Annotated in this window: 834 protein-coding genes, 32 tRNA genes, 15 rRNA genes, 2 other RNA genes, 12 pseudogenes and 3 riboswitches (2 of these 898 cut by a window edge); of the genes and pseudogenes, 406 read left to right on the top strand and 489 right to left on the bottom strand. The window is 37.0% G+C overall.

Annotated features, from left to right (window positions below; genetic code table 11):
* Positions 1-369: the 3' end of a hypothetical protein gene (locus tag AC1MPL_RS05780; protein ID WP_479764868.1), read on the top strand. It extends 1266 nt beyond the left edge of the window; only the last 369 of its 1635 coding nucleotides appear in the window; its start codon lies beyond the left edge, outside the window; its stop codon occupies positions 367-369.
* A gap of 3 nt (positions 370-372) precedes the next feature.
* Complete coding sequence (nudC, locus tag AC1MPL_RS05775) at positions 373-1116, top strand: NAD(+) diphosphatase (protein WP_479764867.1); 744 nt, start codon at positions 373-375, stop codon at positions 1114-1116.
* A gap of 50 nt (positions 1117-1166) precedes the next feature.
* On the opposite strand, the gene AC1MPL_RS05770 is transcribed toward nudC, so the two are convergent.
* From AC1MPL_RS05770 to AC1MPL_RS05760, 3 genes are read right to left on the bottom strand one after another with little or no spacing between them, the layout of a single operon-like run.
* Positions 1167-2060 (bottom strand): alpha/beta hydrolase, encoded by an 894-nt coding sequence (locus tag AC1MPL_RS05770; protein ID WP_479764866.1) that lies wholly within the window; start codon positions 2058-2060, stop codon positions 1167-1169.
* A 2-nt stretch (positions 2061-2062) separates the two neighbouring features.
* Entirely contained in the window at positions 2063-2746 is a 684-nt protein-coding gene (locus AC1MPL_RS05765) for a BON domain-containing protein (protein ID WP_479764865.1), read from the bottom strand.
* Positions 2747-2801: 55 nt separating this feature from the next.
* Entirely contained in the window at positions 2802-3209 is a 408-nt protein-coding gene (locus AC1MPL_RS05760) for a YraN family protein (RefSeq protein ID WP_479764864.1), read from the bottom strand.
* Positions 3210-3318: 109 nt separating this feature from the next.
* Between AC1MPL_RS05760 and rsmI the strand changes: the two genes are divergently transcribed.
* The gene (gene rsmI / locus AC1MPL_RS05755; RefSeq protein ID WP_479764863.1) at positions 3319-4152 is read left to right on the top strand and encodes a 16S rRNA (cytidine(1402)-2'-O)-methyltransferase; all 834 of its coding nucleotides are present in this window, start codon (positions 3319-3321) and stop codon (positions 4150-4152) included.
* Positions 4153-4259: 107 nt separating this feature from the next.
* On the top strand, positions 4260-4784 hold the full coding sequence (locus tag AC1MPL_RS05750; RefSeq protein ID WP_479766166.1) for a GspH/FimT family protein: 525 nt from the start codon (positions 4260-4262) through the stop codon (positions 4782-4784).
* Between the two features lie 19 nt (positions 4785-4803).
* Here AC1MPL_RS05750 and apbC read toward each other — a convergent pair whose 3' ends face one another.
* Both apbC and AC1MPL_RS05740 read right to left on the bottom strand, forming a co-directional pair.
* The gene (gene apbC / locus AC1MPL_RS05745) at positions 4804-5973 is read right to left on the bottom strand and encodes an iron-sulfur cluster carrier protein ApbC (RefSeq protein ID WP_479764862.1); all 1170 of its coding nucleotides are present in this window, start codon (positions 5971-5973) and stop codon (positions 4804-4806) included.
* Positions 5974-6103: 130 nt separating this feature from the next.
* Positions 6104-6436, bottom strand: coding sequence for a hypothetical protein (locus AC1MPL_RS05740; protein ID WP_479764861.1), 333 nt, complete (start codon positions 6434-6436; stop codon positions 6104-6106).
* Between the two features lie 336 nt (positions 6437-6772).
* Here AC1MPL_RS05740 and metG point away from each other — a divergent pair, with 336 nt between their 5' ends.
* The 3 genes from metG to AC1MPL_RS05725 all read left to right on the top strand — a co-directional run bounded on the left by metG (position 6773) and on the right by AC1MPL_RS05725 (position 13703).
* Entirely contained in the window at positions 6773-8818 is a 2046-nt protein-coding gene (metG, locus tag AC1MPL_RS05735) for a methionine--tRNA ligase (RefSeq protein ID WP_479764860.1), read from the top strand.
* A gap of 453 nt (positions 8819-9271) precedes the next feature.
* The gene (locus AC1MPL_RS05730; protein WP_479764859.1) at positions 9272-12082 is read left to right on the top strand and encodes a ribonucleoside-diphosphate reductase subunit alpha; all 2811 of its coding nucleotides are present in this window, start codon (positions 9272-9274) and stop codon (positions 12080-12082) included.
* A gap of 340 nt (positions 12083-12422) precedes the next feature.
* Positions 12423-13703, top strand: coding sequence for a ribonucleotide-diphosphate reductase subunit beta (locus tag AC1MPL_RS05725; protein WP_479764858.1), 1281 nt, complete (start codon positions 12423-12425; stop codon positions 13701-13703).
* A gap of 41 nt (positions 13704-13744) precedes the next feature.
* On the opposite strand, the gene AC1MPL_RS05720 is transcribed toward AC1MPL_RS05725, so the two are convergent.
* From AC1MPL_RS05720 to AC1MPL_RS05700, 5 genes are all read right to left on the bottom strand, one after another.
* Positions 13745-14446, bottom strand: coding sequence for a M15 family metallopeptidase (locus tag AC1MPL_RS05720; protein ID WP_479764857.1), 702 nt, complete (start codon positions 14444-14446; stop codon positions 13745-13747).
* 124 nt (positions 14447-14570) lie between these two features.
* Positions 14571-15062 carry a DUF934 domain-containing protein gene (locus AC1MPL_RS05715; protein WP_479764856.1) on the bottom strand — a complete coding sequence of 164 codons (492 nt, stop codon included), beginning with the start codon at positions 15060-15062 and terminating at the stop codon, positions 14571-14573.
* Positions 15055-16698: a nitrite/sulfite reductase gene (locus AC1MPL_RS05710; protein ID WP_479764855.1), complete on the bottom strand. Its 1644-nt coding sequence runs from the start codon at positions 16696-16698 to the stop codon at positions 15055-15057. Before AC1MPL_RS05710 ends, AC1MPL_RS05715 begins: the two co-directional genes overlap by 8 nt.
* A gap of 162 nt (positions 16699-16860) precedes the next feature.
* A complete protein-coding gene (locus tag AC1MPL_RS05705; protein ID WP_479764854.1) occupies positions 16861-19269 on the bottom strand; it encodes a glucose/quinate/shikimate family membrane-bound PQQ-dependent dehydrogenase in 2409 nt (802 codons plus the stop codon).
* 180 nt (positions 19270-19449) lie between these two features.
* Entirely contained in the window at positions 19450-20688 is a 1239-nt protein-coding gene (locus AC1MPL_RS05700) for a carbohydrate porin (RefSeq protein ID WP_479764853.1), read from the bottom strand.
* 407 nt (positions 20689-21095) lie between these two features.
* Here AC1MPL_RS05700 and AC1MPL_RS05695 point away from each other — a divergent pair, with 407 nt between their 5' ends.
* Positions 21096-22121, top strand: coding sequence for an AraC family transcriptional regulator (locus AC1MPL_RS05695; protein WP_479766165.1), 1026 nt, complete (start codon positions 21096-21098; stop codon positions 22119-22121).
* A 442-nt stretch (positions 22122-22563) separates the two neighbouring features.
* Here AC1MPL_RS05695 and AC1MPL_RS05690 read toward each other — a convergent pair whose 3' ends face one another.
* Positions 22564-23778, bottom strand: a complete 1215-nt coding sequence (locus AC1MPL_RS05690) for a class I SAM-dependent methyltransferase (RefSeq protein WP_479764852.1) — start codon at positions 23776-23778, stop codon at positions 22564-22566.
* Between the two features lie 100 nt (positions 23779-23878).
* Between AC1MPL_RS05690 and trhA the strand changes: the two genes are divergently transcribed.
* Complete coding sequence (gene trhA, locus AC1MPL_RS05685; protein WP_479764851.1) at positions 23879-24532, top strand: PAQR family membrane homeostasis protein TrhA; 654 nt, start codon at positions 23879-23881, stop codon at positions 24530-24532.
* A 40-nt stretch (positions 24533-24572) separates the two neighbouring features.
* Here trhA and AC1MPL_RS05680 read toward each other — a convergent pair whose 3' ends face one another.
* The 6 genes from AC1MPL_RS05680 to AC1MPL_RS05655 all read right to left on the bottom strand — a co-directional run bounded on the left by AC1MPL_RS05680 (position 24573) and on the right by AC1MPL_RS05655 (position 30879).
* On the bottom strand, positions 24573-25142 hold the full coding sequence (locus tag AC1MPL_RS05680) for a YggT family protein (protein ID WP_479764850.1): 570 nt from the start codon (positions 25140-25142) through the stop codon (positions 24573-24575).
* A 12-nt stretch (positions 25143-25154) separates the two neighbouring features.
* Positions 25155-25994, bottom strand: coding sequence for a pyrroline-5-carboxylate reductase (proC, locus tag AC1MPL_RS05675; RefSeq protein WP_479766163.1), 840 nt, complete (start codon positions 25992-25994; stop codon positions 25155-25157).
* A gap of 8 nt (positions 25995-26002) precedes the next feature.
* Positions 26003-27370: a tRNA lysidine(34) synthetase TilS gene (gene tilS, locus AC1MPL_RS05670; RefSeq protein WP_479764849.1), complete on the bottom strand. Its 1368-nt coding sequence runs from the start codon at positions 27368-27370 to the stop codon at positions 26003-26005.
* Positions 27307-28131 carry an acetyl-CoA carboxylase carboxyltransferase subunit alpha gene (locus AC1MPL_RS05665; RefSeq protein WP_479764848.1) on the bottom strand — a complete coding sequence of 275 codons (825 nt, stop codon included), beginning with the start codon at positions 28129-28131 and terminating at the stop codon, positions 27307-27309. Before AC1MPL_RS05665 ends, tilS begins: the two co-directional genes overlap by 64 nt.
* A gap of 35 nt (positions 28132-28166) precedes the next feature.
* Complete coding sequence (gene ppx / locus AC1MPL_RS05660) at positions 28167-29687, bottom strand: exopolyphosphatase (RefSeq protein ID WP_479764847.1); 1521 nt, start codon at positions 29685-29687, stop codon at positions 28167-28169.
* Positions 29688-29820: 133 nt separating this feature from the next.
* Complete coding sequence (locus tag AC1MPL_RS05655) at positions 29821-30879, bottom strand: RNA-guided endonuclease InsQ/TnpB family protein (RefSeq protein WP_479763254.1); 1059 nt, start codon at positions 30877-30879, stop codon at positions 29821-29823.
* A gap of 20 nt (positions 30880-30899) precedes the next feature.
* On the opposite strand from AC1MPL_RS05655, the gene tnpA reads away from it, so the two are divergent.
* The 5 genes from tnpA to AC1MPL_RS05630 all read left to right on the top strand — a co-directional run bounded on the left by tnpA (position 30900) and on the right by AC1MPL_RS05630 (position 34865).
* Positions 30900-31313 (top strand): IS200/IS605 family transposase, encoded by a 414-nt coding sequence (gene tnpA, locus AC1MPL_RS05650; RefSeq protein ID WP_479763252.1) that lies wholly within the window; start codon positions 30900-30902, stop codon positions 31311-31313.
* A 222-nt stretch (positions 31314-31535) separates the two neighbouring features.
* Entirely contained in the window at positions 31536-31859 is a 324-nt protein-coding gene (trxA, locus tag AC1MPL_RS05645; RefSeq protein ID WP_479764846.1) for a thioredoxin, read from the top strand.
* Between the two features lie 316 nt (positions 31860-32175).
* A complete protein-coding gene (gene rho, locus AC1MPL_RS05640; RefSeq protein ID WP_237411288.1) occupies positions 32176-33438 on the top strand; it encodes a transcription termination factor Rho in 1263 nt (420 codons plus the stop codon).
* A 510-nt stretch (positions 33439-33948) separates the two neighbouring features.
* Complete coding sequence (locus tag AC1MPL_RS05635; protein WP_479764845.1) at positions 33949-34212, top strand: hypothetical protein; 264 nt, start codon at positions 33949-33951, stop codon at positions 34210-34212.
* Between the two features lie 62 nt (positions 34213-34274).
* Positions 34275-34865 carry an HAD-IB family hydrolase gene (locus tag AC1MPL_RS05630; protein WP_479764844.1) on the top strand — a complete coding sequence of 197 codons (591 nt, stop codon included), beginning with the start codon at positions 34275-34277 and terminating at the stop codon, positions 34863-34865.
* A gap of 30 nt (positions 34866-34895) precedes the next feature.
* On the opposite strand, the gene AC1MPL_RS05625 is transcribed toward AC1MPL_RS05630, so the two are convergent.
* From AC1MPL_RS05625 to pheS, 3 genes are all read right to left on the bottom strand, one after another.
* Positions 34896-35189, bottom strand: a complete 294-nt coding sequence (locus tag AC1MPL_RS05625) for an integration host factor subunit alpha (RefSeq protein ID WP_479764843.1) — start codon at positions 35187-35189, stop codon at positions 34896-34898.
* On the bottom strand, positions 35186-37567 hold the full coding sequence (pheT, locus tag AC1MPL_RS05620; RefSeq protein ID WP_479764842.1) for a phenylalanine--tRNA ligase subunit beta: 2382 nt from the start codon (positions 37565-37567) through the stop codon (positions 35186-35188). The genes AC1MPL_RS05625 and pheT overlap by 4 nt, the downstream gene beginning before the upstream one ends.
* A 66-nt stretch (positions 37568-37633) precedes the next feature.
* Positions 37634-38614 carry a phenylalanine--tRNA ligase subunit alpha gene (gene pheS / locus AC1MPL_RS05615; RefSeq protein WP_479764841.1) on the bottom strand — a complete coding sequence of 327 codons (981 nt, stop codon included), beginning with the start codon at positions 38612-38614 and terminating at the stop codon, positions 37634-37636.
* A 208-nt stretch (positions 38615-38822) separates the two neighbouring features.
* On the opposite strand from pheS, the gene AC1MPL_RS05610 reads away from it, so the two are divergent.
* Entirely contained in the window at positions 38823-39770 is a 948-nt protein-coding gene (locus AC1MPL_RS05610) for a hypothetical protein (protein WP_479764840.1), read from the top strand.
* Positions 39771-39815: 45 nt separating this feature from the next.
* Here the strand turns inward: AC1MPL_RS05610 and rplT are convergent, their stop codons facing one another.
* From rplT to AC1MPL_RS05590, 4 genes are all read right to left on the bottom strand, one after another.
* Positions 39816-40175 carry a 50S ribosomal protein L20 gene (gene rplT / locus AC1MPL_RS05605; RefSeq protein WP_023272619.1) on the bottom strand — a complete coding sequence of 120 codons (360 nt, stop codon included), beginning with the start codon at positions 40173-40175 and terminating at the stop codon, positions 39816-39818.
* Positions 40176-40186: 11 nt separating this feature from the next.
* Positions 40187-40381: a 50S ribosomal protein L35 gene (rpmI, locus tag AC1MPL_RS05600; RefSeq protein WP_001096359.1), complete on the bottom strand. Its 195-nt coding sequence runs from the start codon at positions 40379-40381 to the stop codon at positions 40187-40189.
* A gap of 957 nt (positions 40382-41338) precedes the next feature.
* Positions 41339-41551 carry a cold-shock protein gene (locus AC1MPL_RS05595; RefSeq protein WP_479764839.1) on the bottom strand — a complete coding sequence of 71 codons (213 nt, stop codon included), beginning with the start codon at positions 41549-41551 and terminating at the stop codon, positions 41339-41341.
* A gap of 146 nt (positions 41552-41697) precedes the next feature.
* Entirely contained in the window at positions 41698-41928 is a 231-nt protein-coding gene (locus AC1MPL_RS05590; protein WP_479764838.1) for a transposase, read from the bottom strand.
* 286 nt (positions 41929-42214) lie between these two features.
* Here AC1MPL_RS05590 and AC1MPL_RS05585 point away from each other — a divergent pair, with 286 nt between their 5' ends.
* Positions 42215-43219 carry a hypothetical protein gene (locus tag AC1MPL_RS05585; RefSeq protein WP_479764837.1) on the top strand — a complete coding sequence of 335 codons (1005 nt, stop codon included), beginning with the start codon at positions 42215-42217 and terminating at the stop codon, positions 43217-43219.
* Between the two features lie 560 nt (positions 43220-43779).
* On the opposite strand, the gene AC1MPL_RS05580 is transcribed toward AC1MPL_RS05585, so the two are convergent.
* Positions 43780-44037 (bottom strand): hypothetical protein, encoded by a 258-nt coding sequence (locus AC1MPL_RS05580; protein WP_479764836.1) that lies wholly within the window; start codon positions 44035-44037, stop codon positions 43780-43782.
* The gene (locus AC1MPL_RS05575) at positions 44024-44674 is read right to left on the bottom strand and encodes a helix-turn-helix domain-containing protein (RefSeq protein ID WP_479764835.1); all 651 of its coding nucleotides are present in this window, start codon (positions 44672-44674) and stop codon (positions 44024-44026) included. The genes AC1MPL_RS05580 and AC1MPL_RS05575 overlap by 14 nt, the downstream gene beginning before the upstream one ends.
* 201 nt (positions 44675-44875) lie before the next feature.
* Between AC1MPL_RS05575 and AC1MPL_RS05570 the strand changes: the two genes are divergently transcribed.
* The 13 genes from AC1MPL_RS05570 (at position 44876) to AC1MPL_RS05510 (ending at position 52792) form a co-directional block, all read left to right on the top strand.
* Positions 44876-45142 (top strand): helix-turn-helix domain-containing protein, encoded by a 267-nt coding sequence (locus tag AC1MPL_RS05570; protein ID WP_479764834.1) that lies wholly within the window; start codon positions 44876-44878, stop codon positions 45140-45142.
* A complete protein-coding gene (locus tag AC1MPL_RS05565) occupies positions 45142-47283 on the top strand; it encodes a transposase (protein ID WP_479764833.1) in 2142 nt (713 codons plus the stop codon). Before AC1MPL_RS05570 ends, AC1MPL_RS05565 begins: the two co-directional genes overlap by 1 nt.
* Before the next feature lie 68 nt (positions 47284-47351).
* The gene (locus tag AC1MPL_RS05560; protein ID WP_195772038.1) at positions 47352-48101 is read left to right on the top strand and encodes an AAA family ATPase; all 750 of its coding nucleotides are present in this window, start codon (positions 47352-47354) and stop codon (positions 48099-48101) included.
* A 14-nt stretch (positions 48102-48115) separates the two neighbouring features.
* Entirely contained in the window at positions 48116-48811 is a 696-nt protein-coding gene (locus AC1MPL_RS05555; RefSeq protein WP_479764832.1) for a hypothetical protein, read from the top strand.
* Between the two features lie 164 nt (positions 48812-48975).
* The gene (locus AC1MPL_RS05550) at positions 48976-49200 is read left to right on the top strand and encodes a hypothetical protein (protein ID WP_479764831.1); all 225 of its coding nucleotides are present in this window, start codon (positions 48976-48978) and stop codon (positions 49198-49200) included.
* A 53-nt stretch (positions 49201-49253) separates the two neighbouring features.
* Positions 49254-50419, top strand: a protein-coding gene (locus tag AC1MPL_RS05545; protein WP_479764079.1) for an IS3 family transposase whose coding sequence is annotated in 2 segments (ribosomal slippage) — positions 49254-49512 and positions 49512-50419 — 1167 coding nt in all. Because the reading frame shifts where the segments join, the coding sequence is not laid out codon by codon here.
* Positions 50420-50575: 156 nt separating this feature from the next.
* Entirely contained in the window at positions 50576-50779 is a 204-nt protein-coding gene (locus AC1MPL_RS05540; RefSeq protein WP_195772035.1) for a TraR/DksA C4-type zinc finger protein, read from the top strand.
* Positions 50780-50783: 4 nt separating this feature from the next.
* Entirely contained in the window at positions 50784-51401 is a 618-nt protein-coding gene (locus AC1MPL_RS05535) for a DUF3164 family protein (RefSeq protein ID WP_479764830.1), read from the top strand.
* A 16-nt stretch (positions 51402-51417) separates the two neighbouring features.
* A complete protein-coding gene (locus AC1MPL_RS05530) occupies positions 51418-51690 on the top strand; it encodes an HU family DNA-binding protein (protein ID WP_195772033.1) in 273 nt (90 codons plus the stop codon).
* An RNA gene (locus AC1MPL_RS05525) (hammerhead ribozyme type II) lies at positions 51689-51765 on the top strand. The genes AC1MPL_RS05530 and AC1MPL_RS05525 overlap by 2 nt, the downstream gene beginning before the upstream one ends.
* 5 nt (positions 51766-51770) lie before the next feature.
* Positions 51771-51986, top strand: coding sequence for a hypothetical protein (locus AC1MPL_RS05520; protein ID WP_479764829.1), 216 nt, complete (start codon positions 51771-51773; stop codon positions 51984-51986).
* Positions 51967-52395 (top strand): gp16 family protein, encoded by a 429-nt coding sequence (locus tag AC1MPL_RS05515; RefSeq protein ID WP_479764828.1) that lies wholly within the window; start codon positions 51967-51969, stop codon positions 52393-52395. Before AC1MPL_RS05520 ends, AC1MPL_RS05515 begins: the two co-directional genes overlap by 20 nt.
* A complete protein-coding gene (locus AC1MPL_RS05510; protein WP_479764827.1) occupies positions 52364-52792 on the top strand; it encodes a Mor transcription activator family protein in 429 nt (142 codons plus the stop codon). The genes AC1MPL_RS05515 and AC1MPL_RS05510 overlap by 32 nt, the downstream gene beginning before the upstream one ends.
* A 79-nt stretch (positions 52793-52871) precedes the next feature.
* Here AC1MPL_RS05510 and AC1MPL_RS05505 read toward each other — a convergent pair whose 3' ends face one another.
* A complete protein-coding gene (locus tag AC1MPL_RS05505) occupies positions 52872-53117 on the bottom strand; it encodes a hypothetical protein (RefSeq protein WP_479764826.1) in 246 nt (81 codons plus the stop codon).
* A gap of 170 nt (positions 53118-53287) precedes the next feature.
* Between AC1MPL_RS05505 and AC1MPL_RS05500 the strand changes: the two genes are divergently transcribed.
* From AC1MPL_RS05500 to AC1MPL_RS05475, 6 genes are read left to right on the top strand one after another with little or no spacing between them, the layout of a single operon-like run.
* Positions 53288-53788 (top strand): glycoside hydrolase family 108 protein, encoded by a 501-nt coding sequence (locus tag AC1MPL_RS05500; RefSeq protein ID WP_479764825.1) that lies wholly within the window; start codon positions 53288-53290, stop codon positions 53786-53788.
* Positions 53785-54069, top strand: coding sequence for a DUF7940 domain-containing protein (locus tag AC1MPL_RS05495; protein WP_195772028.1), 285 nt, complete (start codon positions 53785-53787; stop codon positions 54067-54069). Before AC1MPL_RS05500 ends, AC1MPL_RS05495 begins: the two co-directional genes overlap by 4 nt.
* A complete protein-coding gene (locus tag AC1MPL_RS05490) occupies positions 54066-54410 on the top strand; it encodes a hypothetical protein (RefSeq protein WP_195772027.1) in 345 nt (114 codons plus the stop codon). Before AC1MPL_RS05495 ends, AC1MPL_RS05490 begins: the two co-directional genes overlap by 4 nt.
* Positions 54407-54715, top strand: coding sequence for a hypothetical protein (locus AC1MPL_RS05485; protein ID WP_195772026.1), 309 nt, complete (start codon positions 54407-54409; stop codon positions 54713-54715). Before AC1MPL_RS05490 ends, AC1MPL_RS05485 begins: the two co-directional genes overlap by 4 nt.
* A gap of 3 nt (positions 54716-54718) precedes the next feature.
* On the top strand, positions 54719-55264 hold the full coding sequence (locus AC1MPL_RS05480; protein WP_195772025.1) for a DUF3486 family protein: 546 nt from the start codon (positions 54719-54721) through the stop codon (positions 55262-55264).
* Entirely contained in the window at positions 55264-56799 is a 1536-nt protein-coding gene (locus AC1MPL_RS05475) for a hypothetical protein (RefSeq protein ID WP_479764824.1), read from the top strand. The genes AC1MPL_RS05480 and AC1MPL_RS05475 overlap by 1 nt, the downstream gene beginning before the upstream one ends.
* On the opposite strand, the gene AC1MPL_RS05470 is transcribed toward AC1MPL_RS05475, so the two are convergent.
* Positions 56800-57453: a hypothetical protein gene (locus tag AC1MPL_RS05470; protein ID WP_479764823.1), complete on the bottom strand. Its 654-nt coding sequence runs from the start codon at positions 57451-57453 to the stop codon at positions 56800-56802.
* Between the two features lie 57 nt (positions 57454-57510).
* Here AC1MPL_RS05470 and AC1MPL_RS05465 point away from each other — a divergent pair, with 57 nt between their 5' ends.
* Entirely contained in the window at positions 57511-58059 is a 549-nt protein-coding gene (locus tag AC1MPL_RS05465; RefSeq protein WP_479764822.1) for a hypothetical protein, read from the top strand.
* 102 nt (positions 58060-58161) lie between these two features.
* Positions 58162-58431, top strand: a complete 270-nt coding sequence (locus AC1MPL_RS05460; protein ID WP_479764821.1) for a hypothetical protein — start codon at positions 58162-58164, stop codon at positions 58429-58431.
* Between the two features lie 8 nt (positions 58432-58439).
* On the opposite strand, the gene AC1MPL_RS05455 is transcribed toward AC1MPL_RS05460, so the two are convergent.
* The gene (locus AC1MPL_RS05455; RefSeq protein WP_479764820.1) at positions 58440-59303 is read right to left on the bottom strand and encodes an IS982 family transposase; all 864 of its coding nucleotides are present in this window, start codon (positions 59301-59303) and stop codon (positions 58440-58442) included.
* A gap of 421 nt (positions 59304-59724) precedes the next feature.
* Here AC1MPL_RS05455 and AC1MPL_RS05450 point away from each other — a divergent pair, with 421 nt between their 5' ends.
* From AC1MPL_RS05450 to AC1MPL_RS05340, 23 genes are all read left to right on the top strand, one after another.
* Positions 59725-61287 (top strand): DUF935 domain-containing protein, encoded by a 1563-nt coding sequence (locus AC1MPL_RS05450; RefSeq protein ID WP_479764819.1) that lies wholly within the window; start codon positions 59725-59727, stop codon positions 61285-61287.
* Entirely contained in the window at positions 61284-62606 is a 1323-nt protein-coding gene (locus AC1MPL_RS05445; protein WP_479764818.1) for a phage head morphogenesis protein, read from the top strand. Before AC1MPL_RS05450 ends, AC1MPL_RS05445 begins: the two co-directional genes overlap by 4 nt.
* 113 nt (positions 62607-62719) lie before the next feature.
* On the top strand, positions 62720-63196 hold the full coding sequence (locus tag AC1MPL_RS05440; RefSeq protein ID WP_479764817.1) for a phage virion morphogenesis protein: 477 nt from the start codon (positions 62720-62722) through the stop codon (positions 63194-63196).
* A 173-nt stretch (positions 63197-63369) separates the two neighbouring features.
* Positions 63370-64446, top strand: a complete 1077-nt coding sequence (locus AC1MPL_RS05435; protein ID WP_479766162.1) for a phage protease — start codon at positions 63370-63372, stop codon at positions 64444-64446.
* Positions 64443-64865, top strand: coding sequence for a hypothetical protein (locus tag AC1MPL_RS05430; RefSeq protein WP_479764816.1), 423 nt, complete (start codon positions 64443-64445; stop codon positions 64863-64865). The genes AC1MPL_RS05435 and AC1MPL_RS05430 overlap by 4 nt, the downstream gene beginning before the upstream one ends.
* Positions 64862-65791: a Mu-like prophage major head subunit gpT family protein gene (locus AC1MPL_RS05425; protein ID WP_479764815.1), complete on the top strand. Its 930-nt coding sequence runs from the start codon at positions 64862-64864 to the stop codon at positions 65789-65791. The genes AC1MPL_RS05430 and AC1MPL_RS05425 overlap by 4 nt, the downstream gene beginning before the upstream one ends.
* Positions 65792-65793: 2 nt before the next feature.
* Entirely contained in the window at positions 65794-66222 is a 429-nt protein-coding gene (locus AC1MPL_RS05420) for a gp436 family protein (RefSeq protein WP_479764814.1), read from the top strand.
* Positions 66216-66818, top strand: coding sequence for a phage protein Gp37 (locus AC1MPL_RS05415; RefSeq protein WP_479764813.1), 603 nt, complete (start codon positions 66216-66218; stop codon positions 66816-66818). Before AC1MPL_RS05420 ends, AC1MPL_RS05415 begins: the two co-directional genes overlap by 7 nt.
* Positions 66819-66859: 41 nt before the next feature.
* Positions 66860-67306, top strand: a complete 447-nt coding sequence (locus AC1MPL_RS05410; RefSeq protein WP_479764812.1) for a hypothetical protein — start codon at positions 66860-66862, stop codon at positions 67304-67306.
* A complete protein-coding gene (locus AC1MPL_RS05405) occupies positions 67303-67575 on the top strand; it encodes a hypothetical protein (RefSeq protein WP_479764811.1) in 273 nt (90 codons plus the stop codon). The genes AC1MPL_RS05410 and AC1MPL_RS05405 overlap by 4 nt, the downstream gene beginning before the upstream one ends.
* Before the next feature lie 302 nt (positions 67576-67877).
* Positions 67878-68090: a hypothetical protein gene (locus AC1MPL_RS05400; protein WP_479764810.1), complete on the top strand. Its 213-nt coding sequence runs from the start codon at positions 67878-67880 to the stop codon at positions 68088-68090.
* A gap of 12 nt (positions 68091-68102) precedes the next feature.
* Positions 68103-68894 carry a phage tail protein gene (locus AC1MPL_RS05395; protein ID WP_479764809.1) on the top strand — a complete coding sequence of 264 codons (792 nt, stop codon included), beginning with the start codon at positions 68103-68105 and terminating at the stop codon, positions 68892-68894.
* A 2-nt stretch (positions 68895-68896) separates the two neighbouring features.
* Positions 68897-69064: a hypothetical protein gene (locus AC1MPL_RS05390; protein WP_479764808.1), complete on the top strand. Its 168-nt coding sequence runs from the start codon at positions 68897-68899 to the stop codon at positions 69062-69064.
* 118 nt (positions 69065-69182) lie between these two features.
* The gene (locus tag AC1MPL_RS05385; RefSeq protein WP_195772010.1) at positions 69183-69563 is read left to right on the top strand and encodes a hypothetical protein; all 381 of its coding nucleotides are present in this window, start codon (positions 69183-69185) and stop codon (positions 69561-69563) included.
* 2 nt (positions 69564-69565) lie between these two features.
* Positions 69566-69898 (top strand): hypothetical protein, encoded by a 333-nt coding sequence (locus tag AC1MPL_RS05380; RefSeq protein WP_237411573.1) that lies wholly within the window; start codon positions 69566-69568, stop codon positions 69896-69898.
* A 199-nt stretch (positions 69899-70097) separates the two neighbouring features.
* Positions 70098-72248: a phage tail tape measure protein gene (locus AC1MPL_RS05375; RefSeq protein WP_479764805.1), complete on the top strand. Its 2151-nt coding sequence runs from the start codon at positions 70098-70100 to the stop codon at positions 72246-72248.
* A 74-nt stretch (positions 72249-72322) separates the two neighbouring features.
* Positions 72323-73507 (top strand): DNA circularization N-terminal domain-containing protein, encoded by a 1185-nt coding sequence (locus AC1MPL_RS05370; RefSeq protein ID WP_479764803.1) that lies wholly within the window; start codon positions 72323-72325, stop codon positions 73505-73507.
* Positions 73497-74594: a phage baseplate assembly protein gene (locus AC1MPL_RS05365; RefSeq protein ID WP_479764802.1), complete on the top strand. Its 1098-nt coding sequence runs from the start codon at positions 73497-73499 to the stop codon at positions 74592-74594. The genes AC1MPL_RS05370 and AC1MPL_RS05365 overlap by 11 nt, the downstream gene beginning before the upstream one ends.
* Positions 74591-75055 (top strand): phage baseplate assembly protein domain-containing protein, encoded by a 465-nt coding sequence (locus AC1MPL_RS05360; protein ID WP_195772005.1) that lies wholly within the window; start codon positions 74591-74593, stop codon positions 75053-75055. The genes AC1MPL_RS05365 and AC1MPL_RS05360 overlap by 4 nt, the downstream gene beginning before the upstream one ends.
* Positions 75056-75058: 3 nt before the next feature.
* Positions 75059-75421 carry a phage GP46 family protein gene (locus AC1MPL_RS05355; protein ID WP_479764799.1) on the top strand — a complete coding sequence of 121 codons (363 nt, stop codon included), beginning with the start codon at positions 75059-75061 and terminating at the stop codon, positions 75419-75421.
* A 1-nt stretch (position 75422) separates the two neighbouring features.
* Positions 75423-76466, top strand: a complete 1044-nt coding sequence (locus AC1MPL_RS05350) for a baseplate J/gp47 family protein (protein ID WP_479764797.1) — start codon at positions 75423-75425, stop codon at positions 76464-76466.
* Complete coding sequence (locus AC1MPL_RS05345) at positions 76466-76990, top strand: hypothetical protein (protein WP_479766160.1); 525 nt, start codon at positions 76466-76468, stop codon at positions 76988-76990. The genes AC1MPL_RS05350 and AC1MPL_RS05345 overlap by 1 nt, the downstream gene beginning before the upstream one ends.
* 1 nt (position 76991) lies before the next feature.
* A complete protein-coding gene (locus AC1MPL_RS05340; RefSeq protein WP_479764795.1) occupies positions 76992-78305 on the top strand; it encodes a hypothetical protein in 1314 nt (437 codons plus the stop codon).
* 210 nt (positions 78306-78515) lie between these two features.
* On the opposite strand, the gene ssrA is transcribed toward AC1MPL_RS05340, so the two are convergent.
* From ssrA to AC1MPL_RS05325, 3 genes are all read right to left on the bottom strand, one after another.
* Positions 78516-78875, bottom strand: a transfer-messenger RNA (tmRNA) gene (ssrA, locus tag AC1MPL_RS05335).
* Positions 78876-78954: 79 nt separating this feature from the next.
* Positions 78955-80478, bottom strand: coding sequence for a DHA2 family efflux MFS transporter permease subunit (locus tag AC1MPL_RS05330; RefSeq protein ID WP_479764794.1), 1524 nt, complete (start codon positions 80476-80478; stop codon positions 78955-78957).
* Between the two features lie 3 nt (positions 80479-80481).
* Positions 80482-81630, bottom strand: a complete 1149-nt coding sequence (locus AC1MPL_RS05325) for an EmrA/EmrK family multidrug efflux transporter periplasmic adaptor subunit (protein WP_479764793.1) — start codon at positions 81628-81630, stop codon at positions 80482-80484.
* 439 nt (positions 81631-82069) lie between these two features.
* On the opposite strand from AC1MPL_RS05325, the gene hemB reads away from it, so the two are divergent.
* Positions 82070-83083, top strand: a complete 1014-nt coding sequence (hemB, locus tag AC1MPL_RS05320) for a porphobilinogen synthase (RefSeq protein ID WP_479764792.1) — start codon at positions 82070-82072, stop codon at positions 83081-83083.
* Positions 83084-83205: 122 nt separating this feature from the next.
* Here hemB and AC1MPL_RS05315 read toward each other — a convergent pair whose 3' ends face one another.
* Positions 83206-83655 carry an ABZJ_00895 family protein gene (locus AC1MPL_RS05315; protein ID WP_479766158.1) on the bottom strand — a complete coding sequence of 150 codons (450 nt, stop codon included), beginning with the start codon at positions 83653-83655 and terminating at the stop codon, positions 83206-83208.
* 552 nt (positions 83656-84207) lie between these two features.
* Here AC1MPL_RS05315 and AC1MPL_RS05310 point away from each other — a divergent pair.
* Positions 84208-84396, top strand: coding sequence for a hypothetical protein (locus tag AC1MPL_RS05310; protein WP_479764790.1), 189 nt, complete (start codon positions 84208-84210; stop codon positions 84394-84396).
* 68 nt (positions 84397-84464) lie between these two features.
* Here AC1MPL_RS05310 and AC1MPL_RS05305 read toward each other — a convergent pair whose 3' ends face one another.
* On the bottom strand, positions 84465-84938 hold the full coding sequence (locus AC1MPL_RS05305) for an OsmC family protein (RefSeq protein WP_479764789.1): 474 nt from the start codon (positions 84936-84938) through the stop codon (positions 84465-84467).
* Positions 84939-85055: 117 nt separating this feature from the next.
* On the opposite strand from AC1MPL_RS05305, the gene AC1MPL_RS05300 reads away from it, so the two are divergent.
* Both AC1MPL_RS05300 and AC1MPL_RS05295 read left to right on the top strand, forming a co-directional pair.
* The gene (locus AC1MPL_RS05300; RefSeq protein WP_479764787.1) at positions 85056-86321 is read left to right on the top strand and encodes an exonuclease SbcCD subunit D C-terminal domain-containing protein; all 1266 of its coding nucleotides are present in this window, start codon (positions 85056-85058) and stop codon (positions 86319-86321) included.
* A gap of 3 nt (positions 86322-86324) precedes the next feature.
* Positions 86325-89897, top strand: a complete 3573-nt coding sequence (locus AC1MPL_RS05295) for an SbcC/MukB-like Walker B domain-containing protein (protein ID WP_479764786.1) — start codon at positions 86325-86327, stop codon at positions 89895-89897.
* Here AC1MPL_RS05295 and AC1MPL_RS05290 read toward each other — a convergent pair.
* Both AC1MPL_RS05290 and AC1MPL_RS05285 read right to left on the bottom strand, forming a co-directional pair.
* Positions 89894-91291 (bottom strand): DHA2 family efflux MFS transporter permease subunit, encoded by a 1398-nt coding sequence (locus tag AC1MPL_RS05290; RefSeq protein WP_479764784.1) that lies wholly within the window; start codon positions 91289-91291, stop codon positions 89894-89896. The two genes, AC1MPL_RS05295 and AC1MPL_RS05290, sit on opposite strands and share 4 nt — an antisense overlap.
* Positions 91292-91302: 11 nt before the next feature.
* Positions 91303-91986: a YggS family pyridoxal phosphate-dependent enzyme gene (locus AC1MPL_RS05285; RefSeq protein ID WP_479764783.1), complete on the bottom strand. Its 684-nt coding sequence runs from the start codon at positions 91984-91986 to the stop codon at positions 91303-91305.
* A 104-nt stretch (positions 91987-92090) separates the two neighbouring features.
* Here AC1MPL_RS05285 and AC1MPL_RS05280 point away from each other — a divergent pair, with 104 nt between their 5' ends.
* Positions 92091-93128 carry a type IV pilus twitching motility protein PilT gene (locus tag AC1MPL_RS05280; RefSeq protein WP_479764781.1) on the top strand — a complete coding sequence of 346 codons (1038 nt, stop codon included), beginning with the start codon at positions 92091-92093 and terminating at the stop codon, positions 93126-93128.
* Positions 93129-93153: 25 nt separating this feature from the next.
* On the top strand, positions 93154-94266 hold the full coding sequence (locus AC1MPL_RS05275) for a PilT/PilU family type 4a pilus ATPase (protein WP_479766156.1): 1113 nt from the start codon (positions 93154-93156) through the stop codon (positions 94264-94266).
* A gap of 58 nt (positions 94267-94324) precedes the next feature.
* On the opposite strand, the gene fur is transcribed toward AC1MPL_RS05275, so the two are convergent.
* The gene (gene fur / locus AC1MPL_RS05270) at positions 94325-94762 is read right to left on the bottom strand and encodes a ferric iron uptake transcriptional regulator (protein WP_479764779.1); all 438 of its coding nucleotides are present in this window, start codon (positions 94760-94762) and stop codon (positions 94325-94327) included.
* A 108-nt stretch (positions 94763-94870) separates the two neighbouring features.
* On the opposite strand from fur, the gene AC1MPL_RS05265 reads away from it, so the two are divergent.
* Entirely contained in the window at positions 94871-95254 is a 384-nt protein-coding gene (locus tag AC1MPL_RS05265) for an outer membrane protein assembly factor BamE (protein WP_023272676.1), read from the top strand.
* Between the two features lie 63 nt (positions 95255-95317).
* Here AC1MPL_RS05265 and AC1MPL_RS05260 read toward each other — a convergent pair whose 3' ends face one another.
* The 9 genes from AC1MPL_RS05260 to AC1MPL_RS05220 all read right to left on the bottom strand — a co-directional run bounded on the left by AC1MPL_RS05260 (position 95318) and on the right by AC1MPL_RS05220 (position 104456).
* Positions 95318-95632 (bottom strand): RnfH family protein, encoded by a 315-nt coding sequence (locus AC1MPL_RS05260; RefSeq protein WP_479764777.1) that lies wholly within the window; start codon positions 95630-95632, stop codon positions 95318-95320.
* Positions 95633-96700, bottom strand: a complete 1068-nt coding sequence (locus AC1MPL_RS05255) for a hypothetical protein (protein ID WP_479764776.1) — start codon at positions 96698-96700, stop codon at positions 95633-95635.
* A 217-nt stretch (positions 96701-96917) separates the two neighbouring features.
* Positions 96918-97373 (bottom strand): bacteriohemerythrin, encoded by a 456-nt coding sequence (locus AC1MPL_RS05250; protein ID WP_479764774.1) that lies wholly within the window; start codon positions 97371-97373, stop codon positions 96918-96920.
* 193 nt (positions 97374-97566) lie between these two features.
* Positions 97567-98415, bottom strand: coding sequence for a class II glutamine amidotransferase (locus AC1MPL_RS05245; protein ID WP_479764772.1), 849 nt, complete (start codon positions 98413-98415; stop codon positions 97567-97569).
* A 196-nt stretch (positions 98416-98611) separates the two neighbouring features.
* Positions 98612-99511 carry an acetylglutamate kinase gene (argB, locus tag AC1MPL_RS05240; protein ID WP_479764771.1) on the bottom strand — a complete coding sequence of 300 codons (900 nt, stop codon included), beginning with the start codon at positions 99509-99511 and terminating at the stop codon, positions 98612-98614.
* A 32-nt stretch (positions 99512-99543) separates the two neighbouring features.
* Entirely contained in the window at positions 99544-100986 is a 1443-nt protein-coding gene (locus AC1MPL_RS05235) for a phosphomannomutase/phosphoglucomutase (RefSeq protein WP_479764770.1), read from the bottom strand.
* Positions 100987-101143: 157 nt separating this feature from the next.
* Positions 101144-101596: a dUTP diphosphatase gene (dut, locus tag AC1MPL_RS05230; RefSeq protein WP_479764769.1), complete on the bottom strand. Its 453-nt coding sequence runs from the start codon at positions 101594-101596 to the stop codon at positions 101144-101146.
* A 16-nt stretch (positions 101597-101612) separates the two neighbouring features.
* Positions 101613-103658, bottom strand: a complete 2046-nt coding sequence (locus AC1MPL_RS05225; protein WP_479764767.1) for a UvrD-helicase domain-containing protein — start codon at positions 103656-103658, stop codon at positions 101613-101615.
* Positions 103659-103796: 138 nt separating this feature from the next.
* Positions 103797-104456, bottom strand: coding sequence for a YiaD family glycine zipper/OmpA-like lipoprotein (locus tag AC1MPL_RS05220; protein WP_479764765.1), 660 nt, complete (start codon positions 104454-104456; stop codon positions 103797-103799).
* A 238-nt stretch (positions 104457-104694) separates the two neighbouring features.
* On the opposite strand from AC1MPL_RS05220, the gene AC1MPL_RS05215 reads away from it, so the two are divergent.
* The 6 genes from AC1MPL_RS05215 to AC1MPL_RS05190 all read left to right on the top strand — a co-directional run bounded on the left by AC1MPL_RS05215 (position 104695) and on the right by AC1MPL_RS05190 (position 108979).
* Complete coding sequence (locus AC1MPL_RS05215; protein WP_479764763.1) at positions 104695-105621, top strand: acyltransferase; 927 nt, start codon at positions 104695-104697, stop codon at positions 105619-105621.
* A 20-nt stretch (positions 105622-105641) separates the two neighbouring features.
* On the top strand, positions 105642-106685 hold the full coding sequence (locus tag AC1MPL_RS05210; protein WP_479764761.1) for a preprotein translocase subunit SecA: 1044 nt from the start codon (positions 105642-105644) through the stop codon (positions 106683-106685).
* A gap of 54 nt (positions 106686-106739) precedes the next feature.
* Entirely contained in the window at positions 106740-107441 is a 702-nt protein-coding gene (minC, locus tag AC1MPL_RS05205) for a septum site-determining protein MinC (protein ID WP_479764759.1), read from the top strand.
* A gap of 80 nt (positions 107442-107521) precedes the next feature.
* On the top strand, positions 107522-108334 hold the full coding sequence (gene minD, locus AC1MPL_RS05200) for a septum site-determining protein MinD (RefSeq protein WP_479764758.1): 813 nt from the start codon (positions 107522-107524) through the stop codon (positions 108332-108334).
* A gap of 2 nt (positions 108335-108336) precedes the next feature.
* A complete protein-coding gene (gene minE / locus AC1MPL_RS05195; protein WP_479764756.1) occupies positions 108337-108609 on the top strand; it encodes a cell division topological specificity factor MinE in 273 nt (90 codons plus the stop codon).
* Positions 108610-108691: 82 nt separating this feature from the next.
* Positions 108692-108979 carry a PA4642 family protein gene (locus AC1MPL_RS05190; protein ID WP_479764754.1) on the top strand — a complete coding sequence of 96 codons (288 nt, stop codon included), beginning with the start codon at positions 108692-108694 and terminating at the stop codon, positions 108977-108979.
* Between the two features lie 39 nt (positions 108980-109018).
* Here AC1MPL_RS05190 and AC1MPL_RS05185 read toward each other — a convergent pair whose 3' ends face one another.
* From AC1MPL_RS05185 to AC1MPL_RS05170, 4 genes are all read right to left on the bottom strand, one after another.
* The gene (locus AC1MPL_RS05185; protein ID WP_479764752.1) at positions 109019-109627 is read right to left on the bottom strand and encodes a hypothetical protein; all 609 of its coding nucleotides are present in this window, start codon (positions 109625-109627) and stop codon (positions 109019-109021) included.
* A gap of 16 nt (positions 109628-109643) precedes the next feature.
* Positions 109644-110144, bottom strand: a complete 501-nt coding sequence (locus AC1MPL_RS05180; protein ID WP_479764750.1) for a hypothetical protein — start codon at positions 110142-110144, stop codon at positions 109644-109646.
* Between the two features lie 685 nt (positions 110145-110829).
* Positions 110830-111468: a LysE family transporter gene (locus AC1MPL_RS05175; RefSeq protein ID WP_479764748.1), complete on the bottom strand. Its 639-nt coding sequence runs from the start codon at positions 111466-111468 to the stop codon at positions 110830-110832.
* Positions 111469-111564: 96 nt separating this feature from the next.
* Complete coding sequence (locus tag AC1MPL_RS05170; RefSeq protein ID WP_479764746.1) at positions 111565-114519, bottom strand: DNA translocase FtsK; 2955 nt, start codon at positions 114517-114519, stop codon at positions 111565-111567.
* A 244-nt stretch (positions 114520-114763) separates the two neighbouring features.
* On the opposite strand from AC1MPL_RS05170, the gene trxB reads away from it, so the two are divergent.
* From trxB to AC1MPL_RS05155, 3 genes are all read left to right on the top strand, one after another.
* On the top strand, positions 114764-115714 hold the full coding sequence (gene trxB, locus AC1MPL_RS05165; protein WP_479764744.1) for a thioredoxin-disulfide reductase: 951 nt from the start codon (positions 114764-114766) through the stop codon (positions 115712-115714).
* Between the two features lie 63 nt (positions 115715-115777).
* Positions 115778-116512: a leucyl/phenylalanyl-tRNA--protein transferase gene (gene aat, locus AC1MPL_RS05160; RefSeq protein WP_479764742.1), complete on the top strand. Its 735-nt coding sequence runs from the start codon at positions 115778-115780 to the stop codon at positions 116510-116512.
* Between the two features lie 21 nt (positions 116513-116533).
* Positions 116534-117349 carry an arginyltransferase gene (locus AC1MPL_RS05155; RefSeq protein WP_479764741.1) on the top strand — a complete coding sequence of 272 codons (816 nt, stop codon included), beginning with the start codon at positions 116534-116536 and terminating at the stop codon, positions 117347-117349.
* A gap of 3 nt (positions 117350-117352) precedes the next feature.
* Here AC1MPL_RS05155 and rimI read toward each other — a convergent pair whose 3' ends face one another.
* The 6 genes from rimI to AC1MPL_RS05125 form a co-directional block, all read right to left on the bottom strand.
* The gene (gene rimI / locus AC1MPL_RS05150) at positions 117353-117811 is read right to left on the bottom strand and encodes a ribosomal protein S18-alanine N-acetyltransferase (RefSeq protein WP_479764739.1); all 459 of its coding nucleotides are present in this window, start codon (positions 117809-117811) and stop codon (positions 117353-117355) included.
* 119 nt (positions 117812-117930) lie between these two features.
* Complete coding sequence (gene tuf, locus AC1MPL_RS05145) at positions 117931-119121, bottom strand: elongation factor Tu (RefSeq protein ID WP_479764738.1); 1191 nt, start codon at positions 119119-119121, stop codon at positions 117931-117933.
* 92 nt (positions 119122-119213) lie between these two features.
* On the bottom strand, positions 119214-121346 hold the full coding sequence (gene fusA / locus AC1MPL_RS05140; protein ID WP_479764736.1) for an elongation factor G: 2133 nt from the start codon (positions 121344-121346) through the stop codon (positions 119214-119216).
* A 125-nt stretch (positions 121347-121471) separates the two neighbouring features.
* Positions 121472-121942 (bottom strand): 30S ribosomal protein S7, encoded by a 471-nt coding sequence (rpsG, locus tag AC1MPL_RS05135; RefSeq protein WP_237412429.1) that lies wholly within the window; start codon positions 121940-121942, stop codon positions 121472-121474.
* A 155-nt stretch (positions 121943-122097) separates the two neighbouring features.
* Positions 122098-122472 carry a 30S ribosomal protein S12 gene (rpsL, locus tag AC1MPL_RS05130; RefSeq protein ID WP_023272703.1) on the bottom strand — a complete coding sequence of 125 codons (375 nt, stop codon included), beginning with the start codon at positions 122470-122472 and terminating at the stop codon, positions 122098-122100.
* A gap of 281 nt (positions 122473-122753) precedes the next feature.
* Positions 122754-123743: an EcsC family protein gene (locus tag AC1MPL_RS05125; protein ID WP_479764734.1), complete on the bottom strand. Its 990-nt coding sequence runs from the start codon at positions 123741-123743 to the stop codon at positions 122754-122756.
* 259 nt (positions 123744-124002) lie between these two features.
* Between AC1MPL_RS05125 and AC1MPL_RS05120 the strand changes: the two genes are divergently transcribed.
* Both AC1MPL_RS05120 and hemJ read left to right on the top strand, forming a co-directional pair.
* Positions 124003-125232 (top strand): beta-ketoacyl synthase N-terminal-like domain-containing protein, encoded by a 1230-nt coding sequence (locus AC1MPL_RS05120; protein ID WP_479764732.1) that lies wholly within the window; start codon positions 124003-124005, stop codon positions 125230-125232.
* Positions 125233-125249: 17 nt separating this feature from the next.
* Positions 125250-125702 carry a protoporphyrinogen oxidase HemJ gene (gene hemJ / locus AC1MPL_RS05115; protein WP_479764730.1) on the top strand — a complete coding sequence of 151 codons (453 nt, stop codon included), beginning with the start codon at positions 125250-125252 and terminating at the stop codon, positions 125700-125702.
* 16 nt (positions 125703-125718) lie between these two features.
* On the opposite strand, the gene AC1MPL_RS05110 is transcribed toward hemJ, so the two are convergent.
* Positions 125719-126195: an Lrp/AsnC family transcriptional regulator gene (locus AC1MPL_RS05110; RefSeq protein ID WP_479764728.1), complete on the bottom strand. Its 477-nt coding sequence runs from the start codon at positions 126193-126195 to the stop codon at positions 125719-125721.
* A gap of 160 nt (positions 126196-126355) precedes the next feature.
* Here AC1MPL_RS05110 and AC1MPL_RS05105 point away from each other — a divergent pair, with 160 nt between their 5' ends.
* Both AC1MPL_RS05105 and AC1MPL_RS05100 read left to right on the top strand, forming a co-directional pair.
* Positions 126356-127522 carry a benzoate/H(+) symporter BenE family transporter gene (locus tag AC1MPL_RS05105; protein WP_479764726.1) on the top strand — a complete coding sequence of 389 codons (1167 nt, stop codon included), beginning with the start codon at positions 126356-126358 and terminating at the stop codon, positions 127520-127522.
* A 119-nt stretch (positions 127523-127641) separates the two neighbouring features.
* The gene (locus tag AC1MPL_RS05100) at positions 127642-128178 is read left to right on the top strand and encodes a DUF2062 domain-containing protein (RefSeq protein WP_479764724.1); all 537 of its coding nucleotides are present in this window, start codon (positions 127642-127644) and stop codon (positions 128176-128178) included.
* Between the two features lies 1 nt (position 128179).
* Here the strand turns inward: AC1MPL_RS05100 and AC1MPL_RS05095 are convergent, their stop codons facing one another.
* A complete protein-coding gene (locus tag AC1MPL_RS05095; RefSeq protein WP_479764722.1) occupies positions 128180-128938 on the bottom strand; it encodes a class I SAM-dependent methyltransferase in 759 nt (252 codons plus the stop codon).
* Between the two features lie 286 nt (positions 128939-129224).
* On the opposite strand from AC1MPL_RS05095, the gene AC1MPL_RS05090 reads away from it, so the two are divergent.
* Genes AC1MPL_RS05090 through AC1MPL_RS05075 form a run of 4 tightly spaced genes read left to right on the top strand, consistent with a single transcriptional unit; the run spans position 129225 to position 134154 of the window.
* Complete coding sequence (locus AC1MPL_RS05090; protein ID WP_479764721.1) at positions 129225-130868, top strand: MFS transporter; 1644 nt, start codon at positions 129225-129227, stop codon at positions 130866-130868.
* A gap of 58 nt (positions 130869-130926) precedes the next feature.
* Positions 130927-132015, top strand: coding sequence for an HlyD family secretion protein (locus tag AC1MPL_RS05085; protein WP_479766155.1), 1089 nt, complete (start codon positions 130927-130929; stop codon positions 132013-132015).
* A gap of 6 nt (positions 132016-132021) precedes the next feature.
* Complete coding sequence (locus tag AC1MPL_RS05080) at positions 132022-132897, top strand: 1-aminocyclopropane-1-carboxylate deaminase/D-cysteine desulfhydrase (protein WP_479764719.1); 876 nt, start codon at positions 132022-132024, stop codon at positions 132895-132897.
* A gap of 57 nt (positions 132898-132954) precedes the next feature.
* Positions 132955-134154: a BaiN/RdsA family NAD(P)/FAD-dependent oxidoreductase gene (locus AC1MPL_RS05075; protein ID WP_479764717.1), complete on the top strand. Its 1200-nt coding sequence runs from the start codon at positions 132955-132957 to the stop codon at positions 134152-134154.
* Between the two features lies 1 nt (position 134155).
* On the opposite strand, the gene AC1MPL_RS05070 is transcribed toward AC1MPL_RS05075, so the two are convergent.
* Entirely contained in the window at positions 134156-134443 is a 288-nt protein-coding gene (locus AC1MPL_RS05070; RefSeq protein ID WP_479764716.1) for a hypothetical protein, read from the bottom strand.
* A gap of 77 nt (positions 134444-134520) precedes the next feature.
* Positions 134521-136095, bottom strand: a complete 1575-nt coding sequence (locus AC1MPL_RS05065; protein ID WP_479764714.1) for a mechanosensitive ion channel — start codon at positions 136093-136095, stop codon at positions 134521-134523.
* 437 nt (positions 136096-136532) lie between these two features.
* On the opposite strand from AC1MPL_RS05065, the gene AC1MPL_RS05060 reads away from it, so the two are divergent.
* Positions 136533-136955, top strand: coding sequence for a hypothetical protein (locus tag AC1MPL_RS05060; protein ID WP_479764712.1), 423 nt, complete (start codon positions 136533-136535; stop codon positions 136953-136955).
* Between the two features lie 379 nt (positions 136956-137334).
* Here the strand turns inward: AC1MPL_RS05060 and AC1MPL_RS05055 are convergent, their stop codons facing one another.
* Positions 137335-138096: a ferredoxin--NADP reductase gene (locus tag AC1MPL_RS05055; RefSeq protein WP_479766153.1), complete on the bottom strand. Its 762-nt coding sequence runs from the start codon at positions 138094-138096 to the stop codon at positions 137335-137337.
* Between the two features lie 82 nt (positions 138097-138178).
* On the opposite strand from AC1MPL_RS05055, the gene gigC reads away from it, so the two are divergent.
* Positions 138179-139075, top strand: a complete 897-nt coding sequence (gigC, locus tag AC1MPL_RS05050) for a LysR family transcriptional regulator GigC (protein ID WP_479764710.1) — start codon at positions 138179-138181, stop codon at positions 139073-139075.
* Between the two features lie 47 nt (positions 139076-139122).
* Here gigC and upp read toward each other — a convergent pair whose 3' ends face one another.
* From upp to ndhC, 14 genes are all read right to left on the bottom strand, one after another.
* Positions 139123-139758 carry a uracil phosphoribosyltransferase gene (upp, locus tag AC1MPL_RS05045; RefSeq protein WP_023272721.1) on the bottom strand — a complete coding sequence of 212 codons (636 nt, stop codon included), beginning with the start codon at positions 139756-139758 and terminating at the stop codon, positions 139123-139125.
* Between the two features lie 107 nt (positions 139759-139865).
* Positions 139866-141350 carry an NADH-quinone oxidoreductase subunit NuoN gene (gene nuoN, locus AC1MPL_RS05040; RefSeq protein WP_479764708.1) on the bottom strand — a complete coding sequence of 495 codons (1485 nt, stop codon included), beginning with the start codon at positions 141348-141350 and terminating at the stop codon, positions 139866-139868.
* On the bottom strand, positions 141350-142951 hold the full coding sequence (nuoM, locus tag AC1MPL_RS05035) for an NADH-quinone oxidoreductase subunit M (RefSeq protein WP_479764706.1): 1602 nt from the start codon (positions 142949-142951) through the stop codon (positions 141350-141352). Before nuoM ends, nuoN begins: the two co-directional genes overlap by 1 nt.
* A gap of 1 nt (position 142952) precedes the next feature.
* Positions 142953-144848: an NADH-quinone oxidoreductase subunit L gene (gene nuoL, locus AC1MPL_RS05030; protein WP_479764704.1), complete on the bottom strand. Its 1896-nt coding sequence runs from the start codon at positions 144846-144848 to the stop codon at positions 142953-142955.
* A complete protein-coding gene (nuoK, locus tag AC1MPL_RS05025; protein ID WP_195771057.1) occupies positions 144845-145153 on the bottom strand; it encodes an NADH-quinone oxidoreductase subunit NuoK in 309 nt (102 codons plus the stop codon). Before nuoK ends, nuoL begins: the two co-directional genes overlap by 4 nt.
* The gene (gene nuoJ / locus AC1MPL_RS05020) at positions 145146-145673 is read right to left on the bottom strand and encodes an NADH-quinone oxidoreductase subunit J (protein WP_272910195.1); all 528 of its coding nucleotides are present in this window, start codon (positions 145671-145673) and stop codon (positions 145146-145148) included. Before nuoJ ends, nuoK begins: the two co-directional genes overlap by 8 nt.
* A complete protein-coding gene (gene nuoI, locus AC1MPL_RS05015; protein ID WP_023272727.1) occupies positions 145670-146212 on the bottom strand; it encodes an NADH-quinone oxidoreductase subunit NuoI in 543 nt (180 codons plus the stop codon). The genes nuoJ and nuoI overlap by 4 nt, the downstream gene beginning before the upstream one ends.
* Positions 146213-146232: 20 nt before the next feature.
* Entirely contained in the window at positions 146233-147249 is a 1017-nt protein-coding gene (nuoH, locus tag AC1MPL_RS05010) for an NADH-quinone oxidoreductase subunit NuoH (RefSeq protein ID WP_237414663.1), read from the bottom strand.
* On the bottom strand, positions 147246-149936 hold the full coding sequence (nuoG, locus tag AC1MPL_RS05005; RefSeq protein WP_479764702.1) for an NADH-quinone oxidoreductase subunit NuoG: 2691 nt from the start codon (positions 149934-149936) through the stop codon (positions 147246-147248). Before nuoG ends, nuoH begins: the two co-directional genes overlap by 4 nt.
* Positions 149937-149947: 11 nt before the next feature.
* Positions 149948-151282 carry an NADH-quinone oxidoreductase subunit NuoF gene (gene nuoF, locus AC1MPL_RS05000; protein ID WP_479764700.1) on the bottom strand — a complete coding sequence of 445 codons (1335 nt, stop codon included), beginning with the start codon at positions 151280-151282 and terminating at the stop codon, positions 149948-149950.
* Positions 151279-151788 (bottom strand): NADH-quinone oxidoreductase subunit NuoE, encoded by a 510-nt coding sequence (gene nuoE, locus AC1MPL_RS04995; RefSeq protein ID WP_023272731.1) that lies wholly within the window; start codon positions 151786-151788, stop codon positions 151279-151281. The genes nuoF and nuoE overlap by 4 nt, the downstream gene beginning before the upstream one ends.
* 12 nt (positions 151789-151800) lie before the next feature.
* A complete protein-coding gene (gene nuoC, locus AC1MPL_RS04990; RefSeq protein WP_479764698.1) occupies positions 151801-153591 on the bottom strand; it encodes an NADH-quinone oxidoreductase subunit C/D in 1791 nt (596 codons plus the stop codon).
* An 87-nt stretch (positions 153592-153678) separates the two neighbouring features.
* Positions 153679-154356, bottom strand: coding sequence for a NuoB/complex I 20 kDa subunit family protein (locus tag AC1MPL_RS04985; RefSeq protein WP_479764697.1), 678 nt, complete (start codon positions 154354-154356; stop codon positions 153679-153681).
* A gap of 6 nt (positions 154357-154362) precedes the next feature.
* Positions 154363-154896, bottom strand: coding sequence for an NADH-quinone oxidoreductase subunit A (ndhC, locus tag AC1MPL_RS04980; protein WP_479764695.1), 534 nt, complete (start codon positions 154894-154896; stop codon positions 154363-154365).
* 543 nt (positions 154897-155439) lie between these two features.
* Here ndhC and AC1MPL_RS04975 point away from each other — a divergent pair.
* Positions 155440-155799, top strand: coding sequence for a hypothetical protein (locus AC1MPL_RS04975; RefSeq protein ID WP_479764693.1), 360 nt, complete (start codon positions 155440-155442; stop codon positions 155797-155799).
* A gap of 21 nt (positions 155800-155820) precedes the next feature.
* On the opposite strand, the gene bfmS is transcribed toward AC1MPL_RS04975, so the two are convergent.
* The 16 genes from bfmS to cysM all read right to left on the bottom strand — a co-directional run bounded on the left by bfmS (position 155821) and on the right by cysM (position 173224).
* Complete coding sequence (gene bfmS, locus AC1MPL_RS04970; RefSeq protein ID WP_479764692.1) at positions 155821-157455, bottom strand: sensor histidine kinase BfmS; 1635 nt, start codon at positions 157453-157455, stop codon at positions 155821-155823.
* Positions 157456-157506: 51 nt separating this feature from the next.
* Positions 157507-158223, bottom strand: coding sequence for a response regulator transcription factor BfmR (bfmR, locus tag AC1MPL_RS04965; protein WP_479764690.1), 717 nt, complete (start codon positions 158221-158223; stop codon positions 157507-157509).
* A 472-nt stretch (positions 158224-158695) separates the two neighbouring features.
* Entirely contained in the window at positions 158696-159244 is a 549-nt protein-coding gene (infC, locus tag AC1MPL_RS04960) for a translation initiation factor IF-3 (protein ID WP_237412523.1), read from the bottom strand.
* Between the two features lie 5 nt (positions 159245-159249).
* Positions 159250-161172, bottom strand: coding sequence for a threonine--tRNA ligase (gene thrS, locus AC1MPL_RS04955; RefSeq protein ID WP_479764688.1), 1923 nt, complete (start codon positions 161170-161172; stop codon positions 159250-159252).
* Positions 161173-161352: 180 nt separating this feature from the next.
* On the bottom strand, positions 161353-161904 hold the full coding sequence (gene yjgA, locus AC1MPL_RS04950; RefSeq protein ID WP_479764686.1) for a ribosome biogenesis factor YjgA: 552 nt from the start codon (positions 161902-161904) through the stop codon (positions 161353-161355).
* Positions 161905-161906: 2 nt separating this feature from the next.
* Positions 161907-162176 carry an HPr family phosphocarrier protein gene (locus AC1MPL_RS04945; RefSeq protein WP_479764684.1) on the bottom strand — a complete coding sequence of 90 codons (270 nt, stop codon included), beginning with the start codon at positions 162174-162176 and terminating at the stop codon, positions 161907-161909.
* A complete protein-coding gene (gene rapZ, locus AC1MPL_RS04940) occupies positions 162173-163024 on the bottom strand; it encodes an RNase adapter RapZ (protein WP_479764683.1) in 852 nt (283 codons plus the stop codon). Before rapZ ends, AC1MPL_RS04945 begins: the two co-directional genes overlap by 4 nt.
* A 20-nt stretch (positions 163025-163044) precedes the next feature.
* Positions 163045-163890 carry a pantoate--beta-alanine ligase gene (gene panC / locus AC1MPL_RS04935; RefSeq protein ID WP_479764681.1) on the bottom strand — a complete coding sequence of 282 codons (846 nt, stop codon included), beginning with the start codon at positions 163888-163890 and terminating at the stop codon, positions 163045-163047.
* Between the two features lie 2 nt (positions 163891-163892).
* The gene (gene panB / locus AC1MPL_RS04930; RefSeq protein WP_479764679.1) at positions 163893-164702 is read right to left on the bottom strand and encodes a 3-methyl-2-oxobutanoate hydroxymethyltransferase; all 810 of its coding nucleotides are present in this window, start codon (positions 164700-164702) and stop codon (positions 163893-163895) included.
* 46 nt (positions 164703-164748) lie between these two features.
* Positions 164749-165249, bottom strand: a complete 501-nt coding sequence (folK, locus tag AC1MPL_RS04925) for a 2-amino-4-hydroxy-6-hydroxymethyldihydropteridine diphosphokinase (protein ID WP_479764677.1) — start codon at positions 165247-165249, stop codon at positions 164749-164751.
* Complete coding sequence (gene pcnB / locus AC1MPL_RS04920; RefSeq protein ID WP_479764675.1) at positions 165246-166718, bottom strand: polynucleotide adenylyltransferase PcnB; 1473 nt, start codon at positions 166716-166718, stop codon at positions 165246-165248. The genes folK and pcnB overlap by 4 nt, the downstream gene beginning before the upstream one ends.
* A 177-nt stretch (positions 166719-166895) precedes the next feature.
* Positions 166896-167681, bottom strand: a complete 786-nt coding sequence (gene mazG, locus AC1MPL_RS04915) for a nucleoside triphosphate pyrophosphohydrolase (protein WP_479764673.1) — start codon at positions 167679-167681, stop codon at positions 166896-166898.
* A gap of 48 nt (positions 167682-167729) precedes the next feature.
* Positions 167730-170030: a RelA/SpoT family protein gene (locus AC1MPL_RS04910; RefSeq protein WP_479764671.1), complete on the bottom strand. Its 2301-nt coding sequence runs from the start codon at positions 170028-170030 to the stop codon at positions 167730-167732.
* A 20-nt stretch (positions 170031-170050) separates the two neighbouring features.
* Entirely contained in the window at positions 170051-171454 is a 1404-nt protein-coding gene (rlmD, locus tag AC1MPL_RS04905; RefSeq protein WP_479766151.1) for a 23S rRNA (uracil(1939)-C(5))-methyltransferase RlmD, read from the bottom strand.
* A gap of 13 nt (positions 171455-171467) precedes the next feature.
* A complete protein-coding gene (locus AC1MPL_RS04900) occupies positions 171468-172280 on the bottom strand; it encodes a 3'-5' exonuclease (RefSeq protein WP_479764669.1) in 813 nt (270 codons plus the stop codon).
* Positions 172281-172294: 14 nt separating this feature from the next.
* Positions 172295-173224 (bottom strand): cysteine synthase CysM, encoded by a 930-nt coding sequence (gene cysM / locus AC1MPL_RS04895; RefSeq protein WP_479764667.1) that lies wholly within the window; start codon positions 173222-173224, stop codon positions 172295-172297.
* Positions 173225-173375: 151 nt separating this feature from the next.
* On the opposite strand from cysM, the gene AC1MPL_RS04890 reads away from it, so the two are divergent.
* Together AC1MPL_RS04890 and rsfS are read left to right on the top strand one after the other, a co-directional pair.
* Positions 173376-176180, top strand: a complete 2805-nt coding sequence (locus tag AC1MPL_RS04890) for an ATP-binding protein (RefSeq protein ID WP_479764665.1) — start codon at positions 173376-173378, stop codon at positions 176178-176180.
* 175 nt (positions 176181-176355) lie between these two features.
* A complete protein-coding gene (rsfS, locus tag AC1MPL_RS04885; RefSeq protein WP_479764663.1) occupies positions 176356-176760 on the top strand; it encodes a ribosome silencing factor in 405 nt (134 codons plus the stop codon).
* A 52-nt stretch (positions 176761-176812) separates the two neighbouring features.
* Here rsfS and AC1MPL_RS04880 read toward each other — a convergent pair whose 3' ends face one another.
* The 4 genes from AC1MPL_RS04880 to AC1MPL_RS04865 form a co-directional block, all read right to left on the bottom strand.
* The gene (locus AC1MPL_RS04880; RefSeq protein ID WP_479764661.1) at positions 176813-178900 is read right to left on the bottom strand and encodes a TonB-dependent receptor; all 2088 of its coding nucleotides are present in this window, start codon (positions 178898-178900) and stop codon (positions 176813-176815) included.
* A gap of 172 nt (positions 178901-179072) precedes the next feature.
* Positions 179073-180521 (bottom strand): NAD(P)(+) transhydrogenase (Re/Si-specific) subunit beta, encoded by a 1449-nt coding sequence (locus AC1MPL_RS04875; protein ID WP_479764659.1) that lies wholly within the window; start codon positions 180519-180521, stop codon positions 179073-179075.
* A 3-nt stretch (positions 180522-180524) separates the two neighbouring features.
* Entirely contained in the window at positions 180525-180851 is a 327-nt protein-coding gene (locus tag AC1MPL_RS04870; protein WP_479764658.1) for a proton-translocating transhydrogenase family protein, read from the bottom strand.
* Between the two features lie 11 nt (positions 180852-180862).
* Positions 180863-181990, bottom strand: a complete 1128-nt coding sequence (locus AC1MPL_RS04865) for a Re/Si-specific NAD(P)(+) transhydrogenase subunit alpha (RefSeq protein ID WP_479764656.1) — start codon at positions 181988-181990, stop codon at positions 180863-180865.
* Between the two features lie 682 nt (positions 181991-182672).
* Here AC1MPL_RS04865 and AC1MPL_RS04860 point away from each other — a divergent pair.
* Positions 182673-183869, top strand: a complete 1197-nt coding sequence (locus tag AC1MPL_RS04860; protein WP_479764654.1) for an MFS transporter — start codon at positions 182673-182675, stop codon at positions 183867-183869.
* Between the two features lies 1 nt (position 183870).
* Here AC1MPL_RS04860 and hpxK read toward each other — a convergent pair whose 3' ends face one another.
* The 4 genes from hpxK to AC1MPL_RS04840 all read right to left on the bottom strand — a co-directional run bounded on the left by hpxK (position 183871) and on the right by AC1MPL_RS04840 (position 188830).
* Positions 183871-185121 (bottom strand): allantoate amidohydrolase, encoded by a 1251-nt coding sequence (gene hpxK, locus AC1MPL_RS04855; RefSeq protein WP_479764652.1) that lies wholly within the window; start codon positions 185119-185121, stop codon positions 183871-183873.
* Positions 185118-186377, bottom strand: a complete 1260-nt coding sequence (locus tag AC1MPL_RS04850; RefSeq protein WP_479764651.1) for a pyridoxal-phosphate-dependent aminotransferase family protein — start codon at positions 186375-186377, stop codon at positions 185118-185120. Before AC1MPL_RS04850 ends, hpxK begins: the two co-directional genes overlap by 4 nt.
* A gap of 100 nt (positions 186378-186477) precedes the next feature.
* On the bottom strand, positions 186478-187311 hold the full coding sequence (locus AC1MPL_RS04845) for a MurR/RpiR family transcriptional regulator (RefSeq protein ID WP_479764649.1): 834 nt from the start codon (positions 187309-187311) through the stop codon (positions 186478-186480).
* Between the two features lie 76 nt (positions 187312-187387).
* Positions 187388-188830, bottom strand: a complete 1443-nt coding sequence (locus AC1MPL_RS04840; protein ID WP_479764648.1) for an NCS1 family nucleobase:cation symporter-1 — start codon at positions 188828-188830, stop codon at positions 187388-187390.
* Positions 188831-189071: 241 nt separating this feature from the next.
* On the opposite strand from AC1MPL_RS04840, the gene AC1MPL_RS04835 reads away from it, so the two are divergent.
* Positions 189072-189770, top strand: a complete 699-nt coding sequence (locus AC1MPL_RS04835; RefSeq protein WP_479764646.1) for an aspartate/glutamate racemase family protein — start codon at positions 189072-189074, stop codon at positions 189768-189770.
* Here the strand turns inward: AC1MPL_RS04835 and puuE are convergent, their stop codons facing one another.
* From puuE to AC1MPL_RS04815, 4 genes are all read right to left on the bottom strand, one after another.
* Positions 189771-190730 carry an allantoinase PuuE gene (gene puuE / locus AC1MPL_RS04830; protein ID WP_479764644.1) on the bottom strand — a complete coding sequence of 320 codons (960 nt, stop codon included), beginning with the start codon at positions 190728-190730 and terminating at the stop codon, positions 189771-189773.
* Between the two features lie 130 nt (positions 190731-190860).
* A complete protein-coding gene (locus AC1MPL_RS04825; protein ID WP_479764642.1) occupies positions 190861-191229 on the bottom strand; it encodes an IS630 transposase-related protein in 369 nt (122 codons plus the stop codon).
* Between the two features lie 90 nt (positions 191230-191319).
* Positions 191320-192123 carry a trimeric autotransporter adhesin/peptidogylcan-associated protein TpgA gene (tpgA, locus tag AC1MPL_RS04820; RefSeq protein ID WP_479764640.1) on the bottom strand — a complete coding sequence of 268 codons (804 nt, stop codon included), beginning with the start codon at positions 192121-192123 and terminating at the stop codon, positions 191320-191322.
* Between the two features lie 77 nt (positions 192124-192200).
* Positions 192201-198698 carry an ESPR-type extended signal peptide-containing protein gene (locus AC1MPL_RS04815; protein WP_479764639.1) on the bottom strand — a complete coding sequence of 2166 codons (6498 nt, stop codon included), beginning with the start codon at positions 198696-198698 and terminating at the stop codon, positions 192201-192203.
* A 1084-nt stretch (positions 198699-199782) separates the two neighbouring features.
* Between AC1MPL_RS04815 and dusA the strand changes: the two genes are divergently transcribed.
* The 4 genes from dusA (at position 199783) to AC1MPL_RS04795 (ending at position 202067) form a co-directional block, all read left to right on the top strand.
* Positions 199783-200802 (top strand): tRNA dihydrouridine(20/20a) synthase DusA, encoded by a 1020-nt coding sequence (dusA, locus tag AC1MPL_RS04810; RefSeq protein ID WP_479764637.1) that lies wholly within the window; start codon positions 199783-199785, stop codon positions 200800-200802.
* Between the two features lie 82 nt (positions 200803-200884).
* Entirely contained in the window at positions 200885-201559 is a 675-nt protein-coding gene (pnuC, locus tag AC1MPL_RS04805) for a nicotinamide riboside transporter PnuC (RefSeq protein WP_479764635.1), read from the top strand.
* Between the two features lie 50 nt (positions 201560-201609).
* Positions 201610-201741, top strand: coding sequence for an HIT family protein (locus AC1MPL_RS04800; RefSeq protein WP_479764634.1), 132 nt, complete (start codon positions 201610-201612; stop codon positions 201739-201741).
* Positions 201742-201908: 167 nt separating this feature from the next.
* Positions 201909-202067 (top strand): hypothetical protein, encoded by a 159-nt coding sequence (locus AC1MPL_RS04795; RefSeq protein WP_479764632.1) that lies wholly within the window; start codon positions 201909-201911, stop codon positions 202065-202067.
* Between the two features lie 11 nt (positions 202068-202078).
* On the opposite strand, the gene AC1MPL_RS04790 is transcribed toward AC1MPL_RS04795, so the two are convergent.
* From AC1MPL_RS04790 to AC1MPL_RS04765, 6 genes are all read right to left on the bottom strand, one after another.
* Positions 202079-202843 (bottom strand): tRNA threonylcarbamoyladenosine dehydratase, encoded by a 765-nt coding sequence (locus AC1MPL_RS04790; protein ID WP_479764631.1) that lies wholly within the window; start codon positions 202841-202843, stop codon positions 202079-202081.
* A 59-nt stretch (positions 202844-202902) separates the two neighbouring features.
* Positions 202903-203721, bottom strand: coding sequence for a TatD family hydrolase (locus AC1MPL_RS04785; RefSeq protein WP_479764629.1), 819 nt, complete (start codon positions 203719-203721; stop codon positions 202903-202905).
* Positions 203722-203741: 20 nt separating this feature from the next.
* Positions 203742-204563: an RsiV family protein gene (locus AC1MPL_RS04780; RefSeq protein WP_479764628.1), complete on the bottom strand. Its 822-nt coding sequence runs from the start codon at positions 204561-204563 to the stop codon at positions 203742-203744.
* 237 nt (positions 204564-204800) lie between these two features.
* Entirely contained in the window at positions 204801-206390 is a 1590-nt protein-coding gene (locus AC1MPL_RS04775) for a peptide chain release factor 3 (RefSeq protein ID WP_479764626.1), read from the bottom strand.
* Positions 206391-206588: 198 nt separating this feature from the next.
* Positions 206589-208667, bottom strand: coding sequence for a bifunctional diguanylate cyclase/phosphodiesterase (locus AC1MPL_RS04770; protein WP_479764624.1), 2079 nt, complete (start codon positions 208665-208667; stop codon positions 206589-206591).
* A 195-nt stretch (positions 208668-208862) separates the two neighbouring features.
* Positions 208863-211049: a carboxy terminal-processing peptidase gene (locus AC1MPL_RS04765; protein ID WP_479764623.1), complete on the bottom strand. Its 2187-nt coding sequence runs from the start codon at positions 211047-211049 to the stop codon at positions 208863-208865.
* Between the two features lie 190 nt (positions 211050-211239).
* On the opposite strand from AC1MPL_RS04765, the gene nagZ reads away from it, so the two are divergent.
* On the top strand, positions 211240-212265 hold the full coding sequence (gene nagZ, locus AC1MPL_RS04760; protein ID WP_479764621.1) for a beta-N-acetylhexosaminidase: 1026 nt from the start codon (positions 211240-211242) through the stop codon (positions 212263-212265).
* A gap of 753 nt (positions 212266-213018) precedes the next feature.
* On the opposite strand, the gene AC1MPL_RS04755 is transcribed toward nagZ, so the two are convergent.
* Positions 213019-213807, bottom strand: a complete 789-nt coding sequence (locus tag AC1MPL_RS04755) for a hypothetical protein (protein ID WP_479764620.1) — start codon at positions 213805-213807, stop codon at positions 213019-213021.
* Positions 213808-214594: 787 nt separating this feature from the next.
* On the opposite strand from AC1MPL_RS04755, the gene AC1MPL_RS04750 reads away from it, so the two are divergent.
* Complete coding sequence (locus AC1MPL_RS04750) at positions 214595-215860, top strand: glutamate-5-semialdehyde dehydrogenase (RefSeq protein ID WP_479764619.1); 1266 nt, start codon at positions 214595-214597, stop codon at positions 215858-215860.
* A gap of 47 nt (positions 215861-215907) precedes the next feature.
* Here the strand turns inward: AC1MPL_RS04750 and AC1MPL_RS04745 are convergent, their stop codons facing one another.
* Positions 215908-216270, bottom strand: a complete 363-nt coding sequence (locus AC1MPL_RS04745; RefSeq protein ID WP_479764618.1) for a hypothetical protein — start codon at positions 216268-216270, stop codon at positions 215908-215910.
* 191 nt (positions 216271-216461) lie between these two features.
* Here AC1MPL_RS04745 and AC1MPL_RS04740 point away from each other — a divergent pair, with 191 nt between their 5' ends.
* From AC1MPL_RS04740 to AC1MPL_RS04720, 5 genes are all read left to right on the top strand, one after another.
* Entirely contained in the window at positions 216462-217988 is a 1527-nt protein-coding gene (locus AC1MPL_RS04740; protein ID WP_479764617.1) for a fumarate hydratase, read from the top strand.
* A gap of 136 nt (positions 217989-218124) precedes the next feature.
* Positions 218125-218661, top strand: coding sequence for a DUF2059 domain-containing protein (locus AC1MPL_RS04735; protein WP_479764615.1), 537 nt, complete (start codon positions 218125-218127; stop codon positions 218659-218661).
* A 133-nt stretch (positions 218662-218794) separates the two neighbouring features.
* Positions 218795-219331, top strand: a complete 537-nt coding sequence (locus AC1MPL_RS04730; RefSeq protein WP_479764613.1) for a DUF2059 domain-containing protein — start codon at positions 218795-218797, stop codon at positions 219329-219331.
* Positions 219332-219458: 127 nt separating this feature from the next.
* Entirely contained in the window at positions 219459-219872 is a 414-nt protein-coding gene (locus AC1MPL_RS04725) for a DUF2059 domain-containing protein (RefSeq protein ID WP_479764611.1), read from the top strand.
* A gap of 84 nt (positions 219873-219956) precedes the next feature.
* Positions 219957-220487 carry a DUF2059 domain-containing protein gene (locus AC1MPL_RS04720; protein WP_479764609.1) on the top strand — a complete coding sequence of 177 codons (531 nt, stop codon included), beginning with the start codon at positions 219957-219959 and terminating at the stop codon, positions 220485-220487.
* Positions 220488-220534: 47 nt separating this feature from the next.
* Here AC1MPL_RS04720 and clpX read toward each other — a convergent pair whose 3' ends face one another.
* The 3 genes from clpX to tig all read right to left on the bottom strand — a co-directional run bounded on the left by clpX (position 220535) and on the right by tig (position 224009).
* On the bottom strand, positions 220535-221842 hold the full coding sequence (gene clpX / locus AC1MPL_RS04715) for an ATP-dependent protease ATP-binding subunit ClpX (RefSeq protein WP_479764607.1): 1308 nt from the start codon (positions 221840-221842) through the stop codon (positions 220535-220537).
* Positions 221843-221868: 26 nt separating this feature from the next.
* Entirely contained in the window at positions 221869-222474 is a 606-nt protein-coding gene (clpP, locus tag AC1MPL_RS04710; RefSeq protein WP_023272786.1) for an ATP-dependent Clp endopeptidase proteolytic subunit ClpP, read from the bottom strand.
* Positions 222475-222671: 197 nt separating this feature from the next.
* Entirely contained in the window at positions 222672-224009 is a 1338-nt protein-coding gene (gene tig, locus AC1MPL_RS04705) for a trigger factor (RefSeq protein WP_479764605.1), read from the bottom strand.
* Between the two features lie 382 nt (positions 224010-224391).
* Between tig and AC1MPL_RS04700 the strand changes: the two genes are divergently transcribed.
* Positions 224392-226665: a TonB-dependent receptor gene (locus AC1MPL_RS04700; protein WP_479764603.1), complete on the top strand. Its 2274-nt coding sequence runs from the start codon at positions 224392-224394 to the stop codon at positions 226663-226665.
* 61 nt (positions 226666-226726) lie between these two features.
* Here AC1MPL_RS04700 and AC1MPL_RS04695 read toward each other — a convergent pair whose 3' ends face one another.
* Positions 226727-227065, bottom strand: a complete 339-nt coding sequence (locus AC1MPL_RS04695; protein WP_479764601.1) for a hypothetical protein — start codon at positions 227063-227065, stop codon at positions 226727-226729.
* 589 nt (positions 227066-227654) lie between these two features.
* On the opposite strand from AC1MPL_RS04695, the gene AC1MPL_RS04690 reads away from it, so the two are divergent.
* The 8 genes from AC1MPL_RS04690 (at position 227655) to rdgB (ending at position 236866) form a co-directional block, all read left to right on the top strand.
* Positions 227655-229898, top strand: coding sequence for a TonB-dependent receptor (locus AC1MPL_RS04690; protein WP_479764600.1), 2244 nt, complete (start codon positions 227655-227657; stop codon positions 229896-229898).
* Positions 229899-229970: 72 nt separating this feature from the next.
* Entirely contained in the window at positions 229971-230654 is a 684-nt protein-coding gene (locus tag AC1MPL_RS04685) for a Fe2+-dependent dioxygenase (protein WP_479764598.1), read from the top strand.
* Positions 230655-230681: 27 nt separating this feature from the next.
* Positions 230682-231782 (top strand): alpha-hydroxy acid oxidase, encoded by a 1101-nt coding sequence (locus AC1MPL_RS04680; protein ID WP_479764596.1) that lies wholly within the window; start codon positions 230682-230684, stop codon positions 231780-231782.
* A gap of 174 nt (positions 231783-231956) precedes the next feature.
* On the top strand, positions 231957-233651 hold the full coding sequence (leuA, locus tag AC1MPL_RS04675; RefSeq protein ID WP_479764594.1) for a 2-isopropylmalate synthase: 1695 nt from the start codon (positions 231957-231959) through the stop codon (positions 233649-233651).
* An 83-nt stretch (positions 233652-233734) separates the two neighbouring features.
* Entirely contained in the window at positions 233735-234901 is a 1167-nt protein-coding gene (gene metX / locus AC1MPL_RS04670) for a homoserine O-succinyltransferase MetX (protein WP_479764592.1), read from the top strand.
* Positions 234901-235494 (top strand): methionine biosynthesis protein MetW, encoded by a 594-nt coding sequence (gene metW, locus AC1MPL_RS04665; RefSeq protein ID WP_479764591.1) that lies wholly within the window; start codon positions 234901-234903, stop codon positions 235492-235494. The genes metX and metW overlap by 1 nt, the downstream gene beginning before the upstream one ends.
* On the top strand, positions 235491-236090 hold the full coding sequence (locus AC1MPL_RS04660) for a tetratricopeptide repeat protein (RefSeq protein ID WP_479764589.1): 600 nt from the start codon (positions 235491-235493) through the stop codon (positions 236088-236090). The genes metW and AC1MPL_RS04660 overlap by 4 nt, the downstream gene beginning before the upstream one ends.
* A gap of 134 nt (positions 236091-236224) precedes the next feature.
* On the top strand, positions 236225-236866 hold the full coding sequence (rdgB, locus tag AC1MPL_RS04655) for an RdgB/HAM1 family non-canonical purine NTP pyrophosphatase (protein ID WP_479764587.1): 642 nt from the start codon (positions 236225-236227) through the stop codon (positions 236864-236866).
* Here rdgB and AC1MPL_RS04650 read toward each other — a convergent pair.
* Entirely contained in the window at positions 236851-237726 is an 876-nt protein-coding gene (locus tag AC1MPL_RS04650; protein ID WP_479764585.1) for an AEC family transporter, read from the bottom strand. The genes rdgB and AC1MPL_RS04650 overlap by 16 nt on opposite strands.
* A 171-nt stretch (positions 237727-237897) precedes the next feature.
* Here AC1MPL_RS04650 and tatA point away from each other — a divergent pair, with 171 nt between their 5' ends.
* The 14 genes from tatA to msrA all read left to right on the top strand — a co-directional run bounded on the left by tatA (position 237898) and on the right by msrA (position 250469).
* Positions 237898-238116 (top strand): Sec-independent protein translocase subunit TatA, encoded by a 219-nt coding sequence (gene tatA, locus AC1MPL_RS04645; protein ID WP_479764583.1) that lies wholly within the window; start codon positions 237898-237900, stop codon positions 238114-238116.
* A gap of 3 nt (positions 238117-238119) precedes the next feature.
* The gene (tatB, locus tag AC1MPL_RS04640) at positions 238120-238518 is read left to right on the top strand and encodes a Sec-independent protein translocase protein TatB (RefSeq protein ID WP_479764581.1); all 399 of its coding nucleotides are present in this window, start codon (positions 238120-238122) and stop codon (positions 238516-238518) included.
* Positions 238515-239273, top strand: a complete 759-nt coding sequence (gene tatC, locus AC1MPL_RS04635; RefSeq protein WP_479764579.1) for a twin-arginine translocase subunit TatC — start codon at positions 238515-238517, stop codon at positions 239271-239273. Before tatB ends, tatC begins: the two co-directional genes overlap by 4 nt.
* 98 nt (positions 239274-239371) lie before the next feature.
* Positions 239372-241555 carry a PhoX family protein gene (locus tag AC1MPL_RS04630; RefSeq protein ID WP_479764577.1) on the top strand — a complete coding sequence of 728 codons (2184 nt, stop codon included), beginning with the start codon at positions 239372-239374 and terminating at the stop codon, positions 241553-241555.
* A gap of 160 nt (positions 241556-241715) precedes the next feature.
* Positions 241716-242537 carry a prolipoprotein diacylglyceryl transferase gene (gene lgt, locus AC1MPL_RS04625; protein WP_479764575.1) on the top strand — a complete coding sequence of 274 codons (822 nt, stop codon included), beginning with the start codon at positions 241716-241718 and terminating at the stop codon, positions 242535-242537.
* 18 nt (positions 242538-242555) lie between these two features.
* Complete coding sequence (locus tag AC1MPL_RS04620; RefSeq protein WP_479764573.1) at positions 242556-242969, top strand: hypothetical protein; 414 nt, start codon at positions 242556-242558, stop codon at positions 242967-242969.
* Between the two features lie 475 nt (positions 242970-243444).
* Positions 243445-244287, top strand: a complete 843-nt coding sequence (gene thyA / locus AC1MPL_RS04615; protein ID WP_479764572.1) for a thymidylate synthase — start codon at positions 243445-243447, stop codon at positions 244285-244287.
* Positions 244284-244799, top strand: coding sequence for a dihydrofolate reductase (locus AC1MPL_RS04610; protein WP_479764570.1), 516 nt, complete (start codon positions 244284-244286; stop codon positions 244797-244799). Before thyA ends, AC1MPL_RS04610 begins: the two co-directional genes overlap by 4 nt.
* Positions 244800-244823: 24 nt before the next feature.
* Complete coding sequence (locus AC1MPL_RS04605; RefSeq protein ID WP_479766150.1) at positions 244824-245885, top strand: Lnb N-terminal periplasmic domain-containing protein; 1062 nt, start codon at positions 244824-244826, stop codon at positions 245883-245885.
* A 161-nt stretch (positions 245886-246046) separates the two neighbouring features.
* Complete coding sequence (locus AC1MPL_RS04600) at positions 246047-246841, top strand: ChbG/HpnK family deacetylase (protein WP_479764568.1); 795 nt, start codon at positions 246047-246049, stop codon at positions 246839-246841.
* A 3-nt stretch (positions 246842-246844) separates the two neighbouring features.
* Positions 246845-247783, top strand: coding sequence for a glycosyltransferase family 2 protein (locus tag AC1MPL_RS04595; RefSeq protein WP_479764566.1), 939 nt, complete (start codon positions 246845-246847; stop codon positions 247781-247783).
* A gap of 12 nt (positions 247784-247795) precedes the next feature.
* Positions 247796-248176, top strand: coding sequence for a GtrA family protein (locus AC1MPL_RS04590; protein ID WP_479764564.1), 381 nt, complete (start codon positions 247796-247798; stop codon positions 248174-248176).
* Between the two features lie 6 nt (positions 248177-248182).
* The gene (locus AC1MPL_RS04585; RefSeq protein ID WP_479764562.1) at positions 248183-249823 is read left to right on the top strand and encodes an ArnT family glycosyltransferase; all 1641 of its coding nucleotides are present in this window, start codon (positions 248183-248185) and stop codon (positions 249821-249823) included.
* Between the two features lie 127 nt (positions 249824-249950).
* A complete protein-coding gene (gene msrA / locus AC1MPL_RS04580; RefSeq protein ID WP_479764560.1) occupies positions 249951-250469 on the top strand; it encodes a peptide-methionine (S)-S-oxide reductase MsrA in 519 nt (172 codons plus the stop codon).
* A gap of 28 nt (positions 250470-250497) precedes the next feature.
* On the opposite strand, the gene AC1MPL_RS04575 is transcribed toward msrA, so the two are convergent.
* The 5 genes from AC1MPL_RS04575 to AC1MPL_RS04555 all read right to left on the bottom strand — a co-directional run bounded on the left by AC1MPL_RS04575 (position 250498) and on the right by AC1MPL_RS04555 (position 254873).
* On the bottom strand, positions 250498-250902 hold the full coding sequence (locus tag AC1MPL_RS04575; RefSeq protein ID WP_479764558.1) for an ExbD/TolR family protein: 405 nt from the start codon (positions 250900-250902) through the stop codon (positions 250498-250500).
* Entirely contained in the window at positions 250902-251501 is a 600-nt protein-coding gene (locus tag AC1MPL_RS04570; protein ID WP_479764556.1) for a MotA/TolQ/ExbB proton channel family protein, read from the bottom strand. The genes AC1MPL_RS04575 and AC1MPL_RS04570 overlap by 1 nt, the downstream gene beginning before the upstream one ends.
* A gap of 39 nt (positions 251502-251540) precedes the next feature.
* Entirely contained in the window at positions 251541-252308 is a 768-nt protein-coding gene (locus tag AC1MPL_RS04565; protein ID WP_479764554.1) for an energy transducer TonB family protein, read from the bottom strand.
* 324 nt (positions 252309-252632) lie between these two features.
* Positions 252633-253886: a dicarboxylate/amino acid:cation symporter gene (locus AC1MPL_RS04560; RefSeq protein WP_479764552.1), complete on the bottom strand. Its 1254-nt coding sequence runs from the start codon at positions 253884-253886 to the stop codon at positions 252633-252635.
* 114 nt (positions 253887-254000) lie between these two features.
* Positions 254001-254873: an acyl-CoA thioesterase gene (locus AC1MPL_RS04555; protein ID WP_479766149.1), complete on the bottom strand. Its 873-nt coding sequence runs from the start codon at positions 254871-254873 to the stop codon at positions 254001-254003.
* 281 nt (positions 254874-255154) lie between these two features.
* Between AC1MPL_RS04555 and plsB the strand changes: the two genes are divergently transcribed.
* A complete protein-coding gene (gene plsB, locus AC1MPL_RS04550) occupies positions 255155-257719 on the top strand; it encodes a glycerol-3-phosphate 1-O-acyltransferase PlsB (protein WP_479764550.1) in 2565 nt (854 codons plus the stop codon).
* A gap of 45 nt (positions 257720-257764) precedes the next feature.
* On the opposite strand, the gene AC1MPL_RS04545 is transcribed toward plsB, so the two are convergent.
* A complete protein-coding gene (locus AC1MPL_RS04545) occupies positions 257765-258568 on the bottom strand; it encodes an NAD-dependent epimerase/dehydratase family protein (protein WP_479764549.1) in 804 nt (267 codons plus the stop codon).
* Between the two features lie 18 nt (positions 258569-258586).
* Between AC1MPL_RS04545 and recG the strand changes: the two genes are divergently transcribed.
* A complete protein-coding gene (gene recG / locus AC1MPL_RS04540) occupies positions 258587-260632 on the top strand; it encodes an ATP-dependent DNA helicase RecG (RefSeq protein WP_479764547.1) in 2046 nt (681 codons plus the stop codon).
* Positions 260619-261233, top strand: a complete 615-nt coding sequence (locus tag AC1MPL_RS04535) for a ComF family protein (protein WP_479766148.1) — start codon at positions 260619-260621, stop codon at positions 261231-261233. The genes recG and AC1MPL_RS04535 overlap by 14 nt, the downstream gene beginning before the upstream one ends.
* 5 nt (positions 261234-261238) lie before the next feature.
* Here the strand turns inward: AC1MPL_RS04535 and AC1MPL_RS04530 are convergent, their stop codons facing one another.
* Positions 261239-261808, bottom strand: a complete 570-nt coding sequence (locus AC1MPL_RS04530) for an LOG family protein (protein WP_479764545.1) — start codon at positions 261806-261808, stop codon at positions 261239-261241.
* A gap of 155 nt (positions 261809-261963) precedes the next feature.
* Here AC1MPL_RS04530 and AC1MPL_RS04525 point away from each other — a divergent pair, with 155 nt between their 5' ends.
* Positions 261964-262974, top strand: a complete 1011-nt coding sequence (locus AC1MPL_RS04525; RefSeq protein ID WP_479764543.1) for a CorA family divalent cation transporter — start codon at positions 261964-261966, stop codon at positions 262972-262974.
* Between the two features lie 38 nt (positions 262975-263012).
* On the opposite strand, the gene AC1MPL_RS04520 is transcribed toward AC1MPL_RS04525, so the two are convergent.
* The 24 genes from AC1MPL_RS04520 to trxC all read right to left on the bottom strand — a co-directional run bounded on the left by AC1MPL_RS04520 (position 263013) and on the right by trxC (position 285021).
* The gene (locus AC1MPL_RS04520; protein WP_479764541.1) at positions 263013-263306 is read right to left on the bottom strand and encodes an STAS domain-containing protein; all 294 of its coding nucleotides are present in this window, start codon (positions 263304-263306) and stop codon (positions 263013-263015) included.
* A 20-nt stretch (positions 263307-263326) separates the two neighbouring features.
* The gene (locus AC1MPL_RS04515) at positions 263327-263950 is read right to left on the bottom strand and encodes an MlaC/ttg2D family ABC transporter substrate-binding protein (RefSeq protein WP_479764539.1); all 624 of its coding nucleotides are present in this window, start codon (positions 263948-263950) and stop codon (positions 263327-263329) included.
* A gap of 20 nt (positions 263951-263970) precedes the next feature.
* The gene (mlaD, locus tag AC1MPL_RS04510) at positions 263971-264648 is read right to left on the bottom strand and encodes an outer membrane lipid asymmetry maintenance protein MlaD (protein ID WP_479764537.1); all 678 of its coding nucleotides are present in this window, start codon (positions 264646-264648) and stop codon (positions 263971-263973) included.
* A complete protein-coding gene (gene mlaE, locus AC1MPL_RS04505; RefSeq protein ID WP_479764535.1) occupies positions 264648-265424 on the bottom strand; it encodes a lipid asymmetry maintenance ABC transporter permease subunit MlaE in 777 nt (258 codons plus the stop codon). The genes mlaD and mlaE overlap by 1 nt, the downstream gene beginning before the upstream one ends.
* A complete protein-coding gene (locus AC1MPL_RS04500; protein WP_479764533.1) occupies positions 265421-266242 on the bottom strand; it encodes an ABC transporter ATP-binding protein in 822 nt (273 codons plus the stop codon). The genes mlaE and AC1MPL_RS04500 overlap by 4 nt, the downstream gene beginning before the upstream one ends.
* 231 nt (positions 266243-266473) lie before the next feature.
* Positions 266474-266588: ribosomal RNA gene (gene rrf, locus AC1MPL_RS04495) — 5S ribosomal RNA — on the bottom strand.
* A 149-nt stretch (positions 266589-266737) separates the two neighbouring features.
* Positions 266738-269630 (bottom strand): 23S ribosomal RNA (locus AC1MPL_RS04490).
* A gap of 370 nt (positions 269631-270000) precedes the next feature.
* Positions 270001-270076: transfer RNA gene (locus AC1MPL_RS04485), tRNA-Ala, on the bottom strand.
* Positions 270077-270117: 41 nt separating this feature from the next.
* Positions 270118-270194: transfer RNA gene (locus AC1MPL_RS04480), tRNA-Ile, on the bottom strand.
* A 59-nt stretch (positions 270195-270253) separates the two neighbouring features.
* Positions 270254-271790 (bottom strand): 16S ribosomal RNA (locus AC1MPL_RS04475).
* A gap of 968 nt (positions 271791-272758) precedes the next feature.
* Complete coding sequence (locus AC1MPL_RS04470; protein ID WP_479764531.1) at positions 272759-272956, bottom strand: transposase; 198 nt, start codon at positions 272954-272956, stop codon at positions 272759-272761.
* Positions 272957-273899: 943 nt separating this feature from the next.
* Positions 273900-273976, bottom strand: a tRNA-Pro gene (locus tag AC1MPL_RS04465).
* Positions 273977-273981: 5 nt separating this feature from the next.
* Positions 273982-274057: transfer RNA gene (locus tag AC1MPL_RS04460), tRNA-His, on the bottom strand.
* A gap of 31 nt (positions 274058-274088) precedes the next feature.
* Positions 274089-274165: transfer RNA gene (locus AC1MPL_RS04455), tRNA-Arg, on the bottom strand.
* Positions 274166-274208: 43 nt separating this feature from the next.
* A tRNA-Pro gene (locus AC1MPL_RS04450) sits at positions 274209-274285 on the bottom strand.
* Between the two features lie 234 nt (positions 274286-274519).
* Positions 274520-275734, bottom strand: a complete 1215-nt coding sequence (gene argJ, locus AC1MPL_RS04445) for a bifunctional glutamate N-acetyltransferase/amino-acid acetyltransferase ArgJ (RefSeq protein WP_479764529.1) — start codon at positions 275732-275734, stop codon at positions 274520-274522.
* A 139-nt stretch (positions 275735-275873) separates the two neighbouring features.
* The gene (locus AC1MPL_RS04440) at positions 275874-276224 is read right to left on the bottom strand and encodes a hypothetical protein (RefSeq protein WP_479764527.1); all 351 of its coding nucleotides are present in this window, start codon (positions 276222-276224) and stop codon (positions 275874-275876) included.
* Between the two features lie 121 nt (positions 276225-276345).
* Positions 276346-279060: a preprotein translocase subunit SecA gene (secA, locus tag AC1MPL_RS04435; RefSeq protein ID WP_479764525.1), complete on the bottom strand. Its 2715-nt coding sequence runs from the start codon at positions 279058-279060 to the stop codon at positions 276346-276348.
* 645 nt (positions 279061-279705) lie between these two features.
* Entirely contained in the window at positions 279706-280809 is a 1104-nt protein-coding gene (locus tag AC1MPL_RS04430) for an SPOR domain-containing protein (RefSeq protein ID WP_479764523.1), read from the bottom strand.
* Positions 280800-282080, bottom strand: a complete 1281-nt coding sequence (folC, locus tag AC1MPL_RS04425; protein WP_479764522.1) for a bifunctional tetrahydrofolate synthase/dihydrofolate synthase — start codon at positions 282078-282080, stop codon at positions 280800-280802. The genes AC1MPL_RS04430 and folC overlap by 10 nt, the downstream gene beginning before the upstream one ends.
* Positions 282077-282973: an acetyl-CoA carboxylase, carboxyltransferase subunit beta gene (accD, locus tag AC1MPL_RS04420; RefSeq protein WP_479764520.1), complete on the bottom strand. Its 897-nt coding sequence runs from the start codon at positions 282971-282973 to the stop codon at positions 282077-282079. Before accD ends, folC begins: the two co-directional genes overlap by 4 nt.
* 2 nt (positions 282974-282975) lie before the next feature.
* Positions 282976-283773 carry a tryptophan synthase subunit alpha gene (gene trpA / locus AC1MPL_RS04415; RefSeq protein WP_479764518.1) on the bottom strand — a complete coding sequence of 266 codons (798 nt, stop codon included), beginning with the start codon at positions 283771-283773 and terminating at the stop codon, positions 282976-282978.
* Positions 283774-284180: 407 nt separating this feature from the next.
* A complete protein-coding gene (locus AC1MPL_RS04410; protein WP_479764516.1) occupies positions 284181-284585 on the bottom strand; it encodes an acyl-CoA thioesterase in 405 nt (134 codons plus the stop codon).
* A 7-nt stretch (positions 284586-284592) separates the two neighbouring features.
* The gene (gene trxC, locus AC1MPL_RS04405) at positions 284593-285021 is read right to left on the bottom strand and encodes a thioredoxin TrxC (protein ID WP_479764515.1); all 429 of its coding nucleotides are present in this window, start codon (positions 285019-285021) and stop codon (positions 284593-284595) included.
* A gap of 120 nt (positions 285022-285141) precedes the next feature.
* Here trxC and AC1MPL_RS04400 point away from each other — a divergent pair, with 120 nt between their 5' ends.
* Both AC1MPL_RS04400 and AC1MPL_RS04395 read left to right on the top strand, forming a co-directional pair.
* On the top strand, positions 285142-285483 hold the full coding sequence (locus tag AC1MPL_RS04400; RefSeq protein ID WP_237412145.1) for a protein tyrosine phosphatase family protein: 342 nt from the start codon (positions 285142-285144) through the stop codon (positions 285481-285483).
* A gap of 132 nt (positions 285484-285615) precedes the next feature.
* Positions 285616-286998 (top strand): dihydrolipoyl dehydrogenase, encoded by a 1383-nt coding sequence (locus AC1MPL_RS04395; RefSeq protein ID WP_479766147.1) that lies wholly within the window; start codon positions 285616-285618, stop codon positions 286996-286998.
* A 49-nt stretch (positions 286999-287047) separates the two neighbouring features.
* On the opposite strand, the gene rrf (AC1MPL_RS04390) is transcribed toward AC1MPL_RS04395, so the two are convergent.
* The 5 genes from rrf (AC1MPL_RS04390) to AC1MPL_RS04370 all read right to left on the bottom strand — a co-directional run bounded on the left by rrf (AC1MPL_RS04390) (position 287048) and on the right by AC1MPL_RS04370 (position 292364).
* A 5S ribosomal RNA gene (rrf, locus tag AC1MPL_RS04390) occupies positions 287048-287162 on the bottom strand.
* Between the two features lie 149 nt (positions 287163-287311).
* A 23S ribosomal RNA gene (locus AC1MPL_RS04385) occupies positions 287312-290204 on the bottom strand.
* A gap of 370 nt (positions 290205-290574) precedes the next feature.
* Positions 290575-290650 (bottom strand) — tRNA-Ala (locus tag AC1MPL_RS04380).
* 41 nt (positions 290651-290691) lie between these two features.
* Positions 290692-290768: transfer RNA gene (locus AC1MPL_RS04375), tRNA-Ile, on the bottom strand.
* A gap of 59 nt (positions 290769-290827) precedes the next feature.
* Positions 290828-292364, bottom strand: a 16S ribosomal RNA gene (locus tag AC1MPL_RS04370).
* 1145 nt (positions 292365-293509) lie between these two features.
* On the opposite strand from AC1MPL_RS04370, the gene AC1MPL_RS04365 reads away from it, so the two are divergent.
* Positions 293510-293695: a transposase gene (locus AC1MPL_RS04365; RefSeq protein ID WP_479764513.1), complete on the top strand. Its 186-nt coding sequence runs from the start codon at positions 293510-293512 to the stop codon at positions 293693-293695.
* Positions 293696-293791: 96 nt separating this feature from the next.
* Here AC1MPL_RS04365 and pssA read toward each other — a convergent pair whose 3' ends face one another.
* Entirely contained in the window at positions 293792-294619 is an 828-nt protein-coding gene (pssA, locus tag AC1MPL_RS04360; protein ID WP_479764511.1) for a CDP-diacylglycerol--serine O-phosphatidyltransferase, read from the bottom strand.
* Between the two features lie 35 nt (positions 294620-294654).
* On the bottom strand, positions 294655-295512 hold the full coding sequence (locus AC1MPL_RS04355; RefSeq protein ID WP_479764510.1) for a 23S rRNA (adenine(2030)-N(6))-methyltransferase RlmJ: 858 nt from the start codon (positions 295510-295512) through the stop codon (positions 294655-294657).
* Positions 295513-295624: 112 nt separating this feature from the next.
* Between AC1MPL_RS04355 and AC1MPL_RS04350 the strand changes: the two genes are divergently transcribed.
* A complete protein-coding gene (locus tag AC1MPL_RS04350; protein WP_479764508.1) occupies positions 295625-296227 on the top strand; it encodes a 2OG-Fe(II) oxygenase in 603 nt (200 codons plus the stop codon).
* A gap of 58 nt (positions 296228-296285) precedes the next feature.
* On the top strand, positions 296286-296807 hold the full coding sequence (locus AC1MPL_RS04345; RefSeq protein ID WP_479764506.1) for a hypothetical protein: 522 nt from the start codon (positions 296286-296288) through the stop codon (positions 296805-296807).
* A gap of 54 nt (positions 296808-296861) precedes the next feature.
* Here the strand turns inward: AC1MPL_RS04345 and AC1MPL_RS04340 are convergent, their stop codons facing one another.
* From AC1MPL_RS04340 to AC1MPL_RS04330, 3 genes are all read right to left on the bottom strand, one after another.
* Positions 296862-297848, bottom strand: coding sequence for a malate dehydrogenase (locus tag AC1MPL_RS04340; RefSeq protein WP_479764504.1), 987 nt, complete (start codon positions 297846-297848; stop codon positions 296862-296864).
* 157 nt (positions 297849-298005) lie between these two features.
* Entirely contained in the window at positions 298006-298683 is a 678-nt protein-coding gene (locus AC1MPL_RS04335; RefSeq protein ID WP_479764502.1) for a ribonuclease T2 family protein, read from the bottom strand.
* Positions 298684-298739: 56 nt separating this feature from the next.
* Positions 298740-300698 carry a lytic transglycosylase domain-containing protein gene (locus AC1MPL_RS04330; RefSeq protein WP_479764500.1) on the bottom strand — a complete coding sequence of 653 codons (1959 nt, stop codon included), beginning with the start codon at positions 300696-300698 and terminating at the stop codon, positions 298740-298742.
* Positions 300699-300945: 247 nt separating this feature from the next.
* Here AC1MPL_RS04330 and miaB point away from each other — a divergent pair, with 247 nt between their 5' ends.
* The 3 genes from miaB to ybeY are packed head-to-tail and all read left to right on the top strand — an operon-like array spanning position 300946 to position 304014.
* Positions 300946-302400, top strand: a complete 1455-nt coding sequence (gene miaB / locus AC1MPL_RS04325) for a tRNA (N6-isopentenyl adenosine(37)-C2)-methylthiotransferase MiaB (RefSeq protein ID WP_479764499.1) — start codon at positions 300946-300948, stop codon at positions 302398-302400.
* Between the two features lie 39 nt (positions 302401-302439).
* Positions 302440-303519, top strand: a complete 1080-nt coding sequence (locus AC1MPL_RS04320; RefSeq protein ID WP_479764497.1) for a PhoH family protein — start codon at positions 302440-302442, stop codon at positions 303517-303519.
* Between the two features lie 9 nt (positions 303520-303528).
* On the top strand, positions 303529-304014 hold the full coding sequence (ybeY, locus tag AC1MPL_RS04315) for an rRNA maturation RNase YbeY (RefSeq protein WP_479764495.1): 486 nt from the start codon (positions 303529-303531) through the stop codon (positions 304012-304014).
* A 9-nt stretch (positions 304015-304023) separates the two neighbouring features.
* On the opposite strand, the gene AC1MPL_RS04310 is transcribed toward ybeY, so the two are convergent.
* Entirely contained in the window at positions 304024-304836 is an 813-nt protein-coding gene (locus tag AC1MPL_RS04310; protein WP_479764493.1) for an energy transducer TonB, read from the bottom strand.
* Between the two features lie 267 nt (positions 304837-305103).
* Between AC1MPL_RS04310 and AC1MPL_RS04305 the strand changes: the two genes are divergently transcribed.
* The 3 genes from AC1MPL_RS04305 to AC1MPL_RS04295 all read left to right on the top strand — a co-directional run bounded on the left by AC1MPL_RS04305 (position 305104) and on the right by AC1MPL_RS04295 (position 307195).
* Complete coding sequence (locus tag AC1MPL_RS04305; RefSeq protein ID WP_479764491.1) at positions 305104-305742, top strand: hypothetical protein; 639 nt, start codon at positions 305104-305106, stop codon at positions 305740-305742.
* A gap of 88 nt (positions 305743-305830) precedes the next feature.
* Complete coding sequence (locus AC1MPL_RS04300) at positions 305831-306523, top strand: DUF3108 domain-containing protein (protein ID WP_479764490.1); 693 nt, start codon at positions 305831-305833, stop codon at positions 306521-306523.
* A gap of 96 nt (positions 306524-306619) precedes the next feature.
* Positions 306620-307195 (top strand): xanthine phosphoribosyltransferase, encoded by a 576-nt coding sequence (locus tag AC1MPL_RS04295; RefSeq protein WP_479764488.1) that lies wholly within the window; start codon positions 306620-306622, stop codon positions 307193-307195.
* A 44-nt stretch (positions 307196-307239) separates the two neighbouring features.
* On the opposite strand, the gene wrbA is transcribed toward AC1MPL_RS04295, so the two are convergent.
* Positions 307240-307833 (bottom strand): NAD(P)H:quinone oxidoreductase, encoded by a 594-nt coding sequence (gene wrbA / locus AC1MPL_RS04290; RefSeq protein WP_479764486.1) that lies wholly within the window; start codon positions 307831-307833, stop codon positions 307240-307242.
* A 112-nt stretch (positions 307834-307945) separates the two neighbouring features.
* Here wrbA and AC1MPL_RS04285 point away from each other — a divergent pair, with 112 nt between their 5' ends.
* Positions 307946-309193: a YihY family inner membrane protein gene (locus AC1MPL_RS04285; RefSeq protein WP_479764485.1), complete on the top strand. Its 1248-nt coding sequence runs from the start codon at positions 307946-307948 to the stop codon at positions 309191-309193.
* A gap of 44 nt (positions 309194-309237) precedes the next feature.
* On the opposite strand, the gene AC1MPL_RS04280 is transcribed toward AC1MPL_RS04285, so the two are convergent.
* From AC1MPL_RS04280 to AC1MPL_RS04255, 6 genes are all read right to left on the bottom strand, one after another.
* Entirely contained in the window at positions 309238-309873 is a 636-nt protein-coding gene (locus AC1MPL_RS04280; RefSeq protein ID WP_479764483.1) for a fumarylacetoacetate hydrolase family protein, read from the bottom strand.
* 50 nt (positions 309874-309923) lie between these two features.
* On the bottom strand, positions 309924-310427 hold the full coding sequence (locus tag AC1MPL_RS04275) for a YcxB family protein (RefSeq protein ID WP_479764481.1): 504 nt from the start codon (positions 310425-310427) through the stop codon (positions 309924-309926).
* 120 nt (positions 310428-310547) lie between these two features.
* Positions 310548-310624, bottom strand: a tRNA-Arg gene (locus tag AC1MPL_RS04270).
* Between the two features lie 173 nt (positions 310625-310797).
* Positions 310798-310874 (bottom strand) — tRNA-Arg (locus tag AC1MPL_RS04265).
* A gap of 38 nt (positions 310875-310912) precedes the next feature.
* Positions 310913-310989: transfer RNA gene (locus tag AC1MPL_RS04260), tRNA-Arg, on the bottom strand.
* Between the two features lie 11 nt (positions 310990-311000).
* Positions 311001-311090: transfer RNA gene (locus AC1MPL_RS04255), tRNA-Ser, on the bottom strand.
* A 253-nt stretch (positions 311091-311343) separates the two neighbouring features.
* Between AC1MPL_RS04255 and rnr the strand changes: the two genes are divergently transcribed.
* The gene (gene rnr / locus AC1MPL_RS04250; protein WP_479764480.1) at positions 311344-313782 is read left to right on the top strand and encodes a ribonuclease R; all 2439 of its coding nucleotides are present in this window, start codon (positions 311344-311346) and stop codon (positions 313780-313782) included.
* A 43-nt stretch (positions 313783-313825) separates the two neighbouring features.
* Here rnr and AC1MPL_RS04245 read toward each other — a convergent pair whose 3' ends face one another.
* A complete protein-coding gene (locus tag AC1MPL_RS04245; protein ID WP_479764478.1) occupies positions 313826-314377 on the bottom strand; it encodes a TetR/AcrR family transcriptional regulator in 552 nt (183 codons plus the stop codon).
* Between the two features lie 96 nt (positions 314378-314473).
* Between AC1MPL_RS04245 and AC1MPL_RS04240 the strand changes: the two genes are divergently transcribed.
* The 4 genes from AC1MPL_RS04240 to AC1MPL_RS04225 all read left to right on the top strand — a co-directional run bounded on the left by AC1MPL_RS04240 (position 314474) and on the right by AC1MPL_RS04225 (position 317675).
* Positions 314474-315010 (top strand): HPP family protein, encoded by a 537-nt coding sequence (locus AC1MPL_RS04240; RefSeq protein WP_479764476.1) that lies wholly within the window; start codon positions 314474-314476, stop codon positions 315008-315010.
* A gap of 97 nt (positions 315011-315107) precedes the next feature.
* Positions 315108-317147 carry a M3 family metallopeptidase gene (locus AC1MPL_RS04235; protein ID WP_479764474.1) on the top strand — a complete coding sequence of 680 codons (2040 nt, stop codon included), beginning with the start codon at positions 315108-315110 and terminating at the stop codon, positions 317145-317147.
* 37 nt (positions 317148-317184) lie between these two features.
* Positions 317185-317391, top strand: coding sequence for a YheV family putative zinc ribbon protein (locus AC1MPL_RS04230; protein WP_479764472.1), 207 nt, complete (start codon positions 317185-317187; stop codon positions 317389-317391).
* A gap of 17 nt (positions 317392-317408) precedes the next feature.
* The gene (locus tag AC1MPL_RS04225; RefSeq protein ID WP_479764470.1) at positions 317409-317675 is read left to right on the top strand and encodes a hypothetical protein; all 267 of its coding nucleotides are present in this window, start codon (positions 317409-317411) and stop codon (positions 317673-317675) included.
* A 524-nt stretch (positions 317676-318199) separates the two neighbouring features.
* Here AC1MPL_RS04225 and AC1MPL_RS04220 read toward each other — a convergent pair.
* The 30 genes and pseudogenes from AC1MPL_RS04220 to AC1MPL_RS04075 form a co-directional block, all read right to left on the bottom strand.
* Positions 318200-318457: an FAD assembly factor SdhE gene (locus tag AC1MPL_RS04220; RefSeq protein WP_479764468.1), complete on the bottom strand. Its 258-nt coding sequence runs from the start codon at positions 318455-318457 to the stop codon at positions 318200-318202.
* Positions 318458-318571: 114 nt separating this feature from the next.
* Positions 318572-318949, bottom strand: coding sequence for a 50S ribosomal protein L17 (rplQ, locus tag AC1MPL_RS04215; RefSeq protein WP_195770998.1), 378 nt, complete (start codon positions 318947-318949; stop codon positions 318572-318574).
* An 18-nt stretch (positions 318950-318967) separates the two neighbouring features.
* Entirely contained in the window at positions 318968-319975 is a 1008-nt protein-coding gene (locus tag AC1MPL_RS04210) for a DNA-directed RNA polymerase subunit alpha (RefSeq protein ID WP_023273380.1), read from the bottom strand.
* Between the two features lie 18 nt (positions 319976-319993).
* Complete coding sequence (gene rpsD, locus AC1MPL_RS04205) at positions 319994-320617, bottom strand: 30S ribosomal protein S4 (RefSeq protein WP_023273381.1); 624 nt, start codon at positions 320615-320617, stop codon at positions 319994-319996.
* 12 nt (positions 320618-320629) lie between these two features.
* Complete coding sequence (gene rpsK, locus AC1MPL_RS04200) at positions 320630-321016, bottom strand: 30S ribosomal protein S11 (RefSeq protein ID WP_023273382.1); 387 nt, start codon at positions 321014-321016, stop codon at positions 320630-320632.
* A 19-nt stretch (positions 321017-321035) separates the two neighbouring features.
* Complete coding sequence (gene rpsM, locus AC1MPL_RS04195) at positions 321036-321392, bottom strand: 30S ribosomal protein S13 (RefSeq protein WP_237415637.1); 357 nt, start codon at positions 321390-321392, stop codon at positions 321036-321038.
* Positions 321393-321500: 108 nt separating this feature from the next.
* Positions 321501-321617: a 50S ribosomal protein L36 gene (gene rpmJ, locus AC1MPL_RS04190; RefSeq protein WP_000867907.1), complete on the bottom strand. Its 117-nt coding sequence runs from the start codon at positions 321615-321617 to the stop codon at positions 321501-321503.
* Positions 321618-321638: 21 nt separating this feature from the next.
* Positions 321639-322958 carry a preprotein translocase subunit SecY gene (secY, locus tag AC1MPL_RS04185; RefSeq protein ID WP_479766146.1) on the bottom strand — a complete coding sequence of 440 codons (1320 nt, stop codon included), beginning with the start codon at positions 322956-322958 and terminating at the stop codon, positions 321639-321641.
* Positions 322959-323003: 45 nt separating this feature from the next.
* On the bottom strand, positions 323004-323444 hold the full coding sequence (gene rplO / locus AC1MPL_RS04180) for a 50S ribosomal protein L15 (protein WP_023273385.1): 441 nt from the start codon (positions 323442-323444) through the stop codon (positions 323004-323006).
* A gap of 3 nt (positions 323445-323447) precedes the next feature.
* The gene (gene rpmD, locus AC1MPL_RS04175; protein ID WP_023273386.1) at positions 323448-323624 is read right to left on the bottom strand and encodes a 50S ribosomal protein L30; all 177 of its coding nucleotides are present in this window, start codon (positions 323622-323624) and stop codon (positions 323448-323450) included.
* A 6-nt stretch (positions 323625-323630) separates the two neighbouring features.
* On the bottom strand, positions 323631-324128 hold the full coding sequence (gene rpsE / locus AC1MPL_RS04170; RefSeq protein WP_023273387.1) for a 30S ribosomal protein S5: 498 nt from the start codon (positions 324126-324128) through the stop codon (positions 323631-323633).
* 2 nt (positions 324129-324130) lie between these two features.
* Complete coding sequence (gene rplR, locus AC1MPL_RS04165) at positions 324131-324481, bottom strand: 50S ribosomal protein L18 (protein WP_023273388.1); 351 nt, start codon at positions 324479-324481, stop codon at positions 324131-324133.
* Between the two features lie 14 nt (positions 324482-324495).
* On the bottom strand, positions 324496-325029 hold the full coding sequence (gene rplF, locus AC1MPL_RS04160; protein ID WP_479764464.1) for a 50S ribosomal protein L6: 534 nt from the start codon (positions 325027-325029) through the stop codon (positions 324496-324498).
* Between the two features lie 13 nt (positions 325030-325042).
* On the bottom strand, positions 325043-325438 hold the full coding sequence (rpsH, locus tag AC1MPL_RS04155) for a 30S ribosomal protein S8 (protein ID WP_023273390.1): 396 nt from the start codon (positions 325436-325438) through the stop codon (positions 325043-325045).
* Between the two features lie 12 nt (positions 325439-325450).
* Positions 325451-325756 (bottom strand): 30S ribosomal protein S14, encoded by a 306-nt coding sequence (gene rpsN / locus AC1MPL_RS04150; protein WP_023273391.1) that lies wholly within the window; start codon positions 325754-325756, stop codon positions 325451-325453.
* A 9-nt stretch (positions 325757-325765) separates the two neighbouring features.
* Positions 325766-326302, bottom strand: a complete 537-nt coding sequence (gene rplE / locus AC1MPL_RS04145) for a 50S ribosomal protein L5 (protein ID WP_023273392.1) — start codon at positions 326300-326302, stop codon at positions 325766-325768.
* Positions 326303-326317: 15 nt separating this feature from the next.
* Positions 326318-326638: a 50S ribosomal protein L24 gene (gene rplX, locus AC1MPL_RS04140; protein WP_023273393.1), complete on the bottom strand. Its 321-nt coding sequence runs from the start codon at positions 326636-326638 to the stop codon at positions 326318-326320.
* 9 nt (positions 326639-326647) lie between these two features.
* Positions 326648-327016, bottom strand: a complete 369-nt coding sequence (gene rplN, locus AC1MPL_RS04135) for a 50S ribosomal protein L14 (protein WP_023273394.1) — start codon at positions 327014-327016, stop codon at positions 326648-326650.
* An 89-nt stretch (positions 327017-327105) separates the two neighbouring features.
* On the bottom strand, positions 327106-327363 hold the full coding sequence (rpsQ, locus tag AC1MPL_RS04130) for a 30S ribosomal protein S17 (protein WP_195770990.1): 258 nt from the start codon (positions 327361-327363) through the stop codon (positions 327106-327108).
* A complete protein-coding gene (rpmC, locus tag AC1MPL_RS04125; RefSeq protein WP_023273396.1) occupies positions 327360-327557 on the bottom strand; it encodes a 50S ribosomal protein L29 in 198 nt (65 codons plus the stop codon). The genes rpsQ and rpmC overlap by 4 nt, the downstream gene beginning before the upstream one ends.
* On the bottom strand, positions 327557-327970 hold the full coding sequence (gene rplP, locus AC1MPL_RS04120; RefSeq protein WP_023273397.1) for a 50S ribosomal protein L16: 414 nt from the start codon (positions 327968-327970) through the stop codon (positions 327557-327559). The genes rpmC and rplP overlap by 1 nt, the downstream gene beginning before the upstream one ends.
* Positions 327910-328723, bottom strand: a pseudogene (gene rpsC / locus AC1MPL_RS04115) (30S ribosomal protein S3). The gene rplP and the pseudogene rpsC overlap by 61 nt, the downstream one beginning before the upstream one ends.
* A gap of 1 nt (position 328724) precedes the next feature.
* On the bottom strand, positions 328725-329054 hold the full coding sequence (gene rplV, locus AC1MPL_RS04110) for a 50S ribosomal protein L22 (protein ID WP_023273399.1): 330 nt from the start codon (positions 329052-329054) through the stop codon (positions 328725-328727).
* Between the two features lie 11 nt (positions 329055-329065).
* Complete coding sequence (gene rpsS / locus AC1MPL_RS04105) at positions 329066-329341, bottom strand: 30S ribosomal protein S19 (RefSeq protein WP_004869548.1); 276 nt, start codon at positions 329339-329341, stop codon at positions 329066-329068.
* A gap of 20 nt (positions 329342-329361) precedes the next feature.
* Positions 329362-330186 (bottom strand): 50S ribosomal protein L2, encoded by an 825-nt coding sequence (gene rplB / locus AC1MPL_RS04100; protein ID WP_479764460.1) that lies wholly within the window; start codon positions 330184-330186, stop codon positions 329362-329364.
* Between the two features lie 11 nt (positions 330187-330197).
* A complete protein-coding gene (gene rplW, locus AC1MPL_RS04095; protein ID WP_023273401.1) occupies positions 330198-330518 on the bottom strand; it encodes a 50S ribosomal protein L23 in 321 nt (106 codons plus the stop codon).
* Positions 330515-331117, bottom strand: coding sequence for a 50S ribosomal protein L4 (gene rplD, locus AC1MPL_RS04090; protein ID WP_237410661.1), 603 nt, complete (start codon positions 331115-331117; stop codon positions 330515-330517). Before rplD ends, rplW begins: the two co-directional genes overlap by 4 nt.
* Positions 331118-331128: 11 nt before the next feature.
* Positions 331129-331767, bottom strand: coding sequence for a 50S ribosomal protein L3 (gene rplC / locus AC1MPL_RS04085; protein WP_023273403.1), 639 nt, complete (start codon positions 331765-331767; stop codon positions 331129-331131).
* Positions 331768-331825: 58 nt separating this feature from the next.
* Entirely contained in the window at positions 331826-332137 is a 312-nt protein-coding gene (gene rpsJ / locus AC1MPL_RS04080; RefSeq protein WP_000070912.1) for a 30S ribosomal protein S10, read from the bottom strand.
* 220 nt (positions 332138-332357) lie between these two features.
* Complete coding sequence (locus AC1MPL_RS04075; RefSeq protein ID WP_479764457.1) at positions 332358-333101, bottom strand: type 1 glutamine amidotransferase; 744 nt, start codon at positions 333099-333101, stop codon at positions 332358-332360.
* Positions 333102-333322: 221 nt separating this feature from the next.
* On the opposite strand from AC1MPL_RS04075, the gene yihA reads away from it, so the two are divergent.
* Positions 333323-334102, top strand: coding sequence for a ribosome biogenesis GTP-binding protein YihA/YsxC (gene yihA / locus AC1MPL_RS04070; RefSeq protein WP_479764455.1), 780 nt, complete (start codon positions 333323-333325; stop codon positions 334100-334102).
* A 53-nt stretch (positions 334103-334155) separates the two neighbouring features.
* Here the strand turns inward: yihA and purU are convergent, their stop codons facing one another.
* Together purU and AC1MPL_RS04060 are read right to left on the bottom strand one after the other, a co-directional pair.
* Positions 334156-335019, bottom strand: coding sequence for a formyltetrahydrofolate deformylase (gene purU / locus AC1MPL_RS04065; protein ID WP_479764453.1), 864 nt, complete (start codon positions 335017-335019; stop codon positions 334156-334158).
* A gap of 91 nt (positions 335020-335110) precedes the next feature.
* Positions 335111-335794 (bottom strand): TetR/AcrR family transcriptional regulator, encoded by a 684-nt coding sequence (locus AC1MPL_RS04060; RefSeq protein WP_479764451.1) that lies wholly within the window; start codon positions 335792-335794, stop codon positions 335111-335113.
* A gap of 586 nt (positions 335795-336380) precedes the next feature.
* On the opposite strand from AC1MPL_RS04060, the gene rpmB reads away from it, so the two are divergent.
* The 3 genes from rpmB to AC1MPL_RS04045 all read left to right on the top strand — a co-directional run bounded on the left by rpmB (position 336381) and on the right by AC1MPL_RS04045 (position 338600).
* The gene (gene rpmB, locus AC1MPL_RS04055; protein ID WP_000048256.1) at positions 336381-336617 is read left to right on the top strand and encodes a 50S ribosomal protein L28; all 237 of its coding nucleotides are present in this window, start codon (positions 336381-336383) and stop codon (positions 336615-336617) included.
* A 12-nt stretch (positions 336618-336629) separates the two neighbouring features.
* Positions 336630-336785, top strand: coding sequence for a 50S ribosomal protein L33 (rpmG, locus tag AC1MPL_RS04050; RefSeq protein ID WP_001205031.1), 156 nt, complete (start codon positions 336630-336632; stop codon positions 336783-336785).
* Between the two features lie 108 nt (positions 336786-336893).
* Entirely contained in the window at positions 336894-338600 is a 1707-nt protein-coding gene (locus AC1MPL_RS04045; RefSeq protein WP_479764449.1) for a cation:proton antiporter, read from the top strand.
* Positions 338601-338651: 51 nt separating this feature from the next.
* On the opposite strand, the gene AC1MPL_RS04040 is transcribed toward AC1MPL_RS04045, so the two are convergent.
* The 8 genes from AC1MPL_RS04040 to AC1MPL_RS04005 all read right to left on the bottom strand — a co-directional run bounded on the left by AC1MPL_RS04040 (position 338652) and on the right by AC1MPL_RS04005 (position 346274).
* The gene (locus AC1MPL_RS04040) at positions 338652-338930 is read right to left on the bottom strand and encodes a hypothetical protein (protein WP_479764447.1); all 279 of its coding nucleotides are present in this window, start codon (positions 338928-338930) and stop codon (positions 338652-338654) included.
* 111 nt (positions 338931-339041) lie between these two features.
* The gene (locus AC1MPL_RS04035) at positions 339042-339548 is read right to left on the bottom strand and encodes a DUF6586 family protein (protein WP_479764445.1); all 507 of its coding nucleotides are present in this window, start codon (positions 339546-339548) and stop codon (positions 339042-339044) included.
* Between the two features lie 76 nt (positions 339549-339624).
* Positions 339625-339867, bottom strand: coding sequence for an RNA recognition motif domain-containing protein (locus AC1MPL_RS04030; RefSeq protein ID WP_479764443.1), 243 nt, complete (start codon positions 339865-339867; stop codon positions 339625-339627).
* A 60-nt stretch (positions 339868-339927) separates the two neighbouring features.
* The gene (locus tag AC1MPL_RS04025) at positions 339928-341898 is read right to left on the bottom strand and encodes an ATP-dependent helicase (RefSeq protein ID WP_479764442.1); all 1971 of its coding nucleotides are present in this window, start codon (positions 341896-341898) and stop codon (positions 339928-339930) included.
* 53 nt (positions 341899-341951) lie between these two features.
* Positions 341952-342707, bottom strand: a complete 756-nt coding sequence (locus AC1MPL_RS04020; RefSeq protein ID WP_479764440.1) for a hypothetical protein — start codon at positions 342705-342707, stop codon at positions 341952-341954.
* Positions 342708-342768: 61 nt separating this feature from the next.
* A complete protein-coding gene (gene topA, locus AC1MPL_RS04015; RefSeq protein WP_479764438.1) occupies positions 342769-345414 on the bottom strand; it encodes a type I DNA topoisomerase in 2646 nt (881 codons plus the stop codon).
* Between the two features lie 28 nt (positions 345415-345442).
* Positions 345443-345883: an ammonium transporter gene (locus tag AC1MPL_RS04010; RefSeq protein WP_479764436.1), complete on the bottom strand. Its 441-nt coding sequence runs from the start codon at positions 345881-345883 to the stop codon at positions 345443-345445.
* Between the two features lie 148 nt (positions 345884-346031).
* Positions 346032-346274 (bottom strand): SlyX family protein, encoded by a 243-nt coding sequence (locus AC1MPL_RS04005; protein WP_479764434.1) that lies wholly within the window; start codon positions 346272-346274, stop codon positions 346032-346034.
* Between the two features lie 35 nt (positions 346275-346309).
* On the opposite strand from AC1MPL_RS04005, the gene AC1MPL_RS04000 reads away from it, so the two are divergent.
* The 9 genes from AC1MPL_RS04000 to truA all read left to right on the top strand — a co-directional run bounded on the left by AC1MPL_RS04000 (position 346310) and on the right by truA (position 355808).
* Positions 346310-348187, top strand: coding sequence for an ATP-binding cassette domain-containing protein (locus tag AC1MPL_RS04000; protein WP_479764432.1), 1878 nt, complete (start codon positions 346310-346312; stop codon positions 348185-348187).
* Positions 348188-348461: 274 nt separating this feature from the next.
* Positions 348462-348794 carry a darcynin family protein gene (locus AC1MPL_RS03995; RefSeq protein WP_479764430.1) on the top strand — a complete coding sequence of 111 codons (333 nt, stop codon included), beginning with the start codon at positions 348462-348464 and terminating at the stop codon, positions 348792-348794.
* 52 nt (positions 348795-348846) lie between these two features.
* The gene (locus AC1MPL_RS03990) at positions 348847-349236 is read left to right on the top strand and encodes a tautomerase family protein (RefSeq protein WP_479764428.1); all 390 of its coding nucleotides are present in this window, start codon (positions 348847-348849) and stop codon (positions 349234-349236) included.
* 71 nt (positions 349237-349307) lie between these two features.
* Positions 349308-350243 carry an LpxL/LpxP family acyltransferase gene (locus AC1MPL_RS03985; protein ID WP_479764426.1) on the top strand — a complete coding sequence of 312 codons (936 nt, stop codon included), beginning with the start codon at positions 349308-349310 and terminating at the stop codon, positions 350241-350243.
* Between the two features lie 259 nt (positions 350244-350502).
* A complete protein-coding gene (gene asd / locus AC1MPL_RS03980; RefSeq protein ID WP_479764424.1) occupies positions 350503-351621 on the top strand; it encodes an aspartate-semialdehyde dehydrogenase in 1119 nt (372 codons plus the stop codon).
* A 108-nt stretch (positions 351622-351729) separates the two neighbouring features.
* Positions 351730-352773 (top strand): type IV pilus assembly protein FimV, encoded by a 1044-nt coding sequence (locus AC1MPL_RS03975; protein ID WP_479764423.1) that lies wholly within the window; start codon positions 351730-351732, stop codon positions 352771-352773.
* 49 nt (positions 352774-352822) lie between these two features.
* Entirely contained in the window at positions 352823-353962 is a 1140-nt protein-coding gene (locus AC1MPL_RS03970; protein ID WP_479764421.1) for a hypothetical protein, read from the top strand.
* A gap of 55 nt (positions 353963-354017) precedes the next feature.
* Complete coding sequence (locus AC1MPL_RS03965; RefSeq protein WP_479764419.1) at positions 354018-354992, top strand: asparaginase domain-containing protein; 975 nt, start codon at positions 354018-354020, stop codon at positions 354990-354992.
* Between the two features lie 18 nt (positions 354993-355010).
* The gene (gene truA / locus AC1MPL_RS03960) at positions 355011-355808 is read left to right on the top strand and encodes a tRNA pseudouridine(38-40) synthase TruA (RefSeq protein ID WP_479764417.1); all 798 of its coding nucleotides are present in this window, start codon (positions 355011-355013) and stop codon (positions 355806-355808) included.
* Here the strand turns inward: truA and AC1MPL_RS03955 are convergent.
* Positions 355805-356824, bottom strand: coding sequence for an AraC family transcriptional regulator (locus AC1MPL_RS03955; protein ID WP_479764415.1), 1020 nt, complete (start codon positions 356822-356824; stop codon positions 355805-355807). The genes truA and AC1MPL_RS03955 overlap by 4 nt on opposite strands.
* Positions 356825-357026: 202 nt before the next feature.
* Between AC1MPL_RS03955 and infA the strand changes: the two genes are divergently transcribed.
* Positions 357027-357248: a translation initiation factor IF-1 gene (infA, locus tag AC1MPL_RS03950; RefSeq protein ID WP_004718087.1), complete on the top strand. Its 222-nt coding sequence runs from the start codon at positions 357027-357029 to the stop codon at positions 357246-357248.
* Between the two features lie 57 nt (positions 357249-357305).
* Here infA and leuB read toward each other — a convergent pair whose 3' ends face one another.
* The 4 genes from leuB to leuC all read right to left on the bottom strand — a co-directional run bounded on the left by leuB (position 357306) and on the right by leuC (position 361224).
* The gene (gene leuB / locus AC1MPL_RS03945; RefSeq protein WP_479764413.1) at positions 357306-358397 is read right to left on the bottom strand and encodes a 3-isopropylmalate dehydrogenase; all 1092 of its coding nucleotides are present in this window, start codon (positions 358395-358397) and stop codon (positions 357306-357308) included.
* Between the two features lie 74 nt (positions 358398-358471).
* Positions 358472-359050: a hypothetical protein gene (locus AC1MPL_RS03940; protein ID WP_479764411.1), complete on the bottom strand. Its 579-nt coding sequence runs from the start codon at positions 359048-359050 to the stop codon at positions 358472-358474.
* Positions 359051-359143: 93 nt separating this feature from the next.
* Entirely contained in the window at positions 359144-359794 is a 651-nt protein-coding gene (gene leuD, locus AC1MPL_RS03935; protein ID WP_479764409.1) for a 3-isopropylmalate dehydratase small subunit, read from the bottom strand.
* An 11-nt stretch (positions 359795-359805) separates the two neighbouring features.
* Positions 359806-361224 (bottom strand): 3-isopropylmalate dehydratase large subunit, encoded by a 1419-nt coding sequence (gene leuC / locus AC1MPL_RS03930; RefSeq protein ID WP_479764407.1) that lies wholly within the window; start codon positions 361222-361224, stop codon positions 359806-359808.
* A 264-nt stretch (positions 361225-361488) separates the two neighbouring features.
* Here leuC and AC1MPL_RS03925 point away from each other — a divergent pair, with 264 nt between their 5' ends.
* The gene (locus AC1MPL_RS03925; RefSeq protein ID WP_479764405.1) at positions 361489-362358 is read left to right on the top strand and encodes a LysR family transcriptional regulator; all 870 of its coding nucleotides are present in this window, start codon (positions 361489-361491) and stop codon (positions 362356-362358) included.
* Positions 362359-362364: 6 nt separating this feature from the next.
* Here the strand turns inward: AC1MPL_RS03925 and AC1MPL_RS03920 are convergent, their stop codons facing one another.
* On the bottom strand, positions 362365-363015 hold the full coding sequence (locus AC1MPL_RS03920; RefSeq protein ID WP_479764403.1) for an HAD family hydrolase: 651 nt from the start codon (positions 363013-363015) through the stop codon (positions 362365-362367).
* Positions 363016-363199: 184 nt separating this feature from the next.
* On the opposite strand from AC1MPL_RS03920, the gene AC1MPL_RS03915 reads away from it, so the two are divergent.
* Together AC1MPL_RS03915 and ptsP (AC1MPL_RS03910) are read left to right on the top strand one after the other, a co-directional pair.
* A complete protein-coding gene (locus AC1MPL_RS03915) occupies positions 363200-363682 on the top strand; it encodes an RNA pyrophosphohydrolase (protein WP_479764401.1) in 483 nt (160 codons plus the stop codon).
* Between the two features lie 87 nt (positions 363683-363769).
* A complete protein-coding gene (ptsP, locus tag AC1MPL_RS03910) occupies positions 363770-366064 on the top strand; it encodes a phosphoenolpyruvate--protein phosphotransferase (RefSeq protein WP_479764399.1) in 2295 nt (764 codons plus the stop codon).
* A 42-nt stretch (positions 366065-366106) separates the two neighbouring features.
* Here ptsP (AC1MPL_RS03910) and katG read toward each other — a convergent pair whose 3' ends face one another.
* Positions 366107-368293 carry a catalase/peroxidase HPI gene (gene katG, locus AC1MPL_RS03905; protein WP_479764397.1) on the bottom strand — a complete coding sequence of 729 codons (2187 nt, stop codon included), beginning with the start codon at positions 368291-368293 and terminating at the stop codon, positions 366107-366109.
* Between the two features lie 363 nt (positions 368294-368656).
* On the opposite strand from katG, the gene AC1MPL_RS03900 reads away from it, so the two are divergent.
* Positions 368657-370174 carry a catalase gene (locus AC1MPL_RS03900; RefSeq protein ID WP_479764396.1) on the top strand — a complete coding sequence of 506 codons (1518 nt, stop codon included), beginning with the start codon at positions 368657-368659 and terminating at the stop codon, positions 370172-370174.
* 62 nt (positions 370175-370236) lie between these two features.
* Here AC1MPL_RS03900 and AC1MPL_RS03895 read toward each other — a convergent pair whose 3' ends face one another.
* The gene (locus tag AC1MPL_RS03895) at positions 370237-371289 is read right to left on the bottom strand and encodes an MBL fold metallo-hydrolase (RefSeq protein WP_479764394.1); all 1053 of its coding nucleotides are present in this window, start codon (positions 371287-371289) and stop codon (positions 370237-370239) included.
* Between the two features lie 301 nt (positions 371290-371590).
* Between AC1MPL_RS03895 and AC1MPL_RS03890 the strand changes: the two genes are divergently transcribed.
* Entirely contained in the window at positions 371591-372487 is an 897-nt protein-coding gene (locus AC1MPL_RS03890) for a LysR substrate-binding domain-containing protein (RefSeq protein WP_479764392.1), read from the top strand.
* A 56-nt stretch (positions 372488-372543) separates the two neighbouring features.
* On the opposite strand, the gene AC1MPL_RS03885 is transcribed toward AC1MPL_RS03890, so the two are convergent.
* Both AC1MPL_RS03885 and AC1MPL_RS03880 read right to left on the bottom strand, forming a co-directional pair.
* The gene (locus AC1MPL_RS03885; protein WP_479764390.1) at positions 372544-373191 is read right to left on the bottom strand and encodes an HAD-IA family hydrolase; all 648 of its coding nucleotides are present in this window, start codon (positions 373189-373191) and stop codon (positions 372544-372546) included.
* A gap of 1 nt (position 373192) precedes the next feature.
* The gene (locus AC1MPL_RS03880) at positions 373193-374122 is read right to left on the bottom strand and encodes an RluA family pseudouridine synthase (RefSeq protein ID WP_479764388.1); all 930 of its coding nucleotides are present in this window, start codon (positions 374120-374122) and stop codon (positions 373193-373195) included.
* Between the two features lie 719 nt (positions 374123-374841).
* On the opposite strand from AC1MPL_RS03880, the gene AC1MPL_RS03875 reads away from it, so the two are divergent.
* The 3 genes from AC1MPL_RS03875 to AC1MPL_RS03865 all read left to right on the top strand — a co-directional run bounded on the left by AC1MPL_RS03875 (position 374842) and on the right by AC1MPL_RS03865 (position 378715).
* Positions 374842-378282 (top strand): Rne/Rng family ribonuclease, encoded by a 3441-nt coding sequence (locus tag AC1MPL_RS03875; protein ID WP_479764386.1) that lies wholly within the window; start codon positions 374842-374844, stop codon positions 378280-378282.
* 261 nt (positions 378283-378543) lie between these two features.
* A tRNA-Lys gene (locus AC1MPL_RS03870) sits at positions 378544-378619 on the top strand.
* A gap of 20 nt (positions 378620-378639) precedes the next feature.
* Positions 378640-378715, top strand: a tRNA-Lys gene (locus AC1MPL_RS03865).
* Between the two features lie 38 nt (positions 378716-378753).
* Here AC1MPL_RS03865 and AC1MPL_RS03860 read toward each other — a convergent pair.
* Complete coding sequence (locus tag AC1MPL_RS03860; RefSeq protein WP_479764384.1) at positions 378754-379377, bottom strand: hypothetical protein; 624 nt, start codon at positions 379375-379377, stop codon at positions 378754-378756.
* 248 nt (positions 379378-379625) lie between these two features.
* Between AC1MPL_RS03860 and AC1MPL_RS03855 the strand changes: the two genes are divergently transcribed.
* The 3 genes from AC1MPL_RS03855 to glyS all read left to right on the top strand — a co-directional run bounded on the left by AC1MPL_RS03855 (position 379626) and on the right by glyS (position 383059).
* On the top strand, positions 379626-379886 hold the full coding sequence (locus AC1MPL_RS03855; protein WP_479764382.1) for a PspC domain-containing protein: 261 nt from the start codon (positions 379626-379628) through the stop codon (positions 379884-379886).
* Between the two features lie 126 nt (positions 379887-380012).
* On the top strand, positions 380013-380990 hold the full coding sequence (glyQ, locus tag AC1MPL_RS03850) for a glycine--tRNA ligase subunit alpha (protein WP_479764380.1): 978 nt from the start codon (positions 380013-380015) through the stop codon (positions 380988-380990).
* Complete coding sequence (gene glyS / locus AC1MPL_RS03845) at positions 380990-383059, top strand: glycine--tRNA ligase subunit beta (protein WP_479764378.1); 2070 nt, start codon at positions 380990-380992, stop codon at positions 383057-383059. Before glyQ ends, glyS begins: the two co-directional genes overlap by 1 nt.
* Positions 383060-383110: 51 nt before the next feature.
* Here the strand turns inward: glyS and AC1MPL_RS03840 are convergent, their stop codons facing one another.
* On the bottom strand, positions 383111-384373 hold the full coding sequence (locus tag AC1MPL_RS03840; protein WP_479764377.1) for a hypothetical protein: 1263 nt from the start codon (positions 384371-384373) through the stop codon (positions 383111-383113).
* Positions 384374-384707: 334 nt separating this feature from the next.
* Between AC1MPL_RS03840 and AC1MPL_RS03835 the strand changes: the two genes are divergently transcribed.
* Entirely contained in the window at positions 384708-385301 is a 594-nt protein-coding gene (locus tag AC1MPL_RS03835; RefSeq protein WP_479764375.1) for a hypothetical protein, read from the top strand.
* A 62-nt stretch (positions 385302-385363) separates the two neighbouring features.
* On the opposite strand, the gene AC1MPL_RS03830 is transcribed toward AC1MPL_RS03835, so the two are convergent.
* Positions 385364-386212, bottom strand: a complete 849-nt coding sequence (locus tag AC1MPL_RS03830; protein WP_479764374.1) for an aldo/keto reductase — start codon at positions 386210-386212, stop codon at positions 385364-385366.
* Positions 386213-386390: 178 nt separating this feature from the next.
* Here AC1MPL_RS03830 and AC1MPL_RS03825 point away from each other — a divergent pair, with 178 nt between their 5' ends.
* The gene (locus AC1MPL_RS03825) at positions 386391-387167 is read left to right on the top strand and encodes a class I SAM-dependent methyltransferase (RefSeq protein WP_479764372.1); all 777 of its coding nucleotides are present in this window, start codon (positions 386391-386393) and stop codon (positions 387165-387167) included.
* A 25-nt stretch (positions 387168-387192) separates the two neighbouring features.
* Positions 387193-387711: a hypothetical protein gene (locus AC1MPL_RS03820; RefSeq protein ID WP_479764370.1), complete on the top strand. Its 519-nt coding sequence runs from the start codon at positions 387193-387195 to the stop codon at positions 387709-387711.
* Here the strand turns inward: AC1MPL_RS03820 and AC1MPL_RS03815 are convergent.
* Both AC1MPL_RS03815 and AC1MPL_RS03810 read right to left on the bottom strand, forming a co-directional pair.
* Entirely contained in the window at positions 387708-388121 is a 414-nt protein-coding gene (locus AC1MPL_RS03815) for a protease inhibitor I42 family protein (protein ID WP_479764369.1), read from the bottom strand. The genes AC1MPL_RS03820 and AC1MPL_RS03815 overlap by 4 nt on opposite strands.
* 168 nt (positions 388122-388289) lie before the next feature.
* Positions 388290-388754, bottom strand: coding sequence for a Holliday junction resolvase-like protein (locus AC1MPL_RS03810; protein ID WP_479764367.1), 465 nt, complete (start codon positions 388752-388754; stop codon positions 388290-388292).
* Positions 388755-388899: 145 nt separating this feature from the next.
* Here AC1MPL_RS03810 and AC1MPL_RS03805 point away from each other — a divergent pair, with 145 nt between their 5' ends.
* The 5 genes from AC1MPL_RS03805 (at position 388900) to yccS (ending at position 395115) form a co-directional block, all read left to right on the top strand.
* Positions 388900-389544: a division plane positioning ATPase MipZ gene (locus AC1MPL_RS03805; protein WP_479764366.1), complete on the top strand. Its 645-nt coding sequence runs from the start codon at positions 388900-388902 to the stop codon at positions 389542-389544.
* A 91-nt stretch (positions 389545-389635) separates the two neighbouring features.
* Positions 389636-390697, top strand: coding sequence for an AI-2E family transporter (locus AC1MPL_RS03800; protein ID WP_479764364.1), 1062 nt, complete (start codon positions 389636-389638; stop codon positions 390695-390697).
* A gap of 199 nt (positions 390698-390896) precedes the next feature.
* Complete coding sequence (locus AC1MPL_RS03795; protein WP_479764362.1) at positions 390897-391505, top strand: NAD(P)-dependent oxidoreductase; 609 nt, start codon at positions 390897-390899, stop codon at positions 391503-391505.
* 145 nt (positions 391506-391650) lie between these two features.
* Positions 391651-392868 (top strand): glycoside hydrolase family 28 protein, encoded by a 1218-nt coding sequence (locus tag AC1MPL_RS03790; protein ID WP_479764360.1) that lies wholly within the window; start codon positions 391651-391653, stop codon positions 392866-392868.
* Between the two features lie 87 nt (positions 392869-392955).
* Positions 392956-395115 (top strand): YccS family putative transporter, encoded by a 2160-nt coding sequence (gene yccS / locus AC1MPL_RS03785; protein WP_479764358.1) that lies wholly within the window; start codon positions 392956-392958, stop codon positions 395113-395115.
* 30 nt (positions 395116-395145) lie between these two features.
* On the opposite strand, the gene AC1MPL_RS03780 is transcribed toward yccS, so the two are convergent.
* A complete protein-coding gene (locus tag AC1MPL_RS03780; protein ID WP_479764356.1) occupies positions 395146-396384 on the bottom strand; it encodes an MFS transporter in 1239 nt (412 codons plus the stop codon).
* Between the two features lie 353 nt (positions 396385-396737).
* On the opposite strand from AC1MPL_RS03780, the gene AC1MPL_RS03775 reads away from it, so the two are divergent.
* A complete protein-coding gene (locus AC1MPL_RS03775; protein ID WP_479764354.1) occupies positions 396738-398543 on the top strand; it encodes an aminopeptidase P family protein in 1806 nt (601 codons plus the stop codon).
* A 48-nt stretch (positions 398544-398591) separates the two neighbouring features.
* Here AC1MPL_RS03775 and AC1MPL_RS03770 read toward each other — a convergent pair whose 3' ends face one another.
* Positions 398592-399998 carry an FAD-binding oxidoreductase gene (locus AC1MPL_RS03770; protein ID WP_479764352.1) on the bottom strand — a complete coding sequence of 469 codons (1407 nt, stop codon included), beginning with the start codon at positions 399996-399998 and terminating at the stop codon, positions 398592-398594.
* An 88-nt stretch (positions 399999-400086) separates the two neighbouring features.
* On the opposite strand from AC1MPL_RS03770, the gene serA reads away from it, so the two are divergent.
* Complete coding sequence (serA, locus tag AC1MPL_RS03765; protein ID WP_479764350.1) at positions 400087-401319, top strand: phosphoglycerate dehydrogenase; 1233 nt, start codon at positions 400087-400089, stop codon at positions 401317-401319.
* Positions 401320-401389: 70 nt separating this feature from the next.
* A complete protein-coding gene (locus AC1MPL_RS03760; protein WP_479764349.1) occupies positions 401390-402319 on the top strand; it encodes an EamA family transporter in 930 nt (309 codons plus the stop codon).
* A 13-nt stretch (positions 402320-402332) separates the two neighbouring features.
* Here the strand turns inward: AC1MPL_RS03760 and AC1MPL_RS03755 are convergent, their stop codons facing one another.
* The 14 genes from AC1MPL_RS03755 to ispH form a co-directional block, all read right to left on the bottom strand.
* Entirely contained in the window at positions 402333-403100 is a 768-nt protein-coding gene (locus AC1MPL_RS03755; protein ID WP_479764347.1) for a sulfite exporter TauE/SafE family protein, read from the bottom strand.
* A gap of 17 nt (positions 403101-403117) precedes the next feature.
* Entirely contained in the window at positions 403118-404032 is a 915-nt protein-coding gene (gene truB, locus AC1MPL_RS03750; RefSeq protein ID WP_479764345.1) for a tRNA pseudouridine(55) synthase TruB, read from the bottom strand.
* Positions 404033-404188: 156 nt separating this feature from the next.
* Complete coding sequence (rplS, locus tag AC1MPL_RS03745; RefSeq protein WP_023273467.1) at positions 404189-404560, bottom strand: 50S ribosomal protein L19; 372 nt, start codon at positions 404558-404560, stop codon at positions 404189-404191.
* 141 nt (positions 404561-404701) lie between these two features.
* A complete protein-coding gene (trmD, locus tag AC1MPL_RS03740; protein ID WP_023273468.1) occupies positions 404702-405442 on the bottom strand; it encodes a tRNA (guanosine(37)-N1)-methyltransferase TrmD in 741 nt (246 codons plus the stop codon).
* A gap of 47 nt (positions 405443-405489) precedes the next feature.
* On the bottom strand, positions 405490-406038 hold the full coding sequence (gene rimM / locus AC1MPL_RS03735) for a ribosome maturation factor RimM (protein ID WP_479764344.1): 549 nt from the start codon (positions 406036-406038) through the stop codon (positions 405490-405492).
* Between the two features lie 19 nt (positions 406039-406057).
* Positions 406058-406315, bottom strand: a complete 258-nt coding sequence (rpsP, locus tag AC1MPL_RS03730) for a 30S ribosomal protein S16 (RefSeq protein WP_023273470.1) — start codon at positions 406313-406315, stop codon at positions 406058-406060.
* Positions 406316-406446: 131 nt separating this feature from the next.
* Positions 406447-406872 (bottom strand): type IV pilin protein, encoded by a 426-nt coding sequence (locus AC1MPL_RS03725; protein ID WP_479764342.1) that lies wholly within the window; start codon positions 406870-406872, stop codon positions 406447-406449.
* Positions 406872-407306: a type IV pilin protein gene (locus AC1MPL_RS03720; RefSeq protein ID WP_479764341.1), complete on the bottom strand. Its 435-nt coding sequence runs from the start codon at positions 407304-407306 to the stop codon at positions 406872-406874. Before AC1MPL_RS03720 ends, AC1MPL_RS03725 begins: the two co-directional genes overlap by 1 nt.
* A gap of 1 nt (position 407307) precedes the next feature.
* Entirely contained in the window at positions 407308-411177 is a 3870-nt protein-coding gene (locus AC1MPL_RS03715; RefSeq protein WP_479764340.1) for a pilus assembly protein, read from the bottom strand.
* Between the two features lie 15 nt (positions 411178-411192).
* Entirely contained in the window at positions 411193-411945 is a 753-nt protein-coding gene (locus AC1MPL_RS03710) for a hypothetical protein (protein WP_479764338.1), read from the bottom strand.
* A gap of 1 nt (position 411946) precedes the next feature.
* A complete protein-coding gene (locus tag AC1MPL_RS03705) occupies positions 411947-412723 on the bottom strand; it encodes a prepilin-type N-terminal cleavage/methylation domain-containing protein (RefSeq protein ID WP_479764336.1) in 777 nt (258 codons plus the stop codon).
* Positions 412723-413241 (bottom strand): type IV pilus modification protein PilV, encoded by a 519-nt coding sequence (gene pilV, locus AC1MPL_RS03700; protein WP_479764335.1) that lies wholly within the window; start codon positions 413239-413241, stop codon positions 412723-412725. Before pilV ends, AC1MPL_RS03705 begins: the two co-directional genes overlap by 1 nt.
* Positions 413241-413714: a pilus assembly FimT family protein gene (locus AC1MPL_RS03695; RefSeq protein WP_479764333.1), complete on the bottom strand. Its 474-nt coding sequence runs from the start codon at positions 413712-413714 to the stop codon at positions 413241-413243. Before AC1MPL_RS03695 ends, pilV begins: the two co-directional genes overlap by 1 nt.
* A gap of 106 nt (positions 413715-413820) precedes the next feature.
* Positions 413821-414771 carry a 4-hydroxy-3-methylbut-2-enyl diphosphate reductase gene (gene ispH / locus AC1MPL_RS03690; protein ID WP_479764332.1) on the bottom strand — a complete coding sequence of 317 codons (951 nt, stop codon included), beginning with the start codon at positions 414769-414771 and terminating at the stop codon, positions 413821-413823.
* Between the two features lie 131 nt (positions 414772-414902).
* Between ispH and gmk the strand changes: the two genes are divergently transcribed.
* The 6 genes from gmk to bfr all read left to right on the top strand — a co-directional run bounded on the left by gmk (position 414903) and on the right by bfr (position 419624).
* On the top strand, positions 414903-415526 hold the full coding sequence (gene gmk, locus AC1MPL_RS03685) for a guanylate kinase (protein WP_479764330.1): 624 nt from the start codon (positions 414903-414905) through the stop codon (positions 415524-415526).
* Positions 415527-415598: 72 nt separating this feature from the next.
* Positions 415599-415877: a DNA-directed RNA polymerase subunit omega gene (rpoZ, locus tag AC1MPL_RS03680; protein WP_479764328.1), complete on the top strand. Its 279-nt coding sequence runs from the start codon at positions 415599-415601 to the stop codon at positions 415875-415877.
* A gap of 198 nt (positions 415878-416075) precedes the next feature.
* The gene (locus AC1MPL_RS03675) at positions 416076-418178 is read left to right on the top strand and encodes a RelA/SpoT family protein (RefSeq protein ID WP_479764326.1); all 2103 of its coding nucleotides are present in this window, start codon (positions 416076-416078) and stop codon (positions 418176-418178) included.
* Positions 418179-418193: 15 nt separating this feature from the next.
* Positions 418194-418574: a RidA family protein gene (locus AC1MPL_RS03670; RefSeq protein ID WP_479764324.1), complete on the top strand. Its 381-nt coding sequence runs from the start codon at positions 418194-418196 to the stop codon at positions 418572-418574.
* A gap of 152 nt (positions 418575-418726) precedes the next feature.
* Positions 418727-418921: a bacterioferritin-associated ferredoxin gene (locus tag AC1MPL_RS03665; RefSeq protein ID WP_479764323.1), complete on the top strand. Its 195-nt coding sequence runs from the start codon at positions 418727-418729 to the stop codon at positions 418919-418921.
* Between the two features lie 232 nt (positions 418922-419153).
* The gene (gene bfr / locus AC1MPL_RS03660) at positions 419154-419624 is read left to right on the top strand and encodes a heteropolymeric bacterioferritin subunit Bfr (protein WP_479764321.1); all 471 of its coding nucleotides are present in this window, start codon (positions 419154-419156) and stop codon (positions 419622-419624) included.
* A 43-nt stretch (positions 419625-419667) separates the two neighbouring features.
* Here bfr and AC1MPL_RS03655 read toward each other — a convergent pair whose 3' ends face one another.
* On the bottom strand, positions 419668-421341 hold the full coding sequence (locus AC1MPL_RS03655) for a PglL family O-oligosaccharyltransferase (protein WP_479764320.1): 1674 nt from the start codon (positions 421339-421341) through the stop codon (positions 419668-419670).
* 177 nt (positions 421342-421518) lie between these two features.
* On the opposite strand from AC1MPL_RS03655, the gene AC1MPL_RS03650 reads away from it, so the two are divergent.
* Positions 421519-422292: an META domain-containing protein gene (locus AC1MPL_RS03650; RefSeq protein WP_479764318.1), complete on the top strand. Its 774-nt coding sequence runs from the start codon at positions 421519-421521 to the stop codon at positions 422290-422292.
* Positions 422293-422349: 57 nt separating this feature from the next.
* Here the strand turns inward: AC1MPL_RS03650 and AC1MPL_RS03645 are convergent, their stop codons facing one another.
* The 6 genes from AC1MPL_RS03645 to AC1MPL_RS03620 all read right to left on the bottom strand — a co-directional run bounded on the left by AC1MPL_RS03645 (position 422350) and on the right by AC1MPL_RS03620 (position 427765).
* The gene (locus AC1MPL_RS03645) at positions 422350-423210 is read right to left on the bottom strand and encodes a pirin family protein (protein ID WP_479764316.1); all 861 of its coding nucleotides are present in this window, start codon (positions 423208-423210) and stop codon (positions 422350-422352) included.
* Between the two features lie 122 nt (positions 423211-423332).
* Positions 423333-424118 (bottom strand): ABC transporter ATP-binding protein, encoded by a 786-nt coding sequence (locus tag AC1MPL_RS03640; protein ID WP_479764314.1) that lies wholly within the window; start codon positions 424116-424118, stop codon positions 423333-423335.
* 11 nt (positions 424119-424129) lie between these two features.
* Positions 424130-424909, bottom strand: coding sequence for an aliphatic sulfonate ABC transporter permease SsuC (ssuC, locus tag AC1MPL_RS03635; protein ID WP_479764313.1), 780 nt, complete (start codon positions 424907-424909; stop codon positions 424130-424132).
* Positions 424906-426069 carry an FMNH2-dependent alkanesulfonate monooxygenase gene (ssuD, locus tag AC1MPL_RS03630; RefSeq protein WP_479764312.1) on the bottom strand — a complete coding sequence of 388 codons (1164 nt, stop codon included), beginning with the start codon at positions 426067-426069 and terminating at the stop codon, positions 424906-424908. The genes ssuC and ssuD overlap by 4 nt, the downstream gene beginning before the upstream one ends.
* A 1-nt stretch (position 426070) precedes the next feature.
* Complete coding sequence (locus AC1MPL_RS03625; protein WP_479764310.1) at positions 426071-427057, bottom strand: aliphatic sulfonate ABC transporter substrate-binding protein; 987 nt, start codon at positions 427055-427057, stop codon at positions 426071-426073.
* 348 nt (positions 427058-427405) lie between these two features.
* Positions 427406-427765, bottom strand: coding sequence for a winged helix-turn-helix transcriptional regulator (locus AC1MPL_RS03620; protein WP_479764308.1), 360 nt, complete (start codon positions 427763-427765; stop codon positions 427406-427408).
* A 100-nt stretch (positions 427766-427865) separates the two neighbouring features.
* Here AC1MPL_RS03620 and AC1MPL_RS03615 point away from each other — a divergent pair, with 100 nt between their 5' ends.
* Together AC1MPL_RS03615 and AC1MPL_RS03610 are read left to right on the top strand one after the other, a co-directional pair.
* Entirely contained in the window at positions 427866-428870 is a 1005-nt protein-coding gene (locus tag AC1MPL_RS03615) for a zinc-binding alcohol dehydrogenase family protein (protein WP_479764306.1), read from the top strand.
* A 13-nt stretch (positions 428871-428883) separates the two neighbouring features.
* Positions 428884-429168, top strand: a complete 285-nt coding sequence (locus AC1MPL_RS03610; protein WP_479764304.1) for a putative quinol monooxygenase — start codon at positions 428884-428886, stop codon at positions 429166-429168.
* 65 nt (positions 429169-429233) lie between these two features.
* Here AC1MPL_RS03610 and AC1MPL_RS03605 read toward each other — a convergent pair.
* The 3 genes from AC1MPL_RS03605 to tpiA all read right to left on the bottom strand — a co-directional run bounded on the left by AC1MPL_RS03605 (position 429234) and on the right by tpiA (position 430510).
* Positions 429234-429318 (bottom strand) — tRNA-Leu (locus AC1MPL_RS03605).
* A 53-nt stretch (positions 429319-429371) separates the two neighbouring features.
* Entirely contained in the window at positions 429372-429695 is a 324-nt protein-coding gene (secG, locus tag AC1MPL_RS03600; protein ID WP_479764302.1) for a preprotein translocase subunit SecG, read from the bottom strand.
* A 20-nt stretch (positions 429696-429715) separates the two neighbouring features.
* Positions 429716-430510 (bottom strand): triose-phosphate isomerase, encoded by a 795-nt coding sequence (gene tpiA, locus AC1MPL_RS03595; protein ID WP_479764300.1) that lies wholly within the window; start codon positions 430508-430510, stop codon positions 429716-429718.
* A gap of 256 nt (positions 430511-430766) precedes the next feature.
* Between tpiA and pilB the strand changes: the two genes are divergently transcribed.
* From pilB to coaE, 4 genes are read left to right on the top strand one after another with little or no spacing between them, the layout of a single operon-like run.
* Complete coding sequence (gene pilB / locus AC1MPL_RS03590) at positions 430767-432485, top strand: type IV-A pilus assembly ATPase PilB (protein ID WP_479764299.1); 1719 nt, start codon at positions 430767-430769, stop codon at positions 432483-432485.
* An 18-nt stretch (positions 432486-432503) separates the two neighbouring features.
* Positions 432504-433727: a type II secretion system F family protein gene (locus AC1MPL_RS03585; RefSeq protein ID WP_479764298.1), complete on the top strand. Its 1224-nt coding sequence runs from the start codon at positions 432504-432506 to the stop codon at positions 433725-433727.
* On the top strand, positions 433727-434587 hold the full coding sequence (locus AC1MPL_RS03580; protein ID WP_479764296.1) for a prepilin peptidase: 861 nt from the start codon (positions 433727-433729) through the stop codon (positions 434585-434587). The genes AC1MPL_RS03585 and AC1MPL_RS03580 overlap by 1 nt, the downstream gene beginning before the upstream one ends.
* 1 nt (position 434588) lies before the next feature.
* Positions 434589-435194 carry a dephospho-CoA kinase gene (coaE, locus tag AC1MPL_RS03575; RefSeq protein WP_479764294.1) on the top strand — a complete coding sequence of 202 codons (606 nt, stop codon included), beginning with the start codon at positions 434589-434591 and terminating at the stop codon, positions 435192-435194.
* Between the two features lie 9 nt (positions 435195-435203).
* Here the strand turns inward: coaE and rlmB are convergent, their stop codons facing one another.
* Entirely contained in the window at positions 435204-435950 is a 747-nt protein-coding gene (gene rlmB, locus AC1MPL_RS03570; protein ID WP_479764292.1) for a 23S rRNA (guanosine(2251)-2'-O)-methyltransferase RlmB, read from the bottom strand.
* A 111-nt stretch (positions 435951-436061) separates the two neighbouring features.
* Positions 436062-436385: a pyrimidine/purine nucleoside phosphorylase gene (gene ppnP, locus AC1MPL_RS03565; protein ID WP_479764291.1), complete on the bottom strand. Its 324-nt coding sequence runs from the start codon at positions 436383-436385 to the stop codon at positions 436062-436064.
* A gap of 305 nt (positions 436386-436690) precedes the next feature.
* Here ppnP and recN point away from each other — a divergent pair, with 305 nt between their 5' ends.
* The 3 genes from recN to ruvX all read left to right on the top strand — a co-directional run bounded on the left by recN (position 436691) and on the right by ruvX (position 439430).
* A complete protein-coding gene (recN, locus tag AC1MPL_RS03560) occupies positions 436691-438352 on the top strand; it encodes a DNA repair protein RecN (protein WP_479764289.1) in 1662 nt (553 codons plus the stop codon).
* A gap of 90 nt (positions 438353-438442) precedes the next feature.
* Positions 438443-439000 carry a YqgE/AlgH family protein gene (locus tag AC1MPL_RS03555; protein ID WP_479764288.1) on the top strand — a complete coding sequence of 186 codons (558 nt, stop codon included), beginning with the start codon at positions 438443-438445 and terminating at the stop codon, positions 438998-439000.
* Positions 438993-439430: a Holliday junction resolvase RuvX gene (gene ruvX, locus AC1MPL_RS03550; protein WP_479764286.1), complete on the top strand. Its 438-nt coding sequence runs from the start codon at positions 438993-438995 to the stop codon at positions 439428-439430. Before AC1MPL_RS03555 ends, ruvX begins: the two co-directional genes overlap by 8 nt.
* A gap of 48 nt (positions 439431-439478) precedes the next feature.
* Here ruvX and AC1MPL_RS03545 read toward each other — a convergent pair whose 3' ends face one another.
* From AC1MPL_RS03545 to AC1MPL_RS03530, 4 genes are read right to left on the bottom strand one after another with little or no spacing between them, the layout of a single operon-like run.
* Positions 439479-440483, bottom strand: a complete 1005-nt coding sequence (locus AC1MPL_RS03545) for an HlyD family secretion protein (RefSeq protein ID WP_479764285.1) — start codon at positions 440481-440483, stop codon at positions 439479-439481.
* A 22-nt stretch (positions 440484-440505) separates the two neighbouring features.
* Complete coding sequence (locus tag AC1MPL_RS03540) at positions 440506-440712, bottom strand: DUF1656 domain-containing protein (RefSeq protein ID WP_479764283.1); 207 nt, start codon at positions 440710-440712, stop codon at positions 440506-440508.
* Entirely contained in the window at positions 440709-442793 is a 2085-nt protein-coding gene (locus AC1MPL_RS03535; RefSeq protein WP_479764281.1) for an FUSC family protein, read from the bottom strand. The genes AC1MPL_RS03540 and AC1MPL_RS03535 overlap by 4 nt, the downstream gene beginning before the upstream one ends.
* Entirely contained in the window at positions 442780-442935 is a 156-nt protein-coding gene (locus tag AC1MPL_RS03530) for a hypothetical protein (RefSeq protein WP_479764280.1), read from the bottom strand. The genes AC1MPL_RS03535 and AC1MPL_RS03530 overlap by 14 nt, the downstream gene beginning before the upstream one ends.
* Positions 442936-443133: 198 nt before the next feature.
* Between AC1MPL_RS03530 and AC1MPL_RS03525 the strand changes: the two genes are divergently transcribed.
* Positions 443134-443940, top strand: a complete 807-nt coding sequence (locus AC1MPL_RS03525) for an IclR family transcriptional regulator (RefSeq protein ID WP_479764278.1) — start codon at positions 443134-443136, stop codon at positions 443938-443940.
* A gap of 160 nt (positions 443941-444100) precedes the next feature.
* Positions 444101-445780 carry a gamma-glutamyltransferase gene (gene ggt / locus AC1MPL_RS03520; protein WP_479764277.1) on the top strand — a complete coding sequence of 560 codons (1680 nt, stop codon included), beginning with the start codon at positions 444101-444103 and terminating at the stop codon, positions 445778-445780.
* Between the two features lie 288 nt (positions 445781-446068).
* Here ggt and AC1MPL_RS03515 read toward each other — a convergent pair whose 3' ends face one another.
* From AC1MPL_RS03515 to lpxO, 4 genes are all read right to left on the bottom strand, one after another.
* Positions 446069-446686 carry an alpha-ketoglutarate-dependent dioxygenase AlkB family protein gene (locus AC1MPL_RS03515; RefSeq protein WP_479764275.1) on the bottom strand — a complete coding sequence of 206 codons (618 nt, stop codon included), beginning with the start codon at positions 446684-446686 and terminating at the stop codon, positions 446069-446071.
* A gap of 46 nt (positions 446687-446732) precedes the next feature.
* Positions 446733-447323 (bottom strand): CDP-diacylglycerol--glycerol-3-phosphate 3-phosphatidyltransferase, encoded by a 591-nt coding sequence (pgsA, locus tag AC1MPL_RS03510; RefSeq protein ID WP_479764273.1) that lies wholly within the window; start codon positions 447321-447323, stop codon positions 446733-446735.
* A gap of 166 nt (positions 447324-447489) precedes the next feature.
* The gene (uvrC, locus tag AC1MPL_RS03505; RefSeq protein WP_479764271.1) at positions 447490-449289 is read right to left on the bottom strand and encodes an excinuclease ABC subunit UvrC; all 1800 of its coding nucleotides are present in this window, start codon (positions 449287-449289) and stop codon (positions 447490-447492) included.
* Between the two features lie 157 nt (positions 449290-449446).
* The gene (gene lpxO / locus AC1MPL_RS03500; protein ID WP_479764270.1) at positions 449447-450364 is read right to left on the bottom strand and encodes a lipid A hydroxylase LpxO; all 918 of its coding nucleotides are present in this window, start codon (positions 450362-450364) and stop codon (positions 449447-449449) included.
* Between the two features lie 292 nt (positions 450365-450656).
* On the opposite strand from lpxO, the gene AC1MPL_RS03495 reads away from it, so the two are divergent.
* From AC1MPL_RS03495 to AC1MPL_RS03470, 6 genes are all read left to right on the top strand, one after another.
* Positions 450657-452810 (top strand): 3-hydroxyacyl-CoA dehydrogenase NAD-binding domain-containing protein, encoded by a 2154-nt coding sequence (locus AC1MPL_RS03495; RefSeq protein ID WP_479764268.1) that lies wholly within the window; start codon positions 450657-450659, stop codon positions 452808-452810.
* The gene (locus tag AC1MPL_RS03490) at positions 452810-453970 is read left to right on the top strand and encodes an acetyl-CoA C-acyltransferase (RefSeq protein WP_479764266.1); all 1161 of its coding nucleotides are present in this window, start codon (positions 452810-452812) and stop codon (positions 453968-453970) included. Before AC1MPL_RS03495 ends, AC1MPL_RS03490 begins: the two co-directional genes overlap by 1 nt.
* A 135-nt stretch (positions 453971-454105) precedes the next feature.
* The gene (locus tag AC1MPL_RS03485) at positions 454106-454807 is read left to right on the top strand and encodes a DsbA family oxidoreductase (protein ID WP_479764264.1); all 702 of its coding nucleotides are present in this window, start codon (positions 454106-454108) and stop codon (positions 454805-454807) included.
* Between the two features lie 138 nt (positions 454808-454945).
* On the top strand, positions 454946-455140 hold the full coding sequence (locus AC1MPL_RS03480) for a hypothetical protein (RefSeq protein WP_479764262.1): 195 nt from the start codon (positions 454946-454948) through the stop codon (positions 455138-455140).
* Positions 455137-455601, top strand: a complete 465-nt coding sequence (locus tag AC1MPL_RS03475) for a hypothetical protein (protein WP_479764260.1) — start codon at positions 455137-455139, stop codon at positions 455599-455601. Before AC1MPL_RS03480 ends, AC1MPL_RS03475 begins: the two co-directional genes overlap by 4 nt.
* 48 nt (positions 455602-455649) lie before the next feature.
* Positions 455650-456582, top strand: coding sequence for a hypothetical protein (locus tag AC1MPL_RS03470; RefSeq protein ID WP_479764258.1), 933 nt, complete (start codon positions 455650-455652; stop codon positions 456580-456582).
* 51 nt (positions 456583-456633) lie between these two features.
* On the opposite strand, the gene htpG is transcribed toward AC1MPL_RS03470, so the two are convergent.
* Positions 456634-458556: a molecular chaperone HtpG gene (gene htpG / locus AC1MPL_RS03465; protein ID WP_479764256.1), complete on the bottom strand. Its 1923-nt coding sequence runs from the start codon at positions 458554-458556 to the stop codon at positions 456634-456636.
* Positions 458557-458873: 317 nt separating this feature from the next.
* Positions 458874-459479 (bottom strand): OmpW/AlkL family protein, encoded by a 606-nt coding sequence (locus tag AC1MPL_RS03460; protein ID WP_479764254.1) that lies wholly within the window; start codon positions 459477-459479, stop codon positions 458874-458876.
* Positions 459480-459878: 399 nt separating this feature from the next.
* On the opposite strand from AC1MPL_RS03460, the gene AC1MPL_RS03455 reads away from it, so the two are divergent.
* Together AC1MPL_RS03455 and AC1MPL_RS03450 are read left to right on the top strand one after the other, a co-directional pair.
* Positions 459879-461240, top strand: a complete 1362-nt coding sequence (locus AC1MPL_RS03455) for an amino acid permease (protein ID WP_479764252.1) — start codon at positions 459879-459881, stop codon at positions 461238-461240.
* A 542-nt stretch (positions 461241-461782) separates the two neighbouring features.
* Positions 461783-462394 carry an MFS transporter gene (locus AC1MPL_RS03450; protein WP_479766145.1) on the top strand — a complete coding sequence of 204 codons (612 nt, stop codon included), beginning with the start codon at positions 461783-461785 and terminating at the stop codon, positions 462392-462394.
* Positions 462395-462427: 33 nt separating this feature from the next.
* Here AC1MPL_RS03450 and rpoC read toward each other — a convergent pair whose 3' ends face one another.
* The 22 genes from rpoC to hemC all read right to left on the bottom strand — a co-directional run bounded on the left by rpoC (position 462428) and on the right by hemC (position 483974).
* Entirely contained in the window at positions 462428-466621 is a 4194-nt protein-coding gene (gene rpoC, locus AC1MPL_RS03445) for a DNA-directed RNA polymerase subunit beta' (protein ID WP_479766144.1), read from the bottom strand.
* Between the two features lie 90 nt (positions 466622-466711).
* Entirely contained in the window at positions 466712-470797 is a 4086-nt protein-coding gene (rpoB, locus tag AC1MPL_RS03440; protein ID WP_479764250.1) for a DNA-directed RNA polymerase subunit beta, read from the bottom strand.
* Between the two features lie 309 nt (positions 470798-471106).
* Positions 471107-471475: a 50S ribosomal protein L7/L12 gene (gene rplL, locus AC1MPL_RS03435; protein ID WP_479764249.1), complete on the bottom strand. Its 369-nt coding sequence runs from the start codon at positions 471473-471475 to the stop codon at positions 471107-471109.
* 42 nt (positions 471476-471517) lie between these two features.
* Positions 471518-472024 carry a 50S ribosomal protein L10 gene (gene rplJ / locus AC1MPL_RS03430; protein ID WP_479764247.1) on the bottom strand — a complete coding sequence of 169 codons (507 nt, stop codon included), beginning with the start codon at positions 472022-472024 and terminating at the stop codon, positions 471518-471520.
* A gap of 245 nt (positions 472025-472269) precedes the next feature.
* Positions 472270-472962: a 50S ribosomal protein L1 gene (gene rplA, locus AC1MPL_RS03425; protein WP_479764245.1), complete on the bottom strand. Its 693-nt coding sequence runs from the start codon at positions 472960-472962 to the stop codon at positions 472270-472272.
* A gap of 4 nt (positions 472963-472966) precedes the next feature.
* Entirely contained in the window at positions 472967-473395 is a 429-nt protein-coding gene (rplK, locus tag AC1MPL_RS03420; protein WP_479764244.1) for a 50S ribosomal protein L11, read from the bottom strand.
* Positions 473396-473482: 87 nt separating this feature from the next.
* The gene (gene nusG / locus AC1MPL_RS03415; protein ID WP_023273532.1) at positions 473483-474016 is read right to left on the bottom strand and encodes a transcription termination/antitermination protein NusG; all 534 of its coding nucleotides are present in this window, start codon (positions 474014-474016) and stop codon (positions 473483-473485) included.
* A gap of 6 nt (positions 474017-474022) precedes the next feature.
* Entirely contained in the window at positions 474023-474463 is a 441-nt protein-coding gene (gene secE, locus AC1MPL_RS03410) for a preprotein translocase subunit SecE (RefSeq protein WP_479764242.1), read from the bottom strand.
* Between the two features lie 75 nt (positions 474464-474538).
* Positions 474539-474614: transfer RNA gene (locus AC1MPL_RS03405), tRNA-Trp, on the bottom strand.
* 46 nt (positions 474615-474660) lie between these two features.
* Positions 474661-475851 (bottom strand): elongation factor Tu, encoded by a 1191-nt coding sequence (gene tuf / locus AC1MPL_RS03400; RefSeq protein ID WP_479764240.1) that lies wholly within the window; start codon positions 475849-475851, stop codon positions 474661-474663.
* Between the two features lie 149 nt (positions 475852-476000).
* Positions 476001-476075 (bottom strand) — tRNA-Thr (locus AC1MPL_RS03395).
* A 16-nt stretch (positions 476076-476091) separates the two neighbouring features.
* Positions 476092-476167: transfer RNA gene (locus AC1MPL_RS03390), tRNA-Gly, on the bottom strand.
* A 34-nt stretch (positions 476168-476201) separates the two neighbouring features.
* A tRNA-Tyr gene (locus tag AC1MPL_RS03385) sits at positions 476202-476285 on the bottom strand.
* 57 nt (positions 476286-476342) lie between these two features.
* Positions 476343-476418, bottom strand: a tRNA-Thr gene (locus AC1MPL_RS03380).
* 98 nt (positions 476419-476516) lie between these two features.
* The gene (gene trpE, locus AC1MPL_RS03375) at positions 476517-478010 is read right to left on the bottom strand and encodes an anthranilate synthase component I (RefSeq protein WP_479764239.1); all 1494 of its coding nucleotides are present in this window, start codon (positions 478008-478010) and stop codon (positions 476517-476519) included.
* A gap of 99 nt (positions 478011-478109) precedes the next feature.
* A complete protein-coding gene (locus AC1MPL_RS03370; RefSeq protein WP_479764237.1) occupies positions 478110-478775 on the bottom strand; it encodes a phosphoglycolate phosphatase in 666 nt (221 codons plus the stop codon).
* Between the two features lie 55 nt (positions 478776-478830).
* On the bottom strand, positions 478831-479454 hold the full coding sequence (locus tag AC1MPL_RS03365; RefSeq protein WP_479764236.1) for an FHA domain-containing protein: 624 nt from the start codon (positions 479452-479454) through the stop codon (positions 478831-478833).
* A gap of 198 nt (positions 479455-479652) precedes the next feature.
* Positions 479653-479976, bottom strand: coding sequence for an H-NS histone family protein (locus AC1MPL_RS03360; protein ID WP_479764235.1), 324 nt, complete (start codon positions 479974-479976; stop codon positions 479653-479655).
* Positions 479977-480234: 258 nt separating this feature from the next.
* Positions 480235-481434 (bottom strand): heme biosynthesis protein HemY, encoded by a 1200-nt coding sequence (locus AC1MPL_RS03355; protein WP_479764233.1) that lies wholly within the window; start codon positions 481432-481434, stop codon positions 480235-480237.
* 9 nt (positions 481435-481443) lie between these two features.
* On the bottom strand, positions 481444-482238 hold the full coding sequence (locus AC1MPL_RS03350; protein WP_479764231.1) for a hypothetical protein: 795 nt from the start codon (positions 482236-482238) through the stop codon (positions 481444-481446).
* 41 nt (positions 482239-482279) lie between these two features.
* Positions 482280-483047, bottom strand: a complete 768-nt coding sequence (locus AC1MPL_RS03345) for a uroporphyrinogen-III synthase (RefSeq protein ID WP_479764229.1) — start codon at positions 483045-483047, stop codon at positions 482280-482282.
* 6 nt (positions 483048-483053) lie between these two features.
* Positions 483054-483974, bottom strand: a complete 921-nt coding sequence (gene hemC / locus AC1MPL_RS03340) for a hydroxymethylbilane synthase (protein WP_479764228.1) — start codon at positions 483972-483974, stop codon at positions 483054-483056.
* A 399-nt stretch (positions 483975-484373) separates the two neighbouring features.
* Here hemC and argH point away from each other — a divergent pair, with 399 nt between their 5' ends.
* Together argH and AC1MPL_RS03330 are read left to right on the top strand one after the other, a co-directional pair.
* Positions 484374-485810, top strand: a complete 1437-nt coding sequence (argH, locus tag AC1MPL_RS03335; RefSeq protein ID WP_479764226.1) for an argininosuccinate lyase — start codon at positions 484374-484376, stop codon at positions 485808-485810.
* Positions 485811-485822: 12 nt separating this feature from the next.
* On the top strand, positions 485823-486092 hold the full coding sequence (locus tag AC1MPL_RS03330) for an oxidative damage protection protein (RefSeq protein ID WP_479764224.1): 270 nt from the start codon (positions 485823-485825) through the stop codon (positions 486090-486092).
* A 243-nt stretch (positions 486093-486335) separates the two neighbouring features.
* Here the strand turns inward: AC1MPL_RS03330 and phoU are convergent, their stop codons facing one another.
* A complete protein-coding gene (phoU, locus tag AC1MPL_RS03325) occupies positions 486336-487073 on the bottom strand; it encodes a phosphate signaling complex protein PhoU (RefSeq protein WP_479764222.1) in 738 nt (245 codons plus the stop codon).
* Between the two features lie 313 nt (positions 487074-487386).
* Between phoU and AC1MPL_RS03320 the strand changes: the two genes are divergently transcribed.
* The 6 genes and pseudogenes from AC1MPL_RS03320 (at position 487387) to gluQRS (ending at position 493790) form a co-directional block, all read left to right on the top strand.
* Entirely contained in the window at positions 487387-488487 is a 1101-nt protein-coding gene (locus tag AC1MPL_RS03320) for a hypothetical protein (protein ID WP_479764220.1), read from the top strand.
* Between the two features lie 37 nt (positions 488488-488524).
* Positions 488525-488642, top strand: a riboswitch (TPP riboswitch).
* Between the two features lie 89 nt (positions 488643-488731).
* Positions 488732-490504: pseudogene (gene thiC, locus AC1MPL_RS03315) on the top strand (phosphomethylpyrimidine synthase ThiC); the annotation flags it as partial.
* Positions 490505-490741: 237 nt separating this feature from the next.
* A complete protein-coding gene (locus AC1MPL_RS03310; RefSeq protein WP_479766143.1) occupies positions 490742-491353 on the top strand; it encodes an NUDIX domain-containing protein in 612 nt (203 codons plus the stop codon).
* A gap of 35 nt (positions 491354-491388) precedes the next feature.
* Complete coding sequence (gene cpdA / locus AC1MPL_RS03305) at positions 491389-492162, top strand: 3',5'-cyclic-AMP phosphodiesterase (protein WP_479764219.1); 774 nt, start codon at positions 491389-491391, stop codon at positions 492160-492162.
* 212 nt (positions 492163-492374) lie between these two features.
* Entirely contained in the window at positions 492375-492899 is a 525-nt protein-coding gene (gene dksA / locus AC1MPL_RS03300; RefSeq protein WP_479764217.1) for an RNA polymerase-binding protein DksA, read from the top strand.
* A 3-nt stretch (positions 492900-492902) separates the two neighbouring features.
* Entirely contained in the window at positions 492903-493790 is an 888-nt protein-coding gene (gluQRS, locus tag AC1MPL_RS03295) for a tRNA glutamyl-Q(34) synthetase GluQRS (protein ID WP_479764216.1), read from the top strand.
* Between the two features lie 53 nt (positions 493791-493843).
* Here the strand turns inward: gluQRS and ftsW are convergent, their stop codons facing one another.
* From ftsW to AC1MPL_RS03270, 5 genes are all read right to left on the bottom strand, one after another.
* The gene (gene ftsW / locus AC1MPL_RS03290) at positions 493844-495055 is read right to left on the bottom strand and encodes a putative lipid II flippase FtsW (protein WP_479764215.1); all 1212 of its coding nucleotides are present in this window, start codon (positions 495053-495055) and stop codon (positions 493844-493846) included.
* Positions 495052-496404 carry a UDP-N-acetylmuramoyl-L-alanine--D-glutamate ligase gene (gene murD / locus AC1MPL_RS03285; protein ID WP_479764213.1) on the bottom strand — a complete coding sequence of 451 codons (1353 nt, stop codon included), beginning with the start codon at positions 496402-496404 and terminating at the stop codon, positions 495052-495054. Before murD ends, ftsW begins: the two co-directional genes overlap by 4 nt.
* 151 nt (positions 496405-496555) lie before the next feature.
* A complete protein-coding gene (locus AC1MPL_RS03280) occupies positions 496556-496804 on the bottom strand; it encodes a DUF6587 family protein (RefSeq protein ID WP_479764211.1) in 249 nt (82 codons plus the stop codon).
* Positions 496805-496816: 12 nt separating this feature from the next.
* Positions 496817-498670 (bottom strand): ferrous iron transport protein B, encoded by a 1854-nt coding sequence (gene feoB / locus AC1MPL_RS03275; protein WP_479764209.1) that lies wholly within the window; start codon positions 498668-498670, stop codon positions 496817-496819.
* Positions 498667-498927, bottom strand: coding sequence for a FeoA family protein (locus tag AC1MPL_RS03270; protein ID WP_479766142.1), 261 nt, complete (start codon positions 498925-498927; stop codon positions 498667-498669). Before AC1MPL_RS03270 ends, feoB begins: the two co-directional genes overlap by 4 nt.
* A 138-nt stretch (positions 498928-499065) precedes the next feature.
* Between AC1MPL_RS03270 and xerD the strand changes: the two genes are divergently transcribed.
* The 4 genes from xerD to thrC all read left to right on the top strand — a co-directional run bounded on the left by xerD (position 499066) and on the right by thrC (position 503527).
* On the top strand, positions 499066-499986 hold the full coding sequence (gene xerD / locus AC1MPL_RS03265) for a site-specific tyrosine recombinase XerD (RefSeq protein WP_479764207.1): 921 nt from the start codon (positions 499066-499068) through the stop codon (positions 499984-499986).
* Between the two features lie 114 nt (positions 499987-500100).
* Positions 500101-500916, top strand: a complete 816-nt coding sequence (locus AC1MPL_RS03260; protein WP_479764205.1) for a DsbC family protein — start codon at positions 500101-500103, stop codon at positions 500914-500916.
* A 98-nt stretch (positions 500917-501014) separates the two neighbouring features.
* Positions 501015-502316: a homoserine dehydrogenase gene (locus AC1MPL_RS03255; protein ID WP_479764203.1), complete on the top strand. Its 1302-nt coding sequence runs from the start codon at positions 501015-501017 to the stop codon at positions 502314-502316.
* Positions 502317-502381: 65 nt separating this feature from the next.
* Positions 502382-503527 carry a threonine synthase gene (gene thrC, locus AC1MPL_RS03250; protein ID WP_479764201.1) on the top strand — a complete coding sequence of 382 codons (1146 nt, stop codon included), beginning with the start codon at positions 502382-502384 and terminating at the stop codon, positions 503525-503527.
* A gap of 79 nt (positions 503528-503606) precedes the next feature.
* Here the strand turns inward: thrC and AC1MPL_RS03245 are convergent, their stop codons facing one another.
* The gene (locus tag AC1MPL_RS03245; RefSeq protein ID WP_479764199.1) at positions 503607-504629 is read right to left on the bottom strand and encodes a serine hydrolase; all 1023 of its coding nucleotides are present in this window, start codon (positions 504627-504629) and stop codon (positions 503607-503609) included.
* A gap of 213 nt (positions 504630-504842) precedes the next feature.
* Here AC1MPL_RS03245 and gacA point away from each other — a divergent pair, with 213 nt between their 5' ends.
* Complete coding sequence (gene gacA, locus AC1MPL_RS03240; RefSeq protein ID WP_479764198.1) at positions 504843-505478, top strand: response regulator transcription factor GacA; 636 nt, start codon at positions 504843-504845, stop codon at positions 505476-505478.
* Here gacA and AC1MPL_RS03235 read toward each other — a convergent pair.
* The 4 genes from AC1MPL_RS03235 to lptF all read right to left on the bottom strand — a co-directional run bounded on the left by AC1MPL_RS03235 (position 505475) and on the right by lptF (position 510498).
* Positions 505475-506653, bottom strand: a complete 1179-nt coding sequence (locus AC1MPL_RS03235; RefSeq protein ID WP_479764196.1) for a S41 family peptidase — start codon at positions 506651-506653, stop codon at positions 505475-505477. The genes gacA and AC1MPL_RS03235 overlap by 4 nt on opposite strands.
* Before the next feature lie 17 nt (positions 506654-506670).
* Entirely contained in the window at positions 506671-508218 is a 1548-nt protein-coding gene (gpmI, locus tag AC1MPL_RS03230) for a 2,3-bisphosphoglycerate-independent phosphoglycerate mutase (RefSeq protein ID WP_479764194.1), read from the bottom strand.
* A 108-nt stretch (positions 508219-508326) separates the two neighbouring features.
* Positions 508327-509397 (bottom strand): LPS export ABC transporter permease LptG, encoded by a 1071-nt coding sequence (gene lptG / locus AC1MPL_RS03225; RefSeq protein WP_479764193.1) that lies wholly within the window; start codon positions 509395-509397, stop codon positions 508327-508329.
* A 9-nt stretch (positions 509398-509406) separates the two neighbouring features.
* Complete coding sequence (gene lptF / locus AC1MPL_RS03220) at positions 509407-510498, bottom strand: LPS export ABC transporter permease LptF (RefSeq protein ID WP_479764191.1); 1092 nt, start codon at positions 510496-510498, stop codon at positions 509407-509409.
* Between the two features lie 268 nt (positions 510499-510766).
* On the opposite strand from lptF, the gene AC1MPL_RS03215 reads away from it, so the two are divergent.
* Genes AC1MPL_RS03215 through AC1MPL_RS03205 form a run of 3 tightly spaced genes read left to right on the top strand, consistent with a single transcriptional unit; the run spans position 510767 to position 513259 of the window.
* Positions 510767-512188, top strand: coding sequence for a leucyl aminopeptidase (locus AC1MPL_RS03215; RefSeq protein ID WP_479764189.1), 1422 nt, complete (start codon positions 510767-510769; stop codon positions 512186-512188).
* Positions 512188-512595 carry a DNA polymerase III subunit chi gene (locus AC1MPL_RS03210; protein ID WP_479764187.1) on the top strand — a complete coding sequence of 136 codons (408 nt, stop codon included), beginning with the start codon at positions 512188-512190 and terminating at the stop codon, positions 512593-512595. The genes AC1MPL_RS03215 and AC1MPL_RS03210 overlap by 1 nt, the downstream gene beginning before the upstream one ends.
* Before the next feature lie 28 nt (positions 512596-512623).
* Positions 512624-513259: a hypothetical protein gene (locus AC1MPL_RS03205; protein ID WP_479764186.1), complete on the top strand. Its 636-nt coding sequence runs from the start codon at positions 512624-512626 to the stop codon at positions 513257-513259.
* Positions 513260-513271: 12 nt separating this feature from the next.
* On the opposite strand, the gene AC1MPL_RS03200 is transcribed toward AC1MPL_RS03205, so the two are convergent.
* The 6 genes from AC1MPL_RS03200 to glnK all read right to left on the bottom strand — a co-directional run bounded on the left by AC1MPL_RS03200 (position 513272) and on the right by glnK (position 518707).
* Positions 513272-513931 (bottom strand): riboflavin synthase, encoded by a 660-nt coding sequence (locus tag AC1MPL_RS03200; protein ID WP_479764184.1) that lies wholly within the window; start codon positions 513929-513931, stop codon positions 513272-513274.
* Between the two features lie 13 nt (positions 513932-513944).
* Complete coding sequence (locus AC1MPL_RS03195; protein ID WP_479764182.1) at positions 513945-515243, bottom strand: DNA adenine methylase; 1299 nt, start codon at positions 515241-515243, stop codon at positions 513945-513947.
* Positions 515240-516334 carry a bifunctional diaminohydroxyphosphoribosylaminopyrimidine deaminase/5-amino-6-(5-phosphoribosylamino)uracil reductase RibD gene (gene ribD, locus AC1MPL_RS03190; RefSeq protein ID WP_479764180.1) on the bottom strand — a complete coding sequence of 365 codons (1095 nt, stop codon included), beginning with the start codon at positions 516332-516334 and terminating at the stop codon, positions 515240-515242. The genes AC1MPL_RS03195 and ribD overlap by 4 nt, the downstream gene beginning before the upstream one ends.
* Positions 516331-516801, bottom strand: a complete 471-nt coding sequence (gene nrdR / locus AC1MPL_RS03185) for a transcriptional regulator NrdR (RefSeq protein WP_237410823.1) — start codon at positions 516799-516801, stop codon at positions 516331-516333. Before nrdR ends, ribD begins: the two co-directional genes overlap by 4 nt.
* A gap of 118 nt (positions 516802-516919) precedes the next feature.
* Positions 516920-518308 carry an ammonium transporter gene (locus tag AC1MPL_RS03180; RefSeq protein ID WP_479764178.1) on the bottom strand — a complete coding sequence of 463 codons (1389 nt, stop codon included), beginning with the start codon at positions 518306-518308 and terminating at the stop codon, positions 516920-516922.
* A 60-nt stretch (positions 518309-518368) separates the two neighbouring features.
* The gene (glnK, locus tag AC1MPL_RS03175; protein WP_023273577.1) at positions 518369-518707 is read right to left on the bottom strand and encodes a P-II family nitrogen regulator; all 339 of its coding nucleotides are present in this window, start codon (positions 518705-518707) and stop codon (positions 518369-518371) included.
* Positions 518708-518927: 220 nt separating this feature from the next.
* Here glnK and AC1MPL_RS03170 point away from each other — a divergent pair, with 220 nt between their 5' ends.
* Together AC1MPL_RS03170 and AC1MPL_RS03165 are read left to right on the top strand one after the other, a co-directional pair.
* A complete protein-coding gene (locus AC1MPL_RS03170) occupies positions 518928-519164 on the top strand; it encodes an accessory factor UbiK family protein (RefSeq protein ID WP_479764176.1) in 237 nt (78 codons plus the stop codon).
* A gap of 50 nt (positions 519165-519214) precedes the next feature.
* On the top strand, positions 519215-520705 hold the full coding sequence (locus tag AC1MPL_RS03165; protein WP_479764175.1) for a YifB family Mg chelatase-like AAA ATPase: 1491 nt from the start codon (positions 519215-519217) through the stop codon (positions 520703-520705).
* Positions 520706-520748: 43 nt separating this feature from the next.
* Here AC1MPL_RS03165 and AC1MPL_RS03160 read toward each other — a convergent pair whose 3' ends face one another.
* The gene (locus tag AC1MPL_RS03160) at positions 520749-521537 is read right to left on the bottom strand and encodes a TorF family putative porin (protein ID WP_479764173.1); all 789 of its coding nucleotides are present in this window, start codon (positions 521535-521537) and stop codon (positions 520749-520751) included.
* Between the two features lie 326 nt (positions 521538-521863).
* Between AC1MPL_RS03160 and AC1MPL_RS03155 the strand changes: the two genes are divergently transcribed.
* Complete coding sequence (locus tag AC1MPL_RS03155) at positions 521864-523147, top strand: OprD family outer membrane porin (protein ID WP_479764171.1); 1284 nt, start codon at positions 521864-521866, stop codon at positions 523145-523147.
* Between the two features lie 57 nt (positions 523148-523204).
* Here the strand turns inward: AC1MPL_RS03155 and ppa are convergent, their stop codons facing one another.
* Both ppa and AC1MPL_RS03145 read right to left on the bottom strand, forming a co-directional pair.
* Positions 523205-523729, bottom strand: coding sequence for an inorganic diphosphatase (ppa, locus tag AC1MPL_RS03150; protein WP_479764169.1), 525 nt, complete (start codon positions 523727-523729; stop codon positions 523205-523207).
* 140 nt (positions 523730-523869) lie between these two features.
* Positions 523870-524100: pseudogene (locus tag AC1MPL_RS03145) on the bottom strand (MAPEG family protein); the annotation flags it as partial.
* Between the two features lie 58 nt (positions 524101-524158).
* On the opposite strand from AC1MPL_RS03145, the gene AC1MPL_RS03140 reads away from it, so the two are divergent.
* Positions 524159-525324, top strand: a protein-coding gene (locus AC1MPL_RS03140) for an IS3 family transposase (protein WP_479764079.1) whose coding sequence is annotated in 2 segments (ribosomal slippage) — positions 524159-524417 and positions 524417-525324 — 1167 coding nt in all. Because the reading frame shifts where the segments join, the coding sequence is not laid out codon by codon here.
* A 41-nt stretch (positions 525325-525365) separates the two neighbouring features.
* Here AC1MPL_RS03140 and AC1MPL_RS03135 read toward each other — a convergent pair.
* A pseudogene (locus AC1MPL_RS03135) lies at positions 525366-525545 on the bottom strand (MAPEG family protein); the annotation flags it as partial.
* A 113-nt stretch (positions 525546-525658) separates the two neighbouring features.
* On the opposite strand from AC1MPL_RS03135, the gene AC1MPL_RS03130 reads away from it, so the two are divergent.
* Entirely contained in the window at positions 525659-526210 is a 552-nt protein-coding gene (locus AC1MPL_RS03130; protein ID WP_479764167.1) for a DUF1440 domain-containing protein, read from the top strand.
* 76 nt (positions 526211-526286) lie between these two features.
* A complete protein-coding gene (locus AC1MPL_RS03125; RefSeq protein ID WP_479764165.1) occupies positions 526287-526685 on the top strand; it encodes a hypothetical protein in 399 nt (132 codons plus the stop codon).
* A gap of 18 nt (positions 526686-526703) precedes the next feature.
* Here the strand turns inward: AC1MPL_RS03125 and AC1MPL_RS03120 are convergent, their stop codons facing one another.
* The 6 genes from AC1MPL_RS03120 to AC1MPL_RS03095 all read right to left on the bottom strand — a co-directional run bounded on the left by AC1MPL_RS03120 (position 526704) and on the right by AC1MPL_RS03095 (position 534970).
* A complete protein-coding gene (locus AC1MPL_RS03120) occupies positions 526704-528380 on the bottom strand; it encodes an AMP-binding protein (RefSeq protein ID WP_479764163.1) in 1677 nt (558 codons plus the stop codon).
* A 119-nt stretch (positions 528381-528499) separates the two neighbouring features.
* Positions 528500-530719, bottom strand: a complete 2220-nt coding sequence (gene parC / locus AC1MPL_RS03115; RefSeq protein ID WP_479764161.1) for a DNA topoisomerase IV subunit A — start codon at positions 530717-530719, stop codon at positions 528500-528502.
* A 123-nt stretch (positions 530720-530842) separates the two neighbouring features.
* A complete protein-coding gene (locus AC1MPL_RS03110) occupies positions 530843-532036 on the bottom strand; it encodes an MFS transporter (RefSeq protein ID WP_479764159.1) in 1194 nt (397 codons plus the stop codon).
* 87 nt (positions 532037-532123) lie between these two features.
* Positions 532124-532765: a trimeric intracellular cation channel family protein gene (locus AC1MPL_RS03105; RefSeq protein ID WP_479766141.1), complete on the bottom strand. Its 642-nt coding sequence runs from the start codon at positions 532763-532765 to the stop codon at positions 532124-532126.
* Between the two features lie 80 nt (positions 532766-532845).
* The gene (locus AC1MPL_RS03100; RefSeq protein ID WP_479764157.1) at positions 532846-533316 is read right to left on the bottom strand and encodes a YchJ family protein; all 471 of its coding nucleotides are present in this window, start codon (positions 533314-533316) and stop codon (positions 532846-532848) included.
* Positions 533317-533374: 58 nt separating this feature from the next.
* Positions 533375-534970 carry a TerC family protein gene (locus AC1MPL_RS03095; RefSeq protein WP_479764155.1) on the bottom strand — a complete coding sequence of 532 codons (1596 nt, stop codon included), beginning with the start codon at positions 534968-534970 and terminating at the stop codon, positions 533375-533377.
* A 380-nt stretch (positions 534971-535350) separates the two neighbouring features.
* On the opposite strand from AC1MPL_RS03095, the gene AC1MPL_RS03090 reads away from it, so the two are divergent.
* On the top strand, positions 535351-535941 hold the full coding sequence (locus AC1MPL_RS03090; RefSeq protein WP_479764153.1) for an LOG family protein: 591 nt from the start codon (positions 535351-535353) through the stop codon (positions 535939-535941).
* 51 nt (positions 535942-535992) lie between these two features.
* Here AC1MPL_RS03090 and guaA read toward each other — a convergent pair whose 3' ends face one another.
* Positions 535993-537561 (bottom strand): glutamine-hydrolyzing GMP synthase, encoded by a 1569-nt coding sequence (gene guaA, locus AC1MPL_RS03085; protein ID WP_479764151.1) that lies wholly within the window; start codon positions 537559-537561, stop codon positions 535993-535995.
* Between the two features lie 253 nt (positions 537562-537814).
* Here guaA and AC1MPL_RS03080 point away from each other — a divergent pair, with 253 nt between their 5' ends.
* Complete coding sequence (locus AC1MPL_RS03080) at positions 537815-538471, top strand: exopolysaccharide biosynthesis polyprenyl glycosylphosphotransferase (protein ID WP_479764149.1); 657 nt, start codon at positions 537815-537817, stop codon at positions 538469-538471.
* Positions 538472-538507: 36 nt separating this feature from the next.
* Positions 538508-539920 carry a mannose-1-phosphate guanylyltransferase/mannose-6-phosphate isomerase gene (locus AC1MPL_RS03075; protein WP_479764147.1) on the top strand — a complete coding sequence of 471 codons (1413 nt, stop codon included), beginning with the start codon at positions 538508-538510 and terminating at the stop codon, positions 539918-539920.
* Positions 539921-539979: 59 nt separating this feature from the next.
* Here AC1MPL_RS03075 and AC1MPL_RS03070 read toward each other — a convergent pair whose 3' ends face one another.
* The 7 genes from AC1MPL_RS03070 to AC1MPL_RS03040 form a co-directional block, all read right to left on the bottom strand.
* Positions 539980-541131 carry a glycosyltransferase family 4 protein gene (locus tag AC1MPL_RS03070; RefSeq protein WP_479764145.1) on the bottom strand — a complete coding sequence of 384 codons (1152 nt, stop codon included), beginning with the start codon at positions 541129-541131 and terminating at the stop codon, positions 539980-539982.
* A 23-nt stretch (positions 541132-541154) separates the two neighbouring features.
* Positions 541155-542195, bottom strand: a complete 1041-nt coding sequence (locus tag AC1MPL_RS03065) for a glycosyltransferase family 4 protein (RefSeq protein ID WP_479764143.1) — start codon at positions 542193-542195, stop codon at positions 541155-541157.
* A 47-nt stretch (positions 542196-542242) separates the two neighbouring features.
* Positions 542243-542974 carry a glycosyltransferase family 32 protein gene (locus AC1MPL_RS03060; RefSeq protein WP_479764141.1) on the bottom strand — a complete coding sequence of 244 codons (732 nt, stop codon included), beginning with the start codon at positions 542972-542974 and terminating at the stop codon, positions 542243-542245.
* A gap of 1 nt (position 542975) precedes the next feature.
* Positions 542976-544106, bottom strand: a complete 1131-nt coding sequence (locus AC1MPL_RS03055) for a hypothetical protein (protein ID WP_479764139.1) — start codon at positions 544104-544106, stop codon at positions 542976-542978.
* 18 nt (positions 544107-544124) lie between these two features.
* On the bottom strand, positions 544125-545291 hold the full coding sequence (locus AC1MPL_RS03050; protein ID WP_479764137.1) for a glycosyltransferase family 4 protein: 1167 nt from the start codon (positions 545289-545291) through the stop codon (positions 544125-544127).
* Positions 545291-546055, bottom strand: a complete 765-nt coding sequence (locus AC1MPL_RS03045; RefSeq protein WP_479764135.1) for a hypothetical protein — start codon at positions 546053-546055, stop codon at positions 545291-545293. Before AC1MPL_RS03045 ends, AC1MPL_RS03050 begins: the two co-directional genes overlap by 1 nt.
* A gap of 194 nt (positions 546056-546249) precedes the next feature.
* On the bottom strand, positions 546250-546930 hold the full coding sequence (locus AC1MPL_RS03040; RefSeq protein WP_479764133.1) for a glycosyltransferase: 681 nt from the start codon (positions 546928-546930) through the stop codon (positions 546250-546252).
* Positions 546931-547144: 214 nt separating this feature from the next.
* Between AC1MPL_RS03040 and AC1MPL_RS03035 the strand changes: the two genes are divergently transcribed.
* On the top strand, positions 547145-548386 hold the full coding sequence (locus AC1MPL_RS03035; RefSeq protein WP_479764131.1) for a flippase: 1242 nt from the start codon (positions 547145-547147) through the stop codon (positions 548384-548386).
* Positions 548387-548470: 84 nt separating this feature from the next.
* Here AC1MPL_RS03035 and rfbC read toward each other — a convergent pair whose 3' ends face one another.
* Genes rfbC through AC1MPL_RS02995 form a run of 8 tightly spaced genes read right to left on the bottom strand, consistent with a single transcriptional unit; the run spans position 548471 to position 557215 of the window.
* Positions 548471-549046 carry a dTDP-4-dehydrorhamnose 3,5-epimerase gene (rfbC, locus tag AC1MPL_RS03030; RefSeq protein WP_479764130.1) on the bottom strand — a complete coding sequence of 192 codons (576 nt, stop codon included), beginning with the start codon at positions 549044-549046 and terminating at the stop codon, positions 548471-548473.
* 33 nt (positions 549047-549079) lie between these two features.
* Positions 549080-549973: a glucose-1-phosphate thymidylyltransferase RfbA gene (rfbA, locus tag AC1MPL_RS03025; protein ID WP_479764129.1), complete on the bottom strand. Its 894-nt coding sequence runs from the start codon at positions 549971-549973 to the stop codon at positions 549080-549082.
* On the bottom strand, positions 549970-550875 hold the full coding sequence (gene rfbD, locus AC1MPL_RS03020) for a dTDP-4-dehydrorhamnose reductase (protein ID WP_479764128.1): 906 nt from the start codon (positions 550873-550875) through the stop codon (positions 549970-549972). Before rfbD ends, rfbA begins: the two co-directional genes overlap by 4 nt.
* Positions 550876-550896: 21 nt before the next feature.
* Positions 550897-551964: a dTDP-glucose 4,6-dehydratase gene (gene rfbB / locus AC1MPL_RS03015; RefSeq protein WP_479764126.1), complete on the bottom strand. Its 1068-nt coding sequence runs from the start codon at positions 551962-551964 to the stop codon at positions 550897-550899.
* A 25-nt stretch (positions 551965-551989) separates the two neighbouring features.
* A complete protein-coding gene (locus AC1MPL_RS03010; RefSeq protein WP_479764124.1) occupies positions 551990-553438 on the bottom strand; it encodes a capsule assembly Wzi family protein in 1449 nt (482 codons plus the stop codon).
* Positions 553439-553452: 14 nt separating this feature from the next.
* Positions 553453-555657, bottom strand: a complete 2205-nt coding sequence (locus AC1MPL_RS03005) for a polysaccharide biosynthesis tyrosine autokinase (protein ID WP_479764123.1) — start codon at positions 555655-555657, stop codon at positions 553453-553455.
* A gap of 10 nt (positions 555658-555667) precedes the next feature.
* On the bottom strand, positions 555668-556102 hold the full coding sequence (locus AC1MPL_RS03000) for a low molecular weight protein-tyrosine-phosphatase (RefSeq protein ID WP_479764122.1): 435 nt from the start codon (positions 556100-556102) through the stop codon (positions 555668-555670).
* A gap of 9 nt (positions 556103-556111) precedes the next feature.
* Positions 556112-557215, bottom strand: a complete 1104-nt coding sequence (locus AC1MPL_RS02995) for a polysaccharide biosynthesis/export family protein (RefSeq protein WP_479764120.1) — start codon at positions 557213-557215, stop codon at positions 556112-556114.
* Positions 557216-557464: 249 nt separating this feature from the next.
* On the opposite strand from AC1MPL_RS02995, the gene AC1MPL_RS02990 reads away from it, so the two are divergent.
* Entirely contained in the window at positions 557465-558034 is a 570-nt protein-coding gene (locus AC1MPL_RS02990) for a CHAP domain-containing protein (protein WP_479764118.1), read from the top strand.
* Here the strand turns inward: AC1MPL_RS02990 and AC1MPL_RS02985 are convergent.
* The 7 genes from AC1MPL_RS02985 to AC1MPL_RS02955 form a co-directional block, all read right to left on the bottom strand.
* Positions 558026-558724: an aspartate/glutamate racemase family protein gene (locus AC1MPL_RS02985; protein ID WP_479764116.1), complete on the bottom strand. Its 699-nt coding sequence runs from the start codon at positions 558722-558724 to the stop codon at positions 558026-558028. The genes AC1MPL_RS02990 and AC1MPL_RS02985 overlap by 9 nt on opposite strands.
* 77 nt (positions 558725-558801) lie before the next feature.
* Positions 558802-560019: a bifunctional succinylornithine transaminase/acetylornithine transaminase gene (locus tag AC1MPL_RS02980; RefSeq protein ID WP_479764114.1), complete on the bottom strand. Its 1218-nt coding sequence runs from the start codon at positions 560017-560019 to the stop codon at positions 558802-558804.
* Positions 560020-560168: 149 nt separating this feature from the next.
* Positions 560169-561440: a Glu/Leu/Phe/Val family dehydrogenase gene (locus AC1MPL_RS02975; protein ID WP_479764112.1), complete on the bottom strand. Its 1272-nt coding sequence runs from the start codon at positions 561438-561440 to the stop codon at positions 560169-560171.
* Positions 561441-562055: 615 nt separating this feature from the next.
* Positions 562056-562298 (bottom strand): hypothetical protein, encoded by a 243-nt coding sequence (locus tag AC1MPL_RS02970; RefSeq protein ID WP_479764110.1) that lies wholly within the window; start codon positions 562296-562298, stop codon positions 562056-562058.
* 34 nt (positions 562299-562332) lie between these two features.
* The gene (locus AC1MPL_RS02965; protein WP_479764109.1) at positions 562333-562728 is read right to left on the bottom strand and encodes a hypothetical protein; all 396 of its coding nucleotides are present in this window, start codon (positions 562726-562728) and stop codon (positions 562333-562335) included.
* A 129-nt stretch (positions 562729-562857) separates the two neighbouring features.
* Positions 562858-564552, bottom strand: coding sequence for an NAD-dependent malic enzyme (locus AC1MPL_RS02960; RefSeq protein WP_479764108.1), 1695 nt, complete (start codon positions 564550-564552; stop codon positions 562858-562860).
* Between the two features lie 191 nt (positions 564553-564743).
* Positions 564744-564998 carry a type B 50S ribosomal protein L31 gene (locus AC1MPL_RS02955; RefSeq protein ID WP_479764106.1) on the bottom strand — a complete coding sequence of 85 codons (255 nt, stop codon included), beginning with the start codon at positions 564996-564998 and terminating at the stop codon, positions 564744-564746.
* Between the two features lie 157 nt (positions 564999-565155).
* Between AC1MPL_RS02955 and argS the strand changes: the two genes are divergently transcribed.
* Entirely contained in the window at positions 565156-566946 is a 1791-nt protein-coding gene (argS, locus tag AC1MPL_RS02950; protein ID WP_479764104.1) for an arginine--tRNA ligase, read from the top strand.
* A gap of 17 nt (positions 566947-566963) precedes the next feature.
* Positions 566964-567557, top strand: a complete 594-nt coding sequence (locus AC1MPL_RS02945; RefSeq protein ID WP_479764103.1) for an SPOR domain-containing protein — start codon at positions 566964-566966, stop codon at positions 567555-567557.
* An 18-nt stretch (positions 567558-567575) separates the two neighbouring features.
* On the opposite strand, the gene AC1MPL_RS02940 is transcribed toward AC1MPL_RS02945, so the two are convergent.
* A complete protein-coding gene (locus AC1MPL_RS02940; RefSeq protein WP_479766140.1) occupies positions 567576-568487 on the bottom strand; it encodes a DMT family transporter in 912 nt (303 codons plus the stop codon).
* Positions 568488-568675: 188 nt separating this feature from the next.
* On the opposite strand from AC1MPL_RS02940, the gene AC1MPL_RS02935 reads away from it, so the two are divergent.
* Entirely contained in the window at positions 568676-569530 is an 855-nt protein-coding gene (locus AC1MPL_RS02935) for a helix-turn-helix domain-containing protein (protein ID WP_479764101.1), read from the top strand.
* Here AC1MPL_RS02935 and AC1MPL_RS02930 read toward each other — a convergent pair.
* From AC1MPL_RS02930 to AC1MPL_RS02920, 3 genes are all read right to left on the bottom strand, one after another.
* Positions 569506-569964, bottom strand: coding sequence for a 2-thiouracil desulfurase family protein (locus tag AC1MPL_RS02930; RefSeq protein ID WP_479764099.1), 459 nt, complete (start codon positions 569962-569964; stop codon positions 569506-569508). The genes AC1MPL_RS02935 and AC1MPL_RS02930 overlap by 25 nt on opposite strands.
* A 3-nt stretch (positions 569965-569967) precedes the next feature.
* The gene (locus AC1MPL_RS02925) at positions 569968-570618 is read right to left on the bottom strand and encodes a glutathione S-transferase (RefSeq protein WP_479764097.1); all 651 of its coding nucleotides are present in this window, start codon (positions 570616-570618) and stop codon (positions 569968-569970) included.
* A gap of 96 nt (positions 570619-570714) precedes the next feature.
* Complete coding sequence (locus AC1MPL_RS02920; protein WP_479764095.1) at positions 570715-572004, bottom strand: MFS transporter; 1290 nt, start codon at positions 572002-572004, stop codon at positions 570715-570717.
* A gap of 196 nt (positions 572005-572200) precedes the next feature.
* On the opposite strand from AC1MPL_RS02920, the gene dinB reads away from it, so the two are divergent.
* Positions 572201-573256, top strand: a complete 1056-nt coding sequence (gene dinB / locus AC1MPL_RS02915; protein WP_479764094.1) for a DNA polymerase IV — start codon at positions 572201-572203, stop codon at positions 573254-573256.
* 79 nt (positions 573257-573335) lie between these two features.
* Positions 573336-573689 carry a RidA family protein gene (locus AC1MPL_RS02910; protein WP_479764092.1) on the top strand — a complete coding sequence of 118 codons (354 nt, stop codon included), beginning with the start codon at positions 573336-573338 and terminating at the stop codon, positions 573687-573689.
* Positions 573690-573711: 22 nt separating this feature from the next.
* Here the strand turns inward: AC1MPL_RS02910 and cysK are convergent, their stop codons facing one another.
* The 10 genes from cysK to def form a co-directional block, all read right to left on the bottom strand.
* Positions 573712-574704: a cysteine synthase A gene (gene cysK / locus AC1MPL_RS02905; protein WP_479766139.1), complete on the bottom strand. Its 993-nt coding sequence runs from the start codon at positions 574702-574704 to the stop codon at positions 573712-573714.
* A gap of 127 nt (positions 574705-574831) precedes the next feature.
* A 5S ribosomal RNA gene (rrf, locus tag AC1MPL_RS02900) occupies positions 574832-574946 on the bottom strand.
* A 149-nt stretch (positions 574947-575095) separates the two neighbouring features.
* Positions 575096-577988 (bottom strand): 23S ribosomal RNA (locus AC1MPL_RS02895).
* Between the two features lie 370 nt (positions 577989-578358).
* A tRNA-Ala gene (locus AC1MPL_RS02890) sits at positions 578359-578434 on the bottom strand.
* A gap of 41 nt (positions 578435-578475) precedes the next feature.
* A tRNA-Ile gene (locus AC1MPL_RS02885) sits at positions 578476-578552 on the bottom strand.
* A gap of 59 nt (positions 578553-578611) precedes the next feature.
* Positions 578612-580148 (bottom strand): 16S ribosomal RNA (locus tag AC1MPL_RS02880).
* 514 nt (positions 580149-580662) lie between these two features.
* On the bottom strand, positions 580663-582936 hold the full coding sequence (locus tag AC1MPL_RS02875; RefSeq protein ID WP_479764091.1) for an autotransporter outer membrane beta-barrel domain-containing protein: 2274 nt from the start codon (positions 582934-582936) through the stop codon (positions 580663-580665).
* A gap of 75 nt (positions 582937-583011) precedes the next feature.
* Positions 583012-584177 (bottom strand): IS3 family transposase gene (locus tag AC1MPL_RS02870; protein ID WP_479764079.1). Its coding sequence is split into 2 segments (ribosomal slippage): positions 583012-583919 and positions 583919-584177, totalling 1167 coding nucleotides; the frame shifts between segments, so codons are not numbered across the junction.
* 63 nt (positions 584178-584240) lie between these two features.
* Positions 584241-584990 carry a phosphatase PAP2 family protein gene (locus tag AC1MPL_RS02865; protein WP_479764089.1) on the bottom strand — a complete coding sequence of 250 codons (750 nt, stop codon included), beginning with the start codon at positions 584988-584990 and terminating at the stop codon, positions 584241-584243.
* Positions 584991-585123: 133 nt separating this feature from the next.
* Positions 585124-585648 (bottom strand): peptide deformylase, encoded by a 525-nt coding sequence (def, locus tag AC1MPL_RS02860; protein WP_479764087.1) that lies wholly within the window; start codon positions 585646-585648, stop codon positions 585124-585126.
* A 113-nt stretch (positions 585649-585761) separates the two neighbouring features.
* Here def and AC1MPL_RS02855 point away from each other — a divergent pair, with 113 nt between their 5' ends.
* Genes AC1MPL_RS02855 through tsaC form a run of 3 tightly spaced genes read left to right on the top strand, consistent with a single transcriptional unit; the run spans position 585762 to position 588664 of the window.
* Positions 585762-586928: a LysM peptidoglycan-binding domain-containing protein gene (locus AC1MPL_RS02855; RefSeq protein ID WP_479764085.1), complete on the top strand. Its 1167-nt coding sequence runs from the start codon at positions 585762-585764 to the stop codon at positions 586926-586928.
* A 12-nt stretch (positions 586929-586940) separates the two neighbouring features.
* On the top strand, positions 586941-588071 hold the full coding sequence (dprA, locus tag AC1MPL_RS02850; protein ID WP_479764083.1) for a DNA-processing protein DprA: 1131 nt from the start codon (positions 586941-586943) through the stop codon (positions 588069-588071).
* A 23-nt stretch (positions 588072-588094) separates the two neighbouring features.
* A complete protein-coding gene (gene tsaC, locus AC1MPL_RS02845) occupies positions 588095-588664 on the top strand; it encodes an L-threonylcarbamoyladenylate synthase type 1 TsaC (protein WP_479764081.1) in 570 nt (189 codons plus the stop codon).
* Between the two features lie 331 nt (positions 588665-588995).
* On the opposite strand, the pseudogene AC1MPL_RS02840 reads toward tsaC, so the two are convergent.
* Positions 588996-589238, bottom strand: a pseudogene (locus AC1MPL_RS02840) (EamA family transporter); the annotation flags it as partial.
* A 65-nt stretch (positions 589239-589303) separates the two neighbouring features.
* On the opposite strand from AC1MPL_RS02840, the gene AC1MPL_RS02835 reads away from it, so the two are divergent.
* Positions 589304-590469, top strand: a protein-coding gene (locus tag AC1MPL_RS02835; protein WP_479764079.1) for an IS3 family transposase whose coding sequence is annotated in 2 segments (ribosomal slippage) — positions 589304-589562 and positions 589562-590469 — 1167 coding nt in all. Because the reading frame shifts where the segments join, the coding sequence is not laid out codon by codon here.
* Positions 590470-590491: 22 nt separating this feature from the next.
* On the opposite strand, the pseudogene AC1MPL_RS02830 reads toward AC1MPL_RS02835, so the two are convergent.
* Positions 590492-590842, bottom strand: a pseudogene (locus AC1MPL_RS02830) (DMT family transporter); the annotation flags it as partial.
* A 120-nt stretch (positions 590843-590962) separates the two neighbouring features.
* Here AC1MPL_RS02830 and AC1MPL_RS02825 point away from each other — a divergent pair.
* Together AC1MPL_RS02825 and AC1MPL_RS02820 are read left to right on the top strand one after the other, a co-directional pair.
* Positions 590963-591715, top strand: a complete 753-nt coding sequence (locus AC1MPL_RS02825; protein ID WP_479764078.1) for an AraC family transcriptional regulator — start codon at positions 590963-590965, stop codon at positions 591713-591715.
* A 40-nt stretch (positions 591716-591755) separates the two neighbouring features.
* Positions 591756-592301 (top strand): glutathione peroxidase, encoded by a 546-nt coding sequence (locus AC1MPL_RS02820; RefSeq protein ID WP_479764076.1) that lies wholly within the window; start codon positions 591756-591758, stop codon positions 592299-592301.
* A 34-nt stretch (positions 592302-592335) separates the two neighbouring features.
* Here AC1MPL_RS02820 and AC1MPL_RS02815 read toward each other — a convergent pair whose 3' ends face one another.
* The 11 genes from AC1MPL_RS02815 to AC1MPL_RS02765 all read right to left on the bottom strand — a co-directional run bounded on the left by AC1MPL_RS02815 (position 592336) and on the right by AC1MPL_RS02765 (position 601419).
* On the bottom strand, positions 592336-593187 hold the full coding sequence (locus AC1MPL_RS02815; RefSeq protein WP_479764074.1) for a D-hexose-6-phosphate mutarotase: 852 nt from the start codon (positions 593185-593187) through the stop codon (positions 592336-592338).
* Between the two features lie 72 nt (positions 593188-593259).
* On the bottom strand, positions 593260-593679 hold the full coding sequence (locus AC1MPL_RS02810) for a F0F1 ATP synthase subunit epsilon (RefSeq protein ID WP_479764072.1): 420 nt from the start codon (positions 593677-593679) through the stop codon (positions 593260-593262).
* Between the two features lie 18 nt (positions 593680-593697).
* The gene (gene atpD, locus AC1MPL_RS02805) at positions 593698-595092 is read right to left on the bottom strand and encodes a F0F1 ATP synthase subunit beta (protein WP_479764070.1); all 1395 of its coding nucleotides are present in this window, start codon (positions 595090-595092) and stop codon (positions 593698-593700) included.
* Between the two features lie 30 nt (positions 595093-595122).
* Positions 595123-595992, bottom strand: coding sequence for a F0F1 ATP synthase subunit gamma (gene atpG, locus AC1MPL_RS02800; protein WP_479764068.1), 870 nt, complete (start codon positions 595990-595992; stop codon positions 595123-595125).
* Between the two features lie 87 nt (positions 595993-596079).
* Positions 596080-597624 carry a F0F1 ATP synthase subunit alpha gene (gene atpA, locus AC1MPL_RS02795; protein WP_479764066.1) on the bottom strand — a complete coding sequence of 515 codons (1545 nt, stop codon included), beginning with the start codon at positions 597622-597624 and terminating at the stop codon, positions 596080-596082.
* Positions 597625-597666: 42 nt separating this feature from the next.
* Positions 597667-598203: a F0F1 ATP synthase subunit delta gene (locus tag AC1MPL_RS02790; RefSeq protein ID WP_479764064.1), complete on the bottom strand. Its 537-nt coding sequence runs from the start codon at positions 598201-598203 to the stop codon at positions 597667-597669.
* 12 nt (positions 598204-598215) lie between these two features.
* A complete protein-coding gene (locus tag AC1MPL_RS02785) occupies positions 598216-598686 on the bottom strand; it encodes a F0F1 ATP synthase subunit B (protein WP_479764063.1) in 471 nt (156 codons plus the stop codon).
* A 37-nt stretch (positions 598687-598723) separates the two neighbouring features.
* Positions 598724-598972, bottom strand: coding sequence for a F0F1 ATP synthase subunit C (atpE, locus tag AC1MPL_RS02780; protein WP_479764061.1), 249 nt, complete (start codon positions 598970-598972; stop codon positions 598724-598726).
* 58 nt (positions 598973-599030) lie between these two features.
* The gene (gene atpB / locus AC1MPL_RS02775; protein ID WP_479764059.1) at positions 599031-599906 is read right to left on the bottom strand and encodes a F0F1 ATP synthase subunit A; all 876 of its coding nucleotides are present in this window, start codon (positions 599904-599906) and stop codon (positions 599031-599033) included.
* Positions 599907-600006: 100 nt separating this feature from the next.
* On the bottom strand, positions 600007-600408 hold the full coding sequence (locus AC1MPL_RS02770) for an ATP synthase subunit I (protein WP_479764057.1): 402 nt from the start codon (positions 600406-600408) through the stop codon (positions 600007-600009).
* 171 nt (positions 600409-600579) lie between these two features.
* Positions 600580-601419: a metal ABC transporter solute-binding protein, Zn/Mn family gene (locus AC1MPL_RS02765; protein ID WP_479766138.1), complete on the bottom strand. Its 840-nt coding sequence runs from the start codon at positions 601417-601419 to the stop codon at positions 600580-600582.
* Positions 601420-601553: 134 nt separating this feature from the next.
* Here AC1MPL_RS02765 and AC1MPL_RS02760 point away from each other — a divergent pair, with 134 nt between their 5' ends.
* Genes AC1MPL_RS02760 through znuB form a run of 3 tightly spaced genes read left to right on the top strand, consistent with a single transcriptional unit; the run spans position 601554 to position 603619 of the window.
* Positions 601554-602045 carry a transcriptional repressor gene (locus AC1MPL_RS02760; RefSeq protein WP_479764056.1) on the top strand — a complete coding sequence of 164 codons (492 nt, stop codon included), beginning with the start codon at positions 601554-601556 and terminating at the stop codon, positions 602043-602045.
* Entirely contained in the window at positions 602024-602812 is a 789-nt protein-coding gene (znuC, locus tag AC1MPL_RS02755; protein WP_479764054.1) for a zinc ABC transporter ATP-binding protein ZnuC, read from the top strand. The genes AC1MPL_RS02760 and znuC overlap by 22 nt, the downstream gene beginning before the upstream one ends.
* Positions 602813-602815: 3 nt before the next feature.
* Complete coding sequence (znuB, locus tag AC1MPL_RS02750; RefSeq protein WP_479764052.1) at positions 602816-603619, top strand: zinc ABC transporter permease subunit ZnuB; 804 nt, start codon at positions 602816-602818, stop codon at positions 603617-603619.
* A gap of 12 nt (positions 603620-603631) precedes the next feature.
* Here znuB and AC1MPL_RS02745 read toward each other — a convergent pair whose 3' ends face one another.
* Both AC1MPL_RS02745 and AC1MPL_RS02740 read right to left on the bottom strand, forming a co-directional pair.
* Complete coding sequence (locus tag AC1MPL_RS02745) at positions 603632-603874, bottom strand: hypothetical protein (RefSeq protein ID WP_479764050.1); 243 nt, start codon at positions 603872-603874, stop codon at positions 603632-603634.
* 39 nt (positions 603875-603913) lie between these two features.
* Positions 603914-604963 (bottom strand): DNA/RNA non-specific endonuclease, encoded by a 1050-nt coding sequence (locus AC1MPL_RS02740; protein WP_479764048.1) that lies wholly within the window; start codon positions 604961-604963, stop codon positions 603914-603916.
* Positions 604964-605215: 252 nt separating this feature from the next.
* On the opposite strand from AC1MPL_RS02740, the gene AC1MPL_RS02735 reads away from it, so the two are divergent.
* Entirely contained in the window at positions 605216-605482 is a 267-nt protein-coding gene (locus tag AC1MPL_RS02735) for a hypothetical protein (RefSeq protein WP_479764046.1), read from the top strand.
* A gap of 42 nt (positions 605483-605524) precedes the next feature.
* Here AC1MPL_RS02735 and AC1MPL_RS02730 read toward each other — a convergent pair whose 3' ends face one another.
* Positions 605525-607405 carry a potassium transporter Kup gene (locus AC1MPL_RS02730; RefSeq protein ID WP_479764044.1) on the bottom strand — a complete coding sequence of 627 codons (1881 nt, stop codon included), beginning with the start codon at positions 607403-607405 and terminating at the stop codon, positions 605525-605527.
* 120 nt (positions 607406-607525) lie between these two features.
* On the opposite strand from AC1MPL_RS02730, the gene AC1MPL_RS02725 reads away from it, so the two are divergent.
* The 9 genes from AC1MPL_RS02725 (at position 607526) to AC1MPL_RS02685 (ending at position 620462) form a co-directional block, all read left to right on the top strand.
* Positions 607526-607615, top strand: a tRNA-Ser gene (locus tag AC1MPL_RS02725).
* Positions 607616-607839: 224 nt separating this feature from the next.
* On the top strand, positions 607840-609465 hold the full coding sequence (locus AC1MPL_RS02720; protein ID WP_479764042.1) for an inorganic phosphate transporter: 1626 nt from the start codon (positions 607840-607842) through the stop codon (positions 609463-609465).
* Positions 609466-610187: 722 nt separating this feature from the next.
* Positions 610188-613031 (top strand): phosphoenolpyruvate--protein phosphotransferase, encoded by a 2844-nt coding sequence (gene ptsP / locus AC1MPL_RS02715; RefSeq protein ID WP_479764040.1) that lies wholly within the window; start codon positions 610188-610190, stop codon positions 613029-613031.
* A 2-nt stretch (positions 613032-613033) separates the two neighbouring features.
* A complete protein-coding gene (pfkB, locus tag AC1MPL_RS02710) occupies positions 613034-613966 on the top strand; it encodes a 1-phosphofructokinase (protein WP_479764039.1) in 933 nt (310 codons plus the stop codon).
* Between the two features lie 9 nt (positions 613967-613975).
* Complete coding sequence (locus AC1MPL_RS02705) at positions 613976-615706, top strand: fructose-specific PTS transporter subunit EIIC (RefSeq protein ID WP_479764037.1); 1731 nt, start codon at positions 613976-613978, stop codon at positions 615704-615706.
* 259 nt (positions 615707-615965) lie between these two features.
* The gene (mqo, locus tag AC1MPL_RS02700; protein WP_479764035.1) at positions 615966-617594 is read left to right on the top strand and encodes a malate dehydrogenase (quinone); all 1629 of its coding nucleotides are present in this window, start codon (positions 615966-615968) and stop codon (positions 617592-617594) included.
* Positions 617595-617673: 79 nt separating this feature from the next.
* Complete coding sequence (locus AC1MPL_RS02695) at positions 617674-618126, top strand: hypothetical protein (RefSeq protein WP_479764033.1); 453 nt, start codon at positions 617674-617676, stop codon at positions 618124-618126.
* 129 nt (positions 618127-618255) lie between these two features.
* A complete protein-coding gene (locus tag AC1MPL_RS02690; protein WP_479764031.1) occupies positions 618256-619131 on the top strand; it encodes a homocysteine S-methyltransferase family protein in 876 nt (291 codons plus the stop codon).
* 5 nt (positions 619132-619136) lie between these two features.
* Positions 619137-620462, top strand: a complete 1326-nt coding sequence (locus AC1MPL_RS02685; protein WP_479764030.1) for a basic amino acid/polyamine antiporter — start codon at positions 619137-619139, stop codon at positions 620460-620462.
* A gap of 54 nt (positions 620463-620516) precedes the next feature.
* On the opposite strand, the gene gltP is transcribed toward AC1MPL_RS02685, so the two are convergent.
* Positions 620517-621803 carry a glutamate/aspartate:proton symporter GltP gene (gene gltP / locus AC1MPL_RS02680; RefSeq protein WP_479764028.1) on the bottom strand — a complete coding sequence of 429 codons (1287 nt, stop codon included), beginning with the start codon at positions 621801-621803 and terminating at the stop codon, positions 620517-620519.
* A gap of 477 nt (positions 621804-622280) precedes the next feature.
* Between gltP and AC1MPL_RS02675 the strand changes: the two genes are divergently transcribed.
* Both AC1MPL_RS02675 and AC1MPL_RS02670 read left to right on the top strand, forming a co-directional pair.
* Positions 622281-623651 (top strand): phosphohexomutase domain-containing protein, encoded by a 1371-nt coding sequence (locus tag AC1MPL_RS02675; RefSeq protein WP_479764026.1) that lies wholly within the window; start codon positions 622281-622283, stop codon positions 623649-623651.
* Positions 623652-623781: 130 nt separating this feature from the next.
* Positions 623782-624627: a DnaJ domain-containing protein gene (locus tag AC1MPL_RS02670; protein ID WP_479764024.1), complete on the top strand. Its 846-nt coding sequence runs from the start codon at positions 623782-623784 to the stop codon at positions 624625-624627.
* Positions 624628-624675: 48 nt separating this feature from the next.
* Here the strand turns inward: AC1MPL_RS02670 and galE are convergent, their stop codons facing one another.
* Genes galE through galU form a run of 4 tightly spaced genes read right to left on the bottom strand, consistent with a single transcriptional unit; the run spans position 624676 to position 629507 of the window.
* A complete protein-coding gene (gene galE / locus AC1MPL_RS02665) occupies positions 624676-625692 on the bottom strand; it encodes a UDP-glucose 4-epimerase GalE (RefSeq protein WP_479764022.1) in 1017 nt (338 codons plus the stop codon).
* Positions 625685-627322, bottom strand: a complete 1638-nt coding sequence (gene pgi / locus AC1MPL_RS02660; protein ID WP_479766137.1) for a glucose-6-phosphate isomerase — start codon at positions 627320-627322, stop codon at positions 625685-625687. Before pgi ends, galE begins: the two co-directional genes overlap by 8 nt.
* A 35-nt stretch (positions 627323-627357) precedes the next feature.
* The gene (locus AC1MPL_RS02655) at positions 627358-628617 is read right to left on the bottom strand and encodes a nucleotide sugar dehydrogenase (RefSeq protein ID WP_479764020.1); all 1260 of its coding nucleotides are present in this window, start codon (positions 628615-628617) and stop codon (positions 627358-627360) included.
* A gap of 14 nt (positions 628618-628631) precedes the next feature.
* Complete coding sequence (gene galU, locus AC1MPL_RS02650; protein WP_479764018.1) at positions 628632-629507, bottom strand: UTP--glucose-1-phosphate uridylyltransferase GalU; 876 nt, start codon at positions 629505-629507, stop codon at positions 628632-628634.
* A gap of 372 nt (positions 629508-629879) precedes the next feature.
* Here galU and AC1MPL_RS02645 point away from each other — a divergent pair, with 372 nt between their 5' ends.
* The 5 genes from AC1MPL_RS02645 (at position 629880) to AC1MPL_RS02625 (ending at position 634625) form a co-directional block, all read left to right on the top strand.
* A complete protein-coding gene (locus AC1MPL_RS02645; protein ID WP_479764016.1) occupies positions 629880-630593 on the top strand; it encodes an FKBP-type peptidyl-prolyl cis-trans isomerase in 714 nt (237 codons plus the stop codon).
* Between the two features lie 279 nt (positions 630594-630872).
* Positions 630873-631454, top strand: coding sequence for an FKBP-type peptidyl-prolyl cis-trans isomerase N-terminal domain-containing protein (locus AC1MPL_RS02640; RefSeq protein WP_479764014.1), 582 nt, complete (start codon positions 630873-630875; stop codon positions 631452-631454).
* A 106-nt stretch (positions 631455-631560) separates the two neighbouring features.
* The gene (locus tag AC1MPL_RS02635; protein ID WP_479764012.1) at positions 631561-632262 is read left to right on the top strand and encodes an FKBP-type peptidyl-prolyl cis-trans isomerase; all 702 of its coding nucleotides are present in this window, start codon (positions 631561-631563) and stop codon (positions 632260-632262) included.
* Positions 632263-632458: 196 nt separating this feature from the next.
* A complete protein-coding gene (locus AC1MPL_RS02630) occupies positions 632459-633985 on the top strand; it encodes a catalase (protein WP_479764010.1) in 1527 nt (508 codons plus the stop codon).
* 76 nt (positions 633986-634061) lie between these two features.
* Positions 634062-634625 (top strand): ankyrin repeat domain-containing protein, encoded by a 564-nt coding sequence (locus AC1MPL_RS02625; RefSeq protein WP_479764009.1) that lies wholly within the window; start codon positions 634062-634064, stop codon positions 634623-634625.
* Here the strand turns inward: AC1MPL_RS02625 and AC1MPL_RS02620 are convergent.
* The 6 genes and pseudogenes from AC1MPL_RS02620 to AC1MPL_RS02595 all read right to left on the bottom strand — a co-directional run bounded on the left by AC1MPL_RS02620 (position 634622) and on the right by AC1MPL_RS02595 (position 659393).
* Positions 634622-635902 (bottom strand): hypothetical protein, encoded by a 1281-nt coding sequence (locus AC1MPL_RS02620; RefSeq protein WP_479764007.1) that lies wholly within the window; start codon positions 635900-635902, stop codon positions 634622-634624. The genes AC1MPL_RS02625 and AC1MPL_RS02620 overlap by 4 nt on opposite strands.
* A gap of 210 nt (positions 635903-636112) precedes the next feature.
* Positions 636113-637942: a dihydroxy-acid dehydratase gene (gene ilvD / locus AC1MPL_RS02615; RefSeq protein ID WP_479764005.1), complete on the bottom strand. Its 1830-nt coding sequence runs from the start codon at positions 637940-637942 to the stop codon at positions 636113-636115.
* A 536-nt stretch (positions 637943-638478) separates the two neighbouring features.
* On the bottom strand, positions 638479-639300 hold the full coding sequence (gene tpgA, locus AC1MPL_RS02610) for a trimeric autotransporter adhesin/peptidogylcan-associated protein TpgA (protein WP_479764003.1): 822 nt from the start codon (positions 639298-639300) through the stop codon (positions 638479-638481).
* Between the two features lie 473 nt (positions 639301-639773).
* A pseudogene (locus AC1MPL_RS02605) lies at positions 639774-651263 on the bottom strand (hypothetical protein); the annotation flags it as partial.
* Positions 651264-651534: 271 nt separating this feature from the next.
* Positions 651535-659250 carry a YadA-like family protein gene (locus AC1MPL_RS02600; RefSeq protein WP_479764001.1) on the bottom strand — a complete coding sequence of 2572 codons (7716 nt, stop codon included), beginning with the start codon at positions 659248-659250 and terminating at the stop codon, positions 651535-651537.
* A 26-nt stretch (positions 659251-659276) separates the two neighbouring features.
* The gene (locus AC1MPL_RS02595) at positions 659277-659393 is read right to left on the bottom strand and encodes an ESPR domain-containing protein (RefSeq protein WP_479763999.1); all 117 of its coding nucleotides are present in this window, start codon (positions 659391-659393) and stop codon (positions 659277-659279) included.
* A gap of 300 nt (positions 659394-659693) precedes the next feature.
* Between AC1MPL_RS02595 and fmt the strand changes: the two genes are divergently transcribed.
* Positions 659694-660659 (top strand): methionyl-tRNA formyltransferase, encoded by a 966-nt coding sequence (gene fmt, locus AC1MPL_RS02590; protein WP_479763997.1) that lies wholly within the window; start codon positions 659694-659696, stop codon positions 660657-660659.
* Positions 660656-661966: a 16S rRNA (cytosine(967)-C(5))-methyltransferase RsmB gene (gene rsmB / locus AC1MPL_RS02585; protein ID WP_479763995.1), complete on the top strand. Its 1311-nt coding sequence runs from the start codon at positions 660656-660658 to the stop codon at positions 661964-661966. The genes fmt and rsmB overlap by 4 nt, the downstream gene beginning before the upstream one ends.
* Positions 661967-662219: 253 nt before the next feature.
* Here rsmB and rrf (AC1MPL_RS02580) read toward each other — a convergent pair.
* The 8 genes from rrf (AC1MPL_RS02580) to tyrS all read right to left on the bottom strand — a co-directional run bounded on the left by rrf (AC1MPL_RS02580) (position 662220) and on the right by tyrS (position 672206).
* Positions 662220-662334, bottom strand: a 5S ribosomal RNA gene (rrf, locus tag AC1MPL_RS02580).
* Positions 662335-662483: 149 nt separating this feature from the next.
* A 23S ribosomal RNA gene (locus tag AC1MPL_RS02575) occupies positions 662484-665376 on the bottom strand.
* A gap of 370 nt (positions 665377-665746) precedes the next feature.
* Positions 665747-665822 (bottom strand) — tRNA-Ala (locus AC1MPL_RS02570).
* A gap of 41 nt (positions 665823-665863) precedes the next feature.
* Positions 665864-665940: transfer RNA gene (locus tag AC1MPL_RS02565), tRNA-Ile, on the bottom strand.
* A gap of 59 nt (positions 665941-665999) precedes the next feature.
* Positions 666000-667536 (bottom strand): 16S ribosomal RNA (locus AC1MPL_RS02560).
* Positions 667537-668042: 506 nt separating this feature from the next.
* Complete coding sequence (locus tag AC1MPL_RS02555) at positions 668043-668969, bottom strand: phosphotransferase (RefSeq protein WP_479766136.1); 927 nt, start codon at positions 668967-668969, stop codon at positions 668043-668045.
* Between the two features lie 69 nt (positions 668970-669038).
* Complete coding sequence (locus AC1MPL_RS02550; RefSeq protein ID WP_479763994.1) at positions 669039-670856, bottom strand: bifunctional metallophosphatase/5'-nucleotidase; 1818 nt, start codon at positions 670854-670856, stop codon at positions 669039-669041.
* Positions 670857-670976: 120 nt separating this feature from the next.
* On the bottom strand, positions 670977-672206 hold the full coding sequence (tyrS, locus tag AC1MPL_RS02545; RefSeq protein WP_479763992.1) for a tyrosine--tRNA ligase: 1230 nt from the start codon (positions 672204-672206) through the stop codon (positions 670977-670979).
* A gap of 61 nt (positions 672207-672267) precedes the next feature.
* Between tyrS and AC1MPL_RS02540 the strand changes: the two genes are divergently transcribed.
* Positions 672268-673398 (top strand): anhydro-N-acetylmuramic acid kinase, encoded by a 1131-nt coding sequence (locus AC1MPL_RS02540; protein ID WP_479763990.1) that lies wholly within the window; start codon positions 672268-672270, stop codon positions 673396-673398.
* Between the two features lie 40 nt (positions 673399-673438).
* On the opposite strand, the gene erpA is transcribed toward AC1MPL_RS02540, so the two are convergent.
* Positions 673439-673774, bottom strand: coding sequence for an iron-sulfur cluster insertion protein ErpA (erpA, locus tag AC1MPL_RS02535; RefSeq protein ID WP_237412262.1), 336 nt, complete (start codon positions 673772-673774; stop codon positions 673439-673441).
* 163 nt (positions 673775-673937) lie between these two features.
* Between erpA and AC1MPL_RS02530 the strand changes: the two genes are divergently transcribed.
* Positions 673938-675851, top strand: a complete 1914-nt coding sequence (locus AC1MPL_RS02530) for an ATP-binding cassette domain-containing protein (RefSeq protein WP_479763988.1) — start codon at positions 673938-673940, stop codon at positions 675849-675851.
* A 45-nt stretch (positions 675852-675896) separates the two neighbouring features.
* Here AC1MPL_RS02530 and AC1MPL_RS02525 read toward each other — a convergent pair whose 3' ends face one another.
* Positions 675897-676280 carry a cytochrome b562 gene (locus AC1MPL_RS02525; RefSeq protein WP_479763986.1) on the bottom strand — a complete coding sequence of 128 codons (384 nt, stop codon included), beginning with the start codon at positions 676278-676280 and terminating at the stop codon, positions 675897-675899.
* Positions 676281-676544: 264 nt separating this feature from the next.
* Here AC1MPL_RS02525 and AC1MPL_RS02520 point away from each other — a divergent pair, with 264 nt between their 5' ends.
* Entirely contained in the window at positions 676545-677090 is a 546-nt protein-coding gene (locus AC1MPL_RS02520; RefSeq protein ID WP_479763984.1) for a VTT domain-containing protein, read from the top strand.
* Positions 677091-677153: 63 nt separating this feature from the next.
* Here AC1MPL_RS02520 and gyrB read toward each other — a convergent pair whose 3' ends face one another.
* The 4 genes from gyrB to dnaA form a co-directional block, all read right to left on the bottom strand.
* Positions 677154-679622: a DNA topoisomerase (ATP-hydrolyzing) subunit B gene (gene gyrB / locus AC1MPL_RS02515; RefSeq protein WP_479763983.1), complete on the bottom strand. Its 2469-nt coding sequence runs from the start codon at positions 679620-679622 to the stop codon at positions 677154-677156.
* 31 nt (positions 679623-679653) lie between these two features.
* Positions 679654-680751 (bottom strand): DNA replication/repair protein RecF, encoded by a 1098-nt coding sequence (recF, locus tag AC1MPL_RS02510; RefSeq protein WP_479763981.1) that lies wholly within the window; start codon positions 680749-680751, stop codon positions 679654-679656.
* 16 nt (positions 680752-680767) lie between these two features.
* Positions 680768-681916, bottom strand: a complete 1149-nt coding sequence (dnaN, locus tag AC1MPL_RS02505) for a DNA polymerase III subunit beta (protein WP_479763979.1) — start codon at positions 681914-681916, stop codon at positions 680768-680770.
* A gap of 111 nt (positions 681917-682027) precedes the next feature.
* Positions 682028-683425, bottom strand: a complete 1398-nt coding sequence (dnaA, locus tag AC1MPL_RS02500) for a chromosomal replication initiator protein DnaA (protein WP_479763977.1) — start codon at positions 683423-683425, stop codon at positions 682028-682030.
* Between the two features lie 537 nt (positions 683426-683962).
* Between dnaA and rpmH the strand changes: the two genes are divergently transcribed.
* The 6 genes from rpmH (at position 683963) to AC1MPL_RS02470 (ending at position 689035) form a co-directional block, all read left to right on the top strand.
* Positions 683963-684097 carry a 50S ribosomal protein L34 gene (gene rpmH, locus AC1MPL_RS02495; RefSeq protein ID WP_000831329.1) on the top strand — a complete coding sequence of 45 codons (135 nt, stop codon included), beginning with the start codon at positions 683963-683965 and terminating at the stop codon, positions 684095-684097.
* 32 nt (positions 684098-684129) lie between these two features.
* Positions 684130-684519, top strand: a complete 390-nt coding sequence (gene rnpA, locus AC1MPL_RS02490) for a ribonuclease P protein component (RefSeq protein ID WP_479763975.1) — start codon at positions 684130-684132, stop codon at positions 684517-684519.
* Positions 684520-684528: 9 nt separating this feature from the next.
* Positions 684529-684852, top strand: a complete 324-nt coding sequence (gene yidD / locus AC1MPL_RS02485; protein ID WP_479763974.1) for a membrane protein insertion efficiency factor YidD — start codon at positions 684529-684531, stop codon at positions 684850-684852.
* 2 nt (positions 684853-684854) lie between these two features.
* Positions 684855-686612: a membrane protein insertase YidC gene (gene yidC / locus AC1MPL_RS02480; RefSeq protein WP_479763972.1), complete on the top strand. Its 1758-nt coding sequence runs from the start codon at positions 684855-684857 to the stop codon at positions 686610-686612.
* Between the two features lie 93 nt (positions 686613-686705).
* Entirely contained in the window at positions 686706-688064 is a 1359-nt protein-coding gene (mnmE, locus tag AC1MPL_RS02475; RefSeq protein WP_479763970.1) for a tRNA uridine-5-carboxymethylaminomethyl(34) synthesis GTPase MnmE, read from the top strand.
* A gap of 272 nt (positions 688065-688336) precedes the next feature.
* Positions 688337-689035 carry a DsbC family protein gene (locus AC1MPL_RS02470; RefSeq protein ID WP_479763969.1) on the top strand — a complete coding sequence of 233 codons (699 nt, stop codon included), beginning with the start codon at positions 688337-688339 and terminating at the stop codon, positions 689033-689035.
* Between the two features lie 49 nt (positions 689036-689084).
* Here the strand turns inward: AC1MPL_RS02470 and AC1MPL_RS02465 are convergent, their stop codons facing one another.
* The 6 genes from AC1MPL_RS02465 to AC1MPL_RS02440 all read right to left on the bottom strand — a co-directional run bounded on the left by AC1MPL_RS02465 (position 689085) and on the right by AC1MPL_RS02440 (position 695475).
* Entirely contained in the window at positions 689085-689336 is a 252-nt protein-coding gene (locus tag AC1MPL_RS02465; protein ID WP_023274071.1) for a GlsB/YeaQ/YmgE family stress response membrane protein, read from the bottom strand.
* 139 nt (positions 689337-689475) lie between these two features.
* Positions 689476-690003 (bottom strand): hypoxanthine phosphoribosyltransferase, encoded by a 528-nt coding sequence (hpt, locus tag AC1MPL_RS02460; protein WP_237411985.1) that lies wholly within the window; start codon positions 690001-690003, stop codon positions 689476-689478.
* Between the two features lie 125 nt (positions 690004-690128).
* The gene (gene guaD, locus AC1MPL_RS02455; protein WP_479763966.1) at positions 690129-691451 is read right to left on the bottom strand and encodes a guanine deaminase; all 1323 of its coding nucleotides are present in this window, start codon (positions 691449-691451) and stop codon (positions 690129-690131) included.
* A gap of 111 nt (positions 691452-691562) precedes the next feature.
* A complete protein-coding gene (locus AC1MPL_RS02450; RefSeq protein ID WP_479763964.1) occupies positions 691563-692534 on the bottom strand; it encodes a TerC family protein in 972 nt (323 codons plus the stop codon).
* A gap of 276 nt (positions 692535-692810) precedes the next feature.
* On the bottom strand, positions 692811-694178 hold the full coding sequence (gene mpl / locus AC1MPL_RS02445; RefSeq protein WP_479763963.1) for a UDP-N-acetylmuramate:L-alanyl-gamma-D-glutamyl-meso-diaminopimelate ligase: 1368 nt from the start codon (positions 694176-694178) through the stop codon (positions 692811-692813).
* 178 nt (positions 694179-694356) lie between these two features.
* Positions 694357-695475 (bottom strand): S-(hydroxymethyl)glutathione dehydrogenase/class III alcohol dehydrogenase, encoded by a 1119-nt coding sequence (locus AC1MPL_RS02440; protein WP_479763961.1) that lies wholly within the window; start codon positions 695473-695475, stop codon positions 694357-694359.
* A gap of 308 nt (positions 695476-695783) precedes the next feature.
* On the opposite strand from AC1MPL_RS02440, the gene purE reads away from it, so the two are divergent.
* The 3 genes from purE to AC1MPL_RS02425 all read left to right on the top strand — a co-directional run bounded on the left by purE (position 695784) and on the right by AC1MPL_RS02425 (position 698978).
* Entirely contained in the window at positions 695784-696296 is a 513-nt protein-coding gene (gene purE, locus AC1MPL_RS02435) for a 5-(carboxyamino)imidazole ribonucleotide mutase (protein ID WP_479763959.1), read from the top strand.
* Between the two features lie 14 nt (positions 696297-696310).
* Positions 696311-697432, top strand: a complete 1122-nt coding sequence (locus tag AC1MPL_RS02430) for a 5-(carboxyamino)imidazole ribonucleotide synthase (RefSeq protein ID WP_479763957.1) — start codon at positions 696311-696313, stop codon at positions 697430-697432.
* A 220-nt stretch (positions 697433-697652) separates the two neighbouring features.
* On the top strand, positions 697653-698978 hold the full coding sequence (locus tag AC1MPL_RS02425) for a lytic murein transglycosylase (RefSeq protein WP_479763955.1): 1326 nt from the start codon (positions 697653-697655) through the stop codon (positions 698976-698978).
* On the opposite strand, the gene AC1MPL_RS02420 is transcribed toward AC1MPL_RS02425, so the two are convergent.
* From AC1MPL_RS02420 to AC1MPL_RS02400, 5 genes are all read right to left on the bottom strand, one after another.
* Positions 698967-699371: an NUDIX hydrolase gene (locus tag AC1MPL_RS02420; protein ID WP_479763953.1), complete on the bottom strand. Its 405-nt coding sequence runs from the start codon at positions 699369-699371 to the stop codon at positions 698967-698969. The two genes, AC1MPL_RS02425 and AC1MPL_RS02420, sit on opposite strands and share 12 nt — an antisense overlap.
* A gap of 287 nt (positions 699372-699658) precedes the next feature.
* Positions 699659-700183, bottom strand: coding sequence for an aromatic acid exporter family protein (locus tag AC1MPL_RS02415; protein ID WP_479763951.1), 525 nt, complete (start codon positions 700181-700183; stop codon positions 699659-699661).
* Positions 700184-700282: 99 nt separating this feature from the next.
* Complete coding sequence (gene dnaK, locus AC1MPL_RS02410; protein ID WP_479763949.1) at positions 700283-702229, bottom strand: molecular chaperone DnaK; 1947 nt, start codon at positions 702227-702229, stop codon at positions 700283-700285.
* 120 nt (positions 702230-702349) lie between these two features.
* Complete coding sequence (grpE, locus tag AC1MPL_RS02405; protein WP_479763947.1) at positions 702350-702898, bottom strand: nucleotide exchange factor GrpE; 549 nt, start codon at positions 702896-702898, stop codon at positions 702350-702352.
* A 177-nt stretch (positions 702899-703075) separates the two neighbouring features.
* Complete coding sequence (locus tag AC1MPL_RS02400) at positions 703076-703978, bottom strand: LysR family transcriptional regulator (RefSeq protein WP_479763945.1); 903 nt, start codon at positions 703976-703978, stop codon at positions 703076-703078.
* Positions 703979-704107: 129 nt separating this feature from the next.
* On the opposite strand from AC1MPL_RS02400, the pseudogene AC1MPL_RS02395 reads away from it, so the two are divergent.
* From AC1MPL_RS02395 to rrf (AC1MPL_RS02360), 8 genes and pseudogenes are all read left to right on the top strand, one after another.
* Positions 704108-704947: pseudogene (locus AC1MPL_RS02395) on the top strand (MBL fold metallo-hydrolase).
* 345 nt (positions 704948-705292) lie between these two features.
* Positions 705293-705505, top strand: a complete 213-nt coding sequence (locus AC1MPL_RS02390; RefSeq protein WP_479763943.1) for a hypothetical protein — start codon at positions 705293-705295, stop codon at positions 705503-705505.
* Positions 705506-705625: 120 nt separating this feature from the next.
* Positions 705626-706180 (top strand): peptidylprolyl isomerase, encoded by a 555-nt coding sequence (locus tag AC1MPL_RS02385; RefSeq protein ID WP_479763941.1) that lies wholly within the window; start codon positions 705626-705628, stop codon positions 706178-706180.
* Positions 706181-706693: 513 nt separating this feature from the next.
* Positions 706694-708230: ribosomal RNA gene (locus tag AC1MPL_RS02380) — 16S ribosomal RNA — on the top strand.
* Between the two features lie 59 nt (positions 708231-708289).
* Positions 708290-708366, top strand: a tRNA-Ile gene (locus tag AC1MPL_RS02375).
* Positions 708367-708407: 41 nt separating this feature from the next.
* Positions 708408-708483: transfer RNA gene (locus tag AC1MPL_RS02370), tRNA-Ala, on the top strand.
* A 370-nt stretch (positions 708484-708853) separates the two neighbouring features.
* Positions 708854-711746 (top strand): 23S ribosomal RNA (locus AC1MPL_RS02365).
* 149 nt (positions 711747-711895) lie between these two features.
* Positions 711896-712010, top strand: a 5S ribosomal RNA gene (gene rrf, locus AC1MPL_RS02360).
* 51 nt (positions 712011-712061) lie between these two features.
* Here rrf (AC1MPL_RS02360) and AC1MPL_RS02355 read toward each other — a convergent pair.
* Entirely contained in the window at positions 712062-712733 is a 672-nt protein-coding gene (locus AC1MPL_RS02355; protein ID WP_479763939.1) for a DUF1345 domain-containing protein, read from the bottom strand.
* A gap of 78 nt (positions 712734-712811) precedes the next feature.
* Positions 712812-714203: an NAD-dependent succinate-semialdehyde dehydrogenase gene (locus AC1MPL_RS02350; protein ID WP_479763937.1), complete on the bottom strand. Its 1392-nt coding sequence runs from the start codon at positions 714201-714203 to the stop codon at positions 712812-712814.
* A gap of 251 nt (positions 714204-714454) precedes the next feature.
* Here AC1MPL_RS02350 and argA point away from each other — a divergent pair, with 251 nt between their 5' ends.
* The 6 genes from argA to AC1MPL_RS02320 all read left to right on the top strand — a co-directional run bounded on the left by argA (position 714455) and on the right by AC1MPL_RS02320 (position 721574).
* Complete coding sequence (gene argA / locus AC1MPL_RS02345) at positions 714455-715810, top strand: amino-acid N-acetyltransferase (RefSeq protein WP_479763935.1); 1356 nt, start codon at positions 714455-714457, stop codon at positions 715808-715810.
* 123 nt (positions 715811-715933) lie between these two features.
* Complete coding sequence (locus AC1MPL_RS02340) at positions 715934-716557, top strand: TetR family transcriptional regulator C-terminal domain-containing protein (RefSeq protein ID WP_479763934.1); 624 nt, start codon at positions 715934-715936, stop codon at positions 716555-716557.
* 119 nt (positions 716558-716676) lie between these two features.
* Positions 716677-717675 (top strand): riboflavin biosynthesis protein RibF, encoded by a 999-nt coding sequence (gene ribF / locus AC1MPL_RS02335; RefSeq protein WP_479763932.1) that lies wholly within the window; start codon positions 716677-716679, stop codon positions 717673-717675.
* Positions 717676-717732: 57 nt separating this feature from the next.
* Positions 717733-720570 (top strand): isoleucine--tRNA ligase, encoded by a 2838-nt coding sequence (gene ileS, locus AC1MPL_RS02330; RefSeq protein WP_479763931.1) that lies wholly within the window; start codon positions 717733-717735, stop codon positions 720568-720570.
* Positions 720563-721099, top strand: coding sequence for a signal peptidase II (lspA, locus tag AC1MPL_RS02325; RefSeq protein ID WP_023273323.1), 537 nt, complete (start codon positions 720563-720565; stop codon positions 721097-721099). Before ileS ends, lspA begins: the two co-directional genes overlap by 8 nt.
* Positions 721092-721574: an FKBP-type peptidyl-prolyl cis-trans isomerase gene (locus AC1MPL_RS02320; protein ID WP_479763929.1), complete on the top strand. Its 483-nt coding sequence runs from the start codon at positions 721092-721094 to the stop codon at positions 721572-721574. The genes lspA and AC1MPL_RS02320 overlap by 8 nt, the downstream gene beginning before the upstream one ends.
* A gap of 20 nt (positions 721575-721594) precedes the next feature.
* Here AC1MPL_RS02320 and AC1MPL_RS02315 read toward each other — a convergent pair whose 3' ends face one another.
* From AC1MPL_RS02315 to ubiG, 4 genes are all read right to left on the bottom strand, one after another.
* On the bottom strand, positions 721595-722020 hold the full coding sequence (locus tag AC1MPL_RS02315; protein WP_479763927.1) for an RcnB family protein: 426 nt from the start codon (positions 722018-722020) through the stop codon (positions 721595-721597).
* Positions 722021-722192: 172 nt separating this feature from the next.
* Entirely contained in the window at positions 722193-722939 is a 747-nt protein-coding gene (locus AC1MPL_RS02310) for a YciK family oxidoreductase (protein WP_479763925.1), read from the bottom strand.
* A gap of 39 nt (positions 722940-722978) precedes the next feature.
* Positions 722979-723650 (bottom strand): HAD family hydrolase, encoded by a 672-nt coding sequence (locus tag AC1MPL_RS02305; RefSeq protein WP_479763923.1) that lies wholly within the window; start codon positions 723648-723650, stop codon positions 722979-722981.
* Complete coding sequence (ubiG, locus tag AC1MPL_RS02300) at positions 723647-724363, bottom strand: bifunctional 2-polyprenyl-6-hydroxyphenol methylase/3-demethylubiquinol 3-O-methyltransferase UbiG (RefSeq protein WP_479763921.1); 717 nt, start codon at positions 724361-724363, stop codon at positions 723647-723649. The genes AC1MPL_RS02305 and ubiG overlap by 4 nt, the downstream gene beginning before the upstream one ends.
* Before the next feature lie 178 nt (positions 724364-724541).
* Here ubiG and AC1MPL_RS02295 point away from each other — a divergent pair, with 178 nt between their 5' ends.
* Entirely contained in the window at positions 724542-725162 is a 621-nt protein-coding gene (locus AC1MPL_RS02295; RefSeq protein ID WP_479763919.1) for a thiol:disulfide interchange protein DsbA/DsbL, read from the top strand.
* Positions 725163-725205: 43 nt separating this feature from the next.
* Here AC1MPL_RS02295 and AC1MPL_RS02290 read toward each other — a convergent pair whose 3' ends face one another.
* The 3 genes from AC1MPL_RS02290 to AC1MPL_RS02280 all read right to left on the bottom strand — a co-directional run bounded on the left by AC1MPL_RS02290 (position 725206) and on the right by AC1MPL_RS02280 (position 727726).
* A complete protein-coding gene (locus AC1MPL_RS02290; protein ID WP_479763917.1) occupies positions 725206-725823 on the bottom strand; it encodes a TetR family transcriptional regulator in 618 nt (205 codons plus the stop codon).
* Between the two features lie 147 nt (positions 725824-725970).
* The gene (locus AC1MPL_RS02285; RefSeq protein ID WP_479766134.1) at positions 725971-726756 is read right to left on the bottom strand and encodes a 5'-methylthioadenosine/S-adenosylhomocysteine nucleosidase; all 786 of its coding nucleotides are present in this window, start codon (positions 726754-726756) and stop codon (positions 725971-725973) included.
* A 70-nt stretch (positions 726757-726826) separates the two neighbouring features.
* Positions 726827-727726: a 5'-methylthioadenosine/S-adenosylhomocysteine nucleosidase gene (locus AC1MPL_RS02280; protein ID WP_479763915.1), complete on the bottom strand. Its 900-nt coding sequence runs from the start codon at positions 727724-727726 to the stop codon at positions 726827-726829.
* A 315-nt stretch (positions 727727-728041) separates the two neighbouring features.
* Between AC1MPL_RS02280 and tsx the strand changes: the two genes are divergently transcribed.
* Entirely contained in the window at positions 728042-728890 is an 849-nt protein-coding gene (gene tsx, locus AC1MPL_RS02275; protein ID WP_479763913.1) for a nucleoside-specific channel-forming protein Tsx, read from the top strand.
* Between the two features lie 161 nt (positions 728891-729051).
* A complete protein-coding gene (gene rph / locus AC1MPL_RS02270; RefSeq protein ID WP_023273312.1) occupies positions 729052-729768 on the top strand; it encodes a ribonuclease PH in 717 nt (238 codons plus the stop codon).
* A 91-nt stretch (positions 729769-729859) separates the two neighbouring features.
* Here rph and sodC read toward each other — a convergent pair whose 3' ends face one another.
* Positions 729860-730405, bottom strand: a complete 546-nt coding sequence (gene sodC, locus AC1MPL_RS02265) for a superoxide dismutase [Cu-Zn] SodC (protein ID WP_479766133.1) — start codon at positions 730403-730405, stop codon at positions 729860-729862.
* A 779-nt stretch (positions 730406-731184) separates the two neighbouring features.
* On the opposite strand from sodC, the gene AC1MPL_RS02260 reads away from it, so the two are divergent.
* Positions 731185-731484 carry a hypothetical protein gene (locus tag AC1MPL_RS02260; RefSeq protein ID WP_479763911.1) on the top strand — a complete coding sequence of 100 codons (300 nt, stop codon included), beginning with the start codon at positions 731185-731187 and terminating at the stop codon, positions 731482-731484.
* Between the two features lie 47 nt (positions 731485-731531).
* A complete protein-coding gene (gene gap, locus AC1MPL_RS02255; RefSeq protein ID WP_479763909.1) occupies positions 731532-732533 on the top strand; it encodes a type I glyceraldehyde-3-phosphate dehydrogenase in 1002 nt (333 codons plus the stop codon).
* A 376-nt stretch (positions 732534-732909) separates the two neighbouring features.
* Here gap and AC1MPL_RS02250 read toward each other — a convergent pair whose 3' ends face one another.
* Complete coding sequence (locus AC1MPL_RS02250) at positions 732910-733284, bottom strand: diacylglycerol kinase (protein WP_479763907.1); 375 nt, start codon at positions 733282-733284, stop codon at positions 732910-732912.
* Between the two features lie 175 nt (positions 733285-733459).
* Between AC1MPL_RS02250 and ampD the strand changes: the two genes are divergently transcribed.
* The gene (gene ampD, locus AC1MPL_RS02245; RefSeq protein ID WP_479763905.1) at positions 733460-734029 is read left to right on the top strand and encodes a 1,6-anhydro-N-acetylmuramyl-L-alanine amidase AmpD; all 570 of its coding nucleotides are present in this window, start codon (positions 733460-733462) and stop codon (positions 734027-734029) included.
* 79 nt (positions 734030-734108) lie between these two features.
* A complete protein-coding gene (gene murJ / locus AC1MPL_RS02240) occupies positions 734109-735647 on the top strand; it encodes a murein biosynthesis integral membrane protein MurJ (RefSeq protein ID WP_479763903.1) in 1539 nt (512 codons plus the stop codon).
* Between the two features lie 209 nt (positions 735648-735856).
* Here murJ and AC1MPL_RS02235 read toward each other — a convergent pair whose 3' ends face one another.
* Entirely contained in the window at positions 735857-736198 is a 342-nt protein-coding gene (locus AC1MPL_RS02235) for a DMT family protein (protein WP_479763901.1), read from the bottom strand.
* Between the two features lie 669 nt (positions 736199-736867).
* Between AC1MPL_RS02235 and AC1MPL_RS02230 the strand changes: the two genes are divergently transcribed.
* Positions 736868-737923 (top strand): Rieske 2Fe-2S domain-containing protein, encoded by a 1056-nt coding sequence (locus AC1MPL_RS02230; RefSeq protein WP_479763899.1) that lies wholly within the window; start codon positions 736868-736870, stop codon positions 737921-737923.
* A 45-nt stretch (positions 737924-737968) separates the two neighbouring features.
* Here AC1MPL_RS02230 and AC1MPL_RS02225 read toward each other — a convergent pair whose 3' ends face one another.
* Both AC1MPL_RS02225 and ppc read right to left on the bottom strand, forming a co-directional pair.
* Positions 737969-739258, bottom strand: coding sequence for a solute carrier family 23 protein (locus AC1MPL_RS02225; RefSeq protein WP_479763897.1), 1290 nt, complete (start codon positions 739256-739258; stop codon positions 737969-737971).
* Positions 739259-739489: 231 nt separating this feature from the next.
* On the bottom strand, positions 739490-742177 hold the full coding sequence (gene ppc, locus AC1MPL_RS02220) for a phosphoenolpyruvate carboxylase (protein WP_479763895.1): 2688 nt from the start codon (positions 742175-742177) through the stop codon (positions 739490-739492).
* 371 nt (positions 742178-742548) lie between these two features.
* Between ppc and AC1MPL_RS02215 the strand changes: the two genes are divergently transcribed.
* From AC1MPL_RS02215 to AC1MPL_RS02200, 4 genes are all read left to right on the top strand, one after another.
* Positions 742549-742926 (top strand): hypothetical protein, encoded by a 378-nt coding sequence (locus AC1MPL_RS02215; RefSeq protein WP_479763894.1) that lies wholly within the window; start codon positions 742549-742551, stop codon positions 742924-742926.
* Between the two features lie 105 nt (positions 742927-743031).
* Complete coding sequence (dnaJ, locus tag AC1MPL_RS02210) at positions 743032-744162, top strand: molecular chaperone DnaJ (RefSeq protein ID WP_479763892.1); 1131 nt, start codon at positions 743032-743034, stop codon at positions 744160-744162.
* Between the two features lie 124 nt (positions 744163-744286).
* Positions 744287-745108, top strand: a complete 822-nt coding sequence (dapB, locus tag AC1MPL_RS02205; RefSeq protein ID WP_479763890.1) for a 4-hydroxy-tetrahydrodipicolinate reductase — start codon at positions 744287-744289, stop codon at positions 745106-745108.
* Positions 745109-745337: 229 nt separating this feature from the next.
* Positions 745338-745847: a GNAT family N-acetyltransferase gene (locus tag AC1MPL_RS02200; RefSeq protein WP_479763888.1), complete on the top strand. Its 510-nt coding sequence runs from the start codon at positions 745338-745340 to the stop codon at positions 745845-745847.
* Between the two features lie 141 nt (positions 745848-745988).
* Here the strand turns inward: AC1MPL_RS02200 and ahr are convergent, their stop codons facing one another.
* The 7 genes from ahr to AC1MPL_RS02165 form a co-directional block, all read right to left on the bottom strand.
* On the bottom strand, positions 745989-747014 hold the full coding sequence (ahr, locus tag AC1MPL_RS02195; protein WP_479763886.1) for an NADPH-dependent aldehyde reductase Ahr: 1026 nt from the start codon (positions 747012-747014) through the stop codon (positions 745989-745991).
* 27 nt (positions 747015-747041) lie between these two features.
* Positions 747042-747599, bottom strand: a complete 558-nt coding sequence (locus AC1MPL_RS02190) for a DNA-3-methyladenine glycosylase I (RefSeq protein WP_479763885.1) — start codon at positions 747597-747599, stop codon at positions 747042-747044.
* Between the two features lie 86 nt (positions 747600-747685).
* Positions 747686-747946, bottom strand: coding sequence for a hypothetical protein (locus tag AC1MPL_RS02185; protein ID WP_479763883.1), 261 nt, complete (start codon positions 747944-747946; stop codon positions 747686-747688).
* Positions 747946-748491: a M23 family metallopeptidase gene (locus AC1MPL_RS02180; RefSeq protein WP_479763881.1), complete on the bottom strand. Its 546-nt coding sequence runs from the start codon at positions 748489-748491 to the stop codon at positions 747946-747948. The genes AC1MPL_RS02185 and AC1MPL_RS02180 overlap by 1 nt, the downstream gene beginning before the upstream one ends.
* A 26-nt stretch (positions 748492-748517) precedes the next feature.
* Entirely contained in the window at positions 748518-749561 is a 1044-nt protein-coding gene (gene mutY / locus AC1MPL_RS02175) for an A/G-specific adenine glycosylase (protein ID WP_479763879.1), read from the bottom strand.
* Positions 749562-749653: 92 nt separating this feature from the next.
* The gene (locus tag AC1MPL_RS02170) at positions 749654-750025 is read right to left on the bottom strand and encodes an HIT family protein (protein ID WP_479763877.1); all 372 of its coding nucleotides are present in this window, start codon (positions 750023-750025) and stop codon (positions 749654-749656) included.
* Positions 750026-750098: 73 nt separating this feature from the next.
* A complete protein-coding gene (locus AC1MPL_RS02165) occupies positions 750099-750833 on the bottom strand; it encodes a dienelactone hydrolase family protein (RefSeq protein WP_479763875.1) in 735 nt (244 codons plus the stop codon).
* Between the two features lie 241 nt (positions 750834-751074).
* Here AC1MPL_RS02165 and AC1MPL_RS02160 point away from each other — a divergent pair, with 241 nt between their 5' ends.
* Positions 751075-751527: a YcgN family cysteine cluster protein gene (locus AC1MPL_RS02160; protein WP_479763873.1), complete on the top strand. Its 453-nt coding sequence runs from the start codon at positions 751075-751077 to the stop codon at positions 751525-751527.
* Between the two features lie 16 nt (positions 751528-751543).
* Here the strand turns inward: AC1MPL_RS02160 and AC1MPL_RS02155 are convergent, their stop codons facing one another.
* The gene (locus tag AC1MPL_RS02155; protein ID WP_479763871.1) at positions 751544-752179 is read right to left on the bottom strand and encodes a cation efflux transmembrane domain-containing protein; all 636 of its coding nucleotides are present in this window, start codon (positions 752177-752179) and stop codon (positions 751544-751546) included.
* Between the two features lie 70 nt (positions 752180-752249).
* Here AC1MPL_RS02155 and AC1MPL_RS02150 point away from each other — a divergent pair, with 70 nt between their 5' ends.
* The 3 genes from AC1MPL_RS02150 to AC1MPL_RS02140 all read left to right on the top strand — a co-directional run bounded on the left by AC1MPL_RS02150 (position 752250) and on the right by AC1MPL_RS02140 (position 754408).
* Positions 752250-752693 carry a MerR family transcriptional regulator gene (locus tag AC1MPL_RS02150; protein WP_023273280.1) on the top strand — a complete coding sequence of 148 codons (444 nt, stop codon included), beginning with the start codon at positions 752250-752252 and terminating at the stop codon, positions 752691-752693.
* Positions 752694-752795: 102 nt separating this feature from the next.
* Positions 752796-754067: a replication-associated recombination protein A gene (locus AC1MPL_RS02145; protein WP_479766132.1), complete on the top strand. Its 1272-nt coding sequence runs from the start codon at positions 752796-752798 to the stop codon at positions 754065-754067.
* A gap of 2 nt (positions 754068-754069) precedes the next feature.
* Positions 754070-754408 (top strand): tRNA-binding protein, encoded by a 339-nt coding sequence (locus tag AC1MPL_RS02140; protein ID WP_479763870.1) that lies wholly within the window; start codon positions 754070-754072, stop codon positions 754406-754408.
* Here the strand turns inward: AC1MPL_RS02140 and AC1MPL_RS02135 are convergent.
* The 5 genes from AC1MPL_RS02135 to dapA form a co-directional block, all read right to left on the bottom strand.
* Entirely contained in the window at positions 754400-755299 is a 900-nt protein-coding gene (locus AC1MPL_RS02135) for an alpha/beta hydrolase (RefSeq protein ID WP_479763868.1), read from the bottom strand. The genes AC1MPL_RS02140 and AC1MPL_RS02135 overlap by 9 nt on opposite strands.
* A 118-nt stretch (positions 755300-755417) precedes the next feature.
* Complete coding sequence (locus AC1MPL_RS02130) at positions 755418-755597, bottom strand: hypothetical protein (protein ID WP_479763867.1); 180 nt, start codon at positions 755595-755597, stop codon at positions 755418-755420.
* A gap of 164 nt (positions 755598-755761) precedes the next feature.
* Entirely contained in the window at positions 755762-756481 is a 720-nt protein-coding gene (gene purC, locus AC1MPL_RS02125; RefSeq protein WP_479763865.1) for a phosphoribosylaminoimidazolesuccinocarboxamide synthase, read from the bottom strand.
* A gap of 37 nt (positions 756482-756518) precedes the next feature.
* The gene (locus AC1MPL_RS02120) at positions 756519-757130 is read right to left on the bottom strand and encodes a lipoprotein-34 precursor (NlpB) (protein WP_479763864.1); all 612 of its coding nucleotides are present in this window, start codon (positions 757128-757130) and stop codon (positions 756519-756521) included.
* Between the two features lie 12 nt (positions 757131-757142).
* A complete protein-coding gene (gene dapA / locus AC1MPL_RS02115; RefSeq protein WP_479763862.1) occupies positions 757143-758036 on the bottom strand; it encodes a 4-hydroxy-tetrahydrodipicolinate synthase in 894 nt (297 codons plus the stop codon).
* Positions 758037-758351: 315 nt separating this feature from the next.
* Here dapA and pncA point away from each other — a divergent pair, with 315 nt between their 5' ends.
* On the top strand, positions 758352-758972 hold the full coding sequence (gene pncA / locus AC1MPL_RS02110; protein ID WP_479763860.1) for a bifunctional nicotinamidase/pyrazinamidase: 621 nt from the start codon (positions 758352-758354) through the stop codon (positions 758970-758972).
* 56 nt (positions 758973-759028) lie between these two features.
* Here pncA and AC1MPL_RS02105 read toward each other — a convergent pair whose 3' ends face one another.
* Together AC1MPL_RS02105 and AC1MPL_RS02100 are read right to left on the bottom strand one after the other, a co-directional pair.
* Entirely contained in the window at positions 759029-759589 is a 561-nt protein-coding gene (locus AC1MPL_RS02105; protein ID WP_479763859.1) for a YqcI/YcgG family protein, read from the bottom strand.
* 90 nt (positions 759590-759679) lie between these two features.
* Positions 759680-760237 carry a TetR/AcrR family transcriptional regulator gene (locus tag AC1MPL_RS02100; protein ID WP_479763858.1) on the bottom strand — a complete coding sequence of 186 codons (558 nt, stop codon included), beginning with the start codon at positions 760235-760237 and terminating at the stop codon, positions 759680-759682.
* Positions 760238-760306: 69 nt separating this feature from the next.
* Between AC1MPL_RS02100 and AC1MPL_RS02095 the strand changes: the two genes are divergently transcribed.
* The 3 genes from AC1MPL_RS02095 to AC1MPL_RS02085 all read left to right on the top strand — a co-directional run bounded on the left by AC1MPL_RS02095 (position 760307) and on the right by AC1MPL_RS02085 (position 762236).
* Positions 760307-761125 carry a hypothetical protein gene (locus AC1MPL_RS02095; RefSeq protein ID WP_479763855.1) on the top strand — a complete coding sequence of 273 codons (819 nt, stop codon included), beginning with the start codon at positions 760307-760309 and terminating at the stop codon, positions 761123-761125.
* A gap of 70 nt (positions 761126-761195) precedes the next feature.
* On the top strand, positions 761196-761813 hold the full coding sequence (locus AC1MPL_RS02090) for a LysE family translocator (protein ID WP_479766131.1): 618 nt from the start codon (positions 761196-761198) through the stop codon (positions 761811-761813).
* A gap of 69 nt (positions 761814-761882) precedes the next feature.
* Positions 761883-762236, top strand: a complete 354-nt coding sequence (locus tag AC1MPL_RS02085; RefSeq protein WP_479763853.1) for a hypothetical protein — start codon at positions 761883-761885, stop codon at positions 762234-762236.
* 40 nt (positions 762237-762276) lie between these two features.
* Here the strand turns inward: AC1MPL_RS02085 and AC1MPL_RS02080 are convergent, their stop codons facing one another.
* Complete coding sequence (locus tag AC1MPL_RS02080; protein WP_479763851.1) at positions 762277-763719, bottom strand: NAD-dependent succinate-semialdehyde dehydrogenase; 1443 nt, start codon at positions 763717-763719, stop codon at positions 762277-762279.
* Between the two features lie 26 nt (positions 763720-763745).
* Positions 763746-764999 (bottom strand): 4-aminobutyrate--2-oxoglutarate transaminase, encoded by a 1254-nt coding sequence (gene gabT, locus AC1MPL_RS02075; RefSeq protein WP_479763849.1) that lies wholly within the window; start codon positions 764997-764999, stop codon positions 763746-763748.
* A 144-nt stretch (positions 765000-765143) separates the two neighbouring features.
* Here gabT and pdxR point away from each other — a divergent pair, with 144 nt between their 5' ends.
* Positions 765144-766637, top strand: a complete 1494-nt coding sequence (pdxR, locus tag AC1MPL_RS02070; protein WP_479763847.1) for a MocR-like pyridoxine biosynthesis transcription factor PdxR — start codon at positions 765144-765146, stop codon at positions 766635-766637.
* Between the two features lie 314 nt (positions 766638-766951).
* A complete protein-coding gene (locus AC1MPL_RS02065) occupies positions 766952-767530 on the top strand; it encodes a hypothetical protein (protein ID WP_479763845.1) in 579 nt (192 codons plus the stop codon).
* Here AC1MPL_RS02065 and AC1MPL_RS02060 read toward each other — a convergent pair.
* Positions 767527-768405, bottom strand: coding sequence for a LysR family transcriptional regulator ArgP (locus tag AC1MPL_RS02060; RefSeq protein WP_479763843.1), 879 nt, complete (start codon positions 768403-768405; stop codon positions 767527-767529). The genes AC1MPL_RS02065 and AC1MPL_RS02060 overlap by 4 nt on opposite strands.
* A gap of 111 nt (positions 768406-768516) precedes the next feature.
* Here AC1MPL_RS02060 and AC1MPL_RS02055 point away from each other — a divergent pair, with 111 nt between their 5' ends.
* From AC1MPL_RS02055 to AC1MPL_RS02045, 3 genes are read left to right on the top strand one after another with little or no spacing between them, the layout of a single operon-like run.
* On the top strand, positions 768517-769137 hold the full coding sequence (locus AC1MPL_RS02055) for a LysE/ArgO family amino acid transporter (protein ID WP_479763842.1): 621 nt from the start codon (positions 768517-768519) through the stop codon (positions 769135-769137).
* A 12-nt stretch (positions 769138-769149) separates the two neighbouring features.
* On the top strand, positions 769150-769668 hold the full coding sequence (locus AC1MPL_RS02050; protein WP_479763840.1) for a DUF1543 domain-containing protein: 519 nt from the start codon (positions 769150-769152) through the stop codon (positions 769666-769668).
* Positions 769669-769671: 3 nt separating this feature from the next.
* Positions 769672-770298: a helix-turn-helix transcriptional regulator gene (locus tag AC1MPL_RS02045; protein WP_479763838.1), complete on the top strand. Its 627-nt coding sequence runs from the start codon at positions 769672-769674 to the stop codon at positions 770296-770298.
* 148 nt (positions 770299-770446) lie between these two features.
* Here AC1MPL_RS02045 and AC1MPL_RS02040 read toward each other — a convergent pair whose 3' ends face one another.
* Together AC1MPL_RS02040 and AC1MPL_RS02035 are read right to left on the bottom strand one after the other, a co-directional pair.
* A complete protein-coding gene (locus AC1MPL_RS02040) occupies positions 770447-771019 on the bottom strand; it encodes an IS630 family transposase (RefSeq protein ID WP_479766126.1) in 573 nt (190 codons plus the stop codon).
* The gene (locus AC1MPL_RS02035; RefSeq protein WP_479763665.1) at positions 770929-771285 is read right to left on the bottom strand and encodes an IS630 transposase-related protein; all 357 of its coding nucleotides are present in this window, start codon (positions 771283-771285) and stop codon (positions 770929-770931) included. Before AC1MPL_RS02035 ends, AC1MPL_RS02040 begins: the two co-directional genes overlap by 91 nt.
* A gap of 28 nt (positions 771286-771313) precedes the next feature.
* Between AC1MPL_RS02035 and AC1MPL_RS02030 the strand changes: the two genes are divergently transcribed.
* A complete protein-coding gene (locus tag AC1MPL_RS02030) occupies positions 771314-772258 on the top strand; it encodes a threo-3-hydroxy-L-aspartate ammonia-lyase (RefSeq protein WP_479763836.1) in 945 nt (314 codons plus the stop codon).
* Between the two features lie 57 nt (positions 772259-772315).
* Here AC1MPL_RS02030 and glmS read toward each other — a convergent pair whose 3' ends face one another.
* From glmS to AC1MPL_RS01990, 8 genes are all read right to left on the bottom strand, one after another.
* Positions 772316-774160, bottom strand: coding sequence for a glutamine--fructose-6-phosphate transaminase (isomerizing) (gene glmS, locus AC1MPL_RS02025; protein ID WP_479763834.1), 1845 nt, complete (start codon positions 774158-774160; stop codon positions 772316-772318).
* 23 nt (positions 774161-774183) lie between these two features.
* The gene (glmU, locus tag AC1MPL_RS02020) at positions 774184-775545 is read right to left on the bottom strand and encodes a bifunctional UDP-N-acetylglucosamine diphosphorylase/glucosamine-1-phosphate N-acetyltransferase GlmU (protein WP_479763833.1); all 1362 of its coding nucleotides are present in this window, start codon (positions 775543-775545) and stop codon (positions 774184-774186) included.
* Between the two features lie 16 nt (positions 775546-775561).
* Positions 775562-776080 carry a phosphatidylglycerophosphatase A family protein gene (locus AC1MPL_RS02015; protein ID WP_479763831.1) on the bottom strand — a complete coding sequence of 173 codons (519 nt, stop codon included), beginning with the start codon at positions 776078-776080 and terminating at the stop codon, positions 775562-775564.
* Positions 776058-776981, bottom strand: a complete 924-nt coding sequence (thiL, locus tag AC1MPL_RS02010; RefSeq protein ID WP_479763829.1) for a thiamine-phosphate kinase — start codon at positions 776979-776981, stop codon at positions 776058-776060. The genes AC1MPL_RS02015 and thiL overlap by 23 nt, the downstream gene beginning before the upstream one ends.
* 11 nt (positions 776982-776992) lie before the next feature.
* On the bottom strand, positions 776993-777436 hold the full coding sequence (nusB, locus tag AC1MPL_RS02005; protein ID WP_479763827.1) for a transcription antitermination factor NusB: 444 nt from the start codon (positions 777434-777436) through the stop codon (positions 776993-776995).
* A gap of 3 nt (positions 777437-777439) precedes the next feature.
* Complete coding sequence (gene ribH / locus AC1MPL_RS02000; RefSeq protein WP_479763824.1) at positions 777440-777910, bottom strand: 6,7-dimethyl-8-ribityllumazine synthase; 471 nt, start codon at positions 777908-777910, stop codon at positions 777440-777442.
* Positions 777911-777922: 12 nt separating this feature from the next.
* Positions 777923-779047, bottom strand: a complete 1125-nt coding sequence (ribBA, locus tag AC1MPL_RS01995) for a bifunctional 3,4-dihydroxy-2-butanone-4-phosphate synthase/GTP cyclohydrolase II (RefSeq protein ID WP_479763822.1) — start codon at positions 779045-779047, stop codon at positions 777923-777925.
* A gap of 261 nt (positions 779048-779308) precedes the next feature.
* On the bottom strand, positions 779309-780571 hold the full coding sequence (locus AC1MPL_RS01990) for a hypothetical protein (RefSeq protein WP_479763820.1): 1263 nt from the start codon (positions 780569-780571) through the stop codon (positions 779309-779311).
* Between the two features lie 541 nt (positions 780572-781112).
* Here AC1MPL_RS01990 and serB point away from each other — a divergent pair.
* The 3 genes and pseudogenes from serB to AC1MPL_RS01975 form a co-directional block, all read left to right on the top strand.
* Positions 781113-781829 (top strand): annotated as a pseudogene (gene serB / locus AC1MPL_RS01985) (phosphoserine phosphatase SerB); the annotation flags it as partial.
* Between the two features lie 400 nt (positions 781830-782229).
* The gene (gene aciT / locus AC1MPL_RS01980) at positions 782230-782547 is read left to right on the top strand and encodes an AciT family ciprofloxacin tolerance protein (RefSeq protein WP_479763818.1); all 318 of its coding nucleotides are present in this window, start codon (positions 782230-782232) and stop codon (positions 782545-782547) included.
* A 158-nt stretch (positions 782548-782705) separates the two neighbouring features.
* Positions 782706-783185: an SCP-2 sterol transfer family protein gene (locus AC1MPL_RS01975; RefSeq protein WP_479763816.1), complete on the top strand. Its 480-nt coding sequence runs from the start codon at positions 782706-782708 to the stop codon at positions 783183-783185.
* Between the two features lie 27 nt (positions 783186-783212).
* On the opposite strand, the gene dtd is transcribed toward AC1MPL_RS01975, so the two are convergent.
* Positions 783213-783656, bottom strand: coding sequence for a D-aminoacyl-tRNA deacylase (gene dtd, locus AC1MPL_RS01970; protein ID WP_479763814.1), 444 nt, complete (start codon positions 783654-783656; stop codon positions 783213-783215).
* A 241-nt stretch (positions 783657-783897) separates the two neighbouring features.
* Here dtd and AC1MPL_RS01965 point away from each other — a divergent pair, with 241 nt between their 5' ends.
* From AC1MPL_RS01965 to asd (AC1MPL_RS01925), 9 genes are all read left to right on the top strand, one after another.
* Positions 783898-786771 (top strand): type VI secretion system Vgr family protein, encoded by a 2874-nt coding sequence (locus tag AC1MPL_RS01965; protein ID WP_479763812.1) that lies wholly within the window; start codon positions 783898-783900, stop codon positions 786769-786771.
* The gene (locus tag AC1MPL_RS01960; RefSeq protein WP_479763810.1) at positions 786764-788869 is read left to right on the top strand and encodes a LysM peptidoglycan-binding domain-containing M23 family metallopeptidase; all 2106 of its coding nucleotides are present in this window, start codon (positions 786764-786766) and stop codon (positions 788867-788869) included. Before AC1MPL_RS01965 ends, AC1MPL_RS01960 begins: the two co-directional genes overlap by 8 nt.
* A 10-nt stretch (positions 788870-788879) precedes the next feature.
* On the top strand, positions 788880-789671 hold the full coding sequence (locus AC1MPL_RS01955) for a hypothetical protein (RefSeq protein ID WP_479763808.1): 792 nt from the start codon (positions 788880-788882) through the stop codon (positions 789669-789671).
* Between the two features lie 56 nt (positions 789672-789727).
* Positions 789728-790075: a hypothetical protein gene (locus tag AC1MPL_RS01950; RefSeq protein WP_479763806.1), complete on the top strand. Its 348-nt coding sequence runs from the start codon at positions 789728-789730 to the stop codon at positions 790073-790075.
* Between the two features lie 24 nt (positions 790076-790099).
* On the top strand, positions 790100-790510 hold the full coding sequence (locus AC1MPL_RS01945) for a hypothetical protein (RefSeq protein ID WP_479763804.1): 411 nt from the start codon (positions 790100-790102) through the stop codon (positions 790508-790510).
* Between the two features lie 971 nt (positions 790511-791481).
* On the top strand, positions 791482-791958 hold the full coding sequence (locus AC1MPL_RS01940) for a hypothetical protein (RefSeq protein WP_479763802.1): 477 nt from the start codon (positions 791482-791484) through the stop codon (positions 791956-791958).
* Positions 791959-792408: 450 nt separating this feature from the next.
* A complete protein-coding gene (gene pncB, locus AC1MPL_RS01935) occupies positions 792409-793611 on the top strand; it encodes a nicotinate phosphoribosyltransferase (protein WP_479763800.1) in 1203 nt (400 codons plus the stop codon).
* 99 nt (positions 793612-793710) lie between these two features.
* Positions 793711-794559, top strand: a complete 849-nt coding sequence (locus tag AC1MPL_RS01930) for a sulfurtransferase (protein WP_479763798.1) — start codon at positions 793711-793713, stop codon at positions 794557-794559.
* Positions 794556-795404 (top strand): archaetidylserine decarboxylase, encoded by an 849-nt coding sequence (gene asd, locus AC1MPL_RS01925; RefSeq protein ID WP_479763796.1) that lies wholly within the window; start codon positions 794556-794558, stop codon positions 795402-795404. Before AC1MPL_RS01930 ends, asd (AC1MPL_RS01925) begins: the two co-directional genes overlap by 4 nt.
* Positions 795405-795457: 53 nt before the next feature.
* Here asd (AC1MPL_RS01925) and AC1MPL_RS01920 read toward each other — a convergent pair whose 3' ends face one another.
* From AC1MPL_RS01920 to phoB, 3 genes are read right to left on the bottom strand one after another with little or no spacing between them, the layout of a single operon-like run.
* A complete protein-coding gene (locus AC1MPL_RS01920; RefSeq protein WP_479763794.1) occupies positions 795458-795811 on the bottom strand; it encodes a hypothetical protein in 354 nt (117 codons plus the stop codon).
* A gap of 15 nt (positions 795812-795826) precedes the next feature.
* The gene (gene phoR, locus AC1MPL_RS01915; protein ID WP_479763792.1) at positions 795827-797191 is read right to left on the bottom strand and encodes a phosphate regulon sensor histidine kinase PhoR; all 1365 of its coding nucleotides are present in this window, start codon (positions 797189-797191) and stop codon (positions 795827-795829) included.
* An 11-nt stretch (positions 797192-797202) separates the two neighbouring features.
* Entirely contained in the window at positions 797203-797904 is a 702-nt protein-coding gene (gene phoB / locus AC1MPL_RS01910; protein WP_479763790.1) for a phosphate regulon transcriptional regulator PhoB, read from the bottom strand.
* A 373-nt stretch (positions 797905-798277) separates the two neighbouring features.
* Here phoB and AC1MPL_RS01905 point away from each other — a divergent pair, with 373 nt between their 5' ends.
* Positions 798278-798751 (top strand): GAF domain-containing protein, encoded by a 474-nt coding sequence (locus AC1MPL_RS01905; protein WP_479763788.1) that lies wholly within the window; start codon positions 798278-798280, stop codon positions 798749-798751.
* A 44-nt stretch (positions 798752-798795) separates the two neighbouring features.
* Here the strand turns inward: AC1MPL_RS01905 and AC1MPL_RS01900 are convergent, their stop codons facing one another.
* The 5 genes from AC1MPL_RS01900 to AC1MPL_RS01880 all read right to left on the bottom strand — a co-directional run bounded on the left by AC1MPL_RS01900 (position 798796) and on the right by AC1MPL_RS01880 (position 803982).
* A complete protein-coding gene (locus AC1MPL_RS01900; protein WP_479763786.1) occupies positions 798796-800160 on the bottom strand; it encodes an MATE family efflux transporter in 1365 nt (454 codons plus the stop codon).
* A gap of 78 nt (positions 800161-800238) precedes the next feature.
* Positions 800239-801396 (bottom strand): methionine aminotransferase, encoded by a 1158-nt coding sequence (locus AC1MPL_RS01895; protein WP_479763784.1) that lies wholly within the window; start codon positions 801394-801396, stop codon positions 800239-800241.
* 111 nt (positions 801397-801507) lie between these two features.
* Positions 801508-802809 (bottom strand): DUF445 domain-containing protein, encoded by a 1302-nt coding sequence (locus AC1MPL_RS01890; RefSeq protein WP_479763782.1) that lies wholly within the window; start codon positions 802807-802809, stop codon positions 801508-801510.
* A gap of 19 nt (positions 802810-802828) precedes the next feature.
* On the bottom strand, positions 802829-803404 hold the full coding sequence (locus tag AC1MPL_RS01885; protein WP_479763780.1) for a CC0125/CC1285 family lipoprotein: 576 nt from the start codon (positions 803402-803404) through the stop codon (positions 802829-802831).
* A gap of 38 nt (positions 803405-803442) precedes the next feature.
* Positions 803443-803982: a DUF924 family protein gene (locus AC1MPL_RS01880; RefSeq protein ID WP_479763778.1), complete on the bottom strand. Its 540-nt coding sequence runs from the start codon at positions 803980-803982 to the stop codon at positions 803443-803445.
* 207 nt (positions 803983-804189) lie between these two features.
* On the opposite strand from AC1MPL_RS01880, the gene gshA reads away from it, so the two are divergent.
* The 4 genes from gshA to parE are packed head-to-tail and all read left to right on the top strand — an operon-like array spanning position 804190 to position 808816.
* The gene (gene gshA / locus AC1MPL_RS01875) at positions 804190-805767 is read left to right on the top strand and encodes a glutamate--cysteine ligase (protein ID WP_479763776.1); all 1578 of its coding nucleotides are present in this window, start codon (positions 804190-804192) and stop codon (positions 805765-805767) included.
* 22 nt (positions 805768-805789) lie between these two features.
* Positions 805790-806281 carry a disulfide bond formation protein B gene (locus AC1MPL_RS01870; RefSeq protein WP_479763775.1) on the top strand — a complete coding sequence of 164 codons (492 nt, stop codon included), beginning with the start codon at positions 805790-805792 and terminating at the stop codon, positions 806279-806281.
* Between the two features lie 42 nt (positions 806282-806323).
* Positions 806324-806932: a YqiA/YcfP family alpha/beta fold hydrolase gene (locus AC1MPL_RS01865; RefSeq protein ID WP_479763773.1), complete on the top strand. Its 609-nt coding sequence runs from the start codon at positions 806324-806326 to the stop codon at positions 806930-806932.
* A gap of 3 nt (positions 806933-806935) precedes the next feature.
* Positions 806936-808816 carry a DNA topoisomerase IV subunit B gene (gene parE, locus AC1MPL_RS01860; protein WP_237412678.1) on the top strand — a complete coding sequence of 627 codons (1881 nt, stop codon included), beginning with the start codon at positions 806936-806938 and terminating at the stop codon, positions 808814-808816.
* A gap of 43 nt (positions 808817-808859) precedes the next feature.
* Here parE and AC1MPL_RS01855 read toward each other — a convergent pair whose 3' ends face one another.
* The gene (locus AC1MPL_RS01855; protein WP_479763771.1) at positions 808860-809099 is read right to left on the bottom strand and encodes a putative hemolysin; all 240 of its coding nucleotides are present in this window, start codon (positions 809097-809099) and stop codon (positions 808860-808862) included.
* Between the two features lie 199 nt (positions 809100-809298).
* Here AC1MPL_RS01855 and hpxO point away from each other — a divergent pair, with 199 nt between their 5' ends.
* Complete coding sequence (hpxO, locus tag AC1MPL_RS01850) at positions 809299-810456, top strand: FAD-dependent urate hydroxylase HpxO (RefSeq protein WP_479763770.1); 1158 nt, start codon at positions 809299-809301, stop codon at positions 810454-810456.
* Positions 810457-810509: 53 nt separating this feature from the next.
* On the opposite strand, the gene AC1MPL_RS01845 is transcribed toward hpxO, so the two are convergent.
* The 3 genes from AC1MPL_RS01845 to uraD form a co-directional block, all read right to left on the bottom strand.
* Positions 810510-811379, bottom strand: coding sequence for an outer envelope protein (locus AC1MPL_RS01845; RefSeq protein ID WP_479763769.1), 870 nt, complete (start codon positions 811377-811379; stop codon positions 810510-810512).
* Between the two features lie 179 nt (positions 811380-811558).
* Positions 811559-811885: a hydroxyisourate hydrolase gene (uraH, locus tag AC1MPL_RS01840; protein ID WP_479763768.1), complete on the bottom strand. Its 327-nt coding sequence runs from the start codon at positions 811883-811885 to the stop codon at positions 811559-811561.
* On the bottom strand, positions 811882-812364 hold the full coding sequence (gene uraD / locus AC1MPL_RS01835) for a 2-oxo-4-hydroxy-4-carboxy-5-ureidoimidazoline decarboxylase (RefSeq protein WP_479763766.1): 483 nt from the start codon (positions 812362-812364) through the stop codon (positions 811882-811884). Before uraD ends, uraH begins: the two co-directional genes overlap by 4 nt.
* A 372-nt stretch (positions 812365-812736) precedes the next feature.
* Between uraD and AC1MPL_RS01830 the strand changes: the two genes are divergently transcribed.
* The 4 genes from AC1MPL_RS01830 to dsbD all read left to right on the top strand — a co-directional run bounded on the left by AC1MPL_RS01830 (position 812737) and on the right by dsbD (position 816404).
* Complete coding sequence (locus tag AC1MPL_RS01830; protein ID WP_479763764.1) at positions 812737-813084, top strand: HPF/RaiA family ribosome-associated protein; 348 nt, start codon at positions 812737-812739, stop codon at positions 813082-813084.
* Positions 813085-813206: 122 nt separating this feature from the next.
* The gene (locus AC1MPL_RS01825) at positions 813207-813752 is read left to right on the top strand and encodes an ankyrin repeat domain-containing protein (protein ID WP_479763763.1); all 546 of its coding nucleotides are present in this window, start codon (positions 813207-813209) and stop codon (positions 813750-813752) included.
* A gap of 16 nt (positions 813753-813768) precedes the next feature.
* Entirely contained in the window at positions 813769-814539 is a 771-nt protein-coding gene (locus tag AC1MPL_RS01820) for a transporter (RefSeq protein ID WP_479766130.1), read from the top strand.
* Between the two features lie 23 nt (positions 814540-814562).
* The gene (gene dsbD, locus AC1MPL_RS01815) at positions 814563-816404 is read left to right on the top strand and encodes a protein-disulfide reductase DsbD (protein ID WP_479763761.1); all 1842 of its coding nucleotides are present in this window, start codon (positions 814563-814565) and stop codon (positions 816402-816404) included.
* A 35-nt stretch (positions 816405-816439) separates the two neighbouring features.
* On the opposite strand, the gene AC1MPL_RS01810 is transcribed toward dsbD, so the two are convergent.
* On the bottom strand, positions 816440-817339 hold the full coding sequence (locus tag AC1MPL_RS01810) for an alpha/beta hydrolase (RefSeq protein ID WP_479766128.1): 900 nt from the start codon (positions 817337-817339) through the stop codon (positions 816440-816442).
* A 171-nt stretch (positions 817340-817510) separates the two neighbouring features.
* Here AC1MPL_RS01810 and AC1MPL_RS01805 point away from each other — a divergent pair, with 171 nt between their 5' ends.
* On the top strand, positions 817511-817945 hold the full coding sequence (locus tag AC1MPL_RS01805) for a DUF2147 domain-containing protein (protein ID WP_479763760.1): 435 nt from the start codon (positions 817511-817513) through the stop codon (positions 817943-817945).
* 47 nt (positions 817946-817992) lie between these two features.
* Here the strand turns inward: AC1MPL_RS01805 and AC1MPL_RS01800 are convergent, their stop codons facing one another.
* Together AC1MPL_RS01800 and AC1MPL_RS01795 are read right to left on the bottom strand one after the other, a co-directional pair.
* Entirely contained in the window at positions 817993-818343 is a 351-nt protein-coding gene (locus tag AC1MPL_RS01800) for a Spx/MgsR family RNA polymerase-binding regulatory protein (RefSeq protein ID WP_479763758.1), read from the bottom strand.
* 514 nt (positions 818344-818857) lie between these two features.
* The gene (locus AC1MPL_RS01795; RefSeq protein ID WP_023273217.1) at positions 818858-819679 is read right to left on the bottom strand and encodes an exodeoxyribonuclease III; all 822 of its coding nucleotides are present in this window, start codon (positions 819677-819679) and stop codon (positions 818858-818860) included.
* A 40-nt stretch (positions 819680-819719) separates the two neighbouring features.
* On the opposite strand from AC1MPL_RS01795, the gene pyrE reads away from it, so the two are divergent.
* Positions 819720-820370, top strand: coding sequence for an orotate phosphoribosyltransferase (pyrE, locus tag AC1MPL_RS01790; RefSeq protein WP_479763756.1), 651 nt, complete (start codon positions 819720-819722; stop codon positions 820368-820370).
* A 28-nt stretch (positions 820371-820398) separates the two neighbouring features.
* On the opposite strand, the gene AC1MPL_RS01785 is transcribed toward pyrE, so the two are convergent.
* On the bottom strand, positions 820399-820611 hold the full coding sequence (locus AC1MPL_RS01785; protein WP_479763754.1) for a DUF1737 domain-containing protein: 213 nt from the start codon (positions 820609-820611) through the stop codon (positions 820399-820401).
* A 160-nt stretch (positions 820612-820771) separates the two neighbouring features.
* Here AC1MPL_RS01785 and AC1MPL_RS01780 point away from each other — a divergent pair, with 160 nt between their 5' ends.
* From AC1MPL_RS01780 to lpxC, 9 genes are all read left to right on the top strand, one after another.
* Positions 820772-821590, top strand: coding sequence for a shikimate 5-dehydrogenase (locus AC1MPL_RS01780; protein ID WP_479763752.1), 819 nt, complete (start codon positions 820772-820774; stop codon positions 821588-821590).
* 44 nt (positions 821591-821634) lie between these two features.
* The gene (gshB, locus tag AC1MPL_RS01775; protein ID WP_479763751.1) at positions 821635-822579 is read left to right on the top strand and encodes a glutathione synthase; all 945 of its coding nucleotides are present in this window, start codon (positions 821635-821637) and stop codon (positions 822577-822579) included.
* 365 nt (positions 822580-822944) lie between these two features.
* On the top strand, positions 822945-824042 hold the full coding sequence (gene murG, locus AC1MPL_RS01770) for an undecaprenyldiphospho-muramoylpentapeptide beta-N-acetylglucosaminyltransferase (protein WP_479763749.1): 1098 nt from the start codon (positions 822945-822947) through the stop codon (positions 824040-824042).
* Between the two features lie 12 nt (positions 824043-824054).
* Positions 824055-825503 carry a UDP-N-acetylmuramate--L-alanine ligase gene (murC, locus tag AC1MPL_RS01765; RefSeq protein ID WP_479763748.1) on the top strand — a complete coding sequence of 483 codons (1449 nt, stop codon included), beginning with the start codon at positions 824055-824057 and terminating at the stop codon, positions 825501-825503.
* 46 nt (positions 825504-825549) lie between these two features.
* Positions 825550-826476, top strand: a complete 927-nt coding sequence (locus AC1MPL_RS01760) for a D-alanine--D-alanine ligase (RefSeq protein WP_479763746.1) — start codon at positions 825550-825552, stop codon at positions 826474-826476.
* Positions 826477-826478: 2 nt separating this feature from the next.
* Complete coding sequence (locus tag AC1MPL_RS01755) at positions 826479-827330, top strand: cell division protein FtsQ/DivIB (protein WP_479763744.1); 852 nt, start codon at positions 826479-826481, stop codon at positions 827328-827330.
* A gap of 64 nt (positions 827331-827394) precedes the next feature.
* Positions 827395-828657 (top strand): cell division protein FtsA, encoded by a 1263-nt coding sequence (gene ftsA / locus AC1MPL_RS01750; RefSeq protein WP_479763742.1) that lies wholly within the window; start codon positions 827395-827397, stop codon positions 828655-828657.
* A gap of 169 nt (positions 828658-828826) precedes the next feature.
* The gene (ftsZ, locus tag AC1MPL_RS01745) at positions 828827-830023 is read left to right on the top strand and encodes a cell division protein FtsZ (protein WP_479763740.1); all 1197 of its coding nucleotides are present in this window, start codon (positions 828827-828829) and stop codon (positions 830021-830023) included.
* 122 nt (positions 830024-830145) lie between these two features.
* Complete coding sequence (gene lpxC, locus AC1MPL_RS01740; RefSeq protein WP_479763739.1) at positions 830146-831048, top strand: UDP-3-O-acyl-N-acetylglucosamine deacetylase; 903 nt, start codon at positions 830146-830148, stop codon at positions 831046-831048.
* Positions 831049-831130: 82 nt separating this feature from the next.
* Here the strand turns inward: lpxC and AC1MPL_RS01735 are convergent, their stop codons facing one another.
* Positions 831131-831571 (bottom strand): DUF721 domain-containing protein, encoded by a 441-nt coding sequence (locus tag AC1MPL_RS01735; protein ID WP_479763737.1) that lies wholly within the window; start codon positions 831569-831571, stop codon positions 831131-831133.
* A 105-nt stretch (positions 831572-831676) separates the two neighbouring features.
* Here AC1MPL_RS01735 and AC1MPL_RS01730 point away from each other — a divergent pair, with 105 nt between their 5' ends.
* From AC1MPL_RS01730 to recJ, 8 genes are all read left to right on the top strand, one after another.
* Positions 831677-832267 (top strand): M23 family metallopeptidase, encoded by a 591-nt coding sequence (locus tag AC1MPL_RS01730; protein WP_479763735.1) that lies wholly within the window; start codon positions 831677-831679, stop codon positions 832265-832267.
* 238 nt (positions 832268-832505) lie between these two features.
* A complete protein-coding gene (gene aceE, locus AC1MPL_RS01725) occupies positions 832506-835223 on the top strand; it encodes a pyruvate dehydrogenase (acetyl-transferring), homodimeric type (protein WP_479763733.1) in 2718 nt (905 codons plus the stop codon).
* A 2-nt stretch (positions 835224-835225) separates the two neighbouring features.
* Positions 835226-837205 (top strand): 2-oxo acid dehydrogenase subunit E2, encoded by a 1980-nt coding sequence (locus AC1MPL_RS01720; protein WP_479763731.1) that lies wholly within the window; start codon positions 835226-835228, stop codon positions 837203-837205.
* Positions 837206-837369: 164 nt separating this feature from the next.
* Positions 837370-837500, top strand: a riboswitch (yybP-ykoY riboswitch).
* A 72-nt stretch (positions 837501-837572) separates the two neighbouring features.
* Positions 837573-838148 carry a TMEM165/GDT1 family protein gene (locus AC1MPL_RS01715; protein ID WP_479763729.1) on the top strand — a complete coding sequence of 192 codons (576 nt, stop codon included), beginning with the start codon at positions 837573-837575 and terminating at the stop codon, positions 838146-838148.
* Positions 838149-838340: 192 nt separating this feature from the next.
* A complete protein-coding gene (gene guaB / locus AC1MPL_RS01710; RefSeq protein ID WP_237411171.1) occupies positions 838341-839807 on the top strand; it encodes an IMP dehydrogenase in 1467 nt (488 codons plus the stop codon).
* A 151-nt stretch (positions 839808-839958) separates the two neighbouring features.
* Positions 839959-841302 carry a phosphoglucosamine mutase gene (glmM, locus tag AC1MPL_RS01705; protein WP_479763727.1) on the top strand — a complete coding sequence of 448 codons (1344 nt, stop codon included), beginning with the start codon at positions 839959-839961 and terminating at the stop codon, positions 841300-841302.
* The gene (gene pdxH, locus AC1MPL_RS01700) at positions 841299-841955 is read left to right on the top strand and encodes a pyridoxamine 5'-phosphate oxidase (RefSeq protein WP_479763725.1); all 657 of its coding nucleotides are present in this window, start codon (positions 841299-841301) and stop codon (positions 841953-841955) included. The genes glmM and pdxH overlap by 4 nt, the downstream gene beginning before the upstream one ends.
* Entirely contained in the window at positions 841956-843662 is a 1707-nt protein-coding gene (recJ, locus tag AC1MPL_RS01695; protein ID WP_479763723.1) for a single-stranded-DNA-specific exonuclease RecJ, read from the top strand.
* Positions 843663-843702: 40 nt separating this feature from the next.
* On the opposite strand, the gene AC1MPL_RS01690 is transcribed toward recJ, so the two are convergent.
* Positions 843703-844479, bottom strand: coding sequence for a putative porin (locus tag AC1MPL_RS01690; protein ID WP_479763721.1), 777 nt, complete (start codon positions 844477-844479; stop codon positions 843703-843705).
* 340 nt (positions 844480-844819) lie between these two features.
* On the opposite strand from AC1MPL_RS01690, the gene prfB reads away from it, so the two are divergent.
* The 5 genes from prfB to AC1MPL_RS01665 all read left to right on the top strand — a co-directional run bounded on the left by prfB (position 844820) and on the right by AC1MPL_RS01665 (position 849618).
* Positions 844820-845915 (top strand): peptide chain release factor 2 gene (gene prfB / locus AC1MPL_RS01685; protein ID WP_479763719.1). Its coding sequence is split into 2 segments (ribosomal slippage): positions 844820-844891 and positions 844893-845915, totalling 1095 coding nucleotides; the frame shifts between segments, so codons are not numbered across the junction.
* Between the two features lie 156 nt (positions 845916-846071).
* Entirely contained in the window at positions 846072-846374 is a 303-nt protein-coding gene (locus AC1MPL_RS01680; protein WP_479763718.1) for an ArsR/SmtB family transcription factor, read from the top strand.
* Positions 846375-846410: 36 nt separating this feature from the next.
* Positions 846411-847478: an alkene reductase gene (locus AC1MPL_RS01675; protein ID WP_479763717.1), complete on the top strand. Its 1068-nt coding sequence runs from the start codon at positions 846411-846413 to the stop codon at positions 847476-847478.
* A gap of 152 nt (positions 847479-847630) precedes the next feature.
* Positions 847631-848908: a 3-deoxy-D-manno-octulosonic acid transferase gene (locus AC1MPL_RS01670; protein ID WP_479763715.1), complete on the top strand. Its 1278-nt coding sequence runs from the start codon at positions 847631-847633 to the stop codon at positions 848906-848908.
* Positions 848905-849618: a 16S rRNA (uracil(1498)-N(3))-methyltransferase gene (locus AC1MPL_RS01665; RefSeq protein WP_479763714.1), complete on the top strand. Its 714-nt coding sequence runs from the start codon at positions 848905-848907 to the stop codon at positions 849616-849618. Before AC1MPL_RS01670 ends, AC1MPL_RS01665 begins: the two co-directional genes overlap by 4 nt.
* Here AC1MPL_RS01665 and AC1MPL_RS01660 read toward each other — a convergent pair.
* Entirely contained in the window at positions 849615-850544 is a 930-nt protein-coding gene (locus tag AC1MPL_RS01660; protein ID WP_479763712.1) for a mechanosensitive ion channel family protein, read from the bottom strand. The genes AC1MPL_RS01665 and AC1MPL_RS01660 overlap by 4 nt on opposite strands.
* Positions 850545-850906: 362 nt before the next feature.
* Between AC1MPL_RS01660 and AC1MPL_RS01655 the strand changes: the two genes are divergently transcribed.
* Positions 850907-851557, top strand: coding sequence for a response regulator (locus AC1MPL_RS01655; protein WP_479763710.1), 651 nt, complete (start codon positions 850907-850909; stop codon positions 851555-851557).
* 52 nt (positions 851558-851609) lie between these two features.
* On the opposite strand, the gene AC1MPL_RS01650 is transcribed toward AC1MPL_RS01655, so the two are convergent.
* The 3 genes from AC1MPL_RS01650 to AC1MPL_RS01640 all read right to left on the bottom strand — a co-directional run bounded on the left by AC1MPL_RS01650 (position 851610) and on the right by AC1MPL_RS01640 (position 856818).
* Entirely contained in the window at positions 851610-855095 is a 3486-nt protein-coding gene (locus AC1MPL_RS01650; protein ID WP_479763707.1) for a PAS domain-containing hybrid sensor histidine kinase/response regulator, read from the bottom strand.
* A 143-nt stretch (positions 855096-855238) separates the two neighbouring features.
* Positions 855239-856429, bottom strand: coding sequence for a multidrug effflux MFS transporter (locus AC1MPL_RS01645; RefSeq protein WP_479763705.1), 1191 nt, complete (start codon positions 856427-856429; stop codon positions 855239-855241).
* A 191-nt stretch (positions 856430-856620) separates the two neighbouring features.
* Positions 856621-856818, bottom strand: coding sequence for an ogr/Delta-like zinc finger family protein (locus AC1MPL_RS01640; RefSeq protein WP_479766127.1), 198 nt, complete (start codon positions 856816-856818; stop codon positions 856621-856623).
* 199 nt (positions 856819-857017) lie between these two features.
* Between AC1MPL_RS01640 and AC1MPL_RS01635 the strand changes: the two genes are divergently transcribed.
* The 3 genes from AC1MPL_RS01635 (at position 857018) to AC1MPL_RS01625 (ending at position 860189) form a co-directional block, all read left to right on the top strand.
* A complete protein-coding gene (locus AC1MPL_RS01635; RefSeq protein WP_479763704.1) occupies positions 857018-857704 on the top strand; it encodes a LexA family transcriptional regulator in 687 nt (228 codons plus the stop codon).
* Positions 857705-858491: 787 nt separating this feature from the next.
* A complete protein-coding gene (locus tag AC1MPL_RS01630) occupies positions 858492-859814 on the top strand; it encodes a glycoside hydrolase family 68 protein (protein WP_479763702.1) in 1323 nt (440 codons plus the stop codon).
* A 69-nt stretch (positions 859815-859883) separates the two neighbouring features.
* Positions 859884-860189 (top strand): phage holin, lambda family, encoded by a 306-nt coding sequence (locus AC1MPL_RS01625; protein ID WP_479763701.1) that lies wholly within the window; start codon positions 859884-859886, stop codon positions 860187-860189.
* Between the two features lie 336 nt (positions 860190-860525).
* Here the strand turns inward: AC1MPL_RS01625 and AC1MPL_RS01620 are convergent.
* Positions 860526-860601 (bottom strand) — tRNA-Gly (locus tag AC1MPL_RS01620).
* Between the two features lie 39 nt (positions 860602-860640).
* Positions 860641-860716 (bottom strand) — tRNA-Gly (locus tag AC1MPL_RS01615).
* Positions 860717-860910: 194 nt separating this feature from the next.
* Here AC1MPL_RS01615 and AC1MPL_RS01610 point away from each other — a divergent pair.
* From AC1MPL_RS01610 to AC1MPL_RS01600, 3 genes are all read left to right on the top strand, one after another.
* Entirely contained in the window at positions 860911-861225 is a 315-nt protein-coding gene (locus AC1MPL_RS01610; RefSeq protein WP_479763699.1) for a BolA family protein, read from the top strand.
* Positions 861226-861246: 21 nt separating this feature from the next.
* Complete coding sequence (locus tag AC1MPL_RS01605) at positions 861247-861639, top strand: SirB2 family protein (RefSeq protein ID WP_479763697.1); 393 nt, start codon at positions 861247-861249, stop codon at positions 861637-861639.
* Between the two features lie 103 nt (positions 861640-861742).
* On the top strand, positions 861743-862126 hold the full coding sequence (locus tag AC1MPL_RS01600; protein ID WP_479763695.1) for a hypothetical protein: 384 nt from the start codon (positions 861743-861745) through the stop codon (positions 862124-862126).
* Between the two features lie 53 nt (positions 862127-862179).
* Here the strand turns inward: AC1MPL_RS01600 and AC1MPL_RS01595 are convergent, their stop codons facing one another.
* Entirely contained in the window at positions 862180-862809 is a 630-nt protein-coding gene (locus AC1MPL_RS01595; RefSeq protein WP_479763693.1) for a DedA family protein, read from the bottom strand.
* Between the two features lie 133 nt (positions 862810-862942).
* Positions 862943-863314, bottom strand: coding sequence for a hypothetical protein (locus AC1MPL_RS01590; RefSeq protein ID WP_479763691.1), 372 nt, complete (start codon positions 863312-863314; stop codon positions 862943-862945).
* A gap of 152 nt (positions 863315-863466) precedes the next feature.
* Between AC1MPL_RS01590 and AC1MPL_RS01585 the strand changes: the two genes are divergently transcribed.
* On the top strand, positions 863467-864165 hold the full coding sequence (locus AC1MPL_RS01585; RefSeq protein WP_479763689.1) for an ion channel: 699 nt from the start codon (positions 863467-863469) through the stop codon (positions 864163-864165).
* A 50-nt stretch (positions 864166-864215) separates the two neighbouring features.
* Here the strand turns inward: AC1MPL_RS01585 and omp33-36 are convergent, their stop codons facing one another.
* From omp33-36 to AC1MPL_RS01570, 3 genes are all read right to left on the bottom strand, one after another.
* Entirely contained in the window at positions 864216-865124 is a 909-nt protein-coding gene (omp33-36, locus tag AC1MPL_RS01580; RefSeq protein WP_479763687.1) for a porin Omp33-36, read from the bottom strand.
* Positions 865125-865604: 480 nt separating this feature from the next.
* Complete coding sequence (uvrA, locus tag AC1MPL_RS01575; RefSeq protein WP_479763685.1) at positions 865605-868436, bottom strand: excinuclease ABC subunit UvrA; 2832 nt, start codon at positions 868434-868436, stop codon at positions 865605-865607.
* Between the two features lie 156 nt (positions 868437-868592).
* Positions 868593-868970, bottom strand: a complete 378-nt coding sequence (locus AC1MPL_RS01570) for a hypothetical protein (protein WP_479763683.1) — start codon at positions 868968-868970, stop codon at positions 868593-868595.
* A gap of 227 nt (positions 868971-869197) precedes the next feature.
* Here AC1MPL_RS01570 and AC1MPL_RS01565 point away from each other — a divergent pair, with 227 nt between their 5' ends.
* Positions 869198-869482, top strand: coding sequence for a YciI family protein (locus tag AC1MPL_RS01565; RefSeq protein ID WP_479763681.1), 285 nt, complete (start codon positions 869198-869200; stop codon positions 869480-869482).
* 42 nt (positions 869483-869524) lie between these two features.
* On the opposite strand, the gene tenA is transcribed toward AC1MPL_RS01565, so the two are convergent.
* Positions 869525-870193, bottom strand: coding sequence for a thiaminase II (gene tenA, locus AC1MPL_RS01560; RefSeq protein WP_479763679.1), 669 nt, complete (start codon positions 870191-870193; stop codon positions 869525-869527).
* A gap of 158 nt (positions 870194-870351) precedes the next feature.
* Here tenA and AC1MPL_RS01555 point away from each other — a divergent pair, with 158 nt between their 5' ends.
* From AC1MPL_RS01555 to AC1MPL_RS01525, 7 genes are all read left to right on the top strand, one after another.
* The gene (locus AC1MPL_RS01555) at positions 870352-871410 is read left to right on the top strand and encodes a DUF475 domain-containing protein (protein WP_479763678.1); all 1059 of its coding nucleotides are present in this window, start codon (positions 870352-870354) and stop codon (positions 871408-871410) included.
* A gap of 161 nt (positions 871411-871571) precedes the next feature.
* The gene (locus AC1MPL_RS01550) at positions 871572-872948 is read left to right on the top strand and encodes an MFS transporter (protein ID WP_479763676.1); all 1377 of its coding nucleotides are present in this window, start codon (positions 871572-871574) and stop codon (positions 872946-872948) included.
* 49 nt (positions 872949-872997) lie between these two features.
* Entirely contained in the window at positions 872998-873573 is a 576-nt protein-coding gene (gene ssb / locus AC1MPL_RS01545; protein ID WP_479763674.1) for a single-stranded DNA-binding protein, read from the top strand.
* A 168-nt stretch (positions 873574-873741) separates the two neighbouring features.
* Positions 873742-873917: riboswitch (yybP-ykoY riboswitch) on the top strand.
* A gap of 48 nt (positions 873918-873965) precedes the next feature.
* Positions 873966-875030 carry a DUF475 domain-containing protein gene (locus tag AC1MPL_RS01540; protein ID WP_479763672.1) on the top strand — a complete coding sequence of 355 codons (1065 nt, stop codon included), beginning with the start codon at positions 873966-873968 and terminating at the stop codon, positions 875028-875030.
* Between the two features lie 89 nt (positions 875031-875119).
* Positions 875120-875665: a hypothetical protein gene (locus AC1MPL_RS01535; protein ID WP_479763671.1), complete on the top strand. Its 546-nt coding sequence runs from the start codon at positions 875120-875122 to the stop codon at positions 875663-875665.
* 340 nt (positions 875666-876005) lie between these two features.
* Complete coding sequence (locus AC1MPL_RS01530; RefSeq protein WP_479763669.1) at positions 876006-876245, top strand: hypothetical protein; 240 nt, start codon at positions 876006-876008, stop codon at positions 876243-876245.
* Between the two features lie 50 nt (positions 876246-876295).
* Entirely contained in the window at positions 876296-876928 is a 633-nt protein-coding gene (locus AC1MPL_RS01525) for a tetratricopeptide repeat protein (RefSeq protein ID WP_479763667.1), read from the top strand.
* Positions 876929-877268: 340 nt separating this feature from the next.
* Here the strand turns inward: AC1MPL_RS01525 and AC1MPL_RS01520 are convergent, their stop codons facing one another.
* Together AC1MPL_RS01520 and AC1MPL_RS01515 are read right to left on the bottom strand one after the other, a co-directional pair.
* Positions 877269-877841, bottom strand: coding sequence for an IS630 family transposase (locus AC1MPL_RS01520; protein WP_479766126.1), 573 nt, complete (start codon positions 877839-877841; stop codon positions 877269-877271).
* Positions 877751-878107, bottom strand: coding sequence for an IS630 transposase-related protein (locus AC1MPL_RS01515; RefSeq protein WP_479763665.1), 357 nt, complete (start codon positions 878105-878107; stop codon positions 877751-877753). The genes AC1MPL_RS01520 and AC1MPL_RS01515 overlap by 91 nt, the downstream gene beginning before the upstream one ends.
* Before the next feature lie 22 nt (positions 878108-878129).
* On the opposite strand from AC1MPL_RS01515, the pseudogene AC1MPL_RS01510 reads away from it, so the two are divergent.
* A pseudogene (locus tag AC1MPL_RS01510) lies at positions 878130-878875 on the top strand (IS982 family transposase); the annotation flags it as partial.
* 136 nt (positions 878876-879011) lie between these two features.
* Positions 879012-879563, top strand: a complete 552-nt coding sequence (locus AC1MPL_RS01505; protein ID WP_479763663.1) for a DUF2939 domain-containing protein — start codon at positions 879012-879014, stop codon at positions 879561-879563.
* A 47-nt stretch (positions 879564-879610) separates the two neighbouring features.
* Here the strand turns inward: AC1MPL_RS01505 and pstB are convergent, their stop codons facing one another.
* The 4 genes from pstB to pstS form a co-directional block, all read right to left on the bottom strand.
* Positions 879611-880390, bottom strand: a complete 780-nt coding sequence (gene pstB, locus AC1MPL_RS01500) for a phosphate ABC transporter ATP-binding protein PstB (RefSeq protein ID WP_479766124.1) — start codon at positions 880388-880390, stop codon at positions 879611-879613.
* A gap of 91 nt (positions 880391-880481) precedes the next feature.
* Entirely contained in the window at positions 880482-881324 is an 843-nt protein-coding gene (gene pstA / locus AC1MPL_RS01495) for a phosphate ABC transporter permease PstA (protein ID WP_479763662.1), read from the bottom strand.
* Positions 881325-881326: 2 nt separating this feature from the next.
* A complete protein-coding gene (pstC, locus tag AC1MPL_RS01490) occupies positions 881327-882277 on the bottom strand; it encodes a phosphate ABC transporter permease subunit PstC (RefSeq protein ID WP_023273121.1) in 951 nt (316 codons plus the stop codon).
* A 78-nt stretch (positions 882278-882355) separates the two neighbouring features.
* On the bottom strand, positions 882356-883387 hold the full coding sequence (gene pstS, locus AC1MPL_RS01485; protein WP_479763660.1) for a phosphate ABC transporter substrate-binding protein PstS: 1032 nt from the start codon (positions 883385-883387) through the stop codon (positions 882356-882358).
* A 717-nt stretch (positions 883388-884104) separates the two neighbouring features.
* Between pstS and AC1MPL_RS01480 the strand changes: the two genes are divergently transcribed.
* The 5 genes from AC1MPL_RS01480 (at position 884105) to AC1MPL_RS01460 (ending at position 891290) form a co-directional block, all read left to right on the top strand.
* Positions 884105-886219, top strand: a complete 2115-nt coding sequence (locus tag AC1MPL_RS01480; protein ID WP_479763658.1) for a TonB-dependent siderophore receptor — start codon at positions 884105-884107, stop codon at positions 886217-886219.
* Between the two features lie 187 nt (positions 886220-886406).
* Positions 886407-886823 carry a DUF2946 domain-containing protein gene (locus tag AC1MPL_RS01475; RefSeq protein WP_479763657.1) on the top strand — a complete coding sequence of 139 codons (417 nt, stop codon included), beginning with the start codon at positions 886407-886409 and terminating at the stop codon, positions 886821-886823.
* 72 nt (positions 886824-886895) lie between these two features.
* On the top strand, positions 886896-888905 hold the full coding sequence (locus AC1MPL_RS01470; protein ID WP_479763655.1) for a TonB-dependent copper receptor: 2010 nt from the start codon (positions 886896-886898) through the stop codon (positions 888903-888905).
* Between the two features lie 246 nt (positions 888906-889151).
* Positions 889152-890450: an FAD-dependent oxidoreductase gene (locus AC1MPL_RS01465; RefSeq protein WP_479766123.1), complete on the top strand. Its 1299-nt coding sequence runs from the start codon at positions 889152-889154 to the stop codon at positions 890448-890450.
* Positions 890451-890465: 15 nt separating this feature from the next.
* Positions 890466-891290: an SAM-dependent methyltransferase gene (locus tag AC1MPL_RS01460; protein WP_479763653.1), complete on the top strand. Its 825-nt coding sequence runs from the start codon at positions 890466-890468 to the stop codon at positions 891288-891290.
* Here AC1MPL_RS01460 and AC1MPL_RS01455 read toward each other — a convergent pair.
* Positions 891271-892179: an EamA family transporter gene (locus tag AC1MPL_RS01455; protein WP_479763651.1), complete on the bottom strand. Its 909-nt coding sequence runs from the start codon at positions 892177-892179 to the stop codon at positions 891271-891273. The genes AC1MPL_RS01460 and AC1MPL_RS01455 overlap by 20 nt on opposite strands.
* 606 nt (positions 892180-892785) lie before the next feature.
* Here AC1MPL_RS01455 and AC1MPL_RS01450 point away from each other — a divergent pair.
* Entirely contained in the window at positions 892786-895257 is a 2472-nt protein-coding gene (locus tag AC1MPL_RS01450) for a TonB-dependent receptor (RefSeq protein WP_479763650.1), read from the top strand.
* Between the two features lie 50 nt (positions 895258-895307).
* Complete coding sequence (locus AC1MPL_RS01445; RefSeq protein WP_479763648.1) at positions 895308-897269, top strand: phytase; 1962 nt, start codon at positions 895308-895310, stop codon at positions 897267-897269.
* 45 nt (positions 897270-897314) lie between these two features.
* Here the strand turns inward: AC1MPL_RS01445 and AC1MPL_RS01440 are convergent.
* Positions 897315-897390: transfer RNA gene (locus AC1MPL_RS01440), tRNA-Thr, on the bottom strand.
* Between the two features lie 642 nt (positions 897391-898032).
* Here AC1MPL_RS01440 and AC1MPL_RS01435 point away from each other — a divergent pair.
* From AC1MPL_RS01435 to AC1MPL_RS01410, 6 genes are read left to right on the top strand one after another with little or no spacing between them, the layout of a single operon-like run.
* Positions 898033-898437 carry an ExbD/TolR family protein gene (locus tag AC1MPL_RS01435; RefSeq protein WP_479763647.1) on the top strand — a complete coding sequence of 135 codons (405 nt, stop codon included), beginning with the start codon at positions 898033-898035 and terminating at the stop codon, positions 898435-898437.
* 2 nt (positions 898438-898439) lie between these two features.
* Positions 898440-899258: an energy transducer TonB family protein gene (locus AC1MPL_RS01430; RefSeq protein WP_479763646.1), complete on the top strand. Its 819-nt coding sequence runs from the start codon at positions 898440-898442 to the stop codon at positions 899256-899258.
* A 26-nt stretch (positions 899259-899284) separates the two neighbouring features.
* Positions 899285-901516 (top strand): TonB-dependent receptor family protein, encoded by a 2232-nt coding sequence (locus AC1MPL_RS01425; RefSeq protein ID WP_479763645.1) that lies wholly within the window; start codon positions 899285-899287, stop codon positions 901514-901516.
* Positions 901517-901531: 15 nt separating this feature from the next.
* The gene (locus tag AC1MPL_RS01420) at positions 901532-902152 is read left to right on the top strand and encodes a MotA/TolQ/ExbB proton channel family protein (protein ID WP_479763644.1); all 621 of its coding nucleotides are present in this window, start codon (positions 901532-901534) and stop codon (positions 902150-902152) included.
* A complete protein-coding gene (locus tag AC1MPL_RS01415; protein ID WP_479763643.1) occupies positions 902145-903398 on the top strand; it encodes a phospholipase D-like domain-containing protein in 1254 nt (417 codons plus the stop codon). Before AC1MPL_RS01420 ends, AC1MPL_RS01415 begins: the two co-directional genes overlap by 8 nt.
* A 3-nt stretch (positions 903399-903401) precedes the next feature.
* A complete protein-coding gene (locus tag AC1MPL_RS01410) occupies positions 903402-904151 on the top strand; it encodes a CDP-diacylglycerol diphosphatase (protein ID WP_479763641.1) in 750 nt (249 codons plus the stop codon).
* 37 nt (positions 904152-904188) lie between these two features.
* On the opposite strand, the gene hisF is transcribed toward AC1MPL_RS01410, so the two are convergent.
* On the bottom strand, positions 904189-904947 hold the full coding sequence (hisF, locus tag AC1MPL_RS01405; RefSeq protein ID WP_237415084.1) for an imidazole glycerol phosphate synthase subunit HisF: 759 nt from the start codon (positions 904945-904947) through the stop codon (positions 904189-904191).
* 103 nt (positions 904948-905050) lie between these two features.
* Between hisF and AC1MPL_RS01400 the strand changes: the two genes are divergently transcribed.
* The 3 genes and pseudogenes from AC1MPL_RS01400 to AC1MPL_RS01390 all read left to right on the top strand — a co-directional run.
* A complete protein-coding gene (locus AC1MPL_RS01400; RefSeq protein WP_479763639.1) occupies positions 905051-906007 on the top strand; it encodes a homoserine kinase in 957 nt (318 codons plus the stop codon).
* 2 nt (positions 906008-906009) lie between these two features.
* On the top strand, positions 906010-906630 hold the full coding sequence (locus AC1MPL_RS01395) for a DUF1294 domain-containing protein (RefSeq protein WP_479763637.1): 621 nt from the start codon (positions 906010-906012) through the stop codon (positions 906628-906630).
* 11 nt (positions 906631-906641) lie between these two features.
* A pseudogene (locus AC1MPL_RS01390) lies at positions 906642-906894 on the top strand (DUF4870 family protein); the annotation flags it as partial.
* 193 nt (positions 906895-907087) lie between these two features.
* Here the strand turns inward: AC1MPL_RS01390 and hisA are convergent.
* From hisA to hisB, 5 genes are all read right to left on the bottom strand, one after another.
* Positions 907088-907819: a 1-(5-phosphoribosyl)-5-[(5-phosphoribosylamino)methylideneamino]imidazole-4-carboxamide isomerase gene (gene hisA / locus AC1MPL_RS01385; RefSeq protein WP_479763635.1), complete on the bottom strand. Its 732-nt coding sequence runs from the start codon at positions 907817-907819 to the stop codon at positions 907088-907090.
* Positions 907820-907949: 130 nt separating this feature from the next.
* Positions 907950-908480, bottom strand: coding sequence for a DUF805 domain-containing protein (locus tag AC1MPL_RS01380; RefSeq protein WP_479763631.1), 531 nt, complete (start codon positions 908478-908480; stop codon positions 907950-907952).
* A 221-nt stretch (positions 908481-908701) separates the two neighbouring features.
* Positions 908702-909274 (bottom strand): DUF805 domain-containing protein, encoded by a 573-nt coding sequence (locus AC1MPL_RS01375; protein ID WP_479763628.1) that lies wholly within the window; start codon positions 909272-909274, stop codon positions 908702-908704.
* Positions 909275-909364: 90 nt separating this feature from the next.
* Entirely contained in the window at positions 909365-909982 is a 618-nt protein-coding gene (hisH, locus tag AC1MPL_RS01370; RefSeq protein ID WP_479763626.1) for an imidazole glycerol phosphate synthase subunit HisH, read from the bottom strand.
* Positions 909983-910576, bottom strand: coding sequence for an imidazoleglycerol-phosphate dehydratase HisB (hisB, locus tag AC1MPL_RS01365; protein ID WP_023273095.1), 594 nt, complete (start codon positions 910574-910576; stop codon positions 909983-909985).
* An 86-nt stretch (positions 910577-910662) separates the two neighbouring features.
* Here hisB and AC1MPL_RS01360 point away from each other — a divergent pair, with 86 nt between their 5' ends.
* The 4 genes from AC1MPL_RS01360 to AC1MPL_RS01345 all read left to right on the top strand — a co-directional run bounded on the left by AC1MPL_RS01360 (position 910663) and on the right by AC1MPL_RS01345 (position 912962).
* On the top strand, positions 910663-911058 hold the full coding sequence (locus AC1MPL_RS01360; RefSeq protein ID WP_479763624.1) for a GNAT family N-acetyltransferase: 396 nt from the start codon (positions 910663-910665) through the stop codon (positions 911056-911058).
* Positions 911059-911157: 99 nt separating this feature from the next.
* A tRNA-Phe gene (locus tag AC1MPL_RS01355) sits at positions 911158-911233 on the top strand.
* A gap of 125 nt (positions 911234-911358) precedes the next feature.
* Positions 911359-911434, top strand: a tRNA-Phe gene (locus AC1MPL_RS01350).
* 184 nt (positions 911435-911618) lie between these two features.
* Positions 911619-912962 (top strand): Nramp family divalent metal transporter, encoded by a 1344-nt coding sequence (locus AC1MPL_RS01345; protein ID WP_479763622.1) that lies wholly within the window; start codon positions 911619-911621, stop codon positions 912960-912962.
* A 3-nt stretch (positions 912963-912965) separates the two neighbouring features.
* Here the strand turns inward: AC1MPL_RS01345 and AC1MPL_RS01340 are convergent, their stop codons facing one another.
* From AC1MPL_RS01340 to ompR, 4 genes and pseudogenes are all read right to left on the bottom strand, one after another.
* Positions 912966-913385, bottom strand: a complete 420-nt coding sequence (locus tag AC1MPL_RS01340; RefSeq protein ID WP_479763620.1) for a GNAT family acetyltransferase — start codon at positions 913383-913385, stop codon at positions 912966-912968.
* Between the two features lie 68 nt (positions 913386-913453).
* A complete protein-coding gene (locus AC1MPL_RS01335) occupies positions 913454-914947 on the bottom strand; it encodes an acetyl-CoA hydrolase/transferase family protein (RefSeq protein WP_479763618.1) in 1494 nt (497 codons plus the stop codon).
* A 191-nt stretch (positions 914948-915138) separates the two neighbouring features.
* Positions 915139-916524, bottom strand: a pseudogene (locus tag AC1MPL_RS01330) (ATP-binding protein); the annotation flags it as partial.
* A gap of 39 nt (positions 916525-916563) precedes the next feature.
* Positions 916564-917325, bottom strand: coding sequence for an osmolarity response regulator transcription factor OmpR (ompR, locus tag AC1MPL_RS01325; protein WP_479763616.1), 762 nt, complete (start codon positions 917323-917325; stop codon positions 916564-916566).
* 329 nt (positions 917326-917654) lie between these two features.
* Between ompR and AC1MPL_RS01320 the strand changes: the two genes are divergently transcribed.
* Positions 917655-919994, top strand: coding sequence for a Tex family protein (locus tag AC1MPL_RS01320; RefSeq protein WP_479763615.1), 2340 nt, complete (start codon positions 917655-917657; stop codon positions 919992-919994).
* A gap of 45 nt (positions 919995-920039) precedes the next feature.
* Here AC1MPL_RS01320 and AC1MPL_RS01315 read toward each other — a convergent pair whose 3' ends face one another.
* On the bottom strand, positions 920040-920924 hold the full coding sequence (locus AC1MPL_RS01315) for an SDR family NAD(P)-dependent oxidoreductase (protein ID WP_479763613.1): 885 nt from the start codon (positions 920922-920924) through the stop codon (positions 920040-920042).
* 329 nt (positions 920925-921253) lie between these two features.
* Between AC1MPL_RS01315 and ettA the strand changes: the two genes are divergently transcribed.
* Positions 921254-922746, top strand: the 5' portion of a protein-coding gene (gene ettA, locus AC1MPL_RS01310) for an energy-dependent translational throttle protein EttA (protein ID WP_479763611.1). 169 nt of this gene lie beyond the right edge of the window; only the first 1493 of its 1662 coding nucleotides appear in the window; the start codon lies at positions 921254-921256; its stop codon lies beyond the right edge, outside the window.

Genomic DNA, 922746 nt, shown 5'->3' with positions numbered 1-922746 from the left:
TATACTGCACTCGCGCAAGAGCTTAAAGAACTGGTTGAAAATAGTGCAACTCAATTAACAGAATACCAAGCACAGCAAGATATTAGTCTATTAGAAACACTTCCGCATGCTCTAGAAGAAATGGCTGGTGCAGCACTATTTTTATTTAATAATTCAAACATTTATCAAGCATTTACTCTTTGCGCAAATTTCATGGAAAATGCTCTGCAAAATACAGCATTGCTTAGTGAAGCGAACATTAAAACGATACTCAGCGTATGTGCCAGTGTAGACATTAGCCTAGAAGAAATTAACAATAAACAACCTATTATGTTTGAAATGTTTGATGTAGCATTAAGAAATAGCCAAGAACTTAAAAATGCTGCATAAATAATGTCTCAGAAGAAAATCACATATATTTACAATAAACAGCAGTTGCTTGTAGATAAAAACATGCAACTGCCTAATCTTATTCCAGATGATACAGACTTAGTTGTAGACCAAACGTCAGTTGCACGTATATGGAAAGAGAAAGATAAAATTCCAGATGGTTTTCAGTTTGTTTCATTACGAGAACTCATTCCGACATGGCATACTCAACAGTTTGAGCAAGCAAGTCGAGCAATCCAACTTCTAGAGTGGAAAAAACACCATCAATTTTGTAGTACTTGTGGCACAAAAACTAAAGCCCATAACACTGAGCTTTGTATGGTCTGCCCACGTTGCCATTATCGCCAATACCCTCGTATTAGCCCTTGCGTAATTACTATCATCACACGTGGTGAAGATGAGGTACTACTCGCAAAATCAATCCATCGTAAAGATAATACATATGGTTTAATTGCTGGCTTTGTTGAAGTTGGGGAAACTTTAGAACAGGCTGTTGCTAGAGAAACAATGGAAGAAGTCGGCGTTCAATTAAAAAATATTCGTTATTTAGCAAGCCAACCTTGGCCATTCCCAAGCAATCTCATGCTTGCATTTCACGCTGAATATGCAGATGGTGAAATAGCTATTCAGGAAGATGAAATAGCAGATGCTCAATTTTTTAAATTTGATCAGCTACCAAACGTGCCACATGCAGGTAGTATTGCACATCGATTAATCATGAATATTACACAAAATCATAAACTATAATTTTATGAGTGACTTTCATATTTAATATATGTCAGTCACTATAATAGCTTTTAAGCTTCGCCTAAACATTTATTAATTTCTTTAAGTATTATTGCCTTGGTTGCAAACATACGACCCATATAACTAGATAAACTTCCAACTAAAGTAATATGCCCTGTATATGGCACTGTTTCAATAATACTGGTATTACCAACTTCCATTAATTTATGATGCATATCTAATGTATTACTTTTAGCAACTAAGAAGTCTTTCGATGCCAATAGCAATACATGATGAATATCATTTTTTTCAACAAAGTAATATGGCATAACTTCCTTATAGTCTAAAGAGAGATCAAATGCCTGCTCTAAGTTAGCATCACCCATATATTTAAAATGATATGGTCCAGCTAAACCTATCGCCATTTTTACTTGGTTTTTACAAACAAGTGTTGACTCATAAGGTGAATAAATCGCAGACATAATATTAAATCCGCCTGCCGAATGCCCCATCAGTATTATATTTTCTGTATATAGATTAAGTGTTTGCTTCTCCTTTTCTAAATAATTCAAAGCAATAACAAGGTCATTTACATAATCAGGAAACTTATGTTCAGGTGCTAACCTATAGTTAATCACAGCAACATTAAAGCCTTCTCTCGCAAAGCTTTCACCTACAAACAAATAATCTTCTTTTTTACCATGTGCCCACGTACCGCCATGTACAAATACAATTAAAGGCTCATCTAATCTTGGCTTCTTTGCTTTATACAAATCTAATTTCTGACGAGTATGCTCACCGTAAGATAAATCTGCATTTAAAGTAAAATGCTCTCTAGAAGTTAAACGGTTTAAATGATGACTTGCGACATCATAAAACCGAAACTCCTCTAACCGCTCTTTTGCCGCAGTTAAATATGGACTCAACACCTTGTCTTTAGTTGACTTAAGTTTACTTTTCCACATATTTAGTAATTATAAGGAGTTGTAGAAGCCGTGCTTCCATCAGATGCCACAGGTGTACCTGAACTTACAGCTACAGGTGTCTGTACAGTTGGTTGAGGTGTTTGTATCCCTGAATTTTGAATATTATCAATTAAAGTAACAACTTTTGTAATGTCACCCACCTGTCCCAAGACATTGTTTAAATCAGCAATTTCTGCATTATTTAAACGCCCCATTACATATAAAACACCATCTTCTGTATGTACAAGGACTTTACTATCTGAAATTACAGAAGCTCTTGCAATCAAGCCACGCGTATTTGCAGTTACTGTCGCATCTTGCATAATTGTACTATAGCTAATTTGGTTACCCACAGTCATATAATCGTGCACAGACTTTACATCGCTCATTGCTTTTAGATTATCTTCAGCAAGTTTTTTTAAGCTTTCATCAGGAACTTGACCTGTTAACAACACACTACCAAAAAAGCTTTTAATATTTACACGTGATTGCTTAAAGCGTGAATCTAACTTGTATAAGTTGATATATGCTGTACGTTCAATTGATTTATCAATAAGCACTTGACCTAATGAACGAACACCACTTTCTGTACCCACAGGTGCTGAACCTGTACCGCCCGAAATAAAACTTGCGCAACCTGATAAACTTGCTGCACATAAAAGCGCAAGTAAAATACGTTTAGACACCCAAAAACTCCTTTATAATCATTTAACTTATTAAAAACAGATATAAATTTTAACTTTACACTGTGTCTAAATTAAATGCATCTGTAATCCACTCTAAATCATAATTGACTAAGGAAAAATCTTGCAGTATAGATTTTGCAACTTGTTGTTTAATTTGAATACAAATAACATCAAATCGTAGGTTATACATTTCATAGCAGGGATATTCATCTAAAAATTGATATGCCGTTTTTATTATTTTTTTCTGTTTAGAATGAGAAATTGCTTCACATGCCGTACCATATTTTATAGAACGGCGTGCTTTCACCTCTACAAATATAATTAAGTCATCTTTTTGCATAATCAAATCAACTTCTCCATAAGCAGAGAAATAATTAGTCTGAATTAAATCAAACCCTTGATCACTTAAATAGCTAGAAGACTCACCCTCAGCCCACTGACCAAATTTCCTTGTGCTAGACATCATATTATATAAAAAACAATAATATTAACATGACTACAAAACTCCACGTATTTTTTTAAATCGGGTACACTACGCAATTATTGATTTACTAAAGAAGTAGGATACGCCTATGAATGCTCAATTATTTGTTGTAGCGACCCCAATTGGGCATTTAGATGATATGACTTTCCGTGCAATTGAAGTACTTAAACAAGTTAAACTTATTGCAGCAGAAGATACACGTCAATCTATACAACTTCTTAAGCATTTTAATATTTCGACACCACTTACTGCATGCCATGACCATAATGAGTCACATAAAATAGAACAACTATTAGATATTCTAAAATCAGGTGACAGTATTGCACTTATTAGTGATGCAGGCACACCTCTAATTAGTGATCCTGGCTTTAAACTAGTTCGAGCAGCTCAAGAGCATAATATTCGTGTAACACCTGTGCCTGGAGCATGTGCAGCAATTTCAGCACTAAGTGCAGTAGGACTTCCAAGCGACCGTTTTAGTTTTGAAGGGTTTCTACCATCTCGCTCATCTCAACGAATTTCACAGCTCGAACAATTGAAAGACGAAACGCAAACTCTAATCTTTTATGAAGCACCTCACCGTATTTTAGAATGTGTAAAAGATATGGCTCAGGTTTTTGGAAGCGATAGAAAAGTAGGATTTGCACGAGAAATTACAAAAACATTTGAAACAATCAAACAATTTTCTTTTGGAGAACTTATCTCATTTATTGAACATGATAGAAATCAACAAAAAGGGGAAATTGTACTTGTTGTTGCAGGTTCTACAACACAAAAAGACTTACAGCAAGAAAAGCTAGATGAAATTTTAAATCGTTTACTTAAAGATCTCTCTGTCAAAGCTGCCTCTCAATTGGCTGCCGATTTATTTGGTGTCAAAAAGAAAATCGCCTATCAACGTGCTTTAGAACTAACGCAGTAAATTTATGATATGACCCATGTATAAAGTGGGTCATTTTTGAAATTGGCGTGCATCAAACAAATTACTTTTATATAATATATTTTTAATCATGTAGGCTTTTGTCAGTTGTGTTCTTTTACAAAAGCGGATTAACCCTATTAGAGCTTATTATCTCAGTTTCTATTTTAGCCATCTTGGCATTACTTCTAGCACCAACATTTCATGAAATTCAAGCAAAACAAGAAAGTCAGCTAATCAACAACTCCCTAAGAAGCCACATTCAACACTCAAAATATTCTGCTATATTGTCTAAGCACGATATTATGCTCTGTCCTAGTATCAATGGAGAAACTTGTAACAACATAAACAATTGGAGCAAAGGAATTCTCATATTTAAAGACAGTAATAAAAATAGAGTATTTGATACCAACGAACAAAAAATTGACTTCATGGCATACAATCTTAAATATGCAGAATTAAAATGGAGTGGGAGTTTAGGCAGTAACTTTATTATTTTTACAGGAGATACAGGTCTACCAAGAGGTCACATTGGTCACTTTACCTATTGTAATATGACCAATATGCAACATTCTCATAAAATCACTTTAAATATGATGGGAAATATAAGACATATACCTATAACTAGTTGCTAACTTTACAGCCTTAACGAATCTAAAAAATACGATTACTATCACGCATTCTTTGCGGTGCTTTTTCTAAGCTTAACAACGTTTGCTCTGCGATTACCATATAATGATTTGCAGTAGCATCATCAACAAGGACACTTGGCATACCTTTATCTGTATTTTCACGAATTATTTTTGTGAGTGGTAAGCGTCCTAATAAAGGTATTTGGTATTGATTGACTAACTGTTCACCGCCGCCTACCCCAAAAATTTCATCTTCATGCCCACAATTCGAACAAATATGCGTAGACATATTCTCAACCACACCAAGTACAGGAATAGATACTCTGTTGAATAGCTCAATTCCTTTAATTGCATCTAATAATGCAATATTTTGTGGTGTAGTTACAATTACAGCACCAGTAACAGGAATACGCTGTGCTAATGTCAGTTGAATATCACCTGTACCTGGTGGCATATCTATGACTAATATATCTAACTCCGGCCATAATGTTTGGTTAAATAATTGCATGAGTGCACCCGTTGCTTTTGGGCCACGCCATGCTACAGGCGTATTGTTGTCACCAGTCAAATGACCAATTGATAGTACTGCCATTCCATATGCTTCCAATGGAATAAATTTTTCATCTTCTATAAGTGGTGTTTTTCCTGCATTTCCCAACATTGTTGGAATACTTGGCCCATAAATATCTGCATCTAAAATGCCTACCTTTTTACCTAATTTTTGTAATGCTAATGCAAGATTAACTGTTGTTGTGGACTTACCAACGCCGCCTTTACCTGAAGAAACAAGAATGACATTCTTAATTCTAGGATGTGCAGGAATCTCCTGCTGCTTAGGTACAGCTTGCTTTAGCGTCTGATTAGTATTAGTTGCAGCATTGACGGTTGGTGGTATTGTTGTTGCCTGTTGTTTTTCTTTTTGTTGTACAATATGTAAATTCAAAGTCTGAATCCCACACTTTTCTAATGCCACAGATAATTCATCATGTATCTTCTGTAAATTATCCGCTTCAGAAGGAAAAGTATTCATTGTAAGTTGCAACGTATAATCTTGTAACTGTACTGCTGTAATTCTTGTTTTTAAACTGTCTTTATTGGGTAAGCAATAGTTTTGTAATACTTGCTGAATATCATCTTCACTGATTTCTTTTGCAGGTGAAAAAGCCGACTTTAGTGAAGAAAACCACGACATAATTATGCTCCAGCATGAAACAATAAAACGAATTCTATTAGTGTATCAGTATTCGTATACTACCGCTTTATTTTCACATATTTTAAAAGTCACTCCATACCTAAGTATAGAGTGATATCTCAAATACAAACTATTTTGTTAAATCATCAAACTTTTTTTGTGCTGCATTTTTTAATTCATCAAACTTGTTTGTAACTGAGTCTTTTAAATCGTGTGCTTTTTGCTTTGCTTCATCTACTTTTTCATCTAAAGATTCTTTTAATGATTCATGCTTATCTTGCGCATCTTGTTTCAACTCATTAAATTTATCCTCACCTTCTTTTTTCTTATCTTCAGCTTTCTGTTTAAAGTCATCGAAAGCCTGCTCACCCTTCGATTGAGCTTCTTGTGCTTTTTGTTTTGCCTGCTCAGAAAGTTCAGATGCTTTATTCTTTAGATCATCAAATGCATTATTGTCTGTCATCATTTTTTCCTTATAAAAATTTATGTTTTAACTAATATAAAGTAATCCGATTATGCTTTTTTATTAAGTATATTTTACTAATCAAATCACTTTGAAACAAAAACATTACATATCTAAAGATACAAATAAAAGCTTACCATAAGTTTCAAAATATCTACTGGTTCATTCTCCTACTTCTTTTTTGATGGCTTTTAATGTACTTAATATCCATCTCAAAAATTAATTTCTACCCAAGTCAGTTATTTTTTGAAAAGATTTTGGGGATTCCGTTATGCAAGAGTACGATAAGTCAGGTAAAATCATTCGCTTGTGAATACGAATGAGAGAATAACATCCGTGCGTAAAATACTCGTCACCAATGCTTTACCTTACGCGAATGGCCCAATCCATATGGGACACCTACTTGGCTATATTCAAGCAGATATTTGGGTTCGTGCCATGCGAGCAATGGGTCATGATGTGACTTATGTTTGTGCGGATGATGCTCACGGTACAGCAATTATGCTACGTGCTGAAGCAAATGGAATTTCTCCTGAGCAGCAAATCGCAGGTGTACAAAAAGAACATGAGCGTGACTTTGCAGGTTTTGGTATTAGTTTTGACCACTATGACTCAACACATAGTGATACCAACCAAGCTCGTGCATCTGAAATATATTTAAAAAATAGAGATGCAGGAAATATAGCTGTTCGCCCAGTAAGTCAACTTTTTGACCCTGAAAAGAAAATGTTTTTATCTGACCGCTTTATTAAAGGCACATGCCCAAAGTGTGAAGCTGAAGACCAATACGGCGACTCATGTGAAGTTTGTGGTACCACCTATAATGCAACAGAGCTTGTAAATCCACGCTCGACTTTAAGCGGTGCTACACCAATTGAAAAATCTTCAGACCATTATTTCTTCAAACTTCCAAATTATGAGAAATATTTACAGCAATGGACAAGAGATGAAGGTCGATTACCCGTATCTATTGCCAATAAACTTGATGAATGGTTCGAAGCAGGTTTAGCCGATTGGGATATTTCACGTGATGCGCCTTATTTTGGCTTTGAAATTCCAGATACAAAAGATAAATACTTTTATGTATGGGTAGATGCACCAGTTGGCTATATGGCAAGTTTTGAAAACTACATTAAAACCAAACGTCCAGACCTAAGTTTTAATGATTACTGGAAAAAAGACAGTCAAAATGAAGTTTACCACTTTATTGGCAAAGACATTGTTTACTTCCATGCTCTATTTTGGCCAGCAATGCTTGATGGTGCAGGCTATCGCACTCCAACTGGTTTATTTGTAAATGGCTTCCTGACCGTCAATGGACAAAAAATGTCTAAGTCACGCGGTACATTTATTAAAGCTGAAACTTACTTAGATCATTTAAACCCTGAATATCTACGCTACTACTTTGCATCTAAACTCTCAGACAAGGTTGAAGATTCTGACTTAAACTTAGATGACTTTATTCAAAAAGTGAACTCTGACTTAGTTGGTAAAGTCGTTAATATCGCAAGTCGTTGTGCAAAGTTCATTAACAAAAACTTTAACGATACACTTTCAGCAGATTGTGCAGAGCCTGAACTCGTCCAAAGCTTTGTAGATGCTGGTGAGAAAATTGCAAAATCGTATGAAGCACGCGAATTCAGTACAGCAATTCGTCAAATCATGGCACTTGCAGATAAAGCAAATCAATATATTGATGAGAAAAAGCCTTGGGCACTTGCAAAAGTTGAAGGAAGTGAACAGCAAGTACATGACATATGTTCTGTAGGTATTAACCTATTCCGTCAACTTGCAATTTATCTGGCACCTGTACTTCCAAGCCTTGCGAAAGAAGTTCAAAGTTTCTTAAAGTTAGAAGCATTTGATTTTGCATCTCGTACCAAGATTTTAACTCAGTACGAAATTGCAACATTCAAACCGCTTATGCAACGTGTAGATAAAAAAGCGGTTGATGCAATGGTAGATGGGTCTAAAGATTCTCTAGCAACACCTGCCCCTACACCACAAAAAGCTGCAAAAAAAGTAAAGCCAACGCCACCACCCGCAACAGCAGATGAAACTATTCATATTGATGACTTTACCAAAGTAGACTTACGTGTAGCCAAAGTACTTGCTGTAAATACGGTTGAAGGCTCAGATAAACTTCTCCAATTTACTGTAGACCTCGGTGAAGACCAGCCTCGTAATATCTTCAGTGGTATTCGTAGCCACTATGCACCCGAAGACTTACAAGATAAACTGGTTATCGTCGTTGCCAACCTTGCGCCACGTAAAATGCGTTTTGGTATATCAAACGGTATGATTCTTTCTGCGGGTAATGAAAAAGGTGTATTTATTCTTTCACCAGATAGTGGTGCTCAACCAGGCGATAAAGTTTCTTAAGATGTTTTAAAGCCTTACCTCGGTAAGGCTTTTTTATACTCAAATAAACAAGTCATCGCCTAAAAATCACCAAACATATTTAAACCTATTTTTCTAAACAACCCTTATAAAAATTATTCAAATGAGTTTATAAAACTAGAAATTTATCATTTTTTTAGTTGATTCCATAGTTATCCACATAGTTATCCCACACTCATTTTTATGAAATTTGTTATGCTATCCCACTAGATTTTTGCTAAGTCATTTATCTATAAATATACTTACAAAAGCAATTGCACAGAAAATCTAAATATAAAAATGTCAATATTGATATTCAATTTTTTTTCCCGTATCTTGTGTCTTAATTTCTTTCAAACCACTAAGTCTTGTGTTTATCCCTCAAACATCGTGGCGAAACCACCCGATTCAAATGGTCTATAAACATAACAATGAAGACAATGGAGCTAAGCTAACATGAGCGTAATCTCATCAACCCCAGGTCAACTGCAAGTGATCAAACGCACTGGTGATGTTGCCCCTTTTGACGCCGAAAAAATTTCTGTAGCAATTGGGAAAGCTTTTTTAGCCGTTGAAGGTCAGCAAAGTTCTGACTCTAGCCGTATCCATGACCGTATTACAGAACTTACAGAGATGGTAACGAATACATTTACACGTCGCTTACCATCTGGCGGCACAATTCACATTGAAGAGATTCAAGACCAAGTTGAACTTGCGCTTATGCGTACAGGCGAACAAAAAGTTGCACGTGCTTATGTCATTTACCGTGAACAGCGTACAAGTGCTCGTCAACAAATCAGTGAAAATCATCACCCAACATTACAAATCACAGATAAAAATGGACAACTCCAACCCTTAAACCTTGCAGAACTTCATGCAGAAATTAGTAAAGCTGCTGAAGATTTAGAGGGTGTAGATGTTGAAGCCATCGTTGATGAAACTGTTAAAAATCTTTATAACGGCGTAAAAGAAAGCGATATTGCCACAACCATGATTATGGCAACGCGCACACGTATCGAACAAGAACCAAACTATACTTATGTAACTGCTCGCCTCCTGCGTAATGAACTTGTAAAAACAGGGTTAGCATTTTTAGATCTAGATGTAACAACATCTGAAGCAGATGCACTTGAAGCCTTCTTAAAAAAAGGTATTGAATTAGATTTGCTCTCTCCTGAGCTTCTAAAATTTGATCTTGCAAAACTTTCAGCAGCCATTCAGCCTGAACGTTCAAACCAGTTTACCTACCTCGGTTTACAAACATTATTTGACCGTTACTTCATTCACTCTAAAGGTGTACGTTTCGAGCTTCCGCAATTATTCTTCATGCGTGTTGCAATGGGTCTATCACTCAATGAAGCTGACCGTGAAGCGCGTGCTATCGAGTTCTATAACCTATTGTCTAGCTTTGACTACATGGCTTCTACGCCAACGTTATTCAATTCTGGGACACTACGCCCACAGCTTTCAAGTTGCTACCTAACCACAATTGATGATGATCTATATGACATCTATGGTGCAATGCGTGACAATGCAATGCTTTCAAAATGGGCTGGTGGTCTAGGAAATGACTGGACACCTGTTCGTGCATTGAACTCATACATCAAAGGCACTAATGGTAAATCACAAGGTGTTGTACCATTCCTTAAAGTTGCTAACGATACTGCTGTTGCAGTAAACCAAGGTGGTAAGCGTAAAGGTGCAGTATGTGCATACTTAGAAACTTGGCACTTAGACATCGAAGAATTCTTAGAGCTCCGTAAAAATACAGGTGATGACCGCCGTCGTACACATGACATGAACACTGCAAACTGGGTACCTGACCTATTTATGCAACGTGTGATTGAAGATGGTGAATGGACACTATTTACTCCATCAGAAACACCAGACCTACACGACCTTACTGGTATTGAGTTTGCAGAACGCTACGCACACTATGAAAGCATTGCAAAATCTACAGATATGCTTCATAAAAAAGTACGTGCAAAAGACTTATGGCGCAAAATGTTATCTATGCTGTTTGAAACAGGTCACCCATGGATTACATTCAAAGATGTATGTAACTTACGTTCACCTCAGCAGCATGTTGGCGTTGTTCACTCATCAAACTTATGTACAGAAATTACATTAAACACAAATAAAGATGAAATTGCAGTATGTAATTTAGGTTCAATTAACCTTGTTCGTCATATCGAGAATGGTCAGCTAAATCAAGCAAAACTTGAACGTACCATTAAAACTGCTGTACGTATGCTTGATAACGTTATTGACATCAACTACTACGCTGTACCTCAAGCGAAAAACTCAAATATGAAACACCGCCCTGTGGGTATGGGTATTATGGGCTTCCAAGATGCGCTTTACGAAATGGGCATGGCATACGGTTCAGACCAAGCGGTTTCATTTGCAGATGAATCTATGGAAGTGATTAGCTACCATGCAATTCAAGCATCTAGCGATCTTGCTGTAGAGCGTGGCGCTTATTCGACATTTGAAGGTTCATTATGGGATCAAGGTATTTTACCAATTGACTCACTTGAACTTGTAGCAAAATCACGCCCTGAAAAAATGTTTGAAGTTGATCGCTCACAGCGTTTAGATTGGGATACGTTACGTCAGAAAGTTCAAAAAGATGGTATGCGCAACTCAAATGTGATGGCAATTGCACCTACAGCAACTATTTCGAATATTTGTGGTGTTTCTCAATCAATTGAGCCAACCTTCCAAAACTTATACGTAAAATCGAACCTTTCAGGTGAGTTTACAATCATTAATCCATACCTTGTTCGTGCATTGAAAGAACGTGGCTTATGGGATGTTGTTATGGTCAACGATCTTAAGCATTACGAAGGTTCTGTCGAAAAGATTGCTCGTATTCCTGAAGACTTAAAAGCAATGTTTGCAACTGCTTTTGAAGTTGAACCTCGTTGGATTGTAGATGCTGCATCACGTCGTCAAAAATGGATTGATCAAGCACAATCATTGAACCTCTATATTGGTGGTGCAAATGGTAAAAAACTTGATATTACCTATAAAATGGCTTGGTTACGTGGTTTAAAAACTACATATTACCTCCGAGCATTAGGCGCAACATCAACTGAGAAATCAACGATTAATACAGGTGCATTAAATGCAGTGAAAACAACAACTGTTTCTTCACCTGTAACTCAAGCGGTAACACCTGCTTCTGAAGAAGGTTTTTCACAAGCAGCACCAGTGCCACAAGCATGTTCAATCGACAATCCTGATTGCGAAGCTTGCCAATAAATTAAGACTTAGAAGTGCATAGAACATATGCACTTCTAAACGATTAGACCGATATATTGCATGGATCAATCATGTTTGCACACCTATCAAACAACTACGAACTGGGTCTAACCCTATATGTCCTGACCTATCTCGTATTCTGCATTCCTGTGGTCTATGTCATTTATAAGGTCTATCAAGAAAAACGGAAGCAAAATAAGTGATACCTTACTTCCTTTTGTATAAATAAAAAACAGGAAGTAAACTAAACTTATTTTTGCTTATACAGAATAAACGTATAGTAGAGACATCTTCGTCGTAAGATGTCTTATAAAAGATACACAACGAAGAGAGAACTATTATGTCTATCCTAAGTTGGGACGATTTTGAAGATGATTCGAAAAAACAGACTCCAGAGTCCAAACCTACGCCCGTCGAACAGGAAAAAGCGCCTGAGTCGCAAATGGTATCTACTACACAACCATCGCAGAAGAACACTGACGATTCTCATGCCACTACAACAAACGGAAGAGCCTCAGAACATACAACCGATTCAATGGTTCGAGCATCTGAAGCCCTAAAAAGTTTAGATATTGCACCAGGCTTAGAAGAGCTTGAAATGGGTGCAGGTCGTGTACAGGTTGATGATAAAGCAATGATCAACTGTCGTGCTGACTTAAACCAATTAGTTCCATTTAAATATGAATGGGCATGGCAAAAATATCTTGATGGCTGTGCAAACCACTGGATGCCTCAAGAAGTCAATATGAACCATGATATTGCGCTTTGGAAATCTGAAAATGGATTAACTGAAGACGAACGTACAATTATTATGCGTTCACTTGGTTTCTTCTCTACAGCAGACTCTTTAGTTGCAAATAACCTTGTATTGGCAATTTATCGTTTAATTACAAACCCTGAATGCCGTCAGTACATTTTGCGTCAAGGTTTTGAAGAAGCAATTCATACACATGCTTACCAATACTGTATCGAGTCATTGGGTATGGATGAAGGTGAAGTGTTTAACATGTATCGTGAAGTTCCATCTGTTGCACGTAAAGCAGCATGGGGCCTAAAATATACACAAGCGCTTGGTGATCCAACATTTAAAACAGGTACGCCTGAAACTGACCAACAGCTTCTTCGTAACCTAATCGCATTCTACTGTGTCTTAGAAGGTATCTTCTTCTACTGTGGCTTTACTCAAATTTTGAGTATGGGTCGTCGTAACAAAATGAATGGTGTCGCTGAACAGTTCCAGTATATTTTGCGTGATGAATCTATGCATGTGAACTTCGGGATCGATATGATTAACCAAATCAAGATCGAAAATCCACACCTATGGACAGCAGAATTCCAACAAGAAGTCATTCAAATGATTCTTGAAGGTACAATGCTAGAAATCGAATATGCACGCGATACCATGCCACGTGGCGTATTAGGTATGAATGCAGCAATGATGGAAGAATACTTAAAGTTCATTTGTAACCGTCGCCTTGTGCAGTTAGGCCTACCTGAACAATATAAAGGCGTGACAAATCCATTCCAATGGATGTCAGAGATGATGGACTTGCGTAAAGAGAAAAACTTCTTCGAAACGCGTGTAACAGATTACCAAACAGGTGGTGCGCTTAGTTGGTAAGCACACCCTAAAAAAGAAGCCTTTATGGGCTTCTTTTTTTATTAATCATCTAAAGAAATAACCCCATAGCGTGCGCTATCTTTCTGTTTCATATATGCCCACAACTGATTTCCATAGTCAAAATGCCACCACTCCGAAGGCAAATTACTAAAACCTGCTGAAAGCATTGCCCAATATAAAATTCGACGGTTTTTACAAGCCACTTTATAGTTTTTTTCATCCTCTAAAGCATTTGTAAAACTCAATGAATGAATTTCATCAAATTTCGTCCCCATATCTAACATATTTCCACATTCATCACACAAAGTAACATCGACAGATCCTCCTGTTAAATGTGGGCTAGGTTTCAAGGCATCAATACTTGGTAATGCTACAAACTGATCTAGCAGTTCATATTGTTTAGTTACACTCAAATCCTTATATTTTTTCTGAATTTCCAAGTAGAAATTTTCTCTCAAGTGCTTTTGAACCTCTACAGGTCTCCAACCATCCAAAACCATCAAGTATATTCCATTAGGTAAAGCTTGGCTGACTAGAATAAGCTTTTCTATTAAAGCTGCTCGGACATAACATGTTGGCAAAGCACCCTGTATATTTTCATAAAAATAAGCGGGATATGTCCAAACATGATGCACTTTCAATATCTCAGTATTGATTAACTCTTCATTAGATGCATGAATTTTGGTTTTAAACATATCATCCCAATTGATATGCTTCTGACTTGGAATATTTTTATAATACATATATAGATGACATTTTTATGATGCTTAAGCGCATAAGCATAGAACTGAATATTCTAGATGTAAATAATATAAAAAAAAGAGCCTCTAAAATAAGAAGCTCTTTTTGTAATAAAATATCTAAAAACTATACAATAGAACCCGTTTGATAATGGGCAAATGGTACAGCAGTCGATTGCTGATATGGTGCTTTAAAATCATTTAGACCAGAAGCTGCTTCATGAATATCTTTCCCTTCTTTAATGACAAAACTATCAAAGCCTGAGCGTTTTAAATAATTTAGTACATCTTTAAAGATATCACCCACTGCCCTTAACTCACCTTTAAAACCTTGGCGACGTAAAAGTGCAGCAAAAGAATAACCACGACCATCATTAAACCCTGCAAATTCAATAAAAATAGTATCTAATTCGCTTAATGGGAACTCTGTTGTTTCAGGAGAGCTATCAACCGTTAATAAAAGTGCTTTTTTTCCTGATATTTGTCCCAATAAATCAAACTGCTCAACCGTTAGAAGAACATCACCCTGAGGAACAATAAGATCATCTGCTATAAACTGATAAGTATTTTCAGTAATCTCACCATCTTTTAAAAGCACAGGTAGTTCAATATTAGGCATATGCTCTCTCCTTAAACGGCGCAATTCCAACACGGCGATAAGTATCAATAAATGATTCGTCTGATTCACGTAAATCTAAATATGTATTTAAGATTTCCTCTACAACATCAGGAACAGCTTCTGCAGCAAAAGAAGGTCCTAAAATATTACCAATCGAAGCATCATGATTTGAATTACCACCCAAGGTAATTTGGTAGAACTCTGCACCTTTTTTATCAACACCTAAGATACCAATATGCCCTACATGATGGTGACCACAAGCATTCATACAACCAGAAATATTTAAATCAAGCTTACCAATATTATAAATCGTATCCAAATCATCAAAACGGCGTGTAATAGCTTCTGAAATTGGAATCGATTTGGCATTTGCTAGTGAGCAGTAATCCCCACCTGGACAACAAATAATATCAGTTAAAAATCCAATATGAGCACGTGCCATATTTGCATTTTCAAGCGTTTGCCATAGCTCAAACAATTCACTTTGAGCAACATCAACCAACGAAATATTTTGTTCGTGTGTTGTTCTTAACTCACCAAAGGTATATTTATCTGCAAGATCGGCAATAAAATGCATTTCTTCAGTCGTCATATCACCCGGTGCAATACCCGCACGCTTCAAGTTAATATTTACGATACGATAACCTGCAACTTTATGCGCATGCGTATTTACATTAAACCATTGCTTAAATTTTGGATATTGAGCAAAGACTTCCGAGAAATCTTCATCTTTACGCACTTCATACTCAAACGGTGTAAATACAGCATCCATTTTTTGCAATAAAGCAGGGTCAACCGTTAAATTTTCTTTAGTATATAAAAACTCTGCTTCAACTTTTTCAGCAAAAACTTCAGGAGTCATTGCCTTAACAAGTATCTTAATACGTGCTTTATATTTATTATCACGACGACCATGTAAATTATAAACACGTAACACGGCATCTAAATAAGCTATTAGTTCTTCACGTGGAAGAAATTCACGAATCACACTACCAATCATTGGTGTACGACCAAGACCACCACCGACTTTAACTTTATAGCCTATCTCGCCATGTTCATTTCTAACAATATAAATACCAATATCATGAAATGAAGCAGCAGCACGATCCGTTTCCTCTACAGCAGAAACAGCAATTTTAAATTTACGTGGTAAAAATGCAAACTCAGGATGGAAAGTACTCCACTGGCGAATGAGTTCACAAGTAGGTCTAGGGTCTGCAACCTCACCTGCAACAACTCCTGCATATTGATCAGTCGTTGTATTACGAATACAGTTACCGCTTGTTTGAATAGCATGCATCTGTACAGTTGCAAGTTCAGTCAAAATATCTGGTACATCTTCAAGTTCAGGCCAGTTCAACTGAATATTTTGACGTGTAGAAATATGTGCATAACCACGGTCATATTGTTTAGAAATATCAGCAATCTTTCTCAATTGCTTAGTATTCATCAAACCATATGGTACAGCTATACGTAACATTGGCGCATAACGCTGTACGTATAACCCATTTTGCAAACGTAAAGGTCGGTACTCATCTTCTGTCAGTGTACCATTCAAATAACGTTGTGTTTGGTCACGAAATTGTGCAACTCGTTCATCTACCAGTTGCTGATCGAAATCAGTATATAAATACATGGCGTTTAGCTAGTAATTTCAAGGTCTATGTTCATAGCATAGAATGATTTAACTCATCAGCGAAATGCTTTTTTTGCATATTTAATAGCGGTTTTACTGATAACGCCAAAAATTACATATAAAAAAGCCCAGTCGAAACTGGGCTTTTTTATTTAAAGTATATTATTTTGCATCTGGTAATGCATAAGCAACTAAGTAGTCACCCATTTTTGTACCAAATGAACCATGACCACCAGCCATGATTACAACATACTGTTTACCACCAATTTCATAAGTTAAAGGTGTTGCTTGTCCACCAGCTGGTAAACGTGCTTCCCATAACTTATCACCATTCGTAATGCTATACGCACGGATATAGTTATCTTGCGTACCTGCGATAAACATTAAGTTACCTGCAGTCGAAATTGAACCACCTAAACCAGGAACACCAATTTTAAGTGCTGGTAATTGGAATAATTTCGGTAAACTATCACGAACTGTACCAATACGTTTTTTCCATGCAACTTGATGCGTATTTAAATCAACTGCTGCAATGTAACCCCAACCTGGTTGTTTACATGGTAAACCAAGCGGTGATAAGAACGCAGAGATTTCAACACCATAAGGAACACCATACATCGGCTGCATACCAGCTTCTGTACCAGCACCTTTAGTTTCAACCTTACGATTTGGATCTTGTGGAATTAAACGAGTTACAAACGGCAATGCAAGTGGGTTTGTTAATGCAACCTGACGATCAGGGTTAACAGAAATACCACCCCACTCAAACACACCTAAGTTACCAGGGAATACTAATGTGCCATTTTCAGATGGTGGCGTATAGATACCTTGATAGTTCAATGTTTTGAAATAGATACGGCAATATAACTGATCGAACATAGTGGCACCCCACATGTCTTTATCAGTTAGCTTGTCTTTTGGTGCTAAATCAATATCAGAGAACGGCTGTGTTGGAGAATAAAATTCGCCTTTTGTTGCTGGACCAATTAAGATTTTCTGAGGTACTGGACGCTCAGTAATTGGAACAATAGCTTTACCATCACGACGGTCAAGAACAAATACATTACCTGTTTTTGTTGTTACATAAACTGCAGGAACAACATTACCAGCTTTATCTTTAGTATCTGCAAGTGTTGGCTGAGATGGAACATCCATATCCCACAAGTCATGATGTGTTGTTTGGAAGTGCCAGATTAACTTACCTGTTGTTGCATTTAATGCAAGTACAGAGTTTGCATAACGCTCTTTCAACTCAGTACGGTCTCCACCCCAAATATCTGGTGTACCTACACCTGTTGGAATGTAAACGATATCTAGTTTTTCATCATAAGCAAGTGGTGCCCATGCATTTGGTGAGTTATGTACAAATGTTTGACCCGGCGCAGGAATTGCATTTGGATCTTGTGCACCTGTATCAAATGCCCATAACAGTTTACCAGTATTTACATCATAACCACGAATTACACCAGATGGCTCTTTTGTAGAGAAGTTATCTGTTGTTGCACCCGCAATAATAATTGTAGTACCAGTCACAACTGGTGGAGATGTTGGGTTATACCCACCTGGGTATGGATAAGGCATATCTTTTTGAAGATCTACTTCACCATTTTTACCAAAGTCTGTACATGGCTTACCATTATCAGCATTTACTGCAACTAAACGTCCATCATTTACAGGTAAAATAACTTTACGTGGACATTGAGTCGAACTTGACTGCTTAAACTTAATACTTGTAGCAAATTCTTTCGTATTATTTTCATCATAATACGATACACCGCGACAAGTTAAGTGTTGGAAAGTAATATCTGATTTAAGCTTTGGATCGAAACGCCACTTTTCTTGACCAGTCTTAGGATCTAAGGCAATTAAATTTTGATGAGCTGTACAGAAGTACATATTATCACCAATTTTAATTGGTGTTACCTCATTTGTGATCTCACCTGGATCATTTGCATTTTTCAGATCACCAGTACGGAATACCCAAGCTTCTTTTAAATCTTGAACGTTTTTATCATTAATCTGTGTTAATGGAGAATAACGTTGACCATCTTGTGTACGACCATATGCAGGCCAATCAGCATCTGCAACACCAGGTGTTGTTGTTGCGTGTGCTGGTTGATTTGCTGTAATTTCGCCATTAATTTCTTGTGGGTCATTAAAGATAGAATAAACCATCACAACAATTGCGAATGCAAGCGTTGCTGCAAGCGTCATACGGCTTGGCGTTTTAGGTTGTTGAATCCCATTTGTCACAGCAGGAATCAACATCCAAATTCCAAGTACACCTAAAATATCAAGACGTGGTACCAATGCCCAAAAATCTGAACCGACTTCCCAAAGCCCCCAGATTGTTGTTCCTAGCATTAACACAGCATATACAAGATAAGATGCAATAGAACGACGGAATAACAAAATACCTGATGCCAATAACATCAGACCAGCAATAATATAGTAGAAAGAGCCGCCTAAGACCGCAAGATAAACACCAGCGCCTAGAACGACAAGGCCCAATACTGTCAGTACAAATGCAGTAAAGTTCCTCATTCCTGAACTCTTTGAGGGTTGATCCATAATCACCTCTAATTTCCGGCTTGAGCTAATTCGATAGGCACCAATGCCCATTTTAGTCCGAAGCCAACCATTTTATACAAATAAAACAAACCTTAATTACCCTTCCCGTCTTGCAGGTGAATAATTGAGGTTTGTTCAAATAAGTGCCATTAAAGTCATTTTAAAGGCACAAGCTTAAAATTAAAATGCTGTGATGAGCTTAATGCCCCCCACCCAAGCATTATTACCATCTTTTAATGCACCAATATGACGAATATATTGGACATTTGGACGAACTGTTAACCAGTTCGCAGGATGGAAACCATAGTAAAGTTCAGCATCATATTCACTATCATAGCGTGCACCTGATTTATGAATACGTGCAAAACCTAGAGCTATTTCATCTTGTGGACGTGCATCAAATAGGCCTACATATGTCAAGCCAATATTTTGCATATTTGATATTTGACTATCATCAACATTTTTTGAGTCATTATCAAAGAAAGATGTACTAAAAGAACCCGTCAATCCTCGACTTGAGTCGCCATTATGGGCGGTAAGTTGCTGTTTAACTGAAATCCATGTACTTTGCTTATGTGAAACATTTACGTTTAGACTATTCTTATCTACTGTACTATAAGAGTAACCTAAACGATACTCTCCTGGTAAAGCCTCAGCCAAAATCTTTGGCTGCCAAACGACTTCTACAGGAATAATCGCACCATCTGAGCCATCCGTACTTAAATTAAAGCCTTTTCCACGCTTTAGGTTTTCGGGGTTATGCTCAAAAGCACCTATTTGTACATATAAATTTGGCTCTATATTGTATTTTATACGCGCTGCCCACTGACTTACAGGCCAATTATACCATTGATCGCCTGCCCAATTGCCAACCTGTCCGCCGCATAATGCTAAATTTTGAAAGTTACATTCAAAACTATTAAAATCTTCAGCTTCACCAAAACGACCGACTTTTACATCCAGTGCTTGGTTCAAAAACTGTTTCTTAATCCATAAATCAGTTAAACGCCATGTTTGACCACGCCCCCAAACTTCTTGAACTGAGCTGAGCTGACCATTTAATGCATCTGAAGTATTAGTAAGGTTTTGACCACTACGGTGTGTAATTGTAATTTGTGCTTGTGTATCATTCCAACCCAATATTTTTGTTAGATCAAAATTTGCACCTAAATTAATTTGATCGGAGTATCCTGTACCATGACTTGACGAATTTTTAGAATCTAAAACATTTGCAAGCTCACCAGTATACCCGAATGAGAAGTCATACCCTTGTTCTTTTAATGCTGTTCTTTCCCCAGCCCAATCACCAAGCATATAAGAGCTTTTCACATTAAATGCATCTTCTGCATGTACTTGAGTCATTCCTGACACAATCATCGTACATATAGATAAACGAAAGATTAATGAAGACATATCCATTTGTACATAACCTTTGTTGTTTTACTGAAACGCATAGAATACTATTATTATTGTAACATTTGTTAAATATTTTGTTAAAACTCTAAAACATAATATTTTACTAACCCTAATAAAATTGAATTAAAAATAAAGTTAAAAATATCAACAATATATGTCAAAAACAACAGATATTTTATTATTATATATAAATATATTTTTAAAATACACCCATAGTAAAGCATTTACTCTATTTTAGACTTTTATGCTAAAATTACCTTTAGCATGAATTTCCACTATATAGAAATATACTATTGTTTCTAATACATGCTTTATAAGTCAATAGACAGCTTTGCTGTCCAAAACAGCACGCAACATCTCTTTATACTTTCAATTATTGTCTAGGTTTATTATTTGTGAATATAAAAGCTATTGATGGGCTTAATGTCAGCCGCGATACAATTAGCATTTACTTTGTTAATGCTGCCCTCACAGGCGTAAAAAAACTCGGTATGGATGTTGAAACATTGCTTTCTCATGTAGGTATTGAGGCTGAGCTATTAAAACAAGCAAAAGCACGGATTTCTCCTGAGCAATATACTCGCTTTATTAAAATGCTTTGGATGGTAACTCAAGATGAGCATGCAGGCTTTTCTGCACAGCCACGTCGTCTAGGTACTTTTGCAATGATGTGCCAGTTAATCATTCATGCAAAAACACTTAGAGAAGCTTTAGAGCTATCTACACAATTTTATCGACTCTTTGGAGACGACTGGTACATTAGTTTAGAACATGATAAACATGAGGCACGCTTCGTTCCATTTATTCCAAAAACAGACGATCCAAGTCACTTCATGACTGAAAGTATGCTAATGATTTGGCATGGTCTTGCTTCATGGCTAATTGACAGAAGAATTCCTTTAGAACGTGTCCACTTTAACTATAGTAGACCCGAGCAAGCAGATGAATATGATGCCCTATTCTTTGCACCTGTTATTCAATTTGATATGGCACGTACAGAAGTTACATTTGCTGCTGACTATCTAGACCTTCCTATTCGTCAGAACACAGAAACATTAGAAGAATTTCTTAAAGTTGCACCTGCACAATTACTCGTTAAATTCAAAAATACAAATTCACTGACATCACGTATTAGAGATGTGCTCAAAAGCCACATTGGTGAAGAAATGCCAACATTAAATGATGTTGCATCTATGCTATACCTTTCTCCTCAAACACTACGTAGACGTCTAGCTTCAGAAGGACGTAGCTACCAAGGTGTTAAAGATGCTCTGCGTAGAGATGCTGCAATTCATTTATTGCTACAACCTAAACTTACGTTAGAAGATGTCGCTCAACAGGTTGGTTTTAGTGAAACAAGTACGTTTCATAGAGCATTTAAAAAGTGGACAGGAGTGACTCCTGGCCTTTACAGACAATTACATGGCTCTTTATAAAGCTCTCTTGATTATCCTCATAATATATGAGGATAATCAAATATCTAAAAATTAGAACCCTAGTGTGACTGATATTTTTACTTGACACCGAAAGATTTAGGATTTAGTCACTATGCGCCCTATCTAGACACATACAAAATTTGCAATATTTCAAAAAGACCAACGTAGGAATATGAAAACCTATTAAAACAATATAGCTTTCACCTAAATCAAAATTTGACTAACTACTCCCCGACTATACGCTTTTACTTACCATCAACTATAAAATTTACTGTTCCTAAAATCTATAATCACAGACTATATGAAAATTACCTGCATTCAAGCATAATTGATTCTGTTTATGCGCTACGAACATCCAAAAAAATTGACTTTAATTACAAAACTAATCTAGAGCGTAGGCAACCTAAGAAACTGCCTACTGCTATTCATCACATAATAAAAATTAGCAGCAACATCCTTCGCGTTGCTGGTCAACACTTTCATCTGCTAATAATCTTTCTAAACTCTGGTTTTTAATTCCATACATTTCTTTTAATTTCTGAATTTGCTGTATAATTTTTTGATCAGGTTCGACAAAATCCTGTTTTTTCACAGCTAAAATCATTTTATTTTTACTCGTATGCTCAAGTGCAACAAACTCAAATACTTTCGTTTCATAGCCATATGCATTAAGTAAAAGCGCACGAATCGTATCTGTTAACATTTCTGCCTGCTGCCCTTGGTGAATACCATACTGCAACATAGGCTGTAAAACTTCAGGGCTTTTCAACTGTGGACGCAATTCCTTATGACAGCATGGCGCACACATAATCATAGATGCATTCAAGCGTATACCACAATGAATTGCAAAATCTGTTGCAATATCACAAGCATGCAAGGCAATCATCACATCTAAATGCTCAGGAGAATAACTGCGGACATCTCCTTGAAAAAAATCAAGTGAACTAAATGCATTTTTATCTGCCACTTTTTGACAAAAATCAACCAAATTATCTCTTAACTCAACACCCGTAATATGAGGATTCCAACCTTTTTGGCTCAAATAATCATACATCGCAAAGGTCAAATAACCTTTACCCGAACCAAAGTCTACAACATGCAATTGCTTATCTTTCATTGCTATTTGATCTAAAGCACTAGAGAAAGTTTCAATAAACTTATTAATCTGCTTCCACTTTCTTGCCATGCTTGGAATCACTTTATGCTGCTGATCTGTAATTCCTAAATCAGTTAAATATGCCTGATTCTGCTCAATATATCGATGCTTCTCTCGGTCATGGCTTGCATTTGAAACACGTATTTGTTGCTGTTTACTCTGTGTCAAAATTGCTTTCTTCTTGGCCTTCTTAAGTTGCCACTCGGCTTCAGCACTCCACAGATTTGCCTGTTTCACATGCTGAAGTTCGGTATAGATCTGAGACAAAGCTTCATCTATCGTATAATTCTTTGTAACATCCTGTGTTTGATAACGATACACTGCGGAAACCATCACCTGTTGCTGAATTTCAACTGTTCTAAAGCTCATTTTTTCAAGATGTGCTTCTGCGCCCTGATACTTACTTAAAACAAGACGCTCAAAATTATTCTGATCGAATAACGCTTTCACTTGATAAAAAAACTGTTTTTCTTGCTCAGAAGCAAAATCTTGAACTACCATGACCACTACCTAAATAAAGTTACAAATCCATTTTAAATCTTCTTACTTTAAAAGCAAAATTGAATTAATATACAAGTGTATTTTTAATAATGTAGAGACTATGACAACAGATCAAACCTTAAACTATGATGTCCAAGAAGAACGCCTCAATGTTTTAACACATGGCTTAGGTACTGCTATCGCAATTATTGCAAGCATTCAACTCATTTGTAAAACATCATTTTTAACAGGTACAGGTTGGCTTAGTATTTGGGTATATTGCTTTGGTTTAATCTTCGTACTTTCTAGCTCTACCCTTTACCATTGGTCAAAAACAGCAGAAGCAAGAAGATGGTATAAAAAGCTGGATCATACCGCAATTTATTACTTAATTGCAGGTACATATACACCACTTTTATACCTAAATATTCCAACGCCCAAAGCTCATTATATTTTAATTTCGTTATGGATAATGACTGCTATTGGTACGCTATTTAAAATATTTTTTGCACATCGTTTTGGAAAAGTATCACTCATTGCCTATATTACAATGGGATGGTTTGCTGTACTCATGTTTAACGATATGAGAACTTACCTCTCACCTGAATGTCTACAGCTACTTGTTATTGGTGGACTAGCTTATACTATTGGTGCTATTTTTTATGCACTAAAGAAAATTCGCTATACACATGCAATTTGGCATGTTTTTGTTTTATTAGGTGCAGGTGCCCATTTTCTTGCTATTTATAAATATGCGATTCCTCACCATATATAAAAAAAGGCTATCATTTGATAGCCTTTTTTAAAATATTCACTTATAGACCTGTTAATAAAACTCTTGCCACTTCATTCATTAAAATTTCAGCAATATATAATGCTAAAAATGCAACCATTGGTGATAAATCAATCATACCCATATTTGGCATAATACGACGAAATGGTGCAAGAAGTGGCTCCGCAAGCTCTTGTATTACTTCTATATATGGAGATCTAGATTGAGTAAACATAACCACCCAGCTTAGAATAATTGTCGCAAAAATAAGATAGCGACAAATACTAATTAAAGCTTGAATCATAGTCACAAATGTATAAACCAATAAATACCATGCACTATATGGAGGTGTACCTGAAAGATACATCTCAACAAAATTTTTCAATAGGCATAACACAATAAGCAATGCAATTGCTGCAAGATTTACCCTACCTTTAGCAACAGTTGGAAAAATACGACTAAATGTATCTACAAACTTTGTCGCTTTCATTGTTGCAAGTACAACTGGATTATATGGACTAACCATCGCCAACTGTATCAAGAACCTACCAAATATCAATAAAATAACAGCATTCAGTAAGATACTAAGAATTTGCGCACTGTTTGCACCCATAGATATTATGTCCTAACTTGATGATTTGGTACTTTCGCTAAGTCCTTGAGTTAGCGTTTGACTGCATTTTTGAGCTGCTGCGAGCGCAGTTTGGATACTTTGAGAAATCGATTCTCTATCAAATACCTGTAATGCTGCTTCAGTTGCTCCATTTGGAGAAGTTACTTTCTTACGCAACTCTGCCGGAGAAAATCCACTACTAATTGCCATTTGAGCTGCACCTAATGCAGTTTGTAGCGTTAATGCTGCCGCAGTCTTCTCATCTAGCCCCATATTTTTTCCTGCACGAATCATACTTTCCATCATATAGAAAAAATATGCTGGGCCAGAGCCAGAAATCGCAGTAACTGCATCTAAATCACTCTCAGCTTCAACCCAAATACAAAGTCCTGTCACAGCAAGTATCTTCGCACTAAGGTTTTTATCTATTTCACTCACATCTGCCAATGCAAATATACCATGCGCCCCTGTCTGAACCAATGCAGGAATATTTGGCATTGCTCTAACAATATTATATGTATTTGTAAGTTGTGCAAGTGTAGAAAGTGATGCACCAGCCACAATCGATATAATGAGTTTATCTTTAAATAAATTTTTTAATGGTGCCAAAACCGATACCAACTCTTGTGGCTTTACAGCAAGAATAACAACATCAACCCAATACAACATATCAGCACTTTCTTTAAAAATACTAATATCTTTTTCTTTCAGAATTTCTCGAACACTTTCGGAAGATTCTGCTACACAAATCTGCTCTCTCGGAAAACCATTAACAATAAGCCCCCCAATTAATGCTTGTGCAATATTACCACCACCAATAAAACCAATTTTATGATTTAATAATACATCTATATCCATGTCTAACTATTAGCCTTCAAATTCTTCACAAGGTTTGGCTGCCATCCATTTTTTTCACAATATTTAGACTGTGCCAACCAAAAGCCTTGTGGTGTAAATACCCCTAAAATAACATTTTCAAATTGCAGAATTTGTACTCTATGCCTAAACCAAGGAAAAATTTTGGCAGATTGAATCGCTTTTTTAAGAGGCCAATGCCCTACACGACCATATAAGTGTATTTTCTCGCCATTTATTTTAGATCTTAAATATAGCTTTTTACCAAGTAAATCAGGGCTTAAACCTATTTTTTGCTGCATGCTACATTCAAAACTCCCTTGTAGAAGTTTTAAAACAGTATGTTGATCTATAACTAGATCCTCTGAAGTAACCACATCAAAATGACTAGATAAATACTCTTTTTCATTGAGCTGATATAACTTTCCTTGAAAACGAGCATACCAAAAAGGTGAAACAAATAAGGACGCTTGCGCATCAGGTCGAGCATGAATCACTTCATTCTGAATACGCTTAACAGTATCTAAACTTGGACGATAACCATCCTCTCCTTTCATCCAATATGAAAGAAGTTGTTTTTGTCTTGCTAAAGAGAGCACTAAAAAAAGTTCTAAATCTAGTATGTTATTCGAGATACATGATGCACTATCCATCTCAATTACTTCTTTTAATATTTCATCAGCATCCTGCATCAATTCTGTTGTACGGCTAATAGCCATTTGCATTTGAGGAAATCTGGACTGAATAACGGGCCAAAGTGTCGCTCTTGCCCAATTACGATCATAATGCTCATCAGAATTTGTTGGATCATCTACAAAAGGAATATTTTCTTGTTTTACCCACATATGTAGCTGTTCTTTAGAAAGCTTCAGTAAAGGTCGCCAAATAGATAACCCTAAACGCTGATCAATAGCTTTCATTGCAGATAAGCCTGCAACGCCTGCACCAGAAAATAAGCGTAGTAATAAAGTTTCAGCCTGATCTTGCTGATGATGCGCTAAAACCAGAATTTCATGACTTTGGCAATGTTTTTGAAATGCTTCATAACGCGCATTTCTAGCTTGTAACTCTAAATTTCCATCTTTCACAACAACAGGTTGTGAAATATATGGAATACCATTTTCAGAGCAAAATTTACCTACAAACTCGTGCCAATCTTTACTTAAAGACTGTAATTGATGATCTACATAAATTGCACGTACACGATTTGGAAAAATTTTAGAGAATAGATACAGCAGTAGCATGGAATCCATACCACCACTGCAACCTATAAGGAAATGATATTTCGGAAAATAAAATTCCGCGTCTGCTAAGATACAATCCCTGGATTGTCGCTGCCAAACTTCATTAAACGTTGGTAACGTGCTTCGCATCTTTCATCAGCATCCATTGGTTGTAACTCAGCTAAAGTTTGATTGAGAACCTCTTTCAAACTCTGCATCACTTGTTCAACATTCAGATGAGCACCTTCGCCCTCATCTACAACATGTTCAACAATTCCCATTTTCACAAGCTTATCTGCTGTTAGTGCCAACGCTTCACTTGCTTGCTCTGCTTTTTCTGCGGTTTTCCATAGAATAGAGGCACAGCCTTCTGGAGAAATTACAGAGTAAATACTGTGTGAAAGCATAATTACACGGTCGGCAACACCAATACCTAATGCACCACCTGAACCACCTTCACCCAATACTGTTGCAATTACAGGTACTTTTAAGCTTGCAAGCTGTGCAAGACTTGTTGCAATTGCTTCTGCTTGTCCACGCTCTTCTGCGCCAATACCTGGGTAAGCACCCATTGTGTCAATAAATGTCAATACAGGTAAATTAAAGCGCTCTGCCAAATCTAAAAGACGCTGAGACTTGCGGTAACCTTCAGGATTACACATACCAAAGTTATGCTGTAAACGCTCTCTTGTTGAACGACCACGGTGTTGACCAACAACCATGACAGGTTTTCCATCAAAACGAGCTAAACCGCCAACCATTGCACCATCATCACCAAATAAGCGATCGCCGTGTAAGGTATCAAAGTCTTCAAAAAGCTCATTAGCATAATCTAAAAACTGCGGACGTTCTGGATGACGTGCAATTTGCACTGTTTTCCATGCTTTCGTTTGAGCCGATTTATTTTTCATAGGTCGAATATTATCCTTAAATTAACTAAATCGAGTTAATCGATAAATTTTTCCGACTGAATGATCAAATCAATGTCCCAATGCTTAAATTGCGTTTGCTCATCATGCAGATCTGCAACCAGTAATGGCCATTGTTTCGCATCGCCAGAAACAGTGAGTTGCCATTGTTGCTCATTCAATACCTTCAATTCAATGGCAGGAAGCATCTCATCGCTACGACTATGATTCAATAAAACTGCCAAACGAAGTAATAAGCATAGATAAACAAGTGACATGCTACCTGCTTTTAGTGTTTCATTTTTTGCTTCATTTTTAATCTTACGACGGTGATGAGCAACAAGTTCAGATAAATGGTTCTGATCAATTTGTGAGAAACCAGGAATATCTGAATGTTGTAATAAATATGCACCATGACGGTGATAACCACCATGACTAATTGCTAAGCCAATTTCATGTAAATAAGCTGCTCTTCTTAGTAAGTCACTGTCTTCATTGGTTAAATTCAAAGACTCTTCTACATTTTCAAACAAACGCTGTGCTGTTTTTACAACTCTCTCTGCTTGTTTTACATCTGCACCATAGCGTCCTACCAGTGCTTGAACACTACGATCTCTAATATCTTCATGCTTAAATCTTCCCAACAAGTCATACATCACACCTTCTCTTAATGCACCATCAGAAAACATTAAGCGATCAATTTCCATGACCTCAAAAACCGCATATAGAATTGCAATCCCAGCTGGCAAAACTGCTCGTCTATCTTCTTTTAAGCCATCAAAATCTAAGTCAGAAACATGCTTATATTTTAGAAGTTTATCTTTTAATTTTTCTAAGCCTTCACGTGTAATACTTTCTTGTTCATCACTTAGCCCCATATTAACCATAATTTGGCGGCAAGCTTTAATTGTACCACTCGAACCAACAGCAGTATCCCAACCCTCTGTACGGTACAAGTTTGCAATTGCTGTTAGCTCTTTACATGCAGCAACAAATGCCTTTTGGAAATTCTTATGTGAGATATCGCCATTTGCAAAGAAACGGTTGGTAAATACAACACACCCCATTTGCAGTGATTCAGTATGTATTGGTTCAAACTCTTCACCAATAATAAACTCAGTTGACCCACCACCAATATCTACAACTAAACGACGACCACCGTTTGCCATAGTATGAGAAACACCTAAATAAATTAATCTTGCTTCTTCTCTACCTGCAATAATTTCAATTGGTTTTGGCAAAATTTCAGCAGCCTTTTGCATAAACTCATGGCCATTTTTTGCTTGGCGCAATGCATTCGTTGCAACAATACGCAATCTATTTGGCTGTACTGAACTTAAACGTCCAACAAAACGTGCTAGACATGCCAGTCCACGTTGCTGTGCTGCTTCTGTTAAATTTTCATCTTCATCCAACCCAGCAGCTAATTGTACTTTTTCTGACATGGATACTACTTTCTTTACTTCACCATGATCGACACGTGCAATCGCCAAGTGAAAGCTATTAGACCCCATATCAATTGCTGCTAGCAATTCCTCATCTATCAGAAAATCGGACATCGTGCAAAAAAACTCAAAATGAATTGTTACTTAGAGTAATCCACTCTCTTTAGATTGAAAAGTGCTTTTGCAATGCAATCTGATGTTTTTTACTCTTTATTCAATAGCTCAAAGCATTGACATCCTCCCCGACCTAAAGGACGGGGATTCCTCCTGCGAGACGCTCATGTCCGAGCGCAAGAATATTCAGTGCTGAGTTAATATCCCGATCATGGAGCGTACCGCACTCCATGCACTGCCATTCTCTTATTCCAAGACCTGTTCTACCTTTCGGACTACTGAGCCGTGAGCTACAGCACGAACACGTTTGGGTGGTATACATTTCATTGACTTCCTCAAACCATACGCCTGCGTTCTCGCATTTGTACTTGAGCATGGTTCGAAAGGTCGTCCAACTTGCATCAAGTACAGACTTAGCTAATTTTGTCTGTGCCAATGCTTTGGCATTTACATTGCCAACAATGATCATTGCATGGCTATTCACAAGTTTATGTGTGAATTGATGCAACATATTCTGTCTAATATTCTTAATCTTGGCATGAATCGCTTTAACACGTTTTTGATTCTTAGCTCTTTGAGCAATACCTAATTTTTGTTCATACTGACGATATATTTTAGGGGCTTTGAGTTTTACACCATCTGAGCATGTAGCAAGGTCTTTTAACCCTAGATCAATGCCTATTGCTGTGGTTGATACTGTTTTCTCAATCTTTGGTGTATCTACGACCAAACACACATACCAACGCCCACGACTATCTTCAACGAATGAGCCTGTCTTAACTTTGTATTTTGAAAGTCCGTAGCTATCCCATAGTTTGAATTGATGTTTACCGTATTGAACATAGCCATCAGCGTACTTCACAGCAACTTTTTTGAATGGAATCCAACCGAGTGAACGTCTTGCAGATTTCTTATTACTTACACGCCAATTCAGCTTGGCTTTCTTAAACTGTTTGCGTCTTATGATGAGTTCTTCTGTCACTGCTTGAACAGTTTGGCTATGCAAGCCACACTCTTTTGATGTGCCTTTGGTGTATTTCGCAACATCATAGGCTGAGAAGAATTTCCCTGTTTTTTTGAGATGCTTAAAACACAAATCATTGACATAATTCCAAACAAAGTTCACCTCAGATGCGAGTTGGTCTAGCACCTTGCAATGTTTGTCTTTTATGCGTAATTTAAGTGTTTTCATTATTTAAATATATTTGGTCTATGAGTAATAGTCAAGAGATTAGAACAGGTCGACACTGTGTTTTTAACATGCACGTTCATTTAGTCTTCGTGGCTAAATATCGTAGAGATGTATTTTCAAAAGAAATGCTTTTAACCATGAAAGAGGTCTTTGAGCGTGTCTGTATAGACTTTGAAGCAGAGTTAGTTGAATTTGACGGTGAACATGACCATGTTCATTTACTTGTAAATTATCCACCTAAAGTTGCTATCTCTAGCCTAGTAAATAGTCTAAAAGGAGCATCTAGCCGTATTTTACGAAAGAAACACCCTGAAATTAGAAACAAATTATGGGGAAATGCCCTATGGTCGCCTAGCTATTTCGCTGCATCATGTGGTGGTGCACCTATTGGAATTATTAAACAATACATTCAACAACAGCAAACACCGCATTAGCAATCCTAGCTAATCCCCACAAGGGGGACTAGCGGATTGCAGCCTTATATCCCCGCCCTGAAGGGCGAGGTTTTACGGCTAAAGGGATAAAATATATCGTTAATCTCTGTTGGACAGATAACTTTTAACCCATTAGATTGGTATTAAACAACTATACGCTTGAAAATTGCTGTGTAATACTTATATATAACCATAGCAATAAAACCAATTTGGAGCCATTCAATGTCAAACCTTGTAAATACAACAGATGCCGATTTTAAAGCAGATGTTCTTGAGGCCGAAACACCTGTACTTGTAGACTTCTGGGCTGCTTGGTGTGGACCATGTAAAGCTATCGCACCTGTACTTGAAGATTTATCACGTGAATACGACGGTAAGGTTAAAATTGTAAAAGTGGATGTAACAAACTGTGAAGAAACAGCAGTAAATTACAATATCCGTAATATTCCTGCACTTTTACTATTTAAAAATGGCGAAGTTGTTGCACAACAAGTAGGTGCTGTACCACGCTCAAAACTTGCTTCATTTATTGATGAAAACATCTAATTTACTATAACAATAAATACGCCATCAAATTTGGCGTATTTATTTTGTTAAAAAATTGACAATTAATGCTCAGTCACTTATATTTTAAATCTAAGAAAGATGCAGCAAAAAAATTTAGCTACACTTTTTCTGAAAAGATACAACACATAAGATCGCCGTTCGGCAAAGCAATTGTTTAATTTTCTCTTCAAAACAATTAACCAGATTTCTGCGTTTGTATTGTGCAAAAGAAATTGCTCAATGCTTTGTGCATTTGGTCGAATCTTACATCTATTCTATTTTTGACTCCAATGCTCTTATCTATATTGAACCACCTATGAATTTAACTGAACTCAAGAAAAAACCGATTGGCGAACTCATTAAAATTGCGGAGTTCATGGGCCTTGAGGGGATGGCACGTAACCGTAAACAAGATATTATTTTTGCTATTCTGAAACGCCATGCAATGAATGGGGAAGAAATTTTTGGCGATGGTGTTTTAGAAATTCTTTCTGATGGTTTTGGATTTTTACGTTCAGCGGCAGGATCATATCTTGCAGGACCTGATGATATCTATGTAAGCCCCTCTCAAATTCGTCGTTTCAATTTACGTACAGGTGATACAATTGCCGGGACAATTCGCCCACCAAAAGAAGGCGAACGTTATTTTGCATTATTAAAAGTAAATCAAATTAACTACGACACACCTGAAAATTCACGTAATAAAATTTTATTTGAAAACTTAACACCGCTTTTCCCTACTGAACAGTTAGTTATGGAACTTGGCAATGGTTCTAGTGAAGACTTAACAGCACGTGTTGTTGACCTTATTGCACCTATTGGTAAGGGACAGCGTTCTATCATTGTTGCACCACCTAAAGCTGGTAAGACCATGTTATTGCAAAACATGGCGCAATCAATTGTTCGTAATAATCCTGAAGTCTTTTTAATCGTTCTTCTTATTGATGAACGTCCTGAAGAAGTAACAGAAATGGAACGTACCGTTCGTGGTGAGGTTGTTGCATCAACATTTGATGAATCACCTGCTCGCCATGTTCAGGTTGCAGAAATGGTTATTGAAAAAGCAAAACGCCTTGTAGAGCATAAAAAAGATGTTGTAATCTTGCTTGACTCTATTACTCGTCTTGCGCGTGCCTATAACACAGTTATTCCATCATCTGGCAAAGTACTCACAGGTGGTGTAGATGCTCATGCTCTTGAACGCCCAAAACGTTTCTTTGGTGCTGCTCGTAATATTGAAGAAGGTGGTTCTTTAACTATTATTTCTACTGCACTTATTGAAACAGGCAGTAAAATGGATGAAGTAATTTACGAAGAATTCAAAGGTACAGGTAACCAAGAAATTATACTTGACCGCCGTATTGCTGAAAAACGTGTATTCCCTGCTATGAACATGAAAAAATCAGGCACACGTCGCGAAGAACGACTCATGGGTGAAGATAATCTTCGTAAAGTCTGGATTCTGCGTAAGCTTCTACATCCTATGGATGAATTGAACGCAATTGAATTCTTACTAGATCGTATGAAAGAAACCAAAACAAATGATGATTTCTTTGAACAAATGAAACGTAAACAGTAGTTCTAGCATAAAGCCTCACTCCTTGTGAGGCTTTTATTTAATAAGTTCACTATAATTGAACAATAAAATTTAAAAATAAGATCATTTTTTATTACAGCTAAATGCCTAGTATAAAGGTGTAATCTTTATACTTATAGAAATATAATCCCTACATTTATTACATAAAATAACAAACTATCTTCATTGAAAAAATATGCTTATCGGAGTTACAAGCAGTCTTTTATTACAATCGAAAAACCCCCTATTTTTAAGTAACTTAATCGACAATTACTTCAATATAAGTCGGATATTTGATTGTTATTTTCTGTTAAAAAAGCAACAGTTTTTGATCATTTTTTCGTTTTTTTTAAACATACCTAGTAGTAATTAAATAAGCTCAGTGATAGCATACACGCATGCCAGTTAACTTGCTCCATGCGTTGTTACCTATCGAAAACGTATAGGGATAATAAAAGCTTAAACAAGTTAGCTTTGGTTTTTTTTTCTCTATTATTTTATGAGAGTGATGCCATGTTATTCAAAAAATTTGCTATCGTAGCTGCTGTTGCTACAACTCTAGCTTTCGTTGGTTGTGCTAAGAAAGAAGCTCCTGCTGCTGATACTGCTGCCGCTGCTTCTGATGCTGCTGCTTCTGCAACTGCTGCTGCTTCTGACGCTGCTACTCAAGCAACTGCTGCTGCTTCTGACGCTGTAGCTGCTGCTTCTGACGCTGCTTCTCAAGCAACTGCTGCTGCTTCTGACGCTGCACCTGCTGCTTCTCAAGCTGCTCAATAATTCGAGTATCTTGAATTATAAAAAAGAGAGCATTTGCTCTCTTTTTTATAGGCAAAATAAATATGAATATCGCACTATTTGATTTTGATGAAACAATTACATCAAGAGATACTTTTGGGCCTTTTCTCAAGTCTACAGCTAGTAAAACTAAACAGTATGTTACTATACTAAAACTAAGCCCCTACTTCATTGGCTTTAAATTAAATTATATTACTGACAAAAAGTTTCGTACAAAACTCTGTTCTACAGCCTTCAAGAATTACCCCCAAAATACCTTACTTAATATTGCCAAATCTTTCGCACATGGATATCTAAATACTGTTATTTTACCTCATGCACTTAGCCGTATTGAATGGCACCTCTCACAAGGAGATCGCGTTGTTGTTGTCTCCTCCTCACTAGATATTTACCTGAAACCGTGGTGTAAGCAGTACAACTTAGACCTCATTTGTAATGAGCTAGAGTGTAAAAATTCAAAATATACAGGCAATCTAGTAGGTGGCGATTGTGGTGGCATCGATAAAGCAATACGCATTCAAAATAAATACAACCTATCAGACTATGAAACCATATATGCTTATGGCGACTCTCCAAATGATTTTGCAATGCTAGAGCTTGCAGATATAAAATTTTATCAGTGGCGTCGCCTATAAAAAAACCCCCATAATATTTGGGGGTTTTTTTTATTCTTGCTCTATACCGACACGCTGTCTAAATTTCTGTCCAGCTCTAAAAGTAACAACTCGACGTGCTGAGATTGGAATTTCTTCTCCAGTCTTAGGATTACGTCCCGGACGTTGGCGTTTATCACGCAACTCAAAATTTCCAAAACCAGAAAGCTTAACATGCTCTCCTGCAATCAACGCCTGGCTAATTTCCTCAAAAAATAATTCAACCATTTGCTTTGCTTCACGGCGATTTAATGCTGTAAGCTCGCTTAAATGGTCAGCCATTTCTGCTTTAGTTAATGCTGTCATGACGCCCTCAATGTTGCCTGATATGTGCTTTCTAGCACTTCAATTATTTGATCCATACCTGATTTAATTTCAGCATCCTCTAATGTTCTTGATGGATGCTGCCACAATAATGCAAACGCTAACGAACGTTTACCACCCTCAACACCCTGTCCTGTATATACATCAAACAACCATGTTGAGTCGAGAAGCTCTCCACCAGTTTTTTCGATTAACTGCTGAATTTCTTTTACACTTATCTTATCATCAATTAAAAGTGCAATATCACGTCTAACAGATGGAAAACGTGATAATTCTGTAAAATTAGATACATAAGATTGCAAAATGATATTTTGGTCAAGCTCTGCTACCCAAGTTACACCCAAATCCAATGATGATTCAAGTGATGGATGCAAACGACCAAAATAACCAATAGATTGACCATTCACTAAAACTTCAGCAGATTGCCCAGGATGTAACCAGCTTCGCTCTGAACGAATATATTCAACTTTTAAACGGCTTGCCGAAATCACTTCCTCAACTTCACCTTTAAAGTCAAAAAAGTCCATATCTTGAGTTTTCACATGCCATTGCTCTGGAACACGCGAACCTACAGCAATCATTGCTAATGTTGGTTTTTGTTTTAGCTCATCAAGATTCTTTGCATTTTGATAATCAAAACGCAAACCTAACTCAAAGAAACGTACACGGCTTTGTTGACGATTTAAGTTATATTGCACACATGGAATTAAACTTGAAAGTAATGTACTGCGCATTGCAGCTAAATCACTTGATATTGGATTAGCTAACATCAAAGGATTTACAGTAGGATTCAATTGCTTTTCTAATTTGGCATCTGCAAAACTAAAACTAATTGCTTCTTGATACCCTAATGTTGCAACAGTTTGACGCAGTTGAGAAATTTCAAATTGGTCTTTATAGCTAGATAGCTCTACATCAATTTGTGGCAACTTAATCTGAATATTGTCGTAGCCATGAATACGTACAATTTCTTCAATAAGGTCTTGATAAATCACCATATCAAAACGATGTGAAGGTGGTACAACTGACCATGCATTCTGAGCTATTTCAGTCACACGACAACCTAAACGCATTAAAGCATCGGCAATAAAACTTGATTCAATCTCATAACCAAGTAAACGTTCAACTTGACTTTTATGCAGTTCAATTGCATTTCTTTGTGGCAATACATCAGATTGTTCAGCAGAAATAATTGGGCCAAAATCACCACCTGCAATTTCTGCAATTAAAGCAGAAACACGTTGAAGCGCTTTTAATGGCAACTCAAAATCCACCCCACGCTCAAAGCGCTGTGAAGAATCGGTATGTAAACCATAACGACGTGCACGGCCTGCAACTGCTAAAGGTGCAAAGAAAGCACTCTCCAAGAAAATATCTGTTGTGGTATCTGTCACACTTGAAGAAAGACCACCCATAACCCCTGCAATTGCAAGTGCTTGTGCATCATCTGCAACAACCATAACATCTTCTGTTAATACCACTTCTTGTTCATTTAATAGAACAATTTTTTCACCTTTGTTTGCTTGACGAACTTGAATATCACCTTCAATTTTTGCCAAATCAAATGCATGCATAGGTTGACCAAGTTCAAGTAACACATAATTTGTTACATCAACTAAAAAGCTATGCAAACGAATACCAGAGCGAGATAATGCTTTTTCCATCCAGACTGGTGTTTTCGCTTGAATATTTACATTACGAACAATACGCCCTAGATAACGTGGCACACCTTCAGTTTTAAGGTTTACTTTCTTCACATCTTCAAGTGTATTTTGAACATTGACAAATTCAGGTTCATTGACCTCTGTTTGGTTAATGACAGCAACTTCGCGAGCAATACCTCTCACGCTAAAGCAATCACCTCTATTCGGTGTAATTGAAATATCAATTACTTGATCATCAAGCTCTAAATACTCACGAATATTTACACCAATGGGTGCATCATTTGGTAACTCTAACAAACCATCAATTTGATCTTCTAGGTCAATTTCAGAAGCACCACATAGCATTCCATGTGAAGCTACACCACGTAACTTACCTTTTTTAATTTTAAAGTCACCTGGTAGTACAGCACCAATCGTTGCAACAGGTACACGTAAACCAACACGTACATTTGGTGCGCCACACACTATTTGTAATGGCTCATCTTCACCGATACTAACTGTTGTTACACGTAGACGATCTGCATCAGGGTGCTGTTCAACTGTCAGCACCTCACCAATAACAACCCCAGTAAATGGCTTTGCCACAGGAGAAATATCATCGACCTCTAAGCCAAGCATGGTCAACTGGTTTGCTAGTGTTGCGCTATCAATTGCAGGATTTACCCACGTACGCAACCAATTTTCACTAATTTTCATTTGATCTATAACCTTAAAACTTTCTTGATCTATTCTTCAGTAAACTCAATGCAAATATCGATTGAACTAAGCAAATTGACGTAAGAAACGTACATCGTTTTGATAGAACATACGTAAATCATTAATGCCATAACGCAACATTGCAAAGCGTTCTACGCCTAGACCAAAAGCAAAACCTGTATACTTTTCAGGATCAATACCAGCTGCACTTAATACATTTGGATGCACCATGCCACAACCTAATACCTCAAGCCATTTACCACGCTCATCCATAATATCTACTTCTGCACTTGGCTCTGTAAAAGGAAAATATGATGGACGAAATCTAACTTGTAGCTCTTTTTCAAAGAAAGATTGAAGTAAATTTACCAATAGACCCTTTAGTTCAGCAAAGCTTGTCTTTTCTGCAACATATAAGCCTTCAATTTGATGAAACATTGGTGAATGAGTTTGGTCCGAGTCGCAGCGGTAAACACGCCCCGGGCACACAATGCGAATTGGTGGCTGACGTTTTTCCATCGTACGAATTTGTACACCTGAAGTATGTGTACGTAGTAAATGGTTTGCATCAAAATAAAACGTGTCATGCATAGCACGCGCAGGGTGATGGCTTGGAATATTCAATGCTTCAAAATTATGATAGTCATCTTCAACCTCAGGACCAGTTTCTACTGTAAATCCTGCTTTAGTAAAAAATTGGCAGATACGATCTTGAACTTGAGTAACAGGGTGAATACTCCCCATCTGCTGACCACGACCTGGCAAAGTAATATCAATCGTTTCACTCGCTAGCTTTGCTTCAAGCGCTTGTTGTTGTAATACTTGCTGTCTTTCCGTCAATGCTTTATTTATTGCTTCACGCACCGCATGAATTCTTGCACCCTCAACTTTACGTTGTTCAGGGTCCATTTTACCTAAAGATTTTGACTGCTCTGCAAGCTGACTTTTTTTCCCAGTAAATTGCACTCGGGCTTGGTCTAAGGTTGCAAGGTCTTGAGCGGCTGCAATTGCGCTCAGTGCTTCATTGGTCAAAGCTTCCAGTGACATAATTACTCTCAAAGCATCTATAAAAATTAGAAAAATTATTGCCCATTCTAACAGCTTTTCATAGACTTAATGAAGTTTTCACAACAAGTAAAATTTACCTACACCAGAGCTAATCAAAAATGTTAAAATTCTAAATACAAAACACCTTATTTCATCTAATAATCAAAATTATTTGCTCCACAGCAACTGTAAAATATAGAGAATAACTATGGCTTTAGATCCAATTTGGAAACAACAACTTGTACTTGTAACTTATGGCAATGAATTTTTAAAGAATCAGCTCAGTTTTAGCACTTGGATCAACCATAATATTTTTCAAAATTGCTTAATTCAGTTTCGTAGTTTAAAGACTCAACACCTGCTTGCTCAACATTTTCAAATTTGGTTGGAAAGCTTAAAAACACAAGGTTTCACACAACTAAGTTTACATGAATCCAATATATTAAAAGATGGTACCAACCCAAATCCAAATATTGAGCTACTATCCTTCAAACACTTTATTGTGGCACATAGCCCTCAAAAAAAAGTTGCTTGGATTTTTGGTCAAGAGTTGGCTGAATGGTATACCGCAGATAATGAATATGAAACTCCTGTATCACAACAGCTTAAAAGTCAACTTGTAACTATGTGGGATTTTGAATTACCTGCACCACTCATTAAACAAATCACCTTAGATTTAAATCGCCCAAATTGGGACGGTATTAATGATTATCTTGAAAAAGAAATTTTTAATCAGCCATATGTCACAAATTTTACTGTGCAAGAGCTGACTTCAGCCTATTATACGGGAACATCAAATAGCGATGACCAATCATTATTACCTCAAGATTATCATGCAGAAATCTCTCATGAGTTCTTATTTAAGCTTGAACAGCTTGACCAACAAATTGAAAAATCTAGGCAACATTCAAATAGCTTAACAGCAGAAATGCAGGCTTTTTCACAGAAAGTAGATGAGCTCTTCTCGAAACTTATTGTAAAGACAGCAAATCATTACAAAGAAGCAAAGCGCAAAGTAACTTTAGGGAACTCTCCATTTGATAATAAAGAGAACTTAAATACAGACCACAAAGCAATTGCTTCTACAAAAAGTGTGATTGCACTCATTTTTATTACTCTTGTGATTGCTGCACTTGTCTACTATTTCGGATTTTAAATAAAAAAAGACCGCTAAATAGCGGTCTTTTTAGAATCTCTAAACTTATGCAGCTAGAGCAGTTTTAGCTTTTTCAGCTAAAGCTGTGAATGCAACTGAATCATGCATAGCAATGTCAGCTAATACACGACGGTCAACAATCACTTGTGCTTTTTTCAAGCCAGCAATCATACGGCTGTATGATAAACCGTTTTGACGCGCACCAGCGTTAATACGCGCAATCCATAAAGCACGGAATTGACGTTTTTTCTGACGACGGTCACGGTAAGCATATTGTCCTGCTTTGATTACTGCTTGGAACGCTACGCGATAAACGCGTGAACGAGCACCATAGTAACCTTTAGCACGAGCAAGAATTTTCTTGTGACGACGATGCGCCACTACACCACGTTTTACACGAGCCATTTATAATCTCCTTAAATGTATGGGCACATACGACGAACTGAAGCAACGTCACTAACGTGAACCATTACACAGCCGCGTAATTGACGGATACGCTTAGCAGATTTTTTGGTCAAAATGTGGCGTTTGAACGCTTGTTTACGCTTGAAACCGTTTGCAGTCGCTTTGAAACGTTTAGCTGCACCACGGCGAGTTTTTAGCTTAGCCATAGTAACCTCTTTTGGACACCTGTTTAGCGTGCTTACACCATGTAAGTAGCCTGCAGGTAAGGAAGCGCATATTTTAGCTTATCTTTGCTTAAAACAAAAGCAATTAATTCAAATTTCAACTATATAGCTCTTTTACACCAATACTTTTTTATTTTTAATCCAATTCGAAAATTGAAAATATTACACAATAAATTCAAGTAGGAAGACAAACCAATAGCATTAAAAATATTTTCAGTTTATATGTATGAGTATAAATAGGTTTTCAGACACATTTGATTGCTATTGCTCATCTAGATTTTTATAAAATACCCTTTAATTAACATAGTGATAGAAAATACTTACTCACATATAAAATACCACTCTGAGCTATCTTATACGCACCCAAGTTTCTTAATCATATATAGTCAAACAAACCTACTGTCTTAGGAAATCGTTAAATATAAAAGTACATTCTACTAAAATCATACATGAGCTTTTTAACCGCTTAATTTAATAATTCGAAGCATTTTTATACTTCTATCAAACTACATACCTACTGAATGAATGATTCTATAATGAAGCTATTGCTCTAAACTTCATCCCATAAATTTTAAATATCACAATTTTTTTATTTTTAAGTATATTCACTTACATATTTTTGAAAAACCATCAAAGCTATAGCTTAAACTTACAGCTTTTAAATATTACTTTAATATGGCGATACTTCCCCTCTAATTACATAAAGTACAAGTAGGTCTTCTAATTTTATTTATATTTGAACACTCTAAATTATTACTATATATAAAAAATGAAATAATCTGCAAAAATTCACCTACTACTTTTCAGTATTAAATACGATAGATAAATTCAAACTCAATTGTATACCTATGAAAGCTATAAGCTATAAAATATGCATTAATAATAAACCATAAAAAAGCCTATCAAAAAATTTGATAGGCTAAAGTAAAGCTCAAAATATTAAAGTGGTCTAATATTTTCAGCTTGTAGTCCTTTTTGACCTTGAGTAACGATAAACTCTACTTGTTGTCCTTCAGTAAGGCTCTTAAAACCATCTGATTGGATATTTTTGAAGTGAGCAAATACATCTTGTCCACCTTGAGTTTGGATAAATCCAAAGCCTTTAGTATCGTTAAACCATTTAACAACGCCAGTTTGTACATTATTTGACATATTATGTCCTCTTTCCAGTAAAGGACTAGAATATTGCGATTTCAAATTAGAAACGTAGAACTTTGAAATAGATACTGCGTAATAATTATGGTGAAGAAACAAAATTCTAGTAGGTAAATAACACAGTTAAAAACTGTATTTGTGAATTACATTAATTTATACATTTGATTGAGTGAAGTATAAAAACTTCTTCCATCTAAATTTAAGCTGACTTCTTGACCAGATTCTAAAAGAATTTTTTTACCAACCTCTACAGTCATAAAGCCTGTAGATGTATTTTGTCGCTTTTCATTAGGAATAATTTTTACATTAATTTTATCGCCATTAATTGCGATAGCTATACGATTTACAATCTTTTCCAATTTATACCAATTCATGCACATTTCAACATCTGTGCTATTTTCGTAATAGTGAATACTGTCTAAAATTTACCAATTTCAAAAACAAATATATAGTATCTTCTTATTGAATAATCAAATATTCAATGAGGGCTACTGTATAGACTTCACAAAGTAAAAGCAATAGATACTTAAAAATTTATTCTAAAAATATACTTTATTTAAAAAAATAAAACATACTTCACACAATTAATTGTTCTACCATTATAGCCAATAAAATAAATACGACCTACAAACAACAGTAAACTAATGTAGAGGATAACTTATGAATAATGTCGAAACATATTTAAAAACAAGAATTTCTTGGCCTAGTATATTTGCCGGCACAATCATTGTCTTAGCTGTTTCTTTTCTTCTTTCAATTTTAGGAATAGCATTAGGATTCTCTATGCTAGACCCTTTATCTAATACAGATATTGGTAATGGCTCAGGTACTACTCTAGGTATTTGGACAGGTATTTCCTTATTAATTAGTTTAGCAGTCGGTGGTTTTATTACTGGAAAGCTTTCAGGAATTCATGGTGGTACACATGGTTTCTTAGTTTGGTGCTTATCTCTCATTGTTGGACTTTTTATTAGCATATCTACAGTAACAAGCACACTAAACATTACAGGAAATTTAGTTGGGTCTGTAACATCTATTACTGGAAATGTTGCATCATCTTTGGGACAAAGTACTCTACAAATATTTAAAGATAACAATTTAAGTAATATTATTCCTAATTCATCAGATATTATTGAATCTAGTAATAAAAATGTATTAGTTGCTTTGAAAAAAAGTGGCATACCTGAACTACAGCCAAGTTACTTAAGCTCACAATTAGATTGGGCAAAAGGTCAGATTCAAACAGCATTGAAAGACATCGCAATTACTCCACAAAAAAGTGATGAAATTATTAATAATTTGCTTGCCTCATTAAAAACCCGCATTCAGTCTATAAATAACTCTATTAGCAAAGATGAAATAAAAACAGCTATAACCAAAAATAGTAATATGACAAATAAAGAGGCAGATCAAGCTGTTGAAAACTTCTTAAAAGAACGAGATACTGCAGTTCAAAAAGTAAATGAGGCATTTAATCAAGCACAAATTACAATTAATGATGCAAAGATTAAATACCAAGTCATTAAGCAGGATGCTAGAGAAAAAGCTGCCATTGCAACTAAACTCGCAGCAAAAGCAGCCTTATGGGCTTTTATAGGGCTATTTCTTGGTGCAATAGTTAGTATATTTAGTGGTCGCATAGGTTCAAAAACATCTGAAAGATAACTCAACCACATATAATAAATAGATATAGAAAAGCCTTAGACTTTGTAACTACAAATTATGAAGCTAAGGCTTTTCATAAAATATTCTAAAAAACCTTTTTTAATTACCAAATAGTTTGTCCTTTTAAAAAAGGGATTTAATTATTTAAAGGCATTGTAATTTTCTTTTATCAAATGGAAAGTGATAGTATTATTGACTAAACAGCAACTATGTTCCAAAAATGCTGTGTATCATGAAATTATTACTATAAGCTTTATGCTTGAACTAAATGACATATCTTTAGAATAAAGGAAATAATTTAGCATTAATAGGATCAATACCTATTACACAAAATCTAAGAAAACAAACAATTAAACTAGCAAATATTAGTCCTAAATGTGACTTACTAACTTATTCTGCACTGAACGTATGTGGGACTGTGTGTGACCAGATGGGATAATGTGGGATGAAAGTATTGTGAATAGGGACTTTGAGTGTTTTTTAGTGGGGAATTCAGTAAGAACTTCATTTCCCCTTTATTTTGCACTAAATTTTATAATTATTTTCATATCAGTTTATTTTTACATTTCATTTTGCACCGTTAATAGTATTGGTACTCTATTCAGGAGTTTCTCAACTGTTACACCAACAATCTTATTAATGTCTGAGTTTGGCCGATCTATAGAGTCTAAATTGAACTTTAGTTCAAATATCTCCTTATTCTTTAGCTTCAACTGTATTACAACATCTTTATCTTTGGCTTCAGCATCAAAAATTTCTTTAATATTTTTAGTTGTTTGCGTCTCATTGATACTAAAAATATTATTATTCTCCATCATAAAAGCTACCTACTAATTGTTTGATTGTTGATTGAATGACTTCATTATCAGAAGTATTACAAATATACAGTCTATATATAGATAATATAAGCTGTGCCTTAGCCTTGGACGACATTAGTTGTCGCCTTAATACTAATGCTTCTTCAATCGTATAAATACAATCAGACAACACCTGTATATCAATACCATCATCTTTCCGTAATCCCTCATATAACGCACTAATAAAGCGTGCTCGCCCTTTGGGTTCCATTTCCTTATTTGCATTCTGTAATGAGCTTTCTAACGCATTAAATGCTTGTATTAGTAAGTCTTTATTTAAATTTGGCTCTTGTTCTACAGAAGTTTTTTCTTTGGGATCATTTAAGCTGTTACTTTCTTTTGTATAAGGCTCTCCGACGCCAGTTGCTAACCAACCTGGATTCACTCCTGTTGCTACACAAATTTTGTCTAGTGTACTTTTATGAAGGCTTTTTCTGCCATCTACCCATATTCCTGTAAATGTTCCTTTAGATAAACCTACTCTTTTAGCAAAACTATAAGGTGCTTCTAACTCCTTTTCTGTCATTAGTTTTTTAATACGTTCTTTTAACGGGTTCTGTTCTAGTTCCCAATTATTTTCTTTGTTTTGCGTACTCATGACAAAAAAACCACCTCTACTACCAAAAAAATAAATATATATAAATCATATATATATGAAAAAAATCATAATTGCAGTTCTCAAATAATTTTAAGAACTATTGACGGTTCTTATTTAAGAACTTATATTATCGTTAGAAACGGTAAATACCCACTCTAACGGAATAACTTAATTGATATAACTCTCCTTTAAGGAACTTGAATGAAGAACTCATTTACCCCTGAAACTTGGGATAGATACAGCATAAAAGCTGAGATTGAAAGACGAGGTAAGACGTTTACACAGCTTGCTGAAGAGTACGGTATATCTGATCGCACTCTTAGAAATGCATTGTATAACCCTAGTAAAAAAGGGGAAATAATTATTTCACAATTTCTTGAAAAACCTTTGCATATTTTATTTCCTGATCGTTGGACTATAGATGGGAAAAGAGTTTATGCACGCTATAAGAAACAAGGTAATTCATAATGAAAGATTATTACAGTGTTTCAGAATTATTAGAACTCAGCCTTACTGGTTTACCAAAAACAAGAAAAGGTTTAGATAAATTTTTATGCCGTGAGAACTGGGAATACAAAGAATCACCAAGTAGAGGAAAAAATGGTGTTAAAAAAGAATACTTACTGCCTAGTAGTTTTAAGAGTGAAATAGTTCTTAAAAGAATACAAAAAGATGTTCTTAATGCATCTAAAAAAGAAGAACTTGCTCTAAGTAGTTTAGATCATGAAACCTCTAGTATTTCTCTTACAAATGCCCAAAGAGAAATAGCAGCACATAAGCTAATTATCGTTCGTTATTTAGAGCAAAAAATTAAAGCAGGTCAAAAGAAAACACCTACAATTCAGCAGTTTATTGATGATGCTAATGATCAAAAATTGCCTGAGCCAATATTAGATGCTTTAAATAAAGCAAATGCGAAGTCAGGTTCAACACGTACTGTTAGCCGTCGTTCTTTATTTGACTGGATGAAGGCGGTTGATGATGCTGAAAAGCATAATATTCCTGTACTTAGTGTACTTGCACCTAAACAACGTATAAACCCAATACCTGCATGGGCAGATGCTTTAATTAAAGTATGGGGACAGCCTCAAAAACCAACGCTTGCAGCTTGTATGGAGTTACTTCCAAATTATTTAAATGGATCACCCTGCCCTAGCTATGCACAAGCAAGACGGTTTCTAAAAGAGAAAATGGGAAATGTTGAGGTAATGCGTGGTCGTATGGGCACAAAAGAATTACGTAACATACAGCCATTTATACGTCGAGGTACAGAATCATTACTGCCATCTGATGTATATACAGCCGATGGACATTGCTTTGATGCTGAGGTTGCTCACCCACTACACGGCAGACCATTTCGACCTGAAATTACATCTATTATTGATGTAGCGACTCGTCGAGTTGTAGGTTGGTCAATTTCATTATCTGAAAGTAGTTGGTGTGTACTTGATGCAATTCGTATGAGTGCAACAACGTGCGGTATCCCTGCAATTTTTTATGTTGATAACGGCTCAGGTTATAAGAATGACTTGTTAAATGCTCAGGGGCATGGGGTACTGGCTCGTTTGAATACAGAAATTAGTCATGCCCTACCGTATAACTCTCAAGCGAAAGGAATTATTGAGCGTAGCCACCAAACTTTATGGGTAAAAGCAGCAAGAAATTTGCCAACATATATTGGTAAAGACATGGATAACGAAGCCAGTAATGCTGTACATAAGTTGACGCGTAACGAAATCAAAAAGTTTGGTAGTGCAAAAGCCTTGATGACATGGAAGGACTTTCTTTGTTATGCAGAACAAGTTGTTGATGCATATAACAATAAACCACACAGTGGCTTAAAACGTTTCACAGATCCAAATACTTTAAAAAAGCGGTATCAAACACCGATTGAAGCATGGAATGAGGCTATCTCACAAGGTGCTCCCATTGACTTAGTTGAAGATTGGGATGCCGAAGATTTATTTCGCCCGTATGAAGAACGCAAAGTTCGTCGCGGTGAAATTGAGCTATTTGGTAATCGTTATTTTAGTGCAGATCTAGAGCAGTTTCACGGTGATGCGGTATTGGTTGGATATGACATCCATAATGCCGACAAAATTACTGTTCGTAATGTTGAGGGTCAGTTTATTTGCCATGCATTGTGGAATGCGAATAAGCGTGATTATTTCCCTAAAACTAAGATTGAGCAAGCTGTTGAGAAACGTGCACAAGGTCGTTTGCGACGACTGGCTGTACATCAGGCAGAAGCTTTGGCAGAAGTCAGTCCAAAAGCTGTTTTAGAACACATTAATAACCAAGACATTATTCCGTTTGATGAAATGAAACGCAGAAAACTAATGGAGGAATTACATGCATTACCTGTAGAGCCTGAACAGAATCAACCGTTTTTTAAGGCAAAGCGTATGCCGTTAGAAGATGAAAGACCTATTGTTAAAAGTGACAAAATTCAACGTTGGATTGAGATCGATCAGAAAATTCAAGAGGGGGAAATTGTATCTGAGGAAGACCAAGATTTTTGGAAGCTCTTCCCGAGTTCTAAGAAGTTTAAACAAATTAGTATGTCTGACGGAACACTCAAAAACTACTTAGAGTGCCGTCAAGCATAAATTGAGATTGTGCTGTACGCCACATACAGCACAAAAAACAACCAACTACTTTTTATATGGTGATTTAAATGACACAGAATGTCAATACTCAAATGGGCGGTATCGCGAATATTCGTAATATTGCACAGTGCTATGAGGCTGTACAACGTACTTTAAAGCGTAATCCGTTGTTACCTGGTATTTCTGCTTTCTATGGCCCATCAGGGTTCGGTAAGTCAACAGCAGCCAACTTTGTCGCAACCAAAGCCAATGCCTTTTATGTGCAAGTAAAGTCTAGTGATACTAAGAAATCTTTCATTGAATCTGTATTACGTGAGATGAGTATTCCTGCCCCATCCACCTTGAGTAAGATGATGCAAATAGCCAGTGCAGAGCTTGCAAAATCAGGTCGACCACTGATTATTGATGAGTTTGATCATCTAGTGAATGGCAATAAAGTAGAGATTGTGCGCGACTTATATGAGGGTTCACAAGGTACATTTTTAATTATTGGTGAAGAACAACTGGCTCGAAAATTAGAAAAGTGGGAACGTTTCCACGGTCGAATCCTTAATTGGGTGCCTGCATTACCTTCTGACTTAGATGACTGCATCTGTTTAAGTAGTATTTATGCACCCAAAATTGAAATTGATCGACCTGTACTTGAGAAGTTACTTGCATCTGTTAGAGGGTCAACACGTCGTGTATCTACAAATTTGGAAATGCTCCATGAATTCGCTTTAGAAGAAGGCTGTAAACACGTAACCGTAGACAATCTTGCGGAGATTTTACCGCATGGATTTGTAACAGGCGAAAGCCCAAAACCTCGTAGTTTCTGAACGGAGTCGCTCTCATGGATATCGCATTTTTTAAGCCAAATTTTAAATCATTGAAAGACCTTATGCCAAACAAAAAGCAACCGTATCAAACACCTCGCCAACGTGTTTGGCTTGCCATTCGTGACAATGCAGAAGAGTTCACAATTCAGCAAGTTGCAGATTTAGGCAGCATGAAATATGACAGTGCACGTGATTTTCTTACAGGACTAAAGCGTGCAGGAATTATTGAAGAGATACGACGTGAGCGTAAGCAATACTCAGGTAGCCATATTCAAACTATCTTCTTTAAACTTGCAAATGACATGGGCTATACCGCTCCATCAGTAGATAGAAATGGGAATTTACTGACACCTCGTCCTGTAAATAAAGCAATGTGGAATACTTTGCGTATTACTAAACAAGCGATGAATGCTAATGAACTTGCAGCATTGTCTAGTAATGATGAGTTAAAGGTTTCTATTGATACTGCTGACCGCTACTTACGATTGTTACATGAAGCAGGCTATTTGAAAGTTATGCAGGAGTCTCATCATGCTGTTCGCAAAGCTAAATATATGCTTCTGCCTCACATGAATACAGGTGCTAAACCACCACAAGTACAAAGAGTAAAACAAGTCTTTGACCCTAACTTAAATGAAACCATGTACTCAGAACGTCCTGAGCTTGATGATGAAATAAAACACGGTGCAATGGATGAATTCTATGCGTAGCCCAAATATACATCGCGTCCATTTGATTGAAGAAAGAGACAACATTAAAGCGCAATTTGAGGCGTATAAGCACAAAGCTCAGCTTCAGCAGCACCTCTATCAGATTGCTTTAGTCATCCTCATGATTTTGGTATGTGTACTTAGCCTGTTAGTGAGTATTCATCATGGTTAACAACTGGAAAGAACTGGTAGAACAACGTGTTGCTGAGTTAGGTAGCTTACAAAAGGTTGCTGATGAGATTGGTTATGCACGTTGTAGTTTATCGCTTGCTTTACGTGATAAATACGTGGGTAAAACAGATCGTTTAATTGAAGCGGTACTGACAAAACTTAATAAAGTGCAATGCCCTCACTTGAATAAATCACTTTTAAATAGTGATGTCTGCTGAAAAAACAGGAGGGTTTAACTTGGTAAACTATACATACTCATCAGGAGTTTACCATGAGCAAGAAACACAAGACGTATACGGCAGAATTTAAAGCTGAAGCGATCAAAGCAATAGAAGCCAATCAAGGCAATGTATCCCAAACAGCTAGAGAACTCGGCATTTCCATGCAAACCCTTTCGAACTGGAATACAAAGGCAAAGGCAGGGACTTTAGCCGGTACAAAACAGTATTCACCTGATCTAAATGCTTTACTCGAAGAAAATAAAAAACTTAAACAGCAGCTTAAAACAGCCGAAATGGAACGTGAATTTCTAAAAAAGGCAGCAGCGTACTTTGCCAAAGAAAGTCAGTAAGGTACGCCTATATGAAATCGCAAAGACACTTATTTCCTATTATTTTGATGGCTCGCTTACTTCACGTATCAGTTTCATGCTTTTATGATTGGCTAAAACAAGGTGTGAGTAAACAATCAATTCAGCGAAATCAACAAGCAATTTTGGTCAAAATAGCACATGAGGAAACGAAACAGAGCTATGGCTATATTCGTTTAACCAAGCATTTACAGGCTCAGGGCGTAAAAATTAGTGCCTATGCCGTTCGTCAGATAAAAAAGTTAAATCAGCTGTATTGTAAGCGCCACAAGCGTTTCAAAAGAACAACGAACAGTGACCATAACCGAGCGATCTATCCAAATTTGCTTGAACAACAATTCTCAATGATTAAACCAAATCAAGCGTGGTCGAGTGATATTACGTATATATGGACAACTGAAGGCTGGTTGTACTTAGCAGCTGTAAAAGACCTTTACACGAAACAAGTGGTTGGCTACAGCTTAAATGAGCGTATGACAGCCAAGCTTGTTTGTGATGCATTGAATATGGCTATTCGCAATCAAAAACCAACTAAGGACCTCATTGTGCATTCAGACAGAGGCAGCCAATATTGCGGTCATGAATATCGAAACTTACTTGAAAAATGTGGCTTTCAGGGTTCAATGAGCAAGCGTGGCGATTGTTACGATAATGCACCGATTGAAAGCTTCTGGGGCATACTCAAAAACGAATTGGTGCATCATCATAGCTATAAAACGAGGGAAGAAGCCAAAGCGGAGATTACAAAATACATAGAGTTATTTTATAATCAACGAAGAATTCAAAAAGGTTTGGATTTTAAGACACCAAATCAAATGGCAGAGGACTTTTGCAAGTTGGCTGCCTAAAATCTCCCAAGTGAAAGTCTCCTGATAATTCAGCACACATCATAGTGAGTGCAAGCAATACAAAGAGCGTAATGCACCCACACAAAACCCTATTGAAATGCGTCACTGGCGTGCGTGCCAAAGTTGCACATTACAGTGTAATAAAGGAGATAAATAATGGCCGATTGTGCAGATATTGCAAACACTGTAATTGAGAAGAATTTGGCACATAGCTTAGCAGCTAGAAGTCACTCTCAGTCAAGTAGCTTACTTGAATGTATTGAATGCGATTCCACGATTCCTGAGCAACGTCGCAAGCTTGGTGGAGTTACACGTTGTATTGAATGTCAAAGCCGTTTTGAACGCACTAATAAAGGATAATAGTATGAATCAAGTTGTAGATATCCCTTTCGGCTTCAAACAAGATGCAAAAGGCCGTTTGATTCCTGAAGCTCAAATTAAGCCCATTGAACTAGAACGTGATGCTCTCACTAAAGACCTAATTGAAGAAGCCAAAGTATTACAAATACAAATGCAAGCTTTTAAACATAAAGCTTTTGCAGATGTTGCTGCTTTTATTCAGCTTTCAGCAGAACAATATGACATTCAGCTTGGCGGTAATAAAGGCAATGTTACTCTGTTAAGTTTTGATGGAACGTATAAAATTGTGCGTCAAAATCAGGACTCCATTCGTTTTGATGAGCGTCTTGCTGCTGCTAAAGCATTGATTGATGACTGTATTCAATCATGGTCGGAAGGTTCTAATAGCTATATTAAAATTTTAGTCAATGATGCTTTCCAAGTAGATAAAGAAGGGAAAATATCGACAGGGCGTGTACTCAGTTTGCGTCGACATGATATCCAAGATGAGCGTTGGCAGAAAGCCATGCAAGCAATTAGTGACAGTATTATGGTCACCGATAGTAAGAATTATATTCGCTTTTATGAGCGAGATAATAACGGCAAATATCAACCGATTTCGTTAGATTTTGCCAACATTTAAATAAAGGAAATTCATTATGAATAAAACACAACTTGTTCAAGCGATTGCTGAAAAATCAGGCTTAACAAAGACTCAGGCAAGTACTGCATTAAATGCTTTTGAAGACAGTATTACTGAAGTATTAAAAACAGGCGGTGACGTGGCTATTTTAGGCTTTGGGACATTTAGTATTAAAGAGCGTGCAGCACGTACAGGCCGTAACCCTGCTACAGGTGAACCACTCGAAATTAAAGCCAGTAAACAACCTAGCTTTAAAGCAGGTAAAGGACTAAAAGACGCGGTGAATTAAGCGAAACAAAAGCACGGCTCAGGTCGTGCTTTTGTCTACTTGGTGTCGTGACTAAGTACTGACGAGCAGCGAGATAAAATATGAGTCATACAGCATTTCATTTTCAATGTCATCAATGTGGTTTAACGTTTGAATGTTTTACTGTTTGTACAACCTGTAAAACAGATTATTACATGTTGAATCTAAACAATCCAATGGACTGCTTTATTGCCAATGGTGGTTTTGACCGAGCATTGCATCAAATCAATCAAGCAGCATTATCTAAGGCCATGGATCATGAAAAAACCAACGCGTAACCAACGTCTTGCCACTATTCATGTGGCTAAAAAGTCACTGGGCTTAGATGATGACACTTACCGTGACTTACTAGAACAAGTAACAGGTGAACGCTCTGCAAAACATTTAAATGATGATCAATTGATTAAGGTATTAAAACATTTTGAGCATCTAGGCTTTACTAAAAAAGATTTTGGTCAAAAGCCTGATGTCGCCTTTTCAAAGCAGAATCTTATCAATAAAATTGAAGCTATTCTTGCAGATCAGAAGCTACACTGGAACTATGCAAAAGGAATAGCTAAAAAAATGTTTAATAAAGAAGCGTTAGAATTTTGCAGTGTAAATGAGCTTTATCGTATAGTTGCGGCTTTAGAGTACAAAAAAAAGCGAGTCAGCCATGCAACCCAGTTCAATCAACAAACTTCCTGAGACGCTCAGACTCATTGTTCAGCTTACGGATTACCGTACTGCACTTGCTTTATCGAGTGAATTTGGTGGCTCAGAGTACAAATTCCCTCGTTCAACCAATGTCACTGAAAGTCATGAATTGGCTGAATTCATCGGCTTCAACAACTTAAAAAAACTTGCACAATTTTGGAATGGCGAAATGGTCTACATTCCAAAGCCTGACCGCTATATTAACTATTTACGTGATGAACGAATTAAACAAGAACTCAGAGAACTCGGTGGTAAGCCTAAGCTCAACAAAGAGCTTGCTAAAAAGTACAAAGTTACAGAGCGTTGGATTCGTGAAATTAAACGCAAAATGCATGATGTCGAACAACAAAAAAATGATGATGATCAACTGAGTTTATTTGAGGCTTAGTTACTTTATGAATATCAAACTTAATGTGATAGTACACCCAATTTAAAAACTGGGTGTAAAAATATATGAATCAATAAAACTACTTTTTGAGTAGTCTATGACCATCACTTGTTATTTCTAAATGGCCAGTTATTTTCACACCTTGATCAATAGACTTGTAAATAGCATCAACTATAAGACCATCATCCTGCAACTCTTTCAGAGCTAGCTTCATATCATTCTCTGTATAATCTCCCTTAGGCTCAAAATCATTTATTATTCCAGAGTTAGGATAGAGTGAATCGCAGAACTCTAATATTTGAGTTTTTAGATTTTCTATACTCATATATCAACAGCCTTTTTAATGTTTGGTACTTCCAAAACTATATTAAATACTGGTGCCTTTCTTTATATCTTTTGTAAGTTTCCTAAAACAGTTTTACTATGGAATTGATTCCCATTTTTTAACAAATCGACTTCCTCCACTATGGGTTTTATTTATATTAATTAACCTATATGACAATTAGTTTTGATGAAGTTTTCGAGCGTACCTTAGGTCATGAAGGTGGCTATGTAAACAACCCGAATGATCAAGGCGGGGAAACAATTTGGGGCATTACGGTAAGTACAGCAAGAGCAAATGGCTATAACGGCTCTATGAAAGATATGAGCATTGAGCAAGCTAAGTCTATTTATCGCGTTGCGTTTTGGCAACGTATTCAAGCTGACCAATACCCAAGTGAACTCAGTTATCAACTGTTTGATGCTGCTGTGAATCATGGTACGGGTAATGCTATTCGGATGTTACAACGTGCTGTATGTGTTGCTGATGATGGCATCATCGGATTGATGACCATTAATGCGATTAAAGCAAAACCATTGAATGATGTACTCGCGCTTTTTAATGCTGAACGTTTAGATTTCTACACAAAGCTCAGTACTTTTGGCGTATTTGGTAAAGGTTGGGTACGTCGTGTTGCTCAAAACTTACGATACGGAGCAACTGATACCGTATGAGTAACAATGATCTACCTGAAGAAAAGAAAGAAACGAGCGATACATCAGAACAAGTATCAGCAACTAAACCTCAAAAGCTTGTCAACAACTGGCGTAAAGGTTGGCTATGGTTTTCTAATTGGGCATTTGGCTTAATTTGTTACATTGCAACTTTTGGCATTCCACAAGAAGTTTTAAAGCTATTGCCTGATGCAACTCAAAACAGAGTAATTGCAGCACTTGCAATGATTGGCACGATTACTCGTTTCATCAACCAAACCAAAACAAAGGTGGTGGAATGATCATACAGCTCGAAACATGGCAGATCATTTCATTGCTTGGTGCTTTGATTGGCACACTCGTTGGTGCAGTTAAACATTTTCTAACTCGTGCCGAGCATAATCTAACGCAAAACTTTAATGTGACTAATCAGAAGATTGAAGAAATCGGTAAACAAGCACTTAAAGCACAAGATGAAATTCGCAATTTAGAGCGGCAGTTTCTACATTTCAAAGCTGAAGTACCGCAAAACTATGTTGGACGTGATGATTACATTCGTGGGCAAACAATTATTGAAGCAAAGCTTGATGCGGTGGCCACTCAACTTCTCAATGTCCATAAAGAACAGGTACAAAAGAAATGACAGATATTATTAAAGCACGACGTGAAAACTTGCGTTGGAATCTACTCAATGCCCTGAATAAAGCACGTCCAATAGGCGCACAAGATCAATTGCTTTTAACTGTGGTTCAATCGCTTTATGAAGATTGTACGCCAACAGAGCTACATAGCGAACTTGAATACTTAAAAGATCGTGCGCTTGTAGATATTGATAAAAAACCTGATGGGCATTGGCATGCAAAGCTCAACAGTAATGGTGTGGATGTTGTCGACTATACAGTGCATTGCCCTGCGGGAATTGCTCGCCCAACGAAGTACTGGAACTAGCACATGGCAAGAGAATCTGCGGTTGACTTGCTTGATGAAGAAGATAAGCAATGGTTAAACACATGGTTTAGAGATAAAGGCTTTTGTGGCTATGAAGAAATAGCCCATGTGTTGCAACAACGTGGCTATAACATTAGTAAATCTAGCGTACATCGCTATGGGCAAAAGCTAGAACAGAAGCTTGCAGCCGTACAAGCCAGTACGCAAGCGGCACTTCTTATTGCCGATGCCGCACCTGATGATGGCGACCAACGCTCTGCCGCTGTCTTATCATTGGTACAAACAGAGCTTTTTAATGCACTGATTTCTTTGCAACAAGCCAATGAAGAAAATGCCGATCCTGCAAAACGATTGGCACTCATTGCAAGTTGTAGTAAGGGTATTGCTGAGATTACCAAAGCCTCAGTAAATCAGAAAAAGTGGCAAATGGAAGTTCAAGACAAAGTTGAAAAAGCAGCTAAAGCAGTTGAGAAGATTGCTAAAAAAGGTGGGCTGTCGAATGAAACAGCAACAGAAATTAGAAAACAAATTTTAGGAATTGCCGACTAATGACCCATTCCCCTTTTCCCAAACCCGACTTTAATAGTGACGTGCCTGCGGTATTGTTGCCTTACCAACAAGCATGGATTGCAGATCGTAGTCCGCTCAAGATTGGCGAGAAGTCACGACGGATTGGACTCACATGGGCAGAAGCTGCCGATGCGGCACTTGAGTCTGCGAGTGACCAAAAAGCAGGTGGACAAAATACTTATTATCTTGGCTATAACAAAGATATGACAGTTGAGTTTATTCAAGCCTGTGCGATGTGGGCAAGAGCCTATGGACTTGCAGCCGATGCGGTTGAGGAAGGTATTTGGGAAGATGGTGACAAACATATTCAAACCTATATTATTCGTTTTCCTAAGTCGGGCTACCGTATTGAGGCCTTGACCAGTCGCCCATCGAACTTACGTGGACGACAAGGACGTGTCATTTTAGATGAAGCTGCATTCCATGAGTCGTTAGATGAACTGTTAAAAGCTGCCCTTGCTCTATTAATTTGGGGTGGCTGTGTGCGTGTAATTAGCACGCATGATGGTGAAGACAATCCCTTTAACGAACTAATTAATCAGATACGTGCAGGTAAACGTAAAGGCTCACTACACCGTACAAGTTTTAAAGAAGCCGTAGAACAAGGTTTATATAAACGTGTGTGTATGCGTAAAGGTGAACCATACTGTAAAGAGAAAGAAACCGAATGGGTACAGGAAGTTTACGACTTTTACGGCAGTGCTTCAGATGAGGAGTTGGATGTAATACCAAGTAAAGGTGGCGGTCGTTGGTTACCTCATTCTTTACTGGAGAACCGCAAAGATACTACTGTACCTGTGATTCGCTTTGAAGCACCCAAAGGTTGGGATGATTTTGACAAAGTGAGTGAAGAAGCTCGTAATGCGGATGTTGAAGACTATTTCGATGAACACCTAAAGCCATTACTTGATGCGATACCAGTGAAAGCCAAAAGCTTTTATGGTCTAGACTTTGCACGTAAACGTAATGCCTGCTCTTTTTGGCCATTGATCGAACAGCAAAATACTAAAAAGCGTATTCCCTTTTTATTTGAAATGTTCAGAGTACCCTACAAGCAACAAGAGAAGTTTTTAGAGCTAATGGTGGCACAACTTCCAAACTTTAGTAAGGCTGCACATGATGCGGGTGGTAATGGTGGCTTTTTAGCTGAAGCGATGCAGGTACGCTATGGTGAACGGGTTGAAGCTGTCATGCTGACAGAAACGTGGTATCGAGATCATACACCTCACTTTAAAGCATCTTTAGAGGATGGTGATATTGAGAATATGCCTGCCGATCTAGATGTGATTGAGGATCATAGAGCTTTTGTGATGGTCAATGGTGTGGCACGTATTCCCGCGCAAGGTAAAACCAATACAAATAATAAAGACCGTCATGGCGATAGTGCGATTGCTCACCTACTCGCTGACTATGCAAGTAAAAACCCAACCGCACCGATTGAGTTTTTTGAGCCTAGCAAGTTAGAGAAAGATGATGTGATTGAGGGGGTATTTCGTGAGGTAGGGTGTTTTTGATTATCTGACTAAAGATCTTATTATTCTATTTTCCACTCTAACTCCATTGACATCATTTATTAAATTATAATTGGCTGAATATTCTAAATTAAGATAGTTAACAAACTTGGTAATAATTACCGTAGGTATTTTATGAGGATGTGTATAAATCGTAGTTTCCCCACATTTCAATGGTTCTCCATTATTGAGTACTCTATTGAAAACCATGACCTTTCTTGCTTCTCCTCCTAAGTTTTTAATTGCTATATTTTGATCATCTATCATCTCAAGAATAAAATGAGGCTCTCTTTGATTCATTTGAATCTCTTGCCATTCTAAATTTTTTTGTAATTGCTTCTGTAACAGATGAACTTGTGCTTCTTGCTGTTTCACACTATTTTGTTGCTCTATAATACTATTTCTTTGTTCTTCAACACTATTCTGTAACTCTTGAGCTTGTAGTTCTAACGCGTTGGTATTTTGCTGTAACTCTTTCCCCTGTTGCAAATACCCCATAATCAACCAAAAAAATGCAAGCGGTGAAAATGCACCTGCTAAATAATCTCCCCATTCATTTAAATGAGATGGCAACTTATCGGTTAAACAGAAAAATGGTACAACTATAACGGCGATAACCCATATTGCTGTAACAATCCATGGAATAATTTTCTTCATAGTTTATTTATCTATAAAATATAATGTCAAAAATTATACATGGATCAAATTTATCATATGAATAAAATTTTACTCAGTTTATATTTAAGTATTGCTTTAATGACTGGATGTTCAAAACATGAAAAGCCTATACAGTCTCAACAAATAAGCACAATCAAAGAACCAACTGAAATTGAGTTAGCTAAAGCAAAAGAAGAACTAATTAAAGCAAACCCTGCACTAGCTCCTGCAACGAATAATTTGACACCTGAACAAGCCAAACAAGCTGCCCAAAAAACTTATGACAACGCATTAAATGAAAAAGCATTCATTGATGATGCATTTAAACTAAAAGAGATAAGCACACTTGATCGTTATGTAATGACCTCCCATGACTCTATGTTTCCAAATGATGAAATGGCTTTTCCTTACGGACGCTGTGAAGAAATGTTTGGTGATGTAGGAAATTTAGCATCGGTTATGCTTATGCGTTTAAAAGAAGATAGTGCGATTAATAGACGAATGTATCGAGATCATCAGGGTAACTTTGAACGCTCAAAAACTGAATGTTCTAGATTGCTAAGTCTACCCTATGCCACAGTAGAAAAAGAATATGATGAAAGTTAAGCTCCATCAAATCCAAGCGACACATTATGTCGCTTGGCTATTCTAGTTTTATACATATTATTATATAAATATATTTATTATATAAATTGAGCTATTTTAAATATGCAGAAAAGGAAAAACTTAGGTGATCACATAAAAGAACTGATTGTCGTGGAGTTAACTGCCAATGTAATGATTTCCTTTATTGGGCTGTTTTTAACTTATTATTTTAAAGGTGAAAATGGCATCAATGAAGCTGCAAAGAGTTTTGGCAAACAAATAAAGACCGATTCTCTAAATCTTTACTATCTAGGAACGTCTTTAGTATTGGGTATAATATTCTTTATTTTAAATCGTTATTTTCATACTAAATATAACCCGAATCACGGATAAGAAATTATTTATAAGTCCTGAACTTTAGGTTTAGTCGCAGTACATTGATAAGCAATCAAAGTCGCATAAATATGAGCAATATACCCTCGCCATGAACGATGACGAGAGTTTTCTAATCCAAAGCTTTCTTTGAGCTGCCCATTCACTGTTTCAAGCAAGTTTCTTTGACACATATAATGCTCATCTTCTTTACGTAAAGGAGGTGCATCCATATTTGATCTTGTTCGTGTAATCAGCTCACAGCCTTGTTTTTCAAAGAATTGCTGATGGAATTTAGAAATATATCCTCGATCTGCAAATAATTTACCCTGAAATTTACTCATATTGAATAATGGATAGGCCACTTGGATATCAGCCCTTTTCCCCGTGGTCACTAAAGCAGATACAATCTCACAAGCACGGTTGACCATAAGATGTAGTTTAAACCCATAGAACCATCCCGTAGAAGATTTTCCTCGACTGGCTTTTTCCTTAAAGGTTCTATGTCTTGAAATTCTCATATTTTTACAAACCCGTAATGGCGTTGAATCCATGAAGTGAATGTGATCTTTTTTAGCTTTCCCTCGAATCGCTTCAAAGAATGCAATGATGGCATCTGCATATTGATTGATGAGTGCATTAATACGAGCATAGCAAGGTAGATATTTAAATGCTTTGCGATGGTAAAGTTGAATAAAGACAATGAATTGCTTAAATGTTTTAAATCCACTGAGGTGTGACCATACAGCTAAAAAAATGACTTCTGATAGCTCTAATAGTGCTTGACGAGAACGTTGTCTTACTCCAGATTCTTTCAAGGCTTCAAAATAAATAGGCTTAAATTGAATACAAAAGTCATCGATCAAGCAAAATAGTTCCGTATAATCGTACATAGAAGGTTGTCTGCTTACTTGTGTCTAGAAACTCAATAAAGTAAGGCAATCTTCTATTTTTTTATAATTCTTTAGCTTCGCTTATCCGTGATTCGGGTTAAATATAATACTATTTTCTATAAAATATCTAGTATATATTTCAATACAGTTATAAGCATTTACCGTCTTATAGCTAGCTTCTTACTTGGGTTCTCGGCTTTATATATTATATGTGAATACAGCAATTTAAATTTTCAAGTAATTTCATTTCTATTCTACGGTTTTCTTTCCCTATTTATTACAACTGGTCTAGTCATCTTCTTAGAGTATATTAATAAACGACCTGAACGGGAAATTAAAGTACCTTCAGGAATCCATTCCCGCTGAACAAAAAACATATCTGATTCACATTAAGCACAATTTTATATTGTGCTTAATTTTTATGGCTAAAAAAAATAAGTCTGACCGACAAGCGTTAGAAAGTAATCAGACCGCAGGGATTACATTCTTAGCCAACCAATGGCAAGAGCACCCTGTCATCGGTTTAACACCTGCCAAACTGCATAAAATGCTCACCGAAGGTGAACAAGGTCACCTTGCCACACAAGCCGACTTATGGGCAGACATGGTTGAGCGTGACGGCCATATCTTTAGTGAAATGGACAAACGTATTAAAGCTGTGAATAGCTTACCATGGGGTATGCATCCACCTAAAAACTCAACAGACCAAGAACGAAAAATTGCTGAAGAAGTCCGTGAATGGATTGATGACATTGAGAACTTTGAAATGTTCTTATTCGATGCAATGGATGCAGTCGGTCATGGCTATAGTTGCCAAGAAATTGAATGGCAACAACTTGGTAACTTATGGCTACCAAAAAGCTTTGAGCATATTAACCCTCGCCACTTCTTAACACCATACGATCAACCCAACACATTACGCATTAATGATGGCTCAATGATGGGCTGTGAATTTAATGACTTTGGTTGGTTCGTTCACTACCACAAAGCCAAGTCGGGCTACATTGCACGTTCAGGTCTAAACCGTATTTTGGCATGGCCTTTTCTATTTAAAAACTATGGCACACGTGATGTCATGGAGTTCCTAGAAATATATGGCTTACCCATTCGTATTGGGCAATATCCAAGCGGTGCAACCCAAGATGAGAAAATGACCCTTGCCCGTGCTGTGATGAGCATTGGTCGTAATGCTGGCGGCATCATCCCGCAAGGCATGAAAATTGATTTTGAAAGTTCAGCCAATGGCGATACTAAAAACCACTTTAGCTTGATTGATTGGTGTGAGAAAACTGCCTCCAAAGTTATTGTTGGCGGTACGTTACTCAGCCAAGCCGATGGTAAAACCAGTACACATGCACAGAGTAAAACGCATGAAGTACAATTTGATACCATCAAGAAATCAGATGCGCTTCAGCTTGCACGTTCAATCAATGATAGCCTTGTTAGCTATTTAATGCGTTTAAACTATCCAAACATTACACCTGACCGCTACCCTAAGTTTTATTTTGATACCACAGACACTGAAGATTTAGAAAAGTTTAGTAAATCTATTCCCGCATTGGTCGATGTTGGTGTAAAAATTCCAACATCATGGGTGCATCAAAAACTCGGTATTCCTGAGCCTGAAGATGATAAAACAGCAATTTTACAACGTTCACCTGTAACGCCTAACCTTGCTGCCAACCGTTATCAACCACAGCTTATTAACCATTTAGTGGCATCCAATAGCGCACAAATTCCGCTTGAAGACCAAGCCATGCAGCTTTTGTTGAACCAACAAGTAGATGAAAGCCAAACGATTAGTGAACAATGGTTAAGTACACTCATTGAAAAAATTAAAAATCAAAATAATGAAGATGAAGTTTTACAGCTACTTTCTGACTTATATCCGACAGATGATGAACCTGCATTACAAGAGCGCCTGACCCAACTGATTTTTGCTTGTGAAATGTTAGGCCGTTTAAGTGTGGAAGCCGAAACATGAGCAATATTCCACAACGCCCAGAACTGAATGCTTTATTTGACTTACCACCTACCGATGCCATTGATTACCTCAAAAAGAAGGGCTTTAAATTGGGTTGGGATTGGCATGAAACTCTAGATGATGCCCATAGCCGTGCCTTTACAGTCGCCAAAGTCGCTCGTATCGATGTACTGCAAGACATTAGAAAATCATTGATTACAGCGTTAGAAACTGGACAAAGTTTTGAGAAGTGGAAAGACAATCTAACGCCTACCCTACAAGACAAAGGTTGGTGGGGTAAAAAGGTGGTTAAAAACCCTGAAGGCAAAGACCAAGAAGTACAACTGGGTAGCCCTCGACGCTTACGTACAATTTATGACACCAATATGCAAAGTGCCTTTAGTGCAGGACGCTATAAAGCAATGCTCGCCTCAACCGATACCCGACCCTATTGGGAATGGCGGCACATCACCATTAAGAACCCACGTAAACAACATTTAGCATTAAATGGCTGTATCTTTCGTTTTGATGATGGATTTTGGTCAGTCGCTTATCCACCATCTGAGTGGGGTTGTAAGTGTCGTGTCATTGCACGTTCAGCCAGTGAAGTTGAAGGCAAAGATATTTTAGATAGCGAAGGTCACAGCACCGAGATTTATGAACGTGTAGGTACAGATCGACAAACAGGTGCAGATGTTACTGTAAAACGTACTCAGTTTAATATCCCCACCAAAGACGGCACACTCACCTTTGCCCCTGCTGCGGGCTTCAATGGTTCACCTGCAACAAGCTATTTAATAGATAAGGTTCTCACAGATCGGGCAACAAAACTGATTGGCAATACAGGTGGACTCAAACAAGTTGAAGATATTTTAACAGCCCCGACCCGTCTAAAAGCCCATCAAGCATTTGTGGATAATGCGATGAGTTTTGGTCGCACACAACGGCAAACCAGTACGGTTGGCGTATTACAAAATACAGATATTGAGTTTTTAACAGCCAAGAATCAAGCAGTTGAAAGCCCCATACTAACGATTAGTGACCATTTGATGGTGGGTAAAAAAGCCCAAAGGCATGAAGATGCGGGCAATGCACCGACATTGGAAGAATGGCGACAACTACCGTTACTGATCAAAGATGTGCAACAGGTGGTATGGGATATAAAAAATGACAGCGTACTGTTGATAGTACCTGTATTAGAAAAACATGCAGAAAGTAGTGTGTTGAAGCTGTCTATACGCCCACAAAATGGTGTGATGGAAATTGTAAGTATTTTTAAAGTATCGACTGAATCTATAAATGGGAATGTCAAGTCTGGATTACTTGAGAAAATTAGATAAATAAGCCTTGTCAGAATAGCGGACGACTTGCACGTCATAATGCAAAGGAAAAATCCCCGCAACCTTTCTATTTGGAAACTACTACCCTAACAAGGTATAAACGAGTATAAAACATGACAACGATCACGATCAACAATCAAGTACTGATTGATAAGTTACAATCTGTGTCTACACATTTAAATGATACAAGCAAACTTGGCCATGCAATCGCAAGTAGCTTTTTAACAGTGGTTGAAGATAACTTTGACAGTGAAGGTCGACCTGCTTGGGCAGGACTGAGTGCTGTCACGCTTGCCAAACGCAAAGGCGGCAAAAAGCTTTATCAAACTGGACAGCTTAGAAATAGTATCAGCACCAAAGTAAATAAAGATGAGGTTGTGATTGGTACAAATGACCCTAAAGCCGCTACCCACCAGTTTGGTGCAAAGAAAGGACAATACGGGCACAACAAAAGAAATGTACCACTACCTTGGGGAAATATTCCTGCTCGTCCTTTCTTACCTATGGATAAAGATGGCAATTTACAACCTGAAGCTGAAAATGCTTTGACGCATGATGTTGAATATTTCTATCAATCACTATTTGATTAAGCATCTCAATGGCGTTAGAAGCTCGTTAGACTTTTAAGCAAGCCATTTTAAAAACAAGAATAATAAATCTATCAGCTTAGATAAAAATAAGGCTTAAAACGCCTTAGAACGCAAAAACCAATTCGGAAGGTTTTCCCGCTTTTTAAAGTTCATTTGTCATGAATACTGCAAGTATGAAAAAGAAACCACTTGCAGCAGCTTGCTCATTCGACATTACGGCATCAACCGACCACTTTGTAATTATTCCTGAAGGGATATTTCGTGGCATAGATGGTCGCCCTACAGATGCCCCACATTGGGAACTCACCCCTGAGCGTGGTCGTGCCATTGTTACTGAGTTGAATCAACGTCAGATCGACATGGTCATAGATTATGAACATTCTACCTTACGTATCCAAGAAGACAATGAGCCTGCACCTGCTGCGGGATGGTTAAAGCCAAATGGCTTTATTTATATAGAAGGCGTTGGAATATGTAGCAATGCATTTGAATGGACAGATAAAGCACAAAGCTATATCGAAGCCAAAGAATATAAATATATATCACCTGTTTTTCTATATGACAGCAACGGCAATGTGCTTGCCCTACTCCATGTTGCTTTAACAAATACCCCAAATCTTGACCAACTTCCTGAAGCAAAACTTGCAGCAGCCGCTCAAGACTTCCTTACTCAAACCTCACAGGACAATGATATGGACGAATTACTCGAACGCTTGCGTTGGATGTTAAATCTGCCTATTTCTGCCGATGCAAATGATATTTTGGCGGAACTCAATAAACTGATTACACGTATTGAAGATGGTACAGATATTCAGATTGCTGAAAATGCACAAAACCTCTTTGATGCCGTTCAAGCACTCACCACAAAAATAGCAGCAAATAACCAAGGCCCCAACCCTGCCGAATATGTACCGATGGCTGTATATCAACAAGCCGTTCAACAATCAGTACAAGTGTCAGCCAATCATCAAAAACATGAAATTGAGCAACTCATTACTGCTGCATGTAGCGATGGACGTTTAACAGGTGAAGCAACAATTCAGTGGGCAAAAGCATTTGGGGAAAAAGACCCTGATGGTCTTAAAGCACATTTAGATGGCATTCCAAAAATCGCGGCACTCAACCAACGTCAAACCCAGACACTTAACTTAGCTGACAACAACCAACGCCCTGCACAACATGATGACCTTACTTTAAATGTGGCATCACAATTGGGCTTAAGCGCGAAAGACTTAGGAGCTGTGACATGAGTAAAACCGATGTTGCAATTGTAACGGAACAACGTGCAGGGCGACTCATGCCTGTACCACTTAAAGCGGGCGCGACTGTATTACAAGGCACGTTTGCTGTAGTCGATAAATCAGGTCTTGCCTTAGATAGCCAAAATGTTGGTGGTGCAGATCAAATTTGTTTAGGTGTTTGGGATAACTCCGCACAAAACACAGGTGCAGATGGTGATGCGATTGCACAAGTACAGCGTAAAGCACAATTTCTCATGAGCAATGACTCGAGTGATCCCATCACTCAAGCCGACCTTGGTGTAAAGGTCTTTATTAGTGACAACCAAACCGTCGCTAAAAGTGATGGCAATGGCTCACGCGCTTTAGCAGGCAAATTTATGGGCTTTGATAGCCGTTTCACAAATTACGTATGGGTAGAAATTGAATGATTTTTAATGAAAAAAATGCAAGTGCGGTGATTACTGCTTTAGCCACCAGTATTAAAACCATCTTTAATAATGCTTTTGATGCAGCACCGAGCCAATGGAACTTGGTCGCGATGGAAGTACCAAGTAATGGTAAATCGAATAGTTATGCATGGATTGAAAAGTTTCCAAAACTACGCAAATGGCTTGGTGATAAAGTCATTAGCCAGTTATCTGCACATGCCTACACCATTACCAATGATGACTTTGAGGCAACGGTTGAAATTGATCGTAATGACATTGAAGACGACAACATTGGCATCTACAAACCGCAAGCTCAAATGGAAGGTGAAAGCTCAAAACAATGGGCAGATGACTTGGTGTTTACTGCCATTTCACAAGGATTTCATCAGCCGTGTTACGACGGTAAAAGCTTCTATGCGATTAACCATGAAGTGGGTGCAGGAAAAGGCAAAAAGTTGGTATCGAATAAGCTTGATGTAAAGCTTGATGCATCAAGCCTAGAAGCAGCACGTAATAGTTTTGGTAAAGCCCGCACCATGATTCGTAGCATGAAAGACAACGAAGGGCGACCACTTAACTTAAACCCCAATATTTTACTTGTGCCGCCTGCACTTGAAGATGAAGCCAATGTATTGATGACGGTAGACCGTTTAGAAGATGGCAAACCAAACCCTTATAAAGGCACAGCAACTGTGGTGGTTGCAGGTTGGCTTGAAACAGATAGCGAGTGGCACTTACTTGATGCAAGCAAAGCCATTAAGCCCATTATCTTCCAACCTCGTAAACAGCCTGTATTTGTTGCTTTAACAGATACTTCAAGTGACAGCGTATTTAACCGTAAAAAATTTAAGTTTGGTGCTGAAGCACGCGGTGCAGCAGGTTATGGCTTGTGGCAAATGGCTGTAGGTTCTACTGGGGAGAAATAACCATGTATGCAACGGTAGAAGTCATGCGTCGAAAGTTTGGTGAACATGAGCTTATACAGCTCACAGATACCGAGCAACCGTATACGGGTGAGATTAATTACGACAAATTGAATGCTGCGATTGAAGAAGCAAACAGTGAAGTTGATGCTTATCTTGCAAGTCGCTACACATTACCGTTGCACCCTATCCCTCCGTTCTTGATCAATATTGCTTGTAATCTCGCACGCTACTATGCAGAGACAGGCAATCTATCAGAAAACAGCCCGATTAAGATTCGATTTGATGGCTGTATTAGAACACTGACGAAAATTGCCAAAGGTGAAATCGGTTTAGGTGGTACACCTGCGGGAGATTCTACGCCTACAAAAAGCTCAGCCAACAATGTGGTATTTACTGTCGGTCGGCGTGATTTCGGAGATAGATCATGGTGAATTTGAGTCTGATTGAGCAAGCTATCAAAGACCTAATGGCCGAGCAAATTCAAGAAAAGAAATGGTCATGGGTACGTGAAATTAAAACCTATGGTGGTGAGTTTGATGATGACATCACCACAGCCATTCGTAGCTTCCCTGCCATTTGGATCACATTTGATGGTTCAGGTTCACCTAAACGAATCAGTCATAACAAGACTGAATATCCAGTCACATTTGTTGTTCTCGTTGGCGCACGCTCATTACGTAATGAAGAAACCCGTCGCCAAGGTACAGCATTTGATATTGGTACATATCAGATGCTTGACCATGTACAACGACTTCTTACCAACAATGATTTATCAATAACGGGCTTAACAGGGATTGCACCCCTCAAGCTTGGACGCACGAAAACGATTTTTAACACTGCGGTACGTGAACAGTCTATTAGCGTACTTGCACAAGAATTCACAACCCAATATGTCATCACAGCTTCAGACCGTGATCGCACTGAGGATATGACAACAAGCGAAATCCATCGCATTAATTTGGACTATGTTTTTCAGCCACAAGATGATGTGGCAGATGAACATGATTTTATTTCCTTACCCGAATAAAAGGTTAAACCATGAGTTTTAAAACAGAGGTTGAATTAGATATGACTGTGCGTATAACAGGCCGTGATGAGGTGACTGGTGAGATGGTCAATAAACTGAATGCTTTGTTTATAGCAGTAGAAAAATTAGGAGGCGTTATACAAGTTAATCAAGAAACACCAACAGAAGGTAATAATACGAATCAAGAAGATGTTAATCTGATTCCAATCACTGATATTACTATTCCCGCAGATAGCTTCATTTATACGGCAGCACCGTTTGCTTCTGAAATTGTTTTAAATATTACTCCAAGTAATGGCAATCAGAAAATTACTGTAACAGATGTAAGTACCAATGATGCATTAAATTCTTTAGCTTATAATTCTAGCAAAAAAACAATCGAAGCTCTGGGACAATATGATAATCGAAATGCATCTATCTTGGTTGAATGGCCAAATGGTAAAAAGCAGTTCGATATTCCTGTCAAAATTTATGGGGAATCTGTATGACCAGTCTTATAAAAACACCTGGTGTCTACACACAAGTTAACATCAATACTCAACGCTCAGGATTGCTAAGTAATACTCAAAAAGTTTTGTTTATTACTAATGATAGCTCAGGAAAATCTACCCCTACAGCAATTTACGATACAGCATCTGCGGATAAAACTTTTGGACAAAATTCAGAAGCAGGACGAATGATCAAGGCTGCTATTAAAACCTATCAAACTGTGGAGGTAGACTGCTTGGGAAAGTCCATACAAGCTCCTCAAACGTAATTAGCTGTGATAATGCAACAAACTCTATAACTTTAGATTGTTTACTTCCAAATGAAGAACACATTGAGAGCGCTGATATTACTTTCAGATTTAACTTAGGCATCATAGAGTATGATGTTAGAGGATACCTCCCTAGTAGAGATGGTAATGATTTTACAGTCGATGGTAATATTCAAACCAATATAAGAAATAATAGTTGGAATTCTTATACTTCTGACTTATCTGATGTTTTATTCACTTTTCAGCTTGTTGAAAATAAAGTAAGAGTAAAAGTAATAAATAATTCAGATCACGTTCTAAAAATGTCATCGATTAGATTCGGTAAAGATGCAGATGTTTCATATGCTTATGAAAATGACCCAAATGTTAATTATCTAGGTAATCAAAGCTCCATTAGTATTTCTGCTGAAAATAATAACCCGAGTTTAAGTTTGAGTAATCAAAAGTCAATAAATGGATTAAACATTTTTCAAGCCTGCATAGCAGCTAGTAATACTGTACCAACAACAGATTAATGGATATATAACATGTCAATCCAAGAAACTATAGCCCCTCTTGGGCACACAATTATTGCTTTAGCGACACCACCTGATGATATTACTACATGGGTAGATTACTTAAATACAGTAAGTAATAACATTGAGCAACGCCCTGCTATTTTAATAGTACCATTTACCAATGTAGATGATGCAACGACTTTTGCAGCGCAAACCAATGTAAAAACAAGCTATCGTATAGTAGCTGTTTGCTACCATGGTGCAACAGATCAAGCACCTGAAATTGCAGGTGCAATGGCTGCTGCACTTGCTGATTCGCAAGACCCTGCACTGCCATTTAATGGAGTGAATTTAGGCGGTGTTACAGCCGTCGCTGATGAGTACAAGCTCACTTTTGAACGTATGGAACGAGCACTTAATGCAGGTGTCTGTATGATCCAAACAGGCGCAGATGGTATTCCTGAAATTGTTCGTGCAGTTTCAACTTATCGTACCAATCCTGATAGTGGCTTAGACGATGACATCATGCTTGATATTAATGGGGCTTTAACCATCGACTATGTACGCAAAGTGATGCGTGCTGCTGCATCAAAACAACGTCGTCGTAAAAATACTGCTGCACAACGTCGTAACCTACGCTCAATCTTTTTAACCGAAGCGATTAAACTCGATAAAGCGGAAATTTTGCAAAATGTTGAAGCCACCGCAGATCAACTGACTGTTACCGAAAATACAACCGATAGCTACCGTGTTGATGCACGTATTCCTTCTAACTGGGTACGTGGTATGCATGTGATTGATACAACGATTGATGTGTATTAAACATGAGATATTTCTTCATTTTAACAAGTCTATTTACGCTAAGTGCTTGTCAAAGTGTAGGTACAAATAGACCCGTCAATACTCAAGTATCATTACAAGCAGCACAAAGTAGTGACTGTCAAAACAATACAACACAAAGCTATACGCTAACGCTTTCATGTAGCTTATAGCTCATACTCTTTTGCATAAAAAGACTGCCATCGGTGGTCTTTTTTGTGGAATATTTTCCCACTTCACCTACATAAAACTTACTTTAGGCTTAAGTCATCTTAATCAAAGAGATTTCACATGGCTGAAGATGCAGTCGGAATTATTGTCATGAGCGTAAACGGTCAGGAATATGACTGTGCTACATGTACTCCAAAAATAGATACGGGTAAAAAACCCATTAAGACCATGAACCGTACTGGAAAGGTCAAATATAAAGCCAACGGGATTAAGACCTACACATTAGATGTTTCTGTCGTTATTCCAGATGGTAAAGATACTGTGGCATGGGCTGATATTGAAGATGCACGTATTAGCCTAGAGTCTGTAACAGGCAACTATCGTAAAACTTATATTGATTGCACCACCCAAACAGTCAGCGATGCATACTCAGTCGATGGTGAGACACGTCGTGATTTAACCATGTTTGCATTAGACGATTTAGATGAATCTGCGAGTTAAAAATGGAAATTAAAGGCACTCTACCCGTTGCGATCAAGAAGCTAGTGGGTCAAACCGAAGTTAAAAGTAAGAAAGTCGTCATGCGACAAATGACTGCAATTGAATACTTGCAATCCCAATCATCAGTTCAAGCAGGTCAATTTATTGCTATTGCTGACCTATCTGCAATGACCAAACTGATTGCTGAAGATGGGACTGAATATGACGTTACTTATGACATGCTTGGTCACTCCTCTCGCACAAACTTAGATTACTTAAATAATTTGAAAGAAAAGCTAGATGCAAAGGAACAAGCCGAGCATACAACGTCAGAGCAAAAGTCATCCGAGCATTGATGCAGATCGGAGTTCCTTTTGATCAAGCGGCAAATATGCCGCTTGATTTAGCAATCGCGCTGTTAAACGATGAGCGGCTAGACAATACTCATCAAACCCCATCTAAAAAAACCTCTACCGATGTAAAGCCTTCTACATCCAAGCCATTTAAAACTCATGGCACAACCTATGTTTCGACAAAACGCAGGCATTCTAACAAATGAGTAAAAATACGACCGTTTCATTGACGCTTCAAATTAAAGGTAATGCGGGCACTGAATTAAAGCGAATATCTGATTATCAGGTTCAATCGACGACCAAACTCAATCAGCAATGGACGCAAGTAAATAGCGCTCAAGCAAAGTTTGTAAATACCGCAAAAGCAGGTACAGAAGCCACAATAAATACAGCGCGTGCAGGAGATCAACTGCTACGTACTAACAGAATGCTTGAAGGCGTTTTACGTCAGCAATCTATTCAAACCAAATTACAAAGCCAGCTACTCAAACAGCAAGAAGGTTCTGCCAAACAGATGGCAAACTGGATGAAGCAAGTTGAACAGTCAAGCCAACGCACCCAAAAGGCGAGTAAAGAAACAGCTTCCCTGTGGCAAAAAGGCGGTGCTGTTGTCGGTGGTGTTGCAGGTGGATATATGGCAGCAAAGGCAGTCGCAGCGACACCACTTGAACGTGGTCGCAACTTTTCCAAAGTCATTTTTGATGCAACAGCAAGTATAACCAATGGCTTTAATGGAATGTCTAAGCAAGAAGCAAAATCCCAAAACGAACAACTTATGGGGTATGCAAAAGATGCTGTACGTCAAGGACATGGTACTGTTGAAGGTACATCACAAGCCGCAGGGATTTTAGCAGCATCAGGAATTTATGAAAAAGTTTCTGACTTAAAAGCACCTTTACAGGCCATTGCAAAATCATCATTTGCAAGTGGTGCTGATGAAACAGATATGGCTAAACTTGCTCAACAGGTCAAACAATTTGGGGTTGGCGTAGATCGAACACAAGTGGCTTTCGACCGTATGATTGGCTCAGGACAAGCAGGTGGCTTTGAGTTAAAAGATATGTCACAGTTCTTACCTGTACTCTTAGCCAGTGCAAGTCGTGCAGGCTACACAGGGGAGCAAGGCCTTAATCAGGTTACCACTCACCTACAGCTTGCTAGAAAATATACAGGCACACCAGGTGAAGCCGCAACGAATATTGATGACCTCTATGGTCTAGTCAACCAAAAGCACTTTAAAGATGCGATTGCTAAAAATATCCATGTTGAAAAAGGCGATCCGACGAAACTTGGAAAAAAGAATAAACGTGTTTTTGATTTAACAACTTATCTAGCAAACAATCAACTCAAAGGTGTTGATACCATTACATCCGTTGCGATGCTCATGGATCGACAACTTTCTAAAAATCCAGAATATCAAAAATTAAATGCTCGCCTTGCTACCGCTATAAAAAGTAAGAACCAAGAGGAAATTAGCCATACAAAACAAGCTATAGAATTGGTTACATCGGGTGAGTTTGGAGATACTTTTCATAATAAACAATCTTTAGCAGGTATATCAGCCATTATCACAGGTGTAAAAAATGGCGACTATAAAGACATTTATGATAAATCATGGAATAAAGAAGGCGCGACAGCAAGCCTTGCCGATATTAAAGGCGACAATGAGTTTGCTCAAAGCGAAGCTGTAGAACAAGAAAAAATACTCGCTCAGATTAAAATCTATGAAACTGTAAATAGTGCTTTAGGTAATTTTGAAAAAGGACTTGTTAGCACCATGCGCTCTAACGAAGCACTAACAGCATCAGCTATTGCAGCAACTGGTGCTTTATCTGTACTGGCAGCCGCAGGTGGTGGTGCTGCTCTTGGTGGTGTTTTAGGAGGCAAAGGTAGCTTAGGTGGTGCTGTCATGCGTGGTGGTAGTGCAATCGCAACGGGTACAGGTGCAGTGATTAGCTCAACGGTTGGTCAAGCTGCGATTGCAGGTGGTGTCGGTTATGGTATTGGTACAGTTGCACGTAATATGTATATGACTACTGAAACAGGTCAGAAATTTGACAATTGGGCAGGTGAAAAAATCACACAAACACTCGCTTTTTTTGGTAACCAAGAAGCCAAAGATGCTTTAGAAGGCCAAGCGAAATATGAGCAAATGATTGCAGAACAACAAAAGCAGACTAACTCAATAAATCAGGGTTTTTCAATGCTTGCTCAAACTATTGTAAATAATAAACCCATATTGCCGAACTTTCCTACTCTTCAACCCTTAAGCTCTCTTGCGCAAAGCCTTTCATCTCATGCCGCTCAACAAGAGCAGAGATACGGAGCAATTGCCCCACTTGCCTTAAAATAATCGGAATATTTTCCCGCTCCGATAAATGATAGACCATCGCACAATAGACCTTATTATGGTTAAGGTCTATTGCAATGTCATGGAAAAACGAGTTACAAGATGCAAGCTTTAGAGGCATTTATTTTGAATGCAGTACAATTAAAGATGCTGTTTCAAAAGCTCAAGCAATACATCAAGCTCCTTTTTCTGACGAAGCGAGCATTGAGGACATAGGCAAAGACCCTCGTAAAATTTCAATCAATGCAATCTTTACAGGCAATACATACAAAGCGGACTCAGACCAACTGATTGATGCACTCAATAGCCGTGGTAGCGGTGTACTGATTCACCCTATTTATGGCATGTGCAATGCCAGTGTCGCAAATTACAGTATTGATCATGAAGCGGATAATGTTGATGCATGCACAATCAACATTGAATTTATTGTCGGTAAAGAGCAACAAAACTTTTTTACGCCAGTGACCGTTAATCAGAATATTACAGATACAAAAAGCATTATTGCAGCACCTGCCACAGCTTTACAAAGTGAACTTGCTCAACTCAACAATGAAGATTTTGCTCACCTTTTCCATATCGTAAATCGTATTCGTACAGGTATAAATACTGCTCGTACTTACCTCAACCTTGCCAAACAAAATATAGACGATATGCTCTCCCCACCAAGCTATATCACGGCATTTGTAGATGATTTAGGACAGTTACTCACCTTTGATACGAATATCTCAGCACTCACAAAATGGAGAGACTTATCTAAACGTATTACTCGCTTTAGCACACTGTTTGAAAATGATGAAAAAACAACGTTACAACAAACATGGCGTGCCTGTGTTATTTCAAGTCATGTTTCACTTGCTCAAACCATTATTCAACAAACACGCACCGAACTCAGTCACAACCAAACAATAAGTAGTTTCACCCCGTTAGAACTCGCATTAGTGCGTCAGTCTGTACGTAAAGCAATACAACAAGCCATCAATGAAGAACGACGTACAACGGCAAGTCTAACGCTTATTAACACACAACAGATTCAAGTCTATAAAAACCTTGCAGATGAAATACACCTGCAAATACAAGAACTCATTGAGCAACGCCCTCCTCTTACAACAACGACCATTACGTTGCCATGTACCCTGCATTGGCTTGCACATCAATTGTATGGTGACTATACCCGTGCAAATGAAATTCAACGTCTTAACCCACGCTTAAACAACCCTGCACTTCTTTTAAAAGGAATGGAGTTAAACGTTTATGCAAGATAATCAAAATAAAAGTATTCGCTTAATGATTGGAGGATACGAGCTATCGGGTTGGGACGAGGCAACTGTAGATAATGCCATTGATATTCCTGCCGACAGTTTTAGTGTCACATTATTTAATCCTGTTTATGATCAACTGCCTAATAGTATCAGCGCAGGCCAACAAACCCAGTTGTACTATGACAATCAGCTAATTATGACAGGCATTGTTGATCGCTTATCTGAAGCAATCACAAGACATGGACGCGGTTTACAAATTTCAGGACGTGACTTGGTTGGGCAGTTGATTAACTGCTCTGTTCCTATATTTAATGGTCGACAAATTAGTCTTGAAGAACTCATCAACCAATACATTAAAAAGGGCAATCTTAGTCAATTATTTCCCAAAATTATCATCCATGATGACAGTGCCTTAAAAAGTAAAATATCTGTTGAGCCAAGCGAATCACTTTGGGATGCATTAACGAAAGCCGCTTCAGCCACAGGTCAAACAATTTGGCTAGATGCAGATGGCACACTTCAAATTGGCAACCCCTTTGAACGACCATACTATGTTCAAACACCTTTACAGCTTATGTTTAATGGCAATCAAAACAATGTCCTTGATGCCCAATATGATGAGGATGTATCTGATGTTTTCAGCCAAATAAAAATACTTAGTCAAGACAGCAATGCAAATCACATTTTGGCTGAGACTCTGACAAAAACACCTTACCCATTTAATCGCCTAAAAATTGTTTCACTCGGTGATGTTGATACAAAAGCTGAAGCAGATGTGGCACTTAAAAAGATCATCGGTGATAACAACCTTGAAGCATATAACCTAAAAGTAACGGTTGCAGGTTGGACAGTGGATGAAAAAGTCTGGTCAGCAGGTTGGTATCTCAATCTAAGAAGTGACGTACTCAGTCGGGCAACTGCGAAATGGGCAGTGATGGGACGTACATTACACCTATCCCGCAGTAATGGACAAACCACTGAACTCAAACTCAAAAGACAAGGTGACTGGGTACAACCGATTGCTGAGAAAAACAAAACGCATAAAAAGCGTAATCGTCACCACAAACATCACCGAAGACAAGCCCAATGATTCATACAGTTCGCCATCAAATTGGCAAAGCGAAAACTCAAGTCCGTCAAAGCTTTTTAGGTATCGTTGCCCGTGCAGGATCAAGCGCATTACAGCTTAAAGGCTTTGCCGATGAAGTTTTACAAGAAATTGAAAATTATCAGCAAATCGGCTTTAGCTCACATATACCTAAAGATGCAAAGGTAGTGCTGTTACCCCTCCAAGGCAAGACTTCACGTTCCGTGGTGATTGCCACTAAAGGTGGTGCAATCACTGTAGATGTTGCATCAGGCGAAACCTGTATTTATGACCAATTTGGGCATTCTGTTTGGCTTAAAAAAGATGGCACACACATCAAAGGTGACTTATTTGTCGATGGTCAAGTCAAAGATAAAACAGGAACGATGCAACAAATTAGAGAAGTTTATAACGGCCATAATCATGGTAACTCCCCTTCACCTAACCAAAAAATGGAAGGATAACGCATGGCGAATATTAATCTAGAAACCAAAGACTACATCTTGACTTCACTTGATGCGACATTCACACAAGATGATGTCATTTGTATCTGTCAGCGCTTAAATATTCACCGTGCAAAATATTGGGCTAATCCCGATTTAGGCAGTCAGTTCTACAAATTAAAGCGATCAAAAGATGTACCACGCATGTTGCAACTGATAGAACAATATGCAGAAGAAGCATTGGATGATCTTGTCCCTGATCGCTTATCAGATATCGTCGTGAGTGCATCACAAACTGTACAAAGTCGTGTTGATTTAAGCATTGAGGTCACACGTCTCACAGGACAAAAACAAACAATTCCTTACTTTGTTGCAGTCGGAGGATAAGATGGCTTACTCCATTAAAAGCTTTGAACAAATACGCAAAAGCATTCTTCAAGAATATCGTAATACAACAGGAATTACTGCTTCAGATGACTCTGATGCAGGTATCCGTGCCGATGGTACAGCCTCAGTTATTGAAGGCTTATATCACCATCAAACCTACATACAACGCCAACTTTTTATTACTACCGCAGATGAGCCTTACTTATATATTCATGCTGAAGAACTCAATCTGCCTCGTTTAGGTGGAAGTACTACCACAGGATCAGTTACAGCTCAATCTAACGTCGATTTAACAATTAAGGCAGGCACAAAACTGACGGATGGCAATGGCTATTACTGGCATGTTACCAGTGATACTTATTTAATTTCTGGGCAAAAGACGACCGTTAATATTACTGCTGATCAAGTTGGTGCAAGTTGGAATTTTACAGGCACATCATTGCTTTGGGTTAGCCCTTTAGCGGGTCTTGATGGCACAGCAACTGTAAATAATTTAACTGGTGGTGCAGATAGCGAAGCACTAGAAGACTGGCGTACACGTCTACTTGAACGTAAGCAACTCGGTTTTAATCGGGATCGTAAAGCCGATATTGTATCTGTAATGCATACAATTTCAGGGGTTGAATACATTTACGTTTACCCTAAACGTCGAGGGCTTGGTTCTTTAGATGTTGCTATCACAGCCAGTGGAAAGGCTCTCCCCTCTAAATCTCTTTTAGATACAGCACAAGTTGTTTTAGATGACTATGCAGGCTTTTGGGCAGATTGTCGTGCTTTTGCACCAACAGAACGTAAAGTCGATTTAGTCGCTACTATTACAGGAATATCTGCCAACTTAACCGATGTAGAAGAAACCATAAAAAGTTACTTCAATGAACTTGAACCTGCTCAGACCCTCCAAGTTTCAACGCTAATCAGCCGTATCATGGCATTAGATAATGTAAGTGATGTCGTGTTATCGCAGAACAGTAATATTGTTGCTGAAGTCAATTGGATGCATGTTGAATGGTTACGTGCAGGTAATATTGTAGTGAAACAAACATGATGACAATAGAAGAAACTACTCGCTTATACGCCACGGTACTGCGCCAACTCTTACCGACTGGTGGCTATGACATAGCACCCAATACCACTATTGCAGCAGACATTTTGGTACATGCAAAAGCACTTGCACAATGCGATCTTGATGCAAAGCGTCTCCTGAATACGTTGTCATCTATTCCTGTGGAATTAATCAGTGAGTACGAAGCAGAGTTTGGTTTACCCCTTAAATGTAATGCTATTACCACACCAAATATAGAGGAACGCTTAAATATACTTTCTTGGATTAAAGAAACCCAAAATGTTTTTAACTTGAGCTACTTAAAAACCATCTTGACACTATTTGGATTAACACTCCTCAAGATTACGACTTACAAGCCAATACAATGCACAACTCCATGCAATCTGTCCGTAAATACCGAACAACTGCGCTATAAGGTGAAGTTAAAGCTAAGTGCCAATACTGATCTAAGTTGTATTGCCGAACACTATCTCCCTGCCTATTTAAAAATTGAATTAGAGAGTTAAAATGCAAAGAATTAATAGCGTGAATGCACGCCCTGATCTAAACGGAACAGGTAAAGCAGGCTTTCATGACAATAGCGACCTTTCAGGCCAAGATGCCACGTATCTCACACCTGATTGGTGCAACACCTTACAAGAAGAGCTATGTAATCTTATTGAGAAAAATGGCTATACACTCGATAGTAATAGCCGAGAACAGCTTTATAAAATTATTGCAACCAATGATAGTGTGATGGCACTTGCTGAAGCCATAGAAAATAGACTTATGACCTTAGCAACCAAAGCAGCGCTACAACAAGCGATAGACTACGCTTCAGCAAATTTACAACAACATAAAAGTGCAAAGAACCCTCATCCACAGTACCTACTTGCCAGTACTTTTGGAGTTAACTTACCTATGACAGCAAGTACTGATACACCGATTGCTGATACAAACCGTGTTTATGGTTGGGACGGTTTAGATGGCGATACAAACTTTGAGGTTGGTGGTGTACGTTGGTGGAACAGTAAATCAGGCACTTTCACATTTAAACCTTGGCGTTCCTACGGCCAATTCTTACTCTATTTCGATTTTCAGCCACAAGGTAGCGGCCATATTTATGTCAGAACATTTAATCAAGATGGTACTAAAATAAGCGACGATAACGTTAGAACTTACAATGCCGCAGGATATGACCTTAAAGAAACACCATTAAAATATGTTTTTGAATTGCCACAAGGCGGCTATGCAGAGATTGCTTATGACCTATCCGTTTGGAATAAAGACTATGGCAATGGAAAAGGTTCAATCTATGTAAATGATAGACCAAAAAGCTTCTCACCAGTCGGTTATACATCAACAGTAGATTTCTCAAATAAAAGTGGTGTTGAAGATGCTCAACAAAATGATGGATACGCAATTTATCCAAATTATGAATGGTTCTATTATAGTGATACGGATAAAAAATATATTGAGTTAAATAGCCTTTCTACATTTGAAAAGCCTGTGACCCATATTCCGACTTATTACCGTAGTCAACTTCAAAACCAATTCAATAAAGAGCTATGGGCGATTGTTGAGGTTGCCAAACAAACAGCAGCTTTACCAAATGCTGACTATACACCAGTGAATACACAAGTTGTTCGTGCAGCTACAGATAAAGACGGTAATATCGTGTTAGGCATACCTTTTGAAATGAGAACAGTGAGTACACCAAATAATGAAACGTTGGTTTATTCAGTAGCCTTTTACGATAAAGAAGTAAGTAAAACCACTAAGGATTCAGACTTTCCTACAGGTATGTTAAATGGTAAACATACCATTTATGCTCGCCCATAAGATTAACTATATAGATGGAGATATTAGCACTTTATTTTGCACTAAATAAATTAAGCATAAAAATCGTTAGAATTTAAGGTTTAGTGCAAAATAACTGTAAAAAAACGGTGCAAAATAAAATGTAAAAGAGTGCAAAATAAATCGGCAACTTACAGAATCAAGGCTTTATAACTTACATTTTTCATATTAGAGCATATAAGTTTAAGTATATGGTGGAGATGGCGGGAGTTGAACCCGCGTCCGCCAGCATTACACTCCAGAATACTACATGCTTAGATATCGTCTATTGTTTTAACACTTAAAGACCCGACGAACAGGGTTAAAAGCGCGATCCTTTAAGTTTGATATAGAATCCCAAGGCTTGATTCTATACGGACTTGTGTGCGTTCGCTTCTGTCGGGTTATCAGGCCACAAGTAATCTGATAAGCGGACTAGTAGCCCTTAGGCTACTTGAGCGTAAGATTCGTCGTTTGCGACTATAAAATTGCAAATTTTATTTACGAGAGAAAATGCGCTCTCGGCATGCATCTATGAGTTTCATCACCAGCGTCGAAGCCAATAACATCCCCATGTATGTAAGCCAATTATAACATAGTATATGTAAAATACTATACATTTAAGATTTTAAATTTACGATAGAGATAACAGCTAGTGTGAAGGCCCACCTTGCACTTTTTTAGGTTTTGGACACAACCAAATAATCATCGCACCCAATAAGAAAATTATCGAAAAAACCAAAAACACATGATCAGCTGCAACAGTCAAAGCTTCTTTATTTACAAGATTTGAAATTGTGCCTAATGCCGTTTCGTAGCTAAATCCTTTGTGCTGAAGTTCACCCAATGTAGGCTGTACATTCATACTAGAAACAATTTCACTACGTGAAATACTGGCATGGTTATCCCATATCGTAACAGATAATGACGCACCTATAGCACCGCCCATTGTCCTCATAAAATTCATTAACCCTGCTGCTGCTGCAACTTCACTTGGTAAAACAGATCCAAGAGCAATGTTTGTTAAAGGAATAAAAAAGAATGGGACACCAAATCCTTGTATAATCTGTGGCCAAGCTAATGCCATAAAATCTGCATCATTGCTCCAAAAAGCACGCATTAATGTCACGCCACCTAAAAGACAAAGACCAAAACTCCCTAAAATTCTTTGATCGAACTTCGTCGAAAGCTTGGCAACAACAGGAGACATCGTCACACTACCCAACCCCATTGTTGCTGTAAGATAACCAGCCCATGTAGCTGTATAGCCCATATTTGTTTGTAACCACTGTGGTATAAGTACAATACTTCCAAAAAATGCACCAAATCCAAATCCCATCGTTAGTACCGCAAGGGAAAAGCCTAGATGTCTAAAAACAGAAATATTTACAATAGGATTCTTTTCGGTTAATTCCCAAATCACAAAAATGATAAAACCAATAAAAGATACTACTGCCAATACACAAATTAAATTACTAGAGAACCAGTCATGGTCATGTCCTAAATCTAATAGTAACTGTAATGCGCCAATTGCGATAATAAGCAATGATAGGCCAATTGCATCAACCTTCACTAGAGCTGTTGGTGTTTCTGCAGGTTTCAACAGATTCAGAACACCAAAAACACAAATAATACCTATTGGTAAATTAATAAAGAAAATCCAGTGCCAAGATAAATTATCACTAAACCAACCACCCAAAATTGGCCCAATAATTGGTCCAACCACGGTTGTCATTGCCCACAAGCCCATTGCCTGCGCATGTTTTTCTGGTGGATGAATACGCATAAGCAAGGTTTGACTTAAAGGCATTAAAGGCCCACCAAAAAGTCCCTGACCAATTCGACAAAACACCAATAGCTCTAAGGAGTTAGATACACCACACATGACTGAGAAGAATGTAAATCCGATAAGACATGCAGCAAATACACGAACTGCTCCAAACCTTCCCGCAAGCCACCCAGTTAAAGGTACACAAATAGCCTCAGCTACTGCATAAGAAGTAATTACCCAAGTACCTTGCGTGGTTGAAACAGCAAGACTACCTGTAATGTGTGCAACAGATACATTGGCAATCGTCGTGTCAACCACAACCATAAAGTTAGCCAATGCTAAAACGAGTGTTGCAAGTAACAGTCTATTTCCTGTTAGATCCCCTAAAGGTACAAACTTACTCATAATTTACGACTTCGACTTTAGATCAACTTTTGCTGTCATCGACAGTCCTACACGCAATGGATGTTTTTCGAGTTCTTTTGGATCTAACGCAACACGAACAGGCAAGCGTTGCACAACCTTAATCCAGTTGCCTGTAGCATTTTGTGCAGGAATTAAAGCAAAAGCTGCGCCTGTCCCACCTGAAAAGCCAACAACTTTTCCATGGTAAACCACATCATCACCATATAAGTCAGATGTAAGTGTTACAGCTTGACCCGGTTTTACATCTGCCAACTGGTTTTCTTTAAAGTTTGCATTTACATAAAGTTTATTTACAGGGACAACAAGCATTAAAGAAGAACCAACAGTGACTGTTTGACCAATTTGTACATTACGGCTTGTCACAATGCCATCAATAGGCGCTTTAATCACTGTACGCTCTAAATTAAGCTGAGCCTGATCAACTTTTGCTTGCGCGGCAAGAACATCTGGAGTCGTTTCTTGGTTCAACCCTTTAATCAAAGCATTGTTTGCATCTAAATTACTTTGAGCAACCTTTTGATTTGATATAGCTTGAGATAAACTTGCTTCAGCAACATTGTAATTTGCCTTTGCTGTATTTAAGGCATTCTGCGAAGTTGTATATTCTTCTTTGGAAATTGCACCTGATGCACTTAACTCCTGACGGCGTTTAAAGTCAGACACCGCACGCTCTAAATCTGCTTTCGCCTTTTCAACTTGTGCTTTTTGACTCTGTATTGCGTCGTGACTTGACTGAATTTGTGAGGATAACGAACCATTATTCGCCTGTGTCTGTGTATATTGACGCTTTACTTTCGCTAAGTCTGCTTGTGCCTGTGCTAAAGCAATTTTAGCATCACGGTCATCTATGGTTACAAGAGTATCACCAGCTTTGACACTTTGAGTATCCTCAACATATACATGTGCAACCTGCCCGCCAACCATAGAGCTTACCTGTGCAGTATCTGCTCCAACATATGCATTATCTGTATCTTCAACATGACCAAAGAAAACTGCCCATATAACATAAATAATGGCGCAAATAATAAAGATTATTGCAACAATAGATAGCCATTTTTTACGTTTTGAATTTGCAGATATTATATTTTGTTGTTCTTTTTTTTGCGAAATTGGCAAATGTTCTTCAGTCATATTTAACCCTATAATTTATCTTACTTTTAGCGATGTGGCATATGCAAGTTTGTTTGACCATTTACATATAAATGATATTTTATTTGCAACACATTGGAATAGTGAATATTAAACTAAAAAATCAAAATATGAGAATATTAATATTTTATTGATCAATAATTGAATAGTTAGTGCTTTATTTATTAATCTTCCCATGGTTATAAATTTACGACTTTTATTTAATTTATATACTTATTTTATATAGCTTTTATTAAATTAGTACACCTAATGTAGATATCTACAAAATACTTGAATCTAATAAAATTTTATCTTTTAAATTAGAAAGTTAAAAATATTACATAAAAAATCATATTTTGATATATTTTCTTGATTACTTTCCAAACTGATCATGGAAGGTCTACAATAGTCACCACCTTAAACCTTGATGATCGAGATTGTGATGACTTATACGTTCAATCGTCCTGCTTTTCCTGCAACGCGCATGCGTAGAATTAGAAAAAATGATAAGTTAAGATCGATGGTTAGCGAAACACACCTTACAAGTGATCATTTAATTTATCCAGTTTTTGTACTTCCAGGTGAAAAGCAATCACAAGACATTCCAAGTATGCCAAATATTCAGCGTCTTTCCGCTGATCTTCTACTCAAAAAAGCAGAAACATTGTTAGAGTTAGGCGTATCAAAACTTGCCCTATTTCCAGTTACACCACAAGAAGACAAAAGTTTAACTGCTGAAGCTGCATGGCGCAAAGATGGTGTTGTACAAGAAACTTGTCGTTTACTCAAAAAAGAACTCCCTGAAATGGTACTCATCACAGATGGTGCTTTAGACCCTTATACAACACATGGACAAGATGGCATTATTGATGACACAGGTTATGTACTCAACGATGAAACTGTGGATTGCTTAGTTAAACAAGCACTAAGTCATGCAGAAGCTGGTGCTGATGTAATTGCACCAAGTGATATGATGGATGGTCGTATTGGTGCAATTCGCCAAGCTTTAGAGGCAAATGGACATATTTATACCAATATCATGGCTTACTCTGCAAAATATGCATCTAGCTTTTATGGCCCTTTTCGTGATGCAGTTGGCTCATCAAGTAACTTGAAGGGTGCAAATAAAAACAACTACCAAATGGATTTTGGAAACCGTGCCGAGGCACTTCACGAAATTGCACTAGATATCCAAGAAGGTGCAGACATGGTCATTGTTAAACCAGGTATGCCTTATTTAGATGTTGTACGTGAAGTCAAGGATACCTTTGGTGTTCCAACATTCATTTATCAGGTTAGTGGTGAATATGCCATGCTTGCTGGAGCAATTCAAAATGGCTGGCTCTCTGAGAATGTTATTTTAGAATCATTGCTTGGATGTCGTCGTGCAGGTGCAGATGGTATTTGGACATATTTTGCAGAAGATGCAGCACGTAAGTTAAAAGAAATGAGATAATTATAATAACAGAAGATAAGTGTTGTAATAATTGGTGCAGACATTAAAGAATTCATGCCTGCACTAAAACCTTACCTAAATATACAAAATAGATTTATCTTTTTTTTCTGCTCATAAAACAATTATATATGACCAAACATTTTCATTGCCATTCGCTGTGCTTGTCTACCATAAAACCAAAAAGTAACTGCATATAAGGGAGCTGCAATTACAAAAAAGAATAAGGCACAGATAAATAGTGTAGACGATTGACATAACATATTGATTGTATATTGCCAAATTTGAGGCTGTGAAAAAGACGCCCATAGCAAACCAAGAAAAAATCCAGTTAGGTTAAATAACCAAAAAATAAGATTAAATAACACACTAAAATGATTTCTTTCAATCGTCGTAGGTGCACGGCGTTGTTGCTTCAAAAAAATATATAAGACACCAATCATTGCAACTAAGTAAGGAAAAACCATTAGTATAAAAGCAAGACTATTCGGCAAAATCGTTGCCAAAATTCCGCTAATGCAAGTGGTTAGAAAACAAATAAGTAAAAACCACGCATAATATTTCTTTAAAGATATGTTCAAAATAAGCCAACTTTAAAATTTACTTATTTTTTTTAATTTTTTTTAATTTACTTGTCAACCTATTTTATCTGTATGTCGTTATATAAGGTACAAGGCATATCAAACCTAAATAGTAGCAGTGAATATTTAGTGGCCTTCAGTCTGAGAGTAGCAACTCGGCTCGTCTTGGGTAATATAAAAATAGCCCGTTCATAAAAGACTTCTTAAAGCCAATGATTCTTCATCACTCGAATCATTGGCTTCATTTTTATATATCTTTAAAAAAACACAAATTTTTCTTACAGAATCTACATATTAAAATCGCAAATATAGATGAAGATATTCAAACATAAAAGCTAGAATATTTTCTAAAGAATAATGATAAAGATTAAATTCTGATTAATTGTTTCATAATATAAAAATGATTAACTTAAGTCCAATCCAACTACTATAATATGTATCTTAGATAATATAACTTGATATATTTTATCCATAAATAATTCACATATTTCATTCACTATAGCTTTATCAGATTTAAAACTAACTTAAACACAAGAGATTAACTTTATGAAAAAAATTTTATCTGTATTGGCTTTAGGTCTTAGCGCAACAGCTTTCACTGCAACAGCAATGGCAGCACCTGCGCCTCAGCCAGCGCCACACAAGCATCATGTAAAAAAGGTACACCATAAAAAACATGCACATAAAAGACACGTACACAAAAAGCACCACCATTTAGCTAAAAAACCAGTATAGTTTTTAAATAAAATCTAATGTCAGTAATTAATAAATAACCGACTAATCTATTAGTCGGTTTATTTTTTCTAATCAGTAAAATTAAACTGTGGTTTACAATAAATTGGAAAGTTAACAGAGTTGGCAATCATACATTCATGATGTGCTGTTTCATGTAATTCCTTAGCGAGTGCTAGATTAGCACCTTGCTTTAAGGTAATTCTTGGATTTAAACACACTTCTTTAATATGCCCTCTTTTCGTTGGATGATGGTCTTCCATTTCACCTTCTGCATCATCTTCATATGCAATAACATTTACACCATTCACCGCACATAAATGTAAATACCATAGTTTATGACATGCAGATGCCGCAGCAACGATTAAATCTTCAGGATTCCATCTGGTTTTATCACCCAAATATGCAGAATCTGCCGAACCTAAAATGGTTGGTTTATGTGGATGTGTAATTTGAAAATCTCTTTGATAGCCGTCATAAGAGGCTGTTCCTTGACCCAAATTCCCATCCCAAATTACGGAAACGTTATAATAATGAGTTGTCATGGCATTCTACTATTATTCTATTTTTTATAGTTATACCATACCCACTCTTAGAAATATTCAATATTTAAAAAAACTCTGTTAAATTAGCCTTGCTACCATATAAGACAAGAGTAACTCATGGCTGTACATTTTTTTCATACTTCTGACTGGCATTTGGGGCAACTATTTCACAACTATTCCCGCCATTTTGAGCATGAAAAATTCTTAACATGGTTACTTCAAGAGATTAGCGATAAACAGCCTGATGCGCTACTCATCGCAGGTGATATTTTCGATATTGTCAATCCATCTTCTGCCTCACAAAAACAGCTCTATCAATTTCTTGCAAATGCACATGACATCGCACCACATATGCAAACTCTCATGATTGCAGGTAACCATGACTCAGGCTATCGCATTGAGCAGGTAGAGCCACTGCTGGCAAAATATAATGCCAAAGCAGTCGGTATTATCCAATGGACACAAGATAAAAAACTCAATTTAGATCATCTCATTTTACCTATCTACAACTCAGACAATATTATTGTTGCTTGGTGTGTTGCCTTGCCGTTTTTACGTCCTGCTGAAATTACAGGATTTAATGAACATACCCAAGACAGCCAGTCTGCTATCTCTTATTTACATCAAACTTTAATAGATGAAGCAAAACGGCGTAAGACAGATGAACAGGCGCTTATTGTCATGTCACATGCACATATGCAAGGGGGTCAAGAATCTGACTCTGAACGCTGTATCGTCATTGGTCATCAAGATGCTCTTTCTACAGACCTTTTTAATAAAGATATCGACTATGTTGCACTTGGGCATTTGCATAAACCACAAAAAGTAGGTAACGAATATATTCGTTATAGTGGCGCTCCTATTCCACTCTCATTTAGTGAATTAAATTATAAACATCAAGTTTTAAATGTTCATATCCATCCTAACAAAAATATTTCAGAAAAAATTCAATATGAAAAACTCATCATTCCAAGATCAATTGCATTACATGCAATTAAAGGTGAGCTTCAAGATGTTTTCAAAAAATTAGAACAGTTACCAGATGAGGGTGCTTTACCGATTGATGAACGGGAGTTTGTAGATATTGAATACTATAGTCACACCCCACCCCCGCTTAACTTACGCCAACAAATTGAAGATTTATTGCCAAAACAACGGTACCGAATTACTCGTATTGTTCGTAAACCTGTCACATGTGCAGATACCGATGACCTATCTATTTCTAAAATTGATTTAGCACCACCAACACCTGAAAACTTATTTGAACAGATTTGGGAAAGTATGGGCTATCAACAAGATATACAAGTGAAAGAAGACTTTTTAACTCTCCTCCATGAAGCTGAAGAAATACAGCATAAAAACACAACATCAAATGAAGGATAACTCATGAAAATTTTGTGCTTACGCTTAAATAACTTAGCCTCTATTGCAGGAGAACATTGCATTGACTTTGAATCTGAACCTCTAGCCAATGCAGGACTTATTGCTATTACAGGAAAAACAGGTGCAGGTAAATCAACGCTACTTGATGCAATGTGCTTGGCTTTATTCGACCAAATTCCTCGCTTAAATGGCGCATTAGGCAGTTTGACTGATGTCAGCGGTCAAGATATTTCAATTAAAGATACAAAACATATTTTACGGCGTGGTGTAATTAGTGGCTTTTCAGAAATTGAGTTTATTGCACTTGATCAAAAAAGGTATCGTGCACGCTGGGATATTCGACGCTCTTATAAAAAACTCACAGGCAACTTAAAAGTCGAACGATCTGTCACTCGTTTAGAAGACCATCGTGTACTTACACAAAAAATCTCAGAATGTACACCATGCATTCAATCACTTATTGGATTAAGCTTTGAGCAGTTTACACGTGCGGTTCTACTTGCCCAATCTGAAGTTGGTGCATTCTTAAAAGCGAAAGATCACGAACGTGCAGCCTTACTTGAATACCTTACCAACTCAAATATTTTTAGCTTAGTCAGCCAACGTGCATTTGAAAAAACCAAAGAAATAAAAATCGAACTCGATAAAAAACAAGAATTTTCACAACATATTCAACTACTTTCTACAGAAGAAGTTGAGATATTTGAACAAAACAAGCAGATTCTTGAAGAAAAAATTAAATATATTCAACAACAACAGCAACAGCTTGAATATGCACAGCAATGGCAAAATGAATCCCAACACTTAGAACAAGAAATTAATCAGCAACAGCTTGTATCTATCCAAATTGAGCAAGAAAAGCACCAACTTGCTCAACAGAAACAACAGCTAGAACATTTAGATACCTTTGCCGAAATACGCAACAGTTACCAAGAGCAAATCTCTGCAAAGCAGCAACAAACCCATTTTGAACAACAACTTCAGATACATACAAAACAGTTTGAACTCACCCAAACAAGCTTTAACATGCAACAAGGAGAGTTACAAACCTGTGAAAATGACATTGCAACCTATGAACAAAAGCTAGAACAACTACAACCTGAGCTACAAAAAGGTTTTGAACTCGATGCCCAACGTGAGTACCAGCTTACTCAATATCAAAAAATACAAGATGAGCTTCATGAAAAAGTACAGCTTCAAGCCAAGCAAACTGAAGCAGTCAACCAAATAAATGCAGAAGAAAAAGAAATTCTATCCAAAAAAGAGGAAATTGAAGCCCACATTTCAAAATATCAATTTTTATCAAAACTTGCGGAAGAGCCTAAAGCAAATATAGATAAACTACATCATATTCAAATGCTTTGGCAAAAAATTCATCATACTCAATCAGAAGATTTTAAAATTGAAATCTTCAAAAACACATATCAATCTCGCTGTACAGAGATCGAGAGCCAAATCAAGCAATATGGTTCTTTAGAACAACTTGAAGAAAACCTTCAGATATTACGAGAACGACAACGTGTAGCTGAACAGCTTGAACAACAGCTCACACAATACAGTGATAAAAAACAATTACTGTTAGAACAGCAAGAAAGTCTAAAACAGCAACAGAAAATGCTTCAACATGAATATAGTGAAGTACAGAAACATCAGCATGCTTTTGAAATTGGAGAAAAAGAATTACAAATACTACAAAAAATTATTAATGAACAAAGACTTCTTCAATCTGAGCACATCACTGCCCTGCGTGATGCTTTGAGAGTAGATGAAGCATGTCCTGTATGTGGAAGTAAAGACCACCCCTTCATAGAGAAAAAATTACTTTTAGAACAGGCCATACAAAGTATTCATCAACACCAAGAAGAAGAACAGCAGAATATAAAAGATACAGCTTTTGCAAACTGGCAAGCAAGTCAACAAAAATATGCTCGATTAGAAAGTCACATTGAACATTTAAATCATACTATTTTTCAAATACAACAAGAACAGAGAACATCTTGGCATCAAATTGAGCAACTATTGAAACAAACAACTTTCAACTTTTCTTTAGAAAAATCATCAGTTTCACTTCATAAAGAAATTGATGTTCTTAAAAAGTTTATACAGGCTGACCATGAAAAATATCTCATAAAAGATCAGGTTATTAAATCGCTGAAGCAACAACTTAAACAGCAATTACAAGAAAAAGAATGTATAAACCACATTGAAGAATTCGAAAAATTGACATCTTTTATTTTTGAATATATTTGTGATGAAAATGAAAAAAATCACTGGAAAACTCAACCAGCCCTATGCATCGATCACTATATTCAAGGCATAAAACAGCTTACTCAGGCAGAAAATGATCGCCAAAAACTTGTACAGCAACTCGAAAATATACAACATAGAAAACAGCAACAGCAGCTTGAATCTTCAATGCTCGCTACACAATGTACGGCACTTGAAGAAACTCTAAAGAATACAAAGCAACAAGGTCTACATATTCGACAACAAATAGATCAACTCATTCAAAAGCATACTAAAGATACATTCACCACAGTTAATGCATGGCGATCTGCGCTATATACTCATAAAAACCAATTATATGCAAAGTATCAGACAGTCAAAGAATACTTTTCACAGATTGAACAGCAATACCATACCGAACAAACTACACTGAATACGCTTCGCCAAAGTGTAGATATGTGGCAAGGTTATGCACAAGAACATTTTCATAAACAAGAACAATGGAAAAGCAATCACCCTCTATTTACCAATACTTTAATTCAAACATGTTTAGAAACCACCACGACGGATATTCAACAACTCAGACAACATATTCAGCATATGGAGCAGCAGCATATACGCCATGAAACAGCATGCCACCAAACAAAACAGAACTACTTACTACATCAACAGAAAAAACCACAGTGCCATTTGGATAAAGTAGAAGAACAATTTCAAGAAAATCAAACACTTATTCAAGATGCTCGCCTTGCACGTGATGAAATTAATGCCAAGCTCATAAGCAACCAACATGCAAGAGTACAGCAACAACACTATGTAAAAGATATTGAGCAACTTCAACAACAAGTGAACCGTTGGGGCAAAATTTCTGAGCTGATTGGTAGCAAAGATGGTGCAAAATTCAGACGTATTGCTCAAGAGCATCATTTAGATATTCTCATTGAGTACGCCAATCAACAATTACAACCTCTTTCTACGCGCTATTCACTTAAACGTATTGAAAATAGTTTAGGACTCGCCATCATAGATCATGAAATGAACAGTGAAGTTCGTCCTGTTCTTTCATTGTCAGGTGGTGAAACTTTTCTTGTTTCACTCGCACTCGCACTCGCTATTGCCAATATGGCATCAGGTGCGATGCGATTAGAGTCACTATTTATAGATGAAGGTTTTGGAACACTTGATCCCTCTTCCTTGCATATAGTTATGGATGCTTTAGACCGACTGCAAAGCCAAGGTCGAAAAGTAGTTCTCATTTCACATGTACAAGAAATGCATGAGCGTATTCCTGTACAAGTACGAGTGAAATCAATTGGGTCAGGAACCAGTCAGATTGAAGTGGTCGGCTAGATTGTAGAACGATGACCACTCACACTATCGCCTGCATTTTTAGCTAGGCGATAAGCATCCCATAAAGAAAGCAATGAAATAATAGCAACAATTATAAAGGTAACCTGAAAGTCGATAAGTTCTGCATGAGCAATATGCCCATTTAAATGCATTATAGTCCGTAAGATAAGTGCTGCAAGTGCCACACCAACACCTAAACTTATTTGAAAAAATAAACTAAATTGAGTTGCTGCATATCTTTTGTCTTTTGGCATAATATCGGCAAAGCTCAAGCTGTTATAACAGGTAAACTGTAATGAACGGCTCAAACCACTCATAAACATCAATGCAATCATGATTCCCCATGGCGTTGTTGGTGTAAATACAGCCGTACTAGCAATAATAAGAGCACCAATTACACCATTTACAATAAGAATATTCCTAAAGCCAAAACATCTCATCAATTGGGTTGTAAATGGTTTCATGGCTAAATTACCCACAAAAACAGTTAAAACCAGTAGCCCTGCTTGCAAAGCACTTAAACCAAATGCCAACTGAAACAACAGTGGTAATAAGAATGGAATCGCACTCATTGCTATTCTAAAAATAGAACCACCAATAATACTCACAGAAAACGTTTTTTCTTTAAATGCATCGAACTTAAGCAATGGCTGCTCAACTCGCTTCATATAAAAAATTGCGCCAATAAAAATAAAGATACCAAACAACCCAAGTGAGAAATAAGGCAATATATTATCGATTTGCTTCCCAAGCTGTTCCATCGCATACATAATACTTAAACATGCGATTGCCAATAAAATAAACCCTATAAAGTCAAACCTACCTATCTCATTATTTTTAGTATTTTCTATGAGGCGATAACTTGCACATATTGCAGCTAGCCCTAAAGGAACATTGATATAAAAAATCCATTGCCATGTGGTGTGCATCACAATAAAACCACCCAAGGCTGGGCCAATAATTGGCGCAACCAATCCCGGCCAAGTAATATAAGCAATCGCTTGAACTAATTCATTTTTTTGTGCTTTACGAATCACCACCAAACGTCCAACAGGTACCATCATGGCACCGCCAATACCTTGGAGTATGCGAGAGAAAATAAAAGTTTCTAGACTCGTACTTAACCCACATAAAACAGAAGCAAGCGTAAAAATGATTACGGCGCTCATAAAGATGGTTCGTGCACCAAAACGGTCTGCCAACCAACCACTTATTGGAATAAAGGTTGCAACAGCCAATAAATATGCACTAATTCCGATATTCAAGTCGATTGGCATGATATTGAATGTCTGCGCCATTGTTGGTAAAGCCGTTACAATAATCGTGGCATCTAAGTTTTCCATAAAAAATGTAAGTGCCACAAGAAGTGCAATATGTTTGGTGTGCCTTTGCACCTTATACTCCCTTACTGATAATCACGCTGTCCAAAAAGTGCTGTACCTACGCGCACCATTGTAGAACCTGCCTGAACTGCATTTAACAAATCGCCTGACATTCCCATACTTAGCGTATTCCAATGCTCTAAAGTAGGATAATTTTCTTTTACTTTTTGAAATAATTGCTGTGCATCTTTAAATGCTTGGCAATTATTAGGTGCAGGAATAACCATCAAACCACGTAAATGTATATTTGGCAGTTGCATCATGTCACCAACAAGCTGTATTACCTCATCGGGTTGGCAACCATCTTTACTCTCTTGTCCATCAATATTGACTTGAATACAGATATTTAATGGCGACATATTCTCTAAGCGTTGTGCTGAAAGCCTCTGAGCAATAATTAATCTATCTACACCATGCACCCATGCAAAGTTTTCAGCCAATAGTTTAGTTTTATTTCTTTGCACATGACCAATAAAATGCCATTCAATTTCAAGCGATTTCAGATCAGAAATTTTCTGTAAAGCTTCTTGTAAATAATTTTCACCAAATGCGCGCTGTCCACACCGATACATTTCTTCTAAAGCAGTACTTGGATGTGTTTTTGAAACCGCCAATAACTGTACATCTTCACTGCTTCTACCTGCCATCTGACAGGCTTGTGAAATCTGTGTAAGGACGTCTTGTCTTGCTTTTAAGAACTGATGCATGAATATTTCCTATTTATAACAGAAAATCATTGGTTTGATTCTCAGAAAATCGCTATCATTCTATAATAATTACACGTTTCATAACATTATATTGGGGATAATCTATGGACATTACAGAATTGCTCGCATTTGGGGTGCAGCATAAGGCTTCCGACTTACACTTATCAGCAGGGTTACCGCCCATGATTCGTGTAGATGGTGATGTACGACGCATTAATCTTCCTGCATTATCACACAAAGAGGTACACCGCCTCATTTATGACATCATGAATGATAAGCAACGTCATGACTTTGAAGAACGCCTTGAAATTGACTTTTCATTTGAAGTTCCAGGGCTTGCACGTTTTCGTGTGAATGCATTTAACCAAAATCGTGGTGCAGGTGCTGTTTTTCGTACCATTCCATCAAAAATTTTAACGTTTGATGATCTTGGTTTAGGCGCAATTTTTGAAAAATTATGTGACATTCCACGTGGGATTATCTTAGTCACAGGACAAACAGGGTCAGGTAAATCAACAACGCTTGCTGCTATGCTCGATTACATCAATGAACATCGTTATGAGCATATTCTAACTGTAGAAGACCCCATTGAATTTGTACATGAATCTAAAAAATGTTTGATTAACCAAAGAGAAGTTTTTAGAGATACCCATGGTTTTGCACCTGCGCTACGCTCTGCACTTCGTGAAGATCCAGATATTATTCTTGTTGGTGAGATGCGAGACCTTGAAACCATCCGTTTAGCACTAAGTGCTGCTGAAACAGGTCACCTTGTATTTGGTACGTTACATACGACCTCTGCGGCAAAAACAATTGACCGTATTGTTGATGTTTTCCCTGCTGAAGAAAAAGACATGATCCGTTCAATGTTATCAGAGTCATTACAAGCAGTTATTTCACAAACCTTACTCAAGAAAAATGGGGGTGGCCGTGTGGCTGCACATGAAATCATGCTTGGCGTTCCTTCAATTCGTAATCTTATTCGTGAAAACAAAGTCGCTCAAATGTATTCAGCGATACAAACCGGCGCAGGACAAGGAATGGTAACACTCGACCAAAGTCTGAAAAAACTTGTACAACAAGGCATTGTAAGTAAACAAGCAGCACAAGTTGTTGCTAAAAATCCTGAATCTTTTTTATAAGTAGCGAGTATAAATTACCATGAGCATGGACTTTAATGACTTACTCAACTTAATGAGTGAAAGAAAAGGATCTGATTTATTCATTACAGCAGATCGTGAACCATCTATGAAAATAAATGGTCAACTTATTCCTATTTCAAGTACGAAGCTCAGTGGAGAGATGATTAAACAACTCATTAATTCCATTATGAGTACACAACAAAAAGAAGAATTTGCTAAAACGAAAGAATGTAATTTTGCAATTACCAACCGTGAAAAAGACCGACGCTTTCGTGTCAGCGCATTTTATCAACGTGACCTTCCGGGTATGGTCATCCGCCGTATCGAACATCAAATTCCATCTGTAGATAGCCTTAAAATTCCTCCTGTGCTCAAAGAGCTTATTATGAGTAAGCGAGGGATTATCTTATTTGTTGGTGGTACAGGTACAGGTAAATCAACATCGCTCGCTTCTTTAATTGGACACCGTAACCAAAACTCTACAGGTCATATTATTACTGTTGAGGATCCAATTGAATTTATTCACAATCATGCAGGCTGTATTATTACTCAGCGTGAAGTTGGATTAGACACTGAATCTTTTGAAGTTGCGCTCAAAAACACACTGCGCCAAGCACCAGATGTTATTTTAATTGGTGAAATTCGTACTAAAGAAGTCATGGACTATGCGCTTGCATTTGCTGAAACAGGACATTTGGTGCTCGCAACACTACATGCTAACAATGCAAACCAAGCACTCGATCGCATTACCCATTTCTTTGAAACAGAGAAACAAAATCAAATTTATATGGATTTATCTCTAAACCTCAAAGCAATTGTGGCACAGCAACTCATACCTACAGTCGATAAAAAATCACGACGTGCAGCTATTGAAATTATGATAAATAGTCCACTCATTGCAGACTATATTCGTAAAGGACAAATCAATGATATTAAGTCAGTGATGAATAAATCACGAGAGCTTGGAATGCAAACTTTTGATCATGCTCTTTTTGACTTATACAAAGACAATATCATTAGCTATGAAGAGGCCTTAAAACATGCTGATGCACCAAATGATCTAAGACTTAAAATTAAACTATCTTCAGATGACAACTCACCTACTGAACATAAACTAACCTTTGATGGACAGGTCTAACAAAAAAGTCGCTTATTTATAAGCGACTTTTTTAAAATTTGTTGAACTTATGTAGCAATTATTTCTTACGTGCAACCTCTTGGCATTCAGGTTCATCACAATAACCATAAAGATTTAATGAGTGCCCTGTTAAAGTAAAACCAAACTTCTTAGCGACTTCATGTTGCTCATGCTCAATAACTTCATTTGTAAACTCAAGTACTTTACTGCAGTTTTGACAAACAAGATGGTCATGATGGCTGTCTTGCATAATTTCAAATACAGAATGATTGTTTTCAAAATTAAGACGTTGCACAATGCCTGCTGCTTCAAACTGAGTAAGCACTCTATATACCGTTGCTAAACCAACATCTTCACCTTGATCTAACAATGTCTTATAAATATCTTCTGCACTTAAATGATGAGGCTTCGAATTTTCAAGGAGTTCTAATATCTTAATGCGTGGAAGGGTTACTTTAAGTCCTGCTTTACGTAAGTCTTGATTGGAAATGGCCATGAAAAGTCTCTCAACAATTTTTAAGTAGGAATATGCAATAGAGTTTAGATGCAGTATGATCTATCCTTAGACTAAATGCATCAAAATTGATTTGGATAGTGTAGCAAAATGCAAAAAATTATTTTGACGACGTTACTCGTCAGTTCATTGCTCGCAGGTTGTGTCTATAAAATTGACATTCCTCAAGGAACGCCTTTAACCAAAGCACAAGCAGCTCAAGTGCAACCCGGTATGAGTTACCAGCAAGTTCGCTTCCTATTAGGTAGCCCAACTATCGCTGATCCACTAAATCCATTGCGTTGGGATTACATTTACAATTATATCCCAGGAACATATGCGAAAAAAGCAAAGATTCCTGAAGCTAAAGGACAACATCTTAGTGTTTACTTCAATGATGCTGGCAATGTAAGTAAAATTGAAGGATTAGACACGATTCCAAATACACAACCAGGATTACCTCCAACAAAAGAAGGCATTGTAAATATGCCATAATTGTAATGACATTTAGTGATTACAGTCAAAGAAAAACCCCAAATAGTGGGGTTTTTCTTTCGTTCAAGACAATTGTTTAAACCGATTACCCTTTATAACTCGACCTACAGGATTTTTAGCAGCACGATTACGGCGTATATCTTTCGGATTAATTTTTAAAGGTCTATAAATTTCGACACGATCACCTACCTGCAATACATGTTCTAGATCTGAAATTTGATGCCCAAAAATGCCAAACTTAAATATATCTGGCAAATCGACCTTTTGTCGAATAGCACTTTTCTCAATTGCTTGTGCAACTGTCATACCCTTCGTAAATTCTACTTGAATATGTAATTGCTCAATTTCTCCAGCATATACCACCCAAATGCATTGCATTTAGAAACGTCCCATAATAACAGCGACCAATGCAAAGACAATAGATAGTGGTGCTATAACACGAATTGCAATGCGCCAAATATTATAAAACAATTCACTACTGAAATTGAGCGCTTTTCTTAGATGGCTAATTTTCATTATCCAACCCACAAAAATGGCATACACTAAGCAGCTAATTAGTCCCCACAACATCATAACTGCATTTAAAACAGGTACAAGCAAAGTAACTGCCCAAACAAATAATGGGGCAAGTAATAATACATATTGTAAAATGATAGACACTTGACGTTGTTTCAACTGTTCTTTTGCAAGCTGAATAAGTAGAGCAGCACCGAACAGTACAGTCACAAGCAGACTTATCTCAGAAATTGGTGTTTGTGCAGCAAATACACCAAAAGCTATTACAGCCAAGATTTGAGCAAACCAAACTGGCATAACCAATGGCGTTGCTTTATCTTCACTACTTAAAGAGTTCACACTTGACTGTGCATAAATTCCCAGCCCCAGACCACCTGCGACTAGTGCAAGCAATGTTGCATTACCCCACTCTATAAAGGTTACTGATGTCATGTGCCAAGCTGTCAGATGGGTACCAAAAACCTGACTGATTACAAGAGAACTTACTACGCCTATAATACTTAGGATAGATAAAATTTGACGTGGAATGAATGATAGAATAAATGCGAATACTGCAAGCCCAGCAAAAATGATATTTTCTGGTAAAGATGTTGGAATCAGTTGCAAGCCAATATGACTAATGTTTGCGAGCATACCTCCTGCTAAAAATGGCATAAAAATAACAGATAACCAACCTGCTATTCGCCATTGCATTGAAGCATCTGCTTCTCTTGTTAAACTCATAAGTGCATTTAAAACGGTTGTTTTTGCACGTTTTACAAGCGCGAACTCTAAATAAATAAAAGGCAATGCAAGAAGAAATACTGTTACTAGCCATAGCAGCCAAAAGTCAATTTGTCTGTCTGTTGTAATACCAACAATAGGTGCAAATGTGCTAATTAACATAAATGATAAGCAGAACGCCATGAGTGGCGATAACCATCGAGACATAGGTCTATCCTGTATCCGAAGCTTTATAGAAATGATGAGCTATTTTGCCTTTGTCCGCACTGAAAATCAAAGTTTACGCAATATTAATTTTTAAATTTTAGTGATTATCATATATCAAATAATTAAATTATTTATGAAATTCCTATAATACATTTATCTGATTATTTGTATATTATCTGAGGAGCAATTAATATGCTCCCCAATATAGATCTCTGTATTATGAGAAAAAACGTGCGAACCAACCTTTACCTTTTTTCTTTTCTTGTTCCTTAATAATTCCCTTCATATTTTCTTTTACAGCACCCACATAATCAGCATCATCGTGTTTAATATGGTTAATTAACCATTTTGTGAGCACCTGATAAAGGTCTTCTTCTATATCTTCACCTTTAAGAAATCGTGTACGGTAGTTTTCAATCTTTTTTATAAATAAATCATGTACTTTCTTATGCGGTATACAAAATTGATAACCCGCTTCTTCTTGTAAACTTTCTTCAAAAGTAAAATGAGACTGGGTGTAATCAATAATATTATCCAATATCTCTTTTACTTTTTCACGATCATGTGTAAAACACACTTCATCAATATCATTAATATAATCTAAAATACGTTTATGTTGCTCATCAATAACTTCGATACCTGTATTAAACTCACCAGTCCAATGTACTTTCATTATTTTGCCTATTATGTATTTTCCATCTGTATAAATACATCATATACAAGTATTTCTTATTGAAAAATAAGGAAAAATCCCAACCAACTCGCTTGGGATTAATAAGCTATTGAATTTTATATTATTCGTAAAATACCATAGTAAAAGAATCAAGTATTTTATGTACAAATGTATATTTTATAGAATTAAATTGTTAATAGACATCTGCTTTTGTAACACGGCGTAAACTTGGATCTAATGCCTCACGCACCAAACGATCAATATAAGTTTTTGATTTTTTGATTAGGTTTCCTTCACGAAATAACATAAGCTCACCTGGTTCAAAAGCCTTCCATGCTTCATTATGCGTTAAAGGCTCTGTCGTAATCACTGCAACTCTATCTTCAGGTAAAGTTACTTCTCTAAAATCAACCTCCATATCTAAATCAATAAGTTGTGTTGGACGAAATGGATAAGAGCGAACAACCCAATGTAATTTGGTCACTGCATAGCTAAAAAGAGCTTGCCCATTAGATAAACAAAAATTAAAAGTTCCATATTCTGCAATTTTAGGTGATATGTCCTCAATTGCTTGAAAGATATCTTCTAAACTTGGTTCTTCATAACCAAAGCGCTCTACCAAATGATCCAACAAATAGCAAAAAGCATACTCACTATCTGTATTTCCTACAGGAATAAAGCGTCCTCTAAGCTCAGGCTTAAACCCATGTAAGTCACCATTATGTGCAAACACCCACTGTCTACCCCACAATTCACGTACAAATGGATGTGCATTTTCAAGGCTAATTTTTCCTTGAGTTGCTTTACGAATATGTGCAATTACATTACGAGATTTAATAGGATAAGTACGAATAAGCTCAGCAATAGGTGACTCTACCGCAGATTTATTATCTATAAATAATCTGCAAGATTTATCTTCAAAGAATGCAATACCAAAGCCATCACAATGGTCTGATGTTACACCCGCACGCTGAGAAAATCCTCTAAATGAGAAAGTAATATCTGTAGGTGTTGCACAATTCATTCCAAGTAGCTGGCACATAGCAAAAATCTTTTCATAACTGTTTCAGTAAGGTTAAAATTTACAATAGCACGACTTATATGTAAAAGTGTTTTTTTATAGATACTTATTCTTTTAATGAATATAGAATTATTTTTTATTGTTTTTTAAAGATAAAGAAATGTGATTTTTATCACATGCTCACTTTAAAATTAGGCATGAGCATGTGATTTTTTATCTATTTAGATGTTTTATTTGAAATGAGTGTACCAACACCATGATCTGTAAACACCTCAAGTAATGTTGCATGAGGCACACGACCATCTACAATATGTGCGCTAATAACACCACCCTTCACAGCATCTAAAGCACATCCTACTTTAGGAATCATACCGCCATAAATCACACCTGTTTCAATAAGACGATCGACCTCTTTCGTTGATAAACCTGTCAGCAGTTTTTTGCTTTCATCCAATACACCAGTAATATTGGTCAATAAAATTAATTTTTCCGCACCTAATGCTTCAGCAACTTTACCTGCTACAAGATCAGCATTAATATTATACGTATCACCATTTTCATCTACACCAAGTGGTGCAATGACAGGTATAAAATCGCTTTGGGTAAACATTTCTAAAACATCAGTTTTTACGCCAACAACTTCACCTACCATGCCAAGGTCAATCTTAGTGACTGTCCCATCTTCATTTTGCTTATCCATAAGCAATTTCTGTGCATGAATTAAGTTAGCATCTTTACCAGTTAAACCAATAGCACGACCACCATGTTTATTGATTAAGTTAACAATCGATTTATTTACGCTACCACCTAACACCATTTCAACCACTTCCATGGTTTCTTTGTCAGTCACTCGCATACCATCTATACGGTCAGATACTTGACCTAAACGCTTAAGGAGTGCATCTACTTGTGGGCCACCACCATGTACAACTACAGGATTTAAACCAACTGTTTTAAGTAAAACAATATCTCGTGCAAATGAACTTTCTAGCTCAGGATCAGTCATGGCATTACCACCATATTTCACCACGAGGGTTTTTCCTGCAAAGCGTTGAATATACGGTAAAGCTTCCGTTAATACATGAGCCTTGTCTAAACCAATGTGTTGATGTGGCATACACCACTCCTTCTTTAAAATAAAAATAAAATTTAAGACAATACAATTTGCATTATTTCAGCAGAGACTTCTGGATACTGCTCAGATAAAATTTTAGCAAATTGATTACGAATATAGATAAAAGCCTCTAAACTTTCAGCATCAAACCGAACCGTTAAATACTCTCCTGTATTAGAGGCACGTAATACACCTGAACCTTCAGAATATTCAACGCGAATACCATCAACACGAATAATCTGATGGAACTGCTTTTGCATCTTTTCATCAAAAAAAGATAAAATATCTATAGGTTTATATTGTGTTGTATAGATATAGGTATCTTCAGAAAAATATCGCTCTGGATAATCTGCAAACAACTCAGAAAACTTACGATTTTCTGTCATTGTAAAATATTCAAGAACACGTAAAGCTGCATAGATACCATCATCGTATCCTAGCCCTCGACCATCATTAAATACATAATGCCCCGCATATTCTCCACCAAAGACTGCTTTACCATTTGATTGCATCAGGTATTTACGTAGAAAAGTGCTCCCAGTTCTAAGCATAACAGGTGAGCCATCCAAATCATGAATAGTTTTAGCAACTAAACCTGAACACTTCACATCAAAAACAACTTCAGATTTTGGCTTTTTCTCTAAGCAAATTTTAGCCAATAAACAAATAAGTCTATCGGGACTAATCACTTGAGCATGCTCATCTAACAGTACCAAGCGATCACCATCACCATCTAATGCAATACCCATATCTGCATGATGATCTCGAATCGTATGTTTTAATAAAGCTAAATTTGCTTCTTTTGAAGGATCTGGTGCATGCTCTGGAAAGTGACCATTTGCATCACAACGCAAATCAATCACCTCACAACCTAACTCACGAAACACATACCTTGCATACTTACCTGCCGAACCATACAAACCATCTATAACTATTTTAAGTGGCTTCTTTAATACGATATCTTGAATAAGATAATCGACATAAGGTTTAGAAATATGACCATAAATACAGTGTGGAATCTCATCTGCAATCATTGCTGACTGTGTATGACTTTCCATATATTGCTTCGCCAAAGTCGCAATTTCCTGAATATCATCAGGAGATGGCGGTTGAAATTCCCACAACCATTTAATGCCATTATCTTCTTTTGCATTATGGCTTGCAGTTAACATAACACCTGTGCCATTTGCATATTTTTGCGCTGAAAAATACATTACAGGTGTCGAACAACAGCCTAAAACAGTGACCTGAATATGATGTTTTATAAGTATTTTTTCAATTATTTTTGCATATATTGGACTAGTTAAACGTGCATCATAACCAAGTACAATATGATTAATATCTGCTTGTTGAAGTTTTTCTACAAATGCATGACCAATTGCTGTAATCACATCTTGTGTTAAGTCAGATAAACTTCCACGAATGTCATAAGCACGAAAAATATGTAGAGGAAACTGATTTTCTTTTAACTGTATCATTCAACTTAACTATTATATAGGCCTATAGAATTGTCATCATTTCCTTCACATTTGTAAATATAATAACGATAACATTTTGTACTGTTCTATTCTTTTCTTATTATGCAATAAAAAAAACCTATGAAATTTTCATAGGTTTTTAAATCATTTAATTTACTTATTGCTTACCTGTATGACCAAAGCCACCTGCTCCACGCTCAGTTGCAACAAACTCCTCAACTTGCTCAAACTCTGCTTGAACCACTGGAACAAGTACATATTGCGCAAGACGCTCACCTGGCTCTAAAGTAAATGCTTTTTCACTACGGTTCCATACAGAAACCATCAATTCACCTTGATAATCTGAATCGATGAGACCAACCAAGTTGCCTAAAACAATACCATGCTTATGACCAAGACCCGAACGCGGTAAAATTAAACCTGCAAAGTTTGTATCTTGAATATAAATAGATAGCCCCGTTTTAACCAATACAGTTTGTCCCGGCTCAATTGTAATAGTCTCATCTAAACATGCACGTAAATCTAAACCTGCTGAACCTAATGTCGCATAAGTAGGTAAAGGCCATTCTTTGCCTAAACGCTCATCCAATACTTTTACTTGAACTTTCATATCGTTTCCTTTTACATTAACTTTTGTGCTTTAGCATGGCACGTAAATTTTCCAAATATACTTTCGCTTGTTCTTTCGGATCCACATTGGCTTGTGCCTTTTTCTTTCGACCCATCCAATCAATATCATCTTGTGGCAATTCATCTAAGAAACGGCTTGCTGTCATTTGTTTCATTTGACCACCTGCTTTACGTTGCTCTGCAAGTGTAAGTGTAAGACCTTGGCGCGCACGTGTAATTCCCACATACATTAAACGGCGCTCCTCTTCTATGGTATCGGCTGCAATAGAGTTTTTATGAGGCAATAATTCCTCTTCAAGACCCATAATATAAACAAATGGGAACTCTAACCCTTTTGCTGCATGCAAAGTCAGAAGATTAACTTTATCTGTATCCTCTTCTTCTTGCTGCTGCTCAAGCAAATCTAACAGCACCATTTTTCGAATTACACTTTCAATATTTTTTTCATCAACATCTTCGGCACGATTAATTAAGCTTTGAATACTGGTATACAACGTTTCAATGTTGTCGAGTTTTGTCTTCTCTTGGGCAGGTGTTGCTGTTTGTTCACGTACATAGTCGATATACCCTGTTTCAGTAATCATTTGACGAATAATAGGTACAGGGTTATCGTCTTCCAAAAGTTCTCTCGTATAGTCCTGTAGAAACTGGGCAAACTCAAATAAATGAGAGCTAATTTTTTTAGATAAAACCATCGTTAAACGTTGATCGCCTGCTGCTGCAAGCAAAGATAAATTATTTTCTTGTGCAAATAGTCCTAATTTTTCTAAGGTAACAGGGCCAATCGAGCGTTTAGGTGTATTAATAATTCTTAAAAAAGCACTGTCATCTTCAGGATTAATAATTAAACGCAGATAACTCATGATGTCTTTAATTTCACTACGCGCAAAGAAAGATGTTCCGCCTGAAAGTTTATAAGGAATCTGCATTTGACGAAGCTGTGTTTCAAGTACACGTGCTTGAAAATTTCCACGGTAAAGCACCGCATAATCCTTCCAGCTCTTACCATTCATCAGCTTATGCGTCATCAAATCTTTAACTACACGCTCTGCTTCATCATCATCATTACGGCATGTAATAATACGAATAGCCTCACCATGACCTTTATCACTCCACAGCTTCTTATCAAAAATATGTGGGTTATTGCCAATAACATGGTTAGCTGCTTTTAGAATACGACTTGTAGAACGATAATTTTGTTCAAGCTTAATCACTTTTAAATTTGGGAAATCATCTTTAAGTAATGCCATATTTTCAGGTTTAGCACCACGCCATGCATAAATAGATTGGTCATCATCTCCTACAGCGGTGAATTGCCCCATAACACCAACCAACAACTTCACCAATATATACTGTGCAGTATTGGTATCTTGATATTCATCGACCAATAAATAACGCACTCGATTTTGCCACTTATCTCGTACTTCGGCATTTTCTTGTAATAATCTTGTAGGCAATACAATTAAGTCATCAAAATCAACAGCGTTATATGCACGTAAATTGCGCTCATAAAGTTGATACAGATATGCAAAACGAACATCCTCTTCAGTTTCACACGTGTTATGTGCTTGTTCAGGTAAAATTAAATCATTTTTCCAATCAGAAATTTTCTTCATTACCTTTGCAATTAACTCACGACTTTCTGCACCCGATAAATTATCTTGATGCATTAGATCCATAAGCACACGCTTACAATCATCTGCATCTAAAATTGAAAAATTCGCTTTTAAAGGTAAATGTTTCAACTCTAAACGCAACATGTTCAAACCAAATGTATGGAATGTTGAAACTGAAAGTCCTTTCGCTTCTTCACGACTGAGCAACGCCCCCACACGTTCCTTCATTTCTCGTGCAGCTTTATTAGTAAAAGTCATTGCTGTAATACGATGTGCAGGAATACCGCAGTTTTTCACAAGATGGGCTATTTTGCGTGTAATCACCGATGTTTTACCAGAACCAGCGCCAGCAAGTACTAACAACGGCCCTTGTGTATATTTCATGGCCTCATGTTGCTTGTCATTTAGTTGGCTTGCCGATGACATAGTTATTCCCCTCGATGATTAGAAAACGATTATAACGATGTACCTTATATATTCCTAACCTGAATGAAAGAGTTGATGAAATTTTAACAATAAAAAAGTCGCATAGAATGCGACTTTTTTATTTACATCAAAGGGTCATTATTTTGATTCATAAATGCTAATTTCAACACGGCGGTTTTGTTCACGACCTGCTGGTGTTGCATTAGATGCAATTGGGTTTGAAGCACCGTTACCTTGTGCGTTAATTTTTGTGCTTGAAACACCTTGAGCCACTAAATAATTAGCAACAGCTTGTGCACGCGCTTGTGACAATGGAATATTAATACTGTCATTACCTGTATTATCTGTATAACCCGTCACTAAAATCGCACTCTTATTATCTTCAGTTAAAGTTTGTGCAACTTTATTTAACGTTGTATAAAAGTTAGATTTGATTGTTGACTGATTCGTATCAAATGTAATATTACCCGGCATAACAAGACCAACTGAACCATCAGAATTACGATTCACTTCAACACCTGTACCTGCCATTTGTTGACGTAAACGTTGCTCTTTCTTATCTAAATACAAGCCACTCGCTGCACCAACCAATGCACCAATTGCTAAAGCTCTATTGTTTTGAGCCGATGAGTTTGCACTTGCACGAGAAATACCATAGCCTGCTGCTGCACCAATTAATGAACCAATTGCAGTTTTATTATATTGACCAAGACCACTACTTCCTGTGCCATTATCCATAGATTGACAGCCTGAAAGTGTAAGTGCCCCAACCAAACCTGTAACGATTAATGCACGCATTGCATGACTCCTTTTTTATGTTTATATAGTTATTGAAATTATGAAGAGCAAAAGCCTCTTTTGAAATTGAGATTTTGTTAAAAAACCACACTCTTATTAACAATAAAAAACATCCATTAAAAATAAATATCTTCTTTCATCCAAAAAATTATGATTGGTATTATATCTTCTTAATTTTTTTCGAATAAACTTATACAATTCAAATTACTTTTGTGCTTTAACAAACCTAGGAAGCCCCATGCTATCAAAACAGAAAAAATCAGGCGTACTGAAAAAAATTACACGTGGTCTCACTGTCGGCTCAGTGATTACAGGCAACACACTGATTCATGGCTCTCCTATTTTGGCACTTGGCCTGACTAAACTCATTAAACAATCAAAAAAAGTTGATGAAACCAATGTTCAAATCACCAATAACTGGCTGACTATCAATAATTGGCTTATTGACAATATACTGTCAGAAACAAAATGGGATATTCGTATTGATCCATCTTTAGACTTACATTTAGATGGTCGATATATCATGACATCAAACCATCAAAGTTGGGTAGATACCACTGTAAATCAATATTTTGGGCGTACAAGAATGCCTCTCACACGCTTCTTTACCAAATGGGAGCTTATTTTTATTCCTTTTGTGGGTCAGGCCTTTAAAATTTTAGGCTTTCCGATGATGAAGCGCCATACAAAGTCACAAATTGCCAAGAATCCCGAATTAAAGCACCGTGATATGATGGAAGCAAGGAAGTCTTGCGAACAGCTTCTTAGCCAGCCATTTACATTACTTAACTACGTAGAAGGCACACGTTTTACACCTGAGAAGTATAAGCAGCAAAAATCACCTTATAAAAACTTACTCAAGCCCAAAGCAGGTGGTCTAGCACTTGCACTCAACATATTAGGTAGCAAAGTCGATGCTTTAGTCGACATGACCATTGTATATCCTGATGGTATACCAGGTTATGGCGAGTTTTGGTTAGGAGAAGTTCCACGCATCGTAGTACATATGCGTAAAATTGAAATACCTGATTGGATTCTAGAAGGCAATTATGAAGAAGATCGCGAATTTCGTGCAAAATTTTATCAATGGTTAAGCAAATGTTGGAAAGAAAAAGATGAACTTATTGATGAAATTAAAAAAGAATATCAAAATCCTACAGATTGATTCACCGAGCAAAAACCTACATGCCTAAAGCATCTAAAAATAAGTTTCATCGCATAGACCACAATTCGCTTACATGGAAAGCTTATTTGGTCTATGACATTTTCATGATGTTTATCATCATATTTAACCTCTTCTGTATTACCAGTGATGCTATTTTAATGAGCCATTTTTCACACTGGTTTTCCGTCATTACACACCATTCAGACGTGCTTGAGCACTATAAAACTCAGTTACATCCATGGGTTGAGCGTACAGACAGTTGGTTTATTTGCTTTTTAGTAATTGAGTTGCTCATTCGCTGGGGTATTGCCATTGTTGAAAGGTACCATCAAAAATGGTTCTTCTTTCCTTTCATTCACTGGTATGAAGTACTTGCTATTTTTCCTCAGTTACGTTTTTTACGCTTATTACGTGCAGGATTTATTGCTTATAGACTCCAAGAAATTGGGTATCAGGTTATTCCTCAATCATGGCAAGAAACAGGAAGATTTTACTATAGTGTAGTGATGGAAGAACTATCTGATCGTGTTGTCATTACATTAATCGATGGTGTAAAACAAGAGCTTGATACCAGCTCAACACATAAAGCAATTATTCATGACATGGTCAACCGCCATAGACCTTTATTTGCAGAGGCTTTTGCACAGGTTTTACAAGAAACGTTATCCACAGAGTTAAAGAAGCAACAAGTAAACCTCTCCAAAAATATGGGAAAAATTATAGAAGACTCTATTTCAAACACCCCAGAAATTCATCATTTATTAAGATTATTTCCAATTGTTGGTAGTCGCATTGAAGACCATATTAAAGTGATTGCAAAACGCCTCACTGAAAATGTTATTCAAGGTGTTATCTCTCCACTGACTGAGGGAGATGTAACAAACCCCAATTATACTTACCGTCTAATCTCCAACACTTTGAGTGAGATAAATATTAGCAATCATTCCTTAGAACAATTGGTTGAATCTATTGTCTATGAAAGTTTAAACTCTATACGCAAACAAGTGAAAGTAAAACAATGGCAGCAAGTTTTGCACACTAAAGAACACCAAGAGAATCTTTAAGTGTAACAACCTTAAAAAGACATACTAAACTTTATATATTATTTGAGACACACTATGGCTGATATACGCATTACCGGCAGAATGGTTAACTTTTCTAGATTAACCTTCGATACTAATAATCATGATGCTATTCGCCAGCAACTTCAGCAGATTCTTAGTGATACTGCATCACATGGGGCTACGGTCATTATAGATAGTACCGTCGAACAAGAGCTTATCGAACTCATACAACTACTACTTAGCCTTGACCTACAACCTATGGCCGTTATTGATGGCTTATTAACCAACCAAGCTAAGAGTATACAGTTTCCTATTTTACCTTCAGATCGTCCATTACAACGCATTAAACCAACAATTGAGCAAACAGTTGAAAATGATCAAGGTTTAGACAACAATACACAAAAAACAAACGTGTCTAACCATATAACTTCTTATCATAATGAAATGCTTCGTACAGGTCAGTGTTTAATTCAAGAACATGGTGATGTCATTTTAAATGCAAGTATGAATAGTGGCTCTGAAATTATTGCAAGTGGTAATGTTCATATTTATGGCGCTGCACAAGGGCGAATTATTGCAGGTGCTAGTGGTGAAACCTCTGCACGAATATTCTGTTCTAAGCTCAATGCAGAACTAGTTTCGATTGCAGGTACATACTGCGTTGCAGATGATATTCCTACACATGTACAAAAAAAATCTGTTCATATTTATTTAAATGAACATCAAGAACTTGTATTTGAAGCATTAGATATTTAAGGTATAACACCATATATTAATGAATTAAAATATGCGCTATAGCATCTTAAAAAAACAGTGACATAACAGGAGTGGATTAGGTGGCCAAAATTGTTGTCGTAACATCAGGCAAAGGCGGTGTGGGAAAAACCACAACAAGCGCATCATTTGCAACAGGTCTAGCCTTACGTGGCCACAAAACCGTAGTCGTCGACTTTGATGTCGGTTTACGTAACTTAGATCTGATTATGGGATGCGAACGCCGCGTCGTATATGACTTTGTCAATGTAATTAATAATGAAGCACGCTTACAACAAGCACTCATTCGTGACAAAGATATTGAGAACCTCTATATACTACCTGCATCTCAAACAAGAGATAAAGATGCACTTTCAGATGAAGGTGTAGCACGCATTATTGAAGAACTTTCTCAAGAGTTTGACTATATTATCTGTGACTCTCCAGCAGGTATTGAACGTGGTGCAATTTTAGCAATGTATCATGCAGATGAAGCGATTATCGTTACAAATCCTGAAATTTCATCTGTACGAGATTCAGATCGTATTATTGGAATGCTAGATAGTAAAACTAAGAAAATAGAACAAAATGAAGGCCGTATTCGTAAACATCTATGTATTACGCGCTTTAATCCTGAACGTGCAGATCGTCAGGAAATGCTAACCATTGATGATATTTCTAAAGATATTTTACGTGTTCCAACATTAGGTGTAATTCCTGAATGTAGTAGTGTTTTGCAAGCCTCAAATGAAGGTAAACCTGTTATCCTATATACCGAAACCCCAGCAGGCCAAGCATACGATGACCTTGTAGCACGTTTTCTTGGTGAGGATCGACCATACCGTCATATTACAGTAAAACCTAAAGGCTGGTTGGCACGTTTATTTGGAGCATAACAATGGCAGGATTTTGGAGTAAAATTTTTGGCAATGATGATCGCCAGAGTAGCGCTCAGACGGCAAAAGACCGTTTAAAAGTCATTGTTGCTTCTGAGCAAGGCTTAGGTCGTCGCTTAAGCCAAGATAAAATTGATCAGATGAAAAAAGAGATTATGCAAGTTGTAAATCGCTATGTACGTGGGGTTGATGAAAACCATATACAAATGCAAGTACGCTCTGAAGCTAATCTTGAAATGCTTGAAATGAATATCAATTTACCTGAAGATCGTTAATTTCAATACTGATTAGCTTATTACTCATTTTCAAGGCAAAATAACTTCTGTTATTTTGCTTTTTTTATTTGAGGATAAAGTCATGGCTGTCTCACAACCAGCAACATTCAATGAAGAATGGTCAGACGAACGTGTATATGCCTATTTAAACCACTTACCTCCTATTGGAGTAAATACAGACTATCACGTACTATATAATGCATATAAACATATGCGACCATATGACTTTGAGAGATTACTCAAAAAATTTAAAGAAGATGGTCGAAATATTGAGGCGACTGGTCCTCAAGGTGAAACAATTGCACAAACAATTAGTGCATTTCCCAAACACAGTACACCATTTTTAGAAATTTTAAAAAAATACAGTTAAAAAAAAGCCTCATCAGAATGAGGCTTTTTTTATTTTAAGTTATTTAAACACGTGATAAGTTGCATAAGTTCTTAAAGCAACATTCGATGACCAAGTTGTTGCTACACGATTTGCATCCCAACGATAGATACTTGTTCTGTCTGGTCTAAGACTTATTCCTAAACTACTTCCACCATTGCATTTACCACCAGTCTGTACATAAGCACCCTTATAAACACCACGCATCCAACGACGTGTAACAACTTGAACTGGTTGTGCAGAATAGCCAGGCTCTAAAGAGATGTTCCAACCAAATGTTGTTGTAACCGTTTTAGTTCTACTGTAGCCACCTGTAATACTGGCAGGAAGATACTTACCAACAACTGGGATTTTATCAAAATTTAATGTACCACCAACATTCCAAGCATAGGCTGTTGCTACTGCTTTGCTCCATTGATAATCACATCTTTGTACGCCTACGGTTTGACATTTATATACATCACCACGCCAAACCCAATCATCCCAAGTATTACGAGCCTGCTGTGTTATAAGTTTTTTGGTGTTATCACCCATAACTAGCGGTTCATTACGTGGATATAAACATTCATCAGCAAAAATCTGTGTAGATGTAATTGCTAAAAGAGATAGTGCAATAGATTTAATGTTCATGTGTTATCTCCTATTCTTATAAACCAAATACATCATCTACAGTGTTAGATACACGCCCCGAACTATCATCATTACTATTTTCAGATAGTTTGGTCGCATATGCACTTGATGAAACAGGAGTTACATCATATCCACCATTACTGCTCTTAATCATTACAGCTTCTGAGTTCACAGAAAATCCTGCAATTTTTTTGGCAACAGTTTGTGCTGTTCCCGCACCTGCTTTTGCATCAATAATTAGTGTCACACCCTGATCTAAATAATTTTTTAACTGTTTTATTTGAGAGTCTGATGGCGTTGAACTACTATCCACAATGATTGTGTTATATCCTGTTGATTGTATAGGAAATACACTTTTTAATTTGTTATATACAAAGCCTGAGTTACCATTTACCGTATAAATAATCTTTTGCTCAGGCTTACCATCATAATCAATCATATCTTCTGCAAATACGGATGTGCTTGCAAAAACCAAAGAGGAAACAAATAAAATCACTTTCCGATTAAATTTAATCATTTAAGTCATACCTCAAAACCGTCATAAGTAATAAATAAAATTAAATTAAAGTAAGCTACCCCAACACCCTAATGTTTAACTCAAAATCAAGAGTAAACATTTGACTTTAATTTAATTAATAATTATATAGAGTAAAATTATTTTTTTATTAGTATAAAATACCAAAATTAAGTCACTTAATTTAATAAAAATTGCGACTTAATTCACGTTTTAATTTTATTTTTATATCGAATATAGCTTGATAAATAAATATTATTCCACTTAATTTAGCTTATTTTTTTATAATCAATATCCTATATTCTATAGGCAAAAAATACCATTTGACCATATTTTACCCAAAAAACATCCATGTTGGTTAAATAAATATATAAAATGCCTGTATTGATATTTTATATATGCTATTAGGACTAGAATATTTTTTTTGATTCAATGAACAACACCAAATTTACTCTACAAGTCACATATCATTTTATGATCATAGATATTTTTATTTGGTAACGTTTAAATAAAAAGTATTGAACTACGACAATGTATTTTTGTTAGATTTTCTAAAGAAAATCTGGATCATTAAGTGTATGACAAACAATTGCTTAACATACACTTTTACACTACTTTCTTCTTATTTATGACAAAAAAACATACCATTACATTATAAAAACTCAACTAACTTTGAAAAATTTTCCTACTATTTATTACTCATCAAAAACATACCAAAAATAGTAAAAATACCTCCAGAGATACCATCAATCCACTTAACAGATCTTTGGTAAAGGGATTTACATGTCGGCAAAGAGAAAATTAAAGCCACTAATGTAAACCAAAGTAACGTTTCTAAAATAACAATAAGGAGTAAAAGTACATGTACATGCTCTAAAATTGGATTAGATAAAAAAAGTGATAAAACACTTCCAAAATAAATAATTACTTTAGGATTAGATAGATTTGTTGCAAGACCTTTTAGAAAGAAATAACTCATTTTTCGTTTTTGTTGTACTATCAATGTACGTTGATTTCCTTCTTCCTGAATCATTTTTTTCTTAGAAAATGCTGACTTTAAAAGTTGAACTCCTAACCAACACAAATATGCTCCACCACCAATAAATAAAACTTTTTTTAGCCAAACAACCTTTTCAAAAATAATATTTAGTCCTAAAAATGCCAAAACAGACCAAAAAAGCACACCGCATGTTACTCCTGCAACCACAGATAGAGCTGCTTTTTTTGAAGAACTCATTGCTGTTTGTGTTACAAAAAAGAAATCAGGTCCTGGTGTAAGTAATGCACATAAATTAATAAAAGCTAATGTCAGTAGTAATGTGATCATTTTTACAAAACCTGATAAACACGAATTAAGGCGAGATTTTATACTTTTCGAATAAAAGGTCAAATAAAAAGCCTCCATTAAAGAGGCTTTTTAGACTTAAACTAAAATTTCACGCTTACTATTTGGCCCTGCTCCACTTACTACACCATTTTCTTCCATTTGGTCAATCAGTCTTGCAGCTCTGTTATAGCCCAAACTAAATTTACGCTGTAAAGAAGATGCAGAAGCTTTTCTACTTTCAAGGACAAAAGCAACAGCCTGATCATAAAGTACATCACGATCTGATGCACCTTCACCATTTTCACTACTCGACCTTGTAGATGGTTCTTCATCATATGGTGTTAAAATCTCATCCACATAGTCAGGGTCACCACGCTCACGCCATGCATCACAAATTCGGTTAACCTCATCATCACTAATAAAAGCACCATGTAAACGCTCAGGTTCAATCTTACCCGGTCCTAAAAACAGCATATCACCATGGCCTAAAAGATCTTCTGCTCCACCTGCATCTAAAATAGTTCTTGAGTCAATTTTACTATTTACACGTAATGCAACCCGCGTTGGAATATTGGCTTTAATTAGACCTGTAATGACATCTACAGATGGGCGCTGTGTCGCAAGTAATAAGTGAATACCAGCAGCACGTGACTTCTGTGCTAAACGTGTAATCATTTCTTCTGCTTTTTTACCTACCTGCATGATCATATCTGCAAATTCATCAGCGACAATCACAATCATTGGCAAAGTTTGCAATCGTGGAGCACGTTCTTGTGTTGCTGAATCACTTGGCTTCCACGTTGGATCAATGAGATCTTCACCAGTTTCTAAGGCTTCTTTTACTTTTCGATTGTAATCAACAATTTTACGTACTTTTAAAAATGACATGAGCTTATAACGGCGCTCCATTTCATTAACACACCAATTTAATGCACTTACAGCATCTTTCATATCTGTAACTACAGGGGTTAATAAATGAGGAATATCATTATAATTTGCCAATTCTAATTGTTTAGGATCAATTAAAATAAGCCTTAAGTCTTGAGGTGTATACTTAAGTAACATCGACAAAAGCATTGCATTCACCGCAACAGATTTACCTGATCCTGTTGTTCCTGCAACCAACATATGTGGTGCTTTTGCCAAGTCTGTGAGTACAGGCTGACCTGAAATATCTTTCCCCATAGCCATACTAATCAGACCATTTGGATCTTTATACTCTTGCGTATTAAGCAGCTCAGTTAAGCGTACCATTTCACGACTACTATTCGGCACCTCAATACCAATATAAGGCTTACCTGGAATTACCTCTACTACACGTACAGAAGCCATAGACATTGAACGTGCAAGGTCTCTTGAAATATTAGTAACTTTCGATGCTTTTACACCAGGTGCTAAATCCAACTCAAAACGTGTAACAACAGGTCCTGGCTGTGCCTCAACAACAGTTGCTTTTACATTAAATTCTTGTAGCTTGATTTCAAGAAGTTCTGATAAACGTGCTAACTGCTCTTCTGTGAAATTTACTTTTTTATTTGGGTCAACCTCATCAAGTAAACTTTTTTCAGGCAGTGGAGATAACCCTCTACGCTTTTCAACCACTTGCATTGCTCTAGACATTGGGCGACCTGAAGCATCTGTAAGTGGTGCATCAAAATCAAACTCATCTTGGTCATCTTCAGGCTTACCTGCCGTTTCTTGCCAAGCATTTATGAACTCTTCTTTTGAAAGTTTTGTATCTAGTTGTGTTTGAATATTTGCTTGGACAAAAGCAGATGATTGCGCATAACTATTAACAGGCTTTGATACATTCGCTGGTTCTAATTGAACATTTTCATTTTTCTTTATAGAGGAATGGCTAGCAACTGGTTGCGAATCTTCCTTATCTAAAGCAAGTAACTTTTCAATATCATCAACATGGGAGTCATAATGAACAGATTGCGTCTGCGTATTTACTTTTTGGCTAGGTACACTCGATAATTGTTCACTATTATTAAAAGGTGTATGTATATCTGTAGCCGCCTCCTCTTTTGGCACAGTCTTTAATAAATCATCAAAGACCTTATCATCATCCCAATTTACATTTGATACTGTTGAAGTTAAGTTTGCCTTCAAATGTTCATCTTCAGATGCCTTTAACAATGCATCAATTTCTTTTTGTTGTTCATCTTCTGTTTTCTGGTCAGGTACTTTCCATACCTGCCCTGTCACAACCTTGCGCTCTTGGGCTTCAGGTATTACTTTACTTGTATCTGAAACAGGTGTTTCAAAGGACTTTAAAGATTCATGTTCAGCTTGGCGTACTATTAAATCATCAAACAGTTTTTCAGCAGTAGGATCTGTATTCGGTGCTTTTTTGAAAGATTCTTTTTTTTCCTGATGATCTGTAGTTTCTATTTCTTCATCACAATCGGTTATTTCTGATTGTTGAATTTTTTTTGGCGCTACCATTTTGTCATATGCAGCCTCTGTTTCAGGCACATTACGATAAAATAAATCTTGTAAATATTTAGGTGTAGCCTGCAACGTCGCCCATGTTTTATTCCACTGCACACCAAAAGCGAGCGTAAATAAAACGCCCCACAATACAAAAAGGAAAATACTTGCACCATAAATTGTGATGAGATGGGAAAGGCTCGAACCAAGTTCATACCCTATAATACCGCCAGAAGCATTGGTTAACGCATCTGTAGGTACATTCCAAAACAAATACAATAAGCTCGAAGTTGCCAATAAAATAAAAAACTGAGCCGCGTAACGAAAAGGTCGGCTTAAAAAGCTTCTCGGCCACCAAACTTGAATCGCTTCTATAAAGAAAAAAATAGGAATAAGTAAGCTTGCCCACCCTAAAAATCCAAACAGTAAATCTGCAATCCAAGCGCCTGCAACACCACTTGCGTTCGATACTTGTTGTGTATCACTTGAAATATGCATCCATCCCGGATCAAATGGTGTATACGTGACTGTTGCTAAGAACAAATAAATACCAAACGATACTAAAAATAATGTCGTAATTAAGCGCTGTGCATACACACTCGACACCGCAGTCATATACTGTCCTGTACTTGAAAAAACCAATGAATGTTTCTGAAATAAAGTTTAATACTTTTTTCAACGATTTAATTTTAATATTATGCACATGTTATACGAGAAAATATGCAACGCTTTGTTAGTATTTAGATATTAACATAACTAAAATCGATTTAGCCTATCCATAATATCAACATTTACAGACAACACAAAGATTCCTGTTTAGCGTATAATTTTATCAACGATTTATTATAAAGGAATACTTATGAGCGCTCGCCATTCGCGATTGATCATTTTAGGTTCAGGCCCTGCTGGCTATAGTGCAGCTGTTTATGCAGCTCGTGCTAACTTAAAGCCAACACTTATTGCAGGACTACAACTTGGCGGTCAGCTAACAACAACGACCGAAGTAGATAACTGGCCGGGTGATCCTGAAGGACTCACAGGCCCTGCACTCATGGAACGTATGCAAGCACATGCAGAACGCTTCGGTACAGAAATTCTCTATGACCACATCAATGAAGTTGACCTTAAAAACCGTCCATTTACGCTTAAAGGCGACATGGGTGAATATACATGTGATGGTCTAATTATTGCTACTGGTGCGACTGCACAATATTTAGGTCTTGAATCTGAAAAAGCATTTATGGGTCAAGGTGTAAGTGCATGTGCAACATGTGATGGTTTCTTTTATAAAAACCAAAATGTGATGGTTGTCGGTGGTGGAAATACTGCTGTAGAAGAAGCGCTATATCTTTCAAATATCGCAGCACATGTAACACTCGTACACCGCCGAGATAGCTTACGTTCTGAAAAAATCTTACAAGATCATATCTTCGAAAAAGAAAAAGAAGGTAAAATCTCTATTATCTGGAACCATCAAGTTGATGAAGTTCAAGGCGATCAAACGGGTGTAACAAGTGTTCGTCTAAAATCGACACTAGATGACTCAACTCAAAACATCGATGTTCAAGGCTTATTTATTGCGATTGGGCATAAGCCGAATACAGATATGTTTAAAGACCAACTCGAATTACGTGATGGTTATATTCAAATACATAGTGGTACTGCTGGAAATGCAACAGCAACTTCTGTACCGGGTGTATTTGCTGCGGGAGATGTCGCAGACAGCATCTATCGCCAAGCTATTACATCGGCAGGTTCAGGCTGTATGGCTGCACTCGATGCCGAGAAATACTTAGACAACATCGAATAAGATCAAAAGCCGTAGTTACTACGGCTTTTTCTTTCATACATACTGAAAATTATTAATACTTATATGAATAATATTCCACCATCACAATATACATTCCCCCTAGCTAAGGATGCAGACCCTGAGGGACATGGGCTCATCTGTTTTGGAGCTGACCTATCACCTGCAACATTACTTGAAGCATATACGCATGGATTATTTCCTTGGTTTAATGAAGATGAGCCTATTTGTTGGTGGAGTCCTGAACCACGTTGTATTATTTCACCACATGCCTATCACCCAAGTAAATCACTCCTTAGAAACATGAAAAAGCATGATTACACCATCACAATTAACCGTGCTTTTGAAGATGTTATTCGTAAATGTTCACTGCCTCGCAACTATACAAATGAAACATGGATTAGTGAAGATATCATTCAAAGTTATGTAAATATGTTTCAATATGGCTTAGGTTACAGTATAGAAGTATGGGAAAAAAACATTTTAGTGGGCGGTTTATATGGTTTAACCATTGGTCATGGCTGCTTTGGCGAATCTATGTTTAGTCAACGTACAGATGTTTCTAAAATGGCATTTTACGTATTGATGCTAATAGGTGCCGAGCAAAAGCTACCATGGATTGACTGCCAATTAGTAAATGATCACCTACTCAGCTTAGGTGCAACAACCATGACACGCGAAAATTACTTAAAATCGTTACAAACTGTTATAAAACAGCCTAGAATTGATTGGAAAAAGTATCAGGACAGTGTATTTTCTAGTAAGGACATTGCAAATTCACAGCAACTACTCACCAAGTAAATTAACTGGAGGGAGACGAATATGAATATATACACCCCGAAGTCCCCTTTAAGTACACTACAGTATTTTATTACACCCCCTCATTACTGTAGCTACTTAAATGCTCGACCGTCAAGAATGGTTTTTCTAGATCCTAAACAGCGGATAGATGTTTTAACACTTTCAGATCTATCTAGAACTGGTTTTAGGCGCAGTGGTGATTACATTTATAGACCTGAGTGCCACTCTTGTCGACAATGCTTATCTTGTCGTGTGCCTGTAGAACACTTTACGATGAATAGCCAACAAAAAAAGGCTTGGAAGCGTAATAAAGACCTAACAATGCATATCACACCTATCGATCAAGCGAATGAACAGCATTATAAGCTTTATGAAAAATATATTAATATACGACATAAAGATGGAGACATGTACCCTGCAAGTAAAGAACAATTTGAAAAATTTTTACTAAATACCTGCACAGAAAGTTTTTTTTTAGAACTATGGAAAGATGATCAACTCATTAGTGTTTCCGTATGTGATGCATTAGATGATGGACTTTCTGCTGTTTACACATTTTTTGAACCTGACGAAAATAAGCGCTCTCTTGGCGTGTTTGCAATACTGAAACAGATTGACTATGTAAAATCGCTTAATCTCGATTACGTATATTTAGGCTATTGGGTTCCTCACTCAAAGAAAATGAACTATAAATGCCAATATACACCTTTCCAACTACTTCTTGATGGGCAATGGCGCACCTTAAACAAGCAACTTTCTTCTGAAGAAATTATAAATTTAGGTGAATCTTTAATGACAAGCTATTCAGCAAATTGGAGCAAATTTTTAAATGAATAACATTTATCTTATATAAGAACTAAAATCATCACTACACAACTTAATCATAATTATTGCATGCTCTCGTGAACCATCAGCCTTTGGATAATAATTTTTCCTAAGATCAATCTGATGAAATCCAGCCTTTTCATACAGCTTTATTGCCGCTAGATTACTTTCACGGACTTCTAAAAATATTTGTATTGGATTATTCTTCAGTAAATTTAATGATTTTTCCAGCAAGCTAAAACCTATACCTTTGCCCTGATATTTAGGGTGTACTGCCATAAGAAGAAGGTTTGCCTCATCTAAGACAGGCTGTAATATACAAAAACCACAAACTTCCTGATTTTCTATATATACGGTAGCACTATAATTCTTTTGAGCTTCTGCAAACTGCATCAATGACCATGGATGTGACTGTACAGTTTTTTCTATTTCATAGACCTGTGCGACATCACCTTGTTCCATAAAACGAATCATAATAAGTTTTCTAATAAGACTTTTTGCTGATTATATCTATTTTAATTTTCTTTACTAGAATTAAAAAATTAAACACATAAAAAAACGCCCTAAAAGGGCGTTTTTTTACTTTTCAGTGATTATGCTGTTACTTTAGAAACAACACCAGCACCTACAGTACGACCACCTTCACGGATCGCGAAGCGTAAACCAGCGTCCATTGCGATTGGGTGGATTAATTCTACTGCCATTTCAACGTTGTCACCTGGCATAACCATTTCAACGCCTTCTTTCAACTGGATTGCACCAGTTACGTCAGTTGTACGGAAATAGAACTGTGGACGGTAACCATTTAGGAATGGAGTATGACGACCACCTTCTTCTTTCGCTAGTACATATACTTCTGCGTCAAATTTAGTGTGTGGCTTAATTGTACCTGGCTTAGCCAATACTTGACCACGTTGTACGTCTTCACGTTTAGTACCACGTAGAAGAACACCACAGTTCTCGCCTGCACGACCTTCGTCAAGCAATTTACGGAACATTTCAACGCCAGTTACAGTCGTTTTAACCGTGTCTTTAATACCAACGATTTCAACTTCTTCACCAACTTTAACAATACCTGATTCTACACGGCCTGTTACTACAGTACCACGACCAGAAATTGAGAATACATCTTCGATTGGCATTAAGAATGCTTTATCGATAGCACGCTCTGGTTCAGGAATGTAAGAATCTAGAGCTTCTACAAGAGAAATTACTGAAGATTCACCATATTCACCAGCATCACCGTTAAGTGCAGCTAAAGCTGAACCACGGATTACAGGAGTATCATCACCAGGGAAATCGTAAGAAGCTAGAAGTTCACGAACTTCCATCTCTACTAATTCAAGTAATTCTTCATCATCAACAAGGTCGCATTTGTTTAAGAATACAACGATGTAAGGTACACCTACCTGACGAGAAAGAAGGATGTGTTCACGAGTTTGTGGCATAGGACCATCAGTCGCAGCACATACAAGAATCGCACCATCCATTTGAGCAGCACCAGTGATCATGTTTTTAACATAATCGGCGTGTCCTGGGCAGTCTACGTGAGCGTAGTGACGAGTTGGAGAATCATATTCTACGTGAGATGTATTAATTGTAATACCACGAGCTTTTTCTTCAGGCGCAGAGTCGATCGCTGCGTAATCTTTAGCTTCACCGCCATAAACTTTTGCACAGATAGTTGCAATAGCAGCTGTTAAAGTTGTTTTACCATGGTCAACGTGACCAATTGTTCCCACGTTTACATGTGGCTTATTACGTTCAAACTTGGCTTTAGCCATGATGATCTTCCTTTATTAACTGCTCATAAGGGTCACTTATGAGCAATAGGTTTTTAACTCAAATCGAATTAGGCAATATAGTAATCGAAAGATTACTCGTCGTCACCTGATTTACCTGTTTGGAATTTAGTAATGATGCCTTCAGCCACATTACGTGGAGTTTCAGCATATTTTGCAAATTCCATAGAGTAAGTTGCACGACCTTGAGACATAGAACGCATATGTGTTGCGTAACCAAACATCTCAGCAAGTGGAACCTCAGCACGAATGGCTTTTGTACCACCAGGTAAGTCGTCCATACCTTGAACCATACCACGACGACGGTTTAAGTCGCCCATGATATCGCCCATGTAGTCTTCTGGAGTTTCCACTTCAACTTTCATAACAGGTTCAAGAAGAACAGGGTCTGCTTTCATGAAACCGTCACGGAATGCGTAAGAACCTGCCATTTTGAACGACAATTCATCAGAATCGACATCATGGTAAGAACCATCAAATAATGTCGCTTTGATGCCTACAACTGGGTAACCAGCAAGGACACCATTCTTCATACGCTCTTGGATACCTTTATCCACAGCGCCAAAGAACTCTTTAGGTACTACACCACCAACAACTTCTTCAGCAAATTCATATTCTTTATCGCCTTCAGGATCCATTGGCTCTAAACGAACATATACATGACCGAATTTACCTTTACCACCTGTTTGACGAACAAATTTACCTTCTTGTTCAATTGTTTTACGAATTGTTTCACGGTAAGCAACCATTGGTTTACCAATATTTGCTTCAACACCGAATTCACGCTTCATACGGTCAACAATGATGTCAAGGTGAAGCTCACCCATACCAGCAATAATTGTTTGACCAGATTCTTCATCTGTACGTACACGGAATGAAGGATCTTCTTTTGCTAAGCGACCTAAAGCAACTGACATTTTTTCTTGGTCAGCTTTTGTTTTTGGTTCAACAGCAAGTGCGATTACTGGATCAGGGAATTCCATACGCTCAAGTGTAATGATGTTCTTTTCATCACACAGTGTATCACCAGTTGTTACGTCTTTTAGACCAACACATGCAGCAATATCGCCCGCACGGATTTCGTCTAAATCTTGACGTTGATCTGCGTGCATTTGTACGATACGGCCAACACGTTCACGCTTAGATTTAACTGGGTTAAATACAGGATCACCTTGTTTAAGAACACCTGAGTAAACACGGATGAACGTTAAGTTACCTACGAATTTGTCATTCATGATTTTGAATGCAAGCGCAGAGAACGGAACATCATCAGATGCTTCACGTGTTGCTTCAGTTTCAGCTTTATCGTCTAAAATACCGCGAATTGCTTGTACTTCAGTTGGAGATGGTAAATATTCAATTACAGCATCCAACATACGTTGAACACCTTTGTTTTTGAATGCAGAACCACAAAGCATTACTTGAATTTCAGATGCTAGTGTACGTGCACGTAAACCTTGCATGATCTCTTCTTTAGAAAGATCACCTTCTTCAAGGTATTTGTCCATGAGTTCTTCAGAAGCTTCTGCTGCTGCTTCAACCATGTTTACACGCCATTCTTGAGCAGTATCAACAAGATCAGCTGGAATTTCACCTAGGTCGAATTTCATGCCTTGAGATTCTTCATCCCAAATAATTGCTTTCATTTCGAGAAGGTCAACAACACCAGTAAATGTATCCTCTGCACCGATTGGAATTACGATAGGTACAGGGTTTCCACCAAGGCGTGTTTTCATCTGTTCAACAACACGGAAGAAGTTTGCACCTGTACGGTCCATCTTATTCACGAATGCTAAACGAGGTACTTTATATTTGTTTGCTTGACGCCATACAGTTTCAGACTGAGGCTGAACACCACCAACTGCACAGTAAACCATGCAAGCACCGTCAAGTACACGCATAGAACGTTCAACTTCAATTGTGAAGTCAACGTGTCCCGGTGTATCAATTACGTTGATACGGTGTTGTTTAAATTGGTTAGCCATACCAGACCAGAAACAAGTCGTCGCAGCTGAGGTAATTGTAATACCGCGCTCTTGCTCTTGTGCCATCCAGTCCATCGTTGCAGCACCGTCATGTACTTCACCAATTTTGTGAGATACACCAGTGTAATACAAGATACGCTCTGTAGTTGTAGTTTTACCTGCGTCAATATGTGCAGAAATACCGATGTTACGGTATTGAGAAATAGGAGTTTGACGAGCCATGATGTTTTACATTCCTAATGTTATTTATAAAACAGGACGCATTAAGTTTAAATAACTTAATGCGTTCAAATATTAAAAATACAAGTATTTTTAATATTATTTTTTTGAAGGCCTGTTTTATCCGCTTAGAAACGGTAATGAGAGAAGGCTTTGTTAGCTTCAGCCATACGGTGCACGTCTTCACGTTTTTTAGTTGCAGCACCTTTGCCTTCAGCCGCATCAAGCAACTCGCCAGCAAGACGTAAAGCCATAGTTTTTTCAGAACGCTTTGCAGCAGCGTCTACTAACCAACGCATAGCTAGAGCAGTACGACGGGATGGGCGCACTTCCATAGGTACTTGGTATGTAGCACCACCAACACGGCGAGCTTTTACTTCGACCATAGGACGAACTTTTTCAAGAGTAGCCTCGAAAAATTCAACTGGGTCTACTTTGTTTTTTTCTTGAACACGGTCTAAAGCACCGTAAACAATGCTTTCTGCAATCGATTTTTTACCGTCTTGCATAACGTGGTTCATGAATTTAGCGATTGTTTGGCTACCGAACTTAGGATCCGGAAGGATTTCACGGGCAGCGACTACGCGACGTCTTGGCATTTTAATACACCTAATAATATGACACTTCAGGATGATCCAGCAGTTTGTGCAAAGTGTCATGCACATGACGCTGGCCTTACTATACGCCGCTTGATTTAAAAATCTGAATGATCAAACAAGCGAAACGCTAAAGGTTTTTTGGTTTTAACGCCTAATTATTTCTTAGGACGTTTAGTACCATATTTAGAACGTGCTTGGTTACGATCTTTAACACCAGCACAGTCTAATGAACCACGAACGGTATGGTAACGTACACCTGGTAAATCTTTAACACGACCACCACGGATAAGCACAACACTGTGCTCTTGTAGGTTATGCCCTTCACCACCGATATAGCTTGAAACTTCAAAACCTGAAGTTAAACGCACACGGCAAACTTTACGCATTGCTGAGTTTGGTTTTTTAGGTGTAGTTGTATAAACACGAGTACATACACCACGACGTTGTGGGCAAGCCTTCAACGCAGGAACTTTGGATTTTTCAACCAAAGTTGAACGACCCTTACGGATCAATTGATTTGTTGTTGCCATATGGCAATTCTCCCGTTAATTAAAAACCCCACAAAAAAAGAAAATTTAACTCTTTTTGAGGGCACATTATTGTATTCAAAAACTAAATCTTGGTCAACATAAGACAAAGATGGATTTAAACTCAATAACAACCAAATTATCTTATAAAAAAGTAATATAAAGCAGATATTTACAAGAAACATCAAATACTATTCTTTAAAATAAATATTATATTTAACAATTTAAGTAGTAATAATAAGATATCAACTCACAGCTTATGAAGTAATATAAACAGTATGGGTCTAATTTTCCATGCTTTTAGCAGATCTTTGATAAGCCTCTAATATAGAGCACGATTCTGTTGGATGAGTAAGTATATAATCTCTAGCAATAGAAAAAACATGCTGTGAGTACTGTCCAACCTGCTCTATAAGTTTCCAACTATATACTGCACCAACCCCTGCCATAAAAAATGGACTAGACTTACTTAGTATTGATAATTTAGGTAGATTTCTTAACCATTCCCATTGGATAGATTGCTCTTTAAATAAATTAGATATCCATGCTAAATCTTCTTGAGAACCTACAAAATTTTGTAACTTTTGAATATCATGTGTTTCTAAAGCACTCGAAATGGTACGTATAAATAATAATAAGCTTTGTTTCTCAACCATTTTCTCAAGTGGTATTTGTTGAAAAATAAATTGAATAATCTCTTGATCATTTATACTTAACTCAAAACCATATGCTCTCCCAGTTTGGTAAACTGTTTTTAAAACAAGGATAAGTGAAACTGGAATATCCACCCCCATTCCTATTACACCTAAAGGCGCACAAGCACCACCCTGCACACTTGCAATCCATTTATTTTGTTCAATCAAGGCTTGACTCAACCGCCCTGCACGAAAAATATCAGCTTTTAAGGTATCTAGTGACTTTACTCCTGCCTCAGCCATAATAAGTTCAGTGCTACTTAACTTCTCTGCAATTTGATTAATATGCTTGAACAGATAATCAGCAGCATGATCTCCACCTATTGGCGAAAGAAAACCTACAACTTTTACAACAGGACTATAATTCTTACCTAAAACTCTTCGAGAGAAATCGGGAATATATTGCCGTATCATCATTTGTGGTTTATCAGCATATACTGTATCTGATGCACGTCTACTTTCTTTAGGTGATATAGTCTGCCCATTTACTTTGTCTAATGTTGCCTGACTGAGCTTTTTAGCCACTCCAAAAATCTTATTAAGTGGCTCGAATGAAGGATTATTGCCTGTTTTTGGCATATCCATCTCCCAATTATTTTTTCTTTAGATTATTGATAAATACTAGAAGTAGACTTATTTTATCTCAACTTTAATATGTATCTTTTAGTTAAATGTCACAAGATGTGCATTTTTTACCTGAATCATAAGAATACACATAAGATTTGCCATAAGATTTAAAAAAGCTTTCTGTTATTATGAGGTAAACATCAAAACATGAGTAATAGATATCAATATGATAGCACTTTACTCATCACCACTATATTAAGGGATCTGCAAGATGAACCGTGTTGTAATTACAGGTATGGGCATTAACTCATGCATTGGTAACTCATTAGAAAAAGTCACTGAATCTTTAAAAAATGGTATCTCAGGTACTCGCCTTAACCAAGTACATGTCGATCTAAACTTCAAAAGCCATGTCAGCGCACCTGCTGAGCAAGAGTTTGACCATATTGACCGTAAAACAAAACGTTTTATGGGTGTATGCGCAATGTATGCTTACAACTCAGCATTAGATGCAATTAAACAAGCAGGTCTAGAAGTAGCTGATTTAGGCGGTAATCCACGTTACGGTATTGCAGGTGGTTCAGGTGGTGGCTCAACTGCTTCTGTTGTTGAGATGAATGAGATCTTAGAAACTAAAGGTGCACGTAAGGTTGGTCCTTTCTTCGTACCACGTAATATGACAAATACAATTACTGCTAACCTTGGCACAGCATTTAAATTACAAGGTGTTGCTCATTCAGTTGCAAGTGCTTGTGCTACCTCAGCAGATGCAATTGGTTATGCATACAACCTTATTGCGCTTGGTAAACAAGATCTTATGCTTGCAGGTGGTGGTGAAGAAGATCACTGGTCTCAAAGTTTGTTATTTGATGCAATGGGTGCTTTAAGCAACAAATTTAATGATACACCTGAGTCTGCATCTCGCCCATACTCAAAAGACCGTGCAGGCTTTGTTATTGCTGGTGGTGGTGGCTTCCTCGTACTTGAGTCACTAGAACATGCTCAAGCACGTGGTGCAAATATTATTGCTGAAATTGTCGCTTATGCTGCAAATAGTGATGGTGCTGATATGGTTGCACCAAGCGGTGAAGGTGCAACACGCTGTGTACTTATGGCTTTAGATGAAGCAAAACAACATGGTGTTGAAAAAGTTGACTATGTAAACTCGCATGGTACATCTACCCCAGCAGGTGACATTACAGAATTAAAAGCAATGGAAAATGCTTTTGGTACAGGTAATGTGCCACCCGTAAGTTCAACAAAGTCTATGACAGGACATAGCTTAGGTGCAGCAGGCGTACAAGAAGCTATTTACTCTATTTTAATGATGCAAAATGACTTTATCGCGCCAAACATTAATGTTACCGAGCTTGATGAAGGTACAGAAGGCTTTGATATTGTACTTGAAAAACGTGATGCTAAACTAAATAGTGTTATGAGTAATAGTTTTGGATTTGGTGGTGTAAATGCATGCCTCATTTTCAAAAAATGGGAAAACTAATGCAATAAGGAAGGCTTATGGATGCTCCCTCTAGCGCGTTTTTATGGGTAAAGGCGCTACATATTATTGCGGTTGTGTGCTGGTTCGCAGCACTCTTCTACTTACCGCGCTTGTATGTTTACCATGCAATGAGTAATGATCAAGCAAGTTATGAAAGATTCCAAATTATGGAGCGTAAGCTTTATCGTGGAATTATGTGGCCAGCAATGATCGCAACACTTATTACAGCCCATTTTCTTGTAGACTGGGGGGATGCAACTCGACATTACCATGAAGCACTTTGGTTTTATTTCAAAGTTGGTTTAGTTGGGCTGCTCATCATTTATCATTTTTTTTGTGGTTATTATCGAAAAAAACTTATAGATAATGCCCATTACAAAACACATAAATTTTGGCGAATGTTTAATGAGTTGCCTACTGTCATCTTATTTGCCGTTGTTATATTAGTTGTTGTAAAACCTCAGTTTTAACTGAGGTTTTTCTTATCTAGAAAGACAATAGACCATCTGTAATAACTTCATTCAGTACAAAAAAAGTTCTCACTTGCCTTACTCCCGGTAACGCAATGACTTTTTCACTGTGAAAACGATTAAATTCAGAAAGATCTCTCACACGTAACTTTAAAAAGTAATCAACTTCCCCTGCTACTAAATAGCATTCAAGTATATTAGGCAATTTTTTTACATGTGTTTCAAACTCTTCAAAACTATCTGGTGTAGAGCGATCTAAAACAACACCCACCAATACAACTGTTTCTTTTTGTACCATGACAGGATTAATAATTGCACGAATATCGACAATTGCACCAATGGCAAATAAATTTTGAGTATGTTTCCAACAAGATGAGCTACTAATATCAACTATTTTTGCCAACTCTGCATTGGTTAAACGACCATTTTCTTGCAAAGCCCGCATAATTTTTAAATCCAAACTCGAAAGCTGAGTCAACCCTATTTTTTCCATAAAAATTCTCCTAAATTTTAGCTTAATTTGTAAATATTATTATTAAAGAGATAAAAATATTGAAATATTTTTATTTATTTTAATCTAAATTAGAAAGCACATTTTTTTAGTAAATTGATAAATTAGCCTCTTCAATACCCATAATAAAGTGACTTTACGGATGCTTAAACAATTCATTGATGATTTTTCTATTTCAGCTGCATTTGCAGGTATTGTTACTTTTATTATTGGTATTAGCGTTTCAGCCGTACTCATCATTGAAGGTGCTCAACACCTTGGAGCAACTCCCGATCAGGTATCATCATGGTTCTTAGCACTTGGTATTTCAATTGGTTTGTCTGGTGCTATTTTATCGTGGAAATATAAGTATCCCGTTGCAACCGCATGGTCTACTCCTGGTATTGCGCTTATTATTGCTTCAAACCAACACTACTCTCTTAACGAAGCGACAGGTGCATTTATTGCTTGCGGTATTCTCATTGCCATAACAGGTTTTTCAGGCATCTTTCAAAAACTACTCTCAAAAATTCCTCTCAGCTTGAGTTGTGCTATGCTGGCAGGAATTCTACTTAAATTTGGAATTAATTTATTCATACACTTACCAGACCAATGGTTTTTCACTACTGGTACATTACTTAGCTATTTTATATTAAAACGTATTTCACCACGCTATAGTATCGTTTTCATGGTATGCATTGCTTTTATATTGAGCATGATATTTTGTCAGATTTCTTTTCCTGCATTTTCATTCCATCTTACAAAGCCTATTTGGGTTACACCTACTTTTTCTTGGCAAAGTGTTGTTGGACTGGCACTACCTTTGTTTATTGTTAATCTTTCATCGCAGTTTTTACCTGGTATTGGGATGATCAAAAGTTATGGCTACGTACCTCATACAAATCAGCTTGTAGGTTGGATTGGTATTACCCAAACATGCTTTGCACCTTTTGGTGCATTTTCTGTATGTCTGGCAGCTATTAGTGCTGCTGTAAGTTTAGATAATCAAGTACACCCTGATCCTAAGAAACGTTATATTGCAGGAATATGTTGCGGTATTTGCTATATACTTATGGGAATATTTGCACTTTACCTAACACACTTACTGCTTAATTTACCTCAACTTTTCATTACGACTGTCGCAGGCATTGCATTACTCGGTACAATTAGCCATAACATTGCGGTTGCTTTTGAAGATATCGAAAGTCGTGATGCTTCATTATTTACTTTTTTATTAAGTGCATCGGGCATACAAATATTAGGTATTGGTTCCGCATTTTGGGGACTTTTATTCGGTATTCTGCTATATAAATTTTTATCGAAGAAATAAAAATATTTTAATTATGAATAATATATATCCATATTCATATCATGATATGAAAAAATAACCATTTGGGGTATAATTGAACGAAAGAGATAAAAATATTTTAAATATATAAAGCGACGACGATGCTTAAACAAACCCTTCAATCTTGGCTGCCTTCTTCTGAGAAAGTTGAGTCTTCTAAAATCATGAAACTTTTTGGAAGCCGTACGCGCGATCCTTTACTATGGTATGTAAACCGTAGATCGATCTCTAGAGCTGTGTTGATTGGTGCATTCTTTGGACTTTTACCCATTCCTTTCCATAGTATTCTTATTATTCTTACGGTGTTGGTGCTTGAAGTAAATTTACCTATTGGGCTAAGCCTTGCTTGGCTAACCAACCCTTTTACAATTGCACCCATTTTATATGTTGCATTTTGGATCGGAAGTAAAATATATCATGTACAAATGATTGATAAAGAAATATTACTCACTATTTTTCATCAAGTTTCAGCATGGCTTTCCCACTTTGGTCACGGTTATGTAGATACCAGCATGACCAAAGTTTTATTTTCAGGCCTGCTTATTGAGGCCTTATCCTTTTCACTTATTTTATATATTGCCACGCTCTTATTCTGGCGTTGGAGTACTATGCATCAATGGCACAAACGTCATATTTAAATTATTTTCTAAAAATAAAATAACCAACATCTGTTTCAAAACTACCATCATCTTGTATATTAAAATGGTTTTTAACTTCATCTGAAATACTATGCTGTAAATATTGTATTGTATGAATAGCATGATTTGGCGTTTTCATACGTTCAACCCACGCTTTAAAATTAAGAGATAACTTCTGCTTTTCAATAAGTTCTACAGTTAAGTCAGCACCCTCAGCAAGATTGATCCATTCTGCCAAGCTATAATCACGTACATGACTTGGATCACGAATAATCTCTATTGCTTGAAGAAATGTATCTAATGCAGGTCTATTTGAACCAATAATATCTATCAAAATAAATATACCGCCATTGCAGAGTACACGCTGAACTTCATGTATTGCTTGACTAATATTCTGCCAATGATGTGCTGAATAACGACTAATCACAAAATCGAACTCAGCATTTGCAAATGGTAGTTTCTCGGCAGGCCCTTGCTGAACTACAATATTTCTTATCTGCTTTGTTTCTGCTGTAGTCTTAACAGCCTCTAACATCTCTGAAGACAAGTCGTATGCCACAACACTTTCTACAAAAGGAGCAATTTGATAAGAAACGTGACCCCCTCCACATCCTAAATCTAAAACACGGCTCTGTTGCTTATTTGAGATTAAATTTATAATCTTTTTAAACTCAATTCCTTGAGCATGAACTTGGCTATGCAAATAACTCATAGATTTATCTGCATACTGCTTTTGATTAATATCATGTTGTGTTTTCATTATATGTACTCAAGATTTATCTTTTAAAACTAATGTAAACGAGATATTTAATAAAAAAAATTTAAATATTTTTATTTGTTTTAAAACTTATTTTTATATTAATTACATAATACAAAACTTTACTTTAATTGTTTACACATAAATTAACTTATAATATTTTCTCTATACAGCCACTTTTCATTATAAATCCAAAATGTATTTTAGGCATGTCATCAATACAATTTACACAAATAGCAAAACCGTCTACATATGTATTCTAAAATAATCATTAAAAGCTAGGTGTTTCATGGCAAATGACAAACCACGATACTTGGAAACACCCCCTAACTGGGCAGATGATGAAAGACCTGTTATTCCAGGTTCGCCACCTGCATTAGACCACCCAAAGTCGAAAAGGTATCTATATTTTATTATTGGTACATTTATTGCGATTACCTCTGGTCTAAGTAATGGCTTTATTACTGCAAATCTCCCTCAACTACAAGGGCAATATGGCATAACACCAACAGAAGGTGCTTGGTTACCTGCTGCCTATGTTATGGCCAATGTAAGTGCCAATCTCATTCTATTTAAGTCAAGACAGCAATATGGTTTACGTGCTTTCACTGAAATTGGCCTATTAGGTTTTATTGCTGTAATGCTCTTACACCTATTTGTTCAAAATTACCATATGGCAGTTTTTGCACGCTGTATGAGTGGCTTTGTTGCAGCACCTCTTAGCTCTTTAGGCATGTATTACATCATGCAGGCTTTTGGTAAAGTCCATCGCTTAAAAGGTCTTTATTTGGGTTTTGGTTTTGGTCAGCTTGGTATTCCACTTGCTTGGATTATTTCTCCCTACCTTGTAAATGTAAATAATTGGGTAGACCTTTATACTTTTGAATTGGGGCTTGCCATTTGTTGCTATGCTATGGTTGTTTCTTTAAAGCTACCACGCAGCATACGTGTTGCAGTTTTTGAAAAGGGTGATATTTTTACTTTTATCTTACTTGCACCAGGCTTTGCTTGTCTTTGTATTGTCTTAACACAAGGTCCTCTGCTATGGTGGTTTGATGCCCCATGGTTAGCTTATACGCTAATTATTGGCTTTACACTCATTGTTTTTGGTTTTTTCTATGAACATCATAGAACAAACCCTCTCATTATGACGCGATGGTTAGGTACTATACCTATGATTCGCTTTATTTTTGGTGCTTTCTTCCTTCGTTTTTTACTTTCCGAACAAAGTTATGCTGCGGTAAACTTTCTAAAAACGGTAGGTATGGGACCAGACCAATTTGTTGGCTTATACACTGTTATTTTTATTGCTATTATTTGTGGCGTTGTTTTTAGCGCACTCACTTTTTCACGCGAAAGAACCGTTTTACACCTATTGCTCGCAACTTTTCTTATCCTTATTGCAAGTCGTTTAGATGCTTACCTAACTAGCGATGTACGTCCTGAACATTTTTTCTATAGCCAATTCCTAATTGCTTTTGCAAATGGCTTATTTATTGGACCACTACTTCTCACAGGTATGGGAAAAACGCTACAACAGGGTTCTAATTATGTTGTCACGTTTATCGTTTTATTCTCAGCAACACAAAACTTTGGTAGTCTTATTGGCTCTTCTTTTTATAATACCTACCAAAAACATCAAGCACAGGTATATCAAGTCGATATCAACCGTACAATGAGTGCAACTGATCCAAATGTCATTAACCGCATTAATCAATATAAAGCAAAATATACAGCAAATATAACGGATCCTCTACAAGTACAAGGACAAGCCATCAAATCTCTAGCTCAGATTACAACAAGAGAGTCGCAAGTTCGTGCCTACAATGATGTTATTAACCTGAATAGTTGGATTGCCATTATTCTATTTGTCTGGACAAGTTTTAATATATTCTGGGATAAATTTCATACATCCCGTAAAAAGAATGCCTAACATTTTGAGTAAAAAGATGAGTAATACACAAGATATCGAACAAAAAAATGTAAAAAAAATGGATGACACCAATATTCAGATTAAATCGATTCCTCATGTTGGGAAATTGATTAAAACAAAGAAATCGACCCTTATTTTAATGTTTTTTATTCTATTAATTGGTATCTCAGCAATTTTATGGGCATGGCGTTTAGGTCCTTTTAATAGCCCAATACAACAGACTGATAATAGCTATATTAAAGGTCAAACCACTGTATTGTCTTCACAGATTAATGGCTATATTCAAGAAGTATTAGTCAATGACTTTGACCATGTAAAAAAAGGTCAACCTCTTATTAAAATCAATCCCGATCGCTATGATCAACAAGTCATTCAAGCAAAGGCCAATGTAGATCAGGCTAAAAATGCCTTTAGAAACCAAAATCAGGCGATTGAGCAGCGTAAAGCCGATATTGTTGCAGCAAAAGCAAAAATCTCGCAAGCAGATGCGCAGTATGAACTTTCATTACAACAATTACGTCGCTATCAGCAACTTGGTAATACAGGTGCTGTTTCCAAAACAGAATATGACTCTGTAAATGCTTCAGCAAAAAATAATTTAGCATTATTGCAACAGGCTCAAGCCAATTTAAATGTAGCACAAGAAGCACTTAAAACGGCCCAGGTTGCACAAATTGGTTTGAATGCTCAAGTTCAAAATAGCCAAGCAGCTTTAGATCAAGCTGAAATTACGAAAAACTATGCAATTATTAGTGCACCTATGGATGGACAACTCGGTGAAGTTACTCCCCGACTTGGACAATATGTTGCAGCAGGCACACAATTATTATTTCTTATCCCACCAAAACGTTGGGTAATTGCAAACTTCAAAGAAACACAAATGGATCATATTCAAATTGGTCAAAAGGCATCGTTTACTGTAGATGCACTTAACCATCAAAAGTTTACAGGTCATGTAGAACAAATTTCACCCGCAGCAGGCTCAGAATTTAGTGTACTAAAAGCAGATAATGCAACAGGTAATTTTACGAAGGTCGTGCAACGTATTCCTGTCCGTATTAGTATTGATGCAAATCAACAAGACCTTTCACGTTTAAGTCCGGGAATGTCTGTTGAAACTTCTGTAGATACTCACACAACCTCATAAATATTTATGTTTCAAAATATACAAAGCAATACACCCATTGAACATATTGGTGTAAAACACGGCGTTCATATAGATATGAAACGCTTAGACCAAATTCACCCTTATATTTCAGGTAATAAATTCTATAAGCTTAAATATAATTTTCTAAAAGCTAAACAACAAGGTTATACAAGTATTCTCACCTTTGGCGGCGCATACTCTAATCATATTGCTGCAACTGCCTATGCAGCAAAACAATATGGTTTTAAAAGCATAGGAATTATTCGTGGCGAAGAGCTGGCACAACAATCATTAAATCCAACGCTTACTTTTGCTCATAAAATATGTGGCATGCAACTCTCTTTCATTTCAAGAGCCACATATAAAGAACGACATACACTATCTTATTTAGAAAAATTACAACATAGATATCCAGATACTTATATTATCCCTGAGGGTGGAACAAATACACTTGCCATTCAAGGCTGTAAAGAAATACTCACACATTATGATTTACAGCATTATGATGTCATTTGTTGTGCGGTTGGCACAGGTGGAACCTTAGCAGGTCTCATTGAATCGACATCATCTCCATGTAAAATTTTAGGCTTTTCAGCACTAAAAGGAGACTTTCTTAAACAAGAAGTTAAGCAAATCACGCAAAAAAATCATTGGGATATTACAGATGATTACTGTTTTGGTGGATATGCTAAAACATCACCAAGTCTCATTGAATTTATACATATATTTGAACATAAATATAATATTCCCTTAGAACCCATATACACAGGTAAAATGTGCTATGGCATTTTTGATCTTATAAGCAAACAATATTTTCCAGAAAATACACGTATTTTGCTTATCCATACAGGTGGTCTACAAGCGAAATCTAGCTTAATGTAACGACAGCTTATTTGAAATACCGTATAATTCAGCGCTTTTCTTTAACGGCAGAATGTCATGACACAGCAAAATTTTGATGTAATTGTTTTGGGTGCAGGTGCGGCAGGACTTATGCTTGCAGCACATGCAGGTCAACGTGGTCGTTCTGTATTAGTTTTAGAAAAAGCCAATAAAGTTGGAAAAAAAATACTTATGTCTGGTGGTGGAAAATGTAACTTCACCAATTTATATGTCGAATCTGATAACTATATTAGTCATAATCCTCACTTTGTAAAATCGGCACTCTCACGCTATACACAGTGGGACTTCATTGGTCTAGTCTCTGACTACCAAGTAGAATACGAAGAGCGCAAGCATGGGCAGCTTTTCACGACAAAAGGCTCAAAGCATATTCTTAACTTATTGCTTGACCAATGCATAAAAACACAGCAAGTTAATATTGAAACAGATCATGAAGTAACCCATGTTAGTCACTTAGAAAACAATACTTTCCAAGTCACTACAAATAGAGGTGTCTTTTTCTGCCAATCACTCGTTATTGCGAGTGGTGGTCTTTCGATTCCTACTTTGGGTGGATCAGGCATTGGTTACGATATTGCTAAGCAATTTGGACATCATATTTACCCAACGCGCGCAGGTCTCGTTCCTTTTACATTTTCAGACTATATTAAAGACCTTGCCATTCGCTTAAGTGGCAATGCATTAGATGTAACCCTCTCCCATCCGCTTAAATCCTTTACAGAAGCACTATTATTTACCCATCGTGGCTTAAGTGGCCCTAGTGCATTACAAGTTTCTAACTATTGGCAGCATGGTGAATCACTCACAATAAATTTTTTCCCAACACTCGATTTAGTAAAAATCTTTCAAGATAAGAAACGTGAACAGCCTAAAGTACTTATTAGAACAATCTTATCTACATATACTACTAAAAGTATTGCTCATGAGCTTCAACAAATTTTTTGGTTACCAGAAGCAGAAACCGCAATTGGTCAAATAAGTGATCAACGACTTATAGAAATTGCCAAACAGCTACATACATTTGCTGTAAAGCCTTCTGGAACAGAAGGCTATAGAACTGCAGAAGTGACTTTAGGTGGTGTCGATACAACCGAAGTATCATCAAAAACAATGGAAAGTAATAAAGTAAAAGGATTATTTTTTATTGGTGAGATTTTAGATGTAACAGGTCATTTAGGTGGGTTTAACTTTCAATGGGCTTGGTCATCTGCAGCTGCCGCTGCAGAGTATGTATAGATTAATTATTTGTTGCATCATTACTATTTGTTGTTGCTGTCTCTGATGACGATTTACTTTCTTCATGAGATACATTCTCTGTTGATGGCGTATGATCGACAGATACAGTAATATCCTTAGGCTGTTCACTTGATGGCTCAAAACTTGAATTTTCATTATCGGTAAACGTTGTTTGATATTCAGGTTGCTTAAAAATTGCTTTATATGCTGAATATAAAACACCTGCTGTAATTCCAGTAATTACCAACGGTCCTAAAAAACGACCTGACTTTTTATTTTCACGACTCATAAGACACTCCTAACCAATTAAAAAGTTCGATCACTTTAAAGTGATCGAACCCATGAAATATATCCCATTATGGTGTATTAACCATTCGGATTTTCATTTGTTGAATTTGTTTCATTCAATCTTGGTACTGAACTCACCTCAGCTTTATCTTCTGTTTCTTTCTTCGTGTTTAAAGCACAACCTTCCGATTTTGCTTTATCCATAAGATCTGTAAGAAGACGCTCCGCAGGTTGACGACCACCTAAACCAAATGCAAGTGCAAAAGCAACAGCGACAGCCCCAAGGGTTAAACCAAATGCTAGGTTTACAATTGAATCTGCAATTCCCATTGCACGTAAGCCCATTGCAAGTACCAAGCCCATGATTAATACACGAACTAGACAACCTAACCAACGAGAACTTTTATATTCACCGCGTTGAACAATATTCGCAACCACATTTGCAAGCCAAAATCCAATAACGAGAATAACAGCACCAAGTAAAATATTTGCACCAAATTCAATGAAAATTGAGATAAGATGACTAACTTGATCAAATCCTAAACGGTTTGCTGCTTCAGAAACTGCAAATAGCATTGTAAAGAATACAATTAAAGAGCCTACAATCCCTGAAACTTTTGTTGCTCCCATAAAACGTTGAACATCAACTTTTGCAGGAAGCTCATCTACACCAGTTCCAGAAAGTACATCTTTAACAAGATTTGCAACAAAACGTGATACCACATAAGCAATAATCAGGATCAGACCAGCTGCAATAATATTTGGAATTGCAGACATAATTTGATTTAACATTGCTGTTGCAGGATCAGAAATTGCCTGAATGCCTAATGCTTCAAATGCAACAATTAATGAAGTAATCATAATCAAAGCAGAAACAAAAGAACCTAGAACTTTTGCAATGCCTGTATCTTTGAACAAACCAAATTTTTCAACTTGTGCTTGCAACCCAAAGCTATTAATTAAACCTTCAACAATACCGCGTACAATTTTTGCTAGGATATAGCCAACAAAAATAATAACACCAGCAATAAAGATATGTGGAAGGAAACCTACAGCTTCATTTACCATATTTTGAACAGGAACAAGTAGACCTGTTAAACCTAAAATAGACAGTACAATCGGTAAAAATAAAAGTAGAATTAACCAATAAACAATATCTGCAATATTTTCACTGATTGGTTGAACGCCAACCTCTCCACTAAGTTTTTCATCTAGTTCAGTTTTTGCAAGTAAATTACTTAAACCTGCTCTCGCTAAACGCGCAACAACCCAAGCAATTACACCAATAACCGCGGCTGAAATTAGATTTGGAATGAAGACCAATACCTGCGTTACCATGGCACTAAATGGACCACTCACGCTATTAATATTCAACACATTAAATGATGCAACAACAGCAATAATTAGGATAAACCAAAAAACAAATTTTGATATTATGCCCTCATAATCTGACTCAGGCATTTGGCCTGTAGCAGTAGATAAACGCTTATTTGTATCAATCGCATTAAGTGCTTTTTTAACACCCGCAGCTATTGCAAGCGCCAATACCCAACCAATAATAAAAATTATGATTGCGCCAAGTATCGGTTGGAATTGATTCCAATAGTAATGGAAGTCAAATCCTCCTTGCATGCCCTTTAGATAGTTATCCATCTTATTATATCCTCTTGTTTTTATTACACATTTAGAAAAACAACTTTATAATAAAATAAAGTGCATTATTTCTTTAGTATTCATTCTTTATATCAGCTTATAACTGTAGCACTATAAAAACAATATTGTTTATTGAATAAACCTAGAGATGCATATCACAATAAAATTACTGTAAGCCTATTCGATTATCCTGTTTTTATAGGTATTTTATGGCTATATCTTCAATCATTGATTAGAGATATTTCCTACCCTAAGCTCATGACTTCCTTATAAGTATACAGATATCTACTCATAATCAAAAAGATGATAACAATAAGTATAAAAAACTTTTCAAGGCCATTTCATGTGTAAACATATGAAATAGAATATTTTGAATATTGATGTATTCTTTTTAAAATACGTTATAATTGCGCGCTCACTTTTATCTGACCATTTATATGCCATATAAGCTACAAGCTGTATCTCTTGATTTAACAACTGATGTTACACATGAGTGCTATCTTCACTACACACGTGATCAGCACATGATTGGTGTGATGAAGTTTTATAAAGAGAGTTACCAGCTAAAATGGGAAGACTTAGAGTATATTAGACGTCGTACAGAAGAGTTTTCTGTGATGCCATATCCCGACTGTATCGTAGCAATGATTATCGATATTCGCGATGTTGCACCATTTATAGATCAGGATGTGCCGATCATACCGTGGCGACTTGTCGATGAAGAATGTCCTATTCGCATCGTTGTTCCACAAGATCGACTTGAATTTTACAGTGGTTTCTTCGAACCGACTTGGCTTACTTCAAGTATAGATACCGCACTTTCAGAAATACGTACATTTATGGATATGTTCGTTCATTAAAACAAGGAGGACTTTATCTCCTGCTCTGACAATGTTGAATGTAGTATTCAATATCTTCATGATTATACCCAAGTAAATGACCGACTTCACGCTCCAAATTGGGACAAAATCCTTTTTGCATAATTTCGGATAAAACCTCTACAAATTCAGTACATTCTTAGACTCAGAATGAATCACCTGATACATCTCTCCATCTAAACCTTGCAAAAACCGATTATAATTAATCGTTTTACAATTCAATCGCCCAATCGTAAGATATGGCTTAAACACATCAGGTATTTCACTACCTGTATAAAAAATGCGAGCTCTTTTTTATTTTGTAGCATTAATTCTAGTTCGTTGCCTTCATGTGGCCCTAAAGATGGATGCGTCATTATTTTTACCAATAATTTTCAACAGCAATATTACCTACACCACGGCGATTCATTGTTAAACCACGCGCTTTGAGTGCCTCTTTCGTATCTTCTACCATTTGAGGATTACCACACAACATAATATGACTCGATGTTGAGTTAAAGTTATGACCTGCTACTTTTTCTAACTGACCATTTTCAATAAGAATGGGTAGTCGATGATGTAGCTCTGCCGACTCATCACGCGTAATAATTGGAATGAATTTAAACCCTTGATGCCCTTCACCAAATGTTTCAGCGGTTGATTTAATTTTCTCTACATATGCCAATTCATCTTGTGTACGCACACTATAAACAAGATAAATATTTGCATAGTTCTGCCAAGTTTCAAACTCTTGTAACATCGACAAAAATGGCGCAAGTCCTGTACCCGTACCAAGTAACCATAAATCCTGTGGTGTAGGTTCTTGATAACGCGCTAGCGTTAAAAAACCATATGGGATTTTTTCTAAATATAAATCATCACCTACTTTAAGGTCTTTCAAACGTGAAGTGAATGCACCATCAGGTACAACTATTGAAAAAAACTCCAAAGTTTCATCGTAAGGAGATGATACAATTGAATAAGCACGAACAACCAACTCACCATCGACTTGTATACCAATACGTGCAAACTGCCCAGCAGTAAATTTAAAATGTGCTGGTCTAGTCATGGTAAAACTAAATAAATTGGTTGCCCAACGATGTACAGATATAACTTTTTCGACACTAAATTTTTCAGAAGTCATGTTTTCAAGGTGCATGAAAATGTAGCTCCATGTTAGCATGACCATAGAAATATTGATATTTTTACAATTAAGGCTTCAACCCATGCGCATGACCTTACGCCAATTGGCTGTATTCGTAGCCGTAGCTCAAGAAGGAACAGTCACTAAAGCAAGTGATGCAGTAAAATTAACACAAAGTGCGGCAAGTATGGCATTAGCTGACCTAGAAGATGGTCTAGGCGCACCACTATTTGATCGACTTGGAAAAAGACTACAACTCAATGATTTAGGAAGATTTTTACTTCCGCAAGCTTTAGAAATTCTTGGTCGTTGTGATTCTTTTGAACAAATTGCAAAAGGTGAATTACAAAGTATAGATCTTCGTTTAGGTGCAACACTCACCATTAGTGACTATCTCATGCCAGACTTAATGGCAGGTTTTTTAGGTCAGCATCCCCAAGCTCACTTACAACTTCAAGTGGGAAATACTCGCCAAATGATCGAAGCGGTGAGTCAATTCCAACTCGATCTCGCACTTATTGAAGGTTCATGCCACCTTCCACAACTGCATACCATTCATTGGCGTGATGATGAGTTATCTGTCTGCTGTTCTCCTGACCATCCTCTTGCCCAGTTAGATCGACCACTCACTATTAAAGATTTTGAAAACATTGAGTGGATTCTACGTGAAGAAGGTTCAGGTACACGCGATGTCTTTAATAATGCTATTTTAAAAGATTTGGACAGTGCCAACATTCGTTTAACGCTTGGCCACAACGAAGCCATTTTAAAAATTATTGCAGGTGGCTTAGGGTTATCTTGTATTTCTAAACTTGCACTAAAACCTATGTTAAAGACTGGGCAATTAGTCGAACTAAGCACCCCATTTTGGGAGCTAAAGCGTCCCCTCTATATGCTAATTCACCATCATAAATATCAAGGCCCAGGGCTCAAAGCATTTAAAAAGTTCTGCGAAGCTCAAAGATTTCTAGAAATGTAAATCAAAAAGGCACATAGAAATGTGCCTTTTTTGTCATATCTTAATCATTAATCTTTTTGGACACTACCAAAAATTTTATCGCCTGCATCGCCAAGACCTGGAACAATATAACCTTGCTCATTTAAACCTTGATCTACAGAAGCAGTAAAAATACGTACATCTGGGTGATGTGCTTCAACTTTTGCAATACCTTCAGGTGCAGCAACAAGCACCATCACTCGAATATCTTTACAACCACTTGCTTTTAATACATCAATGGCAGCAATTAGTGAGTTTCCTGTTGCTAGCATTGGATCAATAATCATAGCAATACGATTTGCCACATCTGGTACGAGCTTTTTATAATAAGTACGTACTTCTAGTGTTTCTTCATCACGCTCTAAACCAAGTACACTCACTTTTGCACTCGGAATAAGGTTTAAGAAACCGTCCAACATACCAATACCTGCACGTAGAATCGGAACAACGGTGATTTTTTTACCTGCAATACGCTGAGTCGTTACTTTTCCTGCCCAACCATCAATTTCCTGATCAACCACAAGTAAATCTTGTGTTGCTTCATACGTCAGCAACATGGTGACTTCTTGTGAAAGTTCACGAAAGTTTTTTGTACTGATATTTGCACGGCGTAACAAGCCAATTTTATGTCGAATCAGTGGATGACGAATTTCTTGGATTGGCACGAGGAACACCCTAAAAAATAGCTCAAATTAGACATAGTATAACGAGTTTTCCGTAGAAATAAAAAAGCCCTCATCACTGAGAGCTTTTAAATGATTAAATAATCGTATTAATGATTAAATAATACCGTTTGAATAGGTGCTAAAACTTGAGATGCAGTTGAGATTTTCAAAACAGGATCTGGATACACACCAATGAGCAATACCAAGACTGCGCAAAGTAATACCATAACTCCCCCTGCCTTTTGCCCCCAATGATGAGCCGCATCAATTTTTACATGTTTCGGTGGTGTCATATACATAACGACGGTTACACGTAAATAATAATATAATCCAATACCACTACCTACAATAATCATCGCTGCTAAGAACCAGTGCCCTGCATCTACGGTTGCTTTAATAAGCATAAACTTACCAATAAAGCCTGCAGTTAACGGAATACCTGCCAAAGACAACATCATCACTGTAAGTGTTGCTGTTAAAACTGGACGGCGCCAAAATAAACCTGTATATGCAGATAACCCTTCAGCCTCACCCATTTCTCTATATGGACTAGACATAAGTGTGACCACACCAAAAGCACCAATGGTGGTCAGTATATAAGTAATCATATACATATTTAGACTGTCTAAACTAAAGTAATTCTTGCTGACAAATGCCACCAATAAATAACCAAAGTGAGCAATCGATGAATACGCCAAAATTCGCTTTAAATTAGACTGACGTACTGCAAGCAAATTCCCTGCTAAAATTGAAAGTACAGCAATAATTGATAAAATAAAGGTAATTGATGCAATCATTGCACCCGATGCCAATAAATATCTAATTAATAAACCAATCGTACCTACTTTAGCCACGGTTGCCAAAAATGTAGCAAGTGGTGCAGGTGCACCTTGATACACATCAGGCGTCCATTTATGAAACGGCGCTAAAGACAACTTAAATGAAACAGCAAAAATAATCAGAGCAATGCCAAGAATGACCATTGGATTACCTGCCTGAATTAAGTGTAATAATTGCTGAAAACCATTGTAGAAAGACAATGTTCCTGTATATGCATAAATATATGCCATACCCATCAGTAACATTGCAGATGCAGTTGCAGATAAAATTAAATACTTAATTCCAGATTCAAGCGACTTTTCACGCTCATGTGTATATGCAACCAACCCATAAACAGGTACAGACATAAGTTCTAGACTAATAAAGAATGATGCATAGTGACTACTTGCAACCATGAGCATTGCACCAATCACAGACAGCAACATGAGCATATAAAGCTCTTCTTTATTGTTATTATAGCCTTCAATGTATGCGTGAGAGAGCGTACAACATGCCAATGCTGCGATCAGAATAAGAAGCTGATACAGCATCGTAAATGGGTCGACAATAAACATACCCATAATGTCTGCTGGTTTAAAACCACCACCAAACATAGTCATTAAAATAGAGAGTCCAGCCAAATTTAAACCAATGACTGACACTGTTGCAATTAGGTGATGATTACGTTTAATGGCCGTAATAACCATGACAATCACAGAAGTTATTGCAACAATAAATACAGGCACAAGTGGCATAAATGCAGAGTAATTCATTATTGGACCTCCACATGGTCAAGTTGGGTCGCTGCTTGTTGCATTACTTCAACACTGTTATGGACAGGTATATAACTATTGGCTAACCAATGCATCGTAGAGTTTGAGATATCTAAGAATGTTTGTGGAAATAATCCCAACCATACTAATCCAATCACACAAATCATGAGTAAGCTTATCTCACGTACACTTAAATCTTTTAGTGGATGAGGATAATGTTTTTGCTGTACCTCATTCGGTTTACCAAATAAAGTTTTATGAATAAGAATCAGACCATATAATCCTGCAAAAACAAGACTGACGGCTGCAATAATCGTAAATTTTGGAAACTTTGCATAAGAACCCATAAGAATAAGGAACTCACCAATGAAGTTACCCAATCCTGGAATACCAACCAATGCGGCTACAAAGAACATGAGGAAAAATGGTAAATAACGGAATTGACCGCGCATACCACCCATCAAACGTAAATCACGCGTGTGTAGACGTTCGTAAATTTGACCACACATAATAAATAGTGCCGCAGATGATAGACCATGTGCCAACATCATGATCATAAGACCTTGATAACTTAAAACACTTCCTGCGTAGACTGCAAGAATCACAAAGCCCATGTGTGAAATTGAGGTATATGCCAATAAACGTTTCATATCCGTTTGTTGATAAGCACACCATGCACCGTAAAAAATGCCAATTAGACCAAATACAATTGCAGTATCAGCAAATTGTGCCGATGCTGTTGGAAAAAATGGAATAACGAAGCGCAAAAGACCATATGCTGCGGTTTTAATGAGAATACCGGCCAAATCTACAGAACCAGCCGTTGGTGCTTGAGCATGAGCATCGGGCAACCAACCATGTAAAGGAAATACTGGCAATTTCACTGCAAAACCAATAAATAGACACAACATAAAGCCAAAAGCGAACTCTGGTGGTAAATTATGTGCCACTTGCATAAGAAAACTGTAGTCGAAGCTCACCACACCATTGGTTAATATATAGCCCCAGACAGCAAGCCCTAAAATACCAATGAGCATGATAAGCCCACAGACTTGGGTATAAATAAAGAATTTAGTTGCAGCATATACACGCGATTTTCCTTGCTCTCCTTTATGTCCCCATAATGCAATGAGGAAATAAATTGGAACAAGCATCATTTCCCAAAAGAAGAAAAATAAGAATAGGTCTATGGCAAGAAATACACCTATTACACCACCTAAACTCCATAAGAGGTTTAAGTGAAAGAATCCTACATTCTTTTGAATTTCTCCCCAAGAACATCCAACAGCCAAAATACCCAATAAGGCTGTCAATCCAACCATCATTAAAGACAGACCATCTACAGCAAAGTGAATATTAATGCCTAGACTTGTAATCCATGGAAGTTGAAATTCAGAAGCAAAAGTGGGTTGTGTTGAACCCAATTGAAAATGGTAATTACCTTGACTCCACAGCAATAGTGTCAATACAAAAGTAAGTACCATCCCAATCATAGCAATCCAACGTGGTAGATGCTGATCGACTTTATCGACACACCAACACAGAAAACCTGCAACAAAAGGTACAAGAATTAGTGCGGGTAAAATTAAATTGTTTTCCATTTTATTTCCCCACAATCTGAACAGCGATCAAGATGATCAGCAACACCACAACACCAAATGACATGCTTGATGCATACTCACGCAGTGATCCTGTTTGACGTGAACTTGTAAAACCACTCCCTGCTTTTACAATTGCAGGTAACACGAGCCATAAGCGATCTATTGGGTCATGTCCAAATAGTTTTGCAAAAAACAAATATGGCTTCACAAATACAATGTTGTATAACGCATCAAAACCAAAGGCATTTTCTAAGATATGCACAACACCTGTACCCAACCAAGTTTTAGCAAATGATTTAACAGCACCGTATGCAAATGCAAACAGTCCGACACCCACTGCTAGGCCAATTAAAGCAATAATTACAGCTGTATGCTCAGCAGAATGAACGGCGCTTTCTGCCTGTTCAGGAATAAGAAATTGAGGAATACTTGCAGATGTTAATAGATTTGCAACAGGTGTTTTTAAAAAGCCACCAACAAACGTAGACAGTACAAATAAAATAGATAATGGTGCCCAATATGTCACACCTTGGATTGCATGTGCATGGGTTTTTTCTTTGCCAAAAAATACAATCCAAATTAGACGGAACGTATAAATTGAAGTTAAGAATGCACCTGCAACTCCCACCCAATACAATGTATTGTATAAAGGCAAATTGCTTAACATACCATGTGCATACACAGCACCTAAAATGGCATCTTTAGAGAAGAAACCTACAGTAATAAATGGAATAGCAGCAAGTGCTCCACCACCAATTACAAAACATGCAAATACAAATGGAATCTTCTTCCACAAACCACCCATTTTAAAAATGTTTTGCTCGTGATGACAGGCTAAGATGACTGCACCTGAAGATAAGAATAACAATGCTTTAAAGAACGCATGTGCAAGCATATGAAATAAACCTGCTTGATATGCTTCTGCCCCCACAGCCATAAACATATAGCCCAACTGACTCATAGTCGAATACGCTAAAATACGTTTAATGTCTGTTTGTACGAGTGCTGCAAAGCCCGCAACCAATAAAGTAACTGCACCTGTCACAGAAATAAACTGCAACACTTCAGGTGCCATTTCAAACACAGTATGTGTACGGCAAGTGAGATAAACCCCTGCTGTTACCATTGTTGCGGCATGAATTAACGCCGAAACTGGTGTTGGCCCTGCCATTGCATCTGCAAGCCATGTTTGCAGTGGAATTTGTGCAGACTTACCTGCAGCACCCAAGAACAACATGAGTGCTGTCCAAAAAGCTAAATTATGCTGACCTGCAAACACTTCATACGCATGCGTTACAATCGTTTGAATATGTAATGTGCCGAACTGTTGATATAACAAAAATAGTGCGATTAATAAAAACACATCACCGACACGTGTTACGGTAAATGCTTTAATGGCAGCCCATCCATTAGACGGGTTGGCATAGTAAAAACCAATAAGTAGATATGAGCATAACCCCACGCCTTCCCAACCAAGGAATAGGAGTGCCAAATTATCTGCAAGTACCAATACCAACATGCTTGCAACAAACAGGTTAAAATATGAGAAGAAACGGGCGTAGCCTTCATCGCCTCGCATATACCATGATGCAAAGATATGAATGAGAAAACCTACACCTGTAATCATTCCCATCATAAGTAACGACAAGCCATCAAGCTGCAAGTTAATGCCTGGTGCAAATCCATTGACATCGAACCATGTCCATAAATGCTGAACAAAAATAGATTGGCCACTACCTACAAAACTGATGCCGGCAATCGCAGCAAACAATGCTGATAAACCAACTGAACCTACACCAATAATTGCAGCTGTATTTTCTGAAAGCTTGTCACGCCCAATGGACAATAAAATAAAACCAATGAGCGGAAATAGTACTGTTAAAAATAGAAAATTCATCCGCGCATCTCACTGGCTGCATCCACATCTAAATGATGGAATCTGTGATAGAACTGAAGGACAAGTGCCAATCCAATACATGCCTCTGCCGCAGCAAGCGTCAGTATAAAAATGAACATGACTTGTCCATCTGCTTGTCCCCACACACTGCCTGCCAAAACAAAGGCCAAAGCAGCAGCATTCATCATGATTTCTAAACTCATCAGAATGAATAAGAAGTTACGGCGAACCATCACACCATAAAAGCCTAATGCAAAAAGAATAGTCGCAACGATCAGGCCATGTTCTAAAGGAATATTACCCATTACTTTGCTCCTGTTCTTCCGTTGGTTCACGTTTACCTAAATGAAACGCAGCAACCAATGCAGCCAATAGCAACATTGCAGCAATTTCTACCAGTAAGACATATTGCGTAAACAATGTTTTACCTACATCTTGAGCACTAATTAAACTTGTACCAAGTACAATATTCTTTGTGTTGTAATCACTGCCAAGCATCCATACCAATGTTAAACCGAGCAAAAAACTCATTAAGGCAGGAATAGCCCACGCATCCGAACTCAACCACTTTCTTTCCTGCTCCATGGTGTGCTGTCCAAGATTCAGCATCATAACCACAAAGACAAACAGCACCATAATTGCACCTGCATACACAATTACTTCAAGCGCACCTGCAAATGGCGCACCTACTGTCATAAAAATACCTGCAACGGCAAGCAAAGAAACAATCAGACAAAGCAAAGCATGTACAGGGTTCGTATTCGTAACAACACGAATGGTTGAAACAATGGCCACGACTGCCATCAAATAAAATGGCCAAATCATGGTAATAAACTCCGTACATCTACAGGTTTCGATTCTTTTTGTGCTTCACCCTTATCTTTACCTGCAACAGCCATTCCTGTTACACGATAAAAATTATAATCTGGGTATTTACCCGGCCCTGAAATCAGTAAGTTTTCTTTTTCATAAACCAAGTCTTGGCGCACATACTCACCCAATTCGAAATCGGGTGTGAGCTGAATTGCCGTAGTTGGACATGCTTCTTCACACATCCCACAAAAGATACAGCGTGAAAAATTTATGCGGAAAAATTCAGGATACCAACGTCCATCTTCTTTCTCTGCTTTTTGTAATGAAATACATCCGACAGGACACGCCACTGCACAAAGGTTACATGCCACACAACGCTCCTCTCCATCGGGGTCACGAGTCAAAACAATACGACCACGATAGCGCGGAGGAACAATGTCTTCTGCAGGTACGTCAGGATATAAAATGGTGTCACGCTTACGTGTTGCATGGCTAAAGACCATCCATAACGAACGCACGATTGAGCCAACACCAGCTAGAATTTTAATCATTAAATGCTCTCCCTGCTGTTTTAGGCTGAATGTCTAAGTAGAATGACTGCACCTGTCACCAAAAGGTTAACGAGTGCAAGTGGCAAACAGACTTTCCAACCAAAATTCATGACTTGGTCATAGCGTGGGCGCATCAATGAACCGCGCGCAAGAATAAACATCATGACAAAAAATGCTGTTTTGAGAATGAACCAAAACGCTGCTGGAATAAACGGTATATCAAGATTAAATGGCGCTAACCAACCACCAAAAAACAGCGTCACAATTAATGCTGATATCACAATAATATTGACGTATTCGGCAACGAAGAACATGCCCCACTTCATTCCACCATATTCGACATGGTAGCCTTCAGAAAGCTCTTGTTCTGCTTCAGGTTGGTCAAATGGATGACGGTGAGTTACTGCTACGCCAGCCACCACAAACACCATGAAACCAATAAACTGTGGAATAATGTTCCACATATCGCGCTGTGACTCGACGATATCTCTTAAATTAAATGAGCCTGCAATCGCAACCACACCCATTAAAGAAATACCTAAGAACACTTCATAAGAGATGGTTTGTGCCGATGAACGTAGTGCACCTAATAGTGCATATTTATTGTTTGATGACCAACCACCAAACAATACTGCATAGACTGCTATTCCTGCCATTCCCATAAAAAAGAGCAAACCAATATTCATATCGGCCGCCCCTAAATAAGGACTGATTGGAATAATCATAAATGATAAAACAGCCGTTGCCATTGCGACTGCAGGCGCGAGTCGGAACGTCAGTTTATCTACAAATTTAGGTGTCCAGTCTTCCTTGAACATAATCTTAAGCATGTCTGCCACAATTTGTAGCGAACCAAAAGGCCCAACACGGTTTGGCCCATAACGGTCTTGCCATAACCCAAGCAAACGGCGTTCAACAAAAGACAGTAAAGCTGCACATACCACCACAACCAATAAAATAACAATTGCTTGAATTACACTGTATGCAACAGGCCAGTCCGTTGCCCACTGTGGCAGTACACGTAAATTTTCGTTCATGCGTGTGCTCCCAACGAAAGTGCTACAGGCTCTGCCCAAGAAACCGTAGGTGCTTGCCCAATTGGATAACCAATATATCCTTCAGGCAAATAGTCAATGATATGCACAGGCAAAGAAATACGGCTTTCACCAACTTGAATTGTAACTTGCTGTCCGTCTTGAATATTTAAACGTTTTGCATCGTGTTCACCCAAAGCAAAAGTTGCCTCTGGAATACGTGACTGCATGGCAGGTGTTTTAATAGTAAATTCGCCTGATGCAAAAATATGATGCATTGGGATAAGATGGAAACTGTCTGTACGTTGAACAGTGGCTACTGGCATTACATAACGGCGTGCAGGACGTTTCGGCAAAAGATCGAAAAGTCGAATACCTGAGTCGCCTCCTTTGAGATGCCCTCCTACTTCATCCTGATATTTATTCCAAGATTGAGGTGAGTTCCAACCCGGTGCCCATGCAAACGGTACAAGTGACGATGCAGTTTGTGGTCCCACATAGCCTTCCATAGAAAATGTAAGTGCAGAGTCTAAATCTACAGGTTGTTTTGGCTCATGTACCGAAATTGGCGCACGCATAGCGGTACGACCTGAATAGCGTCTTGGTTCACGTGCCACTTTTAAACCATGAACACGATAACCTGCATTTGGTGCAACATCTTGGATCGCTTCAAGCGTTGGCACTTGTTTCACAATATGCTCAATTACGTCATCTAAGACAGTCCATGATACTGACTGGCCACACAATCCCGTTTGAATTGCATGCAACCAACGCCAAGACTCTTTAATGGCATATTCAGGTTTGTAATAACTTGGATCATAGACTTGATAAAAACGTTGTGCACGCCCTTCTTGACTAACAACCGTACCATCACCTTCTGCAAAGCTCGCTGCAGAAAGCACAATGTTGGCTTGTTGAAGTGTTGCCGTTTCACTATGATCTAGCACAATAATTTGTTCAGCTTTCTCAAAAGCAGCCTGAACTTGTGCATTTGGTAAATGTCTATATAAGTCATTTTCAACAATAACCAACGCATCGTAAGACTGACTAAGCGCCTGTTCGAGACTTAAACCATCTAATAGTGCCACACCCATCGAGTTCACTTCAGGCACAACTAAACTCAAACCTGCATTATCACCTAAGGCTTGTACAAGCTCAGCCGCGGCCTCCATAATTGAGGCATCTTGTAAACTTGTACCTGCAATAATAAGCGGTTTTTTTGCGGTTTTTAGCGTATCAGCAATACTTTCAGCAAACGCTTTAGCATCATCATCTAGACCAACAACATGCTCACCTTTTAGCACAGATGCAATACCAAAGCCTAAACGCGCGATATCATTTGGCGATGCGACAACTTCAGCCGTTGCTACATCGGCAAGGCGTGTTTGTGTTGCTGCCAAAATATAAATTGGAGATTTCTCATCTTGACCAATACGCAAAACAGGTTCTGCAAGCCATGCAGGTGTACGTGTTTTTGCAGCCATTTCTTTGGCTTTATTTTTTGCTGCTTGACGTACCGAAAGTGCCATACGTGGTGCAGTCTGCGTTAGATCTTCACCCAAAATGACAACCGCATCATAGCTTTCAATTTCACGTAGATTCGGGTTATGAATTCCTTCACTTTGTAAAATAGAAACAGCCAACTCTACAAGAGATTGCTCTTTTTGGCTCATTCCTGTCGAGTAAGATGATGTACCCACTAATTCACGCAGTGCAAAGTTAGACTCTAAGCTCGCACGTGGTGAACCAATACCGAGTACTTTTTTACCTTTCAATGTTGCAATCACTGCATCAAGTGCTTCATCTACTGAAACGCTAGAAACTTCATGTTTATTTCTAAATTGTGGCTGACGAGGACGACTGTCTAAATTGACATAGCCTGCACCAAAACGACCTTTATCACATAGGAAATATTGATTCACTTGACCATTGAAACGATTTTCTATACGGCGTAATTCACCATAACGTTCGCCCGGAGAAATATTACAACCCGATGAGCAACCATGGCAGACACTTGGTGCATACTGCATGTCCCACTTACGGTTATAACGTGCAGAATGTGTTTTATCGGTAAATACACCAGTTGGACACACTTCAGTTAAATTGCCTGAAAATTCACTTTCAAGCGTACCTGACTCAGGACGTCCAAAATACACACGAGATGCATTGGCATACACACCAAAATCTGTACCACCTGCATAGTCTTTGTAATAACGAACACAACGGTAACATGCAATACAGCGGTTCATCTCATGCGCAATAAATGAACCCAACTCTTGGTTGTAATGAGTACGTTTAGTAAAACGATAACGACGGCGATCATGCCCCGTCATCACTGTCATATCTTGTAAATGACAGTGACCACCTTCTTCACAGACAGGACAGTCATGTGGGTGATTTGTCATTAAAAACTCAACCACAGACTCACGAAAGTCGGTGGCTTCTTTATCTTCAATTGAAATAAATGTATTGTCAGACGCAGGTGTCATACATGACATCACCAAACGCCCGCGTGTATCCTCTGGGTTTGCATATTGCTTCACAGCACATTGACGACAAGAACCCACGGAACCTAAAGATGGATGCCAACAAAAATACGGGATGTCTATTCCTAAAGATAAACATGCTTGCAATAGGTTCTCTGACCCATTGACCTCATACTGTTTTCCATCGACATGTATTGTAGCCATAGTCGAATTCCTTAAGCTTGTTCAGCATGTGTCGTTTGAACAACAGGACGATCCGTCACTTTTGCTTCAAACTCACCACGCCAATATTTTAATGCGCTTTGTAACGGTTCCATTGCACCCGGTGCATGGGCACAGAACGTTTTACCAATCCATAGTTTTTTCGTGAGCTCTTGGAGATGCTGAATATCCACCATCTTCCCATCACCTGCTTCAATCGCACGTAATGCTTTTACACTCCAAGGCAAACCATCACGACAAGGTGTACACCAACCGCAAGACTCTCTTGCAAAAAACTCTTCTAAATTACGTGTCGCAGCAACCATACATTGTTGCTCATCAAACACCATGAGTAAGCATGTACCTAAACGTGAGCCTGCTTTCATAATGCTGTCTGAATCCATTGGAATATCTAAATGGTCAGGCATTAAAAAGTCAGTTGAAGCACCACCCGGCAACCATGCTTTTAAGGTTAAGCCTTCACGCATACCGCCTGCATGCTCTTCAATCACTTCACGCGCGGTTGTACCAAAAGGAAGCTCCCAAAGTCCGGGAAAGTTTACTTTTCCAGAAGCCCCATAAATTTTTGTACCGGGATCTTTAGACTTTCCTGCAGATAAGCCAACATACCACTCAGCACCGCGTAGCAAAATTGCAGGTAAGTTGTTGTATGTTTCAACATTATTCACAATTGTTGGACGACCCCATGCTCCTGCAACTTGTGGAAATGGTGGTTTTGTACGCGGATTCGCTCGACGACCTTCTAAGGAATTAATAAGTGCAGTTTCTTCACCACAGATATAACGCCCTGCACCTGTATGCACATGAAGCTCAAAACTCCAACCAGTGTCTAAGATATTTTTACCCAAATATCCCTTCTCACGAATTTGATCAAGTGCATGATTTAGATATTGCGCAGCTTCAATATACTCACCACGAATAAAGATATATCCATGTGTTGCTTCAAGCGTATAACCTGCAATAAGCATCCCTTCAATGAGTTGATGCGGTAGCTTTTCCATGAGCAAGCGGTCTTTAAATGTCCCCGGTTCCATCTCATCGGCATTGCAAATTAAATAACGTGGCCCACTCTGATCATTGGGTGCCATTAACGACCACTTAATGCCCGCTGGGAAACCTGCACCACCACGACCTTTTACTGTCGCAGCTTTAATCACATCTAATACTTCTGCAGGTTGCATAGTAATTGCTTTTTTAAACCCTGCATAACCGTCTAGACGCTCATAGTCGTCAAGCAAATGAACATATTCTTGCTGACTTAAACGCCAAGTTAAAGGATGTGTTTCAGGGTTGCCATCGCCGTAAATTGGTTTTGGTGTCGTATTCATACATACTTCTCCAACAATTGTTTGACTGAGGCAACATCTACCAACCCATGTGTGTCTTCATCAATCATGAGTGTTGGCCCTTTGTCACAGTTTCCTAAACAGCAAATTGGCAATAAAGTAAACCGATTATCTGCGGTGGTTTGTCCAAACTGAATACCCAATTCACGCTGAAATGCTTCAGCTAAAGTTTCTGCACCCATTAAAAAGCAAGCAATCGAGTCACACAGTAAAATAACGTGCTTACCTACAGGTTGACGGTAAATACGATTATAAAATGTGGCTACACCCTCCAAATCAGCAGTACTAATGGTAAGCAATTGTGCAATCGCATTAAGCTGTGCATCATCTACCCATCCATTTCGACGTTGCACACATTTAAGTGCATCTAAAGATGCTGCACGTGGATAAGGGTAATGCCCAACATGATGTTGAATTTCGTGAATTTCTTCTTGCGTTAAAATCCCCTCAACATTCACACGTGGTTTTCGATCAGTTAAAATCATCATCTGTATTATCCCCTAACGATCCACATCAGCCATAACCACATCAATGGTTGCCAAGTAAATAATTAAATCCGAAACAAGACTGCCGTTAATGACAGATGGTATTTGCTGTAGATGCGTGAATGTTGGCGTACGAATACGTGTTCGATAACTCATGGTTGCTTTATCTGAAGTGAGATAATAATTACTCGCTCCTTTCACAACTTCAGCCATCACAGAAGATTCACCCGCAGGCATAACAGGACCCCACGACACACTTAAAAAGTGCGTAATTAGGGTTTCAATGTCTTGTAAAGTTTTATCTTTCGGTGGAGGAACTGCCAGTGCATGATCTGCTTTATATGCACCAGATGGCATATTATCTAAGCACTGTTGTACAATTTTTAATGACTCTCTGATTTCGTGAAAATGCACCATTACACGTGCATAAGCATCGCCTTCATATTCTACAGGTACACCGAAGTCGTAATTTTCATAACCACTATATGGGCGGCACTTACGTACATCAAAGTCGATGCCTGTTGCACGTAGTCCTGTCCCTGTTACACCCCATGCAAGGGCAGATTTTGCATTATATTGCGCGACGTTGCGGGTACGTCCAATAAATACAGAGTTACGTAATGCTGCTTTGTAGTACTCATCTAAACGTTTAGGCATCCAATCTAAGATGTCACGAATGAGCTTTTGCCAATTATTTGGCAAATCATGTGCTGTACCACCAATTCGGAACCATGCAGGATGCATACGAAACCCTGTAATTGCTTCGATTGCATCATAAATTTTTTGACGATCGGCAAACATATAAAATACAGGTGTCATTCCCCCTGCATCTTGAATCGCTGTACCAATAAACAATAGATGGTTATTAATGCGAAATAGCTCAGACATCATGACTCGAATACATTGCGCACGATCAGGTACAGTAATACCTGCAAGTTTCTCTACACCCATCACATACGGCATATTTTGTGCACAACCGCCCAAATAGTCCACGCGGTCTGTATATGGAATAAATGAGTGCCATGTTTGACGCTCTGCCATTTTTTCTACACCACGATGGTGATAGCCAATGTCAGGTACACAATCTTTTACTTCTTCGCCGTCAAGTTGCAAAATAATACGAAATGCGCCATGCGCAGATGGATGGTTTGGCCCCAAGTTTAAGAACATGAAGTCTTCATCATCATTGCCACGTTTCAGCCCCCAATCTTCTGGGACAAAACGTAAATGCTCTTGTTCAAAATCTTGCTTCGCCTGATTCTGCATATACGGCGTGTACTCCGTTGCACGTGCAGAATACTCTTTACGTAGCGGATGCCCTTCCCAATAAGTCGGTAGCAAAATACGACGTAACATTGGATGACCATCAAAATGTATTCCAAACATGTCATAAGCTTCACGCTCATACCAGTTGGCATTTGGCCAAATATTTGTTGCTGTAGGCAATTTTAAATCGGTTTCGTTCAAAGCAACTTTAACGCGAATATCGGCATTGCGCTCTAACGAAAGTAAATGATAAAAAACTGTAAAATCTGAGGCAGGGAGTCCCTCACGATGTTGACGCATACGCTCGTCTACTGCCGACAAATCGAACAGCATGACATAGGGACGTGAAATAGTACGCAAGAACATAAGAACGTCTTGCACTTGAGCACGCTCAACCCAAATCGTTGGAAAATCTTCAAACGTTGGTTGCACATAGAAGTTATCACCAAACTTAGATTTTAATTCTTCTATGATCGCAAATGCTGGGCGTGAATCAATTTTGCTTGATTCGTCTGGCATAGCAATTTCCGTTTCAGCCATTTCTTTGGCTTCCTTATTACAAATTATTATTAATGATTCTTAACGACAAATGACTCATCCAAAGTCTTTATTTTTTTATCGTTAGAATTATTTAATCTCATCCATAGAGCGAAGATTTTTTACCGCAATGCGCTCTGCATTTTTACGGTCACGTTCTGGCATCATCTTTGGCTTATAAACTGGCTTAAGATCATCACCAATCACAGCAGAGAGCGGACGACGCTCTAACTGAATCTGGTCTTGTAATAATAGTAACGCTTGAATAAGCGCTTCTGGGCGAGGTGGGCACCCTGGCACATATACATCTACAGGTATAATTTTATCTACACCTTGAACCACTGAGTAAATGTCATACATGCCACCTGAATTTGCACATGCACCCATTGAGATGACCCACTTAGGCTCTAGCATCTGTTCATATAAACGTTGAATTACAGGTGCCATCTTCATAAAGCATGTCCCTGCAACAATCATTAGATCTGCTTGTCGAGGCGATGCACGAATAACTTCAGCACCAAAACGTGACATATCATGAACACCTGTTAAAGTCGTTGCATACTCCACATAACAACAAGATGTGCCAAAGTTAAATGGCCAAACTGAGTTTTTTCTTCCCCAGTTCACAACACTATGAGCAACGTCTTCAAGGCGGGTCATAAATACATTTTTATTCACTTCTTCCTGAAGTGGATCATCCACAATTTGTCTTTCTTGTAACGGATATTCGTCCGCTTGCGGATTAGCACGGGTTAATGTGTATTTCATCCCGTATTACTCCTTGTCAGTAATGACTTTCTTTTTTACACGTGATTGGGCTGGTATATTTCCTGTTGGATCTCTTACTAACTCATCAACAGAATTGAAACGTGTGATTTGTGCAATATCCATATGTGCAGAACCAACGAGGGAATGTTTATTTGCAGCTTTAAAACGATCTGATGGTGACCAATTTAATGCACCCGTCGAAAGTGCATAAGCCAGACCAATTAAAAGATCAATGACAAAAATTGCAACGGTTGTATAACCGAACCACCCAACATCACGCACAGAAGTTGCCCATGCGTACAAATAAAGCGCTTCAATATCGAAAATAACGAAGAAAATAGCAACGAGATAGAATTTTGCAGACAAACGCATACGTGCGCCACCTGCACCAACAACACCAGACTCAAACTGCTCTTGTTTGGCACGCCCCCACGACTTTCCACCAAGAAGCTGTGGAACTGTAAGCATGAAGACGCAAAGGAATGTAACACCGATTACGAAGGCAATAATTGCCCAATCGTCTGAGGTAATGGCACTCATGCGGGGATAACTCCTGGCTGGCCTGTTTTAAAAACAAAAATTTGTATAACTGTTCAAAAATAGCTTACAAATTAACTTTAAACAGATTTATTGTACTCATTTATTATTTTGCTTACTAGGTTATACCACCCAGTAAAAAAGACTATAAATTAAACACTTTTATTAAAAAATACCATCTAAGACTTAGGTATATATACTTATTGATGAATACTATTAATTTTTATTAAAATAACTTTTTTTTCAATATTATAGTTTTTTTTTCATTTTCATATAAAAATCATAAAACAATAAAAACCAACTAAAATACTTGGAATATTCCCACCATGATATCTTATAATGATAATACTTAACAATTAAACCATCACATGCTTACCACAATAACATTTATAAATAAAATATTTAGCCAGTTTTCATTTATTTAAAAAATATTAAATATCTGATTTATTAAATAATATTACATATAATTTAGCAATTTCATTACAAATAGCATAAAGATACTTTGCTAATCTAAACACATAAAAATAGGATAAAAAAGGAACCACCATGAATTTAGAATTCACACATAAACCAAACTACTTTTTATATGCACAGCTATTGATTAGAAATGTAGAAGATCAATTAAATAAGGACAAAACCTTACACCAGATTAGAATTTCTTTTGAAAAACTCAAACATATTTTTCAAGAAGATATGGCTGCTGTAAGCACAAACCTAGATAGCATTTTACATATTGCTAGTGAATATAAAGTGGAAACTTTATCTGGTGACCAAAACGTCATTTCAAAATACGTAATTGATCTTGAAGATGAAGAAATACTTCTAGAAATTAGCCAAGGATCTGCTCAAGCACTCATTGATGAATTAAAGCCATTAATTGCACCCAACTCTATGGACTATAATTAATGACCTAAAATAAAAGCGACTTTATAAGTCGCTTTTATTTGATTTCGCAAGTTGCTGTACAGGCCATTTCATTATAAAACGCGCCCCACCTAATTGTGGACTCTTATCAACCTCTATACTTCCACCAAACCAAAAAGCAATACGACTAACAATAGATAACCCTAGACCATAACCACCTGATGCACGCGTCCGACTATCATCTAACCGTGCAAAGGCTTCGAATACACGCTCACGATCCTCTTCAGGAATACCTGGTCCATCATCTTCCACACAAACATATGCCTCACCGTCATCATAGATACCACCACTAATACGCACCCTCTCATCACAATGGCGGACAGCATTTCCAACAAGATTTTGCACAACTCTATGTAAATAACGTCTCTCAGCATCCGCAACAACATCTGCCGCAGGCGTAACCAACTCAATCGTTTTTTGCGTTTTTAATGCTTGTGTTTCTCGTTCAACTTGCTCCAAGACTCCTGCAATATCTACACTTTGAATATCTAAAGATGGCATACCTTGTTCTAGCTTTGCATACGTCATAATTTCATCAATTAACGTATTCAGTGCCTCAATATCTTTATCTATCATTTCTACTTGGCTTAATCGATAATCATACTCTTCTTCGTCTGCCAGCATTTCCATACCAAAGCGAATACGCGCAACAGGTGTTCTTAACTCGTGCGAAACCGCTCTCATCAACTCTCTCTGTGCCTCAATCAAGCGCTGAATATGTGTTGCCATATCATTATAACTTGAAGATAGGCTTGCCATTTCATCATTTCCCTCAATCGGCAACCTCGTAGACATATCCCCTGTTTTAATTTTATTTAATGCAACAATGGCTTGTTTAACTTTTCTTTGCAATGGAAAAATAAGTACATAAACACCTAAGCTCAGCAAAAATAAACTGAGCAATGTAATGCCTGCTGCAATTTGGAAAGGCATCCAATTAAACATTGGTACAGGTCCAATTACCAAAACTTCTGATGGATTATTTGGGATTGGAGAAACAATAGATATTGTCGTACCACGCATGGTTGCATTATCACGATACAACAAGATGCTTTGATCCTGACGTAATCGACCTACCTGCTCAGAATCTAGCCCCAAACTCAAGATAGGTTGAATTTCTATAGGATAAGAAAAGTGTTGATGTATTTTTTGTAAGTATTCTTTTTCTTGACCTGGATAATAAATTAGATAATCTAAAATAAATATAGGTAGCGCTTTTATTTGCCGCTCACCAATTTTATTCACATTAATAAATAAATAGTGCTTTGGATCGCTCGGCAAACCAATATAAATATCCGCAATTAATGTCTGTGCATCATAGCGAACTACAGCTTGCTGATTATCAATTCTCTTTTTTTCAGAACGAGAAAGTTCAACTTTACTACTATCTACCAAATAGATAGGAAGCTCCAGCAAATCTGAAGCATCTGAAATCCAGTCTTTCTTTTGCTGTGCTGTTGGCTGACGTTCAATACCTTGAGCAATCACATAGGAAACACCATCAGTGAGTGATTCTCTATACTCTTGAGCACGTTGATAGTTAATTACTTGTACAAGCAAATAACCTAGAACAGCTACTAACGCAACGAGAACCACAACGCCAGCATAGATACGTAAGAATATACTGTGTTTAAACACGAACTATCTATCCTTTAGGAAAAAGCAACAGCTATGAATAAAATGAACTAATTACATTCCATTCGTTTCTTTAACAAACAAGTAACCTTTACTACGAACTGTTTTAATACGTTTTGGATTTTCAGGATCATCACCAATTTTTGGACGGATTCTAGAAATACGCACATCGATTGAACGGTCTTGACCATCATATTCAATACCACGTAAACGCTCAAAAATATCCTCACGCGATAAGATACGACCAGCATTAGAAGCGAGCAACCAAAGAAGGTCATACTCTGCACTTGTAAAATCTACAAGCTCATCATTTAATGTTACAGAGCGACCACCATTGTCGATAACGAGATCATCGAACTGAATACGCTGAGAAACTTCATCCTCTGTTGTTTTATCTGTACGACGAAGTAATGCGCGAATACGCGCAAGTAATACACGCGGTTGAACAGGCTTTGCAACATAATCATCTGCACCCATCTCAAGCCCAAGCACCTGATCCATATCTTCAGTACGTGCTGTAAGCATTAAAATTGGTTGATGGTAGTGTGGACGAATTTCACGACAAACCGTTAAACCATCTGCACCTGGAAGCATTACATCAAGTACAACCATATCTGGTTGTTCTGCAATAATACGGCGGATTGCACGATTGCCATCTGGTTCAACACCTACTTCTAAACCATTACGAATTAAATATTCTTGAGTTAAGCGCGCTAATCGCTCATCATCTTCTACAATTAAAATCTTTGGTAACTTTTCTTCTTGGCTCATGTTCGCCCCCTTTTCATTCATATATTTAGGCTCTGATATTCAAACAGATACGCTATTTCATAATGAGCAATATACACATGTTTACATTGTAAACAAGATAATGTTCACCAAACTGATACACGAGAGATGTAATCTGCAATAAATCATTTAGTTATTGATATTTATATATTTTTATACTTACCGCTTCAACTCAAAAAAAACAACAAACTCCAAAAATAAAAATAAAATCATTAATAAACATATAGTTAATGCAAATAATGATATACAGTTTTTTCAAAAATAACTGATCAATTTATTTTATTTTGCTAACAATATATTTTTTAATATACATAAAATAATATAAAAATCCCAAATAATCACATAAAACCAATACCTTAACCCTAATTAAAAAATTTATTTCATATCTGAAAGCATAAAAAAGCCAACTCGCATAGAGTTGGCTTTTTTATCAGATACATCTTATATAAGTAAATTACTTTTTCTTTTTCGGTCCAAGTAACATACCCATTTGACGACCTTCCATTTTTGGCGTCTGCTCAACAATACCAATCTCAGCAACATCTGCTTCAATTTTTTGAAGCTGTGCTAAACCAAGTTGTTGGTGAGCCATTTCACGTCCACGGAAGCGCAACGTGATTTTCACTTTGTTGCCATCTTCAAGGAAGCGGATAATTGCACGTAGTTTTACGTTATAGTCACCTACATCCGTACCTGGGCGCAATTTAATTTCTTTTACTTGCACTTGATGCTGTTTTTTCTTCGCATCTTTTTGCTTTTGCTTCAGGTCAAACAAGTGCTTGTTGTAATCCATGACTTTACAAACAGGTGGCTCGGCATTCGCAACAATTTCAACTAGATCAAGATCATCTTGTTCTGCAACACGAATTGCTTCAGTTAAAGGAACAATACCTTTTTGCTCCCCATCCGCTCCAATTAAGCGAACTTCTTTTGCACGAATTTCATCATTAATCGCAGGGCGATTACTTTTACCACCTTGTTGGTTACGATCAGACTGTTTAATCTTTCTTACTCCACAATGTACCGGCCACGTTCGGCAACGGCTGTTTCCACTAAGTCAACGAAAGCATCGATTGACATAGTACCCAAATTTTTTCCTGAGCGCGTACGAACATTGACAGTGCCATCTTCAACCTCACGGTCACCGAGCACGAGTAAATATGGAATGCGCTCTAGCGTACGCTCACGAATCTTAAAGCCGATCTTCTCATTTCTCAAGTCAGAAATAGCACGAATATCATGTTCTTTAAGTTTCTGCACCACACTTTCACAAGCTTCTGCTTGTGTACCTGTAATATTCATTACACATACTTGTGTTGGAGACAACCATGGTGGCATAAAACCAGCATAATGTTCAATAAGTATACCAATAAATCGTTCAAAACTACCAAGAATTGCACGATGTAGCATTACTGGCTGGTCACGTTCATTATCTTCAGTTACAAATGAAGCATCTAAACGCTCAGGTAAGTTAAAGTCACATTGAATTGTACCACATTGCCAAATTCGGCCTAAGCAGTCTTTTAAAGAAAATTCAATTTTTGGACCATAGAATGCACCTTCACCCGGTTGAAGATCCCACTCTAAACCTGCTGCATCTAAAGCATCAGCTAGTGACTTCTCAGCCAAATCCCAAAGTGCATCATCACCTACACGTTTTTCTGGACGTGTAGAAAGCTTCATTTGCACATCTTCAAAGCCAAAATCTTTATATACATCTAAAGTTAGCTTAATGAAATCTGCAACCTCTTTACCAATTTGGTCTTTAGTACAGAAAATGTGTCCATCATCTTGTGTGAAGCCACGTACACGCATAATACCATGAAGTGAACCAGATGGTTCATTACGATGACAAGAGCCAAACTCAGCCATACGAATTGGTAATTCACGGTAAGATTTTAACCCTTGATTGAAAATTTGTACGTGACAAGGGCAGTTCATTGGTTTTACAGCATAATTTCTGCTTTCAGAATGTGTTGTAAACATATTCTCAGCATAGTTTGCTGCATGACCTGACTTTTCCCATAGCACAAAATCAACAATTTGCGGTGTACGAACCTCTTGATAGCCATGATCTTTTTGCACTTTACGCATATATTGTTCAAGTGCTTGGTAAATTGTCCAACCATTTGGATGCCAAAATACCATACCAGGTGCTTCTTCTTGCATATGGAATAAGTCTAGCGCTTTACCAATTTTACGATGGTCACGTTTTTCTGCTTCTTCTATACGTTTAATATATGCAGCAAGTTGTTTTTTATCTGCCCAAGCTGTACCGTAAATACGTTGTAACTGCTCATTCTTTGCATCACCACGCCAATATGCACCAGACAACTTTGTTAACTTGAATGATTTTAAAAATTTTGTATTTGGAACGTGTGGCCCACGACACATATCTACGTATTCTTGATGATAATATAGACCCATTGCTTTTTCATCAGGCATATCTTCAACAAGACGTAGCTTATAGTCTTCCCCACGCGCTTTAAACAACTCAATAACTTCATCACGCGGTGTCATTTTTTTAATGACATCGTAGTCTTGAGCAATTAAGACTTTCATACGCTCTTCAACTGCAGCCATATCATCTAACGTGAATGGACGCGGCATATATACGTCGTAATAAAAACCTTCTTCAATGACTGGCCCAATAACCATCTTTGCTTCAGGAAATAATTGTTTTACTGCATGCCCAACTAGATGTGCGCATGAATGGCGAATAATTTCTACGCCTTCGTCATCTTTTGGTGTAATAATTTGAAGGGTCGAATCTTCAGAAATAAGATCACTTGCATCAACTAAACGGTCATTTACACGACCTGCAACAGTATTCTTTGCAAGACCTGGCCCAATACTCTGAGCAACGTCCATAACAGAAACTGCATGATCAAACTCTTTTTTATCGCCATTTGGCAATGTAATAATTGGCATAAAAAATCCTTAAGGAGTGATGCCCCATACAAAGGAGCATGTCACCGCGAGATTATGATCGAGGAAAACCTCAAAAGATAAAAACGGTGGTTTTAAAAAATTAGAGTAATAAGTGTACACACATAAATACTTTTCTAAAAGCATTTACAAAACTTAATTACAAGTGAAATTTATTCAATATTAGCCTCTAGACTTCCCTTGATCGGAAAGTAATGCGACTTGTTGAACATAGTTAACAATTTTTTGTCGTGCTTCTTCTAACTCTTCAGACGTTGCCTCTAAGCTCTTATCACGATGATAACGAAGAATATGCTGGCGTAAGGTATGCTTTTCTGTTGCATTATATTGCTTACTAAACTCGTGAATCGCAGGATCACCCTGTTCAATTAAACGATCCACCCAACGAGTCAACAATGCTTGCTGCTTCAAGCCTTGCTTCGGTGTGAGATAAGATAAAATTACAGCCTCATCTTCATTACGCAACAGCTTACCAATACGTTGAAACTGACGACGTCTTGCTTCAAAAGAAGTAATTTCTTGCACATCTAGCAGTGCATCAATGAGTCTATCTTCTACAGGAAGTTGCTGAATTTGTTTCAATGAAAGTGTTGCAAGTTGTTCACCTAGCGCCGCCATACGTTGTACTGCACGCTTCTGCTCACTTTTACTTGCACGCCCTTCTAATGATTCAAAATCTTCATTGGTATAGTTTTTTTGCGGTCGACGTGCCACTATTAATCTGCCTCATAAAATTTTGCTGCAAACAAAGCCTGTACTTCTGACAAAGCTTGTTCTTCATCCGATCCATCCACAACTAAACGCAATGTTGTCCCTTTTCCTGCACCAAGCATCAGTAATGCCATAATATTTTTAGCATCAATAAGTTTCTGACCCTTTCCAATTTGGATATTTGAGTTAAACTTTGTGGTGACTTCGATAAGCTTACCAGATGCACGTGCGTGCAAGCCAAGTTTGTTAATTACATCTACTGTTGTGTCAATCATGACCAGTGCTTCATTTCTCTGTGTAAAATTTGAATAGACCAATCGGCTTCTAATGCTTTCTTAAGTCTATCAACGATATAAACTGAACGGTGTTGCCCACCCGTACAACCAATAGATATTGTCAAATAATGGCGATGCCCTTCAGCAAATGCAGGCAACCATTTATCTAGAAAACCATGAATGTCATTATACATTTCATTCACTTGTTCGCTATTTGATAAAAACTGACGCACGGGCTCATCTAAACCTGACAGTTTACGGAGAGTCAAATCCCAATGTGGGTTTGGCAAATGGCGCACGTCAAATACATAATCTGCATCTAACGGAATTCCATGCTTATAACCAAATGATTGTAAAATCAAAATAAGTTTATCGGACTGCCCAAGCTTAGATAACAGCGTATGCTTTAAATCATGAACGCTTTTATCAGTGGTATCAATATTGACTGTAGATCTTAATTGGATTGGTAATAATAAACTTTTTTCTTCTTGAATGCATTCATTTAAACTTTTACAGCGACTGCTTAAAGGATGTGGTCGTCGTGAAGCACTAAAACGAGCAATAAGTTGTCCATCATTTGTACTTAAATAAATGATATCAACTGAACCATGTTTCTTTAACTGCTGAAAGACAGTCTCAAATTCTTCTAAATCTGCCTGAGTACTGCGAACATCAACACCCAAAGCTAATTGCTCAAGGTTATTTTCATGATCTAGCTTAGATACAATTTCAGGTAATAACGCTAAAGGTAAATTGTCTATACAATAGTAGCCTAAATCCTCTAAAACTTGTAAAGCAGAGGATTTTCCTGAGCCAGATTGGCCTGTAACGATCAAAATACGCTTCATTATTCTATCCTTTGACGTATCTAGGTTGAGATCTTAACTCTTAAATTATCAATCAAGCGTGTTTTACCAAGCCTTGCTGCTACAAATAATACAATATCCTTATCAAAATGTAGTACGGTTTCTAATTCAGGTGTCCGCGCCTCTACATAATCAACTGCAAAGCCATATGCCGTTAAATCACTTTTCATCTTTTCAAGAACATTATTTAATGCTTCCCCGCCCTCTAAAGATATTTTGGCACGATTTAAAGTTGCATATATTTGAGGTGCTAAAGCACGTTCTTCGGCTGTTAAATATCCGTTTCTAGAACTCAGAGCTAAACCGTCTTCTGCACGAGTTATTGGAACCCCAATTACTTCGAGTGGCATATTTAAATCACGCACAAGCTGTTGTACAACAACCAATTGTTGAAAATCTTTTTGTCCAAAGAATGCATAATTCGGCTGAACAATATTAAATAGTTTTGTTACAATGAGTGCCACACCATCAAAATGACTTGGCCGTGCATGACCACATAAACCCTCTGTAATTCCAGTAACTTGAATATTTGTTTTTCTTGGCTCTTTAGCAAACATTTGCTCTATCGCAGGTGCAAAAATAATATCACATCCCACATCTGCCAAAAGATGACTATCCTGATCTAATGTTCGAGGGTAATTATCAAAATCTTCATTTGGTCCAAATTGAGTTGGATTAACAAAAATACTTACCACTACAAGGTCGCAGATTTTTTTTGCTTCGCGCACAAGATTTAAATGCCCTTCATGCAAATTTCCCATTGTAGGAACAAAACCAATCAACTTTTTTGCATGGCGTGCTGGACTTAAAGATGCAGCAAGCCCATGTATAGTGGTTTCCGTTTTCATGTTTACAACTCTACTCGAAATGTATGTTCAGCAGCAGGAAATTCTTGTTTATGTACTGCTTGGTGATATGCCTGAAGTGCATTTAAAATTGCTTGACTCCCAGACTGCTCAACCATAAAGTTACGTACAAACTTAGCAACACGACCGAATGTTAAGCCAAGCATATCTTGTACAACTAAAACTTGTCCATCCGTATTAGCACCCGCACCTATTCCAATTACAGGAATTTGTGGAAACCTCTCTGCAACTTCTTTACCTACTTGTGCTGGTACACACTCAAGTAAAATAATTGCCGTACCTGCTTCTACAAGTATTTCACAATCACGAATTAACTGGTCTGCAGCCTCACGCGTTTTTGCTTGTACTTTATAACCACCCAATACATTTACAGACTGCGGTGTTAACCCTAAATGCATACATACAGGTACACCATTACGCGTTAATGACCGAACTGTATCTGCTAACCATGCACCACCCTCAATTTTGATCATTTGAGCGCCAGCTTGCATCACTTTTTTAGCATTTGTCAATGCTTCTGTTTCTGTCGCATATGCCATAAAAGGCAAATCTGCCATAAGAAATGCATGCTGATTCGCACGACGCACACACTCTGTATGATATACAATATCAGCCGTTTCTACAGGAATTGTAGAATCATGGCCTTGCATGGTCATGCCAAGTGAATCACCAATTAATATACTATCAATTTCAGCAATTTCCATTGCTTTTGCCATGCTTGAATCATAACAAGTTAGGCATGAAAATTTACGACCTTCGGCTTTATAACGTCGCAAATCACTTAAACTAATCATGTAATCTCCTAACAATATTAGCCCATATTCTTAACAATATAGGTGACTAAATAATATTGCCTTTATTTTCCCACCAGTCTGCCAACGCAATTGGCTCAAGCTTAGACTGTTGTACCACGTTTAAATGACACAATAATTGATTATTTACAACTATCTTTTCATTCAAATCTAATAAGGGTAACAGCACAAAATCTCGTTCAAATAAACCTATATGCGGTACCGTTAGACGATCATTTGATATTTCCACATCACCATACAAAATTAAATCGAGGTCAAGTGTTCTTTCACCCCATCGACGTAAGCGCACTCGCCCCGATTCATTTTCAATGCGCTGCAACACATCAAGTAAAGCCAAAGGCGTTAAGTCGGTACATAACTCAACAACAGCATTTAGATAGTCAGGCTGATCTTGAGGCCCCATCGGGGGTGTAGAGTACAGTTTTGATACTCTAACTTCACCTACTTTTCTCAACTGATGAACTGCTTCTTTTAAAATAGCGTGAGAGTCACCTAAGTTACTCCCTAAGCCAATGTAGCTTGTTATCATTGCGTTGGCCCAAACACAACTTGTGTTAGATCACGCTGAACGCGCTTACGTTTTAAAATTGGATGCTTATCGTCGACTCCCATCGAATTCTGATTTGAATCGGCTGTAGCTACTGATGTAGTTCCAGTTTTTCTTGCTTTAGAACGTCTTGAACGACGAGAGGTATTTTCTTTTTCAACCACTAAAGGTTCAATCGTTTGTGAATCTCCTGTAGTTAGAGATTCCACTACAGCATCTGAAGATACTTTACGACGTTTTTTAACACGTTGGCGGTTATACTTCGAAATAGCAGCTTCTTTTTCATCTATAGAGAGGTTTTGGTAAACTTCCCACCAATGTCCCATGCCTTCAGTATCTTGATCACCTGATTTTTCACGCAACAATAGAAAGTCAAAACCCGCCCTAAAACGTGCATGGCTAGAAAGTGACTCTATTTGTTGTGGTTTAGGATTAAGTAAACGCGTTTGCATTTCCCAAACTTCACGAATAAATGTTTCAGCAAATCGTGGAATAACCGTTCGGGTACACTGGCGTTTCAGAACATCAAGTCCTGCTTGAGCACGTGCTTCTGCTGGAACAATCCCTTTATTTAGGTAGAACTGTGTGCGCTCTAAAAAGTTTTCCCAAAGTAAAACAGCGTAAAAAAACGCAGGGTTAATGGTTTTCCCAACTTGAATTCTTTGATCTGTATTTTTTGCAGCTAAAATAATAAAATCATTTAATATGGGTTGAATATCTGCAAAAAGTTGTTTCCACACGCCGAAGTCTATTAGGAGTGGCAAAATACGTTGTAATTGCCCCATCGTAAATAGTTTTTGTGACTCGTCATAAAGTCGATGTGGTGAAATATCGCGTAACAACATTGCCATATCAGCATTAAAAATATTTAGAATATCATCGGAAATTCTAAAATTAAGCTTCGCTGAAAAACGTAGGGTACGCAACATACGTACAGGGTCTTCTTCAAAACGCTTTGTAGGATCACCAAGTAGTCTTAATGTTTTACTTTTTATATCTGCAATCGCATTACAAAAATCTAAGATAATACCTTTTCTTGGCTGGTAATACATTGCATTAATGGAAAAGTCTCTTCGAGCAAAATCTTGCTCAATTGTTCCCCAATTGTTGTCACGCAGAATCATACCTTGCGCGCTAGTCACCTCTTTTTTTGGTGGTGCGCGAAAAGTAGCGACTTCGATTAAGTCACGTCCAATATAAACATGGGCCAACTCAAAACGTCGACCAATAATGCGACAACGGCGACCAAAAACTGACTTCACCTGAGCAGGCGTAGCATTGGTCACAGCATCAAAGTCTTTGGGATTCAATCCAAGCATTAAATCACGAACACCACCACCTACGATGTATGCTTCGTAACCTGCTTTACTGAGAGCATCAATCACTTCAATGATTGAAGGGGGTAATTTTTTAATGGATAAACCATATTTTGACGCGCGTAAAGTGTGCAAAAGACGCTCTCTCCTACGTCTGTAATGAATATTTTAATAACAACTGCTCATCATAGAGCATCACCCATAAAAGGGCAATTTCTTGTATCTTATACTAAGCAAGAAATACAGTGAAACACTTTTACATAAGATTTTTCACAAAGGCTATTTTTCTCAGATATTTATATAGATATTACTTTATTGATTTTCATTAATTTTCATATTTTTCGCAGCGTTCCAGAGTTGATCCATTTCAATCAATGTCAACTGATCAATCTCTTTACCATCTCGCTTTGCACTTTCTTCAATATAAGCAAAACGCTGTCTAAACTTTAAAATTGTCTTAAGTAATGCTTGATCTGAAGATACTCCCTTTTGACGCCCTACATTAATCATCGAAAATAAACAGTCACCCAATTCTTCTTCAATATGTTGCTGATGATTTTCTGCTAGTGCTTCTTTAAACTCGTTTAGTTCCTCATAAACCTTATCAATAGCATCCTGAATATGAGGGAAATCAAAACCGATGCTCGCTGCTTTTTTCTGTATCTCTTCGGCCTGTATAATTGTAGGGCCATGCTTTATATCTGCCAATTGAGATGGTGCTATTCCTTCGTCTTTCTTTTCTTGTCGCTTAATTTGTTGCCATAAGTCAGAAACCTGTGTTTCATCTAGTGTACTAAATTTTTCTTTTTCAAAAACATGTGGATGACGTCGTATCATCTTCTGCATTAATGCATCTACAACATCATTGAAATCAAATTTTTGCTGTTCCTTGTACATTTGTGATTGAAAAATCACTTGTAACAATAAGTCACCTAACTCATTTTTTACTTGATCAGTATCTCCATTCAAAACTGCATCTTCAACCTCATATGCTTCTTCAATCGCATAACGCGTTAAAGTTTTAGGTGTTTGCTTCTGATCCCAAGGGCATTCCTTACGAAGGGTTTCCATAATTTCAAGTAACTGTTGTACCGACATAATTCTCTCTAATAAAAAAAGCCAGTGAAATTTCACTGGCTCAGACACTTAATTGCCTTGTACAAGACGACGTGCGCTAATAATACCGGGCTGTTGCTCTAAGCGTGCAAGGAGACGTGACAATTGTGCCAAGCCTTTTACCTCTATAAGCAGCTTCATATTTGCAATACCATCATTTTCAGAAATGGTATTTACCTGACGAATATTAATTTGATCTGCAAAAATTACTTGTGTTAAATCACGTAATAAACCGCGTCGATCATAAGCCTCAACTACAATTTGAATACTCTGACCGCGTGTGGGTTGTAACTCCCAATCTGCATCAACTGCACGTTCAGGCTCTTGCGTGATCATACGGTTATAATCAAGGCAACCTTTTTTATGGATGCTAACCCCACGATTTAAAGTAATATAACCACCGATCATCTCACCATGTACAGGCTGGCAACACTGTGCAATATGGAGTTCAACATTATCTAATCCATCTACCAAAATACCGTGCGCAGATAAAGTATGACTTGCACGTGGATTTAGTGCAGGCTTGAGTATCAGCTCTGGTTCATCTTGGTCAATATTCATATGACGATTGACCTGATTCATTAAGCCATGAAGACTAATATCTCCACTCACCAAACCAATCAATACATCATCACCAGTTTTCACATTAAAATGTGCGCAGTATTCATTTAAATCAATACTTTTCGGATGAATCGCAAGACGTTGCAATTCTTTTGTGAGCAACTCTTTACCCACTTCTAAATTTTTACTGCGGTCTTGTTGTCTAAACCAATGACGCAACTTATCTCTAGCGCGTGCTGTTTTAATATAACCCAGTGAGCTAACCAACCAATCACGATTTGGATCACGATCTTTCTTGGTTAAAATTTCAACCTGCTCACCCGTTTTTAACGTATAGGTTAAAGGTACATAACGTTGATTGACACGTGCAGCATAGCAATGGTTCCCCACCTCTGTATGCACATGATATGCAAAGTCTAAAACTGTCGAGCCACGTGGTAACTCTTTAATGTCACCATCTCGGCTAAAAACATAGATCTTTTCAAAATCTTCAAAATCTTGAATTTTTTCAAAATCATCATCTTCTTCATCTTTAGCATGTGCACTTGCTTCATTACGCTCTTGATAATGTTCTAATACTGCACGTAATGAATGCAAACGATGATTAAAAGAAAAGTCTGTGGCTTTACCACCCTCTTTATAATTGAAGTGTGAGCAAACCCCAAGCTCTGCCTCTTCATGCATTTCGTGCGTACGCACTTGAATTTCTAAAGATTTATTTTCTGCAATTACTGCTGTATGTAGCGAGCGATAGCCATTGGCTTTAGGATTAGTAATATAATCATCAAACTGATGTGGAATGTGTCGCCAAATTTGATGAACAATACCCAAAACGTGATAACACTCAGGTACAGTATTGACAAGAACACGTAACGCTCGAATATCATAAAGTTGATCGAAGCTAAGATTCTTACTCTTCATCTTACGATAAATTGAGTAAATGTGTTTTACACGACCACTAATATCAGCTTCTATATTAATCTTACCAAGCTCACCTTTAAGTTGCGCAACTACAGACTCAATATATTGCTCTCGCTCTAAGCGCTTCTCATTTAAGAGCTTTGCAATTTCTTTATAGCGATCAGGTGCTAAATAACGAAATGCAAGGTCTTCTAGCTCCCACTTGAGTTGTGCAATTCCAAGTCGATGTGCAAGTGGCGAGTAGATCGTTAATATTTCTCGTGCAACACGCTCTTGACGTTCTTTAGGCGACTTTGCCAATTCACGTAGTTCAAATGTTCGCTCAGCCAATTTAATCAGCACAACGCGAACATCTTCCGTGACAGAAATCAGCATTTTATAAATGCCAGTTAAATGCTCACGCTTATTATTATTAAAATGATCTTCTAGTCGTTTATTTTGCTCAATGAGGTCTGACAGCTTCCCCATCGCCATTGTGCCTTGTACAAGCTCTAAAACTTCCTGCCCATAATACTCGACTACTTCCTCTAAAGAAGTAAGTCCTTCACGAACACTACGATATAATACAGCTGCAATAAGAGTCGCTTCATCTACATACAAGTGTGCCAAGATATCTGCAATACCAATACCTGTAATAAATGTATTATTACGCCCCGTCTTTTCTGTTTTTAAGCCCTTTTCTAAAGTCCGGCATGCAACTTCCTCTAACAGGATAAGTTCCCCATCGGTCTGCTGCCTTACACGATTTAACCACTGGGCTAAATCTTGTTGTTGTAAGGCATGCTCTACAGCCGTTTCATCTGAAGACTGCGTCAGTCGTTCAGGTAGCTGTTCACGTACTGTGACCATACCTATCTCCTATTATCATGTCATTCACTTTCGTTGTAATGCTGTTCTATTTTTTCAAACAAGGTAATTGATTCGACATGACTTGTATGTGTAAACATGTCCATTACACCTGCTTTTTTAAGTTGATAACCATGTTGCACAAGGATACCTGCATCTCGTGCCAAAGTAGCGGGATCACATGAAACATACACAATACGTTTCGCATCAAAATTTGCAATATAATTCATGACTTGTTCCGCACCTGCACGTGGCGGGTCTATCAATAGTGCGTCAAATCCCTGCTTTGCCCAAGGTTGTTTTGAAAAGTCTTTTGTTAAATCTTGTGAATAAAACTGGATATTTTCGACATGGTTTAATCGAGCATTTTCTTTTCCACGCCCTACCATCTCTTCACTACCTTCAACTGCAATGACTTGCCCCTTTTGACCAACAACACGCGCTAGTGGTAAAGAAAAGTTTCCTAAACCACAAAACAAATCAAGTACACGCTCGCCTGCCTTAAGTTGGAGCAAGTTACATGCCAAAGAAACCATCTGCTGATTCACCTCCGCATTCACTTGCGTAAAATCTGTAGGTAAAAATTTTAATTTTAAATCAAATACATCTAGTGAATAAAATAACGGCTGGTCATCTTCATCATTGACATGAACACGATAAGCACTCTCAGCACCTTTGGGTTGTAAATATAAATGCCAGTTTCGCTGTACGACAAAGTGTTGTAATGCTACCTGATCTTGTTTACACAATGGTGCTGTATGTCGAACAAGTAACGAAACACTTTCATCTCCCATACCCAGTTCAATATGTCCAATATCAGACTTACCTTTCAACTGGCTCAGCAATCTCTTAATTTCAGGGAGCGCATGATTGAGTTCAACATGTAAAACAGGGCAATGTCGAATATTCACCAAACGATTACTTTGTCTCTCTCTAAAACCAAACATAAATTTCTGATTTTTTTCGATATAGCGAACACCTATACGTGCACGGCGACGATAATCTTGGCGTGTACTACGTATTGGACTTAACCACTCAATCGGTGCCAGCCCCGCAAAATGCTGAAAGTGAGATTGCAAAACATCTTGTTTAAAGCGAATCTGCTCATCTGTGTGCATATGCTGCAAACTACAGCCTCCACAGACTTTGAAATGATCACATATTGGAGAAGTACGATATTCTGACGACTCGCCAATCACTTCAATAGCATCGCCTTCTTCATAGCGTTTGCTCTGTTTGGTTACACTCACTCGCACACGCTCTTCAGGAAGTGCAAATTGAATAAAGACCTTTTTCCCATCCTTTTCTGTGGGATGTTCAGCATCATGGGTATAATGAGCTATACCTCGTCCCTCATGGGACAATGCCTTAACATCAAACAAATAAGTTTGTACTGTATTGGGACGAGGTTTGGCAATATGTTTCAAAACTGAACCTAATTTAATAATTAAAAAATGTTGAACTGAAAGCGGTACTTTTCGCACTTCGCTCCCAATTCTTTAAAAAATCTTGATGCTTGGGCTTATCCTGTAAATACTGAATCGTTTGCTGTACCATATTTTTATGTTCATTTGGCAACAACTGGCCTTTTAGCATGACCCAACGTAAATAAATCAGCCATGTATTTATTACATCACATTCACAATAGGTTTCTAACTCAGCCCAATGCACTAATTTTAACTGCTGTGGTATTAAGTAGCCTGCGCCCTCTCGCCTACCAGGCAAACCTAAAAATTGTGCAATATCATCGAGTTTTTGAAAATTACGACTATTAAACATCGCCATTACATCCATAAGATCGACATGCTGATGGTGATATCTATTTTGATAATTACTAAATCGACGCTGTTGGTTTAACTCACCCTGATCAAACAAATTGGGTGCAGATAAACCATGATACATAGCACGATAAGCTATTACGGGTAAATCGAACTGTGAGCCATTCCAACTTACCAAAACAGGACGACGTTTTTCAAAAATAGATAGGAATTTTTGTAAAATGCCAAGTTCATTATTGTCTTGTTGGCTAAATGAGAACAGTCTAAAGCCTTTCTCATCAATCCATAATCCAGAAATGCAAACAATCTCATGCAATGGTAAACTCTGAAAATCTGTTCCAACATCTTGGCGACGCAATTTATTTAATGCCTGTGCTACATCTTCATCAGATAAATTACTTAGCCCATATAGATGAGCACCTGCTTTTAAATCTGTAATAGTTTCAATATCAAATACCAATACTGGTAAGCGCATACCTTGCATCCACCTTATTGTGTATCTTGAATAGAAAAAAGACCTGTAGACAAGTAACGATCGCCACGATCACAAACAATACACACAATTACTGCACTTGGGTCTTCTTTGGCAATCTGCAATGCCGCCCATACAGCACCACCAGAAGATGTACCTGCAAAAACACCTTCAGTCTTCGCAAGTGCTCTCATGGTCACTTCTGCATTGTCTTGTGCAATATCAATCACACGGTCTATACGTTGTCGATCGAATATTGTTGGTAAATATGCCTCGGGCCAACGGCGAATACCCGCAATACTTGCACCTTCTTCAGGTTGCAAACCAATAATTTGGATATCTGGATTTTTTTCTTTTAAATATTTTGATACGCCCATAATGGTTCCTGTTGTTCCCATTGAGCTTACAAAGTGAGTGACTTTACCGCCTGTTTGTTGCCAAATTTCTGGCCCAGTCGTTAAATAGTGTGCCTCGACATTATCAGGATTACCAAATTGATTTAACACAAATCCCTGACCATCTTTTTGCATTTGCAATGCCAAGTCCCGCGCACCCTCCATACCTTGCTGTTGAGTCACCTCAATGAGCTCTGCACCATATGCCAACATTGCATCTTTACGCTCTTGGCTCATATTATCAGGCATAATAAGTTTCATACGATAACCACGCATTGCAGCAACCATCGCAAGTGCAATACCTGTATTGCCACTTGTTGCTTCAATTAAAGTGTCACCTGGCTTAATATCCCCACGTTTTTCTGCCTGTATAATCATATTATATGCAGGACGATCTTTTACAGAACCTGCAGGATTATTTCCCTCAAGCTTTGCAAGCACTGTAGCTGTTGTATTTTTTGTTAAGCGTTGCAACCTTACTAGTGGAGTGTTTCCAACATAGTGATCAAGCAAGAAATCATCAGAAAAAAAGTCTGGAATATTGTCACTCATAATATTTACCTGATTTTAGGTAAGCCTATTGTATGAAAAAAATGATCATACTGCACTCATTTCACTCTTTTTTATACAAACAAATACATGCAACTATCGTATTAAAAGCATGATAAGATTTGCCTTAAGAGGAATCGTTTATTTTTCGATAATGGCACAATCTAAAAAAAATTTATTACAACGCTTACAACTTAACCATGCCTATGGACAATTAGTCGCATTTATTTTTATTCCTATTTTAGTTCTTGTAATTGTTGGGACAACTCTAGTTATCAATGAAACACGCGTTGCTGCAAAAAGCCAGCAACAATATGCTGCTATTGCCATATTAGCAAGATATCAACACACTGCCAAAATATTAGCATCTGCAATCAACACATCACCAACTATTCTGCCACGTGTAGAAAATATTCTACAAAATGTATTAAATGAACAATATGTTCAACGTGTAGCAATTATTACTAGTAAAAATCATATTCAAGCAACAATTGGTCAACGCCACTACCTACCTTGGCCTACAATAACGGACTCAGGTCTTTTTATGGGTCCTATTGCTTACAACCATAATACTATTTATGGCAGCAAAGTTATGACCGATAAAAATGGTGTAAGTACATGGTTACTCATTGAGCTTGATGACCAACCATTGGCAATTGCTCACTATCGAATTTTAACAGTGCTTACAGCAACAGGATTCATCACTTTACTTTTACTCATGATGTGTCTCAACTTCTATTCAAGAAGATGGATTGCACCACTATATGAAATTCGCATGCAACTTCAACGCCTAAATGCCGATAATTTAGACCAGCCTATTACACTTAACAGTAGTGGTGAGCTTAAACTATTACAACGAGATATTGAAAATACACTACAGCGTTTACATAGTAGTTTCTTAGAACTGAAAGAACACACAGAACAAACTGAAGATGATTTACGTAGAACGCTAGATACATTAGAAGTTCAGAACATTACTTATAGACAAGCACGTGACCAAGCAATCTCTGCCAACCAATCTAAATCTGTCTTTTTGGCGAACATCAGCCACGAGTTAAGAACGCCTCTAAACAGCATTGATGGCTTTATCCATCTGATGCTCAGACAAGACAGCTTAACAAATGATCAAAATATCTACTTACAAACCATCAGAAAATCTTCGGCTCACCTACTGGCACTAATTAATGATGTACTCGATTTTTCGAAAATTGAAGCAGGTAAGCTCGAATTAGAAACCGCACAATTTAACCTAGAAGAAACTATATTTGATGTCATGGATATGCTGTCCCCTCTTGCAGCACAAAAAAATATCAATATGGCTTTTTTCTTTGCCTATGACCTACCTCAGTCTGTCATTGGTGACACACTCAGATTTAAGCAAATTCTGACAAACCTCATTTCTAACGCAATTAAATTTACTCCTGAAGGTGAAATTATTGTTCGCACACGCCTTGAAAGTAAGAACTATCAACATTGTCAAATTTATTTTAGCGTTCAAGACACTGGTATTGGAGTCACTGAACAAGATCAAAAAAAACTGTTCGGCTCTTTCTCACAAGTCGATGCTTCAATTACTCGCCAATTTGGTGGAACTGGTCTTGGGCTTGCAATTTCTAAACAACTTGTTCAAATGATGCATGGACATATTGGTTTTGAAGACAACCAACTACGCACCCCTACAGAAAAAGGTTCAACATTTTGGTTTAATGCTCAATTTGAACTCGACCCATCTACCATAAAGCCTCAACCAGAATTTTTAGAGCATGTTCGCGTTATATCTTTTATTTCACATACCGCAACTGCAAATATTTTAAAAAACTACTTAGAAAATTATAAAGTACAGCATTCAGAAAGCACTTCGCTTCTAGACTTATTCAGTCGACTCAACAATTTAAAAGATGATGACAATACATGGGTCATTGTCGATCATGCAGGCGACACACCAGCTTTATTAAAAGAAATTCGTACGCGCTATCAAGGTCATTTAGCAATATATGGCTATCAGATGTCTTTAGAGCCCAATACATTAAATCAGTTCCATGCAACACCGCTGTATCAGCCACTAAGTCGCCATAGCCTAGTACAATTACTTAAAAATCAGGTTCAAGTCGAAGACCAAGCCACTCAGCTATTTGATGGTAAAGGATTGCATGTACTTGCAGTCGATGATCACCTACCAAACCTTATTGTTTTAGAAGCACTACTTGCTGAACTGAATGTAAAAACAACCAAAGCACTCAGTGGACAAGAAGCGATTAGGCATATTCAACAAGGTATTGAAGATAAACAACATCCATTTGATTTGATTTTTATGGATATTCAGATGCCAGTGATGTCTGGGATTGATACCACACGTGCAATTCGCTCTTTAGAATCTACACTAGAAGATCAGAAAAAATTACCAATTATTGCACTTACAGCACATGCTCTTTCAGATGAAAAGCAAAATCTTTTGTCTGTGGGCATGAATGATTATGTAACTAAACCTATTCAAATAGAACAGCTTATTCAAATTCTAACCACATGGACAAATAGAAAGTTTGAAAATGCATCTCTTGTACACGAGTCCCTCTCTACAGATATCGATATTGAATATTTAGATTGGGCACAAAGTGTAAAACTTGCAGCAAATAAAGAAGAATTAGCAGTCGACTTACTCAAAATGCTCATTGAAAGCTTTGATGGTGAAATTGAAGAAATGCAACAACTGATTGAACTCGAAGACTTCCCGCAACTTGAACATATTTTACATCGCTTATACGGTGCAACTCGTTATGTGGGCACCCCAAAACTACAAGAAAGTACAGGCAACTTTGAAAAATTTGTTTCCAAGCTTCGAAAAGAAAAACGTAGAGCAGACCAAAGCTTTATTGATGAAGTATTGGTTCGATTTAATGAACTGAAGGATATTATTCAACACACACGTGAATCAGCATATAAAAAACTGCAACAAACTTAAGTTCAAAGAAAAACACCTACAAATAAAGATAGAATTAAGTATATTTCTCTATTAGAGTGAATAAAAAATATTAGATAAAACAGATTTATAGAAAGTTGTGTAATACATTATTTGAATTCCACCCCTAAAACCGCTATATTACATACTGAGTAATTGTCAGGAATTATTGACTTCTATGAATTTAGAACCATCGCCCAGCGCTTCTAATTCTCAAGAAAGCGCGATGAATGCGCAAAGTGAAAATGTAAATCGCTGCTTAGCAGTTGTTCATGAAGCACTTGAAGATGTAAAAGCAAAAGATATTGTAAAGCTTGATGTAAGTGAAATTAGCAATGTTGCAGATGCAATTGTTATTGCTAGCGGCACTTCAACACGTCATGTCAAAGCACTTGCCAATAATGTTGCAGATGAAGCACGTCAAGCAGGTTTTCGTCCAATTGGTGTCGAAGGTGAACCTGATGCAGAATGGGTATTAATTGACCTTGGTTATGTTGTAGTACATGTTATGCTACCAACAGCGCGTAAGTTCTATGACTTAGAAAGTCTTTGGCGCTCCGCTCCTGAAAAAGCACTTGCATAAAATTTTTATGTAAATAGTAAAAAAGCGACAAAATATGTCGCTTTTTTATATTTTAGAATCTATAGTGCAAATTAAAATTTATTTGGCGATCATCGCCTAATGCGACAATATTACTATTTACCCCACCTGCATAATACTCTGTATTAAAAATATTTTTTGCATTTAAGCTTGCTTGCCATCGTGTTGCGTTATAGCCCACTTCAGCATCAAATAATGCATATCCAGGAATAGTATAAGTATATTTATAACTCGTCTTTTCAGATTCTGTACGTATACCTGCACCAATATACCAACCTGAAAGTGTATTGCCTAAAAATTCATAACGTGTAGATAAATTAAATGCTTGTTTTGAAACATTATTCAATCGCTTACCAACATAGCTTCTAATTTCATCATTTACAATCTTAGCAGTTGGTATATATGTATAGTTTGCAGAAATAAGCCAATTAGGACGTATCTTTGCTACAACATCTGTTTCAATCCCTTTCGAGTTTTGTTTCCCTGTTTGATAATTTATACCATCAGCATCAGTAGAAACAACATTAAATCGGGTAAGGTCAAACCATGCAAGACTTGCCTGAATATTCTGAGAAGGCGATTGAACTTTAAAACCAACTTCATACTGCTTAGCTTTTTCTGGCTCAAAAATTTTGCCATTTGCATCAACGTCAGTCACAGGTAAAAACGATGTTGAGTAACTAATATAAGGTGAAATAATATGATTTACATCATATAAAAGTCCTATATTCTCTGAAAAGGCATGACTATTTTTACTATTTTCAGTCTGATTATAATGACTTAGTGCTGATACTGATGCCCAATCATGACGTACACCTAAATTTAAGTTTAGATTTTCAGTTAAATCAATCTGATCTCTTAAATATGTTCCAACCGTTTTAAGCGTCGTTTTCACACTATCACTACGCAACGTTTTCTTAGAACACCAATTGCTACCTAAATAATTAGGACTATAAATATTGAAGTTACCTGCTACAGTACATGTATAATTCCATATATCACGTGTATCATGAATAGCATCTACACCTACCATTACATGATGATTCACAGCACCCAGACTAAATGTTTTAGATAAATTATTATCCAAAGCAAGATTTAGATCTGTATATAACTGATCCCTACCCGAACGCTTAATTGTCTTACTATTCAAACTCGAACTATTTGCAAAAATAACCTGCCCATCTAAACGTGAATTTTGAACTGCAAAGTTCTGCTTAAACTCCCATCCTGTATCAAACCGATGTGCAAAGTTATAACCAAAGCGATATACATCTGAAACATAAGGATCTTGGCTAGACTCGCCAATGAATAAACTACGGTTCAATTTACCATATGAGTTAGCCAAAAGACTGCCATATACAGGTATACCCTGTTGTCTCATATATTCTTTATGACCATAACTTGCTATTACCGATAAGTCTGTTTTATCGCCTAAGTCAAAAGTGTAGCTTGGTGAAACATAAAAATTTTTAAAATAAATATAATCTGTAGGGTCATTTTGATCTGAGTATGAAGCATTCAAGCGCCATGCTGCTTTACTTCCTTCATGTAAAGTATGATTTACGTCAAATGCTACTTGACGTAAATCATAAGAGCCATAACGCAGATCAACTGTATTAAAATTGTCTTGCTTTGCACGTTTTGTAATAAGATTAACTAATCCACCTGGTGCGCTCAAACCAAAATCCATCGAGCTTGGCCCTTTAACCACTTCCACACGCTCTAATCCCGTTATATCTACAGGAGAATCACTTGCTTGTGCTTGTCTTAATCCATCTATATAAATAGAATCCGAAGCAAGTTGGCCACGTATAATAAAATCATCTGCCCCTCTTCGACCCAATGGTGCTGAAATTACTCCTGAAACCCCATTCAGTGCATCTGTCAAATTCATGGCTTGTTTTTGTTCTATTTGTTTTTCACCTACAACACTGACAGATCTTGCCGTTTCAAATAACGATTGATCTGACTTAAAACTTTTTGTTTTTTTAATAATATCAGAATCATTATTAGAACTAACCTGAATGGTTGGTAGTACATTCTCACTAGCAAAAGCTGTCTGCAATATAGAGAACAAAGAAACAGCTAAGGCTGTTCTTACAAAATTAGTAGATGTTTTCATAAAAAAGATAACTAGCAGGAATTAAGCAGGCGAATATTAACGATAATAATAATTTTTCTCAATAACTAATAGCATATTTTATTCTTAAAATTTATTATTAGGTGCAGATTTATCTACTGTCTAATTTAATAAGGCGCAAATAAAATGCACCTTATTAAATTGAGGAATTAAATTAATGACCAGAGCCGTTAATTGCTTTTGTCATATCTTCAACAACTTTTTTCGCATCACCAAAAATCATCATTGTTTTTTCATCATAGAATAAATCATTGTCTAGACCTGCATAACCCGTTGCCATTGAACGCTTAATAACCATAATTGTACGGGCTTTATAAGCTTCCAAAATAGGCATACCATAAATTGGAGAACCTGGATTATCTTTTGCAGCAGGGTTTACAACATCGTTTGCACCAATCACAAGAACAACATCTGTGGCAGGAAAATCTGAGTTAATTTCATCCATCTCTAGAATGTCGTCGTAAGGTACATCTGCTTCTGCAAGTAAGACGTTCATATGTCCAGGCATACGACCCGCAACAGGATGTATTGCAAAACGTACTTTCACGCCTTCTTCTTTTAGTAACATTGCAAGTTCTTTTACAGCATTTTGTGCACGACCTTGCGCCATACCATAACCTGGTACAATCACTACACTATCTGCATTTGACATAAGGAAGCCTGCATCATCTGCCGAACCAGAACGATAGTTTCTTTCAACTTTTTCGCCTGATGTTGCCACAGTAGCAGTACTTGCTGAGCCGCCAAATAGAACATTGATAATACTACGATTCATTGCCTTACACATAATGTACGACAAGATAGCACCAGATGAGCCGACCAATGAACCTGCGACAATAAGCATGTTATTTTCAAGCGTAAAGCCTATTCCTGCTGCTGCCCACCCTGAAAAAGAGTTCAGAAGAGAAACTACAACTGGCATATCTCCACCGCCAACAGGCGCAATCCACACCCAACCAAATGCAAGAGCAAAAGCAGTCATAAGCCAGAAAGCAGCCATATTTCCTGTTGTAAAGAAATAACCACCACAAACAATCATTACTACAAATAAAATAGCTTGTAACGGTTTTACCCAACCACCTGCAATTGTTTTTGCCCATTTTTTTGCAGCGAGTTTTCCATAAGCAAATAAAGATGCTGTAAAGGTTATTGCGCCTACAAAGCAACCAACAAATAATTCAAAGAAGTGTACCTTACTCATATGTGGCTGATCTACGCCTGCACTTTGCAATGCAGATGCATTTTGCTCAAACAATCCAACCAAGTGATTGTTATGCAAAATTGCAGCAATTGCGATTAATACAGCAGACAAACCAACCAGTGAATGCATCAGTGCAACAGTTTCAGGCATTTGTGTCATTGGCACAGTACGTGCGCGAGTAATACCTACGACTGCACCTAGAGCCATCGGAATTAAAATAAGCCATACAACCACATGGTCTGCAACAAAAAATGTCGTTAACACTGCAATTGCCATAGCCACCATACCATAACGATTTCCTTGAATCGCAGTTTTTGGGCTAGACAATCCACGTAATGTTAAAATAAATAGAATCGCACCAACAAGATATAACCAACCAGAATATTCTCTTATCAATTCCATTGTTTATACCTCTTCTTTCTTTTTCTGTTTTGGTTTAAACATTTCAAGCATACGTGCTGTAACTGCAAAACCACCAAAAATATTAATACTTGCTAAAAAGACAGCGACTGCACCTAAAACACTAACAACATTTACACTTTGAAAAGCAACATTTGCTTCAATCCCAAGCACTGGTAAACCAACAGTTTGTAGCATTGCACCTACAATGACAATTGAAGAAAGCGCATTCGTTACTGCCATTAAAGGTGTATGTAAAGCAGGTGTCACACCCCATACCACGTAATAACCTACAAATACAGCCAAGACAAAAATAGTTATTGTTTCAATCATTTTCTCGCTCCTCAGCTACGCTTTAACAACAGCTCGCCATCATGACTTACGAGCAATGCTTTTTGAATTTCATCTTCTAACGTAATATTTAACTGCTTATCTTCATTAAAGAGAGTATTTAGAAAGTTAAAAACATTACGCGCATATAATGCAGATGCCTCTGTTGCAACTGTAGAAGGAATATTTGGAACACCTAAAATTTGTACGCCATTTTCTGTTACAACCGTTTCATTCACGACTGAACCTTCAACATTACCACCTGTTTCAACAGCCATATCTAAAATGACAGATCCAGGTTTCATTTTTTTCACAGTTTCAGACTTAATTAAACGCGGTGCATTACGCCCTGGCAACAATGCTGTAGTAATCACAATATCTGCCTGACTTACAGCTTTATCTACAATTGCAGCCTGATCTTTGATGTACTGTTCACCCGGCATCCAACCATAGCCATTTTTTGCCGCATCGGCAGCACGTTGTTGCTCTTCTTCAGACATTGGTACATCTAACCATTTGCCACCTAAAGACTGAACTTGTTCTTTTGCCGTAGGGCGCAAATCTGTTGCCTCAACCACTGCACCTAAACGTTTTGCCGTTGCAATAGCCTGCAAGCCTGCAACACCTACCCCCATAATGACAACTTTTGCAGGTTTAACCGTGCCTGCTGCCGTCATAAGCATTGGAAACAAGCCTTGATAAGCATTTGCTGCCAATAAAACAGATTTATAACCTGCTAAGTTTGCTTGCGATGATAAAACATCCATATTTTGTGCGCGCGATAACGTACGTGGAAGTAACTCTAATGCAAAAGCAGAAATCTTTTGGGAGGCAAAAGTATCTAACTCAGGATTACGAAATGGATCAAACATTGCAACAACAGTAGTATGTGGTTTAATTTTTTTAATTTCATCACCAAAAGGTGCACGTACTTTTAATATAATTTTACTACCTTCATAAGCATTATCAGTAATTTTCGCACCAACATTTTCATATGCGGAGTCAATATATGCCGATTTAATACCAGCACCACGCTCAATGACCACATCATGACCATTACTTATTAATTTTTTCACGGTTTCAGGCGTAGCAGCCACACGATTTTCGCCTGCCACGGTTTCAGTTGGTATTCCAATCTGCATGAGTATTCCCCAAGCTAAGGTCGTTATTAAACAATACGAAATTACTTTTTCGCACGATATGTCACTTTGATTTTATGTAATCAGGAAAAAAATACTACCCATTATTTATTTAATAAATAGACAATATTTCCAAGTAAACATTTTTATACAACCTTAAAAGAGTTAAAATATTAAGGTTTGACTCAAAAAATAATATTTTTTATACATACTGTACAATTAGCCTTTTGTCTTAAGATATACATATTATTCCTTTTATTTTAATAACTTATAAAATATATCTATAAAATTAAATTTAAAACTATTATTTATTAAATAAAAATCAATTATTTATTTAAAGAAACCCAATTAACAAAATAGATTTAAGTAATGGCACAGCATTGCTACTCTATAGAATAAATTTAAAAGTACGGCATCAATTATTTAAAAAAACCTAAAATAAGAGAGATACTGATATAAAAACTATCTACTACTCACCCAAAAAAATATATTTTTTCTAATATTTATTGCCAATTTTTAAGCTATATTTTTTCTTATTTTATTCGACTTTATTTTAAATCATGATACTAAGAAATAGTATTCACATATATAAGTGAAATTGATATTTAAATTTCAGATATTAAACACTAAAGTTTATGATAAATTGCCATAAAATTACTCTCAAACCCTCAATGCCGTATTTATAATGTCTTCCATTCAAGATATAAGCCAAAATAAAAAACTGCTTTGGCTAATGGCTATTTCCTGCGGTCTTACAGCAGGTGCAAATTATTTTTGCCAGCCACTCATACATTCTATTCAATATAGTTTTCATACATCCGTAGCACAAGCTCAACTTACAGTTACACTAGCCCAAATATCTTATGCACTTGGTCTATTATTTATTGTTCCTTTAGGAGATATTACTCAAAAAAGTAAATTCATCCCTTTACTCATGACATTTGCAGGCATAGGGTTACTACTTTGTGCTCTCTCTATAAACCTACCAATGTTATGGTTTGGCACTCTCATCACAGGTTTATTTTCTGTAGCTGCACAGGTACTTATTCCATTTTCAACAATGCTAGTTAAACACAGTAAAATTGGTGAAACTGTTGGTTTTTTAATGAGTGGGTTATTAATTGGTATTTTACTTTCGACCAGTTTGGCAGGAATATTATCTAACTTATTACATTGGAAAATAATTTACTTATTGAGTGCATGTCTTATTTTTTGGTGTGCATATCAACTAAAAAAACAACTACCAAAAACTCAAGTTACGCCACTAAACTATTTTAATATATTTAGTTCCATGAAAGCTCTAATTACTGAAGAACATCGACTCATTATTCGTGGGTTGATGGGTAGCTTTTCATTTGCTTCCATGAGTATTTTATTTGCAACTATAGCCGTTTATTTATCCGAGCCGCCTTTTAACTTAAAAGATGCATACATTGGTATGGTAAGTCTTGTCGGTATTATAGGTGCGCTCTCATCGCAATATGTAGGTAAATTATGCGATCGTGGCTACACTGTTCATCTTACATTTATCGGTAACTTTTTACTTATTTCAAGCTGGATTTTTTTATACTTATCTCAGCAAAATTTTATTTACTATCTCATTGGTTTTGGGGTACTTAATGCAGGTGTCGCATTTATACACTCATGCAACCAAAGCATTATTTATAAATTAAGACCAAATGCAAAGTCACGTATAAACTCAATTTATATGACATTTTACTTTGGCGGTGCTGCATTTGGTTCAGCTATAGGAATCTTTGCATGGAGCCATGGTGGTTGGCTTTGGGCATGCTTTAGCGGAATTGTATTGGCTATGCTTACAGCTATGTTTGCCACTATCGATTATTTACTTATACAAAGAAAATACTATACATCAATATAGTTTAGTTTTTCCATGTCAGCACAGTTTCAATATATGCTTGTATTGCAAGCTGTGCATCATGGCTTGTAATTGCTTCAGCAGGATGATGACTCACTCCTTTTTCACAACGTACAAACAGCATACCTACAGGCCATTGGGTTGCTATTGCAATAGCATCATGTCCTGCACCACTTGGTAAATATTTTTCTGTAGCTTGAACTTTAGAAATACCATATGCACAACGTTGCTGTAGATCTTCATCACAAGCAATAGCTTGAATTCTATAAAACTCATCACTTTCAAAAGTAAGTCCACGCATGGTTGCAATAAATTGTGCTTTTTCTAAAATTTTTTCCAATGCATGATCTATAACAACATCGTTAGGACCTCGAATATCCAATGATAATGAAACTTGTCCTGAGATTACGTTCACTGCATTGGGTTTATTTTCAATATACCCAACGGTAGCTACTAAGCTTGTATCTGCATGTGGTACATACTCATCAATTTCAACAATCCATTGCGCTGCTGCAACCAAAGCATCTTTTCGGTGTTGCATAGGTACTGTACCCGCGTGTCCTGCATGTCCTTTAAACTGACACATTAAACGGCGTGCACCATTAATAGCAGTCACCACACCTAATGCAAGATTCTCTGCCTCTAAACATGGACCTTGTTCAATATGAAGCTCAAGATAAGCAGTGATATCTTCTTTTTTTCTTTTAGCCTGAGAAATCTGAAGCGGATCTAAACCAAAATCTCGCATGGCTTGCGCAATTGAAATTCCATCACGGTCTTTACGTTCAAGCCAATCTTTTTCCCATTGCCCTGTCAATGCTTTACTTCCCAAAAGCGTGACATCAAATCGTGTACCTTCTTCATCTGCAAAACCAATCACCTCAACAGCGAAAGGCAAGCGATATTTATGGGCATGTAAAAAAGCAACAACTTCAAGTGCAGTTAAAACACCTAAAATTCCATCATATTTACCCGCGTTTCTTACAGTATCTAAATGTGATCCCAATAAAATTGCAGGTGCATTAGGCTCTATACCTTCATACCTACCACAAATATTTCCAACCTCATCTTGCCAAACATGCATACCAATTTCTTGCATCCATATGGCAACTTGCGCATTGGCTTGCTGATGTTCTTTAGATAAATAAATGCGTGTCATGGCATGAGTATCACTACTTATTTTTGCCAATGATTCAATACGTGACATTACTCTTTGAGCGGCAAGTTCTATATATTGTGGAGAAATCTCAATCATGAATTTTCTCCATTCACTGATGAAGCATATACATTCCAAGCCGCTTGCATTGCTTCACCTTGCTTTGTAGAGAAACCAAGCTTATTTAACACAGCTTCTAGTGCTGTAAGTGTCTGTAAAACACAATCTTTTCTTGCGTTATAACCCATCGTACCAATACGCCAAATTTTCCCTTGCAATGGACCAAATGATGTTCCTATTTCAATTGAAAAATCATTGAGCAACATTTGACGCACCTCTTCACCATGAATATTTTCAGGAATTTCAACACCTAATACATTGTTCATGCGATGCTTTAAATCACCAAATGTATTTAGCCCCATATGCTGAATACCTGCCAATAACGCATTACCATGAAGTTCATGTCTTGCAATTGTTTCAGTTAAACCTTCTTGTAAAATAATTCGCGCACACTCTCTTGCACCAAACAGCATTGTAGTTGCTTCAGTATGATGGTTTAAACGTTCAGGTCCCCAATAATCCATAATCATGCCAAGATCGAAATAATTTGAGTAAATAAACTCATCATCACCTTGTATATGTGCCTCTGTACGAATGCCCTCTTCCACACATTTACGACGACGAATCACTTCTTCAAAGCGCGCATTTAATGTAATTGGAGAGCTACCTGATGGGCCTGCCAAGCATTTTTGTAGGCCTGCTGAAACAGCATCAATTTTCCATTCATCTACTTTTAATTCATTTCCACCAAAAGATGCTGTGGTATCGGTATATAAAAGAACATCATGACGGCGACAAATTTCACCTAACTCTTGAAGAGGCTGTAGCATAGTTGTAGAAGTATCGCCTTGTACCGTCAAAAGTAGCTTCGGACGTACTTTAATAATTGCATCTTCAATCTGTTGCGGATCAAAAACTTGGCCCCACGGTACTTCAATTGTATGTACTTCTGCACGACAACGGCGTGCAATCTCACAAAGCAACTGACCAAAACGCCCAAATACAGGAACTAAAACACGGTCACCGGGCTGAATAGAGGAAATAAGTAATGCTTCAATGCCTGCACGAGATGTTCCATCAATAAGCATCGTCCAACGATTTTCGGTTTGAAATAATGCACGATACAACTGCATCACTTCATTCATATAATTTGTCATTGCAGGATCATACTGACCAACCAATTGCGTTGACATCGCACGTAATACACGTGGATCAGCATTAATTGGACCTGGCCCCATTAATAAACGGTGTGGTGGATTAATCTGCTTAAAATTATGAATATCTAAATCGTGCATTTCCATGAACCCTTTAATTACCTGCAATATCGATACATCTAAACCATCAATGAAACAAAAGTTTCAACAATTATTTTAACTGCAACAAATATGCCAAAAATTATTCAAGTTCATTCAATTGCGCATAACATTGAGATATTATTTTAACTCGTTCGCTTGAATGATTTAGAGACGCATGTAGAAATGCATTACTCAAAAAATTGCAAAAACTCATTACTGTTGTATAACTATCGAATGCAGAGATACTGTCTAAACTAATATGAATATGCCAAGAAGATAGCTGTGTCAGTTCTAATGATTGTCCTTCAGAAACAAGTAAAACAGGCACATTATTATTCTTTAAGTACTGTAAAATATGCTTTAAATGCTGTGGTCTACGGCGAAAGGCAAATAAAATAAATACATCTTCTTCTGTTAAATCAACTAATTCCTCCGCAATGGTTTGCCCCGACTGCGGATATATAAATACATTATTTCTGGCTTGTAATAGCTGTTGGCGTAAATGTAGTGCAACGGCATAGCTATTACGAAACCCTGTTATTGCAATTTTTTTCGCTTTTTGTAAAACATCTATAACCATTGAAAACTCAGGTGATGCAAGGTACTGCATTAATATCTTTAGGTTTATTTTTTCTTGTTCATAATGCTGTTGTAGAAAGCTATCTGTTACAAGCATTTCTTTATTTTCAACAAGTGGCATACCTTGCTGCCTTAATATTCTCGTATGCTCGCGTAGTGCTTTATAGTTTGTATACCCAAGGCGCTTGAATAATCGACTAACTGTTGCTTTAGAAACACAGCTCAATCTTGCAATTTCTGCACTATTATAAGTCACCAAATCATTTATATGATCCAAAATAAACTTAGCAACTTTCTTTTCTTGCGGTGTGAGTACTATATATTCTGCTTTTAACTGATTTTCTAAATTATGCATAAGTTTTAAATCATATAAATATTAACAACGCGCAAAGCCTAATATGCCCTACGCGCTGTTTTATAAACAACATATATTATTTGTTATGTACAGCGGTTTGTTTCATTACCACTGTAGCTACTTCTTTTTTTCTAGCAATTACTAGATATACAGCACCACCCAACAATGCACCAATAAACCATGTAAATGGTGCAAGTGAACTTAAAGCGGGTGTCAGTGTAATCACTAACCCTGCAATTACAGATAAAAATAGTGCGGTAACTGCATATGGATTTACACCATTTTTATACCAATATGCACCTTGATTACTTTCAGTAAACAGCGCGTCTACATCTACATTTTGTTTTTTGATAAAGTAAAAATCTGTAATTAAAATACCAAATAATGGACCAATAAATGCTGCGAGCAAATCTAAGGTATAGTGAATAATTTCAGGAGAATTAAACAAGTTCCACGGTGTAATTAAAACTGAACCGATTGCAGCTATCATTCCACCTGTACGAAAACTAATTTTACTTGGAGAAACGTTTGAAAAGTCGAAACCTGCCGAAACAAAGTTAGCCACAATATTAATACCTACAGTTGCAACTAACACAGTAACTATTCCCAAAATAACAGCCGTTGTATTATCTACTAAAGCCACTGTTGCTAACGGATCTGTAATCATTTTCCCCGTAATTGAGAAAGTTCCCGAAACAAGAACTACCGTAATTATTGAAAAGAAAATAAAATTTACAGGTAAGCCCCATAAGTTTCCTTTTTTAACTGCATTCATGTCTTTGGTATAACGTGAAAAATCACCAAAGTTTAGTAATGGCCCTGAAAAGTAAGATACAACCAATGCTACAGCAATAATAAATTGACTGAGCATACTGCCATGTACTGTACGTTTGCTACTTAAATCAAAATTAATATTATGCCAACCTGCTTTAGCAATTACCCATACAACAAGTGCGAGCATAACCACATAAATCATTGGCCCTGCCCAATCGATAAACTTTTTAATGGTTTCCATACCTTTCCAAAAAATGAAGGCTTGAACCATCCAAATAAAACCAAAACACATCCAACCCAATTGGCTTAAATTTAAAAATTGCGTATGTGTAAAATTAGAAAGAGATGGGAAAAACTTAAGTAAAATAAGCATCAATGCATTAGATGCAAGCCATGTCTGAATACCATACCAAGAAACAGCTATTAGCCCACGAATCATTGCAGGAATATTTGCACCATATACACCAAATGCTTGACGGCTAATAACCGCATAAGGTACCCCTGAAATTTGGCTTGGTTTAGCAATAAGATTTGCACACACCTGTACAATACAAATTCCAACAATCAATGCTATAAGCACTTGCCAGCTTGTTAACCCCAATGTAAATAAACTGGCTGCAAACACATAGCCCCCAACGCTATGCACATCTGACATCCAAAATGAAAAAATGTTATACCAAGACCACGTTTTTTTTGCAGGCTGTAAGTCTTGGTTCGATAACCTTTTACTGTATTTACTGCTCATACGTCTGACTCACGATTTATTTTTACTTATTCTCTTTAAGCATAAATCAAGCCAAATATTTAAAAACATCATTAAAATAAAATAAGTTATTGTTATTAAAAATAAATTTTTAACTAATAAACCAAAACAAAAACTCATTTTCAAGAATCAACCATGCACTTTTTTTAATCAAATTATTCAAGTGTATTGGCATATATTGTGCATCTTTATAAAAACACATCATTTTAAAATAGGTTTAGATTTGAAAATTCAGGTAATTAATCCTAATACATCTAAAGATATGACACGCTCCATTGAGCTAAGTGCAAAGCACATCGCCTTACCTACAACTGAAATTATTGCAGCTTGTCCTGAATATGGCGTTGCTTCTATTGAAGGGCATTACGATGAGGCGATTGCAAGCATTGGATTATTAGAACTGATTCAGAATGCACAATCTGAGAAAATAGATGGCCATATTATTGCGTGTTTTGGTGATCCCGCTTTACATGCAGCTAGAGAAATTGCCACAGCACCTGTTATTGGTATTGCTGAAGCGGCTTTTCACATGGCAACGCTTGTTGCAACGAAGTTTAGTATTGTAACCACACTTGCACGCACAAAAATTATTGCCGAGCATTTATTACATGAATATGGTTTTGCACAAAAATGTGCGCAAATCCGTTGTATTGAGTTGCCTGTACGCACATTAGAAGAACAAGAAGATTTTGCTTATGCACAACTACGTGCAAGCTGTATCGAAGCAAAAGAACATGACAATATTGGAGCTATTGTGCTAGGTTGTGGCGGTATGTCAAAAATGGTGGAACAGCTTTCTAAAGAAGTAGGTATTCCAATTATTGATGGTGTAACAGCAGCGGTAAAACTTATCGAAAGCCTACATGCTTTAAATATTAAAACAAGTAAGTGGGGAGACTATGCCCCACCTACAGTAAAATAATTACGCTTTAGGATAATGATGACGATACCAGTGATCTGCAATATCTTGCCGACGGCAAATCCATACACCATCATGCGACTGAATATAGTCTAGAAATTTTTGTAAGGCTTTAAATCGTGCAGGACGACCCAAAATACGGCAATGCATACCAACAGATAACATTTTTGGTGTATGCTTTCCTTCCTGATAAAGCACATCAAAAGCATCTTTGAGATACCCATAAAACTGATCTGCATTACTAAAACCATTTGGTGAGCAGAATTTCATATCATTGGTATCAAGTGTATAAGGAATAATAAGATGCGGTTTTTTATCATCATCTAATGATGTCCAAAATGGTAGGTCATCGCCATAGTAATCACTGTCATATTGAATATCAGAAAACTCTGCAAGCAGTCCACGCGTATTTGGACTATCTCGCCCTGTATACCACCCCATGGGTGCTTTACCAAAGAGTTCTTTCAGTACAGACATGGCTTGGTGCATATACTGGCGCTCTTGCTCTATGCTCATGTTCTGATAATGAATCCAGCGTTGGCCATGTGAAACAACGTCATAATTTGCCTGTTTAATAGCTTCAACAATTGGCATATGACGCGCCAATGCCATACCTACACCGAATATCGTGAGTGGTAAATTTCTTTTTTGAAACTCCTCATGAATACGCCAAAAACCTGCACGAGAACCATATTCATAAATAGAATCCATAGAGCGATGAATATTGGGATAGCTTTCGGCACCAATAATTTCCGATAGGAATTGTTCAGACCCTGCATCACCATGCTCGATATGATTTTCACTACCTTCTTCATAATTTAAAACAAATTGCACTGCAATTTTTGCATCATTTGGCCAATTCGCATGTGGATACTTACCGCTGTACCCAATTAAATCACGTGAAGATGTTTGAGCTTGAATATCCTCAATCAGAGATTTTCCAGTTAAATATGAATTGGTCACGATTTATTCCTATATTTTTCTTCACTATATTGAGTTAAATATAAGCAAAAAACGCACCATTGTTATACAAAAACAGAAATAATTACGCTGGCATTAGAAAATATAAAACTCTCAATATTTTCATAAACTTTTAGAATATTTCCTTATTTTTCATAATTAAATCGATATCTGTCATCTTTAAAGTCGAAATAATTAGCCATTTATTATCCTTTGTAACACCTAACCTTCTTATTGCCTTCTGTACTGCTTGTTGAGAACATTTAAAACGCATGGCACGTTGATGCTGATAAGCATCAGGATAAAGATAAAAATCTTTTAGTAGCATTTTTGCTGAGATTTTCATCTCTGGATAATTACGATCAGATAGTTTCTTTATTTGTTCCGTCCATAAGAGAACAACAGCCATAGGGATATTAAAATTACTTTCTATGAATTGATATGTTTTGCCTTCATTAATTAAATTTAATATCTCTAATTTTCTTTCCTTGGAAAAAGACATATCTACTCCTAAAATATAGCCTTTACAAAGCTTAGTTTTAAAATATGCCTTTACGCTGAAAAGCATATTTTAAATAAGTAGACTATTCAACTACCAAACAACAACCACTCGTCTATTAGGTGCTTGACACTGGATATTAGTAGATGTCCTTTGAGTACCTTTACAATGTTCAAACTGTTGTGTTTCATTCGCAGCAACCACCTGAATTGTGTTTGCAGGAATACCCAACTCTACTAATTGTTGAGCAACAGTATTTGCTCTAGCTTGAGAAAGTTTATCATTATAACTATATGAACCTATTTTATCGGTATAGCCAATTACATTAATATGCGTTGATTTTGACTTTGCAATTTCTTGAGCAATTTGTGAAATTGGTGTAGACCCTGCCACAATAGATGACCGATCAGAACGATCAAAATCAAATAATATATAACCTTCCGTTGGGTTAGCTTGCACAGGCAATGGTGCTGGAACTGGCACAATATTATTATTTACTCCCCAATCCATGAGCCCTTGGCAATCTTCGCCTTTCCATGAAAGTCTTTTACCAATATAGTGCTTATCAAAATCAATTCTAAGTTGGCAACGCTTATAATCATGAGTATTGGGAATACGAATATCTAATACATAATTCCACGTGCGTACAAAGAAAATACCTTCACTAAATTGAGGATTACCCAATAAATGTCGATATTGGTCTTTTGTTAGACCTACATCTAAATCGGCAATAGTTCCGTACTCATATCTTGGTACTTGTTTAAGATAACTCTCTGTAATTTTAGGAAACTTAACTTCTGTTTCAGCCTGTTGATCTTCTGCATGCACATATGTAATTGATGCAGTAACCAGTAATACAGTGCTAGCCATTAAAGTTGTTAGATTTGTTTTTTTCATGTTGATGTACTCTTAAAATTAATATTAGAAGCTTCGGAGAAGATATTGTATTTCTTCTCCGAGTGAATGCTGAATAATTAGTTAATTACACCAGTTACACCGACACGGAATAGAGGTGACCCCTCAGTCCCACCTGCTACACCACCTGTTACAGACCAGCGTCCATTATCTGCTGTACGACGTAATGTCGCACCTACTGCGCTTTGGCTATTGTAGTAAGATGCACCCACTGCATAAGTCCATTTTCCTGCGATGAATGGCGCTTGCTCCAAAGCTGCTGTCGCGGCAATACCAGCAGATAATTTATCTTCAAGTTTATTAATACGATTATTTGTATATGTAAATGCTTGATTTAAATTATTTTCAACAGTACCAATTCTATTATCTACCGCAGTAAGTGCGCTACCAACATTATTATAAGTCGAGCCTGCAACACTATAAGTTGGTGCGGTGACTTGACCATCTGAACCAACTGTAGAGCCACCTCCTAGATATGTGGCTGTATTACTGTTTGCTGTGTAAAGCTGAGAACCATTTACTGCATCTTTACTAGTACTTGACACGGTACCATCCGCAACACTCGTTACTTTTTGGCTACCCGCATTTATTCCCGAGCCTGTAATATCAACTGATCCAACAGCTATACTATTTACATTTAAATCTTTCGCAGTTGCTACCTGATAATTCGTACTTCCATCTGTATTTGTTGTTTGTGTAACAACAATATTATCTCCTTGGCTTACTGTTGTTTTCGCTTGAGTAGCAGCTTGACTAACACTTGCAATTGCATCATTGATATTGTCTTTTCCAGTACCACCAATGTTACTCGTCGAAATTGTACCATCTGCATTTACTGTCGTTGAACCACCTATCGCACTTGCAACGCTGTTAGATACACCTGCCAATTGTCCACCGTTAACAGCATCTTTAGATCCTGTAGCAACAGTACCATCCGCAACATTTGTTAATGTTGTACCATTTGTACCGCCTTCTAATGTCACCTTATCTTTATTTACAGTACCATCAGAATTTTTGTCATATTTAACTGCATTATCAGAAAGTGCATTAATATTATTCGTTACAGTACTAATTGCTGTATCAAGTTGCCCTTTAGTAGCTGCATCTGTTGCATTAACACCATCTGCCACATTGGTAATCGTTTTACCCCCTGCATCAATCCCTGATGATGTCACGCTTGGACCATTTACAATGGTTAAGCCATTGCTATTAAGAGTGGTATTGCCAGTAGTTACACTGGTAAAGGTTGCATCTTTAGCAAGACCAATAATTAAGTTCCCATCACTATCCGTTGTGGTTTTGATGTTAGAACTATCATATTCACTATCATCCTTAGTACCTGTCCCTTTAATGGTTAGGGTTTCACCTAAGTTTTTATGAACTGTACTGCCTGAATTTCCTGCAAAGTTGAGCCCTGCGCTCGTTAAACCACTTGTTGCACTATCTAACTGAGTTTTGTTAACCGCATCTGTTCCGTTAACTGCATCTGCCACATTCGTAATGGTTTTACTGCCTGCATCAATCCCTGATGATGTCACACTTGGACCATTTACAATGGTTAAGCCATTACTATTAAGTGTTGTATTGCCAGTAGTTACACTGGTAAAGGTTGCATCCTTCGCAAGTCCAACAACTAGGTTCCCATCACTATCCGTCGTGGTTTTGATGTTAGAACTATCATATTCACTATCATCCTTAGTACCTGTCCCTTTAATGGTTAGGGTTTCACCTAAGTTTTTATGAACTGTACTACCTGAATTTCCTGCAAAGTTGAGCCCTGCGCTCGTTAAACCACTTGTTGCATCATCTAACTGATTTTTGTTAACCGCATCTGTTCCGTTAACTGCATCTCCAACATTCGTAATGGTTTTACCCCCTGCATCAATCCCTGATGATGTAACACTTGGACCATTTACAATGGTTAAGCCATTACTATTAAGTGTTGTATTGCCAGTAGTTACGCTGGTAAAGGTCGCATCCTTCGCAAGCCCAACAACTAGGTTCCCATCACTATCCGTCGTGGTTTTGATGTTAGAACTATCATATTCACTATCATCCTTAGTACCTGTCCCTTTAATTGTTAGGGTTTCACCTAAGTTTTTATGAACTGTACTACCTGAATTTCCTGCAAAGTTGAGCCCTGCGCTCGTTAAACCACTTGTTGCATCATCTAACTGATTTTTGTTAACCGCATCTGTTCCGTTAACTGCATCTCCAACATTCGTAATGGTTTTACCCCCTGCATCAATCCCTGATGATGTAACACTTGGACCATTTACAATGGTTAAGCCATTACTATTAAGTGTTGTATTGCCAGTAGTTACGCTGGTAAAGGTCGCATCCTTCGCAAGCCCAACAACTAGGTTCCCATCACTATCCGTCGTGGTTTTGATGTTAGAACTATCATATTCACTATCATCCTTAGTACCTGTCCCTTTAATGGTTAGGGTTTCACCTAAGTTTTTATGAACTGTACTACCTGAATTTCCTGCAAAGTTAAGCCCTGCACTCGTTAAATCACTTGTTGCATCATCTAACTGATTTTTATTAACCGCATCTGTTCCGTTAACTGCATCTGCCACATTCGTAATGGTTTTACTGCCTGCATCAATCCCTGATGATGTTACACTTGGACCATTGGTAATAGTTAAACCATCATTATTAAGGGTTGTATTACCTGTAGTTACACTGGTAAAGGTCGCATCCTTCGCAAGTCCAACAACTAGGTTCCCATCACTATCTGTCGTAGTTTTGATGTTAGAACTATCATATTCACTATCATCCTTAGTACCTGTCCCTTTAATGGTTAGGGTTTCACCTAAGTTTTTATGAACTGTACTACCTGAATTCCCAGCAAAGTTAAGCCCTGCACTCGTTAAATTACTTGTTGCATCATCTAACTGATTTTTATTAACCGCATCTGTTCCGTTAACTGCATTTGCCACATTCGTAATGGTTTTACTGCCTGCATCAATCCCTGATGATGTTACACTTGGACCATTGGTAATAGTTAAGCCATCATTATTAAGAGTGGTATTGCCTGTAGTCACGCTGGTAAAAGTTGCATCCTTCGCAAGTCCAACAACTAGGTTCCCATCACTATCCGTCGTAGTTTTAATGTTAGAGCTATCATAGTCACTATCATCCTTAGTACCTGTTCCTTTAATGGTTAGAGTTTCACCTAAGTTTTTATGAACTGTACTACCTGAATTCCCAGCAAAGTTAAGCCCTGCACTCGTTAAATTACTTGTTGCATCATCTAACTGATTTTTATTAACCGCATCTGTTCCGTTAACTGCATTTGCCACATTCGTAATGGTTTTACTGCCTGCATCAATCCCTGATGATGTTACACTTGGACCATTGGTAATAGTTAAGCCATCATTATTAAGAGTGGTATTGCCTGTAGTCACGCTGGTAAAAGTTGCATCCTTCGCAAGTCCAACAACTAGGTTCCCATCACTATCCGTCGTAGTTTTAATGTTAGAGCTATCATAGTCACTATCATCCTTAGTACCTGTTCCTTTAATGGTTAGAGTTTCACCTAAGTTTTTATGAACTGTACTACCTGAATTCCCAGCAAAGTTAAGCCCTGCACTCGTTAAATTACTTGTTGCATCATCTAACTGATTTTTATTAACCGCATCTGTTCCGTTAACTGCATTTGCCACATTCGTAATGGTTTTACTGCCTGCATCAATCCCTGATGATGTTACACTTGGACCATTGGTAATAGTTAAGCCATCATTATTAAGGGTTGTATTGCCTGTAGTTACACTGGTAAAGGTCGCATCCTTCGCAAGTCCAACAACTAGGTTCCCATCACTATCCGTCGTGGTTTTGATGTTAGAACTATCATAGTCACTATCATCCTTAGTACCTGTTCCTTTAATGGTTAGGGTTTCACCCATTTTTTTATTAATGGTAGTTCCTGAGTTTGCAGCAAAGTTTAACCCTTTATCTACAGCTGTATTTAAGGTATCTACAGCTTGATTTGTTGCATAAAGTTGACTTCCATTAATTGCATCTGTACTTGTGGAGCTAACTCGTCCAGCAGCTAGATTAGTTAATGTACGTTCATTACCTGAACTACCGATAGATACAGTACTAGTAGGACTCGTTCCTGCATATGTATATGTAGTACCTGCAATTGTACCACTTGAAGTTGCTACAGTTGCAGCTGTACTTGAGTTAGATCCTAAAGCTACATCATTCGCATTATTTGCTACACTACTTGAACCTAAAGCCAAGCCATTCGTTGCGACACTATGTGCACTATTACCTAATGCTACACCTCCAGCAGCATCCACATTTGACTTATATCCTAATGCTACAGAACCTTGTCCAGTTGCAGTATTGGTGTTACCCATAGCAACAGAGCCATCTCCATTGGCTGTATTGTCCTTACCTGCTGCAACAGCACCTGCACCTGTTGCATTATTTGGATCACCAATTGCAACAGCACCATCTCCACTGGCTGTATTTCCAGCACCAATTGAAACTGCTTTACCATCTTTAGCAACTGCTGCTGAGCCAATTGCCACAGATTCTGCAGATGTCGCTTCAGAGCTATCCCCTATAGCAATGGATTTACTTCCTGATGCAGTTGTTGTAGTTCCTAAAGCAATTGCACTTGTCGCAGTTGCACTCGCGGTATTACCTAATGCAGTTGCATTTGTATTATTTGCAATAGAATTGGAACCTTGGGCAATTGAGTTAGAACCACTTGCATTTGCAGTATTACCAATCGCAGTCGCACCAGAGCCGCTCGCTGTAGAATTTGTTCCTTGTGAAAATGAATTTGTTCCACTAGCTGTTGCTGTATTACCTAATGCAGTTGCATTTGTATTATTTGCAATAGAATTGGAACCTTGGGCAATTGAGTTAGAACCACTTGCATTTGCAGTATTACCAATCGCAGTCGCACCAGAGCCGCTCGCTGTAGAACTTGTTCCTTGTGCAATCGTATTTGCAGCAGTTGCATTGGAGGTATTACCAATTGCTGTTGCACCAGAGCCACTCGCAGTAGAATTTGTTCCTTGTGCAAATGAATTTGTTCCACTAGCTGTTGCTGTATTACCTAATGCAGTTGCATTTGTATTATTTGCAATAGAATTGGAACCTTGGGCAATTGAGTTAGAACCACTTGCATTTGCAGTGTTACCAATCGCAGTCGCACCAGATCCACTCGCTGTAGAACTTGTTCCTTGAGCAATCGTATTTGCAGCAGTTGCATTGGAGGTATTACCAATTGCTATAGCATTTTGACCACTAGCTGTTGTGGTAGTTCCTTGGGCAAATGAGTTAGAACCTGTTGCGCTTGATGTATTACCAATCGCAACTGAGTTTGCTGCATTAGATTTAGAGCTAGTACCTACTGCTATTGATGATGCTCCTGCTGAGACAGAACTACTTCCTATTGCAACTGAACTGCTATTAGTTGCACTGCTTGTTACTCCAAGCGCAATTGCACTTGCTGCACTTGCATTTGCGGTATTACCAATAGCTGTTGAACTTATTCCACTTGCTGTTGTATTCACACCTTGAGCAATCGAATTATATGCACCTGCTGCGATAGTGGCACCGCTGCCGATTGCTATTGAATTATTTGTACTTGTTGAAGATGACCCATTAACTTTAGCATTATTACCTATAGCCAAAGAATTAGAAGAATAAGTAACTCCACTATTTATGCCTTGAGCAATCGAATTTAGTGAACCACTATCTATAGATGCATTTGTACCTATTGCAATACTATCTACACCTTTATTTGTTGGTGTATTACCTATTGCAATAGCTCCTGTAGCACTGGTCGCTGCAGATGTACCTATAGAAATTGAATGACCACTTGTAGCAGTTGATCCTACACCAAATGCAATTGCACTATCTGCAGAGGCAGTTGTTGCACCACCTATTGCAATAGCATTTATAGTATTTGCTGTCGCAACATTCCCAATAGCAATTGTAGATTGTGCGGATGAAGTTGTAACATTTCCTAAAGCAATTGAAGACTCACCTGAAGTATTAGATTTATATCCTATAGCAACAGAACTTAAGCCACTTGCACTTGCTGAGTCCCCCATTGCTATTGCTCTAGTAGCACTAGATTCAGAAGCAGCACCTATGGCAATCGAGTTTTCTTCCTCAGCACTATTATTATTACCTATAGCAATCGAACCATCTCCAGATGCTGTTGTATTCTTTCCAATTGCAATTGACAAATTACCCGAAGCATTAGCATTACATAATATAGCTAGAGAATTAGGACCCGTTGCTTTTGCAATACCTTTATCCGTAGTATCAGTACAGCTATTCGAAATAGCTGTACCATTAGTGCTATTACTACCAGTTCCTGTAGTAGTTCCTAATTCACCACCACTAACTCCAGCTTCAGCAAAAATATTAGGTGAGAAAGTAACTAATCCACTTACCAAAGCTATTGAACCAATTTGTTGTAATTTTTTTGAAGATCCTTTTGTTTTTCCTTTTGCAAGCTCTGAAACAACAACCCAACTATTTAGTATCGTATTCCATACAATTTTATACACTTTATTCATAGCTCTCTCCTAACAAGATACTTTTTGTATATTTTCGGAGTATATGTTTTTGGTTTTTTTATGATCAGTAACTTTTGTATATAGAAATTACTTAAAAACACAAAAAATAAATAAAAATATCTTAATTTTCTCAAATAGAGATAATATGATTAATAAAAATGTTAAAAAATATAAAAAATTAGTATTTCTTATAGTATTGCTTTTTCTTATAGCAAAAAAATATTTATGATAAAAACAAATGTTAAAAAAAAAATTAATTTAAAATCAAAATTTTAATTGTTAAAAAAAAATTAATTTAAAATCAAAATTTTAATTGTTAAAAAAAAATTTATATTAATAAAGTATTAGTATAAAGTTAGTAAAAAAAAATATAATATGTTCCTTTTTTTAAAAATTTCCCATTAAATCTTATTTAAATAAAGAATATAACGCAGAAAATGCAAAAAAACCATATTTTTAAAAAAAAATTATTAAATTTAAAAACATATATACAACCAATTAAAATAATTTTATTTATGACAAATAAATCAATAACTTATTTTTAATTTTTAAACACATGATTCAAATATATTTAGAGTATTCGTTATTTTTTTATAACTATTTTTCTTACTTTTCTTCATTTTCACTATTTTTCACTATTTTTCACTATTTTTTTCTAAAAAAAAATAAATACTCCGTCATAAATATATATTTTATATAAAAATTTAAGAGCTTGAAAAAGTTAAATATAATACCAAAATTAAAATAAATATCACTTCCACTTATATTTGATAAAAATATTATCCTATTAATAAATAAGTTAACCAATTAACACTTATTAGTCAATAGGAATACTTAAATACATAAAAAATTAAATAACACTATTAAATTAACTATTATTTATAAAACAACAAAAAGAACATTGTTTATTGATTTTTAGATATACAAATTTAAAATATGCACTCATAAAAATTTTGTTTTAAGTATTACAGTAAGTTTTAATATTATAGATTTTAAGTAAGAGTATGATTTTTTATTAAGTGTTATTATAGTGACTATATTTTCATTTAGAAAATCATATCACCTTTTAAGATGTTGAAATTTAATGAATATTCCTAAAAAACCTTTTAAGTCAGACAGCCCAAGGGTTAGCGTTGCTCCAATGATGGATTGGACAACTAAAGATTATCGCTTTTTTGCACGTCTTTTTAATCCAAATATTATCCTATATACGGAAATGGTAACCACAGGTGCTATCTTATTTGGAGATGCAAAGCGTCACTTAGATTTCAACAAACAAGAACACCCTCTTGTACTCCAACTCGGTGGCTCATCCCCTGAAGATCTAACTTTATGTAGTAAAATGGCACAAGATTGGGGTTATGATGAAATTAACCTAAATGTCGGTTGTCCAAGTGATCGCGTACAAAACAATAAGATTGGTGCATGCCTTATGGCTGAACCTGATCTTGTTGCAACATGCATAGAGCAAATGCAACAAGCGGTTCAAATTCCTGTACATGTGAAACATCGTATTGGCATTGACGACATGCAATCGTATGAAGAAATGCTACATTTTGTAGATACTGTTGCTAAAACAGGTTGTACTTATTTTGTTGTTCATGCACGTATTGCATTACTCAAGGGACTTTCACCAAAAGAGAATAGAGATGTTCCACCTTTACGCTATGAAGATGTATATCGTTTAAAACAAGAACGTCCACATCTAACCATTGAAATTAATGGTGGCATTAAAACTGTTGAGGAAACACAACAGCATTTGAAACATGTTGATGGCGTAATGATTGGGCGTGAGGCATATCATAATCCTTACTTGCTTGCTGAATTAGGCGAGTCCCTTTGGGAGATTGCACCACCTGATCGCTTCGATATTATCGAACAAATGATACCTTATATCGAAAAGCGTTTAGCTGAAGGTGCACCACTTTCAATCATTACACGTCATATCTTAGGTTTATTTCAAAATCTTCCTGGTGCGAGAAAATGGCGGCAAGCCCTTAGCGGTGGTCAAGCTAAATCATTAGATGACATCAAACAAGCAACAAAAAATATGAAAGAAGCAATTCTTCGTACAGAAGCATATATTGCAGATAAGCAAAGCTAATCTTAGATATTTTTAGCTGATATCATTGCAATTTCAATATTGGAGTTGCATGATATTTCAAAGAAAAACTTCGAGAATATATGTGAATCTCTTTAAAGGCTGGACAACTTTTGAAAAAACTTGGCTGATCGTGTTTACCACCATTCAGCTTATTTTATTTTTTTGGTGGCAACAAACAGCTATTGACCTCATCTGTGCCCTAACCAATATGCTTTGCGTTGTTCTTGTTGCAAAAGGAAGAATGGAAAATTTCTTTTTTGGTATTATTGCAACTGCACTTTATGCTTATATTTCATATAACAACAAAATTTTTGGTGAAGCCATGCTCAGTGGGCTTTTCTATTTACCTATGCAATTTATTGGCTTGTTCTTTTGGCTAAAAAATAAAAATAATCAATCACAAAAACAAACAGATATCCAAGTAAAAAACCTTTCGCTAAAAGGTTGGATACTTATGCTAATTATCGTATTCACCTGTTCTTTTGCATATGCAGAGTTCCTTTCATATCTGAATGCCCAACAGGTTCATTTAGACTCATTCACAGTTATCATTTGTATTATCGCCCAAATACTTATGACCATGCGTTATTCTGAACAATGGTTTTTATGGATTAGTTCTAATATTCTAGGCATTATTATTTGGATAAATGCAGGCAACTATGCCATGGTCATGATGACATGTGCCTCTTTATTTAACGCACTCTATGGCTGGTATCATTGGCATAAAAGCGCATTGAATACCCAAAAAGTTACTTAAATTTAACGTAAGACATTCATTTTATTTATCAGTATTTAGGGAATAAAATCATGAACTGTATCTTCTGCAAAATGGTCAATAAAGAAATAGAACATCACATTGTTGCAGAAGATGAAAAAAATCTTGCCTTTTTATCTTTATATCCCAATACACATGGTACAACCGTAGTCATTCCAAAATAACACTTTAGTAACTATGCATTTGATTTAGATGACTCCGTTTTATGTGATCTGATCAAATTCACAAAACAAGTTGCAAAGAAACTCGACCATTACTTTGACGATGTTAGCAGAACTGCAATGGTATTTGGGGCGTTGGGGTAGATCATGTTCGCCCTAAATTATTCCCTATGCATGGCACTACTCAAACACAAGAAAATTGGCAATGCATTAAATCTTCTGTAGATCACTATTTTGAACAGTATGAAGGATATATTTCATCGCATGATTATAAGCAAGCTGACCATATAGACTTAGCAAATTTAGCGTGTCATATTCGTGAAAACTAACCAACCAAATGTTATTGGACTTTTTTATCCAACTTTTTTAAAACCTCTGCGACCGCAACCATCGCAAAACTTGACGTAACAACTACTGCCGAACCATAACCACCACAGCGCAACCCTGCTGTGGCGCAAACCTCTGCGCTAGAAAAAGGATTATCAATCGAATAAACACAAGTAATACCAAACTTTTCTTTTGGCTTTTTGCAAATACCCTTTGCACGCATTTGGCTGCGTAATTTTGCAAGCATCGGGTCTTGCTCAGTTTTAGACAAATCTGCCACTCTAATTTTGAGTGGGTCTAATTTACCACCTGCACCACCAGAAACAATAAGCGGAATTTTATTAAAACGACAATGTAGCATCAATGTAAACTTTGCTTTTACATCATCAATACAGTCTAAAACAACATCTGGCTTAGATGCCATTATTTCATTTAGATTATCAGCAGATAAGTAGTCATCTACTAAATTAATTTGAATTCGAGGATTAATTTCACGGCAACGTTGTGCCATCACTTCAATTTTCTCATACCCTAAAGTTGAAGATAGTGCAGGTAATTGACGGTTAATATTCGATGCAGCAAGCACATCCATATCAATTAAGGTGAGTCGTCCAACACCTGTGCGTGCCAATGCTTCAACAGCCCAACTTCCTACGCCACCAATACCAATCACCATGACATGACTCTGAGTATATTGCTCAAAAGAAGATGTTGTATAAATCTTTTCTACACCTGCAAAACGGCGTTCATATTCATCATCTGTAGTGAAGTCAGTCATGCAATTTCATATCTTCTATATTTTAGACTTCACTATTTTACCGTGTTTTAAGAAACTCGTCATTTTTCTATATGTAATACCTGCATTGAATTTTCCCAAAGCTTTTCTGCTAGAACCATTTGATTCATATTTAAAGCTTCTGCAAGTCCTTTTAATACATAGTACAAATTTTCAGGGGTATTTCTTGTTCTAGTTATATTCGAAGATTGACAGCACAACGGCGTCATATCTGGACAATCTGTTTCAATGACTAAGTGTTCATACCCCACAGTCTGAATGACTTGATGTAACTTTCGAGCATTTAAATTGGTTACTTGCCCTGTCACCCCAATTTTAAATCCAAGTTTTATAAATGCTTTAGCTTCCTCTACACCACCACTAAAAGCATGTGCAATTCCACCCTGCTTAAATTTAACTTTTTTAAGTTGCTGTAAAACATCTGCATGTGACTTTCTAATATGTAGCAAAACAGGTTTATCAAATTGTTCTGCCATCAACAATTGCGCTAAGAAATAATCTTTCTGCTTTTCGTATACAGCAGTTACTTTATGCTGTTTTAAAAAAGTATCTAAACCAATTTCACCAATTGCAACACAGTTATGTGTATTTAATAACTGCTCAAGTAAATATAAATCATTTTTCTCATGCTGTTCTATGTAAAATGGATGTAGTCCGGGTGCTAAATAACTTTTAGGTACAGTATTTCCCTGAGCATTTAGCCACCGATGTATTGCAACCAAATCGGGAAACCGCTCACGCAGAAAACCAATTAAAATAAGTGCATCTACACCACGTGTTTTTGCTTTTTCTGCCAATAGTTGACGATCTACATCAAACTCAGAAACATCGAAATGCGTATGTGTATCAAATAATTTCACTTGTAGAATTCAAATATCTATTACATATTCTTAGGTAAATAGTTTTGTTTAACCACACCCACTAACTGCTCATAGCCTATTGTAAAACTTGGCATACCTACCACATAAGGTCCTATCTCATACTCCCCATACTGAAGTACCAACCCTTTATCATTAAAATAAAAATTCTTAGAAAGCTTAAATGCCCATGCTTCTTCATAATCACTAACACTATCTGCTAAATTCTCACGTTTTATCCATTTCTCAAACTGATCATGTGCAAGTTTCTCAAGTTCTTTTTCTTTTCCATGCTCTAAAATATCATTCAATTGTAATTGTTGTTTTGTTTTTAAATTAAAGTTGAAATATTGCTGTGAAGCTGAGCCATGTGCCCCACCTAAAAAACTGTCTGTACTTAACTGCACAACGACCATCTGCGGTGTTTGCTTAATAATTTTAGGCTCTATATGTAAACTAATATTTGCATTTGCACTTAGCTTTTTGAGCTCCTGATCAAGTGCCATAAATGCATCAGCATACTGTTGAACCTGTACTACATAAGAATCTTGATTTTGTTGTACTGTACTCGCAGTTTTCTTCATTGCTGCTGTAACATCAGAGTTATCTAAAATCTGTTTTAATTGATCTAAAGAAGATTGTTCAATAGTTTGATCAATGAATTGAAAATTACTTTGAAGATGCTTTACAGAGAATTCTGGACAATTATTGCCTGAACAATTATTTAAAGTAATAGAAACAGGAACAATCTCCCCTTTAAAAACAACTTCAGTCGATTGCGTCTTTGGTTGAGATGCAGTTTGCGGTTCAGTATGATGAGATTCATTTTTTTGACATCCTGTCATAATAAAAGTACTTCCCAAAATGAAGCAGGACAAATAAATTAATTTTATTTTAGAAGAATGCATAATATTTTATTTTCCTATGAAATATAGCTCATCACACTAAAGTTGAAAAAATAATATACAACAGTATGTATGCAATTTATGTAAGTATTTCTAAATAATATTCAGATATTATAAGACACAAATAAAAACAGCCCCTATCATCTATCAAGGAGCTGTTTTATATAGAACTACTTATTAGTGTTCTCTGGTATTTCTAAACTCGACTTCAGGCCAACGCTCTTGCATAATTTGCAAATTGACACGACTTGGTGCGAGATAAGTTAAATGCCCACCACCATCGACTGAAAGCTGATCATGTGCTTTTTTCTTAAAGTCATTAAGCATTTTTTCATCACTACAATAGATCCAACGCACTGTATTTACATTTACAGGCTCATAGATACAATCTACTTTGTACTCTTCTTTTAAACGATATGCCACAACATCAAATTGTAGTACACCTACTGCACCCACAATAAGATCATTATTAATCTGAGGCATAAACACCTGTGTTGCACCTTCTTCTGAAAGCTCTTTTAAACCTTTCTGCAACTGCTTCGACTTTAAAGGATCTTTCAAACGAACACGGCGGAACATTTCAGGTGCAAAATGAGGAATCCCTGTAAAGTGCAGATTCTCGCCATCTGTAAATGTGTCGCCAATCTGAATCGTACCATGGTTATGTAAACCAATAATATCGCCCGGCCAAGCTTCTTCTAAATGCTCACGTTCGCCTGCCAAGAAAGTTAAAGCATCTGAAATACGTATATCTTTACCAATACGCACATGGTTCATTTTTAAACCACGTTCATACTTGCCTGAGCAAATACGCATGAAAGCAATACGGTCACGATGTTTAGGGTCCATATTGGCTTGAATTTTAAATACAAAACCTGAAAAACCTGCTTCTGTTGAAGAAACCGTACGCTCTTGTGTAGGATGATCTTTAGGTGTTGGTGCCCAATTTACAAATGCATCTAGTACATGATCTACAGCAAAATTGCCAAGTGCTGTACCAAACAGTACAGGAGTTTGCTTGCCTTGTAAGAAAAGTTCTTGATCAAATGGATCAGATGCCATTTGTACAAGTTCTAAAGATTCCTCAAAGGCCTTGAATGCCATGTCACCAATCTTTTCACGGATGTCTGGATAATCATAGCCATCACGAACTTCAATTTCAGTAATCGTTGAACCAAAACCTGCTTTATATAAGTAAGTTTTATTTTCAGCAATATGATATACACCTGCAAAATCACGTCCCATACCAATTGGCCACGTGATAGGTACACAACGAATTTTTAAGACGTTTTCAATTTCATCTAGTAACTCTAATGGTTCACGAATTTCACGGTCCATTTTATTTACGAAAGAAATGATAGGTGTATCACGCATACGACAAACATCCATCAGTTTAATCGTACGTTCCTCGACACCTTTTGCCCCATCAATTACCATAAGTGCAGAGTCAACAGCTGTCAAAGTACGGTAGGTATCTTCCGAAAAGTCTTCATGCCCCGGTGTATCAAGCAAGTTAATTGTATGTTGCTTATAAGGAAACTGCATTACAGAAGTAGTAATCGAGATTCCTCGCTCTTTTTCCATTTCCATCCAGTCAGATGTCGCTGAACGATCTGACTTACGGCTTTTTACCATTCCCGCAACTTGGATGGCTTTCCCCCATAACAAAAGTTTTTCTGTCATGGTCGTTTTACCCGCATCGGGGTGGGAAATAATTGCAAAAGTTCTACGTGCTTTTACTTCTTTAGCTAACTGCTCTTTAAACATTTAAATAATCTTCAATCTGTACACACATTTATACACTTTTAAAAAGTAACTCAACATGTGAAGTGCATATAAAAAAACTAAAAAGATTATATCCGATTCAATACATACTGTCGCTATATTGAACCTGATACTGTATGCATCATAGAAAAATTACATTGGATTATATCCCTCGAATTAAATACTTATTCCAATTATATTTTACTGAGAATGCTGAATTTTACTGGAAAGAAACTGAATTTTCAGCACCTCTTTAGGAACAGGCTTACTCAGCAAAAAACCCTGAAAACTATAACATCCAAGTCGTTTTAAAATCTGAAATTGCTCTTCAGTTTCTACCCCTTCTGCAACAATAGATAACCCTAAATGTTTAGTCAATTTTATAATACTTTCTAAAATGATTTCATCTTTAGATTGAGGTCGTAAATTTTTAATAAATGCACGATCAATTTTAAGCTCATTTACAGGCAAGTCTTTTAAATACAAGAAATTAGAATGACCTGTACCAAAATCATCAATAGATAGACCAACTCCAATTTCACGAATTTTCTTAAAGATATGAATACTAAAATCGATATGGTGCATTGCGGTCGTTTCAGTCACCTCAATCATCAAATGATTTGGATTAATTTTATATTGAGCAATTTTTTCTTCTAAAGTCTGAATTAAGTTTTTGTGCTCAATTTGAAGTGCTGATAAATTAATAGAAATAGGATACAGATCTAACCCCTGTTTCTCCCATAAATTAATTTGCTTACAAGCCTGATCTAACACCCAATAACCAATAGGAATAATAAAACCTGTTTTTTCTGCCAATGGAATAAATCTATTGGGTGTAAGCAATCCTAATGTTGGATGTTGCCAGCGAATAAGCGCCTCTACACCACAAATACCTTTATTTTCATCAAATTTAGGTTGATACATTAAAATGAATTGTTCATGACTAATTGCAGCAAATAAGTCATTCATTAACTTAGATTGATGTCTTTCAGCATATTCTTCTGTTTGATAATCAAATACGCTATATGTATTTCTACCTTTTTCTTTAGCAACAAATTTTGCAATGTCCGCATGCATCATAAGGTTTTGCAAATTTTCACCATAATCAGGAAAAATAGCGACTCCTATACTCAATGTAATATTAATCGTATGACCAGAAATACTAAAACTCTCTCGAGCATTTTTTAAAATATTTTGCGCTAAAAGCTCTGCTTGTTCCAGATTTGTATGCTCAGATACAAAAATAAACTCATCACCACTAATTCTAAATATTTTTTTATTATGTGATACAAATTGGCTCATTCTATTGGCAAATTGGATCAGTAATTCATCACCAATATAATTACCAAAAGCATCATTTATTGATTTAAAGCGATCTAAATCAATAAATAAAATAGCCATTTTTTGGCGATGTAAGCGATGTTCTGAAAGTGCAATTTTTGCATAATCAGCCAAACAAGAACGATTTGGTAAATGTGTTAAATGATCATAAAATAAAAAGTGTTTTAACTTCTTATTAGCTTGATGCAATTGATTATTTCTTTTCTCTAAACTTCGCTCTAGCAAACAAATAAATGATACGATTATAAATATAGCAAATATGATAAAAATTAGACCAATGACAATTGTATCGTCCTGACTTGGTAGTTTACTATAAACAGCATTCGGTACTTTATCTAAATCACAGGCAATCATTCCTAAATAATGTAATCCAATAATCGTACTCGTTAATAAACCAGTTGCCACACACCTAAAGAATAAAACATAATTTTTGTCAGTTTTAATTTTATACGCAACCCCTAATGTAATCCCAGATCCAAAGACAGCCCAGATCATAGATACTAATACCATTTTCTTATTGTAACAAAATACATAACCCTCAATCTGAATTGAAAACTGCCCTGTATAATGCATACCAATAATACCTGAGCCAAGCACAAATGCACCAAGAACAAGTTGAGGAAAAGACATTTTAGGTCGAGTGGTTAACCAAACCGCAAATATTGAAGCCAATAAAGCAATGAGATAAGATACAATAATAAGCTTCATATCAAAATGAACTTCATTAGGATATTGACACGCAAAAATAGCAGTGAAATGCATACACCAAATTGATGCACTGAGTAAAATACCCGTGGTTAATACAACTAATTTTTCGTCTTTTTTATTATAAAAGTGCTTAAATAACACCCTTTCAGTTGCAAATGTGGCATAGCAAGTCATCAAAGTAATAAAAACTGACCCAATAACTAACCAAAGGTTATACCCTGATACAAACATACTACAACCCAAAATTAATTAATGTCACTTACATTTCAATTAGAAATATTAACTGCTATGTTTGATTAAATTTACAGTAAATATCAACTATATTATACTTATTATACGCAATTAATGTGATCAATATATAACAATAAAAAAATTAAATAAAGAAGCCCACAATTTTTATTGCGAACTTCTTCACTTCCTCATTTTTTACTTATGCTGCTGTAACTTCGCATAATCCAATAAAACATTTGCAGCTTCCGTCACAAATGCTTGCTCTTCAGGTAAAGGAGGTCTTTGTCCTACTTTCATTTTTGCACGTGCTTCAGCCAAAGCATCTAAAGAAGCCTGATAAGTTTCCCAATTTGCATATGGTTTTAAATCAGTTAACTTACGACGTTGGTTTTCGGCATCTAGTGTTTTTTGTTCCATACGATCAATTTCAGCACGACGACTACCAATATCCAACTCTAAGCGCTTTGTATCATCTTCTTTTTTGGTAATTTGACTGCGTGTTTGTAGGTAATTAAATTGTGGATCACTTGCTACGCGCACTGCCGAAAGTTTATCAAGTTGTGGCATGTATTGTTGCCAATCACCCTCTCGCTTAAATGCTGCTGTTGGAATCGTATCCCATTTCAAGGCATTTTTTGCTTTACGTTCTCCGAACTCCTCATTGTAAATATCTACAAGTTTAATATCAGGCACAACACCTTTATTCTGTGTGCTTCCACCAGTAATGCGGTAGAACTTACGCTGAGTTAATGTCGCTTGACCATACGCTAAGTTATCTAGCTGTACTTGAGCTGTTCCTTTACCTAACGTTGTACTACCAATAATAACGCCACGTCCATAATCTTGAATTGCAGCAGAATAAATTTCACTGGCTGAGGCAGAAGCTAAGTTCACAAGTACTGCAAGCGGTCCAGAATAAATCTGTTTACCACCATCATTATCTTCAAAAACATTTACGTTACCATTGCCATCACGAATTTGAACGACTGGTCCTGTTTTTATAACTTGGGCAATCATTCTTGCAACTTCTTCTAAAGAGCCACCTGGATTATTGCGTAAATCTATAATAATCCCTTCTACATTTTGACTCTTTAAAGACTCAAGTGCTTTTGCTGTATCTTGGGCAACTGAACGATAATCTGCACCATCACGGCGTGCTCTATAGTTTAAATAGAATGATGGAATTTCAAGTACACCAAACTTATGATCTTTACCATCTCGTGATAAATCTATTGTACGTGTACGAACACCTTCATCCTCTTCTTTAATCACATCACGGGTTAAAGTCACATTACGTGCCTGACTCATTGGAACACCAGTACCCCATACACGAATGGTAACTTTTGTGCCTCGTTTGCCACGAATTAAACCCACAATTTCCTGACTTGACCAGCCAACGACATCTTCCATTTTTTTGCCGTCTTGAGCCACACCAATGATACGATCGCCCGGATGTATTTGCCCTGATTTACTTGCAGGCCCACCCTCTACAATTGTTTCAACCTTTGTATAATCTTCATTTCTACGTTCAGGTCGAATAGAAACACCAATACCCTCAAGCTGTAAGGTCGTTTGACGATTCAATTCCATCGCATCAATTGGTGGGAAATAGTTACTATGAGGATCATAAGTTAACGTCATCGCATTTAGAATTTTTTCTAAAACATCATCACTTTTTAAGCGACTAATTCTTTCTAATTTACGTGTATAACGTTTCTTTAACGTCTGCGCAGGTGTTAAATCTTCACTACTCGTTAAATCTTGCCCATTTGCTAAAGAAGGATCTGCTTTCAATACTTTTTGTTTTGCATCATCTTCTTGCTTTGTAATCGTTAAATTAATGAGTTGTGATACAAGAATTTTATGCCAATAGTCACGGCGTTCAGCATCTGTTTTAAAATAAGGTGCTTTCTCACGATCAATATCTAAATAAACCCCTTTTTGCTCTAAGTTTTGTGGTTTCTTTAGCTCATCTAGCATGTAGTTATAAAAATTAACCAAATGCTGACGATATTGTGCATGAATATCATATGCAGCAGTCAAATCACCTGCTTTTAAAGCAGCCCCAAGTGTTGCACCATACTGTTGCTTATAACGATCGATATCTGATGTTAAGAATAAAGTATGGTCAGGGTCAAGACTATCTAAATACATATCTAAAATACGCTGCGAAGTCGATGCATCTAAGCGCATATTTAAATAGTGTTGCCGATCAATTAGTGTTGCTAACTGTCGTGTAACAAGTTTTTGTGCTTGCGTTGGTTCTATACTTTGGCGTGTTACTTCTGCGGTATTCGCTGCAACCGCATTAGACATGGTGTTATTAAAAAACAAACCACCAGTTGCTAAAGCAACGGCACAAGCGATTATTTGAAGTTTCATAAACGAATTATATTTCCTTGGTTTTTAGCCAATGTTCACACACTTATAAATATATGAAGTATGAAAATGTTAAAGACACTATACCTTCTATATGGTGTAGTTTTATCATATTCTGTATTGGCAGAATGTAGCAAATCATTGCAAAATCTACTCATTTTTTAAATCTATACAATAAACGGAAAGTATTATTATGATTGGCGCACTCATGTTCGACATAGAAGGTACATCTCTGACACAAGAAGATATTGAAATTTTAACAAACCCTCAAGTGGGTGGCGTCATTTTATTTTCTAGAAATATCGAATCTCCAAAACAAGTACGCCAACTTACCAACCATATGCGAGAAATTAGACCCAATATTCTCATTGCAGTCGATCAAGAAGGTGGACGCGTACAACGACTTAAAGCAGGGTTTACACGCCTCCCTGCCGCAGGCAAGTTAGGTGAACTATATACAAAAGATGCTACTCTTGCACTTGAGCTAGCAGAAAACTGTGGGTGGCTTATGGCAACAGAAGCGCTTGCTGTCGGCATAGACTTTAGCTTTGCACCTGTACTCGACCTAAATAATATTAGTGATGTGATTGGAGATCGTAGCTTTTCAACACAGCTTGAAGATATTCCACCATTAGCCAAAGCTTTTATGAGTGGTATGCGTAATGCAGGCATGGCAACAACAGGGAAACACTTTCCTGGTCACGGATCGGTAAAAGCAGACTCACATGTAAGTGCTGCAATTGACCATCGTAGTTTTGAAGAAATATCTGACAATGATATGCAAGTGTTTAGTGAACTTATGCCCGAGCTTAATGCAATTATGCCTGCTCATGTCATTTATCCCCTTGTAGACCGAAATCCTGCAGGATTTTCAAGCTATTGGCTACAAGAAATTTTACGTAAGCATCTCAATTTTGATGGTGTTATTTTTTCTGATGATTTATCTATGCAAGCAGCATGTATTGCAGGCGGTGCAGATGCACGTATTCAAGCTGCTTTAAGTGCAGGTTGCGACATGGGGCTTGTATGTAATGATCGGCAAGCTGCATTACTGGCATTGTCTGCAATACAAGAAAGCCCTTTACCCGACCAAGCACGATTAGAGCGTATGCGTGGTAAGATTCCAACACATATTGAAATAGCCGATACACTACAGCTTGGCGAACAATGGCAAGAAATCAAAACTAAAGTTGAAACCTTTGTTCAAGAGAATGTGTAATTATTTGATATAAATAAAGATAGAGTGACTATACCTTGCAAATAGTGACTCTATCTCAGCCATAATCTTGTTTGAGTTAAAGTACTCAAATAAAATTAACGAATATTCTCTAAAAAAATAAACCAACAAAAAAAAATAATAACCCTATGGCACATGCATAGGGAGAGTATGTGTTAAAAAAAACTTCAATCTTATGGTATAAGACCTCCCCCCTATCATCTCTCTGTTGCGCTTTCAAAAGCCTTTTTTTATTAAGCTTTGAGAATCCTAAATTGCCCAGTTCTAGCCAAAAGAGAAAACCTCCTGCTACTAGCACCACCCCAATTTTTGATATCAAGGATAACTCCATAGATAAAACCTTTTATACCTTTATTTATTGGGCTAGACGAACATCACTACCCTAAAAAATGAAAAATTATGCGCCCACTTTGAACCAGAGACTACTATCATTACTAAATGATATTTTAAAATAAAAAATTACTGATACTGGCATACTTTTCTTCAGTATATTTTAGACAATGTACCAGTAAAAAACACGTAAAAACAGAGCTATAGCTAGGTGTTACTTATTCTTATCACAATCCTATTTATATCCATAAAATCCTAAAAATTTATTACTATGAAAAGCGAATAAAATGTATGCATTCTAAATGCTATAGTGTTAGGTAAACCATCTTCATTCAATATATTTAGTTGATCAGCATAAAAAGCTTAGTAAACCTAATGTAACTTTCTAATGTGCCACACGCTACCCTATAAAACTTTTAAGTAATTAATTTGCTTGAGTACTTTGCTTTGAATAATTTGCCAATCTTTTAAATGCACCGATTGATATTTGGCATCGATATTGACATGCGTATCTTCATATAAAATAAACTGCTGATCGCAATAACGTGCTTTTGGATACTGTGATCGATCGTCACAAGTGATGAGTGTACTCACATCTCCGTTACTGTTGTAGCCAACATATATATCTGTTGTATCCTTGTAACCATAATTCTCTACCCATCTAGGATGGGGCTTATATTTTTGCAATCCATATACATTTTCTGTGGTTTTCACGTAAGTACTAATATATTTGTATCGTTCTAAAGGCTCTTTTGTTGACTGACTGGTTTCTATTGTTTGGTTGCGCAGAATATCTTTTAAATACCCTGCTTGAACGTGCTTATTGAACTCCACTGAAACATCAACCCACTGATTATTTGCATCATTTTTTTCTGCTTCATACTGTAGTTTGGAAGTATTCATTGATTTATAACGATAAGAATCTAGCAGTAAAGTATCTGTTGGGTAATATAGCGTAAAATAAAACCTCAAAAACCGAGAGTCATAAGTACGTTTAGGTTTCGGCTTACACTTTGGATCTACTTCATCAAATGTCCACACTGGACAAATTTCGTAATCAATATACTTAATTTCACTACCAAGTTTCATTTTGATGCCATCAAGGTTACCTATATAGTATGGCTGACCATATGGATCTTTATCCTCTTGTGGGCTATCTTTTGTATTCTCTTTTTGATGACACCCTATAGTCATGAGTGACAAACACAAAAGTGATATCTTTTTTAATTTAAACACTATATTTTCCTAAATCAAATTCGAACAATATCCACATGTAACTTTTAAAATTAACATCACCAATTCGCCCCTATATAGAATTAAAATAAATAATTCATTCTATTTAATAATATTAAATCATATTTTATTCATACGCTATTTATTGTATTATTAAAAAGATGCGATATATTCATATTAAGAGCGTATTGCTTACTTAAAATTTAAAAAAAGAAAAAAGCCATTAACTTACCTTGTAAGGTTTACAACACAAAAATATGTATTGACATCCACTCCTCATTTTTCATAAGAAAAGATATCGCGTTAATTGGCACACAGACCCACATAACAATACGCTAAACACTTTCATTAAAAAAACTAGCAGATAGCTTATCCATGAAGAAATAGAATATTCAATTACAAGAAGTTACCTGTGCTTAAACTTTATAATTCAATACTATAAAAAATTAAAAATCGGTAACACTCTTATGTACCGTAACTTTCCTTTAAACTGATCACTTACCTCTCCATAAAAAATGAAAAAGATTGATTTCACATCACTCACGTTATAAAAGTTATTTTTATCTAAATTATATAAGAAAAATAGAGTGTTTAATCTCCCTTAAAACCCACCAATGAATAACAATAAGTATTTGTTCTTAAATAAATAAAATCCAAATTTACTTTATAGGCACATTCAATGAATTAAATTTGCTTTATTTAAATAGACTGCTACTATTTAAATAAGATTCTTGATTTAATTTTAGTCATGCAACAATCTATTAAACAGTATATGCAACAACTCGGAAAGCAAGCACGTGCAGCTGCACAAGTGCTTGCTTTTGCCTCAACAAAAACTAAAAACAATGCCTTACAAGCGATTCACGATGCATTAGTTGCCAATCAACCCCAAATTCTCGCAGCCAATAAAATTGACATGGAACAAGGGCAAGAAAATTCACTAGATGCCGCACTGTTAGATCGCCTTGAGCTCACACCCAAACGCTTTGAAGGTATGCTACAAGGTCTAAAAGATGTGATAGGTCTGACTGACCCAATTGGTGAAATTACAGACCTTGCTTACCGCCCATCTGGTATTCAACTTGGTAAAATGCGTGTACCTCTAGGTGTTGTAGGCATGATTTACGAATCACGGCCAAATGTCACTCTTGAAGCTGCTTCCTTAGCACTCAAGTCTGGTAATGCAATTATCCTACGTGGTGGCTCTGAGGCACTAGAGTCAAATAAAGCACTCGCTCAAGTCATACAAAATGCGCTTAAGACCACAGATCTTCCACATGAAGCAGTTCAAGTCATTGAAACATCAGACCGTGCAGCGGTTGGTGAGCTAATTACATTAACCGAATATGTAGATGTAATTATTCCTCGTGGTGGTAAAGGACTGATTCAACGCATTACCAATGAGGCTAGAATTCCAGTCATTAAACACCTAGATGGCAATTGCCATGTTTATGTTGAAGCACAAGCAGATATATCTAAAGCATTGCCAATTGCACTCAATGCAAAAACACATAGATATGGCGTGTGTAATGCAATGGAAACCCTTTTAGTTGACCAAGCAATTGCAACAACCTTCTTACCAAAAGTTGCTAAGCTTTATTTTGAGAAAGAAGTAGAATTGCGTGGCTGTGAACAAACACAAGCCATTTTAGGTAATGCCATCAAAGTAGCCACTGAAGATGACTGGTATACGGAATATCTGGGTCCAATTTTAGCTGTTAAAGTGGTTAAAGATATGAATGAAGCGATTCAACATATCAACCATTATGGTTCACACCATACAGATGCAATTATTACTGAGAACTTTAGTTTGGCACAGCAGTTTTTAGCACGTGTCGACTCAAGCTCAGTGGTCATCAATGCCTCGACTCGCTTTGCCGATGGTTTTGAATACGGTCTAGGTGCAGAAATTGGTATTTCAACCGATAAAATTCATGCACGTGGGCCTGTTGGACTCGAAGGATTAACCTCACAAAAATGGATTATTCTGGGTCACGGTGAAATTCGAGAATAGATAAATTGCATATATTGAGGTTCTATAATGAACCTCAATGCTAATCATCAAGATTTCGCTTCTGCAATCGACTTAATCATTAATTTATATGCATAAATATCATCAAAAATATATGACTTAGACTTCCCAGTTTTTACTTTTTCATTTTGACAATATGAAATCATTTGATTCGTTGGAATCTTTGGTGCATAAACAAAGTCTGGGTTCTCAATTTTTTCAACTTTATCCATACTATCTTGTTTTAATAGTGCACAAGCCTGCCATGTATGCCAACACTCCTCAATTGATGCAATTCTATAAACATTGTCATCATCTTCTTGCTTTTGAGTTAAAATTTTTGCAGAGCGATGCGGGTGCTTTTCAATAATATAACTTTCGAAAGCGATACGCTCTTTCTCTAAATTCAACATAATAACTAATTACCAAATTTCCATCTATTTACATGAAAGATACTATATTAGAAATAATAAACTTTAATGAATTATATAAATTTTAAATGTTTTTTATAATTTAGATGAATATCTACTCGATAAGCACAGAGATCGATTTTTATCTTATAATTATACTCGCCAGCTAACAGCCCGCTTATAGAGAATTGAATATGACCACAATTATCAAGCAAGAAGACTTGATCACCTCTGTCAAGGATGCACTACAATTTATTTCTTACTACCACCCACAAGACTTTATTCAAGCAATGAGTCGTGCATATGATTATGAAGAAAATCAGGCTGCAAAAGATGCAATAGCACAAATATTAATCAATTCTCGTATGTGTGCAGAAGGACATCGTCCAATCTGTCAAGATACAGGTATTGTTAATGTATTTCTTGAAATTGGTTTAGATGTAAAATTTGATCTGAAACTTAGCCTAGATGATGCAATTAACGAAGGTGTGCGCCAAGGCTATTTAGAAAACTCAAATATTTTACGAGCTTCTGTTTTAGCAGATCCTGCCTTTGGTCGTAAAAATACAAAAGACAATACCCCCGCTGTTATTCATTACAAGTTAGTACCAGGCAATAAAGTTAATATTACCGTTGCAGCAAAAGGTGGTGGCTCTGAAAACAAATCCAAACTCGCAATGCTTAATCCATCAGACTCAATTGTCGACTGGGTACTAAAAACAGTACCCACAATGGGTGCAGGATGGTGTCCACCTGGTATGCTAGGAATTGGTATTGGTGGTACAGCTGAAAAAGCCATGATGCTTGCTAAAGAAGCACTCATGGAAGAAATTAATATGTATGAGCTACTTAAACGTGGACCAACCAGCAAAATTGAAGAGCTTAGAATTGAAATCTTCGAAAAAGTAAATGCACTAGGTATAGGTGCTCAGGGCTTAGGTGGTTTAACTACAGTCTTAGATATTAAAATTAAAGACTACCCTTGCCATGCAGCAGGAAAACCCGTGGGTATGATTCCAAACTGTGCTGCAACACGTCATGCACACTTTCAACTCGACGGTTCAGGCCCTGCTCATATTCAAGCACCAAAAATTGATGATTACCCTGAAATTACATGGTCTACTTCCAAAGCAAAACGTGTAAATTTAGATACTATCACCCAAGAAGAAATGAACACTTGGCAACCTGGAGACACTTTACTTCTAAACGGCACAATGTATACAGGACGTGATGCTGCACACAAACGCCTTGTAGAGATGATTGATCGAAATCAGCCTTTACCTGTCGATTTAAAAGGCAAATTTATCTACTACGTTGGCCCTGTAGACCCAGTAGGTAATGAGGTTGTTGGTCCTGCTGGTCCAACAACTGCAACACGTATGGATAAATTTACTCGTAAAGTACTAGAAAATACCCAACTATTTGGCATGATTGGAAAAGCTGAACGTGGACCAATGGCCATTGATGCGATTAAAGATAATAAGAGCACATATCTTATGGCTGTTGGTGGTGCAGCTTACCTTGTATCCAAAGCAATTCGTCAAGCTGAAGTCGTTGCTTTTTCAGATTTAGGAATGGAAGCAATTTATAAATTCGTTGTCGAAGATATGCCTGTTTCTGTTGCCGTAGATGTAAATGGTACATCTATACATGCAATTGCACCTAAAATTTGGCAAGAAAAAATTGGTAAAATTCCTGTTATTGATGCAATGCCTTCATAAATTCGTGCTTTTGGACATCATGTAATTTACATGATGTCTACCTAATTTTAACTCTCTAAATTGCTTTCCTATCCAAGTCATAGTATTTTAAATAAAAGTCTTTATCATAAACTCATATAATCAAAAGGTCTTTATAATGAATAAATATATAAAACCGCTGTTAATTACGCTTATTACATGTCACTCGGCAGTTACATTGGCTAGTCCTGCTCAATTGGCTACAGCACAAAAAATAGTAGAATTAACTCAATTAGAAAGTGATTTTAATAATAATATTAAAAGCTTAGAATCAATGTATAACAATCAGGCAACAAATATTGTCAAAAATTACACAAAACATCAAGAACTTACAAATACTGATAGTCAAGCAGTTGCTCAAATTGTAAAAATCTTTGAAAAAAATACTGCCAATATTTCTAAGTCTATAGATGTAAAACAGATTGGCGCTAACCTTTACCGCCAAAACTATACAGAAGAAGAACTACAGACTTATAAAAATTTTTTAGAGAATCCAAATGGCCTATCTGTATTTAAAAAAATACCTCAATTTTCTAATGCTTTCAATCAAGTCATAATACAGCGTACCTCTGAAATAACTCGCCAACAGAATATGACACAACAAACAACCAAAGAGATTGATCAAGTTCTTACTCATCTCCAGAAAGCAAATTAATATTTTCCATAAACTCATACTTAGTAAAATATCTTATATTTTCTAAGTATGAAATGCTCAACAAACTCAGAAATATTATTGAAATGAATTTAGAATACATTATATGTTTTTCATAGAATTAAAGTGATAAAACATGCTAAAAAAACTACTCGCTATTAGCCTTTTTACGTTTTCACTCAGTAATCCAAGTTTTGCATCTGTACCACAAGAGGGTTCTATTCAAAAAGCAATTCAACTTACTCATATTAATGAAATGCTTGCCAAAACTATAAAAGCAACAAATGCAAACTTTAATGATCAGTCAACAATTATGGTGAAAAGAAGAACTGGTCATACAACACTAACTGCACAAGATACTGATGTAGCAAATAAAATTTCACAAATCCTGAGTCAAAATGTAACTGACATGATTCAAGCCGTAAATATGGATAAGCTTACAGAAAACTTGTTTCGCAAATATTATACTGAAGAAGAACTAGAAGTTTATATTAAGTTTTTATCTACCCCAGAAGGACAATCTATTAATAAAAAAGCTCCTATTTTAGTACAAGATATTATGAAAAGTTTTTCTAATACCCTTCAAAATAATATCGAACTAAAAGAGAAAATAAAAACCTCTAATAACGAAATACAATCTATCTTAAAAAGCCTTCCTAAAGCGGAAAAATAATTAATTTAATTGCCTCTTTAATAAAGAGGCTTTCTTTACTAAGAACTTACTGAACTACATCAAAATTTTGCATTTATATCTTGTAATTAAACTACATTAAATAAAATACTCTACAGAGCTTTTTATTATGCAACTTAAAAGTATTCATCAAATTGTTCTATTATTAGGTGGTATTTTTCTTTGCCAACTTAGTCAGGCAACACCAGCTTCTCAAACATCTATAGACCAGCTATTTAATACCTTACAAATAAAACAGAATACTCAAGCAATGGTTAAGCCACAAGAACTAAAACTTCTCGGTTTAGATAAAGAATCTTTTTGGAATAGTGTTGAGCCCCAATTAAAAGCACTGTATAAAAATAATTTAACAGAAGAAGAAATCCGAGCTTTAAACCGATTTTATCAGACACCTGAAGGAAAAAGCTTGTCCGAAAAAATGCCTCAGCTTAGCCAGCAAACATATAAAATTGTCATTAAAAACATGATGAATAATAGTAGTATTAGTAAAGGTCTTTTTAATGTTCTTGGTATCGATCAATAATGTTTTATCGCGATTTACTTAAATGTTATTTATAATAAGAATACTCGTTTCATCTTATAAAGACCCATTTTTCAAGGAAAATAGATGATTAAAAGATATCTTGCATCTGCTTCAGCAATCTTTTTATTTACTGCTATAAATACAACATCAATACAAGCAGCCTCACCTACAGAAGAGCTTTTAAACCTCACTAATGTTCAAGGCACATTAAATCATACATTCGACAGTATTGTACCTATGTATAAACAACAGGCCATTCAGCTTGTACAGCAACATACTGGGCATACGAACTTTTCTGTAAGAGATCAACAAGCTGTAGAAAGAATTACACAAAGTATGTTGGCCAATTCGCAAGCATACTTACAACGCATGAATATCATGCAAAGCATTCAAGGTGTTTATGCAACTTACTACACAGACCAAGAAATTCAGGCATATGTTAAGTTTTTAAAATCACCTGAAGGTCGCTCTATTATGAGCAAACAAAACCAACTAAATACGGCTGTAGAACAACAAATTGCTATCGCTATATCTACCATTGCAAAGAGTCCTGGATTTCAACAAAAAATTGCTCAAGACACTCAAACAATCTTGGCAGAACTACCTCATAGATAATAAAAAGCGTGCTATAAAAGCACGCTTTTTAAAATACGTAAACTTACCTAAGCTGACTTTGAATCAACAACTTTAAGTTCAGATTTTTCTACCTGTTCTACATCTTTTTTAGGTTGACGCTCTTTCCTAAACTCAGGTTGAGCCCCTTTACTTACAACATCATCGTTTACTACAACTGTACCTACATCGGTACGGCTTGGTAAATCATACATCGTTTCAAGTAATACATTTTCTAAGATAGAACGTAATCCACGTGCACCTGTATTACGATCTAAAGCTTTCTTAGCAACAGCACGTAAAGCAGATGTTTCAAAAACTAAGTCAACATCTTCCATATCGAACAAGTGTTGATACTGACGTGTTAAAGCATTTTTTGGCTCTGTAAGAATTTGCATAAGCGCTTCTTCATCAAGCTCTTCAAGCGTTGCTAAAACAGGTAAGCGACCAATAAATTCAGGAATTAAGCCAAACTTTACGAGATCAGTTGCTTCAACTTGACTAAAAAGCTCAGATACCTGTTTCGTATCATCCTTTTTCTTCACTTCTGCATTAAAGCCAATACCGCCTTTTTCTTGGCGTTGTTGTACAATTTTTTCTAATCCAGCAAATGCACCACCACAAATAAATAAAATATTTGAAGTATCTACTTGAATTAGTTCTTGCTGTGGATGCTTACGACCACCTTGTGGTGGAATAGAGGCGACCGTACCTTCAATCATTTTTAACAATGCTTGTTGTACACCCTCACCAGAAACATCACGTGTAATTGATGGATTTTCGGCTTTACGCGTAATCTTATCAATTTCATCAATGTAAATAATGCCCTTTTGAGCCTTTTCTACATCATAGTCTGATTTTTGCAAAAGCTTTTGAACAATATTTTCAACATCTTCACCCACATAACCAGCTTCTGTCAGTGTCGTTGCATCTGCCATTGCAAATGGTACATCTAACAAGCGAGCAAGTGTTTGTGCAAGCAATGTTTTACCTGAACCCGTTGGGCCAACCAATAAAATATTACTTTTTGCAATTTCAACATCATCATTCTGATATTCGACCTCAGATGCTTTTAAACGCTTATAATGGTTATATACAGCAACTGAAAGTGTTTTTTTCGCAGTATCTTGCCCAATTACATATTGATCAAGTGCCGCACGAATTTCATGTGGCTTTGGAAGTGGCTTATTTGCCCACTCTCCTGAGTCAACTTGTTGGCTGGTTTGAACTAAATCTAGGCATACGTCCACACATTCATTACAAATGTATGCGTCCTCACCTGCGATTAACTTACCCACTTCAGCTTGTGTTTTTCCGCAAAATGAACAATGTTTTTGTCCTTGAGGATTGTCGGACATACTTACTCCAATAACTAATTCTTAACTTATGGGCGTTTATTTAATACAGCATCTACAAGACCATACTCTTGTGCTGCTTGAGCAGTCATGAAATTATCACGATCTGTATCACGCGCAAGAGTTTCATAATCTTGTCCGCTATGCTCTGCCATTAAACGGTTCAAACGCTCTTTAATAAATAAAATTTCACGCGCATGAATTTCAATATCAGATGCTTGTCCACGGAAACCACCTAATGGCTGATGGATCATAACACGTGCATTTTCCAAGCAGTAACGCTTACCTTTTGCACCAGCATTTAATAAGAAAGCACCCATTGATGCTGCTTGTCCCATACAAATTGTAGATACATCTGGTTTAATAAACTGCATTGTATCGTAAATTGCCATACCTGCAGTTACTGACCCACCAGGAGAATTAATATAAAGGTGTATGTCTTTATCTGGGTTTTCAGCTTCTAAAAAAAGCATCTGTGCGACAATCAAATTTGCCATGTTGTCTTCAACTTCACCCGTTAAGAAAATTACACGTTCACGTAACAAACGAGAGAAAATATCAAAAGAACGTTCTCCACGAGAAGATTGTTCAACAACCATCGGAACAAGCGCATTTTCTATATTTGGAACATACATGATTTATTTATTCCTAAAATTTTTTTGTTACTTACTTACGATAACAATATGAGGGATATTTGCTAAAATTGCAAAAATATTCCATGTTTTAATTTTGAATATTTCAAAGATTAGAAGTGATTTTATACAAATTTAACAAACCAACAACAACATAAAAAAAGGCGCAATTGAGCGCCTTTTTTTATCAACACAAGAAATTAACCTTGTTGTTGACGAGCTTGTTGCTCTTTTAATAACTCTTCATAAGAAACTGATGTTTCAGTTACTTTTGCAGCAGCTAAAATATGATCAACCACTTGATCTTCTAAAATAACAGCTTCAATTTGTGAACGTTGTTGCTTGTCATTTTTAAAGTATTCAATCACTTCCGTTGGATCTTCATAAGAAGAAGCCATATCTGCAATATATGCATCAACACGTGCAGGATCTACTTCTAATTTAGCATCAGCAAGCACTGTGCTTACAAGTACACCTAATTTCACAGAACGTTCAGCTTGCTCTTTGAATAGGTCATCTGGAAGCATGCTTGAGTCAAATGCTTTCGCACCTTCAGCACCAAACTGCTGTGTAAATTGTTGAATCATTTGCTGACGTTGACGATCAATTTCTTGAGCAACCATCGCAGATGGTAGTTCAACTTCATTTGCTGCAACAAGTGCATCAAAAGTTGCTGCTTTGATTTGGTTACGTAGACCATTTTTCACTTCACGTTCCATATTTTTGCGAACATCAGCTTTTAATTTTTCTACGCCATCTTCTTCAGTTAAACCAAAAGTTTCTAAGAATTCAGCATCAATTTCTGGAAGCTTAGGCTTTTCAACTTTTTTCACGTTAATTTTGAATTGAGCTTGCTTACCTGCAAGGTTCTCAGCTTGGTAATCTTCTGGGAAAGTAACATCAATTACTTTTTCTTCCCCATTTTTCATACCAATGATGCCATCTTCAAAACCAGGAATCATTTGGCCTGAACCTAACACAAGCGTGTAATCTTGTGCAGCACCACCTTCAAACTTTTCACCGTCAATTGAACCTTCAAAATCGAAAGTTACTTGCATGTCTTTCTTAGCCATACCTTTGGTATTAGCCCAAGTTTGACGTTGCTTACGTAAGTTTTCGATCATTTGATCTACATCTTTATCATTAATTTCAGATGTTTTACGTTCAACTTCTAAGCTATCAAATGCTTTAACTTCAACTTCTGGATATACTTCCACAGTTGCTTCGTATACTAAAGCATCTTCTTTGTTCTCAACTTTTTCGATATTTGGCATACCAACAGCATTAATTTTTTCTTGCTGGATTGCTTCAAATACAGTGTCACGGATAACGTCATTGACAACTTCTTGATAAACACTTGCACCATATTCACGGCGTACAACATTCATCGGAACTTTACCCGGACGGAAGCCGTTGATTTTCGCAGTTTTGGCAGTGCGCTTCAGACGAGCTTCAAATTGCTCGTTAATACGAGTCGTCGGTACAGATACGTTTAAACGACGGGCAACACCCGAAACCGCTTCAGTCGTTACTTGCATGGCTTCCTCTATTTACTTAACTGGTTAGTAGTAACAATTTTAAAAAGTGCCACATTATATTCTATAGGAACAAGATATACAAAGTTTTGCTCATTTTTTGTATTTAGTAAGATACTTTACAAATATATAGATCATTTTTTAAACTGCACATTTATCTTAAATAAGAATTAACAACAGGTGATTTGTTAATGAATAATAATTCTTATTTCCTCAAAAACAATTGTAAAATAAAATAAAATCTATGTTATTCATTTTTATATATTTTTTATATAAAAGATTGTTTTTTAAACAAAAGTTACTCTGTTAATTTACTTAACATATGGTCAACTTAACAATAATCATTATTATTTATAAAATACTTACATTCATTTACGAGTAAAACATGTCATTTATAAAAACTCGCAAAAAAATTGTTACTTCAACAATCGCTTCTTCTCTCTCTATTATTGCAGGTCATGCAATTGCTCAAGATAATACAAATCAACTACCTACAATAGATTTACACTCTTCTGCAACTGTCGACTATGATGATACTCAAAGCTTTAAAACAGATAAATCTTCAAATTCAAAATATGTTTCTCCTTTATTAGATACACCTAAAAGTGTAAATGTAATCTCACAAAAATTATTAGCAGATACCAACTCCAACACACTCACCCAAGCATTACAAAATACGCCTGGTGTAACACTTGCAGCAGGTGAAGGTGGAACACCTTTTGCAGATATGCCATATATTCGTGGTTACAGCGCACAATCATCAATTTATATAGATGGTATTCGGAACTCAGTAGCTCAAAATCGTGATATGTTCGATGTTGAAAAAGTTGAAGTAACGAAAGGTTCTAGTTCAGCAATATCTGGTGGCGGTGGCGCTGGTGGTAGTATTAACCTCATCACAAAAGAAGCACATGCAGGTGACCGTTATGAAGGTACAATTGCAGGTGGTACAGCCGATTATCGTCATATTAGCCTAGATGCAAATAAAGATTTTGGTAATGGTATTGCAGGTCGTGTTGTTGTTATGGGACATCAAAATGATAAGCCAGGTGAGCAAAATGGTGCTGAATATAATCGTGTAGGTATTGCTCCAAGTATTGTATTTGGTTTAGGAACACCAACACGGGCACGCTTAAGCTACTACTACCTACAAAGCGATGATAAACCAGATGCGGGTATCCCCTTCCCAACTACAGGTGGCGCACCTTATTATGTAGCAAAAGGTACTTACTATGGCTGGAAAGGACGAGACTTCGACCGTCGCCAAAACCAAGTAGGTACATTTAAGTTAGATCATGACTTTAACGATAATCTTAATTTATCAAATACATTTAACTACACCTACGCATCTACGAACTATATCATGACGAATCCAGATGATTCTCAAGGTAATATTAGTAAATATGGAACCGTTTTCCGCCGCGCTGTGAGCCAAATTTCCTCAACAAATGCCTATAGCGATCAAATGGCACTATCAGGTAAATTTAATACAGGTAGTATTAAGCATAATTTTAGTACAGGCGTAGATTGGACCTTTCAGGAAACAAATACTGGCATCTACTCATTTAATGGATTTGATAGCAACAAAAGCTTAGACATTCAAGATCAAACCAATAATGGCAATTCTGAAAAGTGTCCAAATACAAATATTGGATATTGTACAACATCAAACAATCCAAACCCTTATGATACTTATACAGACAAAGCAACTGCTGTAAAAGATTATGCAACAACGCGTAATCGTAACGTTGGTTTATATGCCTTAGATAGCCTAGAGTTCTCACCACAATGGCTATTAAACCTAGGAGTACGTTGGGATCAATTTAATACAAACATTAAATATAACTATCCAATAACCCTTAGAGGTACGAAATATACAGCAGGACAAAGTGCATCTAACAATACAAATTTCTTCTCTTATCAGACAGGTTTAATATTTAAACCAACAGATAATGGTAGCATTTATGCAAGTTTTGCGACTTCTGCTATTCCTGTTGGCTCGGATCAATTTGACCAAACAGCCACAAGTGCTGTTCTCTCTGCCAAAGACCTAAAGCCTGAAGAAGCACGTACTTATGAAGTTGGTACAAAATGGAATGTTCTACATAACAAAGCAAACTTAACAGCCGCTGTATTTAGAACAGAGAAACAAAATACAAGAATACAACTAGAAAATGGTAGTTATGCAAATGTAGGAACAAGTCATGTAAATGGTTTGGAGTTAGGAATTAATGGTAATCTAACTGATAAATGGGATATTTCAGCAGGTTACAGCTACTTAGACAGCAAGCTTACAAAAACGTCATCGTCTGACACTAGATCACTTGCAGGATTAGGTAAAGCACTTCCTTATGTTTCAAAAAATAGTGCAACACTATGGTCAACATATAAAGTTTTACCAAAACTTACGGTTGGCTTAGGCTCACAATATAACGAAAGATCTGTTGTTTCTTATGTTGCAAACAGCTCAACACCAAAGTACATCCCAACATATACCATCTATAATGCAATGATTAAGTACAATGTAAATAGCAATATCAATATACAACTTAACATTAATAATCTTTCAGATAAGCGTTACTACACAACTGGTCATTATCATTACGCAATGCAAGGTGATGGACGTAATGCTGTACTTGCTTTAAATTTTAAATATTAATTACATAGTTAAAAGTTTAAAAGCCTATCATTTTAATGATAGGCTTTTTTCATACTACGTTCTATTTTTCAACAACCTCTATAGGCCCGTGATTATCACAGTGTCCATCATGCTGATGATGCAAATGCCCATCGACTAAATAATCTACATGATCACCGTGAGGTACAGCCTCATGACCACAATTAGGTCCATGTATATGACCTTTTTCGTGTCCTGAGCATTCATGTCCTTGCGTACAATCGGCAGGATTTTTACTGTTCACAGCAATTTTATGATCTTCTTTTGACTCACTTTGTAAGTGACCATTCACTAAATAATCCACATGGTTTTCATGCTTAATAGCCGTATGACCGCAGCTTTTTCCATGAATATGACTTTCTTCATTAGTTTCTATACTCATTATATTATCCTCTTTTATTTAGTACATTTTTCATCCAACACTTTTAAATTATCACAAAGAAAAATTATTGTAATGTTATATTTGATTGGATATTTTTTAGTGATGTTACAAAATTTAAATGCCTATGAGTAAAACAATTATAGATTTAAAAATTTGATTATAATCACTTCTTTCACTATCTAAACTTATAAATAAAAATTTTCGATCCCTGCAATATCTCAAATAAAGTTATTTACGTTTTTTATATTTGACTAGAATATTTCTAAGACCATATTTTATGCCCTATAAACAGATCATTGTTCAATAATTTCAAACACTGAAATAGCAAATAATAAGTCATAATATATTCATATTGTGCATTTAAAAAATGTATATAAATTATAATTAATCGTTAAATTCAATCAAAAAAACAAAATTAAACCACAAACCCTATAAATAAAAATAATAAAAATCAATCATCTATTTCAAAAAACTAAAAAATAACCATATTGATATCGATAACTATTATCATTTATACTAACAATAGCAATACATTACTTAACAAATTATCGCTGTGAATACTTTATTCATACATGAGAGTTTTAAACAAATGAAGACGCATATTAAAAAACGTAGTTATACAGCTCAGACTGTAGCACTTGCAATTACACTGCCTAACCTTGCATTTGCTGCCACTACAAATATTACTGATTTACCTACTATCGAAAGCTCTTCACATTCAGAAAATAGTTATTATAAAAAGCATAGCTCATCGGATAAACGTTCACAATCACTCTTAAATACACCTAGAACAACTCAGATTATTACTGATAAAACGTTAAAAGAACAAAATTTACTTTCTTTACAAGATGCATTATCAACCACACCAGGAATTTCTTTTGGTGCTGGTGAAGGTGGTGGTGGCTACGGCGATAAAATCACCCTACGTGGTTATGATGCAACAAGCAATATTACCGCTGATGGTCTACGAGATACTGCCTTAACAACTCGCAGCGATTTATTTAACTATGAAGCGGTAGAAGTTACAAAAGGTGCAAACTCAGTTGAAAATGGCGCAGGACAAGTCAGTGGTGGCGTAAACCTTGTTACTAAGCCCCCAAAAGCCCATGATTTCAATAACCTTTCTGTTGGTGTAGGAACAGATCACTATACACGTATCACAGGTGATTTTAATAAAGTTATCAATGATGATGTCGCATTTCTCTTAAATGTAATGGGACATAAAAATACATATCCTGGACGCGATGAACAGCTAAAGCGTTGGGGCATCGCACCTTCTATTACTTTTGGTATTGGTGAAAATACAAAAGCAACACTTTCATATGTACATCAAGAAGATAATAACGATCCACAATACGGTGTACCATACTATAATGGACATGCAGTCCCAGGAATATCTAATAAAAACAACTATGGCTATACCGACTTAGATAATATCCGCATTACAAACAACACTGGTTTATTAAAAGTAAAGAGTGAAATTACGGATAATATCAAATTCACCTCTAGCACACGCTTAAGCGATATACATCAAATATCTACCATTTCAGCCCCACAAGGAACTTTTTGTCTTGCAAACGGTATGGCACCAACTGCATACACCAATGCAAATACGACTGGTTACGTTAAGTGCTCAACACCTGGACAATATGTTGTCAGTGGTCCACGCGGATTTAAAAGAGATACGGAAACCAAGCAACTCGCAAATGACAGTAATTTTAAAATTAAATTTGGTTCAAAAAGTATTAAAAATACGCTCATCATTGGTGGTGGCTTTAGTCAAGAAGACTATACCCTTAAAAGTGGTAGCTATTTAAATAACTCAGATGGTTCAAGTAGCACACGTCCTAACATGGATGTCTACAATCCAAGTCATGTTTGGAATAACTCTACAAACTACATTCAAGCAGATAGTCGCAGTGGATCAGGTAGTTTAGATACCTACTACGGTTACATCTTTAATAACACCAAATTTGGTTCACACTGGTTACTTGATCTAGGTGCGCGCTATGACCGTACAGATGGTGTATACCGTGACGTTAATGGTGCTGTTACTGGCTCACAAAATGCCAATCTATTTAGCTACAATGGTGCTATTACCTTTAAGCCTACACACTCAACAAGCTTATATATTAGCTATGCAAATTCTCAAAAACCAACTATTGGGGTAGCAAGCGATACATGTACAAGTAGTGCAGCAAATAATACATGTAATGTTAAACCAGAAAGTGCTGTGACTTATGAAGTGGGTGCAAAATGGGAAGCGAACCCTAACCTACTTCTTACAATTGCAGGATTTAGAAATGAGCGCAATAAAGTACGTGTACAAGGCGCTGATGGGTTTAACTATGTGTTAGATGGTAAAAACTATGTAAATGGTGTTGAAGCTGGTCTCGTTGGAAATATTACACCAAGCTGGGATATTACAGCGAGCATGGCGTGGATGAAAGGTAAATTTACCCAAACTGCTGCGAATGGAGTTGAAGACTTCTCTAAAGGGGACTATGTCACTCAAGTTCCAGAATACTCTGGAAGTATATGGACAACTTACAAGTTAAATAGCCAATGGCAAGTTGGATACGGCGCAACATACCAAGGTGAAATGTATCTAAGTACACATACTTCTGCAAACAACAAAACTGCACAAGTAAAATCTCAGGATTACTTACTACATAATGCATCAATCACATATACAATGAATAAAAGTTTGAGCTTCCAACTCATTGGACGAAATCTAGCTAACAAAGTTTACTATACTCATATTCGTAACAATGGTTGGGCTATGCCTGGCGAAGGTCGACAAGCTGTATTTAATATTAATTATAACTTCTAATTCTTATTGGAAGTATTAAAAGGTGTTTGCTACTCTAAAATAGCAAACACCTTATCTTTTTCAGAGATTCTTATGCTTATACATGTGCCACAGCTACTTAATTTAGACAAAGTAAACGAATGTAGAAAAATATTAGAATCAGCACCATGGATTGATGGAAAAACCACTGCAGGACATCAGTCCGTAGAGCTAAAAAATAATTTACAGCTACCTATAGACTGCGAAGAAAGCCTTTTTCTCGGACAAACTATTTCTGAGGCACTCAAAAAAAATCCGACTGCTTTTAGTGCATCTCTGCCCAAAACAATTCTTCCACCAATGTTTAATTGCTACCAAAATAGTGGTCATTTTGGTAACCACATTGATAATGCAATTCGTCACCATAGCCTAACCGACACATATATGCGTACAGATGTTTCATGCACTGTGTTTCTTACAAACCCTGACGAATATGAAGGTGGAGAGCTTATTATTGAAGACACTTATGGTACACATAGTGTTAAGCTTCCTGCTGGCGATGCTATTTTATATCCATCGACAAGCTTACACCAAGTCACCCCAGTAACAAGTGGTGCACGTATCTCTTCATTTTTTTGGATTCAAAGCTTTATTCAATCTGATGCACATAGACGAATGATGTTTGAACTTGATCAATCTATCCAATCACTTACACAACAATTAGGCAGAAACCATGATGATGTTGTGAAACTCACAGGTTTGTACCATAATTTATTAAGACAATGGAGTGATATGTAATATTAATAAATAGAGTACTTATAAATTATGACTATTCAGCCACCACTGACCAAAATCCCACCTCATTTACTCACACTCTTAGACTATGAAAAGCAGGCACAAAATCACCTGCCAGCATCCTATTGGGCATACTTACAAAGTGGTGCAATGAATGAAGTTAATTTAAAAAGAAATCTGCAACAGTTTGCCGATATCAATATTTTACCACGTGTTCTTAATGATCTTACACATGGTAATACACATTTAGAAGTATTTGGGCAGTACTACCCTCATCCTATTTTCCTAGCTCCCATTGGGCATCAAGCACTATTCCATCCCGATGCAGAACAAGCAACGGCATTAGCTGCCGAAGTCATGCAAAGTAATCTTATTTTAAGTACATTTACAAACACCCCATTACAAGCAATTAAAAAAGAAAATCCCTTCAAATGGTTTCAACTTTATTGGCAAGGGAACAGAGAAAAATCATTAAAACTTATTCGACTTGCAGAAGAACATAACTACAAAGCCATTGTTATTACAGTAGATGCACCACATAAAGGTATTAGAGATACTGAAAGACACGCACAGTTTGATCTTCCTGTAAACATGCACCACCCTCACACAAAAACACACTTAGTCGCAGAAAATTTACAGCCTGACCAACACCCTCTTTTTGATGGTCTTATGCAACTTGCACCAAAATGGGCAGATATTGCTTGGCTAATTAAGCAAACAAAATTACCTATCGTTTTAAAAGGGATTCAGCATCCTGCCGATACTAAAATTGCAATAGACCAAGGCGTTCAAGGCATTATTGTTTCAAATCATGGTGGACGTGTTTTAGATACTACTCCCACAACACTCTCATCACTACAAAAAATTCGTCAGGTTGCACCACACAACTACCCACTTTTACTCGATGGTGGTATTCGACGCGGAACAGATGTATTTAAAGCAATTGCTTATGGAGCAAATGCCGTGTTAATTGGACGACCGTATATTTATGGGTTAGCAACTGCAGGGGCTTTGGGGGTAGCACATGTAATTCGTACACTCAAAGAAGAGTTCGAAATTACAATGGCTTTAGCAGGAACAGCTACCTTAGAGGATATTTGTTTAGATTACATTGCCTCAGAAAATTATTGACAGCTTTTTAAATATCACTTAATTTAGGCAGACACCCCCCTAAAACTTACTCCCTTATAAAATTAGATTGTCTATCTACATAGATGATACAGATAGCCTAATGCCACAAATTTAATAATGTAGCTTTGCAATAACTCTACCCATCATGCAAGGCTATGAACAGGAGTACTTCAAATGTTGGCTGACCCAAGCACAAAATACCGTCGCATGTATCAACGTGTTGACTTGCCAGATCGTCAGTGGCCAAATAAAGAAATTACACAGGCCCCTATTTGGATGAGCACGGATCTCCGTGATGGGAACCAAGCAATTTTTGAACCAATGAACATCGAACAAAAATTTAGAATGTTCCAAATGCTTGTCAAAATTGGTTTTAAACATATTGAAATTGGTTTTCCTTCTGCATCACAAATAGATTTTGACTTTACAAGAAAGCTCATCGAAGAAAATCATATTCCTGAAGATGTATACATCGAGGTTCTTGTACAAGCACGCGATCACTTAATTGCACGTACGTTTGAAGCACTTCAAGGTGCAAAACGTGCAATTGTGCATATTTATAATTCAAACTCGCCAACATTTCGTGAAAAAGTACTCAATGTAGATATTGCAGGTGCAAAAAAACTTGCGACCAATGCTGCAGAAAAAGTGAAAGAATATGCAGCAAAACAACCTGAAACAGAGTGGGTTTTTCAATATAGTCCTGAGTGCTTCTCTGCTACAGAATTAGAAGTTGCAAAAGATGTTTGTGATGCTGTAACAGAAATTTGGGATGCACGCCCAGAACAAAAAGTTATTTTAAACCTTCCTGCAACCGTTGAAGTTTCAGGCCCAAATGTCTATGCAGACCAAATTGAATGGATGCACCGTAACTTAGCGCGCCGTGATGGTGTGATCATTTCGGTACATTGCCATAATGATCGTGGTTGCGGTATAGCAGCATCTGAACTTGCAATTTTAGCAGGTGCAGACCGTGTTGAAGGCTGTGTATTTGGTAATGGTGAACGTACTGGTAATGTTGATATTGCAGCAATTGCCTTAAATATGTATACACAAGGTGTTTCTCCAAAGTTAGATTTCTCAAATATTAACGAAATCATCGCAACTGTTGAAGAATGTACAGGACTTCCTATTCACCCACGCCACCCATATGCAGGCGATCTTGTATTTACAGCATTCTCAGGTTCACACCAAGATGCAATTAAAAAAGGTTTTGAGTTCCAAAAAAATCAAGAAGTTTGGGACATGCCTTACTTACCAATCGACCCTAAAGACTTAGGTCGTGACTATGATGCTGTCATTCGTGTAAACAGCCAATCAGGTAAAGGTGGAATTGCTTACTTATTAGAGTCGAACTTTAATGTAACATTGCCTCGTCGTGTACAAATTGAATTTAGCCAAATTGTACAAGCACATACAGACAATACTGCAAAAGAAATTACAGCAGACGAAATTTGGAAGCTTTTCAAAGCAACTTATGTCGATATCAAAGACAAACACTACAGTGCAAAAACATATCGTCTTTCTACAAAAGACAATGACCAAGTGATTGATCTAGAAATTGAAGTCAATGGTGAAACACAGCACTTACAAGGACGTGGTAATGGCCCAATTTCGGCAATTATCAATGCCCTAAAACTTCCAATTGATGTATTAAACTATGAAGAGCGCAGTATTAGCTCTGGTGCAGATGCAAAAGCATTGGCTTTACTTGAAATTCAAGTGAAAGGCAGTGGACGTAGCGCATTTGCAGCAGGTATTCATAGCAATACGATCACTTCACCTATTGAAGCGATTATTGCATGTACCAACCGTTTAATTGATCAAGGTGTTCTCAGTACATCAGATATTATTTCTGAAGCTGTTTAGCAAAAATAATTATTTTAAAAGGATACCCAAGTTGGTATCCTTTTTAGTATTCATGATTTAAAAAAATAAGGCGATTCATACACGTGTCTTTTGCATCTGATTCAGTGGGTATCGTAACTCCACAAAAATATTCTTTTGAACAACCTCTCGAACTCGAGTGTGGCCGTGTTTTACCACGTTTTGAACTGATGGTTGAGACATATGGTGAACTTAATGAAACAAAATCGAATGCCATTTTAATTTGTCATGCACTCTCTGGGCATCATCATGCTGCGGGCTATCACCATGAAGATGATAAAAAACCCGGTTGGTGGGATGCATGTATTGGGCCCAATAAAGCAATAGATACCAATAAATTCTTTGTTGTTGCAGTGAATAATATTGGCGGCTGTCATGGTTCTACAGGACCTATTTCACCCAACCCTGAAAATGATAACCTACCGTATGGCCCCGACTTCCCACTTGTGACTGTACGAGATTGGGTACGCACACATATTTTACTGTCAGACCAACTTGGTATAGACAAATGGTATGCCATTGTTGGTGGCTCACTTGGTGGCATGCAAGCACTTCAGTGGTCTATCGACTACCCTGACCGCCTTGAGCGCTGTGCAATTATTGCAAGCGCACCAAAACTTTCTGCACAAAATATTGCATTTAATGAAGTTGCAAGACAATCCATTTTGTCAGACCCAGACTTTCATCAGGGTGAATATTTGTCTAAAGACAGCTATCCAAAACGAGGACTTATCCTTGCGCGTATGGTTGGTCATATTACCTACCTTTCCGAAGAAGCAATGAAACAGAAATTCGGACGTGACTTAAAATCTGGCAAGTTCATGTATGGCTTTGACGTAGAGTTCCAAGTTGAAAGCTACTTACGTTATCAGGGTGAGCGATTTAGCCGTAACTTTGATGCAAACACATACCTTATTATGACCAAAGCACTAGATTACTTTGACCCTGCACGTGAATATGAGTCATCACTTACCAAAGCTTTAGCCAATACAAAATGTCGATTTCTTGTCATTTCATTTACAACAGATTGGCGCTTTAGTCCTAAACGATCCGAAGAAATTGTGAATGCACTCATCACAAATCACAAGCCTGTTAGCTATGTAGACATTGATGCAGAACAAGGACATGACTCCTTTTTATTCCCAATTCCACTCTATGTAAATACGCTACGTGCATTTCTAGGAGGAGAATCTCACCTTCGTTCCGCAAGTACATTTCAGGAGCCTAAATAATGCGTTTAGACCAACAACTAGCAGAAAAGTGGATTAGCCCTGGTTCAAAAGTACTCGACTTAGGTTGTGGTGATGGCGAGCTCCTTGCACACATGAGCAAAAAACATAATATTAGTGCATATGGACTCGAAATAGATCAAGAAAAGATTGCAATTGCCATCAGTCGAGGGTTAAATATCATACAACAAGACCTCAACATTGGCTTACATCGCTTTGATGACCAGACCTTTGACTATGTCGTTATGGCACAAGCCTTGCAAGCAGTTGATGCACCTGATGTTTTATTACGGGATATGGTCCGTGTAGGAAAACAAGCAATTATTACCTTCCCTAACTTTGCGCATTGGAAGACTCGTTCTTACCTTGCACTCAAAGGAAGAATGCCTGTTTCTAATGCACTACCTTATATGTGGTACAACACGCCCAATATCCATTTGTGTACTTTCCGTGACTTTGAGGCACTTTGTGCCGAAAATAATATTCGGATTATTAACCGACTTGCTGTCAATGTAACGCAAAAAGACAGCTTACTTAGCAAAAAAATACCAAATTTATTTGCTGAAGTCGCTATTTATCGAGTGAGCGCTCTATGAAGAAATTTTTTGTAAGTACCCTACTATTTGGACTGTCTGTACTTTCACATGCAGACTATTTGCTAACACAACCACAACAGCAACAGCCTAGTACTGCTTCACAAGCTGCACGCTATTCAGCCATGAACTTTAACGACCTATTAGCTGAAGCAAATGCAGGTCAAGCTGCTGCTCAGTTTTATATAGCAACACATTACCAATTTGGTAAAGGTGTACAAAAAGATTTGGGCCAAGCATTTGCTTGGTATAAAAAAGCTGCTGATCAAGGTATTCCTTCGGCACAATTAAATGTCGGACGCATGCTTGCAGATGGTATTGGTACAAACAAAAATATAATTTTGGCTCGCACCTATCTAGAAAAAGCAGCAAGCCATGGTGATAACCGTGCTAGCTTTAACTTGGCACTTATGGAAGAGCAGAAAAAAGATTATATGGGTGCATACCAATGGTATGAACTTTCAACGCGTGATGGCATGTTAGATAATAAAGTAATTAATATGTCTGAAAACAAAAAAACTGCTCTAGCAGCAAACTTAACACCAGATCAAATTCGTCAAGCAGTGGATCGTGCTGATAAATGGATTCAAGCGCAGTAATCTATTTCTCAGCTCACTCAAAAACAGCACTCACGTGCTGTTTTTTTATGCCTAAACCATAAGTAGATAAATTGGCAACATCTACCCATTTTGTGCATAATCAAAATAATTTTTTATTTAAATCATGTTCTCATATGACACAATCAAAATTACTAGATGCAGGTGAGTTAATACTTGCAAGTAACAACAAAGGAAAAATTGCAGAGTTCGAAACGCTCTTTCAAGATTTAAAATTACCTATTAAAGTGATACCTCAAGGTCAACTAAATATTCCAGATGCCATTGAAGATGGTCTTAGCTTTATAGAAAATGCCATTTTAAAAGCACGTCATGCCTCCAAAATTGCAGGAAAGCCTGCAATTGCTGATGACTCTGGGCTATGTGTTCCCTTGCTAGGCGGCGCACCAGGCATCTATTCTGCACGTTATGCAGGTGATCACGGTAATGATACAGCCAATAATCAAAAGTTGATCTCTGAGCTTCGTACTTACAGAAATATAAACCAACCTATTCAAGGTATGTTTGTCTGTGTTTTAGCATTTGTTGAACATGCCAATGATCCTTTACCAAAAATTTTCCAAGGTACTTGGCAAGGTGAAATACTCCCTGAAATTCGTGGTGAAAATGGCTTCGGCTATGATCCACTCTTTTGGTTACCTGAACTTGGTAAAACCAGTGCAGAACTAACCAAGGTAGATAAAAACAAAATTAGCCATCGTGGCCAAGCAATGCAAAAGTTTCGTGAGAGCTTAATAGCGACTCAGAGTAATAAATAAACTAATGCAAAAACAATCATGATGACGATACTCGTGATTGTACCTGCTGCAATATAACGTGCAGAATGCCCTGTTCCCTGATAATGGGTTTCTATAGCGACAATATTAGCGGCAGGAGGCAAACAAAATAAGAAAAATAAAACAGCAATATGAGCTTTAAAATATGCAATCGGTAATGCAAAATAGCATACCAAACAAATGACTGTACCAATCATTAGCTTGTAAAACATCACACGTAAACTAAACGTAAGGTCAGCTAAATTGACTTTCGTTTGACTTAACCAAATCCCTAAAATTGCCATTCCTGCAAAGACCATCCCAAACTTCACAAAAGCATATAGTTCAGCAATCCAACGACCTAAATGCCAGTTTTGTACACCTAATACTCTAAAAAACAGTGCCAAGAACAAAGCAAGGACAGGTGGAGATCGTAATAATTTGCGAACCGTTTGCTGTATGGGCAGTGCTTCTGTACTCACAGCATTTACAGCCCAAATGTTACCAAATATTGAACCTCCAATGTATAAAGCAATCATTGGGGGGCTTACAGATGAGCCAAAAATAAGTAATGAAAAAGGAAAACCAAGCCAGCCAATATTGACGTAACTACCACATAATGCCACAAGCCGATCTTCAAATATAAACATTAAGCAAAAATACGAAATGATCGCAGCAGCACAACTAAAGAGCATGAGTGAAAAGCTGTCTGCTTGGTAGTAAACCATATTATAAACAATCACAAATGGTATAAAAAATCTTGCTAAACTGCTTGCAAGCCATTTTTTCAGCGTATCTACAAATGGATACGGCGAGCTTACCCAACCAAATAAGAAAGCAATAAGTGGAAGCAATACAGACATTTTTTAAACCATCTTTTTTATAATAACTTTTCCTTATTACATATTTAACAAATTCAGACAAGCTAATCTTCAAACAAGAAAAACATTATACTTTTCCTTAAAATAAAATAATTTTGTCATCTCTATGTCACGCTAAACTGCTGAGATAGTCATAAATTTTAGGAGGATGAAATGGCTGGCTTATCAATTTGGCATGTAATTATTTTTTTAATTGTTATTGTTTTAATTTTCGGCACATCAAAACTTAAAAATCTAGGTAAAGATGTCGGTGGTGCTGTGAAAGACTTTAAGAAATCGATGAATGAAGATGAAACGAATCATTCACTTAAAGAACCACGTACTGTAAATGCAGATCCTGTAAAAACTGCTTCTTCTGCAAAAACTGAGTAGCTTATGTTTAATGTCGGGATTTCTGAACTTCTCGTCTTTTCTATCATTGCCCTTGTCATTCTTGGCCCAGATAAATTACCTCAAGCAATTCGTTTTGCAAGCCAATGGTATAGCAAAGGAAAGCGCTTCGTTGGCAATATTCAAAATGATATTGACCGCGAACTACGCCTATCTGAGCTTAAAGAGCAAATGGATAAAGAAATGCAACGCATTGCTGAATTAGAGCAAAAGATGCAGGCGCAAATGCAAGAAATAGACCACAGTGTAAAATCTACCAATATGTTAAAAGATAAAGTTAACACCTTTGTCCCACTAGAAAACATTTGCTATGTCTATCGAACAGAGTATCAGTTCATAACAGCACCAATACCCTCTACACCTCAATTAAAGATCGCGGTATGACAACGGCACGAGAATCTACAGAAAATCAATTACCTCCCCTTGAAGAAATGCCCATTCAAAAACACCTCGTTGTTTTAAGAAAGCATCTACTTAAGATTATTATTGCACTTGTTGGGTTATTTCTATGTTTATTGCCTTTTGCAAATCAAACATATCAACTGTTATCTAAGCCACTTCGCGCACAGCTTCCTGCAAGCTCATCCATGATTGCAACAGATGTAGCTGCTACATTTTTAGCACCATTTAAGCTCAATTTATTTGTGTCTTTAATGCTTATTATGCCGTTTATTCTGTACCAAATTTGGATATTTATACGCCCTGCTTTATACGATAAAGAAAGAAATCTCACATTTCCACTCATGGCTGGAAGTATTAGCTTATTTTATTCAGGCATTGCTTTTGCATACTTTATTGTATTACCTTCAATCTTACATTTTTTTATTAGTGTTGCACCTGAAAGTGTTGCACCAATGACTGATATCAACAGCTATTTAACGTTTTGTTTAAAATTATTTTTAGTATTTGGACTTACTTTTGAAATTCCAATTATTACATTACTTCTAATTTTAGCAGGTATTGTAACTACTGAAAGCCTCGTACAAAAACGACGTTTTATTATTGTTGGCTGTTTTTTTGTTGCCATGTTTGCAACCCCACCCGATGCTATATCAATGATTATGCTTGCTGTTCCTATGTGGCTTCTATTTGAAATAGGACTTCTTATTGGGAAAATGCTTGAGAAAAGCAAATCTTAATTTCATTATTTTGTCATAAATCTGTCAGATAGGGTTCATAACACACCTATAGATTATAGAAACTTTAAATATTTTTATATAATCTATAGGGTTTAATCATGTCCGAGCAGACGCCATATCATGAAGAGCAAGAGCTAGACAACAATACTTCTGCAAATACACATTTTAATGATATTTTGGATCAATATATCTCACGTCGCGATCTTATAAAAAGAACAACCAATGGCGCAGTTGCGTTGGCTCTTGCAAGCACAGTCACAGGCTATGCAAATGCACAATCAAGTACAGCACAAAAAAGTACACAACCTACAGCAAAACGTCCAGAGAAGCTAAGTTTCCAACCTGTTTCAAAAAATACACTTGATATGGTTACTGTACCTGAAGGATACCAAGTCAATGTTTTATACAAGCTTGGAGATTCAATTCACCCTGCATATGCAGATTGGGATGACAGCAATATTCCATCAGGCCCGAGCTTCCAGTTTCGTTCAGGCGACTGCCATGACGGTATGCACTACTTCGGTTTAAACAGCAAAACGAAGCATATGGATGACTCTATATCCTCTGAAGGTTTATTAGTAATGAACCATGAGTATATTAATCCAACATTTTTACATCCAAAAGGCCCAACTAAAGTAAATGGCCATCGTCCTGAAGATGAAGTCATTCGTGAAACAAATGTTCATGGTGTTTCTATTATTCATATTAAAAAAGATCCTAAGACACAACATGTTTCTGTATTAAAAGATTCAGTTTTTAACAGACGTATTACAGCAACAACAGCTATGGACTTTTCGGGCCCTGCAAAAGGGTCGGCACTATTGTCTACCCTTTTCTCACCAAAAGGCTTGAAAACTCGTGGTACACATAATAACTGTGGAAATGGTTACACGCCTTGGGGAACATATCTTACAACTGAAGAAAACTTTATTGGTTACTTCCAACGTGATGCTAAAGATGATGAGCAACGACAACCCCATGAAATTGCTGCACTCAAACGTTATGGTCTAAAAGCAGGTTCAAGCTCAAAGTATGGGTGGGACACAGCCATAGGACAAGTTCAACCACAAGAACTATATGACCGCTGGAAAGCAAACATAATTGCATCAAATGCAGGTAAAGATTATCGCAATGGACCAAATACATTTGGTTGGATGGTTGAGATTGATCCTTTTGACATTAAACAGAATCCTGTAAAACGTACAGCAATGGGACGTTTTGCACATGAAGATAGTGCTTGTCGTGTTGTTAATGGCTCACCTCTTGCTTTTTATATGGGTGATGACTCAAAAGGTGAATATATTTACAAGTTTGTATCTGATGCAAAGTGGAATCCTAAAGATACCAATGCGGGTTACAAAGCTGGAGACAAATACTTAGATAAAGGTACACTTTATGTCGCTAAATTTAACCAAGATGGCTCTGGAAACTGGATTGAGCTAAGCTATGGTAAAAATGGTTTAGACATAACCAATAAACATTATCCTTTCAGTAGCCAAGCTGATGTAGTGACTTTTGCACGTTTAGCAGCAGACAGCGTTGGTGCAACTAAAATGGATCGCCCTGAATGGTGTACCGTTCATCCTGAAAATGGAGAGGTATATGTCACACTTACCAATAACTCAAATCGTGGTATTGACTATCCAACAGATGCAGCCAACCCTCGAAGCTATGAAGATATATACGCAGGCAAAAAGATTCAAAAAGGCAACGTAAATGGCCATATTATTCGTTTTAAAGAAAAGAATAATCAAACCACAGATACAGAATTTCAGTGGGATATTTACCTATTTGGTGCAGAAGCAGGTATGGCTTCAAATATTAACTTATCAGGTTTGACAGATAATAATGACTTTTCTAGCCCAGATGGTATGTGGTTCGATTCGCGTGGTGTGCTTTGGTTAGAAACCGATGATAGTGCCTATACAGATGTTACTAACTGTATGATGTTAGCTGCACTCCCTGGCCATGTCGGTGATGGTACAAGAGCAGTTTCTTCAAATGGTCAAGAAACGATTGTAGGCGCTAAAATTAATGACGAAAATTTACGTCGTTTCTTAGTTGGACCCAAAGAGTGTGAAATTACAGGTATTGCAATGACACCTGACAACAAAGCAATCTTCGTAAATATCCAACATCCAGGTGAAGAATCTGCAAGTTTTGATAAGCCAAACAGTCATTGGCCTGCAACCCAAGTAGATCCCTCAAATAATACAGCAAGACCTCGCTCTGCAACAATTGTGATTACACGCAAAGACGGTGGCCTCATCGCAGGTGAATAACTCAACTATTACGAGAATAAAAAGCTGATCTAAACGTAGGTCAGCTTTTTTTTACGACTTCGATAATGATCAAATAATATGCGTTTCACACATTGAAAATACAACACTTTTAAGAATGTTCAGATAAAATCTTTTAAATTATAAATGAAAAGGATTATCCATGCTGACCTACCCCAACATTAACCCTATTGCGCTTGATCTTGGGCCATTAAAAGTTCATTGGTATGGCATCATGTACTTACTTGCATTTTTATGTGCATGGGGGCTTGCAACTTACCGAAGTAAACACCGTACAGATTGGAGTTCTGAAATGATTTCAGACCTAATCTTTTATGGTGCTCTTGGTGTTGTTATAGGCGGTCGTATTGGATACGTTCTATTTTATGAATTTGACCAGTTCATTGCCCATCCATTATGGCTCTTCCAAGTTTGGACAGGTGGAATGAGTTTTCATGGCGGTTTTATTGGCGTCATGATCGCAATGATTTTGTGGTGTCGTAAATATAAGAAAACATGGTTTCAAACTATGGACTTCATTGCACCTTGTGTACCTACAGGATTAATGTTTGGTCGAATTGGCAACTTTATTGGCGGGGAACTATACGGTCGTGCTGTTACTGATCCCAATTATCCATTTGGGATGATTTTCCCAACAGACCCCCTTCATTTAGTAAGACATCCATCACAAATTTATCAAGCACTTTGTGAAGGCTTACTACTATTTATTATTCTATGGTGGTTTAGTGCAAAACCACGCCCAAGAATGGCTATATCTGCACTATTTCTAATTGGTTATGGTTTTGCTCGTTTCGCAATGGAATTCTTTAGAGAGCCTGATGCTGATCAAGGCTACATCTTATTTGGATGGATGACAAAAGGACAGATGCTATCATTACCAATGATTATTGCAGGTATATTGCTTATGCTAATTGCCTACAAACGTAAAATCTATGATTGGGGTCCAAATAAAAAAATTCACTAGGCAAAAGCAAGGGGGCAAATGCTCCCGCTTTATGCTAAAATAAGAAAAATTTTATTATTTGCACTTGCCATGCTCGAATTTTGGTTTAATCATACTATTCCAACACATCGTAAGTTATTTTTCCTTACTACAGCAATAATCCTTGCATATATCTTCTATCAATTTTCCCCTATGCCTTACCCATTAATTGCACTTTTTATAGGTGCAGGCATTATTTTTCTGATTTGTCGCTTTTGTAAAACACACATTACAAGTAATAACCCTAAAAATCTTCTTTATAGAGTCTTTACATGGATTCCTCTCGCATTCTTATGTGCAATTATTTTTACACATGCTACTCAAAACTTACTTGATTGGGGCATACAAGGTATATTACAAATGATAATTACAATCTGTATTTTTTCACCTCAAGTTTTATTTACAAAAAAATAGATCTAATATCATGCTCTCAATTTGGTATTCTAAAAAATGTACTAGACAGACTAAATTTATTATTACAATTTTTGTCTGTGTAATTATTTTACTTCTACAGTCAGTGGTTGAGCTCCCTCCTCTTTGGATTGCAATTAGTGCCATTATCGGTTTAATAATGCACTTTTATATGGCACATTATCAAAAAATAAGCACCTCTGAACATCTTGTTTGGCTACCAATAATTTTTACAATGGTTTCATTTTTCTATTTAAATACTCATGTATCACTATTCTTACTGGGACAAATATTTTTATTCTGCTTTTTAGGATTTTCACTTGCATCTATTTATATGAATAGACAACCTAGAAATCGACCTTAAAATAGGTTCAATATCATCTACGATATTAAACAATGACTTCATTTGATATAAACTGCAAGGTTTGCAAAACTTCTTCCACACACCCAAAACTTTGGGTCGCATGATAGGAATACTATGAAAACGTATCTTAATTTACTCCAACATATCTTAGATAAAGGTGGTGATAAAGGTGACCGCACAGGCACTGGTACTCGCTCAGTATTTGGACATCAGATGCGTTTTGACTTATCAAAAGGATTTCCTTTACTTACAACCAAAAAAGTTCATTTTAGATCTATTGTCATCGAGCTTTTATGGTTCTTGAAAGGAGATACAAATGTTAAATATCTACAAGACCATAAAGTCAGTATTTGGGATGAATGGTCAACTGCCGAACAAACAGCACGTTTTCACCGCCCAGCAGGAGAACTAGGTCCTGTCTACGGTCACCAGTGGCGAAACTTTGGCGCAACACAAAAAGAAGATGGTAGCTATGCTCAAAATGGCTTTGACCAAATTCAATGGCTCATTAACGAAATCAAAACCAATCCAAACTCCCGTCGGCTTATTGTTTCTGGTTGGAACCCATTAGAAGCAAATAAAGTTGCTCTCCCACCTTGTCATACTTTATTTCAATTTTTTGTACATAATGGAAAACTGTCTTGCCAACTGTATCAACGCAGTGCCGATGTCTTCTTAGGTGTACCTTTTAACATTGCAAGTTATGCCCTACTCACACATATGGTTGCGCAAGTATGTAACTTAGAAGTTGGAGATTTTGTTTGGACAGGTGGAGATACCCACCTATATGCCAATCATTTTGAGCAAGCCAAAGAGCAACTCTCTCGTGAGCCTCTTGAACTATGTCAACTACATTTAAATCCAGAAATTAACAATATTTTTGATTTTACCTTTGAAGATATTGAAATTAAAAACTATCAATCACATCCAGCAATTAAAGCACCGGTGGCTGTATGAGTTTTAAAAATATCGAAATTGTGCATGTTGTCGCAATGGATCGTAATCAATGTATTGGCAAAAATAATGACTTACCTTGGCATCTTCCGGCCGATCTCAAACATTTTAAAGAGATCACCCAAGGTGGTGTAATTATTATGGGGCGTAAGACCTTAGAGTCTATGGGAAGAGCTTTACCTAAGCGCATAAACTGGGTAATTACACGTGATGCCTCTTGGCAATTCGATGGTGTTAAAACTGCTTCATCAATAGAAGAAGCTTTAGAAAACTCTTTAGATGATGTGGCAAAGAGTACTCAACCCTCTAAAGTTTTTATTATTGGTGGTGGTGAAATATTCACACAAACGATTAATATTGCTGACTGCTTAGAGCTAACACACATCGATCTTACTGTCGAAAATGGTAATGCTTACTACCCTAATATTCCCAAAGAGTTTCATAAAATCTCAAGTTCAAAGCACCATGATGAGACCAATAATATTAATTTTGAGTTTGCAACCTATAGAAAATAAATATCAATTGGTTAAATAATAATGATAAAAAATGATAATTTATTGCATACAATTTCAGCCCTAAGCCTAGGGCTGATTCATTTTTTATTTAGCCTTACAGTTTGTATATTTGGCATATGGCTCATTTTTGCATTATGGATTCATAAACCATTAGGACGCTTATTTACACCTTGTATCATCGTTATTTGGATCATATTTTCTTTAAGTATCATTGGTATCTACTTTTCAGAGCTATTCTTCAGTCGAAAAGTAGATATTGCTATTTTCCTTATTGGTGTACTACTTAGCCTATTGTGGTATTCCAACATTAGACCCCAACAGAATAGACAATGGGCACCTGAAGTTTCTCGCCTACTCACTTACTCTCAATATGGCAATATTGTCACTTTAAATAATGTTAGAAACTTTAAATGGCATCAAGATAAAAGCTATGAAATACATTGGGAAACTCGTACTTTTGACTTGAATCAAATTACTGGGGTAAACATTATTACATCTTACTGGATGGGGCCTCAGATTGCACATACCCTAGTTAGCTTTAACTTTAAAAACCAACGTCCTCTAGTATTTTCTATTGAAATTAGAAAACAAGCTGATGAAAGTTTTTCTGCAATAGGTGGTTTTTTTCGTCAATTTGAGCTTAGTCTAGTGGCCTCTGATGAAAAAGATATTTTATATACACGCAGTAATATTCGAAAAGAAAAAGTTTTTTTCTTTCCTATCCGTATGCAAAAACAAGAAATGCGAAACTTATTTGAAGAATATTTATTCACTGCGGATCAACTTAAAAAGACACCACAATGGTACAATACCCTCACAAGTAACTGTACAACGATCGTTTTTGATATGGTACAAGCCATTAATCCTAATCAACTTCCTAAAGATTACCGAATTGTACTCTCAGGTTATATACCAAATTATTTATATGACACTGGTGTATTGGATCATCGTTGGAATATCGATGAATGGTATAAACATGCTTACATCAATCCACGTACACAAAACTTTTCAGCGTTGAAAGACCAAAGCAGTGAGAATTTCTCTCGCCTTATTAGACAAGGACTACCTCAAGCGACATCTTCTTAGTATTGATAAATAAGTGCTAAAACAACATTTATCATATGGTTTTACACAAATTTAATCAGTACTTAATCCCTTTCAGGAATAGTTAAACAATATTTAATGGTCACTCTCATTAAGTATTACTTTAATATATGCACGTATAATCGACCGAATGGAATTTGAACATGAAATTGGTTTGCTATTGTGCTGATGATTTTTCGATGAATGCTGAAATCAACCACGCAATTCTTAACTTACTTCGTCAGCAAGTCTTACACGCCACATCATGTATGACACAATCTCCTTACTGGTTTCATGATGCTCAGGAGTTATTATCTATAGATCATGCTATTGAAATTGGTCTTCATCTAAATTTTACTCATGACTTCAAGACTGAAGATGTCATTTATAATTTAAATGAACTTATTGCAAAAGCTTGGGCACGTTCTTTAAATCCGAATGAAATTAAATTAAGCATTCAGCATCAATGGGAAAGATTCATAAAAGCAACAGGAAGAGCACCTGATTTTATTGATGGACATCAGCATGTTCATCAATTCCCTATTATTCGTGAACTCCTCCTCGACTTTTTAAAAGAAAAAAATTTTAAAGGTTGGATCAGAAGTTTAAACAGACCACTCTATATTCATGGCTATAAAATAAAAACAGGGCTATTGCATTTACTGGGCGCAAAGAAACTCCAAAACCTTTGCTATAAAAACCAAATTTCCACTAACTCTTATTTCGCAGGCATATACGATTTTTCTCCAAATGTAGATTATGCAACACTGAACCGCGAATGGTTAAAAAAAGCAGAACATAAAACCCTCATCATGTGTCATCCATCAATTGATCAAATCACTCATCACGATCCTATTTGTAACGCAAGACTTAATGAATATAACTATCTTAAATCTAAAAAATTTTTAGAAGATTGCCAAAGTTTTAATGTTCAGCTAAACCCAATCGGAGCAGTATAAATAATGAGCCGAGAAAAACCATTTCTATCTTGCATCGTACCTGCTTTTAACGAAAGTGAAAATTTGCAAAAGTTTATTCCTGCACTCGCAACCACGCTTGAAGAACAACAAATTGCTTATGAGATTCTTGTTGTTGATGATGGTAGTAAAGACAATACCATTAGTGTCCTTACACCTATGCTAGACCTCTACCCTTTACGAGTCTTAGAGCTTTCTCGTAACTTTGGTAAAGAGGCAGCACTGAGTGCTGGTATAGATCACGTCAAAAACAATCTGACTTTATTTATTGATGCAGACTTTCAGCACCCATTAGATGCTATACCAACCATGCTTTCTCTATGGGAAAGTGGCTATGATATGGTTTACGGTATTCGTAACCGTAGTACCGAATCTCCTCTTAAAAAGTTTCTTACCAATGCCTACTACAAGTTTTTAAACTTTAGCTCTGATATTGAAATTCCTGAAAATGCTGGTGACTTCCGCTTATTAGATGGCAAAGTCATTACAGCACTTCAAGCTTTACCTGAAAAAAACCGCTATATGAAAGGTTTATTTGCATGGGTTGGCTTCAAATCAATTGGTGTTCACTTCTCTGAACTCGAACGTCAAAGTGGGAAAACCAACTTTAATGTCAAAGCATTATTTAACTTAACACTTGCAGGTTTAACAGGTTTTTCTAATCTTCCTTTAAGATTATGTATGGGTTTTGGTGCGCTATTAGCACTTTGCTCTATGGGGTATGGAATATGGATTATTATAGAAACTATATTCACAGGCATTGATGTCCCAGGGTGGGCAACACTTATTGTTGCAATTAGTCTCTTAGGGGGAATTCAATTACTCTTTTTAGGTATTGTTGGCGAATACATTAGCCGAATTTATACCGAAACTAAAAGTCGTCCTCAGTACATTATTGCTCAAGAGCATACCAACCAATCATAAACTTAATTTATTATGTTCAAATTTATTAGATTCTGTTGTATTGGTTTATGTGCAGCAGCTACACATTATGCCATTGCATTTGCTTTATATCAGCATTACAACACACCGCTCAGCCTGAGTAATTTAATTGCATTTTGTATTGCACTTTGGGTTAGTTATTTTGGGCATAAACTCTTTACCTTTCGTACTACTTCTGAACGTACGTCTCATACTTTTTTAAAATTTATTATTGTCGCTTTTTTGGGTTTTCTCTTTAATGAAGCTTTTTTACTCCTAAGCCACAATTTTTTTGCAACGCTTCCTATTCAATTACTCATTGCAACTGCAATTATTTTTACAGCAGTGCTTACTTTTTTTCTAAATAAGTTTTTTACTTTTAAGACTATGGAATGATTCAACATGCATCCATTTTTTAAATCTTCCAAAATTCTTTTGTGGTTTTTATCGGTTTGGCTTTTCATCATGTCAACCATACGACCAATGTCTGTTCCAGATGAAGGACGATATGCTGATATCAGCCGTCGTATGATGGAAACGGGAGATTGGCTCATTCCCCGTCTAAATGATTTACCATTTATGCATAAACCACCTTTACTTCACTGGCTTACAGCATGTTTAATGGAAATTTTTGGACCACATCTCTGGGTCGCTCGACTTATACCTACACTATCTGGAATTACACTCATGTGTGGGTTATTCATTTTTACCCAGAAATATTTAAATGAACGTATTGCTCAAATTGTAGCAATTATTTTTTCAACCAATTTACTTGTATTTGGCAGTGCCCAATATGTCAACCATGATCTACTTGTAGCGACGTGGATTAGCTTAACTGTATTGTGTTTTGTAGATTTTATTCTTTCTCACAATAAAAAAATCTTATTTTTGGGTTATGTTTTTTGTGCCTTGGGTTTTTTAAGTAAAGGCCTCATTGGTGTACTTATTCCCGGAATGATTATTTTACCTTGGATGCTTTACATCAAAGAATGGAAAAAAATTCCATCGGTTCTCCACCCACTCGGGCTACTTATTTTTGCATGTATCGCATTACCTTGGGTTATTAATGTTCAGATGCATGATACAAACTTTGTTCACTATTTCTTTATTGAACAACAATTGAGTCGCTTTAATTCTGGTGAATTCAATAACAAACAACCTTGGTTTTTCTATACACTCATCGTCTTAGTCAGTTTTTTACCTGTGATGCTCATTAACCGCTTTAGGTTCTGTAAAGCTGCACTTAACATCATTCCGAAACCGATACTAAGCCTATTTATATGGTGGAGCTGTTCAGTTCTTGTTTTTTTCTCGATTCCACCTTCAAAACTTGCTGGTTATATTCTGCCAATTATGGCACCACTCATCATTTTAATTTCCTCCTATACAGCACATAATATAGAAAACTTTAAAAGAAATAAATTACAAGTTTATGCGCTTCCTATACTGCTATTTACATGTTTTTTCGCTTTAGTTATATTTTCTTTAATTAAACAGCACCTTCCTTTTATTCAAAAACAACAGACTGCTATATGGTTAACAACAGCCATTTTAACAGGAGCATTATTTTTACTCATTGCAGGTTATCGCAAGCATAAACTCAGCTTTTTACACTATAGTTTTGGCTGTTTACTTCTTTTATGTACTACCGTCACTTTTGCTGTAAATTTCTTAGATATGAAGTCCAATCGTGATCAATTAAATTTTTCTCAATACATTCAACCTAACCAAAAAATTGTATTTTATCGCTTTTATTTTTACGATATTCCATTTTTACTAGACCTTAAATCTCCTACTTATGTTGTTAATGATTGGAAAGAGATAAATACTGATAGTTCAGCACTGGAATTAAAAGATGGGTTATTGTTTGATTCTGATAAAAAACAATATTTATGGAATGAGCCTGAATTTCAAAAACAGCTCATGAGCAATCAAAAATTAATGATTTTTGCTAAATCAGGTAGTCTTAAAATTCCTACGAGTGTCAAACACTATCGTGTACTATCATTTAGAAACTACGATATTTACTTAATTAATGAATAAATAGTTCAAAGGGAGTAAATCATTTGCTCCCTTTTTTTTAATAAAAATAAATCACACAGTGCCCATTCCTATTTCATTTTAAAATTTATATGATAATCATTAAACTTATATTGAAAGAAGATTTCCCATGCAAAAAGCGTTGTTCGGTGGTGGTTGCTTTTGGTGTATTGAAGCTGTTGTACTTGAACTTAAAGGTGTTCTAAAAGTAGAAAACGGCTATGCCGGTGGTATTACAACCAACCCAACTTATGAAACAGTATGTGAAGGAACAACCGAGCATGCTGAAGTCGTATATATTGAATATGATGAAAGCCAAATTACATACCAAGACTTGCTTAATGTATTTTTTGGTATGCACGATCCAACAACATTAAATCGTCAAGGCAATGATATTGGTACACAATATCGTTCTGTTATTTTCTATTATGACTCTGAGCAAAAACGTATTGCTCAAAATATGATAGATGAGCTTAAAGCAGATAGTATTGATGTCGTGACACAGCTTGCACCTGCTCCTACTTTTTATAAAGCAGAAGAATATCATCAAAACTTTTACGCTAAAAATCCTGAGCAAGGTTTTTGTAACTTTTCAATTCCACCCAAGTTATTAAAGCTTCGTAAAAAGTTTCAAAATTTAATGAAATAAAAAAGACTGGCTAAGCCAGTCTTTTTTATTAATGCTCACTTAAGAACGAGATATCACTTAAACCTGCCTCACTTGCACGAGACATCACTTGTGCAACTGTATCGTAGCGAGATTCCTTATCTGCACGAAGTTGAACAGTTGGTTTTTGTTCGGCAGTACCCGCTTCTTGAAAACGTTTTGCTAACTCATCTAAAGAAATCATTTGGTCATTCCAAGCAACTTCTCCTTTGGCATCAATACTAACAGTAATTGCTTTTGGCGGCGGAGTTGTTATTTCCGCTGTCGTTTTGGGTAAAGTCAGCGGAATTGATGGATTTGCGACAGTCGCTGTAACCAAGAAAATAATCATCAATACCAGCATAATATCGATAAGTGGAATGAGGTTCATCTCATTCATACCAGAATCTTGATCTTCACCCAATTGAAAAGCCATTATGCCTGACCTCCAGTATGTTTTGATGATGTTTGATTTTCTGACAGCAACATCGTATCAATAAGCAAATGATGTGCTTTATCTTGTAAAGTATGTGATAGCGCACGATTGGTACGCAAGCAAATGTTATAAGCAAGTACTGCAGGAATCGCAACAGCAAGCCCTAAACCAGTCATAATGAGTGACTCACCCACTGGTGTGGCAACTTGAGCAAGCCCAGCTTGTCCACTACTACCTACAGCAACAAGTGCATGAAAAACACCCCAAACTGTACCAAATAAACCAACAAACGGCGCAATAGATGCAATTGTACCTAGTACAGGTACACCTTTTTCAGCAGCAGTTTTTTGTTCTGAAATTTCACGCAATAATGCTTGTTCAGCAACGGCTTTGCGCTGATCTAAATCTAAATGCAAGAATTTTGTCTTAAAAGATGCAAGTGATTGCTCTAATTTTATAAGTGCCTGTTGCTTTAATTGGCGTGTACCTAATAAACGTACAATAAACAATGTCCATGTAACAATAGACATCGCGAGTAAAATAAAGTAAAGCGTTTTACTTACTGCATCTGCACTTTGCCAGTAAACTGAAAAGTTCATTCTTGGATTTCCTAATTTTAAGTTAGCCGTAATTTTGAATTAAGTTAAATCAAATGGTTGTTGCGCTTTAATTGGATAAGCAACCCCATTTTCTATATATGGTTTAAATTTTGCACCACGTACCGCACGTAATATTTTTTCATCTAACGCAGGTACACCAGTACTCTTCACCACACTTACACTGATAATTTTTCCTTTCTCATCTGCTTCAATTAGAACAACAATTGAACGAGGTGAACCTTTTAAATCACTTGGTTCATAAGAAGGTTTAGGTGAGCGACTCCACTGCACACCACTACCACCAATCGTCACATCTTTTGCTGTTTTTTCCACAGGTTCAGATGATACTGGAGGTGTAGGTGCAGGTTTCGGTGCAGGTTCAGGTGTAGGCTCGGGTTTCGGCTTTGTTTCTACATGTGTTACAACAGATGGAATAGGTACAGGCTGTGGTTTTTCAACTTCCTGTACAACTTTCTTCGGCTCTTCAACCTTTTTCACATGCTGAATTTTTTCCACTTTTTTAGGCGGTGGCGGTAAATCTTTAACAATCTTTACCTCTTTCACTTCTTTTTTTGGCTTTGGTTTTTCCTTTGGCTTGGGTGGAAGAGGTTTAGGAGGTTGTTGAATTTTAACAAAATGAACTTGCATTGGCTCTTTGTGAATTGGCTTAATTTCAGGCTTTTTCATCTGACCTAAAGCCAATAAAACACCAATGTGCCCTATAACTACTGCTGTAACAGCAATAATTACTTTTTTCTTCATATTATCAGGAGGAGGGTTCGCATTTAGTACGGAAGAATGACTCATAGCACAATGATGACCTTAGGCATACAATATGATTTATCACAGATATAGCAATATTGTACGATTCAAATTAGATAGTAGTTCCCATTATAATAAATGAGAATAGTTTTTATTTGCAACCTCTTTTAAAAAATACCTATTTTCCAAAAAGTTACGACAATTTATAAAATACACCCAAATGTATAGTTATAACATAACAAAAAGTATAATATATTTATATAGTTATTATAAGTGATTTGCAATGACTATCTCTTAGAAAGCATATCCTAAGTCAAGAATATGCTTATTTCAAATGCTTATTTTTTATCTTTAAGTAAATGAGGTTATTTACTTAAAATCAGTATCAAGTTGTTCAGGCTCTCGTGTAAAACGATCTACAACAACACTAATCATCATATCCCCTTGTACATTCACAACTGTACGCACGGTATCTAAGATACGATCAATAGGCAGTAAAATTGCAATCGCCTCAGCAGGCAATCCCACAGATTGCAGTACCATAATCATCGTAACCATCCCTGCACTAGGAATACCTGGAGCGCCTAATGATGAAATCATTGCTGTTAGACAAACAATTAATTGCTGCCCTAGGCTTAAATCGAGTCCAATCAAATTAGCAATAAACAATGCTGCTGCGGCCTCATACAGTGCAGTACCATCCATATTTAAATGCGAACCTAATGGAATAACAAATCCTGAGATCTGAGGTCTTACGCCTAAATTTTCTTGCACACACTTCATACTTAGTGGCATTGTTGCAGAGCTTGAACTTGTTGCAAATGCAGTAATGAGTGCCAACCTTGTTCCTTTGAAAAATTTCAATGGCGACATTTTTCCAAAAACCCACAACAACGTTGGAAGCACCACAAGACCGTGAAAAATCGTTGTTCCTGTTACTATCGTTGCAAACTCAGCCAAACGACTTAAAACCGACAGGTCTTCTTTTGCAATCAGCTTAGCCATCAAGGCAAAAATCCCGAAAGGTGCAAGTTTCATAACCCATGAAACAAGCATCATAACAAGATGAAAGAACTCTTCATTCACCGCACGAATTTGCTCGAAGCGTTTCCCACCATATACCAACGCAAGCCCAATCAACATCGCAAATACCACAACAGATAATACATTCCCATCACTAAATGCTTGGAATGGGTTAATCAGCGTATGTTGAATAAAGTTTGTAATAAAGGAGGAAGCATCTAAATTTGGTGCTGTAGAATGATACTGCTGCATTGAGTTTTTGAATAAAGAAATATCTACCCCTTTTCCAACTTCAAAAATATGCGCACAGCCAAGTCCCAGTAACAATGACAAGCTGACAGTTGTAAAACTACATAATAATGTAACTTTCCAAACTTTACCAAGCTGTTGACCCGACTCTAAACTCGCAACGCCCACCACAATAGAAGTAAATATCAATGGGACAAGTAGCATTTTTAAAAAACCGATAAAAATACTACTAACAATGCTCAAGCCATAAATACTTGTCGTAAAAATACTTGTATCTGGATACAGTCGCAGTACAAAACCAAGCCCGACCCCAAGTATTGCGGCAATAAAAATTTGAGTATTTAAGCTCATCTTTATCCATGTTGTCTTTTTCTTATCGGCCATCATACGACATGCTCAACATTTTCTATTTCTTTTTTTTATATAAGTATATAAAAGCCACGTAAAAGTGGCTTTTATGCACCACTAAATTTCATTATCTCTTAAACGCATTAAACCTTCTTGTACTGTACTACACACCAATTGACCATCTTGCCACATGTAACCATAATTTAACCCTCTCGAGTTTGAGGTGACTGTAGCTTCCATATCATAGAGTGTCCATTCATCTGCACGTACAGGCTTATGAAAGTATAAACTATGATCAATACTTGCACACTGTAAATGTGGTGATAAATAGCTTAAACCATGTGGACGTAATGCGGTCGTCATTAAAGTAAAATCAGAATAAAAAGCTATAACAGCTTGATGTAAAGCAATATTATCTTGCTCACCCGTTAGCTTCTCATGTGTTTTCACATAATGTGCATAAAATGGTGGTTCAGGCTGAGGGTTAAAAAAATTCCTCACATCATGAATTGGTTTTAACTCAATATGACGTTCTCTCATAAAGCTTTCTTGTAAAGTTTTAGGAATAAAACGTACCAAACTCTCTTTAAGCTGTTGCTCACTTTGTAAATCATTCGGTGCAGGATAATTCGGTGTTTCTTTTTGAAAATCTAAACCTTGCTCAGGTACAGCAAAAGAAATCATTGCTGTAAAAATCATTCGACCATTTTGAATTGCACGTACTTGTCGGCTTACAAAACTTTTACCATCTCTAAGTCGATCAACTTCATAAATAATCGGTGCATTAATATCGCCACCAAATAAAAAATAAGCATGTAATGAATGAGCAGGGCGATCTGTGGTATACGATGCTGCACGTAGCGCTTGCCCGAGTATTTGACCACCAAATACGCGCTTACCTACAATATTACGGCTCTGTCCACGATAAATGTTTTCATCTAACTTTTCTAAAGTGAGTAATTCAACGAGCTCTTGAGTCAGTTTTGTCATCATTAACCTTAATTTAATATAGAATATCTTAGAGACAATATGGCATTGCTATGATCATTTTTCATTATTTTGCCATAGATTACCCCCAATGATTGAGCTAATTCATAGGAGAAAATGGCAAAAATCATCGTTTTATTGAATAAAAAATGCTTTTTTCAACTTTAATTGTCCTAAAATGCCAATTTTTGGTTAAAATTGCTCATCCAAATTTTCTATACCATAAAATTCGCCACTTTCTAATATTATTATCTTTTATAAGTGGTGTTTAACTAGGAGTCTTTATGTCCAAGAATAGCTTTGGTCAGGTCTATCGCAGATTATCAAGTAAAGTACTTGATCTTGTGGTGAAGCCACGTGTTCTTGGCGAAGTTCCATCCGTGACTAAAACACAAGCTGAAGCCCCTGTCTCTCCTCAGGCAGTATGCTACGTTTTACAAACCTACTCACGCAGTAATGCGCTCGTTATTGATGGTGAAACACGTCGTTTAGGGTTACACCCAGCATTAGAACCATTACAATTGAATGAGTTAAGTGAGAAAACGTCCGTATTTTTTTTACAGCAAAAAGAAACTACCTACACAACAGATAATAAACACTCACTTCCACCTAAACTGGTTCACCTTGTCGAGTTTTTAGAAAAGCATCCCGAAGCAGATATTCAACTTATTCCTGTCACTGTTTTATGGGGGCGTGCGCCAGACAAAGAAGATTCTCTGCTTAAACTTCTATTTACAGATACTTGGGCAACGCCAAGCAAGTTTAAACAACTTGTAAATATTGGTGTACATGGCCGTCAGTCTTTCTTAGAATTTCACCCTCAACAATCGCTTAAAGCGCTCATTCAAACGGCAAAAGAACAAAACACAAACCTTGCACCAAGTACATATATTGTACATCACCTTCACCAGTATTTAGACCGCCAACGTGAAGCTGTTCTAGGTCCCGATTTATCTGACCGTCGCAATGTAATTCAGTCAATTATCAAATCAACCAACATTCAAGATTCTATTCGTCGAGAAAGTCTAAGAAGTAAAATTAGCTTATTTGAAGCAGAAAGACGCGCAGTTGGCTATATTAATGAAATTGTTTCTGATTACTCTTATTCAACTGTGCGTTTTGCAGATATGGCTCTTACACGTCTATGGACACAACTCTATGACGGCGTAGAGGTTCATAACTTTAATACTGTCCGTGAACTTGCCAAGGACTACGAAGTCGTATACACCCCTTGTCACCGTAGCCATATCGACTATCTCCTCTTGTCATACATTATTCACAGACGTGGATTGATGGTGCCATATATTGCTGCGGGCGATAACTTGAACTTACCTTTAGTAGGTCAATTCCTTCGCGGTGGTGGCGCTTTCTTTATTCGCCGATCTTTCCGCGGAAATGGTTTATATACATCTGTTTTTAAAGAATATCTTTACAGCATCGTTTCGCGCAATACACCTTTAGAGTATTTTATTGAAGGTGGTCGCTCACGTACAGGACGCTTATTGCCACCTAAAACGGGTATGCTTGCCATGACCGTACATAGCCACCTCCGTAACAAAGGAAAGAATAAACCAATTGTATTTATTCCTACCTATATTGGTTATGAACGCCTTATGGAGGGTTCGACATATATTGGAGAATTACAAGGCAACCCTAAAGAAGCTGAATCGGTCTTAGGTCTAGTCAAAACATTACGTAAAATCGAGCGTATTTTTGGTAAAGTTCACTTAAACTTTGGTGAACCAGTTTTCTTAGATGATGTACTAAAAGCACATCAAGCAGATCAGATTACAATTGAAAAAAATGACGATCCAATTCCACCTGAAGTTTCAACGGCGATTACAAGTTCAGCCTATGAAATTTTAGAGAAAATTAATAATGCGGCAGTCATTAACCCTGTTTCTCTTATTTCTCTTATTTTGCTTGCAACTGAAAAACATACGCTTGATGAAGAGCTATTTATTAAACAGCTTGATACTTATCGTAATTTAGCAACACACTTACCTTATGATGACCGTACAGAAGTCACTTCATTATCAGGTAAAGAAATTATTCAACACGGAATCAAGCTAAAACTACTCAAACGTGTGCAACATGCGCTTGGCGATATTATTGCGATTGAAGACAATCAAGCCGTTCTACTAACATACTTCCGTAACAACATCTTACACTCATTTATTTTACCATCTCTCATTGCATCACTTGTCGAGTTAAATGGCAAAATTGGTCGTAAAGATTTAGTCAATGTAATTAGTATGCTCTACCCTTTCCTAAAAGCTGAACTATTTATGAAATGGGATGGAAACACACTTAAACCTGCAATTGAGCAATATATTGATGCGCTTACAGATGCTCAACTCATTCTTAATGAAGAGAACATCCTTTATAGCCCACAACCCAATACGATTGCACACAACCAGCTTGTTATTTTAGGCGCATCTGTTAAACAAAGCCTAGAACGCTACTACATGACATTAGCGATTATTACACAACGTGGTTCAGGTAATATTTCAGCAAAACAAGTAGAAGATCTAAGCTACCTACTTGGTCAACGCTTCTCTGTTTTACATGAATATAACTCACCTGAGTTTTTTGATAAATCACTTTTCCAAGGCTTCTTAAAAGTACTGAATCAGAAAGACTATATACGCACCAATGAGAAAGGATTTATTGAATTTGATGAGTATCTAACCAATGTTGCGCAATATGCAAATCTTGTACTTGATGATGCAACCCTACAAATGCTTCAGCACATTACACAATTTAGTGATGAAGAACTGAAAGAAGCACTCGATGCACTAGCCGCACAAAATGCAAAACGTCGTCTAAAACGTAAAGCAAAAAAATAATAGGTTTACACGAGAAACATAAAAAATAGGTATGCATCGTCATACCTATTTTTTTAACAAGTTTTCATAGTCTTGAAAAAAGTTTTGATGTACTAACTGAAAGCCTGAAGCTTGTAATGCTGTTGCATAAATTTTCTTACCTGAAACCGTTAATGGTTCATACTTCAATAAAGGTAAATGAAGTTGCTTTTGAAACCACTGAATCACTTCATGCAATGGGTAAGGTTTTGAATTACTGACAATATAGATCTTTTCCACCACATCTTTTTCCGCTAAAAAAGCTAAAAAACTGGCTAAATCATCAATATGAATGCGGTTACTCCAATGGCATTTACTATAACTCGTTGTTTTTCTCGCTAGCGTAACCATACGTGTAGCACTATCCCCATAAATCCCTGAAGGACGAATCAGAACAGTCTGCTGAGGATAAGCACTTTGGTAAAGTTGCTCCATCTTTTTTAATATTTTACCTTTCTCATCATTAGGTTTAGGCAGTGTTAAATCATTTACTTCTTGCCCATCATTTACACCATAAACTCGGGTGGAAGAAACAATAAATAATCTTTTTATAGGATGTGACTGCAGTGCTTTTACAATTGGTGCAATGGTATCGACATACGTCTTTTGATACCCTTCTACTGTACTTTCTTCTGGGCTAAGTAATACATAGGCAATATCAACATCCTTAACATCTTTTAAACTAAGTATATGTACATCTTGTTGTAAATGATGAACTTCTGTATCTGCCTTCTTTGTCGTACTTATGGCTGTAATTTGATGACCTTGTGCAAATAGTTGTTTTGCAATACGCTTTGATGTTTTACCATAACCAATAAATAAAATATGCATGATATTACCTGAGTTGAGATGGCTTTAATTCATGAGATAAAAGGCATTGGTCGTGCTGCCAGTGCACTACTTGAAAAACTTCATATCTTTACCACAGATGATTTATTATTTCATCTACCACGAGATTATGAAGACCGCAGCACCATTGTACCAATGAATCAAATTCATGTTGGTCGAAGCTACTTGCTTGAAGGTGAAGTACAATCAGTTGACTTCCCACCGGGTAAAAGAAAGTCGATGGCTGTTTCAGTTGCAGATGACTTTGGTAAAGTAACTTTGCGTTTTTACCATATTTATAAATCACTTACAGATCGCTTACAGCCCCATCACCGTGTTCGCATATTTGGTGAAGTTCGACTTGGTGCACGTGGTTTAGAGCTTTATCACCCTGAAATCCAAAAAGCTGATGGATATCGACCACCACAAAATATTCGCCTCACCGCAATCTACCCAAGCACAGATGGACTCACTCAACCCAAATTACGTGAATATATTCAACAAGCGAGAGCGTACCATAGTCATCAACTTCCCGAATTATTACCCTCAAAATTTACACATAATTATTCTTTAAAAGATGCCCTAGACTATATTCATGAGCCTCCTTTAAGTGCAAATATGCAGCAACTTACACAAGGAACGCACCCAGCACAGCAAAGGCTTATTTTTGAAGAATTAATTGCACATCAAATTAGCTTACTTACACGGCGTGCATATATTCAACAAGTGAAAGCACCCGCTTTTAAGCAAAGCATCTCTTTAGCACCTAAATTAATTTCATCACTTCCCTTTTCACCCACGGGTGCACAGCAAAGAGTATCTCAAGAAATTCTTCAAGATCTCTCCCAAAGCAAACCCATGTTACGTTTGGTACAAGGTGATGTAGGTGCAGGTAAAACCCTAGTTTCGGCTCTTGCAGCATGCCATGCCTTAGAGTCGAAATGGCAAATTGCACTCATGGCACCTACCGAAATTTTAGCAGAACAACATTATCTTAATTTTAAAAAGTGGTTTGAGCCTTTAGGTAAGCAAGTTGCTTGGCTCTCAGGAAAACAAAAAGGTAAAAAACGCATTTCTACGGAAGAATCTATTGCCGAGGGTGAAGCACAAATTATTGTAGGTACACATGCCATATTCCAAGAAAGTGTTCACTTTGCAAAACTAGGCTTAGTTATTATCGATGAGCAACATCGTTTTGGTGTAGATCAACGCCTTGCATTACGAGATAAAGGTTATAAGGGCACGACACCACACCAATTGGTCATGACTGCAACACCTATTCCCCGCACATTGGCTATGAGTGCTTATGGTGACTTAGATACATCTATTATCGATGAATTACCTCCTGGTCGTACACCTATTCAAACCGTTACTATTCCACTAGAGCGGCGTGAGGAGGTATTACAACGTATTGCAAATAATTGTTTAACAGGCAAACAAGCATATTGGGTATGCACCCTTGTCGAACAATCAGAAACTTTAGATGCCCAAGCTGCCGAAGCCACATATATCGAAATTCAAGAAAAGTTTCCGACTCTCGCCATTGGTCTAGTCCATGGAAAAATGAAAGCCACAGAAAAGCAGGCGGTAATGCAAGCATTTAAAGATAATCAACTTCAGCTACTCATTGCGACCACTGTTATTGAGGTCGGTGTGGATGTTCCTAATGCAACCATTATGGTCATTGAAAATGCTGAAAGGCTTGGACTTTCTCAGCTACACCAACTACGTGGTCGTGTTGGACGTGGTGCACAAGCGAGTTTCTGTGCACTACTTTACAAAACCCCATTATCCCAAAATGGTCATGAACGATTATCTACATTAAGAGAAAGTAACGATGGCTTTGTCATTGCAGAAAAAGATCTAGAAATTCGAGGACCGGGAGAACTTCTAGGAACAAAACAAACAGGAGATATGGGGTTTCGTGTAGCAAATTTAGAAAGAGATGCACATCTACTCAATCAAGCGCATTATGTAGCACAAGAAGTTTTGCAAAAAGACAAAGAAAAAGCGGAGGCTTTGTTAAATCGCTGGCTCCCACATGCTCCAAGATATGCTTATGTTTAGTTTATTCAAACGACTTAAGCCCTGTTACCTCTGTGGTGAGTTCAATCTAGAAAATATACAACCTTTATGTATAACTTGTTGGGAACAGCTTAAAATCAATCCTAAATATATTATAAAACAAGAAGTCTCCATTCTTGTCGCTGCACCATATCAATTTCCATTAGACCGAATTATTCACAAATTTAAATACAATCAGGAGCTACATTACATCGATATATTCAAACAAATTTGCAAACAAATTGACTTACCTAAAACCTTTCAAGCGATTGTCCCAATGCCTATTTCAAAATCACGGCTACATCAACGGGGATATAATCAAGCTTATTTAATCGCACAACTTTTATCTGCACAATACAAAATCCCAATTTGGATGCCAATTAAAAGAAACCATGAGCAAAGCCAAAAAGGACTTTCTCGCGTAGAACGATTAATAGATATTGACGCTCAGTTTCAACCTGCACCACGAAATGCAATATGCTATAGAAAAGTCCTTATTGTCGATGATGTTATTACAACGGGAGGCTCTATTTTGGCACTCAAGCAAAAACTACATACGTTGGGTTGTCATCATGTAGAAGCATTTTGCATCGCAAGCGCCTAATTTAACTACTGCACACCCCATTTAGGTTCAGGTGCTTGATAAGATTCAAACTGATGTAATATGTCCTCAACTGATTCTGACTGAAATAACTGCTCTGCAAATCTAGCTTGTGTAAAACCTGTTTCTACAGTTCTACGAATCATATCAAAAAGAGGCGTATAAAAATCATCGACATTTAAAAATGCGCATGGTTTTAAATGAATACCCAATTGAGCCCAAGTCCATTGCTCAAAAATTTCCTCTAATGTTCCAGCTCCGCCAGGCAATGCAATAAAACCATCAGCCAGTTCTGCCATTTTTGCCTTACGCTCATGCATAGTATCTACAACATGTAATTCCGTTAGCTGTGGATGTGCAAGCTCACGATCAACCAAAGTTGTAGGAATTACACCGATAACTTTACCACCTGCTTGTAATGCGCTGTCCGCAATGACTCCCATCAAACCTGTTCGCCCACCACCATAAACAATCGTTTTTCCCTGCTCTGCTAAATAATTTCCTACTTTTTGCGCTTGCTCTACAAAAATTGATGCGTTCCCTGCTTTTGAACCACAAAAAATAGCTATTGAATTCACTCTATTGTCCTTTTTATTCATCATAATGTACTAAATATAATCTAAAATACTTTTTTTTCTAAAAAAACTAAAGTTAGTTGTGTTTTTATTATATTCCTTGTCTAAAATACACACATTGTTTTAACTCTGTCCTAATCTAAGGGAGAAAGACTTCAATGCTTGAAGCTTTTTATGCCACAGCGCGTGGTAGTTTAGAAGATGCGACTATTAATGGTAGCTTCGACTTACATCAAGACTTGGTTTGGATTGATTTAATTGCACCTTCTCAAGAAGAACAACAATGGGTTGTTGATGCATACCATCAGAACCTACCAACACTTAAATCTTTAGAAGATATTTCTTCATCTGCACGATTTTATCGAGATGATGATGGAATTCTACACATCAGTACTTATTTCCTAACCAAAAATAAAAATTATCAAGCAGATAGTGAACACGAGGATGAAAGTATCTTAGCAACAGTTCAAACTGTTGCATTCATTCTAAAAAAAGATAAACTCATCACATTAAGAGGTGAAAAATTACTAGCTTTTCGTGCTTTTCGTTCACGTGCACGAAGAAATGATTACGATATAGATTATCAAGATCCTATTTGGATCTTACTCGGTTTGTTCGAAGCAAAACTTGATGAGTTGGCTGATATTTTAGAAGATATTCATAAAGACTTAGAGAAGTACTCAACAGATGTACTCAACAACCATAATCGAGAGAAAAATCTAGATTTGGATGATATGGTGACGCGCCTTGCACAACAAGAAGATATGCTTGGTAAAGCACAACTCTGTCTTATTGACTTGCGTAGAATTTTAACTTTTCTCTCACGCCCTCGAGCATTAGGAAGCCATATCTATGATGCAGAGATAAGAGAAATGAGTGAAGATGTTCGATCTCTTATCGAACATAATGCTTTTTTATTCCAAAAAGTACGCTTTCTCATGGATACAACATCGGGTTTCATTAATACTGAGCAAAATGATACGATTCGTCGCTTCTCTATCTTACCAAGTATGCTTGCACCACCAATGCTCATTTCAAGCGTATATGGGATGAATATTGAAGAACTACCGTATGCGCATAGCCATATTAGTCTTATTATTGTGGGTGGCTTTTTAGCAGTTTCATTTATTGGACCCTACTTCTACTTTAAATGGAAAAAATGGATCTAAAAAAGAAGCATCTCTAAGATGCTTCTTTTTATAAATAATTAATCAACAAAGCTAAGTTCTTTTTCAAGATGGCAAGATTGAATAATCTTGAGCATTTTTTCAGGTACAGCCTTAAAGAGTAGTCCTTGATTCTGAGGTGTATGTCGGAGCCATTGCACAAAAACTGCAAGTGCTAACGTACTTCCATGCTGTAACTTTGAAAGGTTCACAATTATCTTATCTTGCTGGTTTTTAATAATAAAAGATAAACCTTGTTTATATACAGTTTCGGCATTGTTAAAGTCAATTGTTCCTGACAATATTAACTGTTGATCTTTAAACTGTATATCCACTGAAGTCTTTCCTTATTAAACTATTTATTAGTTGCCGCATTAGCATCAGGTTTAAATGTTGCAATTGCTTTATCTAAATTACCGCCATTACGCTGTACGGTAGAAGCAAACTGATTTCTAAACTGTAAACCTAAATCAATTCCTGCAACATTCATATTACGAATTTTCCATTCTGAGCCATGGTCTGCCAATTGGAAAGCAACAGGTGTCTTTTGTCCCTGACTAATAAAATCTAGTGTTACCACTTGATATGCACCAGCAGAAGGTCGATAAGGACGAATCTCATAACCTTGATTTGAATACTTAGCCAAAGCAGTACCATAGTTTTGAATTAGACTTTGACGTAAATTAGACTCAAATGCTGCTCGTTGCTGTGGCGTACTGCTTTGAGGGGAAGCATACGTTCCCATTACAATACGTGTAAATGCTTGTGCATCCACATATGGTTCTAAATTTTGCTTCACAATTGCATTAATTGTAGCAGAATTATTTAAATGATTATGTTCAGCTTTTAATTTTCCAATTAAGCCATCTGCAACAGATTTAATAAAATCTGAAGGTGCTTGTGCAGGTGCAGCAACTGCTGAACCAATCATTGTTGCAACAACACCTGCCATCATTGTTTGTTTTAATAACGTTTTCATCATACTCTCCAATTTGAGATTTATTCTGTAAATGATGGTTGATTTGAATTACCATTTTGCGACGTACTTGCTGGCTGAGTAGTAGCAGAAGCTGATTTATTGCTACCTCCCATACCTGTTACAAACTTACTAATCAAATCTTCTAAATCCATTGTACCCTGTGTATTATTAATACTTGCTCCACGTTTTAAGTAGCTAATACCGCCACCTGGAACAATTTTCAAATACTTTTCACCAAGTAAACCATTTGTTGCAACCATAATATAAGCATCAGAATCAATATTAGTAATAGATTTCATATTATCTAATAGTTGTTGTTCCATTACTTTTCGTTTCGCAGCATCCGCTTGTTGATAATCATCGCTGTATTTAAGTTCTTCTATTGAATCTTTTTCAACAGTTTGTAACTCACTCGGCGTAAAAGTTGTTAATTTACCATCTAAATCAAATGTGACTTTTGCCAATCTAGAAATAGGATCAAGAGTAATTGAGTCAACACGCCCAACCGTAACCCCACTCATAGTAACTTTCGCACGTGGCTTCAATCCATTTACATTATCAAATGTAGCTGTCATTTGATAACCTGAGCTTAAAGTGTTGCCAGATAAACCACTCACTTTCATTGCTAAAAAGAAAAGTGCTGCACCGAATATCAGAACAAAAATACCTACGGTCAATTCACTTGCACGTGATTTCATCAAACGCCTCCAAACATGACCGCAGTCAACACAAAATCAAAACCTAAAACACATAATGAAGAATAAACAACTGTTCTTGTTGTTGCAGTTGCAATACCTTCTGATGTTGGATTACATGCATATCCTTGATAAACAGCAATCCAAGTACAAATAATAGCAAAGCAGATACTTTTAAAAATACCATTGAGTACATCATGTTTAAATTGAACAGCACCTTGCATGCCACTCCAAAAAGACCCTTCATCTACACCTAAAAAGTCTACACCCACTAACTTCCCACCAAAGATACCAATTGCAGCAAATATTACCGTCAGCATTGGTAAGCTCACAATACCTGCCCAAAGGCGTGGAGAAACTATTCGCTTTAGTGGATCAACACCTATCATTTCCATGCTAGATAGTTGTTCTGTGGCTTTCATTAAACCTATTTCAGCAGCTAAAGCAGATCCAGCACGACCAGCAAATAATAATGCAGCAACGACAGGGGCTAACTCTCTCAATAAAGTTAGTGCCACCATGGTACCTAACATGGATTCACTACCTACATTTACTAAAATTGTATATCCTTGTAGGCCAATAACTAAACCAATAAACAGACCAGATACTGCAATAATTAATAATGATAAAACACCTACTCTATACATCTGATAGATGAAAAGCTTAAATCCTAGGCGTGTTGGTAATGAGCATATAATCTGTATCAATAATATTGTTGCCACACCAATACCATGTACACTATTAATTACTCTTCTGCCTAATAAGGCTATAGCATTCATTGGCTAACCTCATGGCTTAGATATTTCTTTTGACTAAATTGGAAATCGATAGAACCTTTTACATCACCATTTAGAAATTGCTGTACAAATGTGGAGCTGTGCTGACGTAATTGCTCAGGGGTTCCCTCACCTTGCACTTTTCCATCTGCAACAATATAAACATAATCTGCAATAGACATTGTTTCAGCAACATCATGTGACACGATAATTGTTGTCAAATCTAAAGCATCTCTTAATGAACGAATAAGCCTAGTTAAGACACCCATAACTATAGGGTCTTGTCCTGCAAATGGCTCATCATACATAATTAATTCAGGATCTAATGCAATTGCCCTAGCCAAAGCAACACGCCTATTCATACCGCCTGACAACTCAGAAGGCATCAGTGACTCCGTCCCACTTAAACCAACTGACTCTAACTTTAGTGAGACCAATTCAGCAATAAGATTTTCCGGTAACTGAGTATGTGCTCTTATAGGAAAAGCAACATTTTCATATACCGACATATCTGTAAATAAGGCACCACTTTGGAATAGCATTCCCATTTTAGCCCGTGCTGCAAACAGCTCATGTCTACTCATTTTAGACATATCATGACCATCTAGCAAAATAGTCCCTTTCTCAGGAGACAACTGGCCACCAATCAAACGTAGCAATGTCGTCTTCCCTGTACCTGATGGCCCCATAATTGCTGTCACTTGACCTTTACGGATACATAAATCGATATTGTTATAAATGACTCTTTCATTTCGGTTAAAGCTTAGACCTTTAACTTCAATCAAATTAGGAGTATTTATCTTGAAAGTTTTATTATCCATGATAAGTGTTCATTTCCTACTTACCGCCATTAATTTAAAAGTTAGATTAATAAATTAGAAAGAACTTATCTATTTCTTTTTAACTGCAAACTATTATAATTTTGCAAATATAAAATAAAATGAATGATTTATTAAATTTAGTTGATTATACGAAAAATATTGTCTTTAATAAATATATGATTTTATTTCTGCATAAAAAAAGCCTCCCTAATGGGAGGCTTTAGAATTAGATGCTGGCGATGACTTACTCTCACATGGGTAACCCCACACTACCATCAGCGCTAAGAGGTTTCACTTCTGAGTTCGGGAAGGGATCAGGTGGTTCACTCTCGCTATTGTCGCCAGCATAACTGTTATGGAGAACGGTTAGGTCTTATATTATTGCCTATGTTCAACCAAATTTGGCTTAACAGGTTATTCAATTGGTCTGTATTGTAACTAGGTTTATTACTAAATCAAGCTATTTGAAGAGAAATACAACTGTTTGGGTGTTGTATAGTCAAGCCTCACGAGCAATTAGTATTGGTCAGCTTCATGTATCACTACACTTCCACATCCAACCTATCAACGTCCTAGTCTTGAACGGCTCTTTAGGTGACATAAAATCACAGGGAAATCTAATCTTGAGGTAGGCTTCCCGCTTAGATGCTTTCAGCGGTTATCCCTTCCGAACATAGCTACCCGGCGATGCGACTGGCGTCACAACCGGTACACCAGAGGTTCGTCCACTCTGGTCCTCTCGTACTAGGAGCAGATCCTCTCAAATTTCCAACGCCCATGGTAGATAGGGACCGAACTGTCTCACGACGTTCTAAACCCAGCTCGCGTACCTCTTTAAATGGCGAACAGCCATACCCTTGGGACCTGCTTCAGCCCCAGGATGAGATGAGCCGACATCGAGGTGCCAAACACCGCCGTCGATATGAACTCTTGGGCGGTATCAGCCTGTTATCCCCAGAGTACCTTTTATCCGTTGAGCGATGGCCCTTCCATACAGAACCACCGGATCACTAAGACCTACTTTCGTACCTGCTCGACTTGTTGGTCTCGCAGTTAAGCGCGCTTTTGCCTTTATACTCTACGCGTGATTTCCGACCACGCTGAGCGCACCTTCGTACTCCTCCGTTACTCTTTAGGAGGAGACCGCCCCAGTCAAACTACCCACCAGACATGGTCCTCGACCCAGATTATGGGTCAGAGTTAGAACCTCAACATTACCAGGGTGGTATTTCAAGGATGGCTCCATAGTAACTGGCGTTACTACTTCAAAGCCTCCCACCTATCCTACACAAGTAAGGTCAAAGTTCAATGTCAAGCTGCAGTAAAGGTTCACGGGGTCTTTCCGTCTAGCCACGGGTACACGGCATCTTCACCGCGATTTCGATTTCACTGAGCCTCTGCTGGAGACAGCGCCGCCATCATTATGCCATTCGTGCAGGTCGGAACTTACCCGACAAGGAATTTCGCTACCTTAGGACCGTTATAGTTACGGCCGCCGTTTACTGGGGCTTCGATCAAGAGCTTCGCTTACGCTAACCCCATCAATTAACCTTCCAGCACCGGGCAGGCATCACACCCTATACGTCCACTTTCGTGTTTGCAGAGTGCTATGTTTTTAATAAACAGTTGCAGCGGCCTGGTTTCTGAGGCTGCCGACAGCTCAGGAAGCAAGTTCCATCACCATCAGCAGCGTACCTTCTCCCGAAGTTACGGTACCATTTTGCCTAGTTCCTTCAGCAGAGTTCTCTCAAGCGCCTTGGTCTACTCGACCTGACCACCTGTGTCGGTTTCGGGTACGATTCCTGTGTAACTGAAGCTTAGAGACTTTTCTTGGAAGTATGGTATCAGCCACTTCGTAGGTAAACCTACTTGCTATCGACTCTCAGCATAGAGCACCCCGGATTTGCCTAAGATGCATGCCTACTGTCTTTCACCTGGACAACCAACGCCAGGCTGACTTAACCTTCTCCGTCCTCTCATCGCATTACACAGAAGTAATGGAATATTAACCATTTTCCCATCGACTACGCCTTTCGGCCTCGCCTTAGGGGTCGACTCACCCAGCCCCGATTAACGTTGGACTGGAACCCTTGGTCTTTCGGCGAACGGGTTTTTCACCCGTTTTATCGTTACTCACGTCAGCATTCGCACTTCTGATACCTCCAGCATGCTTCTCAACACACCTTCATCGGCTTACAGAACGCTCCCCTACCACTTACGCTAATGCGTAAATCCGCAGCTTCGGCACATAGTTTTAGCCCCGTTACATCTTCCGCGCAGGCCGACTCGACTAGTGAGCTATTACGCTTTCTTTAAAGGGTGGCTGCTTCTAAGCCAACCTCCTAGCTGTCTATGCCTTCCCACATCGTTTCCCACTTAACTATGATTTTGGGGCCTTAGCTGGCGGTCTGGATTGTTTTCCTCTTGACTACGGACGTTAGCACCCGCAGTCTGTCTCCCGGATAGTACTCATAGGTATTCGGAGTTTGCATCGGTTTGGTAAGTCGGGATGACCCCCTAGCCGAAACAGTGCTCTACCCCCTATGGTATTCGTCCGAGGCGCTACCTAAATAGCTTTCGGGGAGAACCAGCTATCACCAGGCTTGATTAGCCTTTCACCCCTATCCACAAGTCATCCCCTGGCTTTTCAACGACAGTGGGTTCGGTCCTCCAGTTAGTGTTACCCAACCTTCAACCTGCTCATGGATAGATCGCCTGGTTTCGGGTCTATACCCAGCAACTAAACGCCCTATTAAGACTCGATTTCTCTACGGCTCCCCTATACGGTTAACCTCGCTACTGAATATAAGTCGCTGACCCATTATACAAAAGGTACGCAGTCACATAACAAAGTATGCTCCCACTGCTTGTATGCATGCGGTTTCAGGATCTATTTCACTCCCCTCACAGGGGTTCTTTTCGCCTTTCCCTCACGGTACTGGTTCACTATCGGTCAGTCAGGAGTATTTAGCCTTGGAGGATGGTCCCCCCATATTCAGACAAGGTTTCACGTGCCTCGCCCTACTCGATATCATTATCTAAGCCCTTTCGTGTACGGGACTATCACCCTTTATAGTCACACTTCCCAGAGTGTTCCACTAAAACTTAGATAACTTAATGGGCTGATCCGCGTTCGCTCGCCGCTACTGACGGAATCTCAATTGATTTCTTTTCCTAAGGGTACTGAGATGTTTCACTTCCCCTCGTTCGCCTCAACAACCTATGTATTCAGTTATTGATACCTACCTTATGGTAAGTGGGTTCCCCCATTCAGAAATCTCCGGATCATAGGATATTTGCCGCCTCCCCGGAGCTTATCGCAGGCTATTACGTCTTTCATCGCCTCTGACTGCCAAGGCATCCACCACATGCACTTAATTACTTGACTATACAACCCCAAACAGTCGCTTACGCGAACTTCAAGGTGTACAGCTTCAATCTCATACCAAAACGCTTGATTCAGTTAATTTGCTAGTTCTCATCTCATTTCAATTTGTCTCAATCTAAATTAGTTAAAATTTCAATTAAAACGCTTCAAAATGTATGAGTGAACAATTTTATTTCAGACTCAAATTGAATAATCTGTTAATGATTTAACATGCCTTCGTCAGGTCATGTACTGTGATTACTCACAGAGGTTAATATCAAGGTCGCATATTATATACAATCTTTCTATTAAGCTCTATAAGCAAATAAGCTGTTTGCTTATTTATTAGCTTAACTTTAATTAAATTGAAATATCAATCTGATTAAAATCATGGTGGAGACTAGGAGAGTCGAACTCCTGACCTCCTGCGTGCAAAGCAGGCGCTCTACCAACTAAGCTAAGTCCCCAGCTTAAAATCATTTCGAATTGTACATTATCTTCTAGTCTTTGGTGGGTCTGACAAGACTTGAACTTGTGACCCCACGCTTATCAAGCGTGTGCTCTAACCAACTGAGCTACAGACCCTCAGATAATATACCGAAGAACAACTTGTTGTGGATTCTTACCAAGTCTCACCTTTTCGTTAAGGAGGTGATCCAGCCGCAGGTTCCCCTACGGCTACCTTGTTACGACTTCACCCCAGTCATTGGCCACACCGTGGTAAACGTCCTCCCGAGGGTTAGACTATCTACTTCTGGTGCAACAAACTCCCATGGTGTGACGGGCGGTGTGTACAAGGCCCGGGAACGTATTCACCGCGGCATTCTGATCCGCGATTACTAGCGATTCCGACTTCATGGAGTCGAGTTGCAGACTCCAATCCGGACTACGATCGGCTTTTTGAGATTAGCATCACATCGCTGTGTAGCAACCCTCTGTACCGACCATTGTAGCACGTGTGTAGCCCTGGCCGTAAGGGCCATGATGACTTGACGTCGTCCCCGCCTTCCTCCAGTTTGTCACTGGCAGTATCCTTAAAGTTCCCATCCGAAATGCTGGCAAGTAAGGAAAAGGGTTGCGCTCGTTGCGGGACTTAACCCAACATCTCACGACACGAGCTGACGACAGCCATGCAGCACCTGTATCTAAGTTCCCGAAGGCACCAATCTATCTCTAGAAAGTTCTTAGTATGTCAAGGCCAGGTAAGGTTCTTCGCGTTGCATCGAATTAAACCACATGCTCCACCGCTTGTGCGGGCCCCCGTCAATTCATTTGAGTTTTAGTCTTGCGACCGTACTCCCCAGGCGGTCTACTTATCGCGTTAGCTGCGCCACTAAGTCCTCAAAGGACCCAACGGCTAGTAGACATCGTTTACGGCATGGACTACCAGGGTATCTAATCCTGTTTGCTCCCCATGCTTTCGCACCTCAGTGTCAGTATTAGGCCAGAAGGCTGCCTTCGCCATCGGTATTCCTCCAGATCTCTACGCATTTCACCGCTACACCTGGAATTCTACCTTCCTCTCCTATACTCTAGCCACCCAGTATCGAATGCAATTCCCAAGTTAAGCTCGGGGATTTCACATTTGACTTAAATGGCCACCTACGCGCGCTTTACGCCCAGTAATTCCGATTAACGCTTGCACCCTCTGTATTACCGCGGCTGCTGGCACAGAGTTAGCCGGTGCTTATTCTGCGAGTAACGTCCACTTATCCTAGGTATTAACTAGGTAAGCCTCCTCCTCGCTTAAAGTGCTTTACAACCATAAGGCCTTCTTCACACACGCGGCATGGCTGGATCAGGCTTGCGCCCATTGTCCAATATTCCCCACTGCTGCCTCCCGTAGGAGTCTGGGCCGTGTCTCAGTCCCAGTGTGGCGGATCATCCTCTCAAACCCGCTACAGATCGTCGCCTTGGTAGGCCTTTACCCTACCAACTAGCTAATCCGACTTAGGCTCATCTATTAGCGCAAGGTCCGAAGATCCCCTGCTTTCCCCCGTAGGGCGTATGCGGTATTAGCGCTCCTTTCGGAACGTTGTCCCCCACTAATAGGCAGATTCCTAAGTATTACTCACCCGTCCGCCGCTAGGTCCAGTAGCAAGCTACCTTCCCCCGCTCGACTTGCATGTGTTAAGCCTGCCGCCAGCGTTCAATCTGAGCCATGATCAAACTCTTCAGTTAAAATCATTAATTCCTTAAGGGAATCAATCTGGCTCATTAATCACTAGCAAAAATATTCGCTCTCAAATAAATCTTCGAGTAAATTTCTACTTTTGATCAATGAATCTTAAATATATTCAGTGATCACTCAGTAAAAATCCACACAAGTTGTTCTTCAATTCTATTAATGATTCGCATCACTGATTCGTCATCAGCAAGCTAGGTCGGCTATATTACTCTCTTTTAAAAGAAAGTCAACTGTAATCTGAAAGTTTTTTTAAACTACTTAATCAAACTAAACTTCAATCAATCTAAGAACTAAATCTCAAACCAATCAACTAAGTTATTGTTTATTAAGAAGTTTCTCTCAACATCACCGCCGATGGATACGCATTATAGACCAATACCTCCCAAACGCAACCCCTAAATCCAATTTATTTCATATTTATTTACCAATAGAATAAAATCTAAACGAAATATGAGTTTTTCTAATCAATTTGAATGTTTTTACAGCAAAATGGGAGTGTTTTAATTATAGACAACATAAATCTTAATTAAACAAATTAAAAATTATCAAACTAGAAGTATAAATTCAGCTATCAAACTTATTCAACAGCCTTGGATAAATGATATCAAAACTCTATACACAATTAATGATTTATTTTAAAATTTGGATAATATTAACCCGACTCACTAATAATCTAAAGCACTCATGATTTGAATGTTCAGCTTATTTACATGACAAATCTGATAAGCATATAAAGATGCATAAATTCCAGATAAATATCCCTTCACTAAATTGTATCTTCCTGTAAATAAAATGAATAAATATTCAATCTTATTTAATTGTTTTCAATGATGTTGATCCATCTTAGATAGCTGCACTTTAATATTTTTTATATATTAAATCAATAATTTAAAACTTCAATTCTTCTTTTAAACTTTAGCTGATATAACCACGATCTGCATAGACCGTCGTCTTAAAACCTTTAACTCCCCCACCATTTCAATATCAACAACATCCCATCCCCATTTGATAATGCTGTACTCAGCATATCTCCATCATCATTCATTCCCATATGTAATTTATAGCCAAAGAACCACCACATCGAATTTTCACCTTGTGTCGCAATTTCTGATAAAGATTTATGGAGCGCAACTCTTTGGTTTTTATATATAGGTGGCACAGTTCAATCAATAAATAATGACACTGATGATCTCTTATCAGAGCTGTATGCAATGCGAGCTGACGGGTATTATCAAATAAATCGATCTTTGATAACTAGGTAGCATCTTAAAGTATTACCTTTGATGACTTTTTAATGAAAAGAAAGAGGCTTTAAAGTTGTTTAATTGAGATTTTCATAATAAATTGCGTTAAATACGATTCAAGATAAGCTGAGCTTTGATGATCGTATTCGCTTGAAGCATTTATTTTACCCCCAATATCTAGATTAAAATTTTATAAAAAATGATCAACTTCACAAAATAAAGCCGTAATATCGGTTATAAGAATTAGAATCGTGTGTTGTAATTCAATTTATGGTTCCAATCGATCCTTTCCTTTTTTTCAACTACTATTATTACCCGTGATTCGGGTTAATAATACCAAAATCATAAAGAACCTAGAAATTAGACCAATAAACTTAATCTTATTCAAAATCATTAAGAAAGTTTATAGTTACCCAAAATAAATTATCCTAATATTCATCCCAGTATGGGCGCATAATAGATTCATTCATTGTAATAGAGCTTGATATATTTTAAATATTACTTTGATATAAGACAGAATCCACCCTATAAGTTTATATTCACAAGTAACTTTAATGTCGTAGTTTCTTAAGTACTGTAATATAAGATAGGAGTTCAAGAAGCCATTTTAAATATAGCAGATGAGATAGTTATATCTTTTAATTTAATAAATATATTACTGATAATAAAATCATTAAATATTTTGTAAAAACTAAAGACCATAAATATAATTGTTATTTCAATTAAGATTTAACTTAAAGTAACTTATCCTTAGTTGAGAAATGCTAACTTTTTATAAGAATAGGATAGCTATTCAAATAATAACTAATATTCACAAATCTTAGGCAAAAAAAGCCGCTTAAAGCGGATTTTTTGTATTGGTCGGAGCAGTAGGATTCGAACCTACGACCCCCTGGTCCCAAACCAGGTGCACTACCAGGCTGTGCTATGCTCCGTAAATTGGGGTGAATGATGGGGCTCGAACCCACGACAACCGGAATCACAATCCGGGGCTCTACCAACTGAGCTACATCCACCGTAGTGCTTAAGTTCTACATTACCAGACAATGGCGCGCCTGACAGGATTCGAACCTGTGACCATCCGCTTAGAAGGCGGATGCTCTATCCAACTGAGCTACAGGCGCATGACCGATGATAAAAATATCACGCGATACTTCCGCCGATTATTGGTCGGAGCAGTAGGATTCGAACCTACGACCCCCTGGTCCCAAACCAGGTGCACTACCAGGCTGTGCTATGCTCCGATTTATCTCAGCTTTTATCGTATCGCACATCGTGCGGTACGGTGTGCATTCTAGGCGTGAAGAGGTCTTCGGTCAAGCCCTATATTTAAAAAAAATGATTTTATACGATTAAGAGCCTATTTATTCATCAGATTAACTAAAAAAGCTTTATTTTTATACATTTTCAACAACTTATTTAAATTTATTTAGTAGAACCTCCTAGACTTTTAGTCGGTTCTACTTACATAGAAATAACTATGAACGATAATCTGCATTAATTTTTACATAATCATAAGAAAAATCGCAGGTATATACGGTATCTTTTGCTTCTCCACGCCCTAAGTGAACACGAATAATAATTTCAGGTTTAGACATTACTTTTACACCTGCCTCTTCAGTGTATGAACTTGCTACACCACCATTTTGGCAAATCTGCACTTCATCTAACCATACTTGAACTTTTTCAACATCTAGGTCTTTAATATTTGCATAGCCAATAGCACAGAGTATACGTCCCCAATTGGGGTCAGATGCAAATAATGCAGTCTTCACAAGTGGGGAGTGTGCAATACTATAAGCAACATCACAGCATTCTTGTGTATCCTTGCCACCTTCAACTTTTACAGTAATAAACTTTGTTGCACCCTCTCCATCTCTAACAATCAGTTGTGCAAGACGCTTCATTACTCTAAATAGAGTTTCTTTTACAACTGCATAACGAGGGTCTTGTTCATCTTGAATAGGATCTCCTCCTGCTTGTCCTGTTGCTGCAAAAATGCATGAATCATTTGTAGAGGTATCACCATCTACAGTAATGCGGTTAAATGATTGATCAGCCGACTCTTTGAGTAATTTTTTTACAAGTACTTCAGAAATTGGAATATCTGTTGTTACAAAGCTAAGCATTGTCGCCATATTAGGGCGAATCATTCCTGCACCTTTGCTAATACCTGTGATTGCATAGGAAATACCATCAAATTCAAGTATTTCTGAAGCACCTTTTGCAACCGTATCTGTTGTCATAATACCATGTGCTGCTTCACTCCATGTTTTATTACAAGGAAATGCTTTTGGCACGGCTTGAATAATACGATCTATAGGAAGCTGCTCACCAATAACACCTGTTGAAAACGGTAAAATTTGGTTTGATGAAATACCACTATTTTCTGCTACCGCATTACACATTTTTAAGGCATTTTCCATACCTATAGATCCGGTACCCGCATTTGCATTGCCTGTATTAATAACTAGATATCGAATGTTACCCGTTTCTAGATTTTTTTTGCTGACATGAACAGGCGCTGCACAAAATGCATTTTGCGTAAATATACCTGCAACGTTTGTACCTTCTGTAAATTCAAAAACAACCAAATCACGTCGATTGGGATAGCGAACATATGCTTCTGTAACACCAATTTTAACCCCTTTTACCACATGCATTTGTGGCATTGCGATATCACCAACAGTCATCGGATATTCCATCTATTTATCAATAAGAACTTCTAGCTTATTCAATATATTCTTAAAAATCGAGTCATTATTTTTATATGTAGAGCAAATACAAAAAAACCAGTAAAAACACTGGTTTTTTTTGTATTTGCTCTACATTTTATGGCATATCTGCAAGTGCTTTTGCAGCCTTATCTTGACTCTCTTTAGAAAGTGCAGGGTTGGCAGCAATAATACGATCTGCATTTGTACTATTTGCCGCAGCAATTGCATCTGTTTGTAAAATGATAGAACGACCTTCTGTATTGCCTAATGTATAACTAATGCCTGTACGAGGACTAATAATCGTTAGTGAGTTACCTTTTGAAGATACTTCAGCTTGTTGAGGCCCAAGCGCCGCTTTTACATTTTTTACTGTTGTGGTAAATGGTTCGGTACTTATATCTGATGCATAAACAAGTGCAGGCATAAGAAATACTGAAAAAAGAAATGTTTGTTTTATTTTGTTCATAATTTTACCAATAGCTAGCTATTTTTACCGTACTTTAAAGAAAATTTTACTGTAAATTTAGCTTCTATCCTATGTTTACTTGATAAAAAAAGCAGAACTCTTGTTCTGCTTTTGTAAAAGATTAGATTTTTCCGTGACACTGCTTATACTTTAAGCCAGAACCACATGGGCATGGTGCATTACGACTTGTTGGAGGAATAACCTCAGGTTCAGCACTATTTTGTTGCTCATCTTCTTCTGTAACTACTGTACCTGTTAAACCATCTACATTGTCATGTTCAAAAGACAAATTCATGGTATCTGCTTGCTGATGTTGTTGCGCTTCTAATGCTGCAACTTCTTCAGGAGATGGTACATGCACTGTAGAAAGGTCATTTACAACATCATTTTTTACGATGCCTAACATATTCACAAATAAGTTAAAGGCCTCTTTCTTATACTCTTGTTCAGGATTTTTTTGTGCATAACCACGTAAATGAATACCCTGACGCAAATAATCCATTGCTGCTAGATGATCTTTCCAATGACGATCAAGTGCATTTAACGTAAAGTGACGCTCTAACATTGCTGCTGACTCGTCTCCCATTTGAGTACGGCGATCACGATAGCGTGTAAGTACAGCATCTGAAATACGTTTAACTAATCCCTCTTCATCTAAACGGCGATCATCATCAAGCCATTGCTGAATTGGAAGCTCAATACCAAGATCTGTTTTTAGTGCCGTTTCTAGCCCAACGACATCCCATTGGTCATGGATAGATTCTGGTGGAATAAAGTTTGCAATAAATCCTTGCATCACTTCTTCATGCATTTCTTCAATATAATCTTGTAAAGAACTCTCAGCTAAAATTTCATCACGTTGAGAGTAAATAATCTTACGTTGCTCATTATTTACATCATCATATTTCAGAAGATTTTTACGAATATCGAAGTTACGTGCCTCAACTTTACGTTGTGCATTTTCAATAGAGCGACTCACCATTTTATGTTCAATGGCTTCATCTTCTTTTAACCCCATCGCACGCATCATGCCAATAACACGATCACCTGCAAAAATACGCATTAGATCATCTTCTAAAGATAGATAAAAGCGTGATACACCCGGGTCACCTTGACGACCTGCACGACCACGTAATTGGTTATCAATACGGCGTGACTCATGTCTTTCCGAACCAATAATATGTAATCCACCTGCGTTTAGTACCGCTTCGTGATCATGTTGCCACTCTTCTTTTAAGCGCTTCTCATCTGCTTCAGTTGGATTTTCAATTTTTGCAAGTTTTGCTTTCCAGTTACCACCAAGCAAAATATCTGTACCGCGTCCTGCCATATTGGTTGCAATGGTTACCGAACCTGGACTACCTGCTTGTGCAATAATATCTGCTTCACGCTCATGCTGTTTTGCATTAAGTACTTCATGTGCAATTCCAGCTTGATTAAGTTTATGTGCAAGCACTTCACTGGCTTCAATTGTTGCCGTACCTACTAAAATAGGTGCACGCGTCTCTTGAATTCGCTTAATTTCTGCCACAATCGCATCATATTTTCCATTTCTATTTAAGAAAATAAGGTCATTATGATCTTTACGAATCATTGGACGATGCGTTGGAATCAATACAACATCTAACCCATAAATTTCCTTCATTTCTGAAGCTTCTGTATCAGCAGTACCTGTCATTCCAGATAATTTTTTATACAGACGGAAATAGTTTTGGAATGTTGTTGTTGCAAGTGTTTGGTTTTCAGGCTGAATTTCTAGGTTTTCTTTTGCTTCGACTGCTTGGTGTAACCCTTCAGACCAACGGCGACCAGGCATAGTACGCCCTGTATGCTCATCGACAATAACCACTTCACCATCATGAATAATATAATGTACATCTCTTTGGAAAAGAAAATGTGCACGAATAGCTGCAGATACATGATGAACGAGGTTTAAGTTAGTTGCAGAATAAAGGCTATCACCTTCTTCTAATAGACCTAACGCAATTAACTCTTTTTCTACCTTTTCATAACCAACTTCTGTCATTTCAACAGAGCGTTGCTTCTCATCAATCCAAAAATGACCGCCATCAGCCACTTTTTCTTCTTTTTGTGGGTGTAATTTTGGTGCAATTGCATTGATAGCAGCATAAAGCTGAGAGGAATCCTCACTCTGCCCTGAAATAATTAATGGTGTTCGTGCTTCATCAATTAAGATCGAATCGACTTCATCGATAATGGCATACGACAGACCACGCTGTTTCTTCTCTGCAAGTGAGAAAACCATATTATCTCTAAGATAATCGAAGCCAAACTCATTGTTTGTTCCGTAGGTAATATCTGCTTTATATGCTTGTGCCTTTTCATCTGGCGCTTGCATTGAGTAAATTGTTCCCACTGTTAAGTCTAAAAACTCAAATAGTGGACGGTTTAGTTCGGCATCACGTTGTGCAAGATAGTCGTTAACGGTAATAACATGTACGCCTTCCCCACTTAGTGCATTTAAATAACATGCCAACGTACCCATGAGCGTTTTACCCTCACCAGTACGCATCTCAGCAATTTTTCCTTCATGTAAGGTAATACCACCAATAAGTTGCACATCATAGTGGCGCATGCCCATGATACGTTTACCTGCTTCGCGACAAACAGCAAAAGCTTCAGGAAGTAGTGCATCCAAGCTTGTCCCTGACTGGTATCTTTCTTTAAATTCTTGAGTCTTTGCAGATAGCTCTGTATCGCTAAGCGCAGATATCGTCGGTTCAAGCGCATTTATTTTATCTACAATTTTACGCATGCGTTTGAGCTCACGCTCATTTTTAGTACCGAAGATGCCTCCGATCAGACTTCCCAACATGAATAAGCTCTCTAATTTTTGCTAGTCAAAAATGAAATAAGTTTTAATTAGTAGTTATTATGGTGCTAGATTTTTGAAGTACAAGTTTTTTGAACAAAAACTCTTACTTTTTTTACCTATGCTGTCATCATTCATTAATATTTCATAGAAAAAGCCATATTAATTTATAAAAATGCAAGGTATGAAGATAATAGTTTAAGGTATGAGTATTTCTAAATTTGAACAAATTTTTTATCGTATTTAAGAGTAATAAACTGATCTTACGCTTAGATACATTAATACCCAACTTTATTTAGATATTAATATTTATGAAGAACTATAACATTACTGTGGAGAAGACTCTTTTTACACCAAAGCCTATTACATGCCTTTTTTGCCACAAAACTTAGCTATAAATGAACAACTAATACATTAGTTAAGACAATTATCGATTTTTCTATTTGGGTAGATAAAAAAACTTTACTCAACTTAATATAGGTAAAGCGATGATATTGCCACTCTTCCTTCAATTAAAGATGAGAGTGAACTTCAAGCCAAACTCCCTCAAGGTTATACAGTCATTAAACCTTATTTGCGTACAACACCCCAACCAGATAAAAAGTAATTAAAAATAAAAAAGCCTACTCTAAAGTAGGCTTTAATGTATTAACGTTGATCTAAAGGTACCCATTCAATTACCCAAGCATTATGCATACCTAAGCTTGAATCACCCTGAACCTTTTTACGCATTGTATCTGCAGCATCTCTATCTTTTACAGGGCCAACCATAATACGAATACCTTTTGAGGTTGGGCTAGCAGTAATTTTATAACCTTTCGCACGCAATTTTGACACGATAGCATCTGCATTCGCTTGGTTTGCTGCAAGTGCAACCTGTACCATCCACTTTTTATGTGCTTGCTGCTGTGTTTTCTTACTGTCCTCATCATCGTCATCGTCGCTATCCATAATTTTACGTGCACGTGCTGTTTCAGACTTCTTAGACTCCTGATCTACTTTATGCTTTGCATCACTATCAGCCTTTTTCTTTAGCTCTTCAGCATGATGCTGTTTCTGCTCTTGCTCAGCTTTCTTTTTCGCTGCCAAATGCTCTTCATGCTGTTTTTTATCTAGCTCTGCCTTTTTCTTTGCTTCTGCCTGACGCTTTGCTTCTAAATCATTTGTACGCTTTTCAGCAAGGTCTGCTGCTGCCTGTTTTCTTTCAGCAGCCTCTGCTTGACGTTTAACATCTGCATCTGCTTTTTTCTTTGCAGCGAGTAATGCCGCTTGACGTTTCTGTTCTACTGTATCTGCTGAAGCAACATCACTTGCACCTTTAGCAGCAGTATTAGCAACCTCTGGCGGAATATCTGCACTTTCCTGCTCTTTAATACGGCGTGCATTAATTTCAGCATACTCTTCAGCTGCTTTTTTCGCTGCGGCCGCCTCTGCTTGCTGTTGCTGAATCAAATATTGTTGTGTTTTGGCTTCTTGCTCTGCAACTGCTCGTTCGCGTGCTCTTTTTTGTTCTTCAAGCAACCTTTTTTCTGTTTCAACATCTACAGTGACCGGCTGCAAAGACTGCATCTCCCCCATTTTAGGCTGAGATGAAGTCGACTGCTTTACTTGTTGTGTATTGGGTTGAGTTTGAACATCGGGTTTATTCCCTTTTAACTCATTGGCACCTTTTAATAGTAAAGCGCCTAGTAGAACGCCACCACCTAATAAAACAACACCGCCCATCCAGCGCTGTTTGTTATTCATGGACATGACTCAATATACTCCCAAACCGCTTCTAATGTATGAAACGAACCACAAACTAAAATTATTTGATGATCTTGAGCATTATTTAATGCAGATTGAAACGCATCTGCAATTGTTTTAAATTGTTGGACGTCTTCATCTTTTATTGCATTATAAATATTCTCAAGCTTTGCAGCTCGTGGTGCATCTAATGCTGCAATTTTCCACGAACTTACCACAGGTTTCAACAGTGTTGTCACAGTTTCAATATCTTTATCTGCGAGCATCGAGAAAACTGTCACTACATCGGTGTACTGTGTATTGCATTGTTGGAATTTATGCAATTGATTTAACAAAAAATCTACACCATGTGGATTGTGACCTGCATCAAAAACCACCATTTTATTTTTAATTTTTCTTAACTCAAAACGCCCTGCTATTTTTGCATGTGCTATACCGACTTCTATTGCAGCATCAGAAACTTTAAGTCCACTTAATGCCACAGCAGCAACAGCCGTTGAAATATTTTCTATTGCTAAGTTACCCTTAGGTAATGTTAAAGTTACACCAGAACTTGAAAATACCCAGTCATCTAGGTTTTCTTGATAAAAATAATCTCGATTTAAAACATGTAATATGGCATTTTCTTTTTCTGCCTTTTGTATAATTGCTTTTGGTAAATCTTGCTTTCCTGAAAATACAACTGGAATATTTGGACGAATAATACCTGCTTTTTCAAATGCTATTTTTTCAATGGTATCACCTAACCAGTCTATATGATCAAGACCAATATTAGTAATAACTGCAAGATCAGGATCTATGATATTCACAACATCTAAACGTCCACCTAATCCAACTTCAAGTACCCATACATCACATTTCCTTTGCGCAAAAATTAGAAATGCAGCCAATGTCGTTGCTTCAAAAAAAGAAAGACTTAAACCACAATCACGGCGTGCTTGATCTACTTTAACAAATGCTTCAACAAGTTCTAAATCAGTTGATTCCTCACCTGAAATTTTAACACGCTCATTAAAATGATAGATATGAGGGGACTGATACAAACCAACACGATGTCCTGCTTCGTGTAAAATAGATGAAATCGTTGTGGTTGTAGAACCTTTTCCATTAGTTCCAGCAACAGTAATTATTTTTGCTTTAGGTGTTAAAACTTGTAGCTTTTCAGCCACAGGGAGAACTCGTTCTAAACCGAGATCAATCCCTGTAACATGGACACGGCCCCAATAGTTGAGCCATGTCATTAAATCATCTGTTTTTAAAGGTGCAGTTATATTCAATTTACATTCATCAGTTTACTTATAATTCTATATACAGTATCACGTAATGAATGACGATGAACAATTTGATCGATGACACCATGATCAAGCAAATACTCAGCGCGTTGGAACGGTTCATCTAATTTTTCACGAACAGTTTGCTCAATAACACGTTTACCAGCAAACCCAATCATTGCCTTAGGTTCTGCCAAATGAACATCACCTAACATTGCCAATGAAGCTGTTACACCACCATACACAGGATGTGTTAAGACAACAATATAAGGTAAGCGAGCTGCTTTAAGTTTTTCAATTGCAGCAGATGTTCTTGCCATTTGCATCAGCGATAGCATTCCTTCTTGCATACGCGCGCCACCTGATGCAGCAAAACAAACCAATGGTTGTTTCTTTGCAATTGCACTTTCGGCAGCCTCTACAAATCGGTCTCCAACAACTGTACCCATAGAGCCGCCCATGAAATCAAACTCAAATGCACAAGCTGTGACAGGTAAACCTTTAAGTAAACCTTGTAGTACAACCAATGCTTCAGTTTCGTTTGTTTTCTTTTGTGCTTCAGCCATACGCTGTGTATATGGTTTACTATCAACAAATTTTAAAGGATCTTTCGCAACGAATTGTTGACCTAGCTCACCTTCAACTTGGTCAAAAAACCAATTTAAGCGCTCACGTGCTTTCATACGCAAATGCTCATCACATTGTGGGCAAACATACGCATTAAATGACATTGCAGTACGTGTCGTTAACGCATGACATTCAGGACACTCAACCGTAGGTTCGGTAAAACTAGATTTTAATGTTTCCTGAGCATCAGGTACATGAATGCCTGGCACTGGACGATCTGTCCATGGCGTTACAGGACTTAATACTTTAGCAGGTTTAACGTCTTGACTCATATTTAGTTATCGAGCGCTGCTCGAAGCTCCTTGATTTTACTCACTGTTTGTTCCGCAGCTTGTTCCACAGGTAAAGTTGCAAATGGTTTTACCAATGCACTGCCAACAATGACAGCATCGGCAACAGCAGCCATCGCTTTTGCTGATGTTGCATCATTGATACCAAAACCCACACCTACAGGAACATCTGTGCTCTGCTTAATTTTTGCGATGCGCTCTGCTGCTTCACTTACATTCAATGTAGCTGCACCAGTTACACCTTTTAAAGACACATAATAAATAAAGCCGCTTGCTTGTTTAATTACATGTTGAATACGATCATCTTTAGACGTTGGTGCAAGTAAAAAAATCTGATTTAAATCATAGCGACTGAGAACTTGATTAAAATCATGGGCTTCTTCAGGTGGTAAATCGACAAGTAAAACACCATCAACACCACTTGCATGTGCCTGTGCAACAAATTTTTCATAACCGATAACTTCAACAGGGTTTAAATATCCCATCAAGACCACAGGTGTCTGTGTATCTTTTTTACGGAATTCTTTCACCATATCAAGTACATTCAGTGTATTTGTCCCACCAGCTAAAGCTCTCTCGGCAGCAAGTGCAATTACAGGGCCATCAGCCATCGGATCTGAGAAAGGGAGACCTAGCTCAACAACATCCACACCTGCATCTACCATACTATGCAGTAATGGCACTGTTACTTCGGGATGTGGATCGCCAGCCATCACATATGAAATGAGTGCTTTACGTTGCTGCGATTTAAGCTGTTCAAAACGTTTAGCTAAACGATTCATAAGTCTTTCTTCCTTGCATGATAAAATAGAGTGATTTTATATATAAAACCACACAAGCAATTCATTGTAACGCTATTTTTTACGCATTGCACAACATCAAAAATATACTCACCGTATTCAATAATATTGAATATCTTTTTCGTGCTACATTAATCAATATTTATAACTTTTTCTCAATGATCAAAGATATCTTTTTTTATTCATTTATTCGCTAATAGCACTATACGCACACACCATATTTTTATTTTTTTTGTTTTTATAACAGTATGTTATGAAAATACTATAATCATCATGAAAATAGCAAAATACAACCTTACTTAAAGCTAGAATAAACTATTTATTATCAAAAATATAAAATCGAGACATTATATGAAAGATCAGGTATTTCACTGATCTTTATATGCAGCCTAGAATGATGCTTTAACCGACTCAGAAATTACTCTCTTTTTTCCTTCTAAATCTACCGCAACAAACGTGAATAATCCTGCTGTAACTTGCCTTGCAGGACGAGATTCATCATGACTATTCCACACCTCAATTTGTATTTGTATTGATGTATTACCAACTTTAAGAATCTTCGTATAACAACTAATTACATCACCTACTTTAACTGGTACAAGAAAAGACATTTGATTAATTGCTATTGTTGCACACCGCCCCTTACTAAACCTTTCAGCATGAATTGCACCTGCTAAATCCATTTGTGAAACAATCCATCCACCAAAAACATCCCCACTCCAATTGGTATCTGCAGGCATAGCTATTGTCTGTAGCGATAATGTTCCATCGGGTTTATTAACTTGCTGTTGCATATTCACCTCATATTTTTAGTAAATTTTCATCAACCCATTGTTTTAACTGAGGTGCTCTTAATGCACCACTTACTCTCGCAATTTCGGTTGTTTTATTCATTAAAACCACTGTAGGTAAACTTCGAATATTAAATGCTTGAGTAAGTTTAGGATTTTTCTCTGTGTCTATCTTAGCAAATAAAACATGATGATATTGCTCTGCAACTTGTGAAAAATGAGGAGCCATCATCTTACATGGTCCACACCAGTCTGCCCATAAATCAATAACAATCGGTAGATCATGATACTGAACAAACGCACTAAAATTTTGTTCATTTAGAATAATAGGTTCATCTGGTACTAGAGATGCATGACACTGACCACACTGTGGCTTTTCAGTCAATTTATTTTCAGGCACTCTATTTTTTGCACTACATTTTGAGCAAACAAGAATCATATTTTCAACCTAGTTTTATATATACTTTCATTTTGAAGTGATTCCTTTGAGCTGTAAACATTCCGTCATAAGATATGATATAAAGATAACAAAGATCTTAACTATATTATGGAGAATACAATGAGTAATCCAGTAAGTTTTGCAGGGCAAATTGGACCTGAACATGTTCAACAGGTTGTTGATAAAGGCTTTAAATCTGTCATTAACAATAGACCAGATCTTGAGGGTGGTTCTGACCAACCAACGAGTGCACAAATTGAAGATGCTGCTCGTAATGTAGGTTTAGACTATGTTTATCAACCTATTGTTTCAGGTCAAATCACTGAATTAGATGTTCGTGAGTTTGCTAACCATTACAATGAATTACCAAAACCTATTTTAATGTTTTGCCGTACAGGAAATCGGGCAAATAGCCTATATCAAATTGCAAAACAAATGGACTTACTAGACGATGAAGAATAACTAACTAACATTCAAGCTATGTCATGACTTAAATGGCATAGCAATCACCTATGTAAAGAAATGCAACATTTAAAGAAATAAACAATATAATTAGCTATATTTTAACCATCAATATATAAATGAATAAGAATGATGGTCTACGACATTATAATTATAGGTGCAGGCACAGCTGGAATAAGTGCATATAAAGAAGCAATCAAGCATACAAATAATATTCTAATTATTAACCAAGGGCCATGGGATACAACATGTGCACGTGTTGGATGCATGCCTAGTAAACTCCTTATTTCTAGTGCGAATCAACTTCATAATGCTAAAACTTTAGATAAAGTAGGTATTCAATCGAGTATTTATATAGATACGTCAAAAGTTATGCAACGTGTCAGAAAATATCGCGATCAATTTACAGCATCAGTTATGAAAGATGTTAACTCATGGGAAAAAAGCCATAAGATTAACGGTAAAGCATCTTTTATTAATGCAACAACGATCAAAGTAGGTGGCAAACAATATACATCCAAGTCATTTATTATTGCTGTAGGATCTACGCCAAGAGAAAATAAAGCATGGGAAGATGATCTTGGAGATTTGTTACTTACTTCCGACACTATTTTTGAGCTCTCATCTTTGCCTAAATCAATCGCTATTATAGGTAGTGGCGCTATTGCAACTGAACTTGCACAAGCACTTTATAACTTAGATGTAAAAGTTCATATTTTTACGAGAAGTAAGCATATTGCGATCGCAACAAGTCCCAAAATACAAATGCTCATTCAAGAGGAACTTAGTGAAAAATTAAATGTTTTTTTTGAGACAACACCAACACTAAAAAAGACAAACAACCAGATTTCGATAAGTTATTTAGATAATTTCAATAAGGAACAAAATTTATGTGTTGACTATATACTGAATGCTACAGGTAGAACATCTTTATTAGAAACATTGCAGTTAAACAATATTGATCCAAACTTTCAAAAAATTGAAAATCTACCCATTGCTAAAGATACAAAACAGCTCGCTAATTTACCTATTTTTGTTATTGGCGATGCATATACAAACACACCAGTTCAGCACGAAGCAAGCTATGAAGGAAAAGTAGCTGTAAAAAATTGCTTAAGCTACCCAAGCATTACTGCTAAAAAAGACTACCCTCCTCTTTCTATTGTGTTTTCATCTCCAGAAATTGCAGTAGTTGGACAATCATACCAACAACTCAAAGAAGCTAAACAAGAATTTACGGTCGGTTTTGCCTCATATAAGAATCAAGGAAGAGCAACAGTACTTGGGAAAAACATTGGTGGCATCGAAATTTATATTGATAATGAAACACATAAACTTCTTGGCTCAGAAATATATGTGACTCAAGGCGAGCATCTGGCCCACCTTTTAGCATGGAGTCTGGCAGAAAATATAACTTTAGAGCAACTTCTTAGCAGGCCTTTTTACCACCCCACGCTTGAAGAGGGACTTCGGACAGCTTTAAGAGATGTCATGTACCAATTACATAAAAAATAAATTCCACACATAAAAAAAAGCCTCCCTAATGGGAGGCTTTAGAATTAGATGCTGGCGATGACTTACTCTCACATGGGTAACCCCACACTACCATCAGCGCTAAGAGGTTTCACTTCTGAGTTCGGGAAGGGATCAGGTGGTTCACTCTCGCTATTGTCGCCAGCATAACTGTTATGGAGAACGGTTAGGTCTTATATTATTGCCTATGTTCAACCAAATTTGGCTTAACAGGTTATTCAATTGGTCTGTATTGTAACTAGGTTTATTACTAAATCAAGCTATTTGAAGAGAAATACAACTGTTTGGGTGTTGTATAGTCAAGCCTCACGAGCAATTAGTATTGGTCAGCTTCATGTATCACTACACTTCCACATCCAACCTATCAACGTCCTAGTCTTGAACGGCTCTTTAGGTGACATAAAATCACAGGGAAATCTAATCTTGAGGTAGGCTTCCCGCTTAGATGCTTTCAGCGGTTATCCCTTCCGAACATAGCTACCCGGCGATGCGACTGGCGTCACAACCGGTACACCAGAGGTTCGTCCACTCTGGTCCTCTCGTACTAGGAGCAGATCCTCTCAAATTTCCAACGCCCATGGTAGATAGGGACCGAACTGTCTCACGACGTTCTAAACCCAGCTCGCGTACCTCTTTAAATGGCGAACAGCCATACCCTTGGGACCTGCTTCAGCCCCAGGATGAGATGAGCCGACATCGAGGTGCCAAACACCGCCGTCGATATGAACTCTTGGGCGGTATCAGCCTGTTATCCCCAGAGTACCTTTTATCCGTTGAGCGATGGCCCTTCCATACAGAACCACCGGATCACTAAGACCTACTTTCGTACCTGCTCGACTTGTTGGTCTCGCAGTTAAGCGCGCTTTTGCCTTTATACTCTACGCGTGATTTCCGACCACGCTGAGCGCACCTTCGTACTCCTCCGTTACTCTTTAGGAGGAGACCGCCCCAGTCAAACTACCCACCAGACATGGTCCTCGACCCAGATTATGGGTCAGAGTTAGAACCTCAACATTACCAGGGTGGTATTTCAAGGATGGCTCCATAGTAACTGGCGTTACTACTTCAAAGCCTCCCACCTATCCTACACAAGTAAGGTCAAAGTTCAATGTCAAGCTGCAGTAAAGGTTCACGGGGTCTTTCCGTCTAGCCACGGGTACACGGCATCTTCACCGCGATTTCGATTTCACTGAGCCTCTGCTGGAGACAGCGCCGCCATCATTATGCCATTCGTGCAGGTCGGAACTTACCCGACAAGGAATTTCGCTACCTTAGGACCGTTATAGTTACGGCCGCCGTTTACTGGGGCTTCGATCAAGAGCTTCGCTTACGCTAACCCCATCAATTAACCTTCCAGCACCGGGCAGGCATCACACCCTATACGTCCACTTTCGTGTTTGCAGAGTGCTATGTTTTTAATAAACAGTTGCAGCGGCCTGGTTTCTGAGGCTGCCGACAGCTCAGGAAGCAAGTTCCATCACCATCAGCAGCGTACCTTCTCCCGAAGTTACGGTACCATTTTGCCTAGTTCCTTCAGCAGAGTTCTCTCAAGCGCCTTGGTCTACTCGACCTGACCACCTGTGTCGGTTTCGGGTACGATTCCTGTGTAACTGAAGCTTAGAGACTTTTCTTGGAAGTATGGTATCAGCCACTTCGTAGGTAAACCTACTTGCTATCGACTCTCAGCATAGAGCACCCCGGATTTGCCTAAGATGCATGCCTACTGTCTTTCACCTGGACAACCAACGCCAGGCTGACTTAACCTTCTCCGTCCTCTCATCGCATTACACAGAAGTAATGGAATATTAACCATTTTCCCATCGACTACGCCTTTCGGCCTCGCCTTAGGGGTCGACTCACCCAGCCCCGATTAACGTTGGACTGGAACCCTTGGTCTTTCGGCGAACGGGTTTTTCACCCGTTTTATCGTTACTCACGTCAGCATTCGCACTTCTGATACCTCCAGCATGCTTCTCAACACACCTTCATCGGCTTACAGAACGCTCCCCTACCACTTACGCTAATGCGTAAATCCGCAGCTTCGGCACATAGTTTTAGCCCCGTTACATCTTCCGCGCAGGCCGACTCGACTAGTGAGCTATTACGCTTTCTTTAAAGGGTGGCTGCTTCTAAGCCAACCTCCTAGCTGTCTATGCCTTCCCACATCGTTTCCCACTTAACTATGATTTTGGGGCCTTAGCTGGCGGTCTGGATTGTTTTCCTCTTGACTACGGACGTTAGCACCCGCAGTCTGTCTCCCGGATAGTACTCATAGGTATTCGGAGTTTGCATCGGTTTGGTAAGTCGGGATGACCCCCTAGCCGAAACAGTGCTCTACCCCCTATGGTATTCGTCCGAGGCGCTACCTAAATAGCTTTCGGGGAGAACCAGCTATCACCAGGCTTGATTAGCCTTTCACCCCTATCCACAAGTCATCCCCTGGCTTTTCAACGACAGTGGGTTCGGTCCTCCAGTTAGTGTTACCCAACCTTCAACCTGCTCATGGATAGATCGCCTGGTTTCGGGTCTATACCCAGCAACTAAACGCCCTATTAAGACTCGATTTCTCTACGGCTCCCCTATACGGTTAACCTCGCTACTGAATATAAGTCGCTGACCCATTATACAAAAGGTACGCAGTCACATAACAAAGTATGCTCCCACTGCTTGTATGCATGCGGTTTCAGGATCTATTTCACTCCCCTCACAGGGGTTCTTTTCGCCTTTCCCTCACGGTACTGGTTCACTATCGGTCAGTCAGGAGTATTTAGCCTTGGAGGATGGTCCCCCCATATTCAGACAAGGTTTCACGTGCCTCGCCCTACTCGATATCATTATCTAAGCCCTTTCGTGTACGGGACTATCACCCTTTATAGTCACACTTCCCAGAGTGTTCCACTAAAACTTAGATAACTTAATGGGCTGATCCGCGTTCGCTCGCCGCTACTGACGGAATCTCAATTGATTTCTTTTCCTAAGGGTACTGAGATGTTTCACTTCCCCTCGTTCGCCTCAACAACCTATGTATTCAGTTATTGATACCTACCTTATGGTAAGTGGGTTCCCCCATTCAGAAATCTCCGGATCATAGGATATTTGCCGCCTCCCCGGAGCTTATCGCAGGCTATTACGTCTTTCATCGCCTCTGACTGCCAAGGCATCCACCACATGCACTTAATTACTTGACTATACAACCCCAAACAGTCGCTTACGCGAACTTCAAGGTGTACAGCTTCAATCTCATACCAAAACGCTTGATTCAGTTAATTTGCTAGTTCTCATCTCATTTCAATTTGTCTCAATCTAAATTAGTTAAAATTTCAATTAAAACGCTTCAAAATGTATGAGTGAACAATTTTATTTCAGACTCAAATTGAATAATCTGTTAATGATTTAACATGCCTTCGTCAGGTCATGTACTGTGATTACTCACAGAGGTTAATATCAAGGTCGCATATTATATACAATCTTTCTATTAAGCTCTATAAGCAAATAAGCTGTTTGCTTATTTATTAGCTTAACTTTAATTAAATTGAAATATCAATCTGATTAAAATCATGGTGGAGACTAGGAGAGTCGAACTCCTGACCTCCTGCGTGCAAAGCAGGCGCTCTACCAACTAAGCTAAGTCCCCAGCTTAAAATCATTTCGAATTGTACATTATCTTCTAGTCTTTGGTGGGTCTGACAAGACTTGAACTTGTGACCCCACGCTTATCAAGCGTGTGCTCTAACCAACTGAGCTACAGACCCTCAGATAATATACCGAAGAACAACTTGTTGTGGATTCTTACCAAGTCTCACCTTTTCGTTAAGGAGGTGATCCAGCCGCAGGTTCCCCTACGGCTACCTTGTTACGACTTCACCCCAGTCATTGGCCACACCGTGGTAAACGTCCTCCCGAGGGTTAGACTATCTACTTCTGGTGCAACAAACTCCCATGGTGTGACGGGCGGTGTGTACAAGGCCCGGGAACGTATTCACCGCGGCATTCTGATCCGCGATTACTAGCGATTCCGACTTCATGGAGTCGAGTTGCAGACTCCAATCCGGACTACGATCGGCTTTTTGAGATTAGCATCACATCGCTGTGTAGCAACCCTCTGTACCGACCATTGTAGCACGTGTGTAGCCCTGGCCGTAAGGGCCATGATGACTTGACGTCGTCCCCGCCTTCCTCCAGTTTGTCACTGGCAGTATCCTTAAAGTTCCCATCCGAAATGCTGGCAAGTAAGGAAAAGGGTTGCGCTCGTTGCGGGACTTAACCCAACATCTCACGACACGAGCTGACGACAGCCATGCAGCACCTGTATCTAAGTTCCCGAAGGCACCAATCTATCTCTAGAAAGTTCTTAGTATGTCAAGGCCAGGTAAGGTTCTTCGCGTTGCATCGAATTAAACCACATGCTCCACCGCTTGTGCGGGCCCCCGTCAATTCATTTGAGTTTTAGTCTTGCGACCGTACTCCCCAGGCGGTCTACTTATCGCGTTAGCTGCGCCACTAAGTCCTCAAAGGACCCAACGGCTAGTAGACATCGTTTACGGCATGGACTACCAGGGTATCTAATCCTGTTTGCTCCCCATGCTTTCGCACCTCAGTGTCAGTATTAGGCCAGAAGGCTGCCTTCGCCATCGGTATTCCTCCAGATCTCTACGCATTTCACCGCTACACCTGGAATTCTACCTTCCTCTCCTATACTCTAGCCACCCAGTATCGAATGCAATTCCCAAGTTAAGCTCGGGGATTTCACATTTGACTTAAATGGCCACCTACGCGCGCTTTACGCCCAGTAATTCCGATTAACGCTTGCACCCTCTGTATTACCGCGGCTGCTGGCACAGAGTTAGCCGGTGCTTATTCTGCGAGTAACGTCCACTTATCCTAGGTATTAACTAGGTAAGCCTCCTCCTCGCTTAAAGTGCTTTACAACCATAAGGCCTTCTTCACACACGCGGCATGGCTGGATCAGGCTTGCGCCCATTGTCCAATATTCCCCACTGCTGCCTCCCGTAGGAGTCTGGGCCGTGTCTCAGTCCCAGTGTGGCGGATCATCCTCTCAAACCCGCTACAGATCGTCGCCTTGGTAGGCCTTTACCCTACCAACTAGCTAATCCGACTTAGGCTCATCTATTAGCGCAAGGTCCGAAGATCCCCTGCTTTCCCCCGTAGGGCGTATGCGGTATTAGCGCTCCTTTCGGAACGTTGTCCCCCACTAATAGGCAGATTCCTAAGTATTACTCACCCGTCCGCCGCTAGGTCCAGTAGCAAGCTACCTTCCCCCGCTCGACTTGCATGTGTTAAGCCTGCCGCCAGCGTTCAATCTGAGCCATGATCAAACTCTTCAGTTAAAATCATTAATTCCTTAAGGGAATCAATCTGGCTCATTAATCACTAGCAAAAATATTCGCTCTCAAATAAATCTTCGAGTAAATTTCTACTTTTGATCAATGAATCTTAAATATATTCAGTGATCACTCAGTAAAAATCCACACAAGTTGTTCTTCAATTCTATTAATGATTCGCATCACTGATTCGTCATCAGCAAGCTAGGTCGGCTATATTACTCTCTTTTAAAAGAAAGTCAACTGTAATCTGAAAGTTTTTTTAAACTACTTAATCAAACTAAACTTCAATCAATCTAAGAACTAAATCTCAAACCAATCAACTAAGTTATTGTTTATTAAGAAGTTTCTCTCAACATCACCGCCGATGGATACGCATTATAGACCAATACTTCCCAAACGCAACCCCTAAATCCATTTTATTTCATATTTATTTATCAACAGAACAAAAGATAGACGAAATGCGTGGATTTCTAATCAATTTGAATGCTTTTACAGCAAAATAGGAAGGTTTTAATTATTTAGTTCACTTTAATTTAAAACGAAAAATAGCTATCAATATAGCCAACCACCTACTCAAAATATCTTTTTAGTTAATTAAAGCCTGAGTTCGATGTAAAAAAATAGGTCAATGGAAATCAAAATTAAGTCTATCTAAAGCCATAATGATCATTACCTTATTTAATAAATTTGGCTTTCGCTTCTTCAAAGACTTTTATTGCCATATAGTCTACTCCCTTTTAGAAAAAAGTATTTCCCTAACTATCAGCTACGTGGAATTATATAAAGTTATTTATAAATGATGACTCTCTTTCATTAAGTTAATGGCCAAAATACAGGGATTAGCACCATTGATTGGACAAAGATAACGATTTGTCACAGTTTAAGAATCTAAACTCTTGTTTTTAAAGGTTTAGTAGAAAGAGGAAAAGTTTTATAGATTAAGTTTAAATATAATTATCAATTATTTAGGTTACCTCAATCTAACGCTGACTTCAGAAAACGTGCATAATATAACCATCATAGAGTAATTAATACGTGAAATTAAGGGAATATTACTTAGTGACAAGGGCTACTGAAGTAAAGAAAAGATTGAGATTAGCCTCAGACTAATCACTCCAAAACGTCGAAATATGAAATAACATAAGATTTTGACTACTGGTGGTAGTAGTAAAGCACTACTTTCAAAGCTTGAACTGATTGAAGCGGTGAATGATAAACTTAAAAACTTACACCACATTGAACATTCAAGATATCACTCCATGTTCAACTTTATGGTGAATATGAGGGCTAGTATTTTGCATATTACCTGTGTTCAAGTAAGTCTCAACGAATGATTCAAATGTAAATTACTTACATTAAACTAAGGTTAGTTAATATTTTAAAAAACTTTGGGGGTATAGCCTACTCATACCCCCTTGCGCTACTACTTACTACTGTTCATCAGAATCATCTTCTTTACTTGCAAAGAAGGTGGTTATAAACCCAGACAGTACATATAATATAGAGACAATAAGTATACCCACTGGAATGTTATAAGTCATTGCTGCAAGAATAAGTACCACAGGAAGCATAACAATAAAAGGAACCCTATTTTTATCCATCTGCTTAAATGAGTAGTATTTCATATTTGAAATCATGAGTAGACCTGTCACAACCATAAATATGGCATAACCTATTTGCACTGCTCGATCTTTGACTTGAAAGATAGCTGAATAATCTCTACTTACCCATACAAGGCAAACTACCAATATGGCAGCAAGTGGACTTGCTATACCAATAAAGTATCTTTTATCTACACTACCAATTTGAACATTAAATCGTGCTAATCGGAATGCTGCACATGCAGCATATACAAAACAGCATGCAAGACCTATACGTCCCAAACCATGTACACTCCAACTGTACATTAATATGGCTGGTGAGATACCAAAAGCAATTAAGTCAGACAATGAATCTAACTGCTCACCAAAAGGACTTTGTGCACCAATTGCACGTGCAACACGGCCATCCAGACCATCAAGCAATGCAGCTAGAAATATGGCATAAATTGCTTGTATATAATGTCCATCCATACTCGCAACAATGGAATAAAAACCTGACAGTAAAGCGGCTGTCGTAATTAAGTTTGGCCACAAATAAATACCACGCTTTTTTACACGTTGTCCTTCATTTGTGTCTTCTTCTTCAATCACCTCAAATGTTAATCCATCATGAGCATCATCTGAATATTCGCCATTGCGCTTTGGTGTCTTGGTCATATATTTTGTTCCTAGCTATCCAGAATGTGGGGTCATTATTCACCAACAAGCCACTTTACTGCAAATGATCCACCAGTTTCATGCATTTTTAAATGTGGAAATAACCACTTTAATGCTTCTTCAGCTTCTTGAGCAAATTTCCAAGGTGGATTAATTACAAGTAGGCCACATCCATTCAGACCAATAGGCGTGTCATCTGGCCAAACACATATTTCACAAACCAATTGACGGCGAATGCCTGTTTTTATCATTTTCTTTTCAAAACGTTGAATCATGGCACGATCTTTAATTGGATACCAAACAGCAAATACCCCAGTTGGCCATTTACTATATGCATTTTGAATAAGCTCTACCAATTGTGGAAAATCTTTTCTTTCCACTTCATAAGGTGGGTCTATCATGACTAATCCACGTTTCTCACGTGGCGGAATAACACCAAGCAACCCCTCATAGGCATCACGCTTATGTAGTCCCATCTTTTTATCGCGAATATTATGACGCAGTTGTTCAAATACATCACTCTGCATTTCAAAAACTGTTGCCTTATCCATTTCACGTAAACCTTGTAATGCTACCCATGGTGAGCCTGGATAAGCCCCCTTGCCTTCTTGGTCACGTAACTGATCTACAAGTTGTAAATATTTTTGCACACCTTCAGGAGATTTTTTAATCTGACCTGGCTGCAACTGCATAAGACGGTGAATACCCGATAAAAACTCGCCTGACTTTTGTGCAGGTGCTTCCGACAGGTCATACTTTCCTGCACCACCATGTGTATCAATATAGCGGTAAGGTTTATCTTTCAAATTTAAGCGTGTAAGTAGTTGAAGCAATAAAACGTGCTTCATTACATCTGCAAAATTACCTGCATGAAAGTGGTGACGATAGTTCATATATATGTATATTCCTCATTTCTGTGAATATATTAACATGAAAAAAAACTTACATGCTGAATCAAAATTTACTCTAGAATAAGTTCCCTTTTATTTTATTGTTATTTTAAAAATGACAACAGTCTCTCTACCTATGTCTTGGGATGTGGATAGCATCGTAAATCAGCTTGATGAATTTGGCTTTAGTATTATTAAACAAGCATATGATAAAGCTTTTTTTACGGCATTAAATGCCGAATGTTTTTCCCAAATGGATAAATTTCGTGCTGCAGCAATTCAAGATGGTGTTATCAATAAAATTCGAAGTGATCATATTTTATGGATTAATGAAACCAAATCTCTTGCATATCAACATATTTTAACATTAGAAAATCTTTCCAAAGCTTTAAATCAAGCTTTCTTTCTTGGTATTAAAAATGTAGAGGCTCACTTTGCTTGCTACAATGTTGGGGAATTTTATGCATTACATCGAGATAATCCTCAACAAAAAAATCATCGCGTTATTTCAAGTGTTTTCTATATTCATGAATTATGGCAAGAAAGTTGGGGAGGACAATTACGCTTACAAGATAAAAAAATGAATTGGCATATAATTGAACCCACTGCAAATAGCATTGTTATTTTTGAAAGCAATTTATTACACGAAGTACTTACTTCTAAACAAAAACGCCTTTCGATTACTGCTTGGCTAAGAAATGATGATGTACTATGGTAGGCTTTAATTTCCCCCAAAGCCCCTCATATTATTAAAACAAACAAATTAAGGTACGCTTATGAGCAACAATATCATTACAAGAATTGGGGAAACAGATCAATTATATTTAGAGCAAAACTCTGCAAGCCTTGCTTTAGAGCGCGCTGATTTACGTCTTCAGCTTGTTACAATTAGTCGCAACAAACAAGAGCAAGTACATTTCTTACATGAAGCGATTGCTTTACTGGAACAAGCACGCATTGAATTTGAAGAAAATATTTCGACTGCAGAATATATTGAGCTATCACTTCATTTAGTCAAAGCATATATGATTTATTATGAACTAACTAAAGATACAAAATTTGCATTAATTACACAGCAAATTTTAAAGCCTATTGCACATTCAAATGATGGTAATATCTACTTTTTTCTTGCATACTCTTCAATTGTAAAGGATGAAATAGCAATGGCTCAGCATTGGCTAAAAAAATATGTAAGCACAGATGAATTTGATTTACATTTAATAAAAAAACATCATGCTTTTGTAAATATACAACAAATGCCATGGTTAAAAGAAATGTTAAATAAAAAATTAAACTAATTTTGCAAACAATAAAAAAGCACCTTGTAAGGTGCTTTTTTACGCTATATTACTTTAGTTAAGTAGATGAGCAATCGCGCTTCGCTCTTCTTCTAACTCTTGTAATGTAAGATTCATACGTTCACGGCTAAATTCATCAATTTCTAAACCTTCAACACGTGTATATTCACCATTTTCACAAATTACTGGCACACCATAAATAATGCCTTCAGGAATACCATAAGAGCCATCTGATGGAACACCCATCGTTACCCATTTTCCTTTAGTACCTAGTGCCCAATCATGAATATGATCAATTGCTGCATTCGCAGCAGATGCAGCAGAAGAAAGACCGCGTGCATTAATAATTGCTGCGCCCCGCTTACCTACTGTTGGTAAGAAATCATCTTTATTCCAAGCAGCGTCATTTATCTTATCTTTTAAGCTTTCACCTTTTACTGTTGCAAAACGATAATCTGCATACATTGTTGGTGAATGATTACCCCATACCGTCAACTTTTCAATATCTGCAACAGCAACATTTGCTTTTTGAGCGAGTTGTGTAAGCGCACGGTTATGGTCTAAACGTAGCATCGCCGTAAAGTTTTTTGCAGGAAGATCTGGTGCAGATTTCATTGCAATATATGCATTTGTATTTGCAGGATTACCAACAACTAGAACTTTTACATCACGGCTTGCGTGATCATTTAATGCTTTACCTTGTACTGTAAATATTTTTGCATTTTCTTGTAATAAGTCTGCACGCTCCATACCTGGGCCACGAGGACGCGCACCAACTAATAATGCATAATCTGCATCTTTAAACGCAATATTTGGGTCATCTGTACAAATAATTTCATTTAATAAAGGAAAAGCGCAATCATCTAATTCCATTTTTACGCCTTGCAGCGCTTGCTGAGCTTTTTCAACCGGAATTTCTAGAAGTTGTAAAATAATTGGCTGATCTTTTCCTAACATCTCACCACTTGCGATACGGAATAGTAAGCTATATCCAATTTGACCTGCGGCGCCAGTCACGGCAACACGAACGGGTTGCTTCATATAATTATCTCCATTTGAGGTGCGTTAATATGATTAAACAGCGAAGTTCTATTTAATATTTTTAATCATAAACGACCAATATTGTACTCCAATCTTTTTATTGTTGCACAGTAAATCTATGCTTTTCATTTGAGATAAAAATTGTTTTGATTTCAAATCAGTAAGTTCCCTGTATGTTAAATTGAGCTGGGCAATTTGATGTAATATTTGTAGGGCATACCTTAAACTGACCGTTATTTTTATAGCAAATACTAATATGTGTTAAAACAGCAGTATGACTATCTTTTTGACAATTCAGTTGTATACCTTTTGCAGGTAAAGATTTATTTAGAGATAAAAATTGTTCTTCAAGAGATTGTTTATAAAATGTATGTGATATTGTATCTGTTAATATTGGTGGAATTTTTAGATTTTGTGCATAATTGATAATTGTTCTAAAGTATTGAGATGCACTCATTGGAACACAGCCGCCCACAGCATGCCACAATTGCATTCTATATGATTCATCGGGAATTACACGAGCAATGACTTTTGCTTGTAATGGAGAAAGCATAGCAGATGTACTTGTTGCACATGCCTCATTATTTCTAGTGAAGTTTTCAGGCACAAGACTGCCTATTGTGAGTGCATAACCTTCCAAACACTTTCGTTGTTTTCTTTGATTCTGATCAAATGCACATACTGCAGGCGTCATTTGAATATTTAGTACATATCCCTCTGAAATATCTAACTTTGCTGCCTGACTAGAGGATGAGATAAAGTAACACCCAAATGTGCCAACCATAAACATTAAGGCATATGTCATAAAATACTGTAAAAACTTAATTTTAGACATAAAATATACCTATCTCTTCCATAATTCTGTTCCACATATTGTATTTATAATACTAGCTATTCACTACTACCACGTAGAGGAATAACTTTCATCCATTTACTTATATATTGCTGCCCCTGCCCCAAAATTGCACCATAATGAATTGTATTCGTCATAACATTTTTAACATAATTTCTTGTTTCATCTAAAGGAATACTTTCTACATATTGATCAGCAGCAATTGGCTGATCAGTCGGCTGCCAGCGTAAAGCTCTATTCGGCCCTGCATTGTAGCCAGCAGTTGCAAGTACAGCATTACCATTTAATTGCGCTTGTATCATAGACAAATAATATGTTCCATAACGCACATTAGTATTCATATCACTCAATGCTGCGGGATTATATGTCTCACCCATTTGTCTCGCAACTAGTTTGGCAGTATTTGGCATAATTTGCATCAATCCACCCGCTCCCACATTAGAACGTGCATTTGTTACAAAACGACTCTCTTGACGCATTAGACCATAAGCCCATGCAGGATCCAAGCCAACATTGCCACTATGTAAGACAACGGCATTTTGATGAGGTGTCAAATAACGTAAATTATAGTTATGTTTATTTACAGTACGCTCCGCGGCATAAATTGCACGATCATACCATGCTATATTTGCAGCCTTTTGAGCAGCAGCGAGTAAAATACCATCATCTTTTTTTAGATATGCCTGTCTTACAGCCCAATTCCATTCTCTGTTTGCATAAATAGTAGGTGCGGCTATAGTACGCAAAGCAAAAGCACGGTTAAAATTAATATCTTGGTTTAAACGCTGCATATCATCAGCACTTGGCTCTGCCTGGTCTACTCTATTGTATTTTTGACCCATTTTTTCCTGAGCTAGCAAATTATAATAATCATCGCCATTATTTGCTAAGTCACTATACAGTGTACTTGCCTGCTTTTTATAACTTTGATCTACTTGTTGCTCATCTGCACGGGCAAGCCAATATTGCCAACGGCTTTCTTGTTGCTGTGTTACACCCATCACAGAAATTGCACGAATTAAGCTATCCCATGCACCAAACCGAATAGCTTGCCGCGCATAAATCTCAGCTTCTTCCGCACTAAATGGAATACCATAACTTGCATCAAAATAATTCAGTACAATACGATTAAAGTTATTTTTAAGTACCGTTGTACCACCAATATAAGCAACGGTTCTATAAAGATACTTTTGAACAGCGGGTGGTACACCTTCTGCTGCTCTATTGGCTGCGGTTAAACCTGCAGTTAAATCGCTATCTGCCAAACGCCCTAGAGCAAAAATTAAATAAGCATAGTCTGTATCATTCGATTTAGGTGCAGACCAAAGATAGCCCAATGGATTTGATTGAATTTGTGTGAGCTGTGCAATAGAGATATTTAAACCCAATGACTGTGCTGTAGATGCTGCAAGACCAATCTGACCTGCTCTAAGCTGTGTCCACAATCGCTGTTGCTTATCTTCATTTGTCATCAGTGGGCTCGATGACATCATTCTATTCAAACCCATACAAGAATCAGGCATATTATTATTTGTGCTTAACCACAGATCCTTATATTCAGCAAAAACTAAAGGATCACCTGATTTGGCACGTACCTGTGCAATTGCACAACTTTCAGCATTATCTGGATTGGTAATGTAAGATAAAACAGGTTGCGCATCGGCATAGTTTGCTTCTTTTACTTTCTCTTCCACATAGTCAGCTGCTAATTTCTCTGCCATAGCCGAATTTGGATATTTTTGTATAAATTGAATAATACTTGATGCAGGCTGTAAGGCTAAATTGGTATTTAATTTAAAATATTCAGGATAATATCCTAAAACATCATTTTGCATTGCAACCGCATCTTGATCGAGTCGTGCTAAGTTCCCTGAATTTGCCGCAGCGAGTGCATCATTGAATTGCTCATTTGCAGCATTTGCGATGGATATCGTACATCCCAAAAACAAATGAAATAAAATAACTCTTAAATAGCTTTTATTCTTTTTATGACTCACATACCCACCCATAAATTGTACATAAGAATCACGTCACCCAATGCTAAAGTTTTCATCTTATTTTAATGTGAACACCTTTCCTATTCTTGTTATGTTGTGTAAGTATTAGCGATTTTTCATATGATTTAATTATAAAAGTCATTTACTACTTGTTTAAGCATAAAAATGCTAAAATATCGCTCCACTTTTTACTGTTGTGTGAAGCCAAATTTAGCTTTCATGCTTAACCTTTGTATCAGGAGCCTACATGACGGTCCAAACTTTCATTCCTTCGCGTGACGAAGCTGCCTCAGAAAATACTGTTCACCAGCCTTTAAACACCTCAAATCTGTCTTCAGTGAAAAAGTTATACATTGAAACACAAGGGTGTCAAATGAATGAGTATGACAGTCATCGTATGGCAGACCTTTTAGGTGACTCTCACGGATATGTTCTTACAAAAGACCCCAAAGAAGCCGATATTCTATTAATGAATACTTGTTCAATCCGTGAAAAAGCACAAGAAAAAGTATTTAGCGAACTCGGTAGATGGAGAAAGCTAAAACAACAAAATCCAGATTTAGTTATTGGTGTGGGTGGTTGTGTTGCATCACAAGAAGGCGATAACATTCAAAAAAGAGCGCCATATGTTGATATGGTTTTTGGCCCTCAAACACTACATCGTTTACCCCAATTGCTCGATCAACATGAAGATCAACATCAAAAGCCTAAAAAAGAAAAAATTAAGCTTGTTGATATTTCATTCCCTGACATTGAGAAATTTGACTTCTTACCTGAACCACGTGTAGAAGGACATAAAGCATTTGTTTCAATTATGGAAGGCTGTTCAAAATACTGCTCTTTCTGTGTTGTACCTTATACTCGTGGTGAAGAGGTTTCTCGCCCACTTGATGACGTATTGGCTGAAATTGCCAGCCTTGCAGAACGTGGTGTGCGTGAGGTTTCTCTACTTGGTCAAAATGTAAATGGCTATCGTGGCGAGACATTTGAAGGTGATATTTGTACCTTTGCAGAATTACTTCGCTTAGTTGCTGAAATTCCAGGAATTGGTCGTATTCGTTACACAACATCACACCCATTAGAGTTCTCTGAAGCTCTCATTGAATGTTATCGCGACTTACCACAAATGGTTTCACATCTACATCTACCCGTACAAAGTGGCTCAAATGATGTACTACAAGCCATGAAGCGCAACCATACAATTGATGTTTATATTAATAAAATGGAAAAACTTCGTAAAATTCGTCCAGACATGCATTTATCTAGTGACTTTATCATCGGTTTCCCAGGAGAAACTGATGAAAACTTTGCTGAAACACTGCAATTCATTAAAGACTTGGACTTCGATCACTCTTATAGTTTTATCTATTCAAAACGTCCAGGTACACCTGCATCCGAGCTTGAAGATACGATTCCTGAAACAGTAAAAAAAGAACGCCTTGCACAAGTACAGCAGATTATCAAACGCTCAAGTATTGATAAAACAGATGCAATGAAAAATACTATTCAACGTGTTCTTATTGAAAAAGTTTCTGATAGAGACCCTAATCTTTTGGTAGGAACAGCAGATAATACACGCTATGTGACTTTTGTTGGTGATGCATCATGGGTTGGACGATTTGCAGAGATCGAAATTACCGAAATTAAAACATTAAATTTAGTTTACGGCGAGCTCTTGAATCTTGAACCTGACGTAGCGTAATGTAAGGGGACAACCAAAACCAAAAAAAGAGGAACTCTCTTGACTGCATCTATTCGACGTACAGTAGCTTTTCCTGGTATTTCAATGGAGCATACCAAAAATATGCTCGGCGCTTATAACGGACACTTAAAACAAATAGAACAGCGCCTAGATGTAAATATTAATCATCGTGGCGATGTTTTTTATATTGATGGTGAACTTGATGCAGTCGAAAGGACTGAATCGCTCTTACAAAAATTATATGAAGAAGCGGCATCTGCACAAGTAAGTGCAGATGCTCTTCATTTAATCATTCAAGGTAGTCAAACAGATCGCGAAATTTTCGATCAATCTGTACAAGAACATACAGGTCTTGACGATGTTTGGTTACAAACTCGAAAAGGTCGTATCAACCCACGAGGTGCCAACCAAAAGCGTTATGTACAGCGTATTTTGCAAAGTGATATTTCTTTTGGCGTTGGCCCTGCAGGTACAGGTAAAACCTATCTTGCTGTCGCTGCTGCAGTAGACATGCTTGAACGTAATGAGATTCAAAGAATCTTATTGGTTCGTCCAGCAGTAGAAGCGGGAGAAAAATTAGGCTTTTTACCAGGTGACTTAACTCAAAAAATTGATCCATACCTTCGTCCACTATATGACGCATTGTATGAGATGCTAGGTTTTGAAAAAGTTGCCAAACTTATTGAGCGTCAAATTATTGAAGTTGCACCCCTTGCTTACATGCGAGGTCGCACACTCAACCATTCATTTGTTATTTTGGATGAAGCACAAAATACAACACCAGAACAAATGAAGATGTTCCTTACACGCCTTGGTTTTGGCTCACGTGCAGTCATCACAGGTGATATTACCCAAGTTGACTTACCAAGAGGACAACAATCAGGGCTTGCACATGCATTACGCGTACTTGAGCCCGTGAAAGAAATACATATTACCCACTTTCACTCCCGTGATGTAGTACGTCACCAACTTGTACAAAAAATTGTTGAAGCCTATGATGGCTGGGACAGCGAACAACAACGTATCGGTGCAAAAGCACGTGCCGAACGTAAAGCACTTCAAGAAGCCCTCATTGCAGAAAATGATTCTGCTGCAGACCAGCAGCACCAACATACCTAAGGATTTGTTTTGAAAATTAGTCTTTCACTACAACAAGACGTTTTAGCACCTGAATTGGTGCTAAAACGTGCTTATATTAAAAAAGTTATTGAAACAACATTGCGTTATATTCAGCTTGCGCAAGATACTGAAATAGGTATTGCTTGTGTCGACTCAGATGCAAGCCAAGCACTTAACGCAGAGTATCGTCATAAAGACAAACCAACCAATGTTCTTTCTTTTCCAAGCGATTTACCTGAAGATGTATTAAAGGTCATTGATGTACTACCACTAGGTGACCTTGTCATTTGCATTCCTGTAGTATTACAAGAGGCAAAAGAACAAAATAAATCTCCTCTTGAGCATTTCACACACATGCTTGTCCATGGCACACTTCATCTTATTGGATATGACCATGAAACAAGCACAGAGGATGCTGAAGAAATGGAAGGTCTTGAAATTGAGATTTTAGCAAAACTTGGCTTAGATAACCCTTATCTTTCTATCGATCACTAATTTACGATGCTATGGCGTTTCAACTCGACTTTCTCCTGTATGGAAACGCCATGTTCTAATCACTCTCAACTCAGACAGTAAACTCATACTTTGTGAGAACTTCCCAAACGGCGCACCACGACGTACAGAATGTTTTGCAGCTTCATCTAATATAGGGTGTCCTGAACTTTCCAATAAATGAATTGCCTTCACACTACCATCAGGCTCTAAAACAACCATTAATCGTACATCGCCAGATAATCCTTGTTGTTTTGCAGCCAAAGGATAATCTCTATTTCCAAACAATTCGACTTTTTCCCTAAACTGTTCTAAATACTTTGCTGTACCATCTTTTTTTGCTTCTACCGAATTAATCGTTTCTGTATTTTTTAACTTCGCATAAATTTGCTGTTGCTTTAAATACTGTGCCTCTAAACTTGCTATCCTCATTTCTTCATCAGAATAACTGCTTTCAAAAGCATCTCTAGCATTCATCTGCACATAATTTTCAACTTCTTTTTTCCAACTTAGCGTAGTAACTAACATACGCTCTTGAGTCTGCTCAACAGCAGTTTGTTGTAAAAAACGATCTTTTTTTACTTGAGCATGTGCACCTTGACTTTCTGTACGCTCAACAGGAGGTAAAACCGTTGAAATCTTTTTCTTTTCATTTAAACGACCACCACCAGTCTGATCTTGCTCTGCTAAAAAATCAGCATTATTCAATGATTCATGACTAGGTGTAAGTGCCACCGTAATATCTTGTGAAATATTATTATGGTATTCGGGCATTTTAAATGAAATAAGTAATAGCCCTACATGCAATAATATGGCTATTAGCATAGAAAAACTGAGAACTTTATCTTTCCATATAAAAAAGTATCGAAGGTGTTCCATATTTTGTTTTTCTATATCCATTTAAAACTAAAAGAGAAAAAACATAGACTACAACAAATTCTTTACAGAATGCGATAAAAATGTTTATTTATGCTACCTTACTTACTATCCTATCGAATAATAATTTTAGCATCTTAACTCTAGCAAAATACGATTTTTGATCGCACTGATCCATATTGTTGCTTATCACATCATATGACTTTGGAACATCTTATGCAGACGATTATTACCAACATTTCTAGCTATATACAAAACGTATATCAGAAAGCTGGAGGATTCATTGAGGAAGAACGAGAATTTGCACTATCTCAAGTATTTTTAAATGCCACATTAAAACGCTTTGTTACAGACAATGTAGGGTTGCTTAAAGATTTACATGCAGATGTCCATGACGATTGGTTACGCTTATATGCAACAATTCACGTACAAGGGTTGCATACAACGCTATCGGTAGACTTAAAACTTCTAAAAATGGAGTTAAACAACAATATTCAGCTAATTGTATTTGAACAAATTAGTAACACTCAAATTGTAAGTGCAAAATTTAAAAATAAATTTCAAAAATGGGCAATTCTCTCAGCTCTTTTCTTTTATCAAAAAGTTCTCAAAAAAGACCCTTTAGGAAAAATTCTGCAACACTTTAATGTACTTGAAGTAAAAGATGGACTACTTTACCTAGATTTAAACAAATGGTTAGGAAAAAATCGTTCTATTATTGATACTCTTAGCAAAGTAAATGTAAACCATGCACGTCTGCAAGAAACAGAACTGGTTGTTATGGGAAAAGTTAATTTAGAAGCAATTATGCGAATTAAGAATATGGCAAAAGAAACGCCGACTTCCTCAAATTAAATACATATCTTGCACAGACGCAATATCTTGATTCACTAAAATATAGAACATCATTTGTTGAAGTCTTCCCTATAGGAACAAGATAAGCATGCAAATAAAAAAGTTTTTACAAGGTGCTCTACTGACAAGCGCAGTTATGTTTTCTGTACATAGCTTCGCACTTACACCATTTCAAGCCACTTATCAATTTGCTTACAATGGACATAATATTAGTACTGCAACGCGCACACTACAAGCAACTGAAAATAACCATTGGACATATCAATTCACTGCAAAGGCAGGCATACTTGCTTCCGCAACAGAAACGAGCCAATTTACATTTAGCAATGATAAAGTCATTTCAGATAAATTTTCTCGCGCTACGAAATATATTGGTATTTCAGATGCCTTAAATATTAATTTTAACCATGCAGATAAAAAAGTTACAACGAACAAAGATGGTACATTACGTAATTTCCCACTTGAAAATAATCCATTAGATGAACTAAATGCCGAAATACAAATTCGAGAGGATTTGAAAAATAATCGCCTTAAACCTGTTTATTACATTACCGATGCCAAAGGAATTGATGCCAGAAAATTTGTGAACCTTGGAGAAGAAACAGTAAAAACTCAATATGGCAACTTCAAAACAATGAAGTTTAAGCTTGAGCACAACAAACCAGAGCGTAACACCCTCTTTTGGCTTGCACCTCAACTTGACTACTTACCCGTCAAAGTTGCACATAATGATGGCGCTAACTCCTACTCTATTTCACTAATTAACTATAAATGGCAATAAAATAATCAATTTTCCAACTTTTGGCTTGCAATTTCTCGGATGCTTTTTAAAATACGCTTTTGCTTAAAAAGCATCCATTTTGTAGAGGTTCCGCCAGTGCAAGCACTAGAACAGAAAATCTTAACTGAAGGTATCGTTCTATCTGATAACGTTCTCAAAGTCGACGCTTTCTTAAACCACCAAATTGATCCTGTTCTCATGCAGAAAATTGGTAAAGAATTTGCAGCACGATTTAAAGATCAAGGTATCACTAAGATCATTACCATTGAAGCATCAGGAATTGCTCCTGCTGTTATGGCGGGTTTAGAACTTGGTGTACCTGTCATTTTCGCACGTAAATACCAATCTTTAACATTGAAAGATGATTTATATCGTGCAAAGGTTTACTCTTTTACAAAGCAGACAGAAAGCACGATTGCCATTTCAAATAAACACATTCATAGTACTGACAATGTGCTTATTATTGATGACTTTCTTGCAAATGGGCAAGCAGCTTTAGGCTTGGCAGATCTTATTCACCAAGCAAATGCAAATATCGTAGGTATTGGCATTGTCATTGAAAAATCTTTCCAAACTGGAAGAGAGTTTCTTATTGAGAAAGGATACCGTGTCGAATCACTTGCACGCATTCAGTCACTAGACGATGGCAAAGTTACTTTCGTACAAGAGTAATATTGAATTCTTAAAAGACCGCTTTAAAGCGGTCTTTTTTATGTCTAGTACTGTAGTTTTAATACAACCTTTGCTAATCGCTCACCTTGAGCAATACATAAGACTTTTTCATCTTCTGAAATAGCCTGATCATGGCGTGATCCACTTACATGAGTCGCACCATACGGCGTACCACCTGTTTTAGTACTTGATAAAGCAGACGTTGCATTGGTTAGCCCTAACATCATCATGCCATGATGTAAAAGCGGAATATACATACTTAACAAAGTACTTTCTTGCCCACCATGCATAGCACCTGAAGCTGTAAATACACATGCAGGCTTATCATGTAATGCCCCACTTAACCACAAACTAGTCGTCTGATCCCAAAAGTATTTCATTTCACTTGCCATATTTCCAAATCTTGTTGGAGAGCCAAGTGCTAGTCCTGAACAGTGTTCTAGCTCTTCTAAAGTACAATAAATATCACCGTCATCAGGTATACTGGCTTCAGCAACATTCACAACAGTAGATATTTTCGGTACAGTACGAATTTTTGTAGCCATACCTGTTCGCTCAATACCATCTGCAATAAGATGAGCCATATCTTTTGTTGTGCCATACTTACTATAATAAAGTACTAAAATATAGGGTTTCATTCTATCTAAATTCATTTTTCTAAAAATAAACTATACGGTATTTTTTACTATTTTTCTTAAAGGCTATACACTATTTAGAAATTCGTATTAAAAAAAATCTAGGCAAAGATATATGCTACTGCAATATTTAAAGAAACTGCCCTTTTACGAAAAGACATGGTTTCAATTCCTTTTATTTGTCATACTTCGCTTCGAGTCAGATCGTTGCCGTGATAAAGCTGCCTCACTAACATATACAACACTATTTGCTGTCGTTCCTATGTTAACTGTTTTTTTAGTGATTATTTCTTCTATTAAAGCACTAGAACCAGCACGCCAACAGCTACAAGAACTCATTTATAGTAACTTCTTGCCAAAAAGCTCTATTGCTTTCGATCAAACACTCAATTCATTTACAGAAAAATCGAGCAACTTAACAGCAATTGGTATTCTTTTCTTATTCATTACATCAGTCATGATGTTAAACAGTATCGAAGATGTATTTAATCGTATATGGCGTATTAAAGACAAACGTAGCGGTATTATTGGTTTTATGCGCTATTGGACTATTATTTCATTGGGTCCAATTCTTCTAGGAAGTGCTTTTGCACTTTCATCTGCTGTGGCTTCTTTAAATATATTACACAATAATTTTACTGGCTATCATATTGATAGTACTTATTTTCTTGGAATACTCTCTTATGCACTGACTGTATTAGGATTTTTCTTTATTTATTGGACTATTCCAAACAGAGAGGTACCCTTACGCTCTGCTATTGTTGGTGCTATTTTCAGTGGAACAATTTTCCAACTACTTAAAACCTTTTTTGGTTACATCATGTCAAACTTTACAAGCTACGAGCTTGTATATGGTGCTTTTGCTGCTGTTCCGATTTTTCTACTATGGATTTTCCTTTCTTGGAACATCATCCTACTTGGTGTAGAAGTTAGTTTTGCACTTACCTCTTTTAGTACAGGAAAAGTTCAGAAACGCCACCCTATGGTCATGATGCTTGACATACTAGAATTATTTTATAAAAAGCAACTTACAGGAGATACTGTTAGTGAAAAAGAAGGCTTAAAAATTCTTGGACGTGGTGAGGTTGGTCGTTGGCCTACTTATATTGAAATTCTGGAAACACAGCAAATTATTCGTAGAACGGATACAGATGAATATGTATTAGTAAGAAATCTAGCTCATATCGATTTTTGGGAGTTCTATACAAAGTTACCATTTAACCTCCCATTAAAAAAAGATATTGGGAATATTCACCCTGATGATGAATGGATGAATCGACTAAGTCCAACACTTATTGATACAGATGAATATCTCTCCGCAAAATTTTCTATCCCACTTTCATCACTCTTTGAAGAGAAATAAAAATAAAAATACCGCTTTATGCGGTCTTTTTATTTATTGCAAACTTATTTGACAAAGGTATTCCATGTAAATACTTGTTTTTTACCGTGAAGTACCATTTTTATTTGATCATTAGATTTTAATGCTGCAACACCTTCAGGTGTACCTGTCATAACCACATCACCCTCTTCAAGAGTAAATGCCTGACTCATATCACATAACATTTGTGCAATTGGGAAAAGTAATAAACTGGTATTCCCTTTCTGCCGACTTTCATCATTGACGAATAATTCATAAGAAATGTTATCCCATTCATTTACTTCACTCGTACTGATCCATTCACCCAATACACAAGAACCATCAAAAGCCTTCGCACGTTCCCACGGTTGCCCATTTCCCTTAAGCTCTGTTTGCAAGTCCCTCAAAGTAAGATCCAAACCCAATGTCACTGCACCAATTGCCTGTAGAGCGACTTTGGGGTCAGTTTCTTTAGAAAGCTTTTTATCTATACGCAGAGTTAGCTCACATTCATGATGACAGCTTCCTAGACTAGTATTCCATTGAATACCATCTTCCAAAGTAACTAGACTACTTGGTGGCTTAATAAAAAGTACAGGTACTGTGGGTATCGCATTACCCAATTCTTTTGCATGTGCTGCATAGCTTCGTCCTACACACACAATTTTTGACGGCCTTTGCATATTCTTTCCCTATTTATTATTCTGCTATTACTAAAAACAAAAGCAACCTATTATCCACGTAATTTAGTAAATGTGTTCTCAAACAATGTTTGGTCATTTGCATCTAATGCACGCTTTGGAATAATAAGTACAGCACGTGTCTTCAGTTCAATAACATATGTTAATTTACCTTGAGCAAAATGCTTTACTTCTTTGTAGCTAAACTCTCTATCTCGATCATTTGAACTCATGACTGCATGATCTTGATACAGTACAAGCTTTTGTTCCTTCTTTCCAAGTTGATAACGTACAAACTGACGTTTAAAAATCATTGGTAATAACCAATAACGTACAGCCAATTGAATAAATAGAAAGAGTGCACCCAAGCCTACATAATAGCGACCTGCTCCATTAAAACCAACATAGAATCCAAAGACAATAAGACCTATACTAATTAATGGTGTAATAAATTGGGTAAATTGTTTTTTGCCAAGCGTAATTAGTTTGAAGCCATCTTGTGACTCTTCTAAATTTAATACATATTGCAAAGATAAAGCAGGTTTTTGCGCGGTCATAACAAAGTCATTTCGTTTAAATACAACTGTTTTATTAGACCATAAAGATGAGTTTTTTAGAATCTAGATAGTTTTTATAGACACAAAAAAACCGCTTTTTATTTAGCGGTTTTTTTTAAGTGGTGCGCTCAGAGAGATTCGAACTCCCGACCCCTTAGTTCGTAGCCAAGTGCTCTATCCAGCTGAGCTATGAGCGCATCGTCTTAATGGAGTCGCATTATACGCACTTTTTAAAAGTGTGTAAGTCTTTTTTTTAAATTTTCAACCATATGTACTTTTATTAAACAAAAAACATATATTTAGCAATATTTATTTAAACCACCTAAAATATAGGCACAAAAAAACCGCATTTAAGCGGTATTTTTCAAATTGGTGCGCTCAGAGAGATTCGAACTCCCGACCCCTTAGTTCGTAGCCAAGTGCTCTATCCAGCTGAGCTATGAGCGCATTAATTTGTTTGCCTAGGGCATGTTCATTTCTTTACTTGGTGCGCTCAGAGAGATTCGAACTCCCGACCCCTTAGTTCGTAGCCAAGTGCTCTATCCAGCTGAGCTATGAGCGCGTTAAGTAAAGTGGCGGTGAGAGAGGGATTCGAACCCTCGATACAGTTACCCGTATGCATCCTTAGCAGGGATGTGGTTTCAGCCACTCACCCATCTCACCGGAACGACACGAATAATACAAAGGAAATGACAGTTACGCAAGCGAAGTCTTCATTTTTTTATAAAAATAATGACTAGTTAATTACTTTTTAAACAATTTTACCTTTTTTGTTGTATTTATAAACAACTTCTTGTCTTTTTAAAAAGATAACTGAACAATAGCAAAGATATCATACAAATTTGCAATCTATCACGTGCAGTCTTTCTCTGTATGACTTATGCTAAACCTAACTGCGATAAGAAGCTAAATATATATGAAAAACTGGGTCGATCCTGAAGCAAAAGCTGAAGCTGAACGCTACGATAATCCAATTCCAAGCCGTATTCTCATTTTAGAAACACTTACAACCTTAGATAAACAGCTGTCACATGCCGAACTTGTAGATCATTTCGACATTAAAGATGAAAAAAGCATAGAAGCACTCAGTCACCGACTCAGCGCAATGATTCGTGATGGTCAACTGGGCAAAGAAGGTATGAAATACTTTATATTGCCTGAACAGCCTGCACATGATGCCACAATTTATATTAATAATAAGGGCTTAGGCTCTGCCAATATTGATGGCAAAAATGATTTACTACTCCCTGAAAGAGAGCTACGACTAGTTTTTAATGGCGATCGTATCAAGGTCCGTCAAACTTCAGTTGACCGCAAAGGAAAAGCTTGGGGCTATATCGAAGAAGTTACACAGCATCGTGTTAAACAAGTCATTGGTAAACTGTCAGTTCATGACAATGAGTATTTTATTCAGCCAGCCACACCCAATCAGCATCAACCAATTACTTTAGAAAAAGAATTGATCGAACATGCCAAAGCAAAGATTGGAGATACACTTCGTGTTGCCATCGATGACTATCCAACAAGAGATACTTTTGCAACAGGCCATATCGTTCAATCTATGGCAGATAAAGCTGATACTGAAATCATTATTCCTCAGACGATCTTAGAGTTTGGTTTGCCTTATGAATTTCCTAAAGAGGTTATTGATGATGCAGAAAGCTTTAAAGAACCAACAGCCACCGACTGCAAAGGGCGTGTAGACCTCCGTGATTTACCATTAGTCACTATTGATGGTGAAGATGCTAGAGACTTCGATGATGCAGTCTATGCAGAAAAACGTCCTGGCGGTGGCTACCGTGTAGTTGTGGCAATTGCTGATGTGAGTCACTATGTTCGCACAGATAAGCCGTTAGATAATGAAGCACAAGATCGTGGTACTTCAGTTTACTTCCCACATTTTGTTTTACCTATGTTGCCTGAAGCTCTTTCGAATGGATTATGTTCGTTAAATCCTCATGTAGATCGACTATGCATGGTGTGTGATCTGACTCTTTCACGCTTAGGTCGTGTGACAGGATATGAATTCTACCCTGCTGTAATGCACTCAAAAGCACGTCTTACATATACTCAGGTTGGTTCATACTTTAACGGCGATTCTAATGCTGTACCGCAAGATCGTACAATTCAAAAGTCACTGAATACATTGTTCCAAATGTATTCGGTATTGAAATCTCTACGTGAAAAACGTCATGCAATGGAGTTTGAAACGACTGAAACTTACATGACGTTTGATGAACTTGGGGGTATTAAAGAAATATTACCTCGCCATAGAAATGATGCACACAAGCTCATTGAAGAATGTATGTTGCTAGCCAATGTCGCTGCAGCTGACTTCTCACTGAAAAATGATATTCCAATGCTTTATCGTGTACATGAAGCACCAGAACATACAAAAATCCAAAAAGTACGCGATTTTGTAAAAATGCTTGGTCTACATTTCCCAGAACAACCAACACAAGAAGACTATCAGCGTGTTATTGAAGCGACCAAAGACCGTATAGATGCTCAAAGCATCCATGCTGTACTCCTTCGCTCTATGATGCAAGCCTACTACGGCGCAAAAAATGCAGGACACTTTGGTCTTGCTTACGATGCTTATACACACTTTACTTCACCAATTCGTCGCTATCCTGACTTGTTATTACACCGTGCAATCAAAGCAAATCTACAAAAGAAACCATACCCTATTTCAGGTGCAGAACTAGATGATGCAGGAGAGCATTTCTCTCAAACTGAACGCCGTGCAGATGAAGCATCACGTAGTGTAACTTCATGGTTAAAGTGCCACTACATGAAACAGCACCTTGGTGATGAGTTCATTGGTCATGTCAGTGCTGTCACTGAGTTTGGTTTATTTATTACACTGAAAGACTTATATGTTGATGGCATGATTCATATTAGCCAACTCGGTGATGACTTCTTTGTTTATGACATTGCGAGCCAAACACTAATTGGTCAAAATAGAGGTCAAATATTTGGACTAGGCGATGAGGTTAAAATTAAAGTTGCGGGCGTAAACTTAGACGAACGTAAAATTGATTTTGAATTATTGAAACAAGTGACACATGCAGGACGTACCGTACGTGAACGTGCGCCACGTGCTGCAAGATCGACTGTTGCTACTGTTAAAGAAGAGATTTTCATACCAACAGCAAAGGCCAAAACAGAAGATGAGCCACAACAAACATCTGCAAAAGAGCATAAGCCGAAGAAAAAGAAAAAATCAAATAAACCGAGCTCTTACAGTAAAAAAGCCAAATCATCTGCTAAACAAGATGTCAAAGCTGAAAAAAAAGCAAAGGTGAAAAAGAAAAAAAAGAAATCTAATGCGAAGCCTAAAATAGCTGAATAAGCAGTGTATTCCGAGTATGAAAGATATTTCGTACTCGGAATTTTTATGACTTTAATGATGCAATCATTGTATTTATATTTATATATGCTTGCTGTGCAACAGTATCATCGTATCCTTCTACTAAAAATCGACTTATAAGTCCTTCTAAAATATGATAAACCAAGTCTGCGATCACAGTATAGTTTCTCAATGATTCACATGCTTGATAGACATAATCCCTTAACCATATTTTATGTATTCTTGCATATTCAATTAAGTCATCCTGTGTTTTATTCGATTCACCCACAACACGTACAAACATACAGCCTTTAAAAGACTCAGACTGAAACCATTCAAAATGCCATCTTAAAATACTATTTACTTTTTCTTCACTTGTATGACTTTCAACATACGTCATTAAGCTATGACGATACTGTGCATCTCTCACACTAAGCACCTGTTTTATTAGTTCATTTTTATTTTTAAAATGCGTATAAAGTGTTGTTTTTGAACAGCCAGAGATATCACGTATTAAGTCGACCCCAACACCTGTAAAACTTTGTTCATTAAAAAGTTTTTCTGCTGTATCTAGTATTTTTAAAGCTGACTTAGACATACCCTCTCCAATAGTACAGATCTGTACTTATTAAAAACCCACTGCTATACTGCATATAATAGTACAAATCTGTACTTTCACATAGAGATATTCCATATGAAGTCTATTTTTCATGGTAAAGAGAAAGTTCCTGCAAGAGCATCAAATAAAGAAATTTTTTATGGTTTTATGGGTGGCATGATCAGTATTTTCAGCCTTTTATTTATCACTCAACTTTCAGGACATTTACTCATTATGGCACCATTTGGTGCGAGCTGTGTTCTACTTTATGCCGCGCCACAATCACCGTTAGCTCAACCACGTAATATTATATTTGGACACTTCATTTCAGCAGCAATTGGTCTAATTTTTCTAAATATTTTAGGGACTTCTGTCTTTAGCATTGCCTGTGCTGTTGGTCTAGCTATTGCATGTATGCAATTCTTTCAATGCGTACATCCTCCCGCAGGTGCAAATCCATTGGTTATTTTACTTACAGCACATGAAATCACATATCATTGGAGTTTTTTATTTTTTCCTGTATTACTCGGCTCTGTTACATTAGTTGCTATTGCCTATGCTGTACATCAAATAAGTCAAAGTAAATGGCCTATATATCAACTAGGGCTGCTTAAAACACCACCCAACAAATAATAAACTTGGCTTTTCTAAAATAATCCGATACTTAACCTTGATTTTTCAAGCAATCAGACATACATCTAATAAATAGAGATCATTTTTGGTGAATTCAATGACATTACAACAAGCAATACTTCCTACCCCCGACTTTTCTAATATTGAATTGCCAGTATTAAAAACTCAAATTGAAAATGCAATTCATCAAGGACAAACTTTTTTAGATCAATTACAAACTGTCCCTGAGGCCAACTTGGCTCAACAAGATGTCATTAATGAACTAGATGAACTTAGCAATAAATTAGATGAAGTATTTGGATTACTGTCTCACCTCAATGCTGTGATGAATAATGCTGAGACTCGTGAGATATATCAGGCAGTTTTACCACAACTTAGTCAATACTATACAAATATGGGACAACATACCGTTCTATATCAAACCTATCAACAATTCCATGACAGTCAACTTTTCTCAACATGTTCTGAAGCACAGCAAAGTGCAATTCGTCTTGCATTACGTGATTTCAAACTTTCAGGTGTTGCATTAAAAGGCGAACAGAAAAAACGTTATGCAGAAATTTCAGCACGACTTTCACAACTTTCGTCTGACTTTTCAAACCATGTACTTGATGCAACACAAGCCTACTTTAAGCCCCTTAATCATAATGAATTAGCAGGATTACCTGAAAGTAGTATTGAACTGCTTAAGCAATATGGAGCACAGCGAGAATTAGAACAACCTGTTGCTACACTCGACTTTCCTTCTTATCTTGCAATTATGACCTATGCAAAAGATCGCAAATTGCGCGAAACGCTTTACCACGCCTATACTACAAGAGCATCTGACCAAGCTGAGCAACCAGAGTTAGACAATACGCAAGTCATGGAAGAAATTTTAAAATTGCGTCAAGAGAAAGCAAATCTACTCGGTTTTGAACATTACGCAGACTTTTCTTTAGCAAGTAAAATGGCACCTGATGCAAATACTGTAGAAAAATTCTTATTCGATCTTGCTGAACATGCCAAACAACCTGCTCAACAGGAAGTCAGTGAGCTTAAAGCGATTGCCTTACAAGATGGTATTGAAGACTTACAACCGTGGGATGCAACGTATTACTCTGAAAAATTAAAGCAACAACAGTTCAATCTTTCTCAAGAAGAACTCAAGCCTTACTTCCCTGCACCGAAAGTAGTTAATGGACTCTTTAGTATTGTTAAAAAGCTTTACAACCTAGACATTATCGAAAGAATTGCTCCTGTATGGCAATCCGATGTGAAATACTATGAAATAGAAGATCATGGTCAAGTTATTGCAGGCTTTTATTTAGACTTATATGCACGTAGCGGTAAGCGCGGTGGCGCATGGATGAATGGCTTCAGAGCACGCATGCAAACTAAGGAAAGCTTACAAAAACCTCTTTGCTATATGGTCTGTAATTTCACTCCACCGGTTGGCAACCAACCTGCGCTACTTACACATGATGAAGTTATTACTCTCTTCCATGAATTTGGACATGGCTTACATCACATGCTCACAGAAGTAGATAATATTGCTGTTTCAGGTGTAAATGGTGTTGCTTGGGATGCTGTTGAACTACCAAGCCAATTTATGGAGTTTTGGGCTTGGGATAAAGTATCGTTAGACCAACTGACCGAACATGTAGAAAGCAAAGAAACACTCCCACAAGAGCTATTAGATGCTCTACTCAATGCACGCTTTTTCCAGTCAGGTATGCAAACTTTACGTCAGCTTGAGTTTGCGCTTTTTGACTTCACGATTCATCAAAAGTCTCCTGCATTAAATGCAGAATCTATTCAAAAAACACTTGATGATATTCGTAAACAAATTGCTGTTTTGCCAACAACAGTAGAAAACCGTTTCCAGCATGGGTTTAGCCATATTTTTGCAGGCGGTTACGCTGCTGGCTACTACTCATATAAATGGGCAGAAGTTTTAGCAAGTGATGCCTTTGATCGCTTTGAACAAGAAGGGGTATTCAATACAAAAACAGGACAAGACTTTAGATCATCCATTCTTGCTGTTGGTGGTAAATATGATGCATTAACTGCTTTTAGCAATTTCCGTGGTAGAGCACCAAAAATTGATGCATTACTTCGTCATCAAGGTTGGACACCAACAATACAAAGCGCTTAAACTGACAGCACACACTGGTTAATGAGTCACGCTTAATATGAAGATAAAAAAACGATTTATTGCAGGGGTTAGATGCCCAAAATGTAATAGTCTCGATCGAATTATTATGCTGACTCATGAACAGCGTGAATGGATTGAATGTGTTGAATGCGATTATTCTGATAATCGCCCTACACCAGAACAAGTACACCAATATCCTAAAGATGATATTGGTGTTATACAATTTAAACCTAGAAACCACTAGACCACTGGAAAGTCATTATGAAGTATAAAAAAATACTTTCATTTATTTTTATAAGTTTGTCTATAAATGTAGCAATGCATACTTCTTATGCTCACTCTCTTACAAACACAGAATATTCTCTACAAAAAGAACAACATGATAAATTTAATGATGAGATTCAAAGACTAAAAGAAAGAAAGAAAGAGCTATTCAAACAACAAAAGACGATCGATAAGATCATACATCTTAAAGAAATTCAGTTAAAACAATCAGAGGAAAAGTTAAACATAAAAAAAGTAGCATGAACGACGGTTTTGCCCATGCTACTATAAACTTTGTATTCAAAATATATCGCTTAACCCATACTTATAAGAATAAGGAACAGTTTAGACAAAATCATTTGCCTACTTATCACTATTTCATGTCATTTAAGTCATATGAATTAGAACCTTGATATAATTTAGAAACTATTTTTAATTTTTTAAAATTCTCACAAGAGAGTTGATCTCTCCAAATAATATATGTTGCTTTCGAAGCATTACTATAGATCACAAAATATAAGTAATGATCTAAAACATAAATGTTCTCTAGTTGTAAAACTAATCCACTATCAAACTGAATAGTCCAAATACTTTTATCCAATATCGCTATAGATGATAGTCTAGGCAATGTTCTAATAAAAACAGTATAGATAAGGCACAATAAAAGCATGCATGCAATCCAATACTCCATAAGAAGCACTTGATACAGCATATAACTTATCCCGACCATACAACAAATTTGAACAAAAATGGCAAGTTTACTTTTAGGGTTAATAGAACAATATAAGTTAGCCATGTATATATTTTTTGAGCTTTATAATTAAACTCTGCATCTCTTGTGTAGGAGCTTTTGAAGTTTCCATCAACCAATCTAATATATCAGGGTCTTCATAAGTAATAAGTGTTTCAAATAATACTTGCTCATCTAAGGATGCATTCAAATAGTAGTTTTTAACATACGGATCAAAATATACATCTATTTCTTTTAAACCCCTTCTTGCTCTATAAATTGTTTTTCTCTGTATTAATGTCATACTTTCCGTCACTATTACATCCTTATAGCAATAAGCTCATCTTATTATTTTACATAAATACTCTAAGATTTTCCCTAGAGCAATAAAAAAGGCCGGAAAATCCGGCCTTTTTGTCAGAATAAAAAATTATTCTGCTGAAGTATTAACTTCACGGTCTACTAACTCAACGTAAGCCATTGGTGCTGCATCTCCAGCACGGTGACCTGCTTTAAGTACACGTAGATAACCGCCGTTACGTTCTTTATAACGAGGGCCTAGAACGGTAAATAATTTACCAACAGTTGCTGCATTACGAGTACGAGCAAACGCGATTCTGCGGTTTGCTACTGTATCGTTTTTAGCTAAAGTGATTAAAGGCTCAGCAACACGACGAAGCTCTTTCGCTTTAGGCAAAGTTGTTTTAATTAACTCATGCTCAACTAAAGCATTTGTTAAATTTTGGAACAACGCCTTACGATGGCTGCTTGTACGGCCTAATTTCACACCACTATTACGATGACGCATGGTGATAGTCCTACTTAATTAACGGCTACGATAGGCAAAACGGTCGTCCATACGAAGACTAGCAGGTGGCCAGTTTTCTAGACGCATTCCGAGTTGTAAACCTTTCGATGCCAAAACATCTTTAATCTCAGTTAACGATTTTTTACCTAAGTTTGGAGTTTTTAATAACTCAACTTCAGTGCGTTGAACGAGATCACCAATGTAGTAAATATTTTCTGCTTTTAAACAATTCGCAGAACGAACAGTAAGCTCTAGATCATCTACTGGACGAAGCAATATTGGATCAACTTCTTCGCGAGGTTCTTGAGCAACAGGTGCTTGATCTTTCTGAAGGTCAACAAAAATTGCAATTTGTTGTTGCAAGATTGTTGCCGCTTTGCGGATAGCTTCTTCAGGATCAACCGTACCATTTGTTTCAAGATCGATGACCAACTTATCAAGGTCAGTACGTTGTTCCACACGTGCATTTTCTACAGTATATGAAACACGATTGATTGGGCTATAACTTGCATCTAACTGTAAACGACCAACAGGACGTGTTTCACCTTCCGGGAAACGTGAGTCAGATGTTTCATAACCACGACCTTGTGCGACTTTCAGGCGCATTTTTAATGAACCTGTAGCGCTTAAAGTCCCGATCAAATGCTCAGGGTTAACCAACTCAACATTATGTGGTAAACGAAGGTCAGCAGCTGTTACATCTCCTGGCCCTTGCTTTTCTAATGTTAAATATGCTTCATTTTGATCGAACAGCTTAATCGACAATCCTTTAAGGTTCAGCAAGAGCTCGACGATGTCCTGCTGCAAGCCTTCTAAAGTACTGTACTCGTGCTCGACGCCTTCTATTTCTACTTCAACCACAGCTGCGCCAGGTAAAGAAGAAAGTAGGATGCGACGTAAAGCATTACCAAGAGTATGGCCAAAACCACGCTCTAAAGGTTCAAGAATCACTTTTGCCGAGGTCCCGCTTGCCGCTTCGACCTTGATCGCTTGCGGAGTTAGAAACTCGTTTGCAGTACGCGTCATTTATTGCTACCTCAAGGATTATTTAGAATACAATTCTACAATCAAGCTTTCATTGATTTCAGCAGGTAGATCAGAACGATCAGGTGCAGCTTTGAACGTACCTTCAAACTTAGAGTGATCAACTTCAACCCAAGCAGGAATGCCACGTTGGCTTGCTAGCTCAACTGCATTTTTAATACGCAATTGTTCTTTAGCACCTTGATGTACAGCAACTACATCACCCGCTTTTACTTGAATAGACGCAATGTTTACGCGACGACCATTCAAAGTGATAGAGCGGTGACTTACTAGCTGACGAGCTTCTGCACGTGTAGAACCAAAGCCCATGCGATAAACAACGTTATCTAGACGGCTTTCAAGCAGTTTCAACAAGTTTTCACCTGTTGCGCCTTTAACACGAGCAGCTTCTTTATAGTAATTACTAAACTGACGTTCTAAAACACCGTACATACGACGTACTTTTTGTTTTTCACGTAATTGTAGTGAATACTCTGATTGCTTAGCACGTGATTGACCGTGTTGGCCTGGTGCTTTCGCGTGTTTTTTAGTTTTGACGTCAAATGGTTTAACGCCAGATTTAAGTTGTAGGTCAGTCCCTTCGCGACGAGAGAGTTTGCATTTTGGACCAATATAACGAGCCATGAATGTATCTCCTTAGACGCGACGTTTTTTAGGTGGACGGCAACCGTTGTGAGGAATAGGTGTCACATCGGTAATGCTGCTAATCTTATAACCCACTGCTCCTAATGCACGAACCGCAGACTCACGACCTGGACCAGGTCCTTTTACAAGGACTTCCAAGTTTTTCAAACCGTAATCTAAAGCTGCTTTACCAGCAACTTCAGCAGCTACCTGAGCAGCAAACGGAGTTGATTTACGTGAACCACGGAAGCCTTGTCCACCTGAGGTGGCCCAAGCCAATGCATTACCTTGACGATCGGTAATCGTAACAATGGTGTTATTAAAAGACGCGTGAATGTGTGCAACACCTTCAGAGACGGTACGTGTGACCTTCTTGCGTGTGCGAGTATCTTTAGCCATCTTTTAGCTTCCAGAAATCTTACTTTTTAATCGGTTTGCGCGGACCTTTACGGGTACGTGCGTTAGTTTTTGTGCGTTGACCACGGACAGGCAAGCTACGACGATGACGAAGGCCACGATAGCAACCTAAATCCATTAAACGTTTAATGTTCATGGAAATTTCGCGACGTAAGTCACCTTCGGTTGGAACCTTAGCAACTTCTGCACGAATCGCATCAAGCTGAGCATCATCCAAATCACGAACTTTAGTAGTGTTTGCAATGCCAGCAGCTGCAAGAATAGTTTCCGCAGTGTGACGACCAACACCAAAAATGTACGTGAGGGAGATAACAGCATGCTTGTTATCCGGAATGTTTACACCGGCAATACGAGCCATTCACTTTCTCCAAAAAGGCAGTTGAGTTGACTAACCGCCCATTAAAATCTTTAAGGGGCGGATATTAACTCAATTCGCCTACTGAAATCAACAGTCTAAGTTATTTTATTAACCTTGACGCTGCTTATGACGAGGTTCAGCGCTACAAATTACGCGAATAACCCCATTACGACGGATAACTTTACAGCTACCACAAATTTTCTTTACAGAAGCTTGTACTTTCATGATGAAAACCTCTAAGTGCGCTTATCCCTTAGGATGAGCAGTCGTTTTTTTCATCAATGTTTGATTGTCATATTGATGAGATGTTAAATGTGACTGCAATTGAGCCATAAAATCCATCACAACAACTACAACGATTAGTAGCGATGTACCACCTACATTCATCGTCATACCAAATGAACTTTGCAGAATCATTGGCATTAAACAAATTGCAGTAATATATACAGCACCAATAAATGTCAAACGATTGAGAATATGATCTAAATAACGAGCAGTTTGCTCACCTGGGCGTATACCAGGCACATAAGCTCCGCTGCGTTTTAAGTTCTCTGATACTTCTTTAGGACTAAAAACTAATGCCGTATAAAAATAACAGAAAAAGATAATTAACGCACCAAAGAGCACCAAATACAAAGTATGTCCAGGCGATAAAACAAGTGCCAAATCTTGCAATGAGCGTTTGACTACGCCAGCATTTGGATCAGCACTCCCTACCCATTGACCAAGACTTGCTGGAAATAACAGCAATGAACTAGCAAAAATGGCTGGGATCACCCCTGCCATATTAATTTTTAATGGCAAGTGTGTTTGCTGTGCCGTAAAAATACGACGACCTTGTTGCTTTTGCGCATAATTAACTGCAATTCGACGCTGGGCTTTTTCAATAAATACAATAGCAACCATAACTGCCAATGCAATTAAAGCTAAAATTGCAACACCAATAAGACTTGTTTGACCATTTTCAACTGATGAGAAAGACTGCAATGCAATATTTGGCAAGTTTGCCACAATCCCTGCAAAAATAATCATAGAGATACCATTACCGACTCCACGTTCAGTAATTTGCTCTCCAAGCCACATCAGGAACATTGTTCCAGCTATTAAAGATGTAACTGCAGGAATATAAAATTCCAAGCCTGATGTTAAGGTAATACCTTGACTAATCAAACCTGCACACATACCTACTGCTTGAACAACACCTAAAATAAGTGTGCCTTGACGCGTGTACTGGTTAATTTTACGCTTACCTTGCTCACCTTCTTTTTTCAAAGCTTCGAGCGAAGGAATAACCGTTGACATTAACTGCACAATAATAGATGCAGAAATATACGGCATAATTCCTAAAGCAAGAATAGACATTCGTTGTAATGCACCGCCAGAGAACATATTAAATAAACCAAGAATTGTTCCTTGATTTGCATTAAATAAGTGCTCAAGCGCTGCATTATTAATGCCTGGTACGGGAATATGCGATCCTAGTCGAAAAACCAATAGTGCACAGATAAGGAACACCATGCGACGGATGATTTCACGATATTTCACATGAAATGGTTGGCCTTTCATCATGTGGACATGACCTGAAGAACTAGGAGACATAGACACTCGTAATTACTCCTCGACTTTACCGCCAGCAGCTTCAACAGCAGCTTTAGCGCCTTTAGTCAATGCAACACCCTTAACGGTAAATGCACGAGTTACTTCACCAGAAAGTACGATACGAGCACGCAATTGGTCATGACGTACAACGTTTGCAGCTTTTAAAGTCTCTAGGCTAACGATATCGCCTTCAACTTTATTTAATTCAGAAACACGTACTTCAGCAGTTTTAAGTGCCATTTGGCTTGTAAAACCAAATTTTGGTAAACGACGATAAATCGCTGTTTGACCACCTTCAAAACCTGGACGAACGCCACCGCTTTTACGTGAGTTTTGACCTTTAATACCGCGACCACCTGTCTTACCAACACCAGATCCGATACCGCGACCAAGACGACGGTGTTCACGTTTAGCACCTTCTGCAGGTGATAATTCATTTAAACGCAGAGTCATGGCTTATTCCTCTACACTAACCATATAGTAGACTTGATTGATCATACCACGGTTAGAAGGAGTATCTTGCACTTCTACAGTATGACCGATGCGACGCAGACCCAAACCTTGTAGGCAAAGTTTGTGATTTTTCAAACGATGCGAAGAAGATTTGATCTGGGTAACTTTAATCGTTTTCATGATTGATTACCCTTGAATTTCTTCTACTGTTTTACCACGTTTCGCAGCGACTTTCTCAGGAGAAGTCATATCACGCAGACCATTAAAAGTCGCGTTTACTACGTTAGCAGCATTTGTAGAACCATAACATTTAGCAAGTACGTTATGTACACCAGCCGCCTCTAAAACAGCGCGCATAGCACCACCAGCAATTACACCAGTACCTTCAGAAGCAGGTTGCATATATACACGACTTGCGCCATGACGAGCATTCACAGGGTGTTGTAAAGTGTTTCCGTCTAAGTCAACAGTAATCATGTTACGACGAGCAGCTTCAAGTGCTTTAGAAATAGCAGCAGGAACTTCACGTGCTTTACCACGACCAAAACCAACACGACCGTTACCATCACCTACCACAGTTAATGCTGTGAAAGAGAAAATACGACCACCTTTAACAACCTTGGCTACACGATCAACGGCAACCAGCTTCTCAACGAGACCTTCGTTTTGTTCAACTTTCGCCATGATTAGAACTCCAAGCCGCCTTCACGGGCAGCATCAGCCAAGGCTTTAATACGACCATGATATTTAAAACCAGAACGGTCAAATGCAACTTTTGTAATACCTGCTGCTTTTGCGCGTTCCGCAATTAAAGCACCAACTTTAGTCGCTGCTTCAACGTTACCAGTAGTATTACTACGTAAAGATGCATCTAAAGTAGAAGCTTGTGCTAATACTTTTCCACCATCTGCTGAGATAACTTGAGCATAGATGTGACGCGGAGTGCGATTTACACACAAACGAGTCGCACCCAATGCACGAATGTGCAAGCGTGTGCTTTTCGCACGACGCAAACGGGATTGTTTCTTTTCGTTCATAAGAACCTCGCGCCCTATTTCTTCTTAGCTTCTTTACGAAGAATAACTTCATCCGAATAACGAACACCTTTACCTTTGTATGGTTCAGGAGCACGGTATGCACGGATATTTGCAGCTACTTGACCTAACAACTGTTTGTCTGCTGATTTTAGCAATACTTCAGTTGGAATTGGAGTTTCTGCAGTTACACCTTCAGGCAATGTGTAATCGATTGGGTGAGAGAAACCTAAGTTAAGATTAACTACGTTTCCTTTAACCACAGCTTTGTAACCAACGCCAACTAATTGTAGTTTGCGTTCGAAGCCTTCGTTTACACCTTTCACAAGGTTGTTTAACACAGCGCGAGCAGTACCAGCTTGCATCCAAGCATCTTGCGAGTCTTTTAACGGAGCAAGGTGAAGTTTACCTTCTTCCTGTTTTAGCTCGACCAGCGCATGCAGGTTGAAAGACAGAGTACCTTTACTGCCTTTCACTACGACCTGCCGGCCGTTCTGAGTAACTTCTACACCATTTGGTAGAGTTACTGGGGCTTTAGCCACACGAGACATGAGGAATCACCTATTAAGAAACAAAAGCAATAACTTCACCACCGATACCTGCAGCACGTGCAGCGCGATCAGTCATGATGCCTTTGCTTGTAGAAACAATTGCAATACCTAAACCTTGCTTAACGCTAGGAATTTTATCTTTACCGCGATATTGGCGTAAACCTGGACGGCTTACACGTTTCACAGTTTCAATAACTGGTTTGCCTTCAAAATATTTTAAGGTAATTGTTAATGTAGCTTTGCCTTCATTATCAGCAACTTCTACATTTGAAACATAACCTTCTTGCTCTAATACGTTTGCAATAGAAACTTTTAGTTTAGAGCTTGGCATAGAAACAGTTTCTTTCTTAGCCATTTGTGCGTTACGAACACGTGTTAGCATGTCGGCAACGGTATCTTGCATACTCATTATAGTCGCCCCTTACCAGCTAGCTTTCACAACGCCCGGCACATCACCTTGCATTACTGTATCACGTAGTTTATTACGGCTTAAGCCAAACTTACGGAAGTAACCATGAGGACGACCAGTTAAACCACAACGGTTGCGAAGACGTACAGGAGATGCATTACGCGGCAATGCTTGTAATTTTAGCATTGCTTCGAAACGCTCTTCATCGCTAGCATTTACATTTGCAATCGTTGCTTTTAATTCAGCACGTTTTGCAGCAAATTTAGCAACTGTTTTTTCGCGCTTTAATTCGCGATTAACCATACCTTTCTTAGCCATATCGACCTCTTATTTGAACGGGAAGCCGAATGCACGCATAAGCGCACGGCCTTCGTCATCGGTGCGAGCAGTCGTAGTAATAGTAATATCCATACCACGAATACGATCAATCTTGTCAAAATCGATTTCAGGGAAAACGATTTGTTCTTTCAATCCCATTGAGTAGTTACCACGACCATCAAATGATTTCGCTGAGAAACCACGGAAGTCACGGATACGAGGAATTGTGATTGAAATCAAACGGTCCAAGAATTCGTACATATGTTCGCCGCGTAAAGTAACTTTACAACCGATTGGCCAACCATCACGGATTTTGAAACCTGCGATCGATTTACGTGCAAGCGTAAGTACTGGTTTTTGACCAGCAATTGCTTGCATATCAGATAATGCGCCATCTAATAATTTCTTATCAGCAGCAGCAGCACCTACACCCATGTTTAGAGTGATTTTAGTAATGCGAGGAATTTCCATCACATTCGAAAGGCCAAGTTCTTCTTTCAACTTTGCCTTAAGTTCGTCGTTATAACGTGTTTTAAGTCTGGCCATTGCCTTTTCAACCTATTACTTCGCTACCGCCACTGATTCACCATTTGATTTATAAACGCGAGATTTCACGCCATTTTCATCACGTTGGTAACCAACACGGTCAGCCTTTTGGGTTGTAGCATTTAAAATTGCCACGTTTGAGATATGAAGAGAAGCCTCTTGAGTAACAATACCGCCTTCAGCGCCAGTTACACGGTTTGGCTTTTGGTGTTTCTTCACTAAGTTAAGGCCTTCAACCTTAACACGGTCATTCGAAACAGACAAAACAGTACCTTGTTTGCCTTTTTCTTTACCTGCGATCACAATAATTTGATCGCCTTTTCTGATCTTAGCCATGATTGCCTCTTATAGAACTTCAGGAGCCAATGAAATAATTTTCATGAACTGTTCAGTACGAAGTTCACGAGTCACTGGTCCAAAGATACGGGTAGCAATCGGAGCTTTGTTTGTATTCAACAAAACTGCAGCGTTGTCATCAAAACGGATCAAAGAGCCGTCTGGACGACGAATACCGAATTTTGTACGAACTACAACCGCATTCATCACGTCGCCTTTTTTAACACGGCCACGCGGAATTGCTTCTTTTACAGTAACTTTAATAATGTCGCCAACAGAAGCATAACGACGATGTGAACCACCTAGTACTTTAATACATTGTACGCGGCGTGCACCACTGTTGTCTGCTACGTCGAGCATCGTTTCGGTTTGAATCATTGCCCTACTCCAAAACCGAGCATCACCGGTCACAATTTCGAAAGACGCATAGCGTACTCGAAATTGACCAATGATGCAACAAGAACTAATTACTCAGCAGCTGCTTCAACTACTTCCACTAAAGTCCAAGCTTTAGTTTTAGAAATTGGGCGGCTTTCTTTAATGGTTACAACATCGCCAATTTTAGCAACATTATTCTCATCATGAGCGTGTAATTTTGTTGAACGGCGAAGTGATTTGCCATACAACGGGTGTTGAACTCGGCGCTCAATAAGCACAACAATAGATTTCTCCATTTTGTCACTTACAACTTTGCCAGTTAACGTGCGGACTGTATTTTCACTCATTGTCCGTTCCCCTGTTTTTCGGTAAGGAGTGTCTTTATGCGAGCAACTGTCTTACGAGCAACCCCAACTTCGTGTGATTTACCCAACTGACCAGTTGCTTGCGCCATACGAAGACGGAATTGATTTAACTGTTGCTCATCAAGCAAAGTTTTCAACTCTTCTACCGATTTTTCACGTAGATCTTTAGTTTTCATTACATTACCGTCCGAGTCACGATAGCGGTTTTAAACGGAAGTTTAGCAGCAGCTAAAGTAAATGCTTCACGCGCTAATTCTTCGCTTACACCTTCCATTTCGTACAGGATCTTACCTGGCTTAATCTCGCTAACCCAGTATTCAACACTACCTTTACCTTTACCCATACGAACTTCTAAAGGTTTTTCAGTAATTGGCTTGTCTGGGAATACACGAATGTAGATTTTACCACCACGCTTAACGCGACGGCTAATGGTACGACGTGCAGCTTCGATCTGACGAGCGGTCATACGACCACGTTCAACGGATTTAAGTGCAATTGTACCAAATGATACTGTACTTCCGCGATGAGCTAGACCAGTGTTACGGCCTTTTTGCACTTTACGGAATTTCGTACGTTTAGGTTGCAACATGAATTATTCTCCTTTAGCAGCAGAACGATCATTGCGACGACCACGACGCTCTTGACCTTCACGACCACGACCACGTTTAGCTGGACGCTCTTCTTGTGGTGCAGGGTTCATGACTTGTTTCATGCCACCTAAGATTTCACCGCGGAAAATCCAAACTTTAACGCCAATCGTACCGTAAGTTGTTTCGGCACGCATAGTCGCATAGTCAATATCTGCACGAAGTGTATGCAATGGAACACGTCCTTCACGATACCACTCAGTACGTGCGATTTCAGCACCGCCTAAACGACCAGAAACCTCAACTTTGATACCTTTAGCACCAGCACGCATTGTATTTTGAACCGCACGCTTCATAGCACGACGGAACATTACACGTTTTTCTAGTTGAGAAGCGATACCTTCAGCAACTAAACGCGCGTCAAGGTCAGGGCGATCAACTTCATTGATAACTACTTGCGCAGGAACACCCATAATTTGAGTAAGTTCACGCTGTAATTTCTCAATATCTTCGCCTTTTTTACCAATAACGATACCAGGACGAGCTGTGCTAATTGTAATTTTAGCAGCGCCTGTAGGACGCTCGATAAGAATTTTACTTACCATTGCGCTCTTAAGTTTTTTAGTTAAAAACTCACGAACTTGTAGGTCTTTTAGTAAATATTCTGAATATTGTTTCGGATTCGCATACCAGTTAGCGTTATGACGTTTCACAACACCTAGGCGGATACCGATTGGATGAACCTTCTGACCCATATCAAACCCCTACCTTAACGGTGATGTGACAAGTACGCTTAGTAATACGATCCGCACGACCTTTTGCACGAGGCATGATACGTTTTAGGCTCATACCTTCGTCAACAAAGATTGTTGTAACTGTCAGATCATCAACATCTAAGCTATTGTTATGTTCAGCGTTTGCGATTGCAGATTCTAGTGCTTTTTTCACTAGAGTAGCTGCTTTCTTGTTGCTAAAGTTCAAAATATCAAGCGCACGTGCAACTGATTTACCACGGACTTGATCAGCAACCAAACGCGCCTTTTGTGCCGAGATAGCGGCACCGCGTAGTTTTGCAGTAACTTCCATCATAGCACCTATTAACGTTTAGATTTCTTATCAACACCGTGACCACGATAGGTACGAGTTGGCGCGAATTCACCGAGTTTATGACCAACCATATGTTCAGAAACAATTACTGGAACATGGTTACGGCCATTGTGAACAGAAATTGTTAAACCAACAAAGTCTGGGAGGATCATCGAACGACGAGACCAAGTTTTGATCGGCTTGCGAGAATTACTAGCAACAGCCGCTTCAACCTTAGCGAACAAGTGCGCATCGACGAATGGGCCTTTTTTCAATGAACGAGGCATTAGTCAGATTCCTTTACTTGTTACTTAACGCGACGGTCGCGAATAATCATCTTAGTCGTACGCTTATTGGTACGTGTTTTGTACCCTTTAGCTTTTTGACCCCATGGGCTTACAGGTTGAATACCCTTGTTACGCCCTTCACCACCACCATGCGGGTGATCAACCGGGTTCATTGCCATACCACGTACGGTAGGACGAACACCGCGCCAGCGAGAAGCACCAGCTTTACCTAGAGAGCGCAAGTTGCTTTCTTGGTTAGATACTTCACCGATTACAGCACGACATTCAACATGAACTTTACGCATTTCGCCTGAACGCAGACGAATAATTGCATAAGAACCATCACGACCCAATAATTGTGATGAAGTACCAGCAGAACGAACTAATTGTGCGCCCTTACCAATTTTCAACTCAATATTGTGAAGTGTAGAACCGATTGGCATATTACGAAGTGGTAAGCAGTTACCTGGACGAATTGGAGCATCGTTTCCAGATTGTACTTTATCACCAGCACGCAAGCCCTTAGGAGCAATAATATAACGACGCTCACCATCAGCATATTTCAATAAAGCAATATGTGCTGTACGGTTAGGATCGTATTCAATACGCTCTACAGTAGCAGGAATACCATCTTTGTTACGTTTAAAGTCAACAATACGGTAATGTTGTTTATGACCACCGCCAACGTGACGAGTAGTAATATGACCGTTATTATTACGACCACCAGATTTCTTTTTGCTTTCTACCAACGCAGCAAAAGGGCGACCTTTGTGAAGATGGTTATGAACCACTTTCTCTACAAAGCGACGTCCTGGAGACGTTGGCTTACATTTTTGAATCGGCATAATTTTCGTCCTTATTCCGCTGTGTTTTCAGCGGTATCGCCCAAGTCAGCCATTTCAACATCTTGGCCAGCTTTCAGGGTGACGTATGCTTTTTTAACATCAGAACGACGTCCTAATGTCTTACCAAAGCGCTTTGTTTTACCTTTAGTGATCGTTGTATTTACTTTAACAACTTCCACACCAAAAAGTTGCTCAACCGCTTTTTTAACTTCAAGTTTAGTTGCATTTAAGTCAACTTTAAAAACTTGAACACCAGCAGTTTCGCCTAAAACTTGTGCTTTTTCTGAGAATACTGGTCCACGTAGGACTTGATAGATACGTTCGTTGTTCATCCGAGTTCTACCTCAATTTTCTTAGCAGCAGCTACAGACATCACAACCTTATCAAACGCAATCAAGCTAACAGGATCGATTGCAGTTGCGTCTACCACATCAACGTGCGGTAAGTTGCGAGCTGCAAGATATAAGTTCTCTTCCACTGCATCAGTTACGATCAATGCACGCGGAGCGTTCAATTCGTTTAGTTTAGCTAGCAATTCTTTAGTCTTAGGCGCAGCAACCTGCACATCTTCAACCAATACTAAGCGTTCTTGGCGAACAAGCTCAGCAAGAATACATTGCATAGCACCGCGATACATTTTACGGTTAACTTTTTGAGACCAGTCTTGTGGACGAGCAGCAAATGTTTTACCACCGCCAACCCAGATTGGGCTACGAATAGAACCAGCACGCGCACGGCCAGTACCTTTTTGACGGAATGGTTTTTTACCACCACCAGAAACTTCGCCACGTGATTTTTGAGCACGAGAACCTTGACGGCCACCAGCTAAATAAGCTGTTACCACTTGGTGTACAAGCGCTTCATTAAATTCACGTCCGAAAGCAACTTCAGACAACTCAACAGCAGAGCCGGAAACAGTTTGTAAATTCACGTTATTTCCCCTCAAGCCTTGATAGTAGGACGAACTACAACGTCACCACCAGTTGAACCAGGGATAGCACCCTTAACAACAAGTACTGAGCGCTCAGCGTCAATAGATACAATCTCAAGACCTTGAACTGTTACGCGATCATCACCTAGGTGACCAGGCATTTTTTTGCCTTTAAATACGCGTCCAGGAGTTTGGTTTTGACCTGTAGAACCTAAAGCACGGTGAGATACAGAGTTACCGTGAGTTGCGTCTTGCGTACGGAAGTTCCAACGCTTAACACCACCTTGGAAACCTTTACCTTTTGATTGACCAGTTACGTCAACTACTTGACCAACTGCGAACAAATCAACACCGATAGTTCCACCAATTTCGCGACCTTCAAGCTCAGCTTCCGTTACACGGAATTCTTTCACTAAACGACCAGCTGCAACACCAGCTTTTGCATAGTGACCTTTTTGAGCGTTTGTTACGCGTGATTCACGACGTTCGCCAGTTGTTACTTGAACAGCTTGATAACCATCAGTTTCAAGTGTTTTGATTTGAGTGATACGATTTGGATCAACTTCAATCACTGTAACTGGCACAGAAACGCCGGCTTCCGTAAAGATACGGGTCATACCGCACTTACGACCGACTAAACCAATAGCCATGTGTGTAAACCTCTTAAAATGCGGCTTAATTAACAGAGTTAATCAACCGACAAGCCTTTTATCCCAATGCGATCTGAACGTCCACACCAGCTGCAAGATCCAATTTCATCAATGCATCAACAGTTTTGTCTGTTGGTTGAACGATATCGATCAAACGTTTGTAAGTGCGAATTTCATACTGATCACGCGCATCTTTATTTACGTGCGGTGAAGTAAGAACGTTGAAGCGTTCGATGCGAGTAGGCATCGGGATTGGACCACACACTTGTGCGCCAGTACGCTTAGCGGTTTCTACGATCTCTTGAGCAGATTGATCAATCAGACGATGATCAAAAGACTTAAGACGGATACGGATTCTCTGGTTAGACATACCAGTAAACTCCAAGCCAAAATATGTAAAGAATCACCCATGACGCATCTCACCTATTATTGGTAAGTGTCAAGGGCAGTGAAAATCACTAAGGTCATGATCGATGCCATGACTGTCACGATATGGCTATTTTACTTAACTTGAAGAAATAGCCACCCTTCTTTTTGAAGGTGATTTATTATAACCACTGTTTAACGATTAAGCAAATTTTTTTTCTAATTTAAATAAATATACTTTTATCACGCATAACAAAAGAAATTGCCTGTTCTACAAGTTTATTGCCAGGCAAAAAATTACCTTGCGATACCTCCTGTTCAAATATATCTGCATCTTTTTGTATAAAAACACTTTCACCCATATTCACTTCATCATCAATAAAGAGCTTTAATACATTAGGTGTAATTTCAGGATGAAACTGAAATGCCAAAACATTAGTACCCAATTGAAATGCTTGATTCAGACAATGGCGACTAGATGCTAACTGAATAGCGCCTCTCGGTATTTCAAAATACTCTTTATGCCAAGATATCACTCTTATCTGTTCTGGAAATTCAAAGTAAGATTCTCCCAAATTTTGAACCTTATTCACATCAATCCACCCAACTTCTATCTGATGAGATAGCGCGACTTGACTCCCCACTGCATTGGCAATTAGCTGCCCTCCTAGACATAAGCCTATAGCAGGCTTCTTTTGTGCTAAATAACGCCTTAACCACCGCTTTTCAATTTTAAGCCAAGGATACAGGTGCTCATCATGAACACTCATTCTTCCACCCATAACAATGATTAAATCAACATCATCTACACATGGCAATGCATCTATATCCAAAGCAACGTCAGGTGGCAATGCAAAAAATTCGGTTGCTGTAATAATTGCATCACTCTGTCTTAAAAAATTGTAGCAACTTCCAAACCCCTCACCAAGAATATGCTGAAAATAATGCACTCTTAATTTATGTTTCATAGTTTCGGCCTTTTTTGCTTTCACTATCACTATTAGTGCAAAAAAAGAGCCAAGATTATAAAAACTTACAGAAATCTTACATGCTGAAGAAATCACAATAAATTAGATTTCATAGGTTATTCATCATAAACGTATGCATAAAAAAGCAGAATAAGAAATTAGTAGTCGCTTAACAATTTGCTTTATACTACAAACAAATTGTTATTTGCCGTGAATTGTATATGCATCGCTATGCGAAGTCGAAAGACACAAAAGCAAAACTTGCCCCTAAACAAAAAATCAGCTACGAAAAGAAATCTGACCCTGCAATCACTGAATATGCAACGCAGAGTTTAAACTGGCTCAGAAAAGCTGAATTCCTCATGAGTGCACCTAAGCTCAACTTATGTGTGGAAGATAGTGGCTACGAAATTGCTTTTGCAGGCCGCTCGAATGCAGGCAAATCTAGTGCGATCAATGCACTGACCAATCAAAGACAGTTGGCACGTGCATCAAAAAAGCCCGGCCGAACCCAAATGATCAACTTCTTTAGCTTAGGTAATCCCGATCAGCGCCTTGTTGACCTACCTGGATATGGATATGCAGCTGTTCCCGAAGCAATGAAAATTGTATGGCAAAAAGAGTTAGAAAATTACCTGATTCATAGACAAAGCCTACAAGGCCTCGTCCTTCTTATGGATATTCGCCACCCTTTACAACATTTCGATTTAATGATGTTAGAGTGGGCATATTCTAGAAAGTTATTTGTACATATTCTTCTAACTAAAGCAGATAAGCTTAATCGTGGACCTGCCAACAAAACACTTTTAGAAGTAAAGCAACAACTAAAGAAAATGAAACTATCATTTTCTATTCAGCTATTTTCATCATTAAATAAAATAGGCTTAGAAGAGCTTGCTTCTGTTATGGCTGGACGATTAAATTACACACTTAATAAAAACCTCGATGGTATTGATATTGATCAAATTCCTCTTGCTACAGAGGATGATGTTAGCGAATAAATAAAAAGGCATGCTTTAAAGCATGCCTTTTTATTTCTAATATATTTTATACATTAAAAAACAACCGTTTTATTGCCATCCACAATAATACGATCTTCTAAATGCCAACGCACAGCTCTTGCAAGTACATTGCGCTCCACATCTTGACCAAGCTCGCGCAACTCTTCAACATTATATTTATGACTTACACGCTCTACATCTTGCTCAATAATTGGCCCTTGATCTAAGTCGGCAGTTACATAATGTGCCGTTGCGCCAATAAGTTTGACACCTTTTTCATGTGCTTGTTTATACGGATTTGCACCCACAAATGCTGGTAAGAACGAGTGATGAATATTAATCACTTGCATTGGCCATTTAGACACAAAATCTTCACTTAGAATTTGCATATAACGTGCAAGTACTAACAAATCATTTCCTTGCATCAGATTATGGATTTCTGCTTCTGCTTCTTCTTTATTGTCTTTTGTGACATTAATTACAGTAAATGGAATACCAAACTGCTCAACTGAACTACGTAGTGTTTCATGATTTGAAACCACATGTGTAATCTCGCATGGCAATGTTCCACGGGCATGGCGCCATAATAGTTCAAGTAAAGCATGATCTACTTTTGAAACCAAAATACCTACTTTCTTTAGCTCACCAACAGATGCCAAACGCCATTGCATCTCATAACGTTCAGCTACATTTGTTTCAAACATCTGTAATATTGTTTCTTTACGGCTCTCAAGATGGTCAAGCTCAAACTCAACACGCATAAAGTAACGCCCACCTTGAGCCTCTGTCGCATATTGATCAAGTGCAGTAATATTTGCACCTTGATGATATAAAAAGCTTGATACAGCTTGCACAATACCCGGCTTATCTTCACATGTAATCAATAAGCGGGCTGTATTTGCGGTGGTCATATTCATGTTGATCTATATCACTTATTCATACAAAAAAGTCAGCCGAATATCATACCTTTTTTTCAAAGTATCACACAATATATTTATGCTCTCTAAACTAAGCAGAAGTTACACTCTCAAATAAATCTGTACTTTCCATACTTGCTAAAAACTTTGCATAAGTTGCCTTACTCTCACCAATTAAATAAGGAGTCTCAAGCAAAACCAACTGCCTCAAAGCAAGTAAAGACCATTTTTTTTGTTGATGGTTCTCTTCATTAATATGACCAGACATAAATAGAAAGTTAGTCCAATTGGTCAATATAATCCAAATATTAATAATTAAAGCTTCCATCTCTACAGCATTAAGCTTCATCAAACCCACATCTACAAATGCCTGATACAATATTTGAACTTGTTGCATTACTCGACTAGAAAATTGTGCATAATCCTGATTAAACAAATCATCTTTTTCAACTAAATGATACACATCTCTATGCAAGAAGCGATACTTCCATAATTGTTCGCTTAATCGCTGAAAGTATCGAATTTTATCTTCAGCAGTAACAGTGCGATCTATTGGCAATTCCAACATTTTCAAAGTTTCGAATTGATAATCATGAATCAGTGCTTTAATAATATCCTGCTTATTACGATAATGATAATACAGGTTTCCAGGACTCATATTTAACTCGGCAGCAATATGATTGGTTGTTATAGCTCGCTCGCCCTGCTTATTAAAAAGCATTAAACTAACATCTAAAATTCTCTGCTTCGTTTTTGACGTTTTACTTTTTAACATACAGTTGCTATTCCCACTACTTGCACCAATAGACTAAGATATTATGATAAATTCCTATAATTTTATCTAGAGTTTTTACTCTAAATAAGGATTTATATATTTTTTATTAGCCAAATTTATTTTTTTTAATTATAATACTGCCACTCTTAATTTTGCTTTTGAATTTACGTTTCTCTATCTAATGACTCAATAGATAGTTTGATCATAGTATACCTGCACTTTTTCTGTATCCATACTACACGGCAGTCTTTTTCAAAAGCAATCTAGCATTACTCTAAAGACATTGCGACCATAACTTATAGAAAATGAGCCTATTCATGCTTTATAAGATATAACTGCACTCCTTAGATTACATACCTCTTTTACCTACTGGCTAAAGAGATAATATGAAATTGAAGGGTTTAGAATTGATGCTACACGAAATGATCAAGGCATGATCTGTTACTGCAAATCATGACGTGTTTTATACAAATTCGCTTGTCTTTTAATCGCATTTTTGATATAAAACGCCCCTTGAATAAATTCAATCTGTTTGTTTTATGACTGGCCACAGATTTGCTGTTGGCTAAATCAATGGAGTTCCACCATGTCTAAGGTTTGCCAAGTTACCGGCAAGCGTCCAGTCGTTGGTAACAACGTCTCACACGCAAACAACAAAACCAAGCGCCGGTTCGAGCCGAACCTGCATCACCACCGTTTTTGGTTAGAAAGCGAAAAGCGTTTTGTACGTCTTCGTTTGACAACTAAAGGTATGCGTATCATCGACAAATTGGGCATTGAAAAGGTTGTAGCTGATCTTCGTGCTCAAGGCCAAAAGATCTAAGGAGTCATTGCAATGCGTGACAAAATTCGCCTAGTTTCTTCTGCTGGTACAGGTTATTTCTACACTACTACGAAGAACAAACGTACAATGCCGGAAAAAATGGAAATCAAAAAATTTGATCCAAAAATCCGTCAACATGTGATTTTTAAAGAAGCTAAAATCAAGTAATTTTAGTTTTGAAAATTCGGCTCCAAATGGAGTCGTTTTTTTTGCTTTTTATTTATAAAATAACTACATTCTTCAAAACAATATTTTATATCTCTTGAGGAGATACCTATGCCACATCATGTCGATCTCATTGTACTGTTGGCACTTGGTTTTAGCCTCGCGCTTTTCTTTGGCTATATTGTTACACGACTTAGACTACCTCCTTTAATTGGATACCTTATTGCAGGAATTGCAATTAGTCCTAATACATCAGGCCCTATAGGTGAAATTGCCTTAGCAAATCAACTTGCTGAATTGGGTGTAATGTTTCTTATGTTTGGTGTAGGTATGCACTTTTCATTAAAAGACTTACTTGAGGTTAGACGTATTGCACTACCCGGTGCTATTTTACAAATTTTAGTGGCAACCTTGCTTGGTATTGGCGTTGCTTCTTTTTGGGGGTGGTCTTTTGGCTCTGCACTTGTTTTTGGACTCACACTCTCTTGTGCAAGTACAGTTGTCCTTTTAAAAGCACTTGGTGATCGTGGGTTACTTGATTCTGTAAATGGGAAAATTGCTGTAGGATGGCTTTTGGTTGAAGACCTTGTTATGGTTTTGGTCTTAGTACTTTTGCCTGCTATAGCAGTACTGCTTGGTGGAAAGTCTCTAGCAGGACAAGAAACAACTATATCTCTTATATGGACAATCACACTTACACTGTTAAAAGTTTCAGGCTTTATTGCTTTTATGCTCATTGTAGGAAAACGCATTATTCCTATGATTATGAGCTATGTTGTCCGTCTCGGTTCAAGAGAGTTATTTACACTAACAGTTGTTGCTTGTGCTGTTTCTATTGCATATGGTGCATATGCAGTTTTTGGTGTATCTATGGCACTCGGTGCATTTTTTGCAGGAATGGTCGTTAAAGAGTCAGACTTTTGCCACCGTGCTGAAGAAGAACTACTACCTTTACGCGAAGTATTTTCCATCTTATTTTTTGTTTCTGTTGGCATGCTATTTGATCCAAAAATTATTCTTGAACAACCTGTACATGTTCTAAGTGTCATTGCTATTATTACTCTTGGTAAAACACTCGCTGCAATGGCATTAGTTTTATTTTTTCGCTACCCATTAAATACCGCACTTACAGTAGGTGCAAGCCTTGCACAAATTGGTGAATTCTCCTTTATTTTAGCAGCCTTAGGAATATCTTTAGGACTTTTAACAACAGAGGCACAAAATCTTATTTTAGCGGGCGCATTATTTTCTATTACGCTTAATTCATTTATGTTTTATGCAATCGAGCCTGTCCAAAAATGGATTAGAGCCCACTCATCTCTTGCGCGTTTACTTGAAAGAAGTAGTGATCCTTTAGCAATGTTACCTGATGAAGTCGATCAATCTTACTTAAGAGATCAAGTCGTCATTGTCGGTCATGGTGAAGTTGGTAAGCGTATTACAGAAACACTGATGCAAAAAAATATTAAAGTGGTTATTGCAGAAGAAAATAGAGAGATAGTAGAGGGGTTGCGAGAAAAAGGAATTGCCGCCGTAAGCGGTTTAGCAACTGAACCAAGCGTTCTCATTCAAGCACATATTCAGCATGCACGACTTTTGGTCATTTCACCCATGGATATTCTAGATATTCACCGTATTGTAGATATTGCAAAACAATTAAACTCAGAAATTCAAATTCTTATCTGTGCTGAAAATAAAGAGGAAGCTGAATTAATACGTATGGATGAGATTGGTGATGTTTTTTATGCAAAAGAACAAATGGCCATTAATATGAGTCACCATATTCTCCATGAAATTCATAAAGCACATACCCGATAAATATTATTAAAAAAGGCGAATATCATATTCGCCTTTAAAAAATAGGATTTATTAACTTAAATATTTAGGTTGTTCATCAACAATTTCCGCATCAAGTTGGTTCACTTGTTTTTCAACCAGCCCCATAAGCGCTGCTTGAATCATGTTTTGAGCTACGGTATTTGTCGTCTCTCCAAGCAACTGCCTAATTTCGTCATTAAACTGAATAGTGAGTAATGGTTCCTCTTCAGACTGTGCATTTCTAAGAGCAAGCTCACCACTTTCAAGCTGTACCAATTCGAGTACAGCATCCTGATTACCAAATAACTCTTTTAACTGCTGTATAGACATGGAACCTCCATCTGCACATCAAAACGATGTACCCAATAAAAATATTCGACTTGCTTGTTATATCTGTGCTGCATATAAAATTTCAAGTCATTACAAAGAGTATACTGTGCATTAAAACTCTACCATTTCTGCACGAAAGCCATCAATAAGTTCTAAAAGTTCTTTATACCACTCTCTTAGAATCTCAGTATTTGGCAACCATGACTGTGTGCCTTGTGTTACTTTTATAATTATATTTGATGATGTTTCGTCCTCAGCTTCTGGTAAAGTTGGCTCAGGTGCATACTGACATGCACGAAAGGCTCGCTGTAATTCGCCAAGAAAACCATTACTCGATAATTGTTTTAAGATTTCAATTTCAGGAGACACTTGACCTTTATCGGACATATGCATTTCTATCGAATGCAACGTAGGTTGAAAATCATTTAAGCGATAATAACGGACAAGCTCTTGTAAAAATGCAAGAAATGCACCGTGTAAATGGAATACAGCGGATTCTCTATAAGCTTGTATAATTTGGACATTGTCAGGAGCTTGCTCTGCTTGTCCGCAGGCTAAACGTGCGAAATACAATTTCTGATTTGTTCGATCTGCGTGATAACGAGCAACTCTAGACATAATCTTTCCTATGTATATAGACAATCCGTAGCAATAACAGACTATCCTATGTTTTCAGATTTAGATAGATTTTACTTTATTTTTCTTCGGCAGCTTTGACACGAATACCAATACCTTTCACCTTCAAAGTATTTAAACCTTTAATCGCTTTTACAGCCTCACGCCCATGTGGCATTTCCACAAAACCAAAACCTTTAGATTTTCCAGTCGTCTGATCTAAAACAATTGCGCAACTTTCTACTTCACCATATGGTGCGAATAGTTCCTTAAGCTCATTCTCATCAATTGATCTTTCTAAATTACGGACTAAAATTTTCATCTATTTACCTTATATCATGCAAAGAAGTAGTGTATCTCTTCTTTTCTAGGGTTGCCGAGTTTAATCTAAATCTATACCAAAAGAGATCTTTTTTATAGGTTTCTTCTTATTTTCAAAGAATTCTTTTCTTTTATGCATAGTCATATTAAGTAAATGGGAAGGCACTTGATTAAAGAAGTAGCTGCTGATTGTTCTTCCCTGTTCATCAATCTGATCAATCGCCCATGTGGTTAAGTCTTGTTTTGTAAGAATCAATTCATCTTGTGCACGCGTTAAAGCAACATATAAAACACGGCGCTCCTCCTCTACCGCATCAAAGTCCCCTTGCGCTCTCGCATGTGGATATTGATTTACTGTAAGGTGTGGTACATAACATACTTTCCTTTCTGTACCTTTTGCAGAATGAATCGTAATGATAGTAACAATATCATTATCAACTGTTTGCCCAACTTCTGAACTTGAAATAGGATCTAAAACATAAGCTTCTAAGAACTCACCAACCTCTGCATGTTTCTCTGCCAATTGCTTAACCAGTTTGAAATCTTTTTCTCGACGTGACCAATCTTGCTTTTGGTATTTTTCAGCAAGTTGCTCATGTAATGCCTCAAAAGCAAGTTCGATACATGCTACAATTTCATGCTGTAAAACAGACATTTGTTTTAAAATCAGTAATACGGGTTGTGGCACTCTGCCATGATGCTCTAGCCTATTACAACATTCATTTAATGTTTTACACTTGATTAAATCTACTGAAAGTTTACTTGCACCTACATCACCAATACCCTCCCACAGCGTAAGAAACCGCATCCATGCAATATCATCTTGAGTATTCGACAGTACACGCAACATACTCAGTAAATCTTTCACATGTGCCGACTCTAACAGCTTTGTTCCTCCTATAAACTGATAAGGAACTGACATGTTAATAAATGCACGCTCAATATGTCTTGCAGCATAGCTAGACCGCACAAGAACCATATGATCGTTCCAATTAACATTATTTTGTTTTTTACGCACAATAAGATCTTGTGCAATCCAATTTGCCTCTTCAAATTCATTGAAAAAAATATGAAAGTGTGGCCGACTATCCTGAGATTTCGCAGCAACTAAATGTTTATCGTATTGTATAGAGCTGGCATCTAATAACCAGTTTGATAAATTTAAAATTCCTTGTGTAGAACGATAGTTCTTTTCAAGTGTATAGACCATCGCATCGGGAACATTGTCTTTAAAATGGTGAATGTTTTCAAAGTCTGCACCACGAAAACCATAAATAGATTGTGCATCATCACCAACACAAAACAATTGGCTTTTTCCAATGAGAGGTGACAGCAATGCCCATTGCAATGGATTGGTATCTTGCATCTCATCAACTAAAAATACACGACAAAATTGGCTAACCCAATGCACGAGTGCAGGAGATGATTGTAAATTTATAGCAACGACACTTAAAATATCATCATAGTCTAAAAATGAGCGCTCTTGCTTACGCTGTTCATAATTTTTCATCACCTCTGCAATTTCAGATTTGAATTCAAATGCTTCAGGCAGGACTTTTTCTATTGCTACCGACAATTTAGATTGCGTATTTCTTGCAAATGAATATATGTCACAGAGTTCAGCTGCTTTAGGCAATATATTATCTTTACCCTTACCTCTAAGTAAGCGAAAAATCATAACCTGATCATCACGATCAATAATACTAAAATTTTCTAGACCAAATGCTTGACGATTACGGCGCAGTAAGTACATACAGAATGTATGAAATGTTGAGGCACGTAAACCTTGTGCAGACTCGCCTAAACATTGTTCTACACGTGTTACAATTTCACTTGCTGCACGGCGAGTAAAAGTCAAAATCTGAATTTGATTTGCAGGTATTCCCTGAGAAATAAGATATGCTGCTCTTGCAACAATGGTCTTTGTTTTTCCACAACCTGCACCTGCTAAGACCAAACAGTTTTGTGCTGTAGTCGTTGCTGCCTGATGTTGCTGATCGTTTAACTCAGCCATAAAAGACTTAAAACTCATTGTCGCTTTATCCCCAAATTCTTATATTGCTGTACAAATAAATAGTGCTGGTACTATTTTATCCATCCAATTTCATGCGCCGTTAAGTTCCCAATGACTGTTTGTTGCAAACTGAGCGGTATTTTGCTTTGATTTTCACTAATAGGAATATAACCTGCCATAAGCTCTGCTTGATGTTGCGGTAAGCGTGGTTGTTGAGCTGGATTAACATATCCTTGTGGGTAAATAGGTTGTCCTGTATTTAGGTCATACTTATCAGTTGCACCGAATGCATGTAATAATTCATGTGCCGTTACCACTTGGTTTTCTTCATTTTGCTTTACGTCAGAAAATAAATTTACGACTCCTATACGCCCTCGCTCCAACGCTGTAGAGTGTTTCAATACTTTGTATTTATTTGAATCGTAATAATTTAAATATAATGTAACGGTGGCATAACCATCTATAGACTGTCTTTCTTTCCATGCATAATAACGAAATTTTAAACTCCATAAAATTGCATTAAAAACACTGCCATTCTCAGGAAGTTCAGGTGGTAATTTTTTTATCTCACGCCCTATTTTAAAAATAAAATTTGTATTTTTATGATAGTTTTTTGCATTTGCAGTTAAGTACTCACTTACTTCTATAAAAGACTGTGCATTTAATTGCTGAATATAATTTTCAGTATTTTGTGAGCCATCTGCATTAATGGGATGAAGTAAAACAACAATGGTTTGATCCCAGTTTTGATTTAAGTCTTTCCATGCCTCTATAGCAACATACCCTAGAACTAAAAGTAGAATGAATACCCTAATCTTTTTCCACATAAATTTTACTCACATGTATGAGTGCATAAAAAATGCCGATCTTTGATCGGCATTTTAAGACTTATTGCTCGACCCACTGGCCATCTGTATAGACAAGTCCCCATTTTGTGGTTTTGCCTTCCGCATTTTCAGAGCCAATATATTGGCTCTGATTTTTTCGGCTAAAACGAACAATAGTCGCATTACCTTCAGGGTCTTGGTCAGGTGCTTTCAATAGAAATTGATACTTCTCATCGAGCTGATCTGCAACTGTACGAAGTTCTGCAACTTTCGGAGCACGTGTTTCACGAATTTTTGGAAACTTGCTTGCAGCCAAGAAAAGTCCTGCTGCACCATCTCTCAACACAAAATAATCATCATTTTTGGTTGAACGTACATGTTCCATTTTAATTGGGTCGACACGTGGTGGCGCAGGCTGTCCATTTTTCAAGACTTTACGGGTATTCTCACATGAAGTACATGCAAAGTACGGTCCAAAGCGTCCCGTCTTCAGTTGCATTTCTGCATCACACTTATCACATGGAATGGTCGGCCCATCATAACCTTTAATTTTGAACTCGCCTTCTTCAACCTCAAAGCCGTCACAATCTGGATTATTCCCACAAATATGTAACTTACGTCCGCCATCAATTAAATAGCTATCCATTGCTGTACTACACTTTGGACAACGGCGTTTTGACATTAAGTCGGCTGTTTCTGCACCTTCATCATCCGATAAAATAGCCAATGACTCAACAGGAGACAGATTGAGTGTACCCTTACAGCGTTCTTTTGGTGGCAAGTTATAACCTGAACATCCCAAAAACACACCCGTTGTTCCTGTACGAATCTGCATTGGTCTTTCACACTGTGGACAATGCACATCTGCAACTTCAACAGGTTCATTACGGCGCATACCATCTGCACCTTGTGCAGTGGTTAAGCGCTTTTTAAAATCGCCATAGAACGTATCGAGTAATTCTTTCCAGTTACGATCACCGACCGCAACATGGTCAAGTTGCCCTTCAAGATCTGCAGTAAACGCATAGTTCATGAGGTTATTAAAACTTTCATTTAAACGCTCGGTAACAATCTCACCCATTTTTTCTGCGAATAAACGACGATTTTCAAGCTTTACATAACCACGATCTTGAATAGTTGAAATAATTGCAGCATACGTTGAAGGACGGCCAATACCACGCTTTTCAAGCTCTTTTACCAAAGATGCTTCGGTAAAACGTGCAGGTGGCTTGGTAAAATGCTGACTTGGATCAAGCGTATTCAGAACGAGTGTTTCACCCACTTGAACTGCAGGCAGTAACACATCATCGTCAGACTTATTCGCACCACGGACACGTGTAAAACCATCAAATACGAGCGTACGACCTTTGGCTTTTAAATCAATCTCAGATGCCTTGACATGCAATGTAGATGACAAGTACTCGGCAGGTGTCATCTGACAAGCAACAAATTGACGCCAAATCAGATCATACAAACGTTGTGCATCACGCTCTGCACCTGCAAGCTGATCACCTTTCAAAGCCACATTCGATGGACGAATGGCTTCGTGGGCTTCTTGTGCACCTGCTTTATTGCCATAACGATTTGGTTTTGCAGGTAAGTATTTTTCACCATACTCAGATTGAATATGATCTCGCACCATATTAACCGCATCATCACTTAAAAAAGTCGAGTCGGTACGCATATAGGTAATAAAACCAGCTTCATACAAACGTTGAGCAAGCATCATAGTTTTCTTCACAGAAAAACCAAGACGTGTACTCGCGGCTTGTTGTAGCGTAGACGTAATATATGGCGCACTTGGATTAACCTTTGTTGGCTTATCTTCACGCTGTGCAACTTTATATTCAGCCGACTTTAAAACGTCTAAGACTGCATCGGTCTCAGCTTTATTTTTTAACTTAAGTGTTTTACCTGCGCGCTTAACAGCTTCAAGACGAATAGCATCTTCTTTTGCTTGTGTATCTGCAAAAACTTGCCAGTATTCTTCAGGAACGAATGCACGAATTTCACGTTCACGCTCTACAACCAATTTAACAGCCACAGATTGCACACGTCCTGCCGATAAACCTCGTGCTATTTTTTCCCATAACAATGGGGAAATCATAAAGCCAACCACACGGTCTAAAAAGCGACGTGCCTGCTGTGCATTTACACGGTCTAAATCCAATCGTGTCGGCTGTTTAAAAGCTTCTTGAATTGCATTTTTCGTAATTTCATTAAATACAACACGATGATAACGAGAACTGTCTCCACCAATCACTTCGCGTAAGTGCCAAGCAATCGCTTCCCCTTCTCTATCCAAATCGGTTGCGAGATAGATTTCATCGACTTGCGAAGCCAATTTTTTAAGCTCTGCTACTACATGTTCTTTACCAGGTAGTACTTCGTAATGTGCATCCCAATCGTGCTCAGGGTCTACACCCATACGCTTTACAAGTGCTTGTTGTGCTTTTACAAGCTTTTGGTCTTCTGTAAGCTTTGTTCTTGGTGCCGCCTTTTTTTCAGTTGTTTTATTTGCTGAACCACCCGTAGGCAAGTCACGTACGTGACCCACTGAAGACTTAACAATATATTCAGAACCTAAATATTTATTAATTGTTTTTGCTTTAGCAGGCGACTCCACAATCACTAAAGCACGTTTTTTTGCAGCCGACTCAGCACTTGCTGTGGTGCGTTTTGATGTGGATCGAGGAGCATTCGCCATAATGTTATATCTTTCCTATCACTAAAAATTAGATTTCTGCTAAAGAAACTAAATACGATTTCATTTGTTCGAGTTGAGTTGCATGAATATCTGCATCTTCATCCCAATACAGTCCCACATAGTTCGACTGCATCTCCACAGCATAAATACCTTTTAAGTCAACTTGAAGATGCTTGAACTTATCTGAACCATTTACGACAACCAACTGGTTATTTTCAACACATGCGCGCATGAGTGGCATCGTTGCTTGTGGCAAAATAATGCTATAAAACGCGACCATACTCGCACGTGTTTCTGTCACTTTTGGTATTTTTGTCCATTCAGGTGCAGGCACCAAACGTGGATGCAGTGACATCTTTCTTGCTCTATCACGCATCATACCAATGGCTTTTTCTCTAGGGTTGATACGTAAACTAAAGATAGAACCCACAACAAACACGATAATAATAATGGCGACCCAAAGACCCATTTTTTGTGTTATCTCCATCTAATACATTATTAGAGTTACATAAGATGAATAAAAAAGGCAAGTTTCATATAACATGCAACTCTAGCCGTTAAGGTGTGTATAGTAATATTGAATAACAGATTTTCAATCTTTATTCTTTAAATATCACTTAATAGTGTGGTGGTCTATTGCTCATTGGATCAAATTCAGCAATGCCTTCTGACAAATCAGAAGCCTCTACACGACGATATAAAAGCTGCATTTGCTTTTTTAAATCGGCAATCTCTTGGCTTTGGTGAGCCAACTGTTCATTCAACTGTTCAACTAAATCATCTAAAAATGAAATTCGCACTTGCAAATCTTCGATGGGTGCGGAAAATGACGCATGATCATCATAAGGTGGTTTAGTCATTTAACACTCCTCAATTTGAGACACTAGGAAACATTATGGCCTATATTACTTTAAGGGATGTCCAACTTGCATTTGGTGGGCCTGCCCTCCTCGACGGCGCAAATTTTACATTAGAACGTGGCGAGCGAGTATGTTTAATTGGACGTAATGGCGAAGGTAAGTCTACTTTACTCAAACTTATTGAGGGAAGCCTTCATGCCGACAATGGGGAAGTTTTAATTCAAAATGGCTTAACTGTTTCAATGTTAACCCAAGATGTACCAATGGATTCTGGTAAAGTTGCCGATATCGTTGCTGAAGGTGCAGGTGAGGTTGCTCACGTACTGCAACAGTACAATATTGCAAGCGATGCATGTGTATTAGGTGACATGGAAGCTTGTGAACGCATGGGTGACTTCCAACACAAGCTTGACCAAATGGATGGTTGGACGCTTGAAAACAAAGTTAATACAATTTTAGGTAAAATGGGATTAGACCCTAATGCCGATTTGGCAGATTTATCGGGTGGTCGTAAACGTCGTGTACTTTTAGCACGTGCTCTACTCACACAACCAGATATTTTATTACTTGATGAACCTACTAACCATTTAGATGTAGAAAGCATTGAATGGCTTGAAAAATTCTTACTCGAGCAAAATAATCTTACGCTTCTATTTATCTCGCATGACCGTTCTTTTGTCGACCATCTTGCTACCCGCATTGTCGAACTCGACCGCGGTACGCTACGTAGCTTTGAAGGCAACTACTCTCGTTACCTTGAGCTTAAAGCTCAGCAACTTGAAGCTGAAGAAAAGCAAAATGCGTTGTTCGATAAAAAACTTGCAGAAGAAGAGGCTTGGATTCGTCAAGGTATTAAAGCACGTCGTACTCGTAATGAAGGTCGTGTACGTGCATTAAAAACATTGCGTGAAGAATCTAAAGCAAGACGCTCACAACAGGGCAAAGTCAATATGGGCGTACAAGAAGCACAACGCTCAGGAAAACTGGTCTTTGAAATTGAAAATCTTGGTGTAGATTACAACAATAAATCACTATTTAAAGACTTCTCTACTGTTGTAGTACGTGGCGACCGTATTGGTCTTGTAGGTGACAATGGTGTAGGTAAAACCACACTTGTTAAAGCCATTCTTGGTGAAATTGAGCACAATGGTAAAGTAAAAACAGGTACACAGTTAGAAGTGGCTTACTTCGACCAACTGCGCAACCAGCTTGACCTTGAAAAATCTGTTTCAGACAACGTGTCAGAAGGTTCAGACTTTATTGATATTAATGGTCAACGCCGTCATATCTTGAGCTACTTACAAGACTTCTTGTTCTCTCCTGAGCGTTCACGTACACCTGTAAAAGCACTTTCTGGTGGTGAGCGTAATCGTATTCTATTAGCTAAACTCTTACTTAAACCGTCCAACCTCATTGTTATGGACGAACCAACCAACGACCTAGACATGGTAACACTTGAGCTACTTGAAGAAATGCTTGCTGAATATAAAGGTACGTTGCTTCTGATTAGCCATGACCGTGCATTTATGGATAACGTTGTTACATCTACATGGGTGTTTGATGGTAAAGGACATATTCAAGAATACATTGGTGGTTATCAAGACTATCTTGCACAACGTCCTGAACTTAAAACTGAAACTGTGAAGAAAGATGCACCCAAAGCCAATGTATCTGATAAATCTACACAGAAGAAAGTTAAACTAAGCTATAAAGATCAACGTGAGCTTGAGCAATTACCACAAGAAATAGAACAACTTGAGGCAGAACAGGCTGAGCTAACTGAAAAACTTGCTGATGGTTCTTGGTTTGTTAAAGATGCAAATGCCGCAACCAAAGCAAGCCAACGCCTTTCAGAAATTGAAGAACTTTTGTTAGAAAAGTTGGAGCGTTGGGACACATTAGAAAATATGTAAAGGGTTATACCGAATAAACATATACCAATATAGCTAGCTCATATGAGCTAGCTATATTAAACTGGTTTAGCAAATTTATAGCACCCTTTCCAAATTATTTATAATCAAAAACTCGTGCTTTGCAAGCCTATAAAAATACTAAAAAATCAGTATATTTTCTTTATTTTTAGATTGGGTATAAACTGCCGCCAAGTCGATTTATCTACTCAAAAGAAATAGTCATCATTTTAGTGTATTATAAACACGCTTACCCTAAACCATAGAATTACAAATAATGAATATTATCCAAATTGTTCTCCTTGAGTTTTATCCATCTTGGCTTGCCCTTCCTCGTAAAATACGCCGTGAATATGCAAAATCACTCGAAAAAATTATTGCAAAATATCCTGATGTAAAGGTGCGTTTTTGTGACTCAGAAGCATTTCCCGGAAGTAATTTTACAGACTTTTTGATTTGTGAAACTGAAAACTTAAAGTCTTACCATTTTATGTGGGAAGAAATTCGTGATTCAGAACCCTATACTCGCGGTTATTTTAAAATTAAAGATGTCATTATGGGTGCTGAAAATGCTTTTCAAAGCTATGAAAAAGAAAGTCTAAACATTTAAAATTATTTAAGGTATGAGGATATTCCTTTATACCTAAATGCAGAGAGCACACATGTCACAAATTAAAATTTACGGTTTAACAAATACAATAAATACACATAGAAAAATGCTTTCTCCCGCGATACATCAATCTTTAATTGAAAGCTTAAACTATCCATCAGAAAAGATTTTTCAAAGATTTATAAAATTCGAGCCTGAAGATTTTATCTTTCCTAAAGACCGCAGCGAAAATTATATAATTATCGAAATATCTATGTTTGAAGGACGCTCTACATCTGCAAAAAAACAGCTCATCGCCTCATTATTTAAAAATATAGAAACCGATTGTAAGATTTTACCGCACGATATTGAAATCACTATTTTTGAAACACCCTTAGAAAATTGGGGAATTCGTGGCAAAGTTGCAAGCGAATTGACACTTAACTATAAAGTAAAAGTTTAGTTTTAAATATCAACCCTAAAAGTATATCGTGCTAAAATCATGCCCACTTTTCACTGGTTCATTACACGTATATGAGTACGCAACCTGACTATATCCCTGGTAAGTTTTATTGGTCTTTTTTATTGCCAAGATATTGGAATATATGGATTTCAATTTGCTTATTAATGCTCTTAGCAGTTTTACCTTGGTCAGTTCAACGTATAATTTCACGTACGCTTGCAAAACTTGCTTGGAAACTTTTAAAGTCACGAAGAAAAACTACCATACGTAACTTAGAAGTTTGCTTTCCTGAATGGACTCAAGAAGAAGTTCATCAAAAAGCCCAACAGGTGTTTGTAGATATGATGCTTGGCACGTTCGAAACACTCAATGCTTGGTATAAGCCATATTGGTTTAAAGATAGAGTAACTATTGAAGGGCTTGAACATATCACTCAAGCACAAGCTTCTGGTCAAGGTGTGCTTCTACTTGGAACACACAGCACATTGCTCGATGCAGGAGGTTATATCTGCTCACAATACTTTGAGCCTGATGTCGTTTATCGACCACAAAACAACCCCCTACTCGATTTAATTATTTACCGTTGTCGCGCAACCATATATAAATCACAAATAGACCATGATGATATGCGTGGGCTTATTCGACACTTGAAAGATGGTGATGCAATTTGGTACAGCCCTGATCAAGATTTTGGTTTAAAGCAAGGAATCATGGCACCTTTTTTTGGTGTACCTGCTGCAACTGTTACCGCCCATCGTCGTTTATTAAAAATCTCTAAAGCTGTTGCTATTCCTTTATATTTTTACCGTTATGGCAATGAAAAAAATCCTAAATATCATATTTTAATTGAACCAATTGTGGAAAATTTACCATCTGAAGATGAATTGAATGATGCAACACGTGTCAATAAAATTATTGAAACTCAGCTTCGAATTGCACCCACACAATACATGTGGTTTCACCGCCGTTTTAAAACTCGTCCTGAAGGATACGAAAGCATTTATTAAGATCTAAATTTCTGTACAAAATTAGATTTTCTAACACTTCATCTTAGGTATATCGCCTAAAGTTGTATATGTACTACCGTTAAGCTAAGTAGCTTAAATTCATCATATTTTTTCAGCTCCAAAAGAAGATGACAAAATCTCAGCTATTTACTTAAAAATTATCATTTTTTTTAACTATATATCATTTGCACTTAAAAATATGTTTGGTACACTCAAAGATCGCTTTTAATTTTTAAACACAGCACCGAGGCAAAATGACATGAAAGTAGGTCTGGTCGGTTGGCGTGGGATGGTTGGTTCTGTCCTTATGCAACGTATGGTTGAAGAAAATGATTTCGCTCACATTGAGCCATTTTATTTTTCTACCAGTAATGCAGGTGGTGAAGCTCCTGCTTTTGGCGGTAAGACTGCCCCAGCACTTATGGATGCAACGGACATTAAAAGTCTGAAGCAAATGGATGTTATTATTACCTGCCAAGGTGGAGACTATACATCATCAGTTTATAGCCAGCTTAAAGAAACAGGCTGGAAAGGTTACTGGATTGATGCAGCATCTACCTTACGTATGGCAGATGACTCAGTGATTATTCTAGATCCAGTTAATTCAAATGTGATTAAGAATGCACTGACAAAAGGCACAACAACATTTGTCGGTGGTAACTGTACAGTATCTCTAATGCTTATGGGTTTAGGTTCTCTATTCCAACACAATCTTGTTGAATGGATGAGTGCAATGACTTATCAAGCAGCTTCTGGTGCAGGTGCACAGAATATGCGTGAGCTACTTACAGGTATGGGCTACCTCTATAACAACACTAAATCATTATTAGATGATCCTAAATCTGCAATTTTAGATATTGACCGTCAAGTTGCGGAATTACAGCGTGATAACCAATTCCCTAAAGCAAACTTTGGCGTTCCTCTTGCTGGCTCACTTATTCCTTACATTGACAAACAGCTTGAAAATGGTCAATCAAAAGAAGAATGGAAAGCACAAGCTGAAACCAATAAAATTTTAGGTAATACTAACATTATTCCAATTGATGGACATTGTGTACGTATTGGCGCAATGCGTTGCCACTCTCAAGCATTAACCATTAAACTGCGCAAAGATGTGCCTTTAAATGAAATTGAGGACATGATTGCACAATCAAATGAATGGGCAAAAGTGATTCCAAATACACGCGAAGCATCTATGCATGACTTATCGCCTGTTGCCGTTACAGGAACCCTTTCTGTACCAGTTGGCCGTCTACGCAAATTAAATATGGGTAAAGAATACCTTGGTGCTTTCACTGTAGGCGACCAACTTTTATGGGGTGCAGCAGAACCATTACGTCGTATGTTACGTATTTTGATTGATCATCAATCAAAGTAATGAAGTAAAAAGCTGGTCAATATACCAGCTTTTTTTATAATTAGTTTACATTCCGTTAACATAACGCTACATTATAGCAAATGCCTATTTTTTGTTTAGTAATGCAGAATGATGACTTACCATAAACTTACCTATGCCATATTTTGTATTGGTATGTCTCAACTTGGTCATGCTCTCACATTTGACCAACCTCAAATTTTATCTACAAAAGCTGAGCTTTTGTATATGGAAATTCCATTTCAGGATGCAACATCTCAACATCTACAAGTAGAAGTTGCAAATGATGATGACTTAAAAGGTTTTGATGCATTACAAGCTGAAATTACAGATGATCTCAACGTATTCATTCGTTCAACTGGCCCAAATAATGGCATTATTACAGTAACTTCCTCACGACCTATTCAAAATAATCATGTTCATTTTGTATTAAAAACCAAAGATGGTAATGGCCAATATCTAAAACTAATTGACTTGCCATTTAAAGTCAGTTCTGCAAACACACAAACAACTCACACCCTACATTCAAGTAATAATATATTACAAGATCAGCCACTTATACCAATTACCATAAGTAGTGAAAGTCAAATTAATAATCTGCATCCGCTTCCACACAATGTAAAAAGAAATCACCTACGAAAGTCGATTGTCATACCAAAGAAACAACAACATACTAATATCACATTAGGCAATAGATATACTGTTAAACAACAAGATACTTTATGGTCTATTTCTGCACGTATTGCACAGCAGACAAATCAATCGATTTATTCAGTAATGCAACAAATACAGCAAATGAATCAACATGCTTTTATTGGGGGAAATAAAAATCTCATCAAAAAAGGTGCGACTCTCGATATAAGCGAAATTAAAAATATTAATACTCTCACTCAGCACTCAAATACTGAAATGACAGTAATTGCAGATAAAAATGCAAATAGTCTAACCACCAGTAATGAACCACTTTTTACAAAACACAATGAGCAACAAATTACTTTACAGCGTGAAGAAATATCAAATTTAGATAAAGAAGTTGCACAGCTTGAACAAGGCTTGCAAAATAAAAATATAAAGCTTGAGATATTAGATGCTAAACTAGCTAAGATTCAGCAGTTGCTTCAACAGCAAAATGTGCACAAACATGCAGCAGAATAGAGCCTGATTTTTTCGCAGATTCTTTCAAATTTTATGGGGTATTAATACTATGTTGCTTTATATCATTCCAGTCATTCTACTTTTGATCGTTGCATTCGTTATTGTAAAAAAACGCAATAATACTGAGGAGCCAAAAACTCAAGCTAGAAAACAAGCAGATATAAAAAGAGCGAGAGATACTCAGTCACAACATTCTGTTGAGCCTGCAAAACCTGAAGCGAGTGCAGAGCAATACAATCAAATTGAATCATTTATTGAACAAAAAAACTACTCTGCTGCTGAAGCATCAATAAACCAATCACTTAATGCAAACCCTAAACAAAAGAAACTTTATCTATTGCTTTTGGATATTTATCAACAACAAGATGATGAGTTTGCAATTAATCAATTAATCAGCCAGTTACGCTCATTAGAGCTATTTGAAGTACTCAATGCTGTTAAAGAAAAAAACAATGCCCATAAAGAATTACAAAAGCAAAAAGAGCAAGAAACAGAACAACATATAGAAAAAACAGAAATTGTAACGCCACATGAGCAACCAAAGCCAGCACCAGCACCTATCAACAACCAAATTAATCACGAAGAGCTTCTTGGAAAATCGGAACACTTTTCCGAAAAGAAAACTGAAAATCAAATTAATCAAGAAGATCCTCTAAAAGTATCAATTCAACCAGAAGATAAAATTTCCTCTCCTGAAATTACGAAAAAAGATGAACCTAAAGAGGATTTACTTCCTCTAGATTTCACATTTAGTACATCGCAACCGGCAGATAAAAAAGAAGATGCTACTGCTACACCTACAAAGACCGAAGAAGCACCAATACTTAACTTTGACTTTAAAGGAGAAGAACCAAAACAGGAACTAAATGTAGATACAAATGTATCAACAGATAAAGTATCGTTTGATAACATTCAGACAAGTACTTTACAACTAGATTCTGTCGATGTTGTAGCAGAGTCAACCACGAAAGTCTTATCTTCAACTCATAATGAAAAAGATATTTTAGTTGAAGCCTTCCCTGAGCTAAAATCAATCAATGAAAATACATTGAATATCGACCTTGCTGAACAATATATTAAATTTGGTGAAATCCAACGTGCAAAAACACTCCTAACCCAGTCTAAACAAAGCTTCTCGGCAGAAGAACAACAAAGAGTCGATAATTTATTAAATAGAATAGCTTCTTAAGTCACTTCGTTTTAATATAAGCAGTCATTCTTGGCTGCTTTTTTATTTTATATTTATGAAAAAAACTGCATTAATTTATATGGGCGGGACATTTGGCTGTATTGGGACACCTTTAGAACCAATGTCAGAGCATGAATTTATCCCTAAATTACAAAGTCTCTTACCAAAGGAATATACTGATAATACAGATTGCTTTGCTGCCCCACACATTATTGACAGTAGTGCATCCACAGCAGTCGAGTGGCTTCAAGTGATTCAATTCATCCAAAGCCTACAAACACAATATCATCAATTTATTATTATTCACGGTACAGATACACTCAGTTATGCAAGTGCTGTTTGCTCATATTTCTTAGCCCAGTCATGCAGTACTATACTTACAGGTAGCCAATATCCTTTATTAGATGTAAATGGTGTAAAAATTAGAGAAGTAACCGATGCATTTGATAATCTAGTCTTTGCACTAGAAAAAATTCAAACGTGCAACAAAGGCGTATACCTCGCATTTAATCAACATTTATATCATGGTCATACTGCAATAAAGCACCATACAACAGAATTACATGCTTTTGAGGGAATTGCTTCAACTGCAAAAACAGTCAAATATGTAGCTAATTCATATCATATTACAGAACAAGATATAAAACGCTCTGAAACGCTTAATATTATGAGCTTGATGATGCAGCCTATTTCTATAGAAAACTTAGCAAAAAATTTAAATTTACTACTAACTAACCCACCACATTTTTTAATTTTACAAGGATTTGGTACGGGGAATATTGCTACAAATCAGACTATTATTCGTTTGCTAAAACAATTACGCGAAAAAAATTGCTTACCTATTCTAACAACACAAGTAACTTTTGGAGCAATTGACCAACGCTATGCAATTAGTGCATGGGTTAAAGATGCACAAATCATTGCGACAGATACGCTGGGTCATGCAGACTTATATGCAAAAATTTTACGATTATATTTGAAATATGAAACAGCAGATCAGTGTTACTTACATTGGTCTGATGCATCGTAAATCATTTTGAGGTTATATATGCAACGCTATGCAATAGGTATTGAATTCTGTGGAACCCATTATCGAGGATGGCAAACTCAACAAGAAGGCGTTCCTAGTGTCCAACAAACCTTAGAGACAATTTTAAGCAAAGTTGCTAACCATGTAGTTCAACTTCATGGTGCAGGACGTACAGATGCACAAGTACACGCAACAAATATGATTGCACATTTTGATAGCCCATCCGATCGTACAGATCGCAGTTGGATTATGGGTGCAAACAGTCAGCTCCCTAAAGATATATCTATACAGTGGATTAAACGTGTAGATACAGATTTCCATGCACGTTTTAAAGCAATCGCAAGACGCTACCGCTATGTCATTTATAATGCACCTCAACGACCTGCTCTACTTCACAAACAAGTTACACATGTATATCAAGAACTAGATGTTCATAAGATGCAAGAAGCTGCAAAAAAGTTTGAAGGCACACATAATTTTGAAAGCTTTCGTGCAGCAGCTTGCCAATCCAACCAACCTGTACGCCATGTCAAACACTGCACACTTACCCCTCATGGTCCATTTTTAGTTTTAGATATCCAAGCTGATGGATTCTTACATCATATGGTCCGCAATATCGTTGGTTGCTTACTAGAAGTTGGACAAAATTGTTATAGTGTAGAGCATATTGATACTATTTTTGCTGCTCAAGATCGGAAAGCTGCAGGAGTAACCGCACCTCCTGATGGTCTATACTTTATACAGGCCTATTATCCTGATCAGTTCCAATTACCAAACATTTCACTTGGTCCACAATGGCTAAACTGGCCTGTTTAAATAGATGATGGGCCTTGTTTACGCTTCCTATATTCAATCGGTGTTTCATTGGTCCATCGCTTAAAAGCACGATAGAAAGTACTCGGTTCGGCAAATCCAGTTAATGCTACAATTTGCTCAATACTTTCATTACTATTCTTAAGAAGCCGTTTGGATAAATGGCACCGATACTCACCTAGAAGTTGCTGAAAACTGGTATTTGCTTCTTGTAATCGATGTCTAAGCTGACGTGTACTCATGCCTAAGTCTATAGCAATCTTTTCAAGTGTAATTTCACCTTGTTTTAAAGACCTTGCAATCACTGCACGAACATCATCAATCAAATCATAATATGTCAACTCTACTAATTTTTTAGTTGCAAAGCCTTCATGCAAATGTAAGAGTTCAGGCTCAGCTTGCCATAAGTGATAATTAAGAATTTCAGTATCAAAATACAGACGTGTTTCTGCCTGTCCTAATGAAACAGGACAGTGATAAACACGCAAATATTCACTCGCTTTAGCACCATTTTTAAAATCAAAATCAATTCGCTTTGGCTTAAATGTATCATCTGTCATAAATTTAAAAAACTGAATAACGCCAGACATTGCACATTCAGAAAAATGCCTATTTATTAGATTGTTCGGCTTTAGTTGTTTATTATTTTTTAAATAGCACTCATCTCCTTCAACAATTAATGTTGCTTGAAACGCATCACTAATTAAGCGCTGGTAAGGCAAAGTACGTTGTAAACCCTCTCCAAAAGATGAACTACTCACAAACAATTGTTCAATTATTTGCCCTCGAAATAAAGGTAAATATTCACCAAGATGTAAACCTATATCTGCATCTTGACTTACTTGAACCATTTCTTTCCAAAAAGAATACTGTGTCTGTTGTGGTATTCTCTGATATGAACCCAACTTCTTTTGCATGAACTGCATATTGTTGAAAAAATTTTCTACAGGCAGACCTGAACGGCTAACTGCTTCATAAGCAAGGCGTATCACTAAGGCGCTATCTGTTCGTTGATTCACAACGATCATCCTTATTTATTATCATTATTTTATCTAGCTTAGCGATTATTAAAAAAACACTCAATGAAAATGTGTGTATTTATTGCAATTATTTGGTAAATACGACAATGATATTTCTTTTGATAGGCTATGGGCTTGCTTGTTTTTAACAAGTAATTTGTATATAATTTGCGCCTTGTTAATTCATTCATTCAGGTAGGCTATGGCCAATAAAGAGGAACTAATTGAGTTCGAAGGCGTTGTCACCGAAACGCTTCCTAATACAATGTTTCGTGTCCGTTTAGAAAATGGTCATGAAGTAATCGCTCACATCTCAGGAAAAATGCGTAAGCACTATATCCGTATTTTAACTGGCGATAATGTAAAAGTTGAAATGACACCTTATGACTTAACGAAAGGTCGTATCACTTACCGCGCACGTTAAGTATTAGTCGAAGCAAAAAAGCCACTCCGATTGAGTGGCTTTTTTTGTCATGGTTTTTTATTTTATTATACTTTTCAATACCTCTACAACAGCTTGCCCCATTGCTTTTGTACCTACTTTTGTCATTCCTTCAGACAAAATATCTGCTGTTCTTAATCCTTGATCTAATACCTGACCCACAGCATCTTCAATCGCTTTTGCAGCAGTTTCTTCTCTAAATGTATAACGAAGCATCATTGCTACAGATAAAATAGTTGCCAATGGGTTTGCAATATCTTTTCCTGCAATATCTGGTGCAGAGCCATGACAAGGCTCATACATTCCTTTGCCATGCTCATCTAAAGATGCCGACGGTAGCATCCCAATAGAACCTGTAAGCATTGCTGCTTCATCAGATAAAATATCACCAAATAAATTTCCTGTCACAATCACATCAAATTGCTTTGGTGCACGTACCAATTGCATTGCTGCATTATCTACATACATATGTGAAAGCTGAATATTAGGATAATTTTCTTGCTGTTCTTTGCTTACAGTTTGTTTCCAAAGCTCAGTCACTTCAAGTACATTTGCTTTATCTACCGAGCATACTTTACCACCACGTAGAGCTGCTAAATCGAATGCAACTTTTGCGATACGCTTGATCTCAGATTCAGCATATACATCTGTGTTATAGCCTTGCTTTTCGCCATTTTCTAATTCACGAATACCACGTGGCTGTCCAAAGTAAATACCACCCGTAAGTTCTCGTACAATTAGAATATCCAAACCAGCAACAACCTCAGGCTTCAAACTCGAAGCATCTGCAAGTTGTGGATATAAAATTGCAGGTCGTAAATTTGCAAACAAATTCAGTTCACTACGAATTTTTAATAAACCACGCTCAGGACGTATTGATCGCTCAATTTGATCCCACTTGGGTCCACCAACAGCACCCAATAAAATTGCATCTGCTTTTTTGGCTTGGTCACTGGTTACTTTTGGATACGGCTCACCATATTGATCAATTGCTGCACCACCAAGCAAGCCATGCTCCCACTGCAAATCTAATTTAAATGCATTATTTACTGTTTCTAATACTTTTTCTGCAGCTGCAACGATTTCAGGGCCAATTCCATCACCCGCTAATACAAGAATTTGTTTTGACATAGATATTCCAAAATTAAAGTTCAGTCATGAGCTATATATCAAACTAGGCTGTTAATCGCATTTAGATATATAGATCAATCATTTTTTTGTTCAATAAACTCACCTAGTCCATTGAGTACATTATAAGGCTTACAAAAATGACGAACTGCCTTATCATTTTCAAGCAACTGTACACATAATGGATCTGGTACAGAAACACTTAGCAAGCGATTTGAACGTTTTACACGCTCTCTATACATCACAAATTTATAATGCTTATTGGGCTTAAACTGTTGGATGACATTTATTTTTTCTGCACGATTTAAAGAAATTGGATAAAAGCGAATCACAACCTCATGTTGTTGTGCAGGAAGTACCAAAAAAATTGAGTTTGAACCAAATGTCGATTTATCTTTTAAACGTACATAGCCTTTTTCAATCGCTTCACTACGAATAAAATGTTTAGATTCATCTACAACTACAACATTATCTAAGCGTTCAAATTCACAATTTATTGTTCCATCACACTCCACTGTCACAGTCAATGCAGACTCCTGTTTAGGTGATTTAGAGCGTATATTTACTGTTTCTATTGCATGTCTTATGGTTTGACAACCTGCCAGTAATACAATACATATTCCAATAAATGCACCTTTACCAATAATTTTCTGCATGACTAATGTTCAACCCAACAACATAAAAGTAAAAATAATTCACATTATGTTAGCAACAGTTTTATCACTTCGCCATCATTTAAATATAGCAATTTAGTCATTTAAATCTTGAAAGACCCAAGGACGTGATTGCTGAGTGCGTGCCTCATACTCACGAATCACCTCACTGTCTTGTAATGTTAATCCAATATCATCTAAACCATTTAACAAACAATGTTTACGGAAAGGATCAACTTCAAAATTAAACACCTCTCCTGATGGAAGACGTACTTCTTGTGTTTTTAAATCGACAACTATTTTATACCCTTCAATTTCTGAAGATGCTTTAATAATTTGGTCGACCTGAGCTTCAGATAAAATGACAGGCAACATACCATTTTTAAAACTATTGTTAAAAAAGATATCTGCATAACTTGGTGCAATTACAGTTCTAAAGCCATATTCACTTAATGCCCAAGGCGCATGTTCACGACTAGAACCACAACCAAAGTTTTTGCGAGTCACTAAAATTGTTGCACCCGCATAACGTGGCTGATTTAATACAAATTCTGGATTCTTTGGTCGCTTAGAATTGTCCTGTCCCGGATAACCTTCATCTAAATAACGCAATTCATCAAAAAGGTTATCACCAAAGCCTGTACGTTTAATCGACTTTAAGAATTGTTTTGGAATAATTAAATCTGTATCAACATTTGCACGATCTAATGGTGCAACAATGCCTTCTTCAGTGGTATAAGCTTTCATTATTGGACTCCTTAGAATGTTCTGACATCAACAAAATGACCAGCAATCGCTGCTGCTGCTGCCATTGCAGGGCTCACTAAATGTGTTCTGCCACCATTTCCCTGACGACCTTCAAAGTTTCGATTTGACGTTGAAGCACAATGCTCACCTGCCTGTAACTTATCTGCATTCATTGCCAAGCACATTGAACACCCTGGTTCACGCCATTCAAATCCTGCTTCTAAGAAAATTTTATCTAAACCTTCTTGCTCTGCTTGAGTTTTCACAACTCCTGATCCTGGCACAATCATCGCTTGTTTAATACTTGCAGCAACTTTACGACCTTTAATAACCGCTGCGGCAGCACGAATATCCTCAATACGTGAATTGGTACAAGAACCAATAAATACCCGATCTAAATGAATTTCAGATAATGGCTGACCCGCCGTTAAGCCCATATATTGATAAGCACGTGTCCAGTCGTTACGTTGAACATCATCTTTGGCTTGACTCAAGGTTGGCACTGCTTGTGAAACAGGAATAACCATTTCAGGTGAAGTTCCCCAAGAAACTTGAGGCTCAATATCTTCGCCTTGAATTTCAACTACAGTATCAAAGAAAGCATCTTCATCGGAATGAAGTGTATTCCAATATGCAACTGCTTTATCCCAATTTTCAGCTTTCGGTGAATATGGTCTGCCTTTCACATATGTAATGGTTTTTTCATCTACAGCAACAAGACCTACTCGTGCTCCTGCTTCAATCGCCATATTACATACTGTCATACGCCCTTCAATAGACATATCTCTAAATACTTGCCCACCAAATTCAATTGCATGACCTGTACCACCTGCTGTACCAATCTTTCCAATAATGGCAAGCACAACATCTTTTGGCGTTACCCCTTGCCCTAATGTACCATCCACACGGACAAGCATATTTTTCATTTTTTTCTGAACTAAGCACTGTGTTGCCAATACATGTTCAACTTCAGATGTACCGATACCATGAGCTAAACAACCAAATGCGCCATGTGTAGCTGTATGTGAATCGCCACATACAACAGTCATTCCTGGTAAAGTTAAACCTTGCTCAGGGCCAACAACATGTACAATTCCCTGACGAACATCATTAATACCAAACTGAACCACGTTAAAAGATTTACAATTATCATCTAAAGTTTGTACCTGAATGCGTGAGGTATTATCTTCAATGCCTGCAATACCTTGGTCACGCTCTTTTTTAGAGGTCGGCACATTATGATCAGGTGTTGCAACATTTGCACTTAAACGCCAAGGTTGACGACCTGCAAGCAGTAAGCCTTCAAATGCCTGTGGTGATGTTACTTCATGTAATAACTGACGATCGATATAAATTAAACTTGAGCCATCATCTCTTTGCTTAACTAAATGGTCATCCCACAATTTGTCATATAAAGTTTTGCCTGCCATGTCGTTATACTCCACTGGACTGGGTGTTTATGTTGGTTGTTATCTTCAATTATATGAAGTAAAAATGATAAATCTAATTTATCATTTTTATACATTGGTAAACTTTATGGAATAAATGTATTTTTATTCTAGATTTTATAATTAATAAATGGTTTGTTTACAGTAGTTTTTCACTTCAAAATGTATTTGCACATTTAAATAAAAAAAAGTTATATTAAATATTAACAAACATAAAATTACATTATTCTTAAATAAGGTACTCTCATGAATCTTGCTGCATTTGAAGCATTTGTTAAAGTTATGGAAACAGGTTCAGTATCCATAGCTGCTGAACACCTTTTCATTACCCAACCTGCAGTGACTAAAAGAATTCATAGCTTAGAAGAATACTTCAATGTCTCACTTTTTGAATCGGCAGGACGTGGAATTCAACCAACTCATGTTGCTCACTTACTCCTTCCAAAAGTAAAATTATGGCTCAACGAGCTTGGAGATATTCATCATAATCTTAGCCATCAGCATGAATATGTACAAGGCCGTTTAAAGCTTGGTACAAGCCATCATATTGGTTTACACCATGCACCTCCATATTTAAAGAGCTATGTACAACAGTATCCACATGTCGAGTTAGACGTAAAATTTGTCGACTCAGAACAAGCACACGAACAAGTACTTACAGGTGATCTAGAACTTGCTTTTCTTACACTCCCACCGACAGGAGATGACAGACTCAATTATCTCCCTATTTGGGAAGATCCCTTAGTTTTCGTTGCCTCGCCATTTCACCCACTTGCACAAATGTCTAATCTTAGCTTAGAGCAGTTAACACATTATCCAAGTCTATTACCTTCTGCAAAAACATATACCAGTCAAATTACACTTGCTGAGTTTGAAAAGCGAGGTCTACGTCCCAAAACAAGTATGACCAATAATCCATTAGAATCTATTCGTATGTTGGCTTCTATTGGTGTGGGCTGGTCAGTTCTACCTAAAACGCTTATTAACCAAGACCTCAAACAGCTCGATTTAGACTTAGAGTTGAAGAGAACACTTGGTCTAGTTTGGCATCCATCAAGAAGCCAATCTAAAGCAGCAGAAGCGCTTATTCAATTGGTAAAAATGACACAAGCGTAAATAAACTTAGATAGACCAATATAAAATAGGCCACCCTTTTTGTTGGGCAAGCTGAGTCAGCTTTTCATCTGGTGTTACAGCACTGGCATGGTCGACATATTCAAGTAAGAAACGGTCATTAAATGAATCTGAATATGCCCAACTTTCAGCAACTTCTCGTCCATCTAACCACTGTTCAAGGCGAACTAATTTTCCATCTTGAAAGCATGGTACACCTTCCACTTTACCAGTATAAATCCCATTGTTTTTTTCTGCTGTCGTGGCAATAACATTCGTTATGCCAAACTCATGAAAAATAGGCGCTGTAATAAAATCACTCGTTGCTGTAATCCCTACAATTTCATGCCCCTGCTGTTTATGGTATTCAATTGTTTCAAAGCCTTCTTTTCTCATCATTGGACGAATTACATCTTGCATAAAACGTGCATGCAATGCTTTCAAAGTATCGTGGTTATTTTTTGTTAGAAATTCAAAAACAAACTCATTATATGCAATTGGATCTAGACAACCTGCCTTATAGTCTTCATAAAACTTATCATTCATTTGACGATGGTATATTTCATCAACAAGACCTGTTGTTACCAAAAACTCTCCCCAAGAGTGATCAGAGTCGGTATCTATTAAAGTATGATCAAGGTCAAACAAAGCCAATTTCATGAAAATTCTCGTTTAATTTGAAAAATAAAGAAAAAAAATGTAAATCAATCACCGCATAAGGCAAGAAATTCGTTAAGATCATAGCAATTTTAACAATATTCTGTCGTGTTTTTTTTGAAGAGGTTTCTGCCCTAATAATCCACTTTAAGAAAGGCAATAAGAAATAATAGATTAAGGTAGCCAAATGATCGACTCCGAAGGTTTCCGACCAAATGTCGGGATCATTTTGGCAAACGATAACGGACAAGTTTTATGGGCAAAACGCATTGGTCACAATGCGTGGCAATTCCCTCAAGGCGGTATTCACTATGGAGAAACTGCAGAACAAGCACTTTTCCGTGAGCTAAGAGAGGAAGTTGGCTTATTGCCGGAGCATGTTCAAATTGTTGCACAAACAAAAGGCTGGTTACGTTATCGTTTGCCACACCGATATATACGCTCAGACTCTTCACCTGTCTGTATTGGTCAAAAACAAAAATGGTTTTTGCTGAGGCTCATTGCTTCAACAAAGCATATTCAACTTCATTTATCAGACCCACCTGAGTTTGATCAATGGCAGTGGGTAAGTTACTGGTATCCACTTGGTCAAGTTGTAAACTTTAAGCGCGATGTTTACCGCAAGGCAATGTTAGAGTTATGTAGTAAAGTCCCTGTGCAAAAAACTTAAAAGAGATGTTTTTTGTGAATGTTTTTAAATTTAAATACTGATATAAACAAAAAATCTCCATCTACTTAACTTCGGAGCACACAGTACATGTCCAACATGCAACTAGATACATTAAGACGGATTGTCCAAGAAATCAATGCTTCAAATGGTTTACATGAATCATTAGAAATCATGGTAAATCATGTATCGACTGCAATGGATGTTGATGTATGCTCCATTTACTTACTTGATGAACGCAACCAATGCTATGTTCTCATGGCAACAAAGGGGTTAAATGCCGAAGCTGTTGGTAACATATCTATTCCATTAAGTGATGGATTAGTTGGCTTAGTCGGGCAACGTGAAGAAATTGTAAACTTAGAAAATGCCTCTGAACATGAACGATTTGCCTACTTCCCTGAAACTGGCGAAGAAATCTATCATTCATTTCTTGGTGTACCTGTCATGTACCGTAGAAAAGTGATGGGCGTGCTTGTTGTACAACGTAAGCTAAGACAAGACTTTAGCGAAGCTGCTGAATCATTTTTAGTTACTCTTTGCGCACAACTATCAGGCGTCATTGCACATGCACATGCTGTTGGTTCAACTGATGTATTTCGCAAAGTTGCAAACACATCCAACTATAAAATTTTTAAAGGTGTTGCAGGATCTGGTGGTGTTGCATTAGGTCGTGCCATTATTTTATACCCACCTGCCGACCTCTCGGCTGTTCCAGAGCGAGAAGCAGAAAATATTAGCGAAGAGCTAGAATTACTTGCGCAAGCTGTCGAATCGGTACGTAATGAAATACGATCACTCGATGAAAAAATGCAAGATTCTCTTATGTCAGAAGAGCGTGCATTATTTAGTGTATTTTTACGTATGCTTGATGAAAATGCTTTGCCAGAAGAAATTCAAGATGAAATTCGTGCAGGCAGTTGGGCACAAGGTGCTGTCAAACGTGTCATAGACAAACATAGTGCCCTGTTCGCACAAATGGAAGATGATTACTTACGTGAAAGAGTTTCTGATTTAAAAGACCTTGGACGACGTATTTTAGCCTACTTACAAGAAGCAGATTCTACGCATAAAGAACTCAGTTCAGATAGTATTTTAGTGGGTGATGAAATTAGTACGGCTGCACTTGTTGAACTTCCTGTTGATAAAATTGCAGCAATTGTAACAAGCGATGGTGCAGCAAACTCGCATATGGTAATTGTTGCACGTGCGCTTGGTATTCCAACAGTAGTTGGTGTAACTGAGCTACCCGTGACCACACTTGATGATGTTGAAATGATTATTGATGCCTACCAAGGCAAAATTATAATTAATCCACCTAGACGATTACGCCAACGCTATAAAGAGATTCAAAAAGAAGAAGAGCAAATTGCTAAAAACTTAAAACTGTATGAAACAAAAGATTCAATCACACCAGATGGTGTAGAAGTTCGCTTATTCGTTAATACTGGTTTAATGATTGATGTTGTACGTGGTGTACAACGTGGAGCAAAAGGTGTTGGGCTATATCGTAGCGAAATTCCATTTATGCTAAGAGATAGATTTCCAGGTGAAGAAGAACAGCGAGTTATCTATAGACAACAATTAAGTCACTTTGCAAATAAACCTGTTATTATGCGCACGCTTGATATTGGTGCAGATAAAGAACTTCCCTATTTTTCTATTCATGAAAATAATTCTGCACTAGGCTGGAGAGGTCTTCGTTTTACCCTAGATCACCCCGAAATTTTTTCAGCACAAATTCGTGCCATGCTTAAAGCAAGTATTGGGTTAAATAACCTCCATATACTTCTACCAATGGTCACAAGTGTCAGTGAGGTTGAAGAAGTACTCTATCTCCTTGAACGTGACTGGCTTGCTGTACAGGAAGAAGAACAAGTAAAAATTAATAAACCCAAAATTGGCATCATGGTTGAAGTTCCAAGTGTACTCTTCCAAATTAAAGAGTTTTCCGAATTGGTCGATTTCTTCTCAGTCGGATCAAATGACCTCATTCAATACCTTTTAGCAGTAGATCGTAACAATCCACATGTATCAGGTGTTTACTCTCACTACCACCCTTCAATTTTAAGAGCACTTTCTCATTTGGTCGATGAATGCCACAAATACAATAAACCTGTCAGTATTTGCGGTGAAATGGCAGGAGATCCACTTTCTGCAATCTTACTCATGGCAATGGGTTTTAATACACTTTCAATGAGTTCAAGCAATATCTTACGTGTACGAAAAGCAATTTGTCATACATCTATGGTCGATGCAAAAGCTCTCCTTAATCATGTCCTTACGCTCAACAATCCATTACTTGTAAAAAGTTGGATTGAACACTACTTTAGAAATAATGGCTTAGAAGATATGGTAAAAACCAATCGGCTACTGACCAACTAATAAAAAGCCCTCGCACATGCGAGGGCTTTTTTATTCAAATAATTATGCTTTTACATCGAAACGATCAGCATTCATTACTTTTGTCCATGCTTTTACAAAGTCTTTAACAAACTTTTCTTTATTGTCATCTTGTGCATAAACTTCTGCATAAGAGCGTAAAATAGAGTTAGAACCAAAGACCAAGTCAACACGTGTTGCTGTCCATTTTACATTGCCCGTTGCGCGGTCACGAATTTCATATAAATTCTTACCTACAGGCTTCCATGTATTGTTCATGTCTGTAAGATTTACAAAGAAATCATTTGTAAGTACGCCTTCTTTCTCTGTAAACATGCCATGTTTTGTTTGACCATGGTTCGTACCAAGTACACGCATACCACCAATTAATACAGTCATTTCAGGAGCTGTTAAACCAAGTAACTGTGTGCGATCAAGTAACATTTCTTCAGGTTGAACTGCGTAATCTTCTTTAATCCAATTACGGAAACCATCATGTTTTGGCTCAAGATCTTTAAATGAGTATTCATCAGTCTGATCTTGCGTTGCATCACCACGACCTGCCGTGAATGGCACAATTACATTTACACCAGCGTCTTTTGCAGCTTGCTCTACCGCAGCAGTACCACCAAGTACAATAAGGTCGGCTAAACTTACTTTCTTGTCTAATGTACCCTGTAACTGTTCAAGTGTAGCAATTACTCTTGCAAGACGTTCAGGCTCATTACCTGCCCAATCTTTTTGTGGTGCAAGGCGAATACGCGCACCATTTGCACCACCACGGTAGTCTGAACCACGGTATGTACGTGCGCTATCCCATGCTGTATTAATTAGTTCTGCATGTGTTAGACCACTTGTAAGCAGTTTCTCTTTTAACGATTTAATCTCATCTTCAGTTAAAATATAATCTACTGTAGGTACAGGATCCTGCCAAATTAAATCTTCTTGAGGAACATGTGACCCTAAATATCTTGCTTTTGGCCCTAAATCACGGTGAGTCAATTTAAACCATGCACGTGCAAACACTTCAGAGAAGTAAGCAGGGTCTTTATAAAAACGTTCTGAAATCTTACGATATTCAGGATCAATTTTTAATGCCATATCTGCATCGGTCATAATCGGATTACGACGGACATTTGGATTATGGGCATCAATTGGTTTATCTTCTTCTTTAATATTTACAGGTTCCCATTGTGTTGCTCCTGCTGGGCTCTTCGTTAGTTCCCAATCATATGTAAAGAGTAAGTAAAAGAACTCATTGTCCCATTTGGTAGGATTCGTTGTCCAAGCACCTTCAATACCACTGACCATGGTATTCGTACCATTTCCTGTGCCTTCAGGGTTATGCCAACCCAAGCCTTGGAACTCAACATCTGCGGCTTCTGTATCTGCACCAAGTAATTCTGCTTTACCATTCCCGTGTGCTTTCCCTACAGTATGACCACCTGCTGTTAATGCAACAGTTTCTTCATCATTCATTGCCATACGGTCAAAGGTAACACGCATGTCTTGTGCTGTTTTTAAAGGATCAGATTTGCCATCTACACCTTCAGGGTTTACATAAATCAAGCCCATTTGCACAGCCGCAAGCGGATTTTCTAAAGAACTACGATCTTGGTCATTTTCATAACGATTTTCTGTTGCATCTAACCATTTGCGCTCTTCACCCCAATAAATATCTTTTTCAGGATGCCAGATATCTTTACGACCACCTGCAAAACCAAAAGTTTTTAATCCTGCAACTTCATATGCAACTGTACCAGCCAAGATAATTAAATCACCCCAAGAGATTTTATTACCGTATTTTTGCTTAATTGGCCATAATAGACGGCGACCTTTATCTGTATTCACATTATCAGGCCAGCTATTTAAAGGTGCAAAACGCTGGTTACCTGTATTGGCACCGCCACGTCCATCTTGTTTTCTATATGTTCCAGCCAAGTGCCAAGCTGTACGCACAAACATACCTACATAACTTCCCCAATCAGCAGGCCACCAGTCTTGGCTAGAAGAAATTAATTCACGAATATCAGCTTTAACTGCATCAATATCTAATGAGTTAAATGCTTTTTCATAGTCAAAATCTGGATCCATTGGATCTGTTTTATAGTCATGCTGAGATAAAATATCTAAGTTTAGGGCGTTTGGCCACCAATCTGTATTTGAGCTAGCTGCATTTGTATTTGCACCATCTGCATGAAATGGGCATTTAGCTTGCGATTTATTATTCACCTTACTTACTACTCCAACTAAAGGATATTATTAAAACTAGTTTTTTTCTGTATAAATTGGAATCCGTATTTTTTAATGATCTTTATAGATAAACTCTATATTCATAAAATACTATCTAAAAATACTCTACTTTTGTGACATAACTAACAGTAAGATCGAAATATATCTAATATTATTCAATATATTACTTAGTACGATAAAATATTCTAACACTCTTAATATATACACTTAGTAACATACTACAACGTGAATACACTCTTTTCTCAAAATTAATATGTATAATAATTATGCAAAAACAAGTACTAAGTAAATTTAATATAAATATATAGCAAGCCCTAGACACTATAAATATAGGAGTTAGCCATGAGCAAGTGCCCATATCATCAAACAACAACAGCGGGTTCACCCATTGCCGATAATCAAAATAGTCTTTCGGTAGATGCAAGAGGTCCTTTACTATTACAAGATTGGCAACTAATTGAAAAATTAGCACATCAAAACAGAGAGCGTATTCCTGAACGTACCGTACATGCCAACGGTTGGGGAGCATTTGGCACATTCACTTTAACTAAAGATCTATCTGAATATACACGTGCCAAAATTTTCAATGGTGCTGGTAAAGAAACAAAAATGCTTGCACGTTTCTCTACAGTTGCAGGAGAAATGGGAGCAGCAGATGCAGAGCGTGATGTCCGTGGTTTTGCACTAAAATTTTACACTGAAGAAGGCAACTGGGATCTCGTTGGAAACAATACACCTGTATTTTTTATTCGAGATCCACTAAAGTTTCCAGACTTTATTCATACGCAAAAACGCCATCCACGTACAAACCTGCGTTCACCAACAGCAATGTGGGACTTTTGGTCACAATCTCCTGAAAGCCTACATCAAGTTACTATCTTAATGTCAGATCGTGGCTTACCTACAGATATAAGACACATGAATGGCTATGGTTCACACACCTACTCTTTTTGGAATGAAAAGGGTGAACGTTTTTGGGTGAAATTTCACTTTAAAACTCAACAAGGGCACCGTCACTGGACTAATCCAGAGGGACAGCAAAAAGTTGGCGAAAGCCGTGAAACAACTCAAGAAGACCTCTACTATAGCATTGAAAATGGTGACTATCCTAAATGGACAGTTCAGGTTCAAATCATGCCTGAATTAGACGCAGAAAAAACATCATATAACCCTTTTGATTTAACAAAAGTATGGCCTCATGCAGATTATCCACCCATTGAAATTGGTGTGCTTGAACTAAATAACAACCCTGAAAACTACTTTGCACAAATTGAACAAGCGGCTTTCTCTCCATCAAATGCTGTACCTGGAATTGGCTTTTCTCCAGACAAAGTGCTACAAGCCCGCGTGTTTAGTTATGCAGATGCACATCGTTATCGCTTAGGTACACACTATGAAAGTATTCCTGTAAACCGCCCTGTTTGCCCTGTTCATCATTATCATAAAGATGGACAAATGAATATTCAGGAACACTTCCCAAATCCAGATGCATATTACGAGCCAAACTCATTTGGTGGTCCAATTCAGAACCCCGATGTCAAAGAACCACCTTTAAAATTGAACTCAAGCATTGTAGACCGCTTTAATCATCGTGATGATGAAGGCAATAATGACTACATCCAAGTCACTAGTTTATTTAATCTATTTGATGAAGGCGAAAAATCACGTCTATTTAGTAATATTGCTGATGCAATGCAGGGAGTTCCTAAAGAAATTATTGAGCGTCAGCTTATACATTTTTCTCGTGTTCACCCAGATTATGAAACTGGTGTACGCAAAGCTTTACACGAAAGTGGTCATAGCTCATATCAACAACAAGATGGGCATATTACCGAACAAACAGATGGACATTCAGAATAAATACATCTCAAAATATTAAACATAAAAAAGCCTATCTCATGATAGGCTTTTTTAGTAGTGAACTATACAATCAGCTTTTTACCTTCATGAATGCAATAAAAAGGATTCATTAGCTTAGAAGCATGTTCTATCGCATGCTCCAATAAGACTTCAGGTTGATCGCGAGGTTCATCTGTAAGTTGAAAAGTACGATAATGAATAGCTATAGATCGCTGAGCTTGTAAATCCATATGCGCTTTCAAAGCATCATAAGGATTCATATGCATATATTTCATCAGTGCTCTCGGCTCGTAAGCACCTATAGGTAGAAGTGCAACACGCGGTGCGCCATACTTTGTGTAGATTTCTTTAAAATGTGTCGAATACCCAGTATCTCCTGCAAAATATAGATACTGACCATCTTTCATAAGACAAAACCCACCCCATAACGCCTTATCCTTATCACGTAATCCACGACCAGAACCATGCTGGGCAGGCGTATAAACTATTTCAAAACCATTTAAATGGGCAGATTGCCACCAATCTAATTCAATCACATGAAAATGTTTGGGTAAATAATAACTATTTCCTAACCCCGTATAAATTGGCATTTGAAACTGCTCATATAGCCACTCTAATGTCGCAATATCCATATGATCATAATGATTATGGCTTAACAGCACACCATGAATAGGGGGCAAATTTTCAAGGGCTACTCCTGCTGGACACACACGTTTAGGTCCTGTACCACTCTTTGGACCTGCATATTCAGACCATACAGGATCTGTTAAAAAATTATATGGTCCTATCTTAATCAATACTGTCGCATGACCTACAAACCAAACTTTCCATTGGTAAGGATCAATATTAGATTGAATCGGTTGCATATCACGAGATTGTGCAAGCGCACTCTCGAACTCAGAATCGATATCTACATTCCAAGATTTACCATTACGCTCTATTAACCATTTAAATATTTTAAACTTATTTAATTTTTTATCTGATGAATATTCATTATGAAAACAACCATTATGATAATTAGGAGAATAATCAAAGGACTGATTAGACTTTATTAATGTATGAGACCAACAGTTCTTATTAGAAATCTGATAGTGTAATTGTTTTTCTTTAGCCATACCTTCTTCTTTAAATTGTTATACGACATTTTCATTAAAAGTTTTAAAATATTTATAATCGTTATCATATCATTCTAATTTTTAATTGAGTACGTTTATATCAATATCTAATACACTTTTGCTACATCTTTATAATTCAGCGAAAATATAACTTCTTATATAAAAAAACTATTAATAATCAAAAATATATATGAATTTATTTATTATTTTTCAAGCATTTTATATATTTCACACTTTAAATTTATAACCTTTAGACTATACTAAGCATTGAATTTAATAACAAAATGATTAGGTCAATCTCATGGAATTGCGCCATCTAAGATACTTTATAACAGTAGCAGAAGAGTTAAACTTTAGTAGAGCTGCTTTAAGGTTATATACAGCACAGCCATCATTAAGCCAACAGATAAAAGACCTTGAAGAAGAAATAGGCGTTCGACTATTTAACAGAACAAAGCGTAAAGTAGAACTTACCGAAGAAGGTCTTATATTTCTCGAACATGCTCGACTAACTATTAGTCAAGCTGAGAAAGCAGTATCTATGGCACGCCAAGTACAGTTATCAAAACAGCATACCTTAAGAATAGGCTTTATTACCTCTGCTGAAATTCGAATACTCCCTAAAATTCTACCTCACTTTAGAGTCGAGTATCCAAATGTCAAAATTGAATTACAAATTCTAGATGACACCAAACAGCATAAACTTCTTAAAAAAGATGAATTAGACATTATTTTTAGCCGATTAAAAGTAGATGATCCCAAAACTATTGATCAAGTGATCTTTAAAGATGAATTGGCACTCATTCTACCCAAAACACATCCTTTAGCAGCTCTAGAAAAAGTGCCGTTGTCCGCCCTAGAAAGTTTAGATTTTATTCTACCAACAGCACCTAGTTTTAATGTAATGAACCAAGCTGTAAATACATTCATTAAGCAAAATCACCTCAAATTAAAAGTAATACAAAACTCAACAACCATTGTTGATAGTTTAGCTTTAATTAATGCTGGCAAAGGATGCTCTATTTTACCTAAGTACGTTGATCCATTTAGTAGCTTACCCAACCTTGCAATAAAACCATTGGAAAAAGAATTACCTACATTAGATATTATTATGAGTTATAAAAAAGACAATGACTCAATTGCACTCAAAAGTCTACTAGATATGATGCAAACTTTCTTTGATCTTTCACATAGCTAAAAATAAAAATAAGGTATTTGGTGCACATAGCACCAAATACCTAAAAGTAGAAAAAATTAAATATACTTTAACAAAGCTTGATGTAACTCTTTAATATTATCAACAGTGACCAAAGGACTATGCTTCAATAAAATATCTTTAGCATGCACACCGTAAGTCACGCCGATGCTAGGCATACCCATATTACGAGCCATTTGAAGATCATAACTAGTATCACCCACCATGATTCCTTCATGTGCAGATAACCCCGTATGATTCAAAATTTCCTGTAGCATCAATGGATCAGGCTTAGATTTGGTTTCACTCGCAGCACGTGTAATTTCAAATATTCCAGTACTTTGAGTTTTTTCTAAAACACGGTCAAGCCCTCGTCTACTTTTTCCTGTTGCAACAGCAAGTAAGACCCCTTTTTTTCTTAGATCAGACAACATCTCTGCAACACCATCAAACCATAAGTCATTTTTAGAGTACTCCACATAATGCGTTGCGTAACTTTCGAGAAGTTTTTCATGCAAATGTGGCACAGCAGGAAATAGATGTTGCATTACTTCAGGTAGCCCTAAACCAATAACATCTTTCCCATCTGCATAACTAAGTGGCTGATCATATTGCTTTGCAGCAAACTGTAAACTACTTACAATCTGATCAATTGAATTAAATAATGTACCGTCCCAATCAAAAACAACAAGCTTTGTTTTATCCATTTTATTCTTTACTTAAATGAGTCAAAACATCCTGCATATCATCAGGCAAAGGTGCCTCAATTGCTGGATAATTTGGAATTTCTAAACGCATTGCATGCAAGCATAATCGTCTTGGTGCAATCCCATGATAGGCTATATTATGCCCATATTTTTCATCACCTAACAAGGGGTGACCAATGCTTAAACCATGTACACGAATCTGATGCGTACGGCCAGACAATGGCAATGCATGAACAAGCGTGGCAGTCTTAAATCTTTGCGCAACTTTCCAAATGGTTTCGCTTGGCTTACCATCTTTACTTACTCGAACTCTTCGCTCTCCGTTTGCCAGCTCATAACGTAGCAATGGCACATTAATACGCTGTTCATTTAAACTCACCTGCCCTTTGACAATAGCAGCATACGTTTTTTGTATCTTGTGCTGACGCAATAAATCTTGTAAGTTCTTTAAAACACTTCTTTTCTTGCTAATCATCACTAGTCCAGAAGTATCTCTATCAATACGATGTACAAGTTCTAAATATTTCTTTCCTGTTGCTGTTCGTAAAGCCTCAATTAACCCATACGCAATACCACTACCACCATGAACAGCAATACCTGATGGTTTATTAATGACAATTAGCCCTTCATCTTCATAAATAATACGGTTGAGCAATCCTTGAGCGACATCATCACTTACAGGCACATCAGTATCTTGCTTTTGTTCATATCTAATTGGCGCAACACGAATTTGATCACCAATACTTAACTTTGTATCTGCCTTAACCCGTTTTTTATTTACACGTATTTGACCTTCACGAATTAAGCGATAAATTCTACTTTTTGGTACACCTTTTAAACGTGAAAATAGAAAATTATCGATACGCTGATCTAGCTGATTTTCATCAACCTCAAACCAAGTGACACTTTGCCATTGCTGATTGGAATTCATACAACTATTTTAAAACCTTATTTAACAATTTTGAATAAAATATGACCACTTAGAGAGATTATTTCACAATAAACATCTGCTAAACCCATAGGCAGATGCCGCAAGGTTTGATATAGTCAGCGCTCGGATACCGCCGTAAATGAGTATTTGCACAAAAAATATTCGCCTAACTTAGTGGATGAATAATGCAGTTTTAATATACTCATCATAAACTCGGAGTGGTCCCAAAAGAATATGCCGATGCCAAAGGCTTTATTATATCGGCAAAACTGTAGCCTATTGCGTAAAAAATAATGCTTTTGCATACACAATAGTCTACCCCAAAAAGATTTGTTGCCAATTTCGATTGGTTTATTAATGTAAACTGAAACACATCAGATTAAGTCACTCTTTGAATATTACTCAGGCTTAAACATTTGATGTATTGAAACACTGTAGTATAGCCTTAATACGATGAACATTCCGTATTAAACGTCTATAAAAGACGAAAATGCTTTTACTACAGTCAAGTGGTTTTCACAATACAACAAATGTGGCGGTAAAATTTAGATGAGTTTAGTCAAAAGGATGCTTAAGCAATTTAAAATATAAAAGAGAAGCAAGCCCTTTCAAATGGCTCATTCGTTCTGCCTTACAACCAGACATCTTTTTTCTCTATATTTAAATTGCACCATAACAGGCTGACTTATCTCTATGTTTCAATGATTAGGTATTACCCCATGAAACGTATGTTGATCAATGCAACACATGCCGAAGAAGTCCGTGTTGCACTTATCACCGATCAGCGTCTATATGACTTTGATCTTGAAAATCGTACCAGAGAGCAAAAAAAATCAAATATTTATAAAGGTCATGTAACACGTGTAGAGCCTTCTTTAGAAGCTGTATTCGTTGAATACGGCGCACAACGTCAAGGCTTTTTATCAATGCGTGAAATTGCACGTAGCTATTTGAATGCAGATGCACGTGACAGCTCAAATATTCGTGAACTCATTACCGAAGGTACAGAGTTACTCGTTCAAGTTGAAAAAGAAGAACGTGGCAATAAAGGTGCTGCTCTTTCTACTTATATCTCTTTAGCTGGTCGCTATCTTGTTCTTATGCCAAATAACCCAAAAGGTGGTGGTATTAGCCGTCAAATTTCGGGTACAGTTCGTGAAGAGCTTAAGGCTATGCTGGCATCTTTAAATATGCCACGTGGTATGAGCGTAATTGTACGTACAGCAGGTATTGGTCGCAGCCAAGAAGAACTACAGCTAGACTTACAACACCTACTCGACCTTTGGGCTCAAATTCAAAACACCGCAAGCTCTGGCCCATCTCCAATGCTTGTACATCAAGAAGCTGGTGTTGTTACTCGTGCTATTCGCGACTACTTACGTGATGATGTTTCTGAAATTCTTATCGACAATGAACAAGCATTTAACGAAGCATATAACTTTGTTAAGGTTGTTATGCCTCGTCAGCTAGATAAGCTAAAAACCTATACACTCAATGAACCATTATTCGCACACTTTGGCATTGAAAGCCAGATTCAAACAGCTTATGAACGTGAAGTAAAACTGCCATCGGGTGGTTCTATCGTAATCGATCAAACTGAAGCACTTGTTTCTATCGATATCAACTCTGCTAAGTCAACGCGTGGACAAGATGTCGAAGATACTGCGCTTAATACCAACTTAGAAGCAGCTGAAGAAATTGCTCGCCAACTCCGCCTTAGAGATATTGGTGGTTTAGTTGTTATTGACTTCATTGATATGGGTAAAGACCGTAACCAACGCATGGTGGAAGCTAAACTGCGTGAAGCGACCCAAAGTGACCGTGCACGTATCCAATTTGGTCAACTTTCTCGCTTTGGTTTAATGGAAATGAGTCGCCAACGCCTACGACCATCTCTAGAAGAATCAACAGGCTATGTTTGCCCTCGTTGCCATGGTACAGGTATGGTGCGTGATGTACGCTCTCTTTCTTTATCTATTATGCGTAAAGTTGAAGAAATTGCATTACAAGAACGGCAAGGTGAAGTACAAATTGAAGTACCCGTAGAAATTGCTGCCTTCTTACTTAATGAAAAACGTCATAGCTTAGTTTACCTTGAGCAAACTTCAAATGTAAGAATTACTATACTGCCACATCCCCACTTAGAAACACCTCATTACGAAATTCAGTACAATCCAGAAGGCTTTGCACCAACAAGCTACGAACGCACCGAAGCAACACGTTCTACTGAAAAAGAATTGGGTTATGAGTCATCTCAATGGCACCTAGATGAGACTGAAAACACCAATCAACATCAAACAGTGAAAGAAACGCAAAAAACTGGGCAAAAATCTAACGTAAATTCACCTAATCCAAACCATTCCAACAAAAGAACTCAAGCACAACAAGCTACACAGCAAAAACATAGTCCATGTGCTTGGTTAGAAAACTTATTTGTACAAAAGCAAGCGCAGACAACAGATCAATCTCGCACAGCAAACAATGCTGCCGCTGCAATTGAACAAATGGTAAACAATGGGGCTGTAAGTCGCGGTCAATTTGGTCAGCTTCAAAACCAACAAACTCAAGTAGCTGCACCAGAAATTGTACAAAGTGACAATGCTTACATTGCGCGTAACCAAGCACCTACAAAAAATGAAAAGTCATCTGTAGAGAAAGAAGAAAAGCCACAGCAAAGAAATAAAAAGCAAAGAAACAACAAGCCTAAAGATCAACGTGACTATAGCAACAACAATGATCAAGCTGTTAACCATCAAGTGCATGAAGAAGTTGTACAGCTTTCCCGTCAAGAAATGCGTGAGCTTAAACGTCAGCAAAAACGTCAGCAACAGCAAGATGCTCCACAACAAGTAGAGCAAAATGCAAATACTGAATCTCAAGCTCAAGCAGTTCCTCGTCGTGACCGCAATCAACAACGTCCAAACCGACCAAACCGCCAGCGCGATACAAGTGTTTTAGAGCAACAAGTAGAAAAACCTACTCAAGCGCCTAAAGCAAACCCAAATCAAGCAGTCAAAGTAGAACTGATTGACACACCTCGTCATGAAGAAATGCCAACTGCCCTTGTTGTTAACTTAGATAAAGAAACTAAGGATATCGTTGCTTTAAATACGGCATCTAAGCCTTCGATACAGCAAGAAACAACACAAAAAGTAGCACCTACCACTACTGTTCATGAGTCAAAAACTGTACCAAGCAAGAAACCACAACAACGTACTGTCGTGGAAACACAACCTCAAAAAACTGTAGAAAAGGAAAAAGTTACTGAAGCTCCAAAACCTGCTCAAAAGCCGCAGCGTGCGAGTAATGATCCACGTTCACATCGTCGTCAAAAGCAAGGTCAAAAGCCTCAAACAACAACTCAGGTAGCAAAGCTAAAGCCAACTCAAATCCCAGAACTTGCACAATATAGTATGGGAAGTTTGATTCGCCATGTTTATGGTGAAGATTGCACAGTACTGATAGAGCAATTTGGTTTAGTACAAACTTTTAATCGTGCATTACTCAAATTTACTGAGCAATACTCTACTCAGGTAAATAAATCATCAGATGTTAAGGAAACAACTGATGAAGAAAAATTACCTGTAACACGTGATGTTGAAGTTCCAACAAAAGTGATCCAAGAGGAGGCTCCTGCTGCTGTTCTTCCATTAACACCTCCAAAATCACAGAATGTGCGCGTTGCAAATGACCCTCGTGAACGTCGTCGTTTAGCTAAACTTGCTGCTGAACAAGCTTTAGAGCAAGCAAAGGCAAAACACTTAGAGGAAGAGCAAAAAACACAGGTTGCACAAGAAATTACACCTGCTGTAGAAGAAAAATCTGAAGAAGAAAAATCTGAAGAAGAAAAATCTGAAGAAGCTTATACAACTGAGGTAATATCTCCTGAAAAAGATAAAATAGCACCAGTTGAAGAGCAAAAACCAGCATCTACTTCTAAAAAGAAAGGAAGTACAAAAGCGGTTAATACTGAAGAGCCTATAAAAGCAACTGAAGAAGAACCTGTTAGCAATACAGATTCTGAATCAGAAGTAGAGCCTGCGGCTAAAAAAACTACGAAAGCTAAAGCAACAAGCAAAGATAAAGCTGCTCGTCCCCGTCGTCCTCGCGGTCGACCACCTAAAAAAGCAGTAACACCTGTTGAACCAACAGAAGAATAATGCTTCAAAAGAAAAAATAGCTACTTTCGAGTAGCTATTTTTTTATTCAATTACTGTCATATAAATATAAAGAAAAGCCTTTATGCTCTTTCTTCAAAAGAAAAATAATTTATTTAAAACATATAAAATTATCAATAATTGCTGTTTTTTTGCCTAAAAAACCAGATTTTGCCTTTTTTATAAACAACCAATCGCTTTTTTCTTAAAAAATACTTGTCATCATTCTATAAGTTGCTACAATACGCTCCATCAAGACGAGATGGGTCGTTAGCTCAGTTGGTAGAGCAGTGGACTTTTAATCCATTGGTCCCGCGTTCGAGTCGCGGACGACCCACCACTTATCTTGAAACCTGTTACGGGTCGTTAGCTCAGTTGGTAGAGCAGTGGACTTTTAATCCATTGGTCCCGCGTTCGAGTCGCGGACGACCCACCAAGATTCAAAAAACCCTTAGTTTTTACTAAGGGTTTTTTTTATGCTTGTTTTTTTAACTGATAATTTTCCATTGGAAAAGGAAATCCTTCTCTATATTCTTGTATATTAACAAGCTTTGTTCTATTAATGTCCATCATCAAACGATCATCGGCAAGTACTTTATAAAAGAATCGCATACCTGTTGCATAAGAAGTCACAATATATTTCTGATTATGAATTAAGATCTCATTCCAATGATCATATTCTACGCCGTCATCTAAATTTTTCCTTGTATCCACTTGTATCATTCCTAATCCTTTAATCAATCGATATACAGAACCATCAGATGCAAGGTTCAATATAAAATCAACTGAACCATTGTGCCTATTGCCACAGCGTGCAACAGGATCATGGCAAGATATCGTTACAACATAACGCCCTACAAGTGCTTTTTCACTCTGTGTTAGTAAGCGTGAATAATCTTTTCTTTTGAAACTTTTAGGCGCAACACTCTGCCCTGCAACACTCCATAAGTTTTTATCTTCTGTAATGTGATTATCTAAGTCCTTTGGTAAATTTTCATTTTTACTACATCCTATTAGAGTGCTACTACAGCCGCCTAATAAGAGAAATATAGTTATTAATTTTCTAGCTTTAACATTGAAAAAGAAAGGTTTTGACATAGTATGGCTTCACTAATATTACAAACTGCAAAACCACTTTCAATAAGTCTTATATATTTAATATATTGGCTATAAAAATGTAGTTTCATCAAAATATTTACCTTTCATTCTAATAAACATTTATGCAAATAATTATATTCTTTACATAAATTAACGCTTTATAATTCTGTGTATATTTTATTATCTATATTTACCCCCATTATAATTAAGTCGCATGACATAACAGTTCATTTTAGAGGAACTTACTTATGAAATCTTCGGGTTTATATCGCTCACGTAAGCATCATATAATTGCAGGGGTAATGGGAGGTATCGCAGAGCGTTTTGGCTGGAATGTAAATCTTCTGCGCATTATTTTTGTCTTAGTTTCTGTAATAAGCGCAGCATTCCCCGGAATTCTCGTTTATTTAGTTTTATGGCTTCTTATACCTAAAGAAAATATAGCAATCAATCAATACAGAACAACCAATAGTACAATGCGTACTGTACATGAAGAAAACATACAGTAATCTTTAACCTCTACTCTACTTTTGAGTAGAGTATTTAACTTTTCACATCTATATTAAACTTTGCCACCACCCATCAAAATCCTTATACTTATAGGTAATATTTTCTTATAATTAATTGGATGCCACATGAGTCGCGCCATCTCTCATATTGATACATTTCAGGGCTTAATTCTTGCCCTTCAAAACTATTGGGCTGAGCAAGGTTGTGTTGTTCTACAACCATACGATATGGAAATGGGTGCAGGAACATTCCACACCGCAACTTTCTTACGTGCGCTAGGGCCAGAAACTTGGAATGCTGCTTATGTTCAGCCTTCTCGTCGTCCTAAAGATGGACGTTATGGTGAAAACCCAAACCGTCTACAGCACTACTATCAATTCCAAGTTGCGCTAAAACCAAATCCTGACAATATCCAACAACTTTACTTGGACTCTCTTAAAGCCATTGGTATAGACACACTTGTACATGACATTCGTTTTGTTGAAGACAACTGGGAATCTCCAACACTAGGTGCATGGGGACTAGGTTGGGAAGTTTGGCTAAATGGTATGGAAGTAACACAATTTACCTACTTCCAACAAGTAGGCGGAATTGAATGCTACCCTGTAACAGGTGAAATTACTTATGGTCTTGAACGTCTAGCCATGTATTTACAAGGTGTCGACTCGGTATATGACCTTGTTTGGACAAAAGGCCAATTTGGTACAGTCACATATGGTGATGTATTCCATCAAAATGAAGTTGAACAGTCGACATATAACTTTGAATATGCACCCGTTGAAAAACTCTTTGAACTTTTTGATTTCTATGAAGCAGAAGCAACACGCTTAACAGAGGTAGACTTACCTTTACCTGCCTATGAACAAGTTATTAAAGCATCTCATGCATTTAATCTATTAGATGCACGCGGTGCTATCTCCGTGACAGAGCGTCAACGCTATATTTTACGTGTGCGTACTCTCTCCCGTGCAATTGCTCAAAGCTATGTAGAAGCACGTGCAAAATTAGGCTTCCCAATGGCTGAACCACATCTAAGAGATGAGGTACTGGCAGAGTTAAAATTACAAGCTGAAAATGATGCAGCAAAAGCGGAGAAAAAATAATGACTCAACATACCGTATTATTTGAACTCGGCTGTGAAGAGCTTCCACCGAAAAGCTTAAAAAAATTACGTGATGCATTAAAAGCCAATACTGAAAAAGGCTTAAATGACGCTGGACTCCAATTTTCTGCAATTGAGTCATATGCTGCACCCCGCCGTCTTGCACTAAAAATTGTAGATGTAGATGGTGCTCAAGCAGATACAAAAAAACGCTTCGATGGTCCTGCTGTAGCTGCTGCATACGATACTGAAGGCAATCCAACAAAAGCGTTGGAAGGCTTTATGCGCGGTCAAGGCATTACAATAGACCAAGTTGAAAAATTCCAAGCTGGCAAAGTTGAAAAAGTTTGCTATTACAAAGAAATTAAAGGGCAAGATTTAGACACCCTACTCCCTACTATTTTACAACATGCTCTAGATCAGCTACCTATTGCTAAACGCATGCGTTCTGCCGCAAGCCGCACAGAATTTGTACGACCTGTAAAATGGGTTGTTTTGCTTAAAGATGACCAAATAATTCAAGCAACAATTCAAGATCATAATACAGGTGCAATCACTTATGGACATCGTTTCCATAACCCTGAAGCAATTACGCTCGCACATGCAAATGAATATCTTGATGCATTAGAAAAAGCATATGTTGTTGCAGACTTTTCTAAACGCCAAGAAACAATTAAAACTCAGGTAAAAGCACTTGCAGACGAAGTTAATGCAACTGCAATCGTACCAAACGATCTATTAGATGAAGTGACTGCACTTGTAGAATGGCCTGTAGCATTACGAGCGACATTTGAAGAGCGCTATCTTGCTGTACCACAAGAAGCCCTTATTACAACCATGCAAGACAACCAGAAATACTTCTGTTTGATCAATAGCGAAAATCAATTACAGCCTTACTTCATTACTGTATCTAACATTAAATCGAAAGACCCGAGTCAGATTATTGAAGGCAATGAAAAGGTGGTTCGCCCACGTTTAAGTGATGCTGAGTTCTTCTTTTTACAAGATCAGAAACAACCACTTGCAAGCCGTTCAGAAAAACTGGCAAAAATGGTATTCCAAGCACAGCTTGGTACACTTTGGGATAAATCTGAGCGCATTGCACAGCTTGCTCAACAAATTGCACAAATTACAGGTGCCAATACAGCAGATGCAGAAAAAGCCGCACACCTTGCGAAATGTGACCTTACCTCTGAACTAGTCGGTGAGTTTCCTGAGTTACAAGGAATCGCAGGTACATATTACGCACGTATTGAAGGTGAAAATGACGAAGTCGCTGAAGCTTTGGGTGAACAATATTTACCTAAATTTGCAGGCGATGCCTTACCAAAAACAAAAACAGGTACAACAATTGCCCTTGCAGACCGCTTAGATACCCTTGTAGGTATTTTTGGCATCGGACAAGCTCCAACAGGTTCAAAAGACCCATTTGCGCTTAGACGCTCTGCTATTGGTATCTTACGTTTAATTATTGAAAACCAATTAAACGTTACTATCGAAACTTTGGTTAACTTTGCATTGAATGCATATGGCAATATAATTGAAGATCACGAAAAAACACGTAGTGATGCTGTAGCTTTTCTAGAAGGACGCTACCGTGCAAAATACGAAGACCAAGGCGTAGCTGTAGATGTACTTCAAGCTGTACAAGCACTTTCACCAAGCTCACCATTAGACTTCGATCGCCGTGTAAATGCAGTAAATCACTTCCGTACACTTCCTGAAGCAAGTGCCCTTGCTGCTGCCAATAAGCGTGTTGCAAATATTCTTGCAAAAGAAAATGTGGCTGATGACAAAATTGCTGAAGATAAACTCATTGAAGATGCTGAAAAAGCACTTTATACAGCAATTCAGAAGATTGAACCAATTGTTCAACCACTTCTTAAAGAGCAGAATTATAGAGAAGCATTAACACACCTTGCACAATTACGCGCGCCTGTAGATGCTTTCTTTGATCATGTAATGGTTATGGCAGATGATGAAGTATTAAAAGCCAACCGCTTACGCTTACTTACCCGCCTACGTCAGTTATTTACTGCTATTGCAGATATCTCTGTGTTACAAGGTTAATCAAGATATAAAAAAAGCGCTCACATGAGCGCTTTTTTTATATCTTTAATATTATACCAAAACTAGTTTTTCATTTTCACTTACAGGCGCTTCCACAAAACTACATAGCCCATGATCATCGGTATTTAAATTTAGATTTTTATAACTAATCACATAATAATCTAAATACTTTTTAAGTACCAAAGGATTCATATCACTTGTAAGTGGATCATCCTCCTTAAACAATTTCATTACACGGCGATCATTCATTGCAATTAAATAATGTTCGCTATTTAGCTCAACCTTCACCAAACAACTCGATTTTGCCATTAATGGCAGTAAGTATTTATGATTTAAGTCAATTGCATCCTGTGAATAGCTTTCCACTTTGTTACTAATCACATTAAATACTAAAAAATTACCAAAGTTATCCTGCAATTGCTGACGGTTTTCTTGTGGTAAATTTACCTTAATACCTAACTTCTGCAAATCCTGCTCTGTCACCTGACGACGACTTAACATTACACGGGTAATAAGCTGTTTAAGTGTTGGGTCTAAATACTGTGCATCAAGCTGTAAATCATTGTTCTTTAAAATTCGTCCCAACGCTTTACTATGACGCGCCATCAAGTTACCAATGACATTACGATAGTAAAACTTACTTTTCTTTTTTACCTGACGCATTTGTTCATAAAAGTAAGGCTGGTCTAAATCATGTCGAATAAAATCATTTAACAAACTTGAACTTGCCAAAACAGACAATGCCTCATGCCCTGTAAATGGAAGGTTGAGTGTCATCACAGAAGGTAAAATTTGTTTTATTTTTAAATAATGCTCTCTGTCATTCTCATAATATGGATCATAGACGATAATATAATCAGTGTCTTTAGAAACATCTTCTTCTTGTATTCTCATGTCACGATGCAGGCTAACATCAAAAAACTCTGCATAGCGGCGATCTTCAACTTCTTGAGGATTGATCGTGAACTGTGGAACGAATGCAATTGCACGTGACATATTCAATAATTTTGAATACTTTAAAACAGCATACCCCCCCATTGAACCACCATAGCCAATAATTTTTTTAAATTGAGCTATATAAGGAGCAACTGCCTCAAGCATATTTGTCATGCTTTCTATAGGAAACCATGACTTTTCTTTTGGCATAATGCCAATAACATTATAATCATATTTCATTAAAGATTTTTCGGCATTAATACTTAAGCCTTTCGCACGAGTGATTAAATCACCAAACGAAAAAATCAACTCATCCGAATTACCTTTCAAAAAAATAACTCTGATTTGTTCGTCTTCAAAAATTATTTGCTTATCCATTACACACCGAAATTTAAAAATGAATGGCGACCTAAAAATCAGATGCCATAATACAAAGATATAAGGGCAAAACTATTTTTTTATAGTGCCAAATCAAATGAATTATACAAATATAACATTTTTGCTCAAATTTATGTAAAAGAGAAACACCAACCAAGAAGCTGGACTTAAAATGAAATGAATGCATGGGCTATATACTTTTATTAAAATTAATTAATAAATTAGTTTCTTTATAAAAAAGACAATTGAATTCAGCCACTTCATGAAAATGTCATATCAATTTGTAAAAGTATTGCTACAAAATTAATCATCTGTCCATCTTGGAATCTGGGGCATGCACTATATAAGAACATCTGAAGGGTTTGCGGCACTACAAAATCGCGACCGCTCTCTTTCCTCTAAACAACGACAACTACTCCTTCTTATCGGCACGAATGATTTCGAAAAACTGTCATCAGCCGTCAAAGAAAAGCTATGTACTTCTGAAGTACTTGGTGGCTTGATTTCATTAGGATTTATTCGAAAAAATCAAGAATCATCTACTCCTGTAGACTCCACTGAACAGCCCAAAGAGGGTGTAAATACATCTACTACTACACTAAATGAAAAAACTCAACCCACGACTATTAAAGCTGAACCTGAACTAAGTCTTGCAACACCTGTTGCAAAAGATGCAGAAGAATATGATATTGAATTCAGTTTTGAGAATATGAAACAAATGATGGTCGATGCACTGCAAAAACATTGTGGTTTAATGGGTAAAGCACATATTCGATATATTAATGGCTGTACTACTATTTTAGAATTAAAACGCTCACATATGACTGTTGTTACATTACTGCAAGAAAGTAGAATGCCTCAACCTGAAATACGTCGCTTAACAAAAATTCTACAGCGTTTCTATCAACTTAGTAGTGAAACAGCATAAAAGAAAATCCAGTATTACTATACCAAAGCAATGAGATTTATTCTCATTGCTTTTTTCATATATTAAAACTCTTCGTATACAGCAGGATCTTGGTTTTGCAAACGTCCTGTCGGTTTACTTAAAGCATTAATTTCAGCGGCTTGCTCATCTGTCAAACTAAAATCAAAGATAGATTTATTTTCAATCTGATTTTTTGTACTGGTTGCTTTTGGAATAGTAATCACACCTAACTGGAACTGCCACCTTAAAATGACTTGTGGTACTGTTTTACCAACATCTACTGCAATTTTTTCTAATGTAGGATGATGTAAGATTTCACTGGCACGACCCAATGGACTCCATGCCATTGTCACAATACCATTTTTTTGGTTATATTCTCTATTTTCTTGTTGATTAAAAAATGGATGTATTTCCAATTGGTTAACTACAGGAACAACACCCGTTTCTTGCTTTAATAACTCGATATGCTCAGGCAAAAAATTACTTACACCAATCGACTTAATCTGACCTTTTCTCTGTGCTTCTATTAAAGCCTGCCATGCTTCAACAAATAGCCCTTGTTTAGGATTAGGCCAATGAATAAGGTATAAATCGTAATAGCTCAATTGTGCACGAAAGAGTGACTCTTCAATTGTTTCAAGTGCTGCATCATATGTATGATGCCTTCCTGGCAACTTAGAGGTAATAATAAACTCCTCTCTTTCTATACCAGAACGTTGTACAGCCTGCCCAACAGCACCTTCATTTTCATAATTAAATGCTGTATCTAACATACGATAACCTTGCTCAATCGCACCAAGCATCGTTTCTACACCATTATTTCCCTTTAAAGTATATGTACCAAATCCAATTGCGGGAATACCATATCCATCATGTAATGTATGAACAGGAATACTCTGTTGTAATGCCATATTCAACTCCATCATTTATAATTTAAAAAGTAATATTTCTTTTAGTAACTATAGAAGACTCTCTACTAAAGAATATTTAGTATCGCTCATACTATTTATTGCTATACATCAATTCTTATTTCAGCTTAACCAATTATCATGAAAGAATAAATAAGAAACACAAGTTAAAAATATTATTATGAAACAAGAAATTCACCCAATAGCTGAATATGGTTTTAGTCAAGATGCTTCCATGTATCAATATGCACGACCGGATTATCCACCTGTTATCACTTCATGGCTGACACAAGATATTGGTTTAAACTCATCTACAACAGTTATAGATCTTGCTGCTGGTACAGGTAAATTCACACATAATTTAGTAGAAACACAAAGTAAAATTATTGCTATTGAACCCGTCAAAGCAATGGCAGAACAATTTGAGAAACAGCATCCTAACATTCCTCTCATTTCTGCTTTTAGTCATGATATCCCCTTAGAAAATCAAAGTATTGATGCAATTGTATCTGCACAGGCTTTCCACTGGTTTGCTAATATTGATACCCTGCAAGAAGCACATCGCCTTTTAAAAAATGAAGGACATTTTGGTCTTATTTGGAATTATCGTGATAATTCATATCCATGGGTACAAGCTATTTCAGAGGTTATTTCTTCTTTTGAAGACAATACACCTAGATTTCATCACCAGAAATGGCAATATGCTTTCAAGCATCAAAACCTATTCTTTAAAAAATCGGAGAAGATCTTTAACTATACTCATACAGGTACAGTTGATAGAGTGATTTTCAAACGCCTTCGTTCTACAAGTTTTATTGCTACTCTGCCTTTAAAAGATCAGGAGCATATTCAGAAAATATTAGAAAGTATTATTTATGATTATCTTAACAAGATACCTACAGATATTATTGACTTCCCATATTGTACTTACGCTTATGACTTTATACGTTTAGAATAAGTGAAAGGTTCTTAAGCATAGCTCTATGAAATATCCAAAAATACATACGACTTTTCTCTTCAGCATATTGGCAATTTACCTCGGGGGGTGTCACGAAAAAGACTCAACGCCTCTAACGAACAAAACTGAAAAAAAAATCGGTATGCAAACAAATATACGCTCCTTTAAACTAACTCAAGAAGATAGCAGTGATATTGAACAACTTGATCAATTTAATGATGACTTTAGTACAACAACACAAAATATTTATAATGAATTAATTCAACTTAAACAACAAAATATTCTAAGAGAAGACTACATACTACAAAGGAAATATGAGCAAGCACGCGCAGCTGTAAATATGTTAGATGATCTTGATTTAAAAACTGACCAAGGGCACTATATTCAAAGTTTATTAAATCAATACTGGCAACGGCAGGCTGCTTTCTTAAAAAGCAAAACTCAACTGACAAATGAGCACCCTACCCCTGCTAATATTCAAATTTTAACTCAAGCAGAACAACAACTTATGTCTTGGAAAAAAAATCTACAACTTAAACATTAAGAAATACGTATACGACATTGCCAACTTTCTGCAGGAGTCACATTTTTTTCCCATGGACGGATATACTCCAAATGAATTTCCTCTTCCCCTGGTTTTTTTGCATCAAATTGATAGATTTTTTCTGCTGCTTGTCCCACAATTGGTCTGTGTTCTTCTTGTTTTGGCTTTTGCTCTTCTTCATCCATACTAAAAAGCTTCAATGGTTTAACCAATTGCCACTGATATCCTGTACTCGGATTTTCAGGTGCATGGAACATTAAACTCTGTCCAACTTTCATTTCCAACAATGCAGGGCATTTTTGCTTTAATGTGAAAACATGCGTCTTCCCATCAACAGTTGGACTACTGCTGTAACAGCCAACCAATAACAGTCCCATACAGAGTGCGCTAATGCACAATAGATATTTCATTTTTGCTCACTCATTTTTATATCATTATTCAATTATTAAAAGAATCGGCACTGACCTACGATTCTTTTAGAATATAATACATTAAACCCAAGCGATGAAAATTTTCAATCTACAATTTTTAATTTTGAGTAAATAAAATTAGATACTTTTTAAGCTAAATTCCATATTTCAAAATGGATTAATTTTAATCGTTTCAAAGCGCACTCGACCTGCTTTAATGGCTCTTGCAATCGCTTGCTGACCTTTCGTTAAACGTGCATTACCACTTTTAATATCAATAAGTATTACTTCAATATCGTCAGCATGTGCCTCTCCATCACGAAAATCACTATAATTATTAAATACCACATAATCTATTGGATCTCCTAAAAATCGAGCATCGGCAGGCAAATATTCAAACTGAGGAAATAATGGTGCAAACTGCTCCGCCATTTTTCCTTTTAAAACAGCTCGACTAGTATTTACACTTCTTTTTTTTGCTTCTGTTAAAGCCTCCTGATGTTCTAACTCTAGTTCTGCAATATACTTTTCATATTCAGCTTGAATTTTTCCATTCCTAAAACTCGACAAGAATATTGTTGTTATAATTGCCCCAACAAAACCACCGATTAGTGCTGAAATCCAGATGGACATTCGCTAATTTTCCTGTTATTCATAATGAAAGAAATTAATCTACCAAATTTTAACATCACAAGAATCTAGATTCTTAACTGTTATAAATGTTAATTTTTTATTAAAAAGATGTTACATTATTACAAAATAGAATATACGATCTCTCATGAAAACAATTTTAGTTGCAAACCAAAAAGGCGGATGTGGAAAAACCAATACAGCAATTACGATTGCAACTGCACTTGCTGCAAAAGGCTATAAGGTCGCTTTAGCAGATGCAGATACACAAAAATCAACATTGCAATGGCTAAAGCAAAGACCTAATACGGCATATAAAATTCGTTCACTCGATTGGAGAAATGAGAATTCAATTGGTGATGTACCTAAAGATGTTGAATATCTCATTATTGATGCACCAGGTGCTGTTTCTGGGGAACATGCTGAACAGCTTATTAGCGAAAGCCATGCAATTATTACACCACTACAGCCTTCCTTTTTCGATTTAAATAGTACAAAAAAGTTTCTCAAGCGCTTGCAAGATATTAAAAGAATTCGTAAAGGAAAAGTAGATATCCTACTGCTCGCCAATCGTGTGAAATACCATAGTATGAAATCACAAGACGTTCAGGATTTCTTTAAAAAGGTTGAGCATGAACCAATCGCTTGGATTTCTGAGCGTACCGTTTACGGACAGCAAGCAATGCAAGGCTTGAGCATTTTTGATCATCAGCAAAAACGTTTTGTCGATATTCAAAAACAATGGCAACCTATATTAGACCGTATTATTGAAGATGATACTGAATGGTTCTAAACAACTAACTTACTCCTAAATATTAAGGGACTTATCTTATATGTTTTGCTTATTAACGATTTACTTACATTTGAAAAAATAACAACGCAAAATGCTAAAAGATACTGTCCCATCACTAAAACATATTCTCATTTTTCTTGTTCTACTCGTTTTTATCTATTTAAGTTTTTCTGTTCTTAAATACTTTATTTTTCCTATTCTATGGGCAATCATTATTGCCTATATAACTTGGCCACTATATACACTTATTCAAAGTAAAATTGGGCACCAATACAAAGTAATGAACACATCAATCATGCTTGTACTATTCATTACTATTTTTGGGTTTCCATTTATTCTTGCTCTATTTACACTACAAAGAGAAGCCCAAGTTTTATTTATAGAGCTACAACATAGTTTATTAATTGGTCAGTTAGCTCTTCCGACTTCTTTACAGCATATTCCTATTCTAAGCGAAACCTTACAAAATCTAATCTCGCAAATAAATGCCAATCCACATGTTTTTATTCAAAAATTTATATCTTGGATTCAAACTCATTTAAATTATGGTGGCATTATTTTAAATGAATTAGGTCAATGTATTTTTTATTTATTTTGCATGCTTACTTCACTATTTTTTTTATACAGAGACGGCGAACTATTACTTGTACAAAGCCACTCAATTTTAAAAAATTTATTCGGTGAACGCTCTAAGCCCTATATAAAAACCATTGCGCAAACAACACATGCCGTCATTTATGGCATTGGTTTTACTGCTTTTATCCAATCTATTTTAGCAGGGATTAGCTATATTTTTGTAGGCATTCCAAATGCCCTATTCATGTCTTTACTTACATTTTCACTTGCTTTTATTCCTTTAGGAACACCTATCTGTTACGGCAGCATCGCCGTTTGGCTGTTATCACAAAACCAAGCTGTATCTGCACTCATTATATTTTTATGGGGCTGCTGTGTTGTAACACCATCTAGCAATATTATTCGTCCACTTTTTATTTCAAAAACAACAGATATACCCTTCTTAATTATTATGTTTGGTGTGCTTGGTGGTGTAGCAAGCTTTGGCTTTATTGGCCTTATTCTTGGTCCTGTTATTCTTGCAATTTTATTGGCAATTTGGAAAGAATCTTTTCAGATATCTAACAATACAAAATAAGCAGTCACCATTTATATCTTCTACGTTCCTATCGCTCTTTAGTATCAATAAATAGTAAAAGAAGTATTAAAATCTAAGTTATGTACACATTTATTAACCAATATACTGTTTCAATATATGCAACAGTGCATTTTAATTTGGTCTATTTAAACACCTCATTAAACACGATAGTCTAAGAATAAAATATAGGAGTAAAAATATGAAAGTTGCTATTATTGGTGCATCAGGCATGGCTGGTTCTCGCATACTAAATGAGCTTATTTCTCGTGGAAATAAAGTCACTGCAATTGCAAGAAATATCGATAAAATTGAGAAAAATAATGCTGTAACAGCAAAAGCTGTAGATATTAAAGATCAAAAAGCACTAATTGAAGTATTAAAGGGTCACGATGCCGTTATAAGTGCTGTACGCTTTGCTGATCTTGATGGTAAGGCCCTTATTAATGCTGTAAGACAATCAGGCGTCAAACGCTATCTTGTTGTTGGTGGTGCAGGCAGTCTACTTTTACCAGACCAAACACGTTTGATTGACTCACCAAACTTTCCTCAAGAATATCGTAGTGAAGCAGAACCAGGTTGTTTATACCTAGACCAACTTAAACAAGTTCAAGATCTTGACTGGACATTTATTTCTCCATCTGCATTATTCCAACCCGGTGAACGCACAGGAAAGTTTCGTACAGCTAAAGATACTCTTATAAGCAATGAACAAGGCAGTCAAATTTCTGCAGAAGATTATGCAATTGCTTTAGTTGATGCTTTAGAAAAAAGGCAACATATTCGCGAACGATTTACTGTTGGCTACTAATTTAAAAAAAGATGTTGTACTTTTCGCAAGTACAACATCTTTCTTTAAACACTTAAAATACAATTCAAAAAATAGAGTAATTCTCTTAAATACTAAATATTTCTGATTTAAGCTATTAGTTTCAATATATTACCCGTAACTATAAATGAATATTAAAACCGTACCACATACTCTTGCTTTATCTGTATTCACCTGCATCAATCTCATTTCATCAACAACATCAGTATTTGCAAAAGATCTTATACTTCAAGAACCTACAATTCCCGATAGTTGTAATATATTGATGCCTACGAATACAGATGCAGCACAAACTATTCAACAAGCTTTAGACCATTGTGAAAAAGGGAAAGCTGTTTACTTAGCCCCAAATGGTAAACAGCATATATTCACAAGTAGCCCCCTCTTTATACCATCTGAGCGTAGCTTAGTGATTCAATCTGGTGTCGTACTTAAAGCAATAAATCGTGCTGCTTCTTTTGATATAGGTAAGCAAACTTGTGGCAAGCTCGATCATCATGGTGGTGGATGTCAACCATTCATTACTTTTGACCATGTCAAACATAGTGGATTATATGGCTCTGGAACAATAGATGGACAAGGAAATTTTCCTCTTGTAGATCTGCCAAACTCAACATGGTGGTCACTCGCAACTGATGCAAAACGAGAGAAATTAAAGCAAAATAATCCTCGGCTTATTCAAATGAATCATAGCCAAGATATTACGCTATATAATATTCAGCTCATTAACTCCCCTAACTTTCATGTCGTATTTAAAGAAAGTGATGGCTTAATGGCTTGGGGAGTTAATATAAAAACGCCTAAAAATGCACGAAATACAGATGGGATTGACCCAATCTCATCAAAAAATGTAATCGTTGCATATAGCCAAATTAGTACAGGGGACGACAATGTTGCAATTAAAGCCAATCATTCACCTGCTGAGAATATGTTATTTACTCATAACCACTTCGGAACAGGTCACGGTATGTCTATTGGAAGTGAAACCAGTGGTGGCATATTTAACATACAAGTCGATGACTTAATAATGGATCATACAACCAATGGCTTAAGAATTAAAAGTGATCAATCTTCTGCAGGTGAAGTTGCCAATATCTCATACAATCATGTGTACATGCATGATGTAAAATACCCTATTATGATTGATACAGTGTATGAAAAGAAATCTGGGCATGATCAAGCCTATTGGCATGACTTAAACTATCATGATATTTCTTCAGATACTGCTGGAAAAGTTATAGTTAATGGTGTGAATGCACGTATACCCATAACAATGAATATGTCTTCAATACAATTTACACCTGATACAACATGGAATGTCATTAATGCACATATAACCCAATAATCTGATTATTATTTAGACATTAAAATATTTGACATGCTCTAAAAAAAAGAACAATCTTTATAAAAAATTAAAGGTGTTTTAACGTCTGTGAGCAGTTTATTAGAAAAATTAAATCAATATAAATCGAATGTTCTTTTCATCTACTGCCTACAAATTTTTATTGTATTTTCAGGCACATTACTCGGTTTATATTATATAGGCTGTATTGAATATATTGTTCCCGTTACACTTGGCGCAATTGCAGCCGCATTGACTGACTTTGACGATCGGCTCAGTATTAGGCTACGTAACTTACTGTATGTATGCATCTTGTTTTTTGTTACGAGCAGTATTTTAGAATTTCTTGCCCCCTATCCCTTACTTTTTATTCTTTATCTTTCACTCTCTAGTGGCTTTTTAATTCTTCTAGGAAGCCTAGGACAGAGATATTCAGTGATCTCTTTTGGTACAATTCTACTATCAGTCTACACGATGTTTGGACTTGATGGTCATAGTATATGGTACTTTCAACCAACTTGCTTTGTATCTGGTGCACTTTGGTATGGCGTCACTTCTATTATATTTTATCTATTGAAACCCACACTTTTTGTGCAAGATAGTCTAGCAAAAACCTTTCTTTCTATTTCAGACCTTCTCACACATAAATCCAAACTCTTTGATCCTGACAATAATAAAGAACAGATTCATAATTTGCTTTTAACCCTTTCAATGAAAAATGCAAACCTTGTTCAACACCTAGATACAACTAAAAGCGCACTTCTAACAAGACTCAAAGCATCACGTGCGAATAAAAATACACTGAGATGGTTACATCTCCATTTTTTTGCACAAGATATTCATGAGCAAGCTGCATCAAATTACTTAAACTATGAGCGTATTGGTACCAACTTTAGCCGTAGCGACCTTATCTTTAGAATACAAAAAACGGTTCGACTTACCTCCCAAGCATGTACAGACCTTGCACAATCTATATTGCAACATACTGTATATAAAGTAAAAGAAGAGCATACAATTGCACTTTCACATCTAGAAAGCTCAATGCACGATTGGATTGAAGAGAATCCAAATAATCTTGAAGTTAAAAATTTGTGCCTTATTCTAAATAATTTAAAAAACATTTATGAGCAACTGTTTCAATTAACACTTACACACCAAATAGAAAACTCACCTGCATTTCATAATATAACCGAGAATAATACCAACCTATTAGATAATGATATTCAAGACTGGGGAGATCTAGTCTTAAAATTCAAACAACACCTTACACCTCAGTCTTCCTTATTTCGACATGCTGTACGCATTGCTTTTGTCTTTTGTGTCGGTTACGGCATTTCTCTTTTCCCATTTTCCAAAAATGGTTATTGGATACTTTTAACAAGTCTATTTGTTTGCCAAGTCAGTTATTTTGCAACAAAAAGTCGTTTAAAAATGCGTACGCTGGGTACAATTTCAGGCGTTATTATTGGCGTACCTATCTTGTATTTTATACAGAATACAGAAAGTCAACTTATGCTAACTGTAATTTGCTCCGTACTATTCTTCTATTTACGTGTCAAAAAATATGCTATAGCAACACTTATGGCAACACTCATGGTTTTACTTATTTTTAGTCTTAAAGGATCTGCATACGATATTATCTTACCTAGAATTATAGATACTTTACTTGGCTGTTTCATTGCATGGTTTGCTGTTAGTTTTATTTGGCCTGATTGGCAATGTCGTAATATTTCCAAGAACATTATTAATAGTGATATCGCAACACTCGACTACTTAGATGAAATTAGCTACCAATACGAATATGGCCGTGATAATGGTATGAGATACCGTACAGCACGGCGTTTTGCTCATAATAGACAGACTGAACTTGCAAATATGATTTCAAGTTTGAGTACAGAACCTAACCCAAATAAAACACTCATTCATGATGCCTTTCGCTATCTTATTTTAAGCCATAGTCAACTTAGCTATATTTCTGCACTCGGGGCACACCGTCATACTGTCGATGATGAAAATATTTTGTCACTTATGCAATGGTGTGGTCAGACACTTCGAGAAGTTTTAATTGAGCAACATCCTTTATCTCAACAAAATATAGAAGCAAAACTTTTAGAAATTGAAGTATTGTCTTCTCAAACGAACTTATCTGCACAGCTTCAACTCACACTCAAGCAAATTTCCTTACTTATTGAAATGCTACCTGAAATTAGCACACTAAAACATACGCTTCTTACACAAGAGATAAAATAAAAGGGAGTTCTAAGACTCCCCTTTTTTTATTTATGCTTGGTCTTTAGCTTCAGCCTCTGCTCTTAAACGCATACCTTTGAGCAAAGCACGGCGCGGGAACGTAAACCAAATTAAAATAATTACGACACTTGCAAGTAAATAAGCCGCCATATGGAAGTGGCTATATAACTCACGAACTATTTCAATACCAGTAAAGAAACAAAGCATATTTAAAATAGACATTGCTGCTGCAACTGTTCCTTTTGGCATATCTGAAGAAGAAAATGCAAAACGGAAAACTACTGACACCGCAATCCCTTCCCCAAAACTTACAAGTGTTAAACCTATTAAAAGAAGAGGTAATGTGAGCGATGGAACAACAAGCCCCAATGCCGCAATCACTGCCCCTGCAAGCATAATTGGAAAACCAGCAAGAATAGTTTTACCTAATGGATAACGATCGACAACTTTAATTAAAACAATGTTACCTAGAATCAAACCACCAAAAATAGGAATTTGAAATAAGCCATATTGTAGGCTTGATAAACCAAGCTCATTCACCAACATGACAGGAGAGATTGATATCCACAACATCAACGGTAAAACAACCAATGGTAAAGCAATTGCTAGACTTAAAAAGTGGCTATCTGCATATACTTTTTTAAAGTCACCAAACAAATCGCTCATTGGTTTTTTCTCGGCTGTCGGCTTTACTTCAGGCATATATGCCTTAAGACCAAACCAGCTTATCAATGACATCAATACAATAAAAATAAAACCCCAATGCCATGAAATATGGTCTATCAGGAACGCACCAAAAACAGGCCCTAATAAAGGTGCCAATAATGAAATATTGGTCATTAGCGCCATGACTTTCACAGCATCACGCTCTTCAAATGACTCTTGTACCGCTGCATAACCTACTGCCGAAACAATAGTTAGTCCAGAACCTTGTAAGAAGCGCAAAATAAGGAATTGATACATATTTTGCGTAACTAAAATAACAAGACAGCAAATGGTAAAGAATAATACACCTGCAAGTAATACTTTTTTACGACCATAACGATCGGATAATGGCCCAAAAAGCCATGCAACCCCTGCACCACCCAATAAATAGAATGACATTGCAGAAGGAGCCCATGTGGGACTCACGCCAAAATACTGCGTAATTGGCAACATCGCAGGCTGAATTAAATCATTACAAATGTAAGTCGCCAATTCAAACAGAACAAGCGCGAGAGGGAACATTAACGTCGTAAGACTTAATGTTTTTGCTTGAGTATTTTGCATTTTTTTCTAAAAAATAACGAGGTACAGCAAGAGCATCTTAAAAATGTCAGAAAGTGCCATTTGCTGAACGATAGACTATGGGAGTTCGCAAATTACGGATACAGCACCAACTGATTGGAAATGAATGCGGCATTGAATTTGCTTTCAGGTATATGAACTAAACAGTGACATTTTTTGATCAATTCAAGGAGCGCAACATTAGCATATTTTTATATAAAGGTCGAACATGCATGCTTGCCCAACTCTAAATTTTAGCCCTATTTTACTATTTTAAGACATTGGCTTGAGATCATAGTCGTCAGGACACTAAGTGTTATATTATTTATTAGTTTACCAATAAAGGCCGATGATTTATGCAAGATATGTCGATACAAGAGAAATTAAAACAACTGCGTCAACAAATGCAGACACATCATATTAGTGCCTATATCATTCCAAGTGCAGACCCACATATGTCTGAATATCTACCTGAATATTGGCAAACTCGTGTATGGTTGTCAGGCTTTACAGGCTCCGTCGGTACATTAGTTGTTACGGAAAATGAAGCAGGGCTATGGATAGATGGACGCTATTGGGTACAAGCAGAGCAACAACTTCATCATACAGAAATAAAATTACAAAAATTGAATGCGGACCCTGCTTCTACACATATTTCATGGCTTGCCAAACACCTAAACCCAAATGATACTGTCGCAACAGATGGAAAGATCCTTTCAATCTCACAATACCAGCAACTTTCAACAGCATTGAGTAAAAAAAATATTGGTTGCCAAACGACAAAAGACTTTATTTCACCACTTTGGAAAAACCGCCCTGCACTGCCTAAATATCCTATTTATGAAATGCAAACAGGGTTAAACCATCTCACTCGTTTAGAGAAAATACAACAAGTTGGTCAGTATCTCTTAACTGAAAATATAGATGGACACTTCATTTCAAGCCTAGATGATATTGCTTGGTTACTCAACTGTCGTGGTGAAGATGTCGAATATAATCCAGTTTTTCTCGCCCATATCTATATTTCTAAAGAGGGTAAGACCACTTTATTTATTCATGAAGAAAAAATACCACACAAACTTAAACAAGCCCTTTTAAAAGATAAAATTGAGATTTTACCGTACGAAGACAGTGCCAAATTTCTTGCCAACATAACAGATCAAACACTTCTACTCGACCCAAATAAAATTTCTATTTACCATGCAGATGCATTACCCAACACAACAAGAATTATAAAAGACCTTAACCCAACAACGCGTTTTAAAGCAGTTAAATTGCCAAGTGAAATTCAGCATATTCAAAATGCAATGCTAAAAGATGGTATTGCGTTATGCCATTTTTTCAGTTGGCTTGAGCATGCGGTTAAAAATCAGGAAGTTATTTCTGAACTCACTATAGATGAAAAAATTAACGCTTATCGTGCAACACAAGATGGATTTCTTGGGCCAAGCTTTGCCACCATTGCAGGATTTAATGCCAATGGCGCACTGCCACACTATAGAGCCACGAAAGAACAATTCTCTTATATTGAAGGCAATGGATTACTCTTAATTGATTCAGGTGGACAATACATTGATGGCACAACAGACATTACTCGTGTTATTCCAATTGGCACACCAACAGATCAACAAATGCATGACTACACACTTGTTTTAAAAAGCCACATTGCTCTTTCACAAGCAATTTTCCCTGTTGGTCTACCCGCACCACTATTAGACAGCATTGCAAGACAACCACTTTGGCAAAAAAACTTAAACTTTAGACATGGTACAGGGCACGGCGTTGGCTTCGCACTCAATGTGCATGAAGGGCCTCATAGTATTTCTTACTATGCACCTGTAAATAAAAATACCGCGATGCTTGAAGGAATGATTACTTCCAATGAACCGGGGCTATATAGAGAAGGACAATGGGGTATTCGTATCGAAAACCTTATTGTAAATGAGATTGTTCCACATGAAACACAAGAATATGGTGAGTTTTTATGTTTTAAAAATCTTACGCTCTGCCCAATTAATACCACATGTATTCAGCAAAATCTTTTAACAGATCCCGAAAAACAATGGCTCAATAAATACCATGAGCAAGTTCAAAGTGCGTTACTCCCTCACCTCACAGGAGAAGTAAAGAACTGGCTAATTCAACAAACAAAAGCGATTTAAAACATAAAAAAGAGCGATATAACATCGCTCTTTTCTATTTAGATTCGGTTAATCAAATAACTTACCCGGATTCATAATCGAATTTGGATCAAAAACTTTTTTCAATGCTTTCATATATTCAATTTCTTCAGGACTTCTCGTCATTGCAAGATAAGGCTTTTTGGTCATACCTACACCATGTTCTGCTGAAATAGAACCATCATATTTTTGAACTGTATTAAATACATGCTCATTTACGACTTTACATTTTGCAAAGAAATCATCTTTATCTAAATTTTCAGGCTTTAGAATATTTAAATGTAAATTACCATCACCAATGTGCCCAAACCAACAAATCTCAAAATCTGGATAATTCTGCTCGACAATTTCTTCAATTTCTTTAATAAATGCAGGTACATGCGTAATTAATACAGAGATATCATTTTTATATGGTGTAAACGGTGCAATAGACTCTGAAATATCTTCACGCAAACGCCACAAGCTTTCAACTTGGTCTAGGCTTTGACTCAGAACACCATCAAGTACCCAACCTTCTTCCATGCAATGCTCAAAAATTTCCATTGCTGAGTCCATAATTGGCTCATATGGTGCTTCAAATTCTAGCAATACATAATATGGACATTCTGTATCAAATGGACGTTGTACATGACCGTGGTCAAGTACTTTTTGCATTGCAACTTCACCAAAAAATTCAAATGCAGTTAAATCAATCTTACTTTGAAATGCATGTAAAATTGGCATCACTGCATCGAAATCAGGTACACCAAGCACCATCACCTGTAGGTCATGTGGCTTACGCTCTAGCTTAATTTCTGCTTCAGTCACAATTCCTAATGTGCCTTCACCACCAATAAATAAATGCTGTAATGCATAGCCAGTTGCATTTTTTATCATGCCTTTATTCAAACGTAATACATCACCTTTACCAGTAACAACGGTTAAGCCAAGCACCCAGTTTCGGGTCATACCATACTTAATAACCTTAATACCACCAGCATTGGTTGCAATATTGCCCCCCATTTGGCTTGAACCTGCAGAAGCAAAATCGACTGGATAGTACATATCTTTAGATTCGGCATATTCTTGAAGTTGCTCAGTTACCACCCCTGCTTGAATACGAACCATACGGTCTGCTGGGAAGAAATCTAGAATTTGGTTCATTTTATCTAAGCTAACAACGATTTCACCATTGCTTGCAACTGCACCCGCAGATAATCCTGTACGACCACCCGATGGCGTAATCGCAATTTGATTTTGATTAGCAAACTGAACAATTTGCTGTACTTGTTCTGTAGATGAAGGAAAAACAATAACAGATGGATTCGGCTCAAAATGCTTGGTGTAATCTTTACCCCAATTTTCTAAACTACTGGCATCCGTTTTCACTCGACTTTCACCGACAATTTCGGTCAATTGAGCTAATAATTGTGGCGATAACTGTGCTGCAATACTCATCTTGGCAAACCTAGCAAGAAATAAACAAGTTGTTGATCATTATGTTATCATACTGAAACCAATATTTGGCCTTTGTAGCGGAGCCGTAATGAGCCAACATCTATCTCTTGATAAAGATAAAATTCGTTTTTTACTCCTTGAAGGTGTACACCAAAATGCAATTAACACATTAAATGCAGCAGGTTACACGAATATTGAATATCACAAAACTGCATTAGAAGGCGAAGCTTTAAAAGAAGCTGTTAAAGATGCACACTTTATTGGTATTCGCTCCCGTACTCAATTAACGGAAGAAATCTTTGAAGCAGCAGACAAACTAATTGCTGTAGGATGTTTTTGTATTGGTACTAATCAGGTTGATTTAAAAGCAGCCATGCGTCGTGGTATACCTGTATTTAATGCACCATTTTCAAATACTCGTTCAGTTGCTGAACTCGTTTTAGCTGAAACGATTCTTTTACTTCGTGGCGTGCCAGAAAAATCGACAACATGTCACCGTGGTGGATGGCAAAAAACTGCTGTTGGTTCATTTGAAACACGTGGTAAAACATTAGGAATCGTTGGTTACGGCTCAATTGGCTCACAACTTTCTGTACTTGCAGAAAGCTTAGGCATGCAAGTCATTTACTTTGATACAGTAACAAAACTACCAATGGGTAATGCACGTCAAGTGGGTTCATTAGATGAACTTCTAGAAACTGCAGATGTTGTTACATTACATGTACCTGATCTTCCATCAACACGAAACTTCTTTACTAAAGAACAGTTTAATAAGATGAAACAAGGGTCTATCTTCTTAAATGCCGCACGTGGTACATGTGTTGTTATTGAAGACCTTGCAGATGCAATTAAATCTGGTCATTTGGCGGGTGCAGCAGTTGACGTATTCCCTAAAGAACCTAAAGGTAACAATGAGGAATTCCAATCTCCTTTACGTGGCTTAGATAACGTGATCTTAACACCACACGTTGGTGGTTCAACTATGGAAGCTCAAGCAAATATCGGCTTTGAAGTTGCTGAAAAATTTGTTGCTTACTCAGACAAGGGTATGACACTTTCTGCGGTTAACTTCCCTGAAATTGCACTTCCATTGGCAGAAGGTAAACACCGTTTACTACATATTCACAAAAACGTGCCGGGCGTATTATCAAAAATTAATACACTGTTTGCAGAACAACATATCAATATCTCAGGTCAGTCTTTAATGACTAAAGATGATGTTGGTTATCTTGTTATGGATGTAGATGCATCTGCTTCAGCTGAAGCACTCGATATGCTCCATCAAGTTGAAGGAACAATACGTATTCGTGTTTTGTTCTAAGTTAAACGTATATTTGAAGAAGCCATAACTTTTAAGTTGTGGCTTTTTTATTCTGAATAAAAAGGCCTATATGAATATAGAAAATCAGAATAAATACAGCTCTGCAATTTTTCTGCTACTTATCGCTATTGTAAGTATTCAACTCAGTGGTTCTCTTGCTAAAACATTATTTCAAACACACGATGTTCTAGTTGTCGCCACCATGCGCTTAGGAATTGGGGCAACTGTTCTAGCGATTGTCGGTCGTCTATGGACAATCAACTGGAAAAATATTCGATGGAAAACAATTATTATATATGGCATCGCACTTAGTGGTATGAATGCTCTATTCTATATGTCACTTAAGTACTTACCCTTAGGTATTGCTGTTTCGTTTGAATTTATTGGCCCGTTAGCTGTCGCATTATTTCATGCAAAGCAAAAGTTTGACTTAATTTGGGTTGGGCTAGCAATTTTAGGTATGTGTTTACTTTTTCCGTTTAATAAAAGTGAATTTTCTTTTAATATAATAGGTATTGCATATGCGCTAGGGGCTGGAGCTTGTTGGGCTTTCTATATTCTTTCTGGTCAAAAAGATGCAGGTATTTCGGGAATAAATACAGCCAGTTTAGGCATGTTTATTGGTACATGCTTAATACTACCTTTTGCACTCCATAGCGGTAGCTTTACACACGCATTTGAGGCAAAGTCATTAAGCTATTTCTTTTTACTTGCAATATTAGCCAGTGCTTTACCCTACGCACTTGAAATCATTGTACTCAAAAGAATTCCCCCTTTAGTGTTTGGTACACTCACCAGCTTAGAACCTGCTGTTGCTGCAATTTCAGGCTTCATTTTTTTACATGAAAGTCTGCTTATTTCGCAATGGTTTGCTTTATCTACTATTATCATTGCTTCAATTGGATGCACATGCTCAACGCACTTTACAAAACTCAATTTAGAACGAAAGATGCGTAAAAAACAAAAACAGCTCGAACAGCAATTTAAAAAAGGATCTTAAAAGATCCTTTTTTTTAACCCTTAATCATTTGATAACCAATTCGAATAATTAAGACTGAAACAAGTACTAAAAATATTTTTCGAACGAAACCACTGCCATATTTTAAAGCAACTTTCACACCAACCACCGAGCCAATAATATTGGCTGTAGCCATCATTAAACCAATGCCAATTAATGCATGACCTGTTGGAATAAAAAAGCTCAAAGCTGCAAAATTGGTCATAAAATTGCCAATTTTAGACAATGCAGAAGCATGTACAAAGTCTACACCTAGAAACCGAATAAAAAAGAAAATGAAAAAACTGCCCGTACCCGGCCCAAACAATCCATCATAAAATCCAATAATAAGACTACCTATAGCTGCATAGATTAATACTTTCTTATTTACTTCAAGTTGATTATCTGTTTGTCCAAAATCTTTTTTTATAAATGTATAAACTGCAATAACAACCAATAAAACAAATACTAATGGCCTTAGCACAGATTGAGGAATAAGTGACAAACAAGCAGCACCTGCAAATGCACTAACAAGTGCACAAAGTGCAATAACACTTAATAGTGCCCATTGCAGTTTTACCTTTTTACTAAAAGTATAAGCTGCCGATGCTGTTCCAAAAATAGATGAAAGCTTATTTGTACCAATTACGGTTGCAGGCTGCATCTGGGGAAATGTACTCATCAGACCAGGGATTTGGATTAATCCACCGCCACCAACAGCAGCATCAACCGCACCTGCCGTAAAAGCAAACCCTATGAGCGTTATCGCAGTTAATACATCCATTTACCTTTTACTCACTCTTAACTTCTATATAGGTTTAAAACTCTTTTTGGAACAAGTCTCTTTTTATCTGTAATTTCTGCTAAACCCAAACATAATTCTCCATCAAAAACTAAAACCTGACTATCTTCAAAATGATCGATATTACTTTCTAAACCATTGCAGAAATATTTTGCCCTGCCCTCTGGGACTTGAACACGTGTGAAATGCTCAACAGGTGCAAATGCAGGAAGTAATAAAGCTTCTCTTTCGTGTTCGGTTAAGTTCTCTAAATATTCAATGGTATATTCTGGAATTAAATCAAAATGTCCTGTACCAACGCGATGCAATGCAGAAAGATGACCACCACAACCAAGTGCTTCTCCAATATCTTCACCAAGTACACGGATATATGTTCCTTTAGAGCAGGTTACATCTAGTGTCAGACTATCTTCAGTAAATGCAACAAGTTTTAAATCCGATATCGTAATTGGACGTGCTTCTCGCTCTATTTCTATACCTTGTCGTGCAAGTTCATAAAGTGGCTTACCATGCTTTTTCAAAGCCGAATACATTGGTGGTACTTGCTGGATATCTCCTCGAAATAATTCGAGTACTTTCTCTATTTTTTCTTGAGTTAATTCAGGTACAGATCGTTGCTCTAAAACATCTCCCTCTACATCTCCTGTTGTTGTTGTAATACCTAATTTCACTGTCGTTTCATAGCGCTTAACTGAATCAAGTAAATAATGAGAGAACTTCGTTGCCTCACCTAAACAGATAGGCAATAAACCAGTTGCTAAAGGATCTAATGCACCCGTATGACCTGCCTTTTCAGCACGAAATAACCAACGTACTTTTTGCAGTGCAGCATTAGAACTTAGATGTAAAGGCTTATTAAGTAGAAATACGCCATGGATATGACGGCGCTGAATTTTTTTCTTTTGAACTGACATATTTTGATACAACAACAAAAAGACAGGTCATATTAACAAACCTCAATTCGATGATCAGCACAATTATCAGTTTTTATAATTTCTCAATTTTATATTCATTATTTTAAAAATAAAAAATGCGCCATATTGGCGCATTTTTTTTGCTTCAAGTAAAGATTATTTCGCTTTACGAGCAGGTAATTTTTCACGAATACGTGCAGCTTTACCAGATAATTCACGTAGGTAATAAAGCTTAGCGCGACGTACGTCACCACGACGTTTAACTTCAATTTTAGCAACGATTGGTGAATGTGTTTGGAATACACGCTCAACACCAACACCGCTTGAAATTTTACGTACAGTGAATGCAGAGTTCAAACCACGGTTTTTCTTCGCGATTACAACACCTTCAAATGCCTGAAGACGCTCACGCTCACCTTCTTTTACTTTTACTTGAACTACAACAGTATCACCTGGTGCAAAAGCAGGAATATCTGATTTTAACTGTGCATTTTCAACAGCTTGAACTAAAGGATGTTTACCACTCATTGTGGGAATCTCCAATAATGCGGTGAAGACCTTGTCTTACGACCGCTGGGAATAGAGGCTTTCACGCATATTGACCCGGTTATCTTCCCCTTTATTGTTGGATATAACAATAAAGAGCCTATCTCAAATCGCTTAAAACACTTAAGCTTTTAAATCTTTTAGCCACTTCTTTTGCTGTGGACTCAACTCAACTTTTTCAACCAACTCAGGTCGGCGATCTAGTGTGCGTTGATACCTTTGCAAAAAGCGCCACTTTTCAATATTGCCATGATGCCCTGATTTTAATACATCAGGTACAGACAAACCTTCAAAGTGATCGGGCTTTGTATATTGTGGGCAATCTAAAAGACCATCCACAAAAGAGTCCTGCACCGCAGATTGTTCATCAGACATTGTATTCGGTAATCTTCGAATCAATGTATCTAACAACACCATTGCAGGGAGTTCACCACCAGAGAGAACATAATCACCAATAGACCACTCTTGGTCGACATATTGCTGAATAAGGCGCTCATCAATGCCCTCATAACGACCACAAAGTACAATCATACCGTCATATTCAATCAGGTCATGCACTTCATTTTCATGAAGGGTTTTCCCTTGTGGAGACATATACACCACAGGAACACGTGTACATCCTGCTTGCGAAGCAAGTTGTTTTGCATGATGAATTGCTTTTGCCAAAGGCTCTGCCATCATCACCATACCAGGGCCACCACCAAATGGACGTTCATCCACTCTTTTGTAGTTTCCCTCAGCAAAATCACGAGGATTAATGCAATGTATTTGCACAATATCGCGTTTTACCGCACGCCCGCTAATACCGTAGGCTGTAATCGCTTCAAACATCTCAGGAAAAAGCGTAATGACTGCAAAAAACACCGCAGACTCTCCTCTATTTCCTGCTGTGACTCATCCAAAAATATGGATTAATAATCTATGCCCCAGTTGACATAAATACGACCAGCTTCAAGATCAACGGCTTGTACAACGTCTTTATGCCACGGAATCATTCGCTCTTCGGAGTCAATGCTGTCAGGTGTAGCGTGAACCACCATTACATCATTTGCCCCTGTCTCAAACAGTTCATGAATTTGACCAAGATTTACATCTTGTTCCTCTTCATTCAGACTCATTACTGTAAGACCTTTTAAGTCAGACCAGTAATATTCATCTACACCTGCTTTTGGAAGTTGCGATTTTGAAATCCAAATATTAGCACCGACTAAACTCTCCGCTAATGTGCGATCACTCACATCTTTTAGCGCAACAACCAAGCCTTTGCCATGTGGCTTCCAACGTTTTACATTCACTATTTGCCAACCAGCTTTGGTTTCTACAAACCAAGGAAGATAGTCAAATATGTTGCTCATGGGTTCTGTATTTGAATACACCCACAGCCACCCATTAAGTCCATATGCTGAACGTAACTGTCCAATCTGAATACGATCTTCGGGTACATTCTGAGTTGGTTTCATGGGCTATACCTACTACAAATTATGCAGCAGTTGCAGCTTTTTTAGCTTGAACAGCTAATGCAGCAACACGCTCAGATGGTTGAGCACCTTGAGCAACCCAGTGTGCATAGCGATCAACGTCTAAACGAAGTTTTTCCGCTTGACCTTGAGCAGTTGGGTTAAAGAAACCAATACGTTCGATGAAACGACCGTCACGTGCATTACGGCTATCTGTAATGATCACTTGATAGAACGGACGTTTTTTAGCACCACCGCGTGCTAGACGAATTACGACCATGTTAATACTCTCACATGTTAATAAAACTTTTTAGATTCGGCTGAACCTAAAAAGGCGAACATTTTACGATATATTCGCCAGAAGGGAAAGGTCAATTTTTGAGTTATTCACAAATTTGAATTTATTTAAGCCTAATTCCATGTAGATGTTGCAGTTAAACTACATGTTCCTTGACCTTTAGCCCAATATTTCCAGCCATCTTGATTTAAACAAATAATACCATCACCATTTTGCCGACCTGATGTTGGTGTCGCTGTTAAAGTATATCCACGATTATCTGCATCTAAAGTAAGCGCAATTGTATAATTCGCTGTTCCTTGTGCAGGATAACTCGCAGACCCACCAATATTTGCTACCGTTGCATTTGCATAGGTACGATTTACAATTTTGTAAGACTGTAAACGCCCAGCAAGTCGTGTGAGTTCACTTTGAGCATCAACCCTGTTTGTTTTAACAACATAGTTTGTATATGATGGATAAGCTATTGCTGTTAATATAGCCACAATAGCTATAGCAATCATTAACTCAATAAGCGTAAAACCTTTTTGTATTTGCATTACCAATTTTCGCTCCCTGTATCACATGTCTTAAATGTCACATTGCTACTTGCTTTATTCTTACAGCGTAATCCACCACTTGTAAGTAATAAAGAGTACTGCTGAGAGTCTCCATTAGCTACTTTAGCTTGAACTGCCCAATTTGAAGCACCAAGATCGCTTCCTGATTGATCTTTTACATTAATCGTATATCCAGTAATAGTATTAGGGTTTACTGAAAACCCTTGGTAGCTAAAATTACGTGCCTTATAACGCTCTAAGAGTACTGCTATACGTTGCATTTCTTGCATAGCTCTACTCTCATTGGTTCGCCTTAAATAGCTTTGATAGCTTGGTATTGCAATTGCTGCACATATTGCAACAACCACAACCACAACCATAAGTTCTAGAAGAGTAAAACCTTTATTTTTAGAGTAATATTTTTTTTCCATCATATTACTCTTCATACCAAGTTTTACTCACAAACTTAAGGCTCGTACTATACTGAGCAGCTTGACTACTAGAATTTGATGTTATTGGTCCAATAGTATTTGAGCCATTTGATTGATAGCCATTCACAACTAAAGGCTGCATACCTGAGCCCAAGTCAACACCTGCACCAGCAGAATAGGTTCTTCCTGTACTACTACCCGCACCATTTGTACTACAAATAGAACTACCCGATGCATTCATCTTTCCAAATGGTAGACAATACGTTTTCAAATATGTACGACCTTTAATACCCGCTTGGCAAGCCCCAGAAGAACCACTATCGGCAGCATCGTAATAAGACATAAATAATGTATTTTTTAAGGCTGAAGAACCATTTAATACTTTATAGCGTGTCTGATTTGTAACCAAACTTGTCGTATCACTGCTAGATGAGGAGTAGCCCGATCCCGTTAATTCATCATACCATCCTGAAGACTGTTTAACTGCTGTGAAGAAATTATTTGACTGCGTATCAGAATCCGCCAATTTTTTCAAATTACTCAGCGTAATCACTGCCTGTAAGTTATCTGAAGTATAAAGATCACTTCTTCCCACATCCCTATCAAATAATCCATATATTTTATCTGTAATGCCTTGTGTAGCGAATAAACTAGGTGAGCTTACATCGCCTGAGCCTATACTTAATACACCATAATAATTAGCATTATCAGATACTCCAGTTAATGCACCCTTACTATGTACTGTGAATGTTGGCATATTATAAAACTTAGGAGCAACACTGCCAGATACTGCGAAATTTGCAATCCTAGTCACATGGGAAGCAACCATGCTATTTGTTGTACTTGAACTAGAGTTATTAATATCTATACGAAAAATTTGACCACCCAAATCGCCAAAATAAAGATTATCTATAAAGCCATCTGAATCTCGATCTACAGTTTTTATTTCACTTACAACACTATATTTTAAATCTGTATTATTTTTTGCATACGGCATATTCGTACCTGTAGTCACATCAGTTGCGCTACTACTTGCCCACCAGAGTAAATTACCCGCTTTGACAGTCGAGTCAGTATCGCTATCCTTAGCTGCAAAAATATAAACCCCATTACCTTTGGTAGCAGTGGATACTTTATAGTCTTTATCATCAAATTGAGGATCATACCCCCCACCAACAATCATGACGAGCTGAGGCTTACCTTTCCACTTAATCCAACCAATTGCTGGTTTAGACCAGCTTTGCCCCATACAACCTAAAGGATTAGAGGTACTACAAGTACCTGATGGCGCTATAGTAAACAATCTTTTTGGTGTAAAACCACTATCATTGTTTGTAGCTAAATCTAGACCATAATAGTTGTTTCCACCACGACGCATACCTCCATAGACATTTAGCGTAGAGGCTTTTATAGATTGATCTACACTATTTGATGTATAGTTTGTATATACACTCCATGGTGCATCCATCCCTTGATATAAGGTCGTATATCCTGAGCCTGTTTGTAACGATTTTGCAAGGAATCCATTTTGCTGGCTATTTACTATTGCATCGGGCAAAAATGAAAATGCTTCGACGCCAGTATTTGCATTTACAACCTGAATTAAGCCTTGCATGGTACCAAAAAGAATAAAGTCTTTTCGGTCATAATAATTATTTTTTTGTTGTGTAGTTGAATTTACACAAGCAGTATTACTCGTTGATGTTGAACAAAGCTTCGCTTCTGTCGTAAAAAATACTGGACTTGAATGTAATGATGCACCTATTTGTCGTAATGCTGTGCTTTGTGATAATTGAGTATCTGTTACACTCGCAACTGTTTGACTATCTGTAGTTTCAACAGATAGAGAGTATCCCATTAAATTAAGTAAATATTTACTCGTTAACCGCTCAGCACGTGTTTTGCTTGTGTCATTTGCTATCGCCTGTAAACTTTTAGCCGTTAATTGGGTTACCTTATTATTTAATGTACTTTCTCTGTAGATACTTCTTTGCTTTACAGGTAACTGGGAAAGGGCTCCCCCTTTTTGAACATTTGCATCGTCATTACTACCACTTGTGTTCCAGTAATCTTGCGTACTTACAAAATTACCACTTGAGTCTACTAAAGAGTTACTATTTTTATCTTTATATTTTCCATCACTATCTATCCAATATTTTTTGATGTTACCTAACCAAATACCAACGTTTTGACCACTTCTAATATCTGGTTGAAACTGTGCATAATAGACAGAAGAGAGTTGTTGTGTATTATTTAATGTATCATAAGGGACTGTTGGTGTTGCTGCACCTGTAGATGGAATACTTGTATCTAAAGTTGAAATAAAACCTTGTACAGCATTACTTAAATTATCTGAACTTAATATTGGATAAAACCCCCCCTCACCATAACCATTCAAAAAATTACCCAAATAACAAGCATTCTTTACATCCTGTAAATTACTTTGACTCACCTTATAAGTTTGACCATTATAAATATAGTTAGTATCAGCCTTTAACGCATCACAATTATATATAGTCCTTTGCTTACCATCCTCCAGCTCTCTAATACTTGACATACCATCTGTTAAATATGGAGTAAAACTATTACCATAACCTGCAACAGCAACTTTAATTCTTCTCTTATTCAACTCTTGAGCAAACTTAGCCATACAGCTCCAGCCAAAGTCTGTTTTTCCACTGCCAATAGCTTGAATACCTGTATTAGAACTAGAGGAACATGTAAAATTTGAATCTCCTAATGCATTCTGCATCAGCTGCACAGCAACAGATGCTGGTGTTTCTGTAGGTGCACTATTTGTTACTAAAAAAATACCATTTGCATTGCACTGCTGTGTATCACTTTTAACAGGAGTTTTATATCTATACTGATTAGCTCTATTAGGATTTGTATCAAGCTCTTTGGCAGATTGAACAGAATCATCAAAACCACTATAACTATAGTCATAGTAACTAAAAGCCGCTTGTGAACAACTATAATAGTTATTACTTTGAGTCCAATAACTATTATAACTATACCAAGGAGGATTTTTTGTTACTAAACAAATTTTCGATCCTTCCTTAGCATACCAGAATGGTAAGACACTAGAATCTGGAGCACTTGAAACTTTAGGTGCATTACCACTATTATCTTGAGTAGAGGTTCCTAACATGTAGGCACCTGCTTCTGCCAAAGCTCCCGCTAGAGGTGCTTTCCCTCCACTCCCCATCTCTGCAACAACAGAGCTCATTTTGTTACGTTGACTCGAATCTAATGCAACTGCAGGTATTACAACCTTTGCAGAAACGTCATTACCCTCTTTACGTACTGAATCAGGACTTAAGTTATTAGTCGCAGCCTGATACAAACTTGAGAAGCTAATATAATCATACTTATTAGATGAGCTATTATAATAGTAGCTCTTTGTTTGTGTGGAAAACTGGCCCAACCCCATAATAATTTTATCTGATGTATTTGTACTACCTAATAATAATGTCATAGCCACTTTCATTCTATCCATTCGACTATAAGCAACATTATCTTTAGATAAAGCTTTGGAGCCATCTATTAAACAATAAGGCATACCATAAATAAAACTAGATGTATTATACCAAGTATTCAGTGTACGTGCTGGCACCTCTTTAATAACATCCGAACCCTTGGTACAATTATTGTTAGGGTAGTCGTTTTTAATGGATCTTTGTGGTTTAGATCCACTCCCTACCTCATCCATTCCATTGGAACTATCCAACATCATTAAGAGCGATGTATTGCCTTGGGTAGGCGTTTTATATACATCATTCTCATTATTTGCAGCATATATATTTGGCAATCCAAAACAAGAAAGCAAAATACTACTTACAAGCATATTTTTACGAAATATTCTAGAATTCATATTTTCACTCTCTCATTAAGATAAATCATTTTGTTGCTGATAATCTGCAACTTGAGAATTAAATGGAATATTCAATTTTTTTAAACAATCAGTGACCGTACCTGTCGCGATACTATCAATTTGCTCTGCGGGAAATTTACTAAAGCACTTATTAATTTGATCACTATTTTCAGATAACCCTGGAATGACAGAAATAACATGTACACGAACAGGTACAGGTGTACTTACAGATGGATGATCTGTTCCTTCAACAAAGTTAGAAAAAATACCTGAACTACTTTGTGTAGCTTTCACATAGACTTGTGTCATTACAGCATTTCTTCCACTACTATAATTACTATTGTTAGTAGGATTACAAAATCCCGTTGTCGTCGTAGAAGGTCTTGTCATCATGAGCGCCGTGGCTGAATCTATACCATCTGTAGTATTTGTATTTACAGCAACACGATTAACATCAAATAATTGCGACATTGTTTTATCATAACAGTAGGCAACTTCATGCCCAATATTTTCAGTTTGCGTTGCAAAACCAACCATCCCAAATACACTGGCATTTATTTTTTGCTGATCTGCTTGAGAGCTTGTCAATTTCAGCAAGTAAGACTGCGTATTCTGAAACATAAGCTGTTGTGCCTGAGAATTTGTTGCAATATTTAACGATGTCATACTATGCCGTACAGCAAGTGTTCCAATAATTGTCACCAGCAACAGTAAAATTAAAATAACTATGAGCGTTGCGCCACGTTGAGCATTAATTTTATAATACATATCAATTCCCTACCCCATTTCTAAAGGCAACAGATTGTATAAAAACCTCTCTTAAAAAGCGCTGAGAAGACTTTTTAACATCATCTTTTAATTGAACATCTTTATCTAATACTGTTATTGTCCGTGAGTCATCAACAAATGAGTCTGCACTAACAGATTGCTCAGAACGTACAATCAACCCTAGTTTAAAACCAACCACTTTTGTACCAGCAGGATAATTCTGAATACTACTATCCATTAGCTTAGTTGTACTAGCAGACTGTGCCACAAGTAATACATGAAAATAATCTGCAGTTGGTATAATCAAAGTACCATCACCACTTAATGCACTTCCATTACTACGAGCAGCCTTACAAGCTAAGCCACCTCCACTACGAACGAAATAACGCTCGTAAACAGCACTACCCTGTGATATTTCATTTCCTTGGCAGTCAAACAGTGATCCATTCTTAAACTGGTCGCTTGTGGGTGTATATTGAATTGTCAATTGGTCACTGCCTATGCTTACATTCGAACCTGTTGAAGCATAGGAAGTCCCTGTACCATCATTATTGAAGATTACGCCACTAGTAGCCGTACTTCTTCTAAGATTTTTAACAATATAGCTCAAACCAAAGTTTGCATTATCTTGTATCTGTGCAACCGCCTGTTGTGAGGTATAACTTTTCTGTGCAGATAAAAACAATGCTGTACCTGCTGCAACAACTACCAAGCCAAGAGCCAATGCAACCATTAATTCAACGAGTGTAAAACCTTTATTGTGTGATGAATACATCATTAATATGCCTCCATCACAAGACAGGTAGAATCATCATTATATTTAAACTGACCACTCTCACTTTTCGTACATGCAATATGGCTACTTATAGATGCCGTGGTATCCACAGGATCTGTTTTTCCCCAAGCCACGTAAATACACTGCCTGTTATTTCCTGTTTGAGGGCAATCAATAATTGCAACACGCATATCCAATCGAGTCGCATAATCCTGCGTTTCTTTAATATCTGAATTTGCTTTCTCTACATCTGTACAAAATGTTGTATAACAAGTCTTTGTAGTGCTTGTGCTTAAACTTCCCATCTGCTTATATATATTTAAAGCAGAATCTGAATTATTCATTCTAATTTTTTCAGCAATATCTCGAGCTATATTGGTTGCTATAATACGATTTGAAGCTTCACTACTTGCTTCAACTGCTCTATATTGCAAAGCAATGAACCCAAGTACGCCTATTGCAAGTACAAACAGTGCAACAAGCACTTCCATAAGTCCGACGCCAGTTTGATATGTTCTCATTATTGGCACCCCACATTATTTTGTATTCCAGTGTCCTGAATACTTCCTAAAATATTTAATGTTATTGTTCTTGCATATTTAGCAGAGGCTTGTGCCTGATCACAGAAAGTAATAGGCAGACCACTACTCCCTATTGTTTTGTTATTAGAAGGGTCTTGAACAATTCCATCAGGGCGAAATACAACTGAAGTAATCGTAGTTTTTTGAATGACACTACCACTTGGTGACCAATATAATATTGCATCTTGATCTTTTTGGGGCTGAGTCACCAATGTCACTGTAATATTACGGCGCTCTAAAGCAGCTTTCGCCCGTGCATTTGCAAAAGTCGCTGTTAAACTAGATACACTACTATTCAAATTTTGACGCAAAATCATATTCGAAAAAGAAGGGACTGCTATTGTTGCAATAACAGCGAGTACCGCTATGGTGACCATGAGTTCAATTAAAGTAAAACCTTTTACTGGCCGCATACCAGTAACCCCCATTTAAAATAAATCATACAAAGTATAAAAATAGTGCCATGCAAATAGACATGGCAAACAATAAATAATTAAGTTTTATATCTTAAAGCATCATTTAGGCTTGTACAACTTGTATACGAAGTTCTTTTGGCAAACTAAATGTAATATTTTCCGCACGGCCGTCCAGTTCATTTGCTGTAATAGCCCCCCAATCTTTTAAACGCTGAATAACTTGCTTAATTAAAATTTCAGGCGCAGAAGCACCCGCTGTAACACCAACTTTTAACTTATTAGTAAACCACTCACGATCTAACTGATCAGCATTATCTACCAAGAATGCTGTTTTCCCCATACGCTCCGCAAGCTCTCGCAAACGATTTGAGTTAGAGGAATTTGGTGAGCCAACCACCAAGACAATATCGCATTGCTGTGCTAAATCACGGACAGCATCTTGTCTATTCTGTGTTGCATAACAAATATCATCTTTACGAGGACCCTTAATTTCAGGAAACTTACTTCTTAACGCATCAATCACTTTGGCCGTATCATCTATAGAAAGCGTCGTTTGTGTTACAAATGCCAAATATTCAGGATTTAAAACTTCTAGCTTTTCAACATCGTTTTCATCTTCTACCAAATAAATATGACCACCATATGTCAGGTCATATTGTCCCATTGTTCCCTCAACCTCAGGATGACCATGGTGACCAATTAAAATAGCTTCCCGACCTTCTCTTGCATATTTCGTAACTTCAATATGAACCTTGGTCACTAAAGGACACGTCGCATCAAAAACTTTTAACCCTCGACGTTTTGCCTCGTCTTGCACAGCTTTAGATACACCATGCGCACTAAATATCACAATATTATCATCAGGCACTTCATCAAGTTCATCTACAAAAACAGCCCCTCGTTGCCTCAAGTCATCCACAACAAATTTATTATGTACAACTTCATGACGTACATAAATTGGAGGATTAAAACATTCAAGTGCACGATTGACGATCGCAATGGCTCGATCTACGCCTGCACAAAAACCTCGTGGATTAGCCAGTACAATTTCCATAAATTCCTCAATTACACTTGAAATTACTATTTTTTTGCATTTAAACGCACGTCTATTCAAATAAACTATTCAGTTTATGTACAGTCTACTTTAAAATAGAGAAGATATTTTATCATATCAGGAAAAATATCATGTCAGGTCTATTGTTTGTCGTTTCTGCTGCGTCAGGAACTGGCAAAACTTCCCTGGTTAAAGCCTTGCTCGAACGTGTAACCAATCTCCATGTTTCCGTTTCTCATACTACACGTGGTCAAAGAGATGGTGAACTTGATGGTGTTCACTACCATTTTACTTCAAAAGACACCTTCAAAGAACAAGTAAAACAAGGTGGTTTTATTGAATACGCAGAGGTATTCGGGAACTACTACGGCACATCACAAGAAACGGTTCGAAAACAACTTAAACAAGGACATGACGTACTATTAGAAATTGATTGGCAAGGTGCAGAGCAAGTACGAAAACTGTTCCCTGAGTCAAAACAAATTTTCATTTTACCACCTAGCCAATTCGATTTACGCCAACGCTTATCAAACCGTGGGACAGATGCAGTTGACGTGATCGAACATCGATTAAGTTGTGCAGTTGAAGATATGCATCAGTACGTAAATTTTGACTACGTTATTATTAATGATGACTTTAACAAAGCACTTCATGACTTAGAATCTGTTATTAATGCTAATCGTCTAGTCATGGATCAACAAGCACAAAGACATAAAGATTTAATTACAAGATTATTGCATACAGAAATTGATTAAAACTTGAGTCTGTGTTCAAAGCATTTTATACTTCGCAGTCTGGTTAATTTTAACTGATATAAGAGATATGTTATGGCACGCGTAACCGTTGAAGATTGTTTAGACCATGTAGATAACCGCTTTGAGTTAGTTCTTGTGGCGAGTAAACGTGCGCGCCAATTGTCACGTCAAGGTATGGAACCTACTGTTGAGTGGGACAACGACAAATCAACAGTTGTTGCATTACGTGAAATTGCCGTGGGTCACGTAAGCAAAGACATTTTAAAACAACGTGAGCAAGACTATCAAGCGTCAAACCTTGATCTTGCACTTTCTGCAAATAACTTAAACATTGAGAACTTCTCTTTTTAAGTTTCATTTTGCTGAGAAAGCCTAGTTCATTTAACTAGGCTTTTTTATTGAATACTTTTTATGCATTATTGTTTAAAAAGATAACAATGATTGAAATTTTCCTCATTTTTATTCACATAAAATTTGACAAGTGCAACAGAATGCTTTTCATTAGAAGGTATATATTTATCTCTTGTCACTTAACGTAAGGGTGTTTTTATGCCAGGCGAAGATGTCAGTCAAGCCAAGCAACAGCTTAAAAGAATTATAGATGTCTATTTAAAAGAATATGATGTCGAAAGTGTATTGGCTGCATGTGACTTTGCCGATTTAGCACACAGTGGTGTAACACGTAAAAGTGGCGAACCCTATATTCTTCACCCTATTGCAGTGAGCTGTATTTTAGCGCATATGCGCTTGGACAGTGAAACACTCATGGCTTCATTACTCCATGATGTAATCGAAGATACCGAGTTTACAAAAGAAGAAATTACTGAGAAGTTTGGAAAAACTGTCGCAGAACTTGTAGATGGGGTAACTAAACTCACTCACTCAAGTGATAAAGACTTTAATAAAGCTGCATCTTTTAGAAAAATTTTACAAGCAACACTGCAAGACCCTCGTGTCATTATTATTAAACTCGCAGATCGCTATCATAATATGACAACTTTGGAAGCACTTCGCCCTGATAAACGTGCGCGTATTGCTCAAGAAACTTATGATGTTTTTGTACCTATGGCACGTATTGTCGGTATGAATGAAATGGCTGATAACCTAGAATACTTATGTTATCAGAACCTTGACTTAGACCTATTTAATAAAGTTCAAGATGCGCTTCAGAAAACTCGACCACAGCGTTGTGAATATCAACAAGTTTGGGAAAATAATTTACATCAACTGCTTGCAGAAAATAAGATTAAAGGCACAATTAAGAAAAAAAATAATAATATTGAATTGCTACGTCACTTTTTAAAAAATGATATCAATCTGCAAGAACTCACCCGTAGTCATAACTTTGATATTGTTTTAGAAACTATTGCAGACTGCGATCGACTAGTTGAAATCTTAGGTGAAAACTTTAAAGTACTCCAGTTTAAAGACCATATTCGTCGCCCCTTACCTGGTGGTAATCAGTCTTTAATGATGAAGCTTAAAGGTGAAAAAACAGCATTATCTGTCACGATTCAAACTGAGCTCATGCAAAAAGCTGCACGGTTTGGCGTTATTCTAGGTGAAAATGCACCTCAAGCAGCACGCTCTGCAATTCAAGCATCTATGAAAAATTTAAATACACTTATTGATATTGAATGTGCAAAAACAACTTTTAATGAGCTACTTGATTATCTTCACCAAGAAAAAATTTGGGTATATACACCGCATGGACAACTCCATGAGTTACCACAAGGGGCAACGATTGTAGATTTCGCTTATTCAGCAAGCTTATTTTTGGGTAATCATGCTATTGGTGCAAAAGTAGATGGTGAAGCAAAGCCTTTATCTACACCACTAAGCAATGGTCAGGTCATTGAAGTGATTACCGATGTTCTTGCAACACCAAATCCAGATTGGCTCAGTTTTGTAAATACGCAAAAAGCACGTAGAGCAATTCAAAATATGCTACGAGAGCAAGATGTAGAGGAACAACGTGTGATTGGTCAACAAGCCCTTGATCGTGCATTTAAGCTATTCAATCAATCCACTTCCTCATTGTCGCAAGAAGACTGGCAAAGCTTATTAGAGTGGCGACATGTCAATGCTCCTGAAACACTGTATGAGCAAATAGCTGTTGGTGATTTATTACCTCAATTGGTTGCCAATCATTTATTTGCCAATCATATTTCAGAGGAAGACATTCCCCATCACCGTCTCATTCAAGGTACTGAAGGCGTAGATGTTAAGTATGCACATTGCTGTAATCCTGTACTAGGTGATCCAATACAAGGGCATCTTTCACGCAGAGGACTTATTGTGCATCGAACACGATGTCACAATCTATTGCATGAGCAACACCTACACCCTGAAAGCATTATGTCGTTACAATGGCGTACAGATGAAAGTGACGAAGTTAATTTTCCTGCTTTCTTATGTATTCATATGAGTATGGATGATGAGGCAATATCTGATTTAATTTATCAATGTCGTAAAGCTCAAACAGGTGTTGAATCTGTTCATACACAAAAGAAAAAGACCTATGTTAATTTAGTGGTACATAATCGACAAGAAATTGCACAGGTTATTCGAGATTTACGTATGCATTTTGGTTTCCCTAGAATTATTAGACAAGATGCACCAATTCAAATAGAAACAAAAGATAAAGAGTAATTAAGGAAAAAAATAATGGCACGTCAAATTATCCATACACAAAATGCACCTGAAGCCATAGGTACATACTCTCAAGCAGTTTTAGTAAATAATACATTATACCTATCAGGACAAATTGGTTTAGACCCTAAAAATATGACTCTTGTAGATGGTATAGAGGCGCAAATTCGCCGTGTTTTTGAGAATGTGAAAGCTGTCTGTACTGCTGCAAATGGTTCTTTAGCAGATATTGCAAAATTAAATATATACCTCACAGATCTTTCTCATTTTCAGCTTGTAAATGAAATTATGGGAGAATATTTTGCACAGCCATACCCTGCTCGTGCTGCATTGGGCGTGGCTAGCCTCCCTAAAGGAGCTTTAGTCGAAATGGATGGCTTTGCAATAATTGAATAAAGATCATCATCTTAGAAGAAACCACCATAATGGTGGTTTTTTTATCTAAATTTTCGATTAAAATTAATCTAAAATTTAATAAGTTCCCTTGACAAACGATAATGGTTATCACTAATATCAACATTGTATTTAATATTTTGTAGGTATAGCTGATGTACGTATGCTTGTGCCGTGGTATTACAGATCAAGACATCAAAAATGCTGTTGAAAATGGTGCAGAAAGCTTTCGGGAAGTTCGAGATTTATTAGATCTAGGTACTTGCTGTGGGCGTTGTGTGCCTGAAGCTCGTAGTATGATTAATGAAGAGCTTGCAGAAATTGCTGCTCGTATTTCAGTCGCTGCCTAAATAAGATAAAAATAAAAAATAAACCATCTTAAATGGCTAAACTTTCCTCCTCCCACTAAATAAGTGGGTTTATTTTTTGGTATATATTACTTATATAATTGTTTTTGATTATGATTTCCATTTGCTGTTCAAAAAACAACTCGCTTTAGAGTAAGTTGTTGTTTAGCATATGCAGTAACTGATTGCCTTATGACATTTTCTAGGGCATAAATTATTTGCGGAGTTAAATACCATGAAAGGCAATCGTGATGTCATCAACCAATTAAATCAGGTTTTATATCATCATTTAACAGCAATTAATCAATATTTTCTTCATTCACGTATGTTTAATGATTGGGGCATTGAACAACTTGGCTCTGCAGAATATAAAGAATCGATTCGCCAAATGAAACATGCAGATAAAGTTATTGCACGTATTTTATTTTTAGAAGGTTTACCTAACCTACAACACCTAGGCAAATTGTATATTGGGCAACATACTCTTGAAGTACTACAATGCGATATTCGCAAAGTTAAAGAAAATATTGATGCACTGACTGCTTGTGTTGCACTTGCTGAAGAAAAACAAGATTATGTAACTCGTGATTTAGTACAAGAAATATTAGAATCTGAAGAAGAGTATTTTGATTGGGCTGAAACGCAAGTTGATCTAACAGAAAAAGTAGGTATCGAAAACTATATTCAAAGTCAACTTGAAAAATAATACTGATCTTACTATAAAAAAAGCTACCTTAAGGTAGCTTTTTTTATAGTCGCCTAGGTAACTGATCATATGGGATATGAATTACATTACTTACTTTAGGGCTTGATGCTAACTGAGAATCCTTATAACGTACATGGTACAATCCATCTATATATAATAATTGTCGTATAGCCTGCTGAGTTTGACCATTAAATGCTAATAACTGCGCATACTTTAAAAGATCATAGTTCGTTGGTGATACTAAAACTACTTTACGAATTTCATTCAACTGCTGTTGATCTACATAGCTGAAACGATTTAAATAATACCAATGTACACGACAACGATATTCTGTTAAAAGAATAATATTATTCTTTGGCTGCTTAAATACTCCAGACTCTGCATGTTGTCGACTCTCAGCTAATGCCTGAACAGCATTATTATAATCTCGCCAAATCAGTCCATACAGAAGGATTGCAGCAACAAGTATGCATGTATTTACATTAGATGTAAGTGTAATATACTTATTTTCTTTTATCTCAGATTGTATTAGTCCTAAAAGAAACCCCACTGGAAATAAAAAATATGCATAATTCTGTGGAAACTCAAGCATTGAGTGAACAAATACAGGAATAACCATTAATGCAGCAATCAGCGTTTCTTTTGTTTTTATAACTTGATTGAGTCTAAAAATCCAATAGATCAAGTAAGCAATAATCAGAGAACCAAGTATTACACCATTCCAGACAAGTAGTTCTAAAACAATATTGTGTGCACTATTGGTTCGTTCATCATGAGATATAAAATTTGCACCCATAATTTGTGCAATACTCGTTTGATTCCAACCGTAACCAAACCATGGCTGCTCACGAATGGCATAAAGCATTTGTGCCCAAATACCTAAACGTGCATGCCCTGTGCTTGCTCGCTCAGTAACAGTTGCTAAATCTGCATGAGAAATACCATCATTCACTAAAAAATGATTAACTGATGGTAGAAGGGCTAAGCATAAGAGATAAATACAAGGCCATAGAATAATGTACCTCTTATTTATACGATATCCTTGTTGTGCTTGATGTTTAAACAAGATATATGCTGTTAAAATACATGATGCAATCCATGGGGTTCTAGATTGGCTCCATGTCATTACAATGAGCATCAATATTCCACCAATAACACTTAACCATGTAGGTATCATTCTCTTTTCAAATAAGTAGAATGATGCCATTAAGCTCATTAGCAGAAAAGTCGCCATATTATTAGGCTGAGCAAAATTTGCATAAGGTCGAGCACCTATAAGATGCATAACTCCCCATAGTTTTTTTTCTAAACCAAATGTCTGTAGTAAAGCAATACTTGCTGTAATTAAGCCAACATAAAAAGTAATAGAAGTAAAATACTTTAATATTTTTTCTAACCCAACTTCTCGGCTTAAATTTACTCCTAAAACGGCAGATGCACCAAAGCCAAATAAATAACAAAATGATAATAATGCCTTACTGAAATATAGCTCTATACCAAAGCACCATTGTCCTAAAGGAATTAATGTAACTAAAAACCAAAACCATTGAATTTTATGAACTTCTAATGCTTTATCCCAATAAAACGCAAGTAGACAAAAAAGGCTTGCATAAGTAAACATCTCACTTGAAAAAGTTAACCAAGGCATATAGTGATATGGCGAAAGCCAAGCTAAAGCAAGCAAAATTCCTGCAGCATATAATAAGACACGTTGCATAGATCAAACACTATTACCAAGAAGTATTACATTATAAAGTAAACGTTTAATAAGCGCTTAAAATTCTGAACAGTGATTTTTAGATTAAATAATTACATCAAATATATGACTAAACACAACAGTACTATGAATAAAAAATTATTAGGCTATGAAATATATTTATGATGAGATATGACTATGAATAAAAAATACATCTTATTAGCAATACTTCCTTTTGCAATTTCTGCTTGCCAAAGTTTTCCCACACATTTAAAAAAGAATGAAGCTATGATTGTAGAAACACAAAGTCCTGAATTACTACAAACTCTCTCTGACTATACTTGGAATTATCAACCATCAGAAAAACTGCCTCCTATTGTTTTAGATTTAAATACCCAAAAGCGTATCTTTATTACGACAGGATGCAATAATCTCATGGGAACATGGCAGTTTGATGGAAAACAAATAAATACGTCTCCACTTGCAGCAACTCGCATGCAATGTCCATCTGAACTGATGGTACAAGAACATAAAGCACTTCAATTCTTCAACCAATCTCAACTAAATGTAAGTATAAATATAGCAGACCCTACTCATCCTCTACTTATCTTAGAAAACACTTCAGGACAAAAACTTATTTTCAAAGGTAAAATAAAACCTGAAGCAAAATATAAATCTACTGGTGAGGTTGTATTTTTAGAGATATCTCCTATCAAGAAACCTTGCCCAAGTGGAAATAATAAAGAGTGTTTACAAGTTAAACAGGTCAAATATGATGATCAGGGAATTCAAACTCAAGTCGACCAAAGTTGGCAAATTCTGCCTGTCGAAATTCAAGGCTACCAACATGACTCAGGCTTACGTAAAATTATTCGTGTAAAACGTTTCAACACCAAATCACAAACAAATACACCTGAATATGCGTATATTTATGATATGACCGTAGAACAAGAAGTTATTCCCCAAAAATAAAAAAATACCACCTGCCTATTGCAGGTGGTATTTTTTATAATACGATATACTTTTAGATTAAAAGTTACCAGATCGAAAATCCTGAAATGCTTGTAAAATCTCTGCTTGAGTATTCATTACAAATGGACCATAACCTTGAATAGGCTCATTTAAAGGCTCTCCTGTTAAAATTACAAAATCTGCCTGCTCTTCACTCAATGCCATCACGTCAAAATCCGTTTCACCATTATTTTCTAGAATCACGACTGTCTGATCTTGCACAGTCTGCACATTATTTATCTTTAAAGCCCCCCTACGTATCACAACCAAAGTTGTATGCCCTAGAGGTACTTCAAACCGATGACTCTGATTTTTGGCTAATTTTACATCCCATACATTTAAAGGACTAAATGTCTGTGCAGGACCAGTAACATTTTTATATTCCCCAGCAATAACACGGAGAAAACTATTTTTTTCATCCAGTGAAATAATTGGAATATCTTCCGATGTAATTGCCTGATATCGCCCTGACGTCATTTTATCTTTTGCTGGTAAATTTACCCATAGCTGAATCATTTCAAAGTTTCCACCTTTTTCAGTGAAATCTTTTGAATGAAACTCCTCATGTAAAATACCTGAGCCTGCCGTCATCCACTGCACATCACCTGCTTTAATCGTACCTCCACCACCTCTAGAGTCTTTATGTGTGACTTCTCCTTGGTAGGCAATCGTTACTGTCTCAAATCCACGATGAGGATGTTGACCAACCCCTTTTTGTATTACAGATGGTTCAACATATTGCTCTCCAGCATAGTCTAGAAGTAAAAAGGGGCTTAATGTCTGCCCTAACTTATCATAAGAAAATAACGTACTAACATGAAAGCCATCCCCTACCCAATGTTTTTGATCATTACGATAAACACCAATAACTTTTTTCATTTTCAACTCCTACCAATGAGGAAACTCTCTATATGAAAATGATTGTATTTACCTAAAGCTGAAACTAAAACACCATTTGCAAGAGATATCGTTTCAAAAATGAAACGTTATATGCTATCTAACTAAGTGGCTAAAACAGCTTGCAATATATTTTTCTCAAGTACTGTAAACTGAGCTGTTTTTTGTCTTGGTCTTGGTAAATTCACATGAAAAGTTTCTGCAATTTCACCATGATTCAGCAAAATAATACGATCTGCCAACTGCACAGCTTCACTTACATCATGTGTGACCAGTATCGTTGTAAAGCCCTGTTCTAGCCACAATTTCTCAATTAGATTCTGCATATCTAAACGAGTTAAAGCATCTAATGCACCTAATGGTTCATCTAGTAATAAAACTTTAGGACGATGTAGAAGTGCTCGTGCCAACGCAGCACGTTGTCTTTGTCCACCCGATAGCTGACTTGGCCATAAATTGACTTTATCATCTAAACCGACCCGATTCAGCAGTGCTAGCGCCTCTGACTCTTTATTCTTAGGTAGCCCTAACTTCACATTACTAATAATGCTACGCCAAGGCAGTAGGCGTGGATCTTGAAACATAACGCGTATATCATTTTTATTTACCGCACCATGTGCAGAAAAATGAATATTACCCTGACTACTTTCCTCTAAATCGGCAATTAATCGAAGTAAGGTACTTTTTCCACAACCACTGCGACCAACCACAGCTATGAATTCACCTGCATGAATATTTAAATTTAGATTTTCTAAAACAGAGACTTTGCCATAATATTTATGCAATTGTTCAATGCGAATTTCAACACCCGATGTTGCTGTATTTTGACGTGTTTTTTCAATCGTAAATTCAACTGACTCATCAAAATTTGTTGCACTTAAATTTGTCATAATATTTACCTTTATTTATTTTGATAACCTGAATGCCAGCGCAACAAATAACGTTCTAATACCTGAGCGAACACATCAGCCAATTTGCCTAATAACGCATAAAGTAAAATACCAACCAGTACGATGTCTGTTTGCAGAAACTCTCGTGCATTCATGGTCATATAGCCAATACCAGATTGTGCAGATATTGTTTCAGCCACAATGAGAAGCACCCAAACCAAACCTAGCGCAAAACGTAAACCCACTAAAATTGATGGCATTGCTCCAGGTAAAATAATCTCACGGTACAACTGCCAACGTGTTAACCCATAGCTTTTTCCCATTTCAATAAGCTGTGGATCAACACTTCGTATTCCATGATATGTATTAATATAAATTGGAAAAAACACCCCAACAGCAACAAGGAATAACTTTGCAGACTCATCAATCCCAAACCACAAAATAACCAATGGAATCAGTGCCAAAGCTGGAATATTTCGCACCATTTGAAGCGTTGTATCAAAAAGTGTTGATGCAATTTTTGATGAGCCATTCAAAAGTCCAAAAGCAAAACCTAATCCACCACCAACAATCAAACCCAATAAAGCACGGCCTGCACTAACTTTGACATCTCGCCATAATTCACCACTTAAAAGTAGATGCCAAAAAGCTGTTACCACACTACTTGGTGCAGGTAAAATCTGTGCGCTTAAAATGCCTTTAGATGATGCCATTTGCCAAACAGAAATAAGTACAACAGGCACAATCCATTGCAAAAAGCTCCCTCTCAATCGAGTTAATAATGCACTCATACCGACTCCTGAACATGCTTTTTATCGGGGGTATAGCTATTGGCAATAATTTCACCGAAAGGTCCAGTTAAATTAGGTTGTGCAAGTTTTCTTTGAGTTTCTAATGGCAACAAAGGGAAGACCAGCTCGGCGAAGCGAATGGACTCTTCTAAGTGCGGGTAACCTGAAAAAATAAAAGTATCAATACCCAGACTGGCATATTCTTGAATTCTGGCTGCTACCGTTTCAGGATCTCCAACAAGTGCTGTTCCAGCACCGCCACGTACCAATCCAATACCTGCCCATAAATTGGGTGAAACCTCAAGTTTATCCCTCTTACCACCATGTAACGCTGCCATACGTTGTTGTCCAACAGAATCCATTCGAGAAATTTTATGCTGTGCTGCTGCAATGGTTTCATCGTCGACATATTGTATTAATTGTTCAGCCGCCGCCCATGCTTCTTCATTGGTTTCTCTTACAATGACATGTAGCCGAATTCCGTAATTAAGTACTCGCCCTCTAGTGGCTGCTTTTTTTCGTACAACCTCTAACTTTTCTCTGACAGCCTCTGGCGGTTCTCCCCATGTTAAATAGGTATCCACCTGTTCTGCTGCTAAATCTGTGGCAACATCCGATGAACCACCAAACCAAAGTGGTGGATATGGCTTTTGTACAGGTGGATACAGCAGTTTTGCCTGATCTACATGCAAGCGTTTACCATGAAATGTAAAATCTTCTCCCGTATGTGAACGCGTTAATATCTCACGCCATATTTTCACATACTCATTTGCTGTTTGATAACGCGTTGCATGGTCTTCATAAACACCATCTCCTTTTAACTCTTGCTCATCTCCACCTGTAACTAAATTTAAAAGAATACGACCTTGTGAAAGCCGATCAAATGTTGCTGACATTCTCGCTGCTAAAGTAGGTTTAGTTACACTAGGACGCAATGCAACCAAAAATTTTAAATTCGTTGTTGCATCAATCAAACTAGCCGCAACAACCCAAGGATCTTCACAAGAGCGTCCAGTTGGAATAAGTACCCCTTCATATCCCAAACTGTCTACAGTTGTCGCTATTTGCTTCATATATGCATGATCAACTTGTCTCGCACCCTTTGTTGTGCCTAAATAACGACTGTCGCCATGTGTTGGAATAAACCAGAAAATTTTCATATTATTGTCCCTGCCAAACAGCTGTTTTAACATCAATGTGTTGAGGAATAACTTGATCCTTTGTAAAGCGATCTGCGATTTGTTGTTGTGCTGCAATTACCTCTTGCGTCATCGGCTTCATCAGGGATGGCTTATATCGTTTGTCTAAAACACGCTGTGCACTATCTGCATTCACACTAATCGCATTCTGATATAAAGCTCTCGTTTCAGTAGGGTGTGCAACAATCCATTGTGCTGCTTCATTAGAAGCCTGAATAATTTTTTTTACTTCACTTGCATGGGTTTTCACAAAATCAGGTCGACTAATTAAAAAGTTATAGGTGTTTTCAAACTGAGTACCATCAATAATTGGTCTTGCATTTCCTTCAACTTCTGCGACTGTCAGAAATGGTTCCCAAATCGCCCATGCATCTATTGAGCCTTTATCTAATGCTGCACGTGCATCTGCTGGAGCAAGCCATACTGGTTGTATATCAGACCATTTTAAATGTGCCTTTTCTAATACTCTGCCAAGAAGATCATGTGCACTTGAACCTTTTTGAACAGCAACTTTTTTATCTTTAAGCTGCTCAATATTTTGAATTGCGCTGTTGGCTGAAACCAATACCGCTTGCCACTGTGGCTTTACGTCTTCATACCCGACATACACAATATTTTTATTACCTGCCTGTGCAAATATTGGGGGTGTATTTCCAACAGAACCAATATCTATTGCACCTGCCGACAAGGCCTCTAATAATTGCGGTCCCGCAGGAAACTCACGCCACTGTACATTAACTTTTGGAAACTCTTTTTTCAGTAAGTTCTGTTCTGTTTGAAGCACGATCGAACTCAATGAAGATTTTTGAAACCCAATTGTCAATGTCTGTGATTGCTGTGTATCCTCTTTAGTCGTAGTTTTAGTGTGAGAAGAACACCCTTGCAGTACCGATGAGCTCAAGCCAATACCAAATAAAATATTCCAAATATACGATTTTTGTATTTTCATTATTTAACCTATTTAAAATAAAAGCAGATTTACAATTTAAGTAGGTCAGCACATTCGATACAGATCTTTAATAAAAATCAGACTTAACATTGCATGTCACCATTCATTATTTTTATTTAAACTAGAATGAATGACTCAAAATAAAAATTAAAAAAAAGAGCTTTGCTTAGTCATAAAAATGATAATACAAATATATTTGACTAATTTATTTCTGCATAGAATTTTAAAAACCATAAGTTTATGTTAAATAATATTTTATTTATTTTACGTATATCTTATATACAGATATCTATTTCATATTTTTTTAAATTATAGGCATCTAAAATTCATTTAAATGCCACGCTTCAATTAAACTTGTTTTGCTCTACCATAGAGATCGAGATGATCTTCTCCCCATTCTTTCAGTGCGAGTAAAATCGGTTTTAAAGTTAATCCTAAATCTGACAATCTATATTCAACTTTAGGTGGTACTTGCGCATACACCTTTCTCAAAATTAAACCGTCTTCCTCCAACTCTCTCAATTGATTCGTCAACATTTTTTGAGTGACATTTGGAATTTTTCGTCTAAGCTCATTAAAACGTAAAATATCTTCTTGTAGTAAATGCCAAAGAATAATACTTTTCCATTTACCATCTAATAATCCAATTGCAGCTTCAACTGAACATCCTGGTGTACAATCAAAACGTGAATGCCTTGCCTTACCCATCTCTAAGTATCCTTTTTGACACTATATTACAAATTCGTTTGTATACATTATTTTGAATGCTAAATTAAACTACGCTTACAACACAAGTAGGACGTACCCAATGAAAGCAATTTCTTTTAAAGAAGATAAAAAATCTGATTTTATAAATCCTTTGGTCGATATCGAAATCGAGGCTCCAACGCTTCAAACCAAAGACCTTCTCATCAAAGTACATGCGATTTCTGTCAACCCTGTAGACACTAAAGTCAGAAGAAATCATATTCCAATCCAAGATAAAAATAGAGTTTTAGGCTGGGATGCCGTTGGCGAAGTTATTGAAATAGGCTCTGCTGTTGAGAACTTTAAAGTAGGCGATACAGTCTGGTATGCAGGTGATTTAACCCGTGCAGGAAGCAATGCAGAATTACAAGCTGTAGATGAACGAATCGTTAGTCTAGCACCAACATCAATTACACAAGCAGAAGCGGCTGCACTCCCTTTAACTGCCATTACTGCATGGGAAATGCTCTTTGACCGCTTCGAAATTGAAAGCCAATGTAATGAAAGTATTTTAATTATTGGTGGTGCAGGTGGCGTAGGTTCAATCGCTATCCAACTTTTAAAAGCAAAAACAAATTTGACAGTCATTGCAACAGCGTCACGTGAAGAAACACATGAATGGGTAAAATCATTAGGAGCAGATTATGTCATTAATCACCACCAAAACTTGCAGGAACAAATTCATAATTTAGGAGTGAAAGCACCTAAATATGTGTTTTCTACAAACTATAGTGCGAGTTATATCGAACAAATTGCAGAGCTTATAGCTCCTCAAGGCAAACTCGGTTTAATTGATGACCCTGATTCATTAAACATTATTCCACTGAAAGCAAAATCAACTTCCATACATTGGGAGCTTATGTTTACACGCTCAATGTTTAATACCACAGATATTTCTAAACAGCATGAAATTCTACAAAATGTAGCGCACTTGGTAGATACGCAGAAAATTAGGACAACACTGAGTCAAAATCTAGGACATATTAATGCTGATAATCTAACAAAGGCACATCAGCTCATTGAGTCAGGTAAAGCCAAAGGCAAAATTGTTCTATCTGGCTTCTAAAAGGAAAATACACATGAATATTTCAATTATTGCAACATTCATTGCCAAAGCAGGTCATGAAACACAGTTACAGACATTGTTTATGCAAGTGATTGAACCAACATTAAAAGAAGCAGGCTGTATAAAATACGCACTACACACCAACAAAGAGAATCCACAAGAATTTATTTTTATTGAAGAGTGGCAAAATCAAAATGACTTAGATAAACATTTAAAAACTGATCACATTAAAAATCTTTTTAATGATATTCAAGGAATGATCGAATTTTCTGAAATTAAAACGCTTCAGTTACTTTAAAATCGCACACAAAAAAGGCCTAATTCTTTGAATTAAGCCTTTTAAGTATATCCAACTTATAAAGTTGGTGCGGAAGGGGGGACTTGAACCCCCACGCCCGAAAGCACTACCACCTCAAGGTAGCGTGTCTACCAATTCCACCACCACCGCATTTGCAGGCATTCTATTCTTTTATGAAAGAAAAGAAAAGTATTTGTCACAAATTAGTTCGCACTTTTTGTCGTGTTTGCTGAATTTGTAGCCGGTGCTGTTATAGGCGCTTGATGGTCAGTTGTTAAACTGTACGCATCTTTAGTTTGCTGTTTTGCAAATACTGCCAATGTTAAACTTGTTACAAAGAACAATGCTGTAAGCACGCCTGTTAAACGCGTCAAAAAGTTACCAGAACCAGATGCACCAAACACCGTTGCAGCACCACCGCCGCCAAAAGATGCCCCAGCATCTGCGCCTTTACCTTGTTGCACTAAAATAAGTGCAATCATAGAAACTGCCAATAAAACATGAACTACAAGTACAAATGTATGCATATAAAAAAGTTTCCTCTGCCCTATTTTGCTTGAGCAAAAGCTTGTGCAATTTTATAGAATGAATCTGCTTTTAAAGAAGCGCCCCCAACCAATGCACCATTAATATCAGCACATGTTGCAAGCTCTTCAGCATTCTCAGGTTTCACACTACCACCATATAAGATTGCAATCTTATCACCTGAAGAAGTCAATTGTTTTAAACCTTCGCGAATTTTTGCATGCATAGCTTGTGCATCTTGCGCAGATGCAGTTTTACCTGTGCCAATTGCCCAAATTGGTTCATAAGCAATAATGATTTGCGATTCCCACTGAGCATCACTCACGACTGAAGCAATATCACAAATTTGTTGTAATACAACTTTTTCAGCAACACCTTGCTCACGTTGCTCTAAGCTTTCACCTACACAAAATACTGCTGTTAATCCTGTTTTTAATGCATTCGTAAGCTTTTGACGAAGCACATCTGTATCATCTGCCAACAACTCACGGCGTTCTGAATGCCCAATAATTACATGGTTAATTTGACTATCTTTAAGTAAAGTTGCACTTACTTCACCCGTAAAAGCACCTGTTCCCTCAAAACGAGAAACATCTTGTGCAACAGTATGTACTTTACGTGAGTATAATGAAAAATCTGATTGTACTTTAGAAAGCGCAATAAATGTTGGCGCAACAGCAATATGGCATTTTTCTTCTAAGATTACTGATTGTTTTAAACATTGACCAAATTGCTCAGTCCACTCCTGAATACTCGATAATGTTGGGTTCATTTTCCAGTTCCCAATCACCCAAGGTACAATAGTCGAAGCTGACATAAACACACCTTTCTTCATTTATTTAAATAGAATGCACTTATTTTACACAGTTTTTTAGTTTTTGCGTTTTTTTTTGTTTCTTGCTACATTTTGATCATATTTTAATTAGCACTTTTTACAGTTTATTTTATCATTTTGAAGTAAATATATTTTACTATATATATTTATTGTATACCTTTTTTGGTCTTAATCGTATAATTAATGGTTAAGATTTCATCATTTTTGATTGTATTATTTATTTTGGGCATTATTTTTTATGGCACTTCCTTTAGTTACACCTAGGTTAACAGGGTTTGTTCGTCGACTTGTCGATGATGGACATTTTTCTGATGAAGAAATGTTTGACGCCTTAGAAACAGCAAAGAAAAATCGTGAAGATATTGTTAACTACTTAGTTGAAAAGCTGAATTTTTCTTCTTTAATTCTTGCAGAGACAATTTCTAAAGAGTTTGGGGAACCTCTTTTAGATCTTGCAGCATACGATCCAAGCTTACTACCCAAAAATTTAGTAGATAAGAAACACATTCTCAATTATCGTATTATCCCACTCTTCCAAAGAGCAAACAGCATTATTCTTGCTGTAAGCAATCCTACTAATTTAGAAGCAATTGATACAATTCGCTTAAATAGTAATTTACAGCCTGAGATCGTTATTGTTGAACACAATAAATTAATCGAAACTATTCAACAGAACTTCAATGAAGAGTCACACTTTGAATTTGATGATGATGACCTTGATATTAGTTTTGACGAAGAAATTGAAAATGATGGAACATCTCAAGATGATTTTGATCAAGACCCTGAAAATGAAGCACCTATTGTTAAATATATTAACAAACTATTGGTAGATGCTATTCGTATGGGCGCATCAGATTTACACTTTGAACCCTATGAAAAAAGTTACCGTGTTCGATATCGTGTAGATGGCATTTTAAGACAAATTGCAACACCACCATTACAATTGGCTAACCGCCTATCATCACGTTTAAAAGTAATGTCTCAAATGGATATTTCAGAGAAACGTGTACCACAAGATGGACGTATTAAACTCAAACTATCTAAGAATAAAGCAATTGACTTCCGTGTGAACTCATTGCCAACCTTATTCGGTGAAAAAATAGTACTGCGTATATTAGATCCATCTAGTGCAATGCTTGGCATTGATGCACTTGGTTATGAACCAGACCAAAAAGCTCTATTCTTAGATGCATTACACCAACCGCAAGGTATGGTACTGATTACAGGACCAACAGGTTCAGGTAAAACTGTTTCACTTTACACTGGTTTAAATATCTTAAATACTGAAGATTCTAATATTTCTACTGCCGAAGACCCAGTAGAAATTAACTTAGAAGGAATTAACCAAGTCAATGTAAACAATAAAGTGGGTTTAAGTTTTGCTGCTGCACTACGATCTTTTCTCCGCCAAGATCCAGACGTTATTATGGTTGGTGAGGTCCGTGACTTAGAAACAGCAGAAATTGCAATTAAAGCTGCTCAGACGGGGCATATGGTACTGTCTACACTACACACTAACAGTGCGCCTGAAACACTAACCCGATTAAGAAATATGGGTGTACCATCTTTTAATATTGCTACATCAGTAAACTTAGTGATTGCTCAGCGACTTGTGAGACGCCTATGTCCATCTTGTAAAGCACCTATTGATATTCCTAAAAATAGTTTATTGGAAATGGGACTAACTGAGCAAGATTTACAAGAAGATTTTACTATTTATCAACCTGTTGGCTGTTCTGAGTGTCGAGATGGATATAAAGGGCGATTAGGTGTATATGAAGTCATGAAAATTACGCCTGAAATTTCAAGACTAATTATGGAAGATGCCAATGCGCTTCAAATCGCAGATGCTTCTGCAAAACTGGGCTTTCATAACCTACGTCGCTCAGGCATTAAAAAAGTTATAGCAGGCTTAACATCACTACAAGAAGTACACCGCGTTACAAGCAATTCATAATTTTTATTGGGGAAAACTGTGGCTAAAAAAACAGATCAGGTGTTAACTTTTTCCTATACTGGGACAGACCGTAAAGGTATAAAAGTTAAAGGGGATATTCCTTCGCGTAACATGGCACTTGCAAAAGTAACTTTACGCAAACAAGGTATTCAAGTTATATCTATTCGACAAAAAAGAAAGGATATTTTAGAAGGTATCTTTAAAAAGAAAGTCTCCACACAGGATATTACTATTTTCACTCGTCAGCTTGCTACAATGATGAAAGCAGGAGTGCCACTCGTTCAAAGCTTTGAAATTGTTGCAGAAAGCTTAGATAACCCAAGTATGAGAGATATTGTTTTAGGGATAAAATCTGAAATCGAAGGTGGTAACACGTTTTCCCATGCACTCGGTAAATACCCTCAATATTTTGACAAACTTTTTTGCTCATTAGTCGAATCGGGTGAACAATCAGGTACATTAGAGACCATGCTTGACCGTGTTGCGATCTATAAAGAGAAAAGTGAATTACTCAAACAAAAGATTAAGAAAGCAATGAAATATCCTATTACAGTGATTATTGTTGCAATTATTGTCACCATTATTCTACTTATTAAAGTTGTACCAACATTTCAAGATATGTTTGCCTCTTTCGGTGCAGAGCTTCCTGCTTTCACTCAAATGGTTGTGAATATGTCAAAGTGGATGCAAGCCTACTGGTATATTCTCATCGCTGTCATTATTGGTGGAACAATTGCAATTTCTCAAAGCTATAAACGTAGCCTAAAACTCAGAAACTTCTTAGATCGCTTAATGCTAAAGCTGCCAATTTTTGGTGATTTAGTTTATAAATCTATTATCGCACGTTATAGCCGTACACTATCTACGACATTTGCGGCAGGTGTCCCACTCATCGAGGCACTTGAGTCAACTGCACGTGCAACCAACAATAGCGTATATGAGTCTGCTGTCATGCGTATCCGTGAAGATGTTGCATCAGGGCAACAACTCCAATTTGCAATGCGTAGTGCTGATAAGTTTCCCAATATGGCTATCCAAATGGTTGCTATTGGTGAAGAGTCAGGTGCACTAGATACCATGCTAGATAAAGTCGCAACGTATTATGAAAATGAAGTAGACAATGCGGTTGATGGATTAACAGCAATGATGGAACCTCTAATTATGGCAATTCTTGGTATTCTTGTCGGTGGATTAGTCGTTGCAATGTACTTACCAATTTTCCAAATGGGTTCAGTCGTCTAATGAATGACGTTATCTCTATGTTTTCACAAAATCCAACATTACTTTATGTGACCGTTGGATTACTCGGTTTGTGCATTGGCAGTTTTTTGAATGTCGTTATTTTACGTACACCTAAAATGATGGAGCAAGAATGGAAACAGGAGTGCCAGTCTTTACTTCACCCTGATCAGCCTATTATTGACCACCAAAAACTTACGCTAAATCACCCTGCATCTACTTGCCCTAGCTGTAAACAGCCAATCCGTTGGTTTCAAAATATTCCCGTTATAAGCTGGTTATTTCTCAAAGGGAAATGTGCCTCATGCAAGTATCCCATTAGTATTCGTTATCCATTTATTGAATTACTCAGTGCTGTTTGCTCAATCGTAGTCGTTTTCACTTTTGGTGCATCATTACAGATGATATTTGGATTAATATTCACTTGGATATTAATTACATTAACATTTATCGATTTTGATACCCAGCTACTTCCAGATCGTTTTACTTTCACGCTAGTAGGTATAGGTCTTGCTGTGAATAGCTATAGCCTTTATACATCACCTACGCTTTCAATTTGGGGAGCACTTATCGGCTTCCTTTGCCTATGGGTTGTTTATATATTATTTAAACTCATTACAGGAAAAGAAGGCATGGGCTATGGTGACTTTAAGTTACTTGCAGCCCTTGGTGCATGGATGGGGCCAATTATGCTCCCGCTTATTATTTTGCTGTCCTCTTTAGTGGGGGCAATTATAGGTATCATTCTTTTAAAAATAAAAAAACAGAATCAACCTTTTGCTTTTGGTCCTTATATCGCCATTGCAGGATGGATTGCATTTCTATGGGGGCCAACAATCATGCGAATCTACTTAGGACAATGAAATGCCTCTAACGATTGGACTAACAGGTGGTATCGGCAGTGGGAAAAGTACTGCGAGCCAATGGTTTGAACAGCAGAGAATTACGGTTGTAGATGCAGATATTGTAGCTAGAGAGGTTGTCCAACAAGGACAACCTGCGCTACAAGAAATTGAACTGGCATTTGGTGCATGGGTCTTAGAAAAAGACGGCTCTTTAAATCGAAAGGCACTTAGAAATCATATCTTTCAAAATAAAGAAGCACGCCAAGTATTAGAAAATATTACGCACCCTAAAATTAGGGATTCAATTACTTATCAACTTCAAATGATACAATCACCTTACGGTATTTTAGTTTCTCCACTACTATTTGAAGCACAACAAGATTCACTTACACAGCGTACATTACTTATTGATTGTAATGAAGCCACTCAAATCTCACGCGCAAGCCAAAGAGACCAACAATCAATTGAACAAATTAAAATGATTATTGCGACACAAATGACACGTGAAGAAAAACAAAAACGTGCTACAGATATCGTAGTAAATGACACGACACAAGAGTTTTTATACGGTCAGCTTCGTGCATTACACCTAAAATATTTAGCTTTATCTGAATTGACCCTATAACACAGCTTATTATTGATTACGCTGTCGTGTCGCCTCATATAGGGCCATGCCTGTTGCAACACTGACATTTAAGCTTTGTAACTGCCCGTACATCGGGATATATGTTGTAATATCACACTGGCTTTGCGTAATTGGACGCAAGCCCGTATCTTCAGCGCCCATTACAATCACAACTGCACCTGTTAAATCACAGCTTGGCAATGGTTTAGCTTGCTCATCAAGCATTGTGCCAACAACCTGATAATAAAACTTATCTTTCACATGTGCCAAAGTGCGCGCCAAATTTGTGACCTGAATAAACTGAATTTTTTCAGCACCACCCGCAGCTACTTTACGTGCAGTTGGCGTTAAACTTGCCGATCTATCACGTGGAACAATCACTGCTTCTACACCCATTGCTGCTGCTGTACGAATACACGCACCAAGATTATGCGGATCGGTTACTTGATCTAAAGCCAACAATAAACATTCAGGTTTTTTTGTTAATAATTCATCTAAATCTTTTTCATTCAATACAGGATGTGGCCTTACAGCAGCAACAACCCCTTGATGGTAAGGTAAGCCCGCAAGCTTTTCTAACGTATCACGACTTGCTTTTTGAATACTGACACCAAATGGCTCAGCCAACTCAACAATATGTTTTAAACGCTGATCATCACGACCTTTTAACGTAAACAATGTAAGAACTCGCTCTGGTTCTAACTCCAGTAACGACTCCACAGAATGTACACCATAATAATATTCTGGTTTAGCCATGAATGAACAACCTTTAAAAACACTAGAAAAAAATAAAATCCTGTTTAGTTAAACCAAAACAGGATTCATCATACAATTGATATTATTTTAGCTGATATTAATCGTGTTTACCTAACCTTCTAAATGGCAAACATAATCAAGAACTTCTTTTGCCTGTATTTTAAAAACACTTTCGCCTGAAACATAAAAAGATTGACCTGCGCGGAATAGCTCAGACTCTTCACTTTCACCTACCCACACAAGGCACTCACCTGAAATTATTTCCATTCTTTCAGGAACATGTGCTTCAAAAGTTAAAATCTGTTCGCTAGGTAAAATAACACCTAATGTCTTTTTTGTGCCATTTTCAAACTGAACAGTATGACTGATACATTTACCATCAAAATAAACATTAGATTTTTTTACAACAGAAACATGATCAAACTGCGTCGACATGCATATTCTCCACTTTATTTTACTGAATCAGCAAGAAATGTATTCATTTTATATGACCCAATTTATTACAATTGGTTTTCTATAAAATGTTATCATTTCACGCGAGATAACTTTTATATTATTTGTATCTAAAAAGAAAAATTGAAATACCCTAACTCACTATTTCAAACAACGATTATCTTTCTTTAAAATAATCTTGGCAGATTCAAGTTTTTATGTATCATCTTTCTTAATGATGAAATTATGATGACATAAAATCATCACATCAATATTACGACAATACTTCGCACAATCTGGATGCGTCTATGCTCACTCATTTAACACTTATAAACTTTGCCCTTGCAGATCACCTTGCTCTAGATATTCCGCCTGGCTTTAATGTTTTAACAGGTGAAACAGGCGCAGGTAAATCTCTTTTATTAGATGCATTATCTGCTTGTTTAGGTGAACGCACAGATAGTAACCTTGTTAGGTTCGGTACCGACAAAGCAGATGTAACGGCGACCTTTAGTTATTCAACAGGTTCAACTGAAGAAAACTGGTTGAATCAGCGAGAACTCGCGGATGACTCTGGTGAAATTCATTTACGACGTGTTATTTTTGCAACTGGTCGCAGTAAAGCATGGATTAATGGCAGACCAACAAGCCTCACGGAACTCAAAGAGCTTGGGCGTATCATTGTGCAACTGTATAGCCAACATAGCCAACAGCAACTTTTAGAACCACCTTACCCAAGACAGTGGCTCGATCGATACAGTAACTTTCACTCACAAGCCAATACAGTTCGCCAAGCATATCAAACATGGCACAAAAATATTCGTCTACATGCGGAAGCACTCAATGCTCAGGCGAGTAAAATACAGCGTATTCAAACCTTAGAGCTTCAACTTGAAGAAATTGAAGAAGTTGCCCAATATAATTATCTAGAAATAGAACAAGAGTTTGATCGTCTAAGTCATCATGAAAGTATTATGCAGGACTGTAGCCAGAGTCTAAATATTTTAGATGAAGATGAGCAGAACATTACACAAGAGCTCGCAAACATATTAAGAAAAATCGAAAGCCATGCTAGCCGTAGTGAACAACTTAATGAAATTTACAGTGCTTTACTCAATGCACAAAGTGAGATTAATGATGCAACTTTAAGTTTACGTCAATTTATTGATAGCCAAAGTTTTGATCCTGAAAGAATGGAACAGCTTAACCATGAACTGGCTATTTTTCATCGACTTGCACGCAAATACCGTTTGCAACCTGAAGAAATCGCATCCGAGGGTGAGGCTTGGCAAAATGAATTATTACAGTTACAGCAACTAGAAGATCCTGAGTCACTCTCCGCACAAGTTGATCAAAGCCATATGGCTTTTGTCGATGCTGCTGAAACTTTAGACAGCATGCGTCAAGAAGCTGCAATACCACTGGCTAAACAACTAACAGAACAGGTAAAAATACTCGCACTACCTGAAGCATATTTTGAGTTTAAATTTGAAAGATTATCTGAAGCAACTGCTGAAGGTTTAAGTTCAATTCAGCTACTCTTTACAGCAAATAAAGGCATTCCACCTCAACCACTCGCAAAAGTTGCATCTGGAGGTGAATTATCTCGTATCGCACTCGTTATGCAAGTCATGAATGCAGAAAAAACAGAAGCAGAAATGATTGTATTTGACGAGATTGATGTGGGTATCAGTGGTGGAACTGCTGAAATTGTCGGTCGCTTACTTTCAGGACTTGCAAAACATGTCCAAGTCCTATGTATTACACATCAAGCACAAGTTGCTGCACAGTCAGATCACCACTTACTCGTGCAGAAACAACAAACCAATCCTGCAAGTAGTTGTATATTTTCACTTTCAGAGGAGAAACGTATTTATGAATTGGCTAGAATGACCGGTGGTATTGAAATCAACAGTACAACTTTAGAGCATGCTAAACAGCTTCGAGAGTTAAAATTTCATGCAAAATAACTATTACAGGCTTGGCGAATAGCCCATAGTCTTGTATGTTAAAAAGTCACCTTCATTAAATTCAATTTACGAAATTGTGGGAGATCGCCTTTGGTAACCAAAAAGTATCTAACCCATCGCTGTTTAATTTCACCTCCCGAAACAACAGATTTGTTTTTTAACAATACGCTCATTTATATTGTTCGTCATGATGATCAGGGTGCCCAAGGCATCATTCTAAATAGACCCACAGATATTGAAATAAAAGATCTCCTGAATGATTTAGAAATTGATGCAGACCATGTTCATCCACATGCGGTTTTACAAGGTGGACCCTTACGTCCCGAAGCGGGCTTCGTATTGCATACTGGTCAGCCAACATGGCATTCGTCCATCGCAATTAGCGAAAATGTATGTATTACCACAAGTAAAGATATTTTAGATGCCATTGCCCATAATGAAGGTGTTGGGCGTTATCAAATTGCTTTAGGTTATGCCTGTTGGGAAAAAAACCAACTTGAAGAAGAAATGGCAAATGGTGACTGGCTATTGTGTAATGCAGATATGGATCTTATTTTTAACCTTCCCTATCATGACCGATGGGATGCAGCATATAAAAAAATTGGGGTTGACCCCAACCGCTTAGCTACGGAGATTGGGCATGCCTGAACAACATAAAATGATTATGTCTTTTGATTTTGGCACACAAAAAATGGGCATGGCTGTTGGACAACAATCCATCTCCTCTGCAAATCCATTACCACTTTTTCCAATGAAAGATGGTATTCCTCAGTGGGATCAACTACTGAAATTGGTAAAAACATGGCAACCTGACCTATTTTTAGTAGGCTTACCATTAAATATGGATGATTCAGAGTCTGAGCTTTCATTACGTGCACGTAAATTTGCACGGCGTTTACGTCATCAAACCAATATTGAAACACTCATGGTTGATGAACGCCTAACTACACGGGAAGCACGTGATGATCTAGACAACTACCACAAACAGGGTCGTGGTAAAGGAATTGCAGCAGATAGCCTTGCAGCAGCATTATTTATCGAAAGTTGGTATCACACACCTACCTCAATCCGTCCATAAAAAATGCTCGGTATTCCGAGCATCTTCTACTGCTAGTTCAGAGTAATTTTAACTTTTCCCAAGAACTCGTACGGTTGCTGTACGACCTGCCATAAATGCCATTTCATTTACAGGATCTTCATCTAACACAATTTTTACGGGTACACGCTGTGCAAGACGCACCCATGTAAATGTTGGATTTACATTGGCAAGTAATGAAGAACTGGCTGTACGTTCGCGATCATCAATACCAGATGCAATACCTTGTACATGCCCTTTTATCTTATGATCATCACCCATGAGTTCAATGGTTGCTTTATCACCAATATGAATACGGTTTAACTTCGTTTCTTCAAAATAACCAACCACATAAAGTTGTTTACGATCTACCATAGCAGCAACAGCTTGGCCGGTCTTCACATAATCACCAACACGCATACTAAAATTCGTCAATGTACCATCAGCAGGTGCAATAACTTCAGAACGCTGTAGGTTTAACTGTGCAAGATTCACATTACTTTGAGCAACCTCAATTAAAGCATGTTGCTGTTTAATATTAGCTTGTGCTTGCTCAATACTTGCTTCTAACTGCGTATGTTCTGCATGTGCTTGATCTCGTGTTGCAACCACTTGATCTTGGTCTTTCTTCGAAATTGCTCCTTCCATCAAGTTTGCATAGCGTGTTGCATTGCGGTCAGCCAGTCGTGTATCAACCGCAGACTTAATTAAATTAGCTTTGGCTTGTGCTAGCGTTGCTTCACCTTGTGCTAGCCCTGCTCTCGCTTTTGCAAGGTCAGACTTGGCTTGCTCAAGGTCTAACAGCTGCCTTGCTGTGTCAATTTTAAAAAGTACCTGCCCTTTCTTAATTGTTTGGTTATCTTGTACTAAAACCTCAGTTACCAACCCTGAAACGTCCGATGAAACTTGCATTACATCACCTCGAACACGACCATCACGTGTCCATGGCTCTGCATTGTAATAGTCCCATAGATGAATTACGGTAAATACTGCAATGACAAGCATTACAACAATCACTACAGGTCTGACTGCCTTACGCACATCAAAAGAACTCATTTTTTTAACCCTAATTTATGAACTAAACAATAAACCAAACAAATGCTTGATGGACACCCAATAAACAAAGCAAGTACAGACACAAGTTAAACAATCCTGAAAAAGCAATCCATCCATCTCGTATCAACTTTTCCGTTACCTTTCCAACACATAAAAATAAGATGTAAGCTAAAATTGCTTGTACTAAGAAGCTCGGTACAAAAACACCATAAATATCAAAATCGCTCATACCATTACTTCTCCTACATGAATTTGATGCGATGCATCTGCATGTAAAATACTATTTCTAATATTATTTAAGCTGCTTTTTACTCTTTGCTGAATAGTCAGATCACCATTTTCATTGGTCAGTTGCTCAACCTGAGCAAGTAGGCTCATCAATTTAGTCTGAGTTTGATTAGAAATCGTTAGCGTTTCCTCTAGTTCTCTAAATGTTTCATCAAGAATCTGCTGTAAGTTTCCAATTGCATGATGCAAAGATACAGAAAGTTTATGAGAGTTTGCTAACTCTTCCAAACGTGCAAAATCGACAACTGCACTGGTTTCAATCAGTGCCCAATTCATTGCAATTTTTAAGTTTTCAGATTGCACAAGCTTTGTATTAAGAATACCTATTCGATCCATCATGCTACGCAAATGAATACGAAACTTTGTGCCATACGGTATATAAAGTGCTTCACGCATTGCTTTGTAGTGTTTGGCAAGAATACGACTTGCTGTTTTTTCAGGAGACATCGCCCGTATAAAATAAATTGAAATAAGCGCACAAAGCACACCTAAAATCATGCCAAAAGATGCTTCTAAGAATGCAACCGTATCCATTGCATAACGATTTTGTAGGTTCATTGACATCACACTCGTTACCCCAAGCACTAACCCCAATGCCATTAAACTAGGCGTAGGTATCAACAAGGCAAAAAATATGAGTGACGGTGCAAGTACAACCGCGACCTCCCAAAATTCAGTAATATTTGGAAAAATGCCAAAAGCATAAATAAAGACAATTCCAGATGATACAATACTGCCCCATAAAAATATTTTTAGCGCAGGTATTGGATTATCAATTGCTGTTAAAATACAAGCACATACTGCTGACATCTGTGCCAACATATAACCTGCTTTCCAACCACTGAGTATCCATATTGCAATGCCTAAAAATGTGCTTAGTGTGGCTGCTAGACCACCACGAATGGCCACGCCTTGGTCACGGTGTAAGCTCGGATAATTTGTTGTTATTGGCACAATATTTTCAGGAATTTTCTTTTCACCACGCTGAATATTTTCCCAAATAAGCTTAACAATTCGAACATTTTGAATGTAATGGCGCACATCCATTTTAAAACTATATAAAACAGTTTTCTGTTCAGGTGTCAGTTGATCCATTAAAGATTCAAATTTTTCATCAAACTGGTCAGGTAAAGCCAATATATTTTTTTCATTGCATTGTTCATGACACTTTAAAAATTTGACCACCAAAATATCAATTTCATTCATCTTTTTTGTGAATTGTTCATTTTGTAAATCGAGTTGTTTTAAACGCTCAGACATAGCTACTAAATTGGCTACAGCCATAGACAGTTGATGCAACATTTCCTGTAAGGGCTTGGTCATTCCTTTAAGCTTAGATTTTTCATACCACAGATGTACCGCCAAGACATGAATTTCACTCATATCTCGTGTTACAGATGCTAATGCTTGCGTATAGTTATTCTTCTCAATTTCATTTTTTAAAATTTGAGAAAATAAATCTTCAATGCTCACCAAATTTTTATTTACACGCTGTTGAATAACAGGGCCAATATGCATTGGAAAAATCACAGCAGATACAACTGCAGTACAAATAACAGCAATCGCAATTTCCAAAAATCTGGCGAGAGCAATATCAAAAATACTATGTATATCAATATTATTAATGGAGTTAAATACAATCATTGCGACCGTATAACCTGAAAGCATTAACATATAACTTCTAGGCGTACGATCAAGTAAGGAAATATATAGACAAAACCCTACCCATCCTGCTATTACACAAGCAAATAGCCAAGGTGTATTGATAAGATTAGGCATAAAAATGATTGCAACGATTGCTCCAATGGCTGTTCCAGCAAGACGATAAAGTGCCTTAGATGAAACCATTCCAGAAAAAGGGTTAGATACAATAATTACTGTACCAATAGACCACATCGGATTGAGCAAATCTAAAGAAAATGAAATATATAACGCCAGTATTGCTGCAATATAGGTCTTAATTGCAAAAATTAAATCTAATCTACTTGGTCTAAATGCCAAGAGCTGTTTAATAAGTTGCATGCCTAACCTCTATAACACTCATCTGAATAGAATCTCGATAAATATGCCAAAAATAGTCTTCTAGACCTAGAGGGTTATACAACTCTAGGTCTTGACCATGATTTTTAAATGTATAGGTAACTTTTGATGGGACAGTACGCAATATCTAAAAGAACCTTAGATTTTAGCACTGTCTTGATTCGATATTTATATTATCAATTTTTTCAAATATTTTTAAAATAGTCAATAATAATATCTTAATATGATAATATAGATATTTTTAAGTTTGAAGAGAAGTTCTTTTTGTGCTAAAACATTTTACTTAGAATCGTAATATTATTTTTTAGGAATAGCATGTCTTATGGCTATTACAAGTTTTGGGAAAATTTTAACTGTACTGGATCTCTTCTCAGTATCTCGTCATGTCATTAATGTCGATATCATTAGTGAAGAACTTGGTCTTTCTCGTCCAACAAGCTACCGCTATTTAAAAGAACTTGTTTCAGCAGATTTATTACAGCGCCTCAGTGGCACATCTGGTGATTACACGCTTGGTCCTAAGATTGCTGTTCTTGACTATATTTCTCGTACTACAGATCCACTAGTACAAATTAGTATTCCTTTTATGAAGGAAATTGCTGAACGTACAGAATTAAATTGCTTACTGACTTTTTTAAACCATGACTATTGTATCGACCTACATGGCGAGTCATTTAAAGGAAATATGGTTTTATCTTACGGGCGTGGTAGTCCACGACCTGCATATATTGGCTCATCACCTAAAATTATTATTTCGCATTTAAATAAGCAAGGTTTGCAATCATTTTACGAGAGACATACTCAAGAACTTTCAAATGTAGGTTTTGCAAATGATGAGGCTAGCTTTATACAGCGTCTAAAAAAAATTAAAAAGCAAGGCTACTATTTTTCTCAAGGTGAAATTGACCCTGCTTATTCAGGTCTTGCAGTTCCTGTTCGTTACTCAGCAAAACTTGCACCTGTTGCACTTACTGTCGTCGGTTCAAAAAATCGATTTGAATTTGTGAATACACAAAAACTGATTGCTATGCTTAAAGAAAATGCAGAAGAAATTGAAAAGAAGTACCAATCTCTTATTGCAGAGGTTGAATCTGAGCACCAATCTCATCTTCTAGAGAGAACTATATAGTCTTAACATCAACAAAGGTAAATCATAGAATTTACCTTTGTTTACTTATATTTAAAATATTATTGGTACACTTTTTGCTTTAAAAAATAATAAATATATTTGAATGAGCCAACCTATTATGAATAGCAAAATTCATCAAAGCACCAAAAAAGAAAACAAAATGAGCCATTCATCTTCAGGGAAATACTGTGCTACACCATCGACATGTCAAAACCCAATTCTAACCAATGCCGCTGTCACTACACCACACTATTTGGCAACTCAAGCTGCTATTGAAATTCTCCAAAAAGGAGGTAATGCAATTGATGCAGCGATTGCAGCATCAGCAACACTTGCCGTCGTTTATCCACATATGAACTCAATAGGTGGGGATAACTTTTGGCTTATCTATAATGCTAAAAATAAAACAGTCAATGCCATTAATGCCAGTGGTCGTTCAGGTGAAAAAGCAACCATCGATTTTTACAAAGCTAGAGGCTTCAATAGTATTCCTAGTAGAGGCTATTTTGCAGCAAACACCGTTCCCGGAGTCGTATCAGGCTGGGATTTAGCACATACATATGCAAAAAAACACTTCTTAAATACAGGCTTAGAGTGGAAAGATTTATTTAATAAACCCATTATGTATGCAAAAAAAGGCTGTGCCGTTACACCCTCTTTTGAAAAATGGTTAGAAATAAATACCGATTCAGGCGATAAAAATGCTCGTTACTTACAGCGATTTTCTTCATTTAAAAAGACCTATCTAAAAGAAAATGGAGCGCTCTACAAAATTGGTGAGATATTTAAGCAACCTGATCTTGCACAAACACTTAAAACGATTGCCACTGAAGGTGCAGAAGCATTTTATACAGGAAGTATTGCTGAAAAAATTATTGCTGACTTATCTAAAAATGATGGTGTACTCACCCTTAAGGACTTCAAAAATCATCAAGCAAATTGGGTTAATCCTATCTCCACAACATACAGAAACTATACTGCTTATAACCTTCCTCCAAACACACAAGGTATTACCTCTTTAGAAGTCTTAAACATACTTAATCAGTTTAATTTAGAAAATATTGCTGAGGGTTCAGCCGACTATTATCATCTAATTGTTGAATCCACTAAAGAAGCTTTTATTGATAGAGATAAATACCTCACAGACCCTGACTTTGCTCATATTCCTATAAGTGAACTCCTTTCTAAAAGCCATGCAAAGGCGCAAGCTGAACGCATTAAGATGGATTTAGCAGCAAAAAACCAAGCTGCTCTAGACCCAAAAGGAGATACAGTTTGGCTAGGCGTTATAGATGAAGATGGAAATAGTGTCTCTCTCATTCAAAGTATTTATCATGACTTTGGTTCTGCCATCGTTCCAGAGGGAACTGGTGTTTTACTACAAAATAGAGGAAGTTTTTTCTCACTAGACAAGACACACATCAATTGTTTACAACCTAAAAAACGTACTTTCCATACATTAAATGCAGCAATGCTATTAGATAATGAACAACGACCAACTCTTATCTACGGTACAATGGGTGGTGAAGGACAACCACAAACGCAAGCTGCAATTGTCACGCGTGTTATTGACTATAAAATGACTGTACAAGAAGCAGTTGCAGCACCTAGATGGCTCTATGGACGTACATGGGGTATGGCATCTAATAACTTAAAAGTAGAAAATCGTATTAATGCAGATACTATTCAAGAACTGGAACATCGTGGGCATCCTATCGAAGTCTTAGAAAGCTATTCCGACCTTATGGGACATGCGGGCGCAATTTCAGTAAACTATCAGCTTGGCACAATAAATGCTGCAACAGACCCACGAAGTGACGGACTTGCCAGTGGATATTAGCCCTTTCCTTACCATGCAGGTATAGATCATAAATCTTACCTGCATACTACAATAAAAATATCACTCATCAATATGCCCACAACGCTTGCACAAACTAAATGAGCAATACTTCTCAGCATATAATTACAATTAATTTTGGTACTATTGGCAGAAATAATCTTTATAGAATTTTTAAAATAAAACCCAAGACTCTCAATGAGCTGAATAACACTAAACAATATTAATTAGGTTAAGGTTTTTCTTGTTTTAATACAATTAACTTCAAACTATATAACGTTAAACCTAACATTATATTTCAGAGAAAATATTCCGAAATGTAAGATTCACTCTTGGTTCAAGTATTTTTGTCATTTTAGGTATTGTATGCTGCCAAAATATTTGAGTATCGCCTTTCATAACAATGAGTTGACCTGAATATAAATTCATTTCAATAAACTCCTTTGTCAGCATATGCTTAAATCGAAACTTACGTGTTGCACCAAAACTTAAAGAAGCAATAACAGGCTGTTTTCCTAAAAAGCTATCTGCATCACTATGCCACCCCATACCTTGCGTCCCATCTAAATATAAATTTGCCAAGCATGAATTAAAAGATACCTTTGTTAGCGCTTCAATTTTATTTCTTATCCTAACTAAAAAAGGATCCCAACACTTTTCTGCATTGTGCTTAAAACCTGAATATGTATAGTGTATTTGATCATCTGCATACCAAGCATATTTTCTTGCAGTCACATAATGCCGACCATGTATTTTTGCTTCATCATGCTGCCAATTTAAATTTTCTAAAAGATATGCCAAACTTTTTTCTGCCTCTATTGCAGTACAAATGAGACCAAAATCTTTTACATGCCCATCGTAAGGTAAAAGATTTTCACATGGTTCAGCATTAAATAAATCTAAGTTCATAAATACACCATTAAAAAAGCCTCTATATGAGTAGAGGCTTTATACACTAAGGTTGTTTTAAAAATGGCCATGCTGCCCTTAAATAAATCACCATTGACCATAATGTAAGAATAACGGCGGTATACAATAAAAGGTAAGCTAAAATATCGAGAGGTTGCCAATTAAGTAGAAACACACTAATTGCAATCATTTGAAATGCTGTTTTATATTTTCCAACTGTAGATACAGCAACATTGGTTCTTGCTCCAAGTTCTGCCATCCATTCTCTCAATGCTGATACTGTAATTTCACGAGATATAATAACAATAGCTGCAAATGCCATTGTAATTGATGGTCTCCACTGCACTAAAACAACCAAGGCAGCCGTTACCATCAGTTTATCGGCAACAGGGTCTAAAAAACGCCCAAAAGCAGAAGTTTGGTTCAACACACGTGCCAAATAACCATCAAACCAATCTGTTATTGCTGCAAGAATAAATATAGAAGTTAATAATGTATGACGAAACAAGATCGTTTCATTCACACCATTTACACCCACTACAGGTGGCCAGTAGGCAATCACCAAAAAGACAGGGATTAACACAATCCTTGCAATCGTCAAGATATTTGGAATATTCAGGATCCGCCCTGTGCTCATATACACCCGCCACTTTACTTTAGCTGACTATGCCCAACATACACCGTGTCAAAGACATTATTATTTTACTGAAACATCTTGTCACTTTATACGAATTGCTGTTTTATGTCGACTAGAAGCTCAATAAAGTTTTTATGATTGAAAGAAGCAAGTGGCTTGTCTTTTATTATTCATGTAAAACCTTATAAATAGTTCTCGCCATTGCTGTACCAATGCCTAAAACACCTGTTAATTCTTTTTCTGAAGCACGTAACACACCTTGTATACCTCCAAAATGCGTTAATAAATCTCGTCTTCTCTTTGGTCCTAATCCTGGTATAACCTCCAATACAGAACCTGCACGGCGTTTATCACGTTTTGCACGATGTTTAGTAATTGCAAAACGATGTGCTTCATCTCGAACCTGTTGAATTAAATGGAGTGCTTTACTATCTTCTGGTAATTGTACTTTTTCACCATTAGTAAAGTGTAAGGTTTCTAATCCTGGTTTTCTCCCCTCTCCTTTCGATACCCCAACCATAAAAGGATCTAAATTTAAATTTTGCATGACTTCCATTGCCATATGTAACTGCCCTTTGCCACCATCTATGAGTAATAAGTCAGGCAACAATGCTTTTTTATAACGGCGAGTGAGTGCCTGTTTCATGGCAGCATAATCATCTCCTGCTTGAATATCTTCAATCGAAAATTGACGATAATCTCTTTTTCGCATTCCACCCTGATCAAACACTACACAAGAAGCAATCGTCGCCTCACCCATCGTATGGCTAATATCAAAACACTCTATACGATCAACCTTACGGTTTAAGACTTTTTCTAGCTGATAAAAACGCTCATTTAACTCTAAGTGATGATTTAACTGACCTTTAATCGCATGCTGCACATTCATTTGTGCAAGCTCCAACCATTCTGCACGTGTTTCTCTCACGTTCTGCTTAATAGAAACTTTCTTCTTAAATGCTTCATAAAAAGCTTCTTCAAGCTGTATCTGATCAGGTAATTTCTGATTCACGATTAACTCTTGAGGTATTTCATCAGCAACTTGAAAGTAAAAATTTGCAATAAAGTCACTCAGCATTTGCCCTAAGTCATTGCCCATCATGTCAGGAAAATAACTCTTTCCACCCAACATCTGTCCATTACGAACATGCATAATCTGAACGCAGGTTACCCCTGCCATATATGCAATTGCTAAAATGTCAGCTTCACCCTTAAATGTATAGACTGCTTGCTGGGCAGAAACCTCTCGAAGCAAACCTAAACGATCTCGATAAAAGACAGCCTGCTCAAACTCTAAATTTTCTGCAGCTTTTTCCATCTTTTGAATCAGCTCATGATTTAAAGCTTTGGTATCACCCTGTAGAAATTGCATTGAATTTTTTACATCTTGTGCATAATCTTCAGGTGAAATTAAACCAACACACGGCGCTGTACACCGTTTAATTTGGTACTGCAAACAAGGTCTTTTACGCTGTGAAAAATAGCTATTTTCACACTGTCTCACATTAAAAAGTTTCTGAAGAGTGAGTAACATATCTCTTGCACTTTGTGCACTTGGATAAGGACCAAAAAACTTACCCTCTTGATGCTTCCCTTTCCCTCGTCCACTTGCAATTCTTGGATAAGGACGATCTGCCGAGATATAAATATAAACATACGATTTATCATCTCTCAGCATAATATTGTATGGAGGACGATTCTCTTTAATTAAATTTTGCTCAAGCAATAATGCTTCAGTTTCCGAACGAACAATAAGTGTTTGAATATCATAAATACGTGCAACCAATGCTTGAGTCTTTGGATGCTCAATTGTTTTTAGAAAATAACTAGAAACCCTATTTTTTAAATTTTTTGCTTTACCTACATAAAGTAGCTCACCATCTTTTCCAAGCATTTTATATATGCCAGGTAGCTGGGTCATATGCTGTAGAACTTTTTCTATATGTTGGCGTGCATTTGGATTCACAATATTCCTTTAAATGTATTTAACTCAACGACTATGTTATGTATTGGATGCAATCGCAATAACTTTCAAGTCAAAGATACATCTCAGCATCAAAAAAGCACGCTAGAAATAAAGCCAAGACTTTACGGTTTAGCGTGCTTTTCAAGCATTGTTATAATTACTTAAAAATATATGGGCGAATAAAAATAAGAAAGAAAATTCCCAACATTAATATCCACTTTAAAATGTAATATAACGTTCTATTGGCTTTTTTTAGTGCTTTAGCTTGAATACGAATTTGATAAACATAACCAAAAGCTTTATTTAAACCACCTGTTTGATCACCTACTTCATTTGGTGAGCTCGCAGCTGTCATTACCTTACGACCAAACCAATGATTAAAACTTTCCATCAATTTTGTTTTTAATGGACGCTCTACATCACAAAATAAAATAATACGATTCTGATCTGTCATATTTTCTGCATAGTGAATATATGTTTCATCAAAAACTATACTCTCACCATCACGCCAAGAATAACGACCACCATCAACATCAATAAAACAACGATCATCATTTGGAGTCATTAATCCCAAGTGATAACGTAATGAACCTGCATATGGGTCACGATGGCGTACTAAACGACTATTAGGGGCTAACTCAGTAAACATCGCCGCCTTAATTGATGGAAGTGTTTTCAATAATTCTGTTGTTTTAGGGCACAATTCAGATGCAGATGGATGCCTTGAATCATACCATTTTAAATAAAAACGCTTCCATCCTGTTTTAAAAAAGGAATTAAAACCAAGATCATTATATGTACTTGAGGCTTTAATACCACCTTGTTCATACAAGGATTTTGCCTCATCACGAATCATTTCCCAATTTTCATCTAGCACTTTAAGGTCTTTAAAATATTGCGTTTCAATATACGGCTGATTTGGCACTTTTGAAAAACAATACATTAAAAAATTAATAGGTGCGAGTAATGTTGAATGATCAAAAAACTGGCGATAAAAAGAATGACGTACCTTACCACGATATTGAATATAAAGCGCAGATATCACAAAGATTGATAGAATAACCCATTTAGTCATAAGCAAACCGAATTGTGTCTAATATTTAAAATCGAAATATTTTAATAAATTATCATTATATGCAAATTCAATGTATAAAATAAGAATAAAAATCATCCTATTCCGTTTTTTATAACACTCGTATGACAAAATATGATCTAGGAATTTGGTAATCTCTTTCTACGACTTAGATAATCCAACAGATTTTATATAGTTATCGTAATATTCAGCAAGAATTTGATGTGTATCAGCATAAATATATGCAAAATAGCAATAAGTTAAATATTGGTAAAAAAATAAAGGAGATCAGCGCATGATCCATATTGGCAATGCGATTACCGTTCGTATGCTACAAAACGGTATTGCAGAGTTCCACTTCAATTCACAAGAACATTTGGTGAATAAATTTGATCATGCCACCTTAGAAGACTTTAAAGAGGCACTTGATGTAATTGACTCACAAAAAGATATTCAAGGTTTAATCGTTACATTTGCAAAAGCATATTCTTCACTTCATACAGAAATGAAAACATATATGGACTATTGCACTAAAGATGAAATAGCCATAAACAATGAACTTCAAGAGCTTTATTCTCTTTTAAGTCGATTAGAAGAATTACCCCTACCAACTGTCGCAGTCATTTCAGATGACCTCATTGGTAGTGGTTTTGACATTGCACTTGTATGTGATTATAGAGTGATATCAAATACATCAAAACTAGGCTTCTTAACAACGAAATTTGGTCTACTGCCTACTTTTGGTGGAACAACTCGCTTACCAAGATGTATTGGTTTAGAGGCTGCTGTTCAGTTTTTTACAACAAAAACACCATTACCTCTCGAGGTCTTACAAGCTTATGGACTAGTAGACACCATTACAAACAATGAAAAAATAATTTCAGCAGCATTAAATATTATTCAATATGCCATACAGGGTGAGTTTAATTGGAAAAAATCAAGAAAAGAAAAGAATGCGCCGTTACAGCTCAGTTCACTTGAACAATTTATTGCACTACATGCCATAAAAACAGAAGCTTTTTCACAAAATGCTTTAATGCATAATCCAGCATTAAAACTACTGTTAAATACACTACAAAATTCAACTGCTCTCAATGCACAAGAAGCATTTCCTTTAGAAGTCAGTTATTTTATTCAAGCGATCAAGCAACCACAAATACATGTACTAATAAATTCATTGCAAGCAAATGATTTTTATAATAAAAATATATTACAACATATGGATAAAGCAACACCAATTATGCATACAGCAGTGCTAGGGACTCACCTAACTGCAAGTCAAATTACGACAGAAATAGCGACTCGCCATAAATCAGTTTTAGTAAAAGTTTCCACTGCCGAAGAAGGCAATCAGGCTGTAGAATCAGTTCGAGATCGTTTGTATAAAAAACTCGAAAAGCATGAAATTTCAATTCAAGAAGTAGGTCATGCACTCTGCCAAGTCCACCCAACATATACTTATGAAAGTATTGCAAAAGTAGACTTTGTCATAGAAAGTCTAGATTATCATCCAAAATCTAAAGTTCAAGCAATTAAAGAAGTTGAAAGCCAAATTGTAACCAGAGATACAATTATTGCTTCAAACACATCTACAATATCAATTACACACATTGCGAAAACATTGCAACGTCCTAAACAGTTTATTGGCATGCACTTTCTAGGTGAAATTTCTAATCATAAATTTGTTGAAGTCGTATATGGTGAAGAAACTTCTCAAGAAACCATTTCAACAAGTATGACATTTGCAAAAGCATTAGGGAAAATACCCGTTTTAATAAAAGATGGTGCTGGTTTCTTTATTTACCGTACATTAATTCCTTATTTGAATGCCTTTGAAGCGCTTGTCGAACAAGGCATAGACTTCCAAAAAATTGACCACACTATGGAAACTTTTGGATGGCGTATGGGTCCTGCTGCGATGATTGATCAACTTGGGACACACCAATTTATGCATATGGCTGAGTTACTTGCTGAAAGCTACCCTGAGCGTATGGAAAACGAACTTCACGGCGTAACATCTTTATTACATCATGCCGAACGGTTCGGTTATCAAAACAGTTTTGGTTTTTATCAATACAAGAACCAGAAAGATAAACTTATCGATACAGCAGTATATGAAATTATTGAACCACTGATTCCAGATGAAAGAGAAACGCTTAGTCACCACGAAATTATAGATCGTATGATGCTTGCTTTATGCAATGAAACTGTTAGATGTTTAGAAGATAAAACGATTTCTACTGCTTACGAAGCAGATCTCGCTATGTGTTATATCGGTTTTCCAAATGCCAAAGGTGGCCCTTGTCGCTATATAGAGCAAATGGGTATTAAAGAATATATTGCCTTATGTAATACCTACACTCACTTAGGAAAAATATACGAAGCTCCTCAAATGTTGCATGACCTTGCAGAGAAAAATCAAAGCCTATTTCGTACAGGAGAACAATAATGGCACAATTAAATGCACGTGATGTTGTGATTGTTGATGCTGCCCGTACGGCAATGGCAAAAACACAACGTGGTATGTTTCGACATCTTCAAGCAAGCGAGTTATCAGCAGTCCTGATTCAGCAAATCTTAGAAAGAAATCATTTTAATTTAGAAGATATTGAAGATGTTATTTGGGGCTGTGTTCATGCAGAAGGTGAAGAAAACATTGCCCGAAAAATTGCGCTACTTGCTCAATTACCAAAAACAACCGCAGGACAAACAATAAACCGTTTAGATGGTTCTTCAATGCAAGCACTCCATAGTGCTGTTGCACAAATAGCAACACAGCAAGGAGATGTCTTTATTGTTGGTGGTGTTGAACATTGCCACAGCAAACCTACAAATACAAACCAGCATTTTCAACATACAAAATATTATGCACAAGCCTCTCATAATTTTGGGTTAACTGCTGAAATATTTGCTCGTATGAATGGTATTACACGCGAACAGCAGGATATTTTTGCATTACAATCGCATCAACGTGCATGGCAAGCTACCCAAAATGGTGCTTTTGCAAAGGAAGTCGTTACTATTTCAGGGCATAACCATGATGGCTTTAAAATACCCTGTAAAATCGATGAAGTCATTCAGCCACACCTAGCACTTTCAGACTTACAAGCATTACAACCTATATTTGATGCTGAAAATGGCATCATTACAAGCGAAACATTAGCACAGCCATCTAGTGGAGCATCAGCATTATTAGTCATGTCTGCAGAGTATGCAAAGGCTTTAAACTTAAAACCAAGAGCTGTAATTCGAGCGACTGCTATAGCAGGCTGTGATGATGCCTTAATGGGATATGGTGCAGTGCCTGCAACTCAGAAAGCCCTTAAACGTGCAGGTCTTTCAATGAAAAATATTCAAGCCATCGAAATACATGAAACATTTGCAGCCCAGACTTTGGCCGTACTCAAAAACTTAGACCTTTTTGAACAACAAGATAAAGTGAATATTTATGGTGGTTCAATCGCACTTGGACATCCAATTGGATGCTCAGGTACACGACTACTCACTTCATTACTGCACATTATGGAGCAAAAGAAAACACAGTTTGGTCTAGCCACCATGTCTATTGGTCTAGGACAAGGTATATCAACTATTATTGAGCGTATTTAGAACCATATCCGATCTCATCATCTTCTTTGGTGAGATCGTTTGCTGTGCAACTTATACAGCGTTCAACATTAGATACTTGCCTTTTTTGTAATAACCTCCATCATATTATTATTCTAAATAATTATTGAGATACTTATGCGCGTAGATATCTGGTCAGATGTAGTTTGTCCATTTTGTTACATTGCTAAAAAACGTCTAGAACGCGTTGCTGAAGAAATGAATCTAGACCTTGAAATTCACTGGCATAGCTTCCAACTCGACCCTAAATCTCCTGCAAGTTTTAATGTTCCAACGACTGAACTGATTGCTAAAAAATATGGTCGTACTATTGAAGATATGGAAGCAATGCAAGTTCAAATTGCTGAAATGGCAGCAGAAGAAGGTATTGACTTCCAGTGGCGTAAAACAAAAATAGGAAATAGTTTCGATGCACATCGCGTTATTCACCTTGCCCAAAGTAAAGGTCTAGGCAATAAAGCAAAAGAAGCATTTTTTCATGCTTATATTACTGAAGGACTTGCTATTGGAGAACGTGAAACTGTCGAAGAAATCGCTTCACGTATTGGTTTAGAAAATGGCGAAGTTGAAGATATGCTTAATTCAAATGAATTTGCTGAGTTTGTTAAATACGACGAAGATCTCGCACGTGACAAATTAAATGTTACAGGTGTACCATTTTTCGTATTTGATCAACGTGTTGCTCTTGCAGGTGCGCAACCCGCTCAAGTGTTTGAAGAAGTTATACAAAAAACCTTAGCATCTAAAGATGAAAAATCAGCAGCATCTGAATCTAATGCACAATGTAACGATGACCATTGTGATATACAAAAAGATTAAGCTCCATAAATACCTATGATGATAAAAAGCATTGTAGGTATCTTTTATCACTACGTTTAATTACATTAAATCTTTTCTTCTACTACTTAATTACATATAAAGATATTATACTAAGTGTTTTAATCATAAGCATATGTTATGCAACAAGTGAATGCTTTTTTACAGGGGAGAATCTCTTTTTCCGAAATTGATATCGACACACTCATGATATTAATTCAACAGCATTCAAATCCTAAAAGTGTAGAATATAAATTACTTGAATTAACACTTAATCAAATCTTGGCTGAATATCTCCAAAAAGCAGAATCTTATACCTCAGGTCAGATATCATGAATCTCTTAGAAAAAGCAGAATTAATTAAAGAAATTCGTCGAAACTTATCTAATATTGAGCAACCATCTGCATTTATTGAAAAAGCGAAAGCAGTATACAATTTAAAAAATATCATTCGGCGTTGTAGCCACCCCCATAATACACTTACAGAACAGCCAGAAATTTCATTTACACAAGAAAGAAAAAAAATACTAGAAATTGTGCAGACATCTAACTATAAACAGAGTTACTGTGGTGCTTTTGATAACAAGCAAAACTTACTTCGTGAACTCAATAAGTGCGACTCACCACGCTGGGCTATTTTATATCAAACCAACCAAACATTTTGGCAGATTTGGATTACTTTAGGTCCTCACCGTAGTACAATTCACTCCGAATGGTATCGCCAGCTTAAAGATGCTTACACATGGTTACTTGAACAGCAAAATTTTTTTATACACTTACAAAAAGACTTGGGCTAATATTATTTTGCTAAACTTCTAACATATTTTATTAAGAACTCTTTTGATGTGTTAATTCGACGACCTTTTTTTATTTATATATATTCTTCTTTAGCTTTATGTACTTTTTCTCATACAGCAGAAGCATCTCATTTTAATTTATGCTTACCTTCCCAAAGTTTCATTTCAAATAAGATATCTAAGCACCACTTTCGTCATGAAAAATACCTACATAAAAAATATAAATTAGATGCCCTACCTCTTGAGGATATTACACAAGAGGTACCTACACCACTCTGGTTTGATCCTAACTCACCTACCTTTGCAGAGCAACTATTGGCTATTTTTGGTAAAACATCATTGTCTTTACGTCTTCAAGATACTGAAAAAAAAACGACTAAAAAACGTATATTAGGTTTCCAAAAGAAGAAAACAAAAATCTCAAAGAAAGAAAAGGAAAAATTATGGGTAAGTGAGGTCTTTGGTGAGATTTCTAAAATGCTTCCATTTCAAAATGGAATGGATATTGGCTCCAATTCAAATAGTGATGTATATATTGAGGTCAATGCTGAAAAAAATTGGGAGTTATTTGCTAATTGGAAACTTGATGCAAGTCAGACCTTTCGTTATGCATCACAAAGTAAAAACTACTCTGAAACAGACTTCAATTTTACACAAGAACGTTCAGACAAGAATCTCGCTTCAAATCAATTCTCTATTGTAAAAAGTTATGCAGAAGAATTTACATGGAGCGATAAGCTTTTTATGCAAAAGAAGTTTTTAAATAACAAGAGTATTACCTATGGTATTTATACCAGCGGTATTTATAGTAAAGAAAAGAAAGATGTCGAACTGCAAAGCTGGGGACCATATTTGGGCTGGCGCATTCCTATTTGGAGAAACTGGGTGTTCTTAGAAAATGATATTTCATATTACCGAGATAGCACAGCAACAGATGGCTACTCTTTCAGTTCAAATATTCAACTCGAAGCAACATTCTAGTAAAAAAGCTGAACCCAATTGGATTCAGCTTTTAAATATATCTTAGTACAATTATTTCATCAATAAGCTATTAATACGTTTTACATATTCAGCAGGATCTTCAGGTAGACCGCCCTCAGCAATTACAGCTTGATCAAAAATTACATTTGCCAAATCGTTAAACTGCCCCGTCTGCTCTAGCTTTTTAACCAGCGGATGTTCAGGATTAATTTCTAATGTTGGTTTCACATCAGGTATAGCCTGACCTGCTTGCTTTAACATACGTACAAGCTGAGGAGATAACTCACCCTCACTAGTCACAAGACATGCAGGAGAATCGACTAAACGCGTGGTTACACGTACTTCCTTTGTCTTACCTTTTAATGCATCGCTAAGTTTTTCTACAATTGGTTTAAACTGTTCTTGTGCTTGCTCAAGTGCTTTTTTCTCTTCCGCATCTTGTAAGTCACCAAGATCCACTGCACCTTTCGCAATACTTTGCATTGGCACACCATCAAACTCGTGTACAAAATTCATTGCCCACTCATCTACACGGTCAGCCATCAGTAAAACTTCAATACCTTTTTTCTTGAAAAGCTCAATCTGTGGTGAATTCTTCGCTGCTGTTAAGGTGTCGGCTGTCACATAATAAATAGACTTTTGACCCTCTTTCATACGTCCTTTATAGTCAGCCAATGATGTTGAAATTTCATCATTTGTAGACGTAGCAAAGCGCAAAAGTTTTAAAATACGGTCGCGGTTAGAAGTATCTTCACCGAGACCTTCTTTAATTACTGAGCCAAACTCAGCATAAAACTTTTTAAATTTCTCTTGATCTTGCTCATCTTCTGACTTCGCCAAACCATCAAGCAACGTAAGTACACGGCGTGCATTACCTTCACGAATTAGTTTTACATCACGACTTTCTTGTAATAACTCACGACTTACATTCAGTGGTAAGTCTGCACTATCCACAACACCTTGAACAAAACGTAAATAGTTTGGAATTAGATTATCAGCATCATCCATAATAAATACACGTTTCACATATAGCTTAATGCCTGCCTTAGCATCACGTGTAAAAATATCTTGCGATGCCTTACTTGGAATATAAAGCAACTGTGTATATTCTGTATTTCCTTCCACGCGATTATGAGACCAAGCTAAAGGTGCCTCATAGTCATGGCTCAGATTTTTATAGAATTCGATATATTGCTCTTCTGTTACATCATTTTTACTACGTGTCCATAAGGCACTTGCAGAGTTAATCGATTCCCACTCATCTGTCTTAACCATTTGACCACCTTTAGGTTCTTCACCTTCAGCAGTCTCTTCCTCTTGCCAGACCTCTTTTTGCATTTCAATTGGAAGACTAATATGATCAGAATACTTATTAATAATTTGCTTAACTTTATAGCTTTCTAAGTATTCAGTTGCATCATCACGTAAATGCAAAATAATATCTGTACCACGTGAAGCTTTATTAATTTCTTGAACCTCAAAATCGCCTGTACCACCACTAATCCAGCGCACACCCTCATTTGCATCCAGACCAGCTCGACGAGATTCCACCACAATTTTATCTGCAACAATGAAACCTGAATAAAAACCAACACCAAACTGTCCAATTAACTGTGCATCAGATTTCTGATCGCCAGTGAGTTTAGACATGAAATCTTTTGTACCTGATTTTGCAATTGTACCTAAGTTATCAATCGCTTCTTGTTGGCTTAGACCAATTCCATTATCTGAAATAGTAATGGTTTTTGCATCTTTATCTAAAATGATACGGACATGTAAGTCAGGATCATTTTCATAGAAATCTGGATGATTAATCCCTTCAAAACGCAATTTATCACATGCATCTGAAGCATTTGAAACCAATTCTCTTAAAAATATTTCTGGGTTTGAATATAAAGAATGTGTTACTAAATGCAAAAGCTGTGCAACTTCAGCTTGGAAACTATAGTTTTTTGGATTACTTTCGGCACTCATAAACTTACCTCTTTGTATAATGACATTCTTGTGTTGAATATCTTATGAATGGAGTAACTTCTACTATTTTTCAAGACAGTTTTTTATTTTTTTTCAATATTATATATCTATCATTAATATATGCATAAAAAAACCTCACTCTTTTGAGTAAGGTTTGCTTAGCTAAAACAACAATTTTCCCCATTTCATTTTTTATTGCACGCTTTATTATTATATTGAATGTATACAGTTTAGATTGCTTTATTTTCCCCAAGACAAAGCAACTTGCTTGTACTCACAAATGATTACTCAACTAAACTATATACATATTTGGACAATTAGAAGCGATAGCTATAACCAACTGTATATACCCATGGGTTTACTTTTAAATCACCAATATGTGTACCATTTAGTTCTAATTTAGACTTTACATTTGCATAACGGACATCAGCAAATAATCCCCAATTATCATTTACCTGTGGTTTAAAGTTAAGACCAACTTGTCCTGCTATGCCATACCCTACTTTTGCATCTAGCTGATGTTTTTCACCCTCTAACTTCTCATCAAAAGGTATAACTGCTGTCATACCTACACCAACATATGGTGTAAGCGCTGTGGTGTTATTAAAATTATACTTCACAGTCAATGTTGGTGGTAAATGTCTGAATGAAGCGATCTTCGTGCCATTAGTTGTCACATGCTGTTTAAATGGTGTTGCTAATAAAAGTTCTGCCGACACACCTGTATTGTCAAAAAAATATTCAATAGATGGTGTAAAACTATATGAATTATCTGTTTTTACATGCGTTAATGCACCTTGTGCCAGCGTATTATTATCCTCTGTTGGAATTAATGCACTCACCCCCAATTTCACTTGGAAATTACCTGCAAAACTTGCAGAAGATAAAGCAACCAAAGATAAAACAACTATTTTTTTCAACATTTTAAATATTCTCAAAAACCAACCACTTAATAATATTTACATTATTATTAATATGCAACTTTATTTTAAAAAAATATTTAAAAATATTATTAAGATACTGTTATTTATATATATTTATTAAATTCATATTATTTTAGTCGGATTTAAAATTATTATATCCTACTTTAAAAGTTGGAATTAAAATAAAACAAACTATATTAGTAAAGTATTTTAATTAATCATTTTTTTGATTAAAAAATTATTATTATTTAGCATAAATATTTCTCTATATTTTTATCAAAGCTCTCTTAACAAGAATAAAAAATAGACAGTTTTTAATCAGTTGTTTAGGATGAATAAATATTATGTGGACTCACTGACTCGCTTCTATACAATATGTGGCACGGATTGGAGTAAATAATGTCACAGACATCATCTTTAAAGCGTGGATTAAGTACGCGCCACATACGTTTTTTGGGGCTCGGTTCTGCCATTGGAACAGGCCTCTTTTATGGTTCAGCTTCAGCAATTCAGCTTGCAGGGCCATCAGTCATTTTGGCTTATATTTTAGCTGGGCTTGCCATTTATGTTGTCATGCGAGCACTTGGGGAAATGGCTGTACACAACCCTGTTTCAGATTCTTTTAGCCGTTATGCAACTGAATATATTGGCCCACTTTGGGGATTTACCACAGGGTGGACATATGTATTTGAAATGGTCATTGTTGCTATTGCCGATGTTACGGCATTTGGCATTTACATGGGCTTTTGGTTCCCTGATGTACCTCGTTGGACTTGGATTCTATCGCTTATCTTCTTTTTAGGTGGAATAAATCTTATTCACGTTAAAGTATATGGTGAGCTTGAGTTCTGGCTATCTATTGTAAAAGTTAGTGCAATCATTGCTATGATTCTTGGCGGATTAGGTATTTTACTTTATGGCTTCCACTTACCTAAAACAACCGTTATACCAAGCATTACGAACCTTTGGCAGCATGGTGGTTTTATGCCTAACGGAATTGGTGGTCTTATCGCTTGCTTTTCTGTAGTTGTATTTGCATTTGGTGGTGTGGAGGTTATTGGTATCACGGCTGGTGAGTCTGAAGATCCTAAAAAAGCAATTCCACATGCAATTAATGCGGTACCTTTTCGTATTCTTTTATTTTATGTACTCACTATTTTTGTACTACTTTCAATTTTTCCTTGGAATCAAATTGGAGGAAATGGCAGCCCATTTGTACAAATTTTTGAGGGTCTTGGCATTAAATCTGCTGCCGCAGTATTAAATATTGTTGTAATTACCGCTGCAATTTCAGCAATTAATAGTGATGTTTTTGGCGCAGGTCGTATGATGTATGGCATGGCTAAAAAAGGGCAAGCTCCTAAAATCTTTGGAAAAACATCAAAACATGGTGTGCCATGGATGACTATAGTTGTTATGGCAGGGGTTCTGCTCATTGGTGTCGTGTTAAATTACCTCATTCCAGAAAATGTATTTGAAATCATTGCTTCTATTGGTACATTTGCAACTGTATATGTATGGCTCATGATTTTACTTGCACACTTTGGTATGCGTAAGAAACTGTCTGCTGAAGAAATTAAGAAACTAGACTTTCCTGTCATTGGTTGGCCTGTTGCACCTATCTTAGCCACTCTATTTATGGTGTTTGTTATTGGTATAATAGGCTATTTCCCAGACTTACGCCCTGCACTTTATGTAGGTGGTATTTGGTTAGTCATACTCATTGCAATCTATACTATTTGGATCAAACACAAAAAGTAATTTAAATAATTTGCCCACATTATGTGGGCTTTTTATTCTTCAATTTATTTAGCTCAGATAGATTGATCTCCTAAAATAACAGATTAGAAAACCCTATTTTTCCTGTATAAATCTTGCGTTTATCTTTCTCATTAATATGGTTGGTATAATATTGCTAACAGCCATTTACCCCATCTATCAAGCTGAACAACATATTACAAGCTTTACAACCACCCTCATTTTTTCAATGATTTCTACCCTATTTTTACATTTGGTAGGGCTATGGCTTATCGCTCGCCTATTCTCTGGCTTTCAGTAGGTTTATACGCTTAAACAGCAACAGTGATAATTTTATAAATTGCACAAACTGGTGTAGAGTTGCAACACTTATCGCAATTGGTAGCAATATTCTAGGCTTAGATCGTAGTCCTCTCATTGGTGGAATCATTGTAGAAAGTTTGCCAAATCCTAAAATAATGCCTTATATCATTCACCTATTACTTTCGATATTTACCATCTGCCTACTTTACTTTATTCCAGAAAGTTAGCTAAAAGCACCTCAAATTCATTTAATAATACAACTTTTAGCATTACCAAATGAGGTTAAAAACATCTTTGCCCCTGTTGCTATTGCAGGGTTCTCAGGCTTCATGGTTATGGGGTTTTACTCTTCTATTATCCCATCTATTTTAAACCATATTTTTGAAGTTCATCATGCTGTTCAAATTGGACTGACTATCTTCATTTTGTTTATTGCATCTGTTTTAGGGCAAATGAGCGAGCCTTTTATTACAAAAGAAAAACGTGAATTTGTAGGATGTTATGCACTACTCTTAGGATTACTTCCTTTTACATTATGTATTTACTTTAAAAATTTTATGCTGCTTTGTATTGCAACAGCTTTATGCGGTTGGGGGCAAGGTCTTAGCTTTAGAGCCTGCTTAGCAAACTTGGCACAGCATAGCCCTAAAGAATATAAAGCTGCCATTACATCTAGTTTTTTTGTCATTATTTATTTGGGTATGTCTATTCCTGTCATTGGTATGGGGATACTCAATCAGTTTGTAACACTAAAAACTGCAACTCTGACATATTTGGGTACTGTTTTTATTATTCTTACCACAGCAATTATACTTCTACGCAGATATTACCAATCCATAAAAAAGGCACCCTAAGGTGCCTTTTCAATATTGCTTTAACAGCAAATTTTAGAACTGTTCTTCATTCAATGCTTGGCTAAATGCTTGATCAACATCGCTAAAGTCATTTTGAAGTTCATATTCAGCAGCTTCAGACTCTTGACGACGACGCTCTAAGTGGTATGCCAAGCCCGTACCTGCTGGAATTAGACGACCAACAACCACGTTCTCTTTAAGACCACGTAAATCATCTTCTTTACCTGTTACAGCAGCTTCTGTTAAGACACGCGTTGTCTCTTGGAACGATGCAGCAGAGATAAATGAATCTGTAGATAATGATGCTTTTGTAATACCCATCAATTGACGGTCAAACTTCGCAGGGAACTTGTTTTGTGCCAATACTGCTTGGTTTTCTTGCATTACACGGATGTAATCTACTTGCTCACCTTTAATGAAGCTTGTATCACCACCATCAACAATATCTACTTTACGAAGCATTTGACGAACAACAACTTCAATATGCTTATCGTTGATTTTTACACCTTGTAAACGGTAAACATCTTGTACTTCATTAACAATATAATTTGTTAATGCAACTTCACCTTTCAGACGTAAGATGTCATGTGGATTCTGTGGGCCATCAGAAACGACTTCACCACGGTTTACATGCTCACCTTCAAATACGTTGATTTGACGCCATTTTGGAATCAACTCTTCATAGATTTCAGAACCATCATTAGGCGTAATTACAAGACGATACTTACCTTTAGTTTCTTTACCAAAGCTTACAACACCTGAAATTTCAGCAAGGATTGCATGTTCTTTTGGCTTACGTGCTTCGAACAAATCGGCAACACGTGGAAGACCACCGGTAATATCACGTGTACGAGATGATTCTTGTGGTACACGACCAATAACGTCACCGACACCAATTGTTTCGCCATCACGGACAGTAACAATTGTGTTTTGTGGTAGGAAGTAGAACTGCTCACCTCCATCAGCTGTATCAAGTACAATCGCTGGACGTAAATCTTTACCAGAAGCAGGACGTGCTGTTACAGGTAAGATTTCAACAGTTGTCATACCTGTTGTGTCATCAGTTTTCGATGTTGCAGTCGAACCATCAACAATTTGTGAGAAGCGTGCTTTACCAGCAACTTCTGTTACAAGTGGGTGTGTATGCGGATCCCATGTTGCAACGATACCACCAGCTTCTACAGCTTGACCATCTTTAAGTAAGATGCTTGCACCGTAAGGTAGTTTATAACGTTCACGCTCACGACCCAACTCATCTGCAATACCTACTTCACCAGAACGTGACACAGAAACTTGGTGTCCTTTCGAGTGTTGTACAGTTTTCACATTATGGAAGCGTACAGTACCTTTATTACGTACTTGAACACTGTTTGCAGCAGATGTTCTGCTCGCAGCACCACCAACGTGGAACGTACGCATTGTTAACTGTGTACCTGGCTCACCAATCGATTGAGCAGCCATTACACCCACAGACTCACCTGGATTTACCAAGTGACCACGAGCAAGGTCACGACCATAACAGTTCGCACACACACCGAATGTAGACTCACAGCTTACAACTGAACGAACTTTAACTTCATCGACACCCGCTTCTTCAAGATAAGCAGCGATTTTCTCGTCAATGAGCGTTCCTTTCGGTAAAACAATCTCATCATCAGAAGCACGACGTACATCTTCAGCAGTTACACGACCAAGTACACGATCACGTAGTGCTTCAATTACATCACCACCTTGAATTAATGGTGTCATGACTAAGCCACCAGCAGTACCACAATCTGGTTCTGTGATTACTAAGTCTTGTGCAACGTCTACAAGACGACGTGTTAGATAACCCGAGTTCGCTGTTTTCAATGCTGTATCGGCCAAACCTTTACGCGCACCGTGCGTTGAAATAAAGTACTGAAGTACTGTTAAACCTTCGCGGAAGTTTGCTTTAATCGGTGTTTCAATAATCGAACCATCTGGTTTTGCCATCAGACCACGCATACCTGCAAGCTGACGAATCTGTGCAGCACTACCACGCGCTCCAGAATCTGACATCATGTAGATACTGTTGAATGATTTTTGCTTCTCATCTTCACCTTTCTTGTTTTTAACAAGTGTAGAAGACAAGTTATCCATCATCGCTTTAGCAACTTGGTCGTTTGTACGCGCCCAAATATCGACAACTTTGTTATAACGTTCACCAGCAGTTACGAAACCTTGCTCGAATTGATCTTCAATTTCACGAACTTCAGCTTCTGCTTTATCAATGATCACTTGTTTTGTTGGTGGTATCACCATATCTTCCATACCAACAGACACACCTGAGCGTGTTGCTTGACGGAAACCAAGGTACATCAACTGGTCAGCAAAAATAACTGAGTCTTTTAAACCAAGTTTACGGTAACAAGTGTTAATCAACTTAGAAATGTTTTTCTTAGTCATTTCAAGGTTGATCATGTCAAAGCTTAAACCTTCAGGAACAACTTCCCAAAGTAAGCAACGACCTGGTGTTGTATCAACAATAATGGTTTGCTTTTCACGGTTACCATTTTCATCAATAATCGTTTGGTGTACACGTACTTTCACACGCGCATGCATGTTTACTTGACGTGTTGCAAGCGCACGGTTTACTTCGTGAGTATCTGCAAACACCATGCCTTCACCTTGTGCATTTACCGCATCACGCGTGATGTAGTAAAGACCCAATACAACGTCCTGAGAAGGTACGATGATTGGTTCACCATTTGCAGGTGACAAGATGTTATTTGTAGACATCATTAATGCACGTGCTTCAAGCTGTGCTTCAAGTGTCAATGGTACGTGAACCGCCATTTGGTCACCATCGAAGTCGGCGTTAAATGCCGCACATACGAGTGGGTGTAGACGAATCGCTTTACCTTCGATAAGTACAGGTTCGAATGCTTGTAGACCAAGACGGTGAAGTGTTGGTGCACGGTTCAACATTACTGGATGTTGACGAATTACGTTTGCAAGTACGTCCCATACTTCAGGTGTCTCACGCTCAACCATTTTCTTCGCAGCTTTAATGGTTGTTGCTTGACCTGATGCCTGTAGCTTCGCAAAAATAAATGGTTTGAATAATTCAAGTGCCATTTTTTTCGGTAAACCACATTGATGAAGACGTAGCGTTGGACCAACTGTAATTACAGAACGACCAGAATAGTCTACACGCTTACCTAACAAGTTCTGACGGAAACGACCTTGCTTACCTTTGATCATGTCTGCCAAAGATTTTAATGGACGTTTATTAGAACCCGTAATTGCACGACCACGACGACCATTATCAAGCAATGCATCTACAGACTCTTGTAACATACGTTTTTCGTTACGTACGATAATGTCCGGTGCAGCTAGGTCTAAAAGACGTTTTAAACGGTTGTTACGGTTAATCACACGACGGTATAAATCATTTAAGTCAGATGTCGCAAAACGACCACCTTCAAGTGGTACTAATGGACGTAGATCTGGTGGAAGTACTGGTAGTACATTTAACACCATCCACTCTGGCTTATTGTTTGATTGATAGAATGCTTCCATCAGTTTCAAACGCTTAGATGCTTTTTTCAGTTTTGTTTCTGAAGTTGTTTGAGGGATTTCCTCACGTAAACGAGAAATCTCTGCTTCAAGATCAATATCTTTTAATAGATCTTGAACAGCCTCAGCACCCATTTTCGCTGTGAATTCATCACCATGCTCTTCTAAAGCTGTAAAGTATTCTTCATCATTTAGAAGCTGGTATTTTTCAAGCTCTGTTAAGCCTGGGTCTGTTACAACATAAGATTCGAAATACAATACGCGTTCAATATCACGTAGAGTCATATCTAATAACAAACCAATACGGCTTGGTAATGATTTTAAGAACCAAATATGTGCAGTTGGTGTTGCAAGGTCGATGTGACCCATACGTTCACGACGAACTTTTGCAGTTGTTACTTCAACGCCACATTTTTCACAAATGACGCCTTTGTACTTCATACGCTTGTATTTACCACACAAGCATTCGTAATCTTTTACTGGACCAAAGATTTTGGCACAGAATAAACCATCACGTTCTGGTTTAAACGTACGATAGTTAATGGTTTCAGGCTTTTTTACTTCGCCATGAGACCATGATTTAATCATTTCTGGTGATGCAAGACCAATACGGATGCGATCAAACTCAACTGGAGTATGACCGTCAGAGTCCGTTTTTTTACGCATGATATCGAGCAAGTCTTTCAATTCTTCTCTCCGTGTGCCGAGGGAATTCATGTATTCACTCGGCAGGGTCACAAATATTGTTTGTTACTGAAATTTGATGAGCTTTACAGCTTAGTCACCATTTTTCAGTTCAATGTTGATACCTAAAGAACGGATCTCTTTGGTCAGTACGTTGAATGACTCAGGCATTCCCGGATCCATATAATGGTTTCCATCTACAATATTCTTATAGATACGTGTACGACCTTCAACATCATCTGACTTCACAGTAAGCATTTCTTGTAGCGTATACGCTGCACCATATGCTTCTAATGCCCAGACTTCCATCTCACCAAAACGCTGACCACCAAACTGTGCTTTACCACCTAATGGCTGTTGCGTTACTAACGAGTAAGAACCCGTAGAACGTGCATGCATCTTGTCATCAACCAAGTGGTTCAACTTAAGCATGTACATGTAACCCACAGTTACTGGACGATCAAACTGCTCACCTGTACGTCCATCAAACAATGTTTGTTGACCTGTACGTGGTAATTCAGCTAGCTCTAACAACTCTTTGATTTGCTCTTCTTCAGCACCATCAAATACTGGCGTTGCTAAAGGAACACCTTTTTTCAGGTTACCAGCAAGAATTAAGACTTCATCATCAGTTAGTGTTTCAAGCTCTTCTTGCTCTCCACCAACTTTGTTATAGATTTTGTCTAAGAATTCACGTAGCTCTGCAATTGTACGTTGCTGTTTGAGCATTTTATCAATTTGCTCACCCAAGCCTTTTGCAGCTAAGCCTAAATGTGTCTCAAGAATCTGACCCACATTCATACGTGAAGGTACACCAAGCGGGTTAAGCACTACATCTACAGGTACACCATTGGCATCATGCGGCATGTCTTCAACAGGCAAGATGTTTGATACAACACCTTTGTTACCATGACGACCTGCCATTTTATCACCAGGTTGAATACGACGTTTCACAGCAAGGTAAACTTTAACAACTTTCAATACACCTGTTGTTAACTCATCACCTGTTGAAAGCTTACGTTTCTTCTCAGCGAATTTCTCATCAATTTCAGCACTCTTCTCTTTCAGGTAAGTCTGAATTTGAGTAAGACGTTCAGCAATACCTTCATCAGACGGTTGGATTTCAAGTAAATCCACCATTTCTAATTGAGATAATTTATCTTCAGTCAGCTGATCACCACGTTTCGTTGTACCACCACCGTTAGACATTTGGTCTTTCAGTAGACGTACGATACGTTCACGTGCCGCTTCTTCAAAGATTTTGTATTCTTCTTTCAAATCTTTACGGTAAGAATCTAACTGTGCTTTTTCAATTGCAAGCGCACGTTCATCTTTTTCAAGACCATCACGTGTGAATACCTGAACATCGATCACAGTACCTTTCGTACCAGATGGAACACGTAACGAAGAGTCTTTTACATCTGCTGCTTTTTCACCAAAGATTGCACGAAGTAATTTTTCTTCAGGTGTTAATTGTGTTTCACCCTTAGGTGTCACTTTACCTACAAGAATATCACCCGCTGTTACTTCAGCACCGATGTAAACAATACCTGATTCATCTAACTTAGATAATGCAGCTTCACCAACGTTTGGAATATCGCCAGTAATTTCTTCTGCACCAAGTTTCGTATCACGTGCAACACATGATAGTTCTTGAATATGGATTGATGTTAAACGATCTTCTTGAAGAACACGTTCTGATAATAGAATCGAATCCTCATAGTTGTAACCATTCCATGTCATGAACGCAACACGCATGTTTTGACCAAGTGCTAATTCACCACCATCTGTAGATGGGCCATCAGCAAGTACATCACCACGACCAACTTTATCGCCAAGGTTAACAAGTACTTTTTGGTTAATACATGTGTTTTGGTTTGAACGTGTGTACTTAATCAGGTTATAGATATCTACACCTGCTTCACCCGCAACCATTTCACTCTCATTGACACGAATAACAACACGAGAAGCATCAACAAATTCAATGACACCGCCACGCTGTGCAATTACACATACACCTGAGTCACGTGCAACATTTGCTTCCATACCTGTACCAACAAGTGGCTTATCAGCAAGAAGTGTCGGCACTGCCTGACGTTGCATGTTTGAACCCATCAATGCACGGTTCGCATCATCGTGTTCAAGGAACGGAATTAATGATGCTGCAACAGATACAACCTGTTGTGCAGATACATCCATATGCGTTACACGCTCAGGAGGCATACGCAGTGTTTCACCTTGGTGACGCACAGTTACCATTTCTTCTAGCAAGTGACCCGCTGGATCAACCACTGCATCGGCTTGTGCAATAACAGTACCTACTTCTTCAATTGCAGAAAGGTATTCTGTATCTTCAGTCACACGACCATCAACAACTTTACGGTAAGGTGTTTCCAAGAAACCAAAATGGTTTGCTTTAGAATAAACTGAAAGCGAGTTGATCAAACCAATGTTTGGACCTTCAGGCGTTTCAATCGGACATACACGACCATAGTGAGTATGATGTACGTCACGTACCTCAAAGCCTGCACGCTCACGTGTTAAACCACCTGGTCCAAGCGCAGATACACGACGTTTATGTGTAATCTCAGACAATGGGTTGTTTTGATCCATGAACTGAGATAATTGGCTAGAACCAAAGAATTCTTTAATTGCAGCAGCAACAGGCTTCGCATTAATTAAATCTTGTGGTGATAGGTTATCTGTTTCAGCTTGGCTTAAACGCTCTTTAACAGCACGTTCAACACGAACTAGACCTACACGGAATTGGTTTTCTGTCATTTCACCAACAGAACGTACACGACGGTTACCTAAGTGGTCGATATCGTCGACTTCACCTTTACCATTACGAATATCTACCAATGTACGCATTACATCAGTAATATCTTCGTTAGATAAAATTCCTTCGATTTCACGTGTTTTTTGGTCTGTGCCAACTTCGTATGGACGCCCTAAACGACGGTTAAACTTCATACGACCAACAGCCGACAAATCATAACGCTCTGTAGAGAAGAACAAGTTATTGAATAAGTTTTCTGCGGCTTCTTTGGTTGGTGGCTCGCCTGGACGCATTACTTTGTAGATTTCTACAAGTGCTTCGTCACGATCACGTGTAATATCAGCACGTAATGAATCTGCAATATAAGGACCACGGTCAATATCATTAGTAAACAAGATATTGAATTCTTTCACGCCGCCTTCTGCAAGCTTAACCATAACTTCATGACTAAGTACAGTATTTGCAGGAATAACTTCACCATCACGTAATGTGATATTTTGTGCAGTAATATGTTCGTACAAGTACTCATCTGGAACAGAAAGTTTAGTTAAACCAGCAGCTTCCATTTGACGTACATGACGTGCATTAATACGTTTACCTTGCTCAACAATGACTTTTCCACTGTTGTCGACGATATCAAACTGAGCCATTTCACCGCGTAGGCGCTCTGGAACTAATTCAATTTGATAACTACCCATATCTAGATAAACAGGAACTTTTTCATAGAATAAATCTAGAATTTGTTCATCTGTGTAGTTTAAAGCACGTAAAATAACAGTCGCTAAAAGTTTACGACGACGGTCAATACGTACATATACTAAATCTTTTGCATCGAATTCAAAATCTAACCATGAACCACGGTAAGGAATAATACGCGCAGAATAAAGTGTCTTGTTAGAGTGTGTTTTACCTTTATCGCTATCGAAGAACACACCTGGAGAACGATGCAACTGAGACACGATTACACGCTCAGTTCCATTAATTACAAATGTACCGTTCTCAGTCATTAATGGGATTTCACCCATGTAGACTTCTTGTTCACGAACATCTTTAATTGCTTTGGTATCGCGATCTTTAATGATCAAGCGAATTTTAACGCGCATTGGTGCCGCATAAGTCGAGCCACGAAGAATACACTCGCGCACATCAAACTCAGGCTTACCAAGGCTATACTCAACAAATTCTAAAGCAGCATTGCCGGAATAACTTTCAATTGGAAAAACTGAACGAAACGCAGCTTGGAGACCTATATCTTCTCGGGTTTTTGCTAATTTACCATCTTGTAGAAACGTTCTGTACGAGTCGACTTGAATCGAAAGCAAGTACGGAACATCCATCACTTGGGGCAATTTACCAAAATTCTTACGGATCCGTTTTTTTTCGGTATATGAGTATGCCATCTGGAGTCCTCGGAAAGTACAAAACTAAACCCGCCTGCAGTTCGGGTTTAGAAGGAATTACGCAGGCCGATATGGCCACCACTGCTTACAAATGCTGCAAATGAGAGTGGTAATAAAACGCTTAACAATATTTTTAGAGCGAAAAATATTGGTAAGCGTTTGAATTGGATCGTTTTTTACTAAAATTTAGACTTTTATCACAGTTCAATAAAAAACCGAGCCGATTATTGTAACGCAAAAAGGCTGATGACCCAAGAGCCATCAGCCATATCTGGAGCCAATTTTTTAATAATTGACTCCGGATGTAAATTACTTAAGTGTAACTGTAGCACCAGCTGCTTCAAGTTTCTTCTTAAGCTCTTCACCGTCTTCTTTGCTCACGCCTTCTTTAAGAACTTGTGGAGCACCTTCAACTAGATCTTTAGCTTCTTTAAGACCAAGACCAGTTGCTTCACGAACTGCTTTAATTACAGCAACTTTGTTACCGCCAAAGCTTGTTAATTCAACATTGAATTCAGTTTGCTCTTCAGCAGCAGCAGCATCACCACCAGCAGCAGCAACTGCAACAGCAGCAGCAGATACGTTGAATTTCTCTTCGAAAGCAGAGATTAGGTCAACAAGTTCAAGAACAGTTTTTTCAGCAACTGCGTTTAAAATTTCTTCGTTAGTTAAAGCCATGAGAATAACTCCAAATGGAAATTAAATGGTGTAGGTAATGGATTATGCAGCTTCTTGCTCGTCTTTCTCTTTGAGCGCTGTAAGTAAGCGACCCAATTTCGAAATTGGAGCTTGAAGAACATTTGCAAGCATAGTAAGCGCTTTTTCTTGGTTTGGAAGATTTGCGATAACGCTAACTTCTGCACCTTGATAAACTTTACCGTCAAATGCGGCAGCTTTAAGTTCAAATGCTTTATTTGCTTTAGCAAATTCTTCGAACAAGCGTGCAGCTGCACCCATGTCGTCTTCAGAAGTTGAAAAACCGAGAATTGTTGGACCAACTAGGTTGTCACTTAAGATATCGAATTGAGTACCTTCAAGTGCACGTTTTGCTAGTGTGTTACGCACGATACGTGTTGAAACACCTAACTTACGAGCCTCAACACGAAGTTGAGTTAACTGCTCTACGTTTAAACCTTGGTAGTCAGCAACAACAGCAGAGAAAGCTTTGCTCGCAGTTTCGTTTACTTGAGCAACGATTTCTTTTTTGTTCTCTAATAGTAGAGCCACTGTAAAACCTCCTAAGGTGATTTATGTATTCAAAGAATACACTCCCAATTCGTAAGCCTAAAAGGCTTACACGCGGAGGAGGAATAATCACACCACCGCGTCTACGCAGGCTAAATTATTAAGAGAATTTCTTCTCGCCTGAGGTCTTTGACGCTAATAGGCTTTAACCTATCAATTCAAAGTCCACTCTAAAGATAGAGAGTTTAATCTTTATCTTTAGAGATTTAAGAATTCTGTTCTAACAATTAGTTAGAAATACTGTTTACATCAACAGTTACACCAGGACCCATTGTTGAGCTCAAAGTGATTTTTTTGATGTAGATACCCTTAGAAGTTGCAGGTTTTGCTTTTTTCAAGTCAGCAACCAATGCTTCTAAGTTTTGACGTACAGCTTCAATTGTAAAACCAACTTGGCCAATACCAGCATGAATAATACCAGCTTTGTCTACACGGTAACGTGCTTGACCAGATTTAGCATTTTTAACTGCACCAGCAACGTCAGGAGTTACTGTACCTACTTTAGGGTTTGGCATTAAACCACGTGGCCCTAAAATTGTACCTAACTTACCAACAACGCGCATAGCATCAGGAGCAGCAATGACAACATCAAAGTCAAGATTACCTTTTTGAATGCTTTCAGCAAGGTCATCAAAACCAACGATATCAGCGCCTTCAGCTTTAGCAGCTTCAGCAGCAGCACCTTGAGCAAATACAGCTACACGTACAGTTTTACCTGTACCTGCAGGTAAAGTTGTCGCACCACGTACAACTTGATCTGATTTACGTGGATCAACACCTAGATTTACAGAAACGTCTAGTGATTCTTTAAATTTAGCTGCAGGGAAGCCATTAATTACTTCTACCGCTTCTTCCAAAGAATAAACTTTGTTTGAATCAATAGCAGAAATTGCTTTTTGACGTTTAGTTAACTTTGCCATCTTATTACAGCTCCACTTCCAAGCCCATAGAACGTGCAGAACCAGCAATGGTACGAACACGTGCATCTAAGTCAGCACCAGTTAAATCAGGTTCTTTAGTCGTAGCAATTTCTTCTAATTGCGCACGAGTTAATTTACCCACTTTAGTTTTGTGTGGCTCAGAAGAACCTTTTTGAACACCAGCAGCTTTCTTAAGAAGAACAGCAGCAGGTGGAGTTTTCATGATAAATGTAAATGATTTATCATTATAAACTGTAATTACAACAGGAATTGGTAGACCTGGTTCAACTTTTTGTGTAGCAGCATTGAATTCTTTACAGAATGCCATGATGTTAACACCACGTTGACCTAATGCAGGACCAATAGGAGGAGATGGATTCGCTTTACCAGCTGGGACTTGCAGCTTGATATAGCCGTCAATCTTTTTAGCCATTTCAAATACCTCTGGGTAGTAACGCCGTAAGGCTCCCCAATTTATTACATATAAAATTGCCTAACATATAGGCATTCAATCAGTTGATTAGATTGTCTTCTCAACCTGACGGAATTCAAGCTCGACTTGCGTTGGGCGATTAAATACATTAATCGTCAACGTCAAGCGAGATTTGTCATAAATAACCTCTTCCACAACACCTTTAAAGTCTGTGAATGGGCCATCGATAACCAATAATTCTTCACCTGGTTCAAACATTGTCTTAGGACGAGGTGCTTCACCAGTATTACGTACACGAGCAAGAATCGCATCTGCTTCTTTTTGAGTAATAGGCGCAGGTTTTTCTGGCGTACCACCAATAAAACCTAGAACTTTTGGACATTCTTTAACAATATGCCAAGAATCATCATCCATTTCCATTTCGACTAACACATAGCCCGGAAAGAATTTACGTTCTGATTTACGCTTTTTACCGTCCTTCATTTCCACGACTTCTTCGGTCGGAACAAGAACTTCACCAAAGCTATCGGCAACAGCACTACGCTGGATTCGCTCTTTAAGTGAACGCATTACTTGTTTTTCATAACCTGAATAGGCATGAATAATGTACCAACGTTTCATAGCTCTCTACCCGATCATTAACTTTACTAACCAGCCCAGCGCATAATCAAAGCACCATAGCACGATAGCAGCAACAATAATTACAAGTACTACTTGCCAAGATGTTGTTACTGTTTCCTGTTTGGTTGGCCAAGTTACTCGACGCAGCTCTAATCGCGAGTCTTTTAGCAAGCGAATAAAACCTTTGCCTTGGTGGGTGGCGTATAATAAACCTAAAGCTATAATGATACAAGCTAAAATCGCCCCAATTTGCACCCAAATATTACTCGCTGGTGTCCAATATGCAGGAAGATATTGATTTACAAGAGAAGCTCCAATTAACAAAATAATTGCTAATACCCATAAAACAATATCTATAGGTGAGCCTGAGCGCACAACTTCTGCTGCTGTATTTTTCTGAGGGATTGGCGCGTCGCTCAATGCGTCACGCGATTTATCATTCGACATGTTTTTACTCGTCGTAGAATTCGCGAATCATTATAAGGACAAAATAGCCAGCATCAAGCTTTAACTTTGAAATAGTGGCAGGCCAGGAGGGACTCGAACCCCCAACATTCGGTTTTGGAGACCGACGCTCTACCAATTGAACTACTAGCCTATAAAGTAAACCGAGAACCTTAGCTCTCGGTTTAATATTTATTATATTACTGATTTACTTTAGAAACAACACCAGCACCTACAGTACGACCACCTTCACGGATCGCGAAGCGTAAACCAGCGTCCATTGCGATTGGGTGGATTAATTCTACTGCCATTTCAACGTTGTCACCTGGCATAACCATTTCAACGCCTTCTTTCAACTGGATTGCACCAGTTACGTCAGTTGTACGGAAATAGAACTGTGGACGGTAACCATTTAGGAATGGTGTATGACGACCACCTTCTTCTTTCGCTAGTACATATACTTCTGCGTCAAATTTAGTGTGTGGCTTAATTGTACCTGGCTTAGCCAATACTTGACCACGTTGTACGTCTTCACGCTTAGTACCACGTAAAAGAACACCACAGTTCTCGCCTGCGCGACCTTCGTCAAGCAACTTACGGAACATTTCAACGCCAGTTACAGTCGTTTTAACCGTGTCTTTAATACCAACGATTTCAACTTCTTCACCAACCTTAACAATACCTGATTCTACACGGCCTGTTACTACAGTACCACGACCAGAAATTGAGAATACATCTTCGATTGGCATTAAGAATGCTTTATCGATAGCACGCTCTGGTTCAGGAATGTAAGAATCTAGAGCTTCTACAAGAGAAATTACTGAAGATTCACCATATTCACCAGCATCACCGTTAAGTGCAGCTAAAGCTGAACCACGGATTACAGGAGTATCATCACCAGGGAAATCGTAAGCGCTAAGAAGTTCACGAACTTCCATTTCTACTAATTCAAGTAACTCTTCATCATCAACAAGGTCGCATTTGTTTAAGAATACAACGATGTAAGGTACACCTACCTGACGAGAAAGAAGGATGTGTTCACGAGTTTGAGGCATAGGACCATCAGTCGCAGCACATACAAGAATCGCACCATCCATTTGAGCAGCACCAGTGATCATGTTTTTAACATAATCGGCGTGTCCTGGGCAGTCTACGTGAGCGTAGTGACGAGTTGGAGAATCATATTCTACGTGAGATGTATTAATTGTAATACCACGAGCTTTTTCTTCAGGCGCAGAGTCGATCGCTGCGTAATCTTTAGCTTCACCGCCATAAACTTTTGCACAGATAGTTGCAATAGCAGCTGTTAAAGTTGTTTTACCATGGTCAACGTGACCAATTGTTCCCACGTTTACATGTGGCTTATTACGTTCAAACTTGGCTTTAGCCATGATAATCTTCCTCGTTTACATCGAATAAGTACTGAGAATTTCAGCATAATCGACATATCGCCTAAAAAACAGACACCCAATACTTTAAAAGCAGACTAATAAGCCTGCTTTCTTAAGAAGTGTAGATAAATCTACTAAACTGTATAATCTGGAGCTCTTATCGAGATTTGAACTCGAGACCTCTCCCTTACCAAGGGAGTGCTCTACCACTGAGCTATAAGAGCGATATAATTACTTCGATGGAGCGGGAGACGAGGGTCGAACTCGCGACATGCAGCTTGGAAGGCTGCCGCTCTACCAACTGAGCTACTCCCGCATGTTGGTATATTTACCACTTCATTCGAAGTTAATGGTGGTGGGAGAAGGATTCGAACCTTCGAAACTTTCGTAGCGGAGTTACAGTCCGCCCCCTTTGACCGCTCGGGAATCCCACCTTTATCACACTTACTTGGTAGTGCAGTCCTTTACTTCTGTATTTAACAACTTTAAAATGGTGCCGACACTCGGATTCGAACTGAGGACCTACTGATTACAAGTCAGTTGCTCTACCAACTGAGCTATGTCGGCGTTTTAAGTTGTTTCGTACATTTCGTATCGGAACGGTGTGCAGTTTAGCAAAACTTCAAAATGATGCAAGTACTTTTTTAAAAAAAGTGCAAAAAAACTTATAAAATCAATCCAGTTGATGATAATTCAACCGCTTTGATCACTGCGCGAGCTTTTATTTGTGTTTCATGCCATTCCGAATCAGGATTTGAGTCTGCTACTAGCCCTGCTCCAGCCTGAACATATACTTTATTCTTTCGAATAACACATGTTCTTATTGCAATAGACATATCCATCTCACCCTGCCAACCTAGATATCCCACAGCTCCACCAAAGATCCCGCGTTTCACAGGTTCAACTTCATCAATAATCTGCATTGCTCTTACTTTGGGTGCACCTGAAAGTGTTCCCGCAGGAAAGGTTGCTTTAAATACATCAAGTGCATCCATATCATCTTGAACCTCACCCTGAACGTTAGAAACAATGTGCATTACATGTGAATAACGCTCGACAACCATTTTATCTGTTACAGTTACCTTGCCAACCTTGGACACACGTCCAATATCATTACGTCCTAAATCAATAAGCATTAGGTGTTCTGCAATTTCTTTTTCATCAGCTAATAGTTCTTGCTCTAAAACCAAATCTTCTGCTGGTGTTTTCCCTCTTGGTCTTGTCCCTGCAAGTGGTCGTACTGTTGCAATTCCATTTTCAAGTCGAGATAAGATTTCAGGAGATGAGCCAACGATATGGAATGGCTTTTGATCTTTTAAGGTATAGCCTTGTACAAGAAATAGATAAGGAGATGGGTTTAGATGACGTAAGGCACGATAAACCTGTAAAGGCTCTCCATCAAAATCGGAAACCATCCGATGCCCAGGAACAACCTGCATCACATCACCAGCACGAATATATTCTTTTACTTTTTCTACAGAGGCTTTATATGCTTCTTCGCCTGTTAAAGAGTGAAACTCAGGAAATGTATGTGATTTTGCTTGTAAACGAATCGGCGTATCTAGCAATTGCTCCAACTGATCTAATTTACTCTGCGCATCTTCATAAGTTTCACCCACATTTACATCTGCATGAACAATCAAAAAAAGTGTATCTTTTAAGTTATCAAATACAATGACTGTTTTTGAAAGCATCATCCAAATATCAGGCAACTCAACTGGATCATCTTTAGGAGCACCACCTTTTAAATGCGGCTCTATATATCGCACTGCATCGTAACCAAAGTAACCAACAAGGCCACCTGTAAATTTCGGTAATTCAGGTAAAGTTTCTTGCGTAGGAACTTTGAACTGACTTTGGAACTCACGAATAAAATTATAAGGATTTACATTATCCCTAGTCTTAATATTTCCATCTTGGTCTTGTATATCTAATACACCATCATTACATGAAAAGATTGTAGACTCACCCAAACCAATGATTGAGTATCTTGCCCATTTTTCACCACCTTCAACAGACTCAAACAAGTACGAAGGTGTTTTTTTATTTAACCGTACAAAAACTGAGAGTGGCGTATCTGCATCTGCAAAGCGCTGACGATATACAGGAATAGTATTAAAGCCTTGCTGGGTTAATTGCTCAAAAATATCTTTATTCATTAGATTACTCACATAATTGATTATTTTAAAAATATAAATTTAATGTGAGCAACGCCATCGCAAATAATATGGCTTTAAGTTCATAAACCGTTCCTATATCTATCTCTTTAATAAACAACGAAGGTCATCAATCACTTCTTGAGGATGACTATCATAAATACTCTCACCATGATTATACCCATAACTCATCGCAATACAGTCAATTTTCGCACAACGAGCTGCTTCAATATCATTATATGAATCACCAATCATAAGAACTTGGTTATGTTTTACATGAAAATAGTGCATTGTATAAATTAAAGGCAAAGGTGATGGTTTCTTTTCGACCACAGTATCACCACCAACAACAAGTGAAAAGTAATCTAGTAAATTTAATTTTTCTAGAAGCTTTATAGCCAATATCCTAGGTTTGTTGGTCACACAGGCTATTGATATTTTTTTATCTTTACAAGCTTCCAAAAACTCATAGACACCAGCAAATGGTATGCTATTTACACATATTTCTGATTGATATTGATCAAGATATATTTTACATAACTCACTAGCCAAAGTTGCATTACAATCTAACTCAGCCAATACTTTTTCACATAGCTTTTCACTGCCCTGCCCCACCCATAATCTAATTTGTTCCACACTTACAGTGGGCAACTTCATTTGATGTAATGCAGTATTTATTGCAGTTGCCATATCGACTACAGTATCAACTAGCGTACCATCTAAATCAAAGATAATAAGCTTACGTTTTTCTAATTTTGCTATTGTCATTATTTACTCCAAAAAAAAGCATGCAGAAGCATGCTTTTTAGTTATTTAATTACCATTATTTAAAGAAGAACCAAACAATTAGCGCAATAATCAAAATAGCAATAATTGCAATGAGTCCTAATGATGCATTCTTTTTCACTTCTTGTTCTGAGTCAGTTGCATGATGAGTTTTATTTTGAATGCCTGACTCTTTATTAGAAGATTCCTCTAAATTGGTTTTTATTTCATTTTCCTGATCAGGCATTGGCGCAGGCTTAGGAATTTGAATATTTTCAGGGGTACCATCATTTGTAACAGGCGTATCTTTCACACGATCTGCAATATGTGGTATTCCTTCTTCAAGATGATTTTTTAAAGATTGATTTTCGACAGCTATGTTATCTTCACGTCTGGTTTCACTAAGAAGAAACTTTAAACTTGCAAACTGAATTATATCTTGGTCTTTTAATAAAGTTGGCTCAGTAATTTTATTGTCATTAATATATGTACCATTTGAAGATTGCAAATCTTCCAACCATAAGGATTCGTCTTTTATATAAAATGCGGCATGTCTACGCGATATTTCTGATGATTGTAAAATCAAATGACAACTCTGATGTCGACCAACAAGTGTATCCTCATGAATACTAAAGCTAATGCCTTTTAATTCATTTGAAATAGCCGTTAATGTCCACTTCATATCCATCTTCTCTTTTCAAAATTACTATTAGAATAGCATGTTTCAATATATTATAAAGTTTGAGGCTATAAGGTTTATATATTTAAAGCACCATTATATTAAACATACAATTCTGTATATTTTTAATATTCAAATAATATAATAAATTTATTTAAATAAAAAAAAGGGAGTATCACACTCCCTAAAAAATCTTAGAATTTAAATAATAAAATCTTCTATTTTCGCACCTTTTTCAAGTTCAGCAACAATCCATCTTGGTTGTTTGCCACGCCCTGTCCATGTTTGCTCAGGGTTATTGTGATTACGATAACGAGGTTCAACTGTTTTACGTGTCGTTACCTTTCTTTTTTGTGATCCATATTCAAGCACTTGCTCTACAGTAAGGTCCAACCCTGCTGCAATATCAATAATTTGTTGATAAGCATTTTGTATTGCTTGGTCTTTTTTTGTTGCAATTAATGCTTCTGCTTCTTGCTGTAAATGCTCAAGCTCTTCAACACTTAATGTACTAATATCTTGCACGTAAATTTCTCCCAAAAATAAAATTCAATATTTAATAATATCGAACATTAAATATAATAGCCAATTATACTTAATAAGTATATCTCTACTGTATAAATATATACCAACATATATTATATACTAGGATTATTAACTACAAATTATACAAATTTATAAAATTCACCATGCACTTATAAATATTAACTACATATCAATTTAGTATAAAAGTCTTAAATAAAATATTTTTTTTAAATATATACAAACAATTCTGTCAGTATATTAAATATTAATTTTTAAAAATTGTGGATTTACTTCAAATACATTTTTAAGCTGTTGTACTAAGTTGGGATTATCTTGAATATGTACTTTTATTCGTAAATAATTTAATAAAACATGATCTGGGTAACTATTTAATAAATCTTTAGCCTCCTTATATTTGCCATTTTTTTGGAATATATGCCATTTTACAAAATGAAAAACAGGCATTTCTGAATACTTTTTCTCCCAAACCATGACTTGCTTTTCTATATCATTATAATTTACATCATTGCTCAACATTCTTTGTTCAAACCACATAAAGAATACATCTTGATCAAACATATCATTGAGTAATGATGTTGCAAGCTCCTCATATTCTAGCTGCATATCATGCAAACGCATTAAAATCTTCAGCCATAAAATTTTATTTGTACGAATACTTATATCAATATGGTTTGTTTTTAAATCTAAATATCTTTGCTGTAGTTTTTCAAGCTGTTCAGGTACAGCTTGATCAAAACTTTCTAAAATTTGCGTCAACCATATTGTATTTGCATCAGCGGTTAAGATTCCGTATTGCGTTGCATATAAATATAACCAAGGAAATTGGATTGCAAACTTACTCCATAGCTCAGCTAAGCGTTGCTGATAACCCTCTTCTAGCTCTTTTAACCAAACTGGCTGCAAAGGATGCGATGATAATAATTCTAAATGTGCAAATGCATCTTCGCCTTGCCCATTGAGCAAATATACTTCTATACGCTGTAATGTAACCAATTCAAAAGCAACTGGCGGACTTTGCTCTAACTGCTTTAAAGCATCCTTATACTGCCCTTGTTGGCGTAAAAAAGTTGCTTGAATAAGATGATTTAATAGCGTTGATGCTGTAAAAATATTCTCAACAACAGCTTGTTTTTGTCTTTCCGCACCAAGTAACCATAAAATACCAAGTTTTTCATATGGATGTAGATTTGAAAAACTTTCTACTTGATGATGTATACGCTTTTTCCGATTTGCATATCGTCGAGCCATATAGCCTATTAATTGAATACATAAACTAATAAGCAAGGTAAAAAGAAGAAAACCTAAGAATGAACCCTGAATTTGCCAACCATGAAATAGTAAATATACATATCCTGCACCCTGCCCATGGCTAAGGAGCGTACAAAACCCAATTAAAACTACAGCGAGGACTAAATAAGAAAGTAGGATTTTTTTCATAACCTTAGCCTAGTCTAATAAAATTGGGGTATGTAACTTAGGTGTTCCATTAAAAGAAATGCTTTTTGCTTGTTCTAATGCCTGACGAAGAATTGGCTGATTAAAACGGGGGGCTTGGTTTAATAAAATGAGAATATCATCTAAGCTCGCAACATATTGATCATATTGTCCTAAATTTAACATTTGCCTAGCGAGCACAAGCCTTAACTGTGCCTCTTTCACAACAAGTCTTTGACTAATAAGATCTGTTGGATTTTGTTTTAAAGGCTGTATCGAAATAATTTTTTCCCAAAAACTCTGCGCCTGAACAGGTTGATAATTTTCTACATTCGTATCTAATATTTTAAAAAACTGCTGATCTATTTGAGCCAGTAGTTTATTTGCATAAGCTTGTTGTGATAGTTGTTGCTGATTAGATGCTTCGATAATCTTTTGATCCCCTTCCAAAGATGTATATAAACTTTGTTTTAGTGCAGAAGAAATATTATATTTATCCAAGCTTTGTAAAAGTTGTTGTAAATGCTCAAGTGCATATATATTTTCATGCTGATCTAGTGCAAACTGGATCAATTCTAAAGATTGCTGTATTGGCAAAACAGGATTAATCATCACTGCTGGCTGTATAGTTACACCTGATTGATTTAGCTTTTCTTTTGTTGATTTTTGAGTAGGTACAGACTGCCTTTGCATTGCCACCATTTGATCATTAACATGGTTAATTGATTGTTCTATACCTGTGACCTGCGACCTTAAATCATCAGTAGTTTGAATATACTGTTGTTGATCATAAGTTAATTTAGACATCCATAAAAAACTGACAATAAATAGGCACACACATCGCTTATTCATAACTTTTCCTGTGATTGCTGTATCAAACTGCCCAATTCATTGGCCTTTAAATTAGAAGCTAAAAGTATTTTTTCTAAAGGTATATTTTGCGCAACGATACCGTGCAATCTTGCACCTAAAACAATATAGTGGCACTTATTTAATATATCCAAATCATGTTCAAGAAGACTATGCCAGTTTACCCAGCTTGCTTCACTGCTTATACAAACATAAATTTTTTCATGATACTGTTTTAATATTTCAGCAACATGTTGAAAACTCGTAACTGTTTCCTTTGGTAAGCTACGCTTGTAGAGTATCATATTTATAATATTAATATTTTTCTTGGCAAGATGATTCATCATAAACTGACGCCCACCTTCCCCCCGCCAAAAGGCAATACTTTGTATATTTACCTGCTTTAAAATAGGTAAATCCAACATTCCTTCCGATGTTTCAATCTTTGGAATCTCTGCATTGATACCTGCTGCGTTTAACACTTCAGCTGTCTTTTCACCGACTGCAATCCAATGAACATTCTCTAATTGTGGTATTTTTTTAAATATCTGAGCTAAAAAAGATAACCCTATTTGTGCAGCGGTTGGACTGACAACAACAATTACATTCGTTTGCGGCAAAATATGAAACTGCTGAATCAGTTGCTCCGATAAAGCAACTGACTCTAAGCATAATAAAGGCACATCTAATACATCTATACCTTGTCTACACATTTCCCGTGTTAAGGCATCTGCTCTTTCACTCGGTCTCGTATTTATAAATAACATAACAAGTTATAAGTGTAGATCTTTTAATAAAGGCCCCGCACCCATCTCCAATAAATTTTTTGCAAGTTGCTCACCTATTGCAATTGGATGGTTTGGCTCACCTTGTATTTCTGCTTTCAACAATGTTTTACCATCAACACTCCCAACTCTTCCTTGCATCATTAGCTGATTATTTTCTAAAACTGCATATCCTGCTATAGGAATTTGACAACCACCCTCCAAGTAGGCATTAAAAGCACGTTCAGCACGAACGCATACTTCCGTTTCAAAATGCTTTAATGGTTCAATCAAAGAAAGTACTTCTTGGTCATCTGTACGACACTCTAAGCCTAAAGCACCTTGACCTACAGCAGGTAAACTCGTTACTGGGTCAAGCGTATGGCGAATACGATCATGAAGCTCTAATCGTTTGAGCCCTGCACTTGCCAAGATAATTCCATCATATAAACCACTATCTAACTTAGATAGTCTTGTACCCACATTGCCGCGTAAATCTTTAATGACTAAATCTGGTCTGTAATTTAAAATTTGGCATTTACGACGTAAGCTTGATGTGCCAACAACCGCACCATGAGGTAAATCATTAAAATGTGAGTAGTTATTCGAGACAAAAGCATCGAAGGGATCTTCTCTTTCACAAATTACAGGTAAATCCAACCCATCAGGAAGCTGCATCGGTACATCTTTTATAGAATGCACAGCCAAATCTGCACGACCGTCAAACAATGCTTGTTCAAGCTCTTTTACAAATAGCCCTTTACCACCAATTTTTGCCAATGGGGTATCTAAAATTTTGTCCCCTTGCGTTACAAAAGTCACCAACTCTACAGTTAAACCATGATGTAATTTTTCTAATCGAGCTTTAATATGCTCTGCTTGCCAAAGAGCCAATGGACTTTGGCGTGTTGCTATTCTCAGCGTTTTCATATGTGCCCAATAAATACTTTTTAGTTAAGCCTAAACTTAACTTGATCTATAGAAATTGCAAGTCAAATTACTGTACTTTTCTCTATAACACACATCGACTCAACAAATCATTGAATAGAGCCTATTATTCATAATTCAAAGATACATATATAACAGTAATCAAAAACCACTCATGATTCGACAAATACAGCATAAATTTGCAATAACCTTATAGCTTTGTTAAGTATAAGCAATACAACTTGCGTTCACTGCAACAGTAAAAGTTAATACTTTAAAATAAAAGTTATAACTCTAATGAAAGTGACAAAAGTACCTATTTAAGATAAATCGCTACAAACCGTATATTTATATAGCGAACCCCCTTAAAATAAACCTATCCATTATTGTAATAGAGCGATCATGAGCACATCTTCAAATCATTCAACGACCCCTTTATCTCAAACCTCTGGTATGTGGGGCGGACGCTTCTCAGAAGCGACAGATGCTTTTGTGGCTGAATTCACAGCATCAGTACAATTCGATCAACGTTTTTATAAACAAGACATCGCAGGTTCAGTTGCACATGCGAAAATGCTTGCAAAAATTGGGGTACTGACAGCAGAAGAGCGTGACGATATCATTCATGGTCTTACTGACATTCAAACTGAGATTGAGGCAGGGAAATTTGAATGGCGCATTGACCTTGAAGATGTTCATATGAACATTGAGTCACGTCTAACTCAACTCATTGGTATTACAGGTAAAAAACTACATACAGGTCGTAGTCGTAATGACCAAGTTGCTACAGATATTCGTCTTTATCTACGTGATGAAATTGATGAAATTTTACAAACACTGAAGCGTTTACAACTCGGTATTTTAAGCCTTGCAGCAAAAAATACTGCGACAATTATGCCTGGCTTTACCCATTTACAAACAGCTCAGCCAGTAACATTTAGTCACCATCTAATGGCTTGGTTCGAAATGCTTGTACGTGACACTGAACGCTTACAAGACTGCCGCAAGCGCGTAAACCGTATGCCTCTAGGCTCTGCCGCACTTGCAGGTACAACCTACCCAATTGATCGTGCCTACACCGCTGAACTTTTAGGATTTGATGAGATTTCTGAAAACTCATTAGATGCTGTTTCAGATCGTGACTTTGCCATTGAGTTTAATGCAGCAGCTTCTTTAATTATGATGCATCTCTCACGCATGTCAGAAGAACTCATTCTATGGACTTCTGCACAGTTTAAATTTATTCAGATTCCTGATCGTTTCTGTACAGGTTCATCAATTATGCCTCAAAAGAAAAATCCAGATGTACCTGAACTTGTTCGTGGTAAGTCTGGTCGTGTCTTTGGCGATCTTATTAGTCTGCTTACACTAATGAAAGGGCAACCTTTGGCATACAATAAAGATAATCAAGAAGATAAAGAACCTTTATTTGATGCAATCGATACAGTTCGTGGTTGCTTAATGTCATTTGCAGATATGATTCCTGCATTAGTACCAAATATTGAATCTATGCGTGAAGCTGCTTTACGTGGTTTTTCAACTGCCACAGACCTTGCAGACTACCTTGTTAAAAAAGGTGTTCCATTCCGTGACTCACATGAAATTGTAGGTAAAACTGTTGCACTTGCTGTTGAAGAAGATAAAGATTTATCTGAACTTTCTCTTGAGCAACTACAACAATTTTCTACTCTCATCGAAGAGGATGTATACGATAAAGCGCTTACATTAGAAGCTTCTGTAAGTGCTCGAAATCACATTGGTGGTACTGCACCAAAACAGGTACAAGCTGCCATTGAACGAGCACATACTCGTTTAGAAAAACTCTATGGAACAGCTTAAAGCGAGAAAAATATGCCGAATCAAGTTTTTTGTAAAAAATACCAAAAAGAAATGGAAGGTCTAGATTTTGCACCATTCCCTGGCCCTAAAGGCGAGTTCTACTTTAAAAATGTTTCTAAACAAGCATGGCAAGAATGGTTACAACACCAAACCACGCTGATCAATGAAAAACGCCTTAATGTTTTTGAATCAGACGCGAAACATTTTTTAGAAGAACAAAGAGAAAAGTTTTTCTCAAATGATGAAAGCATAGAAACAGCTGAAGGTTGGAAGCCTGAGTAATTATTCTTAAAAAATAAGGTCTTACGAAGACCTTATTTTTTGCAAACTTACATACAATTACAAATAGCTCTTATAATAAAACATCTATTTACAAGAAGATTGCAGACAAATATCATTATTTTTCATATGATTTATCGCATAGAGAGGAATAAACCTTCTTTTCATAATACAAAGTTTATAAAGCTTATTAGCCTCAAATCTCCCCCAAGATTTGGGGCCTTTTTTATTCATGTCGGCCTAAAATTACTCAGACTTATTTGAATCACTATGCACTTTTTTCTCAATCTCATCCATACTTGCGTGACGAACATCTAAGCCTTTTACTATGTAAATCACTTGTTCAGCAATATTACGTGCATGATCACCAATACGCTCTAGAGAACGTAATACCCAAAGCACATTAAGGACACGAGATATTTGACGTGCATCTTCAATCATATATGTCATCAGCATCCGTGTCGCTGATTGATATTCACGATCTGTATCTGCATCAGCACGCAACACTTTAAGTGCTTGTTCCGTATCTAAGCGTGCAAATGCATCCAAAGCTTCATGAATCATCACTCTTACTTGATTCCCAATATGACGTGCTTCCATAAATCCATAAGATGCACTTCTCTCTTCACTTAAACTTTGAGAAATACGGGCAATTTTGTTTGCTTCATCGCCAATTCTTTCCAAGTCGGTATTGGCTTTACTCATTGCAATAACCATTCTCAAATCAATAGCAGCAGGATGCCTACGTGCAAGAATGATTGTAAGAAGTTCATCAATTTCACGCTCTAAGCGATTTACAGTATTCTCTGTATATTGAACATCAACAGAAAGCGCGATGTCTTTATCTAACAATGAATGGATTGCATCAGTCACCTGTTGCTCAATAAGACCACCCATTGCCATAAACTTGGCATTTACTTCTTGTAAATCTTCATTGAACTGCGAAGAAATATGGTGTGATAACATCGGATTTTTTAAACTCAAGGGGGGATCTCCAAAAAATCAAAAACTTAAATATTAGAACAAATTAAGTTGAATATTTTATGACAAACATAAAGAACACGATTAATTATTAATAATTCGATAAAAATTACAAATTATTTACTGTGAAAAAACCTTTTCCATATCAAACTTACTCAAAACATCTAAGCCAAATCTTTACCATTTTTACTAAAATACTGTATTCAATTACAGTTTTATGCATATAAAAAACACATCATATTTATTAAATTTCAATGAGGTGTTTACAATTAAAGACTCCTATCTGTACAAGGATTAATATGCAGGTTTCAACAATATGAGCAAACGAATTGTCTTCATATTTACGATAGTTTGCTCACTGCTGAATGGTTGCCATCAAGAGAGTTCTCCCTCTACACAGAAAGACAATCAATCTAAATCATCTATTGCACCAGAAAACCCTTGTGTATACCTACGACAAGATATTCAGCACATCGATAATCAAAGTACAGTCGAGGTACTTGAACAAGTAAATTTCCGCTTAAAACAATGCCTACCTCAGCTTAGCTTAAATGACCGTACTCTTCTGATGTACGCAACAACAGCAATGTATCAACGCTTTTTATTTGTAGATCGTACACCTGAACAGCAACAATACTTTGAACAATACGCAATTAATACAAGTGCATATCCAACTTTACAGCAAAATTATGAATCTTACTTTTCAAAAAGAGATCAATATCTTATAGATCATCAAAGTAATGCTGCTTATTATGAGTTATATGATGCTGGAAATAACAGAACAAAATATCGTAGACAACCTAGTTATTTACGTGACATTTTTGCACCTTTTCTACCAGCGGCAGAGCAAATGTTTATTATTAATCTTGCTCGGCAAAATGAGCAACCCGTCATATCAAACAATACATTTAATCTCACATGGCAGGAGATCGCAGATCGAGCACAATTTTGGGAAAGTTATACAATTTCTTATCCAAATAGTATTTTTTTTGAAGATGCACAACGCCTGAAATTTGCTTATACACGTTTTTTATTTCATGGCCTACCAAATATGCCTATTTCAACAGACTATGAGGGTGAAGAAAACATCCACCCTGAAGCACTTAAAGAAATACAGGCGCTTGCAAATAATGGTCACTCACAGTTGTCTGAAAAAGCAATAAAATTTTTAAATTTTATTAAAATACCTGTAAAAACACGTGACTTAAAATTTCCAATAGAGCTCAGCCCTGTCGAACAACGTTCTAAACAGTTCGAAACAATCAAAGATATGAAACAACTCGACCAATATATCGGCTTATATGATCCTTTAAGCTTTGATAGTACACATATTAATAGAGATTGCTTTAGCGATTCTATTTGTGTCACACATTTAGGTAATATCTCGAGTAGCTTTTCTACAAAACAAGATTTTTAGATACATCCATTTTTCTAAAAACATGTTAGTCTTTGATAACCGCTTGACGGAGCGCGAGTAAAAACTCGCTGAGATCACCTAAGTTAAACTTGAGGGTGAGTACCGTTGAACCTGATCAGGTTAAGACCTGCGTAGGAATCAAGCCACCTCAAACTTATGCCTCATCTATTCTTTTATTAGGATAAATCCGCCACCGTTTTTGGTTGAGCTTGATTCGTTGATTTTTTTCATAAGGATCATGTCAATGAACCAATTAACGAATCTATCTAACACTTCAAAGCAACATGAGCAAGATGCAAAAGATTTAACTCGAATCTTACCTGCATCCAGCAAAGTTTATATTTCAGGCTCTCACCCAAGTATTCGCGTACCTATGCGAAAAATTAATCTATCTGATACACCAGAAGGATTAGGTGGTGAAGAAAACCATGGAATTTTAGTTTACGATACTTCAGGCGTATATACCGATCCAAGTGTAGAAATAAACTTAAATCAAGGGTTACCCCACTTACGCCAATCATGGATAGAAGAACGCCAAGATTCTGAAGAACTACCACATTTAAGTTCAGCATTTGGTCAACAGCGTGCAAAAGATATTCGTACTGCTAATATTCGCTTTGCACATATTCAAAAGCCACGTCGTGCAAAAAAGTCTAAAAATGTCACACAAATGCACTATGCCAAACAAGGTATTATTACACCTGAAATGGAATTTGTTGCCATTCGTGAAAACCAAAAACAGCACGAATCTGTAGATTCAAGACAACATACAGGACAAAATTTTGGTGCAAAAAATCTCACTGAAATTACACCTGAATTTGTACGCCAAGAAATTGCTGAAGGGCGTGCTATTATCCCTTCAAATATTAATCACCCTGAATCTGAACCGATGATTATTGGTCGTAACTTTTTAGTCAAGATCAATGCCAATATTGGTAACTCAGCTCTAGGTTCTTCTATTGATGAAGAAGTTGCCAAAATGACTTGGGCAACACGCTGGGGTGCAGATACCATTATGGACCTATCTACAGGTCAAAACATTCATGAAACACGAGAGTGGATTATTCGTAACTCACCTGTCCCTATTGGTACAGTGCCTATTTACCAAGCTTTAGAAAAAGTAAATGGGGTTGCAGAAGACCTAAATTGGGAAATTTTTAGAGATACACTGATTGAACAAGCCGAACAAGGCATTGATTACTTTACAATACATGCAGGTGTATTGCGTGACTACATTCCTCTTACTGCAAACCGCCTCACTGGTATTGTTTCTCGTGGTGGTTCAATCATGGCACAGTGGTGTCTAGCGCATCAAACTGAGAACTTTTTATATACGCATTTTGATGATATCTGTGAAATTATGAAAGCATATGATGTTTGCTTTAGCTTAGGAGATGGACTCCGCCCAGGATGCCTACAAGATGCAAATGATGAAGCACAATTTAATGAACTACGCACACTTGGTGAACTAACCCATAAAGCATGGGCACATGATGTACAAGTCATGATTGAAGGTCCGGGTCATGTGCCTATGCATATGATTAAAGAAAATATGGATCTACAGCTTGAAGTATGTAAAGAAGCACCTTTCTATACGCTTGGCCCACTCACAACTGACATTGCTCCTGGCTATGACCATATTACATCTGCCATTGGTGCAGCAATGATTGGCTGGTATGGTACAGCCATGCTCTGTTATGTAACACCAAAAGAACACTTAGGCTTGCCAAACAAGAAAGATGTGAAAGACGGTATTATTACTTATAAAATTGCAGCACATGCAGCAGACCTAGCTAAAGGTCATCCAGGCGCACAAGTAAGAGATAATGCGCTATCAAAAGCACGCTTTGAGTTCCGTTGGGAAGATCAGTTTAATCTAAGCTTAGACCCAGATACAGCACGTGAAATGCATGATGAAACCATGCCTAAAGAAGCCCATAAATCAGCTCACTTCTGTTCAATGTGTGGCCCTAAATTTTGTTCAATGAAAATTTCTCAGAATGTTAGAAATATAGCCAAAATTGCTGAACCAATTTAAATTTCATGGACTTTGTAGATAGCTTATAAATATATATAGGCTATCTACAATAAATAATTAGGAATTCTTTAAAAAAATAAGTTTTATATGCAAAACAAATAACACTTATACAAATTAAAGCAATATACATCACATTAGTATTTAAAATAAGCATTTCTTCGCTCAAAATTCTCAGTTAGCATAATAGTTATTAGAAACACGTTAAATAAGTTGATCATATTGATGATGAAGAAAGAACAATATACGCAAAATGATGTAAACGTTCTCTCACGAGAATCAATATATCAAGGTTTTGTAAAACTAGAAAAAGTAAGCCTCCAATATCGACTGTTCAATCAAAATAATTACTCACATATTGTAGAAAGAGAGCTAATTCGACGCAAAAAAGCAGCAGGTGTACTCATCTATAATGATGAACAAAAACGCTTTGCTCTTATAGAACAGTTTCGCGTTGGTGCGTTAGAAGATACTATCACTCCTTGGCACTTTGAAATTATTGCAGGTGTTTTAGATGGTGATGAAACACCTGAGAATTGTATTTATAGAGAAAGTCTTGAAGAATCAGGTTGCGAGCTTTATGACCTTGAACATCTTTTTACTTTTTACCCTTCAGCAGGGTCATGCGATGAAATTTTCTATCTCTATACAGCACAAGCTAAACTTCCCGATCAAGGCGGTATTTTTGGCTTAGAGGAGGAGGGTGAAAATATTCAACTTCATCTATTCAACTACAATGAGCTAGATACAATTTTTAAAAACAGCCAACTTCGTAATGCACCTGTCATTATCGCTTTACAATGGCTTAAACAGCATATTAAGACGCTTTGAAAGTGAGTCTTTCTCCTGATGGGAATACATCCTCAATGAAAACCATTATCCAAATTAGTGACACACACTTAACAGATTCATCTGAGAATAAGTTTATTCAAATTGATCCTGAACAGACATTTCATCAAGTTACAGCTGATATTCTCGAAAAACATAAAAATATCGATACAATCATTCATACTGGTGACCTTGCACAAATTGCAAAGGCAGAAACATATCAACGCTACCTAGAGCATATGGAGAAGTTTAAAGTACCTTTTTACCAGATTCCTGGGAATCACGATGATTTAAATATTTTTCCATATCACCAAAATAGTCCAATTTCTATTATCCATTTGGATCAATGGTGTATTATTCTCCTAACCAGCGCAATAAAAGGACGTATTGATGGATATATTTCAGAATATCAGTTAGAAAAACTGGATACTTTACTGAAAAAAAATAAGACATTACATACCATTATTGGTTGCCATCACCATCCTCTTCTCATGAAGTCTGAGTGGATTGATACTCACTGCTTAAAAAACACTGATGCATTACTTAAAATATTAAAGAAGCATTCTCAAGTCAAAGCAGTTATTTCAGGGCATGTACATCAAGAGGCAAAAATTGAATTAGATAATATTCAATTTCTATCTGTACCTTCAACATCTATTCAGTTTAAACCAGAAAGTAAAAACTTTGCTCTTGATACTATTCAAGCAGGCTATCGTGTTCTTCACCTCCACGATAATGGTCATTTTGAAACAAAAGTTCATCGCTTAACAGCTCCCCTACCTCAAATAAATGAAAATATTTCAGGCTATTAACTTTTATTTTCCTAGAATTTATATTAACTTAGCTCATCAATAGAGCTTATCTTAGATTAGATATGCTTTAAGGACTACCCAAGTCATTAAAAAGTCTTTATGATAACGAGCCCTTAAATCTGTGGTTTTACAGTTTTAAGAGCAATAATAAAAATTTGCATCTCACCCTAACGAGTACGTAGCTTTGACGTATATGATGAGGAATGCCCTATATGGCAAATGATACTCTAAACCAAGTCCTAGATGAGCAAACAACTGTTGAAGGTGAAGCGCCAAAACGTGGTCGCAAAGTAAAACCTAAAACAGCAAGCAGCGGTTCTACAGCAAGCCTTTTTGGTATTGCACCTTATGAACCTAAGAAAAATGAAGAATATATGTCTGATGCACAATTAGAGCATTTCAGAAAAATTCTTTTAGCTTGGAAAGCTGACTTAATGTCAGAAGTAGACCGTACATTAAATACAATGCAAGATGAGTCAACAGCTCTTCCTGATGTCAATGATCGTGCAACACAAGAAGAAGAGTTTGCAATTGAATTGCGTACTCGTGACCGTGAACGTCGCCTTATTCGTAAAATTGAGAAATCGATTGAAGCAATTAAAAATGATGATTACGGCTTTTGTGAAACGTGTGGTGTAGAAATTGGTTTACGTCGCTTAGAAGCAAGACCAACAGCAACACTTTGCATTGACTGCAAAACTTTGGCAGAAATTAAAGAAAAACAAAATAAAGGCTAAATTATGGGTGTATCACACTCAGAAAATATAGCTTATAGGGGTCGGTTTGCACCATCGCCAACCGGCCCCTTGCATTTTGGCTCACTCATTACAGCAGTAGCAAGCTACTGTGAAGCAAAAGCACGACATGGAAAATGGTTTGTTCGTATAGAAGATACCGATATTCCGCGCATATATCCCGGCAGCGAAACACATATTCTTCAATGTCTGGATGCTTTTGAATTTGAAATTGATGGTGAAATTTTATTTCAAAAGGATCGTTTGAATATTTATAATGATATCCTGCATCAACTACAGCAGAAAAGCTATATTTATGCCTGCCAATGTACCCGAAAAATTTTGGGTTCAAATGCAATTTACCAAGGTACATGTAAAACGCTTAACCTAGAATTTGAGCATCAAGCAATTCGTGTAAAAGTAAACGACCAACCAATTGAATTTATAGATGCCTTACAAGGTAGCCAAACAGCTAACCTTGCAAATGAACTCGGTGACTTTGTCTTAAAACGGCGTGATGGTATCATCAACTATCAACTGGCTGTTGTTGTAGATGACTACCTACAAAATGTTACCCATGTTGTTCGAGGTGCTGACTTACTCGATAATACAGCACGACAAATTTGGCTAGGAAAACTATTAGGTTATCCTTCTCTCAAATATATGCACTTACCTTTAGCTATGAATGATCAAGGTCAAAAGCTATCTAAACAAAATATGGCGCAAGCACTCAACCCTTTACATGCACCTCAACTTTTACAACAGGCACTTATTGCGCTAAAACAACCTTTCGTAGAGTTAGACCGACCTGCAATTATGCTAAAACAGGCAGTTTCTCAATGGCAACGAAATCTTATCCCAAAACAAACTACCCTTTCTGACATATATGTTTAAATAAAAAAGCACCTTACTTATACAAGCAAAGTGCTTTTTTTACCAAAATTCGATTAAAAATTAGAAAGTTCTTTAGTTGGGTTCTCTTCTTTCGTCGAAGCATCAATTTTAAGAATAAGTGTAATCATAGCCGCACACATCATCAACGATGAGCCACCATAACTAATAAATGGTAATGTTAATCCTTTCGTTGGTAACATTCCCATATTCATTCCAGCATTGACTAGAATTTGCATTAGAAAGATAAAGCTAATCCCATAAGCTAAATAACCCGCTCTAAGATAGTTATTCTTCAATGCTCGATAGCCAATTCTTACACAACATGCAAGCATCAAGAACTCTAAAGAAAGGACTGTAAAAATACCAAAAAAACCAAACTCTTCACCTAAAATTGCAAGCATAAAGTCTGTATGTGCTTCAGGTAGATAGGACATCTTTTGCATACTATGCCCAAGCCCCACACCAAACCATTCTCCCTGTCCAAAAGCCATTAAAGCATTCGACAACTGATAACCAGAGCCAAGTGGATCTGCCCAAGGATTAGAGAAAGACATCAGTCGTTCCAAACGATATGGTTCAAAAACAACTAACGATGCAAGAGCAAGCACAATAACTGCACCCATGACCAAAAACTGCTTAATAGGTGCACCTGCAAGAAAAAATACGCCGACCATCATCATGACAATTACAGCTGTTGAACCAAAGTCAGGCTCTAAAATAATGAGAACAATAGATACAAACATAACCAATGCCAAACGCATTAATCCCATCCATCCACGATCTCTTACTTCACTCGCACGGCGTACAACATAATCCGCTGTAAATACTGCCATTATCATTTTAGCCACTTCAGTCGGCTGTAATGTAAAAAATCCAAGACGAATCCAGCGCCGTGCACCATTTACCTCTGTACCAATCAGGAATGTTACAAACAACAAGGCAATTGTAATAAGCCATAAAAGAAAAATACTTTTAAACCAACTTTCTAAAGCAAACTTCGAAACTACAAATGCAACGCACAAAGCAATCATGATCGAGATCATGTGGCGCTCTAAAAAGTAAAATGGATTATTTTGCACATTTGCAGCATATGGCATAGAAGCAGATGCCACCATAACAGTACCAATAACCAATAATGTAAAAACACAGAAGATTAATATATTTCTTACAGTAATTTCATCAGGCACTAAACCACGTATACGTGTATAAACTTCCTGTAGCCTTACACTTGGACTTACTCCTAAGCGCTCTTTTTTTTGAATCATTCGGATAAGGCCTCTACATATTTTACAAACTGGTGTCCTCGGTCACCATAATTTTTAAACATATCAAAACTCGCACAAGCAGGAGATAATAAAACGACATCATTAATTGCTGTCATTTCATGGCAAATTTGTACTGCTTCATTTAATGTCTTCGCAAAAATAATTTTTGTTGTTCCTGCAATAGCTTGAGATATTTTAGGAGCATCCTCTCCAATTAAAACAGCTAATTTTACAAACTTCTGTATTGATGAACGTAAAACCGTAAAATCTTGTCCCTTACCTACGCCACCTAAAATAAGAGCAATCTGACCTTTACCACTAGCTACCAATGCCTGTCCCAAACCATCAACAGCTGCAACTGTTGCACCCACATTTGTACCTTTAGAATCATTATAATAACGAACATTTGCTTTTGTAGTAACATATTGGCAACGATGCTCTAAACCTTTAAATGTTTTTAAAGTATTCAGCATCTTATCTAATGATAAGCCTATCGCTTCTCCTAATGCCAAACATGCCAAAGCATTTGCCATGTTGTGCATACCTTGAATATACATCTGATCACTACGTAAAATTCGCTCTCGACCACGAGCAAGCCAAATTGTGCCATCAGTATCTCTTAAAATACCGTACTCATTTATATCGGGAGCATTTAGACCAAAACTTTGAATTGGTATTGCATCGGGAATAAGTGGACGTGTGAGTGCATCATCTCTGTTATAAACAACTTTTTTCACTTGTTGAAAAATACGATGCTTCGCCTGATGATAATTGAGCATTGTGCCATGGCGATCTAAGTGATCTTCACTCATATTTAAAACAACTGCAACATCTGCATTTAAATTTGAAGTTGTTTCTAATTGAAAGCTAGAAAGTTCTAGAATAATTAATTCAGGATCATCTTTTAATAAATCGAGTGCAGGACGTCCAAGATTACCACCTACAGCAACTTTTTTACCTGCTTCTTCCGCCATCAACCCAATTAAAGTGGTCACAGTACTTTTTGCATTTGATCCTGTAATTGCCACAATTGGCACTTCAGTTGCCCGTCTTAACAGCTGAATTTCACTAATAACAGGAATACCATGTGCGATCGCACGTTGAATTTCAGGTAAATCTACAGGCAATCCTGGACTTAAAATAATTTCGTCTGCTTGTAATAATAACTCTTCATCTAAATGACCAAATACTTTTTGAATATCTTGAGGAATTTTGTCACACCCTGGAGGAGTTTCTCTAGAGTCAGTTACAGCGACTCGATATCCTGAATCTACTAAAAAATTTACGGCAGATACGCCAGATATACCAAGGCCAACAACAACCTTTAAACCACCACGCTGTATTAACATTTATGCCCCAAGAGTCATTCTTTTACTTTTATGAATGGTAGCACTTTGCTTTTTAGATTGCTTTTATAGATTAAACCCCAACTCTATTTTTTTGTGTTATTCACGTAAAAAAGCCATCTTTATGATGGCTCTTTATTTATCTCGTTAAAACTTACTTCCATTTTACTGCTTTTACAGTTTCAGGAACTTTGGTTTTACTTGGAGAACTACTGCAACCACAGTCACCACAGCCTGAGACCATGGCAGGTCTCACCCAAGATGCCAGCTTAGTCCACCCTTGTTTTTGGAAACTATTTGCAAGAGCGTTAAATACTTTAAAAGCAGATTTTGGAAAAACCTTCTTAAACGTATAAATTGCACTCCAAATCACCAATGCTGCGACAATAATCGTTTCAACCATCTTAGCCTCCTCTTAGCCAAAATAATGTGAGGCAATTTGATAAGTCAGAAATGCTGTAAAATACGCAAGTCCAAACAAATAAATTGTCATAAAGGCAACCATTTTCCATGAGCCTGTCTCACGGCGTACAGTTGCAAGCGTTGAGATACAATGTGGTGCGTAAATAAACCAAACAAGTAAAGACAGTCCTGTTGCTACTGTCCAACCAGAACCCGGTGAGCTAATTAAATGTGTTAAACCTTGTGCGACTGCATCATCACTTGCACCTGATAAAGCATAGACTGTACCCAATGAAGCGACGACTACTTCACGTGCTGCCATTGCTGGAATTAACGCAATACAAATTTGCCAATTGAAGCCAATCGGTGCAAATAAAGGTTGAATAAGATGTCCTAACTTACCTGCAAAGCTATAATCAATTGCAGGCAATGTGGCATTGTCAGGTGCTTGAGGAAACGTACTTAAAAACCATAATAAAATTGAAAGTGCAAAGATAATACCACCAACACGTTTTAAGAAAATACGCCCTCGGTCTAACAAACCAATTGCAATACTTTTCATATTTGGAAAGCGATAGCTTGGCAACTCCATAAGCAGTGCATATTCAGACTTATCTTTTTGAAAGAGCTTAATAATAAAAGCAACAATAAGCGCACTAACTATTCCCGCCATATACAACGCAAATAAGACTAAACCTTGTAAACTTAAAAAGCCCCAAATTTGCGTATTAGGAATAAACGCGGAGATGAGCAAAGCATAAACAGGAAGCCTTGCAGAACATGTCATCAGTGGAGCAACTAAAATTGTCGTTAAACGATCACGTGGATCATTAATACTTCTTGTTGCCATGATACCTGGTACAGCACATGCAAAACTTGATAACAATGGAATAAATGAACGTCCACTCAAACCTGCTTTGTACATAAGTTTATCGAGTAAGAATGCTGCTCGAGGTAAGTAACCCGTTTCTTCTAAAAGTAAAATAAAGAAAAATAAAATAATAATTTGTGGTAAGAAAACTAAAACACTTCCTGCACCAGCAATAACACCATCTGCAATTAGGCTATGTAACATTGGCTGTGTAATAACACTACCAACAGAGTCACCGAGCCATTTAAATATACTTTCAATCCCATCCATAAATGGTGCAGCCCAAGTAAATACCGCTTGGAATACAATAAACATTAAAAGTGCAAGACTCATTAAACCTAAAACAGGGTGCAAAAATATACGATCTAAAAATGCAGTACGTTTATCTTCTTTTTCTGCAAAAACAATTACATCATCAAGAATTTTTTGTGCTTTTTGATGGGAATTACCAACCAAACCACTTAACTCGGTATGTGGTACAGTAAAACGCTGTTGTTCGAGTGCTTTAATTAAATTTGCTACACCTGATGTACTTTTAGCAACTGTTTCTGTAACAGGTACACCTAAACGCTCTGAAAGCTTTTGTACGTTTATTTGAATACCACGGCGACGTGCTTCATCCATCATATTCAGAACAACCATTACAGGTCGCCCTAATGCAATGACTTCAAGTACTAGACCTAAATGCAGGCTCAAATTTGTTGCATCAACAATACATAAAAATGCATCTTGCTCTGCTTCTGCTTCCACCTTTCCTAAACAAACATCACGTGTGACCGCTTCATCAGGACTGGTTGCATCTAAACTATATGTTCCAGGCAAATCAAGGACACGAACAGCTTTTCCTGAAGGCAAAGTAAAAAAACCAACCTTCTTTTCAACTGTTACACCTGCGTAATTTCCCACTTTTTGACGAGTACCTGTCAACTGGTTAAAAACTGAAGTTTTTCCACAGTTGGGATTTCCCACCAAGGCAACGCGAAGTATCTCACTCATGAATGAGCTCCTTCTTTCTTGACTTCAATTTTTTCTGCTTCGGACTTTCTTAATGCAAAACGCGTAAAACCAATCTGAATTAAAATTGGATCACCACCAAATATTCCTCGCGCAATAATTTTCACAAGCGTTCCTGGTAAAAATCCTAAAGTTTCCAATCGGCTAGCAATTAAATCACCCTTTTCATCTGTAGAATCTAAGTGATTAATTTTCTGTATAACAGCAGCTTGCTTGACCTTTAACTCTGATAACAGCACCACGCAGCTTCCTTAATATTTTTAGGTATTATAAACATAAATGAGAACAATTTACATACACATAAACTATTATTAACCAAATACAACATTTATTATTTTTCACTTCTCAATCAAATAATTTTTTACTATGATGTCACTATGCTAAACAATAAAAAGCCGCGCGTGCCTGCGCCTATTCAAATACCGAAAGAACTCCCTTTTCTTATTGGGTACAGAGATTATTTAGTTGCACAAACAGTCAGTCCCCATACACGAAATGCTTATTTATCTGACTTAATACAATGTACACAATTCTGCCGTCTTGCTTTACCACAGTGGTGTAAAGATGATATTTCAGATGTACTCATTGAACTCACAAAACAAGGGAAAAGTCCACGCTCAATTGCACGTGTCCTTTCAGCACTACGCTCTTTCTTTAAGTTTATGCGTGAGCAAAAATTAAGAACTGATGACCCTTTAGAAATACATAAGACACCACAGTTAGGTCGATCTTTACCCAAAGACTTAAGTGAAGAGGATGTTGAAGCTCTTATTCAAGCTCCCAATATTCATACTCATTTAGGACTGCGTGATCGTGCTATGCTAGAAGTTTTATATGCAAGTGGGTTGCGTGTCAGTGAATTAATTAACTTGCGAATTGATTTACTTAATTTACGCCAAGGTTACTTACGTATACTAGGTAAAGGAAATAAAGAACGCCTTGTGCCTATGGGTCAAGTTGCCACAGAGTGGATTGAAAAATACCTCAATGAATCGCGACCACACTTATATAAATCAAGCACAGATTATTTATTTTTGACTCAACATGGCGGTATTATGAGTCGGCAAAACTTTTGGTATGCCATAAAAAGATATGCACTTATTGCAAATATTCAAACAGAGCTTTCACCACATACACTCAGACATGCTTTTGCAACGCATTTGTTAAACCACGGTGCAGACTTACGCGTTGTACAAATGCTCCTTGGACATAGCGACCTTTCAACAACACAAATTTATACTCATGTTGCACAAGTTCGACTACAAAAAGTACATGCCGAGCATCACCCTCGTCCATAAAACTTACTTATCATCATTGCTACAATCGTTAATGAAAATTCACGAATTTGTGCATATTTTTTGATATGCTTAAGACCTATTTTTTATTCTTATTGATCAGTTAAAGAGTTTTTTATGACCTTTCCTTACGCTAAAACGCTCCTAGCTTGTGCCATTAGTGTGACTGCTTTACTTTCTGGATGTTCAAAAGATAAAGCAGCAACAACAAAATCCGATTCACTCACAGCAACAAGCCCTGCAACAGGTGATGTATCACCAATTTTAGAGCGTAACGAGAAACAACGCTTAATTACAACATTCCAAGAACAGTTGGAAAAAGCAAATATTAAAATTAAAGTTACGGATATCAAAAAAACAGAAGTTCCAAATATTTATTGGGTGAACTTAGAGGGTATGCCTTCTGTTTATGCAACATCAGATGGTAAATATATTATTCAAGGCGATATCTTACGTTTAGGTGATACAAGACTTCATAATGTCAGTGAAGGTCTGCAGTCACAAGAAAATCAGAAAGTATTCGGGGGTCTCAATACAAAAGACCTGATTGTTTATCCAGCACAAGGACAAACAAAACATATTGTTTATGTATTTACAGATGCAAGTTGTCCTTACTGTCATAAACTGCATGAGTCCCTGCCAGAAATTAATGCTAAGGGTATCGAGGTACGTTACATTGCATGGCCACGTGGTGAACAATTCTTGCCTACAATGGAAAGTATTTGGTGTAGTAAAGACCGTAAAGCTGCATTTGAATCTGTGGTTAAGGGTGAAGCAATAGCACCTGCTCAATGTCAAAACCCAGTAAAATCACAATACTTATTGGGTCTAAATATTGGCGTAAATGGCACACCTGCTATCTACAGTCAAGATGGTCACTACCTTGGTGGTTACCTTTCAGCCGATGATATTCTCAAAAAATTAGAAAAATAATACTAAAATAGGTGAAGATTCGTGAATCTTCACCTACACTCTGCCGTTTTTTTTAGCTATGATCTAAGATCATTTGCTAATTTATTTTGGAGTGTGACGTGAAACCAGTTCGTCTGGCTATACTTGGTCTTGGTACCGTTGGTAGTGGTGTTCTTCAATTATTACAAGAAAATGCTACAGAAATTAAACGCCGTACAGGTCGAGAAATTCAAATTACTCACGTAGGCACTCGCCGTCCTCGTCCAGATCTCAACTTAGAAAGCATTCAACAAAGTGACGACTTATTTGACATTGTTCGTCAACCCGATGTTGATATTGTAGTTGAATTAATTGGCGGACTCGATCCAGCACATGATCTAATCTTAGAAGCAATTAAACACGGCAAACAAGTTGTTACCGCAAATAAAGCATTACTTGCTGAAAAAGGTAATACACTATTTGAAGCTGCCGATAATAATACTGTACAAATTGCATATGAAGCTGCGGTCGCAGGTGGTATTCCTATTATTAAAGTCATGCGTGAAGGACTTGCAGCGAACCGAATTGACTGGCTAGCTGGTATTATTAATGGTACAGGTAACTTTATCCTAACAGAAATGCGCGATAAATCGCGTCAGTTTGAAGATGTACTTGCCGAAGCACAAGCTCTCGGCTATGCGGAAGCAGATCCTACATTCGATGTCGAAGGCATTGATGCAGCACATAAACTCACATTATTGGCTTCTATTGCATTTGGTATCCCATTACAGTTTGATAAAGTTTACACTGAAGGCATTAGTAAAATTACAGCACAAGATGTGAAATATGCTGAAGAGCTTGGCTTCCGTATTAAACATTTAGGCATCGCACGCCGTGCTGAAAATGGTATTGAACTGCGTGTTCACCCAACATTAATTCCTGAAGATCAACCATTGGCAAACGTAAATGGTGTGCAAAACGCTGTGGCTGTAAAAGCAAGTGCTGTAGGTCAAACCATGTACTATGGTCCTGGTGCAGGCGGTGGCCCAACTGCTTCTGCTGTTGTTGCAGATGTAATTGACCTTGTACGCGATATTTCATATACCGAAGATGGTTCAGGAACAATTCCACAGCTTGCGTTTGAGTCACTTGAAGATATTCAAATTCTAAAACGCGAAGAAATGACCACAGCATACTATTTACGTGTCAATGTTGATGACAACAAAGGCGTTTTAGCAGATATCACGACTATTTTAAGCCATTGTGGTATTAGTATCGATGCCATTATGCAACAACCGCGTTTGAAAGACCGAGTTCCTGTTGTCATTATGACAGACCCAATTGTTGAGTCAAAAATGGATGAAGCCATTGCTAAAATCCAAGCCTTGCCTGCAACACACGGTGAAGTGACTAGAATCCGCTTGGAATCTCTTGAAAATTAATTTAAGCTCAGTTGCGAGGCAAATAACCGTCTCGCATGTTTTACACATATTATTGGAACATCATCATGTCTAATGCCAATCGCTACACTGGACTTGTAGATCGCTATCGCGACCGCTTGCCTGTATCAGAAACCACACGTGCAATCTCTTTAGGTGAAGGAAATACACCACTAATCAAACTTGAAAATATTCCACGTATTATTGGCAAAGATGTTGAAATTTATGTGAAATATGAAGGCTTAAACCCAACAGGATCTTTTAAAGACCGTGGTATGACCATGGCTGTCACAAAAGCTGTTGAAGCGGGTTCAAAAGCGATTATTTGTGCCTCTACGGGTAATACCTCTGCTGCAGCTGCAGCTTATGCAGCACGTGCAGGCATCAAAGCATTTGTACTTATTCCTGAAGGCAAAATTGCCATGGGTAAAATGGCTCAAGCCATGATGTACGGTGCAATTACCATGCAAATTCGTGGTAATTTTGATGATGGTATGCGTCTAGTGAAAGAAATGGCAGACCAAGCACCTGTAACGATTGTGAACTCGATTAACCCTTACCGCTTACAAGGGCAAAAAACCATTTCTTATGAAATTGTAGAAGCACTTGGTAAAGCACCAGACTACCACTGCCTACCAGTAGGTAATGCAGGAAATATTACTGCGCATTGGATGGGTTATACAGAAGCTGTTGCAAACCAACCTGCAAATGAATTCGAGCAAGTGGTTTACGATGCAACAACTGATCAATTTACAGGTCCTAAACCTGATGGTCTACCTAAAATGGTCGGCTACCAAGCATCAGGCGCAGCACCATTTTTACGTGGCGCACCTGTAGAAGCACCTGAAACAGTAGCGACAGCCATTCGTATTGGTAACCCTCAAAGCTGGAACCATGCAAAAGCCGTTGTACGCGACTCAAACGGTTGGTTTGATGAGCTACAAGACAGTGAAATTTTAGATGCTCAACGTATGCTTGCAATGTACGAAGGTGTATTTGTCGAGCCTGCATCTGCTGCATCTATTGGTGGTGCTATTCGTGATATTAAAGCAGGTAAAATTGCTGAAGGTTCAGTCATTGTATGTACTGTAACAGGTAACGGCCTTAAAGACCCAGATACTGCAATTAAACAATGTGCTGATGCAGTTATGCTAACCATTGATGCAACAATGAATGATGTGAAAAACTCAATTTTGTCTCATATGGATAAATAAAAGAAAATACTTAAATAAAAAAAATCCCTGTTAGATAACAGGGATTTTTTATTGTAAAAAGCGAGTCTAAAGATTGAACTCAGGTATCTTTTGGTAAACCAGTTAACCAATTTAATAAGTCAGTTGCATCTGTATTACGTGCTTGTGTTGTCGGCTCACCCATAAGCACAACAACAGCAGGACGCGAGTTCACTGTCGTATGCATAACAACACAACGACCTGCTTCATTAATAAAGCCTGTTTTCGATAAATTGATATTCCATCCACCATTACGCACAAGTGCATTGGTATTACTCGCATTTAACATACGGTAGCCCAAGTTGAAGTCATAATGTGGTGTGGATGAAAACTGACGAATTACCCCATATTTATATGCTTGTGTTACGAGAATTGCTAAATCACGTGCAGATGAAACATTACGTGGATCTAAACCTGTCGATTCAAAATAATGCGTTGAGCTCATTCCAAATTCATGTGCTTTTGCATTCATTGCTGCAATAAAGGCTGGTTTACCACCTGGATATGTTCGTGCCAATGCCGCTGCAGCAGGATTTTCTGATTTCATAAGTGCAACTAGCAGTACTTCTGCACGATTCATCGTATCACCAGCACGCAATTTAGTACTGGCCTTTTTAGGTCCATCAAAATCGATTGGCTCTAAAGTAATTTCTTGTGACATATCTAAATGAGCGTCTGCTGTTACAACAGCAGTCATTAATTTTGTAATCGATGCCATAGGTCTTGAAAAATTACTATTTTTACTAAATAAAACCTCCCCTGTTTGGGCATCCATTACCAATGCTGAACCTGCATGGACATTCGGCCCTGCATTATTCATAAATGTTGTATCAACGACTCCGCCATGCATTGGCTGTGGTGTACCATTACTTTGACGTAGTGTTGTTGATGCTATTGCACTTCCTTGTGGGGCTAGCTCTAACTCATCATCATCTGCTAATAGTTCTTTTACATCATGTGTAGATAAATTTTGATGCGGTGCAGGATTACCATTAATTGTTAAATCTGCAAAACTATGACAGCTCAAACTCAATAAAAGAGGCACACTCAACATGTGCACTAAAGACTTCTTTAAACTTTTCACAATACTTCACTCGACTAAAAGGGTGATAAGATAAATTTGCTTATTACCACAAATATGCCTTACATTTACACAAAACAATTACTTGCATTAATTTTAATAACTATGCGTAAATTTAAGGTAATATTTTAAGATAGCATTGCTAATTTTGTGTTGCGATTGCAAGTTTAATTTGCTTTATGTAACAAAAAAGATTAATTAATGAGGTAACCAAACGTGATTTCAGTTTTAGTCGTAGATGACCATGAGTTGGTAAGAACAGGTATTTGTCGAATGCTTACCGATCAGGTCGATATTAAGGTCATTGGACAAGCTGAATCTGGAGAAGATGCACTCATACTTGCACGCCAATATCAACCAGATATTATTTTACTCGATGTAAATATGCCAGGTATTGGGGGAATTGAAACAACCCGTAGACTCGTACAAAGTGTACCTACAACCAAAGTTATTGCTGTGAGTGGACTCGCTGAAGAACCCTATCCATCTTTAGTTTTAAAAGCAGGTGCAAAAGGCTATATTACAAAAGGTGCGCCTATTGAAGAAATGATTCGTGCTATTAAAAAAGTAACACAGGGCGGTAAGTACTTTAGTGCAGATATTGCAGAGCAATTAGCAAGTTCTTATTTAGCAGATACACAACTTTCACCATTTGACCAACTTTCTGAAAGAGAAATGCAAGTCGCAATGATGGTTGTAAGTTGCCATAGCGCACAAAATATTGCAGATAAGCTATTTGTGAGTGTTAAAACAGTCAATACATATCGTTATCGCATATTCGAAAAGCTCAATATTGATAGTGATGTCAAGCTAACACACCTTGCTATACGCTACAATCTTATTCAACCTTAATGCTTTAACAGTGCATCTGCTACATTTTCTAAATAGCTACTGTCTTTTATATTTGCCAGTCTTAGCATAGTCTGATTTGGCTGTATGCCTAGACCATCTATCATATTACCATTTGGAGTAAAATAGTGTGAAACAGTCATTTGCACTGCTGCACCATTTGGTAATGGGAATAACTTTTGTACTACTCCCTTACCGTAACTTTTTTCACCCAATACCCAAGCACGTTGATGTTCTTTTAATGCGGCAGTGAATACTTCTGCCGCAGAGGCTGAGCGATTATTAATTAAAATACCAAGTTTTAAACCCTCAAACTCCTTACTTGGCAGAGCTTGAAAAGTTTGACTACCTTCAGAACGACTACGTGTTGTGACAATCACACCACTATTTAAAAATAGATCTGCTGTTTCTACGGCAGCCGATAATAAGCCACCAGGATTATTGCTTAAATCAAAAAGTACCGCTTTTACTTTAGTATTCGCATACTGCTCTAAAATACTTTTAATTTCACTAGCTGTTTCTTGTTGAAATACAGGTACTTTTATCACTAGAACCTGATTTTTTAAGAGTGTTGTTGTAATTTCAACTTCTATTTTTTTATTACGAACCACTGTAATAGGCTGACCAACAGGGGCAACTTGCACATTAATAACAGTACCTACAGCACCTAATAAAATGTTCTTTACTTGATTTGGATTTAAATCTTTGAGCTCAGTATTATCAAGCTTATACACAGGCATACCATTATGAATACCTAACTTAGCAGAATCTGAGTTAGGTCTAACACCACGAATATACCACTGATGTTGAGCACGATCTAAACTCAAATCAAAATCAACTGTCGCCACATCACCATCTGTATATTGAATCAGTTGATGATATTCAATTGGTGTTAAATATCTTGAATAACGGTCTAATCCACTGACTAAACCTTTAATAGCATGTTCAAATAGCTCATCATCAGATGTTTCACGTACATAATTATCTTTAATTAAAGCATAAATTTGTACAAATCGCTGAATTTCATCAACAGGCACTTCTTGACTATGTAAGGTCTTCTCATCAAGATCATAATCTGTGTTTTGACTGCGATCATCAGATGTCGCAGCCAAAATAGAATGATTCATACAACCTAACAGACCAAGTAAAACACCAAGTTTTTTCAGTTGATGAATCATTCATAGACCTCTAATGTTTATTCAGTTAACGTAATTAGATTACGCCCTTTCATTTCTTTTGGAATTGGTAATTTCATTAAACTTAAAAGCGTTGGTGCAACATCTGCGAGCACACCACCATCTGCAATTTTTGCACTTGTTGGACCAACATAAATAAATGGTACAAGCTCTGTGGTATGTTGCGTATGTACTTGACCACTTACATAATCTTGCATTTGCTCAACATTACCGTGGTCGGCTGTAATAAGCATATGTCCATGTTGTGCCATGACTGCTTCATAAACACGACCTAAACAAGTATCTACTGCTTCTACTGCTTTTACCGCAGCATCGAATACACCTGTATGCCCGACCATATCACCATTAGCATAGTTAATTACGATTAAATCATATGCTTGAGAGTTAATGGCTTCAACAACCTTATCGGTTACCTCGTAGGCACTCATTTCAGGTTTTAAATCATAAGTTGCCACACTTGGTGATGGAATAAGAATACGTTTTTCGCCATCATATTCATCTTCACGACCGCCACTAAAGAAGAATGTCACATGCGCATACTTTTCAGTTTCAGCAATACGAAGTTGAGTTTTTCCTAAATTAGAAAGGTACTCACCTAGAGTATTGTGTAGTTCTTCTGGCATGTATGCCACAGGTGCTTGAATGCTTGCTTGATAACGTGTCAGCATGACAAATTCAGCAAGTTTAGGCTGAACTTTACGTTCAAAACCTGAGAAATCAGTTTCTACAAATGCGCGTGTTAACTCACGTGCACGATCTGCACGGAAGTTCATAAACACAACACTGTCACCATCTTGAATTGGTGTTTTTTCTCCAATACGAGTTGCTTTTACAAACTCATCAGTTTCTTCAGCAGTATATGCTTGTTGTAAACCTTCTTCAGCAGTTGTAGCCACACGTACGGCTTCACCTTCAGTAAGTAAACGATATGCTTGCTCTACACGATCCCAACGATTATCACGATCCATTGCAAAATAACGACCAATCATGGAAACAATACGACCTTGATTTGGATACTGTGCAAACAGCGCATCTAATTTCTTTAATGCAGATTCCGCACTTTTTGGTGGTGTATCACGACCATCTGTAAATGCATGTAAATACACTTTTGCATTGCGCTTCAATGCAAGCTCACACATTGCCACAATATGGTCTTCATGTGCATGTACGCCACCATCTGAAAGCAACCCAATAATATGAACAGCCCCATCTTTGGCTTTAGCTTTTTCTACAGCATTCACCAATACTTCATTTTTAAAGAAGTCACCTGTACGAATATCTTTGGTAATGCGTGTAAAGTCTTGATACAACACACGACCTGCACCAAGGTTCATATGACCTACTTCAGAATTCCCCATTTGACCATCAGGTAAGCCAACATCTTCACCCGAGCCAGAAATTAAACTATGCGGATGATTCGCTTCCATTGCGGTCAAATTAGGCGTCTTTGCTGCGAGAAAAGCATTGTCCTGTTCTGCTTCGCGATGACCTATACCATCCATAATGACTAAGATATGTGGGATCTTGCCTGCCTTCACGTCCGTCATAGTATATTCTCTTTGTTGTTTATTGAAATTTCCATATTACATACTTTTTAAACAAGCGACTATGTTACCAAGGTTGTAAAATACAAAGCATATACAACCTTTTTTAGCTTATTTCGCTCGGTTCAATAGATATCCACCCGCAATCAAAATGAAGATAATCGGCGTAAATACGAACCATGCAGGTGATGCATTATAAACTAAGCTGGCATACCCAAAAAAATCTTGAATGTAATAAAAGCCTAACCCTGTAAACAATGCAATAACCAAACGAAAACCCATAGATTGTTGGCGTAAAGGACCAAAAATAAATGAGCATGCAATAATAACTAAAGCAATCAGAGAAAAAGGCATACCTACTTTTTGCCAAAATGCGAGCTGATAAGACTTCGGTACTTGACTATAATCAGATAAATAGCGAATAAATGAAATCAACTGACTCGGCGACAAATCTTCAGGATCAATAGTCACCATATGTACATATTTTGGCTGTAGAGCCAAAGCAAGATTTGTCTGAGGAAGTTTTTCCTCAACAGCATGCCCATCTTCTTGTACGGTCATCTGCGTTACATTATTCAATTGCCACTCACCACTTTTTTGGAAATGACCATTTTCTGCATTCAATGTATGTCTTAAATGATAGTTATTATCAAAGTCTAGAATCTGTACCCCTTTTAGGTCACCATCTGAGTTTGCATAATTAATATAAATAAAACGTTGTGCTTCTCTTGTCCAATATCCATGAACTTCTCCGAGAGAAGAAATACTCTGATGCTTTTTAAGACTATCTGCTCTTTCATTGGTATATGGTATGACCCATTCACTCAAAGCAAATGCCAAAATAATTAAAATAAGTGCAGAGCGAACAACCCAACTTACAATTCGCCATAGACTCACACCTATAGATCGCATTACAACCAATTCACTATTTGATGCAAGTGTTCCTAAGCCAATGACTGCACCAATTAATGCAGAAATAGGTAAGATTTTATAAAGAAAAGCGGGAGTATTCCAAAGAACATATTGCAACGCTTGTAAAGCATTATAGCCATGCTTTAATGCACTTAGCTCGGCTAAATATGTAAACAGCCCTTGTAACAAGGTTAAAACTGCTGTTGCACCAAGCATTGCAAGTACTGTTGTAGAGGTCACGTGTTTAGCGATAATACGACGTGCGAACATTTATAGACCTCATCTACTCAATTTTTGTTTAAGTCTTGGTGTTAAATTCGGACTACGTAAGAAAATAAACGTAACCACACCATAAACCATGAGAACAATAGGATATAACCAAACAGTTAAATCTCCACGCGATACACGTGTTCGAACTGCCATCATCAATACAATTAAACTTGCAAAAATAAGAATCGCAGGAAGCAACTTATAATAACGTCCCTGACGTGGATTCACTTCAGACAAAGCCGTTGCCAACATGAGCGCGATGACAATAACCCACGGGCCAAAAATTCGCCAGCCTAACTCACTTTGCACAACTGAGTCATCTCTTTTCGCCCAAAGTTTACCAATCGTTACTGCATTAATCGCACTATTGCCAAGCGATGACTCCTTATCATTTTCTATACGTAAACGATAACTTTTAAACTCAGCCTGTGAATAACGTGGTTGCCCCTGATAAACTTCATAACGACGACCATCTAACAAATCTACAACATTCGCTGTATCATTTGGAATTTCAACACGTTTCGCTTCTCGTGCTAGAATAATTAAGTCAGGCTTACCATCTTGTTCTGAACGTTGATAAAAAATGACATCTTTTAAATTTTTCCGATCTTCAGACAAATCACTTGCATAAATAGTATAAGGACCAGAAGATACAAACTCTTTTGGTCTAACGAGGTCAAATCCCGTTCTTACCGCTTGGGCACTGGTCAACTGCTCAAACTTATGAACTCCCCAAGGTGCTATCCACACCATTAGCGAAATTTGTATAGCCATAAATACAACAGTTAATGGAAGTAATAATCGTGCTAAATAATTACGACTCAAACCACTACTATTCAGTACAGCCATTTCATTGTCTGTATATAAACGTCCAAACACCAACATTAAGCCAATAAAAAAGCCCAACGGTAAAATTAGTGTTAAGAATTCAGGAAGTCGATAGCCAATAATACTAAACAATACACTGGCATCTAAACGACCTTGTGCCGCCACCCCAAAATATTTAATGAGTCGACCACCCATCATAATTAAGGTTAATAAAGCCACGACAACGACGGAAGTCGACACGACTTGCTTCACAAGATAACGTCGAATAATCAAAAGGACACTTCCATTTTTACATTGAAAATTAAATATGTTGCTAGTTTAACCGAATACACAGAATAAATAACCTCTCACCAGATGCCTTCACCTTTGTTTCACTTATAATAAAACAAAGATTTTCTGAAATAAGCGCTGTTCGACCTTGTTTTAAATCAATCTTTTAACTTTTAGTAAAAGCCTCTGTACCCATAAGGGCAAATTGGCTTAGTATGATGATAGAAGTTGTTCTAACAATTAATCCCCTATGACAAGGTTTTGCAAGCGTATGAAACTTACTTTAAAACAATCGCAAGATGCGCATTCAATTCTATTTTCTCTTGTAAATGCACAAAACATTGAGCAAGCGAATGTTGCATCACTCGAAAATTTTAATCAAATCGTTCAAAATGCAAATTTTAAAGCACAATTGAATGAAACTTTACCATTGATTGGACATAGCCAAGCCTATCAAAGCATTACTTTAATTGGTTTAGACAATCCTGCAAACCTTACAGGCAGTAAAATAGCAAAAATTGCACAAAACGTTATTAAACTTGCGCAAAAGAACCATTCTCAGATCACACTTAATTTAGCTGAACTTCCTGAAAACTATCATTATACCTTTGCCCTTGCCTTAACGCAGGCGAACTATCATTTCGATGAATTCAAATCAAATAAACACCAACAAGTATTAGAAACCATTCAACTTGAATCAAGTAGCCTTTCAGAACAACAATTAGAGTTAATTCAAGCAATTCAAAATGGTCAAACTTTAGCGAGAGATTTAGGCAATCGTCCGGGTAACATTTGCTATCCAGAATATTTAGCAGAACTTGCAATTTCACTTGCTGAAGAGTTTCCTGAACAATTGAAAGTGACTGTGCTTGATGAAGATGACATGGCAGAACTTGGCATGCACTCATTTCTTGCAGTTAGCAAAGGTTCTGAACGTCCGGGACGCATCATTACACTTGAATACAATGCACAGCGTGAAGAAGCACCTGTGGTACTCGTTGGTAAAGGTGTAACATTTGATACAGGTGGCATTTCACTCAAACCGGGTGCAGGTATGGATGAAATGAAATTTGATATGTGTGGTGCAGCCTCTGTATTTGGTACAATTCGTGCGCTTTGTGAAGCTAAACTTCCAATTCACGTAGTAGGTACAATTGCAGCCGCTGAAAATATGCCATCAGGTAAAGCAACTCGTCCGGGCGACATTGTGAAAACTATGGATGGTCAAACTGTAGAAATCTTAAATACAGATGCAGAAGGTCGTCTTGTACTTTGCGATACACTCACCTATGTAAAACGCTTCAATCCTGAATTAGTTATTGATATTGCAACCTTAACAGGTGCATGTGTCGTTGCTTTAGGCAAAGTACTCAGTGGTTTATTTTCATCAGATGATGCTCTTGTACAAGATTTACAACAAGCAGGTGAAGACAGTTTTGACCGCGTATGGCGCATGCCTGTCATTGATGACTACCAAGAGTTACTAGACTCACCTTTTGCAGATATTGCAAATATTGGTGGACCACAAGGTGGTTCTATTACTGCTGCATGTTTCTTACAACGTTTTACACGCGACTACCGTTGGGCACATCTTGATATTGCAGGTACTGCATGGCTTTCAGGTGCAAATAAAGGTGCAACTGGTCGCCCTGTTCCGCTTCTAACCCAATTTATTGCAAACCGTGTTAAATAATGACAGCAATTAGCTTTTATCTTTTTGAAAAAAGCGCCGAACGACAAGTGCAAAGCGCTTGTCGTTTAGCACGTAAGCTTTTAAGAACAACACCAAAGCTATGGTGGTATTGTCCATCTAAAGAATTACAGCAGATTTTAGATAATCTGTTATGGTCTTTTGATAAAACCAGTTTTATTACACATTCTATAAACGATACAACAGGGCAAGTTTGTATTTCAGGCGATTTACCCACTGAAAACGAGTGGATTATTTTTAACTTTAGTGATGATATTATTTCACTGAAAGATACGTTTAAACACATTATTGAGATTGTTGAAAATACAGAAGCCTCTAAAATAATAGGCCGCGATAAATTTAAACAATATCGTCAGCTTGGCACTGAACCAAGAACATTTAAACTATAAAAATCGTTGAGTATGAGGAGTTAGATTGGTGGCATTAGATCTTGGTGAAGACTTTAAAACCCGTTGGTTAAATACACCACAGGCTGCACGACAAACCTATATAGATGACCTCTCACGTATCTGCGAACTCCTCACGCTCGAAAGTGAAATCGAAGCATGGAAAGCTTCAGATGAACTTGCTCAAAAAACATCAGAACAACGAATTCAGCAAGCTTATGAAATATTAAAAGCTCAAATGATTGAAGATGCTCGCTGTCGTGAGCAAAAACGACTAGAAGATAAAATTTTTAAACAGAGAGAAGCTGAAGATGAATATCTCAAAAACTTACAGCTCGATGAACGCTTGCAAGAACAATCGCAAATAGAGCAACTTAAGGCTTTCCAAAGTCAGCTTATGCAGGAAACAAAAACATATAGCAATCGTTATCATAAAATAAGTCTTACTACAAACACACCCAAAGCAACAGATAAACAATTACAACTAACCCATCCACAACTTCAACAAATTATTGAAAATATTCAAGTCAGATTAGAGCTTGAGGCGGAAGAGCTCATTGAGCAAATTCAAAAATCAGTCGAAGGATTTAATCACAACTTACAGCAAGCGGCTGAAGAAGAAGTGAAAATTTCCTTACAACATACAAAGACAAAAAATTCGGCATAATGCCGAATTTTTTTACTTTAAGAAGCCATTATTTGCAAGAAACTCCATACTAATATTGGACTCTTTTTTCGCAACTGCTGCACGATCCCCTAAAAGTAAACGCTCCATATAGCGTGCTAAAATATCTACTTCTAAATTCACAGCCGTACCCACTTGCCACGTTGAAATATTAGTACGCTCTGCAGTATGTGGAATCAGATTCAGACTAAGCACACAACCGTTTAAATGATTAATCGTTAGACTAATACCATCAACAGTAATAGAACCCTTCTCTGCTAAGTATTTTGCAATTTCTTTCGGTGCGGTTACTTCAAAATACAATGAACGTGCATCATGACGCATCTGTGTAATTTCACCTATTGCATCGACATGGCCACTAACAATATGACCACCAAAGCGCGTTGTAGGTAACATGGCTTTTTCAATATTTAATGGTTGTCCAACTTTCCAACGTCCTAAAGTTGTACGATCTAAACTTTCACGCGAAACATCAGCCGAGTACCAGTTATCGCCCCAAGCTGTTACCGTTAAACAAATACCATTGGTTGCAATTGAATCACCTAAATGCACATCAGACATATCTATATCTGTAGCTACCGTTAAGCGAATATCTCCACCTACACTTTGCAAGCTTTTTACTTGCCCAACACTTTCAATAATACCTGTAAACATGGTTATCTTCCTTTTACCACAATGCCAACTGAGAGCTTACACCTGTCGTATCCACACCACCTAACTCTGCATAATGGTAAAGTTGTCCAAGTAGCTGTCTCAGTGGTGGGCCAGATTTGGCTTTCGTATCTGTAATGACAATAAATTCAAGTACACGTGCGCGCTCAGACTGACGTTGTTTACTCACACGATACCGTGGTACATCTTGCGTGAGTAACGTGACTTTACCACGTTCTAAATTTGCTTTAAGCAAGTCAGTTGCCGAAATATTTCCATCTGTCGAATAACTCGTTAAAATAAAACGTGCATTTACCGTAGCAAGTAACTTTTCATAGGCTTCTTTGGCATATTTAGATGAGTTATATAAGCTCGGACGTTCTTTGCGCCAAGCACGGTCTATACCACTTTTAAAACCTTTCGTATCTGGAGATGGTAAATCAGTTTGATCCCATAACGTGAGCGAATTTAAAACATGGTAATTACTGCTATACGCATGTTGATTATACGGCGGATCTAAATAAGCCACATCAACTTCAAAATCACTCATTTGATTTGCAAGGTGCTGTGCATCTACACACCACATTTCAGCAGCAGCCTGATTCGGACGCCCAATGTCACAAAAACGACTTGGCGTTAACCATAAAAGCGACTCAATACGTTCAAGTGCCGTCTGCGTTTTCCCCCCCCAACCATGATGAAAACTCTTAAATACACCACTGGTATTACTTACAAAACTTGCTGAATATAGAAGTGGTGCTAAAAGTGCACTCATTTCAACATCATCAATCGCACCTTCTGCCTGCCATGTTGCAATTTGCTGACGAATTGCATCAATACGCATGCCATTTCTGCGTTTAAAGAACAAACGATCACGTGCAGGATCATACTCTTCATCATTACGTGGGCATAAATTATGTGTTACCCAGCCCTTTGCTAAAGGTAGACGGTTTAAGTAATCAATCGCTTTTTGATACCCGCCTAGCTCTTTAAAAGCAGGTGCTTCAACACAAGAAAGAACAGCATGGTTGAGCGCATGACTATACGGTTCCCAATCATTTGCAATAACACGATAACCATTTTGGCGTGCTAAGCGAGAAACAACGCCACTACCTGCAAAAAAATCGGCAAAAATGGGGGCACGCTTTTTCTTACCATCTGTATTAAGCGTTCCTGTCATTTCTAATGCTTCTAAGATGAGATGTAGAAGACGACGTTTATTGCCTAAATAAGGCACTAATTGATGGAACAAGTATTCATCTGTTGTTCGGGCCGCATGTCGGCGCTTATGATAAACCGTTGTTTCTGAACTCATAATGACTCTTGTACTGGTATCAGCCTTAAGCGGAAGTCATTACCCAACTGAGTAATATCTTTCACAGTAAAACGTTGTTGTTGCGACAGTAATAAAAAATCCGCTTGAAACATGGCTCGGGCAGACTGACCTAATAATGTTGGTGCAACGTAATGGATCATTTCATCGACCAAACGTTCAGTTAAAAAACTAGTCGACAGTGTCGCTCCTGCTTCAATAAGTACATCGTGAATACTGTACTGTTCTGCAATAATTTTTAATAAATTTTGCAGAGGTTGCACCTCAAACTGAAGTACACCTAAATCAGCTAACTCTTGACGGTACGGTGTCATTACCCATGTATTGTGAGGATTCTCTAAAATTTTTGCAGTTAAAGGCAAGCGCCCTTGACGATCCAATACAATTCTTTTCGGCTGTACAATTGCATCTAGTTCAATATTATTCGGCAATTGACGCACATTTAATTGGCAATCATCTGCCAATACGGTTTCAATACCTGTAATCACAGCACCTGATATTGCACGCCAGTGTTGTACATCTTCACGTGCTTCTTGTCCCGTAATCCACTTCGACTCACCTGAAGCCATTGCGGTACGACCATCTAAACTTGAAGCTACTTTTAGTCTGACATATGGCATACCTGTTGCCATTTTCTTTAAAAAGCCCTCATTAAGTACTCTTGCTTCGTACTCACACAACCCTGTTTGAACCTGAATACCTGCTGCTTCTAAAATCGCGATCCCTTTTCCTGCAACCAAAGGGTTAGGATCTGTATTGGCAATAAATACTTTTTCCACTCCCGCTTTCACTAAAGCCTCTGCACATGGTGGTGTTCGACCATAATGTGCACATGGTTCTAAAGTTACATATGCCGTTGCACCCTTTGCATGGTTGCCTGCTTCACTCAAAGCAAAAACTTCTGCATGGGGTTGCCCAGCTTTAGGATGAAATCCTTTCCCGACCACTTGGTCATTCTTCACAATCACACAACCCACATTTGGGTTCGGCTTAGTTGAATAAATTGCCTTTTTTGCAAGTTCAATTGCTTGAAGCATATATGCATAATCTTGCTGTGAAAATAGATGGCTCATGATTCGCGCTCTTTCTGCATTTGTTGCATTTGTTCAATTTGCTTTCTGAATGCGTCAACATCTTGGAAGTCTTGATAAACAGAAGCAAAACGCACATAAGCCACATGATCTAATACAAATAAAGCTTTCATTACAATTTCACCAATGCGCAATGAGCTTACATCACGCTCACCTAGACGGCGCAGTGTTTGCTGAATATCGCTGAGTACTGCTTCTATTTTTTCTTGTGTGACAGGACGTTTTTGCAAAGCATGCATTAAAGAACGGCGAAGCTTAGCTTCATCAAATGGTTCATTTTTTCCATTCGATTTAATAACACGTGGCATAACCACTTCGTATGTTTCAAAAGTTGTAAAACGCTCACCACACCCAACGCACTCTCTGCGACGACGGATTTGGCGCCCTTCAGCCGCAAGCCTAGAGTCAATCACTTTACTGTCAGGAACATTACAAAATGGACAATGCATTTTAAATTCTATCTGCCAATTTATTTTTCTCTAGTGTATCAAAAAACTCATAGATACTAAATGTTGTGCCTAAAATAAAAAATAGCCCCATATAGAGGCTATTTTCCTTAAAATTCTATTATTCGATACGCTCACCATGTTGGCTTAAATCGAGTCCCATACGCTCATCATCGTGTGATACACGAATACCAATAACTACATCAATTAATTTTAAAATAATGAATGTACATATAGCACTATAAACAATTGTTGCAAGAACACCTTGGCTTTGTACCCATAATTGGTGCGCCATATTTGTTGGCGCTTTATCGCCCATAATAAATGAACTTGCAAATACACCTGTTAAAATTGCACCTGCAATTCCACCAACGGCGTGTAGACCAAAAGCATCAAGTGAATCATCTACTTTCAAGAATCGTTTCAGTGCAGTAGTACCCCAAAAACAAATTACACCGCCAAGTAAACCCATAATAAGTGAGCCTGCTACAGTGACATAACCTGCTGCAGGTGTAATTACCACAAGGCCTGCTACACCACCAGAAGCGATACCAAGTACTGATGTTTTACCACGAACAAGTTTTTCAATTAAAGACCATGAAATTGCTGCTGCCGCTGCTGCTACTTGCGTTGTTACTAGGGCGTAAGCCGCTCCACCATTTGCACCTAATGCTGAACCACCATTAAAACCAAACCAACCAACCCAAAGCAGTCCTGCACCAATTACTGTTAATGTTAAGTTATGCGGTGCCATAGACTCTTTACCAAAGCCAACACGCTTACCTAACATATATGCAGCCACCAAACCTGCAACACCTGAATTAATATGTACAACCGTACCACCAGCAAAATCTAAAGCGCCATCTGCTGCTAACCAGCCACCACCCCAAACCCAATGAGCGATTGGTGCATAGACCACAATTATCCAAAGTATTGTGAATGCAACGAAAGCACCAAACTTCATCCGTTCAGCAATTGAACCACTAATAATTGCAACAGTAATAATGGCAAAAGTCATTTGAAAAATAACAAATAAAACTTCAGGGATTGTACCTTGCAAAGTATCTAGACCAATGCCTGAAAGCATAGCCTTGCTAAAGCCTCCAATAAATGCATTGCCCGCATCGAAGGCCAAAGTATAGCCCACTGCTACCCAAACAACACTAACGAGTGCTGTTGCTATTAAACTATGCGCCATAATACCCAAGACATTTTTCTTACGTACCATACCACCGTAAAAAAGTGCAATTCCGGGAATCGTCATCAACAATACCAATGCTGTCGAAATTAGTACCCAAGCTGTATCCCCTGTATCTAACTTCGGTGTTGCAACTGGTGCTGGAGCAGGCTGAGAGGTCGGGGTTGAAGTACTCACTGCAACATTATTTGTTGTTACTTCAGATACTGCTGTCGCAGATGTTGGTGCAGATGCCGACGAACTATCTGCCCATATTGGAGCACTTGTTAAAAGCGCACCCGTTACCCCTAATGCCATTATGATTTTTTTCATATTCCCCTACCCATATTCATGCAAGTTATTCAGCTAATAGCAATTTTTATACTCAACTTCTTAAACAGCATCAGGACCAGTTTCACCAGTACGGATACGAATAACTTGCTCTAGAGTAGTTACAAATATTTTACCATCACCAATTTTTCCTGTGCTTGCAACACGAGTAATAGACTCGATCACGCTATCTACCATTTCGTCGCTAATTGCAATTTCAATTTTTACTTTTGGAAGAAAATCTACAACGTACTCGGCACCACGATAAAGTTCCGTATGCCCTTTTTGGCGACCAAACCCTTTAACCTCAGTGACAGTAATACCTTGGACGCCAATTTCAGAAAGCGCTTCACGAACATCATCTAACTTAAATGGTTTTACAATTGCTGTTACAAGCTTCATGTCTAAGTCCTTCGGATTATTTGATTGTATTTAATTTTTATGTTCAATTTTCATGCCAATACATCTTAATATTGAATAAGAGTAGATATCTCGTAATATGTATGAAATTTTTTATGATTAATTTATATTTTAGAACTTATTTTATACTTAATGAATATTTAAGTATGATTGAGCAGTGCTAAACTAATCACTTACTTTCATATTTTAATTTTGGCTTTTCATGATAGAACAACTTATTCAATCCATTTTATCTCAAATAGAACAACCTAAAGCAGATTTAGAACATAATTTGCGTACACTCTTAAGTGAAGCTATAAAAAAAATGGATTTGGTTTCTAAAGAAGAAATACAACGTCATCAAATAGCGCTATCTGATGCAAATACTAGAATAAATGAGCTTAGCCAACAAATCGCTATATTAGAAAAGGCGATTCAAAGCATTGAAGCACAAAAATAGTGCAAAATCTAATAATATACGCCTATCAATAAGCACCAATTTGGTTCAAAATGTCGTTTGCTAAAATCTATACCCGCGGTTTATTCGGTCTTGATGCACCAAGCATTGAGGTTGAAGTACATATCAGCCAAGGTCTACCATCTTTAACCATTGTAGGTCTAGCAGAGGCAGCAGTGCGTGAAAGTAAAGATCGAGTACGCTCAGCTATTATTAATAGTGGTTTTACCTTCCCAACGAAAAGATTAACCATTAATCTTGCACCTGCCGATCTTCCTAAAGAAGGAGCACGACTCGATTTACCTATTGCACTTGGTATCCTCATTGCCTCAGGACAAATACCTTCAATTTCCTCTGAAGATTATGAATTTATTGGTGAACTATCTTTAGATGGTCAACTAAGAGCCATTTCAGGCACACTAACTATTGCAATGGCATGTGAAAAACAGCAACGTGCGCTTTTTTTACCACATCACAATGCAGATGAAGCAAATCAGTTGGGAAGTCTAGAAGTATATAGTCCAAAATCACTCAAAGAAGTATGTAATCATTTTTTAAATATTCATAAGCTTCAAAAACTTAAAAAAATTAAATCCACTCTTTTCCAGCCAGAAAATACTTTAGACCTTATCGATATTAAAGGACAAAAAAGACCTCGCCGTGCTTTAGAAATCGCAGCCGCAGGTGGGCACTCGCTTCTCTTTAGAGGGCCTCCCGGCACAGGTAAAACAATGCTTGCTTCAAGACTACCCAGCATTCTCCCTCCATTAAAAGAAACAGAACGGTTACAAGTTGCAAGCATATATTCTATTGCTAAGAAGTCATATCAATTCGGCCATAGACCATTTAGAGCACCTCATCATAGCGCTTCACATATTGCACTTGTTGGAGGAGGCTCATCACCCAAACCAGGTGAAATTACACTTGCACATTTAGGTGTCTTATTTTTAGATGAACTTCCTGAATTTAATAGAAAAGTTATTGAGTCTCTCAGACAGCCTATTGAAGAAAAAGAAGTAACTATTTCTAGAGCATCAAGCCAGATTACCTTTCCAGCAAGCTTTCAACTTATTGCGGCCATGAATCCTTGTCCATGTGGTTATGCATTTCATGAAGATAATCGCTGTCAATGTACACCAACAATGATTAGAAACTATCAAAATAAAATATCTGGTCCTATGCTCGATCGCATAGATTTACATATTGATGTTCCTCCATTAACTTCACATGACTTACAAACAACAATCCCCTCAGAAAGCTCCGAAATAGTAAGGAAACGCGTTATAGAAGCGTATCAATTACAGATAAATAGACAAAACAAGCCCAATTATATGCTTTCACCACATGAGCTAGAAAAATATGCAACCCTTGATGATAGCTGTAAAAAAATTATTAGTATTGCTCAAGAAAGACTCAACTTATCAGCACGTAGTTATCACCGTATTTTACGTCTAGCACGCACAATTTCAGATTTAGCATCATCGAAAGATATTACACCTACACATCTAAGCGAGGCACTCTCTTATCGTAGTCTTATGCAATAAAAAAGCGCCAAAAGGCGCTTTTTTATTGCAACATCAAACTTAATTAAAAAGTTTTTGTAAGGCTAAACATTGCACCTGTATCTACACCACGTTTTGCAACATGGTTATAATCAGTCGTATCAATATTTGTTCCAACTGCATCTAATTCTGCTGTTAAGCCATTAATAGATTTAACATTATATGTTACACCTGCTTTCCAATCGATGTAATTATCATCATCACCATATACAGCAATTTTATGATCAGCTTTGCTATAACCTACACTTGCAACTCCGCCAAAACCTGTATCTGCAAATGGCACAGCATATGCTAAATTGAAGTTCCAATTATTAATACGATGCTCTTCAGCATTTTTCATTGAATTTCCACCATAGTTATTACTATAAGCAATACTTGGCGTAATAGTGTCACCTTTGACAATAGCATCAGCAAAAGCAAGACGAACATAAAATTCAGGATAGTTTAAGTCATGTCCACTCGGATAATTATAATAAGCAAGACCTGTATCTAATGTTGGTTGTAATGTACTTGAAAGTGGCAACTTCGTGGTATAACCAATCGAAGGGTCTAATTCCAAATGTGTAGAGCCTTCACCAAAATTAACATTTGAAGAGAATACACTAATATATGCACCAGATTCGTGCGCTAAGGTAAATGTACCTTGTAATGCAGGGTCATTTTGTGTCTGTGTTTGACCACGAAAACGGTAGTCAGAAGTCAGTGTAGCATTACCAGAAAAAGAAAGTCCGTACTGTTGCAAACCATTATCTGCTGCATTTGCTATGCCAGCCGTAGCTAAGACGCCAGTTACCAATAATAATTTATAAAACATATTTTCCCCTGAGCACATAAAAATGAAGATTGCTTAAATACAAGCAAATATCAAACCAAGTAGAATTGTATACATTAACAAAAATTTCATCATCATGAAACTTGGTATACTTTTTGCTAATTAAAATTGAAGAATATACAGTGTATCCTAACAGTATAGACACATATATCTAAAAAAAAGCATAGCAAATCCATATTTTATATATGACATATGGTAAATAAATTTGCAAAGACTGTTTTTTTTATTATAGATTAGTTAGTCTTTTGTTAACTCACTGTGTTTTGATTAGCTCCAAATTACAGTTACCTCATTGGGGAAATACATACATGCCAAAATTACACAAGAAACTTGCACTCGCACTTGTTGTACAAGCAGCGCTTCTTTCAACAGCATATGCAAGTGAACAGAGTGATTCAAAAGGGTTCGTTGAAGACTCAAAAGGCTCTATCCTACTTCGTAATGGTTGGATCAACCGTGATTTCACAACCAACGGTACATATACAAGTTCTTGGGGCCAAGGTGTTATTGGAAAGTTTGACTCAGGCTTTACACAGGGAACTGTAGGTGTTGGTGTTGGTGCATTAGGTGATTTTGCATTTAAGCTTGGTGATAACTCACATGCTGGCAACCAAATGCTATATAAAGATGGTAAAAAAGATATCTGGGCACGCGGTGGTGTTAATGTTAAAGCACGTGTTTCAAATACAACCGTTGTTTATGGTACACAATTCTTGCAATTACCTGTTTTAGCAGGAAATGATGCTCGACTATTGCCTGAGTATCATACAGGTACATTGGTTACAAGCCATGAGATTAAAGATCTAGAATTAGTATATGGTCACTTTACAAAAGACCAGTATTCTAATCAAATTAACACTGATAGTAACCACCTCAAACGTGTAGATGTTTGGGGTGCAAAGTATCAATTCACTAAAGAGTTACAAGGCTCATACTACGGTGCAGCATTCAAAAACGCTCTACAACGTCATTACTTAGATTTAAACTATAAGCTACCACTTGCTGCTGATCGCTCATTAACATTTGACTTAAATGGCTATCATACTCGATATGATGCTAGCCTAGACTCAAACAATGATGAAGAGCGTATTCTTTCATTCCCTACAGGCGCATATAATACAGAGAAGAAAAACAATATTTGGGCTGCTGCAGCTACATATAACCAAGGCCCTCATACAGGTATGCTTGCATATCAACAAAGTACAGGCGATGTTGGATATGACTACAATATTGTCGGTGATGGCGGTGGCTCTATTGCACTTCCAAACTCATACTTCTCAGACTTTAATGGGAACCATGAAAAATCACTACAAGCGATGTACTCTTTAGACTTTGGCGCACTTGGTGTTCCTGGTTTAACTTGGACAACTGCTTATGTATATGGTTGGAATATTCATGTTGCTGGCACGACAGATAATGCCAAAGAACGTGAAATCTTTAACCAAGTTAAATATACCGTTCAAAATGGTTTTGCTAAAGACTTAAGCTTTAAAGTACGTAACTCAACATATCGTGCAAATGCAAGCTACAATGCCTATGCAGGTAATACTAACGAATGGCGTCTATACTTAGAATATCCAATTAATTTCTAAGTAAAAGCTCTCAATAAAAAAGCCTTCATATGAAGGCTTTTTTATTATTTAAATATTTTATTTTGCTGCTGCAATTGCTTTTACAACTTCAGCTTTAGCAACATCTGCACCTTCCCAACCAGAAATTTTTACCCACTTACCAGGTTCTAAATCTTTATAGTGTGCAAAGAAGTGTTCGATTTGGCTAATAAGCAATTTTGGCAAATCTGTGTATTCTTGAATATCTGAGTAAAGTGCAGATAATTTTTCATGTGGAACTGCAACAAGTTTTGCATCAATACCACCATCATCTTCCATGTTTAACTTACCAACAGGACGACAACGAATTACTGAGCCTGGCTCAACTGGATGCGGTGTTACAACCAATACATCTAATGGATCGCCATCTTCAGAAAGTGTATTTGGTACATAACCATAGTTTGCAGGGTAAAACATTGTTGTTGCCATAAAACGGTCTACAAACAACGCATCAGAGTCTTTATCTACTTCATATTTAATTGGTGCAGCATTCGCTGGAATCTCAATGACAACATAAATATCATTTGGTGCATCTTTACCCGCAGGGATATTGCTATAGCTCATTTCAATACTCTTGTATTTACGATTGGTTATCTTGTTAATTATACATTTTACAGCAGTTTTTTCTAATTAAGTTGATGTAAAAGTAACTGAGCAATCATATCATTACATTTGTTCTTACAAAGAATGTTAGACCTTTAATATTATGTAAGCCTAATGACCAGTATCAATAGAAAAATTGGGCAACATATCGAAAGAAACCACATCACAGAACGAAGGCTACTCCAATTTGCCAAATAACAAACCGCATATAAAACTCGTAATATTAAATATGCACTCCCTAACACCATAATAACATGTTGATCAATTACCATATATTCTGCCATTAAAATAGCAGCAATAAATAAAGGTAACCCTTCAAAGCTATGATGTCTGCTGAAAAAACAGGAGGGTTTAACTTGGTAAACTATACATACTCATCAGGAGTTTACCATGAGCAAGAAACACAAGACGTATACGGCAGAATTTAAAGCTGAAGCGATCAAAGCAATAGAAGCCAATCAAGGCAATGTATCCCAAACAGCTAGAGAACTCGGCATTTCCATGCAAACCCTTTCGAACTGGAATACAAAGGCAAAGGCAGGGACTTTAGCCGGTACAAAACAGTATTCACCTGATCTAAATGCTTTACTCGAAGAAAATAAAAAACTTAAACAGCAGCTTAAAACAGCCGAAATGGAACGTGAATTTCTAAAAAAGGCAGCAGCGTACTTTGCCAAAGAAAGTCAGTAAGGTACGCCTATATGAAATCGCAAAGACACTTATTTCCTATTATTTTGATGGCTCGCTTACTTCACGTATCAGTTTCATGCTTTTATGATTGGCTAAAACAAGGTGTGAGTAAACAATCAATTCAGCGAAATCAACAAGCAATTTTGGTCAAAATAGCACATGAGGAAACGAAACAGAGCTATGGCTATATTCGTTTAACCAAGCATTTACAGGCTCAGGGCGTAAAAATTAGTGCCTATGCCGTTCGTCAGATAAAAAAGTTAAATCAGCTGTATTGTAAGCGCCACAAGCGTTTCAAAAGAACAACGAACAGTGACCATAACCGAGCGATCTATCCAAATTTGCTTGAACAACAATTCTCAATGATTAAACCAAATCAAGCGTGGTCGAGTGATATTACGTATATATGGACAACTGAAGGCTGGTTGTACTTAGCAGCTGTAAAAGACCTTTACACGAAACAAGTGGTTGGCTACAGCTTAAATGAGCGTATGACAGCCAAGCTTGTTTGTGATGCATTGAATATGGCTATTCGCAATCAAAAACCAACTAAGGACCTCATTGTGCATTCAGACAGAGGCAGCCAATATTGCGGTCATGAATATCGAAACTTACTTGAAAAATGTGGCTTTCAGGGTTCAATGAGCAAGCGTGGCGATTGTTACGATAATGCACCGATTGAAAGCTTCTGGGGCATACTCAAAAACGAATTGGTGCATCATCATAGCTATAAAACGAGGGAAGAAGCCAAAGCGGAGATTACAAAATACATAGAGTTATTTTATAATCAACGAAGAATTCAAAAAGGTTTGGATTTTAAGACACCAAATCAAATGGCAGAGGACTTTTGCAAGTTGGCTGCCTAAAATCTCCCAAGTGAAAGTCTCCTGATAATTCAGCACACATCACTATTTTGTTGGACTGCATTTGCTCTTGCAGCTAAACCATTTGTGTTAGATAAAAACTGACGTGGATTTTGATTATCTTTTAATGTAAAACCACCTACAACTTTTGCAATCATTGCAAATACATAAGGTAACAAACATGCACTTAGAATCAAATAAACTATGCCACTTATGCTTTGCATAAAATACCCTCTTAAACTTTAATCTATATCACAATAAATCATACAGGAAACTATTTTACTAGCTTATATATGTCAGCTATGATCAATACATACCAATAAAAAAAGAAAAATCTATGTTATGGAATAAGCTAAATTTAAAAATTCTAATGTTAGGAACATTAGTTGCAGGATTTATTAGCTCACTTGTAAAGTGGGGCTCTGAAGTCAATATGCCTCCACGAGTTGCTGGTGAAATTTCACCACCTGCTGCTCATATCAATTCATGGCTTAAACCATTTGGCATAGATGCACATAGTCTAGACTATGTTTATCAAGGTACAACCGTAAGTGGTGCTGTTACTCTTTATCATTGGATATTCAGTTTTATCTTTGCTTTTGTTTACATTTTTATCTCTGCATACTTTCCTAAAATTCGCACTTGGTATGGCACCTTATACGGTATAGTCATTACTGTAGTCATGCATGGCTTTTTAATACCAGCTTTAGGATTCAGATATCCTGTATATGATTCAAATATTAAAGGATGGCTCTGGAATTTAAATAGTTATGAATTCATAAGTGAAATTTTAGGACACATTTACTGGTCCTTCTCTATAGAAGTATCTTTTGTTTTTATTTTAGCAATTTTGTCTAAACCGATTAGAGGAAATCTATGGACACGCTAAAAATAGAGACAAATTTAACAAAAATTTAAAATCTCAAGTAACATAGTATCCGTTCACTTTGTTTTATGAGAAATACATGCCACAACCTGACCAACAAGAATTATTAAATGCTCTTGATCAACATCAAGTTGCTAAAAAAAAGCTTGACCGTATTTTAATGATTGTTCTACCTGTTATTGCATTTCTGATTAGCATAATGTGTGCAAACTGGACATGGTTTTCTACATTAGGAACAATTATAGTACTTACACTCGCATTTATTGCCGTTGGTATTCAGCGTTGGTCTATTACATTATGGCTCGCTATTATCATCATTTACTGTGGTATAGATAATTATTTTTGTTATGGTACGCTTGTTCTAAGCAAGTTAAAAATACAAGCACTTACCATGCTTGTGTTTACTATTATTTTTCATGTAGCTCGCCCATATCTAGACCAGATCATGCAACAAAGCCTTATAAAAAAAGACCGATAAATCGGTCTTTTTTCTTCCCTACCCTTGCTTACGCAAGTCCTTACGTAAAATTTTCCCAACATTCGATTTTGGTAATTCATCCATAAATTCAACAAAACGTGGACGTTTATAACCTGTCAAATTTGCCTTTGCATAAGCCAATAGCTCTTCTGTTGTTAATGATTTATCTTTCTTTACAACAAAAAGCTTAGGTGCTTCTCCTGAACGTTCGTCAGGTACACCTACAGCAGCCACTTCTAAAACCTTAGGATGCTGAGCAATAACTTCTTCAATTTCATTTGGATAAACATTAAATCCTGATACTAAAATCATGTCTTTTTTACGATCTACAATCTTAATATAGCCTCGCTCATCCATAATTCCAATATCACCCGAACGAAAGAAACCATCTTTTGTCATAACTTTTTCTGTTTCATCAGGACGATTCCAATAACCTTTCATGACTTGTGGACCACGAATACAGATTTCACCCTGCTCACCCAAAGGAACTTCATTACCATCATCATCTAAAATTGCAATATCTGTTGATGGTAAAGGAATACCTATTGTCCCTGTAAACTCTTCAGATACAGGTGGATTAAATACAACTGCTGGAGAAGTTTCAGACAGGCCGTAACCTTCATGAATAATCATTCCCGTATATTTTTTCCATGCCTCTGCTGTAGATGGTAAAACAGACATACCTCCACCAACTGCTATTTGCATTTGACTATGATCAAGTTGCTTAAATGTCTCATTATGTACAAGTGCATTAAATAAAGTATTTACTGCTGGAAAAACCGTCGGTTTAAATTTAGCAATTTCTTTCACTAATGCTGGCAAATCTCTTGGGTTTGGAATAAGTAGATTTGTTGCCCCTTGACACAACCCATAAAGTTCACAGATGGTAAATGCAAAAATATGATACAAAGGCAATGCAGCTAAAAAGCGATATTCAGGATTTTTAATTGTACGAAACTTACTTTCAAATAAGTTTTTAATTTGAAGCATATTTGCTGCTAGATTTCGGTGAGTCAGTTCTGCACCTTTCGAGATACCTGTTGTTCCGCCTGTATACTGCAAAATAAACGTATCATCTAAACTTAAAGAAGGACGTTTATATTGGTTTGGGTTTACCTGACTTAATGCCGTATTAAATGAGATATGACCAGGAATATGCCATTTAGGTATTTGTTTACGTACCGTACGTAAAACAAAATTGACGACAGCTCCTTTTACCATACCAAGCATATCGCCAACTGAAGCAACTACGACATGTTTTACAGGCGTTTTTCCAATTATTTTTTCATAAACTGAAGCAAAGTTTTCAAGAATAATAAGTGTTTCTACGCCTGCATCATTTAACTGATGCTCAAGCTCTCTTGCGGTATATAACGGATTTACATTCACCAAAATACAACCCGCTCGCAATATTCCTAAACTGGCAACTGGATATTGCAATACGTTCGGCATCATCACTGCAACACGCGTGCCTTTTTTAAGACCTAAGCTTTGTAAATAGCAGGCAAACTTTCGGCTTTCTAACTCAAGATCTGTATAAGTCAGCTTTTTATCCATAAAGATAAAGGCATCACGCGAGCCAAATTTTTGAAAACTTTCTTCAAATAGATCAATTAAAGAAGTGTTTTCAGGTGGCAGCTTGATCTCGTTTTGAATACCTGTTCGCTTGTACTCATCAAACCATATCTTTTCCATAATGCCAGCTAACTCCAGTTTAAGAATTTATTCATTATAAGCATGATTGTAAGTTGGCTCACTTCAAAGTTTACCAACAGAACTAATTTTCATAACACGCTATCTCGCTATAATCAAAATTATGTATAAACTTCAAGTTTATATGCTTTTTGATAACCACGAGGTAATACCTGTCCCTTACTTGCACGCTTGCCAATATACTTAGCCAAGTCATCCCCTTTCAGCTTCAGCTTTTGCTGTCCTGCTGTGACTTCTAAGATATCTGTTAACTGAAGTGGTTCAATGGCAAGTAATGACTCTGCTTTATCCAATTGTACTAATTTATTTCCTTTACCTTTGTTTAATATTGGCAATTCTGCCAATTCCATTACGAGCAAGCGACCTGCCGAGGTAAGAATTGCAAGATGTGTATGCGCTCTTATTGGTAATAATGGTAATGCTTGCGCGCCTTCAGGCAATGTCAAAAATGCCTTACCTGCTTTAGCATTGGTATCTAAAGACTGCGCCACCGTTTTAAAACCAAAACCTGCCGAGCTTGCCACTATTATTTCTTGCTTATCATCAGCAATATGAAGTTGAATAAAGTTCACACCACTTACAGGAGATAAACGAGAGCTTAAAGGTTCGCCCAAGCCTCTTGCAGAAGGCAGTGTAGAAATTGCTAATGCATAACTTCGTCCTGTCTCATCTAATATATATACACGCTGATTCGTCTTACCTACAGCATGACTTAAATATTGATCACCTGCACGATAATTCAGTTTTTCTGCATCAACATCAGCACCTTTTGCTGCACGCACCCAACCCGCTTGAGATAAAACTACAGTAACAGGTTCCGCAGGTACAAGATCTTGCTCTTTAATTTGTACTGCATCATCACGCGATACAATTTGTGAACGACGATCATCACCAAACCTTTTAGCATCAGACTTCAACTCATCAATAATCAATGCTTTTAACGACTCAGGATTTTCTAACTGCTCTCGAATAATGGCTGCGCGTGCAGATAACTCATCTTGCTCTTTACGAATTTCCATTTCTTGTAGCTTAGCTAAATGACGAAGTTTCAGCTCTAAAATTGCCTCTGCTTGAATCTCATCAATCGCAAACTTTTCCATCAAAACAGATTTAGGATCATCTTCTTCACGAATAATCTGAATCACTGTATCAATATCTAGATATGCAATGAGCAGACCTGACAATATATGCAGTCGTTTTTCTATTTTATTTAAATGATACTTTAAACGGCGCGTCACTGTATTCTTACGAATAGAAATCCATTCTAAAAGAATTTGACGAATAGATTTTACCTGCGGTTTACCATCTGCACCAATCATATTTAAATTGACACGATAACTACTTTCTAAATCTGTAGTTGCAAACAAATGGCTCATTACCATCGCAGCATCTACACGGTTCGAGCGTAAAACAATGACGAGTCGCGTTGGATTTTTATGATCAGATTCATCACGAATATCTGAAACCAAAGGCAGTTTCTTCGCCTGCATTTGGTCTGCAATTTGTGTAATTACTTTAGAACCTGACACCTGAAATGGCAGTTCATGAATAATAATTTCATTTTTTTCAACACTATAAAGTGCACGAACACGGTAACTTCCTCGCCCTGTCATTTGTATTTTTAACAAATCTTCAGGTGAAGTAATAATTTCCGCTTTGGTTGGTAAATCAGGCCCCGGAATATATTCGGCAACTTTTTGGTCGGTTAATTGTGGATTACGAATTAAAGCAATCGTTCCTTTAATGACTTCACGTAAATTATGAGGAGGAATGTCCGTTGCCATCCCCACAGCAATACCAGTTGTACCATTTAAAAGAATATTAGGAACACGGGCAGGTAAATTAATTGGTTCTTTTAATGAACCATCAAAGTTATCTTGCCAATCACAAGTACCTTGTCCAAGCTCCGAGAGTAATAACTCACTAAACTGTGAAAGTTTAGCTTCTGTATAACGCATGGCTGCAAAAGATTTTGGATCATCGGGTGACCCCCAATTCCCTTGTCCTTCAATAAAACGATAGCGATAGCTAAATGGCTGTGCCATTAACACCATTGCTTCATAACATGCCGAATCACCATGTGGGTGGTATTTACCTAAAACATCACCCACAGTACGTGCAGATTTTTTAGGCTTTCCGCTATGCTTTAAGCCCAGCTCACTCATTGCATAGACAATACGACGCTGTACAGGTTTTAAACCATCACTAATATGAGGTAATGCACGATCCATAATGACGTACATTGCATAGTTAAGATATGCTTGTTCAGTAAATTCTGCAACAGAACGGTTTTCAGTTGCATGATGAGTCAGACTAGACATAAATATAAACGGCCAATTCGTTATTTGTTATCTGTCGCCTATGCTAGTCTGTGCATCACATAAGAACAAGTGTTTGTATAGTTTTCGCTGATTTATTGATAACACACTGACATTCCATATACATCAACTTGGGTTTTGCGCATTCTTATTTAAGAAATACATCAAAATTACTGCAAAGACTGTAATAACACCAGCAACACCATATAAATTTTGCATACCAATAAGAGGAATAAGCAGTCCTGCAAGTGGCCCAATAAACATAAGTGCAATATCTAAGAATGCATTATAGACACCAAGCGCAGACCCCCTATTTTTTGTTTCTACTTGTTTAACTGCTTCTACACCAAGTGCAGGAAATACTAAAGAAAAACCCGCACCAACAAGGAAAGCACCCACATAAGCCAAACCAATATGCGTACTTCCCCAAATAAGAAGTAACCCTAATGCCTCTATAATGAATGAAAATAAGGACACTTTAATACCACCAAACTTAGGAATCATTTTTCCTAAAATAAGTCGGATAAATACAAAGCCAATACTAAATACACTTAAAGCATAGGCAGCATTTGGCCAGCCTTTCTCATGAAAATATAAAGTAATAAATGTAGAAATTACGCCAAAACCTACTGTTCCTAAAGCCAGTGCTGCGCCAAAAACCCATACTTTTGAAGCTACTTTTAAAAAAGCAATTTTTGTATCTACCTTTACACGAATTGTTGGCTTACGGTATGCCAAAATAAAACCTGTAACTGCCAAAACTAAAGTCGCTATTGCAAAAGCATATGTAGAAAAATGATTATTTAAATACACGCCAAGAGGTGCACCAAAAGCCATCGCTGAATAAGTTGCCACGCCATTCCAAGAAATGACACGTGCTGTTTCCGTACGATCTACAAGATTCATTCCCCATAACGTTGAACCTGTACTACCAAAACTTTCTCCTGCACCTAAACATAAGCGTCCAAGTGCAAACAAAATTAAACTTAAAGCGGGTTTATCCAAGCAAAAAACTGCAAAAATAGAAAAAATGCCACTCATACCGCAACAACTTAACCCAATAAGCACAACTTTACGCGCACCCAACATATCTGCCAGTTGTCCTGCTTTTGGTCGTGTTAATAATGTTGCTAAATATTGAATACTAATGATACCGCCTGCAATAAATGAACTATATTGCAGTTGCTGGCTGACAAGTTGAGGTAAAATCGCAAGCGGCAAACCAATAGATAAATAAGTAAAAAAAGTAAATATAACAACAGCGAGAATTTTTTTATTTAATTCATATTTCGACGTATTCGATGCTATTTGAGTATCCATACCGTTCTTTTTTACTCTATGATGAAGTGATTATAATTCAATCATAGAAACAGTTTTAGTTTTAGATACAAAACTATAAGGCTTTATTCAAATATCTTTAGAAGATGCTGATTGATCATCATCGTCCTGATAAATAAATTTTGGCATTTCTAGACCAAAATAAATGGCAATGACACGCAAACCAAAACCAAAAACTAGCGTTGTCACTACTGTCCATTCAAGCACTAAACCAAAATGCATACATAACCAATAGCAAATAACAGATACAAATGAAATACTGGCATATAACTCACGGCGAAAGACTAAAGGCACATCGTTACATAAAATATCTCTTAGAATCCCACCAGATACACCTGTCATAATTCCTGCTACAGCAGAAACTACAAAACCATGCCCCATTTGAATTGCAATCTGACAACCAATAATTGTAAAACAGATTAAACCGAGAGCATCTAAAAGCAAAAAAATAGAGCGTAAATGCTTCATCCAATTTGCAATAAAAATTGTGAATAATGCTGCACAGCAAGTGAGTACAAGATATTCAGGGTGCTTCACCCAACCGAGTGGATAATGCCCCAATAAAACATCTCTGACAGAACCACCACCTAATGCCGTTACACAAGCAATAAGAATCACACCAAACCAGTCCATACTCCTGCGTCCTGCAGAAAGTGCTCCAGTCATAGCTTCAGCAGTAATTGCAATAATATAAATAATAGTAAGAAGCAACACACCTTATTCCTTATATGGAGCATTATTGGTTTACAGAATAATGAATTTTAATCTTTTTTTCATGAAATATTTTAGCTTCATATATATTGGGCACAACAAAGCTTAAATTTCTTATTCGACCCACAAACACATGGTTGCTTCATCGTATATTTTTCTTCTAATGTTGGATCTAGAAAGTACCATTTATCTAAATGTTTTACAAAAAAAGAGTTCTCATGATGTGCATATGTTTTGCCATCTACCAAATAATATGCTTTGAACTCTACACTTGCATGATTTTTATCAAGGTTATCTTGATCGCTTAAAATCTCTAACCCCTGCCAGTCAGTCGTCTTACTCCAAGCCATCAATGCAGAAACATCTAAGAGATGTTGCTGATTCTTTGCAGTTGTTTTAACAATATAATCAACATTATGTTTTACAAATGCGCTGTACCGCGATCGCATTAACTGCCGTGCATTGTTTGCATATATCTTTCCTTCGTGTAAAGGAAAACAGCACTCTTGGTAACGTTCACCACCACAAGGACAAGTCTGATTATTTCCCATAAAAACAGCCCATATAAAATGGGCTATTTTAGAGTGATTCAATGCTTTTGCAAACTCACTAGCTTTGTTGCGAGTCTTGCTCTTCTATTGACACAATATGAACTTTTTCAATTTTATGCCCATCCATGGTAATAATTTCAAACTGATACCCATCAGCTTTCACAACATCACCATTTTCAGGTAAACGACCTAAGTGCAATAGCAGATAACCTGACAATGTCGAGTATTCCTCACTCTCATCAACTAAGTCTTTACCTAATAATAAAGATAAGTGGCGAATATCTGTAGATCCCTCTAACAACAGTGAACCATCATCAAGGCTTTCTGCAACTGCTTCCATTTCATCTTCATCTGGAAATTCACCTGCAATTGCTTCTAAGATATCAATTGGCGTTACCAAGCCTTCAATTGAACCATATTCATTTAACACAATTGCCATTTGTAATGGTGCTTGACGTAACTGTTCCATAACCATAAGTACATGCGCATTTTCATGAACAATCATTGGCTCACGTAAGCTTTTTTCTACATGTAGCTGTTTAGTATCTACATATTCATTTAAAAGCTTATGTGCTGAAGCAATGCCAGCCAAGTTGTCTAACTCACCATGTGCAAAAATCACCCTTGAGTGCGTCATTTGCATTAAACGCTCTTGTAGTTCTTTGGGTGTATTGTCTAGGTCAATCCAATCAATATCTGGGCGTGGTGTCATTACAGATTTTACAGGTCGCTCAGACAAACCTAAAACACCCTGCACCATCACACTATGATAAGTACTGTTTTCACCATCAAATATTTCATCAGCCAATGCTCTTGTTGCGAGTACATCACTTTCCGAGTCCATAGCTTCAGTAGAACCATTATTTTTTGATTTACCACCAAGCATACGCATAACAGCAGAAGCTGTTTTATAACGTAAATCTGTTGTGGTAACGAGCTTTTCTTGATTACGACGAGTGGTTTGGTTTAAAAATTCAATCATTACAGAGAATCCAATCGCTGCGTATAGATAACCTTTTGGAATATGAAACCCAAAACCTTCTACAACAAGCGAGAAACCAATCATCATTAAAAAGCCAAGACACAACATTACAACCGTTGGATGACGATTAATAAAGTCCATTAATGGCTTAGAAGCCCACATCATAATACCGACTGCAATTACAACCGCAACCATCATGACGGGCAAATGCTTTACCATACCAACAGCAGTAATCACGCTATCTAATGAAAATACAGCATCTAAAACAACTATTTGCGCAATCACTACCCAAAATGCAGCATGAACAGGGTTATCTTCTTTGACTTGCATCTTGCCTTCAAGGCGTTCATGCAATTCCATAGTTCCTTTAAACAGCAGAAATACCCCACCAAATAATAAAATGAGATCTCGCCCAGCAAAAGATTGCCCAAAAATTGTAAATAATGGCTGTGTAAGCGTAACCACCCATGCGATAGAGGCAAGCAAGATCATTCGCATGCCGAGTGCAAGCGTTAGCCCAAGTAGACGTGCTTTACTACGTTGTTCTGGCGGTAACTTCTCCGCCAAAATTGCAATAAAAACAAGATTGTCAATTCCAAGTACAATTTCAAGGACAACAAGAGTTGCAAGACCCACCCATGCAGAAGGATCAGATATCCATTCAAATATCATTGACCATACTCCTGCATTAAGTCTATTTTATTGTATTGATTAAAATAAGAAAAAATAAAGCACTGTAAATATATAGGCTTTTTAAATTGTGGCGAAAGTTTTATCGAGCGTCGACAACCCATATTCATAAAAATGTTGTTAAACAGGTATTCAGTATAGGAAAGATTTTTATTAAATTCACTAAATTTTCTGACTTTTTACGATTTAACGATGATGGCATCTGTAAGTTTTAATCAGACCATCAAATAATCTTATTTTTTATATCTTACTTTATTTTTGTCACATTCATGTCGTTTTAATCAAAGATGATAAAAGATACTTGTATCTTATGAAATAAGCATGTTAAAGAGGATATATTGTCTAATATGGTGAAAAGTAGAATGAATAAAGTAGAACAAAAAACAACCCAAACTTTGATCGCTTTATACTGTGGCTCTCGTGCTGGAAACAAGCCTATTTATCTACAAAGTGCCATTGAGCTAGCTGAGGGACTTGCTCAACATCATTTTGGTTTAGTCTACGGTGGCGCAAGTATCGGATTAATGGGGCAAGTAGCAGATACCTTCGTTGAATATGGGGCTGAAACTGTTGGTGTTATTCCAGAATTTATGTTGGATTATGAAGTTGCCCATCACGAGCTGACAGAGTTACATGTTGTAGAAACAATGCATGAACGCAAAGCAATGATGGCAAATCGTGCAAGCGCATTTATTGCTCTTCCCGGCGGACTTGGTACTTTTGAAGAAATTTTAGAAGTTGCAACATGGGGGCAACTTGAACAGCATCAAAAACCGATGATTCTTTATAATGTTAATGGCTACTACGATGCGCTTATCTCTCAGCTTGACCATGCAGTCAAAGAAGGTTTCCTACCCCCTCAGCACCGTGCAAAACTCATTGTGTGCCAAGAATTGAATGAAATATATACGGCACTCAATCGATTAGAAGCACCTAAGCATGTTCTACTCTAAAACAAAAAAGCAGAAGTTTAAAACTTCTGCTTTTTTTGACCAAATAGGATTTTATTCCCATTCAATTGTTGCTGGTGGTTTAGAGGAAACATCATAAACCACGCGTGATACATCTTTAATCTCATTCATAATGCGTGTTGAGATTTTATCTACAAGTTCATATGGTAAATGTGCAAAACGCGCTGTCATGAAGTCAACTGTTTCAACAGCACGCAAAGCTATTACCCATGCATAACGGCGACCATCACCAACAACACCAACAGATTTTACAGGTTGGAATACAGCAAATGCTTGTGCTGTTTTGTCATACCAACCACTATTACGTAGCTCTTGCATAAAGATGTCATCTGCTAAACGAAGAATATCAGCATATTCTTTCTTTACTTCGCCAAGAATACGAACACCTAAACCAGGTCCAGGGAATGGGTGGCGATAAATCATGCTATGAGGTAAACCAAGCGTTGTACCCAATTTACGAACTTCATCTTTAAATAAGTCACGCAATGGTTCAACCAAATCAAATGCTAGGTCTTCAGGTAAACCACCTACATTGTGATGTGATTTAATCACATGTGCTTTACCTTGTTTGCTTGCAGCAGATTCAATCACATCAGGATAAATTGTCCCTTGCGCTAAATATTTTACGCCATCAAGCTTACGCGCTTCTTCTGCAAATACTTCAATGAATTCACGGCCAATTATCTTACGTTTTGCCTCAGGATCAACTTCACCTGCCAAAGCAGTAAGGAAACGTTCTTCAGCATCTGCACGAATAACACGAATACCCATGTTTTCTGCAAACATTTGCATTACTTGCTCGCCTTCATTTAAACGAAGTAATCCATTATCTACAAATACACATGTAAGCTGATCACCAATGGCTTTATGAAGTAATGCAGCAACTACAGACGAGTCAACACCACCAGATAAACCAAGAAGAACTTTTTCACTACCAATTTGCTCACGCAATTGCTCTATACGTAAGTCAATAATGTGCTCTGAAGTCCAAAGGCTACGGCAACCACAAATTTTGTGCACAAAATTTGAAAGAATTTCTTTGCCTTTAGAAGTATGTGTTACTTCTGGGTGGAATTGGATTCCATAAAAACGACGTGCTTCATCACTTACCATTGCAAAAGGGCAGCTTGGCGTGCTTGCAGTTACTGCAAATCCTTCAGGAATTTTACTGACTTTATCGCCGTGACTCATCCAAACATGGAGTTGGTTCTCATTATCTTGTAAGTCACCAATAAGCTGGTCACGCACTAAAATATCTACTTCAGCATAACCAAACTCATGGACAGTACCAGCCTCAACCTTACCGCCTAACTGCTCTGACATTGTTTGTAAACCATAGCAAATACCGAGTACAGGTACACCAAGCTTAAATACAATTTCAGGTGCGCGCGGACTGCCTGCTTCATGTACACTTTCAGGTCCACCCGATAAAATAATACCATTTGGATTGAACGCACGAATGTCTTCTTCAGACATGTCAAAAGCATACATTTCAGAATAAACACCAGCATCACGTACACGACGTGCGATAAGCTGACTATATTGTGAGCCGAAGTCTAATATAAGAATACGGTCTTCGGTAATTTGAGTATTGGTCGTCATGAGATTCAACTATAGAATGCTAAAGAAGAAAGATAGCGAATAATTGTAGCATTTTTCAGGTGGTGAGTATATGTATATGTAAATCATCTTTTTAAACGAAGATATACTTTTCTCTTGCCACAAAAGTATAGAATAAGGTATTTTTAATTAAATAATTCTGTTACTTTTACTAGTAACTATTAAAGTATCTCAATAACTCAGTTTAAGCCTTGCTTAAATTCAATTTATGAAAATTTCGGTATTCGTTTAAAGTATGATAATAGATACTCATAGCCCCTCTGATACGGCAAGAAATAATTTAAGATCGCCTTTTATAGGTTTAAATAAAGTTATAAAAAGAGCAGAAGATATTTCTATTTCACTTATTATTATTTTGCTCATTTCTCCACTTCTTATCATTATTGCAATTGCAATTAAAATGACATCATCAGGCCCTATATTATTTAAACAAAATCGCCATGGGTTGAATGGAAAAATTATTCAAGTCTGGAAATTTCGTAGCATGTCAGTTATGGAAAATGGCGGTACTGTGACTCAAGCAACTAAAAATGATAAACGTGTTACCAAGGTCGGTGGCTTTCTCCGTAAAACATCTTTAGATGAACTCCCTCAGTTTTTTAATGTTCTATTTGGAACAATGTCTATTGTTGGTCCAAGACCACATGCCATTAGCCATAACGAATATTACGAAACACGCATACCAAACTATATGTTACGCCACGTGGTAAAACCTGGTATTACAGGTTTAGCACAAATGAAAGGCTGGCGTGGGGAAACGGATACTTTAGATAAAATGCAACAGCGCGTAAATTGTGATCTTGAGTATATTCAAAGTTGGAGTTTATGGTTAGATATCAAATTAATTTTTCTTACCATTCTCCGTGGCTTTATACAAAAAACAGCGTACTAATGAAAACTTATTTTTAATCAATGGAAATATAAATCAATGACTGCAAAAATAGTTCCTGTAATAATGGCTGGCGGTAGTGGAACACGACTTTGGCCTCTATCTAGAGCGCAACACCCTAAACAATTTCTTAAACTTTCACCAGATGGCTATACGCTTCTCCAATCTACTTTGCTTCGGCTAAAAAACTTATCTTGCGAAGAGCCTATTCTTATTTGTAATGAAGAACACCGCTTTCTTGCAGCAGAACAAATGCGTGAAATTGGCGTATCTGCAAAAATTATTTTAGAGCCTGAAGGTAAAAATACTGCCCCTGCTGTTGCTTTGGCTGCTGCATATCAAAGTCATAAAAATAAGGAGAGTATTTTACTTGTACTCGCTGCCGATCATGTCATTCAAAATCAATCTGCATTTGAAACTGGCATTCACCAAGCATTAGAACTTGCTAACAATAATAAACTGGTTACTTTTGGTATTGTCCCTACACATGCAGAAACTGGTTATGGCTATATCGAAAAAGGTAATGAAATACTTTCTGGGTATAGTGTTAAAAAATTTGTTGAAAAGCCTAAATTAGAAACAGCAGAAGAATATTTAAAAAGTAACTTATTCTTATGGAATAGTGGAATGTTCATGTTTAAAACTGACATATTCCTAGAACAATTAAATCAACATGCACATGATATTTATGACGTATGTACAAGAAGTATAAAAGATACAACCTTAGACCTCGATTTTATACGAATTAATGCAGAAATTTTTAGTACATGTCGCTCAGACTCTATTGACTATGCTGTTATGGAAAAAACACAAGATGCTGTTGTCATTCCTTTAGATGCTGCTTGGAGCGATGTCGGTTCTTGGTCAGCTTTATGGGATATACAAAATAAAGATGAGCATGGCAATGTCTTGCATGGTGATGTGATTAGTATAGACAGTAAAAATAGCTACTGTCATAGCAACAATAAACTTGTTAGTTTACTTGGTGTCGAGAATATTATTGTTATCGAAACTAAAGATGCCGTATTGGTTGCAGATAAATCTAAAGTACAAGACATTAAGAAAATTGTTGAATCCTTAAAAAAGGATAATCGAACCGAACACTTTAACCATCGTGAAGTATATCGCCCTTGGGGTAAGTACGACAGTATCGATCATTCATCTCGTTACCAAGTGAAAAGAATCACAGTTAAACCAGGCGAAAAACTTTCAATTCAAATGCATCATCATCGCTCTGAGCATTGGATTGTAGTTAGCGGTACAGCAAAAATTCATAAGGGCAAAGAAAGCTTCTTACTCACCGAAAATCAATCGACTTATATTCCACTTGGTGAAATACACGCACTTGAAAATCCAGGTAAGTTACCTTTAGAACTTATAGAAGTGCAATCAGGTTCTTATCTTGGCGAAGATGATATTGTTCGTTTTGAAGATATTTATGGACGTTGCTAAGAAATAGTGATGTAAAAGATCAGGCCTATCTTATAAGTAGAAGTAGGCCTGAGTTATATTTATCGAATCTCTAAAGATTGTGCCTTCTGCTCCCACTTATCAGATACATATAACTCTAGTTCTGATTTAAAACGCTCGGTAGAGAATGTCAGTGCGTTTTTTCTACATGCTTCAGGTAAGAAAATACTTTGATTAGCTTCAAACTCTTTCACAGCATCAATAATATCTTTAACTGTTTGTTGTTTAAAGAATAGACCCGTTGGTTGCTCACTTTTTAAAGATTTAACAGTTTCTAGTGTGCCACCTTTTCCAAAAGCAATAATTGGTGTACCACATGCTTGAGCTTCTACAGGCGTTATTCCAAAATCTTCTTCAGCTGCAAAAACAAAACATTTTGCCTTTTGCATACAATCCAACATCACTTCATTAGATTGATACCCCAAGATTTCTATATTTCCTTTTGCCTTGGATTTAATTTTCTCCATATCTGGGCCATCCCCAATAACAACCAGCTTCTTATCTGGCATATGGCTAAATGCTTCAACAATTAAGTCTATTTTTTTGTATGGTACTAATCTAGATGCAGTGAAGTAAAAATCTTCTTTCTGTTCAAACAATTGAAACCTATCTGTTTCTACAGGAGGATAAATAACATCGGCTTCACGCCCATATACCTTATTTACTCTACGTGCAATAAACTTAGAATTTGCAACAAAATGATCTACCCCATGAACAGTTCTATAGTCCCATAAGCGAATTTTATGGAGCAACCAACGTACAATAAATGCTTTTAATCCTTTATCCAAACCAGATTCTTTTAAATACTGATGCTGTAGGTCCCAAGCATAACGAATGGGTGAATGAATATAACTAATATGAAGTTGATCAGGCCCAGTAAGTACTCCCTTTGCAACAGCATGACTACTAGATAAAACTACATCATAAGCCGATACATCAAGTTGCTCTATTGCTAAAGGCATTAATGGTAAATAATTTCGATATCTTTTTTCTGCTTGAGGTAACTTTTGAATAAATGTTGTATGTGCTTTTTTATTAAGAAAGTGAGTTCGAGATTCATCACTTAAAAAATCAATAACAGAGAATAGTTCAGATTTTGGAAAAACCTTAAGCATCTCACTAATTACTTTTTCTGCACCTGCATACGTGACTAACCAATCACATACAACAGCTATATTAAAATCTTGTTTCATTATCAGCTCTATAAATATTGCACTTAAAACGTATTATGATCATAAGAGTTAATTAATTCATTTAACTTAGTAGCCGATTTAATCCAAGAAAATCGTTCTACATTTACCAAGCCTTTTGTAATAAGCTTATTTCTTATATCAGAATTTGAAGAAACTGATTCAATTTTATTTCTTATATCCTCAACATTCAAAGGATCAAAATAAATAGTACTTTCCCCAAGAACATCAGGTAGAGAAGCCGCATTTGAGGAAATAACTGGACAGCCACAGCTCTGAGCTTCTAAAGGCGGAATACCAAACCCTTCATAAAGAGAAGGAAAAATAAAAAACTCGGCATTTTGGTATAAATCAATCAACTCCTCATCAGTAACTCTACCTACAAATTCTATCTTATCTTTATTTATATTTTTATTCATCATAGGAGAACGATCATTAAAAACGCCTGAAGCTGAACCTATAATTTTTATTTTAAAATCAATATTTGCATCATTATATGCCTCTATCATCCGATAAAAATTTTTATGGTAATTGGGAGATGATACAGCTAATGCAAATTTATCTTTCTCAACATTATTTTTTTTATCATCTTTTGGTGTAAAACTTTCATTTACAGCATTTGTAATTACATGAATCTTTTGGGGAGAAATTTTATAAAACTCAGAAATATCTTTTTTTGAAAAATTACTAACCGTAATCACTGCATGACTAGTTTTTAGAAATAATGGTGCAAAATTCCTATAAAATAAACGAAATTTCCATGAGTAGCTTTGAGGAAATCGAATATAAGTAATGTCATGATGCGTAGAAATTTTATTTTTATAAAATATTGGTGCTGAATTACATAAATTGACTAATAAAGGAGAGCCTAGAGATTTCAGATATTTAGGTAGAGTTACTTGCTCCCAATAATGTCCACTTCCACCCGATACCTCTAAAATATGAACTTTATCAATAACAGAACGATCTAAAATACGCGCCTTACTTGGCACCAATACAGTAATATCAGTTCTCAACTGATTTAGGTTTTTCACAAGCTCAAAGGCAAAGCGCTGAACACCTGTCATTGGTTGTTCTAAGAATCTTCCATTAATGTAGATCATATTTTCACCGACTAATTTTTCTGACTATCTAACTTATACTTTTCATAAAATGGAGATATTTTTAATGCCTTGTAACATAATAGTTTTCTATATAAATATAGTCCTATTACAGAAAAAATAATCTCTTTAATTTTACGAAACCTAACCTCTCTCCATGTATTCGTAAAGTGATGAATTGTATAGTTATTTCTCTTTAAAAAAGAAGGCTGTTCAAATTGGTCTTTCTGCAAAATTTTAATATTACCTAATAATTGCTCCTGACCATTTAATTTAAATCCATTAACATTATCAATAAAATAGGTTGTCATTAAATCATTATTAGGTGCATTTAAGTTTATTGTATCTGTTAGATAATGGTTCAATAAATCATAAATAATATGATTATTTTTTTCTGCACAAATTACAGCAGTTCCTAAATTACAATCAAACATAAACCCTATAGTAAAGCTATATTTCAGCAAATCATCAAAAGGTTTAACTATTTCTATATCTGTATCTAAGTATATTCCACCATATTCATATAAAATATCTAATCTTGCAAAATCTGATAAATGTGCCCATTTTTTGTTTTCATAACAATGACGAACATATTCATTTTTATATACATCATAGTTATCTTCATTCCATTCGATAATTTCATATCCATTCTTTTTTAGCTTTTCAAATGTAGCTAAACAAGATTTAATTTTACTATTTTTGGGATTTCTACCAAACCAGAAATAATGTATTTTTTTTGGAACCATGCTATTCCCCAAGATATTTTTTGTAAGTAAATAAGAAATAATAGGTTAATATTACAAAATTATCTATTGTATAAACTCCTACAGTAGCAGAAATTATAGTCAATATAATTACATCAAAGGATTTTAATCCCAACCACCAAAATGAAAATATTAATAAAATAAATCCGACTAAACCAAAATTAATAAATATCCCATTTAGTCCTGTAAGTGGATATAACTGACTATCTGCTAAATCTGAAATTAGGTTATTGCTTGTAATATACTCACAATCTTCAATATTACTACAACCTAAAATAAAATCTGATTCTTTCATTTTAGGAATTAAATATGAAGATGACAACCTATGGGATACTGATTGATTAATAATTGCAAAATGATTTTCATTTACGTCTAGTCGGCTAGCTAAAAATATAAAAATAATACTTAGAGTTATTATAGTAATAAATACAGGTATTCTATCAATAATTCTCCTTAAAGGAAGCATCAAGAATATCACTAAATTTGTAAATGAAACTTTTGATAAACTAAAAATATAAGCAGAGCTATGTAAAAAATTTTCTTTTAATGTAGCCTTTTCACGAGAGTAAATAATTAATGCCATTACTATCACCAAAGAAGCAAAAAAACCTGCCTCACGTGACAACCCCCCCATACGAGGTAAAAACAATACTTCATATTGGTTTACAAATCCAGGGGTTGCTAATTTAGTACCCCAAATAGCCATACTCAGATTATAGCCAGCTATACTAGAAGAGAAGGCAGGGTTAAACCAAAAAAATATAAACTGCGTAAAACAAAAACCACAAGAAATGTAAAAAGCTATTTTAAGTTTAGGATATATCTCTCTATCCATAATACACAAATAACTAACACCTATAAACAAAGCCAATATTTTAAATGCATCAGAAAAATCAAGTTTTATTATACATATGATTAACCAAAGAATTAATACAATAATAACTTTCTTAGATAGATAACTTAATCTTCTAATAAATAAAAAGTCAAAGGGAATTAAAAAAAACCATAGGTAAAATGTAATACCACCAACATATGGATTTATCACAGTAGCAATTAAAGAAATACATACCAGTAGTCTATTTAACCCTCCAATATCCTTATTTAAAATACTCATATATCTAGTCTCATAAGATTAAGTAAAATATTTTTTAGATTTTTTTGAAATTTCATCAATTTTATTAACTATGCCAATAGATTGACGTTCTAGTAGCAATGTATCATTAATCATATTTTGAATATCTTTAGCAAAATCTTTTCTACTAGAGACTTTTACATTTTCTCTTAAATATTCTAAGCCGTCTATAGATTCCGAGGTACATATAATTGGCATACCATAAGATGCAGCTTCCAATATTTTAATTTTTATTCCAGACCCCAAAATAACTGGAGATAAAAATATTCTATTAACCATAAATTGATTAGTTAATTCTTCATTGCTGACCTTACCTAAAAAATTAATATTCTTAGGTATATTATAATCTGTTTTAAGATCACTACTATTTATTCCACAAATATTAATTATAATTTCAGGATCAACATCATATAAACAATTCGACAGCTCCCTTATTATCCAAAATACAGCTTCTTTATTTGGATAATGGTTTGCTGAACCTAAAAATAGAATAGACTTATTTGTATTTTTTAAATTCCATTTAGTTTTTTGTAATTTTATATATTCTAGGTAAAGTTTTGATTTACCATACTTTGATAATTCAGACATATCTTTATCAGAAATAAAAATATTTTCTATAGAGTGACGAAGTATTTTTTTTTCAAAAAAATACATTTTTAAAGCATTAATTAAATGATAAGGGATTAATAATTTATTGCTATATTTTATAGCATCAAAAACAAGTCTACTTTCAATATTATGAGATATATAAATATATTTTATTTTTATATATTTAGGAATATTACCACATGAATCTATATTATCAAAAACAAATAAAGCATCTTTATTTTTTTTATAAATATTAATAATAGCATCCTCTATTTCTTTAGAAGATCCCATATATATATTTCTCGGCAATAATGAAAAAAATATTTGAAAAACACTAACAAATATATTTTTAAGGCTAAAAAAATTAATTTTAGGTAATCTTCTACTATACACTTTAAAATCTAAGTTTTGTGGATAATTCATAATATCTAGCTCATTATAATCACCATTCATATCCATAAAAAATGCTTTAACATTATTATATTCTTTACATAACTGACATAGATGATTATAACTAGCTAATCTTCCACCAGATTTCCCATTATATGGTACACATCCAGATATATAGTAAACTTCCATTACCTAAACACCTTTTTTATTAAATTTATTAACTTAATATCATTAACATCATATAAAAAACCACCCCTTTTCAAAATATTAGCAGATAATGCTTTCTCATTTAGAATACTTTTTAACTTTGCCATCTTATATTCCGAGCTCACATTATTTGCATTATACCAACCATCATTATTAGTAGGATACAACCAATTATTTATATGTGTAGCTAGATTCTTATCAAAATTATCTGTAAAACATATTCCTGTATCATCAGAACAATTAATAACATAGTCTCTCATACTATCTTTAATAAAATCTAATTTCATATCTCCTTTAAAAATATAATCACTATTCATAATAAATAAGTAACTACTAATCCATCCATTCATTTCAACATTTAAAAATTTAAATTTATGATCAAAACTATTCTGATCACCACAAATACCATTTTTTTTACTCTTTATAAATTTATTAAATCCAAAAGAAAATTTAAATTTTTGATAAATACCCCATTTTCTATGGTGACAGAAAGTATCATTAGCAAATATTAAGTAATCTGCATTTATACTATTATTTTTTAAGAACTCAACTGCCGAGTCCCATCCAGAGAATTCATAAGATGAATTATTTCCTTGTATTGTATTTTCAATATAGATATTGGAATTATTATTAACAATAATTACATTAAACCCACCATCTCCTACACGTTTAGAAAAAGACTGAAGCTCTTGAATAGCATTTTTATAGTATCTGCTGCTATAGACTAATAAGACATAATAAATCATTAAAAAACAACTCTATTAGATTTAATCATTGGAATTTACATCGACTATTTTTGATATTTAGAAATGAGAGCAGAATTGAGAAGATAAATTATACTACTAGATTTATTGTTAAGTAGTGGATCAAAATATCTAATCATAGACTCATAATAATCTTATATAACATTTTAAATTCATAAGTATACAATAACTATTAACTACTTTCTAAAGACTATTGTTGATAGCTTTAAAAATACTTTATTTTTCAAAATATAATTTATGAAGCTAAATGGTGTTACGACAAATCTAGTACACGTTGTGAAAAAAAACTGTGTTCTTTTTCGTCTTTTTTGAATATCTATATAACGATCTCTGCTTTCAAAGAATTTTTTATCTATGTTTCCTTTACTCTTATGATATAGATGAAAGTCTACTACATAGCTTTTTAAACCTAAATAGTTAGCATTCTGACATAGGTCAAGCCCATATAGATGAAAGCCTTCAAGATTTATAGAACACCCAAAATTATGTTTAGTATTTATAATAATAAAATTTTCATCTACACTCATAACCTCTGAGGGAAATGGACCTTGTGTTTGGTTTTCACCATGAGGATCTGTTATCTTTATGATTACTTTTCCATATTTAGTGACACCAGCATTACCAATAACCGCCCAATTCGGATCAATTTCCTCTAACTCTTCAATCTTTTGTAACAAATCAGCATATGTATCATACTTAAATACAATATCTTGGTGGCAAAATATTAAATATTTTGACTTACATGCCTTAATTGCATGATTGATACCACTAAACCCATCGAAATCATTACTATTAGTATTATCAATATAATAAAACTGTGACTTACTAAATCCTGCATTTAGCGCACTCTCTACCATTTCTTGATACTCATGGTGCCTCGTCACAAGTGTACAAAGTGATAGCGTTGGTATATCTTCAGGTATATAGTTGTTAATACAATTCATTAGTTATTTTATTCAGCATAAATAATACATCAAATTCTATTGTAATTACCTAGAGACATCAATCATATCTATGATATATTAATAAAAGTACAATATAATTAATGAAAATATACAGTTAGGTTACTACATGAGTGTTATAAAAAAAAATATTTTTGTTTTACTTATAATTCAGATATCTAACTATCTCTTTCCACTTTTAACTATCCCCTACCTTTCAAGAATACTAGGGCCTACAGGTATAGGCGAAATTGCTTTAGCACAATCTATAATCATTTACTTAACCGCTGTAATAGAGTTTGGATTCAATCTTACTGTCACCCGAAAAATTAGTATTGCTAATGCAGAAAAAAATCAATTAGAAATTAATAGATTATTTACAGCAACATTATATGCAAAAATACTATTACTAATTTTAACTGTATTAATATCAATAGTTTTAGTTTTATCTTTCAAGCAGTTAGAATCAGTACATACATTAATATTTATTGGCTACATATCTTTAGTAGGCGCCTCATTAAACCCTATATGGCTTTTTCAAGGTATACAAAAAATGGCTATCTCTTTAATTCCTACAACTATTTGTAAGTTTTTAATACTGGGTTTAATTTTTCTTATTGTAAAATCAAAAGATGATACCATTTACACAATGCTTATTACATCCTCAGGTATTCTAGCATCCGCTTTTATTTCATTATTTTATACATGGAAATATAATTTAGCTCAACTCACAACATTCAAACTTCGAGATGCTATTCATTTAATAAAAGAGTCATCCCATATATTTCTAAGCTATATTGGTTCTAGTATATATACTACGCTAAATACATTTATTATGAGCTTTCTTATACCTATTTATAAGATCGGTATCTATAACTCCGCAGATAAAATTACGTATACAGCACAAACTCTACTTTCCCCAATTCAACAAGCTATTTTTCCTCATTTATCTACCTTTAAAACTAAGTCAGAGTATATTTACAACCTAAAGAAGTACGGCTTAAGATTTGCATTATTCGGTTTATGTATATCAATTGGGTTACTCATTTTTTCTAAACTTATTGTTACAATACTCTTAGGTCAATCGTTCTATGAATCCTATAAAATTCTTATGATTCTCTCTAGCTTACCTACTATTATTTGCTTAGGTATTATCTTTGGACAATGGGGACTTATTACAATTAATGAAGCTAAAGTGCTAGGTAGAGTCTATATTTTTGGTGGGTTATTTCATTTAAGCTATTCGATTATATTAATGATGAAATATGGTATATATGGAGCTGCTATATCTATAGTTGTAACTGAACTAGCAATCACAATAGTACTCGCTTACTTTTTCTTAAGAAAGCTAAAGTCTTGGAATATTACATGATTTAATTATCACATAAAATAAAAAACAGTATAACCACTATTTCATAGATATACTGCTTTTAAGTTATGACATTTTATATAATTGCTAAAAAATACTTTCTTTCTGAATTGCGTCTTTTAAACTCATTGCAACTTCATCTTTTTCACTAACCAAAGGCTTTATGCTCTCATCAATAGGCCATTCGATATTTATGTCTTTATCGTTCCAAACAATTGAACGCTCACATTCTTTAGAATAGTAATTCGTTGTTTTATATAAAAACTGCGTATTATCTTCTAAAGCAATAAATCCATGTGCAAATCCAGCAGGAATCCAGAATTGTTTATGGTTTTCACCTGTAAGCTCGACACCTACCCACTGCCCAAAAGTCGCAGAATCTTTACGAATATCTACAGCAACATCCCAAGCACGACCCTGTACAACCCTTACAAGCTTACCCTGTGCATGTGGATTTAGTTGATAATGTAGACCTCTAAGCACACCTTTTTGTGAATAAGAGTGATTATCTTGAACAAACTGTGGAACGTCCAAGCCACGATCAGTTAAGGCTTTTTCAAATGCTTGTTGATTAAAACTTTCCATAAACCACCCCCGATCATCACCAAAAACACGGGGCTCGAATATCAGTAAATCCTTAATCTTTGTTTCAATAATATTCATAATTCATACTCTTTATTGGCTTAAGCACTATATTTATTTAGATTCTTGATGAAGTTTTAATAAATATTGTCCATAACCTGTTTTCTTAAAGAATTCTCCTCGTGCTAATAATTGTTCACGATCGATCCAACCATTATTAAAAGAAATTTCTTCAAGGCTAGCAACTTTCAAGCCCTGTCTATGCTCAATAGTTTGTACAAACTGGCTTGCTTCTAATAAAGAGTCATGTGTTCCTGTGTCTAGCCATGCAAAACCACGCCCTAATACTTCAACATTTAAGTTTTCCTGTTGGAGATAAACGTTATTTACATCTGTAATTTCAAGCTCACCACGATGAGATGGCTTTATATTTTTAGCAATTTCTACTACAGCATTATCATAGAAATATAATCCTGTGACTGCATAGTTAGATTTTGGCTCTGCAGGTTTCTCCTCAATACTAAGGGCTTTACCCGAATCATCAAAATCAACAACGCCAAATCGTTCTGGATCATTTACATAATAACCAAAAACTGTTGCACCTTTTTCTTGTTGTGCAGCACGTTTTAGCTGATCACTAAAATGTTGTCCATAGAAAATATTATCGCCTAAAATAAGGCATACATTATCTTCACCAATAAACTCCTCACCTAAAATAAAGGCTTGAGCTAAACCGTCTGGAGAGGGTTGTACTTTGTAAGATAGTTCTATACCTAGCTCTTTGCCAGTGCCAAGTAATTTTTCAAAGTTTGGTAAATCTTCAGGTGTTGAAATAATAAGTATTTCCTTAATACCTGCAAGCATTAATACAGATAAAGGATAATAAATCATTGGCTTATCATAAATAGGTAAGAGTTGCTTCGAAGTACCCATTGTAATTGGATATAGTCTTGTACCCGAACCGCCTGCCAATATAATACCTTTACGATTTTTTTGCTGAGTCGTCATATTATTTCTCCAAGCGCATGCGCTACGCCTTGCTGCCAATGTGGCAAGTGAATTTTAAAATTTGTTCTAATTTTTTCAGTATTTAGCCTTGAGTTCAAAGGGCGTTGTGCAGGCGTTGGGTAATGACTTGTTGTCACTTCATGTACTTGTTTTACTTTAAGTTCAAGCCCTTTCTCTCTTGCTATAGAAAAAATAAAGTTTGCGTAGTCAAACCAAGACGTTTCTCCTTGAGGCGCTAAATGATAATGCCCATGTAATGAGTCTTGCTTATCTATATTTGCAAAGTAATAACATATTGCCTGTGCGGTTACATCTGCAATTAAACTCGCACTTGTAGGCGCACCAATTTGATCATGAATAATACTTAGCTCATCTTTACTTTGTGCAAGTTTAAGCATCGTTTTAATAAAGTTATGACCATGTGTGCCATACACCCAACTGGTCCGAAAATTTAGAAACTTTGCTTTTGATTTTTCAAGTGCAACTTCTCCCGCTCTTTTCGTTACACCATAAATATTGTTTGGTGCAGTTTCATCAGTTTCCAACCATGCTTGCTTGCCAGTGCCTGGAAAGACATAGTCCGTAGAATAATGTACTAATAATGCATTATATTGACATGCGAGATCTGCTAGAACTTGAACAGATTGATGATTAATTAAATCTGCACTTTCCTGTTCAGTTTCAGCTTTATCTACTGCCGTATATGCAGTTGCATTTACAACGACATCTGGTTGTAAATGCTCAAATATTTTTCTAATCTCTTGATGGTTCGTAATATCACCACTTAAATTCAAAGTAGGACATGTATTTCTATCTAATGCATAAACTTCACCAAGTGGCTGTAAAGCGCGTTGAAGCTCCCACCCCACTTGACCATTTTTTCCTAGAAGTAAAACTTTCATAATTAGACTCAATTTAGATAGTTATTCATCATATTGAGTTTTTACCCAATTTTGATATTCACCACTTTGAACTCTTTGAACCCAATCGGTATTATTTAAGTACCATTGCACTGTTTTCTTTAAGCCAGTTTCAAAGCTTTCCACAGGTGTCCAGCCTAAATCTTTTTCAATCTTACTTGCATCAATTGCATAACGTAAATCATGTCCAGGTCTATCTTTCACATAAGTAATTAAGTCTAAATACTTATGTACACCTTCTGGTTTATTTGGTGCAAGCTCTTCAAGCAACTGACAAATTGACTTTACAACATCAATATTCTTTTGTTCGTTATGTCCACCAATATTATAGGTTTCACCAATTTCTGCTTCAGTCACTACTTTATAAAGCGCGCGTGCATGGTCCTCTACATAAAGCCAATCACGAATTTGCTCGCCATTGCCATAGATTGGTAAAGGCTTACCAGCAAGTGCGTTTAAAATAATAAGCGGTATGAGTTTCTCAGGGAAATGATATGGACCATAATTGTTTGAGCAGTTAGTAATGACAACTGGTAAACCATATGTTCTGTGCCAAGCTCGTACCAAATGGTCTGAGCTTGCTTTACTTGCAGAATAAGGAGAACTTGGTGAGTATGGTGTTGTTTCTAAAAATAAATCTTCTGTACCCTCTAAGTCTCCATATACTTCATCTGTAGAAATATGATGAAATCTAAAAGCATTTTTCTTTGTAGATTCCAATTGACTCCAATAATGACGTGCAGCTTCTAATAACTGATAAGTCCCAATAATATTTGTTTCTATAAAGTCTTTTGAACCTGTTATTGAACGATCCACATGAGATTCTGCCGCTAAATGCATCACTAAATCTGGTTTAAATTCTTTAAATAATTGATCTAGACGAGTACGATCACAAATATCAGTTTGTGAAAACTGATAACGCTCATTATTTTCAATTTCTTGTAATGACTCTAAATTACCAGCGTAAGTTAATTTATCTACGTTCAATACATTATTTTTTGTTTCATTAATGAGATAACGTACTACGGCAGAACCAATAAATCCTGCACCACCTGTAACTATAATATTCATTTAACACCACAACTTTATATTTAAGTTAAAACTTTATAGGAAGCTTAACACTAAGGGAAATACCACTATCATTTTTGAAATATTTTGAATCACTCAACCAACCTACAGCTTTCAAATAGATATCTGGCTTAACCTGAGTTTCCCAACCAAGCTCCATTGCTCTAACTTGATCATTTTTTGGAAATGCTTTATTAATATCTAAGCTGGATTGATTAACTTCTGCATATAACACACGACCAGTTATACGATTGATAGCATTAATTTGTACATTACCACCCACAGAATACATCTGACCATCTCCCCCCATAGCATGTCCAATTGGATAGCCATACTGATAGTACCCTGCTTTATATTGATGGTGGTTATAAGTGTACCCTAAAACATGACCATCAGTTCTAGTATCTGCCCACTCTGCATAAATTTGGTAGGGTCTATTATAAATACTTGATGAATAATCAACCCCTGCTAAGTAAAGATTCTTCGCTGGTAGTTTCCCAGACTCATCCTCACCAATCATTTGTCCATAAATACCTACAGGAATATTTAATAGTGGTTTCAAATTAAGGCGAGCATCAAATCCTGCAAGTTGATTTGATGCATTCTCAGCATTTGCATCACAATTTGCATCTTGGCAGCTATTGTCATTACCAATCATGGCATTCCAATATGCTTTAAAACTATCAGGCTGTCCTTTTCCACCAATTTGTAAAACACGCGATGCACCAAGCTCTAATGACTGAAAAGGTTGCGCTGTAACACGCATACCTAATAATTTAGTACCAGGAATAGAGGTGTAATGCTGAAACTCTCCTGCAAATAGCTGATATTGCCATGGACCAATCCATGATAGCCATTTATTTTCAAATGCCTTTTGTTCCGCTCTTTGCATTGTAAATCCTGGTACTGGTCTCGTTGCATCTCCACGAATCAAACTACCATCATGACCAGGCCCCCACCAAACAGGCGTATCACCAAAGCTAACCCATTGATTCCATGCTTTCCCAGCAATATATGAGCCATTTACATTAAATGGACTATTAGTGCGTATTATCTGGTTTACCTCTAAATTTAACTGCAGGTGAGCATCCCAATTTTCATCACTTTTTTGTAATGTTAATCCTGCTTTAGATTGAGCAGTATTATTGTCACCAAAGCTACTTGGTAACTTATTTTGTGCCGTAGATGTACTTGCCTCTGCAGAGATAGAAGTATGACCTTCAGTAATTTTTTGCTGTACCGCATCAACTACTTTTTGCTGTGTCTGATTTACCACATTAGCATTTTTTATTGCTCGTATGACCTCATCTGTACTTAGAGGCCATGTAGATGTACTCACTTGGACTACACCCTGCTGATTCAGCCAATTTAAGTCTGACCGTAAGTCATTATCATTCATTAAAAATGCTTGCGCATAAATTGTTGATGATGAAAGACCTACTGCAGATATTAAAATCATTTTATGATGTAATCTCATAGCAAATATCCTTTTTATTCTTTAGATTTATAATCATAGCTATAGTTATAGCCATAACCAGCTGCGCGCTCTACGCTATTAAGGACCACACCATGTATTTGGCGATCTGCATTTAAGAAACGATTTAATGTAAGTTCAAGCTCTTTTTTGCCTGTTTTAGCAAATCTTACCACCAATAAATTCACATCACTAAATTGTGAAATAATAGTTGCATCCGTAACTGCAAGTACAGGTGGTGTATCAATAATTATATGATCATACTGTTCTTTCAAGTTCTGAATTATACTTTCAAAAACACCTGTATTGAGCAGCTCAGAAGGATTACTTGGATTCTTACCTCGGCTAATAAATGATAGGTTATCTTGTTCTGTAGACTTAATAGCTTCATTAAGAGAAGTCTGTCCACTTAATACATCAGATAAGCCTTTATCATTATCACTTTGACTAAAATACTTATGTAAATAACCTCGACGCATATCTGCATCTATAAGTAATATTCGACTTCCACTTTGCGCCAAAATAACAGCTAAATTTGCAGAGATAAATGACTTACCCACCGCAGGAGATGCCCCAGAAATCGTCAGCACTTTATTGGCCGTTTTTGCAAGTGAAAAGTGAATTGCTGTTCTTAAACTTCTTAAACTTTCAATTGCAACGTCGTCACTTTCTTTCAATGCAAGTACAGGCACACTATTTCGTTTCTTGAGTAATCTATTTTTAACTTCCTGCTTCGGAGATTTTGGTACCGTCGCATATACAGGAATATCAAATTCATTTTCAATTTCTGCTGTATCTTTTATCCCTGAACGCATTAAGTTTTTAGCCAAAGAAACTAAAACACCAAAAAACAAACCTACAATAAAAGCCAAGACTACTGTTATTAAAGAGCGTGGTTTAATTGGTTTAATTGGCTCTACAGCAGTATCAATAATACGTACATTCCCAATTTCACCTGCTTTTGCTACGCTAAGAGTTTGGTAAGTATTTAATAAATTTGTATAAAGCTCATTTTTAACTTGTACTTCACGATATAGTTGTAAGTACTGACGCTGTACTTCTGGAAGTTTCTTTAATGTTCCATCAAGTTCATTAATCTTTTGTGTAATTGCTGCAAGTTGTGCATTTACCTCTTGCAGTACTGGATGCTGTGCTGTGTATTTTGCTGCCAGTTCTGCTTGCTTTTCTTGCAATACAATTCGTTGTGTTTCTAAATCGACACTTTGCTTTAAATACAATTGTGCTTCTTGATTTACATCAACTGTATTATTCTTTTCACGAAATCTATTCCAAACTTTTTCCGCATTATCTAAATCTAATTTCAGCTCAGGCAATTGCTTATTTAAAAAAACTAATGTTTGCTCTTTTTGTGCCGTATTACTTTCTATATTTTGCTGTTTATAATTTACCAACACTTGGTTCAATACATCAACGATTAAAGCTTTATTGCTTCCTTGGTAGGTTAAACCAATAATATTAGTTTGTTTACCTTTTTCAGCAGCAGAATAGTTTCCTAAAAAATTAGCCATCGCTGTTGTAATTGCATTTTTGCTTACAAAATACGTTTGTTTACCTAATTTCTGAGCATCACCATCAATTTCAATATTCCATTGCTCACCAAAAGTATTTTTTTCACTTGAAACTTTATTTAATTGCCCTTTAAAAATAACTTCATTGGTTTTCGAGTCAGATAGGACGTAGCCAGCCGAATTAAAGCTAAGGATTAATTTTTTATCTAAGAATGAATCGGGTACATCGAACTTACGAATAGCAAACTGCTGTGTACCGTCTTGTATCTTAACTGCTTGTGTGGAATAGTTCTCTGTAAAATCAAGTGGTGAGAATACTTTTTTGAAAAAAGAATCATCAGTCGGTATAACATTAATATCTAAATTCAGTTGTTTAATTGTTGTACCTAACACCAACCGAGATTTTAAAATTTCAACTTCACCATCTGCTGCTTGGGTACCCCCCAAACCATTAGCCCCCATAATTCCTGAAAGCTCTTTACCAAGTAGTGCCGATGATCCACCATTTTTATCATCGACTTGAACCATCGCATCAACAGCATATGTGCTAGGTGTTACACGTAAATACAGTAAAGCACAAAGAACGCTGAGTAAAATACAAATACTAATCAGTTTCCAATGTGCAATTAGGGAAAAAAAGAGCTCTTTTAAATCTATTGTATCTTCGGTTGGCTTTTGTATTGAGTAGCTCATAGCATCCGCATCAATTAGTTAAATTTTTATTCCAATCATTTACACAAGAAGCAATTAAGTTTGCTGCTTCATCAAATATTTTTTGGTCTTTACGAAAAGGATCAGACACATTGGCATTTTGCCAATGACCCAATCTAAATGTTTTACCTTTTGCAACAGGCCATGTTTGTTCAATATGCTTTTGCTGACGAGAGCTCATTACCAAAATAATATCTGCCTCTGCCACTAAACTCGCATTCAACTGCCTTGCTGTATGAGGGCTAAGGTCAACGTCAAAACGTTTTGCTGTCTGTTGTGCTTTATCATCTGCCGGATAGCCAACCAATGCTGAGATACCAGCAGATGATACATTTAAATGAGGATTTTGCTTTTTTAAAAAATATTCAGCCATTGGGCTTCGGCAAATATTTCCTACACAAACAACTAAGACATTCTTTATTTGCATATTAATTACCTAGTTTTTACCTAACTGCTGAAGAGTATATAACGTACTTGAGAACGGTATAATCTGATTAACCACACGCTGCCAACGTGTTAAGCCTGTTGCATCAATATACACAATATCATTGCGTTGCATTGTAAACTGGCTTGCTAATCCTAAATCACCAATATTAGAAAGATTTAAATGATAAATTGCTGTGGCATGATCTTTTGTACCCGTTCGCACCACATAAACTTTGCTAGAATTTGCTGAACTTGGATCTAAACCTAGACCTTCACCCAATACATCAGCAAGCGTCATTCCCTGATCACGCATTTCTAATGCTTGATTTTTTCCTGTTTCACCCATTAAATAAATTTTATTATTTGCACGTGAATTCACATAAATCGTATCATTCGGTTGAATGAAAAGTTTATTTAATGAAAATCCAGCCTTTTCTAAAGCAACAGTATTCAGGTTATAAGTTTGTCCATTACGTACAAGTGAAACAGAAGTACTATCCCCCGTACTTGTTACACCACCAGCCATTCCTAAGGCTGCATATAAACTTACAGGTTGATCAGTTAAATAATATTGACCGCCTTTTGTTACATTACCTTGCACAGAGTAACGTTTGCCTTGATATGAAACAACTCTTACCAAAACATCTGGACTCTTAAGGTATCGGCTCAGTAAGTGTTTAATATCTTTATTAATTTGAGAAAGTGTTTTTCCTTCTGCTTTATATTGACCAACAAGAGGTAATTGAATATAGCCATCTTGATCAATCGGATAACCATAAGCTTGTACGGTTTGATCATTACTAATAGTTGCAGATGATGGTGCTATTTCAGGATAATTCCATAATTGAATAGATAGAACATCACCTGAAGCCATTTTATAAACTTGTTGTGATGTACCAAAGAGTGAAAGATACTCAGTCTTATTATTAATTTCTGCTGGTCTTGTCGCAGGAATCGTATCTTGCGTTAAAGGAATAACATCTACAGTCGTGCCTAAATCTGTTTTATACATACCTTGGGCAGGTACATTATATGTTTGCAAACCTGAAACAACCGTACATCCTGTAATTGTTGTGCAGAAAAAACCTATTAAAAATATTTTAGAGTAATTCACTTTTATCACTTGCTAGCAACTGTAATAAATTTTATTCGTCTTATCATAGTCGATTTTTCGTATAATCCAAGTATTGGAACGTAATTTATTTTTTTCGAACAATTTATAAACAGAGTCTTTTTACCTTTATTCAACTCATTTTTTTATAACAAAAATATTCAGTATTTTTTAATTTTTTATTATTATCATATGCCATTTATTGACACTGTCATCAAACAATAATACCTCAAATGACTTTTAGGAAATCATATGATTCATAGTGAATATATTTTTGATATGAATGATATCAATGCACCAATTACACATAATTTATTTATTAATACTCAAAGTATTTCTCAAATTATCTCCCAAAAAAAGCAAGTACAAAATAAACATCAATTTAGCCAAACATTTTATTTCTCAGATAATTTTTCTGAAACGGCGACTACAAAGTATCAACCACTATTATCTCATATTAATATAGATAAATTCACACAAGCATTAGAGAGTATCTCTGCAACTGTAAGCCAATTTCAGTGTGCAAAAAGCATTCGTATTGCCTTAGAAACGGCAGGAGCAAAAATACTAAAGCACCCTATTGCGGCATCTGACTGGGGACACACTTTAGAAAGCCTTGGATATAAAAAGATACAGCCTGCTTTTGACCAGCCGCTTGAAGGTGACATTTATATTATTAAAAGGACAAAACGCCATAGTTATGGACATATTGCAGGCTATACAGGCACAGAATGGGTTTCAGACTATAAGCAACCCACATATGAGGTTTATCATGATAGTGGTGTAAGGTATCAATACTATCGTTTAGATACATCATCTTAAATCAAGTAAGAAATCGACAATTTTCTTCACATGCGCTTTTGTTGTATCAAATAAAGGGGTTGCTAAAATTTCCTGTTCAGGCAGTAACATACCTATTTCTGTACAACCTAATACAATACCTTTAGCACCATCATCTTTTAGCTTTTGAATAATCTCAAGAAACTTTAAACGTGATGCTTCTATAATTTTTCCATGACACAATTCATTATAAATAATGTCATGAATTATTTTTCGATCTTCACTACTTGGTGTTGCTACGCGAATGCCACAATTTTTTAAATGCTCTTTATAGAAAGGTTGTTCCATTGTAAAACGAGTACCTAGCAATGCAATATGCTGAATATCTTGTTCTAAAATCATTTGCGCAGTTGCATCTGCAATATGCAAGAAAGGGATAGAAAGATCACTTATAATTTTTGGTGCACAAATATGCATTGTATTGGTACATAAAGCGATACCATCAACACCTGCAAGTTCTAACTTTAAAGCTTCTTTCTTTAATAGATTACCCGCCTCCTCCCAATTCCCAACTTTTTGCAACTCTTCAATTTCTGCAAAATTTACACTATTTAAAATAATCTTGGCTGAATTGAGCCCACCAAGTGACTTTTGTACTTCTTGATTAATTTGCTGATAATATAAGTCTGTTGACTCCCAACTCATACCACCCAACAATCCTATTGTTTTCATTTTTGTTCCTTTTATATTTGTTTAAATGCCAAAGAAACTATGCTCTTTAGCATTTAAAGATAATACTTTCTAATGGGTTAAGCTTTAATAAAATGATGAACTGCTTTGGACAATCGATCTAAACCTTCATTAATTTCTTCTTCAGAAATCACTAAAGATGGTGCAAAACGAACAACATTTGGCCCTGCAACAAGTACCAATACACCATAATCACTTGCAAGCTTCATTAACTCACCTGCTTTTCCTGCAAATTCAGGCTTCAATACAGCACCAAGAAGTAAACCCTGACCTCGAACTTCATCAAAAATTTGTGCCGTTTCATTTATTTTTTTTAGTCCCTCAACAAACCACTTATGGTTCTCTTGAACTCCTTGTAAAACTTCTTCAGTATTTACAAACTCAAAGACTGCATTTGCCACAGCACTTGCCAATGGATTACCACCATAAGTTGTCCCGTGGTCGCCTACCGCATACATATTTGCAAAATGATCAGTCGTCAGCATTGCACCTATTGGAAATCCTCCACCTAATGCTTTTGCAGTTGTTAAAATATCAGGTACTACGCCAGTATTCATATATGCATATAAGCTACCTGTACGCCCTACACCCGTTTGTACTTCATCAAAAATAAGTACAACCTGTTTTTCTGTACAGTATTCTCGTAAACCTTGTAAAAACTCAAGATTTGCGGGTACAACACCACCCTCACCTTGTATCGGCTCAACAATTACAGCACATGTTTTCTCTGTGATAGCAGCCTTTGCAGCTTCCAAATCATTATATTCCACATGCTCTATACCTTTTGGCAATGGTGCAAAATCTTGAGAATACTTTGGTTGCCCACCTGCGGTTACTGTAAACAGCGTTCTTCCATGAAATGAATTTTTAAAGGAAACAATATGGTTTTTCTGCTCGCCACCTGTCTTTAAGCCAAATTTTCTCGCAAGCTTTAGGGCTGCTTCATTGGCTTCAGCACCTGAGTTACAAAAGAAGACTTTATCTGCAAATGTATTTTCAACAAGATTTTTAGCTAAACGTAATACAGGCTCATTGGTATAGACATTACTGACATGCCATAGCTTTTTAGCCTGCTCAGTTAAAGCATTGATCGCCACAGGATGTGCATGTCCTAGACTATTTACAGCAATACCACCAGCAAAATCAATGTACTCTTTTTCTTGTTGGTCCCAAACACGGGAACCCTCTCCTCGGACTAAAATAAACTCAGCAGGAGAAAATACGGGAACCATCCAATCATCAAAATTTTGACGAGTTATTTGATCTTGCGTTTGCATTTTTATGCCTCTGTTATAAAAGGAAATTTCCCTATTAGTTTTATCATAAATAAAACCACTGAAACCAAATTATTTTATTTTTGACTCTCAATAAACAAAAATGCTTGGGATTTACCCAAGCATTTATTACATTCTTTATTAAAGTCGAATTAGCCTGGGAATATACCACGCTCTTTTCTTGCTTTTAAAATACGTTCACATGCTAAAATATAAGCTGCTGTACGTAAACTGCACGATTTTTCTTCTGAAGTTTTCCACACATCTTCGATCGCTTGAATCATCAACTTATCTAAACGTTCATTGATTTCTTCTTCGCTCCAAAAGTAGCTCGCCATATCCTGCACCCACTCGAAGTAGCTCACTGTCACCCCACCTGCATTACAAATAACATCAGGTACAACAGTTACACCACGGCGAAGCAAAACATCATCAGCAGATGGATAAGTCGGACCATTCGCCCCTTCTAAAACCATTTTTGCAGATAAGCGCTCTGCCCGCTCTACAGTAATTTGTCCTTCTAATGCCGCAGGAATAAAAATATCCATTTCCACATCCCAAAATGCTTCATTTTCTATTTTTTGACTATTTTCAAAACCTGCAACACCATGATGCTTTTCTACATAATTCTGCAATGCTTTTACATCTAAACCATCAGCATTAAAAATGGTACCTGTATGATCTTGAACAGCAACGACTTTTGCACCTGCTTGATTAAATAGGTAAGCAGCTTCGTTACCTACATTACCAAACCCTTGTACAGCAACCTTACTATTTTCAATAGATAGACCAATTTTTTTCGCAGCCTGCAAACCAGTTACAAATACGCCACGACCTGTTGCACGTACACGCCCTAAAGAGCCACCAAGATGTACAGGCTTTCCTGTTACAACACCAGTTACAGTATGTCCATGCTGAGTAGAGTATGTATCCATCATCCAACCCATAATATTTGGATTAGTACCTACATCTGGTGCAGGAATATCTTGTTGAGGACCAATTACAGGACTAATTTCTGTCGTAAAACGGCGAGTTAATCGCTCTAATTCACGTGTAGAAAGTTTACGTGGATCAACACGAACACCACCTTTTGCGCCACCGAAAGGTAAGTTTAATACTGCTGTTTTAATTGTCATCCATGCAGATAAAGCCATCACTTCATTTAAATCTACATTTGGATGATAACGAATACCACCTTTACCTGGACCACGTGACAAATTGTGTTGTACACGATAACCTTCAAAGTGTTGAATCGATCCGTCATCCATAACAATCGGTACATCAACAATTAATGCGCGTTTCGGTCTTTTCAATGTATCTATATATTTTTTTAGATCACCTAAATATGGCGCAACACGATCAATTTGCGCTAAATAAGTTTGCCAAGCATCTGTATTTTCATTTACATAAGAAAGGTTTGACATTTGTTCCTTGACCTTTTCGCTGTTTCGAGTACTCCATCACATATAAAAGCAATATTGGGTAAATACTATATTTATTGTGATTTCATTATCTCATTTCTATTCAGAACTTTTTGGTTCTCTATAAATAAAACACGTTAAATACTAAATCCATTATTTAACGTGTTTTATTATCATATACCTACCAATACAAAAATCAATTATTAACAATCAATTAAAATATCAGAAATAACGATTAAAATTATCGTTATTTATTTGTAAATAAAGCAAAAAATATACCAATCAAAAAATATAAAATAATTTAACAACAAATTAAATTTTAAAAACCTAAAAAATATTTTTAGATATATACTCTTATTAATAAATAATATTTTTATATATGAAAATTAATTTAAAAAAATATACAACAAAATAACAACTAATACCTTATATAAAAATATATAAAAAGTTAAAGTAACTAAGCTAAGTCATATTTATTGAGCTAAAACTAGATATAACTGGAAACCTGAAGAGTTTTATCTCCATACATTTATAAACAACATGCCATATCACAAATGAAAAGTGACTTGCATAAAAACAGGCGATTCAATCGCCTGTTTTGTTCAATATCAGATTAAATTATTGCTTTTCATGTTTCATATCTGACATGTTATGCTCATGTTGCATCGACATATGATCCATATTCATTGGCTCACTCGCCGACTGACTATCACCCGACCAAGTTTTCGCATATTCATTTACATTTGTTGTATCATGCTGGACTGATAAAAACAAAAATGCGAGAAATAATACACCGCATATAATTGCAACAACCACACCTAACCAACTTTTATTACTAGAGTTTTTTACATTTGTTGTCATCTCAATATCCTATCAATTTATTTAAGTATTTATTTTATAAATAGATAATAGGTGCGGGTGGTGCTTGACTCAAAGGTAAATAATATTTTCGTATCCAGATGGAAAGATTAGTTAATCGAAAAATACAGAAGATAAAAAATAAGCTCAGCCACTTTAGATGTTCCATATTACTGTAAGGAAACCAAAGTAAAGCATGACCATAAAGTAAGTAAAATATACATACCTCATGTAGTGTATGCTGTTGATGATAAGTATGTACTCGACTTATCTGCGGTTGATGAGCTGTTTCTTTAGGAGAAAAATCAACTCTTAGCTCTTCACAAAGTAAACGCTGTAAGTGATTTGCAGATTGCAAAACAGGCTGTAAAAAAAAATTAAGCTGTAGACTCCATGCACAAAGGCACAGAGAAATCCCCAAACGTTTTGTCAATAAAGTGCCAATCATTAAGTTGATATTTAATATATTCTAATCCACTTTCAAATGATTAAAAGTATATTAGAAAAAAATAAATAAAAAAAAGCACGTGATTCACACGTGCTTTTTCAGATTCAGTGAAATTTAAAATGGTACACGTTTATACTGACGGTATTCAGGTGTCCAAAAATTATCTTGAATATTCTTTTGTAATAGCTCATCTGAAATTTCTGGTGCTACACCTGCTGCAATTGCCGCTTTGGCTACCTCAAATGCAATCACTTTAGATACAGCTTTAATATCATTTACATCAGGTAATAAATCACCTTGAGTATCATGTAACAACGGAGAACAGTCTGCTAAAGCTGTACTCGAAGCCATTAACATACTATCTGTTACACGTGTTGCACCTGATGCAATAATCCCTAGTCCAATACCTGGGAAAATATATGAGTTATTGCACTGCGCAATATTATGCAATTTTCCTTGATAGTTCACAGGTGCAAATGGGCTACCTGTTGCGATTAATGCTTTACCTTCTGTCCATTGAATAATATCGGCAGGTACGGCTTCTGCACGCGATGTTGGATTAGATAATGGTAAAACAATCGGACGCTCGCAGTGTGCGCTCATTGTACGGATAATTTCTTCTGTAAATAATCCTGGCTGACCCGAAACACCAATAAGAACTGTTGGCTTTGCATTTTTAACGACATCATGTAAAGAAATAATATCTGTGGTTTCCCAAGACTCAATCACAGACGCTTTTTGTGCAAGTTTCTTCTGGAAATCTAAAACATTTGGCTGATTATCTGTAATTAAACCAAAGCGATCAACCATAAAAATACGCTCACGTGCAGCTTCATCTGTTAAGCCTTCTGATACCATTTGTGCCACAATCTGCTCTGCAATACCACAACCTGCAGAACCTGCACCAAGGAATGCAATTTTTTGATCTTTCAGTGCCTTACCTGCGGCACGACTTGCTGCAATTAAGCTACCCACAGAAACGGCTGCTGTACCCTGAATATCATCATTAAAACAACAAATTTTATCACGATATTTATTCAATAATGGCAATGCATTTTTCTGTGCAAAATCTTCAAACTGAATTAATGCCTTTGGCCAACGACGGCGAATTCCACGGATAATATGATCGACAAACTCGTAATATTCATCGCCTGTAATACGTGGTTGGCGCCACCCCATATAAATTGGATCATTCAGTAATTGTTGACTATTTGTCCCAACATCAATCGTAATTGGTAAAGTATACGCAGGGCTAATTCCACCACATGCGGTATATAGAGATAATTTGCCAATTGGGATACCCATGCCACCAATTCCTTGATCACCTAAACCAAGAATTCGCTCACCATCCGTAATCACAATCACTTTGACATTTTTACGATTCACATTTTGCAAAATATCATCAATATGATCACGATCAGGATAAGAAATAAATACACCTCGATGGCGACGATAAATATCTGAAAAGCGCTGACATGCCTCACCGACAGTTGGTGTATAAATAATTGGCATCATCTCAGATAAATGATCTTCAAGGAGTCTGAAGAATAAGGTTTCGTTAGTATCCTGAATATTTCTTAAATAGATATGCTTATTAATATCGCTATTAAACGCACTGAATTGTTGGTATGAACGCTGACTTTGTTCTTCAATCGTTTCAATTACATTTGGAATTAAACCATGCAAATTAAATCGTGTTCTTTCATCTTCACTAAATGCTGAACCTTTGTTAAGCAAAGGAAGTTCTAACAGTGTATTACCTGCATAAGGAATATAAAGTGGACGTTTTTGGGGGAAATCAGAATTCATACGCTCTCTCATCTTTACCATAACTGTATAAACAGTATGCGATCATATCTTGCTCTAAGCTTAATTGTTTTTTTTATAAATGGATATGTTTATTTATAGTTCATCAGTTATTTTATAAAAAATACCCTTAAATAACAAAGACTCATTCAATTTAAGGGCAAAAATAGAGAGATCATCTAACAGTGTATACTTTATGCTTTTTTCTTCGCAAAGCGCCCAAACTTACGATTAAAGTTCGCAACACGACCTTCATTACTTGCTTGACGAACTTCTCCTGTATAAAACGGATGAGAAGCGCTTGAAATATCTAAAGTCATGTATGGATATTCTTTTCCTTCATAAACTTTTGTCTGTTTTGGCTGTAATGTCGAACCAATAATAAAATAAACGTCAGCATTTGTATCATGAAAAAGAACTTGCTGATATTTAGGGTGAATATTTCTCATAGTGAGTACCTGAATATGATTACATTAATGTTACTTTATAACATAACAATAAACCTTTTTATATGCGTTGTCAATTTGTCAAAATATACGAAACATTCCCTAAAGAAGCCGAAATTTGATATATTTACCATTTTTATGCAACAGTTTTTCTATTGATATGAATACGGCCATACAAGCAGCTTTAGACCATGCCGTGCAAACTCTTATTGCACAAGAAATTCTCCCTGCAGATTGGAAGAATGCAAGCCACCTAACACGTACAAAAGACCGAAGCCATGGGGACTTTGCATCAAATATTGCAATGGTTGGCTCAAAAGCTGCGGGTATGAAACCTCGTGATCTTGCAGAGAAAATTTTAGCTGCGTTACCGCAAGTTTCAGAAATTAGTAAAGCGGAAATTGCAGGTCCTGGTTTTATTAACTTCTTCTTAAATGCAGACGAACGTTATGCTGTATTAGATCAAATTCAACAACAACAAGAAAATTTTGGTCGTACAACACATAATGCTGACCAACGCGTACAAGTCGAGTTTGTTTCAGCAAATCCAACATCTAGCCTACATGTAGGTCATGGTCGTGGTGCAGCATATGGCATGACTGTTGCAAACCTACTTGAAGCAACAGGTGCAACTGTAGACCGTGAGTACTATGTCAATGATGCAGGCCGTCAAATGGATATCCTTGCAACATCAACATATCTACGCTATTTAGAGCTTAATGGGCAAGCACTTGTTTTCCCCAAAAATGCGTATCAAGGCGACTACGTTAAAGAAATTGCACAAAGCATTATTAACCAAGATGGTACAGAGTACGACTTCCCTGTTGCAGACGTATATAAAGATGTTCCTGAAGATGTGCAATATGCAGAAGAGCTCGATAAAGACGGCAACAAAGTTGTTTTATCAGGCGATAAAGAAAAACATATTGATGGCTTAATTGCCAATGCACAAAGCCTTCTTGGACCAAACTATCGTATTTTCCATCAAGCAGCACTCGATGCCATCTTAGAAGATATTAAAGATGACTTAGGTGAATTTGGTGTTACGTTCAACCAATGGTTTAGTGAAGCAACACTTGCAGACAAGATTGAAGAGGCATTAGAAACTCTTGAACAACGTGGTTTCTTATACGAAAAAGATGGAAACATCTGGTTTAAGTCAACTGAATTTGGCGATGAAAAAGACCGTGTTGTGAAACGTCGTAATGGTCAAGCCACTTATTTCGCTTCAGACATCGCTTACCATTTAAATAAATTACAGCGTGGTTACACTCACCTATTAAATATTTGGGGTTCAGATCACCACGGTTATATTGCACGTGTGAAAGCAGCAATTGATGCTTTAGGTTATGACTCATCAAAACTGACTGTATTGCTTGTACAATTTGTAAGTTTATGGCGTGGTGGCGAAATGCTACAAATGTCTTCTCGTTCAGGTCAATTTGTGACATTACGCGACTTACGTAAAGAAGTAGGTAATGATGCTGCACGCTTTTATTATGTTATGCGTAAAAGTGAACAACATATCGACTTCGACTTAGACCTAGCAGTATCACAAAGTAAAGATAATGCAATTTACTATATTCAATATGCACACGCACGTATTTGCCGTATGCAAGAAAAAGCAAAAGATGTTGGTATTACATTTAACACTGTAGATGCTCGTCCTTTTGCAGAACATTTAACACTCGAAGCAGAAACAGCAATTTTAGCTAAACTTGCCGCATATCCTGACGTTGTTTCACGTGCTGCAACTGCATATGAACCACATCAAGTTGGTAACTATTTAAAAGAGCTTGCTGCCCTATTTCATGCTTGGTACAACGAACACAAAGTACTGAATGATGATGCAAACCTAACACAAGCACGTCTTCTTCTTTCTGCAAATGTACAAAGAGTTTTACGTAATGGTTTAACACTTCTCGGTGTATCTGCACCTGAAGCAATGTAAGTTAGAGGAATCTTAACGTGTTTGGTAAAGTGCAACGTGGCGTTTCAAAAAAACCCAAACCATCTAAATCGAAACTGTTTCCTACTTGGTTAGGTACAGCGATTATTATTCTTATCGTATTTTTTGGTGCGGTTGCCTTTGCACTTTGGAAACCTTGGGCACCTGTGCAACATCCACAGGCTTCCCAAAATGCCATGAGTAAAGATACAGAAACCAACCACGACTATCGGTTCTATGACCAGTTACCAAAACAACAGGTCACGCCTATACCAGAACAAGCGGTACCAACACATCAAACTACGACAGACAGTATTATTGTTGAAGCACCACAAACTGCTTCCGATATTACAAATGCAGGTATATCTACCAATGATCCTACACCTGTTTCGTATATTTTACAGGTTAAAAGCTTTCAAGACCCAGACAGTGCAGATGCTAGACGTTCAGAAATTTTAATGAACAAACTGCCTGCAGATGTAATTACGAGTACTGAAGGTGGACAAACATGGTATCGCGTTATTTCAGGACCTTATCAAACACAACAGGATGCTGTGCAAGCACAGCAAACTCTACAAAATAGTGGCATCGACTCTATTGTGGTAAAAAACTAACTATCTAAGAACAGGCAATCATCTAGTGATTGCCTGTTTGCTCTTAAACCATTTAAATTTTTCAGCTTTTATAAAAAACACTGCATTACCTAATAAGATTAATCCAATACCAAATACCGCATTAAATGTCCAAATATAACCATCCATCAGTGTAGAAACAATCAAAGCAACCAAAGGAAAAAGCAAAGTGCTATATGCAGCATTACTTGCCCCAATACGCCCAACCAAAATAAAATATGTACAAAAGCCAATAACAGAACCAAATATAGCCAAATACAAAATTGAGAGTTGTGAAATAACCTGTACCTGAGGAAGTAAATTTTTTCCTAAAATGAGGCATAAAAACAACATAATTATTGCACCATATAACATGGCATATGCTGTTGTTGTAAAAACATCTCTACCATGCTTCTGATGTTGAACACTCAGCATATTTCCTAGAGAAAATCCACACGTTCCTATTAAACATAGAACAATTCCAAACACTACATCAGGTTTAAAATGAGTACCATAAATATCATGCCAAAATAGTGAAACAATGCCACTTATACCTAAAATGGCTGAAAAATAAAACTTTTTTGAAATAGGCTGTTTAAAGAAAATACGACTATTTATTGCATTAAATAGCACTGCAAGTGAGAAAATAATGGCTTCTAAACCACTATTGATGTAGTGAATTGCATAGTAAAAACATAAAAAATTAAAGCCAAAAATACAACAGCCCTGAAGTAAACATAATAGATGTGCCTGCTTAGATATTTTTTTTAGCTTCTTAAATAAAATAAGTACTGTAAATAAAAGTAAGCTGGCAATCAAAAACCTCCAAAATACAGAGACTTCAGGAGCAATAAAACTACGTTGTTGTAATGTAATCGCTTGCCATGTTGTACCCCATATCAGTACAACAAATCCATATAAAAGCAAATTCAGTTTCATGCTTATTATCTCAAGCCTTTAAATTTATATTCTCTACAATCTACCCACGCTCTGAATCCATATTCTTGCGATAGATATCTATATTTTTGTGTATTTATTCCCCTTTTTATTCTTCGATCCTTTATATTAAATAATCAAATTATTTAGAAAACTGTCTTTCTTATTTTATGTAGTACGATGCTATGCGGTACGATATCTTAGAACAATTACAGCGCTTTAAAACTCGATTGGTCAACTCAGTTGAGATTGGCTCAGGTATCCAACTTGCACATTGGGAAAACAGTCATGACTATGTAAAAGTATGCAGTAACCATCATACACTTAGCCTTTATGTAAAAGATGGTTATGAAACTTATCAAAAAACGGCTCATGGCTGGAAAAATGGTGGTGGGCCCAATAAGTTTTGCTTAATGCCTCAAAACTCTGAATCGACTTGGGATATCAGAGGCAACCTTTCCTTTGTTCATCTTTACTATACACAGCAACATCTACAACATGTAGCAGAGCAAGTTTGGGATAAATCGCCAAATACCATTGAGCTTCATGAAAATGCTTTTGTGCTTGATGAAAAAGTCAGCTTCTTATATCAAAACTATCTTATTCAACCTACGTGGGCACACCAAGAAAATCACTTGGAAATGAGTATGGCAGCATCATTACTCTTAACCCATATGGTCAAAAACTATAGTAATGTCCTGTGGCATCTCCCTAAGATCAAAGGTGGGCTATCTCCCTATGCACTTAAATATATTTTGGAGTGGATTGATGCACATTTAGATCAGCCACTTACATTGAGCCAATTGGCACAACAAGTCCATTTAAGCGAGCATCATTTTGCACATATGTTTCGAAAGTCAATGCAGATACCACCTCACCAATATGTTATGCAACGTCGCTTAGAAAAAGTACACCATACACTCATGCATACAACACAGACAGTTATCGAAGTTGCACATTTATATGGATTTAGCTCTGCAAGTCACATGAGTGATCGGTTCAATACTTATTATGGCTATAGGCCTTCTAAACTCAAATAATGTTCAGAAACCACCTGAATACCATACTGACGAAATAAAGCTGTTGTGACACCGACACCAACCCTTGTCTCTCCATTAAACTGACCATTATAAATATAGCTACTTCCACAAGAAGGGCTTGCTTCTTTTAATACGACATGTGTCACTTGATACTCTTGTGCAAAAGCCAATGCTTTTCTAGCACCTTCAATATACAACTGTGTAACATCATTTCCAGTGTTTTCTATAACTCTCGCAAATCCTGCAAGCACATCATAACCATCTCCACCTCTAATTTCTGCAGGTGGCCTAGGTGTAGAAAACCCCGCCAATAACTCAGGACATATAATTTTAGCTTTATTTTCTAAAACTAACTGTCTAATTGTATTATTTAATGCATCGGTTGCATTATAACGTACAGCATTTCCAGCCAAGCAAGCACTTACGAGAATCATCAGTTAAGTCGTTTCTAGTTTTTCTTTCACTCTTGCAATACGGTATCCATCTCTTTCCTCTATTCGTTCTAAATAACGTTTAATATTAGGAATATTTAAAGAAGGTTTTCGTGCAAGCACATCTAATGGAAAACTCATTTGAATATCGGCAAAAGAAAATTCACCTGCAAGATAATCATGGTCAGCTAAATAGTTTTCAATATATTGAATATGATCACTCAAACGTGGCTGAATAAATGCTTTTTTAATGCTTTTTGAGAATGTCTGAGCAACAGGACGAATAATAAAAGGCGCACGTTGTGCAGCAAGTCCAAGAACCAAACGAAAGACCAGTAAAGGCATGAGAGATCCTTCTGCATAATGCAACCAAAAAAGGTACTGCTGTAAATCAGAAGGCTGTTTTGGCTTAAAAGTACCTGCTATATCATAAGTCATTTGCAAATACTCAAGTATTGCCCCTGACTCTGCAAAAGCAGTACCATGATCTGTCAAAATAGGGGCTTTCCCTAATGGATGAACCTGTTTAAGAGCATCTGGAGCAAGAAAACTTGATGTTCGCTCATAATATTTAATCTTATAATCTACACCAAGCTCCTCTAATGCCCAAATAATTCTAAAAGAACGTGAATGCTCTAAATGATGTAGCGTAATCATGCTATTTTTCTTTGACAGTTTAAATTATAAGATCAATTTAGCATGCTCTAAAATATGTAAGCTAGCACTTATTTCAGATTATTACGCATTTCCAACTTAAAGATGATCTAGATATTCAGGCTCTTTAGGAATTGCTAAACTACAGAAAAAGCAAATAACTAACATTAAAATAACGTAAATGAAAAATGTATTCTCTAAACCACTGGCTTTAAACTGTAGTGCAACAGAAGGAGCAGATCCTCCAAAAAGAGCATTTCCTACAGCATAAGAAAAACCAACACCAAGCGCACGCACATGTGAAGGAAACATCTCAGCTTTCACCAAACCACTAATCGAAGTATAAAAGCTCAACAATAACATCATTAAAATAAGTAGTCCTGCCACAACAAATGTATCATGTGCAAAGTATGGCATAGCAACTGCCATCACTGGATAAATTGCTATAGCAAGTAAAGCACTAAAAGCAAGCATAGCATTACGACGACCAATCCGATCAGCCCATGCACCAAATACAGGCTGTACCAACATAAATACAAATAATGCCCCTGTCATAATATAGCCAACAGTTTTATCTGGAATTCCTATACTATTTGTCAGATATGTTTTTGAATAAACAGTAATTGTATAAAAAGCCAATGACCCTGCAGAAGTATATCCAACAACCAATAAAAATCTTTTCCAATGCTTTGTAAACAATTCGACTAAACTTCCAGACTGCTCTCTTTGGCTTTCATCTGTAGATAAAGTTTCCTCTAACCCCCGACGTACAACTAGAGAAATTAGTGCGGCACACCCACCAAGTACAAAAGGTAATCTCCACCACCCTGCTTCTAGCTGCTCATGCGTTAAAAATGCCAACATAATGACACTGAGTAAACTTGCAAGTAACTGTCCGCCTGACAGAGTCACATACTGAAATGAAGAAAAGAAACCACGTTGCCCTTTTAAACCAATTTCACTCATATACGTTGCAACAGCACCATATTCGCCACCAACAGATAATCCTTGTAATAATCTCACCACTAATAATAAAAAGGGTGCAAGAATACCTACTTGCTCATATGTTGGTAGAAATGCAAACAAAAATGAACTTAATGCCATAAAACATATAGAAATAATCATAGATTGTTTTCGACCATGACGATCAGCAATACGTCCAAATAACCAACTTCCAATAGGACGCATAAAAAAGCTCGCGGCAAAAACACCCCAGACATAAATTGACTTAGTTGTAGCAGCCATATCAGGTGCAGTTAATGCATGAGTAAAATATACAGCGAACACTGCATAAATATAAAAATCGAACCACTCCACTAAATTTCCTGATGCTGCACCAATAATTCCACGAATACGACTACGTTTTTCTTCCACGCTATATGTATTCATTTTTCATCCTTATGTGCATAATTGAAATTTTTCTTTAGCACTACACCATATAACGTATGGTCAAAAAAATACTATTAGCCATTTGGCTATAAAAAATTTCTGAAATAGCTCTACACTAAAATTAAAATGCTCTTCAGCCTTATAAATCGTTATAATTTTCTTTCCGAGGTAGTCATCTATTTAATGCAAAATATCTATGCGTAAGATTATTCATATTGATATGGATGCATTTTTTGCATCTGTTGAATTACGTGATCGACCCGAACTCATTCATCAACCTGTCGTGATTGCATTTAATCATCCACGCTCAGTACTCACAACAGCTTCATATCCAGCACGAAAGTTTGGGCTACACTCAGCAATGCCGTTACATCAGGCAAAAAAACGCTGCCCACATCTCATCGTTATTGAACCAAACTTTACCAAATATAAAGAAGTATCAGAAAATATTCATGATATATTCCAAAGATATACAAATATAATTGAACCACTTTCTTTAGATGAAGCTTATCTAGATGTCACAACAAATTTTAAAAATCTTGCAAGTGCAACTGAGGTCGCTCAATATATTCAAAGGGATATTTACTTAGAAACAAAACTTACCGCATCTGCAGGTGTTGCACCCAACAAATTTCTCGCCAAAATTGCCTCTGATTGGTATAAGCCAAATGGACTATGTGTTATTAAACCCAAAAATATTCAAGATTTTATTCCCTCATTATCTTTAAAAAAGATTCCAGGAGTTGGTAAAGTTACACATGCCAAATTAGAGAAGCTCAACCTCTATACGCTCGGGGATATACAAAATACTGATGAGGCTATTTTAATCCACCACTTTGGAAAATATGGAAAACAGCTTTATTTATATGCACAAGGAATAGATGAAAGACCTGTGCAACATGAACGTGTTCGTCAACAAATTTCAAAAGAAAAAACATTTAATACGAATTATAAAATAGAAACATGCCAAATTTATATTTATGAACTTTGTGAACAGGTTTGGCAAAACCTTTCTCAGAAAAAAATGATCGCATATGGCATATCACTGAAACTTAAAAGAAGTGATTTCCATGTATTACAACACAGTAAGAGCTTTTCTCATTCATTTGAATCTCTGGATCAACTTAAACAAGCAAGTCTTTTATTGCTTGATGAAATGAATATTCCAATAAATACACAATTTAGACTTGTTGGCATTTCAACGTATCATTTAGAAAAGCATACGTCCATTTCTCAACTTTCTTTGTGGTAGCAAAATACTAGACTTGTATTTTTAATATAAGCTAATTTAGAGTATCAAATCCAAAACCTTATGCATGATGATAAGACCAATGAGTATTACACGCCTACATAAAACCAGCCGCTTTTGTGAAGTAGCAATTACAGGAAATCTCATCCATTTAGCAGGACAGCTCGCAGATGATATCTCACAAGATATTGCCTCTCAAACACAACAAACTTTAGATAATATTGACCGTTTTCTTGCAGATGCAGGAAGTAATAAGAGTCAAATTTTGTCTGTAACCATTTACTTAAAAGATATCGAAAAAGACTATCAGACGATGAACACATTATGGGATGCATGGATTGATCCTGAAAACCCACCTGCACGTACATGCGTTGAAGCAAAAATGTATTCACCGCAAGTCTTAGTTGAAATGACTGTTACAGCCATTCAACCATAAAATAGGGCTCTTGCCCTATTTTTTACTCTTCTTCAGCAAATAAAACAGAAGACAGATAACGTTCGCCACTATCAGGTAGAATCACTACAATCGTTTTATCTTTATTTTCTGGTCTTAATGCAACCTGTTCAGCTGCTACAAGTGCCGCTCCACAAGAAATTCCAACTAAGATCCCTTCTTGAGTTGCACATTTCCGTGCCCATTGAATTGCATCTTCACTACTTATAGGTAAAACTTCATCGACTAAATTTAAGTCTAAATTTTTAGGAATGAAGTTAGCACCAATTCCTTGAATTTTATGCGGCGCAGGTGTAATTGCTTCTCCTGCTTTAGTTTGTGTAATAATTGGTGATTCATTTGGCTCTACAGCAACAGAATATAAAGGCTTATTCTGAACCTGTTCAAAGTATCTCGAAATTCCTGTAATGGTACCACCTGTACCTACACCTGAAATGAGAATATCAACATCTCCACCTGTTGCCTGCCAAATTTCAGGGCCAGTTGTTTCTTCATGTATTTTTGGATTTGCAGGATTATCAAACTGTTGAGGTAAAAAATATTTTTCAGGGTTTTTAGTTGCTAAACGTACTGCTTCATCTACAGCACCTTTCATACCTTTTGCTGGTTCTGTAAGTACCAAGTTTGCACCTAATGCTTTTAATACTTTACGTCGCTCTAAGCTCATACTTGCAGGCATCGTTAAAGTAATTGGATAACCTTTTGCTGCTGCTACAAATGCCAATGCAATACCAGTATTGCCACTTGTAGGCTCGATAATATGCATACCTTCTTTTAATACACCACGTTGTTCAGCATCTTTTACTAAAGCTGCACCAACACGACATTTTACGGAAAATGCGGGATTACGACTTTCAATTTTGGCTAGAACTGTTGCTCCACCTTTTATAATTCTATTAATACGTATTAATGGTGTATTTCCAATTGCTTCAGCATTATTTTCATACACAGCAATACCTAAGTTTTCAGGTGTTTTAAAGTTCTGATCAGTTGGCATCATTTATATCCTTTAATTTATATGATTTTTCATATATCACGATGCCAAATTTTGAATTTAAAGTCCATTTTAATTATATTATTTCTGCATAAAAAAAGCCTCCCTAATGGGAGGCTTTAGAATTAGATGCTGGCGATGACTTACTCTCACATGGGTAACCCCACACTACCATCAGCGCTAAGAGGTTTCACTTCTGAGTTCGGGAAGGGATCAGGTGGTTCACTCTCGCTATTGTCGCCAGCATAACTGTTATGGAGAACGATTAGGTCTTATATTATTGCCTATGTTCAACCAAATTTGGCTTAACAGGTTATTCAATTGGTCTGTATTGTAACTAGGTTTATTACTAAATCAAGCTATTTGAAGAGAAATACAACTGTTTGGGTGTTGTATAGTCAAGCCTCACGAGCAATTAGTATTGGTCAGCTTCATGTATCACTACACTTCCACATCCAACCTATCAACGTCCTAGTCTTGAACGGCTCTTTAGGTGACATAAAATCACAGGGAAATCTAATCTTGAGGTAGGCTTCCCGCTTAGATGCTTTCAGCGGTTATCCCTTCCGAACATAGCTACCCGGCGATGCGACTGGCGTCACAACCGGTACACCAGAGGTTCGTCCACTCTGGTCCTCTCGTACTAGGAGCAGATCCTCTCAAATTTCCAACGCCCATGGTAGATAGGGACCGAACTGTCTCACGACGTTCTAAACCCAGCTCGCGTACCTCTTTAAATGGCGAACAGCCATACCCTTGGGACCTGCTTCAGCCCCAGGATGAGATGAGCCGACATCGAGGTGCCAAACACCGCCGTCGATATGAACTCTTGGGCGGTATCAGCCTGTTATCCCCAGAGTACCTTTTATCCGTTGAGCGATGGCCCTTCCATACAGAACCACCGGATCACTAAGACCTACTTTCGTACCTGCTCGACTTGTTGGTCTCGCAGTTAAGCGCGCTTTTGCCTTTATACTCTACGCGTGATTTCCGACCACGCTGAGCGCACCTTCGTACTCCTCCGTTACTCTTTAGGAGGAGACCGCCCCAGTCAAACTACCCACCAGACATGGTCCTCGACCCAGATTATGGGTCAGAGTTAGAACCTCAACATTACCAGGGTGGTATTTCAAGGATGGCTCCATAGTAACTGGCGTTACTACTTCAAAGCCTCCCACCTATCCTACACAAGTAAGGTCAAAGTTCAATGTCAAGCTGCAGTAAAGGTTCACGGGGTCTTTCCGTCTAGCCACGGGTACACGGCATCTTCACCGCGATTTCGATTTCACTGAGCCTCTGCTGGAGACAGCGCCGCCATCATTATGCCATTCGTGCAGGTCGGAACTTACCCGACAAGGAATTTCGCTACCTTAGGACCGTTATAGTTACGGCCGCCGTTTACTGGGGCTTCGATCAAGAGCTTCGCTTACGCTAACCCCATCAATTAACCTTCCAGCACCGGGCAGGCATCACACCCTATACGTCCACTTTCGTGTTTGCAGAGTGCTATGTTTTTAATAAACAGTTGCAGCGGCCTGGTTTCTGAGGCTGCCGACAGCTCAGGAAGCAAGTTCCATCACCATCAGCAGCGTACCTTCTCCCGAAGTTACGGTACCATTTTGCCTAGTTCCTTCAGCAGAGTTCTCTCAAGCGCCTTGGTCTACTCGACCTGACCACCTGTGTCGGTTTCGGGTACGATTCCTGTGTAACTGAAGCTTAGAGACTTTTCTTGGAAGTATGGTATCAGCCACTTCGTAGGTAAACCTACTTGCTATCGACTCTCAGCATAGAGCACCCCGGATTTGCCTAAGATGCATGCCTACTGTCTTTCACCTGGACAACCAACGCCAGGCTGACTTAACCTTCTCCGTCCTCTCATCGCATTACACAGAAGTAATGGAATATTAACCATTTTCCCATCGACTACGCCTTTCGGCCTCGCCTTAGGGGTCGACTCACCCAGCCCCGATTAACGTTGGACTGGAACCCTTGGTCTTTCGGCGAACGGGTTTTTCACCCGTTTTATCGTTACTCACGTCAGCATTCGCACTTCTGATACCTCCAGCATGCTTCTCAACACACCTTCATCGGCTTACAGAACGCTCCCCTACCACTTACGCTAATGCGTAAATCCGCAGCTTCGGCACATAGTTTTAGCCCCGTTACATCTTCCGCGCAGGCCGACTCGACTAGTGAGCTATTACGCTTTCTTTAAAGGGTGGCTGCTTCTAAGCCAACCTCCTAGCTGTCTATGCCTTCCCACATCGTTTCCCACTTAACTATGATTTTGGGGCCTTAGCTGGCGGTCTGGATTGTTTTCCTCTTGACTACGGACGTTAGCACCCGCAGTCTGTCTCCCGGATAGTACTCATAGGTATTCGGAGTTTGCATCGGTTTGGTAAGTCGGGATGACCCCCTAGCCGAAACAGTGCTCTACCCCCTATGGTATTCGTCCGAGGCGCTACCTAAATAGCTTTCGGGGAGAACCAGCTATCACCAGGCTTGATTAGCCTTTCACCCCTATCCACAAGTCATCCCCTGGCTTTTCAACGACAGTGGGTTCGGTCCTCCAGTTAGTGTTACCCAACCTTCAACCTGCTCATGGATAGATCGCCTGGTTTCGGGTCTATACCCAGCAACTAAACGCCCTATTAAGACTCGATTTCTCTACGGCTCCCCTATACGGTTAACCTCGCTACTGAATATAAGTCGCTGACCCATTATACAAAAGGTACGCAGTCACATAACAAAGTATGCTCCCACTGCTTGTATGCATGCGGTTTCAGGATCTATTTCACTCCCCTCACAGGGGTTCTTTTCGCCTTTCCCTCACGGTACTGGTTCACTATCGGTCAGTCAGGAGTATTTAGCCTTGGAGGATGGTCCCCCCATATTCAGACAAGGTTTCACGTGCCTCGCCCTACTCGATATCATTATCTAAGCCCTTTCGTGTACGGGACTATCACCCTTTATAGTCACACTTCCCAGAGTGTTCCACTAAAACTTAGATAACTTAATGGGCTGATCCGCGTTCGCTCGCCGCTACTGACGGAATCTCAATTGATTTCTTTTCCTAAGGGTACTGAGATGTTTCACTTCCCCTCGTTCGCCTCAACAACCTATGTATTCAGTTATTGATACCTACCTTATGGTAAGTGGGTTCCCCCATTCAGAAATCTCCGGATCATAGGATATTTGCCGCCTCCCCGGAGCTTATCGCAGGCTATTACGTCTTTCATCGCCTCTGACTGCCAAGGCATCCACCACATGCACTTAATTACTTGACTATACAACCCCAAACAGTCGCTTACGCGAACTTCAAGGTGTACAGCTTCAATCTCATACCAAAACGCTTGATTCAGTTAATTTGCTAGTTCTCATCTCATTTCAATTTGTCTCAATCTAAATTAGTTAAAATTTCAATTAAAACGCTTCAAAATGTATGAGTGAACAATTTTATTTCAGACTCAAATTGAATAATCTGTTAATGATTTAACATGCCTTCGTCAGGTCATGTACTGTGATTACTCACAGAGGTTAATATCAAGGTCGCATATTATATACAATCTTTCTATTAAGCTCTATAAGCAAATAAGCTGTTTGCTTATTTATTAGCTTAACTTTAATTAAATTGAAATATCAATCTGATTAAAATCATGGTGGAGACTAGGAGAGTCGAACTCCTGACCTCCTGCGTGCAAAGCAGGCGCTCTACCAACTAAGCTAAGTCCCCAGCTTAAAATCATTTCGAATTGTACATTATCTTCTAGTCTTTGGTGGGTCTGACAAGACTTGAACTTGTGACCCCACGCTTATCAAGCGTGTGCTCTAACCAACTGAGCTACAGACCCTCAGATAATATACCGAAGAACAACTTGTTGTGGATTCTTACCAAGTCTCACCTTTTCGTTAAGGAGGTGATCCAGCCGCAGGTTCCCCTACGGCTACCTTGTTACGACTTCACCCCAGTCATTGGCCACACCGTGGTAAACGTCCTCCCGAGGGTTAGACTATCTACTTCTGGTGCAACAAACTCCCATGGTGTGACGGGCGGTGTGTACAAGGCCCGGGAACGTATTCACCGCGGCATTCTGATCCGCGATTACTAGCGATTCCGACTTCATGGAGTCGAGTTGCAGACTCCAATCCGGACTACGATCGGCTTTTTGAGATTAGCATCACATCGCTGTGTAGCAACCCTCTGTACCGACCATTGTAGCACGTGTGTAGCCCTGGCCGTAAGGGCCATGATGACTTGACGTCGTCCCCGCCTTCCTCCAGTTTGTCACTGGCAGTATCCTTAAAGTTCCCATCCGAAATGCTGGCAAGTAAGGAAAAGGGTTGCGCTCGTTGCGGGACTTAACCCAACATCTCACGACACGAGCTGACGACAGCCATGCAGCACCTGTATCTAAGTTCCCGAAGGCACCAATCTATCTCTAGAAAGTTCTTAGTATGTCAAGGCCAGGTAAGGTTCTTCGCGTTGCATCGAATTAAACCACATGCTCCACCGCTTGTGCGGGCCCCCGTCAATTCATTTGAGTTTTAGTCTTGCGACCGTACTCCCCAGGCGGTCTACTTATCGCGTTAGCTGCGCCACTAAGTCCTCAAAGGACCCAACGGCTAGTAGACATCGTTTACGGCATGGACTACCAGGGTATCTAATCCTGTTTGCTCCCCATGCTTTCGCACCTCAGTGTCAGTATTAGGCCAGAAGGCTGCCTTCGCCATCGGTATTCCTCCAGATCTCTACGCATTTCACCGCTACACCTGGAATTCTACCTTCCTCTCCTATACTCTAGCCACCCAGTATCGAATGCAATTCCCAAGTTAAGCTCGGGGATTTCACATTTGACTTAAATGGCCACCTACGCGCGCTTTACGCCCAGTAATTCCGATTAACGCTTGCACCCTCTGTATTACCGCGGCTGCTGGCACAGAGTTAGCCGGTGCTTATTCTGCGAGTAACGTCCACTTATCCTAGGTATTAACTAGGTAAGCCTCCTCCTCGCTTAAAGTGCTTTACAACCATAAGGCCTTCTTCACACACGCGGCATGGCTGGATCAGGCTTGCGCCCATTGTCCAATATTCCCCACTGCTGCCTCCCGTAGGAGTCTGGGCCGTGTCTCAGTCCCAGTGTGGCGGATCATCCTCTCAAACCCGCTACAGATCGTCGCCTTGGTAGGCCTTTACCCTACCAACTAGCTAATCCGACTTAGGCTCATCTATTAGCGCAAGGTCCGAAGATCCCCTGCTTTCCCCCGTAGGGCGTATGCGGTATTAGCGCTCCTTTCGGAACGTTGTCCCCCACTAATAGGCAGATTCCTAAGTATTACTCACCCGTCCGCCGCTAGGTCCAGTAGCAAGCTACCTTCCCCCGCTCGACTTGCATGTGTTAAGCCTGCCGCCAGCGTTCAATCTGAGCCATGATCAAACTCTTCAGTTAAAATCATTAATTCCTTAAGGGAATCAATCTGGCTCATTAATCACTAGCAAAAATATTCGCTCTCAAATAAATCTTCGAGTAAATTTCTACTTTTGATCAATGAATCTTAAATATATTCAGTGATCACTCAGTAAAAATCCACACAAGTTGTTCTTCAATTCTATTAATGATTCGCATCACTGATTCGTCATCAGCAAGCTAGGTCGGCTATATTACTCTCTTTTAAAAGAAAGTCAACTGTAATCTGAAAGTTTTTTTAAACTACTTAATCAAACTAAACTTCAATCAATCTAAGAACTAAATCTCAAACCAATCAACTAAGTTATTGTTTATTAAGAAGTTTCTCTCAACATCACCGCCGATGGATACGCATTATAGACCAATACTTCCCAAACGCAACCCCTAAATCCATTTTATTTCATATTTATTTATCAACAGAACAAAAGATAGACGAAATATGCTTAAAAAATAAAAAAACCACCAAATTTGGTAGTTTTTTTATTTAGAATTTGAATTAAAACTTATATTTTAAACTCAAGGTACCAGAATTATCGTTCATATCTTTTGAAAATTGGCCATTATAGTTCACTCCCATTTCAAGAATTTGGGTTAAATTAGCTTTAATACCTAAATCAATAAATCCTGTATCTTCAGCTAAAGAGGCTCCTACAACTTTATATGAACTTTGAGATCCATTTAAGCTCAGGTTTGCTTTAGAGTTTAAATCACCAAATGCATGTCTCCACCCTAAACCTGCTTGAATCGCTAAATTTTGTGACTCTAATGGTAATTTATATTCTGAACGCACTCCTAATGTAGAGAATGTCGTATTGATTGTAGATTTATTACCACTTAGACCTGCAATGCTTGCATTCTGTTCTTTAAAAGAATTTATCTGTGTCATTACATGAGATAAACGAATGTAAGGTGTTAAAGGAACTTGAGTATTTAAGTTTTTCCAATATTCTCCAAAGGCTTGAACACTTTGTGTATCTAAATCTGCTGTTGCATGTTTTTTCATATTGGTAAAGTTAATATTACGATTTGCAGAAACATCTCCCCAACGACCCACTAAGCCAACTGTTGAACCTGAGTGATCTCCAACATAACGCCCGTAAAAACCAACTTCAGTATTATGATCTTTTGCAGTGAAATCTCGTGCAGCTATTTTGCTTGTACCACGACCTTGTCCTAATGTTGCTCCAAGGTTTGCTTTATCACTTAGTGGAATTTCCACACCTGCCAAGGCACCATAGTTACTGTATTTAGAGTCAGCAACCGCTTTACCACTATTTTGTATACTTTTCGCATAGCTATTCATCCATACTAATGGTTGCTTTTGGTACTCATAAGAAATAAGTGATTCACCACTTGTAAGTAAGTCTTGTGTTGCATTAATACCAAGTGAAGCATAACCCTCGCCAGAAAGTGCTTGGAATGACTGACGTGCTTGGTCTGTTGTTTGCTTAGCAACAAGGTTATAAAGTGGATTACCCAGACCTAAACGATCTAAGCTGCTTGCAACTTGGTATTGGTTATTGTTTTCTGCAACGCTATTAAAACTTTGATCGTTTCTTAAAAGCTGCAATGTTACAGCATTGTTGTTGTAATTAATTTTTGGTGTAAGAAAAGCATAAGCACTCGATACTTTATCAAACTTCCCCGTTATACCTTGCTGTGCTGTAAGGATTGTATATTCAGATAGTAGGTTGTAATTACTATTTATACCAACTTGTAAAACATTTCCACCATTTAGCCTTGTTGCTCCTTTAACATCAATGCCACTCGTATTGCTACTGCCTGAATTTGCCATAACTTTAAGGGTTGAGCCTTGATTCATGACAAGGTCATTCATTACATTTAAACGATTTGTATTTTGGCTTAAATCTACAGTACCACCTTGTAATACTTGTAGACTTTGGAGCTGACCATTACCTGATAATGTACCGTTATTTTCAACAACTGTTCTGCCATTTAAGTTACTTTGTACATTCAACACACCATTTTGAATATGTGTTGTTCCTTTAAAGTTAGAACCATCGCCATTATAGGTTAGGTTTCCACTACCCTTTTTATAAAAATTACTATTCGTATCTGAAATGAGCGTATTCGTTAATGTGTCATTATTTGCTGTATTCATTTCAAGACTTGCATTTGTTAGTGTAACACCACCCTGACCAAATGACTGTCCATTACTACCCACCAATTTTCCTGCAAGTACACTTGTACCACCTGTCCAGCTATTATGACCTGCAAGTGTAAGCGTACCTGTACCTTCTTTTTCTAAAGAACCTGTACCATTAATATCGTTTAACCAAATATCTGAAGCTGAGTAACCACCTTGTTGTGCATCCATATTAATTGTTGTTTTTTGATTAAATGCACCATATCCATTACCTGCTTTATATAAGTTAAGCGTGTCATAGCCCATACCATTGTCGAGCACACCGCCCGTTTTATTTGAAGTTGTGAGTAGAATTTCTCTTTGCTGATCTGCACTTAGGTAAGGATAACGTGTTTCTATAAGTAGTTCCGCATTCTTAGGCACAACTGGTGTTGATGTCGTACTACCAATTGATGGGAAGTCATTTACAAAAGTATATTTATCATAAAGTGCTTTATTGACTTGGTATTGATTATAAAGTTGATTCAAGTCGATATTTTGATAGCATCCATCTATTGAACCACCACACTGGCTACTTAAAAAAGCCTGTGCTTGTGTATAAGCTGCTTTTCTTAAATCGGGGTTACTTGCAAGTCCATTAATAGCAATATAAGTCGCATGCATTCTCCCACCAATGACATCCAATGGAGAGTGAATTGATGTGTGCTGAATTATCAGGAGACTTTCACTTGGGAGATTTTAGGCAGCCAACTTGCAAAAGTCCTCTGCCATTTGATTTGGTGTCTTAAAATCCAAACCTTTTTGAATTCTTCGTTGATTATAAAATAACTCTATGTATTTTGTAATCTCCGCTTTGGCTTCTTCCCTCGTTTTATAGCTATGATGATGCACCAATTCGTTTTTGAGTATGCCCCAGAAGCTTTCAATCGGTGCATTATCGTAACAATCGCCACGCTTGCTCATTGAACCCTGAAAGCCACATTTTTCAAGTAAGTTTCGATATTCATGACCGCAATATTGGCTGCCTCTGTCTGAATGCACAATGAGGTCCTTAGTTGGTTTTTGATTGCGAATAGCCATATTCAATGCATCACAAACAAGCTTGGCTGTCATACGCTCATTTAAGCTGTAGCCAACCACTTGTTTCGTGTAAAGGTCTTTTACAGCTGCTAAGTACAACCAGCCTTCAGTTGTCCATATATACGTAATATCACTCGACCACGCTTGATTTGGTTTAATCATTGAGAATTGTTGTTCAAGCAAATTTGGATAGATCGCTCGGTTATGGTCACTGTTCGTTGTTCTTTTGAAACGCTTGTGGCGCTTACAATACAGCTGATTTAACTTTTTTATCTGACGAACGGCATAGGCACTAATTTTTACGCCCTGAGCCTGTAAATGCTTGGTTAAACGAATATAGCCATAGCTCTGTTTCGTTTCCTCATGTGCTATTTTGACCAAAATTGCTTGTTGATTTCGCTGAATTGATTGTTTACTCACACCTTGTTTTAGCCAATCATAAAAGCATGAAACTGATACGTGAAGTAAGCGAGCCATCAAAATAATAGGAAATAAGTGTCTTTGCGATTTCATATAGGCGTACCTTACTGACTTTCTTTGGCAAAGTACGCTGCTGCCTTTTTTAGAAATTCACGTTCCATTTCGGCTGTTTTAAGCTGCTGTTTAAGTTTTTTATTTTCTTCGAGTAAAGCATTTAGATCAGGTGAATACTGTTTTGTACCGGCTAAAGTCCCTGCCTTTGCCTTTGTATTCCAGTTCGAAAGGGTTTGCATGGAAATGCCGAGTTCTCTAGCTGTTTGGGATACATTGCCTTGATTGGCTTCTATTGCTTTGATCGCTTCAGCTTTAAATTCTGCCGTATACGTCTTGTGTTTCTTGCTCATGGTAAACTCCTGATGAGTATGTATAGTTTACCAAGTTAAACCCTCCTGTTTTTTCAGCAGACATCAAATACCTGCAACGACACGGTTATAACCCATTTCCCCAGCTTTAAGTACTAAGTCGCTATATTGTTGTGGGATGACATATGCAAGTGTTAAACCTGTCCAATAAGATTCATTGGTATGTCCACTTGGAAAACCTCCCTCACTGCCTGCCGAAGCACGACCAACATCAACTAAAGGTTTTTCCAAGACCCAACTTAAATCTTCTCCATTCAGTTTTTGTATAAATGGGCGTGGATATTTATATTTATTTTTCGGTGGGTTTGATGATGCATTCTTAGCAATTGCATTTCTTAAGTCTAATAATTTACCCAATTGTCCAGAGGTATTATCCCCTATACCATTACCATTATCTTTTGCTGTTGTTGCAGTTAGACCATCTAAGCTTGTTAGTTTTTCATAGTCTATGGTTGCTTGACTGTTTGCTTCTGCACGAACAATTGTTTTCAACGGACCTAAAGCACCCGTTAACATATAACCAGCTTTTTGAAAATCTACAGCAAATGCCTGAAACTCTTGTTGTTTGGTTCTGTTTTTTGCAATATCTCTCACAATACTTAAATTTTTATCGAGTATCGCTTGTCCCTCAGGTGTTGCTTTCCCTGTCGCCAAGCTATCTCCTGAAGTCCATAACTTATTAAATCCTGATAAGACATCAGTGCCTGATTGAGGTTGTGGTGTATCAGCAAAGCTCATTGAAGAAAATAGGATACAGCTCATTGCAATGGTGAGTTTATGCAAAGGATATTTCATAATATTTAGCGGTATAGTAGAGACTATCGCTTAATATAATTACAATTTATTACAATATATTTACTAAAAATATATTTTATTTTTATTTATTATTTCCAGCACCAGATTTTTTTCTAGTGCTGGAGGGTAGATTTTATCGTTTCACTGCAACTTTTTCACGTTGGCGAACGACTTTCTCAACTTTATCTCTGGCACGCTTACGCTTTAATGGTGAAAGATAATCTACAAAAAGCTTACCATTTAAATGGTCCATTTCATGTTGAATACACACAGCCAACAGGCCATCAGCCTCAATATTAACTGTTTCACCATTTAAATTTAGATATTCAATTTTCACATGAGATGGTCTTTCAACTTTATCGTACACTTGTGGTACAGAAAGACAGCCCTCTTCATATTGCTGCAGTTCTTCAGTTAGTGGTGTAATTTTAGGGTTAATAAAAACCATCGGTTGATTTTTGTCTTCCGATAAATCCATTACAATAAGCTGAATATGTTGGTCAACTTGTGTTGCTGCTAAACCAATACCTGGTGCATCATACATTGTTTCAAACATATCTTCTGCCAGTTGACGAATGTCATCTGTCACTTTTTCAACTGGTTTTGCAATGGTACGCAACCTTGGATCTGGGAAGCTTAAAATTGGTAATAAGGCCATATGCCCTCCTAAAAATTCTATTGCGTCATAATGAAGACATTTCTTCATAGCAAACTAGTGTATATTTTAGCTATTATAGCGTAACTAACTCATACTGTTTTAGGCATTGCATAATGAAAGATTTTTTAAAAAACACTCACTCTTTGAGTGTTATGGGGATACAACAAAAAATGACATCTATATCTGTAAAGACATTACTTGCAATTGGGCTATCTATTGGCACACTGCATTCTGTCTCTGCCGAATCGGCACCGAGATTGAATACCAATGCACCTAATACCTATACTGTAAAATCTGGTGATACACTTTGGGATATTGCAGGAATGTTCTTAAAATCACCATCTTCATGGCCAAAAATTTGGGCAGATAATCGTAATATTAAAAATCCAAACCTTATTTATCCTGGTGATACATTATTGCTTTGCAAATATAAAGGCAATACACCACTGGTAGGTAAAGACATGGGTGATGGTTGCAACGGTATTATTGCTAGATATACAAATTCAGCACAGCCTAATGAAATTCGCTTAAAGCCACAAGTACGCATTCAATCATATGATGATGCAATTCCTGTAATTCCTTTAAAGAGCATCAAAGTATGGCTTGATCGTGCTGTTATTTTACCATCTGAAGCACTCAAAGATATTCCATACGTTGTCAGCTCAGAAGACAATCACATTATGGCAGGTGTTGGTCAAAAGATTTATGTTCGTGGTAATGGTATCCAAGCTGGGAAATATTATGGTATCTACCAACCAACATCACCATATATCTTTAAAGATAAAAGTGGTAAAGACTATAATGCTGGTAATGAGTTAACCCAAGTTGCAAAAGCTGTTGCAACTCAAGTAAACAATGATATTGCAACCCTAGAAATTGTGCAGAGCTACAATCAAGAGGTTCGCTTAAACAATATTGTTCTACCTGAAAAAGAGTCTAAATTACCAAATAAATTTATTCCAACTACTCAAAATATTGCAGGTGGCTCTATTATTAGAGTACTAGGTTCAATAGGTGCAGCAACCAAAAACAGTGTAGTTACTGTCAATCTTGGTGAGCTAGATGGATTACAACCAGGACAAATTTTTAATATTTATCAATCAGGGAAAAAGATTAAAGATTCAAAGTCTGATCAAGTAATTACTCTACCTTCTGAAAAAGCAGGCTCTCTTTTAATTTTCAAGACATTCGATCATCTTAGTTATGCATATGTACTTGAAAGTTATATGCCCATCAAAATGGGAGCTAGCATTACAACACCAAATAACTTAGATGACTAAGCATTAGGTAGTATGCAACAGCCTATTTCTGCAAACCAAGCTGCCATAATTACATTATGGTACTTGGTTCAACACTCTCTTTCGACATATTATAAGCTTACAGATTTTTTTGGTCATGCAAGTAACGCGATTACACCTGTAAACATTGCCAAATGGCCTTTACTTAAAATACATAGTAGCCATATTAAGCGTGCAAACAAACTTAATGATGCTGAAACACAAAAAAAATTAAAGCTTATTTTTCAGAATCTTCATACATACTGTGATTTCATTTGTACAGTTGATGATGACCTCTATCCAAAAATGCTACAACCATATAATGATCGACCGCCCATTTTATTTGGACAAGGTAACATAGCGCTATTAAATGATCCAAGTATTGCGATTATTGGTAGCCGAAAGGCCTCCAAGCTTGGAGAGAAAAATAGTTATGATTTTTCCTACTATTTTGCCGAAAAGGGCTATGTTGTTATTAGCGGTTTGGCTGAAGGAATTGATCAGGCTGCGCATTATGGTGCTATTGCACATCATAAAACACTTGCGGTTATGGCAACAGGTATAGATATTACCTACCCAAAACATAATGATCATTTACGCCGTCAAATTTTAAAAAACTCAGGTGCAGTTATTACTGAATTTTTACCACAAACCAAACCTTTACAATTTAATTTTCCTCGCCGTAATAGACTAGTGAGTGGTATGAGTATAAGTGTCGTCGTTATGGAAGCAGGTCTACATAGTGGTTCTTTAGGAACTGCAAAAATTGCAGCCGAGCAAGGTAAAAATGTTTTTGCAACACCAGGCTATATTCATGATCCACTTTATGAGGGTTGCCATGAACTGATTAGAGAGGGAGCAACACTCATTTTTCATCCAGAACAAGTCATCGAAGACAGTCTTTTTGCACTCGGTCTACCAAACAATCAAACCACACCAATAGCTATAGAACCTATAAATAAAAAAGATTCTATAGTCCCAAATCATCTTAAAAAACTTTATAACGATTTATCTTGGCATGCTCAAGGTATCGATGAAATTTCTGAAAAATTAGATATACCAATTGCTCAACTCACAGCAGAACTGATGGAACTTGAGCTACTTGGATTATGTATACATGAATCAGGAAGATATTTACGTGGCTAACTTAACCCTATAAGGAGAAATTTATGCTCATTTTCTCTGCACAAGAAGCGGCTAATATATTGCATCAAGGGAATACTCTTGCCTATCCAACAGAAGCGGTTTGGGGGTTAGGCTGTGACCCAATGAATGAGCTCGCATTCCATAATATTCTAAAACTAAAGCAACGACCTATTGAGAAAGGCGTTATTTTACTCGCAAGCTCTATAGAGCAAATTGCTCCACTTCTAGAAAAAGTTTCAAAAGAAATTCAAGCACAAATCATAACCAGTTGGACAAAAGATGTAAAAACAGATAGAGCCACAACTTGGCTACTTCCTGTAAACACTTACATTCCCACATGGATTCGTGGCAATCATTTATCTGTTGCAGTACGTGTGACTCAACATAAGTTATGCCAAGAAATATGTGATTCCTTTGGAAACTTTATTGTATCGACAAGTGCAAACCCAGCAGGTGGGGCCCCTGCAAAAAGTTTATATGATGCTCAAAAATATTTCTATGACGATACATATTATTTAGATGGTTCTCTTGGAGAAAATACTGAACCTAGTCAAATTATTGATGCAGTCACAGGAAAATTTATTCGCAGATAAAAAAAAGCTCAGTCAAAAAAATGACTGAGCATTAAAAATGATGTGGAATACACATCAGAGGGTTAACTTATAAACTTTAATCTAGCAAGCTAGATTAAGTTAAATTATGTATAAAAACCCAACAAATAAAAAATACTTTAAAACTATTAATTAAATTACATAATATTTAAAGTAAATTAGTATTTTAAAAAAATAAATCTTATATATTAATTATATATAAAAATAAATTTCGGGTAAAAACTAATTAGTAGCCATAAATTAACTCACAAAAAGATTATTACTTAACCATTAGAAAGATGTAACTTATATATTTAATCTCACTATTTAGCAATTATATTTTTACCTTCTGCTTTTGTGCAAAAAGTATTCCAACCAATATACCTATACCTCCAATGGTATGATAAACCGTCCATTGCTCCCCTAACCAAATCACTGCAATAATTGCTGTGAATATTGGCATCAAATTCATAAAAATACTTGTTCTATTGGGTCCTATTTGTTGTACTGCCATCATCCATAAAAATGGTGAAATAATTGATGGAAAAATTCCTGCATACAAGATACTACTAATGTTGATGTCTGCTGAAAAAACAGGAGGGTTTAACTTGGTAAACTATACATACTCATCAGGAGTTTACCATGAGCAAGAAACACAAGACGTATACGGCAGAATTTAAAGCTGAAGCGATCAAAGCAATAGAAGCCAATCAAGGCAATGTATCCCAAACAGCTAGAGAACTCGGCATTTCCATGCAAACCCTTTCGAACTGGAATACAAAGGCAAAGGCAGGGACTTTAGCCGGTACAAAACAGTATTCACCTGATCTAAATGCTTTACTCGAAGAAAATAAAAAACTTAAACAGCAGCTTAAAACAGCCGAAATGGAACGTGAATTTCTAAAAAAGGCAGCAGCGTACTTTGCCAAAGAAAGTCAGTAAGGTACGCCTATATGAAATCGCAAAGACACTTATTTCCTATTATTTTGATGGCTCGCTTACTTCACGTATCAGTTTCATGCTTTTATGATTGGCTAAAACAAGGTGTGAGTAAACAATCAATTCAGCGAAATCAACAAGCAATTTTGGTCAAAATAGCACATGAGGAAACGAAACAGAGCTATGGCTATATTCGTTTAACCAAGCATTTACAGGCTCAGGGCGTAAAAATTAGTGCCTATGCCGTTCGTCAGATAAAAAAGTTAAATCAGCTGTATTGTAAGCGCCACAAGCGTTTCAAAAGAACAACGAACAGTGACCATAACCGAGCGATCTATCCAAATTTGCTTGAACAACAATTCTCAATGATTAAACCAAATCAAGCGTGGTCGAGTGATATTACGTATATATGGACAACTGAAGGCTGGTTGTACTTAGCAGCTGTAAAAGACCTTTACACGAAACAAGTGGTTGGCTACAGCTTAAATGAGCGTATGACAGCCAAGCTTGTTTGTGATGCATTGAATATGGCTATTCGCAATCAAAAACCAACTAAGGACCTCATTGTGCATTCAGACAGAGGCAGCCAATATTGCGGTCATGAATATCGAAACTTACTTGAAAAATGTGGCTTTCAGGGTTCAATGAGCAAGCGTGGCGATTGTTACGATAATGCACCGATTGAAAGCTTCTGGGGCATACTCAAAAACGAATTGGTGCATCATCATAGCTATAAAACGAGGGAAGAAGCCAAAGCGGAGATTACAAAATACATAGAGTTATTTTATAATCAACGAAGAATTCAAAAAGGTTTGGATTTTAAGACACCAAATCAAATGGCAGAGGACTTTTGCAAGTTGGCTGCCTAAAATCTCCCAAGTGAAAGTCTCCTGATAATTCAGCACACATCACAGGAATAAAAGCATTGATAATTCCCATATTTGTCGCTGTTGTATAATGAGATGCTGTATATGCAATACCTTGATACATCACCATACCAAAGGCACTCAAAACTGCTAGTTTTTTTATGTCTGGTTGTATTTTTTTCCTTTGCTTTAATACTTTAGGAAGCATAAAAGGCGTTAATATAATAAAAGCAAAAAACCAGCGATAAAAGCTAATACTTACTGGTGAAATATAATCAGATATATAACGCGTAACGACAATATTTAATGACCAAATTAATATTGCTCCTAAGGGAAGCATAAAAGCCCATAGTGGTATTATTTTCTCTTTGTGCATTGCTATATCCATATTTTATGATAGATGTATTTTGAAGATTGTCTGAAATAGTTTAAATAATGAATATCAGACATTTATATTGTAATTTAGCCAACAGAATAGTTTTTAAGGAAATTTTGAGTGGTTGATTTAAGCAAGCTCATAGAAATCAATGAATTCTTCTTTCGCCCAGAAGATAGCATTTCTTGGCACTCTTCTTTATGGGGAGATTTAAATTTTAGTCTAGATGGTATTTTAGAGATAGAAGTCAATCAGCATAAGTTTATTACACCACCTAACTTTGGCTTATGGATTCCCCCAAAAATAGAACATTGCTGTATTTCTGTATACGATCAAATTACACATTTTATTTGTATTCGTATTCACCCTTCTATAGGACATAAAATTTCAACATCTGTAAAAACATTAAGTCTTCAACCATTTTTTCACTCTTTAGCAAAAGAGGCTCTAAGACTCAAAAAACAAAAAAAACTACATCAACAATACTGTCACCTACTACAAGTTATTTTTGATCAAATTTCTATGGCAGAAATTTATGACGAATATTTACCACAGACAAATCATCCAATTCTGCAGCCTATTTTTGAAGAGTTAGGCAAAGCAAAAAGATTACATGAATCTACCTCATGCATATTGGCAGAATATACGATCAGTGAAAGACATATTTTACGTATGACACAGCAAGAAATGAAGATTTCAATTCAAGAATGGCGTAACCGTGCGAAAATTTTATATGCAGTTTCACAACTTAAACAGAATATTTCTGTTAAAGAAATCAGCTATAAACTTGGATATAGACATTGTTCAAGTTTTATAGAATTTTTTAAGCGTTATACAGGCAAGACACCACGTAATATTTCTAGTATAAGTTAAATGTAAATACCAAATTTCACTTTAAAAATAGGAATTAACCATGACTCAATCAATATATAATATTCCTTTAAAAACGATTAAGGGCACGGAAACTAATCTCGAAAAATATAAAGGAAAAGTTTTAATTATTGTTAATACTGCTTCTAAATGTGGTCTAACACCCCAATATGAAGGCTTAGAAAAATTATATGAACAAAATAAAGAAAAAGATTTTGAAATTTTAGGCTTTCCTGCAAATAATTTTATGGAGCAAGAACCAGCTTCTGATGAAGAAATTGAACAATTTTGTTCGATTAACTATCAAGTAAGTTTTCCATTATTCTCAAAAATTTCTGTAGCAGGTGATAATAAGCATCCACTATATAACTACCTTATTAAAGCTGAACCACAACGTATAGGCGGTGAAGAGTTTGAGAAAAAATTGCATAGCTTTAATATCACAACAAACCCTATACCAGAAGTTTTATGGAACTTTGAGAAATTTATTATAGGTAAAGATGGTAAGGTTGCAGCACGCTTTTCACCAGATACTACTGCAAATAATCCAGAACTACTAAAAGTAGTAGAAACTGAACTTGCTAAATAGTTATAAAAAAACTACGTGTGGTGGATCTATGCCACTACACGTAAATCCTTAAATTAAATTTATGTTTCTGATTTGGAGCTAAAGAAGTTAATGGTAAAACATTACCTGTTTCCACACATATAAACTCTTTCCATGCATCATCACGCATATCAGCCAAACGTCTAGATTTTTCTATCCATGGATTCCATACTACAGCACTATTTGTATTTGCTTTTACATAAGTCAGCATCTCTATCTTTGAACTAATAGCAAAACTCCCTTCTGTTTTTGGGTATATACGATCAATTTCACTATTTATAACAATATCTTTTACTTGTTGTATTTCACATTTATTCTGATTTAACTGATCAATATATTCTGCATATTGTAAGCCTTCTACCTTGGTTGAAAAAATATCATCTACAGTAAAATAACTATGCCATGCAAATGCATAATCAAATGATTTATCACCTCTATTTTCTAATTCAAACTCTACACTTAAGCTTTGACCACAATGAATGGTTTGTATAAGTGAAAATTTGAATGGCCAAATCTCTCTCGTTTTTTCATTATCTACGAGCTCAAAGCTAAGGTAATGACCATCTTCATTTTCAACAATCTCTTTAAGTTCCCATAAAATATTTCTAGCAAAACCATGAGATGGATGACTATCACTAATAGGACTTTTACCAAACCATGGAAAGCATAAAGGAATTCCTCCACGAATTGCTTTATTTGGCTGATATTGATTTAAATCAGACAACCATAGTTTTTCAGATAAATCACCTGCTGTTTTTATCTTGTAAGAGAGTACCTGTGCCCCTTGAAAAGAAATAGTAGCCTCACAAAAATGATTTTCTATTTTCAAAACATCTAATGAACCACATTTTTGACTTTTTATATTCATACGATTTCAACTTTATATTATATGTTAAATAAAAAAAGCCACTCAAGTGAGTGGCCTTTTATAAATCATCAATTACATTGCACGATTCTTAATTTTACGAATCGTTTCAAGCTGTCCTGCAATCTCTGAAAGAGATGCCAACGCCGATGCTGCATCTAGATCACTCTTCTGATTTGCAAGCAATTGTTCAGCATTTTTACGTGCTTCTAATATTGCTGCTTCATCTAAGTTCTCTGCACGAGTTGCAGTATCTGCAAGTACAGTAACAACATGTGGTTGCACTTCTAAAACACCGCCAGATACGTAGACGATTTCTTCTTGGCCATTTTCCAAAATTACACGGATTGGGCCTGGTTGAAGTAAAGTAACAAGTGGCATATGGTTTGGCATAATACCCAACTCACCACCCGTACCTTTAGCAATCAGCATTGTTACTGCGCCAGAGTAAATTGACTCTTTTACACTTACAATATCACATTGCATAGTCGCCATGAGATTACCTCCGAAATATTAGAGTTTCTCAGCTTTAGCAATTGCTTCGTCAATACCACCAACCATATAGAACGCTTGTTCTGGGATGTGATCGTATTCACCAGCCAAGATACCTTTAAAGCCACGAATCGTATCTTTAAGTGGTACCAATTTACCAGGAGCACCAGTAAACACTTCAGCAACATGGAATGGCTGAGAGAAGAAACGCTGAATTTTACGCGCGCGATAAACAATACGTTTATCTTCTTCTGATAATTCATCCATACCAAGAATAGCAATAATATCTTTCAACTCTTTATAACGTTGAAGAACATTTTGCACTTCACGTGCAATACTATAGTGCTCTTGACCAACAACTAATGGATCTAACTGACGTGAAGTTGAGTCAAGTGGATCAATCGCTGGGTAAATACCTTGTGATGCAATATCACGGCTCAATACAACTGTTGCATCTAAGTGAGCAAATGTTGTTGCTGGCGATGGATCTGTTAAGTCATCGGCAGGAACATATACAGCTTGAATAGATGTAATCGAACCTGATTTAGTTGATGTAATACGCTCTTGTAGTACACCCATCTCTTCTGCAAGTGTTGGTTGGTAACCTACAGCAGATGGCATACGACCAAGTAACGCAGATACTTCAGTTCCCGCTAGTGTATAACGGTAGATATTATCTACGAACAAAAGAACATCACGGCCTTTACCGTTCTCATCTTTTTCGTCACGGAAGTATTCAGCCATTGTTAAGCCAGTTAAAGCAACACGTAAACGGTTACCTGGTGGCTCATTCATCTGACCGTAGACCATCGCTACTTTATCAAGAACGTTAGAGTCTTTCATTTCGTGATAGAAGTCATTTCCTTCACGCGTACGCTCACCAACACCAGCGAACACAGATAAACCACTGTGTGCTTTAGCGATGTTGTTGATCAACTCCATCATGTTTACAGTCTTACCAACACCGGCACCACCAAACAGACCAACTTTACCACCTTTTGCAAATGGGCAAAGTAAGTCAATGATTTTGATACCAGTTTCTAGAAGATCTGTAGAACCCGCTTGTTCAGCATAAGATGGTGCTTGGCGGTGAATAGCCCACTTCGCATCAGTCTCAACAGGACCAGCTTCATCTTGTGGACGGCCTAAAACGTCCATAATACGACCTAATGTACCTTTACCTACTGGTACAGAAATAGGTTCGCCTGTGTTCGTTACAGAAAGGCTACGTTTAAGACCTTCTGTAGAACCCATTGCAATTGTACGTACAACACCATCGCCTAGCTGTTGCTGAACTTCTAATGTAGTTTCAGTGCCATCAACATGGAGAGCGTCATAGATCTTAGGAACGCTATTGCGTTCAAACTCGACGTCGATAACCGCGCCGATGATCTGAATGATACGACCGCTACTCATTGCTGTCTCCTCAATTCAAATTTAATAGTGTTAAACGGCAGCGGCACCACCAACGATCTCAGAAATTTCCTGAGTAATCGCGGCTTGACGCAGCTTGTTGTAAATGAGCTGTAGATCTTTAATAATCTGACCTGCATTGTCTGTTGCTGCTTTCATTGCAACCATACGCGCAGACTGCTCACACGCAATGTTTTCAATTACGCCTTGATAAACTTTAGACTCAATATAGCGAACCAGTAAACCATTTAGCAATTGTTCTGCATCTGGTTCATACAGGTAGTCCCAACCATATTGACGGTTAAGATCTTCACCTTCTTTCGCTGGAGCCAAAGGAACAAGTTGTTCAACTTTTGGCTTCTGCGTCATTGCATTTACAAAACCGTTAGATACAAGATAAACACGATCTAATTCGCCTTTATCAAAAGCATCTAGCATGATTTGTACTGAGCCAGAAAGTTGTTCAAGTTCTGGTGCATCGCCAAGTTGTGTCGTTGCCCCAACCACTTTACCGCCGTAGTTTTTAAAAAACGAAACCGCTTTTTGACCAATTAAAGCAAATTGAACTTCAATTGATTGCTCTTGCTGTTTTTGCACATGCTGAACAACTTTTTTGAACAAGTTAATGTTCAAGCCACCTGCTAGACCACGATCTGAAGAAACGACGATGTATCCAACGCGTTTTACAGGACGATCTACCATATAACGGTGTTTATATTCAGGATTTGCTTGTACCAAGTGAGCAATAACACGGTGCATATTTTCGGCATACGGACGGCCTACAGCCATACGCTCTTGCGCACGACGCATTTTAGAAGCAGCCACCATTTGCATTGCACGCGTAATTTTTTGCGTGTTTTTAATGCTGGCTACTTTGGCGCGAATTTCTTTTAAATTTGCCATACGCTTAACCTAGTCGTCGAAAGCTCAATGAAGAGCCTTCGAAGGGTGATCCGTGAACCAAACTTAAATTTAAGCTCATGCTAAAAATTAATAAGTTTGAGTCGCTTTGAAGTTCTCTACACCTGCTTTAATTGCAGCTTCGATGTCTTTGTCATATTTACCAGTTTCATCAATTTGCTTCATTAAATCAGCATGTTCTGAACGGAAGTATGCAATTAATGCGATATCAAAGTCTACAATCTTGCTTACTTCTACGTCAGTCATATAACCTTCGTTTGAAGCATAGATAGAGATTGCTTGGTCCGCAATTGAATATGGAGCATATTGTTTTTGCTTCATTAATTCAGTTACGCGTTGACCATGCTCAAGCTGTTTACGTGTTGCTTCATCAAGATCTGAAGCAAACTGAGCAAATGCTGCAAGCTCACGATATTGAGCAAGTGCTGTACGAATACCACCAGAAAGTTTCTTAATGATTTTCGTTTGCGCAGAACCACCAACACGAGATACTGAAATACCAGCGTTCACAGCAGGACGAATACCTGAGTTAAACAATGATGTTTCTAAGAAGATCTGACCATCAGTAATCGAAATTACGTTTGTTGGTACAAATGCAGATACATCACCTGCTTGAGTCTCAATAATTGGTAGTGCAGTTAATGAACCAGTTTGGCCTTTAACTTCACCTTTAGTGAATTGCTCAACATAATCTGCAGATACACGAGAAGCACGTTCAAGAAGACGCGAGTGAAGATAGAACACATCACCTGGATATGCTTCACGACCTGGTGGACGACGAAGTAATAATGAAATTTGACGGTAAGCAACAGCTTGCTTAGACAAATCATCATAAATAATTAATGCGTCTTCACCACGATCACGGAAGTATTCACCCATTGTACAACCAGCATAAGGTGCTAGGTACTGCATTGCTGCTGGATCTGCTGCTGCTGCTGCAACAACAGTGGTATATTCCATTGCACCAGTTTCTTCTAGTTTACGTACAACGTTTGCAATTGTTGATTGTTTTTGACCAACAGCAACGTAGACACATTTAATACCAGAATTTTTCTGAGCGATGATCGCATCGATCGCCATTGCTGTTTTACCAGTTTGGCGGTCACCAATAATTAATTCACGTTGACCACGACCAACAGGAATCATGGTATCAACTGATTTATAACCAGTTTGAACAGGTTGATCTACGCTTTGACGCCAAATAACGCCCGGTGCTACTTTTTCAACAGCATCAGTTAATTTTGCGTTAAGAGGGCCTTTACCATCAATTGGGTTACCCAAAGCATCTACAACACGACCTAGAAGTTCAGGACCAACTGGAACTTCTAATACACGGCCTGTGCAACGTGCTTTTTGTCCTTCTTGAAGACCTAAGTAGTTACCTAAGACAACGGCACCCACTGAATCCTGTTCTAGGTTCAGTGCCATACCAAATAAGCCGCCGTCAAATTCGATCATTTCACCGTACATTGCATCAGCAAGACCGTGAATACGCACGATACCGTCGGACACCATAACAATGGTGCCTTCGTTTTTAGCGGTTACGCTGGTGTCCAGATCGCTGATACGCTGTTTAATGAGCGCACTGATCTCGGATGGATTCAGTTGTTGCATTGCGCTATTCCTCAATCTTTTATTAGTTCAGTCTTATTGCTGTTAAGCAAGAAGACGAGTCCGCATTTTTTCAAGCTTGCTAAGCGCAGAATCATCTATCACTTGATCGCCTGCATGAATCACAACCCCTGCAATTAATGCAGGATTAACTTCAACTGTTACTTGAACTTGTGCATTAAAACGCTTTACAAGCGCATGAGTAAGCAATTGTTCTTGTACAGCTGTTAATGGAAATGCCGATTCAATGACCACATCCACTATATTGTTATTTTGTGATTTTAGCGCTTCATACTCATCTGCAACTTCAGGCAATAATGACAAACGGTCATTTTCAGCCAGAAGTACGATAAAGTTCGATAGTGCTTCTGACTGTTGCTCACCTAATACTTGCGTAAAAAGCTTCACCTTCTCTTGTGGAGAAAGTTCAGGGCGATTTAAATAAGCGGAAAATGCTTCATCTTGCACCGCAGCACTGAGCAGTTGTAATGCATTAGACCAAATGTCAGTTGCACTTTGCTCAGAAGCATAAGCAAATGCTGCTTTAGCGTACGGGCGTGCCAACGTCAAGAGTTCAGCCATATTTCGCCTCTCTTATAGTTTCGCAGCCAGCTGAGTCAGCATGGCATTGTGGGCATTTGCATCAACTTGTTGGCTAAGAATTTTCTCTGCACCATCTACTGCTAACGCAGCAACTTGTTGACGTAATTCTTCACGAGCAGAGTTGATTTCTTGATCAACAGACTCTTGAGCTTGTTGACGAATGCGCTCACCTTCTGCCGCTGCTTGAGCACGAGCCTCTTCAATCAATTGTGCTGAACGACGATTTGCCTGTTCAATCAATTGAGCTGCTTGTGCTTTTGCTGCATCTAGCTCATTTTTTACTTGCGCTTGAGCATCTGCAAGATCTTCTTTCGCTTTTTCAGCAGCATTTAAGCCATCAGCGATACGACGCTGACGCTCACTAATCGCATTGATTAGTGGTGGCCAAACAAATTTCATGCAAAATGCGACAAACATCGCAAATGCAATCGCTTGACCAATCAATGTGAGGTTGATATTCATTGCAATTCCTCAAATAGTTGTTTCGGAATTAAACGGATTAACCTGCAACAAATGGATTTGCGAAGATGAAGAATAAACCAATACCAACGCCGATCATAGGTACAGCATCAAGAAGACCTGCAATTAAGAACATACGAGTTTGAAGTTGTGGTGCAAGCTCAGGTTGACGAGCAACTGCTTCTAAAAAGCGACCACCTAAAAGACCAAAACCAATCGCAGTACCTAAAGCACCGAAAGCGATTAAAATAGCAGATGCAATCGCAACTAGACCTAAAGTGAGTTCCATGAAAAATTCCTCAGAGGTTTATAAATTACGCCTAACCCTTGTTTGTTAGGCAATACCATTAATGTTTTTCGCTTGCCATGCTCAAGTAAACGATTGTAAGCATCATAAAAATAAATGCTTGCAAAGTAATTACAAGAATGTGGAAGATCGCCCAAGGCACAGACAACGCCCATTGAATCCAAAACGGTAGTAACGCGATTAAGATGAAAATAAGTTCACCTGCATACATGTTACCAAAGAGTCGAAGTGCCAATGAAACTGGTCGTGCTAGGAAAGTTACTAATTCTAGAATTAAATTCACAGGAATTAATAACGCTTTAGCAATAGGATTACTTGGGTTAAATGGGTTCAGTGCAAGCTCACCTACAAAACCACCCACACCTTTTTCACGAATACTGTAAAATAGGATTAAAACAAATACAGATAACGACATACCTAAAGTAATGTTAGGATCTGTAGATGGAACAACCTTAAAGTACACATGATGTGGATCCATGCCAAATACGTTTGAACCGATGATTTGTGCTAGATGTGGAATCCAGTCAACAGGAATCAAATCCATTGTATTCATGAGGAAAATCCACACGAAAATCGTCAATGAAAGTGGCGCAATTAAACGTGACTTACCATGAAAGGTGTCGCGAACACTTGAGTCAACAAACTCGATAACCATTTCTATAGCAGCTTGAAACTTTGTAGGTACACCAGAATTAGCAACTCTAGCAACTGATCCAAAAATCAAGCAAAAAATGATACCAAGAGCAATTGACCAACCCATTGAGTCCAAGTGAATAGCAGAAAACCCCATTTGATGAGCTTCATTTGCATTCTCAGCCAATTTCCATGTACCGTCTGGCATTTTGCCATAGGTCAAATTGGTCAAGTGATGCTTGATATACTCGGTCGAAGTAAGGGCATGTTCTTCAGCAGCCATAAATCACACCTGGTCAATGTCAATCATAAAAAGAGAAATGAATACCGCGTGCTGCTTGGTATCTCATCTCTCTATAATAATATTCAATTTTTGATTTATTCTACACTCGTTTTTTTTGTTGTCTGGAAACCAAAATTGGCGCAACCCACGACATCGATTGAACAAGTATAAAACCACAGAACAATGCGACCGGTGACAGCGGTTTAACATTGTTTAATATCAAAAAAAAGCCAATAATCATAATTGCGAACTTACCCATCATGCCTTTATACATGTTAGATAAAACTTGTCGAGAAGCACGCGCACCTGCGACACGAAAAGACTGCCAAGAAAAATAACAAGTCATTAGCAAACAAACAAATGCACCTAGTGCCATGCTTTTTGCTACTGTTATATCTTTCACAACCCACGCAATTAGAGCTAAAAGTGGCACCATTATTGCCTGTAGAGCAATCAGAGCTTTTGCCAACCGACGATCTATCAGACGATTTACAGTAGCCACGAGTACTCATTTATCAGATTAATGCTTGACACGTTTAACTCACGATTATTTTTAATCGAAAGCATTATAGATGCGCCCCCCTAAACATGCAATCGTTTCCGAGCCTTCAGAACACCTTTTTAGTAAAAACAAGAGTTTTTTAATTTACCATTAAGTTAAATAAGCTCTAAATTAGTTGTGTGCACTTTGTACACAATCTTGTACTTTAGTCGCAAGATCACGCCAAGCAGCAATAAACTGTGTTTCACCCGCTAAACTTTCTTCCACAGGTTCAAATTGCACTGGTTGTAACTTTTGGTATTGATTGCTACTCGCCTCGCCTTCGGCAAGTAAACACATACGATGATACGGACGATGATCATTTAAATATTTAATTTGAGAAACAGTTGGCGGTACATGAGGATCAGGTGTAAGTACACCAGCTATCTCTAAGTTCAATGAGCGCTCTAAATAATGGTATGCATCATGATATGTCCAATACTGCATAGGAGCTTTATAGCGACCAAACTTATTTGTTTCTGCATAAAGACGTTTAGAGAAATCGCGTGCATTTGCCCAATATTGATCTTTATGCTCAGGATGTTGTTTAGATCTTAGCGCCGCAATGAAAAATGCAATGCGTACAGCATTATTGGGTTCTAGCCATACATGTGTATCTACCGCATTCGGTATAGGTTTCCCTTTTAAATCACGTAAAGGCAATACCTGAAGTACACCTGAGTTTAATAACGATACAGCATTCGGATTATTAGATAGTAGTTTATCTAAAGGTGCCTCATGTGCTTTACCCAACCAAATAACAAGCTCAGCATCTTGAATCGCTTTACGATTCTCTGGTGTAAGTTGAACGTCATGCCCTGACTGATTACCTAAAAGTAGTTCAGGCTGCTCGATTCCTTTAGTAACTTCTTCAGCAATTAAATACAATGGATGTATAGATACGACAAGTCCTTTTGCCCATAACATACTGCTACACAAACAGAGTGCTGTAATCGTTATTAAACGTTTCATCATTTGAGTTATCTCTGCAATTAATAAAAGTGTTATAATATAACAACAACCGTTATACTATAACACTAAGAAGAAACATGCTAAAATACCTGATTGCATTCTGCAGCTAAATTTTTATTTTAGGTGGTATATTTATGGCTTCATGTACACATTCTCATGATAACTCAGTTCATGGCGTTCATGATCATGGAGACTTAACTACACGCTTAGAAGATGCAGAAAACCTATGTATTGCACAAAATGCACGTCTTACACCTTTACGTAAAGAAGTCCTTAATCTAATTTTAAAAGCAACTGGACCTATTGGTGCTTACGATATACTTGCACAAATCAAAAATACATCCGATAAACCCGCTGCACCACCTACAGTATACCGTAGTCTAGATTTTTTACTCGATATGGGCTTAATTCATCGCTTAAGTTCAATTAATGCATTTATTCCTTGCTGCCATCCAAGAGAGGGGCATCAAGCTGCTTTTTTAATTTGCTCAAGTTGTAAGTCTGTAAAGGAAGCATCTGCGGACAATGTTTTAAAGCAACTTGCAACACTTGCTACATCAGATGATTTCAATATCCACCATACAACGATCGAAATATCTGGGAAGTGTCAGCAGTGCAGTCAGTAACCACTCCCCTACTCCTGTCATTAAAGCAGATTAATGTCAAAATTGATGATCGTGATATTTTAAAACAGATCGATTTTGATCTACATAAAAATGAAATTGTGACATTAATTGGACCTAACGGCGCAGGAAAATCGACACTTATTAAAGTATTATTAGGCATACTTAAACCCAATAGTGGAAAAATTTCTCAGACAACGAAATTAAAGTTTTCTTATGTTCCACAGAAGTTTAACCCTTCTCACAGTTTACCTTTACGCGTTAAAGATTTGCTTGCCTTAGAACCTTGTGATACTAAAACTAAAGAACAGATTATTGAAGAAACTGGAATTCTAAAACTCCAAGATTCAAAAGTACAGCAACTCTCTGGTGGAGAACGTCAGCGTGTTTTACTTGCACGTGCATTACTTAGAAAACCTGACGTACTTGTTCTAGATGAACCAATGCAAGGCTTAGACATTCAGTCTGAAGCTGAACTCTACGAGTATGTGCGCAATGTACCTGAGCGATATCAATGTGCCGTACTTATGGTTTCTCATGATTTACAATGGGTGATGCAAGGCACAAACCGCGTTGTTTGTCTAAATAAGCATATTTGTTGTAGTGGGTTACCTGAAAATGTACAGCAACATCCTGAATATCAGGCTATTTTCGGTACTCAGCGTGCGCTTTACCATCATCATCACGATCATTGTGCCCATGGTGATATACCAACGACAACATGTGAACATGAGCAACATCCCCATATTCACCCAGAGCCGGAAGTCTAACGCATGATGGAATGGTTACAGCTTTTACTCCCCGCATGGGTAATGGGCTTCTTACTTATATTCTTAACCGCACCACTTGGATGTCTTATGCTCTGGCGACGTATGTCGTTTTTTGCAGATACAATGGCGCATGGCACACTACTCGGCGTAGCTGTCGCAGGTATTTTTCAGCTTCCACTGTGGATTGGTGTCTCTTTACTTGCATTTTTACTTGTTGCCTTACTTTGGGTCTTACACGATAAGCGTTTACCCAATGATGCATTGCTTGCTTTATGTTCAGCAACACTACTGTGTAGCGGACTATTGCTCATTCAGCAACTGCCTGCTCTGCGACCAGAACTGTTAAGTTATTTGTTTGGCGATTTACTTACAATCAGCTGGTCTGAACTTCCGCTATTTGGCCTGATTATTTTAATTGCCATTACTATCTTACGCCTTTTCTGGACAGCGCAAATTCAAATTGCCATTGATCCTGACATTGCAATGAGTGAAGGCATTAGTGCAAACAAACAACGCCTTGTCTTTATGGTACTTCTCGCGATATTTACTGTACTTGCTCTACGCGCTGTTGGTTCACTACTTATGGGTGCATTACTTGTCATTCCACCACTTACCGCCCGTTTAATTGCTCACTCTCCCAAACAAATGGTCATTCTTGCATTTATTTTAGGGCAAGTTGCTCTTGCGATTGGCTTATGGTCGAGTGCATTACTCAATATCGCAACAGGATTAAGCATTGTACTAACCATGTCTTTGCTATTTTGCTTCGTATTTGGTTTTCAAAAACTGAAACATCTCTTTGCTTAAAAGAAAAACCCCTTATAGAAAGGGGTTTTCGATTTCTTTAGCATCTTCAATTTTTATTTTTTCTGGTAAGTCTTTTTCTTTCTCAAGTGTTGCAACCAGATCATTCAATAAACTTTGTAATATTTTTGCAGCTTTAAGACCTTCTTGATCTTTTGTAAGCTGTAAATTTCCATAAATATTCACACGATCTGCACCATTTTCTAAGGTTAGATCATAAATTGATGATGACTCATCACCTTCAAACGGTTTAAACATTTTATTATCCTCTATTATTGTATGACTGATCATAGCCTATTAAGTTTTCAACATTTTTAAAATAAACTCTAATATTGTCGGTAGCAATTGTTTTATAAACTGTAAAATACGATCCTTAATATTGCCTACAACACTCCCACTATTTCCTGTTCGACCTTCGGCATGAAATAATTTTTGTGTCGCTTGTATATCTGCTTCAGAAACGTGATCTGCACATTCACTCTTCGCATCCCAACTTAAATAACTTGCTTTCTGTGCTGGCTTAACCTCTCCTCCCATTAAAGGTAAGTTATATACCTTTCTTTTTGTACTTTCATTTAAAGTTGGAAATAAATTAATTCCTGTTAAGTCTTCAATTTCACAGACACTTACCACATGAACATCTAGAGAGTTATTATTTGGCGCATAATATGCACCAATTACACCAGTCTGAGGGTAATAAACTGCTTTAAATACTGCAGAAGGAACAAATACACCATTTCCTATCGTTGAAAGTTTTCGACCTGAGAAGATAGGGCCAGTAATGACATAAGCATCATGTTTTTGCTTCGTTACTGTCGAGCGTGTCGCTTCTTCTAATTTGCGCCAAATATCCTGATTATTTTTTGGTGCTTGCGGAACCATATTTGCTAAAGAAAAACTATCAGCTTGTGACAGCATATCAGGCATATCACCATTTGGTGACATATGCCCTCGGTCAAAACCTGAACCTTTATAATCTCTTAACGTTGCACGAAACTCAGAACTAACTCTATCTTCTTCATGAAAGCTATCCTGACGTTTAATCTTATGACTTAAACGCTCAACAGTTAAATGTTCTGCACTCCATAAAGGTGTCTTTGATGTTCCAGAATACATCACATTAAAACCATGAAAGCATAAAGCTGTCGTATTCTTTTTCAGACTATCTCTAACTAAATAAGGTGGTGTATCTTTATAAAACTCATTAAGACAAGAAGAGTTGCTCCAAAAGCTTGTTGCCGCATGTGCAGTCTGATACGGCGAAAGTGTTGCTATACCTAATATTACACCACAGCTTAAACTAGAAAATGCTAAAGAGGCTTTCTTATAACTGATTAAATCTTTCATATTTTATTCAAAAAAATACCCTGTAATGAGATTAGCAAGCTCACTATAGAAAGTATATTCAAGACCATTCAATTGCCTATACATTGAACAAATTTAAAAAGCATCAAAATATGAACTCTATTTGATATTTTTTATACAATACTACTATGGAAAACTTATCAATATTACCAATACTAGATTGATTCTAAATAAAATATATGCGAATGTAATTTTGTTATAGTTTATACAACTTTTTTGAATTGGAATTTTATGATGCGCAATATCATAACGACAATTGGGTTAGTGATGGGAATTTTTACAACAGCGACTGCATTTGCAGAACCTGCTGTTGAGCTGGGCCAAACACTAGAAAGTCTCTCTCAAACACAAGTTTCTACAACTGTAAATGGGCAACCGGGTTCTCTCAAGAACCTTCTTCAAAGTGGTCAATATACATTGGTTTCACCTGATAACAATGTACAGCAAGCACCAAATGAAAATAATGAACAGACTCCACCGCCTGCTCAAAATGGCATGTAGTCACTAAATAAAAAACCGAGCAGTTGCTCGGTTTTTTATATTTTAGATTTCGATTTGGCTTCCCATTTCGACAACCCGATTTGTCGGAATAAGATAAAAGTCACTCACAGGACTAGTATTGCGATACATCGAAATAAAGAGCTTTTCTCTCCAAGGTGCCATGCCATCTCCAACCGTATGAATTAATCGATCTCTTGAGATAAAGAAACTCATATGCATCATGTCAAACTCAAAACCAAGTTCTTTATATGCTTGACCTAAAGCAAGGGGAATATCTGGCTGATCTTTAAAACCGTAGTACATAAAAATACGGTAGAAATGATCATTCATTTTCTCCACATGTAAACGGTCTTTATCTTGAACGTATGGAACATCCTGCGTAATCACCGTCACCATAATATTGCGCTCATGAAGCACTTTATTGTGTTTAATATTATGCAGCATTGCATGCGGAACAATATTTGGCGTTCCTGTTAAAAATACAGCTTCACCCGGCACATATTTTGTATCATTGCTCACACTAACACTTTTAATAAATAGCTCTAATGGAAGCGCATCTTTTTCTAGTCTTTGAATTACAATCTCTCGACCATTTTTCCATGTCATTAATATTGTGAATACAACGAATCCAATGACAATTGGAACCCAGCCACCAGCCAAAATTTTCACTGAGGTTGAAGAAACAAAAATAATGTCTATAAACAAAAATGGGATCGTAAAGCCTGCAATTTTCCACCAAGGCCATTGCCATCCACTATGAGCATATGCAGTAACTAAGATCGTACTACACAGCATAGTCATTGTTACGGCAATACCATATGCTGCCGCTAAGTTAGCACTGTTATGAAAGAGTAAAATTAGAATTAATACTGAAACGTATAAAATCCAGTTAATGAATGGCAGATAAATTTGCCCTTGCTCCACATCAGATGTATGGTGCACCGTCAAACGTGGTAAGTAGCGTAGCTGTATTGCTTGATTCGCCATTGAAAATACGCCTGTAATTACTGCTTGAGAAGCAATAACTGCTGCCGCAGTTGCAAGTATAATCATTGGGAATAAGCCCCACTGAGGCACTAACAAATAAAATGGGTTAGATATAGCACTGCCATCTCTTAAAAGTAATGCACCTTGACCTGCATAATTCAACAGCAAACATGGGCAAACAATAATGAACCATGCCAAACGAATAGGTTGGCGACCAAAATGCCCCATATCGGCATAAAGTGCCTCACCACCTGTGAGGGTAAGCACAACTGCGCCCATGGTTAAGAAAGCAACTTTAGGCTCATTTGCAACAAAGTGAATTGCCCAATATGGATTCACTAAAGTCAGCACATACGGTGTTTGAATAATACTCCAAACACCTAATACTCCAATTGAGATAAACCATATTAAAGTAATTGGGCCAAAGAGCTTTCCCATTGTGCCTGTACCATGACGCTGAATCATAAATAACGCCGTTAAGATACCAAGAGCAATTGGCATAAGCCATTGGTTAAAACTTGGTGTAACAATACTTAACCCCTCAACTGCAGAAAGTACTGAAACAGCAGGAGTAATAATACCATCACCAAAAAATAGAGAAGCACCAATAAACCCTAAAGCAATTAAGAACATTTTCTTATTTTTGTCTATTCGTTTAGAGCGTAGATTCAAAGCGAGTAATGACATAATGCCACCCTCTCCATTATTATCTGCTCTCATAATAAAGGTCACATACTTAACACTAATTGTTAGCATCATTGACCAAAATACCAATGACAAAACACCCATCACAGTAGATTGACTTATAGATATATGAGCAGCTATAAAGCACTCTCGAATTGCATATAATGGACTGGTTCCAATATCACCAAACACGACGCCCAAGGCAGCCAATGTAAGTGCTTGTATAGATGGTTTTACCGTTGAATTTTGCATAAAAAAACTACATGTTCTTCGCATATATGGCGAATATTAGCACTAAGTTAAGCCTTTTGCTTTAAATCTTATATTTCAGCTTGGCAGGCTGTATTTTTTTCGCTATCATCCTCGCCAATTGGTGAGGTGTCCGAGTGGCTGAAGGAGCACGCCTGGAAAGTGTGTATACGTTTGCGCGTATCGAGGGTTCGAATCCCTCTCTCACCGCCATCTTTGTAATAACTACTAAATAACAAAATATTTCTAAAGTCTATATCTGATAACTTTATTTTTACTTAAATACAAACATCTCTATATTCGTTACTTTACGATTTTAAATATTGTTAAATTCCATCACCTATAAAACTCTTATTAAATATAAAAATCATACTGCCATCATAATATCATGATCAAATTTCAAACTAATTTAATCTAATAATTATTGGTATGCCATAATGCAAAATACCGCTTCTATTCCAAATCGTAAAAATGCTTCCTTACCTAAAAATAGTAATGTTAATCAAGCCTCCCCACCATGGTTTAAATACTCGTTTCTAATTGTTGTTATTGTTTCTTGTGCTTATATTGGACTGCAATTAGTTACCGACTTATCTACAGTTCCACCATTAAGTACATTCTCATTTTTTATGCTTGGTCTTGCGCTGCTTATCGCATTGGGCTTTGAATTTGTGAATGGTTTTCATGACACAGCAAATGCTGTAGCAACCGTCATCTATACCAATGCTATGCCTGCACCTATTGCTGTCATGTGGTCAGGTTTCTTTAACTTTTTAGGTGTTCTAAGTGCAAGTGGTGCAGTTGCTTATGGCATTATTGCTTTGCTACCTGTCGAGCTTATTTTACATGTAAATAGTAGTGCTGGTTTCGCAATGGTTTTTGCACTTCTTATTGCTGCAATTATTTGGAACTTGAGTACATGGCTTTTAGGCTTACCGGCTTCAAGCTCTCATACTATGATTGGTTCAATATTAGGTGTTGGACTCATGAATCAAATATTACACTCAGGATTTAGTAGTGGGCTCAGTGGAATTGATGTAGAACAAGTGATTAAGGTGATTAAAGCACTCTTAGTTTCTCCACTTGTCGGTTTTGGTTTAGCGGCCATTGCTTTTCTATTATTAAAGCTAACGTTAAAAAATAAAAAAACAGAGCTTTTTGATGCACCAAAAGGTGATAAACCACCTTCATTTGTTACACGTCTATTGCTCATTTGCACATGTACTGGCGTCAGTTTTGCCCACGGCTCAAACGATGGACAAAAAGGCATGGGCTTAATTATGCTTATTCTTATTGGTATTGTTCCTCTTGCTTACTCACTTAATAAAACAATGGATAGCAATGAAGTACAGGCTTTTGCAGCACTCTCAGAAAAGTCTGCTCACATTCTAGTATCTAACCCAGACCAAATGGATGCGACTACAGCGCGTAATACTCTCACCCAGTATATTCAGACCAAAAATATTACACCTGAAACAATCGTTGCTGTTGCAGCATTATCGAATCATTTGGGTAAGCTTGTTGCAGATTATAAAACCATGGGAGATATACCTGAAAATACAACTATAAACTTACGTAACGATATGTATTTAAGCAGTACCACATTAAAAACAATGCAAAAAAACAATCAACTTACACAATTAAATTCTGCCGATACCGCCACAATTACACAGTATCGTAAAGACTTAGATCAAGCTACTCAATATATTCCAACTTGGGTAAAAGTTGCTGTGGCACTTGCATTAGGACTCGGAACAATGGTTGGTTGGAAACGTATTGTAGTTACTGTAGGAGAGCGCATTGGTAAAACTCACCTTACCTACAGTCAAGGAATGTCAGCAGAATTTGTTGCTATGGGAACAATCATTGCTGCAGATAAATTTGGACTTCCTGTTAGTACCACACATGTACTTAATAGTGCAGTTGCAGGAACAATGACCGCCAATAAGTCGGGGCTACAATGGAGTACCATTAAAAGTATTATTCTTGCATGGGTTCTGACTTTACCTTGTGCTATGGTTCTATCTGCGACACTTTATTGGTTGTTTTCTAAGTTTATTTAAATAACCTGATTATTATTTCAAAATTAATGGATTAGAGCTATAAGTTTCGTTACACCATAGCACTTAGAGTTCTAATCCTAATACGAAAAATTACTACTTTACTCTCTATATAACAATAATTGTAATAAGATTCATCTTGTAAAGAATAGAAATAAATTAGACGATCGCCAACATATTTTTAATAACGACTTTAAACTCTTATCCATAAATCATTTTAGTAGTTTTTCATCTTACTAATTATACTAATTTTTTTAAAATAAATTGATGATTAACTAACATAATAATCGTTTAAATAGTAGATATATATTTACTTCAGGATTTTTAAACCATCTCAAAAACATAGCTATTGGTCGAATTTGTATCAGCCATATATTGATATATGGTATGTATGATTTTCTTCGCTTTTAATAGCTGGCATGCAAGTGTTTAGGAAAGGATTTCTACTCTACGAAAATAAATAGGATAATATATATGGATATTTTAAGAATGAAAGAGGACCTTATTTTGTATAAAACTGATTTAAATGTATTTTTAAAATACAACCAAAATTGTCACCCTATTTAAAGTTAATTCAAGTAAACTTTATGGGGTTTAATCTACAATTATGTCCAATAATCAAAAAGAACTGATTTTCAGGGCGAAGCATAGTAGAATTTGCCTTTTAATTTTTCCCGGAAAGGCAGCGCCTCAACTCGATTTATGATGTTTTTCAAGGATTTTTTATGTTAGCGCTAGATGTACAACATGTTAGAATGGATCAACATGCTGTTGATAAAGCTCAGGCGTTAGAGTGTCTAGTCAACATTTTAGTTGAAGATAAACTAGTTACTCCTGAATATTTAGAAGGCTTAAAAGCACGGGAGCAACAAAGTGCGACCTATCTTGGTCAAGGTATTGCTATTCCCCATGGTACACCTCAATCAAGACAATATATTTTAGAAACAGGTGTGCGACTCGCCCATTTTCCACAAGGTGTGGTATGGGATGGCGAAAATAAAATTTATCTCGCTGTTGTCATCGCTGCTAAATCAGATGAACACTTACAAGTATTACAAATACTAACTAGAGCACTGATTGACGATGTTTCAGATCGTGTAAAAAATGCCACTTCACCAGAACAAATTATAGAATTATTACACGCTCAACCCCCTTCTCTTGCACTTCATGAAAACCTGATTGCGACACAAGTCCCTGCAAATGACACAGATGACTTACTATGGCACGCAACACAGCTACTCAAGCAACAAAAATTAGTAGAGCCTGGTTTTATTTGTGCACTAGATCCTAAGCAGATGATTCATCTTGGTGAGGGAACGTGGTCAATTACTGCAAGTGAATATGTAATTAGCCCTGCTGTAAGTATTATAAAACCTGAGCATCCTATCGAACATCACGGCGAAACCATTAGCACATTGCTTTGTATCGCAAGTAATGACCAGCTTGATATGCCTCAGTTCAATCGTTTAATGGATATTCTTTTCGACCCAAGTCAGCTTGAGAAACTAACACAAGAAAATGATAGCCATCAGATTGCTCAAATTATTGGGGCTGAAATTATTCCTGACTGGCCATCACGCAAAGTAACCCTTGCGAATGCACATGGATTACATGCACGCCCTGCAACACAACTGGTCAATATTAGTAAAACATTCAAAGGTGATATCCAAGTTTCCGCCGATGATGGTCAACTTGTTTCAGCAAAAAGCTTAACAAAGCTACTTTCTCTTGGTTGTAAGCGTGGACAAGTGCTTACCTTCATTGCAGAACCAGATACTGATGCTGTGGCAGGTTTAGACGCGATTATTGCAGCAGTAAAAAATGGCTTAGGCGAAGAAGTTGAACCTATTGATGAGCAAGAAACTGTAAAAGAAGCAGATCAAGTTGAAGTTGTGACGTTTGAAGAAGAGGTATCAACTTCGGGAATTCCTGCATCTTCAGGACTTGCATTTGGTCCTGCACACGTGATTAAACCACGTGAGTTCCATTACGAACGTAATAGTAAAAACGTGAAAGCAGAAACTGAAAAGCTTGAACATGCCATTGCGCAAGTGAAAGAAAATATTCGTCAGTTTATTGCTGAAAGTAAAGTTGAAGCAATTAAGCAAATTTTTACTGCGCACTTAGAAATGCTTGATGACCCTGATCTCATTCAAGGTGTACATAAACTTCTTAAACAGAACCTTTCTGCACCTGCAGCTTGGCATGAGCATATTGAAGCAGCAGCAAAAGCACAAGAACAACTCAAAGATCATCTACTCGCAGAACGTGCCGCAGATTTGCGTGATATTGGAGAACGTGTTCTAGCTGTTCTTTGTGGTGTCCCAGAGGTTGTAGAACCTCAAGAGCCATACATTCTCATTATGCATGATGTTGGACCAAGCGATGTTGCACGTTTAGATAAAGACCGTGTTGCAGGGATATTAACAGCGGTTGGTGGTGCTAGTGCACATAGTGCAATTGTTGCCAGAGCACTGGGTATTCCTGCTGTGGTTGGTGCAGGCAACAGTGTTCTTAAAATCGAAAGTAATACCATCGTTCTTATCAATGGTGATAATGGTGATTTCATTGTTGACCCTGCTCAATCACTTATTGAACATGCAGTGGCTGAGCGAGAGCGTCAACGTCAAATTCGTATTGAAGCTGAAAAACACTGCCTAGAGCCTGCGATTACACTCGACCAGCATCAAGTAGAAATTGCTGCAAATATTGGGAAAGTAAATGCTGCTGGAAAAGCAGTCAAAGACGGTGCAGAAGCAATTGGTCTGTTACGTACAGAACTTGTATTTATGGCGCATAACAGCGCACCAGATGAAAAAACACAAGAAGCAGACTATCGTGTTGTTCTAGATGACTTACAAGGTCGCCCTCTTGTTGTACGTACACTTGATGTCGGTGGTGACAAACCACTACCGTATTTACCAATTGCAGAAGAAGAAAATCCATTCTTAGGAATTCGCGGTATTCGTCTTACACTTCGTAAACCTGAACTATTACGTCAACAATTGGTTGCCCTACTTAAAGCTGCCGATAATCGTCCATTACGCATCATGTTCCCAATGATTGGTCGTGTTGAAGAATGGCGTGCAGCAAAAGCAATTTTAGATGAAGTAAGCAAAGACTATCCTCGCGAAAACTTAGAAGTAGGTATCATGATCGAAGTGCCATCTGCGGCATTACTATCACCGATCCTTGCTCAAGAGGTTGATTTCTTCAGTATTGGAACAAATGATTTAACCCAATACACTATGGCAATTGACCGTGGTCACCCACTACTTTCTGCCGAAGCAGATGGCTTACATCCAAGTGTTTTATTACTGATAGACCAAACTGTACGTGCTGCACATAAATACGGAAAATGGGTAGGCATTTGTGGTGAGCTTGCAGCAGATCCTAAAGCTGTTCCTGTACTCATGGGCTTAGGTGTAGATGAACTGAGTATGTCAAGTACAAGCATTCCTTTAGTAAAAGCACAAATCCGTACTTTAAACTTTACTGAGTGCCAGAAAATTGCGCAAAAAGCATTGCAGTGTGACAGCGCAACCGCAGTAAGAGCATTAGGGGAATAAGCATGGCAAAGGTTTTAACAATTACACTTAACCCCGCAATAGATATTACACTTCAGCTCGATACCTTAAAGCTTGGCGAAGTAAACCGTCAGCAATCTGCGCAAAGCCTTGCAGCAGGCAAAGGACTGAATGTAGCGCAAGTCCTCAAAGATTTAGGGCACTCCCCTATTGTGACAGGTTTCTTAGGACAGAGTAATCGCCAACTATTTGACCAACACTTTGAGAAAGAAGGCTTAGAAAATCACTTTGTATATATTGAAGGTGAAACACGCCACAATATCAAAGTAGCTGAACAGTCTGGGCGTATGACTGACATCAATGGTAAAGGATTTTTTGTCGATGAAGCTGCGAAAAAGAGTCTTCGTGAGAAAATTAGCCAGTTAATTGACCAAGTAGAAATTATTGCTATTTCTGGCAGTCTGCCTCAAGGGTTTTCACCTGAAGAGTTAATCGAACTCATCGAATGGTTAAAGACAAAAGGTAAAAAAGTTGCTGTAGATACAAGCGGTAAAGCACTCAGTGCTGCTATATCAGCAAACCCTTGGCTCATTAAACCCAATACAGATGAGCTTGTAGAGGCATATCATGCTTCAGCCAATACTTTTGCAGAACAACATGCTTTATTCTCTCAGTTAAATTCAACCATTGAGAATATTATTGTGTCTATGGGGGAACAAGGTGTGAACTGGTTACATCCAACTCACCCTCTACATGCAAAAGCACCTAAAGTCATTGTGAAAAGTACTGTTGGCGCAGGTGATTCTTTAGTGGCAGGCATGATCCATGGCTTCTTAAACCATACGTCACCTGAAGAAACACTAAAAACTGCAACAGCTATAGGTAGTAACGCCGTTACACAAATTGGTTTTGCTATTGAAGATCTATCAGCAATTGATAAGCTGAAGCAACAAATCTCAATTGATTCATTGAGCTAGGTAAATAATATGCAAAACACTAAACATATTTTATTTGTTCCACATAGTCCTGAACAACCTATCAATGCATTGATTTTGGCACGTAAGCTTGCCAGTGTTGCTTCATCACTCGGATATACAAACTCAGTTGCACAGTCTATGGAAACCATGGATGCTCAAGCAGCTGACCATATTATTTTTATTGGCCGTCGCCCTAGCCTCACTGAAGCATTAAAAGATAAACAAGTTTCTATTGTAAGCTTAGATGTATTACAAAATAATGCAGAAGATATTCTAAAAAATGCACTAGATACATCAACTACAACAGAAGAGCTTGCATCTACAAGTACAGCTTCTTCAGGTGCTGTAAGCAAATTTGTTGCTATTACCGCATGTCCAACAGGAGTTGCACATACTTTTATGGCTGCCGAGGCATTACAGCAAGGTGCAGCAAAACATGGGTATCAGATTAATATTGAAACCCAAGGCTCTGTAGGTGCAAAAAATATCCTTTCTCCTGAAAGTATTGCAGAAGCCGATATTATAATTTTAGCAACAGACATCGAAGTCAATACTGAACGATTTGTAGGGAAACGTGTTTATCGCTGTGGTACAGGTTTTGCACTAAAACAAACAGATAAAGCTTTTGCAAATGCAATTAAAGAAGCGACAGTACTAGAATCTGGTAAACAGCAGAGCCAAGATACAGAAGCTGGCGATAAAAAAGAAAAAGTAGGCGTATACAAGCATCTTCTAACAGGGATTTCTTATATGTTGCCTATGGTGGTTGCAGGTGGTCTTATTCTTGCAATTTCACTCTTCTTTGGTTTAAACCCTGCCGAAGGTACACTAGCCGCCAATTTAGAAATGATTGGTAAAACAGCTTTAACCCTTATGGTACCTATGTTGTCAGGCTACATTGCCTATTCCATTGCAGATCGTCCAGGTTTAACTCCAGGTCTAATTGGTGGTTTTCTAGCAGCAGGCCCTCTTGGAGCAGGTTTCTTAGGTGGTATTGCCTCAGGTTATATTGCAGGTTATATCGCTCTTTTCCTTGCGAAAAAGGTTAAACTTCCACAAAGTGTAGAATCATTAAAACCCATTCTTATTATTCCCTTATTTGCGAGTTTAATTACAAGCCTAATTATGGTTTATGTGGTGGGTCATCCGGTTGCTTATATTTTTGATGCGATGAAACACTTCCTTAATAATATGGGTACAGGCAATGCCGTGCTTATGGGCATGATTTTAGCAGGCATGATGTGTATAGACTTAGGGGGTCCAATCAATAAAGCCGCTTATGCATTTACTGTTGGATTACTAACAACCAATACATATATGCCAATGGCTGCAACAATGGCAGGCGGTATGGTTCCACCACTTGGTATGGCAATTGCAACTTTTATTGCAAAAGCGAAGTTTGACCAGACAGAACGAGATGCGGGTAAAGCAGCATTTGTACTTGGTCTATGCTTTATTTCAGAAGGTGCAATTTCATTTGCAGCAAGAGATGCTATAAAAGTCATTCCAAGCTGTATTATTGGTGGTGCAATTACAGGTGGATTAGTTGCATTTTTTGACTGCAAACTCATGGCACCACATGGCGGTATTTTTGTACTCTTAATTCCAAATGCAATTAATCATGCATTTTTATACCTTGCTTCTATTCTAGCTGGTAGTGTTATTACAGGTATTATCTATGCCACTATACGAAATAAGGCTTCTGACACACAAATTATAAAAACAACTGAAAGTGTTTAGCTATATTTATACTCATTCAAAAGCCGAGTAAATATACTCGGCTTTTTACATATTAGAAATAAAATCATATACTTTTTTAAGCTAATTTTAAATTTTAACTTTTATTAAAAAATAGCCATTGATATACTACAAAAGTATTAATTGAGTGCTGTAACTCATTATATGGGTAAATGGATTTTTACCTCACTTAATATCAAAAATCTACCTTTTTGAGTATATTCACTCACCCACGGACAGCCATTTATTTTAGGGAACTTACATGAAGAAATTCATGAAATACCTACTTATACTATTAATAGTATTAGGTATTATATTTATTTTATTTTTATTCCGTCCTGTCAGCTCAAAACAAATTGACGTCGATCCAAATGAATCAACTGTTGATGTTGCTCTCATTGGCGGAGGCATTATGAGCGCAACTTTAGGCACATATCTAAACGAGCTACAGCCAAATTGGAAAATTAGCATGTTTGAGCGTTTAGACCAAGTTGCTCAAGAAAGCTCTAATGGTTTTAATAATGCAGGAACTGGACATTCAGGTTTCATGGAAATGAATTATACCGAAGAAAAAGACGGTAAAATGGACATTTCAAAAGCTGTGAATGTAGCGAATCAATTTGAGATTTCAAAAGAATTTTGGGCATATCAAGTAAATAATCAGATTCTTGGTCAGCCAAGTACTTTTATCAACCCTGTACCACACCATGCTTTTGTATGGGGTGATAACGTCGATTTCCTAGAAAAACGTTATGCAGCAATGATAAAAAACCCATTATTTAAAGGTATGGAGTTTACAGAAGATCCTGAACTTATTAAAAAATGGGCACCTTTAGCGATGGAAGGACGTGATCCTAAGCAAAAAGTTGCCGCAACACGTATGGAAATTGGGTCTGATGTGAACTATGGCTCTATTACAAAACAGCTTATTGCACATTTAGAGAAATCACCAAACTTTACGTTAGCACTTTCAACTGAAGTCACGAATATTAGTCAAAATGCAGACAAAACATGGTCAATCGAATCTAAAAACCTAAAAACAGGTCAAATTAGTCGAATTAAAGCAAAATTTGTCTTTATTGGTGCAGGCGGTGCTGCAATCAAAATACTTCAAAAAACAGGTTTACCCGAATCTAAACAATATGCTGGTTTCCCTGTAGGTGGTGAATTCTTAATTACAGACAACCCCAAAGTAGCATCTGAACATACAGCAAAACTGTATGGTCGTGCAGATATTGGTGCACCTCCAATGTCTGTTCCACACATCGATACACGCTATATTGATGGGAAAAAATATGTGCTATTTGGTCCATTTGCAACATATTCAAATAAGTTCCTAAAAAATGGATCTCAATTTGACTTACTTGCATCAACGAACCGCCATAATGTGCTGCCAATGACAAATATTGGTTTAGAAAACCTTGATCTAGTTCAATATCTTATTAGTCAAGTACTTATGTCTGATGAAGATCGCTTTAATGAGTTGAAGAAATACTACCCAAATGCAGATCCTAAAGATTGGCATTTAAGCCAAGGTGGTCAGCGTGTTCAAATTATTAGAAAAGAACCTGGTAAGCCTGCAAAACTTCAATTTGGTACAGAAATTTTTGCATCACAAGATAAATCTGTAACTGCATTACTAGGTGCGTCTCCGGGTGCTTCAACCTCTCCATATATTATGTTGAGCTTACTTGAAAAAGCATTTCCAGAACAAACCAAAGGTGAATGGAATTCAAAACTTCATGAGATTATTCGTTCTTATGGACATAAATTGCCTGAAGATCCAAAATTACTTGACCAAACTCGTCACTATACGAGTCAAGCACTTGGATTGAACTATATAACACCTACAGATCTATTCTCTACAAACACACCAGAACAAAGTAAATAATTTTTGTTCTACCATAAAAGGGATGAAATATTTTTCATCCCTTTTTATAATTATATGCCCCCACAATACTAACAACAGCATGACACACTCTACACAACCCGCACTATTTCAATGGCTATCTAAAATTAGCTATATTTTACTTTTTTTAATGCTTGTACACGCAGCATACATTGCAATTATTGGTGGTGCTATTAAATTTATTCTCTTTAATTTCATTGTATTACTTATTCTACTTACTTCAAAATTTCAACATATTTTTTATAAAATAGTATTGGGTATCCTTTCTCTAGGATCAGCATTCTATTTACTAGTCTATAAACACGATGCAGTCCTTCCCGTTGGTTTAATTATTGCCTATATAATTGGCTTCTTCTTTATGAATAGTAGCTATAGAATAAGACTTAGAACTCTAGCTTTTTTAGGATTATTCATCATTATTGGTATTTATCAGTTTTCATATTTTCAGAATCTAAAATCACATTATGCACAGTACAAGACCACTGAAAATTGGCAAAAATATGGAGCGTTATGAATCAATTTCACCTTAAAAGTGAATAGGTTTCATTTTCTATTTTTTTGAATAAGATTATCAAAAACTTCATTAACTTCATATAAAACTTTTCAGTATACTGCCTCTATTCGTATAAAATAGATGTGTATTATGAAAATTTTAGATGGCGGTGTTGGCCGAGAACTTGCACGGCGTGGGGCACCGTTTAAACAACCAGAATGGTCTGCATTGGCATTATGGGAAGCCCCAAGTACTGTTAAAGATGTACATCTAGACTTTATTCACTCAGGCTCTGAAGTCATTACTGTAAACAACTATGCCGTTGTTCCTTTTCATATTGGTGAAGCACGCTTTCATAGTGAAGGGCGTCAACTTATACAAGTTGCAATTGACCAAGCAAAACAAGCAGTTTTAGAAAGTAAAAAAGAAGTTAAAATTGCAGGCTGTCTTCCACCTCTATTCGGCTCATATCGTGCAGATTTATTTCAAGCAGATCATGTCACTGAAATTGCGCTGCCTATTATTGAAACACTCACGCCACATATAGATTTTTGGCTTGCGGAAACACAATCTTGTCTAAAAGAAGTTGAGCTTGTACATGCATTATTGCCTAAAGACAATAAGCCATACTGGGTTTCATTTACGCTACAAGATGATGTTTCACTCGAAAAAGCACACTTACGCTCAGGGGAAACCTTAGAGCAGGCTGCAGAAGTTCTGAAACGGATTAATGCGCAGGCAGTCTTGTTTAACTGCTGCCAACCAGAAGTTATTTTAAAAGCAATTGAGGAAATTAAAGCACTCTTACCAGAAATACAAATTGGTGCGTACGCCAATGCATTTCCACCACAAGATGAAAATGCAACAGCAAATGATGGACTCGATGAAATCCGTGAAGATTTAAGCCCTGAAGCCTATTTACACTTTGCACAGCAGTGGAAAGATGCAGGAGCAACCCTTATAGGTGGCTGTTGTGGAATTACTCCTCAACATATCGCGCGTCTATCGCAGTACTTTAAAAGGTAGATATCATGTCTTCTCAGAAAATTGGACTGCTTTCACTCACAGCACTCGTATTCAGCTCAATGGTTGGCTCTGGAGTATTTAGTCTTCCACAAAATATGGCTGCTGTTTCTAATGGTGCTGCTTTAATTATTGCTTGGCTAATCACAGGCGTTGGTATTTTATTTTTGGCCTTCGCATTGTTGTTTCTATCTCGCCAATACCCAGAGCTTGATGGTGGTATCTATAACTATGCACGTGCAGGATTTGGTGAACTGATTGGCTTCTGTTCTGCTTGGGGTTATTGGTTATGCACGACCATTGGTATTGTTGGATATGTTGTAATCGTCTTTGCATCTTTAGGTATGTTTGTAGACACTAAAGAACATGTAATTTTTGGTGATGGCAACACCCTATATGCAATTATTGGCTCATCTATATTTGTTTGGCTCGTACATTGGCTTGTAAGCCGTGGTATTAAAGAAGCTGCGATTGTAAATCTTATTGCTACCATTGGTAAAACTGTCCCAATGGTTGTTTTTATCTTATGCACATTCTTTGCATTTAAACTTGACCTATTTAAATTTAACTTCCATGACATATCTTTACATGTTCCTCTTTGGCAACAAGTGAAAGACCTCATGCTCATTACTTTATGGGTATTTACAGGAATTGAAGGAGCAGTCGTTCTATCTTCTCGTGCAAAAAATAGAAACGATATTGGTAAAGCTACTGTCCTCGGTGTACTTACTGCACTTACTTTTTATATAATGGTAACTGTACTTTCTTATGGGTTATCTACACGTGCCGAAATTGCAGGCATGCAAAACCCATCAATGGCAACCATCTTATCTCACTATATTGGTTTTTCAGGCACAGTTATTATTACTGTTGGACTTATTATTTCTGTTGCTTCTTCTTACCTAAGCTGGACACTCTTTGCAACTGAAATTCCATTTCTTGCAGCAAAAAATGGAGCTTTTCCTAAAAAATTTTTAGAAACCAACGAAAATAATGTGCCTAAATCATCATTATGGCTAACATCTATCGTTGTTCAACTTTGCCTTATTGCTGTCTATTTCTTTAATAAGAACTACACACAGCTCTTGCTTATTTCTTCTGTAATGATTCTTTTACCTTACTTCTTAGTATCTGCATTCTACTTAAAAGAATCTATTAGACATAAGCGCCACAAGCATATTTGTATTGCATCAGTTGCAACAATCTATGCATTATGGCTGTTATATGCCGCGGGTGTTTCGTTATTGCTTCTTTCCGTTGCACTATATGCCGTTGGACTGATCATCTTTTTCTATAGTTATTTACAACATAAAAAACAGCGAATCACGCAATAAAAAGCATAAAAAAACGGTTCATCATGAACCGTTTTTTTTATTTGAAGCATTCAATTATTTAATAGAAAGCTCATATTGTTTTGCTTTTTCTACATCAAATTGCTTTTCCCATTTACTAATCACAAGTACTGCTAAAGCATTACCAATAACGTTCAATGCAGTACGTGCCATATCTAAGATACGATCAACCCCAGCAATAAATGCAAGCCCTTCTAAAGGAATACCTACAGAACCAAGCGTTGCAAGCAATACAACAAATGATACACCAGGAACACCAGCAATACCTTTCGAAGTGACCATTAATGTTAATACAAGCATAATTTCTTGTGTTAATGACAAATCAATACCATATAACTGTGCAATAAAGATCGCAGCAATACTTTGGTACAGTGTAGAACCATCTAGGTTAAATGAATAGCCCGTAGGTACAACAAAGCTTGAGATTGCTTTAGGTGCGCCGTATGCTTCCATTTTTTGCATAATACGCGGTAAAACTGTTTCAGAACTTGCAGTTGAGAATGCAAGAATAATCTCATCTTTTAGAATTTTAATAATTGTAAAAATATTGAGACCACAAATTTTTGCAACAATACCTAAAACACCTAGACCAAAAATAAAAATTGCTGCATAAACCAAACCAACAAGTTTTGCTAATGGTACTAATGACGTAAAACCAAAACTAGCAACAGTCACAGTAATCAGCGCAAATACACCTACTGGTGCATACAGCATTACAATATGAGTTACGCGAAACATTGCTTCTGAAACAGATTTCATTACATCTAGTAATGGTTGTTTTGTTTCATTTGGAAGAGCAGCAAGTCCTGTACCAAATAAGACAGAGAAAAAAATGATTGGTAGCATTTGAGCTGTTGCCATCGCATTAAAAATATTCGATGGAATAAGAGACAATAAAGTTTGCATGAACCCATGTGAACCTGATTGTACTTGCTCAGTTGTATGCTCATATTGTGAAATATCAACTTTTGTAAGCAGTGACATATCCACACCAGCGCCTGGGTGAAATGTATTGGCAAGAAAAATTCCCAATATAATGGCTACAGTTGTAATAATCTCAAAATAAAGTATTGTCTTTAGGCCAAGTGTTCCTAATTTTTTAGAATCACCTACACCAGCAATCCCTAAAATTAATGTAGAAATTACAATAGGCACAACAATCATTTTGATCAGACTAATAAATATCTGACCAGCAGGTTTCAAGAAATTAGTAACTGCATAATCTCTAATTTCCGGTTGATTATGTAGAATCGCCCCGACAACAATCCCTAAAATCAAGGCGATTAAGATTTGCCACGCAAGACTAATCTTCACTTTTTTCATAGGTCAAAAACCCTACTCAATCCCATTTTTTGTAATAAATTTCTGCATCACAATATTGGGAAATGGAAAGATAAAAGCATGAAACTCATGAGATGAGTACTAAGAATGCTTTGCTAAAAACTAAACTAATGTACTAATGGGTTATTCAAGCGTCAACATAAAATTAATTATCACACTAGTTTAAAAATGTATATTTTTTATTTTCACATTATTATCAATAACTTACAATATAAATAAATTTTATTTGCAAATTTTACGACCAATTGATATTTATTTTTTTCAATTAAATATCAATTATACCAAAGTATTATTTTTACCAAAAATTTATATTTTTCTTGTATAAATAAGAATATTTTTTATTTAAATTTAGACCTCGTATATTTCTATGTTGTATACATAACACTCGTTTTGTACTTACAATTACATAAATGCCCGTTATAATAAATTTTATCATAAACATCAAAAACACTGAAACATATGACAACTTTAACTTGCTTTAAAGCCTACGATATTCGTGGCAAATTAGAAACTGAACTCAATGAAGATATTTCATATAAAGTTGGACGTGCTTATGGACAAATTTATAAACCAAAAACAATTGTCGTAGGCTGTGATGTACGCTTAAGTAGCCAAAGTTTAAAAGATGCCCTTATTCGTGGTCTAAATGATGCAGGCGTAAATGTACTTGATCTTGGCATGACGGGTACCGAAGAAGTTTATTTTGGTGCTTTCCATTTAGATGTTCAAGGCGGAATCGAAATTACAGCAAGCCATAATCCAATGGACTATAATGGTATTAAACTAGTACGTGAAAATGCACGTCCTATCAGTGCAGATACAGGTCTTAAAGATATTCAAAAACTTGCTGAAGCGAATAGCTTTGAAGAAGTTACTCAAAAGGGTACAACTGAATCTTATAATATTCTTCCAGAATTTATTGAACATCTACTAACTTACATTCAACCTGAAAAAATTCGTCCATTAAAGCTTGTGGTTAATGCAGGTAATGGTGCAGCTGGTCATGTTATTGATGCCTTAGAAGAAAAGTTTAAAACACTTAATATTCCTGTTGAGTTTATTAAAATTCATCATGAAGCAGATGGTACATTCCCAAATGGTATTCCTAACCCTCTTCTTGTAGAAAATCGTGCAAGTACATCTGAGGCTGTCATTAAACATGATGCAGATATGGGTATTGCATGGGATGGAGACTTTGACCGTTGCTTCTTATTCGATGAAAAAGGTCAATTTATCGAAGGCTATTATATTGTTGGTTTACTTGCACAGGCATTCCTTATCCAAAAACCAGGTGAGAAAATTGTTCATGACCCACGTTTAGTATGGAATACACTTGATATTGTTGAAAAATATAATGGTGTCGCTGTTCAGTCAAAATCAGGGCATGCTTTTATTAAACAAATCATGCGTGAAGAAAATGCTATTTATGGCGGTGAAATGAGTGCACATCACTACTTCCGTGACTTCTCATACTGTGATAGTGGCATGATTCCATGGTTACTAGTCACTTCATTACTTTCTGAAACACAGCAAACACTTTCATCACTTGTTGAAAAGATGATTGCTAAATTCCCATGCAGTGGTGAAATTAATTTTAAAGTAAGTAACACAAATACAGTTATTCAGCGTATTTTTGATCACTATGCTGTTCAAAGCCCAACAATTGATAAAACAGATGGGGTAAGTTTAGACTTTGGCGCATGGAGACTTAATATTCGTGCATCAAATACAGAACCTTTACTACGCTTAAACATTGAGTTAAATGCAAGTGCTTCTGGTCGCTCTTTACAATCATATGTAGATGAAGTTTCAGCACTTATTCAAGCATAAAATATTGATCCAGTAACTAAGCTATAATATGGCTTAGTTACTATTGTTCCACGTGAAACATTTGAAGAAACCCATATAGCTAGATATCATATCTCCCCCTAACTTTCATATATTGGCCCCAACAATAATTATGCTTTGGATTATCATTCTTGTATTAGGGATATGCTTTTTTGGTCTTATTCTACAGTTTTGGCTTGTTATTTTATCTACAGTATTAGGTACTATCTTTTGGGGTACAACAGGCGGTATCGTTGGCTTTATCATTGGTTGCTTTCTACAAGCAAATAGTAAGAAAAAACAAGTTAATATTTATAACTCCCAACAATACTATCAACAATCGCAAGTACCACATGATATTACACACCTCAAATCTATTATTGAGCTTGTAAGTTATTACACAACTTTTCCAGATCAAATTTGGTCATCTGACAAAGTAAATTATGTAAAAAACACATTTCGCTCTGAGTGTAAAAATGAAAATGATTTAGCTCTTTTAAAAGAACTACTCAAAACAAGACGTTTGGACTTGTCCCAAATTCTTGGAGAAGTATTAACAATTTCAGATTATGAAACACGAATCACCATTTTTAAAATGTGTTGCCAAGGTTTAAATTATAATAATTATAATGACTCTGATATGGAGAGAATCCTAATCAATCTAGCAACAAACTTACAGCTTCATATACTTCACTATCAGACTATTATAGATATGTTTAAAAGCCATAGTCATCAACAAGGTGGTTATAGCTATACAAGTAATGAAAACTATACCATGACTTTAGCTGATGCATATGAGACCCTTGGGATTGCTGAAACAAATGACCAAGCGACAGTCATCAAAGCCTATCGTAAAAAAATGATGCAATATCACCCTGATAAAAATCCAAATGCATCTGAAGCTGAAAAAGAAAAACTTAATGAAAAAGTAAGTGAAATACAAAAAGCTAAAGAAAGAATCATTAAATCTTTAAGCTAAAAAAATGGTGAATACTTTCATATTCACCGTTTTAGCTTTATATCTATTTCAATTAAAGCCAGTTGGATTTTGATATTGCCAATTCCAACTATCTCTAAGCATATCTTCTAAAGTAAATTGAGGTTTCCATTTCAATTCCGCAATAGCCCTTTGGTTATCTGCAAAATAGGCTGCTAAGTCACCTTCTCGACGTGGTGCATACTCGAAAGGCACGTTTAAACCATTTATTTTTTCAAAGGTTTCTTTAATTTGTAAGACTGAATAGCCCTGACCTGTTCCAATATTCCAAGCACGACAACCTGTATTATCTAAACGATTATTCAAAGCCAGTAAATGTGCATGTGCTAAATCTACAACGTGGATATAATCACGAATACATGTCCCATCTGGTGTATTATAATCATTGCCAAAAATTGAGAGTTTATCTCTTTTTCCAATAGCAACTTGTGTCACATAAGGCATCAGATTATTTGGAATACCTTGTGGATCTTCCCCAATCTGACCACTTTGATGTGCACCAACAGGATTAAAATAACGCAGTAAAGCAATAGACCAACGATTATCAGCAATTGCTAGCTTTTCTAATATTTGCTCAATAATAAGTTTGGTATAACCATAGTTATTATTAGGCATCCCTGTTGGCATTGTTTCTTGATATGGAGATGGATTATTTTCCCCATAAACTGTGGCAGATGAGCTAAAGACGATATTAAAAATATGTGCTTTTTCCATTGCTTTGAACAAACTTATGCTTCCTGCAATGTTATGCTCAAAGTAAGCAAGCGGAAACTTTTGGCTTTCTCCAACAGCTTTTAAACCTGCAAAGTGAATCACTGCATCAATTTTATGAGAGTCAAATATTTCTGTAAGTTGATTTTCATCTCTAATGTCAGCTTCAAAAAACACAAGGTTCTTTTTTGCAAGTTTTTCTATACGTTTAAGTGACTTAACCGAGCTATTCGACAAATTATCTATAACAACAATATCATGTCCTGCCTCTAAGAGTACAAGACATGTGTGTGAACCAATAAAGCCAGCTCCGCCAGTTACCAAAATATTAGCCATTATTTTTGCCTAGCAATATTTCGATAAGCCCTTGCGTTGATGCATCAAAAGAAGATAAATCCTCTTGCTCACCATTAAGTACAGGTAACAACTGATTTGCAATCTCTTTGCCTTTTTCAACGCCCCATTGATCAAAAGGATTAATATTCCAAATAACAGATTGAACAAAAACCTTATGCTCATAGAGTGCAACAAGCATACCAAGTGTATATGGGCTCAATTCTTGTACAAGCATCGTTGTACTTGGTTGATTGCCTTCATATTGTTTATATACAGGTAGATGATCCAATTCATCTTTTGCAAGTGCCTGATTACCAAAGGCCAGTAGTCGTGACTGTGCTAAACAGTTAGATAATGCCAAATTATGTTGTATAGCCAATGCCTCAGCATTTTCAACATAAGTAAAATGTTGTGCATTATAACGTTTTACAGGTGCAATAAAGTCGCAACTGACCGAGTGAGTACCCTGATGAAGTAATTGATAAAAAGCATGCTGTGCATTGGGTCCAACTTCCCCCCACACAATTGGGCATGTTCTCAATTCTACCTTTTTATTATTCCGTTGAACTGATTTACCATTTGACTCCATCTCTAACTGTTGTAAATAAGATGCAAAATACTTTAAACGTCCATCGTAAGGTAGAACTGCATGTGTTTGCATATCTAAGAAGTTTGTATTCCAAACCCCCAACAATCCCATTAAAACTGGAATATTTTCTGCAAATGGCGCTTTTTGAAAGTGTTGATCTACAGCATAAGCCCCTGCTAAAAAGGCTTTAAATCCCTCAACACCAACAGTTAATGCTATAGGTAATCCGATACAAGACCAAAGAGAATAACGCCCCCCAACCCAGTCCCACAGCAAAAATTGCTTCTCAGGATCAATTCCCCAAGCAGTCATTTTTTCAGGTTTTGTTGAAATACCAATAAAGTGATTTTTTATCACTTTATCATTTTCACCTAATGCCTTTTCAAGCCATAAACGCACAGTTTTTGCGTTTGATAACGTATCAATTGTGCCAAAAGATTTTGATGAAATAATAAATAGCGTTGTTTCTGGACGTAACTGATGTAATAGATCAGAAAGTTGGCTACCATCCATTGTAGAAACAAAATGTGTTTTTAAAGGACTTCGAGTCTGTACTTTAAAATCTGAGAGGGCATGGCTTGCCATAAGTGGACCAAGATCTGACCCACCTACACCAATATTAACAACATCTTGAATGACTTCACCTGTCGCACCACGATATTGACCTTGATGAACCTTCTCCACCAATGCATACATTCTTTCTAATTGCTCATTTACCTGATTTGCAAGAAGCTGGTGCTCACTCCCCTGCTTTGGTAATCTCAACGCCCAATGCATTACTGAGCGGTTTTCTGTATAATTAATTGTATCTGTTGAAAATAACTTTTTAATCCAACCATCAAGCTCTTGTTGCTTTGCAAATCCAACAAGCTCATCAAGTACAGTCTGTGTAATACGCTGCTTACTATAGTCAAAAACTAAATGCTCAAAGGATTGAGAAAAATCCTTAAATCTTGACTCATGCTGATCAAACAATTCATTTAAATGAATATTTTCTAAATCAGTAGCAAGCTTTTTTAAATGATTATATGGCGTATTCATTGCATCTTTTGGAAATGTAGTTATATTGTGGTCGCTCATATACGCCCAACTCCTTCATATGCAAAGCCTTGTGATTTTACATAACTTGCATCATAAACATTACGACCATCAAGTATCAGTGGATGAGTCATCAATTGATGCAAACGGGTATAGTCTAAACTAAGGTACTCTTTCCATGCAGTTAATAAACATAAAGCATCTGCCTTCTCTACAGCTTCATATCTATTTTCACATAAAATCAGATCCTCACGGCGACCATACTCTTTTGCAATAAATGAAAGGGCTTGAGGGTCATGTAATTGAACAATTGCACCTTGTGCCCATAGTGCTGTTAACATTTGATGAATTGGAGAAAAATTAGTTCTTGCCGTATTCTCCTTAAAAGATGCTCCCCAAATAGCAATAACCTTACCCTTAAGATCACATTGATAATAGTTCCATAGCTTACGGAAGAGCACTTCTTTTTGCTGTTCGTTAATATCCCAAACCTGCTCTAACAACTCACTTTTTGTACCAGTTTCAGCAATTGTTTTAGTCAATGTTAAAATATCTTGTGAAAAGTTTTCACCACCAAAACCTACCCCAGGTGCTAGATATGATGAGCCTATTCTAGAATCTGCACCTAAACCTAAACGAACATTCGCAATATCAATATTCATTTTTTCTGCAACTTGGGCTAAATCATTCATATAGCTTATACGTGTAGCCAACATCCCTGAAACACTTAACTTAGTAAATTCAGCATCTCGAATTGGCATAAATAGATAATGGTGATTTGCACTATAGAAGGGTCTTAAGATTTCTCTAATTTTTTTTCTTGCAACAGTTGATTCCACACCAACAACAATATGCTGTACTTTAGTAATACTATTTAAAGCATTTCCTTCTTGTACCATATCAGGTAAATAACACCAATCATCTTTAACAGCAATTTCTTGTAATTTTTTTGTTCCATCCAGACCAAAACTCGAACCATTAATCATTAATTTAGGATGAATAATTGGTTTGGTTTGAAGCTTATTTAATACATCTGCTGCAAAAGAATACTCATGAGAGTTAAATGCAAAAAAATAAGCATCAACATCAACGGGAATATCTGAACATGAGGAAATAATTAGATTTTTCTTAAGAATTTGTTTTTGTATTAGATCATTAACGGTTTTTTCTTGGTATTCAACTGAACAGCAATCTTCATCTACGGGATATTGGCACCAATAACTTTGATGCCCATACTCCGCAAATAAACCTGCCATGACCCCTGCATTTAATGTTGTTCCATAAATTGCAATTTTCATGACTTTCCTTTTATTTAGATTTTTAATTCTTTAATGATTTGCTTAAATTCATTACCTAATTTTGGATGCTCAATACCATAGTGTAGTACTGCTTTTAGATAGCCAAGCTTGCTACCGCAATCAAACGTTTCACCTTGCATACGGAATGCCTCAACAGTATCAGTTTGTTGTAATGCTGCAATTGCATCAGTAAGCTGAATTTCATTACCTGCACCTTTAGGTGTTGTTTCCAAAATACTCATAATTTTTGCAGGTAAAATATAACGACCAATCACAGATAAATTACTTGGTGCTTGATCAATTGCTGGCTTTTCAACAATACCTTTCATCACAATACTTTGCCCAACTTCAGGTGCCTGTTCAACATCAACAATACCATATTGATCAACTAGATTCTGAGGTACAGCCTCTACCATAATCTGTGCTGCATTCGTTTCATCAAAGCGTTTAACCATTTGAGCAAGATCATTTGTTGCGCTCTTCGCTTTTACAAGCACATCAGGAAGAAGTACTGCAAAATCATCATCACCCACAATATCTTTTGCACACAACACAGCATGACCAAGTCCAAGTGGCTGTGGCTGTCTTACACTGACAATAGAAACATCTGAAGGTACAATTTTTGTAATTTCATTTAATAAATCAATTTTCTTCTTATTTTCTAAAGTTGTTTCCAACTCAAAGTTACGGTCAAAATAATTTTCAATTGATGCTTTTGAACTATGAGTCACTAAAATAATTTGCTTCACACCAGCAGCTACTGCTTCTTTCACAACATATTCAATTGCAGGGCGATCAACAACCGTTACCATTTCTTTAGGAATCGATTTACTTGCTGGTAAAAAACGAGTGCCCAAACCCGCAACTGGAAGAATAGCTTTTTTAATCATAACAACTCTACTTTGTAATTAAAAACATATTTATAGATCGATAATATCGTATATGAAACAAACCCAATACACGTGTTATATGCATATTATGTTTAATTTTTTATATTATCGATAAAATAAAAATATAGTATAATAAATTTACCGTAATATGATAGAAATACATATCATTTTGCGCACATAAGCAATTTTTTATAAAAGCTACCCTTTCCTTTTCTAAATTTACATAAAATATCAAGATGTTTTTTTACATCTTTTCACCTTGGTGATATTTTTAATATTTAAGATATAACACTATTAAGTTTAAGTTATTGAAACTATCCTATAAATGATAAGGATATACTTATATAGTTACATTAATTTTTTGGATTTTATATGCGTAAACTATCACTTCTTTCTACAGCTGTTGTTATTAGTAGTTTGACTATTTTGCCATTAACTGGCTGTTCTAAAAATGAATCTGCAGACAAAGCAGATAAAAACCAAGCATCTAGCATCAAAACAAACAAAAGTACAAATCCACTTGAAATATTAAGCTATGCGCAAGGGTATCAATTAGGTTCTCAACTTCCTGCAGAAATTAATACAAAACAGCTTTCTACAGGTATTGATGATGGTAAAGGACATAAAGACCCGCTATATACACAAGATGAAATTAAAGCTGCCTTTGAAAGTTATCAAAAAACTTTAGCCCAAAAAGCTCAAGAAGGATCTCAAAAAAATGATCAATTCTTAGCAGAAAATGCAAAAAAACCTGATATCAAAACAACAGCATCTGGTCTGCAATATCAAATATTAAAAGAAGGTACAGGTAAAAAAGCAACTGCTAGCTCGACAGTTAAAGTTAACTATGAAGGCAAACTGATTGACGGTACTATTTTTGATAGTACATTTAGTCGTAATGAGCCTGTAGAGCTTTCATTAGGCTCAACTATCCCAGGTTGGATCGAGGGATTACCTATGATCAAGGAAGGCGGTAGCATTATGCTATATGTACCTGCAAAACTTGGTTACGGCGATCATGCTGTAGGTAGTATTCCAGCAAATAGCGTTTTAATCTTTAAAGTTGACTTACTACAAGTTAAATAACCAAGCAAGAGATAGAGCATAACTATTTGCTCTATCTTTTTACTTAAAAGACCTATCTATATTAAATGAATTATCTATTAATTTTTCACAAAAAAAGAATAATAATATTCATCTCTATGAAATGTCCCTATAAACCGTTAATATAAAAATATACTACTTATTTTGTAGCTTTCTAATTTTATAGAGACTTTTTCTATATATAAATATACCTATTTACCATTCAATTTATCTAAATGAACGTATTAGGTATTGCTTCATTTTTATTTTGGGAATATCAACATGAATAAGACATTACTTAGTCTACTATGTATGACATTAGGCACTGCAACATTAGCAGCAAACAATACATCGATGAATGCACTTAATGGGCAAGATACTCTAATAGAAAAAAATAATAATTCTAATAGCCTTCAACAAGATATCAAAAATACTCAAAAAATAGAAAGCGATTATCAAAATAATAATTATACTGGAAAACAGCGCGCTATTATTAGCAATAAAGACCGCGTGTTTTTTGCAGAAAATAGCCGCCGTTTAGGTGTAATTACCACCGATTCAGGTCTACAGTATCAAGTACTTAAAGCGGGGTTGGGGCGTATTCCACGCAATCAGCACAATGTTCGTATTTCTTATGAAGTAAAAGACTTGAATGACCGCTCTATTCTACGTCAAATGAACCAATCAATACGATTAAATCATTTAATGCCTATCCTTTCTGAAGGTATACAAACAATGAGAGAAAAGGGTAAAACCCGATTCTTTATTCCTACAGGTTTAACTTCAGGCATTAAAAGCTTAAGTACCGCTATCCCTGAAAATACATCATTGATCATAGATGTTGAGCTACAAGGGATCGAATAATCCCCCATAATAATGTGGAATAAGATATTTATTTTTTCATAATCTACTATACAAAGGTATCTTGAGTAAGATACCTTTGTTGTATTAGTCATCAAAGGATAAAATAATGAGAAAAAGTCTAACTTTCACTATTTTTTCTATTTTATGTTTTACACATCAGTATGCTTTATCCGCTCAAACAATTACTTCAAAAAGTTCTCTAAGTGATCAAGCTGGATATAGTTTAGGTTATTTACTTGGTAAAAATAATACTGAAACACTTAAAGGAATTAATCTAGATGCTTTCATTCAAGGACTGATGGTTGCCTCAAATAATCAGGATCCTAGTTTAAATGAAGAGCAAATGAGTCAAGTCTTAAATATATATAAAAAGAAAACAGAAGCTAAAGAGTTTTTAAAGCTCCAACAACAAGCAGATAATAATTTAATTGCTGGAAATGCATTTTTACAACAAAACTCAAAAAAGCAAGGTGTTGTAACAACAAAAACAGGGTTACAGTATTTAATTATTCAAGCAGGTTCTGGTAGTACACCTAAAGCAACGAGTACAGTACAAATTAACTATGAAGGGCGTTTAATTGATGGCACAGTATTTGATAGTTCAATTGCACGACAACAACCTGTAACTTTAAAGATAAGTGATGTGGTAACAGGACTGGCACAGGGACTACTTACAATGAAAGAGGGTGGAAAATCTCGTTTCTTTATTCCTGCGAAACTCGGCTACGGGACCATCGGATCTGGTGATACAATTCAACCAAATAGTACTCTAATTTTTGATGTAGAACTCTTAAAAGTCGAAAATTAACTTTACTTATAGGGGTATTTTATTTATCCCTATACTAAAATTTTACAGAATATGTTTTAGCATTCTAATCAAACCAATAAAAAATATAACGATCGGTTATTACTATAATTTAAATCAAATTAATCTAATTTAAAAATGCAAATATACTGACTAAAATCGCAGCTCAAGCATGCTAATTCTGTTTCTAGGCAAATATATGAATTTAAAACATCCTTTAGCAATCGCGATATTGATTGCGCCAGCTTTTGCTTCACAAATGACTATTGCAGCAGACCCACTAACACGTGATAACGGTGCTCTTGTTGGAGATAACCAAAACTCACAAACAGCAGGTGCGAATGGTCCAGCACTTCTTCAAGATGTTCAACTTATTCAAAAATTACAACGTTTCGACCGTGAACGTATTCCTGAGCGTGTTGTACATGCAAGAGGTACAGGCGTACATGGTGTATTTACACCATCGGCAGACATTTCTGACCTAACAATGGCTAAAGTATTTACTCCAGGAACACAAACACCTGTATTTGTACGTTTTTCTGCTGTAGTACATGGTAATCACTCTCCTGAAACACTACGTGATCCACGTGGTTTTGCAACAAAATTCTATACCCAAGATGGTAACTGGGACTTAGTCGGAAATAACTTCCCGACATTCTTTATTCGCGATGCGATTAAATTCCCAGATATGGTTCATGCATTCAAACCAAATCCACAAAACAACTTAGATGATATGGGGCGTACGTTTGACTTCTTCCAACATGTGCCTGAAGCAACACGTACTTTAACTGAGCTGTTCTCCGATCGTGGTACACCCGCAGGCTACCGCTTTATGGACGGAAACAGTGTTCACGCTTATAAATTTGTAAATGCTAAAGGTGAAGTTCACTATGTGAAGTTCCACTGGAAGAGTCTGCAAGGTGAGAAAAACTTAACACCAAAAGAAGTGCCTATGGTACAAGGTCAAGACTATAGTCATATGACCCACGATCTTGTAAACAGCATTCAACGTGGTGAATACCCGAAATGGGATCTATACATTCAAGTACTTAAGCCAGAAGACTTAGCAAAGTTTGACTTTAATCCACTTGATGCAACAAAAGTTTGGCCAAATGTTCCTGAGCATAAAATTGGTCAAATGGTCTTAAACAAAAATGTAGATAACTATTTCCAAGAAACTGAACAAGTTGCAATGGCACCTGCAAATGTTGTTCCTGGTATAGAACCATCTGAAGATAAACTACTACAAGGTCGTGTTTTTGCATATGCAGATACGCAATTATACCGTGTTGGAACCAACGGTCTGAGCTTACCAATTAACCGTCCCGTGGTTGCTGTAAATAATGGCAATCAGGATGGTGCCATGAATTTCGGTCATACAACAACATCTGTAAACTACGAACCAAGTTCACGTAATCCAAGACCACAAGTTGCATCTGCTCGCTATAGCGAATTGCCACTCATGGGTACAACACAGCAAACTAAAACTCAAAAAGAGCAGAACTTTAAGCAAGCTGGTGAGCTTTACCGTTCATTTACCACAATGGAACGTCGTGACCTAATAGACAACTTTGGTGGTGCGCTTTCTGGTGCAGATGAACCTGCGAAATATAAGATTGCATCATTCTTATATAAAGCAGATCCTGAATATGGTACAGGCGTTGCAAAAATTGCAAAAGTTGATGTAAACCGTGTGAAAGCAATGGCTGCACAGTTACAAGACTAATTCTTCACAATTGTCATATCACGGCATCATGTATGTATTGGTACGTACATGATGCTTTTAACTTTGGGAGACTGTAATGAAACGTCTATTTTTAGCAACAACAGCAATACTTTTATCTTACTCATCACAGACTTTTGCAGACACAAATATTTCCACTCAACCTTCAAAAAACATTTCTGCTGAAGAAGCCAAGACACAACTCACTCAGTATTATTTTGATGCTGCACGTGATGGTAATACAAAGATGCTGAATGAGTTTATTCAAGCAGGATATAACTTAAATACCCAAGATGAAAAAGGCTATACAGCGTTGATTCTTGCTGCATACCATGGTCATACAGAAGCAGTAAACCAACTTCTAAAAGCAGGAGCAAATGCATGTGTTCAAGATAAGTCAGGCAATACGGCTTTAATGGGTGCTATTTTTAAAGGTGAATTACGTATTGCAAGAACACTAATGAAAGCTGGCTGCTCACCTGATCAAGCCAATAGTTCAGGACAAACTGCAAGTATGTACGCTGCTCTTTTTCAACGTAAAGAAATACTTGATGCTCTCATGAAACAAGGAGCAAATACTCAACTGACTGATAAACGTGGCAATAGTGTAAAAAATTTAAGTGAAGGTAACTTTAATAATTAAAGTGACTGATAGTGGTCTTCAAGCACTTGGCTAAATATACTTTCGATCATCCAAACACGATACAAACTATTAAATGTATATGTTCTTTGATTCACTTTTAGCACTAATACAGGGAAGTTTGGCTGATTTTTCTCAATACATTGAATATCATTGTTTTTTAAGTAACCTTTTACATCTTCTTTATTAAGTAAAGTATCTATTGGCAGATTTTTACGTATTTTTTGAATATGTGGTGAGTATGATAAGTCCTGACCATGAACCCATACTGCCTCTAGGATACGATACATTGTTTCGATACGATCTTTCTCATCTACACTATAAAAAAGCGTTGCAATCTCTAATACTGTTTCTTCTGTAGGGCGACAGAAAGGTGTAAAAGCAACCTCTGTACGATTAGATAAACGCATTGCAAGCGCCCAATCAAATTGATCTCTTCCATGATAGGTTAGAGGATGTATATGCAACTGAATATTATAATAATTCGCTAATTCTTCTTTAATATATGCCAATAACAGCCAACTAATCGGATCTTCTAAAGCAATATATAAATCTAACTCTGGTTGCATTGCTTGAATGTCTGCAAGTTCCTCTGCATCATTAATTAGATGCTCTCGCCATTCAATATGGTTAATTAAAAATATTGGATTATCTGTCAGTAATTTTTGTTGTTTCAATCGTCGAGTTAGACGAAGTAAGTCATCAAAAGCATTATACTTTTTACCACCAAATTCAAAATAACTTGCCAAAATAGCATCATCATTAAAAATTCGTTCTTTAAAATATTGCTCTTTATGCTGTTTACTAGCCATCACATATAAAAGACGCAACTTTCCATATTGTTGCTGCCATAACATATGAAAAACATCTTCAAGCAAATAAAGAAATTTCTCTTCCCTTAACGGTGTATTTCTTAAAATAATTTCTGCTTGATTTAGTGCATTCTTAGATGGAAGTTCAGGATGATCATCATAACCAAAACCATGCTGCTTTGCTAAATTCTTAGCATCGTTTAAAGCATATTCTTGCCATTCTTCAGCAGTCATTCCATTTGGCGCTGTTGTAGCATTTTTAGAAATAATAACTTTAAGTGGTTTTAAATCATCAACTAAAATTTCATTCAGCTTTGCCAATTGCTGAACAATTAAATAGCTATACACATCATCTAAACGTAAATGGATCGTTAAACCGTGATCGATTGGTAAGACATCTTGGCGAATAGGTTTGTTATAAAACCATTTCGACTGGATTGGATCAAACCATCGACGTAAAAAAGACATGCAGTGCGCCTCTAAAAATAATTCCGTAATAACATAGAGAACCGTTCATTCAAACTTTAACCATCTTAGTTAAAGTCTACTCTGTTCGATGAACACTAAGTTTATCAAAAAATGAATAATTTCGGCTAAAATATTGCGCAGCAAAATTTTAATAAATAAAAAACTGCTATAAGTGTACTCATAGCAGTTTCGTATTGTCTAATATAAGACTTACAGTGTTCTTACTGCACCTTTTGCAGCACTTGTTGTATGCTGTGCGTAAATTTTTAATGCCTTAGAAACTTTACGCTTTCTTTCTTCTTCAGGCTTCCAACCTTTCTCTTCTTGAATAGCACGGCGTTTTGCTAAAGTTTCATCATCCACTTTTACATTCATGCTACGGTTTGGAATATCAATTTCAATAATATCTCCATCTTTGATTAAGCCAATTGCACCACCTTCTGCTGCTTCAGGTGAGATATGACCTATTGATAAACCTGATGAACCACCAGAGAATCGACCATCTGTAATTAATGCACATTCCTTACCTAAGCCCTTAGATTTTAAGTAGCTTGTTGGGTACAGCATTTCTTGCATTCCCGGACCACCACGAGGACCTTCATAACGAATTACAACCACATCACCCGCTTTAATATCATGGCCTAAAATTGCTTCAACAGCAGCATCTTGGCTTTCAAAGACACGGGCTTGTCCTGTAAATTTTAGAATTGAATCATCGACACCAGCAGTCTTTACAATACATCCATCAAGTGCAATATTTCCAAATAATACAGCAAGACCACCATCTTGAGAGAAAGCATGCTCAGCACTACGAATTACGCCTGTTTCACGATTACCATCTAAAGTTGGATAATAGCGGTTTTGTGAGAATGCGACTTGTGTAGGTACACCACCCGGAGAAGAACGATAAAATTCATAGATTTCAGGATCTTCATGACAAATGATATCCCATTTATTAATCGCATCTGCAAGCGTTTTTTCATGCACTGTACTTACCGATGTATCAAGTAATTTAGCGCGATCTAATTCACCTAAAATTGCCATAATGCCCCCTGCACGGTGTACATCTTCCATATGTACATCTTGTTTTGCAGGTGCAACTTTACAAAGTACAGGGACATGGCGAGATAGTTGGTCAATATCAGCCATGGTAAAATCGACTTCTGCTTCATGCGCAGCTGCCAATAAATGTAGTACAGTATTGGTTGAACCACCCATCGCAACATCTAAAGTCATTGCATTTTTAAATGCTGCTTTGGTTGCAATTGAACGAGGTAATACCGATTCGTCATTTTCTTCGTAGTAACGCTTCGCAATTTTTACAATTTGCTCACCCGCTTTTAAGAAAAGTTTTTTGCGGTTGGCATGTGTAGCTACGATTGAACCATTACCCGGCAAAGACAAACCAAGTGCTTCTGTTAAACAGTTCATTGAGTTTGCTGTAAACATACCTGAACACGAGCCACAAGTTGGACATGCAGAGCGTTCAAAATCTTTTACTTCTTCATCGGTATAACTATCATCTGCTGCAACAACCATTGCATCAACAAGATCAATAGCTTTTTCATTGCCTCTAAATTTTACTTTTCCTGCCTCCATTGGGCCACCTGATACGAAGATTACAGGAATATTTAGACGCATAGATGCCATAAGCATACCTGGTGTAATTTTATCGCAGTTTGAAATACATACCATTGCATCTGCACAATGTGCGCTTACCATGTATTCAACAGAATCTGCAATCAAATCACGTGATGGCAAAGAGTACAACATGCCATCATGCCCCATCGCAATACCATCATCTACAGCAATCGTATTAAACTCTTTTGCAACACCACCTGCTTCTTGTATTTGCTCTGCAACCAACTGACCAAGATCTTTTAAATGTACATGACCAGGAACAAATTGAGTAAATGAATTGACAACGGCAATAATCGGCTTGCCAAAATCTTCATCTTTCATACCAGTTGCACGCCATAAGCCACGTGCACCTGCCATATTTCTTCCATGTGTTGATGTTTTTGAACGATAATCAGGCATGATTTTTTCCAATTTTTATGCTTGAGATGAGTAACGATCTCTGGCTAAACGTCATATGTATGAAGTTGGCCAGTTCGCTGTCTCATACAAATAGTGACAAGTAAGTTATAGATGTTTCTTTATCTAAAACATGCCATAGCAAAAGTATTGTGCAAATACTTAATATAGACATGTTGTAACATCCTAGATATGGAAAATCACGCTTATGGGAGTAGCAATACCTATTTTAGGTTGGGTGAGCTTGCATAAGAAGCCAGCAATAAGTCGTTTAGACTCAAAGGCGTATTTCCAAAATCTAAATATACCTATGGTTTATCTCATAACGAATAAGGATCACTTATTTATAATCGATTAAGACCATCATATTATTTTTTATTCTATAGAACAGTATGGCTTTCTAAAAGTCAAAATATCATTCATTTACAGAATAAAAGATAAAAATTTAATGAATATTTTTTTATTATTAATAAATATTTTTTATGAAATAAAAAATATGAGCCATCAATTTTGATGGCTCATTTGATCATTTGTCTATTTTACCAGTCAATAACGACACGGCGATTCGGAGCTGCACATGCATGTTTCTCAAGCATACGCTGATCTCCCTTACATTCCTCAAACTGGCTTGTTTTACTTGCAGCTACAACATGAATAATATTCGCTGATATACCTGCCTCAATCAATTGCTGTTCCACTGTTTTTGCACGTGCTTGAGATAATTTTTTGTTATAACTATGCGATCCTTTTATATCTGTATATCCTGTTACTGTCACACTTTGACTATTTGTCTTTTTAATCGCATTGACAATTGTAGTAATAGAGCTATCTCGTGCAACTATTCCCTGCTGGTCTGAACGATCAAATGCAAAAAGTACATACGCCTTATGTGGGAGAGTTTCTTGCTTTACTGGAATTGGTGCAATTACGGGCACAACTACAGGACGATTGTTTACCCCCCAATCCATAAGCCCTTGACACTCTTCTCCTTTCCAATATAAAGCTTTACCAATATAGTCTTTATCAAAATCTATTCTTAACTGACAGCGCTTATATTGTTGTGTATTTGGTACACGAATATCTAAAACATAGTTCCACGTACGTACAGAGAATATTCCCTCATTAAATTGAGGATTACCCAATAAATGACGATATTGGTCTTTCGTTAAACCTGTGGAAAGATTTGCAACTGTTCCATACTCATAGCGTGGAACCTGCTTTAAATAACTGTCTTTAATTTCTGGAAAACTTATCTCTGAATCAGATGCTGTTGTATTTACACTTTCAGCTTTTATTGATGTCGCTATAAATGTGAATGAAAGTGCCGCACCCATACATAATGTAGCTATAATTTTTTTCATTTTTTTGCTCTTAAAATTGTTAAAAGATAAATATGAGATCTCTTTAGACCAGAGATCTCATAACCTACCTAATTAATAACTTAATCAATCACACCTGAGATACCTACACGGAATAATGGTGAGCTATTATTTCCTCCTGCCACACCACCAGTCAGAGACCAACGACCATTGTCTGCAGTCCGACGTAATGTTGCACCTATAGCACCTTGGTTATTGTAGTATGAGGCACCAGCAGCATAAGTCCATTTACCAGCAACATATGGTGCATTTTCTAATGCAGCTGTTGCGGCTATACCTGCTGAGAGTTTATCTTCAAGTTTATTAATACGGTTATTTGTATAAGTGAATGCTTGGTTCAAAGTGTTTTCCACATTTCCAACACGGTTATCCACAGCTGTTAATGCATCTCCAACATTACTATAGCTGCCATTTGCAACACTATAAGTTGGACTAGAAAGTGTTCCATCTGCATTCACTGCTGCACCACCACCTAATGCCGTTGCAATAGAAGCGTTTGCAGCATATACCTGTGAACCATTCACAGCATCTTTAGATGCCACACCAATACTGCCATTTGCCACACTTGTAACTTTTTGACTGCCAGCATCAATACCCGATGATGTCACGCTTGGACCTGTAGAAGCACCTGATGCATCTTTAAAGCTCAAACCATTATTATTAATTGTTGAACTTGTTTTATCTGCACCCGTATATTTGGTTCCTGTTGCTGTGGTAATTGCTGAGTTTCCTGTTGCATCAGATAAACTCGACTGTGTAGATGTATAATTTGCATTATTAATCACATTGCCTGAACTATCTTTTGTTGCAACATTTGTTCCAGATGCTGTAGTTGTAGAGGTAATTGAATTGCCCGATGCATCTTTACCACTGAGTGTACTTGATGTTGCTGTTATCTGATTGGTATTGCCTGATGCATCTTTAACTGTGTTACCTGTAGCAGTAGATTGATTCGTATTACCTGTACTGTCAGTCACAGTATTTCCAGATGTTTTCAAAGAATCTAACTGACTTTGTACAGAATACAGTTGGCTACCATTGACAGCATCTTTAGAAGTAGAAGTAACAGCGCCATCTGCAACGTTTGTGACTTTCTCATTACCTGCATCTAATCCTGAAGCAGTAACACTTGGACCAGTAGTATTACCATTTTTATCTGCAAAACTAATACCATTCCCACCTACAGTCGTACTTGAACCATCTGCATTGGTATATTTGGCACTGTTTGCCCCATAGGTTGCATTTGTTGTATTGCCATTACTATCTTTACCTGTAACCGATACACCATTCGCCGTGGCAGTTGTATTATTGCCATTAGCATCAGATAAACTTGCTTGTGTCGCACTGTAGTTTGCATTATTAACAACATTACCATTGGCATCTTTTGCGGTAACAGTTGTACCACCATTACTTGTATTAGAAGTCGAAGTTCCTCCATTACTTGTATTGCCAGATACAATATTGCCTGTTGCATTAGAAATATTTGTATTACCAGCAGAATCTGTAACTGTATTACCTTCTGTTTTTAAAGCTGATATTTTATCATCAACTGCTTTGAGTTGTGCCACATTTACAGCATCGCTATCTGCTGTTCCTGCCGCAACGCCTGTAATTTGACGATATACTCCACTTTGAGCATCACCAACTGCAACAGCTCCTGTCGTTGATGTAGTTGCCTTTATCGCATTTTCATCACTTGTTGTTGCACTTGTTGGTACATAACCATTTACCCCTGCACCTGTGCGAGCAGCAGAATTATTACCTAAAACTACTGATCCAGCTGTTGTTGCTTGTACATTATTACCTAATACAAATGTATTGTTGGTATTTACGGTATTATTATTACCTACTACATAACTTTCTTTGCCAGTAACTGTACTTGGGTCACCAAATGCACCAGAATTATCTCCCGTCACATTATTTCCTGTACCTACACTAATAGATTGAGTACCTGAAGCAACAGCACTATTACCAATTGCCACAGAAGAAGCACCTGTCACACTTGAATTATTACCAATTACTACAGAATTTTTAGCTGTGCCAGAAGCGGATGTGCTCTTACCTAAAGCAATTGTATTATCCGCCCCTGAGTTAATAACTGCATTTACACCTATTGCCGTTGAGTTTGTACCGCCTGCACTTGAATCATTTGTCTTACCATCTACCACTTCTGTACTACCATTGGTATGTGCATATTTCACACCTTCTGTATTCATTTTTTGAACAGTTTGACCAATGGTTAAACGATCTGTAGTTTCTTGTCCTTGGGTATTATATGTAAGGAACATAGACTGTGTATTACTGTTACTTGGAGAGCTGTTTACAACCTCACTAGTCACATTAACTTTATTGCCATTACCATCTGTTACATTAGTCACACTATTACTGATACTAGTTGCTAAAGCATCCAACTGACCTTTATTCACTGCATCAGCAGTGTCTGTGCCATCTGCAACATTAGTAATTTTAGTACCTGCTGCATTAATACCAGATGTTGTAATGCTCGGACCATTATTAATAATTAAACCACTAGAGCTAATAGTCGTTCCACCAACATTTAAACTATCAAAAGTTGCATTTTTATCTAACCCAATAACAATATTTCCATCACTATCCGTGGTTGTTTTCAAGTTATCTGTACTGTACTGATCATCAGATTTCTTGCCAGTACCTTTAATAGTTAATGTCTCACCTAAGTTCTTATGCGTTACTGTGCCATTAGTATCCGCAAAGTTTAGACCTTTATTCGTTAAGTCTGTTGCTGCTGCATAAAGTTGGCTACCATTAATCGCATCTTTAGATGTTGAGCTGACTGTACCATCTGCGACATTGGTAATTTTTTCATTCCCTGCATCAATACCTGATGCAGTCACACTTGGCCCAGTCTTATTACCAGAGGAATCTGTAAAACTTAAACCATCTTGACCAATATTAGTGCTTGTTTTATCGGTTGAATCTGCACTGCCATACGTTGTACCAGATGCCGTAGTCGTCGTCGTATTCTTACCATCCGTAATAGTATTACTAGTAGACGTCGATGTATTACTATTGCCATCTTTATCTTTAATTATCGTACCATCAGCCGTTGTGGTCGTACTATTACCATCTTTACCAGCAAGTGTATTGCTAGTTGCTGTTGATGTATTGCTATTGCCATCTTTATCTGTAACAGTTGTACCCGATGCAGTAGTTGTAGAACTATTGCCAGAACCATCTTGCGTTGAACTACCTTTGGTTGAAAGATCATTAAACTTATTATTTACTTCAGATTCTAAAGTATTTAGCTGACCTTTATTTACAGCATCAGATGCGTCTGTACCATCCGCAACATTAGTTACTTTAGTACCTGCTGCATTAATACCAGATGTTGTAATACTCGGACCATTATTAATCGTTAAACCACTATTATTTAGACTTGTATTTCCTACTGTTAAACTGCCATCACTGCCAAGATTCACATCTTTCGCAAGTTGTACTGAAAGACCATCTGTGCCATTGGCAATAACACCAATGTTATTGGTTGTTAGCTTACTGCTGTCTTTAATACCACCTGTAATACCTAAGGTTTCTCCAAGTTTACGTGAAACATTCGTACCACCATCCCCTGAGAAGTTGAGACCTTTATTGGTTAAAGTGGTATTTAACTGGTTCGTAGCATCTGCAACTTGACCTTCTGTCGCTGCACGATCTGCTACCACGGATGAACTGTTCCAAGTCGTGTTAGTCAGGCCAGTGACTGTGCCTGTACTACCATCAACAACCACAGGGCTTGCACCTGTACCTACTGTTAGTTTGTCCGATGTGAGTGATGAACTTACTGTATCTCCTTTACTATCAGTGCTTGAAACTGTTGTTCCTGCTGCAGTCAAGTTCGTCGTGTTGCCTTTAGTGTCTTTTAATACATTGCCTGAAGCTGTCGTTGTAGTAGTATTTCCTGCTGCATCTTTAAGGCTCGTACCATTTAAACCATAATTTGCTGTCGTCGAGCCATCACTAGATTTAATATTCGTTCCTGAACCCGTTAAGGTCGCAACATTACCACTGGCATCTGTTGTTTTAATGCCATCATTATTTAGGCTTGTATTTCCTACTGTTAAACTACCATCACTGCCAAGATTCACATCTTTCGCAAGTTGTACTGAAAGACCATCTGTGCCATTGGCAATAACACCAATGTTATTGGTTGTTAGCTTACTGCTGTCTTTAATACCACCTGTAATACCTAAGGTTTCTCCAAGTTTACGTGAAACATTCGTACCACTATCCCCTGAGAAGTTGAGACCTTTATTGGTTAAAGTGGTATTTAACTGGTTCGTAGCATCTGCAACTTGACCTTCTGTCGCTGCACGATCTGCTACCACGGATGAACTGTTCCAAGTCGTGTTAGTCAGGCCAGTGACTGTGCCTGTACTACCATCAACAACCACAGGGCTTGCACCTGTACCTACTGTTAGTTTGTCCGATGTGAGTGATGAACTTACTGTATCTCCTTTACTATCAGTGCTTGAAACTGTTGTTCCTGCTGCAGTCAAGTTCGTCGTGTTGCCTTTAGTGTCTTTTAATACATTGCCTGAAGCTGTCGTTGTAGTAGTATTTCCTGCTGCATCTTTAAGGCTCGTACCATTTAAACCATAATTTGCTGTCGTCGAGCCATCACTAGATTTAATATTCGTTCCTGAACCCGTTAAGGTCGCAACATTACCACTGGCATCTGTTGTTTTAATGCCATCATTATTTAGGCTTGTATTTCCTACTGTTAAACTACCATCACTGCCAAGATTCACATCTTTCGCAAGTTGTACTGAAAGACCATCTGTGCCATTGGCAATAACACCAATGTTATTGGTTGTTAGCTTACTGCTGTCTTTAATACCACCTGTAATACCTAAGGTTTCTCCAAGTTTACGTGAAACATTCGTACCACTATCCCCTGAGAAGTTGAGACCTTTATTGGTTAAAGTGGTATTTAACTGGTTCGTAGCATCTGCAACTTGACCTTCTGTCGCTGCACGATCTGCTACCACGGATGAACTGTTCCAAGTCGTGTTAGTCAGGCCAGTGACTGTGCCTGTACTACCATCAACAACCACAGGGCTTGCACCTGTACCTACTGTTAGTTTGTCCGATGTGAGTGATGAACTTACTGTATCTCCTTTACTATCAGTGCTTGAAACTGTTGTTCCTGCTGCAGTCAAGTTCGTCGTGTTGCCTTTAGTGTCTTTTAATACATTGCCTGAAGCTGTCGTTGTAGTAGTATTTCCTGCTGCATCTTTAAGGCTCGTACCATTTAAACCATAATTTGCTGTCGTCGAGCCATCACTAGATTTAATATTCGTTCCTGAACCCGTTAAGGTCGCAACATTACCACTGGCATCTGTTGTTTTAATGCCATCATTATTTAGGCTTGTATTTCCTACTGTTAAACTACCATCACTGCCAAGATTCACATCTTTCGCAAGTTGTACTGAAAGACCATCTGTGCCATTGGCAATAACACCAATGTTATTGGTTGTTAACTTACTGCTGTCTTTAATACCACCTGTAATACCTAAGGTTTCTCCAAGTTTACGTGAAACATTCGTACCACTATCCCCTGAGAAGTTGAGACCTTTATTGGTTAAAGTGGTATTTAACTGGTTCGTAGCATCTGCAACTTGACCTTCTGTCGCTGCACGATCTGCTACCACGGATGAACTGTTCCAAGTCGTGTTAGTCAGGCCAGTGACTGTGCCTGTACTACCATCAACAACCACAGGGCTTGCACCTGTACCTACTGTTAGTTTGTCCGATGTGAGTGATGAACTTACTGTATCTCCTTTACTATCAGTGCTTGAAACTGTTGTTCCTGCTGCAGTCAAGTTCGTCGTGTTGCCTTTAGTGTCTTTTAATACATTGCCTGAAGCTGTCGTTGTAGTAGTATTTCCTGCTGCATCTTTAAGGCTCGTACCATTTAAACCATAATTTGCTGTCGTCGAGCCATCACTAGATTTAATATTCGTTCCTGAACCCGTTAAGGTCGCAACATTACCACTGGCATCTGTTGTTTTAATGCCATCATTATTTAGGCTTGTATTTCCTACTGTTAAACTACCATCACTGCCAAGATTCACATCTTTCGCAAGTTGTACTGAAAGACCATCTGTGCCATTGGCAATAACACCAATGTTATTGGTTGTTAACTTACTGCTGTCTTTAATACCACCTGTAATACCTAAGGTTTCTCCAAGTTTACGTGAAACATTCGTACCACTATCCCCTGAGAAGTTGAGACCTTTATTGGTTAAAGTGGTATTTAACTGGTTCGTAGCATCTGCAACTTGACCTTCTGTCGCTGCACGATCTGCTACCACGGATGAACTGTTCCAAGTCGTGTTAGTCAGGCCAGTGACTGTGCCTGTACTACCATCAACAACCACAGGGCTTGCACCTGTACCTACTGTTAGTTTGTCCGATGTGAGTGATGAACTTACTGTATCTCCTTTACTATCAGTGCTTGAAACTGTTGTTCCTGCTGCAGTCAAGTTCGTCGTGTTGCCTTTAGTGTCTTTTAATACATTGCCTGAAGCTGTCGTTGTAGTAGTATTTCCTGCTGCATCTTTAAGGCTCGTACCACTTAAACCATAATTTGCTGTCGTCGAGCCATCACTAGATTTAATATTCGTTCCTGAACCCGTTAAGGTCGCAACATTACCACTGGCATCTGTTGTTTTAATACCATCATTATTTAGGCTTGTATTTCCTACTGTTAAACTGCCATCACTGCCAAGATTCACATCTTTCGCAAGTTGTACTGAAAGACCATCTGTGCCATTGGCAATAACACCAATGTTATTGGTTGTTAACTTACTGCTGTCTTTAATACCACCTGTAATACCTAAGGTTTCTCCAAGTTTACGTGAAACATTCGTACCACTATCCCCTGAGAAGTTGAGACCTTTATTGGTTAGGTCAGTTTGAGTTGTTTTTAATTGTGATACGTTAACCGCATCTGTATCTGCTGTGCCTGCTGCAACATTGGTTACTTTCATGCTTGCAGCATCAATACCAGTTGTCGTAACACTTGGACCATTATTTATGGTTAAGCCAGTCGCTGTTACTTTGCTCGTATTTGTACCATCATTTACAGATAAACCACTATTACCTACACTCACATTATTCGTGCCATCAGTGTAAGCTGTATTTCCTGCTGTCGTCGTTGTTTTAGTCTTTCCATCACTCGAAGCAACCACATTATTGGTCGATGTACTGGTGTTGGTATTACCGCTTGAATCAGTTAATTTAGATTGATTTAAACCGTAACTTGCTTTGGTACTTCCATCTTGAGATGTAAATGTTGAGATAGTCGCATTTGTTTTAGTAGAGTTACCACTTGTATCTGTTATATTCAAACTGTTTAAACCATAGCTTGCACTACTAATACCATCAGATCCTTTTAAGTTAGTTCCAGTAACAGTGGTACGAGATATATTACCGCTTGAATCAGTTAAATTTGAACCACTTAAGTTATAGTTCGCAGTAGTGACTCCATCCTCTCCTTTTAATGTAGTGCCAGTGACTGTTGTACGAGATGTATTACCGTTTGCATCTGTAAGTTTAGATTGAGTTAAACTATAGCTTGCAGTCGTTGAACCATCGCTAGATTTAATATTTGTTCCTGAACCCGTTAAGGTCGCAACATTACCACTGGCATCTGTTGTTTTAATACCATCATTATTTAGGCTTGTATTTCCTACTGTTAAACTGCCATCACTGCCAAGATTCACATCTTTCGCAAGTTGTACTGAAAGACCATCTGTGCCATTGGCAACAACACCAATGTTATTGGTTGTTAGCTTACTGCTGTCTTTAATACCACCTGTAATACCTAATGTTTCTCCAAGTTTACGTGAAACATTTGTACCACTATCCCCTGAGAAGTTTAGACCTTTATTGGTTAGGTCAGTTTGAGTTGTTTTTAATTGTGATACGTTAACCGCATCTGTATCTGCTGTGCCTGCTGCAACATTAGTTACTTTCATGCTTGCAGCATCAATACCAGTTGTCGTAACACTTGGACCATTATTTATGGTTAAGCCAGTCGCTGTTACTTTGCTCGTATTTGTACCATCATTTACAGATAAACCACTATTACCTACGCTCACATTATTCGTGCCATCAGTGTAAGCTGTATTTCCTGCTGTCGTCGTTGTTTTAGTCTTTCCATCACTCGAAGCAACCACATTATTGGTCGATGTACTGGTGTTGGTATTACCGCTTGAATCAGTTAATTTAGATTGATTTAAACCGTAATTCGCTGTGGTTTTTCCATCTTTAGATGATACCGTTGTTCCCGTACCAGACAATACGCTGTTATTACCATCTGTGTCCGTTGTTGTGACTGTTTGGAAGTTCGAGTTTTTGTCAATACCAACCACAATATTGCCACTGCTATCAGTCGTAGTTTTAATATTCGATGTATTGTATTGATCGTCTGCCTTTGTCCCAGTACCTTTGATCGTTAGGGTTTCACCAAGGTTTTTATGGGTCACTTTGCCATTGTTATCAGCAAAGTTCAGACCTGTATTGGTTAGATTAGTTTGAGTTGTTTTTAATTGTGATACGTTAACCGCATCTGTATCTGCTGTGCCTGCTGCAACATTAGTTACTTTCATGCTTGCAGCATCAATACCAGTTGTCGTAACACTTGGACCATTATTTATGGTTAAGCCAGTCGCTGTTACTTTGCTCGTATTTGTACCATCATTTACAGATAAACCACTATTACCTACGCTCACATTATTCGTGCCATCAGTGTAAGCTGTATTTCCTGCTGTCGTCGTTGTTTTAGTCTTTCCATCACTCGAAGCAACCACATTATTGGTCGATGTACTGGTGTTGGTATTACCGCTTGAATCAGTTAATTTAGATTGATTTAAACCGTAATTCGCTGTGGTTTTTCCATCTTTAGATGATACCGTTGTTCCCGTACCAGACAATACGCTGTTATTACCATCTGTGTCCGTTGTTGTGACTGTTTGGAAGTTCGAGTTTTTGTCAATACCAACCACAATATTGCCACTGCTATCGGTCGTGGTTTTAATATTCGATGTATTGTATTGATCGTCTGCCTTTGTCCCAGTACCTTTGATCGTTAGGGTTTCACCAAGGTTTTTATGGGTCACTTTGCCATTGTTATCAGCAAAGTTCAGACCTGTATTGGTTAGATTAGTTTGAGTTGTTTTTAATTGTGATACGTTAACCGCATCTGTATCTGCTGTGCCTGCTGCAACATTAGTTACTTTCATACTTGCAGCATCAATACCAGTTGTCGTAACACTTGGACCATTATTTATGGTTAAGCCAGTCGCTGTTACTTTGCTCGTATTTGTACCATCATTTACAGATAAACCACTATTACCTACGCTCACATTATTCGTGCCATCAGTGTAAGCTGTATTTCCTGCTGTCGTCGTTGTTTTAGTCTTTCCATCACTCGAAGCAACCACATTATTGGTCGATGTACTGGTGTTGGTATTGCCGCTTGAATCAGTTAATTTCGATTGATTTAAACCGTAATTCGCTGTGGTTTTTCCATCTTTAGATGATACCGTTGTTCCCGTACCAGACAATACGCTGTTATTACCATCTGTGTCCGTTGCTGTGACTGTTTGGAAGTTCGAGTTTTTGTCAATACCAACCACAATATTGCCACTGCTATCGGTCGTGGTTTTAATATTCGATGTATTGTATTGATCGTCTGATTTTGTCCCAGTACCTTTGATCGTTAGGGTTTCACCAAGGTTTTTATGAGTCACTTTGCCATTGTTATCAGCAAAGTTCAGACCTGTATTGGTTAGATTAGTTTGAGTTGTTTTTAATTGTGATACGTTAACCGCATCTGTATCTGCTGTGCCTGCTGCAACATTAGTTACTTTCATACTTGCAGCATCAATACCAGTTGTCGTAACACTTGGACCATTATTTATGGTTAAGCCAGTCGCTGTTACTTTGCTCGTATTTGTACCATCATTTACAGATAAACCACTATTACCTACGCTCACATTATTCGTGCCATCAGTGTAAGCTGTATTTCCTGCTGTCGTCGTTGTTTTAGTCTTTCCATCACTCGAAGCAACCACATTATTGGTCGATGTACTGGTGTTGGTATTGCCGCTTGAATCAGTTAATTTCGATTGATTTAAACCGTAATTCGCTGTGGTTTTTCCATCTTTAGATGATACCGTTGTTCCCGTACCAGACAATACGCTGTTATTACCATCTGTGTCCGTTGCTGTGACTGTTTGGAAGTTCGAGTTTTTGTCAATACCAACCACAATATTGCCACTGCTATCGGTCGTGGTTTTAATATTCGATGTATTGTATTGATCGTCTGCCTTTGTCCCAGTACCTTTAATTGTTAAGGTTTCACCCAATTTTTTAGTAACTGATCCATTATTGGCTGCAAAAGTAATCGGCTTCACAATATCTGTAGACAATGCCGCTAAAGCTGTTCCTACATTTGTAGCCGTCGTTGTTGTACCATCTACCCTATTAATAGAATAGCTAGGTGCAGTTATACTTCCATCAGATGTCTGTAAAGATGAGCCTCCACCCAAAGCACTTGCTGTGCTAGTTGCTACATTATCCGTATAACTTTTAACTTTTTTAAGTTGTGCAACGTTCACAGCATCTTGATCATTTGTACCAGCAGCAAGACCTGTTATTTGGCGTGTTACCGTTGAACCATTACCTATTGCTACAGCGGCATTTGTAGATTGCCATACTCCCGTTGTATTTGTTGAGCTAGTTCCTGTAATTGGGTCATAACCGCTCACACCTTTATCTATAGTAGACACAGAGTCACTACCAATCGCAACACCACCTGCTTTTGTCGCTTGTGAGTTTATACCTATAGCAGTACCTCCCTCTTCCGCAACAGCTGATGTACCTATTGCAGTCGCATTGGCTGCTGCTTTAGCTTTACCACCGATTGCTGTTGCATAATCACCATTAGCCTGTGACCCTGAATCAGAGCTATTACCAGAACCAATTGCTGTTGCATTTTTCCCATTAGAAATAGAGTTAATACCTATCGCGACTGATCCTGATTGTTTTGCCTGTGATACTGCTCCCAAAGCTAAAGAACCAGTTCCGGAAGCTACCGCTGTAGTCCCTAATGCAAGAGAAGCATCTCCTGTTGCATTAGATGCCATACCTACCGCAGTAGAAAAATTACCTGTTGCCTGAGACGTTACACCTATCGCTGTAGAAGCCCCGCCCGAAGCTGTTGTATTAGGATAACCACTTGGCATGCTCACACCAGTAATAGACTTATAAGATGCACTCATAGTGGAATCTGATCTGACTTTATTAATGTCATCACCACCAATCGCAACACTTGAGTTACCCGTTGCATTTACATTATTACCTAGAGCAACAGATTGGTCACCGCTTGCCACAGCTACACTACCCACCGCCACAGATTGACCATTACTTGTAGTACTGGCAGTAGATGCATTATCTCCAATTGCTACAGAGCGAGTAGTTCCCGTTGTATTGGCAGATTTACCAATTGCAATCGAAGTATCACTTCCAGCATTTGCTAAATAGCCAATTGCTATTGCAGCATTACCTGTTGCAGTAGCACCCGTACCAGTATTATTTCCACCACCTGCTGCAAAAGAGTTTGCACCACTTGCATTTGCATCATTACCAATTGCAGTTGAACCATATCCTGTTGCTTTAGCACCCGAACCATATGCAGATGTACTTTGTGCACTTGCTGTTGCGCTATTACCAATCGCAGTCGCATAATTACCTCCTGCAGATGCAGCATTATCTCCTGAACCATAGGCAGCATAGGAAGCAAAAGCATTGGGTGCAAAAACGATCATTGCAGTGATTAAGCTAGCAGAGCCGATTGTCTTAGATTTTGTTTTAGATTTAGCAATTTCAGATACTGCTACCCATGCTCCTAATGTAGCATTCCAGATAACTTTATATATTTTATTCATAGTTTGCTTATCTCATATTGTATTTAAATAACAATTTTGTTTATTTTATTTCTACTAAGACACTATCATATAAAAATAATGATAACTAGTTAATACATTATTAATATTTTGTTTATAAAAATACAATTATAAAAAATAACAATAAATAATATAGATTATTAATAAATAAAAAAACCTAGATAGCTAACTATCTAGGTTCTTATTTTTAGAGCAAATTAATTATTTATTTCCATTGATAACCAACAGAAACAGCACCACTGACATTACTTCGTGTATCAGCTGAAGCACCAAATTTCCAGATGTATTTATTAGTATCAGTAATTGCACTCACTCCAACAGAAACAGCACCTTCTCCACGATATCCACCTATACCAGCACTTACCATGCTCATACCAGCTTCACTTGGCTGAGGTAAATTACCAACAGCCATTGCCCCTGCAATACCTGCATTAGTTTCATTACGGAGTTTACTCAATTGTTGATTCGTTTGAGCAAACGCGCTTTCTAAATTACCTACACGACCATTTAGATTACTTACTGCGCCATCAATTGTATTTTGTCCTGTACCACCTATATTACTTGTAGATACTGTACCGTTTGACTGTAATTTAGCATTACCACCGAGTGCTGTTGCCAAAGCTGCATTTGACTGATAAAGCTGATCACCATTCACTGCATCTGTTGAGCTTGATGCAATATTACCCGCAGAAACACCCGTTACTGTACGCGTGCCTCCTGTACTATTGGCCATATTTACTTTCGTACCACCAGTATCTTTACCAATACTAATATCACTGTTTTTATCAGCTTGTTGTATAGCGCCAGATTTGCCAGTTGCCAGATCACTTACTGTACTATTTAAATGGTTGATGCTACTTGTATTTTCATTCACTTGTGATTGTACATTTGCAAGTTGTCCACCATTTACAGCATCTTTAGAGCCAGCAACAACTTGACCATCTGCAACATTTGTAAGTGTAGTCGCATTTGTTCCATCACCTAAAGTCACACGCCCTTTATTTACAGAGCCATCAGTATTTTTATCATACTGAACGGCAGCAGTTGATAAGGTATTTACAGTATTATTCACACTATTAACTGCTGAATCCAACTGACCTTTATTCACAGCATCTGTAGAGTTTACACCTGCCGCTACACCTGTAATAGATTTACCACCAGCATCTATACCCGAAGCTGTTACACTTGGTCCTACTTTATGACCAGATGTATCACTAAAACTTAAGCCATTAGTACCAATACTCGTACTCGAGTTATCTGCTGCTCGATAAGTAGTATTAGTTGCACTATATATAGCATTATTTCCAGAGCTATCTCGAACCGATAATCCCATTGCATTCGTTTTAGCACTATTTCCAGAACCATCTTTTACAATAGTCCCTGTTGCATCTGTAACAGAACGATTTCCAGACTGATCACTGACAGTAACTTTAGATACATCAATATCCTTACCTGATGTATTGGCATTCTGAACTGCTTGATTTAATGCATTCAGTGCATCAGATACTGACGTTTGTTTGCTACCTGCAATGTTGTAACTTGGGCTAGAAATTGTTCCATCTTGGTTAACTTGAACACCACCAATGGCATTCGCAACACTTTGCGAAATGTTTGCAACCTGACCACCATTTACAGCATCTTTAGAGTTTGTTGCAATAGCACCACTTTGTACATTAGTAACTTTTAAGTTACCTGCATCCAAACCTGTAGCTGTAACACTTGGACCTGTACTATTACCATTGCTGTCTTTAAAGCTTAGACCATCTTGTCCAATCTTTGTACTTGCTTGATTGCTTGTATCAGCATAACCATACGTCGTACCAGATGCTGTTGATGTATTAGTACGTGTACCATCACTTAAAGTATTGCCCGTTGCAGTCGATGCATTGCTATGCCCTAAACTATCAGAAGTTGTATTTCCTTCAGTCTTCAAAGCAAGTACTTTATTATCTACAGCCTTTAATTGTGCAACATTTACTGCATCACTATCTGCTGTGCCTGCTGCAACTCCTGTAATTTGACGATAAATATTATTTTGTGAGTCACCAACAGCTATTGCACCAGTCGTTGACTTAGTTGCATTAATAGCAAATTGATCTATAGTCGCTGAGCTTGTAGGAATATAACCACTCACCCCTGCACCCGTACGAGCTGCTGAGTTATTTCCTAAAACAACTGAGCCTTCCATCGTTTGAGTTATGCCATTACCCAAAGCAAATGTATTGTCTGTGCTAATATTATTACTATTACCAACTGAATAGCTATTTGTACCATCAATAATAGATGGATCCCCAAATGCACCTGAATGGCTACCATTCACTTGGTTTCCTGTACCAATACTAATTGATTGATTGCCTGAAGCAACTGCATTATCACCAATAGCAACAGAAGAGGCACCCGTCACACTTGAGTTATTACCAATAACGACAGAGTTTGTAGCTGTACCAGCAGCAGATGTACTCGTACCTAAAGCAATTGTGTTATCTGCACCTGAATTGATGACTGCATCTACACCTAATGCCGTAGAATTCGTAGCACCAGCACTTGAGTCTTTACCATCTGTACTATTAGTATGCGTGAATTTAACCCCTTCTTTATTCATCTTCTGAACAGTTTCACCAATAGTAAGTTGATCAGTTGTCGTTTGACCTTCTTTATCATAGGTCAAAAATAATGAATCTTGGTTTGAATTCTTCCCAGAAGTATAGTTTTGATTAACTACCTGACCAGTGACACTCACATTATGGTTAGCACCATCTTGTACATTAGTAACATTATTACTAATGTAAGTTGATAATGCATCTAGCTGTCCCTTATTTACGGCATCAGAGGCATTCTTACCATTTGCTACATTTGAAATTGTTGTACCACCACCAGTAACAACACTATTTCCATAGCTATCTTGACCTATGCTTGCAGCTGTACCTTTACCACTTCCAGCAAGGATACTGTCATAATCTACACTGCCATCTTTATTAATCGCATACTGAACACTATTATTTCCAAGCGTACCTAACTGTTCTTTCAAGCTAGCTTGTACATCGGCAACCTGACCTGTACTTGCAGCAGCACTACGATTTTGTGCTGAATCTGTTGTCCATGTTGTATTGGTCAATCCTGTGATTGTACCTTTACTACCATCAACAACCATTGGACTCGCTTGACCTACTGTCAATGTATCTGTCGTTAAACGGCTACTGCCTGCTTGAACACTGTCTACATCTAAATTACGGTTCAACGCATATTTGATGTTATTACCACTCTTACTTACAGTAAGGTTTTTCTCACCTTCAGCCGTACCAATATCAATCGCATCACCTGCCTTCACCGCTTGTGATGATGTACCATTACTAGTAACGCTGAAACCTTGATTTAATGCATTCAAGGCATCAGATACTGACGTTTGTTTGCTACCTGCAATATTGTAACTTGGGCTAGAAATTGTTCCATCTTGGTTAACTTGAACACCACCAATGGCATTTGCAACACTTTGCGAAATGTTTGCAACCTGACCACCATTTACAGCATCTTTAGAGTTTGTTGCAATAGCACCACTTTGTACATTAGTAACTTTTAAGTTACCTGCATCTAAGCCTGTAGCTGTAACACTTGGACCTGCACTATTACCATTGCTGTCTTTAAAGCTTAGACCATCTTGTCCAATCTTTGTACTTGCTTGATTACTTGTATCAGCATAGCCATACGTTGTACCAGATGCTGTTGATGTATTGGTACGTGTACCATCACTTAAAGTATTGCCCGTTGCAGTCGATGTATTGATGTTATTCCCTTGGGTAATTTGATTCCCTTCGGTTTTTAATTTCGCAAATTGATCATCAGCAGATTGCTTCACATCGGCAACCTGACCTGTACTTGCAGCAGCACTACGGTTTTGTGTTGAGTCTGCCGTCCATGTTGTATTGGTCAATCCTGTGATTGTACCTTTACTACCATCAACAACCACTGGGTTTGCTTGACCTACTGTCAATGTATCTGTCGTTAAACGGCTACTGCCTGCTTGAACACTGTCTACATCTAAATTACGGTTCAACGCATATTTGATGTTATTACCACTCTTACTTACAGTAAGGTTTTTCTCACCTTCAGCCGTACCAATATCAATCGCATCACCTGCCTTCACCGCTTGTGATGATGTACCATTACTAGTAACGCTGAAACCTTGATTTAATGCATTCAGTGCATCAGATACTGATGTTTGTTTACTACCTGCAATGTTGTAACTTGGGCTAGAAATTGTTCCATCTTGGTTGACTTGAACACCACCAATGGCATTTGCAACACTTTGCGAAATGTTTGCAACCTGACCACCATTTACAGCATCTTTAGAGTTTGTTGCAATAGCACCACTTTGTACATTAGTAACTTTTAAGTTACCTGCATCTAAGCCTGTAGCTGTAACACTTGGACCTGCACTATTACCATTGCTGTCTTTAAAGCTTAAACCATCTTGTCCAATCTTTGTACTTGCTTGATTGCTTGTATCAGCATAGCCATACGTCGTACCAGATGCTGTTGATGTATTGGTACGTGTACCATCACTTAAAGTATTGCCCGTTGCAGTCGATGTATTGCTGTTGCTTCCTTGGGTAATTTGATTCCCTTCGGTTTTTAATTTCGCAAATTGATCATCTGCTGATTGCTTAACATCTGCAACCTGACCTGTACTTGCAGCAGCACTACGATTTTGTGCTGAATCTGTTGTCCACGTTGTATTACTAAGACCTGTAACTGTTCCTTGTTTCCCATCAACAACCACTGGGTTTGCTTGACCTACTGTCAATGTATCTGTCGTTAAACGGCTACTGCCTGCTTGAACACTGTCTACATCTAAATTACGGTTCAACGCATATTTGATGTTATTACCACTCTTACTTACAGTAAGGTTTTTCTCACCTTCAGCCGTACCAATATCAATCGCATCACCTGCCTTCACCGCTTGTGATGATGTACCATTACTAGTAACGCTGAAACCTTGATTTAATGCATTTAGTGCATCAGATACTGATGTTTGTTTACTACCTGCAATGTTGTAACTTGGGCTAGAAATTGTTCCATCTTGGTTAACTTGAACACCACCAATGGCATTTGCAACACTTTGCGAAATGTTTGCAACCTGACCACCATTTACAGCATCTTTAGAGTTTGTTGCAATAGCACCACTTTGTACATTAGTAACTTTTAAGTTACCTGCATCCAAGCCTGTAGCTGTAACACTTGGGCCTGCACTATTACCTTTACTGTCTTTAAAGCTTAGACCATCTTGTCCAATCTTTGTACTTGCTTGATTACTTGTATCAGCATAGCCATACGTTGTACCAGATGCTGTTGATGTGTTGGTACGTGTACCATCACTTAAAGTATTGCCCGTTGCAGTCGATGTATTGCTATTGCTTCCTTTCTTTACAGTATTACCAGTCGCTGTTAAAAAATTTAAATTCCCTGAACTATCTGAAAGACTAGTAAGATTTGCTTTAGAAACATTTATATTTCCTGAATTATCAGACAAGCTGTTACTATCAGCTTTAGCAATATTCCGATTAGCAGAGCCATCAGACAAGCTATTACTATCAGCTTGTGCAATATTTTTATTTGCACTGTTTGCATTAGATAAAATAGTTTGTGATGCAGTCGAGTTACTTTTATTTATACCATCATCAACTATCACACCTGTCGTAGTAATAGAAGTATTTCCTACCTTAAGGCTATTTAAATTCTGATCGGTTTTTCCTGAAATTGTATATGTTGTTCCTAGGCCATCTGTACTAGTAGTCGCTGAAACATTAATATTATCATCAGCACTAGTAACAGTTGTTTTAGCCTTAGCAGATGCAGTTGCAATCGCATCATTCAAATTAGACTTACCAGTGCCCGCAATATTTGACATGGTCAAATTACCATTGGCATCTGTATTAGCATTCCCACCTAATATATTCTTAATAGAGTTAGAAACTGTAAAAAGTTGACTACCATTTACTGCATCAGTTGAGGCAGATGTAACAGCACCAGCAGCAACATTTTTCACAGTAGTATTACCTGCATTTATACCTGTAGCTGTAACACTTGGGCCTGTACTATTACCATTGCTGTCTTTAAAGCTTAGACCATCTTGACCAATCTTTGTACTTGCTTGATTACTTGTATCAGCATAGCCATACGTTGTACCAGATGCTGTTGATGTATTGGTACGTGTACCATCACTTAAAGTATTGCCCGTTGCAGTCGATGTATTGCTGTTATTCCCTTGGGTAATTTGATTCCCTTCGGTTTTTAATTTCGCAAATTGATCATCTGCTGATTGCTTAACATCAGCAACCTGACCTGTACTTGCAGCAGCACTACGGTTTTGTGTTGAGTCTGCCGTCCATGTTGTATTGGTCAATCCTGTGATTGTACCTTTACTACCATCAACAACCACTGGACTCGCTTGACCTACTGTCAATGTATCCGTCGTTAAACGGCTACTGCCTGCTTGAACACTGTCTACATCTAAATTACGGTTCAACGCATATTTGATGTTATTACCACTCTTACTTACAGTAAGGTTTTTCTCACCTTCAGCCGTACCAATATCAATCGCATCACCTGCCTTCACCGCTTGTGATGATGTACTATTACTAGTAACGCTGAAACCTTGATTTAATGCATTCAGTGCATCAGATACTGATGTTTGTTTACTGCCTGCAATGTTGTAACTTGGGCTAGAAATTGTTCCATCTGAGTTAACTTGAACACCACCAATGGCATTCGCAATACTTTGCGAAATGTTTGCAACCTGACCACCATTTACAGCATCTTTAGAGTTTGTTGCAATAGCACCACTTTGTACATTAGTAACTTTTAAGTTACCTGCATCCAAGCCTGTAGCTGTAACACTTGGGCCTGTACTATTACCTTTACTGTCTTTAAAGCTTAGACCATCTTGTCCAATCTTTGTACTTGCTTGATTACTTGTATCAGCATAGCCATACGTTGTACCAGATGCTGTTGATGTATTGGTACGTGTACCATCACTTAAAGTATTGCCCGTTGCAGTCGATGTATTGCTGTTGCTTCCTTGGGTAACTTGATTCCCTTCAGTTTTTAATTTCGCAAATTGATCATCTGCTGATTGCTTAACAGTTGCAATTGCATCATTAAGATTAGACTTACCAGTACCTGCAATATTTGATATAGCTATATTGCCATTATTATCAACACTGGCATTTCCACCAAGAACTGTTTTTAAATTATTCGTAGCAAACGTTCGAGTACTTTTTAATTGAGCTACATTAACTGCATCAGTATCTTGCTGTCCTGCAGCAACACCAGTGATCTGACGTGTAATATTTGTTCCATCGCCTATAGCAACGGCAGCATTTGTAGATTTCCAAACACTGGTCACACTATTACTATTCTGACCAGTAGCAGAGTCATAACCTAATACACCAGAATCTACAGAGGCAATTGAACCAGAGCCAATAGCTACCCCACTTGTATTTGATTGTGCACCTAGACCTATTGCTATCCCATTATCTGCATTAACTTTTGTATCTGCACCTATTGCTATGCCACCAATACCTTTACCATCATTATTTGTAGCTCCAACATTTGCACCAGCACCTATAGCAATTGATTTACTCAGTACAGCTCTAGACTCAACACCTGTTGCGACAGCATATTGTCCAGCAGTTGCACCAAATCCAACTGCTACAGCTCCTTTATCTGTACCTTGTGCAAAGGCACCATAGGCTGTAACTCCTGTTTTACTATTTCCACTAGAATTACATCCTGTGACTATTGAATACGTACCACTACCATCCACAGGATTAGCATTAGTTGCTGCTCTCTGAACATTATAAACACTACCTGCTGCACTAGATGTACAATCCTGTGTACTTGTAGGCTGAATTGTTGCAGCCATAACTCCTTGAGAGAAAGTAATTAAAGTTAGAACCCCCCACCCATAATCGTTTTAGTTGTTTTTTTCTGTGATTTTGCTAGTTCAGAAACAGCAACCCATATGCCTAATGCAGCGTTCCAAATAACTCTATAAAATTTATTCATACTTTCCCCTAAATAAACAACCATATTTTGGTTTAATTTTATACATTATACATATATATTTGTTAACAAAAAACATACGGTAATAACTTTATGTAACAATGCATATTAATAATTTAATTAATTTTAAATAAAATCATATGATGAAAATTTAAGAAAAAATTAATAAAAAATATACAATTTATTGATTTGTTTTATCAAAAAAATATAGGTTATATCTATTAATATAAGTAAATAAACTTTCACAAAACTTCAAATGCTATAATGGAGTATCGTTATTCATATAAAGTGAAAGGCAAAATTTTGAGAATTATTTTTGCAGGAACACCAGAGTTTGCAGCTACTGCATTGAAAAGTTTATTAGATTCTAAACATGAAATTATTGCTGTTTATACACAGCCTGATAGAAAATCAGGCAGAGGGCAGAAAATTACGTTTTCTGCTGTTAAAGAAATTGCTCTACAACATAATCTTCCAATATATCAACCATTAAACTTCAAATCCTCTTCAGAAAATGGTTTAAAAGCCCGTGAAGAATTAAAAGCATTAAATGCTGATATAATGATTGTTGCGGCTTATGGCTTAATACTTCCACAAACTATATTAGATATACCAAAGTATGGATGTTTAAATATTCATGCATCATTACTACCACGCTGGAGAGGGGCTGCACCTATACATCGTGCTATTGCAGCACAAGATCAAGAAACTGGTGTTACCATTATGAAAATGGCTGCAGGATTAGACACCGGTGATATGATGTTAAAAACATACTGTCCAATTGAAGTAAATGATACTTCGGCAACATTGCATGATAAGTTAGCAATTCAAGGTGCCGAGGCCATTACAAAAGTCCTAGCATCTGAGGATACGCTCAAAACCTACTTAAAAAACTGTGAAATACAAAATGAAGCTCATGCAACATATGCACATAAATTAAGTAAGGCTGAAGCAAAAATAGATTGGAATTTACCTTCAACACAAATTACTTCAAATATCCATGCGTTTAATCCTTGGCCTGTTGCTTTCATTCAACTTGAAACAGAAAACTTAAGAGTTTGGCAAGCAAATATCGTTTCAAATGAAAGAAATACTGAAAACCTTCAGGTAGGTACAATTTTGAATATAGACCAAGCTGGTATCACTGTTTTATGTGGGAATAATACAGCGATTATACTTACCTCTTTACAATGGCCAGGTGGTAAACCATTAAATAAAGAACAAATTTTACAAACAAATAAATTAAATGTTGGACAAATACTTGTATGAAACTAGAACCATCAAAACTTGCTTCATATAACTTAAGAGCTAAAGTAACCCATCTGCTTACATATATACAAAATGGTGAATCACTATCCAATTTACTTGATGTCTACATTTCAAAGGTAAATGACAAAGATCGTGCACTTTTTCATGAGCTGACGCTAGGTACACTACGCCATTGGTATGCTTTAAAAGCAGTAACACTACCTTTATTAAAAAAAGATTTAGAAAACCCTACTGTTGAAGCAGTGCTTTACTTAGGAATATATCAATTAATTTACACACGTATTCCAGTACATGCTTCAATATCTGAAACAGTAGAAGCCGTCAAACAATTAGGATTCTCACCTTTAAGTGGCGTTGTTAATGCTATTTTGCGACTTGTTTCAAGAGATTTAGAATTTTTTAGACATAATTTAGATCAAGCTCATGGTTTACCAAGTTGGCTATACAAAAAGACCAAAAAAGATTGGCCTAACCATACTCCTGAATTATTTAATGCTCTAAAAGAAGCTGCTCCACTTACATTGCGTATAAATCAGCAAAAAATAACAAGAAATGAATATTTAGAATTACTCAATCAATTAGATATTCAAGCAATAGCATGCAAATTTTCTGATGTTGGAATTCAACTACTATCTCCTCAAGTTATTCCTAATCTTCCTGGATTTAAAGATGGTTATTTTTCTGTTCAAGATGAGCATGCTCAACTATGTAATCAGTTGCTTAATAATCTAGATAGCACAACAGTTATAGATGCATGTGCTGCTCCTGGTGGTAAAACAACTCATTTAGTTGAACAGTTCAAAATTAAAAAATTGATTGCACTTGACTCTAATGAGTTAAGATTAAAAAAGGTTGAAGATAACTTATCACGCTTAGGTCTACATCATATAGATACAAATATTCAATTAATTCATACAGATGCAAGCCAATGGCAAACAGCAGAAAAAATTAATCTTATATTACTAGATGCACCCTGCTCTGCAACTGGTGTTATTAGACGACATCCGGATATTCGTCTATTAAGGAAACCTTCAGATATTAAGCAAATAATTGAAATACAAAAGAATATTTTAAAAAATATGTGGCAACAACTTTCTATTGGAGGTCATCTTTTATATATTACATGTTCTATTTTGAAAGCTGAAAATGAACACCAAATGGAAGATTTCTTTAGTGAGAATCAAAATGCTAAAGAAATAAAAATTCCTGCAGATTGGGGAATAGAACAGAAATATGGTAAACAATTGCTTCCAGAAACACACCATGGTGATGGATTCTATTATTGTCTAATTCAGAAAAAAGCCTAACTATTATGTCACCTTTAAATATTTTAAAGGTGATTATTCAATAGCATACCCGATTGCTTCAGCATTATTTTCATACACAGCAATACCTAAGTTTTCAGGTGTTTTAAAGTTCTGATCAGTTGGCATCATTTATATCCTTTAATTTATATGATTTTTCATATATCACGATGCCAAATTTTGAATTTAAAGTCCATTTTAATTATATTATTTCTGCATAAAAAAAGCCTCCCTAATGGGAGGCTTTAGAATTAGATGCTGGCGATGACTTACTCTCACATGGGTAACCCCACACTACCATCAGCGCTAAGAGGTTTCACTTCTGAGTTCGGGAAGGGATCAGGTGGTTCACTCTCGCTATTGTCGCCAGCATAACTGTTATGGAGAACGATTAGGTCTTATATTATTGCCTATGTTCAACCAAATTTGGCTTAACAGGTTATTCAATTGGTCTGTATTGTAACTAGGTTTATTACTAAATCAAGCTATTTGAAGAGAAATACAACTGTTTGGGTGTTGTATAGTCAAGCCTCACGAGCAATTAGTATTGGTCAGCTTCATGTATCACTACACTTCCACATCCAACCTATCAACGTCCTAGTCTTGAACGGCTCTTTAGGTGACATAAAATCACAGGGAAATCTAATCTTGAGGTAGGCTTCCCGCTTAGATGCTTTCAGCGGTTATCCCTTCCGAACATAGCTACCCGGCGATGCGACTGGCGTCACAACCGGTACACCAGAGGTTCGTCCACTCTGGTCCTCTCGTACTAGGAGCAGATCCTCTCAAATTTCCAACGCCCATGGTAGATAGGGACCGAACTGTCTCACGACGTTCTAAACCCAGCTCGCGTACCTCTTTAAATGGCGAACAGCCATACCCTTGGGACCTGCTTCAGCCCCAGGATGAGATGAGCCGACATCGAGGTGCCAAACACCGCCGTCGATATGAACTCTTGGGCGGTATCAGCCTGTTATCCCCAGAGTACCTTTTATCCGTTGAGCGATGGCCCTTCCATACAGAACCACCGGATCACTAAGACCTACTTTCGTACCTGCTCGACTTGTTGGTCTCGCAGTCAAGCGCGCTTTTGCCTTTATACTCTACGCGTGATTTCCGACCACGCTGAGCGCACCTTCGTACTCCTCCGTTACTCTTTAGGAGGAGACCGCCCCAGTCAAACTACCCACCAGACATGGTCCTCGACCCAGATTATGGGTCAGAGTTAGAACCTCAACATTACCAGGGTGGTATTTCAAGGATGGCTCCATAGTAACTGGCGTTACTACTTCAAAGCCTCCCACCTATCCTACACAAGTAAGGTCAAAGTTCAATGTCAAGCTGCAGTAAAGGTTCACGGGGTCTTTCCGTCTAGCCACGGGTACACGGCATCTTCACCGCGATTTCGATTTCACTGAGCCTCTGCTGGAGACAGCGCCGCCATCATTATGCCATTCGTGCAGGTCGGAACTTACCCGACAAGGAATTTCGCTACCTTAGGACCGTTATAGTTACGGCCGCCGTTTACTGGGGCTTCGATCAAGAGCTTCGCTTACGCTAACCCCATCAATTAACCTTCCAGCACCGGGCAGGCATCACACCCTATACGTCCACTTTCGTGTTTGCAGAGTGCTATGTTTTTAATAAACAGTTGCAGCGGCCTGGTTTCTGAGGCTGCCGACAGCTCAGGAAGCAAGTTCCATCACCATCAGCAGCGTACCTTCTCCCGAAGTTACGGTACCATTTTGCCTAGTTCCTTCAGCAGAGTTCTCTCAAGCGCCTTGGTCTACTCGACCTGACCACCTGTGTCGGTTTCGGGTACGATTCCTGTGTAACTGAAGCTTAGAGACTTTTCTTGGAAGTATGGTATCAGCCACTTCGTAGGTAAACCTACTTGCTATCGACTCTCAGCATAGAGCACCCCGGATTTGCCTAAGATGCATGCCTACTGTCTTTCACCTGGACAACCAACGCCAGGCTGACTTAACCTTCTCCGTCCTCTCATCGCATTACACAGAAGTAATGGAATATTAACCATTTTCCCATCGACTACGCCTTTCGGCCTCGCCTTAGGGGTCGACTCACCCAGCCCCGATTAACGTTGGACTGGAACCCTTGGTCTTTCGGCGAACGGGTTTTTCACCCGTTTTATCGTTACTCACGTCAGCATTCGCACTTCTGATACCTCCAGCATGCTTCTCAACACACCTTCATCGGCTTACAGAACGCTCCCCTACCACTTACGCTAATGCGTAAATCCGCAGCTTCGGCACATAGTTTTAGCCCCGTTACATCTTCCGCGCAGGCCGACTCGACTAGTGAGCTATTACGCTTTCTTTAAAGGGTGGCTGCTTCTAAGCCAACCTCCTAGCTGTCTATGCCTTCCCACATCGTTTCCCACTTAACTATGATTTTGGGGCCTTAGCTGGCGGTCTGGATTGTTTTCCTCTTGACTACGGACGTTAGCACCCGCAGTCTGTCTCCCGGATAGTACTCATAGGTATTCGGAGTTTGCATCGGTTTGGTAAGTCGGGATGACCCCCTAGCCGAAACAGTGCTCTACCCCCTATGGTATTCGTCCGAGGCGCTACCTAAATAGCTTTCGGGGAGAACCAGCTATCACCAGGCTTGATTAGCCTTTCACCCCTATCCACAAGTCATCCCCTGGCTTTTCAACGACAGTGGGTTCGGTCCTCCAGTTAGTGTTACCCAACCTTCAACCTGCTCATGGATAGATCGCCTGGTTTCGGGTCTATACCCAGCAACTAAACGCCCTATTAAGACTCGATTTCTCTACGGCTCCCCTATACGGTTAACCTCGCTACTGAATATAAGTCGCTGACCCATTATACAAAAGGTACGCAGTCACATAACAAAGTATGCTCCCACTGCTTGTATGCATGCGGTTTCAGGATCTATTTCACTCCCCTCACAGGGGTTCTTTTCGCCTTTCCCTCACGGTACTGGTTCACTATCGGTCAGTCAGGAGTATTTAGCCTTGGAGGATGGTCCCCCCATATTCAGACAAGGTTTCACGTGCCTCGCCCTACTCGATATCATTATCTAAGCCCTTTCGTGTACGGGACTATCACCCTTTATAGTCACACTTCCCAGAGTGTTCCACTAAAACTTAGATAACTTAATGGGCTGATCCGCGTTCGCTCGCCGCTACTGACGGAATCTCAATTGATTTCTTTTCCTAAGGGTACTGAGATGTTTCACTTCCCCTCGTTCGCCTCAACAACCTATGTATTCAGTTATTGATACCTACCTTATGGTAAGTGGGTTCCCCCATTCAGAAATCTCCGGATCATAGGATATTTGCCGCCTCCCCGGAGCTTATCGCAGGCTATTACGTCTTTCATCGCCTCTGACTGCCAAGGCATCCACCACATGCACTTAATTACTTGACTATACAACCCCAAACAGTCGCTTACGCGAACTTCAAGGTGTACAGCTTCAATCTCATACCAAAACGCTTGATTCAGTTAATTTGCTAGTTCTCATCTCATTTCAATTTGTCTCAATCTAAATTAGTTAAAATTTCAATTAAAACGCTTCAAAATGTATGAGTGAACAATTTTATTTCAGACTCAAATTGAATAATCTGTTAATGATTTAACATGCCTTCGTCAGGTCATGTACTGTGATTACTCACAGAGGTTAATATCAAGGTCGCATATTATATACAATCTTTCTATTAAGCTCTATAAGCAAATAAGCTGTTTGCTTATTTATTAGCTTAACTTTAATTAAATTGAAATATCAATCTGATTAAAATCATGGTGGAGACTAGGAGAGTCGAACTCCTGACCTCCTGCGTGCAAAGCAGGCGCTCTACCAACTAAGCTAAGTCCCCAGCTTAAAATCATTTCGAATTGTACATTATCTTCTAGTCTTTGGTGGGTCTGACAAGACTTGAACTTGTGACCCCACGCTTATCAAGCGTGTGCTCTAACCAACTGAGCTACAGACCCTCAGATAATATACCGAAGAACAACTTGTTGTGGATTCTTACCAAGTCTCACCTTTTCGTTAAGGAGGTGATCCAGCCGCAGGTTCCCCTACGGCTACCTTGTTACGACTTCACCCCAGTCATTGGCCACACCGTGGTAAACGTCCTCCCGAGGGTTAGACTATCTACTTCTGGTGCAACAAACTCCCATGGTGTGACGGGCGGTGTGTACAAGGCCCGGGAACGTATTCACCGCGGCATTCTGATCCGCGATTACTAGCGATTCCGACTTCATGGAGTCGAGTTGCAGACTCCAATCCGGACTACGATCGGCTTTTTGAGATTAGCATCACATCGCTGTGTAGCAACCCTCTGTACCGACCATTGTAGCACGTGTGTAGCCCTGGCCGTAAGGGCCATGATGACTTGACGTCGTCCCCGCCTTCCTCCAGTTTGTCACTGGCAGTATCCTTAAAGTTCCCATCCGAAATGCTGGCAAGTAAGGAAAAGGGTTGCGCTCGTTGCGGGACTTAACCCAACATCTCACGACACGAGCTGACGACAGCCATGCAGCACCTGTATCTAAGTTCCCGAAGGCACCAATCTATCTCTAGAAAGTTCTTAGTATGTCAAGGCCAGGTAAGGTTCTTCGCGTTGCATCGAATTAAACCACATGCTCCACCGCTTGTGCGGGCCCCCGTCAATTCATTTGAGTTTTAGTCTTGCGACCGTACTCCCCAGGCGGTCTACTTATCGCGTTAGCTGCGCCACTAAGTCCTCAAAGGACCCAACGGCTAGTAGACATCGTTTACGGCATGGACTACCAGGGTATCTAATCCTGTTTGCTCCCCATGCTTTCGCACCTCAGTGTCAGTATTAGGCCAGAAGGCTGCCTTCGCCATCGGTATTCCTCCAGATCTCTACGCATTTCACCGCTACACCTGGAATTCTACCTTCCTCTCCTATACTCTAGCCACCCAGTATCGAATGCAATTCCCAAGTTAAGCTCGGGGATTTCACATTTGACTTAAATGGCCACCTACGCGCGCTTTACGCCCAGTAATTCCGATTAACGCTTGCACCCTCTGTATTACCGCGGCTGCTGGCACAGAGTTAGCCGGTGCTTATTCTGCGAGTAACGTCCACTTATCCTAGGTATTAACTAGGTAAGCCTCCTCCTCGCTTAAAGTGCTTTACAACCATAAGGCCTTCTTCACACACGCGGCATGGCTGGATCAGGCTTGCGCCCATTGTCCAATATTCCCCACTGCTGCCTCCCGTAGGAGTCTGGGCCGTGTCTCAGTCCCAGTGTGGCGGATCATCCTCTCAAACCCGCTACAGATCGTCGCCTTGGTAGGCCTTTACCCTACCAACTAGCTAATCCGACTTAGGCTCATCTATTAGCGCAAGGTCCGAAGATCCCCTGCTTTCCCCCGTAGGGCGTATGCGGTATTAGCGCTCCTTTCGGAACGTTGTCCCCCACTAATAGGCAGATTCCTAAGTATTACTCACCCGTCCGCCGCTAGGTCCAGTAGCAAGCTACCTTCCCCCGCTCGACTTGCATGTGTTAAGCCTGCCGCCAGCGTTCAATCTGAGCCATGATCAAACTCTTCAGTTAAAATCATTAATTCCTTAAGGGAATCAATCTGGCTCATTAATCACTAGCAAAAATATTCGCTCTCAAATAAATCTTCGAGTAAATTTCTACTTTTGATCAATGAATCTTAAATATATTCAGTGATCACTCAGTAAAAATCCACACAAGTTGTTCTTCAATTCTATTAATGATTCGCATCACTGATTCGTCATCAGCAAGCTAGGTCGGCTATATTACTCTCTTTTAAAAGAAAGTCAACTGTAATCTGAAAGTTTTTTTAAACTACTTAATCAAACTAAACTTCAATCAATCTAAGAACTAAATCTCAAACCAATCAACTAAGTTATTGTTTATTAAGAAGTTTCTCTCAACATCACCGCCGATGGATACGCATTATAGACCAATACTTCCCAAACGCAACCCCTAAATCCATTTTATTTCATATTTATTTATCAACAGAACAAAAGATAGACGAAATGCGTGGATTTCTAATCAATTTGAATGCTTTTACAGCAAAATAAGAAAGATTATTTATTACCTATCAGTTCTTTTATTCTTAAATAGCGCGCTTGCGATGCTAAAAAGAGCGTTTTCATCATTTTTTCAGAGAATAAACAGTTTTCTCGTAAGAAATAAATAGACCATGCCTCTCTAAAGAGAATATATGGAAGTATTTCTTTCATTTGTAATCTTTGCTGGCTTAGATCGTTATATATATGCAGAAAGTATTTGAGCCGACGATCTATTTCTTCATTGAATAAGTCTGAGGAAATAAGATTCCAAACCACAGTGGCTAAATCATATTTTGGTGTAGCCAAGGTAGCATTTTCAAAATCTATAAATGTCAGATGTTCTTTTTCATCAATAAATGTATTTTCTGGTCTTGCATCTCCATGACAAAAAGATTGGGATTCATTTAAAGGCATGAGTAAGTATATTTGAGAGCATAAGTGTTTGTAATATTGAAAATAGGTTTTTTCTTCTGTAATAAAAGACTGTATTTTTATAAACTTTTTTAGATAGTCGTGAAAATCAAATGGCTGAATCAGAGAGTTTGGTTGATATTGATGAAGTTGTACCAAGCTTTGTGCAAGTAGTTTAAAGTCTGTTTTTTCTAATGAACATTTTCTTCCTCTTGCTTCAGAAAAAACAAGCGTGTCATAGAACTGATGGCAGAGTTTGAGCCTTGTTAAGTAGTTCCCTCTGTTATTTTTAAGTACTTGTGCTGATGCTAAACCAATACTATTTAGCTCATTTATAAGGTTTGCTTCTGTTTCAATAGAAATAGATTGACGAGGTTGGTTAAATAACTTGATGTAAAATCTATTTTTTTGCTGATCCATCACTTTTAAAACTGTATTCAATCGATTAGGAATAACCTCTAAATGTTGAATATAGAGGTTATAGTTGTTGCACATCCATGCATTTACAATATCAAAATATTGGTTATCCATCACTCAACTGTATTTCCTTTGCTTTTTTAAAATAAGGGAGAATTGCTCCCCTACTTTTAATTTATATTTTTAATCATTCATTATTCTTTGTGTACTGTAATCTAAAATATTTGGTTTATAAATTTGTTTTTCACCATCAACAGTTGGCTGACGCTCTAAATAGTTTAAGAATACTTCTGCATAATCTAATCCAATGTCTTTACGGCGATCTCCTTGTATTGTACTCAGAGTCGTGTAGTGTCCTGAGCCTCTTGCCAAAAAGTCTATCGTTGCGAGTTTATATATTTTATTTAAATCTAAAGGCTGTATTTGCCCTGATGGTAGAACTTGCTCCAAGTTTTGAATGCGATTTCCCTTGGGTTGATTTAAGTCTACAGTCCAATGTAACCCCGACATATATGGATAACTTCCTGCATCTTTATCTAGATTATTCTTATCCATTACCTGTTCTAATGTATTTTTTATTTCAGCTCCAGTCATATTTAACTGCATTAAGGTATTTTTAAATGGTAAGAGCTGATAGACCATTCCAACAGTCACAGGCCCTTTTGCAATTGGAATACGAACCCCACCACCATTTTGTAAAGAAAAGTCTGCATTAAATTGACGTTTGCCTTCTTCTAATAGCGCTTTGGCAAAGAGTTGCTGTAATTCTCCACCATATTTTCCACATTTATTATTTAATGTAGGTACAGGCATACTTTTCACACATAAGTCTTCTTTGGCATAGCCAACAATTCGATTGGTGAAACGTTGTTTCTGCTGACTATATGGTGCTAATACCTGCAACATAGCGGGATCAGGCTGTATGATATTAACTGGTAACTGCTGTTGCTTGATTTGCTCTTGAATTTTTTGTTTTTCATTTTTAGATAAATCGCTGTTATTTGAAGCTCTTTTAATATCATCACCTATTAAAATATGGGGTGTGCCTGTACAGCTTAATACTTTTCCATTCTCATCAAACTTGATATTAAGTTCACCTACAGCATAGTTATACTGCCATGCTTGAGCGATACAGACAGGCTCTCCATCTTTATTTTTTACTTGGGTTGGATAAGCCCCCTCAGGCTTTAAACCAATATTATTTAAGTTACTTGGTCCAAGTAGCGTATGTGAATCTGCTCCAATAATCACATTTACGCCTGTGAGTTGTTGCGCAAGCTGAATATCAAACTTATAACCCAAATGAGTTTGCAAAATAATCTTATTGATTCCTTCTTCTTTTAAGCGATTAATTTCCCCTTGTGCTGTTTCTAGCTCATTGGCAAAAGTTGTATCTAAATTCGGTTGTGATGCATTTTTAGTTTTATCTGCAACAGTTAAACCAATAAATGCAATTTTTTGACCTTGTTTTTCAATAATTGCTGTTTTCTGTACTAAGTTAGTTTTATATAAAGGTGAAGATGCACCAAAACTCACATTAGCTGAAAGAATTTGTGTTGGCTGAGGACAGTTTCCATGTTTTAGAAAGTGAATAAACTGATTGAGTCCTTGATCTTTCGCATCAAACTCATGATTTCCTAATGTAAATGTATCAAAGCAGATCTGATTCATTGCCAGTGCATCAGCTTTACCCCCATTCAAATTATAATAAAAGTCACCTGTAACAGCATCTCCCGCATGTACTTTCACAATATTTTTATTTGGTAAACTTAGCTCATTGATCATTGTTGCAACACGAACAATACCCCCACGTGTCACTTCAAACTCTTCTACACCTTTACCCGCATCAAATTTTAACTTTGTTTTTTCTTCATCTAAATGAGAGTGATGGTCATTGATATGTAAAATAGTCAATTCGAATGGCTGCTGTAGATGTTCAGCATGCCCTAATGAGCAGCCAAGAATAAATGCTGTAGGAATAAACTGACGAAAGAGTCGCATAATGTATTCTAAATAATCATATAAATTTTTATATTATTTTCTTTGAGTTTAATTTAAATAAATATAAAATTTTTATAATAAAAAATGCCCCCTAAGGAGCATTTTTAAAGAATGATTCAATTAGTCTACGAAAGTAACACGGGCAATTGCTTTTTTACCTACTTGAATGATCACAGTTTTATTTTCACTTACAGAGAAATCTGCACCAATCACTTCACCATCAACTTTAACGGCTCCACGTGAAACAGCATCTTTTGCTTGTGCTGCATTCTTGGTTAGACCAGACATACGTAAAATAGAAACAATGAAGATTTCACCAGATTCACCGCGTGATACTTCAACTTCAGGTGTATCTTCTGGAATTTCACCATCGACCAAACGATTACCTGCACCTTTATGTGCATTTTGTGCAGCTTCTGCATCATGAAAACGTTCAACAAGTTCTAATGCAAGAATACGTTTAATCTCTTGTGGATTACGCCCCGCTTCCATCTCTGCAAGAAGACCTTGTATCTCTTCTACTGTTTTAAAACTTAATAAGTCAAAGTAGCGTTCAATGAGGGTATCTGGCATTGAAAGCACTTTTTGGTAAATAGAACCCGGTGTATCAAAAACACCAATATAATTGCCTAAAGATTTAGACATTTTATTTACGCCATCTAAACCTTCAAGAATTGGGATCGTGATACATACTTGTGACGTTTGCCCATAGCGACTTTGCAGTGTACGCCCCATTAGCAAGTTAAACGTCTGATCTGTTCCACCAAGCTCTACATCTGCTTCTAATGCAACAGAGTCATAACCCTGAACCAATGGGTATAAAAACTCATGAATCGCAATCGGCTGTTGGTTGTTATAACGCTTTGTAAAGTCATCACGTTCCAACATACGTGAAACCGTTTGCTGGCTTGCCAACTGAATAAGGTCTGCTGCCGTTTTTTGTCCGAACCATTCTGAGTTAAAGACAACTTTGGTTTTTTTCGGATCAAGAATTTTAAAGACTTGCTCCTGATAGGTTTTTGCATTTTCAATGACTTGCTCACGCGACAATGGCGGTCTTGTAGCACTTTTACCAGTCGGGTCACCAATCATGGCTGTATAATCACCAATCAAAAAGTGAACTTCATGACCTAAGTCTTGAAAAGCTTTAAGCTTATTAATAAGTACAGTATGACCAAGGTGTAAATCTGGAGCAGTTGGATCAAAACCTGCTTTTACACGTAATGGACGGTTTTCTTTTAATTTCTTCAGTAAGTCTTCTTCAGAAATAATTTCATGTGTGCCTCTTTTAATAAGGGCCAACTGCTCTTCAGCAGGTAAGAAATTTGACATCACAAAATCCAAACACATCAGTTATTCAATTTATGCGATATACTAACACTTTTTCAGCATATTGCAGGTTTTGTTAATCATGACATCAATCTATATTGGAGTGATGACAGGAACAAGTATGGATGGCATCGATATTGTCGCTGCATCTTTTGAGCCTTTACAGTTACATGCAACACTTACAATTCCATTCGAGCAAGATTTAAAAGATGAGCTCATGGCACTCACATTACCAAGCGATAACGAAATTGACCGCATGGGAAAAGCAGATGTTGCTCTTGCAAAACTGATTGGACATGGCATTAATGAACTAATCAAAAAAAATAAACTTGAGCGTAAAAAAATTAAAGCAATTGGATCTCATGGCCAAACGATTCGACATCGTCCTGAAGATGGTTTTACACTACAAATTGGTGATCCAAATATTATTACAGAAATCACTCAACTTCCTGTTATTTCAGATTTTCGCCGTAGAGATATGGCAGCAGGTGGTCAAGGTGCACCCCTTGTCCCTGCATTTCACCAAGCCTTGTTTCAGCATGAGCAAATTGATCGTGTCATTCTAAACTTAGGCGGAATTGCAAATGTCAGCTTCTTACCTGCAGGCAAGAAGGATAATGTTTCAGGTTTTGATACAGGACCTGCAAATGTATTGATGGATGCATGGTGTCGTCGCCATACAGGACAAGCGTATGATGAAAACGGTGATTGGGCAGCCAATGGATCCCCCATTCGTGCCCTACTAGATCGTTTATATGCGCATGATTTTTTTGCACGAAAACCACCAAAAAGTACAGGTCGTGAAGACTTCAATTTAGATTGGCTAGATGATCAGATTCCTGACTGGCGTAATGATGAATTAGAGTACGAAGAGTTTGAAGATACACCTGAAAATATTCAAGCAACTCTTGCAAAGCTCACAGTACGTGCAATTCAAAAAGCCATTTACCGCTCAGGTATGAAAAATGGTGAAGTTTATGTCTGTGGTGGTGGTGCTTATAATTCACATATCCTTGAACAATTACGATGGCGTTTACGCAAGCATAGTTGGTCTGTGCAAACTACAGATGTTATTGGACTATCACCAACATGGGTAGAGAGTACAGCCTTTGCATGGCTTGCAATGCGATTTGATCAAAGCATGAATGGCAACCTGTCTGCTGTTACAGGCGCGAAAGGTGATCGAATTTTAGGAACAATTACGAAAGTATAATGATAAAAAGCGACAAATATTTGTCGCTTTTTTTACTTGATTAAACAGAGAAAGACGAACCACAACCACATGTTGTTGTTGCATTTGGGTTCTTCACAATAAAGCGTGAACCTTCTAAGCCTTCTATATAGTCTACTTGAGAACCCACTAAGTATTGATAGCTTAAAGAATCAACAAGCATTTTTACATCACCGTTTTCAAATGATGCATCATCATCATTGGCACTTTCAGCAAAGTTAAAGCCATAAGAGAAACCTGAACACCCCCCACCTGTGACATAAACACGAAGCATAAGTGCCTGATTCCCTTCACTGTCGCGAAGCTGGCGTACTTTTTTTGCTGCATTATCAGTTAATACTAAAGCTTGAGCAGTCATGTTGGGCATTCCTCAAATCAACACAGATGGTCTGGCAGGACAATATATCCGTATAATATAACATAATCTATCTGTTGAAGTATGTCTTCATAGAAGCGATTTGTTTTGTTTTCATCGGCTTTGGCTTTAGAATGGTTGCATCTTATTACATACTGAAAACCCTATGATCCAACTTGAACATTTTAGTATTCGTCTTGGCGGTCGTGTTCTCTTTAAAACAGATACCATGCAATTGCACCCAGGTTGGAAAATTGGCTTAACAGGCGTAAATGGTGCAGGAAAATCATCATTATTTGCCGCTTTACTTGGCAAAATAAGTGGAGATGAAGGCAGTTTAACACGACCTGAAAGCTGGACTGTGGCACATATGGCTCAAGAGATTGAGGCTTTGGACTTGCCTGCCATCGACTTCGTTTTATCAGGTGATGAAGAATATTGGAAAATTCAAACCCAACTCAATGACAGTGACAAGCTAAGCAATGATGATATTGCTCAACTTCATGGAAGGTTTGATGAAATTAATGGCTATACTGCCTTTGCAAAAGCAGCTCAGCTTATGGCGGGTTTAGGGTTTTCAGAGCAAAAAATTCGTAACCCTGTCGCAAGTTTTTCAGGTGGATGGCGAATGCGCCTCAACTTGGCACGTACATTGATGAGCCGTTCTGACCTGCTGCTTCTAGATGAGCCAACCAACCATTTAGATTTAGATGCAATTTTATGGCTAGAAGATTGGCTAAATAGCTATGAAGGCACACTGATTCTGATTTCGCATGACCGTGATTTTCTAGATTCAGTTACAGATCATATTTTGCATATTGAAAATCAAAAGCTCACGCTATACACAGGCAACTACTCTTCATTTGAAACCATACGTAGTGAACGCTTAGCACAGCAACAACAGGCTTTTGAGAAACAACAAGAAACGAGAGCACACTTACAAAAATTTATTGACCGTTTTAAAGCCAAAGCCACTAAAGCAAAACAAGCACAAAGCCGTATTAAACAACTTGAGAGAATGCAAGATCTCGCACCTGCGCATGTTGACACTGCATTTACCTTTAGCTTTAGAGAGCCAACAAAAATGAGCTCTCCGCTTCTTACTTTAGATGATGTAACTATTGGCTATCCGAATAAAGAAATTGCAAGCCAAATTAATCTACAAATTACACCAAGTTCTCGTATTGGCTTACTCGGTATGAATGGTGCAGGTAAATCGACACTGATTAAATCTTTAGTTGGTGACTTACCTATTCAACATGGTGAAAGAAAAGCATCTGAACTTCTAAACATTGGTTACTTCGCACAGCACCAAATGGATGCTTTAGATGGTAACGCAAGTCCTATGTTACAACTTGCACGTATTGCAGACCCTAAAATTAGTGAAGCATCACTCAGATCATTCTTAGGTAGTTTTGGATTTAGCGGCGAAAGAATGGATACCGTATGCGAAAACTTTTCAGGTGGAGAACGTGCACGCCTTGCCTTAGCTTTAATTGTATGGCAACGCCCAAATGTACTTATTCTTGATGAGCCAACGAACCATTTAGACTTAGATATGCGCCATGCTTTGACTATGGCATTACAAGACTTCGATGGTGCTGTAGTTTTGGTATCGCATGAGCGTCAGCTTATTTCAAGTGTTTGTGATGACCTGATTTTAGTTCACGGAGGTCAATGTCAAAATTTTGATGGCGACTTAGTTGAATATGCAAAATGGTTGCGTGAAGCACGTCAACAGCAGATGAATGCACAAAATGCGCTTGATGCGAAAAATACACCTAAAAAAGTAGATAAAGAAACACAAAGAAAAGCTGCTGCAAAAAAACGAGAACAGACACGACCTCTTCGAAAAAATATCGAAAAAGTTGAAAAGAAAATTGAAAAACTTCAAGAGCAACTTCAAAAAATTGAAGTCCTATTGGCAGATACAACATTATATGATGAAAATCGTAAAGATGAATTACTAAAAATTATGGATGAACAATCTAATCTAAAAAATGATTTAGAAAAAAATGAGGAAATGCTCCTAGAGCAAATGATGGAACTTGAAATGTTAGAAGAAAGTTTCTCTGAGTAAATGATTTAAGAAGATGTTCCACATGGAACATCTTCTTATTTTACTTTATTTAAAAGCATGATGCCCAAAAGACATAATTCGATCTATATCTTTTGTTTCTTCTTTTGCTTGTACAAGCTGATTATTTTTAGCCAGATCTTCTGCCTTTTGAACTTCCGTTGCCAAAGCATCTAATGTTTTAAAATATGATTTAACCTCAGGGCTATTTTCAGGCTCATTCATAAGTTTCATTGGAATGCTATTTTTTGCATCTAATGCATAAGTTTTCATTTTCTCTAATGCAGCTATCGCTTCTTCATTATTTTCAGTCTTTTTAAACTGCTTATAACTTGTTGATAACCCATCCATGTCTGTGGATAAGTCAGCAGCAAAAGTACTTCCACTCAAAACACATGCACAGATAATTGCTAATCGGCTAAATCCTGACATATAAACTCCTTGTCATAACATAAAATGAATTGTTGGCTAAAATAGCTATATTTTCAAAGATTAATCTAATACCTAAACTTTATTTTTATATTAAATATTATAATTTCGTTTGATTTATTTCAGTTATCTATATATATGTAGTAAGTTAAGATCAGTTTTTTATAATCTGTGCTAAAATTCTTTTAAGCAAGTTGTGTGCAACATTTGTACTATGTTGCTTTTTTAGTGGAATATTATGTAAATAAAAGTGGGAATGTACCCCCGATGAGTTTTTTTGATTTTATTCTTAGCTTTGAAAGTCACTTACCTATTTTAATTCAAGAATATGGTATGTGGATTTATGCTATTTTATTTTTAATTATTTTTGCAGAAACTGCATTTATTTTTATGTTCTTTCTTCCTGGGGACAGTCTATTACTTACAATAGGCGCATTATGTGCAACAACACCTTTGCTTAATCTTAATTATATGATTTTTCTCTTATTTATAGCTGCTGCACTTGGCTATATTGTGAACTACCATATAGGTAAGGTATCAGGAAATAGTATTATTAACTCAAACTCTAGATTTATTAAAAAAGAATATTTACATAAAACCGAAGATTATTTTGCTAAACATGGTGGAAAAACCATTCTTCTCGCACGATTTATTCCATTTGCACGCTCATTTGCACCATTTGCAGCAGGTTCAACTGGTATGAATTATTTTATATTTCTTATTTATAATATTATTGGTGCATTTATTTGGATTGCTCTACTTGTAGGTATTGGTTATATGTTTGCATCAGGTATTTTAACTGCCGTTAAATAAATATAATTCAATAAAAAAGCACTCAATATGAGTGCTTTTTTATTTTTGTAGATATTAAAATATTTAAGCATCTATATCTGCATTTAGTGCATTTTCTTCAATAAATGCACGACGTGGTTCAACATCATCACCCATTAAACAATTGAACATACGATCTGCTTCAATTGCATCATCAATAGTTACTTGAAGCATATGACGATTTTCAGGATCCATCGTCGTTTCCCACAATTGATCTGCATTCATCTCACCAAGACCCTTATAGCGTTGAATCATCATACCGCGACGAGAATCTTGTAAAACATTTTGCCAAACTTGATGGAAATCTGCTACAGGAATACGTTTTTCACCTTTTTGCAGGTATGCTCCACCTTCTAAAAGGGTAAACCAACTTTCTGCATTTTTAAGTAAGCGTGCATATTCAGCAGAGTTTAATAAGCCTGCATCTAAAAGATAGTGATGTGGTAAGTTATGTACATATACCGTTACACGTGGCCAGTAGTGCACAGACTTCGTACCATCAGCATCTTCTCTTTCAAAAGCTTCTAATGAAATTTCAGGTTTTAGACTTTCCTGATATTTTGCTACGGACTGCTTAAGTTTTTCTGCCCAAGCTTGAACATATTCCTTATCATGATTTTGTTCAGACTTAAACATATCAAGATCTAATAATGCATCTAAAATACTTGCAGGGTAACGCTGAGTTAAACGTGTAATACTCTTCTGCGCAGCTTGATAATCATAAATTACTTTAGCCAGTGCTTCACCTGTAATTGCAGGCGAGTCCGCATTAATATGCAAGCCAAGATCATCAATTGCATTTGAAATAAGGAATGTTTCTAATGCATCCTTATCTTTCATATACTGTTCATGCTTACCTTTTTTCAACTTGTAAAGTGGTGGCTGTGCAATATAAATATTCCCACGCTCTACAAGTTCAGGCATTTGACGGAAGAAGAACGTGAGCAGTAATGTACGAATATGTGAACCATCGACATCGGCATCCGTCATAATAATAATTTTATGATAACGCAATTTATCTGGGTTATATTCTTCGCGACCAATACCACATCCAAGTGCTGTAATGAGCGTTCCAACCTCTTGGCTAGAAATCATTCTGTCAAAACGCGCACGTTCAACATTCAAGATTTTACCTTTTAAAGGCAAAATTGCTTGCATTTTTCGGTTACGACCTTGCTTTGCACTTCCACCTGCTGAGTCACCTTCGACAAGATAAAGTTCTGATAATGCAGGATCTTTCTCTTGGCAGTCTGCCAATTTACCTGGAAGACCTGCGATATCTAATGCACTTTTACGACGTGTCATTTCACGTGCTTTACGAGCAGCATCTCTTGCACGTGCTGCATCAATAATTTTGCCTGCAATAGCTTTTGCAGCAGCAGGATTTTCAAGCAGATACTCAGAGAATGATTTATTCATAGCCTGCTCTACAGCAGGTTTCACTTCACTAGAAACAAGTTTTTCTTTTGTTTGCGATGAAAACTTTGGATCTGGAACTTTTACAGAAACTATTGCGGTTAGACCTTCACGAGCATCATCACCTGATACATTTACTTTTTCTTTTTTAAGAATATTTTCTTTATCTAAATAGTTATTTAAACCACGCGTTAATGCCGCACGAAAACCTGCTAAATGCGTACCGCCATCTTTTTGTGGAATATTATTTGTAAAACATTTTACATTTTCTTGATAGGAATCATTCCACTGTAAAGCTACTTCCACTGAAATACCTTGGTCTGATTCTGCATTAAAATGGAAAATATCATTTAAGTGTGTTTTACCTTTATTGATATATTTTACAAACTCAGCAAGACCACCCTCATAATCATATGAATATTCTAAATTAACACGTTGATCTATTAGAACAATACGCACACCAGAATTCAAAAATGAAAGTTCGCGCAAACGACGCGCTAAAATATCTACATTGAAAATGGTTTGGCTAAAAGTATCTGCACTTGGCCAAAAACGAACAGTCGTACCTGTTTTTTCAGTTGTACCAACCACTTTTAGTGGTTGCTGAGGTACACCATGACGATATTCTTGCTCATGGATTTGCCCTGCACGGTGAATTGTCAGCTTTAATTTACTCGAAAGTGCGTTTACAACCGAAACACCTACACCATGTAGACCACCAGAAACTTTATAACTATTATCGTCAAACTTACCACCAGCATGAAGAATTGTTAAAATTACTTCCGCTGCTGATACACCTTCTTCCGGGTGTATATCTGTTGGAATTCCACGTCCATTATCTGAAACACTTAAAGATTCATCTTCATGAATTTTGACGATAATTTCATCACAGTGTCCAGCCAATGCTTCATCAATTGCATTATCTACAACTTCAAAAACCATGTGATGTAAACCTGTCCCATCATCGGTATCACCAATATACATTCCAGGACGTTTACGAACTGCATCTAGCCCACGTAATACTTTGATACTAGAGGAATCATAAGCCTTTTCATTGTTTAGTTCTGTTTGAGAAGCAGATTGAGACTCTGAATCCATGGTTTCTCCCTAGTCATAAATAAAATAATGATTACTCAACTTGGCTTGTGTTTTCCATAAGCTGAACACAACCGTTGTTTACATTAAATAATTGATACGAAATAGATAGCGCGTACAAGTGTTTTTCTACGCTTTTATGGTCTAAAGTTGTTAAAAACACCTGACAGCTCAGTTCATTTAAACGCGTAATTAAACGCCGTTGCGCCTGATAATCTAGTTCTGCCGTCAAATCATCTAATAATACCACAGTTTCAAGATTACTCGCATGTAGCATTGCAATCTGAGATAACTTTAGAGCAATAATTAATAGCTTTTTCTGTCCTCTTGAGAGAACAATATCAGCATCTCCATGCGTAGTCTTTAGCTTTAAATCTGCACGATGTGGACCATACTCTGTATAGCGTTTTTCACAATCTTTAACATGATGATTTATAAGGTTTTGTAAGAGTCCTATACTCAGTGAATAGCCTGCCTGATATTCTAATTGAATTTCAACTTCTGGCAGTAATTGCTGTATAGCTTGTTGAAAAAATACCTGCCATTGCTCTACGACTGCATAACGCTGAGCATTTAAAATTTCGCCATACTCAGCAACAAGGTTATTCCAAGGTTCAAGTATTGCCAAAGGAATATTTTTTTGACCTTTAAGTAAAATATTTCTCTGTTTAAGTGCCCGAGAATATAATTGCCATACTGGATAGAAATTAGGTTCCACGTGAAACATTAACCAATCTAACAGCTGGCGTCTGGGCTTAGCTCCATGATCAATAATATCGGTACTTAATGGATCTATATGCTGTAACGGAATCTTTTTTGCAAGTTGTCCTTGCGTTGCAACATGGTCGCCATTGAGCTTAATAATTTGCTCACCTGATATTAATTTTTGTATACCAAGTTTTTCTTCTAAGGATTGTGCAAAAACAATCGCATTATCTGTTTTATATTGAATGTAATGTTTAGGTATATGTGTACGAAAAGACCGACCTGTTGCAAGTAAATGAATTGCCTCAAGTACTGAAGTTTTTCCCGAGCCATTATTTCCGTATAAAATAGTAAACGGTTGCAAATTTTGCATTGCAACCGCCTCTAAGTTTCTTACACGCTCGATATTTAGACGTGTGAAATGCATATAAAAACTCTAATTTCTAAACACGCATTGGCATAACAACATAAACCTGATCTTGATGCTGTAAATCTTGAACAAGAACGGATTGATTTGCTTCTGTCATAGTCATTGAAACATCATCACCATCTAATGCGTTCAAAACATCTAATAAATATTGCGCATTAAAAGACATTTCCAAACTATCATGCTGATATTGAATCGCAAGGTCTTCAATCGCCTCATCTTGTTCAGGGTTATTTGCACGGAGTTGCAACGTATCTGTATAAAAATTTAAAAATACACCACGTAGTTTTTCATTACTTAAAATTGCAACACGCTGTAAAGACTGCTTAAAGACATCATGACCAATATTGACTATTTTATCACCACCCTTAGGAATAACACGACGATAGTCCGGGAATTTTCCATCAATCAATTTTGTCGTAAATCTTACTGTAACATCACCCTGCTCTTTATCTCGGCTTGGCATACCAATCGTTACATTCAGTAATTCACGTCCAATAAGCACCGTTAAACCTTCATCTTCTACGCTTAATAAACGTTGTAACTCTGCTACTGCCTTACGTGGAATGATGGCTTGTAAAGGCTGTGTTGCTGTAGATTGAGCATTTGTTTCACACATCGCAAGACGATGACCATCGGTCGTAACTGCACGCAACTGCGCTGTGTCTATTTCAAGCAGTGTTCCCGTTAAATAAAAACGAACATCTTGTACTGCCATTGCAAAAGCAGTCTTTTCAAACAAGCGCTTCAACTCACGTTGTTTAACTTGAACTTGTGTTCCTTGCGTCATTTCTGTTGTAAGAAGTGGATAATCTTCCGCAGGCAATGTACCTAGAACAAATCGACTATTACCAGACTTTAAAATACAACGCTGATCTTCAGTAATCTGTAAATCGACTAATGCCGATGAAGGAAGTGACTTACAGATATCCATGAGCTTACGTGCAGGAACTGTTGTTTCTCCTGCTTGCACACAACCACCATTTGCAAATGGCATACTAGCAACCAGTTCAACCTCTAAGTCTGAACCGGTAATGGTTAGAGCATCATTTGAAGCCTGAATCTTTACATTGGATAAAATATTTAAAGTATGACGACGTTCAACTACACCAACAACATGGGATAAGACATTCAGTAAACTTTCTTTCGCAATTTTTAAACGCACAGCGCATTCCTCTAAACAAGTATCTTGAAATAAAATAGATCTATTGCTAAGTACAGTGCAATCTAAATGATTAGATGCAAATATAGCGTTTTCAAATTAAATAATGAAGTTCTAACTTTGTAGCAGACGGAGCAAATTCTTATAGTCTTCATCAAAGATTGGGTCTGTTTCTCGTAGGCTAACGACCTTCTCACAAGCATGCATAACCGTACTATGATCTCGACCACCAAAAGCCATTCCAATTTCAGGAAAGCTATCACCCGTTAACTCTCTTGAAAGCCCCATAGCAAGCTGTCTTGGACGTGCATAAATACGTGTCCTCTTCGGCCCAATAAGCTCTTTTAAAGGCACTTTAAAGTACTCACTCACGACTCGCTGTATATTTTCCGTACTAATTGTTCTTGCACGAATTGCAAGCACGTCTTTTAAGGACTCTCGTACTATGTCTAGATCAATTAATGAACCTTTAAATCTTGCAATTGCAACAACTTTATTTAAAGCACCCTCTAACTCTCTAACATTTGCAACAACTTGCTGTGCAATAAATAGAGCACAATTTCTTGGCAGATCGACACCTGTACTACTTGCTTTTTTAAGTAGAATTTCAATACGTGTTTCAATATCTGGAGGCTCGACCCCAACAGACAATCCCCAAGAAAACCTTGAAACTAGTCTAGGATCCAACTCTGTCAGTTCTTTAGGATAACGATCTGATGTTAAAATAATCTGTTTGGATTCATCTAAAAGTGCATTAAACGTATAAAAGAACTCAACTAAACTCGCCTCTTTTCCTGCAAGAAGATGAATATCATCAACCAATAATAAATCTAAAGATCGACAGTTCTTTTTAAACTCTTCAACTTTTCCCTTTTGTAGCGAACTTACAAAATCTTGCACAAAACTTTCAGCAGTCATATACATCACACGCGCGTTAGGTTTTACATGTAAAAGTGCATTACCAACTGCTTGCATTAAGTGGGTTTTGCCTAGGCCTGTTGGGCCATATAAGAACAGAGGATTGTGCTGTGACTCTCCCAAATGTGTTAATGCTTTTCGACATGTTTCTGCCGCCATTTGATTAGAGCGACCTTCCACAAATGAAGAAAAAGTAAATAGCGGATTTAGCTGTCTCTTCTTACTTACTTTATTTGTTACAGGTGCCCCTGATTCTTTTTTCTCTTTTTGAGGGGAAATAGTCGTTTTTGTGATTACAGTTTTTTCAAGTGCCGCAGTAGTTGTAGCAGGTTGCTCACTAGCTTTTAAAATTGCGCCAGGTCTTGAGTCAACAATAATTTCAACATTTTTAACTCTTCCTTCTGAAAGCTGCTCAACTAAAATTGAAATAAGTTCTAAATGATGCTCTTTTATATAACGTGTCCAATAAGGATTTGGTGCATATAAACGTAATGTTGCATCACTTTCCTCAGCAACTAGCGGGCGTATCCACATAGCAAAGACATTATCAGATAACTCCTCTCGTAAACGAGCTAGACATTGTGTCCAAAGCATGTAAAACCCCTAATTTAAATTTAAACACATCATCCTCAGTTTGAGGGTCGGCTATTCTAACCAAGTTATCCACATATGTCATAAAAATTTTAATATTTTAATATCAAATCAGGCCTGTGGATAACATCGGCAAAACATTGTGGATAAAATATATCACAAAGTTATCCACAATTTAATATTTATTTAGAAACAATGTTATCCACAATATAAATAATTGTTTATTTTAAATAAAATTAGCTTATCCATAGAAAAATAGCTCTCTAATAATAATAAATTTAAATTTATAAATTTGAATTTATATATAATCTTTGGTTTTATTGTGGATAATTTAAATTTATTTCTGAATTTAAACTTGAATCAGATATGTAACAACATGTGGATAACTATGATGATAAAATTGTTTATAACTTATTAACGTATTTTTGATACTTTTTAATTTATTTAATTCTACTCATATTAAGTAAAAATCGTTGACATAATGTCCAATGCACAATAAAATCGCGAACCTTTAAGATAGATCAATTTTGGAGTTTCAATATGAAACGTACATTTCAACCATCTGAATTAAAGCGTAAACGCGTTCATGGTTTCCGTGCTCGTATGGCTACTAAAGCTGGTCGTCAAGTATTAGCTCGTCGCCGTGCAAAAGGTCGTCATAGCTTAACAGTATAATATACTGTTAACGCTTCATCGACTTTGGGTGTATGACACTTTATAGTTTCGGTACAGAAAAACGAATACGCTGTGCCGCAGATTACAAGAGTGTATTCGATGATGCGCTTTTTAAAGTGCATCAGCCCCACTTTCTGTTTTTAGCAAGAAACTCAGAAGAACTTAGTCGTTTGGGTATAATTGTTGCTAAGAAAAAAGTTCGTCGAGCACACGAAAGAAATCGAATAAAACGTATTGCTCGAGAGAGTTTTCGTTTAAATCATCATAATATTGATTTACTCGATATTGTAGTCATGCCAAAAAAAGGAATTGAAAGTGTAAGTAATGAAGACTTGCATCGACAATTAACATTCGCTTGGCATAAATTACAACGCTTATCTAAAAAGCGACATAATAATACGACTACCATCACGTCAAAGTAGAGATAGCCAATGGTTAAATTATTACATTGGTTTGTTCGCTTTTATCAAATTGCTATTAGTCCTCTAATAGGGCCTCGTTGTCGTTATATTCCTACCTGCTCCCAATATACTATTGAAGCGCTTCATATGCATGGTGCTTTCAAAGGCAGTATATTCGCTTTTAAAAGAATATGCCGTTGTCATCCGTGGGGTGGTTCAGGCTATGATCCTGTGCCTAGAAAAGCAATTCGTTTTATTTCATTTCAGCAAATCAGTTCTCAAATGCATCACGTTGCTGTACCCTTTCGTGAGCATTTTATGAATCAATATCATTCTAACCACTTGGGGTCATAGCTATGCAAAAATGGGCCAGGTTTGCGATACTCGGAGCCATGTTGGTTACCGCGTACTTACTTGTTTTGGCTTGGCAAAAGGACTATGGTCATAATACAAACACAGCTACGCAACAAAATAGCGCAGCTGTTGCTTCTAATGACGTATCTGCCGATTTACCAAATAGTCAAAATACTGTGGCAACAGATGTGCCACAAGCAAGTAATACTGTCGCATCTCAAACTAATACAACAACGACAACATCAGATCAAAAACTGATTACTGTTCAAACAGATTTATATCGTTTATGGATTAATCCAAAAGGTGGTGACATTGTTCGTCTTGAACTGTTAAACCATGATTCTAGTAAAAATAGTAATCAGCCTTTTGTAATGCTTGAAAGTGATAAAGATCGTACCTATGTGGCTCAATCTGGGTTGATTGGTGCAAATGGACCAGATAGTAGTGCTTCAGGGCGTCCATCATTTGAAATTGAAAAAACAAGCTATTCTTTAGCTGATGCTAAAACAGTAAATGCTAAAAATGGTCAAACAGAAAAAGTAATTTCTATTCCTATGGTATATAAAACTGCCAATGGTGTGGAAATTGTGAAAACATTTACGTTTACGGAAGGTCAATATCCAATTAATGTTGACTACAAAGTAATTAACCGTAGTCAGCAAAACTGGCAAGGTCAATTCTTTGGACAAATTAAGCGTGATGATACTGTAGATCCTGGAAAATCAAGTCAAGGTATTTTCCAATTAGGAACATATCTTGGTGGTGCTTGGGGTACACCTGATGAACATTATAATAAATTAAAGTTTACTGACTTTAATGATGAAAAGTTAAATGTTCAGGCAAAAGGTGGTTGGGTTGCTGTTGTTCAACACTATTTTGTAAGTGCTTGGATTCCAGGAACACTGAAATTGAGCCAAGCAAATGGTGAGCCATATACAGCAGACTTACAATCTCGTAAATCTCCTGATCATATGAATATTATTGGCTTTACCTCTCCTACAATTACTGTGCCTGCTGGTACAGCAATGGAAGTAGATGCAACATTCTATTCAGGCCCTAAAGTTCAATCTGAATTGAAAGATTTGGCAGTAGGTTTAAACCAAACCGTTGATTATGGTTGGTTATGGCCAATTGCAAAACTACTTTTCTTAGGTTTAGAAACGTTCCATAACCTTGTGGGTAATTGGGGCTGGTCTATTATCTTATTAACAGTTGTTGTTAAGTTAATTTTATGGCCACTTTCTGCGAAAAGTTATCGCTCAATGGCAAAAATGCGTGTTATTGCACCTGAAATGCAACGTATGAAAGAAGAGTTCGGCGAAGACCGTATGCGCTTCTCTCAAGAAATGATGGCGCTGTATAAGCGTGAGGGCGTAAATCCTCTTTCAGGTTGTTTGCCAATGTTTTTACAAATGCCTATTTTCTTAGCTTTGTATTGGGTACTTATGGAAAGTGTGGAACTTCGCCACGCACCTTGGTTAGGTTGGATTCAAGATTTGTCTGCAATGGACCCATGGTTTATTTTACCATTGATTATGGGCGCAACTATGTTTGGGCAGCAAATGCTAAACCCACAACCTGCAGATCCAATGCAAGCAAAAGTTTTCCGCTTAATGCCAATCATTTTCACAGTATTTATGCTCTTCTTCCCTGCAGGTCTAGTACTGTACTGGATTGTGAACAACAGTATTACAATTTTACAGCAATGGTTTATTGGCCAAAGTGTAAAAAAAGCACGTGAGAAAAAAGAGGCTAGCTAATTTACGAGATAAGTTAAGCTAAACCGAACCGCTTAAGGTAAAATACTTAAGCGGTTTTTTTATATGTATGATTTAGTTAAATAAGGATGAATGATGAGATACAACCAAACAACCATCGCGGCAATTGCAACCCCTCCAGGTCGTGGCGGTGTTGGTGTCATTCGTTTATCTGGCCCAAAAGCATATTTGATTGCAGAACAGTTGTCGGGTACAACACTTCCTAAAACACGAATGGCTGGATTTAGACAGTTTTTAGATGTCGATCATACTGTATTAGATGAAGGATTACTCATTTGCTTTCCGAACCCTCATTCATTCACAGGGGAAGATGTTGTTGAGATCCAAGGTCATGGTGGGCCCGTGGTTCAAAATGCTTTGCTTCAAAGACTCTTTGAATTAGGTGCTATTGCTGCTAAAGCAGGTGAGTTTTCAATGCGTGCCTTTGAAAATGGAAAACTAGATTTAGTACAAGCAGAAGCTATTGCAGACTTAATTGATGCAACATCGCAAGCTGCTGCTCGCTCTGCTGTTCGTTCATTACAAGGTACATTCTCAAATAAAGTAAATGCTGTGCTTCAGCAATTGATACATTTACGGCTACATGTAGAGGCTGCAATAGACTTTCCTGAAGAGGAAATTGACTTTTTAGCAGATGGTAAAATATTAAATTTACTTACTGAAGTACAAAGCTCGGTGAAAGAGGTGCAACAGTCTGCCCGCCAAGGACAATTGCTCAGAGAAGGGTTACAAGTTGTTATTGCTGGTAAACCAAATGCAGGAAAATCAAGTTTATTAAATGCGCTAGCAGGTAATGACCGTGCAATTGTGACAAATATTGCAGGAACAACACGTGATGTCTTGCATGAGAAAATCTCCTTAGCAGGTTTGCCTATTACATTGACAGATACGGCAGGGCTTCGTGAAACAGGTGATGTTGTCGAACAAGAAGGTATTCGACGTGCAATTAAAGAAATTAGTCAGGCAGATTTACTTTTATTGGTTTATGACTTAAATGAAGATGATGATCCATTGGCATTAGCAAAGCATTACTTTGCTGAATATCAGACACCGAGCAGACTTATTTTAATTGGTAATAAATGCGATTTAACGCAAAGTACGGCGACACTGGTTGACTATCATGGCTTTAGGCATATTTCTATCTCAGCAAAAGAGCAAATAGGTGTTCAAACGCTCATAGATTCGATTACAGCACATGCAGGATTCCAACCTGAAGAAGATACCTTTATTGCAAGAACTCGTCATATTGACGCAATGAGACGCACACAAGGCTATTTGGAAGAAGCACATGAGCAGTTGACAGAGTTTCACGCGGGTGAACTTGTTGCTGAGTCACTAAGATTAGCACAAAATGCTTTGGGTGAAATTACAGGTGATTTCAGTGCAGATGATTTACTTGGGGAAATTTTTGGATCATTCTGTATCGGAAAGTAAAATAGCTTCAATTTTAAGAACAGTATACCTAAAAGCTGTTCTTAAGAACTACTTAGTCCTAACTTGTATTTAATGTCTTTTTAGCCGCGTGGCTAGGTAAAGCATATAATTGATATTTTTATTGAAAATTAAATATTTTTTCTGAGCTAGTTGTAACTCAATTGCTTATTACTTTGTGTTTCACGTGAAACATAGGGGCTAAATAAAATATACAACAGAATATTTATATAGATATACACTACAACGTTGATTGTTTTATTGTGTGATTGGTTATGTGGAAAATAAGTGCGGTTTTAGCGATAGCATTAGCATCTATAATGACATATGCAGATGTAAGTACAGTAAACTCACAATTAAAGAAACAATATCCCAATCTAGATTTTCAGCATATGCAACCTACAGAAATGCATGGTGTTTATAGCGCAATGCTAGATAATCAAGTAGTTTATGTTGATGAGGCTGCAGAACATGTTCTATTTGGTTCTATGATTCGCTTAAAAGATCAAAAAAACTTAACGAAAGATTTAGTAATGCAAAATAATAAAGTAGCTTGGTCTGCTCTTCCTTTACAAGATGCTATAAAATTCGTTAAGGGGAATGGTGAGCATAAAATTGCAATTTTTTCAGACCCCAATTGTCCTTATTGTAAAAAATTAGAATCGGAACTAGATCATCTAAATAATGTGACAGTTTATATTTTTCTCTACCCTATTCGTCCGCAATCTATTTTTACATCTAAACAAGTATGGTGTAGTACAAGTCGTGATTATTATTGGAAGAAATTAATTCGTGAAAATATAACACCTCAAAATGATGGAAGTTGTGATACACCAATACAACGAAATTTAATGTTAGGGAAAAAGCTGGGAATTGATGGAACACCCGGAATTATTTTTTTTAATGGTTTTAAGATGATGGGATATATCCCTGCAACAGAGATAGAAACCATTTGGAAAGATGCTGGGATTTAAACTAAAAAAGCAGTACATTATGTACTGCTTTTTTTAACTAAAGAATGGCTTAATCATTTTTAGTAAAAAAGTTATAAGCAATTAAAACAACAATTGCACCAACAACCGATGCAATAAAGCCTGCTGATGAGTTTTGTCCATATAGGTGTAACATGCGACCGCCATATGTAGCAACAAGCGAGCCAGCAATTCCTAATAGTGTTGTGACTAAGAATCCTGCTTTGTCATCACCGGGGTGTAAAGCTCGTGCGATGAGTCCTGCAAAGAATCCAATAAAAATGGTGACGATGAGGCTCCACATAATAAGATGCTCCCGAAAAGTCTTTGTTTATTCTAGTATTACATTTGAGTGTTTACGATTTCTTAAAATTATAATAAACAAAGAAACAGATAAGAATGTTGTTGTTTTGTGCATAAAAAAGTGGCATATGCCACTTTTTTTATAAACCGATTTCCCCAATGAAAGGAATATGGCGATATTTCTGATCATAGTCTAGACCATAACCAACAATAAAGCGGTCTTCTACTTCAAAACCTAAAAACTTAACATCAAGTTCAATTTCACGGCGTGAAGGTTTACTCACTAGCGTACATAGCTCAATAGAGTTCGGATTACGTGTCTGTAGCATTTCAACGACTTTGCTCAGCGTATTTCCTGAGTCAATAATATCTTCAACGACTAAGACATCTTTACCTTGAATATTGCCATCTAGATCTTTTAAGATTTTAACATCACGGCTTGAAACAGTACCCCCACCATAGCTAGAAACAGTCATGAAGTCGAGTTCATGTGGTTTTTCAATGGTACGGCATAAGTCAGCCATAAAAATAACAGAACCACGTAATAAACCAATAAGTACAAGCTCTTTGTCACTATTGGCATAAAACTGGTTAATTTGTTCACCTAGCTGTTTAACTTTGGCTTGAATTTCATCTGTGGAAATCATCACACGCATTGGAACAGTCATCGGAAGGTCCTACTTGTCTGAATAAAAAAGGTGTTGCGTTGCAACACCTCAAAAAACTGCCGTTAGTTTAATGCAAAAGGTCAAAAGATGCATCTTCAGATTTTTATAAGTATGTTTATTTAACTTTATTTCTGCTGATATGCTACTTGTCCATAAACATAAGTAGTATGAATATTACGGTCATCACCCATAGTAAAGAGTGCGAATAAGCGGTCTTCAATATCTTTTGCTTGAGATTGTCTAAGTGCTTGTAAAGCAGTTGCATTGAGGTTAATGACAACACAGTCCGCTTCTTTACCAATATTGAAGTTACCTAGTTTATCATCTAAATGTAGTGATTTTGCCCCACCGAGAGTTGCGTGATATAGCGATTCAAATGCAGAAAGTTTGTCACCTTGAAGCTGTTGTACTTTATACGCTTCATTTAGGGTTTGTAATTGTGAAAATGAAGTCCCTGCACCAATGTCTGTACCAAGTCCTACCTTAACTTGTTTATTCCAAGCTTGTTTTAAAGAGAATAAACCACTGCCTAAAAATAAGTTAGACGTTGGACAGAATGCAATTGCGGAATCTGTTTTATGCATACACTGCCATTCATCTTCTTCAAGGTGAACGCAATGTGCAAATACAGAGCGACTACCTGTAAGCCCATAATGATCATAGACATCTAGGTAGTTTTTTCTTTCAGGGAAAAGTGATTTAACCCATGCAATTTCATCTTTATTTTCACTGAGGTGTGTATGCACGTATACATCAGGAAATTCTTGTTTTAACTGTCCTGCCTTTGTTAGTTGTTCGGGGGTAGATGTCGGTGCAAATCTTGGTGTAATTGCATAAAGTGCTCTGCCCTTACCGTGCCATTTTTCAATGAGTGTTTTACTGTCTTGGTAAGCTTGTTCAGCAGTATCGCAAAGGTCTTCAGGTGCATGACGATCCATCATCACTTTTCCTGCAATGAGGCGCATATCTACTTTTTCTGCTGCTTCAAAAAGTGCATCTATAGATTGAGGATGTACTGTGCCAAACACTAATGCTGTAGTTGTTCCATTCTTTAGGAGTTCTTGAACAAAGAAAGCAGCAATCTTGTCTGCATATGCTTTATCTTTAAATTTTAGTTCTGTTGGAAATGTATAGGTATTGAGCCAACTTAAAAGTTGTTCGCCGTATGCACCTACCATTTCAGTTTGTGGATAGTGGATATGTGTATCAATAAATCCGGGAACAATCAGTTGATCTGGATAGTGCTGAACTTGAATATTTTTAGATAAGTGCGCTTGTCCATCTTCCCATGAGCCGAACCATGTAATTTTTCCTTCTGATGTGATGAGTAATCCATCTTCGATATAACGAATATGATTTTGAATATCACTTGCTTGGTTGACTGTATGAGTAATATCTAAAAAGTTACCACGAATAGCAGAAGGTTGTGGAGAAGTTGTAAAAGACATTTGTCGCTCATCTATATTGTTTTTTCAATAGATTGTAACGTATTTTTATAGTAGATAGATTGGAAAAAAAGATAAAAAAAGCATGCAAGAGGCATGCTTTTTATAAGATTGTTATGATATTTTTTGATTTTTGTCATAACGTAACGAAAGAATCGTTGTAATGATTAAGACAATAGCAATTACACCTAAAGATAACCAGATTGGAATATGGAAGTTAAACATTAACATCAGCATTTTAAAGCCAATGAATATGAGAATGACGCCAAGACCATAAGGTAGGTAGTGCATCTTTTGTGCAGCACCTGCCAAGAGGAAAAACATTGCACGTAATCCTAAAATTGCCATAAGGTTTGCACTGAGCACAATAAATGGATCACTTGTCACTGCAAAAATTGCAGGGATTGAGTCAACTGCAAAGATGATATCAGATACTTCTACAAGAATAAGTACAATCAGTAATGGTGTAACAAATAATTTACCCTTTTCACGAATCGTAAATTTGTCTTCACGTAATGTCGGAGTAATCGGTAATTTTTTTCTTAACCATTTGAGAAGTTTCATGTCCTCAATATCGGGGTCTTCATCTTGTCCTTTTAAGAATTTATACCCTGTATAGACGAGGAACGCACCGAAGATATAAAGAATCCATGAGAATTCTTGAATGAGCCATGCACCAATAAAAATAAAGATGGTTCTTAAAACGATTGCTCCAAGTACACCATAGAGCAATACACGGCGTTGTAAAATAGGTGGAATAGCAAAAGCAGAGAAAATCATGAGCCAAACAAAAACATTATCAATCGCGAGAGATTTCTCAAGAAGATAACCTGTGATGTATTCTAATGTTTTTTGGTTCGCAACTTCTGTGCCAACGGTATTTTGTAAATAAGCCCAGAGTCCACCTGCAAAGAGCAATGCCACAGTGACCCATGCAGCACTCCAAATTCCTGCTTCTTTTAATGAAACACCTTGTGATTCATTGGTGGTATCTTTTTGTTTAAAACTTAAAAAGTCGACAAGTAACATGACAGCGACAAGGCAAAAGAATACCCCGTATAGCCAAACGTTTCCGATAGAGTCCATTTTTACTCCTTCATCTTGCATTTGGCCACAAAAAAACCTTGACCAGTTGCCAGATGATTTTTTATCTTCTGAGACAACATGATCAAGGTCTTGCCTACACTGTATATTTACAGTGCTCAGATACCGACTTTGTTTTAACAAAGTGTAATGACGATACCTGACACTTAGTCATTGACTAAGCTTGGAAGAGGCTACTCCCCTTGTTCAATTCTGTTTGGACTAAATTGGTCCAATTCGAATATATTGGCACATTTATAATCAATTTAAAAGCAAATATTATTGATTTTTTAAGGCTCTAATCAGCTTCTGATGTAAGCCACCAAAACCACCATTTGACATAATAATAACAGCATCTCCTTCATGGGCATCTTGCACGACATGTTGAATGATTTCATCGAGTGAATGACTTACATATGATTTATTTTTAGATGCATCTACAATTGGCTGTAAATCCCAGTTAAGCCCTTCAGGCTGATACCAAATTACGTCATCTGCAAGTTCTGTTGCATGAGCAAGGTTTTGTTTATGAGCCCCCATACGCATTGTATTTGAACGTGGCTCGATCACTGCCCATAAACGGCGTTTACCTAGTCTTTTACGTGCACCATCAAGTGTAGTTGCAATTGCTGTTGGGTGGTGTGCAAAGTCATCATAAACTTCAATACCATTAATGGTATCTAGAAGCTCCATACGGCGCTTTACACCACCAAAGTTAGATAATGCCTCACATGCTTGTGCAATATGAATCCCTACATGTTTTGCAGCAGCAATTGATGCCAAGGCATTTGCAACACTGTGTTGTCCTGTCATCGTCCAATGTACTTCACCAACTTTTTCTTGGTTTTGATACACATAGAAATGAGACCCATCTGCTTTAATGAGCTCTGCATATATTTCAGCATCATGATTTGGTGAGAGCGCCGTTCTTGTCACAGGTGTCCAACAACCTTGTTTGAGTACGTCATCAATATTTGATTCGGTAATCGGTGCAATAATTTTTCCTTCACTTGGAATAGTGCGTACAAGGTGGTGGAATTGTTTTTGAATGGCGGCAAGATCATCAAAGATATCTGCATGGTCAAATTCTAAGTTATTTAAAATTGCTGTTTTAGGGTGGTAGTGAACAAATTTAGAGCGTTTATCGAAAAAAGCAGAATCATATTCATCTGCTTCAACAACAAAGTATTGCCCACCTCCTAAACGTGCGCTGTGGCTAAAACCGAGAGGGACACCACCAATAAGAAATCCAGGATTTAAACCTGCTTGCTCAAGCACCCATGCAAGCATGGTTGTTGTGGTTGTTTTGCCATGCGTTCCTGCAACAGCCAATACATGTTTACCTTGTAATACGTGCTCTGCTAAAAACTGAGGGCCTGATGTATATGGAATACCTTCATTGAGCATGTATTCAACAGCATCAATACCTCGAACCATTGCATTACCGACAATGACTAAATCAGGTCTTGGGTCTAAATGCTCACGATGGTAGCCTTGCATGAGTTCAATACCTGCATTCTCAAGCTGTGTAGACATAGGGGGGTAAACATTTTGATCTGACCCTGTCACTTTATGCCCTAGATCTCGTGCAAGCAGTGCCAAAGAACCCATGAATGTGCCACAAATACCTAAAATATGCAGATGCATGATTTAATTTTCTCCAAATCTTATACTGTTCTTTTCTGATGTGAACATGAATAAAGTGCTGATATTAATTGAAGAAACCATAGCAAGGCTATTATAGAAAAGATAGTTATAATTGGTGAAGAAAAGCTGAAATAGCAACCACTACAATAGTTTAATGTAGCAGTTACAAGAAGATTTATTATTTTTCTTGGTAGTGAATGACTGTGCGAATAGATTGACCTGTATGCATTAATTCAAAAGCATCATTAATTTTTTCAAGTGGCATGGTATGTGTCACAAATGGTTCAAGCTGAATATCACCTTTCATTGCATCTTCAACCATAGTAGGCAATTGGCTGCGACCTTTAACACCCCCAAAAGCAGTTCCTTTCCAAGTTCGTCCTGTTACGAGTTGGAATGGACGGGTTGAAATTTCCTGCCCTGCACCTGCAACACCAATAATGACTGACTGTCCCCAACCACGGTGAGCAGATTCAAGTGCTGAACGCATAACATTCACATTACCAATACATTCAAAAGAGTGATCGACCCCCCACCCTGTCATTTCAACAATCACTTGCTGAATGGGTTGATCAAAATCTTTTGGATTGAGAAAATCTGTTGCACCAAATTCTTCTGCAAGTTTGAATTTTTCAGGGTTAGTATCAATAACAATAATTCGACCAGCTTTTGCCTGACGTGCACCTTGTACAACAGCAAGACCAATACCACCTAAACCAAAGACAGCAACACTATCACCTTCTTGTACTTTGGCAGTATTATGAACAGCACCAATCCCTGTTGTTACACCGCATCCTAAAAGACAAACTTGCTCATGGTTGGCTTCAGGGTTAATTTTTGCAAGAGATACTTCAGCAACAACCGTATACTCACTAAATGTAGAACAGCCCATGTAGTGGTAAATAGGTTTACCTTCATAAGAAAACCGTGTTGTACCATCTGGCATAACACCTTTGCCTTGAGTTGCTCTTACCGAAATACATAAATTTGTTTTTCCTGATTTACAGAAAAGGCACTCTTTACACTCTGCTGTATATAAAGGAATAACATGGTCGCCAGGTTGTAAGCTCGTTACCCCCTCACCAACTTCAACGACAACCCCTGCACCTTCATGGCCTAAAATTGCAGGAAATATACCTTCAGGATCATCCCCAGAAAGTGTGAATGCATCGGTATGGCAGACACCTGTATGACTAATTTTAACGAGTACCTCACCCTTTTGAGGTGGAGCAACATCAACTTCTACAATTTTTAATGGTTCGCCTGGTCCAAATGCAACAGCGGCACGAGATTTCATCTTAACTTTTCCTATAGTTTTTTAAAGTATTTAAGCTTCTTTAATCCAATGAAGATAAGGATTAATTCTTATGTACTAGACTATTATGAATTATAGCTTTCCAACTATATGACTTTATATATTTCCTATGGTGTATGCAGTACAGATTGTTTATAAATCATAAAAATATCTATTCATTATTGATTTATAGCGAACAATATTTCTTATATGCGGCGGTTGGGCACTGTCTAAAAAACGGTTATACTTGAAGATATTATCATTACTTGTAATGAGTAATTATTAACCCTCCCTTATGCTTGGAATTTTGAATGAACATGGCTAAAGTTGAAGCTACACCATTAGTTGGAATTATTATGGGGTCCCAATCTGATTGGGCAACGCTTGAGCATACTGCAAAAATGCTTGAACAACTTGGCGTACCTTTCGAAGCTGAAGTTGTTTCGGCTCACCGTACACCAGACCGTTTATTTGAATATGCTGAAACTGCACGTGAGCGCGGTATTCAAGTTATTATTGCAGGTGCAGGTGGTGCTGCGCATTTACCAGGCATGTGTGCGGCAAAAACAGATTTACCTGTGTTAGGTGTTCCTGTTAAATCTTCTATTTTAAATGGTGTAGATTCGTTACTTTCAATTGTTCAAATGCCTGCGGGTATTGCTGTAGGTACATTGGCAATTGGGCCTGCTGGTGCAACAAATGCTGCAATTATGGCAGCACAAATTCTTGGGTTATCTCAGCCTGAAATTGCAAAGAATGTTGCACAATTCCGTAGTGCACAAACAGATAAAGTCTCAAGTAACAATATTCCTGGAAATGTCTAATTAGGGGCTGAAGTATGGATAAAACCATTGGTATTTTTGGGGGTGGTCAGCTTGGTCGTATGATGGCTCAAGCAGCTTTGCCACTGAATATTCAGTGTGTATTTTATGAAGCAAATACTGATTGTCCCTCTGCTGCATTAGGCCCTATTTTTTCTAGTAAAGATAATTGCTTAAACGACTTTATTCAAAGTGCAGATGTATTCAGCTTAGAGTTTGAAAATACGCCTTTAAATGAAGTTGATGAGTTGTTGGCAGAAGAAAAAAATATTCATCCTCCTCGTACAGCATTAGCAATTGCACAAAATAGATTATCTGAGAAAAATCTATTTAAACGACTAGATATTCCTGTAGCACCTTTCTTAGCTGTGGATAACTTGGAAGATATACACAGCGCTGTAGATAAGTTAGGTCTTCCGATTGTACTTAAAACAGCAATGGGTGGGTACGATGGAAAAGGACAGTTTGTTCTTCGTTCAAAAGATCAAATATTAGAAGCATGGGGTGAATTAGGAGAGGCTAAACATCTTATTGCAGAGAGTTTTGTTGAATTTTCTAGAGAAGTTTCAATTATTGCGGTAAGAGGTCAGGACGGCGATGTAAAAACTTGGCCATTGGCTGAAAACCATCATCATCAAGGTATTCTTTCTCATTCTATTGTTCCTGCTCCAAATAGTGATGATTTGCAACCGATTGCACAAGAATATATTACAAGACTACTTAATCATTTAGATTATGTTGGTGTACTAACTTTAGAACTATTTGTCACACCTCAAGGTCTATATGCAAATGAAATGGCACCAAGGGTACATAATTCAGGGCATTGGTCTATTGAAGGTGCTATTTGTTCACAGTTTGAAAATCATATACGTGCAGTTGCTGGATTACCACTAGGATTAACGGCATCTATTTCTCCAACGGTGATGATTAATATTATTGGTAAACATCCTAATGTAGCTGAAGTCTTGTCTTTAGAGGGTGTACATCTTCACTTATATAATAAGTCTGAACGCACAGGGAGAAAATTAGGTCATATTACATTAATGCCTAAAGACCCTACACAATTAACTACTTTATGCCAAAAGTTAGCGAAAATCTTACCTGAGCCATTGGCGCTTACAGAAGATATGACAATTTAATTTTCCTATATAAAAAAAGCGGCTTATATAGCCGCTTTTTTTATATAGGAAAATAGATTTGAATTTAAAGTATGTGTTTAGCTTTAGGAAAATACTTTTAATTTTGAATAAGTCTGTGGATATCTTTTTTAAATTCAAAGTTACCATTTTTATAATAGATTTTTTGGAATATCTGCTATTTTATACAAAAATTAAATTCAAAAAATTAGGAATTTTATGGATGAAAAAGTCTTTAAATTTATTGATGTTACCGCTTATAGCATTATCTATTAATTCGCATGCCGATCTTATTTTTCATTCGGGAGAGAATATAAATTCAGCATCAGCACCTGTTTTGAATTCAAATATGCAAGATGAAAACAAAAATATAGATAATTTAAATTCAAACTTTAAGCAATGTTTAGCGCAGTTAAAGCCCCTTGCGTTGAATACAGGAATACAGTCAGATGTATATGATAGATATACACAGGGAATTACATCTGATTATTCGATTTTAGATAAACTAAATTATCAACCTGAATTTTCAACACCAATCTGGGATTACTTATCAGGTCTGGTTGATCAAGAACGTATTACATTAGGTCAAGAAAAATTAAAGCAATATCAATCGACTTTAGATCGTGTTCAGATGATTTATGGTGTACCACCTGAAGTAGTTGTTGCTGTCTGGGGAGTTGAGAGTAATTTTGGTAATATCACAGGAAAATATCCACTACTACAGTCATTAGGAACATTAAGTTGTGAAGGTAGAAGGCAATCATATTTCCGTGGTGAGTTTTTTGCAGCCATTCGGATTTTACAACGTGGTGACTTAACGGAAAACCAATTAACAGGTTCATGGGCAGGAGCATTTGGTCAAACTCAATTTATGCCATCTACTTATGAAAAGCTTGCTGTCGACTTCGATGGCGATGGACGTAGAGATCTGGTTTCTAATACACCTGATGCTTTAGCATCTACAGCCAACTTTTTAAAACAATCGGGTTGGCAAGTAGGTATGCCGTGGGGCTTTGAAGTAAATGTACCCTCAAATTTTGTATTTAGTAATGAAGGAAGAAGAAATAAAAAACCATTATCTACATGGATGTCGCAAGGTATAGTACGTGTAGATGGCAGTCCTCTTATACAAGGAAATCTTACAGATACAACGATGGCAGGTTTGCTAATGCCAGCAGGTCAAAATGGTCCTAAATTCTTGGTCTTTAGAAACTTTGATGCAATATATAGTTATAATGCTGCAGAAAGCTATGCTTTAGCCATTGCTTATTTATCAGATCGTTTGAAAGGTGCGCCTCCAATTATGACAGCATGGCCAACAGACGACCCTGGAACTTCAAGAGCAGAACGTAGAGAAATACAAAATTATCTAATTTCTAAGGGGTATGCAATTGGTGAACCTGATGGTTTGATTGGGGATAAGACTCGCCAAGCAATTCAGCAAGAACAACAAAAATTAGGTCTAAAACCAACTGGGCGAGCAGGACAAATATTTCTTAAAAAAATTCGGAGCCTACAAGCCAGTCAATTATTAGATTCAGGAACTTAATTTATTCATTAATGGAATAACATACTGTGCTGTAAGTGGTGCAATAGGTACTGTGGCATGCTGTTGTGGATGAAACCAAATTAAATCCTCGATTTCTGCACAAGCCACAGGATTTCCTGAAATTTCAACTCTATATAAATAAGCTTTTAATAGATAACCTGTTTCATTTGCAGCTTGTGTGTGAAACTCACCTAAATATTTTATAATATTTGCTTCTACGCCAATTTCTTCTTTAATTTCACGAATAATTGTAGTTTCAGGGTTTTCATGGGGTTCTAGCTTTCCACCTACCTGCATATAGAAATTTGTATTTTTTTTGCGCACCAATAATAGTTCTCCTTGCTCATTGGTAATAATAGACGCAGCTACAGTAATTAAGTTCTTTGTATTCATAAATAGTTACCTATACTTACGTTGTAATTAACACTAAATAACATTCTATTACTTAAATTAACAATCAAAATATTATTAATAATCAATAATATACATAAATTTGATTAAAAAAAATACTTTTGTAAGTAAATGCTTACATCTAATTTTTCAATAATTGCTTATTCTGTATTTGCCCAACAAAAAACAACCAAAAAATAATTATAAACATAAATATATAACAGAGGGTGGGCAGATAAACCTCTCTATGAAAATAGAGAGGTTTATCTTATTGTAAGATGTAAAAAATATTATGCCTCTTTATCTATATGATTTTTAAATATTCTACGACCTGTCATATCTACAATATATGCAATTAAACATCCAACTGCACAAAAAAGAATACGTAATAATGCACCATGAAATGTATTATGTGAAACATCATAAACAGTAACAATGAGTAATCCTGATAAGGCAATACCACAATATTCTGCATGTTTTAGAAGAATACATGTGACTGTTGTCAGTAGAATACCAACAACAAGTAGTAAATATTCAATATTAATATATGTGTGTTCTTTAGAGAGTTGTGAAACGAGTAGCCAAATAATTACCCCAATGCTAGAGCCAATTAGATTTCCAGTGACTTGATTAAAGTTTACAGGATTATTGCTATCATATTGAATAGTAAAAAATGCAGTTAACGAGCTCCATAAAAAGAAATTAGAAACATGATCTTTATCTATACATATAGCAAGTAGAGTAACAATCATTGCACATGCAAGAATTTTTAGAATATATAAAATTTTCGCTTTTTGTTCATTAGTGAACGTCATATTAAATATTCAAAACTTTTGTTATTTCAGCAGATAGTTTACCTAATTTAGCTATAAAAAAACCGTGCGAGATGCACGGTTTTTTGATTTTAAGAAATATTATTTCTTATCATCTTTTACTTCTTTAAATTCAGCATCTACAACGCCATCATCAGCTTTCTTTTGATGAGCAGCACCTTCTTGGTTAAATGCATTTGGATCAAATCCTTGTGCACCACCTTCAGCGCCTTGTGATTGTTCATAAGCACGTTGAGTGATTGGCATTAAAATGTTTTGTAAGCTTTCAGTTTTTGTTTTGATTGCTTCAGCATCATTTTCTTTAGTTACTGCTTCAAGTTCAGAAACAGCAGTATTTACAGCAGTTTTTTCATCTTCAGTAACCTTATCACCTAAGTCTTTTACAGCTTTATTCGCACTAGAAATTAAAGCATCTGCTTCATTGCGTGCTTTTGCAAGATCTTCAAATTTACGATCTTCTTCAGCATTTGCTTCAGCATCTCTGATCATAGCTTCTACTTCTTCATCAGATAAACCAGAGTTTGCTTTAATTTGAATAGACTGTTCTTTACCAGTGCTCTTATCTTTTGCAGATACTTTTAAGATACCATCTGCATTGATGTCGAAAGATACTTCAATTTGTGGTACACCACGTGGAGCAGGTGGAATATCACCTAATTGGAAGTTACCCAACAGTTTATTTTGTTGAGCCATTTTACGCTCACCTTGATAAACTGCAATATCAACCGCTGGTTGGTTATCTGCTGCTGTAGAGAACACTTGTGATTTCTTCGAAGGAATCGTTGTGTTCTTTTCAATGATTGGCGTAAGTACACCACCCATTGTTTCAATACCAAGTGTTAATGGTGTTACGTCAAGAAGTAGAACGTCATTTTTATCACCAGAAAGTACAGCACCTTGAATTGCAGCACCCATTGCTACTGCTTCATCAGGGTTTACATCTTTACGTGGCTCTTTACCAAAGAAATCTTGTACTTTTTGTTGTACAAGTGGCATACGTGTTTGACCACCAACCAAAATAACATCTGAAATTTCACTGTTTGAAAGACCAGCATCTTTTAGTGCAATACGGCAAGGTTCAAGTGTACGTTCAACAAGGTCAGCAACGAGTGCTTCAAGTTTTGCACGTGTTACGTTCAATACTAAGTGTTTAGGACCAGTTGCATCTGCAGTAATGTACGGAAGGTTAATTTCAGTAGCATTTGAAGATGAAAGTTCAATTTTTGCTTTTTCAGCTGCTTCTTTTAAACGTTGTAGTGCAAGAGGATCATTTTTAAGATTTACATTTTGCTCTTTTTTGAACTCTTCAACTAAGTAGTCAATTAATGCTGTATCAAAGTCTTCACCACCTAAGAATGTATCACCATTTGTAGATAGTACTTCAATTTGTTGGTCGCCATCTAAGTCAGCAATTTCAATGATAGATACGTCAAATGTACCACCACCTAAATCGTATACAGCAATTTTACGATCGCCTTCTTTTTTGTCCATACCGAACGCAAGCGCAGCAGCAGTTGGCTCGTTAATGATACGTTTTACATCTAGACCAGCAATTTTACCAGCATCTTTTGTTGCTTGACGTTGTGCATCGTTAAAGTATGCAGGTACAGTAATAACAGCTTCTGTAACAGCTTCACCTAAATAGTCTTCAGCAGTTTTTTTCATTTTTTTCAAAATTTCTGCTGAAACTTGTTGTGGTGCAAGTTTTTTATCGTTTACTTCAACCCAAGCATCGCCATTGTCTGCTTTTACAATTTTGTATGGCACAAGACCAATATCTTTTTGTACAGCAGAATCTTCGTAACGGCGACCAATTAAACGCTTAATTGCGAATAATGTGTTTTTTGGGTTAGTTACTGCTTGGCGTTTTGCACTTTGACCAACAAGTGTTTCACCATCTTTATATGCAATGATAGATGGCGTTGTGCGTGCGCCTTCAGCGTTATCAATTACTTTTACTTTTTCGCCTTCAAGTACTGCAACACATGAGTTGGTAGTACCTAAGTCAATACCAATAATCTTAGCCATTGTATGTGTCCTCTAAAAATTATTTTGCAATGTTTTCGCTTGTTATTCGATATGAGAGTGAATCTAATTTTTTCAAGCAAAAAAATTAAAAAAATTAAAAAACTCTCTAATATTAGTTAATTATTGACCAACGGTAACCATTGCAGGGCGGAGTAGACGACCTGACAATGTATAACCTTTCTGTAAAACATTTCCAATTTCACCAGCTTTGGCCTCTGGATCAATGCCCACAGCTTGGTGGAATTCAGCATTAAAGCCATTTGCAGTATCTACAGCAGCAATTTCATGCTTTTCTAACGTTGTAATGAGTGACTTTAATGTTAGTTCTACACCTTCAAGTAAAGGACTTTTTTCTTCGCTTGTTGCTTGAATCGCACGCTCAAGATTATCTACAGATTCAAGTAAGCTTTTTGCAAATTTTTCTAAAGCAAATTTTTTCGCAGTATCTGCTTCACGTTCAACGCGCTCTTTTACTTTCTCTGATTCATAAATTGCATTTGCAGCTCGTGCTTTTTCAAGCTTTAAACTTTCTTCAAGTTTTGTAATCTGTGCTTGTAAATCTTCTACGCTCACATCAACTTGCTCATTATTTTCTTCAGTCTGTACATTTTCCTGTTTTTCTACTTCAGGTTGACTGTCTTGAGCTTGGTTTTTTTGCTCGTTCGCCATTGATGATCTCCGTTTAAAAAGTTTTTCAAACATGTACAGTCCTTGGTTGGCATCCGCTCAGTCTTGAATACTTGAACAGGCATTATGCTGAACTGCCATGGAGGTTTGTAAAATAATTAACTAAGAGGTATGGGCGCACTATTAAAATTCAAGAAGGAAATTACATTAATTCGCAAATTAAATCGTATATTTATCTTTTTCTAACAACTTCGGTAAATTCTCTTGAATAAAAGTGATGAATTTTTGTGAAATTAAAGGTAAATGATGGCGTGACGTATACACTAAGGAAAGCATAATATCAGGTGCAGTATACTCAGGTAATATAACTTTTAAAGCACCATCTTTTAAGTCATCCTGTACAACATAAATTGGTAGCATTGCAATGCCACAGCCTTGTACACACATTTTATGTAATGCCAAAACATCATTACTTTTAAATGTACTTTTTACAGGATAGTTTTGAGGTTGTTGATCACTATTAATAAATGTCCATGTGCTTAATTGGGCATAATGAACAATACAATCATGCCGAATTAATTGATTGGGATTTGTTATTTTTTCAATTTTCCCTAGAAATTTAGGGCTTGCACAAAAAATTGATGGAATAGGGCATACAGGTCTTGCAACTAATCCATCTGCAATATTTTGAGAAATTCTAAAGGCAATGTCTATGCGGTCTTCAATTAAATCTATCGTAGATTCACTCAGTTGAATATCAAACTCTACTTTAGGAAAATGCGTTCTAAACTTAGCAATACATTCATCTACGCCGATTTGAAATAAAAAACTGCTACAAGAAATACGAATCATACCTTGATATTGTTCATGTGCAGACAGGCTATATAACAAGTTTTGTTGCTGTAATATATTCTCACAATAAACTAAAGCTTTCTCTCCTGAGGGAGTGAGAGAAATTTTTCTTGTGTTTCGTTGAAGTAATCGTGTTGAAAATGTTGTTTCAAGATGCTCCAAGTAACGTGAAACCATTGCCCTAGAGTAATTTAAATGTTCGGCAGCCTTTGTAAAACTTCCATATTGATGGATAGTTACAAAAACTTGTATGGCCTTTAGCGTATCCATAATAGAATTATTTCTTAATATGAAATAAACCATCTTAATTGAAGTACTTTAAAGTACATAGAAGAAGATTAAAATAAATACCTTCATAAAATGAGATATAATAACATGACTGGAATATAAAAATTATCAGTGGCTTTATTATTGAATAGTGTTTTTCTAACGCAATATGCAAATGCTAAAAACATTAAAATACAGCCTTTTCTTGCATCTCCTGAACATTTTGAGTGACATCAACACTCATTGAAACAGGTAAAGATGTCATGCATTGTAAATGCACAATTTTCAAAATCTGCAGCATTGCGTATCGTTGCAAACATATTAGATAGTGGTAAACAGCTTAAAACTATTTTTGTGAGCTATGGCGATCCAGATTATTACTTTGGTTTAGATGTCGTAAAACAAATATTTCCTAAAGCACAAATTATAGCAACACCTGAAACTGTAAAACATATTGAAAAAACCTACCAACTCAAACAAAAATATTGGTCTCCTCAAATGGGAGAAAATGCACCTAGTAAAATTATTATTCCCCAACCCTATACAGCGAAAGAAATTAATTTTGATGGTCTAAATATCCAAATTCAGGGAAAAAACGAGCTGACTTATCTATGGATACCAAGTATTAAGGCTGTTATTGGTGGAATTCCTGTATCTTCAGGTATTCATTTATGGATGGCAGATACAGCAACAGCATCATCTCGAAAAGAAGTGCTGACGACTTTAAAAAATATTAAAGAACTTATGCCTAAAATTGTTATCCCTGCACATATGGCAAGTGGTGTGGTAGAAAATATGCCAGCAGTCAACTTTTCCATACAGTATTTAGAACAATATGAAAAAGCAGTACAAAAGACAAATAATGCAAGTGAGCTTATTTCTGAAATGAAAAGAATCTATCCTAGCCTATACGAAGTCAATAGTTTAGAGTTAAGTGCGAAAGTCGTTAAGGGTGAAATGAAATGGCCTTAGATACTAATTATTAAATATAAAAAACCAAAAAGTTCATGATTATCTATATAAAAAGATATAACTCTGTTTGTGGAGTGTATCTTTCTATGATTTAAATGAAATTTCAAACTGATAAATAAATAAACAATAAAATAATAATTAAATAAAAAATAATAGGTATAGCAAAGGTTTAATACTTATATATAGAAAAAGAGTCATTCAGAAAAATTAACAAAACATATGTTAAAGCAAAGAAATACGTTAAAAAAGTATCATATTCAGAATATTACAACTTAAAAAAAATATAGATGATGCAAAAACTCCGATGTTGAGTATTTATTTTTTTCCTTTTAGGAACGAGTGATTATGAAAAAATTAGTTTTAATGTCTTTAACAATTACTGGATTTGCATTATCTGCTGTTGGATGTGCTTCACAAAAAGCAGAAGAACCGACAAACACGATGCCTGCATCAGCTTTAAGCTCTGCGCCAGTTGTTTCAAATGATTCATCATCTCAGAGTACAGTGCCTCAATCATCTACAGGAGCATCAGATGTAGCAACAACAATGGCTCAATAAAATTTAAGTTATTTAAGACTATATGTATGCATACATATAGTCTTAACCTTTTAAAATTGTGTTTCACGTGAAACAATGTTAGAGATTGACTTAAATAAGCATTTGTTTTTGGTATTACATATGAAAAAATCAATTCTTTTACTTTTATCTACGCTTGCATGTGGAACAACTTTTGCGAATACATATGTAGATATGAAAACCTCTATGGGAAATATAGAAATTGAACTAAATGATACTCAAGCTCCGATATCAACGAAGAATTTTTTGCATTATGTAAAGAGTAACTTCTATGCAAACACAATTTTTCATCGAGTTATTCCCGGTTTCATGATCCAAGGTGGTGGGTTTGCACAAAATTTTAGTGAAAAACAGACAGACGCACCAATAAAGAATGAATCGTATAATGGTTTGCCAAATGTTCGAGGAACATTGGCTATGGCAAGAACCAGTGATCCAGATTCTGCAACGGCACAATTTTTTATTAATACAGTAGATAATCCTAACTTAAATAAAAGTATGTACAACGATGGTTATGCTGTCTTTGGTAAAGTGGTAAAAGGAATGGATATCGTAGATAAGATATCAAAAGTAGAAACAATGGATAAAGGCGTGTATCAAAACGTACCTATAAAACCTATTTTTATTGAAAGTATAAAAGTTGAAAATAAAAAATAACTCTAAAACTTTCCCATTCTGCTGTAAAATCATTCAAATTGATTAAAAAAACTCATATTTCGTTTAGATTTTATTCTATTGGCAAATAAATATGAAATAAACTGGATTAGGGGGTTGTGTTTGGAATTGATTGGTCTATAATGCGTATCCATCGGCGGTGATGTTGAGAGAAACTTCTTAATAAACAATAACTTAGTTGATTGGTTTGAGATTTAGTTCTTAGATTGATTGAAGTTTAGTTTGATTAAGTAGTTTAAAAAAACTTTCAGATTACAGTTGACTTTCTTTTAAAAGAGAGTAATATAGCCGACCTAGCTTGCTGATGACGAATCAGTGATGCGAATCATTAATAGAATTGAAGAACAACTTGTGTGGATTTTTACTGAGTGATCACTGAATATATTTAAGATTCATTGATCAAAAGTAGAAATTTACTCGAAGATTTATTTGAGAGCGAATATTTTTGCTAGTGATTAATGAGCCAGATTGATTCCCTTAAGGAATTAATGATTTTAACTGAAGAGTTTGATCATGGCTCAGATTGAACGCTGGCGGCAGGCTTAACACATGCAAGTCGAGCGGGGGAAGGTAGCTTGCTACTGGACCTAGCGGCGGACGGGTGAGTAATACTTAGGAATCTGCCTATTAGTGGGGGACAACGTTCCGAAAGGAGCGCTAATACCGCATACGCCCTACGGGGGAAAGCAGGGGATCTTCGGACCTTGCGCTAATAGATGAGCCTAAGTCGGATTAGCTAGTTGGTAGGGTAAAGGCCTACCAAGGCGACGATCTGTAGCGGGTTTGAGAGGATGATCCGCCACACTGGGACTGAGACACGGCCCAGACTCCTACGGGAGGCAGCAGTGGGGAATATTGGACAATGGGCGCAAGCCTGATCCAGCCATGCCGCGTGTGTGAAGAAGGCCTTATGGTTGTAAAGCACTTTAAGCGAGGAGGAGGCTTACCTAGTTAATACCTAGGATAAGTGGACGTTACTCGCAGAATAAGCACCGGCTAACTCTGTGCCAGCAGCCGCGGTAATACAGAGGGTGCAAGCGTTAATCGGAATTACTGGGCGTAAAGCGCGCGTAGGTGGCCATTTAAGTCAAATGTGAAATCCCCGAGCTTAACTTGGGAATTGCATTCGATACTGGGTGGCTAGAGTATAGGAGAGGAAGGTAGAATTCCAGGTGTAGCGGTGAAATGCGTAGAGATCTGGAGGAATACCGATGGCGAAGGCAGCCTTCTGGCCTAATACTGACACTGAGGTGCGAAAGCATGGGGAGCAAACAGGATTAGATACCCTGGTAGTCCATGCCGTAAACGATGTCTACTAGCCGTTGGGTCCTTTGAGGACTTAGTGGCGCAGCTAACGCGATAAGTAGACCGCCTGGGGAGTACGGTCGCAAGACTAAAACTCAAATGAATTGACGGGGGCCCGCACAAGCGGTGGAGCATGTGGTTTAATTCGATGCAACGCGAAGAACCTTACCTGGCCTTGACATACTAAGAACTTTCTAGAGATAGATTGGTGCCTTCGGGAACTTAGATACAGGTGCTGCATGGCTGTCGTCAGCTCGTGTCGTGAGATGTTGGGTTAAGTCCCGCAACGAGCGCAACCCTTTTCCTTACTTGCCAGCATTTCGGATGGGAACTTTAAGGATACTGCCAGTGACAAACTGGAGGAAGGCGGGGACGACGTCAAGTCATCATGGCCCTTACGGCCAGGGCTACACACGTGCTACAATGGTCGGTACAGAGGGTTGCTACACAGCGATGTGATGCTAATCTCAAAAAGCCGATCGTAGTCCGGATTGGAGTCTGCAACTCGACTCCATGAAGTCGGAATCGCTAGTAATCGCGGATCAGAATGCCGCGGTGAATACGTTCCCGGGCCTTGTACACACCGCCCGTCACACCATGGGAGTTTGTTGCACCAGAAGTAGATAGTCTAACCCTCGGGAGGACGTTTACCACGGTGTGGCCAATGACTGGGGTGAAGTCGTAACAAGGTAGCCGTAGGGGAACCTGCGGCTGGATCACCTCCTTAACGAAAAGGTGAGACTTGGTAAGAATCCACAACAAGTTGTTCTTCGGTATATTATCTGAGGGTCTGTAGCTCAGTTGGTTAGAGCACACGCTTGATAAGCGTGGGGTCACAAGTTCAAGTCTTGTCAGACCCACCAAAGACTAGAAGATAATGTACAATTCGAAATGATTTTAAGCTGGGGACTTAGCTTAGTTGGTAGAGCGCCTGCTTTGCACGCAGGAGGTCAGGAGTTCGACTCTCCTAGTCTCCACCATGATTTTAATCAGATTGATATTTCAATTTAATTAAAGTTAAGCTAATAAATAAGCAAACAGCTTATTTGCTTATAGAGCTTAATAGAAAGATTGTATATAATATGCGACCTTGATATTAACCTCTGTGAGTAATCACAGTACATGACCTGACGAAGGCATGTTAAATCATTAACAGATTATTCAATTTGAGTCTGAAATAAAATTGTTCACTCATACATTTTGAAGCGTTTTAATTGAAATTTTAACTAATTTAGATTGAGACAAATTGAAATGAGATGAGAACTAGCAAATTAACTGAATCAAGCGTTTTGGTATGAGATTGAAGCTGTACACCTTGAAGTTCGCGTAAGCGACTGTTTGGGGTTGTATAGTCAAGTAATTAAGTGCATGTGGTGGATGCCTTGGCAGTCAGAGGCGATGAAAGACGTAATAGCCTGCGATAAGCTCCGGGGAGGCGGCAAATATCCTATGATCCGGAGATTTCTGAATGGGGGAACCCACTTACCATAAGGTAGGTATCAATAACTGAATACATAGGTTGTTGAGGCGAACGAGGGGAAGTGAAACATCTCAGTACCCTTAGGAAAAGAAATCAATTGAGATTCCGTCAGTAGCGGCGAGCGAACGCGGATCAGCCCATTAAGTTATCTAAGTTTTAGTGGAACACTCTGGGAAGTGTGACTATAAAGGGTGATAGTCCCGTACACGAAAGGGCTTAGATAATGATATCGAGTAGGGCGAGGCACGTGAAACCTTGTCTGAATATGGGGGGACCATCCTCCAAGGCTAAATACTCCTGACTGACCGATAGTGAACCAGTACCGTGAGGGAAAGGCGAAAAGAACCCCTGTGAGGGGAGTGAAATAGATCCTGAAACCGCATGCATACAAGCAGTGGGAGCATACTTTGTTATGTGACTGCGTACCTTTTGTATAATGGGTCAGCGACTTATATTCAGTAGCGAGGTTAACCGTATAGGGGAGCCGTAGAGAAATCGAGTCTTAATAGGGCGTTTAGTTGCTGGGTATAGACCCGAAACCAGGCGATCTATCCATGAGCAGGTTGAAGGTTGGGTAACACTAACTGGAGGACCGAACCCACTGTCGTTGAAAAGCCAGGGGATGACTTGTGGATAGGGGTGAAAGGCTAATCAAGCCTGGTGATAGCTGGTTCTCCCCGAAAGCTATTTAGGTAGCGCCTCGGACGAATACCATAGGGGGTAGAGCACTGTTTCGGCTAGGGGGTCATCCCGACTTACCAAACCGATGCAAACTCCGAATACCTATGAGTACTATCCGGGAGACAGACTGCGGGTGCTAACGTCCGTAGTCAAGAGGAAAACAATCCAGACCGCCAGCTAAGGCCCCAAAATCATAGTTAAGTGGGAAACGATGTGGGAAGGCATAGACAGCTAGGAGGTTGGCTTAGAAGCAGCCACCCTTTAAAGAAAGCGTAATAGCTCACTAGTCGAGTCGGCCTGCGCGGAAGATGTAACGGGGCTAAAACTATGTGCCGAAGCTGCGGATTTACGCATTAGCGTAAGTGGTAGGGGAGCGTTCTGTAAGCCGATGAAGGTGTGTTGAGAAGCATGCTGGAGGTATCAGAAGTGCGAATGCTGACGTGAGTAACGATAAAACGGGTGAAAAACCCGTTCGCCGAAAGACCAAGGGTTCCAGTCCAACGTTAATCGGGGCTGGGTGAGTCGACCCCTAAGGCGAGGCCGAAAGGCGTAGTCGATGGGAAAATGGTTAATATTCCATTACTTCTGTGTAATGCGATGAGAGGACGGAGAAGGTTAAGTCAGCCTGGCGTTGGTTGTCCAGGTGAAAGACAGTAGGCATGCATCTTAGGCAAATCCGGGGTGCTCTATGCTGAGAGTCGATAGCAAGTAGGTTTACCTACGAAGTGGCTGATACCATACTTCCAAGAAAAGTCTCTAAGCTTCAGTTACACAGGAATCGTACCCGAAACCGACACAGGTGGTCAGGTCGAGTAGACCAAGGCGCTTGAGAGAACTCTGCTGAAGGAACTAGGCAAAATGGTACCGTAACTTCGGGAGAAGGTACGCTGCTGATGGTGATGGAACTTGCTTCCTGAGCTGTCGGCAGCCTCAGAAACCAGGCCGCTGCAACTGTTTATTAAAAACATAGCACTCTGCAAACACGAAAGTGGACGTATAGGGTGTGATGCCTGCCCGGTGCTGGAAGGTTAATTGATGGGGTTAGCGTAAGCGAAGCTCTTGATCGAAGCCCCAGTAAACGGCGGCCGTAACTATAACGGTCCTAAGGTAGCGAAATTCCTTGTCGGGTAAGTTCCGACCTGCACGAATGGCATAATGATGGCGGCGCTGTCTCCAGCAGAGGCTCAGTGAAATCGAAATCGCGGTGAAGATGCCGTGTACCCGTGGCTAGACGGAAAGACCCCGTGAACCTTTACTGCAGCTTGACATTGAACTTTGACCTTACTTGTGTAGGATAGGTGGGAGGCTTTGAAGTAGTAACGCCAGTTACTATGGAGCCATCCTTGAAATACCACCCTGGTAATGTTGAGGTTCTAACTCTGACCCATAATCTGGGTCGAGGACCATGTCTGGTGGGTAGTTTGACTGGGGCGGTCTCCTCCTAAAGAGTAACGGAGGAGTACGAAGGTGCGCTCAGCGTGGTCGGAAATCACGCGTAGAGTATAAAGGCAAAAGCGCGCTTGACTGCGAGACCAACAAGTCGAGCAGGTACGAAAGTAGGTCTTAGTGATCCGGTGGTTCTGTATGGAAGGGCCATCGCTCAACGGATAAAAGGTACTCTGGGGATAACAGGCTGATACCGCCCAAGAGTTCATATCGACGGCGGTGTTTGGCACCTCGATGTCGGCTCATCTCATCCTGGGGCTGAAGCAGGTCCCAAGGGTATGGCTGTTCGCCATTTAAAGAGGTACGCGAGCTGGGTTTAGAACGTCGTGAGACAGTTCGGTCCCTATCTACCATGGGCGTTGGAAATTTGAGAGGATCTGCTCCTAGTACGAGAGGACCAGAGTGGACGAACCTCTGGTGTACCGGTTGTGACGCCAGTCGCATCGCCGGGTAGCTATGTTCGGAAGGGATAACCGCTGAAAGCATCTAAGCGGGAAGCCTACCTCAAGATTAGATTTCCCTGTGATTTTATGTCACCTAAAGAGCCGTTCAAGACTAGGACGTTGATAGGTTGGATGTGGAAGTGTAGTGATACATGAAGCTGACCAATACTAATTGCTCGTGAGGCTTGACTATACAACACCCAAACAGTTGTATTTCTCTTCAAATAGCTTGATTTAGTAATAAACCTAGTTACAATACAGACCAATTGAATAACCTGTTAAGCCAAATTTGGTTGAACATAGGCAATAATATAAGACCTAATCGTTCTCCATAACAGTTATGCTGGCGACAATAGCGAGAGTGAACCACCTGATCCCTTCCCGAACTCAGAAGTGAAACCTCTTAGCGCTGATGGTAGTGTGGGGTTACCCATGTGAGAGTAAGTCATCGCCAGCATCTAATTCTAAAGCCTCCCATTAGGGAGGCTTTTTTATGTATCCAATAAAATTATGAGGTAATTAAACTTGCAGCAATATTAATGCAAATTGCTAAAATAATTGTATTAAAGGTAAAGGCAAGCATAAGATGAAATGTATTAAGTATACGCATTTTCTTTGAGGTAATAGAAACATCTGCAGTTTGAGAAGCTGTACCAATAACATAACTAAAATAAATAAAATCAAAATATACAGGCATAGGTGTTTTAGGAAATTCTAGTCCTGGTTCTTTTACGCGATTCTTTGCTATATAGAATGCATGTGCATAATGAATGGCAAAAACGGTATGCATAAATAACCAAGCCATAGCAATAGTGCCGAGAGCAAGTAAAATATGTTCATATTTTAGTTCGGATACACTAGGGAGATGCGATAAATGAATAATAATGGCATATAAGCACATACTTACAGCAAGGCATACCAATAAAAGAATAACCCATTTATTTTCATCTTGTTTTTCAGCACGTTCAGCAATATGTTTTTGATTATAGTGAGTAATAATTGCAAAAGTTCTTATTAAATATAAACCAATCGCACTATTCCAACTTGTAAGTAGAATAGTAGACCATGCCCAATTTGTTAAATAATTTAAAATACTAGCAATAACTAGCCCAACAGGTAACATAAGATAAAAATATGGGTGGTAACGAATATTTCTATATGTTTTTCTAATTAAACTCATATATTTTCCTAGTTATTCTATTTTATAGAGTGAAATAAAAAAGGGAATATCCGAGATACTCCCCCTCGAAATTAAATTTTAAAAGGGAGCATCAATATCTGTAATACTAATAACCTTATGATTTACAAATTCTTTTAGGCCCAAATCAAAAAGCTCACGCCCATACCCTGATCTGCGGATACCTCCAAAAGGAATATGTGCTTTTGTTCCAGTTGGATGATTTACAAAGATCATACCTGTTGAAATTTTTTCAGCAACTTTTTGACCATGCTCTGGGTCAGTAGTAAAGACAGATCCACCTAACCCAAAATGTGAGTCATTAGCAATACGTATAGCATCATCGTCATTTTTTGCTTTAAATATCATGGATATAGGGCCAAAAAATTCTTCGTAGTATGCAGGATTTTCTGGTGTGATATTTGTAAGAATTGTTGGCTGAATAAAAGCACCTTGTTTTGGAATAGGCTCTCCTACTTCTTGAGCTATAGCACCATTTTTAATAGCATTTTGGACTTGTTGCTTTATATTATCGGCCGCTTTTTGTGATGAGAGAGGGGCGAGTTGAGTATCAGAAGATTTAGGATCTCCTGCCTTTAAAGCAGCAACACTTACTATATATTTTTCTAAGAATTCATCATATATGCTTTCATCTATAATAATTCTTTTTGATGCGATACATACTTGACCTGCATTCCAATGTCTACCAAAAACAGCCCATTTAACTGTTTTATCTAAGTCAGCATCAGCTAATACAACTAAGGCATCTGCACCACCCAATTCGAGTGTAGATTTTTTTAAATATTTTGCAGCTATTTGAGCAACAACTGCACCCGCTGCTTCAGATCCAGTTAAAGCAACGCCATGAACACGTGAATCTTTTAAAACATCCTCTACTTTGTTATGTGGTAAAAAAAGATTAATGAAAGCACCTTTTGGTAATCCTGCATCTAACATAAGCTTTTCAAAAATGAGTGCACATTGTGGAACATTTGAAGCATGTTTAAGTAAAAGAGTATTACCCACCGAAAGTTGTGGCGCTAATATTCGGGTAATTTGATAGAAAGGAAAGTTCCATGGTTCAATTGCTAAAATAATACCTAATGGTTCATGAGAAACAATTGAGTCACCGTCTTCAGGAGATAGTGGTGGAATTTTTTGAGGAGCAAGTAAGTGTTCTGCATTTTTTGCATAATATTCAAATATTTTTGCACATAATTCAACCTCTGCGCGTCCTTCAGAAAGAATTTTACCCATTTCTAGGGTAAGTAATTGTGCATAGGTTTCAACATCTTGGCGTAAAATAGAAGCAGCTTTTGTTAATATTTCTGAACGAGTCTTAAAGGATGATAATCGCCAAGATTGAAATGCTTGATCTGCATCTGTAATGGCTTGTTGTATTTCAGCATCTGTTGCATCTGGAAAAGTTTTTATAACTTCACCTGTATATGGATTTGTTGTGGCAAATGGCATGGTCGAACTCCTTGTATATATTTGCTTTAGAACTTAATGTATATTTTGTTGAGTACACGAGCGTTTTACTTGTTTCTGCGTTTTAATAGCTTTATTAAATAATATAAATGAACTTTTATTTTATAGCGTAAAGAAATATGAGGAATCGTAGCAAATTGCAAAAATAGAAAATTTAAGAATGTATCTCCTATTTCTTAAATGATCTTTTATAATAAATGTTGTAATAAAACGACAAGTACAAAGGCTTAGTTATGGTGGGTCATCCTTCTACGCAATCAGATGCAACTTCTACAACCAATTATTTATACTGGTTTCGTAACTCTGCACCATATATTAATGCACACCGTAATAAAACCTTTGTGATTATGTTTGATGGCGCTGCATTAAAAAATAGTAATTTTCAGCATATTATTCATGATATTGCATTATTACATTCATTGGGTATTCGACTTGTTTTAGTACATGGGGCACGTGATCAAATTGACGAAAGTCTTGCTAAACAAGGTATTCAAACAAAATCCCATTTAAATCGTCGTATTACAACAAGAAATGCTTTACCTGAAATTATGAGTGCTGTTGGAGCTTCTCGTATGTATATCGAGGCTTTGCTTTCTATGGGGTTGGCAAATTCTCCAATGTTTGGCTCACGTATAGATGTTGTTTCAGGAAATATAATTACAGCAAAGCCTTTTGGTATTCATGATGGTATTGATTTTCAACTGAGTGGAGAAGTCCGAGCTGTAGATACACATACAATTAATCACTTATTATCTAATAATAATATTGTATTACTAGGCCCAACTGGATATTCAACTACGGGAGAAGTTTTTAATTTACTTGCTGAAGAGGTTGCTACTAAAACAGCAATTGCATTAAAAGCAGATAAACTGATTTTTCTAGGTGAGCAAGCAGGATTATTGAACTCAGAACATCAATTGATTCGTGAAGTAAGTTCGAATCAACTTGATGATTATATTATAGAAAATAGCGCATCTCCATATTTTTCAACAACTCTAAAATATGCACAAGAAGCATCTTTGCATGGTGTTCAACGCATTCATCTATTACCATTTGCTTATGATGGTGCTTTAATTGAAGAGTTATTTACGCGGGATGGTGTTGGTACGATGGTTACAGATGCCCACTATGAAGAAGTGCGAATGGCAACAATTTATGATGTGGGTGGTTTAATGACATTACTTAAACCTTTAGAGGAGCGAGGTATTTTAGTTTACCGCTCTAGAGAAAGGTTGGAAAATGAAATTGAACAATTTGCAGTAATTGAACGAGATGGAACGATATTAGCTTGCGCAGCTTTATATCCAATTGCAATTAAAGAACATGAAGTACCATCTGCTGAAATTGCATGTGTAGCAGTTCATCCGAGTTATCGTAAGTCGAATAGAGGCACTCAAATTTTAGCTTTCTTGGAAAATAAAGCAAAAACAAATAATATTAAGCAATTATTTGTTTTAACCACACGTACAGCACACTGGTTTGTAGAACATGGTTTTCAACCATCTAGTGTTGAAGATTTACCAAATTCACGTCAAGAACTCTATAATTTTCAACGAAACTCATTGGTATTTAAAAAATTAATTATGTAATATTTTTTATAGATAAAAACGATAGTTTTTAGGAGATTTTTAAATAGGTTTTTTAATAAATTCCATGCAAAATCAAAGATATTTCTCTAAAATCTAAATATATTTTTAGGCAGGTTGCATGTTATGGAATTAAAAAAAAGTATGCAAAAGCGACATCAGCTTTTAAATGCAGCCTTAGATGTATTTTCGATCTATGGTTTTAGTGGTGCAAGTTTAGATGAAATTGCTAAACGTGCTGATATGCATAAGTCGAATATATTTTATTACTTTGCAAATAAAGAAGCACTATATATTGAAGTATTGACATCTGTATTACAAAAGTGGCTAGAGTCTATGCAACTTTTACATGTGGATGCAGATCCTGAAGTACTTTTGACACAATATATTGAGAATAAGATAGAATTCTCTAAAATGAATCCAAAGGCTTCAAAGCTATATGCTTTAGAGATTATTCAGGGGGCACCATATATTCATAATATTATTAAAGGCTCAATTAAAAAGCATTTTCGTCGTAAGATAAAAGTAATTGCTGAGTGGCAAGCACAGGGAAAAATTGCTGCGGATATTGCTCCTGAGTTATTTATTATGAATTTATGGTCTTTAACGCAAAGTTATGCTGACTTTGATATTCAGTTTGAGGCACTTACAGGAAAAACATTGCGTAATAGAGTATTTCACCAACGTGCGATACAAAGTAGTGTTCAACTTTTATTACATGGCGCACTTACAAAACCAAATGCTGTATAGAAAATTTCGCCTATTTCCCTTTGATTTATAACTCTAAATGGGAATAACAAGACGAACCGATTAGAATATGGCAAAATAGGCAAAGAGAACCTTTTCTAAATGGATCATATGAGTCTTCCATGAATCTACTTCGTTTACATGCCTTGATGCCCTCATACAATTTACCAAAAACAGCTGTTAGTATTGGTAATTTTGATGGTGTGCATCTAGGGCATCAGGCGATGATTAAAAAGCTTAAAGAAATTGCACAACAAGAACAGTTAAAAACATTAGTTATTATTTTTGAACCTCAACCCCTTGAATTCTTTAAAGGTAGTGAAGCTCCACCAAGAATTTCATCACTTAGAGAGAAAGTCGAATATTTAAAAGAGCTTGGTATAGATTATATCGCTATTGCGAAATTTGATCATTGTTTTAGAAACCAAAGTGCAGAAGATTTTGCCTTACTATTAAAAAATACTCTCAATGCGAAAAGCTTAATATTAGGTGATGATTTCCATTTTGGAAGAGACCGCCAAGGGAACAGTGAATTCTTAAAATCTTATGGTTTTGAAGTACATAACTTGAAAACTGTGATGTTCGAAGGTAAGAGAGTAAGTTCAACTCGACTTCGTCAAGTATTGCAAAAAGGTAACTTAGCGTTGGCAAGCCAACTTTTAGGTCGACCTTATAGTATTATTGGTCGTGTTCAACATGGCGATAAACTTGGTCGCACATTAAATTTTCCTACAGTAAATATTGCTTTAAAGCGGCATAAACCCTGTTTAAATGGTATTTATGGTGTGGATGTCATTTGCGAAACCCATAATTTAAGAGAAATAGTAAAACAACAATCAGATTTAACAGGCATTTCAGGGTATCAGTCAGATAGTCTTTTTGGTGCAGGACATGTAGGTACACGTCCTGCAATAAAACAAGATGCTCCAGAGTGGCGTTTAGAAGTTCACTTTCCTGAAGTTTCTGCTAATCTGTATGGTTTACTTATGCGTGTAACTTTTTTAAATTACTTACACGGTGAGAAAAATTATGCTTCACTTGAGGCATTAAAGGTAGGAATACAAGATGATGTTGTTCAGCTAAACGAATTTCGTAAGCGAAACAACACATTTCCTTTTTAATTTGAATTTTAAAGTACAACGAGTCATAGAAAACTCTGAACACTGGAAGTAACTTGCATGAGCGATAAGCAAAATCCTGAAAATGTAGTGGATTATAAAGCCACATTGAACTTGCCGGGTACTGAGTTTGCAATGAAAGCAAACTTAGCAGTACGTGAGGTGAAATGGTTGGAAGAGTGGTATGCCGACAACATTTATCAGCGAATTCGTGACTCGCGTATTGGCAAAAAGAAATATATTTTGCACGATGGCCCTCCATATGCAAATGGACAAATTCACTTAGGTCATGTGGTAAATAAAGTACTTAAAGATATTATTATTAAAAGTCGTACTTTAGATGGTTTTGATGCACCGTATGTTCCAGGTTGGGACTGCCACGGTCTACCTATTGAATTGAAAGTTGAAGAAAAAGTTGGGAAGGTTGGGCAAAAAGTAGATGCAACAACATTCCGTAAACTTTGCCGTGAATATGCATTAAAGCAAGTCGATTTACAGCGTCAGGACTTTAAGCGTCTTGGTATTTTGGGTGATTGGGATAATCCTTACCTGACCATGAACTTCAAACAAGAAGCAGATATTGTTCGTGCACTTGGTAAAATTCAAAAGAATGGTCATATTCAACCAGGTCTAAAACCTGTGAACTGGTGTTTAGATTGTGGTTCAGCTCTGGCTGAAGCTGAAGTTGAGTATGAAGATAAGAAATCGGAAGCGATAGATGTTGGATTTGCAGTTGTAGACTTAAATGACCTTTCAAAGCGCTTAGGTATAGAAGTTACAACTGCAACAGATATGGTAATTTGGACAACAACACCATGGACCATTCCTGCTAACCAAGCTGTAGCTGTACATGCTGAAATTGAATATCAACTGATTGAAATTGACACTGATACAGGTAAGCAAAATATAATCTTTGCAAAAGATTTAGCTCAGTCAGCTTATGAACGTTATAAACTTCAAAATCCAAAAGTTCTTGCAGATTTTGCCGGTGAGAAACTTGATCAGCTTCAACTACAGCATCCATTAATTGTTGAAAGACAAGTTCCTGTAATTTTAGGTGAGCATGTTGTTGCAACAAGTGGTACAGGTGCTGTACATACCGCACCTGCACATGGTGTCGATGACTATAAAGTTGGTTTACAAAATAATCTACCTGTAGAGAACCCTGTAGGTGGAAATGGCGTTTATTTACCGGCTGCATCTGTATTTGTAGGTGAGCATATTTATAAAGCTGTTCCCAAAATTATTGAGGCTTTACGTGAAGCAGGTCGTCTTTGGGCACATGAAACGATTCAACATAGCTATCCACATTGCTGGCGCCATAAAACACCAATTATTTTCCGTGCAACACCACAATGGTTCATTAATATGGATCAAAATGGATTACGGGCAGGTGCATTAAAATCTATTGAAAACGATATTAAATTTGTACCAAATTGGGGACAAAGCCGTATTGAGTCGATGATTGAAGGTCGCCCTGATTGGTGTATTTCACGTCAAAGAACATGGGGGGTCCCAATTCCATTCTTTGTTCATAAAGATACGAATGAATTACACCCACGTACACCTGAAATTATTGAAGAAGTTGCTCAACTTATTGAGAAAGAAGGCATTGATGCATGGTTTACCCGTGATACAGATGCGTTCTTAAGTGCAGAAGAAGCAAAAGAATATAACCCTGTACGCGATACTTTAGATGTATGGTTTGATTCTGGTACGACACATTATGCAGTGTTGGATCAGCGTGAAGAATTAAGTAGCCCTGCAGATTTATATTTAGAAGGTTCAGATCAACATCGTGGTTGGTTCCAATCTTCGTTATTGACATCTGTAGCTATTCATAATCGTGCGCCGTATAAAACGCTATTAACACATGGTTTCACAGTTGATGAGAAGGGTCGTAAGCTCTCTAAATCTTTAGGAAATTATATTCCTTTAGAAGAAATTACCAAGCAACTGGGTGCAGATGGTTTACGTTTATATGTTGCATCAAGTGACTATCGTTATGAAATTGCAGCGTCTAAAGAAATCTTTAGCCGTGTAAGTGATAGTTATCGCCGCATTCGTAATACATTGCGTTTCTTATTGGCAAATTTAAAAGGTTTTGAGCCGAGCAAAGATTTACTTCCTGTAGATCAACTGATTGCTTTAGATCAATATATCTTACAACGCGCCAATGAAGTTCAGAAAACAATTGCTGATGCATACAACGAAATGAACTTTCATGCTGTATGTACTGCTTTAACAAGTTTCTGTATTAATGATTTGGGTGGTTTTTACTTAGATATTATTAAAGATCGTCAATATACGACAAAAGCTGATTCACAAGCACGTCATTCTGCACAAACAGCGCTTTACCATATTGTGCAAGCATTTGTTCGTTGGATGAGCCCAATCTTAAGCTTTACAGCACAAGAGGCATGGCCACTTATTCCTGAACAGTCTGAAAAATATGTGTTTACGCAAACATGGTATGACTTACCTCAAGTGGCAACAAATGAAATTTCTGAGCAAGATTGGCAACAATTAATTCAGGTAAAAACTGCAGTAAATAAACAGATTGAGTTTGCACGTAACGAAAAAGTTGTTGGTGGTAACTTATCTGCTAAAGTAAAAATTTGGGCGACACCTGAATTAGAGAAACTACTAAAATCTTTAGAAAATGAACTTCGTTTTGTCCTTATTACTTCTCAAGTAGAAGTTAATCCTTTTGCTGAAGAAGGGAAAGAAACTGAAGTTGAAGGTTTACGTGTAGAAATTCTTGCAGCAGAAGGTGAAAAGTGTGTTCGTTGCTGGCATGTATTACCAGATGTAAATACACATTCAGAACATCCAGGCTTATGTTCTCGTTGTATCATTAACGTTGATGGTGCAGGTGAAGAGAGAAAATATGCCTAATCAACAGCATGGAAAAGGCTTAAAATTTCATGTAGGAAATGTGTTGTGGTTAGGGCTTTCTGCCTTAGCCATTATCATTGATCAGTGGACGAAGCATATTGCGAGTACATCTCTCGAATATGCTGACCCACAGCATGTTGTTCCTTTTTTAAATTGGACGCTTTTACATAACTATGGCGCTGCATTTAGCTTTTTGTCGGGTGCAGGTGGTTGGCAGCGTTATGTATTTATTGGGCTTGCTGGAATAGTATCTTTAATATTTGTTTTTTGGCTTATGCGTATGCCAAAAGGACAAAAAGTTTTACCTGCTGCATTGGCACTTATTTTAGGTGGCGCAATTGGTAACTTAATCGACCGTATGACTTTAGGTTATGTAGTCGATTTTATTCATGTTTATTATGGTCAATATAATTTTCCGGCATTTAATATTGCTGATAGTGCAATTACATTAGGTACAATTTTACTTTTAATTGATACGTTTTTTCTTGAGAAGAAAAGAAAGCAACAACTGGATAAAGTGAATGGCTAATATTATTTCACCAAATGAAGAAACAAGAGTAGAAGCAGGTGCGCATGTCGAGTTACATTTTTCGGTAGCTTTAGAAAATGGTGTGGAGATTGATAATACACGCCAACATGATGCACCAGTTCAGCTCACAGTTGGTGATGGAAATTTATTGCCGGGGTTTGAAAAGGCATTATATGGACTGCGTGCAGGGGATCGCCGTACAGTACATCTACCACCAGAAGATGCTTTTGGACCTTGGAATCCTGAAAATGTACAAACATTTGATACAGTAAAGTTCGAAGAAAGACCAACGATTGGGCATCTTATAGAGTTTGAGGATAAAGCAAAATCAAGCTTATTTGGTGTGGTTAAATCAGTGAATGATGATACAACAGAGATAGATTTCAACCATCCTTTGGCTGGAAAAAACATTAGCTTTGAAGTGGAAATATTTAAAGTAACGCCAGCAGGACAACAAGGAATTAATATCATATAAAAAAGTGCTTCGGCACTTTTTTATTGCACACTAATAATTGAATTTGTCGCGTCAATAAGCAAAAAATCATTGTTGATACGATACCACTGTTGATCTCGTTCAGGTCTAGGCAAGTTATACTCGATATAATTGACTTTATAACTGTCGCTGCGGTAATGCTGTGGCATTGTATATCCCTGTTGCCATTTTAAGCGTTTTAGGCGTTCAAATCCTTGTGCTTCACGGGTTCTACGTATTTCTTGTATATCTTGAAAAATATCTTGATGAATAATAGTATGGCTATTCAGTCCTGAAAAATTATCACCTTGGGATATATGTCCGATAGGAGCACCTCCCACCATTCCTATTGAAGCTCCTCTCCCTCCCATATGATTAGGCTGCGCATATACAGCTGTGAAAAATAATAGGTTGGATGCAAATGCCAAAATATAGCATAACTTTTTCATGTTGCACCTTTTTCGAAATAGTAAGCTGTTATAGCTGAATTTCTACTTACTCTATCTAAAAAATGCATAGAAATTGTGAAGATTATAACAAGATTTCAAAAGTTAAAATAAAAGAAGGCATAGTAACTTGAAGGAAAGGGAGGGTAAAACCACTTTCCCCTAGTTTTATATACTAATCCTGTGCATTAATACTTTCACCATTAAGATGTTTGCTATCTTCACCCATTAAATATAGGTACGCAGGCATAAGCATTTCTGATGTAGGCAGTGTTAGGGGGTCTTCATTAGGAAATGCTTTTGCTCGCATAGCTGTACGTGTTGCACCCGGATTGATGCAGTTAAAACGCAGTTGGGGATATTTATTTTCTTTTGCAAAAATCTGGCACATGGCTTCAATACCAAATTTGGAAATAGAATAAGCTCCCCATAGCGCACGTGCTTCCCGTCCAACACCTGAGCTTGCAAATATAACGGAAGCCGATTCTGACTTTTCTAATAGTGGTAATAAAGCTTGCGTCATTGCAAAAGGCGCTCGTAAGTTCACAGCCATGACTTCATCCCATATATCTGTTGGATAGTCAGATAATGGTACACGTTCGCCAAGTATACCTGCATTATGCAAGATACCATCTAAACGCCCAAATTGAGCATTAAGAGTATCTACGAGTAGCTCATAGTCCCGTGTAGATGCACTTGAAAGTTGTAGTGGTAAAATGGCGGGCTGTGGTGCACCCAGACCTTCTATTTCATCATAGATTACTTCTAGTTTGTTGATTGTGCGTCCATGCAGAACAACTGTTGCACCATGTAATGCATAACTGAGCGCAGCTGTACGTCCAATACCATCACCTGCACCTGTAATAAGAATTACCTTATTTTTTAGTAAATTAGGTCTAGGTTGATATTCTGAATATTTCATTGCAGGGCCTCCATTCACTTCTATATTTTTAAGTGATTTTTAGCTGATTTTTTTAGCAATTTCTGTATGTAATTGTTCAACATTTTGTACAATTGTATCTGCATTCCATGCATCAAGATCATCTTTCATATTTGGTGGCAAATAACCATATGCTGCCAATACTGTGAACATATTTGCATGACGACCTGCATCAATATCTCTAGGATGATCACCAACATAAATAATATCTGTTGGAGATATATTAAGTATTTTTGCAGCAATAAACATCGGCTCTGGATCTGGCTTAGTTTTTTTGACATCTTCAGGACAGACCAAAACACTACAGCGATGATCTAGCTTGAGTTCTTTGAGTAGTTTCTCTGTAAGATAGCGTGGTTTGTTCGTCACAATACCCCAAGGAATATTGGCAGCTTCTAGCATCTCTAAAATAGGATACATGCCTTCAAAAAGATCTGTGTCTACAACTACTTGTTGTTCATAAATATCTAAAAACTGCTGGCGATACTTTAATAGTGTTGGATTATCTTGAGATAATTCGGGATATACCAACTGAACCATTGCACGTGCACCTTCAGAAACTTGTGCACGTATAGCATCTGCTGAAATGATAGGGTGTCCAACTTCGTGGCAGATATTTTGAATAATGCGAATAAAGTCTGCAGCTGTATCTGCTAATGTACCGTCTAAATCGAATAAAACAGCTTTTTTCATACTTCACCTTTGTCTTGTGTATGAACCATATAGTTCACATCAATATTTGGTGCTAACCAGTAGTGTTTTGTAAGAGGGTTGTAGTGCAAGCCAATCATATTTTTAAGTTCTAAGTTTGCTGCACGGATGTCATAAGCAAGTTCAGATGGACGAATAAATTTATGGTAGTCATGTGTGCCTTTTGGAAGCAGACGAAGAACATATTCTGCACCAATAATTGCAAATAGGTATGATTTAGGGTTACGGTTAATGGTTGAGAAAAATACATGACCACCTGGTTTAACTAGTTTTTGGCATGCTTGAATAATAGATGCAGGATTTGGGACATGTTCTAGCATTTCCATACATGTTACAATATCGTATTGTCCTGCTTGCTCCTCTGCAAGTTGTTCAACAGGAACTTGTTTATATTCAATATTTTTTATATTGTGCTTTGTGGCATGTAGACGCGCAACATTAAGAGGTGCCTCGCCCATATCTATACCTAAAACAGATGCACCACGACGAGCCATACTTTCAGCTAAAATACCGCCACCACAGCCTACATCAATAATTTTTTTCCCTTCAATGCCTTGTGAATATTCATCAATCCAGTTTAAACGTAGTGGATTAATTTCATGTAATGGGCGAAATTCTGATGTTTTATCCCACCATTTTTCTGCAAGTGCTTCAAATTTTGCTATTTCTTGTGGATCAACATTTAACTGAGTCATGTGCTATTCCTAAAACTATAAAAATTTTTATTTCATCTAGTGTAGCGTTTATTATGGAAAAAGCGATTGCCTACGTAAAAAACTTCACATAAACAAGACGTTTTTTGCATGAATATTTTGAAATTACACGTTACTCTATTGCATAGCTTAAAAAGTTGATAAAAGGAAATACTGAAAAATGAAGAAGTTTATTTTAGGTGGTCTAGCTGCGACGGTAATGGCTTTCTCTGTGAATGCAATGGCAGATCAATTTGTTGAGGGGAAAGATTATACTGTAATTAAAAACCCAACACCTGTAACAGGAAATAAAGTAGAAGTACGAGAGTTCTTTTGGTATGGCTGCCCACATTGTTTTAAGCTTGAACCGCATATGCAAGATTGGTTAAAGCAAATGCCAAAAGATGTTATTTTTGTGCGTACCCCTGCTGCAATGAATCCTGTATGGGAGTCAGGTGCACGTACTTACTGGGCATCTGAGATGCTAGGTGTACGTCAAACAACACATCTAGCTTTATTTGATGCAATTCAGCTGAATAATCAACAAATATTTGATCAAGCATCTGCTGCTAAATTCTTTACAAAATATGGTATACCTGAGAATAAGTTTAATAATGCCTATAACTCTTTTGCTGTAAGTTCTAAAGTTGCTGAGTCAAATAAACTCGCACAGCAGTATCAACTTTCAGGTGTACCTGCAATTGTGGTAGATGGGAAATATATGATTCAAGGTGAAGATGGAAGAGTGACTAAAGTACTTAGTTACTTAGTAGAAAAAGAAAGTAAACTGAAGAAGAAATAAATACTAAAAATAAATAAAAAAAGGCATCTTATGATGCCTTTTTTTATAGATATATTGTTCGCTGCATAAAAAATACATGGTTTAGGCAATTTTTAAGAAATATTTTTTTATCATTTTCTTGGGTATTATTTTTACATAGGTTAATCCAATCTTTAGACCATATAAGACACATTTCTAAAAGAATTTCTGCAAACATATAAAGTTCATTGGATGTAATATTTTGATATTTTTCTAATTTTTGTAAGTCACTGACTAAATCTCGTGTCAAGTCAGAAATATCTTGATGGATCATTTTCTCTAAAATAGGATAATTCCCCCACCGTTCTGAAATAAAAAAGTGCCAGTACATTGAATGTTGTTCAACAAATTTGAACAGTGTTTCTAAACGAACTTCAGTTGTTTCATTACTATGTGTTGAAAACCGCGCACGCGATTGAAATAATGCACTTTTAATAAATACAGCTACTTGGTCTATAGTCGCTTGTGCAAGAATATCTTTATTTGCAAAATGCCGATAGAGTGCGCTTGGTACAATACCAACTTCACGTGCAATTTCACGTAAGCTCATACAGTGAAAGGGTTGTCCGTTATAGCTAAGCAATAGAACTTTTTCAATAATGGTTTGCCTACTCTGGGTTTTACGTTCAGCACGTATAGACATTATAGGTTCCACTTCATAATGTAAAAATCAATTTAAGCATAGAATGAAAAATAGCGCTATTTTTATTCAAGATTTATTAAATGAGCTATCAATATGTTAAAAACTAAAGATTACCTAACCCAATTTTTAGGGTTAGGTTTTTTTATATTAATTATTTGATTTTAAATAATTTAATGCAACATCTAAAGCATATTTTTGACATGCAGTACCTGTATTAGGATTATAGTTACCATTATTTGTTAAATTATTAGATAGAACACGAATACCAATAAATGGAACGTGATATAGAGAAGCAACTTGTGCGGCAGAAGCAGTTTCCATTTCCTCTACAGACGTTTGATAGTTTTCATGGAAATACTTAATGCGGTCTAACTCATTATTCCATACATCTGCTGAACCAATGACACCTTCAACAACTTTTCCTTGTTTATAGCTTGATTTAATCGCATTTGCTGCAACTAATAGCTTAGGATCTGCTTCGAAACGTAGATGACGACTTTCTTCTTCAGTACTGTTATCTTTAGGCAGTACATTAAAAGATTTATTCCATGTTAATGTATTTGAACCTTCACCAATTGCCTTCTTAGGTGTAATAAATGCACCAATATTTTCAGAAGTTTTACCTAAAACGATATCAAACACATTGAGCTTTGGATCATGACCACCAGCAGTACCCTGATTAATAATGGCTGAAGGGTGGTAGTGTTCAATTGCTAATGTTGTTGCAGCAGCAGCATCTGTCATACCCATAAGTGTACGAGAAATAACGATAGGATAGCCTTGATATGTTCCTTCCCAGAACTTCCAAGCGCCGTAAGTTTTTTCTTTTACGTCTTTGAGTTGACCAATCATATGGTCTGTTTCAATATCTAAAGCACCTTGTATGACAACGGGGGCAACTTTTGTATTTGCATAAGTCGTATGTGTTGCCATGATACATGTAATGGCAATAAGTGTTGGTTGAATGAACTTTTTCATAATAAATTTCCAAACAATGATCAGTTTATTTCAGAGCTTTTACGTACTGAATAACAAGTTGAGATGAGTTTTTTGCTGCAAGTTGAATGAATGTACTTTCTTCATTCTCACCAGCACCACCACCAGCAAGGTCAGATAAGGCACGGAAAACAATAAATGGCGTATTATTGACATAAGCAACGTGACCGATAGCTGCAGACTCCATATCTACAACATTTGCATGGAATGTATTAAAAACAAATTGACGCAAGTCGGCATTATCCATAAATGATTGCCCAGAAACACCATTACCGCCAAAAGCAACTTTTGGTGTATGGCTAAGGCAGTGGTTATCTGCGGTACAGCGGTCTAGATTAGGTTTAGCAAGAATTTCTTTAGCTTGTGCCATTAGATTAGGGTCAACTTGGAACCAAAATTTTTCTTCAGGCGCTTGATTGCCGTTTGCAATTTGTACATCTTGAGGGAACATCATGCCAAAGTTTGGGTACGGTGTTTTTAAGAAGGCTGGTGCAACAAACTTTCCGTTGGTCTGACGAGCCATGATTGATTCTAAATATTGTCCCCATTGGTTAGGTACTGAAATATCACCAATATTTAAATCTGGGTTAACTCCACCTGCAACACCTGAAAAGACAATATTTTTGATATTGAAATGATCTAGAGCCATTTGTGTTGTCATGGCTGCGTTAACCATTGACATGCCAGATAAGAATAACACCACTTCTTTATCACCAATTTTTCCTGTATAAAATTCAGTTCTATTGATGGTATGCAGTTGTGCATCTTTTAAAGCTGCACGTAATTCAGGGATTTCCGGTTGGAATGCACAAACAATAGCAATACGTGATGTATTATCAATTTTGCTTTGAGCAAATGTTACGGTGCTTATAATTAAGCTAATAAAGAAGGTCAGTAACTTTTTCATTCAAAGTGCCTTTCAGGATAATAGAAGGTATAAAGCAAGCAATATGCCAATAGAAATCTATGGCATGAGATTCAATGAGTTTAGAAAAAATGAATAAATGTTTAAATTAAACACTATTTTGACATTAAAAATAACATTTTTTAATATAAATGAAATAAAATAATGAGTTAGTTTTAACATCAATATGATTATTTGATGATTTTTGTTGCAGTGTATATGCAAATAGGCATATTCATTGCTTATAAAACTCCTTTAATTCTATTTTTGCCATTTTGGTCAAAATATATATGTCGTGACTTAGGAGCACGTGAAATCATGTCTAACAAACTATTGAGCTATTTTTTTGCTGCAACAGCAGCAGTTTGTACTGTTCAACAAACAAATGCTGCGATGAATACAACGTTATGGGGCATTTATAGCAATAATGTTATGTTTAGCCCAAAACCTGTAAAGAATGCTTATTTAGAACTTGAGTATTCAGGACAAACTGGTCCAATAGATTGGTATGGTTATTTTGATGCGCCTAAGTTTTTTGATGGAAATCGTAATATTTCAGGTGTTTGGGATAGTAGAAGCTCTAAGCTTTTTATGGAGCATGAACCAAAAGTTTCTTTAAATCGTTTGACTGGCAAAGATCTTTCAGTTGGTCCTTTTAAAGATTGGTTTGTTGCAACGGATTGGATCTTAGATGCTGGTAATACAGTATTAACACGCCAGAACACATTATATTATGGTTTGGGTACATCAGTTGACACGCATACTAAGCTAGGTATGAGTGTAAATGTGTATGCAAAACAGCAATGGGAAAACTACGGTGCTGCAAATGCTTATACATCGGATGGTGGGCGCTTACAGGTACAGTTCTTCTATCCTTTATATTCTTTCCAAAATGGTGCATCTTTAAATTACTTCACTTTCTCAAACTATGACTTTGGGTCAAAACTTGCAGATAAAACAGGTGGTAATACACGCACGAATGAAGCTTTTGTATCTACGCATATTTTTTCTTACCAACAGAAACAATTTGGTGCATATGCAGGCGCACGTTATTTCCATAATGGCGGCCAGTTTAAAGATGGTGCAACAAGTAACTGGGGTAGTGGTGATTTTACGCAAATTAGTACAGGCTGGGGATACTACCTTGCTCTAGGCTATCATTTCTAAGTATATAGAATGCTCCAATAGATAGCAGTTATGTAAATGACTGCTATTTTTATATGTGGTTGTGATTTGTAATATATCTATGCCTGAATTACTAAAAAATAAAATAGAATCTGTTACAATTATTTTATTCATTTACTTTTAGTTATATTGAAGGAAAAAAAATGCGTATAGACCAAAGAGCGGTAGATCAGCTTCGTGACGTCAAAATTACTAGAAACTATACGCGTTACGCAGAGGGCTCGGTTCTCATTGAATTTGGTCATACCAAAGTACTTTGTACAGCAAGTATCGACCATAACGTTCCAAGATTCTTAAAAGGTCAGGGCCAAGGTTGGGTAACTGCAGAATATGGTATGTTACCAAGATCGACACATACACGTTCAGACCGAGAAGCAGCCCGTGGGAAGCAAAGTGGTCGTACACAAGAAATTCAGCGTTTAATTGGACGTAGTTTACGTGCAATGGTTGATTTAAAGAAGCTTGGTGAAAATACGATTACGATTGACTGTGATGTAATCCAAGCAGATGGGGGAACACGTACAGCTTCAATTACAGGTGCTGCAATTGCGCTTGTAGATGCGATTAGCGTTTTGCTTGAAAAGAAAAAAATTAAGCAAGATCCACTTAAAGGCTTAATTGCTGCGATTTCTGTAGGTATCTATCAAGACGAAGCATTGCTTGATCTTTGTTATGAAGAAGATTCTAACTGCCAAACAGATTTAAATGTTGTAATGACACAGGCAGGGGAGTTTATTGAAATTCAAGGTACTGCTGAAGATAAACCATTTACACGTGCACAATCAGACAGCATGCTAGAACTTGCAGAAAAAGGTATTCAAACACTTATTCAAAAACAGCAAGAAGCATTGGGTTGGTAATTTATTTAATAACTACAAGAGCTGATGCTTTTAAATAAGGCATGTTAATGAGCAAACCACTCTTATATAAGAGTGGTTTTTTAATATATGTTTAGATGATTCCACATGCGATACGGCTACCACCACCGCCAAGAGGTTTAGGCGTATCGGAGTAGTTATCTCCACCATTATGGATAACTAATGCATGTCCTTTTATATTTGCAAGTTTTAGGCGTGGTGCAATACTCGTTTCTTTAACATCGCCATTTGTATTTGCAGTTAATAAAGGTAAATCACCAAGATGACCTGTGAAAGGAGTGCCATGATGCTCTGCATGATTTGGATTGAAGTGACTACCTGCTGCGAGTGCAGCTGCTATTTGTCCATCTTTTCCTGTAGGTTCACATGAGCCATATTCATGTACATGAAAGCCGTGAGGACCTGGTGGAATATTGATAAGGTTGGTTTGAATTTTTAATCCGTTAGCAGTATCTTCTAAAGTTACTGTACCTATTTTTTCTTCTATGCCTTGTGCAGATACAGCATAAATTGGAACTGTTTCCATTGATTTTTCATGATTTGAGTAAAGTGTACTGCATCCAGTAATCATTAAAATACTTGAAAAGCATAATCCAAGTGTCTTATAGAGTCCATTTATTTTCATTCCTTTATTCCTAGCATTTCAATTATGGCTTGATGAAGTTATATAACTATTTTGAATGAATATTTGTGATATTTTTTTAATTTTCTGAATCAAACCTACAAAATTTTATAATGTTTATAGTTGAAAAGCATTGTTTTTTAGCATGTTTTAATCAGTTACATGTTTGAATTTAAATGTAGTTTTTATGTGATTGATTAATAGTTTCCGTAAACAATCTTATTTATTTTGATTATTTATAAATTAAGTGCTTTCAGATGTATTGAGAAGACCATGCTTAAAGGTTTTTAATACTGTAATTTAGGATTTATGTTTGTATTTAAAGAAATACTAATGCATTCATTTTATGAATCATTTTGAAATAATATCAGATAAATTTATTTTTTTAAGCGATTGATAAAGATTAACTTAGTGTGCTAGTTTTGAGGATGAAGGACATAAGAATTTAGTCAACTCATGGAGATAAAGAAGTTACTATCTATATCTTTTAGTATGTATTATTTATTTTTAATTTGTAATAGATATATAGGTTAAGTACTAAATTTTTACGGAATCATAAAGTAAAAGCATCTTTTTTAAGAAAACTCATGCTATCTTAAATTGATGCTTTTTATTAATCATGGAGTGAACGCAAAGAAAAGGTTTTTCTATACTAATGTAGTATGTGCTTTAGGATACATAATCTCTAAGGTGTATTTTCATCGTGTAGAGGAAGTGTAGAGTCTGTTTTATTGACTTAATCTTGCGCTATTTTAAATAGTTTAATGGAGTCGGAAATGTCATATTTTGCGATTATATTTGAAACAGATGAAGGGAACTATGGGCGTGTGGAAGACGCAATTCATACCGTTTCTAAAGGAAATTGCCAAAAAATCTTACATAATTTTTGGGTAGTAAATACACTTTATCCTGATGCCAAAAAAGTTCGAGACTACATTAAAAACTATTTAAAACTCGATTTTGACGATAAAGTATTCGTAACTGCTATTAAAGAGGGGGAGTCACCGTGGGCCTCTTGGGGGCTAGAAAAAACAGCGGTTGATTGGTTAACATCAAAAGCTCAGTCTCATAGCTAATACAATTTTAAAGAAGATGGAAATTTTAATTTCAAAGGTGAATATAAATGATTAATGTTGCTATTAATGGATTTGGTCGTATTGGTCGTAGCTTCGTTCGCGCACTTCAAGCAAAACAAAGCGAAATTAATATTGTTGCAATTAACGATCTAGGGTCGGTAAAACAGCTTGCACACCTATTAAAGTATGATACGGCATTTGGCAACTTTCCTGAAGAAGTTAAAGTGGAAGAAAACGCGCTATACATTGGCGGTAAAAAAATTGCAGTTTACCAAGAAAGAGATCCTGAAAACTTACCTTGGAAAGAATTGAATATTGATGTTGTTTTAGAGTCTACGGGTGTATTTGTAAGTGGCCCTGCTGCATCTAAACATTTAAAAGCAGGTGCGCGTAAGGTTGTTATTTCTGCACCAGCAAGTGAAGTTGATTTAACAATTGTTCAAGGCGTAAATAACGATCTATATGATAAAGAGAAACATAATATCGTTTCAAATGCATCTTGTACGACAAACTGCCTAGCACCTTTGGCAAAAGTACTTAATGATAACTTTGGTATTGTTGATGGATTTATGACAACAATCCATGCTTATACACAAGATCAAAACTTACAGGACTCTCCACACAAAGATATGCGCCGTGCACGTTGTGCAGCACAAAATATTGTGCCGACATCTACAGGTGCAGCGAAAGCAATTGGTTTGGTTATTCCTGAACTAAAAGGAAAATTAGACGGTGGTGCAGTACGTGTACCCGTAATTACAGGTTCAATGGTTGATTTAACTGTAAATTTAAAAGAAACAGTAACTATTGAGCAAGTAAAAGCTGCTGTTAAAAAAGCTGCTGACAATGAAATGAAAGGTGTATTGGCATACACAGAAGATGAAATTGTATCTTCAGATATTATTAAAAACCCTGCATCTTCAATTTTTGATGCTGGTTTAACGAATGTGATTGGTGATAAATTCCTGAAAGTAACAAGTTGGTATGATAACGAGTGGGGCTTTTCTAATCGTTTAATTGATACAATTCAACAAGTTGCTGCAAAATAATTTTTATAAGAAATTTTACTAATTAAAAAAAGCCGATATTTTATATCGGCTTTTTTATCGCTATGTCTAATATATCTACATTAAAAAGAAAAATGCTATACATCTGCATCATCACTATAACGCTTTATTAAACCCATTTATTTTAAAGTTTAAATACTAGAAAGAGAGTATTTGCTTAACTCTATGAATTAATTTAAGAAGGTTATTGAAGGTTATATATTGTTATATGAAGGGAGGTAATGGCAGGTATTAGTTTGCCATTTTCTATGTCATTTACATTTATTTATAATGATAAAGTGTATTAAAAAATTATAAAAATAATTTATATTTAATGGGTTACTATAAATATTTTTGTAGTTTAACTAGGCATATATATCTAAAAAAATAAAATAGTAAGCCATGTTATAAAAATAATAGTTAGCGCGACAAATTGAGCTGCACTTCCCATATCTTTTGCAATTTTTGCAAGTGGATGTCTTTCAAGTGAAATACGATCTACAACGGCTTCAATTGCTGAATTAAATAACTCGACAATAATAGCAATAAGACCAACAACTATCAGTAATATGTGTTCAGATCTAGATGCTTCTACCGCAAAACTGATTGGTAAAAGGATTAAGTTTAAGTAAATAATTTGACGAAATGCAGCCTCATTTTGAAAAGCTGACTTAAAGCCTGAAATTGAATAATGAAAAGCATTAATAATGCGTTTCAGTCCATGATTTCCTTTAAATGGAGAATATTGACTCATAATCTGTAAATTGAGCAATGAACAAGACAATGTATCATACCGTGTATATTATTAAGTAACAGTTAAATTTAATTTGATATAAAAAATTACATCTAAATGTAAGTTTTTCCGTTGTGATACGCTGAAAGTGGTATTCTGCTTTTCTTTTGAAAGATGCATTGAATTGAGGCGATAAATGCAAGAAAAAACACAGCCTTTTTATATAGAAAATGGTGTTTTACAAAGGGTATGTCAACTACCATCTCCAAATTTTAATCAACGTCCTGAAGAAAGTGAAATTCAACTTATTGTTATTCATAATGTGAGTTTACCTCCTTCCCAGTTTGGGCAAGGATACATTCAGCAGTTTTTTCAGAACAAATTAGATTGGGATGCACACCCATATTTTCAGACAATAAAAGGGATGGAAGTTTCTGCACATTTACTTATTTTACGTACAGGTGAGATAATACAGTTTGTTAATTTCCAAGATCGTGCATGGCATGCAGGGCGTTCGACTTATTTAGGCCTGCCTGAGTGTAACGACTATTCAATAGGTATTGAGCTTGAGGGAAGCGATGACTTGCCTTTTGAGGAAGCCCAATATACATCACTTGTAGATGTCGTTCAGTGTTTAAAGCAGGTATATCCAAAAATACAACAGCATATAGCAGGACATTCTGATATTGCACCTGTGCGCAAAACTGATCCTGGACCATATTTTAATTGGTTACATTTTAGAGCGCTATTAAATGCAGCTTCATGATAATAATTGATCTTTTAATGAAAAAAATCCATCCATTTTAATTAAAATGGCCACATTAAACTAAATTTAGGTATAAAAAATGGCGCTTTGGCGGTCGACATTTGTCGTAAGTGCAATGACGATGCTGTCACGTATTTTAGGGTTAGTACGTGATATGGTTTTGTTAAATGTATTTGGAGCAGGCAAAGAGTTTGATGTCTTTGTCGTTGCATTTAGGATACCGAATTTTTTCAGGCGATTGTTTGCAGAAGGTGCATTTTCTCAAGCATTCATTCCTGTTTTAACTGAATATAAAACAAAACTACATGTTGAAGTACAAATACTCATTAGTCGTGTTTTCGGTTGTTTATTGCTGTTAATGTCATCATTAACACTGATTGCTATGCTTGCTGCACCTGCAATTATTTATGTATATGCTCCTGGCTTCCATGAGCATCCAGATAAATTTGTCGATGCAGTGCAGATGTTTCGTTTAACGATTCCATACTTAATGTTTATGTCATTGACGGCATTTGCAAGCAGTATTCTCAATAGTTACGGTTCTTTTTTTAGTCCTTCCTTCTCTCCTGTTCTACTCAATGCAATTATGATTGCGGGTGCTTGGTGGCTGACACCTTATATGCAAACACCAATTATGTCATTGGGTTGGGCTGTCATTGCTGCGGGTATTATTCAGCTTGCGATACAAATTCCAGAGTTATGGCATAAAAAACTACTAATTCCACCAAGAGTAGATTTTAAACATGAGGGTGTAAAAAAGATTCTACGTTTGATGCTTCCTGCATTATTTGGTGTATCTGTAACGCAAATTAATTTATTACTAAACACTATATGGGCGTCGTTTATGCAAGATGGTTCTGTTTCGTGGCTTTATAGTGCAGAACGCATGACGGAACTCCCACTAGGGTTGATAGGTGTTGCAATTGGTACAGTGATATTGCCTTCACTTTCAACCAAACATGCTGAACAAGATGCTGAAAAGTTTAAAGGTATGATTGACTGGGCTGCACGCGTTATTATTTTAGTCGGTGTACCTGCAAGTCTAGCATTATTTATGTTGTCGACCCCAATTATCCAAGCACTCTTTCAGCATGGAGAGTTTACGCTTAAAGATACGAGAATGACTGCATTAGCCTTGCAATGTATGAGTGGTGGTGTACTGGCATTTATGCTTATTAAAGTCTTCGCACCTGGGTTTTATGCACAACAAGATACGAAGACTCCTGTACGCATTGGACTTGTGGCGGTTGCTGCTAATGCATTAATGAATGTTATTTTAATTACGTTATTTAAGTATATCGATTGGCATGCACCACATATGGCTCTAGGAATCTCCTCATCATTTTCGGCACTTGTAAATGCAGGTTTATTGTATTATTTCTTACATAAGCGAGATGTTTTTAGATTTGGAGCGCATTGGAAGAAACTAGCAGTCCAATATCTAATTGCAAATATTGTGATGGGAATTGCTTTGGCTGTTGGTATTCACTTTTATAATGGACAGCTCTCGCAGTGGATGCGTATTACAGAGGTACTTGGTCTTTGCTTTGTTGGTGCAGTTGCCTATGCATTTACATTATTAGTTGTTGGTTTTAGACCACGACATTTAAAACCATAGTCCTTGACCAAAACTAGAAAGTAGCCAAGGTGCTACTTTCTAGTTTTAAATATAGTAGATATAAAAATTTATTAACAATGGAAGTAAGTCATTTAATTTATTTTGATAAGATAAAAAAATATTGTTTATCTCATTTTGTATTGTATAAACTGAAACTTAAAGTCTTGAAAATGTATGCATTATAAATTAATTTTCCCTTACTATAGCTATTACTGACTTCTGAATACGAAATAAATACAGCCAAGTAAGCATCCCATCGCCCATAGGTAGTCTAATTTAAAAGGTTGTTTAAATAAAAAAATCATAAAGGGTGTAAATACAATAAGTGTAATAACTTCTTGCGTAATTTTGACCTGACCTAATGACCATTGAGTCTGTGATAAGAGTCGGGTTGCAGGAATCATAAAACTATATTCAAGCAGGGCAATACACCAACTTAATAAAACAGCCTTCCATAAAGGAGAATCGTGCATAAATTTTAAATGGCCATACCATGCGAGAGTCATGAAGCAATTTGAAATAATAAGAAGCAGAATTCCGTAATACATCATTGTTCAACATTCGTCTTAGATAACTGATTATAATTTATCTTTTGATGCAATCGTTTAAAATTTAAGTAGGATATATGCAGAATATTTTCTACATGCTTATGAGCAAAGGTTAGCTCAATATCAATGTAAATGATGCTTTGAAACATGACAAGTAATATACGCATCGATACGAACTTACAGAACATTAAATAGAAATTAATTATTTTTGAACTAGGCAACGGCAGCTTTAAAATTTTAAGTATTTTAAGTTTCATTAATCGTCTATCACGATAAAATGAACGATTCTTCTTATATGTACCCAAATATGACTAAATATCGTGATGTAACTATGATTCTTTATTTATATCGAAATATTTGATTTATAGATTGTGGGTGATAGAGCAGATATTCTGAAGTATCGACATTTGCAAACATAAATTATTTTAGAGCTTGATAGAAGCTAGCCGATGTGAAAATTTTTTATCTAAAATAACATAAATATCTCCATTTTCTAGGGAATTGGCATGTGTAGTGCATGTTTAATAGAAGTCATATTTGGTGAAATCCATCAAGAAATTATTCAGTTAAATGAAAAATAATCAGATCATATGTTTACTTGCGTAGCTTAATATTCAAAAGTGCAATTTTGGAAATTAACTTATAACAGTAGAAAGAAAGGCGAGGTATAAGATGAATGCAATCCCAATCGTAAACTTAGTAAATAAGCCTTGTTATAGCCAATTTGAAGAAAGAGATTGGGAAATTTTATCGCAATATTGGTATCCCGTAGCGACTATAGAAGAACTTTCCATACAACCTAAACAAGTTACTTTATTAGATGTGAAAATTGCAGCTTATAAAACAGAAAGTGGAGAAATTCATTTAGTGCGTGATATTTGCCCACATCGTGGTGTTCCTTTGACTAAGGGGTGGGTTGAAGGTGAAGATATTATTTGCCCATATCATGGACTACGCTATAACGCTGAAGGAAAGTGTATTCAAATTCCTGCACAGCCTGATTTAATTAAAATTTCAGATCGGTTTTCGTTAATGAAGTTTCCAGTCATTTTAAAATATGGTTTGGTTTGGACCAGTTTACAAAATAGAAATCCTGAAACTGCACTGCTTCCTGAATTAGATACATGGGAATATGAGGAGCATCAAAATATTTTACCGCCATTTGTAGATATTTCGGGTTCAAGTGGTCGCCAACTTGAAGGGTTTATCGATGTTGCACATTTTGCATGGGTACACCACAATGCATTTGCGACACGTGAAAATCCAATTGTTCCTAAATATTCAACGACAAAAACAAGTTATGGGCTACATACTGAATATGTGAGTAATGTGAGCAATTATCCACATGGTCTACAGCATTTAGCGCCGAAAGATTTCTTATGGAAACGTGTGTTTGATGTATATCCACCATTTTCAGCAATATTGACAATACATTTTCCAAATGATGGTGTATTAAAAATACTCAATGCTTGTTGCCCAACTTCTCATAATAAAACCCGCCTATTTGTACCACTTACGCGTAATTTTGATACTACAGGAGATTTACAAGCAGTCTATGATTTTAATGCACAAATTTTTTCTGAAGATCAGGAGTTTGTCGAGTCACAAAAACCTGAGGAACTACCTTTAGATTTAACAATGGAGGCGCATTTTGAAGCAGATCGTTCTTCGACGATGTATCGCCGTATTTTGGCAGATTTAGGATTAAGTAAGCATTATACTGTATAGCAAAATAGAAATTGGGGGCAGAGTAGAAGAACTCTGCCTAATTTTTTAAACTTTTTTTAGACTAAATAATAAATTGAGTGCGATTGCTGCAAAAGTGGCTGTACCAATGCCACCTAAATTAAAGCTACCAAAGTGTAGCTCAAAGTTGCCAGCACCTAAAATAATAGTTACAGCAGCAATAATAAGGTTGTGGTTTTGTGCAAAATCAACTTTATTTTGAATCCAAATTTTTGCACCTGCAATGGTAATTAAACCAAATACAACAATAGATGCACCCGTAAGTAGTGCCGTTGGAATGGTACTAATTACAGCACCAAATTTTGGAGATAGACCTAGTAAAACTGCAAATAGACCTGCAATCATAAAAATAATTGAAGAATAGACACGTGTAACCGACATAACACCAATGTTCTCACCATAGGTTGTCATGCCGGGTGCTCCAAGTCCACCTGATAAAGTGGTGGCAATACCATCTGCAAAAAATGCTTTTCCAAGTTGTGGTGTTAAATTCTCATTGGTCATTGCACCAACTGCTTTAATATGCCCAAGATTTTCAGCGACTAAGATAAGTGCTACAGGAGCAATAATTAAAATTGCATTTGTATCGAATGTTGGGTGTGTAAATGAAGGAATACCAAACCATGGTTGAGCGGCAATTTTCCCAAAGTCGATTGCTTGTCCTAATCCTAAAACATTAGTTGCAATAATATAAATAATGTAAGAAAGGATTAGTCCAAGCAGTAATAAAAGACGTTGTAATAAACCTTTGGTGAAAACAGCAACTCCACCCATACATAAAATGGTAATAAGAGCCATCCATGTATCAAATGGATTACCTGCAATAGATTTTACTGTAACAGGTGCAAGGTTTAGACCAATAATCATGACTACTGCACCTGTAACGACAGGTGGCATGAGTTTCTCAATCCACTGCGTACCTGTCCCCATTACAATCAGACCGATGAGAGCATAAATGATACCGCATGCCATAATACCGCCAAGCGCAACACCTAAACTTGGGTTTGCACCTGCGCCAATGGCGTGCCCTGTTGCTGCTGAAACTACTGAAATAAATGCAAAGCTTGAACCTAGATAACTCGGTACACGACCACCTGTAAGTATAAAAAATAAGATAGTGCAGATACCCGACATTAAAATTGCAAGATTTGGATTAAATCCCATAAGAATAGGTGCAAGTACTGTTGCACCAAACATCGCAAATGTATGTTGTAAACCTAAAATGATGCTATGAGATGCGGGAAGATATTCGTTTGTTGCAACAGGACGATTTTCGGTTTCACCCTGATACGGGCGCCATTGAGGAAACCATGACATAAAAGCACCAAAGAGGCAGACAAAATTAAAACTATGATACGCGTTGTTGAACTAAATTTCTGCAAAAAAATAATATTTTTCATAATCTATAGGTGCATAAATTAAAAATAAAGTAATGAAAAATATAAAATATTAACTGTTTTTAATTTTTTTATTGGTTGTCTGTTGATGAATAACAAATATAGAGAGTAGATGACTACGCTCTATATCTATTATTGTTCCTAAATACATCTAACCTGTATTGCGTAGACCTGCAGCAATACCTGTGATACTGACCATGAGTGAATGGTCTACAGGTGTATGTTCCGCATGATGTTCTGCAACATAAGCACGGCGACGACGCATTAATTCGGCTTGCAATAAATGTAGTGGAAGTAGATATGTTTTACGCACACGCATTGCTTGGTCAAGTACTTCATTCTGACTTAATAGCTCAGATTCACCTTTTAAACGAAGTAATGTATCAATCGCATCCTGTAGCCGTTGACGTAACTCGCTGCCTAACGCATGTAAGTTTGGATCATTTGTTAGATGTGCTTCGTAATACCAAGCAACATCACCATCTGACTTCGATAGCACCATCTCTAGCATATCGATAAGCGTTTTGAAGTACGGCCATTCTTGTAGCATTTCATCTAGTTGTGATTTTTTATCTGCATTCAGTATTTCATCTAATGCTGCACCTGTACCTAACCATGCAGGTAGCATTAAACGAATTTGTGTCCAAGCAAATACCCATGGAATTGCACGTAATGACTCAATGCCACCACTGACTTTACGTTTTGCAGGTCGAGAACCTAGCGGTAACATCTGTAATTCAAGCTCAGGCGTAACAGTACGTAAATAACTCACAAAGTGAGGGTTTTCACGTACAGTATCACGGTATACATGCACAGATGTTTCAGTCATCTGATCCATGAGAGTACGCCATGCCTTTTTCGGTACAGGTGGTGGGAGTAATGTCGCTTCGAGTGTGGCTGCGGTGTAAATTTCTAAGTTTTGCAAAGCGATGTCTGCGACACCAAACTTAAAGCGAATCATTTCTCCCTGTTCAGTTACACGAATTGCACCTGAAATTGAACCTGGAGGTTGAGAGTAAAGCGCTTGTTGTGTTGGTGCACCGCCACGACTAATTGAACCGCCACGACCATGAAATAGGGTTAAGCGTACATTGTGTTTTTTAGCAACCGCAGTCAGTTCTTCTTGTGCACGGTACTGAGCCCAATTTGCAGACATAAATCCTGCATCTTTGGCAGAGTCCGAGTAACCAATCATAACTTCGTGTTTACCCTGAATATGCTGTTTATACCAATGCATATTAAAGAGTGTATCCATTGCTTTTGAAGCACCATCTAAATCTTTTAGTGTTTCAAAGAGTGGTACAACACGTAGAGGTGTTTGAATACCTGACTCTTTTTGTAAGAGTAGAACAGCCAATACATCACTTGGATGTTCTGCCATTGAAATAATGTATGCACCTAATGATTCAGGTGGTTGCTCTGCAAGTGTACGCATAGTTGCAAACACTTCTTGTACATCAGGATGGTTAATTAAACTCGTTTTTGGCTCATGAATAACCTTAGGAAGTAGAGGGCGTTTGCTTTGTAACTCGTTGAGTAAAAAGTTTTGTTTTGCTTGTTCTGTCCACGTTTCAAAGTTCCCAAGACCTAGATATTCGGTAATGGCTGAAATTGCTTGGCGGTGACGTGTAGATTCCTGACGAATATCAAGTTTAAGTAATTCAATACCAAAACATTGAACACGATGAATAAAGTCGAGTAGGTTGCCATTTGCAATCTCTGCAAGATTACATTCAATTAATGATTTATGACAAAGCATTAAAGGTTCTAATAGGTCATTTTTATGACGAATTAAGCGAGGGTGATCTGTGGTTGGATTACCTTGTAACTTATCTGCAAGCCATTCATGTGTTAAGCGTAACCGTTCACGTGTATCTCTTAAATACTCTCGATATGGTTCAGAATGGTCACTGCCTAATGCTTCACGTAATTCTGGTGTACACTCCTGAATAGATAGTTCCCAGCGTAAGCTTTCTAGATCACGTAAATATAAGTCGGTTGCTTGCCAACGAGAGAACCAAAGGACTTGTTGTGTCACTTTATATGTAACATTTGGGTTTCCATCACGATCACCTCCCATCCAAGAAGCGAAACGTATTGGAGTTGCATCTATTGGTAATGGCTTACCACATTTTTCTTCAACCAGCTCACTAAGTTCACGTAAAAAGCGAGGAATTGCTTTCCATAATGTTTGCTCAATAACTGTGAAACCCCATTTAGCTTCGTCTACAGGTGTTGGGCGTTGTTGACGAATCTCATCGGTATGCCATGCCGAACATATTAAATGTTTAAGTTCTTCAATAATTTTTGTACGTTGATGAGGTGTTAATTTTTTCTGATCTAATGTTTCTAAACAACGATTGATATTGTCATATTTTTGAATAAGTGTACGGCGGCTGACTTCTGTTGGATGAGCAGTAAGTACAAGCTCAATACTTAAATCACAAATTTGCTGATATAGCGTTTCTTGATCAATATTGTGCTGCTGTAACTTTTCAAACAATGGAATGAGTGGATTTGGCGATGTTCTTGCTGTATCGAATTCTGCTTCTCTACGTCCACGAACAACATGATATTGCTCTGCAATGTTTGCGAAATTTAAGAAATGGGTGAAGGCACGTGTGAGTGGGAGAAAAGCATCATCTTCTAAGTTTAAAAATAATTCTTCTAACTTTTTCTCAGCTTCGATTTGACCATCACTTGCGCCTTTTGCTAACCCACGAATTTGTTCAACCTGATTAAATAGATCTTCTCCAACATGCCTTTTTAAGGTTTCTCCAAGGAGATTACCTAAAAGGCGAACATCATCGCGTAATGGAGCATCGATATCTTGTGCCATAATAAATTCCTTCTAGGGAGTATGTTTCTTATAAAATAAAGAATGATGCTTTGAATTATTAATCCTCAATAATCTCTTTCAACCATAGCAAATAAATATCGAAAAATCTTTAGCCATTGGTCTAGCACTGACGTAAAAATAGAAAAGATTTAAGTAACTTATTTTTATAGTTAGTATTGCTAGAAAACATCTAAATAAATGACATAAATACTTACATTTTGTTTAGTGTTTTTGTGAATTATGCCTAAGTATTAGGGTATTGGAGATGCTAAATTTACAAAACTCCATTATAGTAGTGGGCTAATTTTAAAAGATAATTTCAAGCAATGATCCATGGCATCATAAGAGGTCATGAGAGAGGTCTAGACTACATGGGGCAAGACGATATTCTCAAGCACCGACGTTCAATAAATTGGGCATATTTTTTTATGTTTTTTGCTCTATTTACTGTCATTACGGGTGTAATTGCCTACTTTTTATCTGCAAAAGTTGCACAAGCACAAGATGTAGAAGTATGGATGCAGACACAAGCGCTTTGGATTATGCGTAGTATTATGTTATTTGTTACCACAATAATATTTGCTGTGTTGTGGTTTATTCCATTACATTTTTACTATTGGGATACCTTTTTATGGGTAAAAGGGTGCATGGTTGTGGGTGTTATTTTTGCCTTTATTGCATGGATGATGCTACTCAATGCTTTTATTAAAGGACTAGCTAAGTATATTAAAAATAAAGCAGTTTTTTAATACATTAAAAAATCTAAAATTCTCCCCTTGTAAAATAGTAAAACAGCCCAATCTATTGGCAAGTTATCGTATTTTTTTCAAATTCCGTAAGGAGCATCGCCTATCATGGCTAAACGTGATTATTATGAGGTTTTAGGCGTTTCTAAAACCGCAAGTGATGATGAAATTAAAAAAGCCTACCGTAAGTTGGCGATGAAATATCACCCTGACCGTAACCCTGACAACGAAGAAGCTGAAGAAAAGTTCAAAGAAGCAAGCGAAGCTTATGAAGTACTTTCAGATGGCGAAAAGCGTAGTATGTATGACCGTATGGGGCATAATGCATTTGAGGGTGGCTTTGGTGGTGGCGCGGGTGGCTTCGGCGGCGGCGGTTTTAGTGCTGAAGACATTTTTAGCCAGTTTGGTGATATTTTCGGTGGTGCATTTGGTGGTGGTGGCCGTGGTCAACAGCGTCAACGTAAAGGCTCCGATCTTCGTTATGTAATGGAGCTTTCGCTAGAAGAAGCAGTTACAGGCGTTAAAAAAACCATTACATTTACTGCCCCTGCACCTTGTGATACTTGCGATGGTAAAGGCTCTCAAAATCCAAACGATGTCCAAACTTGCCCAACATGTCATGGCGCAGGTCAGGTACGTATGCAACAGGGATTCTTCTCTGTACAGCAAACATGTAGTACATGTCATGGACAAGGTGAAATTATTAAGAATCCATGTGGTACATGTCATGGTTCAGGTGTAAAAGACCGTCAACAGTCTTTAGAAGTTACTATTCCTGCTGGTGTAGATAATGGCGATCGCGTTCGTTTAACCGGTAAAGGTGAAGCGATTCGTAATGGTCAAGCAGGCGATCTTTATGTAGAAGTTGCTGTACGTGAACATGCAGTATTTCAACGTGATGGTGCAGACCTTTATATGGATGTACCAATTAGCATTGCAGATGCAGCGCTTGGTAAAGAAATCGAAATTCCAACGCTCGACAGCCGTGTAAGTTTGAAGATCCCTGAAGGAACACAAAATGGAAAAGTTTTCCGTTTACGTGGTAAAGGAGTTCGTCCAGTACGTGGAAGTATGGTTGGTGACTTACTTTGCCGTATAGTTGTTGAAACACCTGTTAATTTAACAAGTCATCAGCGTGATTTACTTAAAGAACTTCAAGCTTCTATGGATGGTACAGATCATCATTCAAGTGAAAAGAAAAAATCTTTCTTTGATCGATTGAAAGAAACATTCGATTAATTTCTTGAATAGCTTTTAAAAAACCTACCTTTAAATGGTAGGTTTTTTTATGTTTAAAGAGAAATAGAGCATTTTAGTTTGTTATATTAGATGATATAAAAGAGTTAATTGTTAGGAAAAGAAGATGTCTAGTTCACCTCGTATTGGTATTTTAGGTGCAGGCGGTCGAATGGGCCGTATTTTAATTCAGGCGGTACAACAGGCAGGTCATTCTCTAGCTGCTGCAGTTGAACGCCCTGAAAGTTCACTCGTAGGTGCTGATGCAGGTGAGATTGCAGGTATTGGTAAACTGGGTGTAAAAGTTGTTGGTGGATTAGAGTCTGTACTTAATGATGTTGATGTAATTATTGACTTTACTGCACCAGTAGCGACTGAACAGCATCTAAAGCTATGTCGTGAAGCTGGTGTTGCAATGGTGATTGGTACAACTGGTTTTTCTGAAGAACAAAAACAACTTCTTGAAGAAACTGCAAAGCATATTCCTATTGTATATGCTGCTAACTACTCAGTGGGTGTGAATGTTTCCATTAAACTGCTTGAACTCGCTGCCAAAGTATTTGGTGATACAGTTGATATTGAAGTGATTGAAGCACATCATCGTCATAAAGTAGATGCACCATCTGGCACAGCGTTGATGATGGGTGAAGCAGTTGCTGATACATTGGGTCGTAATTTAAAAGAAGTTGCTGTATATGGTCGTGAAGGGTATACAGGACCAAGAGACCGTCAAACAATTGGCTTTGAAACGATTCGTGGTGGTGATATTGTAGGTGAGCATACAGTTATGTTCATTGGTGAAGGCGAGCGTGTAGAAGTAACACATAAAGCAACTAATCGTATGAATTTTGCTTCAGGAGCTGTTCGTGCTGCTGCTTGGGTTTCTGGTAAAGACGCACAAAAATATGATATGCAAGATGTACTCAATTTGAAAAAATCTTTGAATTGAAAGAAAAGCCTGAACTTAGTTCAGGCTTTTTTATAACGAGATTAGAAATATTTAATATTTTTATATAATACTGAGATCTAATATAATATAAATGTATAAAAATGAGTAAATTGTTATATTATTTTACAGAAATGAAAATGGTCAATGAATTGTCATGGTTTAAAGTTAAGCTAGGCTTCCTCATAGAAACATGATGTTATAGACCATGCCTTTAAGAAATAATGTAGAAGTGAGATCGAATAAAGTTATTTTACGCGTATTTTCATTTACAGATGCAGATGAAGCTTTTGAAGCAATTACACCTAGCATAGCAAAATTTATGCCTTGGGAAGCACCAAAGACACGGTGTGATTTTGAAAAGGTATGGAATGGTTGGAGTGAGAACCGTCAGCGTGGATTAGAAATAGTTTTCGCTATTCGTGACCAAAAAAGCCAAGAGTTTTTAGGGCTTGTTGGGCTGCATCGTTTAACGACTGCACCACGTATTGGTATTTGGATTAAAGAGCGTTGCCATGGCAAAGGATATGGTAAAGCTTCGGTACATGCTGTTATAGAATGGGCAGCTCAAGAGCTTGGAATTGAAGAATTTAACTATACCGTTGCCGAAGATAATATTCCAAGTGAGCGTATTGCTCTATCACTTGGTGGTGTTAAAAATGGGTATTTGGTTGGTTCGAAGTATAATGCTCAGATTTATAAAATCATTCACCATATTATGCCATTTAAAGAGGCTTTATAACTTTTGTTCTTTTAATGCATGGTAAAACTTACATACATAAATGAAATAAAAGGCATGGCTTCATTTATATAGCATATGTAATTTAGTTCTTAAAAGATTAAAACTATTATGCCCTAAATAAGGGCATAATAGATAAAAACATTAAGAAAAATCAGATTTTAATACAACACGATAACGAACATTGCCCGATTTTAAATGTGCAATCGCATCATTAATCTTTGACATTGAGAATAATTCGATTTGTGGTGCGATATTCTTACGTGCAGCAAATTTTAATAACTGGCGTAAGGCGAGAGGCGAACCAGTTGGTGAACCGCTAATTGATTTTGACCCACTAATGAGCATTGGGGCAGGCGTTGGAATAGGTTCTAATGGAATACCAAGAAGATGTACACTGCCATTTGGTGCAAGTGTTGCTAAGTAGCTAGACCAATCTAATGTTACATTGACTGTGCTGAGTAACAGGTCAAATTTGCCAACTTGAGATTTTAAAGCTTCTGAGTCACGACTATTGACAACATGGTCTGCACCCATAGCTTTAAGTTCATCAGTTTTATCTAAATTTGATGTAAAGGCTGTAATTTCACAACCCCAAGCTTTTAATAGTTTAATAGCAATATGACCAAGACCACCAATACCAATTACACCAACATGGTGAATAGCTTGAATATCATGTTTTAAAATAGGATCAAATACGGTAATTCCACCACATAAAAGTGGGCCTGCACTTTCAGGGTTTACTTCTTCTGGCAAAGGAATAACCCACTGCCATCCTGCACGAACTTTATCTGCAAAACCGCCAGCATGCCCAATAATCGTTGGCTTTTGCTCACCTGTGCAAAGTACTTGTTGCCCACCAATACATTGGTCACATGCTTCACAACTTTCAGCTGTCCAACCAATGCCAACACGTTGACCTACTTTTAGTCCTTTTGCTTCTGAACCTAGGCGTTCAACTGTACCAATAATCTCGTGACCTGCTACAACAGGGTATGATGAAATACCCCAGTCATTATCTAAGACTGAAATGTCTGAGTGGCATAGACCACAGTATTCAACTTTAACTTCAACTTGGTGAGGCTGTAGTTCACCCGCATCAAACTCATAGGCTTCAAGCGCTGCACCTTCTTCTTTTGCAGCATAAGCTCGGATGGTATTATTAGACATATGTTCTCCTAGATTGAGCCTTTAAATTCATTTAAATATACACAAATTTTCGTGGTCATTAACCATGCCTGATGCTTGCATAAAGGCATAGCAAATGGTTGGGCCAACAAATTTGAAGTGGTGTTTTTTGAGTGCTTTTGACATGTTTTGACTTGCCAATGTTTGGCTTGAAATAAGCGTATAGTCCAGCACATTATTTCTGATGGTTTCACCACCGATAAAAGACCAAAGCCATAAAGGAATATTCTCTATTTCACGATTAAGGTTTTGCCATGCAATCGCATTATCTCGAATTGAAAAGAGTTTACCTTTATGCCGAATGAGACTTTTATCTTCCAATTTATGAAGAATTGCTTGATTTGATATTTGCGCGATTTCTGCAATTGAAAATTGAAAAAAATGTTTTTGATAAGCCGATCTTTTTTTTAGTACAGTGAGCCATGAAAGACCTGCTTGTTGACCTTCTAGGCAGAGCAGCTTAAAAAGTTGGTGTTCATTATAAAGTGGTTTTCCCCACTCATGATCATGATAGTGAATATATAAAGCATCACCTAAACACCAACGACAGCGCGGTAAATCACTCATTGCAAATAATTCATAAGTTGGTGATATTTAAAATATCACTTTTTAGATAGGCAAAAAGTAGGTGTTACAAATACAAAACAGAGTATTTAACAAGTTTGCAAAATATTTTTAAATGCAGTCCATTCACTTATCTTCTGATCCCAGAAAAAGAGATCTGCTTGTTGTAATTCTTCTATAGAAAGTAAAACATCTTTACCTTTTTTCTCATTGAAGCCTGTGCTAATAAGTAAACCCTCCTCAGATATTTCCATAATCCAACCTTGATATGAAATATGAGGGAACACTATTTTTTGTTGATTACCTGATTCTGCAAATTCAATTAAAAATTCAAGTTGTTGGTTAGACATTAAAAATCACCATTTAAGTAAGGGAAGGGGTTTGTTGCACCGCGTCCTTTGCCTGTTAAATAAATACCATAATGTAGATGGCTTACGGTATGTTTAGCATTGCCACTATTACCGACATAACCAATTGTATCACCAATATGTATCTCATCTCCGACACTTAAACCACGTTTATGACGTAAGAGGTGGGCATAATAATGCCATGATCCATTAGGTCCTAAAATCCAAACAACATTGCCACCTAATCTATTGCTTTGTAGACTTGCGACAATTCCCTCAGTGGTACTTGTAATAGGTGTTCCACGTGGAGCCATAATGTCTATACCTTCATGACGCCTTCCTGAACTACGTGCAACACCCCAAGTGTCTGTGAGCTGTTGCTTTTGTACACCTTTTACAGGGATAGGAAGTATAGGACTTAAAGGGAGTTGTTTTAAATATTGTACTTTGGCGGCAGGAAGTACTTTGGTTTTGCTAGGCGTGTGCTGACAAGCACTTAAAAGAAAAACACAACAAATTAGTGCGAGTATAAAACGTAATTGTTGCACGATTGAATATCCTATAAATAGTGCTTTTAGTCCGATACCATCATTGTATAGTTCTTTATAATCTTTTGCATCGCTGTAGGAATACCACGTTTCTTTGCTTCATCTAGGCTAATCCACTCTCCACCAATTTGATCTGTTATGCGTTGCTTTTGATCATGTGTAATGTTGATACATTGTGTATCAAGCAACCATGTAAAGTGAGTAAAGCTATGTTTAATTTGGAATGTTAGTTGAGAGGTAGGTAATTGAAGAGCATCATATTCTGATTGATTTTCATGGTCATAAATAGGCAGGCTCCAAAGTCCACCCCATAGCCCAAGAGAGGGGCGTTTATACCATAACCATGTACTTTCGCATTTTAGAAGTAATACATTGGCTTTTTTAATGGGTACAGGCTTTTTGGTTTTTTTAAATGGTAACTCGTTTTCTAAGCCTTGTTGATGTGCCTTACAGTGTGCTTGCATTGGACAGTATAGGCATAAAGGTTTCTTTGGCGTACACACCGTTGCGCCTAAGTCCATAATTGCTTGTGTGTAGTCATGGTTGCGCTCTGTTGGACAAAGTGTGGTTGCCAATGCCCACATTTCTTTTTCATGAACAGATTTACTGAGATCATTTTCAATGGCAAAGAAGCGAGCCAGTACACGTTTCACATTGCCATCCATAATGACGCCGTATTTGCGTAATCCCAATGACATGAGTGCCCCTGCAGTTGAGCGCCCAATACCAGGAAGTGCGATCCATTCTTCAAAGCTTTGAGGGAGATTTCCACCATTTTGAACAATTTGGTTTGCTGCTTTATGTAGGTTTCTTGCACGTGCGTAGTATCCAAGCCCTGCCCAATAGGGTGCAACATCTTCCCAAGATGCATTGCCAAGAGCATTTACTGTTGGAAATTGTTCAATAAAGCGATCAAAGTATTTTAGTACAGTCTTAACTTGTGTTTGCTGAAGCATAATTTCAGATACCCAAACTTTATAAGGGTTATCGGAAACTTGCCAAGGCAAGTCATGGCGACCATATTGATCGAACCATGTAAGTAATGCTTGAGAAAACGAAAACTGTGACATATTAACCCTACTTTTATCAGTAGCGTATTATAAGTCTAAATGAATTAAAAACGAATGTTCACTTTACAATTTATAAAGCTTATAACTCGGTTTTAGTCTAGTGTAGGCTGATGTACACCCCAGCGTTTATCGAGTTGTAGTTCTTGTTTTGAGTAACGTGGAATAACATGAATGTGTAAGTGTTCTGCTCGTTCTGCAAACACATCACCATCATTAAAACCAATATGATAACCAGAGGGTTTATATCGCACTTCAAGCTCATTACGTGCTTTATCGAGCAACGACATTAAGCTTTTACGTTCTTGGTCTGTAATTTCGAAGAAAGAGCTGATATGGCGTAAAGGAACAATAACAACATGACCTTTAGATAAAGAAACAGGTTCAGGAAACACTACACCAAACTCATTCTTTGCGATGATGTCGTATTCATCAACGTCACAATATATACAGTGTTTTGTAGACATGATGTGTTCTCTTTTGCCATATCAATGATGATATAAAAATTTTAATACATATCATCAATCTTGTGGATTATCTTTAGTCTAGTGCAGATTTCAAAAGATTATCTAAAGCCATTAAACTTTTTTGTTCAGCTTCTGCATTATAGGCAAGATCCACACCTGTTTTTTTAGAGCGCTCATCTGCAAGTGGATTCATAAACCCATGTTTTGCATTTTCTAATATCAAAATATGATGTTTCACTTCGGCATCGTCAAGTTCTTGTGTAATATTTTTCACATCTTCTAAACTAACCATGCTGTCATCTTTACCATGACATATGAGTGTGTTGGCTTTAAATACCCCTTTTTGTGCAGGGTTCTGTGTTTGTAAGTTGCCATGGAATGATGCAACGGCTTGTAGTTGTGCACCTGCTCGAGCAAGCTCTAAAACAACTTTCCCACCAAAGCAAAAACCGATTGCAGCGAGTTGATTTGGATTGACTTCAGGTTGTGCTGCAAGTGTCGCAAGTGCAGCATTGGCACGTTCGACAAGTGTATTTGGTTCAGCAAATGTTTCATTCATCCATGCATGTGCTTGGCTTGCTTCATCAGTTGTCTTTTTATCGCCATACATGTCTATTGCTAAGGCTGCATAGCCTTTTTTTGCAAGTTCTTTGGTACGTTGAACTGTATATTCATCGCGTCCCCACCATTCAGGCCCAACAATAATGCCTGCAACCGTCTGATCTGTTACAGGTGCCGCAAAGAAGCCAATGAGTTTTTTACCGTCATGTGCAGAATATTCGATTTCGCGTGTAATAATTTCAGTCATTTTTGTCCCTATTAAAGATACCAATTATTGTAGGAAGGCTTAATTTTTTGATTTAAATGATATGAATATAAGTAAAGATCAATCAGACGATCATTTCTTATTTTATGATCTTGTGATTCAATTCAGTCGTCAATATTTTTTATGTGTCAAAAAGCAAAGAAAACGGCTGTGATAAGAGAACACATCTTCGATTCCATGAACTGTTATAATATGTATTTTGTTGTACCTAAATAGGTTGAAGATGTCTTCATTACGTCCATCATTTTGGAAAAAATATCCATTAGAAGCGCTAAATAGAGATGAATGGGAAGCATTGTGCGATGGTTGTGGGCAGTGTTGTTTAATTAAGCTTGAAGATGATGAAACGGATGAAGTGGCTTATACAAAAGTGGCTTGCCAACTTTTGGATTGTTCAACTGGTCATTGTTCCGACTATATACATCGTAAGAATTTTGTACCTGATTGTATTCAACTTACAATACAAAAAATTACTGAAATTGCATATTGGTTACCGACCAGTTGTGCCTATCGCCGTTTATATGAGGGGAAAAGTTTACCTTCATGGCATTATTTAAATACAGGTTCTAGAAACAGTGTTATCCAAGCTAAAAAATCTGTTGCAGGACGCTGTATTTCAGAAAAAGACATCAATGATGATGATATTGATGAATATATTGTACGTTGGGTAAGATAACCCAACGTACCAGTAATTAGTGTGCATGTTTATGTTCATGAGATTGCTGACGTTCTGCCCATGCTTTTTTCACAATTTGCAGCCCACCTGAAAAACCAAGCACAGCCATAATAAAAGCAACAATTAAGTCGGGAAGAATACTTTGCGTACCAAATACACCCAGTGCAGCAAGTAAAACGGCAACATTACCAATCGCATCGTTACGGCTACAAATCCATACAGAGCGCATGTTTGAGTCACCATCTCTAAATGCATAAAGGACTAATGCACTAATAATATTTGCCACAAGTGCTAAAATACCAATTAGCCCCATAGTAATGGCTTCAGGTGGCTGTCCATTGGCATAAGACCATACGACTTTACCAACCACAAGACCTGCAAATAACAACATCATTGCACCTTTGAGCAATGCTGCATTTGCACGCCAATATAAGCTCATGCTTAATGCAATGAGTGATAAAATATAATTAAAAGAGTCACCTGCAAAGTCGAGTGCATCTGCCCAAAGCGCGGCAGAACCCGATTGCATCCCACCAATGACTTCAGTAAGAAACAAACTTAAATTGAGTACGAGTGCAATCCATAAAGCATTGCGAAATTTTTTTGAGTACGACTTTTTTGGAATGTCGTGACTGCAAGCACATCCAGCCATTTGAAAATCCCCCAGAACTTATTTAAACTCATTAGAAAGCTTAGAGTAACTCTAAGGTCAAGAGGTAAATATGAAATTTACAATTGGTGAATTGGCAAAAAAAACAAAACTGAGTGCAGATGCAATTCGGTTTTATGAAAAGAGAAAATTAATTGCTCCTGCAAAACGTGCTGAAAATAATTACCGTTATTATGATGAAGATAGTTTTACTCGGCTGACATTTATTCGACATTGTCGTGAGCTAGGCATGTCTTTAAAGGAAATAGAAGCATTGCACTTGCAATTGCAACATCCTTTAAATAACTGTGCTGAAGTAAAGCAAGTCATTACAGATCATTTGCAGCACGTAGAGGAAAAAATTGCACAACTTGAAGTATTTAAAACTCAATTGGCACAATTAAAAAACTCATGCCATTCTGATGAAACCATTCAAGCGTGCCAAATTATTCAGGCCTTGCAACGTTCAGATGAAGAGCAAGCTTTTGGGCAGGTAACAACGATTGATTTACATTAAGCCCAACAGAACACGTAATGTGCATGGCGATTTTTTGAAAAAAGCATGGCATGATGTGGCACATACTTATTTAAATTTTTATTTGATTACATATTATTCATGATGACAGACAGCCATATTCCTTTACCTGAGCGTATTCGCCCACGTGACTTATCTGAGATTATTGGGCAAGATCATTTACTCGGTGAAAATGCGCCTTTACGTCAGATGATTGATCAAGGTCATTTACCATCTATTATTTTTTGGGGGCCGCCGGGTGTTGGAAAAACAACAATTGCGCTCTTACTTGCACAAGCTGTTGACCGTCCATTTCTCAGTTTATCAGCACTCAATACAGGTGTAAAAGAGTTACGAGAAGTCATTGCTGAAAGTGGTGACTTACTTGCACCGGTTGTATTTATTGATGAAATTCATCGATTTAATAAGTCTCAGCAAGATGCATTGTTGGGTGCGGTCGAAAAAGGAAAAATTACCCTTGTTGGTGCAACGACTGAGAACCCTTCATTTGAAGTAAATAGTGCATTGTTATCGCGCTGTCAGGTTTATACCTTAAATGCTTTAGATGAGAAGGCCATCACGCACTTACTCAATCATGCCATTGCAACAGACAAAATTTTACAAGCACGTCATTTATTTATTGATGAGTTTGAAGCACTGATTCAGTTTTCGGCTGGCGATGCGCGAAAAGCATTGAACTTACTCGATTTGGTTGCTAGTACATTTGATGTGGATGAAGATGTAAATCATATTACCAACGCATTAGTGGTAAAAGTTGCACAGCAAAATATTGCCCGCTATGACAAAAGTGGTGGGCAACATTATGACCTTGTTTCTGCATTTATTAAATCTATTCGAGGAAGTGACCCCGATGCAGCATTGTATTGGATGGCACGTATGCTCAAAGGTGGAGAAAACCCATTATTTATTGCACGCAGAATGTTAATAGCTGCTTCTGAAGATATTGGTAACTCGAATCCAAATGCACTGTTACTTGCAGGCGAGTGTTTTAGGTCTGTACAAGTTATTGGTATGCCTGAAGCTCGTATTCTTTTAGGACAGTGTGCTGTTTATCTTGCAACTAGTGCGAAAAGTAATAGTACTTATCTTGCAATCAATAAAGCAATGGCACTTGCTGAAAAAACGGCAAATGTAGCTGTACCACTTCATTTAAGAAATGCACCAACAACTTTAATGAAAGAGCAAGGTTATGGTGTTGAATATTTATATCCTCACGACTACCCTGAACATTTTGTAACGCAAGACTACCTTCCCCCTGAGTTACAAGGAACAAAGTTGTATACGTCTGCACGCAATAAAAGAGAAGTTGAGGGGGAAAAATTACAACAACGCCGTTGGAATAAAGAACAGGAATAAATATGCAAGAAATTACATGGAGTGATTTTGAAAAGGTAGAGTTGCGTGTAGGTCAAATTATTGATGTTATTGACTTTCCTGAAGCAAGAAAACCTGCCTACAAGTTAGTTATCGATTTTGGTGATGAAATTGGTATACGTAAGTCAAGTGCTCAAATTACTGACTTATACGATGCATCTAGTTTAAAAGGGAAGAAAGTCATGGCTGTTGTAAACTTTCCCAAAAAACAAATTGGAAAGTTTATGTCAGAGTGTTTAGTCACAGGACTACATAATGAACATGGTGAGGTAGTTTTATGTGTTCCTGATGGTGATGTCGCACTGGGTACGAAATTACTCTAACGTTTGAAACCAGTCTAAAAATAGATGTGGCCATGCTATTGTTTCTGTGCCTTGTTTGCCAAGTCCCCATCCATGACCACCATTTTTAAATCTATAAAATTGATATGGGACATGTGCTTTTTGAAGTGCGTGTTCTAATAAAATACTATGTAGAATTGGTGCTGTTTGGTCATCTTCTGCATGTGCAATAAATACAGGTGGCATGTTTGGTGTAACTTGTTTATCTACAGAAAAATTTTCTTCTATAGATGGGTCAGGTTTGTATCCAAACAAGCTATGGTATGCATGTGTTGTATTGAGAGGTGCTTCCATATGAATAACAGGGTAAAGTAGAACAGTAAAGTCAGGGCGGGCTGATGTTGAATCGAGTGCATCTTGGTTTGGATAAAAGTGTGCATTCCAACGTGTACTTAAAATACCTGCGAGATGTCCTCCTGCTGAGAAACCGAGTACTCCAATTTTATGTGCGTTATAACCATATTGTTCTGCCCTTGCACGAATAATGCGGATAGCACGTTGTCCATCTGCAAATGGATGATTACGTGAGTTAGAGTCTTCTTTAATATTGGGTAAACGGTAAATAAGTTCAAAAACTGTAAAACCTTGTTTTTTTAGCCATTTAGCAGTAGGTGTTCCTTCTTTATTTAAAGCTTCATGTGCGTAGCCACCACCACTAAGTACCAGTATTGCAATATGTTTATTATTTTCTTGTGTAGGTTGATATAAAGCCATCACGGGTTCTTTTGTATCTTGTTTTCCTACATTCGTATTAAATGGAGATTCATTTATAAGATGTTCATTTGGCCATAATGCAATATTTATTGGTTGTGCCGAGATAGATGTTGATGTCATGAGTAATGCAAAAATAAATAGAAAATAATTTTTTATCATGGCTATTATTCATTTAATTAGAGCTAAAAAGTTTAGTATTGAAAGCAATTAATTAATATTATTGATAATAGATTTTTTATGCAAATATCATACATTAGTTAAGCGTATAGCTGCATTATTAATTATTTCTACTGTACTCATGTGTTTTTGGATATTCTGTATTTATGGCAGCAAAATAACCAGATAAAAAGAATATTTCTTTGCTTGTTGCAGGAATGTCTAGAGCAATGATTATGGGAGAGTTTGGTACACCAGTAAGTACTGAAAAGCCTAGTGATAATACACGTGTAGATTTCATAAGGTTGCATATGTTGCAACTTTAGGACTTTAGGAGGTAAGTATATTGCTTTTCAGGTGACGTACGATGTGAGTGATCGAATTATAGAAGTGATACAGCTTAACAAATAATGTCTATAAAAAAAAACCGAGTATGATTACTCGGTTTTTTTATGATATTTGGAATTAGATGCTATCTAAGTTTACGCCTAAACGGTGTGCAACTTCTTCATATGCTTCTACAACATCACCAAGTCCTTGACGGAAGCGGTCTTTATCTAATTTTTTCTTTGTTTCTTTATCCCACAGACGGCAACCATCTGGTGAGAATTCATCACCAAGAACAATACGGTTATGGAAGACACCAAATTCTAGTTTGAAATCAACAAGAATCATGCCAGCTTCATCAAATAAATTAGTAAGCACTTCATTTACTTTATATGTAAGTACTTTCATTTGTGCAAGCTGTTCTTCAGTTGCCCAACCTAAAGCCACAGATTGTGACTCATTTACCATTGGATCGCCTAAAGCATCATCTTTGAAAAATAGTTCAAATGTAGGTGGTGTAAGTTGTTTACCTTCTTCAACACCTAAACGACGGCATAAAGAGCCTGCAGCATAGTTGCGAATTACACACTCGACAGGGATCATATCCAGCTTTTTAACTAAAACTTCGCTTGGATTGAGCAGTTTCTCAAAATGAGTTTCGATACCTGCTTCGGCAAGTTTTTCCATAATGAAGGCATTAAAAAGGTTGTTTACCTTGCCCTTACGATCCAGTTGTGCAACTTTTTCGCCATTGAATGCTGAAGCATCATCACGGAACACTAAAATTAAATGATCAGGATGATCTGTTTCATATACAGATTTTGCTTTACCGGTATAGAGCAGGGTTTGTTTTAACATGGGATGAACCTGTTTTTTCAAAAGTAATGCTTAAGGTTTAGGCTGGCCAATTCTGAGAAATCTGATCTAAAAGCGACTTTGCTTTTGTTGAATCAGCGAAGCTATTGTCTGGATTAAATAGTACAAGCGTATTTTCTTTTCCAACCGCAGAAAGCTTAATGATATATTTACTATCGTTCACTTGAATGGTTGCTTCATAGTTTGAACGACTTTGGTCGATCACCTTATAATTCAACCTATTAAGTGTTTCAAGTGTATATTGCCAAATAGTAGCAGGTTTACCACTAACTTTCAGTAAAGGATTTTGTTGTTCATCTAATAATACAACTGGGTGAACATAAAGTGTTTGTTTCGCAGACGCTCTGTTGCTTACAACTTCACCGGGACGAGGCATTGCAAAGCGATTGCCTTTTTGATTTTCAAAGTCGGGTGCATGCTGTAATGCTAAAGGATCAATAATTGGCGCAGGGTAAAGCGGTGTAGCAGGTCTAACCTGATCACCTTCAGGGTATTGAAGTGGAGCAAGAGTGGTTGCTTTTTTGTAGTCTAAAGAGCCGTTATTTACAGCAAGTTTAGTACTTAAAGTACTACAACCTGTTGCGGTAAGCACTGAAAGTGTAATGAGAGTTAGACCTAAACGTAATTGCATAATATTGTGCTCTTAAATAATTCCTACTTCTTTGAGTGCCTCATTTAAAGGCGTTCTATACTCTTCTGCAAGTGGCGTAAGGGGGAGGCGAATACCTGTAGACATGAGTCCCATTTCATATAATGCCCATTTGACAGGAATTGGATTCGATTCGCAAAATAAAATATTGTTTAGATTTGCAATTTTCTCATTTAGGCTACGCGCTTCTTCGGCATTTCCTGCAATTGCAGTCTTACAAATTTGACTCACAGTACTTGGTACAACATTTGCGGTAACAGAAATATTTCCCTTACCACCCAAAAGCATAAGCTCAAGAGCTGTATCGTCATCACCTGAAAAAACGTCTATTTTTCCATCTAAATTTTCAATAAGTGCTTTACCACGAGTAATATCGCCAGTTGCATCTTTAATTGCGATAATATTTTTAATATCTGCAAGACGAAGGACAGTTTCATTTTTTAAATCTACACTTGTACGTCCTGGTACATTGTAAAGAATGACAGGAATATCTGCAGATTCAGCAATTGCTTTAAAGTGTTGATATAAGCCCTCTTGTGTTGGCTTATTATAATACGGGGTTACAGAGAGAACAGCATCTGCACCAAACTCATAGGCTTCTTTCGTAAGTTTTATAGCTTCATGTGTTGAATTGGCACCTGCACCTGCAATAACAGGAATACGCTTGTTGGTAACACGAATAACTTCTTTGATTACTTTCGCATGCTCTTGCATGGTGAGCGTTGATGATTCTCCTGTTGTACCGACAGCAACAATTGCATTTGTACCTTGAGAAATATGCCACTCAACGAGCTTTTCTAGACCCTTCCAATCTACGCTGCCATCTTCAAACATAGGGGTGACGAGTGCGACAATTGAGCCTTGAATATTCTGAGCTAGCTGAGTCATTTTGAAAAAATATCCTATTTGGTCATCCATATTTTAATCAATAAAGCGGATGGTGAAAGTCGTTTTAAAAATTGAATGAAAAAGTTGATCATTGCATAATGCTTATCCAAATTATGACTGATCATAGTGTGAAGAACAACATCATTTGAAATAAGTCTATAAAACTTTATAGTCATTTTTTGTTATTTTTTCAACTATATTCGTTTGTTTATTAAATAGAAATATATACCTGTTCAAAAATTGAAAAAATATCTACCGAAATATCTCATAATTATTTATGGTTAAAGAAAATAAACAAAGGATATAAGTTTTAATATGCAAAATGACAATGCTGCACTTATTATTGTAGATGTCCAAAATGGCTTTACACCAGGAGGAAATTTAGCTGTTGAAAATTCAGATCAGATTATTCCAAGCATAAATATATTGGCGAAAAAATTTCATTGTGTAGTACTTACTCAAGATTGGCATACAGCAGATCATATTTCATTTGCAGAAAATCATGAGGGTAAGCAGCCATTCGAAATGATAGAGCTTGACTATGGAACACAAGTGTTGTGGCCAGCACACTGTGTTCAGGGTTCTTCTGATGCCGATTTTCATCCGAATTTAGATGTGCCTACAGCACAACTAATTATTCGTAAAGGGTTCCATCAAAATATTGATAGTTATTCTGCTTTTTTGGAAGCTGATCGTAAAACATCTACTGGGCTTCAAGGATATTTAAATTCAAGAAAGATAGATACCGTTTATGTTGTTGGTATAGCGACTGATTTTTGCGTGGCTTGGACAGCTATGGATGCTGTAAAACTTGGATTTAAAACATATGTAATAGAAGATGCAACTGCGGCAATAGACCTTAATGGTTCTTTAGGTAAGGCATGGAGTGATATGTTAGGTATTGGAGTTCACAAAATATATCTTAAAGATATTTAAAAAAAAGGACAGTAAAAATATAGGGGGTACTATATTTTTACTGTTGGGATAAAAAGTTAGCTCGCTGCTTTCATTTTAATTGTGCGAGTATCATTATTTTTTTTAGGATGAAGAATAAGCATTAAGTTTTTATCAAAGACACCTCTAGAATATTTAACAGATGATTCAACAATATTTAAGCAAAGCTCTATACCACCAAGATATATATAGTTATATGTATTATGTGGTGAATATTTAATATTTTTACCTCTTGTATATATTGTTGAGTCTAAGGCTTGTGCATAAGCAAGAGCATCCCAAATTAACTGATTTGGATTATTCTTAAAGAAGCGATTTAGATTTTTATCAAAAAAAATGATAAGAGGTTGTTGCGATTTTATATAACCTGATTCATCTTGAATCGAATTTATATATAGAAATAAAGAAGATGCAAATTGATAATAATTTTTAAATTGCTCTTTACAGCAAAAGCTATAAAAAAAATTACTCGTCAATATGTCTTTTTGAGCAGATATGCACGGAAAATCTGAAGCTGTAGCAACAACTTTCAGATCTTCAACGATCTCATTTTTCCAACTTCTGTCATGTATAAATTGATCTTCAGATTGGTATAGCATACTGCTCTCAAGTTCTAATAAATCTATATATATAATCATACATTATTTATATAGACAGTTCTGTATTTTTAACTACTTTTTTGTAACTTGTTATGAATTCTCTATATTAGATAAAATTTTGGTTACAATATTCCATGCTAGACTTATTGCTTTATGATCTTTAAATAGTTGCTCATGTATAATTGCGCCATCTAATAATAATCTAATTTGAATAGCTAATTGCTCATGATGTTCAACATTCATTTTTGCTAGTAAGTCAGAGATTACATCAGTAATCCACTGTTTATGAGCTTTAGAAATAATTTGAGAATTGGGGTGATGTGGTAGCTCATCTAGAGCTTTAATAAACATACAACCATGAAAGTCTTCTTGATTAAACCATTTTGCAAACCACTTAAATATTGTTTTTAACTGTTGCTGAGGGTCTTTGCTTGCATCTAAAGCTTTAGAAATACTTTCACGAATCAAACGATCTCGCTCCCGTAAACATTCTGTAATAAGAATGTCTTTAGATGGGAAATATTTATAAAAAGTCATTTTTGCTACTTTTGATTCTGCAATAATTCGGTCAATCCCTACACTGGTATAACCGAACTGATTAAATAGTTCTATTGATTTATATAGAATATCTTTTTGCTTTTGTGACATTATTTAATCCTTTTAAAATATTATATGTAGTATTGTATAACGATAATTCTATTAAAGGGGGCAAACCTTATGTGTAATGTGGAGAATCATCAGTCTTCTAGATATATAGCAATTGATCTTTTAAAAAAATCTATCCCACTAGCTACATGGAATCAAAGTAAAGAAACTCTAGATCACTTAAAAGAAGAAATACTCGCTCATCCACTATTTAATCACTCTATTATTAAAAAGCTAAATAATGCGATTTATGGTTTGGAAAAGATACAAGATATTCATTTGGAATATCAACATAGTATTGTAGAGATATTTACCGATGCGTTATTGATGGCACAATTTCAAGCAAAACAGCTTGATCCAAAGATATTTCCAACGATTAAAATGTATCCTAGATTTCTGATTGCATTTAATATTAATGATGAGTTTGGTTTATCATCAGAGCATAATAATTATCAAGATACACCATTAAATGCACATTTCTGTTTATTTAATAGAGTGCTAGATGACCTAAAAATCTCTAAAACTAGAATCAATGATTATAAGTGTTCTGATGAGTCAAATAATTTAAGATCATTTTTAGAATCTACTTATAGTGATTATATTAAAATAGTACTTGCACTTGCGATAGCGGAGCAACAAGTCATTACATTTTCTCCACCATTAAAAGAGGCTGTAAGAGGACTGAATATCCCTACAAATGATGGATATTATGATGTGCATGGTACAACAGATGACACTTCAATTTCTGCAGCAGATGATCTACATGAAGAGGATCTATGGTTATTATTAAATCATGCTTTACATTTAACGAATCCTAACGAAATAAGAGAAACAGCACTTAAATATTGTGATTTATGGTATGAGTTTTGGAGCAAGATGGAAGCAATATAATTAAAAATTAAAAAAGCCAATATTATATTATTGGCTTTTTTATATAAATATAAGAGGTCTTGGTTTGACTTTGAGTTTTATAGCGTTATCTACGTATATTTTTACAGTGATTATTATGATTGCAGTACCTGGTCCTGTAATGTTGTTAGTTGCTAGTGCAGGGTTAAAAAAAGGTTATTTACAAGCGCTAAAAACAATTTTTGGTACAAATACGGCTTCATTGATTTTAATTGCAGCATCTATATGTATTTTGAAAGGAGTCTTTAGTTTAAATACACAAGTATTTATCTTATTTAAATTGATTGGTTGTTTATATATCGGATACTTAGGGTGTCAAACTTTAAAAGATGCTAGAGCATTAGATGATGAGGATAAAATAGATACAGTTTCACCACAGCTTGGCGGTTTTAAACAGGGATTCTTTATTGGTATTTCTAACCCTAAAGATATTATATTTTTCTCTGCATTTTTCCCTCAATTTGTAAATGTAACTTCAAACATAAATATCAGTTTAATTGTTTTAACTATTATTTGGATTTTTTTAGATTTTTTAACATTATCTGTTGTTTATATGGGTTTTAATAGTTTATCTAAGAGCAAGAATTATCCTAAAATCTTATATATTTGTGGTCTTATTCTTATATTTATTGCAATTTATGGGGTTATTAGGAGTTTAATTTATTCTTAGATGAAAGGCTTTTTTTGCCAACGTACATTGAATAAATACAGTTTATGATGAAGAAATGCTTTCATCAATATGGAAAAAGCCATGATGTGTCCAAAATGTGGTTCATCTGAATTAGAAATTAGAGATCATGAACAACGTTTAAAAACTTTAGGTGGTGTTGTTCTTGGTTCAGCTGGTGTCGCAGCTGGTACAGTAGGTGGTGCAGCAGCAGGTGCATCGACAGGTGCTGCAATTGGTACATTAGCAGGGCCTTTAGGTGTAATTACAGGTGCGACTATTGGAACATTTGTCGGTGCAATTAGCGTTGGTGTAACAGGTGGCTTTTTAGGGCGAAAGTTTGGTAACAAGGCAGGCACGGTTGTAGATAAAAATATATTTTTTGATTATCAGTGTAAGCAATGTGGTACTCGTTTTAATGCTTAAAATAAAATGCCAACCTTATAAAAATAAGGTTGGCTAAGTTTTATGAAATATCAAGACATAGATACTTAGTTTCTAGGTACTCATCAATTCCTGCTTGGCCACCTTCACGTCCAAGACCAGATTGTTTAACCCCTCCGAATGGCGCAACTTCATTTGAAATAGCACCTGTGTTGACTCCTACCATGCCATACTCTAATGCTTCGCCAACACGCCATTGACGACCTGTATTTTGTGTAAATATATAAGCTGCTAGACCAAATTCTGTATCGTTTGCCATCGCAATCGCTTCACACTCTTCTGTAAACCGAAATAGCGGTGCAACTGGGCCAAAAGTTTCTTCTTTAGCTATTTTCATTGCTTGAGTAACACCTGTGAGTACAGTCGGTTCAAAGAAACGTGTACCTAAAGTACTTGATTTTCCACCAATTGCGATAGATGCACCTTTTTCTACTGCATCGTCAATGTGTGAAAGTACTTTATCTACAGCTGATTGCTCAATCAATGGTCCTTGAGTCGTTCCTTCATCACGACCATCACCAACTTTGAGTTTTTTTACTGCCTCGATGAGTTTTTGACTTAATGCATCATAAATTCCATTTTGAACATAGATGCGGTTTGCACATACACATGTTTGTCCACTATTGCGAAATTTACTTGCCATAATACCTTGGACTGCTTGTTCTAAATTTGCATCGTCAAATACAATAACAGGTGCATTCCCACCAAGTTCTAAGGATAGTTTTTTAATAGTCGGTGCGCACTGTTTCATGAGAATGCGCCCAACTTCTGTAGAGCCAGTGAAACTTAGTTTACGAATAATGTCGCTTTCACATAGTACTTGTCCAACATCTTCTGTTTCACCACTTATATGAATAAGTAGGTCTTGTGGCAGACCTGCTTTAAGTGCCAATACTTCAAGTGCATATGCAGTTAAAGGTGTAAGTTCAGCAGGTTTTACAATCATGGCACAGCCTGCGGCAAGGGCAGGGGCTGCCTTACGGGTAATCATAGCGGCAGGGAAGTTCCAAGGTGTAATTGCAGCAGTTACACCAATGGGTTGTTTGATGACAAGAATACGTTGTTGGTTTTGTGTTTGTGGAATAATTTCGCCATCAATACGTCTTGCTTGTTCTGCAAACCAACGAATGAATGAAGCTGCATAGCCAATTTCCCCCTCAGCTTCTGCAAGAGATTTTCCTTGTTCTGCTGTTAAAATTTGTGCAAGATCTTTTTTATGGTCAATAAGTGATTGATACCAAGATAATAAAATATCTGCACGTGTTAAAGCGGTTTGTTTCTTCCAAGCACTCTGTGCTTTTTCTGCACGTTTAATAATATTTTCTACTGCATCACGATCATGCTTTTTAACCCATGCTAAGGGGGTATTTGTTGCTGCATCTGTAACTTCAAGATAGGTGGAATCCTGTTTTTTAAAAGAAATATCAGGATGTTGAAGTAGGTATTGTAGTTCTGTTGCAATCATTAAAATTTCTCCAATCTTTGGATCTTCTATAAAGATGCAAAGCTTTTTTCTAGGATATTTAATCCTGCATTAAATTGTTCTGTTGGAATAGTAAGAGGATAGAGGAAACGAATGACATTTCCATGTTTACCACAAGTAAGTAACAGTAAGCCATGTTCCATTGCATGATTTTGTATTGCTTTCGCAATATCTGCATTTTGAACTTCAACGGCAATCATAGAGCCTAGTGCACGGATATCTTGAATAACTGTAGGATATTTTTCTTTTAATGTCTCAAGCAATGTCACTAATGTTTTACCAAGTGTATTTGCACGATCACACAACTTTTCTTCTTCAATAACATCAAGTACTGCATGTGCTGCTGCAACTGCAATTGGGCTTCCTGCATAAGTTCCACCTAACCCCCCTGCATTGGGTGCATCCATTACTTCTGCGCGACCAACCACACCAGAAATAGGGAAGCCACCACCTAAGCTTTTCGCCATGGTAATTAAATCTGCTTTCACATCATGGTACTGCATGGCAAAGATTTGTCCTGTACGTGCAAAACCTGACTGAACTTCATCTGCAATGAGTAAGATGCCGTGTGCATCACAAATTTCACGTAATCGGGTTAGAAATTCAGTCGGTGCAATGTGGAAACCACCTTCACCTTGCACAGGTTCAAGTACAATTGCGGCCACATCATGTGCTGAAATATCTTCGCTAAAAATATTATGAATGCTTTCAATAGCATCATTAACAGTAATACCGTTAGATGCGACAGGGTAGCGTGCGTGAAATACACCAGCAGGCATTACACCAAAATCACGTTTATAAGGTGCTGTTTTTCCTGTCATTGCCATGGTCATAAATGAACGACCATGGAATGCATTACCGAAAGTAATAATACCGTGACGACCTGTGTATGATCTTGCAATTTTTACTGCATTCTCAACTGCTTCTGCCCCTGTTGTAAAAAATGCTGTTTTAGCATCACCATTAATGGGTGCAAGTACATTAATGCGCTCAGCAAGAGAAATATAACTTTCATACGGTGTTACTTGATATGCCGTATGTGTGAAATGCTCAAGTTGCTTGCTTACAGCCTCAATAATTTTTGGATGACGATGCCCTGTATTGAGTACTGCAATACCCCCTGCAAAATCTGTAAATATACGGCCATCTGTAGCCCAAATTGTTGCATTTTCTGATTTTTCTGCATACCAACTACACATAACACCTACACCACGGGGCGTTGCTTGTTGTTTGCGTGTATTTAATGAGGTGTTCTGTTCCATGAAGATATCCTTGATATTGATGATTACATCGTGCATATACAATGCTTTATAATGTAAAGATTAATCTAACTTTTCTTATGCTTTAATGTGTCTTGTTTTGTAAGTATTGACGAGAGCCATTTTATTAAATTTGGAGGGTACCAATTGCGTAGTCTGCTTGGAGATTATGTCTTACAACATTTACAAAATGAGCAAAGTGGTACATTACATAGTCGCTTATTTCGTTGTTTAAGGCATGCTATTGTGAATGGGGTTGTAAAGTCTAATAGTCGACTACCTGCATCACGTGATCTCGCACAGGAAATACATGTTTCGAGAAATACAGTATTAAGTGCTTATGATCAGTTACAAGCAGAAGGATATGTCGAAGCAAAGACAGGTCACGGCACATGGGTTTCTAGTAATATTCCAGATAGATTTTTATCATCATTATTAGATTGTACTTTGCAAAAAGAAGATAAGAATAAAGAGGCACAATATGGGATATCTCAGCGAGGAAAGTTCTTAGTTGAAAATGCGGCTGCATCGCCATATCAATGGGGAGCTTTTGTACCAGGCGCTCCCGATGTCACGGCATTTCCGCATCATATTTTTCAGCGTATTCAAGCTAAGTTAAGTAAATCTCCTCCAGTTGAACAGCTTATTTATAGTCATGAGGGTGGCTGTTTAAGGTTACGTTTGGCTTTAGCGCAGTATTTAAAAGTTTCTAGGTCTGTTTCATGCAATGCAGAGCAAATTATTATTACTGAAGGGATTCATCAAGGCATTGATCTAATTACGCGCTTACTTACAGACGTTGGTGATACTGCATGGGTTGAGGAGCCTGGATATTGGGGAGTAAAGAATAATCTAAATGTAAATGGTTTGGCTGTTGAGCCAATACCAGTAGATGATGAGGGGCTATGTTTACCAACAAGATCTAATCAGGTTTTACCAAAACTTATTTTTGTGACACCTTCTCATCAATACCCTTTAGGGCCACATTTAAGTTTACAACGCCGTAAGCAGTTGCTTGAGTTTGCACGTAAAAATCAGAGTTGGATTGTTGAAGATGACTATGATAGTGAATTTCGTTTTTCAGGGCAGCCATATCCTTCTCTACAAGGATTAGAAAAGAACAGCCCTGTGATTTACATGGGAACATTTAGCAAAACGATTTATCCTGCTTTGCGTATTGGATATGTTGTTGTACCACAGAATTTGGCTGGAATTTTACGTCAAGCAGCAACTGAGTTGTATCGTGGAGGGCATACACTTCTTCAAAATACTTTAGCTGAGTTTATAGAAGAGGGATATTATGAAGCACATATTCGACGTATGCGTCTATTGTATGCAAAACGTAGAAAGTATCTGATCGATCTTATTTTTAAATATTTAGGGCATACGTTCCTACATGAATATGATAATGCTTCAGGACTGCATCTTATACTTAAACTACCGCAAGGTGTAGATGATGTTGCTTTAAGTCAATATGCAATTCAGCAGGGAGTAAAAGTTCGCCCATTATCCCAATATTATATTCGTAAGAATCCTTCGGTTGAGAGAGGGCTTTTACTTGGTTTTGCCTGTGTAGATGAAAAACTAATGTTTGATGCATTTAGCATATTATTAGATTGTTTAAAGCAGTTTAGAGTGTGATGTAGCTGTAGCTTCTTCTATTGTCGATATTAACTATTTACCAAAAATCTATGATATATAAAATAATGTTGTCAATTTAGTTCGGGTATGAATTATAAAACCATTGTTTTAAATTTAATATTATTTAAATAAAAATCAATAACTTAATTTTAAATATGGTGTTAATTTTTAAATGGATCATAAGAAATAATAGGTAGATTCTCTTTTATTATGAATTTTCTCTGTTATATTGTATGTAGGTTGTAAAACATACAAACCTAATGTGTTTAATATAAAAATATAGTAAATAGAATAAATTATAAAGAGTAGGGTATATGAGAAGTAAAATCATCACATTTTGGGTTCTATTTTCTGTGATAATTCTAAACGTAGGGTGTTCAACTTCAGTACGAAACATAAAAAGTGACAAATCATTAAATATAGATATTAATCATAATCAAGACCTCAAAACCTTTGGTATAACACCAGATAATTTTCGCAAAAAAATGAATGCCCGTATAGAAAGGGAAACAACTAAAGTCCTTGGTCCTTTTCAAATATTTAATATTAAAAATAATCATTTCAAAGTTAATATTATTGCTAAAGAAAATATTATTTTGGAAGGTACAGTTGCAGCAAATGGAGAGTTAACTTCTCTTACTTATACAAGCCGTATGGTAGATGATGAAAGCCTAATAAAAACGATGTCATTAATTGATTTAACGGCAAAAATTTTACCACCTAATATAGATGAAAAGAAAAAAGGGAATTTATTGGAAGATGTGATAGAAGCATCTGTTGCTAGCCCTAAAAGTTTTGCACAAAAAACTGTGAATAATTCAGTCGTTTATACAGTTGAGAGCTTACCAGATGGACAGTTTATTGTGACATATACACCAGCAACAGGGAGCTAAAACAAAAATTCTTGTGATTTCATAATTAGATGGTTCGTGAGCCTTTCAAGTTGAGGTGATTGCTGTTGCCAGTAATGCCAATATAGAGAAATATCTCGTGTTGTTTTTTGCGTAAGTATAGTTAATTGAGTATTTCTTATTTGAAGCTCGGGAACCATACCATAGCCAAGACCTAACTCAATTGCATCTACAAAAGATTCTGAAGAAGGAATAGAGTGGTAAGGATAGGCTGTTTTAGGAAGACCAAAATGTTCAAGTAATACATTGCTGTGCATATTGTCTTTACGGTTAAAAATAACAGCAGGAGCATGTCTAAGTGCTTCTCTAGATATACCATTAGGAAACCAAACACGAATAAAATCATCAGATGCGACTAAGTGGTAACGAACTTTACCTAAAAAGGTAGCGTAGCAACCATTTCTAGGTTTTGACTCGGTAGATATACAAGCATTGACTTGCCCAGTTTCTAATAAATAGTGGGTATAGTCCTGATCTTCTAACTGTAAGTTTAATAGAATTTTTTCATTCAGAGTAATTTGTTGTAATGCAGGTAAAAACCAAGTTGCTAGGGTATCTGCATTGATTGCAATAGCAAGTCTGAAAAATTCAGAATTAAGGTCTTTCCCCGAAAATTTGTGTAATAAATCTTGTTCTAAAATTTTAACTTTTCTTAAATAAGACAGTAAATCATGCCCCGATTGTGTCGGTTTACATGGGCGCTCACGTAATAATAATATTTTTCCTAAACATTGCTCAAGGGATTTAATTCGTAAGGTGATGGCTGAGGGAGTGACATTAAGCTGTGTACCTGCAAGTTCAAAACTACCTGTTTCAATGACTGCCAAAAAGGCTTCACACTGTTTATCATCAAGCATAATTTACCTAAATTATTTTTAGTTTGACCTATATTTTCTTAATAATACTTAAAAATGAATAAAAAGATGAATAATGCATTAAAGATAAATATGGAATAGAGAACATATAAAATGCTATGGGGAGTTTGGGGGCAAGGCCTCGTAATAGGAGCTGGTTTAATTATTGCAGTAGGTGCACAAAATGCACATGTATTACGTATAGGCTTACAACAGCAACATGTTTTACTGACTGTTTTAATCTGTATTTTATGTGATGCTACTGCAATATCACTTGGGGTTGCAGGTGTAGGAACTTTTATTCAAGGTAATGATGTTTTTATGAATGTTGCACGTTGGGGTGGTGCTTTATTTTTATGTTTATATGGTTGTTTGGCATTTAAAAGAGCAATTTTTTCTGAAGATGGATTATATGTCGAACAGCAGAAGAAGACCCTTTCTAAGATGTATGCAGTTCAATTGGTTTTAGCTGTTTCTATACTCAATCCACATTTATACTTAGATACTATAGTTTTATTGGGTGCTGTTGGTGGGCAATATCGTGAAAGTGATGCAAAAATGGTCTTTACGATAGGTGCTATCTCTGCATCTATTTTATGGTTTAGTCTATTAGGGTGGGGAGCAAAAAAAGTTGCCCCATGGTTACAAAAACCGATCGCTTGGCGTTTTATAGATGGTTTTGTCGCTATAATGATGTTTACAATTGCTTTAGTACTTATATTTAAGCCCATATAATAGGAAATAAAGATGTCACAAGAAAATCTATATATTGTTTTACTTGGTGGAAAACATGAAAAAGCAAATATAGAGGTTCATGATATTCGACCTGTTATTTGCTCAAATCTATCAGATGCTTATACTGCATTAAAGCAACAATGGTTTGGTGTGCAAAAAGGTTTACATATTGATGGCTGGATGAAAATTAATGGTGTGCATTATCATGATCAGCCTTATCAAATAACGATTTCTGAACAACCACTTCAGGGTTCAGGTTTAAAACCTTATTTAATTAATTTAGGTGCGTATATTCCTGAGGAGTTTGGTGAGGTTCATAAGTATCTTATCGTTGCAGGAATGAATCCAGCAGAAGCAAAGCAACAAGGAAAACAGGCAATAGAAAAGCATTGGTTTAAACCACATACAGATGCTGTGGTTGATGTAGATGCTTGTATTGAATTAAGTTTATTTGATCAAAAATATATATATCTTGTGAGAGGCGAGTTTGAGCCAAATAGTTTTGAAAATGACTATATTGTAATTGGGTAAATAATGTCTAAATACAGCGTAGAAGAGCAACATCTTTTAGAGCAATTAGATGTGATTGCCGATGGTCTTAGTCAAACATTACAACCTTTTTGTGAGGTTGTTGTTCATCATTTAAAAGGTGAGCAACAAGGTATTCACCGTATTTATAATAATTTATCTGACCGTAAAGAAGGTGGTGATATAACAGCCTTAGGTGAAGCAAGAATTCACGATAAGCATTATCCAAATATTATTGCCAATTATGCCAATAGATTACCTAATGGTAAGCCATTGAAAAGTACGTCTATTGGTATTAAAAATAAAGAAGGAGAGTATGTTGCTGCATTATGTTTAAATCTTGATATAGCAGCATTTTCAACAGTACAAAATATGCTGGCTCAATTTACAGCAATTTATGACTTAAATCCTAAAGAAAGTTTACAGCCTTTGAGTCAGGAGGAGTTGATTCATTATATAGATCAATTTTCGGCTAAAAAGGGGATACCCGTGCGAGGTTTGAATGGTCAGGAAAGAAAACAGTTGATGCATGAGCTAAAAAATGAAGGTTTTTTAGAAATTCGCCGTTCAATTGATTTAATTGCAAAACATCTTGGTGTTTCAAGACCTACAATTTATTCATATCTAAAATAAATAATATTTATACTTTTACTTGAGAGTAGATTTTTAAATATTTATCTTTACAAAAAGTCAATAAGTTAATATTTTGTAAACATGATTTAATGAATTTAGAAGAATGATGATGAAAACAATTGAATATAATGATGTATAGTCAAACAATCTAATTACTCATACAGACATGAAAAAACATCTGAAAGAGTCGATCAATACAATCCTCTTGCCATTCTTTTCTCTTTTTCTTAATCCATGCCCATGTCTTTTCAATGGAATTCAAATCAGGACTATAAGGCGGTAACCATAAAATATGATGCCCATGATGTTCTAGTAACTCCTGTGTGTCTGCTCGTTTGTGAAACGTCGCATTATCCATCACAATGATGCTGTGTCTAGGTAATTCAGGAATAAGAAAATGCTCTACCCAGAAATGGAATACATCTGAATTAATTTTACAATTGAATAGCCCAACGCTAAACAACTTATTTTCATACAATGCACCAATGGCATTGGTCTGATTATTTAATTGCCAATTAAATAATCCATAACATGGTGCTCCTTTAGGAGAGTAACCATGAGGTCGATAATCGTGTGATTTAAACCCACTTTCATCAAGATAAACAATGGGATGCTTTTTTTGAAGATGATCTAAAGCTTTGGTGAATGCGGATCTGAGGGATTCTTTTGCTTGTGGATGGCGTAAGGTCTTTTTTTCACTGTGATTCCTAAACGTTTTAATGCATAACCAATAGATGCAGCTGAGCAGGAAAAGCGTACAGCACGCTCATATTGATAATCATCTGGATATTTCTCAACATCAGCACGTAGTGCATCATCCTCAATTTTAAAAGGTTTCCGTGGGCGAGTTCTTTTAACCTCAATTCTTTTTTTCCAACTCAAAATTGTATTTTTATCAATCTCAAATTGTGTCGATACCGCTCGTATGGAATGTCCTTCCTCAAGCTTCGCTATAACTTTTCGTCTAAAATGTTCTGAATAACTCATTTCCATATTGTCTTATATTTTTGATTGTTTGACTATAGTTCAAGCACATGAAAAAATTAGACAACACGTAAAAAGAACAGAAATTCAAACCTCTCAGACTTTAAATGAATGGTTGGATGCAGAAATCTATTTTAAATGCGAAAACTTTCAAAAAACGGGCGCATTTAAATTGAGAGGTGCAGTCAATGCATTATTAAATTTTAATGTCTTACAACGAAAAAAAGGAGTGCTGGCATTTTCATCTGGAAACCATGCACAAGGTATTGTATATGCAGCAAAAATTTTAGGTATACCTGCAAAGGTTTTAATGCCTAAAGATGCTCCAAAGTCTAAAATTCAAGCCACACAAGCTTATGGTGCAGAGGTTATTTTCTATAACCGTTATACAGAAAATCGGGAAGAGATTGGTAAGCGTTTAGCATTAGAGTATGAAATGACACTTATTCCGTCATATAACCATACCGATATTATTGCTGGGCAAGGAACAGCAGCAAAAGAGCTTATAGAAGATGTTGGAAAGTTTGATCAAATATTTGTAGGGCTCGGTGGTGGGGGAATGCTGGCAGGTACACTACTCACAACAAAATATTTATTACCATCTTGTGAGGTATATGGTATAGAACCTGAAACAGGAAATGATGGTGAACAATCATTACAAGCTGGGAAAATTATTCAAATTGATACACCAAAAACTATTACTGATGGTGCACAAGTAACAAGTTTAGGTTCGTTAACTTTTCCAATTATTCAAAAATATGTAACTGATATAAAAACAGTCAATGATTTAGAAATAAAACAAGCAATGCGATTTTTTGCTGAAAGAATGAAAATGGTTGTTGAGCCAACAGGCTGTTTAGGTTTGGCATCACTTTTGAAATATCGATCATTATGTAAAGGAAAGAAAATAGGCGTAATTGTTACAGGTGGTAATATTGATATGGAGAGGTATGCCGATCTTTTAACGCTGAATTAAAATATTTATGTTTATTATTATTTACGAGGGTAAATTTTACCCTCGTAAATATCAAACTTATTCTACTGTGACAGATTTCGCCAAGTTACGTGGTTGGTCTACATCTGTACCACGCAAAACTGCAACATGGTAAGAAAGAAGCTGAACAGGAATACTGTAAATAATTGGTGCTAACCAAGGGTTCACAGCTGGAATATCAACAACATGCTGACGCTCTTTGCTTTTAATTCCACTGTGTTCATCTGCGAATACGAAGAGTTCGCCACCACGTGCTTGTACTTCTTCCATATTCGATTTTAGCTTATCTAACATCTCATCTTTAGGTGCTAAAATAACGACAGGCATTTCATTGTCTACAAGTGCCAAAGGACCATGTTTTAGCTCGCCTGCAGCATAACCTTCGGCGTGAATATAAGAGATTTCTTTTAGTTTTAATGCACCTTCAAGTGCAATTGGGTAGTTTGTACCACGACCCAAAAATAAGCAGTGTTGCTTTTCAACAAATAGCTCAGAAAGATGCAAAATTTTTGCATTATGCTGTAGGGTATCCAAAATTAATTTTGGACAATGCCATAAACTAGCTACAATTTCGGTAAGTTGTGATTCAGCTAAACGCTTTTTCACTTGACCGATTTTAAGTAGTAATAACATGAGTGCTGAAAGCTGTGTTGTGAAAGCTTTGGTTGAAGCAACACCAATTTCAGGGCCAGCTAATGTTAATAAATGATGATCTGTTTCACGTACCATAGATGAGGTTGGTACATTACAGATAGCCATAGTTGAAATATTTAACCCTTTATCTTTAGCACGCTTCTGTGTATCTCTTAATGCAGCTAAAGTATCTGCTGTTTCACCAGATTGAGAAATACATACATACAATGTACGATCAATAATTACAGGTGAGCGGTAACGGAATTCACTTGCAATTTCAACTTGGCAAGGTAAATCAATTAGTTGTTCTGCCCAATATTTTGCAATCATGCCTGCATGGTAACTTGTACCACAGGCAATAATTTGGATTTGCTCTATATTTTGAAAGCTAGTAACTGCATCACTTAAGAAATCTTCACGTAATGCATTGTCATTTAGTGCTTGTGCAATTGTTTGCTGTATTGCTTCTGGCTGCTCATAAATTTCTTTAAGCATGAAATGCTTGTATTCACCTTTAGATGCATGACTAACTGTTGCATCTAACTCTTTGGTTGGACGTTCAACACGCTCTTTGCCATGGTTTTTAAATATTTTAACACTTGTACGTGTTAAATGAGCAATATCACCTTCCTCAAGGTAGATAAAGCGGTTTGTAATTGGCAGTAAAGCAAGTTGATCTGAGCTAATGAAATGTTCACCAATACCTACACCAATGACAAGAGGAGAGCCTTCACGTACAGCTATTAAATCTTCTGGATAATCTGCATGCACAATTCCTAAAGCAAAAGCACCTTTTAAACGAGGAACAATACTTTGAACGGCATTAAAAAGAGTCGTGTGTGTTTTCATTGCCTCGGCGACAAGGTGAGCAACAACTTCACTATCTGTCTGAGAAGCGAATATATAACCTAACTGTTCAAGCTCAGATTTAATTTCTACATAGTTTTCAATAATACCGTTATGAACGACAGCAACTTTACCTGAAATATGCGGGTGTGCATTCGATTCTGTTGGTTTCCCATGAGTCGCCCAACGTGTATGAGCAATACCAATATGCCCATTGAGATGTTGTTCTTTGGCAGCTTCTTCCAAGTTAATAACTTTGCCAACACGTCGTTCACGCAAGATATTTTTATTATTAATTAAGGCAAGTCCCGCAGAGTCATACCCACGGTACTCTAAGCGTTTGAGTCCTTCAATTAAGATTTCACTAATATTTCGTTCGGCAATACCACCAACAATACCACACATATTTTAACCTCTATTTCTCGCTATTATTTAGTCTTTTGGGGACGTTGATAATTTGCTTTTTCGATTTGTTGTGAACGTTCAAAAGCCAATGTATTTTCAGGAACATCTCTTGTAATAACAGAGCCTGCACCAATGGTTGCACCTTTACCAATAGATAATGGTGCAACAAGAGAGCTATTTGACCCAATAAAAGCAGACTCACCAATAATTGTTTTATGCTTATTTACACCATCATAATTACATGTAATTGTTCCTGCACCAATATTGGTTGTTGCGCCGACTTCGCTATCTCCTAAGTAAGTAAAATGGTTTGCTTTAACGCCTTTTTCAAGACGTGAGTTTTTAACTTCTACAAAGTTTCCAATATGAACTTCATCAGCAAGTTCTGTACCTGGTCTTAGGCGCGCAAAAGGGCCTATCATAACTTTTTCACCAATGATGGCATGATCAATGATGCTATAAGGTTGAATCTTCGTATTTGAGGCAATACGAGCATCTTTTAAAATACATCCAGCACCAATTTCTACATTACTACCAATTTCACAATGACCTTCTATAATGACATTGATATCAATATATACATCTTGTCCTGTTGTGAGAGAACCACGTAAATCGAAGCGTGCTGGGTCTGCAAAAGCAACTCCATTACGCATTAAGTTAAGAGCTTGCTGTTCTTGAAATGCACGTTCTAAGCTTGCAAGTTGAACACGGTCATTAACACCTTCTACTTCAAAGTCGAGTGCTGGCTGAATTGAAGCAATTTCTAGACCATCGCTAACTGCCATTGCAACAATGTCTGTTAGATAATATTCACCTTGTGAATTGGCATTAGAAAGCTTGGGTAACCATTCGTGTAATTTGCAATTTTCAACGCAATAAATCCCAGTATTAATTTCTGTAATTTGACGTTGTTCTTCAGAGGCATCTTTATGTTCGACAATGGCTTGTACTTTCTGATTTTTACGTACAATTCGACCATATCCTGTAGGGTCGGCCACATTTAGAGTGATCATACCAATACCAGTTTTTTGACTGGCTTCTAGAAGTTTTTCAAGGGTTTCTGAAGTGACTAAAGGAACATCACCATATAAAATAAGTGAAAAACCATCATGGGGTAAAACAGGTAAAGTCATTTGTACAGCATGACCTGTACCGAGTTGTTCTGCTTGCTCAACCCATTCAATATTTTCTTGTCTAAATGTTTCTTGAACCTTCGAGCCACCATGCCCAAAAATAGTAATAATGCGTTGGGCTTGTAGTTGTTTTGCTGTTTGAATGACATGACCAAGTAAAGGTTTGCCTGCTAAGGGTTGGAGTACTTTCGGTAGTTGAGAGCGCATACGCGTTCCTTTACCTGCAGCGAGAATAATCACGGTAGTAGACATAATCATCCTATTGGAGTTAAACCGAGAAAAGTAAATAAATAAGTATACATATTGCAGCCCATAGACCCGCAATAATGTCATCTAGCATAATGCCAAAGCCACCATCCACTTTTGTATCAATAATGTGGATTGGCCATGGTTTCCATATATCAAATAAGCGAAATAAGGCAAAGCCAATAAGTGCCCATTGTATATTCATTTCATTAAAATAAATTAAAGGTAGAAAAGTAATTGATTGTCCTGCAAATTCGTCCCAAACAATTCGACTATCATCGTGTACTTTAATGAGTGTTGCAGCTTTACCACAAATATAAATGCCAATAATTGACATGATTACTGTAATAACTAACGTGCCATAAAACCCAGATATTAAAAATAATGGAATAAATAACAATGCAAAAGCAGAGCCACATGTACCGGGAGCTTTAGGTGCAAGACCTGACCCAAGACCGACTGCAAGAAAAATAATAAAGCGTTGGTATAAGGAGAATTGCTTAAAATGAATTTCTGGTTTAGGCAAAGTGTTGATACCCATGAAAATTTAATGATTGTAATTTATCTTTATAGGTCAGTTTAAGACCTGTATTAGATTCAATATGCCCAATAATAGTGAGGGAAGGGGCTTCTTCTTCTAGACAAATTTTTTGATAGTTTTCAGGGGAAATTGTAAAACATAGCTCATAGTCATCGCCTCCAGCAAGTGCATATTGCCATTGCTCTTGAAGTGAAAGAGATAATAATGTTTTATCTATTGGTAGATGTTCAAGTTGAATAGTTGCACCTACATGTGATGCATTAAGAATATGTTGTAGATCTTGGATAAGCCCATCAGAGAGATCAATCATGCTTGAAGCCAGTCCAAGTAAATGTTTTCCGAGTTCACAGCGTGGAGTGGGATAGTCGAGTCGATGTTGTAAAGGATGTTCTAAATGCTGTAGCCCATAAGCAGCATCACCAATTTGACCACTCACCACAATATAGTCACCGACTTGAGCACCACTACGAGTAATGGCTTTCCCTTGCGGTACCCAACCTAATGCCGTCACGCTAATTGTGAGATGACGACCTTGCGTTGTATCACCACCAATCAGTTCGACCTGATGAGGAGAACAGCATGCAAAAAGCCCTTGGCAAAATTTATCAAGCCATGGTTCATCTATTTCAGGCAATGTAATTGCCAGTAATATACTATGTGGTGTTGCTCCCATTGCTGCAAGATCAGATAAATTGACAGCAACGCTTTTCCAACCAATGGCATGTGGAGTGGTTGAAAGGGGAAAGTGGCGACCTGCAACTAGTGTATCCGTGCAAATGACCAGTTGTTGGTGAGCTGGTGGTGTAATTAAGGCCGAATCATCGCCGATACCTAAGTTAATATTGCTTTGGTAAGCATGCTTTTGCTTAAAATAACGGTCAATAATTGAAAATTCGGCCATAACTCAGATCTTTATGCTTGCTTTTCAGCTTGGCGCAATGTGTGTGCTAAGCGATCTAATACACCATTAATGTATTTATGACTGTCTGCACCACCGAAGTGTTTTGCGAGCTCAATGGCTTCATCAAGTACAACGCGATATGGAATTTCTGCATGATCACGTAGCTCGTAAGCACCTAAACGTAAAGTTGCAAGTTCTACACCATCAAGTGCAGTCAATTCACGATCAAGTACGCTTTTAAGCAGTTCATCAAGAATTTCACGTTCTGCAATGACACGTGTAAGAAGCTCGTGATAGTAGTTTAAGTCAACTTTATGCATGGCATTATCTGCACGTGTACGTGCTTCAATTTCATGTACAGGATTTTGGCTCATTTGCCATTCATAAATCCCTTGTACTGCAAAGCGACGTGCTTTACGTTTAGCAGCATAAATTGCTTGTTGTGTTTGTGACATCGATTAAATTGCCTTTAACAAGTTAACCATTTCAATGGCAGTAAGAGCAGCTTCGCTACCTTTGTTGCCCGCTTTAGTGCCTGAACGTTCAATGGCTTGTTCAATGCTATCTGTGGTTAAGACACCATTAATGACTGGTAGACCAGTTTCAAGACCAACAACGCCTAATCCTTTTGCACATTCACCTGCAACAAAGTCAAAGTGAGGTGTACTACCGCGGATTACAGCACCAAGCGCAATAATGGCATCGTAAGTTGATGTATTTGCTAGTTTCTTAGCAACTACAGGAAGTTCCCATGCACCTGGTGCATGAATAACAGTAATATTTTCTTCAGCAACACCATGACGTTTTAATGTGTCAATGGCACCCTCAAGAAGATGTTCAACAACAAAACTGTTGAAACGTCCAACTAAAATCGCATAACGACCTTCGCCAGCGAGATGCATTAAACCTTCAATACGGCGAATAGCCATAAGAAACCTCTATTATTTTTCAGTAAATTGATCAGCAGAAATATATTCTACTACTTCTAAGTTAAAACCTGATAGTGCATTAAAACGTAAGGGTGAGCTTAATAATTTCATTTGCTCAACACCTAAATCGCGTAAGATTTGAGCACCCACACCAATATTTTGGTATTGCTTAGATAACTCAGCATTTGACTTACTTGCTTTACGTGGTAGTAAAGATGTTTCTAAAGCATGCCCAAGGTCTAACAAATGGTTTTGACCAATCCATACTAAAACACCACGCTCACTTTGTGCAATGTATTGAAGAGCATGATCTAAATTCCATGCAGTTTCACCAGATTGCGATTTGAGTTTCACGAGATCACGCAGTGGGTTAAAGCCATGAACACGAACAGTAGTTACCCCTTCTTTCGGTTCACCTTTAACAAGTGCAAGATGTGTTTCAGTATTACCATGTTCACGGTAACGATAGAGTTCAAATGAGCCATATTCTGTTTCGATGGTCTCTTGCCCTAATCGCTCAACTGTTTGTTCATTTGTCATGCGATAATGAATCAGGTCGGCAATTGTACCAATTTTTAACTGATGTTTCTCGGCAAATTTTTCTAAATCTGGACGACGTGCCATTGTACCGTCATCATTAATAATTTCACAGATGACAGATGCAGGTTCTAAACCTGCTAAACGTGATAAATCTGAACCAGCTTCCGTATGTCCAGCCCGATGTAGAACACCACCAGATTGCGCCATAAGTGGGAAAATATGCCCAGGTTGTACAATGTCGGAAGGTTTAGCATGTGCTGCAACAGCTGTACGAATTGTATGTGCGCGTTCAGCAGCTGAAATACCTGTGGTTACACCTTCTGTTGCTTCAATTGAAAGCGTAAAGTTTGTTCCATGTTGTGCACCATTTTGGTCAACCATTAATGGTAGGTTTAACTGTTCACAACGTGCTTTACTAAGTGTTAAGCAAACGAGACCACGTGCGTGAGTAATCATGAAATTAATATCTTCAGCACGTACATGCGTCGCTGCCATGACAAGATCGCCCTCATTTTCACGATCTTCATCGTCCATGAGAATAACCATTTTACCAGCGCGAATATCTTCTATGATTTCTTCTACTGTATTAAGTGACATTCGTCCACCTTTACCAAGTTGCATAACATGATACAAATATTGTGAAGTGATTTATGTTAGCAATATTTTATAAGATTTGCTGATGTTTATCTTTAGACAATATGTCTTACGATGAAAGTCATTTAACCTAATAGGTACAATAAAAGAAATATAGATATTTGAAAAGCCATAGATGTTTGCTTCTTATAGTTTATCGTTACTTATATTGAAGCGAGTAACTTTGAGTAAATTAAAAACGCCTGCAAATGCAGGCGTAAATTTTTATTTTTGAGTGGATGCTTTCCCTTTCAGAATATCCGTTCTAAATTTTTGTGCTAAAACAGCGCATGGCGTATTCATACCATTAATCATAAATGCATGGCGTGTGAGTACATTGGTTGGATTAGGGAGGGAAATGAGTTGATAACATTCATTAATGTTTTTTAGCATGGTATGGTCTAAATGAACTGCACTTTCTTTTGCACTGAGCATTTGACATAGTTTTGCGGCTGCTTGAGGTGCTTCGATTTGCATTTCATCTACGGCATTAGATATGCCACAACGTGTTTGTAGAACAAATCTTTTTTCTTCTCTGTATCTTTTGTAGAGAACCTCGGATAAAAGTTGGAATACTGCTGAAATCATGAGTAGGCAGGTTGCTGCTTTAGGTTTTTCTGTACTCATACAAATAGTTGCACCTTGTGCATTAAATTCCTCTTCTATAGAAATAGTAGATGTTGGAATTTGATAGTGCTGTGCACATAAAGCAATGCTTTTATTTAAAAAAATCTGGCATAAATTAAAATGGGAAGTTGCAACAGATGGACTTACGGAATTGAGTAGTTGTTTTGGGTCATAGAATTGAATATTTAAAGCAATAACCTGTTTATCAAGTGCCACTTGCTTGCCATCATCTAAAAGTTTTGCTGTATCAAGTGTTTTTGCTTTTGGTATTTCTTTTTCAGTAGTAGAAGCTGACGCAACTTTCTCCTGTTCAAGCGCTTCTTTCAGTGCTTGAATCTCATTTTTTAAACCCATTTCATTATGAATACGAGCTAAATACTCTGTGCGACTTGGTCTTGCAATAACACGATAGGCAAGCCATAAAATAACATGTAAAAAGAAAGAGAGAACAATTGCAATCCACTCAGTACGTAAAATTTCACCAATACTTGGTTTTATGAGCGTAATTTCAATACGACCAATTTTTCTTTCATTTTGCAGGGCATCACGTGAAAAGACTTCACCTGTACGGGTTTGTTGTAGCCCACTGGTTGCCAATACATCGTTATTCGCACTTAAAATACGAATTGAAGCAACACTCGGATTGCTCGAATAGCGGTTTGCAATAAGCGCCAATGAAACAGTATTGGGTGGACTTATTTCTTGCAAGCTATCTGCAACCAGTTGACTTGTCATGAGTTGCCCTTGGTTTGCACGATTTTCTTTAAGTTGGTATGTCGTTGCTAAAACTAATAAAAAAGTTTGTAGTGCAAAACTGATGATAAGTAGGCTGGCAAACAGCCCTTGTCTAGGTGCATTCAAGGTAACATTCCAAAGCAATTGAGTGTATTTATTTCTAATGTCTATCTACAATAGTTTGGCAATTGAGCCGAAGTTTATTTATATCTATGAGTTTAATCAGTTCATTTAAGCAAAATACTCAGCCAGTATATAAATATTATTGCTAATAAATTGAAATTACTCATCATTATTTAAAATATGACATCTTATTCTGTCAAATTCAGTTAATTTATGTATAAAGTACTTCGAACTTAACATCAAACTTATTGTTATAAGTATAAAAAAATAGGCACTATTTTAACATAATAGAATGCTAAAGTAGGTAAATTGAAACCAATGAGTAACATAGAAGATTAGCCATATGACGCAGATTACCCAAGGCCTATCATATAAGTTTACCCTTTTAGGGAAGAAACTTACCAGTCATCATTTTCAAGCACTAGAAAGTTTTTTTCAGCGCCATCATTTGGTTCATACGAAAAGTCAGCGCAAGATATTATCTGAAGGGAAAGGACACGATGCCACGCAATTTATTGTCGTGGCAACACAGCCATTTGATGTGTTGCGTGATTTATGTTTGTCTTTTTCTGAAGAGGAGTGCGTTGACCTTGTGGTGCAATCATTGGGCTTTAATACAAAAGAATGCCGTTTGGTGTGTTTCGACATGGATTCGACACTCATTGGACAAGAAGTAATTGATGAATTGGCAAAAGAGGCTGGCATCGGTGCGCAAGTTGCAGAAATTACAGAACGTGCCATGCAAGGTGAGTTGGATTTCCAAGAAAGCTTTCGTGCTCGCGTTGCTTTGTTAAAAGGACTAGATATAGATGTTCTAGAGAAAATAGCATCTCGTTTAACAATTAATGAAGGCGCAGCACGTTTAATTTCTACTTTAAAAGAACAAGGCATTCATACTGCAATTTTCTCAGGTGGTTTTCAATACTTTGCAGAATATCTGCAAAAGAAATTGGGCTTAGATGAAGTGCATGCTAATACGTTAGATATCCAAAATGGATATGTAACTGGTGAAGTAAAAGGCACCATTGTAGATGGTGCGCGTAAAGCTGAACTCTTAAAGGAACTATCTACAAAGTTGGGTATTGGTGTAGAACAAACGGTTGCTGTTGGTGATGGTGCAAATGACTTACCCATGCTTTCACTTGCAGGGGTAGGGGTAGCGTTTAGAGCGAAGCCTTTAGTACGTAAAAGTGCGAAACAGGCCATTTCTTATGTTGGTTTAGATGGCGTGTTATATTTGCTTGATTACTCAGACAATTAAGTTGAAACTAATCATATATAGTAATGAAGCACCATAAATTTATTGAAGTATATAAAAATTATGGTGTTTTTCTTTTTATAGGCGAAGCCGATTTTCATAAATATTATTTCTTATAAAAAATATATTTACAGTATTTTATAGTTAGTATTTTTTTGTAATGACACGCTAAGCCATAGCCTTACTTGGATATACGCTAAAGTACAAATTAAAAAATTGTAATGACAAAACAATATAGCGACATTTTATGTCGTACTAAGTAAATACAGCCCTTTTTTTTCCTTCTGTTTACTGCATAATGTCTTCGTAAGGAGTGTTGAATCAGGTGCTTAACTCCTTCGAGTTGCAATAAAATAAATACTTTATTTATGGTTCATCACATACAGTGATTGACGGAGGTCTTATGCTAACAGCAAGTTTTGCCAGTATGGTGGGGATGTTTCTCATTATGATTGCGCTTGTCTCTGTATATTTTTCACCGTATCGTCATTGGCTTGGGTTTATGCTGGCAGGTATGGTGTTTTGGGGGAGCATTGAAGTTATGCGGTTGAGTGTAGAATACTTTCTACAATGCCCAGCAGCTTATAGTTATATGATTTCAATACTTATAGGAGTGGCAGGTATGCTGTTTGTATTACTTCGCCTAAATTATACTGAACAAAAAATTCTTGCGAATCGACAACTCATTGAACATACCCCTGTGTATGACGACAAACAATAATAATAAGCAGTAGTAACTCACTCGACTCGGTGTATTGAAAAATACACCTTTTTTTTATCTATATATTTCAAGATATGTATTTTAGTTCAAATCTTATCTTTCCTTGGGTATGATACGATGCTCTAATATTTGGGAATATGAGAATAGGCGAAATGCGTATGAATTTTTCAGCAATTCCTGTTGTAAAGTTACCTGTTGTTGATGTCAGTACAGATCCATTAGATTTGTTGGTGGCAGGTATTGCATTGCGTATGAAGCAACTTGCAAAAACAAGTCCAAAATTTATTGAGTTAACACATGATCGCCAAATACGTGTTGAAATAAGTACACAAAAAGGGATGGCACGCCAAATTATTATTGATAAGGGGGCTGTTTCAAGCGTGTCAGGGAGAGCAGAGCCAGCCGATTTGGTACTCCAATTTAGAAATAGTGATCAAGGTGTTAAAACTTTTTTAAAGAATGATGCTTCAGCAATCTTATCTGGAATTCAAAAGGGAACGATTGAGCTAGAGGGAGACCAAAGAGTATTGGTTGTTTTCGCAAAGTTATTACGTTTATTACCGCCGAAACTCCCTACATCTGTACAACAAAAAGTACAGCATGCACGTGCATTTATTCGTAAGAAAATAGGTAGATAATAAAAAAGCCCTTTGAAAGGGCTTTTTTTAATTTGTAACTTCAAGGTTAAATGTGACAGGGCCATCATTAATAAGGTGGACTTTCATATCTGCGGCAAAAATGCCTGTTTCAACTCTGATATTTTGTGTTTGAGCATATTGGACAACTTGTTCATATAGAACTTTTGCATCTTGCGGTGGCATTGCATCGCCAAAATCTGGACGTAAGCCTTTTTGTGTTCTTGCCATAAGGGTAAATTGAGAAACCAATAAAATACTCCCCTTAGCTTGGGAAATATTCCATCCCATTTTTCCTTGTTCGTCATCAAAAACACGGTATTTTAGAATTTTATCAATTAGTTTTTTACCAGTTTCTAAATTATCTTCTTTTGAAATACCTAAAAAAATAAGTAATCCGTGTTGAATTTTACCAGTTGTTTCTTCATCTACAACTACTTGAGCTTCTAGTACTCTTTGAATGAGGGCACGCATAATCTTTAAATAAAATGATAACTGTCTTTTATTATAGCCAGTCTTTTATACTTTTTGTGACTATAAATCTTTATGCAGCAAGACTATCTTAACCCTTAATCAGTATTTGGTTTAACTGCAACTCTTTCTAGTAAATAAAAGCTCTTAATTTTAATGTGATTTGATAGTCATTTTTTTTTAATAATGTGTTTTAATTTGTAATTAATGTATAATTTATATTTTATTTAAATAACCTTTTCTAATGATCAGCGATATTTTCTCTCTTTTAGAAAGTTTAGGGTTTGGGTATCAAAATAGAGCCATTCACGCTCAATTCTCTAATCCAGTGTTAAATCCACAACTTTTTATACAACGCATCGATGGCCACCATGAAATAAATAAAGGCCTGAGTTGTGAACTCATTTGTTTGTCGATTAATCCTGCGATTCCACTCAAGGAATTTATAGGGTGCCGTGTGGCAGTCGATCAAATTACAGATCTAGGTCAGTTATTTAGAACAACAGGAATTATTGTAGGAGCCTCACAAGGACAACATGATGGCTCATTGAGTGTCTACAAACTTAAAATTCAAGATGCAACCTCCCTTTGGCAGAAGCGTCGTAATAGTCGGGTATTTATGAATAAATCTGTGTTAGATATTACACAGATCTTATTTAAAGAATGGCAAGAGAAAAGTCCATTGTTTGCATCGAGTTTAATACTCGACATGAGTGGTCTGAGTAAAACTTATGATGTACGACCGTTCATCATGCAAAGTGCTGTAGAAACAGAATATGAGTTTCTAACCCGTTTATGGCGAAGTGAAGGGATCAATTGGTTAATTGATGAAAGCCAAGCATTTGTATTGCATAATAAAGATCAAATCCAAGCACAGAAACTACGTTTAATTGATGCCAATGCGCAGTTTAAAGCACTAGATCGTCAACTGATTCGCTTTCATCGTAGTGATGCCATGGAAGCATTCGATACCATTACCAGCCTGACTGCTTCTCGTCAGCTTCAACCAAGTACGGTGCATGTACAAAGGTGGCAACCGCAATATTTAGAACAAGAAGATGGTGCAGGTTCAGTTTTATCTTTAGGTGAGCAAAGTGGTCAATATGACAATGCCACATTAAGCTTAGAAGATGCTTGGCATGTAAGCCCAGCATGGGTAGGTGACTTAAATAAAGAAGATGGTGTCACCCCATCAAGCCATCAACAAGTTGAGGCATTGAACAGCCATTTATCCGACCAAAACCGTTTAAAGTCAAAATACTTTACAGCACACAGTACTGTACGTGATGCGCAAGTGGGTTATTGGTTTAAACTGAATGGTCATCCTGAAATAGATCTACATACAGGTTCAGACCAAGATTTTCTTATTTTAAGCAAACACTTCTATAACCAAAATAACTTACCCAAAGATATTCAAAAACAAGCGGAAGAACTACTCACTTCAAGTCGTTGGCATACAAAAAATATTAAAGAAGATGAACAACGCCAAGGCAATACCTTAACACTCATCAGACGTGAAATTAATGTAGTGCCTGAGTATCATCCTGAACAACATAAACCGACAGTACATGTTCAACGTGCGCAAGTGGTGGGTGTTGAAGGTGAAGAGATTCATGTTGATTCATGGGGTCGAATTAAAGTTCGTTTCTTATTTAGTCGTGCAGAAGACAATAACCATGATGGTGGTGCAGGGAGTAATCAAAGCGATACTGACTCTGCATGGGTAGATGTACTTACCCCTTGGGCGGGAGAGGGTTATGGCGCTAGATTCCTTCCACGTGTTGGTGAGATGGTTGCCATAGACTTCTTTGATGGCAACATCGACCGCCCCTTTGTGACAGGTCGTTTGCATGAAGCAGAGCGTCACCCGACACAGTTTGATCAAACTGGTCCGCTTCCCGAAACTAAAAGTTTAAGTGGTATACGTTCACAAGAGATCAAAGGGTCGGGTTATAACCAACTACGTTTTGATGATACTCACGGACAGATTAGTGCCCAGTTACAAAGTAGTCATGCATCAAGTCAACTTAATCTAGGGCAACTCAGCCATCCTAAATCACAAGTGACCAGTGAAAGTCGAGGAGATGGATTTGAGTTAAGAACAGACCAATGGGGAGCAGTTCGAGCAGGAGAAGGTCTTTTAATATCTACGTATAAGCAATTAGAAGCACAAGGAGATCATCTTGATGCTCAAGTTGTAAAACAACAACTTCAGCAAAGTAAAGACAATAGCGAAGCGCTGAGTACTGTCGCAAAAAAACAGGAAACAGATGAAATTGAGACGATTGATCAATTAAAAGCATTTGCAGATCAGCTTGAAAAAGACGTTGCAAAATTTAATAAAGCACTCTTGGTTCTGAGTTCTCCTGATGGTATTGGGCTAAGTACGGCACAGGATATTCACTTATCTGCAAATGCTAAGATTAGCCAGACAGCAGGCGACAGCATTAGCATGAGTACGCAAAATAACCTGATTGCTCAGGCACAAAATAAGATTAGTTTATTCGCAAGTACAAACGGTATTAGTGCAAAAGCCGCGAAAGGCAAAATAGATCTTCATGCACAAGATGACATGATTGAGCTTATTGCAAGAAAAATGATGAAGATCATTTCAACGGAAGATGTTTTGGAACTCATTAGTGCAAAAGGCATTTCATTGAAATCGGGTGGCTCAGAAATTTCAATTTCTCCCGATGGGATTGTGCTTAAAACAGCTCAAGGTATTTCTTACTATGCTGCACAACATCAGTTTAAGAAAGGCGAGAAAGTGGATGCTCAGATTCCTGAGTTACCAAAACAAGGTCCACATGCGATTAATTTCTTATTTTTGGATTTCTTTGGGCGAGCACAAAAAGATGCCAAAGTAGAAATTGTAAATACTCAAACAAAAGAACCAATTTGGCAGGGTAAAACAGATGCTTTAGGTACAACAAATCTTTCTGTTTTAGATGAAAAGCACACATACAAAGCTTTAGTCGGTTTTGACTATTGGGCAGGTGAATTTGAAGATGAAGAACAGCATGAAATAGAAGAAGAGGAGAGTTTTGATCTAGGTGAGCATGAAGGTCCTCAAACTGAAGTAGATGAAATGACCATAGAGGGAAATAAAAATGTCTGAGTTCTATAGTGTAAAAAAAGGCGATACACTTTGGGGTATTGCAAAACATTATAATATTCATGTTAGTGATTTAGCATCTATTAACCATTTACGAGGAGATGCTGTTCATCACTTAAGATTAGGGCAAAAGATTTATTTAAAAGAGCATCCTAAAGATGTAAAAACATATGAAACAAAATTGACAATTAAGCTTTTTGATTTGGCATTTAAACCAATTAAAAAGGCGACATTAAGGGTTGAATATGATGGTAAAAAAGAAACTATATTTGTGCATGATGGTGTAAGTAATGAATTATTTATTGAAGATCATGCAAAAGGTTTAAAAGTTTACTTTAAAAATTTAAAAGAAGAATTTGATCTTGTTGCAGATCATAAAAAAGTCAGCATTGGCAATAAAGTACTTAAGATTACGTCTAGGAAAGTGTTAGTCGAGGGAAGTTATCACCCGAAAGAAGGTGTACAGCATACTTCTACAGATTCAATTAAACGAAATCTTCGCAAGGCTGATAAAGAAACTCGTACGAAACAAGCTCAAAATAAGACACTCACACCTCAAGCTCCAACAGCGTTAGGAGCGCCCAAAGTAAAAACACCACCACCTGTAAATGAACAAAAAAGAACAGACCACGGCAACAGTACACATGTAGTTGCAGTTCATTTTTCAGAAGATAACTTTATTATTATTCCTGAAAATGAAAAATACCGAGGCTATATTTTTGCAGCAGCAAAACGACACAACTTAACCCCACACTCTTTAGCAGCATTAATTAATGCGGAAGCTGCTAAATTAAATGATAGAGGAGAGTGGAATCCAAAATCAAAAGCACCGCCTCCGGGTACAGCAGCAGGCTTAACGCAGTTTTTAGATGGCAGTTGGTTAGGCATGGCAGCCGATCCTAACTCATTGGTTGGGCAATATGTTGCAGCGAAGTACCCCAATGTAAAACCGAAAGATTTATCAGTGTACTTTGAAAAGAACCGCCATATAAAACAAGAGGTTTTAGATTTAAGGTTTAACCCAGAGATGTCGATTGATGCGGCGGGCGCATACGCGCGGGCTAATTTAAAGGGGCTAGAAAAATATATACCAAACGCGAGTCAGCTACAAGATGCTGAAGCCTTGGCAAAACTAGCTTACCTGTTACACCATGAAGGGTTAGCTGGTGCAAAAACCATTATTAAAGATAATCTGACGGAAGAAAGAGCACGAGTGTTACTCAGAACACAAGTTGGTAAAACAAAAGATAAGTGGTTAAAACGTTACCATAACGATCCAATTAAAGCCTATAAAGCGTGGTTGATGGGGTATGTGAATGATCATATTCGAATCGAAAAGTTTTATACAGAAGATGAAAATAATCAAACCACATATATTAGTCTAGATTTTGAAGAGGTATTGGTACAGTTAAACCCACAGTACCAACGTATAGGTGAGGCTGCGCCTTTGCAACAAGCCAAAAGCACAGCACATGAAAAGCCACATGGTAAACCTGCCGAGCCACTAAAGCAAACCATACAGCCACAACCACAATCTACACAGCCGAGTGGCGCAGTGGGTGGGGAGAATGGTTGGTTTGACCCTGTTAGAGTATGTAAATTAAGAACCAAACTTTTAAGCAGTGTCAAAGGTGCCACCTTTGGTATGGTGCGAAAAGATAAGGACGGTAAGCTAAAACCGCATCAAGGTATCGATTTAGAAGCAGAACCTGGCACAGATATTTTCGCGGTTTGTGGCGGTACAATTGTAATGGCAGTAAAAGACTCATCCACTAAGGGCTATGGTTGGCAAATTTTACTTATGGTAAATGTGGCTGATTTACCACCTAAACATCAAGTGTATGCGAAGAGACTGGTGGGAAATCAGGAACAAATTTACTTTTTTTATGCGCATTTATCCAAAATAGATGTAGCTATAACTAAAACTGTGCAAGCAGGTCAAAAACTCGGTGAAACAGGCTGTACAGGCAATGCGTCTAATATGAAACACATTGCAACAGGGGCACATTTACATTTTGAAGTGCGATATAAGAAAGATGTAGCTAAAGGGTTAGGTGGGCGTTTAGATCCATTGCCATTTATCTCAAGCAAATTATTGTAAGGAGTTTTTTATGAAATATTTAAAAGTACTGGCACTGTTATGTGGTGGCTTGTTTGCCAATTTAAGTTATGCAGAGGACCCTGAATGGGATAATTTTATGATAGATGATATACAGTTAAAAAATCCTGTTGATTTTTTAAGTAATCATCGATTTAATTTTTATTCGCGTTACAGTGAAAAGTTGAAAGTTAAAATTGTCGATTATGGAATTAGCAACGAATCTACGGGGAAAGAAAATTATCAGTTGCAAGAGTATGGCGTAGAAATTCTGAATAAAAATAAAATCTATCAGTTATTTAAAACAGCAGGACCATATAATGATCAATTATGGGTGCGTATAGATAATATTTGGTTAGATGAAGAAACTGGTTATCTGGCACTCACGGTGCGTACAAATAAATATATCAATTATGGATCATCACCATTTAAAACAAATGACGTTACCACGTATGTGTATAACTTAAAAAATAATAAAGTTATAGAATTAAAATCGGTATCAGAAATTAGCTCGGTCGATGCCAAAGGTATTCCGACTAAAGCGATGGATTGTACAGCAGGGGTGAAATTAAGTTATAACGAAAAAACCAAACAGTTTACTTATACAGACCGTATTAAAAAGGGCTGTAAAGGACCAACAAATGAACAAACTATTAAAAATATGCCAGTCTATAGAGTGACGTTTGACCGTAATTTAGAATGTATTTCGACCAATAAATTAGCTGGTGGCTGTAGTGATGGTGATGATATTAATGAAAAAATTACGACTTACCCTGCTGAATTTATCCGTATGAAGAAAAAATAAAGTAGTCACTTTAAAGCCAATATGAAGAGTCGTGTTGGTTTTTTTATGGGGAAAGAATGAAATATTTAAAAGTATTGGCACTGTTATGTGGTGGCTTGTTCGCCAATTTAAGTTATGCAGACGACCCTGAATGGGATGATCCATTTGTTGAAGGTGTGCAATTAAAGAATCCTGTTGACTATTTAAGTAATGATAAATTTAATTATTACTCTTATTATAGTGATGATTTAAAAGTTAAAATTGTAAACTATGGAATTAGCAATGAATCTACAGGTAAAGAGAATTATCAGTTACAAAAGTATGGTGTCGAGATCCTAAATAAAAATAAAATTTACCAATTATTTAAAACAACAGCACCATATAATGATCAATTATGGGTACGTATAGATACTCTTTGGTTATAGGAAGATAGTTATATTGCCCTTACCGTGCGTACAAATTATTACATCAATTATGGACCAGTACTTCAAAGAAACAATGATGTTACGACTTATGTGTATAACTTAAAAAATAATAAAGTGATAAGTTTTAATTCAATATCGGACAGTAGTAACGTCGACTCTAAAGGGGATGCGATTAAACCACTCGATTGTACTGTAGGGGTGCAGGTAAGTTATAACGAAAAAACTAACCTGTTTACTTATACAGACCGCATTCAAAAAGGTTGTGATGGCCCCATCAATGAACAAACTATAAAAAAAATGCCAGTCTATAGAGTGATGTTTGACCGTAATTTTAAATGTGTTTCGACCAATAAATTAGCCGGTGGTTGTAGTGATGGGCATGAAGTTACAAAAAAGGTAAATGGTGGTAATCAAAAGCTAAAGAAAGAAAGCTAAACAAGAAATCGCTGTTCTATTTGTAAAAAAATACGGAGTATGTAAATGTTCAAAAAACTAATATTATCTTTTTTATTAACAGTAACATGTAGTTCTATTTGTTATTCAGAAAATTATATAGATTTCAAAAAAAACTACTCGAATTATAACGATGATAATATGTATGATTTAGATATATATATAACGATCAGAAAGCCAGTACAAAAATAGGTACAATTGGTTATTTTGGTGATAGTCCTAAGATAAATTATGTTTTTCAAAAAAACAACGATATTTATATCTCATCATATGTTTACAATGATATATATGAAGAAAATCCTAAATACATTTATGAAGATGGAAAATATAATTCTATATATGTTTTTCACTGTAAGAGAAATTCATGTATTTATGATGAAAAAACTAGTGATTTTTTTGGTGCTGGTGGAAATATTTTAAGATTAAAAGATGATAAAATTGTTCAATATTATCCTTATAAGTCAAGTAAAAATTTACAGTATGATTTAGATAGTAATTTATTTAAAGTTTGGAAGAGTAGTCAAACTCAAGGGATAACCTTAAAAAAGACAAGCATATATGAGTTAAATCGAGTAGATTCAGAATATATTGGCTACTTAATTAAAGGTGATGAGTTTCAAATTAAGGATATAAGTTCTAGATGGTTAAATATATTATATAAAAGTTCTAAAGGAAAAATAATAGAAGGTTGGATACAGTGTAAAGATACCAATATTTGTAGAGAAAATTAATGAATACAAGAGTTAGTAATAAATTATGAAAAATATTTTTATAGAAATTATAAAATAGTAATGCTATTTCGCATCCTATATATATTTAGAATCTAATTTTCTTTAATTTAGATTCTCTTATGATATTGAATATATTTTTTAACTTAGGGGGTGAGATTATTAATTAGTATTAGTTGACGTAGATTAAATATCATCTAGATAAACTGAGTTAGAGTAAGAAATATGAAAAATTTGTTAATAAAAAATAATTTTATTTTATTATTGTTAACTATATGTAGTATAAGTTCTACAAATGCTGATCAAGTAAAAAAAATTTCTTTAGTTGAAAGAAATGATGAAGATGGTGAGACTTTCTTTATTTTAAAGAGTAAAGAAAAATTTTATCCTCAAGTTTCTTACTATGAAGATACAAATTTACATTATTTAGATAGTAGAAATTTTTTTGTTGAGAGTAATTTCTCAACTAATGAAACAGTCAGAATTAAAAGCTTCTTTAAAATCAAACAAGATAAGTTAGTCTTGGAGAAAATTACAAGTTTTTCTACGTTAAATATGTTAGCACCAGCAGGGGGAGAGGAGTATTGTGAAAAAATAATAAACCTTGAATTTAAGAAAGCAATTAATAAATATATAGATGAATATTTATTCAATGAAAGTGAGAAAAAAAAATATTGTATAGTGAAAAAATATAAAAAATAAATTCAAACCCTATTTAATTTAAGTAGGGTTTTATTTAGATGCTTAAATGAATTTAATAGCTTTTTTATAATAAGAAAATGATTCAGATTTATTTTTAGATGAGTAAAGTAGTCAATATGACAGCGCTACATTAAGCTTAGCAGATAAGCCTAGCATGGGTGGGAGATCTTAACGGTGAAGATGGGTCAAGCCATCAATAAGTTGAGGTATTGAACAGTCATTTATCTGACCAAACCGCTTAAAGTCAAAATAATCTACTGTGTACATTAGGTGATGTGCAATCTGGTTAGTGGATGGCTAAATATAAACAACATATGAGATCACCATGCAATTTTATTATCTATAAATGCATTAGAATGGTAAGAAATTTTGAATTCAATTGTTTTTCCGACCTTTCATCTCTTAAAAAATATGGTTTAATGCTGAAAGTCAAAAAAAAGCTATATTGATATGGAACCAATAATACAGTCGTTGCTTGATACGGATTTATATAAATTTACAATGCTTCAAGTGGTATTACATAAATTTCCACAAACACATAGTGTGTACCAGTTTCGTTGTCGTAACTTAGAGGATACCGTTTATCCTTTACCTGACATATTAGATGAGCTAAATGAGCAACTCGACTTATTATGTGAACTACGATTTCAGCCAGATGAGCTATTGTATTTAAGAAAACTGCGTTTTATTAAAAGTGACTTTGTTGACTATTTAGAGTTGTTTCAACTGAAGCGCCGTTTTATTGAGGTTGGCTTAGATTCGCAAGGACGTTTAGATATTCATATTGAAGGGCCAATGATTCAGGCATTGATGTTTGAGATATTTGTTTTATCGATTGTGAATGAGCTTTACTTTAGAAGACTACACTCTACAGAGGTTTTAGCAGAGGGTGAGCGTCGACTACAACAAAAACTTGAACGCTTAAAGGTACTTGAAAAAAGACAGGCAGGTGCAGAGCCACCATTTTTAATCGCAGATTTTGGAACACGTCGCCGTTATAGCCTAGATTGGCATCGTCATGTTGTGCAAGAATTCAAACTTACTTCACCAACCATTTTCAGAGGAACGAGTAATGTCTTACTTGCAAAAGAGCTGGGCATGATTCCTATTGGTACAATGGCACATGAGTTCTTACAAGCCTTTCAAGCACTTGATGTTCGACTACGTGATTTTCAAAAAGCAGCACTTGAAGCATGGGTACAAGAATACCGAGGAGATCTTGGGATTGCTTTAACTGATGTTGTAGGTATGGATGCATTTCTGAAAGATTTTGACTTATATTTTGCCAAATTATTTGATGGTTTACGCCATGATAGTGGTGATCCATACTTGTGGGGTGATAAAGCCTATGCACACTACCAAAAGTTGAAAATAGACAGTAAAACTAAAATGCTTACATTTAGTGATGGATTAAATTTGGATCGTGCTTGGGATTTATACGAGTACTTTAAAGATCGTTTTAAAGTAAGTTTTGGTATTGGTACAAATCTCACCAATGATATGGGACTTACGCCTTTAAATATTGTATTGAAGTTGGTTGAGTGTAATGGTCAATCTGTCGCTAAAATTTCAGATAGTCCCGGAAAAACTATGACAGACAATGATACATTCTTGGCATATTTAAGACAGATTTTTGAAATTTCAGCCGAATAACACATTCTTTTTTGTATTGAGCTTATACAAAATTCAGAAAAGCATGTGTTTGGCTTATGATAATATTGAAAATGTCAAAAAATATAGAATTTATTCATTATGACCACACCAGACTTACCCTTTGGTTTGCTTGTTGAAGCAGAAGAACTTGTTTTATATTTAGGTCATCCAAAGTTACGTATTGTCGATTTAACACGACCATCTGTTTATGAGCAACTTCATATACCTCATGCAATTCATGTAAAGCCACAGCAATTGGTTCAACAACAAGGAACTGCATCGGGGTATTTGCCTGATGAACAACAGCTTCAATCACTTGTGAATTATTTACAGCTTTCACCTGAGCATCATGTTGTGGCTTATGATGATGAAGGTGGTGGTTGGGCAAGTCGTTTGTTGTGGAACTTACACTGTATTGGTTTTCATAACACCAGTTTATTAAATGGTGGTATTCATGCTTGGCTTGGAGAAGGGTTGCCTACAAGTCATGTGGCAGAAAAGATTGAACGCACGAGTCATTTGATTTCTGTTCAAATTAAAGAACAAGAAAAACATCAAATTAGCTATACAGATTTGAAGCAACATGTTGAAAAGAAAGATATTCAGATTTGGGACAGTCGAACTTTTGATGAATATACAGGGAAAAGACTGGCTGCACGAAAGGGTGGGCATATCCCCAATGCCTATCACTTTGAATGGAGTAGTGCCCTAAATCGTGAAAATCGTTTAAAATTACATTCTTTTGATCATATTAAAAAGAGTCTACAGCATGTGGGCTTTAATTTAGATCAGCCTGTAGTGGTATATTGCCAAGCTCATCATCGGTCAGCGCTCGCTTATTTTGTCGGGCGATTATTGAATTGGGACGTCCGTGCATATGATGGCGCATGGAGTGAATGGGGCAATATGTCAGATAGTCCAATAGTTATGGGAGAGAGACCACTTTGAGTCTTGCATCATTAAAAAATAAGGTTTTTTTACAGGCACAACGTATTGTTCCTCAGCACCAACTTAGCCGTGTCGTGGGGAAAGTGGCTGCAAGTGAAAACTTAGTGGTTAAGAACTTAGCTATTCAGGCCTTTAAAGCAAAATATGGCATTGATCTTTCGATTGCCGAACAATCAGATGCTTTAAAATATAAATCGTTTAATGAGTTCTTTACACGCTCGCTTAAATCGGGTGTACGTCCGATTGATGAAGCTCAAACGCATATTGTTTCTCCTGCCGATGGTGCGATTTCCCAAATTGGTGAAATTGTGAATGGCGATATTTTTCAGGCAAAAGGTCAGAATTTTACAGTTGAGCAATTAATTGGTGATCCACAGCTTGCACAGCCTTTTAAGCAAGGTAACTTTGCAACAGTTTATCTTTCACCAAAAGATTATCATCGTGTACACATGCCATTTACAGGTACACTTACAGAAACGTTATATGTACCAGGTGAATTGTTTTCGGTTAACCAAGTAACTGCTGAAAATGTCGATGGTTTATTTGCACGTAATGAGCGCATGGTTTGTCTTTTTGATACGCAAGTTGGACGCATGGCAGTTGTGCTTGTTGGTGCAATGATTGTTGCAGGTATTGAAACTGTAGCTACAGGAAAAGTAAAACCTACAGGACGTCTTGAACTGCAACAGCATCAGCTTGAATTACAAAAAGGTGATGAGCTTGGTCGTTTTTACTTAGGTTCTACAGCAGTAGTTTTATTTGAAGAAAATGTAATGCAATGGGACCCAACGTTTCAAGCAACATCTCAAGTTGTAATGGGTGAAAAGATAGGTGAATTACTGTAGTTTGACCTTGTGAATATAGATAAAAGCGTGATGAATGATCACGCTTTTATTGTTTAATCAGTACTTAAAACTTTTGTACATAAGAGTGGATCTGCTTTTATTTTTGCTTGTTCATCTGGTGAAAGGCTAAAATAGTGGTTAATGAGTTTATGTGCAAATTTTTCATAGATTTTAGGCTTATAGTAGGCATAATTTGGCATACTATTTATTGCAATATCTTGAAAGTTTGCATACATATCATCAGGATTTTTTGATAATTCTGGTTTACTAATTACAAAGCAAAGCGCCGTCCGATGATAAGCTTTGTCATCATCATTCGGTTGGTTTTTTAAGGTATAGATGCAGATAGATGCAATAACAACAATGAGTATACCGAGAATAGGCAAACCTATTTTTTTTGTGGCCATAATTTCCAATCTAATTTAGTTCTCGCTTTGGTATAGGCATTCTTTAGGAAAAACGGCTTTAAAGCAAGAACCCTCATTGGGAATTGACTCAATTTCTAAATATGCACCATGTTGCATAAGTACATGCTTCACAATAGCTAGCCCTAAACCTGTTCCGCCTGTTTGACGACTTCGTGCACTGTCTACACGATAAAAACGTTCTGTGAGGCGGGGGAGGTGCTTGAGGTCAATGCCAATACCATTGTCTTGTACGGTAAAGTAGCCATTCTCTTGGTCATCATGCCAACCAATGGTGATATTGCCACCACCTTTAGGTGTATATTTAATGGCATTGGTAATCAGGTTGCCAAAAGCACTTGCAAGCTCCATATCTGAGCCAATAAGGTCACAATGGCTATCTATTTCTAAATGCAGCATATGACCGTATTCACTGTTATATGCCTGTGCATCATCAAAAAGTTGCGTCATTAGACTTGGCATTTCAACAATCTGATTCTTTATAGTTGTTTTCTCGCTTTCAAGGCGAGAAAGAAGTAATAAATCATTTACTAACGCATTCATACGGCGTGTTTGAGATTGCATTTGGTCGAATGCACGTTTCCAACGAGGATTGAAATCATCTTGCTCTTGAAATGTTTCTAGATAACCACTTAGAACAGTCAGAGGTGTACGTAATTCGTGTGATATGTTGTCGACAAAATCTTTACGCATTTGTTCTAGGTTATGAATACGCGTGACATCGTATGCGAGTAATAAGCGACTTTCTATGCCAAATCTAGTGAGTTTAATTTGAACGTAGTGCCCTTCATATAAAGAAGATTCAATTTTTATCCCATCTGGATGCTGTTCCATATCTTGGAAATATTCAACAAATGCGGGACGACGTAAAATACCTAAAATATTATTGCCTTGATCGCTAGGTTTAATTCCTAAAATACGTTCGGCAGCAGGGTTAAACCATTCAATTTGATGAAGCTCATCTGTAATAACAACAGCTTCAGCAAGTGCAAATAGCGAAGCCTGTGCACGATCAATGAGACTGACCATTTCAGCTTGTACAACACGTTCCTGACGCTGTGTACGATAAATATTAAAAAGTAGCGCACCCCAAATACCATTAATATTTGGTGGTGCATCATAAGGGCGGTTTGAAATCCATTCATTAACTAAATACAGCGCTCGAATTTGTAACGCAATAAATGCACTAAATCCGATCGCAATACATAGCCAAAAGTATCCAATACCTAGTCCAATAAGCCCAGCGATGAGCAGAAAAAAGAGCAGTAATTTGAAATCTTGCTTTGCAGACTCCCATAAACTGCTATAGCGATACTTTTTATGCTCGTGACTTAACTCAGGCGTTGGATAGGGTTCATACATAGGAAAATGTCTTAAGCGTCTGTGCGTATCGAGAAGCGGTAGCCTGTTCCACGAACAGTTTGAACAAAACGATCGGCACCAAATGGTTCTAAAATTTTACGTAAGCGACGAATATGAACGTCAATTGTACGGTCTTCAATATAAACACTTCCGCCCCAAACATGGTCTAGAAGTTGTGCGCGTGTATAAGCACGTTCAGAATGCGTCATGAAAAATGCAAGTAGACGGTATTCTGTTGGGCCCATATCTAAAATGTTGTCATTAAAGCTAACACGTTGGCTTACAGGGTCAAGAATTAATCCATTCGCATCAATCGTTTTTTCACCGCTTAAAGCACTTGAACGGCGCAAAACAGCTTTAATACGAGAAATTAGTTCTCGTGTAGAGAAGGGCTTGGTCATATAATCATCTGCACCAGCATCTAGCCCTTGTACTTTATGATCTTCATCACCACGAGCTGTAAGCATAATGACAGGGATTTCAGCAAGCGTTTCATCTCTTTTTAGTCGGTAACATAAGTCGACACCACTTAAGCCACCTGGGAGCATCCAGTCAAGTAATACTAAAGATGGGCGTTTATCAACAATCATTTGATGTGCTTGTTTTGCATCTTCTGCTTGTAAGCATTGATAGCCCGCCATATCTAGTGAAGTATGAATCATTTCACGAATAGGTAACTCATCATCGACAATTAAAATATAGTCATCTTTCACTATGTCACACCCTATATGAGAATTTAATTAAAATCTTATTAGCGTATTACAAAGATTTATTATGACAGTATTATTGCAATACTTATAAGGATGCAATATTTTAATGTTTTTTTATGACAAAACTAAAAAACCTTTGTGAATATTAGATGACAATTTTTTTACAAAACAATAGATTAACTATTCATAATATAATACTTAGATTTTAAGTTTCTTTATACTTAAAATAAATTTTTTTAAAACATATACTTAGGATTTTTTAAGGTTGTATATAAATAAAGTATATAAAAATAACTAAAAAATTATATATTTTATTTTATCAGTTGATTGAAATAAGTAAAATGAAGAATATCTATGACATTTTGAACGAAAAATAATGGCTGACTATTTAAAAGTAACGCAAGGAAGTAAATCTGAGCAATATCAAGATATTATTCCGCAGATTTTTGGAATTATTGCAGATGAACCTGATTTAATTGCAAACTTGGCAAATATTACAGCAGCATTGAAAGAACAGTTTAACTGGTTTTGGATAGGTTTTTACTTAGTTAAAGATAGTGAACTTGTTTTAGGGCCATTTCAAGGGCCAATAGCATGTACACGTATTGCAAAAGGCAGAGGGGTCTGTGGTGATGCATGGGAGAAATCAGAAGTTTTAATTGTACCTGATGTAAATGCATATCCGGGGCATATAGCATGCAGTGCACAGTCAAAATCTGAGATTGTACTGCCTATTTTGAGAAATGGGGTATGTATGGGGGTATTAGATATTGATAGCAGTGAGCTAAATACTTTTGATGAAATAGATGAACGGTATCTGCAAAAAATTATTGATGCAATTCATTTATAATACTGCTGTGCTGTTAGGTATATTCTTTATGGATATACCTAAAGTCAAACCAACTTACGAATGGCTTTTTTCTTCCAAACTAATTGATAATAACAAAATTGAAAAATACTTAAGCTGACGAAAGACAAGGCATAAGCAAACCAAACTCCTTGTAGTCCCCAAAAATGACTAAATAAATAAGCACATGGCACTTCAATAAGAAATATGGTTGCAATATTAATTATCATTGGGGGGGTAACAGTTCCTGATGCACGCATGATTGATGCAAATATGGCATTGATGCCTAAGAATAAAATTGCCCATAAAACTGTAAAAAGTAACTTTTGTCCTAAAGCCACAACATTTGGGTCTGTAATGAATAGATTCATTAAATGACGAGAGAATAAATATGCAAAAAGTACTAAAGAGCCTGTGATTGCTAGATTCATAAGTAATGCTGTTTTGGTTACTTTTGACAAGAGTTCTGCTTTACCTGCCCCAATTGCTTGAGCACCAAAAATAGAAGCTGCAATTGCAATTGAAAATGCAGGGAATTGAATATAATTGATCACTTGGTTAAGCGCACCATATGCGGCAGTTGCATCAGCACCAAAAGAATTAACTAAACGAATGACCATAAGACCTGCAATAGATGCAGTAATCATTTGAATACCTGTTGGAACTCCAAGTTTTAAAATAGTTGTACTGAGTTGAGCATGGTGTCTAATTTCTTGCAGTAATGCTTTGTTTGGACGAAGTGGATGTCGTTTCTTATTCAGATAAACCGCTAAAAATAATAGTACAGCAAAGTTTCCTGTAATCGATGCAATTGCAGGAGCAATAATACCTAATTGGGGTAATCCTAAATAACCTTTAATCAGTGCTGGAGTAATAAAAAGCCCAAGTAAACTTGTTATTGCTAGTGCAACTAGGGGAGTAATACTATCTCCTACGCCACGTAAGAGAGAAGTGTAAACGATATATAAAAATAGCATTGGGCTACCAATAAGCATACTTTGTATGTAAGGTTCTGCTAGCTGAGAAACATCAGGTGCAACGCCTAGTAATCGTAGTAATGGGTGTGTAAATGTTAGTCCCAATATTGCAATAATAGTGCCTGAAATAATGGTCATAAAAACAGTAGAGCCCACGGCACGGCGAACGGTTTCTAAATTACCAGCCCCCCATGCTTGACCAACTAAAATACTTGCACCTGCAGAAAGCCCAATCATAAATGCCAACAGACAGAACAATATTGGGAAAAACACAGCAACAGCGGCAACCGCATGTACACCAAGTAATTGCCCTACAAAAATAGTATTAATAGTCATTGAAAGATTTTGCAGAATATTTGTAGCAATTAGAGGGAGTAAAAATAAAAAAAATGACTTCCAAAGTTTTTGGTCAGTCATTAAGGGACGTTGCTGCATTAAACTGACCTACTCACTAAAAGTAATAATTTTAAAACTTCTCTTGGGTTTGGTACAGCATTGCTTTGTAATATCTATTTATTTTACCTGATTTAAAATATGAACGGCTTGCTCTAGGGTTGTTTGTTTTTTTGCAAAGCAAAGGCGCAATAGCTTTAATGACGGTGGCGCTTCTTTGTAAAATGCCGATAATGGAATAGTCACAATTTTATATTGCTCTGCAAGGTATTGACACATTTCATAGTCAGATAAATCAGGGCGCACATTTTTATAGTCAAGCAATTGGAAGTAAGTGCCTTGGCTTTTTTCTAAATTAAAAGCAGAGTTTTTTAGCCCATCGAGTATGTAATCTCGTTTTTTTTGATAAAAATAAGCAAGATTTGTTATGTGCTCAGGTGTATTTTCAATAAATTGGCTTAGAGCAATTTGTACAGGTGAGACCCCACAAAAACAGGCAAATTGGTATACCTGCCTAAATTGTTTCATTAAGTCGGACGATCCCACGCAATAGCCTGTTTTCCATCCTGTCACATGAAAGGTCTTTCCAAAAGAGCCCACGACCAAACTTCTATCACGCAGTGCCTCAAATGAAAGTGCACCATAGTGGCGTTTTTTATCGAAAATAATATGTTCGTAAACTTCATCTGACAGCACAATAATATTGGTGCCTTGAATGATTTCAATAAGTGTTTGCCAATCTTCTTTTGACCAAATAGCCCCTGTGGGATTGTGTGGTGTATTTACAATAATCATGCGTGTTTTTGCATTAATACTGTCTTTTACACGCTGCCAATCGACATGAAAGCTTGGTGCATCAAGCATAATATGCTTTGGGATACCTTGAGCAAGTAGTACCGCTGGGCTGTAACTGTCGTAACTTGGGTCAAAGATAATGACTTCATCACCTGCATGAACAAATGCCTGTATGGCACTATGCAGTGCAATAGTTGCACCTGCGGTAATAGTAATATTGGTATTTGGGTCTAATTGTATTTGATCACGTTCGTAAAATATCTTTGAAATGTGTTCGCGTAGTGTAGGTAGCCCATCTCCTGTAGGGTATTGATTGTAGCCTGCTAGGGTTGCTTGTGCTAAATATTCTAAAAGTCTTGGTGGTGCAGAAAAATCGGGAAAGCCTTGTGATACATTTAAAGCATTTAAACGCTTTGCTAGATCAGACATGACTGAAAAAATAGTCGTGCCCTGATTGGGGAGTTTTGCATTTGGAATTTGCATGAGATGACCTAATTGCTATTGTTATATTTAGGATAGTTTTTACACATGATGCCGTATATTTCTTCATGCGTCATCCATGACCTAATGAAAAAATATGATTTTGTTATTTAGTTAAAGTAGATAGTCGACTAAGGCACGAATCACACCTAAAATTAAACCAATAAATGCACCAACAATCACGCCGTTCACACGAATCATATGTAGGTCACCACCAACTGAATTTTCAATTTTGGCGATCATCTCTGTAGAGTCCCATTCATGAATTCGTTGGCTAATAAAACGAATGACTTTGTCACTATATTGGTCACTAAAATAAGTAGCAAGTGTAATTAGGCGTGTATTTAGAAGTTGTCTTACATCATTATTTTCTGCGAGGTTTTTACCTACCAGTTCGATGGCAGCACGCATGTTCATTGCAATACCTGAGTGTTCTTTAAGTAAGTCCTCTTTGATGGCATTAAATAGAATTACCACTGCACCACTCATAAAGTTGAGTATATGTGGGTTTTCTAATAGTGCGTTTTTACCTGCATTTAATCGTTGGCTAATTAGACTTTCATCATTTTTAAGCTCAGTAATGAGCGTTTGTCCGTAGTCCTCAATATGTTGTCGCCATGGGTGTTCAGGATCTTTTAAAATTTCTTCAAGTTTATGCATGAAGCTGTCTACAGTGCGTTGCTCCATGTCGATGCCTAACCAACTTACCCCTTTAGACAGTTTTAAAATACCCATTTCTTTAAAAATACGGGTTACGATTTCACGGGTTTTTTCAGGATGTTTGTGTACCCATTCATGTGAATAATCTAAAGTACGTTGTAATACATCTTGATGAAAGTCATTGTCTAAAACTGAATGCAACATTTCACTGGCAAGATGATTTATTTTTGTATTTTGGATCCACTGTACGCTGTTATTTTGAATAAATTGTGCAATTTGCTCTTGTTCCACAAAATCAAAAACTTTAGGTAGTGTTTGTTGTACTATTTGTGTGACTTGTATGCTGTTGCTTGGGTTTTCTAGCCATTTTCCAATACTTAGAGTGAGATCCGTTTTGCTTAGACTTTTTTCTACAATTTGTGGAGATAAAAAGTTTTCTTGCACGAATCGTCCCATCGACTCTGCAATACGTGCCTTATTCCGAGGAATAATTTCCGTATGGTCTCTTAAAAAGTGTGGGATAGGAAATTTACCAAATGGATTACGAAAAAGTACCGTTACAGCATACCAATCGGCAAAACCACCTACGACACCTGCTTCAGCCGAGAGCATAAGAATATGCAACCACCATGCATATTCAGGAAAGAGTTTGGCTGTAACCATGAAGACAATCCAAACCAAAATGGCAATAAAAAGCGCAATGGTAGCCAGTCGTCGGCTACGCTTTAAATGACTAGAAGGTGTGGATGTCTCCATGTGTTAATCCTCTTATACTTTATGGCTGTGCGTTATATTTTCCTGCGGGAACAGGGGGTAAGACGTTGCCGTTAGGTGCGACGCCATATTTTGCACCAAGAGATTGTAAAATAGTTTCAGCATTAAATGCATCACTTGGTGTATTTTCAGGTTGTTTATAGCATTGAATGGTGTAAGAAACTTCTGTTGGGTCTATGTTAACAACTTCTGGGAAATTATCCCAAGGGCCATCATTAAAAAATGGACCTGGTCTATAAAAACCATGTGGACCTCCAAACATTGGGGGTAGGTCAGGGTAAACAATTGTTTGTCTTGGTGGTTGATTACGGTTGCTTGGATCATTGAGAACTTTAAATGAACTGAATCCATTATGTATAGCAACTTGAGCAGCTTTAACGAGAGTAATTTCTTGGGCTGTACCATAGCTCATATTTGGGCTAGTTTTAAAGCTTACACGGAAGCTATTTTGATTAAGCGGATAACTTGAAAAATGCCCAAGCTGATCGAAATTACGAGGTTGTTCAAATGTAGTCATACAGCCTGTAAGGTTAGCCACAGTAGCTAAAATCAAACATGGTAAAATTTTTTTCTTCATTTTTTGCTCCAAATGATGCAACTTAAAAAGAATAGATCTTAAAAGTGGCTATCTGGTTGTGTGAGAAACATTTCTTCTTCTGCTGTAGATGTACGCCCTAGAACTTTATTGCGATGAGGATAGCGTCCAAAACGATCAATAATCACTTTATGTTTATGCTCAAATTCCAAGTTCAAGGAGTTGCCCAAATTTTCAAATAAAGCCACAGCATGTTTATGAATGATTTTTGATTCACTGTGCATGAATGGCATATATAAAAATGAGCGTTTCTCAGGAGAAAGTTCCTGATCTAACTTTAAAGAAATCGCTTCTTGTGCAAGTGCAAGTGCCAATGCATCTTGTGCAAATGCTTGTGCTTTATCTCTAAAAAGGTTTCTAGAAAACTGATCAAGAATAATAATTTCAGCTAAACGACCTTCAGCAGTTATTCTCCATGACCATAACTCAGCTTGTGATGCTGCATCATGAATTTTTTGGAACTGATCTGCAATTTTTTGATCAAATTGTGTATCTTTTGAAAACCATTTAGATTTGTGTTCAGGGTCAAACCAAAAATTAAGAATGCTATTTTGATTCATAGTAATCCTCATTTAGTCGTATTTATTTTTATTGGATCATAAGAGTATGTCTTGATATTGTACAATTTTACGATTTAAATATGATTTAGATCTGTATAGTCATTTAAAATCTACATGAAATTCGCATGATTGAACGTAGTGTTTTGTGATATTCATGCAAAAATATACTTTGTAAATAGACAGCGAAAAATTAAAGTGAGGAATACTATGAGTCAACCCAAAGCAAGTTCTCATTCGATAGTGCCAGCTTGGGTAGACGCATCAATGCTTCAGGGAACTTTACGTGGTATAGAGCGTGAAAGCCTTCGTATGCAGAGTGATGGCCATCTATCAAAACAACCACATCCGCAAAGTTTGGGTTCAGCACTCACACACCCTCATATTACGACTGATTATTCTGAAGCATTAATGGAGTTTATTACGCCTCCTGAAAGCTCGATTAAAAAAGTTTTGGCATATTTACAAGACCTTCACTATATAGCCCATAAAAATTTACCTGAGGGTGAAAAGCTATGGCCAATGTCTATGCCGTGCATGTTGGATCAGGATGAAGAGAATATTCCATTTGCACAGTATGGAAGTTCAAATATTGGACGCTTTAAAACATTATATAGAAAAGGCTTAGCCATTCGTTATGGTCGCAGAATGCAAACCATTTCAGGCGTGCATTATAATATTTCTTTTCCTGATGAACTCTTTGAACAACTACAAGCACATGAATTAGATACGTCGCTGAAAACACTGAGCTTGCAAGACTATAAAAGTTATCGTTATTTTGGTCTAATCCGAAACTTTATACGTTTAACACCAATTATTATTTTCTTACTTGGTGCAAGCCCAACAGTCTGTGGAAGTTTCCTTATTGGGCAAACTCATCAATTAAAGCCATTGGTTGCAGGTGCATTGCATTTGCCACATGCTACAGCGTTACGTATGGGTAAACATGGTTATCAGAATTCTGCACAGAAAAAACTAGGTATTCATTATAATGATTTAACGGGCTATCTTGCAGGTATTCAAGAGGCAGTTAAGAAACCATATGCACCGTTTTCTAAACTTGGGCTAGATGATGAAAATGGTGAGCCACAACAAATTAATGACCATACCTTACAAATAGAAAATGAATACTATAGTTTAATTCGTCCAAAGCAGACGCCAAAAGGTAATGAGACACCATCACAAGCTTTAGAAAATCGTGGTGTGGCATATGTTGAATTAAGAGCGGTTGATGTAGATCCTTATAGTCCGATTGGCATAAAAGAAAGCAGCGCTGCATTTCTTGAAACATTTGCACTGTATTGTTTATTGCTTGAAAGTCCTGAAATTTCGGAAGCTGAGCAATCCCGTATTGAAAGAAATCAGGCTTTAATTGTTGAAAGAGGGCGTGAAGAGGGGCTTCAGTTAGAAACGGAAGGCAGTTCAATTTCAGCAAAAACATGGCTGCTAGAGCATTTATTTGCAATGAAACCTTTGGCTGAGTTATTTGATCGAGGCTTGCAAGAATCATCTTATCGTACTGCAATAAATGAAATGCTATTGCGTGTTGAAGATTCTAGCCAAACACCATCTGCAAAAATCGTTGAAGAAATGAAAATTCATGGTGGAACACGATATTTTGGTGGTCATTTGGCAACGCAACATGCACAAATATACGATGCACATCAGATTTCAGCCGAAAAACAGCAATATTTTGATGGACTTGTGATTATTTCTAAGCAAGAACAGTTGGCTTTAGAGCAAGCTCCAACAGAAACTTTTAAAGAGTATTTAAATAATTTTCGCTAACAGCAAAGTGAGAGAGTAAAGCGTGAAAGTAAGCTATCGTCTCGTCAGTGGGTTACTGGTTTTGGCCAGTATTGTAGGAATGTCTTTTGCGCTTTATTTAGAGCATGTAAAACATTTAATACCATGTCCATTATGTATTTTTCAGCGCGTAGGGCTTATGGCCATGGGTGCTGTGGCTTTAATTGCATTTTTGCATAATCCCAAAAGTAGTGTCATGAAGCGTATATATGCATTGCTGGCAGGTTTAGGCGTGCTTTGGTCAGCAGGTGTTGCTGTAAGACATGTATGGATACAACACTTACCAGCAGATCAAGTACCAAGTTGTGGGCCGGGATTAAATTATTTAATTGATGTTTTTCCAATGAAAGACGTATTAGAGCAAGTACTTCGAGGTTCGGGTGAGTGTGCTAAAGTCGATTGGACATTAATGGGTTTTTCACTGCCTGAACTATCGGTGGTGTTTTTTAGTGGATTGGTGATTATTTGTTTTTGGCAAATGTTTCGTAAGTTCTAAAGAAGATAACCACCCTTGCGGTGGTTTTTTATTAAGTTAAGTATGCATCATATTTTTTATTTACATGGGTTTAAAAGCCATACAAATTCTGTAAAAGGGACTTTGTTAAAAGAATATTGTGTGAGTCATCACCCAAGCATACAAGTTCATTTACCCGATTTAAACTTGCCACCGCATATAGCAATAGAACGGATTCATGAAAAAATTTTTCAAAATCAGCTTACGAATATTTCATTTGTTGGTAGTAGCTTAGGTGGGTTCTATGCTACCTATCTGGCAAATTATTATAACTGTGCAGGTGTGCTTATTAATCCTGCTATTCGACCTTGGCAACTGTTTGAAAAGCAAATTGGAGTTCATCAGCTTCCGTATTTGGTTACACCAAATTGGTTGCTAACTATTGAAGATATCTATGCATTAAAGCAATATGAGCTTGCAGATGCACAGGATCTGAGCAAAATGTTGGTATTATTGCAACAAGGCGATGAAACTTTGGATTATAAAGAAACACAGCGTTATTATAGTGCACACAAAGTTTCTAGTATGATGATTACCGAGTGTGGTGGTAATCATGTCATGGATAATTTTGCAGAGAAAATTCCCATGCTCCTCGTGTTTTTATTACAGCACTTATCATTAAGGAATATATAAAACGTGTCACAATATACAGCCCAATCTCTTGAAGTTTTATCTGGTTTAGACCCTGTTCGCCGTCGTCCGGGTATGTATACAGACACAACACGTCCGAACCATTTAGCACAAGAAGTGATTGATAACTCGGTAGATGAAGCATTGGCAGGGCATGCAAATAAAGTATGTGTGACTGTACATAAAGATGGCTCGCTCTCTGTGCAAGACAATGGGCGTGGTATGCCTGTCGATATTCATCCTGAATATGGACAAAGTGGGATTGAGATTATTTTAACGAAGCTTCATGCAGGCGGAAAATTTAGCACAGATAACTACCAGTTTTCAGGTGGTTTGCATGGGGTGGGTATTTCGGTTGTGAATGCTTTATCTACACGTGTAGAAGTTGAAGTACAGCGTCAAGGTTCATTGTATAAAATGGCATTTGAACATGGTGAACCTGTGAGTCCGCTTGAAGTTTTTGAAGGCAAAGCACCTAAAAAGGCCTCAGGCACGCGTGTTCATTTTTGGCCTGAAGCAAAGTATTTTGATAATCCAAAATTTGCTGTAAAAGCACTAAAACATAATTTAAAAGCAAAAGCAGTGTTAGCAGCAGGACTACAAATTATTTATGTTGATGAAATTAATAATGAAAAAATAGAATGGCAGTTTGAAAATGGTCTTGTTGATTATCTTATGGATGAAGTGCAAGATCGTGAAATTTTACCAACCCCTGTTTTTGTGACCCAAGGCGATGCCGAACGTGCAAGCTGTGAGTTTGCATTATGTTGGAATGTAGATGGTGGTGAGCAAGTTCAAGAAAGTTATGTGAACTTGATTCCAACTGCGCAAGGTGGAACACATGTAAATGGGTTACGTTCAGGTGTTACCGAAGCATTGCGTGAGTTTTGTGAGCTAAGAAATCTTTTACCAAGAAACCTGAAGCTATCTGCCGAAGATGTTTGGGATGGTGTGAACTATATTCTTTCTTTGAAGTTTCAAGAGCCACAATTTTCAGGGCAGACCAAAGAAAGACTTTCAAGCCGTGAGGCCTCAGGTATTGTATTAAACATTGCTAAAGATGCTTTTACGCTATGGTTAAATCAGAATTCAGAAGTTGCTATACAGCTTGCTGAAATTGTTATTGCCAAAGCAGGACGTCGTTTAAAAGCTGCGAAAAAAGTACAACGTAAGAAGATTGTATCGGGCCCTGCATTGCCTGGAAAACTTGCGGACTGTGTGGGACAAACGCGAGAAGAAAGTGAACTATTCATTGTTGAGGGTGACTCGGCAGGTGGTAGTGCAAAACAAGCACGTGATAAGAACTTTCAAGCAGTGATGCCCATTCGTGGAAAAATTTTAAATACGTGGGAAGTTGCTTCAGATGAAGTCTTAGCTTCACAAGAAGTACATGATATTGCCATTGCCATCGGTGTAGACCCAGGAAGTGATGACTTGTCAGAGTTGCGCTATGGTCGTATTTGTATTTTGGCAGATGCGGATTCAGATGGTTTACATATTGCAACCTTACTGTGCGCATTATTTGTGAAGCATTTTGCAACGCTAGTTGAAGAAGGTCACTTGTATGTTGCGATGCCACCGTTGTTCCGTATAGATGATGGTAAAGATGTGCACTATGCATTAGATGAAGATGAGCTCAATGCAACTCTTAGTCGAACGAAAACTAAAAATCCACAAATTACCCGATTTAAAGGGTTAGGTGAGATGAATGCGAGTCAACTTCGTGAAACAACAATGGACCCAGATACACGCCGTTTGGTGCAGTTAGATTTAGATGATGCGCATTTTACAGCAGGCTTGCTTGATAAGTTGCTTGCAAAAAAACGTTCAGCAGACCGTAAACAATGGTTAGAACAAAAGGGTAACTTGGCAGATATTGCTGTTTAATTAATATCGAAAAATAAAAAACGGCATATGATGCCGTTTTTTATTAAGAATGAGTTGCGCGATAGAGATCCCATTCATCTTTTTCTATGCCATTAGGTAGTTTGCAGTTAAAACTAATATTGCCATAAGCGTCTTTGAGTTGTCGGAGCTTTCCATGTTGTGAAATACAATACTCACTTGCAGGGTTTGCTATACCTTGTTTTTTATGAAATGTAGGTAAGTTACTACATGCACTTAGTGCAAGACCTAAAGATACAACAGTAAATACAACCAATTTATTCATAATTTAAAATCTATGTTATCCCAATAAAAATATAGCGGATATAACTCATTCAAAATGTAAATTTTATAAAGTATGCCTTTATAAAACTGTATCTTTCTTACGTTTATTCTTCTTAAATCATCTCATACTTTCTTATATCTAAAGAGTGGCATATTTCTCGCTATATAAATGCTAAATATCTAGAATAAGGCACACTAAAGTGAAAATTGTCATTATTGGTGCAGGAATTGCAGGATTAACAGCAGGAATTGCACTAAAAAAATTCGGTTATCAGGTTGTTATTTATGAACAAGTAAAAGAAATTCGACCTGTTGGCGCCGCCATATCTTTATGGCCTAATGGTGTGAAATGTCTAAACTATTTAGGATTAAAAGATAAAGTTTCAGCATTAGGTGGTCGGATGGATCATCTTTCTTATGTTGATGGTATTCATGGCGATGTAATGACAGCATTCAGCTTGATGCCATTAATTAAAGATGCAGGACAACGCCCATACCCTGTATCTCGTGCAGAATTACAAAGCATGCTTATGGATGAGTTCGGTCATGAAGATATCTATTTAGGTATGAAAATGACAAGATTAGATCAAAAAGAAGACAGTGTATATATTACTTTTGAGGATGGCTCAGAGGATAGAGCAAACTTGCTTATAGGTGCCGATGGTACACACTCTATGACACGTCGCTATGTTTTAGGTGAGCAAGTATCACGCCGTTATGCAGGATATGTGAATTGGAATGGTCTTGTGAAAGCCTCTGAAGAGATTGCACCATTGGCGCAGTGGACAACCTATGTTGCAGATGGTAAGCGTGTTTCACTGATGCCCGTTTCGGAAGGGCGTTTTTACTTTTTCTTTGATGTACCTTTACCTGTAGGATTAGAAAATAATAAACAAAATTATAAGTCTGATTTAAAGTCGTACTTTGAGGGATGGTGTCCACAAGTTCAAATGCTCATTGAGCAATTAGATGTGGAAAGAACGAATCGTGTCGAAATTCATGATATTGAACCATTCTTGAAATTTTATAAAGGTACTGTTGTACTTATTGGCGATGCTGCACATAGTACGACCCCAGATATTGGTCAGGGTGGTTGCCAAGCGATGGAAGATGCAATTTATCTTGCACGTGCATTACAGGTGAATAGTTTAGGCATTGAAGATGCTTTAAGTCGCTACCAAGATAAACGAAATGAACGTGCCAAAGAAATGGTATTACGTGCGAGAAAGCGCTGTGACATTACACATATGAAAGATGCTAGCGTTACAGAAGAATGGTATGGTGAGCTAAGAAAAGAGAAAGGAGAAAATATTATGAAAGGAATTCTAAATAATATTGTAGGTAATGTTCTAGATTAGTTGGCTGCTGTCAGGGCAAAGTTTTTCTTTGCCCTGACTTACTTATTGGCTTATTAGAAGTGGTAATCTACACGTACCATTGGAGTATTGGCAGTTGCGCCTTTATCCCCTTCAGTTGGGTTACCAAATTTGTTGTGCCAGTATTGGTATTCAAAACCTGCACGTAACGTTTTATCTTTTTTACCCCATAACGTGCTTAAATCATACATGATCATTGCATCAATATTTGTTTCTGGGGAAGTTTTACCACCAAACTCATTTTTACCTTTAGAGTCAATCCATAGTGCATAGCCTTCAAAAGATAAAGGTGTTTCGCCAAGTGGAATACCCCAAGTTAGCTGAAATGCAGCATGTGGGTCATAAGAGTAACGATACCCTAGGCCTTTTGGTTGATTGCTTTCAAATAAAGCCAAAGCGCTTAAGCTTAAGAATCCTGGTACATCAAAGTTAATAGTTGGCCCAACCACCCACATACGCTTTTTAGAGCCGTAAGAGTCATTTTTTGTATTCCAGTCGAGTCCTGCTGTTAGAGCATAACCACGAATACCTTTCGATGAGAAATCTTTTTTAAGTACAGAACCTAGGTCAATGTTGTTACGATAAACTAAATAGGCTTCTTGTGTTCCATGATCAGATTTATCTGAGCCAGTACCACCATAAACTTCTTTGGTCGATTGTAAAAAATCTACATTTAAAAAGTTTGTACCGTAGCGATAGCCACTACTGTGAGTAAACGAATAAATTTGTTTAGCAATATGTGTTCTTGAGCCATCAGCATTATTTTTATATGGTTCAGCAAAGTCACTGCCATAACGCCAACCAATTGCATTATCACTCCAAGTGAGTGCAAAGCTAGAAGATGAAATGAGTGCAATTGAAGTAAGACCAATTGCTGTGGCAGACTTTTTAAAAAAAGACATCATATATGGCACCATGTAAAAAACCCCAATGGTCAGAATAAATGCAAAAAGCAGTAAGGGTGCTTATGCATAGGCATATTCTGCAAAAAATGAGCCATAATGTATAAAACTTGTAATAAAAAAGAAATAAAAAAATAATATTTTTTAAATATTTAAATTAAAACAATTGTTTGTTTAGAATATTAACTTCCTCTATAAGTAGAGTAGGCATATGCACTTAATAAAAGCGGAATATGGTAATGCTCATTTAAAGCAGAGATATAGAACTGAATATAAACTTTAGGAAAAAATGAGGGAGTATTTAGTTTTTGAAAATAAGGCGCTACATCATATTCAAGTTGATATATACCTTGCTCAATAGGTATTTGAATTTGAAGGTCTTGTATTCGACCATTTGAATCAGTCACACCCGCACCAATATAGCGATTGGTTTCTACTTGAAACAGTCGAACAGAAATAAAACTTGCAGGTTTACCAAGTTGCGTATCTAAAATATGTGTACTAATCATATAATTTCCTGTTCAAGTCGAAGTAGCGTAATTAACATAAGTTGTTCATGGACACATTTTTTTTCAGTATCTAAATTATTTTTTAGTCTTAGCTCTATTTGAGTCAGTACTTGGGAAGTAGATAAACCCATAGCTTTAATGAGAAAAATAAAACCAAATTTATTTTCATAGATCATATTTGCCTGTATGAGTGCTATTTTATCTTGTGAATTTGTTGAAATTTTTTCTTGTTCTTTACTAGAGTAACTATTTTCAGTTGTTGATTTCTCACCAATTTTAGGATGCTCATTCAGTGCAACTGAAATCTCTTGCCATGTCCATTTTTGAGCCAATATTTTAGCTGTATCTAAGAGTAATCTTTTATTTTTATATGGGCGCATTTCATCAATAGATTTGATCCAAGTGGGTATATTTACACAACGAGAGAGTACATCTTGAATTTCTGCTGAATTCAAATGATTAAATACAGTGAGTTGCATATTTCTCCAATTCCTTTTAAATAAATTTGGGTTTACAAAATATAGAAAAGCAAAAAATATACCCATTTTGGAGATTTTATGTATTTTTAAAAGGTATGCGCCTAAAGTCGAAAGCATCATGTAAGCAAATACATATAGTTTGTAATTAAATATAGATGTTATTAGATGAACACGTTTTTATTGCTTTTCTTTTAATCAAAACTATAAAAATAGACTTGCATATTTTTATAGAAAGCTCATATTAAATGAATAGAAAGATAGAAAAGTTTAAATAAGCTTAGTAATAATAAGCTACACCAAGTCATTTAAAAGGTGTGAAATAAGACGGATATACCGATTTCGCATAACATGCGCAATGAGTGAGGATAAACTATGAATATTGAGATCCGTACTGATAAAAATATAAAGAATAGTGAGCGTTTGATTAATTATGTGAGGGAAGAGCTCCTAGAAAAATTTCAACGTTATGGTGAAAAAATTACTCATTTTTCTGTGCATTTAAGCGATGAAAATGCGGCAAAAGGTGGGGATGATGATCTGCGCTGTATGATTGAAGCCCGTCCAGCAGGATTAAAGCCCGTTGCCGTTTCTCATAAAGCAGGAAATGTGGATGCAGCAATTCATGGTGCATTAGATCGTTTAAAACGAAGTTTGGAGCATCTGTTTGAGAAGTTAGATCACCCTCGTGATCATAAAGGTTTAGAAATCCTTGAAGAATAAAGTCAAAAGTAAATAATATAAAAAAGCGTCTTTGGGCGCTTTTTTATCGTTTAAATAAAACTTTCTTGTTACACTGCTATTATCTTTAGACAGCTATCTAAGCGGATTAGAGTGAGCACATTATGCTAACAATAGAACAACAATCATTTATTCAAAGTATTGAAAGTTTGGATATTCAAGGGGTTCAATCATTATTAGACAGTGGTTTAGATCCAAATTTTATTGATCCTGAAAAAGGTCCTCCAATTTCAATTGTATGTGATGGTCTTTTTCAGTGGTGGGAGTCGGTGTGTGAAGCATATGAAAGCGATATACCTCTTTCTGAAGAAGTAAAACAAAAAAGATTGGCTCCTCATATTGCATTGCTTGATGCTTTAATTCTTGCAAAAGCAAATGTACACTTATGGGATGCAGATGAGTTTTATGGACCACTGTGGGATGCTGCAAGTGCAGCCTGTGTTCCTGCTGTTGAAAGATTACTCAAAGAAAATGTAGATCCAAATACAAAAGATGATGAAGATTTAACGATACTTTCATCAATTAGTCAGTTATTCTTTGAATGTGACTATGATGAGATTGATTGGTCACAAGCTTTACCAGAAGAACAAAAGACACTCGAAATATTGCGTGAGTATGGCGCTAAAATGTCGAAAGAAGTCAATTTATAAAAGAGTAGATAATATGATGAAAAAACTTCTAAAAATAACAATGCTAACATCTATCACTGTAGTGAGTTCAGGTGCTTTTGCTGAAGATTTCTCATTTGATCGTCCTGGCACAGGCTTTGGAACAAGTACAACACCGGTTGGACATATTGCTTGGGAACAGGGATTGCCAACCGTTGAATACAGTAAAGCAAATATTAATAATGATCAGAAGCAAAGTGTTTCTCTACAAGAAGATATGCTGTTACGTACAGGGTTAACAAAAGACTTAGAGCTTCAGCTTGGTTGGGATGGGCCAGGTTGGTTGCGTACAACTCAAAATGGTAAAAAAACAAATATTAGTGGTTTGGGTGACATGAATGTAGGTCTTAAGAAAGCTGTAGATCTACAAGATAATCGCATGAGCATGGCACTTTTAGGTCAAGTTACTATTGCGACAGGAAACGATAATTTTTCTAATCATGATAATATCTATGCAATTGCCTCGTCAGTACAATATGCACAAAGTGATCTTTTAACAACAGGGATTACAATGCGTTATGAGATGCAGAATAGTGACTGGGCTGTAACTGCAGTACCTACTTTAAGTTATAAGTTGTCAAATAAATGGTCAGGATACTCAGAGTTTGTTTATCGTAAACAAGAAAGTGAACATCTTCAAACATCATTAGCAACTGGTGTGATGTATGCTGTCAACAATCGTATGCAATTAGATGCAAGCATTGGGGCAGGATTAAGCGGTGATGTACCTGACTATAAAGGTGGATTTGGCGTATCATTCCTGTTCTAGTGTGTTAAGCATTTGGACAAATCATGGGTTTTATAAAAAATAGATTTTTGACAGCACTGTGTATATTTATACAGTGCTGTTTGTTTCTCATAATATCGACAACAACACGAGCAGAAGAGCCATTATTACCTGCTGCACAAGCATTTCAGTTTTCTGCAAATGCATTAGATCATCAACAAGCATCTTTAGCTTGGATGATTGCACCAAATTATTATTTATATCAGAAAAAATTCTCTATTCAGGAAAATGGTCATCCTGTACAACTTAAGTTTCCATCTGCTGTTCAACAGCATGATGCGACATTTGGCACGAGTTTAGTTTATTTTAACCAGACTGTACTGAATATTAAAACCAATGCGAATGCAACATATGATGTCAGTTGGCAAGGATGTGCAAAGGATCGATTATGTTATCCACCTCAGCATACGCAATTCAAAACAGATAAAGATGGATTAGTGGTAGATGAAAATCAGACAGTACAAAGCTCAAGTTTATTAAATTTAACACCTAAAACATCAGGTATATCTTTAAATAGTAATGATGAATTAAATAATGCTAAGCAGACTCCTAAAGGTATGAGTAATCTTGCGATAACAGCACCAGCAAAATCATCATCGCTTGCTCAAGATCAGGTTTTATCGGAAAAGTTACATGATCATTCTTTTTTCTATGGATTATTCCTTTTTTTAGGATTAGGGATATTACTTGCTTTCACTCCTTGTTCATTGCCGATGCTACCTATTCTTAGCTCTCTTATTATTCGTGAAAAGAAAGGCACGAAAGCATGGGCAATTGCACTTGTATTTGTTTGTAGTATGGCTTGTGTTTATGCAATTTTGGGAATGGTTGCATCTTATGCAGGATTAGGTTTTCAACGTTGGTTACAGCAACCAACGACATTAATTGCATTTAGTACTTTATTTATTGTCTTTGCTTTAAATTTATTTGGCTTATTTGAAATTAAATTACCTCAGTCTTGGACCTCTCGTTTAGACCAAGTGCAATCTATGCAAAAAGGTGGTTCCTTTATTGGTGCTACAGTAATGGGCATTATCTCCGCATTGTTGGTTGGCCCATGTATGACAGCCCCTTTGGCTGGTGCACTCCTATTTATTGCCCAAACACAAAGTCAATGGCATGGCGCTGTTCTCTTATTTGTACTTGGTTTTGGTATGGGGATTCCTTTGCTTTTAGTCAGCATTTTAGGTACTAAAATATTGCCAAAAGCAGGCGAGTGGATGGCACAGATTAAAGTTGTGTTTGCTTTTATTATGTTGGGATTAGCACTCTACTTCTTAAGACCTATGCTATCACTATCGCTCATGTATATTTTGATATTAGTGCTTTATATTTCTGCGGTTATTTACTTACTCTATGGTATTTTTAAGTATGTAAAAGGTATTAAGATTCTATTTGCATTCTTGCTTATAGCTGTTCTTGCAGGAATAGGTTATACACAGTATCAATATGCACAAAATTCACAAGTGACCAGTGAAGCTGAAGTAAAGTGGCATGTAGTAAAAAATGCAACAGATTTTGAGAAAACTTTAAAGAATGCACCGCAAGGACAATCAGTTGTAATTGATGTTTATGCAAATTGGTGTGTGGCTTGTCAGCCAATTGAGCATCATATTTTAAAGCAAGTGAATGTTCAAAATGGACTAAAACCATTTTATTTAATTAAGCTGGACTTGAGCCAATATGACACATCACATCAAGCATTACTTGCACAGTGGGATATTCTAGGTCCTCCAACATATTTATTTTTAGATAAACAACATCAAGAACGGCGTGAGCTCCGTTTAGTAGGTGAGTTTGAGGCACCTCAGTTAATTCAACAGTTGCACGATTTAAAAAGTCGCTAGAGAAAGAAAAAGGAGGCATATATAATGCCTCCTTTTTACAATGAATTTATAAATTCCTCACAATTGTGAAGCGCTTGCTTTCCTTCATCAAACCATTCATTAAACATAAAAAAGTTATGCCACATTCCTGTGTATAGCTGATAATCGACCACAACATCTACAGCTTCAGCCATTTCTTTTAATCTGGTTGCATCATCAAGAAGTACAGACTTACTTCCAACTTGAATAAGTAAAGGAGGGAGTCCTGTTAGATCTTCATACAATGGTGAAATACGAGGGTCATCTGCTTCAAAATTAGTATTGGCAGTATAATATTCAATTCCTTTTTGTAAGAATGGAATAGATGTTAAAGCATCATGTTTTCTGTTTGAGCGTATAGAGCGGCTTGTTAATGTTAAGTCAAGGAAAGGTGAAAACAGCATAAGAGCTTTAGGCAATTTAGTATTTTTTTGCCTGATAAGGCGAAGTGCGAGAGTCAATGCCAAGTTAGCACCGCTATCATCGCCTGCCAAAATAATATTTTCGGCTTCTATTCCCGAATTGATGAGTTCCAAATATGCATTGTATATTGCTTGACTAGAATTCGGAAAAGGGTTTTCTGGTGCAAGAGGATAATCTAAATGCATGACTTTAGTTCTTGTTGTTTCAGCAAGGCGATATAACCATGCTCGATGGCTTTTTAAAGAACCAAGATGAAAGCCACCACCATGTAAGTAAAAAATAACATAGTCATTTTTTTGAACTATTGGTTTAATAATTTCAACTTGAAGACCAGCAAGAGTTTTATTTTCAGTAGTTAGATTTTTATGATGTAATGGAAACACCGAAGTTGCATGGTTAATATAAAAACGATTCAAATTTGGTGAAAATTGATGTTGGCTTGGATAGCGAATAGTTGTTTTTAATAAGGCTTCGACAAGCCATTGTTTCCACATTTCTTGCATGATAGACATCCTGTATTTGTTATTAAATAACTTATCGAAATTTATAAAGTGTATATGATGCATATTATGTCAGGCTAACAGTCATTCGTCATATGACAAAATTGCAACATTGTTTTAACTCGATTGTATTAATAATTTATCTATGCGTATGAAGGTATCGAAATGAAGAAAATACTACTTGCTCTAGGGCTTCTGGGGAGTATGGCTGTACATGCAGCAGATCCTCTTAATGGCACACTTTGGAAAACTATTGATGATGAAACGAATCAGCCAAAAGCATTGGTGATGTTTCATGAGCAAAAAGATGGTGTTCTTTCAGGAACAATTGAGAAAATTTTAGTACCAGGAGAAGACGGGCCATGTGATGGTTGTGAAGGGCCGTATCATAATAAACCCTTGAAAGGTGTAACCATTGTTCATCATCTAAAAAATATTGGTCATGGTGAGTATGCAAATGGTGAAATTACAGATCCTAAAAATGGTAAAACCTATAGCTTAAAAGGAGAAATCTTAAATAATGGTAAGACATTGAAGTTAAGAGGCTATTTGGGTATTTCTTTATTGGGTCGAAATCAGATTTGGCAACGTGTTCAATAAAGTATGAAAATAAAAAGTCTGCGTGATTGCAGACTTTTTTATTAAAGTTAGCCTTTTAGAGCTTTGTATTTTTCTTCGTCAAAACCAACAATAATGCCATGAGCCGTTTCTAAAACTGGACGCTTAATCATGCTTGTATTGGTTTGAAGTGTATTCATTAATTCAGATTCACTTTCTAAAGCTTGTTGCTGTTTTTGAACATCTAACTTACGCCAAGTTGTTCCTTTTTTATTTAAGATGACGTCTTTTCCTGCTTCTGCAAACCATTTCTGTAAATGTTCTGCATCAATACCTTGTTTTTTATAGTCATGAAATTCGTATTCGAGTCCAAGTGTTGTAAGTAGATCGAATGCTTTTTTCATAGAGCTACAGTTTTTTATGCCATAAATCTTTAACATTATTTTGCTATTCCTAATGTATTAGTCATAAGCCTATCGAAGAATATAAAAGATCTCTAGAGGAAAAATTAAGAAATGAGTATTATAATAGAGAAAACCCGCATTACATCATCCTGATTATGCGGGTCTCATGGTTCAACGTCCAGTGTACATCCTTAAAAATAAATTAAATCATTAACTTATTTCCTTTCCATCCTACGGCTTCCAATCCTTGTATTGTCATCCTGACATATCCCTTTGCCGTATAGATATATTGCGCTTATTTAAAATGAATGCATAGCCTCAAAAACGACAAAATTTGTAGGTCAACAACTAATGTTAAGTGAACACTTGTTCACTTATGGGTTATTTTATTGAAAATATGATACATATCATAAATATAGGTTTGTTTCAAAAAGGTTGTTTTTATAACGATATATTAAAAGTAGAATATTTTTTAGAATTAGAGTACAGATAATCACATTTTTTATTTATAGAAAAGGAGGCAACGCTTTGTTAGCCTCCTCTATTTGGATTATTTAATACGGTAGTCAATAATAACTGGTGCATGGTCGCTATACCATTGTTCACGATACACCCAAGCATTTACAGTACGAGCTTTCCAATCGGGCGAACAAGCCTGATAGTCTATACGCCATCCAACATTCTTTGCGCGAGCTTGTCCTCGATTAGACCACCATGAATACAATTCTGCTTCAGGGCGAACCTCTCTAAATGTATCGACATAGCCAAGATCATCGTACATATGATCTAGCCATGCACGCTCATGTGGTAGACAGCCCGATGAATTTTTATTGCCTGACCAATTTTTAATATCAATGCGTTTATGAACGATATTATAGTCGCCACAAATAATGATGGATTTATCTTCATCTCGCCACTGTTTTAAAATATTTTGGTAGTGTTCTAGAAAAACTTCTTTTCTTGCTTGTGCTTCATCACCAGAAGACCCAGATGGTAGATAAAGTGAGCAAATATAAACATTTTTCTCTAAACCAAGGTCAAACTCGGCAGCAGTAAAACGCCCTTGGCTGTCTGCAAGTTCAAAACCTAGTCCATCTTTTACCGATACAAAAGGCAAACGACTATATATGGCTGTACCTGCATAGCCTGCTTTTTCAGCAGGAAATAAATGTGTATGCCAGCCTTCAGGCTTAAATTGATCTGTCCATTGTACGTGAGTAATACGACTTTCTTGAATGCAAACAACATCTGCATCTGACTGCTCAAGCCATTCAAGAAGCCCTTTTTTTACCGATGCACGTAGACCATTGACGTTAAGAGAAACAACTCGAAGAATTTTTTCATCACTTGGGTAGTGATCCTTTGGTATCATATGCCAGTTTGACCTCAATATCTAAAAAATGGAGCACCGCATGACAACGCCGAATCAATTTAACCCTAAAGATTTTATTGAACTTGCCTTATCACGTGGTGTGCTTAAGTTTGGTGAGTTTACTTTAAAATCGGGACGTGTGAGCCCTTATTTTTTTAATGCTGGCTTACTCAACGATGGTGAGGCTTTATCTCTTTTAGCACAGGGTTACGCAGCACAACTCATGGCTTGTAATGATGTTGAGGTTATTTTTGGCCCAGCATATAAAGGCATCCCTTTTGTTGCAGCAACGGCAGTTGCTTTATCACAACAATATGATCAAAGTGTACCATGGGGTTTTAACCGTAAGGAAGCCAAAGACCATGGTGAAGGTGGTGTATTAGTGGGTGCATCGGTTGCAGGTAAAAAAGTATGGATTATTGATGATGTAATCACAGCGGGTACAGCAATTCGTGAAGTGGTTGAAATTCTTAAAAATGCAGGTGCAAGTATTGCAGGGGTATTGGTTGCCTTAGATCGCCAAGAGCGTGGACAAGGAAAGCTTTCTGCAATTCAAGAGGTACAAAAAGAACTTGAAATTCCAGTGCATGCATTAATTACAATGAAAGATTTGATGGATTATCTAGAACAAAAAGGTGATCAAGAAGCACTTGCTGGTATGCAGGCATATCGTGTGAAGTATGGTATTTAAATATGAGAGGAGCCGAAAGGCTCCTTTTTTATGAGGCAGATTTTAGCTCGGATAAAATATCTGTATCCTCCTCATAATCTTTAGCGACTTCCTTACAAATTGCTTGTCCAACAATAATATTTTCACCATTAAATGACATAGTTGGTGAGCCATATAGCTCCCATCCTAAATTGATGGCTTTGCTGACGCGTGCACAAAATGCAGAGTCATCAACACCTGTTAGGTAGCGATATAGCTTCATATTTTTAACTCCATGATTATTGGCTGATTATCATGACAGAGATAGCTTCTAAATTTAATAATCGTTGTAGAAATTTTACAAACAAGCAAGTTTGCAAGGTATTTTGAATTCAAAGTGATAGTATAAATACTCAGGAAAATGAAAAGTAATAGGGAAGAATATGAGAATAAATAAGGATACGGTTTTATGCATGTCATTAGCGGCAAAGCCGAGTAATTTTGGAACACGATTTCATAATTATTTATATGAAGCACTTAACTTAAATTTTATGTATAAAGCCTTTGCACCACATGATATTACACAAGCCATACTTGGTGTACGTGGGTTGCCTGTACGGGGATGCGCAGTTTCTATGCCATATAAAGAAGTGGTCATTCCTTTAGTCGATGAAATAGATGCCTCCGCACAAGAAATTCAGTCTGTAAATACTATTGTAAATACAGACGGTGTATTAAAAGCATATAATACCGACTATATTGCCATACAAAAAATTATTGAAAAACATGAAATTGATTCAAATATTCGCTTTGTGCTTAAAGGCAGTGGGGGAATGGCAAAAGCAGTTGCATTTGCATTGAAAAGTAAGGGCTTTAAAAATGGGATTATACTTGCAAAAAATGAAATATCTGGCTCTGCACTTGCAGAGGCAACGGGTTATGTGTGGAAAAAAGAACTATCCGATATAGATGAAGCTGATCTTTTAATTAATGCAACACCTGTAGGAATGCAAGGTGCAGGGTATGAACAAGAGCTTTCTTTTTCAGAAACTGTAATACAGCGTGCTCAAATTATTTTTGATGTCGTTGCACTGCCTGAAAGTACACCCTTAATTCAGATTGCTCAAAAATATAGTAAAAAAACAATTTCAGGTTCTGAGGTTTTTGCATTACAGGCATTAGAGCAGTTTTACTTATATACAGGGGTTTATCCTGAAAAAGAATTATTTCATGCTGCTGCGACCTTTTCTCGTATAGTCTGATCGCAGTATGATGAACTAAACTTTAATTGCATGAGAAGAAAATAATGCGCGTACTTGTAGTGATGGATCCGATTGAGCAAGTCAATGTAAAAAAAGATTCGACAATGGCAATGCTGTGGGCAGCGTCTAGGCGTGGTCATGAACTTGGTTATGTGTTACAGCAAGATTTATACATTAATCAAGGTAAAGCATATGGTCTTATCTCACCACTTCAAGTTTTTGAAAATTCAGAAAAATACTATGAATTGGGTGAGAAAAAATCACAATCATTGGCTGAATATGATGTGGTATTAATGAGAAAAGACCCTCCTTTCGACATGAACTTTGTGTATACAACTTATATTTTAGAGCAGGCCGAAAGAGAAGGTGCTTGGGTTATTAATAAGCCTCAATCATTGCGTGATTGCAATGAAAAGCTTTTTGCGACTCAATTTCCTGAACTACAAGTACCGACACTTGTAACTTCTCAGCAATCATTGATTCGAGAGTTTATTCAAACGCATCAAGATGTCATTGTAAAACCCCTTGATGGTATGGGTGGAAGTGGAATATTCCGTTTAAATGCACAAGGTGCAAATATTGGCTCAACATTAGAAATGTTAACGGAACTAGGTAAGCAACCAATCATGGCACAACGTTATATTCCTGAAATTACAGCAGGGGATAAACGTATTCTTATGGTCAATGGAGAGCCAATTCCTTACTGCTTAGCACGTATTCCACAAAATGGTGAAGTCCGTGGTAATTTGGCAGCAGGTGGTCTTGGTGAGGCTCGACCACTTACAGAAAAAGATAAAGAAATTGCAGCTAAAGTTGGTCCAATATTACGTGAAAAAGGACTTATTTTTGTAGGTCTAGATGTGATTGGTGAGTATGTCACAGAAATTAACGTAACAAGTCCAACATGTATTCGTGAAATTGATTCTCAATTTGGAACATCTATTGCAGATACGTTATTCGATATGCTTGAACAAGGTCGAGTGAGTTAAGTATTAATAGCATTGATATGAGAGTAAGCGCTCATATCAATGATTGTGATTTTTTTTGCACTTTATATAAAATATAGGACTTGGGTTGTAATTTTTGTCTTATACAGAGTAGACTAATCAATAATTTAGTCCAAAAATCTAGCTATTACTGAATTTATATGATGAGTTGATATATATAAATTGATTGTTTAGTCTAAAATATATAGTGCCTATCATAAACTTCTTATTCAGAGAGAAAGCCATACAATGGTGCAATTCTTCTAAAATTGTTTAAACGATGTGAAAATCGTTCACGCATGAAGTAGTTTATGATTACAATAAGAAGATATGAAAATTTAATAGTTTATAACTGAAGTATTATACACGTGAGCAACTCTCAAAAGTCCCAATCTAAACATATTCTTATGATGGCCGCAGGAACAGGTGGTCATGTCTTTCCTGCGCTTGCCGTAGCAAAATTACTACAACAACAAGGGCATCAAATTTCATGGCTAGCAACACCAAATGGTATGGAAAATAGATTACTTCAAAATGAAGCTATTCCAATTTATCCAATTGATATTCAGGGTGTGAGAGGAAATGGTCTTATTCGTAAAATTATTGCTCCTTTCAAGATTTTAAAAGCTACGTTTGCGGTCATTAAAATTATTCAACAGCAAAAAATTGATGTTGTTGCAAGTTTTGGCGGGTATGTTGCAGGGCCAGGTGGCTTAGCTGCGCGTGCACTTGGCATTCCAGTTTTAGTTCATGAACAAAATGCTGTTGCTGGTTTTACCAATCTTCAACTTGCACGTATGGCCAAGAAGATTTGCCAAGCGTTTCCAAAAACCTTTCCTGAAAGTGAAAAAGTGGTGACGACAGGCAATCCTGTACGTGCAGAAATTGCGCAAATACTGAGTCCAGCATGGCGTTATGAGCAACGAGAAAAAAACAATCAGCCTTTGAATATCTTGGTTGTCGGTGGTTCTTTAGGTGCTCAAGCACTCAATGAAACATTACCCGAAGCATTTAAACAGCTTACGGTGCCATTACAGATTACACATCAATGCGGTCAACAAAAGTTAGAAGCAACACAGGCAAAATATCAGGGTTTACCTGCTCATATTCAAGTCAATACCGTTCCATTTATTGAAGATATGGCAAAAGCATATAGTGATGCCGATTTAATTATTTGTAGAGCGGGAGCACTTACAGTTACTGAGGTGGCAACGGCAGGCGTTGCATCTGTATTTATTCCACTGCCAAGTGCTGTAGATGATCATCAAACAGCAAATGCAAAATTTTTATCAGATATTGGTGCGGCTAAGCTTTGTCCACAGGCAACGTTTACAGTGGAACATGCTGTAGATGTACTAGCACCATTAATGAACCGTAAGTTCTTATCTGAAATGGCAGTGAAAGCTCGCCAACATGCACAACCAAATGCGACAGAACAAGTCGCTCATTTAATTGAAACATTATAGTTAGAGAGTTATATGTCTCCAGCAATTCCTGCTCAACAAGCAAAAAAATTGATTAAAGTTCCTGAAATGCGTCGTATTAAGCATATTCATTTTGTAGGTATTGGTGGTGCTGGTATGTGTGGTATAGCCGAGGTGTTAAAAAACCAAGGTTATCATGTATCAGGGTCTGATATTAAAGCTTCAAAAACAACAGCGCAATTAGAAAAAGATGGGTTAACTGTTTTTATTGGTCACTCTGCAGATAATGTAAAAAATGCAGATGTAATTGTGGTTTCTACAGCAATTGATCCTGAAAACCCAGAGATTAAAGCAGCAATAGAACAGCGTATTCCATTGGTTCGCCGTGCAGAAATGTTAGGTGAGTTGATGCGTTACCGTCATGGAATTGCGGTTGCAGGTACACATGGAAAAACGACAACAACAAGCTTGCTTACAACGATGCTCGCAGAGGAAAACTTTGATCCTACGTATGTGATTGGTGGTTTGCTCAATAGTACAGGTGTAAATGCAGCATTGGGAGAAAGTCGCTTTATTGTTGCAGAGGCAGATGAATCAGATGCGTCATTCCTGTATTTACAACCAATGGCTGCAATTATTACCAATATAGATGCAGACCATATGGATACTTATGAAGGAAGCTTCGATAAGTTAAAAGATACCTTTGTTGAATTTACACGTAGATTACCATTTTATGGCTTAGCAGTGGTCTGCGGAGATGATGCAAATATTCGCGAAATTATGCCAAGACTTGCACGTCCAATACTGACGTATGGTTTTGAAGAAGATAATGATATTCGTGCAATTGATATCCTACAAGATGGTATGCAGTCGCACTTTACAGTACTTCGTAAAGGGCATGAACCATTACGTTTAACCATTAATCAGCCAGGATTGCATAATGTACTCAATGCATTGGCTGCTATTGGTGTTGCTACAGATGAAGGTGTTTCTGATGCTGCTATTAGCCGTGCCTTAGCAGGATTTAGTGGTGTTGGTCGTAGATTCCAAATTCAAGGTGAATATGCGCTTGATAACGGGACTGTCAAATTAATTGATGATTATGGTCATCACCCTAAAGAAGTAGATGCAACGATTAAAGCTGCGCGTCAGAGTCACCCAGATCGCCGTTTAGTTATGGTTTTTCAGCCCCATCGTTTCTCTAGAACACGTGATTGTTTCGATGACTTTGTAGATGTACTTTCACAAGTAGATCAGCTTATTTTATTAGAGGTTTATCCTGCGGGTGAGAAGCCAGTAGTTGGTGCGGACAGTCGTGCGTTGGCACGTAGTATTCGCTTGCGTGGTCAGGTTGAACCGATACTTGTCGATCCAATAGATGAAAAGCATCTTGAAAGTGTAATTAAAGGCGTATTAAAGTCAAATGATTTAGTGCTAACGCAAGGTGCGGGCAATGTTGGCGCGATTTCTGCAGAGTTAGCACAAAAGAAATTGTTTTTGTAAATCGTTCAATAGGTTTTATCATTATTTAAAGTTTAAGGAAATAAATGTGTCAAATGCTTCTAAATTCGGCAAAGTTGCGGTCTTACTTGGCGGTTGTTCTGCTGAAAGAGATGTCTCTTTAGATAGTGGGAAATCAGTACTTACATCTTTATTAAATTCAGGTGTACAGGCTGAAGCATTTGACCCTAAAGAGCGTTCCGTTACAGAACTTGTAAATTATGATCGTGCGTTTATTGTCTTGCATGGTCGTGGTGGTGAGGATGGTCAAATTCAGGGTGTGCTTGAATGGCTTAACATACCTTATACTGGAACAGGCGTACAAGGTTCTGCAATAGGTATGGATAAAGTAAAAACTAAGCAGATTTGGCAGGGGAGTGATTTGCCGACTGCGCCTTACCGTATTGTAACTAAAGAAACCCCTGTAAATGATGTAATTGAAGCTTTAGGTCTACCACTCATTATTAAACCAGTACATGAAGGCTCTAGTATTGGTATGAGCAAGGTTGAAAAAGCTGAAGACTTTGCGACAGCTATTGCTAAAGCAACAGCACTAGATGATGTGGTTATGGCCGAAAAATGGATTACAGGTCGTGAATATACGATTGTAGTGCTGAATGGTCAGGCATTGCCAGTTATTCGTTTGCAGCCACCTGAAGACGTTGCATTTTATGATTATGACGCAAAGTATCAGCGTAATGATGTGCAATATGGTATTCCAAGTGGTTTATCTGCTGAAGATGAAGAAGCACTACAGTCATTAACTTTACGTGCTTTCCAAGCAGTTGGTGCAAGTGGTTGGGGACGTATAGATGCAATGCAAGATGAGCATGGCAATTTTTGGTTGCTTGAGGTGAACACTGTACCGGGAATGACCAGTCATTCGCTTGTACCGAAAGCTGCACAAGCAGTCGGTTATAGCTTTGATGAGTTGTGTTTGGCAATTTTAGAACAAACAATAAAAGCGGCTGGCTAGTTATGGCTCAACTACCTGCTTCAATGCGCCGTAAACCTACGGTAGCAGTGACTTCTATTCACGATAAGCCACCATCGAAAAAAGAGACGATTGCAAATTTAGGAGGGTGGTTACTTCTTATTTTTGCAACTGTGGTTGCTTTGGCAGGTGCTTATGGATTGTATAAAGTTATTACAGATGCACATGTTGCTGATTTAGATGTTGTAGGTACAGATTCAACTATAGAAAACCAACAAGTAGTAAGCTATGTTCAACCTATTGTAAAAAATAATTATTTTACTGCCGATTTAGAGCAAATTCGTGATCGAGCGTTAGATATTTCATGGGTTGACCATGTGGTTGTTTCTCGTGCATGGCCAAACCAAATTCGATTGCGTATTATTCCCCAGCATCCTGTGGCACGTTGGGGGACGGGTCGCTTACTTAGTGATAATGGTACAGTGTTTAAAGAAGCTGTACCTCAAAATCATGCGAATTTGCCATTGTTACATGGTCCTGCAACACAAGCACAACTTATGATGCGTCGTTACAATGAAATTAATCAATTGTTTCAACCGTTAAATTTACATTTAAAAGAACTATATTTAACTGAGCGCATGACATGGTTTATGCAGTTTGATACAGGTTTAAGGGTTATTGTTGACCAAGATCAAACGATGGGTAAGTTGCAACGTCTCAGTCAAATGGCTTCAAGAGATTTAGAGCCTGTATGGTCACAAATTACAACAATTGACTTACGTTATAGAAATGGCCTATCTATTCAATGGAAAGGTCATCCACCTGTATTGCATGGTCAATTTGTTGTAACGAATAGTGACTCTCCCATTGCAGGAATAGAGAAGAGCAAGCGATAATACGCGGTTTAACATAGCAGGCGTATATACGCCAAAATTAATGATAAATAAATGGTATTAGGTAATGAGTGACGCTGTTTCCTCAGTTGTAGCAATAGATATTGGAACGCATAAAATTGCGGTTCTAATAGGAAAGGTACATTCTCCTGACAATATTGAAGTTGTGGGGATGGCCACCGCGCGAAACCGTGGAATGAGTAAGGGCAAAATAGTCAGTTTAGATAAGGTGATTGCTGCAATAAAAAATGCAGTATCAGAGGCAGAAGATATGGCTGAATGTCGTATTCACTCTGCATGGGTATCTATTCCAAGTACAGACTTGAAAAGCTTTTATGCAGTTGGTACGACACCTATTCAGAATCCTGAAAAAATAATAACAACCAATGAAGTTGTACGCGCATTAGAACTTGCGAAAGAGCAACATATTATACCTGACTATTATTTATCTAGTGCTGTTCCTTTAGGGTTTGAACTCGATGGTACAGATCAATGGGTCGTGAATCCTGTAGAAATGTCAGCACAGCAGATCACTGGGCACTATCAACTAATGATGCTACCTATCAATACCATGCAAAACCTTGATCGAGCAATGAAAGGGGCAAGTATTGGTGTAGAGAAGATGGTCATTTCTTGTCTTCCGACATCTGAAGCAAGTCTATTGCAAGATGAAAAAGACTATGGTGTATGCCTTATTGATATAGGTGCAAGTACCACCAGTGTTGCTGTATATCTAGATGGTCGACTTGCTTTGACACAAACCTATACTATTGGTGGTGAAAATGTCACACGAGATATTGCAGCAGTATTGCAAACAACCACTGAAGAAGCTGAGAGGCTGAAAGTTTTACATGGTTGTATCGATTTAAATGCAGTAAAACCAGATCATATGATACAAGTACAAGGGATTGAAGGACCTCAAACGATTAGTCGTATAGAGCTTAGCGAGATTATTATTGCGCGCTATGAGGAAATTTTAAACAAAATTCGCAATGATTTAGAAGGCACGGGTGCAATTCATGGTCTATATCATGGTATTGTTCTAACAGGAGATGCATGCCAAATTGAAGGTATGGTTAATTTCACACGTAGAGTGGTTGGAATATCTGCACATCTTGGAAATGCGCCAATACAAGTAACAGCAGTGGATGAGTTGCTTCCTGCATTGCGTCGTTCACAATATGCAACGGCAGCAGGGTTACTTATGTATAGCCAAAGAGAAATCTCGGAGGCATTTGATGTGCAAAGTGATGAAGAAGATCAAACGTTTGTAGAGCGTTTAAAAAGTGGATGGAATACATTAAATAATAAGCTGAAGTCAATTTTTTAAGTTAAACTCAGTTTAGAAGTTGTAGGGATATTGTAAGTGCGAATGTTGATACTTGACAAAGGTCACTCTCTCACTTCATCCTAAAAAAAATTTGTATTTTTAATTATGAAGTGCAAGGCAGTATACGGGCTCAAGTGGCTGCCAATAAACATTAGGAACGCTCAAGGTCATGGCCTCATTTGAATTTTTAGACGACGAACAACTTGATGGTAACGGTCAAGCCCGTTTCACTGTATTTGGTGTAGGTGGTGGGGGCGGTAATGCTGTTCAGCACATGGTGCAATCAGATATTAAAGGTGTGAAGTTTGTTTGTGCAAATACAGATAAACAAGCATTAGACCGTATGAATGCACCCTTTAAAATCCAACTAGGTGAGCAAAGCACACGAGGACTTGGTGCGGGTGCAAACCCTGAAGTGGGTCAAATTGCAGCAGAAGAAAGTCGTGAGCAAATTCGTCAGCACTTAGAAGGTGCAGATATGGTATTTGTAACCGCAGGTATGGGCGGTGGTACAGGTACAGGTGCAGCACCAGTGGTTGCAGAAGTTGCTAAAGAGATGGGGCTGCTTACTGTTGGTGTTGTTACGACACCATTTAACTTTGAAGGTCGCCGTCGCCAAAAATCTGCAGAAAAAGGGATTGAGGCACTAGAGCAATTTGTAGATTCATTAATTATTATTCCAAATGAACGCTTATTGAATGTCTATGGCGATATTTCAATGCAAGATGCTTATCGTAAAGCAGATGATGTGTTACTAAGTGCTGTACGCAGTATTTTTGATTTGGTTGTACGTCCGGGGCATATTAACCTCGACTTCGCCGATTTAAAAACAGCAATGAGTACACGTGGTTATGCAATGATGGGTGAAGGCAAGAGCTCTGGCCCAGAGCGTGCTGAAGAGGCTGCACGTTTAGCAATTCGTAGTCCATTACTCGATAATGTAAATATTATGAATGCCAAAGGCGCGCTCATTAATATTACAGGTGGTAATGACGTTACTTTACGCGAAACGCAAATTATTACTGATGTTGTGAACCAAATTGTTGATTTAGATGAAGGTGAAATCTTCTTTGGAACAGTTTTTGATCCAGAGGCACGTGATGAGATTCGTGTAACTGTGATTGCAACGGGGCTGACTCGTAATGCAAATAAGCAAGAAACTCGACCTTCAAAAGTTGCTGTGCATCAAGCTGCACATCAGCAAGCAGCACGCCAACAACCAGTGTCTGAAGATGAGATTCCTGCAATTCAGCGACAACAACAGGCTGAAAATGCATCACAACATGAACCAACTGCTGCACAGTCGAATGCAAGACCAAGTCCAATGAGTATTCAGGAATACCTTAAAAAACAACAAGGTAGGTAATATTTGCTTGCCCGATGGTTTTAATCTAAAAAAAGGTAGGTGTTTCATCTACCTTTTTTCTTTTTTATCAATGGCTAAATGTGCTAACGTATAGCCGATTTATAGGTAGAAGATGAGTACAGATGTTGAAACAACGTACCCTCAAACGTGTTGTTAAAGCCAGCGGAATTGGTTTGCATAGCGGACAAAAAGTAATGATTAATTTTGTGCCGCATACGGTTGATTCGGGCATTGTTTTTCGTCGTATTGATGTTGAGCCACCTATGGATATTCCAGCAGATGCGATGCTTATTCAGGAAGCATTTATGTGCTCCAACCTCATTCAAGGTGACTTGAAGGTTGGGACAATTGAGCATGTCATGAGTGCAATTGCTGCATTAGGTATTGATAACCTCATTGTAGAGGTGTCTGCATCTGAAGCACCTATTATGGATGGTAGCGCTGGACCATTTATTTATTTACTTATGCAAGGTGGACTTGTTGAGCAAGATGCACCGAAGAAATTTATTAAGATTCTAAAACCTGTTGATGCTCAAATTAATGATAAAACGGCGAAGTTCTCGCCACATGATGGTTTTCAGTTAAACTTTACAATCGATTTTGATCACCCCGCTTTTGCAAGAGAGTATCAGTCTGCAACAATCGACTTCTCTACAGAAACATTTGTATATGAAGTAAGTGATGCACGTACATTTGGTTTTATGAAAGACTTAGACTTTTTAAAGGCCAATAATTTGGCTTTAGGGGCAAGCTTAGAAAATGCAATTGGTGTTGATGAAAATGGTGTAGTGAATGAAGAAGGTCTGCGCTATAACGATGAGTTTGTCCGCCATAAAATTTTAGATGCAGTTGGTGATCTTTATTTATTGGGGTATCAGGTTATTGCAAAGTTCGATGCGTATAAATCAGGACATGCACTGAATAACCAACTATTGCGTAATGTGAAAAGTGACCCTTCGTCTTATGAAATTGTAACATTTGATGATATTAAAAACTGTCCTATCCCTTATGTCGGTGTAATTTAAGCAATTCATAGAAAATATATGTTTGTTTAAAAACGTGAACTAAAATTGCTCATATTTGTGAAACATATAATAATTGAGCACGTTACTTTTTGTGATTAACAAAATTAAGTAGTGCTTGGCTAAGTTTTGGGTCAGTTACAAAACTTGCAGCACTTTTAAGCATATTTTGTGTTTCCTCAGGAAGAGGTTGAGATACTTTAGGTGTATTAGGAATATTTTTTTTAGGGCGTAATCTGACATTGATTCTTTCTAAGTCTTTGAAAGCATCAAGTGCTGTGAGCTTTTGCACGTAGTTTTTTTGCAAATAGCCAAGTTGACTAATCATTGCCTGATTTTCACCTGTTAATGTCAAGATACCATGTTGGTAACATGCAACCTGCCAGTTTTCGGGTTGTGGTAAAAGCGGCTGAATAATGTTTGTAAGCTTTTGCCAATATGCCACTTGTTGAGTTAAGTGTTTTACATTACTTGATTTATTTGTTTTTTTATTTGCTGTTTCGAAAAACTTGGTGGGTTGTGACATTGCATTACTCTGTTTATAAATGACAAGGATAGTAATGTGATTGAGTTGAGTCAAACAAGAAATATGAAACGGTTTAGGTTTAACCTAACATAAATGGGAAGATTTATGCGCCGTATTTTTTTTGCGTTATCTATGATTGCATCAACACCATTTACCTATGCAGATTTAATTGAAAATTATAGCAGTCAAGAGGATATTAAATCAGGTAGGCAGCAAAGTGGTTTGGATAAAAAATATCCATCAAAGATTGTAGCCAATGTAGTATCCAGAAATAAAAAGTTTTCAGAAAAAAATGCTGTGATGCAATGGTTGAAACAACATCCACTTCCAAATACGCGTATGAGTTCAGATTTTGGTGAGCGTATTATGTTTGGGAAAAGGGAAGGGCATTCAGGTGTCGATTTTGCCGCACCAACGGGAACGCCTATTTTGTCTTCAGGCTCAGGATTAATTGTTAGAGCAGGTTGGGTGAAAGGATATGGTCAATTTATCGAAATTAATCATGGTAATGGTTATTTAACACGTTATGGACATGCTTCACGGTTATTGGTTAAAGTTGGTGACTATGTAAATGCGGGTGATGAAATTGCAAAGGTAGGTTGTACTGGCAGGTGTACAGGTGCACATCTACACTATGAAATTGTACTTGATGGAAAGCGTAAAAACCCTGAAACTTATTTAGCAATGCTGCCATAAGTTGCATATAAAAACTGATGTATAATATGGTTAGTGAACTCTGTATAAGCTAGAAAAATAGGGCTTTAGCATTGAATTACTTACATCGTAATTTTGTGTTTAAAGTGGTTTAAATTCATCGGTATTTATTTACGAAATGTCGAGATATAGTTGTATTCAAATGTAACCATTACTTATAGCCATAAAAACATGGTAAAACTATAGGCGGTTATTGATAATGATGAAGGAAAGGTGAAATATGGCGTATTATGGTGATTCCGACGCTCAAGAAACCCAAGAATGGCAAGATGCCTTTGATTCTGTTTTACAACATATGGGCACAGAGCGTGCCGCTTTCTTATTGGAAAAATTGTATCAACAAGCTGTTGCAAAACATGTGCCTATCCAGCGTCTTAATACGCCATATCTAAATACGATTTCAGTTGAAGAAGAGCCTGCTATGCCGGGTGACTCAAGCATGGAACGTCGTATTCGCGCACTTATTCGTTGGAATGCATTAGCAATGGTATTGCGTGCAAACAAAACGGGCGATGATTTAGGTGGTCACTTAGCAAGTTTTGCATCTTCAGCAACGTTGTATGATGTTGGATTTAACCATTTTTTCCGTGCCAATAGTGATAGCTTTGGCGGTGATATGATTTATTACCAAGGTCACTGTGCGCCTGGTATTTATGCACGCTCATTCCTAGAAGGGCGTTTAACAGAAGAACAACTGGGTAATTTCCGTCGTGAAGTGAATGGAAATGGTTTACCGAGTTACCCGCACCCTTATTTAATGCCTGACTATTGGCAGTTCCCGACAGTTTCTATGGGACTTGGGCCAATTATGTCAATCTATCAAGCACATATTCAAAAGTATTTAATGAATCGTGGTTTGATTAAAGAAGAAGACCGTAAGGTATGGGCATACTTAGGCGATGGTGAAATGGATGAGCCTGAAAGCTTAGGTGCAATTTCACTTGCAGGTCGTGAAAAGTTAGATAATCTTATTTGGGTTGTAAACTGTAACCTACAGCGTCTTGATGGTCCTGTACGCGGTAACGGTAAAATTATACAAGAATTAGAGTCTTTATTCCGTGGTGCAGGTTGGCGCGTTATTAAAGTGGTATGGGGTCGTCAGTGGGATCCACTACTTGCAAAAGATCACTCAGGTGCCCTTAAAGCATGTATGGATGAAACTGTAGATGGTGATTATCAGCGTTATCAAGTGAAAGGTGGTGCTTATACCCGTGAAAAGTTCTTTGGTAAATATCCAGAATCTGAAGAGCTTGTAAAACACTTAAGTGACGATGATATTGATGCATTACAACGTGGTGGACATGATCCACATAAAGTATATGCAGCTTATGCAGCAGCGACACAAAGTAATGGTCAGCCAACTGTTATTCTTGCAAAAACTGTAAAAGGTTATGGTCTTTCAGACGAAATCGAAGCAGTTAATAAGACGCACCAAATTAAAAAGATGCAGTTGGAATCATTAAAATACTTCCGTAACCGCTTTAACTTACCGTTTAATGATGAGCAGTTAGAAGAGCTACCGTTCTATCGTCCAAGTGAAAACTCACCTGAGATGAAGTATTTGAAAGCGCGCCGTGAGTCACTCGGTGGTTATTTGCCTGCACGTCGTAAAGAAAGTGCGGCTTTACCAATTCCTGAGCTTTCTGTATTTGATGCTGTATTAAAAGGAAGTGGTGGTAAAGAGCAATCGACTACCATGGTTTCCGTACGTTTAATTTCTGCTTTACTTAAAGAAAAAGCACTGAAAAATCATGTTGTACCTATCGTTCCCGATGAAGCACGTACATTTGGTTTAGAGGGTATGTTCCGTCAGCTAGGTATTTATGCTGCACACGGTCAGAAGTATACCCCTGAAGACCAAGAGCAACTGATGAACTATCGTGAAGCAAAAGATGGTCATATGTTGCAAGAAGGGATTAACGAAGCAGGTGCAATGAGTGCATGGGCAGCGTTGGCAACAAGTTATTCAACCAATAACTTACCAATGATTCCAATGTACATGTATTACTCAATGTTTGGCTTCCAACGTATTGGTGATATTGCATGGGCAGCAGGTGATGCACAAGCACAAGGTTTCTTGTTCGGTGCAACCGCAGGTCGTACTACGCTAAATGGTGAAGGCTTACAACACCAAGATGGTCACTCTCATATTCTTGCAGGAACAATTCCGAACTGTGTGTCTTATGACCCGTGCTTTGGTTATGAACTTGCTGTAATTATGCATGATGGTCTAAAACGTATGTATGCAGACCAAGAGCGCGTGTTCTATTACTTAACATTAATGAATGAAAACTACGAACACCCACCAATGCCACAAGGTGTTGAAGAGGGAATTAAGCGTGGTATGTATTTATTTGAAGAAGATGAAAAAGCGACTGTTCAGCTATTGGGTTCAGGTGTTATTTTGCGTGAAGTGATTAAAGCTGCAAAGATTCTTCGTGATGAATATCAAATTCACTCAAATGTTTGGAGTGTAACAAGCTTTAATGAACTTGCACGTGACGGTATGGCATGTGAAGAACATAACCGCTTACATCCAATGGACGAAACGGCACAAGAGTCTTGGGTATCACAGCAATTACGCCCAACAGATGGTATTGTTGTTTCAGCAACAGACCATATGCGTGCCTATAGTGAGCAAATTCGTGCATATCTTCCAGACAACCGTCCGTATGTAACATTAGGAACAGATGGTTTTGGTCGTTCAGACACACGTGCAAACCTTCGTAGCTACTTTGGTGTAGATGCTGCTCATATTGTTGTTGCAACATTGAAAAAATTAGCAGATGAAGGTGAAGTCGATAACCGCTTAGTTAAAGATGCTATTTCATCATTTGAATTAGATACGGATCGTCCTGTTGCATGGGCACCACAAGCGCATCCTGAGGTACAACCCGTTGCTGAGTATCGTGAAGATCAAGCAGGTGAGGAGAACTAAGCATGGAAATCAAAACACCTGATATTGGTGTCGATAAAGCAACTGTTGGCGAAATCCTTGTTAAAGTTGGCGATACCATTGCAGAAAATGACAGCATTATTGTTGTTGAGTCGGATAAAGCAACTGTTGAGGTACCAAGTACTTCAGCAGGTGTAGTGACGAAGATTCTTGTAAAAGAGGGTGATGAAATCGGAGAAGGTGTTCCACTTCTTGAAATCTCATCTTCAGAGCAACAATCTGCTGCACCAAGTGAAACAAAAAAAGAAGAGAAAGTAGAACCATCTGCAACGCAAGCTTCTACCCAAGAAAAAGTAGAAACAGTACCTGTTCAGACATCGACTTCTTCACAAGTAATTGATATTCAAGTACCTGATATTGGTGTTGAAAAAGCAACAGTTGGCGAAATTCTTGTTAAAGTTGGCGATACTATTGAAGAGAACGACAGTATTGTTGTGGTTGAGTCGGATAAAGCAACTGTTGAAGTACCATGTACTTCGGCAGGAGTTGTTGAAAGCATTGCAGTGAAAGAAGGTGACCTCATTCAAGAAGGTGTTGTTCTTATTAAATTAAAAACAACTACTACTTCACAAGATACTGCATCTGTTACCTCAGCACCTCAGCAAGCAGAAAAGCCTGTTGAGTCAACAGTTCAAGTACAAGAAGCATCATCTACTCAAACATCAGGTGGTTCTGTTGAAATAGCAGTACCAGACTTAGGTGTTGATCAAGCAGCTATTGCTGAAATATTGGTAAAAGTGGGTGATACGATTGAAAAAGATGACAGCATCATTGTTGTAGAGTCTGATAAAGCCACTGTGGAAGTACCAAGTACCGAGTCAGGTGTAATTACTGCTTTACATGTTGAAGTTGGACAAAGCGTCAAGCAAGGTATGAAACTTGCAACAATTGAAGTTAAAGGCAGTTCAAAGCCACAACAAGTGAATGCGCCTGTTGCACCGCAAGCGACTGCGCCTAAAGCTTCATCTGTACCACAACAAGCTGTAGAAAAAACATCTCCTGTTGAAGCAAACACATCTACTGAAAAACTAACGAAACAGCAACAAGCGGACAATGCGAAAGTATATGCAGGCCCTGCTGTACGCAAACTTGCACGTGAGTTGGGTGTGGTTCTTGCTGAAGTGAAAGCATCAGGTCCACATGCGCGTTTAATGAAAGAAGATGTTTTTGCTTTTGTTAAACAGCGTTTAACAGAAAAACCTAAAAGTGCTGAAGCAACGACTACAGCACCCGCTGCTGGACTGCCTAAATTACCTGACTTTACTGCATTTGGTGGTGTTGAAGAAAAGCCAATGACACGCTTACAGCAAGTATCTGTACCGCAACTGTCATTAAATAATTTTATTCCACAAGTTACACAATTTGATCATGCTGATATTACTGATTTAGAAGCATGGCGTGGTGAACTTAAAGGTGGATTTAAACAGCAAGGCATTAGCTTAACCATTCTTGCATTTATTGCAAAAGCGGTTGCACATCTACTAAAAGAAGAGCCTTATTTTGCTGCACATTTGGCAGATGATCAAAAAAGTGTCTTGCTTCGTAATGAAATTCATATGGGTATTGCAGTAGCAACACCAGATGGATTAACAGTGCCAGTTATTCGTAATCCTGATCAAAAATCAATTAAAGAAATTGCGATTGAACTGGGTGAGCTAAGTAAAAAGGCGCGTGAGAAAAAACTTTCTCCAAAAGATCTACAAGGTGCAAACTTTACAATTACAAGTTTAGGTAGCATTGGTGGAACGGCATTTACACCGCTTGTAAACTGGCCACAGGTTGCAATTTTAGGTATTTCACCTGCAACCATTCAACCAGTTTGGAATGGTAAAGATTTTGATCCACGCTTAATGTTGCCGCTTTCATTGTCTTATGATCATCGCGTGATTAATGGTGCAGATGCTGCAAGATTTACAAATAAGTTAACGAAATTATTGAAAGATATTCGTTCATTATTACTGTAGTGTAAATTTATAATGAGAACCTCGCTACGGCGGGGTTTTTTATATTTTAAAAGAATAGTCTGTAAAACAATTAATTAAGATTAATTTAAGATATGTTTTAGAGTAAGAGTAAATTTTTTAATCCATTAAAGATTGCAATCAATGATAAAACTTATATAATTATCAACAACTTCATTGGGGAGTAGCCGCTATTTACAATTATTGTAAATAGATGATGGTCAACATACTTGTTCTCTTGAACATGGTCATCATAGCAAAGAACCAAATTTTTCTTTTGTTGGCAAGACCTTTGATTTATCACTCTGCAACTTTTGGCTGGCAGGAGAGATGAATCATTGGTAGCTATTGCCAGCCAAGGAAAACATATATGTATGCCTTCCTAATTTCCGTTGCTGTTGTTGCTCTTGCAGAAATGGGTGATAAAACACAACTTCTTGCCTTATTACTTGCCGCGCGTTTTCGTAAGCCAGTTCCTATTCTTATTGCTATTGTTTTAGCCACTACAATTAACCATGGTATATCTGCAGTTTTGGGTCAGTGGTTAACAACGGTCGTAAGTCCTACAGTTATGATATGGATTTTGGCGATAGGTTTTATTGCTATGGCAATTTGGATGCTCATTCCAGATAAATTAGATGATGAGGAAGAGAGTATTAATCAATGGCAACGTTTTGGTGTCTTTGGATCAACATTTATTCTTTTCTTTCTTGCCGAAATTGGCGATAAAACACAAATTGCAACGGTAGCACTTTCTGCACGATTTGACAGTATTTGGATTGTTTTACTAGGTACAACTATTGGAATGATCATTGCTAATGCACCGGCTGTCTTTATTGGAGATCGTTTAGCTGGGCGATTGCCTATTGCACTTATTCATAAAATTGGTGCAATCATATTTTTAGTAGTTGGAATAAGTACACTCGCTGAACATTATTATTTCTAATGAAATCATGTTTATTTATAAAATAAGCATGACTTTTATATATTTGTTTTGATTAATTTCAAAAATGAAAAATGTCTTGCAGAAATAAAGACCAAATACATAAAAAACTATAAAAAAGAAAATGAAAGAAACGATGCAATTTAAAATGAAATTTGTTTATAATGGCTCACGGAATTAACCAGTGAGATTGTTATGCTAACCATCATTCAAGAAGCGCTAACCTTCGATGATGTCCTTTTAGTGCCTGCCTATTCTACTGTCCTCCCAAAAGATGTTTCTCTAAAGTCGCGTTTAACACGTGATATTCACCTGAATGTTCCTCTTGTTTCTGCTGCTATGGATACGGTTACTGAAGCCCGTATGGCAATTGCAATGGCTCAAAATGGTGGTATTGGTATTATTCATAAAAATATGGATATTGCTGCACAAGCGGCTGAAGTTCGCCGTGTTAAGAAATTCGAAGCGGGTATGGTCAAAGACCCTATTACTGTTACACCAGAAACAACAGTACGTGAGCTTATTGCAATTAAACAAGCAAATAATATTAGTGGTTTGCCTGTTGTAAAAGATGGCCGTGTTGTTGGTATTATTACTGGACGAGATACACGCTTTGAAACAAATCTAGAACAGCCTGTTAGTAATTTAATGACGACACAAGAGCGTCTAGTTACTGTACGTGAAGGTGAATCTAAAGAAAATATTCAAGCATTATTACAAAAGCACCGTATTGAAAAAGTGCTTGTAGTTGATGATAATCAAGCACTCAAAGGCTTAATTACAGTAACAGACTTCCGCAAAGCAGAGTCTTACCCAAATAGTTCTAAAGACCATTTAGGTCGTTTACGTGTTGGTGCAGCAGTCGGTACTGGTGCAGAAACACCATCTCGTGTTGAAGCTTTAGTTGAAGCTGGTGTAGATGTAATTGTTGTAGATACTGCACATGGACATTCAGCAGGGGTAATTGATCGTGTAAACTGGGTGAAGAAAAACTTCCCTCAAGTTCAAGTGATTGGTGGCAATATTGCAACAGGTGATGCTGCACTTGCATTATTAGATGCTGGCGCTGATGCGGTAAAAGTTGGTATTGGTCCAGGTTCTATTTGTACAACTCGTATTGTTGCAGGTATTGGTGTTCCACAGATTTCTGCAATTGATAGCGTAGCAAATGCATTAAAAGAGCAAATTCCTTTAATTGCTGATGGTGGTATCCGTTTCTCTGGCGATATGTCTAAAGCCATTGGTGCAGGTGCAAGCACAATTATGGTTGGTTCTTTACTTGCAGGTACTGAAGAAGCACCAGGCGAAGTTGAGTTTTTCCAAGGTCGTTACTATAAAGCATACCGTGGTATGGGGTCTTTAGGTGCTATGGCAGGATCTTCAGGTTCTGCTGACCGTTACTTCCAAGATGCAAAAGCAGGTGCTGAAAAACTTGTTCCTGAAGGTATTGAAGGTCGTGTTCCTTATAAAGGAAATATGGGCACAATCTTACATCAAATGATGGGTGGTCTTCGCTCTTCAATGGGTTATACAGGTTCTGCAACGATTGATGATCTCCGTCACAATGCAAAATTTGTAAAAATTACTTCTGCAGGTATGAAAGAATCTCATGTACATGATGTAACCATTACTAAAGAAGCACCAAACTATCAACTTGGTTAATTTATACTTTAAGTAAGTTAACTGTAGGAAAACCGTCATTATGATGACGGTTTTTTTTGTTTTTGGTGTAAAGTATTTCAAATTATGAATATACATTGGGTATAGATTTATATATTACCCACAGTAAAAGTTTTGACTGTATGAGAGACACATGAGTTATTTTGGCACAGATGGGATACGTGGAAAATTTGGACAGCTTCCAATTACACCAGAGTTTGCATTAAAACTGGGGTTTGCTGCTGGTAAAGTATTAAAAAAACATAGTTTTAATCATAAACCTGTAGTAGTGCTTGGTAAAGATACACGTCTTTCAGGATATATTTTAGAGTCTGCATTACAGTCGGGTTTAAATGCAGCAGGTGTATATGTTCACTTGCTAGGACCTCTGCCAACACCAGCAATAGCACATTTAACACGTGCATTGCATGCAGATGCAGGAATTGTAATTTCTGCCTCTCATAATCCATATTTTGATAATGGGATTAAATTCTTTTCGGCTGAAGGAAAGAAATTGGCTGATAGCCTTCAAAATGAAATTAATGAAGAGCTTAAAAAAGAAATTCTAATTGAAGATACAGCTGATCTTGGTAAGAGTGTTCGTGTAAAAGATGCGAATGGTCGTTATATCGAGTTTTGTAAGTCGACTTTTCCATATCATTATGATTTAAGAAATTTAAAAATAGTTGTCGATTGTGCAAATGGTGCTGCCTATAACGTCGGGCCTGCAGTATTTCGAGAGCTTGGGGCTAAAGTTGTCACGATTTATAATGAGCCAAATGGTTTAAATATTAATGAAAATTGTGGCTCAACGCATCCGCAGGCTTTACAAAAAGCAGTGCTTGAGCATCAAGCTGATTTAGGTGTTGCATTTGATGGTGATGCAGACCGTGTTGTACTTGTGGATCATAAAGGAAATCTGATTGATGGTGATCATATTCTTTATGTTTTAGCAACAAAAGTGAAGAAAAAACCTTTAGGCATTGTTGGTACGGTGATGAGTAATATGGCTTTTGAGCTTGCGCTTAAGCAAGTAGAAGTCCCATTTATTCGTGCAAATGTCGGTGACCGTTATGTATTGCAAGCATTGGCAGAAAAACAGTGGAATATTGGTGGAGAGCCATCAGGTCATATTTTAACACTCGATAAAAGCACCACGGGTGATGCAATTATTGCGACATTGCAGGTGCTTACAGTAATGGTGTATCAGCAAAAATCATTACATGAATTGACTTCAGAACTAAAATTATTTCCTCAAATTTTAGTGAATGTACGTTTAGAAAAAATGATTGATCCATTTGCTGTACCACATTTGGTAGAAGCATTTGAAAAGGCTGAAAAACAGCTTGAGGGTCGTGGACGCCTTCTTATTCGTAAGTCAGGTACAGAGCCAATGATTCGTGTTATGGTTGAAGGGGAACACGCAACAGAAGTTACTACTTTAGCAAATAACTTGGCTAATTTAATTCGTAAGTATGCTGAGGAGAGTGCAGAATGATAGATACAATTAAAGATCTAAGTGAGCTACGTTTAAGCTATGAACAGGGTGAGCTTGTTGAAGACCAAGTTTTAAATGATCCACATAAGCAATTTTTAAACTGGTTTAATTTTGCACTAGAGGCGCAACTTCATGAGCCTTATGCAATGTATCTTGCTACAGCAGATGAGCAAGGGCATCCACATGTGCGAACGGTACTATTGCGTGGTGCAACAGATTTAGGCTATGACTTTTATACGAATTACGATAGTCAAAAAGGGTTAGATCTGGCAAAAAATCCATTTGCGGAAATCTTATTTTATTGGCCTAGTCTAGAGCGTCAAATTCGTATTCATGGTCAAGTTATTAAAATTTCTGAGCAAGAGTCAGCAGACTATTATCATAAAAGACCTAGAGATAGCCAAATTGCTGCGCATGTAAGCACACCGCAAAGTGGTGCGATTGAAAATAGACAGATTTTACAACAAAAGTTTGAAACTTTATCTGAAGAAGTGAAACAGCAGTCTGTTTTAGATAAGCCATCTTTTTGGGGTGGATATCGTCTACAAGCAACTTCTTATGAATTTTGGCAAGGTCGCCCTAATCGTTTACATGATCGTCTTCAATATACAAAAAAAGATGCGACTTGGGTACTTCAGCGTTTAATGCCATAAATGTCTATATTACATATTCGTCAAAGACCACTTAAAACAAGCCCTGATAATTTTCTAGGGCTTTCATCATTTATGGCTAATATTCTCGCCCGCCGTGAAATTCAATCATCTTCAGAGCTAGAATTAAAGTTGCCACGATTGCTTAAACCGACATTAAAAGGTTTAGAAAGTGCAGTGACTTTGCTTAATGACATCATTGAGTCTAATAAAACGATTGTCATTGTAGGAGATTATGATGCTGATGGTGCAACTAGTACAGCCATTATGGTTTTGGTGCTACGTGCTATAAATGCAAATGTTGAATATATCGTGCCTGATCGTTTTAAGTATGGCTATGGTCTGACAGCTAAAATTGCTGATTTAGTATACGATACGTATCAACCTGATTTATTGATAACAGTTGATAATGGTATTTCAAGCCATGAAGGTGTAGCGCGAGCACAGTCGTATGGTATGAAAGTTATTATTACAGACCATCACCTAACTACAAAGCAACCGCCTAAAGCGGAAGCAGTTGTGAATCCAAATCAGTTGGGCTGTAGTTTTCCAAGTAAAGCCCTTGCAGGAGTCGGTGTTGCTTTTTATATTCTTGCGAGCTTAATGAAGTTACGTAAGCAACAAAATAAAAAAGTTACGTCAGTGACACAGTATTTAGATTTAGTCGCACTTGGTACGTATGCAGATGTAGCAACTTTAGATTATAACAATCGTATTTTAATACAGATGGGTTTAAAGCAAATTCAAAGTGGTCAATGTCGTGCAGGTATTTTGGCTTTACTTGATGTTGCAGGTCGTGATTTTAATACATTAAGTGCAGAAGACTTTGGTTTTGTTTTGGGTCCAAGGCTAAATGCAGCAGGTCGTATGGACAGCATGCGTATTGGTATTGATTGTTTGTTATCTAATGATTTTTCCGAGGCATATGCACTTGCAAGACAGTTACAACAGTTGAATTTAGAAAGACGCCAAGTTGAAACTGAAATGAAAGAGGAGGCATTACGTGCTTTGGCTCAAATTCAGTTAGATACCACACAGCTTCCAAGTGCTTTAGTATTATTTGAGCCACATTGGCATCAAGGCGTAATTGGTATTGTGGCAGGGCGTTTAAAAGAGCAGTTTCATCGTCCAAGTATCGTATTTGCACCTGATGAAGATGGTATTCATATCAAAGGCTCTGCTCGCTCGGTTGAAGGCATTCATATCCGAGATATGATTGAAAAGGTTGCAGAAACATATCCTTACCTTGTTCGTTACTTTGGTGGTCATGCAGCGGCAGCAGGGTTAACCATAGAGAAAAAATATTTTAATGAGTTTAAATCTTGTTTTGAAAAATATGTGTCGGAAGTCGATCCTCAGCTATTAGAGGCAACGATTTGGACAGATGGACAACTCGAAGAAAAGGGTTTTAATTTACAAACTATTGATGATATTGAGGCACTTGGCCCATGGGGACAGAATTTTCCATCGCCAGTATTTGAAGGTGCTTTTAAATTGATTAATTATCGATGGTTAAAAGATAAGCACCTTAAACTCACTTTGGCGTTATCTTCAGGTCAGCAACTTGATGCAATTGCATTTAATGCTTTCGACAAATTTGAATTTAATGAAAATAAAGATCAAATCTATCTTGTATATACATTAGATAAAAATGAATTTAATGGCAGAGTGAATTTACAACTTAAAATTAAACATCTATATTCGCTATAAAAAAAGCCATGCAATTGCATGGCTTTTATAAAGTAAGATATTAGAAGCGGTAAGATGCACCTACAGTATAAGTGTTGTAATTATCATCACCGAAACCAAGACGACCATTTACACTAAGATTTTCGTTGAAGAATTTTTTCGCAGTAATTCCCCATTGATCTTGGTCTATAGATTTGTCTTTTGTATAGTCAGCACCAACACTTAGAGTTTTATCGATGTAGTAGTCGCCACCAACATAGTATTGTTTGTTGTTGCCATCACCAAATACACCACGTGCTTCTACATTAATATCGTGTTGACCTAACTGTGTTACGTATTTTGCACGTAATGTTGGATCTGCACCATCATCACCATTTTTTACGTCATAACCTTGTACACCAACTGCAACCAATAAACCTGGTGCAGGTAGATAACCAACTTCTGCATTGTAACGCGTAGTTTTATTGTCTACGCCGTAACGTTTTACTTTATATTCGTCACGCGCAACACCACCACCTAAGTAGAAGTCTGAATTAGGTACATAGTACTCAGCACCTATTCCATAAGTGGAGTTTTTTGTACCGTCATTGTCACCGTATTTTACAGCAGCATTTACATTACTTGCACGATCTAAAAATGCAGCTTCTGCAAGTGGTGAATTCTTGATTTGTACTGGGTTAAAGTAGTATGTCCCATTTACCCCAAATTGGCTAACACCACTGCCTTGATCAGGGTCTAAATAGCTATAAGAGCCCCCAACTTCAGTTTGGTAGGCATTTGCTGTTCCCGTAAATGCAAGACCTGCAAGGATTGCAGCTGCAATAAATGTCTTTTTCATGATGATACTCCTGTGAAAATTCACATTCATCTTTTGTTACAACTTTTAGTCTATGTGAAAAAAAACTATGGTCAACTAGCTACACGTAATCAAAATGTACAAACGTAATATTATGTAATTTAGTTATTTTAAGATATTGATTTTTATTGATATTTAATATTGTTATGTTTTATTAAAAATGTTGTAAGTATGTGATATTACCATAATTAATTTATTTTCGTATGAAAAATAATCTGGAAGTCAGAGTCTAATAGTTTGCTGAATTGTCTTTATTTGATGTATGAGATAAGCAATATGGTAAAATAGAAAGAGTATTTAAAGTCTGTAGAGAGAAATTCACGTGGAAATTAATCCTTATCTAAACCAATTAAAAGACCTATCTGATCGTAGTGAGACATTACGGGGGTATCTTTGACTACGATCTTAAGAAAGAACGTTTAGAAGAAGTTTTACGTGAGTTAGAAGATCCTGCAATTTGGAATGACCAAAATCGTGCCCAAGCGATGGCCCGTGAAAAAGGTGAGCTTGAAAATGTTCTAAATGTATTGGATCAGCTTGCTGAACAGCTTGAAGATGCAACAGCAATGTTAGACCTTGCTGTTGAAGCAGATGATGAAAGCTTACTTGCTGATGTTGAATCTGAGTTGAATACAGCAGAAGAAGCATTGGCGAAGTTAGAATTCCGTCGTATGTTTAGTAATCCGATGGATCCAAATCCGTGCTTCTTAGATATTCAAGCAGGCTCGGGAGGTACTGAAGCACAAGATTGGGCATCTATGCTATTGCGTATGTATATGCGATGGATTGAACGTCATGGCTTTAAAGCAGAGCTAATGGAAGTTTCAGATGGTGATGTGGCAGGGATTAAGTCTGCGACGATTCGCGTTGAAGGTGAGTTTGCATTTGGTTGGTTAAGAACTGAAACAGGTGTACATCGTCTTGTGCGTAAATCGCCATTTGATAGCGGTAATCGCCGTCATACATCATTTAGTGCAGTGTTTGTATCGCCTGAAGTAGATGACAATATTGAAATTGATATTAACCCAGCAGATGTGCGTATAGATACTTATCGTGCATCTGGTGCTGGTGGTCAGCATATTAATAAAACGGATTCGGCGGTTCGTTTGACACATACGCCAACGGGAACGGTTGTAGCATGTCAGAATGAGCGTTCACAGCATGCCAACCGTGATCGCGCTTGGAAGTTGCTTCGTGCAAAGTTGTATGAGCTAGAAATGCAAAAACGTAATGAAGCTGCACAAGCACTTGAGGACTCTAAGTCTGATATTGGTTGGGGTAGCCAGATTCGTTCATATGTACTCGATGATTCACGTATTAAAGACTTACGTACAAGTGTTGAAAACACCAATACCACTGCGGTACTTGATGGTGATTTAGACAAGTTTATTGAGGCAAGTCTGAAAAAAGGGCTATAACAGAGTACTGTTATAGATAAAAGAAGTGGCATTACAATAAAATCGAAATAAATAGATATATAAATCTATTTATTTCGATATTGGTATCGTGTATATTCGATATTAGTGATTGTTAAGCAATGCCATTTTCTAGTAATGTCTTTAGATAGTTTAATTATGGATATTGATTTAATTAGTAAGGCGCTTGCAAACCCCTTAAGGCGTCAAATTTTACTTTGGCTTAAAGTACCTCATGAACACTTTATAGCAGGTGGATATGCAGGTGATTTACAACAAGGTGTTTGTGCAGGACAAATTGAGCAGCTTGGCAAAGTTGCACAATCTACCATGTCTAATCATTTGTCTATATTACAGAAATCAGGTTTGGTGGCTGTAAAAAAACATGGACAATGGTCTTATTTTTCTAGAAACGAAGCATTGATTCAGCAATATATTGAACATTTACAAAAAACACTCTAGTAATTTAATTAAGTGTATCGTGAAGTGAGAAATATCATGGCAGATCTAAATTCGTCATTAAAAATGGGCGATCTTACCCTCAAAAATCGTTTAGTCCTTGCACCATTAACTCGTGCGCGTAGCAATGAATCTCGTGTACCGACATCAATCATGGTTGAATATTATAAACAGCGTGCAAATGCAGGTTTAATTTTAACTGAGGCAACTGTAATTGGTGCAGATGCTGTTGGCTATGCCAATACACCTGGGTTATGGAATAAAGAACAGGCAGAAGCGTGGCGTCAAATTATAGATGTTGTGCATGAGCAAGACTCAAAAATTGTTGCACAGCTTTGGCATGTGGGGCGTATTTCAGATCCAAGCTTACTTAATGGCGAAACACCAGTTGCACCAAGTGCAATCCAACCAGAGGGTCACGTTAGTCTATTGCGTCCAATACGTCCATATGTAACACCTAGGGCACTTGAAGTTTCTGAAATTAAAGAAATTATTTTGGCTTATAAGAATAGTGCTGAACTTGCTAAAGAAGCAGGTTTTGATGGTGTTGAGTTGCATGCTGCTAATGGCTATTTGGTTGATCAGTTCTTGCAAAGTGGTACAAATGCACGTGAAGATGAATATGGCGGTAACCTAGAAAATCGTGCGCGGTTACTTCTTGAAGTGGTTGATGAGTTAATTGGTGTTTGGGGAGCTGGGCGTGTTGGTGTGCATATTGCACCACGTGGTGATTCACATGACATGCATGATGATTATCCTTTAGAAACATTTAGTTATGTTGTTAAAGAATTAAGTAAGCGCAATATCGCTTTTATTTTCTCTCGTGAGTATGAAGCTGAAGATAGTATTGGCCCTAAATTACGTGAGCAGTTTACAGGTGCTTGGATTGCAAATGAGGGGTTAACCGCAGACTCTGCTAAGCAGATGCTTGCGGAAAATCGTGCAGATGCAGTCTCTTTTGGTAAGTTATATATTGCCAATCCTGACCTTTTAACACGTTTAACGAAGAATTTACCTTTAAATGATTTAGATACCTCAACGATGTATCCAAACCCTGAAAAACCGTTGGAAACAGGCTATACAGATTATCCTGTATTTGCTGAATAGATAGCTTTGAGAAAGTGAAATGATGATTTTGCTTTCTCATTATTTATTATGTGTAACTTTAAATCCTTTGATATAATTTTCGATGATTTTATGGTGAGTTTTATCACGTGATATGTGTAAAATTTCACCCAACGTAGATAAGGATTTTTTCATTGCAGCCTCCATTTTGGTATCAGTTTCTACTTCAGTGTATTCAGCCGCTTTATCGTTGGCGAGTTAAAAAAAGATCAGATAGTGCAGTGGCATTAAATGAAGAATTAAAACAACGATTTGGAGAGCTTATACCTGCTTTAAATACCGATGTTATTTGGTTTCATGCGGTTTCTGTTGGAGAAACCAATGCTGCTCAACCACTTATTGAGCACTATTTAAAACAAGGTAGGAATGTACTTGTAACCAATACAACAAAAACAGGTCAGGCAAGAGTAAAATCATTATTTGCGGAAAAGTTCCCCTTATCATTTCAAGCCGTTTTTCTACCGATTGATACACAAGAACAAGTCGAGAAGTTTTTAAAACAGTATCAGCCTAAAATTTTACTTTTAATGGAAACAGAGCTTTGGCCAAATTTGCTTGCAATTGTGGCTAAAAAAGGAATTCCTCAACTTTTATTGAATGCGAGACTCTCAGAAAAATCTGCAAATGGTTATGCCAAATTTAAGCGCTTAACACAACCGATGCTCTCGCAGTTGAATTGGATTGCTACACAAGATGAGGCAACATATACACGCTTTGCATCTTTAGGAAAAAATACGGCGTCGATGAGTGTGGTTGGTAATATTAAATTTGATATTCAACCACCTGAACAGGCAGTGACTACTGCCAAAGCCATATATCAAGACTGGCATTTGCAAGGTCGAAAAATTATTGTTTTGGCAAGTACACATGCAGATGAAGAAAAGAATATTTTAAGTGCTTTAGAACATCAGCTTAAAAAAGATGTTCAACTATTATGTATTGTTGTACCACGCCATCCTGAACGATTTGATGAAGTGTATCATGTTATTCAGAATCTCGGATTAACGATTCACCGCCGTAGCTTAGAGCAACCTATTGATAAAAATACACAAGTCTATTTAGCCGATAGTATGGGAGAACTATGGATTTGGTATGCTTTAAGTCAAGTGAGTTACGTAGGTGGTTCATTGAATGAACCTGGTGGTGGGCATAATATCCTTGAACCGATATCTATGAATGTAGCGACCATACTCGGTAAAAATTATTTTAATTTTCAAACATTAGTCGATGAGTTTGTAGAAAATAAAGGTGTGAAAGTTGTACAGTCGGCTGAAGAAGCTGCAAACTTACTATATGCACTTTTAAATGATGAGCAACAGCAACAAGAAATGATTGAACAAGCCAATAAGATTTTCCATAAAAATCAAGGTTCAGTCGCACGTCATATTAAATTGATCGATCAATTCATATGAATATTATTCTATTGCCTGAATCTGAGAAAAATAAATCGATATGGTTTATTCGAGAGCAAAGACAATTAGCACATATTTATGAGCATTTAAATGCAAAAGTGGGAGATACTTTAAAAGTAGGTATACGTAATGGTGAACGTTATACTGCTGAAATTATTGCGATGAATGCAATAGAGGTTGAAGTAAAGGCGGTAGAAAAAGTACTAGTTCCTGAAAAACGTCCGATCACACTTGTACTTGCATTGCCTAGACCGAAAGTTTTACGCCGTTTAATTATGGATAGTGTTACTTTAGGTGTGGAAAGAATTATTTTATTGCATAGTTTTCGGGTAGATAAAAGCTATTGGCAAAGTCCGCTTTTAAGGCAACTTGATGATTATATAACATTAGGGTTAGAGCAAGCGGGGGATACTTATGTACCTGAAATTCAAACTTATCAAAGATTTAAGCCGTTCGTTGAAGATGTCTTACCTAAAATGATTAAGCAAAAAGACTGGGTATATGTTGCACACCCATATGTTGAAAATACATTACCTAGGGATATTGCATCTGAACAGGGCATTATTATTATTGGTCCAGAAGGTGGATTTATTCCTTATGAGATTGATTTACTCATAAAAAATGGTTGCCAAGCTATTCAACTTGGCAACCGTATACTTAGAACAGAAACAGCCGTTTCTTATTTACTTGGGCGTTTAGCTGCTTACTAAACTTGAGTTTCTAGTGCTTTTGCAGGTGCTTGAGTAATTTGCTCTTGAATTGGATATGGAATATTGATGTTGTTCTTTGCAAACTCAGCAACTACAAGTTCTTGAATTTCACTTGTAGAGTTTGCAATCGTTATTTTACTGGTATCAATCCACCAACGAATATTAACATTAATTGCAAAGTCACCAAGCGCTGTAACATTCACAATGCTTGCAGGTTGATTTAGTACATTTTTACTATCTGCTAGTATTTTAAGCACAACCTCTTTTGCTTTTTTAATGTCATCTGTATATCCAATACCAACATTAAACTCACAACGGCGTTGTGTATATGCAGTAACAACGGTAATTGAACTTGTATAAACCGTTGCATTTGGAATCACAAGACGACGACCATCGTACGAGCGTAAAGTTGTTGCTCGAATTTGAATGTCTTCAACGGTTCCTTCTAAGCCATTACATACAATTGCATCACCAATACGGAAAGGTTCACTCAATAAAATAAGAATGCCTGAGAGTAGATTTTGAAAAATATCTTTGAATGCAAAACCAATTGCAACAGAACCGATTCCTAAAGCACTCATAAGTTGCCCAGGAGTGAACCCTGGAATGGCAATCACTAATGCGATAAGGAAACCAAAGAAAATAATGAATGTACTGCCGACACGGTTGAGTACAAGTACAAGGTTTTGTCTTGCATAAGGACGATTTGATAGTGCTTTAGCAACAAAGACTTTAAATACTTTTGAAAGTAGCCAAAAGATGATGAATACGACAATAGCAATACATAGGTATGGAACACGCTCCCAAAAGCTATTGACGATACCATCAATAGTCAGATATGCATCATGATATTGTCCACTCTGACCGAACATATTTGCAGCTTTATTGCCTGCATTTGTTATAGCATTTGTAGTTTGTTCTGCCACAATTTTTTCCAATAATGATAGGGTTACATATATTGTGCCTTAAATTAGAGTTGAGTTTAACTCCTTAATTACATAAACGATATGAAAATAGGATTTGTTTTCATATATATGAATAAAATGTAAATTAACTCGATTTTATTTATGCTTGAGTTCTACAAATAGATATATATGGCTGAATAGGCCACTATTTTCTCATAATTAAGATAATGATTTTTATAATAAAAATTATTGGTCGATAAAAAAAATATGATTTTAGACTAAAAAGTAGATACAAATAGTAAAATATCTGTAATATTGATTGACTTGTTTTTATAGTAAAGACAGCATTTTGCATACATTACACGGATATGGCCAAACGCATTATGAATATACTAATCGTTGATGACCACCCTTTATTTCGCCATGCTTTAATACAAGCTGTGCGTCATGGTCTACCTCAAGCTCAAATTCAAGAAAAAGCAACTGTTAAAGAATTCTATGAGTATCTTGAAAGTGGTGCGGAACCAGATCTCGTATTGTTAGATTTGAATTTACCCGGTGCTTCAGGATTTTCAGCACTTGTTCATGTGCGCGCACAATATCCAACAATTCCTATTGTAGTTGTTTCTGCACATGAGGAGACTTCAGTTATTCGTCGCGCTATTATGCATGGTGCAATGGGATATATTCCAAAGTCTGCAAATCCTGACAATATTAGTACTGCGATTACTCAGGTATTAGAGGGTGACCTTTGGCTTCCTGCAAACATACCTGCACATAATATAAATGATGCTTGTAGCAATGATGAAACGGTATTGGCAGAACGTATACAATCTCTTACACCACAGCAATTCCGTGTATTAATGATGGTGGCAGAAGGTTTATTAAATAAACAAATTGCATATGATTTAGATGTTTCTGAAGCAACAATTAAAGCACATGTTACCGCGATTTTTAGAAAGTTGAATGTACAGAATCGTACACAAGCTGTACTTGCGATTAGCGCACTCAATATTAGTGAAAAAACAATATAATCTGTAGTTATTTCTCATAAAAAAGCGAGGATTTACCTCGCTTTTTTATGGATTAAACTTTTAGTCTTGAAATCCATGCACGCATAGAAGCGGGTTTTAAAGGTTTTCGCAGTAGCATGATATTGAGTGTTTTAAGGCGTTGAGGAAGTTCAGGATCAGAGTCTGCGGTAATGAGTGCAATAGGAACCTGATGCTGCTGACGATTTTTTTCAATAAAATCTAATCCTCGTTTATGATGATTAAGATGTTGGTCAATCAGCCAAATTTGAATGTTTTCACGCTTTAGTATTTCTTCAGCTTCTTCAGGCTCTCTTGCTTTAAAGACTTCATAACCCCATTTTGTTAGTAGTGTGACCATACCTTCAAGAATTGCTTCATCATTATCTAAACATAATATTTTGTAACTCTGATGATTTGTACTTACTGTTGGTAAATCCATACTGGCTTGCTTGGGTGCATCTATAACAGGCACTTCAAGCATAAAGCATGAACCCCGATTAATTTCTGTATAGACATGGACTGGATAATTGAGCATATGTGTCATGCGCTGAACAATTGCGAGTCCGAGGCCTAAGCCTTGTTCCCCCCATGGTGAAGTGTGTCCACATCTTTCAAATTCTTGAAATAGTTTATTTCTTTGTGTTTCAGAAATACCAGGCCCTGTGTCCCAAACACCAATACGAATATAGTTAGGTTGTGAGGCACTTCGTAATACACCAACGACAATTTTTCCTTTTGCGGTATAGCGAAGGGCATTGCTTACAAAGTTTTGAATAATACGTCTAATCCATTGTTGGTCAGTATCAATCCAAAACTTTGCATCATGCACATGAAATTTGATATTACGTTGGGCTGCAATCGATTGAAACTGCATTTTGAGATCACTGAGTAAATCATGTAGTGGGTAAGCTTGTCGTTTGGGTTGAATTGTTCCACCTTCAAGGCGTGCAATATCCAGTAATGCAGAAAGCATACTTTCTGCTCCATATAAGGCACGATCGAGCTGTTGTAAGGTTTTACGATCTTCTTCTTGATGAATGCTTTGTTCTAATGCAGTGCTAAACAGGCGAGCAGCATGCATTGGCTGTAAAAGGTCATGACTTGCTGCAGCAATAAAACGGCTTTTTGACATATTGGCTGTATCTGCTTGCTCACGTGCAAGTTGTTGCTCTGCTAGCGCAGTTTCTAATTGTTTTGTTCTTTCTGTCACACGTGCTTCTAAAATAGCTTCAGCTTCTTTAAATGGTGTGATATCTGCAAAAGTTGTTACAAATCCACCGCCTTCAATCGGGTTGCCACGAATTTGAATGACCTTTCCATCTTTACGTACACGTTCATATTCATGAGGATTTCCAACTTTCATCCAGTGAATACGTTTACGAACATGCTCCTCTATAGGACCAGGCCCACATTCACCACGTTCTGCATTATAACGAATGAGATCTGCGACAGGACAGCCAACATATACGAGCTCTTGTGGGTAGCCAAATAGTGTAAGGTATTGCGTATTCCATGCAACAAGACACATATTTGCATCTACCACACTAACACCCTGTGCCATATGGTCAATCATGGTCATGAGTAGGTTTTGGCTAAAGCGTTGCCATTGAGAAGCTTGGTCAAGGATATTTGCAACTTGGGCAACACCTAAACCATTATTGACGAGTGCCGTTTTTAATAGTGTTCGTGCAGAAGCTGCACCAATCGTACTGGCAAGATACTGTTCAGTAAATCTCCACCAAATGCCATTGGCAATGTGATTGGGATTTAGAACCAAATGGTAACGCTTTGCAATTTTTTCAAAGGCTTGTTGAGCCTGCTTTTCACCTGTGACTCTTCCCGCAAGTGCCAATAAATCTGCAACTTTGAGCCTATAACTGTCTGCATTAAAGTAGTTTGTATCATCTGCCTGTTGTTTTGACGGTAAAATCTTTGTTTCATAGTAAAAGAAACTTTCTGCCTGAATTTGTTCTGCAAGACTTGGTCGATAAACACGTGATACCCAAACATACAGTAAAACATTTAGACCAAGTGACCAAAGTACACCATGTGTGAGTGGAGAAAGGGAAGAAAAGCCAAATAACGCTTCAGGTCGAAGAATATGAATCCCTAATAAACCATCTGTTAAAATACGATGATCTAATGAGAATTGTGCAGGAGAAACATGTTTTAAAATGGTTGGTAATAATAGGGTATAACCCCACATGATAAACCCAGCAATTAGTCCTGCATATACGCCTTGTTTACTGCCACCACGCCAATATAACCCTCCAATGAGCGCTGGGGAAAACTGAGCGACAGCAGTAAAAGCAAGTAAACCTAAAATCGAAAGTTGATCAACACTGTCAAATACATGATAGAAAAGGAAGCCAAGCACCATTACAAAAGCAATGGAAACACGCCGTGCGATTTTTAGTACCGATGGTAGTCTTTCATCATGCCGAGAAATAATACCTAATCGCCACATTGCAGGCATAATTAAGTCATTGCTGAGCATGGTAGAAATTGCGACAGAGGAAACAAGTAGCATTCCTGTAGATGCTGAAAATCCACCAAGAAATGCAAGGAGTGCTAACCATTCATGTTGATAGTTTAGTGGCAGTGTGAGAACAGCAATATCTGGAATGCCAAATAAACTAATGTCTGAATGTAATGCCCAGCTTGCAATAGGAAAAATAGCAATTGCTGTGAGAATTAAATATATAGAAAACCATTTTCGAGCACCTTTAATATGTTGCTCATCTCTAAGTTCAACGACGGCTACATGAAACTGCCGAGGTAGGCAGATCATAGCAAGGGCTGCTAAGATGGTTTGCGTCCAAAATGTTTCGGGTACGCCCGAGATTTGCATGTTTGCGTATTGTTGCTTTAAGTCATGTGATAGTAAACTCAAGCTGTTTGGGTGTATAAATATAAAAAATAACGCAACGCACAGTAAGGCAAAAATTTTCACAAAGGATTCAATAGCAACAGCAAGCATGAGTCCTGCATGCTGCTCTGTATTTGAAACCTGACGTGTACTAAAAATCATTGAAAGCATGACCATGATTGTAGTTAAGCAAAGTACAATATTGGTGGTCAGGTGAACAGAAGCAGTTTCGGGCAAGATCGCGACTGTACTTAAAGAGATTGCTCTAAGTTGGAGTGCAAGATAAGGCACAGTACCGACAACAGAAAGTATAGTAACCATTGCAGCAAGCGCACCGCTTTTACCATATCGTGCTGAAATAAAATCTGAAATAGATGCAATAGAGTGATATTGTCGAATTTTTCCAATTCTGCGCCAAATATAATAGCCAAAACTGATAAAAAAAAGTGGCCCTAAATAAATGGGTAAATAGTTAATACCATGCCTTACAGCTTCGCCGACACCACCATAAAATGTCCAAGAAGAACAATACACACCAAGTGTTAGACTAAACAGTAGCATTCTGCGTTTTGCACTCAGATGCATGGCATACTTTTCACCAAATATGGCACAGATAAATAGTATGGAAATATATAAGATGAGTGTGCCAATGATGAGCAGACTATTCATAAGAACCTAAAGCATTCAGATTTGATCTTATAATAACTGATGTGACATGTGCTTGAGCGAATTTATCAACGGTTATGAAATAAAACAATAAAGTGATGATAACTCATGCCAATAAAGTCTTTGGCATGAGCATTGATATGAAATTAGTGTGGGATTGCTGATTTAATTTTTTGAATGAGTCCAACACCTGTGAAGCTATAGAGAAGCATCACAATACATACCGCAATTTCGATATCAAAAGGAAGTAAATAGAGTAGAACGCCTGAAACGAGCCCGAAAAAGAACTGTAATGAACCAAGGAGTGCACTTGCTTGACCTGCACGGTGTCCTTGGTGTGCTAAAGCAAGAACGGTTGCATTAGGGCCAACAAATCCAACACAGGCAACGATTGGGAATAGACCCAACATAATTGTAAAAATAGTAAGGTGGTTGGTGAAAATTATTATACTTAAAATGAGTGCACCAATAAGTTGTACGCTGCTTCCAAATTTTAGTAACTGTAGAGGCTCATACTTTTTTAGTAAAATACGATTTAAATTTGATGAAAAAATAATACCGCAAGAGTTAATACCAAAAAGAATAGAAAACAAAATAGAAGAAGCATGTAGCTGATCGATAATAATTTCAGATGAACTATTAATATAGGTAAACATCATACCCATCAGAATACCACTAGCAACAGATGGAACAATAAAGCGATGATCTTTGGCAAGAGCAATATAAGTTGCAAATGCAGAAGAAAGCGTATGTTTTTTTCGGCGCTCTATAGGAAGACTTTCAGGTAACTTGAACCATGCAAGTAGAAGGCCTATAGCACCAAATATAAATAAAAATAAGAAAATAATACGCCATTGCATAAAATAGAGAATAAAGCTTCCGAATAACGGAGCTAATATTGGAGCAAGACCTTGAACGACCATGAGAGATGAGAATGCTTGCGCTGCATCTTTACCAGTTAACGTATCACGGATAGCGGAGCGAGAAACGACGACACCAACACAACCACCTAATGCTTGAGCAATACGTGCAATGATTAAAACATCAAGTTGAGTTGCAAAAATACAAACGATACTTGAGATCAGGTAAATAGAAAGACCTATAAATAAAGGTTTACGTCTACCGAAATGATCTGTAAGGGGGCCATAAATGAGTTGTCCAAATGCTAGACCCATAAAGTAAGCAGGAAGAGTATTTGCAACTTGACTGCTTGTAACAGATAAGTCTTTTGCCATAATTGGTAAAGCAGAAAGATACATATCTATTGAAAAAGGTCCAAGTGCAGTGAGTGTGGCAAGGATAAATATCCAAGATAAGTTATATGGTTTATGGGTCATGTATTTGTCAACATTAGATATGATGAATTTAGAAAATATAGTAATTGATGCATATAAAAAAAAACTTAATTTAAATGATAAATAGGATCACTTGGCTTTGTTTATCTATAGAATTAAAATGAAGTAGATAGCAAAATCTTGCTATCTACTTCAATACATAAAAATTTATTTATATAAACATTATGTTTATTTTAAGCGTTTTCTATTATTTTTTGTGGAGTTTTAGGTATAAAAACAGGCTGGGAAATTATTCGGTCGAGGCTTTCAATAGCTTTAAATGTTGCAGAGCATTCAATATTTTGGCATTGATAATATATTTCTTTAATAGTATCAGTAATATATCTACTTGTTCTAGTATGTGCAGTATGCTTGCAGATAGGACATCTCATCATTTTACTTTTCTCTCATCATGTTAATTATCATATATTTTTAAGGTATAAACTTTAATATAAAGTAGTTTATGTTCTAAATAATAAACACTATGTTTACTTTGGGCAAGGATTTTGTTTATTTTAATTTGTTTACTTATGTATAACTTTCAGCAATAATATCAATAAATCATAACAAACAACCAGTTGAGTAACAGAAATGCATGCTTCATTCAAAAGGCTACTTGAGGCAAGTGGCGGGAAGCTAACTCAAGAAGAGCTTGCAAGACGAATTGGCGAGCAGGCTCAAACCATTACAAATTGGAAAAGAAGAGGTGTATCTAAATCTGGCGCGCTTAAAGGTGCTGCTGCTTTTGGTGTCTCTGCAAACTGGATTTTACAAGGCGATCAACCATATGAGCATGTGGATGTAACTGAGGTAAAAGGTTGGGATGCATCAACACCTGTTGATGATGATGAAGTTGAAATCCCTTTTTATAAGGATGTACTTATTTCTTGTGGAAATGGGTCTTTTTCTGAGGTGGTTGGAAATGAAACACGTAAGTTACGATTGAGTAAGTCAACACTACGTAAGTATGGTGTTTCTGAATTTAATGCATATGCTTTAACTGCTTTTGGCGACTCAATGTCACCTATTATAAATAGTGGTGCAACAGTTTATGTGGATGTTGGGCGTACAAATATTACTGATGGAAAAATTTATGCAATAAGCCATGGTGGACTGTTTAAATTCAAATTTTTGTATCGTATGCCAAAGGGTGGAGTACGTATTGTAAGTGCAAATAAAGAGGAGTATCCAGAAGAGTCATTGACTGCCGAACAAATTATGGATCAAGAGTTTTGTGTTGTTGCTTATGCATTTAATGTGCAAAACCCATTGCCATAGTATAGGTACATTGATATAGGAGGTTAAGCCTCCTATTTTTTTAATCAAATATAGAAGATAGCGATATTGGAGCCAAGTCCAAATTTGTAATCATGCCAATTAAAATCTATTTTCTGTATAAATGCTTTGAAATACTTTCTCTGTGTATATCTAATATGAGTAGAAGCAACTTCCTTGTTGTCGTAAGTTAATCTAGTTTATTTACGAGTACACTAGCAATATTATGATTATAATTTTTAGACATTTTCTCAATGTAAATTATTATTTTTATTCAACATATATAATTAAACATGACTAAGAGCCTAGTTGTTCTGAGAAATAGTCTATATTTTTCGAGTTTCATTAACTGTTTTATAATTCACTATACTCTAGTGGTCTAATATTCCATTATTTGTGACTAAAGCAAAATAGATGAGGCATCTTTTTGTGTCGTGTCATCTAGTTAAACAGATAAGTTATATTGACTATTTTAGATGTAATCTATTCTATAATTTTTATTCCTGCTTTAAAAAATATGCACTTTATCAGGCTAACTCTTAAATTTACTGTATTACAAATATCATTTTATCTATGTTGATACAGCTTTTCTCAAAAAAAATTTAACATATTTTATAGCCTATTATTATCAAATCTTGTTGTGTGGTCTAATGAACAATTGTTAATTAATATAATTAAATCAGTACGTTGTGTGGTGTTTCATACATTGAAATTTAGTTTTTTTAATTATCTTCCTGTTCTATTTTCTAAATGCGGTTTCGCAAATCTTAATTAAACAAGGAAAATAGAAATGACTAACTTAAATTTTCAATCAACAATTTGGACTCGTGCAGATGCTTTAAAAGTACATACGGATGATCCAACAACTACACAGCCACTTGTACCAGCTGATTTTCCAGTTTTAGATGAAAATCTATTCATTTGGGATACGATGCCACTGCGTACACTAGATGGTACGATTGTATCTGTCGATGGATGGTCGGTTATCTTTACATTAACTGCTGAACGTAGTCCTGAAGATTTTACAGATGCCAATGGTGACTATGATATTGCTGCTGACTGGAATGATCGTCATGGGCGTGCACGTATCTGTTTTTGGTATAGCCGTGATGGGAAAAGCTGGATCTTTGGTGGTCGTGTAATGAAAGAAGGTGTTTCTCCAACATCTCGTGAGTGGGCAGGTACACCTATCTTATTAAATGAACAAGGAGAAGTGGATCTGTACTATACATGTGTAACACCAGGCGCAACAATTTCCAAAGTACGTGGTCGCTTAGTTACCTCAGATGAGAGTGTATCTGTAGCAGGATTTACCACAGTAAAATCATTATTCTCTGCAGATGGTACATACTATCAAACAGAAGAGCAAAATGCGTATTGGAATTTCCGTGACCCATCTCCATTCATTGATCCGAATGATGGACAACTATATATGGTCTTTGAAGGTAATGTGGCAGGTGATCGTGGTACACATACAATTGGTAGTGCGGAAATGGGGGATGTACCACCAGGATATACTGATGTAGGCGGGGCACGTTATCAGACAGGATGTATTGGTATTGCTGTTGCAACAGACTCATCTGGTGAAAGCTGGAAGTTACTACCACCACTTGTCACAGCTGTAGGTGTAAATGATCAGACAGAGCGCCCACACTATGTCTTCAAAGATGGAAAATATTATTTATTTACTATCAGTCATAAGTATACCTATGCAGATGGTTTAACGGGTCCTGATGGAGTATATGGTTTTGTGAGTGAGAATCTGACAGGTCCATACCGTCCAATGAATGGTTCTGGTCTTGTTTTAGGAAATCCATCATCTCAGCCGTATCAGACCTACTCGCATTGTGTGATGGCAAATGGTTTAGTGACTTCATTCATTGATTCTGTGCCTGTAGCAACACCAAATCCTGAAGATCTTCAATATCGTATTGGTGGTACTGAAGCACCAACGGTAAGAATTGAATTGGTGGGTGATCGCTCATTCTTTGTGGAAACATTAGACTTTGGTTACATTCCTGCAATGCGTGATGTTGAGCTAAAAGAGAAAACAAATACGAGTTCGGATATAGATTCTATATTTGGATCAATTGTTAAAGGTATTTTCGGATGATGAATAGTATAGTTTTATGTATTCTCTGCTTTAAGTTCTACTTTTAGCTCGGCATGAAGGGAGGCTGTAATGTTATCGCATGATATACAATTTCTAGACCTTCTTAGAGCATGGTGGCAGGAAGATATTACGTTTAAAGGCATTTTAATGTCAGTTATAATTTCTGTCTTGCGTATGATGTACTCCGGTGCATCATGGGCTGCTACCATAGTTGAAGGACTATTGTGTGGAGCACTTTCTTTAACAGCGGTTTCAGCAATGAATTATTTTAATATACCTCAAGATATGACTGTTGCAATAGGTGGTTTTATCGGTTTTATTGGGGTAAAGAAAGTAGCATTCTTGATTAATCGCTTTTTAGATAAAAAAGTTTAAATATTTAATAAAAACTCGGTTTATATGTAAGCCGAGTTTTTTTATGAAGAATAATTATATTTTTTTAGCATATCAACTCATTATAATTTTACGAAATTTATAAATAAATGTATTGTTGATTTAGGAACACAATAAATTTTGACCTTTAGTAGTTAATTGAAAAATCTGTAAATCCAATATTTGATCTAAAATAGATATTTGCTTAATATTCATTAATATTTTTTTGACTCATAATGCGAGATATAAGATCAAAGATAATATACAGCGACTCTTACTAAATAATATTATTAGAGGCATAAAAAAAGCCCCCATCTTTTGATGAGGGCTTTTAGAATTTGGAGCGGAAAAGGAGACTCGAACTCCCGACCCCAACCTTGGCAAGGTTATGCTCTACCAACTGAGCTATTTCCGCAAATTGAGCAGTTTTGAAAAACTTTCACTAAAAATAAACTGGAGCGGAAAAGGAGACTCGAACTCCCGACCCCAACCTTGGCAAGGTTATGCTCTACCAACTGAGCTATTTCCGCGTGAGATGTATAATACCTGAAATGTTATTTGAATCAATAAAAAAAATAAGAAAATTGCTTTGATTGAGTAAAATAAAATCAAAATGAAATGTTTAGCTGTAAAAATATACAGTTTGAATAGATGAACTATCTGCATATAGGAGTTTGTATTATTGTTATAATAAAATTATATCTTATATAGCGTAATGAAATATATGAACTTACAGAAACAACTCGCAGAGCATTTGAATGCTCTAAATCCAACTCATTTAGAAATTATTAATGAATCAGCCAATCACGGTGGTTATTATCTTGGTAAAGAATCACACTTTAAAGTCATTATTGTTAGTGAGATTTTTCAAGGGGTGCGTGCAGTACAAAGACATCAAAAGGTCTATAGTTATGTACAAGATCTACTGATTGCTGGTGGTGGAACTATTCATGCTTTAGCACTTCATACATATAGTGAAAGTGAGTGGAATGGAGATGTCCCTAAAAGTCCAGAATGTGCACATGCTCCAAAAAATTAAATTAAAGTAGGTTGTAGGCAAATGACACTATTCACATTACTGAAAATACTACATGGCATTGCAATTTTTATTCTTTTTATTACTTTGGTGATTCAGACTGTTATTCTTTTTAAGCACAAAAATTTAGACATTGTACATTTGAAAAATAGAAAAACACTTCTAATTGCGCAGCATAGTACTTTTGGTCTTTTTTTAATTACAGGTAGTTGGCTACTTTATTTAAAATCTTTTAGTGTACAAAGTTGGTTCTATGCAAAAGCAATTTTATTTATTGTATTACTTTCGTCGGTGATTAAAGCATTTAAAAAGAATGAAAGTATTTTGATGGTTCAACGCCGTGGTGGAATAGTCATTACTTGGATTGCTTTCTTTGCAATATTAGCTTTGGTGATAGTTAAACCAGTTTTATTTTAGAAATTTATTACAAATTACAATTGTTATGCCTATAAAAAAAGCCAAAAATAGTGGATATAGTTAGTTATTTTTGGCTGATAAAAACAACAAAAGGATAATTGAAATGAATAGAGTAAAAGTTTTCTTTTCATGTTTTGTTTTTCTAAGTTTAACAGCATGTACAAGCCTTCCTGTTAAGCCAACTTATGTTTCTCCTACACAGTATCAGAGTTTTAACTGTATACAGTTACAAGCCGAATATAACCGCATTCAGCAATATCTAATCAATGGTGTGGAAACACCTAAAAGAACGGGTATGGGTGTTGGGTTAGGTCTAGGTGGTGGCTGGGGGAGAGGAGGATGGGGTTTTGGTCCATCTATCTCATTTAATTTGGGACAGTCATCTAATACAAAACGTACAGAGATATCGCAGCTATTGGGTCAACAAGATGCAATAGTACAAGCTGCTAAATTTAAAAACTGTCCAATGCAAGTTGTAAAAAGGTAGTAGAAGAGTTACTCCCTCCAAATCGAGTATGAAATGGAGGGGTGAGCTGTTAATTATTTTGATTTAACTTTATTGCGTATAAACTCAAAAATGGCAGGTAAGATACTTAAAATAATAATGCCAATAATTACATGGGAAAAATTATCTTTGACAATAGGCATATTACCAAATAGATAGCCTAGAATAATTAGTGAGCTTATCCATAATAGTCCGCCAACAACATTAAAAAATAGGAAGTGACGATAGCTCATATCACCTGCACCTGCAATGAATGGTGCAAATGTACGAATAAATGGAAGGAATCGCGCAAAAATAATGGTTTTACCACCATGTTCTTGGAAGAAGTCATGGGTTTTTAGAAGATGTTCTTTTTTTACAAATTTTGAATCTATTTCAAAAACACGAGGGCCAATATATTTTCCTATATGGTAGTTTACAGTATCCCCCAAAATTGCAGCTAGAGATAAAATAGCAATTAATGTAATGGGTTCCATTACACCTGTAGATGCCGCTAGTGCACCCGCTGCAAGTAATAGACTATCACCAGGTAAAAACGGCATGACAACAAGCCCTGTTTCTACAAATATAATCATAAATAAAATGGCATAAATCCAACGACCATATTGATGAATAAAATCGAGCAAATGCTGATCGATGTGGAGGATAAAGTTAAGAATGTCCATACGTCGTAAGAAGTTATAATATCGCTAAAATCCTAACAGCCTATATCTCTAAAGTCAGTAACAAAAGTCTATATTTTTATAGGCTGTTTTAGCATGCTTCAAAATATAAAGATAATTTCCGAATTATTAAAAGTTATTTGGAGTAGTCTTCATTATTAATGTTCATATGCCATACTCCATTTTGTTGGTAAGGCGGTTTTTTTACGTTAAATGTTGTTGAAAAGTCTCCAGTGCCAACCTGAATTTTTTGATTGTTAATTTGGCTAATTGGAGCAATTATATTAGATTGTGAGCTACTTTGTTCAAAGGAGTTCGCCGTTTTATTTTCAGTTTGATATGTGCTGGTATATTTAAATGTACCGTTACGATCAACTGTAATTTGACTATGTGGCGATTTCCAATGCCCAATGAAGTTTTCCTGTCCGTTTAAAATACTATTGGTCTGAGCACAGGCGATTAGTGGAATACTACAGCTTAGTAAAATAATTATACGATGCAAGTTCATAAGAATACCTTTTGAAACGAAAAAAATGGTGATTCATACATATATTATATTTAGCATATTTAAAAAATAGGAGGATATTAAAAGCGTAAAGCTCTATTCGATTTACGTATTTGTTTTAATATATTTGTTAAATAATAAGGCTATTTCTCATTATGGCATTTTCTCCTTTAAAACGATTTATAAAACATTGGAAACAGTTGCCATCTGCATGGTTATTGGTATTTCAACTTATTATTTTAATGATGACTTTCCTACCAGTAGACCATTTATATTATCAATTAGTCATGTGGGGAGGTGGAGTACTTGCATTATTGCTTATTGCAAGAGTAATTAAGCAGACAGCTTCTTTTCATACATTGGGTAAGCTGTTTATTAGTGGTGCTGTTCTATGCCTTATTTTAATGATGGTTGGTGGATACAACCTATATTTACAGATTGGTGCACATATCTTTGAAATAGGGGCATATATTTCTGCAGCATATAGCTTGCTAAGGTACATGTTTGCAGACCGTTACTTAACAAAAGATGAGCTTTTTGCTGCTGGTGCTGTATTTACGTTGCTCGCTTGGGCTTTTGCATATGCTTATAATATTTGTCAGATTTTAGTGCCGAATAGTTTTAGCAATTCTATACATCCGACAAGCGTTCAATCTTGGTTAGATATCTTATTTTTTAGTTTTAGTTTGCAGTCAGCAACGGGTCTATCGAACCTACTCCCTATTGCACCTGCTGTAAAAGTATTGTCTATTTTACAAATGTTTGTGGGTGTGATGTATTTAGCAACAATTGTTTCACGTTTAATCGCATTGCAATATATTCATAAGGCATCAGTACCTGAAAGTGAGGAATAAAAAAAGGACTCAATTTGAGTCCTTTTTTAGCGTATCAATCTAATACTAGATTAGAAACGGATACGTGTATTTAAACCAATTGTTTGTGCATCTTGTGCTGTAGATTTAGCATTCGTGCTATAGTTTTCAGCATTTGTTTTGGTATAAGTCGCACCTACAGAAATAGCAGGTGTAATGAAGTAGTTTACGTTACCACCCCAAATATGGTCTGCACCTGATTTGAATGCAGATGTGTCTGCATAGTTTGCACCAACGCTAAGTTGTGGAGTTAGGTATAGATCAGTTGCTAAACCATAAGCTGCGCTGCCATGTACAAAGATGCTATCTACTTCGAAGCCAACAGCCATATTTGTGTTGTCGATGTTACCTACGTATTTTGCACGTGCAGTAACGGCATCTGTTTTATAGCGTGTATTTGCAGTATCAGCTTCATTACGTGCAGTTAATACGCCGTTGTTAAATGCTTTAAAATTATCTAAAGAGTAAGCATTTGTTACGTTTGTATAACCTACAGCCACTAAGAAGTTATTTGTTGGTAGAGCACCAACTTCTAATGCGTAACGATCACCATGATCTTTAGTATTAGTTTTTACATCAGTATGACTGTATGATGCACTACCATAAACAGGTACAGGAATGTACGAAGTTTCATAGTAGCCTTCAGCTTTTGCACCATAAGACTGTGTTTTAGTTGCTGAAGAGTTATCAAATTTCTTTTGACGATCGAAATGATAGCCTAATTGTACATTAGATGCTTTATTTAAAAATGCAGCTTCAGCTAATGGGCCTTTAGAAGCATCCACATCTTTAAAGTAGAATGTACCCTGACCATCACCAGTATAAGCATCTTTATACCCTTTTGAATTTAGGTATTCAGATTGACCTTGTAGCTCTACTTGGTAGGCATGAGCGCCGGTCATGGCTAAGAGAACTGCTGTTGCTAAACCGATTTTTTTCATAATTAATGTCCAAAGTTATCTATTTAGATAATGGTATTTATTCTATTGTTACAAAATATTTAGTCAATCATTTGATTGATGCTATTTTAGATTGTGTTGATGGGAAAAAAATATAATCTCTATAAACTAGAATAGTAATCTTTCTTATTTATATGAAAAAATATTTATTTAACAGTGTTGTATCGCCATCTTGTACAAAATTAATTGATTATTAAGTAGTCTATTTTTGCAATTTTGTTTTTATGTAATCGATTGTTAATTTTTTGCAAAATTGGTTATATTTTAATCTTTCATGTTTGCCGATGTTATATTATTACTTAGTTTTATTACAAATAAAATAATTATAAAACAATTTTTGATGAAGTTTTAAAGGACATACGCATGCTTAAAATTTTATAAAAGCAACATAAATTTTAGTCTATGAAGATATTGCGTTAGCACATATGACTAACGCAATAAATAGAGCATATCTATCCTTATTTATTGAAGCATTGCTTTAAGAAATTTTCCTGTATGAGATTCCGTAATTTGGGCAACTTCTTCAGGAGTACCTTTCGCAATAATTTGACCACCACCTGAACCACCTTCAGGACCGAGATCTATAATCCAGTCAGCAGTTTTAATAACATCTAGGTTATGTTCAATGACTACAATAGTATTTCCTTTATTGCGCAGTTCATACAAAATATCGAGTAGTTTTGCAATGTCGTGGAAGTGTAGCCCTGTTGTTGGCTCATCTAATACATAGAGCGTTTGTCCTGTATCTCTTTTAGCAAGTTCTCTTGCTAGTTTGACACGTTGTGCTTCACCACCAGAAAGCGTCGTTGCAGCTTGACCAAGACGGATATAGCCAAGCCCCACTTGTGTAAGTGTTTCTAAACGGCGAAAAATAACAGGAATAGCACTAAAGAACTCGGCAGCATCTTCTACGGTCATTTCTAAAATGTCAGAAATATTTTTACCTTTATAGCCAACTTCTAAGGTTTCTCGGTTGTAACGTTTCCCATGGCAGGCATCGCAAGGAACGTACATATCTGGTAGGAAGTGCATTGCGACTTTAATCATGCCATCTCCTTCACACGCTTCACAGCGCCCACCTTTGACGTTAAATGAAAAACGACCAGCAGCATAACCACGTGCTTTGGCTTCAGGAGTTTGTGCAAAGAGTTCACGAATTGGTGTAAATAAACCTGTATATGTTGCTGGATTAGAGCGAGGTGTACGTCCAATAGGGCTTTGATCAATATCAACTACTTTATCTAGATATTGTAAGCCATTAATTGAATCAAATTTTTCAGGTGTAAGTGTTGTTGCGCCATTGAGTTGTGTCGCAGCCAATGGCAGTAATGTACGATTAATCAGCGTTGACTTACCTGAGCCTGAAACGCCTGTAACACAGGTCATAATGCCAAGTGGAATTTTCAGATCTACATTCTTTAAATTGTGACCACGTGCACCCATCAGTTGAATCATTTTTTCAGGGTCATTTGGTTTAAGGCGCTCTTTAGGAACTTCAATTTTTAACTTACCTGCTAAATATTGTCCTGTTAAAGAGTTTTTATTTTTTGCTAGCTGTTTGGCTGTACCTTCTGCAATTACATGACCACCATGTACGCCTGCACCTGGACCAATATCGATAATATGGTCAGCTTCACGAATCGCATCTTCATCATGCTCGACTACTAATACAGTGTTTCCTAAATCTCTTAGGCGAATAAGTGTTTGTAATAGGCGATCGTTATCGCGTTGATGTAAGCCAATAGAGGGTTCATCAAGTACATACATGACTCCCATAAGTCCTGCACCAATCTGTGATGCAAGACGAATACGCTGTGCCTCACCCCCAGATAGTGTTTCTGCAGAGCGAGAAAGGCTTAAATAATTGAGGCCGACACTGACAAGAAAGTGTAGTCGTTCACGAATTTCTTTAAAAATCTTATCTGCAATTTCGCCTTTAGCACCTGTAAGGTTTAAGTCTTGATAGTAGTTTTCTGCATCGCCAATCGACATTTGTGTAATGTTGGCAATGGTTTTATCTTTGACACGAACATGACGTGCAATTTCATTTAGACGAGAGCCATCACATACATCACAGGCCGCATTTGAAAGGTATTGAGCTAAGTCATCACGAACGTAATTGCTTTCAGTTTCACGGTAACGTCGTTCAAGATGAGGCAAAATTCCTTCAAAGACCTGAACACGGTTGTGGTGACGACCCCGTTCGTCGGTATAACTCATATCTATTTTTTCACGGCCTGTGCCTTGAAGAAATTTTTTCTGTACTTCTTTACTTAGAGACTGCCATGGCTGTTCAAGATCAAACTCAAAATGAGCAGCCACTTTTTGTAGCATGGCATAGTAGTAAGGTTTTTGACGATCCCAACCACGAATTGCTCCTTGGCTAATCGAAAGCTCAGGATTTGGAATGAGTTTTTCTTGGCTAAAGTGACTGCGAGTTCCTAAGCCATCACATACAGGACATGCACCAAAGGGGTTATTAAATGAGAATAGGCGAGGCTCTAATTCTCCAACTGCACGGTCACATTCAGGACATGAGTGCTTTGCAGAAAATACACGGTCGGGCTGTTCTTCTTTCATCCAAGAGAGTATGGCAATATCACCACCTAGGCGTAACGCAGTTTCAAAAGACTCCGCAATACGGTTGCCTAAATCATCTCGGACTTTAAAGCGATCGACAACGACCTCAATGGTATGTTTTTTCTTTTTATCGAGTGTAGGAGGTGTATCAATATCGATAATTTCACCGTCTACACGGGCACGGACAAACCCTTGACCTTGTAGCTGTTCAAAAAGCTGGGTGTATTCGCCTTTGCGTTCACGAACAACTGGAGCAAGTAGCATCAGTGCTGTACCTTCCTCCAGTACTTTGACTGCATCAACCATTTCAGAAATAGTTTGTGCCACCATGGGAAGGTCATGCTCTGGGCAATATGGCGTACCGACACGTGCATAAAGGAGTCGCAAATAGTCGTAGATTTCAGTAATTGTACCGACTGTAGAGCGTGGATTGTGGCTTGTCGATTTTTGTTCAATCGCAATTGCAGGGCTCAGTCCTTCAATCGAATCAACTTCAGGTTTTTCCATTTGTGATAGGAACTGGCGAGCATAGGCAGAAAGGGATTCTACATAGCGACGTTGCCCTTCGGCATACAGAGTATCAAATGCTAAGGAAGATTTTCCTGAGCCTGATAACCCCGTAATGACCACAAATTTATCGCGTGGAATATCGAGTGACACATTTTTTAAGTTATGTGTGCGTGCACCTCGGATACGGATATGACTTTGGCTCATAAACAGGAGAATCCTAAATTTTGATAAATAATAGTTTTAAGTAGTGTATATCAATATGCCTGAAATTTGGGCGTATCACTACGTGATAAATTGTTAATTATTATCATACTATGAATTCAAAACATGAAGGATTATCCATGACGTAAATGAAGCAATTTAGCAAGCGACGTTTAACTCCCTTTCAAATATAGATTCGATATTTTCAAATGTATATTTGCGAGGAGTTTTTTGTTCTTTAAATGCATAGTGGATAATTTCTTGTTCAAGCGATGATAAAAACTGCTCATATTCTTTTTCAAAATAAGTAAGATCTAGTAGGTCGAAGCGACTAGAATGATTGCAGTTATAGCGCGATATAAAATCGAGCATCATGTTTTGGATATTTTTATTGGTAAAATAAATGAGGTAGGTGGCTGCTGAGCCGCAATGTAGACAGCCTTTATTGATATAAATTTCTTCATTTTCTAGCCAGCATTGGCGTAAAGTTACCATTGCTCTTAGCGCTTCACTGCCTTGAGAGTGTTGTTGTTTCATATGTCCCATAGCCTGCTGTGTATTATTATTAATAATGATTATCATTACATATTTTATTTTAAAGGTCTAGCTGAAATTTTTATCTATTATTCTCAATTTTTTATACTTAATTAACAATTATTTAGTTTATTTTTTTATTTAATTAATGCTTTGTCAGTTTTTTAATAACTACTGAGTAAATCATGTTAGTATCTGAAAAGTAGTTAAAATAAAAATGGATATATACGATGTTTATTGTCAATTTAAAATATAAAAAACCTTTAGATGAAGTGGATAGTTATTTAGAAGGTCATATTGCGTGGTTATTACAACATTTTGAACAAGAAGACTTTATTGCAGCAGGTAGAAAAGTACCGAGAACAGGTGGTGTTATTCTTGTAAAGTCGATGGCAAAAGAACAAATTGAAGATATTTTAAAACAAGACCCTTTTCAAGCCATTGCAGATTATGAGCTGATTGAAGTTGAGTTCTCACGTGCATTAGCTGGATTTGATAATCTTATTTCTGCTTAGAAATTTGAAAAAAAGCCATTTTATAAAATGGCTTTCTAGCTTTTAATCTAAACCGAGCCAATGGCATTGATGGTAAGCACTGTCCCAAAATAACCATTCTAATTCAGCACCACGACGATATGCTTGATGCATTTTTTCGAGTGTTCGTTCATCTGCTTGAGCAGCAACATGGTTAACTGTGGCAATAATATTGTTCACAGCCGTATTAAATTCTTCCCCTGCATAAGTATCAATCCATGCTTGGTACGGATTATTTTCTTGGCTATGTTGCACAATTTCTTTCCCAATTTCGGCATAAATCCAAAAACATGGCAGGAGAGAGGCAAGCACTACAGGGTAACTTTCAGACCATGCTGTTGCCGTTAGGAAAGATGTATAGTGATGGCAAGCCAGAGTAAGGGGTGTTTGCTCAAACTGTTCTTTAGTAATGCCAAATTGTTTCATGAAGTCGCTATGTAAGCTACGTTCAACAATGATTGCAACTTTTGCACCTTCTGAAAATTGAATAACATCATCAGCTTCAAATGCCTTTGCCGCAGCGACAGCAAGTGCTCGTCCATATGCTAAAAGGTAGTGTGAATCTTGAATAATATAATGCTGAAAGATTTCAGGTTTTAAGGTGCCTAAAGCAAGTTCTTTATTAAAAGGATGGTTTTGAATCTTTTCATATAATTCAAGGTTTTTTTGCCACAACTGATTTGTAAATGTCATTGGAGAATCCAAAAAATTATGGTGCATTGTATGTTCCTGTAAAGTAATTTTACGCGAGACAAATTAAAAAAAGGCATAATAAGCATATTATTATTTCACTATATTACAGTTCATTTTATGTTGGCAGCGAATGGCTTCCAAAATATATAGGTCAGTTCATGAAGCATTTTCGGTTTTCTATTTTTTTTACATTAGTATGCTTAGTTATTGTTGCATATTGGGGATATTCTCATGGTCCAAATGCAGGAATAGAAGCTATGCTCAATGCTGTCATGATTACAGCAGTACTTGCAGTAATGGAAGTTTCTCTTTCATTTGATAATGCAGTGGTAAATGCATCTATTTTGCGTCATTGGAATCATTTTTGGAAAATGCTGTTTCTGACCATTGGAATGATCGTTGCAGTATTTGGTATGCGCTTGGTTTTCCCGATAGTAATTGTTGCCATAACAGCAGATATGACGATGTATGATGTGACACAATTGGCTTTAAATAATCCTACTGAATATTCAGCACGATTAATGGCACATCATCCTGAAATTTCAGCTTTCGGAGGTGCATTTTTACTTTTGGTATTTTTAAACTTTTTCTTTGATGATGGAAAGGAAACTCATTGGTTTAAATGGTTGGAAAAAAAGCTTACAAATTTAGCTAGTGTACCTGCGATTTCTGTATTTGTGACGCTTGTTGCTCTTTTAATTATGTCTCACTATGTTGAACATGATATTCGTCTTGCAGTCGTTATATCAGGAATATGGGGGATTGTAGTTTATGTGAGTGTGCAACTATTGGGTCATCTTTTAGGTGGTGAGCCTGAAACTGATTCGTTAGAAACAGTGGAAGGTAAAGCAGGCTCGGCTGTTGTTAAAGCAGGAATAGGTGGGTTTTTATATTTAGAAGTTTTAGATGCTTCATTTAGTTTTGATGGTGTGATTGGAGCATTTGCAATTACTACAGATGTAGTCATTATTATGCTTGGTCTTGCGATTGGTGCGATGTTTGTACGTGCATTGACTATTTACCTCGTGGATAAAGGAACATTAGAGTCATATATTTATTTAGAGCATGGTGCACATTATGCCATTGGTGCATTAGCAGTCATTATGTTTATGACAGGTGCGGGTATGCATGTTCCTGAAATTGTAACAGGGTTAATAGGCATTGCATTTATTATTTGGGCAGTAATAGCCTCTCGGCGTTATAATTCAAAAATTTAAATAGTGATTACTACAATTAAAAATTAGATTAAGTCAATTTTCAGGAAATTGTATAGAATATAGGGGAAAACTTAGATGTTTTCCCTTTTTTTAAATATATAGACAGCCAATGTGCCATCTTATAATGCCTCTGAAAGACATAACCCACTGATAGAATGAATATGATGAATGCTTTAGAACGCCGTTCAACCTTTGCTTTAAGTAGTATTTTTGCACTTCGTATGCTTGGGTTGTTTATGATTATTCCTGTATTTGCTGTGGAGGGACAATCGTATGAATACGCGACACCAGCGCTCATTGGTTTGGCAGTAGGGGTATATGGTTTATCTCAATCTATTTTACAAATTCCATTTAGCTTATGGGCAGACCGTTTTAGCCGTAAGCCTTTAGTTGTTTTAGGTTTATTGCTTTTTGCAATTGGTGGTGCGGTTGCTGCAATGTCACATACTATTTATGGTGTGATTATTGGTCGTGCTATTGCGGGAGGTGGTGCAGTTTCGGCCGTTGTTATGGCACTACTTGCAGATGTAACCCGTGAAGAACATCGAACAAAAGCCATGGCTGCGATGGGTATGAGTATTGGACTTTCTTTTGTGGTTGCATTTAGTATAGGCCCTTGGCTAACAGGTCTTGTAGGTATTTCAGGGTTATTCTGGGTAACTGCAATTATGGGTGTCTTGGCAATATTTACACTGTTATTGGTCCCAAAAACAACACGTCATCACCGTAATTTCCAGCAGGGTTATTTGCATCAGCTTAGACAAGTACTGCAAATGCCAGATTTAAATCGACTGCATGTATCAATTTTCTCGTTACATCTGTTGCTTACTGCAATGTTTATTTACGTACCTTCACAGCTTATTCAGTATGCAGGTATTCCTTTAGCAAAACATGGCTTGGTATATCTGCCATTATTACTCATTGGTATCATCTTCTCATTCCCAAGTATTATCTTGGCAGAAAAATATCGAAAAATGCGTGGAATTTTTCTAACAGCGATTGTCGGTGTTATTTTAGGGTTGGTTGTTTTAACCTTTGGAGCAACATCAAAATATCTTTTACTGCTTGGCTTAGGACTGTTCTTTGTTGCATTTAATGTCATGGAGGCATTACTTCCTTCATGGTTGTCTAAATCTGCTCCAATTCAGTCAAAAGCAACAGCTATGGGTATCAATGCAAGCGCACAATTTTTAGGTGCTTTTGTAGGAGGTACACTTGGTGGGCAGTTATTAACATTACATAGTACATCGACAGGTTGGGCAATATTAACAGCCATAGCGATACTCTGGTGTATTATAGGCTTTGGCTTAAAACAACCCCGCTATCTATCATCTTTGATTATACGATTGCCTGAAGAAGATAGTGTTGAACAGACAACACAGGGTTTAACAACAGAGTTGTTAGAAATAAAAGGTGTTGAAGAAGTTGTAATCATGTCTGAGCAAAAAGTAGCTTATGTGAAGCTAGATAAGAAAGTAATTGATGAGGATGGACGACAGCGTTTAACGCAGTTGTTTGGGAAAGAGCTAGTTATTTAGGTATAATTCTTATAAAGTGAACCTCAGAAAGATATAGGAAGCAGTAGAAATGCGTGGTGTAAATAAAGTTATTCTTGTCGGTACATTGGGGCGTGATCCTGAAACAAAAAGTTTCCCAAATGGTGGATCTATTACTCAGTTCTCTATTGCAACAAGTGAAAACTGGGTAGATAAAAATACAGGTGAAAGAAAAGAAAATACAGAATGGCACCGTATTGTTTTAAATAACCGTCTTGGTGAAATTGCACAGCAATATTTGCGTAAAGGTTCAAAAGTATACATTGAAGGCTCTTTGCGTACACGTCAGTGGACTGACCAAAATGGTCAAGAGCGTTACACGACGGAAATCCGTGGTGATCAAATGCAAATGTTAGATTCTCGCCAAATGGGTGATCAGGCTCAGAACTTTGGTGGTGACCAAGGTGGATATGGCCAGCCGCGTTTTAACCAACAGCCGCAACAAAATGGTGGTTATGGAAACCAAAGCATTGCTCCACAAAATACAGGCTATAACTCTAATGGTTTTGCTGGGCAAAATAGTGGTGGGCAAGGGCATGGCATGCAAAAGCCTCAGCAACCTGCATCGCCTGCACCAAATGACTTAGATGATGATCTACCGTTCTAACTTGTATAATATGTAAATATTGTACTCTAATTAGAATAAGAACCTGATATGTATCAGGTTCTTTTTTTTTTAATATAAATATGATTGTATTTAGGTTTTTATGCAAGATCATAAATATATCAAACTTTATATTAGGTATTAAATTTTGACACCTTCCGAAAATTAAATATAATGGGGCTACTTCATTGGGGAGTAGCCGCTGTTTACATTAGGTAAATGGGTGATGGTCAACATAATTGTTTTCTCAAACATGGCCATCATAGCAAAGACCAAAAGACCTTTGTTGGCAAGACCTTTGTTGGCAAGACCTTTGATTTATCTCTCTGCATTAGAACACTTTGGCTAGCAGGGGAGGTAAGTCGTTGGTTTTATGCTAGCTAAAGGGCATCATCATGTTAAAACATTTCCGATTTTCTCTTCTTTTTACATTGATATGTCTTGTGGTATCTGTATATTGGGGATACACACACGGTGCAAATGCTAGTTTTGCTGGTATATTCAAAATTCTTGCCATTACTCTGTTATTGGCTGTTATGGAAATCTCTTTATCTTTTGATAATGCCGTTGTAAATGCATCTGTACTCAAGCACTGGAATCCGTTGTGGAGAAAGCTTTTTCTCACAGTAGGTATACTTGTTGCTGTATTTGGTATGCGTCTTCTATTTCCATTATTAATTGTTGGTTTCACAGCAGATATGGCAATGTTAGATGTTGCAAAGCTTGCATTAAATAATCCAATTGAATACTCCAAACAGCTTACCCTTCATCATGCTGAAATTGTGGCATTTGGTGGAATGTTTCTTTTACTTGTTTTTCTAAATTTTATTTTTGACCAAAATAAAAATACGCATTGGTTTCAATGGATTGAATCACATTTATCTAATTTAGGAAGAGCGCCTACAATATCAATTTTTATCGCAATTGCCTGCTTAATGTTGTTAAGTGAGCATGTAAGTGGTTCTACTCATCATACAGTAACCATGGCAGGACTTTGGGGGGTGATGGTATATGTTGGTGTACAAGTTGTAAGCTCTTTATTGGAAGAGAACTCTGATAGTAATGCCAACCCTGATTTGGGAAAAACTATTGTGAAAAGCGGAGTGGGCGGGTTTTTATATTTAGAGATTTTAGATGCTTCCTTTAGTTTTGATGGTGTACTTGGTGCATTTGCTGTAACCACTGATGTTGTAACGATTATGATTGGACTTGCAATAGGTGCGATGTTTATTCGTTCACTTACAGTATACCTTGTTGAGAAAGGTACTTTAGATGCCTATATTTATTTAGAACATGGTGCACACTATGCCATTGGTGCTTTAGCTTTTATTATGCTTTCAGCAAGCACAGGGTTACATATTTCTGAGGTTGTGACAGGACTTATTGGTATTTTCTTTATAGGCTGGTCAACACTTTCTTCTATCTCACATAATAGACAGCGTGCAGCTCAGAAAAAGTAATTATATACATTGTATATAATTAATGTATTAGTCTTTTATTAAAGCATGGTTTAGATTGTAATTTCTTTATATAAAAATAAGTATGCTTTATGCATCTAGCAGACCAGTATCTTCCCTGTTATCAGTTTAAAGAAACTCATCAAAAGGTTATTCAAGCTTCTATAGATGATGTGTTTTTAGCAGTGCGTAATTATAATCCCGCAGATGATCAATTTTTTCGTTGTATGATTCTGTTGCGAGAATTTCCAATGAGGGCCTTAAAATTACTAGGACAATACCCTTCAAATAATGAGGTCTTTGGTCTAAATAATTTTACGTTACTTGAGGAATCTAAAAATGGACTTGTCTATGGATTGATAGGTCAGTTTTGGAAGCTTAACTATGGTCAGGTTGCTATTGCGAGTGTAGATGAATTTCATCAGTTTAAAAAATCAAATTACGCTAAGCTTATTCTAATTTTTGACTTGAAAAAACTCAGTGATAAAGAAACAGAACTCATAACGGAAACACGAATATTGTGTCTAGGTAGTAAATCCTATAAACGCTTTAGATTATATTGGTACATTATTAGACCAATAAGTGGTCTAATTCGCCGTAGAATGTTGCAGGGGATAAAAAATAATATTGGGAAATAATTAATTTATAGCTAAATACTATAATTAAAATAGAAATACTACCAAATATAATTATGATTAGGTGTAAAAGAGCTTATTTTTTTAATAATTATGAGCAAGTGCTAGTACTATTATATTTTAATCTAATAATTTTTTATATGCTAAACTAATAAATACATATATTTAATTTTAATTAATAGTTTATCTTGGTGTGTAATATATTTTGTAATTAAATATTATATGTAATTAGAGTCAGTTAATATTTATTTTATATGGTTTTTTATTTTATATTTTTTATTGATATTTATGTTTTTTTGATATATTTTTATTAATAGGTTTTTATATTAGCCTAGGAGAAAATATGGTGGTTAAAACTAGAGAAATAGATTTAAAAACATACCCTATATTAATTACAAATAATAAAGCATATATTCAAGCTATTAATGGTGAGTTCTTTTTTGTTTTTTCAGATGAAAAGCCTTCTATTAATAATACAAAAGCAATTCATAGAGATACGAAAATTTATTTAGATGGTCATTGTGGTAATTTGTGGGCATGGAAAAAATATTCTTGGAAAACGAGATTGATTGTTTCAATTTAGTTTAGACTAATAAATATAAAAATAATTTGCTGTGACATGGGATGGAGCTCATGAATAAAAAAAGAATATTTGATTCATATTTAAATAAAAATGCGATTGGGCAATATAATTTAGCAGTTTCTTATAGAGATGGCATAAATATAGAACAAAGTGATTTGCAAGCTTTTAATTGGTTTCATAAGGCTGCAGAAAAAGGTTTAGATCAGGCGCAGTATAACCTTGGTGAAATGTATAGTGATGGTATTGGAGTTAAACAAGACTATAAAAAAGCATTTCATTGGTTTTATAAAGCCGCAATACAAAACTTTGTTCAAGCACAATACAATTTAGGATTGATGTATAAAGATGGTTTGGGAGTACAGCAAAGTAACCGAAAAGCATTTTATTGGTTTTATAAAGCAGCTAAAGAAAATTTACCAGAAGCACAAAATAGTATTGCAATGATGTATGTATCAGGTTTTGGTGTTCAGCAGGACTATCAAAAAGCATTTTATTGGTTTTATTTGGCTGGCAAACAGGGCTTTGATCAAGCTGAATATAATTTGGGGGTAATGTATAAAAATGGTCTAGGAACAGAGCAAAGCTATTTAATTGCGTATTCATGGTTTAGTAAAGCCGCAAATAAAGGGTTAAATAATGCGATTGAAGAGTTAAGTTTTATATATAAAAGAGATAAAAAATAAGTATAAAGTAGATGGTATATTTTATATAAATTTTTACTTAGAAATGAGGATTATGGGTTAAATGCTGGTATTGAATTTTTTAATTATGTGAATATATACTTAATATATTCTATTGAAGTATAAATTTTATATTTATTTGTGTGTTTTATAAAGGCTAATTCATAAAATTATTTTTATATGTAAATTATAAATAATTATTACCTGTCTAATAATAAAGATGAACTTGTTTTTTATTGAATTAAGTCTTATTTATTAAGCATATGACTATGATTTTTGAATGAATTCTAAATCTAAATTATATGGTTCAGTGGATTGATAAAGCTAGCTATAGTCAAACAATCTAATTACTCATACAGACATGAAAAAACATCTGAAAGAGTCGATCAATACAATCCTCTTGCCATTCTTTTCTCTTTTTCTTAATCCATGCCCATGTCTTTTCAATGGAATTCAAATCAGGACTATAAGGCGGTAACCATAAAATATGATGCCCATGATGTTCTAGTAACTCCTGTGTGTCTGCTCGTTTGTGAAACGTCGCATTATCCATCACAATGATGCTGTGTCTAGGTAATTCAGGAATAAGAAAATGCTCTACCCAGAAATGGAATACATCTGAATTAATTTTACAATTGAATAGCCCAACGCTAAACAACTTATTTTCATACAATGCACCAATGGCATTGGTCTGATTATTTAATTGCCAATTAAATAATCCATAACATGGTGCTCCTTTAGGAGAGTAACCATGAGGTCGATAATCGTGTGATTTAAACCCACTTTCATCAAGATAAACAATGGGATGCTTTTTTTGAAGATGATCTAAAGCTTTGGTGAATGCGGATCTGAGGGATTCTTTTGCTTGTGGATGGCGTAAGGTCTTTTTTTCACTGTGATTCCTAAACGTTTTAATGCATAACCAATAGATGCAGCTGAGCAGGAAAAGCGTACAGCACGCTCATATTGATAATCATCTGGATATTTCTCAACATCAGCACGTAGTGCATCATCCTCAATTTTAAAAGGTTTCCGTGGGCGAGTTCTTTTAACCTCAATTCTTTTTTTCCAACTCAAAATTGTATTTTTATCAATCTCAAATTGTGTCGATACCGCTCGTATGGAATGTCCTTCCTCAAGCTTCGCTATAACTTTTCGTCTAAAATGTTCTGAATAACTCATTTCCATATTGTCTTATATTTTTGATTGTTTGACTATAGTTATTTTTTATGAATACTATATATTTGGTTTTCGATTCTTTAAATACTTCTATTGCCATATGGTCTGCCCCTTTTGGAAAACGGCATTTCCTCAATTGGTCAGCTACAATCGTTTTATTGAAATTATGCCAAGTTTTTTACAAGCCCTGACGACATTATTTTATCAAGTGAAGGGTAAAGATACAGGGATCAGCATTATTGATTCCACAAAGATTACGGTTTGTCACAATTTAAGAAACCAAAGACATCGTATTTTTAAAGGTTTAGCAGAAAGAGGGGGGAAAGTAGTACAGGTTGTTTTTATGGATTCAAGTTATATCTGATTATCAATCATTTAGGTGAGATTATCGATCTCACACTGACTTCAGGCAACGTGCATGATACAACTGTCGTAGAGAAATTAACAGGTGAACTTAAGGGAGTATTACTTGGTGATAAGGGCTACCTGAGTAAAGCAAAGACTGAGATTTTAGCCACAAGAAGATTAAGACTGATTACTCCAAAACGTCGAAACATGAAACAAAATAAGCCTACGATTGCGACTGATAAAGCATTACTTTCAAAGCGTGGACTGATTGAAACAGTGAATGATCAACTTAAAAACTTACATCATATTGAGCACTCAAGACATCGTTCAGTATTTAATTTTATGGTGAATATGATGGCTGCTGTTGTTGCATATTGTTTGAGTCTGAATAGATCTAAGGCACAACGAATGATTCAAATTTAGATTACTTACATCGAACTCAGGTTATATTCAAAAAATATAAATAACTGGGTGGGGTAGCAAAAAATAAACAATTTATTGGGTCAAATTTAAGTTAGCCTGCGTTTAATAAATCTAAGAAAAAATAATAGGTGAAGCTGTGTTTGTAACAAGAGTAAGAAAAATTTCGATTTTGTTCTGTTTATTTTTTTTTGGTTATTTGTACTTGTCACCATATGTAATGTTTTATGAATTACAACATGCAATTAGGCAGGGGAACTATAATGCAATACTTCAAAGTACGAGTCTGCCAGATTTAGAGCAGAATCTGGAAAGTCAAATAGATACAGACTTGATGTATCAGCTTTCTAGGGAAGGGACGGGAGATAATAATTTTGCCAATCTTGGTTCAATGATAGCATCTTCATATACATATAACTTAGTTAAAGGAGTGTTTACACCACAAAATATAGCATTATTGATGATGGGGCATTACTTAACAAATCGTGATGTTATTGATCATCAATTTTCTCTTTTTCAGGCACAAATTCCAACAACAACAGATATTTTTTATGAAAAACATTATGATTCATTAAATCAATTTTCTGTTTGTGTGCAAAATAGTGATCAGGATGAACCCGTATATTTCCATTTTTCTAGAGATGGGCTAGCTTGGAAGCTTAAAGCGGTGAATTTACCAAGAGTAAGCTAGAGGTGAGAAAATGGAGCAAGTTGATACTTGCTCCATAAAATAGAGGCTTAACCGAATCGACCAGTAATATAGTCTTCTGTTTGTTGTTTTTGTGGGTTGGTAAAGATGTTATTTGAATGATCTAATTCAATAAGTTCACCCATAAACATAAACCCAGTATAGTCAGAAATACGTGCTGCTTGTTGCATGTTATGCGTTACAATAAGCACAGAATATTGCTGTTTTAGTTCTTCAATAAGCTGTTCAATTTTTGCAGTTGAAATTGGGTCAAGTGCAGATGTTGGCTCATCGAGTAACAATACTTCAGGTTTAAGTGCTACAGCACGCGCAATACATAAACGCTGTTGTTGACCACCAGAAAGTCCTAAAGCACTTTTATGCAGTTTATCTTTAACTTCATCCCAAAGCGCACCATCACGTAATGCTTTTTCAACGCGGTCATTCATTTCTGATTTAGAAAGTTTTTCGTAATGACGGATTGCATAGGCAATGTTTTCATAAATCGTCATTGGGAATGGAACTGGTTTTTGGAATACCATTCCAATTTTTGCACGAAGTTGGTTAATTGAAATTTGATCTTTTAAGATATTTTTTCCATCAAAAATAATCTCACCTTCTGCACGTAGCTTTGGGTAAATATCATAAATACGGTTAAAAATACGTAAAAGAGTAGACTTTCCGCAACCTGATGGCCCAATCAGTGCAGTTACACGGTTTTCAGGAATGACCATATTAATGTTTTTAAGTGCTTGAGTGTCGCCGTAATAAAAGTTGAGGTTACGTACATCAAGCTTTGCTTTTTCAGTATGCGGAGTTGTTGTGTTCATAGAATCGAGAATGATATCTGAATGTGGAGGAATAGAAATATGCTGATGGTTTGCATTTGCAGTAGGATTTTTTACTTCTTTGATATCCATCTTATTTCTCCTTTTTCACTAAAAGTGAACGCGAAATGATGCCGAGAATGAGGACAAATAATGTCATGACCAATGCACCTGCCCATGCAAGTGCATGCCAGTCATCATAAGGGCTCATTGCATATTGGAAAATGACAACAGGGACATTTGCCATAGGTTGCATGATATCGGTTGACCAATATTGGTTATTGAGTGCTGTAAATAGTAGCGGTGCTGTTTCACCCAAGATACGTGCAAGCGCAAGAAGTATACCTGTGATGATACCTGACATTGCAGCACGATATAAAACTTGGTTTACGATTTTCCAACGAGGAATACCCAGTGCTTGTGCTGCTTCACGCATTGTATTTGGTACAAGTTGTAGCATTTCATCGGTTGTGCGAACAACGACAGGTAGTACTAAAAATGCAAGAGAGATTGACCCTGCTAAAGCAGAGAAGTGCCCCATGCGTCTAACCATAATTTCATATACGAATAGACCAATAACGATAGATGGTGCAGAAAGTAAAATGTCATTAATGAAACGTACACAGAAGCCGAGCTTGGTTTCTCTTGCATATTCAGATAGATAAGTACCTGCTGCAATACCAATAGGTGTACCCACTAAGATTGCAATGGTACTCATAATGATACTACCTACAATTGCGTTGAGCATCCCGCCTGATTCACCAGGTGGAGGTGTCATTGCAGTAATGAGGTGCATATTTATTGCAGGTAGACCATTGGTTAGTGTCGTCCATAAAATCCAAACTAACCAAAATAAACCAATAAAAGCCGTTGTAAGTGAAAATACTTTTGCAAGAGTATTCTTAATTTGGCGAGTTTTCCAAAGCATATTTGACATGATTATGCTCCTTCACGACGTGCTAGGCGGCCGAGCATGAATCGTGCTAAAGCAAGCACAATAAATGTAACGACAAATAGGATAAAACCTAAAGCAAGAAGCGATGAAAGATATAAGCTTGAATCTGCTTCTGTAAACTCATTGGCAATAGTTGCTGAAATAGAGTTGCCCGGTTGTAGTAAGGAAATACTGAGTTGGTGTGCATTACCAAGTACAAAGGTAACTGCCATTGTTTCACCTAGTGCGCGACCAAGACCGAGGAAAATACCACCGAGTACAGATGATCTTGTATAGGGTAAAACGATATCCCAAATGACTTCCCATGTCGTGTTTCCGACAGCATAAGCTGATTCAATAAGCGGTGTTGGTACAGTTGAAAATACTTCACGCATAATTGATGAAACAAAAGGAATGATCATAATACTAAGCACAATGCCTGCGGTAAGCATACCTAAGCCAATAGGTGGGCCTTGAAAAAGTTGACCAATTAGGGGGAGAGCACCCATGTGTTCATCTACCCAAGGGTAAACATGGTCTGCCATAAATGGTACGAAAACAAAAAGTCCCCACATACCATAAATAATAGAAGGAATACCGGCCAATAGCTCAATTGCAGTTGAGATTGGTGTTTTTAACCAGTTGGGAGCAAGGTTAGTGATAAAAATGGCAATACCAAAACTTACAGGTACGGCAATAAGCATGGCAATACATGATGTGACCAATGTGCCATAAATAGGAACAAGTGCGCCGAATTGTTTTGTTACGGGATCCCATGCACTGCTCCAAACAAATGAACTACCAAATGTTTGAAAAGCCTCTTTACCTCCCCAAATCATTGAGAAAGAAGCAGCCAGCATAATGAGAAGAACAAAAACAGCACAGCTTTTGACGGTATAATGAAAGAGTTTATCGTTACGTTGATCTTTAAAATCAGAATTACTATTTTGTTTCATCATCGAAGAGCTTCATTTTTAAAAGAAATAAATCCAACAAAATTACTTTGTTGGATTTGGGGAGATAACAAGCATGAATTATTTAATATTCTTAGACCAATAGCCTTCGATCTCTTTCACTAGGTTGCTTGGTAAAGGAATATAGTCAAGTGCTTTAGCATCTGCTTGACCATTTTCTAAAGACCATTTAAAGAAGTTAAGCGCTTCACGGCTTTCGTTCACAGATTTTGGTACTTTATGCATAATTACAAACGTTGTTGCAGTAATTGGCCAAGAGTTTTCTCCTGGTGCATTTGTAATAATATTGTAGAAGTCAGGGTTTTGATTCCAATTTGTACCAGCTGCTGCAGCTTGGAATGAAGCTGTACTTGGTTGTACGAACTTGCCAGCTTTGTTCTGTAGAGCTGTATAGCTCATTTTGTTTTGTAGAGCGTAAGCCAACTCAACGTAACCAATAGAACCTTTAATTTGTTTTACATATGCAGCAACACCTTCATTACCTTTACCGCCTACACCTGTAGGCCAAGAGATTGAAGTACCTTCACCTGCTTTACTTTTCCATGTTGGACTTACTTTTGAAAGGTAGTTTGCCCAGTTAAATGTTGTACCTGAACCATCAGAGCGGTGAACAACAGAAACGCGTTGATCTGGTAATTTCAAGCTTGGGTTAAGTTTTTGAACTTCAGGGTCATTCCACTTTGTAATTTTACCCAAGAAGATATCTGCAAGAACAGCACCCGTTAAGTGTAATGAGCCAGGCGCAACACCATCAATGTTTACAACAGGAACAACACCACCAACAATAACTGGGAATTGTTTTAAGCCAGCATTATTCAATTCTTGTGGGGTTAAAGGCATATCTGATGCACCGAAAGTGACTGTACCTGCTTTAATTTGAGCAATACCACCACCAGAACCGATAGACTGATAGTTCACTTTGTTTCCAGTTTTTGTATTGTAAGCGGCAGACCACTTAGATAATACTGGATAAACGAAAGTTGATCCTGCACCTGTGATTTCGGCTGCTTGAGCGACAGATACAGAAAGTGCAAGTGGTGCAAGTAAAGCCAATAATGATGACTTGAAAAGTCTTTTTGTACGGTAAGCCATGGATGTTCCCCAAAGTGGATACTTTCTATTCCCTATAATTTTTTAGGTGATAAAAATATAGGAATTGTATTAGACGAAACTGACTTTAAATTAGAAGTTATTTATTACATTTAGATGACGGGACTATTTGTAATGTATTGTTAAATTATTTTTTTAAAACAAATGTTTATAATTTAATTATAGTTTTAAAATATAATTAAATTAAGGTTTATTTAATATTTTTTTGATCCATTATTTTGATGGGCATTTATATTTTCGTAGGTATATAATTTTTATATTAAAAAATAAAAAATAATTTTTATAGTGGTACGTGGTAATAATTTTAATGGTTATTTGGTGATTAATATTTATTCATTATAGTTATTGTTTTTATATGATGTTCTATTAAAAAAATACAAATTAAATAATTTCAATTGAATAAAAAGTGATCGCAAATTTTGTAAGATTATTTATGGAGTCTAAGCTAAAAAAGGCGCTATTATGTTGCAACTTTGTTATAAAAAGATGACCATATCATAACTAAAATTCTATATGACACATCTCATATTTAAAAAATAGATATGGCGGAATTCTGTGAGCTACTTTAACGCTTAGTAAATTATTTAGAGGCTATATTGTATTTATATTATTAAAAAATATATTTAAAAAACATAAGTAGTGAAGGTTTGATATCTATATGTTATATTATAACATAATAATTTATTTTTTTATTTTACTATGAAGCAGTATTCTGTTGGGGTTGTGCCTTTAGCACTTTTATTAGTCAGTTCTGTATCTAATGCAGAAGAAAAATCAGTTGAAACATTAGCAACAATTAAGCTCTCATCGGGCAGTGTAGTCGCACCATATGTAGGTAAAAGTTCATCTGTTTCAACCAAGTTTGAAATTGACCCAATGAAGGCATCTCAAAAGGTCGATGTGGTTAGTCATAAAGTTTTAGAAGACACCAATGCACAACGTGTAAATGATACATTGGCTATAGTAAGCGGTGTATCTGCACTTAATCCAATGGGTGGGTTATGGGATAACTATTCAGTTCGAGGCTTTAATACTGACCAGACCATAGGTGCTTCAAGTTTACGTAATGGCATTAATTCGAATTTGGGAATGAGTGCTGCACGAGATATGGTTAATGTCGAACAAATCGAGTTTTTAAAAGGCCCTGCCGCTGCAATGTATGGTGCTGGCGATCCGGGCGGTACACTCAATGTGGTTACGAAGAAGCCAAAGTTTGAGCCACAGCATGGCTTACAACTGCGTGGTGGGTCGTATGACCAATATCGTGCAGCAGTGGATTCAACCAATGCTTTAACTGATACTGTTGCTTATCGCTTTGGTATTGCTTATGAAAATAACCATAGTTTTCGTGACTATGTAAAAAATAATCGCTTATTTTTTGCACCACAACTGACATGGCAGCCTTCCGATAACACACAGGTCGATTATGACAGTGAATATTCTTTTACACGAAGCATGTTTGATCGTGGGGTTTTGGCACAAAATAAACAATTAGGTGTTATTCCTAATAGTCGTTTTTTGGGTGAAAAAGACGATGGTTTAATGACCATGAAAGACTATTTACAACAGGTACGTGTTAAAGAGGTATGGAATGACCAGTGGACAAGCCAAGCCGCTTTTAATTATAAAGAAAATGATTGGTCAGGTTTTTCTTCTGAGGCATTTCAGCTTTTAAATTCAAAAGGTGACTTAAATAGAGAGCGCCGTTACCGCGACTATAAAACAACAAGCTATTTAATTAATCATGATTTATTAGGGCAGTTTGAGACATGGGGCATACCGAATAAACTTGTGATTGGAACAACAGCAAGCTATTTAGATATTAAAAATAATTTACAAAGATATCGTGTAAAAGGTACAAACTCAGTAGATATTGTCAATATTTATAATCCTGTATATGGCAGTGCATTGCCGAATGTTAAACCAACATTTAGCCCAAGCGAAAAGCAGAAAAATTTAGGTTTATCTGTAACAGATATGCTTGATTTTACCGATCAGTGGTCTGTTACGCTCGGTGGACGATTTGATGTTTATCAGCAGTCTTATAGTGAGTCATCACAAAAAATTTCAGGTTCTAAAGACTTTAATCACTTTAGTCCTAAGTTTGCAACAAACTATCTAATCAATGATCAGTTTTCTGTCTTTGCAGGTGCAGGGCAGTCTTTTCACCTCAATTCAGGTTTAAAGATTCAAAACCAACCACTTGACCCTGAAAAAGCATGGACGTATGAAGTTGGTCTAAAAACAAAATTGTTTAACGATCAGCTAACATCAAGCATGTCTGTGTTCCACGTGAAAAAAGAAAATGTAGCACGTACAGATATCAATAATAGTGCATATATGACAACAACTGGTGCCGAAAAAAGTCGTGGTTTAGAGTTAGATTTGACCGCACAACCAACGGATGCTTTAAATGTAAAACTTGCTTATACATATATAGATGCTGTTGTGACTCAAGGTGATGCTTCTCAAGGAATTAATAAGGGAGCACGTTTATTGAATACACCGAAGCATACTGCAAACTTACTTGCAATGTATGATGTATGGCAATCAGGTGTACAAAAAGTTGGTATAGGCGGTAATATTCAATATGTGTCTGCACGTTCTGGTAATGTGGCAGATGATGGTTTTGAGTTACCTGCATATACCTTGGTCAATTTGAATAGTTATTATCAAGTTAATGAAAAATTACGTTTCCAACTGACGCTCAATAATGCATTGAATAAAACATATTATAGTTCAAGCCTAAAAGACCTTTGGGTGACACCGGGCAATCCGCGTGAGCTCTTTTTAACAATGAACTATCAGTTCTAGTTTTATGCAGAATGAAAAAAACCAAGGCACCTTATTATGAATAAAGTGCCTTGTTTCTATCAATAATTACATTTTATACAATAAGAAATGAGGATAAAAAAATTAATAAATAGGGAATATTGTTAAAGTTTTATGAATAAATTATGACAGTATATGCTATGATTTTCGCAATTATTTCATTCATGTGATGCTCTTGTTTAAGTCTGGTTTGGCTCTCTCTTTCGGAGCAATCATCTTACAACTTGCGGTTTTTCTACAGCCTTTTTTGCCTCAGCAATATCAGGTTGCACTTGTTTGTGAGCAAATCACAACGGCTTTAATGCAAGATCAAAGTGACAATATGTCCGATCATCATATGCATATGAGTACGTCAATGCATATGGCAAAAACACATCAAAATAGCCACCATGATGCATCTCATCAATGTCCTTTCTGTACTGTTTATAATCATATTATTCCATTTGTTGACTTAGGTATAGATGAAGTTTTTGATCGTTTAAAGATTAGATTGCTGGCATTTGCACGTGCATTTCAGCATATCTATTTTGTACTACAACGACTCTTTTTAATTCCTCAAGGGCGCGCGCCACCTCTTTTTACTTAAACCACAGAAAATTTAATTTTTATGGGCTTTGAAGTGCCTATAGCATTGTTTTATCTGAAATTTGAGTAATTTATGTTAAATGCAAACTTTTTTATGCAGCGATTGACTGTAGCCATCTCTATTGTTCTTTATTCTAGCTCTAGTATGGCGGATATACAGCAAGATACATCACATCATTTAGTACCGATTGTACTTACCGCAGAAAAAGGCAATGAAGCCAATGGGCTAGTGGTTGTTAAAGACCCAAAACAACCTATACAACCAATTCCTGCGATTGATGGAGCATCTTATTTACAAAGCATTATGGGATTTAATGCAGTGAAAAGCTCAGGTTTAGCCAATAGCGATGTGACATTTAGAGGAATGTTTGGCTCAAGAATAAAAATGCTTACCAATGGCTCTGAAAATTTAGGTGCATGTGGTGGGCGTATGGACTCACTAACCTCTTATATTTCACCAGAAAGTTTTGATAAAATTACAGTTTTGAAGGGCCCTGAAACAGTTCGATTTGCCAATCCCGGTTCGGCAGCGACGGTGATGTTTGAGCGAGATGCAGTACATTTGCCTGAAGGAAAAAATATTGAAGGTCAGGCAAGTACAGTCGTAGGTTCATTTGGTCGATGGGATCATAACTTAGATCTTACGATAGGTGACAGTACCAAGTATTTGAGAGTGAATGCAAATCGCTCTGTTTCAAATGATTATAAAGATGGCCAAGGTCATAATGTGCATTCAAATTGGGAGAAATGGAATGCAGATATATCGGCAGGTTGGACACCCGATGAAGATACATGGATTGAAGCAACAGCAGGAAAAGCCGATGGTGAAGCGTCTTACGCAGGGCGTGGAATGGATGGCACCAAGTTTGGGCGAGAAAGTCTAGGGCTACATCTTCAAAAAAAGAATATCAATACGTTTATTCAAAAAATTGATGCACAAGTGAATTATAACTTTAATGATCACATTATGGATAACTACCGTATGCGCCCTGTGAAGGGGATGAAGATGTTATCTAATGTTGCACGTGAAACATTAAATAGCCGTTTGGAATTCACGACCATATGGACAGATCGGCTTACAGTGCTTGCAGGAGTAGACAGTCAGCATAATACACATACAAGCCGTGGCGGGCTGAATTATGCAAGTATACCAAGGCAAAAAGATATGACTTTTGAGTCTTATGGTGCTTTTGCAGAGGGAAGATATCAACTGACCGATCATCAAAAAATAGTATCTGGTACGCGTTTTGATGCTGTTCAAGTACAAGATTTTCGTGCAAAAACTCAAGCATTCAATCAAACACGAAATACAGTTTTACCGAGTGGTTTTTTACGTTTAGAGAGTCAATATCCTGAGCTGAATACCAATACTTATATTGGAATTGGACATGTACAACGTATGCCAGATTATTGGGAAATATTTTCGCCTATGAGTATGGCAACCGATGGATCGAAAGATGTCTTTAATCGTGTAAAACCTGAAAAAACAACACAGATTGATTTAGGCTATCAATATAAACACGGTGCGCTGTCGCATTGGGTTTCTGCTTATGTTGGGCAAGTGAAAGATTTTATTTTGATGCGCTATGCACCCAATCGTAGTGTGATGAATGTAAATGCACGTATTGCAGGTAGCGAGCTTGGGGTGGGTTATGCGTTTACAGACCATCTTCAAGCAGATGTGAGCGGTATGTATGCTTGGGGAGAAAATACAACGAACCGTACGGCATTGCCACAAATTGCACCATTTGAAGCACGTGTGAATTTAAACTATGTCACAGAAAAGTATAGTCTTGGCGCATTGTGGCGTTTGGTTTCTGCACAGCATCGTTATCGTGAAAATGAAGGAAATGTTGTCGGGTATGACCTTGGTTCGAGTCGAGGTTTTGGGGTATTGTCTATTAATGGAACATATCAAATCACCACTGATATGAGTTTGGCATTAGGCATAGACAATGTTTTGAATCGTAACTATACAGAACACTTAAACAAGCTAGGTGCTGCAAGCGCAGGGAATATTGGTACAGAACAAATCAATAATATTGGACGTAACTATTGGGCACGTTTACAGGTTAACTTCTAAATAGGATTGTTGTAAAAATAGGCTATTGATTTCAATAGCCTATTCTATATTTAAGCGTTTGAAATTATTTTATTTTACGAATAAAAATGTAAAAGGACTTTTGAAAGCGTATTCATTTGATGATCGCACAGCTCAATATGAGTTAAGAAAACCATACACAACAATGAATAATGGTAGTTTTTAATAAAGTTTTTCATGGCATTATCACGCATAATAAAAAAAACTTTTTTGAAAATGGATAAGAAATTGGATATTGCAGTCATTGGTAGTGGCATGGCAGGGCTTGCCACAGCTCGAATTCTAAAAGATGCAGGACACAATATAACCGTGTTTGAAGCACTTCCTGGTCGTGGCATGGATAGTCACACAATTGAGTTTGATGGTGGCATGATTGATGCGCCTTTGCGTGTAATGAATCCGTATTTATGGAAAAATACGTTGAGTCTTGCAACACATTTGGGCATAGATACTTTCCCAGTACGCACTTATATGTCTTGTAGTTGGCTATTTGAAGAAAAAACAGAAACATGGCTAACCACATCTCGTGCACCTATTGGTAACTTTCCAATTATTAATAACCGTAAAGGGTTACAACAGTATGGTGTTCGTTTAGTCAAAGGCATGCTACAGCTTAAAAGCGCAATTTATCGTTTCTTTAAGTCTAAGCATCAAGATATTACGCTGACCGAATTTATTAATAAAAATGAAATTGAAGAAGTATTTTGGCATGGTGCAGTGATGCCTGTGCTTTATACCATTTGTACGTGTAATCCTGAAACGATTGGTGAATGGCCTGCGAAACCATTGTTGGTGTTTTTACAGCAACTAACCAATGGTGATCAGTTGCTTCGTTTAAAAGGTGGTACGCCTGCTTTTGTAAATAAGCTCATCGAAGGTGTAGACATTCAGAGTGGTTCGGCAGTAACAAAAGTTGAGCTTCAAGGCGAAAAAGTTTACGTTGAAAATGAGGCAGGTGTTAAACAACTGTTTGACCGTACAATTGTTGCAACACCAACAAATAAGCTTGAAGATTTCTTGAATAAAGAACAGTTTGCTGAAGATATTGATCTATTGAAGCAGTTTAGATTTGAGGAAGGTGATTTAGTTATTCATACCGATTCAAGTGTGATGCCACCTCGCCGTAAAGATTGGTCTGTTTTAAGTTATATGATGGATCGTAAATTTACCAAACAACAATTTACGGTATGGATGAACGCAGTAGAACCAACATTGGTAGGAAAAGAGGCAGTGTTCCAAACATGGCGTCCTGTTACACCAATTGATCCGAAAAAAGTGGTATCTACTGTTAAACTTAGTCGTGCTGTTGTGAATTGGCAAACGATAGAGTTAAACAATGAGTTACAACGCCGTCAAAAAGCAGTCGATCGCAAAGTATATTTCTGTGGTTCATGGTCTTGCGATGGTTTACCAATTTTAGAGTCTGCTGTGACATCTGCAATGCAAATTGCTAAAAACTTAGGTGCACCTTTACCTTTTGTAGGTTTAAAACCAAAAGTAGAAGTTGCGCCTGAGTTGGGTTACTAAACTCGCTCATTTGCAATGATGCAGAACCAAAAAACAAAAATCCTTCAACATAAATATGCTGTTAATGCATCTATGTTGGGGGATGATGCAGTTTTGCCATGGACGAATTTGGGTCTATGGTATTATACCCCTCATCTTACTTATCCTGAAGCATGTCAAAATTTAGCAATATCTTTGGCAAATGCATTGGCGTTAAAAAGCGATGATGCAGTATTGGATTTAGGATGTGGTTGGGGAGCAAGTTTAAGTTTATGGCAAGAGAAATATGCTGTTAGGCAGATAAGCGCCGTTGAGTTGCAAATAGAATGTTTAAATTATTTAAAAACACAAGACTGTTTGAATAATGTGAGCTTCTATCAAGGTTCATTTTTAAACTTAAAAGCACTTTCTTTAAATTCAAAATATGATGTTATTTTCTGCATAGATGCCTTATATCATCATTCACTACCTGAATTTTTAAATTCAATTTCAGTAAGTGCACATAAAAAAACACGATTGGGTTTTCACTATTTAATCGTTACACCACGGTGGGAAGAATTATCTTTTTTACAAAAAAAGAAGTATCAATGTTTACTTGCTCTTGCAGATATTCACATCAATGCATTATATAATCAAGCTCAACTTCGACAAATACTCCAAAACTCAAGTTGGCAATATACAGATATTCAAATATTGACTGAGCCAGTGTTTGGAGGATTTTCAAATTATATTGAGCACAGGAAAGATAAATGTAATGGTATAGATGGACTTAAAATTAAATTGACAGCAAAGTTATGCCATCAACTTTTTAAAGCGGGAATTGTGGACTATGTGCAAGTGGTTAGCCATAGATTGCCTTAAACTTTTGAATAATACGACTGCCGAATACATTAATACAAAGCCCAAAGATAACAATAAAAATGCCGATAAGCTGTTGTATTGAAAGCACTTCATCTAAAAGTAAAAAAGCAGAAAATAGGCCTATTATGGGCACAAGTAGCGTAAGTGGTGCAACTTTCCATGTTTCGTATTTATTTAGTAGGTATCCCCATAAACTATAGCCAATTAACGATGAAATCATTGAAAGGTAAAGTACAATAATTAGGTCTTGGGCTGAAAAATGGCTAAGGCTATGTAAAATTTGTGCCTTGCCTTCAAATATAAATGAGCAGAGCAAAAATGGAATAATGGGGAACAAACCACCCCATGTAACTAATGAAAGTGTTTTCGTTTGACCTGTTTTTAGAATAATTTTATTGTAGATATTACCAATAGCCCATGAAAAACTTGCAGCTAAAACAAGAAAGAGTGGAAACATAGGAATGATAGTCTGTGTATGTTGCATATATTGACTAGAAGCCAATATAACTAGACCAAATAAAGCGACACACATACCTATCATTTGTGGAAGTTTTATACCTTCTTTTAAAAATATATAACTCAGTAAAATAGTAAAAAATGCTTGTGACTGTAGGACTAACGAGGCTATACCTGCTGGCATACCAAGATGAATGGCTAAAAACAGTAATGCAAATTGCCCAAAACAGAGTGTAAGCCCATAAAATGCAATAAGGTAGAGTGGTATCTTGGGGCGTGGAATAAAGAAAATTGCAGGAAAAGCTACACATATAAAGCGTAGAGCACCTAACAAAAAAGGTGGAATATCATTAACACCTAGTTTAATAATAACAAAGTTAAATCCCCATGCAAAAATAATAATGATTGCGAGCAAGATATCTTTTGGTGTCATAGAGTAGTCCTTTTCCCATATCGTCTTGGTGTTATTATCCTTTATCAAATTTATAGCATATAGGTTATTTTTTGGAATATATTTTTAATTGGAATCAGTAAATATTAAACGCTAAATTATTGGTGTATTTCGCCATTTTTATTCTAATAATATATAAGTAAATGTTAGTTTTTAATTTTAATGACTTATAGTTTTTATTTTACTATTGATCAAGTAGTTACAATAGCTGAAAGTAGGTCAAATTTTATTGGTATTGATCTGTTTAAATTTTTGGCTAAGATGCGTATCTTTTTACAAGTAATATGGGAGCGACAACCTGTATAGAAATTAGTGAATATTCACGAATACATTGATTTTTACCTAAATGGCTTTAGTAATTATTCTAATCATTTATTTTTACTTATAATCTTATTTGATATCCCAAAAACCTTACGGGTTAGTTATTTTGTTGTTGATGATTCTATGGTGTGAGCACTGTGTTAAATCAGTCCATTTATGTGTTTTAGAGCATTAAATTAAATATAAAAATAATATAATGTAATATATTATTCATAGTTAATTACTATTATTCTGCCAATTATTTTTTATTTTTGGGGGAATACTTTAGTGAAAAAAAAGACAAAGACAGTGCACATTTTATTAAAACCGAGTGCACTTATTTTAGCAATGGCAGCAGTATCAAATACATATGCGCAAGGCTCAGATGCACAATCATTAGGTACGATTGATGTGGTTGGTGTTGGGCAAGCAGCAAGTATGAACGCTGCGCTTCGTGAACAGAAGGCATCGGATTCAATTAGTAGTGTGGTGCATGCAGATGCGATTGGTCAACTGCCTGATGATAATGCGGCAGAAGCATTACATCGTTTGCCTGGTGTATCTGTTGAACGTGATCAAGGAGAGGGGCGTTTTGTTTCTGTACGTGGTTTAAATGCAGACTTAAATGCAGTTACCATCAATGGTACGTTGGTACCAGCACCAGAAGCAAAACGTAGAGGTGTTGCTTTAGATATTCTTCCTTCAGAACTTGTACAGTCCTTAGCTGTAGTGAAAACATTGACACCAGATTTAGATGCCAACTCTCTAGGCGGTACAGTTCAGGTTAATAGTCTTTCTGCTTTTGATCATAAAGGGTTGTTCTATACAGGTTCAGCAGAAGGTGCTTACAATGAGTTAAGAGATAAATATAGCCCTAAATTTTCAGGGGCAATCAGCAATCGTTTTAACATATTTGGTGGTGAAGATAATTTTGGTGTTGCGGCAGCATTGAGTTATCAAAATCGAAAATTTGGATCTGATAATGTTGAAACAGGTGGTGCTTGGAGTGAGCAAAAATTAGATAAAATCTCTATGCGTTATTACGATATTCAACGTGAACGTCTTGGTGCAGGTTTAAATTTCGACTGGCGTAATGAATCGAGTCAATACTATTTAAGAACTTTATATAGTCGCTTTGTAGATACAGAAACAAGAAATTCACTCAATGCTAAATTTGATACATCTTGTGCAGTTAATCAGATTTGCACAGGTAAAGTTACCCGCGCATTAAAAGCTCGTGAAGAAGATCAAAATATTCAATCTTATGTTTTTGGTGGTAAGCATCAGCTAGGTTTGTGGGTAGCTGAAGGGCAAATTGGTTATAGCCAAGCGGAGCAAAAAGATCCACGAGGTATTTCTGCAGCAGAGTATACAGGGAAGTTTAAAAAACTAAGCTACCAAGATACAACTGAGCCCGTTTTTTCTGCTGGTGCTGATTTATACGATCCAAATAATTTTTCATTAAGTAGTATTAAAGAAAAAGAAGAACATTCAAAAGATACAGAAAAAAATATTAAACTTGATTTTACTCGTGATTATAGTATCGCGAATTATTCAAGTGAGTTTAAGTTTGGTGCTAAAGTAAGTCAGCGAGAAAAAACAAATGATGAAAATGCATGGAGCTATAAAAAATTAAAAGGTGGTGCAGATTTTTATGGAAATGCAGATTATAGCTTAGGTCAGTTTGGTCCTTTAATTAATGCAAATAGTGTTCGTGAGCGCTTAAAAGGGTTAAATTCAGATCAGAACATTGATCGTCAGCTTTCAATTGTTAATGATTTTAACAGTCGTGAAAATATTAATGCTGCATATGTAATGAATAGCATAGATATTGGTGATTTGAGAGTAATTGCTGGACTACGTTTTGAAGATACGCATAAATCTGCCAATGGTTATGTGTATAAAGATGGTGTAATTACTCCAACATCTACAAAGCAAAATTATCAACATTGGCTCCCAAATTTGAGTGTGCGTTATGAGCTAAATAAACAAACTCTCTTACGAGCAGCATATACAAATACAGTTGTAAGACCAACTTTTGCACAGTCTTCACCAGGTGTAAAAATTGATAGTACAGATGCCGAGTTTGGTAATCCTCAGTTAAAACCCCTTACATCAAAGAATTTTGATTTAAGTATAGAACGTTACTTTGGAACAGCTAGTACAATTTCAGCCAATGTTTTTTATAAGAAGATTAATAATTTTGTCTACCAAACTAACTTAGCAGGGCAGGGAGTTTGGCGAAACTTTGATACAGCAACAACGTATCAAAATGGTGAGCATGCCAATTTGTATGGCTTAGAACTTGCATATTCTCAAAAAATGGATGGGTTAAGTGCGCCGTGGAATGGTCTTATTTGGGGTGTAAATACAACAATTAGCCATTCAGATGCAAAAATTAAGGATATGAACAACCAACGAACAATATCTTTTCCAAGCCAATCAAAATTTGTAGGTAATGTAATGCTTGGGTGGGAAGGTGAGCGTTTGGGTATGAAATTTTCAGCCAATTATAAGACGCCAGCATTGTATGAGCTTGGTGCGGTCAATCAATCCAATTTAGATATTTATAATGATCGTCAGCTATTTGTCGATTTTAGTAGTTATTTTAATATGACTAAAAACCTTAAATTGAAGTTTGATATCGCAAATATTACCAATGAAAAATATTATGCATATACAGGAAATAAAGCACTGAATGCACAGTATGAAACGTATGGTCCAACATATAAGTTAGGTCTTACTTATACAAGTTTCTAATTTGATAGGCAGGGACGCCTTTAATTTTGCGAACAGTTAGAGCTTAAATAATGAGTATAATTTTTTTGAAAAAATCTTGTTTTGTCAGTGTGGTTTTACTCGGTTTAATTGGTTGTAGCCAAAAACCTACCTTTATTCCTAAAGCATTAGTTACATCTCAAAGTGGAATTATTCAATTTTCATCTACAGAAACTAAAAATGGTCCAAATATATTTAAAGTTCAGTCGGCAAAAACTCTAGATATCCCTCATTGGGCAGAAGCTCATCTTATTCAAACCAGTAAGACACATGGGTTGCAGATTTTAGACAAGCAAAATCGTATCCTACAGTCAATTGATGGTGCTTTTGGGGATGTTGATTATCGAGTCAAAGATAGTTTGTTATTTATACAAACTGTCGATTTAAAGCAACAGCGCCCAGTAATTTTGATTTTTGATATACAGTCAAAACAGTGGCAGCCCTCTATTTTATTGGAAAAAACAAACTTTAAGGTTGAAGCAGTTTGTCTGTATCAAGATCAAAGTCAGCAACTTTATTCATTTTTGATTGGTGGGCAAGGTTCAGCACAGCAATGGGCGGTAAATACTAATCCTATTTCAAAACAGCTTGTAAGAAATTTGAACATACCAATAGGTAGTAAATCTTGCACTGTAGACGATTTACAAGAGCTATTACTTATTAATGAAGATGGAATAGGCATTTGGGAATATTCAACAGATGCTGAACAACCTTTTAAAAGAAAAATTGTAGATATGGTAAAACCTCATGGTCATATAGAGGGTAATCCAGGGGGCTTTACTCAACTAGATAACTTACTATTTGTAGTAGATACACAGCAACCTTTTATTTATAAGTATATTCATAATGGAAAAGACTGGCAGATTTTAGATCGGTTAAATACCCTTGAACTACAAAAAACTGAGCAGTTGAATGCAAAAAAAGAAGGGGAAAAAGTAGAGTTATTATTAAATGATAATCACAAATTAAAAATAGCATCAGTACCATATACAGTTGCTCATCAGACTATTAAAAAAGATGAACATTTTCAGTTTATTCAGGCAAAAGTTCAAACTGCGCCTGTACCTAATATAGGTGATGCTGCTGATGATCCTGCTATTTGGTATAACGAGGCAATACCAACAGCATCCAGAATATTGGGTACAGATAAACAAGGTGGGTTACAGGTTTATGGCTTAGATGGAAAAGAGCAGCAATATTTAACTGTTGGACGACTTAATAATGTAGATATTCGACCCAACTTTAATTGGGGTAGTGAGCTTGTAGATTTGGCTGTTGCAACAAATAGAGATCATAACAGTTTGCATTTATTTGCAATTGAGAAAAAAACTGGGCATGTGGCAGAAATTGGGCAAGCACAGACGTCACTTAAAGATATTTATGGTTTGTGTCTGTATCAAAATAAACAAGGCGATATTTTTGCAATTCCAAATGATAAAGATGGAACATTTATTCAATATCAGTTAAGTGCTGTGAAAAATAAAGTAGATGCTAAAGAGATACAGAGGTTTTCTGTAAAAACTCAGCCCGAAGGTTGTGTCGTCGATGATCAACATGACCAAATTTTTCTTGGTGAAGAAGATCGAGCAGTTTGGCAAAAGAGTCTTTTGCATAATAATAGCAACTTGCAAGAAGTTGCAGTTGTTGGGAAGAACCAAATCCAAGATGATATTGAAGGAATGGGGCTTTATCAGGGCAAAAAACAAAGCTATTTGGTTGTATCAAGCCAAGGGAATAATAGTTATGCCGTGATGGAAGCACATGCACCATATCGTTATCGTGGTAGTTTTAAGATTGTGATGAATAGAGTGGAGAAAATAGATGCTGTATCTGAAACGGATGGGTTAGATGTTACGAGCCATAACTTAGGCGAGGGTTGGGTAAAAGGGATGTTAGTTGTTCAAGATGGGCATAAAGTCATGCCAGAAGATCATCAAAACTTTAAATATATTTCATGGGCTGAAATTTCTGAGAAGCTGAATCTCGAAGAGTAGGCATAAAAAAATCCTCTCAATAATGAGAGGATTTTTAAAATTCGTTGGTGCCGACACTCGGATTCGAACTGAGGACCTACTGATTACAAGTCAGTTGCTCTACCAACTGAGCTATGTCGGCAACGTGGGGCTATTCTATCTTATTTTACTTAAAGGTCAAGCCAAAAAGTAACCAATTAGAACATGATATTATCTCATTCTTCGTTTTAATTTAGTTTGAAGTATTTATATGCATTTTAAGATATGTCAATTTAATGCAAGTAAGTAGTGTGAAAAGTTATATTAAATTATAAAATTTTAAAAAATTAGAATCATATTTAAAAGTAGAATGATTAAGATAATGATGTGATATGTTATTAAATTCTATAAAAATAAAGCATAAAATTATTTCTTTATTATTGTAATAAGTATTTGAATTTATATTAATAAATATTTTATTTTGAATGCACTAAAGATAATGGTGTTTTATGTATTATAGTTGTTTGATATTTCTAAATGGGTTATTGGAGGCAATCGTTTTTTATATGTGAATTTTAATTATATTCACTTAAATAAGATTAAAATTTATTTATTTTACTGAGCGAGTATTTGATTTTTTGAACTGTAATATCGTGTAAATTATAAGATCCATACGCTTATAAGACAATGTTTAAAATAATAAAATCAAAAGTAGGTATAGTAACGGAATGTTAATATATCTATCACTTAAATGTCATAATTTGCTTATACCATTCCGTGCATCGAATGGTGAGGTATTTATTTCATGCGTAGTTGGAGTGAATCTAAAAAAGCAAAACCACATATAGAACTCATTCCCATGATTGACGTCATGATGTTTTTATTAGTTTTTTTTGTATTGATTAGTTTGAATGTTATTCCCTCGCAAGGATTGAAAACACAGCTGCCTTCAGCGACAACATCTCAAGCTCTAAAACCACAAACTAAAGCAATTGTGACATTATTACCCGATACAATTCAGCTTGATGGTCAAAAATTAACAATAGACCAATTATTGCAGAATTTAAAAGGTCAAAAACAACAAGGACAAAACCTTTCAATTATTATTAATAGTGACAAGGGTGTTGCAGTAGAGCAACTTGTTCAAGTCATGGATCGTTTACGCGCTGATGGTTTTACTTCGGTGTCTTTAGCAGCACGGAAAATTTAAGTATGAGTACATACTTTATTTACCACAATAGACATATTTTAAGCTGGTGTCCCGCCGTTTTTATGGGGGCATATTTACTTTTTTTAGCTCAGCCTGACGCGTTGAAAGTTCAGCCCAAATATGATGAAAAAACAATAGAAATATCGTTAGCAGAGCCTGCTCCTGAGCCTACGCCTAAAGTAATTGAGCCTCAGGTACAGCCTGAACCAGAGCCTGCTCCAGAACCAGAAGTTCCAGCAGAGGATGCAATTGAACAGGTTAAACCAAAACCAAAAGTGAAGGCGGAGCAACCTAAGCCAAAACCTGTACCAATCAAGCCAAAACCTGAACAAAAAGTGAAAAAGGTTGAGCCAAAACCTGAACCTAAGGTTGAAAAACCAATACCAGAAGTTTCACAAAAGGAAGAAGCACCAAAAGTTGAAGCACCTAAAACGGATGTTGTAGAAAAACCAAAAGTTGAGCCTGTAGTAGAAAAACCAAAACCAACGCCACCTGCTGAACATGCAGCGGGAAATCCTTCAGTTGAAGCAGGGTATTTAAAACAAGTGCGTACGGCAGTTGAAGAACAGAAGCGTTATCCAACAGGTAGAGAGGCTTCTTTAGATCGTCCCGAAGGAAATGTTGTGGTGTGGTTGCAAGTTGACCGTTCAGGGAAGGTTCTTGATTCAGGAATTTCAGAAAAGTCTAAAAGCATGTTGTTGAACCGAGCTGCTTTATCAAGTTTGCAAAATATTAAACAAGTTGAGCCATTTCCTGCAGAGGCTTTTGCAGGAGAAAGTCAGAAAAAATTTATTGCCACATTAAACTATAGCGCACCTTGATGTTGTCTGCGTTAGGGAAATAATTTATGAAAATGTTTGAAAAGAAGCTTTTATCTGTTTCTATTGTATCCATTTTAATGTCAGTAACAGCACACGCCGAAAGTGATGCGGTCAATGTTGGAACAGTCAGTGTAAAAGGTCAGTCACTTGGTGGTGGCTTAATGGTTCAGGAAGATACACCAAAAGCACGTTCTGTAGTTACAGCAGAAGCTATGAACAATAATCCAAGTGCAGGTAATGCGCTAGATAAAATTGCCAATGTTCCTGGTTTGCAAATGGCGAGCAATGACTCAACAGGTATTAGTGGCTTGAACTATACCATGCGAGGAATGGGAGCAGACCAAATTGGTTTATCTGCAGATGGTATTCCACTTAATGATTCAGGGAATTATGCAGTTTATCCAAACCTACTAGGTGACTCTGAGAATGTAGGTCAAGTTTTTGTGACCCAAGGTTCATCTGAAGCAGATGGTCCACATATTGGTTCAAGTGGCGGTAATATTGGTTTAGTCACGAAACGTCCAGATCGTGATGCTGGTGTATTTGTAGAGCAAAAGTTTGGTAGTAATAACTTAAGAAAAAGCTTTGCACGTTTAGAAACTGGCAAAATTGGGAATTTTAGCGCATGGTTATCTGCATCTCATACTGAAGCAGATAAGTGGAAAGGTCTTGGTAATCTTGAAGGCAATAAAGTTGAAGCCAATGCTTTTTATCAAGCAGATAATGGCAATACAAGTAGCTTAATTATTAAATATAACAAGCAAAATAATTACCAATATAATACTGTTACGAAAGCTGATTATGATGCGGCACCAACGGTTGATGGTACAACTGGACATAAAGCAGATTATTCATCTAATCCTAATAGTTCAAAATATTATCAATATGCACGTAATCCATTTGAAAATTTAAATATTTCATTTACACAAGACCTAGTTTTAAGTGACCGCCTTAAAGCAACCATTCAGCCATACTACTATTGGGGTAACGGTGGTGGTGCAGTTGGATCGAGTACTTTATCTCAATCATCGAATAAATCGAATGTATATGATTTAAGTAATTTAACAAGTTCAGGATCATATTATCGACCATCGATGACAACTACATGGCGCCCAGGTATTACTGCAAAAGTAAAATGGGATGTGACAGATGCACATAGCATTTCGGCAGGTTATTGGTATGAGCGTGCTCGTCAGTTGCAAACACAACCATACATCTACGCAAATAATGGTGTACCAACAGATGTCTGGGCAGAATCAAATCAAGTTGTAGACGCAAAAGGAAATGTTGTACAAGGGCGTAATCAGTTTACGGTCACACCTGCACAGCGTATTTGGCTACAAGATACTTGGTATGTTTCTCCAAAGGTAACATTAGCAGGTGGCTTAGCTTGGGAAAGTGTAGAGCGTAAGGGTGAAAATAGAGGTAGCTTGTCAACAACAGCATATCAAAAACATGCAAAGTATGATGAGCTTTTACCAAACTTTAGCGCAAAGTATCAGCTTAATGAGCAGAACCAGTTCTTCTATAATATTTCGAAAAATATGCGTGCGCCACAGAACTATGTTTTGTATAACGCAGATGACTCTTTAAGCCTCAAACCAGAAATTAGTCTAAATAATGAATTAGGTTGGCGTTATCAAACAGATAAAATGTTAGTGAGCGCAACTATATTTAATTTGCATTATAAAAATCGTCAGCTTTCGAGCCAAAATGGAGGCGGGGACGATATTATGATTAATGGTGGAACAGTTGATACACGTGGCTTAGAGTTAGAATGGAGTGGAAAGTTACCGTATAACTTAAATTACTATACATCATACAGTTATACAGACTCTGAACAGAAAGACAATGTGATTAGTAAAGGTGTTGTTTTGCCAACGAAAGGTAAACAATCTCCGAATACCTCAAAAAATGTGCTTACCGCAGGTCTTGGTTATGATGATAGCCGTTGGACATGGGACTTTAAAGGAAACTATACAGGTCCATTTTATGGTGATATGACTAACGATGAAAAAATCGCAGGTCGTACTGTATTTGACTTCTCGGCAGGTGTACATTTACCCGTTGATAAGAAATTCATTAAAGAAGCAACGCTTAGTGTTGGTGTAAATAACTTGTTTGATAAAGAATATTTAGCATCGGCAAAATCTGTAAAACAAAACTCTAAAACTATCGGACAAGCTAAAGGTTCATCGCCGCAATATATTATTGGTGAAGAGCGTACGTTTGTAATTTCTTTATCTGCAAAAATGTAAAAAGGCGACTTAAAAATGAATGCTGAATTGATCCATAATCTTATTTTTTACGTGATGTACGCCTCTTTAGTTTTATTGGCTGTCATCTTTATTGAGCGAGTAATTTATTTTTCTTGGACATTGAAACAGAGCAAGAAATTGAATGAACAGCTACAACGCGATGCAAAAATTGATGAACAACATGTTGAGAAAAAAGATAAGAATCCTGCATATGCTTTAATTCAACCTTTACTGACAGCACATTTCTCTTCTGAAAATGAAAAGTCAGATATGGTTGAGCAACAGTACATACAAAGTAAGGGTGCATTAAATAAAGGGATTTGGATTTTAGAAACGATTGTTACTGCGGCACCTTTATTGGGGCTTCTTGGTACAATTCTTGGTATTGTTGATACATTCCATGCATTGGCTGCATCGGGTACATCAGATGCAAGTAAAGTATCGGGTGGTATGGGTACAGCACTATATGCGACAGGACTAGGTATTGCGATTGCATTAATTGCATTAATTGCAAATAACTTTCTAGGAAGTCGTATGGAAAAAATTAACGAGCTTTCTAAGATCTTACTGATTCAAGTTAGTAAAGAGAAAAAAATGGCAAAGCCTGAAGTTGTTAGTGATAAGCGCTATGCTTAACCAGCATCAACCACAAAAGCTCAAACGACTTTGTCATTTGGGCTTTTTTAGTCTTTTTTCTATGCTTATTGCACAGATGAGCCATGCAAAAATTGAGTCTGATGGTATGGAGCTTGTTGTAAATACACCTTTAGAAACACAATTGCCGAATGATGATTTACGCAGTGCTGCACCTGTCTGGGAGGAGATGTTTTCTTCTGCAAAAAAGACTATAGATATTGCACAGTTTTATGTTTATAACCAACCAAATTCTAGTTTAGATCGAGTACTAGATATATTGCGTCAGGCAGGAAAGCGTGGTGTAAAAATTCGATTCTTACTTGATCAAAAAGGGGTTGGTATATCTAATCCTGCGACCATTGAACAAATTAAAGCAATTCCTAATTTAGAACTGCGTATTATGGACTTTTCTAAAATAGAAAATGGAATTATTCATGCAAAATACTTTGTTGTAGATGATGAGCAGGCTTTTGTAGGTAGCCAAAACTTTGATTGGCGTGCATTAATGCATATCCATGAAACAGGTTTAGTTATTCATCAACCTAAAATTGTTCAACAAATTGAGCATATTTTTAATGTTGATTGGTACAATCAAGCACAGCTTGCTCAGCAACAGCCGATAGATAAATTTTCTCAGCATCAAACGTTATTCAATCCAAATGATGGTACATATCTGCTCGCAAGCCCTGCGCAAGTCACTCCAAGTGAAACGTATGTAACAGAGGATGCCTTCCCTAAATTGATGGCAACAGCAGCATCGGAAATAAATATACAAGTGATGCAGTATGTTCCACTCAGTTTTACCGAAACTAAAGGGAAAAGAGAATTTTATCCTTTAATGGATGATAGTTTACGTGCAGCGGCAGCAAGGGGTGTTAAGGTTAATTTAATGGTTGCTGACTGGAATGTAAAAGAGCCCGATTTATCATGGTTGAAAAGTTTGGCACTTGTGCCGAATATTCATATTAAAATTGTGACAATTCCCAAAAGTAAGCAAGGTTTTATTCCTTTTGCACGCGTTGTACATAGTAAATATATGACAATAGACCATCATACCGCATGGGTCGGAACATCGAATTGGAGTGGTGGATATTTTGATCATTCTCGCAATTTAGAGGTTGTAATGAATGATGAGCATATGGCAAGTCGTCTAGATATGCTATACGAGCAACTTTGGAAAAGTCCGTATGCGCAAGATATAAATATTCAAAAACAGTATATGAAAGTGAATCCTGCAAAAGAGTAAATGATGCAATATAAAACATGGATTAATGCAATATTCGCTGTTGCATGTGTAAGTCTAATAGGGTGTCAGCAAGTTTCTAAACCGACATCTAAGCGAAACATACTTTGGCATATTGTAAATGAGCGTTGTGGTACAAGCCAAGATGTGAAAAGTGACTGTCTTGTGATTAATAAACAAGAGGGCTATGTAGTATTGCGAGATATGCATGGACCTGTACAAACTTTAATTATACCGAAGCATAAAGTGACAGGTATTGAAGATGCTCAGCTATTGAATGTCAAAACACCAAACTATTTTTATGATGCTTGGATAAATGCACAGATTTTGAATCAGCAAAATAAAAAAGAAATTGATCCGAAATATCTTTCTTTTTCTGTGAATTCTTCGCATGGTCGTACTCAAGACCAACTACATATACATTCATCATGTTTAAAGGCTGATGTTTATACAGAACTTCAAAAATACCGTAAAGATATCCGTGAGCAATGGTCTGTTTTACCAAATAAAATATTGGGTCATACTTATATTGCTAAAAAAATAAAGATATCTGACTTAGATGGGCAAAGTCCATTTTTACAGCTAGGGCAATATGTAAAAACACAGCCAAAGACAGAAATGGGCGATTATGGTTTAGCAATGGTTTCAGTGGAGAATAATGAGGCGATATTACTTGCAACGAAGTTTAATGTATTAGAAATGAATTTAGGTTCGATTGAAGAAGTACAAGATACTGAGTGTCAAGTTACACGTTAAGTAAAGATGCCATAATTGAGATTATGGCATTTTATTTTTAAACTCGCATTTCAATCCCTTGTGCAGCAAGATATTCTTTTGCTTCAGGAATTGTATGTTGACCAAAGTGAAAAATACTTGCAGCAAGTACAGCATCTGCACCACCTTGTAAAATACCATCTGCTAAATGTTGTAAGTTACCAACGCCACCCGATGCAATGGTTGGAATAGAAACACGATCATTAATTGCACGCATAAGCGCAATGTCATAGCCTGCTTTTGTGCCATCGGCATCCATACTTGTAATGAGTAGTTCACCCGCGCCGTAATCTGCCATTTTTACAGCCCAATCAATGGCATCAATTCCTGTTGCTTTACGACCGCCATGGGTAAATATTTCCCATTTATTATCTGCAACTTTCTTTGCATCAATTGCGGCAACAATACATTGTGCACCAAAGCGTGAAGAGGCTTCTTGTACAAACTCAGGGTTAAATACAGCAGCAGAGTTAATACTGACTTTATCTGCACCTGCATTTAAAAGTGAACGAATATCTTCAACCTTACGTACACCACCACCTACAGTGAGCGGGACAAATACAGAAGAAGCCATACGCTCTACAGTACGATATGTAGTATCTCGACCATGATGCGTTGCTGTAATATCCAAAAAGGTAATTTCATCTGCACCTTGTTCGTTATAACGCTTTGCAACTTCGACAGGATCACCTGCATCACGAATGTCTAAGAACTGAACGCCTTTAACAACACGACCGTTATCTACGTCTAAACAAGGGATGATTCGTTTTGCAAGCATAATGGTAGTCCAATGGTCTATAAATAAAGTTCCCGTGAAGGGCTACAAACTTGATCAACTTCATGTATTCTATCAAGCTTATTTTGTTTCACGCAGGTTTGCTATGTCTGTTTACACACCGTTGAATGTTGATGAAGTCCAGCAGTTCGCTCAGGCTTATGGTTTAAATGTTATTGCACTTGTTCCCATTCAAGGTGGTATTCAAAACACAAACTACTTTATTATTTGTAAAGATGAGACGCAATATGTTTTAACGGTTTTTGAAAATGAAACCGAACAAAGTGCGGGTGAGTTAGTTCCTGTTTTAAAGCAATTAGAAGAATATGGTGTACCTGTTGCCGCGCCACTAGAGCATAGCGGTAAAGCCATTCATTACCTAGTGGGTAAGCCTGCACAAATTGCACCACGCGTTTGGGGTGAGCATCCTGAAAAAGCGACTGTAGAGCAGGTGGGGCAGATTGCAACAGCGCAGGCAAAGTTGCATGTAGCATTGCAAGATTTTCCACTTAAACGTAGCCATAGTCGCGGACATATCTATTGGACAGAAATTGGGAAAATGCTACAGAAAGAAGAAATGTCTGTAGAAGATGCTGCATTGTTTGAGCGTGTTTATCAAATTTTTACCCAGTATCAAAAGAAATATCCAAATCGTGTAAAAGGTTGGGTTCACTCAGACCTATTTCGTGACAACACCTTATTTGAAGGAGATAATTTACAAGGAATTTTAGATTTCTTTGAATTAAACTTTGATGAGTTACTGTTCGATATAGCAATTACAATTAATGACTTTTGTACGCAATACCCTGATGTTTCTTTAGATCAATCACGTGTTGCGGCCTACCTTGCTGCCTATGAAGAAGTACGTACACTGACTGAAGATGAACGAATGTGTATGAATATCTATTTAGCCATGATGGCATGTCGTTTTTGGTTACTACGTTTAAATGTTGCGCGGCTAAACCGTTTAGAAGGGCGTGGGGGAGATGATGTTTTCCAAAAAGACCCTGCTCAAATGCATGCAATGCTGGTTGAACGTTTAGCACATGTGACTGAGTTGTAAAAATGAAAAGAGATCAAGGTCGTTTGGTTGAATGGTTTGATGAAAAAGGCTATGGCTTTATTCAGTCAGACCACCATAAAGAACATAAGGTGTTTTTGCATATTCAAGACTTTGCAAAAAAAGGACCACGGCCTTTGGTTGGATGTGCATTGGATTATGCTGTTGCTGTCGATAGTGATGGGCGTATCCGTGCAAAAGATGTTATATACTTAAAAGCCTCCCAAACCCAGAAAAAAATTGATACACGGATTGAATCATTTTCTAAGCAAAACTCGAATTTAGATAAAATGACTATAGGAATTATTCTCTATTGGTTGATAATTTTTATTCTATTAAATCTTGGGAAGTTGCCACACTTTTATTTCTTGTGGTTAATCTTGGTAAATGCACTGACTTATTTTGCATATCGCCGTGATAAAAATGCGGCACAATTTGGCTTACAGCGCATTCCTGAATTTACATTGCATCTTCTTTCCATATTAGGTGGTTGGTCTTTTGCATGGTTTGCACAACAAAAGTTTCGGCATAAAACACAAAAGCAACCATTTAAAAAGATTTTCTTCTGTACGGTTGTACTCAATATATTGTTTACTATAGGTATGCTCATCTTATTAGAACAATAGAAGAGGGACATATGTCATTTGATGCACAGTTTAAGTCAGATAAAACGCTTACGTTTGTACTTTATATTTTATATATTGCTGCCATTTTCTCTGCGGGAATTTTAGCAGTCGTTGCACTTATTATTAACTATGTAAAGCGTAGCGATGTAAAAGGTACAATTTTTGAAAGCCATTTTGGTTGGCAAATTCGTACGGTATGGTGGTATTTGTTATGGAATATTTTGGGCGGCGTTCCACTTTTTGTATTTCTATTTACAACCAATGATATAACTCAACCTTTAGAAGGGACTGATCTTGCATTTACATCTATAGGTCTAGTTATTTGGATTGCTGTTGTGGTTATTGCATGGATATGGATTATTTATAGAGCCATAAAAGGGTTAATTGTTTTGAATGATAATCAAGCCATTTCCTAAATAAAAAAGAGGTCATTAGACCTCTTTTTTATTGAGTAGATTTAGAGTTTATTCTCATCGAGAATTACTTGAGCTTCACGTAAGTTGAGTGAGCCTTCGTAAATTGCACGACCTGTAATCGCACCTAAAATACCACGCTGACCTTTTAACTGACGTACATCATCTAAGTTAGTTACGCCCCCTGAAGCAATAACAGGGATACCGCAGTAATCTGCAAGAGAAACAGTTTGTTCGATGTTTACACCCTGCATCATGCCATCACGTGCAATATCAGTGTATACAATGCTTGAAACACCTGCATCAGCAAAGCGTTTAGCTAAATCAGTTGCTTTTACATCGAGTACATTTGCCCAGCCATCAGTAGCAACATAACCTTCTTTTGCATCGATACCAACAATAATATGTCCAGCAAATCGTTTACAAGCTTCTTCGACAAATTCAGGATCTTTTGCAGCTTTTGTACCAATAATGGCAAAAGATACGCCAGCTTCTAAGTAGTGTTCAATAGTTTCTAAAGAGCGAATACCACCCCCTATTTGAATAGGAAGCTCAGGGTGCGCCTTTGCAATGGCTTCGACAACATTTTTATGAATAGGTGTACCTGCAAAAGCACCGTTTAAGTCAACAAGATGGAGACGACGTGCGCCTTCATTTACCCAATGTGTTGCTGTTGCTACAGGATCATCAGAAAAAACGGTATCGTCTTCCATACGCCCTTGTTTGAGTCGAACACACTTTCCATCTTTGAGGTCAATTGCAGGAATGATTAGCACAGTTTTTTCCCTAAGTATAAAATATAAAATTTGATCTTACCAAAATATTGCTTATATTTTCACTAAATATAGTAGACCGTAATATTTATAAATGATCTTTTTCTTTAAACTCTAAAAAGAGATTAGGTATTTATGGAGAGTTTTGATGAATAATACTTTGTTGTTGAACAAATTTAGCTTTTTCTACATAACGTTGGTATGCACCAATAGATGTGATTATGAATATTCCAATAAAAATAGGTAAAATTGCAATATAAATCCAGCCTAAGACCTTCTCTACCAAAGGTGTTTCTCTTTGACAGCCATAGTTATTAGATTCTTTATCTCCTTTTGCACAGATTAAATAAATAAAAAATACAGCATTAATGATTGGTATTAAACTTAATAAAGCCATCCAACCACTTTTATTTCTATCATGTAATCTTTTAATTGTCAGAATATATGTGAAAGATATAAATATGATATAAATAGCCCCTAGAACTATATAGCCAATTATACCTTCATTGAATGATAAGCCGATAAATCCGATAGCAAATCCTAAAATTAATATAATTAATAATATAATAATATGCCCTGCTAAAAATGATAATCGTCCAATACGTCCTTTAGGTGAAAAAATACTTGGAGAAAGGTTGTTTTTACTTTCAGAAATAGTTTGCATAATTCTTTTAATCAAATGTTTGTGTGTTATTATACTAAATCATATAATATATTTATTACAAATTTATTCTAAATAAAAATTATAATATTATGGTTTGAAGTTACAGACTAAAAACTACTTTAGGCTATAAAAATGTTTGTAAATACTCTACGCTATAAAATTCTTGAGAAGTTTTTATTGATATAAAAGTGTATCTCTTAAATTAATTTAGCATCTTATCTTCATTGATGTGTAGAGGATGCCATGTTTGAAATTTCACTAAAAAAGGTATTTTGGTAAAACTGTGATGTTGCTGTATCTGGTGCAAGTAACAGCGCGGCTATAATACCTATAATTACAAGTGGTATCACTAAAATATAAAGCCAACCTACTATTTTTTCCCACGTAGGTGTATGACGTGGCATACCATAGTCATTTGTTTGAACGTGTCCAACTGCACAATAAAGGTAAATTGAAAAAAAGAAATTAATAACAGGAATTAAGCTAAGTAAAGACATCCAACCGCTTTGGTTACAGTCGTGTACGCGCTTTATAGTAAAAACAAAAGAAAAATAAATGTAGGCAATATATATAATTAAAATAATAATTGAAGACACTAAAGGATATTGGGAGGTATTTGCCAAAGAAATATTGTTGGTAAGGGCAAGAGAACCAATGGCTATAGCGAGAAATAATGAAATTAGACCATTCCAAGCAGCAAAAGAAAGTCTACCCATACGGCCTTGCGCACTAAAAACGTTGGGTTGCTGTTGTGGTGCTAAAGGTGGTGGTGTTTCTGAAAAAGGTGAGTTCATTTTTATTATCTCTAAAGTGTTTTTTTAATTATATGTGATATTTTTTATAAAATAAAAGAGGTCAAATAGCTTTGACCCCTTCAGTAGAATTTAGATATTCCACTCTACAAAGTTTTTGAGTAGTTGTAAGCCTGCTGTGTGGCTCTTTTCAGGGTGGAATTGTGTCGCAAATAAATTTTCTTTATGAATTGCCGCACAAAAATCTAAACCATAATGACACGTTGCAGCAACATTTGCAGTTTCTTTGGGTTCAACATAAAAACTATGTACAAAGTAGAAACGAGAGTCTTGCGCAATATCTTTCCACATTGGGTGGTCTGGTTGTGTTTGATGCACTTGATTCCAACCCATATGCGGTACTTTAAGCTGATCGATATCAGGAAAGCGTTTTACAGTTCCTTCAAAGATACCAAGTGCATCGCTACCGCCATTTTCTTCTGACTGTTGTAAAAGTGCTTGCATACCCACACAAATAGCTAAAACAGGTTTATTAAAAGCAGCATGTTTAATGACTTCATCAATTCCTGCATCTTGCATACCTAAAATACAGTCACGCATTGCACCAACACCAGGAAAAACAATTTTGTCAGCTTGCGCAATAAGTTTTGGATCATTGGTTACATCAACCTTTGCACCTACATGCTCTAAAGCCTTTGCCGCAGAGTGGAGGTTACCCATACCATAGTCTAGAAGAGCAATACGTGTCATTTATAAGCTTCCTTTTGTTGATGCAATTGTACCTGCGGCACGTGGGTCTTGTTCACATGCCATGCGTAAAGCACGTGCAAATGCTTTGAATGTACTTTCAATTTGATGATGGCTATTTTTACCTTTTAGATTGTCAATATGCAGTGTCATCAATGCATGATTTACAAATCCTTGGAAGAACTCTGAGAACAAATCTACATCAAATGTTCCAATACGTGCACGTGTAAAAGGAATGTCCATAAATAATCCCGGACGCCCTGAAATATCTACTACAACACGAGAAAGAGATTCATCGAGTGGTGCATAGAAGTGCCCATAGCGACGGATACCTTTTTTATCGCCAAGCGCTTGAGCAAAAGCTTGTCCAAGTGTAATACCGCAGTCTTCTACTGTATGGTGGTCATCAATTTCAAGATCACCATCACAATGTATATCTATATCAAATAGACCATGTCGCTTGATTTGATCGATCATATGATCTAGAAAAGGAACGCCAGTATTTAATGTTCCTTGACCTGTACCATCGAGGTTTACACGAACGCGAATTTTGGTTTCGTTAGTGTTTCTCACTACTTCACTGATACGTTGAGTCATGGACACATTCCTTAATAAATGGCTGGTTTTAATAACAATGGCTATATTTACTATAGCAATATTAGATTGCTCAGGAGGGTTAATCAATGCCTATCACAATTCATGCTTATTCTTCTTTAGAAAATAAAGAAATAGATGTAGAACTCGAAAGACTTTATATGACTAGTCCTGAGTTTGTGAGTGGTCTAGATGCTATACAACAGTTAAAAAAAGAGATAGGTGCTCAAACATTATTATATACAGCAGAGTTGAATACTAAAATTATTGCTGCTATTTGGTGTTTTAGAAGGAAAGAAACTATAACAGTCGAAAGTCGGCTGCAATACATTGTTGTAGATCCGTCAAATAGAGGCCAAGGTATTGCTCAAAAGCTTATTTCGGAGGTTTGTCGTATGGAGAAACTCCATAATAAGGCAACCATATTTATACCCGGGTGTGGTGCCATACATAAAATATTACACAGTCTTGATCAAATAATATAAAGCGATATAGCTTTTTTGCATAAGTCGTATGTACATAGAGAAATAATTAAATAAAGTCTTGACAGGTGAAAGGTTAAGTTGTTTAATACGCACCACATTGGCGCGATAGCTCAGTAGGTAGAGCAACGGATTGAAAATCCGTGTGTCGGCAGTTCGATCCTGCCTCACGCCACCAAAATTTGTGTTTTCAATCCCTGATCCCATCAGGGATTTTTTTTGCCTAAACATTGTCCAATCGTTTGAAATACTAATAATTTGTTGTTGACTCAGTCTAAGATTTCAGGCTTAATACACCACATCGGCGCGATAGCTCAGTAGGTAGAGCAACGGATTGAAAATCCGTGTGTCGGCAGTTCGATCCTGCCTCACGCCACCATATTCAAAAAGCCCTAGATATTATTATCTGGGGCTTTTTTTATGCTTATTGTAATTATAAATAGTCATAATCGTTAAAAACTTACCAATATAATAAGATAAATATAAGAAGAATATTTAAATGATAATCATTTTCAAATATATTAATGGGTATATATAAGGTATTGGTGAGAATGCGCGAAAAAATGGCTAAAAGTCTTCAAGAAGTCAATAATACAGTACCTATACCCAGCTCAAATGCATCTTTTTTTCGGAAGTTATTTGCATTTTCAGGGCCAGGTGCACTTGTTGCTGTTGGTTATATGGATCCTGGGAATTGGATTACTTCTATTCAGGGTGGAGCACTTTATGGCTATCTTTTGCTATCAGTAATTTTACTATCTAGCCTGATTGCAATGTTATTACAAGCGATGTGTAGCAAACTTGGTATTGTTACAGGTATGGACTTAGCACAGGCAACGAGAACTTTAGCAGGTAAAAAAGGGTCTTTTATTTTATGGGTAATTGCTGAGCTTGCGATTATGGCAACAGATGTTGCTGAAGTCATTGGAACAGCAATTGCCCTTAACTTACTCTTTGGTATGCCACTGATGTTGGGTGTTTTGCTAACATTATTGGATGTTTTCTTACTGCTGCTTTGTATGTCGTTTGGATTACGTAAAATTGAAGCTTTTGTTTTTACGCTTATTCTGACAATTTTTCTTATCTTTTCTTATGAAGTTATACTAGCATCACCCCAGATGGGGGATATTATACGTGGATTCATTCCGCAAAAAGAAATATTTACGGCATCTTTATCAGGTCAAGATTCTGCATTAGTCATTGCTTTAGGAATTGTTGGTGCAACAGTGATGCCACATAATTTATATTTGCATTCATCTTTGGTTCAATCACGTCAATACGCCCGTAATACAAAAGAGGGAATTAGAGACGCAATTAGATTTTCAATTTTTGATTCAAATTTACAGTTAACATTTTCTTTTATTATTAATTGCTTATTACTTATTTTAGGCGCATCTTTGTTTTTTGGGCATGATCCAGAACAGCTTGGGCGTTTTTCTCAGCTATACCATGCCTTAGAGAGTCCTGCGATTGTGGGAAGTATTGCTAGTGGTTTATTGGCAACTTTATTTGCTGTTGCATTACTTGCATCAGGCCAAAACTCAACAATTACAGGAACCTTAACTGGTCAAATTGTCATGGAGGGATTTATTCATTTAAAAGTGCCTGCATGGTTACGCCGTTTTATTACTCGTGCTTTGGCAACACTACCAATTATTTTTGCGATTTATTTTTGGGGGGATCGTGAGGACGTTATTGAAGGATTACTTATTTATTCACAGGTATTTTTAAGTATTGCTTTGCCAGCTTCAATGATTCCACTTATTTGGATTACATCTAATAAGAAGTGGATGGGCGAATTTGTGAACTCTAAGTTGACAATTGCATTAGGGGTTTTATCAACAACACTATTAATTGGTTTGAATATTCAATTGATTATTGAAACTGCTAAGAAGCTATTTAGTTAAGCTTTAGTCTTGAATGAGGCGTTTGCCAAGGCAGACGCCTTCAATTTCTTCAAAATCTAATTCTTCATAAAATTGAATTGCAGATGTATTTTCAGGTCTAACCATAAGTTGTACTTTTGGGCAACCAATTGCAATTAAACGTTTTTCTATGTTTTGCATAAGTGCGGTTGCAATACCTAAACGTTGATATTCAGGTTGAACAGCAAGATAATGAATCCAACCTCGATGACCATCGTAGCCACCCATGATAGATGCAATGACTCGGTTGTCTTTGTCGGCAACTAAAAAGAGGTCATCTTTTTGGTTCATTTTTCTAAAAATATCAGTTTCAGGATGATTCCATGGACGAGTGATATTACAACTTTCCCAGAGTTCAACGACGGTATCTATATCTTTATTTTCAATAGGTCTAATGATAAACATAAGTTTTCAGATCACGGTATACATATATTTGAAAAAAAACCGCTATTTACAGCGGTTTTATCATTAATTTAATTGGGTTGCATTGTCCCATATTCTTCAAAATTGGTATGCCATTCAATCGCTTCTTTAAGTAAGTGCGGTGTATGGCCACCTTTTGCACATGCACGTTCAAAATAGTCAGCAACAGCATTTTTGTAGTCAGGGTGAACACAGTTTTCAATAATTACTTTGGCTCTTTCTCTTGGTGCGAGCCCCCTTAAATCTGCAAGCCCTTGTTCGGTCACTAGAATATCTGTGTCGTGCTCTGTATGGTCGACATGGCTAACCATAGGCACAACAGATGAGATAGCACCACCTTTTGCAATGGATTTGGTCACAAAAATAGCCAAATGTGCATTTCTTGCAAAATCTCCAGAGCCACCAATACCATTCATCATTTTTGTACCACCGACATGTGTTGAATTTACATTACCATAAATGTCAAATTCAAGAGCTGTATTGATACTAATAATACCAAGCCTCCGTATAATTTCAGGATGGTTGGAAATTTCTTGTGGGCGTAGTACAAATTTATCTTTATATTTGTCGAGATTGTTAAATACACGGTCACTACATTTTTTAGAGAGCGTAATTGAACAACCCGAAGCAAAAGCCATTTTACCTGCATCTATAAGTTCAAAGGTACTGTCTTGTAATACCTCAGAGTACATGACTAAATTTTCAAATGGAGCATCTTTAAAACCTGTAAGAACAGCATTTGCAATAGATCCGATACCTGCTTGCAAAGGAGCAAGATTTTTGGGTAGATGACCTGTTTTTACTTCATTTTCAAAAAAATTAATAAGATGATCTGCAATTGCTTGTGTTTCCGTATCAGGATCGGTCACTGTAGATGGGGAGTCAGGTAGATCATTAAATACAATACCTAATACTTTTTCAGGGTCAAATGGAATTCCTTTTGTTCCAATGCGGTCATCTACATGAATGAGTGGAATAGGTGAGCGGTTTGGACGTTTTTCTGGAATATAAACGTCATGAGTGCCTTCAAAATCAGGATTCACCGAGGTATTAATCTCAATTAGAATTTTATCTGCTAACTCAATAAAACTTGCTGAGTTCCCTACAGATGTTGTGGGAATAATAAAACCATCTTCAGAAATTGCAACCGCTTCAACAATAGCAATATCGGGGCGTTTTAAGGTGAAGTTACGCATTTGTTCGACAGTTTCTGACAAATGTTGGTCAATAAACATAACTTCTGCATGATTGATGGCTTTTCTTAATGTATTGTCTACCTGAAAAGGCATACGCCGAGCTAGTATGCCTTTTTCTGTAAGCTTTTTATCAAGATCATTACCTAAACTCGCACCCGTGACGAGTGTAATTTGTAGTGGTGATTTTCTCTCTTGGCTAGTCAGTGCTAGAGGTATTGCTTTGGCTTCACCTGCTCGAGTAAAGCCACTCATGCCAATAATCATTCCATCTTGAATAAATGAGGCTGCCTCTTCGGCTGAAATCACACGTTCTTGAAGTGCTGAAAAACGAATATAGTTAGATGACATGTTAATCCCTTCAAACATTATTTTTTCCTGTAGCCAAGATTCTACTCTGCTACATAAGTATTTGCTAATAGCTTAGTCTAAGGTCTAAGAGTCTAGAATAAATATTAGTATTAAAAATATTAATATTTATTAAAAGTATGAAATAAATTATTTAAAACAATAGTATATGTCTACTTTGTATTTTTTATCGAGATAGGTAAAGCAATAATTACTTCAAAACCACCAGTTGGACGGTTTCTTAAAGTAAGCTTTCCTTGATGTATATCTACAATACGTTTAACAATAGCCAATCCTAAACCACTACCCTGAATGGTTCGTGCAGTATTGCCACGAACAAATGGTTGCATTAGTGCTTCAATTTGATCATTAGGGACACCCTCACCATTATCTGCAATACTAATTTCAATTTGTTTATTCTTAATTTCTGCTGAGATCTCAATTGGTTCTGCACCATAGCGTTTAGCATTATTAATTAAATTCCCAATCAGGCGCTTGAGTGATAAACTACGTGCTTGGATAATAGGGATCTCTTGAGGTGTAAAGATGATCTCGAGTGGATTAAATTGAACGATTAGCTCTTGTAATAGGCTGTTGATGTCTGTATCGGAAAGTATTTCATCTGAACCATCACGCATATACGAAATAAATTGATTCAGAATGGCATCCATGTCGTCTACATCGTAGACAAGTCCTTCTCTTAAAAACTCATCAGGCAACATTTCAGCAGTTAGACGAATTCGGGTGAGAGGTGTTCTTAGATCATGAGAAATACCCGCTAGCATAATTTTACGGTCTTTTTCAATTTGCTCTAAGTTATAAACCATATGGTTGAATGCTTGGTTTACTTCTCGGATTTCAAGTGGGCCATGATTGGTAGAAAGGTATGGAGCACTGCCTGTATGGCTATATGAGTTTGCTGCATTTTGTAGACGTTTTAATGGTCTATTTAACTGACGTACAAGGGTGAGAATAATAATAAAGGCAAGAATAGGAATGCCAAATAACCAACCAAAAATAAGCTCAGGTTTATAATTTGCATAGGTTGTCAGAGGTTCTTTTAACCAATGTCCATGCATGTCTGGGCTCTGTACCCAAATTGTTGGAGATGGTTTAAATTTAAAATAAACAGTGACTTGCTCTCGATTGACTTGTAACTCTTGTGCTAAGCGCTTTTCAATACGACTGGTAATAAAGTCGGCAATTAACTTTTCTTGTACATTTGGGTATTGTTTAGGATCAGTAATATATTCAACACCTAAGCGCCGATGTAGCCATGTGTCTACATCTATATCTTTACCATGATGAGAGATACTAAAGTTTGGGTTATTAATAATGTCGAGCTCAATAGCAAGATATCGCGCATGTTGTTGTATTTCAGGTAAATATAATGTTCGCCAGAAAAACCAAAGTGACATAAATAGGCTAAAGAACACCACAAATGCAACCAAAATGGTTGTACGCATGGCAGCGGAACGTGGTTTAACTTTATCTAACAATTTTTCCATTTTAGTACGCTTTTGAGCGTAATAGCCAGATGAGTCAACCAGTTCTTTAGGGTCTATTGGGTCAAGTGTCACTGAGGTTTCCTAACTGTGTTTTGAATATAATGACGCCAATTATTCTGCACCATCTGGTACAAAAACGTAACCAACCCCCCAAACTGTTTGAATATAACGTGCGCGAGCAGGATTATCTTCAACAAGTCTGCGTAAACGAGAAACTTGTACGTCTATAGAGCGCTCCATAGCGCCCCATTCACGTCCTCTTGCAAGGTTCATGAGTTTATCGCGTGTTAGAGGCTCTCGAGGATGTTGCACAAGTGCTTTGAGTACAGCAAATTCGCCAGTTGTGAGTGTAACAACTTGACCTTCACGTGTTAAAGAACGTGTTGAAAGGTCTAAAGACCAAGGGCCAAAACTGACAACTTCCATTTGCTGGCTTGGTGCACCGGGCACTTCACGTACTTGACGGCGTAGGATGGCACGAATACGTGCAAGTAATTCATTTGGATTGAATGGTTTTGGTAGATAATCATCTGCACCTGCATCTAAACCTGCAATGCGGTCTGAGTCACTTCCCCTTGCTGTAAGCATAATAATAGGGGTGTCGATGTTTGATTGGCGTAAGCGACGACAAATACTTAAACCATCTTCCACAGGAAGCATGAAGTCTAAAACAATTAATGAGAATAGCTCACGTTGTAGTAAGCGATCCATTTGAGTTGCATCGTGTGCAGTTTTTACAACAAAGCCTTTATCTTCTAAAAAGCGTTGTAAAAGTGTGCGAAGGCGTACGTCATCATCGACTACCAAAATACGTTCAACACGGTCTGTATCTACAACACTTTCCGTATTTTCAGCAGGTACCACTAAACTCATAAAGTGCTCCCTTTTTAATCATTTATTTAATATTAGATAATTTGAGTATAATGCTTTTAAGCGACATCTGGCTATAGTGTTAATTTGTCTAATTTTACAAATATATATAGCGACATCATTTGTTTGTCAGGTTTCCATTATACGTCTTTAGATGGTTATTAAAGTAACAAGATTCAAGTTAAATATGCTTATAAATACATTTAAAAACAAAATAAGTGCATATTTATTGCGATAAATTTAAAAAATCCTGCTTCTACCTGTAGATTTTACGAGCATGGTCTTTATAATCTCTGCTTTGAGTTTATGTTCCTTAAGTAGGATTCCATACGATGACTGACCTCGTTCAGCAGTTGGCAAGTGAGCTTGCCGCACGTCCGAACCAAGTAGAAGCCGCAATTCGTTTAATTGATGAAGGGGCAAGTGTTCCATTTATTGCACGTTACCGTAAAGAGGTGACGCAGGGCTTGGATGATACGCAACTTCGTCAGCTAGACACACGTTTGAGCTACTTACGTGATTTAAACGAGCGTCGTGAAAAAGTTATTCAAGCTTTAACTGAACAAAATAAATTGAGTGATGATTTACTTACACGTGTAAATACTGCAACAACAAAAAATGCATTAGAAGAAATTTATGCGCCGTATCGTCCAAAGCGCACAAGTAAGTCATTTAAAGCAAAAGAAGCAGGTTTAGGGCCTATTGCAGATCGTATTTTGCAAGAAGATATTGAGCCAACACTTGCGCTTGATGGCTTTGCTCATGAAGATTATGCAGATACAGAAAGCCAACTTGATGCTGTTCAACATATTATTATTGATAGTTGGGCACAAAATATTGCATTGTCGGTTGAGCTAAAATCAATTTTTGCTAAAACAGCTGTATTAAAAAGTGCTGTTGCTTCAGATGAAAAGCGTGAAGTTGGTAAGAAGTTTAAAGACTATTTTGAATTTTCAGAAAATCTAAATAAAGTACCTTCTCATCGTTTACTTGCAATGCTTCGTGGTCGTCAAGAAAATGTATTGGGCTTAAAAGTAGATGGTGAAGATGAAGCACCACTTTCACGTATTGAAGTAGAATATGCTTTAGACAGCATTCAGCCTCAAGCACGTCAAGATTTCTTGAAACAAACAGCAAAACTATTTTGGTTAGGTAAAATCAGACCACAAATCGAACATTCTTTGCTGACTGAGAAACGTCTTGCAGCAGAAGCTGAAGCAATGCAAGTTTTTGCAGAAAACTTACGTCATTTGTTACTTTCAGCACCTGCTGGTAGCCGTTGTACGTTAGGTGTCGATCCAGGTGTACGTACAGGTGTTAAACTCGCTGTTGTGAATGCATCAGGTGATGTTGTTGCGCATAGCACAGTTTACCCATTTGCGCCAAAAGAAGATAAAGCAGGTGCCAAAGAAGAACTTGCACGTTTATGTCGTGAATATGCAGTAGACCTAATTGCCATTGGTAATGGTACGGCAAGCCGTGAAACAGAAACTGTTATTGCTGAAATGATGGCAGAAAACAGTGACCTTAAACTGACACGTGTCACTGTCAGTGAAGCAGGTGCATCAGTTTACTCTGCAAGTGAGCTTGCTTCACAAGAGTTACCAGAACTTGATGTATCAATTCGTGGTGCTGTTTCAATTGCACGTCGTTTACAAGATCCTCTTGCTGAACTTGTGAAAATTGATCCTAAGTCAATTGGTGTTGGTCAGTACCAACATGATGTCAATCAGGCAGGTCTTGCAAAAGCACTTGATGCTGTTGTTGAAGATTGCGTGAATGCGGTTGGTGTTGATGTAAATACGGCATCTCCTGCTGTATTAGGCTATATCGCTGGTTTAAATAAAGCGATTGCACAACAGATTGTCGAGTATCGTAAAGAGCATGGTCGTTTTAATGATCGTAAAACATTAAAACAAGTGCCACGTTTAGGCGAGCGTACTTTTGAACAGGCAGCAGGCTTCTTACGTATTCATGATGGTGAGCAACCTCTTGATGCTTCAGCAGTTCACCCAGAAGCATATGGTTTGGTTGAAAATATTGTTGCTGAGAAATCGACAACGATAAAAGATATTATTGGTAATAGCGAAATTCTACGTCAAATTGATGCTGATCAGTTTGTAAATGAAAAATTTGGCTTGCCAACAGTAAAAGATGTTTTAAGTGAACTTGAAAAGCCGGGACGTGACCCTCGCCCTGAATTCCGTACAGCAAAATTCCGTGAAGATGTAACTGAAGTTGCACATTTACATGAAGGTATGGAGCTTGAAGGTGTTATTACAAATGTAACTAATTTTGGTGCGTTTGTAGATGTTGGTGTACATCAAGATGGTTTAGTGCATATTTCAGAATTGGCAAATGAATTTGTTGCTGATCCACAAAAGATTGTGAAACCAGGTCAAATTGTTCAAGTGCGTGTTATTCAAGTAGATGCAGAGCGTAAGCGTGTCAACTTAAGTATGCGTCCAGAAGGCTCGCAAGCGCCTGCGAAGCCACAACGTGCACCACGTCGTGAGCATAAGGGGCAAGATGAGCGTAAGCCACAACACAAACGTCCAGCGCAACCACGTAAAGACTTACCAAAACGTGCGAAGCAAGATAAACCACAAGAGCAGAAAATTGGTGGTTTAGGTGCATTGTTATTACAAGCAGGTATTAAAGGGTCAAAATAACTGACTCATATAAAAAAGCCTCCTAATTAGGAGGCTTTTTTATGTTTAATGATTATTTGGAAAAATCTTTGCATAAGCACGTTGGATAAGCGTTAATTTCTCTTTCTCTCCAATGGAAGCACTAGAGCTCGGAAATAAGCTGAAGCCAATAGACATAAGCTTATTGTTTAAATCTGGAACAATAGAGTAAGTGAGAGAAGCTAAACGACCTAGATTGGTTGCAACACTCTTTGGACGCTTCACAATGGCTTGTGCAATGAGGTCTGCTGCCTGATCTGTAGAGAGGGTTGGCACATAGTTATATAGTTTTGTAGGTGCAATCATGGGTGTGCGTACAAGGGGCATATACACGGAAGTAATGGCAATTTTATGTGCATGAACTTCTGCGGAGAGGCAACGACTAAAAGCATCGAGTGCTGCTTTAGATGCAACATAAGCAGAAAATCGTGTGGCATTTGCAAGAACACCAATCGAACTAATATTAATAATATGCCCATCACGACGTTTAATCATATGCGGTAATATATTTAGTACCAAACGTACTGCACCAAAGTAGTTAAGCTGCATAGTTCTTTCAAAGTCATGAAAGCGATCTAGTGACTCTTCAACGGCACGGCGAATAGAGCGTCCTGCATTGTTAATCAAAATATCAATATGTTCGACATTCGCTAAAATATTTTTAGAACATGCATCTATAGCATCCATATCATTTAAGTCACATGGAAAAATAGAGGCTTGACCACCATCTTTTTCAATTTCTAGCTGTACTTCACGTAAATTTTCTTCTGTGCGTGCAACCAATAATACATGCGCACCTGCGGAGGCTAGGCGCTTTGCAATGGTTCTACCAATGCCACTTGATGCACCTGTAATGAGAGCAGTTTTTCCTTGAACGCGTTGTTGAAAAAGGTGTTCTAACTTTTTTTTCACAAGAGGATACCTTGGCGCATGTGTTTTGGTGTAATAATGGTTTTGATGAAATGTACCTCATCAAAAAACGAACAAAGCATATCGTAAAAAGAAACAGAAGATAATGACGAAATATGAAAAATATTAGCTTATTTTGCGAGTTGCCAATATTTTAAACAGATTTGAAAACTGTACAATCTTTTGTCACAATGAAGTTGAATAATAAGGTTACTTACATTCTGTCTAATAAGCACTGATAATAAAAAGGCAAGAGCCTTATTTTATGAATACTTTTAGGTATAATAGTTTCAAAGATTTTTAGCTGTACACTATTTAATTGAGGAGTCCGCGTGGCCCAATATATCTATACAATGAACCGAGTATCTAAAATGGTTCCGCCAAAGCGCGAAATCCTTAAAGATATCTCTCTATCATTTTTCCCTGGTGCAAAAATTGGTGTGCTTGGTTTAAATGGTGCGGGTAAGTCAACACTACTTCGCATTATGGCGGGTGTAGATAAAGACTTTTCTGGTGAAGCACGTGCACAGCCTGGTATTAAAATTGGCTATCTTGAACAAGAGCCACCTTTAGACCCAAATAAAGATGTTCGTGGTAACGTGGAAGATGGTTTGCGTGAGCCTCTAGATGCGCTAGCACGTTTAGATGAAGTATTTGCTGAATATGCTGCTGAAGATGCAGATTTCGATGCACTTGCAAAAGAGCAAGAAAAGCTTGAATCAATTATTCATGCTTGGGATGCACATAATTTAAGTAACCAAATGGAACAAGCAGCAGATGCGCTACGTTTACCTGCATGGGATGCAGATGTAAATAAGCTGTCTGGTGGTGAGCGCCGTCGTGTTGCACTTTGCCGCTTACTTTTATCTAAGCCTGATATGTTGTTACTTGACGAACCGACAAACCATTTAGATGCAGAATCGGTATCTTGGCTTGAGCGTTTCTTAAAAGACTTTGCAGGGACAATTGTTGCGATTACCCATGACCGTTATTTCTTAGATAACGTTGCTGAGTGGATCTTAGAGCTTGACCGTGGACATGGTATTCCTTATCAAGGTAACTATACAACGTGGTTGGAACAAAAGAATGCACGTTTAGAGCAAGAGAATAAGCAAGAAGAATCTTTTGCGAAAGCATTGAAAAAAGAGCTTGAATGGGTTCGCTCAAATGCTAAAGGTCAGCAGAAGAAGAATAAAGCACGTATGGAGCGTTTTGAAGAGTTAAACTCTAAAGAATTCCAAGAACGTAATGAAACTTCAGAAATTTATATTCCACCTGGCCCGCGTTTAGGGAACAAGGTTGTTGAAGTTGATAATATTAGCAAATCGTTTGGCGATCGTTTACTTTACGAGAACTTGAGTTTTTCTGTACCACCAGCATCGATTGTAGGTATTGTTGGGCCGAATGGTGCAGGTAAAACAACACTTTTCCGTATGATGACAGGTGAGCAAGAGCCATCTACAGGTACAGTGACTGTTGGTGATTCCGTGAAAGTGGCTTATGTTGGTCAGATTCGCGATACCTTAGATGATAATAAAACTGTTTGGGAAGAAGTTTCAGGTGGTTTAGATATTTTACGTGTAGGTGATTATGAAATTGCTTCTCGTGCATATATTGGCCGCTTTAACTTTAAAGGTTCAGATCAACAAAAACGTGTAGGTGAACTTTCTGGTGGTGAGCGTAACCGCTTACAACTTGCAAAAATTCTTCAGCAAGGTGCAAACGTTATCTTACTCGATGAACCATCAAACGACCTTGATGTCGAAACGTTACGTGCACTAGAGGACGCTATTTTAGTTTTCCCTGGTACAGTAATGGTTGTGTC

The sequence above is a fragment of the Acinetobacter sp. N1-1 genome (assembly GCF_056711485.1).
This window is presented reverse-complemented; position numbering and strand designations above follow the sequence as displayed.

Bases quoted from the DNA above. Each gene is read 5' to 3' on its own strand.
- nudC (WP_479764867.1), top strand. From the start codon at position 373: ATGTCTCAGAAGAAAATCACATATATTTACAATAAACAGCAGTTGCTT.
- AC1MPL_RS05770 (WP_479764866.1), bottom strand. From the start codon at position 2,060: ATGTGGAAAAGTAAACTTAAGTCAACTAAAGACAAGGTGTTGAGTCCA.
- AC1MPL_RS05760 (WP_479764864.1), bottom strand. From the start codon at position 3,209: ATGTCTAGCACAAGGAAATTTGGTCAGTGGGCTGAGGGTGAGTCTTCT.
- rsmI (WP_479764863.1), top strand. From the start codon at position 3,319: ATGAATGCTCAATTATTTGTTGTAGCGACCCCAATTGGGCATTTAGAT.
- apbC (WP_479764862.1), bottom strand. From the start codon at position 5,973: ATGTCGTGGTTTTCTTCACTAAAGTCGGCTTTTTCACCTGCAAAAGAA.
- AC1MPL_RS05740 (WP_479764861.1), bottom strand. From the start codon at position 6,436: ATGACAGACAATAATGCATTTGATGATCTAAAGAATAAAGCATCTGAA.
- AC1MPL_RS05730 (WP_479764859.1), top strand. From the start codon at position 9,272: ATGAGCGTAATCTCATCAACCCCAGGTCAACTGCAAGTGATCAAACGC.
- AC1MPL_RS05725 (WP_479764858.1), top strand. From the start codon at position 12,423: ATGTCTATCCTAAGTTGGGACGATTTTGAAGATGATTCGAAAAAACAG.
- AC1MPL_RS05720 (WP_479764857.1), bottom strand. From the start codon at position 14,446: ATGTATTATAAAAATATTCCAAGTCAGAAGCATATCAATTGGGATGAT.
- AC1MPL_RS05715 (WP_479764856.1), bottom strand. From the start codon at position 15,062: ATGCCTAATATTGAACTACCTGTGCTTTTAAAAGATGGTGAGATTACT.
- AC1MPL_RS05710 (WP_479764855.1), bottom strand. From the start codon at position 16,698: ATGTATTTATATACTGATTTCGATCAGCAACTGGTAGATGAACGAGTT.
- AC1MPL_RS05705 (WP_479764854.1), bottom strand. From the start codon at position 19,269: ATGGATCAACCCTCAAAGAGTTCAGGAATGAGGAACTTTACTGCATTT.
- AC1MPL_RS05700 (WP_479764853.1), bottom strand. From the start codon at position 20,688: ATGGATATGTCTTCATTAATCTTTCGTTTATCTATATGTACGATGATT.
- AC1MPL_RS05690 (WP_479764852.1), bottom strand. From the start codon at position 23,778: ATGGTAGTTCAAGATTTTGCTTCTGAGCAAGAAAAACAGTTTTTTTAT.
- trhA (WP_479764851.1), top strand. From the start codon at position 23,879: ATGACAACAGATCAAACCTTAAACTATGATGTCCAAGAAGAACGCCTC.
- AC1MPL_RS05680 (WP_479764850.1), bottom strand. From the start codon at position 25,142: ATGGGTGCAAACAGTGCGCAAATTCTTAGTATCTTACTGAATGCTGTT.
- tilS (WP_479764849.1), bottom strand. From the start codon at position 27,370: ATGCGAAGCACGTTACCAACGTTTAATGAAGTTTGGCAGCGACAATCC.
- AC1MPL_RS05665 (WP_479764848.1), bottom strand. From the start codon at position 28,131: ATGAAAAATAAATCGGCTCAAACGAAAGCATGGAAAACAGTGCAAATT.
- ppx (WP_479764847.1), bottom strand. From the start codon at position 29,687: ATGTCCGATTTTCTGATAGATGAGGAATTGCTAGCAGCAATTGATATG.
- AC1MPL_RS05655 (WP_479763254.1), bottom strand. From the start codon at position 30,879: ATGAAAACACTTAAATTACGCATAAAAGACAAACATTGCAAGGTGCTA.
- tnpA (WP_479763252.1), top strand. From the start codon at position 30,900: ATGAGTAATAGTCAAGAGATTAGAACAGGTCGACACTGTGTTTTTAAC.
- trxA (WP_479764846.1), top strand. From the start codon at position 31,536: ATGTCAAACCTTGTAAATACAACAGATGCCGATTTTAAAGCAGATGTT.
- rho (WP_237411288.1), top strand. From the start codon at position 32,176: ATGAATTTAACTGAACTCAAGAAAAAACCGATTGGCGAACTCATTAAA.
- AC1MPL_RS05635 (WP_479764845.1), top strand. From the start codon at position 33,949: ATGTTATTCAAAAAATTTGCTATCGTAGCTGCTGTTGCTACAACTCTA.
- AC1MPL_RS05630 (WP_479764844.1), top strand. From the start codon at position 34,275: ATGAATATCGCACTATTTGATTTTGATGAAACAATTACATCAAGAGAT.
- AC1MPL_RS05625 (WP_479764843.1), bottom strand. From the start codon at position 35,189: ATGACAGCATTAACTAAAGCAGAAATGGCTGACCATTTAAGCGAGCTT.
- pheT (WP_479764842.1), bottom strand. From the start codon at position 37,567: ATGAAAATTAGTGAAAATTGGTTGCGTACGTGGGTAAATCCTGCAATT.
- pheS (WP_479764841.1), bottom strand. From the start codon at position 38,614: ATGTCACTGGAAGCTTTGACCAATGAAGCACTGAGCGCAATTGCAGCC.
- AC1MPL_RS05610 (WP_479764840.1), top strand. From the start codon at position 38,823: ATGGCTTTAGATCCAATTTGGAAACAACAACTTGTACTTGTAACTTAT.
- rplT (WP_023272619.1), bottom strand. From the start codon at position 40,175: ATGGCTCGTGTAAAACGTGGTGTAGTGGCGCATCGTCGTCACAAGAAA.
- rpmI (WP_001096359.1), bottom strand. From the start codon at position 40,381: ATGGCTAAGCTAAAAACTCGCCGTGGTGCAGCTAAACGTTTCAAAGCG.
- AC1MPL_RS05595 (WP_479764839.1), bottom strand. From the start codon at position 41,551: ATGTCAAATAATGTACAAACTGGCGTTGTTAAATGGTTTAACGATACT.
- AC1MPL_RS05590 (WP_479764838.1), bottom strand. From the start codon at position 41,928: ATGAATTGGTATAAATTGGAAAAGATTGTAAATCGTATAGCTATCGCA.
- AC1MPL_RS05585 (WP_479764837.1), top strand. From the start codon at position 42,215: ATGAATAATGTCGAAACATATTTAAAAACAAGAATTTCTTGGCCTAGT.
- AC1MPL_RS05580 (WP_479764836.1), bottom strand. From the start codon at position 44,037: ATGATGGAGAATAATAATATTTTTAGTATCAATGAGACGCAAACAACT.
- AC1MPL_RS05575 (WP_479764835.1), bottom strand. From the start codon at position 44,674: ATGAGTACGCAAAACAAAGAAAATAATTGGGAACTAGAACAGAACCCG.
- AC1MPL_RS05570 (WP_479764834.1), top strand. From the start codon at position 44,876: ATGAAGAACTCATTTACCCCTGAAACTTGGGATAGATACAGCATAAAA.
- AC1MPL_RS05565 (WP_479764833.1), top strand. From the start codon at position 45,142: ATGAAAGATTATTACAGTGTTTCAGAATTATTAGAACTCAGCCTTACT.
- AC1MPL_RS05560 (WP_195772038.1), top strand. From the start codon at position 47,352: ATGACACAGAATGTCAATACTCAAATGGGCGGTATCGCGAATATTCGT.
- AC1MPL_RS05555 (WP_479764832.1), top strand. From the start codon at position 48,116: ATGGATATCGCATTTTTTAAGCCAAATTTTAAATCATTGAAAGACCTT.
- AC1MPL_RS05550 (WP_479764831.1), top strand. From the start codon at position 48,976: ATGGTTAACAACTGGAAAGAACTGGTAGAACAACGTGTTGCTGAGTTA.
- AC1MPL_RS05540 (WP_195772035.1), top strand. From the start codon at position 50,576: ATGGCCGATTGTGCAGATATTGCAAACACTGTAATTGAGAAGAATTTG.
- AC1MPL_RS05535 (WP_479764830.1), top strand. From the start codon at position 50,784: ATGAATCAAGTTGTAGATATCCCTTTCGGCTTCAAACAAGATGCAAAA.
- AC1MPL_RS05530 (WP_195772033.1), top strand. From the start codon at position 51,418: ATGAATAAAACACAACTTGTTCAAGCGATTGCTGAAAAATCAGGCTTA.
- AC1MPL_RS05520 (WP_479764829.1), top strand. From the start codon at position 51,771: ATGAGTCATACAGCATTTCATTTTCAATGTCATCAATGTGGTTTAACG.
- AC1MPL_RS05515 (WP_479764828.1), top strand. From the start codon at position 51,967: ATGAAAAAACCAACGCGTAACCAACGTCTTGCCACTATTCATGTGGCT.
- AC1MPL_RS05510 (WP_479764827.1), top strand. From the start codon at position 52,364: ATGCAACCCAGTTCAATCAACAAACTTCCTGAGACGCTCAGACTCATT.
- AC1MPL_RS05505 (WP_479764826.1), bottom strand. From the start codon at position 53,117: ATGAGTATAGAAAATCTAAAAACTCAAATATTAGAGTTCTGCGATTCA.
- AC1MPL_RS05500 (WP_479764825.1), top strand. From the start codon at position 53,288: ATGACAATTAGTTTTGATGAAGTTTTCGAGCGTACCTTAGGTCATGAA.
- AC1MPL_RS05495 (WP_195772028.1), top strand. From the start codon at position 53,785: ATGAGTAACAATGATCTACCTGAAGAAAAGAAAGAAACGAGCGATACA.
- AC1MPL_RS05490 (WP_195772027.1), top strand. From the start codon at position 54,066: ATGATCATACAGCTCGAAACATGGCAGATCATTTCATTGCTTGGTGCT.
- AC1MPL_RS05485 (WP_195772026.1), top strand. From the start codon at position 54,407: ATGACAGATATTATTAAAGCACGACGTGAAAACTTGCGTTGGAATCTA.
- AC1MPL_RS05480 (WP_195772025.1), top strand. From the start codon at position 54,719: ATGGCAAGAGAATCTGCGGTTGACTTGCTTGATGAAGAAGATAAGCAA.
- AC1MPL_RS05475 (WP_479764824.1), top strand. From the start codon at position 55,264: ATGACCCATTCCCCTTTTCCCAAACCCGACTTTAATAGTGACGTGCCT.
- AC1MPL_RS05470 (WP_479764823.1), bottom strand. From the start codon at position 57,453: ATGAAGAAAATTATTCCATGGATTGTTACAGCAATATGGGTTATCGCC.
- AC1MPL_RS05465 (WP_479764822.1), top strand. From the start codon at position 57,511: ATGAATAAAATTTTACTCAGTTTATATTTAAGTATTGCTTTAATGACT.
- AC1MPL_RS05460 (WP_479764821.1), top strand. From the start codon at position 58,162: ATGCAGAAAAGGAAAAACTTAGGTGATCACATAAAAGAACTGATTGTC.
- AC1MPL_RS05455 (WP_479764820.1), bottom strand. From the start codon at position 59,303: ATGTACGATTATACGGAACTATTTTGCTTGATCGATGACTTTTGTATT.
- AC1MPL_RS05450 (WP_479764819.1), top strand. From the start codon at position 59,725: ATGGCTAAAAAAAATAAGTCTGACCGACAAGCGTTAGAAAGTAATCAG.
- AC1MPL_RS05445 (WP_479764818.1), top strand. From the start codon at position 61,284: ATGAGCAATATTCCACAACGCCCAGAACTGAATGCTTTATTTGACTTA.
- AC1MPL_RS05440 (WP_479764817.1), top strand. From the start codon at position 62,720: ATGACAACGATCACGATCAACAATCAAGTACTGATTGATAAGTTACAA.
- AC1MPL_RS05435 (WP_479766162.1), top strand. From the start codon at position 63,370: ATGAAAAAGAAACCACTTGCAGCAGCTTGCTCATTCGACATTACGGCA.
- AC1MPL_RS05430 (WP_479764816.1), top strand. From the start codon at position 64,443: ATGAGTAAAACCGATGTTGCAATTGTAACGGAACAACGTGCAGGGCGA.
- AC1MPL_RS05425 (WP_479764815.1), top strand. From the start codon at position 64,862: ATGATTTTTAATGAAAAAAATGCAAGTGCGGTGATTACTGCTTTAGCC.
- AC1MPL_RS05420 (WP_479764814.1), top strand. From the start codon at position 65,794: ATGTATGCAACGGTAGAAGTCATGCGTCGAAAGTTTGGTGAACATGAG.
- AC1MPL_RS05415 (WP_479764813.1), top strand. From the start codon at position 66,216: ATGGTGAATTTGAGTCTGATTGAGCAAGCTATCAAAGACCTAATGGCC.
- AC1MPL_RS05410 (WP_479764812.1), top strand. From the start codon at position 66,860: ATGACTGTGCGTATAACAGGCCGTGATGAGGTGACTGGTGAGATGGTC.
- AC1MPL_RS05405 (WP_479764811.1), top strand. From the start codon at position 67,303: ATGACCAGTCTTATAAAAACACCTGGTGTCTACACACAAGTTAACATC.
- AC1MPL_RS05400 (WP_479764810.1), top strand. From the start codon at position 67,878: ATGTCATCGATTAGATTCGGTAAAGATGCAGATGTTTCATATGCTTAT.
- AC1MPL_RS05395 (WP_479764809.1), top strand. From the start codon at position 68,103: ATGTCAATCCAAGAAACTATAGCCCCTCTTGGGCACACAATTATTGCT.
- AC1MPL_RS05390 (WP_479764808.1), top strand. From the start codon at position 68,897: ATGAGATATTTCTTCATTTTAACAAGTCTATTTACGCTAAGTGCTTGT.
- AC1MPL_RS05385 (WP_195772010.1), top strand. From the start codon at position 69,183: ATGGCTGAAGATGCAGTCGGAATTATTGTCATGAGCGTAAACGGTCAG.
- AC1MPL_RS05380 (WP_237411573.1), top strand. From the start codon at position 69,566: ATGGAAATTAAAGGCACTCTACCCGTTGCGATCAAGAAGCTAGTGGGT.
- AC1MPL_RS05375 (WP_479764805.1), top strand. From the start codon at position 70,098: ATGAGTAAAAATACGACCGTTTCATTGACGCTTCAAATTAAAGGTAAT.
- AC1MPL_RS05370 (WP_479764803.1), top strand. From the start codon at position 72,323: ATGTCATGGAAAAACGAGTTACAAGATGCAAGCTTTAGAGGCATTTAT.
- AC1MPL_RS05365 (WP_479764802.1), top strand. From the start codon at position 73,497: ATGCAAGATAATCAAAATAAAAGTATTCGCTTAATGATTGGAGGATAC.
- AC1MPL_RS05360 (WP_195772005.1), top strand. From the start codon at position 74,591: ATGATTCATACAGTTCGCCATCAAATTGGCAAAGCGAAAACTCAAGTC.
- AC1MPL_RS05355 (WP_479764799.1), top strand. From the start codon at position 75,059: ATGGCGAATATTAATCTAGAAACCAAAGACTACATCTTGACTTCACTT.
- AC1MPL_RS05350 (WP_479764797.1), top strand. From the start codon at position 75,423: ATGGCTTACTCCATTAAAAGCTTTGAACAAATACGCAAAAGCATTCTT.
- AC1MPL_RS05345 (WP_479766160.1), top strand. From the start codon at position 76,466: ATGACAATAGAAGAAACTACTCGCTTATACGCCACGGTACTGCGCCAA.
- AC1MPL_RS05340 (WP_479764795.1), top strand. From the start codon at position 76,992: ATGCAAAGAATTAATAGCGTGAATGCACGCCCTGATCTAAACGGAACA.
- AC1MPL_RS05330 (WP_479764794.1), bottom strand. From the start codon at position 80,478: ATGAGTAAGTTTGTACCTTTAGGGGATCTAACAGGAAATAGACTGTTA.
- AC1MPL_RS05325 (WP_479764793.1), bottom strand. From the start codon at position 81,630: ATGACTGAAGAACATTTGCCAATTTCGCAAAAAAAAGAACAACAAAAT.
- hemB (WP_479764792.1), top strand. From the start codon at position 82,070: ATGACTTATACGTTCAATCGTCCTGCTTTTCCTGCAACGCGCATGCGT.
- AC1MPL_RS05310 (WP_479764790.1), top strand. From the start codon at position 84,208: ATGAAAAAAATTTTATCTGTATTGGCTTTAGGTCTTAGCGCAACAGCT.
- AC1MPL_RS05305 (WP_479764789.1), bottom strand. From the start codon at position 84,938: ATGACAACTCATTATTATAACGTTTCCGTAATTTGGGATGGGAATTTG.
- AC1MPL_RS05300 (WP_479764787.1), top strand. From the start codon at position 85,056: ATGGCTGTACATTTTTTTCATACTTCTGACTGGCATTTGGGGCAACTA.
- AC1MPL_RS05295 (WP_479764786.1), top strand. From the start codon at position 86,325: ATGAAAATTTTGTGCTTACGCTTAAATAACTTAGCCTCTATTGCAGGA.
- AC1MPL_RS05285 (WP_479764783.1), bottom strand. From the start codon at position 91,986: ATGCATCAGTTCTTAAAAGCAAGACAAGACGTCCTTACACAGATTTCA.
- AC1MPL_RS05280 (WP_479764781.1), top strand. From the start codon at position 92,091: ATGGACATTACAGAATTGCTCGCATTTGGGGTGCAGCATAAGGCTTCC.
- AC1MPL_RS05275 (WP_479766156.1), top strand. From the start codon at position 93,154: ATGGACTTTAATGACTTACTCAACTTAATGAGTGAAAGAAAAGGATCT.
- fur (WP_479764779.1), bottom strand. From the start codon at position 94,762: ATGGCCATTTCCAATCAAGACTTACGTAAAGCAGGACTTAAAGTAACC.
- AC1MPL_RS05265 (WP_023272676.1), top strand. From the start codon at position 94,871: ATGCAAAAAATTATTTTGACGACGTTACTCGTCAGTTCATTGCTCGCA.
- AC1MPL_RS05260 (WP_479764777.1), bottom strand. From the start codon at position 95,632: ATGCAATGCATTTGGGTGGTATATGCTGGAGAAATTGAGCAATTACAT.
- AC1MPL_RS05255 (WP_479764776.1), bottom strand. From the start codon at position 96,700: ATGTCTCGATGGTTATCGCCACTCATGGCGTTCTGCTTATCATTTATG.
- AC1MPL_RS05250 (WP_479764774.1), bottom strand. From the start codon at position 97,373: ATGAAAGTACATTGGACTGGTGAGTTTAATACAGGTATCGAAGTTATT.
- AC1MPL_RS05245 (WP_479764772.1), bottom strand. From the start codon at position 98,415: ATGTGCCAGCTACTTGGAATGAATTGTGCAACACCTACAGATATTACT.
- argB (WP_479764771.1), bottom strand. From the start codon at position 99,511: ATGCCACATCAACACATTGGTTTAGACAAGGCTCATGTATTAACGGAA.
- AC1MPL_RS05235 (WP_479764770.1), bottom strand. From the start codon at position 100,986: ATGATACAGTTAAAAGAAAATCAGTTTCCTCTACATATTTTTCGTGCT.
- dut (WP_479764769.1), bottom strand. From the start codon at position 101,596: ATGAAAGTTCAAGTAAAAGTATTGGATGAGCGTTTAGGCAAAGAATGG.
- AC1MPL_RS05225 (WP_479764767.1), bottom strand. From the start codon at position 103,658: ATGTCATCGGCAAGCCAACTAAATGACAAGCAACATGAGGCCATGAAA.
- AC1MPL_RS05220 (WP_479764765.1), bottom strand. From the start codon at position 104,456: ATGCGTGCATTAATCGTTACAGGTTTGGTTGGGGCACTTACACTTTCA.
- AC1MPL_RS05215 (WP_479764763.1), top strand. From the start codon at position 104,695: ATGCTATCAAAACAGAAAAAATCAGGCGTACTGAAAAAAATTACACGT.
- AC1MPL_RS05210 (WP_479764761.1), top strand. From the start codon at position 105,642: ATGCCTAAAGCATCTAAAAATAAGTTTCATCGCATAGACCACAATTCG.
- minC (WP_479764759.1), top strand. From the start codon at position 106,740: ATGGCTGATATACGCATTACCGGCAGAATGGTTAACTTTTCTAGATTA.
- minE (WP_479764756.1), top strand. From the start codon at position 108,337: ATGGCAGGATTTTGGAGTAAAATTTTTGGCAATGATGATCGCCAGAGT.
- AC1MPL_RS05190 (WP_479764754.1), top strand. From the start codon at position 108,692: ATGGCTGTCTCACAACCAGCAACATTCAATGAAGAATGGTCAGACGAA.
- AC1MPL_RS05185 (WP_479764752.1), bottom strand. From the start codon at position 109,627: ATGAACATTAAATCTATTGCACTATCTCTTTTAGCAATTACATCTACA.
- AC1MPL_RS05180 (WP_479764750.1), bottom strand. From the start codon at position 110,144: ATGATTAAATTTAATCGGAAAGTGATTTTATTTGTTTCCTCTTTGGTT.
- AC1MPL_RS05175 (WP_479764748.1), bottom strand. From the start codon at position 111,468: ATGATCACATTACTACTGACATTAGCTTTTATTAATTTATGTGCATTA.
- AC1MPL_RS05170 (WP_479764746.1), bottom strand. From the start codon at position 114,519: ATGACTGCGGTGTCGAGTGTGTATGCACAGCGCTTAATTACGACATTA.
- trxB (WP_479764744.1), top strand. From the start codon at position 114,764: ATGAGCGCTCGCCATTCGCGATTGATCATTTTAGGTTCAGGCCCTGCT.
- aat (WP_479764742.1), top strand. From the start codon at position 115,778: ATGAATAATATTCCACCATCACAATATACATTCCCCCTAGCTAAGGAT.
- AC1MPL_RS05155 (WP_479764741.1), top strand. From the start codon at position 116,534: ATGAATATATACACCCCGAAGTCCCCTTTAAGTACACTACAGTATTTT.
- rimI (WP_479764739.1), bottom strand. From the start codon at position 117,811: ATGATTCGTTTTATGGAACAAGGTGATGTCGCACAGGTCTATGAAATA.
- tuf (WP_479764738.1), bottom strand. From the start codon at position 119,121: ATGGCTAAAGCCAAGTTTGAACGTAATAAGCCACATGTAAACGTGGGA.
- fusA (WP_479764736.1), bottom strand. From the start codon at position 121,346: ATGGCTCGTCAAACTCCTATTTCTCAATACCGTAACATCGGTATTTCT.
- rpsG (WP_237412429.1), bottom strand. From the start codon at position 121,942: ATGCCAAGACGTCGCGTAGTCGCTGCCCGTGAAATCCTTCCGGATCCT.
- rpsL (WP_023272703.1), bottom strand. From the start codon at position 122,472: ATGGCAACAACAAATCAATTGATCCGTAAGGGTCGTTCAACTTTGGTT.
- AC1MPL_RS05125 (WP_479764734.1), bottom strand. From the start codon at position 123,743: ATGCCAAAAACAGGCAATAATCCTTCATTCGAGCCACTTAATAAGATT.
- AC1MPL_RS05120 (WP_479764732.1), top strand. From the start codon at position 124,003: ATGAACCGTGTTGTAATTACAGGTATGGGCATTAACTCATGCATTGGT.
- hemJ (WP_479764730.1), top strand. From the start codon at position 125,250: ATGGATGCTCCCTCTAGCGCGTTTTTATGGGTAAAGGCGCTACATATT.
- AC1MPL_RS05110 (WP_479764728.1), bottom strand. From the start codon at position 126,195: ATGGAAAAAATAGGGTTGACTCAGCTTTCGAGTTTGGATTTAAAAATT.
- AC1MPL_RS05105 (WP_479764726.1), top strand. From the start codon at position 126,356: ATGCTTAAACAATTCATTGATGATTTTTCTATTTCAGCTGCATTTGCA.
- AC1MPL_RS05100 (WP_479764724.1), top strand. From the start codon at position 127,642: ATGCTTAAACAAACCCTTCAATCTTGGCTGCCTTCTTCTGAGAAAGTT.
- AC1MPL_RS05095 (WP_479764722.1), bottom strand. From the start codon at position 128,938: ATGAAAACACAACATGATATTAATCAAAAGCAGTATGCAGATAAATCT.
- AC1MPL_RS05090 (WP_479764721.1), top strand. From the start codon at position 129,225: ATGGCAAATGACAAACCACGATACTTGGAAACACCCCCTAACTGGGCA.
- AC1MPL_RS05085 (WP_479766155.1), top strand. From the start codon at position 130,927: ATGGATGACACCAATATTCAGATTAAATCGATTCCTCATGTTGGGAAA.
- AC1MPL_RS05080 (WP_479764719.1), top strand. From the start codon at position 132,022: ATGTTTCAAAATATACAAAGCAATACACCCATTGAACATATTGGTGTA.
- AC1MPL_RS05075 (WP_479764717.1), top strand. From the start codon at position 132,955: ATGACACAGCAAAATTTTGATGTAATTGTTTTGGGTGCAGGTGCGGCA.
- AC1MPL_RS05070 (WP_479764716.1), bottom strand. From the start codon at position 134,443: ATGAGTCGTGAAAATAAAAAGTCAGGTCGTTTTTTAGGACCGTTGGTA.
- AC1MPL_RS05065 (WP_479764714.1), bottom strand. From the start codon at position 136,095: ATGGATAACTATCTAAAGGGCATGCAAGGAGGATTTGACTTCCATTAC.
- AC1MPL_RS05060 (WP_479764712.1), top strand. From the start codon at position 136,533: ATGCCATATAAGCTACAAGCTGTATCTCTTGATTTAACAACTGATGTT.
- AC1MPL_RS05055 (WP_479766153.1), bottom strand. From the start codon at position 138,096: ATGACTTCTGAAAAATTTAGTGTCGAAAAAGTTATATCTGTACATCGT.
- gigC (WP_479764710.1), top strand. From the start codon at position 138,179: ATGCGCATGACCTTACGCCAATTGGCTGTATTCGTAGCCGTAGCTCAA.
- nuoN (WP_479764708.1), bottom strand. From the start codon at position 141,350: ATGAATTACTCTGCATTTATGCCACTTGTGCCTGTATTTATTGTTGCA.
- nuoM (WP_479764706.1), bottom strand. From the start codon at position 142,951: ATGGAAAACAATTTAATTTTACCCGCACTAATTCTTGTACCTTTTGTT.
- nuoL (WP_479764704.1), bottom strand. From the start codon at position 144,848: ATGAATTTTCTATTTTTAACAGTACTATTTCCGCTCATTGGTTTTATT.
- nuoK (WP_195771057.1), bottom strand. From the start codon at position 145,153: ATGGGTAATATTCCTTTAGAACATGGCCTGATCGTTGCGACTATTCTT.
- nuoJ (WP_272910195.1), bottom strand. From the start codon at position 145,673: ATGATTTGGCCATTTTATTTGATGGCAGTCGTGGCCATTGTTTCAACC.
- nuoI (WP_023272727.1), bottom strand. From the start codon at position 146,212: ATGATTAAAATTCTAGCTGGTGTTGGCTCAATCGTGCGTTCGTTATGG.
- nuoH (WP_237414663.1), bottom strand. From the start codon at position 147,249: ATGAACGAAAATTTACGTGTACTGCCACAGTGGGCAACGGACTGGCCT.
- nuoG (WP_479764702.1), bottom strand. From the start codon at position 149,936: ATGGCTACAATACATGTCGATGGAAAACAGTATGAGGTCAATGGGTCA.
- nuoF (WP_479764700.1), bottom strand. From the start codon at position 151,282: ATGAATACGACACCAAAACCAATTTACGGCGATGGCAACCCTGAAACA.
- nuoE (WP_023272731.1), bottom strand. From the start codon at position 151,788: ATGATGATTTTAACTGATCGAAAACCACGTGTGAATGTTGAGGGGATT.
- nuoC (WP_479764698.1), bottom strand. From the start codon at position 153,591: ATGGCTGAAACGGAAATTGCTATGCCAGACGAATCAAGCAAAATTGAT.
- AC1MPL_RS04985 (WP_479764697.1), bottom strand. From the start codon at position 154,356: ATGAAATACACATTAACCCGTGCTAATCCGCAAGCGGACGAATATCCG.
- ndhC (WP_479764695.1), bottom strand. From the start codon at position 154,896: ATGAGTGCCATTACCTCAGACGATTGGGCAATTATTGCCTTCGTAATC.
- AC1MPL_RS04975 (WP_479764693.1), top strand. From the start codon at position 155,440: ATGAATTTAGAATTCACACATAAACCAAACTACTTTTTATATGCACAG.
- bfmR (WP_479764690.1), bottom strand. From the start codon at position 158,223: ATGAGCCAAGAAGAAAAGTTACCAAAGATTTTAATTGTAGAAGATGAT.
- thrS (WP_479764688.1), bottom strand. From the start codon at position 161,172: ATGCCAATTATTACATTGCCAAATGGCGATAAAAAAGAGTTTGATCAT.
- AC1MPL_RS04945 (WP_479764684.1), bottom strand. From the start codon at position 162,176: ATGATTGACACAACAGTAGATGTAATTAACAAACTTGGCTTGCACGCA.
- rapZ (WP_479764683.1), bottom strand. From the start codon at position 163,024: ATGAAGCGTATTTTGATCGTTACAGGCCAATCTGGCTCAGGAAAATCC.
- panC (WP_479764681.1), bottom strand. From the start codon at position 163,890: ATGAAAACGGAAACCACTATACATGGGCTTGCTGCATCTTTAAGTCCA.
- panB (WP_479764679.1), bottom strand. From the start codon at position 164,702: ATGATTAGTTTAAGTGATTTGCGACGTTATAAAGCCGAAGGTCGTAAA.
- folK (WP_479764677.1), bottom strand. From the start codon at position 165,249: ATGATAACAAGCTACATTGGCTTAGGGAGTAACTTAGGTGACTCTCAC.
- mazG (WP_479764673.1), bottom strand. From the start codon at position 167,681: ATGTCGGTACAACAGTTACTTGAAATTATGGAAACCCTTCGTAAGGAA.
- AC1MPL_RS04910 (WP_479764671.1), bottom strand. From the start codon at position 170,030: ATGGTCACAGTACGTGAACAGCTACCTGAACGACTGACGCAGTCTTCA.
- AC1MPL_RS04900 (WP_479764669.1), bottom strand. From the start codon at position 172,280: ATGCGCTTACCAGTATTGGTATTTGATATTGAAACTATTACAGATTTA.
- cysM (WP_479764667.1), bottom strand. From the start codon at position 173,224: ATGAGTGACAATATTCCAGACTTTTTTTCTGATGATTTCTTGCTTGAT.
- AC1MPL_RS04890 (WP_479764665.1), top strand. From the start codon at position 173,376: ATGGCACAATCTAAAAAAAATTTATTACAACGCTTACAACTTAACCAT.
- rsfS (WP_479764663.1), top strand. From the start codon at position 176,356: ATGAATTTAGAACCATCGCCCAGCGCTTCTAATTCTCAAGAAAGCGCG.
- AC1MPL_RS04880 (WP_479764661.1), bottom strand. From the start codon at position 178,900: ATGAAAACATCTACTAATTTTGTAAGAACAGCCTTAGCTGTTTCTTTG.
- AC1MPL_RS04875 (WP_479764659.1), bottom strand. From the start codon at position 180,521: ATGGAATTGATAAGAGAATATTCTGGTTGGTTATATCTTGTTGGTGCG.
- AC1MPL_RS04870 (WP_479764658.1), bottom strand. From the start codon at position 180,851: ATGATTGAAACAATAACTATTTTTGTCTTGGCTGTATTTGTAGGTTAT.
- AC1MPL_RS04865 (WP_479764656.1), bottom strand. From the start codon at position 181,990: ATGCAGATTGGAATACCAACTGAAACCGTGGCAGGCGAAAATCGTGTG.
- AC1MPL_RS04860 (WP_479764654.1), top strand. From the start codon at position 182,673: ATGTCTTCCATTCAAGATATAAGCCAAAATAAAAAACTGCTTTGGCTA.
- hpxK (WP_479764652.1), bottom strand. From the start codon at position 185,121: ATGATTGAGATTTCTCCACAATATATAGAACTTGCCGCTCAAAGAGTA.
- AC1MPL_RS04850 (WP_479764651.1), bottom strand. From the start codon at position 186,377: ATGCACGATTTAGATATTCATAATTTTAAGCAGATTAATCCACCACAC.
- AC1MPL_RS04845 (WP_479764649.1), bottom strand. From the start codon at position 187,311: ATGCATAATTTAGAAAATCAGTTAAAAGCAGAATATATAGTACTCACA.
- AC1MPL_RS04840 (WP_479764648.1), bottom strand. From the start codon at position 188,830: ATGAGCAGTAAATACAGTAAAAGGTTATCGAACCAAGACTTACAGCCT.
- AC1MPL_RS04825 (WP_479764642.1), bottom strand. From the start codon at position 191,229: ATGTCTTTTTCCAAGGAAAGAAAATTAGAGATATTAAATTTAATTAAT.
- tpgA (WP_479764640.1), bottom strand. From the start codon at position 192,123: ATGAAAAAAACAAATCTAACAACTTTAATGGCTAGCACTGTATTACTG.
- AC1MPL_RS04815 (WP_479764639.1), bottom strand. From the start codon at position 198,698: ATGAATAAAGTGTATAAAATTGTATGGAATACGATACTAAATAGTTGG.
- dusA (WP_479764637.1), top strand. From the start codon at position 199,783: ATGAATATTCCTAAAAAACCTTTTAAGTCAGACAGCCCAAGGGTTAGC.
- AC1MPL_RS04800 (WP_479764634.1), top strand. From the start codon at position 201,610: ATGAACTGTATCTTCTGCAAAATGGTCAATAAAGAAATAGAACATCAC.
- AC1MPL_RS04795 (WP_479764632.1), top strand. From the start codon at position 201,909: ATGCATGGCACTACTCAAACACAAGAAAATTGGCAATGCATTAAATCT.
- AC1MPL_RS04790 (WP_479764631.1), bottom strand. From the start codon at position 202,843: ATGACTGACTTCACTACAGATGATGAATATGAACGCCGTTTTGCAGGT.
- AC1MPL_RS04780 (WP_479764628.1), bottom strand. From the start codon at position 204,563: ATGACAGGATGTCAAAAAAATGAATCTCATCATACTGAACCGCAAACT.
- AC1MPL_RS04775 (WP_479764626.1), bottom strand. From the start codon at position 206,390: ATGTTTAAAGAGCAGTTAGCTAAAGAAGTAAAAGCACGTAGAACTTTT.
- AC1MPL_RS04770 (WP_479764624.1), bottom strand. From the start codon at position 208,667: ATGTTTGTATCAGGGTATAACCTTTGGTTAGTTATTGGGTCAGTTTTT.
- AC1MPL_RS04765 (WP_479764623.1), bottom strand. From the start codon at position 211,049: ATGAAACTTCAAATAATCGCTTGTGCCGTTGCTTTAGCAACTGGTGGT.
- nagZ (WP_479764621.1), top strand. From the start codon at position 211,240: ATGATTGGCGCACTCATGTTCGACATAGAAGGTACATCTCTGACACAA.
- AC1MPL_RS04755 (WP_479764620.1), bottom strand. From the start codon at position 213,807: ATGACTATAGGGTGTCATCAAAAAGAGAATACAAAAGATAGCCCACAA.
- AC1MPL_RS04750 (WP_479764619.1), top strand. From the start codon at position 214,595: ATGCAACAATCTATTAAACAGTATATGCAACAACTCGGAAAGCAAGCA.
- AC1MPL_RS04745 (WP_479764618.1), bottom strand. From the start codon at position 216,270: ATGTTGAATTTAGAGAAAGAGCGTATCGCTTTCGAAAGTTATATTATT.
- AC1MPL_RS04740 (WP_479764617.1), top strand. From the start codon at position 216,462: ATGACCACAATTATCAAGCAAGAAGACTTGATCACCTCTGTCAAGGAT.
- AC1MPL_RS04735 (WP_479764615.1), top strand. From the start codon at position 218,125: ATGAATAAATATATAAAACCGCTGTTAATTACGCTTATTACATGTCAC.
- AC1MPL_RS04730 (WP_479764613.1), top strand. From the start codon at position 218,795: ATGCTAAAAAAACTACTCGCTATTAGCCTTTTTACGTTTTCACTCAGT.
- AC1MPL_RS04725 (WP_479764611.1), top strand. From the start codon at position 219,459: ATGCAACTTAAAAGTATTCATCAAATTGTTCTATTATTAGGTGGTATT.
- AC1MPL_RS04720 (WP_479764609.1), top strand. From the start codon at position 219,957: ATGATTAAAAGATATCTTGCATCTGCTTCAGCAATCTTTTTATTTACT.
- clpX (WP_479764607.1), bottom strand. From the start codon at position 221,842: ATGTCCGACAATCCTCAAGGACAAAAACATTGTTCATTTTGCGGAAAA.
- clpP (WP_023272786.1), bottom strand. From the start codon at position 222,474: ATGTATGTTCCAAATATAGAAAATGCGCTTGTTCCGATGGTTGTTGAA.
- tig (WP_479764605.1), bottom strand. From the start codon at position 224,009: ATGCAAGTAACGACTGAAGCGGTTTCGGGTGTTGCCCGTCGTTTAAAC.
- AC1MPL_RS04700 (WP_479764603.1), top strand. From the start codon at position 224,392: ATGTCATTTATAAAAACTCGCAAAAAAATTGTTACTTCAACAATCGCT.
- AC1MPL_RS04695 (WP_479764601.1), bottom strand. From the start codon at position 227,065: ATGAGTATAGAAACTAATGAAGAAAGTCATATTCATGGAAAAAGCTGC.
- AC1MPL_RS04690 (WP_479764600.1), top strand. From the start codon at position 227,655: ATGAAGACGCATATTAAAAAACGTAGTTATACAGCTCAGACTGTAGCA.
- AC1MPL_RS04685 (WP_479764598.1), top strand. From the start codon at position 229,971: ATGCTTATACATGTGCCACAGCTACTTAATTTAGACAAAGTAAACGAA.
- AC1MPL_RS04680 (WP_479764596.1), top strand. From the start codon at position 230,682: ATGACTATTCAGCCACCACTGACCAAAATCCCACCTCATTTACTCACA.
- leuA (WP_479764594.1), top strand. From the start codon at position 231,957: ATGTTGGCTGACCCAAGCACAAAATACCGTCGCATGTATCAACGTGTT.
- metW (WP_479764591.1), top strand. From the start codon at position 234,901: ATGCGTTTAGACCAACAACTAGCAGAAAAGTGGATTAGCCCTGGTTCA.
- AC1MPL_RS04660 (WP_479764589.1), top strand. From the start codon at position 235,491: ATGAAGAAATTTTTTGTAAGTACCCTACTATTTGGACTGTCTGTACTT.
- rdgB (WP_479764587.1), top strand. From the start codon at position 236,225: ATGACACAATCAAAATTACTAGATGCAGGTGAGTTAATACTTGCAAGT.
- AC1MPL_RS04650 (WP_479764585.1), bottom strand. From the start codon at position 237,726: ATGTCTGTATTGCTTCCACTTATTGCTTTCTTATTTGGTTGGGTAAGC.
- tatA (WP_479764583.1), top strand. From the start codon at position 237,898: ATGGCTGGCTTATCAATTTGGCATGTAATTATTTTTTTAATTGTTATT.
- tatB (WP_479764581.1), top strand. From the start codon at position 238,120: ATGTTTAATGTCGGGATTTCTGAACTTCTCGTCTTTTCTATCATTGCC.
- tatC (WP_479764579.1), top strand. From the start codon at position 238,515: ATGACAACGGCACGAGAATCTACAGAAAATCAATTACCTCCCCTTGAA.
- AC1MPL_RS04630 (WP_479764577.1), top strand. From the start codon at position 239,372: ATGTCCGAGCAGACGCCATATCATGAAGAGCAAGAGCTAGACAACAAT.
- lgt (WP_479764575.1), top strand. From the start codon at position 241,716: ATGCTGACCTACCCCAACATTAACCCTATTGCGCTTGATCTTGGGCCA.
- AC1MPL_RS04620 (WP_479764573.1), top strand. From the start codon at position 242,556: ATGCTCCCGCTTTATGCTAAAATAAGAAAAATTTTATTATTTGCACTT.
- thyA (WP_479764572.1), top strand. From the start codon at position 243,445: ATGAAAACGTATCTTAATTTACTCCAACATATCTTAGATAAAGGTGGT.
- AC1MPL_RS04610 (WP_479764570.1), top strand. From the start codon at position 244,284: ATGAGTTTTAAAAATATCGAAATTGTGCATGTTGTCGCAATGGATCGT.
- AC1MPL_RS04600 (WP_479764568.1), top strand. From the start codon at position 246,047: ATGAAATTGGTTTGCTATTGTGCTGATGATTTTTCGATGAATGCTGAA.
- AC1MPL_RS04595 (WP_479764566.1), top strand. From the start codon at position 246,845: ATGAGCCGAGAAAAACCATTTCTATCTTGCATCGTACCTGCTTTTAAC.
- AC1MPL_RS04590 (WP_479764564.1), top strand. From the start codon at position 247,796: ATGTTCAAATTTATTAGATTCTGTTGTATTGGTTTATGTGCAGCAGCT.
- AC1MPL_RS04585 (WP_479764562.1), top strand. From the start codon at position 248,183: ATGCATCCATTTTTTAAATCTTCCAAAATTCTTTTGTGGTTTTTATCG.
- msrA (WP_479764560.1), top strand. From the start codon at position 249,951: ATGCAAAAAGCGTTGTTCGGTGGTGGTTGCTTTTGGTGTATTGAAGCT.
- AC1MPL_RS04575 (WP_479764558.1), bottom strand. From the start codon at position 250,902: ATGGCTTTTCAATTGGGTGAAGATCAAGATTCTGGTATGAATGAGATG.
- AC1MPL_RS04570 (WP_479764556.1), bottom strand. From the start codon at position 251,501: ATGAACTTTTCAGTTTACTGGCAAAGTGCAGATGCAGTAAGTAAAACG.
- AC1MPL_RS04565 (WP_479764554.1), bottom strand. From the start codon at position 252,308: ATGAGTCATTCTTCCGTACTAAATGCGAACCCTCCTCCTGATAATATG.
- AC1MPL_RS04560 (WP_479764552.1), bottom strand. From the start codon at position 253,886: ATGAGCTTAAATACTCAAATTTTTATTGCCGCAATACTTGGGGTCGGG.
- AC1MPL_RS04555 (WP_479766149.1), bottom strand. From the start codon at position 254,873: ATGACAAAACTGACTCAAGAGCTCGTTGAATTACTCACTTTAGAAAAG.
- plsB (WP_479764550.1), top strand. From the start codon at position 255,155: ATGTCCAAGAATAGCTTTGGTCAGGTCTATCGCAGATTATCAAGTAAA.
- AC1MPL_RS04545 (WP_479764549.1), bottom strand. From the start codon at position 258,568: ATGCATATTTTATTTATTGGTTATGGTAAAACATCAAAGCGTATTGCA.
- recG (WP_479764547.1), top strand. From the start codon at position 258,587: ATGGCTTTAATTCATGAGATAAAAGGCATTGGTCGTGCTGCCAGTGCA.
- AC1MPL_RS04535 (WP_479766148.1), top strand. From the start codon at position 260,619: ATGCTTATGTTTAGTTTATTCAAACGACTTAAGCCCTGTTACCTCTGT.
- AC1MPL_RS04525 (WP_479764543.1), top strand. From the start codon at position 261,964: ATGCTTGAAGCTTTTTATGCCACAGCGCGTGGTAGTTTAGAAGATGCG.
- AC1MPL_RS04515 (WP_479764539.1), bottom strand. From the start codon at position 263,950: ATGAAAACGTTATTAAAACAAACAATGATGGCAGGTGTTGTTGCAACA.
- mlaD (WP_479764537.1), bottom strand. From the start codon at position 264,648: ATGAAATCACGTGCAAGTGAATTGACCGTAGGTATTTTTGTTCTGATA.
- mlaE (WP_479764535.1), bottom strand. From the start codon at position 265,424: ATGAATGCTATAGCCTTATTAGGCAGAAGAGTAATTAATAGTGTACAT.
- AC1MPL_RS04500 (WP_479764533.1), bottom strand. From the start codon at position 266,242: ATGGATAATAAAACTTTCAAGATAAATACTCCTAATTTGATTGAAGTT.
- argJ (WP_479764529.1), bottom strand. From the start codon at position 275,734: ATGACTGTTGGTGATATCGCAATGCCACAAATGCATGTGGTAAAAGGG.
- AC1MPL_RS04440 (WP_479764527.1), bottom strand. From the start codon at position 276,224: ATGAACAAAATAAAACAAACATTTCTTTTTTCAGTATTTCTTATGCCT.
- secA (WP_479764525.1), bottom strand. From the start codon at position 279,060: ATGTTGGGAAGTCTGATCGGAGGCATCTTCGGTACTAAAAATGAGCGT.
- AC1MPL_RS04430 (WP_479764523.1), bottom strand. From the start codon at position 280,809: ATGTCCATGAATAACAAACAGCGCTGGATGGGCGGTGTTGTTTTATTA.
- accD (WP_479764520.1), bottom strand. From the start codon at position 282,973: ATGAGTCAAGACGTTAAACCTGCTAAAGTATTAAGTCCTGTAACGCCA.
- trpA (WP_479764518.1), bottom strand. From the start codon at position 283,773: ATGAATCGTTTAGCTAAACGTTTTGAACAGCTTAAATCGCAGCAACGT.
- AC1MPL_RS04410 (WP_479764516.1), bottom strand. From the start codon at position 284,585: ATGCAACAGCAAGTTAATAAACCCGATGGAACATTATCGCTACAGACA.
- trxC (WP_479764515.1), bottom strand. From the start codon at position 285,021: ATGATTCTTGTTTGCTCAAAATGTAGTGCAAAAAATAGAGTGCCTGAA.
- AC1MPL_RS04400 (WP_237412145.1), top strand. From the start codon at position 285,142: ATGAGTAATCCAGTAAGTTTTGCAGGGCAAATTGGACCTGAACATGTT.
- AC1MPL_RS04395 (WP_479766147.1), top strand. From the start codon at position 285,616: ATGGTCTACGACATTATAATTATAGGTGCAGGCACAGCTGGAATAAGT.
- pssA (WP_479764511.1), bottom strand. From the start codon at position 294,619: ATGACCAAGACACCAAAGCGCAATGGCGAATATTCAGATGATGCTCAT.
- AC1MPL_RS04355 (WP_479764510.1), bottom strand. From the start codon at position 295,512: ATGAACTATCGTCACCACTTTCATGCAGGTAATTTTGCAGATGTAATG.
- AC1MPL_RS04350 (WP_479764508.1), top strand. From the start codon at position 295,625: ATGACAACAGTCTCTCTACCTATGTCTTGGGATGTGGATAGCATCGTA.
- AC1MPL_RS04345 (WP_479764506.1), top strand. From the start codon at position 296,286: ATGAGCAACAATATCATTACAAGAATTGGGGAAACAGATCAATTATAT.
- AC1MPL_RS04340 (WP_479764504.1), bottom strand. From the start codon at position 297,848: ATGAAGCAACCCGTTCGTGTTGCCGTGACTGGCGCCGCAGGTCAAATT.
- AC1MPL_RS04335 (WP_479764502.1), bottom strand. From the start codon at position 298,683: ATGTCTAAAATTAAGTTTTTACAGTATTTTATGACATATGCCTTAATG.
- miaB (WP_479764499.1), top strand. From the start codon at position 300,946: ATGACGGTCCAAACTTTCATTCCTTCGCGTGACGAAGCTGCCTCAGAA.
- AC1MPL_RS04310 (WP_479764493.1), bottom strand. From the start codon at position 304,836: ATGCTAATAGCCATATTATTGCATGTAGGGCTATTACTTATTTCATTT.
- AC1MPL_RS04305 (WP_479764491.1), top strand. From the start codon at position 305,104: ATGCAGACGATTATTACCAACATTTCTAGCTATATACAAAACGTATAT.
- AC1MPL_RS04300 (WP_479764490.1), top strand. From the start codon at position 305,831: ATGCAAATAAAAAAGTTTTTACAAGGTGCTCTACTGACAAGCGCAGTT.
- wrbA (WP_479764486.1), bottom strand. From the start codon at position 307,833: ATGAAACCCTATATTTTAGTACTTTATTATAGTAAGTATGGCACAACA.
- AC1MPL_RS04285 (WP_479764485.1), top strand. From the start codon at position 307,946: ATGCTACTGCAATATTTAAAGAAACTGCCCTTTTACGAAAAGACATGG.
- AC1MPL_RS04280 (WP_479764483.1), bottom strand. From the start codon at position 309,873: ATGCAAAGGCCGTCAAAAATTGTGTGTGTAGGACGAAGCTATGCAGCA.
- AC1MPL_RS04275 (WP_479764481.1), bottom strand. From the start codon at position 310,427: ATGACCGCGCAAAAACCTGCTTTATCTTTGCAATATGTATTAAATTTA.
- rnr (WP_479764480.1), top strand. From the start codon at position 311,344: ATGAAAAACTGGGTCGATCCTGAAGCAAAAGCTGAAGCTGAACGCTAC.
- AC1MPL_RS04245 (WP_479764478.1), bottom strand. From the start codon at position 314,377: ATGTCTAAGTCAGCTTTAAAAATACTAGATACAGCAGAAAAACTTTTT.
- AC1MPL_RS04240 (WP_479764476.1), top strand. From the start codon at position 314,474: ATGAAGTCTATTTTTCATGGTAAAGAGAAAGTTCCTGCAAGAGCATCA.
- AC1MPL_RS04235 (WP_479764474.1), top strand. From the start codon at position 315,108: ATGACATTACAACAAGCAATACTTCCTACCCCCGACTTTTCTAATATT.
- AC1MPL_RS04230 (WP_479764472.1), top strand. From the start codon at position 317,185: ATGAAGATAAAAAAACGATTTATTGCAGGGGTTAGATGCCCAAAATGT.
- AC1MPL_RS04225 (WP_479764470.1), top strand. From the start codon at position 317,409: ATGAAGTATAAAAAAATACTTTCATTTATTTTTATAAGTTTGTCTATA.
- rplQ (WP_195770998.1), bottom strand. From the start codon at position 318,949: ATGCGTCATCGTAATAGTGGTGTGAAATTAGGCCGTACAAGCAGCCAT.
- AC1MPL_RS04210 (WP_023273380.1), bottom strand. From the start codon at position 319,975: ATGACGCGTACTGCAAACGAGTTTCTAACTCCGCAAGCGATCAAGGTC.
- rpsD (WP_023273381.1), bottom strand. From the start codon at position 320,617: ATGGCTCGTTATATTGGTCCAAAATGCAAACTCTCTCGTCGCGAAGGG.
- rpsK (WP_023273382.1), bottom strand. From the start codon at position 321,016: ATGGCTAAAGATACTCGCACACGCAAGAAGGTCACACGTACCGTCTCT.
- rpsM (WP_237415637.1), bottom strand. From the start codon at position 321,392: ATGGCTCGTATTGCCGGTGTAAACATTCCGGATAACAAGCATGCTGTT.
- rpmJ (WP_000867907.1), bottom strand. From the start codon at position 321,617: ATGAAAGTACAAGCTTCTGTAAAGAAAATTTGTGGTAGCTGTAAAGTT.
- secY (WP_479766146.1), bottom strand. From the start codon at position 322,958: ATGAAAGGCCAACCATTTCATGTGAAATATCGTGAAATCATCCGTCGC.
- rplO (WP_023273385.1), bottom strand. From the start codon at position 323,444: ATGACTCTGCGTTTAAATGAATTATCACCTGCAGAAGGTGCTAAACGT.
- rpmD (WP_023273386.1), bottom strand. From the start codon at position 323,624: ATGAAAACGATTAAAGTTACCCAGATCAAATCTTCTTCGCATCGTTTG.
- rpsE (WP_023273387.1), bottom strand. From the start codon at position 324,128: ATGGCGAAAGTTGAACAAAACGAAGGTCTCGTTGAGAAGCTGGTTGCC.
- rplR (WP_023273388.1), bottom strand. From the start codon at position 324,481: ATGAACGAAAAGAAACAATCCCGTTTGCGTCGTGCGAAAAGCACACGC.
- rplF (WP_479764464.1), bottom strand. From the start codon at position 325,029: ATGTCTCGTGTGGCTAAAGCCCCAGTAACTCTACCAAATGGTGTAGAA.
- rpsH (WP_023273390.1), bottom strand. From the start codon at position 325,438: ATGAGTATGCAAGATACCGTTGCCGACATGCTAACACGTGTTCGTAAC.
- rpsN (WP_023273391.1), bottom strand. From the start codon at position 325,756: ATGGCTAAGAAAGGTATGGTTAATCGCGAATTAAAGCGCGAAAAAACA.
- rplE (WP_023273392.1), bottom strand. From the start codon at position 326,302: ATGGCCAGACTTAAAACACGTTATAACGACGAACTTAAGGCAAAGTTG.
- rplX (WP_023273393.1), bottom strand. From the start codon at position 326,638: ATGGCTAAGATCAGAAAAGGCGATCAAATTATTGTGATCGCAGGTAAA.
- rplN (WP_023273394.1), bottom strand. From the start codon at position 327,016: ATGATTCAAACCGAAACGATGCTCGACGTAGCAGACAACAGTGGTGCA.
- rpsQ (WP_195770990.1), bottom strand. From the start codon at position 327,363: ATGAGTGAAAATACAGTCCGCACGTTAACTGGCAAAGTTGTAAGTGAC.
- rpmC (WP_023273396.1), bottom strand. From the start codon at position 327,557: ATGAAAACTAAAGATCTACGTGAAAAATCGGTAGAAGAGTTGAAAACT.
- rplP (WP_023273397.1), bottom strand. From the start codon at position 327,970: ATGTTGCAACCTAAACGTACGAAATTCCGTAAAGTGCAAAAAGGCCGT.
- rplV (WP_023273399.1), bottom strand. From the start codon at position 329,054: ATGGAAGTTACTGCAAAACTACGCGGTGCCGCTATCTCGGCACAAAAG.
- rpsS (WP_004869548.1), bottom strand. From the start codon at position 329,341: ATGCCTCGTTCATTGAAAAAAGGCCCATTCGTCGATGCGCACTTGTTC.
- rplB (WP_479764460.1), bottom strand. From the start codon at position 330,186: ATGCCGATTCAAAAATGTAAGCCAACGTCTCCAGGACGTCGCTTTGTA.
- rplW (WP_023273401.1), bottom strand. From the start codon at position 330,518: ATGAACAACGAACGTATCTATCAAGTCCTACGTGGACCAGTATTCTCA.
- rplC (WP_023273403.1), bottom strand. From the start codon at position 331,767: ATGGCTATTGGTTTAGTCGGTCGTAAGTGCGGTATGACCCGTATCTTT.
- rpsJ (WP_000070912.1), bottom strand. From the start codon at position 332,137: ATGTCTAACCAGAGAATCCGTATCCGTCTTAAGTCTTTTGATCATCGT.
- AC1MPL_RS04075 (WP_479764457.1), bottom strand. From the start codon at position 333,101: ATGAAACATAAATTAAGAGTGCATTATTTTCAGCATATTCTTGGTGAG.
- yihA (WP_479764455.1), top strand. From the start codon at position 333,323: ATGCATCGCTATGCGAAGTCGAAAGACACAAAAGCAAAACTTGCCCCT.
- purU (WP_479764453.1), bottom strand. From the start codon at position 335,019: ATGAATATGACCACCGCAAATACAGCCCGCTTATTGATTACATGTGAA.
- AC1MPL_RS04060 (WP_479764451.1), bottom strand. From the start codon at position 335,794: ATGTTAAAAAGTAAAACGTCAAAAACGAAGCAGAGAATTTTAGATGTT.
- rpmB (WP_000048256.1), top strand. From the start codon at position 336,381: ATGTCTAAGGTTTGCCAAGTTACCGGCAAGCGTCCAGTCGTTGGTAAC.
- rpmG (WP_001205031.1), top strand. From the start codon at position 336,630: ATGCGTGACAAAATTCGCCTAGTTTCTTCTGCTGGTACAGGTTATTTC.
- AC1MPL_RS04045 (WP_479764449.1), top strand. From the start codon at position 336,894: ATGCCACATCATGTCGATCTCATTGTACTGTTGGCACTTGGTTTTAGC.
- AC1MPL_RS04040 (WP_479764447.1), bottom strand. From the start codon at position 338,930: ATGTCTATACAGCAGTTAAAAGAGTTATTTGGTAATCAGGATGCTGTA.
- AC1MPL_RS04035 (WP_479764445.1), bottom strand. From the start codon at position 339,548: ATGTCTAGAGTTGCTCGTTATCACGCAGATCGAACAAATCAGAAATTG.
- AC1MPL_RS04030 (WP_479764443.1), bottom strand. From the start codon at position 339,867: ATGAAAATTTTAGTCCGTAATTTAGAAAGATCAATTGATGAGAATGAG.
- AC1MPL_RS04025 (WP_479764442.1), bottom strand. From the start codon at position 341,898: ATGAGTTTTAAGTCTTTTATGGCTGAGTTAAACGATCAGCAACATCAG.
- AC1MPL_RS04020 (WP_479764440.1), bottom strand. From the start codon at position 342,707: ATGTGGAAAAAGATTAGGGTATTCATTCTACTTTTAGTTCTAGGGTAT.
- topA (WP_479764438.1), bottom strand. From the start codon at position 345,414: ATGGCGAATGCTCCTCGATCCACATCAAAACGCACCACAGCAAGTGCT.
- AC1MPL_RS04010 (WP_479764436.1), bottom strand. From the start codon at position 345,883: ATGGGTCTTTGGGTCGCCATTATTATTATCGTGTTTGTTGTGGGTTCT.
- AC1MPL_RS04005 (WP_479764434.1), bottom strand. From the start codon at position 346,274: ATGACTAAACCACCTTATGATGATCATGCGTCATTTTCCGCACCCATC.
- AC1MPL_RS04000 (WP_479764432.1), top strand. From the start codon at position 346,310: ATGGCCTATATTACTTTAAGGGATGTCCAACTTGCATTTGGTGGGCCT.
- AC1MPL_RS03995 (WP_479764430.1), top strand. From the start codon at position 348,462: ATGAATATTATCCAAATTGTTCTCCTTGAGTTTTATCCATCTTGGCTT.
- AC1MPL_RS03990 (WP_479764428.1), top strand. From the start codon at position 348,847: ATGTCACAAATTAAAATTTACGGTTTAACAAATACAATAAATACACAT.
- AC1MPL_RS03985 (WP_479764426.1), top strand. From the start codon at position 349,308: ATGAGTACGCAACCTGACTATATCCCTGGTAAGTTTTATTGGTCTTTT.
- asd (WP_479764424.1), top strand. From the start codon at position 350,503: ATGAAAGTAGGTCTGGTCGGTTGGCGTGGGATGGTTGGTTCTGTCCTT.
- AC1MPL_RS03975 (WP_479764423.1), top strand. From the start codon at position 351,730: ATGATGACTTACCATAAACTTACCTATGCCATATTTTGTATTGGTATG.
- AC1MPL_RS03970 (WP_479764421.1), top strand. From the start codon at position 352,823: ATGTTGCTTTATATCATTCCAGTCATTCTACTTTTGATCGTTGCATTC.
- AC1MPL_RS03965 (WP_479764419.1), top strand. From the start codon at position 354,018: ATGAAAAAAACTGCATTAATTTATATGGGCGGGACATTTGGCTGTATT.
- truA (WP_479764417.1), top strand. From the start codon at position 355,011: ATGCAACGCTATGCAATAGGTATTGAATTCTGTGGAACCCATTATCGA.
- infA (WP_004718087.1), top strand. From the start codon at position 357,027: ATGGCCAATAAAGAGGAACTAATTGAGTTCGAAGGCGTTGTCACCGAA.
- leuB (WP_479764413.1), bottom strand. From the start codon at position 358,397: ATGTCAAAACAAATTCTTGTATTAGCGGGTGATGGAATTGGCCCTGAA.
- AC1MPL_RS03940 (WP_479764411.1), bottom strand. From the start codon at position 359,050: ATGCAGAAAATTATTGGTAAAGGTGCATTTATTGGAATATGTATTGTA.
- leuD (WP_479764409.1), bottom strand. From the start codon at position 359,794: ATGAAAGCTTATACCACTGAAGAAGGCATTGTTGCACCATTAGATCGT.
- leuC (WP_479764407.1), bottom strand. From the start codon at position 361,224: ATGGCAGGCAAAACTTTATATGACAAATTGTGGGATGACCATTTAGTT.
- AC1MPL_RS03925 (WP_479764405.1), top strand. From the start codon at position 361,489: ATGAATCTTGCTGCATTTGAAGCATTTGTTAAAGTTATGGAAACAGGT.
- AC1MPL_RS03920 (WP_479764403.1), bottom strand. From the start codon at position 363,015: ATGAAATTGGCTTTGTTTGACCTTGATCATACTTTAATAGATACCGAC.
- AC1MPL_RS03915 (WP_479764401.1), top strand. From the start codon at position 363,200: ATGATCGACTCCGAAGGTTTCCGACCAAATGTCGGGATCATTTTGGCA.
- ptsP (WP_479764399.1), top strand. From the start codon at position 363,770: ATGTCCAACATGCAACTAGATACATTAAGACGGATTGTCCAAGAAATC.
- AC1MPL_RS03900 (WP_479764396.1), top strand. From the start codon at position 368,657: ATGAGCAAGTGCCCATATCATCAAACAACAACAGCGGGTTCACCCATT.
- AC1MPL_RS03895 (WP_479764394.1), bottom strand. From the start codon at position 371,289: ATGGCTAAAGAAAAACAATTACACTATCAGATTTCTAATAAGAACTGT.
- AC1MPL_RS03890 (WP_479764392.1), top strand. From the start codon at position 371,591: ATGGAATTGCGCCATCTAAGATACTTTATAACAGTAGCAGAAGAGTTA.
- AC1MPL_RS03885 (WP_479764390.1), bottom strand. From the start codon at position 373,191: ATGGATAAAACAAAGCTTGTTGTTTTTGATTGGGACGGTACATTATTT.
- AC1MPL_RS03880 (WP_479764388.1), bottom strand. From the start codon at position 374,122: ATGAATTCCAATCAGCAATGGCAAAGTGTCACTTGGTTTGAGGTTGAT.
- AC1MPL_RS03875 (WP_479764386.1), top strand. From the start codon at position 374,842: ATGAAACGTATGTTGATCAATGCAACACATGCCGAAGAAGTCCGTGTT.
- AC1MPL_RS03860 (WP_479764384.1), bottom strand. From the start codon at position 379,377: ATGTCAAAACCTTTCTTTTTCAATGTTAAAGCTAGAAAATTAATAACT.
- AC1MPL_RS03855 (WP_479764382.1), top strand. From the start codon at position 379,626: ATGAAATCTTCGGGTTTATATCGCTCACGTAAGCATCATATAATTGCA.
- glyQ (WP_479764380.1), top strand. From the start codon at position 380,013: ATGAGTCGCGCCATCTCTCATATTGATACATTTCAGGGCTTAATTCTT.
- glyS (WP_479764378.1), top strand. From the start codon at position 380,990: ATGACTCAACATACCGTATTATTTGAACTCGGCTGTGAAGAGCTTCCA.
- AC1MPL_RS03840 (WP_479764377.1), bottom strand. From the start codon at position 384,373: ATGGATAAGCAAATAATTTTTGAAGACGAACAAATCAGAGTTATTTTT.
- AC1MPL_RS03835 (WP_479764375.1), top strand. From the start codon at position 384,708: ATGCACTATATAAGAACATCTGAAGGGTTTGCGGCACTACAAAATCGC.
- AC1MPL_RS03830 (WP_479764374.1), bottom strand. From the start codon at position 386,212: ATGGCATTACAACAGAGTATTCCTGTTCATACATTACATGATGGATAT.
- AC1MPL_RS03825 (WP_479764372.1), top strand. From the start codon at position 386,391: ATGAAACAAGAAATTCACCCAATAGCTGAATATGGTTTTAGTCAAGAT.
- AC1MPL_RS03820 (WP_479764370.1), top strand. From the start codon at position 387,193: ATGAAATATCCAAAAATACATACGACTTTTCTCTTCAGCATATTGGCA.
- AC1MPL_RS03815 (WP_479764369.1), bottom strand. From the start codon at position 388,121: ATGAAATATCTATTGTGCATTAGCGCACTCTGTATGGGACTGTTATTG.
- AC1MPL_RS03810 (WP_479764367.1), bottom strand. From the start codon at position 388,754: ATGTCCATCTGGATTTCAGCACTAATCGGTGGTTTTGTTGGGGCAATT.
- AC1MPL_RS03805 (WP_479764366.1), top strand. From the start codon at position 388,900: ATGAAAACAATTTTAGTTGCAAACCAAAAAGGCGGATGTGGAAAAACC.
- AC1MPL_RS03800 (WP_479764364.1), top strand. From the start codon at position 389,636: ATGCTAAAAGATACTGTCCCATCACTAAAACATATTCTCATTTTTCTT.
- AC1MPL_RS03795 (WP_479764362.1), top strand. From the start codon at position 390,897: ATGAAAGTTGCTATTATTGGTGCATCAGGCATGGCTGGTTCTCGCATA.
- AC1MPL_RS03790 (WP_479764360.1), top strand. From the start codon at position 391,651: ATGAATATTAAAACCGTACCACATACTCTTGCTTTATCTGTATTCACC.
- AC1MPL_RS03780 (WP_479764356.1), bottom strand. From the start codon at position 396,384: ATGCAAAATACTCAAGCAAAAACATTAAGTCTTACGACGTTAATGTTC.
- AC1MPL_RS03775 (WP_479764354.1), top strand. From the start codon at position 396,738: ATGCAAGATATGTCGATACAAGAGAAATTAAAACAACTGCGTCAACAA.
- AC1MPL_RS03770 (WP_479764352.1), bottom strand. From the start codon at position 399,998: ATGAGTATTGCAGCACAGTTATCGCCACAATTATTAGCTCAATTGACC.
- serA (WP_479764350.1), top strand. From the start codon at position 400,087: ATGAGCCAACATCTATCTCTTGATAAAGATAAAATTCGTTTTTTACTC.
- AC1MPL_RS03760 (WP_479764349.1), top strand. From the start codon at position 401,390: ATGAATATAGAAAATCAGAATAAATACAGCTCTGCAATTTTTCTGCTA.
- AC1MPL_RS03755 (WP_479764347.1), bottom strand. From the start codon at position 403,100: ATGGATGTATTAACTGCGATAACGCTCATAGGGTTTGCTTTTACGGCA.
- truB (WP_479764345.1), bottom strand. From the start codon at position 404,032: ATGTCAGTTCAAAAGAAAAAAATTCAGCGCCGTCATATCCATGGCGTA.
- rplS (WP_023273467.1), bottom strand. From the start codon at position 404,560: ATGAGTGGTAAACATCCTTTAGTTCAAGCTGTTGAAAATGCACAGTTA.
- rimM (WP_479764344.1), bottom strand. From the start codon at position 406,038: ATGAAACCAACTCAGAATGTACCCGAAGATCGTATTCAGATTGGACAG.
- rpsP (WP_023273470.1), bottom strand. From the start codon at position 406,315: ATGGTCGTAATTCGTCTAGCACGCGGTGGTGCTAAAAAACGTCCGTTC.
- AC1MPL_RS03725 (WP_479764342.1), bottom strand. From the start codon at position 406,872: ATGCAAATACAAAAAGGTTTTACGCTTATTGAGTTAATGATTGCTATA.
- AC1MPL_RS03720 (WP_479764341.1), bottom strand. From the start codon at position 407,306: ATGATGGAAAAAAAATATTACTCTAAAAATAAAGGTTTTACTCTTCTA.
- AC1MPL_RS03715 (WP_479764340.1), bottom strand. From the start codon at position 411,177: ATGAATTCTAGAATATTTCGTAAAAATATGCTTGTAAGTAGTATTTTG.
- AC1MPL_RS03710 (WP_479764338.1), bottom strand. From the start codon at position 411,945: ATGTATTATAAAATTAATGCTCAACGTGGCGCAACGCTCATAGTTATT.
- AC1MPL_RS03705 (WP_479764336.1), bottom strand. From the start codon at position 412,723: ATGATGTATTCATCACACAATAAAGGTTTTACACTCGTTGAATTAATG.
- pilV (WP_479764335.1), bottom strand. From the start codon at position 413,241: ATGAGAACATATCAAACTGGCGTCGGACTTATGGAAGTGCTTGTTGCA.
- AC1MPL_RS03695 (WP_479764333.1), bottom strand. From the start codon at position 413,714: ATGCGGCCAGTAAAAGGTTTTACTTTAATTGAACTCATGGTCACCATA.
- ispH (WP_479764332.1), bottom strand. From the start codon at position 414,771: ATGGAAATTGTACTGGCTAATCCACGAGGTTTTTGTGCAGGCGTAGAT.
- gmk (WP_479764330.1), top strand. From the start codon at position 414,903: ATGTCAGGTCTATTGTTTGTCGTTTCTGCTGCGTCAGGAACTGGCAAA.
- rpoZ (WP_479764328.1), top strand. From the start codon at position 415,599: ATGGCACGCGTAACCGTTGAAGATTGTTTAGACCATGTAGATAACCGC.
- AC1MPL_RS03675 (WP_479764326.1), top strand. From the start codon at position 416,076: ATGCCAGGCGAAGATGTCAGTCAAGCCAAGCAACAGCTTAAAAGAATT.
- AC1MPL_RS03670 (WP_479764324.1), top strand. From the start codon at position 418,194: ATGGCACGTCAAATTATCCATACACAAAATGCACCTGAAGCCATAGGT.
- AC1MPL_RS03665 (WP_479764323.1), top strand. From the start codon at position 418,727: ATGTACGTATGCTTGTGCCGTGGTATTACAGATCAAGACATCAAAAAT.
- bfr (WP_479764321.1), top strand. From the start codon at position 419,154: ATGAAAGGCAATCGTGATGTCATCAACCAATTAAATCAGGTTTTATAT.
- AC1MPL_RS03655 (WP_479764320.1), bottom strand. From the start codon at position 421,341: ATGCAACGTGTCTTATTATATGCTGCAGGAATTTTGCTTGCTTTAGCT.
- AC1MPL_RS03650 (WP_479764318.1), top strand. From the start codon at position 421,519: ATGAATAAAAAATACATCTTATTAGCAATACTTCCTTTTGCAATTTCT.
- AC1MPL_RS03645 (WP_479764316.1), bottom strand. From the start codon at position 423,210: ATGAAAAAAGTTATTGGTGTTTATCGTAATGATCAAAAACATTGGGTA.
- AC1MPL_RS03640 (WP_479764314.1), bottom strand. From the start codon at position 424,118: ATGACAAATTTAAGTGCAACAAATTTTGATGAGTCAGTTGAATTTACG.
- ssuC (WP_479764313.1), bottom strand. From the start codon at position 424,909: ATGAGTGCATTATTAACTCGATTGAGAGGGAGCTTTTTGCAATGGATT.
- ssuD (WP_479764312.1), bottom strand. From the start codon at position 426,069: ATGAAAATTTTCTGGTTTATTCCAACACATGGCGACAGTCGTTATTTA.
- AC1MPL_RS03625 (WP_479764310.1), bottom strand. From the start codon at position 427,057: ATGAAAATACAAAAATCGTATATTTGGAATATTTTATTTGGTATTGGC.
- AC1MPL_RS03620 (WP_479764308.1), bottom strand. From the start codon at position 427,765: ATGGGTAAGGCAAGGCATTCACGTTTTGATTGTACACCAGGATGTTCA.
- AC1MPL_RS03615 (WP_479764306.1), top strand. From the start codon at position 427,866: ATGAAAGCAATTTCTTTTAAAGAAGATAAAAAATCTGATTTTATAAAT.
- AC1MPL_RS03610 (WP_479764304.1), top strand. From the start codon at position 428,884: ATGAATATTTCAATTATTGCAACATTCATTGCCAAAGCAGGTCATGAA.
- secG (WP_479764302.1), bottom strand. From the start codon at position 429,695: ATGCATACATTTGTACTTGTAGTTCATGTTTTATTGGCAGTTTCTATG.
- tpiA (WP_479764300.1), bottom strand. From the start codon at position 430,510: ATGTCAGCTTCGACTATTGTACCTTGGGTGATTGGGAACTGGAAAATG.
- pilB (WP_479764299.1), top strand. From the start codon at position 430,767: ATGGCACTTCCTTTAGTTACACCTAGGTTAACAGGGTTTGTTCGTCGA.
- AC1MPL_RS03580 (WP_479764296.1), top strand. From the start codon at position 433,727: ATGAATGACGTTATCTCTATGTTTTCACAAAATCCAACATTACTTTAT.
- coaE (WP_479764294.1), top strand. From the start codon at position 434,589: ATGCCTCTAACGATTGGACTAACAGGTGGTATCGGCAGTGGGAAAAGT.
- rlmB (WP_479764292.1), bottom strand. From the start codon at position 435,950: ATGGCTAAACCAGAATATTATTATGGTGTACATTCTGTGGAGTCGTTA.
- ppnP (WP_479764291.1), bottom strand. From the start codon at position 436,385: ATGTCGACGCAGTTTGATCATGTTTCTGTTGTAAAAAAATCTAATGTT.
- recN (WP_479764289.1), top strand. From the start codon at position 436,691: ATGCTCACTCATTTAACACTTATAAACTTTGCCCTTGCAGATCACCTT.
- ruvX (WP_479764286.1), top strand. From the start codon at position 438,993: ATGCCTGAACAACATAAAATGATTATGTCTTTTGATTTTGGCACACAA.
- AC1MPL_RS03545 (WP_479764285.1), bottom strand. From the start codon at position 440,483: ATGAGTTCTTTTGATGTGCGTAAGGCAGTCAGACCTGTAGTGATTGTT.
- AC1MPL_RS03540 (WP_479764283.1), bottom strand. From the start codon at position 440,712: ATGAGCGATTTTGATATTTATGGTGTTTTTGTACCGAGCTTCTTAGTA.
- AC1MPL_RS03535 (WP_479764281.1), bottom strand. From the start codon at position 442,793: ATGCAACTTATTAAACAGCTCTTGGCATTTAGACCAAGTAGATTAGAT.
- AC1MPL_RS03525 (WP_479764278.1), top strand. From the start codon at position 443,134: ATGGCTATTACAAGTTTTGGGAAAATTTTAACTGTACTGGATCTCTTC.
- ggt (WP_479764277.1), top strand. From the start codon at position 444,101: ATGAGCCATTCATCTTCAGGGAAATACTGTGCTACACCATCGACATGT.
- AC1MPL_RS03515 (WP_479764275.1), bottom strand. From the start codon at position 446,686: ATGAACTTAGATTTATTTAATGCTGAACCATGTGAAAATCTTTTACCT.
- pgsA (WP_479764273.1), bottom strand. From the start codon at position 447,323: ATGAGCACAGGGCGGATCCTGAATATTCCAAATATCTTGACGATTGCA.
- lpxO (WP_479764270.1), bottom strand. From the start codon at position 450,364: ATGACTAAATGGGTTATTCTATCAATCTTTGTGATATCTGCGCTTTAT.
- AC1MPL_RS03495 (WP_479764268.1), top strand. From the start codon at position 450,657: ATGATCCATATTGGCAATGCGATTACCGTTCGTATGCTACAAAACGGT.
- AC1MPL_RS03490 (WP_479764266.1), top strand. From the start codon at position 452,810: ATGGCACAATTAAATGCACGTGATGTTGTGATTGTTGATGCTGCCCGT.
- AC1MPL_RS03485 (WP_479764264.1), top strand. From the start codon at position 454,106: ATGCGCGTAGATATCTGGTCAGATGTAGTTTGTCCATTTTGTTACATT.
- AC1MPL_RS03480 (WP_479764262.1), top strand. From the start codon at position 454,946: ATGCAACAAGTGAATGCTTTTTTACAGGGGAGAATCTCTTTTTCCGAA.
- AC1MPL_RS03475 (WP_479764260.1), top strand. From the start codon at position 455,137: ATGAATCTCTTAGAAAAAGCAGAATTAATTAAAGAAATTCGTCGAAAC.
- htpG (WP_479764256.1), bottom strand. From the start codon at position 458,556: ATGAGTGCCGAAAGTAATCCAAAAAACTATAGTTTCCAAGCTGAAGTT.
- AC1MPL_RS03460 (WP_479764254.1), bottom strand. From the start codon at position 459,479: ATGTTGAAAAAAATAGTTGTTTTATCTTTGGTTGCTTTATCTTCTGCA.
- AC1MPL_RS03455 (WP_479764252.1), top strand. From the start codon at position 459,879: ATGTCACAGACATCATCTTTAAAGCGTGGATTAAGTACGCGCCACATA.
- rpoB (WP_479764250.1), bottom strand. From the start codon at position 470,797: ATGGCATACTCATATACCGAAAAAAAACGGATCCGTAAGAATTTTGGT.
- rplL (WP_479764249.1), bottom strand. From the start codon at position 471,475: ATGGCTTTAACTAACGAAGAAATTTTAAACGCAGTTGCTGAAAAAACT.
- rplA (WP_479764245.1), bottom strand. From the start codon at position 472,962: ATGGCAAAGTTAACTAAACGTCAAAAAGCAATTTCTGCTATTGATTCA.
- rplK (WP_479764244.1), bottom strand. From the start codon at position 473,395: ATGGCTAAAAAGATTGACGGCTATATCAAGCTGCAAGTCCCAGCTGGT.
- nusG (WP_023273532.1), bottom strand. From the start codon at position 474,016: ATGAAACGTTGGTACATTATTCATGCCTATTCAGGTTATGAAAAACAA.
- secE (WP_479764242.1), bottom strand. From the start codon at position 474,463: ATGTCGAATGATAAATCGCGTGACGCATTGAGCGACGCGCCAATCCCT.
- tuf (WP_479764240.1), bottom strand. From the start codon at position 475,851: ATGGCTAAAGCCAAGTTTGAACGTAATAAGCCACATGTAAACGTGGGA.
- trpE (WP_479764239.1), bottom strand. From the start codon at position 478,010: ATGAATAAAGATATTTTTGAGCAATTAACCCAGCAAGGCTTTAATACT.
- AC1MPL_RS03370 (WP_479764237.1), bottom strand. From the start codon at position 478,775: ATGACAATAGCAAAATTAGAAAAACGTAAGCTTATTATCTTTGATTTA.
- AC1MPL_RS03365 (WP_479764236.1), bottom strand. From the start codon at position 479,454: ATGAAGTGGACATTAACGGCTATTTCAAATGAATTAAAAGGCATTAGC.
- AC1MPL_RS03355 (WP_479764233.1), bottom strand. From the start codon at position 481,434: ATGAAAAAAATCCTACTTTCTTATTTAGTCCTCGCTGTAGTTTTAATT.
- AC1MPL_RS03350 (WP_479764231.1), bottom strand. From the start codon at position 482,238: ATGTCTAAATTAACTTATGATCAACAACAGTATATTCAAACTACTGAT.
- AC1MPL_RS03345 (WP_479764229.1), bottom strand. From the start codon at position 483,047: ATGTTATTTATAAATACGAGACCGAGTGAAAGAGCAGATGCCTTAACA.
- hemC (WP_479764228.1), bottom strand. From the start codon at position 483,974: ATGAAAACGCTGAGAATAGCAACACGCCAAAGTCCATTGGCTCTTTGG.
- argH (WP_479764226.1), top strand. From the start codon at position 484,374: ATGAGCACATCTTCAAATCATTCAACGACCCCTTTATCTCAAACCTCT.
- AC1MPL_RS03330 (WP_479764224.1), top strand. From the start codon at position 485,823: ATGCCGAATCAAGTTTTTTGTAAAAAATACCAAAAAGAAATGGAAGGT.
- AC1MPL_RS03320 (WP_479764220.1), top strand. From the start codon at position 487,387: ATGAGCAAACGAATTGTCTTCATATTTACGATAGTTTGCTCACTGCTG.
- cpdA (WP_479764219.1), top strand. From the start codon at position 491,389: ATGAAAACCATTATCCAAATTAGTGACACACACTTAACAGATTCATCT.
- dksA (WP_479764217.1), top strand. From the start codon at position 492,375: ATGGCAAATGATACTCTAAACCAAGTCCTAGATGAGCAAACAACTGTT.
- gluQRS (WP_479764216.1), top strand. From the start codon at position 492,903: ATGGGTGTATCACACTCAGAAAATATAGCTTATAGGGGTCGGTTTGCA.
- ftsW (WP_479764215.1), bottom strand. From the start codon at position 495,055: ATGATTCAAAAAAAAGAGCGCTTAGGAGTAAGTCCAAGTGTAAGGCTA.
- murD (WP_479764213.1), bottom strand. From the start codon at position 496,404: ATGTTAATACAGCGTGGTGGTTTAAAGGTTGTTGTTGGCCTTGGTATA.
- AC1MPL_RS03280 (WP_479764211.1), bottom strand. From the start codon at position 496,804: ATGGTTGAAACGATTATTGTCGCAGCATTGGTGATTTGGAGTGCAATT.
- feoB (WP_479764209.1), bottom strand. From the start codon at position 498,670: ATGAGTGAGATACTTCGCGTTGCCTTGGTGGGAAATCCCAACTGTGGA.
- xerD (WP_479764207.1), top strand. From the start codon at position 499,066: ATGCTAAACAATAAAAAGCCGCGCGTGCCTGCGCCTATTCAAATACCG.
- AC1MPL_RS03260 (WP_479764205.1), top strand. From the start codon at position 500,101: ATGACCTTTCCTTACGCTAAAACGCTCCTAGCTTGTGCCATTAGTGTG.
- thrC (WP_479764201.1), top strand. From the start codon at position 502,382: ATGTCTAATGCCAATCGCTACACTGGACTTGTAGATCGCTATCGCGAC.
- AC1MPL_RS03235 (WP_479764196.1), bottom strand. From the start codon at position 506,653: ATGATTCATCAACTGAAAAAACTTGGTGTTTTACTTGGTCTGTTAGGT.
- gpmI (WP_479764194.1), bottom strand. From the start codon at position 508,218: ATGACGGACGTGAAGGCAGGCAAGATCCCACATATCTTAGTCATTATG.
- lptG (WP_479764193.1), bottom strand. From the start codon at position 509,397: ATGTTCGCACGTCGTATTATCGCTAAACACGTGACCTCTACAACAGTA.
- AC1MPL_RS03215 (WP_479764189.1), top strand. From the start codon at position 510,767: ATGAAACTTACTTTAAAACAATCGCAAGATGCGCATTCAATTCTATTT.
- AC1MPL_RS03210 (WP_479764187.1), top strand. From the start codon at position 512,188: ATGACAGCAATTAGCTTTTATCTTTTTGAAAAAAGCGCCGAACGACAA.
- AC1MPL_RS03200 (WP_479764184.1), bottom strand. From the start codon at position 513,931: ATGTTTACAGGTATTATTGAAAGTGTTGGGCAAGTAAAAAGCTTGCAA.
- AC1MPL_RS03195 (WP_479764182.1), bottom strand. From the start codon at position 515,243: ATGAGTTCAGAAACAACGGTTTATCATAAGCGCCGACATGCGGCCCGA.
- ribD (WP_479764180.1), bottom strand. From the start codon at position 516,334: ATGAGCCATCTATTTTCACAGCAAGATTATGCATATATGCTTCAAGCA.
- nrdR (WP_237410823.1), bottom strand. From the start codon at position 516,801: ATGCATTGTCCATTTTGTAATGTTCCTGACAGTAAAGTGATTGACTCT.
- AC1MPL_RS03180 (WP_479764178.1), bottom strand. From the start codon at position 518,308: ATGAAAAAAATCATAATGGCATTAGGGGTAACGGGTGCGCTTTTAACA.
- glnK (WP_023273577.1), bottom strand. From the start codon at position 518,707: ATGAAGCTTGTAACAGCAATTGTAAAACCATTTAAGTTAGATGATGTT.
- AC1MPL_RS03170 (WP_479764176.1), top strand. From the start codon at position 518,928: ATGATAGAACAACTTATTCAATCCATTTTATCTCAAATAGAACAACCT.
- AC1MPL_RS03165 (WP_479764175.1), top strand. From the start codon at position 519,215: ATGTCGTTTGCTAAAATCTATACCCGCGGTTTATTCGGTCTTGATGCA.
- AC1MPL_RS03160 (WP_479764173.1), bottom strand. From the start codon at position 521,537: ATGTTTTATAAATTATTATTGGTAACTGGCGTCTTAGCTACGGCTGGC.
- AC1MPL_RS03155 (WP_479764171.1), top strand. From the start codon at position 521,864: ATGCCAAAATTACACAAGAAACTTGCACTCGCACTTGTTGTACAAGCA.
- ppa (WP_479764169.1), bottom strand. From the start codon at position 523,729: ATGAGCTATAGCAATATCCCTGCGGGTAAAGATGCACCAAATGATATT.
- AC1MPL_RS03130 (WP_479764167.1), top strand. From the start codon at position 525,659: ATGTTATGGAATAAGCTAAATTTAAAAATTCTAATGTTAGGAACATTA.
- AC1MPL_RS03125 (WP_479764165.1), top strand. From the start codon at position 526,287: ATGCCACAACCTGACCAACAAGAATTATTAAATGCTCTTGATCAACAT.
- AC1MPL_RS03120 (WP_479764163.1), bottom strand. From the start codon at position 528,380: ATGGAAAAGATATGGTTTGATGAGTACAAGCGAACAGGTATTCAAAAC.
- parC (WP_479764161.1), bottom strand. From the start codon at position 530,719: ATGTCTAGTCTGACTCATCATGCAACTGAAAACCGTTCTGTTGCAGAA.
- AC1MPL_RS03110 (WP_479764159.1), bottom strand. From the start codon at position 532,036: ATGGATACTCAAATAGCATCGAATACGTCGAAATATGAATTAAATAAA.
- AC1MPL_RS03100 (WP_479764157.1), bottom strand. From the start codon at position 533,316: ATGGGAAATAATCAGACTTGTCCTTGTGGTGGTGAACGTTACCAAGAG.
- AC1MPL_RS03095 (WP_479764155.1), bottom strand. From the start codon at position 534,970: ATGATATTTGAATGGATATCTGATCCTTCTGCATGGGTGGGTCTTGCA.
- AC1MPL_RS03090 (WP_479764153.1), top strand. From the start codon at position 535,351: ATGAATAAAGTAGAACAAAAAACAACCCAAACTTTGATCGCTTTATAC.
- guaA (WP_479764151.1), bottom strand. From the start codon at position 537,561: ATGACGACCAATACTCAAATTACCGAAGACCGTATTCTTATATTAGAC.
- AC1MPL_RS03080 (WP_479764149.1), top strand. From the start codon at position 537,815: ATGATAATAGATACTCATAGCCCCTCTGATACGGCAAGAAATAATTTA.
- AC1MPL_RS03075 (WP_479764147.1), top strand. From the start codon at position 538,508: ATGACTGCAAAAATAGTTCCTGTAATAATGGCTGGCGGTAGTGGAACA.
- AC1MPL_RS03070 (WP_479764145.1), bottom strand. From the start codon at position 541,131: ATGAAACAAGATTTTAATATAGCTGTTGTATGTGATTGGTTAGTCACG.
- AC1MPL_RS03065 (WP_479764143.1), bottom strand. From the start codon at position 542,195: ATGACAGGTGTTCAGCGCTTTGCCTTTGAGCTTGTGAAAAACCTAAAT.
- AC1MPL_RS03060 (WP_479764141.1), bottom strand. From the start codon at position 542,974: ATGGTTCCAAAAAAAATACATTATTTCTGGTTTGGTAGAAATCCCAAA.
- AC1MPL_RS03055 (WP_479764139.1), bottom strand. From the start codon at position 544,106: ATGAGTATTTTAAATAAGGATATTGGAGGGTTAAATAGACTACTGGTA.
- AC1MPL_RS03050 (WP_479764137.1), bottom strand. From the start codon at position 545,291: ATGGAAGTTTACTATATATCTGGATGTGTACCATATAATGGGAAATCT.
- AC1MPL_RS03045 (WP_479764135.1), bottom strand. From the start codon at position 546,055: ATGATTTATTATGTCTTATTAGTCTATAGCAGCAGATACTATAAAAAT.
- AC1MPL_RS03040 (WP_479764133.1), bottom strand. From the start codon at position 546,930: ATGGTAGAGAGTGCGCTAAATGCAGGATTTAGTAAGTCACAGTTTTAT.
- AC1MPL_RS03035 (WP_479764131.1), top strand. From the start codon at position 547,145: ATGAGTGTTATAAAAAAAAATATTTTTGTTTTACTTATAATTCAGATA.
- rfbC (WP_479764130.1), bottom strand. From the start codon at position 549,046: ATGAATATTATTGAAACAAAGATTAAGGATTTACTGATATTCGAGCCC.
- rfbA (WP_479764129.1), bottom strand. From the start codon at position 549,973: ATGACGACTCAGCAAAAAAATCGTAAAGGTATTATATTGGCAGGCGGT.
- rfbD (WP_479764128.1), bottom strand. From the start codon at position 550,875: ATGAAAGTTTTACTTCTAGGAAAAAATGGTCAAGTGGGGTGGGAGCTT.
- rfbB (WP_479764126.1), bottom strand. From the start codon at position 551,964: ATGAATATTATAGTTACAGGTGGTGCAGGATTTATTGGTTCTGCCGTA.
- AC1MPL_RS03010 (WP_479764124.1), bottom strand. From the start codon at position 553,438: ATGAGATTACATCATAAAATGATTTTAATATCTGCAGTAGGTCTTTCA.
- AC1MPL_RS03005 (WP_479764123.1), bottom strand. From the start codon at position 555,657: ATGAGCTACTCAATACAAAAGCCAACCGAAGATACAATAGATTTAAAA.
- AC1MPL_RS03000 (WP_479764122.1), bottom strand. From the start codon at position 556,102: ATGCAAATAAAGAATGTCTTAGTTGTTTGTGTAGGAAATATTTGCCGA.
- AC1MPL_RS02990 (WP_479764118.1), top strand. From the start codon at position 557,465: ATGATTCATAGTGAATATATTTTTGATATGAATGATATCAATGCACCA.
- AC1MPL_RS02985 (WP_479764116.1), bottom strand. From the start codon at position 558,724: ATGAAAACAATAGGATTGTTGGGTGGTATGAGTTGGGAGTCAACAGAC.
- AC1MPL_RS02980 (WP_479764114.1), bottom strand. From the start codon at position 560,019: ATGCAAACGCAAGATCAAATAACTCGTCAAAATTTTGATGATTGGATG.
- AC1MPL_RS02975 (WP_479764112.1), bottom strand. From the start codon at position 561,440: ATGTCAAACCTTTCTTATGTAAATGAAAATACAGATGCTTGGCAAACT.
- AC1MPL_RS02970 (WP_479764110.1), bottom strand. From the start codon at position 562,298: ATGACAACAAATGTAAAAAACTCTAGTAATAAAAGTTGGTTAGGTGTG.
- AC1MPL_RS02960 (WP_479764108.1), bottom strand. From the start codon at position 564,552: ATGAATTCTGATTTCCCCCAAAAACGTCCACTTTATATTCCTTATGCA.
- AC1MPL_RS02955 (WP_479764106.1), bottom strand. From the start codon at position 564,998: ATGAGAAATATTCACCCTAAATATCAGCAAGTTCTTTTTCATGATACA.
- argS (WP_479764104.1), top strand. From the start codon at position 565,156: ATGAATACGGCCATACAAGCAGCTTTAGACCATGCCGTGCAAACTCTT.
- AC1MPL_RS02935 (WP_479764101.1), top strand. From the start codon at position 568,676: ATGCGGTACGATATCTTAGAACAATTACAGCGCTTTAAAACTCGATTG.
- AC1MPL_RS02930 (WP_479764099.1), bottom strand. From the start codon at position 569,964: ATGATTCTCGTAAGTGCTTGCTTGGCTGGAAATGCTGTACGTTATAAT.
- AC1MPL_RS02925 (WP_479764097.1), bottom strand. From the start codon at position 570,618: ATGATTACGCTACATCATTTAGAGCATTCACGTTCTTTTAGAATTATT.
- AC1MPL_RS02920 (WP_479764095.1), bottom strand. From the start codon at position 572,004: ATGAATACATATAGCGTGGAAGAAAAACGTAGTCGTATTCGTGGAATT.
- dinB (WP_479764094.1), top strand. From the start codon at position 572,201: ATGCGTAAGATTATTCATATTGATATGGATGCATTTTTTGCATCTGTT.
- AC1MPL_RS02910 (WP_479764092.1), top strand. From the start codon at position 573,336: ATGAGTATTACACGCCTACATAAAACCAGCCGCTTTTGTGAAGTAGCA.
- cysK (WP_479766139.1), bottom strand. From the start codon at position 574,704: ATGCCAACTGATCAGAACTTTAAAACACCTGAAAACTTAGGTATTGCT.
- AC1MPL_RS02875 (WP_479764091.1), bottom strand. From the start codon at position 582,936: ATGCATGCGACTTATATTGCTATTAATGGACTTGCAAGTAACCCCGAT.
- AC1MPL_RS02865 (WP_479764089.1), bottom strand. From the start codon at position 584,990: ATGAAATATCCTTTGCATAAACTCACCATTGCAATGAGCTGTATCCTA.
- def (WP_479764087.1), bottom strand. From the start codon at position 585,648: ATGGCCTTATTACCAATTTTAAGCTTCCCAGATCCAAGGTTGCGTACC.
- AC1MPL_RS02855 (WP_479764085.1), top strand. From the start codon at position 585,762: ATGAAAGATTTTTTAAAAAACACTCACTCTTTGAGTGTTATGGGGATA.
- dprA (WP_479764083.1), top strand. From the start codon at position 586,941: ATGCAACAGCCTATTTCTGCAAACCAAGCTGCCATAATTACATTATGG.
- tsaC (WP_479764081.1), top strand. From the start codon at position 588,095: ATGCTCATTTTCTCTGCACAAGAAGCGGCTAATATATTGCATCAAGGG.
- AC1MPL_RS02820 (WP_479764076.1), top strand. From the start codon at position 591,756: ATGACTCAATCAATATATAATATTCCTTTAAAAACGATTAAGGGCACG.
- AC1MPL_RS02815 (WP_479764074.1), bottom strand. From the start codon at position 593,187: ATGAATATAAAAAGTCAAAAATGTGGTTCATTAGATGTTTTGAAAATA.
- AC1MPL_RS02810 (WP_479764072.1), bottom strand. From the start codon at position 593,679: ATGGCGACTATGCAATGTGATATTGTAAGTGTAAAAGAGTCAATTTAC.
- atpD (WP_479764070.1), bottom strand. From the start codon at position 595,092: ATGAGTAGCGGTCGTATCATTCAGATCATCGGCGCGGTTATCGACGTC.
- atpG (WP_479764068.1), bottom strand. From the start codon at position 595,992: ATGGCAAATTTAAAAGAAATTCGCGCCAAAGTAGCCAGCATTAAAAAC.
- atpA (WP_479764066.1), bottom strand. From the start codon at position 597,624: ATGCAACAACTGAATCCATCCGAGATCAGTGCGCTCATTAAACAGCGT.
- AC1MPL_RS02790 (WP_479764064.1), bottom strand. From the start codon at position 598,203: ATGGCTGAACTCTTGACGTTGGCACGCCCGTACGCTAAAGCAGCATTT.
- AC1MPL_RS02785 (WP_479764063.1), bottom strand. From the start codon at position 598,686: ATGAATATCAACCTCACATTGATTGGTCAAGCGATTGCATTTGCGATG.
- atpE (WP_479764061.1), bottom strand. From the start codon at position 598,972: ATGGAACTCACTTTAGGTCTAGTTGCGATTGCATCTGCTATTTTAATC.
- atpB (WP_479764059.1), bottom strand. From the start codon at position 599,906: ATGGCTGCTGAAGAACATGCCCTTACTTCGACCGAGTATATCAAGCAT.
- AC1MPL_RS02765 (WP_479766138.1), bottom strand. From the start codon at position 601,419: ATGAAACGTTTAATAACGATTACAGCACTCTGTTTGTGTAGCAGTATG.
- AC1MPL_RS02760 (WP_479764056.1), top strand. From the start codon at position 601,554: ATGGCTTCATGTACACATTCTCATGATAACTCAGTTCATGGCGTTCAT.
- znuB (WP_479764052.1), top strand. From the start codon at position 602,816: ATGATGGAATGGTTACAGCTTTTACTCCCCGCATGGGTAATGGGCTTC.
- AC1MPL_RS02745 (WP_479764050.1), bottom strand. From the start codon at position 603,874: ATGTTTAAACCGTTTGAAGGTGATGAGTCATCATCAATTTATGATCTA.
- AC1MPL_RS02740 (WP_479764048.1), bottom strand. From the start codon at position 604,963: ATGAAAGATTTAATCAGTTATAAGAAAGCCTCTTTAGCATTTTCTAGT.
- AC1MPL_RS02735 (WP_479764046.1), top strand. From the start codon at position 605,216: ATGCGCAATATCATAACGACAATTGGGTTAGTGATGGGAATTTTTACA.
- AC1MPL_RS02730 (WP_479764044.1), bottom strand. From the start codon at position 607,405: ATGCAAAATTCAACGGTAAAACCATCTATACAAGCACTTACATTGGCT.
- AC1MPL_RS02720 (WP_479764042.1), top strand. From the start codon at position 607,840: ATGCAAAATACCGCTTCTATTCCAAATCGTAAAAATGCTTCCTTACCT.
- ptsP (WP_479764040.1), top strand. From the start codon at position 610,188: ATGTTAGCGCTAGATGTACAACATGTTAGAATGGATCAACATGCTGTT.
- pfkB (WP_479764039.1), top strand. From the start codon at position 613,034: ATGGCAAAGGTTTTAACAATTACACTTAACCCCGCAATAGATATTACA.
- AC1MPL_RS02705 (WP_479764037.1), top strand. From the start codon at position 613,976: ATGCAAAACACTAAACATATTTTATTTGTTCCACATAGTCCTGAACAA.
- mqo (WP_479764035.1), top strand. From the start codon at position 615,966: ATGAAGAAATTCATGAAATACCTACTTATACTATTAATAGTATTAGGT.
- AC1MPL_RS02695 (WP_479764033.1), top strand. From the start codon at position 617,674: ATGACACACTCTACACAACCCGCACTATTTCAATGGCTATCTAAAATT.
- AC1MPL_RS02690 (WP_479764031.1), top strand. From the start codon at position 618,256: ATGAAAATTTTAGATGGCGGTGTTGGCCGAGAACTTGCACGGCGTGGG.
- AC1MPL_RS02685 (WP_479764030.1), top strand. From the start codon at position 619,137: ATGTCTTCTCAGAAAATTGGACTGCTTTCACTCACAGCACTCGTATTC.
- gltP (WP_479764028.1), bottom strand. From the start codon at position 621,803: ATGAAAAAAGTGAAGATTAGTCTTGCGTGGCAAATCTTAATCGCCTTG.
- AC1MPL_RS02675 (WP_479764026.1), top strand. From the start codon at position 622,281: ATGACAACTTTAACTTGCTTTAAAGCCTACGATATTCGTGGCAAATTA.
- AC1MPL_RS02670 (WP_479764024.1), top strand. From the start codon at position 623,782: ATGCTTTGGATTATCATTCTTGTATTAGGGATATGCTTTTTTGGTCTT.
- galE (WP_479764022.1), bottom strand. From the start codon at position 625,692: ATGGCTAATATTTTGGTAACTGGCGGAGCTGGCTTTATTGGTTCACAC.
- pgi (WP_479766137.1), bottom strand. From the start codon at position 627,322: ATGAATACGCCATATAATCATTTAAAAAAGCTTGCTACTGATTTAGAA.
- AC1MPL_RS02655 (WP_479764020.1), bottom strand. From the start codon at position 628,617: ATGAAAATTGCAATTTATGGAACAACATTAAATGCAGGGGTCATGGCA.
- galU (WP_479764018.1), bottom strand. From the start codon at position 629,507: ATGATTAAAAAAGCTATTCTTCCAGTTGCGGGTTTGGGCACTCGTTTT.
- AC1MPL_RS02645 (WP_479764016.1), top strand. From the start codon at position 629,880: ATGCGTAAACTATCACTTCTTTCTACAGCTGTTGTTATTAGTAGTTTG.
- AC1MPL_RS02640 (WP_479764014.1), top strand. From the start codon at position 630,873: ATGAATAAGACATTACTTAGTCTACTATGTATGACATTAGGCACTGCA.
- AC1MPL_RS02635 (WP_479764012.1), top strand. From the start codon at position 631,561: ATGAGAAAAAGTCTAACTTTCACTATTTTTTCTATTTTATGTTTTACA.
- AC1MPL_RS02630 (WP_479764010.1), top strand. From the start codon at position 632,459: ATGAATTTAAAACATCCTTTAGCAATCGCGATATTGATTGCGCCAGCT.
- AC1MPL_RS02625 (WP_479764009.1), top strand. From the start codon at position 634,062: ATGAAACGTCTATTTTTAGCAACAACAGCAATACTTTTATCTTACTCA.
- AC1MPL_RS02620 (WP_479764007.1), bottom strand. From the start codon at position 635,902: ATGTCTTTTTTACGTCGATGGTTTGATCCAATCCAGTCGAAATGGTTT.
- ilvD (WP_479764005.1), bottom strand. From the start codon at position 637,942: ATGCCTGATTATCGTTCAAAAACATCAACACATGGAAGAAATATGGCA.
- tpgA (WP_479764003.1), bottom strand. From the start codon at position 639,300: ATGAAAAAAATTATAGCTACATTATGTATGGGTGCGGCACTTTCATTC.
- AC1MPL_RS02600 (WP_479764001.1), bottom strand. From the start codon at position 659,250: ATGGCTGCAACAATTCAGCCTACAAGTACACAGGATTGTACATCTAGT.
- AC1MPL_RS02595 (WP_479763999.1), bottom strand. From the start codon at position 659,393: ATGAATAAATTTTATAGAGTTATTTGGAACGCTGCATTAGGCATATGG.
- rsmB (WP_479763995.1), top strand. From the start codon at position 660,656: ATGAAACTAGAACCATCAAAACTTGCTTCATATAACTTAAGAGCTAAA.
- AC1MPL_RS02555 (WP_479766136.1), bottom strand. From the start codon at position 668,969: ATGGATAACCAATATTTTGATATTGTAAATGCATGGATGTGCAACAAC.
- AC1MPL_RS02550 (WP_479763994.1), bottom strand. From the start codon at position 670,856: ATGCGACTCTTTCGTCAGTTTATTCCTACAGCATTTATTCTTGGCTGC.
- tyrS (WP_479763992.1), bottom strand. From the start codon at position 672,206: ATGTGTTTGGATTTTGTGATGTCAAATTTCTTACCTGCTGAAGAGCAG.
- AC1MPL_RS02540 (WP_479763990.1), top strand. From the start codon at position 672,268: ATGACATCAATCTATATTGGAGTGATGACAGGAACAAGTATGGATGGC.
- erpA (WP_237412262.1), bottom strand. From the start codon at position 673,774: ATGACTGCTCAAGCTTTAGTATTAACTGATAATGCAGCAAAAAAAGTA.
- AC1MPL_RS02530 (WP_479763988.1), top strand. From the start codon at position 673,938: ATGATCCAACTTGAACATTTTAGTATTCGTCTTGGCGGTCGTGTTCTC.
- AC1MPL_RS02525 (WP_479763986.1), bottom strand. From the start codon at position 676,280: ATGTCAGGATTTAGCCGATTAGCAATTATCTGTGCATGTGTTTTGAGT.
- AC1MPL_RS02520 (WP_479763984.1), top strand. From the start codon at position 676,545: ATGAGTTTTTTTGATTTTATTCTTAGCTTTGAAAGTCACTTACCTATT.
- gyrB (WP_479763983.1), bottom strand. From the start codon at position 679,622: ATGGATTCAGAGTCTCAATCTGCTTCTCAAACAGAACTAAACAATGAA.
- recF (WP_479763981.1), bottom strand. From the start codon at position 680,751: ATGCATTTCACACGTCTAAATATCGAGCGTGTAAGAAACTTAGAGGCG.
- dnaA (WP_479763977.1), bottom strand. From the start codon at position 683,425: ATGCTTTGGACACAATGTCTAGCTCGTTTACGAGAGGAGTTATCTGAT.
- rpmH (WP_000831329.1), top strand. From the start codon at position 683,963: ATGAAACGTACATTTCAACCATCTGAATTAAAGCGTAAACGCGTTCAT.
- rnpA (WP_479763975.1), top strand. From the start codon at position 684,130: ATGACACTTTATAGTTTCGGTACAGAAAAACGAATACGCTGTGCCGCA.
- yidD (WP_479763974.1), top strand. From the start codon at position 684,529: ATGGTTAAATTATTACATTGGTTTGTTCGCTTTTATCAAATTGCTATT.
- yidC (WP_479763972.1), top strand. From the start codon at position 684,855: ATGCAAAAATGGGCCAGGTTTGCGATACTCGGAGCCATGTTGGTTACC.
- mnmE (WP_479763970.1), top strand. From the start codon at position 686,706: ATGAGATACAACCAAACAACCATCGCGGCAATTGCAACCCCTCCAGGT.
- AC1MPL_RS02470 (WP_479763969.1), top strand. From the start codon at position 688,337: ATGTGGAAAATAAGTGCGGTTTTAGCGATAGCATTAGCATCTATAATG.
- AC1MPL_RS02465 (WP_023274071.1), bottom strand. From the start codon at position 689,336: ATGTGGAGCCTCATCGTCACCATTTTTATTGGATTCTTTGCAGGACTC.
- hpt (WP_237411985.1), bottom strand. From the start codon at position 690,003: ATGACTGTTCCAATGCGTGTGATGATTTCCACAGATGAAATTCAAGCC.
- guaD (WP_479763966.1), bottom strand. From the start codon at position 691,451: ATGTCTTTTACAACTTCTCCACAACCTTCTGCTATTCGTGGTAACTTT.
- AC1MPL_RS02450 (WP_479763964.1), bottom strand. From the start codon at position 692,534: ATGGACTCTATCGGAAACGTTTGGCTATACGGGGTATTCTTTTGCCTT.
- mpl (WP_479763963.1), bottom strand. From the start codon at position 694,178: ATGCATCTGCATATTTTAGGTATTTGTGGCACATTCATGGGTTCTTTG.
- AC1MPL_RS02440 (WP_479763961.1), bottom strand. From the start codon at position 695,475: ATGAAATCTCGTGCCGCTGTTGCATTTGGACCAGGCGAACCATTAAAA.
- purE (WP_479763959.1), top strand. From the start codon at position 695,784: ATGAACATGGCTAAAGTTGAAGCTACACCATTAGTTGGAATTATTATG.
- AC1MPL_RS02430 (WP_479763957.1), top strand. From the start codon at position 696,311: ATGGATAAAACCATTGGTATTTTTGGGGGTGGTCAGCTTGGTCGTATG.
- AC1MPL_RS02425 (WP_479763955.1), top strand. From the start codon at position 697,653: ATGAAAAAGTCTTTAAATTTATTGATGTTACCGCTTATAGCATTATCT.
- AC1MPL_RS02420 (WP_479763953.1), bottom strand. From the start codon at position 699,371: ATGAATACAAAGAACTTAATTACTGTAGCTGCGTCTATTATTACCAAT.
- AC1MPL_RS02415 (WP_479763951.1), bottom strand. From the start codon at position 700,183: ATGACGTTCACTAATGAACAAAAAGCGAAAATTTTATATATTCTAAAA.
- dnaK (WP_479763949.1), bottom strand. From the start codon at position 702,229: ATGGCTAAGATTATTGGTATTGACTTAGGTACTACCAACTCATGTGTT.
- grpE (WP_479763947.1), bottom strand. From the start codon at position 702,898: ATGGCGAACGAGCAAAAAAACCAAGCTCAAGACAGTCAACCTGAAGTA.
- AC1MPL_RS02400 (WP_479763945.1), bottom strand. From the start codon at position 703,978: ATGGATACGCTAAAGGCCATACAAGTTTTTGTAACTATCCATCAATAT.
- AC1MPL_RS02390 (WP_479763943.1), top strand. From the start codon at position 705,293: ATGAAAAAATTAGTTTTAATGTCTTTAACAATTACTGGATTTGCATTA.
- AC1MPL_RS02385 (WP_479763941.1), top strand. From the start codon at position 705,626: ATGAAAAAATCAATTCTTTTACTTTTATCTACGCTTGCATGTGGAACA.
- AC1MPL_RS02355 (WP_479763939.1), bottom strand. From the start codon at position 712,733: ATGAGTTTAATTAGAAAAACATATAGAAATATTCGTTACCACCCATAT.
- AC1MPL_RS02350 (WP_479763937.1), bottom strand. From the start codon at position 714,203: ATGCCATTTGCCACAACAAATCCATATACAGGTGAAGTTATAAAAACT.
- argA (WP_479763935.1), top strand. From the start codon at position 714,455: ATGGTGGGTCATCCTTCTACGCAATCAGATGCAACTTCTACAACCAAT.
- AC1MPL_RS02340 (WP_479763934.1), top strand. From the start codon at position 715,934: ATGGAATTAAAAAAAAGTATGCAAAAGCGACATCAGCTTTTAAATGCA.
- ribF (WP_479763932.1), top strand. From the start codon at position 716,677: ATGAATCTACTTCGTTTACATGCCTTGATGCCCTCATACAATTTACCA.
- ileS (WP_479763931.1), top strand. From the start codon at position 717,733: ATGAGCGATAAGCAAAATCCTGAAAATGTAGTGGATTATAAAGCCACA.
- lspA (WP_023273323.1), top strand. From the start codon at position 720,563: ATGCCTAATCAACAGCATGGAAAAGGCTTAAAATTTCATGTAGGAAAT.
- AC1MPL_RS02320 (WP_479763929.1), top strand. From the start codon at position 721,092: ATGGCTAATATTATTTCACCAAATGAAGAAACAAGAGTAGAAGCAGGT.
- AC1MPL_RS02315 (WP_479763927.1), bottom strand. From the start codon at position 722,020: ATGAAAAAGTTATGCTATATTTTGGCATTTGCATCCAACCTATTATTT.
- AC1MPL_RS02310 (WP_479763925.1), bottom strand. From the start codon at position 722,939: ATGAAATATTCAGAATATCAACCTAGACCTAATTTACTAAAAAATAAG.
- AC1MPL_RS02305 (WP_479763923.1), bottom strand. From the start codon at position 723,650: ATGAAAAAAGCTGTTTTATTCGATTTAGACGGTACATTAGCAGATACA.
- ubiG (WP_479763921.1), bottom strand. From the start codon at position 724,363: ATGACTCAGTTAAATGTTGATCCACAAGAAATAGCAAAATTTGAAGCA.
- AC1MPL_RS02295 (WP_479763919.1), top strand. From the start codon at position 724,542: ATGAAGAAGTTTATTTTAGGTGGTCTAGCTGCGACGGTAATGGCTTTC.
- AC1MPL_RS02290 (WP_479763917.1), bottom strand. From the start codon at position 725,823: ATGTCTATACGTGCTGAACGTAAAACCCAGAGTAGGCAAACCATTATT.
- AC1MPL_RS02285 (WP_479766134.1), bottom strand. From the start codon at position 726,756: ATGGCAACACATACGACTTATGCAAATACAAAAGTTGCCCCCGTTGTC.
- AC1MPL_RS02280 (WP_479763915.1), bottom strand. From the start codon at position 727,726: ATGAAAAAGTTACTGACCTTCTTTATTAGCTTAATTATAAGCACCGTA.
- tsx (WP_479763913.1), top strand. From the start codon at position 728,042: ATGTCTAACAAACTATTGAGCTATTTTTTTGCTGCAACAGCAGCAGTT.
- rph (WP_023273312.1), top strand. From the start codon at position 729,052: ATGCGTATAGACCAAAGAGCGGTAGATCAGCTTCGTGACGTCAAAATT.
- AC1MPL_RS02260 (WP_479763911.1), top strand. From the start codon at position 731,185: ATGTCATATTTTGCGATTATATTTGAAACAGATGAAGGGAACTATGGG.
- gap (WP_479763909.1), top strand. From the start codon at position 731,532: ATGATTAATGTTGCTATTAATGGATTTGGTCGTATTGGTCGTAGCTTC.
- AC1MPL_RS02250 (WP_479763907.1), bottom strand. From the start codon at position 733,284: ATGAGTCAATATTCTCCATTTAAAGGAAATCATGGACTGAAACGCATT.
- ampD (WP_479763905.1), top strand. From the start codon at position 733,460: ATGCAAGAAAAAACACAGCCTTTTTATATAGAAAATGGTGTTTTACAA.
- murJ (WP_479763903.1), top strand. From the start codon at position 734,109: ATGGCGCTTTGGCGGTCGACATTTGTCGTAAGTGCAATGACGATGCTG.
- AC1MPL_RS02235 (WP_479763901.1), bottom strand. From the start codon at position 736,198: ATGATGTATTACGGAATTCTGCTTCTTATTATTTCAAATTGCTTCATG.
- AC1MPL_RS02230 (WP_479763899.1), top strand. From the start codon at position 736,868: ATGAATGCAATCCCAATCGTAAACTTAGTAAATAAGCCTTGTTATAGC.
- AC1MPL_RS02225 (WP_479763897.1), bottom strand. From the start codon at position 739,258: ATGTCATGGTTTCCTCAATGGCGCCCGTATCAGGGTGAAACCGAAAAT.
- ppc (WP_479763895.1), bottom strand. From the start codon at position 742,177: ATGGCACAAGATATCGATGCTCCATTACGCGATGATGTTCGCCTTTTA.
- AC1MPL_RS02215 (WP_479763894.1), top strand. From the start codon at position 742,549: ATGGGGCAAGACGATATTCTCAAGCACCGACGTTCAATAAATTGGGCA.
- dnaJ (WP_479763892.1), top strand. From the start codon at position 743,032: ATGGCTAAACGTGATTATTATGAGGTTTTAGGCGTTTCTAAAACCGCA.
- dapB (WP_479763890.1), top strand. From the start codon at position 744,287: ATGTCTAGTTCACCTCGTATTGGTATTTTAGGTGCAGGCGGTCGAATG.
- ahr (WP_479763886.1), bottom strand. From the start codon at position 747,014: ATGTCTAATAATACCATCCGAGCTTATGCTGCAAAAGAAGAAGGTGCA.
- AC1MPL_RS02190 (WP_479763885.1), bottom strand. From the start codon at position 747,599: ATGAGTGATTTACCGCGCTGTCGTTGGTGTTTAGGTGATGCTTTATAT.
- AC1MPL_RS02185 (WP_479763883.1), bottom strand. From the start codon at position 747,946: ATGTCTAACCAACAACTTGAATTTTTAATTGAATTTGCAGAATCAGGT.
- mutY (WP_479763879.1), bottom strand. From the start codon at position 749,561: ATGTCACAGTTTTCGTTTTCTCAAGCATTACTTACATGGTTCGATCAA.
- AC1MPL_RS02170 (WP_479763877.1), bottom strand. From the start codon at position 750,025: ATGTCTACAAAACACTGTATATATTGTGACGTTGATGAATACGACATC.
- AC1MPL_RS02165 (WP_479763875.1), bottom strand. From the start codon at position 750,833: ATGACTGAAATTATTACACGCGAAATCGAATATTCTGCACATGACGGT.
- AC1MPL_RS02160 (WP_479763873.1), top strand. From the start codon at position 751,075: ATGTCTTCATTACGTCCATCATTTTGGAAAAAATATCCATTAGAAGCG.
- AC1MPL_RS02155 (WP_479763871.1), bottom strand. From the start codon at position 752,179: ATGGCTGGATGTGCTTGCAGTCACGACATTCCAAAAAAGTCGTACTCA.
- AC1MPL_RS02150 (WP_023273280.1), top strand. From the start codon at position 752,250: ATGAAATTTACAATTGGTGAATTGGCAAAAAAAACAAAACTGAGTGCA.
- AC1MPL_RS02145 (WP_479766132.1), top strand. From the start codon at position 752,796: ATGACAGACAGCCATATTCCTTTACCTGAGCGTATTCGCCCACGTGAC.
- AC1MPL_RS02140 (WP_479763870.1), top strand. From the start codon at position 754,070: ATGCAAGAAATTACATGGAGTGATTTTGAAAAGGTAGAGTTGCGTGTA.
- AC1MPL_RS02135 (WP_479763868.1), bottom strand. From the start codon at position 755,299: ATGATAAAAAATTATTTTCTATTTATTTTTGCATTACTCATGACATCA.
- AC1MPL_RS02130 (WP_479763867.1), bottom strand. From the start codon at position 755,597: ATGAAATCTACACGTGTATTATCACTAGGCTTTTCAGTACTTACTGGT.
- purC (WP_479763865.1), bottom strand. From the start codon at position 756,481: ATGTTAAAACAAACCCTGCTCTATACCGGTAAAGCAAAATCTGTATAT.
- AC1MPL_RS02120 (WP_479763864.1), bottom strand. From the start codon at position 757,130: ATGCAATTACGTTTAGGTCTAACTCTCATTACACTTTCAGTGCTTACC.
- dapA (WP_479763862.1), bottom strand. From the start codon at position 758,036: ATGACTCAGCTAGCTCAGAATATTCAAGGCTCAATTGTCGCACTCGTC.
- pncA (WP_479763860.1), top strand. From the start codon at position 758,352: ATGCAAAATGACAATGCTGCACTTATTATTGTAGATGTCCAAAATGGC.
- AC1MPL_RS02105 (WP_479763859.1), bottom strand. From the start codon at position 759,589: ATGCTATACCAATCTGAAGATCAATTTATACATGACAGAAGTTGGAAA.
- AC1MPL_RS02100 (WP_479763858.1), bottom strand. From the start codon at position 760,237: ATGTCACAAAAGCAAAAAGATATTCTATATAAATCAATAGAACTATTT.
- AC1MPL_RS02095 (WP_479763855.1), top strand. From the start codon at position 760,307: ATGTGTAATGTGGAGAATCATCAGTCTTCTAGATATATAGCAATTGAT.
- AC1MPL_RS02085 (WP_479763853.1), top strand. From the start codon at position 761,883: ATGGAAAAAGCCATGATGTGTCCAAAATGTGGTTCATCTGAATTAGAA.
- AC1MPL_RS02080 (WP_479763851.1), bottom strand. From the start codon at position 763,719: ATGATTGCAACAGAACTACAATACCTACTTCAACATCCTGATATTTCT.
- gabT (WP_479763849.1), bottom strand. From the start codon at position 764,999: ATGGAACAGAACACCTCATTAAATACACGCAAACAACAAGCAACGCCC.
- AC1MPL_RS02065 (WP_479763845.1), top strand. From the start codon at position 766,952: ATGAGAAGTAAAATCATCACATTTTGGGTTCTATTTTCTGTGATAATT.
- AC1MPL_RS02060 (WP_479763843.1), bottom strand. From the start codon at position 768,405: ATGCTTGATGATAAACAGTGTGAAGCCTTTTTGGCAGTCATTGAAACA.
- AC1MPL_RS02055 (WP_479763842.1), top strand. From the start codon at position 768,517: ATGCTATGGGGAGTTTGGGGGCAAGGCCTCGTAATAGGAGCTGGTTTA.
- AC1MPL_RS02050 (WP_479763840.1), top strand. From the start codon at position 769,150: ATGTCACAAGAAAATCTATATATTGTTTTACTTGGTGGAAAACATGAA.
- AC1MPL_RS02045 (WP_479763838.1), top strand. From the start codon at position 769,672: ATGTCTAAATACAGCGTAGAAGAGCAACATCTTTTAGAGCAATTAGAT.
- AC1MPL_RS02035 (WP_479763665.1), bottom strand. From the start codon at position 771,285: ATGAGTTATTCAGAACATTTTAGACGAAAAGTTATAGCGAAGCTTGAG.
- glmS (WP_479763834.1), bottom strand. From the start codon at position 774,160: ATGTGTGGTATTGTTGGTGGTATTGCCGAACGAAATATTAGTGAAATC.
- glmU (WP_479763833.1), bottom strand. From the start codon at position 775,545: ATGTCTACTACCGTGATTATTCTCGCTGCAGGTAAAGGAACGCGTATG.
- AC1MPL_RS02015 (WP_479763831.1), bottom strand. From the start codon at position 776,080: ATGGGTATCAACACTTTGCCTAAACCAGAAATTCATTTTAAGCAATTC.
- thiL (WP_479763829.1), bottom strand. From the start codon at position 776,981: ATGGCCGAATTTTCAATTATTGACCGTTATTTTAAGCAAAAGCATGCT.
- nusB (WP_479763827.1), bottom strand. From the start codon at position 777,436: ATGTCACAAACACAACAAGCAATTTATGCTGCTAAACGTAAAGCACGT.
- ribH (WP_479763824.1), bottom strand. From the start codon at position 777,910: ATGGCTATTCGCCGTATTGAAGGTTTAATGCATCTCGCTGGCGAAGGT.
- ribBA (WP_479763822.1), bottom strand. From the start codon at position 779,047: ATGTCACTTAATACAGTAGAAGAAATCATAGAAGATATTCGCGCTGGT.
- aciT (WP_479763818.1), top strand. From the start codon at position 782,230: ATGCTAACAGCAAGTTTTGCCAGTATGGTGGGGATGTTTCTCATTATG.
- AC1MPL_RS01975 (WP_479763816.1), top strand. From the start codon at position 782,706: ATGAATTTTTCAGCAATTCCTGTTGTAAAGTTACCTGTTGTTGATGTC.
- dtd (WP_479763814.1), bottom strand. From the start codon at position 783,656: ATGCGTGCCCTCATTCAAAGAGTACTAGAAGCTCAAGTAGTTGTAGAT.
- AC1MPL_RS01965 (WP_479763812.1), top strand. From the start codon at position 783,898: ATGATCAGCGATATTTTCTCTCTTTTAGAAAGTTTAGGGTTTGGGTAT.
- AC1MPL_RS01960 (WP_479763810.1), top strand. From the start codon at position 786,764: ATGTCTGAGTTCTATAGTGTAAAAAAAGGCGATACACTTTGGGGTATT.
- AC1MPL_RS01955 (WP_479763808.1), top strand. From the start codon at position 788,880: ATGAAATATTTAAAAGTACTGGCACTGTTATGTGGTGGCTTGTTTGCC.
- AC1MPL_RS01950 (WP_479763806.1), top strand. From the start codon at position 789,728: ATGAAATATTTAAAAGTATTGGCACTGTTATGTGGTGGCTTGTTCGCC.
- AC1MPL_RS01940 (WP_479763802.1), top strand. From the start codon at position 791,482: ATGAAAAATTTGTTAATAAAAAATAATTTTATTTTATTATTGTTAACT.
- pncB (WP_479763800.1), top strand. From the start codon at position 792,409: ATGGAACCAATAATACAGTCGTTGCTTGATACGGATTTATATAAATTT.
- AC1MPL_RS01930 (WP_479763798.1), top strand. From the start codon at position 793,711: ATGACCACACCAGACTTACCCTTTGGTTTGCTTGTTGAAGCAGAAGAA.
- AC1MPL_RS01920 (WP_479763794.1), bottom strand. From the start codon at position 795,811: ATGGCCACAAAAAAAATAGGTTTGCCTATTCTCGGTATACTCATTGTT.
- phoR (WP_479763792.1), bottom strand. From the start codon at position 797,191: ATGTATGAACCCTATCCAACGCCTGAGTTAAGTCACGAGCATAAAAAG.
- AC1MPL_RS01905 (WP_479763788.1), top strand. From the start codon at position 798,278: ATGGCTGACTATTTAAAAGTAACGCAAGGAAGTAAATCTGAGCAATAT.
- AC1MPL_RS01900 (WP_479763786.1), bottom strand. From the start codon at position 800,160: ATGCAGCAACGTCCCTTAATGACTGACCAAAAACTTTGGAAGTCATTT.
- AC1MPL_RS01895 (WP_479763784.1), bottom strand. From the start codon at position 801,396: ATGCAAATTCCAAATGCAAAACTCCCCAATCAGGGCACGACTATTTTT.
- AC1MPL_RS01890 (WP_479763782.1), bottom strand. From the start codon at position 802,809: ATGGAGACATCCACACCTTCTAGTCATTTAAAGCGTAGCCGACGACTG.
- AC1MPL_RS01885 (WP_479763780.1), bottom strand. From the start codon at position 803,404: ATGAAGAAAAAAATTTTACCATGTTTGATTTTAGCTACTGTGGCTAAC.
- AC1MPL_RS01880 (WP_479763778.1), bottom strand. From the start codon at position 803,982: ATGAATCAAAATAGCATTCTTAATTTTTGGTTTGACCCTGAACACAAA.
- gshA (WP_479763776.1), top strand. From the start codon at position 804,190: ATGAGTCAACCCAAAGCAAGTTCTCATTCGATAGTGCCAGCTTGGGTA.
- AC1MPL_RS01865 (WP_479763773.1), top strand. From the start codon at position 806,324: ATGCATCATATTTTTTATTTACATGGGTTTAAAAGCCATACAAATTCT.
- AC1MPL_RS01855 (WP_479763771.1), bottom strand. From the start codon at position 809,099: ATGAATAAATTGGTTGTATTTACTGTTGTATCTTTAGGTCTTGCACTA.
- AC1MPL_RS01845 (WP_479763769.1), bottom strand. From the start codon at position 811,379: ATGATGTCTTTTTTTAAAAAGTCTGCCACAGCAATTGGTCTTACTTCA.
- uraH (WP_479763768.1), bottom strand. From the start codon at position 811,885: ATGATTAGTACACATATTTTAGATACGCAACTTGGTAAACCTGCAAGT.
- uraD (WP_479763766.1), bottom strand. From the start codon at position 812,364: ATGCAACTCACTGTATTTAATCATTTGAATTCAGCAGAAATTCAAGAT.
- AC1MPL_RS01830 (WP_479763764.1), top strand. From the start codon at position 812,737: ATGAATATTGAGATCCGTACTGATAAAAATATAAAGAATAGTGAGCGT.
- AC1MPL_RS01825 (WP_479763763.1), top strand. From the start codon at position 813,207: ATGCTAACAATAGAACAACAATCATTTATTCAAAGTATTGAAAGTTTG.
- AC1MPL_RS01820 (WP_479766130.1), top strand. From the start codon at position 813,769: ATGAAAAAACTTCTAAAAATAACAATGCTAACATCTATCACTGTAGTG.
- dsbD (WP_479763761.1), top strand. From the start codon at position 814,563: ATGGGTTTTATAAAAAATAGATTTTTGACAGCACTGTGTATATTTATA.
- AC1MPL_RS01810 (WP_479766128.1), bottom strand. From the start codon at position 817,339: ATGTGGAAACAATGGCTTGTCGAAGCCTTATTAAAAACAACTATTCGC.
- AC1MPL_RS01805 (WP_479763760.1), top strand. From the start codon at position 817,511: ATGAAGAAAATACTACTTGCTCTAGGGCTTCTGGGGAGTATGGCTGTA.
- AC1MPL_RS01800 (WP_479763758.1), bottom strand. From the start codon at position 818,343: ATGTTAAAGATTTATGGCATAAAAAACTGTAGCTCTATGAAAAAAGCA.
- AC1MPL_RS01795 (WP_023273217.1), bottom strand. From the start codon at position 819,679: ATGATACCAAAGGATCACTACCCAAGTGATGAAAAAATTCTTCGAGTT.
- pyrE (WP_479763756.1), top strand. From the start codon at position 819,720: ATGACAACGCCGAATCAATTTAACCCTAAAGATTTTATTGAACTTGCC.
- AC1MPL_RS01785 (WP_479763754.1), bottom strand. From the start codon at position 820,611: ATGAAGCTATATCGCTACCTAACAGGTGTTGATGACTCTGCATTTTGT.
- AC1MPL_RS01780 (WP_479763752.1), top strand. From the start codon at position 820,772: ATGAGAATAAATAAGGATACGGTTTTATGCATGTCATTAGCGGCAAAG.
- gshB (WP_479763751.1), top strand. From the start codon at position 821,635: ATGCGCGTACTTGTAGTGATGGATCCGATTGAGCAAGTCAATGTAAAA.
- murC (WP_479763748.1), top strand. From the start codon at position 824,055: ATGTCTCCAGCAATTCCTGCTCAACAAGCAAAAAAATTGATTAAAGTT.
- AC1MPL_RS01755 (WP_479763744.1), top strand. From the start codon at position 826,479: ATGGCTCAACTACCTGCTTCAATGCGCCGTAAACCTACGGTAGCAGTG.
- ftsA (WP_479763742.1), top strand. From the start codon at position 827,395: ATGAGTGACGCTGTTTCCTCAGTTGTAGCAATAGATATTGGAACGCAT.
- ftsZ (WP_479763740.1), top strand. From the start codon at position 828,827: ATGGCCTCATTTGAATTTTTAGACGACGAACAACTTGATGGTAACGGT.
- lpxC (WP_479763739.1), top strand. From the start codon at position 830,146: ATGTTGAAACAACGTACCCTCAAACGTGTTGTTAAAGCCAGCGGAATT.
- AC1MPL_RS01735 (WP_479763737.1), bottom strand. From the start codon at position 831,571: ATGTCACAACCCACCAAGTTTTTCGAAACAGCAAATAAAAAAACAAAT.
- AC1MPL_RS01730 (WP_479763735.1), top strand. From the start codon at position 831,677: ATGCGCCGTATTTTTTTTGCGTTATCTATGATTGCATCAACACCATTT.
- aceE (WP_479763733.1), top strand. From the start codon at position 832,506: ATGGCGTATTATGGTGATTCCGACGCTCAAGAAACCCAAGAATGGCAA.
- AC1MPL_RS01720 (WP_479763731.1), top strand. From the start codon at position 835,226: ATGGAAATCAAAACACCTGATATTGGTGTCGATAAAGCAACTGTTGGC.
- AC1MPL_RS01715 (WP_479763729.1), top strand. From the start codon at position 837,573: ATGTATGCCTTCCTAATTTCCGTTGCTGTTGTTGCTCTTGCAGAAATG.
- guaB (WP_237411171.1), top strand. From the start codon at position 838,341: ATGCTAACCATCATTCAAGAAGCGCTAACCTTCGATGATGTCCTTTTA.
- glmM (WP_479763727.1), top strand. From the start codon at position 839,959: ATGAGTTATTTTGGCACAGATGGGATACGTGGAAAATTTGGACAGCTT.
- pdxH (WP_479763725.1), top strand. From the start codon at position 841,299: ATGATAGATACAATTAAAGATCTAAGTGAGCTACGTTTAAGCTATGAA.
- recJ (WP_479763723.1), top strand. From the start codon at position 841,956: ATGTCTATATTACATATTCGTCAAAGACCACTTAAAACAAGCCCTGAT.
- AC1MPL_RS01690 (WP_479763721.1), bottom strand. From the start codon at position 844,479: ATGAAAAAGACATTTATTGCAGCTGCAATCCTTGCAGGTCTTGCATTT.
- AC1MPL_RS01680 (WP_479763718.1), top strand. From the start codon at position 846,072: ATGGATATTGATTTAATTAGTAAGGCGCTTGCAAACCCCTTAAGGCGT.
- AC1MPL_RS01675 (WP_479763717.1), top strand. From the start codon at position 846,411: ATGGCAGATCTAAATTCGTCATTAAAAATGGGCGATCTTACCCTCAAA.
- AC1MPL_RS01665 (WP_479763714.1), top strand. From the start codon at position 848,905: ATGAATATTATTCTATTGCCTGAATCTGAGAAAAATAAATCGATATGG.
- AC1MPL_RS01655 (WP_479763710.1), top strand. From the start codon at position 850,907: ATGAATATACTAATCGTTGATGACCACCCTTTATTTCGCCATGCTTTA.
- AC1MPL_RS01650 (WP_479763707.1), bottom strand. From the start codon at position 855,095: ATGAATAGTCTGCTCATCATTGGCACACTCATCTTATATATTTCCATA.
- AC1MPL_RS01645 (WP_479763705.1), bottom strand. From the start codon at position 856,429: ATGACCCATAAACCATATAACTTATCTTGGATATTTATCCTTGCCACA.
- AC1MPL_RS01640 (WP_479766127.1), bottom strand. From the start codon at position 856,818: ATGAGATGTCCTATCTGCAAGCATACTGCACATACTAGAACAAGTAGA.
- AC1MPL_RS01635 (WP_479763704.1), top strand. From the start codon at position 857,018: ATGCATGCTTCATTCAAAAGGCTACTTGAGGCAAGTGGCGGGAAGCTA.
- AC1MPL_RS01630 (WP_479763702.1), top strand. From the start codon at position 858,492: ATGACTAACTTAAATTTTCAATCAACAATTTGGACTCGTGCAGATGCT.
- AC1MPL_RS01625 (WP_479763701.1), top strand. From the start codon at position 859,884: ATGTTATCGCATGATATACAATTTCTAGACCTTCTTAGAGCATGGTGG.
- AC1MPL_RS01610 (WP_479763699.1), top strand. From the start codon at position 860,911: ATGAACTTACAGAAACAACTCGCAGAGCATTTGAATGCTCTAAATCCA.
- AC1MPL_RS01605 (WP_479763697.1), top strand. From the start codon at position 861,247: ATGACACTATTCACATTACTGAAAATACTACATGGCATTGCAATTTTT.
- AC1MPL_RS01600 (WP_479763695.1), top strand. From the start codon at position 861,743: ATGAATAGAGTAAAAGTTTTCTTTTCATGTTTTGTTTTTCTAAGTTTA.
- AC1MPL_RS01595 (WP_479763693.1), bottom strand. From the start codon at position 862,809: ATGGACATTCTTAACTTTATCCTCCACATCGATCAGCATTTGCTCGAT.
- AC1MPL_RS01590 (WP_479763691.1), bottom strand. From the start codon at position 863,314: ATGAACTTGCATCGTATAATTATTTTACTAAGCTGTAGTATTCCACTA.
- AC1MPL_RS01585 (WP_479763689.1), top strand. From the start codon at position 863,467: ATGGCATTTTCTCCTTTAAAACGATTTATAAAACATTGGAAACAGTTG.
- omp33-36 (WP_479763687.1), bottom strand. From the start codon at position 865,124: ATGAAAAAAATCGGTTTAGCAACAGCAGTTCTCTTAGCCATGACCGGC.
- uvrA (WP_479763685.1), bottom strand. From the start codon at position 868,436: ATGAGCCAAAGTCATATCCGTATCCGAGGTGCACGCACACATAACTTA.
- AC1MPL_RS01570 (WP_479763683.1), bottom strand. From the start codon at position 868,970: ATGAAACAACAACACTCTCAAGGCAGTGAAGCGCTAAGAGCAATGGTA.
- AC1MPL_RS01565 (WP_479763681.1), top strand. From the start codon at position 869,198: ATGTTTATTGTCAATTTAAAATATAAAAAACCTTTAGATGAAGTGGAT.
- tenA (WP_479763679.1), bottom strand. From the start codon at position 870,193: ATGACATTTACAAATCAGTTGTGGCAAAAAAACCTTGAATTATATGAA.
- AC1MPL_RS01555 (WP_479763678.1), top strand. From the start codon at position 870,352: ATGAAGCATTTTCGGTTTTCTATTTTTTTTACATTAGTATGCTTAGTT.
- AC1MPL_RS01550 (WP_479763676.1), top strand. From the start codon at position 871,572: ATGATGAATGCTTTAGAACGCCGTTCAACCTTTGCTTTAAGTAGTATT.
- ssb (WP_479763674.1), top strand. From the start codon at position 872,998: ATGCGTGGTGTAAATAAAGTTATTCTTGTCGGTACATTGGGGCGTGAT.
- AC1MPL_RS01540 (WP_479763672.1), top strand. From the start codon at position 873,966: ATGTTAAAACATTTCCGATTTTCTCTTCTTTTTACATTGATATGTCTT.
- AC1MPL_RS01535 (WP_479763671.1), top strand. From the start codon at position 875,120: ATGCATCTAGCAGACCAGTATCTTCCCTGTTATCAGTTTAAAGAAACT.
- AC1MPL_RS01530 (WP_479763669.1), top strand. From the start codon at position 876,006: ATGGTGGTTAAAACTAGAGAAATAGATTTAAAAACATACCCTATATTA.
- AC1MPL_RS01525 (WP_479763667.1), top strand. From the start codon at position 876,296: ATGAATAAAAAAAGAATATTTGATTCATATTTAAATAAAAATGCGATT.
- AC1MPL_RS01515 (WP_479763665.1), bottom strand. From the start codon at position 878,107: ATGAGTTATTCAGAACATTTTAGACGAAAAGTTATAGCGAAGCTTGAG.
- pstB (WP_479766124.1), bottom strand. From the start codon at position 880,390: ATGAACACAACAACTCCGCATACTGAAAAAGCAAAGCTTGATGTACGT.
- pstA (WP_479763662.1), bottom strand. From the start codon at position 881,324: ATGTCAAATATGCTTTGGAAAACTCGCCAAATTAAGAATACTCTTGCA.
- pstC (WP_023273121.1), bottom strand. From the start codon at position 882,277: ATGAAACAAAATAGTAATTCTGATTTTAAAGATCAACGTAACGATAAA.
- pstS (WP_479763660.1), bottom strand. From the start codon at position 883,387: ATGGCTTACCGTACAAAAAGACTTTTCAAGTCATCATTATTGGCTTTA.
- AC1MPL_RS01480 (WP_479763658.1), top strand. From the start codon at position 884,105: ATGAAGCAGTATTCTGTTGGGGTTGTGCCTTTAGCACTTTTATTAGTC.
- AC1MPL_RS01475 (WP_479763657.1), top strand. From the start codon at position 886,407: ATGCTCTTGTTTAAGTCTGGTTTGGCTCTCTCTTTCGGAGCAATCATC.
- AC1MPL_RS01470 (WP_479763655.1), top strand. From the start codon at position 886,896: ATGTTAAATGCAAACTTTTTTATGCAGCGATTGACTGTAGCCATCTCT.
- AC1MPL_RS01460 (WP_479763653.1), top strand. From the start codon at position 890,466: ATGATGCAGAACCAAAAAACAAAAATCCTTCAACATAAATATGCTGTT.
- AC1MPL_RS01455 (WP_479763651.1), bottom strand. From the start codon at position 892,179: ATGACACCAAAAGATATCTTGCTCGCAATCATTATTATTTTTGCATGG.
- AC1MPL_RS01445 (WP_479763648.1), top strand. From the start codon at position 895,308: ATGAGTATAATTTTTTTGAAAAAATCTTGTTTTGTCAGTGTGGTTTTA.
- AC1MPL_RS01435 (WP_479763647.1), top strand. From the start codon at position 898,033: ATGCGTAGTTGGAGTGAATCTAAAAAAGCAAAACCACATATAGAACTC.
- AC1MPL_RS01430 (WP_479763646.1), top strand. From the start codon at position 898,440: ATGAGTACATACTTTATTTACCACAATAGACATATTTTAAGCTGGTGT.
- AC1MPL_RS01425 (WP_479763645.1), top strand. From the start codon at position 899,285: ATGAAAATGTTTGAAAAGAAGCTTTTATCTGTTTCTATTGTATCCATT.
- AC1MPL_RS01420 (WP_479763644.1), top strand. From the start codon at position 901,532: ATGAATGCTGAATTGATCCATAATCTTATTTTTTACGTGATGTACGCC.
- AC1MPL_RS01415 (WP_479763643.1), top strand. From the start codon at position 902,145: ATGCTTAACCAGCATCAACCACAAAAGCTCAAACGACTTTGTCATTTG.
- AC1MPL_RS01410 (WP_479763641.1), top strand. From the start codon at position 903,402: ATGCAATATAAAACATGGATTAATGCAATATTCGCTGTTGCATGTGTA.
- hisF (WP_237415084.1), bottom strand. From the start codon at position 904,947: ATGCTTGCAAAACGAATCATCCCTTGTTTAGACGTAGATAACGGTCGT.
- AC1MPL_RS01400 (WP_479763639.1), top strand. From the start codon at position 905,051: ATGTCTGTTTACACACCGTTGAATGTTGATGAAGTCCAGCAGTTCGCT.
- AC1MPL_RS01395 (WP_479763637.1), top strand. From the start codon at position 906,010: ATGAAAAGAGATCAAGGTCGTTTGGTTGAATGGTTTGATGAAAAAGGC.
- AC1MPL_RS01380 (WP_479763631.1), bottom strand. From the start codon at position 908,480: ATGCAAACTATTTCTGAAAGTAAAAACAACCTTTCTCCAAGTATTTTT.
- AC1MPL_RS01375 (WP_479763628.1), bottom strand. From the start codon at position 909,274: ATGAACTCACCTTTTTCAGAAACACCACCACCTTTAGCACCACAACAG.
- hisH (WP_479763626.1), bottom strand. From the start codon at position 909,982: ATGACACGTATTGCTCTTCTAGACTATGGTATGGGTAACCTCCACTCT.
- hisB (WP_023273095.1), bottom strand. From the start codon at position 910,576: ATGACTCAACGTATCAGTGAAGTAGTGAGAAACACTAACGAAACCAAA.
- AC1MPL_RS01360 (WP_479763624.1), top strand. From the start codon at position 910,663: ATGCCTATCACAATTCATGCTTATTCTTCTTTAGAAAATAAAGAAATA.
- AC1MPL_RS01345 (WP_479763622.1), top strand. From the start codon at position 911,619: ATGGCTAAAAGTCTTCAAGAAGTCAATAATACAGTACCTATACCCAGC.
- AC1MPL_RS01340 (WP_479763620.1), bottom strand. From the start codon at position 913,385: ATGTTTATCATTAGACCTATTGAAAATAAAGATATAGATACCGTCGTT.
- AC1MPL_RS01335 (WP_479763618.1), bottom strand. From the start codon at position 914,947: ATGTCATCTAACTATATTCGTTTTTCAGCACTTCAAGAACGTGTGATT.
- ompR (WP_479763616.1), bottom strand. From the start codon at position 917,325: ATGAGTTTAGTGGTACCTGCTGAAAATACGGAAAGTGTTGTAGATACA.
- AC1MPL_RS01320 (WP_479763615.1), top strand. From the start codon at position 917,655: ATGACTGACCTCGTTCAGCAGTTGGCAAGTGAGCTTGCCGCACGTCCG.